The following is a 922,746-nucleotide window of genomic DNA, read 5'->3' as shown; positions in this document are numbered from 1 at the left end:
TTAAACTTAGTGAACTCGTTTCTTATCCAAAGCAAGTCACGATTAGCGCGCTCTGCTGTGAGATGCATATATTGAATTAGGGCTTTGTCATCAGTAAATTCATATTGATTGCCAGTCCATAGCCAAAAAGATACCCCATCAGTCCCCCTGTCGTATTCGATCTGTCTGCCTTTTATTTGCTCACGTAATTTATTGGGGTAAATAATATCGGTGTGATAGCAAAAGTTTTCTTTAGTACCTTGCTGATCAAAAGAAATCTGCCCGTATCGTGAGATAGATTGCATTTCCATCAAGGCATTTTTGCCACCACTAGCCTCTATATGCCGTGAAAGCAGTTTCTCAACTTGCGGATCACTTAGGATGCTCGCAATCCCTATTGAAGGGAGCAGCAACATAAGTCCAAGACATTTGACAAGAGATGGCATCATATCGATACGCATATAATGATGTTTGTTGCTAACATAGAGCTGAGGCCCTTGATACAAGAGCTGAAATTTAGCACATAACTAGAGTTATAGTCGAAAGTGGTGTATGACAAGTTAAGTTAGGTGGCGTATTCTGTTGATTGTTCTTAGCGGGAACAAAAATCAACAAAGGAGATACGCCATGAAGGATTGTAGTCTAAAGCTTGCGTCAGCACCAGAGAGAGAAAGAGGTCTAGAAGACCCGTTAACTGAGGTGTTAAGGGAAGGAGCCAAGGAATTAATAAGAAAAGCAGTAGAAGCGGAGTTATCCGAGATGCTGTCAGCCTATTCTGAAGTGCGTTTACTGGATGGCCGTCCTTCAGTGGTTAGGAATGGTTATCTGCCTTCTCGCCAGATTCAGACAGGAATCGGCGAGGTGGAAGTTCAGGTACCTAAGGTAAGGGACCGCAGTGGCTCAGGCATTCACTTCAACAGCCAGCTATTGCCGCCTTATTTAAGACGTACTAAAAGCCTGGAAGAACTCATTCCCTGGCTGTATTTAAAGGGGTTATCCACGGGTGATTATACGGATGCCTTATCGGCATTGGTTGGAGAGAGTGCGCGAGGTTTATCGGCCAATACAGTATCCCGCTTAAAGGAAAAATGGCTTGATGAGCACAAGGAGTGGCAGCGCCAGGATTTAAGGAGCAAACGCTATGTTTATTGGTGGGCAGATGGTATTTACAGCAAGGTTCGTATGGATGATAAACTGTGCCTTCTAGTGATTATTGGTGTCACCGAGAGCGGATTAAAGGAACTTGTTGCCGTTTGTGATGGCTATCGGGAATCAACGGCTAGCTGGGAAGAAGTGCTGTTAAACTTACGTCAACGCGGTCTTCCTACAGCGCCTAAATTAGCGATTGGGGATGGTGCCTTAGGGTTTTGGGGAGCGATAAGCAAGGTTTATCCAGAAACCCGGCATCAACGATGCTGGGTGCACAAAACAGCTAATGTGTTGAACAAACTTCCCAAGTCTATGCAGCCTAAGGTAAAAGCCTCGCTACATGAGATTTGGATGGCTGAAAAGCGAGAAGATGCCTATAAGGCGTTTGATAATACAGTTGCGCTCTACAGTGCTAAATACCCAAAGGCCATGGAGTGCCTTGTCAAAGACAAAGAGGAGCTGCTGGCTTTCTATGACTTTCCAGCAGAGCACTGGATCCACATACGGACAACTAATCCTATTGAATCAGCCTTCTCCACAGTACGCTTGAGAACTCATAAGTCTAGAAACTGCGGCTCTAGAGACACCACTTTGGCCATGGTATTTAAACTGATGGAGGTCGCTCAAAAACGCTGGATTAAAATCAGAGGGTTTAACTTATTAACTTTGGTTATTAATAATGTGAAATTTGTAGATGGAGTACAAATTAGTAAACAGTCAGACAGAGTGGCCGCCTAATGGGCATACACCAGATTTGACAATAACTCACATAACTAACATGGAACTCAAATCAGATACACATCTTTTCAGTGAGTAATATGCAAACTTTTTCAGGAAAATAACCCCAATATTTAATTAAAATCTGTTAGAATGCGGCACAATTCTAACAAGTTAATTAGGAATACTATGGAAGATTATGATGATAGCGATTTTGTTTATCAACCTTTCTTCACAAGAGAAACTCGAGATGAATTCACAGACAGTCCTCTCCCTTCTTTAATTAAAGAATAGCCATTCCAGGTACAAAATTATTTACCTCTTCGGGTCCTCAACAAGATACATTAGATCAATTCATTGCAACCAATATCTACCCTTCTGAAAATCCAGTTAAAAAAATTATTGCACTAGGAGTAACACTTTCCAGTGATAAACATCATTTTCCTGATTTTGCTGATTATTGTTTTACTGACGGGGATAGGTCATTTGCTTTGGCAGAAAAAAATTATCGCTTTACAGTCACTCGAAAAAGCGGCGAGGCTGAGTTTAAAACGAATCGGGTTTGTCCCAACACTATCGCATATTCCACTTTAAGCTTCCCCCAAACCGAGAATAGCGAAGCAAAAGATGTTGATGTTGTTTTAATTCCTATATCGGATGGCGGCTCACTTAACCTGGCAAACTGCTGGCATAGCCATCCTGTTCTTGATGGTGAAGTGCTTAAAAAGGCGATTTGGGAGATCTATGAAGATAGTTTAATTAACAACACCGTAATTCACTGTAGCGCAGGGAGAGGGCGAACAGGGTATTTTCTCATGAGTCTTATGCTTTTAATGAATTATGACACGGTGTTTTCCAGTGAGAATGTTGCCGATATCAGCAGCGAAGTGATGAAAATATATCATATGCTTCGGGCGATAAGCCCGCTTTATATGCTGCGCGACAATCAATTAGGGAATGCAGTTTGTACCAGCTACCTCGCCCATCAATATGGTATGGAACTTCATGCTAAAGCAGCAAGTAAAGCGGCTAATAGCGAGCCCCTCGAAGTTCAGCCACTAAGGCGAAGTGCATCATTTGGTGATATGAAACAAAATGTTGCCACTCTTACCAAAATGGGAAGTGTATATACCGCCGTAGTTCCTGATGTAGAGGAAAAGAGGAGCCATGTCTTAGAATTGAAATAAGATCCTTCGTAAAATTTTCGCATTCTAGCTCCCGCAAACTCCTTGCTGGAGCATCAACTACTAAAAATCAGTACGCTCAATTCCTTGAACTGCCTATTCAGTTGATACCAGTTCAAATCGAGTATCCAGCGAATGCATTACATCTTTAATCACACCATCCGCTTCATGAAGATCTCTTAAAGAATACCCGACCGTAATATGAGGATGAAAATGTCTCGGATTCCAGGCATCTTTATTACCGCCATTTTTGACGAACTCTTCATAAACTAGCTGCCGAATCTTCAATAAATTTCTTGATTTAACAATAAGAAAATACGTTTCTTCTGCTTTATCATTAATGTTAACAACACCTCTTCCCAAACCTAAAACCTTCAAATCAGAGGCTTGAATGGTATTCTGCAAAGCAATTTCTTCCATTCGTTCTATGCTGACAAACTTTTTAATGATATCAGAGTATTCTGGCGGTGTTATCACCGTGATATGCGCCTCCCCATCTTCATTCCACCCCGTGAAAAATCGCAAGGGGTATTGCAGATAGCTTGACAGTTCCTCTCGTATTGTTTTAACTGGCTGGTATTGAATATTCATCGCGATCGCAGTATCGAAGGGACCTGCTCCCTGATGCGATTCAAAGGGAAGACTGCTATTAACATAAATAGTTTTTGAAAGAGAGATTTGTTCCGCTGCGTAGCCACTCATACTAGCGAGAAATACTACACCGATGGACACTATTTTAAATATTAAATTCAACATTCCCTGTTTCATAACTTTTTCTGTAATTGGTTTACTCGGTATGGGATACTAGCAGAGGCTTATAAAGCAGTCGAGCAGCTAACAAACAATTTGATTCATATGTTCTGAATTCATATTCTGCAGGTTTTACAAAAAGATTAGAATATGAAACAATGTCCATTTTATAATCAGCGCGTCAAATAAATGCAAAGAGAAAATCACCCTATCGCTAAGAAAATACCTGAGCAATTCTGGTTTAATAAGTTTCAGCTTAAAATAACCTGGAATGATGACCAGCTTATTGGAAAACCCTTTCAAGAAACCACTCGTCTTGATTTTCCAGAAGATGATGTTCAAGCTCTCATATTACTAAGAATATTTTATCCCGATTTACAACTGTCCGACTATATGCGTTTCGCACAGGACACACTGGGTTTATCTCAGCAGAAAATCTTTACCATCAGCGCCATTATGGGATACCTGGATGTCTTGCAAAAAATTAAAGACCAATCTCCTGATAAATTTCTAATTCTGATACAAAACAAAGAGTATGAGGCTTTTTGCTGGGCGGCAGCAAATGGTCATCAAAAAATTATCGATTGGCTAGCCAGTGAAGCGCCGAATGACTTGCCATCAATGATTCGAGCCCAATCCTATGACGCCTTTGATTTTGCAGCTAAGTCTGGTCATTTGCATATCCTTCAATGGATGCATAGAAAAGCACCGGATGAACAAATGACAATGCTCAGAAGCCGAGGATATCGTGGTATTCGATTTGCTGCGGTCGCGGGTCACACTCCTATTCTTGATTGGTTTAAAAAACAAGCACCTAAGGATGTGATTGCTATGATTCAGCACGACTTCTACTATGGTTTTAGATTAGCCGCCGCTGCGGGTCACATTGACTCCCTGGAGTGGTTGAATAAAGAAGCACCTGAGGAATTAATTAAGGCCTTACAAGCTGATAACTATTGGGGCTTTTGCTTTGCCGGTTATGAAAATTTAGCCTCTTTAAAATGGCAAAAAGAACATGCTCCTGATACTGAATTTCCAAAGATGCTAAAGGCAAGAAATTACCAAGCCTTCCGTGGAGCCGTTGAATACAGCAATATTGATGCTCTGGACTGGTTTAAAAGTGTGGCGCCAAATTTTCTTACTGCGATGATTGATGCGGTCGAAAAGAATGTCACCCGAGGAGATAAAAGTAGAAAGGCTTTCGAGTGGTTATCGCAAAACAAACCGAATCAAACCACTGAAGGCCGCAGTAGCCAGGCTGGTATGTTCTCGGTCAAAACAATAGAAACCAGGCTTATGTTAGCGGTTGATCAGGAGCAAAAGTTACAGACCAGCTATTCAAACTAAATCAAACGCTTAACTCACTTCCCTGGCCGCATGACATCTTCCGTGCTTCGACTTACTGTAAGAGCTATGAATCCAGGTTCTGGGGATAAACCGCAGAACCTGGTAAGGGCTTTGTTAATAACCTACGTTTATGGCATTCACGAATAACTGCTCGGAATGAGCGAAAATATTACACTAAATTCACAGATGCTTTCAAGCCATCAAAATGCAAGATATTCGTTGATAAACTGATCAATTGTTTCTTTGGAATGGTTCTGCATTACAATAAAATGAGCTTGTTTACCTAATACTGCAAGTTGCCATTTATCAACCATACTTGGACTTGGAAGGTTAAAAACGAGCGTGGTAGAGTAATTATTAAGTAAGCAATTCTGTTGATAATCATTCATTTTTTTAGCGAAATATTCTGCGTTCTGACGACAGGTTTCTACCTCATTTTTAAACTCATCTTTTCTCTGCATAATGCTATACCAAAGAAATAATGCGGCATGACCATTTCGTGAACCTGAGATTGTTGCATCATTAGAGTTTAAATATTCAATGAAATTGCAAAATTTTTTCGCTACTGACTTATAAGTCAAAATAATACCACAGGGAAAAGGAACACCAATAAACTTGTGCCCTGATATGGCAATACTATGAATGTTGGCGTGGAAATTAATCATGTCTGGGGCTAAATATGGAACTAACATACCCCCCAATGCAGCGTCACAGTGAATGTAGTACTCTTTGATTCCTTTTTCTTCGAAGCAGGCTGAAATCTGATTGATATCATCAATCGCCCCCTTAAACGTCGTACCTATATTTAAATTCAAAATAACAGGACGCGTAGAATCCAGTTCATCATAAAGTTGCTGATAGTCTAACTCTCCATTGGATTGTGATTTAATTTCTTTATAGGGTATGCAAAATATCTTGGCCGCTTTTTTAATAGAATAATGAGTATCTTCTGAAAAATAGAGAACTCCATTGGGATAATATTCTCTTGCTAATAACATAGCATGTAAATTACTCTCAGTGCCGCAATGGGTAATATATCCCCACCAGTTACTGCACTTGTATAATTCTGCAAAAAACTCGAGAACCTCCAGTTCAAATTCCCTGCTTTCAATTTGATAATTGGATTGCACAAATGGATCGCCCAGATTATTGAGTGAAAATTTCAGAAAAGGTATTAACTCGTCATAGTTATAATTGAGATTATAAGGGTAACCCGCATGAGTCGTTGTTTTTTCCTTTAGTTTTGCCAGATACATTGCAAGCTTCTGAGGCATGTCGTTCATTTTATTTCAGCTAAAAAATAATGAGAATCTCTATCGTTTAGTTTAGTATGCATCATTAAATCATGCGCAAATATTAAGCAAATGACTAGCCAGAAATGTTAGTTCTATGTCTGATATACCCTACCCTCTGAGCTCTCATCAAATATCGAAATGGCTGTCTTACGATCTGACAACATGAAATTTCTATGCTAGGCTTTTAGGTTCCCCATTAATAATCGATTAAGGAAAATCACTTATGAAGAAACTTATCTTATCACTTGGCTTGTCTTTGTTACCTGTGTGCAATACCGTTTTTGCAGATACTGATAATCAAGTTGGTGTAGATAATCCATTTGGTTCTAACGTAATTATCTTCGATCCCTCCATGCCCGCCAGTGAAATCAATAACAGGATTCTTCAAATCTACAATCAGCAAAATAATCCTGCGAATAGCTACTCTGTTGATTTCTCTGATAATCGCTATGCCTTTATATTTATGCCTGGAAAATACGGCACTGCTTCATCACCGGTTGACGTCCGTGTTGGAGTGTATACCTCTGTTGTCGGTGCGGGACAAAAGCCGGATGACGTTGTGATAACCGGGGCCGTGCGTACTCAGGATAGACCCAACTTAGGAGGAGTCACCACCGTATTCTGGCGCTCAATGGAAAATCTGGCAATCATTCCAACCCTGGGTTCGCTTACCGATGGCTCTATTCCTAAAAACCAGAATGTCTGGGCCGTTTCTCAGGCATCACCGGCAAGGCGCATTCACGTGATGGGTGATTTGCGTTTAAATGATGTAAGCTGGTCAAGCGGGGGCTTGCTTGCAGACTCACGGGTGGACGGCACCATTTATTCGGGTACCCAGCAACAATATCTGACAAGAAATACGCAATTTAAAGCCTGGAATGGCAGTAATTGGAACATGGTGTTTGTGGGTATTACACCGGGAAGTCAAATACCAGCGGGAAATTGGCCCAATCCGCCTTACAGTATCATTGATAAAGTGCCGTTGATTAAAGAAAAGCCTTATTTAGTGTTTGATAAAGTTACCAATCAGTTCGCACTAAATGTAAGAACTCGTCGGAAAAATGTTTCCGGTACCGATTGGCATATTGCAGGAAAAAATCTGCCGATATCATCTTTTTATATGGTAAAACCAGGGGATAGTGCCGCCTCAATTAACGCCGCTTTACGGCAAGGCAGCAATCTTTTTATCACCCCAGGCGTCTATCATTTAACAGAAACCATTAATGTCACCAGAAAAAATACCATTATATATGGGATGGGATACCCGACCTTCGTTTCCGATACAGGCAAACCGATCATGAATGTCAGTGATGTAGAAGGCGTTCAATTAGCTGGTTTCATGATCGATGGCGGCCCGGTTTCAGCCCCTGTTTTGCTGCAGGTGGGCACTTCACCGAACAATACAACCCATGTTGATCCTGTTTTCATTGATGATGTGTATTGCCGTGTAGGTGGACCCAATAATTACAAGAGCACCGCTGGAAGCTGTATGGTTATTAACAGCAATGATGTGGTTATTGATAACACCTGGTTATGGCGTGCAGATCATGGATCGAATGTGGGCTGGACTCAAAACGCCGGTGATTATGGCATTATCATTAATGGCAATAATGTCAAAACCTACAACCTTATGTCCGAGCATTTTGAAAAATACAATGTCGTATGGAATGGAAATGGCGGAATAGTGTATGAGTTTCAATCGGAGCCAGCATATGATGTTCCCAGCCAGCAAGAGTGGATGGATGGAAATATTAATGGCTACGCTGTTTATAAAGTGGGAAGCAATGTGACTACTCATACGGCAATTGGTTTCGGTGTCTACACCAATTTTAAAAACGCTATTTGGATGGACAGTGCCATTTTAGCTCCAAAAGTACCCGGGGTTAATTTATCGCATATCATTGGCTTTTGGCTGGGTGCGAATGGTAACTCAGGTTATAGACATTCGGTTAATAACGATGGCTGTGGTGTAAGTCAGAATAGCAGGCTTTGCCATTATTCCAAGTGGCAATGAAGGACCTGACTTGGAAATCTTTAGGCTGACTCTGAATGCAATCCGGGTTAGCCAGACTAATTCAATCAGGCTTATGCCCATAAATCAGAAATCTAACTGCTTCTTTTTTTTGATATATACTCAAAATAGCCGCATCGGCCTGCATAGAATTACCAGTTATTGAAAGGGATACAATGAGTCTTTTTAAATTTTATCAAAGCTTATTTAGATATCAGAAAAAACAGCCTGTATTGTTTTCACTTTTATTTATCTCCGTTATCCTTTCAGTAGTGTTTCAATGCATTCAACCTGTGATCGTTGAGTGGTTAATTAATGATGTTCTAAAAACGAATAATATTTCTCTGTTAGCGCTGACGATGTTTCTGTTACTGGCTAACTATATTCTTTTTATTTTTGCATTTCTGATGCGCACAAAAATTCTGTCCGCTATGGGGGCAAAGATTATCAGTCATTTAAGATATAAAATGTTTGTGACTCTTCAGAATTTAAATCTGAACTCCTATTACAAAAAACAATCCTCTCCTCTGATCTCATATTTTAGTGAACATCTTGCACTGATTGAAAGTACTACCCTGTTTTCAACCTGGAGTCTTTTGAGTGATGTTTTACTTTGTTTTGTTGCAGGAGCCCTTCTGTTTTATTTTGACTGGATTATTGCTCTGATTATTTTACCCAGCCTGGTAATAATTCTGGCGCTGCCACGTTACTTTTTCAGAAAGACCGAGCAGGCAATAAGCGACAAACAAAGAATGGATGCCCAAATACTGGATACCGTTCAAGAAAATATCAAAATGCAGGACGTAATACGATTAGAGCTTTTAAAAGAGTTTAAAAAAAACAAATTTAAATCCTTTCTCGCACAATCAACTGAGGCTAATTATAAATATAACATTAATTTAGGCCTTTCCAGTGCCTCTTTGCTAATTGGCATCAATTTTTCCATGCTCTTGATTTATATTCTGGGAGGGGTCCTGGTATTTTTTAATTTATTAAGCCTGGGCTCGTTTATCGCATTTATTCTGCTATTCAGAAACTTTTTATCATCAGTAAATAGTATCAGCAACACCTTGCCTGTTATTATGCGCTGTGCCTCAAGCTTGAAGATCATTGAAGATTTACTGGAGATGGAAGAAGCATCCGGTAAAGAAGTTTTTCTTCCACGACTTGAGAAAGGAATTTATATAAAAGACGTTTTCTTTAATTACGATGACAGAACCGTCTTGAAACAGATTAATTTTAAAATAGCAGCAGGACAATTCATAGGGATTGTTGGCCTGAGCGGCTCAGGTAAAAGCACCCTTTTAAAACTTATTCTCAAGGAAATTATTCCTGCTTCTGGTACTATCTTTTTTGATTCAAAAGATTATCGTGATTTTCCCCAGGAAACATTGCTCGCTCAGACTTCGGTGGTATTGCAGGAACCCAAGCTTTTTGAGGGAAGCATTCTGGAAAACATTAGAATGGGGCGTTTGGACGCGTCAGAAAATGAAATTATTGAGGCCGCAAAACAAGCTGGAATTCACAATGAAATTATGCAGCTTCCTGACACCTATAATACGCTGATCGGTCCTAAAAACTCAGATCTTTCTGGAGGCCAGAAACAAAGGATCTGTATAGCCCGCGCACTGGTTGCCAACCCGGCGATTCTTTGCCTCGATGAAGCAAGCTCCGCCCTGGATCCCTTTTCTTCTTCACTAATCGATGAAACCATCGATAAATTATCCGGCTTACATACTATTATTTCAATAACCCACAGGCTTAGTTCGGTTGTCAATGCTGATTTGATTCTGGTTATGAAGGAAGGTGAAATTGTAGAATCGGGCAATCACAGCTCTTTAATTAATCAGAATGGATTTTATAATCAGCTATGGAATAAACAAAAAGGCTTCACCTTAATGCCGGAACAGGGCTTCGTACGCGTTAATCCCGCATGGCTTGAACATATTCCTCTTTTTGCGGATTTCGATAAACATCTCATGGTTGACATTGCGAACAACATGACTACCGAGCGATTTGACCGACATGAAATCGTGTTCAAACAAGGCGAACAGGGGGATAAGTTTTATATCATCGCTATCGGTATGGTTGATGTCTTTTCTGTTGAAGATGGTGAAGAAGTGCTTATTGCAAGTTTAAGTGACGGTGACTTTTTTGGAGAAGTCGCCTTGCTTTATAATTGTGAGCGAAATGCCACTGTTAAAACAAGTTCGACCTGCCTGTTGTTGTCTCTGTCTTCCGATGGATTTTATAAAATTATTGAGCATTTACCAAAAGGGAAAAAACACTATTTACTTGAGAAGGCCTATGCTCGTTTGAGCGGCGAACAAAAACTAAAAAATATCCCTGCTCGTTTTACGATTCAGGCATAATGCGTCTTTTAAAGGAGTTAGGCGTTATGCCGTTGTGGGCATAAACATAGACTGGTGTTCCAAAAACTGTCTTTGCGTGCGGTAGCGAAGCAATCCATGAGTAGTTATCATAGAGCAATTGGGTTTGAGATTTAAAATACCCAAGCTAATCAACCGACATTATGCCGAATATTGAGGCAGAAAAGTTATTTGTGGAACTTGTGATTCATTTATGAAAAAATGGCGGCTTTAAATGGAATAGGAAAAAATTAAATGAAGAACAGCATCTTCACGGATCAAACTCCTTCCTCAAAAGCGGCCAGGCCTGTGATTGACTTGCAAGGGTTTGAAATCAGCTCGAAACAAAGACCAATACCCGCCCTGCCTTCATTATCTGAAGAGTTATTGCAGAATTTAGGGTCTCATTTGGAAAATAAGTTTGTGGCTGAGGATCTGATTAATAAATTACCTAAAGTCGATCTCCATGTACATGGAGAAGCCGGCTTCATAACGGTTAGAAGAGCAAGGGAAATTGCCGCAAGGAATGGTCTTCAATTCCGCGAAGATCTTGTTCATGAGAGCGGTAACTTGTTTAAATATCGAGGGGTCGAAGACTTTCAGGGTTTTCTCAATGATTTTTTTGAAATTTCCGATTTTATTAGAACACCCCAGGATATCGAGGAAATTGCCTATGATTTTTACAGATATTGTTATGAAAATAATGTTATTTTCGCCCTCCCCGGCATCTCCTGGGTACAGTGTAAAAAATACATGAGTTTTATTGATTTTAATCAGGCTTATAACCGAGCATTAGTAAGAGGAATGCAGGATTTTGGCGAGATTAGTGTTTTAAGACTGCGTTATTATCAAGAGCGCCACCACTATCCCGAACCGTTTAATGAGATTTGGGAAAATCTTAAAAAATGCCCCAATGGATTAATCACAACAATAGGTCTTGCCGGCAATGAGGGCCCATTCCCATTTGAACTGTTCAAAGATTTTTACAAGGAAGGCAGAGCGCTTCGCTTATCAGCAAATAATCCAGCCTGGTATTTTACGGCGCATATGGAAAAATCCTCGGATGCGAAGACCATACTGGAATCAACAGAGCTTCTTGATTGGGTAGCACATGGGCAAAATAGTGCTGATGAGGAAGAGTATTTAAATACGATGAAAGAAAAGGGCGTGACGCTTGAAAGCTGCCCTATCAGCGATATTACGGTGTACCCTAATGAGATTCCTGGCCTGGAAAAGCACAAGCAATTTATTAAATTTCTTGAAAAACAAATAATTTCATTGAACTCGGATGATCCGGCATTTTTTGGTGGAGTTGACCGCGTGTATCGGCAAGTCTTTACGGCCAAACTTGCTGATTTATCACAGTTATTGCAATGTACAGTGAATGGATTATTGCCTGCACAGCATGCGACCCAGGAAGAGCTCAAAAAAAATCAACCTGTTTTCTATCAGGATCAGCAACGTATCGCAATGGCAGGATTGTTGAAAGTTCAGTTTTTCCAGTATTACTGCATGATGCTTCCCGCATTACTCAACTTATCCTCCAAAACTGCAAAAAAATTGTTTGCAATTGATTTAAAAACTTCAGAAGCAAGCCTTGCTGAATTATTGGCAGAATTTCGCGATATTGCTGATGAAAGCATCACGAATGCCCTTTCTGGAATGCTGCAGTGCAAATGTAAAATCCGCAGCCTCACTCAGGCTGTCCTCCAGACAATGGCCGATCTGAATAAGGTTTATATTCAAAAATGCGAGAATGCAGAATCCAATCAGGATGATAATGAGGCTGATGACAAAAATGACTTTGGTCATGCAGCCGCATCAACCATTCTTTGCTTAAATGGAATGCTTTCATGAAGCTTCGGCATTGTTGAACAAATAAAGATTGGTGCACAAAAAACCATCTTTGCGAGCTTTGGCGAAGCAGTCCAGTTCATGACGTTGTTCAGGTTTCGATCTGGATTGCTTCACTCCGTAGCAAAGACGACAGAGTAGCTGCTTAGTTCTCAACAACGCCTAACTCACCACTTCCTGACGATAGGATCCGATGTTCATGAGTTTAAAACACCAGACTGTGATAGGGAACCGAGCCCTTTTCTCGTTGATAAGCCACCAACTGATCGATTCGTTTTGTTTCTTCCTCATTCAATCCACTCTGCTGTAGAAGACTTTGTTGGATAAAACTATAACGATTTGTTAATTCACTGGCGTGCATTATTTGCTTTGCCAGCAATACCTTGTTTAATTTATTTTCCTGTATCTCCTCATCGCTGAGTTTTCTTTTTTTACCAAAAAGAAGAAAGGTTCTTGAAGCTGTTTTTACAGAAACGGTTTCCCGAGACGCATTTTGTATTCTTAATTGCTCTTGCGAAGAAAATTTGGAGTTTAAATGCTGTGCTGTTTTTATTTTACAGTAACGATCGAGTTCATCAGGATCTTCAAAATTTACCGGTTTTGCTGTCTTATCTTTCGCTTCAGAGTTCTCTTCGCGCACTCTCTTTAAATCAATAAGGCTATTGCTGAGTTTGTTATGTGTGCGTTCATTTAAATCGCTCACTCTGGCCTGCAAATTATTAAGTTCTATATACACTGCGACCCGCATATGACGGCAAGCCTCCCGTTGTCTTAAATTGAGTGTATTGTTTCGTAAAAGCAGATCAATTTTTGATAAAGTCTTCTTTAAGCGAAATATTTGAAATGGAATAGTCTCTGCTTCCTTGCATTGCCGCTCAAACCAGGCATCAATACAGGACTGGGAACAGGATCCCATTTTCTGATGTCTTATCTGATGATCATCATCCAGTAATCGCCCCTGTCTTTGTAATTCGGATAATGGCTGCAACATATTTTGTAAACCCGTTGTAACATCCGGTGCGCTGAGGATTCTTGGCGCTAATAATTCTGGCATCAGCGAGTCTGTTGCCAGCTCAATGATGTCAATTGGGCTTGTTTTTTTAGCGGGGCTTTTATCCAGACCAAAGACATTGTCTACAATTGAGGTTAACCAACTATAATTCTTCTGAACACCATATCCGGTATTGATAAACAGGAAAACTGAAGAATCCTTTTCAAGTTTTTCTACTTCAAACAGAGTCGCATGCCCTCCCTGGGTAGAGGAAAAACCATGGCTAAAAAGAGCAGACTCCCCGGGGCAAAGATTATCAATTTTTTTAATCGCTTCAAATGTCATTTCATCAAGCAGTTGTTCATTAAGTGTTTGTACATCCTGATGACGTCCAGTTTTGATGAGATACTCGGTTTGCGTACGATGTCTTAGAACTCGGCCTTCCTGTTCCTCACAACTCTTGAGCTGTCCTGCTATTCGCTTGAGCCGGAGCTGGATCTCAGATTGTTCGGGCAAGGTTCTGATATAATCCTGTAAATCTGAAACATAATCACGATAAGCGGTAACGCTGGCATTTCCTTCCAGATAATCGGGTACGTCTGTAACGGAAAGTAAAGAGCGATGCGACAAATTTGATAATAACCTGTCAATATCTTTTTCACTATCCACAAGAGAATCAATTTTCTCATCCACAATGGATAGTGCCCAGTTATCGAGAAAGTCAAAGCTAAACTTCCTCTTTTCCAAACTTTGAATTTGTTTTTTTAATGACTTATTGAATGAGAGAAGCCGAGATTCTTCTTTTGGAAGCCAGCCAAAGAAATAGAGCACTTTCTGCCACCAGCCTTTTTTGCTGTAGATTTGGGTATCATAGAAGTTATTGTTTTTATCGAGAATTGATTTTAAAAAATCAACTTGCGCAACAAGGCTTTTCTCCTTATTTTTTTTATAATCCATATGAAGTGCGCGAGCTTCATCATACAGGCTTTGCAGAGTATAGCTTTCGATAGGCTTTTGCATGAAATTTTTTAAATTTCTTCGAGATACTAAATTGTATTGAACTGACATAAAATTAGTTGCTGACGTTATTTTTTACATATTGTATAATTTATCTGGAATCATGCCAAGCTATAGACATTAGCTATTGAAAAACTTGAAATAAAAACAGATGCCTTGAAACAAAACACCATAAAGTATAAAATAAAGCCTATTTGATCTATTTGCGATGCCAATGCCAAACAATTCTACTGAGACTATGCCAGTACCTGGCGATAATCCAAACGAGGAAATTTCTAAACACAGATACGCTGGCAGCCAGTTAAAGGGGGGACGTAATTACCAGGAAGATACTGCTGCCTGGTTTAAATCTGACTCCGCTTCTTTGGATTTGACACCCCTTCAGATTGGCCAGCGTCTATGGACTGCTTATCGACAAATTGACGCCGAAATACTTAGAGATAAAACACTTGAAAAAGTCGGTTCAACCGCAGTTACAACAGTGATTAAAAATAATTTCCTAATTACCGCACTTCTTGCAGATGCTGCAGCATTCGCAGCTGTTTATAATGAATCTGGCGAAGTGATTGATGTCTACAGATTAAATTCGAGAGAGCACAAGCCTGAGCTCGAAAGAGCACGTATAATGGAATACGAAGATTATTATGTTTTAAATGGCCGGGTTTGGGGCAGGCTTGCCGTTTCCAGAGCAATTGGAGATGCTTTTTTTCTGCCTGTTATCGCCGACTCAGATATCTCCATTGTCGACTTGTCCAATATTCCCATAGGATATTCAGTAAAATTAATAAGCTCTTCAGACGGCTTTACAGATGGAGCACGCAAGCAGATAAAGTTGCTTAATGACGTTAAAAAGGGACAGGAAAACTATCTCAAAGAAGCAATCGCTGCTGCTGGTAACGCAGAAACCATTTCAGAAGATCAGCTGTCTGAGCATCTTGTTTACTGGGCTATCACAAATGGATCTAGCGACAATGTGACCGTCGCAGTGCAAACTGTTAAGCGGCCAAATAAGGTGCCTGGTTTTATTGGCATGAGCGGCATATACGATGGCCACGGTGGACAACAGGTTTCGGCTTACATAGCTACCCATATCAAGGATAAACTGAAAACCCTTTTCACAATGAGTGAAGAGGACTATCAAAAGCTTGAAGACAGTGCTTTTTCTCAGGAAAAAGCCTTTCTTCGCGACAATGCAGATCTGAAAGTATTTGATCTGAATACCCGATTGAAAAAGCCTGAGCCTGTTAGTGAAACATCAGCTGCTTCCGATGCAGAAAAAATATCCGCACCAGGCAACGCTGGTTTCTTCCAAGCGAACAGTTCACCGAAAAAAGGATTAAAAAGGACTGTATCAGTATTGGATCTAAAGACAGTACAAACAAATGTAAGCGATACAGAGGACGTGAAGCAGCTCAATAAAAAGGCAAGGCAGGATGACGATTCATCCTCAAATTTTGTCCCGTGATAGAGACAGGGTTAACCTGGTTCAGCTGCCATGACTCACTTTCCCTGTCGTCTTTGCGAACAAAGTGAAGCAATCCAAATCGAAACTTGAGCAAGGCAAGGAACTGGATTGCTTCGCCAAGGCTCGCAATGACGGTTTGGTGCACCTGTCTTCATTTACGCAACAATGTCTTTGTGAGAAGTACAGTTTATCTCTTTCAAAACAGAATCCATTTGTTCAAAATACTCAGCCCATGAAGGGTATTTGAAATGATGAATACGCTCAATCTGCTCCCTTCTGCAAATACTCTCCGATGTGGCGTATTCCAAGATAAGCTCTTTCCAGCGCTTGCCATCCAAAGGATCAATATACTCAGGAATGTTCCCTGCAATTTCTTTAAACACCGCCAGGTCGCTGGCAATCACTGGTACTTTCAGCGTTAAGGCCTCAACAAGAGGCAAGCCAAATCCCTCGCTGAACGATGGAAAAAGCAGAGCTTGAGAGTGAGAAAGATAGGTGACTAAGTCCGCATCCGGACAATGAGATAATTCAGTGACGAACGTTTTAAGAAGATGACAACGCTCTAGAATATCAACCACATTTTCACACTCCCAGCCGCGTTTGCCAATGATGACTAGATGAGGAGCGTTTTCTCCCATCTGTTCCACTAACTGGCGCCATATCTGCAGTATTAATAAATGGTTTTTTCGTGGTTCAATGGTACTTAACATCACAAAATAAGGCTTCTGGAGCGGTCTTAAACCAGGCTCAATAGCCGGTGGAATTCCTGAACCCAGAAGGATAGCCTTAGTATAAGGTAAATTATAATTGTGCTGCTTTGAATAAAGGATTAAGTCATTCAAAGTCGCCTCTGAATTGGTGATGATTGCGCTTGCCAGCGGTAGAATGGAAGCCATTTTTTCGTGGTATCGTCTGTCTTCTCCCGGGCTGCAATATTCAGGATACACAATCGGGATAGTATCATGAACGATAAAAACGGGTTTAATACCCTCTTCTTTTGCCAGCCTCTGATAATCGGATTGCCCTAAACCGACATGCCCCGTATTTAGTAAAAAGGTTTGCTTCTCTTTAGTCATTTTCTTGCGCGAGAAAATGCCGCTAAGAATATATTTGGCTAACTGGGAGCGAGTACCTTCACTGTTCAGCCATTTGAATAATGCCTGAGATTGAACCTGCGGTAAAATCCAGCTCCGGCCGCTCCAGCGTACAAGCGCGAGCCCTCTTCCGCTATAATGATTGACGAAAGCCTGAGTAACCCTGTCAATACCCGTAATCGTTTGTTTTTTAAGTTTACGCCGCATTAGCCGAGTGATATCAATAACTATGTTCATTCAAATCCTTTTGCAATATGCTGTTCCAGCCAATTCAGCATATACTCCTGAACCTCTGCTGGCGCCTGATCAATACTTTGCATGCATACAAACGCGACATTCTTATTTTTATGGGCATTATTCAGGCGTTGTTTTATTTTTGGAAAAGAATGGCTGGCCCCATTAACCATCGTCACCTGTTTTTTAAGATCATGCACTGCCCGCTTTTCTTTTAAATCAAAATGAACTATCAGTGGTACGCTGGATACCTGATCCTCATGACGAAATGGAATTCGTATATTCCTGGAAAACAACTCAGAATTGTTTGTCATGTACTTTTCAAAAGAACTTCGGAATAAAGGGAAAGGGGCATGCGGGAGAAGATAAAAATGCGTATCCCAACCGCTCATTCTGGCAGATTTTTCCTGCCATGCGCGGTGAGGATTAGTCTTCGGAAGTGGTTCCTTAAGGCTAAACCATTGGCATATCTGTTTTTGCAGTCGATAAGCCCATTTTTTTTCTGCCTGCACCTTCCATTCTCCTCGAAGAATTAATTGCTGGTTACAAAAAAAATCCTCAGGGCTAACCTCACGAATGATAAAAAAATCGTCGTTGAGATAAAGAAATTGATCCGACAAGCCGGGAATATGCCAAATTAACCATTCTACACTGATGCTGTTGAATACAGGTGTTTTTGATCCAAACTGTAAAAGCAATTCATTCTGATCAATTATTTTGATTTTTTTTGCCAGGCTACTACCCTCCAAATCTGCGATTACCGAAGGAATTTGCTGATTGGTGAGAATAAAGATTGTTCTAATCCATGGGGCAAAACGCTCAAGAGAAAGCAGGCAATACTGTATTTCATTACAGTGGTTAATGCGTGTTGGTTCAACGGCCGCATGTTGTTTGATTCCCAATTGTTCGCAAAACGATCGCAACTTATCCAGATATACAGGATCATGGCCGTCAACCCATGAAATAACCGCATCAATTGGATTCATATTCTCTCTGGGCTCTCTCACAAACTCACAATTTTAAAAGAGTTTAAATGAAAGTCCAGAAAACTCTTAAATTTGTTGAGCTAAGGACTTGATGGTGGTCGAAATTCGGGAGAAGAATCTTCCAGAATTTGAAAATTAAAGTTCCTGTTGAAAAACATATTACTGTTTTCTGTCATCGCGGATCTCAATATCGATTGTTTGAATGAATCTTTAAATGACTCAAATACTTTCAGATGAGCAAGTGTTTGGGTCATTTCTGACAGACAAAGGTCCCATCTTGGTTTTATATTGGCCAACTTATCATTTCTACTGTTTAAAAGTCTGATAAAACTGACCGCAAGCCTTTTCAACTCTTTAGAACTCTTTTGATCATTTTCCAGAATATCGACAGCAGCGACTCTCAATTCGTTGCTCAGTGCCAGTAGTTGTTTCCCTTCCTCAGGGCGATAAATTGAAAGAGTCCAGGCGAATGCTTCAATCCGGGAAATCTGGAAATATAATCCCTGGCTATCAATGCTAAAAAAGAATAAACCACATACCACATTCTCTTTTCCCGCAATCAATTGAACAGGAGCCTGATACCCCAAAAACTCTTGAGAAAATATATCTCTTACCAAGGCCCGCTTGATGTCAATGGTTTCAGAGTTTCCCACCTTCCAGTTCACTTCGGCAACCGCCAGTTTTTTAAGCCTGATATGAATACCATGTTTATATTTCTCTACCATCGCTCGGCTAATGAGTTCTGGCATTAAACTTCTAAGGCCCATTAATGTGGATGAAAGACACTCTAATCGGGCTCTTTTAATTACCTGATTAATTGAGATGCATGAAAATCTGTCGTTCGGATCGTATGCTGATGAATTGCAAAACTTCTGCTTTCCGATATCAATCAGGGTTTGAACGACTGCATGTCCCTGAGGGGATGTTAAAACTACTCTTCTGTCATATAACCTGTTGAGGAAAATTGTATAATAACTCTCAAAGTGCTGTTCAGGGTCGCCTCTGCTCTCTTCCCTGAAAAGTTTACAAGCCAGCTCCCTTAATTCCACCTGAAAAGACGATAAATTGCACTCTATACAATTAAGGTTGGAAATGTGTGAAAATAGCAGTGCATAGGACGAATTACTCAAGAGCTTATCTTCTACTGCTTCTGTCAGTTTCTGCCATCCCATATCATGGATTTGATAATCATATTCATGAAGATACTGCAATAATTGGAGTTTCAATTCCAGCTCGGCAACTTTGGATTCAGGAACTTCGTAGGCTTGTTGCAATTGTAAAAATAAATGAAGCAATTTGCTGGAAAAAGTGGGAAGTAATGATGAAAAACTAGCAGGAAATCTCTTAAGAAGCGTCATAATTGATTCCAGAAGTTCTCGATCTCTTACCGGGATATCAAGTGCCCACAATGAGTGAATAAACAGATTATGATAGACAGGAGGTATTATTTTGAAAAGATGCTCCCAAGCAGCTCTGATTGGTTTTGGTATGACACGATGAATAAACCGCCGGAGTTGTAGTGAGCCTCCTTCCACTTTACAGTAGTCACTGCATAAACTGATATAAAAAAAATCTGAATGTTCCTGCATAAATAAATCATGCAATAATTTTCCCCTTTTCGAATTGGGCCGCAAGCCAAAACCCATTTCAAATTTAAGTTTTGGCCAAACTTCAATTTCAATTTCGCTTATTATCTCCCTCGCTGTAAAAAGAGACTCTTTCTCATTCTCGCTATATTGTGAACGTTTTATCTGATCCCATCGGGGATAGGAAGTGGTGCAAAATGCTGCATTGGGGTGTTTTTTAAGAAATTCGATCTGCGGGTTTTTTAGTGTCAGAGCTTTTCTTAAGAGAGCCGCTTCAGATTCTGTGAGCAACTTTCGACCCTCAATTTTTTTTTGGATAATCGATTTGCTTTCCCGGTTCAAATTATCGATGAAAGACTCTCGGGCAGTTCCACCATACAAATAAAAATAATATATCTTACCCTGAACCACTTGCAGGTAAATCAGGTCCTCTCTGAACTGATTGTATAAGCGGTGCATTATTAACGGCCGCGCATAATTTTTTGGAATTTCTGGTTTGGGAAGTGGAAGAACGGGCACAAAATCACTGGTCCATACGACAAAATCATTGGCATATTTTGCATGCAGCAAAGAAAGCCCGAGAAACAGATGAACAAATTCTTTTAAGAGAATGGGTTTATTCTCTCTGCCGAACTCCTTGAAAAGATGATAAATGACACCAAGAGACCATTCCAAGGGCAATATTTTATTAAAAACTTCCATTTCGACAAAATAAAAAACTTTGTTGACGAAATTAACTGCTAATAGTTTCTCATCATCATCTGCAATTCGTCTTATTAGTGGTGTCAGGAGTTCTTTATACCAAGGTGTCATAGTTCCGTACCTGTTAATTAAATCCATTCCAAGTATTTTAATAAGAGATGGAAGCCCTTATAATTTAGTATATTCATAATGGTAGCTTAAGTTAAATCGAATGTGCCTGAAATATTGCCATTCAATGGACGCTCGCTAATTATTAACAGGGACCTGTTCAAATTAATGTCAAAATTTTTTTTTTACACCGGCCAGAAAATTTTTAGTCTGCATCGAGCAATTACTCTCTTTTTTGTTTATCTGGGCCATTTATCCTATTGCTTCATCTTCAAATGGCAGGATGTGCGCTGGAGCCATACCATTCTCGGTACTCTGCATTCAGGGTCAGTGCTTGTGTTTCCTCTCCTTATACTGAGCTGCCTGATTGGGATGTCTCTGGCTTATAGCATTAACTACATACTGGCACCATTCAATTTGCAGAATCAGGCATTATTTATTGCGCAAAGCACTATAATCCGCGATATGGCGCCGCTGCCGATTGGTTTTATCTTCTGTGTACAATGCGGGCTTAATCTGATTAACCCGGATCACCCCAGTTTAAATCATACGCCCGATCGGGTAATGCTGGAAACAATTATTCCCTTGATTGTTGGTGTCAACATTACAGCGATGTTACTTTACACCTACATATCAGCGGCTTTTTTTCTCAGTGTCTTTTTAACCTTTTCCTATCTTTTACATATGAGCACCGACGAATACCTTTTACGTCTTTCAGAAATTATTAATCCAGCGGATGTAATCACTTCGCTGATCAAAACTATTCTGTATGCGAGTATTGCCAGTTATACTGCAGGTTATTACTATTACTACGTTACCAATAAGGTGATGCCGGTCAGAAGAGCAGTTTCAAGAATTATAACCCGGGGTTTATTTTGGCTGGTTGTGATTAGTGTGTTGGTCAAACTGAACTTTACTTAACACTTTAGGAATTTCATGGAACAGGAAAGATTTTATATCGGAACAGGTATTTTTGTTTTTTTTGCTCTAATTCTAGCCGTATTTGGTACCCTGTTCGTTTACAATCAATACCTTCATGGCAAAATAGAAACCTATGTCATGTTATTTAAAGGCTCTCTCAGCGGACTGGATGCGACATCGCCTATCACCTATCGCGGGGTTAAGATCGGTGAAGTCAAACGTGTTGAACTGACCGCGACTAAGTCCAAGACCAATGTGTCTATTCCCGTATATGTGGAATTCTTTGTCGAGAAGTCATTTGAGCCTGGGGATAATCCAATTCAAATCCTTATCCAGAATGGGATTGTTGCTACTATTTCATCACCCAATTTGCTGACAGGAACCTCCAGTATTGAGCTTGTTCTTGCGGAAAAAAAGCAGGCGTCTGTTAAAGCGAGAACATTTCATGGCGTCCCTTTATTTCCAACAGAGGTGGCTGTTGAAGACGATATGAGCGCCAAAGATACGATGCGAACAGCCAGGCGAACACTGAATGACATTAGTAATTTTGTTAAATCGAAAGAACTAAAAGAAGCTATTATAGCTATTCAGACAATGGCTGACAGCATTAATCAATTTGCCGATTTGATGACAGGCCAGATTCCAAGCGCCTTGATCTATTGGAATGAAAGTTTGAAAGAGGTATCCAAAATGGCTTATTCCGTGCGCACGCTTAGTGATTATCTGGCGCGCCATCCAGACGCCTTGCTAAGAGGAAGGTGATGAAGAAATATCTCTTAATTGTACTGACGTTACTCTTAGCCGCCTGTGGTCGAAGTAAAGAGCCATTGTTATATGTTATTAATCCCATTTTAAATACAAGCTCACAGGCATACACTCATTCAGTGATGCGTATCGGTATCGATGATGTGAGCATACCGGAGTACCTGGCCAAGCCTCAGCTGATGTTTTTCCTTAGCGCTAATCAGAGCAAAATGGAAGATGATCATCAATGGGCAGAAGGTTTGCAGAGTAATGTTAAACGAGTGCTTCGCAGCAATCTGTCCACGCTTATTCCTAATGCCGTGGTTGAAGTAGCTCCCTGGGACCCCAAATTTGATCCCGCCATTCAGCTTCAGGTAAACATTAACGAATTTAAAGTAGATAGTCAGGGCAACAGTATCCTTCAGGCAGATTACGTCATCTATGGACCATCTTTTGAGAATAGAAAATACAGTGTTTACTATCACATAAAGTTACCCGTTGTTAACCAACAAACCCTTGTAAGCAGTATGAACGCTAATTTTACCTGCCTAAGCAGTGATATCAGCCGCCACATCCCGGTAAAATTAGCCGATAAACCCAAGGAGTCTCCAGAGACTTCCTTGCCGCCTCTAACTACGAAATAACTAAGTCGCTATCCCCCTGCTCACTTACCCCGACTTGTTCGGGGTATCTACATCTCTGAAAACACTGTCTGCTCTTAGCTTCTATGTCCCTCGGCTTGTCCGAGGGCGAGGGATCCAGAAGACTCCTTGAGAAAACTGGACCCTGCGGACAAGCCGCAGGGCGTAGTGGTGATGTGTAGAATCCCAGGCAGTACGGAAGTGGGGTCCTTTCAAAGTCAAGAGTTCTGATACACTGCCAGAAGAATTTCCTCTTCCAATCCCTTTGCGATATAAATGGGCTTTTCAACTCCGTTGATAATGATTGAAAAGATCAGCGGATTTCTTTCAGGACGCATCAGAAAACCGGATAATGAGGATGCATCATGGAGCGTTCCCGTTTTGGCATAAACCAAATGATTCAGATCCGTCTTGGTCATACGTGCCTTCAGACTGCCGCTGCTGCCTGATTGCGGCAATGCCTTAAAAAGGATTTCACGCAACCTTTGATTTTGATACAAGGAGTCCAGCAGATTAACGAGTTGCTGAGCTGTCAACAGGTTGTAACGTGTTCCCTCGCCGTCGTAAAGAGCAATTTTCTTAACATCAACCGAGGTATTCTTGTTTAATATCTGTTTAATTGCAAATACCCCTTGCTTGTAGGAACCTTCACCCGTAACAGCAAAGCCCAGCTCTTTAGTAAAGCTATTCGCATACAGATTATCTGACTCTTGCAGCATATGCCTAATCAAGTGTTCCGTGGCAGGTGATTCCAGGCTGGCGATCATTTTTGCATCGGCAGGCGCTTTACCGGTATTCACATGACCGTTCAAAGCAATATGATGTTTTTTGAGATAGTTTTCAATTAACTCCCTGGCTCTTGCTACCGGCTGAGGAATGGCCAGTCTCATTATCTTGGGCTCTTTAGACTGGGCGAGACAGCCATACAGCTTCAAGGTATTGCCAGGCATGACTTCAATATTCATATTACAATGATTTTTTTCGGTTTGAGCAGATACCGTATTCACCTCATTGATGAGATGGAGTGGATTATCAGGCTTCTGCGACTCAATCTGAACGCGCTTGTTTAAAAGCCTGGCGCTGGTAAATTTAAATGCAGCCTCGTTCGCATCAAGAATTGCCGCTGTATCTGGAGCAGCATAGTACCAGCCCAGATCATCAAAGGAGGTTCCACCAGGATAATAAGGCGGTTTAAAATGAGATACATCCATTATAAGATTCCCTTTGATTTTCTTTGGAAGACTTGCAAGCAAACTGGCCAAATCTTTGGAGGTTAATGAAGGGGAGCCATTGAAAACCACATACACATCATCCCCTTTTGTCAGTAATTGAGTTTTGAACTTATATTCCGGAGTCAATTGATACAGCGCTGCCGCAGCGGTTAGCAGCTTGGTGCTGCTTGCGGGGGCTAATAGTTTATCAGGATTTCTACTGTAGACAATTTCGCTTGTTACAGCATCTTTCACCACTATTCCTACAGTCGCCTGAGGCAATTTGTTTTGAATTATTTGCTCAATTTTCTTATTGAGATCCGCATAAACAGAGGAACTGAATAATAGAAACAGTATACTGATAACTCGCATATGATCTCCTTTGAGTTGTATTATACTGAGGGGGCTGGTGGAGCAGCCGGATCTTTGGACATTTCTCCTATGCCTAATGCTAAAGCCAATAGACCTGAATAAACCGCCTCCAGTATAAAATAAGCCTTGCACAATGCATGCTCATCGTTGGCGCATTCCTCACCCATTATGTACAAAGCAATTATTAATGCCAATTGAGTTAATGTAATCCCTGCTTCCAATCCGTTAATGATCTTTTCGCTTGTGTGGGTTGATGTGCAAAAGACGGTATAACCGGATGAGCCTATCTGCACCACTTTACTCGGAATAGCATTGAGTGTGCCGCCACTAATGGCATTGAGCCCATTTTCAACAACCGTAGCCACAGCGGATGCTTTCTGAGCTCCCCGATGAGTTGATGAGGATGAATAATAAGGGCCAAATAAGCCAGACATAGAAATCTCCTGAAAACTACAAGGTCACAAAACTATATCTGGTTTCAAGTAAAAACGAAAAGTATTTTGTAGTCAGAAAACAGGACAATAATGATTATCGTGGCTTTACGAACAAAAGGAGCAAAACACTTTCTTCCGATTGCTTCGCTATCACATTACTTTATTAGCGGGGGATGAATCGTCCGGTTTAGGATCATCCCCTCTCGCTTCTTTTATCTGCTCTTTGAAACTTAAAAATTTCATTGAATCCTTGACGCTGCTAACAGTCTGGTCCGCTTTGGTTTCTTTTGGTTTAAGCAATGGTACATATTGGCCAATCCACGATAATAGTTTCTGAAATTGGCGGCCAAGCCAGGTTCTACTTTTTGAGGACAATTGATCTTCGGCCGTTTCAATCATTGTTACCGCAGTTTTTCTAAACGCCTGAAGGTCTTTTTTATCATGCGCCTGACCGGAGAAATAATTCATGCCATGCATCGTCAGGTTATCAGCCATTTTTCGGATAATCATCCTATCCCCACTATTGACTTCAGGCGATTCTGCACGCCCTCTTAACTCGATTACTGCCGCAAAAAATAATTTTTGATTGGCCTCTTCCTTATCGAAGTGATATACCGTACTAACTGAATGAGTCACAAACACATCATACTGCCTTGCCAATCCTGATAAAGGATGACTGGGTGGAAGATTTGCAGCTGCCAACGCCTCCTGCATAGGAATATTATTGTTTAGGATATTGTTTTTATAGAGTTCAATAAAATCATTAGCCAAATTGGCGGGTAGAGAGTCGACCATACACGATAATTGAGTAATTAATACCCTGTAGGACAATTGAGAAGGCACGTCCTTGCTTTGTGCATCTCTAAACATCATTAAATGGGTCATCAGCTGATCAAAAACTGCGGGGCTTCTGCTAGCAATAGAACTAAATTGATTATGGGTTTGAAGAATGAACCTGATATCCTCATCGGGTAAATTCATCTGATCAGGATAGGCCTGTTTCCAGAGCGCCGTCATTTTATCAAGTTTCCAGGCATTTCCAGGTTTGTCGAGGCCAGCAGCCGGTGTATTTAGTGCGTCGAGCACTTCTTTCGGAGCTAAAGATTTACCAATTAGAAGCCAATATTGATCAAATCTCTTTTCACTGGCCTCAGCAATATCTCTTAATGCTTTATATTTCCAAACAATGGCGTCATTTTTGGTAGCAGGCATTAAAAGCGGTTCTTTTTCAATTAAATTGCTTACAACAAACTCCCCGCGTTCCAATAATTCTTTAATCTCGGGATTTGTCCTTAAAAATTCATGAAGTTCTTTAGGTTCATTGCTATTTATAAAATCATGCAACGATAAGGATTGTTTCTTTAATGCTTCTTCCAAACCTGTTAAAAAAGCAGTAATAGCTTCAGCTTGTTCAGGAAGATTATTTTTCAAACGCTGGGCGAAATTCTCCCGATCATATAAATAGAAATCCAATAATTGATTAATTTTAGGAAACTGATAAGGAACAAGCGGTTTTAGCTCGGCGCGCCCATTAATATCAAAGTGCTTTGCATTCATTAATTCGGTCATAAATACTTTATCAGAATCACTGCCGCTGAAATGAACCGCATCATTACGTTCCCATAAACCAGTTTCAGTATTAAATGCAAAGTTAATACTTAATGAAGCATCGATACTATGAATCAGTTGTTTATTCTGATCACGAAACTCTAAACCTTGAACAAAAACAGTTTGTGTAATCTGCTCTCCTTTCTTCTGGATATTCCATTGAATGGATTCTTCATTCCAGCTTACATAAATTCCGCGTTCTGACAGCTGTGTATTAATGGCGGCATCTTGTTTAATGCTGATAAAGCAATTAATTGCATAATATAGATGCTGAGACTGAGCTTCAATGAGGGCCATAGACTGCTCTTCAGATATCTCCAACGCTTTGGCAAGATCAGGAACAGCGGTTTCATTATTCAATGTGAACGCCTGGCCATTCAATGTCAGATTGCGTTCAAAATCTTTCACAATCTGAAGCTTGTTCCCTTCTACAATTTCCTCTTTTTCCTTTAGCATCTCACGGTTAAGCAGTAATTGCGGGTTCTTTGTTTCTGCAATAGAGATTATTGAATTATGCTGTTGTTCAAGTTTCGCCTTAACAGCCACTAGCTGTTTCTTAAAATCATCCAGGGAGGTAACAGGTTCGAGTGCCTCATACACTGTCTTGGGCGCATCGGTATTATAGAGATCAAATTGAGCATGCCATTCCTGAAACTCCGGGCTAGCCGTAGGATTTTCCAAATTACTAAAAGAAACAGGCCTTATTTGGTTATATAACGTCCCAGGTAAAGAAAACATCAATGCATAGAGCTGAAATCGGTCACGATCAGTAGACTCAGGAGGCAAGGGAATTTTGCGTAAAAATTCGTCTATACGAGAATCAAACTGATATTTCTCATTTAACCTGCCCTCTTGCGAGAAGAACGGCTCAAGATCCGCATTTTCCAGTTTGATTTTACGCTTGTCCAACCAAATTGCCTGAGGGCCATTTAATGCCTCAGTCAAGAGATGAGTATCCTCCAGGGTCTTTATGATTAAATCAATATACTGTATTGCAACAGTAAGGGTCCTCTCTTCTTTTGTCTTTGCTGGCATGGTCATTACAACTATCTATTTGGATATATAGTATTAGTTTAATGTATCAGGCTTAAATAAATGTTAAGGATTATAGATTTATTTAAAGATTGTTTATTGGATCCCACGAACAAATCATGAGATGGTCACAAAATTTAACCATCCTATAAGAGCCTACGTACCTTATAAGAGCCTACGTACCCCGCTTTATGCGGGGTATCCATAAAATGGTAGTGAATTTTTAAAATGCTTTTGCTAATCAGACGCACTGCCTGGATACCCCGCATTAAGCGGGGTACGTAGGGGTTTAATATTATAATTTTAAATCAATCTGTTATGATCAGATTTTGTGAAGCATTTATTAGTCATAAAGCAGCCAGTTCTCAGGAGTGCCATCTCTGCGGATGAGATTCACGCATCAGTAAAACGGCTAACAGGCTAATCAAAAAGCAAACCGGCATGACTAATAAGGCTTTATTATAACTCGCCACAGTATACACATGAACGCCGCGCATATTTACCCATTCGCTGCTCTGATGAAGAAATACTCCAACTAAAGGCTGGAACACTGCGCCGCCAATAAGGACAGATAAATTGTTAAAGCCGGAAGCGGTGCCCACTAATTCCGGTGGGTTATTATCTTTAACTACTGCAAAGCTGACGGTCTGCCCCCCTGCTCCAATACCTAGGAAAAACAAGATAAAATACATCATCTGGATGTCAACCTGTGGAACATACAACAGAAGTATCGTAGCGATCAGACCGCAAAGCGAACTGATGCCCAAGGCTATTTTACGGCTGAGAATCCGGTCGCTAATCCAGCCAAGCAACGGACTGCCAATACCAATACCTAACCAAATCATACTACACAAGCCAGACGCATTAAGCACGGAAATCTGAAATTTCTGCTGTAAATATGGTACTCCCCAAAGAGCGGCAAAAACAGCAATAGGAGTCCAGATAGCGCAGGCGTATAAACCAGTAGCCCAGGTATAGGAACGTCCGCAAACCTCAAGAAGGCGACGCCATTCGTCTTTAAACTGGCGTTTCGTGGGGGATTGCGTACGCTGATGGGGATAGTCCTTAATCACAAACCAAATCAACGCCGCCAGAATGAGCCCCACAAAAGAAAGAATAAAACTGGCTGCACGCCAACCCACTGCTTCAATTAAAGCGGCTAGCGGCATCTCGCCAAACATCGCTCCAACAGAGCTCATTAGCTGGGCAACACCTGCCAAAATAGCAAACTGCTGAGGTGGGAACCATCTGGAAAGCAATACCAGAACACCAATAAAAGAAAAAGCTGAACCAATACCAATCAGAAAACGGCCTAACGCTGCCGTGAATAAACTATCCGTTGAGGCAAAGAAAAAAGAACCCAGTGCGCACAGGATAAGTGCATAGGTCATTAGTTTTCGAGGTCCATAACGATCAAAAAGCAATCCCGCAGGCAATTGCATTGGCGCATAGGCATAAAAATAAAAAGCGGAAACAATGCCAAAGCCAGCAGCACCAACCTGAAAAGTATTCATCATCGGATCAGCCATAACGCTAGGTGCGACCTGCAACACAAACTCATACAGATAAAAGCTGGCTGACAATAAAAAAATGATATAGGCACTGGCTTTATTGGCCTGTTGATAATGCGGATAATGCGCTGTCACACCAATGTCCCGAGTGTCAAATCAAAAGGCACATTACACCCATTCGGATTTCTTTTGTCAATCCCCGCAGAATAAATTGCGCCAAGAATTGCAGGATATTTCGCGCCCGTAATCGATTTTAAATTGAAAGGAATCTGGTTCATTGTTTTAGCTGCAAACCAGGCAAACATCATGGCTTCAATATAATCAGCATGAATATTGAAGTCATTGCTCGATTTTACGGTATAGGCACTTAAAAGGGCCTGCAGCGACTGCAGCAACTCGTTGTTATGGGCTCCTCCGCCGCAGATCAATACAGTCACGGGTTCCGGAAATATTTGCTGGATGCCCATGGCTATTGTTTTGGCAGTCAGAAATAACAAACTGGCCTGCACATCCTCAGGATGATAATCCGCTTTCAGATAGCGGCTTAGCCAGTCCAGAGAGAAGTATTCCTTACCGATGCTTTTAGGTGCTGGCCTTTTGAAATAGGAATCATTTAATAATTGCTCGATGAGCTCCCGGATTATTGTTCCCTGGCCAGCCCATTCTCCATTTTTGTCGTAACTTTTGCCAAGATGCAAGCTTATCCACTGATCCATAAGGCAATTGCCGGGTCCCAAATCAAAGCCTGAAATCGCTGTTTCACTATGCAAACAGGTGATATTGCTGATACCTCCGATATTCACAATAGCTAAAGGGGTTCCCAGATGTCTGAAAATTTCCTGGTGATAGGCAGGAGCAAAGGGCGCCCCCTCTCCACCAACAATTAAATCCCTCGTGCGAAAATCAGCAACCACCGTAATTCCAGTCGCCTCAGCAATAGTATGGCCGCAACCTAACTGAACAGTATAGGGTATTTGAGCGCCGGCATCATGACATAGTGTCTGGCCGTGACTGCCAATGGCCTGAATCCACGGTTTTTTATCTTCATGCCTTAAAATCAGCTCTCGAGCAGCTGCAGCGAATTCTCGACCAATGAGCGTATGCAACTGGTTAAACTCGGCGATCGTTTTTTTCTCACCCTGAGAAACCGAAAGAATACTGTCTCTGACCTGGTAATTATAAGGTCGGGTTAAGCCATCAATAAAATTATTATTTTCATCAATCAATGCGGCGTCAATACCATCCATACTGGTACCAGACATAAGACCCAGGTAAAATTTCATCAGATTCTCAGTACGCATAAATAGATCAGCTATTTTAATATGAATTTCAAACGCATGCTATGCTAATATATTGCCAGCATCCTATGAAATAATTGAAAAGGAATCAGGCACCTGTGAATGAGAATAAGCTGGTTTATCTTGGTTTTCTATCTTCCTTTTGTCTCGTAACCTTTGATTCTTTTCAGCCAGCATTGCCCGCAATAACCAGTTATTTTGAGACAACCCATGCTATCGGACAATTAACGCTCAGTCTTTTTTTCTTTTCTTTTGGAGTAGCTCAACTCTTTTGGGGTCCAATCATTGATTATTTTGGACGTCGCAAAGCCCTCTTTTCAAGCCTATACGTTTTTCTTTTTGCCACCCTGATTTGCATTTTCGCCACCAGTATTGAAATATTGATTATTGCAAGAATCATTCAGGGATTTGCAGCCTGCAGCTCCAATATAATCGCCTTCTCCACTGCGCGTGATGTAGAGGATAATATTGACCGAGCCCGTTTACTCTCCCATCTTTCGATGATCGTTACCGCCTCCCCTATTTTCGCGCCGTTAATAGGCTCACTTATTTTTGTCAATTTTGGCTGGAGAGCCAATTTTATATTTATGGCCTTGCTGGCTATCGTCTTATTTTGGGCTTCCATTCCTTTTTTAAAAGAGTCTCGCTATTGGCAGAGGTCAGGCAAGACGATCTGGCACTACTTTCAATATTACAGGGAAATTTTATGGCATAGAAAATTGTGGATAGGAACCATTATGGTTACATTTTCCTACACTTGCCTGATGATTATCGTGGTAAATGCCGCTTATCTGGTTATCGATAGTTTAAGCTACTCGCCCCAAGCCTTTGCCATTATATTCGCCTGCAATGGATTAACAATTATTGTGGGGAATTATTTCGGAATCTGGCTAAGAGAGTATAAATCACTCGTATGGAATATTCGTTTTGGTAATCTATTAATGGTTGTTGGTTCGACATTACTAATACTCTTATATATACGCTATGGAATTACACTGACCTCCCTTGCTCCTGTTCTATTACTCAGTTTTGGACTCAGTATTTCCAACCCGCCGACCGTCTCTTTGATTCTGGCTGATTATACTGAACAAGCCGCTACCGCCCTTGGTTTTGTTAACACCTTTCGTATGTGTATGTCCTCGGTACTCGGAGGTTTGGTTGGTGTTTTTCTTATGCAATATCCCTCACTGTTTTCAGTCAGTCTTTTCGCTTGCGCTGTTATTGGTTTGATTGCCAGCCTCTTTTGCAAGGAATAAACGAACTATACTTATAAATAGCTTCACTAACGGAATAAACTACAGGAGCGCATTATGTGGAAATATATTATTGCCTGGCTGTTGGGAGTACCGCTTAGCGTATTGGTTGTGATTTGGCTTTTAGCCCGTATTTTCTAGTTATATCAGTCTTGTAAACGCGCCTACTTTAAAAACCCGCGCAAAACCGCCAAGGTATCAGCTTCCTTTGCCGGTTTATCCCAGCGTATACGATGTATTCTTGGAAAGCGAAGCGCCAGACCTGATTTATGGCGCTTCGATTCACGTACCTCATCAAAAGCCACTTCAAACACCAGCTGTTTTTCTACTTCGCGCACAGGGCCAAACCGGTTAATGGTATGATGTCTTATCCATTTATCGAGCTCATAAAGCTCCTTGTCTGTAAATCCAAAATAAGCCTTCCCAATAGGAACTATCTCGCTATCTTCCCACAAACCAAAGGTATAATCTGAATAAAAAGAGGAACGTTTCCCTTGCCCGCGCTGAGCATACATCAATACAGCATCCACCAGCATCGGATCTCGTTTCCACTTAAACCAATGGCCCTTTGGACGACCTGCAATATAAGGGCTGCTTTTATGTTTTAACATAAGCCCTTCAACAGCTACATGTTTTTCGGAAAGTATCTGAGCTCTAATTACAAAAATATTCTGCTTATCCAAATCGAGCAGTTCAGATAATAGCCAGCTGGAATTCGGGTTTTCTTTATACCACGATTCAAGACAGACTCTTCTCTCCATAAAAGTTAGTGGACGAATATCCTCGCCGTTAATAGAAAGCATATCGTAAAAAATAATGGCAGCAGGATATTTATTAATCAGGTCTTTACCAGGGTTTTTCCGATTCAAACGCTGCTGCAGTTCATTAAAACTGCCAACAGTTTCACGGCTTTTGACAACCAACTCTCCATCTAATATTACCTTTCCCTGTATTCCGGCAAGAATATCCGGGAATGAATGGCTAATATCCTCTCCCGTTCGTGTAAACAATCGCTTACCCGAGTCGGTAGAAATTAATTGAACGCGAATCCCGTCAAACTTTCTTTCTATAGCGTATTGTTCGAGATCCAGAGAATTCAAATCTTTTTCACTCAGAGGATGGGAAAGCATGACCGGATGATAATGAATATTCTCTTCAATTTGTGGATAGCCAGTGTGCCCTTCAAGCCAGGCAAATAACTCTTCATAAGGCGGCTTAACAGCATGCCAGACATGCTCAATATCTCTCACATCAACCTGCCCGTATTCGGCAAGCGCTTTTTTTATAAAGCGGGCGGAAACGCCTACCCGCAAACTTCCAGTGCCTGTTTTTAATAAGGCCCATCGCTCATCGGTAGTTGCGCTGTTTAAAAGATCGCGAAGATAGGATGCAATCCTTTCTTCGGGTAGCTGATTAAAGGTCTCAACAATTGCACTCAATACAGGAAGCGGCTTTAACGATTGCTGGTTGGGCCAGAGTAATGCGATGGTGTCGGACAGATCGCCGACGTAATCATAGGATAATGAAAATAATACCGGATCCACATACTCCTTCATCAACTCTTTTATCATACTCCATTTGAACGTCGGGAACTCTAATGTGCCAGCAAGTATGGCCAGGCCATAACCCCTTTCCGGATCGGGAGCTGTCGAAAAATAATTTTTAAGTAGTTCAGTTTTCGCCAGATTACTGTATGTAAAATACAACTCATTAAGTAAGCTCGAAAATTGATGCATATTTACTCCATATTTTCTTCATATCCTAACAAATGCAGGGCGTGCGCCTGGTATCCCTTTTGCCGCGCATAATAAACAAGGGCTTCTTCGCTTCCATGTGTAACCCATAGCAATTCGGGATTTATTTCTTCTATGGTTTGAGTCAGTTCATTCCAGTCGGCATGATCAGAAATGACCAAAGGCAGATCAATACCTTTCTGTTTAGCACGAGCTCGAATTCGCATCCAGCCTGAGGCATAACCTAAGCGAATATCTCCGAAGCGCCTGTTCCAGCGATCCTGTAATGCACTCGGCGGACAAATAACCAATTTCCCGGCTGCAGTTTGTGGACTGAGTTGACTGGCAGATCTTAAATCACCAAGATCTATGCCTTTTTGCTGGTAAAATTCACAAAATGTTGATAAAGCGCCATGAATATAAACTGGTTCATCAAAGCCTGAAATCCTCAAACTTTTTATTAAGCGCTGCGCTTTTCCCAAAGCATAGGCGGCAATGATATGACAGGTGCCAGGATGTTTTTTCATCGATACCAATAAGCGGTTTAACTCTGATTCAATAGGCGGATGCTTAAAAACAGGTAATCCAAAGGTCGCCTCTGTAACCAGCAGATTTGCGGGTTCTGTTTCAAAAGCGGCACAAGTAGGGTCAATGGAACGTTTATAGTCACCAGAAATAATCAGGCGATATCCTTTAAATACGATAACAATCTGAGCGCTCCCCAAAATATGACCCGCAGGCAGAAAATAAACAGTTACATCTTTAACCTTAATCCTTGAATGGTAAGCAAGCCCTTGAAAACGGGTTTTGCAATCTTCACCATAACGGATTTGCATGAGCTCAATCGTTTCAGAAGTAGCCAGAACCTCCTGATGGTCCATACGGGCATGATCGGAATGCGCATGAGTGATTATAGCTTTTTTAACTGAAGCAAGCGGGTCAATATAAAAAGCGCCAGGAATGCAATAAAGTCCCTCAGGTTTTAAGCTAATCACTGTAGAGGCATCAATCCCCATGAAAACTCCTTTTTTCCGGATTACATTTAAAGTATGGATTAGATGAAAACCATCATGGGATATTAGATACAGATATTCAGAGTATCTCTCCCTAAGATAACCTTAAGCTAAATGTTCTAAAATTATTGTAAGTGGTAATCAGTTATACGAGTTTTAACATGTCGAACAAATCCCCTTTACCTGATTTTGGATTCACCAGCGTCAAAGGAATGGAACAAGCTTATATTATTCCCATGATTAATTTAATCCTGCAGGAGGGAGATATTGAGCTTAGTGCCAATGATAATGGGATATGTAATGGCTTGGCGGCGGTCTATGTCCAATATGCTCTCGAAGGAAAATCCAGCCAATTTGCAAGAATTTTAGATGCGATCAATCGTAAGGGCGAGTTATTAGCTCAAAAGAAAGATCCTGAATCTATCAAAAATCAGACTGTTAGCGACAGTGAGATAAACCAATTTATTCGGGAAGTGTTGAACGCCTATCTGCCCCAGGAATTTAATAAAAAACTAAGCCAGGAAGATGCGGTACTCAATCTTAAAGTTCCCGTTGCCCAACCTGCACCTGGTCCTGACGGGGATACCACGACGGTCAATGTGCCGATGAAGCTGCAACGAGTCTATAATATTGGGCTGGTGGCTGAGCGCGGTGACTGGAGACACATCTTCAACAAAATGAGAGTTCCTGACACTGCCTGGACGGTTAGAACCCCAACCCATGCAATTGCCGTATCCGTTAATAAAGATGGAAATTTCGAAGTCTATGATCCGAATAATAACAAGTTTCGTGTGTTTACAGATGGAGAGAAAGTAAACGCTGCAGGCAAGTTAGCTAATTTTTTATCCAGGGAAGCGTTTGCAACAGAACAAGGCCCTCTGGAAACAATTCCCCTGACCATTAATGTGATGGCGCATCCTTCCTCAACCATCAATCACAGCTTCCCTGATAAAGAAAACTTTATTATCAAGAATATTATTAAAAATAATCCTGAACGAGCTAATGCCTCTGCCGACGTTGGCGATAATGTTCATTTTAATCAACTGACGATGGCAGCTATTCAGGACGATAAGGACTTAATAGAGGCCTGGTTTAGAAATGGAGCAAGCGATTCACGTATGGCGTTGAAAATGGCTGCTCGCGACAATAAACTGGAAGCAATGACTATATTGCTAGACGAGCAATATCGAAGTTTTTTAAATGATGCCGATGGAGATCCCAGTGTTGCTTATCTGGCTGCCAGTAAAATCGCACTGCAAGCAGGCCGGCTACAGGCTTTTGAAAAATTCCTTGAAGATGGTTTTGTACGCCAAACACTTGATAAACATGTACAGAATGAGCAACATGGAAAAGTGTATCAGCTTTTTCTACTAAAAGGCGCGGCCGCGTCTCGTAACCCTGAGTGTGTCAAGGCGGTAATTAATTACTTAAATGAATCAGTACCAAACCTTAATCTGGCTGCATTAATCAAGTCAGAAGATGTACTGGATATAGCAAGAAATGCGGGTGATCAGCGATGCCTCAATATACTGAAGACTTTAGCTGAAAAACCACAAATGGCTCATGACTCAGATGAAGAAGCCGATTATCCTCAAAATGAAGAAGAAACGAAAGAATATGTTAGTCGTTTGCCTAGCTTTACAGAGCTTTTGAGCAGACTATGGAATTGGATAAAAAGCGGATTCAGTTCGCCCAAATCAGCGCAGAGTAAAATTTCGGAGCAGGATGAAGCCATAAAACCCTTAATTGCTACCTCACAGTATTATAAGAGTCGAGCCCGAGATATACGGGACGAAAATAGTAATAATCAGACAGAACGTACGAATGATGAAGACTTGTCTTCTCAAGACAGTTACAGCTTGAGTTGAGTAATATGTAATGTCACTTACTTAAGGATTTAACCCTCACTCCCTACGTCCCGCAGCTTGTATGAGGGCTCCTCCTCACGCCCACGTGCCACGGCTTGTCCCGGGCATCCTCACAACTATCCTTTGAGTAGTCTGGATCACCCGTACAAGTCGGGTGATGTAGGCGGTTGGAAGACGTAGAGGTAGAGAATATTCCCTCCCCAAGTTGCACGACTTAAGTAAGTACCATTGGACCAAGGGCCGCACCAGTCGTATTTCTTTTTATAATTTAAAACAGCATTTAAAGTTTTCAGTGGTAATTCTCGCGACCTCTTCATAATCCATCTGTCTTAAGTCGGCAACCGCCTGAGCCACATATTTAACCAACGCGGGATGATTTTGCTTGCCTCTGAAGGGAACAGGCGCAAGATACGGGGAATCAGTTTCAATCAACAAACGATCCAGCGGCACTTTTTTAGCAACATCGTGCAAAACAGCTGCATTCTTAAAGCTGACAATTCCAGACATTGAAATATAGAAGTTCATATCCAGAGCTTGTTTGGCAATGTCCCAGGTTTCTGAAAAACAATGCATTACCCCGCCAATTGCGTCCGCATTTTCTTCTTTCATCACCCGAAGTGTGTCTTCGGCTGCCTGACGGGTATGAATAATCAAAGGTTTATTTGACTGAATCGCTGCCCGAATATGCTCGCGAAACCGGGAGCGTTGTAATTCAGGCCCATCTGCAGTCTCGTTCCGATAATAGTCAAGTCCGGTTTCCCCAATGGCAATACAGGCGGGGTGGCTTGCCATTTGTATCAGCAATGCCGCATCAGGCTCCTTTTCAATCAGGCTATTTGGGTGAAGGCCAACGGAAATGCTAACCTGATTATATCGCTTGGCGATCGTGCACAAAGTATCATAATCAGACAAATCGACGCAGACACAGAGAAAGTGCTGGACATCATTGTCCTTTGCTTGTCGAATGACGTTATCCAGATTATTGTCAAATTCGGTTAAATCGATAAAGTTTAAATGGCAGTGGGAGTCAATCAGCATCACATTACATCGTATCAGTCATTTGAGATGATTTTAGCATGCCAGCAAGGTGAGTTTCTATTTTATTCGCAAAATTACGGGCGTCAGGATCAATAAATTGAAGCCCCAGACCAGGCGGTTTGCTGCCCTGTGAACCTCGGGGAGTGATCCAGACGACCCGGGCGGTTACGCGATAAGTTTGTGCGTCATTAGGCAAGTTAACCAATAACACGACTTTGGTGTCTATAGCATAAGACTGTAAGGTTCTTACAAACAGGCCGCCATTTTTTAAAAAAGGCATGTAAGCCATATACAATGCACTTTCGGAAGGATAAGCACAGTTAATTACTGGAACTTCCTCGCTCATTTTTGCATCCCTGTTTTGTCACAATTAATAGATTTTCCAACGCCAGCAGCGGGTTCACATTCATATTATGGTTCAAATTCCTGGTAATAGCATTTATTTTATCCAAAACCATGAACAATGAAAACAAGTGAAAGCCTGAGGCGAGTTGACCAAGAGCTTGAGAGTTAACATGGTCCGGGAAGTGTTTCAGCAGTTTGGCTTCGATCATTTCTGAACATATTAAATACAGGATCCAGGTTAATTCAACTAAAGGATAAACCGCCCATTTAGCGGCAAGCTCACAGGCTGAGTATTGGTCATTAGTTAACTTCAGCAAACCATCAATAATTTCCGGCAAATCGGCGGCAAGTTTTCCGCGTTCGCTCTCCGGATTATAACAAGAAGCCAGGCTTAAATGGCCTTCAGATGCAAGCCTGTCTGTAAATCGCCATAATTGGCATCGGCTGATGATGGTCGGAAGCAGCGTACCAATCTGCTCGGCCAATAAGATGAAATAGACATTGGCAGGCGGCTCTTCGAGGATTTTTAATAAAGCATTGGCTGCAAATGAATTCATTTTCTCTGCAGCATAGACTATGACTACACGCGCATACCCTAATTGGGGGCTGGTATAAATACTGGACTGTAAGTCCCGGATTTGCTCGATCTTAATCCCTGCCCCCGCTTTTTCAGGGATAATCAGCTGAAGATCGGGATGCTCATTACTGGTTGCCAGAGCACAGGATTGGCAATGCTCAATATCTGAATGCAGAGAGGGACATAAAATACTTCGAGCTATTTGCAGTGAAAACTGCTCCAGTGACAAATGCGCGGCTCCTACCAGCATCATAGAATGACTGAGCTTGCCTTTTCGTGCCATCTCAACAAAATGTTGCCAGTGTTGGTAATGAGCGCGTATTAAATGCGCCGGTTCAGACAAATTCACCGTAGCTCCCAAACTATCAATTAAAAAATGCTTCCAGACTGGAAATAACCTGCTCCTGAACTTGATTCAGGGACAGTTCTGCATTGATAATAACCACCTTCTCCATCGTGCTGATTTTATGATGATAAGCTTGATAAACCCGGTTAAAAAAGTCCATAGATTCACGCTCTATACGATCAGCCTCTCCCCTTCCCCTGGTTCGAGCCAGCCCATTCTCGGGGGAAATATCAAGATAAAAAGTCAAATCAGCCTGAACATTATCAAGGCAAAAAGAGGACAGCTGATTAAGAAAGTCCATATTGAGTCCACGCCCCCCGCCCTGATAAGCAAAACTGGATAACTCAAATCGATCGGCAACCACCCAGCCGCCCTTTTTCAGGGCTGGATGTATAAGTTCTTCCAGCAATTGAACTCTGGCTGCATACATTAGTAATAATTCGCTTCGCGCCGCAAGAGTTTCACCAGGATAATTTTCCTTTATGATTTCGCGGATTTTTTCGCCAATACGTGTTCCGCCTGGTTCGCGGGTAAGAATGACTGAATCAATTCTTTTTGTCAGAAACTCTTTAATGGTATGAATGACAGTTGATTTACCTGCGCCCTCCATCCCTTCAACGACAATAAATTTGCCTTTTGACGTCATTCATGCCCCTTAATGAGATAGCGAAAGATAGCGCGGCGTTGTTCATCATAATTCGTGGAAAAGTAATGCGAGCCATCACCCTTCGCCACATAATATAAATAATTGGTTTTCTCGGGTTGAGCCGCAGCGAAAATAGCATTTTTTCCTACCATTGCAATGGGTGTTGGCGGCAAGCCTTTATTACGATAGGTGTTATACGCAGAGTTTATTGCAAGATCAGCATGGGTTAATTTTCCTTTAAAATCAGGCCCCATTGCATAAATAACGGTAGGATCCATCTGCAGCGGCATATGTTTCTTTAAACGGTTGACAATAACTCCTGATATGATCCCGCGCTCTTCTGCAATAGAGGCTTCCTTCTCCAAAATCGAGGCTACAATAAGCAGATCGTAAGGGTCCTTGTATGGAAGATCAGTAGCCCGCTGCTGCCATGCCTCATTAAGTACCTTAAGGAGATTTTTATTTGCCAGTTGAATTATTTTTTTTGCATCGCTCCCGGCATTGTAACGATAGGTATCTGCCAGCAGTAAGCCTTCCGCTGTTTCATGATTACCAATAATTAGCTTAAAATCATCCGGGTTAAAGTACAGATAAGGAGTTTGTGTAAACTGCTTTTCAACCTGAGCAAGTGTTGTTCCTTCGATAATTGCCAAAGATTCAATCAATACCTTACCTTGAATTATCTTCTCAAGGAAATCAAGCGCTGAATCGCCGGGTTCGATTTCATAGACTCCTGCCTTAAACTGAGCGGCAATCTTTTTCCATTTAATATAATTCAGCAGGATTTGCTCGGATTCAATAAAACCTTGTGTCTTTAGTTGATGCACAATGGCACTGGCAGTGGAGTTAGGTTTGATTTCAATAATGAAGGGTTTGCCATTATCAATCATGGCGGAATGTAAATCGTTGTGAATAAAATAGGCTTTATAGCCGAGAAAAATCAAACTACATACCAAAAACAGAACGGCGAATAGTTTGATTACCCGGCCAAACATTTATACACGCTTGAATAGTAAGGAACCATTAGTCCCGCCGAACCCAAGAGAATTGCTTAACACGTAATCAACTTTTCTCTTTTGCGGCACATGTGGAACATAATTCAAATCGCAACCCTCATCCGGGTTATCCAGGTTAATAGTGGGCGGTACGATTTGATCCTTAATTGCGAGCACGCTAAATATCGCTTCAACTGCTCCAGCTGCTCCCAACAGATGACCAGTCATCGATTTTGTAGAGCTAATAGCCAGATCATAGGCATGAGTACCAAATACTCGTTTAACAGCCTTGGTTTCATTCATATCATTGAGATAGGTCGATGTTCCATGTGCATTGATGTAATCAACAAGTTCAGGCTCAATCCCTGCATCATGAATAGCCGCTTCCATTGCTCGAGAAGCTCCATCCGCATCTTCATCAGGTGCTGTAATATGATAGGCATCGCCAGACATGCCAAAGCCAGCAAGTTCGGCATAAATTTTTGCACCGCGAGCTTTAGCGTGTTCGTATTCTTCGAGAATGAGAATGCCTGCGCCTTCACCCATAACAAAACCGTCACGGTCCTTATCCCAGGGGCGCGAGGCTTTTTCTGGCTCTTCATTTCTTTTTGATAAGGAGCGAACAGCAGAAAAACCAGCCAGGCAAAGCGGTGTCGTAGTCATTTCAGCACCACCACAGATCATTACATCTGCATCGCCATAAGCAATCATTCGCCCTGCCAGACCAATATTATGCGTTCCAGTAGTACAGGCTGTTACGACTGAAATATTAGGGCCTTTAAGGCTATGGCGAATTGAAATCTGTCCGGCAACCATGTTAATGATGCCTGCGGGAATAAAGAAAGGAGATACTTTTCTTGGCCCACCGGTTACCAGCTTATCCTGATTATTAGTGATTGTCTCAATGCCACCAATTCCTGCACCTACAGCCACACCGGTGCGAAGGCTTAGTCTCTCATCAATCACTAATCCAGAATCAGCCAGAGCCTCATCAGCAGCCGCAATTCCGTATTGGGTAAATACATCCATTTTGCGGGCATCTTTCAGCGGCACGTAATCCTCAATGTTAAAATTTTTAACCTTGGCCCAGATTTTGGTGGTGTATTCAGCAGTATCAAAACCTTCAACCATTCCAACACCGCTTTTGCCAGCCAATATATTTTGCCAGGTTTCCTCGACATTAAGTCCAACAGGGGTAACCATCCCCATCCCAGTGACTACAACACGCCGCTTACTCAATGAATACTCCTCAATTATCAGGCTTCTTCTTTATTCAGGTTTGATTCAATATAATCAATGGCTTCCTGAATAGTAGTAATTTTCTCTGCTTTCTCATCAGGAATTTCAGTCTCAAATTCCTCTTCCAAAGCCATAACGAGTTCAACAGTGTCTAATGAATCAGCACCCAGATCATCAACGAAAGAAGCATTGTTTTTCAACTCTTCTTCTTTAACGCCTAATTGTTCGACAACAATTTTACGAACCCGCTCTTCAACTGTACTCATAACTAGTGTTTCCTCTTTGTTAAAAAAATTGATGAAGGTAGTTTATTCAATTCTTGCAAGAACGCAAGAAATTAATCCATGTACATTCCACCATTCACGTGAATAGTCTCTCCAGTGATATATTTGGCGCAGTCAGAGGCCAGAAAAGCCACTGTTTGTGCAATATCATCAACAGAACCCAGACGTTTCATGGGTATTCTTTTCAGCATTTCATCTTTAACCATATCAGGCAGAATGCTGGTCATATCGGTATCAATAAAACCAGGGGCTACCACATTCACTGTAATACCCCGGCTTGCCATCTCCTGTGCAAGTGATTTACTGAATCCAACAATCCCTGCTTTGGCAGCAGTGTAATTAGTCTGTCCTGAGTTGCCGCTAGCTCCTACCACTGAGCCTATGGTGATAATGCGGCCCCAACGCGCCCGAAACATCGGCTTGATACAAGCCTTGCTCATGCGAAATACAGCAGTTAGATTCGTTTCGATAACTTTAAGCCACTCCTCGTCGTCCATGCGAAGCAACAGATTATCGCAAGTGATCCCGGCATTGTTCACCAGAATTCCAGGCAGTTTTTCCTGATCGGAAAGCTGGGACATTAAATGTTCAATGGCGTCCTTATTGGTAACGTCCAAAGAGACACCCTCGCCAGAAAGGCCTTCCTGTTTGAAGTAGTCGGAAATAGTCTGGCTGCCGCTTTCCGTCGTTGCGGTACCAATAACATAAGCCCCTTGCCTGGCTAATGTTTTGGAAATGGCCATGCCAATACCGCGTGTTGCACCGGTAACCAATGCAATTTTACCCTGAAGATTTATCATACCAAGCTCCGAATTAATAACTTTCGCTCATTTCCCATTGCGACAAAACCGCTTCCATCGAATCATTGTCATGAACACAAGCGGCAGATAATGAACGATCAATTCGCTTGACCAGGCCAGACAATACTCTTCCTGGTCCGCATTCGATGATATGCTCCACTCCATTGGCTTTAAATAGTTGTATAGTCTCTACCCAGCGAACAGGACGGTATAGCTGCTCTTTCAGGAGCGTTCTCATTTGCTGGATAGATTGATAAACAGCAAGATTCACATTACTGACGACAGCAAAATCCGGCAGCCTGAAATCAGCAGCATTCAAATCACTCTCAAACGCGCTTGCGGCGTCTTTTAATAAATCGCAATGACAGGGAACACTAACGGGAATAAGCTTTGCAAGCTTGGCACCGGCTTCTTCCGCATTTCTGATGGCTTTTTCAACTGCAGCGCTATGACCCGCAATAACCACCTGGCCTATCGCATTATAATTGGCAGGACTCACTTTAAACTGTGAGTCACTTGATTGCTCACATAGCCCCACAACCTGCTCGTCAGTTAAGCCTACAATTGCAGCCATAGCGCCAAAACCCATTGGTACTGTTTGTTGCATTAACTGACCGCGCTTCTCAACCAGTTTGGCTGCTGTTTGTAGACTTAGCGCATTAGCGCAAACCAAAGCGGCATATTCACCGAGACTATGCCCTGCCATAAATCTTGGGCGTGGTAAATCCTGCAGTTTCAATGCTCTGAAAACAGCAACATCCGCTGTCAGCATTGCGACCTGCGTATATTCAGTTTGATTAAGACGAGCTTCTGGACCATTTTGAACCAAATGCCATAGATCATAACCTAATGCGTCAGATACCTGATTAAATGTTTTATGAATAACAGGATAGGCTTCAGAAAGCTCAGCCAGCATACCTACTGATTGAGATCCCTGTCCGGGGAATACAAATGCCAGATTTGCCATAAATAAATCTCCAGAATGGATTAGTAACGAATGACCAGGGCACCCCAGGTCATTCCGGCACCAAAGGATTCAAGAAGTAATAACTCATCACGTTTAATGGAGCCATTTTTGATTGCAAAATCAAGAGCCAAGGGAATAGAGGCCGCAGAAGTGTTACCTTGATTCTCAATAGTAACAATGACCTGTGACATCGGTAAGTCCAGTTTTCGGGCGATTCCCTTAATAATCCGAATATTGGCCTGATGTGGAACTAACCAGTTTATGTCTGATTTTTTCAGCTGGCTGGCCTCAAGAATTTCATCAACAATATCACCCATGATGTTAACTGCAATTTTAAACACCTCGTTTCCGCGCATGCCAATATAGGAGCGCTGGCCTTGGGTCGTAAAATTTTCATAAGTGAGTAACGCATCCGCATCAAAAGAGGAATGCAGTTTACTGGCAATAATTCCCTCTCTTTCGGAGTCTGCAGACAAAACAACAGCTCCTGCGCCATCGCCAAAAAGAATGCTGGTAGAACGGTCCTCCCAATTGACCGCATGAGACATACGCTCACTACCTATCACAAGAATATGCTTTGCAGCTCCGGAGCGGATAAAGTTCCATGCGTTGTCCATGGCATACACAAAACCACTGCAGGCAGCACTGATATCAAATGCCGGAATTGGCTTTTTTATATTCAGCGCTTTTTGAACATGACAGGCCATGCTCGGAAAAAAATGATCAGGGGTACAGGTTGCGACGATAATGACGTCGATATCGTCTGCTTCAATAGTAGAAGACTCCAGAGCTTTCCTGGCAGCTTCTGATGCCATAAAAAATACAGTTTCCACATCATTGGCAATATGTCTGCTGCTTATACCGGTTCTTGAATGAATCCACTCGTGAGTGGTATCCAGTTTGGACTCAAGTTCCACATTGCTTAACTGATGCTTTGGTAAGTAACTGCCTGTACCATTAATTACAGCATTTTTCATAACAATAAGCCTTGATTGATAAAATCGGTTATTTGCTCACGCACAAGGTCCACTACATTGTTCTTAACTTGTAAAATGGCTTCTTCAATGGCATTTTGAAAAGCCAGTTCGTTTGCACCGCCGTGACTTTTAATCACAATGCCATTTAGCCCTAACATACTGGCTCCATTATAGCGGGCTGGATCCATACGGGTTTTGAGATGATTTAGAGCAGGTTTCGCAATCAATCCCGCGAGTTTGGTTAAAAATGAGCGTGAAAAGGATTCCCTGAGAACAGACAGCATTAGCTTGGCCAATCCTTCGCTTGCTTTTAAGGCTACATTACCAACAAAACCATCGCAGACTACCAAATCTACTTCACCAGAATAAAACTGGTCCCCTTCTACATAGCCAACATAATTCATAAGTGTACATTCGGCCAGCATATGAGCGGTACGTTTTACCTGATCATTTCCCTTGATCTCTTCAACACCTATATTTAGCAATGCGATTTTGGGTTGACGTTTTTTATCAACAGCCTGGATTAGAGCCGAGCCCATTACAGCAAACTGAAAAAGATGCTCAGCACAGGAATCCACATTAGCACCCAGATCAATGACCCGGGTTTTTCCCTGCAGTGTCGGCAAGGTAGCTATTATTGCCGGACGATCAATACCGGGTAAAGTTTTCAGGACAAAACGCGCGGTAGCCATCAATGCGCCGGTATTTCCAGCACTGACACAGGCCTCTGCCTTTCCTTCTTTCACCAGATTAATCGCAACTCGCATGGATGAATCTTTTTTGTTTCGCATTGCCTGAGAAGGCAGTTCATCCATACCCACAATTTCAGAAGCATGCACTACTGTGATTTGCTCTGGATTCGCAGTATGTTTTTTTAGCAATGAGTTAACTTGTGTTTGATCGCCAACCAGAATCAGCTTAAGTTCCGGGTTTTGCTGAACAGCTCGAACACAAGCAGGAATCACCACCTTAAGGCCATGATCCCCTCCCATTGCATCAACGGCAATTGTTATGCTTTTCAAGCGAATTACTCTTCTTTCTCGTCTTCGTAGACATTATCGGTGTCAAGCACTTTGCGACCACGATAATAACCATCCGGGGTGATGTGATGTCGGCGATGCGTTTCACCTGTTGTGCTATCTACGGATAAAGTAGGTCCGGTCAAAGCATCGTGTGAACGTCGTTGATCACGGCGTGAGCGTGATTTTTTATTCTGTTGAACAGCCATTGTATTACTCCTAGGCGAATAGTCTAATGTTGGGCGAAATATTACCCATTTTTTCCCTATAATCCAAGTCTTAGTGCAACTAATATTGGAATTTAGCAAAAATTGCTGCGTATTATACTGCAATTTCCCATTATTCGGAAATTTCCGCGATTTATTTTAAATATTCATGTGTTGTTGCATTTCAGCATCACAGTCCTCGACATGCTCATGATGCATTGGACTGTAAAGGAATAGCTCATCAGTAACCAGTTGCTTCAAGTCAATCTCATCCTTCTCATACACAACTGTTTCAAATTCAGCCATCAGTTTTTCAGCAATGGTTTCAGAGGCGCATAGAGCGAGCTCTGTTGAATTGGAATAATCACAGGCAAATTCATTTAAACATCGCTGGCAGATAATTGTTAACTTTCCGCTCACAGTCATGCTTAATAAATAATAATTTCGACAAAACTCAATCTTAAACTGACAGGCCAGCTCACAAGGCGGCTGGATATGTTGAGGCAGGCGCTCAGTCAGTTCGATTAAAATCTGCTGATAGTCGTTATATTCGGGGTATTTTTTCAGATTAATTATCATAAAAACTCAATTCCAGGTTACTGCGTCAGGAGCACAGTTTTGCGCAACCGACATACAGCTTAAATCAGTTAAATCTTCACCGGATTTATGGTCAAAGGCTCGCGATCAGTATAAACGGATACGCCGAAGGGGCCAATATTTTTTCCTGTACATCGATATCTCAGGTAATCAATAAGATGCATGGTCAAAGCAGCGATGGTTCTGGTATTATGTCGTTCAAATTGAATCCAGCTGGCCCTCTTTCCTTCATTATTCTCGGTAACACCAAATAAAACCTCTTTAAGAACAGCTCCTGAAAATGAATATTGCTGAAGGACTGATTGATGAGAGGAGCGGCGTTTTCGCAGACGATCTTTAAATTCCATAACTATTTCAGAATAAAAAAAGCCATTATCTTCAAAGCGAAGATGGGCGCCTTTTAGCATTTCTTCAAGGATTTCTGCCGTCAGGCGCTTATTATGATTCAAATCAAGGCGCAATCTGGCTATCACAAGTGCAATAAAATTAATCTCCGAATGAGTGGCTGGAATAATTTCGCCGCTTTCAATCAAATGCCGGATAGAAAAACTTTCGCGATAGGTATTTTCAATTTTACAGAAAAATTTAGTCAGTCTGGCGATTTCAGGCATAATTATTCGGATATTTCTGGGGAAGATACTTTAAGTATATTTTACTTGTGAAATAACGCCATTCTCGATTGTCATGGATTGCAAGATTAACTTTATATCGTGTAGAAACTCCTTTTCTACATCGGAATTAACATTTTTGGCGGGTTTGTCAGCCTCACCCTATTACAGTAAAATACAAGAAGCCCGATTTAGCTTATCTTCAATGCGAGCAATTGCTCCTTCAGCTTTTGCATATCCCCGTTCTTGTGCGCGTTGATAGCATTCTAAGGCATTACTTAAATTCTCATTGCATCCCTTACCAAACTCATAACAGCGGCCTAAATTAAAGGCCCCTCGAGCACTGCCTAGCTTATCTGCTTCTTCATAATGTCTATAGGCCTCTTCTAAATTCTGGGCTGGATAAATTCCATTTTCAGCATACCAGCCTAGTTGGCAAATGGACTCACTATCCTTTAGCCTGGCAGCTCGAGTATAGTAATTCCATGCTTGTTTTGTGTTGCTTTTGCCATTATACCAACCCTCTTCATAAGCCATACCTAAATTATAAAGTGCTTGCGGGTTATTCTTGTCTGCAGCTAATTCAAAGCAAAGTACAGACGCTTCATCATCCTGCTCTATACCCTGTGCCCAATGATAACACACCCCTAAATTGACCAGGGCTTGTTCTTGACCGGCTAAAGCGGCTAATTGAAAATACGGCACAGCCGCTTCATAATATTTTTTTTGATAAAAATACCAGCCGCAATCATTTAATTCTTCTGCCGTTAAGCCTTCAATACTTTCTGGGCGCTCTGAAAAGAAGAACATACTTTGAGTCACTATTCTGCTTCTAAAGAAGTGAATATTGAAAACCCGCTGTAATTCGGCTGGCGTCATTCGAATAAAATCTATTTGTGCATTTGCATCTTGATCTAACAGAACAAAGTACTCAATAATTTGTTTAATTTTGTTTGCTCTTTGACTATCCGTTATCAATGCTTCCCTATACATAGCACGCAGTTCTATCAAAGCAGACTGGCCTTCCGCTTCAACAGAAGCAATCTGCTCCTGAAAACGTTCTAAATCGCAATGAGGATTTACCGTCAAAGGAAGCAGGTTCATTGCATCATAGTTAATAATTAGTATGGTTTTTAAAAACAGATAATTTAACAACTGTGATTCTGGAAAAGCTTGATTGTGCGTCATAAATACTAAATAATAAATAAATTGACGCATATTGTATCTTTATTTAGATAATTTGTGCAAATTATCTATCATCAACGAAATGTGAATAAATTCAATCTGACTGCATCTAACAGTTAAAGGCTATTTCATTGATTATGATTGTAAATCACTTGCTGAATTTGAAGCTAAAGGGAATTTAATTTTCATAATAGGGTTTTAGTGAGAAGCTACTTGGCTTAAAATAGATATATTTTAAACATTTGTAGAATTATGAAAGCAAAGGTGATTGTGGGTATGTCCGGAGGTGTTGATTCCTCGGTGGCTGCCTGGTTACTCAAAGAACAAGGCTATCAGGTCGAGGGCTTGTTCATGAAAAATTGGGAGCAGGACGACCAAGACGATTATTGTCCTGCAGCAGTAGATTTGGCAGATGCAGAAGCAGTCGCAGGCAAGCTGAATATCCCTCTGCACTGTGTTAATTTTTCAGGAGAATACTGGAATAGGGTTTTTACTCATTTTTTAAATGAATATGAAGCCGGAAGAACACCAAATCCAGATGTGCTATGTAATAAAGAAATCAAATTTAAAGCTTTTCTGGAGTATGCATTAGGCATGGGCGCTGATTTTATTGCAACCGGTCATTATGCTAAAATTAAACATGAAAGCCCATTCCCTGCATTGCTGAAAGCCAAAGATCGTGAAAAGGATCAAACTTACTTCTTACATGCAGTAGAGCCTTCTGCCCTTGCCAAAACCTTATTTCCAATAGGTGACTACCACAAGGCGGAAGTTAGAGCAATGGCCAAAGAACTGGGATTGATTACCCATGATAAAAAAGATTCCACAGGAATTTGTTTTATTGGCGAAAAGAAATTTAAACACTTTCTGAATGAGTTTATTCTGGCCAAACCTGGTCCAATAAAAACCACAGCAGGTGAAATAATTGGCCAGCATGATGGATTGATGTTTTATACGCTGGGCCAAAGGCAAGGCTTGGGCATAGGAGGACTTGCTAACTCAGGTGATGAGCCCTGGTATGTGGTTGATAAGGATCTCGAAAAGAATACTTTAGTTATTGCCCAGGGGCAGAGCCATCCAATGCTTTATTCGCAAGGATTGATGTGCAGTGAAATACACTGGCTTGCGGATTATAAAGATCAATTGCCAATCACCTGCTATGCTAAAACCCGATACAGGCAAACAGAACAAGCCTGCATCGTTTCACCGCTGAATAATAAACAGCATTGTGTGATGTTTGCAGATCCTCAGCGAGCAGTTACTCCCGGGCAATATATTGTGTTCTATGATAAAAACCAATGTCTGGGTGGTGCTATAATTGAGCAAAATATTCGATAAACTGATACATTTTTTTGGAGTTACAAATGGACGCCACAATGACTGAAACCTCTTCTGTTCATTTTACCGTCAGTGCAGCCGACAAGGTTGCCTCTTTATTGGCTGAAGAAGATAATCCTAAACTCAACCTCCGGGTTTTCATTAGCGGTGGCGGTTGCTCAGGCTACCAGTATGGCTTTACTTTTGACGATGTCATTAACGAGGACGATACCATCGTCTCCCAGCAATGCTCAGATGGCAGTTCACGAGTGAATTTACTGATTGATTCTATGAGCTATCAATATCTTTCTGATGCAGAAATCGATTATGTAAAAGGAATACAGGGCGAACAGTTTGTAATTCGTAATCCGAATGCAAAGACTACTTGCGGTTGTGGTTCTTCATTCAGTATGGATGAAGATGAGTAGTATTTTATTTTCTACTCTCTCTTAATCCCCTACCGTACCGCGACTTGTTTAAACGATGATTTGTGTATAAGAAACCGTCTTTGCGAGCATCAGCGAAGCAATCCAGCTGAAGCTTCGATCTGGATCGCTTCACTCCGTTCGCAAAGACGACAGGTTAGTTGCTTTGTTCCATTTATGCAACCACGTCGCTTAAGCGCAGACGTAGACGTACTCTAGTAAGGTCTTACAATCACCTTTGTTCCAATCTTGACGAAATTCTGATTCAGCCATTTAGCATCACCAGGTCTTACACGAATACAGCCGTGGCTGGCATTGTAATTGGGAACATCGGGAGACCCGTGTATTGCATAATATTTGCTGAAAAACATACAATAAGGCATAGGAGCTCCGCCCTTTCCCAAGGGATAACGGCTGGAACGACATCCTGCCCCGCTTTTACTCATTACCCGATAAGTTCCCGAAGGAGTTTTACAAGAGCGTCTGATATCACGGCAGTAATGACTTCCACCCGATGCTTTTCCGCTTCGTACCACCTTCCCATTACTGGATATCGCAACCCAGGTTAATTTCCTCGGATTAAAAATAAAGGTATTAGAGGCTACATTAATATGGGGTATGTTGTCTGGAATTATTGCACTGTCAGCATAGGTATTATCGAATACACAAAAAGCGAATGCAGCGAGGATGAATTTGCGGAGGTTTCTTGCTTCCATGATCTGTCCTTTAGATGATCCTAACCTAAATATAGTTCATTTATTAGGCACTTCCAGTCTTTTGGAATAAGAGCTATTTGTGTTGATAATCAAGACAGGAAATTTTTCATTATAAATCCGCAGGTTTACCTGGTGTTGAAAAGCCGACGGCAAAAGCTTGCGGCGTGCGGGTATTATTTAACTGATCCAGAAAGACCAGCTTGAAATATCCTTTATCCGCCAAGGAACTAAGGTCGGAATTTTCTGGATAATATTTTAACAAGGGGAAAAATAAGGATTGGCCAATCACGTATCGTTTATCCCTGGTTGATGGAGACAATCCCCATATATTCTGATAAGTGATTGCCTCAGATTCATTATTGGAAGCGTTCTTGTTACCCAAATAGAGCATGACGTGGCCGCCAATATAAATCAAAGTCATTAAGGGATGCCCCTTCTCTTTGAGTAATGCCAGGCGCTCATCGACATTTTTTTGTGATAAATCCACTACCGAACCCAATTGGGCCTGCTGAGCGGAATTACGAGGGAGCCATATTCCCAAAGGAGTAAACAGACTTTTTAATTCCTGTGAACAATCATTATAAAAATAGGCGCCGCCCCAGCCATAAGGTCTGTTTTGCAGTTGTTTTAACAACTGAGAAATCGTTTTTTTAGATGCGGGAACAGGCATGAGCTCCGAGGAGTTGGTACTGATTATACCAATTTTGATAACCGCCTGATTGTGATTGTTTTTTGCAGGAATCAGTACCGATGTGGACTGCTTATTACGTTCCACCAGAGGAAAAACTTCACCGATATACCCTGTAAATTGAGAGTTCCCTGTTTTATCAAGAATTTCAGTTTGTGTTTTGGTAATTGCAATCAGCTTCTTTTTAGCAGCCTTCTGCCATTGATTTACAAATTGACCGGAAGCAAGCGCAATATCATTGCTTTTTACCCAGGCAAAATACGCATCAGGAGTCAAAACAAGCGCCCAGGCTTTGTCATTTGAATAGGCAAAAACATAAAGCGGTGTACCACCCCAGATTGCCGACTCTTGTAAATTATCAAAAGGAAATCCCTGCCCTGGCAGGCTGAAATGGTAAAAATCAGGAGCTGTTTCGGGTAGTGCGCGAGCATAACTATTATTGATTGCGACAGCCCGGTTTGCTTCCGAAAACTCAAGGTTGTCCAAAGCAGCAAGATTCATATTGTGCTTTATTCTATTTAACCATTTGGCATCATGTTCTTTAAAGTTTTCACCGTAATGGCGTGCCGAAGGTTCCTTGTTTTGATTATTAAATTCATCGAGAATTTCTAATTCAGTTTGTTTTATTTTTGGAAAAAGCGAACGAACGAGGCCTTCGCTCCAGGGAGATAGACCATTAGTATCACTTGAGTAATAATGTTGATAGAATCGCTCTACCTGGGATTCCTGATAGTTACTGGTTAATATTGGCTCATCATAGTCACTGCTGTCAGCGGGAAGATAATCATTGACATTCTGTGAGTACAGATCTAGTGGAAAATCATAGATTGGAACTTCAATCGCTTGCCCGCTTCCAGGAAATAAAATAGCAATAATGTAGAATAAAACGAACGATCGCAAAGGAAATCTTGACATTCAATCATACTGGGTGGTCAAATTTGCGCCATTTTAACACATAAATTTAATCGCTAAAAGACAAGCCATCATTCCCGCAAGATGCAAGGGAATTATTCAATTACCTGTATTCTCAAAATTTAAGACTTAGGGATTTGCCGGATAATAGTTCGCAAAAGGAGAATCCATAATTATACCTCATCCTCCCAACGATTCACTCCGGATTTCTTTACTAAAAATTCTATAAAATTTTTGTGACCGGCTAGTTCTTCTTCACTCGCGCTATACACTGGAATATTATACTGAACATTACTGACGACCGCTTCGGTTTCAACAATAATTTGCTGCTCTTCTTCCAGATCGCTGCCAAATAAGCTGGTTTGCCCGCCAGTCATTGCCAGATAAACAAATGCTAAAATTTCAGCATCAAGAAGCGCACCATGGAACTGACGATGGGAATTGTCAATTTCATAGCGTTTACAAAGCGCGTCGAGACTATTTCGCTGGCCGGGATGTTTTTCTTTTGCCATCACCAGGGTATCAAGAACCATACAATATTTATCAAGCCGATGCGGATGCTTCAGATGCCCGAGTTCAGCATTGATGAAGCCCACATCGAAGGGAGCATTGTGAATGATTAACTCACTATCGCAGATGAAATTGAGAAACTCATCTGCAATTTCAGAAAATCTCGGCTTATCTTTTAGAAATTCGGTACTGATCCCATGTACCCGAAATGCTCCCTCATCCACTTCTCGATCAGGATTGATATAAACATGGTAATGCTTACCGGTTAATTTTCTATCAAGAAGCTCGACACAGCCGATTTCAATAATACGGTGCCCTGCATCATGACTAATACCCGTAGTTTCTGTATCAAGAACGATTTGGCGCATAAAATTATCTCTTGTGATTTAGTTTTGCAATAATTCTGAAATAGCGAGATTTGCAAGCTCGTCAGCCAGATCATTTTCGATATGACCGGAATGACCTTTCACCCAATGCCAGTTAATCTGATGCTTCTGGGCCAAAGCATCAAGCTGCTGCCACAGATCTGCATTTTTTACAGCTTCTTTTTTGGAATTTTTCCAGCCATTTTTTTTCCACTGAAAAAGCCATCCCGTCATACCTTGACGGACATATTGGGAATCTGTGTATAGCTCTACCTGGCAAGATCGATTCAAAAGAGCAAGTGCCTGAATGGCAGCCATCAGTTCCATTCGGTTGTTTGTAGTATGTGCTTCGCCGCCATATATTTTTTTTTCCTGGCCTTTATAGCGTAGTAAAGCCCCCCATCCACCAGGACCGGGGTTGCCTTTGCATGCTCCATCAGTAAAAATTTCAACAATCATAGTGACTTCGATCTTTAATAAAGCGGGGAGTGTAACATCATTTTTGGAATTCTGAATTCTCCTTCTGATATTTTCTGTTTAGCCACTTCGATATCAGGTGAAAAATAGCGATCCGATTCATAATGCCTGACGCAAGATCTCAGCTTTTCATAGAAAAACTTTAACGGAGTGGATGTAGATAATGGCTGATGAAAATCGAGCCCCTGACAGGCAGCGAGCAACTCAATAGCCAGGATAGTTTTTGTATTATCCAGCATCAGATGCAATCGTCTGGCCGCATTTGTGGCCATAGAGACATGATCTTCCTGATTGGCAGAAGTCGGCAAACTGTCGACGGAATGTGGATGCGCCAAAGCTTTATTGTCGCTGGCACAGGCTGCCGCTGTGACATGAGCAATCATAAATCCAGAATTAAGCCCCCCTTCCTTCACCAGATAAGCCGGTAATCCGCTGAAATTCTTGTCGATAAGCAGAGCTATTCGTCTTTCAGAGTTAGCTCCTATCTCTGCAATAGCGAGCGCCAGATTATCGGCCGCCATAGCCAGAGCCTCACCATGAAAATTTCCCCCCGATAATATTTCATGTTCTCTTGTGAAAACCAGAGGATTATCAGTAATTGCATTGACCTCAACCGCCAGAGTATCTCTGACGAAATTCATTTGATGCAAAACCGCCCCCATGATCTGTGGCTGACATCGTAGTGAATAAGGATCCTGCACTCTTTTGCAGGAACGATGAGACTCCCTGATTTCACTTTTAGCCAATAATTCGCGATAAAACCGCGCAACGACACGCTGTGACTGATGTCCACGAATTCGATGAATGCGGTCGTCAAAAGGCGTATCGCTTCCCAGCGCAGCATCCAGCGAAAGACAGCCGGCAATTATCGCGGTTTCAAACAAGGTCACACACTGATAATACGCTTGTAAACAAATCGCAGCAGAAACCTGCAAGCCATTCAATAAAGCCAAACCTTCTTTGGGTCCTAGTTCCAAAGAGGTTAAGCCGGTGAGTGCCAATCCTTCTTCAGCAGGCATTACCTTCCCTTGATAACGTACATGCCCAGCTCCGAGCAAGGGTAAACTGAGATGAGCAAGAGGAACCAGATCCCCTGAAGCACCAACCGATCCCTTGGCAGGAACACAGGGCCAAAGCTGATGGTTATACATTGACAGAAACGCCTCAATCAGCGCTGGACTTACCCCAGAGTATCCCTGAGCAAGGCTATTTATTTTCAGAAGAAGAATTAAGGCAACCGTCTCATCATCCAGAAGCTCACCAGTTCCACAGGCATGCGACAAAACAATATTTCGCTGCAATTGTCTCAGATTGTCAGGACTTATTGTTTGAGACGCCAGAGAACCAAAGCCAGTATTAATTCCATAGACAATTTTTTTATCACGGATTACTGATTCCACTTCTTTGAAAGAGGCCTCAATATCGGAATGAGAACTTTCATCAAGCACAATAACCTGCTTTGAAACCAGAAGCGCTCTGATCTTGGCCAGTGTTAATTCGCCCGGAACTATGCTTACAGATTCAAACATGGGCTTTTTCCTCTTCCATGGGTAACCACAAATGGTTTTCACGAGCACATTGTTTGGCGAGAGAATACCCTGCATCAGCATGACGCATAACGCCTGAAGCCGGATCATTATGTAAGACTCTTGCCAATCGTCTGGCCGCTTCATCACTTCCATCAGCAACGATGACCATTCCGGCATGCTGGGAAAATCCCATACCCACACCGCCTCCATGATGAATACTGACCCAGGTTGCCCCGCTGGCACAATTAAGCAAGGCATTCAGTAACGGCCAATCGGAGACGGCATCGCTGCCATCCATCATTCCTTCCGTCTCACGGTTTGGGCTTGCGACTGAACCGGAATCAAGGTGATCGCGGCCAATCACAACAGGGGCTTTTAATTCCCCGGTTTTTACCATTTGATTGAAGGCTAATCCCAAGCGTGCCCGGTCTTTAAGTCCAACCCAGCAAATTCTGGCTGGCAAGCCCTGGAAACTGATTCTTTCTTTCGCCATATCCAGCCAGCGGTGAAGCGGCTGATTTTCAGGTAATAACTCTTTTACCTTTTCGTCAGTTGCATAGATGTCTTCGGGATCTCCTGATAATGCAACCCAACGGAAAGGACCCACGCCTTCGCAAAATAAGGGCCTGATGTAGCTTGGAACAAAACCTGGAATAGCAAAGGCGTCTTTGACTCCGGCTTCAAATGCCATTTGACGTATATTATTACCGTAATCAAATACTGGAATACCCTGTGTCTGGAAATAGAGCATGGCTTCGACCTGTTCCGCCATTGATGACTTCGCTGCCGCAACCACTTCTTCAGGATGGGTTCTTCTCAGTAAAGCCGCTTTTTCCAAAGTCCAGCCTTTTGGTAAATAGCCATTGAGCGGATCATGGGCGCTGGTTTGATCGGTTATCAGATCTGGACGAATCCCGCGCTTTGCCAGCTCCGGATAAATATCGGCCGCATTACCAAGCAGACCAACTGAAACCGGCGCATTATTGCTAAGAGCTTTGTTAATCCAATCCAAAGCCTCATCCAAATTATCAGTGCTTTTGTCCAGATAACGAGTGTCCAGCCGTTTACTGATACGCGTTTGATCGCATTCAACTGCCAGCATACTGGCACCTGCCATTGTGGCGGCCAAGGGTTGCGCCCCGCCCATTCCACCTAGTCCCGCTGATAATATCCATTTTCCCTCGAGACTTCCCTGATAATGTTTTTTACCTGCAGCAACAAAGGTTTCATAAGTCCCCTGGACAATGCCTTGAGATCCAATATAGATCCAGCTTCCCGCAGTCATTTGGCCGTACATCATCAGGCCTTTTTTATCTAATTCATTAAAATGCTCCCAGTTTGCCCAATGAGGAACCAGATTAGAATTGGCAATCAACACACGAGGGGCATCCACATGAGTTGTAAAAACCCCTACAGGCTTGCCTGATTGGATTAAAAGCGTCTGATTAGATTCAAGCTTTTTTAAAATTCTGACTATTGCATCAAAGCAGTTCCAGTTTCGCGCTGCTTTACCAAGCCCACCATAGACAATTAATGAGTCGGGGTTTTCTGCGACCTCCGGATCAAGGTTATTGCATAGCATCCGCAAGGCAGCTTCTGTTAACCAGTTTCCTGTCTCGAGTTCATTGCCTGTTCTGGCTTTCACCAGCCGCTCCCTACTAGATTGCACACTCATTGTACTGCTCCCTTAGACATTCCGAGGAAGATAGCATACACCAGAGAATGGTGTGCTGGAATATAGTAATTCAACAGGCGATATTGACTGAAGTAGGGAATTGGAACGCGCTGTATAATTAAGGTTTGACTACTATCCTGATGAAAACTTTTAATCCACATGCTACACTTGCAGCAATATATGTTAAGATACCTATCGTGAACACAATACCCTATACTCATCCTCCTTCATTGAAAGTTTTTTTTGCCACAGAGATGTGGGAAAGATATGGCTTTTATGTGGTTCAATCCCTTTTAGCCCTTTATCTTGCACTCCACTTTGGGTGGCCTGATGATCAGGTCTATTCATTAGTAGGCTCTTTTACCGCAGTTACCTATTTATCCCCATTAGTAGGCGGGTGGATAGCCGATAATTTATTGGGTCAGAAAAGAACAGTTATTGTTGGTGCACTCTGTCTGTTTACCAGTTATTTATTCCTTTCTCTTTTTTCATCCCCTGCCATTCTGACTGCGGCTTTGTCGGGAATAGCAGTCGGCACAGGTCTGTTAAAGCCCAATATTTCCTCGCTTCTCGGTAATGAATATTCTGCAGACTCACCCCGGCGTGAAAGCGGTTTTACGATATTTTACATGGGGATTACTACTGGAATTATTCTCGGAACCACTTTGCCGAGCCAGCTAAATGAGCACTTCGGTTGGGGCGTTTCCTTTTTCAGTGCCGCGCTTGGGATGATCATTTCGCTTTTTGTCTTTGGGTTCGGTGTCAGATTTTACAAAATTGAGGACTATCATCCTTTCGAGTATCAGGCGGCCAAGCTATTTAAAGCAGCCGCAATTATGCTGGCATTGTGGGGAGTTTCTTTTCTTATTCTTAATTTCGCAAGTATTGCCAATGCGGCTTTCGGAACAGTAGTCGTCATTTCTCTCGCCTATCTGGTGACCACCATTCAGCGTGAAAGCGGTACCCAGGCCCGACAAACAATGGTTATTGGGCTTCTCTGCATCATTTCGGTAATGTTCTGGGCGTTTTATTTTCAAATGTTTCTGTCGTTGACTTTACTGATTTCACGCGTCGTAGAACCCACATTGTTAGGTGTTAACTTTCCACCGCCCTATTATGTCAGCATTCAAAGCTTTGGTATGCTGGTATTCGGCTATTTTCTATCACGCCGCGCTCCGCGCCTCAATTCAATCCAAAATGGCTTAAGTACAGGCAACAAATTTGTTCTGGCAATGATTTTCATGACGCTGGCTTATGGACTTATTACCTTTGTCTGTGTGACCGATAACCATAGTCATCTGTTATCCCCCTGGCTATTTATCCCTGCGTATCTGCTTATCTCCATAGCGGAGCTATTGCTTTCACCTGTGGGTTTGTCTGCAATTACCGTGTTGGCTAGCAGGCGTAAAGTAAGCACCATGATGGGAATTTTCTTCGTCTCTCTTGGCATCGGCGGGTTCCTCTCAGGTAAACTGGCTAATTTAACCTCTGTAGAGGGCGGCTCGACTATGTCTGTTTCACTTTTGAAAATACACTATGCCCAATCGTTTACGCATCTGTTAATCATTCTTCTTGTTGCCACGTTACTATGTTTCGTTTTGAATCTTATAATCAGGAAGTTATTGCTTGGGAAATCAGACTAGTGCGGAATTGAAATTGAACTGTTGTAAAAATTTTCCTGCCTTAATGGCGGTAGTTCACGGCTTCTGTTAAAATCAGGCCCTTTAAAATTGAGATGAAATAGTCTATGTCTGAATACTCTACCCAGCTTAACCAGCTTCTTGTTTATCTTGATGATATTCACGCGAATGATATCAAAGTACTCGATGTCAAGGAGCAGACGACAATTACTGATTATATGATTATCGCAAGCGGGCGTTCTTCACGCCATGTTAAATCAATTGCAGATTTTGTCATGGAAAAAATGAAGGCTGATGGTTATCCGGCGCTTTCAGAGAATGGTATCGAACATGGCGACTGGGCTTTAGTAGACTTCGGCGATTATGTTCTCCACGTAATGCAGCCTGATAGCCGCGCATTTTATAATCTCGAAGCCTTGTGGGAAAAATAAATCTGACTATTGTTCTATATGTTTAAAATTACAATAATTGCCTGCGGTAATAAAATGCCCTCATGGGTCAACGAAGGTGTAAAGGAATACACCAAGCGCCTGAAAGAGGCCACGAGCCTTAATCTGGTAGAAATTCCTTTGGGAAAGCGAAGCAGCCCCAGTGATTTATCGAGAGTGATGGAAAAAGAAGCCGAACTAATCCTCTCGGCTATTCCTTCTTCATCCTACGTCATTGCAATGGCAATTGATGGTAAGCAATTTAGCAGCGAAACACTGGCTGCAAAAGTAGAAAAGTTACAGCTTGGAAACAGTCATGTCTGCTTTATTATTGGCGGGCCAGAAGGATTAAGTACAGAGGTACTCGCACGTGCTAATGAGCATTGGTCACTGTCGCAATTAACGCTCCCGCATCCTCTGGTAAGAATTATTTTACTCGAGAGTCTTTATCGTGCATGGTCGATAATTCAGAATCACCCTTATCACAAATGAGTAATTGAGGTAATATAGCCGCTCTTAATGGCCTAGACATGTTCACAGATGCGATTTAATCACTCAGTAAAAAATGACCGTATCGAATCACGAATGCATCTTTTTCGTCTTAACCTCTTAATTGCTCTGGTTATTTGTTTTACCATTATTCTGATTTCCCGCCTGGCTTATCTGCAGCTATCCCAATTTAAACGCTATGAAACTCTCTCGCTGAAAAACCAGATGAGTATCATACCAATAGCTCCTCCGCGCGGCATCATACTCGATAGAAACGGCGTGGTTCTCGCTGAAAATGTTCCTGTTTATGTACTGGAAATTGTTCCAGAACGTGTGAAAAATATGCAGGTGACGCTAAGGCAATTGCAAGCCTTGCTTCCTTCAATTTCAGATGATGATATTGAAAGCTTCAAAAAAGCACGAGCTCAGAATCGTTCATTTGTGCCTGTTCCAATTAAATTAAAACTGACTCAGGAAGAAGTTGCTTTGTTTGCAACGCATCAGCATCAATTTGATGGCGTTAGCATCAAAGCACGATTAATGCGTTATTACCCATTGGGAGAAATGACTGCTCATCTGTTAGGTTATGTGGGTCGAATCAATGTTCAGGAATTGCAGCGTGTCGATCCAACTAATTATCGCGCAACCAATTTTATTGGCAAGTCCGGTATTGAGAAATACTACGAAACGCTTTTGCATGGTCAAGTGGGTTATCAGCAGGTTGAAACGGATGTGAGCGGGCGAACACTTCGAGTGGTCAGTAAACAAAACCCAATTTCGGGGGAAAAGCTATACCTCACTATCGATACAAGACTTCAGCGAGTGGCTTATGAAGCATTGCAGGATAAGCGTGGCGCAGTCGTAGCTATCAATCCTCATAATGGGGATATTCTGGCTATGGTAAGCTCCCCAAGCTATGATCCCAATCTATTTGTAAACGGGATTCGTTCTGAAGACTACCAAAGGCTTTCAACTGCCAAGGATAGACCTTTGTATAACCGTGCAGTCAGAGGTCTCTATCCACCAGCCTCCACAATTAAACCTTTTATCGCACTGGCTGGTTTGGAAAAAGGGGTAGTGGATACAAATTACAGTGTTTATGATCCAGGCTGGTTTAAGTTACCCGGGGTCAGCCATTCCTATCGCGACTGGAAAAAAACAGGGCATGGTATTATTAATATCAAGCGCGCTATTACCGTTTCCTGCGACACCTACTTTTATCAGCTAGGGCATCGAATGGGTATCGCCTCCATTGAAGATATGCTTACTCAGTTTGGTTATGGGCAACTGACTCATGTCGACTTACATGAAGAAGCACCTGGTCTTGTTCCTAATAACCGCTGGAAAAGACGAAGCAAGGGATTGCCCTGGTATCCTGGGGACACATTAATCACAGCAATAGGTCAGGGCTTTATGCTAGCCTCTCCTTTGCAGATAGCCAATGCGACAGCGGCGATGAGCCAGAAAGGTGTTCGCTATCGCCCTCATTTAATGGCCAAGTCAATCCAAAGTGACCGCGAAGAAACCCATCCTTATAAACCGCTTGAAGAATACCCTATCAAGTTAAAAGATGATAATTACTGGAACATTATTTCAGATGCCATGCATTCTGTCATTACCAACAATGAGGGAACCGGCTATCGATTCGGACGCAATGCGCCCTATTCTGTAGCAGCTAAAACAGGCACCGCCCAAGTATTCAGTCTCCCTCAGAATGAGAAAAAAAGGCTTGGAGAAATCCCGGAATATTTACGCGATCATTCACTATTTATTGCCTTTGCCCCGGTAGAGAACCCGGAAATTGCCATCGCAGTAATTGTTGAGAATGATACCGCTGCATCTGGAGTGGCCAGAAAGGTGCTTGATGCCTATTTTCAACTTCAAAACGGAAAGGCTCCCTTATGAATACACAGCCAATGCGCCCGGTTTACCGTTTTACCTCGAAATCATTGCATGTTGACTGGCCCTTGCTAGTACTCATTTTATCCATTGTCATGTTTGGAATGCTGATTCTGTACAGCGCATCTAACCAGGATATGAGTATGATCATGCGCCAGGGAATGCGTCTGTTCTTTGCTTTTGGGATTATGCTGATTTTTGCAGCGATTCCCCCTCATAAATATAAAATCTGGACCCCCTGGATTTATTGTGTCGGTCTGGCATTGCTACTTGCAGTAATGGTGATGGGGAAAATTGGAAAAGGAGCCCAACGCTGGCTTGATTTGGGTGTATTTCGCTTTCAACCTTCGGAAATCATGAAACTGGCCATCCCCATGATGACCGCCTGGTATCTGGATAGAAAGCCAGTTCCCATTAATATGAAAACCCTTATTATTGCCTCCATCATGATTTTTTTTCCAGCTTTGCTAATTGCCAAGCAGCCCGACTTGGGTACAGCAATAATGGTAGTTTCTGCTGGACTAAGCGCAATTTTTCTCGCAGGAATTCGGCTTCGTATAATTATGATTGCCGTCATTCTTATTGGTTCAGCAGCTCCGCTGCTCTGGCATGTGATGCATGACTACCAGAAGCAGCGGATCCTGACTTTATTAAACCCGGAACAAGATCCACTTGGTTCGGGTTATCACATTATCCAGTCAAAAATTGCTATTGGTTCAGGGGGGTTATTCGGAAAAGGCTGGCTTGAAGGAAGTCAGTCACATCTTAACTTCCTTCCCGAACATGCCACTGATTTTATTTTTGCCGTTTGCGGTGAAGAATTCGGATTTCTTGGCAGCCTTGCGCTTATCATTTTATTCATCCTGGTGTCATTTCGCGGTTTGCAAATTGCCATACAGGCTCAAACCAGTTACACACGGTTACTGGCTGCAAGCCTTGCGATGACTTTCTTTTTATCAGCCTTTGTGAATATTGGTATGGTGATGGGAATATTACCTGTCGTTGGAATCCCGCTTCCTTTGGTTAGTTATGGCGGTACCGCGATGGTCACCTTTCTTGCCAGTTTTGGCATTTTAATGTCGATTAGCACCCATCGGATTTTATTTAATAACTTGCGATGAGTAACCCGGCTTGGTTACCAGGGTACTCACTCAATTATCAGGCCTCAGCTGCGGCTACCGGTGAATAGGAGCGTCGATGAATGGGGCATGGGCCCAATTTTTCCAAGGCGTTTCGATGCATTTCGGTTGCATAACCTTTATGGATGGCAAATCCATAGCCAGGATAAAGACTATCCAGTTCAATCATTTCTTTATCGCGTGCAACTTTCGCCAAAATTGAAGCGGCGCCAATTTCGTAAATGAGTAAATCCCCTTTTACCACTGTTTCACAGGGCATGGAAATCAAGGGCCGATGTTTACCATCAATCAAAACCTTATCAGGGATGACATTTAATCCTTCAATCGCGCGCTTCATTGCTAACAGCGTTGCCTGATGAATATTAAATCGATCAATTTCACCAACCTCTGCGCGCCCATAGGCAAAGCAAATAGCATAGTCCTGAATTTTTTTTGCCAAATCCTCTCGTTTAGCGGGAGTCAGCTTTTTTGAGTCAGTGATCCCATCAATGGGATGCTTGAGGATGACAGCCGCCGTCACCACGGGTCCCGCCAAGGGGCCGCGGCCAACCTCGTCTACACCGGCGATATTCATAATCATCATATTCTTATTATTGACCAGGAGGCAGATAATACCCTTTTAAAATTGATTTATCATCCAGGAAATGCGATCATACATGCAAATTTTTCAGGTTTTATATGTTGTATGCGAGTCTTAAAATGTGCTGTTGTTGGGGTTGGGTATCTGGGTCGCTTTCATGCTCAGAAATATAAACTGTTACCGAATGCTGAATTAGTCGCTGTCTGCGATGCCAATCCAGCAACCTGTGAAGCGGTAGCCAGTGAGCTCGAAGTGAGCGCCTGCCATAATTATCGTGAGTTATTTGGCAAAGTTGAAGCGGTCAGTATTGCTGCGACAACCAATCAGCATTATGAAATTGCTAAAGAATTTCTAAAGCAAGGCATTCATGTTTTAATCGAAAAACCGATTACTGAAACTGTTGAGCAAGCCGATGAATTAATTCAGCTTGCCGCTTATCATCGAGCCAAGATACAGGTAGGTCATCTGGAGCGCTTTAATTCTGCCCGTATGGCCCTTGATGAGTATCTGGATAAGCCACTGTTCATTGAATCACAGCGTTTGGCGCCATTTAACCTGCGCGGCACGGATGTGAATGTGATTCTCGATGTAATGATCCATGATATTGACATTATTCAGTCAATAGTCAGCAGCCCTATAATTCATATTGATGCTCAGGGAGCGCCCGTGCTTTCCCGCTCCGCGGATATAGCCAATTCTATTGATATTGCCAATGCGCGCATTACCTTCGCCAATCAATGTGTGGCAAATGTCACAGCAAGCCGAATTAGCTTTAAAACTGAGCGTAAAACCCGCATATTCCAGCAGGACTCCTATTTATCCATCGATTATCACAACAAGCAATTTGCTGTTTTCAAAAAAGGGGATGGCGAGATGTTTCCTGGCATTCCGAATATTGTCCGCCATGAATCTGTTTTTGAAAAAAGCGATGCTTTACTTGAAGAAATCAAAGCGTTCGTCTCCTGTGTCCTCAATGACACTAAACCACTGGTATGTGGTCAGCAAGGGCGCGATGTCTTATCGACAGCGGCAACGATTACAAGCCTGATACAGAACAATCTCGCCAGCCGTCATGCTCACATCTAAAAAACTGGTGATCATTGCCGGCGAAGAATCAGGGGATATGCATGCAGCGGAATTAGTTCGCCGTTTGCTAAATAAAGATCCTGGCCTGCAGTTCAGTGGTATTGGCGGGCGGCATATGCAGGAAGCTGGTGTTTTTCTGGTGAATGATCTGGCCCGTTATGCCGTAACTGGCCTCACTGAAGTATTAAAACACATCCGTGTAATCAAACAGGCATTTAAAGAGATCAAAGCACATCTGGAAAAAAATCCGCCTGACTTGTTAATTCTGGTGGACTATCCGGGTTTTAATCTGCGCCTTGCCCGCTTTGCAAAACAGCAACTGAATCTTAAAATCATTTACTATATCAGCCCCCAGATTTGGGCATGGAAACCCCAGCGCATTCATACGATTAAAGCTTGCGTTGATAAAATGGCAGTTATTTTGCCTTTTGAAAAAACACTTTATCAGCAAGCCGGTGTACCGGTTTCTTTTGTAGGTCATCCGCTGGTAAAGAAAATTCCCCATTTCGAGAATTCCGAAGCTCTGCGCCAAACCTTAAATTTACCAGCCAATTGCAAGCTGGTCGCTTTGCTTCCTGGAAGCCGGCTCAATGAAATTACTCACCACGTGCCTGTTTTTGTGCAAACCATTCAACAGCTTAATACGATTAGAAGCGATTTACATTTTGTAATACCTATTGCCAAAACCTTAAACTCAGAGCGGGTCAAACAGTATGTTCCGGCTGGCATTACGAATATCAGCTTTTTAAATGGCCAATCCCTCGAGACTGCGGCCTGCAGTGATTGTGTAGTCGTGGCCTCAGGAACCGCTTCGTTAGAAACCGCACTATTGAAAAAGCCTATGTGCATTGTTTATAAAGGAAATCTCTTATCGTATCTTGTTGCAATGAAAGTGATCAGAGTGAAATATTTTGGTTTATGTAATTTGCTCACAAACAAGATGGTTGCTCCCGAATTATTACAATATGATTTCAATGTGCATGAGCTTTCCAAAATGATTGAGAACTTGCTTGATGATCAAGCCTTTACCCAACGCATGCTCAGACAATTACATGAAATGAAAGTCTCTCTTTCTACCGAGGCAGCAGATGAATCTATCGATGAGCTGGTACTTCACGAACTGATATCGTAACTGCGTTTCAACACCTGCCTATTTGCAAATAGCTTATTTTCCGTCTAGTCTTAATTTGTTACATTTGCTTATTTTTTATTCATACCAGGGAGGTTCAAATGAATAGCGATATCTTTGAAGGAAAATGGGAAGAGATTAAAGGCAAAATGAAACAAGCCTGGGGTAAATTGACTGATGATGACTTTGATGTCATTGAAGGTAATCAGCAAGAAATTTATGGAAAGCTGCAAAAACATTACGGCTACACTAAAGAACAGGCCGAAGACGCAGTCAAACGCTTCAGGGATGATTATTCTGATAATCTTTAACAATAAGATGCCTGGCCATTGGTCAGGCATGCTGTCAATTCACTTTCTTTTCGATGATTTATTCGATTTAGTGCTTCTCGTACTTTCACTAACCGTAGTTTTGGGATGTTTCTTGGCAAAAGCCTCAGACACATATTGACCCGTTTGCGCATCTCTGTATCTTTTGTTCATCACTAACTCCCTTTAAGTAGCTATTTATATAATAGAATAGCTCTAAAATTTATCCAGTTTTGTATTAATACACTGTCATTATGTTAAGCAAACTCTCCAATTTGCATGCAGGTTGGGCCCTTAACTTAATGGAGGTGCATAAAAGTTTATATAATTAAATGAGCAATCTAAAAACAGGATGACTATGCGAAAATGGATATTTTTCTTATTATTCTTCGTGCTCCTTGCTTTGGTATTTTTTTATTTCACTGAAATTAAACAACTGGTTAAACTGGTGCAGGAAATGCACCCTGGTTGGTTATTAGCAGCATTAGCGCTGCAATTTGGAACTTATTTGCTTCTGGCTCTGGTATGGTGGTGGGCTCTTTGGTGGGTTAATGAGTGTGCCGGCTATTTGTCGCTGGTATTACTGAGTATTTCCCAGCTATTCGTGAATCAGACGGTCCCATCAAGTGGTTTAAGCGGAGCAGTTGTTGTAACCAATTTTTTAAAGGCTCGAAAAATATCTAAAAAAGCGATAGGCCTTGCTATTGCGCTCAATGTGTTTGGCCGCCAAATTGCTTTTACCTTAACGTTTGTGGCAGCTGTTATTATTTTATGGATATATCGTTCACCCGACCTTACATACCAGATTCTGGGAATTCTTTTTGCTTTACTGATGCTTGTAGTCACCGGGTTGTTTGTATACCTATGGAAACTCGCTGCGGATGCGAAATTGCCAGAATTTCTAAAACGATTTTCCGCAATTGAAACCTTATTCTCCTCAATCAGAACAATTAAGCCGAGTGTCTTGTTAAAATTACAAATCGTCGGCCCTGGAGTTTTGTTATTTATTGGTATTGTAATTTTCGATTCTCTAACCTTATGGGTCATTCTCTATGGTTTCAATGTTGAAACTAATTTTCTTCCAGTCTTTGCAGTGCAGGTTCTTACTACCGTCCTTGCTAGTATCTCGTTGATTCCCGGAGGTCTGGGTGTCTTCGAGGGCGGGCTCGTAGGGATGCTGCATTTAATAGGATTGCCTTTTGATGTTTCCTTCGCGGCCACTCTGCTATTTCGGGGCTTTACTTATTGGCTCCCCATGCTGCCAGGTTTTTTAATAACCCATAAGCAACAAAAATGATTAGAACTAGCTGGAATGCCGCGATGGTACAAAAATCGGATTTCCATTATCATTTATGACAGTCAGGATGAACAATAACCTCAAAAGGAATGAGAAATGTTAGATGGAAAAAACCGCTTTAAATTACCGGAAACTATCAAAGAGCTGGTTGAGCGTGTAAACCGCCCTTCTTCCAGGCTTGAATTTCGTATTTTGTCTTTTATAGCATCGGATATGCTCGACATATTCAATTCGACCACCTCAATGGATGCAGCGCGTGTACAAGATTTGATTGAGTTAATGGATATCACTGATTTATTTTTTAGAAAGCGGCTTATTGAAGTGTTATTAAAGGCAATTACTTCCCAGCTGCTTATTCATAATGAATTATGGGCGGGCATAAATGCAATTAAGCAAAAGTATGGCCATCATCCGGAAATAGGCGCTGTACTATCCGCCCAATTTGAAAATATTTTTAATAAAATGTTTTCTTTTGCTGACAACTCCTTTTCACCGAACAGTATTATCAAAATCCTTCAGGAATGCCATTTATATCTGCAATTATCCATAGAAGCTAATTCACAACTGAGTTTCTTAAGGCCGATTGAAGAAACCAAATTTTATCCTGTACTAAAAATCTGAAAGAACATCCGGATATTGATCTCCGCTATCATGCTACAATCATTCTGCAGGCTTTGTTTTATTTGCAATGTAATAAAAGCCCCTCTGAAAATTTAAGTTCCAGTCATGCAAAAATGACTGCGCAATTTAATTTTGGCAACAGAACTTTTACCAGAAACCGTGAAACTGTCCTGACGCTCAATGAAGAGGCTAAAAAAAATGTAGCTGCCAGTTTTGCATCAGCTGGATTTAATGAGCATTTTGTTGAAACACAACTACCTCAGGTCAATTTGAGAATAAACAAAGATAAAAAAGAAAAATACCACCACAAATATAATGAGCAGTTCTTCTACGAAACCTGCCATTTTATGGACATTCTGATGCCACAGATTCAGGAATTTTTTAGCAGTGATTTTTTGTCAAGACCGCCACAAACCATTAAACATACACAATCTTTGTTTGAGCAGCATTATTTACTTCATCTGGCTTTGAGTAAAATTGAAGAAAATAATAACTATCTTTCTCTAGTCACGCATATCTGCCGCTCTAACGCCTTTGATCCTGGCGTACGATGCAAGGCTATGTTTGCCTTATTCCAATCAAAGCATCCGTTTTCGACCGAGTGTCTGTCACTTACAGCCCAATATTTTTCGGATAAAAACACATTGAAATGTCAAAAGGAACTCTTGATTTCAAAAGTATTTTTTGCACTGAAAAACAATGTCATTGACGAGGAGTCAGTTAAGTTATTCCAGAGTAAATTAATTGCCAAAGCCCATCCGGATACTCTTATTGCAGTGATTACTTTTTTAAGCAAGTGCAAGACTTACGCTTTTAATAACCCTGGTTTAGATAATATAATTTCAAACGTTCGTGAAAATCTGAGTAAGAAAAATAAAGAAAAATTGCCTGATACCGAGTTTCAGGTTAATTACTACCCTCCTCAGGATATCCCAAAAGATGAGCCTTACTACCCTAGTTTATTGAGGACTGCTTTAGTCAGCAAAAGCGTACAGAATTTTATCGAGTATGCATTGAAGGAAGAGTCAGAGGAGGAAGTGGTGCAAAATCTCGAGCAGAGTGCAGGGCCAAGGGAGTGGTTTATTGAAAACAAGACGACTGCGGCTCAACAGGATAGTTACATCGCTCCGAGACTTTAATTGCTATTGATACCCCCCTCTCTCTAACTCTCTCCCCCTGAGGGGCGAGAGGACATTAGAGAAGATTTTTAATAAGAAAACTAATGATGGAAAACTAGTCTGTCTTTTCATAGAATACACACTCATTCAGTAATAATGCTTTATTCGAGGAAAAATTCAAATGAATGGTAGCCAGCTAAGTCAAATAATGAATATTGCTCAGGGCCAGGCACAACAAAAGAAATTACCAGTTAAAACATACTACCAGCTCCCTGAGAGCCTTAAAGCGATTCGATTCAGCGACGATGATGAAGTTGTCGTTGCCATGTATAATCTTAGTCTGATTTTATCGTCATTTGAGATACATAGGAATGACCGTGTACACAGAACCACTTTATCCGATAAGCTAAATAAGCATCTCAAGCGGGCTTTGCAACAAGATGATCCCGTCGGCACTCTCACGATGAAACTCCTCATTGAACATCATAAATCGCTTCCAAACAGCAAAACCACCAATGAACTTATCGAAAAACTCTTTGAACGTTCTCTGCCTCAAAGCTATTGCAGCTTGGAATTGGAGGGCGTGTTGAGCTGTATTAAAAAAAGCACACTGCCCAATAAAGACAAGTTGATGCGAATTTACATAGATCACGCCAAGCGAGAGTATAATAAGAAAAGTTTGTCAAGAAACGATCTTGTTTCACTAAGCCACGCATGGGAGAAAAATGTACAATACTTTTTATCCCGTGATGATCTGCGCTGGCTAAAAACCTGCTATGAATATCCTCAATCCCCTATTTATCATCTGAAAGGAGGCTTGATTATAGCTGAACGACAACTGAACAAATCACCCAATCAATTATATAAGGACATGTTTTATTTTACCCTCATCAGCGCTATAGCCCTTTTTTCAACAGACTTTGATAAACAACCGAATAAGGAAGCAACCGCTTTACCCGCTTCTTCAGAAAAAGATATCAAGCAATACTTTATTGCAGGTTTGTATTGTCTGTATCTTCTCTCCCTGCCTTTGCGTATGGTCAGTTCATTGATGAGCGCCTGCGGCATGTTCAAATCACAACAACCCACCCCACTCGTCTTTCCAGATTGGGCTTCCAGGAAGCTTGACCGGCTTGAAGGAAACAAATCTGCTGAGGGACCCCGTGCTCCTTGAAGGAGCTACCATCCTCCTTCATAAGGACGGTGCAGTTTTAATTCCTTTAAGGAAGAACCACGATGATAATGCAAAGCCATAATCTCTTCGTTGGTTTTCGGATCTTTGAAGCGGTGGTAGTCGATGGCAAAAAAACGATGTCGATTGCCATTCGCTTGTAAGCGATAGAAATTCAGGCCAAAACCGCCAACGCTTTTGTAACAAAGAAAAGCAACACTTATGTTTCCTTTTTTCAAGGCAGCATAACTGGCAACAGTTGCCGTTATTACGCTGGCAACACCTGCTGTAAATCCTTTACTCTCTTCACCAGTTCCAATGTCTTCGGACATTTTTAGTTATTTTTTAACATTTTTTTGGATTATACTTAATTAATACTTCTCACGCTATGATAAAACGGAGTTACATTTTTCATGGACTTGATGACTAAAAAAGTAAAAGAAAAACTAATGGAGCATCTCTTTGATAACACCGCCAAAGCCATTGCATTTACATTAATTCTGGCACTACTAATCACTTTCTATTTAAGCTACCAAGACATTCCACTAACCCAGACCGGTTTATGGCTTGGCATTCTCTGCGCCATATTAATCCTTCGGCTTATAATCGCAATCCTCGCCATTAAAAGCCCGCAACATAGGCAGTTCTGCTACTGGAGTTTAGTCATTACCGGTTTTCTTTTAGGAGCCATGCTGGGACTTTTTTTCTGGTCATTTTACTGGGACATGTCTATATCCCAGCGTATGATTCTATTACTTTTTTTTGCGGGACTCGCAACGGGAAGCACTATTTCCATGGCCGCCTCACCGCTTTCCTATGCCGCCTTTGTATTACCAAACTTTCTGCCAATAATTTTTCGATTTTTGATGGATTCCCATGATGATTCTCGTCTGGTTGCCATCGTTCTGATTATTTTTCTAAGTTATCTGGGTGTTATTTTCAATGCAAATAAGAAAATGCTTCGCAAAAACATTATCCTTTTAGCGCATGAGAGCGAACTCAATAGTCAGCTGGAACAATTTAATCAGAAACTTAGTATCGTTTCGATTACTGATGAGCTGACTCAACTGGCCAATCGACGGTATTTTCAGGAGCGTTTAATAGCGGACTGGATTCGGGCAAAGCGCGCTTCGCTTCCCCTGACTTTAATGATTATTGATATTGACTATTTTAAAGAGTGTAATGATAACTATGGTCATCTTTATGGTGATGAATGCCTGAAAGAAATTGCAAAAGCCCTGACTGAAGTGGTAAAACGTCAAACGGATCTGGCCGCTCGCTATGGCGGGGATGAGATGGTTGTAATTTTATACAATACCTCGCTTAATGATAGTGAGCAATTCGCCATGCGTCTTAAAGAAGCAATTGATAGTCTGAATATAAAAAATGAGTATTCACCGATTTCAAATCGATTAACTGTTTCGATTGGCGTGGCCAATACAGTCCCGGCGATTGATGATGATTATGAATCTTTATTCACGAGGGCTGACAAAGCGCTTTATGAAGCCAAATTGAATGGAAGAAATTGTATTGCCGTTTCCAAATAACAATAACAAAGGCAAGAGGTACGATGAAAAATAAAACTGCTCTAATCACCGGCGCTTCAAGTGGCATTGGTAAAGCATGCGCGCATTCTCTAGCCAGACAAGGCGCACGATTGATCCTTGTTTCCCGCAGAAAAGAACGTCTGGCTGAACTGGCTGAGTCTTTGAAAAATGAGTTCAACACAGAATCATTAATTATCGCTGTGGATATAACCCGCAAACTGGACGTAGAATCTCAGTTGTCGAATCTACCCAGTGAATGGAATAACATTGACATTCTAATCAATAATGCGGGATTAGCTCTGGGCAGCGATTCCATCCAGACGGGTGAGATTGAAAACTGGGAGCGAATGATTGATACCAATATAAAAGGCCTCCTCTATGTCAGCCGCCTCCTGATTCCTGACATGATTGAAAGAAAATCGGGACATATCGTGAATATTGGTTCAATAGCGGGACAGGAATGTTATCCCAATGGCAATGTCTATTGTGCCAGCAAGCATGCAGTTCGTGCCATTACTAAATCCATGCGTCTGGATTTACTGGGTACATCAGTTCGAGTTTCAGAAATTGCCCCCGGCGCGGTAGAAACCGAGTTTAGTATTGTTCGCTGGAATGATGAGCAAAAAGCCAGAGAGTTTTATCGCGATTTCGACCCGCTTCTTGCTGAAGACGTGGCGGAAGCCGTCTTATTTTGCCTGACCAGGCCTCCCCATGTTGATATCGCAGAAATTACTATCTTGCCTAGTGCTCAGGCTTCAGCGAACTACATTAGCCGCAAAGGCAAGCAGAAAAAAGGATGATGCTGGCATTGAGGAAGATAGACATCATAATAGTGAGTAGAAAATATGGCTCATAATTTGCCTTTAATCACAACCCTGGCAACGGCCTTGGGATTAGCACTGATTATGGGCTTTATTGCAATCAGGCTTCGCCTTCCTACTCTGGTGGGTTATTTGTTTGCAGGAATTATCATTGGCCCCTTCACACCGGGTATTGTCGCCAATCCTCATATAGCCGCTGAGTTTGCTGAAATTGGGGTGATGCTGTTAATGTTTGGCGTTGGACTTCATTTTTCAGTGGATGAACTACTCGAAACTCGAAAAATTGCATTGCCTGGCGCGTTGTTGCAAATTCTGGTCGCCAGCTGTCTTGGTGCGACTGTTTCCTATTTTTGGGGATGGAACTTTAGTCATTCAATTGTATTTGGCTTAGCCTTATCTGTTGCAAGCACCGTAGTACTAATCAAAGCCCTGGAAGCTCAAAGTCTACTTGGCACAATTAATGGTCAGATTGCCGTTGGCTGGCTGATAGTTGAAGATATCGCAATGGTGCTCGCTCTTGTGTTTCTGCCCTTTATCGCTCTTTGGTCGGGTACATCCGAATTGGCATCTTCTGACAAAAATCTTTGGCTCACCCTCGGAGTAACCATTTTAAAAATTTCATCCTTCGTAGCAATCATGCTGCTTATTGGCAGATGGGGATTACCCAGATTATTGTGGCAGATTACCAAAACAGGCTCTCGAGAACTATTTACCCTCTGCATCATTGCGGTGGCAGTAAGCATTGCATTTTTGGCTGCCAGGTTATTTGATATCTCATTTGCACTCGGAGCATTCTTTGCAGGAATGATTCTCAGAGAATCACGATTTAGCCGCCGTGCGGCGGAAGAGTCCTTGCCCTTCAGAGATGCTTTTGCCGTTTTATTTTTTGTTTCTGTGGGCATGTTGTTTAATCCCGCTATTTTTATAGAACAACCTTTAAGAGTACTTATTGTTGTATTGATTATTATGCTGGGAAAATCGATAGCCGCGGCTATCCTCGTGCTTTCATTTCGCTATCCACTGAACACTGCACTCACTGTATCAGTCAGCCTGGCGCAAATTGGGGAGTTTTCATTCATCCTCGCAGGTCAGGGCGTGCAGTTAAAGCTGCTCCCGGCTGAAGGTCAGGCATTAATACTCGCAGGAGCTCTAATATCCATAGCGCTAAACCCCCTCTTATTTAAATCGATTGAATATCTCCAACGATGGCTTACCTCTTCGCCCTTTTTAATGCGCTTTTTTCAGCGCGCCACAGACCCTTTAACCGAGTTACCGCTTACCACACATGAAAAATACCTTTCTGAGCATCTGGTATTGATAGGATATGGCCGCGTTGGAAAACGTATCGGTGAAATTTTGACAGCTCGACATATTCCCTATGTGGTGGTGGAGCAAAACCGCGAGTTAATCGAAGATATCAGAAGCCAGAATATACCTGCGGTATATGGAAATGCCTCAGATCCCTCGACACTAATTCAGGCTCATGTGGCACGGGCTGCCATGTTGGTTGTAGCCACTTCTGATCTTTTTAATATTCGGCAAATGGCTGATATCGCCACGAAATTGAATTCAAAGATCGAGCTAGCTATTCGAGTTGAAAATGAAGACGACAAAAACATGCTCGCCAAAGAAATTGACGCCGAGTATTATTTGAGTGAAGAAGAACTTGCTAAAAGCATGGGTAAACATATCTTAAGCCTGTTTGAAAAGCCTCAATGATTTCTCTGCTGGGTTTAAACTGTCTGCGAATTCATTAGGTTGGGTCCTTGGCCTAAATGGCACTTACTTTAGGGCTGAACCACTACTCCCTACGTCCCTCGGCTTGTCCCTGAGAGATGGCCACAAAATTTAACCATCCTATTAGGCCTACGTACCCCGCTTTATGCGGGGTATCCAAGTAATGCGTCTTATTGGCAAAAGCATTTTAAAACCCACTACCATTTATGGATACCCCGCATAAAGCGGGGTACGTAGGCTCTTACGAGGGACGTAAGTAAAGTCTTAAGGCAGCGCCTTAGGCCCTTGGCCGGCCAAGGGCCAACCTACAATAATTTGGTACTGATGCCAAGACGGGAGTTGTCAGAAGCCAATTATGATTTTTTGAGCTGATCTATTTCTTTTTGCAGCTGGGCAATTTGTTGCTGTAACCCGGTCTGCACTTGCTGCAGCTGATCCTGAGATTGGGTGTTCATTTTTTGAATTTCATCTTCCAGTTTATTCTGCATTTCTTTTAGCTGAGCCTGCATCTGATTGTTTAAAGTAGTGATCTGTGTATTGTTTTGATCCTGCATTTGCTTCAACTGCCCTTGAATTTGCGTATTCAAGGATTGTATATCAGCAGGTGTATTGTCAGCCCAGGCGTTAACAGAAATCAAGGCAGTAAGAAGAACAGCAGTTTTTAAAGTCGTCATAATTATCCCTAAAAAATATTTATCCTTGCTACTTTAACTCATAAGATCGGTTTTTTGAACTGGAGATGCTGATTCTTCTTGCGCAGAAGTGTGCCTTCTTCTTAGATCAAAGCTATATCTTCCTTCGTCTTGTTTGGGATTAAACGACTCCATAGAAGGTTGCTCCCCCAGTGAACCGGTCTGCTTCCTTTTGATATGCTTTAGGAGTTTGCCATAAGAGGCTTCAGTTTTCTCAATAACAGCCCGCGGATCAGCAGTGCTTACATCCTTAACCGCCCTTACTGGATAGAGGGCCTCTCCTGCGTAGCGCATAGACTTATGGGTCGAAGCAAAAAAGCGATGGGTTGCATGACCTGGTTTGGCACCAAAGAGTCCGGCAATACGGGCAATACCCATCTCGGCAGTGTATACAAATGACTTAATAATAGAACTAAATCCGCTATAAAACAGAAAAACCATCGAGCTCGAGAACGTGACCAATCGAGTGAGGTCTTTTTTGGTTTTCTCGAACAAATCTCCACCGGCTCTTTTTATAGGCTCCCAGGGATGAGGTTTCTCAACAGCCCAGGCTGCCAGGCTCAAAATGATAGACCAGCCAAAACGACTAACCGCCGGAATATAACTTAAGGGAATTGAGAACAATTGAAAAGCAATGGATGGATGGGCTGTTTCCGGATATAAGATTTTCTTCAGAGCACGGCTATCTTCCTTGGAAAAGTGTTTATCAATTTGTCTTGATAAAGCAAAAAGATGTTTTGAGCCCATTTTGGGAATATCATCTGCGTTGGATGATAACCAGTAAGCTAATAAGAATCGATCAATAGTGGCTTTATTCGTTGCATAATATTGTTCAACAAAGCCTTTGATGTCCTCAGGTTTGAGTTCAAGTTGTTTTGATCTTACTCGCTCGCCATACTCTGCGATTAATGCTTCATAAAATAAAACAGCGATTTTGGCACCGACAAAGGGATAGCCGGCATGTGGATTATTGCCCAGATCTTCCAGCACCCTTTTACTAATCCAGGGTATGGGATGTCCGGCTATACCATTCGCCAATACATAACCAATACCATAAGCCGCGGCACAATACGCTGCAATCGTTAATGGATCTTCACCAAACTGGTAAACAGCATTTGCGGCCTGGCTATTATAGCCGTCCATCAATGCATTCCAGCCTGCCGCAAGGACCTGAGCCTGGGTACATCCACCGCCGATTGTAGCAGCGAGCTTGGAAGCGCCTAATGAATAGGAAAAATGACTGAACCAGTTAACATAATTCGCACCAAAAATAGCAGTACTTACACCTGGCAAATAAATCACTGCAGCCCCAACCCCATAGGCGCATGTGAAAATTACACCGGAAACTGGATCTTTTGCAAAACCGTGTGTGAAAAAACTGCTGAATCCATTAAGTCCTCTGGCAACCGCTGTAAGAATATCATTCTGCTCACCGGAAGTTAGCGGATAATCCGCCTCGGCAAACAGACTATCTGCATTATACTTAATTTCAGTATTTACTTTGCAGCGTTCCAAAAGCTGGTTTAATCGTACTTCTTCTATTTTTTTAATGGTTTCACATTCTTCCTGAGCAGATGCCAGGGTATCGCTCAATTCAGGTATTTCCGAGGTTGCTTTCCAATCTTCAAGCATGGCAGCGGGTAAACGGAATACCAGACTGCTTCCGAAATCCTTAATTCCGCTAAAAATATCCCCTATCGCATAACCCACTTGCTTTATAAAATTCCAGGGATTTACCCAAAGAGGCTGATTGGGTTTTGCATGAGCACGAAGCTCTGCTGCTACCAAATGAAAATTTTTATTTTTCCAGCTTTCTTCTTCCCAGTTTCTGGTGGGTAACACAAAACTTTTAATGAAATTTAAAAGAAAATAGCCGAGACTTTTTAATTGGGGAACGATACCGCGATGGGCTTTCCAGCGGGTAGCGGTAATAGTATCGAGTTCTTCGACATCACTTGAATTGCTGATTTTTGGAGCCTGTCCTTTTTTAAGCTCCAATTTATCCCAACCTTCAATAAAACTTATTGCGAGTAATACCTGTCGTTCGCGAGCAGGTGTTAACTCCTCAAGATTAAAGTCATAAGTTACCGCTTGCTCTTTGTCGAGCGCGAAATCGCCATGATGAGAAGGATTGACGGGGTTTCGCAGATCAGGTAAATGATCATCCAGTTCTTTTCGTGCATCCTCGATAAAATCGTTTAAATTACCGCGGGTCAATGCAAAAAAGCGTTTATTACTAAAGCTAAGATCCTGATTGATTCCTTGCAATTCATATAAATTCTGATGTATCTGCTGCTTGATAAATTCCAGAATCGACTCATGACCACGTGCACGATTAAAACGGCGAAGATTATCAGAATTTTTTTGAATTTTTTGAGAAAAATCCAGAGCTCTTTGTATATCCCCCTGAAGGTCATCTTTCAATTGCCTCAAAGTCCTTTCATCGAATCCAGGACAGTCCACATCGGAAAAATAGCCATCCAGCTCATTGCTGATCTGCTGCAGTTTTTGAATATAACGCTCGAAATATTTTTGGATTTTTTTAGCTGAATTATCTCGATTAACAAGCGACTCAAGATCCTGCATCGCTTCAAATCTATCCTGGTATAGATCCAGGAAGGCTAGCTTCATACCCGCTGAGTTGCTTACCATGCCCTTGGCCGCTTGCTCATGGGCCACAATGCGATACTGGCCCAGAGAGCCAATGATTTTACTGGTCAGAGAGTGAGTTTTGATAATACCCCAGCGTGTTGCCTGTTTAATTTTTTCGGCAGAGCTTTTCCATAATACGGAATGCTCATGGCCGTTTTGTTTTACAAAAATCACTTGGCCATTGCTTTCAGGTCGAGTATAAATTTCCTTTTGGAAAATATCTTTACGTTTCGCTGCCGCGACAGATGGTATGGAAGAATCTTGAGGAAGAGTCAGTCTGCTGCTCTCGCTGTCTAAATAAAACGCTCTGATTCTTTTATCTTTATATTGTTTAAGCAGTTTCTTTGCACTTAATGGATAGGGCATACAGGCTCTGTCGTTCAAATTTTAATGATAGTCATTGATCAATTATACGCTTGTTATATTAAGCAAAACTTAAGAAAAAAGTAACATATTAAAACAAATCTCACGTCTCGCGCATAAGAAAGAGCCTACGTACCCCTAAGAGCCTACGTACCCCGCTTTATGCGGGGTATCCATAACAATGGTAGTGAGTTTTAAAATGCTTTTGCCAATCAGACGCATTGCCTGGATACCCCGCATAAAACGTGGTACATAGGGGTTTAAACATTATGATTATAATCAATCTGTTATGTTCAAATTTTGTGGCCATCTCTCAGGGTTTATCGACAGAATCCAGTGATCTTTATGGACTCCAACTATTCTATTAAAATCACCTGATTACTGTTATTATCACTGATTTTATTGGTATAAACAGAATGGAAATTAATAAAAACAAGATATGGTTTCTACAGATGGCACGAGTAGTCGCTTGTTTGTTAGTGGTTTACTCCCATTGGTACGGACTTCTTACAAATACCAATTATTTAGTTCGATTCCTGTTTCCAAATAGCCAGCCCAATTTTCCCACAGCTACAATTACTGAATATCTGGGGATATTTACAGCAGCTGTAGGACTAAACTCTTTTTCCAGCGTTCATTTTGGTCTAGGTCTGTTCTTTATTCTAAGCGGCTACGTCATCCCGCTTTCCCTAAAAAAAACCAATCCCTTTTCCTATCTGATTAGGAGATTATTTCGCATTTATCCCACTGCTATTGTCTGTATGATTCTGGCTGCTGGGGCAATGTTATTAGCGGGCTACTGCCTTGGTTCGGCACCTTTTCATTTTTTAAAATATAAAGTTATTATCAGCAATTTTCTGTTAATAAGAGACTTTATAAATGTCCAGTTCATTGAGTACTCCACCTGGACCCTGGAAATTGAAATGCACTTTTATTTAATCTTTTTTTTATTTTTTTATTATAAAAAAGAAAAAAATCCCTTGAGTTTTATTCTTCTGGCAGCGGCTTTGGTGGCGATCTATAAACTTAGCTGCTCATTTCCATTGACTCGAGTCTGGGTGCTTCGAGTTCAGCAGATCGTATCAATCAATTCGGCTTATTTAAGTTTTATGTTTATCGGAACGACGATATATTACACCTTAAGCAAACAATGGACTTATACTACCGGACTTTTGACTGCGGCTGTATTATTAATTTTAAATTATATTTCTCTTCACACAGGCCTTCAATTTGAGGCTAGCGGCAGCAAAATATTCATAAACCATCTCTATGTTTTACCCTTCTTCCTGATTTTATATGCCAGCAATTCCCGTTTACCTTATAGCAAAACCTTAAATGGCATCGCTAATTTCTCTTATCCTCTCTATCTAACCCATGGATTTATTGGTTACAGTTTATATTTTATCTGCATGCTGTTTACTCAAAGTATATTGTTTTCGGCGGTATTTGCATTCAGCCTGGTGTTAATATTAGCCACTCTGATTCACAGAAAGGTCGAAAATAAAGGAATTGAATATTCTAAAGAGCTGGTGCAAAAGATAGAGCAGCGAGGCGATAAAGAAGTTGTTTTTGCATAATCTATCAATTTTAAAGCGCATTATTGATGCGCTTTAAAATCTGAGAGGACCATGTTATGCAGATTCCATACACAGGACAGATTTTCTGATTTCAGAAATGCAGCGGCCATTCCAGATATAATCGTAGTGGCCAGCCTGTACGGGAATGCCAAGAGCAGGTGGTCGAAAAATAGCCACACATTGTCCTCCAGCTCTTCTGGCACTTGGATACAAAATACCCCATTCATTCCTCAGTTTAATGCGTCGCCCAAACTCCTGGCTTTTAGAATAAGACTCCAGGGCGGGGCTACAAATGGACGCGTAACGATCGTTGCAAATGCTGACCAGTGCCTTGGTTACCTTTGCCTGATATTCACGCATTTGGATAATACAGGCTTTTTCATTGGAGGCTTTGAGGAAGATTTCACGGTGAAATTTTGTTTCAGCAATAGCCGTTTCGACCGAATCAGCTGCATAATAAACTCCATAAGAAGAGCCATCGCTAAACCGGGAGACGCCGAAATGGGTAAAAGCAGCCATTAACGGTGTAGAGCCTGGACCATATACCCAATCCTCTTTAGGCAGCAAGGAGATTCGTCCGTACTCATTAGCCAGACGATCATTGGTCAATCCTTCAAGAAGAGCAATCTCTTCCAGCTCTTCTGCACTTTCTGCCCAGTCAAATAAACTAACGGGCGGGTATCTTGAAGGTATTAGTCGATGCGTTTTAGCCTTATAATCAATATACTCATAATCCATTAATATCCTCGCCAATAATCAAGAAAGCGCCTTACGTCTGCAAGACGCATCAAGCTGCCGTCCAGCATAAATTCCCTTGGGGTCTTGCCATTAAATGGCGGTAAGCTATTTGCCCGCTCGATCCAGGACGTCGCCTGTTCGCTATCAATAAACAAGATTCGCAAATCTTTATAAATTCCCAAGAGTAATGAAATTCGCTCTTTTTCATCTTTGGACAAGCGTCCTTCCAACTTGTTTATCCCTTTATAATAAGTTGATGCGGCCATATCACCCATTAAAATACGGGCCTCATCAGTATCAAAATGGAATCGCTCCATTAAATTCTTTAATGATTTCCAGGCTACGCCATCGGAAATGATTACAGCAGGATTAACAGAGACTTTCATGAAATTCTCCACTTGTTCCAGTCTTGCATGCAATTTTATTCATATACAAGACCACTTTTTATAATTTTAGAATAAATTCTAAAATTAGACAAGCAATCCCCTTGCATCCATATCAATATTTTGTAACTCTGTTAAAATTAATTTAATTACGAAGAATCTATATATGCGCTTGATATTAATCATCTTATTAAGTGTTACCCTCTTTTCCCCTACTTACGCAACAGCTCTTTCTGAAGAGCAGCCTGATCCTTTAAATCTCAAATGGCTGGATAAGTCGGTATCCCCAGCGGATAATTTCTTTGCCTACGCTAATGGAACCTGGCAAAAACAAAATCCTATTCCGCCAGAATATGCAGTCTGGGGCAGTTTTTATATTCTTCAGGAAACTGTACAGGATAGAATTCATCAAATGCTGATTGCACTATCGGGTAACAAAAACCTTCCTGAAGGCAGTATTGAGCAAAAGATTGGTGATTTTTATTTTAGTGGAATGGATGAAGCCACTATTAATCAGCTGGGCATATCTCCCCTACAGGATATGTTTGACTCAATTAACTCCATAAAAAATACTAAGGATTTGCAGCAGGTTATTAGTAAGCTTCAGTTGAATGGGGTAAGTGCCTTATTCAATTTCGGCAGCATGCAGGATTTTAAGAATAGTAATGAAATGATAGGCGCTGCGATGCAGGGAGGACTAGGATTACCTGATCGCGATTACTATACAAAAACAGATAAAAAGTTTCAGGACATTCGCTCTGCTTATGTTCGACATATCGCCAAAATGCTTGAACTGGCTGGTGATGACGCTGCAACGTCTCTTAAGGAAGCAAATGAAATTATGCAGCTTGAAACCGCTTTAGCTAATGCTTCTATGACTCAAATTGAGCAGCGAAATCCCCGTGCCATTTATCACATGATGGCTGTCAATGAACTGAATAAAATAACCCCTCAGTTTTCATGGCCGGCTTATTTTAATCAGATCGGTCTTGAGAAAATCGATCATATCAATTTGGGGATGCCCAACTTTTTTAAGAAAATGAATACGTTACTCACAAGTGTTTCATTAAACACCTGGAAAAGTTACCTCCGATGGCACGTACTTGACGCCTACGCCCCCTACTTATCGAAAGCTTTTGTTGATCAAAACTTTCGAATGAGTTCTCTTTTAACCGGTACAGAAAAACTTCTGCCTCGCTGGAAACGGGTAGTAAATACCGAAAGCCAGGCATTAGGTTTTGCTATCGGTAAAATGTATGTTGAAAAATATTTCCCGCCTGCGTCGAAAGCTCAGGTAATGGAGATCCTAAATAATATTAAGCAGGCTTTACGGGATGAGTTGAAAACACTGCAATGGATGTCGCCAGCAACGCGAGAAGCCGCACTGAAAAAACTTGAACTGATGAAAGAGCGTGTGGGTTATCCTGAGAAGTGGTGGGATTATTCAAGTCTCAAAATCGACAGAGGCGCTTATGTATTGAATGTTATCAGAGCCAGTGAGTTTCTGGTCAAAAGGGATTTGAACAAGATTGGAAAACCCATTGATAAAACCGAATGGAGCATGACCCCGCAAACGGTCAATGCCTATTATGATCCTTCAATGAATAATATTAATCTCCCTGCAGGCATTTTACAGCCGCCTTTTTTTGATCCGAAGGCTCCAACCGCGGTCAATTATGGGGCGATTGGTTTTGTCATCGGACATGAAATAACCCATGGTTTTGACGATCAGGGCGCGCAATTTGATGGTTATGGGAATCTGAAAAACTGGTGGAGTGCTGAGGATTTGAAAAAATTCAATGCAGCCACCCAATGCATAATGGAGCAGTTTTCACAATATAAAGTCGATGATCTGTCAGTTCAGGGTAAACTGGTAATGGGTGAAGCCACTGCAGATCTCGGTGGATTGACTCTTGCCTATAAAGCCTTTAAACATTCGCAAGCATATAAAGATGCTAAAACTATCGATGGGTTCACCCCCGATCAGCAGTTTTTCCTGGGGACAGCTCACGTCTGGGCTTCCAATATCCGCATGGCACAGATGCGCACCCTGATTATGACTGATCCGCATCCGCCAATGATTTACCGCGTCAACGGTACTTTAGCGAACATGCCTCAGTTCCAAGCCGCTTTTGGTATTAGCGGACAAAGTCCAATGGTGAATCAAAAGCGTTGTGTGATTTGGTAGGAATGTAGAATTGGCAAGTATTTGAACAATAGTTGCCCCGCTACGTACTGTGCATTATTCACATTGAATATCATCAAGATCAAAAAGACTGCATAGCCTCGTTTAAATGCCTCAAAAAACTCCAATTGTGGGAAATTCGATTATTTTATCCTCTTATCGAGGTTCCCATGGGTTTAATAACTCTAATCCTGAATCTTCGAAATCTTTTATATTTCTTGTTACAACCACCAATCCATGAACTAAAGCTGTCGCTGCAATTAATGCATCTCTTTCTGACCGACGATCAGGTATATGAAGCTTAGCGCATCGTTGTGCAACTGCAACATCTATGTTTAAAATTCGATCTACAAAGGCAGGTAGCACATGGGCATTAAGCCACGTGCGCAAAATCGCTCCCTGAGAGGGATCTGCACGTTCCTTCTGTAAAATCCCCATTTCTATCTCAAGTATGCTAATTACTGATAAAAATAAGGATGCCGTAGATGCGGCTCTAGCCCACGATATTACATTAATATTAGCTTTGGCACCTTTTCTTATTTCTGATACAACATTTGTATCCATTAAATACATTAATCAAACCCCTCTGTACGATAAATATTTCCTTTTAGCGTTGGTGCCTCAAAGTCTAAATCTGCTGTATCAGGCATAGCTAACAAATCAACTATTGTTTCTTTAGTTTTAGATAATTTTAAATAGTCTTCAATTGTTAAAAGGACATGAGCCGGATGTCCTCTATCAGTAATAAAAACAGGCCCATGCGCAGAGGCCTTCTTTATTTTACTGACATCTTGATTAAATTCACGACTAGAAAAAGTGGAAATTGCCATTGCCAATCCCTTATTTGTAGTTACATATCTACAATATAGAGCAAACGTAGCTACTTGTCTACATTCTTTATACATTAATCTATCAACATTTTGAACAATGGTTCTGACAATCCACTAACCAGACCTTTGTAATATTTTTGAATTAGATAGGTCACTAGAGGCACACAAAAATCAACCACGGTAAGACGGATCATCGCTGCGGATAAACATTTGCGTATAATATATCCAGCCCCCTTCAATTCTTGCAATACCAATACCGGTCAGATTGTAATTACCAAGGATATTGGCCCGATGACCAGGGCTTTCCGTCCATCGTCTGGCAACCTCTTTCGCCGGAATTTTCATATAGGCAATATTTTCAGCGCCTCCCCGACACAGCTTAATTTTTTTGTACACCACATCAATCCGCTTATTAAATCCCTGATGTCCGAATGGCATTTGCTTTCTTGCCATTTCCAAACTATGACGCTGGGCTTCAATCGAAATGAGCGGTACTAATTTTAAAGGCGGCCGATGGTGCTGAGCTCGATAGCTGTTAATGTACTCAAGAATCGTTTGCTGAATTGCCGCATCACTTTGAACCGTTTTTTTGGATGTCGAAGCGATTACTGAATAAGAGAGCAATAAACCGAGAACACCCACTAGTATTTTTTTCATATTAACTCGCTACAAATGGATAAAAAATTGTCACGAGCAGAACTATCAACCAAAATGAAGATTTTGTCTACAAAGATTTTAGCAATTGCTGAGTAAAACTGGCTCGTAAATAGAAGCCGCGAGGCAAGGTCCGGATTTTTTTGCCTTCAGCATCAAATCCATCGCATAAGGAACGAGCATTGGCAGCCTTGGGTCTAACCTGGAGATATTCCCCCATTGAGGCATCAATTTCTTCAAGGCGCCCCATTCCAATCATTGTAGAATGCTCATGCCAATCGTCAGAGAGGATGCACTCTTGCTCCTCACTGGGAGACCATAAGAACCCGCTGCCTATTCGTCTTTGCTCAAAAGGGATCATAGTATCACCCTCAACCGGCACCCATAAAATCCTTTTTAGCTTTTGAAAGCATTGGGATTCTTTCCATGTTTCCCGGTGAATGCTGGTTAAAGAAATACTGGTCACAAACGTGGATTCAGCAGGCTTTCCCAGTGCATTTAGGGGAATGGTCTTTAATTCAACACCAAGATTCTCAAAATCAGGAACTGCTTTAGTGCCAGCCGTTGTTCCCAAAGCCAGTTCAATAGCTAAGCCGGTCCAACCTTTTCTCTGGCTTTGTTTTTGCGGGATTGTGCACTGTGTTAAACAGGCAAGCTGGCTAAAACTCAAACCAGCAATACGGCTACAGCGAGTCAGTAACTCGCTCTCGCTGCTTAACACGTTTTTGCATAACGAAAGGCTCATAATCGGTTGCTTTTTCTTTTAATTCAACAGTAATCGGTGGTATGGGCGGTTTAATTCCTGCTTCCTTGAATTTCGCCATGATGGCAAAGAGGACCTTGGATCGTATTTCAACCCGCGTGTTGAACTCCACGTTTATAAAATATCGTACCTCAAACTCAATCAAGGCTTCATCAATTTGCTTCAGAAACACCTGGCAGGGCGGATCAGGCACAATTTCTGGAATTGTCGCCAGTACTTCCATAATAAGGGTTTGAACCAGACATGGATCATCGGCGCGGCTCACTTTCACAGGCACTACCGTTCGGATAATACTATCCTGATGGGTCCAATTGGTGAATGGCTTGTTAAAGGTTTCAGCATTAGGTATTAATACTTCCATATTATCCCAGGAAGATACACGCATCGAACGAATACCGATATGAGCTACCTTGCCTTCATAGCCCCCCAGAGTGATTAAGTCTCCTTCCCTGACCGGCCTCTCAATTAACAGCATCAGGCCGCCTACGATATTGCTGGCGAAATCCCTCAGGCCGAAACCCATCCCGACAGCCAGACCACCGATCACCATTGACATGCCGCTAAAATCCAGTCCCAACACTCTTAGTGAGATAAAACCGCCTACCAGAATGACCGCGTATTGAGTAAAAACGGAAAGACTGTTTCTAATTCCCGCGTCACGGGCATCTCGATAGAGCCACCGGTAGCAAAACTCTCGGGTCCATTTGGAAATCCAGGCACAAATTGAAAACAGAAGAAGGAATTCAAGTACACTGATAGCTGTGATTCGTATACCCGACAAATTAACGATGGGGTACTCGCCCCATTGATGAAACTTACTGATAATAAGCGAATCAGAATGCCAGTCAAACAGCTGAAATAATACGTATAAAGAAGCCATTAACAACATAATACGTAATATTCTGTCAATGGGCTTGAGAATAACCTCAATCCACAACCAGCCATTTTTTAGACTGGAAATCATCCATTCCGACAATAATTCCAGCGCATCAAACATCAGGCCGCGGAGAAGTACATATCCTGTGATAATCATCAGGATCTGTACCTGATAGATACTCATCGTCCAGGCAAGATTGATATAACCAATAAGGCCCAGGGAAGCAGTGGTAAAAACGGTAAACGGTATTAATACTTCAAGCAATACAATGGCATGTCTCAGATATCTTTTCTTCGACTTTAATAAGGGATGGAGTAAATGCGAAATGAAATCCTTGCTCTTCCAGATCACAAGAGAAACTGCTAACAAAAATAACATGAACAGACGGTTGAATATATCCTGAATCAAGATTGCCAGCGGCAGTTGATGACTAAATACCATCAGAGCAGTAGTCCATCCTCCGGCCATCAGCAGCCATTTAAAACGATAATACAAGCGAACGTCTTTGCCCGATGAGTCGCTGATCCGCTCGAGAAGTGATCGTCTGGCGATTAAAATAAGGGTTCGAAAAGTTAGCCAGACCAGTAACAGATTGAACAGCATCTGGTAGTTGGAAAACGGAACATAATTGCCATAAAGAAGCACAAACAGAATGGCAGACACTGTCAGATGCGGTAAGTTTTTTTCAAATAAATTAAGAACACCATCATAGAGATGACCAGACAAACGAGAGCGCTCCTTATCATTGCTTCGTTTCAATACTCTGCTCAGTGCCAGAGCGCTGGCGAGAATGACACATACCCCCATCCACAACAGCGCGGCCGGAAAAGTATCCTGCCATAGATAATTATCCCTGGCCTTAAATGCGAGCGACTTGCAATAATTGTAAAATTGGGTAGGAATATGCGCCAGTTGTTTAAAAATCTCTGGCCAGCTGTCAATACGGTACTCAGACAAACTTTGCCTGACCGCCAATTGCTTTTTAAGTTCCTGCTGATGATTCTCGAGATCCTCCTGAAGGGTTTCCTCCTGAATCGAGATACCGGCAATTCTTGCATTAACTACCCGCAGCAAGGAATTAAACTGCTGCTTTAAATTGGGATCATTGAGATGAGGAAGTTCATTTTTTAACATGACAACCATTTTCTTAAGCGACTGCTCCATTTCAGATAGCTGACTGATCATATTTTTATATATTTCTGTCACTGTTTGCAGTGTGCGAATATCGGGGCTTTTCAACAGCAGAAAATCAGCTCGGGCTAATTTACCCTGCAGATTTAATTCAGCAATTTTGTGCTGAGTCAGATTAATGACCTGGTTATTCAGAAGCAATCGCGCTTCAAGACCATAGGTCGCTTTGAAATTACTGCTGGTTTTGATATCTTGCTGCAATTTTAAACTGTTTTGAAAAAGCTTTTGTAAAGAATCATTCAGCTTATCTTCCTGAGCATGGAGGCTGGTGAGCTGCTCATTCATCTGTTCTTTGGATTTCCATAGCTCCAACTGGTCTTTCTGAACTTGCAAAATCTCCTGATAACGTCTGGCAAGTTTTAAATTTTCATTAATCAGATCAATAGTTTTTTTATTAATATCGTTTAATGTATTGATTTTTTCAATCTTTTCCTGAGAACTGATTTGCGGAAGCTGGCTTGACGGAAATTGCTGTAATTGTTTCAAGCGTTGGCTAAAATCAGCCTGAAGCTTTTTCTGGTTAATCAGAAAACTTTCAAGACTGGTAATTTTGGCCTTATTCAATGCGATGGTTGCATTATTTTCCTGCAATCTTTTTTGATATTCGTCCTGGTTTCCTGGCGGTGGCAGTGTTTTTACTTCGCCAATAGCAAGGGTTAAGCTATTTTTTTCCTGAGTTAAATACTCAATGAGTTGGCTACTGCCGTTGCTATTCGCAAAACTAAACGCAGAACAAGCAAGCAAAATACCAGTGATGAACAAGATTAGAGTTTTTTTCACTTTCTTCTTATCAGTAAAGTCAATTTTCTCACTGCAAATTGACAAGTTAATTCACAATTGTACCACATTGCACTTAATGTTACCAATTTAGTTTGATTTCACGACCTGCTAAAGCTCGGATAACAGCTTTTAATCTCTCTTCCCTTAAAGTCCTCTCTCCCCTCAGGGGAGAGAGTTAGAGAGAGGGGTTAAAATCAACCCTCACCCTAGCCCTCTCCCAAACTTGGGAGAGGTGATTTTCTCTTAGGTTTACGCCCACGCCGGCGCAGGAATAAGAAAAAATTCCTTAACTTAATGGCAACGGGAGTTAGGAAGATGGACTAAAATCAACCCTCACTTTTTCACTTCCCTTTCGCCGTTGGAGCAAGCCGAATTCCTAATTCATTTAATTGCATTTCATTCACCGGGGTTGGAGCATTAGTCAGCAAACAAGACGCCGATTGCGTTTTAGGAAAAGCAATCACATCACGAATAGACGTTGAATCAGTCAATAGCATGGCCAGCCGGTCAATGCCCAGGGCAATTCCGCCATGTGGAGGACAGCCGTATTGAAGTGCATCGAGTAAAAAGCCAAACTTCTCCTGCGCCTCCTGCTCATCAATGCCCAATAATCTGAAAACAGCCTGTTGGAAATCATACTGATGAATACGAATGGAACCGCCCCCTATCTCGTAGCCATTGATCACAATATCATAAGCCTTGGCAAGCACTTGCTCAGGGTTATTCTTCATCATGTCAATATCCAGCTTTTGTGGTGAGGTGAAGGGATGATGCATCGATTGCAGGCGGTTTTCTTTTTCATCCATTTCAAACATTGGCCAGTCGGTAACCCATAACAATTGCCAGCCAGGCTGCACCAACTGTCTGTCATGACCCAAACGCACTCTCAACGCGCCCATTGATTCATTGACGACTTTATTTGAGCCGGCACCGAAAAAGACCACATCGCCAGTTTGCGCCTGCACTCGATCCAGAACCGCATTGACAATAGACTCATTTAAAAACTTGAGGATTGGCGATTGAAGCCCTTCATAGCCGAGGCTTCGATCATTGACTTTGATGTAAGCAAGTCCTTTAGCGCCATAAATACCCACGAAATCCGCGTAACCATCCAGCTCTTTTCGAGTGAGCTCACAACCTCGCGGTAATTTCATAGCAACCACACGAGATTTTGGATTCTCAGCGGCCTCAGCAAAAACCTTGAACTCACATCCCTTAACCAAATCTTCAATATCGATTAACTCTAAAGGAATACGCAAATCAGGTTTATCGCTGCCAAAACGGCGCATGGCTTCAGCAAAACTCATTCTGGGCAGTGTTTCGGGTAATTCAACCTCTAACAAGTCCTTGAATACTTTTTTTAACATTCCTTCAATGAGAGACTGAATAGCGGACTCATCAATGAATGACATTTCAATATCAAGCTGGGTAAACTCAGGTTGACGATCTGCCCGCAAATCTTCGTCCCGGAAGCAGCGTACAATCTGGTAATAACGATCGAAGCCGGACATCATCAGCAGCTGCTTAAATAATTGCGGAGACTGAGGTAAGGCATAGAATTGGCCTGGATGTACTCTTGACGGCACCAGATAATCCCGGGCACCTTCCGGCGTTGCCTTGGTCAACATAGGCGTTTCAATATCAATAAAATTCTGTTCGTTTAAATAATCACGAATTGCACGATTCATTTTATGTCGGATAATCAGATTGTCCTGCATACCCTGACGGCGTAAATCAATGTAACGGTAGCGATAGCGTAGATCCTCATTAACCACCTGAAACTCATCAGGCAGAAAAGGAGGTGTCTCGGACTGATTCAGAATTTGTAATTCAGTTCCCAGAATCTCAATTCGCCCAGTCAGCATTTTATCATTTATCATCCCGGATGGACGATTGCGCAGCTTTCCTTTAAGCTGCACGACGAACTCATGCCGTAACTTCTCCGCAACCTGAAACACATCAGAAAGTTCTGGCTCATAAACCACCTGAACAAGACCGGAGCGATCACGCACATCAAGAAAGATAACTCCCCCATGATCGCGTCGATTATGAATCCAGCCACAAATTGCAACAGTTTCCCCAATCATTGTTTCATTTACTTCAGTGCAATAATGTGAACGCATAGGAGCCGCCTATCTATAACTATTGTTTAACAATGTCAGCAGTCGAAGACTGCATAACGCCAAGAGAAATGATGTATTTTAATGCTTCATCGACACTCATTTGAAGCTCAATCACTTCTTTTTTAGGAACCAGAACCAGAAAACCAGACGTGGGATTCGGTGTGGTTGGAATAAATAAAGAAAGCATGTCCTGCCCGCAATGGCTGGTTAGCTCGTCCGTTGTTGAGCCGGTCAGAAACGCAAGACTCCACAACCCTTTTCTGGGATACTCCACTAATATGACTTTCCTGAACGCCTGGCTGTTGCTGGCAAAAACAGCCTGAATGACTTGCTTTGCCGCGGTATAAACCGAACGAACCAAGGGGATACGAGCCAGGACGGCTTCGCCCCAACCCACCAGACGCTGTCCAAAAAAGTTCGTAGCAATGATTCCAGTAATAATCAGAACCACCAGGGACAAAATTACACCAAGGCCCGGAATCCTCATCCCAATCAGGGTTTCAGGTTGATAGGCCTGCGGCAGCAGAGCAATGGTGCTATCGAGCAGTTCGATTAGGAATCGAAGTATTACCAGGGTTACTAAAATGGGCAACCATACAACCAGACCCGCAAGAATAAAGCTGCGCAGGGATTTGGATTTCAATCAGATTCACCTTTTACCTTAGTGCTTTCTGTTGTGGTTCCAGACGAGCCTTCAGAAGACGACTCTTTTTTCTGTGCCGGCTTATTTTTATTCTTGAAATCAGTAACATACCAGCCGCTGCCTTTCAGCTGAAACCCTGCTGCGGATATAAGCCTTACAGCGGTATCCTCAAAACATTGAGGACATTGCTTGATTGGGGTATCACTTATTTTTTGCATCAAATCAAAATGATGATGGCAACTTGTACATTCATACTCATAAATTGGCATCATACGCTCCATTAAATCGGTGTGCCTCGGGTAATGGAACCAACCACTCCCCTTTAATCATATATTAACCCATAGCTGTAGTCATGGGTTCCCGTATCTTTACAATTATAACGGACTAGAGCCATAACAGACAATCAGATCATGTCTTTATTTCCGTCCAATAGAAGGCCTTTGTGATAATCAGTCCTGCCCAGGTACGGCATTTGCAGACGCTCTTTTAAGGTAGTGATGTTTTTTTCAATTTCAAGCATCTCTGGGTCCAGTATATTCGCAATCCAACCAGCGACAGGACAATGGTTGGAACGCAGGACGGAATCCGTTAACAGCGCATGATTGAGACAACCTAATTTCAAGCCCACCACAAGAATAACAGGTATGTTCATTAATCGGATTAGATCAATCCAGGACTCCTGATCATTCAGTGGAACGAATAGCCCCCCAGCCCCTTCAATTAAAAGATAGTCAAAGTGAGTATATTCTTTTTTTTTACAGAAGTTTGCAATCTTTTCGGCGGTCAGAATAACATTTTCAGCGCCGGCCGCCAAATGAGGAGAGATTGGCGCAGCAAAATGCCAGCCATTAATCGGAATTTCAGGCTTAAGATTATGCTCTGTAAGCCTTACTAAATCGCTGTATACTGCCTTGCCATTTTCAAACACACAACCTGAAGCCACAGGTTTTAATGCCAGGGCTGATTTATCGCGGCCATGCAGATAATCTAAAAGTTGGCAGGTCACATAGGTTTTACCACAATCAGTATCCGTTCCGGTGATGAAATATGACTTCATTGAATGAAATCCTCCAATATATAAATAAACTCTTCCTGCTGCGACAAAAAAGGCATATGGGCTGATTTTTTAAAAAGATGATAATTAAACTGCGGATAATGTGCCTGCATGGCTTCGAGGACAGCAAAGGGAGTAATGGAGTCAAGCCGCCCAAAGCAATAGGCTATCGAAAAATTAGCCGATGTGAGCGGCTTTCGTAAATCCCATGATTCCAGAATCTCAAGCCCTGCTTTCAAAGCAGCCGTTGCAGGCAACGTATCAGGTAAAGCGCTGCTCTTACGGCGAGCCTGTAGAACTACAAAATCTTCCAGTGTCTTTCTTGGCTGGGTTTCGAGGTTTGCCAGAAATTTTTTTAAAACCTGTGGATTTACGCCGGGCCAATCGTCTTTCTTTATGAAGCAAGGCGATGCGGCGATGTTTATTAAATGGCTTACCCGCCCTGATTCAAGCGCCAGACGGGTCGCGTATAATCCTCCCAGAGACCACCCTGCTACAGCAAATTCCTGGGGTAAATGTTCAAGCAACATTTGCTGGAATTCATCCCATAACATGAGGCTGGTATGGCCGAAACCGGGTAAATCCACCAGATAAATCCTGTACTTATCCTGTAACAAAGCCGCAGTTGAAGACCAAACACGCTGATCGAATCCCCAACCATGAAAAAAAACCAGAGCGCGATTCTTTGGGTTACCGATTATATTAATATTAATTTTCATAGAATTCATGTAAACAGGCGAATAAATAATCAATGTCTTCCTGACGATGACTGGCGTTTAACACAATGCGTAAGCCAGTTTCCTTGCGTGATACGGTGGGCTGTCGCATTGATAAGGCTATTATTTTACGTTCAAGCAAGCGCGCAGCAAAAGCAGCAGCCAATTCAGGACAGCCCAGTTGCAATTGCTGAATTGGCGTTTCTGAATCGCGCCAGCATAGAGGCGACCTGCTGACTTGACTTCGAAAGTAATCTATCAATAACCGAATATAAATACGCTTATCATTGGATTTGCTGACTACTTCCAGTGAATGTAAAAGACCATATGCCATTGCCGGACTGATCGCCGTAGAATATATTGTAGAGCGGCCTGATTGAAATAGAGCATCAATCCATTCATGGCGTCCAACAACAATCGCCCCCTGAGCGCCCATCGCTTTTCCAAAGGGAATAATGCGTAAGGCAATGTCTTTTTGACTCAAGCCATAAAATGCCGACGCTCCCCGCCCTATCTCTTCCAGAACGCCAAATGAATGAGCCTCATCAATTATACATTCATAACTGTGTGCCAGAGCATCTTGAGCAACTTGTTTTAAATCAGGTTGCTGCCCGCTCATGCTAAAGATGCCTTCGGAAATAATGACTCCGCCGGCATTGGCTCTGTTTAGCTTGTTGAGTAAGTCACTCCTGCTATTGTGCAAAAATCGACTATAGCTAACACCAGAATACTTAATACCATCATAAAATGACGCATGAACTCCCTTATCAATGAGTAAATGGGTATCCAGTTTTGCGAGCATTGAAATCACAGCCAGATTGGCCGCATAACCTGAACTGAATAGCAATGCAGAGTCGACTTGCATAAACTGGCAAAATTCATTCTCCAGCATTTTATGCGTAGGATGATAACCGCAAACTGCCTGAGAAGCGCCGCTGCCGGCAGGGTAACGTTCAAAACCCCTTCGAAACGCCTGTCTCACTTGCTTATCGGCGGTTAAATTTAAATAATCATTTGAACTGAAATTGCAAAATCCGCTTTGCTCAAACACATGCCGGCTGCGATATAATCCTTTCGTTTTAATCTCATCCAGATAAAGATTGATCTTCTGCTTCATGCCATGCTGGTTTCCAGACCCAGTTTCTCAAACAATTGTTTATCCCTGGCCCTCTGCGGGTTTTCCTCAGTAAGTAATTTATCGCCAGCAAAAACCGAGTTAGCTCCGGCAAAATAGCACAAAGCCTGAAGCTCGTCGCTCATTGCAGTTCTCCCAGCCGTCAATCGAATCATACTTGCAGGCATCAGCAGTCTTGCTGTTGCAATAGTACGAACCAATTCAATACCTTCAGCAGGATTGGCTTTAGCCAGAGGAGTTCCTTCCACAGGGATTAAGCGATTGATGGGCACACTCTCGGGCGGAATTTCCATATTCGCCAGGGTCATCAAAAATTCAATACGGTCTTCCCTGGTCTCTCCCAGGCCAAGAATACCGCCGCAACATACATTAATCCCGGCATCGCGCACATGCTTGAGCGTCTGTAAACGATCATCGAAGGTTCGGGTTGTAGCCACTTTGTTATAATAAGAAGGCGAGGTATCAATGTTATGATTGTAATAATCCAGTCCAGCGTCTTTCAGAAAGGACGCCTGCTCTTCAGTTAACATTCCCAGCGTCATACAGGTTTCCATTCCCAGCGCCTTTACTTCCTCGATCATTGTTTTCAATTGGGGAAGTGCTTTCTCTGGAGGGCAACGCCAGGCAGCCCCCATACAAAAGCGTTTGGCACCGCCCTCCCTGGCTTCTCTGGCAGCCTGAAGCACCTGTTCCAGACTCATCAGCTTTTCTTTCTCAACATGGGTTTTATAATGACCGCTTTGAGAGCAGTAACCGCAATCTTCAGGGCAGGCGCCTGTTTTAATACTCAGTAAAGTAGCCACTTGCAATTGATTTGCGGGATGATACTGGCGATGAGTCTGATGGGCCATAAAAATCAAATCATTGAAGGGTTGGGAATAGATTGCGGTCACCTCTTCCAGGCTCCAGCCGGCATCTGGTCTGTTCATTCAATACCTCGCTTTTATTATTTTTTCAGTACGTATTATTCCGGCTTCAAATTCAAAAACCGAGAATCAATCCCGTCAGGCACTGCCCTGAGATTTAACGCCTACTCCTACGTCCCTCGGCCGAGGGACGTAGGTATATCAATGAGCCCCACTAAATTAAAATTTTCATATCAATCGCAGCATGATAAAGTGTTTGCCTTTATTGTCAACCTGAGATTTTAAAATGGTTAACATAGACTGTATCGATAAAGATTTACGACACATATGGCATCCATGCATGCAAATGAAGGACTTTGAGCAGTCTCGGCCTGTAGTGGTGAACAATGCAAAAGGAAGTTATCTTTATACTGATAAGGGCGTATTGATTGACGCTATTTCCAGCTGGTGGTGTAAATCCCTGGGACACAGACATCCTGCTATACAATCTGCTATAAAAAAACAACTTGAACAATTTGAGCAGGTAATTGCTGCCAATACTACCCATCCGGCTCTTGCAGAACTGGGTGAGCAATTGGCTTTTTTGAGCGGAAAACAGCATTCATTTTTTGCCAGTGATGGCAGTTCGGCTGTGGAAATCGCTCTTAAGCTCGCCTTGCATACCTCTCAATTAAAAGGAAACCATGAAAAGCGTGACTTTATCGCTTTAAAAAATGCCTATCATGGCGAGACATTGGGCGCTTTAGGCGTTAGCGATCTAGGTATTTACAAACAACCCTATGAAGGTATTGGTCCTCGCTGTCATTTTATTGAGTCGATACCTTATGTTAATCACTCCAAAGATCCTTTGTGGACTGACTGCAGCGGTTATTGGGATAAAACCCTCGATTCACTGGAATCATTAAAATCGACTGCCTGTGCGATTATCGTAGAGCCGATTATTCAGGGAGCGGGCGGCATGCTTTGCTATAGTGCTGATTTTTTGCTCAAACTGGCACAATGGGCGAAAGCGAATAACATCTATCTGATCGCGGATGAAATTATGACTGGAATGTGCCGCACAGGCGAATGGTTCGCTTTTCAGCATGCCGGAATTCAACCTGATATGATTTGCCTTTCCAAAGGCTTAACCGGGGGTACCATTCCCTTAAGCTGCGTGCTGATTGATGATGAGATTTATCAATTATTTTACCATGATTATGAAAAAGGCCGCTCCTTTCTTCATTCGCATACCCATAGTGCAAATGCAATCGGTGTTGCCGCGGCTTTGGCTGCTATCAAAACCATGCAGCTTGAAAAAACAGAGCAACAAGCTACCCGACTGGGGCATATGATGCATTCTCTTTTTAAAGAGATCGCAGATAAAACTAATAAATTACATAATGTTCGCTCAATTGGTGCGATGGTTGCAGCCGAACTTGTTCCCAATCCTAAACACAGTCGAACAGGTTTTTATTTTTATCAGCAGGCATTAAAGCGAGGAGCATTATTGAGACCGATGGGTGATACCATTTATTGGCTTCCCCCATTGAACAGCGATGACGAAACCATTGTTAAATTAGCCGAAATCACATTAAACTCTATTTATGCCACCTATCGCTGACATTTAATTTAATAGAGCCCAATGAACGCCGCTCAACATCGCTATAACCACCTGTTTACCCGGTTCACTATTTTGTGGCTGCTATTTACGCTCATTATTTTAATTGGCACATTCTATTACCATTGGCAGCAACTGCATATTCAGCATCAAAACAAATTAATCGCCGAAGCGAATAAAATAAGCAAGCAATTCGATCATTTTGTCTCTATCAATCTGGAGTTATTTGGCTATTTGGAAAGTCCGCCAGACCTTTGCCGGAATTTAATGCCAAAACTTAATGAAAAACTGTATAACAACCCTTTTATTTCAGCAGTAATAATTACTAATTATAGAAATGAGTTACTATGCTCAACGCTAAAAAAATCAATCACTCTTCCCAAACCCAGCCATTATAACCCTTCTTTCTCAGGTCCTTACAAGCTTGGAGAGGGCATGGATGAATCCTTCTTAATACAGCAACAGCTTGGCGGTTACACTATTGGCCTTCTCGTACTTGAAACTGTGGTTAATAATTTCATTGAAGAACGCAATCAGAATTTTTCGGAAATTGATATCTACGATAATGAAACGAAACGGATATTGTCGAGAATTGGAAAGACCGCTCATAATTATATCCATATTCGTAGACAGTTAAAAAACGCAGATAATATCCACCTTGATTTTTTTGCAAAACAGGCAGCAATAAGCAATTATTTTGTAATGAAGGAACTCATTCTTAATCTTAGCCTTCTCCTTTTATCTCTCCTGGTTTATTTGTATTGCTCGCATTTGATAAGCCATCGTCTCTCATTGACCTATGCCATCAATGATGCAATCCGCTCACAGCATTTTCACCCGGTTTACCAACCCATATGGAACTCCAGTGAGGACAGGTTTTTAGGAGCAGAAGTTCTAATTCGCTGGGAAACTGCCGAGCAGGAAATTATCATGCCTGACTTTTTTATCGAGGAAGCAGAGCGATCCGGCTTAATTATCCCGATTACCTGGCAACTTATTGAACGCGCCCTTTCTGAAACCGCTGAATTATTAACAGCGCATCCTGAATTCCATCTGGCATTCAATCTTTCAGCCCACCATTTCAGACATCCTTATTTCTTTTCTGAATTTTTTGAATTTTGCAAAGCGAAAACTATTCGGCCTCAACAACTTATCCTTGAGTTAACGGAAAGAGAGTTCCTGGATAAAGATAATCCGCAAATCATCAGACAAATGCAGGAATTAAAAAAGCTCGGGTTCTCCATTGCTATTGATGATTTCGGCACAGGGCATGCAAGTATCAATTACCTGCAACATTTTCCTTTTAATTATCTTAAAATTGATAAATTATTCATTCAGGCAATTGGCACAGGCGCGGTAACTGAGAGCTTAAATCAAGCCATCATTGATCTGGCCAATACCTTGAAATTATCCATAATTGCAGAAGGCGTTGAAACAAAAGAACAATACGATTTTCTATTAGATAAAGGAGTATACTGGATGCAGGGCTGGTATTTTGCCAAAGCCATGAGTCGGGATGAGCTTCTTGATTTAATCCGTTATAAGGCTAGATGATGATAAAAAAATATAATGCTTTAATTCCCGCGCTTCTTTTTATAGTGATCCCTTCTGGTTTCAGCCAGCCGGGGAATGCAGAAGAAAACTGGAAATGCCGTGCTTATGATCAAACAAAGAAAGAGTGGCTGGCCGTTAGCAATTATGAATTGACCGCATTAAACAAAGCATTTGATTCCTGTAAAAAAGAAAGCCAGTTCCCGCTTACCTGTAAAGCGACACGCGCTAACTGCGAGGGTTTTGCCGATGGGCATTCGCTAAGCCCTTTGTGGCAGTGCACTGCGCTCGATGATGACGCGCAAGCCTGGTTAAGTATTTATTATCGGCATCGCGATGACGCTGTATTTTCTGCAAAAGAGTATTGCCGCAATCATAGCAAAGTTCCGGAAACCTGTTATGTTAATTTGTTAACTTGCAGAAATATTAATCAGCAATATTGATTGAGGCTCCTATGTTTACCATTGGCTTGACCGGGAATATTGCCAGCGGCAAATCAACCGTTATTAATCTGTTTAAATCACTGGGCGCTAATATTATTATTGCCGATGATATCGCTCGCGAATTAACACAAAGCGGCTCTCCCGCTTTAGTAGCTATCAAAGCCCATTTCGGCCCTTCGGTAATCACAGCCGGCAATGAATTGAATCGGGCGGCATTAAGAAGGATAATATTTGACAATACAAAAGAGAGGCTTTGGCTGGAAGCCTTACTACATCCCCAGATTCAAAAAACAATCGCAGAACGGGTAGCTGATCATAATTCAACAACTTACAACGTTATCGAGATCCCTTTATTAAAAGATCGGAATAACTATCCCTATCTGGATCGGGTTTTAGCTCTTATAGCCAATGAAGAGGTACAAATTGCACGGGTCATTGCCCGGGATCACTGTGATGTCGTCCAGGCAAAAAAAATTATTGCGTCTCAACCCAGTATCGAGGATCGAAAAGCAATTGCAGATGACTTACTGATAAACGATGGGAATCTGAACGAATTAACAAATAATATCAAAAATTTGCATGAGAAGTATTTACAATTGGCCATGCTAAAGCGATCATAAATCTTTAATCCGATTTTAGCCCAATTGAGCAGGCTAAGGATAGCATTCTACATGCAGCAAGAAACAATTACATTTCAACTGGCGACCCATTCCTTGCCCAAAATTGCCTTGCGTCTTGAATGCCTGCATCAGATTATAAAAGAGGCTTGTGCCGAATATCATCCCGTTATTCATCATTATGCCTTGCAAAAGCTTATCGAAACTGTTCAACTGATTCAAAAACCTGAATTAAAAAGTCGGTTTCTTAAGGAGTTAATGCGCATAGAACATAGCGTTAACAGAAGCAATGCGCTCTCTCCCGAACTATATGCCCGCTTATTTACACAAATTCAGATTTTATCGAATACCATCGGACGTTTTGGAGATGATATTCACCAGGATCCTTTTCTCAACGCAATCCGTACCGCCCAATCCAGCCAGCATCTTGACTGTGAGGCGCATCCTCCTCAATTAATATTGTGGATGGAATCTTACCCCGAGTTCAGACAGAGTCAGTTGAGCCAATGGCTTGGATCCCTGCGCCTTTTACATGATACCGTCAGTATCTACCTGAGTTTATTGAGAAACAGCGCCGACTATTTTCAGATTAGCCTGAATAATGGATTTTATCAGCAACAATTACCGCCCCGTTCTTCCTGTCATCTTATTTTGCTGCGTATGGAAAAAGCCTCAGGAATGGTACCCAAAATGCAGCTGGGACATCATGGTTTGAGTTTAAGCTTATGTGAAATGAGTACTATGCGCGAGATCAGAGATAGCAATGCGAAGCTCGATATTGCGATTTGCCAGCTTTAATTTCACCAGTCGACAAGCAGGAATTTTTTACACCCTTCTTTCCGGGCTTTTATTTGGGCTATTAGGTTATTTTGGGATGAGCCTTATTAATGCTCAGCTTTCCGTATATAACGCTCAATTCTGGCGATTTTTAATATCAGCAATTTGTCTGTCGCTTATGCTGCTCCCTTCTTTAAGCAAGACAAGTATTGCAAAAATCGAATTATTCAAGCTTTTTTTGTGCGGCAGTTTTTTTTACAGTAGCTGCGCGATTTTTTATTTTCAAGCCAGTAAGCATATTGGTTCGGGTTTAGCGATGATTATTTTCTATACTTATCCAGTGATGGTCATGATCACCAATAAAATGGTTTTTCACATTTCAATCAGCAAAATATATTACCCCGTAGTACTAATGATTGCCTGCGGACTTATTTTATTGACTAATGGCAGTATCAATAAAAACCTGAATTTATCAGGCATTTTGTTTAGCCTGATAGCAGCATTTTTGTATGCTCTTTATATCCTTTGCGGCAAAAAAAGCCCCGTTCCCCCTTTACCTGCCAGTTTGATGCTGTGTTTAGGCTGTTTACCGACTTGTTTTTTAGCCGCCTGGCTTGATCAATCTTTCTCAGTTCCCAACGGTTTTCACAACTGGATTAATTTGCTTGGACTAAGTATTCTTTGTACCGCCCTTCCCATAATGTGTTTGTTAAAAGGATTGCAATATCTTAATACTGTTCAAGCCTCTATTCTCTCCGTGCTTGAGCCCATTTTTGTTTTGCTGTTTGGAGTGCTTCTTTTAGGAGAGCAAATCAATTTAATTCAGATGGCAGGGGTAATAGTGCTGCTATGCGGTGCCTTCTTATCCCTGCTTTTTTGATGATAATACAATTCCGTCTGCTGCGGGAAAATCTCTGTTTTACATACTGAAATAATGCTTACTGTTTTCAAATTGCAGACTTGTGGCTTTTTCCTGCTTTTCTAAAATTACACCAATATAAATAGCTAAAGCCGGTCCCTGACTAATACTGGCCGCTGCTATAATCAAATCACTGATACTATTTAGCGGTTCCCCATGCAAGCTTTTCTGCTGTTTAAATAAGTCAATGGCTCGCTCTCTGATGCTTCCGGAAGTTGTCAAAGCGGAAATGCCTCGACTGGTGTGTCTTGCTTGAAAATACTCTTTCAAAACAGCATGGGCTTTTTCTACTTCACTGCCGTTTGTTTTATCCCAAATTTCACCAAGAGTTAATTCTATGCTCATATTATCTCCATTAGATACTGTGAGCCCTAATATATCACATTTTGATGAATTTATATACACACCCATAATTATACCTCTCCATCGTATATTTCCTGAGTGTACTGGTGAGGGAAAAAATTATTTGAAGTGGTATAAAACTGTTGGTAGAATTTCGCTCAAAACAAGGAGTAAGTTATGACAATCAATAAAAAAAATAATTCCAATCCCAATCAATTCTTTACTCGCATTCCTGAAAATATTCTTGACGATAAAATTCCTACCATGAGAAGTGTGCTTCTCCTTAATCGCCCTGAAGAAATCAAAGAAGATGAGGAAAAAATCAGTTCCTCAAGTGGATTGGGCAGGCCAGGGTTATAAAGATGAATGCTTATCTTCCCTTTGAGCAGATTAGCGCCGTTCCTCAAAGGAATATGTCCAGCATTCTGCATGAAGCCTATAAACATCGATTTATTCACAGCCTGATCAAACTGATAAATTATGCCCAACAGGTCCTGGATAAAGATTATACTGCTCTAATCGCTCGACTAGACCAACTAGAGCCCGAGAGCAAAAACTATATTTCACCCTGGCTTTACGCTCACTATTTCTGGCTTCTGGAGGCGATGCGAAGCGATTCTGTATTGGAGGTGAATCGAATTATTCGCGACATTATTTTTAATACGCAGTGGATTATCACTGAAACTCAGATTTCTTTGGGATTACAGGAAGATTGGGAAAAAAAGATCTTTGCCGAGGAAGTAAACATTGCCTTTGGTTCAGATCCATTAAATGCTTATACCCCGCCGCAAAACGAATTATTTGAATTCAAAAACCAGGTTTCAACTGCACTGCAACTCATCAAAACAGCTGACAATTGCTTTATGGAGGAAGTAAATGAGTTTGTATCTGCCATTTATCTGGTAAAAAGTGAAGTGAAAATAGTTGGAGCGACTTCCCCGAAGTTTTTTGGAGCGATTTATTTGTCTCTACCTGATGGAAATACTCCTGAATTTTCTAATCTATTGTTGATTGAGCATCTTGTTCATGAAACATCTCATTTATTTCTTAATAGTATTCTTGCTCATGACCCACTGATTTTAAATGAGGAGGATAAAAACTATGTTTCTCCAATTCGCAGTGATTTAAGGCCGATGCTGGGTATTTATCATACAAGCTTTGTATTAAGCCGGGTCATCAGAATTTTTAAAAAGCTGAAAAACCTGGATTTGCATGACAATCAGTTGCTTGAATCAGCCATTAAAAATTTATCAGATAAATATCATCAGGCTTACGCTACCACGCATGCAGAAGGAATTCATACCGAGCTTGGAAAACAGATTTTACTATCCACACAGGAGTGCGCACGGGCTTGATATTAATACAGTCCCCACTGGTTGTGGGGACAACAAAAGATACAGACTTAAATATAATACTTATCCACAGTATTAGGCCATGTTGCCATATCAGGCCAATTGTCCTTATCAAAGCCGTATTCACGTTTTAATTTGGATTTATCCACATTTAAAATAAAGCACTCTTCGTCTTTATTGTAGCTGATGCTTTTCCACGGGAAAGCATAATACTCTTCACCCAGGCCCATGAATCCACCAAAGCCAAGGACCACATATCTTGCTTGTCCACTGAATTTATCGAGCACGATTTCTTTTACTTCACCGAGATCTTCCAGGGCTGGTGATTTAACATCGACACCAATGACATCGTCAGTCCTTACAACCATTTCAGAATGATTATCCATAATAAATACTCCCTTATTATCTTAATTTTAAATAGCCAAACAGAGTAAACACAGTAATGAAAACAGAGCGAGGAAAAATCCCTCGATTGGAGTAACTTGGAGTAAATTGATACTTAACTGCCTTTTAAATTTAGCTGATAGCAAGAAAAATGCAAGGAGTTTTTTAAGCAAACTCCCAGCTTAAACCCAGTTTGAATTGCTCAAGTTTGGGCGTGAATGCCGTTCGATAAGTCACAAATTGCAGACCTGTCGAAGATTTAACCTGAGAACTATTGCTAAAATTATTCAAGGAATTGTAATCCCATTCCAAACGCAGATGCAGCTGATTTATAATTTGTATTTGCGTTCCTATACCTAATTGTAATCCTTCCTTATCCTGGTCTGAAGCAAAGCTTCCGGCAAAAAAACCGAGAGAGCCTGTCTGAATAATATGACCACTAAGTTGAATATTGTCTTTAATCCATCCTAATCGTCCATATAGAAGAACAGCTTCTGAAATATAATAACCTGGTTTAAGGGCAAGTCCGTATTGCCATCGCTGTTTATATTTACCGCTTAATTCACGGGTATAAAGATTATTCGACTGCAAAAAACCGATATCGCCATCGTTTGAGCTCTTGTCGTAGAATGCTTCCAGGCCAAGATCAAAGCGCTCTATAAAGCGGTAATGATAGCCAGCGAACAATTCCCCCCCAAAACCCTCTCCGCTCCAATCAATGCGGAATTGGTCGAGAAATGGGCCTGACGGGGCGGTTTCAACCCGTTTGAAATCATATTCCGCATTATCTTTTATTCCGCTAGCGCCAATATAAAATCCATTTGCTGAGGCAAAACTAATTGTGTTTGCACAGAAAAATATCAGCGAAAGACAACTTAAACGCTTTAGCATTCCTAAACTCCTTGTGAAAACTTCATTTGGACCATTTGATTTAAAAACTTTGAACACTCCTGCAATTGCAAAATGTCCACATACTCATTGGCACGATGTGCCTGCTCAATACTCCCTGGTCCGCAAACTATTGTTGGAATACTTGCCTTTTGAAATAAGCCTGCCTCTGTTGCATAAGCGACTTTCAGCTTCTCCTGCTCGCCCGTCACCATCCTGGCCCATTGATTAATCTCGGCATCGACTGGTGTGTTTAAACCCGCGGTTGCTGCGATATTATCGAGAATAATATTAGCGGCAGAATGTTCCAGTTTCATCTTCGGTAATAAACGAGTATTGATATAATCCTTGATCTCGCTGCGAATTTCAGTGGCACTGTCTTCTGGCAAATTTCGGAATTCAAAAATAAATTCACAAAGTGCGGGAATTGTATTATATGAATTTCCTCCGCTAATCAGATTGGTGGTTAAGGTTGTACAAGGCATATCATAATGCTTGTCCTGAATACCCGATTGCTTGAAACGATCGGCCATGCCTCTGATATAACAAATCAAATCCGCTGCATATTCAATTGCATTACAACCTTGGTGTGTCAGCGAGGAATGGGCCGCTACGCCATGCACGCTGCAGCGGAATGACTCCTTGCCTTTATGAGCTATCACAGGCCGCATACTGGTCGGCTCCCCGACAATACAGGCTGCAGGATTAATTCCCTGTCTTTTAATATGCTCAATCATGAAAGGAGCTCCAAGGCAACCGACCTCTTCGTCATATGAAAAAGCGAAATGGACAGGATGTGCCAGCTTCATTTCTTTAAACTGGGGAATCATTGCCATAACCACCGCAATGAAACCTTTCATATCGCAAGCACCTCGCCCATAAATTTTCCCGGCAATTTTTGTCGCTTTGAAAGGATCAGTTTCCCATTGCTGACCATCGACTGGTACGACATCGGTATGACCAGAGAGGACTATGCCTCCCTCAATACGCCCATCAAAAGCCGGCAGACTCGCAAATAAATTAGCCTTGGGCTGCTTGCTGTCATGAATCAGCGATGAGTGAATTCCCTGAGACTCCAAAAAAGTCTGTACATCATGAATCAACTCAAGATTGGAATTTCTCGAGGTTGTATCGAAGGCGATTAAGCGATCAAGCCACTCAAAAACGTTCATATGAATTCCTTGCATTGGGAAGCATATTAAGAATGGCCTTAACATGCTAGTATGAAATATCCTTGTTTGAAAATTACCTGATTTTCAAACTATTTAAGACGTCAGTCAACGAAAAAATAAATGAGTAAACCTGTTTATCACCAGCTTTATTTCAAGGTGCTTCTCGGCATCTTATTGGGAACACTGTTAGGACATTTCTTCCCCCCTATTGCCATTAAAATGCAAATTCTGGGTGATGGTTTTATTAAGCTGATTAGAATGATGATTGCACCAATCATTTTTCTAACCATTGTCATGGGTATAACCCAGGCCAATGATATAAAACAAATAGGCCGAATCGGGATCAAGGCGATTATTTATTTCGAGCTGGTAACCACCTTAGCTTTAATTATTGCGATTTTTACCGCCAAGTGGGTGCAACCAGGTTCGGGTATGAACATCAGTGCAGACACTATTGATAAGCAAACTATTGCATCGTATGTCTCGCAGGCTGAGCAGTTCGACTCCAGTCATTTTTTTCTCAATATAATACCCGACACCCTCATTTCAGCATTTGTCAAAGGGGATATATTGCCAGTACTTTTAGTCTCTTTATTAACCGCATTCGCCATACTACGCTGCCGCGAGGCACAACATGTACTTAATATTTTTGATGAATTATCGGCGGTATTATTTTCCATGGTAAATTTGATTATGAAACTCGCCCCTGTCGGAGCATTTGGGGCAATGGCTTTCACAGTGGGCGCTTATGGCATCGAAACACTGGTTTCTCTCGGAAAGCTTCTCTTGACTGTATACCTGACCTGCTTTCTATTCATTTTCATTATATTAGGCAGTATTGCGCGTTTAAATGGCATTAGCATTTGGCGTTTTCTGGTTTTTGTTAAAGAAGAAATTCTCATAGTGCTTGCCACTTCTTCTTCAGAAGCCGTATTACCTCGTATGATTAGTAAATTGGAAACCTTAGGCTGCGATAAATCAGTGGTTGGTCTGGTATTACCCACTGGCTATTCGTTTAATCTGGATGGCACGACCATCTACCTGGGCATAGCTACCGTGTTTATTGCGCAAGCCTTTAACATTGATTTAAGCCTCAAAGACGAACTGCTCTTAATGTTGATTCTCATGTTGACTTCAAAAGGAGCTGCTGCAGTCACTGGCGGAGGTTTTATTGTTTTAGCAGCGACATTGTCTTCTCTTCACACCCTGCCTGTTGAAGGATTGGTGCTAATCCTGGGCATTGATCGCTTTATGTCAGAGGCTCGCTCGATTACTAATTTAATAGGAAATGGGATTGCCACTATTACAATAGCCAATCTTGAAAATGATTTTAACCGCGAACATGCTTCCCGGCTTTTGAGTGCTGAAAACATGAATAATTGACTGATTTTCTTCCGATTTTTGATCTAAATTACCGCTTATTTTTATGAAAAAGGGTAGTAGATTATCAATTAACCTTCATGTACAATTAATTTTGCTTTTAATGTATAAAAGCATTGGATTGATAGATTTAACTAAAATAAGGAAGTTATGATGAATGTCATTGATACACAACACTCTTCTCAAACTACAAGACAAGAGCAAGGTCTACAGGATTTGGTTTACAGCCTTGTAACTCGTTTTCTGGCTGAAAATAAAAACAAATCCATAACTGATCTCTATGACATGATTCTTTCTGAAGTAGAACCACCTCTTTTAAAAGCAGTAATGGAAAAACGCCGGGGCAATCAGCTCCAAGCTGCAAAAATGCTGGGAATAAGTCGTGGTACAATCAGAAAAAAATTACAGCGTTATTTCGGTACAAAATATTTTCGTTTAACTGACGAATAATATCCTTCATTGATTGTTATTCAATAACCACGATATACCCCGTTAACCATACGGGGTATATATATTACGAATTGTTCACTATCTAGCTGTCGCAACAAAAATCTTTAGACTAATTATCGCAGGTTGGGCCCTTGGCCCAACATTAGTTTGGAGTGGTGCAACCTTTTGTTGGGCCAAGGGCCCAACTACAGGTAATTTCAGAATTGACTTGATATATTGCCTAATTTACGCAGATAAAAGCAATTTATTGACACGGCTCACAAAATCAGCGGGATTATCCAATTGCCCACCTTCTGCCAGTACTGCCTGTTCAAAGAGAACCGTGACCCATTCGCCAAATTGCGAATCATCCTCAATACCATGTAAACGCTTAATCAGTGCATGCTGAGGATTAATTTCAAATACTGGCTTTGATTCAGGAACCTGCTGTCCAGCAGCTTGCAGAATTCTTTGCATTTCCAATCCCATATCTTGTTCGTCAGCAACAATACATGCAGGTGAGTCAGTTAAACGATGCGTGAGAACAACCTCTTTAACTTTATCGCCAAGAATATCCTTGATTTGTTTAAGCATTGGATTTAAAGACTCTTCTTCTTTTTTGGCTTCTTCCGAATTAGTTTCTTCAACATCCAGATCAATTTTACCCTTGCTTATTGATTGAAGTTTCTTACCATCAAACTCACTAAGATAACCAACCAGCCATTCATCAATTCGATCACTGAGGAGTAATACTTCAATACCCTTCTTTCTGAATATTTCAAGATGAGGGCTGTGTTTTGCAGCGTTGTAGCTGGACGCAGTGATATAATAAATTTTATCCTGTCCTTCTTTCATGCGTGAAACATAATCGGCCAGCGTTACATCTTGTTTTTCAGAATTGGTATGCGTACTGGTGAAGCGTAAAAGTTTGGCAATTGCTTCCCGATTTACGAAATCTTCAATAGGTCCTTCTTTTAACACCTGCCCAAACTCATTCCAGAATTTTTGATATTTTTCCGGTTCCTGTTCTGCCAGTTTTTCAAGCATGCCTAATATTCGTTTAGCGCAAGCAGCACGAATCGAATCAACCTGCTTGTTATCTTGAAGAATTTCCCTGGAAATATTTAAAGGTAAATCACTGGCATCAATAATCCCTTTAACAAAACGCAGATATCGGGGTAAAAATTGTGCTGCGTCATCTAAAATAAACACCCGCTTAACATATAACTTTAAACCATGCTTGGTTTCCTGTTGCCACAAATCATAAGGGGCATGTGAAGGAATATAGAGCAAGCTGATATAATTATTTTTTCCTTCCACATGATTGTGAGACCAAATCAAAGGCTCCTGAAAATCATGAGAAATATGCTTGTAGAGTGTTTTATACTCGTCTTCGCTGATTTCAGATTTTTGCAAGGTCCATAAAGCTGTTGCTTTATTAACCGTTTCAAAGTCAGAGGATTCTTTATTCTCGTCCTCTGCTTTTTTCATTACGATAGGCCAGCAAATGTGATCTGAATATTTAGTAATAATACTGCGAATACGCCAATCACTCGCGAATTCCAAATCGTCCTCTTTAAGATGAAGTGTAATTTCAGTACCGTGATGCGCTTTGTTTTCCTGGGCAATTGTAAATTCCCCATCACCGGTGGATTCCCAAACAATTCCCTCTTCTGCAGATAAACCAGCACGACGGCTTTTTACAGTAACTTTGTCCGCAACAATAAATGCAGAATAAAAGCCAACCCCGAACTGACCAATCAGATGAGAATCCTTCGCTTTTTCACCTGTTAATTGACTTAAGAACTCCTTGGTTCCAGACTTGGCAATCGTACCCAGATTACTGACCGCTTCATCCCAGCTCATGCCAATTCCATTATCTTTAATTGTAATGGTTTTTAATTTTTCATTACAATCAATAGTAATCTTGAGATCTGAATCCCCTTCATACAGAGAAGCATCAGATAATGCCAGGAATCGTAATTTATCCAGCGCATCCGACGCATTGGAAATTAATTCCCGCAGAAAGATTTCCTTGTTTGAATATAATGAATGAATCACTATATTCAGCATTTGCTTCACTTCGGTTTGAAACCCCATTGTCTGCTGCTTGCTCGCCATTTAAGTCATTCTCCAGCTAAGTAATGATGTGATTAATAGATTGACTAATTTCCGTGCTGAGCCCTGATATCAGAACCCCCACAATTTGGTAAATAGTCTATGCTGCCGGTTAATATAGGGATTGAAATTCAAATTTCAAGAGTCCAGACTGAAAGATACGTTATTTAATTGGATGCTTAACCATTCCAACCCGTGGACGATGCATGTAGATAGTGATCGGCTCGCTGGTGTAAAGTACATTCCCTTCCGCATCTACAGCCTGAACAGCAATAGTATGACTACCTCGCTTCACATCGTTTAATGCAAAAATTGTCGTGGCCTGCGGATCGCCTAATGGCTCGCCATCATAAATAATCTGCAATAAATTCCCCTTTTTAAGCTCTGGTTTGATATCCACAATAATGGGTATATAGCCTTGGTTATTCCGAATTGTTGCTTCATTCTGAGGTTGAGTTACTGCCAGATAACTGTAGCTTTGTTCCTCCTCTTCATTTTCTTTTTCATCGCTTACGGGCTGATTTTCTGTTTCGGCAGGCTGGTTGTTGGCAGGACCGAAGGTCTGGGCTTCCGGAAGTTCTATTTTTTCAGCACCAGGATGCGGTTTATCACTGAAATGAACATTACCATTACTGTCTGTCCATTTATAAATATCCGCATGAACAGCACTTGTCGTTAAGAATATTAAAGATGAGCATAATATCACGCCGCATTTCCGCATAGTGGTTCCCTTAATATGCTTGAACCAGGCCTCGGCTCACTGCCATTGAGTTAAGTAATTGGGTCATTCCCGCGAAGGCGGGAATCCATTCCTCAATTGGCATTATAGCTCGCTCAGAGATGGGTCCCCGCCTTCGCGGGGAAGACATTTTGATATACAACCGAGCTTACCCGCAGGCCTGACAACTAAGCTTAGAGACTATAGTAAAGCTCGAACTCAAATGGATGCACAAGACTTCTGACCTGGGCTATCTCAGCTTCCCTCAAGGCGATATAGCTTTCAATAAAGTCCTTACTAAATACATCACCTTGCAACAAGAACTCCTGGTCTGATCTCAGATGACGAATTGCATCTTCAAGAGATGCGCATACTGTGGGCACATCAACCAGCTCTTCCGGAGGCAAGTCATATAAATCTTTATCCATTGGTTGCCCTGGATGTATTTTATTCTGAATACCATCGAGACCCGCCATCATCATTGCAGAGAAAGCAAGATAGGGGTTAGCCGTGGGATCCGGGAAGCGCACTTCAATACGACGCCCTTTTGGATTGCTGACATGAGGTATACGAATAGCTGCCGAGCGATTTCTCGCTGAATAAGCTAATAATACGGGAGCTTCAAAACCGGGAACCAGCCGCTTATAACTGTTAGTAGCCGGATTGGTAAACGCGTTAAGCGCGCGGGCATGCTTGATTATACCGCCGATATAATACAAGGCGGTTTCAGACAAACCCGCATACTTATCTCCGGTAAAGAGATTTACACCATCTTTGGCCAAAGACTGGTGGCAGTGCATACCATTGCCATTATCACCTACCAGAGGCTTGGGCATAAAGGTTGCAGTCTTGCCATAGTTATGGGCTACATTCTGGATTACATACTTCAGAGTTTGCATCTGATCCGCTTTGTGAACCAGAGTGTCATAACGCGTTGCGACTTCGCACTGGTTTCCAGTGGCCACCTCATGATGGTGCGCTTCAACGGGAATACCCAGCGACTCAAGGGTAAGACAAATGGCCGAGCGGATATCCTGGGAAGAGTCCACAGGAGGAACAGGAAAATAACCGCCTTTAACTGAGGGTCTGTGGCCAATGTTTCCGCCTTCAAACACTTTGTCCGAGTTCCAATGGGCCTCATCAGAATCAATGGAATAAAAAGCGCCGTTGATACTGGTTTTCCAACGCACGTCATCAAAAAGGAAAAATTCGGGTTCGGGGCCAAAATAGGCAGTATCGGCAATTCCCGTGGATTTCAAATACAGTTCGGCTCGCGTCGCCAAAGAGCGAGGATCGCGGTCATATCCCATCATCGTCAGGGGATCAACCACATTACAGCGAATAATTAAAGTGTTATCCTGATAGAAAGGATCAAGTAAAATGTTGCTGCAATCAGGTACCAAAGCCAAATCAGACTGATGTATTTTCTGCCATCCTTTAATGGAGGAGCCATCAATCATTTTCCCATTTTCCAGAAAATCATCATCAATTGAAGAAACAGGGATACTGATGTGCTGCTCTTTCCCGATTGTATCTGTAAAGCGCAGATCAACAAATTTTGCTTCATGTTCCTTAATTGCATCAAACACTGCTTTCTTACTCATTGTTTTCTCCAAGATAACCCGCTATAAAGTGTAACCCAAGTGACAGATTAAAACTAATAGATTAAACTCGTCAAAAGCAATTGAATGCAAAATAGTTATGGCCGCCTATCAATATCTGGCATTAAATAAATCAGGCTCAAACGCCAAAGGAGTTATTGAGGCTGATTCTGAGCGTCAAGCCCGACAGCTTTTACGCGAAAAAGGTTTAATACCCACACAAATCAAAGCGGTACACAAACAGCAAACGCATGTTAAGGGGCGACTATCAGCGCAGGATTTGTCTTTGTTAACTCGCCAGTTAGCCACCCTGCTCGCCGCCGGAATCCCTGTTGAGGAATCTTTGCAGGGAGTCAGCGAGCAAACCGAAAAGGACAAGGCCAGAGAGTTAGTGATCGGTGTGCGGGCGAAAGTCCTCGAAGGGTATTCTCTGGCACAGGCCTTAGGCGAATTCCCTAACGCCTTCCCTGAATTATACAGAGCAACTGTAGGAGCTGGAGAACAAACTGGCCGCCTGGATATGGTGCTTGAGAAACTGGCAGACTATACTGAAAACCAGCAGGAAACCCGGCAAAAGATACAGCAGGCTTTGATCTATCCTTCGCTCATGATTATCGTTTCTACCGCAATCATCAGCTTCCTTTTAGCCTTCGTTGTTCCCAAAATTATTGAGGTATTCACCAGCAGCGGCCAAACGCTGCCCGAAATGACCAAACTGCTAATCACCTTTAGTGATTTCATCAAACATTATGGCCTTTATGTGGTGGGCTCCATCATCCTGTTAATTTTCGGATTCAGGCGCAGTCTGAGAAATATCAAAATTAAAACCGGGTGGCACAAACTGCTGCTACGATTACCAGTCATATCCTATTTGAGCCGCTCGGTCAACGTAGCACGCTATATCCACACATTCGGAATCCTTTTCGCCGCAGGCGTGAGCGTACTTGAAACCATGCGTGTTTCAGCAAGCCTCATTACCAATCTGGTCATGCGACAGGCATTTGATGTGGCAGCTACCCGCGTACGTGAAGGAACATCTATCAGCCATGCTTTGAAAGAAACCGGCTTTTTAAATCCGATGGCGATTCATCTAATCGCGAGTGGTGAAAAAAGTGGACAAATTGCTACTATGATGGAGCGCGCCGCATCCCATATGGATGCCGAGGTTCGCCGGCTCATTGATACAGCGCTCACCCTGCTTGAACCGCTGGTTATTTTAATGATGGGAGCTGTCGTTTTATTCATCGTTCTTGCTACTTTACTTCCTATATTTTCAATGGAGCAACTAGTGAGTTAGGCTAAGACGTCTTGCTGTAGCCAGAACCGTTTTCATTACGTTATAATCAAATTCAGACATTACCAGGAGCAGGTATGAAATTTCAAAAAGGGTTTTCTTTGATTGAAATTATGGTTGTAGTGGTTATTTTGGGTATTCTCGCCTCTATTGTGGTTCCCAAAATCATCAGCAGACCAGATGAAGCCCGTGTCGTTAAAGCAAAACAAGATGTTCTCGCCATACAAAACGCGCTCGATCTCTACAAGCTCGATAATGGGTTTTATCCCAGTACGGATCAGGGACTTTTAGCATTAGTTGAAAAACCAACAACCAGTCCAACACCTCGTGACTGGAAGCAATACCTAAAATCGCTGCCCAAAGATCCCTGGGGACGTGACTACCTTTATCTGAATCCGGGCGAGCACAGCGATGTGGATGTCTTTACCTTAGGTGCTGAAGGTCAGCCCGGCGGAACAGGAATCAATGCCGAGATTGGAAACTGGGATGCCAAATGAACGAGGATTTACATTAATTGAAATACTGGTGGTCATTTTAATTGTTGGAATTGCCGCCAGCGTTACACTTCTTGCTTTTGGTGATTTCGGAGCCAGTCGACGAGTTCAACTCAGTGCAGAGCAATTTGTAAACTATATCAAACTGGTTCAGCAGCGTGCCATTCTGGAAATGAATACCCTTGGAATTAATGTTAATAAGGAAGGATATGGCACCTACCGTTTTGTTGAGGCAAAAACCTGGGAGCCGATGCCGGGTAAAGGCCTTTTTCATTGGCAAACCTTCCCTAAGAATATTCTGGTCACGCTCAAAACCACTATTAAAAATAATTCTAAACTCCCTGATATTATTATCAATCCCACGGGGAATATGTCTGCTTTCACGCTCAGTTTTGGCACAGAAACCAACCCTGAACAGCTGAATGTTATTGGCGAGCATGATGGGGAAGTTTTCATTAAATCCGGAAAAAAATGAAATTAAAGGTCAGAAAAACAACTCAGGCTTTTACCTTAATAGAAGTTCTGCTTGCTCTTGCAGTTATTGCCATAGCATTAACTGCACTGGTGAAAGCAACCGCTCAGGATGTTGCTCATACTCAGCGCCTTAAAGAGAAAATGATTACGCAATGGATTAGCACTCAGGGAGCAGCAATGGTACAGCTGGGGTTATTATCAGTAACCACAACCCAGGAAGTTACACAGATTACCACGATGTTTGGCCAGCGCTGGTATTGGCGTGTCAAACTGGTCCAGACCCCCATTAAATCCTTGCAGCAATTAATTATCACTACCAGTAAAAATCAGGCAGGGCCGTTTACAGATCCGGTAATCGCATTCAGGTACCGTCATGCGAGTTAATAAGGGATTCACGCTGATTGAAATTTTGATTGCTTTGGCTGTGTTTGCCATTATGGCCACCCTGACTTCTTCCGCAATGTATTACGCATTTAATACCCGAAGCCGCGTCACGGAACAGGCTGAACGTCTGGTTGATTTGCAAATGGCTATTATTATGATTGAACGGGATACCGAGCAAATAACCAGTCGTCCTGTCAGAGGAAATGAAATGCGTTTGTTCCCCGCGTTTACTGGCCAACCGCTATATCTTGAGTTTACTCGTGGAGGATTAACCAATCCTTACAGTGTTGAGAAGAAGAGCAGTTTGAGACGGATTGCCTGGCTGTGTAAAGGGGATAAGTTAATCAGACGAAGCTGGGATGCTCTTGATGCTGTCAATCGCAATAATTATCACGATAAAACCCTGCTGGAAAATATGAAAAACTGCAAATTTGCCTATCTCGACGAAAACCTGCAGGTTTTACCGGAGTGGCGCGAGTCCAGTGTCTCCAGCCCTGGAAATACACCGACCTTACCGAAAGCAGTCCAACTTAAAATTGAACTTGGCGATTGGGGAACTGCCACCTTTTTATTTATTCTGCCGGAAGGACTCTATGCAAAAATTGCCTGATTCCTCAATGCAAGTGACACAAGATAAATCCTCTATCCTGAGTCGGGGAAGTGCGCTTATTTCGGCCTTGTTTATTATGACGCTGGTGGCAATTGCCGCTACTGCAATGAGCAGCCGGCTGCAATTGGATATCTACCATACCCGCATCGCCATTCAAAGTGATGATCTCTATTTAGCATCTCAGGCCGTATCATTTTGGGCAATGGGAGAGCTAAATAATAAATCCCGTTTGTTTTTGTCCTCTGATCCGAATGGTAAATTAATGGATTTTCCAGCGAAAATGCAGGGTCTCTATCCTAATATCCGCATTCAGGGCGGCCTTTATGATCTGCAAGGTCGGTTTAATCTGAATAATGTTGCCGATAAGCGCTACAACCTTCTTTTTTTTCATCTTCTCAAACAAGTCTTACCCAAGCTTAAGAGGCCGCAACGTCTAGCTATAGCCGATGCCATTTTTCAGTGGATTAGCCCCTATCAGCCGGGGCGTGGGCAGGATCAGTTTGTATCCTATTATATAAAGCAAAAACCGCCGTACTATCCAAGCCAGCAATTCATGACCAGCGTCACCGAATTGCGTCTGATAAAAGGGGTTGATGCAAACACTTATCAGGCTCTGGAGCCTTATACAATAAGTTTGCCGGAAATAACGACAATTAATCTGAATACCGCTTCGCGGCCAGTACTTGCAGCTCTTGGAAACAGCCTGGACCCCAGCCAGGTTGATCAGATTATCGAGGCGCGTGGTCCTAAAGGGTTTAGCGACCTGAAAAAAATCACAAAATTATTGCGAAAATTTAATATCCGAGCTGAACTGATTACCCTTGAAAGCGAGTTTTTTTTAAGCATTGCCAATGTCAGCAGTGAGGATTTAAATATGGTCAGTTACACCATCTTCAAACGTCAAAAGAATAAAGACGGCAAATTGACGATTAGCCTGATTAGCGAAAGCATTAACAGTTTGTGAAACACACTCCATTTATTCGTCCTCTTGCCCTTCCGGAACTGGCTTGGTGTTTTTCAGAACATAATATAACTGATCGCCAGATTGCTTTTCTTCTGAGGTTAAACGAGGTTCTAGTCGAGCTAATTCTTTCTTGGCCTGTTCGTTATTATTAAGCGATGCCAGCTTCAACCAGGCATAAGCTTTGGTGTTGTCCTGACCTACACCCAAACCTGCCAGATACAAATAGCCTAATTTACCTTGCGCGGTTACATTGCCCTGGGCTGCGGCTTTTGTGAACCAATAAGCAGCTTGCTGGTAATCTTTATCGATACCAGTACCACTCATTAATAGCTGTCCCAATTCTGATTGGGCCTGAGAATGCCCTTTCTCAGCCGCAAGCTGATACCAGTAAGCGGCTTTTCTGGGATCAGCATCGATTCCTAAACCATTTAAATATTGATAAGCCAGATAGGCCTGAGCATTTCGATGCCCCTGGACCGCCGCCTTTGAAAACCAATAGGTGGCCGCTGTCTGATCTTCGGTGATACCGTATTTGCCAGTATATAAAAGCGCAATGCTGTATTCCCCTTTGGCATCACCTTGAGATGCGGCTTTGTCATACCAGTAAAAGGCTTTTTCCACATCTTTATCTGTTCCCAGCCCCATCATATACTGATAGCCCAGATTGACCTGTGCTTTCGCATAGCCTTGCTCTGCTGATTTTTTAAACCATTCAAATGCCTTGCTGTCATCGGGATTCCTTACCCCGTCACCAGTAGCATACATTAATGCGACATTTCGCTGGGCAATTGCATTGCCTTGCTCTGCTGATTTTAGATACCAATTAAAGGCTTCTTTATAATCCTGCGTCATCCCCTGGCCAGTATCATATAAAAATCCGAGACTTAATTGAGCAAGTGAATTATTTTTGGCAGCAGCTTTTCGATACCAATCGGCTGCCTTGACAGCGTCTTTGTTCACTCCATACCCATATTGATACATTCGACCAAGCAAATACATAGAGTCATCATTTCCTTGCTCCGCAGATTGAACTAAATGGGGATAGGCGGTAGTGTAATCACCATTTTCAAACGCCGAAAAACCAATGATCTCATCAGCGAATGCCAGGTTGCTTGCAAGGCACGCTGCGAAAATTAAAGAACGCATGAATACTCCAGGAAAATACAGCCTCTTATTACAAGAGTAGGCCATGCAGCTCATAATTCAACCACGAAAAGGGATTATGAAGGCAAATTATGAAATTTTTTTGTTTATATTTGCTTATATTTAGTTCGCCGCGAATCCTGATTGTATTTATCGGGATCTAGCGGCGAAGATGAAAGGCCTGGCTATCACAGTGCTTCAAAAATGGCTGCTGCGCCCATCCCTGTACCTATACACATGGTGACCATACCATATTTACCTTTTATACGACGAAGCCCATGAAGGAGGGTTGCCGTTCTGATGGTCCCTGTTGCTCCCAAAGGATGGCCTAAAGCAATGGCTCCACCAAGCGGATTTACTTTTTCCGGTGGTAAGCCTAAGGTTTTTATAACAGCCAAAGCTTGAGCCGCAAACGCTTCATTCAGCTCAATCCAGTCCAACTGTTCAATAGAAAGACCAGCCTGCTTCAATGCCAGTGGGATTGCATTGATTGGCCCAATCCCCATCACCTCAGGAGGAACACCTGCTACAGCATATCCCAGTAATCTTCCCATAGGCTGCAAATCAAATTGCTTCAGAGCCTGCTCGCTGGCTAGCAAGGCAATTCCAGCTCCATCACTGGTTTGAGAACTGTTACCTGCTGTCACCGAACCTCTGGCAGCAAATACAGGCTTCAGCCGAGAGATCATTTCATAAGAAGTATCCGCTCGCGGGCCTTCGTCCTTACTTATCAATTTCTTTTGCGAATTGACTTCCAGGTGGTTAAGATCTGCCTTACGATCGATAATCTCCACAGGTACAATCTCGGCATTGAAATAGCCTTTTTGTTGGGCAGCAGTTGCTTTGGCATGACTTTGAGCAGCAAATTGATCCTGTTCTTCTCTCGAGACACTCCACTGTTTAGCAACATTCTCCGCCGTAATTCCCATTCCATAAGCTATAGCTACCTGCTCATTTTCAAAAATGGCAGGATTTGCAGTATATTTATTTCCTCCCAAAGGAACCATTGACATACTTTCAACACCGCCAGCAAGAGCCAGCAAATGATTCCCCTGAATAAGTGAAGCTGCCGCCGTAGCAATGCTTTGTACACCTGAGGAACAGAATCGATTAATAGTCATGGCCGGAACAGACTGAGGCATTCCAGCCAGTAAAGAGGCAATACGAGCCACATTCATCCCCTGCTCGGCTTCAGGCATGGCGCAGCCAATGACCACATCACAAACCGCTTCCCAATCCACGGTACTATTTCGTTCCCTTAAAGATCGTATTGTGTGAGCAAGCAAATCATCAGGCAGAGTATGCCTGAATACGCCTCGAGGAGCCTTGCCAACCGGTGTACGCAATACATCCACAACATAAACATTAGTCATTATCAAGTCTCCTATTAATTGCGCAATGGCTTCCCTGTTTCCAGCAAAGAACTGATTCTCGCATGCGTCAACGGATTGCGGGCCAGATTCATGAACGCTTCACGCTCCAGCTTGAGCATCCAGTCTTCATTAACCATCGTGCCATTATTCACATCTCCACCGCAGATAGCCGATGCGAGCTGACTTGCGAGATAATAATCATATTTGGAAATAAAGCCGCCTTCCAGCCAGTTAATCAACCCGGCTTGTAATCGGGCATACCCCTCTCTTCCTGCAACTTTGAAAACAGCACCCCGAATAGGCGGTTGATAGTTGGATGCTAACATTGCTTCAACACGCGACAATGCAGCATATAATACTTCATGACTATTCATGACCCAGGTATCTGTGTGTTTCAGATAGCCCAGTTGTTGAGCATCAGCAGCACTTGCACCCACAGTGGCTGTTGCGATTTGCTGAAAATAAGCGCTGAGAAATAAGAGCAGATCGGCATCCTGCGCTTTCTCGGCAGCTCGCATTGCCATTTCTTTTGTTCCACCACCCGCTGGAATCAAGCCGACTCCTGCCTCCACCAACCCAGGATAGGATTCAAATGCAGCGACCACTGCATCGCAATGCATAATCAATTCACATCCACCGCCCAGAGCACGCCCTCTTAATGCAGCAACCACAGGGATTGGGCTGTATTTTAACCGTAGTACGGTCTGTTGAAATTGCTTAAGCATCGTTTCCAAAGCAGCAAAATCATTTTTCTGAATCAATCCCCCAACCCCTTTTAAGTCGGCTCCTGAACTAAAATTGGATGCATCCTGCTGATATACAATCACGCCTCTACAATGCCTTTCAGCAATGTCCATAGCAGCCGCCATGCCATCCAGAACTGCCTGACCAATCGTATTCGCCTTGCTTTTGAAGGAAATTAAGCCGATATCATTTTTGAAGCGGGATAAGCTCAGGCCTTCATTTTCATATAATTTGTCCAGTTGTGCGGGATGCTCAGTTAATACGAGCTCCGGAAAATATTGCTTGTGGTAGACAGAAAGCGAGCTGCGAGGGATAAAGCTCATGCTTTGAGGTGAGAAGGCGCCCCCTTCATGATAAAACTGATGGACTCTGGAAAGCCATGCAGGCAACTCCGCCTTGCTCATTGACGATCCTTTGGATATCGCATCCTTAATCGCTGTAATCATAGATTCAAGGCCAGACTGCTGCCAGGTTTCAAAAGGCCCCTGAGCCCAACCAAATCCCCAGCGAATGGCAAGATCCACATCGCGAACGTTATTGGCAATCGATTCAAGATGATAGGCGCAATAATGGAATAAATCGAGAAAGCAGGCAGCCAAAAACTGGGCCTGTCGATCTTTTGAGGAAAGTAAGCCGCTCATTCGTTTTTGTGGATCGCGTTCAGACATAATTGACTTTAATTCAGAACTAATTTCGCCGCCGGCTGGACGGTATTCCTCTGTTTGCCTGTCAAACACTTCGATCACTTTTCCGGGTTTACGATAAATGCCCTGTCCGCTTTTCTGACCCAGATGTCCCTGCTCGATCATTTTTTCTAACCAGGCAGGCAACACAAAGCTGTCATGCCAGGGATCATCTTTCAATTGCTCATACATGGTATGAACCACATGTTTCATTGTGTCTAAACCCACCACATCCATTGTCCGAAATGTCGCGGATTTGGGACGGCCTAATAATGAGCCGGTAATGGCATCTACTTCGTCCAACCCAATCTGCATTGCTTCAGCATGGTGCAGTGTAGCCAATAAAGAGAAAACTCCAATGCGGTTTGCGATAAAATTGGGAGTATCTTTTGCGTGAACAACCCCTTTGCCCAGGTAGCTGGTTAACCAGGTTTCCAGATGAGTTAATAAGGTATTGGAGGTAGTAGTCGCAGGAATTAATTCTGCGAGATGCATATAGCGCGGCGGGTTAAAAAAATGAACACCGCAAAAACGCTCTCGTAATGACGCGGGCAATACCTCAGCCAACGCATTAATGCTCAAACCGGAGGTATTACTCACCAAAACCGTTTTGTCACCCACAAACGGTGCGATTTTTTGATAAAGCGACTCTTTCCAGTCCATTCTTTCAGCAATTGCTTCAATAATTAAATCGCAGGATTTAAGGTCTTCAAGATGCTCATCATAATTTCTCGCCTGTAAAAGCGCAGCAGTTTTGGCAGTTCCCAATGGAGCAGGTTTTAACTTAACCAGATTGGCAATCGCTTTATCGACAATACTGTTCTTGTTAGTGTCTTTTGCTGCCAAATCATATAATAGACAGGAAATGCCGGCATTAACACAATGAGCAGCAATTTGCGCCCCCATGACTCCGGCACCCAAAACTGCAATTTTTTTTATATAAAATGGTTCCTGCATAATCATATCCTTTTATATGGGTTTAGTTATGACCTAACGGCCGATTGAAAGCTATAAACTGCCAGCCATATCAGAGCCTGTCGGGAGAAAGTTGACAGACTCTCAAGCATGATACGGCTATTGAAGAGTTTCAGGATAAATTAAATTTTATCCCCTGGGCAAGCGGTAGATCATTACCCCAGTTAATCGTATTGGTCTGACGACGCATATAAGCTTTCCAGGAATCAGAACCAGACTCTCTGCCGCCGCCTGTTTCTTTTTCACCGCCAAAAGCTCCACCAATTTCAGCACCTGAAGTGCCAATATTGATATTGGCTATCCCGCAGTCGCTTCCCATTGCACTCAGGAAACGCTCCGCGTGCTTGAGATTTTGTGTAAACATAGACGAGGAAAGCCCCTGAGGAACACTGTTTTGCAGTTCAATGGCTTCTTCTATGCTGCTAAATGGCATGACGTATAAAATAGGCGCGAAGGTTTCTTCCTGAACCACATCCCAGCTGTTCTGCACGTCGGTTACCAGTGTAGGCTGTACGAAATATCCTTTTCGATTCAGGCTTTCTCCACCAGCGACTATTTGCCCGCCGGCTTTTTTAACACGCGCAATGGCCTGGCAAAATTGAGAAACCGCCTGTTCGTCGATCAAAGGCCCCATCAGATTATCAGGGTTGAGTGGATCGCCAATGGTTATTTGCTCATAAGCATGCTGCAGTCTGCGAACTACTTCCTTGTACATAGACTGATGTACAAACAAGCGTCTGGTTGTTGTACATCGCTGGCCTGCAGTTCCAACAGCACCAAATACTATTCCGGGAATCGCAAGGTTAAGGTCTGCTGACTCATCCAGAATGATTGCATTATTGCCGCCAAGTTCCAGAATGGTTTTCCCAAGGCGAGCAGCGACTTTCGCAGCCACTGTTTTACCTACTGCGGTAGAACCAGTAAATGAAACCAGGGGGATTCGTTTATCCTCAACCATCATGTCGACTACATCATGACTGGACGGAATAATCAGCGAAAAAATTTCCGGGCAATTATTTTCTTTTAATACCTTATTACAAATATTCTGCACAGCAATCGCGCAAAGAGGCGTTTTTGCAGAAGGCTTCCAGAGAGTCACATTACCGCAGATAGCTGCAAGAAAGGCATTCCAGGACCACACCGCTACAGGAAAATTGAAGGCTGAAATAACACCGACAATTCCGTAGGGATGCCATTGCTCATACATCCGATGGTTTGGACGTTCAGAGTGCATAGTATTACCATAAAGCATACGCGATTGGCCCACCGCAAAATCTGCGATATCAATCATCTCCTGGACTTCACCGTCGCCTTCCTGTTTGGATTTACCCATCTCCAGAGAAACGAGACTTCCAAGCCAGTCTTTATGTTCTCGCAAAGCCTGTCCCATCTGGCGAATAATTTCTCCTCGCTTCGGTGCAGGATACTGACGCCATGCCAGGGCAGCAGCCTCAGCTCGACTCATAATCTTCTGATAGTCATCACTTGAACAGGTAGCAACCTCTGCAATTTTTTCTCCAGTAGCTGGAGAGTAGGAAATCAGCTTCTCTGCTCTGCATTCACTCTGCCAACCCTGGCCGCTATAAGCGCCGGCATTCGTATCCTGAATACCTAAATGCTTCAAAAAATCCATCGATTATTTACTCCTAAGCGTAATATTTACCAAAACGATTGGACAGCACATCCGCGAGGCGGAATTTTTCCTGGAGCACCAGGCCGTGATATTCATTTGCCTGTCCTAAAACCAGGTCAACTACGGCGCATACTCCCGCAGCAGTGCTGACTTGAATAGCAGACCATTCCAAATCTAAAATAGTTTCCGGGTATACCTTTTTAACATAGCTCTTTTCAGTTAACTCACCATGCTTTATTCCCTCAACAGTTACATACACAATCACAATGTCCTGATAGGTCTTCGGGATGGCCTTTTCGAGAATTCGTTTTAATGTGCCTCGGTCCTCGTTGAGTTTCAGATCATTCATCAGCAGGCGCATTTTTTCACAATGCCCTGGATATCGCATCGTTTTGTAATTCAAAGTCTGAATTTTATTTTTATACAAATCAGCCAGACTTCCCAATCCTCCGGATGTGTTAAAAGCTTCGTATTCACAGCCGTCGATTTGTATTGACTCAAGTCCTTCCAAAGGTTGCATGACAACCGGTTTACCCGCTTCGATGCCAAAGCATGGATTTCCATACTCATTGATTACACCGTCGGTAGACCAGGTTAAAGAATAATGAAAAGCATTATTAGCGCGTTGTGGTAATGCACCTACACGAAGCTTGGCATGAAAGCATTCATCGAACTCCTGCATCAGGCTGTTCGCAGCGATGCTGATAAAACCAGGAGCCAATCCACACTGAGGCACAAACGCTGTTTCTGCTCCCTCGGCAATTCGCTTTACAGCATCGGTAACTGAGGTATCTTCAGTCAAATCAAAGTAATGGGCTTTTGCCAGTTTTGCCGCTCTGGCGACATGGGTATTGAGAAAATAAGGGAGGCTTGAAATGACCGCAATGATTTTATTTTTTTCGATGTAGGATTGGGTTGACTCTTCATCGGTAACGTCTAACGCTACCGTCTTAACCTGCGGCATTGTTTGCAGCAAGCGCGTTACATCGGTACCAGAAAATTCCAAATCTGCCAGGTGAATCTGATAATCCTTGCTGCTTGCTAGTAAACAAGCGATGAGACTTCCGATTTTACCTGCACCTGTAATCATAACATTATACATAGTTATTCCCTTCCGTTAGAAAACAGTTGTCATCCTACACAAATAAAACCGGTTTGCATACCTTGAAAAAAAACGATTTTTATGTAGCGATTACAACTCGGAAAAAATGATTTAAAACAAATCAAGTATAGACAGCCAAACCTCCTTTGGAAGTTCTTCATAAGAATTTTTCTCAATATAAGAGTCAAATATCTAAATAAAAAAAATTTATCGTATTCTTTCTGGTGATCTTGTTGACCTTTGAGCTTTAGTATCCTATCGTTCTTTCATTTAATGAAACTCTGTCATGACCAGCGCCGTCTCCTTTGAGCCACTGCAGATTGAAACCACAAAAAAATTAACCTGGATGCATTACTTCAAATTTTTCATATTCGGCTTGTTATTACCGCTGGGATTTGCTCCCTTTCATATACCGGGCATGGCGATTCTGGGTGTGGCTCTCTTCTATTATGGACTCTGTGCACATTCCACAGGGTCTGGTTTTCTGCGTGGATTATTTTTCGGCCTGGGCTTCTTTGGGCTTGGGGTGTCCTGGATTTATGTCAGCATTCACGAATATGGTCATCTACATCCAGTGCTCTCAGGATTAATCACCCTGCTTTTCATCCTGTATTTATCATTCTTTCCTGCATTGCTTGCTCTTGTCTTTAACTATTTTTCAATTAAACGTCCCACAATTACTTCAGGATTATTCTTCAGTGCACTTTGGGTCATCAGCGAATTTCTGCGTGCTTCCATTTTAAGCGGCTTTCCCTGGCTTCTGCTTGGATTCGGTCAATTTGATGCACCGGTTAAATACCTCTTACCTGTTTTAGGGGTTTATGGGGCTAGCTTTCTGACTGTGTTTGCTGCCACGCTGCTGGTTTGTGCATTCGGCGTTGAGCCAAGAAAACAACTGACTTATCTTGTGTTGTTTGTTTCAATTATTCTGACTCCGCTTGCATTAAAACCCATTGAGTGGGTCCATGTATCGAGCACGCCGGTGTCCATTGGCGTCATTCAGGCCAATTTGTCCATGCGCGACAAGTGGGATGAGACGCTGTTCTGGAAACTTCTTGATCGCTATCAGAAAGATATTATCAGTTTACTTGGTACAGAGCTAATTGTGATGCCGGAATCGGCTATTCCGCTCCCCTCTTCCTATATAAGTGACTTTCTTGATGACTTAAGGGAAAAAGCAAAAAACGCAGGCAGTGGAATTCTTTTGGGGATACCAGAACCCACTAAAATCGACGCCGACGACTATTTCAATGCATTAATCAGTCTGGGCGAGGCTCAGGGGTTTTATCTAAAGCAGCATTTAGTTCCATTTGGAGAATATATACCTGCTATATTTCAGCCATTGATGAATTGGTTACAGATCCCTGACGCCAATTTAAAGCCAGGAAAAAACGCGCAATCCTTAATCAGAGTTCATAAGCATCCTGTCGCCACGCTTATTTGCTATGAACTGGCCTATGGAGAATTGCTTCGAAAGCAGTTTCCCCATGCGGAGTGGATTGTTTCTATCAGTGATGATGGCTGGTTTGGACACTCGCTCGCCATGTATCAGCAACAACAGATTGCCCAGGTACGCTCCCTGCAAACCGGAAGATACCAGGTTGTCTCGAACAATGATGGATTATCGTCCGTCATTAATACGCGAGGGGACATAGTGACCTCGCTTCCCGCTTTTAATGCCGGTCTGCTCCGCGCGTCCATCTATCCGGCGACTGGCAGCACGCCCTGGGTGCTCTTAGGGGATTGGCCGATACTAATCCTCTCTTTTGGCTTTTTTCTATGGGCCATGATATCTGGATTTCCTAAGAAACAGCATCAGTAAACTATTGCTGCTAAGCACAAGAGGGGTTATCCTAGGCAGCTTAAGTAATCTAATGTAGTGACTATGGATACTAGTTATAAACCACAAGAAGTAGAAGAACAGGCCCAGCAATACTGGCATAAGAAGCAATGCTTCAATGTCACTGAAGACTTGAACAAAGAAAAGTTTTATTGTTTGTCCATGTTCCCCTATCCAAGCGGAACGCTTCACATGGGCCATGTGAGGAATTACACTCTTGGCGATGTAATTGCAAGATATCAGCGTGCCTTAGGCAAAAATGTTCTGCAACCCATTGGTTGGGATGCTTTTGGCCTTCCAGCAGAAAACGCGGCAATAAAACACGGAATTCACCCTGCCGAATGGACTAAGAAAAATATTGCAGCAATGAAAGAGCAATTTCTGCGCCTGGGAAATGCTTATGACTGGAAACGCGAAATAGCAACCTGTGATCCGGATTACTATCGCTGGGAGCAATGGTTTTTTATCAAGCTCTATGAAAAAGGTTTGGTTTATAAAAAGAATGCTGTGGTCAACTGGGATCCTGTTGATCAAACTGTTCTGGCTAATGAGCAGGTAGTCGACGGGCGTGGCTGGCGTTCCGGAGCGCTTGTCGAACGACGCGAAATTTCTCAATGGTTTATTAAAATCACTGCCTATGCCGATGAACTTCTAAAAGATTTGGATACACTTGAAGAATGGCCTGCACAAGTCAAGCAAATGCAGCGTAACTGGATTGGCCGTTCCGAAGGCTGCGAGATTGGCTTTCAGGTTAATGAATATCCCAAACGACTTAAAATTTATACCACTCGGCCTGACACCCTGATGGGTGTCACTTATCTCGCCGTAGCCCCTGATCATCCCCTCGCTAAAGAAGCAGCGAGTCATGATCCTGCGGTTCGAGAGTTTATCGACAGCTGTCAGGGAATTCGCATGGCGGAGGCTGATCTGGCAACTATGGAGAAAAGGGGGATTGCAACCCGCTTCTCAGCATCGCACCCTGTTACTGGAGAAAGTATTCCCGTCTGGATTGCCAATTTTGTATTGATGCAATACGGCTCAGGAGCCGTCATGGCGGTTCCTGCTCATGATCAGCGTGATTGGGAGTTTGCTAATAAATATAACTTGCCGATTAAGGAAGTGATTAAACCGCTTGGCGATGTAACTCATAACTATGATAAATCAGCCTTTACTGAAGAAGGTGAGTTAATTAATTCCGGCGAATTCACAGGCCTGACTTCTTCCCAGGCTGTAAGCACTATTGCTAATTATCTGGAAAGCAGGGATTTGGGTAAAGTTACGGTTAATTACCGTTTGCGCGATTGGGGCGTTTCCCGTCAGCGCTATTGGGGCACTCCTATTCCCATGATTTTCTGTGAAGAATGCGGCATCGTTCCAGTGGCCGAACAAGATCTCCCGGTAACACTGCCGGATGATATTGAATTTACAGGAAGTGGATCACCTCTGGCGCAGTCCGCAAAATTTTTACAGACACGCTGCCCTAAATGCGGTCAGGATGCCACGCGAGAGACCGATACCTTCGATACATTTATCGAGTCTTCATGGTATTACGCGCGCTTTGCCTGCAAAGGTCAGGACAATGCCATGCTGGATGATCGCGCTAAATACTGGACTCCCGTAGATCAATACATTGGCGGCATTGAACACGCCGTTATGCATCTTTTATATGCCCGATTCTTTCATAAACTGATGCGCGATGAAGGCCTGGTTAATTCTGATGAGCCTTTTAAAGCGCTGCTGACTCAGGGAATGGTATTAAAAGATGGCCATAAAATGTCAAAGTCATTGGGTAACGTGGTTGACCCTAATCACTTGATTAATACTTATGGCGCGGATACCGCACGTCTTTTTGTCATGTTCGCCGCGCCTCCCGAGCAATCATTAGAATGGTCTGATACCGCAGTGGAAGGAGCTCATCGCTTTTTGAAGCGGGTCTGGGCTTTCGCTCACAAAAATCAGCAACTGTTTACTGAAGTTAACAACGCGATTTGCAATGGAAATGGGCATGTCGATTGGCAGCAGGCTGATAATAGATTAAAAAAATCACGCCTGACTGTAAACCAAATCCTGGCTCAGGCTTCTAATGACTATGAGAAGCAACAATTTAACACCGTGGTTTCTGGTTGCATGAAATTGTTTAATGAGATTTCTGATTATTCAATAGAAACTGAGCATGACAAATATTTCATTCATGCCAGCATGAGTGTCTTATTGCGATTACTCGCCCCCATTACGCCTCACATCTGCCACCATTTATGGCAGCAACTGGGCTATGAAAAAGCAATCATTGACGCTTCCTGGCCAAAAGTCGACAAAAGCGCATTAAAAACCGATCAAGTTGATTTCATTGTCCAGGTGAATGGTAAATTAAGAGCTCAATTTACCGCTCAGAGCGATGCCTCCGAACAAGAATTGATTGAAACAGCAACCAGGGAAGCTCATGCCTTTGTTGAGGGTAAAAGCATTAAAAAGGCGATAGTCGTTGCTCACCGTCAATTGATCAATTTGGTGGTATAGTTGATGTTTAAACGCTACTTCCTCGCAGTATTCATCATCTTGTTAGCAGGATGTGGTTTCAAGCTGCGCGGAACCTATGAAATACCATCCTGGTTTAATAATGTGGCACTAATAAACCAGGGTGCACAACCTGACCTGCATTTGCAATTAAAGGATCAACTTCAATCCTACGGCATACGCGTTCTTTCATCTGCCAAAGGTTCTTCATTTATGTTAATTCTTGAAAAAGATACCATTCAGGAACAAATCACCAGTGTCGGAGCCAGTACAACGCCCCGTCAATATCAGCTTATTTATACCGCAGTCTATTCTCTGATCAAAACAAATGGCGAACCCTTGCTTTCTTCAAATCAGGTTACGGTAACCCGACAACTCACAGTAAATAACAACAGAATTTTAGGGTCCAATGCAGAGGAAACTCTTATATACAGTGAAATGCGCCGTGATGCAGCCATGCAAATTATGAATCGAATTAATCGCAAGCTAAGCTAATTTCATGTTAAACAAACTAAACCATCTGAATTTACCACCGCCAGACAAATTTCTTCCCGTATATTTAATAACCGGACAAGAGCCATTTCAAGTAAATCACTATGCGAAAGTGTTAATATCCGCCTGGCAAACACGTCATAAAGACGATTGTGATACCAAAATACTGCAAATTAATTCAACAGCAGATTGGACTATGCTACGGGAAGAGGCAAGCAATTTCTCACTGTTTAGCAGTATGATGATTCTGGATGTACGCTATGATAAAAAAACACTGGATTCTGCTGGGAAACAATTTCTTGAAACCTATTTATCCTCTCCTAACCCGCAATGTTTGCTTATTCTTCGAGCACCCGATTTGACGCTAAAAGCCCTGCAATTTATCAGTAATCATCCGGCTATTATGATTATTGCTGCAAGCCCGATGAATGCTAACTCCTGTAAGGAATGGATTGCCTCTCAGCTTAAGCAACACTCATTTATCTTTGATGAAGCAATTCCTGCGCTTATATATCAATATAATGAAAATAATCTTCCAGCCTGCGCTCAGGTATTAGAAAAAATCAAATTAATTGCAGAAACCAATACTCGATTGACATTGAAGGATGTAGAGGAGCACTTGCACAATCAATGCGAGTTTTTAAGTTTCGAGCTGGCAGACGCCTGCTTATTAGCTAACCAAGCCAAAGCGCTCCTTCTTCTCAGGCAATCCAGCCAAAATAAGACCGAGCCCAGCTTAATCTTATGGATATTAAGCCAGGAAATTAGACTACTCATTCAATTGAAGCATAAAACAGGACACTGCTCATTTCGCGATGCAGCTTCACAACTAAAGATTTGGTCAACAAAGCTAGGCTATTATCAAACCGCAATCAAGCGTTTTGAAATTGCCTTTCTGGTTCATCTGCTAAATCAATGCGAGCTTTTAGACAAAAAAATTAAAAGCGCTAACCAGCCCGGTCAAATCTGGCGTAATCTTGAGTTAATAGCCATAGCTTTATGCTCGGGGAAAAAGGTAGGTTATCTTGGATAATGTATTAATATTTGGCGGAACCTTTGATCCTGTGCATAAAGGACATTTGAGCATAGCCGAAAATGTGCAACAGCATTTCCAGTTCCAGCGTTTTATTTTTTTACCCTGTAAATTACCCTTGCTAAAGCAGAGCGCGGCAGCTTCCCCTACCCAACGACTAAAGATGTTAGATCTCGCTCTGGCTGATTATCCGGTTTCCTATCATTTTGAAATTGACGAGCGTGAGATTAATCGTCCATCACCATCATATACAGTTACAACACTCGAGAGTTACCGCGAGGAACTGGGAGAAAATGTCGCTTTGACTCTGCTGATGGGGATGGACAGTTTCCATCAGTTACCGCAATGGCATCAATGGACCCGGATTTTGGAGTTAGCAAATATTCTGGTGATAAAACGGCCTGATATTAGCCCGAGCGAGAGTAGCAATCTGAGGGAATCGCTTTCCAGACATCTAACTAAAAGAGAGCATGATCTGAAAAATACCGCACAAGGGCTTATTTATTTTTTTGATGCCGGCGCCTATCCCATTTCCTCTACCGAAATTCGGAAAAACTCTTTATTGAACTCTGAAAATATGCCTGAATCAGTGCTTGAGTTTATCACTCATAATAAGCTTTATCTCTGACTACATGAAAACTTTAAAACGAACCAAATTGTTTGGCAATTAATCTTTATGTTACAATTAAATCCAACTTATAAAATGTTAACCTTATGCCTCGAATTGTTTTTTACGGTCATGCTTCATTTGACGCAACGTCCACTGATTGTACAATCCCGACAGACACCAGTCTTACCATTTACTGCTCACCAGGTAGTTTATTAAATCAGGAAGTTTCTAATGCCTTGGCTAACGGAGAGCTTCTTACAGCAAAGGATATTTCGGTATCAAAAGCAACATGGTATTTGATAAAAAATGGATTGAATCCAACAGACAAACCCCATCATGAAAGTTTTGACACCTATCCTTTAATTTTAAGAGCGGGGGATAATGTGCCCGATTACGTGCTTTCTTATGCTGATATTCCGGCTATGAATCCCCCTTTAAGCCAGGTTCCTACCCAGGTAGTACAGGTAAGAAAAAAAACTTCGCTCTCTCAGCTGCTAAATCAATATAAAGGTCAGGATCTTCATTGGGGTGCTTGTGGGTTTGCTCAAGATTCTAAAGACATACGTGCAGTAGGATATGGCTATGCATTTTCTTTAAAACCCGACTCAGCTCTGAAAAATATTTACATGAAACCTCAACCCAGCGAAGAAGAAAAGAGAAACCAAAGGCTTAAGCGTTTTGGCTCATTTTTTAGGGTATCAGATGAGCAGGAGCACTTATTGAATCATCCCAGAAAAAAAGCCTGTTATACGTCTGGTAAAAATTTTAGTCCTTCAGAATACAGCCTCCCCAACCCCTGCTCCAAGGAGCCGGGCTGCTTGTAAAATAACGATAAATAGCATTCTGCTACGGTGCTGCGACTGTACAGGGTTAATGCGTCTGATTGGCAAAAGCATTTAAAACCCACTGCCATTTTTATGGATACCCGGCATAAGCCTGAGGAATCCCCTCATTTTTTCATTCAACAAATACGTACTTATTAGATCAAAACGACACTATAGTAGATCTGTTTGGGTAATCATTAATCATCCGTTGACTATATAATAATGAGGGGAGCCCTCAGGCATTAAGCGGGGTACGTAGGCTCTTACAGGATGGTTAAATTTTGTGACCATCTCTTAGAGCCAGGCGCAGTACTTGGGTTAAGGTTAAACGCTGTTTTTAGTAAGTCAAAAAAAGGGCTGTTTAGAAGTCCATTTAGTGCTTCCAGGCATCTTCTTTTTTCTCTTTGTAATCCTCAAACGCTTTAATTAAACCTGATAACACTTCAGCACTTGTTTCAAACATGGCTTTACACTGTGGCTCATCAATTAGTTTAATGTCTTTTCGCAGATGGTCGACCTGATCTTTAAAAGCTTGCTGCATCTTATTGACATGATGCAAGACATTCTCATTGTTCGCAGTCATTCTAGGCTCCTGACATCCTTTAATAAAAGTATAGACGGCGTTTTGGAAATACTATCCGAAGTTATCATTCAAGGAGCAAAATGGCGAATCGGAAAGATATAAGCTTTGTAAACTGCCAAAGCTTATATCCAATCTTAAGATTGAGACAACTCGAAGTCGGATGGAAAATCAGCGAGGCTGTTTGTTTGATCCAGCGATTTAGCCTGATTAATTAAATCGGGTACCTTACTTGAAATCCAGTCGACTACAGGAGTGAACTTGGAATAAAGGCGTGATTGGCTGACATATTCTTCCTGCGGGAGAGAGGTCATACGAATAACCACAATGATTAATGAGACAATAAAAACACCGCGTATAAAACCAAATCCCATCCCTAATAATCGATCAGTACCGCTCAACCCGGAGCGTTTTAATATAAAACCAAGAAGCGCATTGATAATACCCCCTACAATTACAGTTGCAGTTAAGACAATAATGAAGGAGGCAATTTTTTTAACCGTTTGATCCTGGATATAATTTCCTAACCAGGGGTATAAAACAGAAGAGTAATTGTATGCAAGCCAAATAGCCACAATCCAAACTGAAAGGGCTATCAATTCTTTCAGAAAACCACGGAATAAACCGGTAATAACTGAAAGACCAATTATGAGTATGATGGCGATATCAATCCAGTACCATTGCATCTTTAGCTGATTCCTGTTGTAGGTACGACAAATCCATTAATCTGCATCGCGCTAGCCAGCTGTGTTCTTAGCTTCAGAGCCTGATCTTTCTGATTCATTTGTCCAACCAGTACTTTATATGCAATACCGTTTTTGCTTTGGACTTTGTTATAGGAAGCCTGAAATCCTTTACTTTTTAGCTTGTTAACCAATGCAATCGCATTCTTTTGCTGTACAAATAAAGCAACCTGAACTGAGTAACCTGTTTTGCCAGGGAGAGCTTTGGACGTAGGCGCTTTGGCTAATTGCTGAATCTTTGCAACGGGTTTAGCCTGGGTTTTAGCTGCTGGAAGCGATTTGCTGGCCAAAATAGTTTTTGGCAGTTCTTTTGCAGGAATGGCAGCAGGTATACTGGCCAAAGGCTTTTTCTGTTCAAGAGCCACTCTTTTTACATCTTCATTTGATGCCGCATGTGAAGAGTAAGATACACTATTGTGTTGAGCCAGCTCAGCGGGTGGATTACTCATCACGTCTGCTTTATCTTCCTGTGCGCGGGCTTCTTTCAGAGCATCAGGATTATCAATCTGAGCACTGGCATAGTCTATTGTTTTTGTTCCATTAACCGGACTTAAGGGCTCCGCTTTGGCAATAGTCGTCGCAGGTTGATAATCTTCGTTAGCTGTTGGAATGTCTACATGAGCCACTTTAACCGATTTAAACATGGTTTCTTCATCAGATGCAGTGACCTGAGGCAGCACCGGCTTTGGAGGCAGCTTGATGGAAATACTTGAGGGCCCTTCCAGGCGCTGACTTGATTTTTTCATAATTGCCGGAGCAAAAATAGCTCCTAAAGAGATAATTACAGCAAGTCCAATAAGTCTGTGCTTAATACGCTCGTCCATTACTAATGTCATAGTAACTCCTCCAGGTAAGAATCAGATACTGCATTTAAAACAGCACCTACCAGAATAAAAGATCCGAAGGCAATAATTAAATCGCCTGCTTTTGCCTGCCGGAATGCCGCTTCATAAGCTTCTTCAGGGCTACTAAAATAGCCTTTTGTTTGCTCAATATTCTCAGGCAACTCTTTTAATAATTGTTCTGCAACACAGGCGCGCTTACTCTCAAGCCTTGCAGGATACCAATAATCAACCAAAGGTAAAAGTGGCTCGACTATTCCTTTTATGTCTTTATCATTTAAAGCAGAAAAAACCGCATGAATATTACCATGTATTTTTTGCTGCGTCACAAATTCTGCCAAAAATCTTGCAGATTGCGGATTGTGCGCCACGTCTAAAAGGAGTCTCTTATCGTTTTGTTCGATCATTTGTAAGCGAGCCGGCAAATGAACGCTTTTAATGGAAATGGCAATGTCCTTATCTTCTACCGGTAATTTTTCGCTTAGAATTTTTGACGCGATGACAGCGGCTACAACAGAATCTGGATGTAGATGGGGTTTAGGGAACTGAAGTAACTGTGTTTGAAAATTAATCTCAAGAATATCATCTGCAATTTTATACGAATAATCCTGGCCATTAATAAATACTGGTTTTGCGACATCCATTGCTCTTTTTAAAACTGAGGAAGGCAAATCGGAAGCAGCTCCTATAAACGCTCTGTTGGAACGAAGGATCCCTGCTTTCTCGGTTCCAATCGCATCGAGGCTTGTTCCAAGATATTCCTGATGATCGAAGTCGACCGTGGTAATAATTGCCAAATCATTATCGATAATATTGGTAGCATCCAGTCTTCCGCCTAACCCAACCTCTAAAACTACCAGATCAAGATCATGTTGTTCAAAATGCAATAAGGCAGCGAGTGTTGCCATTTCAAAGAAGGTCAGCGCGGTATCTTTTCTTGCAAAATCAATAAGTTCAAAGTAATTTTCAAGTTGCTCGTCTTCAATCGCTTTTTTATTAATCCGGATCCTTTCGTTAAAAGCAATCAAATGCGGTGAAGTATAGACACCGACGCGATATCCTGAGTTGGAATATATTTCTTCAAGGGTAGCTACGACGCTGCCCTTGCCATTGGTCCCCGCGACCGTTATAACGATTGGCCCAGGATTTAATAAATCCAATTCATCAGCAACACGTTTGATACGGCTCAACCCAAGCTGGATTTCCTGGACATGCCGGTTTTCCAGCTCGTTCAGCCATTGCTTTAAGGTTTTCCCGCTCCTTTTCATGATCTTACAAGCTACGGTGCGACAACTTGGCAATTAACTCAGCGATAGTGGGTCGAAGCGACTTTCTGTCAACTACCATATCAATATGACCATGCTCAAGCAAAAACTCACTGCGTTGAAAGCCTTCGGGCAAGGTTTGCCGAACTGTCTGCTCAATGACCCGAGGACCAGCAAAGCCGATAAGCGCATTGGGCTCAGCAATAATAATATCGCCCAGGCTGGCAAAACTTGCTGAAACGCCTCCTAATGTGGGATCAGTCAGTACCACTATAAATGGCAGATTGGTCTCGGAGAATTTAGCGAGAGCGGCTGAGGTTTTAGCCATTTGCATTAGGGAAAACAAGCCTTCCTGCATTCTTGCGCCACCGCTTGCGGTAAAGCAAAGATAGGGCTTTCTTTCTTTAGTTGCCAATAAGACGCCGCGTACAAACTTCTCCCCCACCGTTGCTCCCATAGAGCCGCCAATGAAGTTAAACTCAAAGGCGCTTGCGATGACAGGCTGTCCAATAACACTGCCCTTGGCAAGTAATAAAGCTTCTTTCTCGCCTGTTGCTTTTTGCGCCTGGACAATACGATCTTTATATTTCTTTGAGTCCTTAAACTTCAGTCGATCGATAGGCTCCAGATGAGCCGCTATTTCCTCAATACTCCCCTCATCTAAAAACTGTTGCAGACGCTGACGCGCTGTCAGGCGATGGTGATGATTGCAATTAGGGCATACAGAGAGGTTCTTGATTAGCTCGGTACTATAAAGAACAGAGTTACATCCAAGGCATTTTACCCATAAGCCTTCGGGCACGCCTTTTTTCTGTGATGCTTCTGTTCTGACTTTTGAAGGTAATAATTTTTTTAGCCAACTCATAGATAAGAATCCGTGGATTGAATTTGACGCGCAACAGTATAACCTGATTTTTTATCTGAGGCTTGTTTTATTCACTATATTGTTCGTATTTAATTGTTGAACAATAATCTGGCTCGGCTGATTAGCATCAAACTGTTTATTTTTTCTACACACCATGAATTTTAAATAAAATTTTCCCGTTTTTCTCGCATTTTTTAAAATAAAGTGCTACGCCCCCTAAAGTTTTTTTGTTTCTGTCCGATAACTAAAGTGGGTACGGTGAATTCAAGGGTCGAATTCCCGGTAATAATATAATCCCCAATCCAGGGATTCAGGCACGAGGAGATTTTGGTCATGACTCAAGTGATTAATACTAACGTGATGTCATTAAATTCCCAAAGGAGTTTAAATGTATCACAAAAAGGCATGCAGACGGCCATTCAACGTCTTTCATCCGGTCTGCGCATTAACAGCGCTAAAGACGACGCTGCCGGACTAGCCATTTCTGAAAGAATGACATCACAAATCAGGGGTATGAACCAGGCAATACGGAATGCGAATGATGGTATATCATTGGCTCAGACTGCAGAAGGGGCAATGCAGGAAACGACCAATATCTTACAACGTATGCGTGAACTATCACTGCAATCAGCTAACTCATCGAATAACTCTGGCGACCGTCAGGCTATTCAGGAAGAAGTTGTTCAGTTACAAAGCGAGCTCGATAGAATTGCTTTAAACACTGAGTTCAATGGTCAGAGAATTCTGGATGGCTCGTTTTCAAGTGCAAGTTTCCAGGTAGGTGCCAATGCAAATCAGACGATCAACTTTGCCATTGGAAGTATTAAAGCCTCATCAATCGGCGGTATCGCAACCCAAACGGGTACTGAGGTATCCAACGCTGCTTCGACTGATATAACAATAGCCATTGGCGGCGGTGCTGCCACAACAATCAACTCCAGTGCCGGATTCACAGGCAATGCCCAGCAGGATGCTACTTCAGCCTATGCTAAAGCAGCGGCAATCAATGATGCTGGAATCGCCGGTTTATCTATAAGTGCCAATACCTCAGGAACTCAGACAGTGGGCGCAATTGGGGGTACAGCAGGTGACACCTATAACCTGTCTGTCAATGGAGTAGCGGTATTTACTAACCAGGACGTTGCAACTGCCTTATCTAACACGGCGCTTCGTGATGCAATCAATGGCGTGAGCAATCAGACAGGTGTCATTGCCAGTTTAAATGGTGGGGATCTGACCCTAACCGCTGCAGATGGCCGTAATATTGATATCACGGAGAGCGGAACCGGTTTTACTGCTGGTACAGACGGTATTAGCGTTACCGGGGGCGATTTTGATGGTACGTTGCGCGGCAGTCTGACTATAAGTGCAACCAATAGCATCTCTATTGGCGGAACCGTGGCTACATTAGGCTTAAATGCTGCTATCGCCAAAGACTCTCTGGGAGTAGACAGCATTGATGTGGGTACTGCAGCCGGTGCACAATCCGCTATATTGCGACTGGATTCAGCCTTAAGCTCAGTGAACTCGAACCGCGCTGCAATGGGTGCCTTGCAGAACCGATTTGAATCCACTATCGCCAATCTGGCAAACGTTGCTGAAAACCTGTCTGGCGCAAGAAGCCGAATTCAGGATGCGGATTTTGCCGCTGAAACGGCTAACTTAACCAGAGCCCAGATTCTGCAACAAGCTGGAACTGCGATGCTGGCACAGGCTAACAGCCTGCCACAATCTGTACTGTCCTTACTCGGCAGATAATAGTAAATACTAGCCTGCTCTCTGATCGGAGCAGGTTATTTTAGCTTATATCCTTCCTGTATTCGATTAAGTGGGAGGTCGAAATGAAGATTGAGTCAAATAATATTAAGTCTAATTCTTTGGAACAGGAATCAATTGGTATTCATGAGAACATTAAAGTCGGTTCTCAGCCCTTTTCCTCCAGTCCATTGAGCTCGGCGCAAAGTAAACAGGCCATTGATAAAGCCACCGGCGTTCTTCAAACTATCGTAACAGAGAAATTATCAGATAAAGTCATACGGAAGATGCCGCCAGATGAATACTTGAAACTGCTAAGTCTGGTTGATGAAATGATTAGCGGGTCTATTGATAAAAAAGTGTAACTGAGTTGCAATATAAATCTGATTAGATATTAAGGATAACAGCGTGTCAGGGATAAGTTCGCCAGGAGTTGGCTCAGGGTTAGACATTAAATCAATCGTTGAAGCGTTGGTAAAAGCGGAAATCACCCCCGCTAAAAACAGAATTGATCGACATGAAGCGGATCTGGTGGCAGAGCTTTCAGCCCTTGGTCAAGTGAAAAGCGCGCTCAGCAAATTACAAAGCAGCCTGATTAAACTGGGTGATTTAAAGCAATTTAATTCATTAAAAACCACCTTAAGTGATCCCAATGCCTTGCAGGCCACTATTGGTGATAATGCTATTGATGGTCATTATGATATTGAGATTATCCAGTTAGCCGCCAAACAAAACCTCGCTTCCGGAGCCTTTGCCAACGCATCCTCTCCTGTCGGTCAGGGATCATTGACGATTGAGTTTGGAAGTTACAGCAACGATCTCAGCAGTTTTACCCTGAATGCAGATAAAGACCCGCTAGTTATTACTATTGGCGCAGGTCAAAGCAGTCTTGTTGCGATTCGCGATGCGATTAATAACAGCGACAGCGGCGTGCAGGCAGCCATTGTTCAGGACAGTCAGGGCGCGCGGCTGACTTTAAGCAGCCCCTCGACCGGCAAGTCGTATGAAATGCGAATTACTGTAAATGATACTGATGGGAACAATACCAACGGCACAGGCTTGTCAGCACTGGCCTATGATCCGACAACCGGTGTTAACTCAATGCTTCAAACTGCAGAGGCTAAAGACAGCCAATTCAAAATCAATGGTTTACTACTCACTGAAAGCAGTAACCGGATAGAAAATGCGATTGCCGGCATTACTCTGGATTTGAAAAAAGCTCAGCCTGGAACACTTATTTCACTCGGCGTTGAGGCGAATCGAGCACAAACCACCTCATTAATCAGGGAGTTTGTTAAACAGTTCAATGACAGCATGAGCAGTCTTAATAATTTAACCAGCTACGATCCGACTACAAAAAAAGCAGGAAGTCTTCAGGGTGATACAGGAATAAGAAATCTAAAATTTTCATTGTCAGCATTGGTCAGCGATGTCAGTCAGGATGCTTCCTCCCCGCTTAAAACCCTGGCTGATCTGGGCATTAAAACAACAAAAAGCGGCTTGCTTGAGATCAATGAAGACCAGTTAACCAAAGCACTGGACATGCACTACGAATCCATTGGAGCCTTTTTCGCCAAGTCGGCAAAGGCTTCCGATAGCAATGTGAAAATCAACCTGGTTGGTGCTGATATCAAGGCAGGAACCTATGCGCTAACGATTGACTCCTTCAATCCAGGAGTTAGTTTAAGCGGTACCATCGGCGGTTTAATTGCGACCTCTTCGAATGGGTTAACACTAAAAGGCAGCGGCGCTTATAAAAATCTTTCAGTTGATATCACCGGCGGCGGGATTGGCGCGAGAGGAAATATTACCGTAACCAATGGCCTGGCAGTGAAATTTAATGATTTGATTGAACAATTGCTCGATGACAAGGGCAGTTTAGTTGATCGCACCAGCAGTCTAAATAATCAAATTGAACGGATTGCCGAGGATCGCGTTCAGCTCGATTACCGTACTCAGGAGCTTGGTAAACGCTATCTGAAACAATTTACAGCCCTTGATGGTTTATTGTCCCAGATGCAAAGCACCAGCAATTTCTTAAGCCAGCAGCTGGCAAATCTGCCCCAATTGACCTTGAACAAGAGATGATTATGAAAAACAGGTATGAGCAAGCAATTAATCAATACAAATCTATCGACTTACAGACCCGAATAGAATCGGCAAATCCTCATGAATTAATAAACCTCCTTTTGCAAGGGGCCCGATCGCATATTGCGACAGCTCAAGGCCATATCCAGCGACAGCAAATCAGTGAGAAAGGTGAGCATATTTCCAGAGCTATCAGCATTCTCGATGGCTTAAGAACCAGTCTTGATCACGAACAAGGTGGAGATATTGCGGTTAATCTGGATCAACTATATGACTATATCCAGCAGATCCTGTTGAAAGCCAATCTGCATAGCGATTCAGATCTGTTAGCCGAGGCAAATTCGCTGTTGGCAACAATCCACCAGGCATGGCTTGAAATGCCAGGAGTTGCTGCTAAAGAATAAAAACCAATCTGGCAATCACAATTTAATCTAAAAAAATATAAAGTTTTTTCTAGTTGTGCCGTTATCAAGATCAACCAGTTGATAAATTGGGGGTAAAATCATGAGACAATGGTGCAAAATAATAATATTAATGATTTCTCTCCTTCCCGCTGCATGGTCAGAAAGTCGATTTGGAGAAACGCTTTGTAATGATCCGGATTATTTTTGTATGAAAATCAAATCCGGCGACACATGGGCCAGCCTTTTTCCTAATGAGGAATCACGGGATTTGGTGCGGCGCATTAATCGTATGAACATCAGGCTTAGAACAGGAATGGTTATCGCGATACCTAAAAACCTGGACAGAATAACTATCTACGATGTATCCCCATTCCCCCGCTACATTGAATCCGACGGTGAGAAAACTATTTACATCAGCCAGAAAAAACTGGCATGGGGCGCCTATGATGAAGACGGTGAGTTACTTTGGTGGGGACCCATCTCTTCTGGAAATCCACACTGTCACGGCGTTTATGGAGGCTGCTCAACCCCGACGGGTTCTTTTCGCGTCATTAGAAAACAGGATATAGACTGTATATCTACTGCGTTCCCACGGCGTGCGGATGGAAATAATGGCGGTGCAGAAATGCCCTATTGCATGCATTTCTTCCGCGGGTATGCTTTACATGGCAGTAATACAGTTCCCGGGTATCCTGACAGCCACGGCTGTATCAGGATGTTTACAGAGGATGCCCGCTGGCTAAACGAAGAGTTTGTCAGTGTTCCTGAGGATGGCGAAAGAGGGACTCGGGTAGTCATCGATGATCCGAATAGCTGATTAAACTACTGTAACAGTGAAAATGCACCAACAACTCCTTGCTGAGCTAGCTGTCGCTTCAGGTTATCCGTCATGTTGCGCTCGGCAAAGGGGCCTACTTTCACCAGAAACCGCTCATTATATTTTTCAACAAATACCGGTGAAGGAGTGATACGAGCCAGCTTTTCCCTTAGCAATGCAGCCAATTGCTGGGAATTGAAGGCACCAGCCTGCACATAATAATAAGCAATATGCGGTTTACCGGGCTCCCTGACAGTTAAGGCCTCAATTTCTACCGCGGCGGTACCCTTAGGCAATAAACCCAGCTTGCTTGCTGCTGCATAAGAGAGATCAATGACCCGATCATCGTGGAAAGGGCCTCTATCATTCACCTTGACCACCGCCTCCCGTCCATTCTCAAGATTTTTTACCCGGACATAGGTGGGTAAAGGCAGGGTTTTATGCGCAGCAGTCATTGCGTACATATCATAGTCATCCCCGCTTGATGTTCTCCTGCTGTGAAACTTGGTTCCATACCAGGACGCGATACCTTTAGTCTTATAGCCGCTGGCACTACGCATGACCTCATAATTATGACCATTTACAGCGTAAGATCCCGGATTTCCATAGCGGCTAAAGGGTTCGTAGACCGGATTTACTTTATGAAAACGCGTTGGCGGCGCGCCTGGAGGCGCCCCATCTTTTTGCTGAGCTGTAAACTGCTTTTGCCGGACTGATGAGTGATTTCCTGGCACAGAAACAGTTTTACCCCCTTCTTGTACGGGAGGCTCAATTGTATTTACAGGTCCATGGCAGGCAGAAAGCAACATCAATGGCAAAAACCTAATCCAACGCATAAATTCTCACTTTAGTGGTTTTAGTGATTATGAAAAATAATTTATATTCTACGAAAATTTTGGGGCTGACGATAGAACCTGCCTGCACTGCCTTGAATCGACTTAAAAAAAAGCGGTAGCTAATCTTCTAAGAAGATAATTGGAGGGAGACTAATGCTGTGTTAGACTAACGGGATTTTTGTAATAGCGAGTAAAATAATAAAATGAAGTGTTTGCAAATTTATTCCAAAGTGGCATTGGCCGCCTCTCTTTTTTTCCAAAGCGCTGTATTTTATGCTGATACAGCTTTGCCTAATACCCCGATTCCAAGCCCGACTATTACCAATAAACCTCTTATAACCCCTTCTCCTCCAACCCTGAATGCTAAAGCCTATATTCTTATTGACGTCAATAGCGGCAAAATTATTGCGGAGAAAAATAGTGAGGAGCAATTACCACCTGCAAGCCTCACAAAAATGATGACTCTTTATGTCATCTCCAATGCGCTGCACAACGGCCAGATCCATTTGACGGATAATGTCAGAATCAGCCGTGAAGCCTGGAAAACAGGCGGCTCAAGAATGTTTGTCAAAGAAGGCCAGATGGTAAGTATTGAGGATCTTCTGAAAGGAATTATTGTTGATTCAGGTAATGATGCCTGTGTCGCTATGGCGGAACATCTCGGCGGCAGTGAGCCTGGCTTTGCTGAAATTATGAATCAACAGGCCCAGCAACTGGGGATGGTGAATAGTCACTTCACCGACAGTACCGGCCTGCCTGATCCCAATTTACATACTACTGCCAAAGATCTCGCTATTCTGGGACGTGCGCTGATTACGAACTTCCCTCAATACTATCACTGGTATGGTCAAAAATGGTTTACTTACAATGGAATTCGCCAGCCTAACCGTAATCGTCTGCTGTGGAGAGATAGTCAGGTTGATGGGGTTAAAACAGGTCATACCAATGATGCGGGTTTTTGCCTGGTATCCTCTGCCAAACGAGATAACATGCGCCTTCTGGCAGTCGTACTAGGCTCTCCAAGCGATTCAGTCAGAGCCGATGACAGTGAACGTCTTCTGAATTATGGTTTTCGTTTTTTTGAAACACATCCTCTATATAAAGCAGGGCAAAGTATTACCAAAGTTCCTGTATACAAAGGCGCGTCCAGCGAGCTTAATGTAGGCTTACTGCAGGATCAGTACATCACCATACCCAATGGCCAATATCAACGCCTGAATATCACAACCACTGTAGCAGAAAGTCTCCAGGCACCGATTGAGAAAGGCGACAAGATTGGTGAGCTGGTTGTTCAATTTGATGAAAAAACAATTGATACGCACCCCGTCTATGCGCTCGAACCCGTTGAAAAAGGCGGCATTTTCACCCGCATGAAAGATTCTGTTCGTTTGATGTTCAAGCATTGGTTTGGATAAAAAAACAAATGAATCAATTCGTTTATCTAAATGGACAAATCACACCCAGCCACGAGGCGAAGGTCTCAATCTTCGATCGTGGCTTTCTGTTTGCTGACTCAGTGTATGAAGTTATTCCAGTCTATGACGGACGCCCCTTCTTTGTTGAAAAGCATCTCAGACGTCTACAGTCCAGTCTCGATAAATCCAGAATCCCTGAGCCGCAAATAGATTGGCTGCCTGTGCTCGATGAGTTAATCAGACTCAATGGCAATGGCGACATGCAGCTCTACATCCAGATTACCCGAGGTAATCAGGGAATGCGTAAACATGATATTCCTGCAGAATTAAAACCTACAGTAGTGGCCTTTACTCTACACAGCAGTTTTCCCACTGCTACCGCAGCAGAAGGGCTTCATGCGATTATTCTTGAAGATTATCGCTGGGAGCGATGCGATATTAAATCAACAGGCTTGCTGGCCAATGTGTTACTCAATGATGAAGCGATCCGTCAGGGGGCCAATACCACTATCCTGACCAAAAAAGGCTTTGTGACAGAAGGAAGTGTCAGTAACATTTTTCTGTTGGGCAAAGACAACATTGTCCGAACACCGCCTCTGAATCACTTTTGTCTTCCAGGCATTACCCGCGAAATTGCATTAGACTTAATAAAAGAGCTTAACTGGAAATTTATTGAGGAGCCTATTCCGGTACAAGATATTTTTACTGCGTCCGAGCTGTGGATTACCAGCACTACTAAAGAAATTTATCCCGTTACCCGAGTCAATAATTTTCCGATTGGCGATGGTAAGGCGGGAATTTACTGGCAGCAAATTAATATCCGATACAAAGAGATGGTTAGAAAATTATGAATGATAAACCCAGTCTCATTGAATTTCCCTGTGATTTTCCTTTAAAAATTATTGGGAGTAATACAGAGCGTTTCGTGGCTGAAATAACCGAGATTGTTCTGAAACACTATCCGCAGACACCGGATCATAAAATACAGTCTAAAAATAGCGAGAGAGGAAATTATGTCTCGGTTACTGTGACTGTATTTATTTATGATCAGATTTCACTGGATAATCTGTACCGGGAGCTTACCAGCCATCCTGATATCAAAATGGTTTTATAATGATAATACGTAATCTTGGACTACAAACCTATCAGTCCGTTTGGGATGAAATGAAGGCCTTCACTAGCAACAGACAGATGGAGACCAGCGATGAATGCTGGCTATTGGAGCATTTTCCAGTATATACCCAAGGTCAGGCAGGCAAGCCGGAACATTTACTCAATCCAGCAAACATTCCTGTCATTCAATCCGATCGTGGCGGTCAGATTACTTATCATGGTCCCGGCCAGTTAGTCGCCTATGTTTTAGTGGATTTAAAGCGAAGGCATATCGGTATTCGCACCCTTGTTTGTCAGTTGGAAGCCTTGTTGATTGGCTTGTTAGCCAATTATCAGCTTGAAGCCACAACTCGCTGCGGTGCTCCGGGTGTCTATTTTAATGAAAAAAAGATTGCATCTATTGGATTACGGGTTAAAAATGGCTGCACATATCATGGAATTGCACTGAATGTGAATATGGACCTGCAACCCTTTAAAGGCATAAATCCCTGTGGCTTTAGTCAGTTAGAGATGACTCAGATGAGTGACTATGTACCAGGCATTGACTTGGCTGAGGTGAAACAAGACCTTGCAGCACTTTTTTTAAAGCATTTTAAAACCTGATAAGCATGCAATTATTCTCCCATTACATTGAGCCTCTGATCTCATGGCTGCAGTATAATCCGCACTGGGCATTATTTTTTACTTTTTTGGTTTCATTCTCTGAATCCCTAGCCATCATTGGCAGCATCATTCCTGGGTCAATCACAATGACCGCAATAGGTATCCTGGCAGGTACCGGCGTGATGCGTGTGGATTTGACACTGATAGCAGCAATTCTAGGAGCCATTGCAGGCGACAGCATTAGCTATCTCATAGGTTACACCTTCAGAGACCGTATTATTTCGATCTGGCCTTTTAAACGCTATCCTAATCTTTTAACCTATGGCAAGGACTATTTCAAACGCCACGGTGGTAAAAGTGTGTTGATTGGTCGCTTTGTTGGCCCGCTCCGCTCGATCATTCCGGTTATTGCCGGCATGATGGGAATGAGCCAATGGCGTTTTTTTATTGCCAATTTTATTTCAGCTATCGGCTGGTCCCTGCTTTATGTTCTGCCTGGTGTATTGATTGGTGCAGCAAGCTCCGAGCTTTCGCCAGAAAGTGCCGCACGCCTCTTGGTGGTCGTCTTGCTGTTACTCGGCTTAATCTGGTTATTCAGTGTAGTTTTAAAGTGGATAATCGTCAGAGTCAATCGATTATTACGTACAAGTCTGCATGACTTTTGGTCCTGGTCAAGCCGGCACCCGCATCTGGCCTCGATTATCTCCAGATTAACGCCTGCCAATGAAAGCAATCATTACCAAACGGCGGGATTATGCCTGGTTTTTCTTGTCTGTTGGTTATGTTTACTGATTATTTCCTTTATGGTTTACGATCAGAAAGGTCTTTATGTATTAAATCAGCCCGTTCATTTATTTCTACAGAGCTTGCGCGGAATTTCCTTCGACAGCTTTTTTATCATTCTGGTATCGGTAATTAGCCCCATTAATTTACTCGCAGTGTGCGCTGGGGTGTTCATCATTTATTCCTGGCAACAGAATTGGCGGCAGGCGGCCTACTGGATCAATCTGCATTTAAGTTGTGCATTGCTCATGTTATTCATTCACTGGCTCATACCAAGCGCCAGACCAGAGGGTCTGTTAAATATTCAGAACGGTAACTCTTATCCTTCCATTGGTCTGAGCTTTGCAACTGCCCAATACACTATGCTCATGTACTTCAGCAATGATTTGCATAAAAACAGAATTACCAGAACATTTAACAGTCTGGCTATCTCAGTATTAATTCTGGCGGGTTTTGGCACTATTTATTTAGGAGATCACTGGTTGACAGATATCTTGTCAGCCTATATGGCCGGATTAGGCTTAAGCACTATTCACTGGCTCTTTTATCGTCGTAAAATTTCTCTTATTGTCAGTCCTCTCTGGCTAAGATACTTTCTACTGGGGCTTATTCTTGGCGGCACATTGCTGAGAACCTTGCTGCATCATGATCAGGAAATTAAAAACCACCAGCCTTATTATGCGCAGTATGTTTTTACCGATGCCCGCTGGTGGAACCAGACAGCTCCTCTTTTGCCTGCATTTCGTACAAATCGAATCGGCAAACCAATTGCTTTATTTAATGTGCAGTATGCCGGCTCAATCAATCATCTGGAGGAAGAGTTAGCCCGTAAAGGCTGGCACAAGCAAAATGACTCATTGTTCTATGCCTTACTTAAACGGTTCAGTAAAAATTATTCTGCAGAAATCCCTCTGATGGCCCCGCTTTATTTGAACCGAAAACCAGTCCTGGTAATGACCTTTAAACCTGGTCGTCGAAAACCCATGCTTATTCTGAGAATGTGGCGTTCAAATTTTCATTTAAAATCAATGAAGCAACCAATATGGGTTGGCACACTGGAGTCGCATCAGGCACCGAAACTGTCCAGCAAGGAAAAGACCTATACTATCAATATTCTGCATTTCCCTTTGTATTATATGAGCAAGTCTCTTCATATCTTTCCCCAGAAACAGATTAAATTCAATCTTGCTCATCATCAGGGCGTCGAAGTTCCCAAAGAGACGGTGATACTGATCATCAAAGATCTGCCGCAACGAATTCCAGAAGGATCTGAACAAAAGTTATAAACGTTGCTGCTCCCAATCTGATTGACGTGCAAAATCCTGATCAGCCACAAATCTATTACTTGATCTTTCATAAGCTGTAGAGCAATATAACTAACATCAGCTTATCGCGCAGGCTAGGCAATAATTCTATAGGTGTAGATTAATTCAGCGCCAAGATGTCTATTTAAGGAATATAATATGATTTCATTGATGAATTCTATCTATTTTATTTTTCCACTCATTAGTCTGGTATTGCTCGCCTATGGTTTCAAATCCAGTCATAAAAACTATATTTCTCTGGCACTCTGGCTCAGCCTTATTGCGGTATTGCTCGAATACAAAACAGCGGGTGGAGAGATTCTTGGCAGTTATTTTAATTACAAGCATGCTGCTGTCTACTCTCTCAACCTGATGGTTCTGATCATTTGTATTGTTTATCTGCTATGTTATTCGTTTAGACAGTCAAAAAGCATTCTTTATCGTTATATATCCGGTTTAACAGCAGCAATCGCAGTAACGGGTGCAGCAATATTAATTAGCAATTTATGGATTAATGCGTTTTTCATCGAACACCGGCTGCAAAACACACCACTTCTGCAGGTGGCAAGCTTCCAACAAGTTGAATACTGCAACTATAGTTATGTTTTCTATAAAATAAGCCCTGAAGGTAACGTTCAATACATGTGTCCCAATTATTATGGTCTGCTTCCATCAGTTGGCGGTTTGCGCACTCCCCCAGCCCATGTTTTAAAGCAGCTGCCACCTCAGTTACAGGCTAAATTCACTCATCCAGGGGTTAATTCAAAAATGCCGTAAATACTCATTTCGATTGCTGTTGACAATTTGTTCTATTGATTATTTTTTGGTACTATCGTGAAAAATTTATCTCATAAAAAGACCATGCAGCGACTGCTAATCAGCTTATTAATTATATTTAGCCAGTCATCTCTGGCAATGGCTCCCAAATTGAATTGGAACCAAGCCGTTGATAATGCCATTATCAGATATGGTTTACGTACCGAGCCTGAATTAATTCGTTTTTTCTCCAAAGCCAATGTGGCTTATCCTCCAAAAGAAATCGCCCTGCTCGCCTTTAAACAGGAAAGGCAGATTGAGTTATGGGCTAAAAACGATAATCATGAATGGAGACATATCCATACCTATCCATTAACTGCATTTAGCGGCCGTCTGGGCCCTAAACTAAAAGAAAGAGACGGACAAATCCCGGAAGGGGTCTATAAACTGGTTACATTTAACCCTTTTAGCAGCATGCACTTGTCAATGATGATTAATTACCCAAATAATTTTGATCGGCTGCAAGCAAGCAAGGATGGGCGAACAAAATTGGGGGGTGATATATTTCTGCATGGGAAATCACTCTCGGTGGGCTGCCTTGCTGTAGGAGACAAGGCCATTGATCAATTATTTCTTTTAAGCCGCAGAGTGGGTCTTAACAATATCAAGATGATTATTGCGCCTAATGACTTACGAGTTGCCAAACCAGCAACTTCAAATTTTGCCCAACCCAGATGGCTGCCTGAGTTATATAAACAAATCACTGATGCCTTGCATCAATTTCCAAAGGATAAAAAAATAGCCTGACTACCGTCTATCAACGCCTTACAAAGCTCTGTCATTTCCGCGTAGGTGGAAATCCATTCATGATCCGGCACAGTGCACGCGATGAAAATAGATTCCCGCCTGCGCGGGAATGACACAGCATGCACATAAATGGAGTGTGATTCATGGGGATATACATCAGATTTCGAAGCCTGAGTTTTATTTAGCGTCTTCCAAAAGACTAAAGTAATCATTTTCACAAAATTGATGCATGATCCTGGCCGTAGCACCCCATACAAATTTGCTTTCATGAAGAAATCGAATAGTTTTGAATGTTAAGCCCCCTTTTTTAAACTCAATTTCCTGATAATTAGCTTGTATGCAGATCTGATCAATCGGAAGCATAAATAGTTCAGAGACCTCTGCAGCATTGAGCGTGAAAGGCTCTATTGAATTAACGGAGGCAAACCATGGGTGAATAATATAACCGGTCAGAGTATGCTCTTTTTCCATTGGACAAATTAATCGAACCCGCTCAGCTGTAATACCCAGTTCCTCACGCAACTCACGTAAACCGGTGTCTTGGAGGCTTCGATCCTCCTCTTGCCAACCGCCGCCAGGAAAACAGATTTCCCCCGGGTGGCTGCGCAGAAAAGGATTGCGTATAGTCAGCAGCAATGATTTACTCTTTTCTTCAAAAAGAACGATGACCGACGCTATCTTATTTTCCATTCTCTAATAATCCTTTCAGGATGGGATTAATTTTAATAAAACACTCATCATATTCCTTATCACACTCTGAATCTATTACGATCCCACCACCTGCGGCAAACAAGAGTTTATTCCCCTTTGCAGTAATTGTCCGAATAGCAATATTCGTATCAAATCGCCCATGCCTGGAGAAATATCCAATGCTTCCACAATAAACCCCACGGCCAAAGGCTTCACTTTCAGCTATTACTTTCATTGACTCTAATTTGGGAGCCCCTGTTATCGAACCTCCAGGGAAACAGGCCCCAAACGCTTCAAACATGCCAATATCTTCTCGGCATTCCGCTTCAATATGACTGACTAAATGATGAACGCCTTTATAGCTTTGAAGTTCGCATAACTCAGTAACCCTGACGCTGCCTTTTTTAGCAATTTTCCCAAGATCATTTCGAAGTAAATCCACAATCATTATATTTTCAGCACGATTTTTTTCAGAATTTATCAATGCCAGTTTGACTGCATCATCGTTCGCTTCATTCTCATCATTCCTGGCAGTACCCTTTATGGGAGAAGTCCTTAATTTACCTTGTTTGTAAGTAAGAAAGCACTCGGGGGAAAATGATAAAATATCTGCGTTTTCAAGCTTAATGAATGCTCCGTAGGGAACAGGATTTAGTGCTCGAATTGCTTGATAAATGGCATAACTATTGCCCTCATAATTCAGAGAAAAGCATTGAGTTAAGTTGGCCTGATAACAGCGGCCTTGAAATAGCGCTTCCTGAATAAAGCCAAACGAGTTTTGATAATCGTCATAGGAAATAAATGAGCTTAGGGGGAGCTGAATTTTGTAATCACCATTCGTAGCGGCCTCCTTGCCTGCCTCCACCCATAATTCCGCCATTGCAGCGGCTATTTCCGAAGTTTCCTTTCTGGTATTGGCAGTGAATAAACTCACTTTTTTTAAATGATGATCAACTATAATTGCCCAATCATATAGCCCCAGGTGAAATAATGGCATCCCCTCCATGTCAGGGTGGGTTTTCATCTCTATTCCGGCGAGCTGACAAGCCAAATCATAGGAAAAATAGCCTATTGCACCTCCCTGAAATGGCAAATCGCAGTTTGAGTAGACAGGCGGTAACAAAGAATCGAGATAAATGAATAGATTACTTAAATCCGATAGGTGCTTTTCGTTAACAAGGTCATAAGGGAATGCTGTCAGAATATCAAAACGGCCGCGAAGCTGATCTGCGCTTTCAATAAGCACAAAGCCAGATAATTGACTAAATTTACCATAGTTATGACATAAATTTGACGGATAAGATAATTCTAATATATTATAGTCGAACAAGTTACATCCTTTTTGTACAATTTAACCTAATAATGATAATTTAAATTGAAAAAGGATTCCATTAAATTTCTCAACTATCAACTGCATATGAAAGTAAGTTTTCTAAAGGTTATACCGAATTCTGCCCTGCTCTGGGAGTACGATCCTGAATCCAATACAGCCGAGTATCTTTTTAAGACAGAAAGTGATCTGCTTAAAGTGGTGACACCCCGAGCCGCCATTGTGGACGCGATGAAACAAATTAATGGGATCCGACTAGAGGACAGCCGAGCGGTCATTGATGATGTAAAGGAATTTATAAAAACTTATCCGATTCTGGAAGTACCAATGCCACAATCAGCTCCGGAAAAGACAGGTAAAGCGTCGGACATAGAAAAAACAAATCTGCCCGGTTTTTCCATGTTCAAACGCAACACCTCAACCCGTATCCAGGGAAGCAAAGCCGCCAAAACCCAGAGGGCATCTTTATCACTGGAAACCTATTCAGAAAACAGAGAGCGAACAAAGAGTCAAATCGCTGATACATTATCTGAAGACTCCCGTCATTCTGTACAGTTGCCAATTATGCGCCAAAGTTCGCCCTTGAAACCGCTTGATGCTGCCGCGCTATCCGCTAAAGCTTCCTACATCCCCGGAAGTTTTAATATCGACACAATCATTCCAAAAGACAGATCACCTGAAGCCTGGCGCCAAACCCTGGTGTTTCTTGATGCGCTTGGTGAGAAAACAACTAAAGACAAACAAAAAAGTGCTATGCAGCTGTTAAGAGATGAGCAGGATATCATCAAGGAATTACACCTAATCGAGATGAGCAAATTATATGAAATAAAAGGGGCACTCATCCGAAAACTTAAAAAATTTCTCGAAATTATTGAGAACGCTTTACAGCAGGTCGATCCTAAATACTCTTTTCCCGCAACAATCTTTTCTTATTTTCGAAAAGCCATTGTTGAAGCGATGGTAAATACAGAGGAAAATCTCAAAGCCTATGCAGAGATTAATGCCAGAACCAGCAAATCCAAATCAGAGGCGGCGCGATTTATAAAACGCCAGGCTGAAAAATCGGAACTTGTAATGGGTCGCTTATTAACTTTTCATTATTTTACCAGCTCTGAATTAACTCAGATCCAGGACGATAATCTATCGCTGCAATCTTATCTTGCACAAGTCAAAATCAAACTTAAACCCAAACGTCAGAAACTTAATTTATTACTAGCTGGAATGACTCAGCTTATTCTTGAATCTCTTGAATATGAATGGATGTTCAAAAAAGAAATTGAACATATTTCAAATGAGTATTCTAAACATCCTCTGCAAATTGAAATTGCCATGCTTGAATCCGAAAAAGATGGACAGGCGCATTGCATGTACTCTGTTTATGCTTTGATCAAAGGGGCTCTTTCACCTCCGGAATTACATAAAAAATCAAATAGCGAACTGGATCGCTTTACTTTTTCATTAATGGGCGAGCTGATAAATTATGTGCATTTGCAATACTATTGTGCCTCACCTTTTGTTGGCAATATCATCTTAAAAGGAACATGGAAAGACGAGCATAAAGACCCCAGGGATTTCTATATTTATGAGGACTTTGCAGTGCAATTAAGAAGCTCTTTAAAAGCGCTGGTAAACCCCATCCTTTATTCAAATGGTAAATATGCCTTTCCCTCGGAAGAAAAACGATTCAACTTGGTAAATGATTCTAAGGAGGAAACAGTTCCTTTTAAAACACTTTTGCTAAATCACCTCACCCAGAGCATCGATAAGCTCATCATAAACGCCTCAGACCAGATAGTTTCTGCTGCCAGCAATTCTGACCTGAGTACTGAAGAGACAGGAGTATATGAGCCGGCAGAAAAGGAAAGCGCTTCATTAGCCCTTTAGATAAAACTGTTTCAAACAAGGATGGTTTTTAAGAGAAATAATGAGTATTCTATGGCGATATGTTGTGAACAAGGAGAAATTCCGTGACAACAGTCGCCCAGTTTGAAGTACAGTTTAATCAGTGTATTAATGAAAATGGCGAGGCTTGCGCTGCTTTGCCTGACTTTGCGAAAGAGGATCACATTCTGCAGGATCTCTACCGTATTATGGTAAGAACACGCATTTTTGATCGAAAGGCTATCGCGCTACAGCGTACCGGAAAGATGGGAACCTATGCTCCTATCAACGGCCAGGAAGCCATCTCAACGGCCATAGGCCATGCCATGCGACCGGAAGACGTGCTTGTTCCTTATTATCGCGATTATGCCGCGCAATTCCAGCGTGGTGTAAAAATGTCGGAAATTCTTGCTTATTGGGGTGGCGATGAACGTGGGAGCCATTTTGCCAATAACAAGGAAGATCTCCCAATTTGCGTGCCGATCGCGTCACAATGTCTACATGCAACAGGCGTGGCTTTTGCCTTTAAATATCGACACCAACCCCGTGTGGCCGTAACCTGTATCGGCGAAGGCGGTACATCGGAAGGTGATTTCTATGAAGCTATGAACGTCGCCGGCACCTGGAATCTTCCCGTGGTTTTTATCGTTAACAACAACCAGTGGGCTATTTCAGTACCCCTTTCCAAACAGACAGCAACAGAAACTGTCGCGCAGAAAGCGATTGCCGCTGGCTTTGCAGGCGTACAAGTGGATGGCAATGATGTATTAGCCTGCAGGAAAGTCATTGGCGAGGCCATTGAGAAAGCCAGACGCGGTGAAGGACCAACGCTCATTGAAGCATTGACTTATCGTCTCTGTGACCACACCACAGCAGATGACGCAACACGCTATCAACCACAGGATGAAGTAGACGCAGCAAAACCCAAAGAGCCTATTAGCAGATTCCGTCATTTTCTTGAAGAAAAAAAATTATGGGATGCAGCCCGCGAAGAGCAGCTCACTATTGAGGCCAGCGCTGAAGTACAGGCCGCAGTCGATGAATATCTTGGTCAGAAAAGGCAGCCGATCACCAGCATTTTTGATTATCACTATGAAACCTTACCCGATTATCTGATTGAACAACGCGCCATTGCAATGGAGGAAGCAGACAATGCCTGAAATTACCCTCATAGAGGCAGTTACCCAAGCTCTGGCTTATGAATTGGCGCATGATGAGAACGTCGTTGTCTTTGGTGAAGATGTCGGAAAAAATGGCGGCGTGTTCAGAGCCACTGTCGGTCTTCAGGAGCGTTTTGGCGAAGATCGCGTTTTTGATACGCCTCTGGCGGAGTCAATGATTGCCGGATTATCCGTGGGCATGTCGGTTCAGGGGATCAAACCCGTTGCTGAATTCCAGTTTATGGGCTTCATTTATCCTGCATTTAACCAAATTCTTTCTCATGCGGCGCGTATGAGAAATAGAACGCGTGGCCGTCTGCATTGTCCGATTGTTTTCAGAGCTCCCTTTGGCGGCGGTATTCGTGCCCCTGAGCATCACTCAGAAAGCACTGAAGCCCTTTTTACTCACATACCCGGCTTGCAGGTGGTGATTCCATCCTCCCCCAGAAGAGCCTATGGCTTATTACTAGCAGCAATCAGAAATCCTGACCCAGTAATATTCCTGGAACCCAAACGTATCTATCGCCTGGTGAAGCAACCTGTTGAAGATAACGGTGAAGCGTTGCCCATTGGAAAATGCTTTACCTTGCAACAAGGAAGCGATGTCACTCTGGTCAGCTGGGGAGCCAGCATTCATGAAACCATGCAGGCTGCCAAACAATTACAGGAAGAAGGGATTTCCTGTGAAGTGATTGATGTGGCGACTATTAAGCCTTTGGATATTGAAACCATCATTAACTCGGTCGAAAAAACCGGGCGCTGCGTGATTGTTCATGAAGCAGCAAGAACCTGTGGGGTTGGTGCAGAGATATCAGCACAATTAATGGAAAATTGTCTCAGTGATTTACAGGCGCCTGTGCAGCGTGTTACGGGTTATGATACGGTAATGCCCTATTTCCAACTTGAAAAATTTTACATTCCGAGTGTCCAGCGTATTAAGGACAGCGTACTCAGTATAATGGAGTAATTATGAATATTTTTAATCTACCTGATTTGGGTGAAGGTCTGCCTGATGCTGAAATTCATGAGTGGTTTGTAAAGGAAGGCGACCAGGTCAAACTGGATCAACCGCTGGTGTCAATGGAAACTGCGAAAGCAGTAGTAGATGTCCCCTGTCCTCAGGACGGTACCATTGTTAAATTATTTGGTAAACCTGGCGATGTGTTGAAAACCGGCACTCCTTTAGTTGCATTTGCTGAGACAACCGCAGCGAGAACTGACAAGGGCACCGTGGTGGGCAATCTCGAAGAGAGCCATGATGTCAGTGAAGATAATTTTACCATCGGCTCAATCAGTCCCTCTGCATCGGATATTAAACGCCCTAAAGCGACTCCTGCAGTGCGCGTTTTAGCTAAAAAACTGGGCGTGGATCTGTGCACCCTTGCTGGCACAGGTCAGCATGGGATGATAACACGTGACGATGTGGAACGCGCAGCAAGCCCTAAATCAACTTTACCCGAAGGATTTGAACCTTTACGTGGTGTACGACGTGCGATGTTAAACAGCATGGTTCAATCTCATCAGGTTATCGTACCGGTCAGCATCTTTGATGAGGCCGATATTGAAGCCTGGCAGCCCAATCAGGATATTACTGCTCGTCTCATTCGTGCAATAGCCGATGGGGCAAAAAAAGAGCCTGCCCTCAATGCCTGGTTTAACACTGAACATTCTGCTCGTAAATGTTTTGAAAGTGTTCATTTGGGTCTGGCAATGGATACAGAAGATGGATTGTTTGTGCCAGTTATTCATGACGCAGATAGAAAATCTGCTCAGGAGCTAAGAACCATCATCGATGAATTTAAAAAATCAGTCCGTGAACGAGCTGTTCCCGCAGATAAGCTAAAAGGAGCAACGATCACCCTGTCAAACTTTGGAAAATTTGCGGGTAAATTCGCGAGCCCGATTATTGTTCCACCAATGGTTGCTATTTTAGCCGTAGGTCGTTTGTACAGCGGAGCAGTTGCCACAAATGGGCAAGTAAAATCACACCGATTACTGCCTCTTTCTCTAAGTTTTGATCACCGGGCGGTAACTGGTGGAGAAGCCACCCGCTTCCTGGGTGCTGTGATTGAATCATTACAAAAACCGGAATGATTTAGCTAACTTCGTACCGCGGCTTGCTTGCGGTACTACCCCCTCTGCCTACGTACCATGACTTGCTTGCGGTACTACCCCTCTACTTATTACGTACCCCGACTTGCTTGCGGTACTACCCCTCTGCTTACGTACCCCGACTTGTTCGGGGTATCCAGATCAAATCGGCTGATAAACACAAATCTAAACACAAATCTTTTTCCAAGCATTACTGGATACCCCGAACAAGTCGGGGTACGTAGAGTTATTTTGAATGAAATAATCGAATGTCGGGCGAAAGCGCCCGATCTACGTTTAGACTGTATCACCGAACCATTTTATGATGAGTATCCAAAATTACAAGCGCTTGTCGTGCGTCCGCTTGTCCCGCTGCGGCTGCCCTGTTGATCCATTGCCAGGCTTTCTCTCTGTCTTCAACAACACCTCTGCCATAATAATACATATAACCCACTGCATATTGCGCATCGGGCTGACCGCCTTCAGCGGCAGGCAAGAGGTGAATAAAGGCTTTCCTGTAATTCTCGGCGCGAAAGCAGGCAATCCCTTCATCGAAATTTACAGCTCTGAAACAGGCCGTCTGTAAAAAACAACAAATTAAGAGAATGATTAATTTTGAAACTAATCGCATACTGGCTAATCCTTAAAAAGCGGCTTGACCGGCCCATCAAAATGGAGCTGGTTTTTAGGTAACTTGATGCTCTCTAAAGCACCATTATGCAAAACAACGATATCCTGCTCATTGATTGATTTAATCGTTGCGCCACCCGGTAAGCTATCCCCAATGACATAAAGTCGCTCCTGACCTCCCGCAGAACGTATCAATACCTGTGAGGCGTTTTTTTCCGGCGAATACATGATTCCTACTATCTCAAGATCAAGCATTGATTCTTTAATATCTTGCCCTGATAAATTAACAGGAACATAAACTCCAAACAATGCTGCCTTAAAAATAGGGGACTTTTTATTCAGCTCTTCCTGGCTCGTTCCAGGTTTGACCCTCTCAATATTTAATTCAGCAGAACTCTGCTCCTGAGAATTTATCGCAAGAGAGTACATTTCAGTCAGGAATAAGCCCAGGAAAATCGTAAACAGAAGGATTGCGATTAGTTTCACCGGCTCGCCGAGCAGTTCGGAATTTAGTTTGGTCAGCCTCACAACACTCTGATAGATTGAAATAATTACCCTAGTTTAAATTAAACAGCATCCGGTTTAAACTGCAAAAACGAAATTTAGCCCTCATTATGCTGATTTCTATTCCGACGATTGAGAAGAAGCAGGTATCTGGGCTATATTGAACAAATAACAGGATATTTTTGCCAAGGACTTGCAATGCAAACACAAAATGAAGCACCTCACGTTCGATTAGCTACAATGTCTCGCTGGTATGTCGTCTCAAGAGCCATTCATGCCATTGCTTCGCTTGGAATTGCAAATTGCATGACGGAAACACCCGTCAGTGTTAAAGAAATTGCAGCAAAGAGCGGCACAGATCCCGAACTTCTAGGAAGACTTATGCAGTTTTTAAGCTCCTATGGCTTATTTGAATATCAGGCACCTGACGCCTATGCCTTGACGGAGCTATCAAAACCGCTTCGCGATGATGATCCTCATTCTGTGCGGGATGTCTTGCGAATGGTTGATGATAACTGGTGGGATGCTTTTTCAATGCTTGATCACAGTATAAAAAATGGTAAATCAGCATTTGAACATAAACATGGCGAAGAGTTTTTTACTTTTCTCAGCAATCATGCTGAAAAGCAGGCAAATTTCGATAGAGGGATGGCAAAACTCTCGACCTACGATGATGAGCCCATTGCGAAATGCTACAACTTTGGCCAGTTTCAGTCTATGGCTGACATGGGAGGCGGACGCGGTGGAATGGCAAAGGCCATTCATAAGCATTATCCAGAACTATCCATTACCGTATTTGATACTCCGTCAGTTATTGATCAGCTGTCAAACTCTGACTTTCCTTCAGAGATACAATTACAGGCCGGGGATTTTTTTGCCGAAATCCCCTTGGTAGATGCCTATTTATATAAAGGGGTTCTTCATGATTTTAATGACGAAATGATGAAAACCATTCTCACTAATTGTTATCAGCGCATGCCGCACTCTTCCAGGTTACTGATTGCAGAGCAGGTGATGCCAGTTAATAACCTGCCGCATCCTAACAAAACGATGGATATCGTGATGATGGTATTATTGGATGGCAGACAACGCTCACTGGCTGAGTGGCAACAATGCATTGAACCAGCAGGCTTTGAATTTGTGAGCAGCTATCCAACTTCCAGTGTGTTTACTTTGATGGAATTCAGACGAAAGTCCTGACATTAAGGAAAGCCATTACCCTCTCAGAAACGATAGTAATGGATTTCCTTTCGATTGAATCGATTTGGCTCATAAGCTCTCAGCTCGATAGTGCATTCTCCTGACTCTATCTCTATCAGATAAAAACTGTTTCGATCATCGCAGGTTCGTTGGCATGACAAAGACCCAGCATGCAGCAAAGCGAACGACTCCTGGTCATTTTTTTCGAGAAAGCTGACATTCGCATAATGCAGATGTCCGGTGCAAATCAGATGAACAGCAGATTTTTTAAGTGACTTAATAAACTCGCTTGTGTTGCTTAATGGCCTGTGCAAGCCCTCAAAATGCTGAAAGTTGTGATGAAAAAAAAGAATATTCAACTTATTTGCGGCCTCACTAAAATAAGTTTCGATTTTCTTTAAACTATCCGAAGAAAGCTTACCATCTTTTATACTGTAAGGATTAACGCTATTGAGTCCCAGAATGCGCACGCTTTCATTTTCATAGCTCACTTCCATCGAATTTGAAATAAAATGCCGGTATTTATCGAACGGGGTAAGAAAACGCTGAATTAAATCAAATGCAGGAACATCGTGATTTCCTGGAACAATCAAAATCTTGCCTGGCAGACGGGAAATGAAAGCTTTCAGATCACGGAATTGTTCAGAGCGGGCGCGATGAGTCAAATCCCCGGAAATTATAATAATTTCTGGCTGGATGGCAGCCGCTTCTATCAAAAAACCATGTATTATTTCCTGTCGATGTAATCCAAAATGTAAATCGGATATGTGAATAATTTTCATGAGCTAACCAGCAAGTTTAGTGAGTCGGGTAATAATTGATATTTTAATGGCAAACTCATTTTATGAGCATCACCATCCAGAGATACACTGATTTCTTTATATTTTTCAATATTGATTTCTAAAGGATAACTGCTGCAGGTTGCTTCAAAATGATTATTGTTTCCCATCAATACATCGAAAATCTTGGTAATCTCTATTCTTCCATGCTTTAAATAATAAAGTCCCAGCTTATGTTCATTGAAGCTTTCACGAACGAATTTAACGGGAAACTCCCAGCTATAACAATTATTACTAATCATAATAAATGATGACCTAAGGCGAAGATCCATTTCTTCACCGTTAAGCCTGATGCTGTATGTTTTATGAGTGCGCAGAGCGTGTATAAAACTGGGTATATAGCCCAGCCATTTATTAATCCGTTTAGCATAGGAGTCTCGTTTTTTTGCAAAGCGCGGATAAAATCCGATGGAAGAATTATTTATAAATACATGGTCATTGACCTGAGCAATATCAATTTTTTTAACAACAGGAGAGTGAAGAGCACTAATGAGCTCATCAATCGTTGTTGTCAACTCTAACTCTCTGGCAAAATGATTCAAAGTCCCTAAGGCCAATACGCCCATTGTGGTAGTCGAATTGACTAGCAACTGGGCAGCACTGCGAAGCGTTCCATCGCCACCTCCGATTAGAATTAACTCATATTTCTGCTGACAGAGTTTAATAGTGCCCTCGAGAGACTCTGGCGCTACCGAAAAATACTGATACTGGAATCCTTCCTCCGACAAGCGCGATAAATAGCTATTGATTTTCTGTGCATTTCGCGCCTTTTCGTTAACAACGATAGCAAAATGTCTGGTATCCAGATTACTCATTGTTTATACAGGTCGAAACGAACGGTTAGAAGGAGCATGCTTTCTCATCCATGAAATTTAACAGGTATTATTAAGTGTAATCGAATCGTTGTCAGTTATCGAGTGTCCATGACCTCACTGCCGTTACGTTAAAAAGCTTTAAACCCACCCTACGTCCCTCGGCCGAGGGACGCAGGTAAATATCTTAAGGCCGGCCATTAATTATGGCAGTGAGCCATGACCAGGATCCTGAATTTTAGCGAATTAAATCAAAGGTCTGCTTTTTACCACACTGTCAAGCTCAATCAAGCATTCCAGTAAAGGTTTCATTTGATCCAGCGGCCAGCTATTGGGGCCATCGCTTAACGCCTGATCAGGATGGGGATGAGTTTCCATAAAAATTCCCGAGATCCCTGCAGCTACTGCCGCACGCGCCAAAACTGGAACAAACTCTCTTTGCCCTCCCGAACTGCCATTATTACCGCCTGGAAGCTGTACAGAATGCGTTGCATCAAATACAACAGGACAATTGGTTTCCCGCATGATTTGCAAAGAGCGCATATCAGATACCAGATTATTATAACCAAAAGTAGCACCGCGCTCGCAAACCATGATCTGCTCATTACCACAAGCCTGAGCCTTGGTTACCACATGCTTCATTTCCCAAGGCGCCAGAAATTGCCCTTTTTTTATATTAACCGGCTTATTCATTGCAGCTACTTTTTGAATGAAGTTGGTCTGACGGCAAAGAAATGCAGGCGTTTGCAGCACATCAACAACGCTGGCCACTTCAAGTAAAGGCGTATCTTCATGGACATCAGTGAGTATGGGTACTCCAACCTCTTTTTTTACCTTTTCAAGAATCATAAGCCCCTTTTCAAATCCTGGCCCTCTGTAGCTGCTCAAAGAAGATCGATTGGCTTTATCAAAAGAAGATTTATAAATAAACGGCAAACGGAGCTGGCTGCAAATCTCTTTTAAATAACCCGCAGTTTCCAGAGCAAGCGATTCACTTTCAATAACGCAAGGGCCTGCAATTAGAAATAAGGGAGCATTTAATCCTGCTTCAAAACCACAAAGTTTCATAACTTATCCTTTTTTTGAGAATAGCTTCTGGCTGCCAGAACAAAGTCTTTGAATAGCGGATGCCCATCACGTGGAGTTGAAGTGAATTCCGGATGAAACTGGCAGGCTACAAACCAGGGATGGTCAGGTAATTCTATCATTTCAACCAGCATTCCATCAGCCGAACGGCCTGAAATGCGCAAGCCTGCATCGGTCAGGTGTTCAATGAAATGATTATTGACCTCATAACGATGTCTGTGGCGCTCAACGATCTCATTTTTCCCATATATTTTGCTGGCAAGCGAATCCGGTTGTAATCTACAGGATTGAGCTCCAAGGCGCATTGTCCCCCCAAGATCGGTATGTTCGTTGCGAAGATTAAGGCTGCCGTCTTCATCCATCCATTCACTAATTAGTCCAATAACCGGATAAGGAGTAGACGGATTAAACTCGGTTGAATTGGCATTATCCAAATGAGCCACATGACGTGCATACTCAATAACCGCTGTTTGCATGCCCAGGCAAATTCCTAAATAAGGAATATTATTTTCACGAACATGGCGAATAGTTTCAATTTTTCCTTCAATGCCTCGCAATCCAAAGCCGCCAGGAACAAGAACAGCGTCTATATCGCCTAATGCTTGTACGCCTTGATTTTCAATCGATTCTGCATCGATATAAACAATTTCAACCTTGGTCTGACTATGAATTCCAGCATGACAAAGTGCTTCATTAATGGACTTATAGGCATCATTCAGCTCGGTATATTTCCCTACCATGGCAATTTTAACTTTACTGGTAGGGGCGGACTGTTTGTCGACGACAGCTTTCCACTCATGCAAATCAGCCGCAGGAGGATTTAAGCCCAGCTTTTTAACCACAATTTCATCCAGCCCCTGAGCATGAAGAATCATTGGAATCTGATAAATGCTCTTGGCGTCTTCTAAAGAAATAACGCCTTCAGTTTCAACATTGGTAAATAAGGCAATTTTGGATCGATCTGCCTGCGACAGGGCTTTTTCCGAGCGGCAAATTAAAATATCTGGCTGGATACCAATTGAGCGCAGCTCTTTAACTGAATGCTGAGTGGGCTTGGTTTTTGTCTCACCGGAAGTAGGGATATAAGGCACCAGTGTCAGGTGGATGTATAACGAATGTTGGGCACCGACTTCAATACGCATTTGTCGAATTGCTTCAAGGAACGGCAATGATTCGATATCGCCCACTGTACCGCCAATCTCAATTAATGCAATATCGAACTGATCAGCACCGGCTTTAATACAATGTTTGATTTCATTGGTGATGTGGGGGATTACCTGAACTGTCCCCCCTAAATAATCCCCCCGCCGCTCTTTTTTTATGACCGTTTCATAAATTTTTCCAGAGGTGAAATTATTACGCTTGGTCATTGTGGTACGAACAAAACGCTCATAATGTCCCAAATCCAAATCGGTTTCTGCACCATCTTCAGTGACAAAAACCTCTCCATGCTGAAAAGGACTCATTGTGCCAGGATCAACGTTAATGTAGGGATCAAGTTTGATAAGCGTGACTTTGAGTCCGCGTGCTTCGAGAATAGCCGCAAGAGAAGCTGCAGCAATGCCTTTACCCAGGGAGGAAACGACTCCACCGGTAATAAAAATATATTTTGTCATAATGACCCCGTTACGATGCTCTTACTCTTGATAGAGCGAATTAAAATATTTTGCATATGAACGGGATTTAATTTTAACAAAAAACGTCCATAAATGACACATTTTTATTGAAGCAATCAGGAAAGTTAAGCGTTTGGAACGCTCTGTCAGACAGAGCGTTAAGTTTCATCTATTCAATGGACAACAAATGCCCCAGTTTCTGCTTCTTGACTTTCAGATAATTTCTGTTGGCCGCAACAGGCGGAATCAGCAAGGGGACCCGCTCCGTTACCTTAATACCGTATTTTTCCAAAGCAATTACTTTCTCCGGATTATTGGTAAGCAGTCTTAACGAATCTATACCAAAATGCTTAAGAATCTGATAGGCCATCGCATAGTCACGACTATCAGCAGCAAATCCCAGATTTAAATTGGCTTCGACGGTATCCAGTCCTTTATCCTGCAAAGCATAGGCTTTTAATTTATTTTTAAGACCAATTCCTCTGCCCTCTTGTCTTAAATAAATCAGCAAACCACCTTCCTGTGACAGCTGGGCCAGAGACTGGTTCAGTTGTCCTCCGCAGTCACAACGGCATGAACCAAACACATCCCCAGTAAGACATTCTGAATGAATGCGTACTAGTGGCAGCTTATTCCCTGTTGCCGGCTTTTTTAACAGGGTAAAATGTTCAAGACCATCGATCTGATTATCAAATACGGTCATTTCAAAATCCCCATACTCCTGCGTTGGAATTATTGAGGATGCCGCAGGAACTGCCAGTGTTTCATGCTGTATTCGATAATCAATTAAATCGCGTATCGTTACCAGTGGTATATCATGGCTTAGTGAAAACTCTTCAAGTGCGGCAAGACGGCTCATTGAACCATCATCATTGATTATTTCACAAATCACCGCAGCAGGGACAAGGCCTGCCATTTTAGCCAGATCAACACTGCCTTCCGTCTGGCCCGGTCTCTCCAAAACGCCACCCTCTCTGGCACGCAAAGGGAAAATGTGGCCAGGTGAAATAATATCCTCAGGTCTGGCATCTGGCTTAACCGCTTCTCGAATAGTGTGGGCACGGTCTTTCGCAGAAATACCCGTAGATACACCTTGCGCTGCCTCGATAGAAACGGTAAATGCGGTTCCATAGGGAGAGCGGTTTTTACTTGCCATCATCGGCAATCCCAATCGTTCTATCAAGGAAGCAGCCATTGGCAGGCAAATCAGGCCGCGGCCCAATTTAGCCATGAAATTGATTGCTTCCGGAGTTACATGCTCGGCGGCTAAAACCAAATCTCCTTCATTTTCCCGATCTTCATCATCCATAAGAATGATCATTCGCCCGGCTTTTAATGTTTCTATTGCCTTTTCAATAGTGGCAAATGTCGTCATTCGGTTACCTCTCTTTTCAATTGCAGCAATGATGAAAGCTGATGAGCCATTACACGTGTTATATAATCAAACTCAATATTTAAACGTTGCCCTGCTGACATATAAGGGAATGTGGTATGAGCAACCGTATGAGGAACCAGCATTAAACTAATGCGCTCGTTTTCTACCTTGTTTATAGTCAGGCTGACTCCGTTTAAAGCGATACTTCCCTTGGGCAACAGGAATGCTCTGGCAGGAATAGTAAATTCCTCAACAGTTAGTTCCAGACACTCACCAATCGGTTTAATTGAAGTAAGCGTTGCCATCGCGTCAATGTGACCGCTGACATAATGACCGCCAAATCTTGTGCTTGGCAGCATTGCCCGCTCGATATTCACTTTATCGCCCTCTGAAAGAGTACCTAAAGTACTCGAAGCAAGGGTCTCCGCAGATATATCAAATGAATACTGTTGTCCATGTTCAGGCAGTAAGGTCAGGCATACGCCATTGACGGCAATACTTTCTCCTGCTTGAAAATCACTCTCGAGCTCGGGTAAAGTTAACACCAGGCGTTTTGCCTGATTATTGTCTGTATTGGATCTGACCTCACCCAAGCATTGAATTAATCCGGTAAACATTATTCCTCCTGCCAGTCTATGCACGCTATTACATTGTCCCCCGCGATTTGCCAGTCAATTGAATATTTACGCGATTGAAAGAAATTATCGCCATGATATGCAGAAGTTGCCAGCTGGCCAAGAAAACCGGGTACAATATAAAGATAGCTGCGCTGTGGTAATTTTTGTTCGTGAAATGTTGAAAATAATTTACCGCCAGCCTCCAGCCAAACATCATGAAAGCCCCAAAGCCCTAATTGCTCGAGTACATAAGTGAGATCGATGTGCCCATTGATCATGGGAGAAGGATAATAGCTGCAATTCGGATTCAAATGAAGCGGGGAATGGCTTTCATCATGAAAAATATGGCAATGCTCGGCTGAGGAAAAAATTTTCGCATCATCGGGAATGCTTAGTCTCGTATCAAGAATGGCAATTTTCTTTTTTTTCTCAAAATCAGGCATGCGAGCGTTGAATAATGGATCATCCTTTATAACAGTCATTGCGGAAGTCAAGATCACATCCGTATGCAAGCGATTAAAATGAGTAAAACGAGAACACTCCTCATTGGATAACTGAACTCGAGCGCCCTCCTCGCCGGCTATTTTACCGTCTAGGGTATGTGCGATTTTAGCAGTAACCCAGGGACGCCCTGTCCGTGTCCAAAAGGCATAACTCTGATAAAATTGCTCGATTTCAGGCATTGGCCAGTAGATGACCTCGATTCCCTTTTCCTGCAATATTTGCGTGCTGTTATTGGCGGCAACCAGAGGGTTAGGATCTTTATAACCATAGATCACTTTGCTGATACCAGCAGAAATAATGATATCCACACAGGGAGGTGTGCGCCCCCAATGATTGCAAGGCTCCAGGCTGACATAAAGACTCGCGCCGCGGGCTTGTTCGGCCACTTGCTCCAGCACCGAGCGCTCAGCATGAAATGACCCTGCGCCTCGGTGATAGTCGGACGCCAAAACTTCACCATTCAGCACAACAATTGCACCAACACTGGGGTTGGGTGCGCAACTTCCGCGCCCGATCCACGCTTGTTCAAGTGCGGCGAGCATAAATTGATTGTGCATGATTAAATCAACGAGTTAAAATTAGACATGATATCAAGATCTTCTATTTTTTAGTAGTCTGTGAATAACAGTATACTGTAAATTCAACGCAGGGTACCTATAAACTGTAATCAGGTATAAACTGAAACGATGACCTCTAACAGCGAGAAATCCTTTATGAATGGAAAATCAGGCAAATGCTTACGCCTAGTTTCCCGGTGTCTGATGCTATTAACAGTCGGGCTATTGTCGCCTTCTATTCATTCCTCATCTCCACTCACTCCTTATTCAACCCAGGAGCTGGAGGAGCTTGAGAAAGAATTCGTCCAGCAGATAAATCAGTCTGAAAGTATTGAGCGAAATCCATTGGCCAGTCAGTATATTAATCATATCGGCAAACGACTGGCAAAATTTGCGAAAATTCCAACCCCCTATTTCTTTATTGTCAAATCGAACGAGATCAACGCCTTTGCAGGTCCTGGAGGGTATATTGGCGTCAACACACAGCTGATTCTCTCCACCAGAAGTGAGAGCGAACTTGCCGCGGTGATGGCCCATGAAATCGCTCACGTCCGCCTGCACCATTTATATCGCCTTATTGAACATGAAAAGCAAATGCGTATCCCCATGCTGGCAAGCTTATTGGCTGCAGCAGCTCTGGGCGTTGTAAATCCTACACTGGGCAGCGGCGCCATGATGGCTTCACTGACTGGTTTTGCGCAAGATAATATAAATTTCACACGGGCCAATGAAAAAGAAGCAGACCGTATTGGAATCGATATGCTGATACGTGCAGGATTTAACCCTCAAAGCATGGCTGATTTTTTCAAAAAAATGCAGGAAAGCTCGCGCTATTATTATACTGCCAATGTACCTGCTATTTTACGCACCCATCCTCTGGATGAAGACAGGATTGCTGAGGCGGAAAACCGGATTCCCCATTCGGCCAAAAAGCAATACCCGGACAATCTCGATTATCGTTTATTTAAGGAGCTTATCCGCACGTCGGTTGCAAAAGATAATCGTCAGTTAATGGATTACTATCAAAAAGAATGTAACCGGCACAATTCGGCAACCGCCTGTCAGTACGGCTATGTACTCGCCCTGCTTAACCTGAATCAATACCAGCAGGCAGAATCTCGCCTCCAAAGTTTGCTGGTTAATGACAAAGATAATCTTTTTTATCAGATTGCGATGGCTCGGGCTGAAACAGGCAATAAGCAATACGCTGCCGCCTTAAAACGCCTCGAAGAGCTTCAGGGAAATTACCCGGATAATTATGCTGCCATGATGGCGCATGCCCAGGGATTAATTGCCGCCGGCGATGCTAATCGGGCTACTGGCATTTTACTTAAAGGTTCAAGAATTTTTAAAAGAGACTTACCGCTTTGTGAGGAGCTGGCACAGGCTCAGTCTGCCTCCGGAAAAAAAGCCTATGCCTATTTTACTGAATCTCAGTGTCAGCTTTTACAGGGACGTCAGCGCGATGCCTTACGGAAATTACAATTAGTTAAAACAATGGCAGCCAATGACAAATATTTACTGGCAAGAACCAATGCAATGATCGATGAGATCAAATTTATGCTCTCAGATTGAATTTAGCGAGTAGCCTGGTTGGCGCATTGCCACAACCGGGTTTTGTAACTTGGGCAGCATGAAAACCTGTTACCCGATAAAATCCCCTCTCTCTAACTCTCTCCCCTGAGGGGCGAGAGGACTATAGAGAAGATTCATTTTAAGCGAGTAGCCTGGTATCTGGTCACCACTAATCCAGGCCCAGTTTTTTCAGGCGATAACGTAATGTTCTGAAACTAATCCCCAACAGTTTCGCAGCAGCGGTGCGGTTCCATTTGGTTTTTTCCAGTGCCTTCAATATCATTTCTTTTTGTTGTTCGTGCAATGTATTGTCTAAATCCTGATAGCTGTCCGGGGTTTCCTTTTTAACTGGAGGAAGTTCAGCCTGCGGCAGATTTAAATCGCTCACATGAATGGTATCGCCTTCGCACAAAGCCATGGCTCGCTCAAGAATGTTCTCAAGCTCTCTGACATTTCCCGGAAATTGATAGGTTTGTAATGCCGCAATTGCCGTTTTACTTATCGCAATAGGCCGTTGCTTATGGACAAGGGCAATTTTCTTTAAAATGTGACTGGCTAGCAAAGGAATATCATCCAACCGCTCTCGTAAAGGCGGCACTCTTAATTCGATAACATTCACCCGATAATAAAGATCCTGGCGAAACCGCCCAGCTTGAATTTCATCATGAAGGCTCTTATGGCTTGCACTTAGAATACGGACATCGACTGATACTTCATTGTAATCGCCAATCGGTTTAATGGCTTTTTCCTGTATCGCGCGTAATAATTTGACCTGCATTGGCAAAGGTAACTCGGCGATTTCATCCAAAAAGAGAGTTCCGCCATTGGCGGCGACAAACAAGCCGGTTTTATCAGCAATCGCACCCGTAAAGCTTCCTTTTCTATGCCCAAAAAATTCGGACTCCATCAGTTCAGCAGGAATAGCCCCACAGTTCACTGCAATAAACGGTTTTTCAGCCCTTGGTCCCTGATGATGAATCAACTGAGCGACTAATTCCTTCCCGACGCCCGATTCTCCCAAAATAAATACAGGAGCCTGGCTGCGAGCCAATTTGTTAATATTTTGCCGTAACTCTTCAATGGAGTCACTTTCACCAATAATCTGATCTCGAGGAAAGTTGGCGCTCTCTTTGTGAATACTAAGCGCAGTTTTGACCAAATCTTTTAACATCTGCAGATTAATTGGTTTGGAAATATAGTCAAACGCACCGGCTTTCAATGTGTTGACAGCCCCCTCCACATTTCCATAAGCTGTTATGACAGCAATAGGAATATGCGGTTTGTGTTGCTGAACAAAATGGACAATTTCAATACCCTCTCCGTCTGGAAGCCGCATATCTGAAAGAATCAGAGAATAATCATGCTGTTTAATGCGCGTGATTGCCTCCTCATAACTTCCGGCTGTATCGCAGGATAATTGCATTCGATTCAGAGTGAGGCTCAACAGTTCGCGAATATCGGGTTCATCATCTATTATAAGAATTGTTGTTTTATTCATCATGCTGGCCTGTTGTTTGATTCATTGTAATTATAAATATCGCCCCTTTTTCCGCGTGTGAAAGCGTTAATCTGGCATTGTTCATTTCGCAAAGGTCCCTGGCCAAATAAAGCCCCATTCCCAAGCCGGTTCTTGTGGTACTAAAAAAAGGCTCAAACACCTCATGCTTTAATGACAATGGAATACCTGCTCCGGTATCGGCAATAATCATCTCTGTGTGACCCGCGTTGATAATCACCTGGATTACAATGTTCACCTGGCCTGATTTTTCTTTCCCGTGTTTAATTGAGTTATCACAAAGGATAATAAGTATTTGCTCCAATTGGCTTTTATCAAAGTAGATTACAGCACCTGGCGCTAAAATTAAGTTGATTAAACAGGGATGAGATGCCATAAAATCATTGCGAAACTCTTCTAAAAATTTCTTTAAATCAAATGACTGAGGTTTTGACGGCTCACCTCTCGACATTTGCAGCACATTTTTTATGGCCTGATTCATGCGATTGCAATTGTTCATAATTAATTGTTTTAAACGACTATCATCTTTATTAAGACTATCCCCCTCCCCCATTAACTGAACCGCATGAGAAATTGCCCCAAGCGGGTTTCGTAACTCGTGAGCAATACTGGCAGAAAGTCTCCCGAGAGAGGCGAGCTTCAGTTGCTGTGCCTGTTGAGTAATCAGCGACAGATCTTCCAAAAAAATTAAAATGGCTGTTTTAGGATTACAATTAACTGCTAGAAAATTGGCTTTTAAAGGCGGCTCTTCCAACATGGTTTCCCAGGTTTTTTTCCCAGTCCTTAGCTGCTCTGAAAAAAACATGGTCTTATCATACAGTTCAGTAGAAATTTCTGGCAAGACTAATAATTGGTCCTGTTTATTTTTATTAAAGAACATTCTTGCCGCCGTATTGATTAATTCTATCTCGGAGTTTTCATTAATGTAGATGATTCCTGAGTGCAGGCGTTCGACAATATATTCATTAATTTGCTGAATATTTTCAAGTTTTCTGCCGCGATTCTGGGCAATGGCTTCAGTTAACTGCACACGATGAGCTAGATACCAGGCTGTTAGCGCCGTGGCAAATAACCCGGCTCCATGTACCCCGCTATTGAATATATCAGTGGTACTGCTGTCAAGAAAAACATACTCAAGAATGTGAATACCGAGTAAAGTTGTGCTTGCAATGGCAGCGAAAAATACCGCCAGACGGCCTGGAACCATCATGCTCAACATAGCGACATTGACATTAAGCAGAATTCCCAGGCTACTGCCGATTTTGCTAAATGCGTTGATAAGCAGGGATAGCATCACAATATCAATAATCCCCCCGATCAGCACCTGGGTTTTGAATGCAACCTTTTTCTGATGATGTAAATGAAAAAAACAAAGAGCAAAGATCAGATATAACGCCAGTGTGCTCAAATACAGGAATAAGCTGTATTCGAGCCTGGACTTCAGATAAACAGCCAACAATATAAACAGCAGGATACACACAATCCGAAGACAGTTATAAACCCCAAGTACCTGCCACTGTCGAAAATCCGCTTTGCTTTGCACTCCCTTGCCCCTTATTATTACGTCCCGTGGCTTGTCCCATAGATATCTGCATATCTCTGAAAACAGAGTCCGCTCCTGGCTCCTACGTTCCTCGGCTTGTCCGAGGGATCCATAGATCCAATCCTGGCATGAGATTCTGGATCCCTCGGACAAGTGTACAGCAAAGGGACCCAGGGAATAGTGGGTATAGCTTTAAAGCAGCGTCGTTAGCTTCCAGAGCCTCCCCTCCCGCCTCCTCTGGGTCCCGGAAGGTTTGAGGGCGCATCATGTTGTGCGCTGGAAGGATTTCCACCCCCTCGGGTGAAAAATCTCCCAAAACTCGCCATAATGCCTGTTCGCGCGGGAGCAGCGGCGGCTACAGGTTGCGGTGCTTGCCTGTTGGGATTTAAAGCTAGAGAATGTTGAATTCCTAATTCAGCCGCTTTAGCAAATAACTCTTCTACTCCATGATTGTCTCTGGCGCTGGTTGCGATAAACGTACAGCCTTTCTCGACGGCAAACTCTGTAATAAGAGTCGAGTTTGCATTTGGCATATCACTCTTGGTACCAGCAAAAATAACAGGTATGGCAGAATTAAACGTTCTTCTGAGGTGTTCATATTCATTCTTTGCCTCTTGCAAACTGCCGGGGTCGGTCAGATTTACTGTTATAATAAAGGTCTTGGCATACGCGCCCCATCTATTATTTCTGAAACGACGAGTTTCACTATCGCCCATATCCATGAATGTTGCCAACGCTCTGACACCTGCTTCATTCTGATAGGCTTGAGCGAACCTGAAATACTGATCTTGTACGGGTACATCTGAATAACTATCGTTAAGATAACGTTGCATCAGACTCGTTTTTCCACTATTTCGTGGGCCGATAATGATGACAGGTAAATGTTCATCGGTGTTAGTAATCTGGGAACGATTGATACGACCAACGGTTATAATATTTTGATTATTTTTAAGAATTTGATTGTATATTTCTTTTAATTCATTATCAAAACTGGCTTCCATGTTATTTGGAAGATGGGATATGTCTCCTTTGGCTAAATCAATCAGCGCTTTTATCGCACCACGACTTGTTCCCCAGGAAGAGCTCTCACTACTTAATAACTCGAGTCTTGCCATGACTTTCTGATTCTCTATAAGAGAACGCATTTGATCAGCCATCCGCTGAGGAAGATTATCTAATTTGTCTTCAAAACCATTTATAACCTGCTCAGGCGTTTTTGCAATCATTTTTTTAAGGAACGCTTTCCCTAGATTATCAAGAAAAGCGCCTAGCTTAGACTTGTCAATTAAAGGCCATAATGCTTCCAGAGCGCCAAGGTCGGCATCTTTACAACTCTCAAGCACTGGGCCGATTTTAATGGTGTCACGTTCTCTTCTGTCCACATTGATGTTACGTATCAATGGGATTAAGGAGGCATACGATGTAATCGTTTCTTTAAAATACGGTTTAGCTAAAAAATTATTAACGATAGCGATTTTGGACCTGCCGCTTAAATGGTAGGTATCTTCATCTACCCCGCTCACCAGATTGATTAGAGCTGCAGTGTTTGGTACCAGTTCTGCAAGTTTGGTATCCCCTAATTGCTGCAAATAGACCATTTTGTCGGCATCTGTCAATTGCCAAAGCGCGATTCTTAATGCTTTGGCATCCTGAATACTGTTCAACGGCGGACAAAGGCTGTCAACCGTCTGATGAAACTCAGGAACTGCGGTGGCTGGCAATAAACGGCTTTCATTCGCTGGTTTATCCGCGATTCGTAAAGTAATGCCAAGGCTGGGGTATTTTCCTAGCAGAGCACTTATGGTCTCCGCTCGGGATTTTGGATTACCCTCCAACTGTGCAAAGAGTCGTGCATTCCCTGCAATTCCTGTAGTAATATCCGGTTGGTAAGATATTTTTTCCTCCATAAGCTTTGTAAAACCATCCTCTTTTTCTTTAAGTTTTTTTTCCAATTCGGTTTTTTGGTTATCTAACGCACCTTCTTGAATTTTCCGCACAAACCCGGGAATCCATTCCTTTAACTCCTGCTCCTTCTCCCGATTAATAGTGCTTAGTTCAGCGGCGTTCACCTCGACGCAAAATTCAGTACCCTGAACTTCTCCATTGGCTCTTACACCGGGGTTTTTCATACGATTCCAGATTGTGCCGACAGTATCCCGATACTGAGGAACAGTCATTGCAAACAATCGGCTTTGCTCATCCTTTGTCAATTTATCCAGAAATTCTGCAAACTCCAAAATCCCTTCGTTCGCATCAGCGCCAGCATTATGTTCCTGTCCGCCGCGTCCCCCTTGAGCTCTACCATGAGCTCCCCCATGACGCAACTTTTCGATAAAGCGGGTAATGTACCCATGCATTGACTGATCCCGTTTAATATAATCCCGAAGCTCCTGAGCCGCTTCATGAAACGCGGTAGCCGCAGGAGAATGTTTAATCACCCTTTCGCGCTCAGTTTCAGTCAACACTTTTGATTGTCCCTCTTCCAATGTGGTGTGCTTAAATACACCGTCCTCTTTTGCAAAAGACAGACAATCCGCCACCATGATAATACGCGGATTGTTTACATCGTCGCTAAGAACAAACTGCCAGGGCTTTAAATCAAACAAATCTTGCCCGGACATCTGATCCGAGAGATCAATATTAAACATTAACAGCTTAACCGCCTCCTTGTTAACAACGGGTGAGAGCCTTTCTGCAAGCAGCCAACAAATTTGATTGATAGGGGAGTGGGGATTGAAGGTATATGCCAGGTCCGTTTGCTGAATGCGTTTCCAGCGATTCGCCAGAAAGTCGATAAAGGGTTGGCATTCCTCTGCTGTTAACTCCTTATCTGACTTAGTTGCCCTATCAATTAATGCGCTTAATTCCTCATAAGTTTCCAGCAGCTCAATTCGTTCGATCTCATTTTTCCAGCCTAAGCGTTCTGGTCTAATGTATTTTTTTAGTGCTTCAATCTCTTCCCCTAACGCCTTGACGCTGGTCATAATGAACCCCAAAATATCATTTTATATAAATTATAAACATAAATAACAACTTTACTACTTTTAGTTTGTAAATTGCGGGGTTTTCTCCGTATCTATAGGTATTTATACTCTTTGACAACACAGTCAGCTCTAAGCGTCTACGTACCTCGACCGAGGCCTCCTCCTCCCGGCCAAGCGCCACGGCATGTCCGGGGCATCCACTTCTGTCCTTTGAGTGATCTGGATCACCCGAACAAGTCGGGTGACGTAGGGCAAAGTCGGGTGACGTAGGGCGAGTCAGGTGACGTAGGGCGAGTCAGGTGACGTAGGGCGAGTCGGGTGACGTAGGGCGAGTCTGGTGACGTAGGGCGAGTCGAATCAGATTCGCACTACGGAGAAATTAATTTTTGGCCAGTAACCAGCCCTCACTCAGCGGGTTTTGTTTCTCTGATTGCGGCATAATCTTTGGCTGCAAGCGCCTGTCGTTGATTGAGCTGTTCCTCAACTTTAGCAGCCCATTCCCTATAGCCGTCATCCGAGTTATTAACACATTCAATCAGCTCGGAGCCCATTCCGGAACCATAAGAAAAAAGGAGTAAACGGCTGTCGGGAGGGGTATGAGCCAAGGCATAGGCAAACATAATCCATAGGCTGGCGGTATAGGCATTGCCGCAGCGCTGATTCCAGGTCATAAACGGATTTACACGTTGTTCATAGAGCTCATTGATTTGGGCAGCATCAAAACCTAAACTCTCCCCTACTGCATTAAATGCCTTATAGACCATTTTGGGAAAAGGAACATGAAAACATAAGGCACTGTATCGATTTAAAAAATCCACAGGATTCTCATCTTTTACCATTTTTTTATAGCAGGAAACGGCCGCCTGTTTATAACATTCCAGACTAAACTGCCCATTCACTTCGGGATAATGTTTGTCCAGCGGTTTCCAGAAATCAAAAACTGGCTCACTGTAGGCAATGGTGTGACCGACATTGATGGTTGCGAGGTTGGCAGGCCCCACAATAAAAGCCACAGCTCCGGCACCCTGAGTCGGTTCCCCTGGATCATTCTGGGCGTATAAGGCTTCATCCACGGCAATAACCAGAGCGACTTTTTGCTTATCCGGATTAGCCTGATACCATTCGGCCGCCTGCAAGAGAGCCAGTGTACCGCCATAGCAGGCATGTTTAACTTCATAGGACCGTACATAGCCCTGGATCTTGAGTTCAGATGCAACCCATGCACTTAACGGACGGCTATAATCAACAGGAGTTTCTGTACCCACCGCAATTAAACCGATGTCCTCAACACTTCCACCCCAACGTTTAATTGCATCTTGCGCTGCCTGTATAGCCAAATCAATGACCGTGTATTGATTTCCGCAAAGCGCCATTTCATTTAACCCCAAACCTTTGGTATATTTTTCTGCTTCAACACCGCGTAGCCTGGCTAGTTCATTCAGATGCATATAAAAGGGGGGAAAGCTTATTCCTATACTGGTTATTCCTACACTTGAACTCATTTTGTTATGACCTGCGCATTAACAACGTTGTACAAATATAGCCCATATTCTTATAAAACGCCTTCCCGGAACGGGTATTTAATTACAATTTATTCAGAGTCCCTATCCTTCATAATGTCTGCAAGCGAACAATTTTTACTCATCGCTTCTGCCACCCAGCTTCCAACCTGATGATGCGCCTCCCGGAAAGCTATTCCCTGCATCACTAGAGTTTCTAAAACCGCTGTGGCATTAAGAAAACCTGAATGGGCTTTTTCCTGCATTAATTGAATATTGAATTGCAGGCTTTCCAAAAATGGGGTCATGACTTCAAGACATGCGATAACCGTATTGCAGGTATCAAATAATGCCTCTTTATCCTCCTGCATATCCTTGTTATAGCTAAGAGGCAGGCCCTTCATCACTGTCAGCATCCCCATCAGATGACCAAAGACACGCCCAGACTTACCGCGAATTAATTCAGGAATATCCGGGTTTTTCTTGTTAGGCATAAGTGATGAGCCTGTAGCGAAAGCATCATCAAGGTTTACAAAATTAAACTCCTGAGTTGCCCAAAGAATCAAATCCTCACTCATTCGCGATAAATGCATCATCAAAATACTGGCAAAACTACCTAACTCAATTACAAAATCACGATCGCTTACCGCATCCAGTGTATTGGAAATCACTCCGGAAAAACCAAGCTGACTCGCCGTCCAGGCTCGGTCAAGCGGTAAACTGCTTCCGGCAAGCGCTCCAGCGCCCAGAGGGGAATAGTTCATTCTTGATCGCCAATCCGCTAACCGGCTCAGATCGCGCTCAAACATTCCCTGATAAGCTGCAAAATATTGGCCCAGCTTCACCGGCTGCGCTTGCTGCAAATGGGTGTAACCTGGCATCCAGTCGCCATCGTGTTTATCCGTTAACCCCTGCAAACAGGCTATGAGCTTTTCAAGCAGCAATTTGATATGCTGCCCGGCATCCCGTGCGTACAATCTTATATCCAGGGCAACCTGATCATTACGGCTTCTGCCGGTATGAAGCTTTTTCCCTGTTTCCCCAATTTTATCAATTAGCAAATGCTCTATTAACATATGAATATCTTCATGATCTTCAGTCAATGAATGAATTCCCTGCCTGATTTCCTGTCGGATAGTCTGCAGTGCATTGCAAATCGCCTGTGCCTCTTCTTCATTCAGCAGTCCTTGTCTGGCTAACATCCTGGCATGCACCTGACTGCCGGCGATATCCTGCTCATAAAGAATATGGTCAAAACTCAGGGACGCGTTGAATTGGGCAGCCCGCCGATCCAGGCTTTTTTTAAAGCGCCCGCCCCAGACCTTACTAGTCATTTTCGACCTCCTTATGCACCAGACCGTATACTTTGGCAGATAAAGAATAGAGATTAATAAAACCTTCGGCATCTTTTTGGTTATAAATACTGTCTGCCTCGAATGTCGCCAAAGCCGGGTTATGTAAACTAAAGGGTGATTCCATGCCACAGGGAATGATATTGCCCTTGTATAACTTCAGATTCACTGTGCCGGTGATATGCTTTTGTGTGACCTCTATCAATGCATCCAGTGCTTCCCGAGCCTGTGAGAACCATCGTCCCTCATAGACCAGATTGGCATAGTGTTGTTGCAGGGATTGTTTAAGATGAAGGCAGCTTCGCTCCATACACAAACTTTCAAGCATTTTATGCGCTTTGTACAATACAGCCGCAGCTGGCGCCTCATAAATTCCGCGGATTTTCATACCCACCAGCCTGTTTTCTACCAGATCAGCCACTCCAATCCCATGTTCACCCGCTTTTTCGTTTAACTGCAGGAGAAATTCCACAGGCTTTAAACGTTCTCCGTTTAACATAACCGGAATTCCTTTTTCAAAATTAATGCTAATCCATTCAGCCTGGTCTGGCGTATGCTCTATTGGAGCGGTCATCAGTAAGACATCGTCTGGCATACTCGCAGCAGGATCTTCAAGCACTCCGCCTTCGTGAGAAATATACCAGGCATTATGATCACGGGAATAAGGCGCTTTTGGGGTGACCGGAACGTCAATTCCATGCTTCTGTGCATACTCAATTGCCTGCTGTCGGGATTTTATTTCCCAATGCCTCCAGGGGGCGATAATTTCAAGATGCGGGGCTAATGCCTTGAAAGTAAACTCGAAGCGCACCTGATCATTTCCTTTTCCAGTCGCCCCATGAGCTACCGCTTCGGCCTGCTCCTGCAGAGCAATTTCCACCAGCTTTTGAGCAATCAAAGGACGTGAAATGGTACCAAGAATGTATTGGTCTTCATAAAGCGCTCCGCATTGGACCAGTTTCCAAAGGTACTGCGTGACAAACTCTTCTTTGACATCCATTAGATAGGCTTTGCTCGCACCACTGGACAAGGCTTTTTCTTTTATTGCGCTTAAATTTTCCTGTTGCCCCAGGTCGCAAATCACTGCGATGACCTCTGAATCGCTGTAATTTTCTTTTAACCAGGGAATCATAACTGAAGTATCGAGCCCGCCTGAATAGGCCAGGATGATTTTTTTAATACGCTTTTCCATTTATTCCCCCCTGGTAAAATTGCTTTAAAAACAATATTGGATTATCGATTGTGGCAGGCTGAATGTCCGCTTTCAACTCCCCGTCTTTCAAAAGTATGATCCGATCAGCTATGCCAGTTAAAAACTCTAAATCATGTGACGCGATTAACATGCTTCCCTGCAATTGTTTAACACTGTCTAACAACTGCGATACCTCACTGGTTTTTGCGCTGTCCAGACCAGAAGTCGGTTCATCGCATAATAAAAGATCAGGCTTCATCATCAGACTTCTGGCCAAAGCCACTCGCTGCTGTTGTCCACCTGAAAGCTGACGTGGATACACATTCAGTTTGTCAATCAGTCCCAAGGCATTCAACAGCTGTTTTGCTTGCGCATAGTGATTTATTTTCGGCTGCTTTAGAGAAGGGGCATAGATTAGATTATTTAATACAGTCATATGCGGGAATAATTGAAAATCCTGAAACATAAATCCGGTTTTTCCACTCAGAGTAATGACGCCTGAATTGATAGGCTCAAGCCCCTGAATGCATCGAAGCAATGTCGATTTCCCGCTGCCTGATGGGCCTGCCAGACCCACTATAGTATTTGGCTTAATCTTGAAACTAAGCTGGTTCAACACCGGCATTGAGCCGTAATGTTTTGTGAGATTATGAATGTACAGCATGATGACCTCTTTTTTCCAGAACTCTTCCGGCCAATTCAATGAGCAACACCAGGCAATAATAATATGCACCAGCAATACAAAGAGGCAGGAAATAAGTAAATTGCTCTGCAGCCACGGTTTGGGAGCTCCTCATAAGATCCATTCCGCCAATCGTGGATATCAAGGCAGTTTCTTTCAGTAAAGCAATTACTTCATTAATCATTGCCGGCAAAGAGTTACTTAAAACCTGCGGTAAAATAATATCCTTCCACAAATAGCAGCCTTTGATCTCCAGGGTACTGGCAGCCTCAAACTGCCCTTTCGGCAAGCTTTCTATTCCGGCACGAAACAATTCGGCAAAATAGGCAGAACTATTTAATCCAAAGGCAATAATGCCCGCGATTAAAATATCAGGGTGCAATCCTGTCAGAGTCGGCATTGCGAAATAAATCAGGCTTAGCTGCAAAATTAAAGGAGTTCCCCGCAGTATCGAAATGATCCCCTTCACAGGCAAAGAAACGATTGATTGATAACGGCAGATGGCCCAGAAAATCCCGAGGGTGAAGCCTATAATCACACCGCCCGCCAGTAATTCCAAGGTCAATGTGAAACCATGGGCTATAAAAAAAAACGCCTGATTAATATCTTGCATTATTACTTCTCCAGCCACTTGGCCTTAAGCCTGGCAATCTCGCCTTTAGACTCTAATATATTTAATGCCTTATTGATTTCAGCAGTTAATGGAGAGCCCTTAGGCAGAGCAACTCCGTACCCTTGTTTAGATTGACCCAGGGTGTGATATGCAAGACCGGGATTTTTTTTACTAAACACCAGGGCTTGTGCTGCATCCATGACGACCACATCCATATGATTGCCTTTTAATGCTTCAATCGCCTGATTATTATTATCAAAGGCAGTGATCTGTTGCGATGTAAATTGCGTATGAACCCAGAGATCCATCACACTTCCCAACTGCACCGCGATTTTTTTATTTACCAGTTGCTCTTCGCTGATTACTGGCGCATTCGTTTTATAAACAGCAGCCATTTCCTGAAAATAATAAGGCGCACTGAAATCAAAATTTCTCTGGCGAACTTTGGTTATCGTCAGCGTAGATATGGCAGCCTCATCCTGTCCCGAGGTTAAGGCAGGCAAAACAGAACTGAACTGCATATTGTCGATAACCGCTTTTTTTCCTAATTCAGCGGCAATTAAATGGGCCAGATCAATATCAAAGCCCTTAAGTTCAGATTGCTCCGCAAACTCAAAAGGTGGATAGTCAGCAGAGGTTGCAAAATGAATGCTGGAATTATCGTGTGGTTGACAACCCGATAACAAAAGGACGACAGCAATTATTTTTATAGGGAGTGCATATTTGATCATGGTTACGTATTCAATTTTTATCCATTTTCTTAATTTATCTGCTTCCCTGTTTATTTGTCAAGCAAAAATGGATATGATTTCATAAAATGTGGTTTTAAATTCAAGAGAGCGAATATGACACATGATAGCCAGCTGGATCATTTGATTTTGAGTATTGTTCAAATTAAGCCAATTGCAGAGCAGGCTGACCTGCAGGCCAGTTTAAAAGAGAAAGGATATGATATTCCACAAGCAACCCTTTCAAGACGCTTGAAAAAGCTAAAAATCGCAAAGGTCGGCGGTATTTATCAGCTTATTGAACCGCAACAAGCATCTGGCTTGCCCATAGTCACGAACATTCAATACTCGCAGTACGGACTTGTAGTTCTTCAGACACACCCAGGAAATGCCAATAGCCTTGCCTATTACCTGGATAGAAAATATGTAGCGTTTAATTCGCTTGAAGAGGCTTCGTCTGGAATTTTGGGCACTATCGCCGGAGATGATACCATCTTGCTGATTATTCGAGGCCCAGCTGATTTGGATGGAGTGAGACGCCTGCTTAAAAAGGAATTCCCTTATATCTAGCAAAGTCATCCCTGGCTAACCTTATGTGATAGATTACCAGACCGCTGTCATTTCCGCGAGGCATTGTTGCGTGGATAAAAACATGTGTATAAAAGGCTGTCTTTGCGAGCGTCAGCGAAGCAATCCAGTTCGTAATCCTGCTCAAGGTTTGATCTGGATTGCTTCACTTCGTTCGCAAAGACGACAGTTTAGTTGCATTGTTCTTTTTACGCAACAATGCTTTTCCGCGCAGGCGGAAAGGCATCATTAATCTGGACACTGTGCTGTTGAAACAAATCCATCTGTGGAATGATACAGTTTGAATAACCAGTCATGGGATACATCAGTTCGAAAAAACTCACCCCATACGAGGACTGGCATTTTCCTTTGCATCAGCTTTTTGTTCACTCTTGTCCTCAGCCATTTTACTAATCTCATCAATTAACCTGGCAGTGGTTGTTTTAACGCCCGCCCAGGCAAACATACGAGTAAAAATACCCTGCCCTTTATTCAACAGTTCATAACGGCTGATCATTCCTCCATTTTTATTCATAGTATTCGTGGTTAAATCCTGATTCGACTTTAGATCGCGCAGTAGAGTCTGAAACGATTTTAGATCCTTCGATTTAGCCAGATTCATCACCAATTCATAGATAGCATCACTTTTATCAACTCTGAATGCGTGTATACGATCATCCTTAAACAGTGTTTCTGCATGTTTAACCAGATCTTTAAAGGCTTGACTATTTTTTATATCGTTCAGTCTGGTGTCAGTATATGAATAGAGAGTAGGCTGTTTGATGGCATTTTTCCAACGAGTCGCATCATATTTAACTTGTTTCTCCTCTTTCATAAGAGGCTCATTTTCAGAAGCCCCGGGCTCTTTCATTTCTTTATCTTTCTTATCTGAAACAGCGGGAGTTTTCTCTTTAACTTTATCTTTTTTCTTTTCCTGTTCGGGTGAAGACTCAGGTGAGCGATTAGCCGCTTGCTGTCTTAATTGCTGAATTGCTGCTTTCTGATCGGCCTGATGAACAAGACTGGGTTTATATCGTTGCTCAAGCTCTTTACGGGAAGTTAATTCATAAGCAAGAAGGTCCGCATGCGACTGCTTCAAACAAAGCTTGATAAAAACAGCTCCCTGTTTTAGCCCTTTCTCATTATTAGGAAAGGTATATTCCCGCTTGCCATAATTTGAATCATAATACTGCAATTTAATCTTCTTATCTTCATGTGTGATCCGTAAACCCATAGTATGCCCAGTGTGTTCCTTCGGGTGTATCGTAGTGAATTGCAAGCGATCTTTACCGGGGTTGGCCGCAATTTCCTGGATAATTTTTTCGGAAACTGATTTTTCATTCCCTTTAAACGCCTGCCTTTCTCGACTCATTGCCTGAGTTTGCAGCGTTGCATTTCTTTGTAAAGAGGTAATTTGCCCTATTATAGGTTTATCGGCATAGTCTGATTTCTGCCCTCGGACTTCATTACGCAATGTAGTGTGAAATTTGTCCGTTGTTAACCACAATCCAGTGATTCCAAAGCACTCTCCTCCCTCATTCAATGTTTCACCAGGATCTCTGAAAATAAGTGCTTCTCCCTGATTGAACCATGCAGGGTTGATGATGAGAAAGTCGGCAAATTTAGTCAGCATATTTCGTTTATCAGGCGGCTTTTTCAGCAGTGCATATCCCTCTTTGAATTCTATTTTATTATAAATTTCCTGGGCTCTATCCTTATCACGATTCGCTAAAATAGCCATCGATTTTGCCTGAAAGTTTTCATTCAAATTACAGAGCATGGCGTAGTTTTTCAGACTAAGGTGGGAAACAAAGTAATAAAGCTCATCATCCGTAAGGTAAGTTTGGGGATCCTTCAGATCACCCAGTGACTCAGCAATATCGAGATAATCAGTATCGGTAAATTCAAGCCAATATTTTTTATCAGCAAGGCGAACAAGATTAATGTAACGCCCTACAGTAGTGGGCCCAAGCTCTTTCAATTTTTCCAATTCAGATTCGCGAACCCTTCCATCCTTATCGGAGAAGATTTTGAGGATTTCGTCTCCCTTTATTCTGTCCAGTGCTGCGACTATGACATGTGGCTTATCCTTATACTGTTTGCAGGCAGCGATGAACGCCGTCGTTGATGAGGCTTTATAGAGTTTTTTAGCTAGATCAGTAACGTCGCTTTTATCTTTTTTGAGAGCCCCAGCATGCTTGCTTAGTAATAACGCAGTCGTAACATTAGGCTTTTTGGGTTTCGGCATATTAGTTCACTATACAACCATTTGATATAATTATAATGCATAAAGATTAATAAATTGTTATCTGCCTGGATTGTTAGATCATTATTTAATCACAAGCAAACTTTCATTGTGTCGCAATCTTAAAGCGTTACACTGCCTACTTATCAGAACCGTTTTTTTTTATTAGTATTAGTTTTACTTAACTTATCGAGCAACTATGAATACCCTCTTTCATCTGGCATTTCCGGTCCATGATTTTGACTTGGCTAAATGGTTCTATCATCAAATGCTTGAGTTTGAACCCGGCCGGGAATCAGAACATGCACTGATTTTCAATTTTGCATCGCATCAAATTGTGGCCCATAAAATGGAAGATATTTTGCCTGAACAGCAAGGCATCTATCCAAGACACTTTGGTTTGGTTTTTCTTGAACTGGAAGAATTTAATCAATTTAAAGACAAGCTATTACAAAAAAAACTTCCCTTTGCCATTCCACTTAAAACAAGATTCCCAGGAACGCGAATTGAGCATTTTTCGTTTTTTCTGAAAGATCCCAGCAATAATTTGCTTGAATTTAAACATTATACTCACCCCTCTGCCATTTTTGCTGAGCGTGATTTTCATGAAGTTGGGGAAAAAGATGGTGCAATATAGTCGCACTTACTGTACAATATATCACCAATTCAATTCATAACGAGTGATATATGATATTATCCAGAGAAGAGAAAGTATGTTTTGAAAGCAAATTAGCGGCAGCCATTCAGACAAATCCGCAATATTTCCCAGCCGTTAACAAAATATCGGATAATATTTTACAATTACTGGATATTCCTGTAAATCGTGCTTATATTCTTGAAAATCAGCTTTTTACAGATGATGTGATGAGTGAGCTATTTAGCGATACCTACTATGGGACGCTCGATCAATCTCTCGATTTTTGCCCAAGTCAAGAAGACATGCTGATCGCATTTTCGGACAAACTATCTGAACGCCCAGTCAGTGATCTTCCAGCAGTGATGCATCTACACCAATTATTTTCCCAGAAATTCTATGACCAACTGCCTGAAAAAGTAGTCAAGCATAATGATGTAATCAGAAATGTAGACCGGAGCAAATTGAGTATGTCTCAACGGGTGGCGATTATACTCGACTCCTATCCTCAGGAAGTGACCCGTTTAAAGAATAAAGTCGCAAACCGAATTTTTAATAATGACTATTTTAAAATTCCCGCTCGTCAAAAGACGGGTAACACAGGTCAAATAACAGATAATATTGGTGTTGCAAATCCTGAAAAATGCAGAGTTCAGCAAAAAACAAAACCTCACCAAAATATTTTAGGGGTCTTTTTACCCACTAATTCAAAATGGCTTGAAGAAATAAACACACTTGAACAGCCTTTTTTAGCAGGCCCCTCAGGCCATACCGGCTCCTCGCTGTTAATGTCAGTAATGATTGGTAATCTAAGTGCAGATGAACTCAAGGAATATGTAACAGCAGTAATGGGATTACTGGTAGGGGGCGGATACCACCATATTCATGAAGTCGGAGTTATTGCCAAGCGTATTGGAATTCCTTATCAAGCCAATAAACATTATTCCTATCTTCCTGAACGCTTTCTTACTGACGCCGCTATGCAAGAGTTATCAGCCGAATATCCAGAACTCCTGATTGATAAAAATTCCCAGCCTGTCACCAGTGCCCCTTGGTATGAGCCTTTAAAAAGCCGCTTGCTGGCCCTGGCGGATAACGTAGCAGATAAATTAGTGTATGGAGCGGCTGCTATCAATGAATTAGAAGGTTCTAAATTAATAGATCCAGGAACAAATCGATATTTTATGTTTAATCACACTCAAACGGTTGCACTGGCTACAAATAATACCGCCCAGATAAGTGGACACTCCGTGCCTGCTTTAGGTAAGTAAAATCGACCTCATCCCAGTTATCCGCGAATTGCGGATAGCTGAATTATTCACTCCTCTAAGCGATTCTCTCTACGATCGTCTAAGCTTATAGCGAAAAGGAATAGACTGCCTAATGGAGCGAATCATGAAATCGTCTGGTCTGCGTAAAATAATGATTATTCTGTTTTTCTGCTGTAGCCTTCCTGCTCATGCAGTGATCAAGGTGGGCACCGTATTTTTTTATCCCCCTTTCGTATTATCACTGAATGAAGGCTTTGATATCCAGCTGATGCAATCGCTGTGTCAGGGATTGAAAGAACAGTGCCAAATGATTCCAATGGATTTCAATAAATTATATACCTCACTGGATAAGGGCCAGATAGATCTTGCCATTGGCGGGATTGCCATTTCTCCATTAAGAAAAAATGATTATATTTTCAGCCTTCCTTATATGCTCAGTAAGGGACAGTTTCTAGTCATACAGGGCTCTGGTATTAATAGCATGGAAGATTTAAAGGGTGCTGCTGTAGGAGTCATTAAGGGAGATCCCAAAGGGGGTGTATTTTATAATTATCTTGAGAGTAATTTCGGAGACTTTTTTCAGATACAAACCTTTGATGACATCGAGGATATCATCACAGCGCTTGGCAACAAAACAATTAAAGCCGCATTTTTGCATCACTCTACAGCAGTTTACTGGGAGCAAAATGGGGGAAATCAGTTTCAGACATTTGGCAATATCATTCCCATCGGTGAAGGCTATGCCATCATGGCGCTGCCTGCAAACGCCGCTCTCATCCAGAGAATTAACGTGCTATTACAGGGTATGGAAAAAGATAATGCCTATTTGAATCTTTATAATACTTATTTTGGAAATGATTGAGACAAAGCAACCCAGAATACATGCCGGGGCATAAACTCGACCCAATACAACCCTGACCCATTATGTACTGACTTAACCTTTGTCTACGTACCGCGCTTTATGCCTGAGAGACGCTCACAAAATTTGAACATAACAGATTGATTTATTAATTATAATATTAACCCCCTACGTACCCGCTTTATGCGCGGTATCCAGATCAAGCCGGCTGATTCGATTCATAACCCTTCCAGCCAATTCAGGATGATTTGCTGCTCTCTTAAATTCATTAAAGCGGGCGCATGCCCCGCATTATCCACTGTCACCAATCGAATGTCCTGATGATAACGTTTCATTTTTCTAATATGCTCTGGTAGAAGCAAGTCGGAATGATGCCCTCTGATGACCATCACGGGGCAGCGTACTTTCTCCCACACACACCACATATCCACATCAAACAGGATCCCTTCAAGCGCTCTATGGGGATGGTGAAAAAACTCTTTGATAAAATCAGTAAAATGCTTGGCGTTTTTTATTTCAGGATCCATTTTCATAATGTACTGATTATCAGCACGTTGCTTGATGCTGCTGGCAGTCAGGCTATCCCAATCCTCTTCACGATCGATACCAAAATCAGCGTAAATGGTTTTAAAATACGCTTTTGCCTCCCCATGATCTTTAAATACCGGACATTTACCAATGTACTTTGAAAGACGCCATAAAGCTTTTACAGGAACTTGCGGGCCTACATCATTCATCACCAGACGATTAATCGGGCTGCGCGGCAATGCTGCCATCATCATGCCGATAAGTCCTCCCATTGAGGTTCCAATGAGATCCACTTTGTCACAATCAATGCGGGCAATCAGTGTATTGACATCACTCATATACTGGTTGAAATTATAATGTTTGGAATTTTTAAACCAGGCGCTATCTCCTCTTCCTGCTATATCAATTGAAAAAACATGGCGCTCATGCTCACTTAGGAAATTAGCCAGGGCTGTAAAATCACGACGATTTCTGGCAAGACCATGTATGCAGATAATCGGTGGAAAAGGCGAGCTGGCATTACCCCACTCGGTATAGTGTACTTCGTGAAAGCCTTCTCCAGTAAAGCCTGAAAAATAGTGCTCTTTACTGATTGTCATTGCGTTTCTCCTTTATTGGATACAGACCAGTCACTGATACACCTGACCTTAATATAGCCAATTTTCATAAAAGTTAACTAAAATTAAATAAAAAGAGTATAAAAAATTCTCAAAAGACACTGCAATTAAACTTATTGAGATGGAGTGATTATGGATATAAAAAACATTCAGGGATGGTTGCGGCCACTCTTCCTAATGGGCTCACTTTTCATAGCTCAGGTTGCGATAGCTGCACAGGAGCAATTGAACCAATGGGTGCTTACACCACAAAGCCTTGGGCCTATTAAAATAGGAATGACCTTGCAAGAAGCTGAAAAAGCAACCCAGAAAACATTTCTTAATTCAAAGCCAGAGGAAGATATGGGGGAAGACGAGACCTGCTTTAATACCAGTTTAAAGGGACTCGATGATATTTCTTTTATGATTTCAAAACAGAAAATTGTTCGCATTAACATCAATGGCGGCAATATTAAAACCAATAAGGGAGCCGGTATCGGCGATACAGAAAATGATGTGATGTCATTATATAAAAACAAAATACTTACCGAGCCGCATCGCTATGATGATAAAGGCCATTATCTGACCTTTATTAAACATTCACAACCTTACGCAATTCGTTTTGAAACTGATGGGCATAAAGTGGTGCGCATGTATGCCGGACAAACCCGTGAAGTGCATTACGTTGAAGATTGTTTGTAGAAATCATTCCATTTATTTATAATCCGTCAGCAAATAATTTTGGAAATAAGAATGCGATGCATCCAGTTTTAAACTTAATTCAACAAGCAAAAGACGAGCAATGGCCTTTTCCTCAAACACTGAGCAGGCTTCGTGATGCAGGCGTTCTTTATTACCACGTCACCTGGGGAGACGATTACAAAACCGTCTTTCAATTAACTGATAATACCCGGATTGAAGAAAATCATCCTGAATTCGATACCGAAGTCGCCTCACACTATTCAGAGCAAGCTGCAAAAATAGCGCTGCATGAGCATCAGCAGGGTAAAACCACGTATCCAGAATGGCTTAATGAGATGGCGAGAGCCGGAGTGAACGCTTATCGGGTTGATGCAAACAAACGAACGGTAACCTATTTCGGCATTAATTCAGAAAACTATTTTGTTGAAGAAGTTCCTGGAGAATAAGCTAATGCGAGTTGCTTTTGAAATGCTCCAAAAAGAGGCTCAACAAAACGCCAATCCTGAAGCAGCTCAAAAAATGGCGGCCTACATGCTGAACCAGTTTTCATTTATTGGATTGGCAGCTCCTTTGCGCCGCCATTTGGCTCAAATATTTTTTAAAACCAGCATCAATCAACCATTAGATGAACTTTTTAAAATTGTTGATGAATTATGGAGTTTGCCTCAGCGGGAGTTTCAGTATATTGCCATTGATTTGATGCAAAAAAATATAAAAAGACTTAGCCTTGATTATCTTCCGGTTTTATTCGATTTGGCTATCCAGAAATCCTGGTGGGACAGTGTGGATGGCTTGGCTTCTGTCTGTAATAAGATCTTAAAGCAAACAGAGCAAACTGCTTATATTGAGTCGCTTAAATCAGCGATTTGCTCAGAAAATCTTTGGATACGGCGAATTGCCCTGCTCCATCAGTTAGGCTGGAAAGAAAAAACGGATACTCATCTGCTTTTTTCATTCGCTTTACAAAATGCAAAAGATGATAATTTTTTCATTCAAAAAGCAATTGGCTGGTCACTTCGCGATTACGCCAAATACAATCCTGAAGCGGTTTATCACTTTATTGATGAAAATAAATCGCGTCTTGCCAAACTCTCCTATCGAGAGGCATCCAAGCATCGAAAATAGATACAGTTCAGTCTTTATTGAAGTTGTTTTGCGCTCATCTCTTAACAAATTGTCATCAGAAACATCAAACTGTTTGTTTTGCTGTGCTAAATTTAGCATAATGATCGTTTTCTGAAAAAAGCACCTATGACAAAAACTACTAGTGTTACGATAGATTTGCTTAAGGGATTAGTGCATGAAGCAGAATTAAACCAGGAAGGAAATACAGCCAACTATATACCCGAACTGGCTAATGTTAATAAAGATCTCACCGCCATTGCTGTCTATCCACTTGATGGAGAGCCCTGCTCTTATAGTAATATGGAGCTGGCGCCGGTCACCCTACAGAGTACTTCCAAATTAATTCCATTGATTGGTCTTCTGGAAGAATTCGGACCCGAGCAATTATTTGACTGGGTAAAAGTAGAACCTTCTGGTGACGATTTCGCCTCGATTACCAGACTCGAACAGTTTGGACCCAAACCATCGAACCCCATGTTAAATGCTGGCGCCATTACGCTCTGTTCTCACATTCCTGGAATTGGTGAACAACAATTTGCCTGGCTTGAACACTGGGTTCAAGTTCTTTTTAATCAGAGACTAACCATAAACCCTCTGGTATTTGCTTCAGAAAAACGAACAGGGAACCGCAATCGTTCTTTAGCTTTTCTATTAAAAAGTCGAAATAATCTGGGTTCAGATGTCAATGAAACCCTCGATTTATATTTTGCACTTTGCTCCTACGAGGCCCAATTGGAGCAAATGCTTTATTTGCCTACCATGCTGGCCAATGGCGGGCGTGATCCGATAAGCAATGAACAGATTATTTCGGTAGAAACCTGCAAAATAACCTTGGCTATCATGGCAACCTGTGGCTTATATGATGAGACAGGAACGCACATGGTGCGAACTGGTATTCCGGCCAAAAGCGGTGTTTCGGGATATACCATTGCCTCTTTACCCGGCAAAGCGGGTATTGTGGTGTTGAGCCCGCGAGTTAACTCAAAGGGCAACAGCATTCGCGGCGAATTGATGCTCGAGGGATTATCACGGGCCATGTCCTGGCATTTCGCTCTTGCTGACTAGAATACTTCCTGGAGTCACCTCTCCCCAGGGCGCTGCCATTAATTGTTGGGCCCTTGGCCCAACAATTTACCTACGTCCCTTTGCTATACACAAGCCGAGGGACGTAGCAGTAGGAGTTAAAGCCTTAAGTAACTGCCAAATGTTCTACTCTAATTTTTCCAAATTCCCTAAAAACTTTCCCTGTCCCCAGCGCAGTTTTAATGATTTTAAAGTCTCCCATTGCTTCTCTGTTTCAATTTGAGTAGCAACCACCTGTATGTTTAGTGTCTTGGCCATTTCATTGAAATAGTAGAAGAAAAATTGCCGGGTTTGATTTTCATCAATATCATGAAACAAGCTGCCGTGTACTTTCAGATAGTCCAAAGGCAGCTGATTAAGATAGTGCATAGGTGAGAAATGGATCCCCACCTGATCCACTCCCAAGTGAATCCCGAGTTTCTGAACCGCTTTGGTAAAATGAATCGCCTCAACAAAGTGATTCAACACGACGGTCTCATTAAACTCAAGATGGATGTTATTTTTCTCAGCCGCGGGTATTGCTTCCAGTAGTTTGAGGTACTTATTCCTGGCTTGCGGATCAATTACCGTAAACGCCGTCAGATTTAAAGCAACAGGTTTATCTCTAAGGAGTTGACTGTCTATAAGCTTTTTTAAAACCGCCGTATCTATTTCTGCAGCCATTTCGGAGTTATCGACAATAGGCAAAAAACGCCCTCCTCTAACCTCAATATTATTTATTTTAATTCGTAAAAATAATTCATTGTGAAACACATTCTCCCCATCAGTGACTTCCTGCAGGTATACATTGAAGCTCCCATTCTCTAGTGCCGCTCCAATCGCATCCTTATCCAGTGAAATGAGCTCATTCTCTCGAATTGAAGCACTATAAGCAAAAAGATTTTCTTTGGTTCTGGCCTGCAGCAAGATTTGATCGGCCTCCTCAAGCAACGCTTTGACAGTCTGGTGCAAATAGTACGAGGTTGCTGCTACAAATCCCTGACATTCAGGATAGAATTTTAAAGCCTGCTGAAGACCACTATTAAATTCTTCGCACTGATTGAGAAATCGACCTAGCGATATTTCTTTCACAATCAATGCAAAATTGCTTCCACTGATTCGCGCCAGACTCACATTGGATAATCGGCTCCAGAAATTGGAACAGAGCCTGGCTACAGTCAAAAGAACCTGATCCCCCTGCTGAAACCCCTGTTTCTGATTGACCTGTTCAAGGCCTTCGATATTAATCAGCACTACAAAGCCGGGTGTGAATTCTTCTTCATTTCCTAGTAAAACAGACAATTGCTGATGAAAATATCGATGATTTCCAAGATTGGTCAAACCATCCTGAAAGGCCTGATGCCGCAAAACCTCCATCTGCTGCATCTGCTCTTGAAAAAGCATTTTGATATGATTAACCATTTGATTCATAGCCAAGGTTAAATGCTTTAATTCAGTGGTTTTCGGGATGGTGGTTTCAACTGGAAACTCTCTCTGACAAATTGCTTCGGCTTGTTTTGTGACGCGTTTTAAAGGGCGCAACAGCCATCTAAGGAAAAGTACAGTCACTATCAAGGCAATGCCTGCAAACACCAGATATAAGTAAACCAGACTTCGCGCATAACTCCATAACGCATCTGAGGCATAGCTGCTATCACTGGTCACCAACACTTCGCCGACCTGATTCCAGCCATTCATGACCAAGGATGATTGCACTGATGAGGGCCATTGCGTCCACTCAATAAACCATTCAGGAGCGATACTCTGACGTCTTGGGGCATAGCGAGACACCAGTAATTTCCCTCGCATATCACGCACTTCAATCATGGAGAAATAACCTCGATCAAAAACTGCCTCAACCATAGGCAGCATCAAGGCTTTGTCTTTTTCCTGTAATGCATTACTCAGCGATAGACCAAGAGAGGTCGCTGTGTCTTGAGCATTGCTATTCATTTGCTCAATAAAAAATTGGCGACTGTTATTAATTGTGATGAGATATGTGACAACAAAAACGATGATGAACAGTCCTAAAACCACAGAAACCACTTTTTTTGTCAGGCTCATTGTTTATTACCCTTTATCATTCGCTGCAAGACAGAATGCCATTTGCCAAGACGGCTTGAATCCCCAACAGGAGCATCATGCCCGCGCTGTTTGGCCAGCCATAACCCTTTACCATTAAAACTGTACACCGGAATTAAATCTTTTCGGAAGGAAGCAGGTAGAATTTTTGCGTTCAGATTATCAAGAACCAGCGGCTCATCTTCAGGATTGGGATAGAATGTCAAAACCATATGGGCCTGATTAAGAGGAATTGATTTAACGTAAGTTATACGCAATGATTCAACAGGAACCCCCATGGCCAGCAGTGTAAAATACTTGGCTATGGAAAAATCCTCACAATCGCCGCCACCATCGATAACGAATTCATGGGGGGTTTTCCAATAATCTGCGGCACCCGCGAAGGCATCATCATTAATATAATTAAATTGATTGAAAAAATCGTTGGTTACATTCAGTTTTTTTGTAATAGTGGCGTCTTGATTTTGTGTGATCAACTTTTCCCAGGCAATAAAGCGCTTTTTTACACTGCCGCTTGTTTTTTTTTGCTGCTCTTCAATGCCCAGTACCGAAACCAACAGCTTATTATCTATAACTGAGCTTAGCCCACAGACTGGAATACATAACAAAAAAAAGCCGGCTAAACAATTAACCGACTTTTGGAACTTGTTTAAACGTAACCAATCTGCATTGAACATGCGCGATTTCCTTTAGCCTCTCCATAGCATTGCCCGCATTTTCCTTAAACTCAAAAGGCCCAACCAGAACACAATGACCTGTAGGTGTTGGTTTGATAAAGACATTAAAGCCCTGGCTTTTAAGCCGGTTATGCAACGCTATTGCATTGGCCTGAGCAGTGAACTTGCCAGCATTCACATACCATATAGGCGCTGTGGCTGGAGTAGGTCTTGCCGTGTTTTTGTTAACAATAGCCGGGGTCAATGGAGTAGTTTCCATATTTTTAACCGGTTGAGCCAATGCCAAAGCTTTTTCGCTGGTATCAGGATAAGGAACACCATCCATTGATTGATCCAGCAGAATGTGAGTCTGCGCTGAACTAAACACATCATTATTTATCACATTTTGCGGTAATCGCATTTTCAGATAGCAAAGGAGAAGACCCATTCCATTTAATATACGGTATCGAGAATAAACTTCTTCATTTTGTCCCCTGGCGTATTCAATTTGAGCCTCATAAAATTCATTCTGAGAATCCAGCAAGTCCAGCAGAGTCCGTTTACCCACTTTGAATTGCTCTTGATAGGCACTTCGGGTGCGCCGAGAGGCAACGACATGCTTTCTGAGCGGATTGAGACGAAGCCCTGATGCGGTCCAGGCATTCCAGGACAACCGAACGGATTCTCTAAGATCAATCAGTGCTTTGTTTTTAATCTCATAAGCTTCCTGGATTTCATAGGCGGTTAAGCGCACATTGGCCTCATCCGATCCGCCGCGGAATAAGTTGTAATTCATTCTAATCGCAGCCACTCGATCATTATTGGGACCAATCAGACCATCAAGATTACGGTTTTTAGATGCGCTTAATACAAAATCAACCCGTGGATAATAGGCTGCACGCGCTACTTCGTATTGAGATTTCGCTTCTTTCACATCGGCATAGCTTGAACGAATAGTGGGATGATTTTCCAGTCCTTGTTCAATCGCCTTTCCAAGATTGGGTGGCAAGTCACTATTTTTGGGGACTCTTGGATAAAGCAGCCTTTCAGGCCATTTGCCTACGACTTTGGCATAATTAATTTTCACTTCACGCAGGTTGGCTTCCGCACTGATCACATTGGCTTCTGCCAGAGCAAGTCTCGCAGAAGCCTGATCCAGCTCTGCTTCTCTTGAAAGACCGGCATCGCTGCGCTCCTTAATCATACCAAAGACTGAGCGATGCGCACGCAGATTAACTCGGGCATACCCTAGCAGCTTTTCATGGAGCAGGACCTGAAGATAGCGATTAACAACATCCAGGGCCAAGTCTTCAGCAACCCCCTGTGTCTTCAGTTTTTGGGCCTGATAAAGATTCTCATTACGCTTGACCTCATTGACAATCCCACCACCAGCGAAAAGATTCTGCTTCATTTCGATATAGGATTCTGTGCGATTTAAAGTACGCGCTCCCGGGCCGTCAATTGCCGCCGTAGTCGGGTTTTCACTCCACTCACGTCCAAAGCCGGCGTTTAAGTCAACAGTTGGATAATAAGCACCCTTGGCTTTATCAATTCCCTGGCGCGCAGAGAGGCTTTTTGCTGTATTATATAAAACATCCGGGTTTGAAATCATTCCATGCTGTACTGCCTCATTAAGAGTGTCGGCCATCACTGGTGTTGTGATACATAATGTTGCTAATACAAGATATAATTTCATATCCCTGCCTTCCACTGGAACCTTAAATAAAATAAGGTAAATCAAAGTGCAGGCAACATCAATCGCTTTCCATAACAAATTTTCGGAAATAGTATGTATCTGTTAAATAATGAATCTAAAACGATCAATATGAGGAATGATGCTACTGCAATTACCGTATCCCAACTAAACAGGCAAGTCAGAAACTGGATGGAGCATGAGTTAGCGGAAGTGCGGGTAGTGGGTGAGTTGTCCAATCTGTCCAAACCCTCATCCGGTCATTTATACTTTACTCTGAAAGATGAAAGCGCCCAGGTGCGCTGTGTTTATTTCAGGAATGCCCATAATCAATACAGCAAACTATTTAAAGACGGACAGCAAGTGGTGGCGTATGGGCGTTTAAGTCTCTATGAGGCCAGAGGTGATTATCAGCTTATCGTTCAGGACTTAACGGATGCGGGTATTGGTGAGCTGTATCAGCAATTTGAACGCTTGAAAGCTAAACTTGCAGCCATTGGTCTTTTTGACACCGCGAGAAAACGCATTTTACCCCGCTATCCTGCAGTCATTGCAGTGGTCACTTCTCCAACAGGGGCAGCTCTTCGCGATATTATAAGCACATTAGCAAGGCGCTATCCTTGTGCTACTGTTCTGATTTATCCCACGGAAGTCCAGGGAAACACAGCAGCAAAGCAAATTATTCAGGCGATTCAGCAGGCTAATTCACATCAAAAAGCGGATGTGCTTATCCTGGCCCGTGGCGGCGGCAGCATTGAGGACCTCTGGTCTTTTAATGATGAGGAATTAGCGCATACTATTCGTTCAAGTCTTATTCCCGTTATTTCAGGAGTCGGACATGAAACTGACTTTACTATTGCTGATTTTGCTGCTGATTTCAGGGCAGCTACCCCGACAGCTGCGGCTGAAGCAGCTACGCCGGATAGAAATGAACTACTGACCTCTTTGCAAATGCTTCGTCGCCATCTTGGTCAATCTATGGGCAAGTCCCTCGAACAGAAAAAACTGCGCCTGGCACATCAGATGACAGCCCTGGCCTCTCCAAAACAACTTATTTCAAGCCACTGGCAGTCGCTAGATTTTGCTGAAAAACAACTTGGTCAGTCCTTTGTCTATTATCTAGGTAAAAAAGCACATGCGATGGCTATGCTGGAAAACAAACTCAAATTGGCAAACCCGATCACGCAAATTAGCCAGTCAAGCGGAAAGTTAATAACTCTTCAACTGCTGCTGGAAGAAAAGATCAGGGTCCGGCTGGAAAACGCACGTCAGGCATTCGTTGCACAAATCACCAAACTGGATATGATTAGTCCTTTAGCCACTCTAAGTCGTGGGTATTCAATTTCCACTCAAAATGACAAGGTGATTTATAGTAGTCAGGAGGTAGAGGTGGGCGATATGATCAGGATCCAACTGAACCAGGGGCAACTGGATTGCCGTATTACGGAAAAACACAATCTTCAGAGAACCGAAAATGCTTGATAATTTAAACGAGAGTCTTTTACTTATAGTGAACCAGACGAAAGCCAATCTGAACATTCTGCTTATTATACTGCTTGTCCTATGGTCAGTGTTTTTTATCAATATCCTCCTAGGAAAGCGATTATTTTATCTGGGTATTTTCCCCAGAAAAATCATTGGACTGCCGGGTATTATCTGCGCTCCCTTTTTGCATGCCAATTTTAATCATCTTTTTTTTAATTCCATCCCTTTAATCGTGTTAAGTAATTTTCTGCTAATTAATGGTCTTGAGTATTTTCTGATGGTCACTGTAGCGATTACGATTATCAGCGGCTTCTTAATATGGGCCTTTGCCAAACCCGGACTGCATATTGGAGCCAGTGCAGTGATTACCGGCTACTGGAGTCTTCTGGTTAGCAATATTGCAGAGCAAGGTGGTTTGACTGCAATTATTCTGGGTATAATCAGCCTCTACTATTTTGCTGGAATATTTTTAGGGGTCTTCCCGGGTAAAAAAGGGGTATCATGGGAAGGCCATTTATTTGGTTTGATTGCCGGGATTATCGTCAGTTTCTGGCTGACTGATATTCTAAGAGGCCTGCAGGCTTTACTTTAGTAGGCATCTGAATATTCCCATTGATTTCTGCGGGCAAAGACATTATAGTATTTTTTGATCCTAGCCTAGCTAATAGAGGTTCTGGTATGTCAGTTCAAGCTTATTTCAGTCTTCGATTTCTCATTTCCGGCACAGCATTCCTCCGCTGAGGCGGATAAATTAGCTTTTTTACATAAAATCCCCCCAATAAAACAGAATGAATAAGTGAGAGTTATATGCCTGCTTCACGTGTTATAGCCTGGACAATATGGATCATCAGTTCCATATTTTACGCCTATCAATACATACTGAGAGTCATGCCAAACGTGATGCTCAACGATATTATCCAGCAGTTTCATATCGATGCAGCTGTTTTTGGCCAATACTCAGGAGTGTATTATATCGGTTATTCACTAATGCATTTACCCATTGGCATTATGCTAGACCGTTTCGGTCCGCGAAAAGTAATGACTGGCTGTATATTAATGACTGTCATTGGTCTGCTCCCTATTCTTCTCACAAAGTACTGGGTTTATCCCATCCTTGGCCGTGCGTTGATAGGAATGGGGTCTTCCGCAGCCATTCTTGGAACCTTTAAAATTATCCGCATGGCATTCAGCGAGCAACGTTTCACCAGAATGCTAAGTTTTTCAGTAACAATTGGGCTGCTGGGAGCGATTTATGGCGGCGGTCCTTTGACTTATTTATCAGCGAAACTGGGTTATCAGGTAGTAGTCCAAATCTTTATTTATTTTGGATTATTGCTGGCTTTTTTAACCTATTTAATTGTTCCTGAAATGGAATCTACACATCCTGGCAGCATTGGTGATGACATCAAAACTGTTTTTACCAATCGGAAGGTTTTGTTGTTGTGTCTTTCTGCCGGCTTAATGGTTGGCCCGCTTGAAGGATTTACTGATGTGTGGGGCTCAGGATTTCTGAGGGAGGTCTATGGCTTTAATAGCGTCGCCGCCAGCTATCTCCCCTCAATGATATTCGTGGGCATGTGTTTTGGAGGCCCGACTCTAAGCTTTGTTGCGGAACGTAAAGGCAGTTATCTGGCTGTTATTATCGGCGCCGGTATTGTTATGGCTCTCAGTTTTATCGCACTGGTTAGCAAAATGTTAAGTATTGACAGTATGGCCATAGTCTTTATTTTTGTTGGGATTTGCTGCGCTTATCAGATCCTTGCTATTTATAAAGCGTCGACCTACGTTCCAGATCATGTAGCCGGCTTAACCACTGCCGTTGCCAATATGATTATCATGAGCTTCGGCTATGCGTTTCATACCACCATCGGATTAGTTATCAATGCCTTTGGCGGTACGAAAACACCTCAGGCTTTTTTATACGGAGTCAGCGTGATTCCCCTGACGCTGTGCATTGGGATCATCGGTTTCAGTCTCATTCAGATTTCCGATAAAAAAGCAAAATCCATGGTTTTTAAAAAAGTACAACCCTAATACAGGCGTGTTTTCAGGTTTTCACTGGTCATGAATTTAAGTTAGACTATCCATTCTAACTGTAAGCTAATAGAAGGAAAAATAATGAACACTAAATTAATCGCCGGATTTATAGCGCTTGCCTTAACCAGCTTAAGCGCCAATGCCAATTGGGTTTGTAATGTGGCTAACAAACGAGGTGAACACTGGACTTTCTCAGGTCCTACGCAAGCCGCTGCTCAGGGCATGGCTCAATCTGTTTGTGACGCAAACAGTATTAATCCAGCGAACTGTCAGCCCAGCTGCTATGACAATGGCGTACCTGCGGGTAGATGGCATTGCGTAGTCAGCAATCTGCGCGGACAGCACTGGTCTTATTTTGCACCTACGCAGGCTCAGGCCCAATCGCTGGCAAAAAATGCCTGCGATGCAGCCAGCATCAATCCTAACAACTGCAATCCTTCCTGCGTTCCAGAGTAAATGATTTACTTAAGATACAAGCGGGCATTTGCCCGGCTTGTATCTACAATACAGCCAGCAATACTGCCGTTAAATAATTTCCTTCAGGAAACGCTGACAGTACCGGATGACATGAAGCCGGGCCAGAAACACCAAGCACCCTAGCCTCTTTACCCACTGCTGAAGCCTGAGCCGTAACCAATGCTGCAAACTCCTGTGCAGAAATTGCTGACGAACAATTACAGGTCATTAATAAACTTCCTGAACTCATCGCTTTAAATACTTCTCTATGCAGAAAACGATAATAGTTTTTTGCTCGCTGTAAATTCTGCTTTGAAGGGATTAACTTGGGTGGGTCCAACACTACGATATCATAATCTCCCGCTTTGCTGAGGTAGTTCCTTGCATCATCTTCAATAAACTCTATTGAATCGAGTTGGTTGAGTGCCGCGTTGCGGGATGCTTGTAGAATGGCCTGCTCTGAACTGTCAATCGCTGTGACCTGACTTGCACCCGCTTTGGCTGCATGCAGGGCGAAACCGCCTGTATAGGTATATAGATCAAGCACTCTCTTTCCTTTTGCCAGAGCAGCCACCCGTTGATGATTCTCTCGCTGGTCAAGAAACAGGCCGGTTTTTTGAGGCTGTGAAAAATCGACCTCAAATAACACACCTGCCTCCAGCACTTCAGCCTGTAACTCAATACTTTTGTTTTCAACCTGAGGCCAGCCATCTTGCGCCAAAGGCTTGGCTTGAGATAGCCAGATAAGAGACTGACACTGGGTAAACTCGTTTATACACTCAGTGATTAATTCCCGATTTTTTTCTACCCAATACGCAGAACTGGAAACCACACAAACTGTATTGAAATAATCAATAGTTAAACCGGATAGGCCATCTCCTTCACTGTTACAGAGACGAAATGCATTAGTTTCGGCGTTAGGCAGATTAAGGGCTTTTCTAACTGTCCAGGCCTGATGCAGACGGCGTTTGATGATGTCTGCAAATGAAAGCCTGTTCATATCAGAGTCCTTGCTGTAATCCAGGACTCTGACTCGATAGAGTGAGTGCTCATTATAAACACCTGTGCAGATCTTCTCCCCTTGATGAGAAATCACATCCACCAACTCACCAGTAGTCAGCTTTCCTTTGGTTTTAGCGATTGCTTTCGGAAAAATCCAGGGGTGCCCTCGAAGCACACTGGTTTGTTTGGATTCTATTAAATGTACAGAGGGTCTCATGCCTATTCCACTAAATTTCAAAGTGAGCTAATCTACACCAGACTATCTGAATGCTGCAAGAATATTTGAGGTAAGATTATGCAACCAGTTTTTAAGAGTTCTTTAGGTGCTTGTGCGTTTTTATTATTAAGCAGTACTGCAAACGCTGGTCCCTGGTGGACAGGCCCCTTACTTGCTCCCGCCGGACATACGATCCCCAAAGGGCACAGCAACCTTGAACTGTATGGTTTTTTTACTGAAAATGACGGAACGTTTGATCAGCACTGGAAGTTTGTTCATACACCCGCCAACCGAAGTACTGTTTTTAATCCGGTTTTTAGCCACGGACTAACCGATTCACTGGATATTCAGTTCAGTGTACCCTACGCGTATAATCGCAACCAGGGACAAGCCTATCGCAGAATTTCAGATACCGGAGTCACTCTGGGTTATCAGTTGCTGGAGCAAAAAGACTCAAAATGGATCCCTGATCTGCGCGTCACTATTGGTGAAATTATTCCCACTGGTAACTTTGAGGATCTGGATCCGGTCAATAATGGTACCGATGCCACCGGAAGCGGAAGCTATCAAACCGCTATGGCTTTGAACTTTCAACATTTATTGCAAGTATTTGAAAACCACTGGTTACGGACCCGCTTGAGTTTAAGTTATGTCTACAGTGGTGATGTTCAGGTACGAGGCATAAATAGCTATGGTGGTACACCCAATACTTTTGGAGAGGTCGATCCTGGTAATCAGATTAGTGCGGATCTCGCAGCTGAATTTAATGTCACCCAAAACTGGGTAGCGGTGATGGAAGGCTTCATCGCCAACCGTACTCCGGCTGTATTTAAGGGATTTCCCGGTACAGATAGTAAAGGCCAGCTGGTTAGCGTAGGACATGGAACAGTGGACTCGGTAACTCTGGCGCCAGCTATTGAGTATAACTTTAATGCCAATGTCGGGGTTATCGGCGGCTATTGGTACACGGTCACTGGCCGCGACACCTCTGATTTTCACTCGGTCGTAGTCGCACTTAATGCCTATTGGTGATTCTTCCATTTCCTCCCGTGAAAGCGGGAGGTTTACAATTTTTACTGTTTTTTTTCATTTCTTTAAACGACATTTTCCAACCCAACTGCCAAACTGTTATACACTTTGTTATATGTCTCATTGGGAAAGGATATGCCGCTTTTTACCTGGGGAACTCTCCATGAAATTGGGGTCGTACTGTCGGGCTGGGAATTAAATAATCTAATAAAACTCAATATTACTCTTGGCAGTCATTTTTTAAATCTGGAAAACAGGCTCATCGCCGCAGAAGACGAAATGCAGTTGCTTAAGCAGAGCAATGCACAAGCATTAACACCTGAAGAACAGAAACGTCTTGAGGAATTGAAGAGGACTATTAATAATATTGACTCTGAAAAAAAGCGCTGCGTTCCAGAGCTCAATTTGATCAGCCGGTTAATCGAAACCAAAAAAAATCAGGAGCAGTATTGGGAAAATCTGAATCTGAAAAAAGAGTCGCAATTTAACCCAGGCGCTGGAGGATAATTGAAATAGTCGCTTAAACCCGTTCAACATGATAGCATCAATTTTTTTTTGAAGGATGCTTTTATGTGGTTTAATAATGCACTCGTATATCAATACGAACTAAAAGAAGAAATCGATTTTGCCAGTCTGTTAGCAGAAGACATACTAAAACCCTGCCCACCTCATGCCCGTTTTGTTTATGGCTGGTTACCAACAAATGCAGATGAATTAGTACATGAAGTAGCAGGCTGCATATATATATGCCTTGGAAAAGAAGAACGCATTCTCCCTCGTGGCGTGATTAATCGTATGCTGGCTGAGCGTATCCAGGCTTTGGAGACACAGCAGGGTCGAGTAGTAAAACGCAGCGAGAAAGCGCAGATTGCCGAAGATCTTGAGTTTGAATTACTTCCCAAATCATTCTGTGTGCAAAAACGCCTGCCAGCCTTTTTTGACACGGTCAGCAAGCGGCTTGTTATCAACACATCCAGTGATAATCAGGCTTCCCAGCTTCTCGGGCTTTTACGTAAATCCATCCCAGGAATTCAATTTGAACCGCTGTTTTTTCCGGAAAACCTGGCATCCCGCTTTTCAGAGTGGATTAATGATCCCTCAACTCTGCCCGCGCCTTTTCAACTAGCCTCTGACTGCCTGCTCTTTGCGCCGGATGATGAAAAAAAACGCGTTAATTGTAAGGGTTACGAATTACCCGCTGAAGAAATCATTACCCTGCTGGCCCAGGGATTAACAACAGCTGAAATCTCTTTGGTATGGAATGAACGGATTCAGCTGACCTTAACTCATGATCTGAGCTTCAAACGCCTGAAAAGTCTGGAGTATTTGATCGATGAGTTTAATGAAATAAAAGACCTGGAAGAAGATTTTCAACAACGCGATGCTGCACTAACCCTTTTATGTGGAGAGTTGAGAGGTCTGGTTGATGATCTGACAAAAGGACTAAGTTCAACTACTGCATCTGAAAACCTGGAAAATGAAACAATTGCAACGGAAGTCGCTCAGCCTCAGGAAATGGAAGCAGAAGTTCCCTGGTAGATTAGCGCAGACACCACCCCGTGTACCGCGTTTATATGCGGTACGCAGGTTAAGATAGTTTTTGCGCAAGTAAAAAACCAAAGACACCGGGGATTTTTTTTCCAGATTCATCCGGCTTATGTAAATGACCTACCGACTCTTTATATTCAAGCAGAGACCAGCCACAATCCTGATAAAAATGATATAGTTCATTTTTTTGAGGTAAATAGGTGAAAGAATCAGGCATGGGATATGAGTCTGCCTGGATTGGAAATACTAAAAAATGATATCCATCTTTTGCAGTCAGCTGTTGAAGCTCAATTAGCAAATCCGGCACCCGTTCCGGTTTTAAAAATTGTAAGCTTACTGTTGAAAAAATAATGTCATAATTTTCTGCCTTCAAACTTAAGGGATGATTTAGATCATGTAATTGTATATCTATTTCAGAAAGTGCTTCTTGTTGGGCTATTTCACTAAGACTCTCTAAAGCAGCCTTGTTTTTATCAATCCCACTGACAGAATGCCCCATCTTCGCTAAATAGAGTAAATTTCTCCCAGAACCACATCCTATATCAAGAACAGATGAGCTTTTAGTATGACTTAGATAGGTTTGATACACATAGAGGAGATCACTATGTACCATCCCCAGGCCATATTTTTTGGAGAAATAACGTTGGGGCATGCAGTAAAACTCAAGAATCACATTAAACTGTTCACTGACAGGTATGATTTTATGCCAGGCGGCAGGTGGAATAGATAATTGAGGATGGTCTTTATCGAGACGATAACGTGAGAGTTCCTGACCTTCGCCATTTAGAAATATGAAATCAATTACGCCATTAGTCAGTGACAGTTGTCCCCAGGTTCCTTCTTTTGTGCTATGTTTTTCCAGAAAAAATTTTAACTTCCCATGATTGTCTATTTCTGTTTTTTTATAGCAAATTAAATTATCCATATTAACCCTCTGTATTTTATTTTGTTCGCATCGATTACTCTTTGCCTAATATATCCCTTCATTCTTTTAATAGTATGGATTCTGGTTCAATCCTTTTTCTAACAAAAGTTTTTCACTTGATCCGTCTAATATATCAAATATAATAAAAATTTATTAAGAACCAGCATAAAAACAAAGAATTACATTATCAAGGAATGATATGACAATTGCGGAAGCCTCTCTAAGTGGTCCGGCCGAAACGGATCCCGTTTCTGATGTCTTAAAATGGGTCTTACTTCTGACAGCCATCATTTCCTTCATCCTCCTCTTTTGGGGTACATTGAAAACTTACGAGGCAGCCCCCCCTCTCCCCCAGAAAATTCTATCATCCGATGGTCAGGTTCTGATGACAGCCTCTGACATTGTGGCTGGTAAAGCTGGATTTCAAAAAGCGGATTTAATGGATTACGGAAGTTTATATGGAATGGGTTCTTATTTTGGAGAAGATTACACGGCCAAATACCTTGTTCGTCTTGGTCAACTAGTTGAAAATGAAGTCTCTGCAGAAACATTATCCAAACCTTTAGCAAGCCTTTCTGAAGGCAATCGATATGAAATTCGAATGAAGATGCAAAATCAGCTAAAAACAATCGATTTGTCACAACCTGACTTAACACTTTCTCCTGCTTTGAGTAAGGCAATACGAGAGCTTCAAATTGAAATTACCCAGGCATTACTCAGCCATGATTTCACAGCAGGATGGACAAAAGCCTACAGTCTAAACAGTCAGACGGCCTTGCAGACCGCAAATTTTCTGATCTATTCCTCTCTCACCACCGTGGCAAACAGACCAGGTAAAAATTTTTCCTATACGAATAATTGGCCTTACCAACCGGAAGTCGGCAATATTCCTACCCCTTCTACATTCTATTGGACGTGGATTTCATTTTGCTTTGTTTTTCTTGGTTTTGGAGTAGTGCTTTACATATACCATCGTTATCTAAGCGAACCCGACGTAGGTATTAAAACCCCTTTTTTATTGGAGTTTAAACCTCTGACACCTAGTCAGCAGGCAGTAGGTAAGTATTTTGTCTTTGTGATACTGGTCTTATTGCTTCAAATTGGCGTAGGCGCCCTGATGGCCCATTCTTATGCGGAACGCGAGGCCTTTTATGGAATCAATATTTCAACATTCCTGCCTTTTAATTTTTTAAGAGATGTCCATATCCAAACCCCGATCGTATGGATTGGGGTTGCCTGGATTAGTGCGGCGATTTTTCTGGCGCCTATCATCAGTGGTCAAGAAGCGAAGGGACAAAAATGGCTTGTAGATATTCTCTTCTGGGTAACCTTATTTATTGTCGCTGGAGCTATTATTGGGAATTACTTAAGTATTATGGGATATATTGACAAAGGCTGGTTTTGGTTTGGCAATCAAGGCTTATCCTACTTGCAATTAGGACGTTTTTGGCAGATTGGCTTTTGTGTCGGGTTATTTTTGTGGTGTTTCATTGTCTTTCGAGGCATGTGGCCTGGCTGGGTGCAACTAAAATCTGCAAGTATTGAGTTCTGGACAGGACGCATACGCCTTGAAAATCTTTTTTGGGCAAGTACCATTAATATCGCCATCCTATATTGCTTTGGAATGATACCATTAACTGGTATCGAAAAATCATTTACTATCACTGATTTCTGGCGCTGGTGGGTCGTTCATTTATGGGTCGAACAATCATTTGAGTTTTTTACGGTTTGTGCTACTGCCTATCTTTTGATGGGCGTTGGTTTAGCTTCAAGACGATTGGTAGAGCGAACCGTATACTTCGAGGCTATTCTTATCTTTCTGGGAGGCGTATTAGGCACAGGTCATCATTGGTACTGGACTGGTACTCCAGAAATATGGATCCCTTTAGGAACCATGTTTTCCTTTATTGAAGTATTACCTTTAACCTTGCTTATCATAAATTCTATTGAGGAATTACAACTAATCAGAAAGCAAAAGGTTTTTTCCTACAACCTGACTTATCTGTATATCTTAGGGGCTGCCTCCTGGAACTTTATTGGTGCCGGTGTCTTTGGTGGCGGAACCTTAAATGCACCCCTAATCAATTATTACGAACATGGAACATTTCTAAGTCTCAATCATGCCCATACTGCTTTATTCGGCGCATTCGGACTTCTGGCTTTAGGCCTTATTTACTTTTGCTTAAGATATGCAGCGGGAAGTACACAACCCTGGAGCGACAAATTAGGGACCTGGGCTTTTTGGCTTTATAACGTTGGATTGATCTTATGGATTTTACTGAACTTTTTCCCAATTGGCTGGGCGCAATTAATGGATGTATATCAACATGGGTTTGCTCATTCAAGAAGTTTGGAGTTTTATAATACAACTCTACTGTGGCAATGGCTAAGAACTCCAGGGGATGTCCTGTTTGCGCTTGGCGCTCTGGTAATGGCCTGCGACTTTATCATAAAGCTGAGGCCATTCTTTCCCATCTCTCAACTCTTTTTGCAAAGAAAAAACAGGAAAATGATTTCGCGCCCTGTATCATAACTCGAAGAAATAAATAACGTTTTCGTTTTGAAAGCAGGTTAATAATAGGATTAGTGATTTTGTGCAGCCTGCTTTCTCAGGTCAATCAAGGATAAGCCTCGAACTTCATTCTCTTTGACAAAAAAATTAACGACCGAGCTTATACCTGCTGTATTAATAATTAACTGATAATGTCCCTGACTTAATCCTGTGGTGTAAAATTCTCCATGATTAGTTACTGTCAAAGGCAGTGCTGGATACTTCCAGGCCTGGCTATTGTCCAGATGCGCATTATCGGCAAAGGCGCGTAAGATAATATTGCTTTTATCAACCTCATTCCAGGGTAATACTCTGCCAATGACACCAGTTCGCGGACTTTTAGGTAAACCCTCAAAAACAACTGGATAAATGGATTGCATCTCTCGCTCTGCGGCAATTGGAATGGAAATGGTTTTATAACCGGGAAGAGAAAAAGTCAGCATAGAGCCTTTGGCCTGAGCTACAAAATAGCCCTCAGGCAGAATGGGCACCTCACTGCTAACCATCTCTGGTGATTCCACTCCGCGAACAATAACCTGGCCGTAAACTATAGGATACGCTTTGGCCTTAAAAAGCTTATAAGCCCGCCGATCCAAATCCAGCACAATCTCCCTTAACCCCTTCCCATCCAGCCATTCCATCCATTTATGAAAATTACTGCTGATTTCCCTGGGTGCAACAGACTCATCCGATACACTCCATTTACTGGACTCATCACGCAAAATATAAGCCTGACTGAGTTCAAACTCGGTTAAGGCTGTATTACCAAGGCTATATTGTTCTGCATATTGCTTTGAGAGACTTTCTGCCTGCTGGATTTGTTCGGAACTCAGATGCGATTGAAACGCTGCAAGCATATCGTTTTTTTTTGGATACGCCGCCGGTAGCAAATTGAGATATATTTTTTCCCAGGCCAAGGCTTTAACCGGATCCGATTTAACAGTAGTACCAAAACGATAGTTTCGAGCCAGACTCCAGGCCTGATACAGCTGAAAATCTCTTTTAACAAGCTTTGCCTCTTCCGAAGTTAAAGCAAAAACTGGTTGTAGAGCCAAGAGACCGCAAAAGCTGGCTTGCAAGATAAGACGGTGGATGCAGATTTTCAATTGATTCAATCCCCTGATTCCCTCGATCTGCTCTGCTTACAGGCAGCCCTCAATCATTCAGGCTGCCGAAAGAATCAGGCATCGAGATTGGGTTGGCTATGATAGGTAGCCTGGTAGACTGCCAAAGCATCCTCCGCTGCCTTCTTTAAACCCATTTGGGAATTAGCACGATACAGAACGACTAAAGCCTCTTTTGCGCTGGGCGCCTGTGGGTAATTCTTTACCAGATAGCTGGCACGCTCTGCAGCAGCTACATACATTTTTCTTTCATAATAGAATTGTGCAACATTCAGTTCATGTTGGGCAAACATATTTCTAAGATAAATCATACGCTGTAAAGCGTTCGCTTTATAACGGCTATTGGGGAAACGCTCCACTAAAGTCGCAAAATCAGAATAGGATTGAAGCTGGGTTCCCGGATCCCGCCACGATTCATCCAGAGGCAGCTGGCTGGCAAAGGTTCCGCGATTTTGCTGGAAATTGGCCAGACCCTTCATGTAGTAAGCATAATCGACATGGCGAGCGCGCGGATAAAGATGGATGAATCGCTCTGCCGTAGCTGCAGCCGAAGGATAATCCTCTTTCTTATAATAAGCATAAATGAGATTCATCTGCGCTTCTTCGGCGTAATCGCTGAAGGGATACATAGACTCCAGGGCTTCCAGGCGCTTGGCCGCAGTAGCGTACTCCTCTTTGGCCATTGCAGATTTGGCTCCACTATATAATTGTTCAGCAGACATCCCCTTGAAAGGATTATTACTGTCATCGTCGTCCTTACTCCACCAGCTTGTGCAGGCTGTCAGGGTAATTACCAAAGAGATGAGGATAAAACATTGAAATCTTTTCATGAATACACCTGTTAACAATACTATGCGGAAACATTCACCGCAGCCATTTTTAAATGCAGGTCATTATACCCATCCTGAATTATTTTGCGAACTTTATGTTTTTTTAAGATAAAAATTTTGATTTTCTCGAAAAAAATGTTTGCATTCGATAAGTCATTGTAATAGTATTCTTCCCCGGAGAGGTGGCTGAGCGGTCGAAAGCGGCGGTCTTGAAAACCGTTGAAGGGAAACCTTCCCAGGGTTCGAATCCCTGTCTCTCCGCCAAATATCAGAACAATGATATTTGTGCGAATTCAACCCATCTGCTATTCAGATTAAATTCTTTTATTACCAAATAACTAAATAAAGACGGCTTACAAAGCTTGGGTATTTCGCATAAAGTCTCCTGTAAAGCCGAAGACCGGCAGGTAAAAATAAGCCAAACACCAGCCTCTATGTGCCAAACACCAACCCCTACGTTCCCCGCTTTAGGCGGGGAATCCAGTTGATCCCTTCCCCCCCTGGATCTCCCGAACAAGTCGGGAGACGCAGAGTGGCAGACAGGCGGAGACGTAGAGCGAGCATACGAGCATACGAGCACGGCACTGCCACACGTGAAGAAAGACAATATATTTATTGCTTGCCGTTATGCAGATGTGAACAAAAGATTTGATTGGGATCCATTTCCTCTTTCAATTTGATCCAATTCTCATATTTTTCTCCAAAATGCTGTTGCCAATAATGAGAAGGAATATTTTCACCCAAATAGCCTGAAAGATAACGTTTTCCTCCACCCGGGAGGAATCGGCGATCCAGTAACTGGATGGTTTCAAGGCAGCCTGGAATCAAAAATCCGGGTAAACCAGGATTCAAGATCATTACAGCGTAGATGTCATCATTGGTATCAGGCAACATAAAAAAGCCGGTAGGTTCTATTTTGCGGATAGGCACTATCTGCAAAACCGTTGCATAATAGACGGGAAGCATCGCCAGTAAGTCCTGTAACTCAGAAAAAAGTGACTCTCCCGATAAAAAACATTCAAACCAGGGATGTTGCAACCCCCATTGTCCTGATAATTTCATCGATTGAAAACGTGAATCGTGACGATGTAAAAAAGAGGATATATCTTCCTCCTGCACATGGCTTACTTTCCAGGGTGATATTTTTGAGACAAAATTCTCCAGTTCAGGAGCTTCATTTTCATATTCGATTGCTATGTGAAGTCCATATAACCATTCCGCAAATGGCAAGCGCCCCTTTGACGTCAGGCGAGCGCCCTGAATAGCAGGCGTACAAAAAAATTCCAGATAATCAACCTCTTCCTGAAGATTTTTCATATCTCGAAGCCAGTTGTCTTTGTCGAGATACGACAAAAAGAAAGTCCGCACCTGTTTTTTACAAATCCGTAACCGAATCTCTGCTTTAGTTATAATTCCAAAACGCCCCTGGCCTCCAAGACATGCATGAAATAAAGGCGAATTGGCATCGACAATCTGCTTTTCCCCGTTTGCAGTCACCACTTCCAAGGCATTCACATGTGCGGTCGCGCTGCCAAAGCGAAAAGAAGAAGCGCCCACACCTCCTGCCGATAACACACCGCCAATCGACAGATGGGCATTGTAAGGAACTACATAAGGAATTTCAGAAGTTTTGAGTGATCTTTTTATGAGATCAGACCAGGTCGCATTCGCTTCAACCCAGATAGAATGCTCCCGCTTGTCCAATACATTATTGAGCTCCTGCAAGTGGACAACCACGCCGCCTGATATGCTAAGGGCCTGCCCACCCTGACTTAAACCATTTCCGCGTATAGTCAAAGGTAGTTTATTCTGATTGGCATAGCGAACGATATCCTGCAGCCTGTCTACATTAGCAGGAACTACCGCAGCGGCAGGTAGTTGCTGTTTCAAGCGACCAAAATCCTCTCCAAAGAAGGCACGAGAACGCTCGTCGCTAAGCAAGCTTTGTCCTCCTGTTTTTGCGCACTGCCTGATTTGTATGCTACTCCATTCCCTTGGCTGCATGATTCTGCTTCCTTTGTCTACCCGGTTAACTTCAATTATATGCAATAATTAATCCACAAGCAGTGAATTATGTTTGGATATATAAAAAGGACAAGGAGGCGCCCATCGCTGAGCACCCCCTTGTCCAAACTCTTTTATACAGCTTGGTCGCTGACGTATTCTACTGCATTCGCGGCATTCTCCTGGTTTCTTTGTCTTGCAAGTTCCAAACGTTTGTTGCAAGCGATAATCAGTCCATCGAACATCTTGTTGAACGCGTCGTAGCATCGATCAATCATTTTCAAGGCTTCACGTCGTACGTTGATAGGGATTTGAATCGCAAACAGTTTCTTTTCCATTTCCTCTTCAAACAACGCATGAGCCATTTCAACTTCAAGATGAGAGCTGGAAAAGTATTTCAGATTATGGTCCTCTCCTGCTTTCTTGACTTGTCTTACAACTTTCTCAAAGAATACATGTCCTGATGATTCCAGAGTAAGCAATAAGGCGATATTCAGAATCTCATCATCCGCTTTATATATCTCTGACATGATGGAATAAGCTGCATCACGTGTTAATTGAGTTTCTTTGCTGTAAAGCCAGGCCACATCATCTTTACTGCAGTATTTATCATGGCTTAAAGTACCCATGTATTTTTTGTCATGCAGGAACCATTTTTCATGGCCGGCATCTTCAAGTCTGTGGTGACGAGCAATCTTTCTTAAATAAGGATCTTGAACTCGTTCTTCGTTTAGTCTCAGTATGTCCTGGAATGTCATAGCCCAGAAAGTCAGTTCAGGCACGAAATAGCTGATTTCCTCTAAACTTTCTAATTTTTCCAGGACTTCAAAAAATGGATGATTCATAAATTCTTGTTGTTTAGAATCAATATAAGCTTGAATAGTTTTCATGGCTGCCTCCGAGGCATTAAAATTTTGTTGGACATTTGTTACTTTGCAGGCATCGTGCCAAATTTTAACAAATTGAACATATTGTCAGCACAGATATGGTTTATTTAATTTGTCATTATTAATCAATTAGTTACGACATAATATGAATTAAAGTGAAAAGAAATCCTACGCTTAATATTCGTTTATATAGCTAATTTAGGACGTAGCCAAGCCTCGAGAAGCGACAGAAAAATGTCCTCGACTACATCCTTTGTGACGAATTCTTGACTTTTTGGACCCTCTTTTTTCTGACTTTTTTTATATTAACCGCAAGTTCGCCAATTTTTTGTCATACTGTTCCATCAGTTGATTTATTTCATTCCACTTAATACTGTTAATCTCCTTGGTATTTGCGCATATTTCGTCTAACAGCTCTTTTTGCAACACGCCTATAGCATGCGCTTGTGCGTAGGGCGTATTGGTGAACATCACCAGAACATGCTTGGAAATATATACATCGGGATAATGATGCATAAGTTCCTGCTCAAGCCTTTTTTTCAAGTTAAAATGCTCATCACGAATATCAGTTTGTATTTCATGATAGTTATCCATCGACATCATAGATACCGCATCGGTATTCGGCTTGCGTGTTTTAAAAAAAGCGGGCATCACTTTCGACCAGTCATCCTGGTATTGATTGAGCAGATGGTCAAGGATCCTGCAATCCTCAAAGCCGCAGTTCATACCCTGACCAAAGAAAGGAACAATCCCATGAGCCGCGTCGCCAATTAACAGACAATGATCCTGATAATGCCAGGGCTCACATTTTATAGTGCTCATATTACCGGTTGGATGACCAAAAAATTCTTCAATCAGATCCGGCATCGAGGTGAAGGCATCAGGAAACGCAGATTTAAAAAATTGATTAACTTTCAACTCATTATCCAGCTCGCTGAAGCTGTTTTTTCCTTGCTGTGGTAAGAATAAGGAACCTGTAATGGAATCATCTGTGTTGGGATTGCCCAGAAGCAAGTAAGAGTCTCTGGGCCAGAGATGCAGATGCTCAGGCGCAAACTGCTGGCTGCTTTGATTACTAAGCGATAGCTCTTTATAACCATAGGGCAGGAAACTTCGCGTTGCGCTTATCTTATTTTGTTCAGCCATTGTTTGCCGGACAAATGAAGCGGCCCCATCTGCACCAATTAATAACTCATATGGATGCGGCTCAGTCTCGCCTCCCTGATGTTGAAAATATAGAATTTTCTTATCCAGATCCAAATCGATAATTTTAATATCGAAATATTGATGAATCTGCGGATGCCTGGACGCTTCATCCAGCAACAAATTATTGAGCTCGTTACGTTGCACGGCATTAATATATTCATCCCGATGACGGCCAAAGGATTGATATTTAATATCACCATTTTGCTCATGAATAGCTCGAGCACGCATTGGAACCAGCAACTTTTTGACTGTATTATATAAACCCACCTCCGTTAAACCGGTAAGTCCACGGCAAGACATCGCCAGATTGATTGAGCGCCCCTTATCTGCTATGGCAATTCTGGGGTCAGACCGAGCCTCATACACATGAACCTCATATCCTCGCCTTGCCAGATAAATCGATAACAGAGTACCTACCAGGCCAGACCCGATTATACTTATTTTTTTCATAACTAATCTCCTGAACAGCGCCAGTGACATTGATCCATACCTCTACATCCAGGAAACCTCTATCAATAGCAATTCCATCCTCTATTGAAGACAATACAATTTTGAGCCCGGGGGTTATCCAGGGCTAATAAATTTGTCTCTGCAAAAGATATACCAGATTACGTTCCCACCTGGTTGGGGGGCCAGAGGGGTGCTGGATTCCCCGCATAAAGCGGGGAACGTAGGGCTGTGAGGAAAAATACAGTCTGCCCCTGGCTTCTACGTCCCTCGGCTTGTCCGAGGGAACCAGAAAACTCATAGAGAAACAGTGGAACGTAGGAGTGTGAGGGGATGGCGCGAACGCAGCTGGGTCAGGTAAATCAACCCTTGAACGAATCGAAAAATTCGCGTAGATCTTCAGGTTTCTGTGGTGGTTTGAATAAATAGCCCTGGGCATAATCGCAGCCATGCTTAATAATAAAATTTTTCTGTAAATCGGTTTCAACAACCTCAGCCAGCACTTCAAGATTTAAGCTATGTCCCAGATTAATAATTGCTCTGGCGATTGCCGCATCATTTTGATCATTTACCAGTTCACTAATGAACGAACGATCTATCTTTAGTTTATCAACAGGGAACTGCTTGAGATAAGACAAGCTGGAATACCCTGTACCAAAATCATCAATAACTAATTTCGCACCCATATCTTTCAACTGATACATAGTTTCGACTGCATGCTCCACATCATCAACCAATAGGCTTTCTGTCAGCTCAAGCTCAAGATATTTCGCGGACAACTGAGTTTTAGCGAGGATTTCGGCAATTGTTTCAGGTAAGCGGGTCTGGCGAAATTGCCTTCCTGAGATATTAACAGCCACGCTGATGTCATAGCCTTGTGCATGCCATTTTTTTATTTGGGTACAGGCTTCTTCCAATACCCATTTACCAATATCAATGATGAGGCCATTCTCCTCGGCCATGCCTATAAAATCGATAGGAGAAACTGCGCCTAATAAATGACTGTTCCAGCGAATCAGGGCCTCGACACCGACAGTTTTCTGAGTCCTTAGATCAATCAGCGGCTGATACATCAAATTGAATTCACCTCGTTTCAGGGCATCGCGCAATGCATTATCGAGCTGCATGCGGTTAATAACCCGCCGATTCATCTCCGGCTCAAAAATGCGGAAACTGTTTCTGCCGCTGTCTTTAGCATGGTACATGGATAAGTCAGCATTTTTCATTAACGACTCATAATCAAGTCCATCTTTAGGATAAAAGCTGATACCAATACTGCCGGTGATTTTAAGACTGTGCTGATCCACCTGAAAAGGCTTTTCAATCATGTGCAGCAATTCCTGCGCCATCTGCTGGGCTTGAGTTTCACTTGCTATATCTTGCAGCAGAATGACAAATTCATCGCCTCCCAGGCGAGCTACAGTGTCAAAATCATTCGTTGCAATCAACAGACGATTGGATACGGCCTGCAATAACTTATCACCAATACTATGTCCCAATGTATCATTAGTCATTTTAAACCGATCCAGGTCTAAAAAGAGAAAAGCCAGGATGCTGTTTTTTTTACGAGCCTGCAATATAGCCTGTTCGACCCTGTCCATAAGCAATACCCGATTAGGCAGCTCGGTCAGAGAGTCATGGGTCGCCTGCCGTACCAATTGCCTTTCCATTTCACGGCGTTGGGTAATATCATTAAGAATACAGACATAATGCCGAACCTTTCCAAAGGAATCGCTTACGGGAGCCACGCTAAGCTCACACCAGAACAACTCGCCTCCACGGCGATAGCTTTCAAGCTCAACGGTTTCCTCGCGCAATTCACGAATAGCCAGTTCAATTCGTTTTTGATTGACGTGATCGGTTTTAGTGCCTTGAAGATGCGCGAGATTTTGACCCAGAGTCTGTTTCTCTGAATAGCCCATAATGCGTTCAAACGCTCTGTTGACATAAATGATCGGCTGATTGGGTTTGGTAATGTCAATAATCGCAACACCATGTGTGCTGGCCTCTATAGCGCGCTCACGGATCCTTAATTCTTCATCCGCCATTCTTTTCTGAGTCACATCGCGGAAACTGTAAACACGCCCCACTATTTCGGAACCTATCCGTTGCGGCTGCGTATAACGTTCAAAAATTCGCCCATCTTTGAAATGCAGGACAGGCAGCTCCCCTTCCCAGTCAGGATTTTCATATAAATACTGTACATCAGCGATAACCGATGCGGGGTTACTCAATTGTTGTAAAATATATTCAAAGCCAATGCTCTCAGTACCTGACTCAAGCATATGAGAGGGAATTCGCCACATCTCAACAAACTTCTGATTCCAGTCGACCACCTGCCCCTTTCCATTCACCATCATAATGCCATCTGCTGTACACTCCAGCGTCGCACGCAGCAGTGAAAGGGATTTTTCCAGTTCAATGTTTTTTTCGACAATATCAGATGGGGTCGTAATTTTGATATTATCAGATAAAGGGGCTTGAATGGAGCGTTGAAACTCAGGTTGATTGTGGTACCACTTTTCTAAAAGTGAAGATAGATTCGGCGTTAGGCTGGGAATGCCTAGTTCCTCGCAAACATTGGTCAGAGATGGCTCTCGTCCCTTTTTCTTAACTTTTTCTGCAGCTAAGGCAACTTTTTGATAATCTATTTCTTGCCTGCGCATGGATCCCTCACTAAAATGACTCTTTTCCAATTAGCGTCTTTCTTCGGAGACTATTTCAGAAAGGCAGCCTGTCACATTCTAAGTAAATTATATACACGGTTAGCAGATTTTGCATAACCAAACAGATCAGAAGGAATTTCATTATGGAATGCAAACATTTTAATACGCGTGCAATTCATGCAGGCCAACATCCTGATCCGTCAACCGGTGCTGTGATGACGCCTATTTATACCACATCTACCTACAAACAGTCAGCACCCGGGGTTCATCAGGGCTATGAATATTCAAGAACTCACAACCCGACCCGCACCGCCTATGAAGCCTGTATCGCCAGCCTGGAATCGGGTGAAAGAGGCTTTGCCTTCGCTTCAGGAATGGCTGCGATTAACACCATTGTCGATATGCTGAATAGCGGCGATCATGTGATTGCCATGAATGATCTTTATGGAGGCACCTTCAGACTCTTCGACAAAGTTAAAACAAGAACCTCAAATCTGAGCTTCTCTTTTGTGGACATGACCAATCTCGCAGCAGTTGAAGCTGCAATAAAGCCTGAAACACGGATGATTTGGCTGGAGACACCTTCAAACCCCATGCTTATGCTGGCAAATCTTCGTGAAATTGCAGCACTGGCTAAAAAACATCAGCTGATAGCGGTGGCCGATAACACCTTTGCGACACCCTGGATTCAGCGGCCTTTGGAATGCGGTTTTGATATCGTAATTCATTCAGCCACCAAGTATTTAAATGGTCATTCAGACATAGTCAGTGGTGTTGTGGTGGTTGGCGACAATCCCGATCTGATTGAGAAAATGGCCTTTTTGCAAAACTCCTGTGGAGGAATTGCCAGCCCCTTTGATAGTTTTATGGTTTTACGAAGCCTTAAAACTCTGCCCTTACGTATGGAACGTCACTGTGAGAATGCGCGATTTCTGGCGCAATGGCTTGAAAAGCATCCCAAGGTCGAGAAAGTCATTTTTCCCGGGCTCGAAAGTCACCCGCAACATAGACTGGCCAAGGAGCAAATGCAGGATTTTGGAGGCATGATCTCGATTGTACTCAAAGGGGATCTCGATTACGCTACCCGATTTCTTTCACGCTGTGAGCTTTTTACATTGGCCGAAAGTCTTGGAGGGGTTGAAAGTCTGATTGAACATCCCGCAATCATGACGCATGCATCTATACCCTATGAAACACGTCAGCAACTCGGAATTGTCGATGGCTTTGTTCGTCTCTCGGTGGGGGTTGAGCATATCGATGATCTGGTCGCAGATCTTGCCTATGCACTGGATTAATGGAAATTGATTATGAAAATAAATCCGAGGTCTAATCCCTTGCGAGCGTCGCTCGCAGTTTTTACTCTTATATTATCGACCTGTATCTGTTTTATGCCGATATTCATTTTCGGCCTGTTGAAACTCATTCCTAATCACCGCTGGAGACTCTACTGTGGTCAGCGTATTGATGGCTTTGTGATGTACTGGTGCGATCTCAATAATGCTTACATTAGTCATCTCATTCCCCATGAATGGGAGGCGACTGGTTTAAAGGAGCTGGATAGACAGCAATCCTATCTACTGATTGCCAATCATCAAAGCTGGCTTGATATCGTACTCATGCACAGGCTGTTTAACCGAAGAATTCCTGTCATTAAGTTTTTTATTAAAGATCAATTGAAGTGGGTTCCCCTTTTGGGCTTCGCCTGGTGGGCAATGGGCTGTCCGTTTATGAAACGATACAGCAAGACATATCTCGCTAAGAATCCTCACAAACAAGGGAAAGATCTGGAGGCTACCAGAAAGGCAATCCATTCCTTCAAGGGTCAACCGGTGACTATTGCCAACTTTGTCGAAGGTACGCGCTTTAACCTGTCTAAAAAAACATTGCAAGGATCTGAATACCGTCATCTACTTCGTCCCCGTGCAGGAGGAGTCAGTTTTGTAATCAGTTCTATGGGCTCAGAGATTCATAAATTACTGGATTTAACAATCGTATATGCCGAAGAAAAGCATTCTCTCTGGGATTTTTTATGCGGTAGAATTAGTAAAATCCGTGTTCATCTGCGGGAAATTGAGATTCCAGAACAATTTATTAATAATGACTTGACTAAGTCATCTTTGCAGGATGAGTTTAAAACCTGGATTAACCAGCAATGGCATATTAAAGATCAGCTTATAGAGAATATAAAAACGCAATGGGCAACTCAGGAGACTGCTGCCGCCCATGTTCAGGCCGTCAGGATTAACCCTGATAGAAATGTAAATACCAGTCAACGAATCGGCGGATCCCCTCCTGATAATTGATGGAGGGTTTATAAGCCAGCTCGGATTCCAGGCGGGTGGTGTCTGCATTAGTGGAAACGACATCACCTGGTTGCATAGGCAGAAAATTTTTAATCGCTTTTTTCTGTAAAGCAACTTCCAGTGCTTCCACATAATCCATCAAATTGACTGGATTACCGCAGCCAATATTATAAATTCTGTACGGGGCCGCACTGCTTGACGGATCAGGGGAAAGGCCAGACCATTCGGGATTGGGCCTGGCCACATGATCAACAGCTCGGGATACACCCTCTATAATGTCGTCAATATAGGTAAAATCACGCTGTAATTGGCCATTATTGTAGATATTTATCGCTTTGCCGGCGAGAATATCACGAGTAAATGAGAAAAAAGCCATATCGGGTCTTCCCCAGGGCCCGTATACGGTGAAAAACCGTAAACCGGTGGTCGGCAAATTAAATAAATGCGAATAGGAATGGGCTATTAACTCATTGGCTTTTTTACTGGCTGCATAGATGGTCAAAGGATGATTGGCAGAATCCTCTTCATTATAGGGTTGCGACAAATTTGCCCCATACACTGAACTCGTTGAGGCATACACCAGATGCTCCACAGCCCCCTGCCGGCATGCTTCGATAATATTGGTAAATCCAATCATATTCGATTGCGCGTAGAGAAGAGGATTGGTCAGTGAATAACGTACTCCTGCCTGTGCCGCAAGGTTGACTACCCTTTGCGGCTGACTCATTTTAAATACCCGTTCCACAGCACCCGCATCACGGAGGTCTTCTTTATGGAAACTGAAGCGGGGATATTTTTGCAAAAGCTCCAGTCGGGCCAATTTGAGGCGGACATCGTAATAATCATTCAGATTATCAAGACCAATAATCGTATCTCCCTTTTCCAGACGATACTTGGCCAAATGAAAACCAATAAACCCGGCAACTCCTGTTATTAAAATACGCACATTCAATCCATATATAAAAAATGACAGTATACTCTCAAGCCCGGCCGGACTGTAAGCCTGCGAAGAAAATTTCATTATCTGCGAGCTGCTTTGCCAGGCTCGGTAATACGTGCAGAAAAAGTCCCTTGAAAAAAAATGCGCGCGTGGATACTCTACAATAAAAATCAGATAAGAGATCAATGCGATGAACTCACTGCAACAGACGATTGAAGAGGCTTTTGAGCAACGCCATACATTATCCTCCCAAACTGCCCCCCGTAATATTATCGAAGCAGTTAATGAAGTATTTAATGGTCTTGATACCGGACAATTGCGTGTTGCAGAAAAATCCGGCTCGGAGTGGATTGTTCATCAATGGATAAAAAAAGCGGTTTTACTGTCCTTTAAGTTATATGATAATCAAGCGATTGATGCAGGATTTTGCCAATTTTATGACAAAATGCCATTAAAATTTACTCATTACAGTGACCAGGATTTTAAAAATACAGGTGTGCGAGTAGTTCCTCATGCAATGGTTCGTCAAGGCGCTTTTATCGGTAAAAATACTATCCTGATGCCCTCCTATGTCAACATCGGAGCCTATATCGATGAAGGTACAATGATTGATACCTGGGCTACAGTTGGCTCTTGTGCGCAAATTGGTAAAAATGTTCATTTATCCGGAGGAGCTGGTATAGGCGGCGTTCTTGAACCCTTGCAAGCCAATCCGACGATCATCGAGGATGATTGTTTCATCGGAGCACGTTCTGAAGTCGTGGAAGGGGTCATTGTCGAGCGCGGCTCAGTCATATCGATGGGTGTCTATCTGGGTCAGAGCACGAGAATTTACAACCGGATGACAGGCACGATAACTTATGGACGCATTCCGGCCGGTTCTGTTGTAGTTTCGGGTAATCTACCCAGTGAAGATGGCAGTCACAGCCTTTATTGTGCGGTTATCGTCAAACAAGTCGACGAAAAAACCCGCTCAAAAGTCAGTGTTAATGAATTGCTTCGAGATCTCTGATGAATTCGCTTTATGAAATTCTTGCAGATTTGATTGAACGTGAATCAATTACTCCGTTTGATGCCGGCTGTCAGGAATCCATGCTTAATTTTCTAAGCCATTTGGGATTCACCTGCCATCCCTTCAATAATAACCCGGTCAATAATTTTTTTGCCCGTTACGGCGTTTCCTCCCCACTTCTGGTTTTCGCTGGACATACCGATGTGGTTCCTATTGGGAATAGCGATCAATGGAAGACGCCTCCTTTCAAACTAACGCTCGTTGGCGATGAGCTTTATGGACGCGGCACTGCGGATATGAAAGGAAGTTTGGCGGCTATGCTGCTTGCTGCCAAGCGTTTCATTGACAAACACCCATCATTTCCCGGCAGTCTTGGGTTTTTAATTACCAGTGGGGAAGAAGGCGACTTGTTCCAGCTTGGAACACCCCATGTTATGGAGGAAATCGTTAAGAGCGGGATTAAGATAGACTATTGCATAGTCGGGGAACCATCCAGCACAGAGCGCATTGGAGATGTGATTAAAATTGGCCGCCGAGGCTCTCTTTCTGGAAATCTGACCTTCAATGGCAAACAGGGACATGTAGCCTATCCTCATCTTGCAGAAAATCCTATTCACAAACTAAGCCCTGCATTGACAGAACTAGTCTTAAAAGAATGGGATAAAGGCAATGAGTACTTTCCTCCCACTTCCTTTCAGATCACCAATATTCAGTCCGGCGGAATTGCTTCGAATATTATTCCTGGCAATTTGTTTATGCAATTTAATTTCCGTTACTCTACCGAACAAACTGCCTTGGGGTTGGAGCAGCAAGTGATGGATATATTCCACTCCCACCATTTAAATCCGGAAATTAAGTGGCGTATCAATGGAGAGCCTTTTCTCACCGATCAGGGAAAACTGCTGGAAACCACAATTCAGGTGATTAAAAAAGTAACCGGGTATTCTCCTGACCTATCGACCACAGGCGGCACCTCGGATGGGCGTTTTATCGCGCCTTATGGAGTGGAGGTTATCGAACTGGGGCCGGTTAATGCCACAATTCATCAGATTAATGAGTGTGTTAGTTTGCAGGATTTGGAAAAACTCTGTGATATTTATTATGGGATTTGTGAGCAGTTGTTAAAATAGCTTATTTCTCCTTGAAGTCCTTCTGTCATTTTGAAATAGATTCCCGTCTGCGCTGCAAAAAACCGTCTTTGCGAGCGTCAGGGAAGCAATCCAACTCGTCACTCTGCTCAAGGCTTGATCTGGATTGCTTCACTTCGTTCGCAAAGACGACAGCAATGCCCCAATTTGATCAGATCGAATGACCAGTTGGAACACCCTCAGGTACAAAATCGCTGGCATTATCCTCTAATTTTTCATTTACCACTTTGGCAACACAGGAATCGGACCAGACATTGAGGGAGGTTTCCAGCATATCAATCAGACTGTAGAAGGGTAAAATAAGCCACATCAGCGTGATAGGCACATTCATGCTTGCCAAAAGACTGGCACTAAGAAAAAAACAACCCATTGGTACGCCAGCATTACCGATGGCTGCAATGGTTGAAATAAACACCCAAAGTACCATCATCGGTAAGGATATTTCCATCCCATGGTTTTGCATTAAATAAATGACCGTAGTAAAAATGAACGCAGCACAGCCATTCATGTTCAGACTGGTGCAAAGCGGCAATACAAATCGACTGACTTCTGGTCTGACATTCAGATTTTTTTCAGCGGTTTCCATCGTAACCGGCAAAGTTCCGACCGAAGACTTTGAGAAAAAAGCGACAGACAGTGCCGGCAGCATACCGCGAAGTGCCGCAAATGGTTTTATTCCCTGGCTCTTTAACCAAAGAGGCAAAACCACCAGACCCTGGATTAAATTGGCCAGCACTATGATTAACAAATATCCGCCAAGTCCGCGAATCGATTCCCCTTCGCGCAACTGAACCACAGTACTGGTAATAAAACCATATAAGCCCAGAGGAATGATTTTAATCACCCAGCCAGTAATTACCATGAAAAGTCCATGTGCGCCCCGGAAAAAGGCTGTAATCGTTTGACGCGGCTCTTGCTCAGGAATATAGCGAATGGCAATGCCTGTCACTATCCCCAGTAATAAAACACCCATGACCTGATGTTGGAGAAACGGCTCGAAGATTGTCGAGGGGATCAGGCTGCTGATATGTTCAAAATAAGAAGGCTGAGTCACTGGCCCTGCAGTTTTAGCAGCAGTCAGACTCGCCATTCCTGGCTGAATCAGAAGATATAATAAGCAACTGATCGCTGCCGCGATAACCGTAGTAATCAAGGTATAGGTCATGGCACGCTGCCATACCCTCTTCATTGCGCCGTCAGCTCGATAATTAGTAAGAGTAACAATAATGGATAATGCAATTATGGGAAGACTAATGCATTTGAAGATACGAATGAACACATCTGCAATAAATAATCCCAAGGGCTTTAATCCCGGAATATCTGAAAACCCGCTTAAAATTCCGAGAAGAATCATTACGGTGTAAAGAAAGGGAGTGCTGAGCCAGAATTTGCTTGTAGTCTTTGGGGTGGAAGGCATGTGAACCTCTGATTTTAATGACAATTAACAATAAAAAGGAATTACAGACTGTGGCAGCAACAACAGCGACAACAATAAGTACTTGTGTTGAAAGAAAGCTTATAATTCCTGATTATCTGAAAATCGTTCATACCCACCATTGTGTATTTTTTATACATTGAGAGCACATTTTAACACGAGATACTTGAAAAACAAAGCCTCTTCTCTCAGATTAGGGAAACAAATCAACTAAGCATGACAAATTTGCTTCTGTTTTAAATTAACAATCCGTTGAAAAGCCTGCTCGATACGAGCGGCAGCAATTGTACCTTCCGAGACCAAGCGCTCAATACAATCGATTACTTCAGGAGCTGAGACTGTACCCAGCTGGTTGGCCACAATCACCATATCTGCACCTGCATTAATTGTTAAAGCCAATGCTTCATCCAGACTAAAATGCTGACTAATCGCATGCATCTGCAAATCGTCACTAATGATAATCCCTTCATAACCTAACTGTTCACGTAATAAATTGCTGAGAATTGGTTTTGAAAGCGTCGCCGGTAAACCGGAAGGATCCAGTTGCCGATTAATAACATGCGCAGTCATGATCATAGCCGGCGAAACGCGGGATTGCTTCAATAGCTGGTAAGGTTTTAACTCTTCGGCTAAAAAACTATTCGATACATCGACAAATCCTTTATGCGTATCGGCAGCTGCACTGCCGTGACCAGGGAAGTGCTTATAGCAGCAGTGAATTCCATATTTTGAAAAGATTTCTATAAATTCCCGGGCAAAACGATCAACCTTCTCTGCATTGGCAGAAAAGCAGCGCCCTAAAGGCCCAATTATCCCTTCCAGAGGATTGATATTCAGATCAACTACTGGCGCAAAATTTAAATTAAATCCGAGTTGATGAAGCATTTTTGCCATTTTAATTATAATGCTTCTGCGTTCCTCATTATCCAGCTGAACCAGTTGTTCCGGACTGACCGTGTGAGTTGAGCCAGGAATTGATTTAAAGCGATCAACAGCGCCTCCCTCATAATCAACTGCAATAATTAAATCCATGCCCTGCTGCCCAGCGAGTGACTGGCTGGAATAGGTTTTCAGCTGCTGAGTCAGTTTTCTGATTTGCTCAAAGTGAAGCAGATTTTTACCTGCTTTTTTCTGGATGAGATCATAATCAAACAATAACACGCCGCCTAAACCGTCTTTGGCAAGCCATGAGTAAACGGGGTGGCTTTCGTTTATCTCAGTGCCAGAAAAGCCCATAATGAGCATTTGAGCAATTTTCTTTCGTAAATCAAACAATTGTCACTCCAGGAATTTTCTTTTTCCGGATATTACACAATAGCTTGGCCCAAGGCCAGAGACTCCAGCAGATTGTTAAACGATGATGAGCAATTCTATCGTCTTCTTTTCCTTGGAACCAATTCAAGAAAGGGTTTTTTATTGCCCAAATATGCTATTATCTTGCCAATTAGAATTCCAACACTTGACTTCATGAATCTATTTGAACTACCCCCCTATGCTTTGGCCAGGCTCTATATGTGGCATATGCCATTCAATGAATTAGCAAGATATTCCTCCGTTAGCCACAACAGCCGAATGGCCGCAGAACTGGCCCTCTTTTCACGACAGGATACCCACTCACTTAGGATACAGGAAAAGCTTCTCGAACAATGGGCCTTCCAATCCCCGGAGTCTTTAAGAAAGTGGATGAAAAATAATCTTGTATCCTATCTGAAACGCCATATCTCCTCTGCTTATGTCAGTTTCCGTTACCGCTTTCTAGGAATGATTGTGCTTGCTGCATATCATAATGTGACACTTGAAATTGATGATAATTTATTTGCCCAGCTTAAAAAGTGCTTGTTTGCAGGAGCATTCCAACCGAAAAAGCTTCACCATCTCCACATTCTTTTTTCCTACTTAAACCCCGGTCAGATCTCAGAACTCAGCCAATTATTTAAGCAGTCGCTGCAAGACATCACTGACTATGATTATGAAACCGCGTTGTTTCATCTGAGTGCTTTAGCCCCCAGGCTAGACGAAAAATCTCTTCATGCATTTATTCCCCTGCTCATAAAAGGGCTGTCTTTGCAATCTGAAAAAAAACGGGAATATGCCATCGGATGTTTGCGATCATTTGCCTTAAAAATGACCTCCAAACAACAAATGAGGTTATGCAACACGCTATTGGGCTCGAGAATGTTACCTGCGGCTATTTATCAAAGTCTCAGCAGTGTCTCAGGCTTGCTGTCAGCTTCCGTCCGGCAAACCATCGTTTCATGGCTTCTGAAGCAAATGAGGCAATCCAGAATCACCTGCCCGCCTCAATTAATACAATGCATGCTCAGCTGGTCAGCCGAGCTCAATGATACAGAACAGGACGAGTTATTTCTTTTCATATTAACCAATTTAAAAAACACAGACATGAATGTTCGTATTAAAACAATGGAGGAATTGAATCAGGCGAATATACCTCATCGATTTCTTTCGCGCCTGATTCATGCCGTAAGCCATGTACTGCTCGACAAGGGGATGCTATGCCGGGTATCAGCTAAAAACTTCATAGCAAGCCATATCTCAGGCATTGAGAAGAAATCCCGTAATAAGCTCATTCTTCGCCTTCTGACTACACTGGATTGTGATAAATTTGAATTATTAGAGACGAGTGATTGCCTCATTGACCTGATTCCAGTAATGACTGAGGAGGCAGTTCATTTAATGGCTGGAAAACTCTACCAAAGGATTATCTCTGCCAACCCATTAAACCGCGTATCCATTCGCGAGTTTATAGCTCTTTCGCCCAGACTAAATGAGCTGGATTTTGTTCTTCTCTCGCAGCATTTTTGCACCCGGCTTGAGCCTTACAATCCTAACCTGGCACCACTTCTTGGTTTTGTTAAGATATATGCTGAACGCATACGGTCTACAGGTCAGGAGATTGAATTTAAAAATCATCTACAGAATTTGTGGCAATCCGGAACCTTTTTTACCCGAATGAATAAACCCCTGATTTTAGAGTGCCTGACTGCTTTTTTTCCTGCTTTTGACGAGCAGGAGGTTTCACGATTAACCGAAGAAATAATGGGAGTTCTTGATGATGAACGGCAATTGGAATCTGTCCCCAGTGCAGTTCGCTGGCTCCTGACCGCTAAAGACAAACTTGACAAGAGAACACTTAAATTACTTCCAACGAAGATGGCTCAAAATTTACAGACAATCTGGTCTGTAGAGAACACAGAAAATTCTGAGGAGCTATTTATCCTGCATAAGAGTGTTTGGCAATGGATAATTCTCGAACAGCCAGGGCTATTCCCCTCTAATATAATAGATAGTTATTCAGCTCAGGAATTGGATGACTTATTATTGGCGCTTGCAAAACGAATCTCTGCGGAGGACGCGCATAATCTATTACAAAAAATAATGGAAAACTCACGAGAACGGCGGAGTTATACTGATTTAAAATCACCCATTTGCCTAAAACGATTACTACCGCTTCTGAATGATAGCCAGCAGGAGCAAATTATTACCGAGATCATTATAAAATCTCAAAGCAAACTCCACTATGATCGCTTTCAGGCAGTCAATTATTTTAGCGTGATTTTACCCCTGCTTAGTCGAGAAAAAATTGAAGAGTTGCTTCCTTATATCTATTCTGGATTAAGTGATACAAAAGCACCTATATACATCCATACATTGAAAACACTGGAATGGATAATAAATAATACAACCATTAAAATAAATGTCGATCTGACACAGGGATTTAATCATATATTACCCAAACTAAATAGTGAACCAGAAATTGGAGCGCTGCCAGGTCCTGTCAGTACGCTCTTACTCAACAACCTGTCGGGCGAGATTGATGTGGCCAAGCCGCTGAATTCACTCGGTCTTTTGATGAAGTGTTTCATTGACACTTTTTCAAAATTAAAAGTACAGTTGACACCAGGATTCACTCAAAAAGAAGAAGCTCATTCTGAATCCTTTACCCCTTCGATTTAATCATTTCATGTGCAATTCTCACGCCCCTATGTTCTCCGCTTTTACATCCCTACGTTCCCCGCTTTATGCGGGGAATCCAGTTTATCTCACAAATCTCCGGATCCCCCGCCTAAAGCGGGGGACGTAGATAAAGATGAGGGACATAGGTAATTAACATAATCTTGACAATTTACATCAAATTGCCGCGCTTCCCATTAATATTGAGTTAATCAATAAAGCCTATACTAGTATAAAGTCCTTAACCTGATTGTCGGAATATGTCCCAGATAGTTCCCACTACTTCTGAAGCGATAGCTAAAAATGCCTGCGCTTATGCAAGACATTTTATCAAGATGGGCTCCACCCAACTGGTAAATAATGAATACACTATCTTACAGAAACACGAGCTGCAAAAATACATCGCTTTATTGCGAAAAGCTTGCCGAGCCTTTCCCGATTATACGCTTGAACTCGATAGGGAGATTCAGCATTTCTATCAAACCATAGAGCTTTGTAAAAAACTGTCACTGGGTAATTGCCATGAACTTGCATTAATGGCGCTTGATTACGTCGTCAATTACACGCCGCCACAAATTAATGCGGAGGTATATCATATCAAAGGCGGCGATCATGTCTTTCTGGTCATAGGACGTCAGAAAGATAGCACCCCTGATAAGCCCGAAACCTGGGGAGAGCAAGCCTATATTTGCGATCCCTGGGCAAATGAGGTCTATCCTGCAAGTGACTATTTAAGCAGGACAAAAAATTATTATCGTGTAACTGATAAAACAACTGGAAACTTCACTAATCATATTGAAGATTTTAATCCCTCAAAACATAGTTTTCATCCTATAAAAGACTCCAATTCAAGTTACATTCGAGAAGCGCATTCTGAAAAACATATTGAACAAGTGATGCGAATTTTTGAGACCAAAACCAAAATAATACTTAATGCAATGGATCAATTAGAAAAAAGCCTGATGAACATTGCAGATAAAATTGAGAAAAAACATGGGGAGTATGATGATAAAAGAGCTGTTATTCTCAAATTAATCTCCAATATTCAGGCCGCAAAAATTGATATACAGGACAACTTAAATAACAGGGATAATAAAGCAGAGTATCTTGAATTACGAAGCCTGCTGGAAAATAAGTTAAAAGTCTCTTTAAGCCATTATTCTCGGGCAGTTCAAATGTCAAAAGAAGACAAAACCATTCTCTCTCGATATCGTGATGGAGATTCACTTAAGTCAAGAATGCAAAGCTTTTTGAATATCGCACCAGAAACTGTTTCTAAAACAACTGATGCCATTGAAGAATCACAAAACGAAATCACCAATGCCATCAATTTGGGACGTTAATCATACTCCCGGGTACTGCTGAGAGCAAGATACCCGGGTTCTTTGTCAAATAGTACTGCGCGACTGATAGCCTGATTGCCGGCTCAGAATTTGCTGCTGACGCTCAGCCTGGCTTACCCAATGAGTTTCAGGGGGCAGAATCGACGGTAAATCCGAAATTTTTACCAATTGGCTAGTAATAGCTGGCCCCTGACCCTCCGTGTTGGCTGGAAGATTCTGCCAGCGAAGCATCATCGTTCCTTCATGGAGACCGGATGTGCTAATCCAGTTGTATACACCAGGATCCTTCAATGACAGCACAAAACGATAGCGTCCATCGGTATCAGCCATTGCTTGCTGATTATTTAAACTGCATACTACATTTCCAGGATCGATAGTAATGGTCCATGGACCAGTCGCAGGCGCAATGAAATAGTTGGCACCGCCCATATCGACTGTTAATAATAAGGCTTCATCATCCTCTATTTCAAAATGCCCAAACGAACTTGCCTGACTGACCAGAGTTCCCAAATCATCCGATTGCTCGGGCTGTTTGAAAGTGTTAACCGGATTGAGCTTGGTCTTGATACCCAAAGCACCTACCCCGTAAAAAAAGATAGATTCCGAGATATTCTTTATCGTCTCCAGATAAATTCGGGTGTCTGATCTTGGCGTTTCGCCAGAGATGTCATCAAGCAGTTCAACCGATAAACTATCCGGCTTTTGAGCCTGCCAATCTCCGAGACTATTGCGTACAAATAGCATCACCGCATCATCATTCGATTGAATATGATTAATTCGACCATCTGCTGGTTCACTATCAATCGTGATTTCATAATTTCCATCAGCATCGATTTGTAATTCACTATTAGTGAGCAATGCCACTGTACCCTGTGAATTGGGATTACTGATTAGAGAGAAACTGGCATCCGCAAGACCAGAGGGCTCCCGGTGTCCATGTATTTTATAATGTAAGGAACCATCTATGGGAATCGTGCGGTAAATAACATCCGGATTATCATAACTGTATCGTCCGCCAGGCACATCAAGACCAAACCATTGACGCGGGCCGCTATCCACCCAATAGACTTTGGGGAAGTAGGGATCAGAGTTAACTGCTTTTTGAATGGAACTAAATATCAGTTCATCGACCATCGGTGACAACAAAGGCTTTGCTTCACTACTGATTATAAGTCCATAAGCCAGAGCATAAACCGCCTTGGCTTTGATGCGAAACAGCCGAAAGCTATTATTCTGATATATTTCGATAGCTTTCTCATCGAGAAGTTTCTGCTCTGGGGTTGCCAAAGGATTACCGGCATACAGGGGAAAAGCCAGGGCAAGAGATGTTAGAAATACAGCAGGGCTTTTCAAGTGTGAAATAATATTCATTGAGCTTCCTTAATCTATTGAACATTCAGAAACTAACACGTTTTTATTCCAAGTCCAATTTAAGGCGTGTTTTTTTAATCACTAGGGCTAGAATTAAAGAGAAAGATTAACTTGAAGAGCAGCATGGAAAAAAGTTTCCTCGAATTGGAAATATTAAAAAGCGATAAGTTAAGAACGACCATTCTGGCTATCGTTTTTGCATCTCTTTCGCTCATGTGGACCTTTTTTGTAATTTTTTATCCTCAGGAATATATTAAAATAATGCACGGATTACCTCTAGCCGGATTACCTGGCGGCTTGGCTTTGGTTGCGCTTTATTTTCTTTTTATGAGACAAATGATTTGTCGGCATATTAAATATCAAAAACCATTTCCTGGTATTTTTCGCTATTTGACTTCTTTTTTAGAAGTGAGCATCCCGACGATTGCCATCATCATTTTATCTCACTTTCAAACGCCTGTTTATGTCCTTTTGATGCCGCCTGTCCTGGTTTATTTTATTTTTATTATTCTTTCTTCATTAACCTTAAATGAATGGATTTGTCGGTTTGCAGGGCTGGCCGCAGCGATAGAATATATTGGACTTTACTGCTACGCACCGTTCTGGAGCAATTTTCAGGAACTCGATCCCTTTCTGACAAGCTGGTACAGCTTTGCCGGCCGCGCTGCGCTGTTATTTATTGCAGGCATTGTAACCGGCTTTGTAACCGCTCAAATCAGAAAACAGTTAGGTGCAGCCTTTGAGGCTCAGAAGGAGCGCGAACGAATTGAGAGTATTTTTGGACAGCATGTTTCTCCGGAAGTAGTTGCCAAATTACTATCAAAAAATGCCAATGCCAGTGAATACATCCCGGTGTGCGTCATGTTTCTCGATATCAGAAACTTTACTCATTTTACGGAACAGAATGAACCCGCTGTGGTGGTTAGCTATCTGAATCAGCTTTTCAATTATATGGTTGAAATCATTCATGATAACAAGGGAATTATTAATAAATTTCTGGGGGATGGTTTTATGGCGGTATTTGGGGCGCCCATCTCCAGCGGTAACGATATCGCGAATGCCATACAGGCGGCCCAGGACATCGTTAAACGGACTGATGAAGAAAGTACCAAAGGCAACATACCCAATTTCAAATTAGGTATCGGCCTGCATTTCGGCTATGCTGTAACAGGCACTATTGGTACCGAGCGGCGGCTCGAATATACCATCATGGGAGATGTGGTTAATTCAGCCGCTCATATTGAACAATTGAATAAAACCTACAACACCACCGCCCTGATTTCTGAGGATGTAGTGAATAATTTACCCACCATCCAGGCTGAGTTTATCGGTAATGCTACTTTAAAACACCGTGAAGTGCCGGTGAAATTATATAAACTGGTTTAACCCTGATGCGCCATACCGCATCAGGGCTTCTTTTAGCGGCTTCGCCGCATTGCAATAGCCAGAAAAATATAAGCCCAGCCATCAACCATAAGCTCCACCGCAATGAAAAGACCAATCACCCATAAGCCGCTGATTGGCCATTGCATAATGATCATTACACCCAGAGCAATAGCGATAATTCCAGCTAAAACCAATATAAAAGCAGATGAGCCTTTAAGTGTGGATGCCATAATAAATCGGCTTAAACCAATTACGATCAAAACCGTGGCCAACATCAAAGTAATCAGGCTGGAGGCAAGAAGAGGATCATAAATCACCAGACCGCCGCCAACGATATAGAGAACAGCAATAAAGGCATGCCAGATGACTGCCCGCCAATGCTTTGATTTGAACACATCAACAATTTGTGAGCATCCGGCGATGATTAGCAAGATACCTAAAAAAAGCATACTGGCCAAAGTTAACCCAACCACCATGCTTAAACCAATTGCTCCCAGCAGCACAAAAAAGATACCCAAAGCCATAAGCCATCCCCAACTGCGGCTTGGCTCATTGACAGCTCTGACTTCCTGTTTCTCGGTTGACATACAATATCCTTATTAATCGTTTATCTTTTTTACAGATGAAGTAAAAGCATGACTGCTTTTCAATTCATTTCGCCTGTTAAGAAACAATAACATAACTAATGGACCAAGAACCATGATTTAAAGACGCTGATTCACATCGACACGAGTAAATTAACGACAACACAGCTATTATAGAACCTGCTGCTAACCAATATTCAACTCTTTTAATTTACTTTCTACACAACTTCCAGGAAACTATCTTTTGCAACTCGCTCAGGGAGTTTTACCAAGGGATAGGGAGAAGTGATGCCGCAAGAATCTGATGAGCAAATAACCACCATTGAAAATGGCTCAAGCTACAACACTTTTAACACACCCACAAGTTCTCGAAATTATTTTGGACGCCTTAAACAGTACGCCAGCACGCTGAATCTGACTAATTGTCTGCCAGCTTCCGACACACTAAAAAGCTATGTTCCTTCCTGGTCTTCGGTAGCTTACGGATCAGCGGCAATACTTACCACCCTGCCTTTTCTGCCTTATTGCTTCACCTCCAGGCCACAAGCCATCAGCGAAGAATGGTGGGATTCGAAGTCCAGGACTGATAAATGGTTTCTAATCATCAATGCCATAATCTTTATGAGCATTGGAACTGGAACGCGTACTCGTTACTACCATGAAATGGTGGATAATTTAAAAAAAATTCTTGGTAGTTATTTTGGAAGTCTCAGCGGTTTTTCCTATCGAACGGCTATCTTGCTAATCTCTGCCATTTCAGCAATGCCAGCAGCCGCCTTAGGCTATTTCGGAGCAATATGGGCAGGAACAATTGCGGCTATCTTCTCCTCCCTATCGAGCTTTGCTAACACCTGTGCTTTGCGTATTGTATTTATCCCCAATTTTATTCAAACAATAAAAAACTGGTTTGATGAAGATCGGATTTTTCAAAAAGAGCTCGCTTATCAACTCAGTTGTATAAAACCGGAGTCTCTTAGCGCAATAAATAGTTGGATTACTGAAGAATTTTCCAATAAGGAACTTGATGAGCAGCTCGTTAAAATCATCGTAAAACGAATCTATCAGCAGGAGTTAGCAGTCCTGGATGTCGGCGAATCACATTTTTATAAACCAGGAGTTCTCGCAAGAGCTATGGATTGCTTTAAATCCTGTATTCCCGCAGGAGTTTCCGGCTTTTTCAGTATTTCCTTTTTCTTGTTAATCAGCCAGGCTGGTTTCGATGGATTTAAACTTTTCTGTCAGGCACTTAGCGAACGCTGCACAGTCGATGACTTAAAATATATTGTTAAACTAAGTGTTTCATTTATTCCCGGATTAACTGCCGCTATCGTTGCATTTATGTCCAGCAACAATTTTTTCCAGCAGATCATTAAAGATGTTTACCGGCATATTAGCAATAAACCCCGTGATGTGATTAAAGTGCTAGTGATTGCGGGATGCTGTTTAATTACTGCCGTGGCCTTGTATAATGCAGCAAAAAGTATTGCTGACAAACCCAATTTATATCAAATTAAAACTGAGGCAGAAACCTTTGAACAACTAATGTATCTGCATTCTTTCCTGACAGGTAATTACTCTGTCGGTCTGATTCTGGATTTAGGTGCCTGCCTGAAGTTGGCAGGACTTACCGAAACGCAGAATAACACACCAGATGTTAAAGCGGTCGTTCACTGGCTAAATCGAAAAGAGCTATCCTCTGCAAGCGTTTCAAACATCAGAGAACATGGTTTTTTTTCTCAATCCCGAACAAAGCAGCTTTCGACAGCTGACGTTGAAATGCAACCTGTGGCCGCATGTAATTTAACAGGACCATTGCAAAGATAGCTTCTGATATCTTCGCTCACACTGAAGAGCAGCGCCCCATCTCGAAAACCTTGCAATCAACATCTGCAGAATTTTCTCTGTTTTTTTCCAGCCGATTATTTATTTCAATAAATGTTCGGGCCGCTTTTTTCAAGTCAATGTCTTGCGTATTTTTGTTCAAATAGATTTTGCCTCGCTTGCCAAAATGCCTGTGAGAAGCCAATGCTTTCCTCACCTCCAGATTATTAATAAACATGTCGCCCCTACGCTCGACTGAGACCTTGCGGATAGCGTCCTCTATCCTGTCTGCTTTGGCATTTTTTCCAATAGCAAACCAACTTCGGGCTCCTTTACGCAAATCGAGGATCGCTAAACAAATCTCCTGGAATTCAGTTGAGTTTAAACTTTTCAGAACATTATCCAGGCATGTTTTAATTTTGCTGATATCAGTAATTGATTTTGCGCCATCAATTAGTTGCCGCTGCCTATCGGCATACTGTTGCATTAATAGATCTTTCTGACCCCCTACATTTTTTTCCTGAATGGACTTAATAAGCCGGCCACATTCCATCTTCATCGTTTGAAAAAGCGCTTCATCCAAAGCCTCTTTCCTGGAATCCCTCAATTGTTTATCCGCACTCGCTTTTCCTGATAACAATTTGCTTTTTAATTCCTGAGCTATAAAAACAGCCTGCGAAATAATTTTTTTTGTATGTTTTTTTTTCTCAGAGGATGCTGAGTTCTCCTGGGTTACTTGTTTGTTAGGAGTAACCATACGCTCCTGCCTTAACTGATCCGTTCTATGATCAATGGCTGCAATTAGTTTAAGTATGGCTTTTGTTCTGGCTAGACGTACAGCCTGCTCCTGAACTACGCGCTGCAGCATTAGCTTTAACTGCAGTAATTGGCTGTATAGCGTTTCAGCATTATTATTCCCGGCCATTTTCCTCAGGAAAATTTTGATCTCTAGCTTATAATTGTTGACCTTATCCTTTCTTGTGGTGCTAAAAAAATAATTAAACCCTTTATTAAACTGATCCTCATCACTGGCCAGTAAGGAATCCAGTTGCTTCAGCCACTTGTTAATCTTTTGGTTCTCTGGATGAGACAGATGAAGAAAGGATTGGATTTTTTCTCTAAGATTTAAATTGCCAGGCTTATTGATTTTTTCTAGTTGTTTCATAGTGACAAACCGCCCTCATTAAAAGGTTATAGTTAGTCATGACTACATGGTCGATAATGACCCAACATGTATTTTTAATAAAGCAAGACATCCAGGCACAAAATAAAATACTGGAAAAATCTCAAGTCACTGAAAATAAATGTGATATTGTTATAATGATAGCAGTAAAAAAAAATTTGCAATTATTTTTTTATATATACAGGGAAATTCATGCAAAAAAAGCAGCAGTTTGTTTTCTTCTTAACTTTTCTACTGATTTCTGCCGCTTTTTCCAGAGGCCCAATCGAATCCCGGCTTCAGCATATTCTGAATAAAAATCTTAACTCCACAACTCCTGGCGCCGTTTTGCTTGTTTCCAGCCCAGAAACAGGTTTGCTGGTTATTGCGGCAGGTCAATCCAATTATCAGACCGGCCAGGCTATGAAAACCAGTAACAATTTTCGTATTGGCAGCATTAGCAAGACTTTTTTGGCAGTCAGCTTGCTAAAGCTGATTGAGGAGGGAAAACTAAGCCTTGATAGCAAAATTTCCACACTTCTTCCCAATAGCGTTGACATTGATCGCATTCCGAACGGCCGCCTGTTGACAGTGAAAAATCTAATGCAGATGCGAAGCGGCATACCGAATTATGTTGAATACGATAGTTATTATCGTCTGATTGAAAAAATGGTCGGCCAACAATGGAAACCCGAAATGCTCATCAGGCTTATATATGATGAAAAGCCCAAATTCAGTCCCGACAGTTCTTACGAATACAGTAATACCAATTATTTATTACTACAGTTAATTGTTGAGAAGCTGACCGCCCACTCCTATGCGGATTTATTCAGAGAACAAATTCTGACGCCGCTCCACATGAAGGATAGCTATGTGGAACAAACGGACAACGACACCCTTCGCTTAATTACCCGGGGCTATACACTGGCAGAGAAACAACTCATTGATGTGACCTATCTTAATGATGGTTTTGGTCTTGGGGATAGCGGCATGATTAGCACGGCCAATGATTTGGAACAGTTTGTAGCTGCCCTGCTCAGAGATAAAAATCTACTTTCTCCAAACTCTTTAGAGAACATGTTAACCACAAAAGACGACTATGGACTAGGCATTTATCGGGAGCAGATTGGCGATGAATGGGCCTGGACTCACAATGGGGCCACGTCAGGTTTTCAGGGAGAGTTTTATTATTTTCCGAGAGAGCAGTTGATTATTATCATACTCACCAATTCATTCGATACCGATATCATTGAAAAAGTGGTTTATGACAGCTATCAGTTATTGAAGCGAGAAAGGGATTAAATAAAAATTCCCGGTCGCTCTCACAACCGGGATTCAATTCTAAAAGCCTATCAATACATCTCATAAACAGCAGGAGTAACCTCAACAGGCGCTTCATTGACCACAGTCACCTCTTCATAGTTTGTGGTTTGTACAGGCGAGCAACAAGTATTAGTCACAACCGGGCGGCGAACCACAACGGCACTGGTACAGCAGTTGGTTTTTACGACAGGCCGTTTAATCACTTTTGTGCAACAATTACGTACAGGCACGGGTTTTACAACAACCGCATTACAACAGCTGGAAGGGGTATAGACGGTATTTACATAGTCTGTGGTTGGAATATAACCACATGCGGTTAAACAAAGAGCGGCAGGTAACAATAATATTCCTTTCATGTTGGACTCCGTTATTTTTCCATTAGCTAGCTTAAGTGTATAGCATGGTTATTGATAATTCAATTTTTGAACAACTGGTAGAATTATAACCCCTTAGGCCTGAAGAAGTGAGGTCTCTCAAACTGACGCACATAATCTGCATCATTCACGCGCGGTATTGTGGCGTAAATAAAAATAGATGTGCAAAAGATCGTCATTGCGAGCGTCAGCGAAGCAATTAAGCATAACCCTCCCAGAGCTTGATCTGGATTGCTTCACTTCGTTCGCAAAGACTACAGAATAGCAGCTTTCAGCCAAATCACCGCTGGATTTCCTCCTGCGCGGAAATGACAGCTATGCGCAGCTTGCCGTTGTAGCCATACTTTTCACACTCCGCTCAATATTCTCCACAAAGCCCATTCGGGATGTATTCGTGAAGAAAGCTGAGGCGTAGCCATCTTTAATCTTGCTGTAGGCTAGTTTGGCAATTAATGCCAGCCCCGCTGAAATTACGGAGACAAATATATTTCCCAGCAATGGTTGCCACGTATTTCGCCGTTCGCTCATTGCATCGTCCTGACTATGCAAGTGAAGACGAAAATCATCTTCAAAAGCGCGATACGTCTGTTCATCAACCTTGCCAGAATCAGTAAGTACTGATTCATTATCCATAAGAAACTCATCAACTCGCTGTTTCAATTGACAGGCCAGAGTACTCGCCGTTTCCGCTTTTGCCTTATCGTCTATTGCAAGCTTTTCGGAATAAGCCTCCATAGCATTTATGGACGAATAAAGAACATCAATTTTTTCGGCTGCATCAGCATTAACCGCGCGAATCCTTCCTAAAAGCGCATCTCTGTCCGCAAGAACTCTGGGTATAAACACAAATGGCTTTTCATAAGTGGCAGGAACCTGCTTGCGATATTCTTTAACTGCAAGCGTTAAACGATTCAGCAAAGGTTTGAAATGAACACCACTGTAAGCTTTACCCCTGGTGTTGATTAAATCAAGAAGAGATTGGCTATCCCCTGTCGCTTTAAACTGAGCTAATTGTTTTTCCAGACACTCAATAAAAAGTGTACGGCTGGATTGATCGGCACTATTGAAAAAATCCTTGGTATGATGTCTTTGGTTTCGCTTGGACAGGTATTCCTGCAGCTCAAGGTCAAAATCTGCAAAAATCTTGCTCCTAAGTATTAGTCTTTCACGGATAGTATCCGCGACTGCCATTTTGCTGGCAAAAACGGGGACAATTGCTTGCTGGTGCTGTTGAAATCTTTCAATCTGTTCATGCGCATCAATCAATTCGGGATTCAATTGCTTGAACTGGTCCTGGAATACTTGAAGACTATCAGGAGAAAACTGGAACAAGTTAGTTTTATGCAGATCCAGAACATGTTGTTTGTTTCTATAGTTCTCAATGACTTCATCATTCGCATCAAAATCCAGTCGGTATAAATCTTCTTTCGTTTGTGCAGTGAGCTGTTTATGCATACTCGCCAGCAGTGCGTCAGCAATTTCATTGAGCCTCAAAGATACTGGCTCAAACTGCTCTGTCAAATTTTTCAGGTCCGCCAGGGCTTGTTCAGCCAGGATTGGTTTGTGTTTTGCAATAAAGCTTATGCGGCCAGTACAGCCATTTAATGTGGATTTCAAATCATTGAATTGTTTCAACTGCTCATTGAGTTCATCAAGATTCAAATGGCCGCTTATAACAGCTTCTATTTTGCCAAGCTCGCCCAGTAAAGGCGCAAGCAAATCACTTTGTTCGCTCAACTCAAGTTTGAAATAGGTCTCCACTTGCTGATCGGCTGCATCCTTTAGCGCTTCGATGGACTGCAGATTTCTATGATAGGGGGATTGAGGAGAAATTGTTTTTTTGAACTCATCCATTTTCTCAAACAAAGATATCACATCTTCAAAATATAAGCTGACGCCATTTTCCTGAAAACCATTGAGAGCCATCAATCCATTCATTTTTTCAACGAGACTCTTGGCAGCATTAAAAAAACCGATTACAGAAGATAATGGGCGTTGCTCTAGCTCTAAATCATCTAATTGTTTCTTTTGGCCATCAAGAGTTAAAGTCAGTCTACGATCTTCTTCGCCAGATGCATTGAGAGATTGATTAACCGCATTAAGCGTCTGAATCTCTTTATCCCCTTCCTCAATCAAAGCGCTGATTTTAAGCTGTTCCGCTCTGACTTTGGCATATTCCAATTCTTTTGAACCGATAAGAGCATATAGCTGTTCCTTTTTCTCAACCTGATAGTTTGTTGAAACAAATCCCAGGCGATTCACTTCAAAAGTTTTGTCACCAATGACGGACAAAAAATAATCCAATCCGGATAACTTTGCTCCTTTCACATTTAACACATTCAGCTTGTTAATAGCGCTAAGCGGGAAATCCCCCTTCCCACTATTATTGAGGCATTGCATAACGGCAGCGATCAGAGTCTCTTTGTATTTTATGATCTCTTCCCGTTCATTTACTTGTTTACTCAGAGCCCCTTTCCACTGCTCAAACTTTCTATTGGCATCAGAGACATTCTGGAAGTTGACTTTAACCACTTCTGATTGCTGGGGCTGGCTATTTACCAGGATGGAGGGGTACACTTTTTGCCCCAGTCTATTCATCAGTTGATAATACTGAACTGAAAGGCCGGCAACTTCATCACGCAGTTTAGATATAGAACGCTCAGTCTGATTTTTCTCGGAAGAAGCAGCCTCTATCTTCTTTTTGTTTTCTTCAAATATTGCTATTAAATCATCAACACTGGCATTGGCTAAACGCTCATCCGCTAACTTTTTAAGTTTAGCTTTCTCTAACAATTTTAAAAGTTCAGAGCTGTTTTTACATACAATCGATTCCTGTTCCTTTATGCGGTCCTCACACTGCCTCATCTCCATATGCAGCTCAGAATATGCAGGATCTTCATCGAGAGTACTTTTGCTTTGATTAAGTAAGTATTTTGCATTAGCGAGTATTTTCTGATGTTCTGCAAGCAATACAATCTCCCTTTCATAAATCTCTATGCTTTCTGCAGAGGGGGTAGATTGCTGCAATTGCGGGATTTTATACTCATTGAGCTCAGTGATAGAAAGTGCAATCCTACCCAATAGCTCGTGCGCTTCTTTAATTGTATTAAGCTGCTTTAGCTTTTTCTCATGAGCGCTTTTGTAAGTATTAAGTGCGCTGTTGATTACATCTTTGCCTAATCCAAGATATTTCAAATATTTATCATTGGCATGAATAGTTTGACCCATGGCCGCATAGCTAAACTGGCCTTTATTTTCTTCTTTGTTTTCAGCTTCCGAACGGGGGGTATGAGAGACTATTAATAATGCGAATGCTTCTGGATTCAGGAAAGACACCAGTTCATCCAGGACTAGAGGAAACTTTGCAAGCATTATGCTGATTTCATTAAACAGTTCGAAAACAACAGGATCATAAATTCTGATTTGATAGCTGCCCTTGATCCCTAAGGCATTGTGGAGGTGCCAATAAAAAGATCCGTTCTCTTTCAATAAACCGACATCCAGCTGCCCCTTAACAAAATAGGCTGAGAAATCAAACGAATCAATAGCTGAATCTATTTGTTTCAAAGAGTGTTCAAGACTGAAATCAGGTATTTTTTGCCAGTGGGTAAGAAAATTATGCGTTGAAGCTTTGATATTCTTTTTTAATATCTCTTTAAGGTGGCTTATGTGTTGTTCATCGAATTTTTGAGAACTTAGCAAGGATTCAAGATTACCGTAAATATTACCCAACAAATTATAATCAGGGTTTGCGCTTAAGTATTCAGTATCCTTAAATAATTTTTCGGCTTGTTTTCCCAATTTACGTAATGCGAAAATGCCGGGCGACTCACCTTTGTCAAACTTGGGTAAGACTACCTCGGTAAGGAAATCAAAAGTTTGATTTATAAGCTTAATCTGAGTCAGCGAAAATTCTTTTTTCAAATCCGTGTCAGCCAGGCTGATTTCACCCATTCTATTTTTGGAAAGAATCTCCTGTCGACGTTTCCTGAACTCGGAGATCAAATTACCCAATAAGCTAGTTTCAATGTCAGTAAATGGGAACATAACGCCTACATCTCAGATTATTTGGGGTTAATAATAACCCAAGAAAATTAAGCTAATATTAAGTATGTGATGAACAATTAAATAAACAATAGTGTAATTTCCGCGTAGGCGGAAATCCATGTTGCAAACAAAGTCAGGGATTATATTGAGAAATAGATTCACTCCTATGCGGGAAGGCATTGTTGCGTAAAAGAACCAAGCCACAAACATGTCGTCTTTGCGAACAAAGTGAAGCAATCCAGTTCCAAACCTGAACAAAGCCAGGATCTGGATTGCCTCGCCAATTCTCGCAAAGACTATTTTTTGTGCGCAAACGACAATAGATCTGTTTGAGCCATTGCTAAATTATCCGCTGACTATATAAATGTAGAACTTGTGTTAGTCACTGTGAGCGAAAATTTCATTAAGTACAACTGCTAATCGGCAGCCGGCGAGTGTGATTCTTTTTTCTACTGCAGTTTTAACATCGTTTTCATAAGCTTTGGAAGGTATTTCACCGTATTGAATACGATACGCGAGATTGACTGCCAGCTCGTAAGATTCTTCAGACCAGCTTTCAGGATTTATGATCTGAGAAGCGGCATCGCAGGGCCATTTCTTTTCAAGATATTTAGCCTTTCTGTTAAGCTGAGCCGCGCTCAAATAACCGGTTTTAAGTAACCCGCCACCATTGTCCCAATAGGAATGGAGGTTCCTTGCAACCGGATTTTGTCCAAGAATAAGAAAATTGCCTCCCGCATCGCCTTCAGGAAAACGCCGGCTAAATTCACTGACCGCATGCATAGGCTGGTGTATGTCACCGGTAACATGCAATAAAATCCGCAGACTAAAGCCTTTATCAAAGGGAGTGGATTGACGCTTTTTAAGCGTGGCAATGGCTTTGTTCAAAGCCAGGACTGCGTTGCTTTTATCTGGGGGCACCAGAGAAGTACCATCACGGCTGAAAGGAATATCTATATAATGGAAAGACTGTAACCATAAATCGTTTTGAAAACGCAGAGTATCCATCCAGGGGCCTGCATTAACAAATGAAAGAGGCTTATATAGCCGATCCAATTGATGATTATAGTGATTAACCGCCTGCTTTGTTTCTTTAGTTAAATGATTATAGGCAATCTGCGCCACCAAACGATGGCCCAAAGCATTCCAGCTATGGGCCATATTAACAAATAATAAGAAAAATAAATAAACAAACGTCCTTATCAGATTCATCATTTACCCTAAATAAGGTGACCAGGCAGGTTCCTGAACATCACCCTGGCGAGCGGGGAGACGTAAACGAATACGTCCGTCAATTGAAACAACCCCTAACACACCTTTGTCCTGGAAACGTGTTGCATAGAGTACCAATCGGCCATTAGGAGACACAGAAGGCGATTCATCAAGTGAAGCGAAGGTCAACAGGCTCACCTGACCGCTATTCATATCCTGTACACCAATATTGAATTTGCCATTATCGCGATGATACATTACCAGATGTTTCTGATCCGGAGTAAACATTGCCCGCGCGTTATAGTTGCCATCATAAGTGATACGGTTAATACTGCCGTCGGCCAGAGACAGTTTATATACCTGTGGAGAACCGCCGCGACCTGAAGTAAATATCAGAGAACGGCCATCAGGAGTATAGCGCGGCTCGGTATCAATTGAGTCGCCAAAGGTTAATTGCTTCATACTTCCAGAAGAAAGATCGATGCTGTAAATTTTGGGACTACCACTCTTGGATAATACAACCGCTAACTGACGACCATCAGGCGACCAGGTTGGCGCACCATTAATACCAGAAAAATCAGTGACTAATTGCCGCTTTCCCGACTCAACTGAAACAATAAAAATCTGTGCCTTTCTTTTCTCGAATGAAACATAGGCAATTTTACTGCCATCCGGTGACCAGGAAGGCGACATAATCGGCTCAGGCGAAACCAGCAGGCTTTGCGGGTTATAACCATCAGCATCTGCAACTTCGAGAGAATAGCGGGCACGGCCTGCAGCTCTTTGAACCAGAACATAGGCGATTCGGGTTGAGAAAATACCCCGTTCCCCAGTCAGTTTTTCATAAACCATATCACTGATATGATGCGCCAGAGGACGAATATCATTGGCACTCACCTGGAAACTTTTGGAAAGCAGCAATTTGTTTTGACTGACCGTATCCAATAATTCAAAACTGATATCGTAGCGGTTTGAACCTATCGGAGTCACCCGGCCAGTCAATACGCTGTCAGCACCAGCCTGTTTCCAGGCCCCTACACCATTCATTTCCATGGCAGGCAAACTGATAATTTTGAATTGACCTGACAAGCGCAGATCATTATTAATCACTGATGTGATTTCCTGAGCACTGCTATTTTCTCCAAATGAATTGATCCCTATAGGCAAGGCTGAGCTGATACCCTGTGTCAACTCCAAATCAAGCGCAAAAAGATGGCTTGATACAAGCGTTAAAAAACAGGTCAGAAGTTTTTTCATAGACACAATAATTACCCCCTAACGTTCTCGGGTCTAACGGTTAAACTGATATCGCGGAATAAATTAAATGTTTCCGGATCACTTGGCACCGGCAATGGCGATGCTTTATATATAGCGGTTTGCGCGGAGCGATCGAGTATGGGATCCCCGCTGCTGCGCATCAGAGTCACTTCCAGTACCGCTCCATCAGGCGCCAGACGAATTCGGAATTGACTGGATAAATGACTGTCCACGTTTTCAGGCAGAATCCACTGTCTGCCAATCGCGTTCACAATCATCGCCTTGTATTTGTCGACTTCACCAGCCAGTCTGGCTTGCTGTGCGGCTTCCTGGGCAGCTTGCTGCTGAGCAGCGAGTTTTTGCTGAGCAGCTTTGGCCTCAGCGGCCGCTTTGTCTGCAGCTGCCTTTTCTGCAGCCAGTTTATCAGCAGCGGCTTTTTCCGCAGCCTGCTTCTCAGCCAGCTGCAGGGCTTCCTTCGCCTTCAATTCATCCTGTTTTTTTTTAAGCTCAGCCTGTTTTGCTGCTTCCTGCTGCTGTTTTTCCAACTGTTGCTGTTTACGCTTTAACTCTTCCAGACGCTTGGCCTCCTGCTCTTTTTGCAATGCCAGCTGCTTGAGGCGTTTTTGTTCTTCTTCAATTTGCTTTTTACGCTGTATTGCCAACTTTGCCGCCTCATCTTTCAACTTGGCCAATCGCTGCTGTTCACGCAGCCGTTCTTTTCGTGCATCCTCCGCCTGTTTTGTCAAAGCCTGCTGTCTTGCCTGCTCGGCTTTTTGCTGCTGTAGTTTTTCCTGTTTGAGCCGGTTAATGGTTTCCATGACTTCCTGGCTATCCACGCTTACCGCTTTTACAATTTCCTGCTGTTTTGGCTGCTCGGCCTGCTCGATAGGCAACATTTGTCCTGGCATGTTTTGGTTGTCAGCAACCAAAACAGGGCGTTCGTTACTGGATGAATCTTGCAAAAGGAAAAGTATCAGGCCAAAATGCAGAATTAAGGCAGCGATAAATGCCTTGCGATAACTCATATCATTTATCATCCCTGCATCTCCGTTTCCTGGGTGGAGTCAGTCATCAAGCCAACTTTCTCCGCGCCTGCCTGTTTCAAAAAGCCCATAGCAGACACCACCTTCCCATAAGGAACGCCCTGATCACCTTTAACCAGCACATTAATAGACTGGTTATTCTGCCTGGCAAGCTCAAGTTCAGCGGCAACTCTGACCACTAGCGCATGAGGCTCAATCGGCAGCTCAGGCTGGGCATTGATATTCAGAAAATAATCGCCTTGCTGATTAACTGATACAATAATGGGCTCCCGCTCACTGTCTTTTAAAGACTCTGTCGACGCCGCTTTGGGCAGATCAACAGTTACGCCCTGCGACAACATCGGAGCGGTAATCATAAAAATAACCAGCAACACCAGCATCACATCGATATAGGGAACCACATTGATTTCCGCAATGGGCCCGGCACCTGGTTTTTTTCTTTTTCTTAACATGGAAGTTATCCTCTAATCGGTACAGTGGTTTGTTGCTCGATTAATGCGATAAGCTCATCCTGAAATAAATCGTATTGCTCCAATATACCAGTGGCTCTGGTAGAATAACGATTAAAAGCAATCACCGCCGGTATGGCAGTAAACAGTCCAAGGGCTGTTGCCACTAAAGCCTCAGAAATCCCTGGAGCAACCATTGCGATAGTCGCCTGGGAAGCCTGACCTAGAGCCTGGAATGATGTCATAATTCCCCAAACGGTTCCAAATAGACCAATATAGGGCGCAATTGACCCAACTGACGCAAAAAAAGGCAAGTGCTGCTCCAGCTGAATCGCTTCCTTATTATGAGTAATTTGCATAACTCGTTGAATAGGCTCCAAGGCAATCGCGCCCTGCTTTCTTGTACGAACATATTCTTTGAAACCAGAATGAAAAATCGAAGCCAGGCCATGCTTACTATCCGGATTGCCATCAACATCCGCATAGAGCTTGCTTAGGTCGCTGCTATCCCAGAATCGCTGGCTGAAGCTGTCGCACTCAAGTTTTTTGCGCTTGAAATACCAAGCTCTTTGTAAAATAAGTGTCCAGGACGTAATCGAAGCGACAAGCAAGATCAGCATCACTGTTTTAACGACCAGGCCTGCCTGTATAAAATACGCTAGTACGCTCGCATGGGTTCCCACTGTATTCCTCCAGCTTTTTAGAAGTTGATTTGATGTTACTCAATAATTTCAAAAAAAATGTCTTTCCACAATGACCGATAATGTCATTTTTGCAATAAATTGAATCGATCTGGCAAGCGCCGCGGCTTGGTATGCCTGTTTACACAGACAATTGTCACCAATGCACTGCAAAGCTCGCTATTATGCTCATTCTTTATGGTTTGTTCAAATACAATACTGCATGCCGTTTTATTTTTTATATTGCAGGTAATAGTTATAAGATCATCTAATCTGGCAGGCTGTTTATATTTTAACTCCACATTTGTGATAACAAAATGGCAGTCCTGCTTTGCTAACTCAGTAAGTACCAGGCCATTGTTTCGCAACATCTCGGTTCTTGCTCTTTCGCAAAATTTCAGATAATTGGCATAATAAACGATACCCATGAAATCGGTATCTTCGGCATAAACACGAAACTGACTTGAATGTGTGAATTGAGACACTAGACACGCTCCGCCGGCTGTAATCCAAAAAGATGGTACGCCTGGGCTGAAGCGACACGGCCTCTCGGGGTACGCATTAGAAACCCCTGCTGAATTAAGAAGGGCTCCAGCACATCTTCAATCGTTCCTTTCTCTTCACCAATTGCCGCAGCGATACTGTCAACCCCGACAGGGCCACCATCAAAGCGCTCAATGACTGCCAGTAATAATTTTCTGTCCATCATATCGAAACCGTTTTTATCGATATCAAGCATCTCAAGTGCCTTTTTCGCCATATGCAGAGTGATTATACCTTCCCCGCAAACCTCAGCATAATCCCGTACGCGTCGGAGTAAACGATTGGCAATTCGAGGTGTTCCTCGTGAACGTAAGGCAATTTCTTTTGCACCAGCCTCCTCTGTACTGACTTTAAGCAGATTGGCTGAACGCTTCACGATTTGGGTTAAGGAGTCAGTTGAGTAGAATTCAAGGCGCTGAACTATACCAAAGCGATCTCTTAATGGGGAGGTCAGCAAGCCGGCGCGGGTAGTGGCTCCCACCAGTGTGAATGGGGGCAATTCGAGTTTAATGGAGCGAGCGGCTGGTCCTTCGCCAATCATGATATCCAGTTTATAATCTTCCATCGCAGGATACAGGATTTCTTCAATGACTGGGCTTAATCGATGAATTTCATCAATAAATAAAATATCGTTTTCTTCAAGATTGGTCAATAAAGCTGCAATATCACCGGCTTTTTCTAATACTGGCCCGGACGTTTGGCGCAGATTGACTCCCATTTCATGGGCAATAATACCTGCAAGAGTGGTTTTACCTAAGCCTGGAGGCCCGAAAACGAGAACATGATCAAGCGCGTCGTATCGCTTTCTCGCCGCTTCAATAAAAATGCGCATTTGAGTGCGAACCGCATCCTGGCCAATATAATCATCAAGATTCAATGGGCGGATCGCTCGATCGATAGCTTCTTCTGAGCCAATTTGGATAGCACTTATCAAACGGTCGCTTTCGAGCATTTTTATTCGTGTTATTATCAAATGCCACATTCTAGCACAGCTATCGAACAAGATAATAGCAAGATCAATGACAAATAAATCTATTTGAGAATAATCAGAATTGTTGAGCGAATACGGTGTATTCTTGAGCGAACTGTGCCTAAAGGGCAATGCATTCTGCGAGCAATCTCTTCATAGGCCAAACCTAAAACACTGTATAGATAAAAACACTTCTGTAGAGTTTTTGGTAAACTCAGTAGGAACCTGGTTATCTTCTCACTGAGTTCCAAACGAATTGCCTCTTGCTCGGGTGAGCTGTCCTGCGTATCGGGCTCCTCGCTGAAAATTTCTACAGTATCCAGACGCCGGCTTCGATAATAATTAATAATTGTCGTTTGGGTAATCTTGTATAACCAGGTCTTAAAATTAGCTTTATGATCAAATTGATTGATAAAACGAAACACTTTTATGCAAACTTCCTGAGCAAGATCTTCTACATCAGCCATTTCATCTACCTGCGCTCTGATCTGGTATACAATGCTGGGACGATAATGGCACAAAAGTCTACCAATAGCCGCTCTTTCTCCACTTCGCGCCTGGTTCACTAATTCCCTATCGAGATCTTTTTCTAGCGCAGCCATAATATGCTCTTTAATTGCTCACATCTGATTTATCGTCACAACCAATGATTGCTTTAACATTGTTCTTATTGATTATAACTCATTCATATTCAAACCGAGGATAATTGAGCGAAATTCTGTATGAGATAGCTGATCGAGGAATACAGGTATAATTTTTCGCTGCTCTGGGGTGGACAACTCTAGAAGAAAAAATAGTCCGGTGTTTAACAAAACCCTTCGCCGAGTGAAGATTATGCGCTGTCCGTTTTTGTCAAGGATCCACTCATCATAGATATACTGGATGCGGATTTTTCCTGAAGGATAAGGAGACTTCAGAATATAAAGCATCTGGAGAATAACGAGGCAAGTCAAAACCAGTTTTAAAAACAGCAGAAGAGAAGATTCCATTAACATAAGGAATGCAAACAGATACAGTATGGAGGCTGTTTTGATATAGTTTGGCGATCTATTTAACTCTATGCCGTAACTTAATGAATTGTACAAGTTCGGACAACTCCTTATCCTCAGGCGATTCTTCTGTCATCAACCAGTTATACAAATCCGGATCATCACAGCTTAATAATCTTTCCAGCGTATCAAACTGCTCACTCTTCATCTCGGCAAAACTGTACTCAAGAAAAGACTGGAACAGCAAATCAAGTTCAAGCATTCCTCTGCGGCATCGCCATTCAATTCTGGCTTTTCTAATTGGATCTATCATAATTTATGTATTTTAAAAATCGGCAAATGTTACAATAGAATGCTAATGTACTGCAAATTTATTGTTATCAGGCGCTTTTATGAACACTATTCAAATTGATAACCGAGTTTATTCTCAAATTGATTCCTCCAAAGAGAGCAGGCTTTTCCCTCTGGGAGAAGAATCTGCAGCACTGTTTGATTTGAGTTACCTGACTCTTATTGAAGTCAGCGGTAATAAATCAATGGAATTTCTACAGGGCCAATTAAGCTGTGATGTCTCAAAAGTGACATCTGACAAAATGCGGCAGGGAGTATTCTGTAACCTGAAAGGCAGAATTTTAAGCCTGGCAGATATTATAAGCTGGCAACACTACTATTTGATTGTACCCAAGGATTTATGTGATAAAACCATTGAGTCACTCAACAAGCCTGCCATGCTTAGCCGGGTTAAATTGCATGCTGTTTCTGATTTCTTCATTTTTGGCTTATATTCCTCGCCCGGCTCCCAGCCGCTCGCTCATTTGGACATTGAACTACCCGAACAGCAATATGGGCTTGTATTCAACGATGCGCTTTGCTGTTACTCCCTTGGCAATAATTATTATCATGTAATAAGCCGAAGCGATGATCTTAAGAATAGATTTATTGCACAAAAGCAGTTCTATGGTTCCCTTGCATGGCATCAGCTACAACTTAGACGCAGGCAAATAGAAATTTACCCCTCATCCCGTGGGCTTTTTCTACCGCACCGGTTGGATTTGCATCTGGCGGGATATCTTGATTTCCAGAAAGGCTGTTATAAAGGACAGGAGATTATCGCCCGTACCCATTATAAAGCCAAACTTAAACATAAACTTGCTATTTATCTGATTGAGACTGATGAGCCCTTAGTGCTTGGCCAGCGTATTTTAGCGGATGATCGAAATAGCGAGCTGGGAGAACTTGTCGATTTTTGTCCTTTAGAAAACAACCAATACCTGGCTGCAGCGAGTATTCTTTTTGAGCATCCAGAGAGGGTTTATTTTGAAGGGCATCAGAATTCTGTCAGATTACAGGAAAACATACCCGCCGGCTTTTACTGCCATTAAGTTAGATACACCAAAAACCGTCTTTGCGAGCGTTAGCGAAGCAATCCAGATCCTAACTCAATTCAAGTTTCAATCTGGATTGCTTCACTATGTTCGCAAAGACAACAGCTTAGTTTCTTGGTTCTATTTACGCAACAACGCTTTCGCGGGGTAGGACAGTTTAATTAACTTTACTGTAGAAACTGCGAGTTACTTCTTAGAGCCCGGCAGCATCTTTCTTAATACATCATCTCTGTCAATAAAATGATGTTTTAAAGCCCCTGCAACATGCAGAACAATTAATGCAATCAGGATCCAGGCGATGGTTTCATGAAACTCGAACATTAAATCGGACAGGCTTTTATCAGGCATCACTCCGGGAAAAGGAACATTAAAAAAGCCAAAATAGCTTGGAGTGCGATCAGCAGCGACCGACATGATCCATCCGGAAAGCGGCATTAATATAAGAAATAAATACATAGAATATTGCACTACGCGGGAAAGAATCTTTTCCCAGAGTGGAACATTTTCTGGTAACGGAGGTCTTCCACTTTTAATTAACCAGATAATCCGAAGTATAACCAGCAAAAGAATACTCAAACCTAATGATTTGTGTACCATATACGCTGTTGCTGCATACTGATCAGGGATCTCATCAAGAAAAAATCCTACCGCGAGCATCCCGAGCACCAGTAAGGCTATCAGCCAGTGAAAAAACTTGGAACCACTTGAATAATGGGTCACCAACTCCCTTCTGTACATCTGAACTCCTTTTGTAAAATCCCAAGCAAGTGACTTTATCATTTCAAGATATGAGCATAAAAGCAATCATTTAATTGATTTAGAATGATACGCGTGTTCTATAAGTTTGGTTCACAGATCTCACTGAATCCCACGAACAAGTCCATAGTATCTACCCATCACCCCTACGCCCTGCGGCTTGTTCGCAGGGTCCAGTGTTTCTCTATGAGTTTCCTGGATCCCTCGGACAAGCCGAGGGACGTAGAAGCGAGTAGCGGACTCTGTTTTCAGAGATGTGTAGATACTTATTGAACACTAGTAATTCAGCGCTCTACACCAGGGCTTCTTTTTCAGTCATTTGCATTGTGGTCTGCGTTAAATCAAGCAGTTCACGAATCGCAACAAAGTACATAGTGTAATTCAGACTGGAACTGGCACGAAGATCAGCCAATATATGCTGCCAACGTTCAATCAAGCCGGAATGGCTCTCTGCCCATGCAGTGAAACAACCCATGAAATCTTTCTGCTGGTTGTCCAGCGTAATCACTCCAACAGTAAGCTGTCTTTGCTGCCAATCCAAATCATCCCGTAATGCTTCGCGTGACAATGCCTCCCAGTTATTGTCTGTTGGATGAGCAATAATTTGAGAACGGATCCAGTGCAGATCGAGAAACTCTCCAATCCCAAAATAAAGTTCAGCCACCTTGGTGACACTAATATCAAGCTGTCGAGCAATTTCAACAATATCCATCGCTGAAAATAAAGCCCGGACGGCCGTTAAATCACGAGCCAGTTCAGGACTTAATCCCTCTTCCAGTTGCTGATTATATTGACTTGCATAAACTTCCTTGTAATCAGCCCCGAATATGCCAGGAATTGCCTGTTTTAACTCAGCAACCCCTGGAGCAAAAGCCTTCACGGCCTTACTGATATTTAAACGCAGACGTTGGTTACGCAAGAACCACCTTGTGGTTCGTCTCAGCAAACGCACACAAGACATCACCAGATCCATTTGCTTTTCAACAGTGATCAGCGTTTCCAGATTTTCAATCTGATGCCAGATGTTATCAATATCCAGAATACTTCTTGCAATCATATAAGCTCTTGCTATAGCCGATACAGGCGCGCCGGTTTCCTCTTGCATACGAAACACAAAGTGAAAACCCATTTCATTAATGATGATATTGCTTAATTTCGTAGCAATAATTTCACGTTTCAATGGGTGCTCCTGCATTTGCCTACTGAATCGCTCTTGCAGAGGTTTAGGGAAATAGCTCACTAAAATGCCTTTTAGATAACTATCCTCTGGCACATTGGTCGCCAGGATTTGCTCTTTAAGAATAGTCTTACTATAACTTTGCAATACCGCGATAGCTGGACGCCCAAGCCCTTTGCCCAAGAGCTTTCTCTCCATGAAGACTTTGTCGTCAGGTAAAAACTCCAAAGCCCGATCGATTTTACCAGTACGCTCTAATTCGTTAATATAACGGGTATGCAACTCGACCATCCGCAGGGAATTCTCGGCAGTAAAGCTAATGGACCGGGTTTGGGCAAAATTATCTTTAAGCACCAATGCCGCCACTTCTTCCGTCATTTCTTCCAAAAGCTCATTTCGCTGTTTAAAAGTTAAATCACCGGCAGCAACTATTGTATCCAGCAAAATCTTAATATTGACTTCTTTATCTGAACAACTTACCCCTGCGGAGTTATCAATAAAATCAGTATAAATTAAACCGCCAGCCAGGGAATATTCAATTCTGGCAAGCTGTGTCAAACCAAGATTTCCACCCTCGGCAACCACTTTACAGCGTAACTGAGTCGCGTTGATACGGATAGCGTCATTGCTTCGGTCTCCAACATCCAAATGCGTTTCAGTGGTCGCTTTAACAAAAGTACCGATACCAGCACTCCAGAGCAAATCGACTTTGGAACGTAAAATGATGCGAATCAGTTCATTAGGCTCGATATCTGATTGCTTGATTCCGAATGCCTGCTTCATTTCCTTGCTGACAGCGATCGATTTGGCATTACGATTAAATACACCGCCACCCTTGGAAATTAATTTTTTATCATAATCCGCCCAGGTTGAGCGAGGTAAATTGAACAGGCGCTGGCGTTCATTGAAACTGGTTTCGGGATTCGGGTTTGGATCAACGAAGATATGCATATGGTTGAACGCGGCAACCAGTTTGATACGATGCGATAAAAGCATCCCGTTCCCAAATACATCACCCGCCATGTCGCCAATACCCACCACAGTAAAGTCAGTGGTATTGATATCGACATTCATTTCATAGAAATGCCGTTTGACCGATTCCCAGGCCCCACGTGCGGTAATACCAATTTTCTTGTGATCATAGCCCACCGATCCGCCGGAAGCGAACGCATCTCCCAGCCAGAATCCAAATTCCAGCGAGATTGCATTGGCAATATCAGAAAATGTGGCAGTCCCTTTATCAGCGGCGACGACCAGATACGGATCATCTTCGTCAAAACAGATAACATTGTCTGGTTTGACCACATGACTGTCTTTGTAATTATCAGTAATATCAAGCATGCCGCGAATGAAATCCTGATAACAGGCGATACCTTCCGCCAGAATCTCTTCTCTGGAACCATTGGCAGGCAAACGTTTGGGAACAAATCCTCCCTTCGCTCCTGAAGGCACAATTACCGCATTCTTGACCTGCTGGGCTTTCATCAATCCCAGAATTTCAGTGCGGAAGTCTTCACGACGATCCGACCATCGCAATCCCCCGCGAGCTACTTTACCGCCACGAAGATGCACTCCCTCGAAGCGGGGAGAATAAACGAAAATCTCAAATAGGGGATGCGGTTTAGGCAAATTGGGTATCAGCCTGCTATTTAATTTAATAGAGACATAGGGCTTATAATTCCCCTGCTTGTCCAACTGATAATAGTTCGTCCTTAAGGTCGCCGCCATTGTATGCACATACTGTCTGATAATTTTGTCTTCATCCAGATTGGCGACGTTATCCAGTGCGGCAAACACTTCTTCAACTTTCTCTCCAAATTGAATTTCACGCTTGGGATTAGCCTCTGGATTAAAGCGCATTTCAAAAAGCTCAACCAGTTTTTTGGCAATCAGCGCATTGTTATTCAGTGCGGACTCAATATATTCCTGGCTGAATGTCAGACCTATTTGCTTGAAATAACGCGCGTAAGTACGCAAGACTGCGACTTGTCTCCAGTTTAAACCAGCGGCCAGAACCAATTGATTGAAGCCGTCATTTTCTGCTTCACCAAACCAGACGCTGGCAAAGGCATTCTGGAATAAATCTTTAATTTCATCGATATCAAAACATTCACCGCCGGTATATTGCAGTGAAAAATCATTGATCCAGGTTGTTTTGCCATCGTCAAATTTTAAAGTATAAGGTCTTTCACTAATAGCACGCATACCCAACCGTTCAATGATAGGCAGCACATCTGAGAGCGGAATAGTATTATCATGTTGATAAATTTTTAGCCTGAAACTGCTCGCCACTTCATCCATCGGACGATAGAAGTTCATTACCAGGGGGTTATCTTTCGATAATGCCTCTATATGTTTAATATCATAAACTGCAGTTCGCGGAGTAAAGTTATCTTTATAAGCACCAGGGAAAGCAGATTTGTAGCGCGCATTCAGCCTGTTTGACACTTCCTCACCGAAGGCCTCTGACAGAAAGTGCTGCAAATCATCTGTCCAGGAGCGGCCAATTTCAATAAGCTTTTGTTCGATTTCTTTGAAATCCCACTCGGTATTATCCTGAGGATTGGTTTTGATAATAAAGTGAATACGGGCAAGCACCGATTCTGAAAACCAGGTCGAAAAGCTAATTTCCTGCGCGTTAAAACTCTCGGCAAGTTCTTTTTGCATTGCCTGACGCAATTCTGTGTTAAATCGTTCCTTAGGCACATAAACCAGGCAGGAAACAAAGCGGCGATAAACGTCTGTACGAGCAAACATGCGGATACGGCGGCGTTCCTGCATGTAAAAAATGCCCATAGAGATTTCCAGGAGTTCATCTTCAGACGCCTGGATCAAATCGTCGCGGGGCAGGGTTTCCAGAATATTCAGCAACACTTTGCCAGCATGGCTGCGAGGGTTTAAATTAGAATTTTTCATTACCGTCGCGACTTTATGCCTTAGAAAAGGAATATGCTTGGGATTGGTATTATAGGCCGCAGAGGTGTAAAGACCGATAATGCGTCTCTCCCCGATGACCTGTCCTTGTTTATTAAAGCGTTTGACACCAATATAATCGGTATAGGCACTGCGGTGAACAGTAGCTTCTGTATTAGTCTTGAACATCACCAGAGCACGATTGGATAATGTCAGTTCGCGTGCTTCAGGCGTCATTGCCGAAATACTGCGTACATTTGACTTGCTCATACTGGATCTCAGAACCCCCAAGCCCGTTTGCGCAATCGGCTGAAGAATCGTTTCCTGTCCTTTATGAACGAGATCATAATCCCGTATACCAAGAAAAGTGAAATGATGGTCTTCTATCCAGCCTAAAAATTCTTTGGCCTCTTCCACCTCAGCCTGGTCGATTATTCCTGCAGCTTCACTAAGCTCGTCAATCGCTTCACGGACTTGTTGCCGCATCATTGGCCAATCTTCAACGATGGCGCGATTATCTTCAAGAACCCGCTCGAAATTACGATGTAATTCTTCAAGCACTTCAGGATCAGTCTGGCGATCAATCTCAATAAAAATAGGGGCTTCTACATAGGTGGACGAGCCTTTTTCGCTGCTGCCTCTTGGCAATACCTCAGCAACCTGGTGCTGTTTATCTCTGCGAACAGTAAATCCGCCCATATGAATCACTAAATGGGAAACCAGGCCAAGACGGTTAATCACCATGCGTAATGTATCAACCAGAAAAGGCATATCGTCAGTAATGACCTCAACAACAGTATGAGTTGTTTGCCATCCATGCCGTTCGTAATCGGGATTATAGATACGAATTTTGGTTTCATTGGGAGAACGTTGCTGAATGAGCGCCCAAAAATTGATAGCTGCACCATACAAGTCATCAATGTCCCATTCACCCAAATCTTCAAGGGCAACGGTGCCAAAAAACTGACGAACAAATTCGGCACAATAAAGACCCTGATCACCGGTCATTTTCTGACGTAATTTATCAACGACTTCCTGGATAATCAGATCCTTGCCCGCTTCAAACTTATAAGACATGCATTTACCTCATCAGGATGGGAAATAAATTTTTGAGGAATTATATACTGGACCCCATTCAATTTGCGAGAAATTAAAGCATAGAAATTGCAACTGTTATTGAATATATACCGGGGTCCCTACTTCTACCCAGTCTGTCAGTGCAATAATGTGGCTATTTCTCATACGAATGCAGCCATGAGAGCCGGGATGGCCCAATGGGGTAGTATCAGGTGTTCCATGAAGATAGATGAATCGTTTTAGACTGTCTACTTCTCCGCCCTGGTTTCGACCTGGCTCCATTCCGTCCAGTTGGAGAATGCGCGTCAGGATCCAGTCTCGCCCGGGAAACTGGCTTGCCAATTCCTCAGTGTAGATTTCTCCAGTCCATTCTCTGGCGACAAATACCGAATTAGCCTCTGCCGTTAATCCTAATTTACTATAAATACGATGCCAGCCTCTGGGGGTACGAAAACTGCCTTTTTCCTCCCCCAAACCGTTTTTGGCCGAAGATATCGGATAGACATTAATTAAAGAGTCGTCTGTATAGCAATACATCGACTGCACCTGGGTGTTGATAACTATAATCTGACGGCTCATTTCTATTTTATTGCGACAGTTTTAACATTCACAAACTCAAGAATACCTTCACGCGAAAGTTCTCTTCCCAGACCCGAGTGTTTTGTGCCTCCAAATGGAACACGCGGATCAGATGCGACAAAGGTATTCACAAAGCAGGATCCGGCATCCATTTTATCACGGGCTATCCTTTCGCCGCGCGAAATATCACGGGTAAAAACCGCTGCGCCCAAACCATATGAGCTATGGTTAGCAAGCTCTATTCCCTGCTCTTCATCCTTCGCATCAATGAGGGCAATCACTGGTCCAAATAATTCCTCATCAAACGCAGGCATTCCCGGTTTTACATCAACAAGCAAGGTAGCAGGATAATAAAAACCCTCTCGCTGCGGAATCGTTCCTCCTGTAATCAGCCGACATCCTCTAGTCAAACTTTGATCCACTTGTTTTTGAAGAGTTTCTCTTAGATCGTTTCTGGCGAGCGGCCCCAACTTTGTTGTATTTTTTGCCGGATCATCCATTTTATAGGCAGCTATTAATTGTTCTATTTTCTGCAACAAGGTTTCTTTAATTGAATGAACCGCAATTACACGTTTAGCGGCGATACAAACCTGGCCGCAATTATTCAGCCTGGAAGAAACCACAGCCTGGGCAGCAATATCCAAATCCGCATCCTCCAGAATTAAATAAGGATCACTCCCCCCTAACTCCAAAACCGCTTTCTTCAAATTTGAAACGGCAAGACCGCCCACAATTCGCCCGGCTTTTTCACTGCCTGTAAAACTCAGACCGGCCACCTCGGGGTGAGCAATCACTTTTGCTGCCACGTCATTATCTATAATCAGATTTTGAAATAAATGGTTTGGGAAACCTGCTTCGAGAAATAATTGTTCCATCGCATTGCCAGCACCAATGGAAATCGGCGCGTGTTTCAACAATACCGCATTTCCCGCCATGATTGCCGGAATGGCACAGCGAAAGACCTGCCAGAAGGGAAAATTCCAGGGCATAATCGCTAAAATAACCCCGAGCGGTCTGTAACAGACAAATGTCTTTTTCATTTCCGTCTGAATGCTGTGATCAGCCAGATAATGCTCTGCGTTCGCGGCATAATGCTCACAAACCCAAGCGCATTTTTCAATTTCAGCTTGAGACTGGGTTATAGGTTTACCCATTTCCATCGTAATAATTTGAGCCAGCTCTTCTGACTTTTGCCGCAATAACTTTGCCAATGCAAGCACCAACGTCGATTTTTCGGCGAACGTTTTGCTTTTCCAATGTTTAAAAGCCGTATAAGCATGGTGAATCCTGGTTTCGGCAGTCCTGTAATCCAGAGCCTTATATTCGTTAATCAGATGTTCATTCGCCGGATTAATTGTCTGAAATATCATATTCCATCTCCTGTAGGCTTTTCCCCAAACCAAATACCGAGAATCATTTTAAATTAGTATAACACTCCAACCTCCTTTTCAGGAAACGGGTATTTTAAAGTTCATTTATTAGGTAATTGGGGTATTTTTTATTAACAATTTTTGCTAAATATACAAATATCTCAATCAGATGACCGCTATCCTTGCCTCAGATAAATGATTATTGTTACTATTTTGCTATTTGTAATCGTTGGAACAATTCCAGCACTAAACTAATGTGTTTTGCAAACATAATCTGCAAAACCGCCATACAGGATTAGAAATGACAAAACAAAAACTGGGCTACCGTTTTTCTCATTATTTGGTCGCCTGGGCAGTACATGCCTTTACCGCCAGTGCTGCGTATGTGGGAATATTGACCCTGATTAAAATTTATCAGCAGGAATATCAACAGGCACTGTGGTATATGGCCATTGCGGTTGTAATCGATGCGCTGGATGGCACTCTGGCAAGACTTGTCAAGGTCAAGATGGTATTACCTAATATCGACGGCGCATTACTGGATAATCTCGTGGATTATGTTAATTATGTGATTACTCCCTGCTTTTTTCTCTATGCCAAGGCAGATATGCTTCCCCCTTCACTGGGTTTATTAATTATTATTGCGATTACAATCACTTCGTCCTACCAGTTTACCCAGTCTGATGCTAAAACGCCGGATCATTTTTTTAAAGGATTCCCTTGTTACTGGAATATAGTTATTTTTTACATGTTTATTTTTAACACATCAATGTATACCAATGCCCTGATTCTGGCAGTTTTATGCCTCCTCGTTTTTGTTCCGGTCAAATATGTCTATCCCTCGCGCCTCGACTATCTGACAGAGTCCAGAGCATTAAAGGTACTGATGCATGTCTTCTCACTGATGTATGGAGTTTGCTCTGCGATTATCTTATGGACCTATCCCGAGCTAAACCCATTTTGTCTTGGGGTCTCACTGATTTATGTGGTTGTTTATTTATTGTTAAGCATTTACAGAACGTATTACCCGATGATCAAATCACGTATCACTGCTCATCGTGAAGAATTAGAGAGCAAGGTTTAAAAGGAGGTTCACTTTTAGACTCAATCTCATTAGAATAGCCGCTTTTACATTGGTATAAAGGTTAATAATGTCATCATTAAAGACAGGTTTTGCAGGAATTTTATCGCTGCTGGCTTCTGTAAGCAGTTATGCAGAGGGGTTTCCTCGTGGGTGCGAAGTCACCGGTTTTGGGTATAATGGCTATAATCTGGTTCTTAATGAGACGGGCGAGCAAAGCTTTTATTTAATACAGAATCGTAGTACGCATCATGTTGAATTACAGCGTATCGAAACAAAAGAAGTCTTTATGAGCCCTCCTCTGACCGCAAAATTACAAGCTGCTAACTGGGCGGCCTTTGCATCCGATGAAAAAGAATTTAACTTTCAATGTTTTGTCGTTGAAGACAACAACACTGAAAAAGTAGATTGCCGTGAAGTACTCGACGTATGTCAATATCCAAGAGCTAAATTTGCTTTAAGCAATATGGGCAATTATTGGGTTTCTACTAACAAACCACAGCGCGAAATTATCAATGACGCAGCAGCCAAAGGCATCTATTTACGCTGGTAACAAGATGCCATTAACATTCCGTGATTATTTCTTTTGGATGCTTGGCATTGTGGGTGCAATCATTACGCTTTATGGTTTCACCCAGGCCAATGCACAAGCCTATTATGTAACAGGCTCCAGCCTTCTATTGCTTACTGCCATATACTCCAGACTGGTATTTTTTATTGCATTGGAACTTATTCTGATTGCAGGGCACGGTGCGATATTGCTGGGCATTGGCTCTATTCTGCAATTTGCCATCCCGGTCTTATTATGCGTGCAACTGCTAATCTTTTTTTATCTAATAGGCCAGCTCAATAATATTTTCCTTCTGATAGGTATAGTCGGTATTGCCAGCTTATCGATAGGTTTTTCTTATGCGAATGAATGGATATTTTTTATTGGCGGAATATCCCTGGCAACTTATGCATTTTCTATTGTAAAGAAAAACCCTCTGGTATTACTCTGGGCGGTTTTAAACAGTTTATTCGCACTCATTGCTATTATTAATGTGATTTTTTAGAAAATTGCACAAAGGAGTTGGTTATGGCAAGAACACCTTCAAATATGAAAGAGCTGGGATCTGCAGCGCCTGAGTTTTCCCTGACAGATGTTATTTCCAATAACATAGTGGAATTGCGTTCTCACAAGGGTCAGATTGCCACAGTAATCATGTTTATTTGCAATCATTGTCCCTATGTAAAGCATGTTAGTAAAGAGTTAAGCCAATTGGCAAAAGACTACACTGGCAAAGGAATAAGCTTCATTGCCATTAATTCAAATGATGTAAAAAACTATCCTGATGACTCTCCTGATAATATGCGAATTACTGCACAAACAGAAGACTATCGGTTTCCTTATCTGTTCGATGAAACTCAGGATGTTGCCAAAGCCTATCAAGCGGCCTGCACCCCGGATTTCTTTATCTATGATGCGAATCTTAGACTGGTTTATCGCGGGCAACTTGACGACTCACGTCCGGGAAATCAAATCCCGGTATCCGGTATTTCTATCCGCAATGCCCTGGATTGTCTGTTAAACGCATTGCCCGTTTCTACAGAGCAAAAACCAAGTTTGGGATGCAATATCAAATGGAAAGAATAATTAAATTTAGTCACTAAAAGGAAAATATTATGTCAGCTAGCCAGGCGCAGATTGTTCGGTTTCATGAAACAGGGAATGCCGATGTGTTAAAGCTTGAGAGCGTCGCATTGCCAGAACCCGGCCAGGGCGAAGTCCGCTTGCGTGTCCATGCAATCGGCTTAAATCGCGCGGAAGTAATGTTTCGAGTGGGCCAATATCTTATAGCACCCCAATTCCCTTCCAAGATTGGTTACGAAGCTTCTGGAATCATTGAAGCTGTGGGTCCAGGAGTTGATCCCCAAATGATTGGCAAGAAATTCAGTACGGTCCCCTGTTTTGATATGGGTAAATACGGTGTTTATGGTGAAGTCGCCATTTTACCTGCTTATGCTCTGGCAGCATATCCTGAAAAATTATCTTTTACTGAAGCGACATCCATCTGGATGCAGTACATGACTGCTTACGGCGCACTCATTCATTACGGGAATGTATCCAAAGGTGATTTCGTGTTGATAACTGCAGCGAGCAGTAGTGTGGGTATTGCAGCTATTGAGACAGTACGTGCTCAGGGCGGTATCAGTATTGCAACCACTCGTACTCAAGCTAAAAAAGCCGAGTTACTGGAACTTGGCGCTGATCATGTGATCGTCACTAATGAAGAAGATCTGGCTGCTCGGGTAAAAGAAATTACTGGAGGCAAAGGGGCGCGTGTTATTTTTGACCCTATTGCAGGAAAAGGGATTGAAGCATTAGCTGAGGCGGCCTCAGATAAAGGAATCATCTTTGTATATGGCGCATTGGCAAACGAGCCAATGCCTTTCCCTTTGTTTACTGCGTTAAACAAAGGACTCAGCATTCGCGGTTATACACTCTTTGAGCTCAGCACCAATCCTGAGTTACGAAAGAAAGCAGAGCATTATATTTTTGATCATCTGCAAAGTGGAACATTTAAACCACGTATAGCTCGCAGCTTTTCTCTGGAGCAAATAAAGGATGCTCATCGCTATATGGAATCCAATGAGCAGATTGGAAAAATTGTGATTTCAGTCCAGTAAAAACCCGAAACGGTACGTAAATTTATACGTACCGTTACTTCTTTCACATAGTCACTACAGCGCGAAAACGCACCTGGCCATTCTTAACTTTCTCATAGGCTTTATTGATCTCATTCAAAGAATAGGTTTCAGCGGCTACTTTGACTTTTCCTTTAGAAACCATATCAAGCGCTTCAAAAAGATATTCCCGGTGGTTTTGCTGACTGCCGATTATTTTTATACGTTTAACGATTAAATCGGCAATAGAAATCTGCAGAGGATTAACATCGAATCCCATTGCCACAAACCGACCATCCGGGCGCAGTGCACCCAGGCTGTCAAGCATGGCTTTATTTGAATTTGTCGTGCTTAAAATAATGTCAGCACCCCCCATTTTTAATAAGCTATTGCCATCGCGAACAATTTCATCGGCCCCCATTTCTCTAATTAGAGAGTCTTTATCAGGCGAGTGTGATACAGCGATGGTTTCATAGCCTGCCGCATGCGCGAACTGTACAGCCAAATGCCCAAGACCACCAATTCCGACCACAGCAACACGCTCATGGGGCTTCGGTTCTGCCCAGCGTAGTCCTGACCATACAGTATACCCGGCACAGAAAATTGGCGCAGCCTGTTCAAAACTAACCGAGTCCGGAATCAGCATGGTTGCGTCAGCAGGAGCCACCAGGTATTCAGCATGTCCTCCGGCCTCATCACCACCAGTAACATGCATATTGGGACAAAATAGCGTACGCCCGCGTAAACACCATTCACAGCGTCCACAGGTACTCTGTACCCAGGGAACACCGACCCGATCGCGCACGCGCCGACTTGAAACGCCAGGCCCTGTTTCAACAATGACACCAACAGGCTCATGTCCTAAAGTACGAGGAAACATACCAGGTAAATGACCCTCAGTCTGATGCACATCAGTATAGCAAAGCCCACTGGCATGTATTTTAATAAGGACCTGATTAACATCAGGTTTAGGTGTGGGAATATCCCTGATTTCCCAATTCGCATTTTTTGCAGGTACTATTGCAGCTCTCATTATCCTCTCCCTGGAGTGAGTGTGAATCCTTCGAGTAATCATAGTACAGGTCCAGCAAATAAAGTAGTGATCCCTTACTGTGCACACCGGAAAGATTGGATATAATACCCATGACAAAACGAGGTCACTGAATCACAGGAAAATCACATGACATTTTCAATAAACGATTTGCATTCTATTGCACAATTAGCCCATCTTGACATAGAGGATGAGGACATGGATTCACTGGCCAAAGAAGTCAATTCGATTATAAATTTCGCAGAACGAATACAGCAAATGAACGCTGATGAGGTCGCGCCGCTGTTTCACCCAATGGATATGCATCAGCGTTTTCGTCCTGATGAGGTGAGCGAAGACAATTGTTTACAGCAGTTAGAGGAAATCGCTCCTTTATTTGAAGAAACTTATTATCTGGTACCCAAGGTTATTGATACGGAAAAGCAGGATGTTTAAAAACTTACGAGAACTGATTACTGCTCTGCATAGCAAGAAAATATCCAGTACAGAATTAACCAGACACTATCTTAAACGCATCGATCAGTATAAAACATTAAACTGCTTTATTCATGTAGATGCCGAAGCAGCAATGATGCAAGCCCAAAAAGCGGATCAGCTTCTTCACAAAGGTGAGGCTCAGCTATTGACTGGCGTGCCAATGGCTCATAAAGATATTTTCTGCACATCCGGGCTTGCAACCACTTGCGGATCCAGAATGCTCGCTAATTATAAATCGCCCTTTTCGGCCACTGTGGTAAACAAATTCGCCGCCCACAATGCTGTATTACTTGGCAAAACCAATATGGATGAATTTGCCATGGGCTCCACTAATGAGAGCAGCTATTTTGGTCCAGTTAAAAATCCCTGGAACTTATCCTGTGTTCCCGGAGGGTCTTCAGGCGGCTCCGCTGCCGCTGTTGCAGCCGACCTGTCAGCTTTTGCAACAGGCTCCGATACAGGAGGGTCCATCCGTCAGCCTGCTGCGTTTTGCGGTATATCCGGTATTAAACCTACCTATGGTCTGGTCTCCAGGTATGGCATGGTCGCTTATGCGTCCAGTCTGGATCAGGGAGGCCCAATGGCCAGAACCGCAGAAGATTTAGCTTTGGTTTTAGGTGTGATGGCTGGATTTGATCCGAACGACTCCACTTCATACCCCAGTAATATTCCCGATTACTCCAGTGTCCTGAATCAGTCTTTGAAAGGTCTGCGCGTTGGGCTTCCTTCCTGCTTTTTTCAGGAAGAAGTGAATGCGGAAATTCAGCTGGTAATCAGAGAAGCCGTGAAGCAATTGGAAGAGGCTGGTGCTGTTATCGTGGAAATGGATCTTGCCTTACAATCCCTGTGGGTTCCCTGCTATTATCTGATTGCCTGCGCTGAAGCATCCTCCAATCTTTCACGTTATGATGGAATACGTTTTGGTTATCGAAGTGCAAAGGCCGGTGATATCAGAGAACTGATTTCGGCTTCACGCTCTGAAGGTTTCGGCCTTGAAGTCAAACGCCGAATTCTGACTGGCACTTATGCACTGTCTTCCGGATATTTTGATGCTTATTATTTAAAAGCACTGAAAATACGTCGACTGATTCAGCAGGAACTACTGACGCAATTTTCAAAAGTGGATATTATCCTTGGACCTACAACCCCTACTCCGGCTTTTCAGCTTGGTGAAGTCCAATCTGATCCTGTACAAAATTATTTGGCTGATATTTTTACAGTGGCATCAAATCTCGCTGGAATTCCGGCTATTTCCATTCCTGCGGGTCAGATTAAAGGCTTACCGGTTGGCATGCAACTAATGGCGAAACACTTTAATGAAGCTTTGTTATTAAATGTCGCTCATCAATTTCAACTATTGACTGACTGGCATCAACGCCGTCCGGCCTTGTGAGGACAATATTATGCAATGGGATACCGTAATCGGCCTTGAAGTGCATGTGCAGTTACAAACCAAATCCAAACTTTTTTCAGGCTCGCCAACTCAATTCGGCGCCAGGGCAAATACGCAGACCTCCTATATTGACGCAGGCTTACCCGGTGTTTTGCCTGTGTTAAATAGCGAGGCCGTGCGTATGGCTATTCAATTTGGACTCGCCATTAACGCGAAGATCAATAACTTATCTTATTTTGAACGTAAAAATTATTTCTATCCTGATTTACCCAAGGGATACCAGATTAGCCAGTATCAATCTCCAATCGTCAGTGATGGCTGTCTGCGTATTGAAACTCCCAACAGCGGTCTCAAAGCAGTCGAGATTGTGCGCGCGCATTTGGAGGAAGACGCGGGTAAGTCGGTTCATGACGCCAATCCCGATTACACCGGCATTGATTTAAACCGTGCCGGAACTCCTTTGCTGGAAGTAGTCACTGCTCCCTGTCTCTACTCCTCTGAGGAAGCGATAGCCTATCTTAAGACATTGCATCAGCTAGTTCGTTTTCTAGGTATTTGTGATGGCAATATGCAGGAAGGCTCATTTCGCTGTGATGTTAATCTTTCGTTAAAACCTGCCGGCTCCCCCAGTTTAGGAGTGCGTACTGAGTTAAAAAATCTGAACTCTTTCCGTTTTATTGAAAAAGCCATTGCCTATGAACAGGCAAGGCATCAGGACCTTCTGGAGAATGGTCAATCAGTAATTCAGGAAACCCGGCTCTATAATCCCGACACCGAGCGCACTTATGTATTGCGAACCAAGGAGAATGAACAGGATTATCGTTACTTCCCGGATCCCGATCTCTTACCTGTTGATGTGGCGTCGCTGGACATTGAAAGTATAAAAAGCAGCCTGCCGCCATTGCCTGAAACCATTAAAAAACAATTGATGGAAATGGAAAATATTAATGAGGATGACATACAGTTTTTACTCTCCTCACCAGAAAATTATAATTTTTTTGTAAAAATTTTGCAGCAAGCGCCGGTTAGTGAGAAATTGATTATTAATTGGCTCAAGGGGCCTTATCAGGCATTGCTTAAAGAAAAGCAGCTTGATTTTTCAAACCCGCCAATAACAAGCGGACAAATCGCCTCATTATTGAAGCACATTAGCGCAGGCAGGATTAATAATAATCAGGCTCGGCAAATATTTAATGATCTTGGGCTCCATCCACATGTCAATATAGATCAACTGGTAGAAAATGCCCAAGCCAGTCAATCTGAAAGCGCTGCTGAGATTGAGCAATTCATCAAGGATCTGATTGAGAAAAATCCGGCACAAGCCCAGGAGTACCGTCAGGGAAAAGAAAAGATCTTTGGCTTTTTTGTAGGCCAGGTAATGAAATTCTCGAAAGGACAGGCAGATCCCGCCGTTGTTAATGAATTACTAAAAAAATATCTGGCTTAAGCAAGCGTTTTGCATGCCGTTTATCAAGGCTACTCTCACAAAGTAGCCTGATAAACAAAACCAGATTTATGGATATGATATCCCTGCGCAGGCAGGCCGCAGCTTCTTCTAGTAGGGTTTCACGATTACTGTAGTACCTACATCAATGAAATCCTGATTCAACCATTGCGCGGCACTGGGCAATACCCGTATACAACCGTGACTGGCATTATAGTTAGGAACTTCATAAGCTGCATGGATTGAGTAACCACCGCTAAAGTGCATGCAGTACGGCATTCTGGCTCCGCCGCCTGTTTCGATAGGATAAATACTGGATGTACATTCAGCACCTTTTTTAGAATACACTCTGAAGGTACCTGTTACTGTGCGGCAAGGCCGTCCCACGTCCTCACAGAAATCCTTTCCTCCTGAAGCACTTCCTGTCTGAACCCGATTACCCTGAGCATCATAAGCTGCCCAAGCAGTCGCTTTCGGGTCAAAGATAAACACTTTACGCCCTGTAGCCGCTCGCTTCTCAGGGAAGTAGTTGCTGCCTTTAGTATCTGATTTATAAAACGCCGTATAATGGGTGTACCCCCCATCATCGACAATCGGCACGGAGCGATCCATTGAAGCGCAAGCTGCGGTTAACACCGAAAGCGATCCAATGATAAGTTGTTTTTTCATTGGTGTATCCTCCCTCTCTTTTTTTTTGTTATCGGGAGAATAAAAAATAGGTTTAGCTTTTTTTATAATTTTTTTTAACTAATTGTTTTTTTTATGGGCTTCCAGTTCATTTTGAAGATTTTTTTTGATTTGCAGGGAAAGCATAGCTAAAATAGCTAACTTCAATTGCTCATCACTGCATTCAAAGCAGCCACCACGAGAAGGCATTGCCCCATACCCTTCTTCGGTATGTTTGAATAAGAGATTAAATCCCTGCTTCACCCGGAGACTCCAATCCTCATCCTGCTGAATGACGGGCGCACCCAGATTAATCATCGGCTTGGCGGCGTGACAGGTTGCGCAAAAATGCTCAACAATCTGTTCTCCTTCATTAGAGCTGCCCCTTATTTCCTGCAAAAATTCCTGAGGACGGTGGCTCGCTGACCACACATTCTGACTCAATATCCAGCTGATAATAATCATTCTAAAATACATCGTTAATGGTCCTTTAAACAGCCATTACAAAGTTGGCTTGATTTTTGCTTCGGGAGTTTTTTTTATAAAACGGTATTGTACATGATTTTTTATCGATTCATTGTTTTCATTGTATTGCTTCATCCCCTGACTAATTACGCCGAAAACCAATCGCTTGAGGTCTTAAGACATAAAATAGAGTCATTTGTCAAAGGGCAGTTGCCCAATCAACACTATGATCAAATCAATATCGTCGCAGAAAATATAGATCCCAGATTAAATTTACAGAAATGTCAGAAAAATCAACTGGAAGCATTCAACCCTTACCAGCATCTCGCTAAACAACACACGACAATTGGTATTCGCTGCAAAGAACCTACTAACCACTGGACAATTTACGTACCAGTTCGAATTACTATAATGAAAGAAGTTCTGGTGAGTTCTCATCCCCTTAACAAGGGTGACATCCTCACCGATAGAGATATTCGTTTACAAAAGCAAAATGTGAGTCTCGTCAGCCAGGATTATGTGGATGACTCTGATCAGGCCCTTGGTCTGGTGGTTAAAAAAAATATCAAAGAAGGACAGTTGATAACCCATAGCCTGTTGCAAAAACCCTGGCTGGTGAGGAAAGGTGAACAAATTCTTATTCAGGCCATTAACGGTAATATCAAAATCACTATGGCAGCAGTTGCACTTGCAGACGGGGCTTTGAATGAAACTATAAAAGTCCGTAATCTGACAAGCAAACGAGTTGTCGATGCGCAGGTGGTTGACGTCAGAAAAGTAACGGTCTCCTCTTCTTAGTCCACTCACCCATTGCCATGAAGTTAATGAATTCTGCAATTAACTGTAATGATATGGACCCGGCTCCTTGTTGATTAAGATATCTCGTGGATATCAACTTAATCTTGGCTCATTACGCAGCCGTTTAATAGGAGAATGGGTCCATATCATTACAATAATTCCTTAACTTGCGGCTAATATCCTACAGAATCTAGTGACATTTTCATTTGTATATGATATAGCTAGGTCTGTAACATGAATAGCCTCACTGATTGGACTTAAAGAGGCTAAGCCTGGACAACTATCGGTAGACCTTTTTTATACTTTTTTCCAGGTTTTTTCTAAAGATTTTTAATATGGAACCGATAACTATGATGAATGTAATTGAGGACAATATTATGGTTAACTCCATTAACGATTCCCATAATTTTAAGCAGCTGGATCCAGAGATTAAATTAAAAAACTCCCAGCAACTTCATCAAAATCGGAATGCCTCTGGTGCAAGTAATGTCAGTTTAAGCGATGTCACCAAGCAAATCGCCATGCTAAAAAAGTATGTCACGGATACCGAAGTCGTCAATGAAGCTCGAATTGAGTTTATTAAAAGTCAGATTGCCAGCGGGCAATATGAAATGTCTGGGCGACAAATTGCCGCTAATATGCTTAATCAGATGCAATCATTTTAAGGACTGTAATGACTTCTCCTCAGGCTTCAACACTGCTTTCATTGCTAGGCAATGAAATTCATTTGCTCAATAATCTATGTAATGTCCTGGCTCAGGAAAAAGAGAGTCTTCTTAACAGGCAATTTGAGAATCTGGAAAGCCTTGCTAATCAAAAACAGGAATTATCCGATCAATTGGAAGCAAGCGGAAAACAGCGCAGTGAATTGCTAACCTCATCTTCCAATTCGCCAGAGCACAAGAACGCACTGGAGATTTTTCTAAACAGCTGTTCCGCTGAAGAAGCGGCTCAGATTAAACGGCTCAATGAAGAGCTTGCAAACAAATTAATTCATTGCCGTGAACTCAACACTGTTAACGGACAGGTTATTGTCACTAACCTGAATATTCGCCAGGAACTTGTTCAGATTTTACATGGACAACACCCGGCAGAAGCAGTTAATACCTATACTGCCACAGGCGATTTAAACTCAAAAGCGGGCTCAAATCATCATGAGAAGGCTTAATCCACACAAGTGTTCAAATTGACATCATTTTGTAAAAATATCATTGATAACCTTGTGCAATAAATGTATTATTTGCCTGATATTACGCATTGAGTATATTCATGCCTCATAAAAATACTTTGTATAATTTTATTGCCCTTTATATTGACGGCCGGAAACAACTGGTTAACGTTAAAAAATTAAAGCCTTTAACAACTCAGGATAATAAAGATTATTATCTGATGGACCTGGAATTACCGAGGTCAATCACTTTTGACCTGAATGACAAAGAACTTGAGCTCGTCGAGCATCATATCAGCGTTTATGCAACAGAAAGTAATGGGATCCCTTCATTAAGCCAATACCATTACACAGTCAAGTTAAAAGCAGTCCAGGCGGAACAAGCTAAAAGACAGCCAGATCCACTATCAGATCACTATATTCTCCATATTTATTTCAACGACAAAGATCAATTAACTAAACTGCCTTCATTAAATTTTGTTAGTAAAGGCAGGCAGAAATCCGTTTCCATTGACCAGGATTTAATCGGTAGATTCCTTGCGCTCTCCGAAGAAATGATTAGACCTACGTTAATGCAATTACGAGCACTTAAAAAGGAATCCATTGAACAACTGCAGCAGCAATACCAGATAGAAGAGACGAGAGCAAGTGATCTTTCCACTGATCTGAAAAAAAATGCGGCAGAGCATAAGCTGGCAATACAACGGATGATAGCCATTCGGCTTCAGCTAGATCCGCTTTTCAAGCATGATACTAATGCAGCGGTTGCTGAAATGCTTGCTGCTATCGAGTTTAAATCGCCTATAGCTAAAGCAAAAAGCCCATCACTGCCCACAAAACCTGTTGAGGAGAAAAAGCCAGCAGCCGCTAGTCAACCCAAACGTAAAAATAAACAACCAAAAAAATCCTCAAATAAAGGAAAAATCAGACAGACTGAAAAAGAATTTGAGAGCGGCTTACAAAATCTGGCTCAAGGTTTTGCAAAGCTTCAGTTTGAAAATAGCAGCAAACTGGCCCTGGATTTATGTAACATGTTCGCAAAGACAAGTGAACTATCTATCATCGCTATGGATGCCAGACCTTCTCAAGCCAGTTTAAGCGAATTAAACTTGTTGCGACTGCAAATACAAACAGCAGGCGAGAAGCTGCTGAAGCAGCTTGTTAACAGTAAAAACTTCTCCCTCGCCTCAACTCTCTACCCTTTTCATTCCAGTCTCGAGCAACGTTTAATCAACGAAGCCCTAAGCTCTGGAGACGGCCTTTTTCTGGATTTTTTAATTCAATGCAGTGAACATGATCTCAACTACCAACCTCTAAGAATCAGAGAGCAGTCTTACTCCTCCCCTATACATTATTGTCTCCAGACTTGCAGGGGAAGCATTGACATGTCTGGCTGCTTTAGCACATTGCTTAAGCACAACGCTTCTTTACTGGTACCTGATGAACAGGGAATACCACTGGCCTGCATAATATTGAGCGATCCTAACCATCCTTTTCAGAAGCCTCTGGCAGCCAGTAAGAAATTAACCAAGGATTTTTATTTCAAGCTTATTAGTCATTTAGAGAGCTATCTTTACAATCATGATCCGGATAAAACCAATGCAGAGCGATTGGGGATTGAAATCGACGTTTATAAAAATCGTGCCCAATCTGCATTACTTGCCCAGGAACTGAACGATATGTCGGAACTATCTAATGTAAGTAATATGGTGGAGTTAGCAGTCCATATCGGCAACGAACAGGTTCATAAGCTTGAAAGAGCTCCGGAAATTATTGAGGCCATAGATAATTTCAATCAGGTTGCTTTGGAGTTTAAGAGAAGACAGGTTCGCAGCAATAGCTTAAGGACTCGGTCTATAAAAGAAATGATTGGCGACTTATTTTCCCAGACCCCCGATAACATCCAAACGATGAGCTATGAAGAAATTCTTAAATGGCGGCTGTCTTTGTTTGAAAGCGCACAAGGTCTTTTTCAAGAAATGGGTGAGTATGTTTCCATCCTCCCAGCCGGCAGCAGGAGAAAAGTGGTTAAGGCGCATCGTGGCGTCATGGAGAAATGTGAAGAGGTGATAAGAGCCGCTCAATATTCGCCTACTGAGCCAAGCGCTGCAAATATATTCTCTTTTTTCGCTTCTGGTCTATGCAGCGCCCTGGAAGTGCAGAAAAAGAAAGAAAAAGAAGAAGATCAGGTGGAAAAAGAAGCCATATCAGAGAATCTGTATGCGTTTAATTCTGACTCTTTGAGTAGTTCCGAAGGAGAGGATAGCCCATCCACTTTCGGTATAGGAATTTTGAAAAGATAAGACACAGCCCATCAATCCGTCATTGCCATTCCATTCTGCAATGACGGATTTAACAATCTTATTTTGCCTGCATTCTCAACGCACCATCCAATCGAATCACTTCACCATTCATCATCTGATTTTCAATAATGTGAATGACCAATGCAGCGAACTCCTCCGGTTTACCCAGTCTTTTGGGAAAAGTCACCGTTGCCGCCAGTTTATCCTGAACCTCCTGTGGCATATTTAATAATAAAGGCGTGGCAATCAAACCCGGGGCAATTGTATTCACGCGTATGGCATGCTCCGCCAGTTCTCTTGCCGCGGGTAGGGTCATGGCGACAACACCGCCCTTGGAAGCGCTATAGGCCAGTTGGCCAATTTGTCCTTCAAAAGCAGCAATTGAGGCCGTATTAATTATCACACCTCGCTCACCGCTAGTCTCATCTATTGCCAAACGAGTCATGGCTTCAGCCACCAATCTCATCACATTGAATGTACCAATAAGATTAATGTCGATGACCTGGCGGAATGCCGCAAGCGGCATAACTCCTTCACGGCCAATCATTTTCTTTGCCGGTGCAATACCTGCGCAATTAATGCAAATACGCGGGGTACCTAATTGCTCAATAGTTTCCTGTAGAGCTCGCTCCACTTCAGATTCAGAACTCACATCGCAGGCAATGGACAAATCCCCTTTTTCAGTACTTGTTTTATCCCAGATAGCCACTCGAGCACCCGCTTTCATTAATGCGTTTGCGCATGCCCATCCCATGCCGGACGCACCGCCTGTTATCACTGCAATTTGATTGTTAAGGCTCACTTAGCTTCCCTCATTTTAAATATTGTTGGCTTAATCGTTTAAATTCCGGGCTTCCCGCTTTTTCTACCCATTCAAAAAATACCATTTCTGAAGTAACGAGTTGGATGCCTGCCTGCTTCATTCGCTTTAGACCATATTTCCAGTCAAGCGTCTTACGGCTGCCCACCGCATCCACAACTACAAACACTTCATACCCTGCCTCCATTAACTCCATGGCGGTTTGCAGAACACAAACATGAGTTTCTATGCCAATCAAAACGGTTTGTTTCCTATTCAGTTTCTTTAGCATGGAAATAAAATTGGACTCACGGTGACAGGAAAAATACACTTTTTCAAAAGTTTCTGCATATTCAAGCGACTGAAGTTCATCAACAGTATGACCTAAGCCCGAAGGATACTGCTCACTCACTAAACAGGGAACTGATAAGTCGTTCGCCAGTGACATTAGCCATTTGCAGCGCTCAATAATTGTTTGAGAATGTTCTATCAAAGGCGCCAGTTTTTTTTGTACATCAATAAGTAATAAACACGAATTTTCTTTTTTTAGCAGCATTGTAACTTCCTTTTTTAAACAGGTTATTCCATGAACATCTCCTCTCCCAAACTGGGAGAGGGCTAGGGTGAGGGTTGGATCTTAACCCCCTCTCTCTAACTCTATCCCCCGAGGGGAGAGAGGATTTTAGGTGGAAAATCACCTTTCCTTTAATTAGCCAATGATCACATCTCAAACCTCACCGAATGTCAAATGATTTGACTATCGAATGAACCCCTGTTAGAATGTATTAATGTTATATTACGTTAATACGCTATCATGAAATCACATAACCATTCTAAACGTTCTAACAGCCATTTGATGCAGGCAATCTGTTCATTGAAAAATGAAGATGAAGCCACTGCTTTCTTTAACGATCTCTGTACGCCTGCAGAACTTGAAGCAATGGCCGATCGCTGGGAGGTGGTTCCATTATTACGTAAAGGCTTATCTTACCGAACGATTCATGAACAAACCGGAGTGAGCGTTACAACCATTACACGGGTAGCGCGCTGTCTTAGCATGGGAAGCGGGGGTTATACACTGATTGCAGAGAGGTTAGATCAATCATGACAAAAAGATTACGTTTAGCGATACAAAAAAAAGGCCGCTTAGCCAAAGAATCGATAGAGCTGCTTAATCGTTGTGGATTAAAATTTCGCTTACGGGAAAATGCCCTGTTATGCCATGTCGATAACTTCCCTATTGATTTACTGTTAATTCGTGACGATGACATTCCCGCGCTACTTTTCGATGGTCTTTGTGATGGCGGCATCGTTGGCGAGAATGTCCTGCTCGAGGCGGCCCTGGCTTTCCCTGATAAATCCTATTCCATCCTTCAAGCCTTAGGGACTTGCCGCTGTCGTCTTTCCATTGCGGTTCCTGAGTCATTTGACTATCGAGGCCCAGGATGTCTGGATGGCAAACGTATAGCAACCAGCTATCCCCTGCTGCTTAAAAAGTATCTGGATGATAATAAAATTTCCGCGGAATGCTTAAGGCTTTCAGGCTCAGTTGAGGTTGCCCCGCGAATGGGTATGGCCGATGCAATCTGCGATCTGGTTTCAAGCGGGCAAACACTTGAAGACAACAAGTTGATGGAAGTCGAAACGCTTTTAAACAGTCAGGCATTATTCATTCAATCGTCTTATCCCCTTCCTGATGAGCTGCAAAGTCTTCTCATCATGCTTAAACGCCGCATTGAAGCGGTCCAGCAGGCACAGGAGAGAAAATATATTCTTTTTCATGCACCCCGTGATGCGCTCCAGCAAATCTGTGAGTACTTGCCTGGCGCGGAGAGTCCAACAGTGCTTTCGCTGCCGGCTAATCCTGAGAAAGTAGCGGTACATGTCGTTTCCAGTGAAGGAATTTTCTGGAACACGCTGGAATCCATTAAGGCAATGGGAGCCAGCTCTATTCTGGTTTTACCCATTGAGAAAATGCTGGAGTAATCATGATTAAAATCATTAACTGGAACACTCTTTCTGAGTCAGCCAAAGAGCAAACCCTGCAAAGACCCATTATCAGTAATGATCCCTCTCAACAGGTCAGTGAAATTATTTCCCAGGTCAGAATCCAGGGGGACAGTGCTCTGTTTGAGCTCACTGAAAAGTTCGATGGGGTGACATTGAAATCAATTCAGGTTGAGCCTGAGGCAATTTCTGAAGCCATAATTGAAGACAATGCGCTTGAAGCCATTGTTCGGGCAGCAGACACCATTACCAGTTATCACCAGGCTGTGAAGCCCTGTTCACAAAGCATTCAGACGGCACCAGGAGTCAATATCAATAAGCTGTATCGACCCATTGAAAAAGTGGGACTCTATGTACCAGGTGGAAATAATACGCCATTAATTTCTTCCTTGCTGATGCAAGCCATTCCCGCAAAAATTGCCGGATGCCCGTTGCGCGTATTATGTACGCCCCCCGATAAAACAGGCAGTATCGATCCTCACCTGCTGGTGGCTGCGCGCATCTGCGGTATAAGCACTATTTATACACTCGGAGGAGCTCAGGCAATCGCAGCTTTAGCCTACGGTACAGAAACGGTCATCAAAATGGACAAATTATTTGGTCCGGGTAATCGTTTTGTGACCGAGGCAAAAACGCAGGTTTCAATTGATCCCAAAGGCGCCTCCATTGACATGCCTGCCGGTCCATCCGAGGTGATGGTCGTTGCAGACAAATGGGCTAATCCGGAATTTGTCGCCGCCGACTTGCTGGCACAGGCAGAACATGGCTGCGATTCACAGGTGATATTACTATGTGAGGAAGAAGCCTTTGCCTGCTCGGTTCAGACCGCCTTATTAAGGCAAATCTATGAAATGCCTAAACAGGCGGTCATTCGCCAGTCGCTGGACAAAGGAAGCATAATATTCTGCAAGTCTGTTAAAGAACAACTAGCTATAATAAACCGTTATGCGCCAGAACATTTGATTATTAATCGAGAAGACGCTTCTGAATGGCTTAATGAAATCCAATCAGCCGGGACCATTTTCCTGGGCCCCTGGGCAGCAGAAAGCCTGGGCGATTATATCACCGGAAGTAACCACGTTCTGCCGACATTTGGGTTTGCCAAGACACACAGCGGTTTGAGTACAGCTGATTTTATGAAATCAATGACTATCCAGTCGATTGATGAGACAGGCCTTCTGGGCTTGGGGGAATATGCTATGAGGCTTGCAAAGCTTGAAAACCTGCAAGCTCATGCCAATGCCATCAAGCTTCGTATGGACTCAGTTTACGCAGGAGAATAATGTGACCATTTTAAATTTAATCCGTCCTGAATTTGCCAGATTGATTCCTTATCGACCGGGCGGTGACGAGCTAAAATACCGGCTCCATAATAATGAGTCGCCCAGCGCACCTGTTTCAGCACTTGATCTGCCTTTAAATCAGTATCCAGATTATCAGCTTGAGCGGGAGGTTCAAAAGCTGCTTGCAGGATATTATAAGGTTAATCAGGAGCAGATTGCGCTAACTCGTGGAAGTGATGACGGTATCGATCTATTGATGCGTTTGTTTTTAATCGCAGGACAAGACAGCATTTTACAATGCCCGCCCACTTTTCCCATGTATCGATTTTATGCGCAACTGCAAAATGCGGTTGTAATTGACTGTCCTTTGAACTTTAAATCTGATTTTAGTCTGGATTTGCAAAAACTCTTTTCAAGCTGGCGTGAAGGCTGCAAATTGGTGATGCTATGCAGTCCTAATAATCCCACTGGTAATTGTCTGGATATTGCCAGCATTGCCGAAATCTGCGCACAGTTTGCGAATAAAGCAGCGGTGGTGGTTGATGAAGCCTATATTGATTTCTCCGCTCGGGAAAGTGCTATTAGTTTACTGCCGCAATATGAAAATCTGATCATTTTGAGAACACTGTCCAAAGCGTATGGACTCGCCTCTGTCAGAGTGGGAGCGGTCGTCGCTAACGAAGCATTCATTCAGCAAATAAAAAAGATTATCCCACCTTATCATTTGGCAGCACCTGTATTGACAATTGCCAAATTAGCTTTGAAAAACTCGGGATGGCTTGCGAACTCTGTCTGCCACATTGTGGAACAGCGCCAAAACCTGATTAAAACCCTGGAGGCTTTTTCATGGATAGAGATTGTGTACCCCAGCGAGGCAAATTTTATTTTAATAAAAAGCCAATACAACGCCCAGTTACAAGTCTGGCTGGCTTCCCATGACATTGCAGTGCGGCAATTGCCAAATACCTCCGAACTGCACAATATGCTGCGCCTTACAGTTGGTGATGCAATACAAAATACACTGCTTCTTGACGTATTAAACCGTTTTAAACCTACAGGTGTTGTATGAAAAAACTGTTACTCATTGATCGGGATGGAACCCTGGTTGAAGAGCCTGAAGATTTTCAGGTAGATAAACTTGAGAAAATTAAACTTTTGCCTGATGTAATCCCTTCTCTGCTTCGTTTACAAAAGGCAGGCTATCAGTTCATCATGATCACGAATCAGGATGGCCTGGGAACTGACAGCTTCCCGTTTCCCGACTTTGAGCGTTGTCAAAATTTCATCCTGGAGTTATTTCTATCACAGGGTATTCGTTTTCAAGAGATCCTTATTTGCCCGCATAAAGAGGATGAAGCTTGCTTTTGCCGTAAACCTGCTATCGGGTTAATGACTGAATTTCTTAAAAATAATGTATTGGATCAAACAAGCTGGATGGTAGGCGACCGTTTAAGTGATCGTCAATTTGCAGAAAATCTAGGCATTGGCTTTTTGGAGGTCAACAAACAACAGAACTGGCCAGAAATTACCAATTTCATTCTGGCAAGAAAGGTCTTCATTGAGCGCCGTACGCGCGAAACAGCGATAGAAATGAGTCTGAATCTCGACTTGGGAGAAAATATTTCGATAAACACTCCCATTCCCTTTTTCTCTCACATGCTGGAGCAGATTTGCAAACATGGGGGATTTGCCTTGCAACTGAATGCCTTGGGCGATACAGAAGTAGATGAGCATCACCTGATTGAAGACACTGCTCTGGTTTTAGGCGACGCGCTTCGTGAAGCATTAGGCGATAAGCGAGGAATTGGCCGCTATGGATTTACCCTGCCAATGGATGAAGCTTTGGCCGCTATTGCCATTGATTTGGGAGGAAGATCCTATTGCCGCTTTGAGGCATCGTTTACCCGGGAATTTGTAGGCGGGATGGCTACCGAAATGGTTCCTCACTTTTTTCATTCCTTAGCCGCAAGCCTTAGAGCAAGCATTCATGTAAAAGTCACCGGTGAAAACCATCACCATATGATAGAAGCCTGCTTTAAAGCCCTGGGCCGTGCATTAAGACAAGCCTGTGTCCGAATAGATAATGACTTACCTTCGACCAAGGGGATTTTATGATTGCGGTACTGGATATCTGTGGAAACAATCTGGCTTCATTAAGTAACTCACTGGCCAGGCTCGGTTATGACTATACACTCACCCACAATCCAAAAGAAATTGAAGAGGCCAGCCACTTGATTATTCCTGGCGTTGGCACAGCTTCATCCGGCATGGCTGCTTTGATTCAATACGGACTCGTTGATCTCATCAGAGAGCTTCAGCAACCTGTTTTAGGAATTTGTCTCGGCATGCAGCTACTTTATGAATACAGTGAAGAAGGTCAGGTGAAATGCCTGGGCCTGCTTCCAGGAAAAGTGAGCAGCTTTTCTCACCGGAAAGGCTGCCCAGTTCCTCACATGGGTTGGAATTCCATAAGCTGGCTGCAGGAGTCTCCTCTTCAGCAACAGCTTCCCGAAAAGACATTTCTGTACTTTGTGCATAGTTATGCCCGATTTATTGACAACAGCAATGAGCAGACGATAGCCAGCTGTGACTATATACAGTCCTTCTCTGCGATTGTGCAGCAGGAAAATAAAGTAGGAATGCAGTTTCATCCGGAAAAATCAGCAGAAGCCGGCTTACAGTTACTTAATAATTTTTTAAGGATGCAATAATGAATATTATTCCTGCCATAGATTTACAACAAGGGCAATGCGTCCGTTTGCGTCAGGGCGAGTTTTTACAGACAACAATTTATCCACAAACAGCTCTGCAATTGGCAACCCTGTATCGTCAGAAAGGGATGACTCGTTTACATCTGGTGGACTTGGATGGCGCACGTTCTGGTTGTATGGAACAGCTTGAATTAATCACCAGCCTTTTATCTTCCGGTTTGATTTTACAGGCAGGAGGTGGAATTCGCTCTCTTGAAACAGTAAAGCAATGCCTTGATGCCGGAATTCATAAGATTGTTCTGGGAAGTCTGGCGGTTCACAATCCTGATTTAACGCGATCGATTATTCGTCTGGCTGGTGGCGGCCGAATTGTGCTGGCATTAGATATCCGCTGGAATAATAACCTCCCCTTGCTTACCAGTCATGGCTGGCAGGAACCCACAGCGATTAGTCTATGGGATCTGGTTGAAGCCTATTCGGATACAGATATTAGTGAAATTCTTTGTACGAATGTGCAGTGCGACGGCATGATGCAAGGCCCTGATTTTTCGCTTTACCAGCTAGCTATTGATCGATTCCCGCATATTCAGTGGCAGGCCTCTGGTGGAATTAGAGGCACGGATGATCTGAAACGTTTGGCTGATTTAGGGTTGTCAGCCGCGATTCTCGGGCGGATGCTTTATGAAACTGATTTTGATTTATCAAGTTATACCGAGGGAGTTTTTCTATGTTAACCAAACGCCTCATTCCCTGTCTGGATGTATGTAATAATCAGGTCGTAAAAGGGGTTCAATTCAGAAATCATCGCATTATTGGTGATATACTGCCTTTGGCGAGTCATTATTCACAGTCCGGAGCCGATGAGCTGGTATTTTATGATATTACTGCCAGCAGTGAAGATCGCGCAGTCTCTTTAGACTGGATTGATGCAATCGCCAAAACAATCAATATTCCCTTTACTGTTGCTGGCGGCATCCGTACACTGGAGAAAGGGCGAGCTATTTTAAATGCGGGAGCAGATAAACTCTCTATCAACAGTCCGGCTTTGGAAAGACCGCAATTAATCAATGAATTGAGTGATGAGTTTGGAAGGCAATGCGTTGTTATCGGGATCGATAGCCAGTGGATTGACGATGATTACTATGTATTCCAATATACAGGCAATCCGGACAAAACATTGAACTCCAGGCACAAAACCCTGGATTGGGTGAAGGAAGTTCAGGCAAGAGGTGCTGGAGAAATTGTATTGAATTGTATGCAATCGGATGGCGTAAAAAAAGGCTATGACATTCAACAGTTACAAATGCTTAGAGAAGCAATTCATGTTCCATTAATTGCTTCTGGCGGAGCAGGTGCGGCTGACGATTTTATTGCTGTATTCAAAGAAGCTCAAGTTGATGGAGCGCTCGCAGCGTCTATCTTTCACGACAGAATTGCAAGTATCCAGGAAATCAAATGCTTGCTTGCGGAAAATAATATCGAGGTTAGATTATGAATCATATTGATAACACATTATTAGATTGGGAAAAAATGAATAATCTGATTCCCGCAATAATTCAGCATGCCAATAACGGTGATATATTGATGTTAGGTTATATGGACCCACAGGCACTTGAAATAACCCAGGTTACCAGAAAGCTGACGTTATACAGCCGAAGCAAACAACGTATATGGCGTAAAGGGGAAAGCTCGGGTAATTCAATGGATGTCATCTCACTGGCTGTAGATTGTGATGGCGATAGTCTTTTAGTTCAGGTTATTCCAACAGGACCCGCCTGCCATCTTGGTTATTCAAGCTGTTATAAACCAGTGACTACGGCAAAAATCAACTTTCTTGCCTGTCTCGCTGACATCATTCAAACGCGTGGCGATCAGCAGGAAGGGATTAGTTATACTGCCCAACTGGTTCAATCCGGCGTGCCTCGATGCGCTCAAAAAGTGGGCGAAGAAGCCGTTGAAACAGTGATTGCCGCAGTGGAAGGCCATAAGGACGCAGTTATTGAGGAAACAGCCGATTTACTATTTCATGTTCTGGTACTACTCAAAGCCTGCGAGCTGGATCTCTATCAGGTAATCGATTGTTTACAGCAACGACATATGCCAATCGTTCAACAAAAGTAGTGATGCAAAACATCTAGTCTAAGATAGGTGCACAAAACTGTCTTTGCGAGCGTTAGCGAAGCAATCCAGATCCTGACTCAACTCAAGTTTCGATCTGGATTGCTTCACTTCGTTCGCAAAGACGACAGGTTTGTAGCTTGGTTCTATTTATGCAACACCTTCGCGGGGATAACAGTTTAATATTCATATAGAGCTTAACTTAATGGCAATGCGCCCCTGGACTACGCGGATGTTTTCGTTCATCCCTTATCTTGTAGTATACTTTCAACCCTCAAACAGCCTTGATCGTGATTTATGCAAAACGCCATACTCCAATATCCATCTGTTGACCGAAAACAAAACTGGGGAAGCCTTCATGGCTGCAGCTTGTCACTTGCCCTGTCCGAATATTGTCTGAATGAACCGGGGGTTAAATTACTTATCACCCCTGATACTCTGACGGCCAATCAACTCATGTCAGAGTTGCGTTTTTTCCTCGGACAATCCAGTTGTGAACTACTTTATTTTCCTGACTGGGAAACCCTGCCCTATGATTTATTTTCTCCGCATCAGGATATTATTTCTGAACGCCTGCTCACATTAAACCGCTTGCAGCAGGCAAGTAAAACGATTGTTATAGCATCAGCCTCAACGCTGATGCACAGACTTTGTCCTCCAGCCTTTCTGCATCAATATGCGTTTGCGCTGAAACAGGGGCAAACACTTGATCTTGGCCACTTCAGAAACCAGCTGCAAAATGGCGGCTATCATTCGGTCAATAAAGTATTGGAGCATGGGGAGTACGCGGTTCGCGGTTCGATTATTGACATGTACCCAATGGGCAGCAATTGCCCATTCCGCATTGAACTATTCGATGATGAAATCGAAAGCCTTCGTCAGTTCGATACTGAATCGCAGCGAACAATTGCCAAGGTTGATCAAATTGAAATTCTTCCAGCCAGAGAATTTCCGCTTAATGAAGCCAGCATTACTCTGTTTCGCAGAAATTTTCGGGAACAGTTTTCAGGTAATCCAAGTCAATGCCCTGTTTATGAAAGCGTCAGCAATAGCCAATATCCCTCCGGTATCGAATATTATCTTCCTCTTTTCTTTGAGAATACGGCCACTTTTTTTGATTATTTACCAGAAAATGCAAGCATTTGTCTTATACAGAATATACCCGAAGAAGCCGAGCGATTCTGGCAGGAATTGAAACTGCGCTATGAGCAGCGCCGCTATGATATCAGCCGGCCGGTATTGACACCGGAACAAATGTTTATCAGTCCCACGGATCTTCTGACTCGGGTGAATACGCATCAGCAATTACGCCTCTGGCATCAGGCAATCGATAGAAAGGGAGCGGTATTTAACTTCAGAGTGAAGGAAGCCCCCGCTCTTCCTGTTGAACGTCAATCACCACAGCCTTTACATCATTTAAGGGATTATCTCAGCCAACCCGACCGCCGTCATTTAATTGTAGTGGAGAGTGCTGGCCGCCGCGAAGTTCTTTTGGATTTGCTAAGACAAACCGGTATTAGTGCGAATCAGCTCAACGACTGGCAATCATTTCTTAGCAGCGATGACTTGATTAGTATTACAACCGGCCCTCTGATTGAAGGAGCAGAGCTTTTAGACTCGCAAATCGCTATTATCGTCGAAGCCCAGCTTTTCGGTGAACAGGCCATTCCCCAGCGCCGAAGTTCGCAAAAAACAGTCGATCCGGATTTAATCATCCGGGACTTATCAGAGTTACGTCTTCATGCGCCGGTGGTGCATATTCAGTTTGGAGTCGGGCGTTACCAGGGACTTAAAACGCTCGAAACCAACGACAGTATTAACGAATTCCTGGTCTTATCCTATGCCGGTGATGATAAAATATACGTTCCAGTCACCTCTTTACATCTGATTAGCCGATACACTGGCATGGATAGTGAGCATGCACCGCTTCATAAATTGGGCAGCGACCAGTGGCAGAAAGAAAAGAAAAAAGCGGCAGAAAAAATCCACGATGTGGCTATTGAATTGCTCGATATTTATGCCAAACGTGAAGCGCAGCCCGGATTTGTGTATGAGTTTGATTCCCTTGAATACCAACGTTTCGCCAGTGGATTCCCGTTTACAGAAACTGTTGATCAATTAAATGCAATTAATGAAATTATCAAGGACATGAAATCGCCAAGGCCAATGGACCGCCTGATATGCGGCGATGTGGGTTTTGGGAAAACAGAAGTTGCCATGAGAGCCGCTTTTCTGGCAGTTCAGAACAACAAGCAAGTCTGTGTCCTCGTTCCAACAACCCTTTTGGCGGGTCAACATTTTGAAAATTTCCGTGATCGCTTCGCCGATTTTCCTGTCAACCTTGAATTACTTTCCAGATTTCGCAGCACTAAGGAATCGAATCAGGTTATAGACGGATTAAAATCCGGAAAAATTGACATCGTTATTGGCACACACAAACTGTTCTCCAAGGACATTAGTTTCAAAAATCTGGGCCTGTTAATTATTGATGAAGAGCATCGATTCGGAGTCAAACAAAAAGAGCATATTAAATCGCTTCGCACTCATATCGATATTTTGTCGATGACGGCAACACCAATACCAAGAACCTTAAACATGGCGATGGGAGGGATCCGTGATATTTCCCTGATTGCAACTCCTCCCGCCAAACGACTGGCTATCAAGACGTTTTGGCAGGAAAAGCAGACAACGGTGTTACGCGAAGCTATCCTGAGGGAAATACTGCGTGGCGGCCAGGTGTACTTTTTACATAATAATGTTCAGACAATTGATAAAACGGCTGAGGAATTGCAAGAAATGATTCCGGAAGCAAAAATCCGCACCGCGCATGGACAGATGAGGGAAAGAGAGCTTGAAAAAATAATGTCTGATTTCTATCACCATCGTTTTAATGTGCTGGTATGCACAACGATCATAGAAACCGGTATTGATATCCCTACGGCGAATACAATTATCATTGATCGGGCTGACAAATTTGGTTTAGCACAATTACATCAGTTAAGAGGCCGTGTAGGCCGCTCGCATCATCAGGCCTATGCCTATTTATTTACTCCCAATGAAAAGCTGCTGACTCCCGATGCGGTGAAACGTCTGGAAGCCATTGTATCGCTTGAAGATCTGGGTGCCGGCTTTACACTGGCTACCCATGATCTTGAAATCCGCGGCGCAGGTGAACTTTTAGGTGAAGAACAAAGCGGCAATATGCATGCGGTAGGTTTTCATCTGTTTATGGAAATGCTCGACAAGGCGGTTAGCGATCTAAAATCCGGAAAAACTCCGGAACTGGGCGGGCCTATGCAGCAAGGACCTGAAATTGATCTCCGTTTAAGCGCGATTTTGCCTGAAGAGTATATTGCTGACATTCACACTCGTTTGATTATGTACAAACGGATTGCCAATGCAGGCGATAAAGAGCAATTGCGCGACCTGCAGATTGAAATGATAGACCGTTTTGGGCTGCTTCCTCCCCAAGCCAAATATTTATTATGGGTCACCGAGTTGAAGCTTATAGCGGCACAGTTGGGGATTAATAAAATATATGCAGCACAGCAGCAAGGTAAAATTGAGTTTGGAGAAAATCCCAGGATCAATACTGGAGTATTGATCAATCTCATTCAGGTTCATGCCAAACGCTATCAGCTTGAAGGCCCCTCCAGGCTCAAGTTTACACTGGATAGTGAAAGCCATGAAGAACGAATTCTCGAGATTAAGAATCTGTTATTGAAATTGAGTAATGAGGGGTGAACCATCAAGACGGTAGCAAAAGTCGTCTTTGCGAGCAGTAGCGAAGCAATCCAGCTCCTAACTGTATTCAGGCTCCGATCTGGATTGCTTCACTTCGTTCGCAAAGACGAAGTTCTATTTAAAAAACAATACCTCTTGGGAAATGACAAAGAGTCCAAACAGGTAAATGTTTCACTCCCAAATCACCGACTGCCTTTCCTTAATCGCTCTTTTTATTAAAGGCTGGTAGTTCGCTTCAATCGTTCTTCTTTTAATCTTTAAGGTCGGTGTCAGGCAACCATTTTCCGGGGTCCAGGGATATTTGCTGATTAGAATATGGCTAATCTTCTCATAACTGGCCAAGTCTGTATTGACAGAGTGTAATATTTTTTCAAGCTGTTCCTTTATCCATTCCTGAGGTTTCTGCTGACCTGTTTCATTTAATGTAATTATCAGCACATTGCTGGGCAGCTCCCGCCCAACAAGGCAGAGTTGTTCAATGAAACAGCTTTCGCTAAAACGCTCCTCTATTGGACCTGGCGCGATAAACTCCCCTTTCTGATTTTTAAAATTTTCGGACAAACGACCCAGAATTTTAACACGCAAGGAGTTATCTATCTCAGCAATATCACCTGTACAAAGCCAGCCATCAGTCGTTAAAGAACGTGCAGTGGCCTCTGGATCGTCATAATATTCTTTCATTAAACAAGGCGATTTTATTAACAGCTCTTCATTTTCGCCAAGCTTTACTTCCACCTTTAATCTTGGGCTTCCCACATAGCCCGGACGTCTTTCAGATAACTCGGATAATGTAGCATAAGCAAGATTTTCAGTTTGCCCATAGCCTTCCTGGATAGGAATATTTAAATCGTCAAAAAATTTAATAATTGAAGCGGGCAAATGAGAAGCGCCCGAGAAACAGTTATAACATCGTTCCAGCCCTAATTGACGTCGGATTTTTTTCTTTATAAAGTAAGAAAGTATGGGAATTTTCAAGATCAGACGCAATTTTTCAGGCGAGGCCTTTTGTTCTATTTTCTGCTGGAAAACTCCCCATATTCTGGGTACCGCCGTAAAAAGGCTAGGCCTAATTTCACGAAGATTTTCAGCGAATTTGTCCAGACTCTCAATAAAGGACACATCACAAGGAATACTCACACTACCGAGTTCAATAGCTGTTCGTTCATATACGTGAGCCAATGGTAGATAAGAAACCAGATGATAATGATTTAATTTACGAACGCGTGCCAAATCATCAGGGAATAACGCCAGATAATTACCGATAATTTCATGTGTGTAGACAGAGCCTTTGGGAAGCCCCGTTGTGCCTGACGAATAAATAATGGTAAATAAATCCTCTGGCTGCGGTAAAACAACTTCTTGTAAAGGTTCTTTTTTTAAAATCTCATCCCAGGATATGCAGTTGCTCAGATTAGGATGATAGTTAAAAGAAACGCAGGTAAATTGATTGGAAATGTATTCTCTGGTTTTTTTATGGTTATCCAGTTTGCCAATAAAAACCACCTTTACGCCGGCGTGATTTAATACAAAATCTATACTCTCTTTGTGCTGATTTGCAAAAAGCGGTACGCTCACCATTCCAGCTAAAGAAATACCAAAATCACTAATGAACCATTCCGCACAGTTTTTTGAAAAAATAGCCACTCGATCACCAGGGTTTAAGCCCGTATCCTGCAAAAAACGAGCAACCTGCCGAGCCTGCCGCATCGTTTGCTGCCAGGTATATTCATGCCATTGATCATCGCGTGGCTGACGAAGATAGATGCGATCACCAAGGCGCTTCTCATTATCGAGAAGATATTGGTTGATCAAACATCCTGTATCAGTAGCTGTCATTTTCAATCCTTGAAAAATCTCTATATACAGCTTGAAGTATAGTCGAACGAATGACCAGGTTGTTAACATTAGTCAAGGCAGTGAAGTTAGCCGGTTCGGAATTTCACTGCGCTCTTATCAGGATAATTATCGTTTATCCCATTGACCATTCAGGAAAAAGGGCTGCGTCCATTGCAGTTGAAGCGGCTTTTCTTTTTCTTTTATAGTTGCTGTAAACGCATCAGTCTGCACCGTCACTGCATGCGGACTCGAATCCAGCTTTTTAATGGTTATTAGATTGCTGTATTGATAATTAATAAATTGCGGCAGGATGATTGTGACATCCGCATTTTCGGCGTCCACATCAATATTGCAATCATTTGGTATTACCACGTAACGACTGTTTTCATTGCTATGAATAGTGGTATGACTGCAGTGATTCGCCGACGCGATTAAAAGATCTTCTGCCTTATACTTTTTATCACCCGACAGACGATTCAGGAATTCAGCCAAATCACCGCTATAGCCACAGAGATTGATTCTTACATACTCATCAGTGGCGCCCATCGTGTTCCCGTTATCCACAGCCACATTGTATGTTTTTAGTAAAACATCCTTGGCGGCCATAGTTTTAGTATCAGGACTATTGAGCCTGGCAAAAAAGGTTGGGCTGCCCGCAATGCTTGATACTTCCGAACCAGGATACCGTTTCAGAAACTCTGCCTGCAGAATAGTATGACGTCTTACAATCGTATTAAATGCATCACTGCGAAGTGATTGTCCCGCATCAGGAAGAGCGATGATTGCAGACATCAGATTTAATGCTTCGGCAACACCCGGTGTACTATCGCCGACAGTTAATTTCCAAAGATAGGAAAAATAATTGGTAAATATGCTTGAACCATAAGAGTCCGCTATTGGAAACCACATATAGCCCAAACGATAACCCGGTTTCCCCAGAGCCTTTGAAACGGAATTGAAGGCAAATACATGTCTCCCCTCGCCTTTTGCTTTGGAAAGCCATTCAAGATTTTCCTTCACATAACCGGTTCCCTCACTGCCATAAGGGGGGGCTGCAAAAACAAAATCAGCAATAATAATTTTTGCGTCAGTATAAGGTTGCCGGAACTTTCCATCAGGATTATTAGGAGACGTAACAAACTCAACAAGCACTTCGTCGGGATTGAGTTTAATTTCCTGAGGATCATTAAATCCCTGAAATCGCGCATTGGGATAGGGCCGATAAGACACGGCATGCTCATGAAATGAATAAAAAGGGATTTTTTCCACGAAAAGAAATTTTTTATCAGGCTCTGATGTTACAACGGCATAGACAAGAGCAAAAATTATCTGCAGTGATCCGTTGGACGGGCTAAAAATATATTGTTCATCGGTATTGAGAAACTGCCCCAGATTACCAATACGCGAATGATAGGCTTGCAGTGCTTTATCCACGTCGTTGAAGTAAGTCTGGCTGGAACGAATTAATAAACCACCCTCTTCACCTGGCTGACCAATATAGATAGAACTGTCATACACATGCACCGCAGGTGGGTTGAGTAAGCCATAACGTTGGTATAGCTCAGTGAACACCGGAGTTTCATTTGGCCGCAGATAAATTAATGGTTCAAAGCTGTTCGCTTCTATGCAAAAAGGGAACAGCAAACATACAGCGATGCCAGATTTAAACAGCCTGGTAAAGAAATTTCCTTTTTTCATTATCGACCCTCCCTGGAATCGAAACTATGGATCCTCTCTCCCCTCAGGGGAGAGAGTTAGAGAGAGGGGTTTAAATCAATCCTCACCCCAGCCCTCACTGTCACTAAGTCAAGGATATTTTGGCAGTGACTAGCCTCCTCCCAGCTTGGGAGAGAGGATTTTCTCGGACAAGTTAAAATTATTGAACAACAACTCTCAGATCTTTATTTCGTTCCGCCAATAGTCAGAGCATCAATCTTAAGCGTTGGCTGCCCAACACCTACTGGAACGGATTGCCCTTCCTTGCCGCAAATACCAATTCCACCGTCAAGGGTCAAATCATTGCCAATCATACTGATTTGCTTCATTACTTCGGGACCATTGCCGATCAGTGTCGCTCCTTTTACAGGTTTTGTGATTTTGCCATTTTCAATCAAATAGGCTTCACTGGCAGAGAAAACAAATTGTCCGGAAGTAATATCAACCTGTCCTCCGCCAAAATTAACTGCGTACAAACCTCTATTAACAGATTTTATTATCTCCTGCGGATCATATTGACCAGCCAACATATAAGTATTGGTCATCCTGGGCATTGGTACGTGAGCGTAGGATTCACGGCGGCAATTTCCAGTGGGTTTCATTCCCATTAATTTGGCATTTAGTTTATCCTGCATATAATTTACTAATACACCGTCTTCAATAAGTGTGGTGCATTGTGTTGGAGTACCCTCATCATCCATTGTCAGGGAGCCGCGACGATTTTCCAGAGTACCGTCATCCACCACGGTCACCCCTTTGGCTGCAACCTGCTGACCGATTTTACCGGAAAACGCAGATAAACCCTTGCGATTAAAATCACCTTCCAGACCATGTCCTACTGCCTCATGCAACAACACCCCTGGCCAGCCAGGTCCTAATACTACAGGCATAGTTCCTGCGGGGGCATCTTCTGCTTCCAGATTTATCAATGCTTCCCTCACCGCTTCCCGTGCATACTCCAAAGCGCGATCCTTTTCAAGAAAGTAGGAATAAGGAACCCGGCCTCCTCCTCCAGAGCGAGCGCTTTCACGACGGCCGTTTTTATCTTCCACCAATACACTGACATGAATGCTTACCAATGGTCTGATATCTGCGACCATTCTTCCCTCAATCCCGGCAATCATAATCACTTCATAACAGCCGCTCAGTGAAGCATTCACTTGTATCACTCTGGGATCAAGACGGCGAGCTTCCTTATCTATTGCTTCCAGTAATGCGATTTTTTCCTGTTTATTCATTCCTTCAATCGGATTAATTCCCTGATAGCGGGCAACAGGCGCTCCAGACACATGAATGGCCTGCACAGGATTTGTTGCAACCAGAGCAATTGATCGCGCAGCATCGGCGGCACGCTGCAATGCAGGTAAAATGATATCATCACAGTAGGCGTAACCGGTTTTATCACCGCTAACTGCTCGAATCCCTACTCCTTTATCATGAGAATAGCTGCCGCTTTTAACTTCGGAATCTTCCAGATACCAGGACTCATAGCTGCTGCTTTCAAAATAAAGATCTGCATCGTCCACATGCTGACCCATTATCGAATGAACCAGCTTAGCGATGGTTGATTCATCAAGGGAAGCGGGTTTTAAAATTAATTCTTTGGCAATTGCCAGCGCCTGACTCATAATAAACACCTTATACGTTATTAACCTACCATGACCGCATAAACCTCAGTTACATATTAAGACGTGATGTTCCACACAGGGAAACTGCCGTCTTAACTGATGCAACCGCGGCAAATCAATATCCGCAGTCACCATACCTGCATTGTTCTCATGTTGGCCCAGAATTTTCCCCCAAGGCTCAATAATCATACTATGACCATAAGTCTGTCTGCCATTTTGATGTGTTCCACCCTGGTTGGCGGCAAGTACATAGCATAAATTTTCAATGGCACGCGCCCTCAGTAAAACTTCCCAGTGCGCCATGCCGGTTATGGCTGTAAATGCTGAAGGAACGGAAAATAATTCTGCTCCCCTCATCAATAATTGTTGATATAATTCCGGAAAACGCAAATCATAACAAACTGTCAAGCCGATTTTACCAACGGGTGTCTCCGCAACGACCAGCTCGCTTCCTCTTTCAATTGTCAGAGACTCCTGATGGGCCTCTTGCTCAGACACTCTGACATCAAACAGATGGATTTTATCGTAACGGGCTGCGCAAAGGCCTCTTTCATCAAATACAAGGCTTGATGAGCGAACTTTATCCTGCAATCCTTTGACCGGTATTGTTCCAGCGATAATCCAAAGCCCGTATTTACTGGCAAGAGCACTGACTTTTCCCTGGATTTCACCATGCGGATAGGATTCCGCCAAGCCAAGCTTATCGGTTTCTTTCAAACCCATAAATGCAAAATTTTCTGGAAGAACCGCTAACTCAACATTCTGCTCTTTTGCACTTGCCAGCAATAAATCGACCTGGCGCAAATTTTCAGCGGGTGAGGCAGAAGAAACCATTTGTAATACAGCCACTTTGGACATCATCGTGTTCCTTGCATAAAACAGAATCTCATTCTACCCTTAAATAATTGAATATTACACGCTTTTAACTTCCTGGTTATTTCATTCAATGACCGGCTTACAGTAGTTAGACTATTGAGTTCAATTTAATATCTCTATAGACTTGAAATGCCGAGCAGTCATTCCCATATATATGCTAAAATAACTATATATTATTTTAATTAGGACAAAATAACCGGAGCTGTCAATGAATAGAAATGACGTTACTGTTTTAAGCCAACGCAATGATTCGGTACTCGCGACCAATCGTGTTTTGCGAAACACTTATTTGCTTCTGAGTATGACTTTCCTGTTTAGCGCACTGACAGCCTATCTGTCTTATGCAAGCAAGGCAGGTCCAATGAACCCATTTGTCATGATTGCTGGTGTATACGGTTTAATGTTTCTGACTCAGGCTCTGCGTAACAGCGCATGGGGACTGGTTAGCGCATTCGCGTTTACAGGCTTTCTAGGGTACACCCTGGGTCCTATTCTTAACTTTTATGTCGCCAGTTTTTCTAACGGACCGCAATTGATTGGTACTGCACTTGGCGGCACCGGAATGATTTTCTTCGCCTTGTCTGGCTATGCTCTGACAACTAAAAAGGATTTCAGCTTCCTTGGCGGCTTTCTTTTTGTGGGAATGATGGTTGCGTTGCTGGCTATGATTGCAGGTCTGTTCTTTGATATTCCTGCTCTTCAGTTAACTATCTCAGCGGCCTTCGTATTGATTTCTTCCGGTTTGATTCTATTCCAGACCAGTGAAATTATTCATGGCGGTGAGACAAATTACATTTCCGCAACGATATCTCTTTACGTTTCAATATATAACCTGTTTATCAGTTTATTGAACATACTAAGCGCTTTTGCAGGCAACAGAGATTAAACGATTCGTTTTTCATATCTGAATCCCGACGCCAGTCGGGATTTTTTCATCCCCTTATTGCCTAAACTGCTTATCGATCATATCATTAACGCGTTTTTTTAATATTGTCTCCAATTATAAGTCAAGGACAAGACATGCATACAAAAAATAATGCACTAATTTCGATAGGCATGTTACTAGCTTCCAGTTCTTTCGCTGGCACAATGGGTGCGGTACCAGCGGGCGCTTATGTAGCGACTGCAAGCATCGCTGCAGCCTGGGTCGATCCTGGCGAAACTCAAACACTGACACTTCAGCCTGATGTTGTTAAAACCTATTCTGATACCACCAACTCCAAGGTCGTTCCTGCTATCGAGTTATTCCTTGGCTGGCAACACCCAATCAATGATACGCTACGAGGTCAAATCGGAATAGCGGGAGCAGCTACCACCCAGGTAAAACTGGAAGGCGATGTCTGGGAAGATGCTGACCCTGCATTCAATAATTTTACCTATCAGTATAAAGTGAATCATTATCATCTCGCTGTAAAAGGTAAACTGCTTATGGATCTTGATGAGTGGGTTGAGCCTTATGTCAGCGCAAGCGCCGGTATAGGTTTTAACCAGGCTCGAGATTTCCAGATTGCTGCCAAAATATTTGAAGAAATTCCAGCGCCTCCATTTAACTCAGAAACAAAATCATCTTTTGTTTATACTCTGGGGATTGGATTGCAAACAGCATTGAATTCAAACTGGCAAGTCGGCTTAGGTTATGAATTTGCTGACTGGGGTAAAACTGAATTAAGCCGCGCTTCTGGCCAAACAGTGGGCAATGGTATTGAAACTGATAATTTCTATGCCCATCAATTACAACTGAGTTTAAGTTACATTTGCTAAACTTCCAGATCTGAAAGGTATCTGCACATCTCCACTACGCCCTGCGGCTTGTCCGCAGGGTTCAGTGCTCTCTATGAGTCTTCTGGGTCCCTCGGGCTAGCAGAAAGACCGAGGTTGGATTCCCCGCATAAAGCGGGGAACGTAGGGCGGCATAAACGGGGAACGTAGGGGCATTAGAGTTTACTAACCTACTTCCCCGCTATCACCAGTCTACTTCCCCGCTATCACCAGTCTACTTCCCCCGCTATCACCAACCGACTTCCCCCGCTTCATGCGGGGGATCCATAGGCTCAACCGGATTTCCCGCATCAATATGAATGACGCTAATCCTGATTCCAGGACGCCTTTGCTCTGAATAAATGCTCTACATCAGCTTTTGTTTTGCTTATTGGTTTATCAAATTGGTAGCATTGGCGAGGCTGCTGATAATAAACACCCAGGGGTACTGGATACTCTGGATAATGAATTTGCGCCAGGCGCATGGCGGCTATCAGATTACTGCTATCATGCACATAATTGTTTTTCTCATCATGAGCGATGATTTTAAGATCCTCTCCCTCCAATGACAAAGCCTTTTCCCCATTGTTTCCATATATCAGAGGTTTTTGTTCTTCCAAGAGAACGGTCTTCTCCGCACGGTTTGTTTTTAAGGCAAAACCATCAAAAGCACCATTATTGAAAATATTGCAATCCTGATAAATTTCAACAAATGAGCATCCAGGATGCTCATAGGCTTTCCTGAGTACAGTGATTAGATGATTGGGATCTTTATCAACAGCTCTGGCAACAAAGCTGGCTCCTGCTGCCAAAGCGAGCATAAGGGGATTAATGGGTTCATTATTAACGCCCTGCGGTGAGGTTTTTGTGATCTGGCCTTTTTGAGAAGTCGGTGAAAACTGACCTTTAGTCAAACCATAGACCTGATTATTAAACAATAAAATATTGACATTAACATTACGACGCAGGCAATGAATAAAATGATTACCGCCAATACTCAAAGCATCACCATCTCCGGTAATAATCCAGACGGTAAGATCATCTCTCATGGTTTTGAGACCTGTTGCGACAGCAGGCGCCCTTCCATGGATTGTATGCAGACCATAGGTGTTCATGTAGTAAGGAAGCCGGCCGGCACAGCCAATTCCTGATATAAATACATGCCGTTCAGGCGGCAGGCCAAGCTCTGGAAGCAAGCGCTGCAATGCCATCAGGATAGCGTAGTCACCGCATCCAGGACACCAACGAACTTCATTTGAATTGGCAAAATCATCACGCTTGTATTGAGAGTTCATAATCGACTTCCGCTTTGATGGCTTGAAGTAAAAAACTGACTGTAAATGGTTGACCGTTACATTGATTGATTGAACGGCAATCGACCAGATACTCGGCTCTGAGCAACTGGCATAATTGTCCAGAGTTCAGTTCAGCTACCAGCACCTTCTTGTATTTTTTGAGCAAAGGACCCAAATCATCTGGAAATGGATTCAAATGACGAAGTTGTAGTAGGGCAAGCTCAAGCCCTTCCAAGGCCGCATGCTGAACAGCTGATTTAAGACTGCCATAGGTACTTCCCCATCCAATAATTAATATTGAGGCGTTCTGACTTCCTTCTATATGAAGTGGCTCATAAATTTTACTTATCCCTGCAATCTTGGCAGCTCGTAAATTCACCATCTTCTGATGGTTTTGAGCATCGTAACTGACCTTACCCTCTTCTCCCTGTTTCTCCAGCCCGCCAATCTGGTGTATAAAACCAGGTACACCTGGAGGATTCCAGCTTCGAGCCAATTTATCGTCACGCTGATAAGGTTTATCAAAATGGTTAAATTCTATCTCAGGTAATTTTAAAGAGTCGAAGTCAGGAATTTTCCAGGGCTCTGCGGCATTGGCCAGATAGGCATCCAGCAAAACAATCACTGGCGTCATATAAGACACTGCGATTGTGAATGCTTCAATAATGGTTTTGAAACAATCGGCTGCCGAACGAGCAGCAATAACCGGTAAAGGAGCTTCACCATGACGTCCATATAACGCCTGCCGGAGATCGCTTTGGCCTGTTTTAGTTGGCAATCCGGTGGAAGCGCCGGCCCGTTGTACATCAACAACGACTAAGGGTAATTCAGTCATCACCGCAAGCCCCAAGCCCTCACTTTTTAAATCAAGGCCCGGACCGGAAGTACAAGTCAAAGCAAGGTTGCCTCCGAAAGCCGCTCCAATGCAGGCACAGACAGCGGCAATTTCATCTTCAGCCTGTAATAACTGGATACCGTAATCAGTGAATTTTGCGCACTCATGTAAAATGGCTGAAGCAGGTGTAATAGGATATCCGGATACCAGCATTCTGGTTTGGGTACCCACAGTTAAGGCTGCAAGTCCCATGCTCAAAGCTTCGACTCCGGTAATCTGACGATATTCCCCCGGTTCTCTGTTCACCTTCCCCAACATGAAATGCTGTCTGGCCAGTTCCAGTGTCATGGCATAGTTATAACCTGCCAATAACGTCAATTCATTGGCTTTGGCAATTTCTGAATTGTTTTTAAATTTTTTAGCGATAAACGCCAGACAATTTTCGACAGGCAAATCAAAAAGCCATAATACCAGACCCAGCACATAGAAATTCTTGGTCTTCTTGGCTTGAGCATGCGTAATTCCCAGGCCCTCTACTGCTTTGATAGTCAGACTAATTAGCGGCAGACTCAAAATCTGATAATGCTCGCTTGCCCCTTTTAAAAAATCACTGCTTAAGCCAGCTTTTTGCCAATCTTTCTCAGTAAAGCTGTCTTCATTGATAATCAGCAAGCCCCCTGGAGATAAAAATTCCAGAGAGTTTTTTAAGGCTGCAGGATTTAAAGCGACCAATACATTTAAAGTTTCACCGGCGGTAAAAATAGCCTCTTCAGCCATCGCTAGCTGAAAACCGGACACCCCAGCCACGGTTCCAGCCGGTGCGCGGATCTCAGCCGGAAAATCGGGCAGAGTACGCACCTCTCGTCCGGTAAGTGCTGCTGTAATAGTAAGTTGCTCGCCTAGTAATTGAACCCCATCACCAGAATCTCCGGTGAGACGAATTACAATCGCATCAGTTGTTGACATAGTTCCTTGCTTCCAGCATGAGTTGGCGCATATCCTTCACTGCCTGCTTTAAGCCGGTAAATAGCGCTCTTGCAATGATGGCATGCCCAATATTAAGTTCATTCATTTCTGGTATAGCCGCGATGGCTTTTACATTATGATAATGTAGACCATGTCCGGCATTTACAATTAAACCTTTGCTGGCAGCATAATTTGCAGCCTGCGTTATTCGCTCCAGCTCCGCATTCTGAGTTTCCGGACTGCTTGCGTCGGCGTAGCAACCCGTATGAATTTCGATAACCGGAGCCCCTGTCTCAACCGCTGCATCAATTTGTTTAAGATCAGCATCAATAAACAGAGAGACTTCACTGCCGTTAGCCTTCAACCGTTTCACAGCGTTTGATACGGCTGTAAAATGAGTCAGCACATCCAGACCGCCTTCTGTAGTCAGTTCTTCTCTTTTTTCCGGAACCAGACAGGCATGCTCGGGCGAAATTTCCTCAGCAAAATCCAGCATTGTATCAGTAACTGCCAGTTCAAGATTCATTCTTGTTTGTAAAACAGCCTTAATCAATCGGACATCCCGGGCCTGTATGTGCCTCAGATCTTCCCGCATATGCAGAGTGATTCCATCCGCGCCCGCCTCTTCTGCCTCCATTGCTGCCTGTACTGGATCAGGATATCGAGTGCCCCTTGCCTGACGAATGGTCGCGATGTGATCAATGTTCACGCCTAATAATATCTCTTTTAACATACTTCACCTGTTACAAATAACTCGCTTGATCAATGGAATGGCTAAGTGACCGGCACTTTCATTAAGATTTATCATATCAGGTTATAAAGCGAGAAAGTAGAAGAATCATTCACTCTTGGGAATTAAAAACAAGGCTCGAGATTTCAGCTCGCGGCCGGCCAATAGGTGATCAATGGCTTGACGCATAATGGCTTTAGCCATTTTAAGAACAGACAGACGACTGAAATCCTGATTGGCAAAAGCGAGAATATCAGATCCCTGAAAACCTTGACGGGATAAAAGAAAACCCGTACCAGGAATAAACTGATAATAATGGTCCGCAGCAATGGTATCCCCTGTTGAAGCCTCTTCGCTGAGATTCAGACTATAGCCGCAGGTACTTAATAAACACCTCTCGAACTGTCTCAATATGATTTCAATTGCCAGCTTGTCATTAGTAATCTGCAATGCCTTAAGTGTTAATTCATAACTGTCGAATAACCAGGGACAGGAATCCTGAGGCTTGATTGTATAATAAATCAGTTCGTTAAGATAAAGTGCTGCAAATAAAGCGTTTCCCTGCAAGTCGAGAGTCGTTTCTGTTGACTCCAGGGTATTAATATAGAAAAAATCTCTTCGCAGATTAACCGACAACCACAATGCAGAGAAAGGTTGTACCAAAGCATGTTTTCCAGGTTTGCGCCCGCCTCGATACAGGCAATCAATTACGCCCATTTCTCTTGTAAAAAAACGGACTTGAAGACTGCTGTCACCGGATGGACGCCGGTGCAAAAGCCATGCTTTATACGTTTCAGTGATCATAGCCTAATTGCCGTAGCATACGCTCATCATCAGACCAGCCTGACTTCACTTTACACCAGCAACGTAAAAATACTTTTTTACCCAATAACTCTTCCATATCCAGACGCGCGCTGGTCGCCATTTCTTTCAGCTTTTTCCCTTTATCGCCGATAATCATTCGCTTGTGATTATCTTTATCGACCAGAATCAGGGCATGCATGGTCACCAGGTCCCCTTCATCTTTGTAGGATTCAATATCCACAGTCGTCGAGTAGGGCAGTTCCTGTCCGCAGAGACGGAATATTTTTTCACGAAGCAGTTCTGCGCAAAGAAATTTTATCGGCCGGTCGGTGATTTGATCCTCTCCAAACAAATGGGGGCCTTCGGGTAAAAAAGGCTTTAGCTGATTCTGCAATTCTTCAACCTGCACCCCGGTTCTTGCTGATAAGGGAATCATGGCAACGAAGTTATGCTGCTGGGATATTTTATCTATCCAGGGCAGCAAAGCGGATTTGTCTGCAAGCTTATCCACTTTATTAATAGCGAGAATACAGGGAACGCCTGATTGCTTGATTAAATGAAGGACATACTCATCTTCGTCATTCCAATGCGTTCCATCCACTACCAATACCGCCACATCGACATCACGCAGCACACTGATGGCTGTTTTATTCATCATTCGGTTCATGGTTTTTTTGGAACCCTGATGAATACCTGGCGTATCCACATAGACATATTGGTAGTCGCCGCAGGTATCGATCCCTAATATACTATGCCGCGTGGTTTGAGGTTTTCGCGAAGTAATGCTGATTTTCTGTTTTAAAATTCGATTCAGCAGGGTTGATTTGCCTACATTAGGGCGCCCTACTAAAGCAATATAGCCGCAATAACTAGTCATTCAATAAAACCTTGATTAATTTGGAGTCATTTTAGCATGACTCGGCCAATACAGTAACCGTGAACTGATAAGATTACTTATTTAAAAGCACTTGCCTTATCAACCCTAATAACGCTAATGTTTAAGACCATATGGATAAACGGTAACTAGCAAATGGCCAATTTAAGAGCAACGGATGATCATCTGCAAATAGCTATTCCCTTAACCGTTAAACCTGTTGATAACGAAACAGCAACAGTGAGCAGCTTAACGCCCAAAGAGGCTAGCTTATTATACGGGCATTATAGTATGGATTACCGTATACCGGGAGGTATTCTGCGGTTATTAGCCCGTCATGACAATAAAACAATGCAAATATTGCTGATGACAGAGGATACAGAGCTGCTCCAGGAGATGCCAGGAGAGCGGCCCTCTTCCCTGATTGCCAATACCATTAGCCTTTTAAACCGCTATTTCCTCCACGCAGATTCTTATGACAGACCGCTTTCCGTTCATCAGGAGAAAAAAATTCAGCTGACGCAAAACTGTATTAAACAGTTATCTCTGCTTCTTGAAGAGGAACGACAAATTCAGTGTGAGGAATGGTCCAGACAAGAAGACCTGCGCATTAAAGTTCTAGCGGTCATTGATGCCTGCAAGGATGAGAATATTTTGCTGGCAAATCATCCCGCCGTTTCGGAGGGAACGCTCGGTAAAATTTTGTTTCATACACGTGACTTTGCTCAACGATATGAATTTAATCGCGTTTTTCCAGTCAGTCGAATTGATCAGCATGATTTTTCCAAGGTATCTGAAACGAAGAGCAAACCTTGTTTCATCTGGGATAGCGAAACTCACCTGGAAAATGGTGATAAGGAAGAGTTATTGAAAGAAGCCCTCTGGGTTATTTCACGTCAATACGGTTTTAATGAAGCAAATGAACTAAACCAGATTGATGCCAATCGTTTTAAGCGGCTGGAGACTTTTTTAAGAAAACGATGGCAGGATATCCAGAAATGGGTAGATTATCTGGCAATGCCACACAAGCCCGAGCCAAAGCTTAGAGAAGAAAGGCGATTAAACGGCATATCCACTACCAGTATTGAGCCTTATTATTTTTTTGAAGGGGTTGGACAGCAAGCTCACCTGAATCTTCATTCATTAGTTGAAAGCCTGGTGAATAATCCCGTTGAAATCGCTAAAACCAAAACCTTTGAACAGGCAGAACAATTATTATGGACCGCGCATGACGGCTCCTGGGTGCACCTGGCAGGCTCAAATTCAATTGTCCTTAGAAAGAATAATCGCATACGTCAATGGCATTATTTTAAGGAAGATGAATTTTATTATATTTTACCAACGAACCAGGACCTGCTGACTCTCATGCAGTTGAGCAAACGCCATCTCTATTTTCCTGAACGGGCAAAATTAACATTCAAAGCATTTTTAGTGAACGTTCCTCGTTTTTTTAAATTTTTATATACAAAAGTTTACGCCTATATTACTGAAACTCTGAAGGACGATTTTTCCAATCATCTGCATTCGGGCCATCCCCAATTAAAAAAAGAAGAACCCCCGTCTAAACCCTTACGAGTGCTGCCAGCTCACCTGCGAAGTTTACAAGATATTCTTCAGGGTCAGGGGTTACTTGCCAATGGAGAAACACTGGAGGAGTTTGTTAAAAGACAAATACATGTCAACCAATATGTCGTCGCCAGAGCAGAACATCTGCCAAGCCCTCCTCCCTACAACAATCCATTTCATAGAGTGCTGGGCGTATTAAGGCATTTTTCCGCTCTGTTCATTGATATTAGCGAGCAAAATCCTATTATCGGATCCTTGGCGCTTGCTGCCTATATTTACGGTGCTGGAGCTGTTGCCGCCCCGGAGCTGCTAAAGTCAATCCTGGCTAAACTTCATCTGAATGGTTTAATCTATGGCATTGAACCAACTCAGGCCTTAGGACGCTGGATGAGTCACGGTACCGTGTCGGAGGCTATTTCAGCGGCTGTCACTTACTGGCAGGGAGTAATTGTAGGCGGTGATTTGGATCAATTCTTTATTAAAGCGGTGAGCGTTCTGAAAGATGAGCCCGCCCAGGTTGCGATCATTATCAGTCTCGCTCTTGGACTAGGTTATGGTTTATGCAAGACATTTCCTGCGATTGAGAAAGAAATGGGCACATTTCCCTGGCCCAATCGATTGGCTGTTGGAGGAAAGTTTGGTGCAGCCGCCTTTGACACCATCATGCACCCCGGAGATGATTGGCTTTTGGGAACCATTAAATGGTTATTACACGGCGGCTTTATTTTCCTCAAGATTGCCATATCGCCCTTTATTGAATGGCGCTATTATGGATTTAAAAATGGCTTTGGGTCAGGTCTTGGCAAAAGCCTTGCACTAACTATACAAACAGCTAAAGAAATTGTCGCTGGTACACTGGATTTTACGCTCGCAATCTTAACAATTCCATTTATGGAGTTAAGCGCCCTGTTTATTCATGTGCCATTTAGAGGCATCACCAGCCTCGTTAGCAAAACACTGGGAGCGCTTGGGAATGTTCAGGCAATTGGCCAAAGTCTGAGTGAGTTTGCAGAGAGAAAAACAGGCTGGAATTATCTATCGGGTTTTCGCCTGTCACCACTTTATGGATTTAGCAATCCCATTCAGCGCTACTCGAATAATAGCTTGATTAATTTACTGGCCACCCTGATATGTATGGTGATAATCCCCGTTTTTCAGTTAATAAAAAATCTCATCATTCTTCCTCTTCTGGATCTGACTTTTCTTGGGATTCGCTTCTCTCTGACATTAATTGATCCCATAAGCCGACTGGCAGCATTCACGCTGGGAAAGACTTTATTTTATACTGGCTATGTTTCCGATTACACGATAGGCTATATACTGCGTTTAAGTGCGACGATTGTCACAAAAACCAGCAATCTCATCGATCAGGCGGCCGGGTTTAGTCGTCAATTAATTTTAAAAGAGATCCAGTTAGGCCGACATGCCTTGTTTCATTGGGCTTTCGCGGCCCAGGATGCAGCAGTACACCAGCCGCAAACTGATTTTGATTATTTTCAGGAAGATGTAATGCGTATTGAACGCCTGGAAGACCAGGATTCTACGCAATGCCTTCTTGAAATGCTTATCGATGATTTGCCCAAGGCCCATCTTTCAAAAGCGAAGGATAATACGCCCTGTAACCGCTTATTCCATAAATCGGCAGAACAATTACATTCAGCTTATACTTTAAATCGGAAGCCACCGCAGGTTCAGATCAGTACAACTGATTATCAACTTAGTTCACCAGTCTTTTAGAGGGTATTATGAAAAAAGGATTTACGCTAATTGAATTGCTGATTGTCATGGTCATTATTGGAATTCTGGTCAGTATCGCTTACCCGAGTTATTTGCAATACATCGTCAGTGCCAGACGAAGCGATGGCCAATCCGCAATAATGGACTTGGCGAGCCGAATGGAGCGCTACTATTCTGAGCGTAATACCTATTTAAACGCTACAATCGGAACTGGAGGCGCCAATGATATCCGCTCAAGCAATATATCGCCTGAAGGATGGTATACGCTTTCTATCAGCTCGCAAACAGCCTCTACCTATACGCTCCAGGCGATTCCGCGAAACAACCAGGGGCGTGACGATCGCCTCTGCCAGACCTTAACGGTGAATAGTCTGGGCGCTAAAGGAATTGCTGCGGGGCCTGGCGGGGCGCCGAGCGGAACTGCTGACCAGTGCTGGTAGCTAATTTCTATAGTAATTACCGTGATGAATTTGACAAATTCCCTTGGTTAGCTATACCCAATTTATGAAGCAGCAAAAAACTACTCAATAAAAAATCTGCAATTCGTCAAAAAGGATTTTTTAAAGGAAACAGTATAGGTATACTGTAGCATCAGATGTAAATAATCTAAGGGATTAGTTTATTAATCTGCCCACTTGCTCTAACAGGCTCAAAGGAATGATTATATGGACACGACCGGTTTGGAGTTCAGACTCATTAATGAGCTTATTGAAAGTTCTCAGGATGGGGTCTTTGTTCTCAATTCGCTCAATAAAATCATATTGAATAATGTCACTGCATCGCGTATCACCGGCTATTCCCCCGCAGAACTAATTGGACAGGATGCTTTCTTGTTAGGCTCAGGCCTCCACGATGATTCCTATTTTCAAAAGATTGAACAGTTCCTTGAGATGAACCTGCGCTGGCAAGGTTCTATGATAAATCGCACCCGAACAGGACAAGCCTATCTCGCCAATGTTCTGATTATACGGATTAACGATGATGAAGGCGATCTGCAGTTCTATCTCCTGCGCTTATTGTCAGTACAAATACTGGGTGATTTAGTTGACTCTGTTATAACTCATATGCCGCAATTTGATGCCTGCCCTAACCTGCTGCCTGGATCAGAAATTACACTGTCGACCTTTTTTGACATCAATACCGGTGATAATAACAACGACAGTTTTGCGCTTATTTTATTGAAAATTGAAGCGTCCGAGTATGAACCCAATGGTAGAAACAGTCATCAGAGTGCTAGCGACAAGATAGTGAGCTACCTGGCCAGTCAATCACAGCAATTTGTGTTTGCCGGTAAACTGAATCACAATTATTTAATCACTATTGCCAGTTTTCAACAACGAAATACGCTGGAACAGATCCTAGGCCATCTTCGCCTGGTCCTGATTGAAATGATTAACTCGGAAAATAAATCAGCTAACCAGCCCATCGGCTTGTCGCTTAGCGCGGCAGTCTATCCTGAAAATGGAATTTATCTCGATTCTTTATTAGTGAAAGCAGTTTCTACGATGCTGCATGCCAAAACCATCAACAAACAATCCTCTTATTTTATTGATGAACCTCAAAATAAATCATCATCCAATCTGATTACCTACTCTTATCTAAAAGAAGCTTTGAATAACGAAGGACTTTGTCTTTTTTATCAACCCATTGTCACGCTGGACAATCAAATTGTTGCCATCGAAGCGTTTCTACGATGCAAGGATGATCAGGGCGGTCTGTTATTGCCAAATGAATTTTTCCCTGTTGCTGAAAAATATCAGCTTTTGCCCGCTATTGAAAAATGGGTTATAGCTCAGGCCTTACAAGATATGAAAATGATTAACTCCACAAGCCTCAGACTTCATGTCAATATTAGTGCCTCTCAGTTTCTTCATCCGGATTTTTATCAGGAATTGCAGGAAAATTTGCGGCATTATGATTTTTCCCCCTCAATGTTAAGTCTTGAAATCAATAACGATCTAATGACAAAGCAGCAGGCGGCTGCTATGAGCGTGCAGCTATTACAGAAAAGTGGAATCAATATTGCGGTGTCCTGTGGTTATTCCTTGTTTACGTCATATCGCTTTATGGCTGAAATTGGTGCCAGGCAGATTAAATTTGATCGCTACTATGCACGAAAAATTTATGAACGAAAAGTAGACCAGACTGAAATTGATATTATGCTTAAACAATTGCTGTCACAAAACAGTGAAGTCATTATTGAGGGCATTGAGCGGGAAGATGATCTGGAGTTTTTCAAATCAAGAGGCTGCAATCTGTTCCAGGGTATCTATTTCTATCCACCAATGACTATCGAGCAGTTAATGCAATCGATCTAATCCGCTCACCACCACTCATCAAATCCCAATACCACCAAAATACAAGGGCCTCGAGCTATTACATTGATTTCATGCCTTAAGGCTTGCTCAATCGCTGATTCACTTTCAGCTCCGGGCTGCATCCAGATGTTTTTTATTCCCTTTATGATGGCCGCGTCAACAATTTTTTCAGTAATAGCAGGAGGCGTGATAATCGATATACTCTCAACCTCATCAGGAAGATCTGAAAGTTCTTTGACACTTGCCTGCCCCTCAATGTTATCCTCGAATGGATTAACCGGATAGGCTTTCATATCGTGAGCCAGGTAGCAACGTAAAACTTTATTGCCGAACTTGCTGCGGTTACTTGAGGCCCCGACTACAGCAAAGGCGGTGGATTTCAAAAACTGCTCAACATTACCCATAAGAATACTCCTTTATGAAACAATATGAGGATTGTCGGAGTGCAGCGTAATATTCTCAGCATGATGTTCATTTAATATGGAGAATATCGCTTGCTGCTGTTGTTCATTAGTGCAGGCCAGCCATAACACAAAACCTCCCATATGCTCCTGCTTCTCAATTTTGGCAATGCGAGCATTTCTCATGGACTTCATCAGACCGATGCCAATGGCCGCACCAATTAAGCCGCCAATGACTCCAAAAACAAGATTATCGGCATAATGATTCAATTCGCCTCCGGCGAGAAGGCCGAGAATAATACCGACAAACATAGGAATTGATATTGAAAATCCTTGAGCCCAGCCAAAATCATCATGCATGTAGGGTTCTTGCTTTGGCGAAAAATCTTCTGCTTTCTGTACAGTTTCCGGATTAACATAAGGCCTGCCGAATTTTTCTACCATTTTCGATGGAGGACCCTGAACACTGACTTCACCCAAAGAAAGGGTTTTTTCAGTCAAATGGCTGATCGTTTTTTCGAGGGTTCTTTCATCACGGAAAATCGCGCTTATTTTATTCGTATTCATGACCGATCCTTTCCTGTGAACGATAGTCCTTGTATTAAGTTTAGTTCAATTTGGGTCCTGAGGTAAGCTTTGACCGCATGAGCGGCATCCTTAATTACAAAAGGCTTGCTAAGAGTTTGTAAGTCTTCTAACATAGGAGTCATTACGGCGCCTGTATTAGCGAAAATCTATGATGACAGATAAATTGTTTGGAAATCAATCAATTATAATAAGCCTCGATGTCGATGCCTATTTATTTGACCGGCTTAGACAAATTGCAAAGGCAGGTTTCTCGGTAGTTGAAATCAACAGCTGTGATGAAGGGCTTTTGAAAAAAATACTAACCGAATTTCCAGGGTTGCGCATTGGAGCAGGTAATGTTATCAGCACCCAACAATTGGAGGATTGCTATCAGGCAGGCGTACACTTTGTTTCCAGCCCAGGGTTTTTACCCGCTATTGCGCAAACAGCTGCCATCTATTCAATTAACCATCTTCCAGGGATTGCCACACTCTCAGAGGCAATGCAGGTAATGGCACTTGGCTACCATCAGGCAAGACCTTTTCCCGCATCCTTATCATTTTGCGCACTTTTAAATAAATGCTTACCCACTCTTCGTTTATTCCCTGCGGAAGTCGAGTGGGATGAAGCAGAGCATTATTTAAGCTTGCCGTCAGTTGCTGCAATCAGCATTCTGAATCCGGAGGTTAAACTATTAACCTCTTTATCGGACGGGGCTCTTGCATAGATCCAGGAGCAGGAACAAAGCTCCCAGACATATGGCGCTATCGGCCAGATTAAAAACTGGCCAATGATAATTCTGGTAATACACATCAATAAAATCAATTACATGCCCAAGCAGTGCACGATCATACAAATTGCCAATCGCCCCTCCGAGGATCAAGCTCACGGCAAGTGATTGAAGAATCGCCTTGTTTGGTAAGCGCACTAGCCAGATTATTAATGCGATACTCATTACTATACTAAAACCTGCGAAAAACCAGCGATGCCAGCTGCCTGTTCCACTCAGGAAGCTGAATGCGGCCCCAGTATTATAGGCCAAGGTAAAATTGACCATTGGGATTAAAGGCTCTGGCTGATAAGCAACCAGATGGGTCGACGCCCAATATTTGCTTATTTGATCCAGAGCAATTACCAGAATACTAATAATGAACCAGTGCCATTTCTTCATGCAAATTGTCTCACTTCATCCTCACCACTTAAATTGTCTGCACAACGATCACATACTTCGGGAAAATTATCCTGCTTGTTAACCGAGTCACGACGATGCCAGCAACGAACGCATTTTTCATAGGGGCTGGCATTGACTTCGATTGCAAGCTCAAAATCAGCGAGTATAGAAAGCTCTTCCGGCTTTTCCTCAAGCGGAAATACTTTAGCGTCCGAAGTAATAAACAGAAAACGCAACTCATTTTCAAGGGGTTTGAGTCTATTTAAAAGCGCCGGGCTAACATACAAGCGAATCTCCGCCGCCAAGCCAGAACCTATAACTCCCTGCTGTCGCTGAGCTTCCAGTGCTTTATTAACCTCATCTCTGATTTCGAGTAATTGGCGCCAGAATGCCATATCGACTTGACCAATTTCCGGCCAGCTATCATACCACTCTTCCAGCATCACTGATTCAGAAGATTTGCCTGGGATATACTGCCAAATCTCATCGGCGGTAAATGACAGAATGGGAGCTAACCAGCGAGTCATCGCGTGGATGATATGATACATTGCCGTTTGGCAGGAACGTCTGGCTATACTGTTTTTGGGCGTTGTATATTGTCGATCTTTAACGACGTCAAGGTAGAAGCTGCCAAGATCAACAGCACAAAAATTATGAATTTTCTGATAAATAATATGAAAATTATATTGCTCATAAGCCTGTAGAATTTCTTCCTGTAACTGCTGACTATGCTTCACAACCCATCGATCGATTTCCACCAGCTTATCGGCGGGCAATAAGTCTGTATGTGGATCAAAATCAAATAAATTAGCTAATAAAAACCGGGCTGTATTCCTGATTCGCCGATAGGCATCGGCATTCCGCTTTATAATTTCCTCTGAAATACTTACCTCATTACGGTAATCAGTAGAAGAAACCCAGAGACGAAGAATATCTGCCCCGTGCTGGCCGATGAGTTTATCGAGAGCGACATAATTCCCTTTGGACTTGGACAGTTTCTTTCCTTCTGCATCTACTGTATATCCGTGGGTGAGTACGGTACGATAAGGAGCATGTCCATAGATAGCCACAGCGGTTGTGATAGAGGAGTTAAACCAGCCTCGATGCTGATCGGAACCTTCAAAATAAATGTCAGCGGGAAGCGATAGCTCTTGATTCGCTTTCAATACACTGTAGTGAGAAACGCCGGAATCAAACCACACGTCCAAGGTATCGGTAATTTTCTCATAGTTTTCTGCATCATGGCCAAGAAGTTCTTTCAAATCAAGTTCAAACCAGGCATCAATGCCTTTCTCTTCAACGCGTTTCGCAACCTGCTCTATTAAGTCGATTATTTTTGGGTGAAGCTCTCTGGTTTCTTTGTGAACCATTAAGGGCATCGGCGTTCCCCAAGCCCTTTGTCGGGAAATACACCAGTCGGGCCTTGTTTCAATCATCCCGGCAATGCGGGCTTTGCCCCATTCCGGCATCCAGTTCACTTCATTGATTGTTTTTAAAATTTGTGCTCGCAGCCCGTTTTTTTCCATAGAAATAAACCATTGCGGGGTCGCAAGAAATATCATCGGTGTTTTGTGACGCCAGCAGTGTGGATAACTATGCCGAATGACTTCATTCTTCAGCAGTACTTTTCGTTCTTCAAGTAGCGCAATAATCTTGTCATTAACCTTCAGGACGGATTGATTAGCAAAGTATTCTACATCAGCAGCATAACAACCATTCGCTTTAATGGGGTTAATCAGAGGCAAATTATAGGCTTTAGCTACCTGATAATCATCAGGTCCATGTGCGGGTGCTGTGTGCACACAGCCAGTACCCGCATCAATCGTAACATGTTCACCAAGAATTACTGGAACAGTTTTATCCAGAAATGGATGTTGCAGAGCTTGCTCTAGCAGACTTGAGCCAGGAACCTGCCCAAGAGATTGGTATTCAGAGAAGCCATAGCGGCTCATACAGCTCTCAACCAGTTCGGAAGCAATAATAAAATAGACTTCTCCGGCGTCCACGAGCTCATAACTAAATTCCGGATGGAGACAAACCGCTTCATTTCCAGGCAAACTCCAGGGAGTCGTAGTCCATATTGGGAAAATAACGGGCTTGACTGCCGGAGTTGCAGCAAAAATCTTAAGTATTTGCTCGGGTTGAATCGCATAAAAGCTCACATCAATAGAGCTGGATGTTTTTTCTTCATATTCAACTTCTGCTTCAGCCAGGGCCGAGCCGCATTCAATACACCAGTGCACAGGCTTAAATCCCTGTTGCAGGTGACCGTTCTCAATGATTTTTGCGAGGGCACGAATAATATTGGCTTCATAAGAGAAGTCAAATGTAGCATAAGGATGCTCCCAATCACCGAAAACACCCAGGCGTTGAAACTCATCCCGCTGGATATCAATCTGGCTTGCGGCATATTCCCGGCATTTTTCACGAAACTCTCTTGCAGATACTTTTACTCCAGCCTTACCAATCTTTTTTTCAACATTCAGTTCAATTGGCAAACCATGACAATCCCAACCGGGCTGAAATGGTGAATCGTATCCGCTCATGGTTTTGGATTTGACAATAATATCCTTTAAAATCTTATTTAAGGCATGTCCGCAATGCAAATGACCGTTTGCATAGGGAGGACCATCATGCAGAATAAACTTGTCGGCACCTTTCCTTTTTGACCTGATTTGCTGATAAAGCCTGGCATCATGCCAGCCCGAAAGGCGTTCCGGTTCCCGCTGCGCCAGACTGGCCTTCATTGGAAATAAAGTGTTCGGTAAATTTAAGCTGTCTTTATAATCTGCCATTACTTACTCTGCTAAAAGCGTTAAATTCAGGCGGCTGTTTGAAAAATAGCGTTCTGCCGCCACAATATCATTTCTAATTTGCTGGATTAACTCTTCCAAATTGGGAAATTTTATTTCGTCTCTTAATTTATGCAAGAAAAATACTTGTAATCGTTCACTATACAGGTTTTCTTGAAAATTGAGCAAATGAACTTCCAATACTGTTTTAGTTCCGTCAACTGTCGGGCGAATACCCAGATTGGCGACCCCATGATATATCTTGCCATTATTCCGTTTCACTTCGACGCAAAACACGCCTGTAAACGGGGGAATTTTTCTGTTAAGGGCTATATTCGCTGTAGGAATTCCCCATTTACAACCTTGCCTGTTTCCGACAACCACCCGCCCGGAAATGCTGTAAGTACGGCCTAGCAAACTGGCAGCCTGGGTTAGTCTGCCCTCTTTCAACAGTTTTCTGATTCGGGTAGAACTGACTCGCTTGCCATTCATCTCAAAATCAGGAAATATCTCTAGTTCCCGGCCTTGGGCCTTGAAATAATCATTTAGTAATAACGCATTTCCCTGCCTATTGGCTCCGAATTGGAAATCATTACCTACTGTTAAATAACGCAGTTGTAATAAATCGAGGAGATACTTTTTTGCAAAGGTTTCAGCGCTCATTGCAGCCATTTCGCTATTGAACTTTAACCGGCAAATATAATCTATCCCGAATCTTGAAAAAATCTCTACCTTTTCCCTGAAAGTGGATAATCGTGCCAACGTGTCCTTTCCAAGAAAAAACTCAGCGGGCTGTGGTTCAAAAGTTAATACAACAGAGGGCAAATTCAATTCTCTTGCTTTTTGCTGCAACCTTTTCAGGATGGCCTGATGCCCTAAATGTACACCATCAAAATTACCGATTGTTGCTACACATCCCATATCTGATGGAAAACGATGTAATCCAGCTAGAATCTTCATATGATAACTTTAAGAATAAAATTTCAATTATACCGATTTTTATCGCAGTTTGCGAAATTCCTTATTATAAAGTTTAGCTCTCCGATTAATAACTGTCGCTTTATTTCATTTCACGATTAAATTCTTTAGAATCATTTCTTTTTTTGAGACTATCTCCTGTCAATTGGCATCACTATGCCATTGCTGTCGCAGGGAATGGCAATTTATTAATCTTTGAGATGTTGAATTACTCATGAAACTTACCCCTCCAATGGACTGGAATTTTATTAAATCTATATTTGATCCGCGCGAGATTATTTTCCCATTCACTTTACGCAAGCTATTCTTCTTTCTGTTTTATGCACTACTTATTGCTGCAGTTGTAGCCGTAGAGACTAATGTTGGTTTCTTTGACTACCTGGTTCATGCGGTCAAATCCAATCTGATTCCTTTAATGGCCGTTCTCTATGGTTTTGAACCTTTATTAATGCTGGTTACTATGGCTTTCACCAAGTATCCGGATAAACTTCCTGAGATTTCGGAAAAGCCCCCCGAGCCTGCAGATGTGGAAATCCAGCTTGAGGAGGAAAACACTCAGACAGCTATTAAAGCCCATAATAAAAAGATGGCTGTAATAATTGTTGCTCACAACAGTTCCCTGGAAATAGAAGCCACACTTAGAGCTTATTTGAAAATCGTTGAACCTGAGCAAATTTATATTATTGACAATGGGAACTCTGAACAACCCACGGACAATACACTTAGTATTGCAAAATCAGTATCCGAACGAATTAATTACTATTGGCATAATCGTGGAAACAAAACAGTTGCTCAATTTATTGGACTGATTTTAGCTCAGGGAGATCACCGTGAATTTGCGCTGATGAGTGACGATGACGTCCATCCCCCATCTAATTTCAAATTTAATGAAAGCCTGTTAGAGAATGAAAAATTCAAAGGAATTTTCTATCCCATTATGGCTATTTCCAAGAAGGAAAAACCATCCAGACTAGTGCAATTTCAGTCTATTGAGTACAAGCAAGCCGATCATTTTAAAATGTTCGAGGATCGCTTTCATGGTGTTTTATATCCGCATGGCGCTATTGCTCTCTGGAAAATATCAGTCTTGTTGAGAACATTATTAACCCATAGCACTCGTTTCATTGCCGAAGATCTTGAAACGGGTATTCGTGCCGCTCGTTTAGGTTATCGTCAGCGTTTTGATGCCAATTATGTTTTTCCGACAGAGGTACCCACAACTGTTTTAGGCCCGGATCAAAATCTCTATAAGCAGCGAGCCAGAGGATGGTGTATGGGGATTCACACCATGAACTTTGAGTTGCTGCGTAATTTTTTTACAGAATGGAATTTGAAACCTGCAGATGTCGCTGCGTTAAAAGCTAGCCAGATGTATACACTGTATAATAATTATGTAGACTGGACCCGTTTACTGGTAATGATTATATCAGCAAGCGATCCGACCTATTGGGGGAAGCTGGCTGCGGTGATTGCGGGCCAGCAAGCCATGACCATGTTCTGGCATTACGCCAAACTTCGTAATCGTCCTGATTTACAGCATGATTTTCTAACACTTGCTACGATGTTTTTTTATCGTCTGCTGCTAACTGCCTTTACCAATATCGGTCTGCTAAGGTTACTTCTGGTGTATTTGCCGAATTTATCGCCTGCCAAAACGATCGAGGAGCTACTCAAATCGGGCGAGTTTAAAAACCTGAAGGTTGAACTGCCTGAGTTTCTTGCCTCTTTAATAGCCCCATCCAAAGAAGAAGCTAAACCAGAAAATGCACCCAGCTTCAAAGACTCGCTTTATTCTTTTTTCTGGAAAAAGCCAATCAGCAAAAAACCATCAATTACTATTGAGGAAGTGGTGGAAACAAAACATAAAGAGATAGAACTTGTCTCGGACACTCCGTCTTCGCCTTAGGAGAACGTGAGTAAAGTAGGAGTTGGTCGGGCGAAGCGCCCGACCTACGCTTATTAGCTAATCCTTCGCAGAGCGAACAATCAGAACATCACATTCCGCGCCGTGAAGAATTGCATTAGCGGTAGAGCCTAATAATAAGGCCAGGCCATGCTTGCCGTGACTGCCGGTAACGATTAAATCAATATTTTTCTCCTGGGCCACTCGGAGTATTTCGTTTTTAGTAGAGCCAAACTCGATCATGCAGTGAGCTGCATCGACACCGAGTTTTTTAGCAAGAGCCGCCAGCTCTTTCTCAGCCTGCTCACGAATTGATACTTCAACCTCAGCGAAGCCTGCAAAACCAGGATAGGCATAAGCCGGAATCGGTTCCACAACATGCACCAGCAACAGATCAGCACCATTCTCATCAGCAATTTTCTTTGCTTTCTGCGCTGCTCTAACCCCTACTTCATCAAAATCAGTAGCGAATAACACCCTTTTGTACATAGCTATCTCCTTAGCAAGCTTATATGCTAAGCCTATCAGATAATTGGAAATTTTCCCAGTAAGCTGACTGAACTCCCCGATCCGCGAACACCAGTCCCGGAATGCAGGGAATAAACATATCGGCTTATAGATTAAGCCAGCCACGTCAAATTAAACAGAACACCATGAGTGTATAAATGATCTAACTGAAGGCCGGTATTAAGTGTTTGCCCCGCAGCACGTCCGAGTTCGCTTTTCCCCCAATCAGCAAATTCATAGCCAACGCCCACCTGAAAATGTTCGCTTAAACTCTTCTGTACACCGGCGCCCAGCGTATAGGCGAAAGTTGTCTTGGTATGGTTTGCGAAATCCGCATTAGGAACGGCTTCAAAAATTGTCGGTGTATTCTGAAATGCATAGGAGCGATTAAAGCCTGCCCCCACACTGGCGCTAACCCAGGGAATTACAAAATAGCCTTTATCGAGCAATAATTTGCCTTTTGCGGCAATACGGTTGTGTTTAACCTTATAGCTATAGGTGTAATTGTCAAATGAGGGATCCGCGTCATCCCATATGTTACCTTGCAGCCTGACACGACTGGTAGTGGCAAGTTCAATCCCCAATTGACCAGACCATTGATCAGACAGGTTCTTTTGGGCGCCAAAAAATAACTCAGCGACAGCCAGGGCTTTGGTCGATTTTCTGGCGACATAGGTTTTTTCAATTTCGGGCGCAAGGAAAAAAGTCTGAGTATCGCCGGCTCTTGCCCAGGCAGGCCCCACACTGACAGAACTAACCCAGGTCCAGTCTTTAGCTACAACCGGTCCCATGGTACCTGCGACAGAATAGCTGGCAAAAATACTAGTGGTGAGTGCAAGTAATGCAGTCTGTTTTTTCATTAAGGGTATCCTTACTCAAAAATATAAAATAGTAAATAAGTACATCAAATTTAACATTTAATGATACAATGTATCCCTAGCTTACCGCCCGGCGGAAAACGTCTTTCTAACTATCGTAATAATATACATGCAACTCGATCTCTTAGGAACTCTTTTATCGTTACTTTCCACCTGGTATTTCATTTGTATGGACAGGAAAGCATGGATAATCAGCTTTTTTGCCACTGCGATAAACAGCATTCTCTATTTTAATAAAGGGATTTATGCCGACACCCTGCTTGAAATATTTTATTTGTTAAACAGCTTTTACGGCTTTTTGCTGTGGAACAGAACTCCCCATGCAAAGTTTAAAGTTAAATGGCTATCATTGCCTCAGGCCACCGTCCTGTTAATGATCACTACTGCCTTATACCTTCTTATTTATTTCCTGTTGCGACAATATACTGATTCAACTGTAGTAAGCCTTGATGCACTCACAACAGCGCTTAGTATTATGGGCCAGTGGCTGATGTGTTATAAAATCATCTTTACCTGGCTTGTCTGGTTTATTACCGATGCAATATATGCTTATATGTATTTTTACAAACAAATCCCTTTTCACGCTCTTTTAATGTTCCTCTATACCATTATGGCTATTGTGGGTTATTTAAAATGGGCCTCTCAGGATACTCATCAAACACAACCCAACTCACTTTAAAATAAGGACATATTATGAAGATTATGGAGATCAAACATCCATTATTTGCTGCCTCAATGCTTTTGTTTGGCAGTAAACTCAATGCAGGGATACCCTTATGGACTTTTGCGCAAGTGCCAGGATACCCAGCCAATACCACGGTAGAAACAACAGGCAGCGCAACGGTACAATACACAGTAACTAATCAATCGCGTAAATCTCATACTTTAAGAATGCAGCCAATTCGGGGAGTTTTTCCTTCCGGATGTACCGAAACACTGGGCTATCTTCAGTCCTGCCTGCTGACTTTAACTATTAATGGGCAAGCTCTGCAAGCCGATATCATCGGTGGCCCCGTTCTTTGTGATCTTTATGCGCCTTTGCAGTGCTATCAGCCCGGTTTCAACGACAGCCTTAGAATCCACCTCGTATCAGCGAACACGCAACCTGCTCTGTTAACCCTGAATCCTCCCATACTTCTTCTTATCGCTGGTGATGGGGCAAAAAATGTTCAGGTGTTTAATAATAGTAATGCAACAGCAGAGAATTTAACCATCTCAATCCCGGCGAGCAGTGGATTGACAGTGAATTATGCAGCCTCTACCTGCACCAGTACGCTTGCTCCCTACAGCAGTTGTACTTACAATATCCAGCCAGGTGGTCTCGCGGAAACCACAGCTATTTCAGTTCAGGGTTCTAATACTAATGCGGTCAATAGCCTGGTTCGGGTTCTCGCGTTTACACCGCCAGGATATTGCGCTGGATTATTGCTTCAAAGTAATGCCACCCAGATCACCAATCCTACTGATGGGTGCAGCACTTGTCTTCCTACAAGCCCTGGTTATCCTTTGAATAATACAATGCATGTCTTTAGTGAAGTGGGTGGATGCGGCAGCGTGCAATTTACTTTGGAATGGTCACGCAATGGCGATATTGATGCCCATGCCTTATTCCCTACCTTGCCTACACCAACTCATATCTATTATGCTAATAAAATTCAAAATAATTTCGAGTTGGATGTGGATGATATTCCAGGTAATGGTCCTGAAAATATCTATCAGGTTAACTCCAATCTGCCAACGCCTGTGGGACGCTCCTATTTTGCAGTATACAATTTCAATATGTCTGCAATGCCAGGATTGACTTACTATTTACGTTTTCGCTGTATTGACAAATCCGTTACCCCCTTCATTTTAAATGAGGTGGTGCGAGAATTTACTGTACCCTCAGTAGTGGATAACCTTGCCAATTATCTAGGTTATGCTGAATTTGGAGCAGATGGCTCATGCAGCATCAATTTACCACCCGCGACAACAACTGCGATAGGAAACGGAACCGGAAGTAATATTTTCTAGCCAAAGAGAAGGATTACAGTATCAACTCTGCAGTCATTAGCAGAGTTCCTGGGTTCCGCGAACACATCGCGGGCCCCAGGAAACAAGTGGTATTTACGCAGCCTCTATCGGCAAATCATCATGCGTTGATAGCACTTTTCTTTGCTTAGCATTGCTCTTATCAGCTGCAGTACGGCGAAGTTCCTCATCACTGAAATCATCTACTGCAATCACTGCCTGACGAGCCTGTTCAGCTTCACGCATTTGGACGGCTTCTTCCGGAGTTAATACGCCAGCGGCTTGTGCCTCCTCAATTTGCTCAAGCAAAGTCAGAGAGTGAAGCATGCCGTCTCTGACCGCCTTGCTAATTTTTCGCTCGAGACTTTCCACCGCATAGATTTTATGAAACGCATCTTCCAAACGCCCAACAGGACAATTGGGCAAGGGCTCTTTGAATACTATACGCGCCATTCGGTCACGAGTCTCATTAGGCTCTGACATCAGTCTGGCAAGCTGATGGCCGAGATGATCCGCTGGATAATGCCTTTTGCTTCCGAAAGGCATCAGTATAGTTCTTAGCAGGATGCGTCCCCAGCGGACCGGGAAATTAGTAATAACCCCTCTGAAGGCACGCTCACACTCATGCAGTAAATGCTGGCAGCACCATTCGACCAAGGGCAAGTCAGCTGCTGGCTCTCCATCGTCGTGATAGCGTTTCAGTACTGCGGAAGCGAGGTAAAGATTACCTAAAACATCACCCAGACGTGCAGAAATTTTTTCCTTGCGTTTTAATGCGCCTCCCAATATTCCCATACAAAAGTCTGCTGTAAACGCCAGATTGGCACTATAGCGGTTGATGAGCTGATAATAACGCTTCGCTCTACTTTGTGGAGCCTTTGTGAATCGCCCGTCAGTAAAGGCATAGACTATTGATTTAGCCAGATTTGCCATAACGAAGCCGGCATGTCCCCAAAACGCATCATCAAAAGCCGCCAGATTATTTTCGCGAACACTTTCAAGTTCCTTGAATACATAAGGATGGCAGCGAATAGCCCCTTGTCCGAAAATAATCAGATTACGGGTTAGAATATTCGCCCCCTCAACAGTAATACCAATCGGTGCGTTCTGGTAGCCTCTGCCCAGATAATTATTAGGTCCCAGACAAATTCCTTTACCTCCGTGTATATCCATCGCGTCTAAAGACACCTGACGTGCTCTTTCAGTGGTCTGGTATTTAAGAATCGCTCCGGCCACAGAAGGTTTAGCCCCGTGATCGATTGCTGATGCAGCCATTGTAAGCCCTGCATCAATAATGTAGGTATTGGCCATGATGCGCGCCAAAGGCTCTTCGATGCCTTCAAAATTGGCAATTGCCTGATTAAATTGTTTTCTGACTCGGGAGTATGCACCACTGGCCAAAGCCCCAGCCTGAGATCCACCCATTGCACTGGAGGGTAGTGAAATCGCTCTGCCGGCACTTAAGCATTCCATCAGCATGCGCCAGCCCGCACCTGCCATAGAAGCCCCACCGATGAGATAATCTACGGGAATGAACACATCCTTACCCTGAGTAGGACCATTAAGAAACGCAGTATTCAATGGAAAATGCCTTCTACCCTTGATAACACCCGGTGTAGTCGAGGGTATTAACGCACAACTAATACCTACATCATGGCCTTTACCCAACAGGTTGTCCGGATCAAATAATCGGAAGGCTAAACCAATCACCGTCGCGACCGGACAAAGTGTAATATAACGCTTGTTCCAGTTCAGACGAATTCCTAAAACTTCTTTACCATCAACCATTTGCTTACAGACGATCCCTTTATCTGGAATAGAAGCCGCATCAGACCCGGCATTGGGGCCTGTTAGCGCAAAACAGGGAACTTCACGTCCATCCGCTAACCGAGGCAGATAGTACTCTTTCTGTTCTTTTGTACCATACTTCAAAAGTAATTCAGCAGGACCTAATGAATTGGGCACGGAAATGGTTGTTGCAGCAGAAATGGAGCGCCCATAAACTCGCGCCAGAATAAAGGCCTGGGCCGTCGCAGAAAAATCGAGGCCGCCGTATTCCTTGGGAATAATCATCCCTAAAAAGCCTTTTTCCTTAATGAATTGCCAGACTTCAGGAGGCAGGTCGGTGCGATTATGGGTAATGTCCCAATCATCCAGCATGCGGCATAACTCATTCAGCGGGCCATTAATAAAAGCCTGTTCCTCATCAGACAATCGACTTACCGGTGCATTTAACAATTGTTTAAAATCAGGTGCGCCGCTAAACAAATCACCTTCCCAGCTGACCGTTCCAGCTTCAAGCGCTTCACGCTCAGTGGCAGACATAGTCGGCATTGCTTTACTTACGACCTTAAACAAACGGCTAGAGATTAATTGCCGTCTTAAGGGTTTGATGGCTCCTGCCAGCAACATTAAAAATCCTAATCCCAATAATGTGTGAGCAAACCATCCCAACGAAGAATATTTCATAAAAAGCAAGGCGACAATCGCATAACTGATTGTCCAGACTACAATTGACGCCTGTCGGCTCAGCAATTGATAAAATCCATATATCAGGATTGCTGTTATAATTAGATTGAGCAACACATTCATCTCCTTTTAGCAATGTCAATAATAAACAAGGACCCAGAGGGTGTTAACAGAACTGGTTCATGCGAAAAGGATCCATTGTTTGCCGCAGAATCTGTAGATGAAATGGATTTCGCTTAGCAGAACACCAGTTGAATGAACAGTCTCGTGATCTTAAGTATATAGTGGGTTAATAGTTTTTTGCCAGAATTAAGCATTTTGACTCTGTTTTTGTTTATCTCCCATTTTTTTAAGGTCAAGTAGTTTGAAAATCTGCTCGGCAAGTAACTCTGGATTTTCCATTGGCAACATGTGAGTTCCCTTCATTTTTTGGCTCACGATGCCATAGTGCTTGTTCATGTAACTCACGTCAGACTGGCTGACAATATCACTTTGATCCCCGTAAATAAGGAAAGCCGGAATTTTTAATTTACCTTCATATTGATGAAATTGATGTGGAATAGTCCGAAAAATGGAGTATTCAATGTCCCGGTCAAATCGCAGTGAATAACCCTCTTCATCTTTGCTAAAGCCATATTTAATATAATCGTTCAGACAATCATCTCGAAAACTCGAAAAAAGCGCTCTGGTTTTAAGATAGTCCCATAGTTGTTGTTTATCAGGCCAATGCTGTCTCCTGCCTCGAGTTCGTCCGGCTGGCGTCACTTTATCAATCAGACCAATGGTTTTTGCCAGTTTTACCATCCTTGATTTAAACCGGTTTAACAAAGGAGAATCAATCATGACCACAGCAGAAAATAACTCCGGGTGCTCGATGGCGGCAATTAAGGATAATACACCGCCAAGCGAATGCCCTACTCCAATGACCGGAGGCCTGCAGTTTTCTTTGACGCTTTCTGCTATCTGATCAACCAGATAGTGCCAGTTTTCAGTTACTGGAAAACGCACATCATGCCCAATACGATCCACATAGCAGTAGTCGTACCGAGTTTCTAATGCGGTCAGGAGCTGATGATAACAAGGTGATGGGAAACCATTTCCATGTGCAAAATGGATTGTTTCCTTCACGAAAGCACCAGCTTTTTACTTTCATTACGTAATGAAATGACGGCAAAACTGAAATAAAAGGATAGAACAAGAATAATAACTACGCCTAAGCCAGGAATAGGTAAATTCGCTGCCAGCATCAACAGTAAAATTGCGATTGACGGAGTTGCCCCGACCGCTAGTAAACGACATGATTGAGAATAAGTCAGATCCAGTTTATAAAACAATCGGGAAACCAGCTGTCCGATCATTCCAAACACCAGGAAAAACGTTAGAAACATCACAAAGAAGATCAGAATGACCGTCGGATAAATTATAATTAATGACAGGTATTTTACTGTTTCAATCCCTGAAGAGGCAATCCATTTGCTCCCATCGAAAATTTCATTCATTTGTGGCGGAAATATTTGCACTATCGGCGTATCCGACTGCGGCTGTGCCTGATTCATAAAGAAAAACTGGGGCGATGGCGGCCAGAAGGACAATTGATTTTTAGAAACAAGCGTCGTGAGATAAGGATACTTTTCACTGCGTCCGGTCACCGTTCCGCTTGTATCAATGACTGAAACAACCTGACCTGATTGATTTTTTATTTCATAAGGCATGGGCTTATCAAAACTGACAAGGCCATTTTGAATCGTGATTGGCGGCATTTTTTTAAGAGGTGTCAGCAACTGCTGATCAAAGAAAATATTGAAATCATTGGTGGTTCTCAGGGCAAATGGAGTTCCGAACACCAATATAGCGATAAATAAGTATACAATTCCCAATCCAAACCAGCGCTTTCCGACATCAACATACAATCGACTGCTAAAAAATGAGAGAACCAGAGCCTGCCAGTAGTTATAATGTGGCTTGTTAATATCCCGCAACGCAGTGTTGTTTTGACTCATGCCATCCTCCCATTCGTAATCCGGTTTTACTATCAAACAAATTTGCTTTGGCGATGTTTAATTCGATATCCAAATGATTATCACTAATTGGTTCATCTGCTGATGCTCTGATTGCAAATTGTGTTGTGCCACACATACTTTGTGCGTGAATCAGTTTATCAGCTCCTAAATCATCAATATACTCTATTTTCACCCGGATAGCTGGCGTTGCTGCGTCTGTATTAATGCGAAGATGCTCCGGGCGAATACCAATGATTACCTCATCGACAATACAATGGGAACTATTTGGAACAGGCAGATCAAATCCAAGCTTTGACGATATTTTACCGCTGCCTTTATCGAGTCGGGCACGTATAAGATTCATTGGATAATGGCCGGTAAATCCTGCAACGAATAATGACTGCGGTTGCTGATAGAGCTCCTGGGGAGAACCTATTTGTTCAATTCTACCCTGATTTAAAACGACTACCTTGGAAGCCATTGTCATTGCTTCTGTTTGATCATGGGTAACATAAATACTGGTGGTTGCGAGATTCTGGTGAATCTTTCGTATTTCATAACGCATTTCATTGCGCAACTTTGTATCCAGATTGGATAAGGGTTCATCAAACAGAAAAACGGCCGGCGAGCGGACAATCGCTCGCCCCATCGCCACTCGCTGTCTTTGACCGCCGGACAAAGCCTGCGGTTTGCGTTGCAGACAAGCGCTAATCTGCAGCATTTCTGCGACTTCCAGGACTCTTCGCCTAATCGAATCGCCGCTCATTCCCCTGATTTTCAGACCATAGGCCATATTCTCGAAGCAGGTCATATGAGGATAGAGCGCATAGTTCTGGAAAACCATCGCAATATCCCGTTTAGAAGGCGCTATATTATTGACACATTGTTCATCAAAAAAAATCTGCCCGGAACTTATCTCTTCAAGACCAGCAACCAATCTTAATAAAGTTGACTTTCCACAGCCGGATGGGCCAATGATTGCGACAAACTCGCCCTGCACGATATTTAAATTAACATCGCAAAGAATTTGCTGTTTGTCATACTCTTTACTTACATGCAGAAGTTTGACCGTAGCCATTAATGTGTTAATCCTTGCTCAAACCAGCGTTGTAAAACCACCACTATAATGCATGGAGGAAGCATCGCCAATAATGCGACTCCCATAATATAGTGCCATTGCGGAATCTGATCTGCTACCCCAGCCAGATAACGTATCCCCATAACAATGGTTGCAACACTGGAGTCACTGGTAATTACTAAAGGCCATAAATACTGGTTCCAGCCGTAAACAAACAAAATAATAAACAAAGCAGCAATTTGCGTTTTTGCAAGAGGTAATAATATATCCCAAAAAAAGCGGACAGGCCCTGCTCCATCGAGAGTCGCTGCATCAATTAATTCATTAGGAACGGTCTTGAAAAATTGTCGGAAGAGAAAGGTCGCTGTTGCTGAAGCCATTAAGGGAAGGGTTAGGCCGCTGTAATGATTAAGCCAGCCCATTGAGGCTACAATTTGAAAGGTGGGTACAATACGAACCTCTACCGGCAACATCATAGTGGCAAATATCAGTCCAAAAATAAACGATTTACCAGGTAATTTAAAATAGACCAGCGCAAAGGCTGAGAACAGCGCAAGAATGATTTTCCCGCTGGCGATTGAAAAAGCCATCACAAAGCTGTTCATTAATAGACGCCAGATGGGCTGACCGCCAGTTGAGGCAACTCCCTGTGTGAGCACAGTTTTTAAATTAGTTAACAGCAGGCCTCCGGGAACCATCGGGACAGACTGCTGCATCATTGCGCTGCCTTCATGGCTCGCTGCGACCAGAGCCAGATACAAGGGGAAAAACAAAAAAATAATAAATCCTGTAAGAAAAAAATGCGGGAGCAAACGATTTAATTTTATCATTTATAATGCACCCTTTTTTCGAGAAAATAAAATTGCAAAAGAGTAAGGACGACGACCAAAAGCATCAGTATTACAGATTGAGACGCCGAGCTCCCTGGGTCCATACCCACAAATCCATCACGATAGCTTTTATAAATCAGGGTACTCGTACTAGTGCCTGGGCCGCCGCTGGTCAGAATATCAATGATTCCGAACGTTTCAAAAAACCCATAAATAAGGTTCATGATCAGTAGAAAAAAAGTAGTCGGAGATAGCAAGGGCCAGATAATCTGCCAGAATTGCTGCCAGGATGAAGCTCCGTCAATTACAGCGGCATCAATTAATGAGCGCGGCAGTGATTTGAGTGCGGCGAGAAAAAAAAGAAAATTATAACTGAACTGCTGCCAGCTGGCAGCAATAATAATGACAATAAGAGCCTGGCCTGGATGGGTGAGGTAATTAAAATGAATACCAAAATGCTCCATTAAACCAGAAAACCAGCCCATACCCGGCTGGCACAGAAAACGCCAGAGAATAGCCGCGATTGCAGGCGCTACTGCATAAGGCCACAATAACAATGTTTTGTAAATCCGCTGGCTTTTTTTTCGCTTGAAAACCAGATAAGCCAGCAACAAACCAAACCCCATCGTCGCTGCTGCAGTGGAAAAAGCAATAATGAGAGTAATTAGAATGGCGCGGGAAAACTCCGGATCCATAAACAAATCGACAAAATTACTTAGACCGGCAAATTGCTGTTTAAGCCCAAAGGCATCACTAAAATAGACTGACTGAACTAACGCCATGAAGGCAGGCCAGATAAAAAAAATCAGGGTAATCAATAACTGGGGAGCTATGAACAATAGCGCCAGTTTTTTGTGTGATGTAAACTTTGCCATCAGGCAACCATTTAATGTATAGAAACAAAATTATATACCTACCGCTTACCATATTAAAGACAGGAATAGAATTCAATGATTAATACACCTCCTGATTTCATGCGCTGCATCCTTATTGATGCAAATCATCAACTCACGATAGTTAAAGAAAAAATACCCGCTATCAATGACCATCAGGTATTAGTTAAAGTAAAAGCAATCGCCTTGAACCGCGCTGATTTAATGCAGCGTCAGGGCAAATATCCACCCCCGCCGGGTGAATCGGCAATACCAGGCCTTGAGGCAGCGGGTGAAGTAGTGGCAATAGGTGCAAAAGTCACTCGCTTTAAACCTGGCGATACTATCTACGGATTAGTAGGCAGCGGCGCTTATGCTGAATACTGTCCCATTCATCAATTGCTTGCAGAAAAAATGCCTCCCGACTGGTCATTCGAATATGCTGCAGCCATTCCTGAAGCATTAACCACCGCCAACGCGACCCTTTTCGAGTTGGGAAATCTGTCGAGTCAGGAAACCATGTTGGTTCATGCAGCAGGCAGCGGCATTACAACCATGGCCATTCAAATGGCTAAACTCACCCAGGTGAATGTTTTGACAACGGCCAGTAATTCAAGTAAAGCCGAGCAGGCAATCGGACTTGGGGCCACCCAGGTTATCAATTATCGGCAAGAGGATTTCGCAGAATTGATTGCTTCTGACTCGCTCGACCTGGTTCTGGACTATATGGGCGGCGAATATTTCAATAAGCATCTCAAACTGTTGAAACCATCTGGCCGTCTAATTCAAATTGCATCGATGCTGGGGCGAAATGTGGAACTTGATCTTACAACTTTAATGAGAAAACGGCTTAAAATTGAGGGGTTTGTATTAAGATCGCAATCTATTACCGAGAAAATATACTTATGGCAGGCAGCGCATAAACGCTGGGGATTTGCTTTGCAGAGTCGGGCGCTCAAACCCGTCATCGATTCTATCTTTCAATTCTCGGAAATAGAAAAAGCTCAGCAACATATGCTTGATGGCAAACATTTTGGCAAGATCGTTATCAGTCTTTGAGCACCATCAGCTGTTCTTCAGAGTCCGCCTTAACAACTGGGTATAAATAGGCTCATTACCAGCTAATTGAACAACGGTTGTCGAAGTCAGACAACTGACCATCAAGGGCAAAATCAGGGAATAATTCTGGGTCATTTCCACAACCAGAATAATCCCTGTCACTGGAGCACGTACAGCAGCTGAAAAAAGTGATCCCATCCCAGCCACAGCAAACATCCCCGGGTGAATGTCCAGTTCAGGAACTAACCACAGCAGCATGTTATAGCAGGCGAGACCTGCCAGAGTACCCAGCGCCAGCATCGGCGCGAAAATACCTCCCGGCACTCCGGTGGTATAACTCATCAAGGTAGTCACAAAGCGAAGCAAAATCCACAGCAACAACACATACGCTGGCGGGGAAAGGGTTAAGGATTGTTCAATAATGTCATACCCTCCTCCGACAATCGGGGGATACATTACAGTAAAAGTACCAATGAGACAGGCAGTTATTGCAACATAAATAAATTTCTGAGGGGTGCTCCATCGATCACTTAATCTCAGACATTTCATCAAACAAACATTAAATATTAAACCTGCAAATCCCATGATTAATCCGAACAGGAAAAATAACCACAACGAATGCAGACTTGGCTCAGTAAAAACGGCCATTGGAATTGCAGGCGCCGTTCCCATGATCAATTGGCCGGTAATGGTAGCCATCACACAGCAGATAGCCACCATTTTGAAGTTGGTGAAATTAAAATTAAATTCGTTGCGCATCTCCTCAATCACGAACAGTACACCAGCTAAAGGTGCATTAAACGCAGTGGCAAGACCCGCAGCCGCTCCTGCTGAAATGAGCGTGTCACGACGGCTTCTCTGTATACTGAACCACTCTCCCAGCATCGCGCCGAAATTGCCGCCCATTTGAATAGTAGGTCCTTCACGCCCGACTACCATCTTTGCGCTTATTGCTAAAACGCCGCCGATAAATTTGACAGGAAGCAAACGCCGCCAGTGAATAGGCCTTTTATGCAGCAAAGTGCCTTCGATTTCCTGTACTCCACTTCCGGCCCCTTCTGCTGCGATAAAGCGAACCAGGGCCCATGCAATAATTACCATTAATGCAGTGAAAAAAACGCTAATCACCAATGTCAGAACCCATTGTCCCTGAGTGAATGACTTCACCCAGCTAAGAAATTGGCTTACATGAGTAATGGCAATCTGAAATAAAGAACCTGCCAGGCCGGTCAATATCCCTAATAGAATCGAAATAAAATAAACACTGACTACTTTATTCCACAGTCGTCCTTTCAATTTCATTAATTAAGTCCATTAAATTACTGATTATTTTAAATCCCGCCTGTTTCGCTAACGATAAAATAGTCTCGGGATGAAACTGTACGGCATATATCGGTTTGCTATGATGTTCAATCGCCATAATTACTCCATCATCGGTTGCTGCCGTTATTTTAAGCTCTGCCGGGAAGCTCGGACGTGAAGCATACAATGAATGATAACGTCCGGCTGTAAATGAATTTCCAAGTCCTTTAAACAAGGCTGATTCATTCTCTACTCTGATTTCAGATGCTTTTCCATGCATTGGATAGGCCAGTGTTTCCAGTTTTCCGCCAAAATATTCCACCAGACCTTGCAATCCCAGACAAACCCCAAACAAAGGAATTCCCTGTTCAATTACTGTAGCAATGGTTTTATTCAATTCAAAATCAGCCGGACAACCAGGGCCTGGCGACAACACCACCAGGTCAAAAGGTTCAGATTTCAAACATTCAAGCGCATGATCATAACGCATGGTTTTCACTTCTGCACCCGTTTGGCGAAGATAATTCGCAAGGGTATGAACAAAGGAGTCCTGGTGATCAACTAATAATATTTTTTTACCTTTCCCGGGCATTTGCGATACACCCAAACTTATTTTTTGTGAAGCTGGCTTTAATAAATCGACAAATGCAGAAGCCTTCAAACGGGTTTCCTGCTCTTCTGATACAGGATCGGAATCATATAATAAGGTCGCCCCCACTCTGATTTCAGCTATCCCTTTCTGGATTCGCATGGTTCTTAATACGAGGCCGGTATTTAAATTGCCATTAAAACCAAACCAGCCTACGGCTCCCGCATACCAGCGTCTAGGCGATTTCTCATGCTCCTCTATAAAATTCATTGCCCATAATTTAGGTGCGCCGGTCACAGTCACTACCCACATGTGAGTAAGAAATGCATCAACCGCATCAAAACCCTCTCGCAATGTCCCTCTCACATGATCAACTGTATGAATCAGCCGGGAATACATTTCGATTTGCCTTCGGCCAATGACCTGAACACTACCCGCCTCACAGATTCGTGATTTGTCATTGCGGTCCACATCCGTGCACATTGTCAACTCGGATGCTTCCTTTTCCGAGTCGAGAAGAAGCTGAATATTATGAGCGTCTTCTATGGCATCCCCTCCTCGCTTGATTGTGCCGGAAATAGGACAAGTCTCTACCATATCACCCGTCACACGCACGTACATTTCAGGCGATGCTCCAACCAAATATTCTTCCTCACCCAGATTAATAAAAAAACCATAGGGGGAAGGATTCACTGCCCGCATTTTACGAAATAAGTCAGAGGGCTTTTGAGGACAATGAGCGTAAAAAGTCTGACTGGGAACTACTTCAAACAGGTCCCCGCATGCAAATCGTTTTTTAGCGGTTTCAACAACTGCCGCATACTCTCCTTCCCTGTGGTCACAAAACTCATCGGGCTGCTTTTCGGCATGATAATCTGAGAACTGTCCGTCACGGGGTAATGATTGAGTGGACTCCCCCTGAAACTGAAAATCATATCGTCGGATAAAGGCCTCTTCTTTTCGATGGTTGACGATATAAATTTCATCAGGGAAATAAAGAACCATTTCACGCTGGTTTTCGGCTCTTTTTTTATGTTGTTTTAAGCCCTCAAATTGAAAAATCAAATCGTAGCCCAAAGCACCATATAACCCAAGATAAGGCTCCTCGGGCAACTTAAACAACTCTATCAAACAACGGATAATACTAAATACGGAAGGTTGCCGGCTTCTGTCTTCCTCAGTGAAAATTTTTTCAGATTTGTTTATTTCAAGATGCAAAGCCTGTTTGCTGGTTTCTGTAATGGTAATTGCTTCGGACTTGCTCAAAGCAGCCTGCGCAATTATTAATAATATCTCACCGCGTCGGTTAAGGGCTTGCAGTGAGGCGCTTTGTTGTTTAACTACCAATGCCATCGGTGGATTATAAAAACCGATATCCCAGCAAGTATAGCGTCCAGGATATTCAAAACTGGATGCGAATAAAGCACCTCGTTGAGAATCCAGCTTATCAAGCAAGGGCTCAATCGCATTGTTATAAACAAGCGATTGCTGCTCAAACTCAATAAACACACCACCTTCTGTCTTTACTTGCTGTAGCATTTTGAGGATACCATTGATTAAATGATCCCCATTCTACTGTAAATTAATGACTCTGCAATATGGCAGGTCAGGTAAACAGATAAACCGGCATGCTCGCATGATATCAGCAGCTTAGCAGGGTTTATGCGCCAATTACCGAAAAGTCCACTTCGATATTGCCGCGTGTTGCATGTGAATAAGGGCAAATTTTTTCATGCGCTTCTTTAACCAAAGCCTCCAGATCCTTTTGCGGCAGAGTTTTATCTTCGACCTGAATTTTAACCGCCAGTGCAAATCCAGTGGGTTCGCGTTTGCCAATCGATACGCTGCAATCAATTGTTGCCTTGGAAGCATCTTTTTTGTTCATCTTGGCAATGAAATCCAGTGCGCCACCAAAGCAGGCCGCGTATCCAGCCGCGAATAAATGTTCGGGTGTTGCTGTATCAGGTTTTCCCTGACCGCCTAAATCTTTGGGAACTGAAAGATTGACAGAAACCATGCCGTCTTTGGTTTCACTATGGCCATTTCGCCCACCTGTTGATGTGGCGGTAATAGTAAATAAGGGTTGAATTTTATCCACGTAGTTCTCCTGATTATGCGTGTTTAAAAGAGTGAATAGATAGATGTTAGCAAATATTCTTTTTATATCAAGGGACTATAGCTTCACCTTTACTCACTTTGACAACTATTTTCAATCCATGCAACAATCCGCGCCATTATTGCCAAAAACAATTCTAACGACTTGTTTCAGGAAGTTGCAGCAGATTTTTAACCTGGTAAATGGAGGATGAGTGTGGGTAAATTTTTAAGAAAACTGAACGAACGTCTACAGATAGTTGACAGGGCAGGCTATAGGCGTGAGCAATATCAATCCTATATGACCGGCCCTGAATGGCGAAACGTTGAAATGGCCAGTGAGTATGGCGAATACCTGGGACAAAATAATTCGATGTTTCATTTCCCCTACTTCCGGCAGATTGGGGGATTATGGAGAGTATTTTATAATTCATATCAGGCAGCCCGACAATACAATAGTCGCTGGGAGATAATTTCTTCTGAGTATATGGTTATGGACGTATTCGTCAGTGCTTTTACCACAATGGAGCTTTTGCCTAAAGCAATCTTATCTCTCATCACTTTCCCATTCTTCAATAAAGAAAATCCTAGTGAAATGCAGCAGCATTTAGCAGAGTTTTATAAACAATACGCTAAAGACTTACAAACCATACCTTTTTATGATCATGAATATAAAAAAATTCGCAACGATTTAGCAGAAAAGTATAAAGCTTGCCAAAATTGGACCTGGGGTGACTGGTTTAGTTGGAAAGTAGTTTCAACGGAATTACTCGCAAGACGCCTCATTTCCAGCCCCCTGAGCTGGTGGTTTCATCAGGACAATAATCTGGTTCCAGCAACCACTGACTTGCTGGTTAAACTCAATGTTGCTGACGAGACTGACTTCGAGGCTGCAAAAAGTCAGCTTAAACACAAAATTGAAAGTCTTTCCAAAGAGCACGCCATTGCAATAGTTGATGATCACGTGTATGCAAAGGGTAAAATCAAAGAAAAGCACGGACAATCATACACTTCAGTGTATGCCCGTATTAGTGCTCCGCGTTATGCTGCATTTCAGCCAGCTGTTCATGCTATGGCCCAAAACGGTATTCATACCCGACTATTGGCAGGACAGGAACAGGTTCAGGTCAAGTGCCTTATTGAGGGCGAAGACAGCGCAAAACTAAATGTACGGCAAAAAGCAGCCAATCAAGTCAAACACGTGAATCCGCTGTATACCTACGAGAATCATATTGATAGTACAAGAAAATTTTGTCTTTTTGATGTGCCTGCAAGAGATCTTCATAAAACCCTTACTCGGCTCAGCAGTCAAGAAGGTGTTGAAACTAAATTCATTCATAATTTTTAAGGATAGACAAAATGCCCTTGAGTTTAAGTATTAAAAATTTTTTAGAAAAACTGCCGGGTGTAGGACGTTTCAGTTCAGTTGCCGCAGGGATGATTGATCGCGCCTATCTTAACTGGCCCAAAAGCTACCTCGGACAATTGATTAGTTATCTTAAAACACGCACTATTTATGTGGGATTATTTTTACCACTGGCTCTTTTGGATATGGTTGCATCAGGAGCACTGGGAATACGTTATGCTCTGGGTTCTTTTTTTACCAGTGACGAGCGCCAGGAGCGGCGTTTAACTGAGCAACAAAAATACAGCACTTTATTTAGCCGGAATCTTTATGCCCTGCTTGCATCGGTCGTTGGGTTATTTTCACCAAAACTTGTAATTTTTTATTTTACTCCAGACCGTAAAGATAAAGGTATTATCTCCGGAGGCGGTCTTCATCATTCCCCTAATGTTCAGATAAGACAACCAGAAACAATTGAAGAAGTACAGGAAATTTTTATACAAGCGCGTCATAGTGCCACAAAAATTATGCCTGTAGGAGCCGGAAGAAGCCAAGGGAAACAATATTTCCCTGAGGATGTGAAAGGTGGTATTGCTGTCGATCTTTCAAAACTTAATGAAGTTGAAATCAACTCGAAAGAGAAAACAGCCATTGTCGGTGCAGGTGCAACCTGGGCGGATATACAACTTGAAGCCAACAAGCATCGACTGGCACTTCAAGTAATGCAGGCTTCCAATGTATTTTCAGTGGGCGGGTCCATTGGAACGAATATTCATGGGTGGGACCACACAAAAGGGGTTGTTTCAAATACCATTCTTTCGATGGATATTGTCAATGGCAAAGGGGAGCGAATCACATTAACTCCTGAAGATCCATTGTTTCATAAAATCCCGGGAAGTCTCGGACTTTTGGCTACAGTTGTCAGTGTTAAAATTCAACTTACTGACAACGATCTTTTGCACGAGCGCGGTGTTGAAATTTCTCTCGCAGATTATGTTTCCTATTTCAGAGAAACGGTGCAGAAAGATCCCAACATTAAAATGCATTTATTCCGCCTCTCCTTAGATCCCAATAACCTGCTTGGTTCGGGGGTCGCAGTAAATTATGTGAAAGAAGGCACGGCAAAGCCGATCTCAGCGCCTCATCTAAGAATGGAATCAGCACGAGGAACCCGATTTAACCAAATCATGGTGAATCTGGCTCGCCGTTTTGGCTTCATCCGCAAAACCTATTGGGAGTGGGAAAAAACACGTTTGTTGGCCAACAATAGTGCGCCAATGACTCGTAACGAGATTATGCAGCCTCCCATTAATGCTATGTTCAATCCTGCAGTCAGCGAGAGTGAGTGGCTCCAGGAATTCTTTGTTCCTGAGGAAAACTTAGAGGATTTCACGTTAGCATTAGGCCAATTACTAATGGATAATGAGGTTATTTTACTGAATGCCTCCATCCGCTTTGTTCTGAAACACGATGCAGCCCCGCTTTCTTATGCTCACGACGGTGATCGTTTTGCTTTGGTACTTTGTTTTAATCAATCTTTGAGCGATGAAGAGAAGATATCAGTGCAAAAATGGCTAAGGGAGGCGCAAGCACTGGCAGTGAACCATGGTGGAAGTTATTATCTACCTTATCAGCATGTTTCCTCGCCTGAAGATTTTGAAAAATCCTATCCCTATGCTTCGGAACTTATTGAGCTTAAAAAGGAGTATGATCCTGATAATTTGTTTGTAAGTGGATTCTTCCAGAAATATCTTGCAACAAAAAGCCCTGAAGTGAATCATTTTAAAGCCGTAATGGCTAACAAGGAGACCCAGAAGCGCTTTTCAGGCTTCCTAAATAATATACTACAACGAATAGATAGCGATAAGCTAATCGCGTTGATGGATGACATCTTGAAATATAAAGATAGTCATGAAGAAATTTATGAAGAGTTATGCCGCAGGTTACCCGAAGTTAGGCCAGGAACACTCACCGATTTCAGACGCACACTTAACTCTCTTTCCAGTATCAAAACAGACTTGGGAGCTCAGGCGCAATCCTTGTTACCAGAGGACATGACCACTATTGATGGCCTTGTTGAAATCGGCTATCCCGGGCGTTTTGTTTCTGGATTTAAGCAAAATAACCGAACTATAAAAGGACAGATTGTTGCCGTTTATAAAAATCCTTCTATTACGGATTATGTACAGACTGGTTTTCCGAGGCCCTATCATCGTTTTGAAAAATTGCATTATAAGCATCCAGGCCTTGCAAATCTAAAGGATAATAGTGCAGATGTTATAACCTGTTATGTAGGATTACACCATTTTCCAGAAGAAGAATTGGATAAATTTTTACTTGAGATACGAAGAGTACTCCGAAAAGATGGACGGTTTTTGCTGGTTGATCATGATGTAATTGATGATGAATCAATGAGTATGGCTCATATGGCGCATACTATCTTTAATGCGGTAACTGGTGTCCCGTTGAACAAAGAAATCAAGGAAATCCGAAATTTTCAACCAATGACTTACTGGAAAGAACGTTTGGCTAAATGCGGTCTTGGCTACGCTGTTGAAGGACCCGAGGTTCCATTGATTCGTAAAGGGGATCCAAGCCGCAATCGAATGGTTAGCTTCAATAAAGCGGCTCCCAAATTAGAGTTGGTCAATTCAGCGACTCAAGAAATGGCAGAAGAGCCAACGGAAACTATAACTCCAAAGCCATCAGTAGAGCTAAATAATGGCAATTCAGAAATAACAGCAGGTCAGTGGCGAGCGAATACACGCCCCTCCTCTTTGAATTCAGGACTCCCCTTATTTGCTGATACCAGAAACGGCTTACCTGGAGAGCAGGAACAAGCTCCTCAGAACGTGCCCGTTTCCAATTCATTTTGAGCACTGGCATTCCCGCGAGGCGTTGTTGCGCAAATGAAAACAGGTGCATAAGTTCGTCTTTGCGAGCGTAGCAATCCAGCCCATAACCTTGGTCAAAGCTTGATCTGGATTGCTTTCACTTCGTTCGCAAAGACGACAGTTTGGTTTGCTTGGTTCTATCCAAGCAACAGTGCCTCCCCGCAGAGGTGGGAACTTCATATCTCAGCTCGCTACAATGCCAATTGAGGAATGGATTCACGTCTGCGCAAAAGGCATTGTTAAATGAAGATGGGGACGCAAAAATCGTCTTTGCGAGCGTTAGCGAAGCAATCCAGCTCTTTATCTTATTCAAGTTTCGATCTGGATTGCTTCACTTCGTTCGTAAAGACGATAGATTAGTTGCCTGGTTCTATAGCGCGGTATGTGGAGACAATGGAAAAGTCAAAAAATCGGCAATTAGAATGCCATCAGATCTTTTTCTTTCTCAGCCAGGACGTGATCAATATCAACGATATACTTGTCAGTGATTTTTTGAATTAGCTCACCAGCTCTTCGCTCATCATCTTCAGAGATTTGCTTTTCTTTAACCAGCTCCTTCAATTGATTGTTAGCATCACGGCGCACGTTACGGATAGCTACTTTAGCCTGTTCTCCTTCACCCCGTACTACTTTGATCAATTCTTTTCGTCGTTCCTCAGTCAAAGGCGGCATGGGAACGCGGATTGCTGATCCAGCAGTAGCTGGGTTTAATCCTAAATCAGAGGTCAGAATTGCCTTCTCCACTACAGCCACCATCGATTTTTCCCAGGGAGTGACTAATAAAGTTCTTGAATCACTGGCAGAGACATTGGCGACCTGGTTTAAGGGAGTGAGATTGCCGTAATAGTCTACCTGGATATGATCCAGCAAACTGGCATTTGCTCTTCCGGTTCTGATTTTTGTCAATTCATGCTGCAATGACTCAACGGATTTTTTCATTCGTTTTTCAGCATCATTTTTGACATCATTAATCATTATTGGCTCCTACAATAGTTCCTACGCGTTCACCTGATACAATTTTTTTCAAGGCGCCCGGTGCAAACAAATCGAACACCTGAAGCGGCATTCCATGATCCATACAAAGACAGATAGCGGTTGAATCCATCACTTTTAAGCCATCGCTGAGCACTTGTCTGTAGCTTAAATAATCGTAGCGAGTGGCTTTTGGATTTATCATTGGATCATCATTGTAAATCCCATCAACCTTGGTTGCTTTTAATACAATATCAGCGCCCACTTCTATCGCCCGTAAGCAGGCAGCAGAATCAGTTGTAAAAAATGGATTACCGGTTCCCGCAGCAAAAATCACAACATGACCATTACGCAAATGGGTAATCGCTTTACGCCGGTGATAGGGATCAACAACACCTAACATAGGAATAGCAGACATGATTCTTGCAGGCATGTCAATACGTTCCAATGCATCTCTCATAGCCAAAGCATTCATTACTGTGGCAAGCATGCCCATGTGATCCCCGGTTACCCGGCCCAAACCCGCTTCCGACAATGCTTTACCGCGAAAGAGATTTCCGCCGCCAATTACCAGGCCAACTTCAACTCCCATACGGATCAGTTCAGCCACATCATTCGCGATAAGGTCCAGCACTGAGGGGTCAATGCCGAACTGAGCCTTGCCCATCAGTGCTTCACCGCTGCATTTTAATAAAATGCGTTTATATTTTAACTGTAAGTGATTATCGCTCATCATTAATCACGAACCTGTGCCATCACTTCTTCAACAAAGTTGTCTTCTTTTTTCTCAATGCCTTCCCCTACTTCAAAACGAAGGAACGCAGTTACTTCAGCGCCTTTTTCTTTCAGCAGCTGACCCACTTTAACATTGGGATCTTTAACGAAAGGCTGACCATTCAAGCTAACTTCGTCGATGAATTTATTAATACGGCCTTCAATCATTTTATCGATGATTTCCTGTGGCTTGCCGCTTTCTCTGGCTTGAGCAGTGAAGATTTCACGCTCGTTTTCAATTGCTTCAGCAGATACCTGATCGCGGTTCACAACCATCGGACGACTGGCAGCGATATGCATCGCAATGTCTTTAGCCAGTGCTTCTTCGCCATTTTTCAGTGCAACCAGAACACCAATTCTTGAGCCATGCAGATAAGATCCAATTACACCATCGCAAGACATTCTTTCCATACGGCGAATCTTGATGTTTTCACCAATTTTCGCGACCAGCTCCTGACGAGCCTGTTCGACTGTGCTGTCAGTATCTTTTAATGTCTCGTTGGCAAGCGCAGCAACATCGGCGACAGAGCTTTCCAGAGCAGTCGCAGCCACTTTTTCTGCGAAACGGGTAAAATTCTCATCTCTGGCAACGAAGTCAGTCTCACTGTTAATTTCCAGCATGACTGCACTACGTCCATCAGCAGAACGCGCAATCACAATGACACCTTCAGCAGCAATTCGATCCGCTTTTTTATCGGCTTTGGCCTGGCCTGCTTTTCTCATTTCAGAGATGGCCAATTCAATGTCACCATTGGTCGCAACCAGAAACTTTTTGCACTCCATCATTCCGGCGCCAGTTCTTTCACGTAACTTCATAACCAATGCAGCACTTATACTCATTTCAATTCTCCACATAGTAAAAAGGGGTGCGCTGCAGACAAGTCATAAAACGGTGTGAAGGAACTTCATATCCGATTTATGCTTGGACAACGCGCCCCTTTAGCAAAGTTAATTATTCACCCGCTTTTTCAGCTTCCTCGGCAGACGATACTTCCACGAATTCACTGCTTGCTACTCCACCTACTGTGTTGCCGCTTTTTGCATCGGCAATAGCATCTGCAACCACGCGGACATAAATATCCACTGCGCGCATGGAGTCATCATTACCTGGAATGACATAATCAATATTGTCTGGGCTGTTGTTAGTATCAACCACACCAATGACAGGAATTTTTAATCGACGCGCTTCTTCAACAGCGATGTGTTCAAAACCGACATCGACAACGAAGAGAGCATCTGGCAATCCACCCATATCCTCGATACCGCCTAATCCACGCTCCAGTTTTTCCAGTTCGCGGCTTAACATCAGTGCTTCTTTCTTAATCATAGTTTCAAAAGCACCTTTGTCACGTAATTCTTTCAGTTCTTTGAGTCTGAAAATAGACTGACGGACAGTTTTATAGTTTGTCAGCATGCCGCCCAACCAGCGATGGTCAACATAGGGCATACCACAGCGCTTTGCATGTTCACGAATGCTTTCCTGAGCCGCTCTTTTTGTACCAACAAACAGGATTTTAGCTTTGTTAGAAGCCAGACGGCCAACATAGTTGGCAACATCATTCAACATGGGCAGTGTTTTTTCCAGGTTGATGATATGAATTTTGTTTCTTGAGCCAAAAATATACTCAGACATTTTTGGGTTCCAGAAACGGGTTCTATGCCCAAAATGAGCGCCCGCTTCCAATAGTTCACGCATACTAACGTTATTCATTGTTTCTCCAAGGGTTATGCCTCCACGCTTCCCATAAAGCACCCCACATGGGGACCCCGCTTTATGTGACGAAACGTGTGTGTCGTTAAAAGCGCGCTAGTTATATCACATTTAGGCGCCTGCAGCAATCGTAATGAGTTATTACAGATCGTTTGCCCGTTAATTATGAATATCAATTTGACTGAATAACAAGAATTATTTTCATTTAGAGTCTATACTCGAAACTGGATAAAAATTAAAACATCAAGGAGAACACCATGTTCAAGAAAGTATTGCTGCCAATATTGTTCATATCTGCCTCATTGGCCGCACCTGTCTATGCAGACAGCACTACTGCAACTGATCAGCCAGCCGCCAGCTCGCAAGCTGCCAGCACTGATAATGGCAAACTGTGCTCCCATGCACAGAGATGGCAGGAAATGGTTCAGACTTTGCAATTGACTCAGGACCAGCAAGATAAAATTAAGGCGATTAAAGACAATGCTAAAAGCGCAATGAAAGCGAATTGGACGCAAATGAAAAGTATTCGCGAAGAGATGAAAGCATTGGTGATGTCACCTACACTGGATCAAGGCAAACTGGATGCACTGGTTCAGCAAAAAACGACTTTGATTGGCAACATGATGAAAACCAAAATCACCATGAAAAATCAAATTTATAACTTGCTGAATGATCAACAAAAGCAGCAATACCAGACATTGATGACCCAATGGGAAACCAAAAAAAGAGAATTCTTTAAACAAATGGGCTGCTAGATTCTGAAATAAATCTTAATTAATATCAAGTGCGTCGTCATTGCGAACAAAGTGAAGCAATCCACTACCGGGTTTAGAGAAGACTCGCTCTGAATTGCTTCGCTAACGCTCGCAAAGGCGTGCGTTTACAACTTTGTGAAAGCAAAGGTCGACAGCAAAATAAGATCTTTTTGACCCTAAATCCATGATGTAGAAATTGAATTCTTATGCTACTATTTCAGTGAATATTCCGCTCTAACCGTTTTATGGACCTCTTATGCCTGTAAGCATTAAAACACCTGAAGAGATACAAAAAATGCGCATCGCCGGGAAACTGGCCGCTGATGTGCTGACTATGATCGAACCCTATGTGAAAGAAGGGGTTACCACTGATGAATTAAACACAATTTGCCATGACTATATTGTCAATGAGCAGCAGGCTATTCCTGCCCCCTTGGGATATAATGGTTTTCCAAAGTCGATTTGCACTTCGATTAATCATGTCGTTTGCCACGGTATTCCCGGAAAAAAAGCTCTGAAAAACGGCGATATTATCAATATTGATGTCACAGTTATAAAGGACGGCTATCACGGTGACACCAGCAAAATGTTTTTTGTCGGACAGCCTTCGGTGAAAGCCCGTCATGTAGTCCAGGTTGCTTATGAGTGTTTATTTATTGGCATTGAAATGGTCAGACCCGGTGTTCGCCTGGGTGATATTGGATACGCTATTCAGCAACATGCTGAAAAAAACCGTTGCTCGGTTGTGCGGGACTATTGCGGACATGGGATCGGTCGAGTGTTTCATGAGGACCCGCAGGTGCTGCATTATGGAACTCCCGATACCGGCGAAATGTTACGAGCGGGCATGACATTCACCATTGAGCCAATGGTAAATATCGGTAAGCATCACACTCGTTTACTGCCGGACCAATGGACGGTTGTGACGAAAGATCACAGCCTGTCTGCTCAGTGGGAGCATACCCTGCTGGTCACCGATGACGGGGTAGAAATCCTGACGCTTCGTGATGAAGAACGTTAATCCAGTTCTAAAGCAAACATTAAAACAGTTCAGGGAAGAGCTGTGTAATGAGTTTTATCAAAAGGCCAATATTGGTCATCTTACCCGAAAACTGGTCAAATTCATTGATCAGAGCCTGATAGGCTTATTCTATAAAAACAAGCTTCATTTGAGTAATCAGTTTTGCCTGGTTGCACTGGGCAGCTATGGAAGACGAGAGTTACTATTGCATTCTGATATCGATCTCTTGTTATTGCATTCAGAAAAATTATCTAAAATTGAGGTTCAACGCGCTCAATCCTTCATTCAGGAATGCTGGGATGCAGGAATGAATATCAGTCATCAAATTACGACAGTTGAAGCTTGTGCGCAACTCGCGCAAAAAGACCTGACAGTTATCTCCAGCATACTCGACTTGCATTTACTTTGCGGTAAAAGCAGTCTGATGGAGGAGTTACAATATAAAACCCATCCGCTGCACATGTGGCCTAGCGAAGATTACTTTCTGGCCAAAATGCAGGAGCAGCAGACACGTTATAAAAAATATGGCGAAACAGAATATAATCTCGAGCCGAATGTTAAACATGGTCCTGGAGCTCTTCGTGACTTGCAAATGCTCTTATGTATTGGAAAACGGCATTATGGTATCAAAAAACTGGCCGATGGCATCAGCTGTGGCTTCTTTACCGATAAGGAATATGAAGAATTAATCAACTGCCAGCATTTCCTGTGGCGCGTTCGCTTTGCCCTGCACGCCATAACCGGCAAACAGGAAGAACGGCTTCTTTTTGATCATCAGCTTAAGCTAGCCAGTCTTTTCAATTTCACCGACAATTCCCACTCACTCGGAATTGAGCAATTCATGAAAGCATACTTCACGGTAATTAAGCGTAATCGTGAACTAAACGAAATGCTGTTTCAATGGTTTTCGGAAGCCATTGTCCATCATGAAAAGCAACGAATTCAGCGTCTGGATAATTATTTTCAATTATCCAATAATTTTATTGAAATTCGTCATACCCGTGTGTTTATTCAGCATCCCCAGGCCTTAATCAGTCTTTTTCTGTGGATCGCAAAAAAACCGGATATCCAGGGGGTCAGAGCAAGCACTATTCGATTAATACGTCAGCATCTTTATCTGATGAACAGACGGTTTAAGCTTACGAGAAGCGTCACGTCAGCTTTTATGGCGATTTTCAGGGAAGGAATCAACCCATTTGAGGCCCTGCAGCACATGAATCGCTACGGAGTACTCGGCCATTATCTTGATTGTTTTGCATCAGTCACAGGGCAGATGCAATATGATCTTTTTCATGTATATACAGTCGATCAGCATACCCTTTACGTCATTCGCAATATTGTTCGTTTTCTCAATCCATTTTATTCGCAAAAATTTCCGCTGGCTGGCTCGGTAATGTCTTCCATCAGAAAAAAGGAAATTATTTATTTAGCCGCATTTTTTCATGACATCGCCAAAGGCCGCGGGGGGGATCATTCCGATTTGGGAGCACTTGAAGCAAATCAGTTTGCCATCAATCACCATCTGGATGACGATGATCGGGAGTTGCTGATATGGCTTGTACAAAATCACTTGCTAATGTCGCAAACAGCTCAGCGCCAGGATATCTATGACCCCAAGACCATCCAGGATTTTAGCAGCAAACTTCCAAGCCTCCATTACCTCGACTATTTATATCTCTTAACTGTGGCCGATATCTGTGGAACGAATCCTTCTTTATGGAACAGCTGGAAGGATACTCTGCTAAAAGAGTTATATAAAGCCAGTAAACAGGCATTACTGGAAACCAGCGCTTTTTCAAATGAATCTGCTTTAATTGAATCGCGCAAACAACAGGCTTTGGAAATTCTTATTGCAGATAAAATTCTTCCGGCTCGCGCTCAAAGGATATGGGAAAATTTTCAGGGTATTTATTTTTTGCATGAATCCCCCAAAATAATTGCCAAGCACACTAAAGCAATCCTTGAGTGCAAGGAATACCCACTGGTCATGATCCTTCCCCATCACAGTGAGGGGGGAACAGAGGTGTTCATTTATATGCCTCATCACGACGAACGCTTTACAATCACCACCACGGTGTTAAGCAACCATCATACAACCATACAGGAAGCAACGATTCTAAGCTGTAAGAATGAGTTTGATTTGGATACCTATATTATCCTTGATGAACAACATCAGGCACTTTTTGATAAGGAAAAAATTGATCTCATCCAGCAGGCATTAGTTGAACAATTGGCGAAAGCCAATGAAATTCCATCGATTTCCAAACGCAGAATTACGCGCACTATGGCTCATTTCAAATTATCTCCACAGATAAGCTTTAGTGAAGAAAGTCATCTTACCCATACCCGATTGTTTCTGATAGCCACTGACCGGCCAGGGTTACTCGCTCATGTAAGTCGCATTTTCACGCGCCTGGGCATTCTGTTGCACGGTGCAAAAATTGCAACTGCAGGCGAGCGAGTTGAGGATACCTTCTATGTCTCCAGCCACAGCAGTAATCATTTGACGCCCAGGGAAAAAGAGCGTCTGAAAGAATTGTTAATGAAAGAACTAGCCTAATGAGATGAAGGTATTAAGCAATCACCCGAGGAAGCCGGCTTCTGTCTCAAGCCAGGCGGCTCAATGGCAGCTGACGCTGAATTGCTGAACAGCAGGTTCCGATTAAGCGTCAGCATATCCTCAGAAGATGTACTTGAAGAAGACGTGCTGGAAGAAGACATGTTAGACAAAGTACAGGATGAAGAGGTACTAATGGAAGCCAAGGGACTTAGCACTCGCAACAAACTCTCATGCTGTGCTTTAAGATTATTCAGATTTTCCATCACTTGCCTAAGGCTGCTTCTGATTTTTTTATTCTCACGTTTTAACTCATCCACTTCTTTCTCAAGTTTTCTTTTTTCTGCCGGTTTGGGAGCAAATAATTTTGAGTATTCCTCTCCTAAAGAGTTTTTGAAACCCTGAAGAATAGACCAGGTAGAAGTGGGTGCCGACTCCGCCTCATTTAGGGTAGAAAGTGCATGGGATGATGACTCCGATTCTGGTAAAAGAGGCGGCTTGCATTTTTCCAGCATACTCTTGAAATACACAACTCTCCAGCGCTGGCTTACCAAACGCTTAACCTGGTAGTATTTTTCGCCCTTATCATTAAAATACGTATCCTTCACCTCACCTTTCTTCACTGACTCTTTGGGTTCATAGGAAATGCCCTTTTCAGCTTTTATAAATTGATTAATGAGAATTATCGCGATTCGATCATTGACCATTTCTCCTGGCTTAACCTGCGCATTGGCGTTGGTCAATAAAGTGTTTGCGTCATCTTCAGTAAAGTTCTTTCGCAAAACTGCAAAAAATTTACCCATTTTATCTGAAAGATCTTTTTTAATATAAATATCCAATGTGTCAATTGGCTCTGACGTGAAGGGCATATAACATCCTATGGCGTATAATTTTGAGTAACGGACCCAAATATACCACAAACTGATGCAATTTTGGTCATATTTAACAAAAATTCGTGATCATGCCTTATGCAAATCGATGAAATCATGTCTGATTAAGCGCTTCTTAGTTTAGCTGATTAATTGATTTAGACATTTTAACTGTCATAATAGTTCTAATCCATAAGCATCACTTAGCTTGTCATAAGGATAATATGAATCATCAGGGATTGAATAAATGGCAATTGACAGCCATCATTATTGGTAATGTATTAGAGTGGTATGATTTTGTAGTTTTCTCCTTTATGCTGGTTTTCATCTCCAGGCTATTTTTTCCTTCCCAGGATCCGCTAAGCTCCCTTCTTTCCACCACAGCGACATTTGGCATCAGCTTTTGTCTGCGCCCCCTGGGAGGCCTTATTTTTGGGTTATTTGCTGATCGCTACGGCTCGAAATCAGCAATGCTGGTGATTATCAGTTTAATGGCTTTCGCGACATTTCTAATCGTCTGTACCCCAACCTATCGAGATATTGGCATTTACGCCACCTATATCCTAATTATTGCCCGCATGCTGCAAGGTCTGGCGACCAGCGGCGAATTTGGAACAGCAATTAATCTTCTTATCCGGATGGCCCCAGAAAAAAATCGTTACTTTTATTCCTCCTGGCAGATGTTTGGCCAACTGCTGGCGCTTGCAATGGGAACAGTTGTCGGCTTATTGATGACTGAATTTTACACAACAGAAACTATTGAAAACTGGGCCTGGCGTTTACCCTTTTTGCTTGGCTTACTGATTATGCCGGTTGGAATATTATTAAGAAAAACGTTTAAACACTCTGCCAGCTCTCTTATCGAAAAGAATCCTTTAAATCCAAAATTGGGCGATCTGCCGCCTTTTAATATCATCTGCGGAATGGGATTGGTTGCCGGAGCGTCCGTTCCACTTTATCTGATTATTAATTACATGCCCACTTATGCCCATTTATATTTGCATTTTTCTCTGAATGAAGCTTATTTCTGTTGTTTCATCGGATTATGCGCCGGTTTAATCAGTATCTTTTTTGGCGGTAAGCTGGCTGATCGCATCAATCCTGTGACACTGGCGATCTTGTCCTTGTCATGTCAATTGATACTGGCATTTCCTCTTTATAGTTACCTGATGCTTGTTCATCAGATCGCATTATTTGCGCTGATTCAGATCACCATGACGGCTCTGATGGGATTTTACCTGGCGAGTTTTGCACCAATGATTGCTGATTTATTTCCTGATCCTATACAAACAACAGGGATTTCTGTCAGCTACAACTTTAGCGTAATGCTATTTGGCGGCTTCGCCCCTTTTATTGTTACCTGGCTTATTCAAAGCACCGGCAGCCCGCTTGCCATGCTTGCTTATTTAATGATCGGTCTCTCATTAGCTCTCATTGTGTGTTTAGTAAAAGTAATGCTTAACTTACGTCAATCACAAGTGCTGGTTTCAAACTGAGTAATCTTCAGTCAATGAATTGTTTTATGTCTTGGGCATAAAAAGGGATAGAGACACTGCCATTAAGTTAAGCTCAATTGTATATTGAACTGTCGTGCCCGCCAGGCATTGTTGCGTAAATAGAACCAAGCAACCAATATGTAGTCCTTGCGAACAAAGTGAAGCAATCCAGATCGAAACTTGGATAAAGTAAGGATCTGGATTGCTTCACTTTGTTCGCAAAGACAGTTTGTTGTACACTTATCTTTATCCAAGCAACAACGCCTTCCCGGGAATGACAAAGGTCCTTAACTTAAGGTGGGGGTTGGGTTAAACACTCTCTAACTCTCTCCCTAAGGAGAAAAGACTCCTAAGATTTCTTTAAACATTTTAAACAGTTTGCACTTTTTATCGTCTCATGATAAAAACTCTTTTTTTCCGATTTATCTATTCATTTATGCGCCCCTTCTTTTTTCGTAAATCAGCAAACATCATTCTTTTGATGGGAGGACCTGCAACTGGAAAAACCACTGTGGCAAAACACTTTCCGGAGTTTCCTCATATTTCGACTGGCGATCTGTTCAGAAGGCATTTCCAGAATGAGCCTTTCAAGGGAGTGGAGTTAAAATCTCTTATGAACAAGGGAGGATTACTTCCCGATAAGCTGGTAATTAAAGCGCTTTTAGCACAGCCCTGTCTTTGGAAAAGCAATACAGTCTTTCTTGATGGATTCCCGAGAAATCCCAGACAACTGGACTATTTCTTTAAATATTTTGGACAACCCGCAGCTCTAATTTACTTAAATGCTAAAGAAAGTACCATGGTAAAAAATCTGATGGAGCGCGGACGTCCCGATGATAATAAAGAGGCGATACAGGCAAGAATTGATTATTTTAAATCCACAACGCAACCCATGATTGATTCTTTGTTAAAGACGCGAATTAATTCTCTGGTATTAGATGGAGATGCAGATCCTTTCGGCTTAGTCCTGGAAAACACGAGAACGTTTTTGATGCAACACAAGTTTCACCCCGGAGTTGGGCCCCAATTCGCTGTAGAGAGTTTTTCGATTTAAGGTAAAGTGGACTGTTTTCGTTTTTCCTTGAAAAACTGACTGAGCAGATCCGAGCATTCTTGCTGTAAAATGCCTTCGTCTATTTTTAAACGATGGTTTAAAAAGTCCAAAGCCGGAATATTAAGCAGGGTTCCAGCAGCTCCCGCTTTGAAGTCGCGGCTCGCAAAAACCAGCCTGTCAATACGCGCATGAACAGCGGCCGCTGCGCACATACAACAGGGTTCGAGAGTGACATACAGTATAGTATGATTTAAACGGTAGTTTTTCATTGTCCGAGCGGCATGACGCAGAACAACTATCTCAGCGTGTGCACAGGGATCATTGTCAGTAATTACTCGATTATGACCCGATGCCAGGAGCCGGCCTTCTGCGGATACCAGTACGGCCCCCACAGGTACTTCACCGGCAGCCTGGGCAAGCCTGGCTTGTTCATAGGCTTGCCACATCCAGTAACGGTCTTTATTCCCACTCAATGGTGGCTGGCGGTTTGCCGGAGATGTCATAAGTTACTCTCGAAACCCCTGCTACTTCATTGATAATACGGTTGGAAACCTTAGCAAGAAACTCCCAGGGTAAATGCGCCCAATGTGCGGTCATGAAATCAATGGTTTCCACCGCCCTCAAACAAATTACAAAATCATAACGGCGCCCATCTCCCATCACGCCTACACTTTTGACGGGTAAAAAGACAGCAAAAGCCTGGCTGACCTTGTGATACAGATTTTCGCGATGCAATTCCTCGATAAAAATGGCATCTGCCTGTCGTAAAATATCGGCATATTCTTTTCTTATAGCACCTAATATCCGCACGCCAAGCCCGGGGCCTGGAAAGGGATGGCGGAAAACCATATCATGAGGCAGGCCTAATTCAAGGCCAACTTTCCGTACTTCATCTTTAAAAAGCTCACGAATGGGTTCGATAAGTTTAAGATTCAGAGTTTCAGGAAGTCCGCCCACATTATGATGAGATTTGATAACAGCAGAAGCCCCTTTTGTCGCGGCTGATTCAATGACATCAGGATAAATAGTACCCTGTGCAAGCCATTTCACACCTGGAATGCGGCTTGCTTCGTCATCAAATACTTCAATAAAGGTACGGCCAATAATTTTTCGTTTTTTCTCGGGACAATCAACCCCTTCCAATGCTTGTAAAAACCGCTCTTCCGCATTGACAGCAATGACCCGAATGCCCATGTGTCTGGCAAACATAGCCATTACCTGCTCGGACTCGTTTAAGCGCAGCAATCCTGTATCAACAAACACACAAGTCAGCTGGTCACCAATCGCTTTGTGGAGTAAAGCAGCAACTACCGAAGAATCCACTCCGCCAGAAAGGCCAAGCAATACCTCATCATTGCCCACTTTTTCGCGAATCACTTCAATTGATCGCTCTATGATATTACCCGGAGTCCAATCCGAACTGGCCTTACAAATTTCCAGTATAAAACGTTTTAAAATTCTTAAGCCCTGCAAAGTATGAGTGACTTCCGGATGAAATTGCAGACCATACCAGTGCCGGGATTCGTCAGCCATGCCGGCAATTGGCGCATTGCTGGTTTCACAGATCACTTCAAACCCGGGAGGAAGACGGCTCACCTTGTCTCCATGACTCATCCAGACATCCAGTAAGGCATCACCATTCTCTGTCGTTCTGTCCTCAATATTACTGAGCAGTTGGCTATGACCATGCAAACGTAGCTCCGCATAGCCATATTCACGTAACGAAGAGGATTGAACCTCTCCACCCAGTTGAGCTGCCATTGTTTGCATTCCATAGCAAATACCCAATAAAGGAAGATTACAATCATAAACCCAGGAAGGCGCAGAAGGTGTTTCTACTTCAGTAACGGTAGACGGTCCACCTGAAAGAATCAGGCCACAGGGAGATAATTTCAAAAACTCATCCTGTGACAAATCATAAGGGTGAATTTCACAATACACGCCGATCTCGCGGACTCGGCGGGCGATAAGCTGGGTGTACTGTGAACCAAAATCGAGTATGAGAATAGGTTGCCGTTTAATAGAACTCATTTTTTAATTATCCACCTGGTAGTTAGGTGCTTGTTTAGTTATGCTCACATTATGCACATGAGATTCCCGCATACCTGCATTAGTCACTTCAATAAATCGGGCATTTTCATGCAAGCTTTGAATTGTCTGACATCCGGTATACCCCATGCAGGAACGCAAACCACCCATCATTTGTTGAATAATTGTTTGCACTGGCCCTTTATAGGGAACACGGCCTTCAATACCTTCAGGAACCAGTTTCTCAGCTCCCTGGCTCGCATCCTGAAAATATCTGTCACTAGAACCCTGTGCCTGAGACATTGCACCGATTGATCCCATTCCGCGGTAACTTTTATAGGTTCTGCCCTGATACAGTTCAATTTCACCAGGAGATTCTTCGGTACCTGCAAACATCCCGCCCAGCATTACTGTATCAGCTCCGGCAGCCAGTGCCTTGCAAATGTCGCCAGAGAAGCGTATTCCTCCATCGGCTATAACCGGTACAGCGCCTTTAACTCCTTCTACCACATTGGCAATAGCGGTGATTTGCGGCACACCAACACCTGTCACAATACGGGTTGTACAAATCGACCCTGGGCCAATGCCTACCTTGACCGCATCTGCTCCTGCTTCAACTAAATCCCTTCCGGCATCGGCCGTTGCTATATTACCGCCAATGACCTGAATAGAGGGAAAATTCTTTTTAATCCATCGCACCCGATTTAAAACACCTTCTGAGTGTCCGTGTGCAGTATCTACAATCACTACATCAACGCCTGCGTCAATTAAGGCTTCAATGCGCTCATCAGTGCCTTCACCAACACCAACGGCAGCTCCCACCCGCAACTGCTCAGAACTGTCTTTACAAGCGAAGGGATTTTCTTTTGCTTTTTGGATATCTTTAACTGTAATCAACCCTCGTAATTGAAATGCATTGTTCACAACCAGGAGTTTTTCCAGACGATGTCGATGCAACAAACTTCTGATTTCTTCACGGCTTGCGCCTTCTCTTACCGTTACTAATCGCTCTTTGGGAGTCATAACGGCAGATACTGGTAAAGACAGATTCGTTTCAAAACGAATATCTCTGCTCGTGACAATACCTATCAGTTGGTCGTTCTCAACTACTGGTACACCTGAAAAATTATGCCGCGCCATCACTTCCAGAAGCTCATGGACAGTAACATTGGGGGTCACAGAGACAGGATCTTTCACCATCCCGCTTTCAAACTTTTTAACTTTCCTGACTTGCTCGGCCTGAGCCTGAATTGTCATATTTTTATGGATAATTCCAATGCCGCCTTCCTGTGCCATAGCAATTGCCAGACGAGCCTCGGTTACAGTATCCATTGCTGCAGAAATCAAGGGGATATTGAGCTGGATATCACGAGTTAATTGAGTTTTGAGCAGGACTTCTTTAGGCAATACAGTGGAGTGAGCGGGAACAAGGAGCACATCATCAAAGGTGAGTGCTTTTTGTAAAACTAAAAGCGCCATGTTAACTCCTAGGTGAGTTTAACCGTATATTATATCATAACTTTGAGATAAATTACAGGCTATACGAGCAGTTTGTCTCAATAAATTGCAAAAAAACCTGTCAGCCGAGGGTTGAGGCGTAAATGAAGATAAGCGCACAAAAAACAGTCTTTGCGAGCGTAAGCGAAGCAGCTCCTAAGTTTGATCATGTTTCGGTCTGGACTGCTTCACGTTGTTCGCTAAGACGACAGGTTATTTGCCGGAACAATATCTAATGAGCGTGGCAGCCAAACTTAATTTGTGCCTGATAAAACTTTCGTTTCTGACCTTCAATAACATCACCTGTACTGATTACTTCATACCAGGCAAGATTACCGAATGATTTGGACGCCTGCAGAATTGCATCATTAATTGCATCGTCTACTCCATCGGGGGATGTGCCGGTTAATTCCATAATTTGATAGGCTGCATTCTTCATTTATTCCTCCCTGAATAAATACCATTATTAGTAATGAATTTAGTGTATACGAAGATTAACAGAATGCAAAAATTCGTCTCATTAACTGATAATACACAGACCCTCGCTCTCTTCTGGCAAAACGCTGAAATGCTCGTAATCTTTAATAAAATGATACAGATTATTGGTTACAGACATAAAAGGCGAAGAGCCGATAATACGGCGATATAACTGATCGGTATTAATGAATTTATTTCCGTGTTCCTTCAGTACTTTTTCAGCATACTCTTTGTTAATTTCACCCCAAATCCTGAGGATTTGCTCTTGATGTTCAAGTTTAAACCCAGTCTGAAAAAAAAGATTACTGTCTACCCGGCAATTATGGAAAAGATTGCCCACCAGAAACAATAGAAACACTCTGGTTTCAAGATAATGAACCGGTTCAGCACCGCAAACTGAAGGAACCAGTAATTTCATTATTAAAAAAACCGGATCGAAATTTTTGGCCACAAAATAGCTATTCCAGCTGGTATAAAGATCCTGCCATAGTTTATCGATTAAAAACTCACACACCAGTTTCGGGCGAGGATTTAATTTTAATTGCGGTAATAAAGGGTGGCTAAAATCAGGGCTGGCTTCCTCTCCCTGAGGTAAAACCATTTTTCTTGCCACATAACGATTGCTATAGGCCTGATGCTCCATGTCGGCAATTAAACCGCAGCCGCTGCAGGCATTCGCATAAGCACCCTGATGAGCATCTTCTGCGGTTGCCTCAAGGATGTTGAGGGCTACGTTTTTAACCGATTCATAGTATTCATGATCAAATTCTTTCGGGCTTATTTTTTTGTTCCACAAGGACAAACCGTATTTTTTAATAAATTTTTTGGCTTCTTTCCTGACAAATTGCGGATCTTTATTGCCATCAAGCTGCCGCAGAAAAGCACCCGCCGTCTGGGCGGGATCCACCGAAATAACCTTGATAGTCTTAAAGGCTGAAGCATCTTTTCTTTTATTAAAAAATAAATAACCCAAGGGACTTCCAGGCATCGGTGTGTGTCTTTGGCGCAGAATGAACCTGTACACGTCCTCGTTAAAACTGCGACTGTTAGCCATTGTGGCTGCGAACGCTTCAAAAAGACACAAAAGATTAATTTGCAGTCTGATTACGGGTACTATTTTTTCAAACTCTCGCTCTGAAATCAGTTTATCTTTCTCGATTTGTTCCAGTAAATTTGCAAAAGGTTCTATATCCAGAATAATGGCAATCAGTTTATGAACCAAAGCACTGACATCTATTGCTTCTGTTTTGATGAGTTTAAGAAATGTGGAAATATTCTCATCCTCTGGTTCAAATTGATCCATTCCAAGATTTGAGAGGATCCCGGAAATAAGCTCTGGATTTGTTTTCAAATCAATTTTTGCAAATAGACGGTTTAATAGTTGCTGAGCACGTTTTTCCGGCATTAGAAACTCCCTGTTGTCTAATGGTGTGGAAATTTACTGTGACAGTATTAATGATGGCTTGTCAATTGTTTATGAAGCAACGGGTAGCTGCCCCGTGCCTTGCTACTAGCTACCCGCTTTGGAAATTGCTTTGCTTATTGCTTTCTGAATCATGATTGCATCCCTGGATTTTGGCGGAACAAGGGCGAGTAATCGCTGCCAATAGGCGATAGCGGAGCTGTAATCCTGATTCAGATAAGCATCCATAGCCAGCATAGATAGAGCATCAGGCTGCTCTGGATTCATTTTTAACAATTTCAGGCAAAGCATTTTAACTGAACTGTTAAATTTCCCATCATTCAATTGAAGCTGGCTTTGCGCATAGTTAACGATGGTTTTTTCATCGTCGGGCTGAAATTGATAGGCTTTCTTGAATGCCTTATTTGCCTCGGCCCATTGACTCTGGCTCGCATAAAGCCTTCCCAAAAGATACCAGCCACGGGCGCTTGCCGGGCTATCGTCTAAACGAGCCCTTAGTTTTTCTATTAATTCATCCGTATTTTTAATGGTTGATAAGACCTGCTTAATCTGTTGCTGATTTCGTTCCTTGCTGACAAACTCCTGCCACTCAAACCACCCACCCCATTGCCAATAAGCCAGACTAACCAGAATAATAATTAAGGGGCTGATAAAAGCCATGGTTTTTTTAAACGGCCTGAGAGAACAGGCAATTACCAAAAGCGCCAGAAGCAATATCAGGCCGAGATAAGAAACTAACCACCATTCACTCATTTACAGTTTGCCTCAGACACGTACGCCAAAATATAAAAAATCCAATCATGAGAAAAATGGCCGGGCCAAACCATAAGACCAGCGTAATGGATTTCACTGGCGGATTAAATAATATGAAATCACCATAGCGATCGGTTAGAAAATTAATAATTTCGCTATCACTTTTCCCATCTTTCACCATCACATATACTTGCTGGCGTAAATCTTTCGCTAAATCAGCGTGTGAATCTGCCAGATCCTGATTTTGACAGACCAGACAACGCAACTCTTTTAACAAATGATTAAATTGCGCTTCCTGTCTCTCTGTTTCCAATGGATACATGGAATTGGCGTATACTGTATTCGCCATGAAAATAGCCAGAATGGCCGCCAGAACGGCTTTCATCATGCTTTTTTCTCCAACTCTTTGATACGGGGTAGAAATTCGCTTGTCCAGCTTTGTTCGTCAAGGATGCCCACATGTCTGAAGCGAATAATTCCCTCTTGATCAATCAGAAATGTTTCAGGCGCACCATAAACACCGAGATCCATAGCCAGGTTGCCCTTAATATCCTCTCCCACAGCCACGTAGGGGTTTCCCCATTCTTTTAGCCATTTACGAGCATCTTCGGGATTATCTTTATAGTTCACGCCATAAATCTTCACACCTTGTCCTGCAAGGTGCATCAGAAAAAGCTGCTCCATTGTGCAGGCTTCACACCAGCTTGCCCAGACATTTAACAGAACAATCTGTCCTTTAAATAATTCAGGCGTAAATGCCGGCGCTTCTTGCTGGAGCGGTGGTAAACTGAAGGAACCCAAAGATTGCCCGAGGCGGGCAGAGGGAAGTTTTTGCGGGTCAAGCGAAAGGCCTTTCCATAAAAAAGCAGCAAGTACAACAAATAACAAGAATGGAATGCTACGAATAAATACTTTTCTCATATTGAAATCTCAGGGTGAAGGTGAACCGCCTGCTTTTTTCTCGCCTGAAAATATCGTCTGTCGGACAAGGCCAAAATACCACCTGCCAATATAAGGAATCCCCCACCCCAAATCCAGCGTATAAAAGGCTTAAAATAGAGCCGAACCGACCAGGATGTATCATCGAGAGGCTCTCCCAGGGCCACATAAATATCGCGAAAGACACTTACGTCGATGGCAGATTCTGTCATTGCCATTTTTCCTACATTGTAAACGCGTTTTTCCGGATAAATCGTTTTTACTTCTTTTTTTGAACTAATTCTGAACTCAGCCTGCGTTCCGTGATAATTCGGTCCGCTTAAGGACGACTCCCGTACAAATTGAATCACATAACCTGCCAGTGAGGCTTTACTTCCAGGCGCCATGCGCACATCATCCTGAATACCGTAAGCTGTTGAAACAGCAATGCCAATTACGGTTGCAGCTACGCCAAGATGAGCGAATAACATTCCCCATAATGCCTGAGTCATTCCATGAATACCTCGCTGTCTTATTCTTATAACGAGTAGAAACAGGGTGCTTAAAATAATCCAAAAGGCTAAACATAAGCCCAGTAGGCAATACCCATCAATTTCTGGAGCAAGGCATAAAAGCAGGATAAATGGAAACAGGAAACTGCATACAATTATCGGCAACAGCTTTTTAAAAGTGTTTCGCACCGCATCCTGATGCCAGCGTAAATGAATGCCTAAACCCATAACAATTAACAGAGGAATCATCAGAGGGACAAATACGGCATTGAAATATGGCGCCCCTACAGAGAGTTTGCCTAAACCGAGACCATCAACTAATAATGGATAAACAGTGCCCATAAGTACTGTCAGCATGGCCACAGCTAAAAATACATTGTTAAGTAATAAAGCACTCTCTCGCGAAAAAATACTGGGACTTCCCTGCTTCTGCAGATGTTTAGCTCGCAGAGAAAAAATCAGCAAAGAGCCGCCAATCACTACTAATAAAAATCCAAGAATAAATAATCCTCTTTGCGGGTCCACAGCAAAGGCATGAACAGAAGTCAAAACTCCGGAGCGAACTAAAAAAGTACCGATAAGGCTTAAAGAAAAAGCGGTTATCGCTAACAGCAAAGTCCAGGCAATAAATTGTTTACGCTGCTCACTGACTGCCAGAGAGTGCAATAATGCAGTGCCGACCAGCCATGGCATAAACGATGCATTTTCCACCGGATCCCAAAACCACCAGCCACCCCAGCCTAATTCCCGATAAGCCCACCAGCTTCCCAGTGTGATGCCAGCGGTTAGGCAGCACCATGCGGCGAGAGTCCAGGGGCGGGTCCATTTTGCCCATATTGGCTCAAACTCCCCGGCCCACAAAGCGGCCATAGCAAATGCAAACGCCACCGAGAACCCAACATAACCCATATATAACATCGGCGGGTGGAATAGAAATCCCGGATCCTGCAATAAAGGATTCAGATCGCGGCCTTCTGTATCAAGCAACTGAAACTGACGTAGAAATGGATTGGAGGTGAGCAGCAGAAAGAGTAAAAAACCAATGCAAAGCAGGGCAAGTACAATCAGGACACGCACTCGAAATTTTGGATCCAGCGAATTACTGGCCAGACTAACGGCTAAAGTCCAGAAACTTAAGATAAACACCCACAAGAGCATTGAGCCTTCATGCCCGCCCCATACAGCACAAAGTTTATAAAACCAGGGCAAGGACAGGCTGGAATTAGAAAGCACGTAGGAGACCGAAAAATCGTCATTTAGAAAACAAACTGTCAAACAGAGATAGGCGAATGCAACAAAAGCAAACAAAGCGACCACGTAATAATTTGCGCTTTTAATAAGAACAGCATTGTTCCTGATAAGCCCAACAAACGGCACAGAGACCAAAAGAACTGCAAACAGCAGCGCTAAAATGAGACTAAACAAACCGATTTCAGCAATCATTAATTTATATTTCTCTTTGTTTTAGCCAAACTTGCCTTCACTTCAGGAGGCATGTAATTAGCATCGTGTTTAGCCAATACTTCCGTGGCTGCAAACTGCCCGTTATCCAGTAATTGTCCTTTTGTGACAATTCCCTGATTTTCCCGAAACAGATCAGGCAGGATGCCTCGATAATGGACCGTAACTTTCTGGTTGAAATCGGTCAGTTCAAACTGGACAGATAAATCCTTTTCAGAACGAATCACACTTCCCACGGCAACCATGCCGCCCACGCGAATCACCTGCTGACGAGGCGCCTCTCCAGATGCAATTTGGCTTGGCGTATAAAACAAGCTGATATTCTGCCTTAAGGCATACATCACCAGAGCAGCCGCAACTCCTAGAACAGAAGCAATAAATACTAGCCGGATTAATTTTTTGCGACGAGCAGGATTCATGACTGATTTCTCTTTAACCAACGCTGCAATTTTCTTCGGGTTTGTTTTCGCTGCCATTTAATGCCCAGCAAATTCATAACCAGCAGCACGCAAACCAGGCCATAGGCTGGCCAGATATAAATGGAGTACCCCCCCATAGAAAACCAGCTAATAAATTCGTTAATCATACATTTTCTTCCAGGAGTTTTCTTACCCAATGCTGACGCTTTTCACGTATTAACAGCTCATTACCCGCTTTGTGTAAAATAACCCATACGCAATAGAAGGCAAATCCTGCAAGGGTCAATAACAAGGGATACAGCATTGGCAGTGCAATTTTTGGTTTGGCCAATAAGGACAATGTCGCTCCTTGATGCAGTGTATTCCACCAATAAACTGAATAATGAATCACAGGCAAATCAATTGCTCCGACCAATGTTAAAACGGCCACAAGCCTATCGCCCTGATCTTTATTTTTGAAGGTTGCACCAGTTGCAAGGATAGCAATATAAAGAACTAATAGAATAAGTTCGGAAGTCAATCGAGCATCCCATACCCACCAGGTACCCCACATGGGTTTTCCCCATATACTGCCAGTTGCCAAAGCAATAAACGCCATACACGCACCGGTTTGTGCGGCAGCGCTTAACATCAGCCCCGCTAGCTTGATTCGCCAAATCAATAGCAGCACGGACATAAATGCCATAAAGCCGTATAAAGATAAGGAAAGAAAAGCTGCAGGTACATGAATATAAATAATGCGAAACGCATCACCCTGCTGATAATCAGCAGGAGCAAAAATAAGTCCCCAGGCAAATCCGAGGATTAAAAAGATACAGGCAAGCCATCCCAAAACGCCAAGCCAGCGTTGAGTCATGTTAAAAAAGCGTTGCGGCGATGCCAATTGGTATAAAAATTTCCACATAGGGAATTTATGAATCAGAAAAAAAGCTAAATTCTATCATGCATTAATCGCTAAGGCTAATGCGAATCACTGTAGAAATTGCAAAAGGCAGAAAACTGACTGCTACAAGAGACAGTGCAGCCAGAATCGCAAGATAAGCAGAAGCAGAGGAGCCCTCCAAAGCGGCCAGACAAGCCCCGCTGCCAAATATCATCACTGGAATTACTAAAGGCAGGAGAATTAAAGCCATAAAAATCCCCTTCTGTTGAAGGCGAGTACTAAAGGCAGCAGCCAGTACACAAAGGGCAAGAATAGCAGGGGTTCCTAAAATGAGGCTGGCGGCCAGTAAAGCGGCTTCCTGAAAACTAAAATTAAAAAGAAATGCCAGCAAGGGGCAAAATATCAACATGGGAATAATAGAAAATAACCAGTGAACACAAAGCTTGGCTACAATAATCAAGTTAAGCGAAAAACCGGATATTAACCATTGTTCAATGATACCGTCTTCATAGTCTTGCTGAAATATTCGCTCCGATGCCAGCAACAGAGACAATAGCATGGCAGTCCAGATTAAACCTGGAGCGACCTGACGCACAATTTCTTTAACAGGCGGAATAGTCAGTGGAAAGAAAATGACAATCATGAAGAAAAACAAACTGGTATTCAGTAGACCCCGAGGCTGCCGTGAATAAATAAGTAACTCTCGCTTTAGCTGATTTATGAATAGTCTCAAAGACAGTACTCCAGATCAGGTCGTAATTGTGAAGGTAGTTGCTGATGAGAAGTCATCACGACCTGACCACCCCGCCCCAAATGTTCATTTAAACAGCCTGCCAGACAGCTCAGGGAAAACTCATCCAGAGCGGTTAATGGTTCGTCCAGCAACCATAGGTTGGCTTTTGTCATTAAAATACGAAGTAAGCCAGCCCGGCGCCGCTGTCCCGCTGACAATTGAAAAACAGGTTTATCAGCGACTTCTGTCAGTCTTAAGCGCGAGAAGATTTCATACAAATCCTGCTGGCTTTGCTGCTGTAAATCAAAAAGGCAATTTTCCCTGACAGTCAATAACGGGCTTAATCCCTGCTTATGGCCCACATAGCAAATCTGCCGGTAATATGAGGGTAAATCCTCATAAATGGACTTTCCATTGAAAAAAATATCACCAGACACCGGCTGTTGTAAGCCGGCTATCAAACGTAAAAGCGTCGTTTTTCCGGAACCATTAACCCCTTTCAGATGCAATAATTGACCGCTGGCGAGGAAAAAACTGACATTCCTGAATAATAACTGATCTTCATATTCAAAGCTGAGTGCCGAAACGCTAAACATACTGAATCTTGGAAGTAAATGCCTATTATAACCCAGAGTGAAGAACTTACAAATTTCTTGCTTTATCCCTAATTATGAAGGATCTTATGGCAATTTGAATTTTGAGAGTTGGTATGGAATTTCTTGCCCATTACGGGATGTTTCTTTTAAAGTGTTTAACCCTTGTGATTAGTCTTTTGCTTGCTCTGGCTGGAATCATGGCGATAAGCAAAAAGCCAAGGCCCAAACTGGAAATTGTCTCTCTTAATAAACAATATGAAGAAATCAGGCAATTGATGTTTAAAAAAGTCACCGGCAAAGCCGAGAAAGTTAAAAAGTCCAAAAAAGAAACCAAATCAGAAAAGCCTTCCCTTTACGTTTTACAGTTTCATGGAGATATCAAAGCAACTGAAGTGGAGCAATTGCGAGATGCCATCACTGCGATTTTATCCATAGCAGGTAAGAAAGATGAAGTGTTGCTTCTGCTGGAAAGTCCGGGGGGCGCTGTGAACGGCTATGGTCTGGCTGCATCCCAGCTGCTGCGCATACGCGATAGGAATATTCCATTGACTGTCTGCATTGATAAGGTTGCTGCCAGCGGTGGATATTTAATGGCCTGCATTGCCAATAAAATAGTTGCGGCGCCTTTTTCAATTGTAGGTTCCATTGGCGTGGTTTCACAAATTCCAAACTTCCATCGCTGGTTGAAAAAACACAATGTGGACGTAGAATTAATTACCGCGGGCGAGTATAAAAGAACGCTGACTATTCTCGGAGAAAACACCGAAAAGGGACGACAAAAATTTCAGGAAGATTTGGAAAAAATACATCATGCCTTTCGCGAGTTCGTTTTGCAGAATCGCGAACAAATTGATATCAATCAAGTATCCACAGGAGAACACTGGTTATCACTCGATGCCTTTAAGCTAAAACTGGTGGACGAATTAAAAACCAGCGATGAGGTAATTATTGAGAAGCTGAATCACTTTAATGTGTATAAAATTATCTCTCATCACCGCCAGTCCCTGGCCAGCAAAATCCTTAAACCAGCGGCTAAAATGCTTCACCCCTGGGCTTGAACGACGGCATGGCCGCGTCAATGTCATTAAGTTGTGGGGCCAAATGCCTAATGGCGCTGACGAGGGACGTAGGTAAATTCTTAAGGCAACGCCATTAGGCCAAGGGCCCAACCTATATGTGATCCCTTAACTTATCGGACACACCCCTCAAAATTAACAAACCATTTGTTAATAATCTCTAAATGGAATGAATGATACTTACACCAGTCTTCTATTATACGGTTATCCAGCTCTTTTGTTGGCCCATGCACCCTCTGCGATAAATTTTCAGATAATAACGTCAAAGCGGCAATATTATGAATATAAAACTCAGGGTCAATATACCTCATTGGAGTAGGGTCATTGAGAACAAAATTGACTGGTTTTTTCTGGTTAAGAACCTCTTCCTCACCAAAGCTTGCTCCATATTCATCATACACACCCATATTGACCAGTATCTTTCCACTAAACCAGTCATGAGGATAAGCATTCATAATCGATTTACTTCCTGTAGCTGTAACAATAATTTCAGCATTCTGGATCGCTTGATGTAATGTTTGCCTATCTAGCGGGTTAATCGCTTCTATCCCTAACTGCCTGGCTGACCTGCGTTGATTATCACAGATATCAACTGCCACTACAGAGGTTTTATTCTTGGCACAGAAGTAGGCAACCCCCCGTCCAATTTTTCCAAAGCCAAAAATCAACCATGTTTTGTTTACGGTATTGATGCCAAGCAATTGTGAGATCGCTGAATGACAACTATCAGCACAACCAAAAACCGTTTCAAGTTGTTTTGTTAAACTATGATCAATACTGATTACTGGAAAATCCAGTGTTTGACTACGATAAATTTGATCGCCAGAGCCAGTGAGTTCAATTGAGCCCAGTTTCGGTTTACCCAAGGCCTGATACAGTTCAGCGCCGCAATCAAAATAAAGATCGAAGCTTTCGGATTGTAACTGACTCAGATTTTCAATATACCGAATGTCCGCCTGCCTTAAGCAATCTACCGCCTCGGGATGAGCTGTCATAAATGAAGAAGGGTTTGTTACAGTTACCTCAGCACCCCCGGCAATAAGACAGGCTATTTTTAATAGCGTATTGGGAACCAGCGGAACATGGTGCACTACTCGTAAACCCGTCAGCGGTTTTGATATTCTCCACTCCTCAAGCTGTTGATGCATGAAGGGAGCGGCTTCTTTTGTATAAGTTTTGAAATAGTTTGCTAAGGCGGGATGCATGAGCGCTGCTTAAAAATGAAATGAGGGAATGCTATTTGAAACATAAAGGGAAAACAAGTCAACATATTCAGTGCCGAATGCAAAATGGTTGCCCGCCTGCGCGGGCATGACAGGATTTTGTCCTGTCCAACGTTGCCTTGGAAAAAATGTCATGCCCGCGCAGGCGGGCAACCATCCATCAAAATAATCCGATCTCGATTATTAAGACTTGCGCAATACACCCAAGCAGGGCTATGTGCATAATAACAGGGGAAATTCTCGCGAAATTTATTAATTTAGATATAATTAAATTAACAGAAATATTTAAAGACGAGTGGAGAATACGATGTCTGACTTTAAATCCAAGCTTCCTAACTTGCAAGAAATCACTTCTTTCGCAAGTAAGTTGTTTAAGGATGTGAAAAATAGTGTAGGCGAAATCGTTGACGAATATAAAAAGCATCGGGAAGAAGCGGAAGCAGCCAATAAAACTGAAGAAACAGAAATTGTAAGCTCAAAAACAGAAACAGTCGTCACCAAAAAAACTGAAGCCACTGCTGCTGAAACTAAAAAGGAAGAGAAAGAATAATCCGTCCCTCCTATTACCCTTTCTAAACGACATTCACCAAAATTAGATAAAGGCCTGCCGCTAAGCGGTGGGCTTAGATACCTGCGATCAAGATTGAAGCCTTTCTGGCCGGGTTAAACCATATTTTCTCATTTTTTCTACCAGGGTTGTGCGCCGCATATTCAAATAATTTGCCGCATGAGCCACTACCCAGTCGGATTCGTTCAATGCCTGGCTAATCAATGCCAGCTCAGTTTTCTCCAGATGTTCTTTCAGATCGATACCGTCGGCTGTTTGTGGCTGCTCTTGGCCAAGTATAGTCAGTAAAGTCTCTCTTTCTGAGCCTATTATCCCAGATGAACGCGTACCTGTTTTAAATCGGCTTGGTAAGTCGCCGGTATCAACAATACCATTGGGATATAAAATACTTAAGCGCTCGATCAGATTGGCAAGTTCTCTGACATTACCAGGCCATTGATAGCGTTCCAAAACCTCAAGAGCGGCGGGTAATAAACGCACCCCTGATTTACCCTCTCCCTCAATCCTGGCAACCAGCTCATTAATTAACAGGGGCAAATCCTCTTTTCGCGCCCGCAAAGGGGGAACATCAATGGGAAACACATTTAAGCGGTAAAATAAGTCCTCGCGAAACTTTCCTTCTTTTATAGCCTGCTCCAGGTTACGATGGGTCGCTGCAAGAATGCGGACATCCACATCAATGCTTTTATTACTGCCCACTCTCTCAAAACAGCGTTCCTGCAGCACCCTTAAAAGTTTTACTTGCATGGCAAGCGGCATATCGCCAATTTCATCAAGAAACAGCGTACCCCCATTAGCCAGTTCAAATCGTCCCTGTCGAGAGGTAATGGCTCCGGTAAATGCGCCTTTTTCATGCCCAAACAATTCGCTTTCCAGCAATTCAGCAGGAATAGCACCACAATTGATTGGAATGAAGGGTTTCCCCGCACGTTCCGAAAGCGCATGAATATTTCTTGCGACCACTTCCTTTCCAGTGCCTGACTCTCCAAGAATAAGGACATTGGCTTCACTGTTGGCCACCTGAGCAATAAGTTTCCTCACCTGCTTTATCGATTCGCTGTTTCCAACAAGGCTGCGAAACAGCATCGGCTGGTTGGATTCTTCCCTTTTTGAGTATTGCCGCTCCAAAACAATCTGGCACTTATGCAGGGATTCAAGGATTTGATGATAGCTGAAAGGGAAATAAAGCGAGGCAATCACATTTCGAATTTTTGATACCACCTGAGATACGGGTGGATCAATTAATATAACCGGGACCAATGGCTCCCGGGCAGCCAACTGCCTGAGACATAGCTCAAGGCTTGCCTCTGATTCAAGCCCTATGATAGCAATTTGACCATGCAAATCGTCTATCTGCATGAATGTCGAAAAACTTACAATGGAACAAGGCTTGCCGATAAAATTAAGAATGACACTGAGTTTGTCACAACGTTCCTTGTTTTCATCAATTACAAACACAGTCTCCTTACCACGCATAAATCTTATCCTTAAGTCAAAACACCTAGTGTTCAGTATTGTTAACAGTTCATCCTCTGTCAAATATATGACAAAAAAATTGAAACCTACGAAATTTTTTGACAGTTATCGATAGCAGCTTATTTCGGCAAATGCACTGCAAGTCGGCCCGAAACAGAGCTTTTGATTACCAATAGCCTTAGTTGCCTTCACACATTTCTCAATCTGGTATTTTTTGACATTGAGGTAGCCCATTCGTCTGCAAAACGAATAAGCAGCACGGCGTCCGCAGCCTTTTTCTCCATCATAACACCAGGCAACCCGATAATTATTGTATCGCGGAACCACAAATCGTCGATATCGATAATGGTAAGGTTGTGCGGGTGAATGCGAAATATCGCCCACGCAGCGAATGGTTTTAAAACCATTGCATTGCCATCCCTTGCAGCGCATGGTAGTAACCAGATAATTGGTCAAACCGATATTGTTATCTTTTATCGCCTGATCAGCACGCTTATACCCCATCATCCGGCAATACACGGTCGCCAGTTCCAAACCGCATTTTTTACCGTCCAGAGAACAGTAATTCAGACGCTCTCCATGGTACATTGGATTCCAGAAGCTGCGATGAATAACCTGCTTTCTGGAATCTGCAGCATGACTTGTCATCGACAAAATAATCGACAGTAAAACAGCGATTCGATATAAAATGGTCATATTTACAATCCATTACAAAAATTACCTCAATGTTAGCCTATGCGAGGCCCGTTTCTCAATACGCAGCAGCAAATTGCCTGCTATAAAGCCCAAAGTATTTACAGAGTTTGATTCTGAATGGCTGAAAATGATTATTTGCAATCCTTAATAGCACATTCTGATGCGGTCATTTCCAAGGATCTCTCGTAAGGAATTCAATAAGTCGTCACTCGGTGACACACACCATTCTTTCCCAAGACTTAATAAAACACTCGCTTTCTCCGCTTCATATAAGACCTGAACTACGCAATGCCCTTTGTGATTTTTTAATATCGCTTTAAGCGCCATAATTAGTTCAGCATGCTGATAACCCAGATTCACTCTAAGCGATTTGGCAAAATGATGTCGCGCCTCAGCAATAGTCAAAATCTGGCTGGCTGACATTTTTATCCCGCCGCTAAAATCATCTTTGCTGATTTCTCCTTCAATTACCAGCATCATACCTGTTTGAATTTCAGTGGCAACCGAATCAAAAACCTCAGAAAAAACAACCACATCCATTTTTCCTGACACATCTTCCACAGACAAAATAATCAGCTTTTTTCCGCGTTTGGTCAGCACACGGCGTAATCCGGTGAGTAGCCCACAGATCCAGGCTTTTTTTGCATTACCTGGGTTTAATTTAATAATCGGGGTCACTTTGCTTTGCAACTCTTCAATGTATTGCGCCGCTGGATGGCCACTGAAATATAGTCCAAGGGTTTCTTTTTCCCCATCCAGGCGCTGGATCTGATTCCAGGGCCGAGCTTCCTGGTAATCCTCTCGCGAGGTGGAATCATCTATTAATGAAAAAAGATCGGTTTGACCGCTATTTTGATTCTGCTGTGCGGCATCCGCAATTTTTAGTGCCCTTTCAAGTGAAGCGAATAGTACGGAACGCTCCTGCCCCCATTCATCCATTGCTCCACATTTGATAAGAGCTTCCAGGACCCGGCGATTCACTTTTCTCAGATCAAGCCGGTGGCAAAAATCAAATAGGCCCGAAAAGGCCCCCGACTGTTGACGTTCCTGAACAATACAACTAATAGCAGATTCACCAACACCTTTAATGGCTCCCAAACCATATAAAATGGTGTTGTCATTAGCCACGGTAAATTTAAATTGCGAGCTATTTATCGATGGAGGCAATATAGTAAGCTTCATCTGATAACATTCATTAATGAAGGTCACTACCTTATCAGTATTATCCATATCAGAAGACATTACTGCGGCCATAAATGCCGCAGGAAAATGAGCTTTCAACCAGGCGGTCTGATAAGCCACCAGCGCATAGGCTGCCGAGTGCGATTTGTTAAATCCATAACCCGCAAACTTTTCCATTAAGTCGAATATATAGGTGGCAGTCGCTTCCTCAACTCCTCGACCGACAGCCCCTTCGGTAAAAATTGCCCGCTGCTTGGCCATTTCTTCAGGCTTCTTTTTACCCATTGCGCGTCGCAACATGTCTGCAGCACCAAGCGTATAATTTGCCAGCACCTGGGCAATCTGCATCACTTGTTCCTGATAAAGAATAACCCCGTAAGTCGGCTTCAGGATAGGTTCCAGATCAGGATGCGGATATTCTACTTTGGCACGCCCATGTTTTCGGTCGATAAAATCATCCACCATACCCGACTGCAAAGGACCAGGCCGAAACAATGCGACCAGAGCGATAATATCTTCAAAGCAGTCGGGCTGGAGGCGATGTATCAGCTCCTTCATTCCACGAGACTCAAGCTGAAAAACAGCCGTTGTCTGGCAGGCCTTTAACAGCTCAAAAGACGCCTGATCATCAGTAGGAATTAAGCCTATATCGATAGGTTGCTCATTTTGAGCCGCTCTTAAGTGATTTACCGTCTGTAGCGCCCAATCGATAATTGTCAGTGTCCGCAACCCAAGAAAGTCAAACTTTACCAACCCTGCCGCTTCCACATCATCCTTGTCAAATTGACTTACAATTTGAGAAGAGCCCTCTTCACAGTAAATCGCGGTAAAATCAGTTAAGGTGGAGGGAGCTATCACCACGCCTCCCGCATGCTTACCGGCATTTCGGGTAATACCCTCAAGCTTCATCGCCAGATCGATAAGCTCTTTGACCTCTTCTTCTTCGTCATAACGACGCTTTAACTCTTCTTCATCCTGAAGCGCCTTGGAAAGCGTTATACCAATTTCAAAGGGAATTAACTTGGCAATTTTATCAACAAAACCATAGGGATGACCTAAAACACGCCCGACATCCCGCACGACCGCCTTCGCAGCCATCGTGCCAAAGGTAATAATTTGCGAGACACTTTGTCGACCGTATTTTTCGGCCACATATTCAATTACCCGGTCCCTGCCCTCCATGCAGAAATCAATATCAAAGTCAGGCATGGAGACCCGCTCAGGGTTTAGGAAACGCTCAAACAGTAATTCATATAACAAGGGATCAAGATCGGTAATTTTAAGTGCATAAGCAACCAGTGAACCGGCTCCCGAACCCCGTCCAGGGCCAACCGGTACACCATTTTGTTTAGCCCACTGAATAAAATCAGCTACGATCAGAAAATAACCGGGAAAACCCATTCGATTAATAACGTCAAGCTCCACCTGCAAACGCTGATCATATACCTCCCGCTTGGCCAGCAACACTTCAGGTGTTTCATTGCGAAAAATCTGTTGCAATCGCTCTTCCAGACCCTCTCGCGATAATTTCGAGAGATAATCCGCTTCACTGGAACCATCGGGTATTGGAAAATTGGGTAAATAATTTTGACCTAGTTCAAGCTTGACCGTACAGCGTTTTGCTATTTCAACACTATTAGCCAAAGCCTGGGGCAAATCAGCAAATAATTGGACCATTTCATCTGCAGAGCGCAGATATTGCTTATCATTATATTCCTGACTTCGTCTTGGATCGGCCAGAGTATAGCCTTGATGGATACATACCCGGGCTTCATGCGCATGATAATCATTCTGGGAAATGAAACGAACATCATTGGTCGCTACGAGAGGAATTCCCAGGCTTTGCGACATCTCGACGACAGCTTCATTATAAAAGCTTTCATCCTTTCTACCCGTACGCTGAATTTCCAGATAAAAACGTCCGGGAAATAGTTGGTTGAAGTGATGAGCCAGAGTATAGGCCTGATCCATATCACCGCTTATCAATGCTTTTCCTATGATGCCTGTTCGCCCGCCAGAAAGTGCGATTAGCCCTTCGGCGTGCTCTGCCAGCCATTCATAATGGACACGGGGCTGTCCCTGATACTGACCAAACTGATAGGCCCTGGATACGAGACAGGTTAAATTACGATATCCCAGGTTATTCTGACAGAGTAACACCAGGGAGGAAGTGGATTCCGGTTTATCGGCATAATGGCAAGTCAGGTCGCTTCCGAGGATGGGTTTAACACCGGCATCCACTGCTGTTTTGAACAATTTTACAGCAGCAAACAAATTGCAATGATCAGTAACAGCCACCGCATTCATGCCCCGTTCACTCACCGATTTAATCAAAGGTTTGATTCTGACCAAACCATCAATCATCGAAAATTCAGAATGAACGCGTAAATGGACAAACGAGGTTTTCATAACACAGACTCTTATCACTGGATAGGCAGCACTGTACCCAAGTCGTCCTGATACAGCAAGGCTTTTTGTCTATTGTTGTTCCTGCCAGCGTATTATCGCCATATATTTGTTATTTACACCCAATTTCCTATTAGCATTCTGCAGATGAAAATTGACTGTCCTTCTTGAAACCTCGAGGATTTTTGCAATTGCCTCCAGTCTCAATCCCTGTGACGTCAATTCAAGACACTGCATTTCCCGTTGGGTTAGTGGTACATCCTTCACGGCCTCATGCGCCATAAAATGCCTGAGCTGCTGAAAATAAATCGCTGCAATGATCATCCATTCGTATTGCTTTTCCTGCCAGTTCGCAAGCCCATTTTCTTTTTGTTTCTGATGCAAAACAAGCACGATAAAGTCGCCTTGGGGACCATAGACCGGAATACTTAATCCCACATCAAGGCCATAATCGAGAGACTCCTGACGAATCCGTTGCTCACGCTTGTTTTTGGCGCTGGCTAATTGCTCACTGACATTCCAAAACACCGGCAGCAGGGATTTTTCAGAATACTCAAGGGTTCTGTCAATATCCGCATAGCCTTGCTCCAGATAATATTGATGCCAGATTTTTAAAGCGGGGCTCACCCAGTCATAGATTAGCCGGTTTCCTGTTTTGGTATGTCGATGATAGTAGGTGATAGCAAAACTGTGAATATTCTGCGCGTTAAAGTAATCAAAAAGCAATGAATTCAGTTCGTCCAGTGAATGAGCGCTCGCAAATATCTGACAAGTCCGATGCATTTCCATCCCTATACCTGTCAAAAAAGACAGGAAGCCACGCATGTTTATTTATTATACATTAATATCAACTGAAACACACTTCCGAGGTTATCATGCTTAAGATAATACCTGTTGTTTTGTTACTACCAGGCATTAGTTATGCCGCTTCGATGACTAACAGCATCGCCGGTGTCGGGCCTGGCGGATCAGTCAAACCCTATATTTGTATTCAGAATGAAGGCGGAACCGTCACCCTCCCCCTCGCTCCAGGACAATCCGGGGATGCCAATGCAGCATCCGGCAATCAATACTATGCGGGCGCTACACTCCGTTTTGGGGGTTGCTCAAGCGATAACACCTATCTCGGCTATATAGGATTTAACATCAATAACTCAGGCAACAATGCCATAAGCGCCTATACTCCGCCTGAAGGAGTCCATATTACCTATAAAGATCGCCAGATTGATAGCCGCGGAGTGGTTACAGGAGCTATCGATTACACCCCTATCGACTCCAATATGAATCTCCCCAACCCAAAAGAAAATAGCTACTGGCAGTTTGCGGGGATTAATTTATCGGGCCTTGAATTTGGAAAAACCATTGATCCGGTGGTCGTTCCTAATCTTTCAGAAAAAGATTCAACCACAGCGAATTCGGATTTGAAAGACACTGAAACCTTTATTAAAGCAGGAGTGAATACAGTAAGAGTACCAATCAGTTGGGGCTATGTGCAATTGGATGGTGCCGGCAAAGGGGATATTAACAAATCCTATTATGATAATTATCTTCGCCCTCTGCTGCAAAGCTTAAGCCATGCCAAGGTTAATACCATTATCGACCTGCATGCCTATATGCGTTACTCAAAATTTGGTGAGCAATACTCTGGTTGCGGTGCCGAAGGCCCATGCCCGGACGGTACATTAGTACTTGATTCCAAAGCTTACGAATCCGTCTGGGGACAATTAGTTGATCTGATTCAGCAGGACAGCCAGATTGACAAAAATTATATCATGCTGGATTTAGTGAATGAACCCGTGGGTATTCCGGATGATAAAGTATTTACTATTCAGGCTGATTTAATCAAATACCTGCGTAATAAAGGGTTCCAGGGTTATATTCTGGTTGAAGGCAACAGCTGGACCGGACTGCACTCATGGACGACTTATCAGTGGACTGGAAGCGATGGGCAAACCTACTCCAATGCCACATTATTTACCCGTGAAAATTTTGCTGAAGCCGGCATTACCGATCTTTCAAAGATACTGATTAATGTCCATCAATATCTGGATAGTGATTATAGCGGTACACATAACGACTGCCTGCAGGATTTGACCACCAAAGGGCCGAATGCCTTTAATCTTGATGAATTCGTTGATTACTTACAAGAGAATCAATTAAAGGCCATGGTTACAGAGTTCGGCACCGGAACCAACGCCGGCAGTTGCAGTGCTCCCCTGAAGCAATTCATGCAATATCTGCAGGAAAATAGCGCCAAGGGTAAGGACTACGGCTTTGCAGGTTGGACTATCTGGTCTACCGGTCATGGATGGGGCGGCTATAATCTGCGCGTTAAACCGGATTCTTATCAATTCAATGTGATGAAAGACTTTCTGTAAGAGTCAATCATAAACAACAAATTCTATCCCCTGGATTTGACTCTAAATCCAGGGGATTTTCATTAATGCCTGTTTCTGAAGTCTTGTTGACGGCGTTTCGCCAATAAACCCAGCACAACAGCCACAATAAGGCCTATCAGCATCCAGCTGAATAAAGCGGTTCCAAGGCCGTTGTGGAAAAACAGACTAGCCAGTAAGCCTCCTAATAAAAAACCGCTTAGACCACTGCGAAAGCGGCTGGTCTTATTCGTTGTGGATGGTTTTTTGGCAGACACATTTCTCGAGAAAAGCGTTTTACTTCGATAGGAACCAAATCCTCTTCCACCACCGAATCGCTTTGCAGAGGCTTCGCTTACAATCAATCCGAAGGACAGGAAAACAAATAAAGTCATGAGAATAATTTTTTTCATTGAGTACACCTTGTAATAACCGCGAGGCTCTTTATACCTTGACGGAAGAACTTGTTCAAGCGGTTATGAACATTCAATAATCAATTTGAGTCTATTGAGTTGTTTCAATTCCCTTAACAGCCTGAAAAATTTGTTTTGCCAGTCTGGGCAGGCGAACTTTATTCGTATTGGTTAATAGGATAATTGATACTTGGTCATCAATGTGGCGAATGATGAAACTGCTATATCCGCGGATAGCACCATCTTTTTGGGCAACCAGTTTGTTGTTTCGATAAGAAACCTGCCATCCCAATGACCAGAACAATCCATTTCGACCGCTGGGCTGCCCATTTATCAGAGTAACTGGCCGCCACATTTGCAGGTAAGTTTGAGGGCTTAGAATTTTGCCGGCACTCATTGCCATATCCCATTTCGCCATGTCTTCAATATTTGAGACGATTCCTCCCGATCCCCACATTTGCTGCCAGGGTTTGCGGTTCGGTGCGGGAACATACTTGCCATTAACAAAATGAAAGCCATCTGCTAATCCCGGGGGATTTAGCGTTGCCGGGAAGCCGGTTTGGCTTAAATTGAGTGGATTGAAAATTATAGTTTGAAAATAGCTGGCAAGGCTTTGTCCGCTGACTTGTTCTATCACCCTTCCTAAAACAATAAAACCAAAATTGTTATAGCGGGTATTTGTACCGGGTGCAAACTGCATTGGCCGCTTGGTCAGCTGCTGCCAGACCCGTTGCCAGGGTAAATGAGGTCCCTGATGCTGGGGAATACCACTGGTATGCGACAGAAGCTCGCGGATAGTCACTGCGCGCCAGGCGGCGGGAGCCTTCGGAAGGTACTTCAGAATAGAATCATCAAGCCCTACCTTACCTTCCTGAACTAATTTCATGATCGCAAAGGCAGTGTATACCTTGGAAATGGAACCTATCGCAAATAAAGTTTTTGTTGAAACGGGCCTTGAAGGCTTCAATTGCGCATTACCATATCCTTTGATTAGCAAAGGCTGACCATTTTGCACTACAGCGAGAGCCAGGCCAGGAATATGATTTTCCTGCATGGCAGTCTGGACCATGCTATCTATTTTTGCTTCCAATGCAGAGAGCGCGAAAAGAGGTTTCGAGGCAGTAAGCAATAATAAGATAAACGTTCGTACATAGCTCATGAACTCGTTGTCCTTGATGAGATCTTCGATAAAGTTACTATCCTAATGGCACTAACTTAAGGCTTTAACCCTTAGTCCTACGTCCCTCGGCTTGTCTCTGAGAGATGGTCAAAAAATTTAACCATCCTATTAGAGCCTACGTACCCCTAAGAGCCTACGTACCCTTAAGAGCCTACGTACCCCGCTTTATGCGGGGTATCCAGGCAATGCGTCTGATGGCAAAAGCATTTTAAAACTCACTACCATTGTTATGGATACCCCGCATAAAGCGGGGTACGTAGGCTCTAATAGGATGGTTAATTTTTGTGACCATCTTTCAGGGCTTGGCCGAAGGATGTAGCTAAATATCTTAAGTAAGCACCATTATCTACTATCCCACCCAGCACTTTTTTTAGCAAGTAAGTTACAAATTTACTGACAATATTTTGCCCTTCTTAAGCATTCCTTAATTTATATCCCGTATAATTTTCGCATTTGACAAATAAGGTAAGCCTATGCCCGCATGGAATTTCGATTCAACTGATATTAGTGAAATTGCTGTTTTCGATTTTGATCAAACCATTACCAGGCATCATACTTTCAACCCCATAGCTCGGAAGCAATTCACACCAGCAACCAATATCAAGACAGGCGTAATGGATTATTTCAAATTTACAGATAAGAGACTTTCCGCAATCGCCACTTATCATGATGATCCCGAGTATGTAAAAAGCTACATTGAATATGCACTAGAAAAGCCCTTAACACTGGCCGAGAGCTTTGATTTTGAACATACCAGGCTTTCGGTGTACATGGCAGAAGGCCTTCCACATCCTATTGTGATTTCAAGCCTTCAACCCACAGACTTCGATACCCACTTGGGCGCTGTGATGCCTGAGGGAAAAAATACTCAAATACTGAATATTCTGTCTTACTTGAAAGTTTTTCATGGGCTTAATTACTCAAACACTCATCTTGAATTTTATGATGATACTTACGAAAACATTTTCGCCGCTACACACCCTTCCTCCAAGGTTAATCTGCTCGATAAAGTGAGCCATATCAGCACGCATTATGTAATTCGCAATGCACCTGATTTTACATTAGGTATCCCAAAAGATGTACACGCTGAAGTAAAAGTTAGTCCTTACAGCAGCGATAGTCTCAAAGCCTGTACCAGGCAAGCATTGGATGAATATCTAAATTACAGTAATCGCTTCTGGTCAAAAATATCCATTTTTCACCGCCACGGTCCAGAAGGGCAAAAGAGAGCGATTGATTTTTTTGATAAATTATTTACCCAAAAAGAGGAAAACACTGCAGGGTTCCTATTGGACTTCCTGGAAAATAATAACAAAAATGGCAATACTTACCCCCATTCATTCCGTACTCTCCTGTTGAAAACCATGAGTAAAGAAGGGTTGCACTGGAAAAATGAAAGCGACTTTATAAATAATTTAACCGAATTAAAAACCAGTTTATACCAACCTCCGATGGCTGCCGTTGCTACAGCCTAGCTAAACCTTGGAAGCGCGGCTTCTGTAAGACGCGCTCAACTTTCTATTTTTAAATTCAGACCGATTAACTGAGCAACACTGCATTGCATCTTTAATTCTATACAGGCAAAATGACAAACTAGAAAACTCTCTGGTTATCACGCAGGATCGCAAAATGGCTTATGGACCTCTTCAACCCGGTAAAATCTGGCTAACTCGCTCTATTCTCGCTTTTCTAATTGCTTCAAATTCCGCTTTAGCCGATGAACCGGTTAGTTCCTGTTCTGGTCCAACCGCCTTTTTAAATCTCATTGACCGGCCTAATTATGCCGACAGCTCCTGTACGGTTCCCTGGAAGTCAGTCATTATTGAATCGGGTTATCAATATCAGCGCCTGACCGATAGCGATGGTACATTACAGACTTACCCTAACATGGAAACACGTTTCGGTTTACCGGGAAACAACGAGCTATATGTACTTTGGCCAACCTATAATCAGCAATCCTTTTCTCCCCGTTATGGAAACAGCGAAACGATGGCCGGCTTAAAGCATATGCTGGTCAACAATAATAAATGGGTCATTGCGGTAGAAGCGGAATTATTTTTCCCCGATGGCAGCGCAGCTTATGGAAGCAAGTCGGCAGGCGGAGGCGCCAACGCCATTCTGACTTATACTATTAATCCCAAGTGGAGTGTTACTACAATGCTTGGCGTCAGCAGCTTAACAGAATCGTGCTTTAATGGCGGTGAACGATATAACAACTTTATTCCGGATTTTGTGCTCAGTTATTCATTAAGTGATCGCCTGAGCGCCTACGGTGAAGTGTATGGTGAAACCAAAACAGGTCCTGGTGAACATAGTGGATTCAATGCCGATGCGGGGATACTGTTTCTGATAACCCCGTCCATTATTATCGATATTAACGCTGGCCAGCGCATAAGCGGCTATCCCGGCTCTTTTGAAAATTACTTCGGAGCGGGTATTTCCTTTATGATTTAATTTCCCCAGGAAAACTATGGAACAAAGAACTCAGGTACTTATTATAGGTGCTGGTCCAGTGGGCTTAAGTACCGCTATTGGCCTTGCCAGGCAAGGTATTCAGTCAGTCGTCATTGAAAAACATCCAGGCACCACCAATCATCCCAAGGCAAGAGGGGTTAATACTCGAACAATGGAAATTTTTCGATTGTGGGGGCTGGAGTCAGAACTGCGTCAATATCAGCTCCCTGCCGAGGCTCATCGATTTATCTGGCTTGAGTCTCTGCAGGGTAAAGAATTAACCCGGGTCAATGCAAAACCAAGACCGTCTTCCTACAGCCCGACAGAAGTAGCTGTGATTTCACAGGATTGGGTCGAAGAAGTCTTACTTGCGGCAGCGAAAAGCTACCCGCAGATCCAGTGCTATTTTAATGCCAGAATGATTAACTTTGAGCAGGATGAGACGGGGGTAAAAACTACGGTACTCGATACTGTTTCTCAAAAACAATATCTCATGCAGTCAGAATATGTGGTTGCCGCCGATGGTGCCAATTCCAGCACTCGGCCGTTATTAGGCATCGGCATGCAGGGTAAGGATAATCTGGGAGAGTTTTGTAACATCTATTGTGAAATGGATTTATCAAAATATTTAAGTGACAGACCCAGTGTTGGCTTTATGTTTACCCGAAAAGATATTATGGGAACCTCCCTGCTCTCCAAGGATGGCTCCAAACGGTGGCTGGTTGGCGTGCGCTATGATCACATTCCTGAATTGACCAGGGAAAGTTTTACTGATCAATTCTGTATTGAACTCATTGAAAACCTTGTGGATGATAATTCCATCCAGATCAAGCTGATTAATAAAGCGTTCTGGACTATGGCTGCCTTGATTGCTGAAAATTACCGTAAAGGCAGAATTATCCTGGCCGGCGATGCCGCCCACCGTTTGCCGCCCACGGGGGGACTTGGAATGAATACCGGTGTGCAGGATGCACATAATCTCGCCTGGAAGCTTGCTGCTGTTATTAAAGGTTATGCTACTCCTTCCCTGCTTGACACCTATTATGATGAGCGCGCTCCAATTGCCGAGAATAATATTGCCTGGAGCACAAAAAATGCAATGCGCTTCACCCGAATTTTTGAAGCTATCTATAACGAAGACTATGAAACCATGTCAGCGGCTCTGGAAGAGCAAAATGAGCACTTGAACCAGGTAGGACTGGATATCGGTTTTCGATATGAATGCGGTGCAATGATTAAGGAAAACAACCCGCCGCCCTCTCCTAACACCTCCGATTATCAGCCCTCTACCTATCCAGGAAGCAGAGCGCCGCATTATCCTCTGGAAAAAAATGGTATCTCCATCTCTACCCTTGATTTATTCGATAACCATTTCGTACTGCTCAGCACTGACTCAAATGAAAAATGGCATAATGCTGTAAGCGCCATTAGCAATAAATATCCAATAAAAAGTTATCGTATTGGCGAGAAAGGAGAGCTTCAAGCCCCCCAGGGAAACTGGCTTAAAGTCTATGAACTGACCCAATCAGGTGCTGTTTTGGTACGGCCGGATGGTCATATCGCCTGGCGAACGATAGAAAAAGAAACTGATCCACAAAATAAACTGGAACAAATCTTGAATGAAATACTAACAGGCAGTTAATTTGGAGAATTTACCATGAAACGCAGCAGGATGGTTTGTTTTGTCGTAATGCTATCAGCCTTTATCAGTGGTGTCTCTCTTTTAAGTGCTTGCAACAGCACTTCGGATAAGTACCCGCATCCTGTGGATGAAGATTATGGCGGTGGTGGTACTGGTGGGATGGGCGGCTTTGGAGGACACGGCGGCCATTAACAGACATTCAATTATCAAGGCTGCATTTATCATGCAGCCTTGAGGACAGTTAAAAAGTTACTTAACTTGCCAGGGCATCAGTCGCTGTAACATACTCATATCCCAGATCGCGGGCTACTGCTTCATGAGTGATCATTCCTTTATGAACATTTAATCCATTTAATAAATGACCATCGCTTAAGAGTGCCAGCTTCACACCTTTGGTGACCAGACTGATTACAAAGGGAAGCGTTGCATTGTTCAACGCAAAGGTAGATGTTCGCGGAACAGCGCCAGGCATATTAGCCACACAATAATGCACCACATTTTCAATCACATAAGTTGGCTCATGATGCGTAGTCGGTCGACTGGTTTCAAAACATCCGCCCTGATCGATGGCCACGTCAACAACTACAGAACCGGGTCGCATCGCTTTTAACATTGAGCGCGTCACTAACTTCGGTGCAGCAGCACCTGGAACCAGAACCGCTCCGATAACCAAATCGGCATTCGTCACATATTGTTCTAAAGCTTCTGCAGTCGCATAAATGGTATTCAATTTAGCGCCAAACTGAAAGTCAAGCTCACGCAAACGAGTTAAGGACTTATCGAGAACCGTTACTCTTGCTTCCATTCCCATTGCCATTCGGACTGCATTGGTTCCTACCACCCCGCCGCCAATCACCAGAACATTTGCAGGAGCGACACCTGGAACACCACCTAAAAGAACCCCGCTTCCTCCCTGCGCCATCTCCAGACAATGAGCACCTGCCTGAATGGACATGCGTCCTGCGACCTGGGACATAGGAGTCAACAAAGGCAAACCGCCGTCATTTTGAGTCACCGTTTCATAGGCAATTGCAGTCGCGCCTGATTCTTTCAACAGGCGAGTCTGTTGTGGATCCGGGGCGAGATGAAGATAGGTAAACAGGGTTTGACCTTCTCGAAGGCGATGGCACTCAACAGGTTGAGGTTCTTTTACTTTAACAATTAACTCAGCCCGCTCAAATACCTCATCAGCAGTTGCCAGAATTTCAGCTCCAGCAGCGCGATACTGGTCATCAGTAATTCCAATACCAAGGCCAGCTCCTTTTTCTACAAAAACGGTGCTTCCTACTCGCGTAATTTCACGAACGCTGGCAGGAACCAATCCAACGCGATTCTCCTGCGGTTTGATTTCTTTTGGAACACCGACAAACATATTCACCCCCAATTATTGTTTTAACTGCTCGATAAGCTGAGGTATCAGCTCGAATAAATCACCTACCAATCCATAGGTGGCTATTTGGAAAATAGGAGCATCCTCATCTTTATTGATTGCGACAATCACTTTGGAGTCTTTCATGCCAGCCAAATGCTGAACAGCTCCTGAAATGCCAATTGCAAAATATAAATCCGGGGCGACTACTTTACCGGTTTGCCCCACCTGATAGTCGTTAGGAACAAATCCCGCATCAACAGCCGCTCTCGATGCGCCCACAGCAGCACCAAGAACATCGGCCAGTTCCTCAATCAATTTGAATTTTTCAGCATTCTGCAAACCGCGTCCGCCCGATACGATAATTTTTGCACTTCCCAATTCAGGCCGTTCTGACTTGCTTAATTGATGGCTTACAAAATGGCAGTTCTCTTCTGCAATCACTGTGCTGATTCGCTCAATACAGCAGGCTGATTGTTTCTCTTGAATACTGTCAAATGCTGTGGTGCGGATGGTTAAGATTTTTTTTGCATCGAGAATCTTCACGGTTTCTATCGCGTTTCCTGCATAAATCGGATGCTGGAACTCGTCTGAAGAAATAATGCGGCTGACATCCGACACCTGTGCCACATCAAGTAAGGCGGCAACTCGCGGCAGTATATTTTTGCCAAAGGTTGTGGATGCGGCAAGAATAGCAGTGAATGACTCGGCAAGGCTTGCCACGAGCTGACTAGTATTTTCTGCCAACTGATGGGCATAGCATGGATTATCCACTAAAAGAACCGAATGAACCCCAGCGACCGCAGATGCCTGTTCGGCAACGCTTTGGCAATCATGCCCAATCACGAGAAAAACCGGCTTATCATCGAGCTGAAGTGCGGCTGCCAAAGTATTTAATGACGCAGGGTGTAATTGTTTATTGTCATGTTCCGCAATGACTAGAACGCTCATAATTTCTCCCTGAATTAAAGCACTTTGGCTTCATGTTTTAATTTATCTATCAAACTACTGACCGAGTCGAGTTTGACACCAGCACTTCTTGCTGAGGGTGCGGTGACCGACACCACTTTAACATGGTCCCTAAGCTCAAGATTCAGGCTGCTCAACTCAATGATATCAAGCGGTTTTTTCTTGGATTTCATGATGTTAGGCAGGCTGGCATAACGAGGTTCATTAAGACGTAAATCCGTACTGACTACAGCGGGCAATTGCATTTGCAATGTTTCCAGACCGCCATCAATTTCACGAGTTACAGTAATGGAGTTATTTTCAATAGTTAACGAAGAGGCAAATGTCGCCTGAGGCCAGTTTAATAAGGCGGCAAGCATTTGCGGCGTTTGATTATTATCGCCGTCGATCGATTGCTTGCCAAGTAATACCAGGCCTGGCTTTTCCTGATGAACTATCGACGACAAAATTTTTGCAATATTCAGGCTGCAAAAAGTCTGATCAGTTTTGACCAGGACAGCCCGATCGGCTCCCAGAGCCAGACCATGTCTTAAGGTTTCCTGAGAGGCGTCGCTGCCAATCGAGACAATAACCACTTCAGAGGCTAAGTTTTTCTCTTTCAGACGAAGTGCCTCTTCTACAGCAATTTCGTCAAAAGGGTTCATGGACATCTTGACATTTTGTGTTTCCACCCCCTGATTATTGGCTTTAACACGGATTTTTACATAGGGGTCAATCACACGCTTCACTGCAACCAAAATTTTCATAGATCCTCACTGGATTCACTCATTATCAGTTTACGAGTAGTTTCAAACTGCTTTTTATTTTTATCCTGAATCAAGCCCTACATCTTGCCAGAGAACCAGTACATAATTCAAGGCTAGTTTTCAGTAAGCCTGTTCAACGCTTACGACAGAGTCCGCGTTCACTAGACAGCAGTAATTTCCTCCAGGAACTGGTGAAAACTTTCTCCAATTTCCGGATGGCGCAACCCAAACTCAACGCTTGCCTGCATATATCCTAACTTGGATCCGCAATCATAGCGTTTACCGTCAAATTGAAAAGCCAGCACTTTTTCGCAGTCGAGCAACCGCTTAATCCCATCAGTAAGCTGAATTTCACCGCGCTCGTCTGGCGGTGTTTCTCGTAATGCGGCAAAAATTGCCGGAGTAAAAATATAACGCCCTACTGCTGCGAGGTTTGAAGGAGCCGTTTTAGCTGCTGGCTTTTCAATCATCCCGGTCACTTCGGAGAAACGCTCCTGTGTGTTTACAAGACTTACCACCCCGTATTGATGAACGTCATGCCAGGGAACGGATTGAACTGCCAGGATCGATTTTCTTTCATTCATAAAAAAATCGACCATCGATGATAAACAGGGAACGCGCAGATCATCAATCAGATCATCTGCCAATAAAATCGAAAAGGGATCCTCACCAATCACATGCTCTGCACACAAGATCGCATGCCCAAGGCCCAGCGGTTGATTTTGCCGAACATAGGTAAACTGAATCCCTTCAGGGGAAACATTGCGTACCAGCTCCAGAAAACTTTCTTTTCTTTGTTCTAAAAGTCGGCTTTCGAGCTCAAATTGTTTGTCAAAATGATCCTCGATAGCTCTTTTGGTAGAGCTTGTAATAAAAATCATATGATTGAAGCCGGCTCGAGCGGCCTCTTCTACCGCATATTGAATCAGCGGCTTATCTACGACGGGCAACATTTCCTTTGGGGTTGCCTTGGTCGCTGGTAAAAAACGGGAGCCTAGTCCTGCAACAGGAAACACCGCCTTTTTTATTGGCATCGCTTATCACCTAATCGTTATGTCCAATAACAACAGGACGCCCTACAGAATAATACCTCTGCAAATTGGCTTCTTTGACCGCTTTCAAGTCGAAGCAATTACGTCCATCAAAAACCGCCGCTCGTCCAAGAGATCGTTTCATCGCAGATAGAGAGTAAGACTGGAACTCAGACCATTCAGTGGCAATTATTAAAGCATCCAAACCTGCATTGAGTACTTCTTCGGCAGATTTTGCCCATACGATATTATGCTCGCCCTGAAAAAGCAACTGGGCAGAATCTGTAGCTACAGGGTCATAGGCAATCACTAAAGCATCTTCCCGAAGAAGGGACTGAATAGCAATTAAACTACTGGCTTCTCTTAAATCATCTGTATCCGGTTTAAATGATAATCCCCAGAACCCCAGTTTTAAACCGCTCAATTTCTGGTTGAAATGACTCATCAAATGCTTATAGACCCAGCTTTTCTGTTGATTGTTCACTTCGTCTATCGCATGCAGCAAAGCGGGATTCAATTGCAGGTCAACAGCGCATTGGGCAAGGGCTCTGACGTCTTTAGGAAAACAGGATCCGCCATAGCCGATTCCGGCATTCAGAAAGTGAGGGCCGATGCGTTCATCGAGCGCCATCCCCTGGCGCACCTCTTCGATATTAGCCCCGGCAGCCTCTGCGATTTGGCTAATCTGGTTAATGAAGCTTATACGGGCAGCCAGCATGGCATTGGCAGAATACTTGGTCAACTCGGCTGAAGAGCGGCTCATTGCCAGAAACGGTATCCCCTTGTTGATTAATGGCTGGTAGATTTCCTGCAAGCAGGCGATTGAAGAAGGCTCCCCGCCTGCAATAATGCGGTCGGCATTTAAAAAGTCAAACACAGCAGACCCTTCTCGCAAAAACTCAGGATTAGATGCTAACTGCACTGAAATGGCCTTGTTCAAAAGTGCTAACTCTTCCTTAACAAGATTTTCCAGGAGCTCCCCGGTTCCAACGGGAACAGTGGATTTACAAATAATAAAACTATCTCTTTCAGCAAGTTGAGCTATTTTCCTGACCACTTCTTTGACCTGGGATAGATCAGCCCGGCCATCCTCTAACCCGGGAGTACCCACCGCAATAAAATGAACATCGGCAAAATGAATCGCCTTTTCCAGCTCTGAATCAAATCGAAGCTTGCCCGCATCGCTTTGCTCACAAAGCAATTGAGGCAAATTTTTTTCATGAATAGGACATTGTCCGGATTGTAAGGATTTGATTCGATTATGATTTATATCAACACATAAAACATCATGCCCCAGACTAGCGAAACAGGCAGAGGAAACCAGCCCCACATAACCTGCTCCATATACAGCTATTCTCATAATTACTCTCACTTCCTTTAAACACAGGTCAAAGCGCTTGACTCACACTCGTTAGTTTCAAACAGGCCCGGCTCTTCCTCGTTCGGCTGGTTTACAGTTCTTAGCGCCGCAAGCGCCCTGGTAACCGCCCGGCCAGCTTCAGTGCCTGTGGCACATATATCTTTGTTGTAAGACAGTTTTCTAAGCCGGTCTTCAATTTTTTTTAACTTTATTTCCAGTGAATCATTTGAAGCGTCAACTTGTTGAAAAACTTTTAAAACCTCCTTCATTTCCTTGCTTTTTGTATGACCATAGCGAAGACTGGCAGCGGTTTGCTTTGATTGCTGGTAAATATATTCTTCAAGCGGGACCGCAATCAGTTTAATCTCAAACTCACTAAAGTAATGCCCCCATAAGCCAATCTCTGCTGACAGATCTAGATCGCTTATCGCTGCAGAAGGCATCATGCTGTTGAATATTCTTTTCTGAGCCTCAAGGCTTAATGCGAGCCCCACCTTAAAAATCAGATAAATCAGATTGGTGCCCTGAGCCATTGCTGTCACAGCCAGTTTTGAAAATATCTCAATGAAATAGTGCGTCTGCTTTCCAATGGCCTGAACAATATCGATCTGTGATTTCTGCAGCCAGTCAGAGCCTTTCCAGATTACATAAACTGTTGCGAATAATAGCGCAAACTCCTCGATATATAAACCTGCACAAAGCGCGGTAGTTACCAGAGGTAACTTGTCGATAGTGGTTTGAAACCAGTTTTCTGGCAATTCCCGGGCGTTGCTATGATAATCCTGAATGGAACCGAACATTGAGATGAGGCTATTGAGTAATGCACTTTGCAATACATTATCAGAAGTCTCCTTATCTTTATGTAACTTGCTGATGAGCTGATCAAGGCTGGATACCTCCACATATTGCGAAGGCCTATGATTAAGATTTTTTTGCAGGATAAGATGGCTCTGAGCAAGCAGATAACGGCACAATCCCTTTTCATAGCTTGTGTCTCTGATTTGCTGTTCAAGCCAGGCTATACGTCCCTGTCCTCTATTGGCCTCTATTAACTTGTCGAGTTCCGCATAAGTCCGTTCAAGCTTGTCCGGCTGCCCCACGAATTGTCCCAGCAATTGCGAAAAACAGGTCATCAGCGTCAGCTTGATTTTTTTTTGCTGATAGTCATTCAGCTCAATATGATTGGTATCATAATAATCTACAATGGTACTTAATTTTCTCTCCAATTCTTCTATTGTCATCCCTGTCTCCGTATGTGCTTTTGCATTGAATCAAGCGTTATCTTTTAAGCAAAAAAGTGTTAGGATACAAAAATTTATCGTAAGGCAGTTAAATTCTGGTCTCCTGCTAACACTCATTACTGCATTTTTATGGATATGAATCAACTAACTGCCTCAAAAAAAAACAAGTCCTTATCGACCGCAGGGCTACTCGGCTTTTGCCTCCTTATTATTTTTGTACGGCTATTTTTAAGAGGCAGCTTACTTGAAATTGATGAAGCGGAGCAAATTGTCCTGGCGCAAAATTTTTCCTGGGGGTATCTTAATCAACCGCCTTTATATAATTGGCTGCAATACTGTCTGTTTCTCTTGTTTGGTGCAAATCTTTTTAGTTTAATAGCCTTGAAATCAGTACTGCTTTTTGGTTGTTTGTTTTATTATCATCGCATTTGCCAGCTGCATTGTAAAAATTCTTTATTGGCCTGGTGCGCTACAGTTTCCTGGGCTTTAATTCCCGCAATCAGCCTGGATTTGCTGAAGGACAATACACACTCAGTATTGGCTTTGCTAATGGCTTGTATCAGCTGGTATATAGTTTTTAAACCAAAAAGCCTGTCCAGCTTTGGCGACTATTGCATCCTGGGCTTAATCATGGGTTGTGGCCTGCTTTCCAAATATAATTACCTGTTTTTTCTTTTACCCCTTTTCCTTACTCTTATATCCATCGAGGAAATTCGTTCACGGATAAAGCCCGCTTATTTACTTTTATCCTTTTCATTAGCGTTACTGATTGCAAGCCCTTATTTGATATGGCTCTATCATTTTGCACATATTGGCTTGCATTCCAGTTATAAATTAGTATCGCCGCATAAATCGATTATTCACGGGCCTATTGAAGTTCTCAAAGGCGGGTTGTTATTCATTCTGCCCGTTTTCCTAATCAGCCAGATTTTTTTTCCGACCTCTTTTTCTTTCCGAGAAAAATCGCTGGAAAGCCGCATTGTCAATGTCTATTTCATTTATGCGCTGGCGTGTTTAGTCATTATGGTGCTTGCATTTGGGATCAAAAATTTTGAAACGCGATGGCTAATTCCGGTATTGTTCATAGCCCCTATTATTTTTTTCAGCCAGATTCAGGAAAACCAGTTTAATCCGAAACGTTTTTCCCATTACATTATATGCTGTCTTCTTTTACAAAGCTTTTTGGTTTCGGCTCTGGTCTATCGGGCTCATTTTGGAAATCAGCGCAACCTGCGTTTTCCTTTCACAGAGCTGATTCATATGCTGAAACAATCAGGCAGCTCCTTCAATTATATTCTTTCCGATTCATTCTGGTTACTTGGAAATCTGTACACACAAACCGGAACTGATTTTCGTTTTATTGATACCCTGACACCGTTTAAGTATCCGAAAGGCCACTTGTTTTTAACCTGGATGGGAGCGGAAGCTCCATCCTGGGTTCAAGACCTTTTTCCAAACCAGCAAGTTGTGGTTCACCCGATATACTCCACAACCCACCCGCGAGAGATTCTTGGCGGCTGGACCGAGTATAAAGGCCCTTTGCCATTGGTTGCCTTGACCTGAGTTTTATCATATTTATTGAATTTCCACCTAAGTTATCTCATAATAAGCAAATAATTTATTTATTTTACAATTACCATGACAGCCTATTTAAATAATCTTTTAAACAAAAGATCCTGCCAGAATTCCACTCATCCAGCTATCGTATCCTTAAAAGAGATTTGCAAGGATAGCCAAAAATTAACACTTGCCGATTATCAAAAAATAATTACACAGTTTATCAAATCCCCCGCATCTGACACTGACATTGTCAACATTGAAAAATTCATTTTTTCAGCCTATGAATTAGAATGTTATCATCGCCAGCTTCAGGCCCAGTGTAAGCCCTCTGCTGAATCGGCTAAGAAAACAAGCCCAACACTTTTTGCGAGAGAAATTACATCAATTTCTATCCATCGCTTACAGATTTTGAATCTACTAACTAAATTAGATATATTAGATGACAAACTATTTGAAGCCGTAAGCTCTTATCCACGAGCTCAGGTTCAAAACATTTATGCTCAGCTCAAGTCTATTAAAAACCAGGATGATTTTTGGAACATTCATAATGAATGGAGCGCTGAAAATAAATCCGAAGAAGTAGTTGCCAAAAATTCAACATCTACAGTGGTACCGCCGAATTAAATTGCTTATTCGGCAACCACATAAAATTCGCAGGCCTCACGCGCACTGGTACAAACATAGCCGGTATAGATATCAATCCAGTTTGGATCAACGCGGGGAGGCAGTTTTACGATAGTTTGTCTCCAGATTGAATAATCTCCAGCTGAATTACGATAAGTGCAGCTCACCCCCCTGCCAAAACCGGCTACCAGAATGTTGGCCTTAACAAACTGAGTGCCGGGTTCTCCGTAGGGAGGATTCGCTGAAAAGGGATTCTTGAGCCAGGGATAGGGAGGTTCACCCCATTGAAGAGAGCTATTATCAGGATCAGGACAAACGCTTGCGTAAGAGTTGAGGGTGAGCGCTAAAAGCCATAGAAATAGCTTTAATTTCATATTTTATTCTCCCTGAATAATTCGCTCGCATGTAATTATCTGATTATTTTTCCAATTTTGTCAATGACAACTTGAATCCATGTGATCATTTTGTATAACAGAAAATCTTATTGATCCCATTTTAAACCACTGTTAGAATGCATTGTCATTGCTCAATTTGTCAAGTGAATGTCTTTTGGAGCCTGTGTCATTACATACTACCGTCGTATACCTCAGTTTTTTTAGGTGTCTTAAAATGAAACGCAAATTTGATTCCAGCCAGTCCTCATCGCAATCAGAAACCAATGTACTGAGGCGAGATATACTTCCTCCTTCAAAACCAGAAAATGCTTTGCCAAACATTTCGCGCCTGGTCATCTCAATTAATACTTTAGGAAAAGAAAAAAATAAGAGTGGTGCATTCAATCGGACACTGACAAGCCATCTTGAAGAATTTGTTGAAATAATCCAAGTGCAATTTGAAGATTTGAGAGACTGGCTAGATCTTGCATATCAATATTCTCCCAATATCAATGAGCTTGAAATCGAATTTGCCCATGTAATTAAATTTTTGGGAATCTATTTAAAAGAAAGCTCACCCGCCTCTGTCTTGTCTGCCCATTCATTGAATCAGTTGCTCCATATGCTAACTTTTAACTGGAACGTTTCAAAAACGCTTTGTTTACATGGATTGTCGAATCTGGCCAAAACCAATCGAATAAAAGGCAAACTATCGACTGAATTATTAGAAACCATTTTATTAAGCCCTTCACGTGGTCCTCTATGGGAACAACACCATGCTTCACTACTTTTCAGTTTAAGTATATTGATTGAGCATGACGCACTGGATAGAGAAATCAATATTGAAAAAATTACACCCTTTCTAAACCGGTTCAAACCATTTCGTCTTGAGGACAATGACTATCGAAATATTCTTTGCTTTTATAAATCTGTCAATAAGAGAAGACCATTAAATCCCACAATTATTCACTCCACAATTACCAGCTGTGTAAATAATATTTCCTTACAATTTAACGATACTCTCCTGGATCTTTTTACGTCCTTTGCTGAGCTCCTAAATGAGAAGTCGGTAGTGGGGATGACCGCAATTAAAGCAGACTTTATTAATGAAATTCTTGAAAGGATAATTGTATCTTCAAATACCGGAATACTTGCCAATCAGGTTTCTCGTCTTTATCTCCAATTTGCCAGGCTGGCTAAAGTGGGGGCCATTGGGGGCAACCTTTCACTTGAGCTGTTTGAAAAGATTCTGAGCCAGCTAGAGTTGGATAATCTTTCTCTTGATACTCTAATCCGCTATTTTTCTGCACTTGAATTGCTGCAGCAGGCAGGCAAAACCTCTCGTCCGGTATCGGACGCTTTAATTAACCACTTTCTGGATTCAGCAGCTGAAAAAGCATCGCAGGTTCCAGGGGCAGATATTCAATGCCTTACTATTGCAAGAAGCTTAATCAAAAGCCCTGAACTTATTGAGCAAAGTAAAACTCCCATTCAAAAATTATTACGCAGCCACCTTGGCAGAGTGGGTACAAATCCAGAAAAAATAATAAAACTTCTTCAGGCCATCAGCTTTCTCAGAAATCATCGTTTCTTCGACAATGATCTGTCAGCATTGCTCAGCAAAATTCGGATTGCCTATTCCGCTTTTCCAGACAGTTTGAAAATCCAATTGAATGAGATTATGCAGCATCTTAAGGATTCACCTCACTGGTTACAGAGTATTCGACAAGCGGTGGGGCTTGAACAACGGCCTATCCCGGCGGTTCATGCAGCAAATGCTACACCCTCTATACGTCTGCCGTCACCAGGATTTTATAAAGGACCTGCTTTTATTCAAAATAACAGCGCAACACCAGGGCTAATCAATAGCCTCCAGCCCGCCGCCAGCGTCAGGCCGACACCCGATTCCCTAAAAGCTTCACCTCTTGTAACAACAGGAAATGAATCTCGCGGTGTTAAACGAACAGCGTCTCATCCTTCACGAAATAGTCTTCCCCTATCGAAACCTGGAACCCGCTCAACCCGGACAAGCCCCGACAAACCTGCCTCCTGGCAAAATGCCTGCCAATCCAATCGGATTTTCTCAGCTATTGCGGATGCAGATGAAGAAAGACTCAAAGCAATCCTCGGTATCAGTGATCCTGCACAAGTTGCAATCAAACGAGCTTCCAAAAAACAGAAAGGAGCGACTAAATCGACTTCAGAAAAACCTCGTCTGGCATTCTTACTTAAACGTTCAGAGAGGGATAAGCCATTGACTGAGATTGAGCGTGAGGTTTTTAGCTTTTTCAGAACAGTTAGTAAAGATGCCTTGATTAAACTGATCCAAATCAGTGGTTCAGTTTTCTTTTTCCATCTGTTAAAAGCCTGTACACACCACAACCGCTATTTTCTCATTGAGAAAGGTTTTTTTGATGAGGTTTTCTGCCATCTACCCATAGCCCAACTTAAGAAGTTTATCCCTCACCTGGGGGCAAGTGAAATTTATCGTGACGAGGATTCGATCATGCACGTTTTCAAGCAGCTCAATGAACGTGAACGAAAAAATCCTGAAGAAGCAAGCACCTTGAAGGCATTGAAGCTTGAATTTTTTACAAGAGCAAGGGAATTTCATATCGCTGCAGGTCATCCTCATCTCGCTGAAAGACTTAATGCATCGATCAGAAGAATTGAACAACAGCAAACTAATCTCACTTCTGTCAGCCAATCGAATCTGGCACAGACTGTCAGTATTCGCCCAAGCGGTGAAGCCACTTCCTTTGCAAGATCAAACTCCGGAACTCGCTCTCTTTTCACAGTCAATACATCTTATCTTTATGACAGCGAAGATATGCTCGCGATTTTGAGAGCCAGATTAGAGACATTTAATTTTGCCACCGTCATTGGGGTCAGTCAGATTAATGACCATGTGCAGGGAAATCGAATAAAGGATCAGCTTAGATTAATACTGGCCGAAAATGCAGCTTTAAACGCATCGCATAAAATTGTTCTGGTTCTTCCCATTCAAGTGGGCAATCACTGGGTTGGACTTCTTCTTGCACTGACGGGTCGAAAGCTGGACTCCGCCTTATATCTCGACAGCCTTGGTAAACAACCCACTGAAAACAGGCAAAGGTTAATCCTGAAAGAATTGACTGAAGCAGGATTACATACTGCCGGAATAAAATTAGACTATGCCGAACAGGCGATTCAGCAACCAGTGGCAGATTACACCAACTGCGGTCCCTGTTTAGTAGAGAACTTCCATAATGCTTTATCCCAACAATGGCCTGAGACCAGTCGAATGGATAATGATCAAATGCAGGAGCTTCGTCGCAATCATGCGAGCTGCTTATTGGATAAAAGACCGGACTATTATCCTGTGTTTCAGAACAAGCATAAGAATAATGGGGCAAGCTTTCCAAGTATCCAGCAGCAACTCAGCACACATGGCGTTACTGAAGCAGAAAATAGCAGGTCTTCCCTGGCAAGCCGCCATTAGCTGACAGGTAGCAGATCAGAGGTTTATTCTTTGAAATATTTTTACAAGAAGCATTGTTTCCAAATATTTCTTTGTTATAATCAGTCTCGCGTGCCGGGGTGGCGGAATTGGTAGACGCGCCGGATTCAAAATCCGGTGGTGGTGACACCGTGTGGGTTCGAGTCCCACCCTCGGTACCAAACATCAGATTTTTCTCTTATAAACTTCAATATAGCTTCTTCACCATTTAATTGATGCCTCTTCCTGAAGCCAGACATTGAAAGAGGCACTGTTGTTGACTATGGCTTTGCCATCTCCGAACTCAATCGCTCGTCATCATACACTACAAAACAATGATTTGATTCATCGCAATTTAAAGAGACCGTATTTCCCGGATTCACGGGGGAGGCGATCACCCCATTTTCACAAGTTATTTCAAACACCCCGCCCTGGCCTATTGCAGGATTGAGTTTAATACGGAATTTATCAGAATCTATAGTGGATACATCTGCCGCCACCAAGTGCGTACAGCCATTATAGATAGAACAATCCGCTGCATTTTTGAGGGTGTAAATGCCCTGCCAATGCCCTGAAATTTTGCTGCAATTATCATTCGGCTCCGCGCCGAAGCTTAGAGAAAGCGGAAGTGAGCAAAAGAGAAGAGCCAAACTAAACTTATTCATTATTCATCCTTGTAATAGTTAAAGACCGGATTAATGAGCTATACTCAAATCCCTGGCTGTTTTCCCATTTTCCAATCGGGTCTGATCTCTGATTAACAGTAAAAACGGGATAAAGCCCAGCGCAAAAATAAAGGAAAATTTATAGAGTCCTACCCATCCTGCCTGCATTTGCAATAAAGCGGCTATGGGCCCTGAAAAGGTTCGCGGCAATGTGGATAGAGCAACCAGAAGTGAAAACTGAGTAGCCGTATATTGGCGATTCACCAGACGCATAAACAATGCGACCAAGGCTGTAGAGCCCATGCCTGCGGCAAAATTGTCCAGTACAACCGCCGTTGCGAATAAGGTCAGATTTTTTCCGACTACAGCCAGGGCGAGAAATAATAAATTCGTCAGTGCCTGTATAATGCCAAAGGCTAATAAAGCCTGATATAACGGCCAACGCAACAAAATAAATCCTGCAGCTAATCCACCGAGTAAAATCGAACTGATCCCCAGCATCTTATTAATATAGCCAATAGTATCCAGCGAAAACCCCAGGCCCTGAATAAGAAATGGCATGACAATGCCGCTTGTTGTGGTGGTGAAAGCTTCACCCAGCTTATAAAATAAAATGAATAGAATTAAAGGAATAATACCCCGACGATGCCATAGTTCTTTCAAAGGCTCGAGAAATGATTGAACAAAGGTCGGTTGCGTACTTATTGATTGCGATGGCTCTGGACTCCACAATGTGGCCGCTATACCAACCAGCATGAGCAATCCCATAGTTCGGTAAGTTAAGCTCCAACCGAGGCGGCTCGCCATGACCAGTGCCAATCCACCGGCAATTAATAAAGCAAGGCGATATCCAAAAACAGCCAGTGATGCCCCAAGTGCATGTTCACTTTCCCGCAAATATTCAGTTCGGTGCGCATCAATTGCTATATCCTGCGTCGCTGAGAAAATGGCTATCAGAAATGCAAGCAACGCCATCAACTGGGGCGATTGACTGGGTTGGCACCAGGCCATTAAATTAAATGCGGCTAACAAAAGTATTTGTGTTAACAAGATCCAGCTTCGGCGTTTTCCAAGAAAGCACAGCGAATAGCGATCCAGCAGGGGTCCCCATATAATGCGGTAGACGTAAGGCAAGCCAACCAGACTTAATAATCCAGTAGTTAGCACAGACATTCCTGAATCAGCAAACCAGGCTTGCAAGGTACTGGTAATTAATGCCAGAGGGAGACCGGAAGAAAACCCTAGCAGGAAAATAATGAACAGGCGTTTATTCATCCTGATGTGACCCTCTTGGAAAATGAATACCGAGGACAAGCCCATTGGTATCTAAACATCTCTGACAGCACAGTCTGAGCTTCTACCTCCCTCGGCTTGTGTATACCTACGTCCCTCGGCTTGTCCGAGGGATCCAGTAGACTCATGTAGAAACACTGGACCCCTGCGGACAAGCCGCAGGGCGTAGTGGTGATGTATAGTTTAAGCGGCGGCCTTTTTTACGGAAATCAAATGAATTTTGAAAATCAAGGTTTCATTTGGACCAATCGGACCACCCACACTTCGTGGACCATAAGCCAGATTTGAAGGAATGTAGATTTCCCAGGTAGAACCAGCAGGCATTAACTGTAACGCTTCAGTCCATCCTGGAATTACTTGAGAAACTTTAAAGGTAGCAGGTTTGCCGGACTTGTCGGTGCTATCAAATACCTGACCATCAATTGTCTTGCCAGTGTACTCAACCGTCACGGTATCCTCTTTAGCCGGTTTGGCACCGCTTCCGGTTTCAATCACTTTGTATTGAAGCCCGCTGGGTAAACTGACAACGCCTTCTTTAGTTTTATTCTGGTTTAAAAAAGCTTCACCTTTGGATTTATTCTCTTCAGATTTTTTGCTGAATTCGGCATTTCGCTTGGACATCAGATCTTTTTGAAATTTGTTCAACACTTCTTTCATCTGATCATCTGTCAGCATCAGTTGGCTGCCTGCCATACCATCCTGTAAGCCTTTTGCCATTGCCGCAGGATTAACTTCAATTCCTTGCTTTTTGAAATTTTTACCCAAATCAGCACCAATACTGTAGGATAATTTATCCATGTCAGTAGATAGAGTCACATCGGATGCAGCAATAGCGGTGGACATAGCCAAACTCATGGTAGCTGCAGCGACCAGTTTCATCTTCATAAACAATCCCCTTTTATTCTTGGACAAGAATCAAATTCAAAGCTTATTGACCATTCGTTTTAGGTCTCAAAACAAACATCAACAACACCTGGTTAAAATGCCCATTCATTCTGCCTAAGTTTTCATGAAATTTCCAGTCAATGAAAAATATTTACCTTAGAGTAGCTTGCCTATTGTTTGCTGCACAATTTCCTTCTAAACTTGCCATAATTGTACCATCTTAGGTAAATAGAATGAGTATCAGCCTTTTTGACTTATTTTCCATTGGAATTGGTCCCTCCAGTTCCCATACTGTCGGCCCTATGTCCGCTGCGAATGAATTTCTTAAGCGACTCGATGAAAAGAAGTTGTTTGGCGACACTGAGCGCGTTCTTATCGAACTCTATGGCTCTCTGGCCCTGACAGGCAAAGGTCATGGCACGGACAAAGCCATTTTAAATGGACTGGAAGGGAAAACTCCTGAGGGTGTGGTGCCGGAAACAATGGTTCCGCGCATGCGTGAGATTATTAGCTCTCAACGGCTTAATCTGGCGGGAATCAAGGAAATTAATTTTAACGATACCAGTGATTTCCTTTTTCTACAGAAAGAATTGCTGCCTCGACACAGTAATGGAATGCGTTTTACAGCCTTTGGAACTGAGGGTGCTGTGCTTTACAGTCAGGTTTATTATTCAATCGGCGGAGGCTTCATCAGCACTGAAGAGGAGTTTGATAATACAAGCTCTGATGTAACCCCGGTCCCCTACCCCTTTGATAATGCCTTTGAGTTGTTAACTCTTTGCCGGGAAAATCACTTGTCTATTGCCGAACTGATGATGGTGAATGAGCTTACCTGGCGTGACAAACATGCGGTTCACGAAGGTATCCTCGCAATAGCCAAGGTTATGAATGAGTGCATAGAAAATGGCTGCCGCCATCCCGGTGTTCTCCCCGGGGGATTGCAATTAAAGCGTCGAGCGCCAGAGCTTTACCAGAAGTTAATCAAACACCAGGGAATTCCCAGTGTTTTTGAGCAATCTGACATTATGAACCGTCTCAATCTTTATGCGATGGCGGTTAATGAAGAAAATGCGGCGGGCGGGCGTATTGTTACCGCCCCCACTAATGGTGCAGCGGGGATTATACCTGCGGTATTGCGTTATTTTCAGGAAGCACACACTAAACTGAGCAAGGAAGATATTTATACTTATTTCCTGACCGCAGCTGCTGTCGGTATTCTTTACAAAAAAGGAGCATCCATCTCTGGGGCCGAGGTAGGATGCCAGGGCGAAGTGGGAGTTGCTTCTTCTATGGCGGCCGCTGGTATTACTGCAGTATTAGGCGGCACCCTGGAACAAATTGAAAATGCGGCTGAAATCGCAATGGAACACCACTTGGGAATGACCTGCGATCCCGTTCTCGGTCTGGTCCAGATTCCTTGTATTGAGCGCAACGCAATGGGAGCCGTAAAAGCAGTTAATGCGTCCCGCATGGCCTTAATTGGTGATGGCCAGCATCAGATTTCACTCGACAAGGTTATCAAAACCATGAAGCAAACCGGTATGGATATGCAAACTATCTATAAGGAAACCTCAATGGGCGGTTTGGCTGTAAGCCTTCCTGAGTGCTAAGCTTTGACCAGTTATTCACTCCAGCTTAAGGCTTTCAGCCTTCAAGCTGGGGATTTAAATAACGCGGCCCTCAATTTTAAACGTAAATGGTAAATCGTTCTGAAAAAAAGAATCCGAGATAGCATATCCGACAACCATTGCCAGCTCCTGATTAATATACAATAAAGGAACCCTATCCCTTTGCCATTGGGGGACTCCCCATTCCTGAAATAATTTTTTAAGCATTTTCGAGTGACCATGAATTTTCATTCGTTCACCGCCTTGGCGGAATCTGATTTCTATGACATCACCTGGCAATACACGAACCCCCGTATTAAAAGACTTGGCAGCAATCGAGATTGAATCAATTACCAATGGTTCAGGAAAATTACCCCAGAGAAGTGCTGACAATTTTATTGTCGGTTTATTTATCATTAAATGGAGCGCTTTCCTGTAGCGACGCAGGACACACTCTCCCCAACTGACTAATGGGGTCGCATCCTCACGGCTTAATAATAATTCCGGAATAATTCGATTAAATGTCAGAGCATCCGGCATTAGGACCTGATTCTGTCTAAGCCAATAGCGAATGATATTATTCAGCCGATCGTTATCAAGATCGAGAAGATCGGCACAGTCCAGCACAAGGGAGGGCTCATGCAGTTTAGGGCAATCGCTTAATGCTAATTGATCCAGCAAGTGTTGAGCCTGCTGACAATGCGTAGCCGTGCGAATTAAATTATCCTCTACTCCAGGCCATCGTACTCTGATTAAGGGCAAAATACTATGGCGCAGATAATTTCTTGAAAAATGCGTTTCCTGATTGCTTTCATCATCCACCCAACTCAGCTTGTGATTTATTGCATAAAGCTCAATCTGTGCTCGAGTATAATCCAGTAAAGGCCTGAACAGTAATCCCTTGCCTAAAGAGCGCCAGGCTGGCATGGCAGACAGCCCCTCAATTCCTGCTCCGCGAAATAATTGTAAAAGAAGCGTCTCGGCCTGATCATCGCGGTGATGCCCCAGCAAAATGCAGGTATTGCTCCCGGATAAAGAGGAAAAAAGTTCATAACGTTTTTCGCGAGCTGCTTTTTCAATATTGGATGAGGTATTCAACTGCACGTGATATACAATCAGTGGAATATCATGCCGCAGGCAGAATTGTTCGCAATGCAGCTTCCATGAATCGGCATTAGGACTTAATCCATGATGAACATGAACAGCAGTTAACTTTGCTTTAAGTTGAGGTTTTTTTGCTAAAGCATAAAGTAATACGGTTGAATCCAGCCCGCCGCTGAACCCTGCATATAGCTTGTCAAAGGGTTCAAGCAGGGAGCTGATGCAATCGAAATCCAGGCTAATCACAGGCTCCCATTGCCATGAATTTGTTGTAACGTTCCTCCAGAAGGGTTTTAAGAGGGATTTTTTTTAAGTGTTCAAGCTCTTCAACCAGAATACTTTTAAGTCGGCCTGTCATCGCCTCGAGATTACGATGAGCTCCCCCAAGTGGTTCTTTGATAACCTGATCAATTAAGCCCAGTTCATAAATGCGCTCAGCAGTGATTCCCATTGCCCTTGCTGCTTCACTGGCTTTAGCCGCATCTTTCCACAGGATGGATGCACAGCCTTCTGGTGAAATTACCGAGTAAATACCAAATTGCAGCATTAGCACCCGATCGCCCACTCCAATTGCCAGGGCGCCACCCGAACCCGCTTCACCCGTTACTGTACAAATAACGGGGGTTTTCAGCTTCGCCATTTCCAAAAGATTTCTGGCAATCGCTTCCGATTGATTGCGCTCCTCTGCTCCAATACCCGGATAAGCTCCTGCAGTATCAATAAATGTGAAAACAGGCAGATTAAATTTCTCGGCCATTTTCATTAGCCGCAAGGCTTTACGATATTCCTCAGGACGCGCCATTCCAAAATTACGGTATACTTTTTCCTTGGTTCGCTTTCCTTTCTGATGTCCTAATACCATAACGGGCTCACCATTTAAACGAGCCAGGCCGCCTATGATTGCGGGGGCGCATGAATAGTGACGATCCCCATGAAGTTCCTGAAAGTCAGTAAATATATGTTCGATATAATCCGTAGTTTGCGGCCTGAGAGGATGCCTGGCCAGTTGAGCGATTTGCCAAGGCTCCAGATTAGAGAAAATACCCGCCATTAGCTCTTCACACTTGCTTTCAAGGCGCGTGATTTCTTCGCTTAAATTGATTTCAGTATCACCGACCATGCGCAGTGCCTGAATCTTTTGGTTCAATTCTTCGATGGGCTGCTCGAAATCCAAAAATTGTCGACTCATTAATTACTCGTTGGCGAATTAAAAGGCATGCGTTATGATAACCCTAACTGCTTCCAGACGCTACCCATTGAATCATCTGAATGAGTGAATTCCAGATTAAACCGATGTCATTAAAGGATTGTTCTCTTCAGGAATCCAGAATAGATATCTGGGAATTTCCTCTGTCCAGCTATCCGGAAAATAGCTTACACCTTTTAGACGACACGGAGCTTGAACGAGCAAGGCGCTTTCTGTTCGAAAAACATCGCCGACGCTTCATTGCCTCCCACGCAGCGCTGCGTCTTATTCTAGCGCGCTATCTGCGAATTCCTGCGGACCAAATCGAGTTTATAAAAGGAAATTATGGAAAACCGGCAGTCAGACATTTCACAGAAATTGAGTTTAATCTCAGTCATTCGGGTGAAGTCGGATTATTGGGAATAGGCAGCAAACACCCGTTGGGAATTGATATTGAACAATTCTCTGCCCGATCATTAAAGGGACTGGCTAATTACGCATTTTCCCCTGAGGAGGTTCAGGAATTTAATCGGGTACCTAAGTTACTGCAAGTCCTTACTTTTTTTAAAATATGGGCTAAAAAAGAAGCATTTATCAAGGCTTCGGGTCTTGGACTCCATTACCCCACTCAGAGTTTCTCTGTTCCTGTATTTAAAGATCAAGCTGAAATTTTCGATTCGCTGCATCAGAAAAACTGGCTAATGAGATCCTGCATGCCTCATCCAGGGTATGCTGCAGCGCTTTGCTATGAACCCGCTATTGAAACACTGCGCGGGCTGAAATTGGAAAAACTGGAATGGCTATTAAATGAGAAGTTCTGATATAAAAACGTTTACCACCATACAGCGGCAAATTCTGCATTTACTTGCTGATGGAAGCTGCCAGAGCGGCGAATACCTGGCTCAACAGTTTGGTGTATCAAGAACTGCCATCTGGAAACAAATTCATCAGTTGACTCTATTAGGACTCTCAATTGAATCCCTTCCAAAGCAGGGATATCGCTTGCTAAAGCCCTTTATTCCTCTTGATAAAGAAATAATTTTAAGCCAGCTTCCCGGACATTTAAAAAATGAAACCACTGTCTATCAATTTAGTGAAATTGACTCAAGCAATCGTTTTTTAAAAGATCTGCCTATACAAAAAAATCTGACTATTTGCTGTACTGAAAAACAGACACATGGGCGCGGACGTTTTGGACGCTCCTGGGCCTCCCCTTTCGGAGAAAATATTTATTTATCGGTTCGCTGGGAAATGTATGAATCGCTTTCCCGCTTATCAGGCCTAAGTCTTGCTGTCAGCCTCGCAGTAGTTCGTGCACTGCACAATGTCGGTGTTCAGAATGATATACAGATAAAATGGCCGAATGATTTAATATGGCAAGGTAAAAAACTCGGCGGTATTCTTATTGAAATGATTGCCGAATCTCACAGCAGCGCATCGGTTATCATCGGTATTGGAATTAATGTGAATACAGACCCAAACGAGAGTGACTTATCAAATAATCCCTGGTGCTCCCTGCTGGAAATTGGCGGCCAATATTGGGACAGAAACCGATTGATCGCAGAAATTGTAAGCATTCTGGATCAGGATATTGAGCGCTTTTTAAAAAATGGGTTTTCCAGCTTTTTGCCCGTATGGAATCAACACGATTATTTACGCGGAAAAACTATCACTGTGCAGCAATTCAATTCACGGATTACGGGGAAAGCCTGCGGCATTGATCCTTATGGGCAATTGTGTTTGCGCGACAATGAGGGCCTGGTACATTATTTATCGTCTGGAGATACGAGCTTGAGTGGTTTTTAAGAGGATGTTTGTCCCGAGCTACTCTATTCACTCGGGAACGGATGACTGCGAGGAAATCCGGTTTTATACAGCTTCTTCACTACTATCGGTTGACTCTTTTTCTTGCTGGATGCGTAAATAAATTTCTTCACGATGAACGGAAACATCTTTAGGAGCATTGATTCCCAGTCTGACCTGGTTACCTTTCACGCCAAGAACAGTGATATTTACATCATCACCAATGATTAGAGTTTCACCAATACGGCGAGTTAATATTAACATGCTTTAAATCTCCCTAATTTGTATATTCCCACCCGTTCCATAGAAAGCACTCTTCCATGTGGGCTTCGTAATATACAGTTTGTACAAAAAACAATCTTATATTGTCTGGATAAGTTTATACCAGAATTCTTAACGAAATATTAAGAAACTAAAATTTTATAAATTAATTACCGCCCCCGCTCTGCAGGAACAGAATTATTCTGGAATTCGGGTGGGCAATTCCAGAAAAGACTATTTCTCATTCTAATTATATGACAAATAAACAAAAAAATCCTTGCAGAGAAAGAAACGGGTAATTAACAAGCTGATTTCGCTGAACCAATTCTTGGAGACTTCCCCGCATTAAACAAAAAAGCCAGAAAAATAAGCGGCAAATAAGCGATGAGACAGCAAATAAATCCACTCACCCAGTTGAAACCTGAAATGAAGGCCCAAGGTAACAGCCAGGTTATATTAATGACCGTTACACCTAAAGTCACAGGGCAATGGCCGCCATAATGTCGGGAAGCATGTTGATAAGCATGGGTACAGTGGGCTTCCCAGACGCGTTCTCCGCTTAGAGCTCGCTGAATCAGTGTGGTCGTTGAGTCTACAACAAATACCCCAAGCAAAATTAACCAGCTCCAGAAAAGTGATGGCGATAAAAATGCGGCATGAATGCTAAAGGCCCCGACCACTATTCCAAGAAACCCGCTTCCTACATCCCCCATAAAAATACGGGCCGGCGGAAAATTCCAAATTAAAAAGCCGGATACTGTGGCTGCAAGCCCGATAAGCGGCAAAATTTCTAGTGAATAACCCAGAAGCCAGTACAAAGAGGCAGCCGCTATGCAGGCGAAAATAGTTTCTGAAGCAGCTAAACCATCGATACCATCCATAAAATTAAACAGATTTAATACCCAGGCCAGATAAAATAATCCGATGCCATTCAAAATCCAGCCGGAGGAAATTAACCAGCTGCCAATCTGTATTGAAGGAAAATTGCCAAAACAATACAAAACAAAAGCACTAGCCAGAAAATGACCTGAAAAACGTATTTTTGGCGATAAATGCCCTCTATCATCAATAAATCCCAATAAAGCCACAAATAATCCTGCTCCTGAAGTTGCGACGGCAAAAGGCATCGAAATCAGACTAGTCTGAGCGAGGAATGCAATGAGGCTGGTAAATATGAGTACAAAAGCCAGGCCCCCGCCTCTTGGAGTCGGGTTTTTATGCGAGCTTCTATCATTTGGAATATCCAGGAGCTGCACTGTCAAAGCATATCTTCTTATGGCGCGCGTTAACAGAAATGACGCGAAAAATGCCATGCACATAATGAATACAATCATAAAAACCCCGCTAATGTAGCGACAAGCCAGGCTTGGGCCGTTGAATTATTAACTCGCTTGCCATAAACTACTGAAAAAAAAGCACTCTGACGGAATGGAAAGCATGACGCACTTAACTCAAATGGATAGCTGGAACGCGCTTAAATCACATAGTACACAATTACAATCACATTCAATTCTTGACATCAAACAAAGTCTCAGAACAAGCAAGGCTTCTTTTAATTATTCAGCATGCAAACTCGATATCGATTTTACAAATCAGAAAATTATACCAGAAACTCTAGGCTTATTAATTGAATTAGCAGAAGAACGTGAATTATCGAAGAAAGTTCATGCACTTTTTAATGGAGTCTGCGTAAATTTCACTGAAAACCGCCCCGCATTACACACCGCACTTCGGCAAATGGATAATAAACCTTTAGTCATTAATGGAAAAGATATAATGACTGAAATATTTGCCGCAAGAGCCCAGATGGATGAAATTGCTGAAAAAATACGCAACGGTAACTGGCTGGGCTATACGGGAAAACCGATTACAGATATCGTCAATATTGGTATTGGCGGTTCAGATTTAGGACCCCGGCTTTGTATTTCTGCCCTTGATTGCTGGCGCCATCCGGATTTAAATTTCCATTTTGTTACCAGCGTTGACCCTTATGATTTTAACTACACGGTTAAATCCCTGGACCCCGAAACGACTCTGTTCTTAATTTCCTCTAAATCATTCACCACGCGGGAAACATTGCAGAACGCGAAAAAAGCCGTAAGCTGGCTTGGCTTAAATGCACTCAATGAGCGGCATTTTATAGCGATAACCGCCAATGGCGAAGCGGCACGCAGGATGGGGTTTAAAACGGTGCTGCCTATATGGGATTGGGTTGGCGGACGATACTCTCTGTGCTCCGCGATTAATCTGATAACTATGATTGCAATTGGCTATGAAAATTTTTCCCAGATTCTTCTGGGTGCTCACCATATGGATCAGCATTATTTGCAAAGTGAATTGTCTCAAAATATTCCGGCTTTGCTGGGACTTATTGGAGTGTGGAATAATAATTTTCTCGCGACCCATAATTTTCTGATGCTGACCTATGCTCAGCAGCTGGAACACTTTGTTCCTTATATTCAACAGCTGGATATGGAAAGCAATGGAAAATCCACTGATAGTAAGGGAGAGTTTGTAAATTACGCCACCGGCCCTATGGTCTGGGGGGGGCTTGGAAACCAGGCACAACATAGCTATTTTCAACTGCTATGCCAGGGAACTCATCAGATTGCAGGCGATTGCATAGGAGTGAAATCGTATAACGAAGAAACCATCAATCATTTTCTCTATGAAAAACTGCGAATTCTTAGTGATGGAATTCCCAATAACCAGCATCTGAATAAAATGATTAACGGCAATATTCCGCTTAACCTGATTACTTTAGATGAGGTGAGTCCTTATACTTTGGGCGCTCTTATCTCCCTGTACGAACATAAAATTTACACTCAGAGCGTCATTTGGGATATTAATCCCTTTGATCAGCCTGGGGTGGAAAGTGCCAAACAGACGTTTAGCAGGAATAAAGAATTGGCAAAAGAGATCTCTATTTTATAATTAGACTTCTCCTTTGTGAAAACAGAATGTCAGAATGTCTGACAGATTATCTGGCTCTGACATCTCGATAATTTGAATAATGTGATAAAAAACAATAAAGAATTGTCGCCAAGCGGGTAAGTTTGGCGATATACTGTCCGAACGTCAATTTAATGGGTATCTACATGTCCTTGAAGGCCATGTATAATCAAATTTCAGGTCATTACGCTACTGCTGACAAATTTGGCTCACTCAGCCTCAGTCATCATGAAGCGATTGCGCAGATAAAAAAAGCACACTTGGGTCAACGCCCTCACTACAAAGTTTTGGACCTTGGAGTCGGAAACGGTGCTTTTCTTAAGCAACTAAAGCAATATATGCCTGAAGCTGATTTCACAGGAATTGATATTTCTTCTGAAATGCTCAAAGAAGCCAGTCAAACCCTGGACTTGACGGCTATTGAAGGAAGCGCTACTGAAGCCAGTCGTTTTTTGCCGCAGCATTCACAAGATCTCGTTCTGGCTCATTTCGTGAACGCCTACATTCCCATTCATACCTTATTCAATGAAGCAAATCAATTAACACGAGCTAATGGCCATTTTTCACTGATTACCACCACTTATGAGTCATTTCCTATCGCCCAGCAACAACTCGCTCAATTCATTGCAGAAGATAGCCTGATTAGTACTGTCGTGGGACATTATTATAAAGCAATGGTAAAAAACACTACAGTCGCTTCAGGGCTTGATGAATTGAAACATGTTTTCGATCAGCATCATTTCAAAATTGAACAACACAAACGCCTCGCCATCCCTATTACATTAAATAACATTGATGAACTGGCAACCTTTGGTATCGAAGGAACCTGGTTTTTAAACAGCATCTCTATCCGCATGCTGCCCAAGAACTTTCTCATCCAGCGATTAAAGCGCCTGTTCAGCAAAATATTCACCTTTCCCTATCATGATACTCATATCATTGATGTCATTTTGGCAAAGAAATAAAGCTTACATCATCTCCCTACGCCCTGCGGCTTGTCCCTGAGAGATGGCCACAAAAATTAACCATCCTATATTATCCTACGTACACCGTAAAAGCCTACGTACCCCGTAAAAGCCTACGTACCCCGTAAAGCCTACGTACACCGTAAGAGCCTACGTACACCGTAAGAGCCTACGTACCCCGCTTTATGCGGGGTACCCATAAAATGGCAGTGAGTTTTAAAATGCTATTGCCAATCAGACGCATTGCCTGGATTCCGCGCATAAAGCGCGGTACGTAGCGGTTAGGAGATATTAAGCGGAGCAAATAATCATTAAGCTACTCTTATCACTAACGGAATAACCTCACTTAAACCTCCAGCTTTATTTTTTACTTGTACACAAGAGAAAATATCTTCGGCTAATTCTTTAGGAATGTTTGCCTCAAGCTTATTGTCCATTACTCTAATCCAGGGAGGATTAGATATACCGTAGCACTTATTGCTAAGAAATATCTCGTAGGGAATAGAATGAAAGTCAGGATAAATCGTTTTTTCTTTTACGAAATCAAAGTGATACGCTTGTCCTGCATAAGCAAGAGGTAAGACAAATGCCGAGTCCTTCAGTCTTGGCTGATACACTGGATTGGGCGATATTGTCAGGGTAATGCTCATTGCATCTGAACTGCCTCCTTCCCTGTTGGCAGCGCGTATGGTCAGGTGAAATACTTCCCCCATAGCATCAAAAGGAATTTCGCCTTCAAGTCCTGTCTGAGATCCTGAGCTGTAATGGATCCAGGGAGCCGCAGGTTCCACTTTATCAAGGTAGACTTTAATGTCTGTATTCTCAGACGCGCTTGCCAGTGCATCTTGTATGTTAAATGAGAAATAATCGCCGGCTGCAGCGCTGAGGGTGATCGGTTTCAAAACAGGTTTCTTTGCAGGATCAATTGCCCGTTCAATAATAAAGGATTTAGGCAATGAATCCCCTCCGGCATTAGAGCTGGCTATCAATGTGAAATTCCATGAGGTTTCCTCATTGTCAGGAACAATTCCCTTAAGCCGCAAACCGTCCTCTGCCAACAGCAACCAATCTGGATTGGAATAGCGAGAATCAAACCGGAATCTGATTTGGTTGTTGGATAAAAAACTGGAATTGGCTGTTAGTAAAGCAGGTAGATTCAATTGATACAGTTGTAACGCTTGCGCAGGGGGGAGGACAACCTCTGGAATAAATACCGGTTTATCCTGAGGGTTTTCCCTGACATTGATCGTTAAGATTGCTGGCGCTGTATAGCTGTAAAAATTGCTGGCACTGAATTGAAATTGATAAATCCCCGGACGCTCAGGTTTGCCGATCAAACTGTGTAATGCTGGATCAAATCGCAATCCATTCTGCTCAGCAGGCACAACGTGAATTACGGGGCTTGCTCCAGACTGTACATTTTCATGGTAATAATTAATTACATTCAAAAAATTATAATTGAAACCTACATTAGCCGTCGCAATCTGCTCTGCAGATGCTGAAATCGATAATGGATGTGGGATGACCTTAATTTCAAAAGGCATGGACTGAGCTTGAAACTGCTTTCCACCGCAACACCTGTTTGAATTAAAAGAATAGTTATTATATGAGATATCTCCCTTGATAATCTGATTAACGGTAGTCGGGATAACCACATCAAAAAAACAGACAGAAAAGGGGTTGCGGGGATTAGGGATAGAATTATTAAGTAAAGGACAATCCCCCGAAACATAGCTTAATATGGCATTTACCGGCGTTTTCCAGTAATAAGCGCAATGTCTGCCAAATTCAAAAAAATCAGCACGCATACGAAAACGCACAGGCTCTCCTGCATACACAATTTGGGGAGGCGGGAATACATAACCAAGTACCGCAGCGCCCTGTGGGTTTGCATTAAAGGAAAAACAAAAATGCGCTTTTAGAACAAGAACAAATACTAATATTTTTTTCATCATTTGAATAATCCATTAAATCAATCATTAAACACAGTGAGTGATTAAGGTTTTATTCAAAGAATAAAAAACGCAGCGCCGCTGCGTGCAGGTTGGCTTTCATTTACGACTCCAATTTCCATATATGTCCGATATTGGCTTACCTGATGGCAGCTCAATAGAAGGGGATGTTACTAGCTTATTTTTTGAAGTCAAGCAGAATAATATTTATAAAACGAGATAACTTATTGCAGTAACTCATGCAGCTTCTCTTTTAGAAAATCTACCCTGCGCCAGATGGGAATCACCAGGAACAAAAACGATTAATGGCTTATCAGGATCCCCCTTTTAAAAAACACAGGGATTCGGCTCCCCCTCCCTTCATGATAGTTTCACCAGGATATAGCCCTGCATTGGCCTGGTTGCCGAAAACGAATAACAAGAGGAGTAACACATACCTGTGTATGGAGATCATATTAGAATCAATTGAGCACTTTACTTACAGCATAGTCAATTAGTTGAGAGAAAGGAATTTATCAAAGAGAAGCCTATGGAAAACGAGTAAAATAGAGTCTCAATGTGCTTATCAAGACTCTATTAAATCAGATCTAATCCTGAGATCTCATGTGCGGAAACAGAATCACATCCCGGATTGAAGGAGAATTAGTAAATAACATCACCAGACGGTCAATTCCAATTCCCTCCCCTGCCGTTGGAGGCATTCCATATTCCAGGGCTTCGATATAATCGTGATCGTAATGCATCGCTTCCAAATCGCCGGCATCTTTATCATCAACCTGCTTGCGGAAACGTTCTGCCTGATCTTCTGCGTCATTTAACTCTGAGAATCCATTCGCTATTTCGCGCCCGCCAATAAAGAATTCAAAACGGTCTGTTACTTCAGGATCGCGATCATTCCTTCTCGCCAAAGGCGAAATCTCTGTCGGATAGCCGGTGATAAAGGTTGGTTGAATCAAAAGATGTTCAACAGTTTCTTCAAAAATTATCATCTGCAATTTACCAAGCCCGTCATTCTGGCCATAGGGCAGTGAAAGGCTATCGAGTACCTTACGGCAGGCTTCAATGGAAGAGAGATGGCTTTCATTGAGATTGGGATGGAACTTCAGTATCGCTTCCCGCACAGAGAGTCTTGCAAAAGGATTGGAAAAATCAAGAATGCTGTCCTGATATTGAATTTGCCGCGAACCATTCACCACATCGCAAAGGTGATGAAGCAGGCTTTCGGTGAAATTCATCATGTCATTGTAATCGGCATAAGCCTGATAAAACTCAATCATTGTAAATTCAGGATTATGCCGTGTCGACAGTCCTTCATTACGAAAGTTTCGGTTAATTTCATATACCCTTTCAAATCCACCGACAACCAGGCGCTTCAAATAAAGTTCCGGAGCAATGCGCAGAAACATCTGCATGTCCAGACTATTATGATGAGTAATGAACGGCCGGGCTAAAGCACCGCCAGGAATGGGATGCATCATCGGCGTTTCCACTTCAAGAAAATCATGATGATCCATGTATTGCCGCAATGCAGTGATGAGCTTCGAGCGGATTAAAAAAGTTCGGCGGCTTTCTTCATTAGCGATTAAATCCACATAACGTTTACGGTAACGCATTTCCTGATCAGCCAAACCATGAAATTTATCTGGCAATGGGCGAAGTGACTTGGTTAGTAATTCGACAGAGTCGGCATGGACGGATAATTCACCAGTATTTGTTTTAAACAAAAGGCCTTTGACTCCGACAATATCACCCAGATCCCAGTGCTTAAATTGCTCGTACATCTCTGGTAAATCATTTTGTCGAATATAAACCTGTATGCGTCCGGAAACATCCTGAATATGAAAAAAGCTGGCCTTTCCCATTACTCTGCGCAACATAATACGGCCAGCGACAGAAACATGAACCGATTGTTCAGCCAGGCTTTCTTTATCCTGATTTTCATATTGCAGTAGTAAGTTGGCAGCCAGGTATTGGCGGCGGAATTGGTTAGGAAATTGAAAACCTTCGCCACGCAACCCTTCCAGCTTTTGTTTACGTATCTGATATACTGTACTTTCGTCTAAATGTTCTTCTGTCATTCTGCACCTATTCCTGCCTTTAAACTGGCTTCAATGAAACGATCAAGATCGCCATCAAGTACTGCCTGCGTATTACTTGTTTCAACACCTGTACGTAAATCCTTGATTCGAGACTGATCAAGGACATAGGAACGTATTTGCGAACCCCAGCCAATATCCGATTTGGTGGCCTCCAGCGCTTGTTGCTCCGCATTCTTCTTCTGCATTTCAAGCTCATACAGCTTCGCGCGAAGTTGCTTCATCGCCTGGTCTTTATTCTTATGCTGGCTTCTGTCTGTCTGACACTGGACAACAATTCCGGTGGGCTCGTGAGTAATTCTTACTGCGGAGTCAGTTCGGTTAACGTGCTGTCCGCCAGCCCCTGAGGCACGGTAGGTGTCGATACGCAAATCAGCCGGATTAATTTCAATTTCAATATTATCATCAATTTCGGGCGACAAAAAAACTGCAGCAAAGGACGTGTGACGCCGGTTTCCCGAGTCAAAGGGAGATTTGCGAACCAGGCGATGGACCCCGGTTTCTGTGCGTAACCAGCCATAGGCATACTCGCCTTTAAAATGAATGGTAGCACTTTTTATTCCAGCCACATCCCCTGCTGAGCATTCCACAAGCTCTGTATCAAACCCATGCTGCTCTCCCCATCTCAAATACATGCGAAGCAGCATTTCCGCCCAATCCTGGGCTTCTGTGCCTCCGGAACCGGATTGAATGTCAAGATAAGCCGGCGCCTGATCCATTTTTCCGGAAAACATACGTCTGAATTCCAGCGCAGCCACTTGCTGTTCCACCTCCTGTAGTTCCTGAAAAACGTCATTGATCGCAGACTCGTCATTTTCAGCACGAGCTAACTCAAAGAGTTCGTTGAGGTCAACTATATTTTGACCAAGCTGTTCCAACTGAGTGACGACTGCCTCCAACTGGGCACGTTCTTTCCCTAAAGCCTGCGCTTTTTCGGGATTGTTCCAGACTTCTGGTACCTCCAGCTCACGGATGACTTCTTCTAATTTTTCTTTCTTCGTATCAAAGTCAAAGATACCCCCTAAGCGCCTGAGTACGCTTGGAAAGGTCTTCCAGTGAAAAACTGATTTGATTTACTTCTAACATGGATTTCTCTTTCAATTCATCAATAATTTATTATATAAGCCTAAGCTTTAACCTGTTGTCATTTGCCTGGGGGCAGGTAGGCCGAATTAATCTCCAGCAATAAGCCTGTTAGTTTAACGCGAAAGCGGAATTGAAACCATAGCTGTATTTTGAGACTACAATTTTAGAATACAGTTAAAAACATTGCGATTAGACAGAAAATTAACAGGAACTTAACAATTCTCTCCAGATGCTGCACCTGAAAAGTATGTTATCATTCCTGACTTACTGAGAAAATATTATACTCCTCATCTGGATTGGAGATAACGATGACCAAAGCCCACACCCAAAAACATAAAGATCAGCTGGAGGCCCAGCGACGCGCGAATGAAGCCATTCAGGCTCAGGAAGCTAAAAAGCCAGTTCTTCCACAAGACAATTTAACTCAGCCTGACAAAAAAAAATCCGAAGCCGATGAGCCTGCACCAGAACCAGTGAGCATTAAAAAACTCTCTATCAATGATGACGACTGGCTCAAAATTGTTGACCAGTTTAAGCTCAAGTATGGTCAGGAGCCTCAAGAAGACGGCAGTCTGGTCTTCCCCTCTCAGGAAAGCGCCATCGAGTTTTTTACTGATCAGGCCAGCCAAAAGCGTGAATTTCTTGCTCAGCAAATGCGAGATGGGAAACCTACAGGCTTTACCGTCTTTTCCTGTGGAGATGGCACGCTTTATCAAGGCACAGTCGAGGAGATTAAAGCCGCAATAGAATTGGCAAATAAGGCGAATCCTCAGCCCCTCTATACCAAGGCGTTAAAAATACTTTCTGAAATACCTTCAGTCAATCAGACGAATTCAATGCGCGATGCCTTGGGTACAATAAAAAGCCCGGAACCGGAGCCCGAAGCAAAACCTCAGCCGAGACCACGGTGATCTGACAGCACTAAGGCCAGGCATCAAAGCCTTTCGCCTATATATCACTGGCTCACGCCTGCACGCCACACGGCCCACCCTCTCAAGTGCTCGGCCAAGCCCTGTGAGAGATAGTTACAAAATTTAACCATCCTATAAGAACCTACGTACCCCGCTTTATGCGGGGTATCCAGGCAATGCGTCTGATTGACAAAAGCATCTTAAAACTCACTACGATTTTATGGATACCCCGCATAAAGCCTGAGGGCTCCCCTCATAAATAAGGATATTAAAAAGTGGCAGTGCATGAAGATATATGATCAAATAGTTTTGCGAACAATTTTGATTAGGATATCTCATGCACATAAAGCGATTTTTACACAATTTGCTATCAAGTACTATCCATGGAAAACGATTTAATACGCTTAATTTATTTATCAATGCCTTACTCAGGGAAAAAAAGCTGTCGTTAACTCAGTTGGGGCGAGCATTAAAAAATAAGGCTCAAGAAAAGAATAATATTAAACGCTGTGATCGTTTTTTAGGGAATAAAAACCTGCATGGAGAGCGATTCTCGATATACCAAAAAACAGCCCATAGGTTAATTGGAACAAATAGTCGTCCTATTATCCTGGTAGATTGGAGCCATGTTCCTAATACAACGCATTATTTGCTTAGAGCCTCATTAGTCGCTAAAGGCCGTGCGTTATCAGTCTATGAAGAGGTATTTCCTCGCCAATATGAAAATAGTGACAAAGCGCATCACTTATTTTTACAGAATTTAAAGCAAGTTCTGCCTGAGACAAGTCTCCCGATATTAGTTACGGATGCTGGTTTTTATAATTCATGGTTTCGGTTGGTGTTAAAACAAGGTTGGGACTATGTTGGCCGTATTCGGGGTAATATATGTTATCGATTGGATACCCATACTTACTGGGAATATTATTGTGATTCAAAGGAAAAGGCGACCGAACAAGGGCAATCTCTGGGGTGGGGCATTGTCTCTAAAACAGACCCAATAGAAACATTTCTTTATTTAATAAAGCTATCCGGAAAAAAACGTACACGTTTTAATAAGTACAAAAAGAAAGCGCAAAGCAAGAAAGACAAGGTGTATTCAAAATCAGCCAATGAACCTTGGCTTTTAGCAAGTTCATTAAACAATACAGAAACATCGTTTAACCCTTTTTCAATCTATTTCAAACGCATGCAAATAGAGCAGAATTTTCGAGATTTAAAGTCATCTCAATATGGCTTTAGCTTTGAACATGCTTACTCAAAATCAATAGAGCGAATTCAAGTGTTACTAATGATTGCTATGTTGGCTACTTTAATTGCTTATTTAACCGGCTTCGTTGCTGAAAACAAGCGATGGCATCTCTCTTTTCAAGCCAACACATCCCAAAAAAAACGAGTGCTTTCTTTGTTCTATCTCGGCTGTCGAATCATACAAAGGAAATTTAAATATAGAATTGATTATGATAAAGCCGTCGAGGCCCTGCAAATAGAGATACTCGTTGCAGGGAGAGAATTATGAGGGGATCCCTCAGGCATAAAGCGGGGTACGTAGGCTCTTAGGGGTACATAGGCTATTAAGGGTACGTAGGCTCTTACAGGATGGTTAAATTTTGTGACCATCTCTCAGGGCCAAGCCGAGGCACGTAGGTATAGGAATAACTTGAACAATGAACTGTTTCTACTTTAAATCTTTTCCGATGTTTTTATAGCTTCGCGATAAGCGTGCAAATTCATCAATAATTCTGCTTCAGCGTTGGATAAATGGCAATTATCGATAATTTCGGCCTTATCGCCTCCCATTTGCAGGATACGCAGGGCATGTTGATAACCGCCATCGTTGTTACGCTTGTTTTCTATCATATTCACCTGAGAATCAATACTTCCCAACTGACGGTTCAAGTCTGTTAATTGCTTGGCAAAAACCAGATCGGCATTGACCAGTGCGGTCTGCTCAGACTGATAGCGTTCAACCGATTTGCTCAACTGACTGAGTTTTAGAGATAAGCTTTTCATTTCCTTTCGCTGCTTCATGACGAATAAAGCAAGTAAGCCGCAAATTATTAAACCGCAACTGATAATTAACATCATGGTGTCTCCTTGGCTAATGGTACTACCATATCAGTTTTAGGCTGTAATGAAAGAGGGGGTTCATTGTTTTTTTGGGTTTCCACTGTAAACTGATTTTTCCCTTCGCCAGGGTTTAGTAACCGTGGGATGGTTTTGTCCTTGGCAATGATTAAATTCACTCGCCTGTTTTTCGCTCTGCCATCGTCAGAAAGATTATCAGCCACTGGAAATTGCTCGCCGTACCCCGTCACTGTAATACGCCCCGGATCAACCCCATAATTGGTTAGTATTCTGGCTACAGCAGCAGCTCTCGCTGCGGATAGTTCCCAGTTTGAAGGATATTGGGGGGTACTGATTGGAAGATTGTCGGTATATCCTTCCAGTGCGATGGGAAATGGAACTTTTTTTAGTATATTGGCTAATTTCATTAGTTTAATCACAGCAAGCGGGCGTAGCTCTGCACTGCCACTGTCAAAAAGCGCCTCTGCTTTAATGTCCAGCTCAATCCATCCGTTTTGTCTGTTTGCGCTGTAGTCTGAATCTTGCAACTCGGCTAGTTTTTGTTCAAGATCATTAAAGGCATCAACATCTATGGCACCTCCTGATTGTCCATCATTCCGGTTACTCATTGGTGCTTTTTGTTTGCCATTCTGGTTAAATGCTGACTGCATTCCATCTGCGAGGGTTTTATATTTGGATACATTCACCGAGGAAATCGCATACATCACCACAAAGAAAGCGAATAGTAAGGTAATGAAATCCGCGTAGGAAACCATCCACCGATGAGTATCTTCATGTTCAATCTTTTTTGCTCTTCTTCCGCGCATTCTCTTGATGGAGTCCATAATTATTTAGCTTTAAGTTTAGCATATTTGGGCTTTCTCCACCGGCCATAGCAACCAAACCCTCTACCAGCATTTCGTCATGATGAATCTGGTTGGCAATACAGCACTTCAGTTTATTGGCGATTGGTAAAAAAACCAGATTGGCTAACCCCACCCCATAAATAGTAGCGACAAAAGCAACCGCAATCCCAACGCCCAGCTCTCCAGGGTCGGCCAAGTTTCGCATTACCTGAATAAGTCCTAAAACAGCGCCTAAGATACCGATAGTAGGACTATATCCTCCCATGCTTTCAAACACATGAGCGGCACGCAAATCATAATCTTCGCGGCGATCGATTTCCGCTTCCAATACGTGGCGAATGGTGACCTTATCCACTCCGATGACTAAAAGTTCCAATCCCTGACGCATGAGCGAATTGCTTTCGCTCTCCATATGCTGTTCAAGGGTCAGAAGTCCGTGCTGTCTGGCTTTTCGTGCTAAATCAATCAATTGCTCTTTACTTTTCTCGAAGGAATTTTTTGGAGGTGAGAATATCCAGGGAAAGATGTTAAATGCCCTTTTGAACGTATTCCAGGGCGTCTGAACCATCACAGCGCCCAGCGTTCCTCCCATGACGATGAGCAGAGCCGGCATATTTAAAAGCGAGTTTAAACTCCCGCCTTCAAACATCTGGCCAATAATAATCGCCGCAAACCCAGTAATTAATCCCAGAAAAGTTAAGCCATCCATAATTTATTTATTCTTCTGTTGACAGGCGTGCTCTGATTCGCAGAGTCGCTTGAGTATGTATCTGTGAAACTCGCGATTCACTGACCCCCAAGACCTCTCCGATCTCCTTCAAATTCAAATCCTGCTCATAATACAGGGATAAAACCAGCCGCTCTTTTTTGGGCAATCCTTCAATAATATGAGCCAGTCTTGCGATCATATCGTCCTGAATCACATGGGTGTGAGGTTCGCTGGTATAGCCCTCACCTTTTAGCACATCTTCGGTTACACCCAGATCATCAAATCCGAATAGCTGGCTGCCCGCAGAGTCCTGTAGCATTTCATAATATTCTTCCAGTTTTAAATTCAGCTCAGCCGCAACCTCTGCGTCCTTGGCTTCTCGACCAAGGCGGTTTTCTACCTGTTTGACTGCTTCAGAAATCATTCTGGCATTGCGATACACTGATCTGGGCACCCAATCGTTTCGACGAACTTCATCCAGCATGTGCCCGCGGATTCTGATACCGGCATAAGTCTCGAAAGAAGCTCCTTTGCTTGAATCATAATGCCTTACTGCTTCCAATAAGCCCAGCATTCCTGCCTGAATCAGGTCGTCAAGCTGCACTGTTTGCGGCAAACGAACCATCAGATGATGAGCGATTCGTTTAACCAGCATGGCATGTGCCTTGACTAGGGTTTCCTGGGTTTGCTGATTTACTTTGCCGTAAGCTGCTAACGCATCCACGACTGTCTCCTTATTTTTTCTTATTGAAAAAATTCCTTTTAGGATAAGCCAATTTTAATGTTCACTGGCTACCAACCGCTCCAGAAAAAAACTGGTATTGCCGCCCAGCACGGGTTTAAACGGCCATTTTTCAACATTTTTAGCCAGATTTCTGAATGCCTTGGCGGCATTTGAATCGGGAAATGCGGCCAATACCGCTTTTTGTTTTTTCACCGCGTCATGCACTCTTTCGTCGAAAGGAATGGCTCCCAAATAATCCAGACTCACATCGAGAAACTGCTCCGACACTCGATAAAGCTTGTTAAACAATTCGCGTCCTTCCCGCATGCTTCTGACCATATTGGCCAGGATATGAAAGTGGCTCCACTCATAGCGTTTGCTCATCACCTTAATTAAAGCATAGGCATCGGTTAATGATGTGGGTTCATCGCAAACGACTACCACCACCTCTTGTGAAGAACGGACAAAACTCAATACCGTGTCAGAAATCCCTGCAGCAGTATCGATAATCATGTAATCGAAATCATCGGTTAACTCATTGAAGGCATCAATAATGCCGGCATGCTCACTCGGACTAAGCTGAGTCATGTAATCAGTTCCGGAAGCGGCGGGAACAATCCGGATATCATAGGGTCCGGTCAACATGATATCTGCCAGATGGCAGATCCCCTGAATCACGTGAGACAAGTTAAATTTTGTATGCAAACCCAGCATAATATCAATATTAGCCAGACCTAAGTCGGCATCCAATAACAGTACTTTCTTATCCGTTTGCGCGAGTGCAACCGCCAGATTTACAGAGATATTACTTTTGCCGACACCTCCTTTCCCCGCTGACACCGCGATGACTTTAACCGGTTTGGAGCGAGTGATGTTTCGTAATCCCGCTGCCTGGTCATCTAAAGGTTTTTCAATCTTCGACATAAAACCTCCTTGCAGCATTCTGAATTGTTTGCGCAGCCGTATCATACTCGTTCATGCGTAATTCCTGCTGAGCAAATTGTTCAATTAGCTGATAGCGCGTCGCCAGTTTGATATCTTCAGGAACCCGTTGTCCATTCGTTACGTAACTGACCCCTATTCCTGTTTCGGCAATAGCGCTTAATACCCCTCCCAATGCCAGACATTCATCCAGTTTCGTCACCACACACTGCTCTACTCTGCTCACCTGATAGCGTTTAATCGCCTCAATAATAACCTGATAATGGCTGGTTGCAGGTAAAACCAGTACCGTTGAAATCGAATGGAGATGGGAGCTTAAGATATCCATCTGCAGACTGACCCTCTCGTCCGCAGGATTCATTCCCGCCGTATCAATCAGAATCAGCTTTTTATCATTTAGCTGACTGATGACTCTGGAAAGTGAGAGTTCGTCCTGTGCCACGCAAACCGGCACACCCAATATTTTTCCATACACAATTAACTGCTCCTGAGCAGCAATTCGATAGGTATCCATTGTGATCAAACCCAACTTGTCTGCTCCGAAGCGTAATACAAATCGAGCGGCAATCTTTGCCAGAGTAGTTGTTTTACCTACACCAGTGGGTCCTACGAAAGCATAGATTCCCCCCTCTTCAATTCGTCGACTGTCACAAATAGGCAGTGCTTCGGATAAACGGCTTAATACTTGCTGCCAGGCATTTTGCTGGTTAAGTCCCGGGTTGATAGGCGTAATCAGGGATGAGGCTGTCAATTGGCTGACACCAAGATAAAGCAATTTTTGCATCAAAATGGTATGAAGCGGTTCCTGCCGGCCAATATTGCCGCGCAATTGAGCTTCAAGCATTCCTCTGAGTGTCTGAATTTCCTGCTTCATTTCATCCAGTGGAGAGGATACCGTGGTATTGGAAGCGATCTCTCTGCCAAGAGTTGACACTGCCGCTTCAGGGCTTAATATGGTTTCATCGAAATCGATAGCAGCCACAATCTCCACGCCGTTATCTACTTTTGAACTGGATAAAATAACAGCATCCGGCCCAAAAACGGATTTGATTTGCTGCATGGCTGTTCGAGTATCTGATGCGGTGAAACGTTTTATTTTCATAAAAATCCCTTGTTATCCCACTGTGCCCACTATTCTTATCTGCTTGTTGTCAGGTATTTCCTGATAGGACATCACATGCAGATTATTTGAAATGTTACGCACAAAACGTGCCAGGATGGATCGTATTCCAGGCTGAACCACCAAAACAGCCAATTGTTGGCGTGCTTGTTGCTGCTCTGCAAACCGCAGTAAGGCCTGCTGAATTTTATCTGCCATTCCCGGTTCAAAACTCATATTTTGCCCGTTACTGTTTTGCAATGAATGCTGCAATAACTGTTCCAGCTCGGGTTTAAGGGTGATTATTTGCAACTCCTCGTTTAACCCACTCATCTTTTGTGTGATCAAACGCGATAAAGCGACGCGAACCTGAGCAATCAGATAATCAATGTCCTTGGACTTGCCGGATGCTTCAGCAAGGGTTTCCACGATAGTGCGAATATCGGTTAAGGGGATATGTTCAGTCAGTAAGCCTTGCAATACTTTATTAACAGCACCCAGTGTTAAATTGTCAGGAACCAGCTCTTTGACCAGCTTAGGCGAAGACAATGCCAGCTTATCAAGCAGCTGCTGAGTTTCTTCATAGCCTAATAGCTGTTGACTATTCTGCTCAAGAATCTGGCTTAAGTGGGTAGCGACTACAGTGGAGGCATCAACTACTGTATAGCCATACGTATGTGCCAACTCTTTTTGGCCTTCATTAATCCAGACTGCGTTTAGCCCAAAAGCAGGATCTCTGGTTGCCTGCCCATCCAACTCACCAAATACCTGTCCTGGATTTATAGCCAGCAGACGCTCATTAAAAACAGGCGCTTCCCCCATAATGACACCCGCCAGACTGATTCGATAATGATTGGGCTTAAGATCCAGATTATCCCGAATATGAACAGTTGGAATTAAAAAGCCTAACTCCTGGGAAATCTTTTTTCTGACGCCTTTTATTCTTGATAATAAAACCCCGCCTTGTGAGCTATCAACGAGTGGAATAAGGCGGTAACCTACTTCCAGTCCAATGACATCAACCGGGTTGACATCATCCCAGCTTAATTCAGAGACTAGTAAATTATCCTTTAAAGGCTCGTTTGACTCAGTGATTTTTTCTTTTCTGGCTTTGTCCTGATTGCTTCGAATCATAAGATAAGCCATAGTGCCAATACCTGCTGCCAATAAAAGAAAAGCAATGTGAGGCATGCCGGGAACCACACCAATCAAACCGATAATACTGGCTGCAATTATCAGTGCCTTCGGATGTCCGAATACTTGTTTTACCAATGCCTGACTCATATTTTGCGCACTGGAAACGCGGGTGACAATAATAGCAGCCGCTGTAGATAGAACCAGTGAAGGGACCTGAGCAACCAGACCGTCACCAATAGTCAATAGAATATAATTGTGCAAGGCAACATCGAACGACATCCCATGCTGCAAAACGCCTATGATTAAACCGCCAATCATATTAATCAGCAAAATTAAAATGCCCGCAATCGCATCGCCTCGCACAAACTTGCTGGCACCATCCATTGATCCATAAAAATCTGCTTCCTGGGCTACTTCCGCGCGTCGTTTAATGGCTTGTTCCTGATTAATAAGCCCTGCGTTTAAATCAGCGTCAATGGCCATTTGCTTTCCTGGCAAAGAATCCAGGGTAAATCGGGCGCTGACTTCCGAAACACGTCCAGCTCCCTTGGTGACTACCACAAAGTTAATCACCACCAGGATAATAAAAACCACCAGGCCCACTGCATAATTGCCGCCAATAACGACCTCACCGAAGGATTGAATCACCTGTCCCGCGGCATCAGTGCCATTCTGGCCGTTCAGCAAAACGATTCTTGTTGAAGCGACATTTAATGCAAGACGTAATAGGGTCGCTATCAGAATGACCGTGGGGAAAACCGCCAGATCAAGCGGGCGTTCACTGTAAATAACGGCCAGCAGTACAATCAGTGACAAGGCGATATTGAAAGTGAAGAAAATATCCAGCAGGAAAGCAGGCAAAGGCAGAATCATCATACTGAGCATGATAATCATCATCAGCGGAGTACCGAGCCCCTGATTGAACCATAATTTAATCGTTTGTAACCAGGAATTCATCAGGTTCCCTCCTCGCTGCGTCTAAGATCTTCAGGAATAGGCAAATCGTTAAGTGAAGCGGGTTGCCGCTCATAATATTGACGATTTTTTAATTGAAAAATGTAGGCCAGCACTTGCGCCACCGCCACATACAAGCCTCTTGGAATTTCTTTATTCAGGCCAGTTGAAAAATAAATAGCCCGGGTCAATGGGGGTAAAGACAGAATTGGCACCTTGTGCGCCAATGCAATTTTATTGATCTGGAAAGCAATCAGATCTTTTCCTTTAGCCACGACCACCGGCGCACGATTTCCTTTTTGTTTATACTGCAGGGCGACTGCGAAGTGCGTTGGATTAGTCAACACCACATCGGCTTTGGGCACCTCTGCCATCATTCGCCGGCGCGAAATTTCCTGCTGCATTCTTCGGATCTGACTTTTAACTTCAGGCTTTCCTTCCGTTTCCTTGTATTCATCCTTCAGTTCCTGACGCGTCATTTTTAACTGCTTTTGAAACTCATACCATTGAAAAGGCACATCCAATGCCGCAATGAGAACCAAACAGGAGCTAATCATCAGAAAAGAAAAGGAAATAATTCGCAGGCCCTCGCCAATAGCGCTTTCCAGTGAAAAATTAGCCAATGCCATTAATGAAGGCACTTGCCAATGCAATATAAGCAGCGCTGCCAAAGCGACTAACACAAATTTGATAAAGGCTTTAGCCATCTCGACCACAGCCTTCAAGGAAACCATTCGCTTTAATCCTTTCATGGGATTCATGCGTGAAAACTGAGGCCGCACTGCCTCAAAGGAACATACCCAGCCGCCAATTAGTAAGGGCGCAATAATTGATAATAATAAAATTAACAACAGCAATGGCCAGACAAGATTAAATCCCAGACTCATCACTTCGCGCATTTTATAGAACAGGTTGGCATCCGTCCGGAATAATTCCAAATTAAAATGCAGTGATTGCTGCATCAGCTTTTTGGCCTGTTCAGCCAGATATTGTCCTAAAATCAGGAAGCTTAAGCTTGAAAAAATGAGAATCAGTGTTGCGTTAAAATCTTTTGAGCGCAGCACCTGCCCTTTTTCTCTCGCCTCTTTGATGCGCTTGGGCGAAGGCTGTTCTGTCTTTTCCTGAGACTGTTCTTCTTCGGCCATCAGTGTAACATCCCTTTTATGAGTAAAATGCCCTGTTCAATGCTATCGCTCATTTGGTCAAACAGGCCGGGTAAGCTAAAGCGAATCACTATAAATCCCATCAGCAAAGTGAGAGGGAAGCCGATTGAAAACAAATTAAGCTGCGGAGCTACTCGGCTCATCACACCAAAAGCAAGACTGACCAGTAATAATGAAAGAATTGCCGGCAGAGAAACCAGAACGGACTCTTTCAACATCCAGGCAGAAAATCCCAGTATCGAAGCTAATTCAGTCACTCCTACATCAAATTGACCTACTGGCTTTATTTTAAAACTCTCAAGAAATAAATCGAAAAGCGCCAGATGACCATTTAAAGTGAGAAATAAAAGACTAACCATCATAAGATATAGCTGACTCACCAAAGGCACACTGGCTTTACTTGCCGGGTCAACCATTACCGCAAAACCCAGTCCAGCCTGCATGGCAATAATCTGGCCGCCCACAATAAAAACCTGAAAAACCAATTGCAGCGCGAACCCCATAAGCAAGCCTAGCAATATCTCATTCATCAGAAAAAATATATGCTCCAGTTTGAAGTATAAAAAAGACATGGATTCTGGAATAAAAGGCATTGCGATGAACGCCAGAGCAAATGCAAAAATAATCCGAATGCTTCGGGGTAACAATACAGACGAAATCAAAGGCATTGACAGGAATAGTCCGGATATGCGAGCCAGAGGCCAAATTATCTGACTTAAATACAGGATAATGGTCTGATGAGAAATGGCCATATTAGTCCAGTAAATAAGGGATATTACCGAATAAACTCTCGGTATAATTCAACATGGTTTTTAAAAGCCATGGTCCGGCGATAACCATCACCAGAAAAGTAACCAGCAGTTTGGGGATGAAGCTTAAACTGGCTTCATTGATTTGCGTGGCGGCTTGAAACATGGCAACAATCAGACCCACAACCAACCCGGGAACTATTAAAACCAGCAATAATATAATCATTAAATACACCGCTTCACTGAATAAGGATAAAACGGAATCTGCTGTCATGATTTCTCCTAACTCACCGCAAAACTCGAGGCCAATGATCCCAGCACCAGGGTCCAGCCATCGACCATTACAAACAGCATTATTTTGAAAGGCAATGAAATAATTAAAGGGGATAGCATCATCATACCCATTGCCATTAGCACTGAAGCCACCACCATGTCGATAATCAAAAAAGGGAGAAATAGAATAAATCCGATTTGAAACGCCGTTTTTAATTCACTGGTTATGAAAGCAGGAATAACAACTTGCATGGGAATATCAGCTACATTCGCAATCTGGCTATTGCCAAATTTTTCAAATAGGGCTAAGTCGTTTTTCCGGGTTTGTCGAAGCATAAACTGTTTTAAGGGCTGCTCTCCCAGATTCAGAGCCTGAGGAAAGTCAATCTGTTCATTGATATAAGGTTGAATTGCATTTTGGTTTATTTGGTTAAAAACAGGCCACATAACAAAAAAAGTGAGGAAAAGAGAGATTCCTATCAATATTTGGTTTGTCGGTGTTTGCCCAAGCCCGATTGCCTGGCGCAGCATTGAGAGAACGATGATGATTCGGGTAAATGAAGTCATCGCCATTAACAATCCGGGAATTACGCTCAATAAGGTCATTAGCAGTATAATCTGCAAATTGACGCTGTAGGTTTCACCGTTTGCTGATGGACTCACTGTTACGGCTGGAAGCGATAAATTCGCCGCCAGAACAAGTGAGGGGAATAACAATAAAATCAGGACATACAACCCACTGCGTTGTTTCATTGAGACTTCGTCCTTAAAGCTTGTTTGAAAAATTCAGTGAACCGCGTCTCGGCCTGCCTCTCAAAACCCGGAGGAAGCTCTTCACCAAAGTCGCATAATGTCGTGATGTTATGGCTGGTGACCCCTAAAAGCAGATAGCGTGTACCAGCGCGTACCAATAAAACTCTCTCTCTGGGACCCAGGTTAGCGGAGTAAATCACTTCCAGATTGATGTGTTTGCCGTTTCCTAACCGACTTGTCTGCTTCATGAGCCAGAACAAACCCAGAATAAAGATAATAACAAATAATAAACCCATCAGAATTCTGAATAAATCGCCGCCGTTTAGACTTGAGCCTTCAGAACCCGCTGCATAAACTGTATTGATTAACAATAAATACAGATACAATCCCTTGTTTGCTAGCTTCATCTTAACCGCTTGATTCTCTCTGCCTTGCTTACTATATCCGTCAGACGGACCCCGAATTTGTCGTTCACCACAACGACTTCGCCATGGGCAACCAGAGTCCCATTGACCAGCACATCAAGGGGCTCTCCTGCCATGCGATCCAGAGCGACAATGCCCCCTTGATTAAGCTGTAATAAATTTCGGATTGACATTTTAGTTCGGCCGATTTCTACGGTGACCGTCACTGGAATATCCAGAATCATTTCCATTTTTTCATTCTCAGTATTGCCTGTTGCATCCTGAGTTAACTTGGCTGTGACGACCTCTGTATTCTCACTCATAACCACCTCTAGTAACTTATTTTTTTTATTATTTTTAAAGCTCGCTTATCATTCACTTTCCCCACAGTAGCAACAAAAGCAGGCGTCCCCTCTATATCGACTGTTACTTCTTCATTCATTTCCAGGGTTAAGAAATCTCCTGCTTTCCACTCCATTACCTTGCCTAAAGTGCTTGTGGTTTGCGCCATAACTGAACTAATGGTTAACTCCACCTCCATTAGCTCTTCTTTAAGAGACATAATCCAGTTCGGATCAATATCTTCATCAGGTCTGGCAGCTCCCAGTTCCAATTGCTGTTTGATAGGCTCCACCATTGAATAAGGTAAAATGAATGCAAAAGTCCCCTGCTCCTTACCAAAATCAAGGCTGAATTTGCTGACTAGTAATAATTCATCCGGTTCGCCGATGTGCACTAATTGCGGATTGGTTTCGTCATTGACCCGGAGGGGTTCGAGGTGAATAATCGGTGCCCAGGCTTGCTCGATATTGCGCACCAGTTTACCGATTACAATATCCATCACTCGCAATTCTGCGGCGGTGAAATCAGTTTTATCGGTTTGTGCACAAAATTGCGAGCTGCCGCCAAAGTAATAATCAACCAAATCATAAACAAAGGTACTGTCAAATACGATCAGCGCCTTACCACGTAAGGGCTTGAATCGATAAATCGTCATTAAACTGGGATTAGGCAAAGCACTTAGATATTCTCGGTGTTTCACTACCGCCATCGGCTCTTGCTTAATGTGAATTTCTTTGGCCATTAAAAGATATATATCATTGGCAAAATAACGCGCAGCCCGATCGTGGATTTTATCAAGAACCGGAAGCTCACCACGAACGATACGTTCCTGGCTTGCAAAATTAAGAACTTCAATATGCTCAGCTTTAGCAGCGGTTGGCGACGTGGGGTGCTCATTCTCTGCATTGATCTCGTCCTCTGCAGAATCCGAATTATCGCTGTCTACAGCGCCTAACAAGGCATCAATTTCTTCTTGCGATAATACATCCTTCTCAACCATGAGTAATCCTGCATCCAAGCGAATTCAATACGATAAACCATTGCCTAGCAATTTATATGCCAACTTTAATTGTGATAACTGGTGTATCTAAACTGGATTCAATTATTTATCAGTCAAAAAATTGACTAATCGTCAGCCTCATCCTGACACTTATCCTCCGCGGCCGCTTGGCATTTGTCATTGCAATCCGTATCAGAGGATGTCATACAGACTGAATCAAGGCAGTCCTGAGTATAGCGCTCAATACACATTTGTTTATCGTATTTCTCAGAGCCAATAACCACTGTCGGCAAATCAGCTGCATAAATAGAAACTGGAATCATTATCCAAAGTCCAATAAACGCCGATTTCCCCATTAACTTTAACAATCCCATGACTTTTCCTTTTGAAGTGCTTCTCAATCCAATACCTTTTGATTAAAAATTATAGCATCAGCAGTTGATTATGATCTGCTTGCATTCATTTCGCCTATTTAATACACCAAATTCAATTTGGCAAGGCGCTGATTTCAAAATACAATTGTCAATGCCTGGTAAAGATGCCACACTTTAATTTTCGATTGATAAAACTAGCAATGCAGCCTAAATTAATGTCTTTCGGTAACTTTGCCCACAATCTTGAGACCCAATCGAACTGCTATCGTCCGGATAGTGAAAAACAGATAGAAAAATTCCTCATAACTTCAGAAGAATCGATTTTGGCACGCGGCGCTGGAACCAGTTACAATGACTGCTGCCTCAATGATCAACAGTCCATTATTGATACGACGCGGCTTAATCATTTTCTTTCTTTTGACCCTGCAAGCGGGCTGTTAGTTTGTCAGGGAGGCGTTACTTTTGCCGATTTATTCAAGGTTGACACCCGATTTATCCCACCAGTAATTCCCGGTACGCTTCGAGCCACTTTAGCCGGCGGAATTGCCAATGATGTTCATGGCAAAAACAATCCGAAAGAAGCGGCTTTGGGTCAGCACATTGAATGGATAGAATTACACTGCCATCAGGATTCAATACACTGCAGCCGAAGGGACAACGCCGACCTGTTTTATGCAACCATTGCCGGCTTGGGGCTGACAGGAATTATCAAACGTGTCGGGCTGAAACTTAAGAAAGCCCCACAGTTTGTAAAATCCGAAAATGAGAAATATCAGAATTGGGATGAACTGGTTGAAAGAATGCTGAAACTGGCAGATAGCAGTGATTATCAAGCCGCCTGGCTCGATTTTCTTAATCCCGAACGTGCCGTACTTTCCCATGCCCGCTATTATGAGGGTTTAAACAGGCAGGAAGCAGCCCCTGTTAATATTCCACCGCTCCCTTTTCGCCTGATTAACCGTCTGGGAATGAAAGTGTTTAATCAGCTTTATTTTCGTTATACCCGCTCTGCTGCACAAGTCAGCCCTCTACAGATATTCAATAATCCGCTAGATAGAATCAGTAACTGGAATCGCCTCTATGGGAAAAAAGGATTAATTCAATTCCAGGCCGTCGTTGGATCTGATTTGATTAATGAATGTCTTGAGCAATGTCTGCTGCTTAGCCGCAAACATCATGCACTGCCTGCGCTGGCAGTCTTAAAATATTTAAATCATACTGGAACAGGCTTACTGTCATTCACTCAGCCAGGCTTCACCATTGCCATTGATTTTGTGAACCAACCACAAGCCCGGCAAACAATTAAGAATCTCAATGAATGGGTAACAGAGCATCAGGGCAAAGTGTACCTCGCAAAAGATTTGTTATTAACATCAGAGCAGTTCAGATGCCAATACCCTAATAGCGGGCAATTCATCGAACTGCTTAAAACCCTGCCTAATCACCCCTGTTCTGATTTAGGTCGACGATTAGGGATTTGTATATGAATAAAACGACCTGGGTTATTAGTGGGGCCAGTTCGGCTATCGCAAGAGAATTCGGCCATTTAGCAGCAAGTAAGGGACATCCTTTAATTTTAATTGCACGTGATGCGGCAGAACTTAAAATTATGGCTGCCGATTATGCGCTGCGCTATAAAATCCCTTGCCAGACCATAGTGTTTGACTTCGCCAATGACAGTAAAACTCTGTGTCATCAGTTGTTCTTGTACCAGGAGAATCTGTCGCTATTTTTAGCTCATAGTTTAATTATTGAAAATCAAGATCTTAATGAATCAGATATAGATTTAATCATTAAAGTCAATATTACAAGCAGCTGTGAACTAATTCATGGGTATCTTAAAAAAGAACAAAGTGACCACCAGCTCATCTTTCTAAGCTCAGTCGCTGCCAGTCGCGGACGCAGTAAAAATAGTTTATATGGTGCCAGCAAATCAGCTATCGAAACTTATCTGCAGGGGCTTCAGCAATCTGCCTCACCAACGCAAACGCTGACTATTATGCGCCTCGGATTTATTGATACCATGCAAACTTTCGGTAAGCCCGGTATTTTTTATGCATCCTCTCCAAAAGACTGCGCTAAAGCCTGCTTCAAAGCATTAAACAGAAAAAAAAGGCTAAGTTACCATCCGTTTTTCTGGCGATATATCATAGCAATTATCTCTAATTTGCCTTTCTTTATTTACAAAAAAATGAAAGTATAAAATGGGGGCCTAATCTTTTATTTGAGTTTCAGACCATCCTCAAGGTGATGATTACCTGAGTTAGCTAGTTGCCATAAATTAGCTGCCGCTTTAGCATGCTTTAATTTCTCATTAAAAAAACCGGGCTTTATATCTGCGAGTTGCTCAAGATGGTTGTCTGCACGATGTGTTCGATATTCACAGAATGCTTGTCGAAAAAAGGATTCCTGGATATGTAGACGGAAATACTTTTTTGCCTCCTTGCTGCCATAACTAACAGCCAGATCAAGCCACTCAAAACCAGCGTTCATATCGACATCAAACTTTTCAGGCAAGTCCACTTTAAGATCCGGATTAATTTGCTTTTCAAGCTGTTGCCTGTCTCCAAATCCAATTAAAGCAATTTTAAACTGTGCCCCGCTGCACTGCGTTAATCCATTATAAACTTCACTGACATGGATCGCTTCAGCCAACAACTCTGCACAATAAGTCTCATATGAAATACTCTCAGTTATCTGCTGAGATTTCACAGAAATCGCTGCAGTTCTTTTCTGCGATCTAAGATTAAAATCCCTTTTCTCACTGGCTCTTTCTGAATTGGGCATACTCCATCCTTGCTATTGACAGTTAATCCACTCTACTGTCAATTTACTTCAAAATACGAATAGGAGGCAATATCGTATTGATCACGCCAAAGAACTGCAGGATGTATATAATCAAAACAATTAAAACCAGAATATTTAAAAGAGATTTAATGGCCGCAGGCATTGGAATAAAAACATTAATCAACCACATGACCAATCCAAAGACAATAATGACGGCAATTAAATTAAGAAGTTCATGCATGATGGCTGCTCTCTTAGTGCTAATAATATGATTATAGTACTCTTTTATCATTCTGGATGAATTAATCATCTATGTATTGCTTCTCTTCTGTCTCCCCTGCTACTCACCCCAACTGGATAAGCTACACTTATAAAAGGAGCCAAAGGGTATAACTAAAGGTGAGTCAATGGAGAAATCCCCAAAACGTATTGGACAGCATTCACCGGCTAAAAAATCAGTGGCTTTTGCATCGAGATACGAAGCCTTGCTTCAGGTTGAAAGAAGGATTTTTGAGCTGATTCTTGGCACTACTCCTCTTTCTGCATTATTGGAAACAATCGCATTAGGTATAGAAGAAATTACTGAAGATGCAAAAGTGGCTATCCTGTTATTAGACAAAGACGGCGTTCATATTCGTCAGGGTTCTGCCCCGCATCTACCGCCTGTCTATACCCAAACAGTAGAAGGAATGAAAATCGGCCCTAAACAGGCCTGTTCCGGTGCTGCAATGTTTTTAAGAAAGCGAATCATTGTATCCGACATCAGCAACAGTCCTTTTTGGGATCAATACGCCGACATTGCCAAGAACTATCAGTTAAAAGCCTGCTGGTCGACACCAGTGCTCGACAGCGATAATAAAGTAATCGCGGCTTTTGCCCTGTATTACGAGCATTGCTATGAACCTGCTCATGAAGATTTTGAACTGATTGATCATGCCAGTTATCTAGTGAGAATTTGTATCGAACTTAATGAAAAAACCAATGCGCTTCAAAAAAGCGAGGAACGATTTCGTCACGCATTCCAGGATGCCGCTACAGGAATTGCGATTACCGATTTAAACGGTCATTTTTTACAGGCCAACGCGGCCTATTGCAACATGCTTGGATATTCAGAGCAAGAGCTCTATGAAATGACATTTATGGATATAACTCATCCCGATGATAAAGCCATTAGTTGGGAACTGACTCGTAGCTTGCTCACGAAGCAAACAGGCCATACTTTTGAAAAGCGTTATCTGACAAAAAACCGTCAGGAAATTTGGGTTCGATTAAGCATTTCAGCGCCCCGCGATGAAACTGGACAACCTATTAATTTCATCGCAGTTTGCGAAGATATTACCCAAAAAAAACAAATGATTAATGAGCTTGAGGAAAATCAATCCTTTCTTCGCATGGCTTCACAAATCAGCCGTATTGGCGCCTGGTCAGTAAAACTTCCGGAACAAAGCTTTATCTGGTCTGAAGAGGCCCAGCGCATCCATGAAGTGACAGGCTCGTTCAATCCTACGCTTGATAATTTAATTGCACTTTACCCTAAGGAGTTTCAGCAAAAGCTCCATGATGCTTTCGATCAATGCATGTATAAAGGCATTTCTTTTCATCTGGAATTACCATTTCACAGTCCACAGAATAATCCGCTTTGGATAAAAATTATGGGCGAAGCGGCTCAGGATCAATCAGGGCAAAATATTAAGGTCCAGGGTGCTTTTCAAGATATCACTGAACAGAAAAAGCTCGAAGAAGTACGCAAGGAAACCGAACAGCGATTTCGTCAGCTAACGGAGAATATTCAGGAAGTTTTTTGGCTAACCAATGCGGCTCATGATCAAATTCTATACATCAGTCCGGCCTACGAACATATTTGGGGACGATCTTGTCAGGAGCTTTGTGAAAACCCTCGACAATGGCTGGAAGCGATTTATGAAGAAGATCGCAGCAAGATGATATCCGTGCTTGATGACTTAAGCCAGGGTTATAATCAGGAATACCGCATCATCCGACCTGACGGTGAAATGCGCTGGATTCATGATCGCTCATTTAATATTTATGATAGTAATGGGCAGCTTTACAGGGTGGCCGGGGTCGCAAAAGATATCACTGAAAGAAAAGAAGCAGAACAATCGCTCCGTGAAAGCGAAGAACGTTTTCGTTTGCTATCTGATGCGACCAATGATGCCATTTGGGATCTCAATCTTTTAAATAACAAGATCTGGTGGAATGAGGGCTTTGAGATACTTTTCGGGTATCAGCGAAAAGAAATTGTTCCCAATATCAACTCATGGATGAATTATATTCATCCAGATGATTTTAATCGGGTAATTCAGGGTGTTTTCAAAGTGATTGATGAGGGGAAAACACACTGGAATGCCGAGTATCGCTTCCGTCGGAAAGACGGTACTTATGCAAAAGTATTCGACCGCGGCAATGTGATCCGTGATGAGCGTGGAAAAGCAGTGCGCATGATTGGCGGCATGACTGATTTAACCGAACGCTATGAGCTTGAAGAGCAACTTCGACAATCGCAGCGGCTTGAATCCCTGGGTCAATTAACAGGCGGTGTGGCACACGATTTCAATAATATGCTCACGATTATAATGGGTAACGCTGAATTACTGACTGAGCAATTATCCGATAACCCTCTGCTTAATGAGATGGCTGAAATGATATACAGCGCTGCTCAGCGAGGAGCGGAGCTGACCAAACGCTTACTGGCGTTTGCAAGACGCCAGGCTCTCGAACCCAAAGTGGTAGAATTGAATGTTCTTGTGGAAAACATGATGGGTCTCCTGAAACGGACAATTGGCGACAATATCGTATTAAAATTTAAAAAAGAACCCCAATTATGGCCCACGCTGGTTGACCCATCGCAACTTGAAAATGCGATTTTAAATCTTTGTTTAAATGCTCGTGATGCCATGCCAGGCGGAGGGCAACTGATTATTGAAACGAGAAACTCCGAATTGGATGAAACTTATGCGAATACACATACTGAAATCATCCCTGGACCCTACGCTGAAATCCTGATATCTGACACTGGCTGCGGGATTGCTCCGGAACATCTGGACAAAGTGTTTGAGCCTTTTTTTTCGACCAAGCCCAAGGACAAAGGAACTGGTCTGGGACTAAGCATGGTTTTTGGGTTTATCAAGCAATCAGGCGGTCACATCAATATCTATTCAGAACCAGGAAAAGGGACCACTGTTAGCCTTTATTTACCCAAAGCCGTGCATGTCGCTATGCCAGAAGAGGAAGTTAAACCTAAATTCATAGCTACAGGACATGAAAAAATCCTTTTAGTCGAGGACAATGAGAAAGTACGCCTTTATGCTTCCGAACAATTACGTGCCGCCGGCTACGAGGTCGAAGTGGCAGCTAATGGTCTTAGTGCTCTTGAAATTCTTAAGGCACGAGACGATTTTGAGTTACTTTTTACAGATATAATAATGGAAGGAGGGTTAAGCGGAACAGAACTGGCCATCTTGGCTCAAAAATTACGACCCGGTTTAAAAGTGCTGTACACCTCGGGTTATCCTGAAGATATTATACGCCATCAGGGGCAACTGACACCAGGAGTTCATTTACTAAATAAGCCTTATCGGCGCGTGGATTTGTTAAACAAAGTTAGGGATACATTGAATAGCGAATAACAAGGAAGACCAGGATGAGTAATCGTTTATTAATTCTGGATGATGATGTAATGATCTGTAAAACCATTCAAAACATTGCACGGTTTACAGACATCGAAGCTCAATATACAACTAATCCAGCGACATTTCTGCATCAGGTTCAGACCTGGGAACCAGAACTTCTCGCAATTGATTTGATTATGCCTGGAATGGACGGTATTCAGGTGATGACTGAGCTGGCCAGGCAACATTGTACATCCAAGATACTTATTACTAGCGGAGTAGGCAGTCGGGTATTGGATGCTGCCCAGAGAACCGCCTATGAGCACGGTCTTAATGTAGTGGCAGTACTTCCCAAACCTTTTTCATTAACTGATCTGAGAAAATTATTAACTCAGTTAAACACCTCCGTTATAAAACTTCCGTCTAACTATTTCGATTTAATTGAAAAAAAACCGGAACCTCTATTAAAAAGCGATCTATCCAATGCGCTGGAGCAAAAAGAGATTTATGTGGTATATCAGCCCAAGATTGACTGTAAAACTCAGGAGTTAAGAGGATTTGAAGTATTAAGCCGCTGGGTCAACACCCGTTTTGGCATTGTACAGCCAGATCGCTTTATACCCTTTGCTGAATCCTGTCACCTGATTGACGGCATTACCTATGAGGTGCTGGACCAGGCCTTGCACTGGTTTAGCGAAATCATTTCAGGTCCAGTTTATAAACAATATCTTTCAGAAAAAACAATTAAAAATTTAAAGCTTTCGGTTAATATCTCGCCTTCCTCCCTGAAAAACACCGCTTTGTTTGAGCAATTAAGTGAAAACATCAAAAAGCTTGGGCTTGAGCCTAATTGTTTGATTTTGGAACTGACAGAAACCGCCGCAATGGAAGATCCGGTTGCGTCTCTGGAAATTCTGACACGACTGAGAATGCAGGGTTTTGAATTATCCATCGATGATTTCGGAACAGGCTTTTCCTCCATGTTGCAACTGGTTCGCCTGCCTTTTTCGGAAATTAAAATTGATAAATCCTTTGTCATTAATGCAAAGCACTCTCTGGAATCTAAAGTAGTGATCAAATCCATAGTGGACTTAGGTAAAAGTCTGGGATTACAAACCACCGCGGAAGGACTCGAAGACCAGGAGACGCTCAGCTATTTATGTGAAATAGGTTGCGATCAGGCCCAGGGATACTACATCTCCCATCCTCTGGTTGCCAAGGAAATATTTGAATGGATCAAGAATAAGTCAATTATATTTTCAACAAATTGATCAAATTATGCAAAGTTAGCAAAAAATATTGATTTAAATTTAAAAGCTGCTATCTTATACAATACGTTTGAGCCCGAAGGATGACTCAGTGACGAAAACGCCCGATTTTTTTGACTTCTCCCTTCTCTCCAGGGATGATATCGCTCGGCTCCTGAATCAATTTAATATCCGCCTGACTGTCGACGAAGCACTTACCATACAAAACGACTTTTTAAAACGCCCCCCTACTTATGCAGAATGTATCTTATGGTCCATCCAGGGTTCGGAACATTGCTCTTATAAAAGCAGTAGAAAACACCTGAAACAATTTGTCACTGACGGCCCCCATGTCATTCTAGGTCCAAAAGAAGATGCCGGTATTATCTCCGTCGCCGCCGATAAGCAAGGCAAACGCTATGGCATTGTGATGAGTCATGAATCACATAATCATCCCTCTCAACTCGTTCCCTATGAAGGTGCTGCAACCGGAGTGGGAGGTAATGTACGGGATGTATGCTGTATGGGCGCTGAAGTCATTGCTGTGGCCGACAGTCTTCGATTTGGAGCCATCGACCGGGCGAAAACCAAATGGATTCAGGAAGGTGTAGTGCGGGGAATAGCCGGCTATGCCAATCCCTTAGGGATCCCGAATCTCGCAGGTGATGTCGCTTATGACGAAGGTTATAATGAAAATTGCCTGGTGACCCTGGTGACTTTAGGTGTGGTGCGCGAGGATCAGATCATTCATTCATACGCCCCTGCTGACGCAAAAGACTACGTGTTTATCCTGGTTGGAAAGCCGACGGATAACAGTGGCTTTGGCGGCGCTGCATTTGCATCATCGACTTTAGACAGCGAACAGGAAAACGAGAATAAAGGCGCGGTACAAGAGCCTAATGCTTTTTTACAGCGCCATATTCTGAAAGCCAATTATGCTATGTTTGAACAGTTGAGAAATGATAATCTGATTTCTCATGTCGGATTTAAAGATCTGGGAGCAGGCGGAATTGCCTGTGCCAGTGTTGAGCTGGCTGATGCCGCCGGTTTCGGTGCTGAAATTGATCTTGAAAAAGTACCTACGAGTATACCTGATTTACTGCCGGCAGTTATCTTGTGCTCCGAAACACAGGAACGATTTATGTGGGTAGTTCCCAGTTCTCTTGCTGACCGATTTCTGCAACATTACAATGTCCGGTTCGCTTTGCCCGATATTTGCGACGGTGCTCAGGCAACCATCATAGGAAGACTGCGTTCAGATGATCAGTATATTGTTACACATAACGAGAAGACAATCGTTCAGGCTAAGGCCGGAGACATCACCCAGGGGATCCTTTACTCAAGACCCTGGGAAAAAAAACAACGCGAATTCGATAGTTCTGAAATCACCCCGCCATCTGACTTTAATGCCGCGCTGATTCAGCTATTAACGCATGAAAATATCGCATCCCGGGAGCCTGTTTATGAAACTTACGACAAACAGGTTCAGGGCCGCACCTGGCTGGAACGTGGCGAGGCGGCCGCAGGTGTTTTGACCCCGTTTAACGAAGATAAATACCCGGTTGAAATCCGTAAAACAGGCGTTGCCCTTTCAGTGGCTCAAAACCCTGCCTATTGTAAAATTGATGCCTACTGGGGAGCGGTCAATGCCGTTGTGGAAGCCGCGCGCAACATCGTTGCAACGGGTGCCTGGCCTGTCGCTCTGACCGATTGCCTATGCTTTGGCAATCCCGAAAAACCGGAACAAATGGCAGAACTTATTGACGCTATACAAGGTATTGTTGATGCTTCAAAGGCAATCCCGGTTATTGATTACCCCCAGTTCAGCCTGCCGATTATTTCGGGAAATGTATCGCTTTACAACGAATCAACCAGAAGCTCTATTCCAGCCAGTCCAATTATCAGTTGCGCAGGTGCCATGCCTGATGCTGGCAAGGCTTTAACACATTTCTTCCAGCAAGCCGGTTCCATTCTGATTATGGTAGGTGCACGGCGTGACGAATGCGGAGGCAGTGTTTACTATCAAACACAGCACAAGCTGGGTAATCGTTTACCCAAACCTGATCTGGAAAAAATTGGGCAGGAATTTATTGCAGTCTATCAGGCTATTCAGCAGAGCCTGATCCTCTCGGCATCAGCAATTTCCCGAGGCGGCATCGCCATCGCACTGGCACAAATGAGCTTTAGATTTGGCATCGGTGCTGATGTAAATTTAACAGATTCCCTCGCCGCCGATAAATTACTGTTTGGAGAAACCGGTGGTTTTATCCTGGAAGTATCTCCTGATGCTCTTGAAGCTTTTCTTAATTTATTTGCCGAATATCAGGTGAATCCTCAGGTGATCGGTAAAACTACCCAGGCTTCCTGCTTAAAAATTAATTCCCTGATCAATATGGCTGTCGAAGACGCTCGTTCGGCCTGGACTAATGGTTTACGCAAAAGGCTTTTATCATGACAAGCATCGATTATAAAACAGCAGGTGTGGATGTAGAGGCAGGTAATCAGGCCGTTAAGCGTATCAAAAATGCAGTTGAAAGTACTTTTTCCAAACAGGTTTTAACCGGTATCGGTAATTTCGCCTCCATGTACGATTTAAAATCTCTGTTGGAACAGTATAAACATCCTGTGTTGGTACAAAGCATCGATGGCGTAGGAACCAAAATGATGGTCGCCAGAATGATGCAAAAATTTGACACTATCGGTATGGATTTGGTGAGCGCTACTGCCAACGACATAATTGTTTTAGGCGCCAAACCGCTGACCTTGCTCGATTATATTGCAAATGACAAATTAAACCCATTAATAATTGAGGATATTATCAAAGGCATGGTGAGTGCCTGCCGTGATAATGATATTTCACTGGTCGGTGGGGAGATGGCAGAAATGCCGGGAACCTATTGCCCAGGCGAGCTTGATCTTGTGGGCATTATTACGGGCGTTGTAGAAAAAGACAAAGCGATTTTAGGACAAACTATCAGTGAAGGCGATATTGTTGCCTGTTTTGCCTCAAGCGGGCTTCATACGAATGGCTATACTCTGGCCAGGAAATTATTTTTTGATGTCGCCGCCTATGATGTGAACTCTCATTTTCAGGATTTTGATCAAAGCCTTGGCGAAGAGCTGCTGACTCCACATATCAACTACACCAAACCCATTCTGCATCTGCTTGCTAATAATATGCCCATAAAAGGAATGGCGCATATTACTGGTGGCGGCTTGCTTGAGAATCTTCCACGGGTATTGCCGGCTGGCTGTGCTGCGCAAATAAACAAAAATAAGATTCCCCAACTACCCCTGTTCAATCTGCTGCGACGCCTTAGCCGTTTAGATGATCAAGAGCTCTATCGCACGTTCAACATGGGTGCGGGAATGGTTTTGGTTTTTGCTCCTGAAGCCCAAACAGCCATTTGCGAAACCTTAAAGGCATTTCCTGATTTCCCCCTGTACGAGATCGGACGTATAACTCACGGTAACAGAGAGGTCACTCTATTATGATCCGCATCGGCCTGATTCAATTCCCTGGTTCAAACTGTGAACGGGAAACTGCTCTCGCAATCAAACGGGCCAAAATGGAGCCTGTAGAATTTTTGTGGAATGAACCGCTGCATAAGCTGGAAACCCTGGATGGTTATGTATTAATAGGCGGCTTTTCCTACGAAGATCGTTCGCGGGCAGGAATTATCGCAGCACTTGATCCTGTTTTAAATGACCTTAAAAAACAAAGTTTAAAAGGAAAGCCAGTTTTAGGTATTTGTAATGGCGCACAAATTCTCGTCGAATCAGGCATGATCCCTGGCTATGGGGAGGTCGCTCTTACTGAGAATAAACGCATCCAGGAAGGTAAAATTCTTGGCACAGGGTTCTATAACAGCTGGGTCAACATGCGTTTGGCCGATAATTATCAACACAATGTCTTTACCCGTTTCCTCAATTCCAAAACAATCATTCATCTACCGGTTGCTCATGCTGAAGGCCGGTTTATCATGCCCGAATCCTTATTACAACATTTACAGGAAAATGGCTTATGCCTTTTCCGCTACTGTAATGAACAGGGACAAATCATCGATAATTTCCCGATTAATCCCAACGGCTCCCTGTACAATATTGCCGCTATTTCCAATGAAGCAGGTAATGTGATGGCAATGATGCCTCATCCCGAAAGAACAGAAAATGGCGATGCAATTTTTCATTCAATGCGTGAATATATCAGCGAAGGCTGTAAACCTGACGCAAGCTATAGCAAGCGGCCTGTTCCTGAAATTTTCATTCAAGCTTATCAGCCTCAAACAGGCTCTAAAGAATATCTAATCCAGCTGAATATCACAGATAATGAAGCTCTTACTGTTCAAAAAACCCTCGAAAAAATGGGGTTTCCCGTCAAAGTCAGACGCTTTGATCATTGGGAAATACTTAGCGAATCGCCCAGTCAGCTCGAGCGCGTCGAATCAAGTGGTGTTTTATTTTGCGAACGGAAAGAACAAATTTATAAACCTGCGTCCTATACTGAACAAAATAATAGTTTCTCCTGTCTGGTACGAACTAAAGACGATTTGACAGGTCAGCAAGCCAAACAAACGCTCAATGCTCATCATGATATAGATACAGAACTGGGGATAAGGCATGGAGTAGTCTGGCAGTTTCATAGCGATACACTGCCTGTCAGTCAGTTTGTTAAAGATATTTTATCAACTAACATAATAGGGAACCGGTATGCTCACGAATACTTCAACTATGACTTCCCGCTATTTGGAAGAGATACGCGCTGAACAAGCTTATCTTCTGGATCAGACTAACCTGCCAGTAGGTAAGAAGTACACAGGGAAGGTCAGAGATTCTTATGATTTGGGTGAATATCTTTTATTGATTACCACCGATCGACTGACCGCTTTCGACAGACCTCTCGCTCTTATCCCCTGCAAAGGTCAAGTACTCAATCTAACCAGTGCCTGGTGGTTTGAGCAAACCAAAGACATCGTTCCCAACCATCTCGTCGCCATTCCGGATCCCAATGCAGTCATTGCGAAAAAATGCCAGGTCTTTCCAATCGAATTTGTAATGCGAGGCTATATTACTGGCACTACCGATACCTCTCTCTGGACTCAATACAACAAAGGAGTCCGAAATTATTGCGGTATATCCTTTCCAGAAGGTCTTAAAAAGAATCAGATACTGGAGGAACCCGTTCTAACTCCGACCACCAAGGAAAAAATTCATGATAGACCAATTTCTCCCGAGGAGATTATTTCCGAAGGCTGGATGAAAGAAGAACACTGGCATCAGGCCAGCGTTTTAGCAAAGAAATTATATGCAAGAGGCGTTGAAATTGCGCGCAAACATGGATTAATACTGGTTGATACTAAATATGAATTTGGCCTGGATTCTTCAGGCAAGGTCATTGTAGTGGATGAAATTCATACCCCGGATTCAAGTCGTTACTGGTTGGGTAATACCTACGAGCAACGTATCGCCGAGGGTCTGGAACCGGAAAACATTGATAAGGAATTTTTGCGTCTGTGGTTTGCCAAAAACTGCGATCCTTATAAAGATAATGATTTGCCAAAAGCGCCGCAGGAATTAGTCGAGCAGCTGTCTCTACGATACATCCAATTGTATGAAATGATCACTGGCCGCCCATTTGAGTTCCAAAAACATCATGAAACAGCAGAAAAACGCATATTGCATAATATCGCTGATTATATAAGGTAGTCGATTATGTGTGGGATTGTCGGAATTATCAGCCAGGAACCCGTAGCCAACGAGTTGTTTGACAGCCTGATTCACCTGCAGCATCGCGGCCAGGATGCGGCGGGAATTTTAACCTGCGACGAGCGTTTCTATTCACGCCAGGGTTTAGGCCTGGTTCGTGAGATTTTTAATCAGAAAAATGTCAGCAGTCTCCTTGGAAACATTGGCATTGGGCATACCCGCTATCCCACAGCGGGTGGTTACACCAATACCGACATCCAGCCTCTCTGGATTGGCAGCCCGCGCGGCATAGCCATGGCACACAATGGAAATCTCACTAATTACCAGGAATTAGCCGAGCAAATCCGGTTTAAACAAAAACGCCATCTTAATTCATCACTGGATTCGGAAGTACTTCTGCTCACACTGGCAGATCAGTTAGCCAATTCATATTTTGACGAAGATGATGAGCGCTTTTTTGAAGTACTTTGCAGAGCGGTGGAATTTATTTCCTATTATGTGAAAGGCGCTTATTCCATTGTTAGCGTCGTCATTGGAAAGGGGCTGGTTTGTTTCCGAGACCCTCATGGCATCCGGCCTCTTGTCTGGGGTTCTCGTGAGGGTTTGTTCGGCAAAACCGATTACATCTTTGCTTCTGAGACCACACCGTTTTATGCGCTGGGTTTTAAAGAGGAAGGCGATGTTTTGCCGGGAGAGGTTGTTTATGTCAGCCAATCGGGGCAGATGTTTCGCCGTGTTATCAATAAAAGAGAAACAGAATTCAGGCCCTGCGTTTTTGAATATGTCTATTTCTCCCGACCCGACGCAACAATAAATCATATCAATGTTTACCGCGCCCGTTTAAGAATGGGCCAAAATTTATGTAAGCAATGGAAGGCCCAATACCCTGATATTATTCCTGATGTAGTCGTGCCGGTTCCCTTTACCGCGAACACAGCCGCATTGTCTTTCGCCCGTGAGATGGGCGTTCGCTATACCGAGGCACTTTATAAAAATCCTTTTATTGGCCGCACATTCATTATGCCCAATGTACAAGCACGCAAACGCAATATTCGCTACAAGCTAACCCCTTTGCGAACCGAAATACAAAATAAATCGGTACTTATAGTTGACGATAGTATTGTCCGTGGCGCTACTTCTCGTGAAATTGTAAAAATGATAAAAGAAATGGGGGCAAAGAAAATTTATCTGGTGTCCACTTGCCCTCCGATTAAATATCCCTGCTTTTATGGTATTGACATTCCCAGTTCACAGGAGCTAATAGCATCCAATAAATCTGAAGAAGAAATAGCGAATGAAATCGGTGTGGATATTTTACTGTATCAATCCTCTGAAGATTTAATAGAGGCGGTCACCAGACGCGGTGATCACAACATCAAAAAACCCTGTATGTCCTGTATGGATGGTGAATACTTTTGCAAATCCATTACACCGGAAAAAATAAAAGCGCTTGAATTACAACGGGCTAAGGATAAGGCGAAGAAGTGAGCAGGAGAGAGTTAGGAAATCATCGTAATGATATGGGTCCATATCATTACAATAACTCCTTAACTTAATGGCAGTTGCGCTCTCCCAGCTTGGAAGAGGGAATTTTTCTGAGAAAAGAAAACATTGTTATAAATATCAAAAAATAGGAAAAAATTGCTGTGAAAATTCTGATTATCGGTTCAGGTGCCCGTGAGCACGCCATTATTAGAGCCTTGCATCGCTCGCCCCAACAACCTTTAATTTATTGCATTGGTTCTTCTGTCAATGCCGGCATCAAGGAGTTGACAGAAGACTATCTGGCAGGCGATATAACTGATTGCGGCCAGGTTGCTCATCAGGCACATGAATGGGCCATTGATCTATGCATCATTGGACCAGAGGCTCCTTTGGAAATGGGACTTGCCGATGCACTCTGGCAAATAGGCATTGCGACCATTGGCCCTAAAAAAAGTCTGGCCCGTATTGAAACCAGCAAAGAGTTCGCAAGAAACCTGATGCAAAAATACAATATCCCGGGTTTGCCCGTTTACAAAACATTTAACTCAATGACAGGTATAGAGTCCTTTCTTGATTCCTTAAACAATAATTATGTGATCAAAGCCAACGGGCTGATGGGTGGTAAGGGGGTCAAGCTTTTTGGAGAGCATCTTCATTCAAAAGAAGAAGCGCTGTTCTTCTGTGAAGAAATTCTCGCTAAAAAACAGTCCATTCTGATTGAAGAAAAACTGGAAGGCCAGGAATTTTCATTTATGTGCTTTGCAGACGGTGTCCGCTTGTTCCCGATGCCGCTGGTTCAAGATCATAAGCGAGCCTTTGCAGGTGACGAAGGCCCCAATACCGGCGGAATGGGAAGCTATTCTGATGCCAATCACAGTCTGCCCTTTCTATCAAAAAATGAAGTTCAAACCGCTCTGGCTATTAATAATGCGGTATACCATGCATTAACATTAGAATGCCAGGATAAATACATTGGCTTTTTGTACGGGAGCTTTATTGCGACAGCAGAAGGGGTTTACGTGATTGAATTCAATGCGCGCATGGGCGATCCTGAGGCTTTAAACGTTTTATCCATCCTTGAAAGTGATTTTGTAACGCTTTGTGCCGCAATGGTTACAGGCCGACTGGATCTGACTGATATTCATTTTGCTAATAAAGCGACTGTTTGCAAATATGCGGTACCTGAAGGTTATCCGGATAAGCCTTTAAATAATTTTGAAATTGATATTCGTCCGGTCACCAATCTCGATAATCTTTATCTCGGCGCTGTAAATCAGCTCAATAATCGAATGGTGGCTACAGGCTCCCGAACAGCAGCCTATGTAGGGATCGCAAATACCATCTATCAGGCAGAAGTTCTTGCCGAGGATGAAATTTCACGAGTAGGCGGGTCACTCTACCATCGCAAGGATATCGGAACTGCGGCCTTGATTGAACAGCGTATCAGTCACATGCAAAGGTTGAAAGCTCAATGATAAATCTCGCAGTCCTCGGTTCAACAAGGGGCAGCAATCTGTCACCTCTTCTCGCTGCCAGTAGAGATGGCAGCATGAACGCACAAATCAGATTGGTTTTTAGTAATAAACCTGATGCTCTGATTCTTCAAAAAGCGAAGGAGAATGGCATTCAAACTTATTTTTTAAGCCCGGCTGGAATGAGTCGTGAAACCTATGATGAGCAAATATCGGATCTATTGCAATCCCATTCCATTGATTTGATCGTTTTAACTGGTTACATGCGAATTTTATCGGCTAAATTTGTAAGAACATGGCCTAACCAAATTATTAATGTACATCCTTCCCTGTTACCTGATTTTTCGGGTTTAATGGATCTGGAAGTACACAAGGCAGTTCTTGCCGCAGGTAAGCGCTTTTCTGGATGCACTGTCCACTATGTCAGCGAAGAAGTGGATGAAGGGCCAATTATTTGTCAGCTCAAATGTCCCGTGCTTCCCTATGATACGCCTGAATTATTGAAAACCAGGCTGCAGGCATTGGAAGCAAAAGCATTAATAAAGGCGATCAATGCACATGCATTAAATATCCAGGCAGAGTGTTTATAGAACATGTCTTACCCACGCGGGTAGGCATTGTTGCGCAAATAGAACCAGGCAACTAAGCTGCCGTCTTTGCGAACGAAGTGAATCAATCCAGATCAACCCTTGAGCGGGGTTATGAGCTGGATTGCTTCGCTAACGCTCGCAAAGACAGCTTTTTCAGACCTTTTCTCTTTATGCAACAATGCCGTGTGGGAGTGACATCGTTTAATAAGCTCTCTGCTAAAATTGAATTTTAACAATTAAAAAAGGATCGATATGTCAACTCCACTAGTTGCTGTTCTTATGGGCTCAAAATCGGACTGGACAATTATGGAAGAAGCCAGCAAAACACTTGAAACCTTGCTTATACCGCATGAAGTCCGCGCGCTCTCCGCACACCGTACTCCAGATGCTTTATTCAGCTACCTTAAAGAAGCCGAGGAAAGTGGTGTGGAGGTATTTATTGCTGCGGCCGGAGGAGCGGCCCATTTACCCGGGGTGGTCGCTTCCAAAACATTATTGCCGGTTTTAGGTGTGCCTATGCCCTCATCCACCTTCACAGACGGCCTTGACGCCCTGCTTTCTATTGTCCAAATGCCAGCGGGTATTCCGGTAGGTACATTAGCGGTGGGTAAAGCCGGAGCAGTCAATGCGGCCATCCTGGCGGCGTCAATTCTGGGAAATAAATACCCGGAATATCGAAAAGCGGTTCAGAAGCACAGAGATGAACAAGCGCGAAAAGTGTTGGATAACTCAATCATTCGTTAATTCATCAGCCCGGTTGCAAAACAACCGGGCTCTTGATTATCCATTTGTTGTTTCATCATCTGAATAAGGCAGGATTGTTACCCCGGTTCCAATTGTCATGAATTGCTCGTTCAGCCATTTGGCTGCACTTGGAAATACTCGTACGCAGCCATGACTTGAGTTGCCATAAGGCACTTCATATCCAGCATGAATTGTAAACCCGCGATAGAAGTACATACAGTAAGGCATTTTTGCCCCGCCGGTTGTTTCCACTGGATACTCGCCAGAGAGACAATTAATGCCTCGTTTGTTATAAACGCGGAATGTACCAGTGACTGTACGGCAAGGCTGGCCGACATCTTCACAGAAGTCCTTACCCCCAGAAGCAGCCCCAGTCATAACCCGATTGCCCTCTTCATCATAAGCGGCCCAGGCATAGGCTTTCGGGTCGAAAATGAATTGCTTTCTGCCTGTAGCCGCCGCTTTCATGGGAAAATGATCGCGTCCTCGTTTGTCTTTAGTATAGTGAATCGTATGGTGCACTTTTCCGGCATCATCCGTAATATAGGTTGACTCATCGAATTCAACACAGCCGGTCAAACCCACGGAGCAGGCCAGACCTAGCCAAAACAACTTATTCATATTCAGAAATCTCCACACAGGATTCAATTATCAATGTTTTAAACGACGGTATTTGATTCTCGAAGGACGATTGGCCTCATCACCAAGACGCCGCTTCCTGTCAGCCTCGTAATCGCTGTAATTACCTTCAACAAAGACTACCTGAGAATCCCCCTCAAAAGCCATTAAATGCGTACAAATGCGATCCAGGAACCAGCGATCATGGGAAATAACAATGGCACAACCAGGGAAGTTCAGGATAGCTTCCTCAAGAGAACGCAGGGTTTCAACATCCAAATCGTTACTGGGTTCGTCCAGAAGCAGGACATTACCGCCGCTTTTCAATAATTTGGCCAGATGAACCCGATTTCGTTCTCCACCAGATAGCTGAGATAAGCGCTTCTGTTGATCAGTGCCTTTGAAATTAAAACGCCCCACATAGGCACGAGAAGGCATTTGGAAAGATCCAACCTGCATGATATCCAAACCATCTGAAATTTCTTCCCATACGGTCTTGCTGTCATCCAAATGATCGCGGAACTGATCCACATGCGCAAGATTTACCGTTTCACCAATACGGATCTCACCGTCGTCAGGCCGTTCTTGTCCAGTCACCATTTTAAGAAATGTCGATTTACCCGCTCCGTTAGGACCAATAATGCCAAGAATACCGCCTTTGGGCAGTTGAAAACTTAAATTATCAATCAGCAGACGATCGCCATAGGCTTTAGAAATGTTATTCGCTTCAATGACCAGATCACCCAAACGATCACCAGGTGGAATATAAAGCTCGTTGGTTTCATTACGCTTTTGAAATTCTCTGGAGCGCATTTCTTCATAACGGGCGAGTCTTGCCTTACTTTTGGCATGTCTCCCCTTGGGTGACGTTCTGACCCATTCAAGCTCCGCTTTCAATGCACGCTCGTGGCCCGCCTGCTGTTTTTCTTCCATTGCCAGTCGAGCCTCTTTCTGCTCAAGCCAGGCGCTGTAATTTCCTTTATAAGGGATACCCTCTCCTCTGTCGAGTTCAAGGATCCATTCAGCCGCATTGTCGAGAAAATAACGATCATGGGTAACAGCAACTACGGTTCCCGGGAATTCTTCCAGGTAGCGCTCAAGCCAGGCGACACTCTCAGCATCCAGATGGTTGGTAGGCTCATCCAGTAATAACATATCGGGACTGGAAAGCAATAACCTGCAGAGCGCTACACGTCGACGCTCACCTCCCGAAAGATTCTGGATTTTGGCATCCCAATCAGGCAAACGCAGGGCGTCCGCTGCAATTTCCAGCTTTCTATCCAGGTCCCAACCTCCGCAGGCCTCAATTTCATCTTGCAGCGCGCCTTGCTTCTCGAGAAGACTATTCATCTCCTCATCACTCATTGGCTCTGCAAAACGCATGCTGATCTCATCAAACTGAGACAGTTTATCTTTGATAGAGGCAACCCCTTCCTCAACAACCGCCTTGACGGTTTTTTCAGGATCCAGTTCAGGTTCCTGAGCCAGATAACCAATGCGGATCCCCGGTTGCGGCCTTGCTTCTCCATCAAAATTCTGGTCCACACCAGCCATGATTTTTAATAAGGTGGATTTACCCGAGCCATTTAAACCCAGTACACCAATTTTGGCACCGGGATAAAAGCTAAGGGAGATATCTTTGAGAATGGCTCGTTGATTATCTACAATTTTACTGACCCGATTCATTGTAAAAATATATTGCGACATTGTGCTCTCGTTATTATCAATTCAACTTATGACCAATCCAGAATAACTTTTCCTGACTGCCCTGAAGCCATTATCTGGAAAGCATCCTGATAAGCATCTACAGGGAAATGATGGGTTATAACCGGAGAAATATTCAGGCCGCTTTGCAACATGGCTATCATCTTATACCAGGTTTCAAACATTTCACGTCCATAGATCCCCTTGATCACCAGACCTTTGAAAATTACCTGATTCCAGTCAATGGCTGTTTCCTGAGGAGGAATCCCCAGCATTGCCACATGACCGCCATGGTTCATCACTTTCATCATGTCATTCAATGCCATGGGATTCCCTGACATTTCAAGCCCCACATCAAAACCCTCCTGCATGCCCAACTCTTCCATTACATCCTTAATGGAACGGTATTTTACGTTCACCGCAGCGGTAGCACCCATTTTACGGGCCAGCTCAAGACGGTGATCATTAACGTCAGTAATCACCACATGCCTTGCGCCGATATGGCGCACAATAGCCACAGCCATAATTCCAATAGGACCGGCACCGGTAATCAGCACATCCTCCCCTACGACATCAAAGGCAAGGGCACAATGCGTCGCATTGCCGAAAGGATCGAGAATAGAGGCCTGATCAGCACTTATATCATCCGGTAAAACCAGCACATTGCTGGCCGGCATTGACAGATATTCAGCAAAGCAACCCGGACGATTCACCCCAACACCGAGGGTATTGCGGCAGAGATGGCGCTTACCAGCCCGGCAATTACGGCACATGCCACAGGTTATATGTCCCTCTCCGGATACTCTTTGTCCTGGTTTTAAACCTTGAACTTCCCGCCCTACTTCAACAATTTCGCCATAAAACTCGTGGCCTATCGTCATTGGAACCGGAATAGTCGCCTGCGCCCAATCGTCCCAGGAATAAATATGGATATCAGTTCCGCAAATCGCAGTTTTATGGATTTTAATTAAAACGTCATTTACACCGTATTCTGGAACAGGAACATCCTGCATCCATATGCCAGGTTCGCGCTTGGCTTTTACCAGTGATTTCATAGTTCTCCCATCGATTTGTCTTTATTTTTAAAATCCTCTCTCCCCTCCGGGGAGAGAGTTAGAGAGAGGGGTTAAAATCAACTCTCACCCTAGCCCTCTCCCAACTTCGAGAGAGGGGTTTGCTCTTTATTTAATGACTCCAAGCTGTTTTCCGACCTTGGCAAAAGCTTCTACAGCTCGATCCAAATGATGAGTCTCATGAGCTGCTGACATTTGCGTTCTGATGCGGGCCTTGCCTTTTGGTACAACCGGAAAAGAGAAACCAATGACATAGATTCCTTCAGCCAATAATAAATCTGCCATTTTTCCAGCGAGCGCGGCATCCCCAAGCATTACAGGAATGATTGGATGTTCGCCAGGAACCAGATCGAAACCAAGCGCGGTCATTGCCTTACGGAAATATTGACCATTTTGTTTTACCTTATTCGCCAATTCATTACTTCGCTCCAATTGCTCAAGAACCGCAATAGAAGAATGAGCGATTACCGGGGCCAGAGTATTTGAGAATAAATAAGGTCTTGAACGCTGTCTTAACCAATCAATGATTACTGCATTTGAAGAAGTATAGCCCCCTGAAGCACCTCCAAGCGCTTTTCCAAGCGTGCCGGTAATGATGTCAATGCGATCAGCCACGCCGCAATACTCAGGAGTGCCTCGTCCGGTTTCCCCCATGAATCCCACCGCATGAGAGTCATCCACCATGACCATGGCATCGTATTTTTCCGCAAGCTCGCAAATAGCAGGAAGATTGGCAATAATACCATCCATAGAGAAAACCCCATCTGTCGCAATTAACCTGAAACGGGCATTTTTTGCGGCAATCAGCTGTTGCTCCAAATCCTTCATATCATTGTTGGCATAGCGATAACGGCTCGCCTTGCATAAGCGGACGCCGTCGATAATGCTGGCATGATTTAATGCATCGCTGATAATTGCGTCGTCTTCTCCGAGCAGCGTTTCAAATAAACCTGTATTTGCATCAAAACAGGATGAGTAAAGAATGGTATCTTCCATTCCGAGAAACTCACTGATTTTCCCTTCCAGCATCTTATGAGGCGTTTGCGTTCCGCAAATGAAACGTACAGAGGCCATTCCGTATCCATAGGTTTGCAGGGCTTTTTGTCCCTCTGCAATCAGCGCGGGGCTATTTGCCAGACCGAGATAGTTATTTGCGCAAAGATTAATGACCTCTTTGCCATTCACTTCGATAGCTGCTTGCTGCTGACTACTAATGATTCGCTCGGACTTATATAAACCTTCTTTTTTCAGGTTATTTATTTCGGAATGCAAATGATCCAAAAATCGCTCAAGCACGCTGTTCTCCCAGATTTAAAAAACTGATGCAATCATAACAAATTCTCTCTTTGTTCACTAGAAGCGAAGAAAATCGATGCAACGCTCGAGGATTCAGCAAAAAAAGAATGAATTATTATGCGGATAATAATCGCGCGCGCTGGTAAATCTTGCTAAAATGCCAGTAACGTTTTAACCTAGGAGCTTCTGAAATTTCAGGCGCGGCATTGTATCACGCCAAATCTCAGCAAGGCCGAAGTCACTTAAGTAGATGGTAAGATTCAATGATTAGTCAAAACGCTCGAATAAATATGGTCAAACAGCAATTAAGAACAGGTGATGTCTTAAATGAAAACATCCTGGCTCTGTATGACAAATTTCCTCGTCATGAATTTGTACCTAAAAATATGCAGGAATTTGCCTACTCCGATATGCAAATCCCACTGCCTCATGGTCAGCGCATGCTCACGCCGCTCGAAGAGGGCAAAATTTTACAGACTTTAAAGCTGAGTGGAAATGAAACTGTTCTTGAAGTCGGAACAGGCACCGGTTTCTTCAGCGCCCTGCTAAGCCAGCTCAGTAAAAAAGTAATTTCAATTGATTACTATGCAGAATTTACCAATATGGCCCAAAAGAATCTGCAAACGCATCATGTGACTAATGTCGAGTTAATCACCGGCGATGCGAGCCGCGGCTGGCTGGATAAAGCGCCCTATGAAGTGATTGTATTCACAGGCGCTATTGAAAAAATCACTGAAACATTACGTCTTCAGCTTCTGCCGGGTGGGAAATTAATTACTATCGTGGGCAGAGAGCCGGTAATGCAATGCCAGTTACATACTCTTGATCATAATAATCAATGGCATGAAACCTTCCTGTTTGATACTAATATCCCCCCTTTGGTCGACAGATTAAAACCCAAAGAATTTGTTTTCTAGGACTTGCTCAATGAAAAAAACGCTTCTAAGCTGTCTTTTGAGTGTGGGTTTATGCACAATATCCTATTCTGCTGATTTGATGGATATTTATCATCAGGCATTGGAAAATGATCCGATTTTTAAAGAAGCCTACAGCACTTACATGTCCAGTAACGAAGCGCTTCCTCAGGCACGTGCAGCGCTCTACCCTCAGTTGACAACGACAGCTCAGGTTGCGAGAAATGTGGAAGATGTAAGAAGCCAAAGCGCGAGCGTCGAGCAAACCTACAACAGTAATCAATGGCAGGTCACTGCGTCTCAGGCGGTATTTAATTATCAGGCCTGGGCCAAGGTTCAGCAGGCTAAAGCATCCGTTAAAGCGGCACAGGCAACTTTTAATAATTCAGCCCAGGATTTGATCCTGCGTACAGCTAAAGCTTATTTTGATGTACTGTTAGCCAAAGATACGCTTAACTTTGCTGAAGCTAAAAAACGGGCCAACAAAAGGCAGCTTGATCAGGCAGAGCAGCGGTTCAAGGTAGGTCTGGACGCGATCACTTCGGTCTATGAGGCCAAGGCAGCTTACGATCAGTCAGTGGCGGAAGTGATCAGTGCGCGAAATAATCAGATTAACCAAAATGAAAATTTACGCAAGCTGACTAACCATGTTTATGACTATCTGGCTCCCTTACGTGACAGCCGTATCCCATTAATTAAACCCGAACCGGATAATGTGAACGAATGGATCGATCTGGGTCTGAACCAGAATTATAATCTCTTTGCTGCCAAGTATAATCTGCTATCGGCACGAGAGAATATCAAAGCTCAGGCTGCGGGCAATTGGCCAACTCTTACCATTCAGGGGAACAGCGGTCAGACACATAATTCAGCCGGGAATGGATCCTTTTTCATTCCATCACGGCAGAGCAATTCAAATGTTGCGCTGGCCTTGAATTTCCCTGCTTTTCAAGGTGGTTTGGTTCAATCTCAAACTCGTCAGGCACAGTTTGATTTTCAATCAGCCAGTGAACAACTGGAAAGAACTTATCGCGATGTAGAAGTTAATAGCCGTATTGCATTTAACACGATTATCGATGGCATCAGTAAGGTAAAGGCGGACCGGCAAACGGTAATTTCAACCCAGAATTCTCTGGAAAGTACTGAAGCACAATTTCAGGTGGGAACCCGTACAATGGTTGACGTAGTAAATGCACAGCAACGTCTGTTTGAGGCGCAGCGGCAGCTCGCCAGTGACCAGTATGATTTGATAAACGCTTTACTGAATTTAAAATACCTTGCTGGTACTTTGAACGCCAACGACATTGAGGAAGTTAATGCCTGGCTCGCTACTACGCGAATAAGCACATTCCCTCCTAACCCGGGGCCAGTTCGACGCCATCCTTAGTTTGGAAGCATTAAGCTTTATTTAATAACTATACTTCGCCAGGCTACGATGCGCTTATCCTTCAACAAAACTTGAATTTAGGTTGTATATTATTATGTCATCGACACCCACATTTATCGAAAAAAAGCTCTTACATTACACTGGTAAGGCAATTGCAGACTTCAATATGATTCAGCGCGGCGATCGAGTCATGGTATGTTTATCAGGTGGTAAAGATTCTTTCACCTTATTAACTTTACTGCACAGTTTAAAACGCCGTTCAAATCATAAATTTGATCTTTTCGCCTTTACACTCGACCAGGCCCAGCCGGGCTGGGATGATCGGGCGCTGCATGCCTGGCTGCAAGAAAAAGATATTCCCTATGAAATTTTAACCCGCGATACTTACAGCATAGTCAAAGAGAAAATACCAGAAGGCAAAACTTACTGCTCTCTTTGCTCAAGACTAAGACGGGGGATTATTTATCGCTATGCCGAAGAGAATGGCTTTACTAAAATTGCTTTGGGCCATCACCGCGATGATTTGATTCGCAGCTTAATGATGTCCATATTGTACAATGGCGATATACGTTCCATGCCGCCAAAGCTTTTGAGTGATAATAAGAAACATATTGTCATAAGACCCTTAGCCTATGTTCAGGAAAAAGATATCATGACCTTTGCCAATGAGCAGGCTTTCCCTATTATCCCCTGCACGCTTTGCGGCTCTCAGGAAAACCTGGCTCGAAAGAAAATAGGCAAATTGATTGATCAGCTTGCTGAGGAAAACCCTAAAATTCCCAGCAACATGTTACACGCCCTGCAAAGCGTTAAACCCAGCCAACTCATGGATCAGGATTTATGGCAATTCAAGAATCTTGAATCGGAACTATTAACAGCCCATTCAACAGGAGAAGCCGTGATTGATGAGGAAGCGATCGCTGAGTTGGAGACTGTTTAAACTTCAAATTCTGTTTATTCCGAGGAAACAGCGAAGCTCTCGAAAGGAACTGTGTGATTCCCGGGCAGGCGGGAATCTATTTACTCTCCCGCACTGTGCCAAATCATCGATGGATTTCCGCCTGCGCGGAAATGACAGAGGCTTATATGCAAATGGATTTGCAACTTAATTTCGTGTGATAAGTCTCAAAGGATTGGTACTCGTAGCGGCTTCTCTCCCCTCACCTAGCGACTTAAGTCATTCTCAACTCCATACTCAATCCCCGTCTCTAAAAACTGATTCGCTGAATCCCATACTGAATAGAAAAAGCTATAGATAGAATCAGAAACTGACCAGATCTTTGCGCGCCTGGCAAAACTATTGAGAAGCACCTGATCCTGTTCTAATAACTCCAATACAGGCGACTGATACAAACTCGCCATAAAAGTCTCGACATCAAATACCGCCGTACCTACCAAAAGAAGCTCAGAGTCATTATATAACCCAAGCATCAGCGAATCTAAATTGACCAATTGCTTATTTTCATGTGTTTGCAACTGTCTGACACAGCTGCGAATTATTTGCTGGTAAAACGGGCAATTCTGCTCTTCACGTAATAACCATAACATAAGACGATAGTAAGCAATTTTTACATCTGCCTCGGAGATGCTGCATTGCAAATTCCAAAAGCCCTCAATAATCTCAAATCTGGTATCAGACGGTAAATCACTGGCTTTCAGTTGGGAGAACAGTGTGGCCATTTTCAAAATATCTCTATTTCCAGTGGCATTCTCAACTTCAGGCCAGAGTTGTCGGATACGCTGGTCACGTTTGAGGTGTACAGCCATTGTCCTGTAGAATTCAAAAGTATCCTCATCCTCATTAATCAGAAGTTGATTTACATTCTCAGAGGCCAGCGACACTCCATTAATTTCAATATCCATTAAGTTATTACTTTGAATTACAACTCTGGTTATCATGGAGAGACACATCTTATCCATTCGACAATTAAACAAACAGAGCTTTTGAATCCTTGCATTTTCAGACAACATTTCTGCAAGTTTTCCTCCTGACTTCATGTGAAAATTTGTATACCTGAATTCCAGATCCCTAATGGTATTTGAACTTTTAAAAAAAGCGGTTAAATCAATAATACTTTGTTCACTCAGAGAACCCAGAATTACTTTTTTCAGATTTCGAGAGTTTTTAATCACTCGAATTATGGCCAAGGCTGTCTCATGTTCAATAGTGGGTTGACCTTGTAAGGCCAGCGTAGTGAGCTGGGGAGATCTTTTTTCAAGGCATCGGAGACTATTAGCATTAACGATGTCACCCGTCAGATGCAGCTCAGTATTTTTTCTGGTAAAAAACTCAGCAAGCTCAGCAAATAAATCATCATTAATAGAACAGTTCTCAATAATGAGCGAATTAATATTGGGATCATTGTTCAAAATATTTGCAAGCAGTCTAGTATGAGTTTTCGTAAGATAAAGTTGAGATAATTTAATCTGAGTGCCAGACTTAATCAGTAACTCCTGAAAATCGCTTAGAGATAACAACTGCATGAAGGAACCAGGTATGTAAAGCAGCGCCTAACCTCTCAAACACAAAAAATTATGTCAAGTTAAGAAATATTTCTTTTTTGTAAAGAAAGGGGTTAACAAAATGTGCAAACTGCGCTAACATTGGGGAAAATCACTAAATCTCTGTAGCATTATGACTGAAAACATTATCAACAACATGAGAAAACTACGGGTTTATCGATCCCGCAGTTTTAAATTTGATGTGGTTGCCGCCATCGTAGTTTTCCTGGTAGCAATTCCACTTTGCCTTGGAATTGCCCTTGCATCAGGGGCCCCTCTTTTTGCGGGACTGTTAAGCGGAATAATCGGGGGAGTTGTAGTTGGCAGCCTGAGTGGTTCTCAGGTGAGCGTGAGCGGTCCGGCGGCTGGTATGGCGGCGGTGGTGCTGGCAGCCATCACACAGCTGGGTGATTATAATATTTTCCTGTTAGCACTGGTTCTTGCTGGCTTGTTACAAGTGTTAGTAGGCACTTTTAAAGCTGGATTTGTTGCAGATTACGTGCCGTCCAATGTCGTTCAAGGCCTGCTATGTGCAATTGGTATCTTACTCATTGTCAAGCAAATCCCTTTCACGTTTACTTTATCTACTGAGTCAAAGGAATTACAGGCCCATCTACTGGAAACGACAGAAAGCTTTTCATTTAGCCCCCCTATCAGACTTAAGTTACCATATTAATACCGGCGCCATCATCATCTCTGTGATTTCTCTGGCTATAATGTTCTATTTTGAAAAAACTAAAACTCAATGGCTTAAGGGAATTCCTGCTCCGATTGTAGTCGTTCTGGCCGGTATTTTACTCAATGAACTATTCATTACGCTTGGCTCTACCCTTGCTCAAAATAATCCTCATCTGGTTAATATTCCCAAACATGATGGCTTCGCAGATTTCTTCAATCAATTGCAATTTCCTGATTGGTCTGCATGGAAAAATCCAAAGGTTTACCTTTATGCTTTTATTATTGCAACTGTTGCCTCTCTGGAAAGTCTTCTTAATGTCAAGGCAGGGGAAAAGCTTGATACCAAACATCGCTATTGCTCAAAAGATCAGGAACTAATTGCCCAGGGCGTTGGTAATTTTACCGCAGGCCTTGTTGGAGCAATCCCAATTACTTCAGTTATCGTTCGCACTTCGGTTAATGTGCAGGCCGGTTCAAAAACCAAAATGTCGGCAATTCTTCACGGCGTTTTCCTGTTGCTGGCCGTAATGCTAATCCCAGGATGGTTAAATAAGATTCCTCTATCCTCTTTAGCAGTTATATTGATTTATACTGGTTATAAACTAACTAAACCCGCTATTTATAAATCGGTCTATGAGCAGGGAATGGATCGCTTTATTCCCTTCATCGCAACAGTAATCAGTATCGTCGCATTCAACTTACTGGCAGGAATAAGCATTGGTCTTGCAATAAGCTTATTCTATATTCTTAAAACTAACAGTCAGGCCAGACTGGATATCGTGAAAGAAAACTATCCTAACGGCGTAGTCAACCGTTTGGTACTTCCTCAGCAGATTTCTTTCCTGAATAAGGCGTCGCTGATAAGTGAACTAAACTCCATTCCACGTAACTCTCAATTGATTATCGATGCTCGCTATACCAATTATATCGATAAAGAAATTATTGAGCAGATTAAAGAGTTTAAGGATGAGCAAGCGCCTCTGAAACAGATATCACTCAATCTGATGGGGTTCAAGGAGCATTATGATATCCACAATTATATCGATTTCATCAATGTAACGACCTATGACGTATTGGCCACACTTGAACCGGTCGAAGTCTTGAACCTGCTGCGTGAAGGAAACCAGCGCTTTCTTAAAGACACGCGTATACACCGTAATCCTAAAATTGACATCAAACAAACAGCTAAAACGCAGCACCCAATGGCCGTTGTTCTCGGCTGTATTGATTCACGTGTTCCCGTTGAAACAATCTTTGATATGAGTTTTGGAGATCTCTTCTGCGTTCGTGTCGCAGGGAATGTGGTTAATGATGACGTGCTGGCCAGTATTGAGTACGCATGTCACGTAGTAGGCGCCAAACTGATTGTTGTTCTTGGCCATACACGCTGCGGAGCGATTGGGGCTGCCTGTGATAATGTCGAAAAAGGGCATATTACCGAATTGCTGGCAAAAATTAAACCAGCCGTAAATGCTGAAACTGAAACGACAGAAAATCGTACGAGTCAGAATGAACAATTTGTAAGCCATGTCACATCGCTTAATATTGCGAACACCCTGCAGCAAATTTATCAGGACAGCGAGATATTAAGAATTATGCTGGATCAAAATGAAATTGGCATTGTGGGTGCTCTTTACGATGTTGAAAGCGGTCGAGTAAGTTTCGGAGATTATACTCATGAATTATCGCAAGTGTGCCGCAATACAGCGAATGCCCTCGGCGATAAGATGAAAAACCTGGTAAACAGTAAGTAATTTATCAGCAGCCCGCAGCGGGAAACGGGGCTGCTGAGTCACTCACAATTTAAGAAAACCCGGTTTCAACCGGGTTTTACTTTAGATGCTGCCAAGCCATTTCAAGCCAATGTAAGGTCCATTAAACGCGACATTGGTTTCCTCGGCGAGATCAACAGAATGCTGGGCATTAAAGTAATTCACCCACATGTAACCTGCATCGGCAGTTAATACGCCGCTTCCACATAAATGGTTGTATTTGATACCTGTTTTGGCTTCCAACTCAGGAACTGTGGTCCATTTACTGGAGGAAATATACAGGCTTGTTGCTGCTGACTGTCCATTGGCGTCACTATCCCCCACTAATAAAGCAGCGGCTCCATTGCCGTAAATGGCAAACGCATCATTGAAGTTGTAGGCCATGTCCATACCGATGCGTGGTCCAAACCCTTTAAACTCTAAATTGAATGGATGAACTACTCCAGTCAGGCCATTAGAATTCCGTATATCATGCTCAAGACGCAAGTACTGAAAACCTGCATGAAAACGAATATCTTTATATTCGCCAAAATCCACGTGTTGGCCAAATTCAAAGTTTACTGCATCCCATTTGGGCTCTATCCAGGTGGAGTAAGGGATATTGGCTTCAAACGTTGAACTATACACGGTAAAAGAACGACGAGTACTTTGATTATAATGATACCAGTTCACATTGATGTCATTGCCGGTATTGAAATGGTAAGAGCCTTCCAGTTTAAAACCCCAGTCCCATTCCGGTTCAAATTCATTGCGAATTTGACGATCGCCGTTTAGTACATAGCCGACATAAACGGCGTTGGCGCTATAACTTGGTTTCAAATATAAGGCCTGAATTCCCACATCCCAGGCGCTGGATGGGCAGGGAACGGTCACATTACCTGGTTGGCAGACAGGCCCCATTGTTCCCGCAAAACCTGCACCGCTTACAGACATTAAAACCGCTAAAGCAGTTTTTTTTAAATCTAACATGCATTTCTCCATATGACATTTTTATCAATTCGTTCTGATTTCTTTAAAAAATCGCATGCATGTTAGCATATTTTTCATAAAATACCTTGCTAATAAAGCAGGCTTGATATTTAGGAATTTGAGTGAATACCGAAAAATTACGGTTATTTTTTGATCAATTGACTAGTATAATTGCGATATCTTAATAAGCAGAGTCACCATGGAATATATTATCAATGAATCAAAGCATGCTATCAGTCTCAATGAAATTAATCATCTGGCTGAGCTTGTAGGCTGGGGCAAGGATTTCTTTTCCTCACCTCACAAATGGCAGACTGTACTTAGTGCTTCCAGCCATATCGCTTATATCAAAGAACAGAATAAATTGATCGCTTTTGGAAGAATTTTAGAAGATGGACAAATGTGTATGTTTTATGACATTTGCGTTCATCCCCAATATCAAAGACAGAAAATTGGCAGCCTGATTATGAACCATCTGATTAATAAAATTAAAGGACGCAATTTTGTCTCTGTCGGCTTATTTGTTTGGCAGGGTAATGTCAATGCTAAAGATTTTTATCGAAACTTTGGATTTGAATTATCTACGGCTATGGAACTTAAAAGCGAAATGAAGCCGGTATAACCATAATTAGCATTAGAGTCTTTATGAATAGCATGATAGAGCAGTTAAAAAAACATCCCATTGTTTTACAGTCTGAAAAAATACAGGCTTTATGCAAGCCCCTGCGGCACCTTAATATCAGCACTTTTTCCCACATCAGGAATTACAATGAGAATGATTTTTCATTGCTCTGTAATCAGCCTGATTTTGTACAGAACTATGCAAAAAAAGAATATTATAAAGGGGATCCCTGCGTGCAAATCAAATCAGAATCCATTGATTTTGGCCAGTATATCGTCTGGGATATGCTCGATTGTAAGGGGATAACCGCAGCTATGCTGCAGGACTCAGCTCATTATAATTTCAGGCACGTCTTTACCTTGGTCAAACAATCCGCTGAATATTCCGACTATTTTCATTTCGGCACTGATCTAAGCAATATCGCTATTCATCAAACCTATATCAATAATCTGGATCTGCTTGAGCGTTTTACTCAGTATTTTGAGGAAAAAGTCAGTGAGGATGAAGATTTGTGTAGTGCCTATAGCCAGCGTTTTTCTTTTGAAAAAAACAGTACGGAAGTTGGCAAGCTGCCTGAGAGCCATAGAGCCTCTTTTCTACAATCCATTTCAGGTGCTGATAAGGTCCCTTTAAGTTTAAGAGAAATCGAATGCGCTCAATTACTGGTTTGCGGAAAAACCACAAAGGAAATTGCCTTTGCGATGAATTTGTCTCCAAGAACTATAGATGACAAGATTGAAGCATTAAAATCCAAATACAGAGTACGAAATAAAAACGAGTTAATTATAAAGCTGCTAGACAATTGAAGTCATTAAGGTTTTCCCAGCTGTTTTGGGAAAACCTTGTTATAAGATACTGAACTAACGCAGTGCAATTCTGATTTGACCCAATCTTGAATTTTCATCCGCATTATCAATAGCTTCCTGCGCTTGCGCAGAATTCAATTGAGCTCCATTTTTGGTTCGGCTGAAAAATCCGCTACGATCGAGACAGTATGAATGGATATCCTGCACCAATTTGATGTTGTTGATGTCATCCTTGTATGTCTCAGCCAACTCTGCCGCTTTTTTAGATCGGCAATTAGGTTTGGCTGTGATGTGCTGCTTAATCAAGTCTCGGGTCAATTTATCATGCTGCTCCAGGAAGCTTGCAGATTTAAGCCATGATGATTGGCCTTTATATAAAGCCTGATAAATCTTTTTAAATGCTTCAACAAAACGTGCATCTTCTTCCTGTTGACGGCTATCGTCAGATTTTTCAGCTAATGGACTACCCTTCTTTTCAGGCTCAGGAGCGACCTCTTTTGCAACTTTGGCTGCCTCACGCAGAAGTTCCAGATCCTGTGGTTCTAATCGATTGGCCTCTTTTGCAGCTTCATAAGCTGCCACATAACCGCAGGCCTCGGGATTAGCTGGCTTAATCTTGGCAAACAAAGGCAGTAAATCCCATCGGTTATGATGGATGGCGCATTCGATTGGAGTACGCCCTTGGTATTTCGCTTGTAAAGCCAAAGTATCATGCGCACTTCGGTTAATCTGATTCGCAATCAAGGCTTCCAGAAACGCATCCAAAGCTTGAATAACCGCGATATGAAAAGAATTCAGCTTCCCATTTCGTTGTTCGAGACTCCAATCCGGTTTCGCTCCTTTTTGTGCCAGATCAGTTGCCAGTTCTGTCAGCTTGCTATTCAGGAATGGTTTGCCAAATTGCGTTTGCGCAGCATAAAGCATTGCTGCACCATATTGAAAGCTGTCATCTGCATCAGCGCTATTTTGGGTGAGTAATTCAACGGTGCTCCAATCCTGGCAACGTGCAGCAAGTTGAATCGCCGTGATTCCGGGCTTATCTCCCTGCTTGGCTGTTTTAACCCGCAAATCAGCATCTTGAGCTAGCTGAGCGATTTGTTCCTTTCTTTTTCTGAGAATTGCCAAATGTAAAAGACTTACATCTCTGCTGCCGTCTTCATTGCTAATTAGCCATTGAGTACCCGGCTGTACCGAGGCAAGTATTTTGTGCGCCAGTTCAACCTGACCCGCAGTGCGAGCTCGAATAATGATTTCGGCCAATTGCTGAGGATCATCAGGAGTATTGAACTCATTCAGTAAGGCATCCACCAGATACCATTTTTGACTCATTGCAGCGAGGAAAATAGGACTGCTTTCACGAAGTGTAGCCTGATTGCAATTTTCTTTTACAACACCCAACTCATGAAGTGTTTGAATTTGCTTTATTGCTTCTGCCTGCGCTTCCAGATCGTCGCTATCAGTTGCATCGGCAACGGCACAATGCAGAATAGTCCAGCCCCTCTCCTGCTCTGAGCGTGATACATTGTCAATTTTTAAAAGATTTATAGCCAACTCCATATTCCCGGTTCGGGCTGCAAGAATTGCCTCACGTCCCAATAACTTCGCGTCATCTGCACTAATTGGAGCAACGGCTAAAAGAGCTTGAACTTTATCCCATTCCCTTCTTGAAGCAAAATAAACAATGGGCGTTTGATTTTCTGCATTTTTCTGGCTGAGTTCTGTTTTATCAACAAGACCTTGCAGCATAGTCTGCAACTCTTCAATTGTTTGTGCATCAAATAAACTCATTAATTTCTCCGCTAAAATAGAAACGCTTGTTTATCTCTTAAGGAATGAGTAAGAGATTATTTTGTGCCACATTTTTACACATAGTCAGCATTTTATCAACACTGAGTCAATTTATTATAACCCCCTAATCCGGCTACGTGCCTGCCCGAGAAATCCATAATTTTCTCAATCAAACGCTAAGATCTTTAATAATTGGCTGGACTCCATGGTTAAATAGATACGATATCCCTCTGAATCCGACTCTAGTTCAAGCATTTCCTGGATGCCTCGGACAAGCCGAGGCACGTAGGGGGAGAGGGAGTGAATGAATTAATTGGTGGGAAGACTCAGATCTATCTATACCCAAATCTCAAAGAGTGTTATGGTTTTAGCATGTAGTTTATGGATGAAGTTTTCACAAGGAGTGAATGTGTTTTCTCAAGCTGCAAGGAGTGACTCCACCATTTCAGATACACGCCAGCAACAAACTAACAATATCGTGCTCATTACCTTCTGGAGCCAGTTTGCTGTCTATGCTTTAAACACCATCCTGATTTTATTTCTCACCCGCCCCTTTTTGGAACATGGCCTGGGATACAGCCATGCCCAGGCCTATGCCTTTATCGGAGTATCGCAGGCCACCGGTTATCTGATGCCTATACTAGGCGGATTTATGGCGGATCAGGTATTAGGGATCAGGCGCTCTATTTTACTAGGTGGTTTTTTACTTGCCTTAGCCTATTTATTTGTAATGCTCAGCGGATATTCACTCAACGAACATGGCGACAAGCTATTCATCATGGCTTATGCCCTGGTGCCTGTGACCAATTCCTTATTAATGGGTACTGCCTCAAGCATGGTTTCTCATATTTACAGCGATGACGCCATTAAGGCTAAATCAGCGATGACTTATTACTATATGGCAATCAATGTGGGTGCCTTGCTGGCAACGATGATTGCGCCTGCACTGCTGGATAGCCGCTATGGGCCCTTGTCGGTACTTACACTGGCCTTCGCTGGAAAATCGATTGCCGCATTGAATTTTGCTAAAAAATACAGCCTTTATGATAACGTGATTTATGGCCAGGACGCCAAACCCTTCAGCCGCAAAATGGCCGGTCGGCTAGCTTCTTATATCGTGAGTATCTATTTGTTTACCCTCTTTGCTTATTCGCATGTTCAGTTATCAATCATTCTGATTAGCCTTGGCTGCGGCTTAGGCATACTCTGGTTTTTAATCAAGACCTTGAAATTGTCTTCTACTGCTCGCATAAAACAAATGGTCGCGGTTTTGCTCATTATTGAGGCGGTCATATTTTTTGTAATTTATAATCAGATGAACAGCACCCTGGTACTTTTTGCGAAGAGTAATTCTGATCTGCAGCTGCTGGGCCTAAAGGTATCCCCTGCTCATTATCAAATTCTTAATCCGCTGCTAATCATTTTGCTAGGCACACAACTTCCGCGTTTCTACCGCCGCATTCCGCGGTTTACAATTCCCTATCAATTTGCCAGCGGTACCATTCTGGCTGGAGTTGCCCTGTTAATTATGGCATTGGCCGGGAGTTTGTCCTCTGATGGACATGTCAACGGCAACTTTATTGGTTTGACTTATGTGCTTATCACCTTAGCGGAACTTTGGGTCAGTGCTATAGGACTTAGCATGATTGGTCTTTATTGTGACAGTAAAGATCTGGCCTTTGCGATGGGGGTTTGGTATCTGGCCAGTTCACTGTCGAATACCATTGCAGGAAAACTGGCAGGCTTTGTCGCAGTACCCAGGGATATCCTGGCAATCGACTCACTGCCCATTTATCAAAACTACTATTTAAACTTTGGAATATCTGCCATTATTCTCGGCCTGATTATGTGGTTTCTGGCCTCTCTGATTCAAGGAAAGTTAAAGCGGCGCAATATTGAATTGCTGTGATAAGTGTTTTTGTTAAAATCTCAATGACAGACAGCTCAAACCGCCATCCAGCTTGCGGAATTCACTGCAGTCGATTTCCACAAGCTTGTAGCCAAGGCTTTTTAAGCGGAGATTAATCATTGAAAATCCGCTGGGTATCAGTACAGAGTCGTTCACTACAATGCAATTTGCGGCGTAGGCCTCGGCGGGGTCAATAATGATTTGCTTTAAAGACTCCCATTCCGGATGATTTATTAACTCCCCACTTACCAACAGATTTCCCTTACCCAGATAGGAAACCCCGGTTTTCAGATGTAAAAACTCAGTTAATGGAATGACCGAAGCAGTATAGCCGTGATTGTGCAATAGACTGATTAGTTGTTTAGCTCCCTCCATATTGGTCCGCTGAGATAATCCAATATAGAAATGATCTTCAACTCTAAGGACATCACCGGCATCCAATGTTCCCGGAGCCTGAATTTTAGCAATATTGGCAGCGTAGAAGCGGCGAATACTTTCTTCAAGAAGAGAAACCTCCCCTTGGCGGCTTTCCGCTCCTGGCCGCGCCAATACAGCGATGCGCTCAGTTAATAAAGCGGGATCCTCAACAAAACAGGAGTCAGGGAATGCCTCCTCAGGAGGTAAAACCAGCACTTCAACACCGCAGTTTTCGAGTGCATTGATATATTGCTGATGCTGAAGTAGTGCCAGATGGTAATCAGGAAGGCCTAAATCTGCGCTTGAAATACCTTGCACCATCGATTTGGCTGGCGTGCGAACAATTGCTCGTCTGAACATGGAATTCCCTTTCTTGTGATAAATCTATAATCCCAGATTATCTTTTTTAAACACCCGATCAGCTCGATAACTGGAGCGAACCATAGGGCCTGAGGCGACTTCAAAAAAACCTTTAGCCAGCCCAATTTCTCGAAACTCTAAAAATTTTTCAGGCGTAACGTATCGAATAACAGGCAGATGGTTTTTGGTTGGTTGCAGATATTGCCCCAAAGTCAGAATATCCACATTCTGTGCCCGTAAATCATCCATCGTTCGAATGATTTCCTCATCGGTTTCCCCTAAACCCAGCATGAGGCTGGTTTTGGTCAGCACATCGGGTCGATAGCGCTTTGCAAAAGCCAATACATCCAGAGTCTGCCAGTAGCCCGCACGAATATCACGTACAGGGTGAGTTAAACGCTCTACGGTTTCAACATTTTGCGCGAACACATCGACACCACTGTCCAGTAATATGGCGACATGCTCCTCGACTCCCTGAAAATCAGGCGTAAGTGCTTCAACCTTGGTTCTCGGGCAGCGCTGTTTAATGGCGCGAATGGTATCCGCATAATGTCTGGCTCCGCCATCAGGAAGATCATCACGGTCTACGGAAGTTAAAACGACATAATCCAGATTCATCAGTGCGACGGTATTGGCTGAATTTTCAGGCTCCTCTGCATCAAGCCAGCCGCGTGGGTTCCCGGTATCTACAGAACAAAAACGACAGGCGCGGGTACAAACCGCACCCATGAGCATAATAGTAGCGGTGCCATGGGACCAGCATTCCGCAATATTAGGACACTTGGCTTCTTCGCAGACAGTCGCTAAACGGTGTTTTACAACCTGTTGTTTTACCTGATGATAGGCAGGACTGGTATTATTCACAATCCGAAGCCATTTGGGTTTAGGTAACCGGGGCGCATCCTCTTCAGCCGATTTGATACCGTCTTTAATTGCGACGATACCTTGAGAGGTTTTGTATTTTTTGCCGCTCTCTATAACAACAGGAATATCCTTCAGTTTACTCATACCACCGCTACCTGAAAATTAAATCTTCTGATAATCCCAAATCACCAGGCCCAGATCAAGTGAATTTTTGCTTTCTAACCAATATCAACGCTCTATAAAAAAGGCCGGCTATTTCTGGCTGTTTCTTTTCTTTATAAATTCACGTAATAATCTCGCGTGAGAACCATCACAAAATGGGGGATCTTTTGTTTCTTTACAGTGACAAAAGTACACTGTGTCCGTAAGCGGCGCCTGATAGAGCACTCTTTCCTTACAATCCCCTTTATCACAAAACGGCGGTGTCTTTGTTTCCTTGCAACCGCACCATTCATAGTTCTGCCCCTCTTCTACATCCCAGGCAATGGGAAAATAAGGAGGAGGCACTGCATCTTCGGCATCCATTTAGCGCACTCTATAGTATTTTAAGATTTGGGCCAGAATAACTGACAACACTATTGTAGCCAACATATAAACCGCACTCGCTATGATATAAGGATAGACAATCAGGGTAATGCCGACCAGAGATATGAAGGAATAAGCAAAATATTTAATAAATTGCTCATAACGCAACGCACGCTTCATACGGGTTGCTGCATACATAAACATTGTGGAAAGCCCCAGGAAAAACAGATAAAGCAGGTTATAAAGAACCAGCAGTAACTGTTGTTTGATGCTATCGTATCCTTGTGCTCCCAGCCATTGTTTAAAAATCAAAGCGATATTGGGAGAACAACCCAGTTGATAGACTTGCGCCACTAAAGCGGTGAAAAACACCACCCCTAATAAAGCCATGGCTTCAATCGTTTTGTTTGTATACCTGTAATATGCAAATCCGATTAATGCCCCCCCGACTAATATCACGGGAATTCTTAACCAGGGTAACAGGCTATAAAAATGGATGATATGGCTTTGCTGAATAAAATGTATAATCCCGACAGTTAAAAGAAATAATCCGGCAATCCTCAATTTCTGATTAGTGTCTTGGCTTGCTACCAGAAATGCAAACAATAGCATTACCAGAATGGACGCACAGGGATTCAAGGCATCGATCGCAGCCATTAAGGGAATTAATGTGCGGGGTGAAGAAGATGCCCCCTGCTCGATACTGGCTTCCATCATGCTGGTGGTCGCCATAGTACCCAGAACTGAAGAGGTGTTTTTAGTTAGAGCGCCCCGCTTTTCAATCTGTTGCCGGCAAAGTTCCAAACCCTGCATAATCGCTTTTCCGCTGTTAGCCGCTTCGTCAAATCCAACCCACTTTGAATTACAGAAAAAAACCGCTGGTACAGAAAAATCAGTCGAATCTTGCTGACTAAGGTATTGATTAAAAAGCTCCAGGGACGCTTTGTCCTTATCAATATAATGCCGTTCCACCTTCAACCATTTGTTTTGGGGCTCAATTGATTTGAAGTAGGCATCTTCTTTCTGACAATGAGGGCATGTGGAAGACAAAAACAGGTCTACCTTAATTCTAACCTTATTATTCTCATCCAATTGATACCACTGACTATTGGTATCTTTGGCCCATGCAAGCGCAATAAAAAAGGAGAAGATGAAGCTGAGTATCCACCGACAGTGCTTAGGCATTGGCTCTTCCATTATCAATTATAATAGTTACTGAATTAACAGTGCCTTAAAAGTGTAATGGAGAGGAGTGGGAGTTTCAATAAGAGATGAATAATGGCAATGCATGCCGCCTGCCTACCTGCCTCAGCGTCTCCGAGGCATACTCGCTCCCGTTCTTTGAGTAAGCTGGATCACCCGAACAAGTCGGGTGACGTAGAGGCCAGGAGCAGGCTGTGTTTTCTGATATGTGTGGATAGCTATGTAACATATTGCGGACTAGCGGTTATAGTTATTGAGCGGCAGATAAATCAATAGGTATGAATATAATTTTCCAGGTGCTCAATGGTTCTTGCTTTATCTTCGAGCAAGTGAAATAGCAAATCACCAATTGACAAAATAGCTGTCAGTTCACCATTTTCGGTGATTAATACATGCCTTCGCTTGGTTTCTGTGATCACTTCCATCGCTTTTTCGATCGGATCATTCACAGTGAGAATACTGACATTTTTCCAGGCGACATCAATCGCAGGCGTTTTATCAGGAGGCAAATTTCTAAACAGACATTCGCGGATAATATCGCGCTCACTCACCAGGCCCAGCAGACTTTGATCATCGCGAACCACCAAAGCACCGATATCCCCTTTGGTCATCATGTCCACACACTGTGTTACCGTTAAATCCGGCCTGATAAATATAATTTCTCGTCTCGGATGCGGCAAAGCCGAGTATATAAGATGAGCCATAGCAAACTCCCTGCAGAACCTTATTAAGGGGGCATATGTTCAAATATAGCACAGGAAATTATGGTTTTTTAAAAATAGTGAAAGTTTAGATTAGGGCAGCCCTGATTGGCTTGCAATAAAGCTACCCTTAAACAGGAGCAATTTGGAATTAGTTAACCACTCGCCATGAACCATCGGCTTGCCGGCATGCTCTGCCGTAGATTTCCTGTGTTTTGCCGCCAATTAAAGCGCGGGTTGTATATTCACGACAAGGTTGCGAGTTCGTGTAATAGGTTTTCTGCGGGGTAACGGTGTACGTGTTACCGCTGTCAGGGTTACGCCATACCACTGCTTTTCCGCTCGGAGAACTTTCCAGCGCTCGTTGCATTTCCAGGCGATCAAGCCTATCCATAGTACGGCCAATATTCCCACCCAAATAAGCACCTAACAAAGCACCGCCTGCAGCTGCTGCGACTTTGCCTGAACCACCGCCAAACTGGCTGCCGATCAGTCCGCCCACCACACCGCCGGTTACCGTGCCTACACCTTCATTCGTGACTTGAGCACAACCTGAAAGCAGGACAGATAAAGATAATGAGGCTAACATAATTTTTTTCATGTATTCACCTTTGATAGGTTTGTAAAAACGATGGCCATTTTACCCTAGATTCGTCCATAGGTCTATTTGTTTCCGATTTGTTACAGTTTATCCCTTCGCACCCGCGGCGAAAGCTGGCAAATTAACTCATAGGGGATTGTTCCGGCTGCAGCAGCAATGGTTTCGACCGGAATATGGACACCCCATAATTCCACAGGGTCACCAACGGCGGCCTCTGGCACATGACTTAAATCAACCGTCAACATATCCATCGATACCCGTCCAACGATCGGTGCCTGATAACCATTGATCCAAACCGGAGTGTTAGCGGCTATGTGGCGAGGATATCCATCCCCATAACCGACGGCCACCACACCGATCACGGAAGGCTTTGCAGTTTGCCACTCCCCGCCATAGCCTACCCGCACGCCTGCCGGGTAGTGCTGGACGGCAGTGAGGGAAGACAGGAAACGCATCACCGGTATCAAGCCCAGCTCTTGCCCCGAGGTATGTTTGAACGGAGAAATACCGTAAAGCATGATGCCTGGCCGCACGACCTCTGCGTGACTATCAGGTAAAGAGAGAATTGCTGCTGAATTGCCAATACTTTTTACCAGTGGAAATTCAGGCAACCGCAAATCAAAAAATCGTCCTAATTGCTCCTGGTTCGCTGGATTATTTAACTCATCGGCACAGGCAAGATGGGTGATAAGACCAATTTGCCGATCAACCCAGGGGCAAGAGTGCAAGGCATTTAATACGCCATACACATCGCCCATTGCAAAACCCAGACGATGCATTCCGGTATTGACTTTTACCCATACACGCACTGGTTTTGGCAGCGCCTGAGCCAGCAGCCATTCCAACTGATAAGACTGGTGTATAACCACCTGCAAATTATGCTCAACCACCAGCGCCAGCTCATCCTGATTAAAAAAACCCTGAAATAAAATACAATCGGTACAGGCACCTAGCGCCTTAATCGCTAAAGCCTCTTCAATGCAAGCCACTCCAAAAGCATCCACATGGCCTTCAAGCACAGGAATGATCGAGGGCAGCCCGCAACCATAGGCATTCGCTTTCACCATTGCAATAATTTGTCTGCCAGGAGCATGACGTTTGACTTGCTGTACATTATGCAGCAGGGCTGTCGCATCAATTTGCACTTTTGTAGGCCTTGTCACTAGTCCATCCCCTGATAACCGGTATACGCCAGATCTTCAAAGCGAGTGTATTTACCAAGAAAAGCTACTCTCACCTTGCCAATTGGACCATTTCTCTGCTTGGCAATGATAATTTCTGCAGTTCCTTTATCCGGGCTGTCTTCGTTGTAAACTTCATCCCGATAAATGAAACAGATTAAATCCGCGTCCTGCTCGATCGCACCCGACTCCCGCAAGTCAGACATAACCGGACGTTTATCCTGACGCTGCTCCAGGCTTCGGTTTAACTGGGATAAAGCAATAACCGGCACGTTCAATTCTTTTGCCAGGGCTTTTAAACTTCGCGAAATTTCTGAAATTTCTGCTGTTCTGTTTTCCGCCTTGAATCCAGGCACTTTCATCAACTGAAGATAATCCACAACAATTAATCCCAGCTGGCCATGCTCCTTCGCCAGGCGCCTTGCTCTCGCTCTCATTTCGGAAGGGCTAAGGGCCGCCGTATCATCAATAAATAAGGGGGCTTCAGATAATAAGTGAACTGCGGAGGTCACTCGCGGCCAATCATCCTCTTCCAGTTTTCCGGTTCGGATTCGATGCTGATCAATTCGGCCAAGCGAAGACATCATCCTCATAGCCAGTGAATCCGAGGGCATTTCCATTGAAAACACCAGAACATTTTTCTTTCCCTGGATTGCGATATTTTCAGCCATGTTCATTACCAGAGTGGTTTTACCCATGGAAGGGCGTCCAGCAACAATGATCAAATCAGAGGGTTGAAGACCGGATGTCATTTCATCCAGATCGCTTAAACCGGTGGCCATCCCGGTGATTGCATCGCCGTTGTGATAAAGTGCATCAATTTTTTCAATCGCTTTGGTAATGATCGTTTTAATGCTCTCTGGTCCGCCATTGCCCCCTGTCTGCTCAGCAATAGCAAACACCCTGGTCTCAGCCAGATCCAGAAGCTCACTGACTTCACGGCCAACAGGATTGTAAGCAGAGTCCGCTATTTCACCCGCGATATTGATCAATTGTCTTTGAACTGACTTCTCTCTGACAATATCAGCATAGGCAGAAATATTTGCCACGCTGGGCGTATTATTGGCTAACTCAAAAAGATAGGTTTCACCGCCCGCATTATCCAGTTCATTTCGGGATTTTAGATTATCAAGCAAGGTGACTACATCAAAAGGCTGTTCGCGTTTTGAGAGATCAACAATGCTGCGAAATAAAATTCGATGTTCGGAACGGTAGAAATCTTCTTCGCATAATTTGGTACTGACCTTATCCCAGGCCTGATTATCAAGCATCAGTCCACCAATAATAGACTGCTCAGCCTCTGCTGAGTGCGGCGGCCTCTTCAAGGTATCGACAGGAGGAGTATTTTTGCGAGATTTTGCCTCAAGCATATCAAAACCTGATAATAAAAAATCCCTATTGTAATGCCCAAAATAAAAAAAGGCACACAATTGTGTGCCTTTTATGCAAAAAAGTTCAGGATTATCTGACCCAAACCTGAGTGCGTCCCAAAGCAGAAACCCCTACATAACCACGAACATAGAGTTTATTGCCTTGTAAAGTCATTTTGGCACGATATACTTTTCCAGATTTAGGATCAAGAATCGAACCACCACTCCACTCACCATTACCCTGATCTTTTAAGCCCCATACAAAGGTCAAACCTTTAATGGGTTTTCCTTTAAATCCACCTGGGCATTTTGAGCAAATACCAGTATCACCTGCTTGTGGATACACTTTGATGATGGTGCCGCTTAATGTCCCACCAGAAACATTAATCCGCACAACCGCTCTCTTTTGGCCTGTCGCATCATCGATAGTGGTCCATGTTCCTGCGGGTGATGCACCGGCAAAGGCAAGAGGAGCAAGCAGGGTTAATAAGGCAGAGGTAAGCCACACTTTCCATTGTTTCATTTGGGATTTCTCCATAGGTTCTGACATAAAAAGCATAGGCTATGATTTGTCAGTTTTCAATTATTGTTTGAAAAATCAATTTGCAAACGACTCATTCTTCCGCCAGAGGGGCAAAGAATTGCTCAATATCTTTTACGGTGAGATGCTGTAGAGAGCCTGTTTGCTCTCCTAAAACGCCTTCAATCAGCTGTTTTTTCTTTTCCTGCATGGCCAAAATCACTTCCTCAACTGTGCCGGCGGAAATCAGTTTGTAGACGAAAACCGGATTTTTCTGACCTATACGATGGCTTCGATCGGTAGCCTGCTCCTCAGCTGCCGGATTCCACCAGGGATCATAGTGAATAACCGTGTCCGCGCGCGTCAGATTTAAACCGGTTCCTCCCGCCTTCAGACTAATGAGAAACAAAGGAATGTTACCTTCCTGAAATGTATTGACCAGCTGATGGCGATTGACCGTTTGTCCGGTTAATTTCAGATACTGAAGTTGATTGGCTTTGAGCCTTTCCTCAATTAACTCAAGCATTGATGTGAATTGGGAAAAAATTAAAATACGCCGCCCTTCCTCAATAAGATTAACCACCAAATCCATCAGGACATCCAGTTTGGCAGAAGTTCCATGCGCAATTTTTGCCTCAGGAATCGATAACAAGCGCGGATCACAGCAAACCTGACGCAGTTTCAATAAAGCATCCAGCAATACGATATGGCTTTTTCCCATTCCCTGACGAGCAATGGCTTCTCTAACTTTCTGCTCCATTGTAATACGAATGGCCTCATATAAATCCCGCTGAGCATCGGCCAATTCAATTAACTGCACTACTTCAGTTTTATCAGGTAATTCACGGGCAACCTGATTTTTACTGCGGCGCAGCATAAAGGGCTGTACACGATTAGCCAGCAAGACTCTGCGCTCCTCGTCCGCATTCTTTTCAATAGGAATTTTAAAAAATCGTCGAAACTGACGGGCATCCCCCAATAATCCTGGCATCAGAAAATGAAACAGCGACCATAATTCGCCCAAATGATTCTCCAGTGGAGTACCGGATAAACAGAGTCTATGCCTGGCTTGAATTTGCTGAATAATCTGAGTCGTTTTGGTTTTAGCGTTCTTGATAAATTGTGCTTCATCAAGAATCAGATAATAAAAAGGATAATTGACGAAACGTGCTTTATCCCGTTGAATTAAACCGTAAGTGGAAACGATGACATCGTATTGATCAAACTCGTCCTGATGTCGGTTAGACCCATGAAACACCAGAATTTTAAGTTCCGGGGTAAAGCGTTTGGCTTCTGCTTCCCAATTGCCCATCAGACTGGTTGGCGCCACGATCAAACTGGCGTGCTGCAACCGTCCCTGCTCTTTCTCCAGCTGCAAATGAGCTAGAGTCTGCACTGTTTTACCAAGCCCCATATCATCAGCCAAAATGCCGCCGAATCGGGATTCTCGCAAAAATTGCAGCCAACTTAAGCCTTCTGCCTGATAATCCCGAAGCTGGGCATTTAAGCCTTTAGGAGGTGATATTTCAGGAATCGATTGTGGCCCCAGTAACTGCGTCAGCTGAGAGCGAAGCTGCTCTCCCCCCTTCCAGCGCAGTGCAGTGGCAGCCAGCGCCAGCTCTGTTTCCTGCATCAGGATTAGCTGGTAGCGTTTTATCTGCAACTGATTCTGGTTATCTATAAATCGGGAACCATATTGCATAATAAAGCGAATAAGCGGTTTGATTCTTCCCATAGGCAACTGAAGTTTCTTTCCTTGCGCCAAGGGTAGTCTTATCAGACGCTCATCCGGAATGCTCTCAAGTTCACTGAGATTTAAGCCGGAAATTAATTCGACAACCAGGGGCACAATATTAACTGACTTGCCTTCAACCAGAATACCCAACTGGTAGGAAAAAAAATCTTCTCCTGATTCCTGTAATTCAGAATACCACTCGACATCATCAGCTGAAACCAGTTCCTCATAAATAAAATGCCTGAACTCTACTGTCCAGCCTTTTGACTTTAGCAGGGGAATCACCTGGGAGAACAAACGTCCTAAATCTTGCTCTGACTGGAAATGAACTAAAATGTTGCTGGTTTCAAGTGCCTTCTCACAATTTAATTTTTCCCAGACGCTGGCATGACGAGTGGGCAATATCTGACTGATTTCCTGAGCATATTGTTTTTCCTGCAATAGATTTCTTGAAAGGGCTATCAGCTTGCCGGAATCTTCATAGACTAAATCGACATTGGCCATGCCAATATTCACTCTAAGGCCACTCTCATATTCAAAGAGGATTTCTCTCGTAAACAGAAAATGCGAACCCTCCTCTGCCGATAAACTCATTGAATCCACGCTGCGCGGCCTATCTAATGGAAGCGCATCAAACTGGATGACTGGTTTTGGTGTGCCCTTCCTCTGAATGCGCTCAGCAAAAGCAAGGGGGGCCGGCAGCAAAGGAACATACTGATGTCTGATTTCATCTATGGTTTCGGCTGCATCCAGGGCAAGCGGCCCAATCTCGAGGATATTTTTTAGCTGGCTTGACTGATAGGGGGTCTGTAAAACACCCAGCTCGGCTTCTGTTTTCAAAAAATACCAGGGCTTGTCGAGCAGCAATGGGGATAACAAATGAGCGTTTTTGTCCTCCATCAGCAGATGCTGCTCTCCTTGTTGATTTAAATGCCAACGCAAAACGAGCTCCCGTGGCTCACCCAGACTTAAAGATTGAGTGAGAGATTCCTGAAAGAGATAGGCGCGTTTAGTCTCTAGTATCTGCTCAAGAAGTTCGCTATTTCGCAGCGAAAGTTTGTCAAAAGAGCCAGCAATGGTGGATTTTGACAGCAAACTATTGATTACATTTTCATCTTCTGCCCTGCAATATTGTTTTTTGCTCTGGGTAAAACTGTTAAATACAGTGAATTTACCATAGGTTCCATGTCGTTTCAGTCGTTTGGCTAAAGCAAGGTGGATTATTACACGATGATCCCATTGTTTTTTTTGTATCTCTAGAAGATACAGAATGTCATGCGTGTATGAGCGAGGCTTACTATCAACCTCCTGTGCTCTGATAGCTTGAAGCCAACTGGAAAGTGATTGTTCTTTCTGTCCGTTGAGCTGAGGAGCCGAAATTTTCAGATTTTCTTTAATTTGCAAGGCAAAAAAGCTGGCAGCAGCATGTTTACAATTGTTGGCTTGTGCACAATTGCAGCGAGCAGGCTTATTGGGCCAGGCCTTTAAATCAGCATACACATCATATATCTGACCGCTTTTTCCTTTAACCCGGGCTTTTAGCAAACCATCGCTGAGCCGAATATTCAGAACATAATTTTTTTGCTGATATTCTTCGCCTTGCATTAGCACGGCAGGAGAAAAAATTTCAGCCATCCGTGATAAAGCATCTTTCAGCATAATTGGGTATACTTAGAAGTAAACGTTAAATTATAGCAAATAGATTCACAGCTGAATATCTATCCCATTAACTTATTTAATATGTACATCAATGAACAATTCCATAACAATACTGATGGCGCAAATTAATCCAACGGTGGGTTCTATCGCCGCTAATGCCCAAAAAATAATAGCTATCATTGAGAAGCATCAGGACAGTCATGATCTGATTCTTTTTCCTGAATTGTGCCTGACAGGCTATCCCCCGGAAGATTTACTCTTGAGACCTGCCTTTCTCGAAGAAATTAAACAGGCGGTCAATGAAATTTCAAAGCAGGTAACTGACTGCCATGTGATTTTGGGTTTTCCCAGTCTGATCGATAACCATTGCTACAATTCCGCAGGAGTTTTTTATCAGGGCAAACAAAAAGCGCTTTATCATAAACAAATATTACCCAATTACGGAGTATTCGATGAAAAACGCTATTTCAGAGCAGGCCCATCTCAACGCTGTATTTTTGAAATCAGAGATTACCGGTTCGGTTTATGTATTTGTGAAGATTTGTGGCAGCCAGGCCCTGTTGAACAATTAGTTAATAGCGAGATTGACGCGCTTCTGTGCATTAATGCCTCCCCTTTTGATTATACAAAGCAGGAAAAGCGCGAAAAGTTACTGAGCAACCATGTTCAGCATGGCTTTCCCATTTTCTATGTGAATCTGATCGGCGGTCAGGATGAGCTTGTTTTTGATGGCCAATCCCTCGTGATGGATACGAACGGCTCCACCTGCGTGCGTCTTCCCGCTTTTCTCGAAACAGTAAGTACCGTTGTATTTTCAAAACAGCACATTAAAGGTGAACTTAACCCGCTGCAAACGAAAGAAGAGCAAATCTATAATGCTCTGAAACTGGGCACAAAAGATTACGTTGAAAAAAATGGCTTCCCCGGTGTTTTGCTGGGTCTTTCTGGCGGGATTGATTCAGCACTGACTCTGGCCATTGCGGTAGACGCATTAGGCGCTGATCGGGTCACAGCACTTCTGATGCCTTCTCGTTACACGGCGGACATGAGTAATCAGGACGCTTTAATTCAATTACAGGCTATGAATGTCAAAGGTGAAACTCTTTCCATTGAACCTGTATTTAACAGTTTTCTGCAAACGCTAGATCCATTGTTTGCTAATAAACCGAAAGACACTACAGAAGAAAACATCCAGGCCAGAATTCGCGGCGTTCTGTTAATGGCTTTGTCCAATAAAACCGGCAATATGGTATTAACCACCAGCAATAAAAGTGAAAGCGCTGTGGGTTACGCCACACTTTATGGGGACATGGCAGGTGGATTTTCAGTTTTGAAAGATGTATTAAAAACTCAGGTTTATGATTTAGCACGTTACCGCAACAGTATTTCTCAGGTTATACCTCAGCGTGTTCTGGAAAGAGCGCCCTCAGCGGAGCTAGCGCCCAATCAGACTGATCAGGACAGCTTGCCTGATTATCCTACACTGGATGGAATCATTCAGGGCTATATGGAGAATAATTTGTCGGCTGCTGATCTGATACAACAAGGTTATCCAGAGGCGGATGTACGCAGAGTGATTCATCTTATCAAAAGAAATGAGTACAAAAGACGACAGGCAGCACCGGGAGTCAAAGTGAGCATTCGCTCGTTTGGCCGTGACTGGCGCTATCCGATAACCTCGGGATATTAAATACTTTGCCAGCAATCTAGTGCCCCGGACATAAGCCCGAGGCACGCAGAGGCAGGAATGAGCCTAACAGGATCTCTCTATTTTTGAGTTATTGTCAGCATTTTCGTCCTCTGAACCAGAAGCTTTCTCGCCTTTAGATAATAGGAAATTAAGCTGGGATAATCTTGCCGACTTGAGTTTTCCTGGAGGGGGAGGTGGTGGCGGAGGAGGAAGAACTAATTTTGTTGCTTCATCTGATTTGGATGTATCTTCCTTAGAAAAGGTTATTGTCTCACTGGTCTCAGTGGCTTTCTCAAATGTGAGTGAACTGGCAGCCTGCTCTGTTCTAAATAAACCAAGATTAATTTTGGAAATTAATGCCGGATCTAACTTTTTTGAAAGAAGTGGCGGAGGAGCCAATGTTGCTGTCTCAGACTGATAAACCTCCTCAGAAGTTGCGGTTTCCTGCTTGATTTCAGCAGAAGTTCCAGCTTGTTTTGACTTGTTCAAAAACCATCTTTCAACCTCTAAATAGTCTTCCCGCTTTAAAGCTCTTTTGACAGACACTTTCGCTAAAAGCAGTTCAAAATTATCCTGCTCTTCTTTTGTAACCCCATGATCACTCGTTTGCCAGGATTCAATCATCTCTTTAATATCGGGATAAGTTGTCCAGTCCACAGGAAAACAACGATTGAAAGTATCGAAGTAAAATAGTTTCCAATCCGCTTTCGATAAAACGAAAGAGCACATCGGAAACTCCATGTAAATTTTATTTTCTATTCCGATAAATTGATCCATTAATTTACAAGAGCTGGTTTTAGCCGCATTGGCAACTTTGCGTGACTTGTCTGTCTTGCTATCGACAACCACGGATTCAATCGTTGGATTGACTACACCCTTCAATGCCTCAGGTGAATGCCTCAAATTTCGAATCTGATTTTCCAGTATCGATTGCACAGTTTTGCTTTTACTTGCCTCAACTAAACGACGAATCGTCACTGCTTGCAGAAACACCTTAATTTTTTGAGGATCGGAGGCACTTGAATTACTCTCTTTTTTTAAACAGTCTTCCAGTAGTGGATGCTGCGCCAGTGGAATACTATGAGGTTCTAATGCCAATGTATCATACCAGTCAATTGCAGCCTCAGAGACCAGTGTTTTACCAATAGTATTCCCAATGGTTTGCAGTTGATTGCTGGATAACTTAGCGATTAGCAAGCCTTTTTTAAATGTGCTTGAATCCCCGGGATTTAATGCTTCAATCAGGGTTGGAGCAGCAGTATACTCTTGTAAAGACTCACCCCGACGGTGATACAGCAGTTTCCCTGAGCCCGTAATGATACAGGCGGTATGAAGTCTTTGTAAAAATTGCTCCGTTATCGGGGTCTCATCCGGGAAAAAGTACAATGGGATACCATTATGAAAAACATAAGTTGTTGATAAATTTTTTGTATCGGTAAGATCTGGATTAATCTGTAAATTGATTTTCTCCAATTGCTCCTGAACCAGTCGGTTCACTGCCATTTTCAAATGATAAAATTTGGAAGTATTCGCCGGAGGAATTTCAGCCACTCTGGGTCCTGTAATTTCTCTCAGCATTTCATTAGTCAATGCCCGATAGCTGACCCGCCCCTGGTTATCATAAGAGCTAAGCTGCCACTTGGCAGGAATAAGCACCGTATGTCTTTTTTTAACGGCTGTAAATTCCAGCAAATTAGTTAAAATTTCTTTCTGTGGGTCTTGAAGCAAACTATCCTGCTCGAGTGCCGCTAATAATAATTCCCAGTTGTCATCTGAGTTAAAATCTTTCCTGGTAATAACACCTTTCATCATAGGCACTTCAGGAATGAAATTAGTCACTGACTCTAAAATATCTTTCTCAGTTCGCCGCAACTCATCAAGCAGCACCCGGGTCTTTTCTTTAGGCTCCAAATTAATTCTTGAAAGAGCATTCCCTTTTATCATAAGCTCGCTTTTTAATCGGTCCAGACCATTTTTTACAAATTCCAATCGCTTTATTTCAAGCTTGCCATCAGCTTGACGCTGCAAATAGAACAACCGGTTATCCGATGTCAAAATGTAGGCAAAATTCAAGTTTTCATAAGCTGAATCTTCAGGAGTCGGCCGCGAGGATTGCAGAATCAGACAGCATTCACTATTTTTTCTACTGACCGTATAGTTAATCGTGTCATTGTCAGCTTTCTTCAGATAAAGACAACGATACTCAGGTTTCAGATCAGCAGATTGAACACCCAGGGTATAATTTTTAGCAGGTGTTGCCTGTGCCAGGCGTTTTAAGCAAAAACTATGTTTATCAGGATGCTTGCTGGCAAACTCCTTAGCCTCAGCCTGTTCTTTGAACAGGTAAATGTTAATACTCTCATCCAGGCTTTGTTTGCAAAACGCGTTTATTTTATTATAAGCATCTCCGCGCTCAGGTATTCGCCCTTTTAAACTATTTAAAATATCTGAAAAATCTTTCGTGATGGGTAAAAAATTAAGAGTACCTTGCAGATCCATCCAGAACAGTTGCCAGGTCGGATCAGGTTTAATTACAAAGAGATGATGTCCAGGGTTTTTCAATTGATATTCCCGGGCTTTAACCAGAATATCCTCTGTCTTTTTATCGGTATCCCAAAATACCATTACATCGGGCACTTGCGAAGAAGTGATTTCTTTCTTTTTATCGAGCTCTTTTCGTGCTGCAACCGCTTTCTGCTCGGCCGCTTTTTTTATCTCAGTGACCCCTTCAATGTACTCATTTAAGCCTTTTCTTAAGGGGACAATCACATAGTCCCGTAAATTATCATTAGTTACCTCTTGGTACTCATCATTTTTTGCCATGTAACAGCGAACAGCAGCAATAAGTAACCGAGTATTCGCTGAGTTTTTTTCCCAGGATCCTGTTCCAATAAATTTATAAAAATTTTCAAGATAGGAATTCACATCATTGAACACTGCTGCCTCAGCTATAGCTTTATCAAAATCCCTTTCTCGATCCTTTAATTTTCCTTTAGCCAGATATTCCTTTTTGGCTTCAAGCAAAATGCTGTCCAGGTTATGCGAAATGAATGGTATTAATTTCTTTGCAAGTCTGTCAGGGTTTCGTTGTATGTCCTTTTTTTCGGTTTTAGCTTTCATTTCATTCCCTAAAATTTTCGATCATCCATCTAGCATCTTAACGCAATATATAATGATTACAAGGAGAACTTTCGTTCAGTTTGGACTCTATTTTGAACAATCTGCTATTGAATTTAACCCACTCAAAATTCAACTGATAAAGTTAATTGCTTACTACTTGCAAAATAAAAGTAAAGCGCTAACATGTGGTTGCTTCAGAATAATAATAACAAGGGAAGCCATGAGAACTGTATTTTTTTCGGCCGCATTAATGGCCTCCGGCGCAGCCTGCGCAGCTGTTCCTATTGATGGCTGGTATGCAAGTGTATTTGGCGGTTTTACCAGTGTTCAGGACAATATCAGCGTCAGCAGTCAAGGCTGGCACCGCTCTAAAGCGGGCTATGACAATAATTATAATGTCGGAGGCCGTCTTGGCTATAAATGCACGCCTTTACGATACGAAGGCGAGCTAACGTATCTGACCGCCGACCTCGATCATTTTTACATTGATGACATCCTTCAGACCGGCATTACCGGCGATACGAATGCGATTCTCGCTATGGCCAACGTGTATTACGACTTCCCGGACATGGTTCCCGGCATACAACCTTTCCTTGGAGTGGGCATTGGCTATGCCTATGTTAATGTCGATTTAAACAGCACAGGCCCCCTTGGCGTTACTCGTTATAGCGGCTCCAATAGTGTATTTGCCTATCAGGGAACTGGCGGTTTTACCTATAATTTCAGTGAAATATATTCTGTTGATATCGCTTACCGCTACATTGGCACCCAAAGACCGGATGAACTTGGCAAAGTCTATCAGGCTCATCTTGGTACAGTTGGTGTGACTTACCGCTTTGACGGCTCCAGATACAAATAGTAAGGATTTCTCATGAATCATTTTTGTCGATTAAGTCTGGCTGGATTATTACTGTCTGGCAGTACGGGATTTGCGGCTGTCAACCCCCTACCCGGTTGGTATGTGGGCCTGTTTGGCGGCGGCGGGTATACTCAGCCCATTAAATTTACTGTCGCGCCTAATTTATTGCTGACTGGAGCTTACCCTTATTATATTAGTCCGACCAATCTTGATCTCAGCTATAAAGGCATGGGTAACGCCGGTGGGCAAATAGGATACCGCTGCAGCAAATTCCGATTTGAAGGCGAGGTTGTTTACAATTACAGCGGCTATAAAAAACTACAGGTACAAAATGCGACTTTTGGGACCTACACAGTTCCAAGCTTCAGTAATAGCTATGTCTTTCATCTCAATGGGCAAACTTCGATGGTTTCCGGGCTGGTGAATGTTTACTATGACTTTTTCACACCTGACGGCGATGTCACCTGGATGCCTTATGTGGGATTAGGTATCGGCTATTCCTATATTGAAAATAACATTAAGTTTTATTATAACAACCAGCAGGTGTTTCCTGTCACTGGTTCAGAACTGGGCAAAGAGAATGGCTCATCCTCTATTGCACAGGCCATTCTCGGGGTGAGTTATCTGTTGGATGACTTTACCAGTGTAGGTACGGATCTTCGTTTTATGCGCACCGGAAATGTTACACTGATTCCTAAAGGCCGTTTTGGCGTTGCCAATGCAGTGGAAGAGCGTATGGCAATGGTCGCCTGGAATATTAATTTTAACTTTACTTTTGATCAACCTTCTGGCTGATGGCTTAATATCGGGACATTTACAGGATTCATTATGCGCTATTTGATTGCTCCTTCCATTCTTTCCGCCGATATGACTCGCCTTGGCGATGAAGTATCAGCTGTGCTGGATGCGGGAGCTGATCTCATACACTTTGATGTGATGGACAACCATTATGTTCCCAATTTGACAATTGGTCCTTTCATTTGCCAAAGTCTTAGCAAGCGTTTTCCGCAAGCCATTGTTGATGTGCACCTGATGACCAATCCAGTGGATGAACTGATTAAACAGTTTGCAGATGCCGGAGCAAAACGCATCAGCATCCATCCTGATGGCACTATTCATCTGGATAGAAGTCTGCAACTGATCAAGGCACTTGGCTGCGAAGCCGGCCTGGTGTTAAATCCTGCCTGCCCGCCGGAAGTAATCCAATGGTGTTTACATTACCTCGATTTCGTACTGGTGATGACTGTCAATCCAGGATTTGCAGGCCAAAAATTAATTCATCCGGTGATTGAAAAAATCCGATGGCTTAAATCCAACTATCCGCTACTGCCTGTCTGTGTTGACGGCGGCGTGCAGGCAGAAAATATTGCTCTATTAGCCGAGGCAGGTGCTACCCAGTTTGTAGCAGGTTCTGCTATATTCTGTAGTAACGATTACAGAAGCACTATTGCCGCTATGCGACAACAATTGGCTACCGTCCAGTGACCTCCAGTTCATTGCATTAGCTTATCACACCCTTAACCTGTGGAAGACTATGAAAAAGTTTCTTTTTCTGATCATTAGCCTGTGCCTGCCTTTTGCGCTGCAAGCAGCGATTCCTGGCGAAATCTATGTTCAACGTTTTATGAATTACATGGAATGGAGCCAGAATTTGCCTCAGCAGGCGAGTCCTGAATTTCTGGTCTTTATTGCAGATGATACCCCACTGGCTAACCGTTTAAGAGAAAAGTGGTTATACCAATTGGCCAGACAAAGGAACTGGACTGATTATACTAGCTATTACCGCCCTTCTTCTGATGTCAGTCTTCAATGTTTCGCTCGCCTTGCTGACTATTTCCAGGGAAGAACTGAACTCGCTCTGGAAGGCGCAAAACCCTTATGGTTAAAAGGAGATTCCCAACCAGGCGCCTGTAACCAGCTTTTTGATTTTCTCTTAAAAAGTGGTCAGTTTGATGAGACACTGATTACGGAGCGTATTCGTCTGGCATTGGATAAACGAAATCTTGGTCTGGCGCGTTACTTATTAAAGCTTTATCAAAAACCTCGGCTTGAGGACGAACAATTACTCCTTGGTATTTCACAAAATCCGCTGCGAATTTCACAGCTTCAGCCTAAGGAATTGCATGACTCATTCTATCTTTTCGGCTTAAAGCGTCTCATATCCACCAACATGGAACAAGCCATTAAGATCTGGCAACAACCTAAAACGCGAAAGATGTTATCAGAGGCTCAGCAGCAATCCTTTCTTGTACAGCTGGTTATTTACAAGGCGATGCGAAATCATGAAGACACCGAGCAATGGTTTGCAAAAATTAAGGCCTCCTATTATAACGAGGCATTACTTGACTGGGAGATCAGAGCCGCTTTAAAACAGCAAAACTGGCCCAAAGTGGAAAAATACATCCTCTTTTCCACTAATAAAGACAGCCCTTGCTGGCAGTATTGGCTAGGCCGTGCGAAAGAAGGTCAAGGCAAAAAGACCGAAGCACAGAGCATTTTTCAAACCCTGGCTGAAACCAGAAACTATTATGGATTTTTAGCGAGTCTGCGCCTGAATAAAAAGCCAAGTTTTGTGAATGAAAAAGTAGTGAGTGATCCGAATGTTTTGAAACCCTATCGGACAGTGATAATGGCGATTAAAAATTTGTATGCCAACAAGCAGGTTTTGCAGGCTTCCAGAATGCTCAATGATTTTGTGCTGGAGCTGCCCAGAGAGGATAAAATCGCATTGATTCACTGGGTCGCAACGGAGTTAAAATGGCATGGAAAGTCCGTCTATCTCAGCAATACCGATGAACTAAGCAACCAGCTTTCCCTCCGCTTCCCACTAGCCCATGAGACTGCTATAACCGCCTATTCCAAAAACTATAATATTTCCAAGGAATTTATCTATGCCATTATTCGCCAGGAAAGCAGCTTTCGAGAGGATGTGGTGTCAATGGCTGGCGCACGCGGCTTAATGCAACTGATGCCGGAAACAGCCAAAATGGTGGCCAAACAAGAAAAAATTGCCTATGGAGATAAAAACCAGCTATTCTCAAGTCAAAAAAATATCAATATAGGCGTCGCCTATCTTAAACAGTTGGCCAAACGCTATCATGCCCATCCCGTGCTGATGGCTGCCGCCTATAACGCCGGTCCGCGGCAGGTCAATTACTGGATTAAAACACATCCTCCTAAACAAATTGACATTTGGATAGAAACGCTCCCCTGGCATGAGACCAGAAATTATCTGAAGAATGTCATAGCCTTCTATGCAGTTTATCAATTTAGAATGCAGCAAAAACCGGATTTGAGTGATTTCATGCAGCCGATTAACTAATAACTAAGTTGGGAGAGGCTAAGATATTTACCTACGTCCCTCGGCTCGTCCGAGGGATCCAGAGATCCAATCCTGAAATAAGATTCCTGGATCCCTCGGGCGAGCCGAGGGACGTAGGAGTAGGCGTCAAAGCCTTAAGTAACAGCCATTGGGCTCTTGGCCCCAACCTGCAAGTAATTGCAGAATTCCCTTAACTTAATGACAGTGAGAGGATTGATCCAATACTCAATTATGCAAAGCCTTCTTCAAAGCATGCGCTGAAGCAGAATATGCGAGCAAAGCGGCTTCATAATGCGATGGCAGAGCACAAAAATCATGCAAAATTCCTCCGAACTCAATAAATTGCGCCTCATTTCCCCCTTCGACCAGCTTTTCATAATAGCGCTTGGCATCATCATGAATAGGATCACATTCAGCAGCAATCACTAAAGCGGGCGGCAGGTTTTTAAAATCAGTTTGAAACTGTGGATTCGCTTCAGGACTCTTTTCATCCTCCGCTTTACCAAGGTATTGTTTTCTCATCCAGTGTAAAGTGGCTGTTTCTAAAAAATACCCTGTTTCATAGGTTTTATCCGAGGGCATAGTATTATTTAAATCAACCCAGGGATAATAAAGAAGCTGGAAGGAGATCACTACATCCTTATTCTTTTTTGCCTGATGACAAATACTTGCCGCAATATTACCGCCGGCACTGTCGCCAGCGATCGCAACTTTTCCATTGCCTCCAAACTCAGCAGCATGCTTTTGAACATAACGAATTACATCATAGCAATCATTATGAGCAGCAGGGAACTTATGCTCGGGGGCGCGTCGATAATCTACAGCGACAACCAGGCAATTAGCCGCTTCAGATAAAAAACGACAGGTATAATCAAGAAAATCAAGATCACCAAATACAAAACCACCCCCATGACAATAAATCAAGGCAGGCAGATTGCTTGAGTCTTTACTGGGCTTATATAAGCGAACTTGAATTTTGTGGCCATTAATATCCAGTTCGCGGTCTTCAGTATGAACATCAATTGCCTTTAGCCTTCCCGCAACCGGAGCGACTAGTTTGTTAAATGCCTCACGAGCTTTTCCAGGCTCCATCTCGAGAAGATTTTGTCCATCCAGTGCGCTTGAGGCTCTCTCACCCAAGCGTTTGATAAAATTACTGGAATCAGTGTTAATCGGTTTCATTTTGTACCTTCCTTAGTTTACACAAGATTAAAGCTTAAATCATGGTTTATATAACTCTGCTTAAAACAGGATTACTAGTAATCAGCGTCTATCTAAAAATAGCAGATAAACGGCATACTAATGTATATCCCTCCGTTTACACATCAAACAAACCCAAAGCTTCAACCGGTTGTTCATCCTTTTCGATCTTTATTTTTCGATAATCAGGATAAAACCTCAGCTCATACCCTGCAACAGTTATTAACTCCGATGGGCTCTTAACCAGCTCATAAAGCGCCTGCATGCTAATAATCTCGCTATCATTCGCATCAAACAATCCCGGGTTGGCGAGTTCAGAATTTATTTCCTGCTCCGTTCGTTTGATAATATCATCCAGCATATCAGCAATTGCTTCTTTGTCCACAGGGCTCTTAATGGAGTCGTTTTTATAATGCCTCAAAAACAACTCTTGAATAAACCTCACTAGCGTTCCCGAAGTCATAATTGATAAATGGCCATGATGTTCAAATTTCTTAACAGAATTAGGCTGCTGATAACCAGGAACTATTGCACAGCCCGCCAGAACGATCCAGTCCTGACCAGCCTCAATAAAGTAATAACGATAAGTGGATTTTTCGACTACTTGTTCCAATTGAAGCAGAAACTCACTGTTTTCCTGCATTTGCGCTACCGACTTGGAAAAATATCCCAAGGCTTTGAGAGCCAGATAGGAGCCGCCAAAAGGGGCGCATATCGGAATAATCATTTCAACTTTAATCCCGTATTTTTCTGCGAGATATTCTGCGAAGGCGCTGGCGATAATTCCGCCGCGGGAATGTCCCATCAAAATGACCCGCTTATCATTATTTGCAAGAATCTGTTTTAAAAGCTGTTCCTCAAAGTCCTCCATGCCAGCGCCTGTTGCGCGATCCTCAAAGTTGACCAGAACTATATGCTTGATCAATTCCGGCAAACCCAATTCAATTAATTGATTAGCCAGAGTTAAAAAAGACAATTCACGATCAGCAGTACCGTGGATGCAATAAATTGCAATAGGCTCAACATCCGCATCAGGTTTGAATTTGGGATTAGGGATTATTAACTGGGTTGAGTTTGCCTGTAGCCAGCGTATGGTATGGAATAATATTCCAGTCCAACTGACCGGATGATTCTTTTTAATTAATTTAGACAGATAATTAGGAATTTTTGCAACCATCGATAACATGCTTTTTGATGTGCTTGCCATTTGATTAACTCCCTGTGTCCAATCCTGAAAATTAGCCTATCAAAAATTATTGGCACTGAGAACTAACTAAAACCACTCACTTCAAAATTACAGCATACAATGAGTTTGTGCGTTACCTTAATAAACACCAGCGGATTATTACAGACACAGGACGAGTCTGCTTAGCCTGCATTGCGTTGATGTCTTAGCAATAGATAATTGGCTCTGTTGACTGCATCACTCAGAGCTTTTTCCGGGGTTTTTAAGCCAGCGAAGATACTCTCCAGGGCTTCATCATTGGCCGTACGGATCTGATTTTGCGGTCCATCATAGTGCTTCATATACACACTTTGAGGTTTGGCCAATTCATCTTCTGCAAGGGCCAGAATCGGGTGATGGCTTTCTCGAGCAATACCCGCGTAAACACCACTGAGTCCCAACGGGATATACCCAGTATTCAGATGCCATTGCTTCTGTCTTTCAGGTTTGGCAATAAATGCAAAAAAAAGCGCGGTTCCCCGATAAACCTCAGGGGATTGACCAGCCACTGACCACAATGCGGCCCCGCCAGCGACATTGGTATGTCTTTCAGTTGAAACTTTTGAATCAATGGGAAGCCTTGCCACGCCCAGGGAGAATGTGAGCATATTCGCTAAACTATTATAGGCACCGGATGACTGGCTGAATAGAGCACATCGACCACTGGTAAATAAGGCAGTAGCATCGCTGGCTCTTCCTCCATACTCAAAATAATTCAGTCTTTGCCAGCGTTGCAGGCGTTTCAAATGGTTCAGCACTGCCGGGTTATTGTAAATTGCATTCTCTTTTGTTCCATCAGTTAACGCCAGACCATGCAGGGCAGAAAAGGATTCAATACTTACCCAGGCAGGGTATGCGCTGGTGTAACCGCAAATTTGTCCTTTCTGTTTGAGCTGCTCTAACATGTTCTCAAGCTCTTCCCAGGTTTTTGGAAAATTTGCTTGTGAAATCCCAATAGTTGCCAGCAAATCGCTGTTATAATAGAGAACTGGAATTGAGGTATTAAACGGCATAGCCTGCAATTCTCCCTTTTCACTATAAAAGGTCCGAACGGAGGGTAGAAAATCCTGTAGGGGAAAATCGATTTGCTGTTCGCGCATGAGTTCTTCCAGCGGCTTATGAATGCCTGCTGGCGATAGCATGGTGGCAGTACCTACTTCAAATACCTGGACAATCGCGGGTGGCTTATGAGCACGAAAAGCAGCAGCGAAACTGGTTAAAGAATCCGTGTATTCTCCTTTATAAACCGGTTTGATTTGATAATCAGACTGACTCTGGTTAAATGCCTGCACCATACTTTCAACTTCTTCGCCCAAGTGACCGGCCATCGAATGCCAGAAAATAATCTCCACCGGTTCAGCCCAGACGCTGCCGCCTATCAAATAGAATAGTGTCAGGAATAGCAGTGTTTTCATGAGAGCAAATCAGGATAATCGCTGAATACGGCATCGACACCCCAATCAATAAGTTTTCTTGCCTGCCGCTTCCAGTTGACGGTATACGCGAATAATCGATAACCATTGTCTTTAATTTCTTTGACTCGTTCTGCCGTTAATATTTTCTTATTCACATGAATAGAATAACAATGCAATTCCTTAGCCTTTTTCAACCATTCATCATCCCATTGATGAAGTAGCAAACCCAATGGGAGCTCAGGAGACAGACTATGACATAAGGAAAGCACATTAAAATCGAAACTGGATACCAGGGGCATTTCTTTTGATTGAGGCCAATGACGATTGATATACGACAGTACAGTAATTGCCGTCTGCTCTGCAGTACCAGGATAAGGTTTGATTTCTATATTTGCGGTCACATTCGAGAATACCAGCCATTTAATCAAATCGCGAAAGTGCAGAACTTTTTCTGATTTGAACTGCTTTGAAAACCAGCTTCCGGCATCCAGTGTTTTTACATAGTCGGCATTGACCAGCCCTAACTCCCCCCGGCCGTTAGTGGTCCTTTTGAGATTTTCATCATGAAAAACAAAAGGTTCGCCATCAGCGGTAAGCATGATGTCAAATTCAACAGCAGTACAGCCTAAGCTTAATGCTCTGTCAAAAGAGGCCAAAGTATTTTCGGGGGCATATCCAGCCGCCCCCCGATGCCCGATAACACGATTAGGGATTTGCAGGGGCATTGCACACCTTTACAGCTCTGTTTGATCCAGCTTCAACCATTGCACTCATAACCAGCTCATTACTCACGGTTAAGGCTGGCGCCGCTGTGGCTCCCATCACCATCGTATTCAATTCCTTGGCCTGATACGCTCTGGGTTGTACAGGCATGGGATTGTCACCGTCAATCACGTAAAGATTATTCACGCTATACTGTTGCGAGGTATACACTTTATTCATCCTCGCCAGTTCTTCATTAACCAGCTGATAAAGTTTTTCTCTTAATTGAGATTTTACTGTCTGAACTTCGTCAAGACTGGGTGTGAAATCAACCCCGTTGATAGTGTAGGTAGCGCCAGGTTTGCTGACATCCTTTGCCAATTGGTAGATATCTGTCAGGCTGGCCTGAGGTACTCTGACCTGAGCTGATACGAACAGTTTTTCGAGTCCAGAGCTATCCTGTGAGCGATCAAACTGAGTCAGATGCCAATCTCCCGATGCAATTTTACCCAGATTAGTCATAATATCGGCACGAGCCTTAACTAAATCAGCGTTGTTTAATGTAGCATTCACATTAGCAGTCAATAATGCGGACTGAGTAGTCACCCATTGCTTGGCCGAAACCTGAAAAACGATTTTGTCAAGCGGGGCCTGATTGGAACAATCGCAGGCCAGAGCTCCCTGACTCAATAATGAAAAAGCCAGCATCCCAACAATTTTCTTCATATTTCTCTCCAGCGTATGAAAAAATCAATTTAAACAGTTCAGCGCAAATTGTTCTAGTGTATAACAAGTCTCTTAATTAAGTGAATGAAATTTGTTTCCAGCTCCGAGTGGTTCCCGAAATGTGTTCAAGTAAGGGGCAACCTAGTAACTGATTCATAGTTTTCATTGATTTAGTTCTCGAATGGGTCTATAACATGTGCACATGAATTTTCTTGGAGCCCTTTGATGATGTCTGTAGAAACAATAAGAAAAAATGATGCTGTCTCCCCTATTCATGACGATTTTCTGGAATATGCTTTAGGACACGGCTTTGGAGAAGTTCATTTCAAAGTAGACTCTGCAACCGGCATGAAAGCAATGGTTGCTATTCACAATACAAAATTAGGCCCTGCTTTAGGCGGCTGCCGGTTTATCGAATATCCGAACACACAGAGCGCCATCTATGACGCTATGCGCCTAGCGCGAGGCATGAGCTATAAAGCCGCCTCGGTTAATTTACCCCTGGGAGGCGGTAAAGCCGTTATTATCAAACCCGCAGGAAATTATGATCGCGAGGCCTATCTTCACGCCTTTGGTGAATTTGTAAATGATTTGGGCGGCCGATACATAACTGCGCTCGATAGCGGAACCGAACTACGAGACATGGATATCATCGCTCAACATACACCTTATGTGGCCAGTTTATCAAGCCACAACGGCGATCCCTCTCCATCTACTGCGAAAGGGGTGCTTAGAGGTATCCAGGCAGCTGTTGAATTCAAATTAGGCAAAAGCAGTCTTTCTGGCTTGCATGTTGCCATCCAGGGCCTTGGACATGTCGGTTTCTTACTTGCCCGTCATTTGCATGAGCAAGGAGCAATACTCAGTGTCTCTGATGTCAACCCGGAAGTGGTCGAACGCGCGGTAAAAGAATTCGGCGCTACTGCCGTTTCTACTGATGTCATTCACAAACTGCCTTGTGATGTCTTTGCTCCCTGTGCTCTTGGTGCGATCATTAATGATATGAGTATTGGGCAACTGCAGACAACAATCATTGCCGGTGCCGCTAACAACCAGCTTGCGCATAGTTATCACGGTCAACTACTGCATGAAAAAGGCATCCTTTACGCAGCCGATTATGTGATCAATGCCGGGGGGCTTATCTTTGCAGCGAGCAAGTATTTACATACGCCGGAAGATTTAGTGAATCAGCAAATTGACAGCATCCGCACTCACTTGCTGGAAATTTTCTCTCGTTCACAAAGAGAAAACCAGCCAACCAGTGTGATTGCCGATACCATCGCTCAGGAAAAATTGGCATAATGTCCTTTTTGCAGAGTTTGTGCCAAGGATAATTAATGAAACAATTGCAACTCACGCCGGACTTGTACGACTACATGTTGTCAATTTCGCTGCGCGAACATCCGGCGCTTAAAGCATTACGGAAGGAAACTTCGACGATGATGCTAGCCGCCATGCAGGTGGCCCCGGAACAAGCGCAGTTTATGCAGTTTTTACTGAAAATGCTCGGAGCCAGGAGGGTACTGGAAGTCGGTACCTTCACAGGTTATAGCGCTTTGGCGATGGCCTTGGCACTGCCCGACGACGGTCAGCTAATCACCTGTGATATCAGCAAAGAGTGGACGTCCAAAGCACACCCCTTCTGGGAAGCATCTGGGCAGGCGCATAAAATTGAGTTACGCCTGGGCCCTGCAGTAGATACATTGCAGGAGCTGCTCAATGAAGGCCAACGTCAATTTGACTTTATTTTTATTGATGCGGATAAAACCAATTATATCAACTATTACGAACTTGCTTTAAAACTTATTCAACCGAATGGTGTTATTGCTATAGACAATATCTTTTGGGATGGCAAAGTCATTGATCAGTCTGAAACCGGTGGACAGACCCGGGAAATAAGACGTCTTAATGAATTACTAAAAAATGACGAACGGGTTGAGACCAGCTTGCTGGCCATTGCCGATGGCTTGTTTCTGATTAAACTCAAACCGGAATAGTCATAAAATGTAGATTTATCGTATTGCGCAGCCAATTTAACAAGGAGTTACTATGCATCACAAGCATTTAGATCACAATCCCTGCGGTTTGGATGGTTTCGCGTTCCTGGAGTTTTCCGCAGAAAATCCCGAGTTATTATACAAGCAATTTGAAGAAATGGGATTCACTGCAATCGCCACTCATAAAACCGAGGACATTGTCCTTTATCAGCAGGGACAGATTCAATTTATCGTGAATGCCGCGAAAAACACCCAGGCTGAAGAGCATGCCAAAACACATGGCGCAGGTGCATGTGCTATGGGATTCCGCGTTAAGGATGCCAAACAAGCCTATGCTTATGCACTGCAGCATGGAGCCACTGCCTTCCAGGATTGTAAACATGCAGATCACGGCTTATTAGGCATTCAGGCCATTGGAGGCAGCGTCATTTATTTTGTAGACGACAACCACAAACCGTTTACTGATCACTGGAATATCAATAAAGTCGATAATGTCGATGGCACCGGTCTGACATTTATCGATCACCTGACTCATAATGTATATCGCGGTAACATGGATAAATGGGCGCAATTCTATGCGGAAATTTTCAATTTTTCACAGATTCGTTTTTTCAATATCAAAGGTAAAATGACTGGTTTAATCAGTCGGGCGCTTGGTAGTCCTTGCGGAAAAATTAAAATCCCTCTGAATGAATCAAAAGACGACCAATCACAGATTGAAGAGTTTTTGCATGAATACCGCGGTGAAGGCATTCAGCACATTGCTTTAAACTCCAATGACATTTGCCACACAGTACAGGCATTACGCCAAAATTCAGTCAAGTTTTTAGATGTTCCTGACACCTATTATGAAATGATTGACTCAAGAATTCCCTGGCATCGGGAACCTATTGCCAAATTAAAAGAACAGAAAATTCTGATCGATGGTGAAAGGGAAGAGTGCGGCGGCCTGTTGCTACAGATATTTACCGAGAATGTGTTTGGTCCTGTCTTTTTCGAAATCATTCAGCGTAAAGGCAATGAAGGTTTCGGAGAAGGAAACTTTCAGGCCTTATTTGAAGCGATTGAACGCGATCAAATACGCCGCGGAACTTTGTCAGCCTCTTAATCGTATGGCTCATTTTCCTAAATCCCGTGTGTCCCAAAGCCGCGCGACTTGTTCGGCGTTGTTGCGTAAATGAAGATAGGTGTACAAAAAACTGTCTTTGCGAGCGTTAGCGAAGCAATCCAGCTCCTTGCTTTGTTCAAATAGCGATCTGGATTGCTTCACTTTGTTCGCAATGACGGCAGGTTAGTTGCCAGGTTCTATATAAGCAATAACGCCGGCTTGTTCGCGGGATCCAGAGGCCTGGCGGCAAGAATATAGGACTTTCACTTAAATCCCTTACCCCAAGATAAAAGGAACGCTTTATGAAGTTAGCCAGCCTCAAATCTGAATCCAGAGACGGTATTCTCTGCGTGGTTAATCAATCTGGAACCAAAGCTGTTCGTGTCAGTAATATTGCACAAACATTGCAAAATGCCCTGGAGCGATGGCCTGAGGTAGAAAAGCCTCTTGGAGCAATCTATCAGCTTCTCAATGAAGACAAACTGAGCGAGGCTTTCTCTGTCGATACTCAGGAAATGCACTCCCCCCTGCCCCGTGCTTTTCAATGGGCTGACGGCAGCGCTTATGTGAACCACGTAGAGCTGGTCAGAAAAGCGCGCGGCGCTGAACTTCCTGCTAATTTTTGGACCGATCCACTAATGTATCAGGGAGGATCGGATGCATTTCTTGGACCTCGAGATCCTATTCTTGTTCGTGATGAAGCCTATGGTATTGATTTTGAGGCTGAGGTTGCAATAATTACGGATGATGTTCCAATGGGTGTTACGCCGGAAGAGGCTGCCAGGCATATTAAATTACTTATGCTGGTTAATGATGTGTCTTTAAGGAATTTAATACCCGATGAGCTCGCCAAAAGTTTCGGCTTTTTTCAATCCAAACCTGCCAGCAGTTTTTCACCTTTTGCAGTGACCCCTGATGAGCTAGGCAAGCACTGGGATGGCAATCGTCTGCATCTGCCGCTGATAAGTCACTTGAATGGAACTCTTTTTGGACAGCCCAACGCCGGCATGGATATGACCTTCTCTTTTCCACAACTCATTGCTCATGCCGCTAAAACGAGAAATCTCGCCGCAGGTACTATTATTGGTTCGGGAACTGTCTCGAATCTTGACAGAACAAAAGGGTCTTCCTGTATCGCCGAACGGCGCATGCTTGAAATTCTGGAGCAGGGAAAACCCAGCACGCCATTTATGCACTTTGGGGATCGTATTCATATTGACATGCTTGATGTGAACAAACAGTCAATTTTTGGCGCGATTGACCAGATTGTCAAACCGTATACTGAAAAAGGTGAATAGTGAAACTGTATGATTACTATCGCTCGACAGCGAGTTATCGAGTGCGAATCGCTTTAAATATTAAGAATATAAGCTATGAAAAAATAGCTGTTCATCTGGTTAATAACGGAGGCGAACAACACCATCCGGACTATTTGAACCTCAATCCACAAGGTCTGGTTCCCACCTTGGATGAACACGGTCATATTGTAACCCAGTCATTAGCGATTATTGAATATCTGGATGAAATATCCCCCAGCCCTCCCCTCCTCCCTGCCACACCTTTCGGCCGGGCTCAGGTGAGAAGCCTGGCTATGCTAGTAGCCTGCGATATGCACCCACTGAATAATCTGCGTGTATTAAATCAGCTTCGCAGCCAGTTTAAAGCCTCTGATGAGGAGATTAGCCAGTGGTACCATCATTGGCTTAAAGAAGGTTTTGATGCCTTTGAACGGCGTTTATCAACTATACCTCATAAACATCAACTATGTTATGGCAATGAAGTCAGTCTGGCCGATATTTGTCTGATACCGCAGGTTTTCAACGCCAGACGCTTTAATTTTTCGATGGATGAGTATCCATTAATCACGGAAATAGAAGCCTATTGTCTTAGCCTGCCTGCATTTAAAAATGCAGCCCCCCAATAGACCACGAATTAAAAGACCCTTTGCTTGCGCAGAGGGTCTTTTAAATTGGTTCTATGAACTTTTACCTGGGTTACCAGTTCATCACATGGAAATTACCATTAAATGCCTGAAACCCGTGAGCAAGCATGAAGACACCTAAAAGACCCACCAGAACCATAATCAAGTAGTAGGAACTACCGGAATAGACTCTTTGTGCAATCCCCAGCATATTCTCTGGAAATGCTAACCAAAGGATAGATTTAATAACGATAAGCCATGCAATCAGGGTAACCAGGATTTCGTAATCCCACTCCCAGATATTGTGAATTACTAACATTATTAACCCGAAAATCAGCGAAAACGATGCTCCAACCAATATCCATCCGCTATTCGTTCCAACCCGTTTTATCAAATCCTGATAGTATGCTCCCCTGGCAATCATAATAAGTGAAACGATTACCAGATAAAGCCCTAAAATCTGTTCAATTAGCAAAGTGTGAAATGGTACAGTAATCATGGTTAGCTCCCTTAGCCTGTTATTACTAAGTGTAGTATAGATTCGAGCCATTGAAAAATAAGTTAAATTGAGGGAAAACCCTTGCTGTGCTTAGCCTGCCAAGGCTTAATACTATGATAAAAAGTGCTGCAATCAAAACCAGGCTTTACTAATTAAAACTGTATCCACCTGTCCGTTAGGCTCGCGCTTTAACATGCTCCATTCCGCTTTACAGCGTTGTAAATGCCCCATCAGAATACTTTGATTCTCACAGCGGTAATGAATGGGCAAACCATCGAACATCTCTCCCTCATCGACCGCCTTGCATTTTTCACCAGTCGACAGCTCAACCACCCAGGGATAGGTACGCGAAAGATCCAGACTTGCCTGCGCTAAATCCATTGCGGCATGCCTTAATTTAATTTCAACCGATTGTGTACTCCAGGGACTTTCCGGACAGAATGCCTGAGTCTTTTTGCCATAGGGTTTAATAAAGCAGGGATCATAGGTTTGGCCCCCTGCCACACAACGCCAGGCATCCTCCCGCTTGATACGTTGCGACTGCTGAACACATTCACCTGTGTAACTTGATTCAATGGAAGCCACCGGTAAGCCTTCAACGCCTTCAAACGGGTGATAAAACTCAAGTTCGGTATCCTTTGCAACGGCATTAATTGCATTAATGAGCATAAAAATCGTCATTACGAAGCGCAACATGGATTCCCCCATCTGTTATATTTGGTATATTATTCTGTTTTTGCCACAAACCAATTACGATACTGTAATTCATATATGGCTATCATTTGTTTTTGGAGTACATCATGACAGAGGTTTATACGATAAAACAATGCCTTGAAGGTGAAATTAGTGTGGACGAAACCGTTTGCGTTCGAGGCTGGGTTAAAACGCGAAGGGATTCAAAAGCTGGAGTCTCTTTTGTCAGCCTCCATGATGGCTCCTGTTTTGCACCCATTCAGCTGGTCGCTTCAGAGCAATTGCCTAATTATCAAAGTGAAGTCCTGAAATTAACTGCCGGTTGCGCCCTTATCGCAAAAGGGAAACTGGTGACCTCACAAGGTAAAGGACAATCTTTTGAAATTCAGGTTGAGCACCTTGAAGTCGTTGGATGGGTAGAAAATCCTGAAAGTTATCCTATTCAGGCGAAACGGCATACCCTCGAGTTTCTGCGCGATGTAGCCCATCTTCGCCCCCGTACCAATACTATCAGCGCAGTCACCCGTATTCGGCATTGCCTTGCCCAGGCAATTCATCGATTTTTTCATGAACGCGGCTATTTCTGGGTTCATACTCCAATAATCACAGCAAGTGATTGTGAGGGTGCAGGGGAAATGTTCAGGGTCAGCACGCTTGATTTGATGAATTTACCGCACAGTGCAAACGGCAAGATTGATTTTTCCAAAGACTTTTTCGGACGAGAAGCATTTCTCACCGTATCCGGACAGCTTAACGTGGAGGCTTATTGCCTGGCGTTGTCGAAAGTGTATACCTTTGGGCCCACTTTCCGAGCTGAAAACTCAAACACCAGCCGACACCTGGCAGAGTTCTGGATGGTTGAGCCTGAAATCGCCTTTGCCGATTTAAGCGACATTGCCAGACTAAGCCAGGAAATGCTGCGCTATTTGTGCAAGGTGGTTCTCGATGAGCGTTCTGATGACATGGCATTCTTTAATCAATTTGTAGCGCCTGGGTGCATTGAACGCCTGGAAAATATCATTGAATCTGAATTTGAAGTAATGTCTTATACTGACGCCATCAGCGCCTTGCAGAAAGCAGACAAAACATTCGACTACCCGGTTTCCTGGGGATTGGATTTACAATCAGAACATGAGCGTTATATTGCGGAAGAGCTCTGTAAAAAACCCGTTATTATCACTGATTATCCCAAAGAAATTAAAGGGTTTTACATGCGCCTTAATGACGATGGCCGAACAGTTGCAGCAATGGACGTTCTGGCACCAGGTATTGGCGAAATTATCGGCGGCAGTCAGCGCGAAGAACGCCTGGATGTACTCGATCAACGCATGGAGGAATGCAAACTCAGCAAACAGGATTATAACTGGTATCGCGACTTACGCCGTTATGGCACAGTCCCTCATGCCGGTTATGGGTTAGGATTCGAGCGTTTAATAAGCTACGTGACAGGTGTGGGTAACGTAAGAGACGTAATCCCCTTCCCGCGTACGCCGGGTAATGCCAATTACTAAACTTTTGTAGGTTGGGCCAAGGGCCCAACCCCACCTGCAATAATTACTTAGCTTAAGGCGGGATCACTTAAGCACGATTGAGGGGAATCTAAGCTAAAACCCCGTCCTGAATTGTTTTTATCTGACTCATTCTGGAAGCTAACTGCTGATCATGGGTGACAATAACCAGGGCCGTATTCAATGACTGATTAAGTTCCAACATAAGTTCAAACACCCGCTGAGCAGTTCCCTGATCCAGATTCCCTGTAGGTTCATCTGCTAATACAAAACCAGGTTTATGCACCAATGCTCTGGCTATGGCAACGCGCTGCCGCTCCCCGCCGGAAAGCTGTGAGGGCTTATGAGTCACTCTGTTTTTCAAGCCTACTTTTTCAAGCATTGAGTAGGCTTCGGATTCAGCCTCTTGCACAGAGTGATCACCAAGCAGTAAAGTCATAGCGACATTTTCAAGGGCAGTGAACTCGGGTAGTAAATGATGGAATTGGTAAACAAATCCCAGATGCTGGTTTCGTAAACGGCAACGCTGCTTTTCTGAAAGACTTTGCCAGTTTTTGTTGTCAATTGACACCTCGCCTCCACTGGGCTTGTCCAATCCGCCCAGCAAATGCAGCAAAGTGCTTTTTCCCGAGCCGGATGGACCAATAATGGCCAGACTTTCACCCTGATTTACTGACAGATTAATCCCTTTCAATACGTTAACTGTTGCCGTTCCATCATGATAGGATTTACTTAGATTACTGCAGGATAAATTAATCTTACTCATAGTGAAGCGCCTCCGCAATCACGGTTTTTGAGGCCCGCCAGGCTGGATAGATCGTAGCCAAAAAGCTCATCGTCAGAGCTGCGGCACAAATTTTAATTAAATCGCTGATCATAATTTTTGAAGGCAGATAATCTACGAAGTAAATGCTCGAAGACAAAATCCTTGTATCAAAAAAGGCTTGCAGCCAATTGACTATCGCCGTGGCGTTACTGGCTAAAATAATCCCCCCCACAAGCCCTATCAAGGTTCCAATAACTCCCACCAGCATTCCCTGAACAATGAATGTCCATAGGATAACCCCAGGAGTCGCGCCAATGGTTCTCAAAATGGCAATTTCTGATTGCTTGTCATTGACCACCATTACCAGCGAAGAGACCAGATTGAAGGCAGCCACGCCAATGATTAGCAAAAGGATGAGGAACATCATCGTCTTTTCCATTTTGACGGCGTCAAAAAAAGCTCCAAACTGATCCGTCCAATTACCTACCTGGTATTCCTCTCCCAGTTTAGCCGCAATAGTTTCGGATAGTTTGGGCGCATTGTAAATATTATTGATCTTCAGTTTAAGACCGGTTACATCATTGCCAAGCTGCATGAGTTTTTGTGCATCATTCAGATTGATAAAGGCCAGTTTCGTATCAAAATTAAAACCATTTCCAGCTGAAAATACCCCCTCGACTGTAAATCGCTTAAAACGCGGGATCATCCCCGCTGGAGTAACCGTAGCCTGAGGTATCATGATAGTAACTTTGTCGCCAATCATCACCCCCAGATTGTCCGCTAGACCTCGTCCAAGAATAATACCGAAATTTTTCAGATTACGGAGATCGCCAATTAACATCTTTTCCTTGATGTGGCTGACTTTTTCCTCAAGTTCGGGATTAACACCGGTCAATATAATCGGCAATACCTGCCCTTCATTAGTCAATAATCCCTGACCGCCCACAAAAGGCACAATGGCTTTAATACCCGGAACATTGCTTAATTTTTTTTCAAGAGCAGGCCAGTCACTAATCTTTCCATCGCGACCGGTCACAGTAATTTCAGGCGCCATACCAAAAAAACGGCGGTGGATTTCGACATCAAAGCCATTCATCACCGAAAGTACCGTAATTAAAACCATAACGCCCAAGCCAATTCCTAACATGGAGCTTAGGGATATAAACGAAACGAAATGATTTTTTTTCCTGGCACGTGTATAGCGTAAACCAATATAGAGCGCGAGCGGTTTGAACATAGGCATTTTTCTTTATTAAAAGAACATTGTAGTGAAAATTGGCCTGTTAAGATAGACTCAGCCTCTTCTTGGACTCGAAATCTGGTTATGGAGTGATTCCTTGAGGGCTTTAGCATGGTCCGTTGAACTACCCAAACTGAATGGAGGCGCTTTTAATCGCACAGGCTTAAGTTGTTTATTATAAAGATTTAAAGCCTCGTTTTCCGCATAGGTCACCTGGCTTGGAGTAAGAAGCGCCTTTATCTCAACTCCAAGTTCATTCTTCATAGTACTGATATCGGCAAGATTAAAGGGATTGGATAAAGCCAGGCCTTTCCCGAAATACACATTGTTAATCGCAGCCTGAGAATCATACTCGCATAATTCGGCCATTCGTAAATACTGCCAGGTGAGTTGATAAGCCGCTAAGATCATGTCGCTATTGCATGCTCCCTTCAGCTCCCTGGCTAAAAATAGATTAGTGTTCGCCAGCAGCAAAAGACCCGGGGTTCGATGCTTCATCAGCATCGGACTCCAGGTTTTTAATATTTCGCTTAATTTCACCGTGGTGTTTTGTACTTCAGAGCGGCTCACTTGGTGTGCTTCAATCTCTAAATCATTAACCGCTGTTTGAAATGCCTGACAGGAGCCATAACTCATAGCCAGATTTAAATATTTAAGAAAGGCTTTTTCCTGATTTTGTGCCTTCAAACTTACCGCCGAATAGTAAAGTCCCAACCCGAGGACCAATTCGCGATCTGAAAAATCGGTCTGCTTTTGCAGCTTGAATTCAGGAATATCCCATAAACTCAATTTCTCGCGATGCAGCTGCCAAAGACTTTCAAATGCCCGTCCATCAAGAACTTCTCTTGGAGTTCTGTCATTGACATAAAAAAGGGACAGCTCATAAAACGTACAATCAGATAACCCGGAAATAATCTCTTTGACAGGAACTTCAGGTAAATTTAATTGCTTTAAAATCCTTTTTTTGTCGATTGGCATGATTGCTCGCATTTGTAACTATTTGTATACAGTGTAGAACTTTTTTATCTTTATGGCACACGTCTGTAATTTCACCGACTATAGTTATAGAAAGAATCTTATGGGAACACGTGTTATATGGACGCTACACAAAAAAATCGCATAATGACCCGCTTCTTGAAAGAGATCAGTATAAACAAGGGAATTGCTATTCTACCAGAGCAATTAGCCCAATACGCAGATCTGGATGCCGCACTTGAATCAATTGAAGCCAATGGAGTAGGAGTCATTGATTATCATACCGTTGAAAATAATCCCGGAGAATGGCATCGACTGAAAGATATTCTGATGAGAAACGTCAAATTTGCTGAGGGAAGCCCTCCAAGACCCACAGGCTATGATGCGCCGGGTCTTCTTAGTCGAATCGCGTTCTGGCGCAGAGATGATCAATTAAGCACCCTGCCGCAGAATGATTATTATAATCGCAGAACGGTCACAAGCCCCGACAGTGTAGAACTAACCCAATTAAAAGCTGCTGCCCGCGCCAAAATGGAACCCATTATTAAGCAGTTCCTTCACAGAGATTACCCGTTCAGCGCAGCTAATGACGCAAATGTGAAATCAGTGATTGGGCTTTTGGAGAAGCATTTAAAAACACTGACCAAAGGCACTGAGGAGTATGATAAATATAAGCAGCGTTTAGATATGATGAATGATCTGGATAAGATTAATAATCTGAAGCTTATCACAGTGCCAGACGAGATGGGCGGTTCTACCGCTTATTGCGAACTCGCTGAAAGTGCCGGAGGCGTAACTGAAAAAGCGTCCCTGGTCAGCCTTGCTACAGTCAGACAGCAATTGGGTAATTTACGCGATGGAAATCCAACCAATCGCGCCACCTATACTGCAGCAAGAGGAAACTTCAAACTGGGTACAGAGGCAATCATCAAGCTACCCAAGCATGGTGAAATTGTCGAAGTGCAGCGCGAAGCCATGGCTTTGAACGTATCCAGAATGCTGGGACTGGATACTACGCGGGCAACAACAATGACTCACAATGGCCAACCTGCTCTGTTTGTTCCCTTCGATAATATAAGGCTAATGAAAGATTTTGCGCGAGGAAAAACATTCACACCGCTTACCTCCAGCAAAACCTACGAGCATTACTCTACATTAAATCCAGTGGGTGCTGGCCTTCACTCGAATGAATATATTGACGATTTTGGCCCCTCACTTGGCCTGTTTTATCTGTGCAGCGATACGGATGCGATGGGTGGATATAACCAGAACAAGGCATTGCGCGATGCCCGCAGTCTCTTCGTGTTCGATCAGGTGATTATGGGAAAAGACAAACTGGGTTTGGACTCCAGGTTGAGCATGCAGCCTATTGAAACCATCGTCAAGCATACCCGTCATGGACAGGGAAGAAACCGCACGCTGATTGAAGACTCATCCTTTAATGCCAAATTTGACAGCCTTGAGCAATTACGCAGACGGGGAACTTTACTTGCTCAGTATGCGGATCGTGTATCCTATCAGCATGGCCAGCGGGAACAGCAATTAAATCGGCTGCTACAGCGTCGAGATTTAACTACTACTCAACGAAATGCTGCAGAGAAGGAATTAAAAGAAGTAAAAACGCTGAAGAAGGATGCTACCGATTTACGATCTGTAATTATTGAGCGGATTAAAAAAATTGAAAACGTATTTCCCAAACATAAGCCGGCAGAAATCAACCGTGTAGAACTTAGACAAAGCCTTGTTCTTGAAAAACTGCTTCACAACCCGGTGTTGTTTACTTCTCAGGGAAGGCCTTATAAACATCCCTGGACCCACAGACAAGCCAACCCGATTAAATCGGTTGATGCTATCGACGGCGGTCGAGTTATGCTGACTTTTGGTAAAGATGTGTCGCCAGAGATGATCGATTATCTCAAACGGCAGGGCGCAGGCGCCTCTTTGAATTTACGAGGAAATCGTCAACTCATTATCAGTCGGGCTGATCTGGCCAACCTTAATGAAAAAATGCTTCATCCTGAAGCACAATCGGTCTATGCCCATGATAGGCACTATCTTGATCTTCGCGACTTGCGAACCATGAGTTCTGCCTACGAAGCGGGTAATAAAGAAACGATATTGGCCAGTGTTGACAGCTATCATCGAATTATGGCAAGCCATCTTCCGGCGGCTCAAAAAATCAAGGCCATGCAAACCACCCAAAAGGAGATTCAGGACGCTATCAACGGCACAGAAAAGAAAGGGTTCGGCGCACATGTGATGAAAAAGCTGCAGTTTGACATGCAGCAAAAATTGCAGGCAATGATTTCCCCTTTGGAAATGCCGGCCAACCTGACTGCTGCCTTCAATGCAGCGGTTAGACTGGATAGAGTCGCTGAGTTTAACAAAGTAGTTCAAGAGGCGATTAGTAAAAATCGAGTAACCTCAGCAGCATTTACCACGTATTTAACCGACTGCGTTCAACGCGCTGCTGCGGCCACCAATCACTTTGAAGCCGTTGCAAGAAGCCAGGAATTAAGCGATCAGTCTGCTGCTGTTTTGATACAGCTTAATCAGCCAGCCCCTTCATTAGTGATTGATGATGTGAGTGACGACGAGGAAGAAATAGAAGTAATGCCGGTTAGTCTGGTGGAAATAAGGAGTGGCGAACAACAAGTACAAAGAGAGCTTTTGAGTGACGTAAGAGCACCAACTACGATCGTAACACCAACCGATGGTACAGTAAATGATAAACCTGAAGATCCCAGAGTTGATGTTTCTGTTTAATTATGTCTGTGCTTAACCTAAATGGATTTGGAGTGATTATGCCTGTACATGAACGAAGACAACATTTTAGAATTGATGATCAAGTCTATTTTGATTATAAAATACTTCAACCGGGAAGCCTTTGCTCTGACAAGTCTCTTACCGAGGAGTTGCTGGGTCAAAGCGGCCAACGATTTCTGGAGACAACTCAATATTTCCAGACAATTGATTATGAATTAGCTGAACTGACTCAGGCATTAGCGTTAAAAGAGCCTGCGCTAACCCATTATCTTAATCTGATAAATGCCAAAATTGACTATCTCGCCCGCCATTTACTCATGGGTGATAAAATTCACTTGCGCAAAGTGAACATCAGTCTTGGCGGTATGGCTTTTAAAACTAAAGAACGGATTAAAGAAAAAACACTTCTCAAGCTGGTGATCTATACTAAACCCAAAATGGTTCCTATTGTAGTGGATGCAGTATGCGTTTACAGCCAGTATTTGAGTGAAGATTTGTATCGCACCGCAGTGCAGTTTGATGCGCTTTTACCAGAGCAAGAACAGCTTCTCTCACAGCATATTATGCTGGCGCAAGTAAAATGCCGTGCTGATTGAGGTCGATATTGATACACTGACAGGGTTTGTTAGCAAGAACAGTTAATGCAAAAGGACGCGTTGTTCTTTTGTTTTTTTCAAAATTGCTTGCCGGCAATCCTAGCTGTCAATAATTAGAATTTGTAATTTGGAATTTGCTTATGACTCATCAAGTATTTTGTTTAAAACTAAAAAACGAGGCCGAAGGTCTTGAGAAACAACCATTTCCCGGCGCTTTAGGAGAAAAAATACGGAATAATATTTCCAAACAGGCCTGGAATATGTGGCTCTCCCATCAAACGATGTTAATTAATGAATACCGTTTAAGCCTTATTGATCCCAAAGCCCGTGAATTCTTAACCCAGGAAATGGAAAAGTTTTTATTTGGCGAAGGATCAGAACGGCCTGCCGGCTATACTCCAAGAGAATAAATAATATGTTTCACAAGCTGTTACAGATCGATCCGGAAGTGGCAGATGCCATTATTAATAACGAACCAGTCGTTGTACTGGAATCAACATTAATCTCGCATGGGATGCCTTATCCTGAGAATCTGGAAACAGCCTGCATCATTGAGGATATCATCCGAACGATTGGAGCCATCCCTGCAACCATTGCATTACACGGTGGACGAATCCATATTGGAACCAGTGATGCGCTGATGGAAGAACTCGCCCAATCCCCCCACACAATAAAAGCATCCCGCAGTGATATTGCCTATGTGCTCAGTAGAAAGCTCACTGCCAGCACTACAGTCGCGGCAACCATGTTTTGCGCTCATCTGGCAGGCTTGCCCATATTTGTTACAGGGGGTATTGGAGGCGTCCATCAGCAGGTTATCGAAAACTTTGATATTTCTGCTGATCTTATTGAATTGTCTACGACACCCGTAACGGTCGTGTGCTCTGGCGCGAAATCGATACTTGATTTACCAAAAACACTCGAAAAACTTGAGAGCTACGGGGTACCTATTGTCGGTTATCGCACCAACGAATTTCCCGCTTTTTATAGCCATTCCAGCGGCTTACCCCTGGTTCATCGCCTGGACAAGCCCCAGGAGATCGCCGAGTTACTGTATTACCAACATCAATTGGGAATGAGAAATGGAATTGTAGTTGCCAATCCCATTCCAAGAGGGGATGAAATTCCTGAGGCTCAAATTAATCCGGTTATCCAACAGGCAAGAGCGGAGGCAAAGGGTCTGCAGGGAAAATCAATTACCCCTTTTCTTTTAAAACGCATTAATGAATTGACTGCTGGCGAAAGCCTGCGTGCGAATATCGAACTCATCAAAAACAATGCTTCCCTGGGAGCACAAATAGCCATTTGCTATTATCAACAGTTAAAACATTTGAACATCTAAAAATTCAATTTCAACTCAATTAGAATTAAATTAAATCAATTTAATGATTGTTTTTTCAACAGCTTAATTAATTTTATAATTTTCTCAATTATTCTATTGACTTCAAACCCAACTAAGAGTTTAATAGCAACCTCTTGATGGCCAGATAGCTCAGTCGGTAGAGCAGAGGACTGAAAATCCTCGTGTCGGCAGTTCGATTCTGCCTCTGGCCACCATTAAATATGATGCTTTAAAACGAAATGGAAAAGTTTTTAAAGCGCTTACAAAAAACCTCAGCAATGGATAATTAATAAAGGAATACTAATGAATTGGACCAATGTATTAATTTGCGGAACTATTGGTTCTGCATTTTCAGCCGTCAAATATTTTACTTCCAAACAAAAGTCAAAAACAATTTCGGCACTTGCCTTCATCGCTCTATCAATCACGATATATTTATTTAGTCCATATATTTCAAATATAGCCAAAGCCTCCAAGCTAGAGGAAAAGTATAAAGAGAACCAGCTTTTAAATACTATCTCAAAAAAACACCCTGATGAATTTAAAGAGTTTATTAATAATTCTAAAAAAGCTGTTTATAATCATGAACCGCAAACAACCATAGATGCCTACACCATCTCTTTAATCAGGCGTGTTTTTAGCAAACATCTTAATACTGCATCGGATGAAGCCATCTTTAAGTTAATAACTACCCAGCGTGATATTTATCAAATTTTACTTAAAGAACATCCAGGAGACATTGTCAAATTTGAATTGAACCAACTAGATGATTCGGTAGTCAATTTGGAAGAGTCCTACCCGCATTTAATGGAACAAATACAAAAAATACAAGAAGAAGTAATTCTCTCAGAGAATACAGTAAAGACTCCAATTGATACTACACTCGCCAAGAAAAAAATGGCTAGTATCTATTCTAGTCTGGAGAAAAAATTTGGTGAACAAAATGTATTTATGACGTTTTCATTCCCCAATTCTCTTCCAGCTGCAACGTCTGCAGAGATCATCGTTTCTTATTACCAAGCCTTGCTAGATAGCGGTAAAGAGAATACGGCGTTGATTGTTAAATACAGTATGGCTACCTAAGTATTATAATTTAGCTCCCGTGTAGCCTGGTTATCGCATTGCGCCAACCAGGTTTTCACCTTTAGCAGCCACCCCCCAATTTCCAGGAAGACTCCATTCCTCATGTATTGATGAATATTAAGCAAGGCACAAGAATTGCCATTTTCAAAATGAGCATGAAAACCCGGTTGTCGCGCAAGGCGCCAACAGGCTACGCGGTCAACACCAATATGCATTTTTTTAGAACAATCTATACTTCATATATGTACCCCGAGATTCTTGGTTGGTGTTTATGGGGGATAATGCATATTATTACGGTCCTCTCAATAAAAACAACGCAACAAGGCTTCTTGAAGAGGCAACCGCCTTATTATTATCAGGTGAACAAAATTATCAAATTAGAAGAGAGTTTGATAAAAATAATCAGTTATTAGAAGTGACTATAGCAGCCAACAATTCTAAAATTTATCCTTTAAAAAAATTATTGTCATTAGCAAATTTAGAACATATTACAATTGATGATGCTACCGTACAAAAATTTAATGATTTTTTGAATGAAAATACTCCCACCTGCCCTCCTTCAATTTTAGAATATGGTAATGTCGAAGCATTGACTGATGACAAACTCGATGAGATGAAAAAAAATAATCACATCGGGAAAGATTTGTTAAATCTCCAGAATGGTGAGCTTAAAGCGCTAAACCAATATACTCAAGACGCAATGTACCGCGATATTAATAATCTTTTATCTGGATCAATTGAACGATTAGACAAATGTTCGGATAATTTTTTAAAAGAAATTTTTCTTACCAGTATGATTTCGCTTTCAGCGATTAATAAGCCATTAGAACCCTTACCCCCTGGAGAGGAGGCAAAAACATATAAAACTATACGAGGTGAAAAAAGTGCGAAATTTGCAAAACAGGCAGATGCTAATAGAGAAAAATCTCCAGACGATGCATTTTTGTTAACGCAACAACGAATTCTTAGCACGACAAAAGGAACAGAGGTGGGTTGTCATTATTTAAATGAAGACAGGGAAATAATTATTACCTATCCCAATGCCATGGGTAAAGATATTAGTGGTATTTCATATTACCAGGGTGAGGGTGAAATTCTTATAGCAGGACAGGATGCTGAGTATACCCTTACATTGAGAGAGGAATCGCCAGGCAAGATAGTCGAAGAATATACAGCAATCCAGATGAGGGTACTAAAAGATAGCCTACGTGAACTGAAAGATTCAGGAGAGGAGCAGCAAGAAGAATCAAATGAAATCAATGAGGATGCTCCTAAACCTTAACTTTTTTACTCGATCCAAAGCGGTTTGATTTAAATATCGTCGTTGATCTGACAGTCGCCGGTTTTTTCCGAAGTGTCTGTCAGGCAGAGCTGACATTAGAATCAAATGCAGCTCGCCTTAACAACTCAACTGGGGCACGGGATTGCTGACAGCAATATAAGACCTGCAGATTAGGCATCATTGATTCGTTTGATTATTTTAATAGCTAAAAATGCAGAAACGATTCCGAAAATACTTGATACGGAATTCACTCCAACATACCATGGTAAGTGATCACATCGAAATTAAATGGTCAACTGACATTAACTGAACCTGCGAGGGCTGTTGTACGAACACAGCTAGACACATTGCGGGAAAAGACAATGTTCCAAGAGCCCCGATAAATAATTCTGCTATGACACTCATGGATTGATGCGATGCTTAAAATCAGAACCCTCTGTTTATGTCTTACTTTTCTGCAAAGCGGTTGTCATCTAACACGGACGGCTCCTCCACTACCTGCAGCCTTTGAACATAGCGCTGAAATACCTGGATTTGAACATATCCGCAGCCAGTTTACTGACTATGACCAACGGATGATTAAAGAACAGTCATTCGAACGCGTTAAACAGCTGGCCAAGACCTATCCTGATATTCTATTTCATAGGCAGGGTTATTTTAGCTTACTGGTAGTTGGAGTTGCCCCTATAAAACCGAACCACCTAACTCACCGCTAATAAGCTCCTGATATATTCCCTGGGAGCCATCATTTTTAAGCCCTTATGAGGCGCAACTTCGTTGTAATCGTCAAACCATTCAGGAAGCTTTTTCATAACAGTCTGCGCATCATCAAGATCAAAAAAAGCGACATAATCTCGTTTAAACGTTTTAACAAACGCTTCTGCCATACCATTGCTTTCAGGGCTATATGCTGGTGTTGTCCTCACATCAAAGCCTAAGTTTCTTGCAAAAGAAACAGTGTCCCTTGCCACATAACAAGGGCCATTGTCAGTTAACCACTGTATCTGTTTGGGCATGTATTCTGCTGCACCAAACCGATACTCTACACTTTCTAGCAATAAGTCCCTGATTGCTTCTCCATCAATGCCCACTGTCGAGGCAATATAGCCTAATACTTCTCTGTCACAAGTATCCATTGCAAAAGCGACATGAACTCTATCACCGTTAGCGCACTGTATGGTAAAACAGTCTGAACACCAACGAGTGTTGCTATGCAATGTAATGACTTTCCCATCATGTACTCGTGTTTGTTTTTTGCCATACGCCGGCAGTAATAATTGATTTTGCTTCATAATACGATAGACACGTTTATGATTGACGCAGGCAAGACCTGTCTTTTTTAACTCATGATTAAGAAGCGTTGTAACCCTACGATAGCCATAGCTACTCCGTTTATCCGTTATTTCACGAATGTAAGGCAGTAGTTCCTGATCACGTATTTTAACCGTTTGTTTTCTGGAGTGTTCCATATTTTTCAACCTCTGCGTTAAGTGGGAGCGAGAAACCTGCAGTGCCCTGGCAACTGCTCTTATTCGAAATCGCTTATCCCGTACAAGGGTTGTCGCGAGATCAGTTTTTTTTCTCGACCCAGCTTAACTGCTTCACGCAGAATCTCATTTTCCAATGTCTTTTGTCCCAGAACTTGCTCAAGTTGCTTAATACGTTTTTTCAACGCCTTGGCTTCACTTTCAGGGATGACTTCTTCTTCTGTTTTAACGCTGGTCAATGCACCATTCTCCATTATTTTTCGCCAGTAAAATAGTTGACTGGGGGGAATACCGTGTTTGCGTGCAATAAAGGATACTGTTACGCCTGTTTGGTAGGTTTCATGAACTATTTGTTGTTTTTCGTAAGCTGTCCAACGTTTTCGCTTACGACTGGAGTGAATTATTTCGCTACATTCTATTGTTGTTATAGTCATATTACTAGTCCTATTCCTAGTCGTTAATTTAAAACTAGGTGGACCGGTTTATTTGGGGGGCATTACAGTAGTCTCTGGCGGGGGGGATTTTGGCGCTTTTGGTGCCGGGATCCTGAATGGGTGGACCCAATCGGGTAAAAGGCCGGAGTTCACCACGGTTACGGGTATTAGCACAGGCGCCTTAATAGCCCCCCTTGCTTTTGCAGGCCCTAAATACGACAAAGCCTTAAGGGAAGCTTATACCACCATTTCTGCAAAAGATGTCTTTACCGACAAACCTGTTTTGTGGACATTGCTGACTGGCGGAGAATCGCTCAAAGACTATAAACCTTTACAGAAACTTCTGGATAAATATGTTACGGCAACAATGCTGGATGATATTGCCAAAGCCTACTATCAAGGACGACGTCTATATGTCGGAACAACTAATCTTTATTCAAGAGATTTGGTAGTGTGGGATATGACCCGCATTGCTACGAGTAAAAATCCCGAGAAGCTTGCCCTGTTCAAGAAAATATTGCTGGCCTCCGCCAGCATTCCCGCCGTGTTTCCACCAGTGTACTTTGACGTAATGGCACAGGGACAAATCTATTCAGAAATGCATGTCGATGGCGGAACCACTTTTGCAGTCTTTCTAAGCCGTCTCGGTTCAGACCTTAAAGCAGCTAAAGAACATTTTCATCTAAAAAACATGCCAAATGTTAAAATATTTGTCATTCGTAATAATCAAAACAGGTTCCCCTATAAAGTTGTCAAACCCAAGTTGCTTTCTATTGGGAAACGGGCCCTGAAAAGTGTGACAGCGGCTCAGGGAAGCGCTGATGTCATTTTCATCTACCTTTGCTCGCTCCTTCAGCATGTAGATTTTAATCTCACCTATATACCACCCGATTTTGTTGCAGATGCTGATAAAATGTTTGATCAAAAGCAAATGAACGCTTTATACCAGATTGGTTACAAAAAAGGGCGAACTGGTAGTTTCTGGGAAAAAATCCCGCCGGATGTAGCTATCTTGCATCGCTAGCGAGTTTCCAAACACATGAGGATAAATAACCATTCAAGAAAACCTGGTTGTCGCGCGAGGCGCCAACCAGGCTACGGCTAATTATTCCTGTTATTCTCTTTAAAGCGTGATCAGTTTTATCCCGGTAGCGCCATTCATATTCGTGCCGGTTAAAGTGCAATTGGTTAAATTGCCATTAGCAGCCACTTCACATTTAGACACAACATCATTTGCCGGATGTGTTATATAGGCCAGCGTTTCTTCTGCATTAAATGCAATGTATCGGGAAATTAGTCCTGTATCCACTGAAAGGCTGCAATTGACCAGACTACCATCGGCAGCCACATCACACTGACTAACCACACCGCCATCGTTAACCACATAGGCCCTTGTTTGTGCTGAATTGAAAATAATACCTACGGGAGAAGAAAACCCAGATCCTGTAATGGAACAGTTTACTAACATCCCATTGAGATCAATGTCGCATAAACTAACATTCGAGCCCAGAAAGTTAGTCACATATATCTTTGTTCCCGATGCATTAAAAGCAATCCCCCACGGTTGGCTCATTCCTGTTCCAGAGCTTGTGCAGTTGCTCACGCCGCCAGTTCCATCAATATTGCAGGATGAAATACTATTCTGCGTCATATCAGAAATATAAAGTCGGGTTTGAGCGGGATTTAAAAGAATGCCGGACGGGATAAAGCCGATCAAGTATAAATTACCGCTATTAAATTGCGGTAACTCCATTCAGGTTATTTGATCACTTTCTCTTGTATTGACTAGCCACATCCTCTTGAATTTCTTTGGCAGATAGATGGGTATAAACCAATGACCCTATCAATATTTTCTGTCTCGATTCCTCACTCATTGAAGGATTGAGCCACAATGCAGAATAAATATTCCGTATCAATTGAATTCTTTGCTCATTTTCTTCTTTAGTTTGAGATTTTTTTAGAGTAAACAACTTCATATCCCCTCCAAGGTGGCGGCTTGTATTTCATTAGCACCGCGAGAGATTACTCATTTTTAAATACCTCCGCAAGAATAAAGAATTTTTTGTCTCGAAAATGCCACACAGCTAATCAGGCCAGTACCAGGAAGGTACATCCAGAAGTGATTGCCCAGGAATTGTGGTTTGGCCGATTTGTTTTTCCAGCGCTATGAGATGAGATTCCGGGTATTGTTTCAAAATATTAATCAGTGAATTGGCGTGAGAAACAATCCAAACCTGTGTCTTCTCGGATACATGTAATATCAGTTTCGCTAAAGCAGGCAGCAGGTCAGGATGCAAACTGGTTTCAGGTTCATTTAAAATCAGTAGCTTAGGTGGTCTGGGAGTCAGTAATGCCGCAACTAATAATAAGTAGCGTAAGGTTCCATCGGATAATTCTGCGCAATTGAGCGGCCGCAATAAACCTTGTTGAGAAAGGCCTACAGAAAGATAACCGCCTTCGTGTTTGGCTATAACCAGTTTTGTTCCTGGAAAAGCATCACTAATCGCTTTATCCAACGCCTCACTATCGCCAATTTCTTTAATTGTCTGTAAGGCGGCCGCTAAATCATCCCCCTCATTACTCAACACGGGTGTGCGGGTGGCGATTTGCGTTTTTCGTGCGGGTGATTCTCTGTCACTACGAAAATGGTCATAAAACCGCCAGTTTCGAATGAATTCTCGCACGTAGATAATTTCTGGCGTCTCTTTTATATTGCCAATCTGAGAAAAAAGACTGTCGAATACATTGAGATGATGATCAACGACTTCCCAGGTTCGGGATGCACGAACTTTAATAATAGATCCAACTCTATCCACAAGCAGGCTCGCGGGTCTGAAGCAAGGGCCTGCCCAGATACATTCCCGCTTAATTTCTGGATCTAATGAAAATGCTGAGTTTGATGGTGCAGGCAAACCAAGTGAAATGGCATAGCCTAATTCCGGTGTTGAAAAACCAAGCCGCATGCGTACCGCTTTTCTACGCACACTGCCTTCAACCGCAGCTTCGCCTTTCTGCATCGCTTTAGACAATGTTTCAGGTCCTGCCCAAAACGTCGAATTTAAGCCCCCTTCCTGAGCTAAAGCTTTAACGACCCCGCCAGTTACTGTTTGGGAAAGGAGGCGAAGCGCTCGATAAATATTCGATTTACCGCTTCCATTGGCCCCAGTAATCACATTGAGTTGGCTCAAGGGTATTTTTAAATCTAATATGGAACGATAATTGTTAATTGCCAAGACTGAAATCATTAAATTAAACCCGATAAGATCTAATTAAGATTATTGCAGCAGAATGAGCCGGCATCAATACGAGTTTCCAGGGCAGGCTTTTTCAACCGTGATTTAATTAGCTTGTTGAATTTCGCTGATGTTATACTATTTCTCTTATTAATCAGAAAGCTAGTCCTATGATGTTATCTCATTTAGAAATTGCCCTGCGTCTTTGTCTGGCGGGGGTCCTGGGTAGCGTTATTGGTATGGAGCGCGAACGCGTTCTTTGGGCTGCTGGTTTGCGTACTCATATGCTGGTGTGTGTGAGTTCCTGCCTGATTATGATTGTTTCCGCTTTCAGCTTTTATGATATCCTGGGCACCCCCAATGTGATTCTTGACCCCTCCCGTATTGCAGCACAGGTGGTTTCCGGTATCGGATTTCTAGGTGCTGGCGCCATTTTATTGCAAGGGAATGTGGTTCGCGGATTGACGACCGCAGCCAGTATTTGGACGGTTGCAGGTATTGGTCTTGCGGTGGGAGGCGGGCTTTACCATGCTGCATTTGTTGCCACCTTCATTATTCTTGTCATTCTACTGGTCATTAAGCCCCTGGAAGAGAGATTTAAAAGCAAGAAAACAAGCTGCAGTTTGACTTTCTATGCCACACAGTCTGCAATCAATTACGAAACACTGCTAAAAACACTCGGCGAAGGAATTGATACCCACATTAACCAGTTTATTGTTCAGCCTAGTCAAATCGCAGGCTATGATGAAATACACATTAATCTGGTCAAAGTTAAAAAAGCATTGGTGACTGATATCATCGATCGAATGAAACACTTGGATGCGATTAAAGATTCTGAAATTAAAGTGAAATTTCATCATCCAGTTTCATTCAGATAATAAGCGTCTGAACTTGAGTTATTCTACATTTGGTATCCATCTTTCTGATTCATCTCAGCCACAATAATGTCGTGGAAATCATCCGATACCGCTTCGAGTAAATCCTTAAAATTAGTGGCTCGATTAAATGCAAAAACAAAATTTAGAAGCCTTTTTGAGAACAACTCAGTATCCTCAGGCAAGCTGGCAATTTCGATTGATTTCTCTATATATTTATTAAGACTTACAGGATCTGGATTTAACTTATCCCAAAGACTTGTATCTAAATTTTCTTTGAGCAGACTAATAATTTTCTGTTGCCTATCATGGAAAGTTAATGCTGTATCTTTTGCAATATCATCTATAGCCCGGATCAATTGTTTGGCTTTAATGATATCGGCATTATCTGTTTGATCATCTTTCTCCCCTTCAAAATCATGTAATACTTCATACTGATAAAGTAATGCGCTCATATGGTTTTTTTCATCATCAATTTTTGAGTATTTCATTATTCGCTCTAAAAGATTTTCTTCCTTACTGCCGATACAACTCAAAAACCAGGAAAGGGGTTGCTCCGCCAAATAAAGAGGGTTCTTGCTGCCACTTTGCATTTCCCAGTTCAGAACCAGGAGTTTAATTTTTGCAAATGATTGAGTGACATCAGTTGGATTTTCCAAGTCTATTGCCTTAATGATTTTTTCGATATTTTCAAGCATCCATTCATTGCCGCCCGCCTCTTTAGGATACTTCCTGAGTTCCTCAATAATACGCAAAGCGATATCCCTGTTTTCTTTACGCTTTTCCGGATCGATTCTAATAACTTTTAACTCATCCTTCATTGATGTTGCCGAATGGGTTTCTGGAACTCTCAACATGGATGGCTTTTTAGGTACGTTATTTGTTATTGGAGCAAGAAAATGATTCACTTCCGGCACTTTGGAAAGTGCATCAAGGTAATTGAGGAAAATGAAGGATGTAGCCAGACTATAAGGTGGATCACGGAATATCCCTATAATTTTCAAGGTATCCGGATTATTCCTGTTTTCTGGCTTTTCCAGTTTGTTAAGCGCCAGAGCTTGCTTTAAATAACGGGCTAATCTGGGCGCAGAGGAAAAAGCAGAGAATACTCCCTTATTTTTTAAAGCATCCTTTAAAATCGCTTCGATGGACTCTGGCGAGGCTCTGTTTATTGTTTGGATCAGACGAATAGCTTCTTCTCCTTCCGCTTTTTGCTCCTCGGTAAGACTATTAAAATAAGCAGTAAAATCACGTAAGGGCCTTCCCGCCAGTGCATCTCGAATAGTAGTCCTGGTGAATCTATCCTCCATGATGAAAGAACCAGTTCCCGCGAGCTCTCTCTGCCAATCAGCTACAGCAAGATCACTGAGAAACCACGCCAATTGCTGGAGCACCAATTGTTTGGGTGTCTTAACTCCTTCAAGGATATCCCAATGCTCGATGAGTTGTTTAATGCCTACAAACGTTCTTGACACTTGTACAGGATCTCCTTCAGGATCAATTTCTTTGACTATTTCAATAATATCTTTGATTAAATCCGATTTTTTTCCTGCCGGGTTTTTAGTTAATTCACTATTTAAAACTTTCAATAAAAGCTCTTTATGAAGGGGTCTATTCTCTCTATCTATTTTCAACTCAACAAGGGGAATTTGTGCTGAGTTATCCGCTTTTTTATTAGGAAATTTCTTTTGGTCTCTCAGCTTAGACTCTTCATTTCGCTCATTTTGATGAAGCGCATCGATTCTTTGCTTTAACTGGTCTTTAAAATAGTCTTTAGCTTCTTGAGTAATCTCGGTGAATGGGGCATTACTTTTAATAAGTTTTTCACAATCGCTTAAGCATTGACTCAAACTGGCAGGATTTAATTTTGAAGCGATATTTAAGTGATTTTGTGCTTCTTTTAATATTTCAGAAACGATTTTAAGCTTTTCTTCTTCGCTTAATCTGGAAGCATTTACATTATGCAGAAACTCTATAAGTACAATTCCTATTTTTTCTTCAATATTGATACGAGTAGGCATTTCATTACCATGCCAGTTATAATAACTTCGTCCTTCAATCGCTTCACGCAAAACTTCCTGCACATTATCACTATTCACTTGCGGAAGACCCTTCAATTGTGAAAATAGTGTTGCCCCACTGCGCTCCACTAACTGAGCCTGAACAATTTGTGTTGCAATTTTTTGTTGAATTGTTTCGATTGTTTCCATTGATTCCTCCCAAAATGCAAATTACTTACAATTATAGTACTCAGTTAAATTCGAGGTAATTGGCTGCCATCCTCCAGCCTGTTTGTTGAAGCAATTTTGACAAATGCACTTCTAAAGATGATTTACTTAAGGTTAATATGTTTCGGTTTGTTAAATACTTCACAAAAAAAGGAGTTTGTTTTATGCTTCGTTCGCTTATGCCCGCTCTATTGGCTCTTGTATTAACAAGTCCTTCGGCTTTGGCTTCCCCCGAATCCATGATCATCCATAATACAACCAATCTGATATCCAATGCTTTTGTGGATGAAATGCCTGGACCAAGACCCACTCTACCGCACTCTACAAGCAAGGTGTCATGGTTCATCGTTCAGGCAGGCTGTCGTAAACATAGAGCAGAAGTCTGTCCTGTGGTTTTAAAAATGGGCATTGACAAAGCTAAACCCATCATAGTGGGTACTCTCTATATTGATATTACCACCGGGGTAATTACACCCGTCCATATGGAAGGCAATGGTTTTAAAATAGATGTAGATGCTCCCGGAGAAATAACTATTTCCGGAGATTAATGCGCCAAGCCGCAGGGTCATAACCAAAGCCCTGCACTTTCCACCCAATTAGATCATTTATTGCACTTCAGGTATTGCCAGTTATCTGTTACTCATATACCTTTCCAGCTGACATTTTATCGAATCAATATTCCTGTTAAGAATTAGATGACAAGAAAGATTATTCATATTGATATGGACTGTTTTTATGCGGCCATTGAAATGCGTGACTTCCCGGAGCTGGCAAATAAACCGCTTGCGGTCGGAGGAGATGCCAGACATCGGGGTGTAATCTCGACTTGTAATTATAGTGCCCGTAAGTTTGGCGTGCGTTCGGCGATGCCAACAGCCCAGGCTCTTAAGTTATGCCCTCAATTGGTTCTTCAACCGGTGCGTATGGAAATTTATCAGCACGAAAGCCAGTATATTCGCGCCATCTTTGCGGACTACACCAAACTTATCGAACCTTTATCGCTTGACGAAGCTTATCTGGATGTCACTGAATCCACCCAATGTCAGGGAAGCGCTACCTGGATGGCTCGTGAAATCAGGGCCCGAATTTATGAAACAAGACAACTGACCGCCAGTGCAGGTATTGCACCAAACAAAAGCCTGGCAAAAATAGCCAGTGACTGGAATAAACCTGATGGCCAGATGGTGATTCGGCCAGAAGATGTTTCCGCTTTTGTACTTAGCCTGCCAGTGCGCAGGCTCTTTGGAGTGGGTCCTAAAATGGAGGAACGGCTAAAAGCCCTTAACATTAATACCTGTGCTGATTTGCAGCAATATTCTTCAGACTATCTAACAATGAAATTTGGCATAATGGGCCAACGGCTTTATGACTTGTCCAGAGGCATTGATAATCGTCCGGTTAATCCTGAACGCATTAGAAAATCCATCAGTGTCGAGGAAACCTATTCCAGAGATTTAGCCGATATTAGCGCTTGTCTTAATGAGTTACCTGCACTCATTCTGCGCCTGGAAGCCAGAATACAACGCAGTGGAGAACAAGCCAATATTCACGGAGTGTTCGTAAAATTAAAATTCAGTGATTTTCAGCAAACTACCGTTGAACGTCTTGGTCACAGAGTTGATGTTGACATACTGCATCAATTGATGCAGGAAGGATTTACCAGAAAATATAAGCCTGTGCGCCTATTGGGGATAGGCGTTAAACTCAAGCAGGAAAAACCTGAGGCAAACGTGCAACTGCCTTTGTTTTAGTTTACAGGTTTTAGAGGGCTATTAGGTTAATCACTCAATATGGGGGATAAAAAAAATTGTCAAACTCGATATTGGATAAGGATAACAAGTCTGCAAGATTATTCTTTGTCAATGACATTTCTAAAAATAGTAAACCATTCTCTTTGTATTCTTGTACATTATCGGCGCTATTCATTAAAATCCCTTTAGACATTGATATATACCAAAATTATAGAAGAGTTTTTTCAAAACTCATCGCTACAGAGATAATTGGTTAGATGGACAACAAAAACAAACTAATTCTCGCGGCATTATTAGGATAAAAGGGCAGCTGAAGAGGTGTGTTGATAATAAACCTGCCTAATCTGAGTGTTCTTTTTGCAAAAATTAATTTTTATCCTGCCGAATGCAGACGTATTAAGAGGAAACTACTAACTCTGCTTCCATGCTCCGGATTTTTTTATAATCTGAAAAAATCAGTTGCCGCTCTCCAGCTAACGCCACTATTCCAATACTGCTTAAGTAATCCACTGTATGAGGGACCCGGTCGCCATTTTTAAACCAAATGTATTCACTCAGTAATGTGGGTAATTGTTGGATGCCAGCCATCGCCTCCACATTGGAGATTATGCCTTCTGAAGGTGATTTTAAAAAAACGGGTACTACTGATTTTTTAAATCGATATTCCTTAGTCAGGACATCCCCATCAACATAGATTTCAACTAATTTGTCAGCCTGACTGCTGCCTGTGGCTTCACGGGCGAACCGTACAGTAGGCCCGCCGCATATTCTGGCGCCAGACTCGATTAGTCGCGGACCATTTGAGGTGAGCATGATTTCAGTGTGTGCAGCACCCCAGCGGATGCCTAAAGCATCCAGAACCTTTTGAGTGTAGGAATATAATTCTCGATGACGCGTATCGCAATAAGGGAGGAATTCAACATAATCAAAAACCGTTTTACGGCCATGAACGGATGTTTTATTGTATTGAATTAAATGTGCCAGGTAATGCTTTCCATTAGCGCTGACTGTTCCCACGGCAAACTCTGTACCCAAAGCCTGTTCCTGTACAACTACCGTCTCACTGTTTTTACCCGTTGTTTTAGAGGGCTCATACAGCACTTTATCAAAAGCCTTTTTCCAATCCTGATTTGCGTTAATATGAAAAACCTTATCGCTGCCCGCGGATATAGGTGGTTTAACTATTAAGGGAGAATTGACCAGGCCATTGTTCTTAATCCAGAATTCCACTTCCTTTTTCGATGCCGTGTTAACTGTCTTTAGAAAAGGAATCCCTGCCTCCTGCAATGCTTGTTGCATGAAGGCCTTATGTGTTCTATGAAGTGACCTTCCGGGATCATTTGAGAGATGGGGAGTTAATGCTTCGGTCAGTTTTTCCGCAATAGGTACGCCGCGTTCATCTCCAGGGATAATAGCAAGCGGATTGAATTTTTTAAGAATCTCTGCAAGATTAGGCTGATCAGGAATAATTTCGATAAAATCTGAGGTCTGTACTTCGAGGCCAAATCCTATCTCTTCAAAAGTTTTATATGTAATGGCAATGGCGGGTATGCCTCTTGATTTAAAAGCCGGAGCCAAATCGATTCCCGACGATAATGGGTCAACGATAACAACCGGTCTATTCATGTATTTCTCCTGATGCATCCTTTCCACAAAGCGCAATTTTATCAGCAAAAGAAGATGTAAAAAGCCATTTATTTACACTTCCTGGTATTCAAGGGGATAGTCGTTTGACTGTGAATCCCTGAGGTTCTGAGTGATATTCCCATACATCCGACAGTTCATCAAGGCGATAGCTGTAAAATAGAAAGCGCTGCGGTTTAACTGCAATTCCATAATAGTCAGGAGAAAGAGGAAGCGGGTCCTGTCCTGCGGTCCCTTCAATCTTTTTTCGCTTGTTCTCCAATATCTCCTTATTTTCTATGGGCAGACCCGACGTTGGTGCATAACTGCAAAAACGAATTTGTGCCCATTTTGGATAGGCATTCCAGTAACTGGCATTAACTTCCTCTGATAAAAAACGTGCCTCGCCTTCGACAATCACTTCGCGCGCATGCCGTTCAAACCAGAATGTTAGGGAAACACTGGCATTGTTTTGTATTTCCTGCACTTTTCTCGTGATTTTCTGAGTGAAGAAAAGCAGTTCTTCCCCGCAAATTTCACGAATAGCGACCACACGGCCATGACCGGCACCATTTAAACCCTGCGTGGATAAAACGGCGTGCTGTGCATATTGCGCTCCGGCAGATGCTTCTTCTTCGAGCCATTTTTTTAATAAGTCCAGAGGTTGATGATCAGTTATTTGGATGGTTTTACTCACCGGGATTCTCTGTAAATAGCAAAAACATTCCGATTTTAACTCAAATTTAACCTGATGATTATATTTAAATATTAAGATTAAATTAAATTCATTTAGATCATTTTATTTACAAGTAAATTCTATTTGATTTACAATTGAACAGATTTTTCAGGAGGAGATAGGATATATGACGACATTAAATAAAACGCAGTTCACAATAAACCCGGGCAGCGATTCAAGGCCCTTGCAAAATGCTTTATTGCAAATGAAGCTAATCACTTGCAAACAGATTAAAAACGATCCCCAGCGAGATAAACTATATCTTGAAACATCGGATACTCCCCTCGATATAGTATCTGAAAATAATAACTCGTTTCTCTATTATCGTGGTACATTGTTAGCCGTTACTTCAGGAACTGAAGCCACGCACATCTGCATTTCTGCTTTGCAAAAACTCTTCACAAATCAGATTAACAGCAAACTAAACTCTAGCGCAGCCTATCTTGCTCATAGCATGAATAGCTTTTTGAATGAGGCTGCCAGAGTAAGCAATGGTTGCCACATCTCCAATAGGAGAGGCTTAACAGATAAGGAACTGGAAGAACTGTCACCTTATCTATCCCGAATTCTGAAAGTTCCAGAAGCAGAGCAAAAAAACTTTTTCAAATTAATCAGAGATCAGCGCATTCAAACACACCATGGGTCTGAGCAATCGAGGTCCTCTAATCCTTTTTTGGAAAAAGCCTGCGATTTGTTTTCCAAGGGAATTCCAGTAGAAGAGTTTCTATCTCTGGACGAACAAGATCAGACAGGCTTTGCCTGTCAGTCTAAACAGGTTCTGGCTTTGAAAAATAATGGAGTGGAATTTAAAGAGATTATGAAAATAGGCGCTAAGGGCTTGCTCGAACTAAGAGAGCGTCTAGGCTCTGAAATTTATCGAGCAGGAGCTGAGTCAATCCAGAATAAAGGGGTTCAGGGAGTGACTTCCAATTCCGATAATCACACCTACCCCTCTCCATTTTAACGCTTGCTTATCAGTCTAATGCTCTGCTTAAGCGGGATTCACTCTTTTGCTGCAATGAATGAATCCCGCCTGCCTATAAGCGATCAATATGGAATCTCAAGGGTAAAAGAACTTCCTTGCCCACTTCCTTTGGATTGTACTCGCAGTTCACCGCCAAGTTCTCGTGCTAATAGAGCACAATTATGCAGTCCATAGCCATGCCCTTCTTTTTTAGTCGTAAATCCAAAAGAGAATATTCGAGTTAAATCATCCTTCTGAATGCCTATACCATTGTCGCTTATTGTGATGCAGGCAAGAGAGGGTGAAGTTGTTTCAACTTTGATGATCAAACGTTTTTCTTGCTGCTCACCAAGTATCAGGGCATCGATTGCGTTTTTAATCAGATTAATAATAATTTGCTGAATTTTGGTTCTTACCGAAATAATTGGAGAGATATTGCCATATTGACGTTCTACATTGATACTCGCTTTTCGCAGTCGATTAGCATACAAAAGCAGAATGTCCTCGATCAGTTCCTCAAGTTCTATCGTTTCTTTGATCTGGGAGCTTGCCTGACCAGAAGATTGCTGCATGTCAATCACCTGATTAACATGCGTGAGGTTATTATTAAGCTGATTTAATTCCTCACTCATCTGCAGCTGTTCATTTTCCAATTGCTCTATCAGTTTTTTAAAATAAGGTATAAATAACTTGCCGCGCTCATCTTCCTTCAAATACAAATCAAGGTGCTCCTGATTTTCCTCCAGTATGGACAGAAGCTTGGGTAACTGGACCACATAGCTGTGCTGAGCAGCCTCCGATAACATTGCTACAGAAGTATTAACACTATTCAGCACATTGCCAACATTATGCAGAATGCTGGTGGCTATTTCAGCAACTCCTGCCGAGCGCGAGGTTTCAATTAAACGCGTTTTAGCCCGGTCCAGCTTCATTACCATTTCATTTAAATGGCTCTGCAATTCACCGATTTCATCCCGAGTCATGATAGGCAGCATCGGAGCTAAGTGGTCATAATCGATTTTTCCTGCAAAATCGCTTAATTTAATAATGGGTTTTGAAATAATATTGGCTAAAAATATACTCAATCCAAACGTAATGAGGATAATGATGCCATTCAAAATTAATAACAAATTGAATAATGCAGTGGAAGCTGCAATGGTCCTCTCCCTTTCCTCCTCAAGAAGCGTGCTTTCCTGGACCAATATTCTATTAATAAAATCATTCAAGTCCTTTTCTTTTATTTGAAGAAATCCTTTCTTAACCGTAATCTCTGAAAGAGACTTCTGTCTTTCACCTGCCAAAAATAAATCGAGTGCTGCTAATACTACCGTATCCCGGAGTTGATTAAGTTTCCTACCATTCTGATCTGCAGAAGAAGATTCATATTTCTGATATATTGTTTGCTGCTCTCCGAGTTCCCCCAAAATAGATAGAAATTCATCTTTGATAACCGCCAAATGCTCTCTATCTTTTTTGCTTAAACTTTGGGAAAATTTTTCGTCATAACTCATAAAAAAATTAATCTGCATGACTAGATTTTTCATAGTTAGCAAGGCTTCCAAACGCGGTACTGTTCGTTCAATGATAATTAAAAAACTTTCTTTAACATCCAGATACCTAGCCAATAAAAACAGGTTGGCTGGTATGAATAAAAAAACAACTAGTAACATACTAAAGAGAATTTTATTGCGAATACTCATTTTATTCTCAGCGATTTGGATTGAGACTTGATAACAGCCTCACCTACCTGTTGACCCATTACCAGCCCTTGCTGGGCATCAATTGGAAAATGAATTCCTCCCCAGACACGACTGGAACTGGCCTCATTCGCTTTTTTCCACCACATCTTTTTATTCTCAGGAAAATAATAAGACAAAATGACTGCTGCTGTGGCTGAAATACCAGAGTGTCCCGCCGGATAACTGGGATGATTTGGTGTGGGCATAACCGTATTGATGGATGGATCTAGCATAAATGGCCGTCTTATCCAATAGGTATATTTGGTATAAAATAAAGTGATTACTTCATCTGCGATCCCCATTGCCAATACCGAGCGAACTAGCAGCATTTTGGAGAATGAAACTTGTTCACTTTCCATATATTCATTGGCAAACTTTAGCCAAATTCCGGGCGGCGTGATAGTTGATGGGTTTCCCGCCCAAAAAACGACGGCTTTCGTTTGTTCAGGGCTTATATTCTTTAAAGCTTTTTCAGTCTGTTTTAACTGGTTCTGCCATTCCGCTGAATCAGGTTTTGGGGGAGATTTGGAAACATACTGACTGGGAGAGCTGATTACCCAGGTTTTCCAGGATCCTGTTTCCTGACCAAAGTAAGGGGCAGTTCCTTTCCAAAAAAGCGTTCCTCTTTTTTCCGCTGATAATTTCTCCATTTTCCTGTCAATATCCATGCGTTTTACTATTTTACTTACAACCAGTTCCGCAATTTTTTCTGAGTAGGGATCTGTCTTAATCTGAAATTGAATCGTTGAGCAGTCTTGTTTAAAAAACAGGCAAAGAACTCGGGCTGAGACCACATCAAGACTTCCCATAAACTCTTGCTTTGCGTTATAAGATAAAAAAGCGGCATCTCGTTGCGCAGTAAATACATAGGCATAAATTTTTGATGCCGGGGCATCTCCCAGTTTATTGGACTTGACAAGATCAAACATCAGCTTATCCCATTTATTTAAAGAAGCCTCCGTCATTGATTGAGCAGACTGAAGTGATTCTATAGAAGCGAGTTCTTCATCGGTATATTCAAAATAAGTAGGTAGCAATGTAGACTGGTTGGCACGATAAAAATAAACAATAGCTAACACAGCAACTAGCAAGAGAGTAATAATCAGTCCAATTCTTTTCATATCACTCCTTAATATTATTTTCCTGGTTCAATATTTTCTCAATAGCTTCTGGATGCTCAAGTAAATTGGTCATTTCGTCTGCCGGTAAGGGTTTACTAAAATAAAAGCCCTGAATCTGGTTGCAGTGATGCTTTTTCAAAAACTCGAGCTGCTTTTGTGTTTCGACTCCCTCGGCAAGCACCTCAAGATCCAAACTGCGCGCCATCGCAATGATTGCGTGAATAATGACTTCATCGTTACGATTTAACTGGATGTTATTGATAAATGAACGATCGATCTTAAGCCGGTTTAGTGAGAGATTTCTTAAATGATGCAAATTGGCATAACCTGTTCCAAAATCATCCAATGCAATCTCAATCCCTATTTCTTTCAACTCATTCATTTTTTGAATGATCATTTCATTGATTATTGAGCTTTCACTGAGTTCAAGTTCAAAATACTTAGGCGCTAATTGAGTTTCCTGCAAAATGGTTTTTATTTTTTGTACAAAATCGAGCTGGCTTATTTGTTGTGAAGTAAGGTTAACTGCCATTCGGATAGGCGGCAAACCCATTGCCTGCCAGCGTTTGTTCTGTTGACAAGCTTCTCTTATCACCCAGTCACCGATAGGGATCATCAGTCCGGTTCGCTCAGCCAAAGGAATAAAATCAATAGGCAGTAGCATGCCTTTTTGTGGATGAATCCAGCGAATTAATGCTTCTACTGCTTCCAGTTTATGATTTTCAATATGAAATTGCGGCTGGTACCAGACTGTAAACTCATTATTATTAACGGCCTGATAAAGATCTGATTCCAGTTCCAATTGCTCAAATACTTTCTCATTCATCTCTTTTGAATAAAATTGATATTGCCCGCCACCCATTTTTTTAGCGTGATACATTGCCGCATCCGCATTTCGCAGTAGTTCATCTGCTTCTTCCCCATCCCCGGGATAAGTGGCTATACCCATACTGCTGGAGATACTTAAACTGCGATTGGCAATAGTCATTGGTTCCTTGATGATCTGTAATATCTTTTGTGCCACATTATGAATGTAATCTATCTGCTTGAGCTCGGTAACGACAATAACAAATTCATCTCCACCGAGGCGAGATACTGTGTCAAAGGCACGAATAGTGGGGAGTAAACGTTTCGCGATGCGGATTAATAACTCATCGCCGGCGGAATGTCCGAGGCTATCGTTGATGAGTTTGAAACGATCAAGATCGAAAAATAGAATGGCAAAACTAATCTTATGGCGTTTGTAGGCAGCAATGGCCTGTTGAACTCTGTCATGCAAAAGGGCCCGGTTAGCCAATCCTGTGAGCATATCGTGCGTTGCCTGATATTTTAATTCCTCAGTGCGCTCTTCTACAGCCTGTTCCAGAGATTGTGTGTACGCTTTGGATTCGCCAATTAACTTCCATTTTCGGGTCAGCGCATAGGCTAATTGTCTAACCGCGATATGATCGAAAGGTTTTTTTAGAATCAGGAACTTATCACTATGGCCTAGCTCTTGTATCGTCTCTTCCCAGTTATAATCCGAAAAAGCAGTGCAGATAACGACGTGGATGTCAGGATCAATTGTCCAAATATTTTTTATAGTTTCGATGCCGTCCCATCCTGGCGGCATACGAATGTCTACAAACGCCAGAGCAAATGGTTTACCTTCATTCAGTGCTTTTTCAATCAGCGCAGCGCCATCCTGGCCCTGGGTTGCAGTATCAATTTTAAAGCGCGGCAAGATCAACTCATTGGCGTTGAGATTTTCCATATCAAATAATTGAGCGCCAAGATCATCCAAATCATTTTTGGCGTTTTTTGTCAGGATTTTTAAAAAGTCTTTATGGATTTCAACATTATCATCAATGACAATGATACGAAAATCATAATTATTATTGTCCATGCTTTTACAGTTTCTTCCTGGGTATATAAATTATAGCAATTGTGCAGCATTCTTTTGTAATCAATTGCTTAATCCCTGGATGAAATATAACCCAACAGCTTATGTATTTTTTTCTCTATTGGAATTTCAATTACTGTCACCCCTTTAAAAGCGAGGGCCTGCTGAAAGGCGGTTTTAATCTCATCGATATTGGCGGCAAAAGAAGCCTCGGCACCATAGCCTTTAGCCAGGGAAACGAGATCAAGACCAGGCAGGTCAAGCCCTGGAACATTAGGGGTATTCTCAAGCAATGCAAAGGACTTCAGTATGGCATATTCTTCATTTCTCAATGCCAGAATAATAAGATGAGTCTGATGCTGTACGCCGGTCCATATCGCCTGCAGTGAATATTGAAATGAACCGTCTCCAATAATCAGAATCACTGGCCGATTACGGCCGCTTTTTTGCTCGGCAAGCGCCAGCCCTACTGCTGCAGGCATATCCCAGCCCAATCCTCCCGAACTCATAGTATAAAAAGATTGAGGTTTAACGACAGTGCCCAAACCTGACTCTTGCAGATCATGAGTATTGGAAGGAGACTCCTGTACCAGAACATAGTCTTCAGGAGTTAGTCCAGACAGAATATCGAACACCTGCTTTGCCGTCAGCGGGTAAGCCGGTTGAACCGTAAGCTGACTTCGTTCCTGTTTACGATTAGTGGAAAAATTCTGGTCGATACCACGCTCTTTTACCTTATCTAATAATCCTTTTAAAGTTAGCAGGCTATCACTCACCAGACAATCCCCCACTGGCGCCTTGGCTGCCTCATAGGGATCATCAGTCACCTGAATCAGTCTCGCCCCCTCAGGTAAATAGTCACCAGCTATCCAGGGATAGTAGCGAAAAACCGGAGCTCCAATAACAATAATTAAATCATGGCCCTTAAGCATTTGGCTCAGCAGGCCTTTCGCCGACGGCAATTCGCCCTGATACAACAGATGGTCTTCTGGAAAAGACACCAGTTCGGAAAAGGGTCCTTTCCATACCGGACAGGCCAGTTTTTCCGCCAATAATACCGCCTCATTCCAGGCATTGCTGCGAGCGACATCGGCGCCATAAATAAGTACAGGGTTTTGGCTTTCATTAATTTGCCGGGCAAATTCATACAATCGCTCTGGATCTGGCCCAACTATTCGGGATGTTGAGCGAAAAATATCCACTTCATCAATCTCTTCGTCCCATAAATCAAGTGGAATTGAAAGAAACACAGGACCTTGCGGCGCCTGTATCGCCGTTGCATAAGCCCGCATAAATGCCGAAGGCACATCTTCAGGCCGCATCACCTCATAACTCCATTTCACCCAGGGCTTAGGTAAAATAGTCGACTCCACATTAGTGAGAAAAGGTTCCATTAACAGCATTTCACGGGTTTGCTGGCCAGCCGTAATAATCAGCGGCGTTTTATTCAGATAGGCTGTTAAAATACAACCCATGGCATTCCCCATGCCAGCACCTGTATGCACATTCACGAGCACGGGCTTACCAAGACCCTGCGCCAGACCGTCGGCAATACCGACAACGCTGGACTCCTGCAAAGCCAGAATAAAATTAAAATCATCTGGAAAATTGGCTAAAAAGGTTTCCTCAGTGGAACCTGGATTGGAAACAAAATTGCGCAGATCCAGTTTGCGCAAAAGATCGAATGTGGCGTCCCTTACCGTTGGCATAGGATTTCTTCCCTGAGTTATTTCTAAATAGTATAGATTATCAAAGAAATACAGGAAGCACTTTACAGAATCAGTTTAATCGAAGAGACAACCGCCTGGGCTTGCTTCTCATCTGCCGAAGCTGGTTTGAAATGAACCGGGCCTGAATATCGCATCACTAAGTCTTTCTGCTCTTGCTCGTCTCCGAGGATTGCATTGAGACGTCTGATTTCGAGCTGAGAAGTTACAATCACCCAATCCTGTTCGCCAGCCTGCACCTGTTTCAGAAAAAAGTCCTTGAATTGAATTAGCGATCTCTTCTCATCCAGGGAATAAAACTCCTGGCTATAAGGACTGAGGCTGTATATTTTCATAAAGCTTTCTTTTTCAGAGTTCAGATAGGCTATTTCTCCTATCATTAAAAACTCAATTTCGCCTTGCTCATCAGGCTCTATGCAACTTAGCTGATCTGAATTGCACAGTAACTCCATCTCAGTTTCATAACAGGCTTTTTCATTGAAACGATACTTAAATACGCCCTGCTTGATAGCAGTAATTACCAGTGATTGATTAAATACGGGATAGTTTTCGATGATGATATCGTCCGAAAGACTCTTAAGCCTTAAATCTCTCTTGTCTTTTATCAAACTTAACAGGGTATACAGTTTTGTCATGTATCACGTTGTAGCCTGGAAATTTCCAGGCTACTCCCAAATAATTGCCGAGGATTAATAGTAGCAGCCGAAACTGTCTTTACCAATGAACAGGCAATGGCTGTAGGCGCTAATATCCCGCACATAAGATGCTCCCTGATAATTCAGGACAATTTGCCGAGCTTGCAAATGGACCTCAGGTGTAAAATAGGCTTCTTCGGCCTGACACTGTTTTTTAATCAGCTTCCAGTCACTATTTTTTAAAGGCTGGGAAGTGAGTTGATGGTTTCGGCAGGCTTTAAGATTCAACTCCTGGAAACTGGGCGGACTGATGATGGCATCAAAAGTTGCGGCAGCAGCCTTAACTGCATTGTCTGCATCCAGAATTCCATGTCCACAAGGCTTGGAACCTGTGCATGACTTATTGCTGTCTGATGTTTTGCCAAATGGATGAGTTGTGGCATACAAAATCTGCTCAACTTTTTCCGGTGTGATCTGACCCTCGCTAATTGCATACACAAGCCCGGCGACACCTGCGGCATGAGGGGCGGCCATACTGGTGCCCTGATAAAAATCATAACCGCTATGCTGGTAGCCGCCGCCGGGTTTTACCGTAGATAAAATGGCTCCGGATCGTCCATAACGTGCATCACCACCGGGTGCTGCAAAACTCACACCCGGGCCATAATTTGAATAATAGGCGCGCAGACCTTCAGGTCCAGTGGAAGCCACTCTAATTGCTCCATTACAAACACCCGGCGCATTATAATGCTCCCACTCATTGTCATTTCCAGCAGCAACAGTTACCACAGCGCCCTGATGTCTGGCGAAAAACATTGCCTCCTGTAAGGCTTCATCACAGTGATCCACTTCTTTTCCAGGACGCTCGTCCACACCAAAACTCATATTCAGAACTTTCGCTGGCCAGGGATTATGAGGAACACCGGGTACATCGCCTCCCACAGCCCAATAGATGGCATTAATAACCTGACTTTCATAAAACATCCCGGAATCATCCGGTATTTTTAAAGCCAGAATTTTTAGATGCTCACCCACCCCTAGCATGGTGTCGCTAACGGCCGCTATGGTGCCGGCCACATGGGTTCCGTGATAGGAGCCGGTTTCATCAGCCAGGTTTCGGTTATTACCCGCAAAATTCCAACCCCAGATATTACCCTTTTCATCTTTCAACAGGTTATTTAAAAGAGCTGGATGCGCCTCAATCCCTGTATCCAATACCGCCACGACAACCGGGGGAGAGCTTTCTCCACTCGTATACATCCATGCCCCATCACGTTTGTCTGGACCGCTCTCAAGCATAATACCGCCGGGTGCAGTAAATTCATCCCACTGCAAGCTATGATTCAATTCGATGTCTGCCAGGCCATTAGGTAAAGGCAATGGTTTAAAATGCCCTATTCTATCTTTGACTACATACAGAATGCGGGGATCTTTTTTCAAGTCCTTAATAGCCTTTTGCAATTCTTTTTCCTGTGAAAGACCGGCTTTGGAATGCGCAGTATGCAGGCTTAAGGAATACGCTCCGCCAGCAATCGGCTTTAAGGAGTCAATTGTCCAGTCTTGGGAAGACTGCAAATGCTGTAAAAGCGAACTCGAGGAAACTGGCTCTTTGTATTTAATGATCAATTTCAAAGAATCATTCTGAGCAAAACCGGAAAACGATAGGATTGAACCCAGTAAGACGGATGGTAATCGCATGAATATGCCTCCCTGGCATGTCATTTTAATAAGGGAAATATCATCGCATGATAACAGGCGATCTGCCAAGACTACAATTCATTTGCAGAACCGTTTAGCGTCTATACTACCTGACCTGCAGCCCAACCTGATGACCAGGCCCACTGAAAATTATACCCGCCCAGCCAGCCGCTGACATCGAGCACTTCACCAATAAAATAAAGCCCTGGTACTTTTTTTGACTCGAAGGTCTGGGAAGATATTTCATTACAATCAACACCACCCAATGTCACTTCTGCCGTACGATAGCCTTCTGTAGCATTGGGCTTGATTGACCAAGCCTGTAGTTTCTCGGCAACTTGCTGTAATTGTTTGTGATTGAATTGTTTAAGCGGCTTTTCCAATACCTCAGCCTCATAAAAAACATCCAGCACCCGCTTGGCTGTGAATCGGGATAATACCGTTTTTAGGAAACTATCCGGCGAGCTATGTCGGCTCTGCAATAGTTCTTCATACAAATTAATCTGGGGTAAAAACTGAATATTTACTTCTTGTCCAGGCAACCAGTAGGAAGAAATTTGTAATATGGCAGGACCACTTAATCCTCGATGGGTAAACAAGACATTTTCCTGAAAAGAAATCCTGTTACAACTCACTGAACTTTCGACCGAAATTCCAGTCAATTCCGCCAGACGCTCCTTGTCCTTTTCATGCAGTGTGAACGGTACAAGTCCCGCTCTGGTCGGATAAACATTCAAGTCGAATTGAGCGGCTATCTGATAGCCAAATGGACTGGAACCCAAGGTAGGAATCGACAAACCACCGCTGGCGATAACCAGCGAATCACAATGATAAGTTCCCTGCCCGGATACGACTATAAAATGATTGTCTTTTTTCACAACAGAACTAATCGAATGATTCAATCTAATCTCAACATTATTTTTTCGGCATTCTGCTAAAAGCATATCGACAATTAAATGAGACTTTTCTTCACAGAAAAGCTGCCCCGCCGTTTTCTCATAAAAGGCAATTTTATGGCGTTTGACCAGTTCAATAAAATCCCATTGGGTGTAACGCTTGAGTGCTGATTTACAAAAATGCGGATTATGAGAGATATACTGCTCGGGGCTGGCATATAAATTGGTAAAATTACAACGGCCGCCTCCTGACATCAGTATTTTTTTACCGGGCTTATTACTTTTGTCGAGAATCAGTACGCGGCGCCCGCGGGCTGCTGCTTCTATACCGCACATCATTCCCGCAGCGCCAGCGCCCACGACTATCACATCCACTTTATTAATCATTTTTTTGACAACAACTTAAGTTAAATTTAAAGAAATGGGCGAGCTTAAGCAATTTCTTTTATAAAAGGCATCCACTTGTTCCTGGAATTTTCGAGAGTCCTCACTATCCTCAATAAAAAATTCCATTGCCTGATCCTCATTGCCATAATCAATAATTTCAGGCATTTGCAAATGATCTTGGGAAAAATTATGGATCCTGTCTCCCCATATTACTTTTTCTCGGCAATCGAATTGCCCAACCAGGGGTCCCAATTGCAAACTCCGGGTTTTAGTAAGCCCAATGACCTCTCTTGCCATCCACACAGACGGCAGCGGGAATGCACCGGGTACTATTACTTGCCGCCATTTACCGCCAGGAGAAAAATAAGCGCCCTTGAGCAGGCAGGCATAGAGGTATTTTTTTTGGTTAGAGGGAAGCTGATCATAAAACACTGCAGCGACCTCTGGCAGTAATGAGAAACATATTGAGCCTTTGTTCAGGCCGGTTTCAGAATTCGCGGCCACAAAGAGTTCATCATTCGTGCGAAAACCGCCCTTCTCTATCATCTCCGCAGGAGAACTGGTACATAAGCGATAAACAATTCTTCCCGGTAAAAAGCTGCCCTCCATTACACGAGGGAATTTCTCACGCATTTTGTCAGCCGTTTTTTTATGATGCTCTTCTAACTCAAGGACTTTCAATGGATCAGGCCGTGCTCCAAAGGTTTTGAAATTGGAACATAAGCCTTCCGGCAGTGTTGAAAAAAACCGCTGCCCCGACCAGATTGTATTATTTTTTAGAACAGTTGACAAAAAGCGCATTTCTACAACCCTACAGCAAATTTATCGCTTTGAACTATGGCAAAACGTTTTTTATTTTAACTAATTGATATAATTTAGCCATATAGACTTCCGGTGTCTACTCTTTTTATGAAGGCCTGGCTAACTTGACTGATTTTATTATCATACTGCTGTTTTTTTGAGAACAAAGCAGGCTAATTCCGCTATAATGGCATTATTTAATGTCTTAAAACCATCATGGCTCAAAAAACAGGCAGCGCTAATTTACCCTTACATTATGGCAGGGTTCCTCAATGGCTAGCTGAACGCATGGCCAAATTGGGGGCCGTCATGAGTCAAGCCATTATTCATCATTATGGCCGAGATGAGTTTTTGCGGCGCTTAGCGAATCCCTTCTGGTTCCAATCCTTTGGTGCGGTGATGGGAATGGATTGGCATTCCTCAGGAATTACGACCAGTGTCCTCGGGGCGCTTAAGAGAGGATTAAATCCCTTGTCACGCGAACTGGGGATTCATGTATGCGGAGGCCGTGGAAAATATTCACGCCAAACGCCGCAGGAGCTTATCACCATTGGACATGAGGTTGGTTTTAACGGCCAGCAACTGGCCCAATCCAGCCGCCTGGTGGCCAAGGTGGATAGCGCTGCCATTCAGGATGGATTTGATCTTTACTTACATGGTTTTATCGTAACAGATGATGGGAAATGGGCCGTTATTCAGCAGGGCATGAACACCAATAAAAAACAGGCACGCCGATACCATTGGTTATCTGAAGGTCTGGAGAATTTTATCAATGCTCCTCATGCAGCGATTGAAGGACGGCATCAGGGCGATATTATTAATCTGACTGACCAGCGCGCGGAACTCTCCAGAAGCTCGCAGCTGGATCTTTTAAAGACACTTTCACCCGAGCGCATTCTGACTGAAGCTGAACATTGTAAACACATCAGTTCGCAAATAGTTCCCAGCCATAGCAATCAACTTTTATTACCTCATTTGGATATGCCGGATCATCATGAGGTCAGATCTGAAAATATTTCCATGAAGCGTTTGCATGGCAATATAGCCGCAGCCATTGAACGCGGCCCTGAGGATTTTTCAGAGCTGCTCTTAACTCCTGGCGTAGGTGCCAGAACAGTATTAGCACTGGCAATGGTTGCTGAAGTGATTCACGGAGCACCCTATCGATTTTCCGATCCGGCCCGTTTTTCACTGGCTCACGGGGGTAAGGACCGGCATCCCTTTCCAGTTCCTGTTAAAGTTTACGATGAAACAATCCGGGTTTTGAAAACGGCAGTACAAAAGGCAAGTCTTGGAGAAGGTGATAAACTGAATGCGATCAAACGCCTCGATGAACAGGCTCGCAAGCTGGAACATCACATCATCAGCGGCCCCAATTTTGAAGAGATTATTGCACATGAAAAAAGGGTGTCGTCTTTATATGGCGGCAGGAGTGTGTTTGGGATTGAGAAGTAATCAGGGCACCAATTATAAGGCTGCATCATGTTAATAATACTGGGTGGTTTACCAGGTACAGGTAAAAGTACTATTGCCAGGCAATTGGCCAAAACAATAGAGGCGGTTTATTTACGCATTGACAGCATTGAGCAGGCAATAAAAAATGCGTCTCAGTATAGTAATCAGGGCGGGATACAAGTCATCGCTGAGGGCTATATGACTGCTTATGCAATAGCGAAAGATAATCTGGAAATTGGCTTAACGGTGGTTACCGACTCTGTTAATCCCGTTGAAATTACCCGAGAAGCCTATCGAAAAATTGCAAGAGAGATGAATAAGCCCTATCTTGAAATTGAAATCATTTGCTCGGATAAAGCGATCCATAAAGAACGAGTTGAAACAAGACAAATCAATATTCAGGGTTTAACACCACCCACCTGGCAGGAAGTTCTTGACAGAGATTATGAGTTATGGGAAAGCAAGAAGCTAACGATTGATACTGCAATCCATACCCCTGAACAAGCAATTAAGGAAATTATTGCCAGGCTTGGTCAAAAATAAATCTGCAGGCGATGCTCCTCAGTGTTTAGACTATAATCTGATCAAATCACAACTGTGTAATATTTATGCACACGACTGCTTCTGATTTTTCTCATTTGCTGAAAGTGCTGACTGATATTGGAACTGCCCTTTCTGCTGAAAAAAATCATATCCTGCTGCTGGAATCCATTCTGATGAAAGCCCAGGAAATCACCCATGCCGATGGCGGCACTTTGTATACATGCACCGATGATCAAAAACTCAGATTCGAGATCCTGATTAATAAATCACTTAAACTTCATCTGGGAGGAACCAGTCAAAACCAGAATAAACTTGACGATCTGCCTTTATATAACGAGCAAGGCGAAGCCAATAAAAATATGCTGGCTCCCTGGGCCGCCATTAGTAAAAAAACGATTCATATTGAAGACGCCTACAAAGATACGCGGTTTAAGCTATCAGGAACCAAGCAATTCGACCAGCAAATGAATTATCATTCCCAATCGTTTTTTGTAGTTCCAATGACCAATCATCTGAATGAGGTCATTGGGGTGCTTCAATTAATTAATGCCATTAATCCTGAAACAAAAAAAATCAGTTCCTTCTCAAAGCTGAGTCAGCAAATGGTTGAATCTCTGGCCTCACAAGCGGCTATTACCATTACCAACCAACGGCTGATTCAGGCACAAAAAGAGCTTTTTGATTCATTGATACAGCTCATTGCCAAAGCAATTGACGAGAAGTCTCCATATACAGGTGGTCATTGCCGGCGTGTACCCATAATTACCCGCATGATTGCTGAAGCTGCATGTGAAGTAGATTATGGTCCATTGAAACACTTTAGCATGACCGAAGAGGAAATGTACGAGTTGGAAGTCGCTGCCTGGCTTCATGATTGCGGAAAAATTTCAATCCCGGAAGCAGTGGTTGATAAAGCAACCAAACTTGAAACGATCATTGATGGGATTAAGTGGATTGACACACGATTTGAAGTGCTACAGCGTGATGCCATCATCGCTTCTTTGCAAGCCAAAATTAAGAAATTAACCGGCACAGAATTTGATTTATCTCAGGATAATCAATTGCAGGAACAATTGAATATCTTAGATCAGGAGCGCGATTTAATTCGAAAAATGAATCAGGGAAAAGAGTTTACTCAGGATGAAGACATCGAGGCCATGAAGAAAATAGCGCAGCGTCAATGGATTTCCTCGCTGGGCCAAAAGGAAGATCTCCTTTCCGAAACTGAAAGGCAAATGCTGTCGATTCGCCGCGGCACTCTGTCTTCGCAAGAAAGAGAAATCATCAACAACCATGTCAAAGTTACTATTAAAATGCTGGAGTCTTTACCCTACCCCAAAAATCTGCGGAATGTTCCGCTTTATGCGGGCGGGCATCACGAAAAACTGGATGGAACAGGCTATCCTCGCGGATTAACCAAAGAACAGCTTCCTATACAAGCGCGTATTATTGCGCTCGCGGATATTTTTGAAGCGCTCACAGCAAGCGACAGACCTTATAAAAAAGCAATTCCTTTGGAAGAAGCACTTGAAATTCTCAATCAAATGAAAATCGAAGGTAAAATTGACCCTGATTTGATGAACGTGTTCCTATCCGAAAAAATCTATGAGCGCTATGCTCGGGAATATCTGTAGAGCCGAATATAAAGTGACTCAGCCAATATAATCCACTACAATCCGACTGCAGCCCTTCCTTAGGACTGCAAAAATCACCTTAATTGATTTAAAGGGATAATATTTTTTTAAGGATGTTGCTTATGTCTAAATTCTCCACCTTTTCTATCTATCACTTTTCTCAAGCCTCTGAAAACGAATGAAGAGGGCGAGACGCCCGTATCCTCTGCAAAATTGGGGTAAAATAGCAGTAGTGATGAGTAATCAAAGAGGGGTTTACATCCTGTTTATAATGCTGTAGTCCTCTCGCCCCTCAGGGGAGAGAGTTAGAGAGAGGGGATTTCTGTCAATTATCCTGCCAGCTTGCAATACGCTTCATTAAAAGGCCGCAACCGTACAAAACGGCTCCTGTTAAAATAAGACATAAAATGCGAACCACTGTGGGCGTCGATGCCGTGTCATACAGAAGCGCCTTTCCAGCGGCGACGCTTAAAATTAACAAAGCGGATTTTGCCATTGTTTTATCCTGACGGAAATAAGCATAGCCAATGACGCAGACAGCATATAATAGCCAGGAAGCTGATACGGCCAAGGAACTGATTTCATGGAAGAACTGGTATAATGCGCTGACTCCCAGCAGATGCGCAGCGAGTAACAAAGTCAACCCATATTCTTTTTTCTGAATCAAACTGCTGCGATGCCGGGTGATTAATAACCACAGACTTGCAAAGGATGCAAAAGAAACCAGGACCCATGAGTAAGTGCTGTTATTTAATAGATGCATTAGCATACTGCAATATTCGATAACCAGAATTAAAAAAACCGCAAGCGATGGAAGATAAAAAGCACCATCTCGCTGCTCCCCCAATAGTCTGACGGGAAGAAATGCGATACCCACTATAATTACCACAAAAAGCCAGGGCTTGAACGCATCAGGCAAAAGCTCAAGATAAAACGAATGGAAAAAAACGATGGTGGAAAATGCTAAAACCAAGGCTCTTGAACTGATTGCCCTATCTGGAAACCACTGCCTGGCAGATAGATAAAGACTGCAAAGGATAGCGGCAAAACCGATAGAAACCCAGGGAGCCAAGCCCGGATAAGCTCTATCGATATAAAAATATTCCATAGAATAAAATATCAGCAGTACAGGAAAAAAGGCCCAGGACTCCTTCTCTGTCAATGGCTCGGCGCCGTATTTTGAGTAGAGATAAGTTCCAATTGCGAAAACAAGAAAATGCAGAGCCAGGAAGATGGCAATAGTACTATCCATTTGTAAGCCAAGACCAATTAAACCAGTCACCAAAATGGATAAATAGGCTGCTACCACAATTAGAATTCGCGATTCCACCCAAATGGAGATGGTCGCGTAAGTCAGCGAGCAAATTAGAAAATAGTATAATGAAAACAAGGTATTGGCATTTATATTTAAAACAACAGGGGCTAAATACGAGCCTATTGCGGCAATAATGGAATAAATATCGTGCCTGAATTTTAAATAAAGTGTAATACATAGAACTGAGATTAAACTGGTTAATACAATCGCAGTTTCAAATGAAATTAAAAAATAAAGACGATGCGCGGCAAAATTACTTAGATACAATACAATAATCCCCGCCGCAGGAAGGAGACTGGCATAGTATTTATCAATGGCGATAAACACAAAACCGCTGCCAATCAGAAGTGCTCCGAATAAAAAGGCCAGGCCGATTTGCCGTTCTGGCGTTAACCAGCCCGATTCAATGGAGAGTTTGATGATAAAGCCTGCGGCGAGAATAAAACAAAGTGTTGCCACTAATCCAAGCCAGTTTCCTTGCTTAGGTGCTCTGGCAGGCTCTTTTGTTCTCCGCTCACTTACACGCGTTTCCTCAGAAATTTCTTCAGAAACGGGCAGATGGAGAATAGTCTCTATTTGCCCCAGTCTTTTTTCAATCAGCAGCAGTCGTTGCTCCAATAAGCTAAAATCCATTTAACTCTCCGTATCCTGATTATAACAAGGCAGCGAGACGACAGGCTTGATCAATGGCATGACGAGCATCCAGCTCCAGCGCTTTGAATGCTCCTCCAATTAAATGAACAGATCGCCCCCCTTCTTTCAAGGGCTCGTATAAATCCTTTAATTCAGTCTGGCCTGCACAAATCACCACCGAATCGACCTCGAGGCATTCTGGCTTTTCATCGATAAGAACATGTAGACCCTGATCATCAATTCGCTGGTATTGAACTCCGGATAACATCTTGACCTGTTTATGTTTCAGGCTAAGGCGATGAATCCATCCCGTTGTTTTCCCAAGATTTTTTCCAAGCTTTTCTTTTTTACGCTGCAGGAGATAAACCTTTCGCGGGCTTTTGCTTACAGAGGCGGGTTTGATCCCTCCCCGATGCTCTCCTTCCAGATCAATACCCCATTCATTAAGGAAACTATCAGCATCTGGGCCATGATGTTCATGGGTTAAAAATTCCGCGACATCAAAACCGATACCGCCAGCGCCAATAATCGCCACTCGTTCACCTGGAATTTTCTTCTCTCTGATCACATCGATGTAACTCATCACTTTCGGATGATCGATACCTGGAATATCGGGAACCCGCGGCTTAATTCCTGTTGCAATAACTATCTCATCAAAAGATTCCAAAAGCCCGGGGTGCCCTGCGGTATTCAGCTTGATAGTTACCTTGTATTTGTCAAGCTGCTGAGTGAAATAATCAATGGTATGTTGAAACTCTTCTTTACCAGGAACTCGTTTGGCCAGGTTAAACTGCCCTCCAAGTTCGTTCCCCTTTTCAAAGAGTGTTACATGATGACCCCGTTCAGCCGCTGTAGCCGCAAATGCCAGACCAGCGGGACCTGCTCCAACCACCGCAATTTTTTTAGGATTGGATGCAGCCTGATAGATTAATTCCGTTTCGTTACAGGCTCTGGGATTCACCAGACAGGAAGCGGTTTTATTAACAAATACCCGATCCAGACAAGCCTGATTACAAGCGATGCAAACATTAATTGCCTCACTTTCCCCCAAACGAGCTTTTTCAGCAAAAAGAGGATCTGCCAGAAAAGGCCGCGCCATTGAGATCATATCAGCAACCCCTGCTTCCAAGAGCTGATTTGCTTTCTCTGGCGTATTAATACGATTTGAAGTAATCACCGGAATACTGATTTCAGGCTTCAGGCGTTGTGTGACACGGGTAAACACCGCGGGTGGAACCATTGTAGCTATTGTGGGAATACGTGCCTCATGCCAGCCGATTCCGGTATTGATAAGACTCGCCCCGGCCGCCTCAATGGCCTTCGCTAATAAAACAACCTCCTCCCAGCTGCTTCCATCTGCAATTAAATCCAGCATCGACAAACGATAAATAATGATAAACCGTTCACCGACTGCCTCACGAACGCTCTTAATGATTTCAACCGGAAAACGAATACGGTTATTGAAGGAGCCGCCCCATTCATCCTGACGTTGGTTGGTATGGGTCACGATAAACTGGTTAATAAGATACCCTTCGCTACCCATAATCTCAACGCCGTCATAACCGGCCTCTTGAGCCAACTTCGCACAGCGGGCAAAGTGCTTAATGGTTTTAAGAATTCTACCCTTGCTCATTTCCCAGGGTTTAAACGGGCTAATCGGTGATTTGATGCCGCTTGGAGCGACGTTGAAAGGGTGGTAGCCATAGCGTCCGGCATGTAAAATCTGCAATGCAATTTTTCCACCCGCTTCATGCACAGTTTGAGTAATTAGCTCATGCCGCTGAACTTCCTTATTATTGCTTAACTTTGCGGCAAAAGGGGCCAGGCGCCCGGAGCGATTGGGTGCGATTCCCCCTGTGACGATAAGGCCTGCACCTCCCAAGGCTCTCTCGCGGTAAAAAGCGGCCAGACGCTGCAATCCCTCTTTATCTTCCTCGAGGCCTGTATGCATGGAACCCATCAGTAGTCGATTTTTTATTTGAGTGAACCCTAAATCGAGCGGCTGAAACAATGCCGCAAAAGGCGTGTTAGTAATTTTCAGTTCCATGAATACTCACCTAGATAGTAAAATTATGATTATAAAACTTTTATTCTATTTTGACAGTGTAACCTATAAACAAAGCGCATCAAGACTGAAACTTATATAAATGACTTATTTTTGCTCGAGAATCCAGAGTCTCAGCAAAATCACCGCAACAGATTTAATATTTTGTTAATGGAACAGAGTTATAATTTACATATACACTGATAAAAAAGACAGTTCTATGAGCAGAACAAATTTGCAACTGGGGGCATCTGATGTAGAGACCCGTTTGCACCATCTTTTTGGTTCAAAGTCCCCTTCAGAATTTATCAAACCCTCTGATAAAATCGATTTTGAGTTTTTTTCGAAAGAAAATATTAAGGGCTATATTTACAAACCTAACGGCAGTGGTTTTGATCCTAAAAAATATTGGGTAGAAGAAAATAACAATCAGATTATTATTACCACCGCAGTCTCTGTGCATCATTCTGTGTCTGAAAAAGGAACTTATGTTACTAATTTCAAAAAGGAAGAGTTGGACGCAATCCTTAATCACATAAAATCCTTGCATCCCGACAAACCAGTTCATATGATTTCTCCACGAGTTGAGAGTGGTCTTCGTGAAGATCATATTGTTATTGAATACACCTGCCATGCTAATGTTTCCAAGACCTGTATTATCGACAGCAAAAGCTCGCCCAGTGGAAGAGCTCATGCAGAACTTTCGCGAATTCATACTGAAAAACAGGCATTTTTTAACTCCACTGATTGCGGTTTTCATGTGGTTCGCACAATACCAATACTGGTTAACATGATTAGAAACAATCAGACCGTTAACCAAACCACTCTAAGAAATCACTTACAAGTAACCGATTTTGAGCACTCAATCGCCTATGAAAAATTAAAAAAGCTCCTTGATATTTATAGTGATCGCACCGCTTCAGGCAACAAAAAACACAGCACGCTTTTCTTCTTCAGATTTGGCATTCTTCCATCGGTCAAGAAAGCCAGTGTCGAGAAAATTTTAGAGAATATTGACAATGACCGGGACATCTTCACCGGGATGAGCAAACCAGAAATTGAAGCAGCAAAAGATAGTGTTTTAGGTGAAACTGTAAAGGAGTATATGCGAACTGCAGCCGCTTCATTTCAGCCAAACCCCTTTATTCATCCCCGCTAGGCGCTATCGTTCAGGATGGTAAATTATCGACATTATATAATTCGCATACTCTATCCCTTCCAGGTAAGAGTTGAGAAGGACTTCAGTAGCAACAGGGATGCTTTCCAGTTCCTTAAAATTAGCTTGCTCATAATCCATTGTAAATTTGAGAACTTTTCCCAAAATTCCCTTATAATTCAACAAGGCTTCATTTAAGGCTTCACTTAATCCCATTTTCTCCAAAAGCGAAGTCATCGGTTCATTTAAAATTCCATCCAGCGTTGAGAGCAGCCCCACTGTATAAGCTTGATGGGGCTTCTGATAATCCATCGCCCGCGATAATAACTCACACATTTTGGCGCGAATTAAGGTTCTTTCCAGTAAATCAGAGGCCATGTCATCATGGCTTGCCAGTAATAATAAACTAAGCCAGTGACTAATCTGGTTTAAACCCAGTTTAGTTATCGCATCCATTAATGAATCAACTTTCCGACTGCTATAAATTGATGCAGAGTTGGCTAAACGAAGAATTCGATAACTTAATTTAGGAATTTGCAGGATAATTTCCTCAACCCGTTCAACTGCTACATCCTCATCATTTATTTCAGCTAATAATCGCAGAATCTGCATTTTGTTTTCGCTGATAGCCTGTCCTTGTAGTGATTGAGGTTTATCGAGAAAGAAACCCTGAAAAAGCTCGAATCCGAGACTCAGGCAAAGATCAAACTGGCTCTTTGTTTCAATTTTTTCAGCAAGCAATTTGCCATTGAATGAATGAAGACTGGAGAGCTGGGTTTGGATTTGCTCACGATCGAGATTAAGAACGTCAATTTTAATAATGTCTGCGATTTGAATCAGAGGAATTAGTTCCTCTCTGAAGATAAAATCATCCAGGGCGATTTGATAGCCCTGTTTTTTTAAGCTGATTAAGCTTAGTATCAGCTGCTGATTAATCGCTACTGTTTCCAGTACTTCAATCACGATTTTGTGTTTAGGAAGCAGCGCGGGAATTTGTTGAACAAGATGTAAATGAGTGAAATTAATAAATGCCCGTTTGCCGCCGACAATGGCTTCCACATTCAGATTGGTAAATAAGTCCAATAATACAGAATAAGTTGCCAACTCACCTGAAACAGTACTTAATGCTGAAGTTTGATTTTGTATTTCACTATTACGATATAGCAGCTCATAAGCAAAAACAGAGCTGGTTTTATCATAAATACCCTGACGCGCCAGTAATGTGCGAAGTGATGGCTGAGTCAATTATACAATCCATTATTAGTATTTTATATAAGTATACGACACTGGCTAAAAGATTTATCAGACAAGTGAGAAATGGCTTATGATCTTTCCATGAAAGCTATTTTTGAAATATTATTGATAACAGATCTAATACCTTGTTTTGAGCTTCCACCTCAATAACCCCTAATTTTTTTACAATACGAGTGCGATCAATAGCCCTCAGCTGATCAAGAGCAATCTGTCCTTTTTTATCTTTAAATTCTGTCAATATTCTAGTTGGGAAATTATCTTTAATAGTGCTTGTCATCGGAGCAATGATAACTGTTTTTAACTTACTCAAATTCATTGAATCTGGGGATATAATTACCGCTGGCCGTGTTTTTTTTATTTCAGAGCCCATTGTAGGATCAAGATTTACTAAAAAAACATCAAACCTTTTTATTTTCACCATGTCCATTCTTCCATATCAAACTCATTGCCTGGATTTAAATGAGCCGTATCCTCACTACTATCATCAACCGCAGCATTGAATTGCTCTAACCATCCTTCTTGCTGATTTTTGATTGGAATTAATGTAAGCACGCCCTTTTCATCAGCTCTGATTTCCAACTCCTCGCCTGGATGTAAATGAGCTTTTTTAATGATAGCTGACGGAATACGGATTCCGATCGAGTTTCCCCATTTGGTTAACGTGACCGTAGACATTGTAACTCCAGATATGTATATTCATAGTATAATTATACAAGGTATATACATTTACGCAACCCATAACTTAATAATGTTTAAGGGAGTAATGCAATAACAGGGGCTGTGCCAAAGCCCCTGCTTAGGTTAACAAAGCCTATGGTTTAATACAGGTATGATACGAGGGACCATTGTTCAACATTAGATTGCTGACCACGGGATCAGGATTATTTTCTAAATCCCACAAATCAACTGGAGTCTGCCCCTGTTTATCTTTGAAATCCCAACTGGCGCCTTTCTGTATCAGCAGAAAGAAAGGATTAGAGTCTGCACTCTCATTCGCATAAATAACGGCATGATGAAGCACAGTACGTCGCAGCGGACCGATTGGTGTATTGAGATCTTTTACAAGCCCAATGAGTTTCTGAATATCGTTTGCAGCGCCGGCATGAATGGCGCCACTTAAAGCCAGCACATAGAGTTCTTGTCTCTTCTCTTCTTCAGCAGGTATAGGGCTCATAATTGACCGATAGGCTTTAACCCACACTCTAATCAGTTTATCGGACTCAGTTTGTATTCTCGTTCCCTCTTCGATTTTTTGTTTTTCTGTGATTAAGGTCATTGCTTTTGCAACGCTTGAATTAACAAGATCTTCGGATGCAGTTGGTTCGGCATTTTTACAAAGAGCACGGATGCATTGTTCAAGAGTTGTATGATAATGTGTGCAAAGATAACTAATAATTTTCGTCGCGCAATCTTTATCAGCAGATAATGATTGAAGCTCCCTGATGGTTTCTTCATTCAGTTCATTTGCCAGTTCCAATAAGCATTCATTAATATGATAGTCATTTATCTCGGAAACCTCTTTGTCAGGCATCGATACAATAGGCTCCGTATTAAGAGCTAATAATGTAGATGACAAAATTTTACCCAGCACTTGTTTAAATGTTACAGACAGCAGCTGTTTATTTGAATCCAGATCCAGCTCTTCCACTGAAAGCGGCTTTTTACCCTTTAGGTCTAATGCAATTGCGCCAGCTTGCCTCAACAGCTGAACGCAGGAGTCATTCTCAGGTCCCCGGGCATAAGAGAGAGCATAATCCAACGGCGTTATTCCGGAGGAGTGGACCTTGTTTACCTGTTTAACATAATGAGTTAAAAGCCTGACTGAATGACTATCGCCTATTGCCGCGGCTTCCCGCAATGCCTTTTCAAGTAATTGCTGTCTGGCGGTGTCACTGGAAGGTAATTCTGTTTCAGGATCACGGTATTGAACCAGCCAGGTTCTAATTAATATTTCCGGATACCCACTTACAATCTTATGGTAAAATCCTTCAATAAATCGAGAAACAGCTTCTTTAATTAGCAAGGAAGATGCTTGTGGAGCAAACTCTCTATAGAGATTTCCAGCCAGATTTTTAAGTTTGCCCAGATGGCGATCAAACAAGCAGTTGACAAAATCAATCAGATATAAATCATTTAACCTTACCTTTGTCACGATTTGAAATAATAGATCAATTTCAGCCGGGCTGAGTGATTTGACCAGTTCTGAAAACCCTGCGAACCTATTATGGTCAATTTGGCGCTGTTCGTTTTTTCTCGTACCTGCGATCGGAAAACCTATAACAAAGATCCCTGATAATAAACGCCCTATTGTTTCTATCTTGTGCTCCAATACATAATGTTCAGAAGAAGTAGGGCTTTTAAAAAAGAAATTATCATCAAATGCAGGTTTTGGATTGGCAGCTCGCGCTTTATTTCGTTCACCATTTTTTATCACTGAAATCAGAAAACCAGGTTTAAGAGCACCGTTATAATTAATATAAAGATCCTGTAAGGAGTAATTATCTAGCAGAGCACTCAGAAAAAGCTCCTGCTCTGGATAACCGCTATTACCGAGGTGGAGTTCTAAGGTCCGCAAAGACTGGTTTACGCGAAGCACTTCACATAAATATTCCAATCCTTTCTGCTGGAGTTCGTTTCCCCCTAAATTGAGTGATTCTAAGCTATTATTGGATTTCAATGCCGTTGAGAGATACGATAAACCCGCATTGCTGGGATTCGTTTTAGCGAGTTCTAACGATTTTAGATGAGTATTTTGAGCTAATGCTAATGATAGGTTCTGAAAATCGCTGTCTGTAAGGGCTTGCGAAGTCAGGTCAAGACTAGTCAGTGTTGGATCATTCTCTCTGATTCTTTGTATTTGCTGCTCAAGGGACATCTCATTGCCTACAATTATATAAATTGGCCAGAATGGTATTTTTTTGGATTTATTTTGTCAAGCAATGGAAAAGATCATACATGCCCTGCCAGCCTAGCTATTTTTTTCTCAGTATTTTAGAATCGGGCCTTTAGCAGGATATTGTATCTAAGATAAGGAAATGATTTTGAAGACGCTCTTAACAACATTAACTTCCCTCTCACTCTGCTTTTTTATAAACCCGGCTGTCTGGGCTCAGGAAATTACCACCACCGTCTATACCACCGATCAAAATAAGCCATTAGGTCAGGTAAGCTTTAAAGATACTGAATATGGTCTATTGATTATTCCCTTGTTAAATAATCTTCCCTCTGGAGCACACGGTTTTCATTTGCATCAAAATGCTGATTGCAGTGAAGCCGGTATGGCAGCAGGCGGCCATTTTGATCCGCAGAAGACCAACCAGCATAAAGGGCCTTATGCTAATGGCCATTTAGGTGATCTGCCAGTCCTGTTTGTAATGGAAAATGGAAAGGCAAGTACACCTTTATTAGCTCCTCGTTTAAAAACCAGCGATCTTAAAAATCTTGCCCTGATGATTCATGCTGGCGGTGATAACTACAGCGATAATCCGCCTCTGGGTGGAGGCGGTTCACGCCTGGGATGCGGTGTTATTAAATAGTCACTGAAAGTTACAATCTAAGACTTACATGAGCAGCATGAGTGACTGCGGCAATGCGCCCTATTCTTGCCAGAGACGTCGCAAGCACTCCGTGCTGTACCAACTGACTGCTATGCGCACTCATACAAGCACCGCAGCCATTTAATATTGAAACGGCAAGACACATCATTTCAAAACTTAGCTTGTCCACTCCAGGGTTGGCCATACCCTGCATTCGCAAACCGGCAGGAATCTGCGTTAATTCAGGCTGTTCACTTAAATGAGTAAAACGATAATAAATATTACTTATCGCCATCAGGCTGGCAGCGAGCTTTGCCGCATTGACCAATGCAGGATCATTGGTTAGTGTTTCAAACTCTTCAATCAGTAACTGATCGCCTAAATGATAGGCAACAGCCAATGCACAACCAGCCACCTGTGGAGCGGTCAAGCCATCGGTTTGATCCAAATCCAATACTTTACCCAAATTGAGTCTGACATCTTTCGCAACTTCCGGTAAACGTTCAGTTATAGCTGTCAGCATGATATCACTCCTGAATATGGATAGTTTCTTCGCCTTTCTTCCAGTTACAAGGACAAAGCTCGTCGGTTTGCAAGGCATCAAGAACACGTAATACTTCCTGAGGATTACGTCCAACATTCAAATCAGTAACCATGACAAAGCGGGTTATTCCCTGCGGATCTACAATGAACGTGGCTCGCTGCGCTACACCTTCCTGCTCGTCAAGGATGCCGAGGCTGCCGCTTAATTCGCGCTTGATATCTGCAAGCATTGGAAAAGGTAAATCATGTAGATCAGGATGCTGTTTTCTCCAGGCCAAATGCACAAATTCACTGTCAATACTTACGCCAAGAATCTGCGCATCGCGATCTGCGAATTCAGCTTGCAGTTTTCCAAATGCGGAAATTTCTGTGGGACATACAAAGGTAAAATCTTTAGGCCAAAAGAAAACGACCAGCCATTTACCGCCAAAGCTTTCATTATTAATGGTGGTAAACGCCTCTTTAATTTCATTGCTAACCGTTGCTTTTAACTGGAATGGGGGAAATCGGTTGCCTACAGTAATCATTTTTTCTCTCCTTTCTGTTCTCTATCCTAAATGTAGTTGAGTCCAATCGATTAGTAAAATAGAACGTTTTTATCGTTTCTATAGATAAAATCAATCGATAAAACTGGTTGATTTATGGCTAATTTGATGTTCAAATTATCTGACACGATTTTTATCTTAAAGCCGCCTCATTAAGAGATAGGAGATAAATGATGACAAAACAAGAAAAAATTTGCCGGATTGTTACCGCCATCACTAACAATAAGGATTGGCGAAAAAGCTGCTGTCGTTTTCGATGAGCTCCCTGTTACCGCTAAGCACCTTGCTAGGCGCCTATAACGAGCGTATCGTTAAGCATTATGCTTCGAACAATCCCAGCTTATCACTTCAGCAATGTCAGCAATTATGGAAGGATTTACTCGGCTGGATGTGGCTTACCCAATATCGCAAAAGCCTGGATAAAGCGACTTATCTCTTTGGTCCATTGTTGCACTTGGACGATCTCTGGCATTTTTTTATCCTGAATACGCGAGATTATTGCGAATTTTGTCAGCAGTATTGGGGAGAGTATTTCCACCATGACATCGAGAATCCTCATGAGGCGCACCAGCTTTCAGCAGATGAGCTGGCTGATTTTCTTGAAGATGCTATGGAATTTCTCGGTGAAGACTGGATTGACAGATATTTTCATCATCTGTTTACTGAAGAAAATTAATCTTTTTTGTCTTATCGACAAGGTACGCGAGATCACGTATTATCGATACACTTTCTGTATTAAGCAGATAAGCTCAGGTGTATCACGCTGCTTGATTAATTTTATCCTCATTAACTTGAGAAGTAAGTTGGAGTCAGAATATGACAGCTGAGTCAATTTCGGCCTCACTTGTCAGCAATTTATCGATTATGGGCAAACCTTTACCTGCTCATGGCTATTATCGCTCCAAATTATTTATTGCCCCCTTCACTACTAATCCTTTAGTGGCTGCGGCAGGACCAGTATTGTCCTTATTAGAGCGATTATGTATAAGCCCATCACTCCCACCTATTGCTGATCTTCGTGAAAATGTTGAGCATGAACTTCTTGCTTTTGATAGTCGTCTGCATGGAAAGGCTTATTCTGATGAATTGAATGCCATTGCTCATTATTTACTCTGTGCAACCATCGATGAAATCCTGGGAAAAAGTTATCTTAGATTATATGGAGTTCCTGCCGAGTTTCAGGCATTCACTCCGCTTTCTCATAACGGGATTGGGCCAGAGGAGCGCTTTTTCGACATTGTTAATCATATTAAGGAAAGGCCCAATCAATACCTGGATCTGATTGAACTGGCCTATTACTGTCTGATAACCGGATTTGAAGGAAAACAACACTGCCGTACCGATGGCCGGCAAGTCCTGGATAATCTGATTGAGGAATTATTCCAACTCATTAAACAATACCGGGTCAACAAACCCTACCGTTTGTTTAAAGAACATAAAAAGCCGGAACGCAGCGTAAATAATAATAAACCATTTATAGTCGTTGCCATTATCTCCTTATGTATTTTAGTAGCTGGTTATGGACTTAGTTATCTGCTAGTCGAAAATAAAGCCAAAATGGTTCAATTTGGTCATACCGCTACGGCGAAACTGGAAAACTAATGGACAGATCTTTGCAAGCGTTATGTGACGCACTTAAAAAAATTATTAATCTCTTAAAACCTCAATCCACTCCCTTATCCTTTTTACTGGTTATTGGAAAAAGCCATCAGGGTAAAACCACCTTGCTTAAGCAGGCTCAACTAAATCATCACCCTGTGGATGAGTTAAACGGTGCCAATTTTTTCTACAATAATAACGGCATTATTTTAGAGTTGGGTGAAACCTGGCTTCATGAAACAGACAATCTTCTTCATCACAATTTAAAACAACTCAACCGCTGCCATCGCGGCCTTCGTATCAGCGGCATTCTATTGTGTGTAGATAGCCGTGATCTGCTGATGGCTGAACCGGTTCAAATTGCCAATCAATGTAAATCGCATGCCCATCTGCTGGAACGCTTTAGCAAAGCATTGGGGTATCAGACCGAACTTGCTGTTATTTTTACCAAATTAGATACACTAGCCGGTTTTTGTGAATTCTTTCAATCAGAACACGTTCAGGATTTAAATAAACCCTTGGGCTTTTCGCTCGACCACAGCATGCAGTCGAAAAAGCTTATTGAACAATACCGCCTTCAGTTCGATCGCATGATTGAGGTTTTAAGTCAGGAAACCATTAACAAACTGCATCCTGCCCGCTCGAGTGTCAAACGAACTTTAATACGCGAGTTTCCCTTGCAGTTAGCCAGTTTACGTATTCCAGTGCAAACTTTAATTCAGCAATTGATAGCGAAAGAATTTCGTGTACAAGCTGTCTATTTTACCAGTGCTGAACAAGGAGGCCTGTCTGTCGATCGATTAAACCAGCGCATCCAGCATGAATATGCCCTGACCATTCCTGATAAATATCCGCAATCCACCAATTATCGAGCTTATTTTATTGAAGGCCCAATCAAGGCATTCCAGGATCAAACGAAAAAGCTGAACCCAAGCTTAACCAGAAGTCATAAAATTGCAGCCCTTGGAACCACTGCGCTGGTAACCGTATTCCTGACAGGTCTTTGGTATCAATATAGCCAAACATCCCAGCTGCTTGATGATGCCAGCAAAGAGCTTCTGGCCTATGAAACACTAAGTAGTCAAAATAAAGATTTGGCTACAGCCCTATATCATTTATCGCAAGCGGAAACCAAACTGAACCTGATTCCTCCAAGCTTTGTTTCCCACCCTGTTCTCGAGCAACTCAAAGTTCAATTGCATGGCAGTACACTCAACAAGCTGCATAACAACTTTTTACCCGATGTGCTAGCCGCTCTGGAAGATGTGATATCCAATCCATCTGAAACGCAACTGGCTCGTTATCAGGCCTTGAAAATTTATTTAATGCTGGGTGAGCCGGAGCATTTCTCCGAAGCCGAAGTAACAGACTGGTTTAGTAATTATTGGAAAGCTACCAATGCCGCTTTTTATAATGATAAGCAGCTTCTCTTGCTGCATAATGCTTTAAAACAGCCCAGGCAGGCTCTTGCAATCAATCAGCAGATTGTCAGCGACGCGCGCAATTATCTCAACGCCCTGCCCGCAGCTTATCTTTATTACTCTCTAGCCAAAGCCCAATTTCCACAGGGAAAAACATCCATTAACGTGGAAGGTTTTGATTTGGCGGCCAAAGAAGTACCGGATTACTTCACCAAAACCGGGTTTGGCGAAGTAAGCAATTTGCTGCCGCAGATTACCGCAACCCTGCAAAAAGAAAACTGGGTGCTTGCACGTCAGGATCTGGATAACCTGCAAGCCCAGCTTGAACAGGCTTACTGCTTTGACTACAGCAATTGGTGGCTAAACTTTACAAGGCGTACTCGTCCACAGCATTATCAAGGCTATCAGCAAGCCAGACAATTGACGCAGACGCTGGAACAATCTGATTCCATTCGACGTCTGGTTCAATTAATTCAGCAACAAACCAGTCCGGAGGCTGCGGAAAATTCCAGCCTCTTCAACCAGAAGATCGCGAGCCAGTTTACTGGCTTAAACCTGATGACAAGCTCTGCAGCACAAGAGTTAACCATTAATATCAGCGAACTGGAAAAATTCCTGACCACGTTGTCATTAGTCAATGATCAGGGACAAACCGTTTTTGATCTCACCCAGGCTCGTTTTCGCGGGGATACAATGACTGATCCACTCAGTTCGCTGTATAACCGTTCGCGTCAGCTGCCAGAACCCATTGCCAGCTGGGCTAAACAAATTGCAGACGATACCTGGTTCATTTTTATTAATGAAAGTCGAGACTTCCTGAATAAACAATGGAACAAGCGAGTTTATAGCGTCTATAAAAACTCTATTGCCAAACGTTATCCACTGGATCCAGCTGAGAAGGAAGAAATTGTACTGGAAGATTTTGACCACTTCTTTTCACCGCATGGCACTTTAAATAGTTTCGTTACCCATTATTTGAAACCCTTTCTGGATACCAGCCATGCCCAATGGCAACCCAAAGAATTAAATGGCTATATGATGCCTGTTTCGACTGATCTGATTAATGAATTAATCAGGGCAAACGTTATTAGCAACATGTTCTTTCCTGACGATTCAGAAACCAGCCGAATTGATTTTTCCCTGCAAAAAATAAATCTGGATCCTGTCGTTTCCAATTTTCAGCTAACCATTGGCGAAACCTCCTTGTCTGATAACCAAAACAGTGAATCCGATACTGAGTTTACCTGGCCTCAACGCGGCGCCAAACTTAGCTTGAGCTCTATTGAAGGGAATCATTACGAGTTGGAAGAATCTGGCACCTGGGCCTTTTTTAAAATGCTGCAGAAAGTGAATGTGCTCGTTGACAGCAATGACAGCAGCAGCCTGCAGATTCTTTTTGAAGTCAATGGCAATTCTGGCCGCTACTTATTAAAAACGCAAAATCAGATTAATCCCTTCAGCCCCGGTATTTTAACTGGCTTCAGTCTGAAAAAGGATATTGCAAAGGGATGATTCCAAAGACGGCGAGAAGCGCCTTTAAGGCGCAGCATTGCCGCATACTGTAGATTGGGCCAAGAGCCTAATGGTGCTGCCTTAAGGCTTAAACCCATACTCCTACGTCCCTCGGCTTGTCCCTGAGAGATGGTCACAAAATTTAACCATCCTATTAGAGCCTACGTACCCCGCTTTATGCGGGGTATCCAAGTAATGCGTCTGATTGGCAAAAGCATTTTAAAACTCACTACCATTGTTAGGGATACCCCGCATAAAGCGGGGTACGTAGGCTCTTACGAGGGACGTAGGTAAAGTCTTAAGGCAGCGTCATTTGGCCAAGGGCCCCCATCTACAGAATTGCCATAACTTCAGGCAATTTATGCAATTTTCCCTGGAAGACTCTTCATATTTGGATCTTTAGCATAAGCATTGAGCAAATCATTCACCAGCTGCTCAATGACGCTCGCTTTCGCATCTTCTTCAATCAGACCCACCTCAGATTTCATCATGATCAGGCGATTTTCTACTTCTTTTGCAACCGAGCCATTAGGGAATAAGGCAGCGAGAAACCGTCTGGCTTCGGAAGGGCCTATATGGCGATACAATTGATTACGGACTGCCGCATCTTCGGCAGTAGTACTAAATGCCCAAAGCTCAATCGGGCCAAGAGTCAGTGTTAACAATTGAACGTTAACCCCGGTTTTAGTCGCATATTGCACCAGAAACGTAGCCCCGCCCTGTCTGGGTCCATGAACTCGGGTACGCAGGGCAATTTTGGCCGTATTGGTTAAACCGAAAATCTGGCTGGTTTTTTCAACAGCTTGCGAGGGTCCTGCATCCATAATATAAATTGCAGTAGCGAAATCAATCATTACAGGGTCAAAGTCATCAACAGATTGAGAGAGCAATGAAATCTGAACCTTCCACTTTCTTCCTTCCCGCATATCGACAATTACTTGATCACGCACGGCTGAAGATTTCGCGGTACGATGGAACTCGTCGTATACAATTCGCTTCGGATCTTCACGAATTTCCAAAACTCGTTCTTTATGATATTCCTTGTATTGATCAGGTACTGTTCCCATACTTTCTTCTGTCAGATAATAGTGCCGAGCCAATACATAACGAGCCAGCATATACATGACAGATGTTTGCCGATCGGCAGCATCCCCCCCGCTTTTCGCCACTTCATCAAGGTCGAGGGAAACCACACGGGCATCACCGATATCAAAACTGGTAACTCGCGACAGAATAGAATATTCACGCACAGCACCCGAGATCATACGGGAAAAGGCACTAATTAGTGATTCCCCGGTAGGTGCGACAACCCGCTCATACAAATCTTCAATAGACGGCGTGCGGCAAATTGAAGCTGCATCAGCAAGGAGAGGCATCGCGTATCTCTGCGCCAGCATCGCTTCATGTACAAAGCCTGCCGAATACAGGGCATCGGTGACTTCCCACCAGGTTGATTTGGAATCACGAACAAAGCCGATTTCTTCTAAAATTGAGTCAATAAATTCTTCCACACCTGGCGCATAGGGGGTCGGATTAAATTCGTCGGCAAAACTTTTATAAAGTTCATCAACCACCATTCCGGCCAAATCGGGCATAGCATCATAAGGTTTGGTTGCTCCCAACGGGGTAGTTAACAAGGTTAAAAAGTTAACCAGGAACGAACGCTCAAGAGCTGTAGGGTAACGACAGCCTAATTGAGTATCAAAGGGATTAATCGAATACTCAGGAGTCATGCGAAGACGGTGATACGCTACCAGATGTCTTTGCGAAGCAGGTAATGCCTCTCTCAAAAGAGAAATCAGACCGCTACTGGATGGCCCAATATCGATAATCGCAATTCGTGGCAGACGGGTTAATCCGCCTGAAAGACAAAGGGCAAGGTTCAGCGCATTCGATAAAACTGACTTACCTGAACCAGGACGTGCATAGACGAGGTCAATCCAGGTCGTTTGCTGGGTTGAACCCGGTTGGAATGGCCAAGGCTTGCCATCAGGTGAACGAAACAGTAATGCCCCGGTGCTCCAGGGTGATGCAGGCCGGGTTATCGGCAGCATACTAATGACATCAGTCAATGGCGCAACTGAAGGAACGGCCGTGCTTCGCGTGGTCGCAGCCAGCATACTGGAAACGAAACCAGCAAAGGCATCGCCGCATACCTCAGAAACCTCAGTAGAACCCCAACCCTGAATTGCCTTGACCAATTCAGAGCTTCGGCGTCTAAGAAGAGCCATCTCGTTTTCTTTTGCCCAGGTCGTTGCTACTACTCTTAATCTGACGATGGCATCATCGGTGTTCAACTGCAAATATTTCAAGAGGTTAACTGAGTCACTGATCAATCGGTTCTGCGCAGAGGAAAAACTTAGAATCGATGCCAATAAACCCTTTAATTTAATAGTATCCAGGCCCTCACTTTCAATCAAAAAGGAGATTCGCCAGGGAATGTGAGCAGGCAATATTCGGGCAAATAAAGTTATGAATGGCCGAATTTCCTTGGGGAACAGATCTATAAACACGGAAGAATAAATTTTGTCGCCAACTTGTACAGTACGTAAATCCAGAATTTCCGCATCTCGAGGGAGAACCTGTTTGGACAATGGCGGCCATAGCAAATCAGAAGCGTCACCCTCGAAATTGTTAATTTCCTTAGGATAAATCTTGTCGCCTGGCAGAGTTGCACGCCAATCATCGCTGGTAAAATCCGGATCGCCTGTCATGCGGATAGCATGCACCGCATCATGAACTTTCAACAATGTTGCAAAAACATGCAAGCTGTCCAAATCATTCATGACCGCTCGCACGTAAGCGTCATGGGTATCGCGTAACTCCGGTATGGCCGCATATACTGTCTGAGAATTCTTAAAAGGGGGTGCTTTGGAATCTCTAAGCATCTTCAATTTGGTTTTATTAGCCGTTTTCAATTGATCCGAGGGAAGATTAAATGGTCTGGTCAGCAAAACGAAATATACACGCTCTTCAGCACAATAAAGGGATAGGTAGTCGATTCTTTCTTTAAATAAATCATCAAGATTTAATTTTAGCCGTTGTGCTGTACCTTCAGCAGGTCCATAAATATCTTTAATGACCTTACGAATATTTTGCTTATCATGACTAAACAAAACTTGCAGAGCATGTCCTGGACGCCCCATAGCTCCCTGAAACGCATTACTCAAACCTTCTACCAGGTGCTCAAACTCTTCTGCGCCAGCCAGGGCTGTAACGCCTTCGATCTTTAAAATTGATAACAGGGAACCGTCATGATTAACCAAAACCGTAGGACTATCTGCGGTTTCTAATTCCAGATACGATTCGGTAGTCTGTTTCAGGGAAGTGCTTAGCCAAGCAAAAAAAGTATCAACCCCTTCAAAAAATGAATCCGCCCAATTCGCCATAGCTTTTCCTAGTAACCTGCCTGTTAAATAATGCTTGTGCTGATGTGATAAATCAAGACTGGCTAAGTATTTTCAGCCATTTCCTCCAAGGCGCTGGCTGCCCATTGCTCTATTTGCCTTCTAAATTTAGCCCTTGATGGAAGTAATCGTATGTTATTAAATAACTTGTCTGAGATTTCTGGTGAAGTCGCACCAGAATCAATAATCAGTTGACCCAAAATGGAAGGGTCGCTGGTTCCCTCTCCAAATTTGTCCTCCACGGCCTGTGATCTGAATTTGAAACTTCTATATATATTCTGTGCACTGCCTTTATAGCCAGTATCGTTGGTAATCGCGCAAAAAAGGACGTGACATAAACTGTTTAACTCGGATTGCTGAAGTTCTGGAAGATAGATAAGCGTTCCACCACCATAACCGCCGACCCCCACTGACTCAATGAAAAAGCACTGAGCACAAAAACAGCAGGCGGTGACCATATTGGAAATTTTATTGTTTGTATAATTGCCATCAAGATTGATGACTTCTTGAAAAAGCTTGGCTTGAAATCCGCAAAACTGGCAGGTATAGCGATCGCGTAGAAGAACTTTTTGTTCATACGCTTTAAAGCGTTCGTCCGCCTTTCTGGCAGAATATAAACGCCATGCACCAGGGCTCGCTACGAGCCTTAATTTATTGCGTTCCTGATTGGCAGCCATAAAGTTTTTATTACCTTCAATTTCTGGGATACAGCGGGTATTACTTTCAGCCGGATTAACCGCTGAAAATAATACCCTTCGACTTTCTTATGAGCCTGAACCACTGGTGAACACAGATCCACCTGGGCCTGCAGTTTGTCCACCGCTGCCGCCAAACATAGTAGCTCCGGCAATTCCTAATATTGTTGGCAGGAATAGCAAAGCAGCCCCAATTAGAACAAGCGCAATTGGGGTACCGATGGTGATTTGTGTTGGATTATCCTTGTGCTGCTTAAATTTCATAATAGCACCAATAGAAAACCCCAAACCAGCAAGATACGATCCTGCAGTTATCAAACGTGTCAGGCTGGCAAAGGAGCCTGTGATACTTGAAGCCATTCCCCCTAAAGTAAGAGAGGATGATGCAAAGGCTTCCCCCGCCATAACCATTAACCCTAAACAAGCAAACCAAACGAATAGCCGCTTATTTAAAGTATTTTTTTCAGCCAGCGTTTTCACAGTGATTCTCCTTTAATTTCAATTAAGTTTAACTCGTACCATATAATGTATTATTAATCATTTCCAGCGTTGCTACAATGTTCATGGCTAAGATTCCACCAAAAACATGCATTAATCCCTTTCCCGTTCCTCCTGGAGGTTGCCCCTGCGAGGCGGATCGGGCAATCAACACCCAGCCTCTCACAAATGCAATAACCCCAATCACCTGAATCAGCAGGGAAAGTGATTGTCCTACGGCACTACCTGTACCAAATAAAGAATCCAACGCCTGGTTCTGACTATCCATAGGGGCATATTGCAAAATATTGGATGAACCAAATGTCGTATTGAGCATTATGTCCAAACCAGTTGGAAAATAGATCAAAATGGCAGCAACCATTATATAAACAGCTGGTTCCTTGATACTCGTATTGCTAGACATCATCGTTCTTGCTTCGCCATAAACCTTTAAACTGTAAATTGCTTTAAACGCAAAGGCGATGCCTATAAGATAGGCCGCCCCAGTCACCAACCGCTCAACCGGGAGCAGATTTGCTGCGAGATTATTTAAAATACTTGCGTTACTTGTTATCCAAGAGACTAAACCACCACTGCCATCATCACCCATATCTGCCTCAACTGTCTTGGGGACTAAACCTTATAACCTGACCTGAACTTGTAACGATGCGTCCCTGATGCGGGTCGATTAACCTGACAACCCCATATCCTGCGATATTTGTCCCTTCTCTAACGGTAAGTGTAGACCCATTTGTACCAATTAACCAAGCTCGTCCAGGAATTACAGCCTGTATATAATAAATATTTCTTGGAGCGACTTGCCTCACAACCTGCTTAACAACCTTTTTGGGTTGAGTACGCACGGTTAATACTGTAATTTGATTCGACTGCTCTTCAACTTTCTGAGCCATCGAGGTGATCATCTGATTTAAAGAGTTAATTTTATTCGTTAATTCAGTAATACTGGTATTAACACCACCTAACTGCTCGCTTAAAGAATTCACTTCGCTGCGAAGATTTTGCTGGCTCAATTCAAGAGCTGAAAGTTTCTGATTAACCTGCGGATCAGTCGCAGAAGATGTGTCACTGGATGCTGGTGTCACCTCTGTCGTACTGGTCGTAGTGGTTGTCGTCGTATCTGGGGTTGTCGTTGCTGTTGTCGGAATTGCTGGCTCCTGATCAACCACCACTGGCTGCTGTTGCACAGGCGTAGTGCTCGTATTCACGGCTGGTGCAGTGCTTACCTGAGGTTCGCTGCTGTCTACAGCTTTGGGCTTACTGGTAAAGAAAGAACCCAAAAATTTGTAGCCCAGCATAGCAACGACAATCACGGCAATAGCAATCAGCGCATTTCGCTTCACATTGGCCTGCCCAATATCAGAAGGTTTCTTCTTCGTTGCAGTTGACGATTGCTGTGATTCATCACTGTCAATAGTCTCTGGCTCCAGAGCATCCAGATCAGTGAATTCATACTCATCATTACCTTGATAATTATCGGCCATTTCCTACCCTGCTTAGCTTGTTAAAGTGACATCTTGAGTAAAGAGTATACCCACTGCAGTGCCTGAACATACCTCGACGGTTGTCGGACGATTAAACTGCTGCTGGGCAACCTGCCCCCAGGATTTTCCTACTGTTGCCAGACCAATCACCGCATTCTCCAGTGCTGATCGGCCAATACCATTCTGTACAGTAATATTATCGCCGCCACCGGTACCGCCCACTGTTACAGTTGTATTTGCTGACTGAAACGCATTACCAAAACCTTCAAGGAAAGAGGAAGCAAACAGGGAACCATATCGCTGCAGATAATGATGGTTAGTTCTGCTTGAAAGAGCCGTCCGTGCAGTATTCGGATCAATTGCAAAGGCATTGATTGAAATAGTATGTGACACCCCTGGCATTGATAAGGTATTAAAGCTAATCACCATTTTATCGGAATTGCTTGGCAGGGTAAAACTGCCAATGAGCTTGGAGCCTTTCAGTTTCCCAGATACAACCGTCGCCAGAATTGGACCAGGCTCATCGCTATTAACTGCAGTGTCTAAAACAGCAAATATAATATCTCCTGTTTTGATCACAGGTCTTTGAGCTGTCTGGACCACTGTGGTTGTTGTCTCGGAGCTGCTAACAGCAATTGTCTGAGTACCCGGGATTAGTGCCGTACCTGGCTTAGGCTCTTCTTCAGGAACGCTGCTGGCTGTATAAGCCTGCACTGATACTCTGGACCAGCTCTGAATCGAGGTTGTTGCAGCACTCATCATATCAGAAGTTCTTTGCTGTATGCGTTGCTGATAACGCTGATCTGCCATTTGCTGATTCTGTCGATTCAATATTTCCTGTAACTGTTTGGAGTTTGCTGCTTCTGCTGTGGCAGCATTTGTACCACCAGTCAAGCCAGGCACGCCAGGCACGCCCGAAGTAACCCCAGGAATTTGATTATCGCCAAGACCTGCAACCGCTGATCCAGGTTGTATACCTGCTGCCTGAAGTTCAGCGTCGCTAAATCCTGCTTTTCTTAAATCATCTGCCGAGAAACCGGCATCTTTAAGTGCGGCAGCGGAATAACCAGCATTTCTAAGTTCTTCGGCAGTGAAACCAGCGTCTTTCAGGTCTTTGGCAGAAAAGCCTGCTGCTCGTAATGCACTGGCACTAAACTCTGCATCTTTTAACTCTTTGGCACTGAATCCAGCAGCCTTCAATTCGGAGGCGCTGAAACCAGCATCTTTCAATTGTTTGGCACTATATCCAGCGTCTTTCAATTGTTTCGCTGTGAAACCAGCAGCCTTTAGCTCGGCGGCTGAGTAGCCCGCTTCTTTCAGTTGACCCGCAGTAAAGCCGGCAGCCTTTAACTCCTCAGCAGAGAAACCTGCATCTCGAAGTTCTTTTGCGGTAAAACCGGCGGCTTTCAATTCAGCAGCACTAAACCCTGCATTTTTGAGCTCAGCAGCAGTAAAGCCTGCGGCACGAAGATCAGCCGCGCTGTAGCCGGCAGCCTTTAAAGCGGCTGCACTGCACCCAAGGGTCTGTTTAATTACAGTTGCTGATACTCCTGAGGCATGGGCTGCCTGAAGAGATGCAAGACTGCAATCGGCCACTCGTCCGGCAGCAATAATATCGGCTGCACTCACGCCTGCTTGTCTTAATTGATCTGGAGTAAAGCCTGCTTGCAATAACTGCTGTGGTGTTAAACCGGCATCCAATAGTTGTTTTGCTGTGAATCCGGCATTTTTTAAATCCTGAGGTGTAAATCCAGCATCTAAAAGTGATCGGGCATCAAATCCTGCATCTTTTAATACTGCAGCACTACAACCATTCAGATCGTGAATACGTTTTGCTGTAACCCCTGCCTGGCGAAGCTCACTCAACTTATTAATGTCACAGCCTGCCGCTCTGATTGCAGCATCCGTTGCCAATTGGGCTTGTCTTATTTCTTCTGGAGTGAATCCAGCGGCGAGCAAGTCCTGTGGAGTGAATCCTGCTTCGAGAAGTGATTTGGCATCATAACCTGCCGCTTTCAGCGCTGCCGCAGAGCATCCATTCAAGTCATGAATACGTTTGGCTGAAACGCCTGCTGCATAAAGCGCTTTCAATTTGTCAGGATCACATCCTGCTGCTTTAATTGCTGCATCAGACGCTTGTTGGGCAGCTCGGATTTCATCTGGTGAAAATCCGGCGGCAGTAAGCTCCTGCGGAGTATAACCTGCGTCCAACAGGGCCTGTGCGCCATAACCAGCAGCTTTAAGAGCAGAGGCCGAACAACCATTGAGTTCTTTTATTTTACGAGCTGAAACCCCCGCAGCATACAGAGACTTTAACTTATCAGGATCACATCCAGCCGCTTTGATGGCATCATCTGATAAAGCACCAGATGCCCGAATCTGATCCGGTGTAAATCCTGCATTCGCCAAGTCATCATTGGTAAAGCCTGCAGCTTTCAAAGCCTGCGCACTGCAGTTAGCATATTGTCTGATTAATTTGGCACTCACACCAGCCAAACGCTCTTTCGTCAGGGCGGAACTATTACATCCAGCAGTCTTGATATCTTCTGGAGTAATTCCTGGAGGAAGTTCTGATTCAGCCGCTACGATTTCAGCCGGGGTATATCCTGCTTTAAGCAATTCATCTGGAGTATATCCCGCATTTAGGAGATCACGGGCGCTGTAGCCTGCTTGTCTTAACTGCTGGGGAGTAAAGCCGGCATTTTTTAAATCAGCGGCAGAAAAACCTGCATTTCTCAAATCCTGGGCGGTGAATCCAGCCGCCTTTAATTGTGAGGCACTACAGCCGTTAGTTCGACGAATAGCAGATGCTGAAACTCCTGCTGCGCGCAGACGCTCCAGAGCATTTACATCGCAGCCCGCTTTGCGTATATCCGACTCTGTTACACCGTCTGGCAAACCGCTGGCTTTATTAATGTCGGCATCAGAAAAACCAGCGCCTTTTAACTCACCATCTGTAAATCCGCCATCTTTCATTTGCTGGGCAGTAAATCCTGCATTTCTCAATTCGCAGGCATCAAAGCCACAAATGCGCAGCTGGCCTGCAGTATAGCCGTTATCTTTTAACTGGCGGGCATTAAACCCTGCCGCTTTCAATTCCTTACAGGAGCAAGATTGTTGTAAATCGGCTAACTGGTATCCATCCGCCTTTAACTGAATACAGGAGCATGCCTGCTTGAGAACGGAGATATTTGCCCCTTCACTGACAATTTTTTGTACTATAGACTTGTTACAGTTTCCTTTCTTTAGCTCATCAAGCCATAAGCTTCGCTGGGCTCCGGCTTCATCTTCCATCGCCAGAGTTGAAAATCCAACGCCGCCTTGCCCATTACCAGCCAGACCAACCCCTCCGACACCACTGCCAATTTGCTGTGAGCGTATTAAGGTTGGAATAGCGCTTCCACCAGTTTTTAAAGCATTCTGAGCCTGAGTGACATTCTGAGACTCCTGCAGTTTTGCATATTGTGCGGTAGGATTTAATGCACCCGGGATGGATTGTATGGCAGGCGTTCCTGGAACATCTGCAGAAGCTCCTGGCCCCCCGGAACCCGCACCCATAAACTTGATAACACCAATCACTACGGCGATGCCCAGCAGTATCGTTGTGAAAACAATAATGACCCGCGAGCGAGTATTTGTAAAAAGTGCCTTAAGGTTTTCTTTTCTGCCTGCCATTTGCTTATAACCCTTCTACCTTGAGCTGCATGACTTTGCCATGCCAGGAAACCAATAAAACAGGCGATCTCTGCATTTCATATGCATGCATACCATCCGCGCTGGTCATACTGCCAATCCATCCCGGCGACAGAATGGTCAGATTGGTCCGAACGTACATTTTGTCGTTCAGTAACCAGGCTCTAGCATCGCCGCCACTTACTATTAATCTTGTGCTGCCATCCGGCGGAACCCCATCCAGAACATGCAATAAAATATCACTGACTGCTGGAGGGATTCCTTCTTCCATTGGCATACTTTTAGCATTTGGACCATAACCTTGAATTCTTAAATCAACTCGATAATCGACTGCTTTTTGTCCGGGGATCAACGTCAGCATCACCGGTGTATTCAAGCCTCTTAATCTCACGGCCAGATTGCCGTAATTATAAAGTCTTAATGCCTGGATCATTAGTGTGTTACTGGTTTTATCCCACTGTATGTTGAATGAGGCAGGATCACCCAGATCGTAGGCGCTTATAGGCCAGGGCGCTCCGGTTGAATCCAGAAATACAAGTGAAGAAACAAAACCTTGTGATAAACGGATAACTGGCGGCGTAGATCCAGGCGACAAATTAACAAACTGCGAGGTCGCTGTCGGTTTGGGCGGCGTTCCCGCTGTAGAGGTTTCAGCAAAATCATTAGCTTGGTAAGCATGCCTCAGGCGTATGATTTGTTCAGGGGTTAAAGGAAACTTTTGCTTCAAGACACCCTCAAATGCCTGTTTGTCTATGACATCATTATCATTTGCAGTTAAGACCTGTTGATCAGGAGCGCCCGGAGTTTTAGGCGGGCCTGAAATTTGCTGCCCGGTTGTTGCATTCACTACCGTAGTCGTTTGCTGTGTTTGTGTAGTGCTCTGAGCCGCAGTTCCCGCAGTATTTCCCAGCGGAAGATTTAACTGCGGGCTAGTGCTGGAATTACCCCCTTGCTGAGCAGACAATTTTTGCTGCAGCATACGTAACTGCTGTAAAGCCTGCTGCGCCGAATCGGATTGCTCGGCTGCATAGGAAGCAGTAATGACCGAGTTAAATGCGAAGACAGCAGTCAAACCATATTTTAATAATTTATGCGATCCGGTTTTTTGCATCAGGTTACTCCACCACTAGCTGGTCCCACGACAAATTGGGAAATTCCTATTCCTCGAGGCGAATTCAAAGTAGACACCCGAGTAATCAACATTGTAACAATGTTATTTTGCTGTGAAAACTCACTGGCACTCTGATAAGTAACCAGAATCGGCATCTGGATTCGCCAGGAATATCGACCGTTCAGTAATCCTTTCTGCAAAATAATCGGAGCGCGTGTTGCCACAGCGGAGACAATTAACTTCTTGGCCTTCACAGCATCCAGGTTATTCGATTGTTGTAAAGCCGTGAGAAACTGCTGCCATCCTTCGGCAGTAAAGAATCCGGATGAAGCCTGCAACTCATCCCGATAGTTTACGAAGTTATAGGTAAATGCAGCAATTGCGGCCTGATTCGCCCATTGCAATACCGAGGAGTCAGATTGGTTAGGCTCGTTTAAAGGAAACAATGGCGTTATTCGCCCGCTAATACTGGTTGCGAAATATTTAGGTGCCGGAGGATGGGTTAGGACATATACGAGCAAGCCGGCCATCATAAAATTAACAATGAATGACAGGATCAGGGCAACCATTAATTTTCTTTGTCCATCGCGGTAAAATTCATTACGAAGTGTTACCACTGCTAAAGCATCATCAACCATTTTTCCCTCTTTTATTCTGGAATGGGTTTTTCATTGTCATCATTTACCGGATCCGGTGGCAATAAAGCTTCGTTTGAATAGTTAGGCGTATCCATCGGAGTTAATACGACTGGCGGTGTAATTCCATTGGTTGCATAAAAATCCGGCTGCGGCTGATGAAACCGACTATATGCAATTGCAATAAACAGCAATATATTGATGCCAAGCATTATTAATATCCAAGTCCCAATCCTGCGATAGGTTGTGACATAAAATGATTTGGATTCTTTAATTAAATTCCAAGCCACCCGACTCATTTTAACCTCTGCTATACAATAGCGTCTCTAAACGTTATTTCAATTCTGGAATTAGGTGACTGATCTCCACCCTGCATTATTCCTACAATAGGCTTGTCACTTCCTGCGCCCTCTACAAATATAAAACGGCTATCTATACACTGGGACCATAAATAATCCGCAACGGAGCGAGCACGAGTTAATGTAAGAGCCTGCTCGCGCTTGCAAGACAGATATTTGTTGCTATACGCAGTAACAGTTACCGACACTTTTCTAAACATTTTCATAAATTGCGCCACATCATTTAAAACCGCATAGGATTGCCATGTCAGTCGAGGGGACTGATCAGCAAATAGCGCCGCAGAGGGAATACTTATCAGATAATCTGACCCGATGGTGATTACTTTGACACCCAGATTTTTGAATTTGCTCTGCATTGACATCACTGCTGAATCAGAGCTGTTTTGGACCTTTCCAGGTAATTTAACACCCTCATCAATAGGATAGGAACCGCCCTTAGAACTGCATCCAGGCAAAACAGAGGTTGCCAGCAGGCTGACAGGCAGAACTATTGATTTAAGCAGGTCAAAAAACGTTCGTCTCACTTATACCCTCTTGTCAAAATTATTCACAGCTTATCGCGATGATAAACGCTGGCGTGACCTTCGGTAATTTCATTATCAAATAAAAACATACAAATCATTACGTTACAAGCAGTTCATGAAAATTCAATTCATAAATGACAACGAATGACCAAGTATTAAGCAAAATAGATTTTAAATCATCACCACTGGAAACAAGTTGTGCTGAGAAAATATTTTCCAAAATTTTACAATGGGAGAGTGAGCGGCTTTCGAGACAGCCGTGCTTTACGTAAAAAGCTGCTTTTTGAAAATATTGGACTGATATTGGTCTACTACTGCGACACACATTACCCCGAAGAATTGTGAGCAGGGTCCAGTGTTTCTCTACGAGTCTCTGGATCCCTCGAACAAGCCAAGGGACGTAGATTACATAAGCCGAGGCGGGTTTGATAGATTATCAGCTTTCTTCTGAAGCTTTCTCATTAGCCTTATGCCGTTCTTCGACAATCCTTCCAGTCAGGGTTCTTACAATTTCCGTTAACTCATAAGATTCAATGACGTCCCTCTCCTGTGGCGGATAGGTGGTCGCCATCTGGAAGTCTTTTATCAGTTCATTAGCAACAGAGCCTGAGTATTTATCCTTGGCCCCACTATTCCTTTCAATTGAAGCCAGATAATTTCTGGTTTCATTAATTGCAAGAATTGGCAGGGAAAACTGCTCAGTATCTTTAACCAGTAAGGGAAGGGTATTATGAGACGTTCGCAGTTTGCTGAATATTGTAAGAACGCCTTCTTCTTCCTCTTCGATAATTTCTTCAACCGGTTCTGGCTCGTTATGGCCGTGGTAAGCCAGCAAAGCAGCAACTCCTCGTTCGATGGGTTCAACCACTGTCGATTCACGCAATACTTTGGTAATGAGGCTTATTTCTTCGCTTTCAATAACTTTATCAATACTCAGATCACCGCTTTCAAGAACCTTCTGGAAACCCGACAGTTGTTTTTGCAGTTTTGCCAGATATTCATCCGGTGGAGCTTCAACCTTCAGGAACTGATTGAGTTTTAATTGTTTAACCGGTTTGGGATTGGCATAAAACATACGTGCACGGACAATTTTTGACTTGAAAAAAATGTGCGCCTCGCCTTCTGTTTGCTCCTTTAAATCCAGCAGGTCAATCCGGGCTCTTTTTTCAAAAGAAGAACTTTTAGTATCAAGATAGCTGTTTGTCATACTACTGTCTTTCGTCTGGAAAGAATCAACCTTGGTTACATAGGCTTCACCTGCAGTTTTTGTAAAGAAATCCCATGTTTCGGTAGGATCTTCCAGTTTCATACAGATTTTTATGTTGGTATTTGCACCGATTGATGCAGCTTCCTCCTTGGATGCTTTTTGGAACGCGGGTAAATCCTGACCAGCAAAAATTGCAGAGAATCCTAAGGACCTGGCCTGCGCAGGCACTACCGCAAAACCTTGAACCGCATAATAACCATACTCATCCAGAATACACATATAGGGAGTAGGAGAATTTGTAGGCTTACGCTCGATCACATCCCGATAATCACCCTCTACCTCTTCACCTAAGCCCGCGGCCATCATTGCCTTCAATGAAGATACGATAACTTTTCCAAGATTGGATAACTCATCGGGAGATTTCTCCAGAGCAGGTAATAAGACTACCAGAATACGGCGGTTAAGCACTACGTCTTTGAAATCCACCTCTGCCAGGTTGGTTCTGATGATGTGTCCATAGGTATCAGCCAGGGATGAAAATACCCGCACCAACTGCATCGTAATAAACCCGTGCTGTTCCAGGACCTGGGAAACCTGTTTGCCTTTCTTCTCCTTATTATATCCAGGAAGGTTAAACACATAGTTTCTTAAAGGGTCAGTCACAAGTTTGGGAACTGATTCTATATTTATACTTTCCTGCTCATCCCGTGGGAATACTTTATCAATAACAATTGCTTCCAGGCGGGTTAAATCAAAATAGTTACGGATGGAGTTGGCATCCAGCAAAATAGCACCATCATCGCGCATATACACAAGCAGCTTCATTAATGCTTCAACGAAGCTTATTGCCCTTCCCTTCCACATATCACCGTCCGATGATTGCCCTGAGGATCCCATCAAACTAACTACCAACTGGGTCAGCATACTGGAAGAACCTTGACAAAAAGGGTTTAGTGTATTTGAGAGACGTTTTTCCTGGGGACCCACAATATCGCGGGCGCCGGTCATGAAGTTAATGAGCAGCAAGTCATCTTCTCGCCCCATGCTTCTGACCATTGAGAAAACTTTTGCATAGAGGGAGTTATCCCCTTTCCCATCAACATAAATGAAACCGCTACCCTGCACCAGGGCATTAAATGCCAGCGAGACCAGCGCTTCGGTTTTACCACTACCGGTAGAGCCGAAAATTAAGGCATGGGTTCTTAAATCTTCATTGGCAAACCATAATTCTTCATTGCTCTTGCGATCATTTCCAAAAAACGCGATACCGCGAGCAGTATAGGGTGTTTTAATACCAGGTTTCAAATCATTATAATCTTTTACACGGGCAATTTTAGGTAAACGAAAGGGTAAGACCTGTTTGCGGGTATAGGTATATATAAAGAAGAAAAATCCGATAATTAATAGCAGAGTCGCTATTTCAGAAACATAATAAGCAATACCGGCCAGTGAAACCAGAATAATCGATACATTGGTAGGATCGGAAAAGAAATCCGCCAAACGCTGACCAACTGTTCGAGTATCTCTAAGTAACTGGCTTGGATCTATTTCATGACGTGAATCAATACCGCGCATCATGGCTGCAACTCCTGAAGTTCGCGTGGGGATAATTTCACTTCTTTAATAGCCACTTCCAAGGCTTTAATAGCTTCATCGATCATCGGCACCAGCGAACGTCTTTTCATAGCTCTTTCTGCTTTCCAGTGGGCAAAAGGCCCTGCAACTTCCGCATAGGGGGTTTGCCTACCTACACAATTAAGCATATACCATAATCGTCTGTCTGTGGGCTTTAACCAGAGAAATTCTGAGCTGGCCACCACTCCATCCTCTCTGGACGCCTGTAATAAAGAAGCCATTACTGTCAGCAGATACGCATGCTGTACCAGAATTTCCTGAACATTCTCCGCATTCTGATACTTCTTGATAATCGGTAAGGCCACCGAATAATCCGGTTTGCCTTCACTGAACGTTTTATCGAGGGTTTCCATGATTAGATTGGCGGAGCCTCTGTCTCTGTTCATTCGCGCCATAAATATCGCCGCCAAAGCCCTGGCATGGGGCGGGCAGCGCTCGAAGCTATCCCAGTAAGGTCCGAGTTGCAAAGTGAAAACACGCTTGGCATCTCCGCGCCGGATGCCGGCAGTCATTTCCATGCCCGGCAGCGGATTATCAAGAATGGCATCATCTTTTCTTAAAAGATGATATTTGCGGGCAAATTCAAGCGGCGTCATCGCCATTGCCCAGGGGCCCTTATTAATATCCTGACTGACCAGATCTTCCTTGATGATGGGCATGATAGCGGGCCAGTTGTATTGCTCCTGTGCTCTCAAGCTTTTCATGTCATGCGCTCGCTTAAATTTTAAGACGACATTAGACTGATAAAGATAAAAGGCTAAGGCTACCAGGATCACTATGACAGGATAACGAACGTAATCACCTACCGTACGAGTCAAATCAAGAAACTGTGTCCAACTGATCGTAGCAGGATCAATGGTTTGCATTAGATAAACATCGTTATCCAACTTGGAGCTGCTTATAAAAAGGCTGACCAGTTTTGCCTGTAATACATTGATTTTAAAAACAAAAGCAACGATATACTGATGCCCGGCATACCAGATAATCCAGCCGATCAGGAATACCAGAACCATAATCCATACCGGGGCCATTGAATTATCGCCGCCGCCCTGCTGTTGTGGTTGTTGAGCCATCCCATCAAATCAAAGAGATTTACATAACAGCAAGTATATACCTGCCCCTAAGGATTTTGCGAGATTAGTTCGTTTATTTTTTAAATAAAGCCAGGAAAAACAAAAAGACCGGAAAAATTATTGACTATCATTAGGTTGGTTTTTTATCAAGCGGCCTTTTATATATTTATAAGTGCCTGAATAATGAACAAAGCGATTAATATTTTCAAGATTGATTGAGCGATCTTTTAAGGTTAATAAAGGTTTTCCAAACTTATCCTGAGGAACTTTATCGGAGGAGAGTGGCAAAATATCACTTTGATTAATGAAAATACTAATGTAAGACTCATTCATTTTGTTTTCTTTCGATTTAATCATAAATTTTACATTCTCTTCATCGGCATAAATGGGTCGTGAAATAACCTGACGAGGCAAATTGGCGAGAATCCTCTCCCAGCTTTGCATGCTATTTCCCTCTGAAGAATACAGCGCTATGAAAACTTCCTGCTGTCCACTGCGCAAGGCTACCCGATTAAGTAAGGTCGCATTGGAATTATTTTTAGGTTTTCCATTATCCAGTGAGCGATTAAAACTGTCTCTAATCTCACGCAGATTTTTTCCGATAACACGCAAAAAGTTAGACTCTTCCCAGGGGCCTGTTTCAATAGCCTCATCAAGAGCCTTTAAAATATCTGCAGATTGTTGATCGTCTACACTGTCTTTCATGCGTGAGAAAATTCTTGAAAATTAAAATGAAAGAGCTTGATAGCTCTATCATTCAGGGATAAGTCGAGTATAACAGTATTATGTAATCTATGCAGAGTATCAAGAGAAATTATTAGGGCGTGTTTTTAAGTTTTTGAAGGACAATAACATTAAAAATACCTGCTTAAACTAAAACACCCCGTAATCTCGTCGGTTTTCAACTTCTTCCTTAACAACCTCTGGCTCGATGGTCTTAACTGATGTATGAGCAGAAAGTGCGGCCTTAAAATCATTGTCACACTTGCTCAATACTTCCACACCTTTTGCATTGGCTGGATCAGGTTTAAAGCTGTTTAATCGTTTCAGGGTGGAAAAATTTTTCTGAAACTCTTTGTAGGCTTCTTCAGCTGTTAATACCTTAGTGGCCTGACTAACTTGTGCTTGCGCCAATGGGGACGAATAATTTGCTACATCAGAGACAGGCCTTTCATTTCTTGGAGATAAGCCAGGCCTTAATGAGCTTTGCATTATTTGAGTACTATCAAATTTTAATTCTTCTGCCATTCCTTACACCCCAACTCGGTCAATTACAACTATAAGTTTAGCAGTTTATCCTTAAGCCAAACTTAAGGGTTACTATTATTTTTATAACAGGAAGTAAACAAATAGCACATCCTGAAATTTTGCCAAACAACATGCTTTCTTATTCATTTAAACCTGAAGTGCCTAACTAATCAAGAGTTTATATTAAATAAATAGGATTAATCATACATCAGTTCGTCCAAAGGAGTATAATCACGGCTGGGTCCTCCCTGAATGAGCTCGTTAATGACATCAGTCATACATAATAAACGCAGAGCGTTGGGAGTCACCTCGTCAAAAACCACGCGAATTCCTAGCAAAGACCCTTCTGCTTCATCAAAAGTAGCTCCCAAGCCGTAACCCAAACAGAGAGAACAGAGTTGATCTGCCCTTCTGGCGATAGCTGGAAGAAGGCCGGTATCGGAAAACACTTCGTCAAAACTTACAAAACGATCATTCAAATAAAACTTGGCATTCATGCTCGCCGCAATTAAGGCCATACTTTTTTTTATATCTACTTCCATTAGCGCCACCAGGGTTGAGAGGATCGAACTCGTCCAGCCAGGAAACTCCTGAGCCAACGTAAAAAAACGGGCACGGTGAACCCATAGTGTTCAATAATGCCGAAAAAGAAAGCCGAGACCAGGACCAGCACACCTGTCCATATTCGTATGTGCATAAGAAAGAGAAATATGGGAAACGCAGCTCGCGCATCCACCATAAAAAAGCGAGCACTCCTGGCCGAATCCCTCCAGTGGGTATTTTCGGAAAAAGTATCAGCCATCACAAACCTCGGAATCGTTAATTATGATCAATTATATATAACATATTTAATTGCGCGAGATTTATTGTCAACTATTGTAGTGAGAATTTTGAGAATGAAACAGCGGATGTGTAAAAACAGTCTGATTTTTAACAGTGAGTTTAGAAAAAAACCGAAGTATCAGCTCCAACCAGGCGTATTTTGCGGTCCTTCTTTTCTTGTCAGAATATCTTTTAATATATCAGCTTCAGATTGTGCAAGAGCTTGTGCCTTGGTCGAAACAGGTTGAGTTGAGGCTGAAAGAGTGTTATTGCCTACTCCCAGCTTTTTCAATATTGCTGCTGTACTATTTGATTTTTCGTCAATGGCCATAAAAAACTCCCCGCACTAAACCTATACCCAATAATATCAATTGAAGATTAAGGTTTTCTTAAGAAATATTAATATTCAATTTTTTTTAATTTTGTCAGCGCCGTTAATCTCCTTATTTTCCATTATATCCGCTCCGTACCGCATCTTGTTCGCGCTATCCGGATCACTACATATTATTTATATAGCCTTAAATTTAAGTTAACACAATGATGCAAAGCCTTACAATAACTTAACAGTACATTTTTTTAAATCAAGTTATGATAATTGAATAATATTTAATCTTTAAGAAGATTATCATGCGCCAGTACAGCCTCGATGAAAAGAAATTGTTTCTGTGGAAAGAAAAATTGCATCAGAACAAAACGCAAAAATATCAGGGAGTAAAACGTAAATTATTAGAGATACTTGATTCAGACGAAGCATTATCGATTAGAAAAAATAGATTTGAGGACTATCGAAAACAGCTCATAAGCGACAATCACGGACAAGGCTGGACATGGACTCCTCATTTTACCTGGTTTTGGAGGTTCCTCTCTTTTTTCTATCCGATCAACTATCCTCAAGGCTCTTCTCTGAGAAAAGCGCTTCTGGATGACATTGAAGTTTCTGAAACCAGGCTGGCGTTAAAAGATTATCACCAATCCTCCTGTTTAGCTGATCTTAAGGACGATGAGTTTGAGCAGGCCATTTTTACCGACCCCAAGTCAGCTCTGGCTGATTTGAAAAATCGTATTGAACAATTACCAGCAGATACATCCGCAATGGATATTGAAGTCATATTAAACCGACTGGACGCAATAAAAAATGAACTGGAAAACAATCTCTATCATTTGATGCTGCAAAAAATTTGTAAGGCCTCCCCTCGAATAGCCTGCTCCAGACTTTATGCATTAAGCCAGGAAGCCTTTGAATATCCAAGCACCAATGAATATATTGAAATCAATTTGCTGGCAAACACCTTGCTTTCCCATTTTGTAACAGGATTCAGGCAAGTTGCCAGCCATCTCAATTTAGGGTTTGATCTGCTGATTTTGCTTTGTCTTTCAGATGACAAATATCGCCGAAAACTTAACATCACTGGTATTTCTCGCTATGGTCTTGCTTTAAAAACAGAAAATCCGCAGCTAAATCCTCACACCATTTATCTTGAATTGCTCAGCAATGGACAGCTTAATTATAGCTCTGGAGACGGCCTTCTCACAGGAACTCTAAGCAGAGAGTTTTTAGCCGCCACACTTTCTCCTCGAGCAATAAACACTTTATTTGAATCGCTGGAAACTGAAGCACCGATTCATCTCGGCATATATCAGCGCAAAATTCTGGAGGCGATTACTCAACACAACAGCGCTAAATTATCTGATCCACTGGCAGATTTAATTGCTGATATAGGCAAGACGGACGCTCAGATTTTTCCTGAAAATAGTCTGCGCCGGGTCATGAGAGATGAAATGGCAGACAAACTTTATGAAGCACTTGACTCTCAGGGGAAGGCAAGTCGCGAAGCTCAAGCGATGTTGTTTGGTCAGGCTCTCAATCGTTGTAATCATCTGCAAATGCTTAAAGATATTTTCACTTTGCATCATAAAACGCATACACCGCCTCAAAATCCTCTGATCTATTTAGTGGCTAAATCCTTATGCGAACAGCTTTTTATTGATTATCGCCAGAATAACGCGGACGGACTATGGAAAGAACATGAAATAGGCTCTGAAATGATAAAACTGCTGCAAATTGCATTTATTAATACAGTACAGCCTGTCAATTCATTTTATAAGCCTGCTGACCAAGAAGCTATATTGAGTCCTTATAATTACCCTTCAATTATTCCAGATGCCTTCAGGGAAGCAGAGGCCGATGCTATAAGGTTTGTATTAAATAGCGGCTATTCTGAAACACGCTTGCTGGACAGCATTAATGAGACTCGAAGCGAACGCAGAAAGACTGTTTCGGAATTTTCATGCGAATGGATTATTTCGCGAATCAGGCAGCGTTCCCCTGCTCTTACTAAAGCGGTTGAACATCGTCTGTTTCTCACTCAATTTTATGATGTCGATGATTGGCTTGTGATGAAAAAACAAGTGAAAGGAGCCCAGCAGCCTGTAGAACGATTAATGGAGGAGCTTAAAGAACAACTCGCGCTTTCCAGGATCGCAAGGGAGAGCATTCAGTATGAAAACGAGAATAATGCGGTGAGTAAAGCACTGGGTCTGCTCTTTCAATTACTGGGAAGTGATTCTGTCACTTCACAGCAACTGGAGGAAATTTACAATTATCAACTGGATAAACTTCATTTTTACATCACTCATACCTTAACAACGGTCCTGAAAAACGAATTAAAAGAGAGACAAGCCAACCTGCTTCGATGGGATGATCAATCACTTAAAGATTTTCAGATAATCGAGGAAGCATCTGTTAGTAGCTCATTGCATTGCGCTCTCAAGCATTTGGATAATGCAAATAGCTGTATTCAGTCAGAAATCAGTAAAGAGTTCGTCAAACAATATAACGAATCCCGAATTGCCGTTTATTATTTTTCAGTCTATATGAAGCAATCCCAATATCAGGACAAGGCAGCCGCCAAAGAGGTATTGGCTGGCTTAAAACCTTATCTTTGTGAGGACCAATATAAGTTGTGGATTATGAAATTGAGCAAACACTTAAGTAACCCACCCGTTCAGGATGTGACAGTATTTAAAGAGGCAAACCTGTGCAAACAGAAAGACCAGCCTCCTGCGCCAGGGACATTGATAACATCATGATGCGTTTCGCCAGAAAGAGTCACAGGTAACCTGATTCATCTATGTCTTTTGCCAGCAATGCGGATAATCGAGTAAACAGGGGATGGACGCTATTCTTATCAAGATGGTCTATCCGGGAAACCGCTTTAACTCCCTGCAGCACATTGCTGGTAAATAATGCCTCGGCGTCTTTAATCATTGCCCTGGTAACCAGACTTTCCCGGCATTCAATCTGATTATCCTTGCAGACAGACAATATGCGCTCACGCAATATGCCGGGTATTAAGCCCTCAGATGGCACAGGAGTTTCTATCCTGTCTTGATAAATTATAAAAAAGTTGGCTATGCTGGTTTCGGTCGCCCTGCTTTCTGTATTAAAAAACAAAACGTCGTCCGCATTTTGATTAACCGCCCAACGGCGTGCCAGAATGGCTTCAAAATAACTGACTGACTTGTACTGATAAACAGGATTTTTCCTATCTCTTTGCCAGGGAGAGCTGACTATAGTAAGTGGAGTTTGAACAGATTGATAAGTAAAGAACTCCAGAACAAGATGCGGATTAATCCCGCGTTGCGTTAATCCACGCGGGGCTTCGCCTGGAGTCAGAATAATTTTCAGTCCGCCGTCAGTAAAATTCTGCTCTTTCAGATATTGTCCGATCACTCTTTGCCATTCTTCTAGAGCTAAAGTGAAAGGAATATTCAAAGATGCCGCGGCATTACGTAAACGCCTCCAGTGCAGACCGGTATATAGTGCTTTACCATTTCTGACTTTGAGCGTTTCAAATACTGCTTCACCAAGAAATAGTCTGTCCGCCGAAGAAAGGCACAAGCTGGCGCCAGGCGGCTGGAAGTGAATGCGAATCACTTGCTAATAATCCATAAAATCATCAAGCTCCTCGCGCAGGCGCTTTTCCTCCAGCATATTTTCCAAACGACGTCGTGCATCCAGAACGGCAGATTCGCCCGCATCCATATCCACATCCTCATCATCGGGATTGACAAATCCATCTTCGTCCAGTAGTTCATCCTCATCAAACAGATCAGTCATATACTCACCTCTTGCAAATTTTATTGAATATAACAATAAAAAAAATGCTATATACCCTATTTTTTAAATTATGCCTAGGATCTTTTGACAAAATTTTATGGCAGGATCACTTTACTATTCCAAAGAACTTCCTGCCCTTAAACATTGGATTCGATTTAGCATGGATTTTCAGTGATTTTTGTTCCAAAATAACTGATAAATGTTTCTTTTTTTTGTGGAATTATCATGGCCGATCGTCTAAAACGAAGCATGAGAGAGGTTTACAGGGGCATAAGAGAACGGCTTCCCCTGGAATATCGCAGGGCAAACTCCAGGCGAATTTGCAATCGGATCAGGCAGCTGGCAGTGTTTCGCAATGCCAGACACATTGCGCTTTATCATGCGGCGAACGGTGAAGTGGATTTACACGATATCTGGCGCTCTGTTCCCTTACAAGGAAAATATTGTTACTTTCCTGTTATTCGCCCCGATAGAAACATGCATTTTATGCCCGCGACGCCAGCCACTTTATTTGCCAGAAATAAACATAACATTCACGAACCGCAAGTTGAATCCGGCAAAGAGATTAATATCCATCAATTGGATCTTATCCTTTTGCCTCTGGTTGCCTTTGATGATTATGGTACTCGTTTAGGCATGGGGGGAGGCTATTACGACAAATGTCTGGACACCATCGATCGCCCCCTTACAATTGGCGTCGCCTATGAATTACAACACACCAGCTTTATCAAACCCGATGAGTGGGATGTGAAAATGTCTATTGTAGTGACCGAAGAGAAAACTTACTGGATTAAATAAAAAATGAACTATTGGTTAATGAAGTCAGAACCTTCCTGTTTCAGTATTGATGATTTACAAAAAGCACCAAATCAGACAACCCATTGGGACGGTGTCAGAAATTATCAGGCCAGGAATTTTATAAAAGAAATGTCAATGGGTGATCAGATATTCTTTTACCATTCCAATTGCAGCCCGCCTGGTATTATTGGCATTGCCGAAATAACCAGTAAAGCTTACCCCGACTTCACCGCATTTGATCCAGACAGCGAGCATCCTGATCCTAAAAGCACACCTGAAAATCCACGCTGGTTTATGGTAGATGTGCGGTTTAAAGAAAAGTTCAAACGTTTGATTTCGCTTGAAGAGCTAAAAAACTATCCTGAGCTGGGCAACATGCCCTTATTGCGAAAAGGAAATCGTTTGTCAGTGATGCCTGTAAGCGCCAGCGAATGGCATTTTATCCAGGAATTAAAGTGAGCTCGCTTAAATTGCGTCCTCACCCATTTCCCCGGTGCGGATGCGAATCACCTGCTGCAAATCATAGACGAAAATTTTACCGTCACCTATTTTCCCGGTGTAGGCTGATTTGCAGATTGCATCGATAGCAGGTTCAACCATATTATCAGGAAGCAGCAGTTCAATTTTTATTTTCGGCAGGAAATCCACTACATATTCCGCCCCCCGATACAATTCGGTATGCCCTTTTTGACGGCCAAAACCCCGCATTTCAGAGATAGTAATGCCAGGAACATTAATCTCCATTAATGCTTCATGCACATCATCCAGTTTAAAAGGTTTAATAATTGCCGTGACCATTTTCATTTTTTATTCCGGGAGAGGCTTTAATTGAAATAATATTCTAGCTGATCCTGTCTATAATCAGGAAAAGTTTTTTCAGAAGCCCTATTATTAATAATCTATAAATCAGTTATCAGACTTTTCGCATTGAGTTATACTGAAGCCGTTAAATAGTATCAGATTTAATACTCTACCTGATAAGGAGTTTCATAATGTTTGACCCCAAATATTTCGATGACCTGGCCAAAAAATTATTTGCCAGCCTCCCCTCCAGCATCCAAAACATTGAAAAAGATGTTGAAGACAAATTTAAGGAAATTTTGCAGATTGCATTCAATCGTATGGATCTAATCACCCGTGAAGAATTTGACGTACAGACCAAAGTGCTAGGCCGCACCAGAGAAAAACTGGAAGCGCTGGAAGCTCAGGTTAATTTAATGATTAAACTTCAATCAACAGAAAAAAAAGACCAGGATAACGTCTAAACTGTTTTTTTGATTTGCTACAAGTCTACCTAAAGGAATAAAAATGAATCTCGCACTTAGCAAAACACGCAGTGCTATTGGTATTTACGCCAAGCCTGTTTCTGTCGAAGTCCATCTGGCCTATGGCCTGCCCAGTTTTACTATAGTAGGCCTGCCAGAAACTGCGGTGAAGGAAAGTAAAGATCGGGTAAGAAGCGCCATCGTAAATAGCCAATTTGAATTCCCATGCCGTAAAATTACAGTGAATCTGGCCCCTGCGGAACTTCCGAAATCAGGCAGTGGTTTCGACTTGCCCATTGCCATAGGTATTCTGGCGGCTTCAGGGCAAATTCCACCCGCCAAACTGTCCGATCATGAGTTTATCGGTGAACTGGCTCTGGATGGAGGCTTACGCGGCATTAATGCAATTATTCCCGTTATTTTATCCAGTCGACGTGATAATCGATTGATTATCATACCGGCGGATAATGCAGAAGAGGCGTCACTAATTAGTTATAAGGGCGTATTGTCCTCTAACAGTTTGAGAGAAATCTGCAGTTATTTAACCCTGGATACCCCGCTTCAAAATCTGCCGCCGCCCCGCCCTACAGCTATCAGCCCTACCATGGACTGGTCAGATATCAAGGGACAGGAACATGCCAAACAAGCTATGTTCATCGCTGCAGCAGGAGGCCATAGTGTATTATTATGCGGTTCTCCAGGCAGCGGCAAAACCATGTTGGCAAAACGATTCCACACCCTGGTTCCTGAACTCGGTGATGAACAGGCATTTGAATGCATCGCCCTGCATTCCATCAGTAAAAAAGCGATCGATTACCAGAGCTGGCGCTCCCCCCCTTTTCGCTCGCCTCACCATACTGCATCGACCGTGGCACTGGTAGGCGGCAGCAATCCTCCCAAACCTGGTGAAATTTCACTGGCACATAATGGTATATTATTTTTAGACGAGCTGCCCGAGTTCAGCCGGCATGTGCTGGAAACCCTGCGTGAACCTCTTGAATCAGGCGTTATTCATATCTCCAGAGCCGCCGTTCAAACGGAATATCCTGCCAAATTTCAATTGATCGCAGCGATGAACCCATGCCCCTGCGGGCAATGGGGTAATCCCACAACCAATTGCTTGTGCAGTCCGGAACGAATTCAACGCTATCTTGGCAAATTATCCGCCCCATTTCTGGACCGTATTGACATGCAGATTACCGTACAGCCGCTGTCCAAAGAGGAACTGCTTAGTCCTGTCAAGAAAGAAACAAAACAAAGTGAATATCTGAGAAATGAGGTGCGAAACTGTCGAGAATTGCAATTGGCAAGACAGGGGTGTCTCAATGCGCACTTGAGCGCCAAAGAATGCGAAGTATTCTGCGAACTGCAGGAGGAAGAACAGCAATTTTTATCTGAAGTATTATCACGACTTAATTTATCGGCACGTGCCTATCATCGGTTACTGAAGGTGGCACGCACCATTGCGGATATGCAGAAGAAAAACCGGGTGGATAACAGTTCTTTGAAACGGGCATTATCGTTCCGACAAATGTTACAGGCTCCCAAATAATCCGTCGCGTTCAAAAACAAACAGCAGACCGGCGAAAAGCCGGCCTGCCACTCACCTATTTGGAGTTCATTACCGCTTCAAGCACCGCCATGCGCATAAACACACCATTTCGTACTTGCTGCAAAATGACCGATTGCGAACCATCGACAATGTCGCTGTCAATCTCAACACCACGATTGACAGGCCCGGGATGCATCACAATGGCGTCAGGCTTTGCCCATTTAACATGCTCAGGGGTCAGAGCAAAATAACGGCGAAATGTGCTCAGATCAAGGTTTTCATTATCCAGCAATCGTTCACGCTGTACGCGAAGACATATCACCACATCCGCATTGCTTAATCCCTCCCGCAGCGATTCTGTAGCTTGACCAAAATGCAGCGTTTGCGGTTGCCATAGTTCTGGCGCTATTAAATGAAGTTCTTTAACCCCAACGAGAGCAAATACCTTTTGCAGGGAATTCGCTACCCGAGAATGCCGCAGATTACCGATTAAAGCGATTTTCAGCGATTGCAGATCAGGTTTGTGTTCAAGGATCGTCATTAAATCCAGCATTGCCTGAGTAGGATGCTCATTCGTGCCATCCCCAGCATTAATTAAATGAACGCCTTTATCTAATATCCGGGATAATTCCTGAGGCAAAAAATTCTGGCTGTGTCGAATGGTGAATAAATTAATTCCCATTGCCGCAAGATTTCTTATGGTGTCCTCAATCACTTCCCCTTTGCTTTCTGAGGAGCGATCCAAATCAAGGTTGATTACCTGCATGGATAAATTGGCAGCAGCCACCTCAAAACTCACTCTGGTTCGAGTGCTGTTTTCATAAAATAAATTGGCCAGGCGCTGTTCAGAATATACAGGATAAGGGATTTTATTCTCTTTAAATGCCTTGGCACGCTCCAGCAAATGATGGATCTCAGCCGAGTTTAACTGATCGATATTGAGAAAATGATTCATATTAGTTATCCGGATATTGCAACCATTGTTCAAGAATCACGCAGGCAGCAAAACTGTCAATAGGGCTGCTCTTTAGTTTACGGTATCCGCCCTGAGCAAACAACTCTGCTCTGGCTTCTACAGTTGATAATCGTTCATCCACCAGATGAACCGGCAGGGAAAAACGATTGGACAATTGGTCCGCAAATTCGCGGGCTAAGGCAGTGGTGTACTGTTCACTGTTATCGATACAGGTGGGCAAACCGACAATCAGGGCTTCTGGTTTCCATTCTTTGATTGATTTCTCAACCAGACGCCAGTCAGGGATCCCTGCTTCTGCACTGAAGGTTGTCAGAGGGCGGGCTGTCAGTGTTATTTTTTGTCCTACTGCTAATCCAATACGTTTTAAACCAAAATCAAATCCCAAATAAATACCGCTGGGCATAAAAAAATCCAAATAGTGCTGTCTTATAAATTATACCCGGGATTTATCAGGCATGACCAGCGTCAGAAGTGAGTTGACTCATGTTGATGCCCAGAATCTTGCCGGCATACTCCCATCGTTGAGAAAAAGGAACTTCATACATAATTTCGGCCTTATAAGGACATACCAGCCATACATTAGTTATCACTTCCTGCTCAAGCTGATGTTCGCCCCATCCGGTATATCCGAGGGTAATTAAAGCATCTTTGGGACCCGTATCATCAGCGATTGCGCGGATAATATCATTGGAGGTAGTCACAGTCACATCATCGCGAAGGGATAAACTGGAACGCCAGCCGCCGGTTGGCCGATGGATTACAAAACCTCTTTCCGGCTGCACCGGGCCTCCATATAACAAAGGCTGATAGTTTTGCTCATTGCGAAGGGGGTGGATATTCATTTGTTCAAAAACGAGCCCAAGCGGGTACTGCATGGGACGATTAATAATTAATCCGACTGTACCGTGTTCATTATGCTCGCACACATAAATCACGGCATGCTGAAAGTTAGGATCCGTTAACGAAGGCATGGCAATTAATAGTTGATTGGCGAATGAATTATCAATTGCCATAAACCCTCCTAAAAAAATATAGTTCTTAATCTCAGTATATACCATTGAGTAGAACTTGTTTTATTTAGGAAATGAGGGTAAATAGGCGGACTTGGAAAGACAGGTAATCTGTTCTTTTAAACGCTCGATAAAAATTTCCAGGGTTTGCGGCTCATAAGAGCAGCTATCCACCAGAGGCTGCCACACGCTATGAGGCCAGGCAATATCCGTTTTAAATCGCGCAACGATATGAATATGCAGCTGGCTAACCATATTCCCCAGAGCACCGATGTTTAATTTATCCGGTTCACGAGACGCCTGTAAAACGCGGGAAAACAAATCGATCTCCTCCATAAGAACGCGTTGTTGCTTTGGAGATAACTGAGTGATTTCCTGTACACCCTCAACCCTTGGCACTAAAAGAAGCCAAGGAAAACGGTTGTCATTTTTTACCAGTACGGTAGATAAACGGCTCTCACAAACAAATACACTGGAATTTAGTATGCGCTCGTCAATTGAAAACATAGCCTCAAGCCATTTTGGTTAGTTTATGCATTCTAAAGGATGGTCTAGTAAAAGTTAATCCAGGCTTGCTGAATATGAGCATTTTTTTAAAACAGTAATTTTTTTTAGAGCAGACTTCTTATAATGTCAGGAAAATAATAATTTTTTTCGTAAAAAATATTTGACAAGCATGAATTTTGAGTTATGTTGAAAAGTACCTATATTATTTATGGGTTTTCACAATTGTCATTTAAGGACGAAGGCAATTACGCTATTGGTTATGTTGTATAAATCGATATGCAGCTGCCAGTTTAAGGAGGATTTATGGCTACAGGCGAAGTTAAATGGTTTAATAATGCCAAAGGATGGGGATTTATTATGCCCGAAGGTGGTGGCGAAGATATTTTTGTACATTTTTCAGCCATACATGGTTCAGGGTACAAAACCCTGGCTCCCGGTCAACAGGTTTCTTACGATTTGGAAAAAGGCGAGCGTGGTCTGCATGCGTCTAATGTCATTGCATTAAGTGAACCAGTTGAAGAAATGGCTTAGGCTGATATAGCTTACCGCCCTTCATTACTATGTACCGCTTTAAATGTCTGGATTAACGCGAATACATCAATTAAAAAGCGTTGCTCCTGAACCGATTCGAGTTGAGGGATATCCTCAGCCCGAACGGCTCAAACCGTTCTAATTATCACTTCGCTTTATTCGTAATAATTGAATGATTCTGGCTTACTTAAGCATCTTCATGAAAGCGGTTCTACCAGTAAAACCGTATTATCCTGAACAGCAATGATTTTAACACGTGCTCCAGCAGCTAACTCAGGCCCGGTTACAAACCAGTAGGCGTCGTTTAGATAGATTTTACCTCGGCCATTTTCAATAGCCTGACTCAAAATTGCGGTACGCCCAATTAGGGCGTCCAAAGGGCGATTAATCAGCGGCGGTGGTGAAACCTGTGAGCGGTATTTAAGCACTCTCCACCATCCTATGGTGAATAAAACGCAGAACAGAGAGAACCAAATCAGTTGCCATTGCCAGTACAAGCCGGCTGCTAAAGTGAGGATCCCCGTTAACGCAGCAGCCATTCCAAGTGCAACCAGTAATCCTGCAGCCCCTAAGGTTTCAGCGATCATTAAGATCAGGGCCAATGCGAACCAATGCCAATATACTAACCAGCTCATTATCATCTCACTAATTCGATTTAGTCTTAACGTTATTCATCAATTCGCTGATCCCGCCAAGCGCTCCTATTATTCCGGTTGCTTCAACGGGTAATAACACCATTTTGCTGTTTTGAGCATTTCCTATCGATTTAAGCGCATCGACATACTTCTCGGCGATAAAATAATTAATCGCATTGATATCGCCTTGCGCTATCGCTTCAGACACCATACGCGTGGCATTGGCATCGGCCTGGGCAGTGCGTTCACGCGCCTCAGCTTCCAGAAATGCCTCCTGACGTGCCGCTTCTGCCCGCAAAATCTGTCCCTGCTTATCCCCTTCAGCGCGCAGTATTTCTGCTTGTCTATCCCCTTCGGCAGCGAGAATTGAGGCCCTTTTTTCACGCTCGGCTTTCATCTGATTCGCCATTGCATCCACCAGATCCTGTGGCGGGCGAATATCACGAATTTCAATCCGGGTCACTTTTACTCCCCAAGGAGTCGTTGCCTGATCAACTACATGCATTAGCCGGCTATTGATTTCATCCCGATGACTAAGCATCCCGTCCAACTCCAGAGATCCCAGAACGGTACGAATATTGGTCATCGTTAAGTTGCGGATGGCATGTTCGAGATTATCAACCTGGTATGCTGATTTTGCCGTATCCACCACCTGAAAAAAACAGACTGCGTCGATAGTTACCATTGCATTATCAGAAGAAATAATTTCCTGGGGAGGAATCTCAAGGACTCGCTCCCTCATATTTACTTTGTAGGTAACCCGATCAATAAATGGAACAATTAATCCCAATCCGGGTGATAGAGTGTGGGTATAGCGTCCGAACCGCTCTACAGTCCACTCTTCTGATTGAGGAACGACCTTAACACCAGAAAGAACAAAAGCAACTGCAAAAATAACCAGTAAACCCAATGTAATTAAGGATTCCACGATATGCTCCAGATAATGAGAATTAAGGGTCTTGTTCTATTCACATTTTAATCATACACCAGAATATTGCAAAAGTGATTTTTTATGCTATAGAAGAATCTATATGATACTGCTTAGGAGCAGGGAATGAGCAATAAACGATTTGCTGAACGCCTGAATAAAGAACTGGATGGTATCGGAGTTCCTCCTCGAGACGATGAGCGAATTGAAGTATTCTCTAAACTCTTGAAAATTCCCAAATATCAGGCAGAGGCGTTTTTAAACGGAATAGTGATTCCTACCTCTAAAATACTGGATCGATTAGCAGATGAACTGGAGGTTAACCCGGATTGGCTCATCGGTAAAAGTGATAACCGAAAGAGAGAAACCCGGGCCTCCTAAGCTGTTTGCAGAGATTAGAGTCCCGCCCGTCTCTGCAAACCAGCAGATTGCTCTTCTACCACCTCACACATAGCAGAACATTGCGCCAGACGTACAGCGAGGCTGACGCTATGCGCTGAAGCACTCAATAGTTGATCCTTGTAAGTATTGTGTACAAGCCTCTTTATTTCCTCAACCGACTCTGCATTATGAATGTTATGCATGAGCAGCCTGGTATATTCAGCTTTTGTCGCCGTCAACTCGGAATTCCTAAAGAAGCGAGTAATCAGAGACGCTGAAAACTCACCCTCTTTTAAAGAGCCTCTCGAAATCAGATAACGGGTTAACTCTCTGATGCAGCTTTCTTTAAGATTATCGAGACTTAATTCTCTTTCGACTAATAAAATATTTTTCGCTTTATTAACTGCTTCGGATAATCTGTCTTTGGTTTTTAGAGAAACAGCTGGTAAGCGCCTTGAAGGATGAGTCGAGATGCTGGCTCTATAATCGATTATCTCTGCCGCCAATTCAACCCGTGAGTTAATGCCCACATTCCGCTGAGCATCATAGCCAGCAGCCAATGCCTTTATTAAATTGGGTTTGTTTTTTAAAAATCCGGCGTCAAAAATGTCAGGCCGATTGTTCTTGATAAACAATAAAGCTTTGACTGTTTCTATTGTTTGTGGAAAGACCCAACTATTTATCCGAAACCAATTGTCATGTAGAACCTCTGCATCCCCCCAATAGTTCTGGCTTGCTATACTTCTTCGTCTTGTTTTATTCCCAAGGCGAACTTCATGCCTTTTCTCAAGCTCCAGACAAAGCCCCACATCCACACAAACGACGTGACCGCTTTTTGTTGTCACAAAATTCTTGCGTCCAGCCGCGTCAATGACAATACGGCCAGTTCGTGAAAAAATATCAATTAAAGCGCCAACCATTTCCTCATCGGTAGATTGTCTGCCTTTAATGTAAGGACAAATCCATCCAGGGCCAAACTGTTCGGAACGAACAACACGGGCGGGGGGTTTGATATGAGAGTTTATTTCATTCCACAATCTTACTGAACGTTGTGGGAGGTCTGTCTCATAACACTCTTTTTGAATTTTTAAGACCTCTCCTTTCTCGACATTCACATAAGTGGTATTAAAACTACCACCACCTAATTTTTTCCAAGGCATTTTGAGACCTGTTAGCAAAAACAATTTGCTCAATTTTACATCATTGTTTATTTATAATAAACACATTTAATTGTTTTTTTCTTAAGATCGTTATACTGCGGTCAAGCCGCAGTACGTAGAGAGGAAGGCCGCCTATCCCTGAAAGCGTTGATTTAAGCCTTTGGGTTTGGCATTTTTTTCTATGTACTGAATGATCTTTCCCGCGATATTAATATGGGTCGCCTTCTCAACCCCTTCCAATCCTGGAGAGGAGTTGATTTCAAGCACCAGCGGTCCATGATTGGATCGAATTAAGTCGACACCGGCCACTTTGAGTCCCATCGCTTTGGCCGCTCCAATCGCAATGGCACGCTCCTGCGGAGATAAGGCAACCTTCTGTGCTTTACCACCCTGGTGAACATTGGCGCGAAACTCTCCCTCTTTTGCCTGTCGTTTAACCGCGGCAACGACTTTATCCCCAATGACAAAGCAACGGATGTCCGTTCCTTTGGATTCCTGAATAAACTCCTGAACCAGAATATTGGCCGACATTTCCTTAAATGCATTAATAATACTAACTGCTGATTGGTGGCTATCTGCGAGAATAACGCCCTTGCCCTGTGTTCCCTCAAGTAATTTAATGACCAGGGGGGCTCCTCCGACCATACGGATTAAATCTTCTGTATCGTCCGGTGACTGAGCAAAACTGGTCAATGGCATCGGGATCCCTTTTCGAGCTAGTATCTGCAGGGAGCGGAATTTGTCACGGGAGCGCGAAATCGCAATCGATTCATTTAAGGTATACATTCCCATAGTTTCCATATGCCGCAAGACTGCAGTGCCGTAGTAAGTAATTGACGCACCAATACGTGGTATCACCGCATCATACTTGGGCAAGGGTTCACCGCCGCGATAATGCACTTTTGGGCTGGAAGCCGCAACATTCATATAGCAGTACAGTGGATTGATAATATTGACTTCATGTCCAGCGGCTTCACCGGCTTCCTTTAATCGTTGGTGAGAATATAAATGGGGATTGGTCGCCAAGATCGCAATTTTCATGAAGATAATTATTCCCAATTGTTTTTATTGTATCCAAAAATCTATTTCTTCTCTGAGCCAGTCGCAGGACTAGTCTGCTTTGTCTCATGAGAAAAGTATAGACGACAAGTAAGGGCTTGTTGGCTCGTTATTCATACGAAATTACTGTGTTCCGGTACACCATCTCTCAAAGACAATGCCATAGAGAGCTGGATGCCTGATAAGCCTACAGGCTCAGGCATCACAGAGCATATAATCTATTTCAGATATGACAGGAAAACGAGTAGTTAAGCACCCTAATAATTTTTAACCAACCAGAAGCTGATAATCTTTTGCCAGTAAATCAGCTCGATGAGGAGTGGTGAAAAATGCACTCAATTCCCCCTGGGGATTGAATAGCATGACAGCACCGCTATGCTGCACATCATAGTTCTCTGAATTTGTTGAGATTTTTTTCTCATAAGCAATACCCATTTCCATTGCCATTTTTTTAACAGTCGCCTGTTCCCCTCTTGCGCCATAAAAATGAGGATTGAAAGCGATCACATAATTTTTAAGTTTTTCAAGATCATCTCTTTCCGGATCAACAGAAATCATAACAACATGCGGTAAAGGTTTCACCCGCTGTTCTTCAAGAATACTATACATTTTAGCCAACTCAGCCATCGTAGTAGGACAAACGTATCCGCAGTTAGTAAAACCAAAAAATATCATTGTCCATTGTCCCTGCAGACTCTTGTTGTCAAAGGATTTCTCATCAACCCCTGTCAGACTGAACTGCTCGATATCACGAGGTTTCTGTAATAAGGTGCCATGAAATTGCGAAGGGTCAATTTCTTTATTCCAATGCATATGTTGCGCGACGAACAAACCGGTAAACATGGCTGCTATCGCTAAAAGCACCGTGACCGTCAGGGTAATTTTTTTATTTTGACTTGCCATTTTTTCCTCTTACACGTAATGGTCAATTAACAAAAAGACAAACAGTAACATTAAATACACAATAGAGAATCGAAAGGTTCGCAAGGCAATAACCGGCTCATCACTTCGATACAGGCGCCAGGTCCAGTGTAAAAATCGCAGTCCCAAAATAACCGCGCCAGCCAGATAAATCAAACCGCTCATCCCTACAAGGACTGGAAGCATGGTGACCACCAGTAGCAGAATAGTATACAGAACAATATTGAGCTTGGTAAAAGCAATACCATGGGTTACCGGCAGCATAGGGATTTCTGCATGACGATAATCTTCAAATCGATAAATAGCCAGCGCCCAGAAATGAGGCGGGGTCCAGGTAAAAATAATTAATACCAGTAAAAGGGCATTGGGATCAAGGTGATTGGTTATTGCCGTCCATCCCAATAAGGGCGGTGATGCACCCGCCAGGCCGCCGATCACAATATTTTGAGGGGTAGCCCGTTTCAGATAACCAGTGTAAATTCCGGCATAACCAATAAGCGTCACAAAGGTCAGCACTGCAGTAAGCGTATTGATCCATAGAGAAAGCAAGGTCAGACCTGTAACGCCCAAAAACAAGGCAAAGCTAATCGCCTGTTTAATCGAAATGCGGCCCCGAGCCACCGGACGTTTTTTGGTTCTGGCCATTAAGGCGTCAATACGTTTATCAACCAGATGGTTGATTGCTGCGGCACTACTGGCGGCACAGCCGACACCTATCAGTGTAATGCACAAGGTGGATAAGGGTATCCAGCCAGGCGCTGCCAGATACATGCCCACCATAACGGTTAACAGCATTAACAACACCACGCGCGGCTTGCAAAGCTCCAGATAATCTCGCCAGGATGCTGACGTCAGGCAGGCCTCATTTTGCATCACAGCGCTCCTCCCGAGAGAAATAAAACATTATAAACAGGCTGGCCAATAGCATGGCAGCCATCCCGTTGTGGGCAACTGCTGACCATAAGGGAAGCAGATACAATACATTGATAATACCAAGACATAGCTGGACGCCGAGCAGGATAAGCACCAAAAGAGCCATTCCACGCAAGGATTTGCTGGCAGATCTTAGCAATATAAATATCGAAAGGCCCAATAAATACAGAGTAGTAATTAAAGCGCCCAAGCGATGAATCCCTTGAATAGATGCTCTGACTTCGCTTTCGAGAAGCCCGCCCTGATAATTTTCGCCAACGGGTGAAAACAGGTTAAACCCTTGGGATAGCTTTATTGCCGGTAACCATTCGCCATTACACTGTGGAAAACCAATACAGGCAATCCCTGCATAGTTGGCACTTACCCAACCGCCCAGAGCGATCTGGAAAAATACGATGAATGCCCCCAGAGCAATCCAGAAACTCCATGAAGGTTTTGAAACATCTCTTCTCTCTGTCATCTGCAAACGCAGACGAACAAGACAGGAAAAAATTAATATGCCCCCAAGTAGATGGGCCATCACCACCACAGGAAGTAACTTAAGCGTCACAGTCCACATACCCAGCGCGGCCTGAAACAAGACCAGCAGCATGAGTAGAAAAGGCAATCGAGCAAAAGGTCTCCGTTCTCTCAATGTCCGAAATACCGAAATACCTCCCACAGCGAATATCAACAAGGCCAGCGTACCCGCTGCATAGCGATGCGCCATCTCCGTCCAGGCTTTACGGGATTCGATAGGATTATCCGGGTAGGCATTTTGTGCTTTGCCCAACGCCTTGGTATCTGACGGCAGAACCATGTGTCCATAACATCCAGGCCAGTCGGGGCAGCCAAGACCTGCATTTGTCAGGCGGGTATAAGCGCCCAGCATCACGACAAGCAGGGACAATATGACAGCAATACTCGCAGCCCAGCGCATCCAGTTTGTATAAATTGTATCAAGCACTCTGTTTACCCGCATTTAATAAATGTTTTAAATCTTTATAAATATCTGCCGGTTTGGCGGCTGATGAATAGGATAAAATCAGGAATTTGTCAGGATTGGCAATATATACCTGTGCTGACGACGGAAGCTTGCTGGCCGAAAGGTTTTGATAATGCATATCCTGATCCTGCAATAGCTGAGCGACTTCTGGAGATAATTTGACGCCAGGAGGAAGAATAAGCACTTCCTCCACTTCATATAAATGCCTTCCAAGCGCTAAACGAATACGTCCTAATTTATCAAGCTGTGACAAGCAGGCTTGTTCGCAAACACCAGGGTTCCAGAATACCAGCTGCCACTTACTTTTTGGATTAGCAAGGTCCACAGAAACAGCAGGCACTAGCAAATTGCCCTTATTAATCGCCTGCGCGCGGAGCCATTGCGGATGAGTAAAAAAAAGATAGGCCGCAACCCCAGGCGCGATGAACAGGAGCGCTAAAAGATACAGGACCAGATTTTTCGATTTAACAGTATTAGTCATTGATTTTTTTCAAATTCGAGCCAATAAAAACCACCAGGGCAATAAAAGCCAGGGCAAACCATTGCAAGGCATAGGCATAGTGACGTTGCGGCGACATTGTAACAGTAGGCCACTTACGGGTAAAACCATTAACGTCATCTTTATTGAGGCGAATAATAAACGGATAGACAGATTTATGCAAAAGATTACTGATTAAATTCACGTCAATGCGTTCAACTATGGTAATACTATCGCTTTTTATTTCAGCTTCCTGTCCTAAAACCCATGATTTAGCGGAAGGAAAGTAAGCCCGACCGCTTAAATGATGTGCTGGCAGCAGAGGAGGCAATTCCGGAATATGGCTGCGATCACCGGCGATCCAGCCTCTGTCGATTAATAGCAGATGACCGTCAGCAAGCAAATAGGGGGATAGCACATTATATCCCGGCTGATGCTCAAAAAACTGATTATCCAGAAGGAAAACGGATGATAAATACCGGCCTTTAACCTCGATTAACTGATACTGCTTCGGATAAGGCATTCCTGCAGCCCATTCAACAGGAGGCAATTGAGTCTCTCTGGCCTCGGCAGAAAGAATCAACTGTTTTTCTTCTGCGCGATGCAGCTGCCAGAATCCTAAAACAATAAGCAGGACAATAGCCAATACGGCCAGCACAATCATACGTCCACCGGACGTGAAACGATGATTAAAACAAGTTACACTCAGCATTTTTTGGAATCATGAAAAAGCACTGAGGAGATTATATCAAATGTTCACCAAAGCAATCATCCTAATTGTGATGCTAATTATTCTATTCACATTGGGAAGCGGTTTGATTTTTCTGATTAAGGATAAAGGTTCCACTAATCGCACAGTAAAAGCCTTAAGCTGGCGAATAGGCTTGTCACTCGCGCTGTTTCTCTTTCTTTTGCTCGCCTTTAGTATGGGCTGGATTCAGCCGCATGCAGTGTGATACATTTTAGTGGAATAGCCGGGAAGGAGACGTCCGTGTATTGGAATCAGGATGAAGAGAAACTCATCAGAGATTATCAGGAAGAAGGGGTAGTCTGTATCCGGCAATTATTAAATCCAAAGCAAATAGCCCTGCTGACTCAAGGTATTGAACATAATTTGCAGCAATTGAGTCATCGCGCCAAAGTAGCCAGCCGTCCGGATGATCCAGGCTGCTTTGTTGAGGATTTCTGCACCTGGCAAACCAATCCCTTTTACCAGGAACTTATTTTTAATTCCCCTTTGGGCGAGATAGCCGCTAAATTAACTAATAGCCGTCAAATACGCTTGTACCATGATCACTTACTGGTTAAAGAAGCAGACACACGTCAGTCAACACCCTGGCATCAGGATCAGCCTTATTACAATATTGAAGGCTTACAGAATTGCAGTATGTGGATACCGGTTGACCCTGTCAGCCATCATGCAGCCTTGCGTTTTGTTTCGCATTCACACCGCGAGCCCTGGCTAATGCCCCGTTCATTTATGGATAAGCAGGCCAAATGGTTTCCCGAGGGCTCACTTAGCGAACTCCCCGATATCGAGGAAAATCCAGAGCAGTATAAGATTAAATCCTGGTCGATGCAGCCTGGCGATGTGATTTGCTTTCATATGCTAAGTCTGCATTCCTCACGAGGTGCTGACACGGGGCAAAGACGCAGAGCGTTCTCTCTTCGCTTTATAGGCGATGATATTACCCATGCCCCTCGCCCCTGGATTACTTCACCTGATTTTCCTGGACTGGCAGAAGAGCTGGCAGCCGGGGCATCCATGTGCCATCCTTTATTTCCAGTGATCTGGAAAGCTGATTGACCAGCAGATATTTAGCCTTATTATTCAAAAGGAAAGGAATTTAATATGTATACTTTATATTCAGCCCGTACTCCAAACGGCATAAAACCAACCATTATGCTTGAAGAGCTGGAAGTACCCTACTCTGTTAAAATGATTGATATTATGAGCGGTGAACAGTTCAAACCGGAATTTTTGATCATTTCGCCGAATAATAAAATTCCCGTTATCTATGACAGTGAACAGGATTTTTTTCTTTTTGAAAGCGTTGCTATTCTTCAATATCTCGCTGAAAAAAATGAGCGATTTTTACCAACTCATCTCAAAGCCAAATTTCAGGTCATGCAGTGGTGCTATTTTCAGGCGGCCCACATTGGTCCCATGTTTGGACAATACGGTCATTTCCACCGCTATGCTCCAGAGCAAGTACTTTATGCGCAAGAGCGCTATGCCAATGAAGTATTACGATTGATGGGCGTCATGGAAAAACAGCTTGCCAGCAATCCCTTTATTAGCGGAAAGGAGTATACCATCGCTGATATGGCAATATGGCCCTGGCTTTATTGTTATGAAGAATTTTATCAGGCACATATTGATGAAACACAATTCCCGGCACTAATTCGCTGGTATCGCCAGATTGCCAGGCGTCCTGCCGTGATGAGAGCACTTGACTCTTATGAGTAACCTTAAAAAGAGTTGACAGCCGAAGCAGAGGATACAAGCCAGAGAATTTTATCTGGCAGAATATACTATAATTAAGTGTCTCAACCTCAAGGATAAGCAACGTGCTTTGGATATATATTATTGTTGCTTTTGTCGCTGCCCTTTTAATGGTATTCCTTTGTATTTTTGCCATTAAAAGGCCTTCAAACAGTATCGCTTTGTGGGTAGCCATCCTAACTATTTCTCTTCTGATAGCCGCCCTTTTTGTTTATGGAATTCCTTATTACCGAGCCTCTGAATTTGAAAATTACATGAGACAGACTTATCCGGTAATGAGCCTGATTGAACAGCAATCGCCTACGGAATTTCGTGCCTATATGGATGAAGCTCAGCATGCCATTCGGCATTCCAAAGGTCAAAAAGTAGTTGCAGTGTATACAGGAGAATTCATCAATTCCCAGCTATCGAAATACATCGGAAGAGCAAGCAATCTGTCTATCTATGAATATACGTTAACGACATTGAATTGTTATCACAATCTATATAAAACAAATCCCCCGCTGGTTATCGATATGGAATTTGCCAGTTTTTTTCCCAACCATATCAATTTTGATAACCTGGAAAAAGGCACTGAAGTTTGTGGTGATACAATTACAATTGCCAAACTGAATATCATTGAGTCGGCGATAAGAAATCCCTCGCCTCCGATCACTCAGGAGGAAATAATTGCTGCGCAAATTAATCTGAGAGAAATTTTTGCGCAATTAGCAGCTAAATATGGTGAAGCAGCAATAGAAGAGACATTTACCAAACCTTACGAGGCTCTGGATAAACCTCAAATCGCTAACATTATTATTGAATTTTATGAGAAAGTCATTTTGAAAGGACAGGATAACACCGGCATCCTTTTGAAATATTTGCTGACTCAAAAAATCACCAATGAAGAGTAGGATTTTTTGCTTTGATTGAGCACTTTCTGGATGCCCCGGACAAGCCGTGGCCATATCATTACCCATAAGTAAGGAGATTGTTGTTGTATTAAAATTTCCTTACATTTGAGATAATAGAGCCTTTTAACGGCAGTAGCATCCATGGAATGGGTAGAAGATGAGCTTGGTTGCGTGAATATAGGTGATGAGCGTTTAAATAAACGAGCAAAAACGATATTAAAAAGATTGGGGGCTAATCCCAGCGCAAGTATTCCTGAAAGCTGTAAAGGTTGGCAGGAAACAAAGGCAGCATATCGGTTTTTTGAGAATGATTTAGTTACCTCAAAAAAAATTATTAAGCCCCATAGACAAGCGACGCTTAATCGAATTAAAGGCCATCCGGTAGTCTTATTACTTCAAGACACAACTACGCTGAATTATAGTGGTCAAAAAGAACGAGAAGACCTAGGTCCTCTCCAACAAGATAATGTACGGGGTTTATTTCTTCATCCCACTCTTGCGGTGACGCCTAATCGTGATTGTTTAGGGATAATTGACTATGAACAATGGTCACGAAAGCCATTGGCGCATCGAAGTGTCAAAGAGCGAAAAGCGGAGCGCTGCTCCAAAGCAATCAAGGATAAGGAAAGCTATCGTTGGGTTAGGGGGTATAAGAAAGCCTCTTGTCTTGCGAAGTTTATGCCTGATACTCAATTTATTTATATAGCGGATAGAGAAGGCGATATTTATGATATTTATCATGAAGCGAATACTGCTTTTGCAAAAGGCTCTGCAGACTGGGTGATTAGAGCCACATTTGACCGTGCTATTTTAGATGAGAATCACCCTAAAAAAAGCACTAAATTAAAAGCCAGTGTAAAAGCCTCTACAGGGGTTGGGCAAGTAACGTTTACAACCTCTTCATTTGGGAGTAGAAAAAAACGAGAAGTAACCCAAACTATTTATGCAAAAGAGGTGACTTTGCGCCCACCTCGAGAAAAAGCAAAAGAAGGTTTTACTCCCGTACAACTCACTACAATTATTGCTACAGAAACAAATCCTCCACCTGGTGAGAAAGCAATCGAATGGACTCTTTTAACAAGTATCCCTATCCCTAATTTAGAAGCTGCTTTGAAAGTAATTCATTGGTACTTGTGTCGTTGGCAGATAGAAATCTTTTTTAAAATATTGAAAAGTGGATGTACTATTGAAAAATTACAATTAAGTAATAAACAACGATTTGACCCTTGTCTTGCTCTCTATCTCATTGTCGCTTGGCGTATTTTATTCATGACCATGATTGGACGGGCTTCACCTTCCTTAAGCAGTGAGTGCCTATTTGAAACAATAGAATGGCAAACAGCCTACATTATGATTTATGAAAAACCTCCTCCGCATGAGCCACCTACCCTCAAAGAGATGCTGGGAATAATTGCTCAATTGGGCGGTTTCCTCGGACGAAAACATGATGGGGAGCCCGGCCCTGCGGTAATCTGGAAAGGCTTACGAAATCTTTATAATTGTATTAATGCGCGTGAAGTATTTACACGCGCTTTTGGCCATACTTATGGGTAATGATATGGCCGTGGCACGTAGGTACTAGGTAACTGCCCCTCTCGTCTACGCGTCCGACTCTCACGCCTACGCGCCCCAACCCTCACGCCTACGTGCCCCAACCCTCACGCCTACGTGCCCCAACCCTCACGCCTACGTGCCCCAACCCTCACGCCTACGTGCCACGGCTTGTCCGGGGCATCCAGCTCTAAGCTGCGCTCTCGGAATAAACTGCCTGGGATGTTTATTTATATCAGCTTCTGCGCGCATTAATTGCCGCTCTTAGCCTTTTAGCATCCTGAGGAGCACAGGCTTTATGATCATTATCAAAATAACAATAGACTGGCTTATTGTCCTTTTGCCATTCCAGTATTTTCCGAGCACATCCCTGGATTTCCTCTTCTGAATAAGCACCAGTATAAGGGGTTATCTCTGGTCCGTGCATACGAATATAAATAAAATCGCCGGTGACGATACTCGGAGTCTGATATTGTTTGTGATCATAAAAACAAAGGCTCATCCGCTGAGACGCCAAGAGCTCATAAAGGGCCTCACAAAACCAGCTTTTTGAGCGAAATTCAAAGGTATAGCGTAAATCTTTTGGCAAATAATCAATAAATTTCTTAAGCCGAGGTATATCAATATGCCAATAGGGCGGAAATTGAAAAAGAATAGGCCCCAGTTTATGTTCAAAATAGCGAAACGCGGTTAATAAGCGATCAACACTTTCTTCCGTATCTTCAAGCTTTTTCATATGCGTAATATAACGATTCGCCTTGCAGGAAAAGACAAAATCCTCTGGCGTTTGCTCTACCCATTTTTTTACATTATTCTCTTTGGGAAGCTGATAAAAGCTATTATTTAATTCCACTGAATCGAAGGATTTTGTGTAGCAGGGCAATACATCAGGCGATTTGATTTTGTCAGGATAAAAATTGCCAATCCAGCCTTCATAACTCCAGCCTGAGGTACCAATGTAGCAGCCATTTTGCTTATCCATAGCAGCCTTTAATTAAAGGGAACCTTTTAAATTATGGCAAAATTATGCGGGCCCTGCATAAAACTCTTCAATCCTGGATAACGCCCTTAATACTCCATAAATGCACTGGCTCAGCAATTCTCAAGATGTCCAAATTGATTACTGTTAATTGATAGAGAGCTTGTAAGTAAACTTCGCAGTTCTCCAATTCATCGGTAGAAAATGCTTTTCCCTGCTCTACTATCTTATTCATGGCTAGTTTTAACTCAGCCTGCGTCTCTGAGACTTTAAGGGGATTGACTCGTTCATAAAGACCGCCCACAACCTCTGCGAGTTGATTCAGATCAAAATTTAATTGTCTTGCAGTAGAGATGGCTTGCTGTTGGTTTACTGTTTCCTGAATATGACTCAAAGTGGCTTGCATCATCACTAATTTATCGTATTCATCATGAATAGCCTGCAGCTGAGGCAGCTTTTTCTCGTTGGTCTGACCTTCAACCTCCAGGGTTTCAAGCACCCCTCTTGTTAACCAAAATTGATTAACCAGATCAAAGGGGCGTTTCATCTTATATTCAGACATCAGTATCTGCTTGCAATTATGAATCAAGTGGCGCTTCAATTTGGCGATTTGTCTGAGCAGGATATGCCAGAGATCGGTTCGCCAAAGCACATTAGCGACTAAAAAGCTGGCAGCAATACCTATAAAAATTCCACCAAGGCGCTCTAGTGGGGGCGTTAAACTGGTCGGCGGCCCGCCTTCCTGGGCGATGGTAATTACCAAAGCCAGATTAGCCTGTAATCCAATATAAGCATCGGCAGGCCATTTGAATGAAAAATAACTGAATGCCCATACCCCCGCAAGAATCAAAATAATAAAATTATAAAGATTAAACGAAAAATAGGCTAAACTGCCTAAAGCAAGTCCGCCGCCTAACAGGCAACCTAATACCCGATGCAGACTGACGCTTTTCATTTCAAACAGGCTTTTGCGCACCGATATAACAATACTGCTGATAATTCCATTTAAACCGCCTGGCCAATTGCTGATTAACCAGAAGATCAAGGCCAGAGTTGCAGATAATCCTGCTTTAATTGAGTGCAAAATAACATCCGGATCGTTTTTTAACTGCTCCTGATGAGAAATAAAATCCGGCTTTGTTTTCCCCTTTTTTTCTTTCCCAAGCAGAACAGAATGGATATTATCCAGCATGGTATTTAACTGTCTGAAATAATGGGCGATTGCAAGATAATTTTGATACTGAGCCGGGTGCCGGGAAGTTAAGCGGTTGATCGTCTTTCTGAAATTATTGACAAGGGCCGTGGTTTTAAGGTCGGATTTGGCCTCTGGATCTTTTTGATCGCCAAGAATAGTCTTTATCTTTTTTAAATCGTTTCGTATAGCCTCAAAAATTCCTTCCAAAGCCAGTTGATCAGCAAAAACGACATTTTCACGGGTAATAAAAAAATGATTTCTCACATAATAACTGTTCATACGAATAAACGATTGGAACGACTCCAGCAATAAACGGTATTGATCCAGCTTTACCCGCTCGAAGCCAATCTCGCGGCGCATAAAACCCAGCATCTCCATCCCTTGGCGCAATTTCTTTTTGACAAGCAGATTATTTTTCTGGATTTCCGAAATCATATCCATATTCTGATCTTGCAGTGCTGAAGCAATTTCTGCGATGAGACTATCCATACTTGTGAAAATAATATCTACACTTTTATTCATTGCATCCTGAATAGTATTCGGAAAAAGGAAGAAAGCTGCGACTGCAGATACCAGTACACCCAGCCCTATTTCGGCTGGACGCCAGATGGCCACCTGAAATGCTTCTTCCGGAGAAAACGCCAGTTCGGAAATAACTATAAAAGCGCTGATCGCCAACAGCAGAAAGGCATAGGCATAGCGGCTCAGGTTATAATAATAGACGGCGATGGCGATGAGAAAAAATCCAGCCAGCAAATAGAGAAAAAAACTGTTCGCAATAAAGCCTGACATGAAATAACCAAGCCATGCCCCAATTATAGTGCCGGCGATCCGCATAATCGCTTTATCAATGATATTTCCAGTATACACATTGGCCAGAATTACAACAGTCATGCCTGCCCAGTAGGGCTTATCCAGATGCAGGGCAAAAGCAATTAAAATAGCGATCAGAGTGGATACTGCAGTTCTTATTGCCGCACGGTTTTCCAGGGTTTTCGGAAGGAAGGGAGAAATCACTTCTTCTCCGGATAGGTGATCGTTGTCGCACTGGCGCCAATACGTAAAGGGTATTCTTTGCTCACGTCATCGATAACGATGCGTACTGGAAAACGTTGAGCAATTTTAATCCAGTCTTCGGTGGCTTCCAGATAAGCCAGTGTGGAAGGAGCCACTTGTCCTGACTGAACGCGGTTGATTCCCCAACCTATACTCTCCACATGGCCGTGGAAGGTTTTTCCAGGATACATATCAAGATAAATTGTTGCCTTGTCACCTGGTTTAATCAGGCGGATTGCTGTTTCGCGGTAACGGGTTACAATCCACCAGTAACTGGTGTCAACCAGCGCAAACAAGCCTTCACCAGTATGAATGTATTGCCCGCGTCGCAGATTGAAATTGGTAATATAACCATCAGTAGGCGCAACAATCGTGGTGTGATCATAAAGATATTGCGCTTTGTGCACTTCAGCCAGTGCGGCTTTGATTTCACTATTATCAAAATTTTGCTGGGCAATTCTGAGTTTCTGCATGGCAGCCAGCACAATAGCCTGCTGTTCGCTTATCTTGGCCTCCGTATTAATCAGCTGTATTTCAGCCAAATCGCCCTGTTTTTGCAATTTTTGATAACGGCTCAAATGATCCTGGCTGAGAGCAAGCATGGATTTACTTTGCCGTAATTCTTCTTCTGCAACCTGGATGCCCAGTTTTTCATTCGCGTATCTTATTTTGGCCATATTATACTGGGCCTTGGCTTTATTTAATGCATACAGATAAGGCCGAGGGTCGATAGTAATTAGCTTGTCTCCTTTTTTTACCTTCTGATTTTCCACCACATAGATTTCGCTGATTGGACCTGAAACCAAAGCAGCCATATTGATAACATTAGCTGAGACATAAGCATCATTTGAGCGTGTGTCATAATAGGCAAAGTAACGATAGCCGGTAACAGCCAGAACGATTAGGCTGATGGTGATCACATGAGGCCAGTATTGAAATGCCGACAATCGCTCGCGGAAGGTCAAAGCTATTTTCCCTAATAACAAAACATATAATATACTGAAATTCCGAGACTTTGTTAACAAGCTCAGGGCTTAGGAACCACAATATTGGGTCCATCTTCCGCCTTTTGAGGAACTGATTTAGTCAGAGGAGAATCCGAATAAACCTGCGGGAATAAATTATAAATACTTTCCATCGAGGCTCGATCAAGACTCGCTGTGTTATTGGGATTCAGACAGGAATAGCAAAGCCAGTTTTTTTCTATTTTAAAGTAAATACTGGGATCATGAAACATGCCCCAATCGGCTTTATGATCCCTGGAAATCAGGGTGGGTAAGTCACTAGCCAAATAGCAAGCATCGAGTGCGGGATCACAGATCACCTCGTTATTAATTTTTACAATAAAATGTTTAAGCAATGACAGCAATTCCAGAGGCATAGTCTTGTTAATATCGGCTACGCGGCTACTGATTAATCGGTTTAGAATAAACTGAAAAGCGCAAAGCGCCTGATGCTTGCTGTTGCAAGCGCCTGTTTGTTTCATTGCAATATAAGAGGCCTTAATTTTATCCAGGGTCGATCCATTGCCATTTAGAATAGTCTCTATCTGCTCCTCGCTTACTTTAGCTTCATCACTTTCTGGAGCATGGGTTGGCAGTGATTTAACGTATTGAAGTGCTTCCATTGCTAATGTTTTAGGAAAAGAGCTGGGAACAGGATTTATTTCTGTGGATCTAATGAACTCAGAGATCGGCGATAGATCAGGCATGGCATCTCAATACAGTCCTTGATAATTTTAATATAGCTCAGATCCGGGAATAAAATTCTGCAGAACAAAAATTTTTATACAGCTGTTGAATAACTGGATTAATGAGCTGGATAGACTAAAATGACAAATTCGCTGCCATTAAATTGAAAATCACCGATCACTTCCATTCCCAGTTTTCTGTGTGCATTCACCGAGCGAGGATTGCTTTTAGAAACCAGCACCGTCAGCATCTCTATCTCTGGATGCGCTCGTTTCAAATACTGGCTCATGTGTTCAAATAATCCGGACATGACATTTTTGCCTCGATGCGCTTTGGCAATACAAACAGGTCCATACACACAAGTTTGGTAATCGGCAAGCGATTTTCCCTGATATTTCAATCGATTGAATTGATCGATCATCGCCTGCACTAAAGGAACATTTTTATTATAATTCAGAGTGCTGGCACATTGATAAGCACAAACCGCTTTATCCTCAACTCCCACAATAATGCCTAAATCCGCATTCATTTCTTTAAATTGTTCGGCTGTAAATCCTGCTGAAAGGAATCCATCCTGCAAATCAGAAGCCAGATTAACAGCCAGATTCTCATTTTGCAGTTCGACCATTTTTTCGAAATCAGAAACTTCAGGATTGCGATATTCCATAAGCATTATCCGCTGGATATTTTTTTTAGCTTAGCAGAAAAATATCCAGGCATTGCCAGATACAGGTTAAAATTCTATTGTTTATGCAAATTGGCTTGCAGAAGATCTCTAATCTCGACTAATAATTTTTCTTCGTTACTGATTTTCTCAGGCTCAGCCTCTTTTTTTTCCTGCAGTAAATTGATGAATTTGACCGCCACGAAAATCGCAAAAGCAATGATTGTAAAATCAATTATGGTTTGTAAAAAAGCACCCCATTTAACTACAGCGGCACCGATTTTAAAAGATTTGGCAGTAATGTTAATACCACCCAGAAGCAAACCGATTAAGGGCATTATGATGCCGTCCACCAGGGAGGAAACAATTTTGCCAAACGCGGCGCCAATGATCACTGCCACTGCCAGGTCAACCACATTACCGCGCATGGCAAACTGTTTGAATTCACTTAAAAAGCTCATCATCAAATCCTTATGATTTTCTAGCCACTATAAATCATTAAGGCAAATTGCATCGCGAAGCTTAATCTGATGCAATTTGCTTCCTATTCTATGTATTTGGATCAGTTAGTCTGGATTTGCCCCAATCCTCAAGCAAAACGGTTATCTCTGCGAGACGGCTATCCAAATCCTCAGGAGCAGGACCGCCTCCCTGTGCCATATCCTCACGGCCGCCGCCTTTACCACAAAGCATTTTCACCAGAACGGCTGCGGATGGCGCCTGGCCGACTAATGATTTTGTAATCCCGGCAATGACATTTATCTTTGCATTATCAACCGTGTACAATACAATAATGGCTCGTTCATTTGAAGATTTCAGTTGATCGAGCGTTGTCCGCATTGATTGACTATCTGCTCCATTCAATTGCTTAATCAGCACCGCAGTATCAGCGATAGTCTGCATTTCTTTCTGCAAATCACCTCCCGACTTGGCTGCCAGTTTAGTCTGCATTCGACTCAGCTCTTTTTCCTGCAGTTTAAAATCATTCAGGAACTGAGTTAATTTTTCAGCAGCAGTGCCTGCGCTGGTCTTTAATTTCGCAGCCATTTCATCCAGCAGAGCAAGCTGTTGGTTTATCCAATCCAGTGCGTAAGCACCAGTTACCATTTCAATGCGTCGAACACCACTGGCAATGCCATATTCAGCAATTATTTTAAATACACCAATATCACCTGTACGTCTTGCATGCGTACCACCACAAAGCTCCATAGAGAAATCCCCTACAGATAGTACCCTTACTTCATCACTGTATTTTTCACCAAACAAGGCGACAGCCCCGCTTTTTTTAGCCTCTTCCAGATTCATTATGCGGGTCAGTACTTCTTCATTCGCACGGATACGATCATTTACCAGCTCTTCCAGTGAACGCAGTTGCTGAGAACTTAATGCCTCAAAATGGGAGAAGTCGAAGCGTGCGCGTTCTGCATCAACCAGGGAGCCTTTCTGTTGTACATGAGGCCCGATTAGTTGTTTTAATGCGGCATGAAGCAAATGGGTCGCTGTATGATTAAGTCGAATGGCTGCCCGGCGTCTGGCATCAATCTGGGCGGAAGCTGTTTGTCCCAGTTTAATTTCACCTTCCAGTACTTCGCCATAATGGATTATTGCCTGGCCAGTGCGCTGGGTATCCTCAACCTGAAAAACCCCATGACTGGTAACTAACTGCCCTTTATCACCAACCTGTCCGCCACTTTCAGCATAGAACGGGGTATGCTCAAGAATAATGGCTCCCTTCTCGCCCTGCAACAGCTGATTGACTCGTTTATTATCCATTAATAAAGCGCTAATGGTACTCGACATGCTATCCATCTCATAACCATGAAAATGACTTGTTTCCTCAACCTGGCAAGCTGAGGAATAATCGGCGGAAAATTGACTGGCTGATTGCGATAATTCACGCTGTTGCTGCATGCACTGATTGAACCCTTCAAGATCAACCGTTAAATTTTGCTCGCGAGCGATATCCTGAGTTAAATCGAGAGGAAACCCATAGGTGTCATAGAGTTTAAACAGGATTTCTCCGGGAATTATTTGAGAGTCCAAAGTCTGGATTTGTTCCTGTAAAAGCCTTAAGCCTTGTTCCAGAGTACGAATAAACTGGTTCTCTTCCTGTGTCAGAATCCGCTCAATCTGCAGCCTTGCCTCCAACAGTTCAGGATAGGCATCCCCCATTACGTGACCTAAGGGCTCAACCAGACGGCTGAAGAAAGGCGATGGTAAACCTAATTTATTACCATGCCGAATAGCTCGCCGGATAATGCGCCTTAGCACATAGCCTCTTCCTTCATTACTGGGGGAGACGCCATCGGCTATTAAGAAAGCACAGGCGCGGATATGATCTGCAATCACTCGCAAAGACGGATGCTTCGGATCAATTCCGGGAGACATTTCCAATATAGAGCGAATCAGGAGTTGAAAACTGTCGATATCATAATTGTTATGAACGCCTTGCACCACAGCGGCAATTCGCTCCAATCCCATTCCCGTATCTACTGAAGGCTGAGGTAAGGGATGCAACTTGCCTTCCTTATCCCGATTGTACTGCATGAATACCAGGTTCCAGATCTCAATATAGCGATCGCCATCCGCATCAGGACTTCCTGGAGGCCCCCCGGCTATCTCCGGGCCATGATCATAAAAAATTTCGGTACAGGGACCACAGGGACCTGTATCCCCCATCGACCAGAAATTATCTTTATCGCCGCAGCGAGAAAAGCGCTCGGCAGAAACCTTCATTTCCTTTAGCCAGATATCAGCCGCTTCATCATCCTGTTCATAGACAGTAACCCATAGTTTTTCGGGAGGTAAGCGCAGGACGTCTGTTAAAAATCCCCAGGCAAAGCGAATCGCCTCACGCTTGAAATAATCGCCGAAACTAAAATTACCCAGCATTTCAAAAAAAGTATGATGCCTTGCAGTATATCCTACATTTTCCAAATCATTATGCTTCCCGCCGGCGCGCACACACCGTTGGGCGCTTACTGCACGGCTGTAGGCTCGCGGCTCAATTCCTAAAAAAGTTTCTTTAAACTGAACCATCCCGGCATTGGTAAATAATAAGGTAGGGTCATTTCCGGGAATCAGCGGGCTTGATTCCACAAACTGATGGCCATTGCCGATAAAATAATCAAAAAATGCTTGTCTAATTTCTGAACTTTTCATAATTCACAACTTCTTGTTAAGATTATCAGAATAGATTGAGCCTTCCAGCGAACGAAGTAACCCAATCTCATAGTCTCCGATCTATTATTTAAATAGTTTATTAATTATCTCAAAAGAAAAACCACGATTTTGCAAAAAGCGCTGTTGTTTCTGCCGAGCAACAAAATCCTGCTCCTCTATTTGCCTGAATTTCTTTTGTATCACTTCCCTGGCGAGAGTTTCCCAGGACAGATTCTGCTCATTGATTATTTCCAGTATAAGATCTTTTGCCAGACCTTTGAGCTGCAATTCCTGTATAATTCGCTGCGGACCATATCCTTGCCCGATGCGCTGACGACAGAATGAAGCAATGAACCGTTCATCACTTTGATAATTAAGCTGCTGGCATTTGTCCACAGCATTTTCAATATCAAGCCTTTCAAATCCCTTGTGAGCCAGTTTTTGAGCCAATTCATTTGCTCCGTGCTCTCGCCTGGCCAGCAAGCGAAGAGCACTGTCAAAGGCTTTACTCATCCATCATCTCTATATCTTCTTCCATCACCGCCGCCGTCATTTTTTTCTCCAGCAACTCGGCGCGAATTAACCGCTCCAGCTCTACTGCCACTTCAGGATGTTCTTTAAGATAAACCCGGACATTGTCTTTCCCTTGTCCAATTTTTTCCTGCTTATAACTATACCAGGCGCCTGCTTTTTCAATCAGTCCCAGCTGGGTTCCCAGATTAATGATTTCACTCTCGCGGGAAATCCCTTCATTATAAAGAATATCAAAATCAGTGGTTCTAAATGGCGGCGCGACTTTGTTTTTGACCACTTTAACACGGGTTTCGCTACCCAATACTTCTTCGCCTTTTTTAATGGAGCCAGTACGGCGAATATCCAAACGAACTGAAGCATAAAACTTGAGCGCATTACCGCCTGTGGTCGTTTCAGGATTACCAAACATCACGCCAATTTTCATACGGATCTGATTAATGAAGATCACCAGTGTATTGGATCGCTTGATATTGGCTGTTAATTTACGCAATGCCTGCGACATGAGTCGAGCCTGCAAACCCACATGAGTATCACCCATTTCCCCTTCGATTTCTGCTTTGGGAGTCAGAGCTGCGACAGAATCCACTACAATAACATCCACTGCGGCAGAACGAACCAGCATATCTGTAATTTCAAGTGCCTGCTCCCCGGTATCTGGTTGTGAAACCAGCAGGTCGTCTACATTGACGCCCAGCTTAGCCGCATAACCAGGATCCAGAGCATGTTCTGCGTCCACGAAGGCTGCAGTTCCGCCCGCTTTTTGGCATTCAGCAATAACCTGCAAGGTTAATGTGGTTTTACCCGAGGATTCAGGTCCGTAGATTTCTACAATTCGCCCCTTGGGCAAACCGCCAATGCCTAAGGCAATGTCCAATCCCAGAGAGCCGGTTGAAATCGCCTCGATATCGCGCTCAGCAGGGTTATCTCCCATGCGCATGACAGAACCTTTCCCAAATTGTCTTTCTATTTGTGCCAGAGCAGCACTTAGTGCTTTTTGCTTGTTGTTATCCATCGTATTATCCAAAGTATGCAAAGCGCAAATTATCACATAGATATGGATAGGCAGCAAAATTTTTATGAGATCGAGCGTAATTATCAGGCTGATAAAGACACTTTACTGAGTAGAAAGCAATGCCAGTATTCCTGTCAGGGCTTTTCTGCAGGCGCGCGTTCGTATCTGATGTCGGGAACAGTTGCTGAAATGGCAATGTTCGGTACGCACAATATTCCGGGTTCGGGATGCATATCCAAACCAGACTGTACCAACCGGTTTTTCAATACTTCCTCCCTCGGGTCCGGCAATACCGGTAATTGAAAGCGAAATGCTGGCCTTGCTATGTTGCAAAGCGCCCAGCGCCATGGCTTCGGCAACCTGTTGACTAACAGCCCCATATTGCTCAATAAGCAGAGAATCAACACCCAGCATCTCTTGCTTGGAAAGATTACTGTAGCAAACAAAACCACGCTCAAACCACTGCGAACTGCCTGGAATCTCCGTGAGCTCGCTGGCGACTAGCCCTCCAGTACAAGACTCCGCAGTAGCAATACAATGGCCTTTTGCTAAAAATAGTTCTTTTAATTGATAGAGTAGTGCTTCCATAGGTCACAAATAAAAAAAGCCCCTTTTCAGGGGCTTTGAAATTATTGATTATTATCGTTAGTTTTAGTTGTTTCAGTAGTCGTTGTAGTAGTTGCAGAACCTTGATCTGCTTTCCCATCATTGTTTTGATCAGTGCCTTGTTGCTCAACAGTAGTAGTAGACTCTACCTTTTTCTCAGCGTTGTCACCGCAAGCAGATAACACTAACGCAGTACAAGCTGCTAAAACTAACAGAACCATTCTTCTCATTTTATTCTCCCTGGTTTAATTTCAAAGTCACTCCCACCTCTAGTTTAACAAAAATTTATCTTAAGTGAAGGAGTTAACTCAATTCCCTGTTAACTTTAGACCAAAAACCTGAAATCATCAATCTATTGATTAATTGGAATTATTAACTGGATATTTTCTATCCACTCCCTGAAGATCGATTTCGAGAAAATTGGTGATGCGAATGGTTGCCGGACTTGCCGCAGGAGTAAATTTAACTTCAATATTCCGCTCACTTCCATTTACCAGCTCGGAGGTACGAGTCACTGTCATTACTTCCGTTAACTCGAGAGGATTTTTTTCAGCATCTGTCTTTTCTGAGGTTAGAAAATAAATTATGGCCTGTAAGCTTCGTTGAGCATTTAAGCTTTCAAACATTCTTAAATAAAGGTAAATTCCCTGCAAAAAGCCATCCGCATGATGTCCAATATGCCCGTGGGAAAAAATCGCCGGATTTGTCAGGTTAATTGGAAAATTCATGGTAATTTTTTTTATTGTTTTTCCGGCGACAACAGACGTTGTAGTGGTCTCGGAAAACATGCGTTGATAAAAATAAAACAGCTTGCCATTCGCAGCATGAATGGATTTCCATATGCCCAAATCTTCAGGCAAAGCTTCTTTAATCAGGCTGTTATCACTCAGTAAAATAATTAAGTGCCGCAGATTTTCAAATTTAACAGGCTTGCAATATTTAATTGACGCCACACCATCATTAAGAGCAAGAATGTTTCTTCCATTAATCTGATGAGTTTGCAGAGCGCTTTTATTAATTAAACTGGCCTCAGGAATTTTTAACTCGAAAAATTCACTGGCCGTTGAATCTGAAAACTCAAGCGGAATGAATTGCACATTCTTACTGATCACCGGATCACGAATAGGGATTTTATTACTCTCAACATAGATGCCTTTTACGCTGTCCTTCAGACCAAAATTGGAACGCGTTCTCGGCAACTCGTCTCTTGCCTGTCCGGTAACGGGGTCTTTCACTTGCTTCCAGATATCAAACGGCGCATTCACAAACTCAATTCCAATGGCTCGGCTATTGGTGATTTCCCCATGCGGTACATTGCCGGCAATATCCGCCATCTGATAAATCGTTCCCTTATTGTCCTTGACATTGGCCACGCAAAAATGAGCGGGCACATTAAAGACCGCAGTACTGTCCATTTCCATACCGGCTGTTTCATGAAGAAGAATCTGCGAGGGTCTGCCCACACTGCGCGAAGAAATGGATTGCAGAGTCGCTGCCTTCCAGTTTTTGAAAAGAATATCATTATTGGAAATGGCATATTCTTCTGTAAAAGCGACCAGTCGATTTTCATTTTCGGGAATATGGGATGCATATTTTCTCTGCGTCACACCATTGGTACGGCTGTCCCAAACCAGGGCTGACTCACTTTGAATAGAAATAACAGAGTCGGCATCGGTTTTCATGCGCCGGTCATTATCAATGGGAAAATTATTGATGTTGGGAAGATTTCGGTGCCATTCGATATAACTGCGGGCAATGGTTCCATGACACTCAAAGACTTCTGCTTTTCCGGTTGCCTCATAATTTTTTTTATTGAAAAAGAACACCACATAATGAATGTCCACAGGCGTATATTCATAAATATCCACCTTAAAGTACCCGGTATTGGAAATCAGATTAATCACCTCATCCTTTCGGTAAGGCTTTCCAGAAGCAAAAAACTGATCTTCTGCTTTTTTGAATGCGTCCTGTACATCAGAACCATAATTATCCATTTGCCGAGTTGCCGGCCTGGTAACTCCATTCATTGCTTTATCCTTAAACCGGCGGCTCCTGTCTTCCCGTTAAAGGATTATAGGTTACCTTTACCGGAACGACCTGATCCGTAGGTAAAATTTCCACCCATTGATCGAAAACCTGGAAATTTTTATCCGGATTATTAGGATCAGGATCAGCTGGATCATAGCGAAAACTACCTTGCAGGGGGTAAAAACCATACTCATACACCTTGTCAATTGGGGTAGCGGATACCTTGTCATCATCATGAATTTCAGCGCCCTTAGGGTAATGATCGGTTTTATTGGATTCAGCATGCTTTTGCGAAACCTGAGTACATAGAAAACGAATGGCGTCATTGATAGTTACCTGGGCGTGACCAGCGACCTCATCCGCAGGATCGAGGGCTAAAAGTTTCGTTTTCATCTCATCCAGTTCCGACTGAGGAGCCATATAGGCGGCATCCAGCCCCTCCGACCCTTCAACATTTACATTTTTTAACCAATTAATTGCTGCCCTCTCCTTTCCAGGCCTAATTGGGATAACAGCCTTAACCCAGGGCGCATTCAAAAAAGCATTGCGCATATTGTCGCCATCAAGCTGCAAAAGCCAGCCCAATGAACTGCCCATAGGTGCTGGCTGGCTTTTATCGGTGATTAAATAATTATCCTCTCGTGGTACATTATCTGACCAGTTCACCGCATCGGCATTAATGCTCTGGAAATCCCCTACTCCTAAAAACTGGCTGGATTTTTTCCTTGGTTTCCACCATTCCGGGGCTACAAAATACAGCATTTTATTGGCATCAAAAATGGAGTTAATCAACTCTGACAATACATGCAAGGTACGCGGTTCGGTATCCACTTTATAATGCATATTGGTCATGAGCGAACGAATTAGTCGGCGATATACAATAATGCGTTCTTCCTCTCTTAATTCTTCATATTTTCGCTTTTGGATATTGCTGGCCATCTCAATACGTTCTTTGGCGGCATTCAAAAACGCCTGGCGGGTCGCCTCAGCATTTTGTTGTTCGATTTGGGTAATTGCTGCCTTCTTGGCATCGTTTCCTGCCTTAATTTCAGCGAGCTTTGCAGCAGCCACTGTATAATGCAAAGTACCGCCTACAACGAAATCAATGCGCTCATCCCACTCTAATCCACCCGGAGCGGTAATCACACCGATTTCGATTTGCGAAAAATCAGGCGTAAATTTTCCATGAAAGGCATAGATTTGATTTTCCGAATCTTCACCGCTATGGGAAATGTATTTAATGTTAATATAACCATCCGGGTAGTTTGCTTTTAATAACTCAAAACCATCTGGAGGGGGAGGCACCTGGAAAGTGGTTAAGGGCACGAAACCCAATCCCGGCACATTCCACTTCCGATTGTCGCCAAAATCCCAGACCGCCGGTACCGTAAAGTTAACCGAACTATCCGGTGGAGGCATGGTTTCAGAGATCACTGGTTTTGGAATTAAATCCGCAGGCTTGGCAATGTGAACCAGATTAGCTAGCCCCAAAGCTTCTCCTGGCTCATCCACGAAGGTTTCCCAGCACAGAAAACTGCCAATATCCTGCACCTGCACCCCCACCTGGCGCATTTTACGACGCAATTCATAATTAATTAAATCCGGAGTATTATTAGCTAATACATAGCGCTTACTGGATGTGTTGGATTCTTCAGTAATGGTCTTAAAGGTTGATTTAAAGTTTTCGCGGATTTCTGACGATAGTTTCTGTGTTTGTTCACGCATTTTTTTATGTGTATTTTCTCGTGCAGTCTGCTGTGTTCTGTCCATATTTAAACTGGCGGTTGCAGATGCATTTCCTGTGCCCCAGGACTGATTCACCGTGGTTGTAAACCCAAGCTTTAAGTCACTTTTGTTATCTTCTTTTACGGCAGTGCTGATTTCATCTTGTTCAGTCGTTGATTTTTCTGTTTTGGTAATGGATTCATAGCCGGTTTCATAATATTTTTCAGTGATGGTTTTTCGCGTACTGATTTCAATCAACTCAACGGTTGACCCCGGTGCAAGCCATACGTGGCCTGTTGGACTTCCGAGAAAGGTATCAAATTCAAAAAAATACTGCCTGAACAAGTGAACAATTCCCAGAGGAGAAAGACTCACGTTATCAACATCTTTTTTAGGATCGAATGTCAAATAAGGGTCCTTGTAATCATCAGTAAAATTTTTAACCAAATTCCAGAAGGCTGTCTTACTGTTATAATGAATGTCTGTGTAAAAGATCTGATTAAGCGGCTTAATGACCCGGTTGCTTGCCAGCTCGGTAATTACACGGGCAATTTTCGATTCATTTTGCATGCTATTGAGTAAATTAGTATATAAATCCTGTTTGAGTAAGTTAACCCGCTCGAACATTGATTCAGTATTCTCACCGCGAAGCGATCTGCTTTCGCTATATTGCTGACATTGCTGTCTGAATACGTCTTTATAAGCAGGATAAACTGTGTCATGCAGGATTTTTTTCAAATCATAATTAGTAATAAAATCCTGCCACTCATCTTCCGTTTTTGCCGGTTTTTTTTGAAGTATTTTTTTAATTTCCTGCAAAATTCCTGATGATTGTACACTCAGTTGGCCGGAAGTTGTAAAATCGCCTAAATCGATAACTATGTCACTGAGTTCACAACTTCTTAAGCTGTAATCTCTAATCATTGTCTGGTTGGAAAAATGCTTGATTAACTGCTGAACAAGAAACGAATTTTGCTTTTGAATATCCTGTTCAATTCGTTTTAACTGTCGTTTGGATTTCCATCCCAGCAACGGCTGATACACGCCAAACATTTCACTGGAATAAGGAAGAATATTTTTAAATTGATCATAATCCTTAATGGTTTTCATGCTATTTTTTCCTCCGTGAATAGCATTCTTAATAGTATATCAGTTTATTTAATTTTTGGTTAATTTGATTAATTTTTGCAATTATTTGTCGATGCTGTCGCATCAATGGTAATGCATATTCGAACCGGCTACTTAATCCTGGTGAAAGGATAACGAGTTAATTTTTGTTTATGCACTTAATTACTGACTTGGCTACGCCAGTTTGCTAAAATCGGGAGTTTTCTTTCTGTTGATTTTTGCTCATGTCTGTAACACACACTCCAATGATGCAGCAGTATTTACGCATTAAAGCTGATTATCCTGACATGCTGTTGTTCTACCGCATGGGTGACTTTTACGAATTATTTTTTGACGATGCCAAACGAGCGGCCCACTTACTTGATCTTACGCTGACCCATCGCGGCCAATCAGCGGATAAGCCAATCCCAATGGCCGGTGTTCCCTATCATGCCGTAGAAAATTATCTGGCACGTCTGGTGAAAAAAGGCGAATCAGTCGCCATTTGCGAGCAAACTGGCGATCCGGCGACAAGCAAAGGACCGGTCGAACGTCAGGTAACGCGGATCATTACACCCGGTACTCTAACCGATGAAGCACTGCTGGATGCCAAGTCAGACAATCTGCTTCTGGCTATTTATGAAAAGGCAAAGCGCTATGGGCTTGCCTGGGTAGACTTAAGCGGCGGGCGCTTTCATTTACTGGAGGCAGATGATGAAGAGCAGCTGTATGCTACGATTAGCCGCCTGCAGGCAGCTGAACACTTGTTACAGGAATCTGCTTCATTTTCATTGCCAGGCAATTGCTGTGTTAAACCACGGCCTCACTGGGAATTTGATTTAAATAAAGCCAAAGAACTCCTGAGTGAGCAGTTTGAAGTAGTAAGCCTTCATGCCTTTGGCGAAAAAAATTACCAATTAGCTTTGGTCGCAGCCGGTTGCCTGTTGAGTTATCTCAAAACTACTCAGCGTCAGGCACTGCCTCATTTAAAACAAATCACTCTGGAAAATAATGAAGAGTATTTACATGTGGATGCTGCGACCCAAAAACATCTGGAGCTTTTTGAAAATTATCAGGGAGGCCGGGAGAATAGTTTATTGGCCGTTTTGGATCACACAGTGAATCCAATGGGAAGCCGTCTTCTGAAAAGATGGCTGGGCCGACCGCTAAGAAATCTCTCTACAATTACCCAAAGACAGGACAGTATTGGTGAATTAAGCGAAAAACAGCAGATTACCTCGCTTCAGTCGCTACTTAAGCAAATTTGCGATGTGGAGCGTATTGTATCTCGAATTGCCCTGGGTTCTGCCAGACCTCGCGATTTAGTCCACTTGAGACAAAGCCTGAGTCTTTTACCTGAATTTGGCCACATTTTACACAATAATACCTCTGCCCTGCTTCAGCAGATTGCCCAAGGATTGACGCCGCAAGCAGAGCTGTTGAACCTGTTAATGCAGGCAATTATTGATAATCCCCCCATGCTGATTCGAGACGGCGGTGTGATTGCTCCTGGATTTGATGATGAGCTTGATGAATTAAGAGCTTTGAGTGAGAATGCAAATGGAAAGTTAAACGAGTTTGAGCTGGCGGAAAAACAGCGAACCGGCTTATCCACATTGAAATTTGGCTATAATCGCGTCCAGGGATATTATATTGAATTATCTCGAAATCAATCGGATAAAGCTCCGGATTACTATCAAAGAAAGCAAACTCTAAAAGGAGTGGAGCGCTATATCACCCCGGAGTTGAAAGCCTTTGAAGAAAAAGTTCTCTCCGCACAGGTTAAAGCTTTAGCAAGGGAAAAGTGGCTTTATGAGAATCTTCTGGCACTCCTGCTTGAGCATATTAAACCCTTAAGTCAACTTGCTGATGCAATTAGCCAGTTGGATGTTCTGGTTAATCTCGCGGATCGAGCCAGCCTCTACAACTGGACCTGCCCAAGGTTTGTCAATCAACAAGGCATTCATATCGTAGCAGGACGCCATCCAGTGATTGAACTCATCCGTCAGGAGCAGTTTATCGCTAATGATCTGACGCTTGAGCCGCAAAAAAATATGCTGCTGATTACCGGCCCGAACATGGGAGGTAAATCCACTTATATGCGGCAAACGGCCTTGATTGTGCTACTTGCCCATATAGGGAGCTATGTACCGGCAGCTCGAGTTCATTTAAGCCTGATTGATAAAATTTTTACTCGAATTGGCGCCAGTGACGACTTAGCCTCAGGACGCTCTACTTTCATGGTCGAAATGACAGAAACCGCCCATATTCTGAGACAGGCGACCGCGAGCAGCCTGGTTCTTATTGATGAAATTGGGCGCGGGACCAGTACTTACGACGGAATGGCGCTTGCTTATGCGGTGTGTGTTCATTTGGCCCAAACTATTAAGGCTTTTACCCTTTTCTCGACCCACTACTTCGAATTAACCAGCCTGCCTGATCACTATCCCTGTATTATTAATAAGCATTTGCAGGTAAAGCTAATTGACGGAAAAATTATGTTTCTGTATCACATTGAGGAGGGTTGTACTGATCGAAGTTATGGACTTGAGGTCGCTCAATTGGCAGGCCTACCTGCGGAAGTGTTAAAACTTGCTAAAATGCATTTGCATGAATTCCAGCAGGTAACAGCTCCATCGGCCTTTATAGAAACCAGTCAACCTTTGCCAATGCCTGAATATGTGCATTCCATTTTAAACAGGCTAGCGCGGATTGAACCGGATAATCTGACCGCGAAACAGGCTTTAGAGCTGATTTATCAATTAAAAGATGATTATGCTCTCTCTTCACAGGAAAAGATTCATCCATGATACAGCGCTGTTATGAATAAAAGGCTTTTTCTACTTTTCCTCTCGCTGCCGCTTTTAATGGCAGCAGAAAATAGCGGGCACTTTGTGATTTCAGGTGTTAAAGGCAAAGTGTTGGCCAATATTCAATCACGACTGCAGGAAATTTCGGAAAATAAGTCACTGCAATTTCAAACTGATGAGGAATTAACCACTCAAATTGCTCAGGCGGTTTCTCCTTACGGCTATTTCAGCCCTCAGATTTCGATTACGCGTAGAAAAAATAATTTGCAAATCAAAATAAGCCCTGGTCCACGCTTGTTAATTTCCAGAGTCTCCATTAGTGTCATCGGTGAAGGAAATAACAATTACTTGATAAACCGCAGTCTGAAAAAACTGGGGCTTGAAACGGGCAAACCATTTATTAGTGAAAATTATGAAAAAGCCAAACAAGCTTTGATGAACGCCGCCGAGAATCAGGGTTATCTGCATGCTTCCTTTGATAAAGCAGAAGTGCTTGTAGATAATGAGCAGAATAGCGCGGATATACAATTGATTTTTAATACCGGACCGCAATACTATTTTGGCCAGGTCCAATTCAGTCCAAGCTATATTTCCCCGGAATTATTAAGACGTTATATTCCTTTCAGCGAAGGGCAATCCTATTCAACAGAGCAAATACTGGCTTTAAATAACGCGCTGTCCGGAAGCGGCTACTTTAGCAATGTGATTGTCAAACCCGTTTTAAATGAAAATGGGCAAATGATCCCTGTCAATGTTCATCTTCAGCCAGCTCCACGAGTCAATTATTCAGTGGGGCTTGGCTTTGGTACCGATACGGGTGTTCGCGGACGCCTGGGCTATCATGTCACTCCGGTCAATTCATCCGGCCACAAATTCAATGCGATTGCACTGGGCTCACTCAATGAGAATCGCTTGCAGGCACAGTACATTATTCCCGGTAAAAATCCGCTGACTGACGAATATGACATTTTTGGCAGTGTCGCCAATCTCAATTACAGTGCAGGCTATAGTAATTCCGGGCAGGTTTCTTTAGCCCAAAGGCATACACTTAGCCATTTCCAGAGAGTTTTATCCCTTAATGGTCTCTATGAGCGCTACAGCTATGATGACACCCCAAAATTTGAAAAACTAATCCTCTATCCCAAAGCCAGTCTGAGTTGGATGAATAAAAAAGATCAGCTGTTTTCGCCAACAGGCTATAATCTGACAGTCAATGTTCTGGGGGCAAGTCAACTCGCTTTGTCAGAAATTAATTTTGCTCAAACCTCTCTCGATGCCAAAGCCGCTGTAACCATTGAAAGAATGCGTACACGCTTTTATTTTCATACTATACAGGGCGTCACTTTGATTGATGATATCAATGAATTACCCTTGTCGCTCTCCATGCTGCTAGGAGGGGCGGATAATTTAAAAGCCTATACCTATAATTCCATCGGCCCCGGTAAAATCATGTCTTACGGCGGCCTGGAAATTCAGAAAGAAACATTTGAGCATTGGTATTTAACCGGATTTTTTGATACTGGCGATGTGTATAAACCCAGCCTTAAAAACTGGCAAAACGATCTGGGAATAGGTTTAATGTGGGTTTCCCCGGTTGGCCCCATTAAGATTGGAGTAGCCCAGGCTATTGACGGACATTTTAATCGCAAGGATAAAAAGCCTCGTTTGGTAATCAATATGGGGCCGGATTTATGATATTCAGATTAGTTTTCAGAAAACTGTTTTATAGCACTCTCTGGCTTTTGGTGATATTGAGCAGCCTCCTGCTTTTCTTGCTTACCACAACCCCTGGGTTATATCTTCTTGTAAAAACAACAAGCCATTTTGTTCCTGGAACCTTACAGTTTGAAGGTTTAAAAGGTGAAGCCGCAGGTCGTATTCATATTGACAAGCTCCACTATACAGACAAGAGCCAAGAGATTAACCTGACGGAGTTTCAATTACACTGGCGGCTTAAGGATTTACTGCATCGGCGTATCAATGTTCGCTCCTTGCAAATTGAACGGCTGGATTATAAGCAAGTACCCAGCACCCAACCAGTAAACTGTCAAACTCCGCCATCTGAACATGCGGACTACGCCCTGCCCTCGCTCCCTGTGGAGCTGCTCATCAATAAGCTCACAGTTCAAAACCTAAGGGTTACACTAAACAATGAAATACAGCAAGTTGATGGCTTGAAACTGCGTGTGCAGCTTAAAAAAGACCTGTGGCTACTCGATGAGCTGCAATTAGGTTATCAACAGCAGCAGCTTGGATTGCAAGCCTGGATGCAAACAAAGCCTCCCTATCAGGCAGCGGCTAATTTGAGTCTGAACTCTATTTCACCAGAAGGTGCCAAGGGTGAACTGCTGTTTGCTGGCGATCAAGCTCTGTATAGCTGGAGAGGAAAGCTGAATCAGCCAGGTGTATTGAGCGGACATGGAAGCATAGAGCATTTTTCAGAGGTCAATGCACAGTTTCAATGGGCTGATTTAAAATGGCCTCTTGAAAAGCCCGAACTGGAAATTGCTAAAGGACAATTGCAAATCACAGGCAAACTTTCCAATCTGCTCCTGCAAATGCAGGCGCAATTTACACAGCCGCTTAAGGGGCAATTGACGCTTAATGCCATTGCAAATCAGGACAAAATTAGCAGTACAACGGACTTTAACTCTCGCGAGGGCAAACTGCATTTGCAAACCCTCTATTCTCTGAATGGAAAACCAGGATTACAGGGATCTCTGAATGCCAGTTTTTCCGAGTATTTTTTACCTGATTCCCCTCTTAAAGAATTACAGACCCATCTGAAATTTGCTGGCGAGAATTTAGAGAACTTATTATTAAACGGTCAAATTAATGCCCTTTACTATCAACAGGCGTTAAAAGCAGTCATTAAATCGCAAGGACAAACCCAATCCGCACAAATTAATCTGGGGAATAATCAGATTCTAATAAAACATCTTCCCAATAAACCTTGGCAACTGAATGCGGCATTAAGCGAACCGGCGCTATTACATCCCTCGCTGGCCGGCTTAAAAACCCGGATCACTGCAATGGGTAACTTTGAAACAGAATATAAAGGCAAACTGCTAATCGAGATTGCCCAGGGCAGTTACCAAATTCCCGACAAGGAGTTGCTTGCCTTCAAAGGCGGGAAATTTGAAGCGAATCTGGTGAAAAGCGGGCTAAAAACAAGCGGTAACTTTAATATTGATTCGGACAAATCGATTCGCCTTGCTATCGATTTGCCAAAATTTAGTTTCCTCCAGGCGGATCTCAACCAGCAAGCGATCAAAGGTTCCGTTCGTCTGGTGATTAACTCTCTGGATTTCCTTGCCAATATGAGCCCTGAAATTTCCAAAACCAGCGGCCAACTGTTAGCTAATCTGGATATTAAAGGAAGCATTGGCAAACCGGACTTAAGCGGGCTTATGGATCTGAAAAATGGGAGCCTTGTTGCTAAACGAAATGGTTTAACGCTAAGTCCTGTTGATATCAAATTAAAGAGTCAGGATAACCACTGGTTAGTAACCGGTAACCTCTATGCCGGTGAAAAACCGCTAAAGATTGCTGGTAACGGCGATTTCTTTCCAGAGGTAAAAGGTCAGTTGTCTGTAGATGGCGAGAACCTGCTGGTGATGAACACAGCGGAATACGTCATTTATTTATCCCCACATTTAAAATTTATATTTACCCCCTCCTCACTGGCGTTAAACGGGCGGCTTGTCATTCCTAAAGCCTCACTGAAGCCGCAATCTTTTAATAATACGGTCACTTTAAGCAGCGATGTGGTTTTTAAAGATAAAAAACCCGCTGATAACCCATTGCATATTGATGCGAACGTCAATGTCGAAATGGGGGACGAAGTCGAGTTAGCGGTCAAGGGCTTGAATGGATTTTTACGGGGTTCAATCAATCTCAGGCAATTGCCGGATGGGCCTCTAAATGCCGGTGGAGAATTAACTATTACTAACGGTAAATATCAGGCTTATGGACAGGATTTAACTATTGAACAGGGGGAACTGTTATTCACCGGTGGATTAATTGATAACCCGGGCTTAAATATCAGAGCGGTGAGAAAATTCTCCAATACTACCGCGACTTTTGCAGGTTCTGATCAATTATTTGATTTTAATCCCAGCAATATACAAACCCTGGATTTTGGCAATAAGCTCACGGTGGGCATTGAAGTGAGCGGGCGGCTGCTGTCACCGCAAGTCAAATTATTTTCAAATCCCGCAACACTTTCGCAAGCGGATATTTTGTCGATGCTATTACTGGGCCGACCTGCCAATCAGGCTAATAAATCCGGGGGGCAATTACTTTTAACAGCCATCAGCTCTATGAATCTCGACTCAGGAAGCAATGGCTTGCAACTGGTGAATCAGTTAAAACAGAAACTGGGTGTCGATTTTAATTTAGCTAATAACAGTACCTATAATAAACAAACTAATCAGGTCAATGACACGACCTCGCTCGTGGTAGGTAAAGCGATTTCCAAACGTCTGTACCTTAGTTATAACGTAGGTCTTTCCCAGGCAGACAGCAATGTGCTGACCCTGAAGTATTTGCTGAACAAATTTTTTAGTATACAGGTCGATGCAAGCACTACAGGAAGCGGTATCGATCTTTTATACACTCATCAAAAGGAGTAAATGACTATGGCTTATAATCTGCCGTTGCGATTAAGACGTATGCGACAAACCTCTGCAAGCCGAGCACTTTTAAGGGAAACTCGACTGTCTATTGAACAATTTATCTATCCCTTATTTATCAGTGAGACACTGAATGCTGCGCGTGAAATTCCCAGCATGCCCGGTCAATATCAACTGCCGCTTAATGCGCTGGCTAAAGAAATTGAAGAAATATCCTCTCTGGGTATCCCGGCGGTATTACTATTTGGCTTGCCAGCCCATAAGGATGAGCGAGGCAGTTCATCATGGCAGCCGGAGGGTATTATTCAAAAAGCTATACAGATTATCCGCCAGACTAATCCCGAAATGCTCATTATTACGGACCTGTGTTTCTGCGAATACACTGATCATGGTCATTGCGGTGTCTTGAGAGATACCATTGTCGATAATGACCGAACGCTTGAGCTTCTCGCGCAACAGGCCGTTAGTCATGCGCAGGCGGGAGCTGACTGGATAGCACCGAGCGGTATGATGGACGGTATGGTGATGGCAATCAGAAACGCACTCGATGCCGCCGGGTTTCAGGATAAAGCGATATTGAGCTATGCGGTAAAATATTGCTCCAGCTTTTATGGCCCGTTTCGTGAAGCCGCGCAGGGCGCTCCGCAATTCGGCGATCGTAAATCCTATCAAATGGATCCGGCCAACAGCAAAGAGTCGCTGCGAGAAGCTGAACTTGATCTGGCAGAGGGTGCAGACATGCTGATGGTAAAACCCGCAATGAATTATCTGGATATCATCTATAAGTTAAAACAGGCAATTCCTGCCGTTCCTCTATGTGCCTATCAGGTAAGCGGTGAATATTCCATGCTGAAATTCGCAGCAAGTCAGGGATTAATCAATGAAGAGCAGGCCATGCTGGAAAGTCTGATTGCGATTAAAAGAGCGGGCGCCGATATGATCATTTCTTATTTTGCCAAAGATTTAGCGAAACTGATGAGATAAAACTGTTAAGCAATACAAACTGTGTCATTCCGGCAGAGGTATTGTTGCGTGGATAGAAGCAGGCAAACTCAGCTGTCGTCTTTGCGAACGAAGTGAAGCAATCCAGATCAAGCTTTGAGAGAAGTGATGCGTTGGACTGCTTCGCTGACGCTCGCAAAGAAGGTTTTTTGTGGATTCCTGTAACAAAAAAGCCACCCATTGGGTGGCTTTTTTAGAGTTCAACTCTATTATTTTGTAGGTACAGGAGCTACTTGGTCCATTGTCCAGGTCGCTTGCACCCCAACCAGATCCGCTCTTACTTTTGCAGTAGCGTTCACGTTGGTAGTAAAGCTTGAAGTGGTCTGATTCTTGTTAAGCGTTGGATCGCCAGCAGCAAACAAGTGAGTCCAGCCTGCATCAAACCCAATGTCAGAACGCCATTGATAGTGACCGCCCACTGAGAGCGCCCAGCGATCAGCATCAGGCAGACGAACAGTACGATTTGCATCAGTGGTTGGAGTTTGGTCGTATCCACCGCCCACACGCAGCATCCATTGGTCGGTGAACTTGTAGTTCGCACCAATAGCAGCACGCCATGCATTGTCATAGTATTCATTGGATATTGAATTCGCTTTTACCTGACCGATACCCTGGGAAAACGCAGCAACGTTTCTTAGTTCAATCGTTCTGATTGAATGCCATCCTGTATAAACAACCGAGCCTAATAATGCCAGCTTGTCATTGACATCATGGTATCCACTCAGGGTTACAATTTCAGGGAAGTCCAGGTTGTTACTTGACAGGTTATGGCTTGTAAACGTACAAGTGTTGCAAGCAAAGATAACACTGCGAGGGTTTGTCAAATTTAGTCCTGGAGTTGCGAGCGGGCCGCTTAAACGGCTGTAGCCATGAAATGTGTGATTCATTTTGGACTGATAGTTCAAGCCAATTCGCGAATGATTGTCATTAAACATATACATCGCACCAGCATGGAATCCAACACCGGTCGAATTTCCTTTATTATAGGAAGGAGAATCCAGTGCGAACGAATTTCGAGTAATTGCGAAGGCTACTGTAGGAACCCCCAGAACGCTGTTAAATTTAACTCGCGCATATTGCAGGTCGATACCGGCCCCCAAAGAGAAGTTATCCGTAATCATACCGCCAATTTCAGGAGAAATAGTGGTGGTAATCAATTCACTGAATGTTCCCTGATAACGCATTGGCTCATTTCGAGACCATTCGGTAGACAAACCAAATGGAGATACGATGCTCAAGCCGAAGGTAGCGCGGTCAGTAAGCGGCAGCGCATAATGGAAAGAAGGTACAAATGCATCATTCGCGCCCTGTACATCATTGAACGTCTGGATATTGAGATTTGAGGGGAATGGAAGGCCTGAAAACGATCTGAAAGTAGAAGTACCAGATAATTTACTGCTTGGGAAAACGCCAACACCACCCGTTACAATTTGTTGATTATGTAACAAAGCCAATCCGGCAGGGTTATACCAGCCTGTTGAGGCATCTGCAGCTTCGGCAGCAGCTCCCGCAGCATAGTTACCAATCACATATCCCGCACTCTCAGTATACAGAGAAAACGCCCCTGCATTAGCAGCACTTACAGCCATCATTGACACAACAGCAGCACTGACCATCGTTCTTATGGGTTTTTGCATGCTCTTCACTCCACGCTCCTTAACTATTAATGCGTCCCAAAAATTTAAACAACATTGTTAAACAATATTATCAATCGTTCAGCCAAAGCAAAGATAATAAATGAATTACAATAGTTTTCAATTAAATCAATTAAAATAATCATAAAAAAGCCATTGATAAGTAAATAAAAAACCAAAGTGAAACATATAAAATCACATTGGCTTTTTATTTCCGCAGCAACTTCTTCACACTTGTCTTCTCTCACAACTCCGTGGTAATGTGGTCTTTTTTTGTGCGAGTATATTATGCAGCAAATAGTAACCAAATTTGGAGGCACTAGCGTCTCCTCTTTACAAACCTGGGAAAATATTGGCTTTATCACTCAGAAGCACATAAAAAATGGCTTGCAGCCTGTCATTGTCTGCTCGGCAATGACCCAGATCTCCAATAAACTTGAGCAAGCTATTGAGGCTGCTTTAGTTGATCAGCACAAAAGTATTTATGATGATATTGAACAGAGCCATTACCAGTTGATAGAAGAACTGGGTTTATCCCCTTCGCTGATTCAGACAGAACTGGAACAGCTTGAAAAATGGCTGACAGGGATTGCTCTTTTGCGAGAGGCTCCCGCAAAAACACGCGCGCAGGTCCTGTCTCTCGGTGAAATTATGATGACCCGGCTTGGCCACGCCTTTCTTGAAGCCAGGGGTATTCATTGTCTCTGGTACGATGTTCGAAAAGCACTGGTCTCCACCCCGATTCCCGGAGGCGACTCTGTAAATTATCTCTCCGCCCGCTGTCACAGTGACCCGCAACCCGAACTTGCCAGCGAACTGCTAAATTCCGGCTATCAGGCAATTATTACCCAGGGCTTTTTTGCAGCCAATCCACAAGGCGATACTGTATTGCTTGGACGTGGAGGCTCTGACACCTCCGCGGCTCTACTGGCGGCCAAGTTACAGGCGAGTCTCTGTGAAATCTGGACTGATGTACCCGGAATTTATACTGCCAATCCGCATCAAATGCCCCATGCCAGGCTTTTAAAACAGCTCAACTATGACGAGGCCCAGGAAATTGCGTCGATGGGTGCAAAGGTACTGCACCCCAATTGTTTACCGCCAGTTCGTAATGCCGGTATTCCGATGGTCGTCAAATTCACGCGCATGCCTGAGCATTCCGGAACCATGATTTCCAAGGATAGCGATGAACTGGCGCCGCCAATTAAATCCATTCAGGTAAAACATAGCATTATCCTTATCTCCATCGACACCTTGAATATGTGGCAGCAGGTAGGCTTTCTCGCGGATGTTTTCACGGCCTTTAAGCACCACGGCTTTTCAGTTGATCTGCTTTCATCCTCTGAGTTTAACGTGACCCTCTCATTAGATAGCAGCGTCAAGCTAAGAGATCGTGAAGTATTAAACGCCCTGATAACTGACCTCAACCGTTTCGGCCGTGCCAAAATAATCGAACCCTGCAGTGCCGTTAGTCTGGTTGGCCATCATATTCGCACTGTATTGCCGCAATTAGGTCCGACACTTGAAGTATTTGAAGCCAAACAAATCTATCTGATGTCGCTCGCATCAAATGATCTTAATATGACTTTTGTAGTGGATGAATCGCATGCAGAAAAACTTTGCCAGAAACTTCATCATTTATTGATCGAAAATAATCCGCAAAGTTTCTATTATTCAAAGAGCTGGCATGAGGAATTCGGGAAGCCAGAAATTCAAAAAACCCCTTGGTGGGAAAGCAAGCGCGAGCAACTCCTGAATCTGGCCCAGCAATATTCGCCCTGCTATGCGTATGACCGCGAAACTCAGCAGCAAAAAGCCGATGAGCTAATCAATCTCGAATCTATTGATGAATTGTTTTATTCGGTTAAAGCCAATCCCCATCCTGAAATTCTCAAGACTTTATACGACAAAGGAATCGGATTTGAGTGCGTTTCTATCAATGAGCTTAAACATGTTCTAGCCCTTTTCCCGACCATTTCTCGCGAAAGGATATTATTCACTCCCAATTTTGCGCCACGAGTAGAATATGAGTTTGCACTGGATCTGGAGTGTCATCTAACCATTGATAATCTCTATCCCTTGCAAACCTGGCCAGAAATTTTTAGAAACCGGAAGCTTTTTTTAAGAGTAGATCCTGGCACTGGAGCAGGCCATCACAAGTTTGTAAGCACAGCGGGCAACGAGTCCAAATTCGGTATTCCGCAAAATGATTTAAGCCTGGCAGCAGAGCTGATTTCAGAACTTAAGATTCAGGTTGTCGGCTTGCATTCTCACTCCGGCAGCGGCATTCTGACCCCTGAGTTATGGCAGGATACAGCAAGAATGCTAGCCAATTTTACCAAACTGTTTCCCGAAATCAGCATCATTAATCTGGGAGGCGGCTTGGGAATTGCAGAAAAACCTGGTCAACGCGCCCTCGATCTGGCTGCATTCGACAGCTCGCTGATGGCGATTAAATCCCAGTTTCCACAATTGTCTTTCTGGCTGGAGCCAGGACGATATTTTGTTGCCAATAGCGGGGTAATTCTTGCCAAAGTAACGCAATGCAAGGACAAAGGCAGAGTGCGGTTTATTGGTATAGAAACCGGCATGAACTCACTGGTTCGCCCCTCGCTCTATGGCGCTTATCATGAAATAGTTAATCTAAGCCGGCTTCACGAGGAGAAAGTTGGATTTGCTCATATTGTAGGGCCAATATGTGAATCCGGAGATACTTTAGGCTACAACCGGCTGATGCCAGACACCCGTGAAAATGACATCATGCTGATTGCCAATACCGGTGCATATGGTCATTGCATGGGCTCCAATTACAATTTACGCCCGCCAGCCCAGGAAATTGTGGTTGACTAATATGCTTCAGGATGCATTCGAGCGTAGAGAGGCCACAGATCCTCGGCGCTCCTTTATTGTGCAGGCGCCTGCCGGTTCAGGCAAGACGGAATTACTTACTCAGCGTTTTTTGCGGCTGCTGAGCGAGGTCAGTGCGCCAGAACAAATCATTGCGCTAACCTTTACCCGTAAGGCAGCGAGTGAGATGAAGGAACGAATTTTGCTGGCTTTGGGAAAAGCGGAGCAAAATAAGACTCCCGCCAACGCCCACCAGCAACTTACCTTTAGTTATGCGCAGTCTGCACTGGAGCATAGCAAGCGAATGGGTTGGCAATTATTGCAGCAGCCCGGTCGATTAAAAGTAATGACAATTGACTCTTTATGCCAATATCTGGCGCAGTCAATCCCATTGCTTGAACAGGAAAGCAATTTTGCTTCAATCGCCGAGAATCAGGCTGATCTGTATCGACTCGCAGCCCGTCAATGCCTGCATACCTGCCTTGAGACTTCAGTATTACAGTCTCCAATTCAGGCCCTGCTTGAACACCTTGATAATCGCCAGGATAAACTACTGGACCTGTTTTCCAGTTTACTGGCAAGCCGGGAACAATGGTTAGGTCTTATCTACTCCGTGCGTGCGCAAACAAAGGATTCGTCTGAACAGGCTTTACGCTGGATAGAGAACCATGAGATCAAACGCTTTCAGGAAAGTGTTCCGGTTTCGCTGCGTGAAACTCTGCGCAAGCTATGCCAGCATGTGGCTTCAATCGAAAATGATCCTGGCTCTTTGCGCTATCCGCTGAAATCCTGGAATACGTTTGAGGAATTAAATAAGGAGTTGGGTCTTGGTCTGGCTTCACTGCTACTAACGAAAGCGGACAAACTGCGCAACGGTTTTGATCATCATGTCGGTTTAAAGGCGAATAGCTGTCCGAAAGCTGAGTACCAGGCTTTAAAAAATGACAGTAAAGAATTGCTGGCAGCCCTTGAATTACTCCCGGACTTTACCCACAGACTGATTAAAATTAAACAATTGCCTGAACCGGTTTATGATGAATATCAATGGCATATTCTTCAATCCCTACTGACGCTGCTACCTATGCTGGCAGCCCATTTGCAAATTGTATTTACTGAGAAAAATCAGGTAGATTTTGCAGCCGTTTCCCAGCAGGCACTGCATGCTTTAGGCGGCGAGGACAATCCCACCGACTTAAGCCTTTATCTTGATTACAGTATCCATCACCTGCTAATCGATGAATTCCAGGATACCTCCATTCAGCAATATCAGTTGCTGGAAAAACTAATTCAGGGGTGGTTGCCCTCTGAAAATAAAACCTTGTTTGTAGTGGGAGATCCCATGCAATCCATTTATCGGTTCCGACAAGCCGAAGTCGGATTGTTTTTAAAGGCGAAAGAGGAAGGTATTGGGCCGGTTCCTCTTCACTCACTGGAGTTATGCAGTAATTTTCGTTCGACAGCGCCAGTGATTGAATGGATTAACCAGGAGTTTAAAACCATTTTTCCCGCGCGAGATGATATCGAATCTGGAGCCATATCCTTTTATCCCTCAGTTAATGTGGTACAAACTCGAGAAGATAGTCATATTGTTGCTCGACAATTTTGCAGCAAAGAAGCAGAAGCGCAGGCAGTTGCAGCCCTTATTAAAACCCTGCAATTGCAATATCCTGACGACAGTGTGGCCATTCTTGTGCGCTCAAGATCCCAATTGCAGGCTATTACAGCCGCTTTACGCAGTGAAGGAATTGCGTTTCAGGGAGTCGATATTGAGCGATTAGCCAACCTGCCCCATCTTCAGGATATCTGGTCTTTAACCAAGGCGCTGTTAATGCCGGCTGACCGTACTTCCTGGATGGCATTTCTCAGAAGTCCTTCAGTGGGCCTATCTCTAACTGACTTATACCGCCTCGCCGATGCAGATAAAAAAGCGACGTTCCTGGAGTTAATAAGCACAGAATCCCTTGTTCAATCGCTAAGTGCGGACAGTCAGATTCGCGTGCAATTTGCCAGCGCCCTCTTCAGGCAGGCTTTTAAAGAGCGGAATCGACAATCACTGGCCAGTTGGGTAAAAATTACTGCCGAACGCTTCCATTTCAACTCTATTTTAGAAGCTGCGCAAGAGCAGGATATTGAGCAATTCTTAAGTCTTCTGGAAAAATACGATGACAATGGCTTATTAAATAGTTTGCCGCAATTTGAGCGCCAGTTTAACGAGCTCTATGCTCGGGAAGCGGCCTCTTCCAGTTTGCAAATTATGACAATTCATAAATCAAAGGGTCTGGAATTTGACACAGTGATCCTTCCCGGCCTGGGCAGCAAATCAGCACAATCAGATAAGCCGCTTTTCCGGTGGCTAAAAATGCCCCGTCAGGCACAAAACGCGCTCTTCCTCATGTCGCCAGTAAGAGCAGCGCATGAGCAAAACTGTCAGTTGTACGATTACATTGGTGAAATACATTCTGAAAAAGAAAGCTACGAACAACAGCGTCTACTCTATGTTGCTACTACCCGGGCTAAAAAGCGGCTTTATCTTTATGACCATCAGGAAAAAGCCCGTGAGGGGAGCTTTAGAAGCTTAATACGGGAAGAATTTATTGCTGAAAACGAAACTGTCCAGGAACCTGAGCAGGCTTTTCCTGCCCTTTATCGTTTGCCCATTGAATTTTATTCCGCAGCGAACGCCTATGAGTCCGCTAATCAGTTTGCTCTTCCCATTCAATGGCTTAATGATAATATCGCACGTCATTTGGGTAATGCCATTCATCTCTTATTGCAATGGATTGGCGAACATCACCGGCTTTCTCAATCGGAAATTCCCTGGCATTTGGCCTCTAACTATTTGAAAGCCCAGGGATGTTCTTCACAAGAGCAAGATAATGGCATGGCGACTATAAAAAACTATCTTTGCAATTTTTGCGCTGATCCGGTCGGGCAATGGATTTGTCAGCAGCATGAAGAGGAATTCTCCGAGTATGCTTTCCTGGTGGAAGAAAATAATCAGATGGTCACGCGAATCATCGACAGGATGTTTGTTGAAAACGGCATTCTCTGGATCATTGATTTTAAAACAGGCGATGAAACGAGTCAGGCCAAAGAGGAACATCGTCTGCAGGTAGAGAGCTATGCCCGCTATATCTCCCAAAGAGATCAGCGGCCCGTCCATTGCGGTGTGTATTATTTGGCCACTGGTCTCTGGATTCATTGGGCCTATGCCGAAACGTCACTTGTGGTGGACGCACCTCAAATAGTGTAAGCTACCCCGTTTCCTGTCAGCCTGTGACCACATTATGAATCAAGTCGATCAACTTCTTTACCAGCTTGCCTCAATGCAGGTGCCTTTTCTTAATAAAACCATTGAAGAGTTAGGACTGAAATACAGCATCGAAACCGGTCCGATACTAAAAATTCGGTTCACTGCCGGCTTTCCTGTCCTCAAAATAAAAGACGCTTTGCTCGATTTATTAAATGAAAAGACCCGCATAGCAAGCCCGGGAATGGCAGTTGAAATGGATTTGCAGGGTAAAATCCAGACTCATCGCACACAAATGAGCGGCAAGGGCTTACGCGGCGTTAAAAACATTATTGCGGTTGCCTCAGGCAAAGGAGGGGTCGGCAAATCAACGGTGACTATCAATTTAGCGACTGCTCTTGCTCAAGCAGGTGCGCGTGTTGGGATTCTGGATGCCGACATTTATGGTCCAAGCATTCCCTTGATGCTGGGAACTTCTTCTCCGGTTAAAGTCGAAAATGATCATTATTTACCCGTTGAAGTGCATGGCATTCAAGCAATGTCAATTGCCTATCTGACGGAGGATAGTGATCAGGCATTGGTTTGGAGGGGCCCGATGCTGGCAAAAGCTCTGCTGCAAATGCTTGATATAACTCTCTGGCAGGAACTGGATTATTTATTTATCGATTTGCCTCCAGGAACAGGCGATATTCAATTAAGTCTGGTGCAAAAAATTCCTCTGACTGGAGCCGTTATCGTCACTACACCGCAGCCGGTTGCGACTCTCGACGCTCAAAAAGCCATCATGATGTTTGAAAAAACGCACATCGATGTGCTGGGTATTATCGAAAACATGGCCTGGCACAACTGCAGTGCTTGCGGTCACCAGGATGCAATTTTTGGTACAGGCGGCGCTAACAATTTAAGCGAAAAATTTAATGTGCCTCTCCTGGGTCAATGGCCATTAGAAACTGCTATCCGTAATCATTGCGATGAGGGTCAGCCTGCCGCTCTTGCAAAGGATGCGGCATTAGCAGGGATTTTTCATAAAACCGCTTTGGAATTCGCTATTCGATTAGCGCAAAAGCCGCTGAATTATGCTGATCGTTTTCCGGATATTGTGGTGGAGTAAACTCAATATCTGCAAACAAAGCAGATGCTCAACTTTTTACATATTATGCTAAAATTTACCCAAGAATAAACTATTGGATAAATTTGAATGCCCAATTATGACAGAAAGTTTAATGGTAAGGGTTTTCCCTTTAAGTATACCCCTTCCAATCGCGCCTATATTCCTATGAATGTTACCAACGCGCCCAATGGTGCGTCCGTGTATCAAAATCGGGCAATGGCGGAAAACAGTGCCCATCACTATTATAAATTTATCGACAAGAACCTGCCTAAATTAGAAGATCGCTTTATTTTCCTGAAAGCAATTCTTTCCAGTGATACGTATAGGAGACATGATGAGGACTTTCCCATTCTATTTTTGGATACACTTCCGCCCCAGCCATTTCCAGGTTACGGGTTCAAAATTAGCTCAAATCAAAGGGTTACTTTGCCGGAAACGATGTCGATTAATCCTGTTTCCCTAGCCCGGGATTTTCTTCGCCAATTCCCGGAATTAAATCAAAAATACGGTGAAATTTTAAGAGCCAGCACATCGGATCCGACAATACAAAAATTTTTTTCAGACGACTATGTGAAAGACATGCTTCTCTCCAAGGAGGCTAGAGAATTAATTATTTTGTTCCAACGCGTGCCTCAGCCAAACGATTGGTTTTATGATCTGCGGTTAAAAGAGGTTGGTTCGAAAATTATCCATATGGTACAGAAACAGGATACCAACTCATTCTGGTTGATAGAAAAGTATTTAAAGGAAGAACCCGGTATAATGGATAAGATGTTTGAAGGTTATTCTACGGTTTCAATAGAAGGTGCCTTAAACACTCTATCCGCACTAGGTCCTCAGGGAAAGCCACTGTTCGATTTATTTTATGAAGATATATGGCGAGTATTATCATCGATCGATTTCACTGACTACCAGCGCCTGAAGGAAGACAAAGAGCTGATTCTATCCAAAATTAGTGCAGATGGTCTATCAGAGGCCCTCAGACGGGGACGCGTGAATGACAACACTCTGATATCACTTAAAGAATTGGGTATTGCTCCGGATGAAGCATTCGTAAGACAGTGGCTTCACGAGACAGAGTATTCAAAAAATTGGGTGGCAGTGGGATTGGCCCTGCAAGCGCACTTTCCTCAACTTTTGCAGAATATCAGCTCTCAGGGATTAACGGGGGAGAAAGTGATTTTTGTGGAGAAAGTTTTAACCTCTCATCCCTCTAAGGAAAGAAGTGCAGAATATATTTATGCAAACTTGCCGAGACAAGAACAGCTAACTCAGTCACTTGAATCCATTCGACAGGAACTGGAACAAACGGGAGTGGGTTATGATAGCTTTGCACTTTACCGGGAAAATATAGATAAATTCACTGGCGACGGTCTGTTGGATCCTGACGTAATAGAAGAGCTGCAAGCGCTGAAAAATACCTTGCCCCACTTGAATACTCTGGTCCTGGAAGTTGACAGCTTACTTCAGCAAAACGGCCCTGGAGATCGCCAGACCGCGCTAAACAATTTAAAAACAGAGCTGCTTAATGAAAAATCGCTGGATACATTCTCTTTTTCCCTGGCATCCAGGGCCACTCAAATAATTGAAGACATTAGAACAGTTGATAATTTAATTCAACGCCTTAATGACTTGAAAACCGGACTGAGTCCGCAAAACCAAAAGATTACTGAACAGGTTATTCAGGATATAACTGGCGAATACTATGCGCCTGCACAAGTCAGCGCCTATTGTCAACGGCTGGAAGAAGCGGAGCTGTTCACAAGGCTTCAGGAATTTTACCGTCTCTCTGACTTAATACTATCGGAAGAATTTAAACAAAACATAAAAAATACAGCGGAGTACGATGTACTGCAGAAATTGGCACTTGATCCATTTGAAAGTCTTGCCGCATTTGACACCGAAGAATTATTAAATAAGCTCCCAAAGTTAACGAAATTCATTGCCATTCATCAGTTAGCCGCCAACGAGTGCAATCAAGCGATTTTAGACTCGATTAAAGACAGTGCATTGGATTTACTAGATAAGGATTCTCCTGATACCCTTGCTGCAATGGAAAAGCTATTAACGCAGGCAGAGCAGATTACACGGGACTTTAAATTAACTGAACCTTCGCATTTGACCGAGAGGCAGAAAAAAATCCATGCAGAAATAGTTTCAGGCCTGGCGTCTGCCTTTTCAGATGCCGACAGCTGTCTGAATTTTATCACCCGAAATGACAACGGTCTTCAGCAGTTTCAGACAGAACTAACGGAGCGGATCACTAATATTCAATCTATTGATGCAGAGCTTGATAAACCTGATGTGAAAGCTCAATGGGAAAAGGGTTATCTTGAGTTGAGAAACAAACTGCTGACCTCGCCCCATTCTACAAGTGAAACGTTTAAGCAGGACTTTGACAATCTGAAAAATATGCGGGAATTAAAAAATGCAATGACCACCTTTTCAGGCCGCAACAATAGTTTACAACAAGAGGTTAATACTTTGTTTTCGACAAACCTCGTATCGGCTGATAAACCACGAGTCACGGATGCCTCTATAAAAATTCTTGATGACTTCCTGAATGCCGAGCTGCATACTTACACTCAAGCAAAGCATAGTGGTGTTTTCTTCAAGCAAAGTCAGCAGCGTGTAAACATCATTGAGAAATTACATGCTCAAATTAAAGACATCATTAATACTCCCAGCGATGAATCCTATGCCTATCGTATAGCAAAGGCATTGCGTCAAGCTGAGCGAGAAACCGTTCAGGATCATTACAAAAATACAATTAAATTTTTTGGTATAGCCCTTACCAAAAGCCGTCTGGCGGATACCTTACATAAGGCAATTGACCATATGGCTTCCAATGGGCAGATTAATAAAGAAGAACTGGAATCGCTAGAGCAGGAAGAAAATTCTGGAAAAATGAGCTCACCCTAAATGAAGCAGATAAAGTAATAGTCTGGGTACCTGCAACCGGCGTTGTCCATAGATAGAAGCAACTAACATTTCGTCTTTGCGAACGATGTGAAGCAATCCAGTTAGGCCCCGGACAAAGTGATGATCTGGATTGCTTCGCTGACGCTCGCAAAGACGGTTTTTGTGCACTTATTCATTTATGCAACAATACCCTTGCAACCTCGGTTTCAATGGCAATTGCAAGCAACCGGCCTGTATCAACCTGTCGGCTCCAACAGTTTTCTTAATTAATGCCCATATCCATCCGTGCCCCCCGGTGTTATTTATGATAGACTAAATTCAATTAAATAATGAAGTGATATAAGCAATGTCTGATAACTATACCGCCGAAGCCATTGAGGTGCTCAATGGCCTTGAACCGGTACAACGCCGGCCGGGAATGTATACCGATACCACTCGCCCCAACCATCTGGCCCAGGAAGTCATTGACAATAGCGTCGATGAAGTGATTGCCGGTCATGCCAGCAAAATCATCGTAACCCTGCATGAAGACGGCTCTATTGAAGTCGAAGATAATGGCCGGGGGATGCCAGTCGATTTACACCCGCAGCTCGGACTTAGCGGCGTGGAAGTCATCATGACCCGTCTGCACGCGGGTGGAAAATTTTCAGATAAAAATTACAGTTTTTCCGGCGGCTTGCATGGCGTAGGAGTTTCCGTAGTGAATGCCTTATCCGAGCGGGTGGATGTACAGATAAAACGCAACGGCATCATTTATCAAATGGCCTTTGCCAACGGTGATAAAGTACAGGAATTAAATGAGGTGGGCGTGACCCGTAAACGCGATACCGGAACCTGTATTCGTTTTTGGCCTAACGAAAAATATTTTGACTCCATTCGATTTTCAATCAAGCCGCTCATTCATGTATTACGGGCCAAAGCAGTGCTTTGTCCAGGCTTATCAATGACATTCATTAATAAGGTCAGTGGAGAGCAAACACATTGGTGTTATGAGCGAGGTTTGACGGATTATCTGCGTCAGTCCTTGCCTGAAGACTTTTTGCCGGAAGAGCCTTTTAGCGGCGAGTACAGTAGTGAAGAAGGAACGGTAGATTGGGCTCTCGCCTGGTCTTTGGGCACTCAGACCAGCGGTTCCAGCGAAAGTTATGTCAATTTAATCCCGACTCCGCAAGGAGGAACACATGTCAATGGCTTAAGAGCAGGTTTGTATGATGCGCTTGCTGCCTTTTGCGAATTACGCAATCTTTTGCCGCGTGGAGTTAAACTGACCGCAGACGATCTCTGGGAACCATGCCAGTATATCTTGTCTGTAAAAATGAAAGAACCGCAGTTTGCCGGGCAGACCAAGGAACGGTTAAGCTCAAGACAAACCGCAGCATTTGTCAGCAATGTAATAAAAGATGCATTTGCATTATGGTTAAATCAGCATCGCAGTCAGGGAGAGATTATCGCAGCGCTCGCTATTGAACGTGCGCAAAAGCGCTTGCGTCAGGCGAAACAGGTTGCTCGAAAACGCATTCATCAGGGTCCTGCCCTTCCCGGTAAACTGGCTGATTGCCTGCAGCAGGACTTGTCAATGGCTGAACTTTTTCTGGTAGAGGGAGATTCGGCAGGCGGTTCAGCCAAACAGGCACGTAACAAAGACTTTCAGGCGATTTTGCCTTTACGCGGCAAGATTCTGAATTCCTGGGAGGTCGAATCAAGCCAGGTTCTGGCTTCTCAGGAAATTCATGATATTTCAGTAGCTATAGGGGTTGATCCCGGATCCGATGATCTATCAGGTCTTCGCTATGGCAAATTATGTATTCTTGCGGATGCTGACTCAGATGGTGCTCACATCGCCACCCTGATCTGTGCGCTGTTTTTAAGACATTTTCGTCCTTTGGTATCTGCCGGTCATGTATTTGTAGCGATGCCTCCCTTATATCGCATAGATATGGGGAAAACTGTGCAATATGCTCTGGATGATGCTGAAAAAATTAAAATTGTGGAACAGTTCCTTAAAGCCAATAAGGGAAAAGTCAATGTGCAGCGGTTTAAAGGACTGGGAGAGATGAATCCCATTCAGCTGCGCGAAACGACGATGGATCCCAATACCAGGCGGCTGGTTCAGTTAACGCTGGAAAATGAACAGGAAACAATGGCACTTATGGACATGTTACTGGCGAAAAAGCGAGCAGCTGATCGTAAAACCTGGCTGGAAACCAAAGGAAATCTGGCTGAAGTTTAATTATTACGATTTGGAAAAAACTTGTTTCCAAATCTGTTCATTTTCATTTCTGTTTAACATTGTTACAATTGCTTCATAAATTATCCTGATTGGAGTTAGAATGAAGCAAAGTGCTGAAGTAAGCAAGCTCATACAGAAACAAAAAGACCATAATAAAATACGATTAGCTCAGAAGTTGTGGAAAAAAAGCGAACCTATTGAGAACACGGCGGCCGAACTCTATTTAACCGTTACCAGAAAAATTCCGGCTGAAACTATAAAACACTTAGAATTCAGATACTTAAAAGGTCCTCTTAATATTGCGAGTTTTGATAATAATCAACAAGATGACTACCTGGTTGCTCCTGTTTATAATCTGGACGATCAGTTAGTCGGACTGCAGATTATTCAACTTGACCCTCACGGCAATAAAGCCCAAGCCATTCATGTTGATGCTAAAGAGTACTATTGCAAGAGGTATCTCGGAGCGGGCCATCCTTCGCGTCCTGGGAAAGCAGCCCTGGTCAATGAGGGTAGAAATCCTGATTTTGTTTTTATTGCGGAAGGAGTGGAAACGGCTGCCAGCATCGCTGCAATTCCAGCAATCAGGGATAATTTTAGCATCCTGGCTTCAATGGGAGTCAACGAACTTCCGGCAACCCTGGGCTATGTCAAAACACATTTTCCGCCCAATACCAAAGTGGTTCTCTTAAAAGATCATGATAAACCTGAAGGAGATGCAGATATAGCCTTCCAGAAGGCGCATGAATTATTTGTATCAGCTGGTTACCAGGTGATTATCAAAGAGCCTGTACCAAAGACTCCCGACGCAGAGGGCTATGACTGGAATGATCTTTTGATCGATGGCGGCGTGGACGCATTGGAATCGCAGTTCGAACTCGCGGTCAGCTCTTATGATGAGAAAGAAGAACACAGCGTCAATGATTCTTTTAGAAAACTGTATACACAATTGCTGGTCAGCGAGAATATCACCGAAGATCAGCAGTTAGTACAATTGCTGTCTGTTGTGATTAATCAACAGATACGTATTATTAAAGGCCGGCCATTCGGCGAGTACTTTTCTTCTGACTCCACTTCAAACAGAAACCTGCTCTCAGAAATGGACAAAAAAATTGATGAGATCATGCTGGCTTTGAAATATGTACAAAAACTTTCTTCGCCCTACATTCATTTACCGAGACTTCCCAACGTCGTGACTCGATTTGTAAACGCATTAATACAATTGCAACAAGAGCGAGCCCAACTACAGTCTGAAGCAAAAGAGGATAATCAGAAAGCTGAACGCTCCAGGCAGCAAGTGCTGGATGACGCTTATAACTTTGTCCTCGAACAATACAATCATTACCTGAAAGATACATCAGATTTTCCCGCTGCGATGATCCCTGAGGAAAGCGAGGATTTTAACTATTATTATGCCAATTTTCATCGCATTCTCTCGCATTCCATTGAGAAAAAACCATCGTTTGAATCGATCAGGCAATTGCTGAGACTGGAGTGCGCCCGATTGGAAAAAGAAATTAAATCGCGCTCCCTTGAACTGACTCAGCGCCAGTTGGAAGTCTGCTTTCAATTGAAAAACGATGCAGTTATCGGTTTGATTCTCTATCTGAAATCGATAGACAGCATGCTCAATCTGAAAAAACATGAACTGGATGGCGAAATGGATTCAGAAACCTATCGAGCCTATCAGAAAGAATATCTGGCTTTATACGAGAAAGCAGAATCCATTAATGATCTGGAAATCATACAACGTTGGTTGAATAATCTGGAACATTTCAACACCCTGCCCCCCTTGAAATATCAGCCGCCTCAGGCAGAGCACGCTCAGGAAGTTGAGTTTCTATTTGAAGAAGAAAATCAGAAAGAAACACTGGAAACCTTGATCCAGGAATTATTCGATAATATTCCCCTGGAAGAGGTAGAAGATAAAGAAAAAGGGAAAGAAATAGAAAAAGAAGCAGATCCCTTTGAGCAGGCAGTGAATGATTACGTGATTGAGCTGGCTTCCAATCTCTATAAATCCTTTGAAGTATACTCTCCGTGCAGACAGTTTCAGCAAGAATTCGATGGTCTGGCGCTCAGAGATGGACGCTTGACAATCATTGAAAGAAAGACCAATGATGGTACAGGACCTGGCGTGTTGCAGAGAAACTTTTGCCAGCAAAAAATCCTTTCCAAAGAGCAATTTGTTGGAAAAAACTGGCTTCCTGCCATTTTCAGTGATGCACATCCAGAGTCCTTCATTGATATCGAAATCCCCGCCAGGAAAGAGTGGTATTGTCCGGAATTTACCAAAGAAATTCAGGATATGCTGATACTGTCGGCCAAACTAACCGTCATTAAAGCATTAAAAGATATGCGCCTGGAGTTTAATTTAAATCGACCCCAGCATTACTCTCAGAAAGGATATCAGGGAGTATTCTTCAACAGCAGACTTTTAGGCGATGTCAAAGTTCGCTTCTCAGAACATGGTCTTGGCAATGAAGAAAGAGCGCATAGACAGATGGATGAGTTGAAGAACTCCATGTCTCAACACATCGGCCGAAGTCAATAAACCACAATATCTCTATTGGGCTGATTATCTGGCCCAATAGCCCTTCCCTTTTCTCATATCACTGCAATTGGCGTACACTATTTAAATAAGCCTGATTTAAAAGAGACGATATGAATCTCATAGAATGCCTGAAAAGTTTTACTACAGTAGTTGAAAATAATAGCTTTTCGGCAGCTTCAAGATTATTAAATGTTTCTCCCTCCAAAGTCAGTAAGCAGATTAACTGGCTTGAGGACGAATTGAGAATGAAGCTTTTTATTCGCTCAACCAAACAATTGATTTTAACTGACGCTGGCAAAACTTTATATGAAAAAGCGGGAAATCTATTTGAGGAAATACGGGATATTCACTCGATTTCTCAGAGCAAAAAAAATCATTTACAAGGAAAAATCTGCCTTTACCTCACCGTTTCACCCGCTGTTACTTTTTTTACGTCTCTGGGCATAGAGTTTATGAAACTCCACCCGGATATCTCATTGGAAATAATAGCCGGTTCAGATCATGCCAGTTTTTTTCAACATTCATTCGATTTAAGCATAAGTTTCGAACCCATTAGCTACCCCAATCTGATGTGTAAGAAATTGTTTTCTGTGCAGCGCAATGTCTACGGCTCAGATGCTTACCTCAATCGCAACGGCAACCCGGAAACTGCGGAAGATCTCAGACACCATAATTGCTTAATTAACACCCTCTATGGGCTGCAGAACAAATGGATTTTAAATAATAAAATTATTCATGTACAAGGTAGTTTTCAGAGTAATAATGCCTGCCTTCTAAAACAGGCTGCCATAGCGGATATTGGCTTAATCTGGGCTCCCCATTTCACTGTAATGGAGGAGGTTGAAAAGGGATTGCTATTGCCAGTTCTTGGCAATCAAACCTCACCAGAAATAATGCTTTATGCAATTTATAAAAATCATAAACATAAATTGAATTTAATTAACGAGCTGCTCGCTTTTTTCTGTAATAAAGTCAGCGAGCTTGGCATCATTGACTTGTAAGTTTGCTTAACAGGACCAATACTTAATAAGTAGGGTACAAAATCCAAGTTACCTGAGTACCCCTGATGAACTCAACGTTAACGAGGAGAGTAAAATGAAAAGGAATTTACCAATTATTATTAGCGGATTATTGTTATCCTTCGCATCCGTTTCAATAGCAGATAACACGACCCCCACACCGATGGATAAAAACTGGACTTGCTCAACGAATGCCAGCAGTAGCGATGTGGCTGCCGATCAGGATGCGGATAAACAAATGGACAATACTCCAAAATCAGCTGCAGATGCTTTTGCATTCGCTGCTAAAAATTGCAGAGATTGTACTAAAATCACCTGCGAATCTGATAACGACTAAGGCAACAGAGAGTCCGTGGCTGCTCCACGGATTCTCTATTGAACAGGAGTCCATATTATGAATGCAATTGATTTTCTAATCAGAGAACATGAAAGGGTAAAGCAACGCTTCCTTGATATTAGTGATGAAAGTCACCGCGAAGAAACTCGTAAAAAGATGTTTAACGAACTGTGTATGGAATTAATACGCCATGAAAAAATGGAACATAAAGTCTGGTACCCACACTTTAAAAATGATGATCGACTTGATGATACTGTCAGACATTTATTAACTGAAGAAAAGCATGCAGAACAAGCTATTCGTCAATTTGATGACATTAAAACTGTAGCCGCCTGGGAAAGAAAGTTTAACAAACTTATGGATGACGTCATCCACCATGCTGAAGAAGAGGAACAAAAACTTTTTCCAAAAGTGCGAAAACTTCTGACTGAAGAGGAATTAGAGCAGATTGGTAAAGACATGAGACAATTCAAAAGACAGTACCCTAAAGATCTCCATTAACAGCCAAAGAGAAATTTGCCCGTTCTCACTCCCGCCTGCGCGGGAGTGTGGACGACTGCTTTATAAGCCACCACGCGTCAGCAGCAATATTATCAATATAATTAAGACTAATCCTACCGCACCACTGGGATAATAACCCCATCCACTACTATACGGCCAAGTGGGCAAAACTGCCAATAAAATAACGATTAATAAAATCAGTCCAAGTAAGCTCATGATTCAATTCCTTTTAACATGACCCCCATATACGCAATAAGCTGCACAGCGGCTCATTGCCCCGATTACTATCTCAACTACTTATGCCTACTCAGGCATTAACAATAACACCTCCATTGGGATGAAGCACCTGCCCCGTCATATAGGAAGAATCCGAAGAGGCAAGGTACACATAGGCAGGAGCCATTTCAGCTGGTTGCCCCACTCTTTTCATTGGAACCTGCTGACCAAATTCAGCAACTTGCTCAGCGGAAAAACTCGCAGGAATCAATGGGGTCCATATCGGGCCCGGTGCTACGGCATTAACCCGGATTCCTTTTTTGACAAGATTTTGCGACAGGGAACGCGTTAAACCGACAATAGCTCCTTTTGTAGAGGAATAATCAATCAAGTGATCGTTGCCTTTATAAGCAGTGACCGATGTTGTGTTAATAATGACTGCTTCCTCTTTCAAATAAGGCAATAACGCTTTAATCATATAAAAATAGGAAAAAAAATTGGTTTTGAATGTCGCTTCAAGTTGTTCACAACTGATATCTTCGATGCTTTCCTGAGGATGCTGCTCAGCAATATTGTTAACCAGGATATCTATCTGTGAAACTTCCTGTATCGCCCTTTGCACCAGCTCTTCACAAGCATTGTAGGACTGTAGGTTTTTCGCAAACAACCAGCACTTTCTTCCACAGTTTTTTATAAAGTCGGCAGTTTCCCGGGCATCCGATTCTTCATCCAGGTAATGCACAATGACGTCAGCCCCTTCCAGAGCAAATGCACAGGCCACTGCTCGACCTATACCGCTATCTCCACCGGTAATCAAAGCAACCTTACCTGTCAGTTTCTGACCTGGTTTATAATCCGGAGAAACATAGACAGGGGCAGGTTGCATGACACTTTCTATCCCAGGTTGCCTTGATTGCTTTTGTGGAGGTAACTGATTTGGATAATCCATCACTTATCTCCTTATATATAATTATACCTCTGAATGCAGGCAATGCTTTCTGTGGCAATGAATACCCCCACAGGCTCCAAGACAACTGGATAAAGCACCTATTGCAAACAAAACAAATACTATCCACCCACTCCATGCCAATGTTTCAGGCGAGGCCGCTTTAGTCGCTTCAGTAGCCGGACTTTGTACGGTGACCTGATTTCCCTGAGCAGTGGTATTTCCTGTGTCTACGTTTACTGTGGGTGCCAGGGCAGCCGTATAGGTGCTGACATAACTACTAAGGGGCATAGCCAGAATAGCAGTTAATAATAAAGCCAGACTCCATGTGGCAAAGCCATATAAAATCCCAACACCAGGACTAACCACATGCGCCAGAAAACCGGCAGTAAATCCGGCCAGTCCCATTGCCACAATAGTACCGATTAATAAGCCAATCAGCCCGCCTATAGTAACGGTCGTGGCTTCATTATCGGACACAAAAGCGGTCAATCCAATAGCAATACTGTAGAGATGCAGTAAAAAACCCAGTCCAAGCCCCACCAGGGCCCCAATGATAATAGCCGACCAGCAAAACCAATGATGGTGCGGAGCGCATAGTTTTTGATCAACTACAACTGTTTCGTGATTCATGATGACTCCTTATTGTATATTTATTATTATTTTTATAAGTGTGAAACAAGCCAAATCAGCAGCAGAATACTGATAGGAATTCCTAACAACCAGCCAATAACATACATCATGATCGCCTCCTCCATCCTTAGTGGTTTATAAAACGTCTCTCCCGCTATGGGGAGAGAAATTAATTATAAAGACTGATGCGGATTTTCTTCATTATCCATATCCAGTCCTTCATCTTGATCGGACATGTTCCGCATGCCTTTTTTCTCTTTAAGCGGATCAAAATTTTGCTTTTCCTGCTTATTCTGCGGCATGTTTTGCTTGCCTAAATTTTGATTTTGGCTCTGATTGGGTATATTTCTATCCATGATAATATCCTCCAATGATAATAATTCTACGCAACATGAAATCTACACTACTTACTTTTCTGACTACTACTGGAAGCATTCTTTTTTGTTTGAGAGGATCTTTGATTTCGTTTTCGAGTTTCGGCAGCTTTTTTACCGCCAATTGAGGTACCAGTCATGATTTTTCTCCTTAAAAAATAATCTCCTTATTAAGAACAATCGTTTATTATTAACATCAATTTTTACATGTCCTATTTTAAACTTAGACCCATACAGTCATATGTCAAATAGACCGACTTGCCCGGCGATTGGGTTATACTTTATGTATCAACTTATCAGCATACTTCAAAATATGAAATCAGGGCAGATGGCTATTGACTTTTTAAAAGCAAGGGGATTAGTTCTGGTAACAGCTGAATCCTGTACAGCTGGACAAATTCTGGCTATTCTTGGAAAAGTTGAAGGCTGTGGGGAATGCCTTGAATTAGGATATGTTGTTTATTCTGAAGATGCAAAGAAAAATGTACTTCATGTACGCGATGAAACCATTAGAACCTATACATTAACAAGTGAACATGTTGCTCGTGAAATGGCCTTGGGCGCTTTGCAAAAAAGCAAAGCCAATATTGTAATTGCCACTACCGGGTTAACTGGCTCGGAACCGATGGACGGTGTAGAACCTGGTACTATTTGTTTTGCCTGGGGATTGAAGCACAATCAGGAATGGCGGCTCTATTCGGAAACGAAAAAATTTAAGGGAACACGGTCTGAAGTTCAAGTGGATGCGGCTAACTATGCTTTGGAATCACTACCCAAAATTTATCATCGTTTAAATTCAGACGCCTAGTGGCGCTGCCATTAATTAAGATATTTACCTACGTCCCCTGGCTTATTAATTATAATGTTAAACCCCTAAGTATCGCGCTTTATGCGCGGGATCCAGGCAATGCGTCTTATTGGCAAAAGCATTTTAAAACCCACTACCATTTATGGATACCCCGCATAAAGCGGGGTACGTAGGCTCTTATAGGACAGAATAACGACTATAATAGAGAGAATGCTCTTGCTGAGGGTTACATCTTCTAAACTTTTCCATCGTCAATTTCTTCTATGGATCAATAGAATGGATTCTATTCTCAACCAACAACCTTTTGGACTGGGCCTGTATTAGCTTGCTTTTTTGACATACTGATCATTGTTTACTATATTTAAAGTGTAGGATGATTCAACTGCGTAGTGCAGAAGAACCATTCACTGCAAAAGCCACTGCGTGTGGCTTTTGTCATTAATGAAGTTTATGAATTGATTTACTTAACTGCCCTTTAATCTTGCCATAAACATAATTTAGGAGAAGTCATCATGGAACGACCTCATGAAGTGGTTAAAGCCAGTGAAGTGACTGGAGTCAAAGTTAAAAATCTGAATAATGATAATCTCGGTGAAATCAATGAAATTGTACTGGATAAAATTTCAGGTGCTGTGAATTACCTGGTATTAGATTCCGGTGGGATGCTTGGGTTTGGAAATAAATTCTTTGCCATGCCCTGGAAATTATTTTCATATGATGAAGAGGATGACTGTTTTGTACTTAATCTGGATAAAGAAACTCTCGAAAATGCGCCCGGTTTCGACAAAGATCACTGGCCAAATTTCGCAACTCCAGAATTTTCTTCAACTGTAGAAAATTATTATAAACCGCATGTTTCAAAGGCAGCATCAGCTCCAATGACCACAGAGCTCTTTCATGATAGGGATTCCGCGGAAAAAGCTTATTTACGTGCAATTGATCAAGGATACAAACCCGAAGAAATCAATGTGTTAATGTCAGATGACACCCGTGAAAAATATTATGATTCATTTCTCACGACTGAAGAAACCGGTTCCAAAGCAGTTGAAGGAATGGGAGTTGGTGGACTTATCGGAGGCACAGTAGGTGCTACCCTGGGTGCGATTGCAGCAATTGGCACTAATCTGATTTTCCCTGGACTTGGAATCATTGTTGCAGGCCCAATAGCAGCAGGATTAGCAGGCGCTGGCGCAGGCAGTATCTCCGGTGGATTAATAGGTGCCTTAATTGGTTGGGGTATCCCCGAAGAACGAGCCAAAGTGTATGAAAAAGGATTGGCGTCTGGAGGTATCGTGTTGGGGGTTGAAAATCGTGACGATAATACAACATTGGAAAATGATTGGCGCAATTATTCAAGTAACAAAATTCACTAGGATAATTCCCTATCCTGTCTGAAATGCCGCTTTTAAAGCGGCATTTCTTTATCCTTACTCTTTGGAAGCATTCAACATCCAGTGCGCTTTTTCATGCGCTGCGATTCGGTCGCTCAACAGATTGGCTGTTCCTTCATCATGATTTTCCTGTGCGAGTGTGAGCGCCTGATTCAAATCTTTTACCAGGGTTGCATTATCATCTGCTAACTCAATCACCATTTGATTGGCGGAAAGACCTGAATTGCCATCCTTGATACGCTTCAACCGCTCAAACTCCTTAAAGGTAGCAGGCGCTTTATGTCCGGTGATTAAAATACGTTCCGCCACCTGATCTACCGCTTCAGCCAATTCCTGATATTGCATTTCAAACAGCTCATGCAAGGTTTTGAACTGTGGCCCCTTTACATGCCAGTGATAGTTTTGTGTTTTGAGATATAAGGCATAGGTATCTGCCAGAATGACTGATAATTTCTCTACTACTTGTGACATTTCCCTCTCCTTTTTAATTGGTTTTGAAATAAATATCCGTAAAATTTGGGGAATCAGGATAAATATTGATAGAATTGTCCCATTAAATCGATCGTTTGAGGCGATAATGGACGAACCACTCTATATATTAAACTCTAATAGTTTAGACAAGATTAATGAAGTACAAAAGGATTTAGCGCTCAATTTACTGGAATCAGGGCAAGTTCTTTATTTTCCCGAATATTTTTACGCCCATAATGCCCAACAAGAACATTATTTGCTCACTGACAAGATCCTGGATGGTCAGCACAAAAATATCAGTTATGATTATTTAAAAGATCGTCTGGGCGGTTATAACAGTAATAACCAAGGCCTTCCCTCCATTCTGAAACCTTTTATGCGCCAGTATGCCGAGTTTGCAAAACATTTGCTGGATACCGTATGTCCTCTCTACGCAGAGCATTTAATCTGGGGCCGAACCAGCTACCGGCCTGCAGAAATTCGCGGCAGGGCCAGTTCAAAGCGTAAAGATGATACCCGAGTTCATGTTGACTCTTTTCCTGCTTCTCCAGTCAATGGGCGCCGTATCCTGCGAGTTTTTTGTAACATTAATCCCTATGGTGAACCACGAGTGTGGCAGCTGGGCGAAGCGTTTAATCAAGTACTGGAACGCTTTTCTCCAGCCATCCCCAAATACAATCCCTCTGTTGCCAAATTATTAAAATGGCTAAAAGTGACTAAAACCATGCGCTCCGCTTATGATCATTATCAGCTGCAACTGCACGATCGCATGAAGCTTGATGATCATTATCAACAGACGGTTTCCAAAAACACCATTAATTTTCAGGCGCAAAGTACCTGGGTTGTCTTTACAGATCATGTTTCTCACGCGGCTTTAAGCGGGCAGTTTCTGCTCGAACAAACATTCTATCTGCCAGTAGCTGCGATGAGAAACCCAGAGCACTCTCCTTTACGCTGTTGGGAAAAGAATAAGATGGAAGAATTAGTTCAGGCTTAAAACTAAACGCCAAGGCTGAACAGATGAGTTTTGCCAGTTAATATTAAAAACGAAGGACTGAAAAATGCAAGGAAGAACACGGTATCAACAAATGCTGAAATGGCTCTGCTGTCTTTTGACAGTACCGAGCTTGTATGCGGCTACTCCTCTATGGGTATTTGTTCCCCAAACACCAGTGGCATTAACCGTAGCGCCCGGTGAGACAGCCCAAGTGCAATATGCTGTATATAATCAATCATCACGCGGAAAAGTATTGATAATGCAGCCAATTCAAGGGATTACACAAACCAGTCTTTGCCAGTTGCCCGCTAAAGGCTATTGCATTCTGACTTTACAGATCAATGGAACAGCGCTTACCGGTAATGTCATGGGCGGGCCTGTTCTATGTCAACAAGGCAATCCGAACCAATGTTATCAACCCTCGCCTCCTAACAGTCTGGCAATTACCAAAGGCCAGGCCGCCACTGCCTCGATTAATGCCTCTCCAGCAAGTCTCGTTTTAATTATCAATCAAAATGCAAAAGTGGTCACGATTACTAATCACTCCACACAAGTCACCGCGTATAATATTCGGGCGATACTGCCCGCAAGCTGGACCGATGTCATTCAGGACGCCAGCAGTTGCACCGTATTAGCGCCTGGCACTTCCTGTCAGATCTCCTTTACCCCAGGCTCTATTATCCATACTTTGCAGCTAATCCCTATTCAGGGCGACAATACCTCCACAGTCTCTATTAGTATTGAAGTGAAGCCAGTCCCGATAGCTATTGCCGCAGGACAATACACAAGTGTTGGCGCTATTCGCCCGCTTTTGGCGCTCAGCTCGGATATGGGTACAAGTTGGACCTTTCCTTCAGCTGTGAACTCACCGGTTTTTGTACCTGATAATACTAATTCCTACAATAATAGCGCTGCCTTCTTTGAGTCAAGTTGCGATGCACAAACCTGTATCGCTGTCGGCCAATACCGCGATGCAGGTTTGGTGCAACGCCCATTGTTGGCAGTGAGTCAGGACTCAGGCTTAAATTGGATCTTTCCCTCTTCTATCAATGCACCAGTTTTCTCGCCAGTTAATACAAACCCCTTTAGTAGCGCTGGTGAATTAGTCGGTGCAACTTGCCAGGAAAGCACTTGTATCGCTGCCGGCAACTACTTTAGTGCAGGAACGCGACGTCCCATTCTGGCAATTAGCCATGATTCGGGTACGAGCTGGAGCTTTCCTGCAGTTATTAATGCCCCTGTTTTTACTCCAGATAATACAAATGCTTTCTCCGGTAACGGCAGATTTTTTGCAGTAAACTGCCATGGCGCTATTTGTATAGCCGGTGGTTTATACAGCGGTGGTGGAGTTGACAGACCACTTCTGGCGGTTAGCCAGGATCTGGGTTTAAACTGGGCTTATCCCTCCGCTATCAATGCCCCCGTTTTTATCCCTGATAATACCAATGCCTTCTCGAATAATGGATCGTTCAACGGGGTCGCCTGCCAGGATAGTATTTGTATTGCCGCCGGCAGTTACCGCAGCGGTGGTACTGAGAGGCCATTGCTTGCGTTAAGCCAAAACGCCGCTGTAACCTGGACTTATCCTTCTGTTGTCAACTCTCCAGTGTTCACACCGGACAATAGCAACGCATTTATCGCTAATGGCAGGTTTTCTGACGTCAACTGTCAGGGAACCACTTGTATAGCGGTAGGGCGTTATTTTGGAGGTGGTACTCAACGCCCGCTCGTGGCAGTCAGCCATGACGCAGGCTCTAGCTGGACTTTCCCATCCTCTGTCACTTCACCTGTTTTTACTCCTGACAACACCAATGCCTTCACGGGCAGCGCCATCCTCTCGAGCATCAGTTGCCAGGGCCCTGATTGCATCACGGGAGGGTTTTATTTTGGTGGCGGCGGATTTAGGCCGCTCCTGGCAGTCAGTCATGACGCAGGGTCTAGCTGGACTTTCCCCTCCTCGGTCACTGCACCAGTCTTTACACCGGATAATACCAATGCCTTTACCAACGATGGCCAGTTTAATAATGTCCACTGTGGAGGAGGACTTTGTATTGCAGCAGGATTTTATATTAGTGGCGGAGTCCAGCGTCCCCTCCTCGCCGTTAGTCAGGATTTGGGCCTGACCTGGACCTTCCCGTCTGCTGCCAATACCCCGATTTTTACACCGGATAATAGCAATGTATTCTTTGGTGGTCGGCTCGATACTGCAAGTTCTAATGGCTTATGGCTACCCAGATCGCTGTCTTTACTAAAGACGCAATAAGGCTAATACAGATCTGACTTATTCGCCTTGAGATACACCGCATCGCAAGGCGAAAACCTCCTTATCGAGCAAGAGAAGGGCTGACTGACAAAGGCGTATTGCAGAGTTTCTCTTCCTGTCTTGAATAAATCGGGCTTCCACCCGCCTGGGCAATGAGAGCAGCAGTTGACTCGTTGATCAGCTTGTCGATTCGCCCCTCAACCTGCTTTTTTAAGGTGGGCAGCCAAAGAGGTTGTATACCCATTCTTTTGCTGATTTCTTCTCTCAGCTGATAGAGAGTTGGTAAATTAAAGCGTTCAACCCAATGTTGCAAGGTGCTTCGATCACGTATATAGCGTGCATTCAATAGTTTATCGAGGTTGGTTATTTCTACCTCTTCCAGCAATAAGCGATGCTGCACCACATGATAGGCGAGCGTATCCTCATTCAGTTTCAATTGTTGATTTAAGTCCGCCACTTTATCGGCATCGAAGTTATTTTGATGAATTTTGAGTTCTTCTATTAAGACCCCTCGTTTCTTTTTTAAACCATCTATTTTCTCTTGCTGAAATGCCATATCGCTTTGCCATTTTTTTTCTTTGACAAAATCGTCCACTCGCTTCACATAAGAGGCAATAGTAGATACACCTGGAGCCTCAAAATAATACTTTTCTATCGGAGTCGGTGTCCAATCGTTCAAACCTGAGTCATATAAGGTCTCATAGGTACAGAGTCCGTTTGAAAATTTTGCTTTCAAAGCATGCGGCAAGGAATTATAAAAGGCTCTAAAAAATAAAATATAATTCTGATCCTCTGGTTTGAATCCTATCTCATCCATCGTATAAGGAAGATGCAGCAGCCTGAGAAAATTATTTTCCCTTGCATTTTCCAAAATAAAAATCACTTGATCCGCTTTTTTCTTATAATCTTCCGAGAATACGCGCATAGAATTATCCTTAATTTTATTAAACAGGTGAAGACAGGCTAATATCATTAAGCGGCCTGACTATTTCATCGGGTTTTAAAGCAGCGGGAGCTGCTGGATTCGAGAATACAGGACTATTACCGGCCTGATTGACAAGGGAGCTCATTGACCATTGTGCTTTTAACTCGCTCCTGCGAAGCTCAATCAATTCATTGCGTTTTGTCTGCCATTCATTCTGCTCGGCAGGTCGCTTGCTGATTCTGGCCTGAACCACAGAAAGTGTTCCTAAATTGCATTTATCGATTAATGACAGCAAAGCCTTGTAGCTAGACGAGTACATGGGATCCAGCAATGCATTGACCTGTCTTTCCTTCGCTTGTAATTGTAAATGATGGTAATTTAGTGTTTCTTCCGTGAGTTGCAACTGCTTAGTCAGGTCCTCTTTCATCTCTTCCTGTAGATTCTTATCTTTCAATTGTTTGTTTAATATCCCTCGCCGCTCACTCAAAGTGTCTATTTTTTTCACATGATAATTCAACCAGTTTTCACATATGTGTTCCTCATTATATTTATCTATTCTTTGGACGCAGGACCTCATAATCGATATGCCGGGATTAAAAAAATAGGCTCTTGCCCAACCTGCCGGTTCCCAGTTGTCTAGCCCCAGATAATATAATTTTTCCGCTGTATCAAATTGCTCTGTTTTTCTTGCTGCTAAAAGAGAGCGAAGGTTTGCAGGCAATGAATCACAGAATCGTCTGAACGACTTGATGTACAATAATTCCTCGCCGCTGAATCCTAAGGCTGGAGCGGGATTAGATGATAATAAGATCAGGTAATTTTCGTTTACCGCTTCTTTTAAAATTAAAAGGAGTTGCTCCGCTTTCGTTTTAAATTCTCGAGTTAATCCGGTCATAATAAACTTCCTGTTGTGGATATCCATTTTATACAGCAAGAATGTTGAAGAAAAAAGAGATGATTTTTCAAAAAAAAACCCGCCATAAGGCGGGTTTTTTCAGGAAGCAAAGGCTTACATCATGCCCATGCCGCCCATACCGCCCATGCCGCCCATATCGCCGGCACCAGCAGCTTCATCTTTCTTTGGCAGTTCAGCAACCATGCACTCAGTAGTTAACATGAGGCTGGCAACTGAAGCAGCGTTTTGCAGCGCTGTACGGGTAACTTTAGTTGGATCCAGGATACCCATTTCAACCATATCGCCGAACTCACCGCTTGCAGCGTTAAAGCCAAAGTTGTCTTTTTGCTCAGCTACACGGTTAACGATGACAGATGCTTCGTAACCAGCGTTAGCAACGATTTGACGTAATGGAGACTCAATAGCACGACGCAGGATGTTGATACCCATATCCTGATCAGCATTGTCGCCTTTCAAGCCATTCAGAGCAGATTGAGCGCGGATTAAAGCAACACCACCACCGGCTACAATACCTTCTTCAACAGCGGCACGAGTAGCATGCAGAGCGTCTTCAACGCGAGCTTTTTTCTCTTTCATTTCAACTTCAGTCGCAGCACCGACTTTGATAACTGCAACACCGCCGGCCAGTTTGGCAACACGCTCTTGCAGTTTCTCACGATCGTAATCAGAAGTCGTTTCTTCCATTTGAGCGCGAATTTGGCTGATGCGGGCATTGATTTCAGTTGCTTTACCTTCGCCGTCAATAATAGTTGTAGTTTCTTTAGTCACAACAACTCGTTTGGCAGTACCCAGGTCTTCCATAGAAGCACCTTCAAGGCTCTTGCCCACTTCTTCAGAAATCACTTGGCCGTTAGTCAGAATAGCAATATCCTGCAACATTGCTTTACGGCGATCGCCAAAGCCAGGCGCTTTAACTGCGCAAACTTTAACAATACCACGCATGTTGTTAACAACCAGAGTAGCCAGTGCTTCGCCTTCAACGTCTTCTGCCACGATCAGTAAAGGACGGCCAGACTTGGCAACCGCTTCCAGAACAGACAACATGTCACGGATGCTGGAAATTTTCTTGTCGACTAACAGAATAAATGGATGCTCAAGTTCAGAGCTCATGTTTTGCTGGTTGTTGATGAAGTATGGAGAAATGTAACCACGATCAAATTGCATCCCTTCAACAACAGACAGCTCATTCTCAAGACCATTACCATCTTCAACAGTGATAACGCCTTCTTTTCCAACTTTTTCCATCGCTTCAGCAATGATTGCGCCGATAGCTTCGTCAGAGTTAGCAGAAATAGTACCTACTTGCGCAATCGCTTTACCATCTTTGCAAGGCTTGGACATGCTTTGCAGATGTTTTGTAACGGCGATAACCGCTTTGTCAATTCCGCGTTTTAAATCCATTGGATTCATGCCGGCAGCAACTGCTTTGTGACCTTCAACCAGGATTGAACGAGCCAATACAGTAGCGGTAGTAGTACCATCACCAGCTGCATCAGAAGTTTTGGAAGCTACTTCTTTAACCATTTGAGCGCCCATGTTCATGAAGCGTTGCTCAAACTCGATTTCTTTAGCAACAGAGACACCGTCTTTAGTTACAGTGGGAGCACCGAAGGATTTCTCCAGGACCACATTACGACCACGTGGGCCCATTGTTACTTGTACAGCGTCAGCCAAGCCATTCACACCGGCCAACATTTCCTGGCGCGCATTGTTACCAAAACGTAATTCTTTAGCCATTCTTAAAGTCTCCTAATAATCTGTTCTATGATTAGCCTTCAATAACACCCATGATGTCATCTTCACGCATGACAACCATCTCCTGACCGTCAATTTTGACTTCTGTGCCAGAGTATTTGCCAAATAAAACTACATCGCCTACTTTAACGGCCAATGCACGGACATCCCCATTGTCAAGGTTTTTGCCTGGGCCAACAGCCAGTACTTTACCACGAATGGGTTTTTCAGTAGCACTGTCTGGAATTACAATTCCGCCAGCAGTAGTTCGTTCTTCTTCCATGCGCTGAACAACAACACGATCGTGTAAAGGACGAATTTTCATACTTGTTTTCTCCTGGTTTAATTAATCACCTTGTTTTTTCAGAGTGAACTCTGAGCTGAAAGTACTGACTGATACTTCAGCCAATACCGATGACAACCATATGGGGGCATTGCTTTCAGATTCAAGGGCAGCAATGCAAATTTTTTAAATTTTTTGATCCTGACAGCAAATGAAATCGATAACTGCTTAATTTTTACTTAATATTGCCAAACTATAATATAAAGCAATGAAAATCATGTATCACTATGGCTAAAAAATGACACCGCTATTCCCAAGAGACGGCCAACGTCTCACCCTAAGTCAAGGCAAAACAGGAGACTGCTATTTAATCGCATCCATCGACTGCATCTATAATGCCAGTAAAGAAGGCAGAGAACGTTTAAAGTCAATGTTTAAAGAGCTTGACAATGGTGATGTGGAACTTCGCGTTAAACGTACAAAGCAAAGTGAAAATCTTGATACCGCCAAAATTGCAATCAATTATAAGCATAGTATCGATACGGATACCAATGAGGATGTCATTACCATTCCTCACTCCTATCTTGCCGAAATTGATGCCTCCAGAGAAGGGGTTCGAAGCAATTCGCTGGCGGTCAAAATATTAGAACGTATAAGTTCCTACTACTATAAAAATCCCTGGCAATATCAGCAGAATGTCCTTACCAGTATTAGTGCTCATGATTTAAATAACCGACATGAAGGGACTTCAACTGCCTTTGTCGGGCATCTCCTCGAAGTTCATAGTTATGACACAGAGGATATTCAGAAGATTATCAGTTTAAAGAACCGCTGGCCAGAAGCCCCTGTCTACATCAGCCTTGCCTATGGGAAAAAAGATATCCACGGTAAATATCATGGACGACACGGTCTGAGACTGAAGGAAATCATACGGAATGACAATGTTCCTGGAGGATACCAGTTTGTTCTGGTGAACCCCTGGAATAACACCAAAGAGGAAACCATTAACCTTGCTGATATCAGAACAAGGAATACTCGTTTTTGTTATTTCAGCGAAAATAAGGCCAGTGATAGATTAACCTGGGATATTGTCAATTGTACAAATGAACGGACTGGTCGTGCCATCTTTGAAAATTATCAATTATTTCAAGGCTTATTGAGCCTGCAAAAGCAGAATGTCAGGCTCAATGGGAATATAGCAAGTAACGCAGTTAAATTATATGCCCTTGCCCCTGCTATTTTCGATGAACCGGAATTATTAGGCAAATCTCCTATTCGAGAAGATTTCCTGGCGTGTCTTGAAAGTGCGCCTTATGCTTTTGACAGAAACTTCCACACTCTGAGAACAAGATTTCCGGATTTACTTGAAAAAAGGGAGGTCATATCAGCAAGACCGACTGTTCCATCTGCTCCAGAAAAGCCAGAGAATCTGTTTGAAAATGCATTGGATCATGCGATAAGCGAGAAAGCAAAACAAGCGGGTTTTGCCCATAACGCGCGGGAAATAGTGGAAGAAGGTCTGCTCAATTTTTATTTTCAGGGCCAACCCTTCAATTTAACCCAGGCCGGCGATCTTCGTTTTCGATTTACTGGCAAAGAGTTCAATGCGCAAACGATTGCCGACAGCCGGGTAAAAGAACAATTACTTCCTCACGGCTTATATTTAGCGATGGCAGGTGCTAACTCCGAACTCACTCCCCATGGTAAAAAGCTGCTGCAAAGTGACTATCCTTTAACAAGAGAGCTCTATCAGCAAGTTATTTCCCGGCAAAAAAACAAGAATACAGCACATCTCCTCAACGCTTTATATAACCTGAGTTTAGTGAATCCTCGCGCTGCTGAACAGTTTTTGAAGTTTGCAAAAGAGGATTTATCAGCAAGAGTGAATCTAAACGACATCATTGCGCAGGAGAATGACGCCCCTGTTAGAGACTGGCTTGCCAGACACTTGGCTGATTCTCCACCTATTGAACGCCTGCGTCGATTCGAAGAATTCAAAGAGCAACTTGGAAAATTTTCCGGTAAATTCAACGCCTTGAATTATCATAAATACGAGGAGCGCCTTGCTGAACTGGACAAATTCCTGGCCGATTTTAAGAATAATCATTCGCAGGAATTATATCCTGCTCACCTGGGCCAGCTTGATGGCTTGGTTAATGAAAAAAAGAGCGCATTGAAAAGATCAGTGCAACCTTATTTGCTTGCTGAGGACGCCCTCAACAAAGTAGCAGAACAAATAAAATCTATTCCGATAGCATTTACAAATTGCGATACAGTAGTCGCCGTTATTCTGCAAAAAGAAAGCCGGCAAGAGCAGATGTATCGTTTAATCAGACAGGACACAGTCACTCAGGCCGAACGTCTTCTCGGCTATCAGGCCGGGAAGTATCCAGCTATTCAACAAGCCAGGAAGGAGTTTGAACAAAATCTTAACCAGCAGTCCACTAAACAAATGGAACATTTGAGAAAGCGAGCGAATGATCTGGTTGCACCTATGGTTGCCAACATCAATGACTTCCATTTTAATTTTAATCATTGCTCCGAACTTGGCCAGGTGCGCCTGCACCAAAAGGCAGTGCAAGAACAACTTAAAGGCTTAACTGAACCTACTGCTGCATCCAGAAAGGCTGCAACTGTTGAAGGTACTTTAGGATTACCAGAAAGTGTTAACCGGGCGTATCAGGCAAAGCTTAATAATATTAGTTCTGCAGCAGACGCTGCTGAAAACAGAATAAAAAATCAGAATCAACAGCAACTCTACAAAATTGCATCTGAAATTAATCGTTTTAGCATTCAGTTTCGAGAATGCAATTCCGAGGCAAAGGCCAACGAGCGTCGAGAAGCGCTGAAACAACAACTGCTCACACATCTGGATGTATCCGGTTATGAAAAGGCGCTGGCTAACAGCGGAATAAGCCGGGCAGTATTCGTTGATGGTTATCCCCCTCAAATTGCACAGGCTCTAAAGCGAAAACGCCAAGATATCGATCGACGGGCCGATGAACTTATTGTCGGTTTTAGAAAAGCCGCCGCACCTGGGATTCTTGCCAGTATCAACCTGCAAAAGCATCTGGATAACCTGAAACATAAAGTTGAGGAATTGGAAAAAGAAGCTCTCACCAAACCCGATTATGTTGTACCGGCAGAAAAAGCCAGAACAATGTATACCCGCTTGACCAGGAATCAAGGGCGCTTTTTAAATGGCGAATTATCAGTTCCTGACTTTCAGTCAGCCTGCAAAGGGGCTATTGATAACGCTTTACCGGATTTAGCCAATCACAGGGGCTATAAAGTCAAAAAAATCGCACTCCATGTTCTGAGTGCCGTGCTTTCCCTCGGCACAGTCGGCCTTGCATTTGCCGTTAACTATGCATGGACAGGCCGCTATAGTCTGTTCCAACCCCAAACAGCGTCTGAAAATGTCACTCTTAAGGTGGATGAAGCGATTAAAGGAATCAAACCCAGATGAGAATAACTTTTGTCTCGCTGAACACTCAAATAATGCTCCATACTTTTTAAAATCGCACAATAATTGTAAGATAAGCTGCTACGCTATATAGATTAAGTTCAATTGATTGAACAATAACCTGGATTAAGCATGTATAAATGGTTATTCTTGCTGTTTCTCGCGATTTTTAATGGTTTCGGTTACGCAGCGCCTCTTCCGGCAAAAGAAGTGTTTACCGTCAATGTAAAACCGGTTGATCCCAATACTTTTTCAATCGATTGGCAAATCAAGCCAGGCTATTTTCTTTATCGTGATCGCATCTCATTGAGTGCGCCTGCTGATTCTGTTCTTCAGTTTGGCTCCATTATTTTTCCGCAGGCAATCGAAAAAAAGGATCGGCAAGGTCACAGTTATCTGGTGTACCGTGATGCTTTATCGCTGTTAATCCCGGTTCTTGGTGAGCAATCCGGAGAAACCTCTGTAAGCCTTCATTATCAGGGATGCTCGGATGATGGTTTCTGTTATCCGCCTGAAACCAAACAGGTTAAGTTAGCCATTAATGAGCAGTTAGCTTTAGTTTCGGCGTCAACGGGTACTGCAATTATTGCTCCACCGGTACAGAAGGCCAGTGCTCAGGAAAGTGCTGCGATAGCTGATATTTATGAAAATTCACACTGGTTTATGGTTATTCTCAGTTTCTTCGGCTTTGGCCTGCTTTTAGCGTTTACACCCTGCGTTTTGCCAATGGTTCCAGTATTGTCAGGTATTATTGTCGGACATGGACATGATATTACAACACGCAAAGCGTTTCTGCTCTCATTCAGTTATGTGCTTAGTATGTCAATGACTTATGCGATTGCGGGAGCCATTGTGGCCACGCTTGGCAGCAATCTGCAAATTATAATGCAGGCCCCCTGGGCTATTGGATTGTTTAGCCTGATATTTATATTACTCGCGCTTTCCATGTTTGGCTTTTTTGAGTTAAAGCTGCCTGTTTCCTGGCAGGCTAAATTAGCTAAAGCCAGCCGCAGTCAGCATGGCGGTCATTATCTTGGCGCAGCCATTATGGGCTGCTTGTCGACCCTTATTCTTTCTCCTTGCGTAACCGCTCCTTTAATCGGCGCTCTGGGATATATTGCGCATTCAGGCAATATACTGTTTGGCAGTTTGACTCTGTTTTTTCTGGGGCTGGGTATGGGCACTCCCCTCCTGCTGATTGGCACCTCCGCTGGCAAATGGCTGCCCCGGGCCGGGACCTGGATGAATTCGGTAAAAAACTTTTTTGGCTTCCTGTTGCTGGCGGTTGCCATTTATCTGATGGGTCGTCTGTTGCCCCCTCCTGTCACCATGATTTTATGGGCAGCGCTTCTCGTGTTCTCCGGTATTTTTGCCGGGGCTCTGAATCCTGCACAAAACAATTATGAAAAAATGCATCAAAGCACTGGTATTTTACTTCTTGTTTATGGCTTACTGATTCTGGCAGGCGCCAGCATGGGCAGCAAAGATCCCCTGCTGCCTTTAGCAGGCATATTCACTAAAGCCACCGCAGCCAGCATGGAACGTGAAGAACTGATTATTAAAACTCCCGCCGAATTAAATGAGGCCCTGCAAACAGCAGAAGGCCGTCCTGTAATGCTTGATTTTTATGCCGACTGGTGTGCTTCCTGTAAAGTCATCGCCTCATCTACGTTGAATGATTCTGAAATTAAAAGAACACTGGGTAATTTTCTGGTTTTGAAAATTGATGTCACTGCCAATGACGCAGCAGCACAGGCCCTCATGAAACAGTATCAGGTGGTAGCTCCCCCAACCTTTCTTTTCTTTAATTCCGCCGGAAAAGAGTTAAGCGGATTGCGTTTGGTGGGCGATGTGTCTACTCGTGAGTTTTTAGATCGCCTACAAAAAGTGGAAACTCTGGCAAGAAATTGACTATCTCTTACCGTTTACATCAAATCGTAGGTCGGGCGCTTCGCCCGACATTTCATTTTTCACCAAATCATCATGCTGACTATTGATAAGCATGGCCAGAACCGAAATGTCGGGCGAAGCGCCCGACCTACGATCTCTGAAATCCCAGGCCCTGCCAGTTATCCTGCTCGTCCGTCTTTTAATTGGACAGTCGTTACTTCAAAAGGTTATAATAGTCACCTTTTGCATTCGGAGTTATCAATGAATCATCGCGTGGGCTTTGTCAGTTTGGGTTGTCCCAAGGCACTGGTTGATTCAGAGAGGATTATTACCCAATTACGCGCTCAGGGTTATGAGCTTGTTTCCAGTTATCAGAATGCCGGCCTGGTCGTCGTCAATACCTGCGGTTTTATTGATTCAGCGGTCACTGAATCCCTTGATACTATTAAGGAAGCAATGGCTGAAAACGGACGGGTTATAGTAACCGGCTGCCTTGGCGCTAAAGCCGATGTGATTCGGGAAGCTTGCCCGGATGTCCTGCATATCAGTGGGGCTCATGCCTATGAGGAAGTGCTCCGTGCGGTTCACCGCCATCTTCCCCCACCCGCTGATCCCTTTACGCAATTAGTGCCTCCTCAGGGAATTAAATTAACGCCCCGCCATTACGCCTATTTAAAAATCTCCGAAGGATGCAATCAGAAATGTACTTTCTGTATCATTCCCAGCATGCGTGGAAAACTGCAAAGCTATCCTTTAAGTCAGGTTCTCACTGAAGCAAGAAAGCTGAAAGAGGCAGGCGTGCAGGAACTCCTGGTTATTTCTCAGGATACCAGCGCTTACGGCGTAGATACGCGTTATCAGCCTGTTGAGTGGCAAGGTCGTACAGTGAATACCCGTTTTCTTGACCTATGTCAGGAGCTGGGTGAGCTGGGAATGTGGGTTCGGCTTCATTATGTTTATCCTTATCCTCATGTTGATGAGATCATTCCTTTAATGCGAGACGGCTTAATTCTTCCCTATCTGGACATTCCCCTGCAACATGCGAGCACAAGGGTTTTAAAAGCGATGAAGCGTCCGGCCAGCAGTGAAAACACGCTGCAACGTATCGCCTCCTGGCGCGAAGTTTGTCCCGAAATTACTATTCGTTCGACTTTTATTGTGGGTTTTCCCGGTGAGACTGAAGAGGAATTTGAAGAGTTACTCGACTTTCTCGAGGAAGCTCAGCTCGACAGAGTCGGCTGTTTTCAATACTCTCCAGTTGAAGGAGCCAAGGCTAATGAACTGGCTGATCCGGTTCCGGATGAAATCAAAGAGGAGCGTTACCACCGCTTTATGCAGCTGCAGGCTGAAATTAGCCGTAATAAATTAGCTGAAAAAGTGGGCAGTATTCAAACTGTTCTGGTAGATTCTGTCGATGATGAGCAAATTATTGCCCGCAGTAAAAGCGATGCGCCTGAAATTGATGGGTTGGTTTATCTGCCTCCTGATAGCCAGATTACAGCCGGCCAGCTGTTGGACGTAGAAATTGTAGACAGCGATGACTATGATTTATACGCAGCCTTTACAACTCCTGCTTAATAGATCTGTACCTGATCCATATTCCATGCGTATACTCATAGGATATTAATAATTAACAGGTTTGCTTTGAATGAAGTGGGCTTCTTATCATTATTTATCCAGTTTACTGAGACAATGTCTTTTGCTGTCTCCGCTGCTATTGATAACTGCTTGCGGAGAAAAGCCTGCTCAGCAATCCTGGGGAGAGCCAGAAGTCGGGGTGGTTGAGCTGCAATATCAATCCTTTCCGATCACGGTTGAATTACCAGGACGGGTACGCGCCCATCGTATTGCTGAAGTACGCCCGCAAGTGAACGGAATTATTTTAAAACGACTGTTTACAGAAGGCAGCGATGTCAAGGAAGGGCAGTCATTATATCAGATTGATCCCGCCCCTTATCAAGCTGCGGTAGATACTGCCAAGGGAGAACTTAGCAAAGCAGAAGCCAATCTCGAAATTGCCAACCTGACCGTGCAACGCTATAAACCCCTGCTGGGCAATAAATTTGTTAGCAAGCAAGACTATGATACCGCAGTAGCCAATGCCAAACAGGCAGAAGCCAGTGTTGAATCCGCAAAAGCGTCGCTTGAAACTGCAAAGATTAATTTACAATATACCAAGGTTCTCTCTCCTATTGATGGCCGAATTGGACGATCCAGTGTGACCGAGGGCGCATTAGTGGCTGCGAATCAGCAAACTGCGATGGCCGTTATCCATCAGCTTAACCCTATTTTTGTTGATATTACCCAGTCAAGTAATGATTTTTTCAAGCTGCAAAAAGAGCTGGAAAAAGGCAAACCTGAAGGAAAGTCACAGGATATTTCCGTTCAGTTATTCTTAGATGACGGCAGCCTTTACGATCAGAAAGGCAAACTGGAGTTTTCAGAAGTTCAGGTTGATGAAACCACGGGCTCTATTACATTAAGAGCAATTTTCCCCAATCCTGAAAGCAAGCTTTTGCCGGGGATGTTTGTTCGCGCACAGCTGAATATGGGCGTTAACCCCAAAGCCCTGCTGGTACCTCAGCAGGGAATCACCCGCGATAACACCGGAAAGGCAACGGCTCTGATTGTTGATGGTGAAAACAAGGTTGAACAGCGCAATATTACAGTCACGCAGGCTGTCAAAGATAAATGGCTTGTGACCAAAGGGCTAAGCGCCGGCGATAAAATTATTGTCAGTGGGCAACTGAAGGTTAAACCGGGATCAAAAGTTAAAATACTCAAGCTAGATGAGAAAAAGCCTGAGAAGACCAAGGTGGATGGCTGATTATGTCTGATTTTTTTATAAATCGTCCTATCTTCGCCTGGGTAATCGCCATCATGATTATGGTGGCTGGCTGTATTGCCTTATTTCGGCTACCCATTTCGCAATATCCAACGGTGGCCCCCCCGGCTATAGCAGTAACCACTATTTATCCTGGAGCCGATGCACAGACCGTGCAGGATACGGTGACTCAGGTTATTGAGCAAAACATGACAGGGCTGGACAACCTGCTTTATATGTCCTCTCAGAGCGACTCATCAGGCAGCATGACGATCACACTGACTTTTGATCCTATAGCCGATCCGGATATCGCACAGGTACAGGTACAGAACAAACTTCAGCTAGCTATGCCTCTGTTGCCGATCGAGGTACAGCAACAAGGTATTGTGGTTCAAAAGTCAAGCAGCAGTTATCTTTTGGTGGTTGGAGTTTACTCTGAGAATGACCACTTAAACCAGTATGACCTGGGAGACTATCTGTCCTCTTATCTGAAAGATCCGATTGGCCGAATCAATGGTGTGGGTAATGTAGAGCTTTTTGGCGCTCAATATGCGATGCGCATCTGGATGGATGCCAATAAGCTCAATAATTATCAGTTAACGCCTATTGATGTGATATTGGCTATTCGCGCTCAAAATAATCAGATCGCAGCGGGACAGTTGGGCGGACTTCCAGCAACATCCAATCAACAGCTTAATGCATCGATTATTGCTCAAACGCGGCTTAAATCGCCGGAAGAATTTTCAAAAATTCTCTTGAAGGTGAATAAGGATGGTTCCCAGGTGCGCCTGAAAGATGTCGCAAAAGTTGAATTGGGCGGTGAAAACTATGACCTGATTGCCCAGTATAATGGCCGACCCGCCGCGGGACTGGGGATTAGGCTGACAACAGGGGCTAATGCGCTTGATACGGCGGCTGCCATTAAAACTGAATTGAAACGGATGGAGCCTTATTTCCCCCCGGGATTAAAAGTGGTGTACCCCTATGACACTACCCCCTTCGTCAAAATTTCGATTCACAAAGTAGTAGAAACACTTATTGAGGCATTTATCCTGGTGTTTCTGGTGATGTATCTTTTTTTACAGAACTTCAGAGCCACGCTGATTCCAACTATTGCCATCCCGGTAGTCATACTGGGTACCTTCGCTGTTCTTTCCCTTTTTGGCATGTCGATTAATACCCTGACTATGTTCGGTCTGATCCTGGCAATTGGTTTGCTGGTTGACGATGCCATTGTGGTGGTTGAAAACGTTGAGCGGGTGATGGCCGAAGAGAATTTGCCGCCAAAGGAGGCGACTCACCGTTCTATGAAGCAGATTCAGGGTGCCTTGGTAGGTATTGCCATGGTCTTATCAGCAGTTTTTATCCCTATGGCTTTCTTTGGCGGCTCAACAGGCGCTATTTATCGTCAGTTTTCCATTACCATTGTCTCTGCAATGGTACTGTCAATCCTAATCGCTTTGATCCTGACACCTGCCCTTTGCGCCAATCTTTTGAAACCCTATGCCGAGGAGCGGCATGACAAATGGCTTTTCAAATGGTTTAACCGTTTTCTACATGCTGCAACTCATGGGTATCATGATGCGGTCGCCAGTATATTAAAGAGAACAGGCCGCTATCTTTTAATTTATCTGATTATCATTATTTCTATGGTTTATCTGTTTCTGCGTCTGCCCAGCTCCTTCCTGCCGGAAGAAGACCAGGGAATGTTGCTGACGATGATACAGTTGCCTGCGGGAGCGACTCAGGAACGTACGCAAAAAGTAGCCGAGCAGATCTATGAGTATTTCGCAACCAAAGAGAAGCACAATGTGATTTCCGTGTTTTCAGTGGTCGGATTCGGTTTCAACGGTAAAGGACAAAATAACGGGATCACCTTCCTCACTTTGAAAGACTGGTCAGAACGAAGCGGAAAAGAAAACAGTGTACAGGAAATTATTAATCGGGCTGGCGGGGAATTTGCAAAAATAATTAACGATGGAATGGTATTTCCTTTTAATTTACCTGCCATTATTGAACTGGGTACTGCCACCGGATTTGATTTTGAATTAATCGATCGCGGCGGCCTCGGCCATGAAAAACTCACAGAAGCACGCAATAAACTGATGGAAATGGTGGGAGAGCATTCTAATGTGCTGGTCAGAGTAAGACCGAATGGTCTGGAGGATACACCGCAATATAAATTAATCGTTGATCAGGAGAAAGCAGAAGCGCTTGGAGTATCTATTACCGATATCAATCAGACTATTTCAGCTGCCTTAGGAAGCGTCTATGTCAATGATTTTATTGATAGAGGACGTGTTAAAAAAGTGTACGTTCAAGGAGCACCCCGTTTTCGGATGCTGCCACAGGATATCAATGAATGGTATGTGCGCAGCGGCAATGGGCAAATGGTACCTTTTTCCGCATTCACCAGTTCCAAATGGGAGAAGGGTTCGCCGCGTCTTGAGCGATACAATGGCTTACCTTCAATGGAAATCTTAGGTGAAGCGGCAGAAGGCCAGAGCACCGGTACTGCCATGGCTTTAATGGAGAAATTGACCTCTGAATTACCCACTGGCATTGGTTTTGACTGGACAGGCATGTCGTATCAGGAAAGGCTCTCTGGTAATCAGGCACCGGCTCTTTATGCGATATCTCTTTTAGTGGTATTCCTTTCTCTCGCCGCTCTATATGAAAGCTGGTCAGTTCCCTTTTCAGTCATGCTGGTGGTTCCGCTGGGGATTATCGGCGCATTAATTGCAGCGAAACTATTCAATATGTATAACGACATTTATTTCAAGGTCGGATTACTGACGACTATGGGACTTTCAGCGAAAAATGCCATTCTTATCGTTGAATTTGCCAAGGATCTAATAGAAAAAGAACATAAGCCGCTCATTGAGGCAACGCTCGAAGCCACAAGAATGCGTTTACGCCCTATTCTGATGACCTCTCTTGCCTTTATTTTTGGGGTATTACCGCTGGCATTAAGCACTGGCGCCGGTTCTGGTGCTCAGAACGCAGTGGGAATTGGCGTAGTCGGCGGTATGTTTACTGCTACATTCCTGGCGATATTCTTTGTTCCAATATTCTTTGTATTGGTCAGAAAGCATTTTGGAAAAAAACTGGTGGAAGAAAGTTCCAGTAAAAACTCAGAATAACTGGAAATATTAGAACAATTTCCCTCACCCTAGCCACTGATTTTATTAAAAGAACCCTATCTAAAATCCTCTCTCCCTCTGGGAGAGAGTTAGAGAGAGGGTTGAAATCCCGCCCTCACCCTAGCCCTCTCCCTGAGGGAGAGGGAATTTTCTTAAATAACCCTAGCTGCTTTTTATCTGCTTATAAATTGCCTCATTAATCGCAAAAACCTTCTTCAATTCCTTTTCACAGGACGGTTCATAATCTTCCAAAAGCCCCAGGTGTAAAACTTGATGGTATTTTTGATAGGCTTCTTTCAGGCAGTTAAATTGTTCCTTACTTAAGATACCGTCTTTTGCCAATTGTCGTAAAAGACTTAAGGTATGCGTATAACGACTGTAATTTTTTCTGGCATGTATCAAAATCAGACATTGGACCAGAAACTCCAAATCGACCAACCCGCCCGGCCGCTCTTTAATAGAATGTCCCAACTGAAATCTGAGCATTTTCTCTCGCATCGACAATACTTCGTCCAGCACATCCCGGGCATTGCTCTGCTCAGCATATATCGATGCTTTCAGTTTCGAGAAAGTGCTTCTTACGCGCGGTCCTCCCAATAGTACGCGCGAGCGAATGAGAGCCTGATGTTCCCAGGTCCAGGCTTCTGTTTGCTGGTAGGTTACGAAAGAAGACAAACTGCTTACCAATAAACCCGATGATCCTGATGGGCGTAAACGTGTATCCACCTGGTATAGAATACCGGATTGAAAACGAGTGGTTAGCATGTGTAAAATTTTTTGTGTAAGTCGGGTAATTAAAGAACTATGTTCAGCATCTGATGTGTAAATGAACACTAAATCCAAATCCGAATTATAATTCATTTCACGGCTTCCCAGTTTACCATAAGCCAGAACCGCAAACCCTTGAAATACGGTATCCATAACAGGATACTTTAAAGCCAGCTGCCTGGAAGCGATTTCAACAACCCGAACAACAATAGCCTCCGCTAAATCAGCAAGGAAACGTCCGGCGCGTATCGCATTTAATCGGCCATGAAGTTCGGCTCTTGCAGCCAAAAGCCAATGGCTTAGTTTGAATTGTCTTAAATACTCCTCCTCGTCCTCCTGGTCTTTGCAGTGAGCCATTTTCTTTTCAAGCTGCTGCTTCAATTGCAGGCGTGAAGGAGGGAGCCAATTGGGCATAGGCTCAAGTAAGGTTTCAAGCAGGAAAGGATGTGCTACCAGCAACTGCGAGATGAACGGACTGCGGGAAAACCAGTATAACAATTCGTTCAACGTCTGCGGATTCTCGGTCAGTAATGCAAGATAAGCGCTTCGCCCGACCACGCTCTCCAAAAGCTGCATGACCTGTAGTAAAACAGCTTCTGTATTTTTGACCTGTGTCAGCTCTTTCAGTAAAAGCGGCATAAATCGGTCCAGTATCATGCGCGCAGCCTGGCTAAGACGCAGACATCGTGGAGAATGTCTGAATGAATGTATCAGTTGATAGCAACGCTTTGCATGCTGGTAGTTGATGCTGGCGAGTAAGTTGGTCGCCATTTCCGACTCGATGTGCCCCTGCCATACACTGGCCAATTGATGTTCCAAAAGTCTCGAATTATCCTCAAGTTGACCGCTGCTTTTTTTATAAGCAAGCATCGAACTGAATAAGTTGCTGACTATTCGCTGATATTGTTTCAGCTTAAAATAAACTGACTGCCAGTCAGCATAATTCATCGCCTGACTAATTTGGAATTGTCGAAGTTCATCTTCGGGCAATACATGAGTTTGCTGATCATTTAGTGACTGTAAGGCATTCTCGAGTTTCCGATAAAATAAATAAGCTTCTTGTAAAACCTTGGCGCGTGTCAGCAATTTTTCTTGCTTTATAGTAGCTAAGGTTTCCAATAAGCTGGTTTTTTGCAATTGAGGTAATCGGCCGCCTCTGATTAATTGTATATTCTGAACGATAAACTCAATTTCCCGAATTCCCCCTGATCCGCGTTTAATATCATTCAGGCGGGGATTAAGCTGAACTTCTCTAATAATCATGGATTTCATACTGCGAAGGGATTCGATGACGCTGAAATCAACATAACGGCGATAGACAAAAGGTGTAATCAGTTGATAGAACCAGTGATTAGAAGAAACTGTCAGATCCAGCGGCCTTGCCTTGACCATTGCGTACCGCTCCCAATCTCTCCCCTGCTCCTGATAATAATTCTCTATAGTGGCCAGATTAATCACTAAAGCACCGCTGTCTCCATTTGGTCTTAGTCGCAGGTCGACACGAAACACGAAGCCTTCAGCAGTAATCTGCTGCAATAACTGTATAAAACGCTGGACTACTTTAATATAAAACTGTTGATTGCTGATGGATTCCTCACCATTGGTCCATCCATCCCTGGAATACGCAAGAATGAGATCGATATCAGAAGAATAATTTAACTCTCTCCCACCCAGCTTTCCCATTGCCAATACATACAGTTGGGCCGGGTTACCGCTGTCTTCCAGGGGAATACCATGCCTTTGGCTGACATCCTGCTCACAATAGGTCAATGCGCTGCGGATGGCTTCATCCGCAAAATCAGACCAGGAGCGCATTGTTTCTGCGGTGTCAGCCAGGCCCGATGCCTCCCTCAATAATAATCGTAAGAAACTGTAATGCCGATATTGTCGAATTTCTTTGGCAAAGGAAGGAAAGGGTGAATTCGGTATCGTTTGGAATCGCTCTCGGTACTCTTCGGCAAAGACCGGAGCCAGGCAATCATCTTCTCTTACCAGTCTTGAAAAAATCTCAATATGACGCAATGCATAATCACTGCTTAGCAAAACCTTTTGTATCCCCTTTCGCAAATGCGGGGCGGCTTGGCTAAAATGCTTTTCCAAAAGCTGGGATCGTGAGTCAATAAACACCTCTATATCAGTCATTTATAAAGTTCCTGAATAACATTTATCATAAGCAATGGTTTATTAACAATAAAAAGGTACTATATATTAATTAAATAACTATAAATTGGTAGGACCATGAAACTTATCCGCTACTTTTTATTAGGCCTGCTCTCATGTTCAACTGCTGGCTTTGCCAAGGGAGAGCCTCTGCTCATCGCGGTGGATAATTTTTCTCCTCCCTTTGTCATGCGGGCAGGAAATAATGTATTTCACGGATTTGATGTAGAAATGATGGAGCATCTTTGTAAAATTATGAACAGAACCTGCCAATATAAACCAGTCCACTTCCACTCACTCTTGGGCGAGGTTGAAAATAAGACGAGTGAAGTGGCGCTCGGTGCCATTACCATAACGCCTGACCGCGCGACACGCGTCAATTTTACCGCGCCTTATATGTTAAGTCAGTTTCGATTTATGGGAAAACAAGCCTTAAGCCAGCAACCCTTTAGCCTCGACCTTTTGTCTAATAAAAAAATTGGTGTTGAGGAAGGCACTTTGTTTCCGCAACTCATCCAAACCCTGGGTATCAAGAACCCTCAAATAGAGCTCTATGATACAGAGGACAATATTTTAGTTGCTCTACAGAATGGAGATATTGATCTGGCCTTGCTGGATAATGCAACTGCCATTTACTGGGCCAATCACTCTTCTGGCGTACTGGCTGTACTGGGGGAAAAAGAGACTTATGGTTTTGGGTATGGGATCGCAGTGAATAAAGATAATCTTGAATTACTGCAACAGTTAAATAACGCAATTAGCCAATATCACGCCAGTGATATTTTTAAGCAAGATTACGACAGATATTTCGGCGATTTTAAGCCTTAAGAACTTAAACAGGGGGAATAATGAATCATTTAACTCCTTTAAGCTCAGCAAAAATATTGCACCCGTTGATAGGCCCGGACAGGTATTTTCCGAATAATTCAATTTATCCTTTATTGATTTATAAGAGCGTATTTGATTTGGACGGGCGATCAGTCGAAGATGTTCAGCAATTTCTGAAAGGAAACCAGTGGATCAACTCCTGGCTGGATGTTGTTTATGATTATCAGCATTATCATAGCAATACTCATGAGACCCTGGTGATTTATACCGGGCATTGCCAAGTACAATTTGGCGGCGATAACGGGGTTATTTACGAAGTAAGCCGTGGCGATGTAGTTATTATTCCTGCAGGTGTCGCTCATAAAAATACAGGGAGTTCGGACGATTTTAAATGCATCGGCTCCTATCCTTTCGAGCGGGATTACGATGTTTGCTACGGGCTTGTAGAAGAACATCCAAGGGTCGATGAAAACATCGCAGGAACAGGCCTGCCAGCCTGCGATCCCGTCTTTGGAACAAAGGGCGGATTATTTGATTATTGGAAATCCTGAGGGATCAAATTATCTACCTTGCTTCAAGACTCTATATCCAACAGATTATTAATAATGGACTGGATCTTATTCAAGGATTGATTCTTTGCTTTCAACAATAAACAAGTTTCCGCTTGATTTGACAACACATTGATTTTATTTCGGATGGTTTCATACAAATGAAGCTCTATATGCCTGACAGCTTCCAGATTGCTATCAATATTCTCTAAAAGATGCTGATATTTCTTTTTTCTTGCAGAGAACAGGCGCTGCTCGAGCCGGTCCATTAATTCTTTCAAATCCCTTTCACTCGCGCTGCAAGTGATTCTCATATAGGTACAGTCTTTTTCCAGCCCATAATAAGACAATGGAGCTATCATTATTTTGTCTTCAAACAGCAAATAATAAGCAAGCTCTTCACCACTCTTAACCTTACCTGTTCTTTGCAGTGCACGAGCCGCTTGTTCTGGAAGGTCTAAACCGAATAAATCAGAAAAATCACCCAGGGCATAAAAAGTTGCCTCAACCTGATAATCAGGATCGGGCATCTCTGCTCCCATTTCTTTTAATCGCATTAAAACATAGTCCACTTTCTTTTTGTAAAACAAAACCAGAGCCTCTCGTTCCTTTTCATCAAAATGAGCCATGGTTTCAGCATAGGCCAATTGAGCAGAGCGAGGCGCGTGCAAGAAATAGTTAATATTTTTGTTCAACATTTCATTCATCACGAATTCATCAAATACCAGAATCACCGCCATTCTTTCCCCCGCCGCTGATAAGGCTTTTGTTGCTGAGCGCATGATCATAATGCGCTTTTTCAAGTCTGGAGCGATTTTTAAAAATGAAGGAATTTTAACAAAGCTCATTTCTGTATAAGCTTCATCAAAGATAATAAATAAGTCAGGATAACGACGAAGTACCTCTGCGATTTTGGCAAGCTCTTCCTCGGGAATCATTGTTCCCAGTGGGTTAGATGGATTACAAAATAATACGGCTTTGGGCCAGCCATGATCATCCTCTGCAAGGAAAAGCGCCTCTTGAATAGAGTCTTCCAAAGCCTGAGCGTTAATATGATAGCCTTTTTCTTTCATCACATGAATGGGATGCAAACGATGCAGTTCGTTGCTGGCATACGCTGAATAATGCGGAAAAGGCGTAATAATACGATAACCTGGAAACTCTTCGTAATGCGTATTCAATGTTTCAAACATAATACGCAAAGCGCCAATTCCCCCCACTGTAAACAGGACATTATCCGGGCTGATGTCGGCTTCATACCAGGCAGACATAGTCTGCGCCATTAATTCACGAGGCCCTTTGTCACCCCTCGGATCTCCATAATCAATCGCATGCTCGCCATCAGTGTTATCGATATCAAAGCGTTCATTTTCGGCCAGATTTTCAAGCTTTTGCCAATACCCCAGAAAAGAACGGATAGTCTGCACATTGATGGGATATGTCGGTTTGCCTACGCCTGCGAAAATAACTCTACTCTGTTGCTCTTCTTCCGCCAGTGTAGTTGCCCAAAGAGCCAACAGCATGACTCTGTCAATTTTATTCGCGTGTAATCCATTTGGAGTAAGCATGAGTGCATCCATTCATTATTTTGATTAAATCATAGACCACTTTTGTGGAATTGTTTCAATATCTTATCGATGGTCCATCCGAATGAAAGAAGAAAGAAGGCAGCAAAACAATCTGCATAATGGAGATAGAGAGAATCTGTTATGCATTATGAATTAATCGTTATTCGTGATGGGACTTCTGGTCCCCATCAAGGTTTGCGGACCAATTTCTGCCGGATTGCAGCGCTATTCACTTCAGTGGCTTTTACTTTCGCATCCGCTGCAGGCCCGGCGACTGCTCCCATATTGGCACGTGCGGTCAGCGCTGCATCCATAGCTTTACCCTTGAGATCATTAATCGCATCAATTCTATCCCTAATAGAAGACATTCCTCCGCCAGAGAGCTCCTCTAAATGGCTATCATTGAGATATTGTTTTTTCTTTGGCTGATGCTTGGGATGTTTGGTACGTTTTCTCATGGCACTTCTCATAAATCAACGAAGATTGTTAAATTATAGTAGAAGTTTACCAGGATTGTTCGATATTTAATCACTTATAGAGAGGCAATCCCGAAAGTTAAAAAGGGATTGCCTGAAGTCATTCACAAGGTATTAGTGAATTGTTTCGCCCTTTGTAAGGCAGTGGCTAATCACTTGCCGAGTGACGAAATCACCCTGATTTGCACCATAGACTGATTTGAAATATTCGGCCAGTGTTCGTACCCAGCCAGAAATACGAAAATTCATTCGTTTTTCTTCTTTATCGACCACCAGCTCAAACAATCCAAGCGCCTCGCTTTTATTTTTATTGGCATATTCTTCCATGATCACCTGTGCTGTGTACATGTCTTTATCTCTGGTCGGCCAGTCTTTATTCATAATCACCCCTTTACTTCGATAGTATGGCAACTCTTGGCGCAGCTTACTCTATGGTTAATTCCCATTTCAAGTTCAGCGGCTAGAAGTATAGAATGCCATACTTTTTGTACAAAATCAATACAAACTTATCTTGTTTTTTACTGTTCAGATGGCTGTAAGGGTATCCCCTGCTGCTCTTGCCATAAGGTCACGAATAATACCATCACAATCGGCCCTACAAACAAACCAAGCAATCCTAAAGTTTCAACTCCGCCCAATATGCCAAAAAGCACCGCTAAGAAAGGAAGCTCAATTGCACCGCCAATCAGTACTGGCTTGATAAAATGATCGGCAATAAACATCACCACAGTGCCCCAGACTACCACCACAATGGCTGCTGCCAGGCTGCCGCTTGAAATCAATATTAATGCGACAAAGGTAAAGACGATGGGTACAATAAATGGGATCATTGCAGCAAAAGCCGTGACAAAACCAACCAGAGTTGGCGCTGGTACTCCGACGATGACATAACACAAGCCCATTAAAATCCCCACTCCAAGTCCAACCAGAATAGTGCCGTTCACTGTACCACGAAGAGCTGACGGCAGGCGGTCTGCATAGCGAAACCAGCGTTTTCCAAGGCAAATCTCCCCTACCCGATTGATTTCCTGGAATAATTTATCTCCATCACGATAGAAGAAAAATAAGGTTAGAATGGTAAAGCCAAGTTGAAAACCACGGTGAGCCAGATTAACTCCTACTTGCTTAATGTAATAACTCGCCGGCGTCAATGAAATATGCAGGTTCGATAGAAAGTTTCTGAGATTACCAGGCTGGCCAATATTAGTTTGCCAGTAGTTAGTTAAATCTTTACCCAGAACGGGAATTTGCTGAATAATTCCTGGCGCATCTCCGCCTTGTTTATTTATTAATTGCAGGTAATTAATAAATACTTGCAGTTCTTTTACCAGTAAGGTGACCAGCCAGCTTAAAGGCAGCAGAAAAATCAAAGCCAGAATCGCTGTAAATAACAATGCAGCCCAATTTCGGTGCCTGCCAAAAAACTGCTTCCAGCGCTTGTAAAGCGGATAGGTCGCAATTGCAATAATCGCGGCCCAGATCATGGAAGGAATAAATCGATGAACAATGAAAAGTGCGAGCAGTACGATGCCGACAGTCAGGGCAATATTTATTAACTCTTTATGGCTCTCATTCATCAGGAGAAACTCCAGATTAACAATTGTAAAATTATCCAGGCAGGCACAGCTGCAAGCACATCGTCAAACATGATTCCAAACCCGCCTTTAATTTTTTCATCAGCAATAGTGATTGGCCAGGGCTTCCAAATATCGAAAAGCCGAAATAGCAAAAATCCGATAATCATCCACGCCAGTTTGGAAGGCACTAACGCCATTGTTAGTAGAAAACCGACGACTTCATCCCAGACAATACCGGAGTAATCATGTTCGCCAAGATCAGCGGATACCCGATTGCTGACATACACGCCGAGAATAAAAAATACCAGAGTTATTAACAAATAGAGAGGCAGAGAGAGCGTGGACATCAGTAAGTAAATGGGGAAAGCGGCAAGCGTTCCCCAAGTGCCGGGTGCAACAGGAGCCAATCCGGATCCAAAACCAAAGGCAATAAAATAAGCAGGATCCTGCCAGACTTTACTAGAGAGGTTCATTGAATTTAACCTTTAAAAATGAGCAAACCCTTTGGGTATTAAAGGAGAAACTCTGCCTGTTTCTTGTAAAGATCGCAAGCCTTTTTCTTCTTGAATTACGCCAATTGGGTAGCAGGTTATTCCATTGCGAGTTATTTCCTCAAAAAAAGTCTGCTGATAAACCTCGGGAATGGTAAAACATAATTCATAATCATCACCGCCAGAAAAAGCAAATTCTGTTGCATTCTGACGGTATTTACTGACTAAGGGGTGAACAGGAACTTTTGACCAGACGATGCAGGCACCCACGCCGCTTTGTTCACAGATGTGATTAAGATCAGCCGACAAGCCATCAGAAATATCAATACAGGCACTGGCCCACAGCTGTAAATAGTTAATTAAATCAATCCGCGGTACAGGATGGAGCAGTTTGTCCATCATAATCGCTTTATCTTCAGCAGGAATGGTATCGTCCTGTAAATAGGCGACCGCTAAAGCCGCGGCGCCAAGTTCTCCGCTAACCCAAACGGTATCGCCAGGCTTTGCGTTACAGCGCCTGACTGCTTTTCCTCTTGGAACAAGTCCGTGAATGGTTAAACTTAGGCTAAGAGGACCTCTCGTTGTATCTCCCCCTATTAAAGCGATGTTATAACGTGCCAATGCAGCCTGAAAACCTTGAGAAAACCGGCTAAGCCAGCTTTCAGAGGCAGTCGGCATGGTAAGCGCTAAACTCATCCAGCAAGGTGCGGCAGCCATTGCCGCCATATCACTGACATTCACCATGACCGCCTTCCAGGCGATATCATAAGGATCCCAGGCACTTAGAAAATGCACTTCAGCAACCAGTGTATCAGTGCTTACTAATAAATGCCGGTCTGAAGGAATCTCCAGGCAGGCTGCATCATCACCGATTCCAAAAACCACATCAGTGCGCTCGATTGCTCCTGATTTGAAAAAGGTATCGATAAGGGAGAACTCATTTAGGCTCAAGACTAACTTCCAGTGAACGAACTTTTCTTGAGAGATTATTGAGAACGCCATTCACATAACGATGGCCATCCTGCGAGCCAAACTCACGGGCCAGACTGACCGCTTCATCCAGAACAACTTTGTAGGGTATTTCCAGACAAAACACGAGCTCATAGGCACCTATTCTTAATACAGTATGCTCGATTGGATTTAATTCCTGAAGCGATCGGTCCTGGAGAAACAATTCAAAACCGCTTTCTAATTCCTGCAAATGTTTTGGAACGCCGTAAAGCAAATTGCAAAAATAGTCGGCATCGACTTTTTCCATATTATTAGCTACTCTGAATTGTGCTTCTATTTCGTGCAAGTCATGGCCAGACATTAACCATTGGTACAGCGCTTGTAATGCTAATCGCCGCGCTCGTCTTTTTCCTCGTATTGCTTCTTTTTCCACTATTACCTCAGGACGTTTTGTCGTTTTTCATTTGATCAATAGTTTGTCTGAAATCACTCACATCCTTAAATCGTTTATATACAGACGCAAACCTTACATAAGCTACATGATCCAATTTAAGTAATTGTTCCATGACCAGCTCACCTACCTGACGAGATTGTATTTCTCGCTCGCCACTACGTCGAATGTCCTGCGTAATGGCAACTATCGCTTCCTCCAGCAAATCCGTGCTAACCGGTCTCTTTTCAAGAGCCTTTTTCATTCCAAGACGTAAATTTTCCAGATTAAAAGGAACTCTTGCCCCGTCACGTTTGATGATATCCGGCATAATTAATTCCGCAGTTTCAAAGGTTGTAAACCGCTCATTGCATATGACGCACTGACGCCGCCTGCGTACCTGAGCTCCTTCGGCAACCAGGCGGGAATCGATGACTTTGGTTTCTTCTGCATGACAAAAGGGACAATACATGATTAACGATATACCGGAAATTCACGACACAATTGCAGTACTTGCGATCTTATGCGATCGATCACACTATCGTCGCCCATATGATCCAATACATCGCAAATCCATCCAGTCAGCAATTCTATCTCTTTTTCCTTAAATCCACGAGTAGTGACTGCCGGCGTACCAAGACGCAAACCGCTGGTTACAAAGGGTGAACGGGGATCATTAGGTACTGTATTTTTATTTACAGTAATATTAGCCCGTCCCAAAGCGGCATCCGCATCTTTACCCGTGTATTCTCTGCCGATTAGATTAACCAGCAGTAAATGGTTTTTAGTGCTGCCGGAAACAATGGGGTAGCCTCTTTCAATGAGGGTTTGAGCCATGATCCTGGCATTGGTCAGCACCTGTTGCTGATACGTTTTAAATTCCGGCTGCAGGGCTTCAGCAAAAGCAACCGCTTTTGCTGCGATAACATGCATTAAAGGCCCGCCCTGATTGCCCGGGAAAACAGCAGAATTTAATTTCTTCTCAATGGCTTCATTAGCACGCGCAAGAATCATCCCGCCACGTGGGCCCCGCAGGGTTTTATGCGTTGTTGTCGTTACCACATCTGCATAAGGCACCGGAGATGGGTATAACCCAGTTACAATCAAGCCAGCGACATGCGCCACATCGGCCATCAGATAAGCACCTACTGAATCAGCAATCGCACGAAATCTTGCCCAATCCAGTTCCTGAGAATAGGCTGAAAATCCTGCAATAATCATTTTAGGCTGATGCAGTCTGGCCTTTTCTTCTACTTCATCATAATTGATAAGGCCGCTATGCGGGTCTACGCCATATTCATGAGAATTATAAATTTTTCCGGAAAAATTGACCTTTGAACCATGTGTCAAATGTCCGCCATGTGGAAGTGCCATGCCAAGTACCGAATCACCTGGAGACAGTAAAGCCATCATAGCAGCTGCATTCGCCTGAGACCCTGAGTGTGGCTGAACATTGACATAATCCGCGGCGAATAATTGTTTTGCACGCTCAATGGCCAGGTTTTCAGCGATATCCACGTATTCACAACCACCGTAATATCGCTTACCAGGATATCCTTCGGCATATTTATTGGTTAAAACACTGCCTTGCGCAGCCAGCACACGCGGACTGGCATAATTTTCAGACGCAATGAGTTCAATATGCTCTTCCTGACGTTTATTTTCAGCCTCAATGGCTTGCCAGAGTTGATCATCAAATCCGGCTATCGTGTACTGGCTATCAAACATAACTTTCCTTACTTTCTTACGATTGAATAATTGTAGTTTAACGAGTGTTTAACAGCAAAACATTATCTTTTAAACGCTCCCTCACTTTGCCCACAGGCGCAACATAAGGGGTTCTACCTTAAAAATCCTCTCTCCCTCAGGGAGAGAGTTAGAGAGAGGGGTTTAAATCGCCCTCACCCTAGCCCTCTCCCAACTTGGGAGAGGGAATTTCTCTTAAGCTGACTCCAATACGACTTCGAGGGGACCGCCGTTTAGAGAAACGAGAACAAAAGTTTTGCCCGCTTACTTGACAATCAAATCATTTCGCACTCGTCTTACATCTGGAATACTCCTTACTATGAGCGCCGCTCTGTTTTTAATGATTGGGCTGTTGACAAAGCCACTCAACTGGACTTCATCCTTAAAAGTTTTAACCTGAATGGCAAGGCTCTCTGGCCCCAGTTCATCAACAAGCTTAGCCTTTGCTCTGGCAGTGATTGAAGTACTGTCCAGATATTGTCCGGTACTTTCACGGGTGGGAGTAGCGGAACAGGCAAGCAAAGCAAATGCAGCGAACGCAATCAACAGGCTTTTAGTAAATGACAACATTTCACAAAACTCCTTCATAAAAAAATCAGGAGGGCAAGAGTATCATATCCTGACCTTATAGTCATGATCTCTGTTTAGCCTCGCTTTCTGATTAAAATTTAAAATAATTTGAATAAAGTGGTTGATTATTTATCTATCGATAGATAGAATGCACTGTATGAATATTACGACAATGCAAGAAAAAATACTGAACACCGCTGAAACATTGATCCAGAAAATGGGTTATAACGCTTTTAGTTATAAAGATGTTGCGCAGATAGTAGGAATTAAAACCTCAAGTATACATTATTACTATCCCACAAAAGAGGATTTGGCTATTGCTGTAATTGACTGGCAACTGCACCGACTGTCGTTGTATTTAAACGAATTGGAATTAAACTCATCTTTGAGTTTACAACAAAAATTAATCAACCTCGTCGATAAACTGATGCTTTTAACAGTTCATGATGAAATGAAAATGTGTTTGGGAGGCATGTTGGCATCGGATGTGATTTCATTACCGGCAAAGCTTAGAATCAAAGTACGTTCATTTTTTAATATTTTAGAGAATTGGCTGACTAATGTGATCAGTGATGGAACCTCTGATAAAGAACAATGGGACGCTTTACAATCCAGGGAACTTTCAAGATATCTGTTGGTTCAATTGGAAGGCGGGTTGCTACTGTCCAGATTATACGAGGATATATCCTATGTTGAACCTGTGAAAACGTTTATAAATAGAGAATTTTAATTTTTTTATCGAACTTATCTATCTACCGATAGATAGCCTGCAAATAATAAATGGTTGAGCTTACGCGCTCATACTGCGGTTTAATAATTACTACTTATGGGAGTATGACAATGAAAGCAATTAATGAAAAAACGATTAAGGATACTACCTATATTCCTATGATCAGCAATCGGGGTGCCGAGGAAAGATTTGAGGAATTCTTGAAGCAAGGCGCTCAGATCGTTAACAAAACCGAGCCCAATACGGCACTTTGGTTTGCTTTAAAACAAAATAATCACTTTGCCATATTTGATGTTTTTTTTAATAAGCAAGGAAGAGAAGAGCACTTTGCTGGCCTTGTTGCCAATGCATTGAAGGAAAATTCCTCACTATTAGTATCCGGTGGATGGGAGCAAGGCGTATTAGCAAATATCAATAATTATGATCTTATCGCCTCCAGTCACTTTGATAAGGACAAGGTTTTAACAGCCCAGGAAGCATCTTATATTTATTTCAAGGCAAAATCGGGTAAAAGTCACGAATTGGAGAGCTTCCTGAAAGAAGGAGCCAAACTTATCAATGCGACAGAACCACGAACTTACTTTTGGCTTGCCTTAAAAACCGATAACAATACCTATGCCATTTTTGATGCCTTCCAGGATACGAATGCTCAAAAAGCCCATTTTTCGGGTAAGGTGGCTGCAGCGCTGCAAAACAATGCGAACGAGCTGATTGAGGGAGGATGGGAGCAAGGGGTTCTGGCTCATGTTTCTAATTTTCAGATTATAACCGTGGTTTAATCTAAAAGGTTCGGCTATGTTGTTCCCGGGAACAAGTCGCGGAACCATGGGAGAATAGGCCGTAGGTTGGGCCCTTGGCCCAACATTGAATTCTAAAGAGGTTCAAACCATTATATTGGGCAAAGGCCCAAACTACTATTCAAAATTATTAACCGTGCGCGTGCGTTTTATTATCTGAAGCGCTTTGATGCCCATGGTTATTCGCGGCATATTTTTTGTGATGACGTGTATCCGGTGCCGGCTCTCGAGCCACATGAGTCGGGCGGTGTCCATGATAACTACGTTCCAAAGGCTTTTTTCGTACCGGCGTAACAGTATGTCCATGTGTGTTAACTGCAGCTACATAATGCTGAGCAATAATCTGAACCTGTGCAGAAGGCAGAGGATGTGAATGGTTCTCAACAACAGCAGTAGAATTTCCAATTGCCGGCAGCAGCGCTAATATTCCAAAAAAACGTTTCATATTAACTCCAGACCATTAATTTGTTAGAGAAATGGCACGAGGATTCTCGTGCCATTGGATGTAAACTATTTAGATTCTAATTTGAATTTTGGTTGCTTGTTCAGATATGGAACAATACGGACTGTGCTGTTAACGCGGGTATATCCAGAGTAAATGTGATAACCACTGAAAGTCACGATGTCCAGATACATTGTTTTGTGGCAGTAGCCATAGTAGAACAAATCAATATAGTGCGGGCTTTCAAAAGTATAAACATCAAAAGGAGTCAGCGTAGTACCATCATCAAAAGTGCCATAAACAGTTACGTTATCGAAACTGCTGTTAATTACTTCAATTTCACAATAACCGGGAAGCATTGCTCCCTTTTGAGTGCTAGCTTGAGCTTGAACAGCGTCAGCTTTTGGATAAACATGGTGGTTTTCCGCATAGGAAGAACCTAACAAACCGAAACAGCTAACAAACAACAAGGCTTTTAATTTCATAACTAGTCCAAGTGATAAATGGAAATCGAATGTTAACAAAGTGTTGTATTTAGTCAACAGGTTTTTTTTGTGTCCACAGCTTTAGCTCTTTTTTGATTGAATTTAATAATAATTTTCTTCTCTGGAACTAGCGCTTAATTATGATATATTACTCAGCCATTCATACTCTTGAAACAGTCAGTTCTCATAGGAAGCAGCATGAAAAAACGCATGGCAATTATGATTTCCGCTTTAATAGTTGTTTTTGGTGGATTAATTGCTTTTAACTTATTCAAAAGCATTATGATGAAGCGTTTTTTTGCAAGCTATGAAGCGCCGGCAGTGACCGTATCAAGTGTAACAGCGATTCAAAAAAACTGGGAACCTCACCTGCCTGCGGTCGGTAATTTTGTGGCGATCAATGGGGTCGATGTGAATTCCCAAGCTGCAGGAAACGTAGTCAAAATTCATTTTGAATCAGGCCAATACGTTGAAAAAGATCAGCTATTAATTGATATTGATGACAGTGTGGATCAGGCTACATTAAAGTTTAATCAGGCACAGCTTGCGCTCAGGGATATCAGTTATAAAAGACAGGCTGACCTTTTCAAGCGTGGAGCGACCCCAATATCCAACGTGGATGAAGCGAAGGCCAGCCTTGAACAGGCACAGGCAAATGTTGAAAAAACCCAGGCAGAAATCTATCAGAAACACATACGCTCACCCTTCTCAGGTCAGTTAGGAATTCGACAAGTTAATCTGGGACAGTATATAAGTCCCGGACAGACAGCAATCGTTAGCCTGCAATCCCTGGATCCTTTATATCTTGAATTTTATTTACCTGAGCAGCTCCTAAAAAAACTGCATCTCAATCAACAAATTCAGTTCACTATTGAATCCTATCCCAACATGGTTTTTGAAGGAAAAATCACCGCATTAAATTCCAAAGTTGATACGAATACTCACAATATTCTTGTGCAGGCGACGCTGCCTAACTGCCCTTTGGAAGCACTGAAAGCGCCCGAGCAATCTACGCTGGTTAAAGCAGCCAAGCAGGAAGGCAGCCCAAAAATAAGAGTGTCCTGTAACAGTGAGCTTAATGCGAATAATCATGTAAGCCAATTCGCGTTCATTCCCGGAATGTTCAGCGCCATTTCGGTCGAACAACCGGCTATCCCCAATGTGGTTGTTCTGCCATCCACAGCCATCTCCTACAGTTTATATGGCAACTCGGTTTTTATCATTGAGAAAGATAAAGAAGGTAAGAAAGATCAGGACGGCAATGATTTGTTATATGTCAAACGGGTTTTTGTCAGTACTGGTGAACAGGAAGGCAATTTAACCGTAATTACTAAAGGCGTTGAGGCAGGACAGCAGGTTGTCAGCTCGGGTGAACTGAAGCTACAGAATGGAACACGAGTAATAATCAACAATAGTATCCCCATGAACACCGTGAATAACCCCGACAGCTTAGGGCAGTAGAGGATATGCCGGACTGTTGTCCGGCATTGTACATTACAGGATTTTTTTATGAATTTTACTGATCTGTTTATCAAGCGGCCCGTGCTGGCTACTGTAGTGAGTTTATTGATTTTTCTATTCGGGCTGAACTCGATTAGCACCATGCAAATTCGCCAATATCCTCGGATGGATAATACTATCATTACAGTTACTACAGCCTATCCCGGGGCTGATGCTAATCTGATTGCCGGATTTATAACCACTCCACTTGAGGCAGCTGTAGCCAGTGCGGAAGGGATTGATTATATGACATCGACCAGTACCCAGGGTTTGAGCACAATCACCCTCAATATTAAACTTAATTTTAATCCGCAGGTCGCTTTTACCGATGTGATGAGCAAGGTCCAGCAAACCTTAAATCAGCTGCCTCCGGAATCGCAGCAGCCAGTAATCATAAAAAGTTCCGATACTTCTACTCCCCTGATGTACATCAGTCTCGACAGCGATTCGATGACGCCTCAGCAAATTACGGATTACGCGGTTCGTGTGGTTCAACCGCAATTACAGACAGTAGACGGAGTGGCACAGGCTCAGATTCTCGGGGGAGCTACTTATTCAATGCGTATCTTTCTCGATCCGATAAAAATGGCAGCTTTGAATGTTTCCCCGTCCGAGGTTTCCAGTGTACTCGCCAAGAACAACTTTCTTACAGCGGCTGGCAGCACTAAAGGCGAATACGTCGCAGTCAATATGACTGCGAAAACGGATTTGAATGATGCCCAGGAATTCGGTCGATTGATTATTCGCAGCGATAAAAACTCGATCATTCGATTGAAGGACGTGAGTGATGTGATTCTGGGCTCCCAGGATTACAATACCACAGTCACTTTTAACGGTAAAAAAGCAGTTTTTCTGGCAATTACACCGACGCCCACCGCAAATCCTTTAACGGTCATAAAAGATGCCCGCAAGCTGTTTCCAGGAATCGTGCGTGACTTCCCTCCCTCTTTGACCGGAACAATCGTTTATGACGCGACCGATTTTATCCGTGCATCAATCAAAGAAGTAATATTAACAATTGCGGAAGCGGCTCTCATTGTGGTGGTGGTAATTTTCCTGTTCCTTGGTTCCCTGCGATCGGTGATCATTCCGGTAATCACTATCCCTCTGTCACTAGTCGGTGTTTGTACGCTGATGCTGTTCCTGGGGTATTCAGTTAACCTGTTGACCTTGCTTGCCTTTGTTCTCGCTATTGGTCTGGTTGTAGATGATGCCATTGTGGTTGTGGAAAATGTTCACCGCCATATTGAAGAAGGCTTAACCCCCTTCCAGGCGGCATTAACAGGCGCTCGTGAAATTGCCGTACCCGTCATTGCGATGACGATTACGCTGGCTGCCGTTTATGCACCGATTGGTTTTATGGGAGGGTTAACAGGCGCCCTTTTCAAAGAATTTGCCTTTACACTGGCCTGTGCGGTAATCATTTCAGGAATCATTGCGCTGACACTAACACCCATGATGTGTTCCAGGTTACTCACTGCTGAGATGAGCAGCGGCCGTTTTGTACAATTTCTTGATAAGCGTTTTCATAATTTAAAAATACGTTATCAGCGCATGCTGCACAGCTTGCTGGACACAAGAGCCATTATGCTGGTGTTTGCAGCAGTCGTTCTGATGATGCTGCCCTATTTATATAACAGCATCCCCACCGAAACCGCTCCTGAAGAAGATCAGGGCTTTTTTATTGTTGTTCCAACCGCCCCACAATATGCCACAATTAATTACATCGAAACGTTTACCAAAGCATTCGATGAAATTTATAAAACCTTTCCTGAAACAGCTCATTTTTTCAATTTGAACTCGGTGTCAACACAATCAATTTCCGGGATGGTTTTAAAGCCTTGGGATGAGCGCAAACGAACTGAGTTTGAAATGAAAGAGCCCTTGCAGGCCAAGCTTGATAAGGTAGCAGGTTTAAAAGCGTTTGCAGTCATTCCTCCACCCTTGCCAGGCGGAGGCTCAGGAACACCCGTTCAGTTTGTGATTAAAACGACTAATGACTTTCAAACCTTGTTTGAAGTGTCCAATCAGCTCATTGCCAAGGCGCAAGCCAGCGGCTTATTTATCTATCTCGATAACAGCCTTAAATTTAACCAGCCTGAAATCGAGTTTGAAATTAACCGTTCAAAAGCCTCTGATCTGGGTCTGGATATGCAGGCGGTTGGAAGCAGCCTGACCAGCGCGCTTTCCGGCAATTATGTGAATTACTTCAATCTGCAGGGTCGAAGTTATGAAGTCATACCCCAGCTTGATCGCCGTTATCGCCTGACTACAGAGCAACTGGGATGGATCTATGTAAAAACTGCTAGCGGAACAATGGTTCCCTTATCCACAGTGGTCACACCAAAGGCCAAAACCCAGCCTAATGCGGTTTCACATTTCCAGCAATTAAATTCAGCCACTATCCAGGCGGTAATGATGCCTGGTACTACTTTGGGAGAAGCCTTGCACTTTTTGGAGGCAGAAGCAAAAAGTACTTTACCCAAAGGATATACCTACGACTTTGGCGGACAGTCAAGGCAATTTATACAGGAAGGAAATGCCTTAATCTTTGCCTTTTTCATGGCGATTATTGTGATTTTTCTGGTGCTGTCTGCCCAGTATGAAAGCTTTCGCGATCCATTGATTGTTCTTATCAGTGTACCGATGTCCATTTGCGGAGCATTGATTCCACTGAGCTTTGGAGCGGCCAGTATTAATATTTATACCCAGGTTGGGCTAATTACCCTGATTGGCTTAATTAGTAAACACGGCATTTTAATCGTTGATTTTGCCAACCAGCTGCAAAAGGAAAGAGGACTTGATCGTAGGCAGGCCGTAGAGGAAGCCGCAGGCATTCGATTAAGACCAATTCTAATGACCACGGCCGCTATGGTTTTCGGCGTTATTCCCTTATTAATGGCTACTGGAGCCGGGGCAGTAAGCCGCTTCGACATTGGTCTTGTAATTGCCGCAGGACTGCTGGTAGGAACTGGCTTCACCTTGTTTGTTGTGCCCACAATGTATTCCTACATTGCAGAAGATCACCGCGAACAAAAAAATCCTGATGTGCTTAGTCCATAAGACTAGCCTGGAAGCTGGGCTGTAAAGCCCGGCAATCCGGCTTAGCTCAACTCCATCAACACCAGTAATCACCTATAATATAAAGATTTTACGCTGCGAGATTAAAAAATCTTGTGCTAAAATTGCAGCTTTCATCATTACAGGCTAGACAATGGATAAGACGTATTCACCTAAAGCAATTGAACAAGCGTGTTATGACAATTGGGAATATCATAACTTTTTCAAACCGCATGGTGAAGGAAAACCATACTGCATTATGCTGCCCCCTCCAAATGTAACTGGCAGCCTGCATATGGGGCATGGTTTTCAACACACACTAATGGATGCATTAACCCGCTACCATCGGATGCTGGGTGAGCGTGCCCTCTGGCAACCCGGAACCGATCATGCCGGAATATCGACTCAGTTAGTCGTAGAACGTCAGTTAGAAAAGAAAGGCTTAGTGCGAAAAGACATGACCCGCGATGAGTTTTTAGAACATGTATGGGCATGGAAAGAAGAATCCGGTAACAATATCACCCGGCAAATGCGGCGAATTGGCTCTTCTGTTGACTGGTCCCGTGAACGATTCACAATGGATGACGGATTATCTGCTGCTGTACAAAAAGTGTTTGTACAGCTCTATGACGAAGGTCTTATTTATCGGGGAACACGCCTGGTTAACTGGGATCCCAAGCTGGGAACCGCAGTATCTGATCTCGAAGTGCTTTCTGAAGAAGAAGACGGCCAGATGTGGCACATTCGCTATCCGCTGGCGAACTCTGAAGATAGCTTGGTAATTGCCACCACGCGTCCTGAAACCATGCTCGGTGATGTGGCGGTTGCCGTTCATCCTGAAGATGAACGCTACAAGCATTTTATTGGAAAAATGATAAGCCTCCCCCTATGCGATCGTGAAATTCCAGTCATTGCCGATGACTATGTGGATATCGAATTCGGCAGCGGTTGTGTAAAAATTACCCCAGCTCATGACTTTAACGATCATGAAATTGGTAAACGCCATAAGCTTGAATCAATTAATATTCTCACTAAAAAAGCGACCATTAATAAAAATGCTCCGGTCAGATACCAGGGTATGGATCGCTTTATTGCCCGTGAGCAGATTTTGAAAGATCTGACCGATGCCGGCTTGCTGGTTAAAGCCGAGCCACATCGTTTGAAAGTGCCTCGCGGCGAAAAGTCAGGTGTCATTATCGAGCCTTTGTTGACTGATCAATGGTATGTGAAAACAAAACCTCTGGCGGAACCTGCTATTGAAGCGGTTAAGCGCGGCGATATTCAATTCGTTCCCGAAAACTGGAATAAAACCTATTTCCAGTGGATGGAAAACATTGAGGACTGGTGTATCAGCCGTCAATTATGGTGGGGGCACCGGATTCCAGCCTGGTATGATAATCAGGGTCATGTGTATGTTGGCTACAGTGAAAACGATGTTCGTTTTAAGTATAAACTGGATGAATCCATACCTTTAAAACAGGACGAAGATGTTCTGGATACCTGGTTTTCCTCTGCCCTGTGGCCTTTTTCGACTTTAGGTTGGCCTGAGAAAACACCTGAATTGGAAGCGTTTTACCCCACGTCTGTCCTGCTGACAGGTTTTGATATTATTTTCTTCTGGGTAGCCCGTATGATCATGATGGGGCTTAAGTTTACTGGAAAAGTGCCTTTCAAACATGTCGTTATTACTGGTCTGATTCGTGACAGTGAAGGCCAGAAGATGTCGAAATCGAAGGGAAATGTGCTTGATCCAATCGATATCATCGATGGAATCGATATTGAATCTCTGGTTGATAAACGTACGGATAGTCTCATGCTGGGTTCAGCCCGAGATAAAATTATTAAAGCAACCCGCAAGGAATTTCCTGAAGGTATACCCGCATATGGCACTGATGCCCTTCGCTTTACCTTCTGTTCGCTGGCATCGACCGGCCGTAATGTACGCTTTGATTTGGGACGTGTGGAAGGCTATCGGAATTTCTGTAATAAACTGTGGAATGCAGCTCGCTATGTTCTTTTAAACACTGAAGAAGAACGTGCTGATTTGGGAGATGGTGCATTCCAGTACAGCCCAGCGGATCAATGGATCATATCGAGGCTTCAGCAAACTATTGCTCTCTGCCATCAATATTTCAACAATTTCCGCTTTGACTTGCTGGCGAATACTCTGTACGACTTTATCTGGCACGAATATTGTGACTGGTATCTGGAGCTCTCCAAACCTATTCTTTATGCTGAGCAGGCATTAGGTGCGATGAAGCGCGGCACTCGCAGAACCTTACTGAATGTCCTTGATCAGATCCTTAAGCTTTTACATCCTATTATGCCTTTTATCACCGAGGAAATCTGGCAAAGAACCAATAACCTGACCAGCTTAAATGGTGAAAGCATCATGCTTTGTCCTTATCCTAAGGTTATTGAAGAATTTATTAATGAAGAGCTGGAAAAAGAAATAGTTTGGCTAAAAGAAGTGATTCAATCCCTGCGAACGATTCGCAGTGAAATGGCCATTTCACCAGCTAAACTGATCCCGCTACAGGTTAAAAACGCTTCCTCAGAAGTCAGGGAACTACTGAAAAAATATCATGCCATTTTAATTGCGCTTTGCAAGCTCACGCATGTCCATTTTATCGAAGCCAATGAACCTGTTCCTCCATCTGCCTCTGCCATTGTTGGCGAAACTGAGTTTCTAATTCCTATGGCAGGATTGATTGACAAACAGGCGGAACTGCTGCGTCTCGATAGGGAATTATCGAAACTGAATAAAGATATTTCACTGGCCGAAGGCAAGTTGAATAATCCTAAGTTTACCGATAAAGCACCGGCAGATATTATTGCCAAGGAAAAGGAAAAATTGTCCCAGGCACTTCTGACGAAGGAAAAGTTACTGGCGCATAGGAAGACAGTGGAGAATTTGGAGTAGCCTGTAATTGTAGGTCGGGCGCTTCGCCCATAGCCGTCAGGCTAAGAATATCAGATCCCCTCTCCACCGCGCGCAGCGTGGGGGAGAGGGTTAGGGTGAGGGGGCTATAAATAAGGTCGCGTAGCGATTCATTAATCATTTTCTGTAGCTATGGTTTATTATCACAACAAAATGGAATCACTATCGTGATAATTTTTTAACCCCCTCTCCCTACCCTCTCCCCCACGCTATGCGCGGTGGAGAGGGGATAACATTAATCCTTAGCCTGACGGCTATGGGCGAAGCGCCTACCATTTCAGGCATAGAGGAGAATGAATGTCTCGTATAATTTTTGGTGTTGTTTTGGCGGCTATTCTTCTGACAGCCGCTTATCAATGGACTTCAAAGCACATGGCGAAAAGTACTGCTCAGGAAAGCTATTTATATCCTGCGATTAAACCCTTTCATGAAGATTATCTTGCTACTGGCGGCCTGCATAAACTATGGTATGCCGAGTATGGCAATCCCAATGGGAAACCCGTTATTGTATTGCATGGCGGGCCTGGTGCCGGATGTGGCGAAAATGACATGCGTTATTTCGATCCTACTTACTGGCGTATTATTTTGCTGGATCAGCGAGGCGCCAAACGCTCTAAACCTTTTGGCGAGATGCGTGAAAATACCACCCAGGACCTAATCGCAGACATTGAGCATTTACGAACTCAGTTAAACATCAAGCAATGGATGGTATTTGGCGGCTCCTGGGGCAGTGCACTGGCGCTGGCTTATGGCGAAGCGCATCCTGATAAAGTAACAGGTTTTGTGTTGCGTGGGATTTTTCTCGCGCGTCAGCAGGAAAGCATTCAACTATTATATGGCATGCGCGATACCTTTCCTGAAGCCTGGCAGGAGTTTAATGATTTCATCCCCAAGGACAAACAGCATGATCTGGGAAATGCCTATTACCAGCTGGTTATGGACTCTGATGCCAGTGTCGCTTTACCAGCGGCGAAAGCACTGATGAAATATGATTTGATTTGCTCGTTTATCAAGCTGGGTAAAAAACAATTGGATGCCTTTCTAAGCGATGATCAGCTCGTGCTTGGGATTGCGAAAACCTTCATTTATTATAATCAGCATCATTTTTTCCTGGAAGAGAATCAGCTCCTGGATAACATCGACAAAATCAATCATTTACCCCTGATTATCGTTCATGGACGTTATGATACGGTCACCCGGGCACGCACCGCATTTGAATTGCATCAGGCCTGGCCGAACTCTCAATTGATTTTTGCTGACAGTTCCGGCCACTCGGCCATGGAGGTCAATGTGACTAAGGAATTGATTAAAGCAACTGAGGCGATGAAAAAGCGAGCCTCATGACCAATAACCAAGCTATCGTCTTTACGAACAAAGTGAAGCAATCTAGATTGAGACATGAACAAAGTAAGGAACTGGATTGCTTCGCTAATGCTCGCAAAGACGGTTTTTGTGTACTTATCTTCATTTATTAACAACGCCGATTTGCTCACGATGATTAGGAGTCCTCCTCCTATAATAAGGTACTCTATTGGGCTTTCCCCCGCATATCAATTTCCCAGACATCCACCACAACATCATTCTCGATAATATAAAAATAATCATGCAGATTAATAGTGGGATCACAATGAGGAACGATTAATTCCAGAACCTCGCCATTTTTCGGCAGCGACTCGCCGGATGAGGAGAAAACACGGCCATGTTCATCACCAAAACCGGCCCAGTCGTATTCCAGATTCGAGCGATTGATGATGACAGGTTTGCAGCAGTCGACATACAAGGCTTTAGTACCCGCATCAACCGTGACATGCGAGCTTTGATTACTGCTGATCACTGTGGTAAGTAATGTCATCGCCGGCAGAAATCTATTGCCGGCAACTGAGCCGATTTCACTATACTGAACATCCATTACGGTATAAGATCCCGGCTGAATCTCGGTAACCTCAGAAGCCTGACAATCAATGTCGAAAGTGCCCGTTCCTGTACCAGTTAAAATCTTACAAGGCAATCCCGCTTTTCTAAATTGATGAACCAGTTCACTAGCCATTTCCATGACGGCGAGTGATTTGTTTTTACGTTCCTCATAAACTGCTATATGTTGTAAATTTCCCGCGTAACATTGGATTCCAGCTAAGCGAAGCCAAGGCATTCGCTGGACAAACTGACCTAATGACAAAGCATCACTGGCATTCACTCCAGTCCGGCCAATGCCGGAATTGATATCAATCAGAACTGATAATACTTTACCGCAGGTTTGAGCAGCCGTATTAAGTTGCTCGATATTCTCTTCATTATCAACCACTATGCATAAATCAGAGCAAAGCTGATGGCATTCCATTAAGCGTTGAATTTTATGCCTGGTAACCACCGGCGATGTAATCAGAATATTAGAAAGTCCTTTAGATGCCAACACCAGAGCTTCACTTACTTTGGCCACGCAAACACCAACCGCGCCATAGTCCATTTGCATCTGTGCCAGCGAAGACGACTTATGTGTTTTACAATGGGGTCTTAAATGAATGCCCTGCTTTATACAATGATCGCGCATCGTCAAAAGATTAAACTCAAGCTTTTGCTTATCAATCAGTAAGCAAGGGGTATCCAACTGAAATTTGTTTAAACCCAATAGCATCGATTTATCCATTTAATCATTTTTTTTTGAGCGGCAAACCCGGCGTTCAATCCATAATGCCAGCATGATTGTCGAGATAACTCCCAAAGCGACTCCATAATTATGCCAGCCGTCGCCCACCAGCTTTAAGGCATCCGGTGAGTGCAACAAGGAGAATGGCACTGCCAGCAAGACATCGACAATGGCCGAACCTGCTACAAGTCCACAGGCCAGAAGAATTCCGATTTGTTTACGTTCCTTCTTTTCTTCCTCATTTATCATTCTGCGTTTTAACGACCATTGAACCAGCATGTAAATCAGGCCGCCTAAAAACAGAGGAAATGAGGATGCAATAGGAAGATACATGCCAATAGCTATACCGAGAATTGATAATCGAATTATGCGATGGATTTTAAACAGTTTATCAATAATAATAATCACCACAATGATAGCACTGCCAATTAACATCATAGCCCAGGGCAAAGTATTCCTGAAAACTGCTTCGGTAATGGCCGCCATTAATGCGGCAGTCGGTGCGGGTAAGGATTGTGCCGGGTCCATTCCTTCATGGGGCATTACACCGGCAATGCCATATACATCAAATAACAGCTGCATGACAGGAGGGATAACTAATGCGGAAACGATAACGCCTAAAAGCAGCATCACCTGTTGACGCCATGGGGTTGCGCCAACCAGCTGGCCCACTTTCAAATCCTGAGTGTTATCATTGGCAATTGCAGCAATACCCGTCACTATGGAACCAATAATGATAGTTATCGCTTCCGCCGCTTTAATCTGATCCTCGGTAAAAGGCAAAGGCAGCATTTTATTGATAAATGTCAATAATACCCAGGCAGCAAATAACATTCCGGCAATCACAACAGAGCTTCCGGGACTGGCAGTGACCCCTACCATTCCTGAAAAATAACCAGTCATTACAGAAAATAAAAATCCCACGATGAGAACGTATAACACAGCTGCGAATGCCAGACCTGGGGCAGAATCCTCTGAAAATCCGACTGCCTCAGTAGGAAAAATATACTGAAAAAAGAAAAACAGGATGCCCGACATCAGCATGATCCCGATTAATAGAAACGGCAAGGGAATATCCCGATCCGTTCGGGGAAGAAAACTATCCTTACGGTTTTTGGTGACAAAGGCATCAAAAGAGACAGCAATACTTTTGGCCAATGGTTTGATAAGCTTCAGAAAAGTCCATACACCAGCGAAAAGCATAGCACCAATTCCTAAATAGCGCATTTCGCTATCCCAGAGAAAAGCCGCTGCCTGCTCAACGGGATATTGGTGTAGAAACTCGGGATAAAATCGACTCACAATTGGCAGAGCAATCAACCAGGATACCACCGAGCCGATAAAAATACTGATAGCCATTTCAAAGCCAACCAGATAACCGGCACCAATCATAGTGGCAGAAAATCCGGCACCGAAACCAAAAAGAGAACGCCTGGCAACAAACCAGACACTCCAACTGCTGGCAATCAGTTTAAAGCCAACCTGCAATAATTCAATTAAGCCGCCAATAGCCCCACCTAAAAAGATGTCGCGGATACCAGAGCTTCTCGAAGATTTTAAAACCTCGGCAATTGCCCGTCCCTCCGGGAATTTCAAAACTGGTTCATTAACCAGAACCCGGCGTAAGGGGATTGAAAAAAGTACTCCCAAAATACCGCCGCAAGCTGCAATCATAAAGTTGTTAATGTAATCAAAATGATGCCAGTAATGTATAATGACTAATGCGGGGATGGTGTAAACGATACCTCCTGCAACAGCCTCACCTGCGGAGGCAGCCGTTTGTACCGCATTATTTTCGAGAATGGTCGCATTTTTAAAAAATCGTAAAATACCCATTGAAATAATAGCGGCAGGAATGGACGCGGAGGTCAATATCCCCAGCTTCAATGCCAGATAGGCATTGGACATAGCCAGTAATACGGTCAGTAATACCGCCAGCAAAATACTGCGGAGTGTTAACTCAGCTATATAGGGCTCTTTTATTTCTTTCACAACAGACTTGGTCATGCATTACCCCAGGCAGCCTTGGCAATTTCCGGTTTCATCCAGGACTTAAGCATTGAGTAGGGAATCAGGACTTTCTGCGGTCCATACACATAGGCTGCAACCTGATAGGTATCAAACACGATCATTACTCCAGACTTGGTGAAATACCAGCTTTTATAATTTTCAGCTGTGGGTTTCGTTCCTTCATTAATCCAGTTTTCATCGGCTTGCCCTTGCTTGACGAAATGATCATGACAGAATTTTGCGATTTGATTGAGTGCGTCACTCTCTGGTTTAAACAGTGAGTTCAGACTGATCTCTTGCCCATTAAAAAAGTTAAATGTTTTAATGCTTTGGGAAGGATGGGCTGCTCCTCTCATATTGCTTGAGACATTAAATAAAAGACTCAAAATACTGGCATTGGAAAACTTGGTTTGGTAATTAATGTACAATCCATTTTTGCCAGGGATATCGGCAGATAAATTATCCTGTTTGTTTATCTCTAAAATGGCTTCCTTCTGCTTACTAATAAAATCCTGAACCGGTTTGTTTATTGTGTTGCTGGCATAGCCCTGAGGGTAATTAATATCCAAAACCAGCTTTTCATCTTCCTGCTTGATAGTGACTGTTTTTACCGATGCCAGTGCGTTAAAAACGCCGCCAGTCATTAGAGTTAATAACATCAGTATTTGTACTATTTTTTTCATAACGACTCCTCTACTGCTTTAACCATTTTCCGCCAATCATTGTGTTATGAGGAAGAGGGTAAGCAAAGTAATAACACAGGGAAGCACTCTCTTTTACTGACCAGCGAACAAGGTCCGCGGAAAAACCAGCGGCAAGTATGCCAGTTTCCTGATGAATACCCAAGGCTTTTGCTGCATTTACTGTAACGGCTTTGAGTACTTCCGGAATGCTTAAGGAAAAGAAACGGCAAGCCATACTCATCATGAGCAATAAAGACGCTGTTGGGGAGGAGCCTGGATTACAATCCGTTGCAATAGCAATATCTACCCCATGCTGGCGCAGAACCTCCACAGGCGGCTTTCTTTTCTCTGCCAGGAAATAGTAGGCACCCGGCAGCAGGACTGCGACCGTACCGTTTTCGCCCAAAGCTTTTGCCCCCTCCTCCTCCAGATATTCAAGATGATCGCAGGATAAAGCCTTCATGCTCGCGGCCAGTCTGCTTGCACCCAAGTTGGAAAGCTGTTCCGCATGGCATCTGAGCGGAATCTTATAGTGATTCGCAGCATTAAATATTTGCTCTGCTTGCGCAAGATTAAATCCAATAGATTCACAAAATACATCGACCGCATCAGCCAATCCCTGGTCTGCCACAGCGGGTAGCACCTCGGCACATAAAAAATCGACATAAGCCTGTGCATTGTGTTTATATTCTATGGGCACTGCATGCGCACCGAGAAAGCTGGTTTTAATCCGCATTCCGCTAAGACCCTGCAGCTGTTTTGCGGCTTTTAGCATTTTAATTTCATTGTCCAGATCAAGGCCATAACCTGATTTGATTTCAATGCTGGTAACCCCCTCTGAACGTAAGGCAAGCAGGCGAGGCAAGGACTGTTCAATCAGTTCTTCCAATGAAGCCTTTCTTGTCTGGGTCACCGTGGAGACAATGCCTCCGCCCTCCCTGGCAATATCCGCATAACTGGCACCTTCCAGCTTTCGCTGAAATTCTCTGGAGCGATCGCCGGCATAGACAAGATGCGTATGGCAATCAATAAGGCCGGGAGTAATCAGCTGCCCCTGACAATCCTCAACCAAGGCTTCGCTGCGCTGAAACTCAACAGGAAGCAATTCATCTTTCCCACACCAGGCAATTTTGTCTTGCGAAATAACGATTGACTGTCCCTCTCTTTCCGAGCCATTAGAATCAAGTATCAAAGCATTTTTTAAAATGGTGAGACTCATATTACTCCCAGTGAGGTACGATATGAGGAGATTTTAACCAGGCAGAGTGATGAACTGTGTCATAAATATCCCACTCTTGCGCGATATATTCCTCTTTAGGAACATCGATTAGCAGCCATGTTAAAAACAGAGCTACTGTAGAGGGTTCAAGCAGTCGCTGTTCAGCCTTCAGGGATTTAAAAAAACTTTGCTTTTCATTTTCCATGTGACTGGCTTCACGAATAATTTCCTGCATAGGCGTATCAATAATACCCGGCATCACACTGGCGAAAGCAACCTCTTTGTCTTCTAATTGCCAGCAGCGCGTCAGCATAGCCAATGCTGCTTTCGAGACGCAATAGCCTGCCCATCCGGCAACTGGAAAATAGGCAGCGCCTGAACCAATATGCAAGACCCGCCCCTGGTTCAGTTTATGATGGAGTAATTGAGATAAAAAAAGCGGCGCATTTACATTAGTCTTAATAAAGCGGTTCCAGTCCTCTTCACTGACAATTTGAACTGGCTCAATCGGTGTAATCACTCCAGCATTGTGCACCAGACCTTCCAAATTGCCCTTAGTCTCTAAATGATCAACGAGACGCTGACGGTCACGGGCCTTAGAGACATCACATTGAAAAAATGAAATCCGTTCTGACAGGCTGGCTGTTGATTCAAGCACATCGATTCGCCGCCCCACAATCAGGACTTCTTTTTGTCGTTCAGTCAGTGCAATAGCCAAGGCACGTCCAATGCCAGTGCCGCCTCCGGTAATTAAAAACATAGTTATCCTTACTGCCAGGCCGCTACTATTCAGGGAATGACAAAATAAACCGCAGCAGCCTCTGTCAATTTTAAATAGAGGAAATGATAACAGGTCTCTGGTTTTGTTAATACTACCTTGAAAGCTCCGATTGAAAGCATTAATTTATTCAGGATCATCTGCGCTGGTTGCGTAAATTGATGAATTGTAAGATAGTAATCTAACCTGTTGATTAAACGTCTGTTGATAATGAAACGATGGATTAATTGAAGCCAAATAGAACAATTAATGATTTTTAAGTTGTGAATTTGTATCCATTCACCGCATTTTGAATCCTTTAGGGGAAAAGCCCTATTTGGTGCACGTGGTGAGTAGTTACGTGAATTTTATTGCAAGGAGTCAATCAATGAACAAATTAGTGTTGTGTGGTAGCGTGTTATCTATACTGTGTGTGACTGTGCATGCCGATAACAAACCTGCTGCTATTTTAACTCAGCCTGTAGCCGCACAAACAACTCAACCGGATACAACTACTCAAAATCAAAACGGTCAAACCAGTCAACCCGCCGCAGCAACCCAAACGCAGAATGGGCAAGCTGCCCAATCTGGAGCTGCCACACAGACTCAAAGTGATCAGACAAGCAGTACCAACCAGACAAAACAGGCGACAACTCCTGCCACAATCAAAACTCAAACCACCACGACCACTACTCAAATACCGAGCCAGACAACGACGACTCAGACAACCCCTGCAGCGAACACAGCGAATCCGGCCAATACTTCCGTGCAACCCACAGTCGTTCCCGCTGGACAAACAACCCAGACCACAACAATTCCTGCTGCTAAGCCTCAGGTCATTGATTGCAATTACCGCATACCTGCAGAGACCACTCAAATTGAGCAATCGCTTGTGATTAAATGGGCAGCAAAAGCATTACAGCAATCATTTGATCTGGACTTTAATACCATTGATCAGCAACTCGCTTCTCTGAAAAATTGCTATACCGATCAGGGTTGGCAGAGTTTCAATGATGCATTGACCAAATCAGGCAACCTGGAAGCCATCAAAGCACAAAAATTAATGGTCAGCAGTATGATCGATGGACAGGAACAAGTTGTAGAGAGTAAAGATAACCAATGGAAAATCACCTTCCCATTGCAGGTGGTCTACCAGAATGACAAAGAAAAGCTGACTCAGCCTCTTTCTGTTTACTTAGTCATTGGACGTAAAATTACAGGTGATCTGGGTATCATGCAGATGATCGCCTCACCCCGGCAAATAGGTTCTGGACAGCAAAGCGCGCCTTCCACCAACCAAACCACTACTACCAGTGGCAATAAAACCTCACAGTAATCAAACCCACCGATTCCCGCCATGCGGGAATCCCTTGGCTCTCACCCAACTTTTTACATGCCTCGGCATTACTTATAAAGAAATGCTTTACAGATTTGTCACGATTTATTACTGCCTATTAATCAGACATTAGTTGATACAAGCCTCACATCTGTGTTATTTTTATAACATATGTTTAAATTTAGAAAAGAAAATGGCCTATCCAAAAATTTCTGCCTTACTGAATAACTGCCCAATGCATTTTCTAACCCCTGAAATTGTTCAGGAGTGCTTGAAACGCGGCAGCGACAGCAGTTATAGCCGTCCTCAGGATGATGTGAACTATGAGCGTCTGAAACAGACGTTTGCAGCTTCCTACCTTGAAGGAAAAGAAATATCCTGGCCAGAACTCGCGAAACTTTTACGGCAATATAATCCTTTCGACCAGCAAATCATCTTGGGACCCGTATTACGTCAATTTATGGCTGACTCAATGAAAGTTGATCACGATTTACCTGCCTTTTTTGAAGATAGAGCCGGATTGGAAGCTTATATACGAAAGATGTCTGAACCTGTTCCCGAATTACAAAATCGCTTTTATTCGGCTAGCCCCGATGAAATTTCAACCTTTGTCGCGGCGCCGTTGGGAATTATGTTTACTTATCACAGAGCCGAGGAATCTCCCAAAACCCTTCCGCATATTGCATTGCAGAATCCGGTTGGACTAATTGACGTCTATCATGAAGGGGGCATTGGCGGGGCAGGCAATGGCGGGCACTGGGAAAGAACTGATAAGAAGCAGGACCGTGTGGATTATGAAAAAGAGGCTGATTCAAGGCTAGGCTCAGTGGTTCGGCTTTTGAAAGATAACCCCAGTGTGACCCGAATGGGTTTGGACATACTCAAACAACACGTTCAGAGGATGTACGAATCAGTGTCAACGGGGCTTGACAGGACAAACGAAATTGAATTCCTCGATTTACTCGCCCTGCAACTATCAAAATATGCGACGCTAATCAATGCGGTTCCCAAAGAAATGGCTATTCAGATTATCAATCCAGAGCCCGGCTCATTATTATTAGAGCTAATCACTCAGGTACCTGATTTTACTGGTGAATACTCCCCTGAAATAGTTGCTTCAGTCAAAAATTGCCTAAGACTTCGGGAACAGGGCAAACCCTATATTTTACAGGGCATCTCCCAGCTGAATGAAATTGTCAATTCACTGATGGAGCCTGTTCAAATACACACACCGGCGACTCAACCAGTCCAAAAGGCAGAAGAGGACGAGTTAATCCGGGTAATGCCGTCCTCCCCTCCCTTGCCAAGGGCTTCTTTTTTTAATAGCAATCCTTCATCCCAACCCGCTCGTTCACAAGACCTCAGTGTGCCAGCGCCTCTTCCTGAGTTAACAGTGATTGATTCACCTTCGCTTCCGCCAGAAGAACACATTCCGTCCAATAGTGGGGAACAGGGTGAAGTCTTAACGGCTCCTGTTTTTGATTTGGAAGTTATCAGCCAGGCTTCTGAATCTGAAAAAGGAGACTCTTCAACCCCGGGTATCCCTGGTCCAATTGGAGATAAATTGGTTCTCGATGAATTTGAAGATTTAATCACAGCAATTAACGCTGCCCTCAGCTTGCCTATTACAGCACAAGCCCTATGCCAGGTTATTAGTTTGGGCAATGAGCTTCAAAACAAAATTGTGGAAACTATCCGGAAAAAAGAGCCCTCTGTGGCTGTCAATCGGGAGAGCGTTGAGGAAGTGCTGACCCAACTCAAATCAATTTATCCAGCCAAACTCCATTTTCAAAATCGGGAGCAGGCGCAAATGTGGCGAGCCTGTGTGCTTGAATTGACAAAGGAATATGCCCCTAAATTATTTCGTTCTGCCAGTCAGGCCAGCACTTTTGGTAATAACCTTGTAAGCCTGCTTGATCTTACCACCGATGTCTATGTGGAAGTCGAATCGCTGACCATGAAATACAGGCATGTAACCGAGGATCTGAATGATCTGGACTATTTTAGCAGTGAATACCAGGCACATCTGGACCTCATTGTGCAGGAACTACCTAAATATCAGAAGGAACTTGATGACTTATCCAAATGTCCTAAAAATTATAAACCGATCGTTACATCAGCAGTAAAATCGGTTATGAACTATATCGAATTGCCTCCTCTCGCCCGTTTAAGAAAACTGCATGAAAACCTAATGGAGGCAATCAATAGCCTGGAACAATTTAAAAATTCAATCGACCCCGAGGATTCAGATCCCCTGAAGCAACAGCAACTCAAAGACTTAGAGGATGCCCTTCTTAAATTTAATGCCTCACAAGCTGAATTGGATGATAGCATTAAGTTCATTCTGGAAACGGGTAATACGCATAATGCAGGCTTGTTGCTCGTTAAATATAGTGATGATTTAAAGAAAACGGTACAAGATACAGTTCTGGACAAACCCTCTTTATCCTCACTGCACAGTACTTTTGAAAAATTTACCCGATTGATACTTAAAATTCTGAGCTTTGGAATCTATGAATATAAATCCAAACCAAGGCAGGCGATTGAGGTACTGGATAGCGATCAGCTGGTGGATATCAGCAGTGGAATAAATGGACCATCAGGAACCTGATGGCTAATTTACAGTATTCTGAAACTTTGGACTCCTTCCTCTATCACCCTGAATTGATTTTCAAGGCATTGTTGGGAGCCCGTGGCTTCAGCATAACGAATCTGCATGATAAAAGGCCGTAATTGATCGTTGCTCAATGTAATTCGCCACTGATGACTTTTGTATTTATTCTTAATCCGAAGGCAGGGAAACTCACCTAAATCCTCAAGCAAATAACAGTATTTTTGTTCCTCATGTCTGATACAGCATGCCGATCTTGATTGCAGCTGATGAAGAATTTCATTAGCTCCCTGATTAAATACTGTACATGTGCTTTTTTTCTGTTTTAGCAATCGGATGGCCTCCTCTTCCAGGAACTGGATTTCGCTTTGAATATGGATCATCTGCCCTAGATTTTTGTAAAATAAAAATAAGGATTCACTTTGAGCCATAACCAGTAAAGCAATAAAATTTAAAATTAATGAAAAAACGATTAGAATCATTCCCTGCGAGCTTTTCATACTGCACGGACTCGCGTCAATAATTCAACGGGTTTGCTTTTTTTTAAAAATAGCATTGTTTTCAGAAAGCAATGGCCCCCCTTTCTAATCAGTTCAGTCTTCATTCCATCAATGATGCCGCTCAATTCTTCTTTTTTATTAAAAGTGTAAAACAGTGCAGGAGAAGTGTAGCTATGGTTTTCTACAGAAAATTGCTCCTGAATCCAGAGCCCTGCATAGACAGGATCAAGATATTGATAAATGAGTGTGCGATCCAGTTCCAGCAACTGGCCAAAAGAATTAAACCTGGCCATTTTCACCAGGCGAGTTTCCGCATGAAAGCAATCAGCAATGACAATTGTCTGTCCCGCTTTTATCGTTTCATTTTTTTCAAGCAGAATGATTTTCCCATTCTCCTCTAACAGGCGTGAAAAGGATTCATTCATCCTCGATAAACGCAATTCCATTTTCCGGTTATCAATGTGTATCGTTTCCAAATCAGGATTTATTAAACTTGCGATATTTGCGCAGGGACTAAAACCTGCACGCTTTGAACTATCCCTAAGCAACTGAACGAGCATCTGCACATCATTTTCTTTCTCAAGCAGATTTTGACTGTGACGGTATTGTTGCCGGGTGTTAATGTATTGCTGGTTGAGAACCATTAATAACAGACTTGATAAAAATAAACTGATTAGCAACTCAACGAGACTTATTCCTTGCTGAAAGCGCATAAAGGGCCACCTTCTTCCTGCTGGTTGACACGGATAATGAATTGAGAAAATTGGTCAAGCGACTCATTGAGCCGATGTGAGCTCTGCCAAAGTGCTGAGATAAGACCCAGCGCTCCTGCTCCAACCAAAAAAAGGGCAATAAGCACTTCGATCAAAGAAAATCCCTTGTATATTTCCATTTACGTTCCCGGGGTCAAACTTGCATGGAGAGAGTATCTCTTTCAGCCCTCTTGTTCAATATTTTTTATAAGAAGACTTAATAATTTGGGTTTTACCGCATATCCAGCCCAAACTGGCAATGAGATAGCTAAGCGACCTTAAGTGCCAATATTTTGTCCATATCGAACAACATACCCTGCTCTTCAATATCCTGAGTAAAATCATATTCCCCATGTAAATTGACATAATGCCAGATTAAAGTTGATCCATTGCGAATGATGGCTAGTAGTGCTTTCCTGCTTGCTTCATCCTCTAACAGAGCCAATTTTTGCGAAAGGTATAGCTCATTCCATAATACAATTGCATTCTGGATTAAGCGTTGGCAACCAACAACCATTTCTTGTTCCTCCTTGCTGCTGTATTGAATTTCCTGGTTGTTACCAAACAGAATGGCTTTTGAGAATTTATTCGATAGCTCAATACGATTTAACTGTTTTTCAACAGACTGTCGTAATTCCACATCATCAATATAGCGAAGAATAAATAGACTTTTAATAATCCGTCCAAATTCCTTGATGGCACAGTACAATGGATGTTGTTTAGAATATGAACTGAGACGCTTGAACAGTTGCGATGCCGTTGTGGCTTTAAGTTTAATCGTAACCATCAAACGCAAAATATCATCCCAATGGGTTTTAATTAAATCAGTGTCAATATAGCGATGCGGGAGTATTTTATATCCTCTGGTTTCATAGGTGCTTCTGGAGTTAAAGCTGTATAGGGTGGCTTTCTTCAGACCTTTAATTCTGGGTGCAAAATAAATCCCAAGCATGTTCAATATCCCAAAAATTGCTTCAGAATAACCATGTGTATCAGTGGAATGGATTGTGCTCTTGATCGAAAGATTATGTAATAATCCATCAGCGACATAGGCTGCTTCTCGTTCAGAACTACTGATGGACATAGTATAAAACAGGCGGTTTAGCTCATCAATAAAGCTGTAAAGTGAAGATCCTGAGCCGCTTCCAAAGTATTTGAATGATTTATTGGCGTTCAATGACTCAACAACTACGCTGACTTTTCGTCCATCGCTGGATGTATGTAATTCACCAGGATTTTTTTGATAGATGCTGGCTAATGATAGCTTGCCGAGCAGATCAAGAATGCATCGATTTGCTGCATTAATATTATCAAGACTCATGTGCCAGTTTACAAAGTTTTCCAGGGCATCTTCCGTAATTCCTTTGGAGACATTGGCCATCTTGCTGATACCTATGTTGCATCCCATTCCTAAAATCGCTGCATAAAATATGGATGTTTTGGGCAGGATCTTCTTGTCTTTAACGCTGTGATGGCGAAAGCAATCAAGGTAACCAGTTAACCGCTGAATATCACTCAATATTTTTAGTACCGATGTATATTTCTGATCAGCAAACAGAGAAGATACTGACTGCGTATTTATTTTTTCGACTTTGGGTGTTGCCAGCACCATTCGTCCCTTTGAATCAAATTTGATGTGAGGATTTTTGTCTGCCTTGATACGGCGATTAGTTTTATGGTATGCCCCATGGAGCTTTTTTTGAAGGGTTTCCATTAATTGATCAATGTCTGCAAAATCGAGTAACTCTGCTTCTTCCAGTAACCTGTCCCTGTTAGCCTGCCAATGTTCTTTGGGGTGTAAATAATTTTCCAGTGACAGATAGCGATAGGCTGGCTTCAGACTGATAACACCCGCTTTTAAAGCATCGGCCGTATAAAAATACAGCAACACCTTATAAAGGGAGATCCTGAATTTACCTTCACTGGAATAAAGTGCAGCCTGTTCATTTTCAGATAAAAAGCTGACTGGCGCCTCTTTCCCCACATTACCTATTTTGGCCTGATAGTGTTTTATGGCTACCAAAATGGCAGGAATATCCTGATTTTGCGGAATATCAAATGCAATATTGCGCAAAATATCAGCCACTCTGTTCTGTAATTTAAGGGATAAATCCTCCAGGATCTGGTAATAGTTTTGTGCGTTCATCTCATCGAGTGCCTGTTTTGTACATTTATCCAGTTTTGGTTCCGGTGGATGGATTTCCAGGTGTTGGTGATAGTCCTCCAGCAGTTGCCTGATTTGCTGAACCTTCTCCGAATCACTTAATACAGGTGATGTTGCCAGCTTTTCAATTTTTTTTAGTTGAGCCTTATAGGATATTCTTGCATCTGATAATAATTGCAGGGTTTCCTTTTGCTGGTCTTTCTGTTTAAAGATGTGTTCCTTTTCATTTTTCGTAGCGGCGTTTTCCGTTGCCTTCACACAGTTCAGTAAAATATCTGCAAAAATATCCTGTCTTAACTGATACTGATGAACCAGAAAACAGATTATATGGAGATAGCGTTTATCGGATTGAAGCTGATTAATCTGAAACAGACTGGCCTTGCGGACCCAGGTTGCATAATGCTTGATTGTATCATTGTGCGGATTTAGTCTGTCCAGCAAGGGGGTGATACTATTATATAGGCCTTGGATTAGTTGATAATCTTCGACACTTTCCTTGATTTCCTTTGGTTTTCTTGAGTGACTAATGGTTTTAAGTCTGGCAATGGTTGAAGACTCAGCATCATCTATTTTTAGAAGAGCATCCATACTGATTTTGTGATCATCGGATAATTGATCCTCAATCATATTAATCAGATGTTTATCATAATCACTGATTATCTCTGTGATGCTCAGGGCAAATCGATTATAGCGAGGGATCTCAATACGCCTGGCTTTCAGAAGATCGAATACATCCTGTAAAATCTGTTTTGGTGGGTAACGACGGGCAACGCGATCATGGATGCTCTCCCTGAACAATGTTTTTGCCTCTTCATCAAAGGGTTTTATCTCCAGATATTCACGGATTATCCGTTTGTGGTAATTAAACGTCCGCTGATTATATTTTTTTAGTTGCACTTCAGTGTTGTCAAAGCTGTATTGCTGGCATATGGCCTTGAGATCAGACTCATAAAATTGTCTTGGCTGGTAGAATCGCGCTCCTGCCAGGCAATACCCAAACAATAAAATAAATCCAGCTTTATTGGTGACGCTATCCACGCTTTTCAGCCAGACTGCTAACTCTGGTGGTAAACAAAAATAATTATTTTGTTCATCAGGGGAAAAATTTGGCGGACTATTAAAAATAATTTGTTCTGCAGGCGTCTGTATTTCAAGCTTTGCCATTAAGGCACATCCGGGGCATCAAATTTAATTCTTTTAACGCTCGTTTTAGTGAGCGATAAATTATATCATTAAGGTGCATTATAAACGATGAATAATATAATGGTGTTAAGCATGAAAAATACATTAATACAAAAACCAGTAAAAAATAGGTGATATCAGCATGATTTATGGATATGTTCGGGTGAGTACTCAGGATCAGAGTGTCGAAAGTCAGAAAAACAGTATCAGCCGTTATTGCATTGAACAAAAGCTCATGGTTGACGAATGGATTGAATTGGAAATGTCCTCGCGCAAGTCAACTGCTATGCGCCGAATCGATGAATTGCTGGATAAATTATCACTCGATGATGTGGTTATTGCTTCTGAATTATCAAGGCTTGGCCGTTCAATTAAAGAAACTCTAAATACCATAGAAACGATCACTCAAGACAAACAAGCAAGATTAATCCTGATCAAGCAAAATCTGGATTTAAATCCCACTGCTAAAAACAATATGGCTAATAAGGTACTTATTACTATCTTTTCAATGCTTGCGGAGCTAGAAAGAGATTTCATTTCAGAGCGTACAAAAGAAGGGTTACGCGCTCGAGTTGCAAAAGGTATCAAGCTGGGTAAACCAAAAGGAGTAATACAAGCCTCCATGTATGACAAAGATAAAGAAAAAATCTTACACCTTTATCAATTAGGTGTTCCCATTCGTAAAATTATTGCAACCCATTTGGGTTATGGTAAGTATTTGTCGCTAAAAGCGTTTATTAATAAATCGAAGCGAGGAGTTTAAATGTTTCACAATATATCAGCTGCAATCGTAGAACGAATGAACGATTTGGAAAATAGAGATCGTGAAGAAATGTCTGGTCAAATCGATATCAAGCATTTTGATAAATTACGCCAAATCCCTCCTGAAACTGGGCGATTCATTAGTTTACTTGCAGCAACGAGTTCGTCTAAGGGGCAATGGATAGAGATAGGTACAAGCGCTGGATATTCAACCTTATGGTTAGCGTTAGCATGCAAACATTTAGAAACTAAAATAACAACGTTTGAATTAGATCAACAAAAAATCACATTGGCAAAGGAAACATTCGCTTCAGCCCAGGTGGAGCAATATGTCGAACTAGTGCAAGGCAATGTATTTGATTATTTGCCAAATTATAAGGATCTATCTTTGTGCTTTCTTGATACAGAAAAAGAACTTTATGCCGACTGTTATGATATCGTTATTCCCAATATGGTGTCTGGTGGCATCTTAATGGCAGATAATGTGATTTCTCATCAATCGGATCTTCAACCAATGATTGATCGTGCACTGGAAGATAAAAGAGTTGATTCTTTAGTGGTACCAATTGGGCAAGGCATACTTTTATGTAGAAAGTTGTAACAAATAGCTCGTAGCTACTACTCAGTCACGCCTCGTGCATAGTCATTGCCAGTTTGGGCTGGATATGCGGGAAAACCCAATAATTCTCAGATCCTCTTTGCTCTGTATTAAACTTATTAAATGAGTAGGACAATATAATTTCGGTGTGGCTATATTTTATCAGGAGAGTATATTTTGCTGACAGTACTATTCGTGCAGGCTGCGTATACAAGTTGCAATTCAAGCTTACTTGGGTAAATATATTTTCTTGGGCATGAAAAAGGAGAGTCTTTTGGCCTGTGATTTTTTCTCACTTCCTCATCCAGGAATCAAAACGCTTAATCCCTATGTGCCGGGTAAGTCTATTGAGGAGCTTACTCGCGAACTAGGGATTGAAAATATCATCAAACTAGCCAGTAATGAGAACCCACTGGGTTGCAGCCCGCATGTCCGGGATGTACTTGAAAAGCTAAGCAATACAACTATCGCGACTTACCCTAGTCCAGGTATCCATCCATTGAGAAAAGAACTGGCCAATCATTTGGGCATTGAAGAAGCTATGCTGACCTTATCCAATGGTTCCGATTTGCTTTTTAACACTGTGATGGTTGCATTTGCCCTGCACAGCGGAAAAAAGATTTTAACGCATCAGCACGCCTTTATTTCTTATCAGATTCAGGCTCAAACTTTAGGGATCCCGACTTCAATATGCCCGGCGCTTAATGAGTGGGAAGTCAATATTGATGGATTAATCGAACGCGCATCGATTAATACTGCGCTGATCTTTATTGCAAATCCCAATAATCCTACTGGTTTGCTGCTTGATTTGAAGGAAATCGAACGCTTAATGGCTTCAATTCCAAGCTCAACCATAGTTGTTCTTGATGAGGCCTACTATGAATTTGCTTATTCAGCCAGACAACCCGGCGCACTTCAATTTTTAAATCAATACCCCAATTTAATAATTACCCGTACGTTTTCTAAAGCCTATGGGCTGGCGGGTCTTCGCCTAGGCTATGCGATAGCCCATCCTGACATAATTCAGTTGCTATTGCGCGTCCAACTACCCTTTGCAGTTAACCAGGTCGCAATGCAGGCAGGCATTGAGGCGCTTGCTGATCAGAGCTTTGTTGCAGAAACCTTAAGTGTGAATGCGCAGGGTATGGAGCAACTGGCCGCAGGATTTAGTGATTTGGGCTTGCCCTGTCTGCCTTCTGCCTGTAATTTTTTAACGATAGATTGTAAGCAAAACGCATTACCAGTTTACCAATCTCTGCTTGAGCATGGTATTATCGTAAGGCCGCTTGTTCCTTATGCATTACCAAATCATCTAAGAATAAGTATTGGCACAAAAGAACAGAATGCACGTCTGCTTGCTACATTACCGACATGTTTATCAGCCAATAAGGAGACTTTATGACTAATGATTTGCGTCAAAAACATTGTGAGTCCTGTGAAGGAATCGGGCAAACCCTTAATGCGGAACAAATCCTGAATTTACTTTCCCAATTGCATGAAAGATGGCAGGTTGTTAATGAGCATCAGGCGATTAAACGTTCTTTCTCTTTCGATAATTTCTATGAAACAATGGCTTTTGTCAATGCCGTTGCCTGGATAGCGAATGTAGAAAACCACCACCCGGATCTTGAGGTCGGTTATAATTATTGCCATATAACCTTTATGACCCATGCTTTAAATGGTTTAACTGCCAATGATTTTATCTGTGCCGCCAAAATAGACGGTCTTCTGGCTGAATAGCTTGTTTTAACACGCAGCTCCTCTACGCTGGTTCAATGACAACGTTGAGAGAGCATTGCGCGAACTATACGCAATGCCTCTACTCTTAAGCCCCTATTCCAGCGTTTGAAAAACAAGGAATGTCTTCTTCATCCGGTGGAAAAGGCTCATCTTTTAAATGCGAACTGAGCAATAAGACCAATGGTAAGAGTAAAATCAGCATCCCTATTTTTTTCATAAAAATTCTCGTAAATTGTTCAGACAAATCCCCTTTTATCTGAAGAGAAAGTGACTGAACTGATGTATCCATGAATTAGCCATCCCTGATGTATAATTGCGTCATTCCCGCGCGGCTTTTGCGTACTAGAAACGAATCAAACTATCTTGTCGTCTTTGCGAACAAAGTGAAGCAATCCAGATCAAACTTGAAACAAACTTGGAAGCTGCTTCGCTAACGCTCGCAAAGACGTTTTTTGTGCACCCGTCTTCATTTATGCAACAAACCCTGCGCGGAAATGATAAAATAGTTCGCAACCGCGCTACTGTGGGCTCATAGAGACTGATGCGCCCTCCTCCTGATTTAAGACTGGTGCAGCCAGCATTGCTTCTTCCATCAGCTTAAAAAAGCTGAGCTTTCTTCTCGCAGGTATTTGCTCGCCTGAGTTCCTTTCGCTGTCTGATTCCGGAGCATTTATATGGTCCTCGAGCTTATTCATCTTGCTTTGTCGCAACCATTCTTGTTTCTCTGCGGCAATCAGCTTTGACAGCGTCTTGTCTTTTGCCCCCGCAAAGCAATCTCTCCCGCATAATGTCTGAGCAAGTCCATGAGCGGCGGCGGGTTTACTGAAAATATGAGTTAAATTATCCTGAGTAAGCTTTTGGGCGGCCTTTAAATACAGACATCCTTGCAGAATCGATTTCACATGGCTCGACTCCCTGATAATACGCTCCAGATTTTCTGGATTTAATAAACTCTCCTTTTTCTCTGTCGATGGCGCATTTTCACTCCCGGATAATCTTTCTAAAAGCCTCGCAAGATAAGGGAGATCTTTTTTAAATGCTCCAAACTCTGGAATATATTTTTCGGTTAATAGATTATTGCTCTTGAGCGCTTCGGCAATCCTGATTATCGCCCCACTATGCTCTGGATGAGCGAACATGAGGTCTAAAAGAGGTTTTCGTAGGGTATCTTCACTGCACAGTGTAAAAAGACCTGGCAGTGCCTTATTTAGCTCAGCACTGTGCTGCCCACTCTTGCAAGCCAATGCCAGATAAGGTTTGATATCCCATTTTTCGCTGTTAGAAAGCTCAATCATCTTTTTAATTAAGGTATCAACCTCATCAATTGCCGTTCTTTCAATCTCAAATAGTGTTTCTGTATCAAGCTCGAGTTGAGCCTGGTTCAAAGTTGCCCGCAGATTTAAATATTTTATGAATAGAACATCCGCAGCCGCATGATTAAGAAATGCCCCAAATCTTGAAATATATTCTTCGGTTATTAAATCATTGCTCTTAAGCGCCTCGGCGATCTTCACCGCCGCCGCACTGTGTTCAGGATGAGCGAATATGAGGTCTAAAAGGGATTTACGGAGGGAATCTTCAATGCTCAGTGCAAAAAGATCTGCAAGAGCTTTATGTAATTCAACACTATGCTTCCCGCTTTTACAAGCTTGTGTCAGATACGGTTTGATATCCCATTTTTCATTGTTGGAAAGTTCAATCATCTTTTTAATTAAGGCTTCAACGTCCACTATTTCCGATCGATCAATTCCAAAAAGAACAGCTGGATCAAGCTCAAGCTCTGCTTTACTCAAAATGATTTGTAGTTCCATATATTTTGCAAAGAGGACATCGGGGACCGCATTCTTGAAAGCATAATCGTAAAATTCCGATAATTTCTCAGGATCAGGGATAGCCTGGGCAATTTCACCTGCTAATAATACAAAAGCAGTGGGACAGGCTTTATTATTAAGATCAATGAGCTTATCAGCTAATTTTGAGGCCCTCGTTGGATATGTTGCGCACAGAAGCGTAACATCTTCAGTTAATGTCCCTTTTTTTTCCAGTTTGGTAAGAACTGTAAAGTGTCCAAAAGCCAGATTGGCCATTTCCCAAAAAGCAACAAGGCTGCTGTTATAATCCGCTTTTGGATCGGGAAATTTCTTTCCTGACAACTTCTTCTGATGATCAACGGCAGCCAGTTTAGCCTCCAGTTCTATCAGCTCAACTTCATGAGGCTTCAGTTTGGTAAGCAGTAATTCGGCCAATTTATGTATTTGTTGAGAGGTCAAATCCACATTGTCCTTAATTGAGTTAACAAACTCACTAAGGGCTGCCATTTTTTTTTCGCTCTTGAACAAGTATCTTACAACACCTACATTGTCGTAATAGTTTTTGGTATATTGTTCCAAATCAGCTTTTTTCATCTGAGGTCCCATCCTAGGTTATTAAGAATAATATACTCCTCCAGCGATTGAGATCACCCATTTTTATGGGCGATCATCGAGCTCTTTGCGCTGAGAAGGCAGGAAGTCTTTTCTGTCAAGGCCCATCATAACAGCCAGGGCACCTGCTACATAAATGGAAGAATAAGTACCCACTAAAATACCGATAATTAATGCCAGAGCGAAACCATGAATCGTTTCTCCACCGTAAACAAAAAGAGCGACCACAACGAATAAAGTCAATAAAGAGGTCATGATTGTTCTGGATAGAGTCTGATTGATAGAAATATTCATAATTTCCAACGGACTGGCTCTGCGAATTTTAATAAAATTCTCGCGAACCCTGTCAAATACGACAATCGTATCATTGAGGGAGTAGCCGATTACCGCCAATAACCCAGCCAGGGCCTTGAGGTCAAACTCAATACCGAACAGAGCGAACACGCCGAGAATTAACACCGGGTCGTGAATCAGGGCAACCGCTGAGCTCACTGCCAGGCGATATTCAAATCGCATTGCAATATAAATCATAGTCGCTAACAAGGAAACGACAATTGCCAGCGCACCTTTGGTAGCCAGCTCCTCTCCCACCTGCGGTCCTACAAAATCCACGCGCTGTTTCGTGGCCCCAGGTAATTGCGACATGACCTTATCAACCAGCACCGACTGTTCCATATCGGCTCTTGGAGCAATGCTGATTAATACATCTTTTGATGTGCCATAGCTAACGACCTGCGCTTCTTTAAAACCCACTTTATAAAGATTATCGCGGATTTGGTTTAAATCCGCCGCTTGCGCATAAGAGACTTCAATTTGCGTTCCACCAGTGAAATCAAGGCCCCATTTCAAGCCATTAACAATCAGGGCACCTATCGATATTATAAAAATGAGAGCCGAGAAGATCGCTGTCCATTTCCTGGCTCCCATGAAATCGACATTTGAATTTGGATTAAAAAATTCCATCTCTGCCTCGCCTTAAATACCAATGGATAATTTTTTCACATTGCGACCACCATAATACCAATTCACGATAGCACGCGTATAAGTAATACTGGTCAGCATGGAAGTCAAAAGCCCGAGCGATAAAATTACCGCAAAGCCTCGAATAGGCCCGGTGCCAATTGCAAACAAGATGATTCCAACAATCAGAGTTGTCAGATTGGCATCCATAATTGTTGAAAACGCCCGGTCGTAACCCGCATAGACAGCAGCCTGTGGCGACATACCGTTTCGCAGTTCTTCCCGGATTCGCTCGTAGATTAATACGTTCGCATCGACAGCCATACCCACTGTCAGTACGAAAGCGGCAATACCCGGCAGGGTCAAAGTGGTACCTATCAATGATAGCAAGGCGCTTAAAAGGATGAGATTCAGAAACAGTGCGATATTGGCTACCAATCCGAAGAAATGGTAGTACACCAGCATCAGTATGAGAATCAATCCCATTCCCACTTCCAGGGAAACCAGGCCGCGTTTGATATTTTCCTTACCCAATGAAGGTCCTACAGTACGTTCTTCAACAGGATAAATGACCGCGGGTAAAGCGCCTGCTCTCAGTAAAAGGGCTAAATTACTGGCCTCTTTACTGTCTGTCAAGCCAGTGATCTGGAAATTGTTACCCAAGGCATTCTGAATTACCGGCGCACTGATTACCCGTTCTTCGCGGCGGTTAATTCGTTTGACAACGCCATCCACTGTTTGAGTCGATGTTTTGGTTTCGACATAAACAATCGCCATGCGTTTGCCAATATTTTCACGGGTAATCTTGGTGAACAGACTTTCGCCGCCGCCTCCCAACTGAATCTGCACAGAGGGACTTGCCGTTTGCTGATCAAAGCTGGAAACCGCAGAAGTAATTGAATCACCGCTTAAAACCACTTGGCGTTTCAGAAGAATAGGCTGGCCGTCCATCATATAGAGTTTACTATTAACCGGAATAGCACCGGTTTGCTTGGCGACCTGCGCATCATGCTCCTGGTCGACTAAATAGAATTGCAAAGTCGCAGTACCGCCAAGAATTTGCTTGGCTCTGGCTGCATCCTGAATTCCGGGAAGATCAACGGCCACGCGAGTAGCGCCCTGCTGCTGAACTACCGCCTCGCCTACTCCCAATTCATTGACTCGATTTCGCAAAATACTCATTGTCTGTTCGATAGTATTCTGGCGGATGCTGTTCAATTCGGTTGGAGACAATGCGACAGTTAAACCAAAACCCTCTTTTAATTTGTTAACGACAATCCCGGGTAGCTTGTCCTTAATTTCAGCAGATGCACTCTCGACTACATCAGCAGAACGGAAGCGTATGGTGACTCCAGTTTCTGGCTGATAGCGAATCCCGTTATAGCGAATGCCAGCTTCGCGTAAATTCTGGCCGATATTTTTCATCAGGCCTTCATAACGGCGCGCTATAACGCTATCAACATCCACTTCCAGTAAAAAATGAACCCCGCCTCTTAAATCCAGACCTTGCTTCATTGGCTCTGCACCAATTTTGCGAAGCCATTCAGGAGTCGCCGCTGCCAGGTTTAATGCAACTGTATAATCCGAACCGAGGCTGCTTTTAATCGCATCGCGAGCCAGTAATTGAGTATCGGTTGTTTTAAATCGAAGCTCTATACTATCCGTACCTATATTCATTGAACTATAGGGAAGATTGGCGTCCTTTAAAATGGTGTCAACCTGTTCAGCCAGTTGTTGTTCATCAACAGGCGATTGAGCAGTAATTTGTACAGCGGGATCTTCACTATATAAATTAGGAATGGCATAGATTAGCCCTAGCACCGCCAACACAACTAACGCAATATTTTTCCACAGTGGATATTTATTCTGCATTTCCGTTACCAGTTACCAAACTTATAGAGATTTAATTGTGCCTTTGGGCAAAATTGCATTCACTGCAGCTCGTTGCATCATGATTTCAACGCCATCTGCCAGACTAACCTTGATATATTGCTCATCAAGATTGACGACTTTTCCTACCAGGCCACCTGCAGTAATGATTTCATCGCCCTTTTTCAAGTTATTGATTAATTCACGTTGTTCTTTGGCCCGTTTATTCTGTGGACGTATCAGCATAAAATAAAAAAGGACAAAAATAGCAAGAATCATCACCAGAGAAAATGTGCCGTCTTGCTGCACGGCTTGCGTCTGTGCAGCCATCGCATCACTGATAAAAAAACTCATAAGCCTCTCCTCCAATTGACTTCATTTACACAACTCCGGCAGAAAGTGCCGGCAAATTAGCGTGACATCATATAGCGAATTGCTGCTAAGGTAAATGATGCAGGCAATAATGGATGTTATGTTGGATCAAAAATCGCTGGCAGAGCAAGGGAGTATGCTGTAGCAAGTGATGGAAATATGCCCGGGTCAGGCCTTGCTGGCAAGCCGAACAGCCGCAATGCTTATCAATCGGCTGATGATCCATGCGCCATATTTCATCCTGTAGATTGAGCACCTCCATCCCCGCATAGACCTTGCCAGATAAGGCATCAGCAGCAGGCTGATCGCTTTCCACAATATGCAGAGGCAAGCCTGCCAATTGCTGAAATTGCTGCCAGTTAAACGAGCCCATAAGATATAATGGCTGCTGGCTGTCCTGCACCAGACTGTAGAACGTTTTAAAACATTCTCCAGGCGAATAGGAACAAATACCGAATACTGGGTCAGCATCCGAATTGGAAATCAATTTAATATTGGCTGGTAAATCACGCCATAGAATTTCAAGTGAGCCTGCAGCTATTGGCAACACGAGAAAATCCGGATTTAGTTTTAAAATCAGTGCTGCCAATTCGGGCAATTCGATAGAGATTAATTGGCCGTCGTAGCGGGAACGAATCAGGCAATGAGTGTTTAGGATTCGCAGACTACCAAGATTTAAAACCCAGTCGCCGAACCAGCCGCAATAGGATCTCAAATCAAGATTATTGTCTTCAAAAAACGCCAGCCCTGGTTTCATCAGCAGCTCATCCAGATAAAAAGATAGTTGCCCCACCCCCGCAGACTTCCAGTTCGACATGCTCAGACAGTTGCCGGCAGATGTCGTTACGACAGGTATAAATTGTCCTGACATTTTAATTCCTCATGCATTTCTATAATAACAAAGTTGCATCGCCATAACTGTAAAACCGATAGCGCCTGGCAATCGCTTCTTCGTATAAAGCCATTGTCTGTTCTCTGCCAAGAAAGGCTGAGACCAGCATGAGTAAGGTGGACTCCGGTAGATGAAAATTAGTGATTAATCCGTCGCACACTTTAAATTGGTATCCCGGGTAAATAAAGATGTCAGTTTCGCCCTTGCAAGCTTTTAAATGCCCCTCGCTGGCAGCACTTTCCAGTGTGCGCATGGCCGTGGTTCCTACTGCAATCACGCGCCCGCCTCGCTGGCGGGTTTCGTTGACCGCTTCACAGACTGCCTCGCTTACCTCAAATTGTTCACGGTGCATTTTGTGGTCGCGAATATCGTCGCAACGTACGGGTCTGAAAGTTCCAGCCCCGACATGCAGGGTAACATTCATTAGACGAATCCCTTTCTCCTGTAGCTGGCTGATTACAAACTCATCAAAATGTAAACCCGCCGTTGGGGCTGCAACAGAGCCCTCATGTTTCGCATACACGGTCTGATAACGTTCCTCATCAGCCTGCTCATCTTCACGGGTAATGTAAAGCGGCAACGGAATATGCCCTACCTCCTGCAAAAGACAGTCTAAATCACCCAGCGAACGGCAAAGATAAAGATCATCAAGCTTATCCAGGATCTCTACCTGCCAGGCTTTTTCAAGTTGAATAAGGGATCTGTTTTTGGGTGTTTTACTCGCTTTAATATGAGCCAGAAATTGATTATCAGCCATTCGGCGTTCTATCAAAAACTCCACCTTGCCGCCAGTCGATTTTGTTCCAAAAAAACGGGCAGGAATTACTTTGGTATTATTCAGGACTAATAAGTCATTGGGCTCTAATAGCTCAGGCAGATTTTTAAACTGCTGATGCTGATAAGCGGCCTGCTTTCGATTGTAATAAAGCAAGCGTGAATCACTTCGATTGGGTAGGGGATATTGAGCGATCAACTCCTGGGGTAATTCAAAATAAAAATCCTGCTTTTTCATTGTACAACCTGAGAACTATATTGCCTGCATTATATACTGAATATCACTAAACAGACAGTATTATAAAGGCTAATTGCAGGCCAGGCACCTGTTAAATTGTTTTTTTTCCCAGCCTTGATTATTAATCGATATACCAGCATTTTTTTTCAATGTAAGTGTGTTAATATCCTACAAATTTTCGGTGTTTTGTAAAACTATGCTAAGTTTGCGTCAGATTTCACTATCGCGTGGCAATAAAGTTCTCATTGAGGATAGCTCAATCAGCTTGTTTGAAAAACAAAAGGTTGGCTTTATCGGCCATAACGGCTGTGGAAAATCTACTCTTTTCGCCTTAATTCTGGGCCAATTACAAGCCGATCAGGGCGATTGTATAATCAGTAATAATTTGCGTATCAGTCATCTTTCCCAACAGCTGCCAGATACTGATGAATCAGCACTGCAATTTGTTCTAAGCGGTGATGTTGATTACATGAACCTGTTGGAAAAGTTGAAGCGGGCAGAAGAGGAGGGCAATCATGAAGAGGTTTTGAGCTGTCATGAAACGCTGACTCAAACAGGCGGATACAGTAAGCCGGCGCTGGCGGCCAGCATTATGAATGGTCTTGGTTTTAGCGGCGAGGAACAGTCAAAACCAGTAAACAGTTTTTCCGGTGGTTGGCGCATGCGCCTCAGTCTGGCGCGCTGTCTGATGAAACCCGCTGATTTATTGCTTCTTGATGAACCTACAAACCATCTGGATATGGAAGCAATTTTCTGGCTTGAACGATGGTTGAAGCAGACACCAGGCAGTATTTTATTAATCTCACATGATCGTGAATTTCTCGATGCGTTAAGTACGCATATTCTTCATATTGAACAGCGTAAGATGACTTTGTATACCGGTAATTACAGCAGCTTCGAGAAAACAAGGGCCCTGCAACTCAGCCTTCTGCAGCAAATGTACGAAAAACAGCAACAGAAAATTAATCATATGATGGCTTTTGTGAATCGATTCAAAGCCAAAGCCACCAAAGCAAAACAGGCCCAAAGCAGGCTTAATGCGATTTCAAAGATGGAGGTTATCGCGCAAGCCCACGCTGACTCGCCTTTCTCTTTTAATTTTCTGCCAAGCCCTCGCGCCGGAAACCCTTTGATTGATTGCGAACAGGTGACTGCGGGTTATGACATCAATCAGCCTATTCTGAAAAAGTTTAATCTGATATTAAATCCTGGTGATCGCATTGCACTGATTGGTCCTAACGGGCAGGGAAAATCGACCCTGATTAAAACATTAACCGGCACTATAGCCCCGCTAAGCGGTCAGATTAACCGCTCGGCGCATCTGAAGATCGGCTATTATGCCCAGCATCAGCTTGAAGATCTTGATATACGTCTCTCCCCTTTAGAAACTATTCAACAGCTTTCTCCAGAAGTTCGGGAACAGGCTATTCGCGATTATTTAGGTGGATTCAATTTCATCGGTGATATGGCAACGAATCCAATTACCCATTTTTCCGGTGGTGAAAAAGCAAGACTGGCTTTAGCCAAACTGGTTTGGCAAAAGCCCAACTTATTGCTCCTGGATGAGCCGACAAACCATTTGGATCTTGGCATGCGAACCGCCATTGAAATTGCCCTGCAAAGTTATGAAGGAGCCTTAATACTGATTTCGCACGACCGTCATTTATTAAAAACGACGGTGAATGATTTTTATCTTGTCTACCAGCAAAAACTTCGTGTTTTCCAGGGAGACCTAGAGGATTACCATAATTGGCTGCTTAATCCCGAACCGTTAAAATCAAATACTGTCGATAACTCGGGAAACAATCAGTATCGGGAACGAAAATCGCTGCAAAATCGTCTGAAAAAACTGGAACAGTATATTGATGATTACCATGAACAGATAAAAACACTTGAACTGGAGTTAGGCGACCCATCGCTTTATGACGCCGCTCAGCAAGACAAACTACAGCAGCTTTTAAAGAAACAGGAAAAAGCTTCCGGAGAGTTGAAAAAAGCCGAAGAAGAATGGCTTGAGGTATCTGAACTCCTGGAGCAATTTTAACGCTTCTGGTATCCCCTTTTTGCAATCAGGACTGAAGTGGAGAGAATATGAAAGGCAAAGTACTTTTATCAGGTAAACTTCCTTCACTGGCAGCATCCCGTTCCGAAGAACAGCTGAAGGCTGCCATTCTGGCTATTCATAGCGATAATAAGCGATTTGAGTTCGCCGAATTTGAAAAGACAAGGCTTGCATTATTTCATGCCTTGCATAACATAGCGCCAATCGCCCCAGTAGTCAGCGACCTGAAACAATATCTCAATAGAATAAAAGAGCTCTATGCTCTTCTTTTTGATAATAATGCTTCAAATACCAAGTTTCTACAGGTTAAGCCTTCCAGCAGCAACTTTCTTGCCAAAAAAAGCCAATCCGAGCGCTCATTTACATCCGATATTAAATCTCTGTTACATCCTTTTCCTTCCAAAACGAAGATACCCATCCTGGTAGCTCAGCCTGCAAAAGAAGATCTCTCCAAATTAATCGAAATAATCAGAAGCCACCTTCTCCCGCTTCTGGTTTCACCCAGCCACCTGGCATTAATCCAGGAGGAAGAGATCAAAAAACAACTGCAATTCAAAGAACAGGCTGCTGATAAAGGCAAAGCAACTATTCATCACCCTTGTGTAATGATGTGTACCATTCTGGACCGTCTTATTTTATCTCTGGGTACCTATTGCTCGAATTTAGCCCCCATATCACCTCGCTCAAAGCCTGGGGCGAGACGATCGCAGGAAGAATGTACTCCTCTTCTTTTCAGCCTGCTGCAACGCCTGGCAAAGTTTTATAATGCCCCGCAAGCAACCGAATTTTCAGCGACAATCAATGGATTGGAAATACCTGCCCGAAGTATCCCTCAGGAAACAGCCTATCGTCTTCTCGGAATTGATGCCAGCGGTCGTGGACAACCCTGGATATTCACTAATGCGACACACTATGTCATACGTCTTGGCGATGTTTATTTCAAAACGGATAGGCCGGTTCCTCCTTTGGGATTTGGCAGAGAAGCTTTAATCCAGAGAATTTTCCATACCCTCTTCCCACAAGAGGCCCCCTTATTTCTAACCCCTTCGACGCTCCTTCGGCTTGAAAATGTGTTCATTCAAAAAAATACAAACGGCCAATCTGAAATCCTTCCTCCACGCTATATTCAGGCTAGCACTGCGGTAGAAGGTATTTCCTTAACGCATTGGCTTTTAATCAAGGAAATCACCGATATATTAAGGGCGCGGCACGGTATAGATATTTTGAAAAAAGCCATATATCACTGGATTGCAGGGACCTATATACGTGAAACAACAATCGCTGAGCTGTTTGTACGATTAATTGATAATCAGCGCAATATGGCTCCTGATGAGAGAATACTGCAATTTAAAAAGCTTCCGGGGCGCGAAAAGCTGGAATCATTGCAAGACTTGTTATCTGATCTTCCAGATACAATTAAAAATTTACCAGAACGACTGATAAAAGATGAAGGAGAATCGACTGTAATCAAAGCGTTTTCTTTTATCCTTAAATGGCCAACACTAACTGCTGGACGCAGCCTTGATGAGATTGTCCGATGGGTCTCTCTTCTCGCCAGATTGCCTGAGTTATTTTTGGACATAGATGATAAGGCATTAGCTGTATTAAAAGTTAATCCGCAAGAATTGAAGAGTAAAATATCGCAAATTGAGCAACAGTTATTCGCTCTTTGGAACTCACTCGATTTACAAAGCGCTTTGGCACTGGCAGCCGGCAGTCTTATTTTAGGTGCCGAAGATGGGAAAGCGGATAACTATCAGGTGTGCCTGCATCGGGATGATAAAGGCCAGTTACTTAACTGGTCTATTGTATTCATTGACATTGGCGCTCAGATGCTGGAACGAGGCGTGGTCGCTGAAAAATCAACCACAGCTTTGCAGGGAAATGTTAACGCAATTATCAAACATCGCGCAGGGATTAAATCCATTCTGTTTATGATTCCACCGATACAGTCTGCTCTCGTCAGTAAACTAGTCTTTAAAGACACAGCCGAAAATTTATTTCTTGAAACCATGCTTGCTGCCAAAGAGGCCAATAGGGTTTGTACAAATTTCATTAATCAGCAGCTCTATACTGAAGGCAAGGAATTAATCACTGACCAGATGATCCCCTTCCGTTTCACCGCAGAAGATCTTCCCTCCATTTACGAGGGCCTAAAAACTCTCATTCATTTTATTAAGTTCTACCCTAATGAAAGTTTCGAAAAGTTCTTTTATTATTTTGATCCCTTGCTGGCCACCTATTATTCAAAGATATATAAGGAAAACTGCCTAAGTCCTCTGCGAGCCTATTATCAAATGTATACCCTGTGCATGGAAGACATTATTCCTGCCAGCGAAGCGCTAATAAGTACAAATCCAGACTTTGCCAATGGCAATGAGGTGGAGAGCAATAGTTCCAGCTTCTTTACGAGACGTCGCAAAAACTCGACAACCACTGCGCCCCGTCTTATCAAACAGCCAAGCGGATCCAAACTGGAGGCCAATACGGCTCATAGCAGCCCGTCTCTGATACAGCAATCAAACAGCAGTTCATCGCCAAAAACACTAGGCCAGTTAATGACTTCAGAGCAAAGCTCTCGTATTGATGATCCAAAGACCTTGACTCTGGATGAAGCTTTCAAAGCGATGATTAAATTGTTTCCATGGCGGGAGGTAATGCAGGACCGAAAGACTCTTACTCATTGGCTGGCTATGATAGAAAAGATTCTTCCCGAGCCCATAAGTCTGGAGAATATTGTAGGAAATCCTGAGCTTGCAGCAAAAATAGCGAAAGAAATACAGAAGGAAAATGATGTGAGTTTTTCTCAGGGGCCCTCTGTTTAGTTAAGAAATGCTTATGCCTGGAATGAGATGATAATTTAAACCTGTCATTTCCGCAGTGCGTAAATACAGCCAGACAACCAAGCTGTTGTCTTTGCGAACAAAGTGAAGCAATCCAGATCTGAACTTGTACAAATAAAGGAACTGGATTGCTTCGCTAACGCTCGCAAAGACGATTTTTTGCACACCCATTTGGTTATTCAGCCCAAGTCTCTCAAATCAAGTCTTTTCCGCTTTTATAAGCGCTAGAAACTGCTTGGCCGCTTCCTGTTCCGCTTTCCGCCGGCTTGGGCCAAAGCCTTCAGTATGTATTTTATAGCCTTTGACTACACAGGATACATAGAAAAGTTGCTCATGCTCTTCACCCTTTATATGCAGCAAATTATACTCTGGCAAAGATTGCCTGCTTGCTTGCAGAAATTCCTGTAACTGAGTTTTGGAATCCTTAAGATTATCCTGCAATTCGCTTGAATCAAGACGACTGGCGAACAACTTAAGAATTAGCTGCTTACTGGCATCGATGCCACTGTCCAGATAAACTGCGGCAATGATTGCTTCTAATGCATCTGCAAGAATAGACGCTCTTCGGAATCCGCCGCTTTTGAGTTCACCCTGGCCGAGAATTAAAAAATCACCCAGCTCAAGCTCTACTGCAATTTCAGCCAGCATGTCACCTTTAACCAGATAGGCGCGCAGCCGGCTAAGCTGGCCCTCACTTTGCTGAGGAAATTTTTCAAAAAGCGCATCAGCTATTACAAAACTGAGAATAGAGTCACCAAGAAACTCAAAACGCTCATTATTAGTCTCATTACTCACACTGCAATGAGTTAATGCTTGTTTAAGTAAGGCGGGGTTGGCAAATCGATAGCCAAGCCGCCTGTACAATCGCTCTAAATCAATGCGGACCAACTTTTACCTCTTCTGATTCTTCAAAATCAAACATTAAACTGACATTGGCAATTAAAGGTTTGATAACCGTATATTTAAGTCGAACCAAATAATTCCCATCACTCGGCGTAATATTTATCTGTTCTGGTTTGATAAATCCAATGCTTTCCAAATCCAGCTGATTAATAAGTCTGCTTTTCAATACACTGACATTGGCCATAGGATCTGAACTAAATTGCGAGGGATCCAAATTATTTAATGAAGCCAGTGACCGTTTTATTTCGTAATTTTGTATATAGACTGGCACCACACGCATCACTAATATCCCCAGAAACACAATAATTACAACAGTTAATAGTAAACCAATAAGCGTCATTCCTTTCTGATTGTGCATATCTATCCTTAATTCATGGAACTTATTAATGGGATTAAGGGCTCCAGTTCGAAGGCAATGAGTCGGGAGCACCTACATATTATAATTCTAATTGACAAACCGTCCTATTTTAGACCACCGCAAACTGTCTGTTTTGCCATTCCAGCTCATCCACACCAAAAAGGCTTTGCCACGCAAATACTCATCAGACACAAACCCCCAGAAACGACTATCAGCACTATCGTCCCGATTGTCGCCCATCATAAAATATTGTCCTGCGGGAACGGTCACTTCAAAATCAGTTGCCGCCACATCAGGGCGAATAAATATATCGTGATTTACACCGTTTAAGTTTTCCTGGTATTTCGCTACAGCCTTTCCAGAACTCTCATCGGTAGTATATTCGACAAAGGACTGCTTCATTAGCTTGCCGTTAATCGTTAACACTTTGTTATGGTAGCTAATTGTATCGCCCGGAACACCAATCACACGCTTGATGTAGTCAAAGCCAGGATTGGGAGGCCAGCGAAAAACCGCAATTTCACCGGTTTTCGGATTTGAAACAGGAATGACTTTCTTTTCCCACACAGGTATGCGAAGTCCATAAGCAAACTTGTTAACGGCAAGAAAGTCGCCCACCAGCAATGTGGGCTCCAAGGAACCGGAGGGAATGCGAAATGGCTCGACTAAAAATGAGCGCAGTAACAGAACAATAAAAAAAACAGGAAAAAAAGAGCGTGAATACTCAATTATCTTATTGGGCTTTTCTCCCGCCGAGCGTTTTTTTTGCCAAAACAAAATATCCAGCAAATAAATCAAGCCACTGATGAGAGAAAGTACAACCAGCAACAATGCAAAATTCATAGTTCAGTTCCTGCGAGATAGCTACATTTAAGGAATTATTTTTTCCTGTCCGTTTGAAATACTGCCATGAATGCTTCCTGGGGAATTTCCACATGACCGACCTGTTTCATACGCTTTTTACCTGCCTTTTGCTTTTCCAGCAGTTTGCGCTTACGAGACACGTCCCCACCATAACATTTAGCAGTCACATTCTTTCTCAAAGCCTTGACTGTCTGGCGGGCAATAATATGATTACCCAGAGCAGCCTGAATTGCCACATCAAACATTTGTCTTGGAATCAACTCCCGCATTTTTTCAGCCAGGGCTTTTCCTCGGCTGTAAGCAGCACTGCGATGCACAATAACGGCCAGGGCATCCACCCGCTCGCCATTAATCATGACATCCATCTTAACGAGGTCGGCCGGCTCGAATCTGAGAAAATTGTAATCCAGCGAAGCATAACCACGGCTAACGGATTTCAAGCGGTCAAAAAAGTCGGAAACTACTTCACTCATCGGTATGTCATAAGTTACCGAAACCTGACGCCCGCTATACATCATAGTAACCTGAACACCGCGACGTTCGACACAAAGCGTTATCACCTGCCCCAGATAATCCTGAGGGACCAGAATATTTGCTCTGACGATGGGTTCATACATTTGCTTGACCTGGGGAGAAGCTGGCAACTGGGATGGATTATCAATCATCACCGTTTCACCCTTGGTCGTTTCTACTTTATAAACCACGGTCGGGGCTGTTGAAATTAAATCAAGATTATATTCACGCTCCAGACGCTCCTGAATAATCTCCATATGAAGCATGCCAAGGAACCCACAACGAAATCCAAAGCCAAGCGCTTCAGAGGACTCAGGTTCATAAAAGAGGGAGGCATCATTCAGACTCAGCTTGGCAAGTGCTTCGCGAAAGGCCTCAAAATCATCGGCGCTGATCGGAAAAAGCCCGGCATAAACCTGCGGCTTCACGCGCTGGAACCCAGGCAAAGGTTCTATCGCCGCATTCTTTTCCAAAGTTAAGGTATCCCCTACAGGTGCGCCTTGAATTTCTTTAATTCCAGCGACTACGTAACCTACCTCACCAGCCTGCAGCACATCCACCTTGGTGCGTTTAGGTGTGAAAATACCTACCTGATCTACTTCATAGCTGCGCCCGGTTGACATAATTTTCAGCTTATCGCCCTTGCGTAAGCTTCCATTGACGATTCGCACCAAAGATACCACACCAAGATAACTGTCAAACCAGGAGTCAATGATCAAGGCTTGCAGAGGTGCATCGATCTCGCCAGTGGGAGGCGGTATATGATTGACAAGCGCTTCCAGAACCTCTTCCACGCCCAGGCCGCTTTTGGCACTGGCATGAATGGCATGATGAGCTTCCAGACCAATAATATCTTCAATTTCTGCAATAACACGTTCCGGCTCAGCCTGAGGCAAGTCTATTTTATTCAAAACCGGCAAAACTTCGAGTTCCTGATCAATAGCGGTATAACAGACGGCAACCGTCTGAGCCTCAACCCCCTGTGCTGCGTCGACCACCAGGATCGCGCCTTCACAGGCGGCCAGTGATCGTGATACCTCATAACTGAAGTCGACATGGCCCGGCGTGTCAATGAAGTTGAGCAGATAGGTTTTGCCGTCGCGCGCCTTGTAATTCAGCGACACACTCTGCGCCTTGATAGTAATGCCGCGCTCACGCTCGATATCCATCGAGTCAAGCACTTGTTCTGCCATTTCACGGTCGCTAAGTCCGCCGCAAATTTGAATAAATCGATCAGCAAGGGTTGATTTACCATGATCGATATGGGCAATAATTGAGAAATTACGAATTCGGGATAGGTCGCTCAACTCTAAAAACCTGTTGCTAAAAGCGCTTATTCTAGCTTAATAATCACTGAGCAGAAAGCTTTTAATGTAATGACCTGTAAAAACTATCATACCGAAGTCTGGCAAGTACCTCAGATAACCGCACCAGTCCTCTTCACAATAGCCGTTTACTTGACTACAATGGGTCATTTTGTTCAACCGACAGGACATCCGATGCGACGACTCATTGCAATTGGTTTTGCTTTCTTCACCATTTTTTATTCTTCTTTTGGTCTCGCCGACGCCAGTTTCACCCAAAGAAAAGACGTCAAAGCGTTTATTGATACGATGGTAAAAAAACACAATTTTGACAAAATTGAACTACTCGCGGTAATGAGCGATGTCAAACTGCAACCTCAGATTATCGAATCAATGGAAAAACCATATGAGAAGAAAACCTGGGATGTGTATAAACAATTATTCTTAACGCCCCAGCGTGTTGAAGGCGGTATTGATTTCTGGAGAAAAAACCAGAAAGCCTTGAATAAGGCTGAGGCAAAATATCATGTGCCGGCCAATATTATCGTTGCAATCATCGGTATTGAGACTTTATACGGTAAAAACCAGGGCAATTACCGCGTTCTCGATGCACTATCAACCTTAGCCTTTGATTATCCAAAACGCTCTGAGTTTTTTACCAAAGAGCTTGGCGAATATCTGCTGCTTTGCCGTGAACACCACGTTTCCCCTACTCAATACATGGGCTCTTATGCCGGTGCGATGGGTAAACCGCAGTTTATGCCCAGCAGCTACCGTTATTACGCCGCAGACTTCACTGGCAATCCCAAAAAAGATCTGATGAATGATGATGATGCTGTAATTGCCAGTGTTGCCAATTATTTTCACAAACACGGATGGACTTTTAATCAGGGAATCGCTCAGCCGGCCCAAATTACCGGTTCAGCCTACAAACGTATTAATACCTCTTATAAAACAGCTGTATACAAAACCAGTCAATTACGGGCGGCGGGAATTAAGCCGGTAACCGCTTCATTCCATGTACCGAAAAAAGCAGGCCTTATCGAGCTGACTACCCAGGAAGGTCCGGAATACTGGTTAGCTTATCCTAACTTTTATGTGATAACCCGCTATAATAGTAGCCCGCAGTATGCACTGGCCGTTTATTTGTTAGCACAGCAATTGAAAAATCAGTGGGCTGAGGCAAATGTTACCAAACAATATGCCTACGCCTAAAGCTAATTGAGTAGAAGGATTTACATTTGGCAACCTGTTTTGTTTTTATCAAGTCTCTGACTGACGACAGCTTCTTATCAGTAAGCCTGGATCAGAACCAACAGGTTGTTCAGCCTTTAGCAAAACGAAAGGCTGAAGAACTCAGGCAGATTCAAACCAATAATCGTACCTGCATTGTGGTTTCTGGCGAACACTTTGCCTTCCACCGCCTTGAACTGCCCTGGCTGGGAGAAAAAAAAGCCCGTATTGCTATCCCCTACGCGCTTGAAGACAAGTTCGCAGAAAATGTGGATGAACTTCATTTCGCGTTTAATCGCCAATATTACCAACAGGGCCAATATCTTATCGCAGCCTGCAAAAAAGAGTTTTTGCAGCAACTGCTTCTACTCCTCAAAGACAATGACATTCACCTGGATATTCTCACTGTCGATTGGTTCGCTCTCGAGAATAAAGAGATTTGTGTCGCAGAAGATAGTTTGATTATTCATGATGAGACCTTCTGCGGAGTGTTAAACCCGCCGCTTACTGATTTATTCCTGAAAAAAGCAAGCCCGGAACATCGACTATTCCTTTTTAAGGAAAGCATGGCCCTTCCTGAGCATTTAGTGGCCCAAATAATTCATGAAGAGAATTTATATCTCTGGCTGGCAAAACGTCTTCTGGTTGGTCATCCTATGAATATGGCACAGGGTCAATTTCTGGCAAGCAGCGAAACTAAGGGAAAGAAACGCTGGATAGCCGCGGCAGTTGCGATGGCCGTCTTGTGGTTGTTTAGCAATCTTTCTGGCACAATATGGCAAAATTATCGCCTCAATCAGCAAATAGAAGAAACAGACAAGCAAATTGCAGTCATTTATAAGCAGTTTTTCCCTCAGGCGCAACAAGTTATTAGCCCGAGATTTCGTATTGAGCAATTGTTAAAAACTAAAGGGAATGACAGCGAGAATCCCTTCTGGGTTTTGCTAAATCAGCTCTCGAAAACACTTGATTCAACCGATGTGGCTGTTGAACAACTCCGTTATCAGAATCATATTTTGCAGGTGACTGTGATTGGTAAGGATTTCGCAAGCGTTGAAAAGGTAGAGAATCAGTTACAAAAACTGAATGTCAAGGTAAAGCAAACGCAGGCATCAACCAGAGAGCAGCAAGTCGCCAGTACCCTGGAGCTTAGCTTATGATGAATTTCTGGCAAAATTTAAGTGAACGGGATCGTCTGACTCTAAGTATTGGTCTTATGTTCACCATTGCGTATCTCTTTTATTTACTGATTTACTCCCCGCTAAATACCGCTGTAGTCAGTAAAACCAATCAATTACAGGATAAACAAAAAACACTTGTCTGGATGAAGCAAATTAATCAGCGTCCTCTTAACAGGAAAGAACCGGAAATGATTAATAACGGGCGATTATTGTCGATCATCTCAACGCAATTAAGTAATACTCCTTTCAAAACATTCGCTTATCAACTGCAGCAAACAGGTCCCGGGGATATACAGATTAGTTATGAAAAAGTGCCTTACACACAATTTTTACAATGGCTATGGCAATTGAATACCGATTATGCGGTCATCTTAAAGCAACTTTCGATGGATAAAACAGAGACGGCAGGCGTGGTGAAGCTGACGATCACTCTTTCGGCAAAATAAGCGGGTAGGAATTTCCCTTGCAGATCAACCCTCACCCTCTCCCAAACTTGGGAGAGGGGATTTTTCTCTATTCTGCTGCTCCCTGAACACTTCCCCAGTTCCTGACCCCCGCCCCTTGCTTTACACTCTCAGGCAGAGCATTCAAAGCTTTCTCGGCTTCTTCCTGGGTATTATAGGTTCCATAAACCCCTTTGTAGTAAGTTTTTCCATCTCGATAGTATTTAATTTGAGCAGTCCGATCGTTTTTAGGTGTCTTATATAATTTACCAGCCACCTGAGAGGCTTTTTCACCATCAGCAATTTCTATAGTGTAACCTTGGGGATTTTGATTATTAACCCAGTTTCTATCCTGATCTTTATGAGACACAGGCCGGTTATTGCCTCCAGTATAATAAGAATCTGGAACGGTAGCCTGGCTTGGTGGATAATAACCCTGATTATTGCCGTAATTGCCATAATCAACCGACCCCACCCCGTGCCCGTAGTATTGCATATTGTCGTAGGTATACGTTTCATAAGTGGAATAGCTGGTACTAGGACTCGTTGCACAAGAAGACAAATGGACTACCACTATCGCTATTGCAGCTATTTTCAAGGTATTCATGCAGGCTCCTTTTTTATTCTTATTGGAGTTTCATACCCTTGTTAGCTGCAGTTTTAAAAAAAACTTTAGTTATTTCTGATACCATGATGAAATAATACCCCTATTAGTATCGAGGTTATTACCCATGTGGACTCATAGACGCTCTGGCCTAAATCACCAACGCGGCGTTCAGGATCATCGCAGCCCCTATGAACGCGACCAAACGCGTGTCATTCATTGCCCCGCTTTTCGACGTTTACAGCGAAAAACACAGATTCTGGGAACTGATGAAGGCGATTTCCATCGCACTCGGCTCACCCATTCACTTGAAGTGGCGTCCATTGGCAGAAGCATCGCACGAAATCTTATTGTGAATCATCAGGAGAGTATTCTCTCAGGTTTACTTCCCAGTGAAGATTTAATCAGCAGCATCTGTTTATTACATGATATCGGCCACCCTCCTTTCGGTCATGGAGGTGAGGTCGCATTAAATTATATGATGCGTGAACATGGCGGTTTTGAGGGTAATGGCCAGACACTGCGGCTTTTAACCAAACTGGAAAACAGCTATGGCGCCTACGGACTTGATTTAACGCGGCGCACTTTACTAGGGATTCTGAAGTACCCAGTTCCCAGAAGCAGAGTGATTGCCCTTGGAAAACTCGAAGCTGTTAACACCCTGCATAAAACGATTCGAATCAATGACTGGCTCCCTCCCAAGGCTTATTTTAACTGTGAGCAGGCAGAAGTCGACTGGTTACTGGCGCCATTTAGCGAAGGCGATCGATCACTTTTTCAATCGCTTCGTAAACCTCCAGCACAAAACGAACATGGAAGATCCGCCTTTCATAGCTTTGATTGTTCCATCATGGATGTCGCTGATGATATCGGATATGGAGTACATGATCTGGAGGATGCAATTCACTTGCGCCTGATCACGCGTGACAAAATCGATTGTCCCGGTTTTCATAACCTGGTGGACGGCACGCCACTTGGACAGCAGCGCAATGCCCTGCTTAACCATTTATTCTCAAGCCAGCTTTTCGAGCGCAAGCAGGCCATCGGTGAAATGGTTAACTATCTGATTACAGCCACTCAGATTGAAACCACTGACGCCAATTTTGAAAACCCTTTATTAAAATATAATATTAATCTGTTACCTGAAGCCGGCCGTTTGCTTGACTATCTGAAAAATTGCGTTTACCAGCACGTCATTGATTCTCAGGAAGCCAGAACCTTTGAGTATGGCGGGCAAACGGTAGTTCTTCGGCTGTTTGAGGCCATCAGCTCAAATCCGACCAGTTTACTAGACACCAAAAATCGACAGCTTTACAACGAAGCCTCTTCAGACGATGAAGCGATGCGTGTAGTCTGTGACTATATTGCCAATATGACGGATGAATACGCCTACCGCATGCATGAGCGCTTATTCGGATTTAATACGCGTACAATCTTTGAACGGCTTTAGGATTAGAAAAAACACTCCTTGCTTCTACGTCCCTCTCCGAAGGGATCCAGAAGACTCATAGGGAAATACCGGTTGTTAATTTTCTCTTAAGAATCCTATCATAAATCCTTAATAATTAAGTATTAGAATAATTATTAGTAGCCAATGTTGAGAGGATATATGACTAAAAAAGTGGCTTTAGTGGATATTGATGGTTGCCTCGTTCAGAATGGTAAACTTAACAAGGCGTTGGCCGAAAGATTAAAAAATCACGATCAAATTATTCTATTCACTCAACGCAGTCGATTCTTGCAAATTACTCAGTTGCCAGCCCATATTCTTAATCCAGTGCCTGGGCATGATATTGATAGTACTTGCGATGCTGTGAAGCAGCTAACTGAATATCTGGGAAAGAAAGTATTAGTTTCGACCTCGGTTGACCTGTATTTTGGAAATCCTACCGAATACTATAATAACGTTCTGGCTGATTTTGAAACTCGCCTTGCTGACGATCTACGCAAAAATGATATCGAGTTTAATATGGCTGGTTTTAATGATGAAGTGAGAGAAGAATGCTCAATAATAAAGCAGGCCTTAAATATTCCAGATGATCTAAATGTTTCCCCTAGCTCCTACTATCCAGAAGGAAAAACAGACCAGTATAAACATTTGGTTGAAGGTCTTTCAGTATTACTAGACACCGATGAACAAATTGAAATCGACTACTTCGATGATCGACCTGAGAACTTCAAGGAGATTCTCAGAGAACAAAACTTATCGATAAGACCAAATTGCCAATTAGTATTACCTTCCTATATCGTACCCTTTGATACTTATAAACAACATTTTTCTGTTCCTGAAAATGAGAAAGCCAATACAGTCAATCTTGTTCACCGATTAGACACCATTCAAAATCTTAAACAATATAAAATTAATAGAGACTTGGAACAACAGCAACAGAAAAGCGATTTTCATGGAAAATGGGCTAGCTTTTTTAAGCGAGATCATGCGAATGCAAATATCAAAATTAGCGCCGCCAATAAAGCCATTGCGATTTTAAGTGGTGGGGAAGGTATAGATATCAGCCTCAATGAATTAAAAGCGCTTAAAGACAAGCGTCTGCAAGTTGCACTTGGCGAATTTATTACAGAAATTGAAGATTACTATAATGCATCTCAGGATAGTTCCAAAAAATTAAGCCAATAATTTTCCCGTCCAACTCTTGGGCCGGCCTGTAACGGCTTGTTGATAAACAGGGACTGGCTTTCCGGGGGTTCCGAGGTCTCCGGAAACCTTAAATATCAACGACTCGTGGACTAAGAGTTGGTTTTTTATACATTTTTCCAATTCAGACTATACTACTATAAAAACATAATGGGATTTATCGAACGATTCCGTTTCGTGCTATCTCGCTTTCAATAAGGACCATAACGTGTTAAATCATTGGAAAGATGAATTAAATCAACAGGTTCTCAAACAATTTGGACATAAAAAAGGTGAGTTGATTTCTAAAAAATACTATAACGCCTTTCCCCTGACTTATTCAGCACAAAATCAAATTTCCGCTGCCTTGCAGGACATTGATTATATTGAAAAGTTATCGGATGAACATCGCTTGCAGATCAACCTCTATGAGCAGGAAGGCGATGTATTCCCTCTCCATCTGAAGCTATACCAGTATCAAGCCTTTATCCCATTATCTGACATCCTTCCCATGCTGGAAAACATGGGTTTGCATACTCAGCGTGAAAACCCTTATCAGCTTATGCTGGATGGAAAGCACTCGGTGTGGATTAATGATTTTGTCATCAATTATACTAATCCTCAATGTCTGGACATTCATGAAGTGGAAGGCAATTTTGAGGAAGCCTTCATCAAAATCTGCAATGGTGAATGCGAGAATGATGGATTTAACAAATTGGTGCTGACTGCCGGGCTTAACTGGCGGGAAATTACCATTATTCGCAGCTATGCCAAATATATGCAGCAAATGGGCATTCGATTTAGCCCTGCTTATATTGAAAAGACTGTAGAAAATAATGCACTGCTGGCCAGAGATCTGGTGAACCTTTTTAAATTGAAATTTGCTCTTAAACAAAACTCATCGACAAAAAAACAGCTGAAAGAATTAAAAAATAAAATTAAAGCGGAGCTTGAAGCGATAACAAGTCTCGACGAAGACCGAATCATGCGTCTGTATTGGCATTTAATAAAAGCAAGCCTGAGAACTAATTATTTTCAAACTACGTCAGATGGGAAAGCAAAAGAGTACCTCTCAATTAAATTACATTCCACAGAAATTCCAGACTTGCCTTTACCCAAACCGCTTTATGAAATTTTTGTGTATTCCCCCCGTTTTGAAGGCATCCATTTACGCAGTGCCAAAGTAGCACGCGGGGGATTGCGCTGGTCCGATCGAAGGGAAGATTTCAGAACCGAGATCCTGGGATTGATGAAGGCTCAGGTGGTAAAAAATTCTGTAATTATTCCCTCTGGGGCCAAAGGCGGTTTTGTTTTAAAAATGGTTCCGCCAGGAGTCAGCCGTGAAATCCTGTTAAAGGAGGTCATATTCTGCTACCAGTCTTTCATTCGCGGTCTGTTGGATTTAACTGATAATCTGGTGAATGATCAATGTGTGTCCCCAGCAAACACCACCTGTTATGATGATAATGATCCCTATCTGGTTGTCGCTGCTGACAAGGGTACTGCCAGTTTTTCCGATATAGCCAATGGAATTTCAGCCGAATATGGTTTCTGGCTGGGAGATGCGTTTGCTTCAGGCGGTTCTTCTGGTTATGACCATAAAAAAATCGGGATTACCGCACGAGGTGCCTGGGAATCAGTTAAGCGTCATTTTAGAGAGTTAGATATCAATATTGAGAACCAGGACTTCACTGTTGTCGGAGTTGGCGATATGAGCGGGGATGTATTCGGGAATGGTATGATTTATACCCCCCATATTCGGCTGATCGCCGCTTTTGATCATCGTCATATCTTTCTGGATCCCAATCCAGATGCCATTATTTCCTATGAGGAGCGGGTACGGCTTTTCAACTTACCTTTATCCAGCTGGGAAGATTATAATCCTCAACTCATCTCTACCGGCGGCGGTGTGTTCAGACGGTCTGTAAAATCGATAGTATTAAGCCCTGAGGTAAAAGAAGCCCTGGGTACGCAAAAAAATGCCATGACACCGAATGAGCTGATTCAGGCTATTTTACGCGCTCCAGTTGATTTATTATTTAACGGCGGAATCGGAACATATGTCAAGGCAAGCAGCGAATCGCATGCAGACGTTGGCGATAAAACCAATGAATTTTGCCGTGTTAATGGCAATGAGTTACGCTGCCGGGTGGTCGGTGAAGGCGGTAATTTAGGCTGTACCCAATTAGGGCGTATCGAATATGCTCTTCAGGGAGGATTAATCAATACTGATTTTATTGACAATGCTGCCGGGGTGAATTGTTCCGACCATGAGGTAAATATAAAAATTTTACTGGACAAAGAAATACAAAAAGGTCATCTGACTGAAAAAAAACGGAATCAGCTATTAGTTAAAATGACTGATGAAGTAGCAGAACTGGTACTAAATGATAATTATAGTCAGGCTTTAATTATGAGTATCTCGTCTCTGAGTGCTCAGCGATACGGCAGTCTTTACCAGGCCTATATTAAAGAATTGGAAAGCTCGGGATTATTGAACCGGGCCAATGAGTATTTACCCGATGACAAAAAAATGGTTGAACGTAAGGCAGCAGGCCAGTGTTTAACCAGGCCAGAGCTGGCAGTTCTATTGGCTTATTCCAAAATCCATCTAACCCAGGAATTACTTAAATCAGAAATATCCGATGATCCCTATTTTATTCATTGCCTGGAATCAGCCTTCCCTGCCCGTCTGGCTAAATTATACCCGCAGTCAATGTGCGAACATCGTCTGCGACGGGAGATTGTGGCCACTCAGCTCAGCAATCAAATTGTCAATGTTGCCGGTATGACTTTTATATACCGCATGTCCGTTGAAACCGGGGCTTCTATTCCTAACATTGCCCGAGCCTATTCTGTTTCTGCAAGTATTTATGACACTCACAATCTGCAATATCTGATTGATTCGACCAATTTCAAAATTCCTGTTCAAACTCAATATGATTTAATGCACCAAATCAGGCAGTTGCTTAATCTTTCAACTCACTGGTTTTTGAGAAATAACCGCCTCAATGGCGACATACACCAGATTATTGAGCACTATGGTAGTTCTATTAAAAAACTCGAATCATTAATCCCTACACTGATAGTCGGCGTTACCAAAGACTATATGCAAAAAATCGTGAATCAATTTGTTGAAGCCGGACTTGCCGCCGATATGGCACAAAAAATTGCAATTGCCAGACCACTTTATACCGCATTGAATGTCATTGAAGTCTCTACTCAGAATAAACTTAACCTGACTAAAACAGCCGAAGTCTATTTTCAGATTGGCGGACGATTTAATTTAGTCTGGTTCAGGGATCAGATCGCCAGTGATGGACGAGAGGGTCACTGGAACACAATGGCCAGGCTTTCTTTGCGCGACGAGCTGGATTCCCTGCAACGCAGTCTGGCGATTGCTATCTTACAAAGTAATATCAAGGAAAATAATGCGAGTAAACTGATTGACAGCTGGCTGGAAGCAAACACAGATATTCAAAAGCGTTGGGATATGCTGCTGGGAATGCTTCATGGAAGTACCAGTCTTGATTACACAATGTTTTTCATTGCATTAAGAGAATTATCTGATTTGTTACGAACTAGTTAAAATCCACCATTTAGGTGGCGTCCCCAGGGGGATTCGAACCCCCGTTACCGCCGTGAAAGGGCGATGTCCTAGGCCTCTAGACGATGGGGACCTGGAACTTTAAACTACTACATTGTACATCCTGAAGCCATCTCCACTTAAGGAGGATGGCGTCCCCAGGGGGATTCGAACCCCCGTTACCGCCGTGAAAGGGCGATGTCCTGGGCCTCTAGACGATGGGGACCCTGTTCTTCTAACCATCTCTCAGAGAGAGATGGTGGAGCTAGGCGGGATCGAACCGCCGACCTCTTGCATGCCATGCAAGCGCTCTCCCAGCTGAGCTATAGCCCCGAAAGAGATTGGCAGTTTAATAATCTCGCCCTTGACTGTCAAGCAATTTTTAAAATTAAATGCAAATCAGTGACTTTTACATTTTCTCTATACCCTATTGACTACTGAACAACCAGCTGTAAACCCGTCGCGCCATCCATATTAAAACCCGTTACTGAACAATTTGTAAAATTTCCATTAATGTCAATCTCACATTTCGTAACATTATCATTTGATGCATTCGTTACATAAGCTATTGTCTGATCGGCGTTTAGAGCAATGAATCGGGAAGTAGTACCGGCCGTACCTGCCACAGCTGGATTACCAAGATCACCATTGGCATCCACATCAAACCGATTTATCTCGCCTGTAAGAAAATTCGGGCCACTCACAGTGTAAAGCCGGGTTCCGCTAGCATTAAATGTAATCCCTACAGGTAAAACAAGTCCGAATCCAACCAGGGTACAATTTACTAAATCGCCGTTAAACCCCACAACATCACAGCGTGTCACGTTAGTATTATTTGTTACATACACTTTTGTGCCTGCAGGATTAAACACAATGCCTCTGGGAAAATTGATTAGGGCCGTAATTGTACAGTTAATCAAATTACCATTAGTGTCCAAATCGCATCGAGAAACATTATCCATAAGATTATTAGTTACATAGATTTTTGTGCCCTGTGGATTAATTGCAACACCAACCGGGTTATTGAATATTGCAGCTGAATCAATACAATTTAGCAAAATACCATTTATACCTATATCACACTTCCTAACTGTGTTGGCAGCACCAAAATTCGCCACATATACTCGCGTTCCCTCCGGATTGAATACCAGGCCAATAGGATTTGTAAATCCCGAACCAACTATAGTACAGTCGATAAAATTACCACCGGCATCCAATCCACAGCGAGTGACATTATTTGCACCTGAGCTAAAATCATTCGTGACATAGGCAAAATACTGGCCGAAAACCACTTCAAGGCGATGATTGGCGTCAATGTTATTTAACTGGAAACTGGTACCGCCATTCTGAGCAACCACCCCATCGAGCAACCATTGCTTAACTGCAAATCCAGCAGCAGGGGTCGCCATGAATACCAGATTACTGCCGGGATTAACCACCTGAGGTGTATCAGGTGTGATGCTGCCATTAGGTCCGGCAGACGGCGTCACAGTAAATTGCTGTACGGGCGGCTGGTTTACCAAATGGATTTTGAGTGAATAGACAGGAGCCGGTTGATAACACTGGTTGGGATCGCCTTGCTGGCATAATATTGGCCCGCCTAAAACATCACCCTTTAATGCATTACCCTGAATACTCAATTTTAAAGTACATGTCCCTTTTCCCGGTAACTGGCAAACGTCGTTTTGCGTTATACCGGCAATCGGCATCATCACCAGGGTTTTCGGGCGAACAGACTGATTTTGCACGGTATAAATCACTTCAGCGCCAGCGCTGTTAGTCAGTGTCAGCTCAACTGGTGTTTGTGGTATAAATGTCCACAGAGGCGTTGCAGCCTGCACGGATGAAATGAAAAGCAGCGATAACAATCCCAATAAGGCATGGATTAATAAATGTACCTTGTGTCCCGACATTTTGTTTCCTTACGCAGTGTCATAATCGAAAGATATTTTTAAAAATCAAAAAGGCAAGAGCAGTATGAAGAAAGGCTTAAGTGCATACTCAGGGTGCTTTATTAAAGGCACCCTGAGTATTAAAAATTATTCAGAAACTGTTTCAGCGCGTTTTTTTGCCGCTTTTTTGTGTTGTTTCCACTCACGGTCTTTAGCGAAAACGAAGCTGGCTGCTTCTTCTATAAAAAAACCAACATCATCAATATCGGCCCATGCGCAATATTCCATAATTTTCTCATAGGTTTCACTGTTGATGTCTGCTTTAATTTTTTCTTTTTTCTGGAAGCGTGTTCCATTAATAATAGGCATTTCAATCCCCAAGTGTTAATAAGACGAAAGAAGCTTAACAAATAAAGTGAATATTGCAAACCCTATCGGCAAATTTTTATGCTATTTTTTTAACAAAACTATTATTTTGACGAAGACGTCAAATAAAAAACAACACAAACTATCAAACAGTTAGGGGTAAACCATCCCATGCTTGCGTTTTCAGACAATGCGAAAGGGCTGCTTTAATTCCGGGTAGAAACTCTGCCACATTTTATCGCAAAAATGCAGAATATTTTGATGTTTTTGGACGATGATTTTCAAAGGATCATCATAAGGCATCCAAACAATATTTGCCAAAAATGCAAAGGCACTTGCATCAATTGTCGAAACTTCATTTCCCATGAAATAGGGTTTATCACCCAGTGTGTCCGCTATCGCTCGAATAGTAGTTTGAGCCAATTGCAAGGCGTCTTCGCGATTATGTCTGCCCGTACCTTGCATATGAAGGGTTTTAATAGTTTTCTTACGGATCAGATTGGGCAAAAAAAGACTTAAAACCCAGGGCAGTCCTGCAAAAAAGCTGGGTTTAACATGCTTCCAGCCCTGCTCATCCTGCCAGCGGAAATAAACCATCAGCCAATAAAGGCGCTCGGAAAATACATTATCAAGAAGGACTGCCAACGCTTTCTGCTCAATACTTAAATGTTTATCCAGGAGATCTCCAAATTGCTGCTTCAAGCCGGCAATAATAAATTCACTGTCAGCGATTATCGTATTTTCACATTTAACAAAAGGCAGCTTTCCTTTCGGCGCTTTTCGCGGATCTCTGACAAAGCGATTTTCATAAGGCAGCTCGGTCATCCGCAGGTAAGTCTCTATTTTAAGACAAAATGGGCTAGCATTGGGCAAACCCCATACTTCGGGAAATTGATACAGCGTTATCATAACGATGGCCTTTGAGTTCTTATAGTGGAATAGTACTGAAAAATAGATAAAAAATCATTATCCAGTAAATTCTGTTACTTAATCAGCTTAATAAGCCAGTGAGAGCAAATGAGAATTTGTGATTTTTTTCCTGAACCGCTACACTCGTGAAAATTAACCCAATTATCGAGTATATGAACTTCTGCCCCTGCGGTTCGCAACTTGACTATACCGCCTGCTGCGGTATTTTAATTGATCAAGGCGGAAAGCCTGCAACTCCCGAAGCCCTGATGCGTTCACGTTATACTGCCTATACAAAGGCTAATATAGCCTATATTGTTAAAACCATGAGAGGTAAACCGCTAGCGCACTTCAACGAGTCTGATGCCAAAGAATGGGCAGAGCAAGCAGACTGGCTTGGTTTGGAGGTATTAGAAGCCACCTTCCCTTGTAAGAAGTCAAACCAGGGATTTGTGGAATTCATAGCAAGATATCATCAGTCAGGTCTGATTAAATCAATTCATGAACGAAGTGAGTTTTTACTTGATGAGGGCCAATGGTATTACATTGACAGTCATCTCCCCCAACACACGCGTCCAGCAAAAACGCAGCGAATGTCTCAAAATACAGCCTGTTTTTGTGGCAGTCTAAAAAAATATAAAAACTGTCATGGCAGGAAAACTGCCGGAAAATAGTACTAAAAAAACAGGTCCTGAATAATTTCTCTTGCTTCCGTAAATACTTTTTGCTTTAATTCCCGTTCACTGCGAATGAGTAATGGAAATCACACTCAAGGCAGGAAGTCGTTAACCTATAATGGAATGGATAAGGAAAATGTCCGAGGATCTCGCGGTCTATCTTTCAAAACAATTACTTTGGCAGGCTCTCTGCATATGCTCCCCTGTAGTGTTTGTTGCAGTAATTTGCGGCTTGCTCATTTCAATTCTTCAGGCAGTAACCCAAATCCAGGATTCCACTTTAAGCACCGTTACCAAAATTCTGGCTGTTGCACTCATGCTCATGTTCTGTGGTCACTGGATGCTAGGCTCAGTGGTCAGTTTTGCTGAAAATATGATTAGTAATATCCCGGAGCGCTTGAAATGACTGATCTGCTCCCTCTTTCCACATTCTTTTTAATAGCTACGCGCATTGGCATGACAATACTTTTTTCACCACTTGAGGTAATCAGACGGCTTCCCGTACAAATCAGATTAATACTGATTCTCCTGTTCAGCTTTTTTATAATGTCAAACCTGAATTCCACCGCTCAGATATCTGGTTCTCTGTTAGCCGCATTCTCAGCCGAGTTCATCAATGCCCAACTGATTTATCTGGCTCTTATCACCTGTTTCGGCTGTTTTCAGGTTGCCGATCAGTTAATTGATTTCCAAAATGGCTTAAACGGTATCTCTGTTTTTAAACCGGGTGAAGGCTTTGATTCTATTTCAGCTCATTTACTGGGAATGCTTGCTGGCTTATTCTTTTTTGCGAGCCAAGGCCATCATCGCGTCATAAAATTGTTACTCCTCTCATTTATTGCTTTTCCGCCTGGTGAATTGATTGGAGAATCAAGCATGCTTCAGTTTATCAGGCAGTTTGCGCTGGTATGGTCACTAGGCATGTTAATTGCGGCGCCACTGGTTTTCTGTTTATGGCTTACCGAATTTTGCAGTGGTGTATTAAGTCGAAACATGCCGCAAATAAGCCCTTACTTTCTGATTTTGCCCTTAAAAGTTCTTCTGGGATTCTTCATCTTCTATTTACTAATAGACAATATGAATCCCCTGTTTGAAAAAACCTTTGAATTAGGCTTTCAAGCCTGGCAGGAGTATCTGTTATGAGTGAAAAAACAGAAACTGCAACAGCCTACAAGCTAAAAAAGGCGAAGGAAAAAGGGCAGGTCAGCAAGAGCAGCGAGCTAATCAATACCACGCAACTCGCAGTTATTTTGCTGCTTTTATGGTTATATAGAACAAAGGCCTGGCAGCAAATGCTGGCTGTTAGCCAGGAGCAGCTACATCTGACTGGCCATTTGCATTTTTCTTTAAAAACGGTCACTTATATATTCAAGTTGTTAACTAACAATCTACTGTATCTATGGCTGCCCTTTGCTTTGATATTAGTGGCCACAACAATATTATGCAGCCTGGTACAAACCGGTTTTGTCTGGTCGGCGGCCCCCTTATCCCCCCGATTTGAACGAATTGGTCTGGTTGCAGGTTTTAAACGATTATTCTCGACCAAAATAGTATTTGATTTACTCAAAAATTTGCTAAAAATTGCTTTGACAGGCCTGATCAGCTTTTATAGCCTGAGGCAAATGCAGGTTTCCTTTTTAAAACTGTCGAGTGTCATGCCCGCTCAACTGCCAATGGCCATTCTGCAATTGATGCTTCGAATGCTTTGTCCTTTAGTGGTTGTTCTTCTCGCAATAAGTCTCATCGATAAACTATATACTCGCAGAAAGTTTGCCAAAGAGCAGCGGATGAGTAAACAGGAAGTAAAGGAAGAGTATCGGCAGCGTGAAGGTGATCCCAAAATTAAAAGCCGAATCCGGCAACTACAGTCTGAGTTGAGAAAACGCAGTGCCTCTTTTGAACAAGTCAAAACAGCGGATCTGGTAATCACAAATCCTACCCATTATGCGATTGCCTTAAAATATGATCGTCTGACCATGCCGGCTCCGAAACTAATATGTAAAGGCCGTAATGAGCAGGCAAGGATTATCAAAAAACTTGCTTTACGGCATCAGATTCCCCTTGTTGAAAACAAGGCATTTGCTCGACGTCTATACGCTTCAGTGGAATTAAATCAATGGATTCGTCGAGAGCATTTTCCAGCTGCCGCCGCAATTTATAAACAACTGGGGTTGGGTAAGAGATGACATAAGTAATAAAAGCCAGTTGCAGCACCTCGTAATCAATGGAATTCAATGGATTAGTGTATGGAAAACAAGAAAACAAATCTTTCCAGTATGGGAAGCGAGCTCGGTACCATTCTTTTTGTGACAGGCATTTTGCTTATCCTGTTTATTCCCATCCCTTCTGCATTGCTTGATTTACTTCTGATTATCAATTTTAGCTGGGCACTGGTTATCCTGCTGCTCTGCTTTTATACGGATAAACCCTTAAGCTTTTCCACTTTCCCCGCCCTGCTCCTGGTATCCACTTTATTCCGCCTGGCCTTAAATATTTCCGCAACCCGACTGATACTGTCTGAGGGCGATGCCGGCCGGGTTATTAACGCCGTGGGTCAATATGTCATTCATGGCAATTACGTGATGGGAATGGTCGTTTTTCTGATCTTAATCATTGTGCAGTTTATTGTAGTCACCAATGGGGCGCAGCGGGTCGCTGAGGTCGCAGCCCGCTTCACTCTTGACAGCATGCCCGGTAAACAGATGAGTATTGATGCTGATTTGAATATGGGATTAATCAGTCAGGAAACAGCGCGTGAAAGACGTTCCCAAATTGAGAAAGAAGCTAATTTTTACGGCGCCATGGATGGGGCCAGTAAATTTGTTAAAGGCGATGCCATTGCCGGAATTTTGATCATGCTTGTAGATATTATCGGTGGTCTGGCGATTGGTGTACTCCAGAAAAGCATGACATTTAGCGAGGCGATTCAAAATTACTCCCTACTTACTGTAGGCGACGGTCTGGTGACCCAAATCCCTGCGCTCATCATTTCTACAGCAACCGGAATTATTGTAACGCGGGCAGCTACTGATACTCATTTGGGTAGTGAAATAGTTCGTCAAATCAGTACCTATCCTAAAAGCCTTGTGATCGTCAGCTGCAGCCTGGCTTTACTGCTGTTCATTAAAGGAATTCCGGGAATATCGGTATTCCTGGTGCTGGCATTTTTTATAGTCTGTACCTGGTTTGCCATGAAAAGCCAACACCAGACTCCTGATGATAGTCTGCTCCAGGAAGAAACACTTTATCAGAAAATTCATATCCATCCGATTGAGATACAGCTTAATCCCAGTCTCTATGAAAATTTATTATCCCAACAGGATGAGTTTCTGTCGCTTGTTCAGCAAATACGTGAACGCCTGGCCTTCGATCTGGGCCTGGTTATCCCTGAAGTAAAACTTCGATCCGAGGCCAAATTAAATTATCCCTTCTATCGAATTAGCGTTCAGGGAATTCATTATGACAAACATCCCTTGTATCTGGATAAGTTTCTGGCAATAGCCGCTTCGTCTCAAAAAGCGATTGAAAATAAAGTATCAGGTATAGAAGTGAGCGATCCCAGCTATGGTTTAGCAGCTCAATGGATTGAGAGAGCCGAAAAAGAACAGGCGGAGCATCAGGGATTTACCGTATGCGAACCCCTGTCCATATTGGCGACTCATTTACAAGAAGTGATTCAATCCTCTTTGGCTGAACTATTAAGCCGTAATGAAGTGGAGACCTTACTGGATCAGTCTGATGTCTGCAAATTGCGTGACGAATTGATACCCGCCATGCTGCAATTAGGTCAGGTTCAAAAAATTCTGCAGAATTTATTATCAGAAAAAGTGTCTGTTCGCCATACATCACTGATACTGGAAGTCTTGCTTGAACACGCCAAAGTCATTCAGGATGTCAATCAGCTTACCGAACTCGTACGCATTCGCCTCTCTTCCCAGATATGCCAGAGATTAATAAACAATCAGGGCCTTCTGCCAGTTCTAACCTTAGCACCGGTTATGGAGCAGACGCTTGCGCAAAACCTGACAAACAATCATCTCCACCTTGACCCTTCACAGACCGAAAAACTGATTAAATCCCTTTCCTTACACGTGGAAAAAATGCTCGGCGAGCGAAAGAAACCAGTATTACTTTGCTCTCCAATGCTAAGAAGGCAATTGAAACTGTTTACCCAGCGCATTATACCCCACTTAACGATTTTATCGTTAAGTGAAATACCCATTCATATCCAGATTGAACCATTTGGTGTCATTCAATAAGGAGCATGACATGTTATCCGCTATAAAAACCACACAGATAGCCCTTTTGCAGGATCAATTTCGTCTGCAGGTGCTCAGCCAGAATGTCAGTAATCTGCATACAACCGGCTATAAACGTCAAATCATGGAAAGTCAGGATTTCCCGGCACTGGACGCGCCTGATTTTGAAACTGTAGTTCAGCAAATGGCATCACTCAGTGACTTTCAGCAAGGCTCAATCGCTCATTCCAATCAGGGTTCGGAACTGGCACTTGCCGGAAAAGGCTTTTTTGAGATCCAGAAAAATGACGGTGTTTTTTACACACGCAGCGGCGAGTTTCATATTAGCCAGGAAGGAGAGTTGATTAGCGAAAGGGGCGGGAAATTAATGGGAAAAAATGGACCTGTGCGTGTCAACGATAAAGAGTTTTCAATCAATACCAAAGGGGAACTCTTTATCGATAAACAACTCAGCGATCAGATTCGCATTGTTGATTTCCCCCAGGCTGCATCACTTCACTATCAGGGGGAAGGACTTTATTTCAGTAAAGATCTGCCGGAAGAGGCCTCTTCTGAAACCCGGGTTCTGCAGTTTTCCCTGGAACAATCCAACGTCAAATCAGTCGATGAAATGACCGAAATGCTGAAGATTTCACGCCATTTTGAAGCGATCCAGCGAATTATGAAAACAAGCAACAATCTGCTTTCAACAGCAATTAGTCAATTAGGGGAAGGAAATGTCTGACGCGCTTTCTATAGCTGCCAGTGGTTTAAAATCTGAAGAATATTTCATTGACAAAATCGCTAATGATATTGCCAATCTGAATACGCCCAATTACAAGGCCAGCAAACTAAGCTTCGCCGATGTCTTATACCAGAACATAGACAGCAATCACTCGAAGCAGCAGTCCGGAATAAAAACAGGTTTAGGAACAGCCATTATCAAATCAACTAAAGATTTTAGCCAGGGACCGCTAAAAGCGGGAACGAACTGGAATGATTTAGCCATTGATGGAGAGGGATTTTTTCAGGTACTGCAAACTGACGGCAGCCTTGCTTACACACGAAGCTCCAGCTTTTCAATCGACAGTGAGCGTTATCTCTGCACAGCAGATGGCCTGCGGCTGGCCGACAGCATACAGATTCCCGATGATTCTCAGACTATCGTAATCCAAAAAAACGGCGATGTTGAAATTATGTCATCAGAGGATGCCGAGCCTCAATTAGTGGGCACTATCAGTTTAGCCCGATTTATGGATCCTGGCCGCCTGGACCCTTCAGGTGCCGGACTCTTTCATGCCAATGCCGACAGCGGTGATCCCATTATTGATAATCCCGGTAATAGCGGTATGGGGCAAGTGCTGCAGAAACAGATTGAAGCATCCAATGTCGATATGGTCACCTCGCTGATGCAGCTTACTATGGCCCAGCGCGTTTACCAATTGAACGCCAAAACAGTGCAGATAGCAGATGAATTGGAAAAAATGATTAATGAACTTCGCGACTAGAGATTACTCATGATAAAGCCCATTTTATTAATTATAAGTCTGGTAATACTGGCTCACAACCCTTCTGCAAAAGCAGCCAATTTATATAATGATATTTATTATCGCCCACTCATTGCGGATCGACGCGCTTCTTTACCAGACGATTTACTCACTGTCATCGTACTGGAAACCTCTAATGCACAAACCAGTGCCGATTTAGGTTCCAGTAAGGAAATCAAAACAGCCCTTGAGGCCAGCTATAATCAAAAACGCTATGATTTGCGTCTGGGATTGACCGGCAAGGGAAATAGCAAGGCACAAACCGGTAGAAACGGCAAAATTAAAGCGTCATTAACCGTTAGAATTAAAGCAATCTGCCCTAATGGAAGCTATGAAGTGGAGGGATATCAGCTCATCCAAATTAACGGGGAACAACAACGAATTTTGTTAAGCGGTATCGTCAGACCAGAGGATATAAGTCCGCAAAATACCGTATTGTCGACTCGCATTGCCAATGCTCAGATTACCTACACTGGCGATGGCTCTGTCTCAAACTCACAACGTTACAACACTATTTATAAAATTATGTCATTCATGGGGCTAGTATGATGTTTAGCTTTAGAAAACTATTGCTCTGCGTTTGCCTGCAACTGCTGGTATGCAGCAGTTTTGCCAGTGTACGGCTTAAATCTCTGGCGCACTTGTCAGGGCTGCAGGAAAATCCTGTTACTGGTTATGGTTTGGTGATCGGCCTGGCAGGATCAGGTGACTCGCATCGTAATAAAGATACAACCCAGGCAATTTCCAATCTGCTGCAGAATTTTGGTCTTAATATTAACGCCCGAGACATCACCAGCCGCAATAGTGCCGCAGTTATTATAACCGCCAATCTGCCTGCCAATGTCCATCAGGGCGACAAGCTTGACATCAATGTATCATCTCTCGGGGATGCGAAAAGCTTATTAGGAGGCACCTTACTAATAACCCCTCTCAAAGGACCCGATAACCAAATTTACGCCCTGGCCCAAGGCCCGATTTCTCTCGGGGGATTTAAATATGATTTATTTGGCAATGTGGTGCAAAAAAACCATCCTACTTCAGGAATAATTTCGGGAGGAGCCATTGTTGAGAAAACGCTTTACAATGAATTGACCGATAAAAGCGGCGAATTACATCTGATTCTGAACCATCCTGATTTTACAACGGCAGATAATGTTGAAACCGCTGTCAATAAACGCTTCGGCGACAACACAGCGATCGCGCGCAGTGCCCAGGATATTGAAATTCATCCGCCGGTAATCGCAAAACAGCATTATGTTCGTTTTATCAGCCAGCTGGAAAATATCATAATTATTCCGGATAACCTGCCCACCGTAGTCGTCAACGAAAGAACCGGGGTGGTGGTTGCCGGTTCCGATGTCAAACTCGATACAGTAACTATTTCCCAGGGCAATCTCCAGATTGCTATAGCCAGCGACTATAAAGTGTCACAGCCGGCAATTCTTTTTAATGCACCCGCTTCGGTCAGGACCGCGATAACTCCCTCAACCAATATTGAAGTTAAGGAAAATGCAGGTCAATCCATTGTTCTTGAACAGGGAGCAACCATTGCTGACTTAATCAGCGCTTTGAATAAGGCCAAAATCACCACGCGGGACATGATTGCCATTTTAGAGAGCTTAAAACGCGCTGGCGCTTTACATGCAGAATTAATTGTTCAATAGGAGTACCGAACCATGTTTGAGGATAACACAATAAGGCTCATAAAACTGGGGCTTGATGCAGCGCTCATGCGGCAAACAGCGATCGCTGCCAACATAGCCAATGTCAATACCCCCAATTACCAGACTGTTGAGGTGATTTTTGAGCAGCAACTTGCCAATTATGACCAGAATAGCAATCGAGGCTCGGTTAATTTTCTGGAATTACAACCGGCTATCCATACTGGCGATACCGCACCCGCACTGGATGATCAAATTGCGCTTGGTATTAAAAATGCCACCCAATTTCGCACACTCATCAAAGGACTTAATCATAAACTGGCCATCATGAAGATGGCCCTTCATGGAAATAATCAGGCATGAATTATAATCTCACTTATTCAATTGCTGCCCAGGGAATGCAAGTCGAAAAATTACGTATTGATACAGTCGCCTATAACATCGCTAATCAGCATACCTTGCTGAAAAGTGATGGCAGCGGTTTTCAGCCAATGCAGGTCATCACAGGCAGTCGGAATTTCAATGATTACTTCACAGATGAAACGCAATGGAGTACAGCGGTTCCAGGCCCGAAAACCCTACCGCCTAATAAAGTGTATCAACCAGAGCATCCGGCAGCTGATGACAAAGGCTATATCCATTATCCCGGGATAAATACTGTAGATGAGATGACCACTTTATTAAATGCTTCGCGCGCCTACGAAGCCAATATCAAAATTTTTAACACCGCACATAGCCTGTTTATGCAAACCCTGACAATCGGAGATGAACGATGACCATAGAGCCCGTCAATCATTTCAAAATGGACTTTAACCTTAATGATTTAAGCATTCAAAAACCAGACCGGTTCAGTCATTGGCTGGCCGCTCCTATTCAGCAGGTGAATGACAAATTGATTGAAGCCGATAATTCACTGCAACAATTGGTCAGCGGTCAGGCAGCCAACCTGCACCAGGTGATGTGGAATCTGGAAGAGGCCAAAATGTCTTTTCAATTACTTGAGCAAGTGCGTAATCGCTTAATGACTGCTTATCAGGAAATTATAAAGGAGCAAATTTAATATGAATTTCTATTTTAACTCCATCTATCTCTGGTTTGGCAGACAAGAGAAGCCAAAGCAAATCATGATCCTGCTTACCGTTGGCTTTATTATTTTAAGCAGTGTATTGACCTCCATTTTTTTGCTGAAGCCTGATTATGGAACCCTATTTAATAATCTTGATTCACAGGATGCTAATGAAATAATTCGTCAACTGGATCAGGACAATATCCATTATCAGTTACAGAATTCCGGACGTGATATTTTAATTGATAAACACCTGGTGGATAAAACCAGAATTCGATTAATGAGCAGCAATTTAAATGGCCATGTGGGCTTTGAATTGTTTGATAAAACTGATTTTGGTTTGACCGAATTTTCACAGAAAATTAACTACCAACGAGCTCTGCAAGGCGAACTTGAGCGAACCATTAGTAGTCTTGAGGAAGTCAGGCAGGCAAGAGTTCATCTGGTAATCCCTGAACAGCATTTCCTGCAGAAAGAAACGCATCCCACCAAAGCGTCTGTGACACTTCAATTAAAAAAGCCAATAGGAAAACAACAGGTAAAAAGTATCCAGAAACTGCTGACCGCCAGCATAGCCAATCTTGCTGCAGAAAACGTGGTGATCATCGATCAAAATGGTAACAATTTGAGTATACCGAGAGAAATTAGTGGTGAAGGCCATTTTGCGGCCAAGCGAAGAATAGAAGATTATTTAAATAGCAAAATAACTGATATGTTAGGACACATATTTCCCCAGGATAATGTCTATGTAAAAATAGATGTGACGCTTAATTATGATGAATTGCGGCGGGAATTGATTAAACCGCAATCCCAGGGCTTAATCACACATGAAAAGGAGATGCAACATACAGCCCCTGCAGAACTCACAAAGAAAACAAATCCTGTTCAGGATCTCACCCGCGAGAGAAGTTATGAGTTTGGTCATGAAAAAGAGCAGTTTCTGCGTGCCAATGGCAGGATTGAGCGGCTAACTGTTTCTGTCACAGTTCCTAAACAAACCGAATCCTCGACCCTCTTGCAAATTGAACGCATGGTAAAAACCACCATAGGCTTTGATTCCAAACGAGGCGACTCTATTTCAGTGGAAGCACTCCTGCCACCCCCCGTCCAATCAGACATTTTTTTAAATGAGACTCCTTCCGCTCCAGCAAGTGAAACCCTTTCTATAAAATATGGCTTAGCAGCGCTTCTTATAATCGGAGCAATTAGTTATGGAGTTCAGAGAAGAAATAATTTGAAAAGGCGTCAACATCTCCTGGAATCTCTTAATCAATGGATTAGTCATCATGAATAATTTACAGGATATTGTATCGGCTATTGGCAAATTGGCCATCAGAGATCAGCGATGGATACTGAGCCAGTTACCAGAAACTAAAAGGAAACAGTTGGATAATAGGAGCGAGAATCACAAAGCGCCCTTTTCCAATAATATAATTGACAATAACTTGCCAGGTTTCTGTCGCAGTCTTGCGGCTAAAGACCCTCTGTATATCGCCATTATCCTTGAGGAAGGTCGGTTCATTTGGAAAGAGCAATTTTTAAATGAATTTAATCTTTTAGAGCGCATTGATTCGATTGAAACTTCTCTTGCCAGTATTAGCAAGACCAGCAAAACTCTTGTGTATGCGGACTGGGAACATTACATCAAAAAATCTGATATCGACATGAATACAGACTAACGGAATAACTATGGCAGAACTATTAAAAAATATCAGGGTCAGCGGTGAAAAAGTGATTTTGATAACTAATTGCAATTCTTCTCCTGATAATGAGAAAAACAATCCTGATTCCACAATTGAACAACTTGCAAATAGCGATGATTTTCTGGAGGAAATCAGGCAGCAGGCGTTTGCAGCGGGCTTTCAGGCAGCAGAAACAAAATATACTGAGGAAAATCAATGCAAGATGCAGGAACTAGAGATGCAAGCCACAGTCTTAAAACAACTTTTGGACCAGATACCTGTAGCATTGAAAAATTATCAGGAAACACTTCGTGACCAGATTGCAGACATCGTTTTATTAATTAGCAAACACTTTTTTTCTAATCAGATTTCAAGCAAAGAAGCAATTATTTTTCAGATTGAGCAGGCAATTAATTATTTAAATCATAAAGAAAATATAGAGATTTTTCTTCATCCTCAAGATCTTGCGCTCGTGCAGCAAAGTAAATTGAAAATTGATTTCAGTGAGTGCCGGCATTTAAAGTTTATTCCTGATGAGACATTGATACTAGGCGGATGTCGTATCCGTAATGATCATGGACTGATTGATGCCAGCATTGAACAGCAAATTGACAAACTCAAACGCATGCTTGTTCAACTACGACAGAGCGTGTCGCAATGAAAAATTGGTCTGAATTATTACAACCTATCGAACGTATCGGTGAAATTGAACAATCTATTGGTTTACAGCTGGTTGCTAAAGGGCCTCCTCAGGTCTTTGTGGGGGAAACCTGCGATATTCTTGACAGCGGCCAGCAGATCATCACCCAGGCAGAAGTCATCGGCTTTAGTCAGGGGAAAGTCTATTTACTGCCATTTTCCCATACTGGCATCAGTATGGGCTTTAAAGTACGTGCATCAGGTCATGCCAGCAGGATTCAGGTGGGTGAACATCTTCTCGGAAAAGTCGTAAACGCTTTAGCACAACCGCTAGAATCGTTCATCAGCGCTTCTTCTGAGACATTGGAGATCTCAGGCCATGCGATTAATCCCATGGATCGCGAAATGGTGACAGAACATATGATCACCGGAATCCATGCTCTGGATTGCCTGATTCCGCTCGGCAAGGGTCAACGCATGGGTATTTTTGCTGGTAGCGGCGTTGGAAAATCCGTATTGATGGGAATGATGTGCAGGCAATTGCAAAGCGATATTAACGTTATCGCCCTGGTAGGTGAACGCGGTCGAGAAGTGAATGATTTTATTACAGAGCATTTTGATGAGCATAGCCGCCAAAAATCCGTATTGGTCGTCGCTTGCAGTGATGAATCAGCCATCATGCGCCGTCAAGCCGTCTTTACCGCCACAGCAATTGCTGAATATTTTTGCCGCAAAGGGAAACAGGTGATGCTATTTGTGGACTCCATAACCCGTTTGGCAATGGCGCAACGCGAAATCGGCTTAAGTCTGGGAGAACCTCCTACCAGTCGCGGATATACACCTAGTGTATTCGCCCTCCTTCCAGGTCTTGTCGAACGGGCGGGTAATTTTATTGGGAAAGGCAGTATTACCGGGCTCTACACCGTATTGGTGGAAGGAGATGATTTCAACGAGCCCATTGCAGATACCATGCGTTCACTGCTTGATGGTCATATTATCCTGACTCGCGAGCTGGCGCAACGCGGCCACTTTCCTGCCATTGATATTCTCCAAAGCGTCTCGCGTCTAAAAGATCATTTACTTTCCTCGTCACAAAATGATCTGGTTAAAAAAGTAATTCGGTTATTTGCACTGTATGAGCAACATAAGGATTTACTCGAACTGGGCGGTTATAAAGCAGGTTCCAATCAGGAGCTGGATTATGCAATTGTCCGGATTGACCCTTTGAGAAAATTATTTGCTCAACAAAAGCAGGAGTCACTCCCTTTATCAGCCTTACTGACACGCATTGAGGAGATTTTAGTATGAATCAGGCATTGACCAGTCTGATGAATCGATTAAAAAGGCAGCTTGAGGAGCTCAATACGGAGCAGCTGGCTCTTAGAGAAAAAATAAAAGCGCTGGATAAAGCGGCGCTTCTAATCAAATCCAGGCTTATAGACTCCTTAAAAGTTCCTGCCTGTATTCTGCCAGAACTGGAAATATCCCGACTCCATTTTATTATCTGCGAGCAGCAAAAGCATGACGATTTGCAGAATCAAAAAATGGATTATGAAAAACTTCTTTTCAGCTATCAGGAAAATCATCTGCGCTTGAGTACAGAGTTGAAACTATTAGGGAAATATCAGGACAGGCGTGAACAAAATGAAAAAAAGACCCATGAATTAATAATTGAGAAAGAAATGGATAATTGGGCATTGCAACAGACTCTGCGAAATTGTCGGCCAGATGATCGCTAAATAAAAAATAGATAGACAGTCCAATAAAAAATTGATAATAATACGCTGAACAAGGAAGACGATATGAAAATAACAAACCAACCTGCAGCTCTTGACGCATTTCCCAGGCATTCCCCAGCCGCTAAACCCTTTTCATTGTGGCTTAATCAACATTCGCCCCAGGCCGACTCTTACTATACGGAACACCTGGATCAACTTCAGAAAAGTGAGCTTCACTTTCAAAGTAATTTTCCAAAAAAAGAATATCAGTATCCAACCCATGAACATGAAGTGAACTTAAATGATCCCGGCGAATTAGCCTTATCGGAACCCAAAGTTCCTGCCAGACAGATGCCGGAAGCGGCACAAACTGAAGAGACTCCTTTTAGTAGAATAATTTATCTGGAAAATGATTTACGTGAGCTGATAGACAACTGTTTCAAACAGGAAAGTAGGGGCTTTACGTTTAATTCCTTTCGTTTTGAAACCAGTACAAAAAAAGAAATACTGGCCCCTTCTTTATCAACATCCTCAATTTCCAAACGTTACCTGGACCAGTTTCAACTATTCATTGAGGATGGTGAAGTGCAATTGGCTATTGGCCTACCCGAAGAGCTCCTTCCACAAACCAGGGAAATCAGCCGCCAAATTCGTCAACTTATTAGTTCCAAAGGACTTTTATTAAAAAAGCTAGTCATTAATGGAGTAATACAATGAGCAGCCCGGTTCAACCCGCACAGGAAAATACTATCAGTCAAACCGATTACTTACAGCTTTTCACAAAGGAGTTAACCTATCAGGATCCTCTAAAACCTATTGATAACCGCGAGTTTATGGCACAGATGGCCCAGTTTTCCTCACTGCAGGAAGCGCGTAGTACCAATGAAAATCTGCGGAGACTGCTTGAGCTGACGAGCAGTAGTCAAAGTCTGATGCTTTTACAAAAATCAGTCAAACTGCGAGACAGCAATCAGCTGGGCAAAGTAATCGACATCGAATTTCCTGATGGCTCTCCTCCCCTTCTCAATATCAGCGTCAATGGCGGATATATTAAGAAAACACTGCTCGATGTGAGTGAAGTAAGCTAGGGAAATACAAATGAGCAATACTTATTACACCAGCATGAGCGGCATGATGGCGGCAAGTTATGGCCTGCAAAATACCTCTCATAACGTTTCCAATATGCAAAGCCCGGGATTTAAGCGCAGTGATGTCTTTTATTCCTCACTAGGAAGCGATCACGGCCAGCAGAGCACCGGACTGGGGGTATCGATTAAGGGTCAGCAAACCAATTTTAAAGCAGGCAGTTACGTTAATACAGGCAACGCCGGGGATTTGGCAATTGATGGCAATGGTTTTTTTATCGTGCGCCTTCAAAGCGGAGAACTCCTGTATACGCGAGACGGTGAGTTTGGTTTCAATCAGGACGGCTTTCTTTTTGACCAGCATAGCGAGGGATTGGTAATGGGCTATGATAAAAACCATCAACTCGTACCAATACAGGAAAAAGGTCCGCTTAAATGCCCTGGAAAAGCCACCTCAGTCGTCAATCTGAAGGGAAATCTGGTCAGTATTCCTATCAAAGATAAAGATAAAGATAATAATCCAGTGCCAGTGCCAGAGCCCGGCAAAAAGGGCAAGTATGAGCCCATTCAATTCAATGTGGGCAGTATTTATGATGCAAACGGCAAAGTTCATCAAGTGACTATTGAGTTAGAGCCCAGTGACGATTCCCAGGTCAAAATCAATGATGGCGAGACCTGGACCCTGAAAAATATTCGCTGCTACGATGGCGATGTTACATTCAATCCACAGGAACTGGTTTTCGACAGTAACTCAGGCGGCAAAGGTAAGGAAGGCAGCAATTGCATTCGTTTCCTGCTAAACGGTACGCAGTCGGTTTGTCTGCAGCTGGGCGATCGCGACAGTAATGCCGAAAGCTCGGTGCAACTGGATAAATGGGCATCGAACAATCCTTTCACTAATATCGAAGTGTACAAACAGGACGGTTATGGGGAAGGCCGGCAAATTGATTTCGGGTTTGATTTCAACGGTCAAATCACTTACTCCTACGATAACGGTCAGAAACTTGAAGGTTCTCATCTTGCATTGGCCACATTCGATGATATGGAACATACACTGGTACAAACAGAAAACAACCTTTTCCGTGTTAAAAATGACAAGTTTCGCCATATTGGTCTGGCCAACAAAGAAGGAAAAGGCAAGATTCAGCCCAAAACGCTGGAACAATCCAATGTCGACCCTACCACCGAATTTGCTCAAATTGTAGTGCTGCAACGAATGTTTCAGGCCTGTTCGCAAATTATGGATATTGATAAACAATTATTGGAAGAGCTGTATAGAAAATGAATCAAACCCTTAAACCCTATCGGCTGATTAACCCAAGTGAAATCAGTAAGCTTAGTCGGCATTTCCATAGTGTTTTGCAACCCTGGAATGCAGTTTATACCCTGTCCTCAGCATCAGTTTATTTACAGAGAGCTTGCCCTGCTGAGGCAAGCCGAATATTGAGCCTGTATAATCAGACGGGGGAATTAATCGGATTTATTTCCCCCAGCTTTTTTGAAAATTTACAGCAAGTTATTTTTGGAAGCAGCAGTTCGTGTTTTCGTGGAGTGAACGAACAAATCAGCCATGAATTGCTATCTGCATTATTTCAGGACAATCTCTCCACACAGGAAGAACAGCTGGACATTCAGGAATGGTTTTACCGGGGTTCGCCCTGTCTGGAATTAGGGCTGACGTTTGACCAGACCACTACAAGTCTTTTTCTTCATCCCCGCTGGGTTGTCGAGCAATTACCAGTGCTTTCCGGCAACGCTCTCTTGTCGCCACTTGAGAGTAGCTTGTCAGACGAGCAACTCGAACTGGAGATAAAATTGCTTTCTTTTACCATGAATCTTGCTGATTTACTGACTCTAAAACCCGGGGAAGTGATCAAAACGGATCATCCGCAAAATGAAGATCTGCTTTTAAAGCATCAGCAGCTCACTTTGTGTACTGTGCACAAGGGGAGCAATGATGGCTATAAATCCATTCAAATAGCGAGTAATTAATATGACAACTCTGGTTAAAAAAATTCATTTCCCGGAACTGCAGGCCAAAGATAGCACTGACACTGTTAAAGCCGATTACCTGGGACTACTGGGAAATGTTGAGGTGGAATGTCAAATCCGTATAGGCAGCCTTAAACTTAGCATTGCTGAATTAAAGCAATTGACTCGAGGCAAAGTACTCAATCTCTTACAGAAAACAAATGAGCCGGTCGATGTGCTGCTAAACAATCAAGTGTTTGCAAGAGGCGAGTTAATGAGCTGCGATGATTATTTTGCAGTGCAGATTCTCGAGGTTTCTCAATGAAAGCGCCATTGTTTTTTATGCTTATTTTAAACTTTTTTAGCAAAGAATCGTTTTCTGGCTCAGCCTTAGCCTTTAAAACACCGGTCACCAATGGAATGGGGTGGCTGAATTATGGGCTTGCTTTTGTTATCTTAAGCCTTGCAGTGCTGTTTTTGCATCTTAAAAAGAATAAAAAACCATCTACCGGTTGCCGGCTGCTCGAAAAAACCTATCTCAATAATAAAACCGTTATTTATCTTCTTGAATACCAGGAGCAGCGTTTTTTGCTGGCGGAAAACCAGAAAGGCCTCTGTTTTCACTCCCTGAATGAGAGCCATAAATGAAATACCTGTGCTGGATTGGGTTATTAAGCTATTCTCATTTCGCTGCTTCTGCGGATACCAGCTTCCTCGGCGCTATGTCTTTTAATCAGGAAACGATTGCTCCTGCACTTAAAGTGTTCGGCTTGCTGACGATTTTAAGTCTTGCGCCCAGTATTTTAATTATGCTGACCTCATTTACCCGCATTGTGGTCGTGCTCTCGATGCTGCGCACAGCGCTTGGTCTACAACAAACGCCCCCAAACACGGTGCTTATGAGCCTGGCTCTTTTCCTGACATTTTATACCATGATGCCTGTTGGAAAGGTCCTTTACTCTGAGGCTTATCAACCTTTTATGGAGCAAAAAATTAATTTTGAATTAGCCATAGATAAGGCGAAAGAGCCCATAAAACAATTTCTTCTCCATCAGACCCGTGAAAAGGATTTACAACTCTTATTGGAGCTTGCGAAAGAACCTCTACCTGATAACATTGACGAGATAAAACTGCTACAACTAATCCCGGCATTTTTATTAAGCGAATTGCAAACTGCATTTCAAATTGGATTTATGATTTTTCTGCCGTTTTTACTAATTGATCTGATTGTATCGGGTTTGTTAATGACGATGGGCATGATGATGCTGCCTCCGGCGAGTTTGTCGGTACCAATAAAAATTCTGGTTTTTGTTCTTATTAATGGCTGGGATATCGTGATTCAATCTTTGGTGGAGACTATTAATTGAAACAATTAAATATTAAACAACTGCGTAAAGAAACGCCTGGGTCTGAACAAGTAATTCATTTTAACAATGCAGGTACCTCCCTGCCGCCTACAGCGGTCACCGATACAATCAAAAACTATCTCGACCTGGAGGCAAGTATTGGTGGCTATGAAGCTGAAGAGATTAAGGCCGATGAAATTAAAGGTTTTTACCGCAATATCAGCGAACTGATTAACTGCCAGCCTCATGAGGTGGCTTTCACTGAAAATGCAACTCGTGCGTGGGATATGGCGTTCTATAGTCTGGATTTTAAGCCCGGTGATCGCATACTCACGGCCATGAATGAATATGCCAGCAACTACCTTTCTTTTTTGCATGTGGCCAGGCAGAAAGGCGTGAAAATTGAAGTAATCCCTGATGACCGTGATGGGCAACTGGATTTAAATGCTTTGGAGTCCATGCTTGACTCTTCGGTAAAATTGCTGGCAATTACACATGTTCCAACGCAGGGAGGATTAATTAATCCTGCAATAGAAGCGGGACATATTGCCAAAAAACAGGGCGTCACTTATTTATTGGATGCAACCCAGTCAGTGGGGCAAATGCCCATCGATGTTCAAAAAATTGGCTGCGATTTTCTTTGCGGTACCGGGCGAAAATTCTTGCGAGGGCCAAGAGGTACTGGTTTTTTATATGCCAGCGAGCGCATCATCAATCACTGCAATCCACCTTTTATCGATTTACATGCTGCAAACTGGAGTTCACTGGATGCTTATGAACTCATGCCTGATGCCAGACGTTTTGAAACCTGGGAACAAAATTACGCAGGGAAGCTAGGTTTAAGCGCTGCAGTACGCTATGCGCTTGATATCGGCATGGAAAACATCTGGCAAAGAATTCAGCATTTATCCAGCCTCTTTCGCAGTAAACTCGAAAAAATCCCCGGGCTAACGCTCCAGGATTTAGGAAAAAATCAATGCGGAATTATCACGTTTTCCACCAAAAACAAGACGCCGGCTGAGATTAAACAGGCACTGCGTGAGCAAGGGATCAATGTCACCGTATCCGTAATGGAATTTGCCCGCCTGGATCTTCAATCCAGAGGACTTGATGCCCTGGTCAGAGCGTCGCTCCATTATTATAACACTGAGGAAGAGATAGACATCGTTTGCAAGGCGGTGGCAGACTTTGTTTCCAGTTAATTTGTTTTCATAAAAGGTTTTACCCATGCACGATAATATAGAAGAAATAAAACAAAAAATAAAAAAACTTGAGGAACAGCTTAAAAGAGCAAATTCAATATTATCGTTGCTTTCAGGGCCTGTGGATGAAGAGGATATAAAAGAAAAATTATTTAAAAACCGTATGGTGCTCGCAACACTTTATAAAACTTGCCACCAATATAATGAAGCATTTGCTCTGCTAGACATTGTTTATGACGATCTCGAATTGGACTCAGATACTGCAAGCTCCCAATATATCGATGTATTAGAGGGCCTTGTTGAGTGTACTAAGGCCCTGAATAAAAAAGTAGAATGCACAACATATCTTTCAGAATTATTTCTCAGATTATCTTCTACTCCCCAGACTAAATATAAAGAACAAATAATTAAGTATTTGAAGGTATATAAAACTCAATTATCAGCTCAGGAGACTATAGATCTCATTGATCTGGTCCTGCAAAATCTCGATAGTATTTCCTGGACTGGCTCGAAAGTATATAGCTATGCAATGAATCTTAAAATTAAGATTTTGAGTCAATTAAAGCGATTTGAAGAATGTTATACTTGCTTGAATCTTCTGGCAGAGCATCAGTCTACCCGCAATAACCGAATTAGTATTAACAACGATGCACTTATTGCTCATTTAAATGCGTATAGCTTGGCATGCATCAAGGGCTATTCAATAAAAGAGTTTAGTCAGAAACTTATCAATAGTTATTATCAAACAATGTCGAGTGGCGAGGAGGTTTTTTTTGAGCCTGAAGTGACTGAAAACAAACTGCATTTAATCAAAATCGCCTTCCTTTTTAATCATTTAAAGGTAATACCCCCATCATGGTTTCCTCCCTACAAAATACAACCCCCCCAGGCACAGTTTTTAACGGAAAGAATAAGCCAGATGAGTACAGACCAGACTCAATTGCAACCATTATCTCCTGCGTTTGAAGAAGAGGTTCAGCCCATACAAGAACCTGCGCCGGTACCCGAATATATAAAAATCAGAGAAAAAATAACACTCGCCTGGGATAAGCATGGAGTGGCTGGCTATAGTAATGAAACGCAATCCATTGTGGAGCAATTATTCATCCCCAGATCGCTTTCTCCAAAACAATTGGAAGACACCGATCTTAAATTACCACGCGGCGGTATATTGTATGGTCCTCCAGGCACCGGTAAAACATTGATAGCTCGGACTATTGCCAATGATTTTATTGGAAAAGAGAATGTGACGGTTATTAATGGACCTGCTTTAATCTCAAAATACGTAGGCCAATCCGCTGAGAATCTTCGCAGTATTCTGGATGAAGCGAAAAAAAAAACCGGAGTAACCCATGTGGTCATTATCGATGAAATGGATGCACTGGTGTGCTCTCGCGATAGCTCTGGCGAGGATCTGAATAAACAAATAAAAGCTGATTTAACTACGACACTATTAACCTATCTTGATGGTGTAGATGCGATTGAGAATCTGATGATAATTGGTTTAACCAATTATTTTGAACGCTTGGATGAGGCATTAATACGTCCCGGGCGGCTTGATGTACATATTAATATTGGACTGCCAAACTATAAAGATCGCCTGGCTATTTTGCGCCTGTATTTGTGCCCTCTTCAGAAAAAAAATAAAGTTCAGACCTCTTTGGACATTGAAATGCTCGCAAAAAAATCGGAGGGATTGAGCGGTGCCGGCATAAAAGCCTTTATTGACAGCACTATGAAGCAATTTGGTGTCTCTCAGCTCGTCAGTTTTGATAATGGCAAGTATAAAATTGAAGACTCAAGCCGGATTATTCCGCTTAATGATGCGCAGTTTCTATCCTGTCTTGATGATGCCCTTAAAAAAAATATACGGAAAAAAACGGAGCGGGAGTTATTGCAATCACGGGTTTTCTGCCCCTGGAATGACTCTCTGAAAAAAAATCTCTCAGCTCTCCTTGAGAAAGAAAGCAACTTTGCTTATTTAAACCCGATGATTGTGAATGTTACAGGAAAACAGGGTACAGGAACCACAAGCTGCGCTTTGAACCTATTCCCGGAACAACCCGATAAAATCGTGTATATGAAAGCGGGACAACTCGTTAATTTATCACCCAAAGACCAGGAAAAATATATCGATGACTGTTTCTATAAGGCTCTAAACGAAGAGCCAGGTGTCCTGATAATTGACAATATAGAAGACATTACTTCCTGCCACTATAATCCCCGCATTTATCTGCGCGAGAAATTAAAAATGCCGCTTGATGAGGGCGAAACATTGAAAGTGGTAATGGTGAGCAAAAATGAGGAGTCTGTTCAACAGCTGTTTAATGGGCAAATTGTTTGCGATGAGACAATAAGAATGCCGGCTATAATAAAAAAAGCAGAGATCTCAACCTTAATTAAGTCATTGAAATTAGACATAGACATTCGCGAAACCCATGTGGAACTTACTGCCAGGCTGACTATCAAAGAATTAAAGAATCACTTGTTAACTTTTTGCAATCGATATCAATCTGTTGAACGGACATTGGAAGGTTTTCTAAATTATGTGAACTCTCCTTTGTTTGCTCTAAAGAGTGCTTCAAACGTGCATAGAATATTTAATAAAAATCAAACGCCGAGGCCTGCCAATCTCTCCCACAAAGACGATTGTCAATCAGCTCCTTCTACTGGAGTCGTAATTTTAGAATAAACTGGTTAATTTATTGATATAATCTGATTTTGTTCTAACGAACGGGGTTGAAGTAGTGGACAATACTTCGAGTTATTAAGGTAATCCAATGTTTAAAGATATCAAAATTCTCGTGATTGGTGCTGGAATTGCGGGTCCAGCTATTTGCTATTGGCTGAAAAGATTTGGTTTTTCGCCATGTTTGATTGAGAAAGCCGCCTCCATTAGAAAAGGGGGGCAAGCCCTGGATGTCCGCGGCATAGCCACTCATATCGCCAGAGATATGGGTATCTATGAGCAGATATGTGATATGCGCACGCGAATTGAATGCGGCCGGTATGTTGATGCGGCAGGTAAGGTGTTGCACGAAGTACAGGGTGAGGAATTCGGATTCAGGCAAGATGACGAAGTGGAAATCCTCCGCGGTGATTTGATTGAAATTCTCATGAGCACCATTACTGATGTGCCTTGCGATTTTAATCAATCCATCCTGCGCATGGAGCAGAATGCTGATGGCGTGCTGGTTCATTACAATGATGGCAAAGTGATTAATTACGACCTGGTAATTGCCGCAGACGGCATTCATTCTGCTACCAGACGCATGGTTTTTGATAAAAATGAATATCAGCTGGTTCATCTGGGTTCCTATCTTAGTACATTTACTATTCCGAACTATCTTGGATTGAGTCATATAGACCTGGAATGTGAATCCAATTGCAAAATGGTATCGATTAATAGTGATAACAACCCTGAAATCGCGAGAGCAGGGTTTATGTTCCGCTCAGAGCATTTGCTCAAAAATCCTCGCGATGAGCAGGAACAAAAACAATTCCTGTGTGATACTTTTCGTGATTTTGGCTGGGAAACCCAAAATATTTTAAATCGAATGCCAGAAAGTGATGATTTTTATTTTGACGCGATTATGCAAGTCAAAATGAACAGTTGGACCAAAGGGCGAATTGCGCTGGTCGGTGATGCGGGCTATTGCCCTTCTCCCTTATCAGGGCAAGGTAATAACTTGGCTTTTGTGGGAGCTTATATCCTGGCGGGAGAATTAAAAGATGCGAATGGAAATTATATGCAGGCGTTTACCCGTTACAATGAGCTGCTGCGTCCTCTCGTGAATGCCAATCAGGAATTTGGTGTCTGGGTGAGCAAATCTTTTCTGGTAGATGATGAAGTTTCCAAGGAGATTGCGGAAGAACGCTCGAACAAAGTCCTGGGGATGATAAAGTCAGTCTCAAATGCGATTAGTTTGCCTCAATATGAGTAACTCTATTGAACCACTCATTTACACTCAAACCCTTCCCCTGTTTTTCTGAAAACCATGAAAATCAGGGGAAAATATTTGATATTTCCAGCTACAAATACTAATTTAAAAAGAGAAATCTTTTTGAGTGAAATTATCATGTCAAGTCCCCAAAAACCTGCTCGGAAAAATTATAAAAAAATATCAGATGACCAACTCGATGATTTAGCGGGCGGCAGATATGCAGTCGATCCCGTTACGGGATACGAAATTCCGGGGGGAAGACCAAATGTTACAGCAGCGGCTGAGAAAAAATCAACGGCTGTGAATAAAAAGAAAAAGAAATCTTAACTAAATGCAAATTACATCCTCCCTTTAAAGCAAATGCGCAGACTGATTTCAAAAGTCAACATGCTCAACTATTGCACAAAGTGAATAATTAAATTATTATACAGCAATCCCGGCAATCACAAAGATTTACAAAAGAACACAATGGATAAAAAAGAGCAAATATTTTTCAATAGCATTGAGACCATTTTCCCGCAATTGATTGACGATTATGAAGCAGCAGGCCCTGTGCATACTCTTCATGAAAAAGCCATACATGCCTATACTATTCGCAGCTTCAAACTGCTTCGCAGCGTTTTACAATCAGAGAATCCATTAGCGGCACTCGAACAAGCGCTGATTGAAAACTGGAATCTCATAACCGGCAACATGCTTTGCTATACTGCATTACCGCATCATCCAGTCACTAAAATCTGGTGCGAAGCGGCCAAAGTCGTTGCTTCCAGCAAACCGCATTCAGAAAGTGGAGAACCGGCAAATCCTCTGTTATTTTTAATTCCCAGCCTGCAATGCGTCGAGTCAGTGTATGATGACTATCCTTATTTAGTACCAGCCCTTAACCAGGAAAAAGAATGGGATATGGATCTGATTCATATTCTTTCTACTCACATATTAAATGATGCTGGTACCCACTTGCTGCCATTGCGTGCTATGTTGGTGTTTAACGAAAATGCTGGTACGCCCAGGATATATAATCCCTATATTGATGATAAAACTGAACCCAGTTCAGTCGAAATGAACAGTAATGAAATTTATCGATTGGCTCAGCACTGCTTTGCATCCCAGACGATTTATGAAACCAAACAACGGCTCGACGCACTGACATTCAATGATGGCAATTTGCTTGGTCAGCTCAATCTCTTACGCCAGAAAATGCGGGAAAATAGCGTCCATGGCATTGGAAAGGAATTAACCGCAGGTCAATTCTTTGATAAAAATATCTTTGATTTTCTGTCCTGGTATGATCAACTGGATGACCACAGTGTAGAGCCTGAAAAAGTCAGGGATTTTATCCAGAAAGTGCGTGAGTTTACTGCCCCTGGTATTAGAGCTTTCGACAAGGATCTGATTGTTAAAATTATAAAGGCAGTTGATAAATTGCCATCCGAAGTCAAGAGTATATTTCAGAATTATATCAACCCCCTAAAGCCTTTAGTAGAAATGAACGAACCGAATGTGGATCAACTAGAACAGGCACGTCAGGTTATTTATGAGGTTCTTTCAAAATTGGGAATTATTTCTGGTGAAACCTCCGATCCAGTCACTATTCCCCCGACACTTTTTATATACCTCTCCAGACTGAGGACCTTTGCATTTAAAAAAAATAACCAGGAAGATCCAAATACCTGTCTGAAAATTTTAGGGGATAAGCTAGAAGAACTGATAAAACAACATGCTCCAATATTAAGTAAAATCGGCATCAGTAATGAGAAGAAACAATTATTCATTGCTGAAGTAGTCCAATCTTTTAAAGATGCAAAAGCCGCCTTAAAAAGTAAACTCAATGAACATAAAGAATTAAATGGCTACGACAAGCTTAAATTAAGTCTCGATCTCTTGAATAAATTTTCCTTAAAACCCAGTTTTACTCATCCCCAGGATTTTGAAGTTCTTGAATCCCTGAAAGAAGAGGAAATTGGATCCATTTGTTCTGACAAAGAGACAGCAGATTCATTACTAAATCCAGAAAATACTGAGCCACTAATCCTTTTTGCATTGACCACATCCCCTGCTAAATTAAATGCGCTCATAGGCGCCTTAAGTCAATCACTGCTTGACGGGGATAATAAAAAGCTGGATCGTTTAGTTCCTTTACTTCTTCATCTTTTTAGTGCTTTGGACATAGAAAAGTGCAAGGGTATCTGCGAGCAGATAAAACAGTATTCCACTAAACTCTGTATTTTAAAGACAGGTAAATTCACAAACCTGGTGGACAAACTTGATTCAGATAAACAAATTGTTATTTTAGATTCAATACAAGATGAACTGCCAAAATCGATCACTAGCAACGCATCTTTCTGTAAAATATATTCATTGTATATTTTGGAAGGTACCCCGCAACAAGAAGCTTTATTCAATAGCATGAGAGAGAAGCTTGCTGGATTGCCGAAGAATTTAGGTGAGTGGACCCATCTTTATAGAACGCTTTTACCTGCTCATCGGGAACTTGTATTTCCTGAGGGATTAAAAAAGAAAATAGATAATATAAAAAGTCTTAATGATTTTATTAAGATCTATGCCTCACTCAGCTCTGATGAAGCAGCGAATTTGTTTTCAGTACATAAAGAGCGTTTCCCGGTTTGGGTCAAAACCTCCCGACATTTGTTACAGTTATGCAAAATCCTGACCCAGAAGCACTTTAATGAATTGCTCGATATCATACCAATAGACAAGCTCAAGCTTCAGCTTAAGAAAAAAGTAACTCCTGAAGAAATATATTCTGTGTTTGATAAAAAGTATGAGGGATCAATACCCCATAGATCCCTTTTCCTGCTGATTCCCTTAGCAGATCCCGACGCTATTCTCTCTTTCCAGTCTTTACTACACGCTATTAAACCTATTGCCTCTGAGCAATTACGGCTAATCAATAAAGCAATTTCACCTGCCTGTCTTAGTGCGGTAGCAGAAATTACTCCCGAACATGAAGAAAAGCTTAACGAGACAGAGCGTCTCTTTTTGCGTAAGTCACGAGAACAAATTGAAAATCTTTTTCTAAGCATTAAAGAGCGCTTACCAAAACTTAGCTGGGATACGATTTCGACTCTTTCTTATGTGCTTAAATATTGCAATATTCAACAGAGAGAATTGATATTTCGTCAATTCATCTTACCACACTTAAGCTCCCTCGTAGATTCTGCAGCAAACTGGGGTATCTTATTAACTCATCTCTCATCTGCTCAGCGTGAAACAGTCAATGATTTTGTCTATAGCAAGCTTGTGCTTTCAGACTTATTCAGGGGAGCTAATGATTTCATCTGGGGTCCCATGCAATTTTTGAATGAGGGGCAGCGTTCTCATATTCTCAACACCCTTAAACAGGAATTAACATATTCGATTAGTTCTTTCTCTGATCTATCGAATTTTATAAGCCTTAATGAGCTTTCAAATAAAGAGTGCCGGTTAATATTTGACCTGTTTAAAAGGAAAATTACTCGATGGGTCGATAAAAGTGCTTATAAAATTACCGTCCTTTTTGCTCATTTAGACGATGAGGGGCGCAAAGAAGCATTTAAACTGCTAAAGAAATTTATACCTAACGAGTATACATTTTTAATGGATTTAATTTCTATTTCACGTTTTTTAAGCAAAGAGCAGATAGATACTATTGCACCTAATCTGACCATCAAGCCCATCAATAATTTAACTTTCTCGGCACTGAACCGTCTTGAGTTACATGAACGCGAGCCGGTTATAGATAAAATATTTGATTTTCTCCCGGCGGAAATTAAGTCACTGGAAGATTTTATATTGCTCAGCAGCTATTTAAATTCTCAACAATGTTACCAACTGTTTTTTACAGTATTTCCCCAATTGTCATCCAGTTTAAGCACAACAGATTCCTGTCTTGAATTTCTGGGAAGACTCAAAATTGAACAGTCCTTCGTGATTGCACCTCTTCTAATTAAAACAAGGCCAAAGGAGACTGCCAAAGCTATTTTCTTCACTATGCTTGGATTTCTTGGCGACGATCGAGAAAATTTCAAAACTTTTTGCAATAATCAGCAGGAAGCCTTATCGAATTTGCTCAGCTCTGTTGAAGATGTCATTTTCTTTATGAAGAGGCGTATGTTTTTTAATATTGGACTATTCCTGGAATCCGCCAAACCCCTCTTGGCAGCCCTCAATCCATCATCAAAGGAGTGTGACGAGTTAATATACCGTCTTGAACTCGGGGAACTTAAAATCCTGTCAAACTATTTACCTGCGCTTAAAGACGTCATTCCCGTCGATTCGCCTGGGCGAAATCCTCAATCATTTTTTGGCAGTAAGAAACGAAAGGCAAACGAAGAACTAGCTGCGCTGAGTAAACGACATCGAAAAGATGAACTCTCTGGTATGGGAACAATCTATGAGTTTCCATCCACAGAGAAAGTACAGGATGATTCATATTCCTCACAAGCCCCAATGCAGGCATTGCTGGATGATTTGTTTCCTGGCATTCCCATGGAGACCGATGAAGAGTCAAACATGGATTTTTCGAGATAATAACCCACTCCCGACGTCATCCCGAGCGCCAGCGAGGGATCTTCCTTAAATACGTGCCTGGTGCCGGAGATCCCTCGCTGGCGCTCGGGATGAGGTGAGGACCTCAAAGTAAACGGGCTTTTTCCGGCATGGTTTCGTAGGCTTTTTGTATATATCCATCCTGCGACAGCATGATAGCCATCGGTCTTGTCTTGTCAAAATGCGCAAATATAATCATCATCATTACCGTAATAGGTACTGAAAGAAACATCCCCAGAATTCCCCACATCGCGCCCCATAATGCCAAGGCAAATAAAATTACCAGGGGGCTTAAATTGAGTGATTTGCTCAAAAAACGCGGCTCAATGAGATTGCCAATGATAAATTGGATAGTGGTCAATCCCAAGGAGACGATAATAAATGGAAGCCAGTTATCGAACTGAATCAGTGCTAACAAAGCAGGAAACAGAGTAGCAATAATTGCACCTATATTAGGAATGAAATTGAGAAAGAATATAAGCAGGGCCCAGAATTCTGCAAAATCCAAACCCACTATTTTCATGATGATCCAGCTGGTCAGCGCGGTGACCAGACTAATTAAGGTTTTTAAACCAAGATAAGTCTGAGTATCTTTAACAATATGTCCCAAAATATTATTGACCAGCTGACGATTATTGGAGTCCTTAATCATGGCATTTAATTTTTGTTCAAAATAATGCTGCTCTACGAATAAAAATACGACATATAAAATAATTAATACAGCCGAACTGGTTACTGAGCTAAATACACCATAGATATTAACCATGATCTCCTGAATGCTCAGGCTTTTTACGAAACTATCCAATTTGGCCATGATTTTAATATTAAAATAATCATCTATTTTATTAAAAATAGCCATCAGGTTTTCCTGATAACGCGATGAAGCCTGAATGACATCGCTGACATTATTCCCAATAATATCTACTAATACTTTAATCAATAAGGCAACGGCAAGAAACGCCAGGATCTTGCTTAGCCAGTCAGGGACTCGTCCTTCAACACCCGGTATTTTTTTTACAAAAACATAAATTGTATTTAATAAGTGCCAGATAAAAATAGCGACAACCAGTGGAATAATGAGACTTCTGCCGACTATCAGCAAATACCCGATTATCCATACCGTAATTAAACCTGCGGCGAACGACACAGTTCGATTCATTTATTGGTCACTCCCTTAATATTAGGCCCATTCTAATAGCTCCCGCAGGAAAGCAAAAGCTTTCTAAATTATATATGCGAGAAATAAAAATAGTTTTTGAAGGGGCCTATCCTCTAGCTATGAATAAACTCCCTGAAATTTCCTAACCATCGTGTGGCAATTTGCTCTGCAGTATCAACCGACTCCTGCAGCAATTGCCGAGCTGCTTCTGCAACCTGTGGGAGCAATCCGGCATCGCGTTGCAGATTAGCGATTTTGAATTGCCGATAGCCGGTTTGCCGGGTTCCCAGGATTTCACCGCTGCCGCGAAGTTGTAAGTCTTTTTCTGCGATGATAAATCCATCGTTAGTGGATTTCATCACTCGCAAGCGTTCTCCCCCTGACTGGGAGAGAGGTGGCTGATAAATTAGCAGGCAAAATGATTGATTATTACCTCGACCTACCCGCCCTCGAAGTTGGTGTAACTGAGAAAGCCCCAATCGCTCGGCATTTTCAATAATCATCACACTGGCATTGGGAACGTCAACGCCCACTTCAATCACCGTTGTCGCCACTAACAAATCAATTTCACCTTGTTTAAAAGCATGCATCGTGGCCTCTTTTTCCACGGCTTTCATTCGACCATGAACAAGACCTACTCGCGCCGAAGGCAACTGGGCCTGCAAATTTTCAGCAGTCACTGTAGCTGCCATACATTGGAGCTTTTCTGATTCTTCAATTAAAGTGCAAACCCAATAAGCCTGGGCCCCACTGGCAATGGCTGTCTTAAGCCTTTCAATAACAGGGTCGCGCTTTTCCTGGCTGATTACCACAGTTTGTACGGGCATGCGTCCCGGAGGTAATTCATCAATAATAGAAATATCAAGATGGGCAAACTGAGTCATCGCCAAGGTTCTTGGAATGGGGGTTGCCGTCATTAATAGCTGATGAGGAATCAATGAATCAATCTGGCCTTTTTGCTGCAGTGACAGACGTTGCTCAACACCAAAGCGATGCTGCTCATCAATAATGACCAGTCCTAATTGGGCAAACTCCACCTGCTCCTGAAACAGTGCATGTGTTCCAATCAGCAGATGGCCTTCATGTGAATTCAGCTTTTGCAAGGTTTCCCGACGCTCTTTAAGCTTCATTTTTCCGCTGAGACGAAGGCATTGAATTCCCAAAGGCTCAAACCAGCGTTGAAAATTAAGGAAATGCTGCTCACTAAGTAAGTCGGTTGGCGCCATAAAGGCGGCCTGATAGCCACTCTCGATAGCGTGCAAACTGGCCAAAGCGGCCACAGTGGTTTTACCGCAGCCTACATCCCCTTGCACCAGCCTAAGCATTGGTTTTTCCATTGCAAGATCAGCGCTTATTTCTGAATCAACCCGTAACTGAGCGGACGTCAGCGGATAGGGAAGATTGGCAATAAACTGTGCTTTCAAATCCCCTTTATCCTTGAAACAGGGGGCCGATAAATGGTTGCGATGCCGTCTGGCGAATTGCATGCTTAGGCGCTGCGCTAATAGTTCCTCAAAAGCCAGTCGCTGCATGGCTGGATGCTTGCCTTCCTCCAGCAAGGAGAGGGCAATATCCGGAGGCGGCTGGTGTAAGAGCGTTAAAGACTCATGAATTGAAGAAAAATTCAGACTCTTCAACTGCTGCTCAGTCATCCATTCCAGCTCCTGCAAAACTGGCTGACTGGCGGCAAGCGCTAATTTCACTAATTGGCGGAGACGGCTCTGACTTAAACCTTCTGTGCCTGGGTAAATCGGCGTTAAGGTTTCCTCCACCCGCATATCCTGTTCATCTTCTAATAATCGATATTCCGGATGGATCATTTCCAGCTGATGAGAGAATTCTTTGACTTCACCAAAAGCACGCAGTAACTGGCCTGGCTGCAATGCCTTGACCTGGTTTTTGTTAAAATGAAAAAATCGAAGTTTGATGACTGCTGTTTTATCTTCCACATAACAATAAAGCATCATCCGTTTGCCGTATTTAACTTCTGTTTTGCAAACACGTCCCATAATAACCGCATGATCATCAGGTCTCAAATCACAAATAGCAGTCACCCGCGTTCTGTCCTGATAACGAAAAGGCAGATGAAAGATTAAATCAGCGATGGTATTAATCCCGCAGTTTTGCAATTTGCCTGCCAGCGCGGGGCCTACGCCGGCTAATATTTCACAGGGTTGTGAGAGCACGTTATTTAAATCAAATATAAATAAGCATCATAACAGAAATTCTAGCTTGAAAACTCATTTTTTGGATTTTCGTCCAGAGCCGCAGTCTCCTGTTTATAATATCTTTTCGTTTCCTTTCCTCTGGAGAAAAAGGTTACCCAGTCGTTTTTCTTTTTACTTTGGCTCAGGCAAAGCTCCATATCCCTTTTGGCATCTATATAAGAGGTTTTTTTTGCCCGGGCATTACATGAATACTCCCATAGCTTTCCAACTGTCCCAGGTACTCGCTTTTGACTTTTATCGGGAAGAGTAATATCGACACCACCGCCTCCCATACCCCACAAACCTACTTTAAATGGATTATTTATAATTATTTGACGTTGTTTTTTAACCCAGTCTTTTGCTTCTTTCTCAGCGGCATTAGTCAGTCGCCTCCTAAACTCCTTACGGTGCTCAGGATGAATAAGAGCTTCGATTGTTTGTCTGGCACGCAGATCACCATAGGATTTGATTGTAGCCTGTACTTCCTCTTCCCCAAGAATATCAAACAGTATGCTTTTCCTGTGAATATCTTTCACTGGATTAAGCAAAGTGGCTAACATGCAATAGTTTTGGCCGATCACGGTTTTTAATTGCTCTGGTCCTACGATATCTTTCAAATATTCCAAATGGCAATCCAGCGGCAGCGCGCTTAATTGCGCAGCCAGAGATGAGCTTGATTTTGCAAAAAGGCGCAGTTTTTCAAGGCTAAACAGATTTTGTAGAAATGCGAGGTGCCGTATTTCCAAGGGCTTGAGAAATTTTAGCAATTTATCATAGTGAAACTCTTGTGAAACCAGAACATTTAACTTCTCTGGGCCAACAATCCTTGACAGGAAGTCTGGAATAAACTCAGGCTTTATGGATTTAAGATACATTTCCAATGTGTAAAAGCAATCCAGATAGACGCGCAGTTTTTCCACAGAAGCAATAGTTACTATCTGCTGCTGAGCTTTTGCACTTCCAAGAGCATCAAACAATTTAAAAAATTCGTATTCTTTCTGAATATTGCTAATTTTCGACTCGAAACGCCGCAGACATTTTATCTGTCTATCCTCTGTTTGCAGACTCTTCAAGAGGAGTTCGATCGTTGCGATATTCAGGTTAGCAATGGGCGCTACTTCAATCATTTCAAGGAGCTGCTCGTCGTTGAAATGGCTTAAGATAGCTTTAAAACCCTGACGGCTATTCTCCTGATTTGCGCTAATGCATAACTCATACACCGATTCCGGAACAAAGTGCTCAACACAAAACGCTGCAAATTCTGGATGCGATGCACGAGAGGCATATTGCAAGGCTCTTGCGGCAGTGCGTGCTTCGCCAATATTTACAGGAGGTCTCCCAAGCGCTTTTTCAATCACGGCAGCCAGATGAAACAATCCTTTAGCAGCTATAAAATCCTCAAGGAACAAGCGTTGCCAGCATTCTATTTCAATGGCGGGTAATTTCGGGGGGATGTAATTTAATAAGGTTTGCCATGGTATCCGGGTATCGCAGTTATTATCCAGATAATCAAGCGCCGCTTCAATATTATCGCCTAAGCACAGCAATACATTATAGGCATATCTGAATGAGTCGACTTTGTCCTGAGGTTTTTCATTGATCTGAAGCGTTTCAAAAAGGAAATAATAATTTTTAAAGGCGTTAAATAACCTATCCGAAACTTCTTTAAAGTAAGAGTATTGCTGATTGAGCAAGCCAAACATAACCTTAAGATGAGAATCGCTGGCCACATGCGCATACCCTCTATCCTGCGAATTCGGATAGAGCGCATTATATAAGTCAACATTTAAAGCATAGATATAGCCTTTAAAACCTGAGTTTTTAGAATAAGAGGCAAAAAAATGGTCAGCTTCAAGCACTTCTTCTTTAGTTAAAGACTCCCAGCGAAACAAATAACGGTACAATGGTTTAAACATAAACATTCTTGTTTGAACGAAAGGCTAATAAAAACAAAATTGGCAGTTAAAATCAATGAATCTGCTACTTTCTTTCCTTTAAACCAGTCGCAATCGGCGTTACGCCGATATTTGGATTAATACCGCAATCATCGAGTATTTTTAGCAGATTATTGCCACGCCGGGTCAGACGATTAATGCAATACTCTTCCAGATAGCTTCTTAAGATATAATAATAATCAGGAAGGGTTAGCAGGGTCAGAATTTTTTCAGCCCGCATCAAATGATGGGGATTGCTATAGTCGCAGGACTGATAAAGTACTGCCGCCAGCATGGAGCAGATACTGGCCTGCCTCAGGCTATTTGCGCGGTAAAAGCGATGGATTGCATCATCTAATGCTCTGTCTTTATCCCACTCCACCCAGGTATCATATAAAGCCAGCGCTGTATCCACTGAAAAATGCTTACTTTCCTCCAATTCCTGCAGTGCATAAGCCACAGGCACGATAGCCTGTATATTGGCCCAAGAGCAGTTACCGCTGATTTGAGAACTGATTGGCATTTGAAGAACAGGGCTCAATCCCAATAGCTGATTAATGGTTTGATGAAAGAAACTGCGAGGTTGCTTTTTATAAAGAAATTCCCTTAAAAAAGGCAGATTAACCGCGTCAGGCCGCCCTAAACGGTATATATTAACAGAGCCTTCCTTTAAACTGTTTTCACCACGGTCAATTTTAGCCCACCAGTTTTTATAGCGTACAAATCCCAGGGCATGTCCACGGCTCGCAGCCGGAAGAATCAGGATGGGTGACTTAAGTAAATTATTCAGATGCGCAAAATGCTGCTCGGTGAATACTGGTTGATGCTGTAGCTGCAACAGCTCAGCAGCGGCGCTAAAGCCATCCATAATGGTGTACAGCAAAGGAAAATAGCCCCGCAAATGCCGGGTTGAATAGGAACTGATAAAGCGTCGCAGCGAATCTTTCAGAATAGCGACAGTAAATTCCAGAATGAAGCCTTCATAATCAAGCTCGACGAATTCATTATCGGCATTGACAATATCCACATCCCCTTGCAATTCAAAACGATGCCCCAGCAATTTACCCAAAATAAAATCAAGGGCAAAATCAAGTTTTGCGCCATGTTGGTAAAGAATCTGCTTTAAACTGTCCTGACTACGTAAAACCGGATAGACCAGAATAGACAAGCCGGCATTTGTATAGGCGTTCGGATTAGCCCGATGTTCCAGCAATAGACGCGTCATATTTAAATCATTATTGTCTACCGCCCAATGCAAAGGAGTTCGTCCAGTGACGTCCGGTTTGTTAACATTGACTCCTCGGCTGAGCAGCTGAGCTGCAATTTCAGGCCGTTTGGCGACTGCGCATTCGATTAGAGGCGTAAACCCATACTCGTCAATATCGTCAAGAGATTCGCCCTGTCGCAGATAGAACTCAAAGTCAGGCATGCGGCCGCTAATAATATCATTTGCAATTGTCATTAATTAGGACTCGGTCTTGGTGCGGTGAACTTGGGCATATTACCCAATCGCAATTGTTTTTCCTGTTCCTGTTTACGCTTTTCATTATCAAATTCCCGGCGCGCCTCCGAATTCAGCGACGGTTCAGGGTTAACATTTGGATCATAGCCATCATAGCGCTGATCAGCCAATAGCGGATGCTGCATGATTGAGTTCTGCAGCTCACCTTCCGGGCTTCTGTTCACTTCCTCGTCATTGTGTTCGCGTGCATGAACTCTCGCCAGCCTGCGGTGTCCATCCTGTTCGAGTAAACGCCGTTTGCGCTCAATGGAACGGTTTTCATCAACCAGATAAGAACTTTGATCGAAGCGATCAGGAATATCGACACCTGGCAGCCCCCTCGTCCTGCCGCGGTTCAATACATCAATCACCGTCAATCGGGCAGCATCAGAGGCCAATGCTAATTTTTTTCCGTCAGAAAACACTGCACGATAAAGATTACCGCTTGCAGTCGGGGTTAGCCGCTCTGTAGTGTAGGTATTGTGATTGGCATTATGAATATTAAGCCAGCTTTTCCCCTGATCTCTGCTGATTTGCCATTGAACAAAAACAGCGGCCGACTCCGATTGCGCCACAGCCGAAAATGTGGCTCTGTACCCGGCATTCATTGTTTGATCCCGGGGATGCTGGGTGATTACAAAATCTTTTGGTTGTTTTGTCCGCCTCTTGAGCAATGACATTTTCGTGGCCTACATTAAGAAACTAATAAAAGTATAGGTTATTCAAACCTGCTATTAAACTTTTTTAAAAAGTACCACCTCTCCATACATTGGTATATACACATCTCTAAAAACGCAGTCAGCTCTCAGCACCCAAGCTCCTCGAGTGTGTACACCTACGTCCCTTGGCTTGTCCCTGAGAGATGGTAACAAAATTGGAATATAACACATTGATTTATAATTATAATGTTAAATCCCTACGTACCCCGCTTTATGCGGGGTATCCAGGCAATGCGTCTGATTGGCAAAAGCATTTTAGAACTCACTACCCTTTTTGGATACCCCGCATAAAGCGGGGTACGTAGGCTCTTATAGTATATTTAAATTTTGTGACCACCTCTCAGGGCATAGGAGTGATGGATAGATATCTATGCCTAAACTCCCATTTGTTTATATTTGGGCCTATTTTTTCAATTTCAAGCCTTTTCGATTACAAATACTCTCTTTGCAGAATTTCAGCAATCTGAACCGCATTGCTTGCAGCACCTTTTCGGATATTATCAGCAACCACCCACATATTAAGCCCATTGGGATGAGTGATATCCTGTCTGATGCGGCCCACAAATACTTCATCATGACCAATCGCATGGGTTATTGGTGTCGGGTATTTAAGCTTTGCCGGATCATCGACCAGAACCACCCCAGGGGCTTTTTTCAGTAATTCTCTTGCTTTTTCTACCGATAGGGGCGCTTTGAGTTCGAGATGGATTGCCTCTGAATGGCCATATAAAACAGGAACCCGTACGGTTGTAGGATTGACGAGAATGCTATCATCTTCCATGATTTTTTTGGTTTCCCAAACCATTTTCATCTCTTCTCTGGTGTAACCATTATCCTGAAATTCATCAATATGCGGCAGCACATTAAAAGCGATTTGCTGGGGATAGACTGAACTTTTGGGTGGACGGCCGTTAAGTAACTCACCCACCTGATTAATCAGTTCGGTGACCGCTTTTTTTCCGGTTCCGGAGACAGCCTGATAAGTTGCCACGTTAATGCGCGAAATGCCCACTGCATCATGTAAAGGTTTTAGGGCGACAACCATCTGAATAGTAGAGCAATTGGGGTTGGCGATAATGTTTCGATTCTGGTAATCCCTGATGCGCTCTGGATTTACTTCAGGAACGACCAAAGGAATATCGTCTTCGTAACGAAAGCAGGAGGTGTTATCGATGACAATGCAGCCGGCTTCCGCTGCAATGGGTGCATATTGTTTGGAAACACTCCCGCCCGCGGAAAATAAAGCAATGTCCACATCATTGAAATTAAAATGTGCCAAATCAAGAACATCAAAGGTTTGACCATTAAATTCTACTGTTTTTCCGATAGAGCGCTCGCTGGCTAAGGGATAAAGATTGTCCACTGGAAAATCACGTTCTTCCAGTACAGTTAATAAAGTTTCACCGACAGCCCCTGTGGCGCCTACAACTGCTATATTTAATCGCCTGCTCATAAGTTACCCCGTTAATTGTATCGATTATTACTGACTGTTTTGAGCACGATGCCGCAAAAAATGGTCCATTAAGACCAAAGCCATCATCGCCTCTGCGATTGGAACCGCACGAATCCCTACACAGGGATCATGACGGCCTTTGGTCACCACAGTCACTTCTTCACCCTGTGTATTAATGGTTTGTCCAGGTTTGACAATACTGGAGGTGGGTTTTAAAGCCATACTGACTTTAAGCTCCTGCCCTGTGGAAATTCCTCCCAGTATGCCGCCGGCATTATTCGTCAAGAAACCCTCTTTGGACATTTGATCACGATGTTCGCTGCCTTGCTGAGTGACTGATTGAAAACCAGCGCCTATCTCTACGCCCTTGACCGCATTAATGGACATCATTGCAAAGGCCAGGGTAGCATCCAGTTTATCAAAAACAGGATCGCCAAGACCCACAGGAATATTTCTCCCAATAACGGTTACTCGAGCACCTACCGAATCGCCCTGGCGCCGTAAATCATCAATATAATTCGCCAGCTCTTCGGGCTGATGATGATTGGGGCAGAAAAAAGAATTTTGCGCGATAGCGCTTTCATCGACAAATTCTAATTCAATTTTACCCATCTGCTGTAAAAAACCGATGATATCAATATTGGCAAACTGTTTGAGATAGAGTCTCGCGATCGCTCCTGCAGCAACACGCGCCACTGTTTCTCTCGCCGATGAACGGCCGCCTCCGCGATAGTCGCGGTGTCCATATTTATAATGATAGGTGAAATCAGCATGACCTGGTCGGAACAAGTCCTTGATCTCATTATAATCTCTTGAACGTTGGTCAGTATTGTGAATGACCAGCGCAATGGGCGTGCCGGTGGTTTTTCCTTCAAATACACCTGACAAAATCTGCACCGTATCGCTTTCCCGACGCTGGGTGGTGTATTTTGACTGTCCAGGTTTTCGCTTATCCAAAAAGGGCTGTATCAGCGTTTCCGACAAGATTAAACCGGGAGGACAGCCGTCCACGATACAGCCCAGTGCCGGCCCGTGGCTTTCACCAAAAGTCGTCACTTTAAAAAGCGTTCCAAAGGTATTGCCGCTCATTCGCCTTGTTTTCCAAAATATGATTTTAATTGCTGGGCAGTCAGCAGGAAAACACCTTGCCCCCCATGCTCAAAATCGAGCCATATGAAATCCAAATCAGGATAGGCTTCAATTATAGCCTCTTCGCTATTCCCCACTTCAACCACCAGAATACCATGCTCTGTCAGGTAATGATGGGCATTTGCCATAATTTTTTCAACAATAACCAGTCCATTGTCTTCGCATTCCAGCGCCATTTCCGGCTCATGGCGATATTCATCGGGCAATGTGGCCATTTCCTGTGATCCAACATAAGGCGGATTCGAAACGATAATGTCATAGCGCACAGCCGGTACTTGTTCCCAGCAATCAGACTGAATAAGTTGCAGCTGTTCTTCCATTTCGTGTTTTTGACGATTTATTCTTGCAACTTCCAGAGCTTCAGGCGACAAATCGACCGCATCAATTTGAGCATCAGGAAATACATAGCCACAGGCAATAGCAATGCAGGCGCTGCCAGTACAGAGATCGAGGACTCGATGCACCTGATTCGCGTCAATCCAGGGTGAAAACTGGTGATTGATTAATTCAGCAATTGGAGAACGTGGAATTAGAACTCGTTCATCTACAAAAAATGGCAAACCGCAGAAAAGAGCCTCCTGGATTAAATAAGCAACCGGTATGCGCTCAATAATACGCTTGCTCAGGCGCTCAGCCAGCATTTCTTTCTCCGCAGAGGTCAGGCGGGCAGACAAAAGCTGTCTGTCCACCGAAATCGGAAGGTGCAGGCTGGCAGTAACCAGCCAGAATATTTCGTCCCAGGCGTTATCGGTTCCATGGCCATAATAAAGCCCGGCTTTGTTCGCCTCGCTGTAGCCAAAACGCAAGAAGTCGGAAATAGTCTCGAAATGGGCGGTAGATTGAATATACGACATATAGAAATTCCAGGAAAAGATTAGCTGAAATTGTACAAAAAAAATGGCGCGCTGGATATTATTCTTAATATATTCCCAGTGGAACTTGTTCGAGGGATCCCCACTCCCGCCTACGTGCCACGGCCATATCATTACCCATAAGTATGGCCAAAAGCGCGTGTAAATACTTCACGCGCATTAATACAATTATAAAGATTTCGTAAGCCTTTCCAGATTACCGCAGGGCCGGGCTCCCCATCATGTTTTCGTCCGAGGAAACCGCCCAATTGAGCAATTATTCCCAGCATCTCTTTGAGGGTAGGTGGCTCATGCGGAGGAGGTTTTTCATAAATCATAATGTAGGCTGTTTGCCATTCTATTGTTTCAAATAGGCACTCACTGCTTAAGGAAGGTGAAGCCCGTCCAATCATGGTCATGAATAAAATACGCCAAGCGACAATGAGATAGAGAGCAAGACAAGGGTCAAATCGTTGTTTATTACTTAATTGTAATTTTTCAATAGTACATCCACTTTTCAATATTTTAAAAAAGATTTCTATCTGCCAACGACACAAGTACCAATGAATTACTTTCAAAGCAGCTTCTAAATTAGGGATAGGGATACTTGTTAAAAGAGTCCATTCGATTGCTTTCTCACCAGGTGGAGGATTTGTTTCTGTAGCAATAATTGTAGTGAGTTGTACGGGAGTAAAACCTTCTTTTGCTTTTTCTCGAGGTGGGCGCAAAGTCACCTCTTTTGCATAAATAGTTTGGGTTACTTCTCGTTTTTTTCTACTCCCAAATGAAGAGGTTGTAAACGTTACTTGCCCAACCCCTGTAGAGGCTTTTACACTGGCTTTTAATTTAGTGCTTTTTTTAGGGTGATTCTCATCTAAAATAGCACGGTCAAATGTGGCTCTAATCACCCAGTCTGCAGAGCCTTTTGCAAAAGCAGTATTCGCTTCATGATAAATATCATAAATATCGCCTTCTCTATCCGCTATATAAATAAATTGAGTATCAGGCATAAACTTCGCAAGACAAGAGGCTTTCTTATACCCCCTAACCCAACGATAGCTTTCCTTATCCTTGATTGCTTTGGAGCAGCGCTCCGCTTTTCGCTCTTTGACACTTCGATGCGCCAATGGCTTTCGTGACCATTGTTCATAGTCAATTATCCCTAAACAATCACGATTAGGCGTCACCGCAAGAGTGGGATGAAGAAATAAACCCCGTACATTATCTTGTTGGAGAGGACCTAGGTCTTCTCGTTCTTTTTGACCACTATAATTCAGCGTAGTTGTGTCTTGAAGTAATAAGACTACCGGATGGCCTTTAATTCGATTAAGCGTCGCTTGTCTATGGGGCTTAATAATTTTTTTTGAGGTAACTAAATCATTCTCAAAAAACCGATATGCTGCCTTTGTTTCCTGCCAACCTTTACAGCTTTCAGGAATACTTGCGCTGGGATTAGCCCCCAATCTTTTTAATATCGTTTTTGCTCGTTTATTTAAACGCTCATCACCTATATTCACGCAACCAAGCTCATCTTCTACCCATTCCATGGATGCTACTGCCGTTAAAAGGCTCTATTATCTCAAATGTAAGGAAATTTTAATACAACAACAATCTCCTTACTTATGGGTAATGATATGGCCACGGCTTGTCCGGGGCATCCTCACTCCCGTCCTTTGAGTAAGCGGGATCACCCGAACAAGTCGGGTGACGTAGGTAAATATTTTAAGTAAGCGCCATTAGGTCAAGGGCACAACCATGATAATTCCTTAACTTAAGGTTCCTCCTGGATGCCCCGAATAAATCGGGGCACGTAGGCATCAGGGTGGGGACACGTGGCCACCACGGTGGGAGCACGTAGGCATCAGGGTGGGGGCACGTGGCCACCACGGTGGAGCACGTAGGCATTAGGGTGGGGGCACGTGGGCATCACGATGGGAGCACGCAACAGTGTGGCCTCGTGGGTATAAGTGTGAATGTACTCAGCCAGGTTTTAAAACACAATCGGTATTCATTACCCTCTCAGCTAAAGGAGTCACCACAGAAAAGACTGGGCTTCCTTTGGCATTTTGAATGGAGCTCAGCACTGAAACCGCGGGCAGTTGAAAATGGTTTTCGAGCAGACGCCCTTTTTGCTTCAATTGCGCACGATACAATAAATTATCCGGGGATAATTCCAAAGCCTGCTCCAGGACGAATAACTCATCACGCAACAACTTGGTATCTGCCAGCAATTGCTTGTAACGAACAATATATTCTGCCATCGCGTTCAGATTGGGTTCTTCCAAATAGCTCAGCACAATAACATTCGGCTGCCAATTGATATCAAACAACTGCAAGTCATCCAACGCAATATTTTCGAGAAAGCCCTTCTGTGCTGTTTCCGGAAGCGATCTGATTAGCCGAATAAAGCCTTGAATATAATAGTGCTCCTGCAGATTAAAAATACTGCCAAGCTTCAGACGCATGAACAGGGGGCTTAAAAAAAGTTTAAAATCATTTTCAATGCCAAAAGTCCAAATGTCGCTTAACTGCTGCAAATGAGTCTGCCAAAGGATCCTGGCTGCTGATTTTCCAGTCATAGTGGGTCGCTTCCTTTTTCTCCTATTATCCTTTAATCACAGAAAAATGCTAATCCAAAGCAAAAGAACAGTCTTCAAGCTTTACCCATTTCGTTTTCCTAAACCACTTATGGATCAGCCACAAACCAATAAACAGAGGCAAGCCAATGTAAGAAATCAGCAAGCCGTACCAGTCAACAGGTGAAGCAGAAAGCGCTTTATAGTTTTGCCCTCCAATTACAATAAAGCAAAGCATAAACGCCAGCAACGGCGCATAGGGGTAGGCCTTGGCCTTGTACGGCAGGTTTTTAAGCTCATAGCCTTTTAGCAGAAAAGCCTTTCGGAAACGATAATGACTCACTGCAATTCCCATCCAGGCGATAAATCCAGCCAGACTGCCGGCATTCAGTAACCATAAATAAACGCGTCCATTACCAAAAAAAGACGAAAAGAAAGCCAGCAATGCGACACTGGCTGTGGCGATTAGTGCTGCCATGGGCACTCCCCTGCGATTAACCCGGCTGAATACAGAAGGTATATGCCCTTGTTTTGCAAGGAACCAGAACATACGGCTTGCCACGTATATTCCTGAATTTGCCGTCGATAAAATGGCTATTAAAATGACAATATTCATGAAACTTGCGGCAAAGCCATAATGCTTGAATACCAGAGTGAAGGGGCTCATTAACACACTGCTTTCAATCAATTGCGGGGAGGTGTAAGGAATTAATAAACTGATAATCAGAAGGGAGAAAATAAAAAACAGCAGAATACGCCAGAAAATCAATTGAATTGCTTTGGGAACATTTTTTTCGGGATTCTGGCTCTCTCCAGCGGCAATACCAATTAACTCCGTGCCCTGAAAAGAAAATCCAGCCACCATGATGGCAGCAAAAACACCAAAGATACCGCCATGAAAAGGGGCATCTCCAATATGCCAGTTTTTGAAGCCTACAGGTTCATAGGCTGTTAACCCGGTGATCATGCCTAAGCCTGCAACAATGAATAAAATGATCACTGCAATCTTGATAAAAGAAAACCAGTATTCCGCCTCACCAAAGGCTTTGCTGGAAATCGCATTGAAACCAATCACCAGAGAGAGAAACAGTGAACACCATAATAAGGAAGAACTCTGTGGAAACCAGTATTGCATAATGATGGCGGAGGCAGCTATTTCAGAGGCAATAGAAACTGCCCAGCTATACCAGTAATTCCAACCGAGAGCATAACCCAGCGAAGGATCGACAAAGCGTGTTGCATACACATAAAACGACCCGGAGGTGGGCATAAAAGCCGCCATTTCACCAAGGCTCGTCATCAGAAAATACACCATACATCCTATCACTAGATAAGCGAACAAGGTTCCGCCGGGACCTGCAAGCGACAAGGCATTACCGCTTCCCAGAAAAATTCCTGTTCCTATTGAGCCGCCCAGAGTAATCATACTAAGTACACGCGCATTCAGTTTACGGTGTAAACTATGACCCTCTTGTGTATTGTTCATTCCAAATCCTTTTTAGAATTAAAAACAAAAACTGACTAGTTATTCAAAAACTGACAAACTAACTGCTGGAAATGATGCGTACCCTGCTCCTTGGTTGGAGAAAACCTGCCGCTATCATAAAAACGCGAGCGGATTCCTTTTTGTACTGATTCGACCACCGCCTCGTCTTCTCGCTCCACTTTATCCAGTTCACCGCCAGCCCCCAATCCTAATTTTGATTCATCCAGAACGTAGGTTAAAAAAGAAACTTTACTCAACCCGGGATTAATCGGCTTAACCACATTTACAGAGCATCCCCAGGGATAAAAATTCAACATGGTGTTTGGAAAAATCCAGTAATAATAAGCAGCGACTTCTTTTCCATAGTCGACAGCATTTTCAGGCAATTCAAAACTGATTTCGCCCTGCGAGGCCAGCGCCAGTTGCAAATTACAATAGCGATAAACTTCAGTAGTATAGGTGGTACAATCAATCGCTTTTCTTAATGAATGATGTACAAATGGAATATGCAAAGCTTCCAGATAATTTTCGCAATAAAGCGCCCAGTTTGCCTTCACCAGATAATCGCGTGAACGGTTCACATCCAGACGCATTTTTTCCATAGGTAACCAGAATAATCGATCCCTGATTTCAGCGATGACGCTTTCAAAGGGAATTAAGGGATTTAAAGAAGCAAAAATAAATGGCTCAAAGCAAGCGAAAGGAACTTGTGTTAAATCATCTTTTTCAGAAGGAAAATCCTGGGTCTGTTCAAACTCAGGCATGTGTAAAAATTTTCCACAGAGATTAAATCGCCGACCATGATAGGCGCATTTTATTTTCTGAGCGCTGCAGGGTTGCTCTATTAAAATTTTCCCTCGATGAGTGCAGACATTACTCAGGCAATGCAAAAGACCCTGCTCATCTTTCGAGAACAGCAGTGGCTCATCCAGAAGTCCTGGCAGCAGCGTAAATGGTACCAGTTGCTGCTCCAGCTGCAAACTTTCCATTCCCATACAAAACTGCCAGCTGCGGGCAAATATTTTTTCTTTGGCCAGTTCAAACCATTCAGAGGAAGTATAAAATTCGGATGGAATTGTCTTTGCTTTTGCGATATCGGAATTAATGGTCAACATCTTTAGTTAGTCCTTTACTAATACAGTATTTATAAGCTCATTAAAAATATTGTATTTTTTCTATTAATGTCAAATGTTTTTTTATTAATTGAAAAATAATTTTTTTATTCAGCTATACTCCAAGTTGATCAGGGAAAGATTATATCGGCAAGGAATAATTCCAGTCCGATTCAACAGAAAATGGAGCAGCCCTTACTGCAGTTTTTCCATTGCAGCACGCTGAAATTAACATGAAAATCACACTTCAATTAAAATCAAGTGCCAACGAAATTCCTTGGCAAGACCTTATTTTACAATCTTCATATTTTATCAAGGCAGAATCGGGTAATTTCTTACCTAAAACAGAGAAATATTACCCATCCTCTTCAGCAGAGTTATCTCTTAAATTTACCAATGATTTGGTAATGGATAGAGATATATTTTTGATGCTGTTTTCAAAATCAGGGAATATCCTGGCGCAAAACTCTATTCCTGCTACCGAGCTTCGTGAAGAAAGGCCTGTCACTCTGGACTTTGATTACAATCCTGCTAATTTTCCTGAGCCAAGCGCAATTATCCCGGAAAGAAAACCTTTATTTGTTTATGGGCGTTTGTTAGAAAAACTGGGGCGTAAAAATATGGAGGATATTCAGATTATTTTTGAAGCATCCAGGGAAAATGACAGCCCTATTGAAGCGATAGCCACAGTAAGAACTGAAGCAGGCGGTTATTTTTTCATTGAATATCCTGAAGGTAATTTTTCCTATGCGGCAGCAAGAATTGGTTTAAATATAAAAGAAAATCCCATCCCCATACATCTTGATAAAGTATTAGTCGATGGAGAAGCCTCTTTGCTGGAATTTCCACGGCATGTGATCCTGGTGGGAGAACTGGAAGATATCGAAGAAATAACTGAAAAAGACTGCGGTTGCCAGGAAATCGACATGCAGAACAATAAACGCGTTCTGGAGGAATATTCTTTTTTCAGTTTAATCCGCACTACTGAACCAGAAATTCGTGGTTTTATTCTTGAGGAAGACGACGAAATAACACTGGAAGAAGTATTGAATAAACATCCAATAAAGATCTGGGAAATCATTGATCCCATTCTCAAACTGCCCGCATTTAATCATTTAGCCATGCGTGGCGGCTTTACTCCCTCAGAAATGAGTATTTCACGTGCCAATCCCGGAGCAGCCAATCCAGCACCCAGTAATGAAATGGCCGAATCCCTGAAGAAAATAAAAATCAGCCGCAATGTGTTGCACAATTTTCTGAAAAATGAAGATGGCTTAAACAAGGATAATATTGTTTCCCTCATTGAATTGAATGAAGCTTTACAATTTAAAAAACAAATCGCCCCTGCTCCTCCTCAGCCCTTGGGCAGAGTGATTCTGGATGCGAATAATACCGTTCACTGGGATGTGGATGCGACATTGTATCAATCGGTTTCCGTCGCGCATGGCCATCTCCTTAATTTTAAATCGGAATGGATTGCTGATGGTTATTCACTCGGCGATCTTTTATACAGCCTGCCTCTGGCGCCTGGCCAAAAGAAACAGATTGTGGTGTTTGACTGGGAACGTCGGGAATCAGCCTCCAATGTCCAATCGATTGAATATGAAGAAAGCCTCTATAATTCGCTGGGACGTGATCGGGATATTTTTGAAATTACCAAAGGAGTAATCCAGGAAAATGTCAGAGGCAATTCCAGTGCCACTACAGCCAGCGCCAGCGCCGGTATTGGCGGCTTTGTCGGCGGCCTTCTTTTTGGCGTATCCGGAGGGGCTGGTTATTCAAGCTCGAATGCGTCACAGGATAGTCTGAGACAAACATCAGCCAGCGATCTACAGAAAATCAGAGATCGGATTGTCCAATCTGCAAATGCCGTACGCAGTCAGCGATCTTCCGTTATCCAAACCGTTTCTCAGGGGGAGCGTTTTGAAGTCTCTTCTGAAACAGTTGCCAATTACAATCATTGCCATGCCATCACTATTCAATATTTTGAAGTGCTGCGTCACTTTAAAGTCAGGCAACGCCTTGCCGATGCCAGAGAATGTCTGTTTGTGCCCTTACCCATGACCAGTTTTGATTTGGATAAAGTACTGCGCTGGAAAGAGCATTTGGCCATTGCTCTTATGAACCCAGCGCTTGCGAAAGGTTTTGAAGCAGCAACCCGCGTTAAAAATAAATGGATAGACAGCAATTTTCCCTCCGGCACCTTTGCTTCCGAAAAAATAATCAATGCGTCCGGCAGCTTTCAGATTCGATTTATTATCCGTCGACCGGAAGATAAACTGGTAGAAACGGATGATTATTCCAAGCCGATTTATGGACCGACTGGCATTATTGGCTATCAGAAAAAAATGGTTGAGGATATCAACGAGGCGAACTGGCAAAGTCTCATTCCCTTTATGGGAGCCGATACGCCGCAAGGATTTTATGAACATTATTTAAAATATGCCCGCAATAAGGATGAAGTGTTCCATCGGGTGCTGGGGGAAAAGATTGCCACCGCCTTCGTAAGCGCCCTGAGCTTTCATGTAGCCGATGAAAACGGCAATGAAATCTCTTCGATGGCTTTCGATAGCAGCCTGACTTCCCGTTACCGTAAAGAAGGTATTCTCAATATTACCATTCGATTCATGGGCCCTTCACAGTTTAGCCGTGACAAATTGCACTATCTGAAAATTCGCTGCGGGACGACCAATGTATTGCCTGACTATTCATCGATAATTATCGTTTCAGGATTCATTCGCTATAAGACAGCACATTATGAAGGGTTCCTCTGTCGGTATCAAAGTATTCAGGATGATTTATCCCCCAGTGACGGCGCCAGTCTTTATGCGGGTCCAGGCGCTGATGAGTTACGCGATCCGCGCAAAGATGATTTGGCGGTCTTAAACTCGCTGCTAAGCCATTTGAATGATCACCTTGAGTATTACCATAAAGCGCTTTGGTACAATATGTCGCCAGAAAGACGGTTCATGCTGCTCGATGGCATCATTTTACCTGGCGAAAAAGGCCAGGGTCGAAGCCTTGCTTCACTGGTTGAAAACGAGTTAATCGGTATTGTCGGCAACAGCCTGGTATTTCCCGTGGCTCAGGGCTTAAATCTTGATCCCAATTTTGGCTTGGCTGATTCGCTCTTTGATTATTATATGGTTTCAGCCACCGATCCTATTTCCATCAGTGTTCCGACCAAGGGGGTTTACGCGGAAGCGATGATGGGACGTTGTAATTCCTGTGAAGAAAAGGATGAAAGCCGATTCTGGCGCTGGGAAGAATCCCCTATTCCTGACAGTCCGACAGCGATTAACCCAATCAGTACCGAAAGCCGCAGAGTGGATCCGGGTAACCTGCAGCCTGTTCCGCTGGCGAATCCAGTGGTCAATATTCAAAATGCTCCGAATGTGCCTGATCCGACAGGTATCGCCGGCACCTTATCACTTCTTGGCAAAGGGGATTCCTTCCGCGATATAACCGGCTTGAGCCAAAATCAAACCAACGCCCTGGAAGCACTCAAAGCGTCTTTTGATGCGACTAAAACATTTGGTCAGGAAGCGGCCAAACTTGAAATGCAAAAAATTATGGAACGCCGTCTGGATAATGCGATTAAAGCCATTAACAGTAATCCGAATTTGGATGCCAAACAGAAAACTGAACTGACCGAAAAAGCGCTTAATGCTTATTTAGGTGCGGGCGCTAAATCCGATACCCCGGCAAAAGATGAAAATGCCGATAAGCTTCAGGAAGGTATTAATAAAAACCTTGATAAAGTCAGTAAAAGTAAAAGTGGTGAAGTGGCAGTCACCAAACCGGATGGCACTAAGATTAATACCAAATTTAGTGATGAAGCCGGCTCAGGGCCTGCCATTGAAACTAAAATCGGCAAGGGAGGAATCACTCCGATTAAACAGGAAAGCGCCAATACCTGTTGGGCGACTGTGGCTACGATGATGATGCGCTGGAAAGACGGCAGCAATTATACCGTCGAGCAGGTAATGACCAAGGCAGGGCCTCAGTATCTGAATTATTATAATCAGAAACAGGGCCTGCCCTATACCGAAAAACAGGATTTCATCACCGCCCTGAAAATGAAAGGCGAGCCGGTTGCTCCCTACACCGCTGAAAATTATCATGGCTGGCTGATTGAATACGGCCCCCTCTGGGTTACTACGGATGCAGACGAAGGCAAGGGATTCTCAGCGCATGCACGTATTATTACCGGCATAAGTAATGATAAGAAAACCCTGGAACTCATTGATCCCGCACAGGGTAAAAAGCTGACTCAGAGTTTTGAAGAGTTTTCCAACAGCTTCAACGAACTGGTAACCGACAGCCCGCTGGTTCCCTCTACTCAGGTGGTTCATTTTATTGATAAAATTGATACACCCAGCGAGGGGAATGATCCCACAGAAGCCGATATTGTTAAGAATCTGAATGAGTATAACCCTTCCAGCAGTACTGCCATCGTCATTAATACAGTCGAATTTAACAGCGGTATTTCCGGAATTAAAAATTATAAAGACTGGAAAACAGATAGCTCGGTAGTTCACAATCGCCGTAAAAATGCTTACCGTGATCCCTTCAGCATCAAGCATCTGGTGCTTCATGAATCCGCTGCGGATACCGGCGATGGATTTGACGATTCGGTCAATGAAACCTCACACATGGCAGTCAGGCGAGATGCGACTATCTTACAATTCAACGATCTGGTAGAACATGAAAATCACAGCTCGGCAATGAATCCAACCAGTATTGGCGTTGAATTTGTTAACCGCGGCTGGCTGTCTTCCAAAACTGATAATGGTGGAGAAGGCATCCCGGCCAAGGAGTCTTCATTAAGTGCTGAGCAGAAAGAAACCTATAAAGAAGCCAATGGGTATTTATGGACTTTTTGGGGCTATGGTTTCGGCATCTATCGAGTTCCTCCTTCACTGGATCAATTGGAAAAAGAGGTCGAGCTGGTGAAATGGATTACAGTGGATTTACCCAATCAACTACAGGCCATCAGCGGTATTTCCATTTATAATCTTTTCCCATCCATTGACGACACCTGGCTGCAATTAGTGTCCTATGAGGAGGTCAAAGAGGTGTGGACATTCAAAGAAGAGGATATCCCTGCTGAAGCAGAACGCAGCACAAAAAATCTGTTTGTGTTTACAACCGGCTATGGTTATCTGATGCCGGCTGATATAAAAGATAAATCGGGGATTATTTCGCACAACGCATTTTACGAAAACCATAGTGATGGCTCATTTTTGACCCTGTATACCTGGCTCAGGCTGCAAAAATCCAAAAACAGGAACGACGCCTATGCCATCTGTAAAAAATTAATGAAAAATCATTCCATTCGAGTTTCGCTCAGTAGCGATACCGACAAAAAGATTTTTCTACTGGATGTCAAAGATGCGAACCTGGTTTAGAACCTGTGCTAAGTTTAAAAGGAACAGGGGAGATCATCATGGCTGAACAGTTTGATGCCATTATTATAGGCACAGGACAAGCAGGCCCTTCATTGGCGGTGCGTTTAGCCAATGAAGGTTGGAAAGTTGCTATTCTCGAGCGCAACAAATTTGGAGGAAGCTGCGTAAATACCGGTTGTATTCCTACCAAACTCTATGTAGCCAGCGCAGAAATAGCGCATCACGCCGAAATAGCGAATGAGTTTGGAATTGAAATTAACGGCAGCATCCGCACTGATATGAAAAAGGTCAAAGCGCGAAAAGATGCCTTTATCCGAAAAGCTTCGCTCGGTGTTGAAAACTGGTTAAAAAATACACCTAATATCACTGTATTTTATGGTCAGGGGAAATTTGTAGATAATCATACGGTCCAGGTAAATGGCCAAGCTTTATTTTCAGATCATATATTCATTAATGTGGGCGCTCGTGCCTTTGTTCCCCCGATGAAAGGAATTGACAGTATAAAACATTATACCAATTCCTCTATTCTTGAGCTTGACACGGTTCCAGAGCATCTGATTGTGGTAGGCGGCAGTTATATTGGTCTTGAGTTTGCTCAGGTATTTAAGCGCTTCGGTTCAGAGGTTACAGTGATTGAAAAAGCCGACCGACTGATTGGACGTGAAGATCCTGACGTGTCGGAAACCGTCTTCTCTATCATGCGGGAATCAGGTATTCAGGTTGAGTTAGGAACAGAATGCCTGTCATTTTATCGTGAAGGCGATGCGGTTATAGCTCAGGTTGGCTGCAAGCACGATAGCAAATTGTATCGGGGCACTCATGTGCTGATAGCTATTGGAAGAATTCCCAATACGGAGGATTTGGGGCTTGAGAATACCGATATTAAACTCAATGCCCGCGGTACAGTTGAGGTTGATGAATTTTTGGCAACTTCAGTTCATGGGGTTTGGGCTTTGGGCGAGTGCAATGGGCGTGGCGCTTTTACGCACACCGCTTATAATGATTATCAAATTGTCGCGGATAATCTGCTAAACGGCGGGAAACGCAGTGTCAATGACCGAATTATGACTTATGCCTTGTATATTGATCCTCCTTTGGGGCGTTGTGGAATGACCGAGGAGCAAGTCAGGCAAGCTGGTTATAAAGCACTGGTGGCCAAGCGCCCTATGACCCAGATTAAAAGAGCGATGATCAAAGGCGAACCCACCGGATTCATTAAGATAATTGTCGATTCTGAGAGCAAGAAAATTCTGGGAGCAGCAGTGCTGGGAGTGAATGGAGATGAAATTATACATTCCATTTTGGACGTCATGTATGCCGATAAACCCTATACTTTGATTCGTGACGCCGTTCATATTCATCCAACCGTGTCGGAATTGATCCCAACAACGCTTGAAAATCTGAAGGCTCTTGAAGAGTGATTGATTCTGCGGAAATGACATAAGGGTTATGTAGATTAGCAAAGGTCCTAATGGCGCTGCCTTAACATATCTGTCTACGTCCCTCGGCTTGTCCGAGGGATCCAGAGATCCAATCATGGCATGAGATTCCTGGATCCCTCGGACAAGCCGAGGGACGTAGGGTATGGGTTTAAGCCTTAAGGCAGCGCCATTAGGCCAAGGTCCAACTTACAGCCAGGTTCTCGCTTAAATTGATGGCAGGATTTCAAAATCCGGTTTGTCTCTTTGATAAACATCCAGAGACTGCTTTAACTCATTGACTAAATTTTTAATATATGGGGGCAGTGCGTTTTCTATTTTTAGCAGCGCTTCCGATACCCCTTTTATACTACCCGATTCATATTCGACGGTAAATTGGTCACAAGCACCAAGCTGCCTGTAACGATTCTCACTATAGAAAAAAGAGCGCTTGCTATTGTCCGTTTTAAAAGCCTGATAAGTTTTATCTTTTTCAAGCCAATGTTTAATCGAAGTGCTTAATAATTTTATCGTTTCTGTAATATCTTCTTCGATGTAATTATAATAATGATTCAGCTCATTAATTGCCTGGTTATCACTTCCCCAGGCGGCTAAAACCATATCGTGCATTTGATTTAAGGTCTGGTAATAACGGCTATATCCCTTGCCATTGTGCTTAAATAGCTCATACCATCGGCTTCCCGAAGTATTAATTACCTCATCATCAGCCATCGCTTTTTTCTTGGCATCACGGATAAGTTTCAATATCGCCGAATAATGGGAGCTGTCCGTATCGCCTTTAAAACAGGAATCAACATTCGCTTTCAGCTGGCATACTTCATTATTTCGCACATCTGATTTAAACCATCTGGCTTCATAGCCCTTAATTGCCTGTTGCAGATGTCCATGAAGTTGCCTGACCCGATGAGTATTTTCGCTAACCCTGGGATTTTTTTCGCCTATCGATTGCAGCTCGCGGGCTATAGAGAGGAGTACCTGTTTTTGATCATTGGCTGTAATTGATGGCGATTGCAGAGCTGTTTCAACTCCACAGGCATAAGCTGCAAAGCAGTCTTTTAACAGACAGTCGTTTCGTGACTCATTCCAGAAAAAAAGAAGCTCTGATTTAAGTTCCTGAGTATGGAATATTCTCTGTGTCAGAGCATTCATGAGCACAATGCGAAATTCTCGTATTTCCTGATTTGAGAAATTAAATACATCCTGGTTTACTAAACCTTGAAAGCACAGTCCCGGGTTTCCCTGTGTATCTGAGATCAGGTGAATAAAATTGGTAACTACGGCTGCTGCCTTGTCGTGAAGAGCGGGGTTAATTCGCGTAAAATAATCAGCAATATTCGACCACAGGATATATTCAACACTTTTATGGTTCGTTTTAAAACCAGATTGCAATAAATGCAGTATTTGCTTCGCCTGTTCTTGCCCATTGTCCTGAGAAAGCAAATCATTGTATCTGGCGAGTAAACGATATATCTCTTCAGGAGCGAAGGCTTTTCTATCAACAATATGCTGAATAAAGCTGAATATCCATCTACTATTTTCTAACAACGAGGCCTTATCCATTTTCCTGAATTGTTCATATAACTCAGAAAACTGCAGCCCGCTATTCGCCCAATGTCCTAAATAGAAGTCCATCAATTTAAAATCAAATTCACTGGGAAAACTGGCGGCTTTTTGCAGGATTGAAAAAAGCAATTGAGGCTTTAAGCATAACTGGACAGAGTGTTGTTTCAGTATATTCAATACAGCCGGATAATCAGAAGCTTTAGCCTCTTCAACAAATAAAATGGCCTTTCGCTGGATATCGCATTGATTAATTAAATCGCTTTCAGCCAGATTGGGAATAATCTGATTAATTACATTAAAAAAATCAAGCGTTATTCTTACTTCGTCTTTATCGAGAAAATAATGAGAAGCCGCTTGAAATACTGCTCGTTTCTGAGCATCAGGAAGTGTATTTCCGATAATGGAATTCATCTCATCGGAGGATAATTTTTTTTTAACCTCTTTAACCATTTAACTCGCCCTGATTTCTCACACCTTCGGGCGATTATCGCAAGTTATTCTTAAGAGAGTATTAGCAGAGATACTATTAGCCGCGACTTGTTCCCAGCTATTTCCACATCCCTGAAAAGACACTCTGCTCCAGGCTTCTACGTTCCTCGGCCGAGGGATCCAGAAGACTCATAGAGAAGCACTGGACCCTGCGGTCAACCCTGAGAGATGGTTACAGAATTTAACCATCCTATAAGAGCCTACGTACCCCGTTAGAGCCTACGTACCCCGCTTTATGCGGGGTATCCATAACAATGGCAGTGAGTTTTAAAATGCGTTTGCCAATCAGACGCACTGCCTGGGTACCCCGCATAAAGCGGGGTACGTAGGGGATTAACATTATAATTATAAATCAATATTTTATGTTAAAACTTGTTTAAGGATCCAGTAACTACTCTACTCCCCCAGTTCTTTTCTCGAAATAAATCCAATAAAGCGATCCAGCATGCGAACGCTTAACATCCGTTTTAGAAGGGCAAGAAAATGAGCCGGAAAAGTAACTCGATATTGAGGCTTTGGATTTTTTGCCTCGATCGCATGAATGATTTTTTTAATCACTGCATCAGGGCCGCAGGTAAACGTTGATTTCGATTTTTGCTCGCGAAAATGATTCAGCATAAAATCATACTGTCTGGAGAAATGGCTGTCTTTGTGATTAATCCGTGCCAATGAATAACTGATGGCATTGTCTCTGAAACGACTTTCAATGGGGCCAGGTTCTATAGTGACCACCTTAATGCCTGAACTCTGAAGTTCTAATCTTAGCGTGTCGCTTAAACCTTCCACAGCATACTTTGATGCATTATAAGCCCCTCGAAACGGCATACTCACCAAACCCAAAATGGAACTCATGTTAATTATTCTGCCGGCTTTTTGCCTGCGCATCACCGGTATGACCAGTCTGGTCAGCTCCATTAAGCCAAACACATTGGTTTCAAATTGATCACGCAGGGTATTGCGGTCTATATCTTCAAGAGCGCCCGTTTGTCCATATCCGGCATTATTGATTAATACATCGAGCTGGCCATTGGTCTTTTGCATTAGCAGCTCAAAGCCCTGATGAATCGAAGCATTATCGTTCATATCCATTTGCAAGGCTTCAATTCCCTGCTCCTCCAGGCGGGTTAAATCCTCCTTTTTTCGACAGGAAGCAATAACCCGATATTGTTTTTGATGCAAAGCACAGGCTGCTTCATAACCAATGCCCGTTGAGCAACCTGTGATAAAAATAATTTTTTGCATAGTAAGGTCCAAAGTATTTTAATAATCTATCCTGGCCGCAGAAGTTAACAACTCGGAACCCGGATTACAAATTTTCAATTGTTACTCAAAGGATTTTCTGCTAAAAGCATTATTTTATCTATGCGATTATAAAATGCTGCGACGCTTATTGCCCTTCTTATTACTTAGTTTTACTCTGGCAGCGGCCCCTCAATTTAAACCCATGCAACCACAGTTGCAAAGCGTCTATGAAATCAATACTCAAGCGCTATGCTCGACCGCTAAAGAAACTTTAGCTTATCTAAATAAAGGGCCAGGCTATGATCCGCAAGTCATTCATGGCGGGAAACTAGTGCCTGTTTCTCTGGAAAGAGTGAGAAAAACGCTCGTTTTTATTTGTCAGCATCAAAAGCAGATGAGTGATCCTTCGTTTATCAGGGCAAATTTTGAATTTATCCGCTGGTATCCAGACTTAACTCAGGCTGAGAAGTTCACTTCCGGCAAGCCCTTGTTGAAAAATTTGCCTAAAGATTCTGTTTTGATGACTAAATATTTTGTGCACCAGGCGAATGTCAGCGAAAAGGCAACTTCAGAACATCCCTATGCCCTGTATGGATTGCCGAATGATGAACATCAGCTGACTATTGAGGAAGCTAATCAGCACCCGGAATTAACCCGTTTTCGCTATGGGAAACAAGCGATTCTTAAAGGAGCGCTCAAGCAAAAAAAGGTGCCGGTATTGGCTTATTTAAGCCGGGCAGATCTTGAAGAAGCTTTAATGGAAGGAACACTGGTAGCCTCCTTCCCCAATGGCCAGCAAAAAATATTCAATGTCCATCGCTGCAATAATATTGCCTATGATCGCAATAAGAAGCCCTATGCACAGGAGCGTTTCTGGTATTTCAGAGAAGTCGAAGGCATTAAAGGGTATGGAAAAGATGCGGATCATAAGATTACAGTTAATACTGAGGTGACATTCGCCGGCGATCTGCAGCAATTAGGCTTGGGAAAACTGCTTCTGATTCAATACTCAAATGCACAAAAACAATCGATTACCCGTATGGGTATTCTGGCTGATACTGGAGGTGCTTTTGCTAATAATTTATATCAGGTGGATTATCTGGCTGGAAGTTTTTCCAGCCGAGAAGAGTTTTTTCGTAAAACTGAGAAATTACCGAATTATATTGCCGCGTATTTTTTAGTGCTTAAAGCCTAGCAACTGAACCTGTGTTCGCAGTGACTACATCCGTGGCCATAGAAACACTGGCATAGGCTGCGCGATGTTCACTCAGAAATCCCCCTTGACGAACCAGGCCTGCGCAATAGTTCTGATAGGGAGCAGAGTTTGTTACTTCCTGTTGAATCGCTTTTAAATTCGCTAATTTCATCTGCGGAACTGCGTCCATTAGTTTGAGTAAAACAGGCTCATTTCCATTATATAATTCATGCAAATGCGACATTAAATATCGTTTAAAACTGCTCTCAATTTCTGGCCAAATCGGCTCCACATTCATTTTCAATTGTTTGAGTTTTTCCATCAGTGATTTGACCTCTTCAGCTGCGCCGGTACTACCAAGTGCTGTCCTTATATGCTCAAGGGTCACCCTTTCGAGCGCTTGTCTGGCAATTTGATTTAATATCTTTTCTTCGGCATCGCCACGGCTTAAAAATTGCTTCGACTCCATATCATAAGCCTGAGAAATGACCTGATCCCCAACATCCATTACCCAGCCATGAACAGTGACCCCCTCTTTCTGCTTTGCTTTAATCAGGGGATATTCCAACAGTTTCTCCATTTGCATTTCGACATTGGTTTGAATAATCAGATCCAGTTTTTCCCGTTCAGATAGATCTGAATAGCCAGGCAGTGCAGAAACTCTGGGAATGACGCCCGCTGCGTGCTTCTCTAACCAGGATGCGGTTGAAGGCACCTTATCTTTTATTCCTGGATTGGTAAGACCTTTCATACCTCCACAATTGGAATGCCCTAAAATAATGACATGTTGAATACTGTCCATTGTGGCCAGGGGATACTCTATACCTGATGCGGCGCTTTTAGCTGGATCAGCCGGTACGAGATTTGCAATATTTCTTACTGGAAATATCTTGCCAGGTCCGGCATTGAATATTAATTCAGGAACCACTCGAGAGTCGACACAGGTAATTAGCAGTATCTCAGGCCGTTGTTCTTCAGCCAGATTGACCTCTTGTGGTTGCGATGTTGAGTATCTGTTTTGCTCAATGTTGTTCAGTATTTGAAATAATTTTAGCAATCGCATCATTGCCTCCTGAGTAGTTTGTTCAGATATTTAACAACGATTGCATCCGAAAAGTCAAGTTTTTTTACAAAACCGTAAAGATGATTTGCTTAAAAAATAGGCTTTAGAAGACTGAGTACTTCTTCATCACTGATCTGACGGAAATCATCGTACCAAAGCCCGACTGCCTGGATATCAGAAGGCAGAAGCGGGCAAACCACTTCATCAACGATTTTTTCAAGTTCTTTACTAACAACAGGATCGGCCACCGGAACAGCAATGGTGATCGAGGAAGGATTCTGTTTTTTGATTGCCTCTACGGCCGCTTTGAGGGTTGCGCCAGTGGCAATGCCATCGTCAATCAGAATAACTCTTTTTCCAGTGAGAACAGGATATGGCCGCTTGCCGCGATAGACAGCTTCCCGCCGCAAAAGCTCATGCGTTTCTGATTTAATAACTGCTTCAATAGCTTCTGAGGTTACCTTATAAGTTTTAATCAATTCCTCATTAAAGAAAACAGTACCTCCGGAAGCAATTGCACCCATTGCCAGTTCTTTGTAACCTGGAAGCCCCAACTTCCTCACAATTAGCATATCCAGCGGGAGATGAAGTTTTTTAGCTACTTCGCAGGCTACAGGAACTCCTCCGCGCGGTAATCCAAGCACAATTGCATCGCTGTTTTTGTATTTTTCAAGGTATGTGGCCAGCTGTCTTCCTGCCTGACAGCGATCCGTATATTTGTCCATGTTCACCTTTGTAAAAACAGCCCATTTTATTCAAAAATATAGCAGTAAATGGTCTATACTTTTGGTGAACCTTAAGAGGAGGGTTAAGAATGACTGATGCAACCAATGAAGAATTAAATAACTTAGAGTCTTTGCATCATTATTATCACAGCATAATCAATTACATGCCTAATCTGGTTTACGTATTAGACAAGAATTGTATGATTGTCGATTGTAATCAGAATTTTCTTGATCTTTTACAATTGGAACGATTAGAAGACTTGCCAGGAACTGTTTACTCACAGCTCGTAGAAAAAAGCCATTTTTCCGAAGCAAGAATTCAGAAGCTCAAACAAGATGATATTAATGCGCTGCTTGAAGCAAAGCCACTCATTGACGTAAAAGAAGCCCCTGTAATCGATGCCAATGAAAATATTGTCTATTATCATTCTTCCCGTATCCCCTTGTTTAATGAGCAAAAACAAATAACCGGCATGGTGGTTATTCTGGTAGATATGACTGAAAGGAAACAAATGGAAGAAGAATTGGGCAAGCTCAAAGAACGGCTTAAAGCCCATGTTTCCGATACCGAACAATCTCATCCGCTCGTGTTTCGCGACCCTAAAAATCCTCCCAAAGTATTAATGATTGAGGATAATGCCATCGCTCAAAAAGCCGTGCAGGCATTGCTAATGCAGCTCGATTGTCAGGTGGATGTCGCTGATTCCGGAGAGAAAGCAACCAGTTTATTTAAACCTGGGAAATATGATCTGGTATTTATGGATATTGGCCTGGAAGATGGTTCAGGATACATTGTTTCCAAAAAATTCCGTCAGATGGAAGATGGAAGCGGTTTCCGCGTACCAATTATTGCTTTAACCGGTTATGAGGCCGATGTGGTTAAAATCGATTGCAATGATTATTTCATGGAAGGCGCTATCACGAAACCCTTAACCAGTGAGCAGGCAAGACAGATTATTGAACATTATATTTATCACATGGATATACCGATATCGGGTTTGAAGACGACTAAACCGATGTGATTCGCCACTGTTCTCTCTGAGGTTACGGAAGTTGTGTCATTCTGCGAAGGCATTGTGCGTAATAGAACCAAGTAATAACTAAACTGTCGTCTTTGAGAACAAAGTGAAGCAATCCAGATCGAAACCTGAGTAGAGTTAGGACTGGATTGCTTCGCTAACGCTCGCAAAGACGGTTCTTTGAGCACTTATCTTTACCCACGTAACAATGCCTTCGCGAGGTGACAGTTTTATATAAAGCCTGCTTAATCCTCTCTTAATCTGAATTGATTACAATGATGAATACAAAGTAATACAGGTGAGGTAGCCTTTATGAGTACCGATATTAACCAGGGACGAATTATTGATGTTTTAAACAAATATTTAAAAGCCAATAACTTCCCCTTTAAAATGAATCGCACCGGGATTTGTAATGGGCTCGCCATAGTTCATGCAAAATATGTGCTTGAAGGACGAAATCAGGAGTTTGAAAACATACTGAAGTATATTTCAGAAGGAAAAAGGGATAACAATATCACCGACGAGGACATCAATAATTTTGCGTTCCAGACTCTCCTAGCCTTTGCCCCACACGAATTTGATAATAAGCTGCATCAGGTCACTGCGATGCAGGCTTTAAAGATTAAAGGAATTCCCCTAAGTCCTTCTTTTAGCTTTTGCATGGCGGCTTCAAGGGGTAACTGGATACAAGCTTTACAGGATATTGCACTGAAAGACGATGAGGTGATGATTGTCGCTAGTATCAATCATGCCATTTCTATTCATAAAGTGAATGGTAATTACATTGTCTACGATCCGAACTACAGCAATGGGTTTAAAAAGTTTGCTGATGAAACTTCCTTAATCAAAGAACTTTATTCTAATGTTTTTCATTATAGCAAAGGCAATTTGGGGCTTGAAATTCAGATACTGAGACATCCTGAAAAACAAAATGAAGAAAGAGTATTCCCTCAGGTTGAAAGTTTATACCAAAAATATCTCCCCGACCCCAATCTGATTGCCGAATGCGACGGCCAACTATTTAAAACACTCCCTGCAGCTGCCGCGCACAATGATAAATCAGTTATTGAATACCTGAAGCGGCGCGGAGCGAACGGTTATACGGAAGCCGCCATGGCCGCGGTAAAGTCCAATAACACCTCGGCCCTTGAAGCCTTACTGGCGCACATTGACAAAGAAAGTCAGAGGCTCATTATCTGGGACTACGCCTTTAGTCTGGGTCGAAAAGATATCATAGGAATTTTGAAAGAGAATATAACATTTAAAACATCCTATGAGGAGTATATTTCTACCCATGTATTCCTTTCTGCTATCGCCTCCGGTAAAAATGCGACCCTGCTTGCTGAATTGATAGAGGATTACAGAGCTGTATCACTGGAAAAAATGCAAAAAAGCTTTGTAAGACGTAAGGAAGAATTAGAAGTTCAATTCTCCCCAGAGGAGCTGGTCAGATACATACAAAGTATGCCTGACAAGGTGGATTCAGAACTTTCCGAACTAATTCTGGGACAAAGTCGATATTCGAGCTCCAAAAATCCCAGTCCCATGAGCAATGCGATTAGCAGCGGCGATGTTCAATCAGTAAGACGTCTTATGGAACAGCTTCACTCCTCTGGAACTGAACTGACAGACGAACAGAAAATTGGCTATCTCCTTGAAGCGATACGTGCCAATCGCAATTCAGTGACCAATTATTTAATCTCGGAAGAACCTGGTATTGCCAGAGAGTTGATGAAAACAATCAACTTAAGTTTGTATGCGGTTGAACATACGAACATTATGCTTTTACGCGATTTACAGAAGCATGGCGTTGAGTTTAGCCCCACTGCTCAAAAGATAATTGATAGAAAAGAACATAAGGAGTTTACGGTTATTGAATCCCTTGGAATTGGCATTCTTAAGTTTGCCGACTTTCTTAAAGATATTTTTGTTAATAACGTTTCTTACAGTAAAATCAAGGGAGTGAATTACGATTGCAAATTGTTTAAGTCGATTAAAGAGGAATTGCAATCTGTAAAACAAACTGATGAATTGGATGACATTCCGGTCGAAGTGCTTGATCTCGACAGTCTGGGTTCTGTAACTGTTGCGTGACTGGATGCTCCTCCAGGCATTTTATGGATACTCGAAGGCGAATAGGTGTTAACTTAGGAGTTCGTGCCCTAAAAATCCTCTCTCCCCTCAGGGGAGAGAGTTAGAGAGAGGGGGTTAAAATCAACCCTCACCCTAGCCCTCTCCCAACTTGGGAGAGGGGATTTTCTCTTAAGTTGTACGAGGAGGTGTCACCCAAGCAATCGAAGGCTCCTTAATCCGCCGTAGCCTGCAAATCCCCCGCCAAAGCTCTGCTTCTTCCCTCGCGGGCTTTCAGATAATTCTTGGAATAAGTCATGCTTGGCTTTTCCACAGTGAAATGGACCAGGTTTGCCAGAATGAATACCAGAGAAAGGGATAAAGTCGCCGACAAAGCAATATTCTGAGTCAGCGGGTAAATCAGAAAATAAATTGTATAGCCGGTAAATCCGTGTAATAAATAAAGAGGATAGGAAATTTCAGCGAAGTGGTTCAGGTATTTGCTGTAAGGAATTCGATCATTGATTCGGTACAGGAACAGGAACATGACGATCCCAAAACAATGATTAATGAAAATTAAACCGCCAGTACCATTTAAAATAGTTCCCGTATTCAGGCAGAGATAATTGAGCGACATCATCAGAATGGTTGTAGTAATTCCCGTCAACACAGACCACTGCTTCGACAAGGTATAATAAAATGCGGTGCCCACAAACATATAAGTGATATAACTGCTGTTCATCGCAAGAAAGTTGCCGAACCCAAAGACCAGAGTCCGTGTTTCATTATGGAAAAATCCACTGAAATACACAAAAAACTGACTGGCAAAAAGCATGAATACCGCGGACAATAAAAATGTTTCAACTCTTTTTTCAATAGAAAAATAAAAAAAGATAAAAAATAAAAGATAGAAATGCATTTCAATTTCGAGCGTCCATAGCGCCCTTTCGATATGATGCGTATGTAAAACGTCTCGTATTAATAGCAGGTTCGCTATTAATATCCGGGGCTGAAAAACGTCAGGGATTAGTGAGCTTCCCGTATAATGATTTGCGATGGTGATTGTACTGGCCGCGATAATCAGACAGACAATAGCGGTTGGATAAATACGAAATAGCCGGCGAACCAGATAGGTGAAGGGTGTCGAATTTCTCAATGAAAAGGGAATAATATAGCCGCTAAGCAGAAAAAATAAGCCCAGGCTAAAAAAGCCGGCTCTGAAATCACTAAGCCCCAAATGGCTGGAGATGATGCCCAGATACTCAGTCAGTTGAACATGAGGATAATCAGGAAGGGGATCCTGGAAAATCATTTCATGAATGGCATTGGGGGTTAAAATCAGACCAAACCAATGGGTATAGATAACCAGCACACAGCCCACGGATCGAATGAGTTGCAAAAACCATATTTTTTGCGAGCTTTTAGCCACATTTTGCTCCGATTATTATTATTCATTGTGAGTCATTCCCTGCCTCGGAAATTGAAGTGGTTGATTCCGAATGCAAAACGATTTATCGCTTCAGCAGGTTTTTTTATCCAATGGCATATTAACAGAGCTCTGAAAAAAAGTTAATCAAAAATACGACCAAGCCTTTTCTGCTATTTAAAATCACAGGCAAAGCCTTAAAAACACTCATATACTTTGTTAGAGAGAAAAAATCGAGAAATGTTCATGCAATTAAAAGGATTCATGGTGAGTATCCGCTTAAGCATCATTACCCTCTTTGTTCTGCTGCTAGGGTTAATCGGATTTGCAATTATGTTTATCAATTATCGCGCTTTAAATCAAATCCTTGGTGCAAGCGAAAAAAATCTCATTATTGAAACGACTCTATTGCTGAATGAACGCATCCATAATTACCTGCATCCCTTGAACCGGGATCTGCAAAAAATGAAAAACTTATTAAAGGAAAAGATTATTGACCCCATCGATCCAAAAGAATTTGACAAATACCTCCTCGAATCAATCCGAGATACCCCGCAATTATTTATGATTTATTACGGAACCAAAGAAGGCGATTTCTATGGTGTCGACCGCACGCAAAAAAATGTCATTGGCTTAAATCATATCTTAAATACCAATGTTCCACCTATCAAGGAACGCTATGAATACAATGAAAAAGGCCAGCTGGTTGAAACAGTAACGCTCCACGACTATGACCCGCGCCTGCGCCCCTGGTATTTGGAAGCGGAGGCAATAAGAAAACCTACCTGGACTAATGTATACCAATTTGTAAATTTTGGTAACTATAAAAGTACTGTGTACGGCGTTACTGCAGCAATACCAGTCTATAATAAGAACGATAAATTTATTGGAGTCTTCGCGATGGATTTATCCATTGAAGGGATCCAGACTTTTATTAATCAGCTGAATCTCACCCAAAACTCACTGATTTATGTTACTGATAATAGCAAACAGGTCATCGCTTATCGCATCCCTCATGAAAAGAGAGATCTTGTTATAGACAAAAACCATCTCGCCTATCATTTGAAAAAATTGGATATCCCTTCATCTATTTTAAATAAAACAACCGGCTTGTTTGAAGTGAGCTCTTTTAAGCATGAAGGCGAGGAATATTTCCTCATCCACCGGCCAATTATGGAATCGCATCAATCCAAACCCTGGTATATCACCATTATTGTTCCGGCCAGTGATGTATTAGCTCCCTTGAGAACCTTGCGCCTTCATACCCTATTATGGACAGCCTGTGTATTATTACTAGGCATTCTGATTGCACGCATTTTCTCACAACGGATTTCAAAACCCATTATTCAGATTGCAAATGAAGCCCAGCAGATAGCCCGTCTTGAAATACAGCCAAGACCGCCTATAAAAACTCTCATCAAAGAAATTAATTATATGGATACCAGTCTTACGCATATGCAATCCAGCCTATTGTCGTTTCAGCGATATGTGCCCAGCAGCTTAGTCAAGCAATTGATTTTAAGTGGAAAAATTGCGGAAATGGGCGGAGAGCGCCAGGAAATCACGGTGCTTTTTTCCGATATTAAAAATTTCACAAATTTGACGGAACAATCAAGACCCGAACAATTAATCACTTATTTATCCAATTATTTTCAGGCGATGACTGAAGCGGTTATCGTTCATGAGGGAATACTGGATAAGTATATTGGCGATGCCATTATGGCGCTTTGGAATGCGCCTCTTAGTGACCCCGAGCATGCCTTTCATGCCTGCCAGACAGCTATTGATATGGCTCAACGCTTAAAACTTACCAATCAGCTCAATCAGCAGAATAATTTTCCTCTGTTCCATATACGCATTGGGATTAATTCAGGTGAGGCAATTGTTGGCAATGTCGGCTCGGAAGAACGGCTCAGTTATACAGCCCTGGGCGACACAGTAAACGTCGCAAGCCGCCTTGAAGCAGTGAACAAACTATATCATACTCAGGTCATTGTCAGCGAAAGCACTTTCAAACAGGTTGCTGATCAATTCAATTTTCGCCTGCTTGATGAGGTTGCGGTTCGTGGTAAGCGGGAAAGCACCCGTATTTATGAACTTATTACTGACCACAATATACAAAATCTGGACCAATACAAAGCCACATTTACTAAAGCGTTTGGCTATTATCAGCAAGGCGAATGGCTAAATGCGCTTAATCTGTTTGAAACACTTTCTCCAGTCTATCCCGACGATCAATTGGCCAGTGTGTATATCAAACGTTGCCAGGCATTTCTTGAAGCGCCGGTCTCGGAATGGGATGGCATCTGGCGCCTGGGAGGCCCAGGCGCATAGGCCGAGTTGTTACATACAAGGATTTATAAAACATGAATAGAACGATCACACTAATTGCAATTATTATTTTAATACTGAGCGGTATTTATTACAGTCTGCCGTTTTTCGGAATCAACATCAATTAAACCTCTTTGCGATAGATTTCCTGTTTTTTCAACAACGCTGGAGCACGGCGCAGATTAGGCTGAAAATGAAATAACCTGAGCCAAAAGACGCTGCTTATCAGGATTAAAATTCCTCCTAAAAACAGAGCATAGGCAGCATGAGACTTTAAAAAATAAAAGTAGACAGGAGGTAACATCAAAGCACAAATGATCTGAGGAAAAGTAATGCTCATATTAAAGATGCCTAGATAGGTACCGATACTTTCCTTGGGCAAAAATTTTGACAGAACCACATAAGGTAAAGAGATTAAACTTCCCCACATTATGCCAATACAAATCGATGAAAAGATAAGACTGGGTGAAGAGCTTATGATACCAATCAAAGATACCCCTATACCACCGCCCAATAATGCCAGCCCATGCAAAGTCTCGACTCTTATATACTTTGAGAATATAAAAACGAGCATAGTAAACATAAGACTAACGTATTGATAGAGCGAAAAATAAAATGAGCTATCGAGGCTGGCAGCCTTCATCAAATGAAGATTTTCATTAGACGAACCTGAATAAGGAAAATGATAATTCTCCTGAGCGATACACAAGCTAAAATACAGCCAAAATATGAAAACTCCCATCCAGGATATGCTATGAATTATTAATAACTTCAAAAATAGGGAATCGGCTTTTTTGATTTCCTGGCGTATGCCTTTGATACTGACCGCAAGCTCCTTTAGTAATTTACAGAACAGGCCAAAATCAAGTCTAAGCAAATTTACCGGTTTTTCGTCTACTTTTCTAAGGAAGAAAAGTACAACGATAATGAACAATACTCCGCAAGTCACATAGGAGATACTGAGATTCAGTGGAAGCACAAAATCACTTGATTCTACAGCAATAATTTTATGCACTGCAATCGGTAGAAAAGCACCTAGAACACCACCAAGTCCAGCAAAAAAAGCCTCAGCTGAAAAGGCCTGCATACGGGTTTTATCTTCCTGAAAGCTATCTGCAGTCAAGGCGCGAAGCCCTTCTGCACTACCATTGAGACTGCAGTCGATAAAGAAAGTAAATAACACAATATTGAATAGTGAGCTTTGCAAAGGCAATAAACAAAATGAAAAAGCACCGACTAATCCCCATACCAAAATATAGGGCTTCCTGCGTCCAATTTTAGTTATCGATTTATCACTAATATATCCGATCAAAGGTTGTATAAAAACCCCGGTTAATGGTGGAATTAACCAGAGCAAAGGCAATATAAAATCGTTTGCTCCTGAAATTTTAAAAAGAGCACTCAAATTTGATAATTGGAAAGTGAATCCAAAATTAATGGAAAAAGAAAGCAATGCGAGGTATAGAAAAGTCCTTTTCATCTGCAACATTTAAATTCCAATTAAGTCGTCAGGTAAATAAAAATAGTGTAGCATCAGATAATTAGCAAATAATATTTTAGAAAATTCATTGTATTCCAAATCAAAGGACCCTGTAAAGAGGACAATAAATTATGAGAAGCAACTCTAATAATTCACTAAAAAACATTGAGGGATTGAAACGGGTTTTTATTACTAGGGTTAACCCTAGTATTGATAATGGAAAATATCAGGTGAAACGAATCCTGAATGATATTATCATTATAGATGCTGATATTTTCACGGATGGAATCGATGAAATATATGCAGAATTACTTTACAAACATGAGTCCGAGGATAAATGGAAAAGAGTAAAGTTCTCTTCTCCAGACAATGATTGTGTTACAGCAAAGTTCCTGGCAGAGAAATTAGGGATTTATCACTTCACAGTTGAGGCATGGATCGATGAGTTTTCAACATGGAAAAAAAGATTTATCAAAAAAATGCAATTAAAAATGGATATTACCAATGAAAGAGCGATTGGAGTAAACTTTTTTAAAAATTTTGTCAACAAAGACGACAAAACACTTCAAATAATTGCCGACAAAATTAACAATGAAACATCTTGTTCCAAAGTCGAAAAATTTTTCTCAAAAAAAAATATCAACCAGTGGCTGAGAAAACATATCAGCCCCGCTTTTATAACCCGTTATGAGAAAGTGCTCAGTATTCGGGTTGATCCGGTTAAAGCTCGATTTAGTGCCTGGTACGAAGTGTTTCCACGATCTCTTTCTTCATCAGGTCAGCATGGAAGTTTTCAGGATTTGATTAACTATCTTCCTCATATTAAGGAATTAGGTTTTGATGTAATTTATCTTCCTCCGATTCATCCTATTGGCAAAACCAATCGTAAAGGTAAAAATAATTCAGTTACCGCAATGGAAGATGAGCCAGGCAGCCCTTGGGCGATAGGCAGCGCAGATGGAGATCATAAGACCATCCATCCTGAACTCGGCAGCTATTCAGAATTTAAAGACTTGATTAATAAAGCCCGCTCAATGGGTATCGACATTGCCCTTGATTTTGCACTTCAATGCAGTCCGGACCATCCGTATCTGCATGAACACCCGGAATGGTTCAAACATTTACCAGATGGCTCGCTGCAATATGCAGAAAATCCACCTAAAAAATATCAGGATATTTATCCTTTAAACTTTGGCTCTGAACAATGGAAGGCCATGTGGCTGGAATTTAAATCGATTATAGATTACTGGATCAAAGCCGGAATCACTCTGTTTCGGGTAGATAATCCCCATACCAAGCCTTTTATTTTCTGGGAATGGCTGATTCAGGAGATAAAAAAAGAGCGCCCTGAAGTATTATTTTTGTCGGAAGCGTTTACTCGTCCCAAGGTGATGTATCACCTGGCTAAATGTGGTTTTAGTCAATCCTATACCTATTTTACATGGCGCAATACAAAAGAAGAATTGACTTCCTATATGGAAGAATTGGTTTCTCAACCGGTTTCTGATTTCTTCAGGCCCAACTTCTGGGCAAATACGCCTGACATTCTGCCGGAATGTCTTCAAACAGGCGGGCAGCCTGCATTTATTGTACGCTTCATACTGGCAGCCACGTTAAGCAGTAATTATGGTCTCTATGGTCCTGTTTATGAAAATTGTATCCATACACCCTTACATGAAGGGTCTGAGGAATATCTCGACTCTGAGAAGTATGAGATCAAACAACATATAAAGAGCAGTCAAAATATTGATGCAATTATCTCAAGAGTCAATCGCATCCGAAAACATCATCCGGCTTTACAGAACACACTATCTATTCGCTTTCACAACACCGATAACCCGCAATTGATTTGCTATAGCAAACACTGTGAAGAAAGTCAGGATCATATCCTTATTGTGGTTAATCTTGACTATCAGTATAAGCAATCGGGATTTATTGACATTAAGCGGAATAATCTTCCACTCCCTGATGACTTTGCAGTACATGATTTATTACATGATGAAACCTATCAGTGGCATATAGGCTCCTGTTACGTAGAGCTGGATCCGGCCAGAGCTCGGTGCGCACACATATTTCATATCAGAGAGAATCCAGTATGAGCAAGGATAGCCAATCCAGAGAATGTTGTGACTGGTATAAAGATGCAGTCATTTATCAAATTCACATTCGCAGTTTTTTTGACAGCAATGACGATGGGATTGGTGATTTTCAAGGCTTGATAAAAAAACTCGATTATCTGAAATTTCTGGGAATTAATGCCGTCTGGCTTCTGCCTTTCTATCCTTCACCACTTAAAGATGAAGGCTATGATATCGCAGACTATAGCAGCATTAATCCCATTTACGGTTCTTTAAAGGACTTTAAAGCCCTGCTGAAAGAGGCCCATCAGCGCAATATTAAAATTATTACAGAACTGGTAATCAATCATACCAGCAATGCACATCCCTGGTTTCAGAAATCACGGCGGGCAAAGCCTGGTTCCTACTGGCGGAATTTTTATACCTGGAGTAATGATGCCAGCGAATATGCCGACGCACGCATTATTTTTCGAGATTTTGAAACCTCCAACTGGGCTTGGGATCCTGTGGCGAAAGCCTATTACTGGCATCGCTTTTACTCACATCAGCCCGATTTGAATTACGATAATCCTAATGTTCAAAAGGAAGTTTTTAGAATTGTCGATTTCTGGTTAAACCTGGGTGTTGACGGCTTAAGGCTTGATGCCATCCCCTACCTCTTTCAAAGAGAGGGCACAAGTTGTGAAAATCTGCCCGAAACCCACGCATTTTTAAAAAAACTAAGCGCTCATGTCAAACAGAAGTTTCCCAATCGCCTTTTGTTAGCAGAGGCTAATCAGTGGCCTGACGACGCCGTACAATATTTTGGACAGGGAGACGAATGTCAGATGGCCTTTCACTTCCCACTAATGCCAAGAATGTACATGGCTGTCAAAATGGAAGACCGCTTTCCGCTCATTGATATCATTGAGCAAACCCCAGCGATTCCCGAAAACTGTCAGTGGGCTATCTTTCTTCGTAATCATGACGAACTAACCCTTGAAATGGTTACCGACGAAGAGCGGGACTACATGTACCGCATGTATGCCCAGGACCAGCAAATGCGCATCAATTTGGGAATACGCAGACGTTTGGCCCCTTTGCTTGATGGCGACCGGCGGCGGATTGAATTATTAAATGCCATGCTATTTTCCCTGCCAGGCACTCCCATTATTTATTATGGCGATGAAATCGGTATGGGGGATAATATCTATCTTGGCGATCGAAATGGGGTCAGAACGCCCATGCAATGGTCAGCTGATTTAAACGCTGGCTTCTCCAAGGCAACCCCGCAAAAGCTTTACTCGCCCGTTATCATTGATCCGGAATATAATTATCAGGCAGTCAATGTTGAGCTGCAATTGCAAAATTCCCACTCTTTATTATGGTGGATGAAACGGACTATCGAAGTAAGAAATAGTTATCCTGCCTTTTGGCGGGGAACAATTGAATTGTTAACCGCTGAAAATCCCAAAATTCTTGCCTTTTATCGTATTTATGAAGAGCAGCGATTACTGGTATTAATTAATCTATCCAAAAATATTCAATCCACTTTTCTTGATTTGTCCCGTTTTGCCAATTTTAAGCTGCTCGAAGTATTTGGAAAAAATCAATTTCCCTCCATACAGCAAACGCCCTATTTCTTCGTGCTTCCAGCCTATGGATTTCTATGGCTTGAATTGCAAAAACCCGAATCCGTTGTTTTAGACAAACGAAAAAGAGATGAAATAGAAATCAAAAAAAATCTCTCAGAAATTTTTGATGGAAAAGCTAAAAGCAAGCTTGAAACTGTATTAGAAAATTACATCATTAATTGCCGATGGTACCGTTCCAAAAACCATAAAATCACAAGACTCTCGATATACGACTCCATTCTGGCGCTAAAGAACCCAACCCCTGTTTATCTGTTAATTATCCTGGTCGAATATAAAGACAAGGAAGCGGAAAAATATTCTCTTTTCATTACCAAAGAAGAGGATCATCATGAAATCAGTCAAACCTCCAATCAAAAAGTCATATGTACTCTAAAAACAGAAACGCAATCAGCTTATCTGGTTGATGCCGCACATATTCCTGCTTTATGGAGCGAGTTATTTAATTTATTCGGCTCCAATCGTCAGTTGAAAGGAGCTCGGGGTAAACTGTCCATAATGCCTAATCGCGGTTATAAAAAAAGCCTTTTGTCAGAAAGTAATTTTCAAAAAGAGCCCATTAATGCCGAGCAATCCAATACATCCATACGATACAATGCGGCATTATTTAAATTATATCGCCGCTGTGAAACAGGGATTAATCCGGAAGTAGAAATTACCGAATTACTTATGAAAAAGAGTAATTTTCGCTTACCCAAAATACTTTCACATTTGCAGTACGAAGATCAGGGTAAACCCGTTACCCTTGGTATAATTCAGGAACATATTCCGAACGAAGGGGATGCCTGGTCTTACAGTATCAACCATTTAAGTAATTTGCTGGAAGAAGGGAACAGCAACTCGCTGGTTTTTCCTGCTGTGGACTTGCCTTGGCATAAACTGGTACCAGTTCCTGAACAGGTTAGCCAAATGCTGGGTATCTATTCGGCTTCTATAGAAAAACTGGCCGAAAAAACAGCCGCCATGCATGTCGCTTTAGCCGAATCCTCTTCGAGTCCGGATTTTAAACAGGAAGATTTCAACTGGTTTGATCAGCGAAGTCTTTATCAGTCACTGCGCTCTATTCTTGCTAAAGCTAAAAAGCATGTCGGCTCATTTAAATCATCGCTTGAGCCTGAGCTATACAGCTCTCTTCAGGACAAACTGGCTGAAAGCAGTGTAAAAGCAACAGTACAATCCCTCTTGAATAAACGTTTTAATGGCAAAAAAATTCGTTGTCATGGCGATTTTCATCTTGGACAAATTCTTTATACTGGTGATGATTTTATCATTATTGACTATGAGGGAGAGCCCAATCGCCCCTTGTCCGAACGCAAGATAAAACGTTCCCCCCTAAAAGATATTGCCGGAATGCTTCGCTCTTTTCACTATGCCGTTTACACAGTAACGCAAAACAAAGAGACAGATTTGGCCTTAAAAGAATTATCACCTGAAAAGCTCTATGCCTGGATCTGTCAACTCTATTTCGGCCGTTATTTAAACTTCAGCGGTATTCGCAATTTACTGCCTGAAGACGAAAGCAATCTTCTGTTTTTATTGAAAATTTTTATGTTGGAAAAAGTGCTCTATGAAATTGAATACGAGATTAATAACCGTCCCGACTGGGTTCACGTTCCCTGTAAGGGCCTGATTGCATTATTGGAGTGATGAGTGGCAAAGGACGCAGACCAGATCATTATTTTAAAACAGTTTGCTGAACAGCTCGGTATAGTAACCAGCTATCGCAATGCCTGGAAAGAGCAGGTCGAAGCGTCTTTGGAGACGCTGATGAACCTGATTCGTATGCTAGGTTATCCTGTTAATGCGATTCATGAAGTCCTTCCAGTTTTTGAGCAATACCAGCACAAACAATCTCAACAACCTTTAAAGCCAGTGTATGTGACCCGGAATCAAAAACAGTCCGCTATAAAATTCAGATTATTATCAGAAGAGGCAGCAGCAGTCAGCTGGTCTTTGATAACCGAACAGGGCTCTATAATTCAGAAAGCTGTAAATATCAGGCGCCTGCAAAGAATATCAGCAGATTACTATCAGATTAACATTCAATTACCTGCTCTTCCTCTTGGCTATCATCAACTAACACTCACAATTGGAAATCGACAATACCATAGCCTGATAATTTCAGCCCCTGGAACTATTTATTTTGACGACAGACTCTGTGACAACAAAAAACTTGGCCTTTTTTGTCCATTATATTCTCTGCATTCTGAGCAAAGCATAGGCGGCGGCGATCTGGGCGATATGGATTCTTTGTCTCAGTGGATGGCAGAAGAAGGGCTTGGGCTTATTGCCAGCACCCCGATTTTTTCAGCCTTTCTCGACTCTCCCTTTGAACCTAGTCCTTATTCCCCGGTCAGTCGTCTGTTTGCCAATGAGTTTTATCTTGATTTACGGCAATGCGGAACAATAGACCTTAAATTTAAAGCAGCCATTGAAGCGCTGAACCAGTTGCCTTTCATTGACTATCAACGGGCTGCTTCTTTAAAGCGCGAAATCGCCAGCGAACAATTCAGACGGATATTTGAATCGCCCGAAAACCGGCAGGAACTGAATCGATTTATTGATGAGCATCCTGAGATTAGAATGTATGCACTCTTTAGAGCCTACATGGAATGCACTGGTGAAGAGTGGCGGAACTGGCCGCAGAGACAAAGGGATGGCCTTTTGACCGAAGAGGATGTGCCAAATGATAGGTATCACTATCATCTGGCCGCTCAGTGGCAGTTACAACAACAGCTTCGCGCATTAAAGCAGAAAATCAACCAGCGAGGCCAATGCCTTTATCTTGATTTACCTATTGGTGCACATCGAAATGGCTTTGATGTCTGGCGACAGCAAACAGTTTACCTGACTGAAACCGCAATGGGCTCGCCGCCTGACCCCTTATTTCTTGAAGGACAGAACTGGGGGATGCCGGCTTTAAATCCTGCGAAATTACGCGAGCAGGCCTATCTCTGTTTTATTCAACTGATCCAAAACACATTTAAGCAGGTTGATATTTTACGTATTGATCATGTCATGGGTTTCAATCGTTTATATTTAATTCCTGAAGGACATCCCGCAAGTGATGGGGCGTATCTTAAATATCCCGCAGAAGAGATTTATGCCATTCTCTGCCTGGAATCGCATCGACACCAGGTCATGATTGTCGGGGAAAACTTAGGCTCCGTTCCTCCGGAAACGAACCGATTGATGAAGCATCATGGGATGCTCAACATGAACGTTTTACAATACGCCCTTGACGCCCGCGAAAAAATAATCCCCACAAGCTGTAAGACCCTGACCTGTATTAATACTCATGATATGCCGCCATTTTGTGCCTGGTCCCAGGGTCTGGATATTGATAAATTTCATGAATTGGAATTAATCGATGCAACTTATGCGAAGCAAATGCACAAGAAACGTCGTTATCAGCTAAAAACATTAACTGACGCCTTAAAAAAGCAACACTTGAATTCCGACGCTCTCCTATCGTCCACCTGGCAAATGCTTGCTCAAAGCCCTGCAGCATTGCAGCTTGTGAACATAGAAGATCTCTGGGGCGAAATTTATTCTCAAAATATCCCCAATGCAACTGAGGAGCCCAATTGGCAGAGAAAGTTGCGTTATTCCATGGAGGAGATAAAACAAATGTCCACAGTCAGCAGACAATTAAAGGAAATTCGCAAGAACAGAAGACAGGTAGAGCACCCGCCCCAAAGCTTTTTTACCGCACAGGATTTTCATCTGTTTAATGAGGGAACCCATTTTCACTTATACAACCACCTCGGCGCACATATTTGCAGGCAGGGGGATGTGATCGGAGTTAATTTTGCAGTATGGGCGCCTAATGCATCGCAAGTCTCGGTCGTGGGTTCATTCAATCACTGGAATAAAACCGAGCATCCTTTAAGCCCACGTGGGAACTCTGGAATCTGGGAGGGGTTTATAGGCGGCGTCAAGCCTGGGGATTTATATAAGTACGCTATTGAATCCGACCGCCTGCAATTTAATGCACAGAAAGCGGATCCTTTTGCTTTTTTTCAGGAAACTCCACCCTGTACCGCTTCTATTGTCCGGGATTTGAGTTATGAATGGCAGGACCAGGACTGGCTTAAAAAGAGAAAATCAAGACAGAGCCTGAACTCACCTATCTCTATTTATGAAGTCCATTTAGGCTCATGGCGGCGAGTTCCAGAAGAAAATAACCGTTATCTAAACTATCGGGAAATGGCCCCTCTCTTGGCGGACTATGTAAAGCAAATGGGGTTTACCCATGTGGAATTTCTCCCGATTATGGAACATCCTTTTTACGGCTCCTGGGGTTATCAGACTTTAAGCTATTTTGCCCCCAGCGCTCGTTTCGGAACCCCTCAGGATTTTATGTACCTCATCGATTATTTACACCAGCATGAAATTGCGGTCATTCTCGATTGGGTTCCTTCGCATTTTCCTATGGATGAGCATGGTCTGGCGCAATTTGATGGAACCCATCTTTTCGAGCATTCCGATGAGCGCAAAGGGTTTCATCCGGACTGGAAAAGCGCGATTTTTAATTATGGCCGTCATGAGGTACAGGCTTTTCTTATCAGCAGTGCGATGTTCTGGCTAGAGAAATATCACATCGATGCCATTCGCGTTGATGCAGTCGCTTCCATGCTCTATCTGAATTACTCCCGCAAAGAGGGGGAATGGCTGCCCAATGAAAAAGGGGGTCATGAAAATCTGGAAGCGGTTCATTTTCTGAGAACGCTTAATAAAACCCTTTATCAGCATTTTCCGGATATACAAATGATTGCCGAAGAGTCCACCGCCTGGCCAGGGGTTTCCGCTCCAATTGAGTTTGGCGGATTGGGATTTGGCTTTAAGTGGGATATGGGCTGGATGCATGACACCCTTCTGTATTTTTCCCGTGATCCGGTTTTTCGGCGTTATCACCAGCATGAGTTATCCTTTCGCATGGTTTACGCTTTTACAGAAAATTTCATACTTTCTCTTTCACACGATGAAGTGGTCTATGGTAAAGGGTCGCTGATCAATAAAATGCCTGGCGATGAATACTGCAAATTTGCCAATTTGCGCTTGTTGTATGGCTATATGTTTTGTCTGCCGGGTAAAAAACTGGTGTTTATGGGATCAGAGTTTGGACAATATAGCGAATGGAGCCATGAAAGCAGTCTCGATTGGCATTTACTCGATTATCCGCCCCATCAAGGTCTGCAACACTGGATTCGCGATCTGAATCGGCTTTACCGTTCACAAACGGCCTTGCATGAGCTTGACTGGCAAGCCCAGGGATTTGAGTGGATCGATTGCAGTGATGCCGATAACAGCGTGTACAGCTTTATTCGAAAATCCAGTCAGAACGAATGCCTGTTAATTGCTTTCAATTGTACTCCAGTGACTCGCAGCAACTACCGCCTGGGAGTTCCTGAAGCAGGAAACTGGCAATTGTTGCTGGACAGTGACGCTGCTGATTATGGCGGCTCCGCTCAAAATCAGAACGGATTTCTGACAGCTGAAGCCCGCCCTTTCCATAACCGCCCCTACTCCATGTCGTTAACCCTGCCGGGGCTCAGTCTGGTGATTTATCAATGGACAAAATAAGAAAAAGACTATTGGGAGCTCATCTTGATTCAAGCGGACATTGTGAATTTAAAGTCTGGGCGCCCTATGCAGTCAAACCTCATCTGGAAATAATAGATGCCAGAGGAAATGCACGTGTTTTTCCAATGCTGGAAAAACACGACGGCTATTATTCTTTGGCTCTTAACAAGATTAAACCAGGCGATAGCTATTATTATCTTTTTGGTAACCAACGCTTTGCGGATCCAGCGGCGGATTTTCTTCCTCAGGGGATTACCGGTCCTGCGGCGATTGTTGAACGAACGGAAATTGCCTCTCGTTGGCCGAATATCCCGCTTCGAGAATATATCATTTATGAAATTCATGTGGGGACCTACTCGCCAGAAGGCCAGTTCGTAGCCATTATTAACCATCTGGATGAATTAAAAGAGTTAGGAATTACCGCCATTGAATTGATGCCTATTGCGCAATTTTCAGGTGAGAGAAACTGGGGGTATGACGGGGTCTATCCTTTCGCAGTGCAAAATTCCTATGGGGGGCCGCAAGGCTTAAAAGCGCTGATTCAGGCTTGTCATTCACGTGATATCGCGGTAATCCTTGATGTGGTTTATAACCACATCGGGCCGGAAGGCAATCATTTTGCAGAATTTGGCCCTTATTTTACTGAAAAATATCAAAGTCCCTGGGGACAAATGCTCAACTTTGATGATCAATTCAATCATCATGTGCGGCGTTATTTTATAGAAAATGCGCTGCACTGGTTTATTGAGTATGATATCGATGCCCTTCGTCTTGATGCCTTACATGCCATTATCGATACATCGGCCTACCCTTTTCTTGAAGAACTGGCTGACGCTGTGCAGGAACTGACAAAAGAAATTAAAAAACCTTTTTATCTGATTGCCGAAAATGATGCCAATGATGTCAGGCTGATTACTGAAAAAAAGAAAGGGGGCTATGGAATTCATGCTCAGTGGAACGATGATTTTCATCATGCGATTCACAGTCTTCTTACCGGGGAAACACAAAATTATTATCAGGATTTTGGACGCTTTGAGCACCTAATAAAAGCTTTTCGTGAAGGCTTTGTTTATTCGGGGGAATATTCGGTATTCCGAAAAAAACCTCATGGCCGAAGCTCTGCTGCCCTGCCTTCCGAACGCCTGGTAGTCTGCTTACAGAATCATGATCAAATTGGTAACCGGGCGAAAGGGGAGCGTTTAAATCATTTGCTTGGTGAAGAACAATTAAAGCTGGCAGCCGGTCTCTTATTAACCTCCCCCTTTATTCCTCTGCTTTTTATGGGGGAGGAATATGCAGATCCTGCCCCTTTCCTCTACTTTATCAGCCATTCCGATCCCGGGTTAATTGAAGCGGTACGCCAGGGTCGGAAAAAAGAATTTTCATTTATAGATGAGTCGCTGCCTGATCCTCAAGATGAATTAACATTTCAGACGAGTAAGCTTAACCATCATCTGAAGCAGGACAATAAACACCGAAAACTATGGAATTTTTATAAGCAATTAATTCATCTTCGCCGCTCACTCAAGGCAATCAATACACTGGATAAAAACGTTCAGGAAATCCATTGGGATCAACAAAAACAACTGCTAACTATTCTGAAGCATCATCAGGAAGAGCCGGTTTTAATACTTGCCAGCTTTTCGCAGGAAACCCACTCTATCGCCGATAGTCGGGGCCCCAACTGGACATTGCTTTTGAATTCTTACCACCCGCAGTGGACCAGCAATTTTCAGGCTGAATGGCTAGACGATCAGCTTCCCCCTTTTGGATTTTTTCTGTTTAAGGACAATCAGTATGGCTAATTATATTTGTATACACGGGCATTTTTATCAACCGCCACGGGAGAATCCCTGGCTGGAAGAAATCGAAACTCAGGATTCCGCCTTTCCCTATCATGACTGGAATGAGCGTATTAATGATGAATGTTATCTGCCTAACTCTGGGGCAAGGATTTTAAATGTCAACGGGCAAATCACTGAGATTCTCAATAATTACAGTAAAATAAGCTTTAATTTTGGCCCTACTCTGCTGTCCTGGATTGAGGAGAAGGACCCGCAGCTACTTGAATCAATCCTGGCTGCTGATAAAGAAAGTCAGAAACAATTCGAGGGGCATGGCAATGCGCTGGCACAAGCTTATAATCATCTGATCATGCCTCTGGCAAATTCTCGGGATAAATATACCCAATTGCTTTGGGGAATAAAAACCTTTGAGCATTATTTCAAGCGCAAACCTGAGGGTCTGTGGCTATCGGAAACAGCGGTGGATCTGGAAACGCTCGATTTTATGAGTGAGCTCGGTATTCAGTTTACCATTTTGGCGCCCAATCAGGCCCGGCGATACAAGCATATTAATGACGAGGAATGGATTGAGGGTATCATCCCGGGAACCTCCTACCAGCAGCAGCTTCCCTCAGGAAGAAGTATTACTCTGTTTTTTTACGATGGCGAGGTATCCAAAGCGGTAGCCTTTGAAAAATTACTGACACAGGGCGAGAATTTTGCTTATCGTCTGCTCAATTCATTTTCAGAACAAAAGACAGAGCATAATTTAATGCATATCGCAACAGATGGCGAATCCTATGGCCATCACCATGCGCATGGTGATATGGGTTTAGCCTATGCCTTGAATATCATTGAGAATACCGAGGATGTAGAACTCATTAACTATGGATATTTTCTGGAATTGCAGCCGCCGCAATATCAGGTAGAAATACATGAAAACTCTTCCTGGAGCTGCGCACATGGTATTGAGCGATGGCGCAGCGATTGTGGCTGCAGCACTCGCCAGGACTGGCATCAGCAATGGCGAGGTCCTTTGCGATCCGCTCTGGACTGGCTGCGTGATCAGCTGATTCCGGCATTTGAAACCAGTCTAAAAACATTGTTACACGATCCCTGGAGAGCCAGAAACGATTATATTGAAGTGCTTAATGATCGCAGCAAACAAAGTGATTTTTTAAAACATCATGCCCGGCATCCCCTCTCCGCCCTGGAAGAAATACAGGTTTTAAAATGGATGGAATTACAACGGCATACGATGCTGATGTATACCAGCTGCGGCTGGTTCTTTGATGAGATATCCGGTCTCGAAACTACCCAGATTTTAAAATATGCAGCCCGTGCTATTCAATTGGCAAAGGAACTGACTGATGTGGATTATGAGTCTGAGTTTATTGATCGTTTATCTGAGGTTCCCTCGAACCTGCCCGAGTTTGCCAATGGCGCTCGAATTTACGAGTTATTCATCAAGCCATTAGTTATTGATTTATTTAAGGTTTCAGCGCATCTTGCTGTCAGCCTCCCTTTCAGCGAATACAAGGAATCAGAATCTATCCCCATATTTTGTTACGAGGTTAATTTAATAGAATCAAAGGAGGCTGAAGCAGGTAAAGTCAAGCTATTTTCCGGCCTGATGAATGTGCGATCGCAAATTACCCGGGAATCAATACAGGTCTGGTATGCGCTGCTTTATCAGGGAGACCAGAACCTCATCTGCGCCATTCGCAGCCCAGACCCTCAACTTGGCACAGTCGAGAATGAATTATTTGAATTATTTGAAAAAGGAGAAATTTTCGAGCTGGTTAAATTATTTGAACAACATTTTGGCGAAGCAACGACTTCTCTTCGCGACCTCTTTCATGACATGAAGTTAAAAATTACTGGCCAGATTCTATCGTCCGTTACCAGCGAGCTGGAAAATCGCTATCATGAGTTCATGAACAACAATGCAGCACTCCTTTATTTTATCTCGGATCTGCATATGCCAATGCCGAAGGCGGTAGCGCAGTCAATCGCTTATATTGTCAATAAGGACCTGTTTGACTATTTCAATGATGAAGAACGAAATCCCGAAGTGTTGGAAAATCTGTTTCAACTGGTCAACCGCTTTAATATTCCCCTTGATGATTCAATTCGATTTCGTGCCGGACATTTAGTGAAGCACTATGCTATTCAACTCGAAAATCAGCCTGTGAATACTGAGTTACTGACTGAACTGGTTGATTTCATTAAGCAAATGAATACGCTGCCGCTTCAGATCAATTACTGGCATCTGCAGAATGTGGTCAAGCAGCTTCTCGCCGCCGATAATCCTAACCCCCTGCTGAAATCCCTCGGCGAAGCACTCAATCTGGAGGTCTGATGCATATTCCACTGACAAGCTATCGCTTACAGCTTCATAAACAGTTTGGCTTTAAGGAAGCCATCAATATACTTCCTTATTTACTGAAGCTTGGTATTACCGATGTCTACAGTTCTCCTCTTTTACAAGCACAGCCCGGAAGCATGCATGGTTATGATGTGATCAATTATCAGAAGTTGAACGAGGAACTGGGTGGAGAGGAAGCATTCATCCAATTTACCGAAGCCTTGGCCAATTACGGAATGGGGCTTTGTGTGGATATAGTGCCCAACCACATGGCAGCCAGCCCGAACAATGCGCTTTGGCAGGACGTCGTCAATAAACATCAGAACTCAATTTATAGTGACTTTTTTGATATCAAATGGGATTCTTCGGATAAGGACAAACTGACTTACCGGCGTTTTTTTGATATTAATGAATTGGTCTGTATGAATACGGAACGAGAGGCTGTATTCACGCATATTCATCAACTGATTCTTGAGTTAATACGAATTGGTAAAATTCAGGCTTTACGTGTCGATCATATCGATGGGTTACGACAGCCTTTGGCTTATTTAAAGAAACTGCAGGAAGAAATTGGCAGAGAATTTTATGTCATAGTCGAAAAAATTCTCGGATTTGAAGAAACCTTACCACTCTCATGGCCCGTTGCCGGAACCACGGGTTACGACTGGCTTAATCATATGAATCAAATTTATATTGATTCCAAAGGGCTTCAAAAATTATATGAGGTATATCAGGAGCTATGCAATAAGCCCAAGCGGCCTGAAGAAATACGGTCACAATCACTTAATCTGGTAATAAAAAAACTGTTTGAAAAGGAATTTAACAGGCTTCATTCCGAACTTATTCCAATACTCAACGACTACACTCCGCAGCGCATAGGCGATTTTTTGCTGGAATTTTCGAGCAGAATGCCGATTTACCGGTTATACCATCAGCCTGACAGGCGGGCTTTTACAGAAAAAATTCTGGAATCCATACTGAGTCAATTGCCAGCAGAATATCAGGAACTGGGATTCTTATTTAAGAATCTGCTCCTTGATCAGTATCCTGAATACTTTGATGCTTTGAAAAAAAAGCAGTGGCAGCAGTGGCGAAATGATTGGGAGGTATTCAGTGGACCGGTAATGGCGAAAGGATTTGAAGATACCGCGGGCTACAATGACGCCGCCTTACTTTCTTTGAATGAGGTGGGAAGCTCTCCTGAATTGAATGCACGCTGCGGCGATCTTACGCTCTTTCATGAATTCATCATTTCACGCCAAACTCATTGGCCGTATAGTTTCAATACGAGTTCCACCCATGATACCAAACGGAGTGAGGACTTTCGGGCACGTCTGAATGTTTTAAGTGAATTAGCCGATGAGTGGAATAAGCTGCTTAAGCAATGGCAAATGCACAATCAATCTAAAAAGATAGCGCTTGATACACTTGTTTCTCCTGACCCTATCGATGAAATGGTCATTTATCAATCCCTGTTAGGTATCTGGCCCTTAGAATACGGGAATAGTGATTACGAGCAACGGCTGGAGCAATTTCTTCTTAAAGCGATGCGAGAGCGCAAGCAATACACAAGCTGGTATGAACCCAAAGGAGACTATGAGAAGGCTTGTCTTAATTTTCTGAATCAAATTCTGAAAGATAAGCACTTTGTAAACCACTTCTCGGATTTTGCCAGAAAAACGGCTTTTTTCGGAATGTATAATTCCTTATCGCAACTACTAATTAAATTCACCACCCCAGGGCTTCCCGATCTTTATCAGGGTAATGAAACCTGGCGTTTCGATTTGGTGGATCCGGATAATCGGCGCCGCGTAGATTATGAGAAATTAAAAAAATTAGCCAGTGATGAGGCTTTATCGAGCCTGCTCGCTCACTGGCAAGATGGCCGAATCAAATTCAATCTGACTCGCCAGTTGCTTCATCTGAGGAAACAATACAAAGCATTATTGGTCGAAGGTAATTATCAACCCTTAACGGTCGAAGGAACACTAAGCAGGCATCTTATTGCTTTTAAACGTGAATACCAGGGGTCTGTGCTAATCATCATTAGTTGCCGCTGGTTCAGCGGCATTCTTGACTTTGATGAACCCTGGAATAAGGTAAAGTTTTCTAATGAGCAACTTTCCGGAATTGCCGATGGAGAATATCATTCCTTGTTAACACAGCGAAAATTAAAGTCCAAGAGCAACTTTTTGTTAATTAGCGATATTTTAAAAGAACTGCCTTTTGAAATTCTGATAGGAGAGTAGCTCAACCACCAAGCCACTGGCCCGTCTTTGCGAGCGTTAGCGAAGCAATCCACTTCCTTACTCTGGATTGCTTCACTTCGTTCGCAAAGACGACAAGTTAGTGGCTTGGTGCTATTTCTGCGACATAAATAGCCAGCGCATCATTAGCCTCTATTCTGGCCGTAAATCGCCCCTTTTCATCTACCTGATAAGTCTCGGCTGTGCAATTCCCACGCAAATCGAGATTGCCGTGAATCACATCACAATAAACCCCAGCAGGCAAAGACGTCTTGAATGTTTCAGTAATCGCAAATTCTTCGTGATTAATTACCAGGAATCCCTTATCGCCACGGCCAAATGCAATGGCATTGCCTTCATTTGTCCACCAGTCATTCAAAGGAGTATTAAAAACTGCATTATAAAATTTAACCATATTCGCAATTGCCGGAAAGCGATGCTGACAAACCCAATCTTTTGAGCAAACCTTTGTAAGCGGAGGGCCGGCATCGATGTGATTAAAACGATAGCCCGAATACACATTCGGCGAACCATAGGGATGAGCCAGCATAAAAATATTAGCCAATAGATAATTTTCCCCATCCTTATAGGTTAAAGTGGAATTGTTTCGCTCCGTATCCCAGTTATCGATAAAGCTGCGAGCAATCTCACCCGGTAAATAGCCCCAGGACTCGCCAAACGATTTCAGATAAGCCAGTTTCTCACGCTCAAAGATTCTTTTAAGGTCACGCCCATAGCGAAATTCGTCCAAGTCACCCAAATGACGATATTCCAATGGATGAATGGCTTCCCCTTCACTATAAATAACTTCCTGCACCCAAAAACTATTTTTCTTCAACCGTGCCCGGATAGCGCCAAGATCATCAGCCGAAATATGTTTGGCAGCATCCACACGAAATCCATCCACATTCAGATCAATTAAATGATTTAAAAATGATGCAATTGTACCTCGGACATAATCACTGCCCGTATCCAAATCGGCTAAAGAATCCAGCTCGCAGTTTTGTACGTTATCCCGATTGGAATAATCATCAATATTGCTGCGGCACCAGTGAAAATCCTGTATTTGATAGGTACCCGGATAATCATATTTGCTGTAACGCGTGCCATTAGTGCCTACGCCATAGCCTCTGGTCATATGGTTTACCACTACATCAGCAATCACCTTAATCCCTGCGGCGTGGCACTGTGCAATCATATTCTTCAGAGCTGACTCATCTCCAAGACGTCCGGCTATCTGGTAACTGACCGGCTGATAAGATGTCCACCACTGCGGGCCGCGGATATGTTCCTGAACAGGAGAAATTTCAACATAGCCATACCCTGTTTTTGCAAGCATTGGACATTCTTTTGCCACAGAGTCAAAAGGCCACTGGAACAATGTGACGGTCACTTTTTTTCTTGCTTCGGTTTGAAAATTATGGGCCCAACTGTATTCTGTGAAACTGAAAATTATACAAAAATACACTATACAATACGTCCATTTATACATATTTAAATCCCTATAAATTACTTTCATGGTAAACAAGTAATATTGGCTATTCATTGTATAAATGGAATACAGCCATTCCCGATTATATTAATTGATAATCTGTATTGAATAGTGCTTTATCCGTATGCGTATAAACCCTTTCAATTGGCAGAGGTCTTTTTACGGGAACTACCCTCGTTCTCTTTACTCTTCTTACCCATGCTTTTTTTCAAGAGGCTGATAAAATCAACCACATCGTCTTTCTGCTGTTTTTTAGCCGCTTTTCTGGGGCTTTTACTTAATTCCTCTGTTTTGGAATCAAGCCATTTCTGCAAGGCTTCCCGATAATCATCATGGTATTTTTCAGGCTCCCATTTATTACTCATGTCCTCAATTAATGAAACGGCCATTTTTATTTCCCGATCGCTTATTTTATAATTTTTTAAACTATCCGAAGGGAAGCCGAGGTCGCTTTCGTCACGTATTTCGTCTTTAAAATGAATCAGATTAAGCACTAATGCATTATCATGCGGCAGTATTAAACTTAAATATTCCTTAGTACGGATAATAACTCGTGCGACCCCTGCTTTTTTGGTTTTTTTTAAGGCTTCCCGGAGTAAGACGTAGGCCTTTTTATTTTTGCTTTCAGGAACGATATAATAGGCTTTGTCAAAATAAAGAGGATCGATTTCCTTAGCGTCAATAAATTCATCAATATCAATGGATTTAAAAACGTCAGGCCCTGCTTTTTCAAAAGCCTGTTCATCAACCACAACATAATGATCTTTTTCATATTCATACCCCTTGACTACATTATTCCAGTCGACCACTTCACCCGTGTTACTATTAACGCGCTGATAGCGGATGCGCGCATGATCTTTGGCGTCAATTAAATGAAAACTTAAACTTTTTCGTTCCTCAACCGATACAATTCCAACAGGAATAGAAACCAGACCAAAAGAGATATCCCCTTTCCAGATCGCTCGCATGGTTTTTTCTCCTGATTTTCATGTCTATTTTTTAATTATAGGAAACTCTTCAGATTTGAACTGAATTAAGAGAATTCGGATAGTCTTATTCAAATCAGCACCAGCCCCTCAATAGTGTCAGTTAATTGTTAAATTTTATATCAAACTTGCACATCATTTGACTAAGAATTATAAAATAAATACAATACGGCTGCGCCCGACTAACCAGACTGCCAAGATGATTGAATTACTGATTGAAGCCGCACACGCGCTGGGTCACTTTCTGTTTGTTGTATTGAGTGGATTGAAACGAATTGGAGAAATTTGTTTCTATTTTACCCGCGATACATTTAGAGCACACTTCAACCTGATTGCTCAAAAGACCGCACCATTCGAGCAGGAAATTCTCAAGAAAACGCCTCCCAAACCGTCTGATTTAAATATTTTAGGCCAACTGGCCTTAACCATTATTCCGGTAACAGTTCTGAGCTGGGTATTGGCATTAACCATAGCGCCGCTCCTTTATAATTCAAGCCTGCTCTTAATCAGTTTTTTCATCCGGGCAAGCAATTTGGCTCTTCTGGATATACCAGAGAAAAAATTGCCTTCCCCCGAAGGCAGCATGCCCTGGTATCGGGTGATTTACGGCCTGCCAGGATTGGTATTCGGCACAGCAATAGGCCTTGTATCAGCCGGGATTATCGGCTTTGTTCGCAGCATCACTAATAGTTTTAAAACGATTCCGCACAGCTTTGCTTCCGTGGTTAATCTGGCCCTTGACGAAGACGATGAATTTGAGAAATGGGGATTAAACCGGGACAAACGCCCTTTTGTTCAAAAGTACATCATGGGGGCTTTTGGCCTTTTGCTTGGGGGAATGGCAGGAGCAATTGGATTTGGAATTGTCGGTATTGGACGAGTGATAAGCAACTCCTTTAAAACCACGCGAACTATTTTCATTTCTGAAATCAATCTGGTTCTGGATTCTGAGATTGAGGCAAAAGATCAGCGTTCCTGGGCACAAAAATACTTATTAGGGGCAATGGGGATTCCGGTTGGAGTTTTTTTAGGCACTTTGGGCTTTATCACCATTGGCTTTTCTCGCATTCTCAGCAACTCATGGCAGACAACAAAACGTCTTGCAATTTCTGGCGCCAATCTGCCAAGACATCCAAATGAACAATTGCCGGGCGGATTATCAGATGATCGCCGAAGTATTCTGCATCGCTATGTGCTGGGCCTTCCCGGACTAATCATTGGAGCCTTTGCAGCCTTATTGGCTATGGGTGTCAGCAGCATCAGGCGAATAATTATTGAAAGTGCCAAAACAACAGCAACTGTGTTTATTGAAATAAGCCGGTTCGCATTGGAAGAAGAAACAGAGAACCTTTCTCTTCTTCCTGATCTTCGGCCCGAGCGGCGCTTTGTTGATCGTTTTCTGTTTGGCGCTCCAGGACTAGTGCTTGGTACTATCGCCGGAAGCTTGTCTTTTCTGGTGATTATTGCGGCCCGAATAATCAAAAACTCAGCAGAAAGCGCAATACTGGGATTCGCGGCAGTGACCAATCTCGCACTGGATGAAGAAGACGAATTGGATGAGGGTAAACTCGCTAATGATAAACGAAGCTTTAGCAATCGATATATTCTAGGGGGCTTTGGTCTGATTTTAGGGGCGGCAGCTGGAACACTTGGTTTTACGACAGTCCTTTTGGCCAGAATCATCCATAATTCAATTCAGACAGCAATGACTGTTAGCACTTCTGCTTATAAACTGGCCCTGAATCAACAGAACAATGCGATAAAAGACGATGACAGACCCGGTTTTCATAAATATATTCTGGGTTTCCCCGGCTTAATCCTGGGTTTATTCACAGGTACCCTAGCCTTTACTATCGGCTGGATCCAGCGGGTTATAATCGAAAGCATTGTCTCCCTGCAGGAAGCGTTTACCGTCGTGGTGAATCAGGCCTTACCAGAGGCTATTGAGCTTGAAGATAACAAACGACATCCACTCGATCGTTTTATCTTTGGAAGTTTAGGTTTGGCCGCCGGCGCTATACTTGGTTTTGCAGGCTTTTTGGCCATTGGAGTGGCCCGTATTATCGTCAACTCCGCAGAAAGTGCCGCACATAGCTTTGCATCAGTAACTAATCTGGCACTGCATAAAGACGACCGCATTAAAACTTTTGGTTTAAACCAGGACAAACGCCCTCCTCATATCGCATATGGTCTGGGACTTCCGGGTATTATTCTGGGTGGAATTGCCGGTATGGTGGGCTTTATTGATGTCGCTTTGGGGCGAATCATCAGCAACTCATTCCAAACGGCATTTAGTCTTAGCGTTTCAGCAATTAATCTCGTAGTGCATAAAGAAATTAAAGCCGGTCTGCAACATGAAACCCGCACTCCCTTCCGCACTTATGTACTCGGTCTTCCGGGCTTAATCATCGGTATTATCCCTGCGGCAATCAGTTTTCTAATCGCGGGTTTAAGACGAGTAATTATTGAAACGGCGAAGACTGGTAAAGACGTTGCCGAACTCATTGTCGATAAGGCGCTTCCCGAAAACTTAAAGAATAAAAAATCAGTTCAGCAACGCCTGTTCTATGATATCTATCTTTTTGGCGCAGCGGGTTTTATTGCCGGTTCAATCATCGGAGGCATGGGATTTCTTGCAATTGGAGCAATTCGTGTTATCAGTAATTCACTGGAAACCGCTTTTCGCATGACAATTAGCGCTATCAATACCGTGAATTATGATCAGGAGATCATCACTGGTGATTTGCAGCATGACCCTCGCAGTGGGGCCCGCAAGTTTGGCTTTGGATTTCCCGGTTTAATTTTAGGAAGCATCTCTGCGTCTATTGCCATACTCTTCACAATTACCCGGCGCATTGTAATTGAAAGCGCGATTACCGGAAGTGTGGTATACGAAGCCGTGGTGAATGAAGCACGTTCGGTAAGAACAAAAGAGGACGTGAAAAGAGAAAGATCCTTAGTCAATCAGGTTTTAGGACTGCCAGGCATCCTTGCGGGTCTCGCAATTGGTGCACTAGGTTTCTGTCTGGTTGGAGCCAGACGCATACTAACCAATAGCGCGGAAAGCTTCGTTCGTGTCCTGATTTCCACGACTAATCTGGCACTTGATCCAGAAGACGAGAATACCGAATATGGATTGAAAAAAGATCCTCGTCCATTATTTCATACTTATGGTTTGGGGTTATCTGGAGTGGTTCTTGGCGGGCTCGCCGGCGGATTGTCATTTTTAGCAGTCGGTATGGGCCGGGTAATAAGCAATTCGTATACGACCGCAGTCAGTTTAAGCCTTTCAGCCTATTATCTGATAACCCCTGCTAACGGAAATAAAGCAGGTCTTGATGATGACTCCCGCTCTGTTTTTAGAAAATTCATCCTGGGCTTTCCGGGTTTACTCATCGGAAGTATCAGCGCAGGATTTGCTATCCTGGCTGCAGTTACTCAACGAATCATTGTGGAAAGCGGGCACACCGCTGTTGAAAGCTTTATTTACCTGCAGAACTCCACCGTTTCTCCAGAGGAAGAAATTCCTCCGCCAGCTATTCCGCGCTCTTTTGCCAATCGCTTTCTATTCGGTGCTCCAGGCCTCTTGCTTGGGGGAATCCCCGGCGCCTTTTTTGTAACAATTTCCATTATGGCGCAAATAGTCGCCAATAGCATTCAAAGCGGCAAATGGACTTATATTGTCGTTGCCAATCTGGGGTTGAGTAAAGAAAATGAATTCGATTATCCCGACCGGCAAGAAGAAGCCAAGCGTTCTCTGCTCAGTAAAAGTCTTCTGGGCTTACCGGGAATTGTTATCGGTTCGATTCTGGGAGCTTTAACCCTGTTAACAATTGCCAGCGCCAAACTCGTCTATCATAATGCGCGAAGTTTTCTAAGCCTTTCCGGCTCAATCCTCAATGGCTCACTTGAATTACCTGTTTTCTCCGGATTAGCAGGCGATAAGCGTGATAACCTGTCCAAAACAGTGGGAATCTTCGGCTATGCGCTCGCATTGACCGCGGCCCTGCCTGTTGCCGCCACGATTTTATTTTTCAGAAAAGTGGTGCCAGTGATCATAGCACTGGTGTTTGGTTTCGTTTGCGCTCCTCTGGTTGCCGCATTGAAGGGATTAGCTCTGGCCGTGAAGAAGCCCCGTTTTGAACCAGAAGCACCTGCTGAAGATCTCAGAGAGCAGCAATTTAAAAATATTTACTCCTCATTAACTCCCTGGGGACAGCTTCCTGAGAACAGTCAGATCAGGAGCGATGGAAATGGGCGCAAAGGGGCTGTTTGCTTTACCCGTAAAGCATTAACCTTTAACACTTCCACCATGACAGAATATTGCCTCGATCAGTTGCTGGAAGCTTATCGCCAGAGCGCTGACAAAGAGAATTTCTTTGAACAGGAATTTCCTGCAGAAGTCCAGAAAATCAAAGCGCATTATCAGGTATTCAGCTTTATTGAGCTACAGCAGGAAGTCGAGATGCGGGAAAAACAGATTGACGAAATTGCACAATTTGTTAAGGACTATGTGAACAGAAAAGTATCTCAGGTTCCTAACATCTATTCCAAACCCGAAAACTCCTGGTCCTCAATATTCTGGGGTAAACCTGCAACGGAGGAAGCCGAAGGGCCTTCGACTCTGCAACCAGGCGCTTCTTTCTAATCCCCGCGCACTCAAGTATCACTACTGAACAAAGCTGGTGATACTTGGCCTATAATAAGACACAACAGAGAAAGTTAATCGCTTATTCATGTTTAACTATCCATTAAAGAAAATAATTATCAGGGAAGACAATGAACGATTTTTTCTTGGGAATGATGTACCTGCCTATGGGTTTTCGCGGCCTTTTGACAAAAGGGTTGAAGCGTTTTGTTATATTACCAGTATTATTTAATTTTCTGCTTTTCGCGGGAATTTTCTTCCTTCTTTATCACTATCTTTTCCCTTATGCCTATTATTACCTGAATCAATTGCCTGACTGGCTTCATTTTTTAAATATGCTGTTTTTAATTATCTTTTGCATTAGCTTCTTTTTGCTTTTTCTCTCCATGTTTACAGTATTTTTTAACATCATTGCGGCACCTTTTAACGGCTTGCTCGCGGAAAAGGCTCAACTGTTGTTATATGGAAGTACTATTCCAGGCCTGTCCTTTAAAGACATTGTATTTCGTACTATCAAACGGCAAGTGCAATTTCTGGCCTATTTCTTACCGCGATTCCTGGGAATGTGTCTGTTGTTTTTTGTTCCGGTAATCCATCCGGTGTATCCCTTTCTCTGGTTTTGGTTTAACGCCTGGATGCTGAGCGTTCAATATCAGGATTTTGCTATGGACAATAATCTGATTGATTTCAGGGCAATGCGGCAGAAAATGAGAGAAACCCGCTTACAAAGCTTGGGTTTTGGCTTTTCAATCAACCTGGCCAGTTTTATTCCCCTTCTCAATCTTTTTTCCATGCCCGCCGCAGTGATTGGCGGTGTGATGCTTTTCTGCGAGCGTCATCAGCAGTTAGTCATTAAATCTAACAAAAACTTACTCATAGATCCGCTCTAACTTGTTAGTTTCAGCCTTAGACTGGAAAGAGAGCCTCGGCCAAGGCTCTCTCTTCTGTTGAATCAAGACAATAATTTCTACCAAGATCCCGGCTGAATAGAATTTCATCAACATGTAAATGCTCTTTTATACCGTTTACATGAAAATTAAAATCATCATCTGATAGTAATAAACTAATTTTAGGCCCGGGAAAGAAGCTTGGGAACCCATGATTGTTATTACCATGAGCAAGTCCTGAATAAAAGAGATATGGCTTGGATTGATGTTCCTTATTAAATATCCTGCGGGCGTTTTCGTCAAAAATACAATCCCTTTTTTTGTAATACGCATCCCAGTCTTCTTTGGTAGGATGCCGAAAATACTCAGGGCTTCCCTCTCTGGCCTTTTTACAGTCCAGTACAACTACTCTGATTCCCGCCTGAATTGCTGCTATAGCTACAGCTTTAGTATGATCATTCCCACGAATTACCACTGCGTCTAAAGCGGCGACTCCTTCACTATTCAGGGCGCTATCAAACAGGTGTTGATCCTCATCGTCAGCAAATTCAAAGAAAAATGTCTTTATACCTATTTTTCTAAAATATTGGAAGTTAGCTATAAGGAATTCTTTAGGGAAAATATGATCATGATGTTCATTAATGAAAATACCTGGAGGAAACCCTTCGACAGAATTACTCTGGATTAGTTTTGCAATGCATGCATCCAGTTGTTTTAATTTCAATACTTGCCTTTCGGAAGCTTTAAAAAAACGGTCTTTTGGAAATTTGGATTGATTCATGATAATGATCTCATTAATTAATGAGCGCTTTATCTTGGTTTAAAAAAAAGCCATGAACAGTGTTCAGGCAGCGCATGAAATTTGATGCACTCAATTGCTTCATAATTCGAGCACAATGAGTTTAAAAAGACATTATGTAATTGAATTAGTCTTAAAATCAAGTTTTTATAAAACTCGAGCTTAAATCTATCCGCCGCTAGCTCCGGGATTCAAATCAAGCGATTGATCCTCCACAAGCTCTGGGTTGGTTTTAGTAATTTCTTCCTTCGCAGTTTTAAAGAAAGTATGGCCTGAGCTTTGTCCGAGAGAATGCCCTTTGGCTAGCGCCATTATGCCCAGGATTGCCAATCCGGGTAAGATGCCGGTTGCCACTACGAAGACAACAGCCTTCGCAACAAAATTATTCCAGCGCTCATCCCGATGTTGGCTTAACACCTTGTGACGAGAATCCAGCAGCCTATAAAAATTGCTGACCCGTTCGCTATGATCGGGGGCTGATTCTCTATCATTGAGCTTCTCAAACAAGTCAACGGTTATGCTGAATTTTTCAAGTAATTTATTATCTACCCCTGGATAACCTTTATTCAGAGCCTGTCTCCAGTTTTTTGGAAACGGCTCATTGGTCTTTGCTTGCTTTTGAATATCTTTCCATAGGTGCTGAAGGTAATTCTGCGTCAGCGGGGAAAGTTTTTTTTCAATCAGGATTAAACACTCGGCTTCGTCGGTATCATTATATTTCGCTTGGAGCTGCTTGTTGGCAGCTTCTTTCAGGCCTAATGCCGTCACATGAGCGTCTAATACAGCGCTTTGATTTTCCAGTTTTACGCGTTGCTTTTGAAGCTCTTCCTCAATTTGTCCAATATGCTGATCCCTCTGAATAATTTTCCCTTGCTGCTCCGCAATTAATTCCTCATTTTGTGCCAGAATGGATTGTTGCTCCTCGATTTTCTGTTGTTGTCTGGCAGTAATTTTTTCCAGCTCATCTACTCGCTCATACTGCTGTTCAACCTCTTTTTCCTTGGCCAGCAGAGCCGGGTCAGGAGTTCCCAATGCAATAGCCTGATAAGCCACATTGCTGTAAAACGCCTTGTTAGTCTCTCCACAAATAGCCTGAACTCTCTCCAGAGGTATTTTTTCCTTGTAAATATAGTCCGCGGTAGACTGTTTCAGAATAGTCTGCTTTTCAAATAATTCCCTTTGCATCTCTGTCAGATTAAGATCAAGATTAAATCCCTTAAAGTCGTCCAGACCGCGAATGAAATCATCCAGTGCCCGGTGCGTTTCAAGACTTTCATAGATTTTTTTTTCAACAGAAGTACTTTCAGCCCGCTGATTCTCCAGAGTTTCCAGCATTATCATATTGATTTGATCGAGATATGGTAAGACTTGCGGGGAAGAATTTCCTGTGCGGTTGCGGTAAGCATCCAGTTTCATGTAATAGGTTTCAGTCAACAATGCAAGTTTGCTGGCTGAAAACTGCTGCTCTTTGGCAGACAGAATTTCCTGCTGCATTTCGCGCAAAATAGCCTGAATTTCTTTTAACTCTGGATTGTCGAGTTTAAGAACAGGCTCTAATTGTTTAAATAAGTCATCCAAATGATGAAAACGGTCAATCTCTCTGAACACCTTGGAACTTTGCTCAATAAGCATTGCCTGTTTGGTTTGAAGCGTTGCTTTTAATCCTTTTTGCAGCTCATCTAAAATATTAGCGGCAAGCGGATATTTTGGCGCGGCTTCAGCGAAGGTTGCAAATGCCTGACTCACCGCATTAAACACCTCGCCACGTTCCTGGTCATTTCGAAATTCATTATTTAAATAAGCCTCACTGACTTCATGAATTAGAAACCTGAGTGCTTCCGACAAAAGCTCTTTTCCTGGCGACTCTTTCAATGCCTGAGCTAATTGATCCTGGTGAACTGAATCAGTCATTGATTGCGGCTGGGATAGCAGGTGCACATGCCTTGCCAGAATGCTGAATTGCCTGGATGCATTTTCAATCATATCGGCTAGAGTCGTATCTTCACCTAACTTCAGGAGATCATTTAAATAAAGCTGGGCATGTTCATAATTAAGAAAATTCTCACCAATGGCTTCAGAAGCCACTGAACTTAGGAATGTATCGTTATGCGCCTGATAATGAATGATACGATCATTTTTATTCAAACCGAACAGAGCCCAAATACCCTGCTCCTGGCCCAATACCGCATAGCCCGTATTATCAAAATGTTTGTAGGCCTCTCGATTTTTTATAATTTCGCTATAAACAGCTAAATATTCTTTATCCAGCCTGGCCTTATATTTTGCCGGATCATTCCTTAAGGCGAGCAAGGGCGAAATCAGTTCTTTCATTTCGTCACTAATTGGTGCATCCCTAAGGTCAGCATCCGATTTAAACTCCACATTATTTCTTCGATAAAAGTCCAAGAGTTTTAATACCAGCAAGTCCTGGACATGCGTGGTGACCCCTTTCTCCTTTGGCACCTCTCTGAATTGCTGATCCTTGGCATTGCCTGAGCCGGTCCCATGATGGCCTGGTAAGGATGTAAGCTTAAACACAGTGTCTGGTGAATCACAGGCAGGTACAATGGCTTTAAAGCAACGAGTCCTTTCATTTTGATAGACATATTGTTCATACTGCTTAACAATGCCAGGAATTCGATAAAAACGAGGGTCAACCCAGGCCACTGGCGCTCCGTGATAACGGCCGCCAGGTACCGGATCAATAGTGAACATGGAAATATTAGCGTCCTGAATATGCTTTCCAACATTCTCCAGATTGATCTTGCCTAGTCTTTCGGATAGTAGCGGTGTATTAAAAGCAGCTCGAGTATAGGGGCAAGGGCTTTTTTTAATTTCAGCGATCAAATCGACAGGTAGAGGGTCTTGCTTGAATAAATTCTGAATGCGCTCCATTTCATGGGCGGATAAAATTCCCTGAACCGCCCCACGACTGTGGGCTGCAATAGCGAAATCTTTCTCGCCGCGGCTGACCGCATCAATCATTGCGAGTACTCCGCGCGCGATACGATCACCCACTTCGGTACCTAAAGTCGTTGGTCCATCGATAAGAATTTGTTCATCGCTGACTAGATGCTCTACCTTATCACTCACAAGATAATCACGCGGCGTGCTTGCTACCGCATTGGCAGCGCCGCTTAAACTTTCACCTCGCGGATAGAAGGGATTAGTGCCTTGAATATGCTCTGTATCGGTGCCCAGATAGGTGACTAAAAATGTCATGATGTACCACTTAAACACTATTTGTATTTATTTTAGTACCTTTTGCAAGGAAAGACAGAGATTAAGCCTTCAGGCTCTCTAACCACATCAAAAATAAGTTATCTTTATTTAATTGTCTGGTGAATTTAGTATTCTCATTGAGCCAGCGCTCTAATCGGCCTTCACTCCAGCTCGTTATAATTTCCGGAAAAATATAATTTTTTTGACAAATAGTGGGTGTATGGCCCAATAATTCTGCAACTTCTTTTATTATAGATTTAACTTTTGCAGAGGAATCAGCCTCTGAAAATGAGATTGACAGACATCGACAAAAGGTTTCACGACTGGCAATCCAGGTGCGAAAATCCTTCGCGGTCAGAGGAAAATTGGTTAGAGATTGGAGATAATAATTGATGTCCTGCGAGGTGATGCAATTGATATTCTTATTTTCATCATAATATTTAAAGATTTCATACCCCGGAATTTCTTCGCATTTTTTAAGAATTTTGATAATTTTCTTATTATCAAGGACAATTTCCCAGGCTTTGGAATTTTTACCAGTGAAATTAAATATGGCTTTGGAGCCATTGATTGAAAGATGCTTTTTTCTTAAGGTGGTAATCCCATACGTCTTGTTCTCTTTTGCATAGATTCTATTGCCAATTCTGACCCCTGATTTATCCAGTAGATAAATGATGGCACAAATGATCTGCTTTTTGTTTAAAGAAGGCGGCTTTCCAAGTTCATAAGCGATATGATTGCGTATTGTGGAAATAGCGCGCCCAAAATCGGTCATAGAGGTGAATTTTAACCTGTCTCTGACTTCTCGCCACAGGGGATGATAATGATACTGTTTTCGATTTCGGGCATCCCGGCCAGTCGCCTGAATGTGCCCATTAGCGAAGGGACAGATCCATACGGAATGATAGGCAGGAGGAATTCTTAAAGACTTAATCCGCTGCAATTCATCGCTTTGGGTAACTCGACGGCCATCAGGATAATAAAATGCATAGCCTTTACCGCATTTTCGACGTCTTATTCCAGGGATTGAATCATTGACATAGCGAAGAGCCGCCATCCTGGCGATTTTTTCGCATTCCTCACTGGTATAAATCGAGTTATCGCTAATGGTATTCTCCGTTAACTCCTTACATTAATCTTAGGCAATTAAGGCTTAACGGACAAATGAATGAATACAAAAGGGGCTACTGGTAATGGCAGGCCATTACCAGTCATGAAATTATTTCGAGCTGAGGGGAACCCAGGTTACTGTGCAGTTGGTATAAACTGCTTCGGGTGCCGCAGGAGAATGATCTTTAATGGTGATATTGGCATCAACAACTAACTTGCCATCGCCTTCGGGGGTTCGCGTAGTCATATGGAACAAGGCATAACAGCTATCGAGATAGGTTTGATGGTAATAATAACCATCCCCTATTAAAAACCAGTTTTTGGGCCCGTGACTATAGGAATTACTGGTCTGCGTCTTGTTTAAGGTCGCGCAATGAGCGAGATCAAAAAAATCGGTAGTTGAAAAACATGCTCTCAAGTAAGGAGGCCTGATGATCTCAGAGCTGGGATGAATGTTAAATTCTATAGTTTGTTTGAAATTGCCAGCAAATCCGGTTGTGGCAGCCATGAGTAAAACGACTGAACTAAATTTCTTCATGATCCTTGAATTACGGCTTAATGGGTGGGATTAAAAATATAACAGCTAACCGAATTGTTTAGCAAGTAGATTCAGCGATGTGCTTAAAGTTCTATATCAGACTTGTAAATTTACTAGTATAATGAATATAAATCATTTTTTTGCAAGGATTAGCGATGGAGTATCAAAAACTTAATCCGCTGGCATTGGCTATAACCACCAGTATGCTCGCGGGAATAGCAACTTTCTGTGCAGGCTTGCTGGCATTCTGGATGTATACAGGCAAACCCCTGGTTGCCATGTTTGGGAGCATGTACATTACTATCATCCCCACAATTACCAATGTCTGCATTGGAACTGCTTTAATTATCGTGGCAGGATTCCTGGCTGCTTATATTTTTTCCTGTGTTTATAATCTGGTCCTCGACTTTCTTTAATTCTGAAAGGCTTTCCCGGTATCCTGCATGTTGGTTGGGCTCTTGGCCCAACATAAAATTCTGGAGTAGCCCAACTTACAATAATTCTTTAACTTAATGGCAGTGCCTCCGAGAGTCTCATTCCTGTTCTTTGGGAATTGGTAAAGTGACCCAAAAAGTAGAACCAATACCAACCTCACTTTCCAGGAATATATCCCCACCCATTGCTGCAACAATCTGGTTGACGATATAGAGCCCTAATCCAAGACCTCTTACTGCACTTTTATGATTAACTCGTTCAAACTTTTTAAATATCTTTTCTCTATCCTCTGGAGCTATACCAATTCCGAAATCCTGCACCATTATTTTTAATATTCCAGCCTTATCAGCAAGCAGCTGTACATTGACCGGATTCCCTTTTCCATACTTTAAAGCATTAGTAATTAAATTTGTTACTATCTGCTCAATCCTAAATGGATCCCAAAAACCCACCATGGAAATGCCTTTATAAGAAACTTTACTATCAAACCTTTTTGTTATTTTTAATAATAATTTATTAAGATCAATTTTTTGAGGTTTGAAAAATAAGAACCCTTCTGAAATAGCCCTAGTATCTAAAATTGAATCAATCAAGTTTTCAAAAGTTTCAATTTGCTCTAGCCAGGTATCGAATAAGTTATTGCGCTTTATTTCCTCGAACTTTCCTTGTTCTATTAATATTTTACCTGTCTGTGCATTCATTTTGCTGCAGGCTAAAGAATTTTTTAATTCATGGCTTAGGAGTGATAAAGATTCTTCTCTAATACAAAGCTCATCTTTGAAATTTGTCATTTGCGCTCTTTGCTTTCTGAAATTTAGTTGCGTGTTTTCCCGCTACAGAAAACTGAGTTTTAGCTTCTATCTGCTTATTATTGCAGTCCGACGCATTAGGGAAAGTTTAAGAGGGTTATGTTCCGAAGCAGGCGGGTCTTTGGAGAAAATCGGGAGCTTTTGGGTTTAGAAAACAAAATATTTGAACATTTCGAGATCGATTTCAAGATTCGCTTAAGATAAAAAATTGAATGATAAAAAAAACTGCCTTTTAAATATATAATGGCTATCAAGTATACCCTTTTATCGAGATTGATTGATCAGAGTATACTAAAACAATGAGCATGTCTCGTATTAAACCACTTGTTTTGCCATTATCAGAAAATCCTCGATACTTGAAAACTTGCCGGGGAGCGTCAGGAGTCTTCCGCCAATTTGTATTTTAACGACTTTCTTAACAAGATCGTATTTTTGGATAACAGCTAATAATTCGAGTTTGAGAACAGGGTATAGCCACTGGATTATACTAAATATACCTGATTCAGGTGTTATCACTCAGCGAACAATTATGTCAGCATTATCTCCCACACTTAAAATTATAGTGAATACTATCACTTTCATCAGTATCTAAATCATGTTGTTTTTTTTGGTCCAACTCAATAGATTTAATGCATTCAGGCGGGATATTATCGAAACAGATATAACTATCATTGTCTTCAGGATCTGTTTCTACATCATACTGATCAGGATCGATATCGATTTCTAAATATTTGACCCCTACGTTAAAACTATCTTTTATCAGTTCACTATAGAAAGTAACATTACTCTTCTTCGTGAAGTGAATACAGGGTTTTTTCCTATAGTGACTTGCTTCTGATTCAGAGCCGTAAATTTCAGCATAGTCAACTTTATGATCTAAACCATATTTATTTTTGCCGCGCTGATTGATACGCAAGCCTTCGTTTTTGATTTTCTTGTAATTAGCAAGAGCAGTTGCATGGTAAAATTTCATTATAGAGACCTCAAACACCCAATAAGATCTATTTTAATTCTATTTGATTAAATATCATATAGAAAAATTAAAAATAAAATGCCATATAATTGAGTATTTTCTCTAATATTCAAACTTGGTTTGCCAATTACATAGGAATGAGGCGCTTAAGTTTTATATTTTAGATAGCATTACTAAAGTCAGGAAGAAAACCGATGTCAACACGCTCTATAGCTATTAAAAAAATCAGTAGACCAAATACCGAGTTCATTAATAAAGCGCTTCCTGGATTTCACTATTCCGATACGTTTTCAGGAGCCCTTTCAGCTGACTCAAATCATTCCATTGAAAGAGTAGCAGAACTCTTTTTTAATTCTTCGCCTGAATGGGCACGAAAGCTGCTGTATCTTAGAAACAGGCTGGTAGGCTGCTGCGGTTTGAAAATAAGGGATATACCTTTAAATAAAGAGCTCGAAATTAATTTGATCATCGGAGAGAGAGTCGGACTCTTTAAACTGTATGACTTTACCGACGATGAGTTACTTTTTGGGGAAGATGATAAACATTTGGATGTGAGGATTATTATCCAACGAACGACCCAAAGCATCCAGCTAACTACACTTATTCAATTTAAAAATGCCTGGGGAAAGCTTTATTTTAATATTATAAGAATTTTTCATCAGCAGATTATTAAATCCCAACTCAGAAATCTGATCACACAAATGAATTATGATGAGCATAGAAAGGGTTAGGGCTTGGATAATTTCTCATTAGATTGACTTCTGCTATTAGAGAGTGATATTCTAATACTAGCTTGAAAATGTCTATTTTATACTCTAATCGTCGATTTATTCATTTAATCCCTCATTCGTTAGTTTTAATTTTTGATCTGTTCCGGCTAACTTTCGCCTTTACGGCATTACAAATAAACACTATTAAGGATACTTATGTCTAAAACAGTAACTGGAGTCGTTAAATGGTTCAACGAAACCAAAGGTTTTGGTTTTATTGAGCAAGAAGGTGGTCCAGACGTATTTGCTCATTTCAAAGAAATTCAAGGTTCTGGCTTCAAAACCCTCACAGAAGGTCAGCGGGTACAATTCGTTGTTACTCAAGGTGCAAAAGGTCTTCAAGCGGAAAATATAGTTGCTATTTAATTAGTTATGCCCTCATTCCGCTGTAAAGTTTTAGCCGAACCATTGGGATTCGGCTAAAACTTTTTATCTCTTCAATTGAGCGAATACACAGCAAATATGAGCTCATGGTTGAGACTTATTTTGCTCAATAACTTGTTCTTCACTCTCTTTGGGCGACACTTTTTCTGCCGCTTGTTTCCATATCGTAAATGTCAGACTTTTTTTCTTCTCTAATGTATGAATAAATTTTTCTTGGGCTTTTTCCAGGTTTTCACAAAAAATCGGGTCTTTATCGAGTTGCTGGATGACAGGAGTAAGCAAATCAGGGTTGGCTTTATATAAATTGGAAAGTATGTAGAAGACAGTTGACTCCTTCGCTTGATCAAGCTCGCTGAATATTTCTTTGAACGCTTCGATTACTGCTGGATTTTTAGAAAATTCTTCACGATCACTCAAGGAGTCAGGCATTAAATTCCTGGAAGAAATTTCATTGATATACTCAAAAAAAATCTCCGATTGTAATGCCAGTAATTTACTAATATGCTCATCCGTCATCTTGTCCTGAAGACGCAGCCTTTCTGTTTGTAAAAGTGATTTATATCTAGATAGACTAGCAGAATAGTAAAGCGTCGCATACAGCGGTTTATAGTCCAATTCCCAATACTTACGCACATCTATAAATCGGTGTTTGCAGCGTTTATTTAACTCTAGTGCTTCACCAAGAAATTTCCTGGTTATTGTACTGTTCTTAACAAATGTGTTGGCTTTCTTTTTGCCAAGGTATTCTCTTAATCTTGACAAACCAGGTACCTGAGAAGCTCCTTGTTCCATAAATTTCGTCATTGAATGGATGTAACGCTCGAAATGCTTTGGATTACTCGGCTTACCGTGGCCTTTATTAACATGTGAATTAAGAACAGCTGGATCGCCTGTTGGTGTGGTAACCAGGGTGGCCAACTCGGCGTTATTGTTCTGACGAAATTTTTTATAGAAATCCAATGCCACACTTACGATAACATTATTATCATCCATATTATGCAACAGCAAAACGGGTTCCGTGATTTTTTTAATTTCATTATCTTCTGCAGGATTTAGATAAATAGCCAGATCTCCTCCCCTGTATTGAATATCCACTTCGCTATTCTTTTGACTAGATAGCATCCCAGCATGGGAAATATAACCATCAAATGTTTTTGGATACAGTTCAGCATGTCTTACCGTCATTAATCCGCCGAAACTACCCCCTGTGAGAAAGACGGGTTTGTCTTTCAAAATGGATAAGCGATTATCAATTAATTCTGGTTTATCTTTAATAACAGAATAAAAATAATTCACACATGCCTGGATTTTTCTGAAAAGCTCTTCAGGCATCTGAAATTGATGTACATTCAGTTCGAGTAAATCAGGTAAATTTAGCAGTATCGTTACAATGTTTTTCTCAACAAAGGGCTTACTGAATGGCGATAATTGAGAACTGGAAAATTTAAAAGCCGATTTCTGTCTGTCCTTGGCTTCATTACCTCCATATATCCATACCATAATTTTTTTTGTTTCATCATTACCGTGAGGAATGCGTATATTGTATCCTATAGGTATATCGTTAAACGTCAGTGGAGCTCCCTTTCTAATTTTAATATCAGGAAACAGCGATTGGTTATACTCATTATTTAAGTCATAACCATCATTATTATAGATAACATCATAAATGACCTTTCCTTCTTCTGCAGAGGAATCCTGCTTGTTTGTCATTGCTTCGTCCTGATTCTTTTGTTCTGTAAGAAAAACCATTTGAGGTATCCGACTGGTAAACTCTTTATAAAGATACGCTTGAATCTGTATAAAAACTTTTCTATCGACCGGCTTTTTTTCTTCATTCAGTATGCTAAGTAAATAAGATAAATCAGCCTCACTAAACGAAGCGGGAATTTTGGCACCTTTTTCGAGTAATCGGAGAATAAGTTCCTTATCTTTCTTTTCCAGAGCATGAATTAAAGGTTTATGATTAGGAACATTGACATCAATATCACTTCTGGCAAGTAGACGTTTGATACTATCATCCACCCAGGGTTTATATTGGGATTTTTCTTTTATCAGATAGCTTAATAAAGACTGCTGTGCCACCTCTAATCCGAAAAAGTTGGATGTATAAACAGTATTTAAACCAGGATAATTTTCATCGCCAAGCAGTCTCTGGAAAAATGGCTCAGACTTCGTGCGAGATTGAAAGCTATTCACGTTCTCATACAATTGAAGTACTAGCGGCTTTGTATCACTTCTTGACGATATATTATGCTTAAGGGCAGAAAATTTTATTAGGGTAGTGAAGGTATTATCGTCATAGTTTTCAAAGAAGTGTTTCTCAAGATCAGGCATTAAAAATTGAAGAACATCAGCATCAGCCGGAATCTCCCCTGTTTCCAACTTCTTCCTGACAAAATTTATCGCATCTATCTGTTCTCTACGCTTCAACATTAATAATACAGGCACCCCTAAAACCCCTGACCTGAAATATCCAAGTAAGGTTTCATTTGTTAATTCGTTATTGTTTATAATTTTCCTTAAGGCGAGTGTATTTGATACTTTCGGGCCAGGAACCTCTTTAAGAAAAGATGCAAATATCGAGGCGGCCTTTTTTTGTTCTTGACTGACCATTTCATCTGGTTGTGTTGAATCTCTTTGAATGGCATAGTGAAGGTAGTCACTGACTCCTGACTCCAGCTTTAACTGATTAAATAACTCGGCAAATTGTTCAATCTCAGGTGCTTGCGTAGCCTTTGGCAATTTTTGGTAGAAAAATTCGATAAGCGGATAACAAGGGAGGGAGGGCGTTTCAATTTGCGAAAGATACTCAGCAAAGGCTTTCATTTCCTCTTGCTTGTCTTTAAATCGATTCAAATATAGAATTAAGGAACCTTTCTTGTCATCCTTGTCATTTTTTTCAACCTCTTTTTGTATGCTTAATAAACTAGCCAGCGGATATCCGGCATCTAAAATAGCATTAACTATAATCGTATAGTGATCATCCCAGGGGCGTCTCATCTGACCAGGATATTGGCGTGACTCAAGTATAAGCTTTACCATATCATCGGTTGGCTGCGTCCCGTCCCATAATGAAATAATCTCCTCTGCTATCTCAGGAGAATTGGAAGCACGAAAGTGAGAAATAAGGTGTTTTAAATCCATCGTTGCCACTGCTTTTCAGAGCGCTATGTATTGATTATATACAATCACCCACATTTAACTCAATGTTAGTCATATTGACTATAATCAAACCAGTTCTTTTTATCCTAACGATATACTGCAGACATCTCATTTAAGTGATGGGCTAAAATCATCAATACTTTCTGCCCCAGTGAATTTAGCCGAACCATTGAGATTCGGCTAAATATGCTTATCTTTTCAATTGCGCGAATAAACTCAAGGTTTCCTCCCTGGAAATCAATCCTACTGAACTTAAATTGCCAAGCAATTGCCCTTGCTCATCAAAAAATAGCATTGTCGGTGTGCCGTAAATGTGAAACGCTTCGCGAATTTTAGCCACTTCTTCTGATTTCTCACCGATTTCAACCCGCAAATTGACAATGCCTTGCATTGCATCGATAACATCGGCCTGGCTGAATACCTGCTTATCCATCTCCTGGCAATCGCTGCACCAGTCCGCCGAAAAATCAATGAACACCTTATTATGACTTGCCTTGGCATCAGCCAGTCTGGTATTAATTGCATCAAGCGTGGACACCTGAATGAAGGGAGATTGAATAACCGGCTTCGCAGCAGAAACAGACGTAAACAATTGATAAACCAAGGCCCCCGCTCCCATCAGCGATAGCACAGCAAGGCCTTGCAGAACCCGTCCGCTCAGCCTGGTTTCCTGACGAAAAGCGCCCATAACGCATGCCGCAATCAGCAAAACGAGGATCCAGAGCAAATCCACCAGAAGCTTTGGCGCAACACGACTTAACAGCCAAACCGCCATAGCAAACATCATTAGAGCAAACAGTTGCTTTATGCGAACCATCCAGGGACCTGAAGCAGGTAAAAAACGGCCATAACCCGCGCCGACAAGCAATAAAGGCAATCCCATTCCCAGAGCCAGGACAAAAAGCAAAAGCCCGCCCTGAGCAACCTGCCTGCTTTCTGCAATATAGGTTAAAATTCCAATCAGAGGCGCTGTTACACAAGGCGATACAACCAGAGTTGATACCGAGCCCATTAAAGCAGAGGAAATGATTCCCTGACGACGGGAGCCTTTGTGAGAAAAACACAGGAAAGCTGGAAGCCGAAATTCAAAGACTCCCAGTAACCACAGGCCCATTAGCGTCAATAAGAAACTAAAACTTCCAATAACCACAGGCTGCTGCATTAAGGTTTGCACTGTAGCCCCAAACCAGGCAGCCAGCATTCCGGCCAGCGCATAAGTAAGCGCCATGCCCAGCACATAGGCTAAAGATAATTTAAACGCTTCACGCCCGCTCTTGGCTCCTTGCCCCGTGATAATACTGGATAATATGGGCACCATCGGTAAAACACAGGGCGTAAATGCCAGCAGCACACCTAAACCAAAAAAGACACTTAGGTATAACACGGGGCTATTATTCTGGATAAAACTTGCAGCAGCCATAGGATTTCCAGAAAAGCCCGAAGCAAACGCAGAACAAGAGAGTAATGTCATAAGTAATGACAAAATCAGTTTTTTCATTTTGATTCCTTAATAAATTATTTTAATTTTTTTGGATAAAAGGAATCAAATCGGCGGGCGGTAAACTTCATCCGAAGGTGAAAGATATTTTGAAAAAATCAGCAGAAAACTTATGAGACCAATAAGACTTTGCAATAGCATTTGTTGCAGGGATTGAGATTCTTCTTCAAGCCAATAATACACAGAGCCGCAACCGCTGCTCAAAATCTGCTGTACAGAACAAGGCGTCATTGCAAAGGAAATAGGGGAAGATGCATCCGCAGCTCGAATACAAGAAGGCTGCTTGAGTGGTGCAAGAATGACAGCACTCAAGAGAATCAGTATGATAAGGGAACGAAGTTTGTTCATTTAATGACCCTATCATAATTTAAAGGATTAAATCAATGCAAGAATAAAAACTTTAACTAGCAAGCAATCTTTTCAATTCTTCAAAATTCTTTGGTATTTACAATACTTTCATTGATCAAGCTAAGCCTGAGAATGTGCAAGAAATCTTCAAGGCTAGGATTAAGACTGTCTTAATAATTACTTCGTATAATTGTGCCGTCCACCTGTTAATTTGAACGAAGGAGATTCTATGAAGTCGTCTTACAGAGATCATTTAAAAGCTAAATTCAAGCCCACTTTTTTCGGTATATTTGAAAAGCAGGACGCAGCGTTATTAAGTAACGTGTATGCCTATGTATATAATAAAGAAGTGAAGCATTCCGCGTTCATGAGCACCTGCCATGGGCCTGTATCCGGATATAAATCTCACGTCACTTTAGATGCTGTACAAAATGAATTTAAACAATATAACAGTGAAGTACAAACAACCGTATTAGCCAGGGTTAATCAGTACGTCAAAGATTTTGAAGCAGCAACAGTGTTTCACCCTACTGAGGAAGCCTATCAACGCTTATTGGAAGTTCGTGACGCTTTTAAAGCACATATGGATAAATCCCCTACCCCGCAATAACCAGATTTCCGGGTTTCGGTTGGGCCCTTGGCCCAATGACATTTACTTAAGATATTTACCTACGTTCCTCAGCTTAATAGTATGGGCCTGCCACTTTAAGAAGGCTTCTAAAAGAGCCAGAATGAGATTGTGACATACATTCAACCAAGGTGGAGATCCGTAATGAAAGATATTAAAGTATTGGGATAGATTTGACAAAGAATGTTTTTCAATTACAGGAAACAGATGCTTCCGGGAAGGTTGTGCTACGGAAACGATTAAGCCGGCCAAGAATATTTTTTATTTAGGGAAGATAATTTGTGAATGTGTTTTTATCAATCCTTGTATGCTCAACTGTCTTTGCTACCCTGCCCTCAATCTCAATAAAGGAATCGGAATAATTAAAATTTTGTGGATATACCGCAAGGACAGGTTTTTTCGTTTTGGTAGAATGATACAGTACTCCTTCTAACCCAGCCGCTTGCGCAATTTGACCCAATATTTGCGAATTAGCTGGTACATCGAACTGCATGGGCATTAATCGCCAATTAGCGGTAAAGAGAGTGTTGAGTAGTTCTTGTAAATTTTTCACGGGTGGCATTACATTTGATTTTATTTCTCGAGCTTTTTTTATGTAATAAATGGGAAGCTGTATATCTTTGATTAAATCAAAAAAAGGGCGAAGAGTTTCTTCTTTTGTCAAGTCCAATATATTTGTTAACTCCCCTCTTACATTGAAATGGCTAAAATTTCCTGCCACAGAAAGCTCACTACCCGTGAGCCCTTCTTGAATCTCTTCTCGTTCTAATCCTTTCATCTCTAAAAATGCTGTAGCTGATTCACTAGCTAAATACAATGCAGGAAATTGCGGAAATCTTTGCGGATCAATATTTCCTATATTAAAACGCCCTCCAGGAAAACTTATATAGCTTCCGAGTGTAGATAAGGGAGTATTTGAAAATTCTTGAGATACCACTCTGACCCAATCATTAAATTCTAAATTAATTGAATTATCTCTTAAGGAAGTTTTTAGTTCCTCCATAATTTTAGATCTACGATATGCAAAATAGGAGAAATGTTCCGCTGTATAATCTATGATTTGATCATGGAGCTTTATCCATCTTTTTATTGCTCTTGGTGGAACGCTGTCCAATAATATGAATATCCTGTGATCGTAAGACTTCATATTTAGGGATTAATTCCAGCTAACGCATTGCGAATAAATAATTCCAATTTTTTATAGCGACCATAACGAATCATATCTCTAGGCGATATTCCACCGAGGGCAGGATTTTTAATTTTAAACCATAAGGCAGTTTTATTAACATCACCGTTAAAATAACCTGCCATTAACTCACAAATATTTGCTATTTCTTGAAGACGTTGTTTAAGATCTTTATTAATTTGATCATCTAATCGTACGCGCTCTTTTTCCATTCGCATTGCTTTTGATATATCTGTACGGCTCAGATCCAAAAAATCTGCAACTTTCTTTGGAGTATTGCCATCTAAAAGATGTAAATAATCATGATTGGGAACCGTAGTTAAAAAGTCATTTAAACTATTGGTATTCATTTTGAAATCTCCTCAAAGAGGGTATAAATAATAATATGCTATAAATATGCGTAGTTTCTTCAAGTTTGCTTCAATTTTATCTCACTCGCCTTCGCTTATAACATATTGAATACATATAAAAATTAAATAAGTATAAATATTTTATTGTGATTTTCTAAAATTGGTTCGCTATATTAACAAAATTATAGTTCATTATCCACTAGATAGTGTATTTTTTGTGCATTTCGATGATGACGATTTCAGTGTTGGGGGCTTTTTAGAGCATATATCTGAAAAATCTTTAATCAATAACTGCATTCCAGGTAGTTGTAGAGTTTTGCTATAGCTATCAGGCTCGCTAAATATGCTACTGATAATTAAAGTTATTTAACTTTTTCTTAAAGTTTAATTAGATTGGTATTTCCTGAGACATGCATTTAAGGACAACCTTCCAAATTTTTTTATATGAGCTCCCCAATGTAAACTCCCATTTTAAGATGATTATTAATCAACTCAACTCATCAGAGTACATTTTGATTATTTTTATGGTACAATCAAATTCAAATTTTAGACACAAGAATTTACATGTTTACAGAAACACCCACAAATAGCCTATTTGAGGCCTTACGCGAGAATGATGAGGTAAAATTCAAAAATCTTTTGAATATTAGTGATCCCCACGCAAAATATGAAGGCATTCCATTATTGCATTTTGTGGTACGCAGTGCGGGCCCTAAACACCTTTATGCCTTAATTGAGTCAGGAATTAACGTTAATATTCTTTCAGAGCAAAATATGCCTGCAAGCGCTTTGCAGTGGATAACGGGTATGATGTACCCAAAGGGTTTTTACTGGGGATGGCCTCAAAATTATGAGTCTCATGATGAACATCTTAGCACCATAGGCATAGATGGTTTACGAGAGCACGATGGGTTTATTGGAACAGCCGATGCAATTATGTTTGAGATTTCAACAATTTTAATAGCAAAAGGGGCTTCTGTTGATTTCTACAGTGCTTGTGCATTAGGTTATCTAGAAAGTGTAGAAAACCATTTAATGGGTAATCCTGATTTGCTTTTTATACCAGGACCTGATGGTGCATCGGCATTAGCCTGGGCAGCACGCCGAGCACAAAATCAGGTTATATCCTTACTACTTGAGCGAGGTGCTGATATTAATCAACTTAATACAGTGTCTTCATTGACCCCCTTGGAAGAAGCCGTTTTATTTCATGGCACACCAGAAACATTAAACCTTCTTTTTGCGAAAGGAGCATGGCTTAGAAGAGGCATTATTGGCACTTGCAGCAAACACCGCATTGACATAATTGATTATTTACTCAGTTGCATAAGCAACCCCAGTGACTTAATAGTAGCAAGCGATTTGAAAGCAATTCAATTAACTACAACTTACTCAGATATTTTAAACGTTTTCGCTAAACATAATATTTCTTTGACCAAAATCGATAAAGAAATTACTTCATCAGATTCCGAACGGCCATTAATTTTTGATGGCTGCACAAATAATATAGACTTGTTAAGGCTGTTAATTTCAATGGGTTGCAATATTAATGCTAGTTTTCCTAGACAATTTGTTGCAGGCCAAGATAGAGAAAATAATAAGTTAAACGAGGCACTCCCTTTATGTTTTCTTTTTTTAGATCTTCAAACTAAAACAACAGAAAAAGAGAAATTAAAATTATTAAACAAGATGGCTTTATTATTTCTTCATGGCTCCGAAATTAATCCAGTACACGCGCATCAGCCGCATCCAATTAATGATTTATCTGCAATTGATTTAATCAGTTTTTTAGTATTAATTTATGATGAGATAAAACAATCTCAAATAAATAAAACAGAGGCCTTCTCTAAACTAAGTCAATCTTCAATTTCGTTATTAGAAGACAAAATAGAGCAAGCATTAATAGCTACAAGTGATAGCGATATTCAGGCTAAATTGGAATACCTTAGCTCCTGTTGTCGATTTCCTAGCTTACAGACACTTTGTATACGCACTATTAGCAAATATAATTTATTCAAAGAAGCCCCAAAATCAATTATACCTGATGAGTTGGCAGAACAGTTGACCATAAGTTATTAATTTAAAACCTAAGCCAATCTGTCAAGGGTAATGACTAGTGCTAGATTCGTGTTATTACCAGACATATTCATTCACAATACTAAAACAACTCCCGCTTTTAAAACATTGGCAGCATAGACTTATCACATCGCCAAAGGCCGGTTTTTTACCATAATGTCTTTTTTTATGATAAAACGCTTTTTTTACTTACAATTAATTCTATGAGACAAGACCAAATTAATATGACGGCAAGTGTTGGTATTCATTTTCCCAGTGTAAAGCCATTATTCTCCTGTCCACCAAATCCAGAAGTGTTGAAAGCCTGGCAAGCCTATCAATGCCAATTTGAGCTGCCGGAAAGCGCATCAATTTCTCAAAAAATTATTGATAATGTCAATTATGTTTCCTTTGAAACATTCATGACTCAATTACAAGCTACTATTGCTGCGTTTAATCAGGCCTGTGATGAGCCTTATATCCTACTCATTACGCAGGATACCCTGGGTAAACTTGATGAGGGAGCCAGTGAGCAATGGGTTTCCGGCCTGGCCCTGGAGGAGTGTGGCTTACGATGGCCCACAGCAATGACCACAAGCTTGAGTCTGGACGCCTGCCTTGCCCGGCATCCTCAGGTTAGAAAGATATTGATTCTGGATGATGCAGCATATAGCGGTACGCATATGGCACGAGAGTTATTCAATTTAAGAAACCTGAGAAATGTGGATTCGAGCTCAAAGTATAGCTTTTATTTTGGTATACCTTTTATAAGCAAACAAAGCCGAAGGATTGTCGAAGAAGGACCTGGCTCCTGCAAGTCAAATTTTACGAGTGTATGTTTACCCCATCAGACAATTCCCTTGATTGAAGATCTGCTCACGGAAGAAGAAAAAAAAGCGGCTCCCAGGCTGGATAATCTTCAGTTAACGGTAGGTTTAACTTATTTTGATCATAAAATGCCTGATTACAGATCTGCTTCAACCCTTTTGGAACAAGGAATTTTCTTAAAGCCAACAATGGATTGCCTGATGGAAATTGAACACATAATTCCTGGAAACAGAGCTCCGAGACCCGGTAAAACTCGAATTGAGACTCCAGAAGAGTGGAACGAACGTTATAATCAATTTGCAGCCAATCGATATATTCCCTGGATTCCGAAAGTGATTTGTCCTTATAAACTAAAAAATGACGAGGAACAGCAAGCCTTAAGAAAAGCAGTTGACTCGAAACGAGTTGGTAACCGAACTTCATACTCATTACCCGAGCGGTTCAGAGTGGCCAGGGAAATTTTAGGTGAAGAAACGATTCAGAAACAAATGGACGCCCCCGCTAAGGAAATTTCGCTAAATGACATTCGCCAAAGCTATTCAAGACATGCTTCCTGGTACAGTATTAGAAAATATAGTTTATTTTTCTTTAATACCACTAAAGACGCAGTGATTGAAAACATGAAAAACCAGGCCAGATTAAACCCTCATGGCGCCTCTGAAAAAACGCTGATTGAGTTTGGTCTTAATTGATGCAGGCGATTGTCCGTCTGATTATTCTTATTTTATGACCTGAAAAGCATGTATAATTTATCTTTTCAGGAGATGTTATGTTTGCTTTTAATAAAGTAATTGAAATATTTAGGGGTCCGAAGAGACCCACAACCATCCATGCGAATACTGATTCTGTAAGCGTGGAAACAATACCTCCCGATAGCGATTTAATTCGCGAAGGGAGCGGCACAACGACTATTACAGGAAAAATTGAATACGTGCATGTGACCGTTCGCGGCAGCGCAAGCCTCAGAATAGAAGGCGAAGTAGGTCGAGGCTGTACATTTTATAAAGATGGCAATGGGACACTCCGCTTTGCAGGCACTGTGGCAAATGATTTGAAATTAACCGTCTTCGGACAAGGAAATATTGTCTTTACCCAAGAACCACCTCAAACGGTTATTAATTCAATTGAAAATCCAATAGGTAACGCCCAGATCACTTGTGCAGGAAGGGTTTTACCTCAGTTTCAACCCGGGTATCGTCGTCACAATCTGGGTTTTCCTTTTCCTGCTGAGCAAGCAGCACCTGTGCAATTCAGGCAAACCAGTGTGGCTCTGAGTCGCCTGTCTACTGAGAGACCTCAACAGGCATCTACCGCAGAAGATGATTTTAATTCTGGTACAAAAATATATATTGAACGTTATAAAACCCGTGAAACAATCGCTGATATTATCGAGAGGCTTAACTTAACCCCAGAAGAAGAGCCATTATTTAAACGTTTCGAGGATACCATTTATCGTACATATCTTGATGATGTTCCCCTGAGATATGGAAACGCCTTCTATGGCAAAGCTAATTTACTAGCATGGTATAAAATCAATAAAACCGATCCAGCAACAAGAGACCCGGTAAAACTGGACGCCTATTCTCCAGGGGATTGTTTATACGGAGAGCTTAATGATGTGATCGTTGAGCTCAATAAAATGCGGGCAGCCAAACAAGAAGCTGCTGCTGTAGAACTTTCCGCCCCCGCACTTCAGGATACTAGTGAAGAACAATCTAGCGAAGGCCTTTCAATGTCGTTTCAATAGGCCTGGCAATATCCGCGTCAGGAATTTTTTCTCTGACGCGGCGCAGTGCGTGCTGCATGGTAACAGAGTATTCACAAAGGGCTTTAACGGCTACTTCCCGATCTTTCTGTTCAGCGGTCGAGGTGATTACATTTCTGTTTTGAACCACAACCCGTAATAGTTTCTGCATTCCAGTATGTCGAACAGGCTCCAATTGGGGCTTTAAACCCTCAAAAACGCGCAGAATATGCTGGCAACGCCATGCAGCCAAATCAAGTGAACCGGCCTGTTCAACTTGCTGTTTTAATAACGAACGTATCTCATGCGAAGCGCTGCTCAAATGACTCAACCATTGCACAATGGCTTGCGAATCATCCAAATGACTGCTTAATTCCCTGTCATTAATCCAGGTTATTTCATCCAAAAGAAGATTCATGAATGCATTCATGGTCACATTGACCCATTCACGCAAAGGACTTCCCAGCCTGTATTGGCTCTGCATTTTTATGGACATTTCATAAAACCTATCAAATGCCTTAGAACACTTGGGGTTTTTCAGGGCCTCTTTATAAAGGATGAAAAGCTCATCAACCATTGAATGATTTGCTGAGCCAATCTGCCTCCTTATTTCATCAATCACTGATTGCAGCTGCTCGCTCGACAAAAGTTGGTGCTGCCATTCACGTTGGATAAACTGCGTTAATTTTAAGTGCTCGCTTGTTTTAGTACTTAAGGAAGCATCCTTGTTTTTATCGATACGCGTTTGCTCCAAAACGATGGCTCGTTTATCTGTCGAAATAATCGACTTATAGCAGTTAGAGCATCGTAGAAGAAAGGCCTTTTCTATTTCATTCAATCGATAGCGTTTTAATATTTTTTCCTCGTTTTCTGATCTCGAAAAAACTTCTTTGAGGATTTCTTTCATGCAATCGGGTAACTCGGCAACAATGCCTGCCAGCGTGAATTGATTCAGTAGAAGGGTATACTGTTCCAGGGAATAATTGAGTGAAGCCTCCAGGGCCCATTGTCTATCGAGTGCATTATTCAACCAGATTTGTAGTTTGCGTAACACACGCTCTCTTGCCCGAAGCCTGGCCAATGCAGATCCTTGAAAGCGGTATTGATCCACATCTGCCCTTCTGGCTTCGGGATAGCTGTTATAGTAGAAAACCAGAGCAAGTAATGCCTTATCCTGAGGGTCCTTTAATTTATGATGTTTAATCACCGACTGAGTCACTTCCTCTGTGATTTGTGCAGGAGCTGTTAAACATTCATAGAGGGCATAAATTAAAACATTATCAATCTGCAAAGCATATTGATTAACTATTTGTCGCAAAGAAGGATTTGCAGCATTAATCACTGGGTCAAATAATTGATTCCATTCACTGGCGGTCAGGGGAAATGCGTCTGATAATATTTTTTTATAGAATTCCTCCCGAATTACCCGACCGGATAATAAACCGGGATGGATTTTTTTCACGTAAATTAATAACAGATTAATTAATTCATCATGAGATAATTCATGCCCATTTGCTGTCGCGATGAGCCGCAACAGGTGATCGCGGATAGCCATCATCGCTTGAACCCGCAGCCCGGGCGCATTACCTGGTGCAGAGGAAATGGCAAGAACATGATTGGCTTTGACTGGTCGTGTTACTGAAGCAAGCAAACCATTATAAATGGCCTTGGGTATGGAACTTAAGCTATCAATCAACCCTAAACCAACACCATAAAGAAAACCACCTGCACCGGACAAAATGGCATAGATTATTTTGTATTGCTCTTGGGTGCTGTAAGCCTGATAGCCTGCAATATAAGCTTGAGCAAAAGGCTGGGTTAGCACACTAAAAATAGTTTTATCACGATGAATTAAAGGCAATAATGCGCCCACTGTTTTAATGCTCAAATCCAACCCGATTTCACGACCAGAAGGTGTAGCAATTTGATTACCATCCAGGTCACGAAATCCAGAGTAAAAATTGTCCTGGTGTCGTCGCCGATAAAAATCGTCAGCGATTGTTGGAGAAGGAGCCTGGTAGGCCAACGCATTATGCATTAATCCCGGCGAAACTTTTCTTGAAATATTAGCCGCAGAATTATGCTGGGTTAAATCAGCAAAATAATCTTTTATTTCCTGCAAGGCCAATAAGGGCTTCACATGTAATCGGGCTTGCTCTGCTATGGATTTGGCTGTTTCATCCCTTGGAAAAGGATAGAAAAATTGAGTTAATTCTTTAAGGGAGCCCAACACAGCTTCATAGTATTTAGAGGCTCTGGTATCTTGAAAAGGTTTCAGCGTTGTCAGCTCACGAATCAAACGTTCACAAGTTAAACGGCTTTGAGGTTCAAATGCCTCGGCAGTGGTGATTAACTCCATGAAATAATAATGCAGGTCCACATCGTCTTTGGTGCAGGAATAGAGGCTGTAAATGAGCTCTTTGAATAAAGAAAAGAAAGCATCATGGCAATTATCGGCTGTTCGCTGAGGATGCTGTAATGCGTCATCAAATGCCTGCCATTTACGTTGGATCTCATCATTATATTGATGAGTTAATGGCGGGGTATTTTTACTGGCAGGCGGTAAAAATCGAGTGGCGATTGCATTATAGTAAGCAAAGAATGCAGGGCAATAAACCATTAAGCGTGAAGATTGCAGCATTCGTACAACAAACGATGCGCAAAGCTCTTCCTGCTGAAAATGTTTATCAAAATTTTTAGGCACAACACCGATAAAAGGAATAAAAACTTCATCACTTTCGCGAATGACCTGTCCATAAAATGCGTCGGGAATAAATTCATCCGGCCCAACTGGATTGTACACCAGATGTCCGCGCGTACCGGTAGAGCTGCATTGCGCGTATTGTAGTTGAAGCGGCCATAATGGATTAGCAACGAAGAGAGATTGCAGGGAATCCCCTGATCCCGTATCTCGTGGAAACGCTTCTACCAGCAAGGAACCCGCCTGGCGAAACATGGGAGTTTGTTTATAGTCGCCTCTCGTGGTTTTAAAATAGGTGCCTTGGGAGTCTTGCTGATAAAAAGAATCGATTCGCTGTAGCCCGGCATTGCTATAAGTACTGACATAATGGCGGCGGTATTTGACATAAGTGTCATTCTCAAAATACGGCGGCTCTGGAAAAAGATGAGCAACGAGATTGTCTACCAGGGCATTGTAAATGGTTTCAGAATACTCTGAGGGCTGCAGAGTAGTCATATAGTTAAAGCTTGAAAAAAGCGCAGCGAGTTCGTATTTAATCCCGATCGCCGCATTCATACGTGCTTCGGCAGGCCCTTGACGATGAATGCTCAGATTCCTGAAATGACTTGCCCATTCTGGATCATTCAAGCGAAATGTATCCATGCCTGCATCATTAGAATCACTAACCACACCACCCCAGTTGGCTCCGATACCTAATGCCTGTCCTCGATTGAACTGAAATCGCTGTAAAAATCGAATAAGGTAACGGCTAATTACAGGCAAATGGGCAGACTCGATGCGGATAGCAGACTGCTGAAGCTGCTCTTGCAAAATGCCAATAACCATTTCTTCATTTAAAGAATTTAATATGGTCTTACCATCCAAAAAAGGGCTTACATAAGAATCATAAGAATCTGTTTTCAATTGGATAAACTGGATGCCAAGGCGCTGTAATACGGTTTGCATCCAGTCAAAAAAATCTTCATTGAGTGGTAAATCAACCCACTGCGATAATTGACGGCGAATCATCGCCTGCCATTGCTGCCAAGGTAAAAAGTCAGGCGTCTTTTTGGCTAAAGCATCCGCATGCCCGCCCGGCTTTAAAGCAAAGCCATGCGTTGATAAATAGACACTGGTATCTGCAATACGTCCTGCCTCGCTAATCTGGTAATCAGAGGTGGCGGTAAAGGGCGAAACATCGGGCGTTGACTTGTTGGGCCCTATAGCCGGATTAAGTGGAATCACCGGATCTCCAGGCAATGGAATCCCTGACTCCCCTTCGGGTTTACTTTGATTGATGGCTGGAGCTAGCAGAGAGGGATAGGTCGACAACAAGCTATCCATAGGAATAGTCGACCAGGCGCTCATCGCCTTGAGTAATTGCCATAGGTTGTTAACATTGCAACCCATGTGATGTTTTTTTATCGCTCTTAAGATATTTTGATAGGCCTTATTCAAAGCTTGCGCATTCAATATTTGATTAAAGCCGCTTTGATGATAGCTTTCAATAAGGCGATTGAATCGATTAATTTTATGGTTGATAGCTCTACTGTGTACAGGATATTCGCTCAGAAAATGAGGCAGGCGATATTTGAAGGGAGTCCTGTGGTTGCAAGAACTTTCAAGCAGTCTGCCTGCGAGATTTAATGCCTCCTCAATGGGGGTATGAGTAGTGACAGGTTTATAACGCTCCTGTAATAACTGATGAAGTTGCCTGACACAAGCATCATCACTCAGCATGGCTAACAAAAAATAAGCCTGTGTCTGGGTCTGTGAATTTAAATGCTCACGCATGCTGTGCGGCAGTTTAGCTCGGAGCGCGTCCAGTAAACTGACTGGCTCACTGTGGCGCTCGGGTATAGCCGTATAATGTTCTCGCATAGAGTTTAATTCTGCAGTCCAGGGGCTTCTCTTTGATGTTCTTCTTCGGGTTGTGCCTGAACTAAGCCCAGATCGCTCTCGAACTCATCGCGGCCAGGAACTATCTTTCTTGAGCTGTGCTCTGCAAGCTTAAGCATTTTCATTTGTTTATAATTTTGATAAAGCTCTTCAAATACATGTGCGTATAATATCTGTGCTTTTGTAGTTCTTTGCGCCTGAGGCAGCTGCTCATGTAATGATTTAAATAAATTAAAATCAGTTTTAGCTTTATTTATAAACCGCCGCAATATTCCCTGAGCATCATCCTGATTGGCAAATCGATTCACAAAGCTTAAATCAGCTGCAGGCCGGTCGCTGTATGCGCCAAATCTTGTATGATAACTAGACAGCGAAATTCCTCCAAAATCAAGACGCTGAACTAAACTATCACAATTAGCAGCTGAGACATTTGGTGCTAATAAGCCAATAATAATCTTGTAAAACTCTTTTAATCCTTTCCTCTCTCCCCGCTCTTCATCATCTTTTAGAACGGCAATACCTTCAATTTCACCATCTATTATTTTTTGCAATTTACGTTGTGCGTTTAAAGTCGATTGAGTTGCTGAACATTGATCCAGTGTTTGAAAAGCGCCGAGAAAATTAATTAGAATGGCACAGGTTCCTGCGCTAGAGCCAACACTGGGCCCATCAACGGTATTGATTAATAGACCATTGGGATTGGAAGAGTCATTGGATTCTAATTTCAGAGCAATATGAGAATCACGATGCAGACTGACAATTTCCAAGAGCTTCATGAGTCTTAGCATGGTATCCAAACCAATTAAACCGCCTTGTGCCAGCACTTTCATGACATTAGTAATTGTTCCTGCCGCCAGGTCGGTACTAAAACCAGTTGCCTGAGACGATTGGCAATCGCCTTTACTGCAATTCTCGCTTTCGTGAGTCTGTGCAGGATGTAAATGTCCATCACTAGTATGAACTTTCTGATGTGTCCAATTGACAGAGCCATGCATGCTCATAGGTGCTGCAGAGGCTGCACCGCTTGTAAGCAATGATCCCTCGGCAAGACAGGCTGTGGCATAGGCAAGAGAATGTAATACACTTTGTTGAAGAGTATGCATTGCCAGGTTATGTTGAACAGTATCAAGATTATCTTTCAATGCTTTGTTTAAATCTGTTGCAATTCGGATTAGAGCTAAACCTGTATGTGATAAGCTGAGACGTAAAGCAGTAACTGCATGCGTAGCGCTGTACTCCTGTCCTGAGTGGCTATCCCAACTGATTTGCTGAGATGCCTGATTAGAGTGCTTTCTACTTTGCACTTCACTGGCTTTTTCTGAAGCCGCATTAAAACGATTTTGATCAATTAATGTCAGTGAGCGGCAAACAGTAAGCATTTCATCAATTAATAAAACCATGGCAGAGGCAGCCCAATACGCCGCAGCAGTACTGCTGCCCACCGTATCATGTGTTGATAAGAGAGAACCGTTTCTGGATTTGGAAGGAGCTATATCTTTTTCAATTTCGGCCATGAAATTGCGGGTGAATGCCTGGATGTTATTCAGCGTTACCGTAATACTCGGAAGGGTTGACAGTAAGGCTTCATTCTGTTGTGCCTCATTAGTCTTAGCTGCTTTTTTGGAAGCTTTTACAGGGATTGACACTGAATTGAACAGGCTATGCGTTGTCATGAGTGAGGCGACAGTACCATGGGCGCTTACATCCAACTGGCTGGCCATATCCTGATTAAGGTTAGGAATAATATGCTGTCCATTTGCCTCTTCAATACCATCAAGCACCCCTTTGATTGCTTTTTCAAATTGCGCCAGGACTTCAGGATTGGCTAAATCAACTGAACTATCAATTGTTCCCGAATCATAGCCTCCTGCAGAGTTTTGCTGGGGCTTGGCCAGGCCTCGTAAGGCTTGGGCCAGTTCACTAATATGGCTTAGCAGCACACTCATCGAACGACCGGCGATAGTTTCACTGACTTGTGCCGCTGTTTTGACAGCCGATGAGCCTCCCAGGTTTTCTGCGCAAAGACGCATTATGTTAGACAATGAGAAAAGATTGGAATGCAAGCTGTTAATACGATCAACACCACCGGAAGGGCCTTGCTCGGTCGCTTGAGCGAGCGCTTTTTGTACCCTTCCCTCTGTCGCAGCAATGGCTGTCTTGTTAACCAGTCGTGACGCAACGCTAAACAGGGATAAAGCCGCCACGCGGAAAAGGGCTGTCGCCAAGGGGGTACTGACACTTTGATTGGATGATAAATCAACCGCGCGCTGCATGTGGGATAAAGCTTTCTCAAGAATTTTTAATTGCCGTTGCGATGCCTGGCTATCAGAATCCTGAGTAGCCTTCTTTACACCACTGCTTGCATGGTAGACATTTTTATCATCCGCCTCACTCGCTGATTCCTGTCGCAAAAAATGACTGACGGCACTTCCCTCCCTAAAAAACTGGCCAATCATATTGGTTAGCAATGCAGCAGCCGAAGGTATGAATGCGGTTGCAGCGACGCTGCCGCCAGCCCCGGTCGATGCGGCAGTTCTGGCATGCGTTCTGGCATGGGAGTTTTCAGCAATATTAATTGCGTTATAGACATTATCCATCACCTGACCACCCTGGTCTTTGACCAGGCCAGCCACACTGTCAATACTGGCTGAAGGCTTTTGATCCTGAGGATCAAAGATAAACGCCTTAGTGCTGGCATTTTTCATTTCATCGCCGGGGATATCCAATTTGGATAAACCTTCAGCAGTTTTCTGTGTGACCGTAATCCCATCACTAGGGATTTGCGCCAGATGACTCACTCCGCTTACCATCACGAGAGAAATGTATCGGGTAATGAATGCGAGGGAGTCATTTGTTGCAATTAATCCTCCGCGAAGTTCTTTCATATAGCTGTCTAAAACACTATGATCAATGTCGGCTGGATCTTCAAATAAGATATTTAAAGCATGGAGTAATGAATCGCGCCGGCCGCTTTTTTCTGACAAAACCGTAGCAGCATTCTGTGAAGCCGTTACAGCCTGAGAGATTCCAAATCCTGGTCCGGAGGCGCTGGCACTTGGTATTCCAGCAGCTGCAGCAGTAGTTACAGTAAAACTATCGAAGAACTTCACCATTTTTACATCCCTGATTTTATTATTCGGAATGGCTGTTAATGTATAGAATCCTTTCTCATTGTCAATATTATTATTTCTATAGGCAGATAATCATCATCACCTATTGCTCCGGCCAGGCACGGATGCATTGTTACGTAAATGAAAATAGGTGTGCAAAGGCGTCTTTGCGAGCGTCAGCGAAGCAATCCAACTCAAGGTTTGGATCTGGATTGCTTCACTTCATTCGCAAAGACGACTGGTTTACTTGACCAGTCTACGCATCATATCGCCTGGATTAACAGGTGGAGTAATCGCCATAGCGATTGGTTGACCTTGAGGGTTTTGATATTCACAGGCCCAAAGATAGCCATCCGGCGTGGGTCCGCCGCTGCTTTTAATGGATTTGATCAGGCGGTTTCCCTTCTTGATTGCAACTTCTTTGCCTTTCACTTGACCAACATAAATACCGAAAGTCCATTTATCCTGGGTATCGTAATAATTACTCCAGTTAAGCCCTACCCATCCCAGGTCAATATCTATTGCATCACTGATACCAATTGCCTGCAGTGACTCAACACTGGGGCATTTTTCTGGGCTCTCATTGAAGGCAAATGCTGAAGAGGAAACCAGTAACGCCAGAGAAAAAGATTGCAGCACACGTTTCATAACCCACTCCTTGTTAAAAAACAGAAATCGTAGTCATGATACCTATCATTTTCTTGGGGTTCAACAAAAAAAACAATGATCATTTAGTTCAAATGATATACAATAATACCCTTTAAGGACTCCCTTATACGAACTTCGGTTTTAATCAAGAACGTATAAAATAAATTCCTTTATTTTCATAACACTCTGTATAAATATTTCCATTATTTATATTTATATGAGAAAATGTGGCAGTGAATTGATGGAATGGATGTTGATCGATTTGCAAATTTTTGTAACAAATGGAACCTTTATTGACTTGATTTATGGTAAATACACGTGCAAGCAATCGAAGATAATCTGAAAATTTTTACCCGCTTTATTGCTGCCGATTGCGATCTGGAAGACGTAGAAACGCATTTAAAAAAATATGACAATAATTTTCTGTCATACGAGCGTGATTTCTATGTCACTCCCATTGATTCAACTGATGAATGTGTCGATGCTGCCATTGAGTTATTACAAAGCCTGCATATTGATTTCAAATTATGGCCAAGCTATTTCGCCCAGAATCTCTCTATTCATGAGTTTCTAAAAAAAATAGTCCGTGATCATGAGTTATCCATCCAGCTCAATAATCTGATTGATGCCATCGAAAAACGCAAACGTTACAATAATATTATGTTTGCGCTCAAAATTTTAGTGCCGATTTGCCTTTTTCTCATTGTCATGGCTGGTATTTTTCATTCCCAGCTTGAAGAAATCATTCGTTTTTTACTTTTTTCTGCTGGCCTGCTTCCCGTTTTCGGTATTATCGTCTCAATCTTTTCCATTATATTTCAAGTGATCTTCAGTCATTTAAATGACCGTCGCCCTATTGAAAAGATCTATCGAGACGATGCCTTCATTGTTTTAAATAACACTTTGAATATTGTTGCTAAAACTATATTGATGGCTGCCAAGTATACTTTTGTTCCCTTAGCTGCTTTTTTCTTTATCGCAGCCGCTGTGATTGAAGTATTAAAGGAGTTGTTTTATTTACTTGAACTTCATCACACTCAAACACCCGAGCTTTCTCCCGAAGACCAGCAGAATTTCGCTTCATTGACACTGTACCATCAGCAGCTTGCCCGCTTAAATTACGATTTTATCAAGCAGCGAAATGCCTTCATCATTAATATAGCCGCCGCCCTTACCCTGGCAATCTCAGTTACAGCCTGTGCTTTTTTACCCGCCGGATTTGTTCTCACCTTAGCCACCTGTTCGGTGGTTTCAATTGTTTTTTGTATTAAAAAATTAGCTTTATATATCAATGACATCATGGTATCAAATACCTTGCAGCAGGAACTGAAATCAATTGCCGATCAGTATGCAACTGACGAGAAATCAGAAGCCAAGATTGATGAGCTTAAAGAAAGTATTTACGAGATCACCAATCCGGATGTTTTGGAAAAAATTCAGCACCTCGATGATGGAAGCCATGCGGTACGCGTCAAACCTCAACCCACTCATCCGAGCGTTTTTGGTCTTTTTAGAAGAGAATCACGTCAGCAATTAAATCCTGGTGGATATAAACCTGTCGCAGCCACAGATGCCCCAGATGCAGTCCAAGCTCCCAAACGACGCAATCGTTTTTTCAAATCTGAAGATAACCTCAATTTAGAGAAATTCAGTGCAAAAAAATCCAACCCAGAGCAATCCGATGTAATGCCTGGAAGTTTAGATGAAGTCAAACCCGGTAATTCGTATTGACAAGACCCACCATAGCTTTCAAAATGCCCACTTTGATTTAAAAAAGGCACTCGATGTTTACATCGGAAACACAGGGTTTGTATAAGCAAGATAATCCAGAGCTGGTTAAACTGCTAGTTGCTCAGAAACAAGATCTTGATAAAGAAGAATGGAACCCCGTAAGCCGTCCTCAGTCCATTCCCTCAGGCACTTTACTGTATATTGCCTGCATGGAAAACCGGGTCGCTATCGTAGAAGCGCTTTTAAAAGCCGGAGCAAATCCCGACCTGTCAATTAGCCTCGAACAAATGTCGCCTTTATTAATTGCCTGCAAAATGGGACATGAACAAGTGGTCCGTTTATTAATAAAATATGGAGCCAATGTGCAACAGGCTAATCAAATGGGCGAAACACCGCTTTACCTTGCCTGCGCTTCTAATCATCAACGCATTATAGAACGTCTTCTCATAGCGAAAGCCAACCCACAACAAACCAATAGTAAGGGAGAAACAGCGCTGTTTATCGCTTGTTCTGAAGGTCTTCCCCTGGCCGTTAAGAATTTGATTGGAGCGGGAGCAGATATTGAACACACATCTGAAGAGGGAAAAACGATTCTCCATGCATTATTCAACCGGATTGAAAAAGAAAGAGTCAATCAATCCCGCTATGCAAAGTATCTAAAGGTACTGAAACTTCTTTTCGATCTCGGAGTAGATATTGACAAGCCATTAGTGGGCCTGGTTACTCCATTTATACAATCTCTGGAACGCAATGCCAGAGATCAAAATAAAATGATTATCGATCAGATTGTTTCCTCCAGGATTTATGCCTCTCCAACTGACATACGCCGCCAATTTAATGATACTTACATGGAACAACTTTCAATAAGCCGTGAAATTACTGATGGTCTTCCTGCTGCTCTTGCGTTTAGCTTTCGATTTACCCCACAACGAATCAAATTGCTTTTAAAACGTGGCGCTTCATTGGAAAACGATACCCAATGGAATCAACTCTTACTCGCCTGTATCGAAGAAAACATAGCTAAAGTAAGAGCAATGCTTACAGAAACGGTAAAACGGGATGAGAAAGATATTCAGTGTATGCCGATGGATCTCGCCTGCTTCACTGGAAATATAGAACTGGTTCGTCTGCTTGAAACCAATCAGTTGACAAGAGAATGCTCAGAGGGATACACACCCCTGATGCGGGCCTGCCAGTATGGGCACTCCGATTTAGCTAAAGAACGGCTGAAGCAGGACGAGATTAATCATGAAGCAGCAAAGGTCAGCGCCTTGTCACTGGCCTGCAGTTATGGCCATAAACATGTTATCGAAATATTGATGGACCATCCCGAAATTGAAGTCAAGATTAATAGTATCTACGCAGCAGCTTATGCCAATAATGTCACATTAGTTAATGAGCTGTATGAATCACCCGCTTGCAAAGCCTTGCCGGATCCAGAGCGAATGCTTTGGGTTAGCTGCCACAGCAATCATAATGAGATCATTCTCAACCACTTGGATAAATATCCGGCTCTCATCAATCAAATCGATAAGAAGGACAGAACAGCACTCTACCATGCCTGCGCTAATAATAATTTACTTCTGGTTATGGCTTTGCTGAAAAGAGGAGCCCAGCTACCCGCGTCAAATAATCTAAATTCCGAAGAGACAAGACCGAACCCTTTATTGATTGCCAGCATCAAAGGCCATTTTGCCATTCTTAAGGCAATGGTTGAACATTATAAACCGGACAACAAACTGCTGCAGGAGTGTCTGCTGAAAGCCTGTGCTTATGGGCATCTTGGTATTGTTCAGTTTTTGCTGACGAAAGGAGCAAGTCCCATCCATCAGGGAGACTCCTGGATTACGCCCCTGCATGAGGCAACAAGGAATGGGCATGTGGATGTTGTCAGGGAATTATTAGTCCTCGGTGCCTCACCTTTCACTAAGAATTCAATGGGACGCTCACCGAATGATATTGCGCATAGTCATAATAATGAAAGTTTAGTGACTATGTTTTCTCTTGTTGCTACCTTCGGTTCATCGATTTACACTGGTAAAAAATTAAACATGACTTATGGGTCTAATAATAATCTTGTCTTTTGGCAATCTGCATTATATTCACCTATAGCAGAAAGCATGGATGTAAATAAGATCAGCGCTGCAAGCTCTTTAAACCAGGCTTAAACTCCAGGATCAATTGTGTATCAGCTCCCACACCAGATTGGAGAAAGTTAGGTACTGCCATTCAGTTCAGGGAATTCTGCAATTGCATTTAGGTTGGGTCCTTGGCCCATAGCCGTCAGGCTAAGAATATCAGATCCCCTCTCCACCGCGCGCAGCGGGGGGGAGAGGGGATAACATTAATCCTTAGCCTGACGGCGTTGGGCCAAGGGCCCAACTTACAATGATTGATTAACTAAATTTCAGTGTTCCGCGAAGGCAATTATTCGATTACACTTCGCCAGAGCGTGGGAATAAATTTGGCGAGCCGCTTTAGCCTTGATTCCGCAATTTTGTTAAAGCTTGCATTGAATAATGCTTCCACGTCTACGTAATCAAGCCAGACTGCTTGAAGACCAGTTAGCATGCGATAGCCGAACTCTTTATTTTCAGCGAGAATTTTATCGATGATTTTTGTAAAATTAGCGTTTTGCGCTGCTTGTTCTGCTTCAAAACCCAGATAATCCAGCAAAAGATTGTCAGCCGCATTTTTGAAATCGGAATATTTGCTCAATCGCTTACCATATAACTCGACATCTTCGCCAAACACTCTTCTCATTTCTTTAAATACCGCGAGCTTATTCTTATTGAGTAGATGTACAGTAATTTTATCGCGGCCCAAAAGGCTTTCCTGAGCAGCCAGATCGTTAGCTATTTTATCAATTCTTGACTTATATAATTTGGCTTCTTTCGATTCTCTGTCAATCAGCGGGCTGGTCATTTTTTCCTGCATGGTTTGCAATGCGCGATCAAAGCATTCCTGTAGAAGCGCGGGCAGAGGCATTAGCCCATCGAAAATTCGATTATCAATACTAATTGAAACAGGTAAAATCTCTCTTGATTCAAAGGACTTACTGCCCTCATTCCATATGGGTTTTCGCTCTACAGCAAGCAGCACTACATGAAAACCTGTTTGTTTGAACAGGGGGGAAACCGCCTGAGTATAACCGTAAGCTCCAAGATTACAGACATAGGCACCGTAACTTCCTGGTGAAGGACAAGGATAAAGATCATGGGCATAGTTGTACAGCTCCGCATCCAGTTGCTTTTTAAATTCCGGATTGTCTTTTTCAACCTGCTCACGTTTATCATAGCAGTAAGTCATTAACTGCTGAGAACGGCTATTTCGGGTTAATAATTCATCGACTGTCATTTCATGGCAGTCTTTAAAAAACACAGTAACGATATGATCTTTACGCTGAGCCAGTTTTTCTACCACTGCGACATAGGCGCTTCGGCTTTGGTGAAGTTTTTTAAAACTGATAAAATTGCGCAGCGATTCCTCGGATGTCAACATAAGACTGACCGCCTGCATCATTAATGCAGTCAGAGTCTCCTGCGGGCAGTTTTTCTCAAAAAAACCAAATTCGCTGATATCAATATTAAATTGAAGTGTCAGATTCGGATCGCCCGGATTGTTTAACTGTGTCATTAATACTTTCTGCACAGTCGTCATTTCAACTTCTTTGATCTCCGCGTGCATTTCGCTATGCAGTTCATCTCGATAGGGTTGGACTTGTGCATAGGCATCAGGACCGACTTCAAACAGCATTTCCAGTCTTTCGCTGGGAACCATGTTAATCTTTTTAAGTTGCCGCTTATGCTTTTCATGCAGAGCCAGCATAAAAGAAGCGGTTCCTTCCGGGCCAAGCAGAGTCGTTAAGGAGGTATTGTATTTGGGAAGCCGAGTAAATACCGAAATAAGCAGGTCTTCCATTGTTTTCAATGTTTCAGTCAGTACCTCACGGTCGGGTAATCCAATTTCAGCATATAAATCGGCTTCGCAAACATGACGATGTTCATCGGCTAAAATAATCTCGAATACTTCAGGGGCAATTTTTTCCTGATAAAAAGTAGAAAAAACTTCTTCTACCATTCCCTCGCAAATCAGGTTCATTACGACCATTCCAACTTTGAGGCAATCCAGTGAGCGAATAAACTCACAGACTTTCTCAAGCTCTTCATTATAGGCAGGCGGTGAACCATAGGGAGCGGCAAGCATAAACACGATGCGCGTAAACACAATGGTATGAAAAATTTCGTCAACCAGCTGGGCCCGCATGCGTTTTTTGAATTCCGGATTATACATTTTATCTTCAAAACGCATTGGCAGTTGAATTCCCAGCACTTCGAGCTGCGCCATTAAAGAAAAAATGTAGAGATACAGGATCTTGTCGTGCTTTAACTCAAAGGGCAGGCCATTTTTAAAAAGAGACTCTACTCTGGCTTCAATACTTTCCCTTTCTTCCTCGGTGATCTTGTTCCAGCCTTCGAGGATCCATTTTTCCGAGCCCCAATATGGGGTTAAGAGTTGATCAAGCGCTTTCATTAGTTAGCCTTAATAATTGCGGTGTATCACATATTGCGCCAAATCCATTAGCCCGGTTTTATAAACTGAGTCGGGCAGAATCTGCAATGCGGTTATCGCCTGATCCATTTCTTTAGCAGCAAGGCTTCGAGTATATTCTATGGACTGGGTTTCTTTTAAGGTTTCGAGAATTTCTGGCAGATGATGGCGTGAACCTTCTTCAAGGCTGCTCCTGATAATGAGCTGCTGTTTTGAATCACAATATTTCAAGGCGTGGAGCAAAGGCAAGGTCGCCTTGCCGCTTGCCAAGTCATCGCCAATATTTTTACCCAGGGTTTTGGCGTCGGAACAATAATCGAGTGCATCATCAATCAACTGAAATGCATTACCCAAATGCAATCCATAAGCATACATAGCCTTTTTTATACCCTCGCCGGCTTTACTGATCATAGCCCCCATTGTGGAGGAGGCCGCAAACAGCAGCGATGTTTTTGCCCGAATATGATCAAAATAATCACCGACTGACATCTCGGTATTTCCAAGATTGTCAAACTGCTGGATTTCACCACAGCCCATTTGAGGAGCAATGCCAATCAGCAATTGTATTATCTCAATATCCCCTACTTCGACCATCAGCTGCAGGTATTTGGTGAACAGATAATCACCTACAAGTACACTGGCTTTATTGCCCCAGATTTGATTAGCAGTTTCGCGGCCGCGGCGTAAAGTGGACTCATCGACCACATCATCGTGCAGCAAAGTAGCGGTATGAAAGAATTCGACCATCGTGGCAAGCATCACATGATCTTTGCCCTGATAAAGGCAGGCACGGCTGGCCAGCAACACCAGCAATGGACGCAAACGCTTGCCGCCACTGTGAATTACATGATCAGCTATTTCGTTGATCAGCCGCGAGGGAGATTTCATCGTTTCGAGGATTAAAGCATTAACAGCCTCTAAATCGTCCTTTACCAATTCGCGTAAATGCTCAATTTCCATCGTGTTTCCAGGCTAAAATTCTTGCATGCTAAGTTGATGAATACAGAATGTCAAGACACATACACTCTCCGCTATTAAGTCGCTGATGATGGCACAAACAATGATAAGGGTTCCTCTGAAGGCTTAGAATCTTCTTTTGCAGGCAAAGACAAGTCAGAAGAAGCTTCTTCCTGGAAAGCACGAAAGAAATGACTGGTCGCGGCATTGATCTGCGTTTTAGTATTGTATGCAGTTAATCTGATCTGGCGCGCAAACCCTTGTATTATGCTATCTTTCAAGCGATCCGGAATCGCTTTGGGAATATCAACCAATCCGGCACTATCGTCCTTTAAACGCTTAAGCAGACTGCCAACATAATTTTTTGTGAATTCCTCAGGAACACTACCCTGCTCACTGTTGATAGTAATTTGCATTATGCTGCCTGAAATTTCTGCCAGCAACCTCCCCAGATCATCAGCTTGTGCAACCCAAAGCTGGCTTTTCCTCAACTCATCCAGACTGATTTGATTGGTCACAAATCGAATAATGCTTTCTCCACTGGCTACCACTTGATCTCTGGGATATTGTGAAGCCTGATAAAACAGTTTGGAATCGATTTGCCCCCAGTCGACCGAGATGGAAGGCTCAATAATATGTATTGTCGGAAGTCGAAATTTAATAGACAATTCCTGAAGATTAATGCTTTTATGATTCACCAGCTCTGCATACTTTTGTTTAGCCGCATCGAGATTATTAAAATAAAAAGTAATTTTTTTAAAGGTTCTTTGCTGATTACCCGAAGTAATACTACCAGTATCTTTTAAATGAACTTCAATGTGTATCACACCAGGCATTATAACCTCTGTATCATTTAGTGTCTGAACCCAATTTATAAATAACAGAATCTACCCGGAAACGAATATCCTTGCTGAGACTATTCGCCAGAGTGAGAAAACTCTCATTATTCCACTTGAAAAAATGAGCTGCAACAGCGCCAAAGCCCGGCAATTTCTCAACTAAATGCAATTGCCCCTTCTTCCATTCATAGAGCAGGGAATCCAGATTACTAACCGGCTTTTCTTTACTTCCGGTAATAAATCTTGTCAGAAAGAGGAAATGCCGGCCATTAAGGGTAAACCAGCTAAAATTTCTTCCTCCTGACTCTGAAAGATTTTGATAGTCCTCAAACTGTTTTGTATTCCAGTGAAGCAGTTTTGAAGTCCTGCGGATATTGGCATAGGCCAGATAATGCTCATTCTCAATTTTGAAATGCTTAAGCGCTCGCGCACCCCGCTCGGAAATATGCTGCATGGGCTTAAACTGTTTGCCATTCCAGTTAAAAATAGTTACACCATCCAGGTGATCAGCAAGCCCCAGATACGTATTATCTCCAATTTTAAATGCTGTAAATGAATAAGCCCATCGACTGGGCAGGCGCTGAAATAAAACAAATTCTTTACCATTCCATTCATAAATTCTGGAATCATTGGGCACTGACTTTTGCCCGGGAACTTGTACACCGGTAGCTAAAGCCAGGAAGTAACGGTTTGCGATAGAAAAAAAGCGCCATTGCTTGGCAGCTCGTCCATAAAATTGCTGAAAGGGAATAAAATACTTGCCGTCCCAGCGATAAATCATCGAGTAAGTATTTAGATTGTAAGGCGCACCAGGACCTGAACGGACACTGGCAACAGCAATGAATGCCTGGTCATTGATTTTAAAAAAAGTAAGACCTTCATTACCATGGCCCGGGATTTTCTGGTAAAGATGGAACTGTTTTTTTCCCATCTGATAAATCAGTACATCCACATCCGAATCACCCCCATTCATATTGGCAGGCGCATGCGGATTATCTTTGGCCAATTGAGCCACCCCTATATATTGTTTGCCATTTAGCTTAAAGGGGGTGATTTCGCGTGCACCGGATGTATCAAGACTTTGATACATTTTCAACATAGTAGAATGGGCGTTCATACTAAGAAAAAAGAGCAGGACTCCTGATAGCGGTCTGAAAAACCCTTTCACGTCGTACTGCCTATTTCAGGATTTTTTTCAGGATAAGCGGTTACACCCTCAGGAAAGCCAGTCGTCAATCCCGGGATCTGAATTGTCTTAAGATCCCAGGCTTTGGATTGCAGCTCCCCTGCCATCCAGTAGCCGACTGTATTGGAAAGCATTTCTCTCGAATCCTGCAGGGAATGCTTTAATCGAACCATAAAATCGATAATATCATTTGCCGAGGAATAGTGAAAATCGCCCGGAATAGCGGGTCTTTCAGGCAGATAAATCGTTTCCAAATTAGTGAACACCGCCTTGGCGACATGCGTACGATTATAGACACTTCCCCAGACATTTTTAACATAATAGTTGTAGGCCGACTCAGGCAGTAAAGATTGGCCTACTTCAGGAATTACTTTGGCATAGGGAGCAATAAAAAGGCGATCGCGCGGCAATGTATTTTCTGAAACTGCGTTGATAAAAGCCACCATCCAGTTACTTCCTTCGGTTAAGCCAGAAGTTACATTATTGCCTGCCACATTCCGAACGATTACCATTGCATGAGGCCAGTCCAGCTTGAGTTTGGCAATATCGTCATGCACCACGGACATACTTTCCAATGCCGTTAACATGAACGTTCCCACCATCACCGTATTATAGGAAATGGGGTATTCTTTATTGCCGTTAAGAAAATTGGTTTGTACAGCTCTTAAATCAAAAGGCGCCCCTTTTTGAACTGATACAATATAATTTCCTGCCATTGACAAGGCATAATCAGTCATTGCCCTGATTTGCATAATATGATGCTGCCAGGGTTTAATATTTGCCCGCTCAAGCCAGTTATTCTTGATGCTGGCATTCAGAGCGCGTACTCGTTTGATATTTGCCAGCAGTGAATTCATCGCCGGCTGCCAGGAGGGATCGCCGTTCTCCTTGATTTTGGCCAGATAGGCAAGTGCCGGACCAATATGCGAGATAGCGGTTAATTCATAAAACCCACTGGCGCGATTGGTGCGAAGCAATTTCTTAAAGAGTAATTTGCGGTTTTTATCATAGATATAAATGGATGAATCCAGAACCAATACCAGCGGCCCGGCAAATGGGTTGGTTTTATTTTTAGCTGTTTCAGATTGCAGCAGATATTGTGAAATAGTTTTATGCTTTTTAGGAAAATCGGGTTCATTCGTTCCTGTGAAATCAAAATACAGATCCATGAACGCTTTGGGAACCGTGTAAGCATTGGCTAATCCGGTATAGAGAAACAATAACAGCAACACTGATGCAATCTTTTTAACAGAGAAAATATTCATCACTCGTCTATTCCATCCAATACCGTTCAGAGCCAATTTTTACTTTACTGCCAATTTCTCGATTCGGCAATTGCATTATAACAGCAGCGCCTCTTTAATCGAAACTCTTATGAGGCAGGTGGAGACGGCCTTGGGCATGCTGATTGTTCACACTCCAGTACCGGCTTGAATAATCCGAATTTAATAAGAATCCTGCGTCTGAATTGTTCATCTGGTTTAATGACCTGCTCTTCAGAGCAAACAGAATGGGCAATCTCGGATTTTGCAGAGTATCTTGGCTTTTTGGCAGTTGTTTCCTGAGTTTCGTAGCTATTATCACGTTTGCGTTTCTCGCCTGTGATCATCGGCTGAGCGGACGCATTTCTATCCGCGTTGCTTGAATTGGAAGCCGGTTCAGGGATGGGTAAAAAGTCTAACAACTGCGCCGGCATTACGGGTGTGTATTGAGCGCTCACCAGACTGGTGCCCTCCGTTCCATATCGGGCTTTAGAGAAACCAGAGTATTCTATTAATGTCATTCTTGTATTGGAAAACACTGAAGGATTTTGCTCAAAGCATTTATATAAGGCTCTCGGATAGTCATATTTGAATCCTTTGTTATCGGCGTTGGAACCATTTCCTTTGATTTCATAAGCTACTACCCCGGAGGCTTTTAACACCACTTGTGCGCAGTGCACAAGATGGACCAGAAACTTGTCCATATAGTCCTGTGGAGTCTTATATACCTGACAGGCCTGCCCTTCGGTACTTCCATAAATTTCCTGCGTGGTAGGCGGGCTGCTGATAAGCGCGTCAAAACGCATAGGACCCTCTCCTTTTTGCCAAGGTAAATCTTCAGGCTGAATCTCTTCCAGAGGCTTACGCAGATAAGCAATCTTTTTTTGCGGTTTGAAAAATTGACGCATGCGTTCATAAATAGGCTGCAGGTCGGCAATATCATTAGCCAGTATCCACTCAATCTGGGGACAGGCCATAAAAGCGGTGAAACGATCCCCCCAACCGGCGCTGTTGTCTATTACATTCCGAATTACCAGCGGGGAATAAACACATTGGAGGTATTGAAGGATATCAATGGTCAATTGCGGGCTAAATTGCCCGCATCCCCTTCGTCCGATGATATCCATTATCAGTTTTTTACCGCTTAAGTTGCGTTGGCTTCCTTCACGACAGGGTTTCTCAAGTTCTCGTAGATGGCGCTTGAAAAAACTTTCAAACACATAAAGTTTGGTCTGGTTGTCGCGCCAGACATCAGCAGGCGACAATTTTTTGTCGGTATAACGGGCTTGTAAGCGTCTGGCATCCATAAAATGACCTGAAGCTAGTTTACCGTTCATACACTTACCTAGAGACTCATTGTATTTCAGCCTGGGTATTTCAGATGGGTTTGTGCTTCCTAACTTTTCAGCAGCACGTTTTTCAAGTGCATTGAACGAGCGCCTGACATCTTTTGAAGAGGCTTCCTGGGATGCGGTTAAAGGCAGCGGCAGATTTTGAGAAACCAGTATCGCCTTTATAGCAATTATGCGGCAAAAAAGGCGAAAAGCTTCGTTAAAATTACACTGGCGTTCTTTCGCCTTGCTGTTTAAACGCAATGCATTTGAAAATTGACTAAAGAAAATATCCAGTAAAGGATTGACATGAATCTTGATTTCCTCTTCTTTTTGATACTGGATAACGAAGACATCTTTTGGCAAACGCATTACTCTGTGGAAGCATTCGATTATTCTTTTTTTAACTGCATCTTCCAAAGAAGACTTATCATTTTCCCGGCCATTAGTCCTGATGAAATCTCCAATAATCTCTGCTGCTTTCTGGTATTGAAATCGTTCTATAGGAATTCCCATTAACTGATTAAATAATGGATCAAAACTGTATTGGCCAAGCTCCGCTTGCGGAATATAATTTTTTAAGGAATTAACATCATATTGGATAACCTGGCTATTCTGAGAAGTCTGAGAAGTCTGAGAAGTCTGAGAAGTCTGAGTCTGCTTTTTCGGGTTATATTGAATAAATCGGTAAGTTCTAGGCATTGGTCATTTCATACAGCCGCAAAGCACACAATAATATCATTATGATCACAAAATGTCCATTTAGTCATTGCTGCTCTTCGTTTCTACGTCCCTCGGCTTGTCCCTGAGAGATGGTCACAAAATTTGAACATAAAAGATTGATTTATAATTATAATGTTAATCCCCTACGTACCCCGCTTTATGCCTGAGGGCTCCCCTCATAAATAGGGATATTAAAAAGTGGCAGTGCATGAAGATATATGATCAAATAGTTTTGCGAACAATTTTGATTAGGATATCTCATGCACATAAAGCGATTTTTACACAATTTGCTATCAAGTACTATCCATGGAAAACGATTTAATACTCTTAATTTATTTATCAATGCCTTACTCAGGGAAAAAAAGCTGTCGTTAACTCAGTTGGGGCGAGCATTAAAAAATAAGGCTCAAGAAAAGAATAATATTAAACGCTGTGATCGTTTTTTAGGGAATAAAAACCTGCATGGAGAGCGATTCTCGATATACCAAAAAACAGCCCATAGGTTAATTGGAACAAATAGTCGTCCTATTATCCTGGTAGATTGGAGCCATGTTCCTAATACAACGCATTATTTGCTTAGAGCCTCATTAGTCGCTAAAGGCCGTGCGTTATCAGTCTATGAAGAGGTATTTCCTCGCCAATATGAAAATAGTGACAAAGCGCATCACTTATTTTTACAGAATTTAAAGCAAGTTCTGCCTGAGACAAGTCTCCCGATATTAGTTACGGATGCTGGTTTTTATAATTCATGGTTTCGGTTGGTGTTAAAACAAGGTTGGGACTATGTTGGCCGTATCCGGGGTAATATATGTTATCGATTGGATACCCATACTTACTGGGAATATTATTGTGATTCAAAGGAAAAGGCGACCGAACAAGGACAATCTCTGGGGTGGGGCATTGTCTCTAAAACAGACCCAATAGAAACATTTCTTTATTTAATAAAGCTATCCGCAAAAAAACGTACACGTTTTAATAAGTACAAAAAGAAAGCGCAAAGCAAGAAAGACAAGGTGTATTCAAAATCAGCCAATGAACCTTGGCTTTTAGCAAGTTCATTAAACAATACAGAAACATCGTTTAACCCTTTTTCAATCTATTTCAAACGCATGCAAATAGAGCAGAATTTTCGAGATTTAAAGTCATCTCAATATGGCTTTAGCTTTGAACATGCTTACTCAAAATCAATAGAGCGAATTCAAGTGTTACTAATGATTGCTATGTTGGCTACTTTAATTGCTTATTTAACCGGCTTCGTTGCTGAAAACAAGCGATGGCATCTCTCTTTTCAAGCCAACACATCCCAAAAAAAACGAGTGCTTTCTTTGTTCTATCTCGGCTGTCGAATCATACAAAGGAAATTTAAATATAGAATTGATTATGATAAAGCCGTCGAGGCCCTGCAAATAGAGATACTAGTTGCAGGGAGAGAATTATGAGGGGATCCCTCAGGCTTTATGCGGGGTATCCAGGCAGTGCGTCTGATTGCAAACGCATTTTAAAACTCACTACCATTGTTATGGATACCCCGCATAAAGCGGGGTACGTAGGCTCTAACGGGGTACGTAGACTCTTATAGGGTGGTTAAATTTGGTGACCACCTCTCAGGGACAAGCAGCATGCTAGAGATATCTGGGACATGCCATAGGGTGACAGGTAGATACCCATGCCTCTAGTCAGGCGCTAATTTCCTTCTTACTGACAGGTATTTCCGATACAGGACTGCCCTGGCGCACAACTGCCACAGTTGTTAAGACCACCACAACCATCAGCTATTGGTCCACAGGTCGCTCCCACTTGCTGACAAGTCTGCGGCACACAGGCATTATTGCCACATAGTGAGTAACCGCCGCCACCGCAAGTCTGCGGAAATGGACAGGAACCACAATCTATTGTTCCCCCACAGCCATCACTGTTAAATCCGCAGTTTGCGGGAATCTGGTTGCAGCTTTGTGGTGTACACATTTGGGTACAAACTCCAGCCATACAGTTTTCGCCATTGGCGCAGTCAGCAGCCGATAGACAAATCAGCACAGGTGCCGTGCAGGCGCCGTTTACACATTGATTGCTCTGGCAGGATGAGTTCACACTACAGGGAGCGCCAGTATTGGGCTGGGCACAAGTCTGAGTTGCCGGCGAACAATAACCTGTTTGACATTGCAGAGATGAGGTACAAGGAGCGCCATTATTGGGTGTGGCACAGACTCCAGCCGAGCAAAAATTGCTTTGGCAATTTGAATTTAAAATGCAGGAGCTGCCGTTAGTTAATCCCTGACAACGTCCCAGAATACAGGAGCCGCTTTGGCACGTTGCATTGGTCAGACACACGGCACCATTGGGTGAGGCACATTGGCCAGAAAGACACTGGCTGCCGGCAATGCAATTTTGATTACCCGAACAGGCTGCGCCATTGGCTGAAACACAGATACCAGCACTACTGCAGCTTCCAGCAACACATTCGGCGCTCGTGGAACAATTGCTGCAAAGATGAGTTACAGGACTACAGAAATTACTCTGACAGTCGGTATTGATACTGCAAGGAATCCCCGGTGGGGCAGTGCAGGTTCCCGAGCTGTTACAAATACTGCCCGAAGCGCAGTCGCTGTTGGATCTGCATGAACTGCAAGTGTGAGTCAGGGGATCGCAAAAATTGGTCTGGCATTGAGCATCGACAGTGCAGGGCGTATTTTTTGGTTCAATACGGGTTACATCGAGGCCATCCAGTATACTGGGTTGCGAACATAAAAATTCATCAGGTGAATTATCACCCGGCGCTTTCGTTTTACAGACAATAGGCCCGCCTTTGACCACAGGATCAATAAGACTGCCATTAATTTGCAGGTACAGAAGGCAAAACTCCCCTCTTTGCAGAAGAAACGGAGAAGAACACATTCCGCTCCCACCAGCAAGCTGTACAATGCCTTTAATTGGCTTGGTCGTTAAAATCCTGGGAATTGCTGTGTTATTGGTTACCCTGTATACAGCAACAGCGACCCCATTGTTTGTGATTTCCAACGGCGCCCGTTGTATCACATCTACGGAAAACTTCGGTATTGGGAAGGCATTACTGGTAATACCAAGGGAAATAAAAAACAAAGTGATTAACAATCTGACGAAAAGGGTTTTCATTATTCAATCCAATGAGTTATTAGGCTTCGCTTCTGATTCCATCAGAAACAGGCGTAAGATAACTCATAAGCTATTGAAAATAAATCGCTTGTAAAAAACAGATTTTGCGACCTGATGGGGCATCCAGCTCATATGTTCCAGCTCTCTGAAGTTGGATTACAGGCATTTACAATAGCCTTTCTTTAATATAGTTTTATGTCTCGTTTTATCATCACCTTGAGTACAGAAATGAAAGAATTTTTAAAACTGAGCAATTCCGTCAATGCAAGAAAATCCCGCAATGAGCCTTATCATCCCATCAGTGGCGCGGATAAGAAAAATGATCTCCGGCAAACGGTTAAAGATCAGCTTGACAAGAGTGTTTTAAAAGCGCTCCGGGCAGAAGCAAAAGCGGATTCTGAAGAAGAACTTGATGAGGAAGCAGCTTCCTATCTTAAGCCTTAGTCAGGAAGTTTTATCCTCCAGGGATAGGCGCTAATAAAAGAGAAAGTCCCCTCCCCAAGCTGGGAGAGGACTAGGGTGATGGTTGATTTTAAACTACTGAGGGGCAGTTCAATAAGGGAAAACTGTAAATCAATTTTTAATGGCTTCTTTTCTGGACGGTTTAAGTGCTGAGGTTAGCCAGATAATCAGAAGACCGCATACTGCTCCTGTTATTGTTCCAATTCCTCCGGATTTCAAGCTGCCAATAATCGCTCCCAAATCCATACCAATAATAATTTCCGCATTAATCCAGAGAGAAGCTGATATCACCTGCGCGATGTTGTCTTGCGATAATACCGGGTAGCTTTTAGTTTTTTTATAAATTTTAAATGAAGTAATAGCGATAGCCACTGCCCCACCCAATAAAGTGCCGGTAATTAATCCTATAAGCGCTCCAATGATAATTGCTGGATTTATATTTAAAAAACAGCCGCTGGTGCTGGTACAAAGCTTGAATGATTGTGCAATAAATCCACCCGAAAAGAGACCAATGATCCCCCCGCTAGCGCCACCCAGTAATGCGCTGACGACTCCGGAAACATAGAGGCTGGGATTACGTACAAGCCGTTCGGCCCAATTTTTCAACGAAATAATTCTTTTTCCCTTGCTCATCAGCATTTCCTTCATGATCATTCTGCCTTACTGCCACCCTAAAAGTCCTCTCTCCCCTAAGGGGAGAGAGTTAGAGAGAGGGGGGTTAAATCAACCCTCACCCTAGCCCTCTCCCAGCTTGGGAGAGGGGAATTTCTTTTATTAACGCCTTTGCGCTGGAATGACAATCATCGTAACTTAATGGCAGTTAAAGCTTAAAAAAAGTATTTTATAATGCTTTCCCAACAGAAGCTACGCTATTATAGTCGACCAGTCTTTTTTTATGACCATAGGATATGTCGGTAAATCACACTGTGCACTCTAATCAAGTGATGTATAAACTTATCAAATCATTATTGCTTGGCACCCCTTTATTTTTTTTAATCGACAGCCCCTGGGCAGCCCAATACATTAGTAACGGGCAGGATATCTGCAATGTAATTGCGGTGATTACATACAGCCTCTTTCTTTTTTATGCGCGCGGCAAATTGTATTGGCTGATTTTATTGATGACCATTTGCAGCCTGTTTGCTGAAATTTTAGGCTCGCTGATACTAGGACTTTATGACTATCGCCTGAAAAATATTCCTGTCTATATTCCTTTGGGGCATGCCCTCATCTATACCACGGTTTACTATACCAGCAAACATCCCTGGGTTCTTTTGAATCATGTGAAAATAAAAGAATGCCTTGCACAGTTCGCTTTTCTGGCGGCCTTTCTATCTTTGTTTATGATTCACGATGTCGCGGGCTTCATTGGCTATCTGGTATTTCTGACGGTCTTATGGTTTCGCGAGAACAAGTTGTTTTATTTATGCATGTTTGTCATGGTTTATTATGTTGAATTGACTGGAACCACTCTCTACACCTGGTCATGGTATGGCGTCACTGGTGCTCATCCTCATTTCCCTACAATGGGATTTACCCCCTCCGGGGCCGCCGGCTTTTATGTACTCCTCGACTTAACAAGCAACTCGCTTTATTACTATCATTTGAAACTATTGCGATTTGCTTATCGCCTGGCACCGGAACTTAGGGTAAAAGAAATCAACCTGCAAAAAACTTAGACAATGTAGCAGGCCGCTTCCGCTTGCGCGGAAGATGAGGGAGAATAGCTCGTCCAATTTAGACCTGGGGTTTATAGCCACAATCCTCTACTATTTTCTTAGCCTGCTCTAGCTTGGCCTGAACAGCCTGAGCTGACTGGAAAAATGCAGGAGAACTCTCGGCAGCCAGGTCTTTTAAAAATTGAATCCCACACTGTCGTTTTGCAAACTCTTCCTGCTTTTTTTCGTCAAAAGGCGGTTCTTTGAGATCTTTTTCCTGATAAGATTCAAGCAGACTGACCAAACCTGTTAAGTAGGTTTTCATATGAATCGACATTATGCCGGCAATCTCATTTGCATTACTGACTAAATAACCAGTTTGAATCATGCCGATAACAAAGGCATTGGTCAGTAAAAAAATTTGCTGCGCCCGCTTAAGCTGCTCTTCTTTCTTTTTCTCTTCCCTGGATGCAAGTTCCTTCTGATTTTTATACAGATTATTTAACAGAATACCGCAGGCGGCGGACTTCTGTTCATCACTGACACTAATCGGATTAAATAGATGTGAAGCGGCTTTACCACTGATTGATGACTTGGCAATAATATCGACAATATGGGTATAATCCTTTTGTGCAGCACTTAGTAATGCAAATGTCAGGGCGGTTTTTACCGCTTTGACTTGCTCATCCAATCGATTAACCGCCTTAATGACACCTCCCCCGACAAGCAATTGGTTGCTAACTTCTAAAGGAAGTCCATCAGCCATCAGATTTGTTAACGCTTGGCCGTCATTTGTTTCCACCGCCTCAAAAAGCGATGAAATAAATTGTTTGGTGGCATGAGATACAAAGGTGTAATCATAATCGAATTCAGCAAGCAGCATAGTGCATTTCCCGTATAAAAGGTCAAATTTTACACAATTGGTAACAAAAAGTAAATAAAGTGATGGTTGCCCTCAGAAATCCAGTGTCTATAATTCCTATAAACTGCGCACAAATTATTATCATGATGAAATCAAGTACAAATAATCTGGAGCAAGAGTCTTTCCTTTTACGCGTAGCCACTGAAGTACCGGGGATTAGAACAGGTCCAACGGCAATGCAGGCCGCCGGCATTCAGACTGAATTTGCCACGGTGAATGTGCTTGCCGCTCAAAGCTTTAATAGTCTGGTGGTTTTACGCTCAGGTTCTCCGCCCGTTTATAATAAGCAGCGCAGCCCCAAAAGCGGCCTTAATACATCAAAAACCAGTAATCAGGGATTTTTTAAAGGTGCTCTGGCAGCTGATGTCCTGTTTACCCGTCTGGAAAATGGCGTTCTGCGCGGCATTGATCCTAAAGACAAGAAACGCCTGAACTGCCCTATCAAAAATATTGATTATCAGCATCTGCTCCAACTTCCTGTTAACATGCTTGATATTATCAGGGAAACGGGAACCGGCGGCGATTTAGAGGTATTAGCTTACGATGATGAATCGGGCCAATTACGGCTTGGGTATAAAGCCGGCAAAGGAGCCGATGCATTTAAGGGACAATTTGCGGTTAATTTAAAAAATGGTGTGCAAGAGCAGTTATTTTATTCACGCCCCTGGGATAACCCTGCCAATCAGCCTGACTGGGATAAAACCAAAAATATACTCAATAAACCCCAGGCATTAAGCGCGGTACCCGATGATGTCTATGAACGCTTCTTTCATTGCAGCTTTCCACTATTTTACAGTTTAAGCGAAGCGACAACAGCGGACGATCTTAAGCCCGCCCTGGTATTTGCAAATACTCCGCGCACAGGTGCTGAATTTTTAGCAGCAATGGGTGAAAACCATCCTGAGTACCATCGGGTTAAAGCGTTTAATCAGAATACCACGGAATCGCTTGCGAAAATTCTTGCTATTCTCGATGAAGAAGCAATCGCATCCATTTATGATCAATCTGCCTTGATTGTTGCTGGTGACTGGGATGGTTTGTTACTAAGCCACCCCCTCAATATGGCAATCGAGTACCAGCAAGTCTGCAACACCAGCGCAGCACTCCCCTCAGTGATGTTTGCCAATATGAATCAATTGAGAGAGCAAACCGAACAATATCTGGAAGACTTAAAGCATAAAATAGAGAATAAAACTCCAGAGCAATTATCGCCTTTTGACAAATTGATATTATCTGTAAATGCCAATCAATTAATTACGCCCTATAGCATTTCACGCGCAGGTTGCATTACCCCGCATGAGTTTTTATTCCAGCAACTCATTAATTATGCATATCGCGACCAGGAAAATATCCTGGGTGAGCCCTACAATCTGCTGGTCTTACAAACCACAATGAATAGCGTACTTGAACACTTCAGGCAAAATGGTTCACGCCCTCCCAGTGCTGAATTTGATTTATTTTTAAGAAATGAATTACAGAAAACTCTGCCTGCAGATTCAGAAACAAGCCCCTGGCGGATTGATATTTATTTTTCACATTTAAGGCATCATGCGCAAATCGCTTGCAACAATGAAGCGACTCACTATAAGATACCGCACCCGCAACATGATCAGAATATCCATGACCTTTATCAACATGGCTTTGACATGCGCAATCCCTACGGCTGCAATATCGAGGGAGCCTGGTTAATGATCACCCCTAAGGGCGAATTTATTTACGGTGAAACCGAGGAACAATTGATCCAGGTCTTGCTGGTCGAAAAGGATTTTTACCGTGAACACCAGATTGATGTAAACCCTAAAGCCGATTTGGAAAAAGGTTGGGACAAGATTTTAAAATTGCAAGAGCCGCCAGAACCGCCGCTAAGACTCTCCTTATCTTCATCGTCACTGTTTCAGCCCATTACAGAAGATCAGGAAGAAGCGCCCGTTCCGCCGCCAAGAAAGGCCTATGAAACGCCAGCTCTGGATCAAAACCGGGTGACGACTCAGGAATATCGGCAGCAGATGGAACAATTACAGCAGCAAGAGCAGGCTTCAAAACCAACGAATGAATTTAACCCGCAAACTGGCCTATAAGGGCAGGAGATTGTATGTCCCAACTGCGCGAACTTGAACAGTGTATGTCCAGCCTGGATAGCATGGTGGTCAAATCCAGGATTGATTGCAGTAATATGCAGCAATTAAAATTATTTTTGGCGGAACTCGGTTTTCTGCAAAAAGCCTATGAAGCAGAAGACTTTATCGAAGATCATATAAAAAATATCAGAGATCAAATACCGGAGGTCATTGCTGAGTTCGAGGAAGCAGACCCAAAGGAATTGGAGGCTATTTTTAATGAGTTCCTGTCCTGTATAGAAGAAATTGAAAAGGAGCGCTCCCCTTCTCCTCGTCGCCCCGGTTAGGCCAAACTCGTTTATCTCTCGCTTCTACGTCCCTCAGCTTGTATATAGCTACGTCCCTCGGCTTGTCCGAGGGATCCAGGAAACTCACAGAGAAACACTGGACCCTGCGGACAAGCCGCAGGGCATAGGGAGATGATGTGTAGGTACCTGGATTCCCACTTCGCGATTATTTTTTAGCCAGTAACACCGAACAAGGGAATTTGTTGATAGACTCCTGTTTTTGCGGCAGAACGGTAAAGTTAATCCGCTCCAGCAAGCTGATGTATTCCCGAGTGTACTTCATCACATTAACGCCAAAATCATCCTGAAAAATATAACGGTATTCACAAGCCAGACAAAAATCTTTATTGTGATCTTTGAAAACCTCGCATATAGCGACATGGCCTTCACGGGGTAAGGCCAGATATGCCATTCTTAAAAGTTTACGCGCTACTGTTTCATCCCAGTCAAACAACACACGCGCGAAAATAATTAAGTCAGAACCCACAGGAAAGGCATCATCCTCCAGAAAATTGCCCTCAATAACATTTATCTGCCCGCTTAATCCTCGTGATTCAATATTCTGTCTTGCGATTTCCGCCGAGGCCGGTAAGTTATACACAGTCGCTTTAAGATGCGGATAGGCTGACACAAAAGCGCAAGCCATTGTGCCATCCCCACCGCCTACATCTAAAAAATGCTTCACTTTTTTAAAATTAACCTGTTCCAGAATACAACGGATTGTGATAGCCGATGTACCGGCCATCCACTGCTCAAGCCAGGCGGCATGCTGTGCTGTCTTCGGCGGCCAGGGCGCATCGGTTTTCACCTTTCCGAATTGCAAGGCATCTTTTAGATTTTCACTGGCAGATTCCGTCCATATATCGAAAAAAAACTGCATTCCCCACCAGCCATTTTCCCCGCTTTCCTGAAGTTTCCTGAAATTATCCGGCAATTGATAACTTGCCTGTTCTTTGTTGACTTTTTTTATTAGGAAATACTCACTGGATAGTAAATGCAGCCATTTTTTTCCCCTCACCGGATGCAATCCAAGCCGCTTGATGATTTCATTTTCCTCTACTGTATGCTGGTTTTCAAATAAGGCAAACAGGTTAAGCTTAAACATCGCTTCCACCAGTTTTAATCTGGTACCAGCTGCTGTTAGTGAAAAATAATTTTCATAAAATCCATTATTGCGTTTTCTGCTGCCTGCCCGCAGTATTCGCCCTGGAATGGCATCTGTTTTTTTCTTAAACCACTTTAAAAGTTTCATATCGTTACTATTTCAAAAGATTGTTAAATTCGTCCAGTAAACACTCATGCAGGCCAGTTTTCATTTGCGTATCCAAAGTGAATACAAAATGATCTCCCATATCATAGATGCGTATAAAAATGATGCGGATTTTTTCACAGTTCATCCAGTTGATCGAGTTATCCCAATCGATATATTTGTTTTGAGTGTAGCTGTCCCGAACCAGCTTGTTGATATAAGTGTAAACCAGCATGTAAGGCTGCTTGGTAGCGTCCACTATCGATTCAGGAATGAGATCATTCTCAAGTATGCGACTATAGCTGGTATAATTTGCTATTCTGAAGTAAACGGCAAGGGTATTTTTTAAATCGTGGGCACGTTCCTTGAGTGGTAAATGGCTGCTGCTCAGAAATACAGGCAACCCAATAGCCAGATTAGTCATTAAATCCCGGACCTGTGGTATGGGAAGATTGCGATTGGAAAAACTAATATAAAAGAAAATCTTATCTGTTTTTGCCAGTTTTGAGATTGCCTGCTGTAGGAGCAAGGCGAAAATCACACTATAAGGCGAGTCCTGAAGTGTATGTTTGTCAGAAAATGCATCGATCGTATTTTTCTCAATCATAAAACAGGTATTTCGTTTTTCAGATGCTCCCTTAAAAATAGCCCCTAAATGATTATAATCTCCAAAATTGACTGACGCCAAACAGGCTCTAAGCTCTTCAATATTGCCAATTGCATCCGCTGAAATTTCATTGATTTGGTTTAAGTGTAACACCTCATCGTTTCTTTTTTGCTTGCGACTCAGCTTCCCTTCGTAACGGTGAAAAATTTCTTCACGCATCAATAAGGCAGACCAACCGTCAATTGCGATATGGTGATACGCCATGACCAGAAAATAACGGCTCTTCTTTTTATAGACATAAACTCTCACCAGTTGGTCTCTTAAAGCATAGGTTTTCAATTGTGAAAGCAGTTTTGTATCGCCAAAAAATACGGGGGCTTTCAGCAGAAAACTCGCTTGCAAGGGCGATTGAAGAAAATAGAAATCATCATCAAACCATTTCAGTTGACTGGATAACATAAAATGATTGGCCAGCGTTTCTGCTATGGCAATTTGCAGCTTTTCGGTATCGATCTCTTGCTTAAGACACCAGAATGCAATCTGATAAACTCCCTCTTTATCCAAACCATACAGCTCGCGACTGTAAACGGCTTTTTGGATTGGATTTAATCGGACTCGATTCCGGGATGGTGAGGAGATTTCGTCTACATTTTTTAAACAGGACTCAATATCACAGAGCGGCAGTGTGTCTTTAATTTTTGAGATATCCAGCCATTTACCGGTTATTTTCTGAATAGTTTCCGCCATTTCCAGATAATCAATAGACTCCAGTCCCAAATCGCCTATCCTTGTTTCAAGATTGAATTCCCGGCCCCGAAAAAAAGGCCTAAAGTAATCGGTTAAATGATTTATTTTTGAAGAAACCAATTGCTGTTTAAGCTTTAAGTAATCGATTTTTCCACTAGCTGTCAGAGGAAATTCCTGAGAGAAAATAAACTCATTCGGGTGCATATACTCTGGAAGATGCGCCTGCAAATGATGCCTTACCTGCTTTAGCAAACGATAATTCTCAATGCTCTCAATGAATACCAATACCTTGCTTTCTTCCTGAACTGCAATAAAACCAGTTTCCGGAAACGCTTTCTTAAGGATAAATTCAATTTGATTCAGGCTGATTAGCTGACCATACCGTTTAACCAATCGCTGCGAACGTCCGCTAAAATACAACTGCCCCGCTTGCATTGTCACAAAATCATTACTTTTAACGAAACGGCGATCGTTGATTTCCAAATAACTGGCCTGATTGAGTTCTGGGTCAAGATAAGCAGTTGAAATATTTCCTGTTAAATATAACTCATAGCCCTTTGTCGAATCCGAAACCAGTTTAAAATCACATCCGGCTCTTAAGTTACCCAAATGCAAGGCCTCAAGTTCAGTTAAAGGCGCGTTTATTTTTTTATAAAAAGGAATTAAGCATTCGGTCGTGCCGTATAAATTGTAAAAAACAGTCTGCGGATTAATATCGTCATACCAGTCATTTATCGTTTCACTGTGAATTGGCTCCCCGCTTAATAATACCAGTCGAACAGTCTTTAAACACTCAAGCAAGCGCTGCTCCCTTAAATGCCTAACTAATTGTTTGAATAAGCTGGGAGTCAGGTTAAGAACTGTGATTCGCTTTTGCAACAACCCATTGATAATAGCCTGCAATTTGTTTGCGGAATGTCTCTCAATAAAACAGAGCGAAGCGCCTGAGTACAATGGTACAAACAAAGCGCGGATTGACGCAGCAAAGGAAAATTCACTGGTACACAAAAAACAATCATCCTGATTTAATTCAAATTCGCCCACACACCAGTTAACATAATCTGAAATGGTATTGAATTGATAATGAACTGCCTTGGGAAATCCCGTCGTTCCCGATGTGAACAGGATCTCCCCGGGGACCAGGCAGGCGTTCCTGAATATCTCGGGCTGATGATATAAAAATCCTCTATTTTCCTTGAACGTTATCGAAAACTCACCACCCAGCTCGGCCTGAATCAGCAGTAAATCGATGGGGTAGCGCTGCAGATAATTATCGATTAATTCTGCAGAAGTAGAAGGATGCAAGGGAATAAAGCATCGATTGCTGATAATCAGTGCATAGCACAGGCAAAGATAATCAATCGAAGGCGCTCCCAAAACCATAACCGAATGAATATTGAATGAGTTAATCCATTTCAGATATTCATCAATTTTCGCTAAACATTGAGCTTTATCCAGAGTTGTTGCTTCATCAATCAGACTGACTGATTGTTCTGGATCAGAAAAAACCGTCAGAATGCTTCTTGCGAGCTCATTTTTAATACTCAGTGAAGAAAACTTCATCAGCCAACCTTTAGTGTAACAAAAAATACCGGCCAGACATGGCCTCACCCCTCTCAAACACTGCCATTCAGTCAAGCTTAATTGTTTATTAAACTGTCCTCCCCGCGAAGACATTGTTGCGTAAATAGAACCAGGCAATAAACAGCTTGTCTTTGCGAACAAAGTGAAGCAATCCAGATCAAACCCTGAACAAAGCCAGGATCTGGTTTGCTTCGCTAATGCTCGCAAAGACGTTCTTTATACACCTATCTTTATCCACCTAACACTGCCTCTGCGCGAAGGCTGGAATGACAAGTTTCCTTAACTTAATGACAGTGAGTCCGCCTAAGTCTGGCGCTATCTGCTATAAGTGTAAAATACTTACTATAAAAATCAGCTTCGACTTGTGTTATTTCATAACCAGTCTTAATAAAGCCCTAAAGAAGAACTCTGATTTAATAGTATTTATCACCAGTTTTTCCTATTATGAATACTTTTGTTTATCGCATCTCTTTGCGATTATAGCGGTTGTTTAGCGTTTCGGAGCATGAATCAGTGGTAAAAATGGATAAAAGTGTGAAATCAAACTCTAATTTCAGCGAACCGCTTGCAATTATCGGGATGAATTGCCTGTTTCCAGGCATGAATGCGGATATTGAGGATTGTGAAGCCTTCCATGCCATGTTGATGAAAGCCCAAACGCCAATAAAAGAGGTTCCGCCAAATCGCTGGAATATTAACGCTTATTATGATGCCTGCCGAGATAAAACTAATAAAATTGTCAGTCGTAAAGGCGGGTTTTTAGAAGATCCCTATCTTTTCGATGCCGATTTTTTTAAAATATCGCCGGTTGAGGCGAAACAAATGGATCCGCAGCACCGTCTTTTTTTAGAGGTGGCCATTCGCGCCTTAAATCATGCCAACATCAGCACTGATACGCTCGCGGGTTCTGATACCGCGGTGTATTGCGGGCTCTCCACCCATGAATACAATCAGCTAAACATTAAAGATCAAATCGAGTTCAATGAATATACCCCGGTAGGCGTGGCCGCAAGTGCCAGCGTGGGAAGACTCTGCCATTATCTGAATCTGAAAGGACAGGCGATGGCCGTGGATACCGCTTGCTCCTCTTCATTGTCCGCCTTGTATCTCGCGGCTAATGCTCTGCGAACAGGACAATGTCAGCTGGCGATTGTCGGAGGAGTCCATCTTAATCTTTGTCCGGAAAATTTTATTGGCGTCTCACGGGCCAATATGCTCTCCGCACGCGGTCAGTGCAGCAGTTTTGATAGTCAGGCCGATGGTTATGTACGCAGCGAGGGCGCTGCAGTGGTGATTGTAAAACGGCTAAGCGATGCGATAAAAGACGGGGATACCATTCAGGCCGTGATAAAAAGTCTGGTGATGAATCAGGATGGCGGCGGCATCAGCATGGTTTCTCCCAATGTAGAGGCGCAAATCGCCATACATAGGAATATTCTCGCGGATGCGGCAATAACTCCAGAAGACATTGATTATATTGAAACGCATGGAACCGGAACCGTCGCGGGAGATACTGTAGAATTCAAGGCAATCGAAACAATCCATCAAGGTCATCATTCAGAGACTAAGCCATTAATTATAGGCGCACTAAAAAGCAATCTTGGCCATACCATTTCCTGTTCAGGACTTGCTTCGCTGATTAAAGTGATCTCTGCCTTAAAACATGAAAATATTCCTCCCAACCTGCATTTTTCAAATCCAAATAAATCAATCCATCCCGAAATCATTCCAGCGCTGTTTCCAATAACCGCCGTTTCATATAAGAAGCAGACTCATAAGAAACGAATCGCCCAGGTGACCAATTTCGGCTTCAGCGGCACCAATGTCAGCCTTTTAATCGAAGAAGCACCAGAACAGCCAAAGCAGGTAACAGATGAGCAAGAACAGGAATGCTTTGTTATTTCCGCCAACAGCGAAAATTCATTACTACAGATGCTCAGGCAATACCCTGACTATCTGAAAAACAGCAGCGACAATTTACACGATATTTGCCTGACTTTAATAAACTGCCGCAATCATTATAAATTTCGCTGCGCTATTTTGGCGAAGGATAAACAGGAACTCGTCCAGGCGATTGAATCAACCCACTGTCCGATAGAAAAAGTGACTGTCAAAAAGGACCGGCTGATTCTTGATACGCCGAAAGCCATTTATCAGCAATTTATGGCCGGCCATAATATTAAAACCTCAGAAGATATTGCTTATAATAAGGTTAATCTTCCGTTGTATTGCTTCGACAAAAAACATTTTTACCATGAACCGCATGCGGTTGAAGCGATTGCCCCCCAACTATCGGCAAAAGATGAACCGATTGCCATTATTGGCATGAGTTGCCGTTTCCCCAAAGCGCCCAATCTGAGTGAATTTCTTAGCCTTCTCGAGCAGGGTATAAGCGGGATGGATTTCATTCCATTAGATCGCTGGGATAATGACAAATTTTACGATCCAAATATTGAGACCCCGGGGAAACTCTACGTTAAGCAGCTTGGCTTACTCGATAATATTAAACAGTTTGATGCCAATTTTTTTAATATCAGCCCTCGCGAAGCCAAGTTCATGTCGCCGCAATTGCGTATTTTTATGGAATGCAGCTACCATGCACTGGAACATGCCAATCTCTCTCCTGACCTAATCAAAAACAGCAAAACTGGAGTATTCGTAGGGATTGGCACCAATGAATACCCGCGAATTATGGAAAATTCTGGCCTTGAGCTCGAAGATTTAAACATCTATTTCGCAACAGGCAATGTCTTGAATGCACTGGCTGGCCGAGTCGCTTATGCCTTTGATTTACATGGTCCGGTTCAAGTGGTTGATACCGCCTGCTCTTCTTCAATGACTGCTATCCATAATGCCTGTCTTAGCTTACAGGCGGGCGACTGCAGCATGGCGATTGCAGGAGGTGTTAACGTCATATTAACCCCTAACTCTAATATTACCTTGTCCAAAGCTAAAATGCTGTCTCCTGATAGCCGCTGTAAAACCTTTAGCGAGGATGCCGATGGCTATGCGCGAAGTGAAGGCTGTGGGGTGATAATTTTAAAACCCTTACAAGCAGCGCTGAAGGACAAGGATACTATTCTGGCGGTGATTAAGGGCACTGCCATTAACAGCAGCGGTAAAAGTAGCGGATTTACGGTTCCCAATGGCATTGCTCAGGAAGAGGTTATTCGTCGTGCGCTGGCCAAGGCAAAACTTAATCCAGAAGCGATTGATTACATTGAAGCCCATGGAACCGGCACCCCCCTGGCTGATCCCATTGAAATGAATACCCTGACAAGAGTCTTTTCCTCTTCACACAGTCAGGCGCATCCGCTGTATGTGAGTTCGGTTAAAACCAATATAGGTCATAGCGAAAGTGCATCCGGTGTGGCTGGAGTCATTAAAACCGTCTTGAGTTTACAAAATGAACGTCTGTTTAAGCATTTAAACTTTAAGAAGCTTAACCCTGAAATTGAACTTAAGAATACCGTTATTCCATTAGAAACTATCCATTGGCCTGACACGTCGGATTTAAAACGGGCAGGTGTCAGCTCTTTTGGGTTTAGCGGCGCGAATGCACACGCAGTGATTGAGCAAGCGCCGGAACGCGCTGTTGAAAAAAGAGCGTTTTCCCAGGAATTTCTCTTGATTTTATCCGCTAAAAGCCAGAAGTCGCTGGAATTACTGATTGCTCGCTATGAGCAATATTTATCGGATACTGGAGATGAGTTTGCGGATATTTGTTACACGGCAGCCACTTGCCGCGGTCACTATCTATTCAGAACAATTCTTCGCGCAAGTACAGCTGCACAAGCGGCAAGCCTTATCAGAAAAGGTCTTTACCTGATTTATCCGCTTAAAAAAGAGGAAAGAATTTACTCTCAACCGCTCAGCCTGGATGAACTGCAAACGGCTTGGCAGGAAGGCTCAACCTTCGACTGGCAAGCGTATTACCAATCACTGAACCTTCGATTTGAAAAGGTCAATTTACCGCTTTATGAGTTTGATCGGCAGGAATACTGGTTTGAGAATAAGAGCACGTCAACAGACACAGCAATTCCTGATGACTGGTGTTTTCAACTGCAATGGCAGACCCAGGCCCTTAATACACAGAATACCGGTCGGGACCGCAAACGCTGGCTTTTGATAGGAGCCTCTGAATTAGCCGCCGGTTTTAAAAACCAGGACTTAAGTATCATTAAACCTGAAGAAAATTACTCTCTGAAAAACCTGGATGGGGTTATTTTCGCTGCAAGCCTGCGGTCGGTCCCAATGGATGACATAGATACGCTATTAGAATTCCAGAAAAACAACCTTAAACAGCTCCTGAATTTAGTCAAAGAACTTGACGCAAAGCATGTTGACTTAAAATTAATTGTGCTCAGTCATAATGGCATTGCAGAATTTGCAGGCACTCCCAATTTGGGTAACAGCTCTCTTGCTGGCTTTTGCAAAACCCTCACCCTGGAATTACCGCAATTTGAGAGCATTCTTATCGATTTCGATGAACTGAATATCCCCCGGATAGTAGATGAAATTCATTATAATCACGGCGGCTCCTATGAACATATCGTTGCCTATCGTCAGGGAAAGCGTCTGATAAGCCGGCTAAAGAAAATACCCTTAACTGATGAAAAAACCCCTCTGAATCCAAAGGCTCGCTATCTGATTAGCGGCGGGCTGGGAGGCTTGGGTCTCATAAGCGCTCAGGCGCTGTTGGCAAGCGGCGCCAGGGAATTAATCTTGCTGGGTAGAAATCCTGAAAAACCAGGGATTGAAGAAAGACTTAAGACAATTCAGTTGAATTATCCCGACGCCCGTATTAAAACAATCAGTCTGGACATCACCGACAGCGAAAAACTCAAGCAATTGCTTATTGAGCTCAATAAAGATGGCCTGTTAAAAGGAATTATTCATGCCGCCGGGGCCGCGGTAAAAGCCTCAGTACTTGAACACCAGCATGCCGATGTCGATTATTTATTTTCCGCTAAAGTAGAAGGCAGCTGGAATCTGCATGAGCTAAGTCAGAACATCCAGCTGGATTTTTTTATCGGATACTCCTCTATCTCCTCCGTTTTCGGCAGCAATAAAGAATCGGTTTACAGCGCTACCAACAGTTTTCTGGATGCCTTAATGAGCTATCGGCGGCAGTTGGGATTGCCCGGTACCGCCATTCAATGGGGCCCCTGGGGGGAGGCCGGGATGTCAATCAAACGGGCTCGAGATCAGGGATTAAAAGAGTCTTTAATCAGCAATGCCCAAGGACAGGAATTTATCAGAACTCTGCTCCATAGCGGAGTAAAACAGCTTACAGTGATCTCGCCCAAATACCTGCAATTCATGCTCGATTTTGTGCATAAACCCCGCCCATTATTCTATCAGGCTTTAGCGGAATCACTTGAACAGGCAGCGGATGAAAAAGAACCCTCATCAGCAGGCGAACCCATCTACTCGTCCTGGCTGCAACACTATGTTCAATGCAGTGAGGATAAACGCCTGCAAAGCTGTAAAGCCCTGGTCACAGAAGTCTGCCGAGAAATTTTGGAAATTTCGGCACAGGAACCTCTTGATGAGGACGAAGGTTTTTTTGAAATCGGCTTTGACTCCTTGATGATGACCGAACTGGCAAGCTTGTTAAGGAAAAAGCTGGAGCCTTCGCTGAAACTTGCGGCGACCATCGGTTTTGATTATCCATCAATCAGCAAACTGGCTCAGTACATCCATAGCGAGCTGGGCGCTCAAACGATTGATCATTTGACTCAACCTGAGGTGAAACCGCAAGAGGATGATATCGCTATTATTGGCATGAGCTGCTCTTTTCCCAAAGCCGCGGACCTTGATGCCTTCGAAGCCCTGCTCGAGCAAGGCTTAAGCGGCATCCAGGATATTCCTGTTGAGCGCTGGGATAATCGAAAATACTATGATCCGAATCGGAATGCACCCGGTAAATCCTATGTCAGTAAAATGGGATTAATCGATAATATTAAAGGCTTTGATGCCAGTTTTTTTGGAATTAGCCCGCGTGAAGCCAAATTAATGGATCCCCAGCAGCGTCTTTTTCTGGAATGCAGTTATAAAGCACTGGAACATGCCAATTATCCCCCAGAATCCTTACGCGGCAGTTTAACCGGAGTCTTTGCGGGAGTAGGACCTAATGAATACTACGCAAGTCTTGAAAAATCCGGTTTTTCAAATGAAGAGCTCAGCACGTTTTCGATTACAGGAAATGTATTAAACCTGATTCCAGGACGGGTTGCCTATATTTTTGACTTCAAAGGCCCATCCTTAAGTATCGATACCTCCTGTTCCTCTGCGCTGGTGGCTATTCATTATGCCTGTACCAGCCTGAAAAACGGTGAAATCGACTATGCCCTGGCAGGCGGCGTCAATGTATTATTAATGCCCGAATCCAATGTCACCTTATGCAGGGCCAATGCATTATCGCCAGATGGCCAATGCAAGACTTTTGATGCCGAGGCCGATGGCTATGCCCGCGGCGAGGGTTGCGGCGTCCTCTTTCTCAAACGCTTGGCAGATGCGATCCGCGATAAAGACGCTATCTTGGCGGTGATTAAAGCGTCGGCAGTCAATAACGATGGGAAGGCAGCTGGTTTAACTGTGCCTAATGGCAAAAGCCAGGAAGCCGTGATGTTAAAAGCCCTGAAACAAACAGGTCTGAGCAGCGAGGACATTAGTTATATTGAGGCGCATGGTACAGGAACTCCTCTGGGTGATCCCATTGAAGTGCATGCCATTCATAACGTGTATGGCCAGGAACGCAGGGGTTCTTCCCTGTATCTTGGCAGTGTCAAGACAAACATCGGCCATCTCGAAGCGGCATCAGGCGTTGCCGGCATGATTAAAACCGTCATTGGCCTGCAAAACAAAAAAATTTATAAGCATCTGAATTTTAAGCATTTAAACCCGAACATCAAAGGTAGAAATCCTGATATTGCTTTGCAGACACTGGAGTGGATAAGCCCCGATCATTTAAGGTATGCAGGTGTTAATTCATTTGGCTTTAGCGGCACCAATGCCCATGTAATTCTTCAGGAATTCCCGGACAAAGCTCTTGTACGCGCTCCAAAAAGTTCTCAGTCATACGCTTTGATTTTGTCGGCAAAATCTCCCACTGCGCTTGAGAAGTTGGCTGAGCGCTATCAGCGGTTTCTGAAAACCACCTCAGCTCAATTCGGAGATATCTGCTTCACAGCGGCAACTTGCCGTGATCATTATGCCTATCGGCTGGTTTTGCTTGCCAAAGATCCTGTTGAGGCCGCTCAAAAGATTAGTGATGGACAACTGCTATACTCCTGGAAAAATCAGACCGAGCATTTGGAAGATACAACGGCCTTGTTGAAAAGCCTGTTACTCAATTATCTTCAAGGTAAAACCATCGATTGGGCTTCTTTTTATCATGAGCAAGGCGGTGATTTCATTAAGGTTAAATTGCCTCACTATTATTTTGAACGCGCTGAATACTGGGCGGACAAAAAAAATGACCGCGCATTGAATGTGGACCAAATTCACCCGCTTCTAGGGCAAATGCTGACACTTCCTGATAATGAATTTCTCTTTAATCAGAAAACCAACGCAGAATTTTCTGATTTTCTCGAGCAATATCAATTATTTGGCAAAGCCATTTTTCCCGCTGCGGCCAGTATCGAATGCGGCTTGTCAGCGGCTAAATTAATCTTCAAAGAGTCCGCTCTGTGTATCGAGCAGTTTAATATGGCCTCTTATCTGGCTATTGGCGAGGCTCTTGATTTGCAATTGCAGGTGAAACCAACTGACGACAATTCCTTTGAAATCAGACACTTCTCAAAGCAAAATGAGGAGTGGCAGTTATTTTCCACAATGAGCCTGCATTCCAGTGAGTCGGAAACTCCTGAGCAAATTGATATTGAGCATCTGAAATCCCAATACACTCAATCTTACCAGCCCGAACAGATTTATGAAAAATTTAAACAGCAATCGCTAAATTGCGGCAAGCTCTTTCAGGTATTGCAGGCAGTGTACATTAACTCAGACGGCCTGCTTGCAGAGATCCGCTTTGACAGGAGCAATTCTGGCTATTATTATCATCCTGCATTGCTGGATGGCATCATGCAATCGGCGAAATTTTTCTTAATTAGCGAAGGAAATTATCTTCCCTGCTCATTTGCACGGATGACCAGTTTTCAGGAAGCGCCGAAACATATTTGGGCGCATTTTGTCAGACAAAGCGACACTGCAGGAAAAGACCCCATTGTTAATATCAAATTGTATGATCATTCCGGTTTGCTGATTGCCCGCATAGAAGAACTTGTATTAAAGCCTGTTTCACGAAATGATTTGAATTTATACGAAGTAACGCTGCAAAATCTTTATGAAACTCAGTGGCAGCAATTGCCTCCGATACGCCCTGCTCAAGAATTGCCAGAGTATTTAGTGATTGCCAGTGATCCACAAAAAGCAGTACAACTTCTGGGCGATATTAAATACCGATTGTTTTCCAACATCAGTCAGCTTATGAATCCTGCAGATAAGAATATCATTTTCTTATATGAGCAAGGTCAGTTTTATGAGCTTGTCCATTGCTGCCAGCAGCTCTTTAAATCCCGCCCGCAAAGCTTCGTCCTGCTGACTGAAAACGCACATGCTATTCACGATGGCGAACAAGTAAATCCCTATCACAGTATGGCGAACGCCTTCTGGCGAAGCTTTAGAAATGAATGGGATTTCAGCCGCAATTTTACAGTGGATTTGGATGACAAGAGCGATCTATTGTCGGTTTTACCTTATCTGCTGAATCCTGGCGAGGAAAATCAGTTTACGCTGCGAGAAGGCGTGTATGTGCCCCGAATTAAAAGAAAAGAATTAGGCAGTCACATTGAACAGAAAGAACAGCTATTCGACAATCAAAGCAGTTGCCTGATTACTGGCGGCACCGGGGCACTGGCAGCCGATCTGATAGACTATCTCATCGAAAGAGGCGCCAAACATATTATTATAACCAGCAGAAGCCCCTGCCCGCCCGCGACAGAGAATTTAATTGAAACGGCCCGCCTCAAACAGGTTACTATCAGGCACTATCAGGCAGATGCCAGCAATTACCAGCAAATGGAAGCATTATTTCATAAAATTCAGCAAAAATACCCGCCATTGACTGCGGTATTTCATCTTGCGGGGATAGTACGAGATGGTTTAATTATCAATTTGAGCGATGAGGATCTACAAACGGTATTGAGTTCTAAAATGGACAGTGCTTTGATCCTGCATCAGCTCAGCCAATCGCTGCCCTTGAAATGGTTTATATTGTTTTCTTCCACTGCTTCCTTACTAGGCGCCCGCGGGCAGGCAAACTATGTCGCTGCCAATGGTTTCTTAGATGGCCTGGCTCATTTTCGCAAACAGCAGGGATTGCCGGCACTGTCCATCAACTGGGGTCCCTTTAATGCAAAGGGTATGACAGCGAAGCTTACTCCCGGCCTGCAGCAATTTGGCTTTATCCCGCTGGAAAAAGAAAATCTGAATGTTCTGGATTGCTTGCTAAATGCCGATTTAGCCCAAATAGCCGTTTGCCGTGTGCATTGGGACATTTATTTAAAACATTCGGCAAGGCAAGTCGAGCTATCGGATTTTGCTAAAAACAAAGCGCCCGTTCAATACTTTTTTAATGCCTTGCGTCAGAGAAGCCATGCCGAGCGCACTGGTCTTCTGAGTCGTGTATTATGTGAAATCACGGCCGATGTGTTAGCGCTGGATAACGCCGGACAAATTCGGGCTCAGAGCGCCCTGTTCTCACTTGGGGTTGACTCGCTGATGTCCATTGAAATTCGCAATCGTATTCATGATAAATTGCAATGCCCAAACCTGAGTATCCCGATTGAATATTTCATCAATGATCCCAGTATTGAAAAAATTGCCGAAAATATCTCTCAGGAATTGCAGCTTATTTATGAACAGAGTGATTCGCCTGCTGAGAATAGGCAATGGCTCAGAGAGGAAGTCCCTTTATGCGATTTCCAGTTTAGTTTCTGGTCAATGAATACACTGAATTATGGCTATAACACCTCAATGCAGTTGCAGCTTCACGGCAGGTTGAATAAAGATTATGTCAACCGTGCTCTGGATTTTGTTATTAATCAGCATGCGGCATTCTGGCTTCAGTTCAATCAATCAATTCCCACTCAGACTCTGAAAAAACGAGGCGAGTTCAGATTGATTTATAAAGATATATCTTTAAACAATGAGTCCAATCTGCTCAGCCAGGAATTTTACAACAACACCATGCGCCTTATTGAGCTTGATCATCCCCCATTGATTCGAGCCTATCTTTATAAACTGAATAATGACTTACATGAGCTTCATCTGGTACTACCGCATATCATCGTTGATGATGCATCCTGCGATATTGTATTTGCTGAATTCAGAGCTTGTTATGAGGCGCTTTTCCAGGGAAAATCGCTGGTTCCAAAACCTGAGAAAAAATCCTTTTTAGATTATGTTAAAAATAATAATTCTCAATATCAGAAGGATTTAGATAATAAAATTTCGTTTTGGCAGGAATACAATCAGGATTGCCATTACCTGTATTTCGGCGCTCATCATCACTTGCCAGACGCCGCAGTCTATCGGCCTCGGCACATGCATCACTACACAATCAATCCAGGGATAAGTTCAATCATTGAATGGCATGCAGCGAATAATCTGAATATCAGTTCGGGGCTTATTGCAATTTGTCAGATGGTATTTCATCAAATGAGCCAGCAGCAAAAAATTCCCATTATCCTCATTCATACTGGTCGTGAAGGCAGTCAATACAAATCCACTGTGGGTTTATTTTCAGAATATAAACGAATTAACTTAAGTCATGAGGATAATATTTCATTTATTGATCGCATCAAGTCGGTTGAAAATGAGCTTTTAAAAACTGCCCCTTTCCAGAGGTGTTCGTATTTTATTAAAAATACAGGGATTAATGGCTCTAACTTCTCAATAAGCAAGCAGCTTATTTTTTGGTGGAATAAATGGCGTCTTGGCAAGTCATTTAAAGAGGTAATCAATGAAAAAATTGTACCCTACTATCTGGATTATTTAAGCCAGAGCATTTTATTAAAGAAAAGCAGCCGGCTTAAATTAAAACTTAAAAAATTATTTAAATGGCAGCTGCCTTTGCAAAAACCGGATGGTCTGAAAGTGCTTATCAATATGACGGCCAGTGTCTTTGGCAAGGAAGTGGCAGACACCCAATTTGCCGATTTGCATTACAGCTATCCCAGTTATTTTGGAGGGCTCAACCGCCCCATCGGCAATCAGAATTTATGGATTTACTTTTCGAGAAATGCCGAGGGAGACTATCAATTGTCAATCAACGGCCCTTTAACCCCCGAATGCATGGCACAGATCGCCTGCCGTTTTAATGAGGTGATTGATGAGCTGGTTAAACAGATAGCAGGTTCTCAAAAGCAATTAGAGGTGCAGAAAAAACACACCCTATAACCAGGCAACGTCCCTGAAGTTTTTTTAAACAAGATTTGATCTTGAATTGAGCACAGATTTTCAATTTCGCTTTGAACTGCCCCCCTCTCCCGCGATAGAAACTTTGACAGTATGATGATGCGATTCGCGGGAGAGGGTTGGGGAGAGGGAATGCCACGAATGGTCATTGATGACGAAATGTGGTCTCGTTTAGAAAAATTACTCCCAAAGCCTAAAGGCCGACATGGTGAAGATGATCGGTTATTTATGGAGGGGTAATCCTCCCTCTAATTGGCGCTTGAAATAGACAAGTCTTCTAATTATGATGATTTATATATATTTCTTTAAAGGTAAGTATCATTCATCCGAATACGGAGCGTTTCTATTTAAGCGCAAAGGCATTAAGGTTGCCTGTAATATTGAGAGAGGAAATTGATGGTTTCGAGATCGTGTTGGGTACGCGGCACTATCATTTTTCCTACAATGAATCCCCTTTCAACAATAGCTGCAGCGCAAGAATCGCCATCAATAAATTTTATACCAACACTTTACTGGAAAGTGCCGGCTTTCCAGTTCCTAAAGCCGCTTATCTAAATCTTGAGGATTTTGAAAATAATCTGCTCAGTGAGCGAATCGCCGATTTAAATTTTCCACTGGTCGTCAAACCGCTTACTGGCTCGCTGGGCATGGATGTTCTTTGTAATATCCAATCGCCTGAGGAATTAAATCGTCATCTCACTCGCATATTTTCTCTCCACCATCATCTCTTGATTGAAGAATTTCACCGGAATTTGAAATCCTATCGAGTGCTGGTTTTCAATAAAGAAGTCATCGGTGTCGTTTTATGCCATCCGGCCCATGTTATTGGCAATGGCAATCATACTCTCAAGGAGTTAATTGATGCTGCAAACATCGAACGGCAGGCCCTGGAAAATCCTGATCTGGGTCCAATCACTGCGGACGAGGAATGCATGATTCGACTTAAGGAGCTGGGTATCAGTCTGGATTATATTCCTTCAAAGCATGAGCGGGTCGTTTTAGCTTACACGTCCAACGGCACCCGAGGCGGAAGCTATGAATCCCTGGGCAAAGACATAGGCCGGGAAAATCGCCAACTGATGATTCAGGTTGCCGAGCAGCTTAATTTGCAGCTGACAGGAATCGATGTGGAATGTGAGGATATCAACCAACCGATAGTGAAAACCGGTGGAGTCATTATAGAAGTTAATCATCGCCCGGATGTGCGTATTCACGAACTGCCCAACGCAGGTCACCCGCAGCCCGTCTCCAAAACCATTATGCGCTCTTTTATGTATCGCCACCCTTTTTCGTATCTTCGGAATTTGTGTACTCCCAAGGGTTGAGCAGCTCCACTCCAAAATCTTTAAAATCTTTAACATTTCTTGCCACAACCACAAACCCATGTACTAAAGCTGTAGCAGCAATTAATGCATCTCTTTCTGACCGATGATCAAGTATATGGAGCATAGCGCATCGTTGGGCTACTGCTACATCTATGTTTAAAATTCGTTCTGAAAAGGCAGGAAGCAAATGGGTGTTAAACCAGGTGCATAAATGGCACCTTGAGGGGGGATCTACACGTTCCTTTTTTTCAGCAAGACCCCCATCTCTATCTCAAGTATGCTAATTACAGATAAAAACAAAGATGCAGTAGACTCGGCTTTTGCCCAGGATATTACATTAGTATTAGCTTTCGCGCCTTTTCTTATTTCTGATATTATTCTGGCATAACGTGTAAGTTAGCGTTATCCGCAGCCAAGGTTTAATGTACCTGACTGTTCCCTATTCTCTCTCAGGGATGCTGGCAAAAAAGTAATTCTATTGGAAAAAAAAGAGGGACTGTAAGTGAGCATGTCACTATCAAGGCCACCTTTCAAACTGAAGTTTTCGGGATGACGATCATCTTCCCTTCTTGCAGTTTTTTTATGGTTAGCCCAAAGAAACTGTGTTTGCCATTTAAGGACTTCAGATAACTTTTTAGGACATTTTAGAGCATTCTGTAAACTTAGATGTGGAGGATAAGGATTCCCGATTGGTACATTGCGTAAATGCTGTTCCAAGAGCAACTCTACTATCTGTTCATCCTGAAGTTTGCATAATTTTTTTAGACATTCTAACCTTTCAATTTCATCTTTTACTTGGAGAATGGCTGTCTCACTCAGTAGATTTTCATTAAATAATTTTGGATTTTCAGCCAGTACACGTGCTGCCTTCCTGGTCAACGATTCAATTTCTTTCATAATACTCTGTAATTTATTAAATTCCGTTGAGGTTTTATAGTTAGAAAAAGTGCCGGCGATATTACTCGTCAAACTAAATAAAGATTTTACAAGAATCTTCGGATTTCCATTTTCTGAGAAATTATTGAGCATTTCAAGCAAAAACTCATTTCCTGAAATCGATCCGGTCTAATCGTTCAAGCTACTCAAGATAAATCGCCTCATTTTAGGGATATCTGGACAGTTGATGTGGTTCCGGATAATAATTTCAGTATTATTATTTGGCCAAATGTTGAGCAATCATTGCAGGGTATTGTATAATAGTGTAAACAATTATTGAGTTCAGACCCATGCCAAAAAGCAAAATAAAATTATTTTTATTTGATCGAGATTCCAGCCTCATCGATAGAAATAACCAGTTATTTAATCCGGATATCATGATTCCCTTTCTGAAAGAAGTCACACGCTATTATCCTTGGGGTATTGTTTCTACAGGCGGATCTGAGGTTAATTTTTGCCCCGGAGTTGCAGCAATTAAGGCAGCTGTCGGCGCTATCAACACATGTGCCTATCCATCACTGGGGAGCGGTAATTCCAGCACCCTGCGCGCAATGCTGCAAGGAGATTCTCCAGCCATTACCCAAATCGAAATCCAAATTGATTATCCAGCTGACCTGCTTATTTCCGAGGATCAGAAAAAGAAACTGGCAAATGATTTATTATTTCAGGCTCTTATCCAGGGTGAAATCGATTCAAAGGGCACAATTAATTTGTCGATACCTGTACCAAGAACAGATAATGAATATAAGATTCAGGTAAAAGTCCCCGCTAACTCTACTTTTGAGCTCAAGCTTGGCAACACCAGGCTGAGAATGAATACATTAAACTGGCTGAACGCAAGAAATCTACACGGCGGCGGGGACAATAAGCTGCTCATGGCCATTGAAGCCATGGGCCAATTGGGGTTGAAGCTTAAATTAACGGATGAATTAAAACGTTTAGGCATTGAAGCATTAGAAACCCCTCCCGATTTTCGTGAGTTGGCCCCTAATGAAGTGCTTATGCTAGATGATAAAAAAGGGGTATACGATCTAATGGCGGCGGCGGGATTTCAGGCAATTCGTGCCGATACGCCGGAAGCTAATTTTTTACCGGAAAGTGAAGAAGAACCCCCTGTCCGTAATACCTATTTAAATCATCTGACAACACATCTTGGGTATGAGAGCCTCACAGAGTTCAAAGCATCTTCTTCAATCAAGGAGTTGAATCAGCTCCTTGCCGGGTATCTGGAAGAAAGAACAAAAGATACACGCCAGTACCAGTCCGGGTTTGCTGGACTGTTTCAGAAAAGTTTATTACAAAAAGAAAAAGCGGTACAGGCAATGAAGCTGGCACTTGTCGATCCTGAAGAAACTAAAGACCTGATGGAACATTTAAACGTTCTGCGCCAGGGTGAATTAGGGAAGGGTATCCGCGCTTTTGTAAAAGCCGGTAAAGCCAATGACATTATTGGCTATCCTGTACATACCGTAACAGAATTTATTCAGGCTTTATCAGCGCAAGCTAAGCGTTTAACAGCAGGGCCGGGTAATATTTCCTAAATTTTTCAAATTTCTGCATGAAGTCATTCAGGTTACTCTTTATATTGAGCTCGTTGCTTTCGCCATACGTCAGCAACGGGCACGTGCTCTCATTGAGCCATAGGACATCCCTCCATCGTACCAACAAAGCCAGAAACCCATTCTATAGAGAGCGATTGCATGAATATGTTTAAAGCTAGTGCATCAAGAGGTCCTTAAAAAAAACAAACGGCTACTTTTGAGGTAATTTGTTATTTTGTTCTTCCGGAACTTTCAACAGAATACGCCTACTAACTCCATACAACAGAGACGAGCATAACTCTGCATTTAGTTACAACCATAACTTTGCTCGATACCAGTCGATGGTGTAACTGCACCGTCATGCTGTGTAAAAAGAGTAATTCCTCTTTTTAAAGAAAGCTGTTTGAAAGTTGGGGTGCTTTCGATGCTTGAAGCTAATCCCTTTTGAAGTAAACGTAACAAATCATTTTCCAAATCATTCCGTTGACGAGTCTTGGGCAAACGTTGATTTATATCTTCTATTAAAGTTAGCGTGTCACGCTGACTATCACCATATCCTTCTATTTTTTTCATAATAGTATCATAAACTAATTGTACTAGACCCGTATCGTTAACTGGATTGACCTGCCAAACCTGGTTTTTTTCATCGACTATATTGACAGCGTTAGGATCAGTTATACTATGGTCTGCTAATTTAGTGATCGGAAACAAATCAAGAAATTTGCACAAAAATTCTAACTTTTTTTCATTCCAGAAAAGTTTTCTCTGATTAGCAAGAACGAGATCGGCTTGCCGCTTTTCTTTAATTTCAACTGACAAATAATTGACTACCTCAGGATCATTTAGAGATTCCTTATCAAAATACAAACCTAATCTTGCTATTTTCTGCGCGTTAAAAAATGAAAAAGCGAATTCTTCGTTATTTTTTAAATGAACTATTACGTTTTTTATTTCATTTTGTACAGGTAAAAAACAGGTTTTATTTTCTAGATGAAAAATAAATCGACTATTAGATTTACTACTTCCTCTATTAAAGTGAATAAAGTCTATTTTCTTAGATAGCTCGTTAAACTTAGGAAATAAAAATCTTTCTTCATCTAAAGGGGATAAATACTTCCAACTCTGCAATAGCTGTTTGCAATTCAAAAATTCTGTGTATTCTTGAGTAATTTCTTTTGCTGTTTTACTCTTTTCAACCCATATTTCAGTGTTATCATCAAGAACAAGGGTAACATTATATATTGAGGGGCTAGATGAAAATGGAGATCCAATTTTAACTTCTTTTATTCTTTTTTCAGTAATAATGGATTTGAAAAAAGCTTCTTTCTTGTTGAAATGTTGGAGCCAATTAGCTTCAAGATCTGTAGAGATTAAAAGAGGAGCTATACTCTTAATCTTTTTAAAGGTTTTTTCGTTAAGTAATTCACCATATGAGTCTAATAAGTCAAGTAATATAATTTCTCTTTTATTTGTTTCATTATTAAAAAAATGCTTATAAAATAACTCATTGATCTCCACTTGATGATGTGAACCATCACGCATATGAAATGTTGCAAATCGATAATGGGATAAACCATTGCCTTTATCATCGATGATGATATTAATAAAAGATACATCTTCTTTTTTAATCTCAATTTTCATTAAAAAACCTCAACAATTTATAACAACTTAGGCATTGCAGCTCAAACTGAAAAGACACCCACCAGATATTTGGCATACGGTGTTCAAACTTTATGATCTTGTCCATTATAATTTAAATATCAAATTTGAATTATTATAGAAAGCTATATATTTTTAAGATGAAAACATAGGCGCTCGTAGCTTGAGGATTACGATGATTAGGGGGATAAAAGTTTAATAAATCCTCGACAAATGCAATACATTTTTTGCAAAAATACGATGTAACGGGGACGTTAATCCAGACGGATGTGGCTTAATGGATAACAAATGGCTTCATAACGCATGCCCCCGACACCTATTAAAATCTGTTATAATGCAGCAAATCCAACAAATGAATTAGGCAAAACGCTGGAGGATTATGATTATAAACCTTTCTTCAGAAAAGAAACAAGATGAATTCACAGGCACCTCACTCCTGAACTGGGTAGAATGAAGTGATGATAATAATGAATCATATTATTTTAATTTAAACTTGCATTATCCAAGAAACTGTTGGCTTATGAATCATAATAGAAAAATTCAGCTGCACCCTACATTGAATTTTGTAGAAGATATTCAGGTCATTTGTAGACCATTAGAGGTGTTGGGCATTACTTACTTTGCGCATGTTAAAGTTATTGGGAGTAAATTTTCCGCCATCAGTAATAATTCAGCGCTTATTGAACATTATTTACAGCAACATTATTACAATGTTGATATACATACCGCGAATTCAACATACTTAGGTCCGTATGTATTGTGGGATGGCATTACTCGCTATGGTTTAAGTGAAAAAATGCATGTTGAAGCGGGTCAATTTGGGGTATTACATACTTTTTCTATAATAGAAAAAGAAGAACATGTTTATCAATTTTTTCATTTCGCTACTAATAAGCCAGGCACGGCAATTAATCAGGTTTATTTAAGCCAATTAGATTTCTTAAAATTATTTATACTTTATTTTAAAGATACAATGAAGTCTAACAAACACTTGAATAGAGCCTATGAAATAGAATTCACCTTAAATAAAGACGCGCAAGGTTTTTCATTTAATGAAGAAGATTTTAAACTAATCACACCTGATTTTGATTTAAAGAAATTTGATTTACCGGAATGCACCAAACCTTTAACGAAACGTGAAATCAGTATCCTAAAAGAACTGCACTCAGGCAATACTATCAGTCAAATCGCTCACATTAATAATATTGCTGAAATTACGGTGAATAAAACTATTGCCAACATTAAAGAGAAAACAAATTGCAAGACACATTTTCAATTAGGTGAGTTCTTCGCCCGCCATTTTGAAGCGGTTAAATTAATATAATTAACTAAAACTTGATCCCAGGTGTAAAAGAATTGTCCAAAAAGGACGCTTAAGTTCTGAAAAAATGTGTCCTCAGCTCTCAGGATATTGAAAACCTTCTCTCTTCATCTGAATCAAGCTTTTCAACATGGGTGACTTCTTGCAAATACGGCTTGAGTTTCAAAAATACCTCTGCAAACAATTTGACGTAGAAACCTTCCAGGCTTAAGTTAGTACTATCAGTAATTTCTCCTGAAACATTACAAAGAATTAAACTACTTGCCGAATTGACTATCCGATTGCGATTTTCTGAAGAGTGAAGCGCTTTTTGCAGATTTTGATAAAGACTGGGTCCTAAATCCAAGTCAACTTCAGTTTTTGAAGCGATTGCAACCAGGGCATTTAATGTGGAAATATAAAGAGAAATGTCATTTTCCATAAGGTTTTGGCTTAGATGGTTAACGGCCTGTTCTGTTTGTTCTGAATCCAGTATTGGTAAAAGTCGAGTAAGATAAGATGCAAAAATGATAGAAGAGCGTATATTGGTTTCTTTTGAATTCTCAATTTTTGTTATAATTTTTTCTAAATCTGGCTCTCTTAATAAGGGTGCCAATAAACCCAGGATTAGGGGTGATACCAGACGGTGTTCATAATTTGTAGGCTCTTTTTCATTGCTGATAGCTATTAAAATCAATTCTGCTATTTGATGACTATTTAACTTTCGTACCATAATTAACAGGCATGTAGTTAATTTATTATTGTAATCATGATTCAACATATCCATTAATTGAATGCATAGCTGAAAAGAATTGTGCCTATCCAAACGAGGAGCCCTATTTATAATGCAATTCCAGGCACTCAAACGAAGTTTGCTTAGCATAGAGAAATCATATTCAGGATATGTCCATTCCCCTTTCAATTTACTAATAAGTGTACTGACCAAGTCCATGCACCGATCAGGGCTTAAACTTGCGCTGAAAGAATCCAGACATGAGATGACTTCAGCCGTGGGAGCCTGATTGAGCATGCTTTCCAGTTCCTGTACCAAAAATGCATTTTGTTCTTTAAAGCCCGCTGAAAATCGAAGGATGCATTTTAATATTTGTTCGAGGATTAACTTATCTGAGTGCTTTATATTGTCAATTAAAAATTGACTTATGCCGGGCCATAGAGGATCGTGTATTAGTTCTGCAGGCATAGCTTTTAAACAGAGCAAGGCGGGGAATAAAACCTTTGAATCCGTTAATAAAAGGCTCAATTTAGGTACAAATACTTGCCATGTTGTTGAGTTCATTTGGGGCAGGCAATCAGCTAACGTTAATAATGAATCATAGTACAACGTTGGCATATCAATTGTTTTAATTAGCTTGGGAACCAACTGCTCTATGTTTTCAGCGCTTAACACTGAAGAAAGACGGCGTAAGTTCTTGGCAAATTTCACATCAGGCAGATTATTTAGATGCTGTTCTATGCTTGCAAATAATCTTATTCGATCCGGCTGGCCAAGATGCTCGGCCATTTGAATGATTCGGTTGGCAGCCAGTTCTTCATGTGTCTGCGTGACTAAACACTTAGCTATTACTTGCATCAATTCGAATAATAAATCACTGGGCAAATAACTAGCCAATACATCCACTGCCAGCAGTGTATCCCTAATGACCCATTTAGCAGGATCGCTCGAATCCGTTAACTTGGCAGTTATAATTGAGATTAGTTCTTCTTGCTGTAACCGGGACATTCTGCCTGAAAAAGAGGATATGCAGCGAGTTACAATGGTAAGTTCAGTGCCTGTTAGAGGCTCTTTTATTTTTAAAAAAAGTTTGGAAATGATGCTTTTAACATTGGAGGAATTTAATAATGATTTGCAAGCTTGCAAACATTTAACGGCAACGCTGGAACTCTCTAACTGCTCTAATATTTCCAGACAAAATTTTAATTGTTCTGTTGCACTGAGTCTCAGGATAAAAGTTTTAAAACACTTGATAGCTTCATCTTCAACAGAGGAGCCTGAAGATAACACTTTGATCAGTGTTGATTTAAATGAAATTAATGTAGCCTCATCCAGCTTTAATGCCAGAAAATTCAAATAACGTAAGTCTATTGTGCGTATAGTTGAATTTGTTTCATTTAGCTTGTTAGAAATGATAAGTATAATTTCGGCGAGTTGTTCAGGATTAAGGCAGAAAAGAAAGGCAGGAAGATATTCATCGTTTGAACCTTCGCTGATTTTATTCTTTAATTCTGCAAAAAAAAGCGCATCAATTTCAAATTTAACACCATAAAGAGCCGCAAGCACAATCATAGCTAATAACCGATATAAGCTTGACGCATTGCTCTTCCTCATCAAAGTTAACAATTTATAAGCAAATGTGTTTTTATAGCGAGCAGATATTCGGTTGGTAACCTGAGCAGGTTGAGCAGCCCATTGTTTTAATAGATTGGTTTGAATTCTGGTAGATTGAAAATCGTTTCTTGAAAATAAAGTTAATACAGAGTGAAGCCAATTATTTGAGCTAAACATTCGAAAATTAAAAAGTTGTGGAGTAGAAAACCGTGTTAAAAGAGGTGGAAAAATAGAAGGTTGTAATTCCGATAATGGTTTTTTCATAAGAGCAAAATAATCAACAAAAAAGCGTCATTATAGATTAGCATGACAAACATGAAAACAGAAAGATCAATAAATGCTTAGCCAGGTGATCAGAAGAAGTAGAACTACCTGATCCGTTTTTGAAAGAGCGACTGATTTAATAGCTTAAATTTGAAAGGCTATTGGGTACAAATAAAGTAAGATTAAAATCATTTAAAACGACTTTTATTAAAATTCATAATAGAGGAGTCTGTAAAATTACCAGGATATTAGCTTTTGATTGAGACTATGAATACCGCGAACGATTCGGGGTGTCTGGGCTTATCCCGTTCGTCCTCAAAGCGAAGCTACACCCCGAAGGCTCGGTACCAAGTGAGCCTTCGGAGCGACCGGGGAGGCTAAACCGTATAACGAATACCGATAGCACCCAGATTATAATTTTGTGAATCGAACTCCACTAGCCAGGGACTGGTAGCCGCATGTCCGGGAAACACTGTTGATCCAAAAGTATAATTGCTTGCTGCCAGGTGGAGCCATCGATATTCAGCGAAGAGACTTGCGTGTTCACTAAATACGTAACTGGTTCCCACTTTAACCTGACCGGCAAAAACGGATTCTTCGTCGCTGGTATTGGCACTGTAGTGATTAACGCCGGGCTCTGGAGGCGCTACCTGAATGGCGCTTGCGTGGTCGACAGATATTACTGCACCGCCGATCCCTGCTCCGACATAAGGGCGGAATTTACACTCAGCTGAATTGAAATTTAATACGGCATTCGCAAGGAATACACCCGCCTTCATCGGATAAGTTACCAGAAAATCATGCTCCGGAAGTCGCGTGGTATTATTGTTTATTTCGTGACCGGTAAACTTGCTCTTGCCAAGATAATAGCCTTCGAGTTCAAAAGCAGGCACCAGGCCCCAATTGGAATTAAAAGGATTTGATACAATTTCAGCCCACTGATATCCGACCTGACCACCCACAATACCAACCGAGCGGCTATTCGATCTGCCGAAAGCATCGACTGCCAAAGGCCCGCCCGCTGCTTCTTCAAAAAAGGCGGTTCCATATTGATAAATATCCGTCTTGGTTGAAGCACCGCCGCCGCCAAAAACGCCAAGATAAATCGTGTTAGGAATGGCAGTAACCACAGGGCCCATCGTTCCAGCATGACTTGCTCCAGTCAAAGCGAGCATTAATCCTGTAACAGGCAGAAAAAAATTAGTGCTGCCTTTTCCTTTTAATTTCATTTAATTTCTCCATAAAAAATCTTAAATCATCTACCATCATTTGGAGCGATGACATCCTTGTGAAACAAAACCTAGTCTGCTGGGCTTTCTTTTTATTGTCAATACATCCCGGGAAGACTAGAATGGCTGCTTAAAAATGAAGTAAGCCGCCGCTATCATGCATAATCCTGCACAAAGAAAATTTAAGCCCAGCGGCTTTTGCATATAGAAATAGGAAAACAAAGCAAAAATGCCGATAGTGATAATTTCCTGAATCACTTTTAACTGCCCTAAATCAAACTCCCTATACCCGATGCGATTGGCTGGCACTTGCAAAGTGTATTCAAAAAAGGCAATTCCCCAACTTATTAAAATGGCCACATAAATAGGTTTATTATTAAGCGTTTTTAAATGACCATACCAGGCAAAGGTCATAAAAATATTGGATCCAATCAATAAAAATATCGTTCTCATTTTTCAATCCTAATTACACATTCGCTTAATATTGACTCGCGATGATTTTGCTGGATCTTACATACAAGATGAATGACTGACCATTACTTTTCTGCATGCAGAACAGCTTCTGATGCCAGATTCATGATACAAATGTCTTATACTTGACACCGATGATAGGATTAAGTACAAATAGTTTATCCAGGGATTGTGAAGGAAAGGATTATGACGCTGGAAACTCATCAGAAAAAAATCGAAGCCACTTCCGAGATTATTCAAAAACGCTTTATTGAATACCGTGATCTCACGGAAACAATAAGAAAAAAGCTGGAGGCCTATTTTTTCGATAAATCCCGAACCGATAAGCTAACCGAGATCGCGAGAGGGGAGCAAGTCGGTGTAAACTTCAATGAGCTAGAACCCAAGATGAGGAAATGCCTCGTTGATGCACAATCTTTGGCAGGAAAAGCCTGCAATTACAATAGCTTTGTATTGGCACTTGATGAATGTATAATCCATTCTGGCTTGCCCTTTCAATTACAGGACGCTGCCTGTTACACGTTCAACCCGGAGAAGTCCTATACTCCTTTTGCACAGGCATTTATGGGACAATTTGCGGCGGCATTAAGCGTATACCGGACCTGCCTGGGAATATCTGAACTGTATTATGGTTTATTTTATAATGATGCGATTCAAAATCAGGACTATTTTGATTATCTTGAATCAGTAAATGCGCTTAAAACAGAATTTGATGAAGGAGTCACGCCCTGCCAGGAGTTGTTCAGCAGAGCCACTCCCCTTAGACAACAAGGTAATTCACTGCTTTCCACTACCATGGTACACAGCGGACTGGAAGCCTTTGAAAATCAATTTAATGACTCATCGAAACGTCTCAAAGACTTGATAGTCTACGGAGAAAGTTATCTCGAAAAGATTTATGTCGACTTCCCGAACGATGCGAAAATGTGGCTAATCCACTCACGCAGCTGGCATGAGCTGCTTGCCGATCTTGCTGACCATATATATCCGAAGTCTAAAATTATTAGCTGGTTTACAGAGTCTAAACTGGCGTTTTCCAAGAGCCATAGTCAGATGCTTCAAAGTGAAATTGATGAATTTGGGAAAACCATGCTGGAGGAAACCCCTGAGTTAAGAATTGCGCTGGCGGAGTCCAGCTTGACTACACTCCAGAATACCCGTGTTAAACTACGCGCAAAAATGGCTCAGGAAAAAATTAGTATTATTAATGAGGCTCCCAAAAGTACATTCTTCCAAAACCCCTCCCATGCATCAAATAACTTCTACCGCTCAGGAGCAGAAGCGCTTCGCAGTTTCGCCCCGTTGCTCCCAATGGGTAATTCGCCGAGCGGTAAAATTCCTGGCTGTAGCTAGCAAATTGCCAGGCCCCTGTTATTCCTGCCCGAGTGAGAATAACAGGGGCTCGGAGCGATTAATTCGATGAGCATTTAAATATTAGATTTAACAATTCCTTAATTAGAGATACAAAAACCAAGATAGCTGCTAAACTAGCACCAGTTTAACCAAGAGAACCACTATAATGTCAAAAAAACACAATAAGCCTCAGGAAGTTGAGCAAATCCACGAATATGATTTTACTGATGAAGAGTTTGTAGATGATATGATGGATATGGATGATTTCATGTGCCATGCCGCTGAAACCTTAAAATCAGCTCAGGCCACCGCTTTGGAATTAACCAAGTTAGCGCTTCAGTATGCAAAAAATGCCGATGAAAATACAGTTTTCGAATTATTTCGCCGCGCCGCAGAAGAAATTAATGAGATTTACGGCTAGTTTTAATTGATTCATGATCTGGATATCGGCTCCAACTCGCCAATATCCGGATTGTTATTTCCTCTCCATATACAGTCTAACGTTCCAGTTGAATAATACCCTTATATCGACAAGAACTATTAATAAATAATACAATGACGCTCACTCATTGATTACTTTCTTTTATAACCCTTGCCCCACAGATAACGTTTGATGACGACAATGATCCAGTCTCAGACTTTTAAAAAAGTCACCACATAATGACCAAGAAATGATACAATAAGGCATTTTTAACACTAAGAAAACAAATTATGCCTTGTTATGTAGCTACCGTATCCGCGAAGTGGTTGAAAGAAAATACGGTAATTTATTCTTTTAATGATGTAAACGATGTAGTGTTTTCTGGTGAAGAATTGCAGAAAGCGAGTGAATTGGACAAGCAGACGGAACAAAGCAAAGACGGTTCTCCATTAAAACAAGTCCGGGCCATTTTTTCTTTGTTTTTTATGTATAGTGCTCCCATCTCCTTCCCTATTGGTTATCGTACTTTTAAAAAAGACAATCTTGCATATTTAAAATTAAGTTTTGCTCATCCCTTTTCTATGCGGCTAAGTGCTTATGGAGAAGAAAATCAACATTTTAAGACACCGCTTCAATTAAAACGTGGTGATAATAACCACTTTGAACAAGTCGGAATAGAAGGTCAGGAAACAGTAAGATTGCATTTACTCACAGATGAGAATTTTAGTGGCGATGATGTATTTGTTTTAACACAGGGCGCATTTTTTAATAATCAGAGTCAGGTTGATCAATTTCAGGATAAATTTGACAATTTAAGGGATTATTTTAGCAAGCCAATATTCAGGGAATACAAAATTCCTATTTGTATAAGTGAAACAGGACAGAAAAAATTCCGCGCCAGGAAAGATGAACTCGAATGCATGGTTAAAGGTTATGAAAATCAATATCAACAGATAAAGAAGGGACTGGAAGAACTTGCAGGAGGATCCCAGGCTATGCCGGTATCGAAGCTACTGGCGTTGTTAGATTTGATTCGCATTCCAGATCAAGAAAAGATTATATTACTGAAGAGCCAGTCACAAGAACAAATCTATGACAGAATTGAGGATTATTATAGAGATTTAGGGGATATAATTGATAATTATCAGGACATTTTATGTGACATAGAAAGTTATATTTTTTCTGATCCCACCTACCTTGCGCCAGATAACTCTCCCTGGCAGATCCTTGTCTTTCCATCAGGTATTGGTATGCCATGGATTGAGCAGCATTTTCAACAAACGCTAAATTATAGTCATGAACTCATTGAACACGCTGAACAGGAAATGACCATTCCCCTGGTATTATCCATGCCTGAACCAATATATAAGACCTTTTTGGCAGAAATCCAGCCGGGGACCAAGTTTAAGCAAATAGGGCTTGAAGTGGATAAGGACCAATATATAATTCAATTCCCTGGTAATATTCTTGCCAGCGATATTGATAAAAATTTGCCAAAAACAAAAGAAGCGATTAAGAACTACAAACCTGATCAGCAGCCTGTTTCGGAGAAAGAATTACCAAAGGATAGTTTTTTTTCCAGAATCAAAGTGAGTTCTGGCAGACAAAATAAAGAATTAAGTTCTGAAAGAACCCCTTTACTGAATAGTTGTAGATAATCATTAAGCGAGTTATTGTCAAATGTGGTGTACAGCATTAGGCGGCCTTTCTGTCCGATTGCTCAACAACCTGCACTCCATCCTCAAACTTAACGTTATTAACGACAAGTGTTAATAGGTTAAAACCTCTAATTTTTATCCATCGTTTCTGAGCAGATTCCATCAGCTTAAATACCATAGCCTGCGTGCTATCTCTTGAGCCGCAATTGCGGGATTTTTTGGTGCGTAAGCGTACCGTAGAAAAAGCTGACTCAATTGGATTCGTCGTTCGAATGTGAATCCAATGCTCTGCAGGAAAATCATAAAACGCAAGCAGCTCCTCTCGATCTTTACTCAAGTATTCCATTGCTTTGGGGTACTTCGAACCAAATAACTCCAATGTGTTATCAAAAGCTTTATAGGCATCCTTACGATTTGATGCCATCCAAATCTCATGGAGTGCTGCTTTCACTTTGGGCTGCACAGGCTTCGGTAATTTATTCAGAATATTGGCGGTCTTATGCACCCAACAGCGTTGATGACGCGAATCAGGATAAACCTTACTGAGTGCATTCCAAAAACCTAACGCCCCATCGCCAGCCGACAATTTTGGCAAATGAGTAAGGCCTCTTTGCCGCAAGCTCGTAAGTAATTCTTCCCAGCTTGCCGATGACTCGCGATATCCATCACTTACAGCGACCAGCTCTTTGTGCCCATGTTCCGTGACACCAATAATAACCAGCAAACACAAACGGTCATCCATGCGAACCTGACTATAAATCCCATCTGCCCACCAATAAACATAACGTTTTTGGCTTAAATCCTGGCGCTGCCAGTTTTGATGCTCATCAAGCCACTGGCTTTTTAGTCGCGACACGGTATTCGCTGATAAACCTTTAGCATGTTCACCTAATAATGAACCTAATGCCTCCGAATAGTCACCTGTCGATAAGCCTTTTAAATAAAGCCAGGGTATCAATTCCTCAATACTTTTGGTACGTCTTAAATAGGGTGGTAATAGATGGCTATTAAATTGAATTCCTGAGCCACTACGATCTCGTACTTTGGGTACTTTGATAGCTACGTCAACCAATCCCTGTTTGAATGGTTCTTTCTGGCAAATAACCATTACGCACAATGGCTTGTCTACCATCAAGTAACTTTAAATCCTCATAGTCAGAAAGCATCGCGCCTAACTCCGCCTCAACCGCTTGCCTGATCAAATCACGTGCCCCATTCCTTAGTAATTCAGTTAATGGATCAACAATTTTTTGAACTGGTGTAGATACCTCTTTCAGATTACAATCCTTCATGGCGTATTTCCTTTTTGTTGATTTTGTTCTTCCGGAACAATCAACAGGATACGCCACCTAATTTATTTTTCCATACACCAGATTCGAGCATAACTCTCAAGCATTGCCCTTAGATCAGATATTTCGGAAAGCCTTTAACTAAAATCAGTCATGGTATTTAGTTTCTTACTCAACGTCTCAGCGTTATTTAAAGAGGCCAGATATGCGCGCAGCTCATTAAGGGGTCTGTGATTTTTTAATAATGGCGTTGCCCATAAAAACAAGATATCGCTATCAGATAGTATTTTTTGCACAACATTTGGCTTTTCTTCTAGTAAAATCTCAATTGCACAAGCCACCAACCATTTAGAGGTGGATAATTCGCCTTTTGCAATTTCTTCAATAGTTTTGGGAGCAATGCTTTTATCTTTGTTAAAGAGAGCTCTGGCTTTTTGGTGCAGTTCCAAAGTGGCAAAATCAAAGCCTCAACTATATTGAAAAAGCTACGCTCCAATAGCAAGAAGAATAAGCTGCATCAAGCGTTCCGTGAATTGGGACGAGTTGTGCGAACCATTTTTCTTTTAAATTATATTGCTGATGTTGATCTTCGTAAAAAGAGATCCCGGCCGGGGGTCAATGTGATTTACAGTTACATAGAAAACAAAATAATATATTTCATTTCTTTAGTTCGTTGAAAAAGAGTTCTGAACCAGGCATAGAGGGGTCAGCAGATTATCATACCTCAAAGCACATTAATTAATTCAGCCTTACTATGCCTATATAGTTACATGACATTAGAATTTTATGAAGAAAATATGCAACTTTCTTGATTTTTTAATTCCAGTCAGTTGCTACTTCTATTAGTCCACCTGTTTTAAATGGTGTTATGTAAAGGCTGTTCTTCCGGATTATTCGCTAAATCTGGCAATTTGCTTTGCCCATAAAAAGGTAGCTTTGACGCCAAAATAAATCTAAGGTGAGAATCACGAGCCTCACGAGAATCATTGGCTATTTGTTTTTGAATTTCTTCTGAACTATCTGTCTTAGTCTTGTTAAACTCAAAATCTTTTTTAGGACTTAGTCCAAGAGTTTTATCCCAATATTGCTCGACTTGTTTTTCTAAATTTAAGCGGTTAAAAAAAGCTGAACAATTTTTAAATGATTCGTTTTGAAAAAGCCTAAAAAAACGAATGGCACATATAATTTGCTGTGTATTAAAAAGAGTTGTATTTGTTGTTAAATTTTTCCAGCTTTCTAAAAATAACGCTCTGTCAATTTCGTTGATTCTCAACAACTCTTCACACCATTCTTTAATATATATACTCAGTAAAGTTTTATCATCTTGCGAATTCACTAATTGTTCTGCAAGGCGCTCAGATTGATCAAAATTAACGAGCTGTTTTTGAACCTGATAGTCAGCTAGAAATTGAATAATTAAGATATCGTATTTATGTAAATTAATCATATTGAACTTAAAAAACCAAATGAGCGTGAAGTTTATTAAAAATAGAACATTAGAGCAATCTTTTTACATAAAGTTATTGCACATCGTCATATTTTATAGTGTATTTAAAAGAGGGTATATAGAATATGAAAATGAAAATAGAGAAATGGATATTGATAGAGGAATTGCTACTTATAACAATAAGGTTTTTCGTTAATTATTCCTGTAGAATTAATGATATAGGCCTGGAACTAAAGATCGCAACTTTTGCCGGTATTTGCGGACAACATATTTACATTAACAGGAAAGAAAAAATTGTAATCGTGGTTTTAAGTGCCAGACCAAAGCCTGTAGCGATAACTACTGTAAATGATGGCGAATTTTTTGCCGCGGTTGTTAAAGCTTTACATTAAACTTTAACTCTGACCATCTCACCACTGTCTGATATTACGATTAATCAGACTTAATCCAGATTATCGCACTACTCGATGGAAGAGAGTCTTTACTTCGCCCTTACTTTCCAATGGCATTCATAACTTTGTTGACATCTTCTTCAATAATTTTATTAATTTGTGAAATTTGATCAGAATAACCAACAGATTCAACAATCAAGTCGGCGATTTTCTCGTAAAATCGATCTCGTTCGTGATGTTGTTTTTCTAAAAAGCTTCTCATATCATCTACTGGAAGCGATGGAATCCGACCATTTTTTATGCGGCCAAGTTGTGTTGGTATAGAGACTTTCAAATAAACAACAAACTCTGTGGACAATAATTTTCGGCATTGCTCGCTTGAGACAACACACTCCTCCAATAAAACGACTACATTTTCTTTTCTGGTACAATGGGAAATGATGTCTGCTTGACAGCGATTAAATGCTGCTTCCCCTTGCTCTCCCAAAATATCTTTTGTATGTCGTCCAATATAACGTTCAATACTAGGATTTGCATCAACGAGTTGCCATCCTAATTTATTAGCCAAAGCTTCAGTAAATACAAACTTACCAGCCCCCATATGACCTACTATAAAGATGCGATTTATCATTTATCAATAACCCTCAGCCGGATATTTATCCATAGTCAAAAACTCTTAAAGCAAACCACTAATGCCATGCCTTTCTACGATATTGAGTAATTTAAGTATTGCGCCATGGGCATGTCGCTTCCCTTGCTCTAATCCACGAATCATTGCAGGGCTAACATTAAGATATTTAGCAAATACAGATTGACTTAATTTTTGCTTTTTCCGTAACTGTTGTATTTCTTCGCCGGTAAATTCATGTAAAACAGGTAAATCTTGATCGGTAAGATTTCTTAATGTTTTTTTATCAATAATTTCAGCTTTGTAAAGACCTTGCGCAAGATCATTAATTGTATCTTGTATATTAGACATTTTTATTTACCTCGCATAGTTCCCCTAAACTAATTAGCTTATTTATTTGTTCATCATCTAGTCCAAGCATGATATCAGCCAATTGTTTTAATTTTTTAAGCTCGGAAGTTGTAACATTTCCTTTGTCATTCTTAGAGAATAAATGTAACCAATAAATTCCATTATCTTTCTTAAAAGCTAGTATACTTCTTGAGCCCCCGCTTTTACCCCGCGCTTCGTTGGTTGCAATTCTTAATTTATAGAGCCCAGCTCCTAATGAATATTTTAATTGCTCATCTCTGCTTAACTTAAAAAAACCATCTAAAGTTTTGATAAGAATTTCATCCTTTAATCCAACTTTTGTTGCTTCATTATTAAATTTTTTAATTTTTAAGTGCTTCATGAATACATGCCATACTATAATACAATGTATTATAGTGCATGGTATTACATATTTCCAGAGTGTAATGCCACCTAGCCCTTCACGCAAAAAAAATTACTAAATAAGTGGCTCACGATATATTTCTATTTCAAAATTTAGGGAATATTTATGCCGGAAACGACTTCTACCGCAAAGGTACTCAGTTTATTTAAAACTACCGATACTCAAATCAGCTTGATAAGCCACAGCTATTATTTGCTCAACCTGAGTCTTTGCAGTGGGCACTAATCTCACCTCGGCAAATACACCCGGCTAGAGGAAGTTGATACTCGAAGTTAATGTGCTCCAAAATAACGATTTATTTTTTCCACCTGTAGAGGCAAGACAATAAAATGCCACGCCGAGCAAACCAGCAATGAAAAACAAGGTGAGCCAAGGCTCCTCAGAGAAATTACCAAGTTTCAATTTATCAACAAATATGCTTTTTTTGTAGCTCGACGAAATACAATACAGACCAGGAAAAAATAAGTAATAATGATGGGAAGGAAAATTTGATAATAATTCATTCTGGCCTCTTGCCTTATTGATAATATTTGCTCAATAGACTTATTAGTGTGTTAATAACTTTTCTAAATCATAGTTTTCCCAATTTAATCGAAATCCTCTGTGCGCAAGCCATTTGTCCACATAACCCATAGTTATCTCTCCAGCCTCAACGCCATCAAGCATTGCCCTTAGATCGGAATAGAATAATTTTTGTTCTATTTGATTTTCCCATTTCTTACTGGATATTATTTCCATGTTAATGCCTTTGATTCAATTCAAGATATGTATAGACCATAGTGCCAGGCACTCGCGTCATGGTCAAAAATTAAAAACGCCTTCCTGTGGGAATCAAGCCTGTACTTGTAGTTTTAAATGCATGTTGAGTGCATCAGCAATCTTAACTAAGGTTTCCAGGGAAGGGATAAATGAACTATTACCGCTTTCCAGACGAGAAATAACCGATTGCCAGTAAAGCAGGTATAGACGAAGTAACTGCTATCATGAGAAAAGAATTAGCAAAAAAAAATATCGGTGTGTCCTGTGTTATTCCTGTGGAAGTGGATACAAGAATTCAAAAAATCTTAAGAGAAACAACATCATTTCATTTACATAAGGCTTATCAGTCTTGTCAATTAATATGAATTAGTTGTGACTTAATCTGACACAATCACTTGAAAAGGTGAGAGTTTCCGGTTTTGATAGAAGTGCGAACTTTTAAAAAACCAAGAGGAAAACTCTCATGATAGATAATAGCGTTAAAATAATTAAACATAAATTTGGATTGCTTAATTTAGCCGAAGAATTAGGCAATGTATCTAAAGCCTGTAAAGTAATGGGCTTGTCGCGAGATACTTTTTATCGTTACAAATCAGCAGTAGAGTCAGGTGGAGTAGACGCATTATTCGATCAAACCCATTAAGCATTAAGCACCCTATTCGGCCTATCCTGAGAAAATGAAGGGTTTCCCGCCCTTCGTTGTCTCTTAGTTATAGCTTTCCTCCAGTTAGTGGTTCATCGAGAAACCCAGTCAAAATTGCAGTGATGAAGATTTAACGATAGGTATAAATCAAGTATTAATTCTGCTTGACAAAAACCCACAGGCATTGATGAATATTTTAGCCGGACACCCTCTTATTCCTGGAGGCCTTCTTCTCGATGACTTAGTCTATAAAATGATGGTGAAAAATTGTGTTGAAAGATTAGAGCCATTATTTAAAAAGTGCCTACCTGAAGTTGTGGAAGCATGTATTGCCAGCATTCATGATTTAAAACGCTTTGCAACAGGTGCTCACCTGTACTTGAATGAAGCTTTGGCACTCATAGAGGCTGATCACGAGCTCCGTCTGCGTTTTCTTGAAAACAGCCCCCTGTCGCAGGAAGAGCTTGAAGAATTTACAAGCCAATACCCTTCTTGTAAAGATCAGTTACAAGCTTTGTTTGATACTTATTCAGTAACAAATGTTATCACAAAGAACTTGTCTTCATCCAGCTTAACTAGTTAGTTTGGGAATACTTATATAGCAACTCTCCATTTAATCAGGCAGCCATATAGGACGCCTGATTAAATATTCAGAGCCCATTACCTCAACTAATAATACAGTAATTACTTGGTTGATGGGTCTTAAGAAGCTCGGCGCATTCTTTATGGCCATGGTGTTCAGCAAACTCCAAGGCAGTTCCATCATTTACTGCTTTCAAAGTCACATCAGTTTCTGGATGCGCCAACAACAACTTTACAATATTGACATGTCCTTTTTCCGCTGCCGCTATAAGAGGAGTAACCTTGTGCAGATTAGTCAGATTAACATCAGCTCCTGCCTCGAGCAAGATGCTCGCAATTTCTTCATGACCTTCTTCGCATACTTCCCGAAGCGGGGTGCTGTAGTGATAATTTCTACAGTTAAGATTAATACCGGGAAAGGCAACTAAATAACGGACTAGTTCTTTCTGGCCATTGACAGCTGCTGTATGTAAAAGCGTTGCTTCGTAGTCATAAGGCGTATTCACATCCATACCATTCGATAGAAAAATTTCGATAATCTCGATATGGCCGCAAATGGCAGCTAGGTGTGCAGGTGTGTGACGCGATGAATTCTTTTCATTGCTTAACTTATCGGCAAGTGAGCGTAAAATGTCAACCTGATTACAAAAAGCTAGCCAATGAAAAAGAGTATTGCCAAATTCATCTTTTTTGACGGTATCATAATTACCCTTATCATCTAAATAGTCAGCTTTTACTGACTGGAATAACTGCTGCGCCAAAGCTAAATTCATTTCAGGTGTAAAAGTATATGGATTGCGATAAATTTTTTCTTCCAGAGCAAGATGCCCATTGCAAGCTGGACTAGCAAGCAACATAATGGCTAATGCCGGAGTCCCCCGGCGCAATGCCGTTTTTAGTGCGCTGTCCTTGGATGAGAACATTATCTTCAAATTTCCCCGGTTATGCGGAATGCTTTCAAGCGCATTTAGATCATAATCATGATCCAAGAGATATTGCATGCTAATGGCATTATTACATTCAATACTGGCCGCATATAATGTGACGGTATCTGCCCTACTTACTGTGCAGTTTGATAAAACATAGTCTAAGGTTTCGCTATTGCCATGAGCGGCTGCATAATGGAGAGGTTTGCGCCCAGAATTGCTGGATATTGATAAATCAAGGCCACGTTCCTCAACTAAATAGCGCACTAAACTCATATGGCAGCAAGGTACGGCTAATTCAAGAATAGATTTACTGCGAGAATCAAGAGCCTCCAACTCATCATTCGTTAATGATTTAATAATGTCAATTTGATTACATAAAACAGCCAATTGGCGATAATTAAGCCCGCCTATTTCTTTGGTATGGTCTATGATGCCTTCAACGACATACAGGGCGCTTAGTTTTTCAAATACACAATCCAGGATGTTTTGACGATTAAAATAGCCCGCCCAATGCAACAAAGTCCGTTCGGTTTGATCGGTTAAGCTTAAAAGTTGCTTTAATTTTTCAATATTGTCGTAAGTGTCCAATGCTTTCAGGAATAAATCCAGTGCACCTAATTTAGCTGCATTGAACAACTCAGCTTGCTCTTTACTGAAGGGTTGCTCCCTATATTCCAGGAAGCCGACTTCTTGAGTGCAACTGTAATCTGACTGCATAGCTTTATAAAAAATTTTTCTGTAATCAACTTTTTCCTCGTTGTTAAGCGGAGGTAAATAATGGGGAAAATATTTTTTTAAATTATTCTTCCATAACCAATAATCCGTGGTTACTCGATGAAATAGGGTGCAAACATGATGAACTGAGGGTAAATCGGATGCGGGTAAACAGGAAAAAATATACAGTAGTACAGATTCAGGCAGTTCATTGAGTAACTTAGGTGAATTAGGCATTGCTCTCTCGCTTGATCATGGTGTTTTTGCTCTTCGTCAGATTGTTGCTTAATGGAATTCCCTTTTGTTGTGAAATGCCATACATCCGAAACAATCTGATTTAAAGACGCCATAATAGCACAATTATTGACCAATAAAAATATTCTAAGGTGGAATTATGCAAATAACCGATGTAATTTATTGAATTTATGTAATTTAATATTTGCTTAATTGCAGGATGGAGGGGATCAAAATGGGATGGCATGAGGATTGGTTTGTGCTTTGTTGATACTTATTAATAACAGTGCTTTATGAGAATTTATTTATTTCACTTTAATTTTTTTGTAAACCAAAGAACCAAATCATCATCAAGCGGGTAACTTTTTCCAGGGATAGTTGGTTGATAATTATAGGTGATGCCCTTAGCATCAGGGATATAGCCCCGGTTAATATACAGCTTTTGGGCAGAACCATAATCTGCATAAAGGCCCACACCAATTCCCACCGTTTTATATTTTGAAGCGGCTTCCTGTTCTGCTTTTTCCATTAGAGCGGAGCCAATACCCAATTTTCTGAAAGCCGGTAATACATTTAAGTCCATTATTTCAGGAATATTATTTTCTTTAAAACCACTATATTGGGAGTTCCATTTCAAAGTCACATAACCTGCAAAACGATTTTCCACATAGGCCACCCAAATCAAGCGCTCTTGTTTCTGTTGTTCATTCAGGTATTGTTCAAATGTAGAGGCAGGCTTTTCTGTCCAATTGGATTGAATAAAGCTTTCAACGATAACAGGAATATCTGTTGGTTTTAGCAGCCTTATTGACAAGGAGCGATGCTTTAGAGTTTTCTCCATAACAAAATTGCTAAGTTCACAGCCCCTGATAGTAACACTTTGCTTCTTAATTACTTGAAAATCTCTTTTTTCAAAAAATGGTTTGGCCGTAATACTGACCTCGGCATATATTTTGAATGATTTTATGCAGGAAGATGAAAAATTCAAGAATTATCGAAGTATCAAACACCTGGACGAATCCAGGCAAAAGGCCTTCCTTGCAGCTATGCTTCAAGGTAGCAACCGGTTTAGCCAATCTCAATACGATGAACAGTTTCAGGCCCGTAATGAAACCACCAGCTCCTTGATTCTGCCCTTATGAGTGGGCGCTGATTTGAATAAGTCGATTTTATTGCTCCAGAGTAAAGAAGACATCATTGCAAAGGCACGGGTTGAATAAAAATCTGACAAAGGCACTACGCCAACTGTAAATCATAGGGACCTTTAAATGCGACAGTTAGAGCCTCAGGTTCAACAGTTTTTTAGCATCTGTAATCTGGTGATGAATCGTCACAAAGGCCATGATCTGAAGCTGGGCTTAGCCCGTTCACTTGCTTCTCAAATAGTTTTAAAGAATTGGGTTTGCCAAAAAATCCAAGACGGTGATAGGCGAATGCTTCAAGAATAGATTTTGCCCCTTCCTCTTTATGATTTAAGAATTCATATAAACTTGCATTGGCACCAATCTTTTGGGCGTTATTCAAGGCCTGTCGCAGCGCATTTCCTTTTTTCTGGTGGTTAATACCCATGCAGGCCTGGGGGCTGCGTTCATATTGTTCTATTTTCTTTTGCACCAACGCAGATATTTGTTGTATCTTTGCATAATCATTCAATGACTTAGGTTCCTCTGTCAAATCAGATTGAGGGCTTGGCTCCCTTAAGGTCATCCAGGAGGAAGCGGGCATCTCGGTAAGATTTGGGCTGTGATTTGCGGTCATATTAAAGAAAAACACCTTCCGAGGATCGCGTGGGCCAATAACCCGAACGCGCTGTATGGGGTCGAAATAATGTGGCTGAGGATTGCTATCCTGATGAAAACCGATGAGAAAATGGCTATTTTGCACATGGAAGTCATTATTAAATGGACTGAGAATATTAAAAACACCGTGCTTTTGATAAATCTGCTCGACGCCATCGAGAACCCAGATTACCGGGTATTTTTCCAAAAGATGGTAATCATAAGCATTGAAGTCATAGAAAGAAAGTGCATTGCGCATCAAAGAATGGGGCGTTGGAAATTGCAGTAATGGGCAATAAATAATGAAGGGCAGCCCCTCTCGATAATTGTTTAAGGCGTCGAGAGCAAATTTTTGCAGAAAATAACTTCTTTTCTCGACTGATAAATCACTCAATAGAACGATAGTTGTGCTCATTGTTTTCTGCTTGTAGGTTTGATGAATAAAACTCTCCAAGCTAAGCTCTCGCTGAGTTTCTGTGAAAACTAAATTATCCAATTCTTTACCAGTTTCCTTTAAGGCGTTAGTCAAATACTCTTTCATTCGTACCAATCCAGATATGAATGGATAAGTTTTGGTATTTTCATTGGTAAAGAAGTCGGACAGTGGCGGGGAGGGGAACACAATTTTCAGGTATTCTCCTTCGGTATTTGAATACACAAACGCTGAGAAAAGCTTTTTTTTCAAAAACTGTCTGATTTCATCAACTGTCAAATAATCAATGCCCTCCCAAAGTACCCGTTTAAAGTGGAAAGTGTTATCCGCAAATTTAAATTTGGCTTTGATGCTTTCAAAAAAATTGTCAGGTTGAAAATCGAGTTTTAAACAATCACCCTCGACTGAAACATCACGGATGTTCAGTTGGTATCGAAATCGAGGCATTTCCCCTTCTACTGGCATGGCATTTCCGGCGTTAGACAGTGGCTTGAAATAAAGAATATAAAAATTTTTACCTAAAGGTAATACGCATCTGAAAAAAGAGTCCACAAAGTATAATGCCGGCAACGCGATTGAAGAGACTCAATCGCCTTGTCTGTAGCTAGCGCCTGGTGTTATATTCGGTACTCCCTAAGTAATAAATCTTGCGTGCTACTTTTTGCGTGCAGAAACTCGCTCTATAGAATCTCCGAGCAGTATTCTTAAATGGATTTGAACGATATGATGAAAATAAAAAAATCTTACTATAGCCAGCTATTAAAGCTCTCATTCGTTTTTTTAATTTTCATACAAACACTTTATGCTGATAAAGAAAATTCGCTCACACTGGAAACAGAGGATCAAGCTGAAGCCCATTTATCCCTAAAACCCGAAAATGCATATTGCTATGGCAAATACAATTATTATGCTTGCTTAAACCTGATTGCCGGCTCGAATATTCCAGTGGCTTTAACTATAGTTAACCGCTCAACACGAGTTACTGCTTATGCTATTCAAGCAGTCTTGCCTGTAAATATGGGTGTCACCCAGGATGCTTCAAGTTGTGCAATTTTGCCGCCTTTAGCGAGCTGCACTTTACGCTTTCTGCCAGGCATGAATAGCTATCCGCAAGTTTCTGTACCCATTATAGGCACAAATGCTGCCACAACGTATGTTACGATGGAGGTGCTGCCGCCCACTACATTGAGCATCGCCGTAGCAGGCTCACCGCTGGTTATCCCTAAAGGTGAAAACCGTTCGTTAACCATTACTAATACATCAAATTTTAACGCCTTTGCCATTCATTCGGATTTCACCGGCACGGCTCTGGATGGGCAAGTGCTCGAGTCAGCCAATACCTGTGCCATGGTAGCGCCCGGGGCTAATTGTATGATTACCTATACTGCCATTAACAGTGTCGTGCCGCCTACAAATTTTCCCATCTTTGGAACGAATACTATTGCAGTAAATGCTGTCATTTCTGTCACCTCCCCTTTTGCTTATGTCACCAACAATGTCCCATCCGGAAATATCACCCAATGTTTAAGGAACTCTTTAACTGGTGAATTAAGCAATTGCAGTGTTATAGGTCCATTTCCGGCCATCAATAACCCCAGCAATATAGTGTTTAATCAAACCGACACGATGGCTTACATTAGCAGTTCCTCGAGTAACGCAGTCACTCAATGCTCTGTAACTCCCATAACGGGTACTTTAACTAATTGTACAGATTCGGTTATAGGCGGGCTGACTAACTCATCTGGACTAACACTGAACCCAACAGGCTCCTTCCTCTACATTCTTAATTCATCCGGCGCTACTCCCTTAATAAAATGCCCGATTGATGGAGTGGGCATGATTGTTACTGCAAGCTGTGTCAATTCAGGAGCAACACCGCCGGCAGGGCAAATCCATAGTGGAATTACTTTCAATGCCGCAGGGACACGGGCTTATCTTGTCAATCAGTTCCAGACTACTATATGTAATGTTGATGCTGGAACCGGGCAATTAATCGGTTGTGTTAACCCTCCATCTGCAGCGATTACTTTTGCTAATGGAAGCATGGCATTTTATAACAATGAAAGCTTTGCCTATGTCGCAGTAACTTCTCTGAACTCGGTTGCCAGATGCATAGTGCTCAATACCGGAATGCTAACTAGCTGCTTTACCGCAGGAGGAGCAGTTACTAATCCTCAGAATATTGCGATAGATGAGGCTAATAGCCTTATTTACATCAGTGATAATACAAGTGTGTCAAAATGCCGGATTGACCCTGTCACAGGTAACTTTTTTGACTGTATGAATTCTGGGGCTACAAATCTGAATACACCTGATGGTATATCCTTAAGTTAATAATAAAAATCAATAATTTATTTATTGAGGGGGCCAGTGGAAGAGCCTCCTCAAGTGGTGACTCCAGAGCAGGACTTCTTTTAGAATCTCCTTACTACCAAGAGTATTTCTTTATAACCGCCCATTAGCTAATGTGCTCAATACCTCAGTTGCTTTAGTCAAAATGCCCTTCTTCTTTTCTGGCTCCATTTTATCCCAATTGAGATAAGCATAATGAAGGCGCGGATTGTTTTTAAGTACGTTTTGGTGTGTAGCTATAAAATTCCAGTAAAGGGAATTAAAAGGACATGCCTTTTCACCTGTCACCTCTGCCGGATTATAAGCACATGATTTGCAAAAGTTACTCATTTTTTGAATATATTTGCCACTGGCGGCATAAGGCTTGCTCGCCATCACCCCGCCATCAGCATACAGCGCCATCCCCAGAGTGTTTGGCAACTCCACCCATTCATAAGCATCCGCATACACGCCTAAATACCACTCACAGACTTCTTTCGGATTAATGCCTGCCAAGAGCGCAAAATTACCGGTAATCATCAAACGCTGAATATGATGAGAGTAGGCTTCGACCCGTGTTTGTCGAATGACTTCTTTCATACAAAACATTTGAGTGTGCTCTCCCCAAAATAAGGAGGGCAAAGGCTTGGTTGCATTAAAATAATTTTTGTTTGCATAGTCAGGCATTAAGAGCCAGTAGATGCCGCGGACATACTCACGCCATCCCAGAATTTGACGAATAAAGCCTTCGACAGCATTCAAAGGAGCAGTTTTCTTTTTCAAGGCGTCTTCTGCCATGCGGCATAATTCCAAAGGCAATAGAAGCCCTGCATTCAGATAAAAGGATAATTTGGAGTGGTATAAATTGGCTTCATCGGAGCGCATGGCGTCCTGGTAATCACCAAAAAACGCTAAACAGTGTGCTATAAAGTCGTTGGCCTCATCAAGAGCCTGCTCGCGGGTCACGGCAAAATTAAACGGCTGCAATTGGCCGAAATGATTGGCAAACTCCTTTTCCACCAGGCTTAAAACTTCTGAAGTGATCTTATCTATAGGATGCACTATTCTGCTGGGAAACGTTTCAACATGATTGGCATTTTTTCGATTTTGCTCATCATAGTTCCAGCTCCCTCCTAGCGGCCTGTTCTTGTTTTCGATGAGGATATCGTGCTTTTGACGCATCATTCGGTAGAAGTATTCCATGCGCAATTGCTTTTTGTCTTTTGACCAAAATTTGAACTCATCTAATGGGCATAGAAACCGCGTATCTTCATGAACTATGAGGGGTATCGGCAATTGCTTTTTCAATGTTTCCAATTTTTGAAGAACACGCCATTCCCCAGGGTAAGTCACATGCACTTCGGCAATTTGTTCTTCTTTGATGGCTAGATACAGTTCATTCTCAAAATTGCCGGTGTTGCCAGCATCGTCATATTTAGTATAACGAACCCGGTATCCAAGCGCTTTTAAGCGCTTTGAAAAATGGCGCATGGCTGAAAACAGGAAAGCAATTTTTTTAGGATGGTGAGCAACATAGGTTGCTTCCTCTATCACTTCGCAGAGAAAAACCACATCATTGTGCTTGTCGATTACTGTGAGAGAAGAGAGCGATTCACTTAGTTGATCGCCCAAAAGAAAACACAGTCTCGTCATGGCCTATCCTGAACTTATACTTTAAGCTTCGGTCGAACAGAACTTAAGCCGCCATCTACTGCGAGCACCTGTCCTGTGATCCAATTGTTTGAGGGGTTTAAAAAAAACAAGATAGCCCTGGCTATATCCGCTGACTCTCCAATGCGCCCCAAAGCATGCATGGCCGTCGATGCCCTGGCAATCAATTGGTTATTCAGTAAGGGCTCAGTCAATGGGGTATTAACCATCCCAGGTGCTACTACATTAATGCGAAGATTTAAAGAGGCATAAGTCGCCGCTGCTGATCGTGCCAGGCCAATAACCCCTGCTTTGGCCGCCGCAATAGCCTCATGATTGGCTAGTCCAGTTAATGCTGCTGCTGAGGCAATAAGTACCACAGAGCCACCATGCGTCATTCTCTTTCCGGCAGCATGGACAACTGCAAATGACGTAGTCAAGGATGCATTGAGCGTTTTTTGGAACTCCTCATAACTTGTGGTATGAGCACTTTTGATTAATAAAGAGCCTGCGCAATTGACTACCCCGTCCAGGGGCCCTGCCTGCTCAAACACTTTATCAACTGCACTGAAATCAGTTCCATCAAGGATAAAGTCAGGAGTGATCTTTTCCTTGCTTTGTGCTGTTGTAATAACCTCTTCACCCTGCTTTTGTAAAAGCTCGGTTACTGATTGACCAATCGCGCTACTTGCTGCAATAATTAGATATCGGGCCATAGAATTTGTGCGCCATAGTGTCAGGAAGAACCTACTATGAAGGATAGTCTTTTTGACTTCAAGTATTCATAAGTAATTTGTTTCAAGGACGATGATGAAACTGATAGTGCTTTTTTTCTTGACGATGCTTTGCGTTCTGATATTGGATATGATTTGGCTGGCTTTCCTCGCCAAATCGATTTATGCAAAACATATCGGCATGTTATTGCGTACATCAGGAGAGGGAATGGCGCCTGTTTGGTGGGCAGCAGCTATAGTTTATGTGTGCATCACTCTGGGTATCCTTTATTTTGTTATTCCCAACGCCCAGGGCAATTATATGCAAGCCTTATTCGGCGGAGTAATGCTTGGCCTTGTAACTTATGGGATTTACGACTTTACTAATTATTCAATCCTTGCAGGCTGGCCATGGAAAATAACGCTAATCGATTTTATTTGGGGAATGGTCCTGTGCGGACTGAGTAGTTTATTTGCAGTCTTTATTCAGAATCGATTTCTTTCTTGAACCAGGGAAAAAACATTGACGTTTGCTTTTGATAATCAATGTATTTTTCTCCCCGTGATTGTACTGAGCCTCTTTCTGTCATGAGTCCCGTTATACGGGTAAAAATAATATACAGCATCAAAGGCGAAAGTAAGCCCAAGTACCCAAAGTCTGACTGTATCGCAAATAATGCGAATCCAACCCAGACCAACCAATCAAAAAAATAATTAGGATGGCGAGAATACCGCCATAGCCCTAGGTTACAAACCTCCCTTTTATATTGATTCTTAAATCGTTGCAGTTGTAAATCTGCCAGAGTCTCCCCGATGATTCCTGAGGAAATCAGACAAACTGCAATGCTGTCTATCCACGTAAAACGAGTTAGTTCTGATTTGCTAATCAGCAAAAACACACTTGAAATGATAAAAATTAAAAGTCCCTGAAGCTGAAAGTTAATGAAAAATCCAAATGAAGGGCTTATTTTCCAAGTACTACTGAGTTCAATATAACGCTTGTCTACATGACCTATTCTTATTCGTGTATGCCATAAATACAATGCAAGGCGTAAAGCCCATACAATAAGACAGGAACTAATGATTAAAATACGAAAGCTGAAGGGCGAAAAGCTTAAATAAATAAGCCCAGAAATCATAAGTCCCAGTGACCAGGAAACATCAACAACCGAAGGGTTTTTTAGAATACGATATAATCCCCACATAAAACTCATTTGTATAAAAAGATATAGTATTACAATACCAGGTGAATACATGATTCATCATCCTTAATCGCAGGTTTCTCTTATTTTAAACAGTCCTTCTGCAGTATGCTGAAATTGAAAATAAAGGAGCTCCTTCTCCGACAGGTAATAATTTTCAAAAGACGATGATTAAGCAAATGCGACTCTCAAACCAACCATAAATAAATTGGCCTGAGGTTTATAACGACCCCGGAGAAATTCCCCAGATAAGGGTTCTTCCGCGCTTTTGGTCACACTATCGTATTGTGTAAATTGATAAGTAAATAGAACTTCCTTATTCGCAGAGAGTTGATTGGCTACTCCCACTTTGGCACTTATACCAGTCAGCCATTGCTCAAAATTACCGGTAACCCCTGCATTTCCAGCCGTATTGGTGGAATCCATTTTAAATTGGCTCCGGGATACGCCAGGACCTGCAAAAATACGGAAACTTTCATTATAATGATATTCAGGCAAGGCAAAGAGGCTAAATCCATAGTTTAGTTTTTCCTTTGCTGACACTGACTCATCAATGAACCAGTTATTAATCACATGTCTTGCTCGTCCGGTAAATAAATCCGCATCTCCTTCAATCGCCACGCTGACTTTTTCTGTGAATAAAAAATCATAGGCAACTGCCAGCTGACCATGAAAACCGGTATAGGCATGACGATAGCTCTCGGATGTTGTAAAGGGATCACCCAAAGGATAGGTTAAATCTTTGTCGATATTGACTGCGTTAATACCTAAATTCAGAGCAGCCGACCAATTAGCATGGGCATTTAAACTTAACAAACTCAACGCAAGTAAAATAAATTTCTTATTCATAATGACCTCGTTTATAGAATACCAGGGATAGTGATTGAATTGGATGTTTCGCTGATGCCCCCGCCTTGCCTTATCACCGTAATAGAAATATTCACTTTTCGAGGCGTTACAATATTTGTGACAATAAAGCGACGATGAAGGCCATCCAGTGTAACGATTGAATTGGGCAAACCATTGGCCACCAGGCCTGAGATGAAACGTGGATCCAGACCAGCATAATAAATGAAGGCTTCACTGCGATTCATTGGATTACGTTCGGCCTGAACTAAATTAAGATGGGTTACGATGCTAAAATTATTAGATGAAATATTAAAAAAACTGCCAGTAGACGCTTTAACCATAATACGAGCGGTCGTGGTGGCCAAACTGGGGATTGCCACATTGGCTATGCCGATATTGAGCACTCTTTGTGCTAAAAGATAGGGATAGGTTGCACCCCCATCAATAGAGAGAAATATATCCACAAACTGAGCATTCACTGGCGGCAAGTTGGTATTAGCGACACTCCACATGACCGGCTCAATCGTATCTCCCAGGAAGCTTATACCGGGGTTTGTTGGATGAGTTACGACAAAGGGACCTGCAGCTGCCGTGGTGGTCAGGTTAACATCAGTAAAGGCATTGCATGAGCCAAAGGGATTATTTGCCCGGGCAGTGACTCTGAATTTCAAAATCCTTGATACCGAAGGAATAACTTCCCAGGTGAAAGGCCCATTATTCGCTAAAGACACCAGATTAGGGAAAAATCGAGTGGGCGAGATTGAGGGATCGATACTTCTGAAATTGGGACCACCGGTTGCCGTACTCACCGGAGGCTGAACCGAGACTTCATTATTCATTTGCTCCCAGGTATAAGTTAACCAATTACCCGTTGGATTAATGGCCGTAGCAGTTAAACTAAAGGGCGTATTGGCTGGAATGACGTGGTTCCCATTGGTATTGGTTATGAGCGGTGCAGGAAAAATTGGGGTTTTAACAGCGCAGGTATGCGTAGGTTGCGACACGAACTGACCGATTTCCTGTAAGCTGATGCCATTAAAATAAGCGCTTGAATTCGCCTGCACATTGGGCGCGCAAATCCCTGCATACCCCATAATGGTGCTGCCGCTTCCCGGTTCGACTGCTGTCGGAATATTGCGTTCGCAACTATTATTCTGCACATGATTAGCGCCAAACTGATGGCCTATTTCATGAGCTACATAATCCACATCGAAAGGATCGCCTATAGGATTTTCCTGCCCGGTTGCACCCTGTGCCTTTTCAGCCGGATCACAGACACTGCCAAGGCTTGCTAATCCGCTGCCTGAGGCATCGACCACATGCCCAATATCATAATTGGCTGATCCAATCACTGCATCCAAATTAGTCTGATTTTCTTCAATCAAGGCTGAAGGATTGCCGTTGGTATAGGGCTGATTATCAGGATCCGTATAAATAATGGCCGAATTGTTTGCGACCAGTTGTAGTGTGATAGCAGCGTCACGTTCATAAATCCCGTTTACACGATTCACCGTTGTGACTTCACCCGCCAGTGCCTGAGCGACTGTGCCCCCATAAAACGCAGTGTATTGCGCTGTTGCAGCCATCGCCAAACGGTATTTTCTTAATTCACAAGTAGAAAAATTGGCAAAAGACTTAGTCATTTGCAGTGGTTTACCCTGTCCTGACACACCGCATTTAGTCCGCTTGCTGGTCTTAAAATCCCTCTTATAGTAGACCATATAATATTGCGTATTATCTTTTTCCAAAGGATCAATAAAAATAGGGTCTTTGCCGGGAATCATGATCATGGCATGAAAGCCATTAGGTGTGATATCCAGTTTAACCAGTTCACCTGAATCATCCGTACTATAAGCATCATAGGTTTTAATTTCTGGAAATTTTGCAGCCAGATCAGCTGCCATAGTCGAATTTTCTACCAGCTTATACTGCTGATTTTTGCCGTTGGGATGCGGAAGTTCGATGACAAGCGCTTTACTATTCGATAAATTATCGCGATGCGGAGCAAGTGCCAATTCGGAGTAAAGCGATTGTATATCAATTTTAACCAAACGATAGTGACTGGCCTGAATAGCCGGGTTCGCAGCAGGCGCTAAAGAAGAATTAACATCTTCTCCGATACGAATCGTCGATTGTGCAAATAGAAGCGCAGAAAATAATACCAGAAAAGCAGTAATTAATGTCCGTCTCATTGCTCTTACATCCTGTAAAGATTATTTCGAGCGAGAGACTATACCAAGCTACTCATTGATTCTCAAATAAATTTACCCTCAATGATAGCTTATAAGTTGTCTTTGCGAACAAAGTGAAGCAATCCAGATCGAAGCTTGAACAACGTCAGGAGATAGATTGCTTCGCGAACGCTCGCAAAGACAGCAGTAGATATAGATAAATCCGATAGTTTCTCATAGGATTCTTGCAGGCATAAATCGATTGCAACATTATATAAACAAGCACCCCTTTCTCAAACAGCTCATTGGGTTTTTCGCTCATATGAGTTTGAATGTCGGGCGAAAACGCCCGACCTACGCTTAAGATTTGTATCAATTATTTCATTCAAAGTTTGGAGCCCAGCTGCTTCCTCATCAGAGTCGGTGTCAGGGGCAAAATCAAAGCAAAGAAAATCCTCTTTAATAAGTGATCTCAATATTTCAAACCTTGAAATTATTGGCTGGTGGTTTGTCGCCGCCTGTGAAAAATAGAATATAAGCCAGGCAAAACCAGCAAGGTTAGAAATGTTGATGAGATAATGCCGCCGATAACCACTGTCGCTAATGGTCTTTGAACTTCAGAACCCGTTCCTGTCGCTAAAGCCATTGGCACAAAACCCAGGGATGCGACCAGAGCGGTCATCAAAACGGGGCGGAGCCGAGCCAGAGATCCTTGCAGAATAGCTTCTTTTAAACTGAGGTGTTGTTGCTCGCGCAGTTTATTGATAAACGTAATCATTACCAAACCATTGAGCACCGCAACCCCTGATAGAGCGATAAATCCAACACCGGCTGAAATGGATAAGGGAATATTGCGCAGCCACAGGGCGAACACACCGCCGGTTAAGGCAAGAGGAATTCCGGTAAATACCAGTAAGGCATCGCTTATTCGGCCAAAACTCATAAAGAGCAACAGAAAAATACCAAGCAAAGTGATTGGGACAACCAGTTCAAGCCGTCTTGAGGCGGATTGCAACTGTTCAAACTGACCTCCCCAGCTAATCCAGTACCCGCTGGGTATTTTAACGTCTTTATCAATGCGCAGCCTTGCTTCATTAACAAAGGAACTCAGATCGCGATTTCTGACATTGGCAGTCACCACAACACGGCGCTTGCCGCTCTCGCGGCTAATCTGATTGGGTCCTTCACTGCGTTTCATGGAGGCCACTTCACTTAAAGGAATGAAATGCCGCTCATTGTCTTTTGCAAGCGGTAAGGGAATAAATATTTGCCGAAGAACCTCGGGATCTGAACGCAAAGCCTCAGGCAGACGAACAACAATATCAAAGCGTTTATCGCCATCAAAAAACTCACCGCCTTTTTTCCCGCCAGTCGCAATGACAATGGCATCTTGTACGCTGCCAATCTGCAATCCGTAACGAGCAAGCGCATCGCGATTAATTTCTACGGTTAACAGCGGTAACCCGCTCACTTGCTCTACCTTGACATCTGCGGCACCGGGTACTTTCTTGAGTTCAGCACTGATCTGCTCGCCAATTTTCAGCAAGGTCGGCATATCGTCGCCGAACACTTTCACCGCGACATCACTACGAACCCCAGAGATCAATTCATTGAAACGCATTTGTATGGGCTGCGTAAATTCGTAGTTATTGCCGGGAATTTTCTTCAAAGCGCTTTCCATTTCCCCCACCAGAATCTGCTTGGGCTTCTTAGGATCAGGCCATTCCTTGCGTGGTTTTAACATAATGAAGGTATCAGCAACACTGGGCGGCATGGGATCAGTCGCTACTTCGGCAGTACCCAGCTTGGAAAATACTCTTTTGACTTCAGGAAACTGTTTAATTCGTTTTTCAACCAAATCCTGCATGGCAATAGCCTGGGTTAAACTGGTTCCAGGAATTCGCATGGCATGCATGGCGATATCTCCTTCATCAAGGCTCGGAATAAACTCTCCCCCTAAATGACAGGCAATGATAATACTGATCAGTACCAGAATGGCCGCAGCGCCTATGACTAGTTTTCGCGCTTCAAAACAATAGCCAAGCGCTTTGGCATATGCACCCGTAAGATGCCGGACCAGCCAGTTTTCTTTTTCCTGAATGCGCCCGCGAAGAAATATGGCTACAGCGGCTGGAACAAAGGTTAGGGCAAACAGCATGGAGGCCATCAGCGCAATAATGACCGTTTCTGCCATCGGCAAAAACATTTTTCCTTCCACGCCGGTCAACGTTAGAATAGGCAAATAGACAATGGTGATGATGAATACGCCAAAAATACTGGGCCTGATGACTTCAGTCGTAGCGGTGGAAATGACCTTAAGCCGCTCTTCGAGAGTAAGAATGCGGTTGAGCGCATGCTGTTCTTCACCCAGATGCTTCATGCAGTTTTCAACAATGATGACTGCGCCATCCACAATCAGTCCAAAATCCAAAGCCCCAAGACTCATTAAGTTGGCGCTGATCTGGTTGCTGACCATTCCGGTGATGGTCAATAACATTGACAAGGGGATAACCATCGCGGTAATAAGCGCTGCTCGAATATTACCTAAAAATACAAACAGAATAACGCAAACCAGCAACGCCCCTTCCAGAAGATTTTTCCTGACGGTATCAATGGTGGCATTGACCAGCAGGGTACGATTGTAGACTGTAACTGCTTCCACCCCTTCTGGCAGCGATTTGTTAATTTCAGCCATTTTCGCGGCAACCCGCTCGGAAACACTGCGGCTGTTTTCACCCATCAGCATAAAAACAGTTCCCAAGACCACTTCCTTGCTGTTTTCAGTCGCAGCGCCGGTGCGTAACTCCTTCCCTAAAGCGACTTCGGCCACATCACGAATACGTACAGGCGTGCCCTCAAAACTGGCAATGACAATATTTTCAATATCGGCAAGGCTTTGCACCTGACCCGGTACGCGAATTAAATTCTGTTCACCATTGGTTTCAATATAGCCTGCACCGACATTGGCATTGTTGCGTTGCAGAGCCTCCACCACATCGCTTAAACTCAGACGATAACGAACCAGCTTCATTGGATCGGGAGTGATATGAAACTGCTTTTCATAGCCCCCGACAGTATTGACTTCGGCAACGCCTTCGACATTACGCAGCTGCGGCTTGATGATCCAGTCCTGAATCGTACGAAGTGCGGTGGGACTATAAAGCTGGCTTTGAGGCGTATTGGGTTTATTTGTTACCGTATACATGAAAATCTCGCCAAGGCCGGTGGAAATCGGACCCAACGTGGTTTCTGCTTCGGGCGGTATTTTATCTTTAACTTCCCGCAGCCGCTCATTAATCAGTTGGCGCGCGAAATAAATATTGGTTCCCTCTTTAAACACTACGGTAACCTGAGATAAGCCATAGCGGGATAAAGAACGGGTATAATCGAGATTAGGCAAACCGCTCATTGCCAACTCAACCGGAAACGTGATGCGCTGCTCAACTTCGTAGGGAGAATATCCCGATGCCTGGGTATTAATCTGAACCTGAACATTGGTAATGTCAGGTACTGCATCAATAGTGAGGCGCTGAAAATTGTAAACCCCGAGAACCACAATGGTTAAGGTAAATAACAATACAAACCAACGGTGTTTCAGAGAACCCTGTATAATTCTTTCAAGCATCCCTGTCCTTTATTCAAAATGCCTAATGGTCATGGCTGGCCCCTTCCTTGCCAATTTCCGCTTTCAGAAAGTAGCTGTTCTGACTCACGTAATGCTGACCCGCATCAAGGCCTGAAAGCACTTCAGCCCATTGATCATCCTGTTCTCCCAGCGTAATCGGGGTGGCTTCAAAATAATTTCCCTGTTGCACAAATACCACATCCTGGCCGTTCATCTGCTGAATAGCAGAAAGCGCCACCGCCACAGGCACTTTTTTTTCTTTAATAATAATTGCACCATTAACATACATTCCGGGTAACCAGGAGCGATTTTCATTTGGCAGTATGGCACGGGCAAGTGTGGTCTGGCTGTCCTCAATCCCCAGAGGTGAAATATAAGTCAGGGTGGTGACAGCACTGCTATTACCGTCATCACCGCTAACAATGACCTGCATCCCAGGCTTCACCAGCGGAGCATCCTTTCGATACAAGGTAAAATCAGCCCAGACATTGGCAAGATTGGCAATCTCATAGATAGGCTTGGTATCCTGCGCCAGTTCACCATTAGTCGCATACTTTTGCACTACGGTTCCGGCAATAGGCGCCTTGATGGTGTACTCCTGCAAGCTTTCATTGCTCTCAATGACGGCCAATGTATCGTCTTTCTTTACCTCTTGACCCAGATTCTTGGTCATTGACTTAATAATTCCGGAATACCGCGCATAAATAGGCGCGAGCGTATCCCGATTTGGAACTATTTTCCCATACACTTTTAAACGTGTTTTTATCGTTTGTTCCTGGGCTATAGAAAGCTTAATCTCGGCAGCTTTAAGCAGTTCGGGCATAATTTTTACACGCCCTTCATAGGTCGAGTAATGCCAGCTGAATTGTTTATCCTTCCATTGCAGCCGAACTGCGACATCAAAGGAATGAGGCTCTGAAATGATTTCCTGGCTTTGTAAAAAATTGTCGACGGGTAGAAAACGGATTAATTCTTTCTTGCCGTCAAAACGGGTTAATTGAACACTAAGGGCCGCTTGCTTTGGCGAAACTATCTTGCCATTTTCATAAAAATAGGCTCGGAAATGAGGGGGCATCGCTCTTTCAAAAATTAAAAGCTCTACTGCAATGGCTCCCTGCTTCAGCAAATGTCCACCCTGCGGCCCTTTTTGGGGGGTATTTGCAAACAGCAATGAATTGAATGCAAAAAAAATAACCAGCAGGCTGATTTTCATTAATCTCATTGGCTTTCCTTAACCGGATTTAATCCCAACAGTCCAGTAAGTTGAATTAAGGCTTTGTGATATTCAGCATGGGCCTGCTGATAATGGCGCTCTTCATCATACAGACTATTGAGTGCAATGGATAATTCCGTATAGGAATAACGCCCCATCTGATAACCTTCCTGAGCCAGTTTGATCGATTTTCGCGCCAGAGGCAATAAGGAGCGGGTGACGACATCAGCCTCATATTGATTTTGCTCGGCCAGCAGAAAAGCGTTATAAACGTCTTGATGAAGATCCAGGTCCGTTGCCTTATACTGGTGAGTCGCCTGTGTGTATTGCGCTTCCGCTGCGACAATTTTTCCCTGATTACGATTATAAACAGGCGCTTCAGCAAAAACAGACATTACCGCCGCATTGCTGCCGTCATCAGAAAAATGACGTCCTCCTAACTGAACATTCAAATCAGGCCATACCGATTTTTTAGTCGCGGTAATCCCGGCGCGTTTTGCCTGTAACTGCAACCTCACCTGGATCATTTGCGGACTCTGAGGAATCTTTTTCTTTAAATCGGACCAATTCAGGGTAATCCCGGGCAAGCCTTTATCCACCAAAGTCTGCTCCACTCTTAACGGCTCACCCAGTAAACGCGCCAGTTTGGCCCGCTGTATTAAAGTATCCCTCCCGGCTTTTTTTTCCTGGATAATCGTTTCTCCCAAGCGAATCTGCGCTAAACGCAGATCAAGCTCCGCACCCGCCCCTGCTTTTACCCGCCGTTCAATAGAATCGACAATATTCTGGTTCAAACGAATCAGTTTTTTGGTTACCTGATGCCATTGATTGGCATAGAGCGCATCCACATAGGCCACACCGACAGCGGCATAGAGTACAGTCTGCTGAACTTTAATCTGCGCCAGTGAAGCCAGATAATCCGCATAACTTGCCTGCTTGAGATAGCTCAGTCTGCCGCCCAAAGGAATAGGCTGGGTGATAGAAGCAGTGGTTTCCGCAGCTTCGTAACTGGTGTAGCTGCCAGAACCGCCAAAATTTTCTGCAGTCAGGGTTAATTGTGGATTCGGATACAAACCGCTTTGAATAAAATAGCCTCGCAGGGCATGTGCTTTATCAATTTCGATCTGTAACTCTGGATTATTGCGACAGGCAATCGCCAAAGCCTGCTTGAAAGTAAGGGTTGATGCAGCCAGTGTCTGGTTGAACAGAACCACTATTGAAAGGCCTAGCCAAAAAAGAAAACGCATCACTTCCCTTATTCATTCGCGATTGATACCTATCCTTGTAATTTATCGCAATTCAGAGGCGAATATCAAACCCGGCCGTCTGTTATCTGTTTATCTCAGGAAGGTATGGATACCGCGAACAAGTCGCGGTACGTAGGGGTTGTGAGAGAGCCTATCAGCGGTATCCAGCTCAAAACCTGCTGACGAAGCTCTAATTCATAAAATCAACCGGCTGTGGGAAGCTGATGAAATTTTTTGTCAATTGCTTTTCCTTTTGCTGATTTGGATTGGCATTCTGACACCAGTCATTCGATTTAGGATGTTTATGTCCCTTGCTATCGGTCACCAGACAGGATTGTTTATTTACAATGTCTGATTTATTGCTTGGGCATTGAGAAGGATCCATGTCATCAGTGCAAGGCGCGAATTTGGTGTTGACTACGAAGGTGTAGACATTATCTTTCAAATCCGTAAAACGAACCTTGATTGGATAATCAGCCACTGTTCCGACTCTGAATCCGGCTATCTGGCTGTTATCAGGCATAGTGACATCCTGCTTGTCTTTTTTACAGTCCAAATCATCAGGGTCCTGATTCAGCACGCAAACCCCGTATTTTTTAATTAGGGGCGTGTTGATCTGATCCAGCATCGATTGCGGCACACCGATGGCGACAGAAAAACCATCGCGATAATTAAATTGCTGCTGATTTTCCAAACCATGACTTCCTCCGACCGCAAAGATTAAGCCATCCCCCAGCTCACTCATAAAGCCCACTGCGTCATCCACTGAAAAACCATAGGCATCCATCGACAGATAACTGTCATCATGAATCAGTTTGACATAGGGATTGAACATAAAGGCGGCTGTGGTTGTCGGTTTTTGATAGTTATATTGTAAATCATGAATGTACATGGATTGTATTTTTGCATGATCCCATCCCGGAATTTTGGTATCCGACAAAGGATTCGCAGCGGCACCGCAGCCTTCATTGAAAGGCACCCAACCATAAATATGTTTGATCGCTTCCCAGTAATTAAACTGAACAGGATCTGACTTGGGCGTTAATGTGCATTTTCCAGCGGAATACATCTGCAGATACTGGGCATGGTTTTGTTTGAAAAACTTCTGTACCGTTTCCAGATCTTTTTTCAAATCCTCAGGGCAGCTTACTGTTTCGGTGACATATTTACTGACATCTTCATCCCAGCCTACACAAGAGCCCCATAAATTCTGCATGTTCTGCACTGATTCACCAAAATGCAGTGACCTTTTTTCCTCATCAGTGCATCCCCCCTGAATACATTTCATGACCGTTAGCACGGGAGGAAACCCCTCCTGAGGTTTAACCGGCACATTATCATCAGGCGGTAACGTTCCTGAACGCTGGGCAAAAATATTGTATCCTCCAGGTAATTTCAATTCACTTAAGTTATAGACCGGCCAGCCTTTGCCAATCGCGCTTTGCAAAAAAGCCTGCAGATGATCGCGAAAGGTTTCGATAGACTGTACAGAACCGCTGTAACCAATGTAAGGATTGTTTTTAGGCCCAATCGCAATCGGCATATACACATGATCGACATAGGAAATGTTATAGCCTACATTTTCGGGCTTTAGTAAGCGAAGCGTCTGTTTGGGAGGTACGATGGAATCTCCAAAGGTATATTCTGATAACTGCGCATAGACATCTTCCGGGAACTGCACGTTACTGGAGTAAAGATATAAATTGCATTGCACATTCTTCCCCTCACAGGTTACTTCAGAGGGAACCGTCATCGCGCTGTCCTTCTCCTCGTGTAAGCGATCATTCCTGTCCGCCAAAACCACGCGCCCGCCATTCCACCAGGTAATATAACTTCCTTTGGATTCGCTGTATAAGGGAAGAGTAATCGTCACTGAGGAGTCGGGAGGTATTCCACTGTTTTCATTAACATACAATTTATAAACATAATTGGTGGGATAAGGAGAGCTGCTGCGAAAACAACCTTGAATCCATTCGTTCACTGCATTCTTGCTGGTTGCCAGTACAGGATAGATAATTTTATCGGTATTATTATATATGGTAATTGTCTTTGGTTTCACAATCAGCGGTTTGCCATCATAATCCTTGCATTCAATATTTCCATTTTCAGCCAGTGCTACACCGCTTCCAAATAACAGAGCAGCACCACTTGAAGCAAAAAGCAACTTTTTTAACATGATCGGATCCTTCTGCAATCTTTGTATAAATTTAGCACATAAAAAAGCATTAAAACCATTTTGCATAACAAAGCGCAGGCTGTGAGGTATTCAATCACCTCCATAGAGCAGTGTATTTATCACATCCAATACAGGCTATACACAGAGTTATCCACAGATTTTGTGAATAAATTAATGACGCTTGGACAAATGTAAATAGACAACAAGCCTTATCTATCAAGGTGTAGATGGTGTTTTAATGGAAAAAAAAAGAATTGGCGATCAATAGCAGGATAAAGTTATCCACAAATTAAAACTGCAGATAATTTTTTAGCGGACGAGCATTCTAACCAATTTTTTTATGAAGAAACAGTCTTGACATCGATAATTTTTTTTATTTACCGATTAAGTGGAGGGCCTGTTGTTGGGCCAAGGCCCATAGCCGTCAGGCTACGAATATCAGATCCCCTCTCCACCTCGCGCAGCGTGGGGGAGAGGGTTAGGGTGAGGGGGCTATAAATAAGGTCGCGTAGCGATTCATTACTCATTTTTCTGTAGCTATGGTTTATTGTCACAACAAAATGGAATCACTAACGTGATAAATTTTTTAACCCCCTCTCCCTACCCTCTCTCCCACGCTATGCGCGGTGGAGAGGGGATAACATTAATCCTTAGCCTGACGGCTATGGGCCAAGGCCCAACCTACCATACCCAGACACTAGTGTGTGGTCGTAGAGCAGCAGCATTGGTGAAAATTTAACCGTTAGAGTCTATGAATTAAAAGCAGATTATGGAATAATTATTGCCCAAACTCAATAATTTTTGTCTATGGATATGAAAATAAAAGCAATTCCTTTATTAATGTTTCTCTTTCTTCCTTTCGCTTCATTTGGCAGCTCAACCTGTCCTTTGCCAAGTGGTATCAACGTGAACACCAGCAAGCGGGTTTTAAATATTTGTGAACATGGCAGCGTTGTCAAAACCTTTAAAGTCGCGCTTGGTTTCAAAGGTGTGGGAAAAAAACGCGCCGGGGATAACAAAACGCCGGTGGGCTTATATGGCTTGGCTTATCCAAGAAAGTCCAATAAATACGACGTATTTATCCCTATCCTTTATCCTACTTCAAAGCAGCGGGCTGCCGGCTACTCAGGCCGGGATGTGGGGATTCATGGACCTGCTCAATCAGCCAGTGCCCTGGGCTGGTTTGGTAATTTACCTTTCTCAACGCGTGGATGCATTGCGGTTGGCAAAAATAACTACATCGAATATGTAGCGAAGTGGGTTAAAGCCAATCCTGGCGCAAAGGTATTGATTGTTTAGTAGAAGTCTGCCCGCTTGTATAAGGCGGGCAATATGCTTAGAATTGATCCTTTTCGGTACTGCCATCCAACGCAGTGGTAGACGTCTGATTTTGCATAATGGTATTTTGTACCGCATCAAAATAACCGGTTCCGACAAAAGACTGATGTTTCGTTGCTCTAAACCCATGTTCTTCCTGAGCTATTTCTCGCTGCTGCATTTGAGAATAGGCATACATACCCTCTTTAGCATAGGCCCTGGCAATTTCAAACATGCCCAGATTCAGACTATGCCAGCCGGCAAGGGTAATAAACTGATATTTGTAACCCATTTCAAAGAGCTGCTCACGGAACGTGCGTAAATCATGTTCACTTAAATTCGCTTTCCAGTTAAATGAGGGCGAGCAATTGTAGCAGAGTAACTTGCCAGGATATTTTTCATGAATTGCCTGTGCAAACTCTCTGGCCTCGGCAATATTGGGTTTGGAGGTTTCACACCAGACTACATCCGCATAGGGTGCATAAGTCAACCCTCGGCTGATGGCTTGTTCAATACCGCTTTTAACGTAATAAAATCCCTCACTGGAACGCTTGCCCGTCAAAAACACCATGTCGCGTTCATCATGATCACTGGTTAATAAGGAAGCCGCGTCGGCATCAGTCCGCGCAATAATAAGAGTGGGCACGCCTTTGACATCCGTAGCAAGTCTTGCGGCGATTAATTTATTAACCGCTTCGCTGCTGGGAATCAGCACCTTGCCGCCCATGTGGCCGCATTTTTTAGCCGAAGAGAGTTGATCCTCAAAATGAACCGCAGAGGCCCCTGCTCTGATCATATGCTTCATCAGTTCAAACGCATTCAGATTGCCGCCAAAGCCAGCCTCGGCATCGGCAATAATAGGGGCATACCAGTCGATGGAATGATCATCATTCAAACAATGAATTTCGTCGGTACGTTTCAGTGCATTATTAATGGTCTCAACCAGACGGGGTACAGAATCCACAGGGTACAAGCTTTGATCAGGGTACATTCTGCCTGAGCTGTTGTTATCCCCGGCTACCTGCCAGCCTGAACAGTAGATGACCTGGAGCCCCGCCTGCACGGCCTGTACCGCCTGATTACCCGTAAGACAGCCCAAACCAGTCACTGGTTTATTGCTGTTCAATAAAGCCCATAATTTATTCGCCCCATGTCTGGCAAGAGTATATTCAATTTGAAGCGATGGTCTTAGTTGAACGACATCTTTGGCGCTATAGGGACGTTTAATTCCTTTCCACCGAGAATTATTTTTCCAATCAGTTTCGAGTTCGATAATTTGATCATGCTTATTCATAAGTGGATTCCTTCTGTGCGGTCAAGATTTTATAGGCTGGCAGGGTTAGAAACTCGTCAAAATGAGGCTTGCACACCATTTCCGTAAACAATTTTGTCGCTGTCTCCAATGCATGTCTGGGCAAACCGGTTTGTTGCAAGCTGATAAATTCTTCATCAACCATGTTTAAAAACAAGTCTTTTGTAAAAACAATATTATTATTAATCAAGGCGTTAAACTTCAGCCATTGCCATAACTGCGCACGGCAAATCTCCGCTGTCGCCGCATCTTCCATTAAATTATTAATTGGCACGCAGCCATTACCAGTCAACCAGGCGGTGATATACTGGATCCCCACACTGATGTTATTTCTTATACCTTTTTCAGTAATATTGCCTTTGGGAATAGTAACCAGATCCTCTTGCCTTATGTCTGCTTTTTTTTGTGCAGTGGCAATCTGATTGGGCGTTTTCATATGTGCATTGAATGCTTCCAAAGCAATCGGGATTAAACCGGGATGCGCAACCCAGGTACCATCATGCCCGGCCAGCACTTCACGCTGTTTGTCCGCCAGCACTTTTTTCATCGCCTCTTCATTGGCCTTTTCATCATTGCGGATAGGAATTTGTGCAGCCATTCCACCCATTGCATGCACTCCGCGTTTATGACAGGTGGCAATCAGCAAATCCACATAGGATTTGAGGAAATGCTGGGTCATGGTGACTTCCTGTCGATCAGGCAATACAAAATCAGGACGATTTCTGAATTTCTTGATAAAACTGAAAATATAATCCCAGCGTCCACAGTTTAAACCCGCTGAATGGTCCTTAAGCTCATAAATGATTTCATCCATCTCAAAAGCCGCACTGATGGTTTCAATTAATACCGTAGCGCGGATGCTGCCTTGCGGAATACCGATATAATTCTGTGCAAAAACAAATACTTGATTCCACAACCTGGCCTCAAGATGAGACTCCATTTTGGGCAAATAGAAATAGGGGCCGCTTCCTTTAGAAAGCAGTGTTTTGGCATTATGATAGAAAAACAGGCCAAAATCGAATAAGGAGGCAGAAATCGGTTGATTGTTCACCAGAACATGGGCTTCATCCAAATGCCATCCGCGGGGTCTGACCATGAGGGTCGCGGTTTTATCCTTAAGCCGATACTGTTTACCCGAAACTGCATCGCTATAGTCAATTGTTCCATTGACCGCATCGATTAAATTCAATTGCCCCTGAATGCAATTCTCCCAGGTGGGTGAATTCGAATCTTCAAAATCAGCCATAAAGACATTCGCGCCACTATTGAGTGCGTTAATGATCATTTTGCGATCGACAGGTCCCGTGATCTCCACACGCCTGTCCAGTAAATCATCAGGGATGTGAGCAGCAGTCCATGTACCTTCTCGTATTGATTTGGTTTCATCCAGAAAATTGGGAAGTACCCCTTGATCATAAGCGGCCTGCTTTTTATGCCGTATTTCCAATAAATTTTTTCTTTGCTGGCCAAATTCCGTTTCTAAAAGAAAAAGGAATTTTTTTACATCATTGTTTAAAAGCCTTTCATATTCTTGAGCATAGTCAGGAATTATTTTTATAGTTGTTATTTCCATGCTAGGTATGCCTTAAAAAATAAAGTGTGTAAAACATATAAATTCCACAGCGTTTTTATAAAAAGCTAGTTTATGAGACATATAAAATCAAGCCTGTCATCAAATATTCCCTGCGCATTGGGCTATATTTAATAGTGGTGCTCTTTAAACAATCACAGGCAGCTGATTTTGTTAGGGACCAGTTCCCTCTAAAGTAAATTTCCTTCATTATTTTGAAACATATTCCATAAGTTCATCTTGAAACAGATATTTTGTACTAAGATTTGACAATATGCGTTTCATAGAATAAGGGCGTCATGATGATTAACTTCGGAGCGGGTCCTGCCAAACTTCCACAGCCGGTCCTTCAGCAGATTCAAAATAATTTTTTTAATTGGCAAAACACAGGCGTATCCATTCTTGAATTGGGGCATCGTACGGTAGAATTTGCAGCCTTAGGCGAGAGGCTGGAAGCCCTGGTACGACGATTATTAAGGGTTCCTGCAGAGTATTCTATCCTGTTTTTACCAGGCGGGGCTCAAATTCAGTTTGCCATCGCCGCCATGAATTTGATCGGTTCCGCAAAAACGCTGAATTACGTCGAAACAGGCCACTGGTCGGCCACTGCAATTAAAGAAGCGAGAAAATATGCCGAGGTGAATATCGTTGCCTCCAGCAGAGAACAGCAGTTCTGTACCATTCCTGCACGAGAAACATGGGAGATTAATCCAGAAGGGGCTTATTTACATTTTACAGATAATGAAACCATCGGCGGTCTGGAGTTCGATCAAATTCCAGTTGTGGATGACATGCCTTTAGTCAGCGACATGAGTTCCAATCTCTTTTCCCGACCGCTGAATTTTACAGGGATGGGCGTGATTTATGCCTGTGCACAGAAAAATCTGGGTATCGCCGGGATGAGTGTGGTGATAGTCCGCAAGGATTTGCTGGATCGTGCCCATCCTGCCACTCCGGACGTTTTCAATTATGCCGTGCAGCAAAAAAATAATTCAATGCTTTGCACCCCCACCACTTTTGCCTGGTATGTCGCCGTTCTTGTACTTGAATGGCTGGAAAATGAAGGCGGCGTTGAGGAAATAGGGAAACGGAACGATGAGAAGGCCAGATTATTATACGACTACCTGGATAGCAGCAGGTTTTATGTGAATTTTATTGATCCACGCTATCGCTCCCGTATGAATGTTCCTTTTATTTTAAAAAACGCCGAGCTGGAAAAAACCTTTTTCAAATTAGCAGAAGAACAGGGCTTGCTCTATCTTCAAGGGCATCGGAGTGTGGGAGGCGCACGGGCAAGTCTTTATAACGCGATGACTTTAGAAGAAGTCAAAACGCTTATTCAGTTTTTAAAACAATTTGCAAAAGATCATGCTTAAGCGAGGACGATTATCCATGCATCCAATCGAGCCTATACAAAAAATTTTTTTTGACTGTGACGGCACATTGGCACTAATTGAGGGCATTAATGTTATCGCTGAACTCAATGGCGTGGGAAAAAAGGTTGGGGATATTACCCTGAAATGTATGTCCGAAACCGGAATGCTGCCTGAGGCTTACCGACAACGTTTGCATCTGGTTAAACCCACCGCAGCACAAATATGCAATCTGGGCTCTCTTTATATAGAGCATGTGACGCCCGGAGCCAGAGAAGTCATCGAATGCCTGAATTTTTTAAACAAAGAGGTTTATATCATTTCCGCAGGCATTAAAGCTGCCATCCAGCCCTTTGCTCAGTATCTGGGAATTCCAACCGCCAATGTTTTAGCGGTTGACGTATTCTTTGATGAAAATGAACAGTATAAGTGCTTTGATGAAGATTCTTACATGGTATATCCCGACGGCAAAAGCCGCCAGATTAATGCCGTTAATCGTTTACGACCAGGAACCAGTGCGCTCATTGGTGACGGGGTGAGCGATCTGGAAGCAAAACGGGTGGTTAATCGCTTTATCGGCTATGGCGGATTCAGTATTAAAGAACGAGTCAGACAGGATGCTGATTTTTTTGTCGCCTCTCCCAATTTAATGCCGCTGCTGTTTCTCTGTTTAACTGAGCAGGAGTATCAGCAAATTAAGAATTTTAATGAAAACTATTACCAGGAAAGCCTCTGCCAGCAAGCGCTAGGAGAGATTTCGATTAAGGAGTTCTGATATGTATAGCATTCAAATTATCGATAACATCTCTTCAAAGGGGCTGGAATTGTTTAACAAGGAACGCTACGAACTGGGAAAGGATTTTAACAATCCGGATGCGATGCTGGTGCGTTCCAGTAAATTGCATGATTATCAATTTTCCGAGCAGTTAAAGGCGGTCGGACGGGCTGGAATAGGCACTGATAACATTCCTGTAGACAAGCTGACCAAACTTGGGATCCCGGTATTTTTCGCTCCAGGCGCCAATTCAAACGCGGTCAAGGAATTGGTACTCGCCGCCCTCTTAATCAGCTATCGAAATCTCGAGCAAAGCCACTCCTTTTTAAGCAGCCTGGCGAATGACCGGCAAAGCGATATGCATCAGGAAATTGAATCGCGCAAAAAGCAGTTTGTCGGTCGGGAAATCTACGGAAAAGCGCTGGGCGTAGTAGGCTTAGGCAATATTGGGGTTAAAGTCGCTAATGCAGCCCTTGCTTTAGGGATGAAAGTCATCGCCTACGATCCCTTTATTACCGTGAATAATGCACTTGCTTTAATGCCCGGAGTGGGTATCGTCAGAAGTTTGCCCGAATTGCTAGGTGCTGCGGATATCGTGACCTTGCATGTGCCATTAATGAGTAATACAACCTATCTAATCAATGAAAGCAATATTCATCTTTTTAAAAAGAGCGCCATGCTAATGAATTTTTCCCGGGAAAAAGTGGTTTGTGAACAAGCGATTCTTAAGCAATTGAATGATGATTTATTAATGAGTTATGTCACTGACTTTCCCACCGTAGAACTGGCAAATCATCCCCGAGTGCTTTGCTTTCCCCATCTGGGAGCAAGTACCGTAGAAGCGGAGGAAAACTCCGCCAGCATGGTGGTTCAAAGCGTGACACATTATCTTGAGCAGGGCATTATTGAAAATGCCGTCAATTTTCCTCCAACTGTCATGCCTTCACTGGGACAAACCGGGATACAACGCATCTTAATCATCAATCGAAATATTAAGGGGATTATTGCCGAAGTCACCAATGTACTGTCAACCGACGGCTATAACATTGAACAGATGGTTAATACGTCAATGGGAGAGATAGCGGTCAATCTTATCGATGTATCCTGTCAGAATTGCGAAGACCGCCCTCTCCACACTAAAATTCAGGCGATTGAGGATGTGATAAAAGTCCGAATCATATGACGGTTATTTGTCGCAGCCTATTAACACCCCTTAACACCCCGAGATTCCCAAACTGTCGTCTTTGCGAACGAAGTGAAGCAATCCAGATCAAACCTTGAGCAGGATTATGATCTGGATTGCTTCGCTAACGCTCGCAAAGACAGCCTTTTGTATACCTATTTCCATTCACGCAACGGCCTTCCCGCTCAGGCTGGAATCTATCTCCAGCATGCCACCGTGCTAAATCATGGATAGGTTTCAGCCTGACTGTGTCTTCATACAATAAATCCAAACGACAAACAGATTAATTATTGTACACCGTGCCCAAATAGTGGTATTATAGCAGCAGTTCATTTATCAGTGAGACGTTATGAAAGCTGAATTACTTCAATTAGTCAAAAAATACGATTTTGTTCACTTTGATTCAATGGGAAAACTTTCAATTATCGTTCCAGTAACGGGATCGGCTCAGATTTCAGAAAACTTCACCGGTGAAAATGACAATCCGGTTGCGCTTCACCTGTTTGGAGATAATACCTGCCAATCCGATATAGAACGCAAAACCTTTTTTCATGGTCCGATCGATGCAGAAAAAGGTACTCGCATTGGGGAGCTTTCGTTTGAAGAGCAATGTAAAAAACTGATTGATGAATTACAGCCACTCAAAGAAAGGCTTAGGCAAGAAGGGAAAAGAAATGAGCTTGCCTATCTTGATCTTATTGAAGCCAGCCTGAAAGAAGCAAAAGAAAAAGCCCTGACATTCAGTGGAGCTAATCCTGGCTTCGAAAACATGGAAAGAGACCTGCTGCTTGGACAAACACATTTTGTATCCAAGGGCGAATTTGTTGTTAAGCAAAACCCTGACAGTGCCAGGTATTTTGACCTGCCTAATATCATGGCCCTGATTAATCCCACTGCCAACAGCCTGGAAAAGATTTTAACTTCCAATGTCATTTCTGAGCGCCTCGCTAATATTTCCCTCGTCAAGGGCGACCCTGTGAAAACGGTGGTTTCCCAGGCTGTTCGCCTTTATACCGCTCCCCATAATCCCCCGGAAATTACCCATAACCTCTCAGAAATTTCAAGCAGCACCCAGGCGTTCCTCCAGGGCGTCTACTCACTAATCCTTGAAAAAAATACCGGGATAGTACCAGAGGAAATTGACTTTGCTGTCTTGACGGAAAATTTTAACATTGGATACCCACAAGAGGATTATCCCGCTGACGAATGGGATCTCGAGAATGTCGACTTGACAACTTATGCTCTATTAAAAGATTTTATTAAAATAGCTGAGCAGCCGGTTACTAATTTTTTAAATCTTTTTCAGCGTTGTTTTGAACAATATAGCAAGGAGCACCCTGGGTACGAAACCAGTAAATCAAGAACCTCCACTTATCAATTATTCATTTTGCAAACGTTTCTCTATTTGTGTACCGTTCAATTGCATTTACAGGATAAAGAACAGGCTAAACAATTTCTTACTTTAATACGCACTCAAGAGAATCTGAGCGCATTGGTTGAAGCCTTATGTGAAGGTAAAACGTCGGCTGAAATTCCTGAGCTCCCTCTCTCAGCAAGCCAATGGGACTCAATCATTGATGCAACCCATAAGATTGCGCTCTATCACATTCACTCCGACCATTATGACGAATTGCGCACCGCCTGCATGCCGCAACAACCGGAAAACTCGCATTATTTTGTCATGGGGGGCCGCCTTTGCTGGAGTACAAGTTCCATTACTGAAGCAGGTAATATCAATACCCCGCAGGCACAGAAAAAAGCTTCAGAAGAGCATTTTGAGATTTTTTATAATAATCTCGAAACACTTCGTCAACAAGAAGCGATCCTGTCTTTAATCGAGGATCTTTTAAAAATATCTGGTGCTGAGGAAGCTTTAATATTTGAGTACCTTGACCAGAACTGGATGGATTTGACTCCCGATCAACGCTCAGGCTTGTTTCCAAAGATGGTTGAAAAGGGCTTCCTGCAATGTGCCCAGTATATCATTATAAATACCCCTTTAAATCTGGCGCACTTTAAGCTTGCACTGAATCAAAGACCTCGCCCTATAGAAGTAATTAATCAATTTCTAAATATTAATGATCCCTATATGGACCTGATAATCATCCGGCAACTTCAAAGAGCGCTAGATGCTAAAGACACTGAGCTTTTAGACTTGCTTATACAAAAACTGAATAAGCCCGAGTTAATTAATCTTTTACATGGCAATCTTTTGCTCAAATCTATTCAAATAGGACATTTAGGCCTTGTCGACTTTATTGTGTCCCATCGACCTGATTTGATTGAATTTCGTGGCGTAAATGCTTACCCATCCCTTACCTTCGCTTGTATTTACGGCAAAACAGAGATTGTAAACTATTTAATGGACGCAGGAGCCGATATTCATGCGAAAACAAGTTTACCCACAACCCACCCATCTTATGTTGCATTGAATGGAAGAAGCGCCAGACAATGGACAGAAGCGAAACTGAACGAATTGCATCAATCAGGAACAGACATACTGGCATTATTCGATAATTATTACTCACGCATGGAAGAGAATTTCAGAAGCAATCCGTCTTATAAAGACCGATTCACTATAGAGCATATCAAGCGTGCTGTTGAAGGCAGGGATTTGCGATTAATTAATCTTATTCGGGATAACCACCCAGACTTAAATGCCAGCCTGGATGAAACGATTATCACCAGCATTAATGAGCTTAGCGAGGAATTGGAAAGAGAGCGTCAGGAGCAATTGGAGCGCGAACGCCAGGCGGCAGAACTTGAACGCCTGCGTCTGGAGCAAGAGGAACGTGAGCGTCAGGAACGACTTGCTCGTGAACGTCTGATACAGCTGGCACAAGAGCGCCAGCAACAGCTCGAAGAGGAGCGCCAGCTACAGCAACAGCATCCCATCGAACAACGAGTTCTCAATGCGAGAGCGCAGCGTGCAGAAGAAAGACGACAAGCTGAGCTGCGGGAACAGCAGGAGCGAGAAGCAAGAATACGAGAGGAACAGGAGAGAGCACGAGAGGAACAGGCGAGAATACGGGAAGAGGAGAGACGAAAAGCGTTAGAAAGACAGCAACAGCAAATGGGATTGCGAAGACAAATATTAGTGCACATGGCTACCTTTGATAGAGCGTTAAAAGACTTTACCTCAGAAATTAGAAAAAATATGGAGAGAACATCGAAAGATATTGATTATAGCCGCTGCACCATGAAGCTAGTGCGCGAGCTGAGAGATGCGAAAGATGAGTTTCTTAATCCTCAAAATGAGATCAATATCACTTCTTTTGAACAGTTTAAATTGAAATGTAATAAAGCGATTAAAGACTCAAAACCGCTGTTAGCCGAGCATCGAGGCTGGCATAACCATTCTCTTTTCTGGCGTCGGATTGCAGGTGTTTTTGCAACCCTATTATTCGGAATTCCGGCATTGATCGTGAAAGCAAAGTCAGAAAACGGCTATTACGGTACTTTCTTCGCCCATAAAGAAGATATTAAAACCAACTCCTTAAAAATGCTGGAAAAATTGAAGGATCAATTACCGATGGATGAGTTAAAACAACCGATACCAAAAATAAGATATTAATGCCAGCTCGATTAAAAATGCTGGAAAAATTAAAGGATAAATTACCTATGGATGGGTTAAAACAACCAATACCCACGTAGGCTTAATATTCAAAATTTAGCTGCGGTTTACCCTGTAAGGCTTTAAAATAAATTTGCTTTTAAATACAATGAGCTTCTTAGCTTAATCCCAATTGACCAGCCGCCTCACAGGAGTGATTAAACAATATGCTGTGCATCAGAAAGAATTTGTTTAACACTTCTATGTCGTTATTGCTTCTGCTCATACCGTTAATAATGTCAGGCTGCGTCAACTATTCAGGAATTCATAACAAGCAGATACTGGCCACCCCTGCCGCATTTCAAACAAAAAAATCACTGCCTGAAAAAAATGGCCCATGGCCTGACTTATGTTGGGCCAGGCAGTTTGGCGACCCACAGCTGCTGTCATTAATTGATGAAGCCTTGAGAGACAATCCTCAGATTCAGGCGGCGGGAGCTCGGCTGGATAAGGCACGTGCTTTAGTTTCAGGCCAGAACTCAAGCCTGTTACCCCATGTGGACTTTCTTGGAGTTCCCGCCCTTGAACGCTTCAGCGCCAACAGCTATTTTCCTCCACCGTTTGGCGGCAGATGGTTTAGTCAGGGGCAAGTGCAATTCAACTTCTCCTATGATTTGGATTTCTGGGGCAAAAATCTTTCACTGCTCTCGCAAGCCTTGTCTCAGGAAAAAGCCAGCGAAGCCGCCCTGCAAGCCTCCCGCCTGATGATCGCCACGTCGGTGGCAACCACTTATAATGAGCTCGCTTACGAATTTGCATTGAGGGATGTGCTGCTCCGTACCGTGCAGCAACGAAAATCCTTAACGGCAGTCACCCGCAGGCGAGTTGATAATGGCCTGGATACCGATACCCAGCTCTTTCAGGCGCAAACCCAGGAAGCAACAGCCAGAACGCTGCTGGTGAATGTTGAAGGCCAGTTACTGATTACACAGCAGCAATTGGGCATTCTGCTGGGAGCAGGCCCGGATCGCGGTTTAAGCATTACCCGTCCTCAATTAAAAGCCACAATTGCCCCGAAGCTTCCCAACAATTTACCGCTGGGATTGCTTGGCAGAAGGCCAGATATTGTAGCAGCACGCTGGCAGGCAGAGGCCGCCTTATACGGGGTAAAGCATGTCAAGGCCAAATTTTATCCGGATGTGAATTTGCTTGCCAATTATGGCTATCTGTCCTTGGGATTGGACAAGTTATTCAGTAACGCCAGTAAAGCGGTTCTGGTGCAAGCGGCAATCAGCCTGCCCGTTTTTGATGCAGGTGCTTTACGCGCTGAGCTGCGCGAACAATACGCCAGTCTCGATGAATCCATTGCTAATTACAACGATACTTTAAATCAGGCATTTGGCGATGTCGCCAAACAATTGGCTTCCATAAACTATATTGACAGACAACTCCACGAACAACAGCTTGCATTAATTTCGGCAGAAAAAGCCTATACTCTTTCCCGTAAACAGTATAGCGTAGGGCTAACCTCGCAACTGGTTGTCTTAGATACGGAAACCCGTTATTTGCAGGAACAACAGCAGCGATTGCAATTGGCTCGTACGCGCCGCGATTTGCAAATTGCCCTGATCAAAGCCCTTGGGGGAGGATTCAATGAATGTTATTTAAGCACTCCAAGAACCACTGCTACCCCTCATTGTCATTTAAATAAGGTGTTACATGGATAAGAACGACAATCCGTTATCTGATATTGATCCAGTGCCTCCTGCAAAAGCCAGGCAGAGACGCTTGCTCATTGGGCTGACAGGCCTGTTTGTCCTGCTTGGAATTGTCTACCTGATTTATTGGTGGGTCGATTTACGCTTTTTTGTTTACACCGATAATGCCTATGTCAGTGGTAACATCATTCCCGTCACTTCACAGATCGCGGGTAACGTCATGGACGTGAATGTGGATAACACTGAGCTTGTGAAAGTCAATCAGCCCATCATTGTACTTGACCCCACCGATACCTGGCTTGCCTTACAGGCAGCCAAAGCCAATCTGGCCCTGACTCTCCGCCAGACACAACAGATTTATATTAGCGACAATGGCCTGCAGGCGATCGTTAAATCCCGGCAATCCGATTTGCAGAAAGCAGAAAAGGATTTGAAGCGGCGCGAAGCAGTGATATCGCTTGGCGGCGTTTCAAAAGAAGATTTAAACCATGCACGTGAAGATTATATTGCCGCCCAGGCCGCGTTAACAACAGCCCAGGCAAATTGGGAAGCTAACCGAAGCCTCACTGTAAATACCACAGTAATAAAACATCCCCAGGTTCTGCAGGCGATAGCCACACTAAGAAAAGCCTATCTTGACTACCTGCGAACCAGTATTCGCGCTTCTGCAAGCGGTATTATTTCAAAACGCTCGGTACAGGTTGGAGAGCGTATTTCCCCAGGGCAGGTGCTCATGGCAATTGTACCTCTTGAGGATATCTGGGTTGATGCCAATTTTAAGGAAAAACAACTTCGTGATGTGCGCATTGGACAACCGGCGACGGTGACAGCAGATATTTACGGCTCCTCTGTCGTGTATCATGGACGCGTGGTCGGATTTTCACCAGGAACCGGAAGCGCCTTTGCTCTTTTGCCTGCACAAAATGCCACGGGAAACTGGATTAAAGTGGTTCAGCGCTTGCCAGTGCGCATAGTTCTAAACCCGGATGAAGTCAGAACTCATCCCTTAATGATTGGCTTGTCAATGGAGGTGACCATCGATACTCATAAGCAAAAAGACAAACCAATGGAAGTCTATAAAGCCAGTTATAGAACCCCAATCTTCGATAATATGGAAAAACGGGCTGAACGATTAATCAGGCGTATTATTCAGGACAATATCGTTAAACCAAACCAAACCGAGCCTGTTAATCACTTAAGTCAATCCAATGAATAATCCATCAGGAATGAAGTGTCTGTCAGGCGGTCGGCTGGTTTTAGCAACCATTGCCGTGGCTTTGGCTACTTTTATGATTGTTCTTGACTCCTCGATTGCCAATGTGGCCATTCCAACCATAGCGGGTGACCTCGGCGTTTCTGTGGATGAAGGCACCTGGGTCATCACCCTGTTTGCGGCCGCCAATGCGATTTCCATCCCGCTCACCGGTTGGTTAACCCAGCGCTTTGGTCAGATTCGCCTGTTCGTGGTTGCCATTTTGCTATTCGTATTCGCCTCCTTTTTATGCGGATTTGCTGAAACCCTGCCTATGCTGTTAGCAGCCCGCGTACTGCAAGGACTGGTAGCGGGGCCGCTCATTCCTTTGTCACAGGCTATTTTGCTCAGCTCCTATCCCAAAGAAAAAAGCTCATTTGCCTTAGCCCTTTGGGGCATGACCGCGACTGTTGGCCCTATTGCCGGCCCCAGTTTAGGCGGCTGGATTACAGACAGTTACAGCTGGTCATGGATTTTTAATATTAACGTTCCGATTGGCCTGTTTGCCGCAGGCGTTACCTGGATCATTTACCGCAAGCGTGAAACGCCGACCACAAAGAGTCCTATTGACAAAATAGGGCTGATTTTATTAATTATATGGGTAGGAGCCTTGCAAATCATGCTGGACAAAGGGAAAGATCTCGATTGGTTTAACTCGCCTGTTATCTTAAGTCTGGGGTTAATCTCTTTCATTTCATTCTGTTATTTTCTGGTCTGGGAACTAACTATTCCCAATCCGGTGATTGATTTACGTTTATTCACGCTGCGAAATTTTAGCAATGGCACTATCGCCATCAGTGTCGCTTACGGGGTGTTCTTTGGCAACCTGGTTTTACTGCCGCAGTGGATGCAGCAAGATCTGGGCTATCCTTCATTGAATTCGGGTCTGGTAATGGCTCCGCTGGGTGTATTCGCAGTGATTTTAGCCCCCCTGATAGGCAAGTTTCTACCTAAAATCGATCCGCGCAGGGTAGTAACCCTGTCCTTTATTCTGTTTAGCTTCGTTTTTTTTCTGCGTTCTTTCTATACCACGGATGTGGATACCTGGGCATTGGTCATCCCTACCCTGCTGCAAGGAATTCCAATGGCGATGTTTTTTATTCCATTGACAGTCATTATTCTTTCCGGATTGCCGCAGGAACGAATTCCGGCAGCGGCTGGAGTATCCAACTTTGTGCGGATTTTTTTCGGCGCAATCGGGACATCCATCGCAACCACAGTTTGGAACAACCGTTCCATCCTGCACCATTCACAGCTCAACGAGCATGCCACGGCCTATACTCCCAACTTCATTGAATTTTTATCTCAGGTGAAAACCATTTTGCCTATTGATGAAGAACAACGCTATGCCCTTTTTAATCGAATCCTTTCCACGCAGGCCGATATGCTAGGTCTGAATGATGTGTTCTGGATTTCCTCCATCATTTTCCTGTGCTTGATTCCATTAGTCTGGTTAACCAGGCCGGTTAGCGGCGCTGCTTCGGCTTCAGCAGCGGCGGGTGCGCATTAGCAGTTGGGAGTTTAAATTAAAAGCCCCCTCTCCCCAACCCTCTCCCAAAGGGAGAGGGGGCAGTTTGGGTATTAATTGAAAAGTCTGCTCAATTACAGCACATCAACCCCCTCTTCCGTGCTAAGAACTTTGATAGTATGATAATGCCCCTCTCCCAGGAGGGGGCAGTTTGGGTAGTAGTTGAAAGTCTGCTCAATTACAGCATATTAACCCCCTCTCCCTCTGGGAGAGGGTTGGGGAGAGGGAAATGGACCAATCGACGCTAAAACAACGAGCTCGCGTTTTACGTAAAAACAGTACCGATGCCGAAAGACATCTTTGGTATTATCTCCGAGCGAACAGACTTAAATTTAAATTCAAGAGGCAAGCCCCAATTGGTGCATACATTGTCGATTTTCTTTGCTTTGAAAAGCGATTGATCGTCGAACTTGGTGGCCAGCACATGGAGAGTCAGATTTACGATATCAAGCGCACTGATTGGCTAAGGGGAAACGGGTTTAGGGTATTTCGTTTCTGGAAT

At 42.8% G+C, this 922,746-nt stretch carries 768 protein-coding genes, 6 tRNA genes and 5 pseudogenes (2 of these 779 cut by a window edge); 344 read left to right on the top strand and 435 right to left on the bottom strand.

Going from position 1 to position 922,746, the window contains the following annotated elements; translation table 11 throughout:
* Positions 1-440, bottom strand: partial view of a hypothetical protein gene (locus DYH61_RS07390; RefSeq protein ID WP_058506441.1) — the 5' portion only. Its footprint begins 307 nt before the window's first position; 440 of the gene's 747 nt are visible here — the first part of the coding sequence; its start codon is at positions 438-440; its stop codon lies beyond the left edge, outside the window.
* 166 nt (positions 441-606) lie between these two features.
* Here DYH61_RS07390 and DYH61_RS07385 point away from each other — a divergent pair, with 166 nt between their 5' ends.
* The gene (locus DYH61_RS07385; protein WP_058506442.1) at positions 607-1,866 is read left to right on the top strand and encodes an IS256 family transposase; all 1,260 of its coding nucleotides are present in this window, start codon (positions 607-609) and stop codon (positions 1,864-1,866) included.
* A gap of 470 nt (positions 1,867-2,336) precedes the next feature.
* Entirely contained in the window at positions 2,337-3,032 is a 696-nt protein-coding gene (locus DYH61_RS07380; protein ID WP_058506443.1) for a protein-tyrosine phosphatase family protein, read from the top strand.
* A 93-nt stretch (positions 3,033-3,125) separates the two neighbouring features.
* On the opposite strand, the gene DYH61_RS07375 is transcribed toward DYH61_RS07380, so the two are convergent.
* A complete protein-coding gene (locus DYH61_RS07375) occupies positions 3,126-3,785 on the bottom strand; it encodes a 2'-5' RNA ligase family protein (RefSeq protein WP_133129120.1) in 660 nt (219 codons plus the stop codon).
* Between the two features lie 183 nt (positions 3,786-3,968).
* On the opposite strand from DYH61_RS07375, the gene DYH61_RS07370 reads away from it, so the two are divergent.
* Complete coding sequence (locus DYH61_RS07370) at positions 3,969-5,126, top strand: ankyrin repeat domain-containing protein (RefSeq protein ID WP_058506445.1); 1,158 nt, start codon at positions 3,969-3,971, stop codon at positions 5,124-5,126.
* 200 nt (positions 5,127-5,326) lie between these two features.
* Here the strand turns inward: DYH61_RS07370 and DYH61_RS07365 are convergent, their stop codons facing one another.
* Complete coding sequence (locus DYH61_RS07365) at positions 5,327-6,400, bottom strand: histidine decarboxylase (protein WP_160037267.1); 1,074 nt, start codon at positions 6,398-6,400, stop codon at positions 5,327-5,329.
* Between the two features lie 244 nt (positions 6,401-6,644).
* Between DYH61_RS07365 and DYH61_RS07360 the strand changes: the two genes are divergently transcribed.
* The 3 genes from DYH61_RS07360 to DYH61_RS07350 all read left to right on the top strand — a co-directional run bounded on the left by DYH61_RS07360 (position 6,645) and on the right by DYH61_RS07350 (position 12,658).
* A complete protein-coding gene (locus DYH61_RS07360) occupies positions 6,645-8,435 on the top strand; it encodes a hypothetical protein (protein WP_058506447.1) in 1,791 nt (596 codons plus the stop codon).
* A gap of 173 nt (positions 8,436-8,608) precedes the next feature.
* Positions 8,609-10,804: an ATP-binding cassette domain-containing protein gene (locus DYH61_RS07355; protein WP_058506448.1), complete on the top strand. Its 2,196-nt coding sequence runs from the start codon at positions 8,609-8,611 to the stop codon at positions 10,802-10,804.
* A 252-nt stretch (positions 10,805-11,056) separates the two neighbouring features.
* Complete coding sequence (locus DYH61_RS07350; protein ID WP_058506449.1) at positions 11,057-12,658, top strand: amidohydrolase family protein; 1,602 nt, start codon at positions 11,057-11,059, stop codon at positions 12,656-12,658.
* 202 nt (positions 12,659-12,860) lie between these two features.
* Here the strand turns inward: DYH61_RS07350 and DYH61_RS07345 are convergent, their stop codons facing one another.
* Entirely contained in the window at positions 12,861-14,714 is a 1,854-nt protein-coding gene (locus DYH61_RS07345; RefSeq protein ID WP_058506450.1) for a hypothetical protein, read from the bottom strand.
* 163 nt (positions 14,715-14,877) lie between these two features.
* Here DYH61_RS07345 and DYH61_RS07340 point away from each other — a divergent pair, with 163 nt between their 5' ends.
* A complete protein-coding gene (locus DYH61_RS07340) occupies positions 14,878-16,128 on the top strand; it encodes a PP2C family serine/threonine-protein phosphatase (protein ID WP_160037268.1) in 1,251 nt (416 codons plus the stop codon).
* Positions 16,129-16,283: 155 nt separating this feature from the next.
* Here the strand turns inward: DYH61_RS07340 and DYH61_RS07335 are convergent, their stop codons facing one another.
* From DYH61_RS07335 to DYH61_RS07325, 3 genes are all read right to left on the bottom strand, one after another.
* Positions 16,284-17,459, bottom strand: coding sequence for a glycosyltransferase family 4 protein (locus DYH61_RS07335; protein ID WP_058506452.1), 1,176 nt, complete (start codon positions 17,457-17,459; stop codon positions 16,284-16,286).
* A complete protein-coding gene (locus DYH61_RS07330) occupies positions 17,456-18,442 on the bottom strand; it encodes a Stealth CR1 domain-containing protein (protein ID WP_058506453.1) in 987 nt (328 codons plus the stop codon). The genes DYH61_RS07335 and DYH61_RS07330 overlap by 4 nt, the downstream gene beginning before the upstream one ends.
* Before the next feature lie 80 nt (positions 18,443-18,522).
* Entirely contained in the window at positions 18,523-20,841 is a 2,319-nt protein-coding gene (locus tag DYH61_RS07325; RefSeq protein ID WP_058506454.1) for a hypothetical protein, read from the bottom strand.
* Positions 20,842-21,006: 165 nt separating this feature from the next.
* Here DYH61_RS07325 and DYH61_RS07320 point away from each other — a divergent pair, with 165 nt between their 5' ends.
* The 3 genes from DYH61_RS07320 to DYH61_RS07310 are packed head-to-tail and all read left to right on the top strand — an operon-like array spanning position 21,007 to position 23,147.
* Positions 21,007-21,759 (top strand): ABC transporter permease, encoded by a 753-nt coding sequence (locus DYH61_RS07320; protein ID WP_058506455.1) that lies wholly within the window; start codon positions 21,007-21,009, stop codon positions 21,757-21,759.
* 15 nt (positions 21,760-21,774) lie between these two features.
* Positions 21,775-22,521 carry an MlaD family protein gene (locus tag DYH61_RS07315; RefSeq protein ID WP_058506456.1) on the top strand — a complete coding sequence of 249 codons (747 nt, stop codon included), beginning with the start codon at positions 21,775-21,777 and terminating at the stop codon, positions 22,519-22,521.
* The gene (locus tag DYH61_RS07310; RefSeq protein ID WP_058506457.1) at positions 22,521-23,147 is read left to right on the top strand and encodes a PqiC family protein; all 627 of its coding nucleotides are present in this window, start codon (positions 22,521-22,523) and stop codon (positions 23,145-23,147) included. Before DYH61_RS07315 ends, DYH61_RS07310 begins: the two co-directional genes overlap by 1 nt.
* Before the next feature lie 215 nt (positions 23,148-23,362).
* On the opposite strand, the gene dacB is transcribed toward DYH61_RS07310, so the two are convergent.
* The 5 genes from dacB to DYH61_RS07285 form a co-directional block, all read right to left on the bottom strand.
* The gene (gene dacB / locus DYH61_RS07305; protein WP_058506458.1) at positions 23,363-24,727 is read right to left on the bottom strand and encodes a D-alanyl-D-alanine carboxypeptidase/D-alanyl-D-alanine endopeptidase; all 1,365 of its coding nucleotides are present in this window, start codon (positions 24,725-24,727) and stop codon (positions 23,363-23,365) included.
* 20 nt (positions 24,728-24,747) lie between these two features.
* On the bottom strand, positions 24,748-25,161 hold the full coding sequence (locus tag DYH61_RS07300; RefSeq protein ID WP_058506459.1) for a hypothetical protein: 414 nt from the start codon (positions 25,159-25,161) through the stop codon (positions 24,748-24,750).
* A 150-nt stretch (positions 25,162-25,311) separates the two neighbouring features.
* Positions 25,312-27,810, bottom strand: a complete 2,499-nt coding sequence (locus tag DYH61_RS07295; RefSeq protein ID WP_058506460.1) for a hypothetical protein — start codon at positions 27,808-27,810, stop codon at positions 25,312-25,314.
* A 356-nt stretch (positions 27,811-28,166) separates the two neighbouring features.
* Positions 28,167-29,447, bottom strand: coding sequence for an MFS transporter (locus DYH61_RS07290; RefSeq protein WP_234999800.1), 1,281 nt, complete (start codon positions 29,445-29,447; stop codon positions 28,167-28,169).
* Positions 29,444-30,595, bottom strand: coding sequence for an anhydro-N-acetylmuramic acid kinase (locus tag DYH61_RS07285; protein ID WP_065236106.1), 1,152 nt, complete (start codon positions 30,593-30,595; stop codon positions 29,444-29,446). The genes DYH61_RS07290 and DYH61_RS07285 overlap by 4 nt, the downstream gene beginning before the upstream one ends.
* 113 nt (positions 30,596-30,708) lie before the next feature.
* Between DYH61_RS07285 and DYH61_RS07280 the strand changes: the two genes are divergently transcribed.
* On the top strand, positions 30,709-31,866 hold the full coding sequence (locus tag DYH61_RS07280) for an MFS transporter (RefSeq protein ID WP_065236107.1): 1,158 nt from the start codon (positions 30,709-30,711) through the stop codon (positions 31,864-31,866).
* Between the two features lie 161 nt (positions 31,867-32,027).
* On the opposite strand, the gene DYH61_RS07275 is transcribed toward DYH61_RS07280, so the two are convergent.
* Together DYH61_RS07275 and DYH61_RS07270 are read right to left on the bottom strand one after the other, a co-directional pair.
* Positions 32,028-33,599 (bottom strand): cisplatin damage response ATP-dependent DNA ligase, encoded by a 1,572-nt coding sequence (locus tag DYH61_RS07275; RefSeq protein ID WP_058506462.1) that lies wholly within the window; start codon positions 33,597-33,599, stop codon positions 32,028-32,030.
* 2 nt (positions 33,600-33,601) lie between these two features.
* A complete protein-coding gene (locus tag DYH61_RS07270) occupies positions 33,602-34,612 on the bottom strand; it encodes a ligase-associated DNA damage response exonuclease (RefSeq protein ID WP_058506463.1) in 1,011 nt (336 codons plus the stop codon).
* A gap of 158 nt (positions 34,613-34,770) precedes the next feature.
* Between DYH61_RS07270 and DYH61_RS07265 the strand changes: the two genes are divergently transcribed.
* Entirely contained in the window at positions 34,771-36,477 is a 1,707-nt protein-coding gene (locus DYH61_RS07265; RefSeq protein WP_058506464.1) for a hypothetical protein, read from the top strand.
* Between the two features lie 261 nt (positions 36,478-36,738).
* Here the strand turns inward: DYH61_RS07265 and DYH61_RS07260 are convergent, their stop codons facing one another.
* From DYH61_RS07260 to DYH61_RS07190, 15 genes are all read right to left on the bottom strand, one after another.
* A complete protein-coding gene (locus DYH61_RS07260) occupies positions 36,739-37,515 on the bottom strand; it encodes a TatD family hydrolase (protein ID WP_058506465.1) in 777 nt (258 codons plus the stop codon).
* Between the two features lie 4 nt (positions 37,516-37,519).
* Positions 37,520-37,861: a PilZ domain-containing protein gene (locus DYH61_RS07255; RefSeq protein WP_058506466.1), complete on the bottom strand. Its 342-nt coding sequence runs from the start codon at positions 37,859-37,861 to the stop codon at positions 37,520-37,522.
* Positions 37,836-38,786 (bottom strand): hypothetical protein, encoded by a 951-nt coding sequence (locus DYH61_RS07250; protein WP_058506467.1) that lies wholly within the window; start codon positions 38,784-38,786, stop codon positions 37,836-37,838. Before DYH61_RS07250 ends, DYH61_RS07255 begins: the two co-directional genes overlap by 26 nt.
* 16 nt (positions 38,787-38,802) lie before the next feature.
* Positions 38,803-39,429 carry a dTMP kinase gene (gene tmk, locus DYH61_RS07245; RefSeq protein WP_058506468.1) on the bottom strand — a complete coding sequence of 209 codons (627 nt, stop codon included), beginning with the start codon at positions 39,427-39,429 and terminating at the stop codon, positions 38,803-38,805.
* Entirely contained in the window at positions 39,426-40,424 is a 999-nt protein-coding gene (mltG, locus tag DYH61_RS07240) for an endolytic transglycosylase MltG (protein ID WP_058506469.1), read from the bottom strand. The genes tmk and mltG overlap by 4 nt, the downstream gene beginning before the upstream one ends.
* Positions 40,425-41,663, bottom strand: coding sequence for a beta-ketoacyl-ACP synthase II (gene fabF, locus DYH61_RS07235; RefSeq protein WP_058506470.1), 1,239 nt, complete (start codon positions 41,661-41,663; stop codon positions 40,425-40,427). It abuts the gene before it with no gap.
* Between the two features lie 17 nt (positions 41,664-41,680).
* Complete coding sequence (gene acpP / locus DYH61_RS07230) at positions 41,681-41,929, bottom strand: acyl carrier protein (protein ID WP_058506471.1); 249 nt, start codon at positions 41,927-41,929, stop codon at positions 41,681-41,683.
* Between the two features lie 71 nt (positions 41,930-42,000).
* Positions 42,001-42,747, bottom strand: a complete 747-nt coding sequence (fabG, locus tag DYH61_RS07225) for a 3-oxoacyl-ACP reductase FabG (RefSeq protein ID WP_058506472.1) — start codon at positions 42,745-42,747, stop codon at positions 42,001-42,003.
* Between the two features lie 13 nt (positions 42,748-42,760).
* Positions 42,761-43,714 carry an ACP S-malonyltransferase gene (gene fabD, locus DYH61_RS07220; protein ID WP_058506473.1) on the bottom strand — a complete coding sequence of 318 codons (954 nt, stop codon included), beginning with the start codon at positions 43,712-43,714 and terminating at the stop codon, positions 42,761-42,763.
* Between the two features lie 20 nt (positions 43,715-43,734).
* Complete coding sequence (locus DYH61_RS07215; protein ID WP_058506474.1) at positions 43,735-44,691, bottom strand: beta-ketoacyl-ACP synthase III; 957 nt, start codon at positions 44,689-44,691, stop codon at positions 43,735-43,737.
* Positions 44,688-45,713: a phosphate acyltransferase PlsX gene (plsX, locus tag DYH61_RS07210; protein WP_058506475.1), complete on the bottom strand. Its 1,026-nt coding sequence runs from the start codon at positions 45,711-45,713 to the stop codon at positions 44,688-44,690. The genes DYH61_RS07215 and plsX overlap by 4 nt, the downstream gene beginning before the upstream one ends.
* A gap of 5 nt (positions 45,714-45,718) precedes the next feature.
* The gene (gene rpmF, locus DYH61_RS07205; RefSeq protein ID WP_058506476.1) at positions 45,719-45,919 is read right to left on the bottom strand and encodes a 50S ribosomal protein L32; all 201 of its coding nucleotides are present in this window, start codon (positions 45,917-45,919) and stop codon (positions 45,719-45,721) included.
* Positions 45,920-46,075: 156 nt separating this feature from the next.
* The gene (locus DYH61_RS07200) at positions 46,076-46,495 is read right to left on the bottom strand and encodes a YceD family protein (protein ID WP_058506477.1); all 420 of its coding nucleotides are present in this window, start codon (positions 46,493-46,495) and stop codon (positions 46,076-46,078) included.
* Between the two features lie 68 nt (positions 46,496-46,563).
* Complete coding sequence (locus tag DYH61_RS07195) at positions 46,564-47,124, bottom strand: hypothetical protein (protein ID WP_058506478.1); 561 nt, start codon at positions 47,122-47,124, stop codon at positions 46,564-46,566.
* Positions 47,125-47,286: 162 nt separating this feature from the next.
* Entirely contained in the window at positions 47,287-48,339 is a 1,053-nt protein-coding gene (locus tag DYH61_RS07190; protein WP_058506479.1) for a tetratricopeptide repeat protein, read from the bottom strand.
* A 219-nt stretch (positions 48,340-48,558) separates the two neighbouring features.
* Here DYH61_RS07190 and mnmA point away from each other — a divergent pair, with 219 nt between their 5' ends.
* Both mnmA and erpA read left to right on the top strand, forming a co-directional pair.
* Positions 48,559-49,644: a tRNA 2-thiouridine(34) synthase MnmA gene (gene mnmA, locus DYH61_RS07185; RefSeq protein WP_058506480.1), complete on the top strand. Its 1,086-nt coding sequence runs from the start codon at positions 48,559-48,561 to the stop codon at positions 49,642-49,644.
* 26 nt (positions 49,645-49,670) lie between these two features.
* Positions 49,671-50,051: an iron-sulfur cluster insertion protein ErpA gene (gene erpA / locus DYH61_RS07180; protein WP_058506481.1), complete on the top strand. Its 381-nt coding sequence runs from the start codon at positions 49,671-49,673 to the stop codon at positions 50,049-50,051.
* Positions 50,052-50,263: 212 nt separating this feature from the next.
* Here erpA and DYH61_RS07175 read toward each other — a convergent pair whose 3' ends face one another.
* From DYH61_RS07175 to hutU, 6 genes are all read right to left on the bottom strand, one after another.
* On the bottom strand, positions 50,264-50,764 hold the full coding sequence (locus tag DYH61_RS07175; protein WP_083499148.1) for a L,D-transpeptidase: 501 nt from the start codon (positions 50,762-50,764) through the stop codon (positions 50,264-50,266).
* A gap of 109 nt (positions 50,765-50,873) precedes the next feature.
* Positions 50,874-52,367: an SH3 domain-containing protein gene (locus DYH61_RS07170; RefSeq protein WP_058506482.1), complete on the bottom strand. Its 1,494-nt coding sequence runs from the start codon at positions 52,365-52,367 to the stop codon at positions 50,874-50,876.
* Between the two features lie 170 nt (positions 52,368-52,537).
* The gene (dnaQ, locus tag DYH61_RS07165) at positions 52,538-53,242 is read right to left on the bottom strand and encodes a DNA polymerase III subunit epsilon (protein WP_058506483.1); all 705 of its coding nucleotides are present in this window, start codon (positions 53,240-53,242) and stop codon (positions 52,538-52,540) included.
* Between the two features lie 18 nt (positions 53,243-53,260).
* Positions 53,261-53,698 carry a ribonuclease HI gene (gene rnhA, locus DYH61_RS07160; protein WP_058506484.1) on the bottom strand — a complete coding sequence of 146 codons (438 nt, stop codon included), beginning with the start codon at positions 53,696-53,698 and terminating at the stop codon, positions 53,261-53,263.
* Positions 53,699-53,712: 14 nt separating this feature from the next.
* A complete protein-coding gene (gene hutH / locus DYH61_RS07155) occupies positions 53,713-55,245 on the bottom strand; it encodes a histidine ammonia-lyase (protein WP_058506485.1) in 1,533 nt (510 codons plus the stop codon).
* The gene (hutU, locus tag DYH61_RS07150; protein ID WP_058506486.1) at positions 55,238-56,920 is read right to left on the bottom strand and encodes a urocanate hydratase; all 1,683 of its coding nucleotides are present in this window, start codon (positions 56,918-56,920) and stop codon (positions 55,238-55,240) included. Before hutU ends, hutH begins: the two co-directional genes overlap by 8 nt.
* Before the next feature lie 197 nt (positions 56,921-57,117).
* On the opposite strand from hutU, the gene DYH61_RS07145 reads away from it, so the two are divergent.
* From DYH61_RS07145 to rodA, 5 genes are all read left to right on the top strand, one after another.
* Positions 57,118-58,563 (top strand): peptide MFS transporter, encoded by a 1,446-nt coding sequence (locus DYH61_RS07145; protein ID WP_256595701.1) that lies wholly within the window; start codon positions 57,118-57,120, stop codon positions 58,561-58,563.
* 104 nt (positions 58,564-58,667) lie between these two features.
* On the top strand, positions 58,668-58,991 hold the full coding sequence (rsfS, locus tag DYH61_RS07140; protein ID WP_058506487.1) for a ribosome silencing factor: 324 nt from the start codon (positions 58,668-58,670) through the stop codon (positions 58,989-58,991).
* Between the two features lie 18 nt (positions 58,992-59,009).
* Complete coding sequence (gene rlmH, locus DYH61_RS07135; RefSeq protein WP_058506488.1) at positions 59,010-59,480, top strand: 23S rRNA (pseudouridine(1915)-N(3))-methyltransferase RlmH; 471 nt, start codon at positions 59,010-59,012, stop codon at positions 59,478-59,480.
* Positions 59,481-59,528: 48 nt separating this feature from the next.
* On the top strand, positions 59,529-61,382 hold the full coding sequence (mrdA, locus tag DYH61_RS07130) for a penicillin-binding protein 2 (protein ID WP_058506489.1): 1,854 nt from the start codon (positions 59,529-59,531) through the stop codon (positions 61,380-61,382).
* Complete coding sequence (gene rodA, locus DYH61_RS07125; RefSeq protein WP_058506490.1) at positions 61,379-62,497, top strand: rod shape-determining protein RodA; 1,119 nt, start codon at positions 61,379-61,381, stop codon at positions 62,495-62,497. Before mrdA ends, rodA begins: the two co-directional genes overlap by 4 nt.
* A gap of 37 nt (positions 62,498-62,534) precedes the next feature.
* Here rodA and rnhB read toward each other — a convergent pair whose 3' ends face one another.
* Positions 62,535-63,089, bottom strand: a complete 555-nt coding sequence (gene rnhB, locus DYH61_RS07120; protein ID WP_058507276.1) for a ribonuclease HII — start codon at positions 63,087-63,089, stop codon at positions 62,535-62,537.
* Between the two features lie 111 nt (positions 63,090-63,200).
* Between rnhB and DYH61_RS07115 the strand changes: the two genes are divergently transcribed.
* The 3 genes from DYH61_RS07115 (at position 63,201) to DYH61_RS07105 (ending at position 65,621) form a co-directional block, all read left to right on the top strand.
* On the top strand, positions 63,201-64,181 hold the full coding sequence (locus DYH61_RS07115; RefSeq protein WP_058507277.1) for a Gfo/Idh/MocA family protein: 981 nt from the start codon (positions 63,201-63,203) through the stop codon (positions 64,179-64,181).
* Positions 64,168-65,313 (top strand): lipid-A-disaccharide synthase, encoded by a 1,146-nt coding sequence (gene lpxB, locus DYH61_RS07110; protein ID WP_058506491.1) that lies wholly within the window; start codon positions 64,168-64,170, stop codon positions 65,311-65,313. The genes DYH61_RS07115 and lpxB overlap by 14 nt, the downstream gene beginning before the upstream one ends.
* 98 nt (positions 65,314-65,411) lie before the next feature.
* Positions 65,412-65,621: a CsbD family protein gene (locus DYH61_RS07105; RefSeq protein WP_058506492.1), complete on the top strand. Its 210-nt coding sequence runs from the start codon at positions 65,412-65,414 to the stop codon at positions 65,619-65,621.
* Between the two features lie 39 nt (positions 65,622-65,660).
* On the opposite strand, the gene DYH61_RS07100 is transcribed toward DYH61_RS07105, so the two are convergent.
* Entirely contained in the window at positions 65,661-65,792 is a 132-nt protein-coding gene (locus DYH61_RS07100; RefSeq protein WP_083499150.1) for a multidrug transporter, read from the bottom strand.
* Between the two features lie 184 nt (positions 65,793-65,976).
* Here DYH61_RS07100 and DYH61_RS07095 point away from each other — a divergent pair, with 184 nt between their 5' ends.
* The 4 genes from DYH61_RS07095 (at position 65,977) to DYH61_RS07080 (ending at position 69,828) form a co-directional block, all read left to right on the top strand.
* Positions 65,977-66,915 carry a lysylphosphatidylglycerol synthase transmembrane domain-containing protein gene (locus DYH61_RS07095; RefSeq protein ID WP_058506493.1) on the top strand — a complete coding sequence of 313 codons (939 nt, stop codon included), beginning with the start codon at positions 65,977-65,979 and terminating at the stop codon, positions 66,913-66,915.
* Positions 66,916-67,011: 96 nt separating this feature from the next.
* Positions 67,012-67,536 (top strand): hypothetical protein, encoded by a 525-nt coding sequence (locus DYH61_RS07090; RefSeq protein ID WP_058506494.1) that lies wholly within the window; start codon positions 67,012-67,014, stop codon positions 67,534-67,536.
* A 113-nt stretch (positions 67,537-67,649) separates the two neighbouring features.
* Entirely contained in the window at positions 67,650-68,675 is a 1,026-nt protein-coding gene (locus tag DYH61_RS07085; protein ID WP_133129119.1) for a hypothetical protein, read from the top strand.
* A 160-nt stretch (positions 68,676-68,835) separates the two neighbouring features.
* The gene (locus tag DYH61_RS07080; RefSeq protein ID WP_058506496.1) at positions 68,836-69,828 is read left to right on the top strand and encodes a hypothetical protein; all 993 of its coding nucleotides are present in this window, start codon (positions 68,836-68,838) and stop codon (positions 69,826-69,828) included.
* Between the two features lie 5 nt (positions 69,829-69,833).
* On the opposite strand, the gene DYH61_RS07075 is transcribed toward DYH61_RS07080, so the two are convergent.
* Positions 69,834-70,157 (bottom strand): hypothetical protein, encoded by a 324-nt coding sequence (locus tag DYH61_RS07075; RefSeq protein WP_058506497.1) that lies wholly within the window; start codon positions 70,155-70,157, stop codon positions 69,834-69,836.
* 90 nt (positions 70,158-70,247) lie between these two features.
* On the opposite strand from DYH61_RS07075, the gene DYH61_RS07070 reads away from it, so the two are divergent.
* From DYH61_RS07070 to DYH61_RS07060, 3 genes are read left to right on the top strand one after another with little or no spacing between them, the layout of a single operon-like run.
* Positions 70,248-71,372, top strand: coding sequence for a GGDEF domain-containing protein (locus tag DYH61_RS07070; protein WP_160037269.1), 1,125 nt, complete (start codon positions 70,248-70,250; stop codon positions 71,370-71,372).
* 23 nt (positions 71,373-71,395) lie between these two features.
* A complete protein-coding gene (locus tag DYH61_RS07065) occupies positions 71,396-72,172 on the top strand; it encodes an SDR family NAD(P)-dependent oxidoreductase (RefSeq protein ID WP_058506499.1) in 777 nt (258 codons plus the stop codon).
* 45 nt (positions 72,173-72,217) lie between these two features.
* The gene (locus tag DYH61_RS07060; RefSeq protein ID WP_058506500.1) at positions 72,218-73,912 is read left to right on the top strand and encodes a cation:proton antiporter; all 1,695 of its coding nucleotides are present in this window, start codon (positions 72,218-72,220) and stop codon (positions 73,910-73,912) included.
* A 371-nt stretch (positions 73,913-74,283) separates the two neighbouring features.
* Here the strand turns inward: DYH61_RS07060 and DYH61_RS07055 are convergent, their stop codons facing one another.
* Entirely contained in the window at positions 74,284-74,604 is a 321-nt protein-coding gene (locus DYH61_RS07055) for a hypothetical protein (protein ID WP_058506501.1), read from the bottom strand.
* Between the two features lie 33 nt (positions 74,605-74,637).
* A complete protein-coding gene (locus tag DYH61_RS07050; RefSeq protein WP_058506502.1) occupies positions 74,638-77,640 on the bottom strand; it encodes a hypothetical protein in 3,003 nt (1,000 codons plus the stop codon).
* 413 nt (positions 77,641-78,053) lie between these two features.
* On the opposite strand from DYH61_RS07050, the gene DYH61_RS07045 reads away from it, so the two are divergent.
* The gene (locus DYH61_RS07045) at positions 78,054-79,214 is read left to right on the top strand and encodes an acyltransferase family protein (RefSeq protein WP_083499153.1); all 1,161 of its coding nucleotides are present in this window, start codon (positions 78,054-78,056) and stop codon (positions 79,212-79,214) included.
* Between the two features lie 54 nt (positions 79,215-79,268).
* Here DYH61_RS07045 and DYH61_RS07040 read toward each other — a convergent pair whose 3' ends face one another.
* Positions 79,269-79,952 carry an RES family NAD+ phosphorylase gene (locus DYH61_RS07040; RefSeq protein ID WP_058506504.1) on the bottom strand — a complete coding sequence of 228 codons (684 nt, stop codon included), beginning with the start codon at positions 79,950-79,952 and terminating at the stop codon, positions 79,269-79,271.
* The gene (locus DYH61_RS07035; RefSeq protein WP_058506505.1) at positions 79,952-80,338 is read right to left on the bottom strand and encodes an antitoxin Xre-like helix-turn-helix domain-containing protein; all 387 of its coding nucleotides are present in this window, start codon (positions 80,336-80,338) and stop codon (positions 79,952-79,954) included. The genes DYH61_RS07040 and DYH61_RS07035 overlap by 1 nt, the downstream gene beginning before the upstream one ends.
* 163 nt (positions 80,339-80,501) lie before the next feature.
* Between DYH61_RS07035 and DYH61_RS07030 the strand changes: the two genes are divergently transcribed.
* Complete coding sequence (locus DYH61_RS07030) at positions 80,502-82,523, top strand: M13 family metallopeptidase (protein WP_058506506.1); 2,022 nt, start codon at positions 80,502-80,504, stop codon at positions 82,521-82,523.
* Positions 82,524-82,676: 153 nt separating this feature from the next.
* Here the strand turns inward: DYH61_RS07030 and DYH61_RS07025 are convergent, their stop codons facing one another.
* The 12 genes from DYH61_RS07025 to bioB all read right to left on the bottom strand — a co-directional run bounded on the left by DYH61_RS07025 (position 82,677) and on the right by bioB (position 94,215).
* Positions 82,677-83,093 (bottom strand): type II toxin-antitoxin system VapC family toxin, encoded by a 417-nt coding sequence (locus DYH61_RS07025; protein ID WP_058506507.1) that lies wholly within the window; start codon positions 83,091-83,093, stop codon positions 82,677-82,679.
* Positions 83,093-83,350, bottom strand: coding sequence for a type II toxin-antitoxin system Phd/YefM family antitoxin (locus tag DYH61_RS07020; protein ID WP_058506508.1), 258 nt, complete (start codon positions 83,348-83,350; stop codon positions 83,093-83,095). Before DYH61_RS07020 ends, DYH61_RS07025 begins: the two co-directional genes overlap by 1 nt.
* A gap of 171 nt (positions 83,351-83,521) precedes the next feature.
* Positions 83,522-84,007 carry a CAP domain-containing protein gene (locus tag DYH61_RS07015; protein WP_065236108.1) on the bottom strand — a complete coding sequence of 162 codons (486 nt, stop codon included), beginning with the start codon at positions 84,005-84,007 and terminating at the stop codon, positions 83,522-83,524.
* Positions 84,008-84,074: 67 nt separating this feature from the next.
* Positions 84,075-84,749, bottom strand: a complete 675-nt coding sequence (mutH, locus tag DYH61_RS07010) for a DNA mismatch repair endonuclease MutH (protein ID WP_058506509.1) — start codon at positions 84,747-84,749, stop codon at positions 84,075-84,077.
* Positions 84,688-87,615 (bottom strand): mechanosensitive ion channel domain-containing protein, encoded by a 2,928-nt coding sequence (locus DYH61_RS07005; RefSeq protein ID WP_234999803.1) that lies wholly within the window; start codon positions 87,613-87,615, stop codon positions 84,688-84,690. The genes mutH and DYH61_RS07005 overlap by 62 nt, the downstream gene beginning before the upstream one ends.
* A 341-nt stretch (positions 87,616-87,956) precedes the next feature.
* Positions 87,957-89,738, bottom strand: coding sequence for an aspartate--tRNA ligase (aspS, locus tag DYH61_RS07000; protein WP_058506510.1), 1,782 nt, complete (start codon positions 89,736-89,738; stop codon positions 87,957-87,959).
* Positions 89,739-89,757: 19 nt separating this feature from the next.
* Positions 89,758-90,381, bottom strand: a complete 624-nt coding sequence (locus DYH61_RS06995; protein WP_058506511.1) for a DUF502 domain-containing protein — start codon at positions 90,379-90,381, stop codon at positions 89,758-89,760.
* The gene (locus tag DYH61_RS06990) at positions 90,378-90,650 is read right to left on the bottom strand and encodes an FmdB family zinc ribbon protein (RefSeq protein WP_058506512.1); all 273 of its coding nucleotides are present in this window, start codon (positions 90,648-90,650) and stop codon (positions 90,378-90,380) included. The genes DYH61_RS06995 and DYH61_RS06990 overlap by 4 nt, the downstream gene beginning before the upstream one ends.
* Before the next feature lie 134 nt (positions 90,651-90,784).
* Positions 90,785-91,438, bottom strand: coding sequence for a dethiobiotin synthase (bioD, locus tag DYH61_RS06985; protein WP_058506513.1), 654 nt, complete (start codon positions 91,436-91,438; stop codon positions 90,785-90,787).
* Positions 91,435-92,154 (bottom strand): alpha/beta fold hydrolase, encoded by a 720-nt coding sequence (locus tag DYH61_RS06980; RefSeq protein ID WP_058507280.1) that lies wholly within the window; start codon positions 92,152-92,154, stop codon positions 91,435-91,437. The genes bioD and DYH61_RS06980 overlap by 4 nt, the downstream gene beginning before the upstream one ends.
* Positions 92,144-93,268 (bottom strand): aminotransferase class I/II-fold pyridoxal phosphate-dependent enzyme, encoded by a 1,125-nt coding sequence (locus tag DYH61_RS06975; RefSeq protein ID WP_058506514.1) that lies wholly within the window; start codon positions 93,266-93,268, stop codon positions 92,144-92,146. Before DYH61_RS06975 ends, DYH61_RS06980 begins: the two co-directional genes overlap by 11 nt.
* Positions 93,265-94,215, bottom strand: coding sequence for a biotin synthase BioB (bioB, locus tag DYH61_RS06970; RefSeq protein ID WP_058506515.1), 951 nt, complete (start codon positions 94,213-94,215; stop codon positions 93,265-93,267). Before bioB ends, DYH61_RS06975 begins: the two co-directional genes overlap by 4 nt.
* A gap of 223 nt (positions 94,216-94,438) precedes the next feature.
* Here bioB and bioA point away from each other — a divergent pair, with 223 nt between their 5' ends.
* From bioA to DYH61_RS06940, 6 genes are read left to right on the top strand one after another with little or no spacing between them, the layout of a single operon-like run.
* The gene (gene bioA, locus DYH61_RS06965) at positions 94,439-95,755 is read left to right on the top strand and encodes an adenosylmethionine--8-amino-7-oxononanoate transaminase (RefSeq protein ID WP_058506516.1); all 1,317 of its coding nucleotides are present in this window, start codon (positions 94,439-94,441) and stop codon (positions 95,753-95,755) included.
* Positions 95,756-95,776: 21 nt separating this feature from the next.
* Positions 95,777-97,306: an EAL domain-containing protein gene (locus DYH61_RS06960; RefSeq protein WP_058506517.1), complete on the top strand. Its 1,530-nt coding sequence runs from the start codon at positions 95,777-95,779 to the stop codon at positions 97,304-97,306.
* Positions 97,303-97,746 carry a hypothetical protein gene (locus DYH61_RS06955; RefSeq protein WP_133129071.1) on the top strand — a complete coding sequence of 148 codons (444 nt, stop codon included), beginning with the start codon at positions 97,303-97,305 and terminating at the stop codon, positions 97,744-97,746. The genes DYH61_RS06960 and DYH61_RS06955 overlap by 4 nt, the downstream gene beginning before the upstream one ends.
* An 11-nt stretch (positions 97,747-97,757) precedes the next feature.
* On the top strand, positions 97,758-98,366 hold the full coding sequence (gene coaE / locus DYH61_RS06950) for a dephospho-CoA kinase (protein WP_058506519.1): 609 nt from the start codon (positions 97,758-97,760) through the stop codon (positions 98,364-98,366).
* A gap of 51 nt (positions 98,367-98,417) precedes the next feature.
* Entirely contained in the window at positions 98,418-99,161 is a 744-nt protein-coding gene (zapD, locus tag DYH61_RS06945; RefSeq protein WP_058506520.1) for a cell division protein ZapD, read from the top strand.
* Complete coding sequence (locus DYH61_RS06940) at positions 99,127-100,020, top strand: DMT family transporter (protein ID WP_058506521.1); 894 nt, start codon at positions 99,127-99,129, stop codon at positions 100,018-100,020. The genes zapD and DYH61_RS06940 overlap by 35 nt, the downstream gene beginning before the upstream one ends.
* 39 nt (positions 100,021-100,059) lie before the next feature.
* Here DYH61_RS06940 and DYH61_RS06935 read toward each other — a convergent pair whose 3' ends face one another.
* Positions 100,060-100,404, bottom strand: a complete 345-nt coding sequence (locus DYH61_RS06935; protein ID WP_058506522.1) for a hypothetical protein — start codon at positions 100,402-100,404, stop codon at positions 100,060-100,062.
* A gap of 174 nt (positions 100,405-100,578) precedes the next feature.
* Between DYH61_RS06935 and DYH61_RS06930 the strand changes: the two genes are divergently transcribed.
* Complete coding sequence (locus DYH61_RS06930) at positions 100,579-100,761, top strand: hypothetical protein (protein ID WP_058506523.1); 183 nt, start codon at positions 100,579-100,581, stop codon at positions 100,759-100,761.
* A gap of 2 nt (positions 100,762-100,763) precedes the next feature.
* Positions 100,764-101,756: an aKG-HExxH-type peptide beta-hydroxylase gene (locus DYH61_RS06925; protein ID WP_058506524.1), complete on the top strand. Its 993-nt coding sequence runs from the start codon at positions 100,764-100,766 to the stop codon at positions 101,754-101,756.
* A gap of 47 nt (positions 101,757-101,803) precedes the next feature.
* On the opposite strand, the gene DYH61_RS06920 is transcribed toward DYH61_RS06925, so the two are convergent.
* The 3 genes from DYH61_RS06920 to argE form a co-directional block, all read right to left on the bottom strand.
* On the bottom strand, positions 101,804-102,139 hold the full coding sequence (locus tag DYH61_RS06920) for a PRC-barrel domain-containing protein (protein ID WP_058506525.1): 336 nt from the start codon (positions 102,137-102,139) through the stop codon (positions 101,804-101,806).
* A 163-nt stretch (positions 102,140-102,302) separates the two neighbouring features.
* On the bottom strand, positions 102,303-103,028 hold the full coding sequence (locus DYH61_RS06915; RefSeq protein ID WP_058506526.1) for an outer membrane protein: 726 nt from the start codon (positions 103,026-103,028) through the stop codon (positions 102,303-102,305).
* A gap of 2 nt (positions 103,029-103,030) precedes the next feature.
* Positions 103,031-104,197 carry an acetylornithine deacetylase gene (argE, locus tag DYH61_RS06910; RefSeq protein WP_058506527.1) on the bottom strand — a complete coding sequence of 389 codons (1,167 nt, stop codon included), beginning with the start codon at positions 104,195-104,197 and terminating at the stop codon, positions 103,031-103,033.
* A gap of 120 nt (positions 104,198-104,317) precedes the next feature.
* Between argE and dctA the strand changes: the two genes are divergently transcribed.
* Both dctA and DYH61_RS06900 read left to right on the top strand, forming a co-directional pair.
* A complete protein-coding gene (dctA, locus tag DYH61_RS06905; RefSeq protein WP_058506528.1) occupies positions 104,318-105,580 on the top strand; it encodes a C4-dicarboxylate transporter DctA in 1,263 nt (420 codons plus the stop codon).
* Between the two features lie 150 nt (positions 105,581-105,730).
* Positions 105,731-106,027, top strand: coding sequence for a helix-turn-helix domain-containing protein (locus tag DYH61_RS06900; protein WP_058506529.1), 297 nt, complete (start codon positions 105,731-105,733; stop codon positions 106,025-106,027).
* Between the two features lie 225 nt (positions 106,028-106,252).
* On the opposite strand, the gene htpG is transcribed toward DYH61_RS06900, so the two are convergent.
* The 3 genes from htpG to glnA form a co-directional block, all read right to left on the bottom strand.
* The gene (htpG, locus tag DYH61_RS06895; RefSeq protein WP_058506530.1) at positions 106,253-108,127 is read right to left on the bottom strand and encodes a molecular chaperone HtpG; all 1,875 of its coding nucleotides are present in this window, start codon (positions 108,125-108,127) and stop codon (positions 106,253-106,255) included.
* A 160-nt stretch (positions 108,128-108,287) separates the two neighbouring features.
* The gene (locus DYH61_RS06890; protein ID WP_058506531.1) at positions 108,288-108,845 is read right to left on the bottom strand and encodes a DUF4124 domain-containing protein; all 558 of its coding nucleotides are present in this window, start codon (positions 108,843-108,845) and stop codon (positions 108,288-108,290) included.
* A 191-nt stretch (positions 108,846-109,036) separates the two neighbouring features.
* Positions 109,037-110,446 (bottom strand): type I glutamate--ammonia ligase, encoded by a 1,410-nt coding sequence (gene glnA, locus DYH61_RS06885; protein ID WP_058506532.1) that lies wholly within the window; start codon positions 110,444-110,446, stop codon positions 109,037-109,039.
* Positions 110,447-110,543: 97 nt separating this feature from the next.
* Here glnA and lspF point away from each other — a divergent pair, with 97 nt between their 5' ends.
* From lspF to gspK, 6 genes are all read left to right on the top strand, one after another.
* Entirely contained in the window at positions 110,544-111,740 is a 1,197-nt protein-coding gene (gene lspF, locus DYH61_RS06880; protein WP_058506533.1) for a GspF family T2SS innner membrane protein variant LspF, read from the top strand.
* 74 nt (positions 111,741-111,814) lie between these two features.
* Positions 111,815-112,234 (top strand): GspG family T2SS major pseudopilin variant LspG, encoded by a 420-nt coding sequence (lspG, locus tag DYH61_RS06875; RefSeq protein ID WP_058506534.1) that lies wholly within the window; start codon positions 111,815-111,817, stop codon positions 112,232-112,234.
* A complete protein-coding gene (gene gspH / locus DYH61_RS06870) occupies positions 112,224-112,706 on the top strand; it encodes a type II secretion system minor pseudopilin GspH (protein WP_058506535.1) in 483 nt (160 codons plus the stop codon). Before lspG ends, gspH begins: the two co-directional genes overlap by 11 nt.
* Positions 112,703-113,089 carry a GspI family T2SS minor pseudopilin variant LspI gene (gene lspI, locus DYH61_RS06865; protein WP_058506536.1) on the top strand — a complete coding sequence of 129 codons (387 nt, stop codon included), beginning with the start codon at positions 112,703-112,705 and terminating at the stop codon, positions 113,087-113,089. The genes gspH and lspI overlap by 4 nt, the downstream gene beginning before the upstream one ends.
* Positions 113,079-113,699, top strand: coding sequence for a GspJ family T2SS minor pseudopilin variant LspJ (gene lspJ / locus DYH61_RS06860; protein WP_058506537.1), 621 nt, complete (start codon positions 113,079-113,081; stop codon positions 113,697-113,699). Before lspI ends, lspJ begins: the two co-directional genes overlap by 11 nt.
* A complete protein-coding gene (gene gspK / locus DYH61_RS06855) occupies positions 113,683-114,663 on the top strand; it encodes a type II secretion system minor pseudopilin GspK (RefSeq protein WP_058506538.1) in 981 nt (326 codons plus the stop codon). Before lspJ ends, gspK begins: the two co-directional genes overlap by 17 nt.
* A 12-nt stretch (positions 114,664-114,675) precedes the next feature.
* Here gspK and DYH61_RS06850 read toward each other — a convergent pair whose 3' ends face one another.
* The 5 genes from DYH61_RS06850 to DYH61_RS06830 form a co-directional block, all read right to left on the bottom strand.
* Positions 114,676-115,809, bottom strand: coding sequence for a tetratricopeptide repeat protein (locus DYH61_RS06850; RefSeq protein ID WP_058506539.1), 1,134 nt, complete (start codon positions 115,807-115,809; stop codon positions 114,676-114,678).
* Between the two features lie 185 nt (positions 115,810-115,994).
* Positions 115,995-117,179, bottom strand: coding sequence for an acetyl-CoA C-acyltransferase (locus tag DYH61_RS06845; protein ID WP_058506540.1), 1,185 nt, complete (start codon positions 117,177-117,179; stop codon positions 115,995-115,997).
* 14 nt (positions 117,180-117,193) lie between these two features.
* Positions 117,194-119,563 (bottom strand): 3-hydroxyacyl-CoA dehydrogenase/enoyl-CoA hydratase family protein, encoded by a 2,370-nt coding sequence (locus DYH61_RS06840; RefSeq protein WP_058506541.1) that lies wholly within the window; start codon positions 119,561-119,563, stop codon positions 117,194-117,196.
* 130 nt (positions 119,564-119,693) lie between these two features.
* Positions 119,694-121,214, bottom strand: coding sequence for an L-piperidine-6-carboxylate dehydrogenase (gene amaB, locus DYH61_RS06835; protein ID WP_058506542.1), 1,521 nt, complete (start codon positions 121,212-121,214; stop codon positions 119,694-119,696).
* 13 nt (positions 121,215-121,227) lie between these two features.
* Positions 121,228-122,316 (bottom strand): saccharopine dehydrogenase family protein, encoded by a 1,089-nt coding sequence (locus DYH61_RS06830; RefSeq protein ID WP_058506543.1) that lies wholly within the window; start codon positions 122,314-122,316, stop codon positions 121,228-121,230.
* Between the two features lie 286 nt (positions 122,317-122,602).
* Here DYH61_RS06830 and lnt point away from each other — a divergent pair, with 286 nt between their 5' ends.
* The 6 genes from lnt to DYH61_RS06800 all read left to right on the top strand — a co-directional run bounded on the left by lnt (position 122,603) and on the right by DYH61_RS06800 (position 129,629).
* The gene (gene lnt, locus DYH61_RS06825) at positions 122,603-124,138 is read left to right on the top strand and encodes an apolipoprotein N-acyltransferase (protein ID WP_058506544.1); all 1,536 of its coding nucleotides are present in this window, start codon (positions 122,603-122,605) and stop codon (positions 124,136-124,138) included.
* Between the two features lie 63 nt (positions 124,139-124,201).
* Entirely contained in the window at positions 124,202-126,673 is a 2,472-nt protein-coding gene (gene leuS / locus DYH61_RS06820) for a leucine--tRNA ligase (RefSeq protein WP_058506545.1), read from the top strand.
* A gap of 3 nt (positions 126,674-126,676) precedes the next feature.
* Positions 126,677-127,165, top strand: coding sequence for an LPS-assembly lipoprotein LptE (locus tag DYH61_RS06815; RefSeq protein WP_058506546.1), 489 nt, complete (start codon positions 126,677-126,679; stop codon positions 127,163-127,165).
* Between the two features lie 4 nt (positions 127,166-127,169).
* Positions 127,170-128,195 carry a DNA polymerase III subunit delta gene (gene holA / locus DYH61_RS06810; protein ID WP_058506547.1) on the top strand — a complete coding sequence of 342 codons (1,026 nt, stop codon included), beginning with the start codon at positions 127,170-127,172 and terminating at the stop codon, positions 128,193-128,195.
* The gene (nadD, locus tag DYH61_RS06805; RefSeq protein WP_058506548.1) at positions 128,188-128,823 is read left to right on the top strand and encodes a nicotinate-nucleotide adenylyltransferase; all 636 of its coding nucleotides are present in this window, start codon (positions 128,188-128,190) and stop codon (positions 128,821-128,823) included. The genes holA and nadD overlap by 8 nt, the downstream gene beginning before the upstream one ends.
* Positions 128,824-128,909: 86 nt before the next feature.
* Positions 128,910-129,629, top strand: coding sequence for a putative adhesin (locus DYH61_RS06800; protein ID WP_058506549.1), 720 nt, complete (start codon positions 128,910-128,912; stop codon positions 129,627-129,629).
* A 373-nt stretch (positions 129,630-130,002) separates the two neighbouring features.
* Here DYH61_RS06800 and DYH61_RS06795 read toward each other — a convergent pair whose 3' ends face one another.
* The 5 genes from DYH61_RS06795 to accD form a co-directional block, all read right to left on the bottom strand.
* Positions 130,003-130,212, bottom strand: coding sequence for a hypothetical protein (locus DYH61_RS06795; RefSeq protein ID WP_058506550.1), 210 nt, complete (start codon positions 130,210-130,212; stop codon positions 130,003-130,005).
* 134 nt (positions 130,213-130,346) lie between these two features.
* Entirely contained in the window at positions 130,347-130,895 is a 549-nt protein-coding gene (locus tag DYH61_RS06790) for a CvpA family protein (RefSeq protein WP_058506551.1), read from the bottom strand.
* Positions 130,896-130,897: 2 nt separating this feature from the next.
* Positions 130,898-131,788: an SPOR domain-containing protein gene (locus tag DYH61_RS06785; RefSeq protein WP_058506552.1), complete on the bottom strand. Its 891-nt coding sequence runs from the start codon at positions 131,786-131,788 to the stop codon at positions 130,898-130,900.
* Positions 131,785-133,062: a bifunctional tetrahydrofolate synthase/dihydrofolate synthase gene (folC, locus tag DYH61_RS06780; RefSeq protein ID WP_058506553.1), complete on the bottom strand. Its 1,278-nt coding sequence runs from the start codon at positions 133,060-133,062 to the stop codon at positions 131,785-131,787. Before folC ends, DYH61_RS06785 begins: the two co-directional genes overlap by 4 nt.
* 4 nt (positions 133,063-133,066) lie before the next feature.
* Positions 133,067-133,924, bottom strand: a complete 858-nt coding sequence (gene accD / locus DYH61_RS06775) for an acetyl-CoA carboxylase, carboxyltransferase subunit beta (protein ID WP_058506554.1) — start codon at positions 133,922-133,924, stop codon at positions 133,067-133,069.
* Between the two features lie 333 nt (positions 133,925-134,257).
* On the opposite strand from accD, the gene DYH61_RS06770 reads away from it, so the two are divergent.
* The 5 genes from DYH61_RS06770 (at position 134,258) to DYH61_RS06750 (ending at position 138,988) form a co-directional block, all read left to right on the top strand.
* Positions 134,258-135,682: a flagellin N-terminal helical domain-containing protein gene (locus tag DYH61_RS06770; protein WP_058506555.1), complete on the top strand. Its 1,425-nt coding sequence runs from the start codon at positions 134,258-134,260 to the stop codon at positions 135,680-135,682.
* Between the two features lie 83 nt (positions 135,683-135,765).
* Positions 135,766-136,044, top strand: a complete 279-nt coding sequence (locus tag DYH61_RS06765) for a flagellar protein FlaG (protein WP_058506556.1) — start codon at positions 135,766-135,768, stop codon at positions 136,042-136,044.
* 43 nt (positions 136,045-136,087) lie between these two features.
* Positions 136,088-137,767, top strand: a complete 1,680-nt coding sequence (gene fliD, locus DYH61_RS06760) for a flagellar filament capping protein FliD (RefSeq protein ID WP_058506557.1) — start codon at positions 136,088-136,090, stop codon at positions 137,765-137,767.
* Positions 137,764-138,171, top strand: a complete 408-nt coding sequence (fliS, locus tag DYH61_RS06755; protein ID WP_172463586.1) for a flagellar export chaperone FliS — start codon at positions 137,764-137,766, stop codon at positions 138,169-138,171. The genes fliD and fliS overlap by 4 nt, the downstream gene beginning before the upstream one ends.
* A gap of 130 nt (positions 138,172-138,301) precedes the next feature.
* Complete coding sequence (locus tag DYH61_RS06750; RefSeq protein WP_370637234.1) at positions 138,302-138,988, top strand: L,D-transpeptidase; 687 nt, start codon at positions 138,302-138,304, stop codon at positions 138,986-138,988.
* Positions 138,989-138,993: 5 nt separating this feature from the next.
* Here the strand turns inward: DYH61_RS06750 and DYH61_RS06745 are convergent, their stop codons facing one another.
* On the bottom strand, positions 138,994-139,824 hold the full coding sequence (locus tag DYH61_RS06745; protein WP_083499157.1) for a septal ring lytic transglycosylase RlpA family protein: 831 nt from the start codon (positions 139,822-139,824) through the stop codon (positions 138,994-138,996).
* A 203-nt stretch (positions 139,825-140,027) separates the two neighbouring features.
* Here DYH61_RS06745 and DYH61_RS06740 point away from each other — a divergent pair, with 203 nt between their 5' ends.
* From DYH61_RS06740 to DYH61_RS06710, 7 genes are all read left to right on the top strand, one after another.
* The gene (locus DYH61_RS06740) at positions 140,028-141,239 is read left to right on the top strand and encodes a D-alanyl-D-alanine carboxypeptidase family protein (RefSeq protein ID WP_058506561.1); all 1,212 of its coding nucleotides are present in this window, start codon (positions 140,028-140,030) and stop codon (positions 141,237-141,239) included.
* Positions 141,240-141,247: 8 nt separating this feature from the next.
* Entirely contained in the window at positions 141,248-142,090 is an 843-nt protein-coding gene (locus DYH61_RS06735) for a D-amino acid aminotransferase (protein ID WP_058506562.1), read from the top strand.
* The gene (locus DYH61_RS06730; protein WP_058506563.1) at positions 142,087-142,353 is read left to right on the top strand and encodes an HP0495 family protein; all 267 of its coding nucleotides are present in this window, start codon (positions 142,087-142,089) and stop codon (positions 142,351-142,353) included. The genes DYH61_RS06735 and DYH61_RS06730 overlap by 4 nt, the downstream gene beginning before the upstream one ends.
* A complete protein-coding gene (gene lipB / locus DYH61_RS06725; RefSeq protein WP_058506564.1) occupies positions 142,353-142,955 on the top strand; it encodes a lipoyl(octanoyl) transferase LipB in 603 nt (200 codons plus the stop codon). The genes DYH61_RS06730 and lipB overlap by 1 nt, the downstream gene beginning before the upstream one ends.
* Before the next feature lie 5 nt (positions 142,956-142,960).
* Positions 142,961-145,024 (top strand): bifunctional DedA family/phosphatase PAP2 family protein, encoded by a 2,064-nt coding sequence (locus tag DYH61_RS06720; RefSeq protein WP_058506565.1) that lies wholly within the window; start codon positions 142,961-142,963, stop codon positions 145,022-145,024.
* 177 nt (positions 145,025-145,201) lie between these two features.
* Positions 145,202-145,819 (top strand): hypothetical protein, encoded by a 618-nt coding sequence (locus DYH61_RS06715; RefSeq protein WP_065236109.1) that lies wholly within the window; start codon positions 145,202-145,204, stop codon positions 145,817-145,819.
* A gap of 84 nt (positions 145,820-145,903) precedes the next feature.
* Positions 145,904-146,605, top strand: a complete 702-nt coding sequence (locus tag DYH61_RS06710; protein ID WP_172463594.1) for a L,D-transpeptidase family protein — start codon at positions 145,904-145,906, stop codon at positions 146,603-146,605.
* A 177-nt stretch (positions 146,606-146,782) separates the two neighbouring features.
* Here the strand turns inward: DYH61_RS06710 and DYH61_RS06705 are convergent, their stop codons facing one another.
* Positions 146,783-147,295 carry an NUDIX hydrolase gene (locus DYH61_RS06705; RefSeq protein ID WP_058506566.1) on the bottom strand — a complete coding sequence of 171 codons (513 nt, stop codon included), beginning with the start codon at positions 147,293-147,295 and terminating at the stop codon, positions 146,783-146,785.
* Positions 147,285-148,625, bottom strand: a complete 1,341-nt coding sequence (gene pabB, locus DYH61_RS06700) for an aminodeoxychorismate synthase component I (RefSeq protein ID WP_058506567.1) — start codon at positions 148,623-148,625, stop codon at positions 147,285-147,287. Before pabB ends, DYH61_RS06705 begins: the two co-directional genes overlap by 11 nt.
* A gap of 45 nt (positions 148,626-148,670) precedes the next feature.
* On the opposite strand from pabB, the gene DYH61_RS06695 reads away from it, so the two are divergent.
* From DYH61_RS06695 to DYH61_RS06680, 4 genes are all read left to right on the top strand, one after another.
* On the top strand, positions 148,671-150,509 hold the full coding sequence (locus DYH61_RS06695; protein ID WP_058506568.1) for a hypothetical protein: 1,839 nt from the start codon (positions 148,671-148,673) through the stop codon (positions 150,507-150,509).
* Positions 150,510-150,592: 83 nt separating this feature from the next.
* Entirely contained in the window at positions 150,593-151,666 is a 1,074-nt protein-coding gene (gene pdhA / locus DYH61_RS06690) for a pyruvate dehydrogenase (acetyl-transferring) E1 component subunit alpha (RefSeq protein ID WP_058506569.1), read from the top strand.
* Positions 151,659-152,633 carry an alpha-ketoacid dehydrogenase subunit beta gene (locus tag DYH61_RS06685; RefSeq protein WP_058506570.1) on the top strand — a complete coding sequence of 325 codons (975 nt, stop codon included), beginning with the start codon at positions 151,659-151,661 and terminating at the stop codon, positions 152,631-152,633. Before pdhA ends, DYH61_RS06685 begins: the two co-directional genes overlap by 8 nt.
* A 2-nt stretch (positions 152,634-152,635) precedes the next feature.
* Complete coding sequence (locus tag DYH61_RS06680) at positions 152,636-153,760, top strand: dihydrolipoamide acetyltransferase family protein (RefSeq protein ID WP_058506571.1); 1,125 nt, start codon at positions 152,636-152,638, stop codon at positions 153,758-153,760.
* 304 nt (positions 153,761-154,064) lie between these two features.
* On the opposite strand, the gene DYH61_RS06675 is transcribed toward DYH61_RS06680, so the two are convergent.
* Positions 154,065-154,388 (bottom strand): SEL1-like repeat protein, encoded by a 324-nt coding sequence (locus DYH61_RS06675; RefSeq protein ID WP_058506572.1) that lies wholly within the window; start codon positions 154,386-154,388, stop codon positions 154,065-154,067.
* A gap of 5 nt (positions 154,389-154,393) precedes the next feature.
* Entirely contained in the window at positions 154,394-154,873 is a 480-nt protein-coding gene (locus DYH61_RS06670; protein ID WP_147287498.1) for a type II secretion system protein N, read from the bottom strand.
* Between the two features lie 216 nt (positions 154,874-155,089).
* On the opposite strand from DYH61_RS06670, the gene DYH61_RS06665 reads away from it, so the two are divergent.
* Positions 155,090-156,091, top strand: a complete 1,002-nt coding sequence (locus DYH61_RS06665; RefSeq protein ID WP_058506574.1) for a methyltransferase — start codon at positions 155,090-155,092, stop codon at positions 156,089-156,091.
* Positions 156,092-156,114: 23 nt separating this feature from the next.
* Here the strand turns inward: DYH61_RS06665 and DYH61_RS06660 are convergent, their stop codons facing one another.
* From DYH61_RS06660 to ribD, 7 genes are all read right to left on the bottom strand, one after another.
* On the bottom strand, positions 156,115-156,873 hold the full coding sequence (locus DYH61_RS06660; RefSeq protein ID WP_058506575.1) for a metallophosphoesterase family protein: 759 nt from the start codon (positions 156,871-156,873) through the stop codon (positions 156,115-156,117).
* Positions 156,870-157,745 (bottom strand): diacylglycerol/lipid kinase family protein, encoded by an 876-nt coding sequence (locus tag DYH61_RS06655; RefSeq protein ID WP_058506576.1) that lies wholly within the window; start codon positions 157,743-157,745, stop codon positions 156,870-156,872. The genes DYH61_RS06660 and DYH61_RS06655 overlap by 4 nt, the downstream gene beginning before the upstream one ends.
* A 243-nt stretch (positions 157,746-157,988) precedes the next feature.
* Positions 157,989-158,810 carry a 3-deoxy-8-phosphooctulonate synthase gene (kdsA, locus tag DYH61_RS06650; RefSeq protein ID WP_058506577.1) on the bottom strand — a complete coding sequence of 274 codons (822 nt, stop codon included), beginning with the start codon at positions 158,808-158,810 and terminating at the stop codon, positions 157,989-157,991.
* A complete protein-coding gene (locus DYH61_RS06645; protein WP_058506578.1) occupies positions 158,807-160,444 on the bottom strand; it encodes a CTP synthase in 1,638 nt (545 codons plus the stop codon). Before DYH61_RS06645 ends, kdsA begins: the two co-directional genes overlap by 4 nt.
* 169 nt (positions 160,445-160,613) lie before the next feature.
* A complete protein-coding gene (gene ribB / locus DYH61_RS06640) occupies positions 160,614-161,819 on the bottom strand; it encodes a 3,4-dihydroxy-2-butanone-4-phosphate synthase (protein ID WP_058506579.1) in 1,206 nt (401 codons plus the stop codon).
* Positions 161,816-162,436, bottom strand: coding sequence for a riboflavin synthase (locus DYH61_RS06635; RefSeq protein WP_058506580.1), 621 nt, complete (start codon positions 162,434-162,436; stop codon positions 161,816-161,818). The genes ribB and DYH61_RS06635 overlap by 4 nt, the downstream gene beginning before the upstream one ends.
* On the bottom strand, positions 162,436-163,497 hold the full coding sequence (ribD, locus tag DYH61_RS06630; RefSeq protein ID WP_058506581.1) for a bifunctional diaminohydroxyphosphoribosylaminopyrimidine deaminase/5-amino-6-(5-phosphoribosylamino)uracil reductase RibD: 1,062 nt from the start codon (positions 163,495-163,497) through the stop codon (positions 162,436-162,438). The genes DYH61_RS06635 and ribD overlap by 1 nt, the downstream gene beginning before the upstream one ends.
* Before the next feature lie 204 nt (positions 163,498-163,701).
* Between ribD and DYH61_RS06625 the strand changes: the two genes are divergently transcribed.
* Positions 163,702-165,072, top strand: coding sequence for a beta-barrel assembly-enhancing protease (locus DYH61_RS06625; protein ID WP_162263988.1), 1,371 nt, complete (start codon positions 163,702-163,704; stop codon positions 165,070-165,072).
* A 169-nt stretch (positions 165,073-165,241) separates the two neighbouring features.
* Here DYH61_RS06625 and DYH61_RS06620 read toward each other — a convergent pair whose 3' ends face one another.
* The 9 genes from DYH61_RS06620 to DYH61_RS06580 form a co-directional block, all read right to left on the bottom strand.
* On the bottom strand, positions 165,242-166,570 hold the full coding sequence (locus DYH61_RS06620; protein WP_058506583.1) for a sigma-54-dependent transcriptional regulator: 1,329 nt from the start codon (positions 166,568-166,570) through the stop codon (positions 165,242-165,244).
* Positions 166,563-168,131, bottom strand: a complete 1,569-nt coding sequence (locus DYH61_RS06615; RefSeq protein WP_058506584.1) for an ATP-binding protein — start codon at positions 168,129-168,131, stop codon at positions 166,563-166,565. Before DYH61_RS06615 ends, DYH61_RS06620 begins: the two co-directional genes overlap by 8 nt.
* Before the next feature lie 206 nt (positions 168,132-168,337).
* A complete protein-coding gene (locus tag DYH61_RS06610; RefSeq protein WP_058506585.1) occupies positions 168,338-171,115 on the bottom strand; it encodes a GTPase domain-containing protein in 2,778 nt (925 codons plus the stop codon).
* Between the two features lie 404 nt (positions 171,116-171,519).
* A complete protein-coding gene (locus DYH61_RS06605) occupies positions 171,520-172,617 on the bottom strand; it encodes a hydroxymethylglutaryl-CoA synthase family protein (protein ID WP_058506586.1) in 1,098 nt (365 codons plus the stop codon).
* Between the two features lie 89 nt (positions 172,618-172,706).
* A complete protein-coding gene (argH, locus tag DYH61_RS06600) occupies positions 172,707-173,948 on the bottom strand; it encodes an argininosuccinate lyase (RefSeq protein ID WP_058506587.1) in 1,242 nt (413 codons plus the stop codon).
* Complete coding sequence (locus DYH61_RS06595; RefSeq protein WP_058506588.1) at positions 173,941-175,158, bottom strand: argininosuccinate synthase; 1,218 nt, start codon at positions 175,156-175,158, stop codon at positions 173,941-173,943. Before DYH61_RS06595 ends, argH begins: the two co-directional genes overlap by 8 nt.
* Complete coding sequence (locus DYH61_RS06590; RefSeq protein ID WP_058506589.1) at positions 175,142-175,822, bottom strand: amino acid ABC transporter ATP-binding protein; 681 nt, start codon at positions 175,820-175,822, stop codon at positions 175,142-175,144. Before DYH61_RS06590 ends, DYH61_RS06595 begins: the two co-directional genes overlap by 17 nt.
* Complete coding sequence (locus DYH61_RS06585) at positions 175,806-176,453, bottom strand: amino acid ABC transporter permease (RefSeq protein ID WP_058506590.1); 648 nt, start codon at positions 176,451-176,453, stop codon at positions 175,806-175,808. Before DYH61_RS06585 ends, DYH61_RS06590 begins: the two co-directional genes overlap by 17 nt.
* A gap of 2 nt (positions 176,454-176,455) precedes the next feature.
* The gene (locus tag DYH61_RS06580; RefSeq protein WP_407927352.1) at positions 176,456-177,181 is read right to left on the bottom strand and encodes an ABC transporter substrate-binding protein; all 726 of its coding nucleotides are present in this window, start codon (positions 177,179-177,181) and stop codon (positions 176,456-176,458) included.
* A gap of 117 nt (positions 177,182-177,298) precedes the next feature.
* Here DYH61_RS06580 and DYH61_RS06575 point away from each other — a divergent pair, with 117 nt between their 5' ends.
* Positions 177,299-177,751 carry an arginine repressor gene (locus DYH61_RS06575; protein ID WP_058506592.1) on the top strand — a complete coding sequence of 151 codons (453 nt, stop codon included), beginning with the start codon at positions 177,299-177,301 and terminating at the stop codon, positions 177,749-177,751.
* A gap of 337 nt (positions 177,752-178,088) precedes the next feature.
* Here DYH61_RS06575 and DYH61_RS06570 read toward each other — a convergent pair whose 3' ends face one another.
* Positions 178,089-179,996, bottom strand: coding sequence for a hypothetical protein (locus DYH61_RS06570; protein WP_058506593.1), 1,908 nt, complete (start codon positions 179,994-179,996; stop codon positions 178,089-178,091).
* A 196-nt stretch (positions 179,997-180,192) separates the two neighbouring features.
* Between DYH61_RS06570 and DYH61_RS06565 the strand changes: the two genes are divergently transcribed.
* The 3 genes from DYH61_RS06565 to DYH61_RS06555 all read left to right on the top strand — a co-directional run bounded on the left by DYH61_RS06565 (position 180,193) and on the right by DYH61_RS06555 (position 182,760).
* Positions 180,193-180,630, top strand: a complete 438-nt coding sequence (locus tag DYH61_RS06565; protein WP_058506594.1) for a VOC family protein — start codon at positions 180,193-180,195, stop codon at positions 180,628-180,630.
* 50 nt (positions 180,631-180,680) lie between these two features.
* Positions 180,681-181,898 (top strand): hypothetical protein, encoded by a 1,218-nt coding sequence (locus DYH61_RS06560; RefSeq protein ID WP_058506595.1) that lies wholly within the window; start codon positions 180,681-180,683, stop codon positions 181,896-181,898.
* Between the two features lie 124 nt (positions 181,899-182,022).
* On the top strand, positions 182,023-182,760 hold the full coding sequence (locus DYH61_RS06555) for a transporter substrate-binding domain-containing protein (RefSeq protein WP_160037270.1): 738 nt from the start codon (positions 182,023-182,025) through the stop codon (positions 182,758-182,760).
* 215 nt (positions 182,761-182,975) lie between these two features.
* Here the strand turns inward: DYH61_RS06555 and DYH61_RS06550 are convergent, their stop codons facing one another.
* Positions 182,976-183,884, bottom strand: coding sequence for an alpha/beta fold hydrolase (locus DYH61_RS06550; protein WP_058506596.1), 909 nt, complete (start codon positions 183,882-183,884; stop codon positions 182,976-182,978).
* 150 nt (positions 183,885-184,034) lie between these two features.
* On the opposite strand from DYH61_RS06550, the gene DYH61_RS06545 reads away from it, so the two are divergent.
* From DYH61_RS06545 to glsA, 4 genes are all read left to right on the top strand, one after another.
* On the top strand, positions 184,035-184,583 hold the full coding sequence (locus DYH61_RS06545; RefSeq protein WP_058506597.1) for a hypothetical protein: 549 nt from the start codon (positions 184,035-184,037) through the stop codon (positions 184,581-184,583).
* A gap of 56 nt (positions 184,584-184,639) precedes the next feature.
* Entirely contained in the window at positions 184,640-185,029 is a 390-nt protein-coding gene (locus tag DYH61_RS06540; protein WP_133129072.1) for a DUF1398 family protein, read from the top strand.
* 4 nt (positions 185,030-185,033) lie between these two features.
* Positions 185,034-185,708, top strand: coding sequence for a DNA alkylation repair protein (locus DYH61_RS06535; RefSeq protein ID WP_058506599.1), 675 nt, complete (start codon positions 185,034-185,036; stop codon positions 185,706-185,708).
* A 126-nt stretch (positions 185,709-185,834) separates the two neighbouring features.
* Positions 185,835-186,773, top strand: coding sequence for a glutaminase A (gene glsA / locus DYH61_RS06530; protein WP_058506600.1), 939 nt, complete (start codon positions 185,835-185,837; stop codon positions 186,771-186,773).
* 144 nt (positions 186,774-186,917) lie between these two features.
* On the opposite strand, the gene DYH61_RS06525 is transcribed toward glsA, so the two are convergent.
* The 3 genes from DYH61_RS06525 to DYH61_RS06515 are packed head-to-tail and all read right to left on the bottom strand — an operon-like array spanning position 186,918 to position 191,204.
* Positions 186,918-188,834 carry an EAL domain-containing protein gene (locus DYH61_RS06525; protein ID WP_058506601.1) on the bottom strand — a complete coding sequence of 639 codons (1,917 nt, stop codon included), beginning with the start codon at positions 188,832-188,834 and terminating at the stop codon, positions 186,918-186,920.
* Complete coding sequence (locus DYH61_RS06520; RefSeq protein ID WP_103989267.1) at positions 188,831-189,529, bottom strand: transglutaminase-like cysteine peptidase; 699 nt, start codon at positions 189,527-189,529, stop codon at positions 188,831-188,833. The genes DYH61_RS06525 and DYH61_RS06520 overlap by 4 nt, the downstream gene beginning before the upstream one ends.
* Positions 189,480-191,204: a TolC family outer membrane protein gene (locus DYH61_RS06515; RefSeq protein ID WP_058506602.1), complete on the bottom strand. Its 1,725-nt coding sequence runs from the start codon at positions 191,202-191,204 to the stop codon at positions 189,480-189,482. The genes DYH61_RS06520 and DYH61_RS06515 overlap by 50 nt, the downstream gene beginning before the upstream one ends.
* 129 nt (positions 191,205-191,333) lie before the next feature.
* Between DYH61_RS06515 and xseA the strand changes: the two genes are divergently transcribed.
* The 4 genes from xseA to DYH61_RS06495 all read left to right on the top strand — a co-directional run bounded on the left by xseA (position 191,334) and on the right by DYH61_RS06495 (position 195,179).
* Positions 191,334-192,683 carry an exodeoxyribonuclease VII large subunit gene (xseA, locus tag DYH61_RS06510; RefSeq protein ID WP_058507285.1) on the top strand — a complete coding sequence of 450 codons (1,350 nt, stop codon included), beginning with the start codon at positions 191,334-191,336 and terminating at the stop codon, positions 192,681-192,683.
* Complete coding sequence (locus DYH61_RS06505; RefSeq protein ID WP_058506603.1) at positions 192,676-193,278, top strand: rhomboid family intramembrane serine protease; 603 nt, start codon at positions 192,676-192,678, stop codon at positions 193,276-193,278. The genes xseA and DYH61_RS06505 overlap by 8 nt, the downstream gene beginning before the upstream one ends.
* A gap of 215 nt (positions 193,279-193,493) precedes the next feature.
* Complete coding sequence (locus tag DYH61_RS06500; protein ID WP_058506604.1) at positions 193,494-194,720, top strand: MFS transporter; 1,227 nt, start codon at positions 193,494-193,496, stop codon at positions 194,718-194,720.
* A gap of 84 nt (positions 194,721-194,804) precedes the next feature.
* On the top strand, positions 194,805-195,179 hold the full coding sequence (locus DYH61_RS06495; protein ID WP_058506605.1) for a hypothetical protein: 375 nt from the start codon (positions 194,805-194,807) through the stop codon (positions 195,177-195,179).
* Positions 195,180-195,222: 43 nt separating this feature from the next.
* Here DYH61_RS06495 and DYH61_RS06490 read toward each other — a convergent pair whose 3' ends face one another.
* Positions 195,223-196,398: a class I SAM-dependent rRNA methyltransferase gene (locus DYH61_RS06490; RefSeq protein ID WP_058506606.1), complete on the bottom strand. Its 1,176-nt coding sequence runs from the start codon at positions 196,396-196,398 to the stop codon at positions 195,223-195,225.
* Positions 196,399-196,476: 78 nt separating this feature from the next.
* On the opposite strand from DYH61_RS06490, the gene DYH61_RS06485 reads away from it, so the two are divergent.
* From DYH61_RS06485 to DYH61_RS06475, 3 genes are all read left to right on the top strand, one after another.
* A complete protein-coding gene (locus DYH61_RS06485; RefSeq protein WP_058506607.1) occupies positions 196,477-197,430 on the top strand; it encodes a hypothetical protein in 954 nt (317 codons plus the stop codon).
* Positions 197,431-197,562: 132 nt separating this feature from the next.
* Positions 197,563-197,934 (top strand): hypothetical protein, encoded by a 372-nt coding sequence (locus DYH61_RS06480; protein WP_058506608.1) that lies wholly within the window; start codon positions 197,563-197,565, stop codon positions 197,932-197,934.
* A 63-nt stretch (positions 197,935-197,997) separates the two neighbouring features.
* Entirely contained in the window at positions 197,998-198,966 is a 969-nt protein-coding gene (locus tag DYH61_RS06475) for a recombination-associated protein RdgC (protein WP_058506609.1), read from the top strand.
* Positions 198,967-199,015: 49 nt separating this feature from the next.
* Here DYH61_RS06475 and tehB read toward each other — a convergent pair whose 3' ends face one another.
* The gene (gene tehB, locus DYH61_RS06470; RefSeq protein ID WP_058506610.1) at positions 199,016-199,900 is read right to left on the bottom strand and encodes an SAM-dependent methyltransferase TehB; all 885 of its coding nucleotides are present in this window, start codon (positions 199,898-199,900) and stop codon (positions 199,016-199,018) included.
* 199 nt (positions 199,901-200,099) lie between these two features.
* Here tehB and DYH61_RS06465 point away from each other — a divergent pair, with 199 nt between their 5' ends.
* A complete protein-coding gene (locus tag DYH61_RS06465) occupies positions 200,100-202,433 on the top strand; it encodes a nitric-oxide reductase large subunit (protein ID WP_058506611.1) in 2,334 nt (777 codons plus the stop codon).
* Between the two features lie 50 nt (positions 202,434-202,483).
* On the opposite strand, the gene DYH61_RS06460 is transcribed toward DYH61_RS06465, so the two are convergent.
* Together DYH61_RS06460 and DYH61_RS06455 are read right to left on the bottom strand one after the other, a co-directional pair.
* Entirely contained in the window at positions 202,484-203,566 is a 1,083-nt protein-coding gene (locus DYH61_RS06460) for a hypothetical protein (protein ID WP_058506612.1), read from the bottom strand.
* A 65-nt stretch (positions 203,567-203,631) separates the two neighbouring features.
* Entirely contained in the window at positions 203,632-204,405 is a 774-nt protein-coding gene (locus tag DYH61_RS06455) for an outer membrane protein assembly factor BamD (RefSeq protein WP_058506613.1), read from the bottom strand.
* A gap of 176 nt (positions 204,406-204,581) precedes the next feature.
* Between DYH61_RS06455 and DYH61_RS06450 the strand changes: the two genes are divergently transcribed.
* Positions 204,582-204,669, top strand: a tRNA-Ser gene (locus tag DYH61_RS06450).
* Positions 204,670-205,017: 348 nt separating this feature from the next.
* On the opposite strand, the gene DYH61_RS06445 is transcribed toward DYH61_RS06450, so the two are convergent.
* The 4 genes from DYH61_RS06445 to DYH61_RS06430 form a co-directional block, all read right to left on the bottom strand.
* Positions 205,018-206,409 carry an FAD-binding protein gene (locus DYH61_RS06445; RefSeq protein ID WP_058506614.1) on the bottom strand — a complete coding sequence of 464 codons (1,392 nt, stop codon included), beginning with the start codon at positions 206,407-206,409 and terminating at the stop codon, positions 205,018-205,020.
* Positions 206,410-206,543: 134 nt separating this feature from the next.
* Positions 206,544-207,299, bottom strand: coding sequence for a hypothetical protein (locus DYH61_RS06440; RefSeq protein ID WP_058506615.1), 756 nt, complete (start codon positions 207,297-207,299; stop codon positions 206,544-206,546).
* Between the two features lie 297 nt (positions 207,300-207,596).
* Complete coding sequence (locus DYH61_RS06435) at positions 207,597-208,952, bottom strand: FAD-dependent oxidoreductase (protein WP_058506616.1); 1,356 nt, start codon at positions 208,950-208,952, stop codon at positions 207,597-207,599.
* Between the two features lie 359 nt (positions 208,953-209,311).
* Positions 209,312-211,615 (bottom strand): bifunctional diguanylate cyclase/phosphodiesterase, encoded by a 2,304-nt coding sequence (locus tag DYH61_RS06430; protein WP_058506617.1) that lies wholly within the window; start codon positions 211,613-211,615, stop codon positions 209,312-209,314.
* Between the two features lie 143 nt (positions 211,616-211,758).
* Between DYH61_RS06430 and DYH61_RS06425 the strand changes: the two genes are divergently transcribed.
* Both DYH61_RS06425 and DYH61_RS06420 read left to right on the top strand, forming a co-directional pair.
* The gene (locus DYH61_RS06425) at positions 211,759-212,910 is read left to right on the top strand and encodes a trans-sulfuration enzyme family protein (protein ID WP_058506618.1); all 1,152 of its coding nucleotides are present in this window, start codon (positions 211,759-211,761) and stop codon (positions 212,908-212,910) included.
* A 12-nt stretch (positions 212,911-212,922) separates the two neighbouring features.
* Positions 212,923-213,918 (top strand): acyltransferase, encoded by a 996-nt coding sequence (locus DYH61_RS06420; protein WP_065236110.1) that lies wholly within the window; start codon positions 212,923-212,925, stop codon positions 213,916-213,918.
* On the opposite strand, the gene DYH61_RS06415 is transcribed toward DYH61_RS06420, so the two are convergent.
* Positions 213,857-214,864: an NAD-dependent epimerase gene (locus tag DYH61_RS06415; protein WP_058507286.1), complete on the bottom strand. Its 1,008-nt coding sequence runs from the start codon at positions 214,862-214,864 to the stop codon at positions 213,857-213,859. The two genes, DYH61_RS06420 and DYH61_RS06415, sit on opposite strands and share 62 nt — an antisense overlap.
* A gap of 184 nt (positions 214,865-215,048) precedes the next feature.
* Between DYH61_RS06415 and dapD the strand changes: the two genes are divergently transcribed.
* Positions 215,049-215,870 carry a 2,3,4,5-tetrahydropyridine-2,6-dicarboxylate N-succinyltransferase gene (gene dapD, locus DYH61_RS06410; RefSeq protein WP_058506619.1) on the top strand — a complete coding sequence of 274 codons (822 nt, stop codon included), beginning with the start codon at positions 215,049-215,051 and terminating at the stop codon, positions 215,868-215,870.
* Positions 215,870-217,000 (top strand): succinyl-diaminopimelate desuccinylase, encoded by a 1,131-nt coding sequence (gene dapE, locus DYH61_RS06405; protein WP_058506620.1) that lies wholly within the window; start codon positions 215,870-215,872, stop codon positions 216,998-217,000. Before dapD ends, dapE begins: the two co-directional genes overlap by 1 nt.
* A gap of 169 nt (positions 217,001-217,169) precedes the next feature.
* Here dapE and DYH61_RS06400 read toward each other — a convergent pair whose 3' ends face one another.
* Positions 217,170-218,435: a dicarboxylate/amino acid:cation symporter gene (locus DYH61_RS06400; RefSeq protein ID WP_058506621.1), complete on the bottom strand. Its 1,266-nt coding sequence runs from the start codon at positions 218,433-218,435 to the stop codon at positions 217,170-217,172.
* Between the two features lie 228 nt (positions 218,436-218,663).
* Complete coding sequence (locus DYH61_RS06395) at positions 218,664-219,728, bottom strand: glycoside hydrolase family 3 N-terminal domain-containing protein (protein WP_103989268.1); 1,065 nt, start codon at positions 219,726-219,728, stop codon at positions 218,664-218,666.
* A gap of 192 nt (positions 219,729-219,920) precedes the next feature.
* On the opposite strand from DYH61_RS06395, the gene DYH61_RS06390 reads away from it, so the two are divergent.
* Both DYH61_RS06390 and DYH61_RS06385 read left to right on the top strand, forming a co-directional pair.
* Positions 219,921-222,428: a hypothetical protein gene (locus DYH61_RS06390; RefSeq protein ID WP_133129073.1), complete on the top strand. Its 2,508-nt coding sequence runs from the start codon at positions 219,921-219,923 to the stop codon at positions 222,426-222,428.
* A 257-nt stretch (positions 222,429-222,685) separates the two neighbouring features.
* Positions 222,686-223,768 (top strand): hypothetical protein, encoded by a 1,083-nt coding sequence (locus tag DYH61_RS06385; protein WP_058506623.1) that lies wholly within the window; start codon positions 222,686-222,688, stop codon positions 223,766-223,768.
* 45 nt (positions 223,769-223,813) lie between these two features.
* On the opposite strand, the gene DYH61_RS06380 is transcribed toward DYH61_RS06385, so the two are convergent.
* Complete coding sequence (locus DYH61_RS06380; protein WP_058506624.1) at positions 223,814-225,139, bottom strand: DUF1214 domain-containing protein; 1,326 nt, start codon at positions 225,137-225,139, stop codon at positions 223,814-223,816.
* A 123-nt stretch (positions 225,140-225,262) separates the two neighbouring features.
* Between DYH61_RS06380 and DYH61_RS06375 the strand changes: the two genes are divergently transcribed.
* Positions 225,263-226,525, top strand: a complete 1,263-nt coding sequence (locus DYH61_RS06375) for an adenylate/guanylate cyclase domain-containing protein (protein WP_058506625.1) — start codon at positions 225,263-225,265, stop codon at positions 226,523-226,525.
* A gap of 32 nt (positions 226,526-226,557) precedes the next feature.
* On the opposite strand, the gene DYH61_RS06370 is transcribed toward DYH61_RS06375, so the two are convergent.
* Positions 226,558-227,112, bottom strand: a complete 555-nt coding sequence (locus tag DYH61_RS06370; protein ID WP_058506626.1) for an HdeD family acid-resistance protein — start codon at positions 227,110-227,112, stop codon at positions 226,558-226,560.
* Positions 227,113-227,397: 285 nt separating this feature from the next.
* Here DYH61_RS06370 and DYH61_RS06365 point away from each other — a divergent pair, with 285 nt between their 5' ends.
* On the top strand, positions 227,398-228,933 hold the full coding sequence (locus DYH61_RS06365) for a hypothetical protein (RefSeq protein ID WP_058506627.1): 1,536 nt from the start codon (positions 227,398-227,400) through the stop codon (positions 228,931-228,933).
* Between the two features lie 16 nt (positions 228,934-228,949).
* Here the strand turns inward: DYH61_RS06365 and DYH61_RS06360 are convergent, their stop codons facing one another.
* Positions 228,950-230,095: a hypothetical protein gene (locus DYH61_RS06360; protein WP_058506628.1), complete on the bottom strand. Its 1,146-nt coding sequence runs from the start codon at positions 230,093-230,095 to the stop codon at positions 228,950-228,952.
* Positions 230,096-230,305: 210 nt separating this feature from the next.
* Between DYH61_RS06360 and DYH61_RS06355 the strand changes: the two genes are divergently transcribed.
* Positions 230,306-231,394, top strand: coding sequence for a serine hydrolase domain-containing protein (locus DYH61_RS06355; RefSeq protein WP_058506629.1), 1,089 nt, complete (start codon positions 230,306-230,308; stop codon positions 231,392-231,394).
* Positions 231,395-231,444: 50 nt separating this feature from the next.
* Here DYH61_RS06355 and DYH61_RS06350 read toward each other — a convergent pair whose 3' ends face one another.
* The 11 genes from DYH61_RS06350 to DYH61_RS06295 form a co-directional block, all read right to left on the bottom strand.
* Complete coding sequence (locus tag DYH61_RS06350) at positions 231,445-231,771, bottom strand: hypothetical protein (RefSeq protein WP_058506630.1); 327 nt, start codon at positions 231,769-231,771, stop codon at positions 231,445-231,447.
* Between the two features lie 333 nt (positions 231,772-232,104).
* Positions 232,105-235,836 (bottom strand): hypothetical protein, encoded by a 3,732-nt coding sequence (locus DYH61_RS06345; RefSeq protein WP_133129074.1) that lies wholly within the window; start codon positions 235,834-235,836, stop codon positions 232,105-232,107.
* Between the two features lie 378 nt (positions 235,837-236,214).
* Positions 236,215-237,051, bottom strand: coding sequence for a S1/P1 nuclease (locus tag DYH61_RS06340; RefSeq protein WP_065236111.1), 837 nt, complete (start codon positions 237,049-237,051; stop codon positions 236,215-236,217).
* Entirely contained in the window at positions 237,052-238,305 is a 1,254-nt protein-coding gene (tolB, locus tag DYH61_RS06335; RefSeq protein ID WP_058506632.1) for a Tol-Pal system beta propeller repeat protein TolB, read from the bottom strand. It abuts the gene before it with no gap.
* 11 nt (positions 238,306-238,316) lie between these two features.
* Complete coding sequence (tolA, locus tag DYH61_RS06330; RefSeq protein WP_058506633.1) at positions 238,317-239,342, bottom strand: cell envelope integrity protein TolA; 1,026 nt, start codon at positions 239,340-239,342, stop codon at positions 238,317-238,319.
* Entirely contained in the window at positions 239,339-239,800 is a 462-nt protein-coding gene (gene tolR, locus DYH61_RS06325; RefSeq protein ID WP_058506634.1) for a protein TolR, read from the bottom strand. The genes tolA and tolR overlap by 4 nt, the downstream gene beginning before the upstream one ends.
* 5 nt (positions 239,801-239,805) lie before the next feature.
* The gene (gene tolQ, locus DYH61_RS06320; RefSeq protein ID WP_058506635.1) at positions 239,806-240,480 is read right to left on the bottom strand and encodes a protein TolQ; all 675 of its coding nucleotides are present in this window, start codon (positions 240,478-240,480) and stop codon (positions 239,806-239,808) included.
* A gap of 83 nt (positions 240,481-240,563) precedes the next feature.
* The gene (ybgC, locus tag DYH61_RS06315; protein WP_146063023.1) at positions 240,564-240,962 is read right to left on the bottom strand and encodes a tol-pal system-associated acyl-CoA thioesterase; all 399 of its coding nucleotides are present in this window, start codon (positions 240,960-240,962) and stop codon (positions 240,564-240,566) included.
* Positions 240,962-241,972 (bottom strand): Holliday junction branch migration DNA helicase RuvB, encoded by a 1,011-nt coding sequence (gene ruvB, locus DYH61_RS06310; RefSeq protein ID WP_058506636.1) that lies wholly within the window; start codon positions 241,970-241,972, stop codon positions 240,962-240,964. Before ruvB ends, ybgC begins: the two co-directional genes overlap by 1 nt.
* 80 nt (positions 241,973-242,052) lie before the next feature.
* Positions 242,053-242,592 carry a sigma-70 family RNA polymerase sigma factor gene (locus DYH61_RS06305; RefSeq protein WP_058506637.1) on the bottom strand — a complete coding sequence of 180 codons (540 nt, stop codon included), beginning with the start codon at positions 242,590-242,592 and terminating at the stop codon, positions 242,053-242,055.
* Positions 242,593-243,037: 445 nt separating this feature from the next.
* A complete protein-coding gene (locus tag DYH61_RS06295) occupies positions 243,038-243,292 on the bottom strand; it encodes an FAD assembly factor SdhE (RefSeq protein WP_058506639.1) in 255 nt (84 codons plus the stop codon).
* Positions 243,293-243,371: 79 nt separating this feature from the next.
* Here DYH61_RS06295 and ygfZ point away from each other — a divergent pair, with 79 nt between their 5' ends.
* Positions 243,372-244,361: a CAF17-like 4Fe-4S cluster assembly/insertion protein YgfZ gene (gene ygfZ, locus DYH61_RS06290; RefSeq protein WP_058506640.1), complete on the top strand. Its 990-nt coding sequence runs from the start codon at positions 243,372-243,374 to the stop codon at positions 244,359-244,361.
* A gap of 189 nt (positions 244,362-244,550) precedes the next feature.
* On the opposite strand, the gene DYH61_RS06285 is transcribed toward ygfZ, so the two are convergent.
* The 4 genes from DYH61_RS06285 to DYH61_RS06270 all read right to left on the bottom strand — a co-directional run bounded on the left by DYH61_RS06285 (position 244,551) and on the right by DYH61_RS06270 (position 252,236).
* Positions 244,551-245,102, bottom strand: a complete 552-nt coding sequence (locus tag DYH61_RS06285; RefSeq protein WP_058506641.1) for a cytochrome b — start codon at positions 245,100-245,102, stop codon at positions 244,551-244,553.
* 310 nt (positions 245,103-245,412) lie between these two features.
* Positions 245,413-250,287 (bottom strand): NAD-glutamate dehydrogenase, encoded by a 4,875-nt coding sequence (locus DYH61_RS06280; RefSeq protein WP_058506642.1) that lies wholly within the window; start codon positions 250,285-250,287, stop codon positions 245,413-245,415.
* Between the two features lie 96 nt (positions 250,288-250,383).
* The gene (locus DYH61_RS06275) at positions 250,384-250,866 is read right to left on the bottom strand and encodes a L,D-transpeptidase (RefSeq protein WP_083499159.1); all 483 of its coding nucleotides are present in this window, start codon (positions 250,864-250,866) and stop codon (positions 250,384-250,386) included.
* Between the two features lie 2 nt (positions 250,867-250,868).
* Positions 250,869-252,236: an NAD-dependent succinate-semialdehyde dehydrogenase gene (locus tag DYH61_RS06270; RefSeq protein WP_058506644.1), complete on the bottom strand. Its 1,368-nt coding sequence runs from the start codon at positions 252,234-252,236 to the stop codon at positions 250,869-250,871.
* Between the two features lie 301 nt (positions 252,237-252,537).
* Here DYH61_RS06270 and pcsA point away from each other — a divergent pair, with 301 nt between their 5' ends.
* The 5 genes from pcsA (at position 252,538) to DYH61_RS06245 (ending at position 255,987) form a co-directional block, all read left to right on the top strand.
* Entirely contained in the window at positions 252,538-253,320 is a 783-nt protein-coding gene (pcsA, locus tag DYH61_RS06265; RefSeq protein ID WP_058506645.1) for a phosphatidylcholine synthase, read from the top strand.
* Positions 253,321-253,387: 67 nt separating this feature from the next.
* On the top strand, positions 253,388-253,870 hold the full coding sequence (locus tag DYH61_RS06260) for a hypothetical protein (protein WP_058506646.1): 483 nt from the start codon (positions 253,388-253,390) through the stop codon (positions 253,868-253,870).
* Between the two features lie 4 nt (positions 253,871-253,874).
* Positions 253,875-254,372 (top strand): hypothetical protein, encoded by a 498-nt coding sequence (locus DYH61_RS06255; protein ID WP_058506647.1) that lies wholly within the window; start codon positions 253,875-253,877, stop codon positions 254,370-254,372.
* Positions 254,373-254,395: 23 nt separating this feature from the next.
* On the top strand, positions 254,396-254,953 hold the full coding sequence (locus tag DYH61_RS06250) for a thioredoxin family protein (RefSeq protein WP_058506648.1): 558 nt from the start codon (positions 254,396-254,398) through the stop codon (positions 254,951-254,953).
* A gap of 29 nt (positions 254,954-254,982) precedes the next feature.
* Entirely contained in the window at positions 254,983-255,987 is a 1,005-nt protein-coding gene (locus DYH61_RS06245; RefSeq protein ID WP_058506649.1) for a zinc-dependent alcohol dehydrogenase family protein, read from the top strand.
* A gap of 43 nt (positions 255,988-256,030) precedes the next feature.
* On the opposite strand, the gene DYH61_RS06240 is transcribed toward DYH61_RS06245, so the two are convergent.
* The gene (locus DYH61_RS06240) at positions 256,031-257,017 is read right to left on the bottom strand and encodes an alcohol dehydrogenase catalytic domain-containing protein (protein WP_058506650.1); all 987 of its coding nucleotides are present in this window, start codon (positions 257,015-257,017) and stop codon (positions 256,031-256,033) included.
* A gap of 147 nt (positions 257,018-257,164) precedes the next feature.
* On the opposite strand from DYH61_RS06240, the gene gatC reads away from it, so the two are divergent.
* From gatC to gatB, 3 genes are read left to right on the top strand one after another with little or no spacing between them, the layout of a single operon-like run.
* Positions 257,165-257,470 carry an Asp-tRNA(Asn)/Glu-tRNA(Gln) amidotransferase subunit GatC gene (gatC, locus tag DYH61_RS06235; RefSeq protein ID WP_058506651.1) on the top strand — a complete coding sequence of 102 codons (306 nt, stop codon included), beginning with the start codon at positions 257,165-257,167 and terminating at the stop codon, positions 257,468-257,470.
* Entirely contained in the window at positions 257,463-258,905 is a 1,443-nt protein-coding gene (gene gatA, locus DYH61_RS06230; protein ID WP_058506652.1) for an Asp-tRNA(Asn)/Glu-tRNA(Gln) amidotransferase subunit GatA, read from the top strand. The genes gatC and gatA overlap by 8 nt, the downstream gene beginning before the upstream one ends.
* Positions 258,906-258,915: 10 nt before the next feature.
* Complete coding sequence (gatB, locus tag DYH61_RS06225) at positions 258,916-260,352, top strand: Asp-tRNA(Asn)/Glu-tRNA(Gln) amidotransferase subunit GatB (RefSeq protein ID WP_058506653.1); 1,437 nt, start codon at positions 258,916-258,918, stop codon at positions 260,350-260,352.
* Between the two features lie 108 nt (positions 260,353-260,460).
* Here gatB and DYH61_RS06220 read toward each other — a convergent pair whose 3' ends face one another.
* Together DYH61_RS06220 and DYH61_RS06215 are read right to left on the bottom strand one after the other, a co-directional pair.
* Complete coding sequence (locus DYH61_RS06220; RefSeq protein WP_058506654.1) at positions 260,461-261,018, bottom strand: L,D-transpeptidase; 558 nt, start codon at positions 261,016-261,018, stop codon at positions 260,461-260,463.
* A gap of 78 nt (positions 261,019-261,096) precedes the next feature.
* Positions 261,097-261,492 carry a c-type cytochrome gene (locus DYH61_RS06215; RefSeq protein WP_058506655.1) on the bottom strand — a complete coding sequence of 132 codons (396 nt, stop codon included), beginning with the start codon at positions 261,490-261,492 and terminating at the stop codon, positions 261,097-261,099.
* An 81-nt stretch (positions 261,493-261,573) separates the two neighbouring features.
* Between DYH61_RS06215 and flgA the strand changes: the two genes are divergently transcribed.
* The 4 genes from flgA (at position 261,574) to DYH61_RS06195 (ending at position 265,749) form a co-directional block, all read left to right on the top strand.
* Positions 261,574-262,278, top strand: coding sequence for a flagellar basal body P-ring formation chaperone FlgA (flgA, locus tag DYH61_RS06210; RefSeq protein ID WP_058506656.1), 705 nt, complete (start codon positions 261,574-261,576; stop codon positions 262,276-262,278).
* 350 nt (positions 262,279-262,628) lie between these two features.
* Positions 262,629-262,943 carry a flagellar biosynthesis anti-sigma factor FlgM gene (gene flgM / locus DYH61_RS06205; RefSeq protein WP_058506657.1) on the top strand — a complete coding sequence of 105 codons (315 nt, stop codon included), beginning with the start codon at positions 262,629-262,631 and terminating at the stop codon, positions 262,941-262,943.
* 8 nt (positions 262,944-262,951) lie between these two features.
* A complete protein-coding gene (locus tag DYH61_RS06200) occupies positions 262,952-263,446 on the top strand; it encodes a flagella synthesis protein FlgN (protein WP_065236112.1) in 495 nt (164 codons plus the stop codon).
* A 101-nt stretch (positions 263,447-263,547) separates the two neighbouring features.
* The gene (locus DYH61_RS06195) at positions 263,548-265,749 is read left to right on the top strand and encodes a hypothetical protein (protein ID WP_058506658.1); all 2,202 of its coding nucleotides are present in this window, start codon (positions 263,548-263,550) and stop codon (positions 265,747-265,749) included.
* A gap of 58 nt (positions 265,750-265,807) precedes the next feature.
* Here DYH61_RS06195 and DYH61_RS06190 read toward each other — a convergent pair whose 3' ends face one another.
* Both DYH61_RS06190 and DYH61_RS06185 read right to left on the bottom strand, forming a co-directional pair.
* Complete coding sequence (locus tag DYH61_RS06190; protein WP_058506659.1) at positions 265,808-266,551, bottom strand: SDR family oxidoreductase; 744 nt, start codon at positions 266,549-266,551, stop codon at positions 265,808-265,810.
* A gap of 10 nt (positions 266,552-266,561) precedes the next feature.
* Positions 266,562-267,104, bottom strand: a complete 543-nt coding sequence (locus DYH61_RS06185) for a hydrolase (RefSeq protein ID WP_058506660.1) — start codon at positions 267,102-267,104, stop codon at positions 266,562-266,564.
* Positions 267,105-267,362: 258 nt separating this feature from the next.
* Between DYH61_RS06185 and DYH61_RS06180 the strand changes: the two genes are divergently transcribed.
* The 10 genes from DYH61_RS06180 (at position 267,363) to mfd (ending at position 278,411) form a co-directional block, all read left to right on the top strand.
* Positions 267,363-267,656: a YerC/YecD family TrpR-related protein gene (locus DYH61_RS06180; RefSeq protein WP_058506661.1), complete on the top strand. Its 294-nt coding sequence runs from the start codon at positions 267,363-267,365 to the stop codon at positions 267,654-267,656.
* Positions 267,653-268,534, top strand: coding sequence for an ATP phosphoribosyltransferase (gene hisG / locus DYH61_RS06175; protein WP_083499161.1), 882 nt, complete (start codon positions 267,653-267,655; stop codon positions 268,532-268,534). The genes DYH61_RS06180 and hisG overlap by 4 nt, the downstream gene beginning before the upstream one ends.
* A gap of 2 nt (positions 268,535-268,536) precedes the next feature.
* The gene (hisD, locus tag DYH61_RS06170; protein ID WP_058506663.1) at positions 268,537-269,838 is read left to right on the top strand and encodes a histidinol dehydrogenase; all 1,302 of its coding nucleotides are present in this window, start codon (positions 268,537-268,539) and stop codon (positions 269,836-269,838) included.
* 1 nt (position 269,839) lies between these two features.
* Entirely contained in the window at positions 269,840-270,907 is a 1,068-nt protein-coding gene (gene hisC, locus DYH61_RS06165) for a histidinol-phosphate transaminase (RefSeq protein WP_058506664.1), read from the top strand.
* Positions 270,904-271,953: a bifunctional histidinol-phosphatase/imidazoleglycerol-phosphate dehydratase HisB gene (gene hisB, locus DYH61_RS06160; RefSeq protein ID WP_058506665.1), complete on the top strand. Its 1,050-nt coding sequence runs from the start codon at positions 270,904-270,906 to the stop codon at positions 271,951-271,953. The genes hisC (DYH61_RS06165) and hisB overlap by 4 nt, the downstream gene beginning before the upstream one ends.
* Positions 271,950-272,549, top strand: a complete 600-nt coding sequence (gene hisH / locus DYH61_RS06155; RefSeq protein ID WP_058506666.1) for an imidazole glycerol phosphate synthase subunit HisH — start codon at positions 271,950-271,952, stop codon at positions 272,547-272,549. Before hisB ends, hisH begins: the two co-directional genes overlap by 4 nt.
* A complete protein-coding gene (locus DYH61_RS06150) occupies positions 272,549-273,283 on the top strand; it encodes a 1-(5-phosphoribosyl)-5-[(5-phosphoribosylamino)methylideneamino]imidazole-4-carboxamide isomerase (RefSeq protein ID WP_058506667.1) in 735 nt (244 codons plus the stop codon). Before hisH ends, DYH61_RS06150 begins: the two co-directional genes overlap by 1 nt.
* On the top strand, positions 273,277-274,044 hold the full coding sequence (hisF, locus tag DYH61_RS06145; protein WP_058506668.1) for an imidazole glycerol phosphate synthase subunit HisF: 768 nt from the start codon (positions 273,277-273,279) through the stop codon (positions 274,042-274,044). Before DYH61_RS06150 ends, hisF begins: the two co-directional genes overlap by 7 nt.
* Entirely contained in the window at positions 274,041-274,670 is a 630-nt protein-coding gene (hisIE, locus tag DYH61_RS06140; protein ID WP_058506669.1) for a bifunctional phosphoribosyl-AMP cyclohydrolase/phosphoribosyl-ATP diphosphatase HisIE, read from the top strand. The genes hisF and hisIE overlap by 4 nt, the downstream gene beginning before the upstream one ends.
* A gap of 294 nt (positions 274,671-274,964) precedes the next feature.
* A complete protein-coding gene (mfd, locus tag DYH61_RS06135; protein WP_058506670.1) occupies positions 274,965-278,411 on the top strand; it encodes a transcription-repair coupling factor in 3,447 nt (1,148 codons plus the stop codon).
* A 171-nt stretch (positions 278,412-278,582) separates the two neighbouring features.
* Here mfd and DYH61_RS06130 read toward each other — a convergent pair whose 3' ends face one another.
* The 4 genes from DYH61_RS06130 to DYH61_RS06115 form a co-directional block, all read right to left on the bottom strand.
* Complete coding sequence (locus tag DYH61_RS06130) at positions 278,583-280,247, bottom strand: AMP-binding protein (protein ID WP_058506671.1); 1,665 nt, start codon at positions 280,245-280,247, stop codon at positions 278,583-278,585.
* A 126-nt stretch (positions 280,248-280,373) separates the two neighbouring features.
* Entirely contained in the window at positions 280,374-281,945 is a 1,572-nt protein-coding gene (locus tag DYH61_RS06125; RefSeq protein ID WP_058506672.1) for a pyridoxal phosphate-dependent aminotransferase, read from the bottom strand.
* A gap of 203 nt (positions 281,946-282,148) precedes the next feature.
* Complete coding sequence (gene tldD, locus DYH61_RS06120; RefSeq protein WP_058506673.1) at positions 282,149-283,591, bottom strand: metalloprotease TldD; 1,443 nt, start codon at positions 283,589-283,591, stop codon at positions 282,149-282,151.
* Positions 283,592-283,636: 45 nt separating this feature from the next.
* Positions 283,637-284,449, bottom strand: a complete 813-nt coding sequence (locus DYH61_RS06115; RefSeq protein WP_058506674.1) for a carbon-nitrogen hydrolase family protein — start codon at positions 284,447-284,449, stop codon at positions 283,637-283,639.
* A gap of 226 nt (positions 284,450-284,675) precedes the next feature.
* Here DYH61_RS06115 and DYH61_RS06110 point away from each other — a divergent pair, with 226 nt between their 5' ends.
* Positions 284,676-285,353, top strand: coding sequence for a Bax inhibitor-1/YccA family protein (locus DYH61_RS06110; protein ID WP_058506675.1), 678 nt, complete (start codon positions 284,676-284,678; stop codon positions 285,351-285,353).
* A gap of 134 nt (positions 285,354-285,487) precedes the next feature.
* Complete coding sequence (locus DYH61_RS06105) at positions 285,488-286,228, top strand: outer membrane protein (protein ID WP_065236113.1); 741 nt, start codon at positions 285,488-285,490, stop codon at positions 286,226-286,228.
* A 323-nt stretch (positions 286,229-286,551) separates the two neighbouring features.
* Here DYH61_RS06105 and DYH61_RS06100 read toward each other — a convergent pair whose 3' ends face one another.
* The 5 genes from DYH61_RS06100 to era form a co-directional block, all read right to left on the bottom strand.
* The gene (locus DYH61_RS06100; RefSeq protein ID WP_058506676.1) at positions 286,552-287,520 is read right to left on the bottom strand and encodes a 2-oxoacid:ferredoxin oxidoreductase subunit beta; all 969 of its coding nucleotides are present in this window, start codon (positions 287,518-287,520) and stop codon (positions 286,552-286,554) included.
* The gene (locus tag DYH61_RS06095) at positions 287,498-289,321 is read right to left on the bottom strand and encodes a 2-oxoacid:acceptor oxidoreductase subunit alpha (protein ID WP_058506677.1); all 1,824 of its coding nucleotides are present in this window, start codon (positions 289,319-289,321) and stop codon (positions 287,498-287,500) included. The genes DYH61_RS06100 and DYH61_RS06095 overlap by 23 nt, the downstream gene beginning before the upstream one ends.
* Positions 289,308-290,054 carry a pyridoxine 5'-phosphate synthase gene (gene pdxJ, locus DYH61_RS06090; protein WP_058506678.1) on the bottom strand — a complete coding sequence of 249 codons (747 nt, stop codon included), beginning with the start codon at positions 290,052-290,054 and terminating at the stop codon, positions 289,308-289,310. Before pdxJ ends, DYH61_RS06095 begins: the two co-directional genes overlap by 14 nt.
* Before the next feature lie 105 nt (positions 290,055-290,159).
* The gene (recO, locus tag DYH61_RS06085) at positions 290,160-290,855 is read right to left on the bottom strand and encodes a DNA repair protein RecO (RefSeq protein WP_058506679.1); all 696 of its coding nucleotides are present in this window, start codon (positions 290,853-290,855) and stop codon (positions 290,160-290,162) included.
* Positions 290,845-291,732 carry a GTPase Era gene (era, locus tag DYH61_RS06080; protein WP_058506680.1) on the bottom strand — a complete coding sequence of 296 codons (888 nt, stop codon included), beginning with the start codon at positions 291,730-291,732 and terminating at the stop codon, positions 290,845-290,847. The genes recO and era overlap by 11 nt, the downstream gene beginning before the upstream one ends.
* A 153-nt stretch (positions 291,733-291,885) precedes the next feature.
* Here era and DYH61_RS06075 point away from each other — a divergent pair, with 153 nt between their 5' ends.
* The 3 genes from DYH61_RS06075 to DYH61_RS06065 all read left to right on the top strand — a co-directional run bounded on the left by DYH61_RS06075 (position 291,886) and on the right by DYH61_RS06065 (position 297,350).
* A complete protein-coding gene (locus DYH61_RS06075) occupies positions 291,886-295,032 on the top strand; it encodes a hypothetical protein (RefSeq protein WP_058506681.1) in 3,147 nt (1,048 codons plus the stop codon).
* Between the two features lie 8 nt (positions 295,033-295,040).
* Entirely contained in the window at positions 295,041-295,472 is a 432-nt protein-coding gene (locus tag DYH61_RS06070) for a type IV pilin protein (protein ID WP_058506682.1), read from the top strand.
* A gap of 225 nt (positions 295,473-295,697) precedes the next feature.
* On the top strand, positions 295,698-297,350 hold the full coding sequence (locus tag DYH61_RS06065) for an EAL domain-containing protein (protein ID WP_058506683.1): 1,653 nt from the start codon (positions 295,698-295,700) through the stop codon (positions 297,348-297,350).
* Positions 297,351-297,355: 5 nt separating this feature from the next.
* Here DYH61_RS06065 and DYH61_RS06060 read toward each other — a convergent pair whose 3' ends face one another.
* Together DYH61_RS06060 and DYH61_RS06055 are read right to left on the bottom strand one after the other, a co-directional pair.
* Positions 297,356-297,754 (bottom strand): CoA-binding protein, encoded by a 399-nt coding sequence (locus DYH61_RS06060; protein ID WP_407927344.1) that lies wholly within the window; start codon positions 297,752-297,754, stop codon positions 297,356-297,358.
* Positions 297,755-297,766: 12 nt separating this feature from the next.
* On the bottom strand, positions 297,767-298,318 hold the full coding sequence (locus tag DYH61_RS06055; RefSeq protein WP_058506685.1) for a hypothetical protein: 552 nt from the start codon (positions 298,316-298,318) through the stop codon (positions 297,767-297,769).
* Positions 298,319-298,487: 169 nt separating this feature from the next.
* Between DYH61_RS06055 and DYH61_RS06050 the strand changes: the two genes are divergently transcribed.
* On the top strand, positions 298,488-299,045 hold the full coding sequence (locus tag DYH61_RS06050) for a beta/alpha barrel domain-containing protein (RefSeq protein ID WP_058506686.1): 558 nt from the start codon (positions 298,488-298,490) through the stop codon (positions 299,043-299,045).
* On the opposite strand, the gene lspA is transcribed toward DYH61_RS06050, so the two are convergent.
* Genes lspA through ribF form a run of 3 tightly spaced genes read right to left on the bottom strand, consistent with a single transcriptional unit; the run spans position 299,022 to position 303,241 of the window.
* Positions 299,022-299,489 carry a signal peptidase II gene (gene lspA, locus DYH61_RS06045; RefSeq protein WP_058506687.1) on the bottom strand — a complete coding sequence of 156 codons (468 nt, stop codon included), beginning with the start codon at positions 299,487-299,489 and terminating at the stop codon, positions 299,022-299,024. The two genes, DYH61_RS06050 and lspA, sit on opposite strands and share 24 nt — an antisense overlap.
* Positions 299,486-302,284 carry an isoleucine--tRNA ligase gene (ileS, locus tag DYH61_RS06040; RefSeq protein WP_058506688.1) on the bottom strand — a complete coding sequence of 933 codons (2,799 nt, stop codon included), beginning with the start codon at positions 302,282-302,284 and terminating at the stop codon, positions 299,486-299,488. Before ileS ends, lspA begins: the two co-directional genes overlap by 4 nt.
* A 3-nt stretch (positions 302,285-302,287) precedes the next feature.
* The gene (gene ribF, locus DYH61_RS06035; RefSeq protein WP_058506689.1) at positions 302,288-303,241 is read right to left on the bottom strand and encodes a bifunctional riboflavin kinase/FAD synthetase; all 954 of its coding nucleotides are present in this window, start codon (positions 303,239-303,241) and stop codon (positions 302,288-302,290) included.
* A 232-nt stretch (positions 303,242-303,473) separates the two neighbouring features.
* Here ribF and DYH61_RS06030 point away from each other — a divergent pair, with 232 nt between their 5' ends.
* Positions 303,474-305,165: a glycosyltransferase family 2 protein gene (locus tag DYH61_RS06030; protein WP_058506690.1), complete on the top strand. Its 1,692-nt coding sequence runs from the start codon at positions 303,474-303,476 to the stop codon at positions 305,163-305,165.
* 57 nt (positions 305,166-305,222) lie between these two features.
* On the opposite strand, the gene DYH61_RS06025 is transcribed toward DYH61_RS06030, so the two are convergent.
* Together DYH61_RS06025 and DYH61_RS06020 are read right to left on the bottom strand one after the other, a co-directional pair.
* Positions 305,223-305,651 carry a universal stress protein gene (locus DYH61_RS06025; RefSeq protein ID WP_058506691.1) on the bottom strand — a complete coding sequence of 143 codons (429 nt, stop codon included), beginning with the start codon at positions 305,649-305,651 and terminating at the stop codon, positions 305,223-305,225.
* Between the two features lie 131 nt (positions 305,652-305,782).
* A complete protein-coding gene (locus tag DYH61_RS06020) occupies positions 305,783-306,529 on the bottom strand; it encodes an outer membrane protein (protein WP_058506692.1) in 747 nt (248 codons plus the stop codon).
* 127 nt (positions 306,530-306,656) lie between these two features.
* Between DYH61_RS06020 and pnuC the strand changes: the two genes are divergently transcribed.
* Both pnuC and DYH61_RS06010 read left to right on the top strand, forming a co-directional pair.
* Positions 306,657-307,226 (top strand): nicotinamide riboside transporter PnuC, encoded by a 570-nt coding sequence (gene pnuC, locus DYH61_RS06015; RefSeq protein WP_083499162.1) that lies wholly within the window; start codon positions 306,657-306,659, stop codon positions 307,224-307,226.
* A 14-nt stretch (positions 307,227-307,240) separates the two neighbouring features.
* Positions 307,241-308,560 carry a hypothetical protein gene (locus DYH61_RS06010; RefSeq protein WP_058506694.1) on the top strand — a complete coding sequence of 440 codons (1,320 nt, stop codon included), beginning with the start codon at positions 307,241-307,243 and terminating at the stop codon, positions 308,558-308,560.
* Between the two features lie 93 nt (positions 308,561-308,653).
* Here the strand turns inward: DYH61_RS06010 and DYH61_RS06005 are convergent, their stop codons facing one another.
* From DYH61_RS06005 to DYH61_RS05980, 6 genes are all read right to left on the bottom strand, one after another.
* Entirely contained in the window at positions 308,654-311,140 is a 2,487-nt protein-coding gene (locus tag DYH61_RS06005) for an acyl-CoA dehydrogenase (RefSeq protein ID WP_058507292.1), read from the bottom strand.
* Positions 311,141-311,335: 195 nt separating this feature from the next.
* Positions 311,336-312,154 carry an alpha/beta fold hydrolase gene (locus tag DYH61_RS06000; RefSeq protein WP_058506695.1) on the bottom strand — a complete coding sequence of 273 codons (819 nt, stop codon included), beginning with the start codon at positions 312,152-312,154 and terminating at the stop codon, positions 311,336-311,338.
* Positions 312,151-313,026 (bottom strand): DUF1189 family protein, encoded by an 876-nt coding sequence (locus DYH61_RS05995; RefSeq protein WP_058506696.1) that lies wholly within the window; start codon positions 313,024-313,026, stop codon positions 312,151-312,153. Before DYH61_RS05995 ends, DYH61_RS06000 begins: the two co-directional genes overlap by 4 nt.
* Positions 312,992-314,104 carry an ABC transporter ATP-binding protein gene (locus DYH61_RS05990; protein WP_058506697.1) on the bottom strand — a complete coding sequence of 371 codons (1,113 nt, stop codon included), beginning with the start codon at positions 314,102-314,104 and terminating at the stop codon, positions 312,992-312,994. Before DYH61_RS05990 ends, DYH61_RS05995 begins: the two co-directional genes overlap by 35 nt.
* A complete protein-coding gene (gene ugpE / locus DYH61_RS05985; protein WP_058506698.1) occupies positions 314,104-314,934 on the bottom strand; it encodes a sn-glycerol-3-phosphate ABC transporter permease UgpE in 831 nt (276 codons plus the stop codon). Before ugpE ends, DYH61_RS05990 begins: the two co-directional genes overlap by 1 nt.
* The gene (locus tag DYH61_RS05980) at positions 314,931-315,809 is read right to left on the bottom strand and encodes an ABC transporter permease subunit (RefSeq protein WP_058506699.1); all 879 of its coding nucleotides are present in this window, start codon (positions 315,807-315,809) and stop codon (positions 314,931-314,933) included. The genes ugpE and DYH61_RS05980 overlap by 4 nt, the downstream gene beginning before the upstream one ends.
* A 75-nt stretch (positions 315,810-315,884) precedes the next feature.
* Between DYH61_RS05980 and DYH61_RS05975 the strand changes: the two genes are divergently transcribed.
* Positions 315,885-316,865: an NAD(P)H-quinone oxidoreductase gene (locus DYH61_RS05975; protein WP_234999805.1), complete on the top strand. Its 981-nt coding sequence runs from the start codon at positions 315,885-315,887 to the stop codon at positions 316,863-316,865.
* Positions 316,866-316,871: 6 nt separating this feature from the next.
* On the opposite strand, the gene clcA is transcribed toward DYH61_RS05975, so the two are convergent.
* From clcA to DYH61_RS05960, 3 genes are all read right to left on the bottom strand, one after another.
* Positions 316,872-318,149 carry a H(+)/Cl(-) exchange transporter ClcA gene (clcA, locus tag DYH61_RS05970; protein ID WP_058507294.1) on the bottom strand — a complete coding sequence of 426 codons (1,278 nt, stop codon included), beginning with the start codon at positions 318,147-318,149 and terminating at the stop codon, positions 316,872-316,874.
* Positions 318,139-320,295, bottom strand: coding sequence for an anthranilate synthase component I (locus tag DYH61_RS05965; RefSeq protein WP_058506700.1), 2,157 nt, complete (start codon positions 320,293-320,295; stop codon positions 318,139-318,141). The genes clcA and DYH61_RS05965 overlap by 11 nt, the downstream gene beginning before the upstream one ends.
* Positions 320,296-320,416: 121 nt before the next feature.
* Positions 320,417-320,854 (bottom strand): organic hydroperoxide resistance protein, encoded by a 438-nt coding sequence (locus DYH61_RS05960; RefSeq protein WP_058506701.1) that lies wholly within the window; start codon positions 320,852-320,854, stop codon positions 320,417-320,419.
* A 213-nt stretch (positions 320,855-321,067) separates the two neighbouring features.
* Between DYH61_RS05960 and DYH61_RS05955 the strand changes: the two genes are divergently transcribed.
* Both DYH61_RS05955 and DYH61_RS05950 read left to right on the top strand, forming a co-directional pair.
* Positions 321,068-322,198 carry a hypothetical protein gene (locus DYH61_RS05955; protein ID WP_133129075.1) on the top strand — a complete coding sequence of 377 codons (1,131 nt, stop codon included), beginning with the start codon at positions 321,068-321,070 and terminating at the stop codon, positions 322,196-322,198.
* Positions 322,199-322,209: 11 nt separating this feature from the next.
* Positions 322,210-325,071 (top strand): FAD-binding protein, encoded by a 2,862-nt coding sequence (locus tag DYH61_RS05950; RefSeq protein ID WP_058506703.1) that lies wholly within the window; start codon positions 322,210-322,212, stop codon positions 325,069-325,071.
* Between the two features lie 435 nt (positions 325,072-325,506).
* Here DYH61_RS05950 and frr read toward each other — a convergent pair whose 3' ends face one another.
* The 4 genes from frr to rpsB all read right to left on the bottom strand — a co-directional run bounded on the left by frr (position 325,507) and on the right by rpsB (position 328,546).
* Positions 325,507-326,064 carry a ribosome recycling factor gene (frr, locus tag DYH61_RS05945; RefSeq protein WP_058506704.1) on the bottom strand — a complete coding sequence of 186 codons (558 nt, stop codon included), beginning with the start codon at positions 326,062-326,064 and terminating at the stop codon, positions 325,507-325,509.
* Positions 326,057-326,797, bottom strand: a complete 741-nt coding sequence (pyrH, locus tag DYH61_RS05940; RefSeq protein WP_058506705.1) for a UMP kinase — start codon at positions 326,795-326,797, stop codon at positions 326,057-326,059. Before pyrH ends, frr begins: the two co-directional genes overlap by 8 nt.
* Entirely contained in the window at positions 326,797-327,675 is an 879-nt protein-coding gene (gene tsf / locus DYH61_RS05935; RefSeq protein ID WP_058506706.1) for a translation elongation factor Ts, read from the bottom strand. Before tsf ends, pyrH begins: the two co-directional genes overlap by 1 nt.
* A gap of 112 nt (positions 327,676-327,787) precedes the next feature.
* Positions 327,788-328,546 (bottom strand): 30S ribosomal protein S2, encoded by a 759-nt coding sequence (gene rpsB, locus DYH61_RS05930; protein ID WP_058506707.1) that lies wholly within the window; start codon positions 328,544-328,546, stop codon positions 327,788-327,790.
* Positions 328,547-328,803: 257 nt separating this feature from the next.
* Between rpsB and DYH61_RS05925 the strand changes: the two genes are divergently transcribed.
* The 3 genes from DYH61_RS05925 to glnD all read left to right on the top strand — a co-directional run bounded on the left by DYH61_RS05925 (position 328,804) and on the right by glnD (position 332,882).
* Positions 328,804-329,301, top strand: a complete 498-nt coding sequence (locus DYH61_RS05925) for a Spy/CpxP family protein refolding chaperone (protein ID WP_058506708.1) — start codon at positions 328,804-328,806, stop codon at positions 329,299-329,301.
* Positions 329,302-329,557: 256 nt separating this feature from the next.
* The gene (gene map, locus DYH61_RS05920; RefSeq protein WP_058506709.1) at positions 329,558-330,322 is read left to right on the top strand and encodes a type I methionyl aminopeptidase; all 765 of its coding nucleotides are present in this window, start codon (positions 329,558-329,560) and stop codon (positions 330,320-330,322) included.
* Complete coding sequence (glnD, locus tag DYH61_RS05915; RefSeq protein ID WP_058506710.1) at positions 330,309-332,882, top strand: [protein-PII] uridylyltransferase; 2,574 nt, start codon at positions 330,309-330,311, stop codon at positions 332,880-332,882. Before map ends, glnD begins: the two co-directional genes overlap by 14 nt.
* On the opposite strand, the gene DYH61_RS05910 is transcribed toward glnD, so the two are convergent.
* Positions 332,879-333,748, bottom strand: a complete 870-nt coding sequence (locus DYH61_RS05910; RefSeq protein ID WP_058506711.1) for a hypothetical protein — start codon at positions 333,746-333,748, stop codon at positions 332,879-332,881. The genes glnD and DYH61_RS05910 overlap by 4 nt on opposite strands.
* A gap of 224 nt (positions 333,749-333,972) precedes the next feature.
* Here DYH61_RS05910 and DYH61_RS05905 point away from each other — a divergent pair, with 224 nt between their 5' ends.
* Both DYH61_RS05905 and DYH61_RS05900 read left to right on the top strand, forming a co-directional pair.
* On the top strand, positions 333,973-335,244 hold the full coding sequence (locus DYH61_RS05905) for an MFS transporter (RefSeq protein WP_058506712.1): 1,272 nt from the start codon (positions 333,973-333,975) through the stop codon (positions 335,242-335,244).
* 397 nt (positions 335,245-335,641) lie between these two features.
* Positions 335,642-336,298 (top strand): nucleoside monophosphate kinase, encoded by a 657-nt coding sequence (locus DYH61_RS05900; RefSeq protein ID WP_083499163.1) that lies wholly within the window; start codon positions 335,642-335,644, stop codon positions 336,296-336,298.
* Here the strand turns inward: DYH61_RS05900 and tadA are convergent.
* From tadA to ccmA, 14 genes are all read right to left on the bottom strand, one after another.
* Positions 336,295-336,801, bottom strand: a complete 507-nt coding sequence (gene tadA / locus DYH61_RS05895) for a tRNA adenosine(34) deaminase TadA (RefSeq protein WP_058506714.1) — start codon at positions 336,799-336,801, stop codon at positions 336,295-336,297. The genes DYH61_RS05900 and tadA overlap by 4 nt on opposite strands.
* Positions 336,758-338,329 (bottom strand): glutamine-hydrolyzing GMP synthase, encoded by a 1,572-nt coding sequence (gene guaA, locus DYH61_RS05890; RefSeq protein WP_058506715.1) that lies wholly within the window; start codon positions 338,327-338,329, stop codon positions 336,758-336,760. The genes tadA and guaA overlap by 44 nt, the downstream gene beginning before the upstream one ends.
* 3 nt (positions 338,330-338,332) lie before the next feature.
* Entirely contained in the window at positions 338,333-339,805 is a 1,473-nt protein-coding gene (gene guaB / locus DYH61_RS05885) for an IMP dehydrogenase (RefSeq protein ID WP_058506716.1), read from the bottom strand.
* Between the two features lie 250 nt (positions 339,806-340,055).
* Positions 340,056-340,262, bottom strand: coding sequence for a dodecin family protein (locus tag DYH61_RS05880; protein WP_058506717.1), 207 nt, complete (start codon positions 340,260-340,262; stop codon positions 340,056-340,058).
* A gap of 81 nt (positions 340,263-340,343) precedes the next feature.
* A complete protein-coding gene (locus DYH61_RS05875) occupies positions 340,344-341,705 on the bottom strand; it encodes a hypothetical protein (RefSeq protein WP_058506718.1) in 1,362 nt (453 codons plus the stop codon).
* Positions 341,706-341,810: 105 nt separating this feature from the next.
* Positions 341,811-342,476, bottom strand: a complete 666-nt coding sequence (locus DYH61_RS05870; protein WP_058506719.1) for a tetratricopeptide repeat protein — start codon at positions 342,474-342,476, stop codon at positions 341,811-341,813.
* Complete coding sequence (locus tag DYH61_RS05865) at positions 342,469-342,864, bottom strand: cytochrome c-type biogenesis protein (protein ID WP_058506720.1); 396 nt, start codon at positions 342,862-342,864, stop codon at positions 342,469-342,471. Before DYH61_RS05865 ends, DYH61_RS05870 begins: the two co-directional genes overlap by 8 nt.
* Entirely contained in the window at positions 342,861-343,397 is a 537-nt protein-coding gene (locus DYH61_RS05860; RefSeq protein ID WP_058506721.1) for a DsbE family thiol:disulfide interchange protein, read from the bottom strand. Before DYH61_RS05860 ends, DYH61_RS05865 begins: the two co-directional genes overlap by 4 nt.
* Positions 343,394-345,349, bottom strand: a complete 1,956-nt coding sequence (locus tag DYH61_RS05855; RefSeq protein WP_058506722.1) for a heme lyase CcmF/NrfE family subunit — start codon at positions 345,347-345,349, stop codon at positions 343,394-343,396. The genes DYH61_RS05860 and DYH61_RS05855 overlap by 4 nt, the downstream gene beginning before the upstream one ends.
* Positions 345,349-345,786: a cytochrome c maturation protein CcmE gene (gene ccmE / locus DYH61_RS05850; protein WP_058506723.1), complete on the bottom strand. Its 438-nt coding sequence runs from the start codon at positions 345,784-345,786 to the stop codon at positions 345,349-345,351. The genes DYH61_RS05855 and ccmE overlap by 1 nt, the downstream gene beginning before the upstream one ends.
* Positions 345,783-345,953, bottom strand: a complete 171-nt coding sequence (ccmD, locus tag DYH61_RS05845) for a heme exporter protein CcmD (protein ID WP_255665307.1) — start codon at positions 345,951-345,953, stop codon at positions 345,783-345,785. The genes ccmE and ccmD overlap by 4 nt, the downstream gene beginning before the upstream one ends.
* Positions 345,950-346,705 (bottom strand): heme ABC transporter permease CcmC, encoded by a 756-nt coding sequence (ccmC, locus tag DYH61_RS05840; protein WP_256595721.1) that lies wholly within the window; start codon positions 346,703-346,705, stop codon positions 345,950-345,952. The genes ccmD and ccmC overlap by 4 nt, the downstream gene beginning before the upstream one ends.
* Positions 346,706-346,733: 28 nt before the next feature.
* Positions 346,734-347,402: a heme exporter protein CcmB gene (gene ccmB, locus DYH61_RS05835; protein ID WP_065236114.1), complete on the bottom strand. Its 669-nt coding sequence runs from the start codon at positions 347,400-347,402 to the stop codon at positions 346,734-346,736.
* Positions 347,399-347,998: a cytochrome c biogenesis heme-transporting ATPase CcmA gene (ccmA, locus tag DYH61_RS05830; RefSeq protein ID WP_058506726.1), complete on the bottom strand. Its 600-nt coding sequence runs from the start codon at positions 347,996-347,998 to the stop codon at positions 347,399-347,401. The genes ccmB and ccmA overlap by 4 nt, the downstream gene beginning before the upstream one ends.
* Before the next feature lie 113 nt (positions 347,999-348,111).
* Between ccmA and sohB the strand changes: the two genes are divergently transcribed.
* Positions 348,112-349,056: a protease SohB gene (gene sohB / locus DYH61_RS05825; RefSeq protein WP_058506727.1), complete on the top strand. Its 945-nt coding sequence runs from the start codon at positions 348,112-348,114 to the stop codon at positions 349,054-349,056.
* 131 nt (positions 349,057-349,187) lie between these two features.
* Here sohB and DYH61_RS05820 read toward each other — a convergent pair whose 3' ends face one another.
* The gene (locus tag DYH61_RS05820; protein ID WP_058506728.1) at positions 349,188-350,279 is read right to left on the bottom strand and encodes an NAD-binding protein; all 1,092 of its coding nucleotides are present in this window, start codon (positions 350,277-350,279) and stop codon (positions 349,188-349,190) included.
* A gap of 325 nt (positions 350,280-350,604) precedes the next feature.
* Between DYH61_RS05820 and DYH61_RS05815 the strand changes: the two genes are divergently transcribed.
* Complete coding sequence (locus DYH61_RS05815) at positions 350,605-350,847, top strand: hypothetical protein (protein WP_058506729.1); 243 nt, start codon at positions 350,605-350,607, stop codon at positions 350,845-350,847.
* An 87-nt stretch (positions 350,848-350,934) separates the two neighbouring features.
* Here the strand turns inward: DYH61_RS05815 and DYH61_RS05810 are convergent, their stop codons facing one another.
* The 4 genes from DYH61_RS05810 to DYH61_RS05795 all read right to left on the bottom strand — a co-directional run bounded on the left by DYH61_RS05810 (position 350,935) and on the right by DYH61_RS05795 (position 357,408).
* A complete protein-coding gene (locus DYH61_RS05810) occupies positions 350,935-352,341 on the bottom strand; it encodes a sigma-54 interaction domain-containing protein (protein WP_058506730.1) in 1,407 nt (468 codons plus the stop codon).
* A gap of 105 nt (positions 352,342-352,446) precedes the next feature.
* Complete coding sequence (locus DYH61_RS05805; protein ID WP_058506731.1) at positions 352,447-353,037, bottom strand: hypothetical protein; 591 nt, start codon at positions 353,035-353,037, stop codon at positions 352,447-352,449.
* A gap of 144 nt (positions 353,038-353,181) precedes the next feature.
* The gene (dnaE, locus tag DYH61_RS05800; RefSeq protein ID WP_058506732.1) at positions 353,182-356,628 is read right to left on the bottom strand and encodes a DNA polymerase III subunit alpha; all 3,447 of its coding nucleotides are present in this window, start codon (positions 356,626-356,628) and stop codon (positions 353,182-353,184) included.
* A gap of 69 nt (positions 356,629-356,697) precedes the next feature.
* Positions 356,698-357,408: a helix-turn-helix transcriptional regulator gene (locus DYH61_RS05795; RefSeq protein ID WP_058507296.1), complete on the bottom strand. Its 711-nt coding sequence runs from the start codon at positions 357,406-357,408 to the stop codon at positions 356,698-356,700.
* Between the two features lie 92 nt (positions 357,409-357,500).
* Here DYH61_RS05795 and DYH61_RS05790 point away from each other — a divergent pair, with 92 nt between their 5' ends.
* Positions 357,501-359,003, top strand: a complete 1,503-nt coding sequence (locus DYH61_RS05790; RefSeq protein ID WP_083499166.1) for a glycoside hydrolase family 5 protein — start codon at positions 357,501-357,503, stop codon at positions 359,001-359,003.
* 62 nt (positions 359,004-359,065) lie between these two features.
* On the opposite strand, the gene DYH61_RS05785 is transcribed toward DYH61_RS05790, so the two are convergent.
* Both DYH61_RS05785 and DYH61_RS05780 read right to left on the bottom strand, forming a co-directional pair.
* Positions 359,066-359,413 carry a hypothetical protein gene (locus DYH61_RS05785; protein WP_058506734.1) on the bottom strand — a complete coding sequence of 116 codons (348 nt, stop codon included), beginning with the start codon at positions 359,411-359,413 and terminating at the stop codon, positions 359,066-359,068.
* A gap of 91 nt (positions 359,414-359,504) precedes the next feature.
* Complete coding sequence (locus DYH61_RS05780) at positions 359,505-360,572, bottom strand: serine hydrolase domain-containing protein (RefSeq protein ID WP_058506735.1); 1,068 nt, start codon at positions 360,570-360,572, stop codon at positions 359,505-359,507.
* 494 nt (positions 360,573-361,066) lie between these two features.
* Between DYH61_RS05780 and DYH61_RS05775 the strand changes: the two genes are divergently transcribed.
* The 4 genes from DYH61_RS05775 (at position 361,067) to DYH61_RS15615 (ending at position 364,881) form a co-directional block, all read left to right on the top strand.
* A complete protein-coding gene (locus DYH61_RS05775) occupies positions 361,067-362,068 on the top strand; it encodes a hypothetical protein (RefSeq protein WP_058506736.1) in 1,002 nt (333 codons plus the stop codon).
* Positions 362,069-362,222: 154 nt separating this feature from the next.
* Positions 362,223-363,047 (top strand): transporter, encoded by an 825-nt coding sequence (locus DYH61_RS05770; protein ID WP_058506737.1) that lies wholly within the window; start codon positions 362,223-362,225, stop codon positions 363,045-363,047.
* 16 nt (positions 363,048-363,063) lie between these two features.
* The gene (locus tag DYH61_RS05765) at positions 363,064-364,689 is read left to right on the top strand and encodes an FAD-dependent oxidoreductase (protein WP_058506738.1); all 1,626 of its coding nucleotides are present in this window, start codon (positions 363,064-363,066) and stop codon (positions 364,687-364,689) included.
* Positions 364,690-364,704: 15 nt separating this feature from the next.
* Positions 364,705-364,881: a hypothetical protein gene (locus DYH61_RS15615; protein WP_157072285.1), complete on the top strand. Its 177-nt coding sequence runs from the start codon at positions 364,705-364,707 to the stop codon at positions 364,879-364,881.
* Positions 364,882-364,942: 61 nt separating this feature from the next.
* On the opposite strand, the gene ald is transcribed toward DYH61_RS15615, so the two are convergent.
* The 6 genes from ald to DYH61_RS05735 all read right to left on the bottom strand — a co-directional run bounded on the left by ald (position 364,943) and on the right by DYH61_RS05735 (position 371,405).
* Positions 364,943-366,061 carry an alanine dehydrogenase gene (ald, locus tag DYH61_RS05760; protein WP_058506739.1) on the bottom strand — a complete coding sequence of 373 codons (1,119 nt, stop codon included), beginning with the start codon at positions 366,059-366,061 and terminating at the stop codon, positions 364,943-364,945.
* A 12-nt stretch (positions 366,062-366,073) separates the two neighbouring features.
* The gene (locus DYH61_RS05755) at positions 366,074-367,009 is read right to left on the bottom strand and encodes an electron transfer flavoprotein subunit alpha/FixB family protein (RefSeq protein ID WP_058506740.1); all 936 of its coding nucleotides are present in this window, start codon (positions 367,007-367,009) and stop codon (positions 366,074-366,076) included.
* Between the two features lie 14 nt (positions 367,010-367,023).
* Positions 367,024-367,773 carry an electron transfer flavoprotein subunit beta/FixA family protein gene (locus DYH61_RS05750; protein ID WP_058506741.1) on the bottom strand — a complete coding sequence of 250 codons (750 nt, stop codon included), beginning with the start codon at positions 367,771-367,773 and terminating at the stop codon, positions 367,024-367,026.
* Positions 367,774-367,934: 161 nt separating this feature from the next.
* On the bottom strand, positions 367,935-368,807 hold the full coding sequence (galU, locus tag DYH61_RS05745) for a UTP--glucose-1-phosphate uridylyltransferase GalU (protein ID WP_058506742.1): 873 nt from the start codon (positions 368,805-368,807) through the stop codon (positions 367,935-367,937).
* Between the two features lie 10 nt (positions 368,808-368,817).
* Positions 368,818-370,164: a UDP-glucose dehydrogenase family protein gene (locus DYH61_RS05740; RefSeq protein ID WP_065236116.1), complete on the bottom strand. Its 1,347-nt coding sequence runs from the start codon at positions 370,162-370,164 to the stop codon at positions 368,818-368,820.
* Positions 370,165-370,181: 17 nt separating this feature from the next.
* Positions 370,182-371,405 (bottom strand): hypothetical protein, encoded by a 1,224-nt coding sequence (locus DYH61_RS05735; protein WP_058506743.1) that lies wholly within the window; start codon positions 371,403-371,405, stop codon positions 370,182-370,184.
* A gap of 135 nt (positions 371,406-371,540) precedes the next feature.
* Between DYH61_RS05735 and DYH61_RS05730 the strand changes: the two genes are divergently transcribed.
* Positions 371,541-372,968 carry an ArnT family glycosyltransferase gene (locus DYH61_RS05730; RefSeq protein ID WP_160037272.1) on the top strand — a complete coding sequence of 476 codons (1,428 nt, stop codon included), beginning with the start codon at positions 371,541-371,543 and terminating at the stop codon, positions 372,966-372,968.
* Between the two features lie 75 nt (positions 372,969-373,043).
* Positions 373,044-373,589 carry a hypothetical protein gene (locus DYH61_RS05725; RefSeq protein ID WP_058506745.1) on the top strand — a complete coding sequence of 182 codons (546 nt, stop codon included), beginning with the start codon at positions 373,044-373,046 and terminating at the stop codon, positions 373,587-373,589.
* A gap of 5 nt (positions 373,590-373,594) precedes the next feature.
* Here DYH61_RS05725 and DYH61_RS05720 read toward each other — a convergent pair whose 3' ends face one another.
* Positions 373,595-373,963 carry a DUF3757 domain-containing protein gene (locus tag DYH61_RS05720; protein WP_058506746.1) on the bottom strand — a complete coding sequence of 123 codons (369 nt, stop codon included), beginning with the start codon at positions 373,961-373,963 and terminating at the stop codon, positions 373,595-373,597.
* Positions 373,964-374,198: 235 nt separating this feature from the next.
* Between DYH61_RS05720 and DYH61_RS05715 the strand changes: the two genes are divergently transcribed.
* Both DYH61_RS05715 and DYH61_RS05710 read left to right on the top strand, forming a co-directional pair.
* Positions 374,199-377,444, top strand: a complete 3,246-nt coding sequence (locus DYH61_RS05715; protein ID WP_058506747.1) for a hypothetical protein — start codon at positions 374,199-374,201, stop codon at positions 377,442-377,444.
* A gap of 92 nt (positions 377,445-377,536) precedes the next feature.
* Positions 377,537-377,623, top strand: a tRNA-Leu gene (locus DYH61_RS05710).
* A gap of 99 nt (positions 377,624-377,722) precedes the next feature.
* Here the strand turns inward: DYH61_RS05710 and DYH61_RS05705 are convergent.
* The 3 genes from DYH61_RS05705 to DYH61_RS05695 all read right to left on the bottom strand — a co-directional run bounded on the left by DYH61_RS05705 (position 377,723) and on the right by DYH61_RS05695 (position 380,284).
* Complete coding sequence (locus DYH61_RS05705) at positions 377,723-378,106, bottom strand: hypothetical protein (RefSeq protein ID WP_058506748.1); 384 nt, start codon at positions 378,104-378,106, stop codon at positions 377,723-377,725.
* Positions 378,107-378,136: 30 nt separating this feature from the next.
* Positions 378,137-379,381, bottom strand: coding sequence for an AmpG family muropeptide MFS transporter (locus DYH61_RS05700; RefSeq protein WP_058506749.1), 1,245 nt, complete (start codon positions 379,379-379,381; stop codon positions 378,137-378,139).
* Between the two features lie 201 nt (positions 379,382-379,582).
* A complete protein-coding gene (locus DYH61_RS05695; RefSeq protein WP_058506750.1) occupies positions 379,583-380,284 on the bottom strand; it encodes a BamJ family beta-barrel-assembly machinery protein in 702 nt (233 codons plus the stop codon).
* Between the two features lie 233 nt (positions 380,285-380,517).
* Here DYH61_RS05695 and DYH61_RS05690 point away from each other — a divergent pair, with 233 nt between their 5' ends.
* Positions 380,518-381,894 carry an L-serine ammonia-lyase gene (locus tag DYH61_RS05690; RefSeq protein ID WP_058506751.1) on the top strand — a complete coding sequence of 459 codons (1,377 nt, stop codon included), beginning with the start codon at positions 380,518-380,520 and terminating at the stop codon, positions 381,892-381,894.
* A gap of 54 nt (positions 381,895-381,948) precedes the next feature.
* Here DYH61_RS05690 and tilS read toward each other — a convergent pair whose 3' ends face one another.
* Together tilS and DYH61_RS05680 are read right to left on the bottom strand one after the other, a co-directional pair.
* On the bottom strand, positions 381,949-383,238 hold the full coding sequence (tilS, locus tag DYH61_RS05685; RefSeq protein ID WP_058506752.1) for a tRNA lysidine(34) synthetase TilS: 1,290 nt from the start codon (positions 383,236-383,238) through the stop codon (positions 381,949-381,951).
* Positions 383,231-384,181 carry an acetyl-CoA carboxylase carboxyltransferase subunit alpha gene (locus tag DYH61_RS05680; protein WP_058506753.1) on the bottom strand — a complete coding sequence of 317 codons (951 nt, stop codon included), beginning with the start codon at positions 384,179-384,181 and terminating at the stop codon, positions 383,231-383,233. The genes tilS and DYH61_RS05680 overlap by 8 nt, the downstream gene beginning before the upstream one ends.
* A gap of 80 nt (positions 384,182-384,261) precedes the next feature.
* Here DYH61_RS05680 and DYH61_RS05675 point away from each other — a divergent pair, with 80 nt between their 5' ends.
* Both DYH61_RS05675 and DYH61_RS05670 read left to right on the top strand, forming a co-directional pair.
* Complete coding sequence (locus DYH61_RS05675) at positions 384,262-384,999, top strand: 4'-phosphopantetheinyl transferase family protein (RefSeq protein ID WP_058506754.1); 738 nt, start codon at positions 384,262-384,264, stop codon at positions 384,997-384,999.
* The gene (locus DYH61_RS05670) at positions 384,986-385,984 is read left to right on the top strand and encodes a biotin--[acetyl-CoA-carboxylase] ligase (RefSeq protein ID WP_058506755.1); all 999 of its coding nucleotides are present in this window, start codon (positions 384,986-384,988) and stop codon (positions 385,982-385,984) included. Before DYH61_RS05675 ends, DYH61_RS05670 begins: the two co-directional genes overlap by 14 nt.
* Positions 385,985-386,047: 63 nt before the next feature.
* Here the strand turns inward: DYH61_RS05670 and csrA are convergent, their stop codons facing one another.
* Together csrA and DYH61_RS05660 are read right to left on the bottom strand one after the other, a co-directional pair.
* A complete protein-coding gene (gene csrA, locus DYH61_RS05665) occupies positions 386,048-386,245 on the bottom strand; it encodes a carbon storage regulator CsrA (protein ID WP_058506756.1) in 198 nt (65 codons plus the stop codon).
* A 296-nt stretch (positions 386,246-386,541) separates the two neighbouring features.
* Positions 386,542-387,498 (bottom strand): MraY family glycosyltransferase, encoded by a 957-nt coding sequence (locus DYH61_RS05660; protein ID WP_234999809.1) that lies wholly within the window; start codon positions 387,496-387,498, stop codon positions 386,542-386,544.
* A gap of 181 nt (positions 387,499-387,679) precedes the next feature.
* Here DYH61_RS05660 and pgi point away from each other — a divergent pair, with 181 nt between their 5' ends.
* Both pgi and DYH61_RS05650 read left to right on the top strand, forming a co-directional pair.
* Entirely contained in the window at positions 387,680-389,176 is a 1,497-nt protein-coding gene (gene pgi / locus DYH61_RS05655) for a glucose-6-phosphate isomerase (RefSeq protein ID WP_058506758.1), read from the top strand.
* Positions 389,177-389,340: 164 nt separating this feature from the next.
* On the top strand, positions 389,341-390,159 hold the full coding sequence (locus DYH61_RS05650; RefSeq protein ID WP_058506759.1) for a class I SAM-dependent methyltransferase: 819 nt from the start codon (positions 389,341-389,343) through the stop codon (positions 390,157-390,159).
* 311 nt (positions 390,160-390,470) lie between these two features.
* Here DYH61_RS05650 and DYH61_RS05645 read toward each other — a convergent pair whose 3' ends face one another.
* The 3 genes from DYH61_RS05645 to prfB all read right to left on the bottom strand — a co-directional run bounded on the left by DYH61_RS05645 (position 390,471) and on the right by prfB (position 395,293).
* Positions 390,471-392,114 (bottom strand): hypothetical protein, encoded by a 1,644-nt coding sequence (locus DYH61_RS05645; RefSeq protein ID WP_058506760.1) that lies wholly within the window; start codon positions 392,112-392,114, stop codon positions 390,471-390,473.
* A 584-nt stretch (positions 392,115-392,698) separates the two neighbouring features.
* Positions 392,699-394,189: a lysine--tRNA ligase gene (gene lysS, locus DYH61_RS05640; RefSeq protein WP_058506761.1), complete on the bottom strand. Its 1,491-nt coding sequence runs from the start codon at positions 394,187-394,189 to the stop codon at positions 392,699-392,701.
* Positions 394,186-395,293 (bottom strand): peptide chain release factor 2 gene (prfB, locus tag DYH61_RS05635; protein WP_103989271.1). Its coding sequence is split into 2 segments (ribosomal slippage): positions 394,186-395,217 and positions 395,219-395,293, totalling 1,107 coding nucleotides; the frame shifts between segments, so codons are not numbered across the junction. The genes lysS and prfB overlap by 4 nt, the downstream gene beginning before the upstream one ends.
* Before the next feature lie 308 nt (positions 395,294-395,601).
* On the opposite strand from prfB, the gene DYH61_RS05630 reads away from it, so the two are divergent.
* Both DYH61_RS05630 and DYH61_RS05625 read left to right on the top strand, forming a co-directional pair.
* A complete protein-coding gene (locus DYH61_RS05630; RefSeq protein ID WP_058506763.1) occupies positions 395,602-396,204 on the top strand; it encodes a hypothetical protein in 603 nt (200 codons plus the stop codon).
* A 337-nt stretch (positions 396,205-396,541) separates the two neighbouring features.
* Complete coding sequence (locus DYH61_RS05625; RefSeq protein ID WP_115343300.1) at positions 396,542-397,720, top strand: IS4 family transposase; 1,179 nt, start codon at positions 396,542-396,544, stop codon at positions 397,718-397,720.
* 164 nt (positions 397,721-397,884) lie between these two features.
* Here DYH61_RS05625 and DYH61_RS05620 read toward each other — a convergent pair whose 3' ends face one another.
* From DYH61_RS05620 to DYH61_RS05550, 15 genes are all read right to left on the bottom strand, one after another.
* Positions 397,885-398,289 (bottom strand): DUF2802 domain-containing protein, encoded by a 405-nt coding sequence (locus DYH61_RS05620; protein ID WP_058508715.1) that lies wholly within the window; start codon positions 398,287-398,289, stop codon positions 397,885-397,887.
* Positions 398,286-399,113 carry a flagellar motor protein MotB gene (locus DYH61_RS05615; protein ID WP_237758790.1) on the bottom strand — a complete coding sequence of 276 codons (828 nt, stop codon included), beginning with the start codon at positions 399,111-399,113 and terminating at the stop codon, positions 398,286-398,288. Before DYH61_RS05615 ends, DYH61_RS05620 begins: the two co-directional genes overlap by 4 nt.
* Positions 399,067-399,843: a flagellar motor protein gene (locus DYH61_RS05610; protein WP_058508714.1), complete on the bottom strand. Its 777-nt coding sequence runs from the start codon at positions 399,841-399,843 to the stop codon at positions 399,067-399,069. Before DYH61_RS05610 ends, DYH61_RS05615 begins: the two co-directional genes overlap by 47 nt.
* 7 nt (positions 399,844-399,850) lie before the next feature.
* Positions 399,851-400,567, bottom strand: coding sequence for an RNA polymerase sigma factor FliA (locus DYH61_RS05605; protein ID WP_058508713.1), 717 nt, complete (start codon positions 400,565-400,567; stop codon positions 399,851-399,853).
* A gap of 54 nt (positions 400,568-400,621) precedes the next feature.
* Positions 400,622-401,491, bottom strand: a complete 870-nt coding sequence (locus tag DYH61_RS05600) for a MinD/ParA family protein (protein WP_058508712.1) — start codon at positions 401,489-401,491, stop codon at positions 400,622-400,624.
* Complete coding sequence (gene flhF / locus DYH61_RS05595; protein WP_058508711.1) at positions 401,478-402,611, bottom strand: flagellar biosynthesis GTPase FlhF; 1,134 nt, start codon at positions 402,609-402,611, stop codon at positions 401,478-401,480. The genes DYH61_RS05600 and flhF overlap by 14 nt, the downstream gene beginning before the upstream one ends.
* A 12-nt stretch (positions 402,612-402,623) precedes the next feature.
* Positions 402,624-404,702: a flagellar biosynthesis protein FlhA gene (gene flhA, locus DYH61_RS05590; protein WP_058508710.1), complete on the bottom strand. Its 2,079-nt coding sequence runs from the start codon at positions 404,700-404,702 to the stop codon at positions 402,624-402,626.
* Entirely contained in the window at positions 404,702-405,844 is a 1,143-nt protein-coding gene (gene flhB / locus DYH61_RS05585) for a flagellar biosynthesis protein FlhB (RefSeq protein WP_058508709.1), read from the bottom strand. The genes flhA and flhB overlap by 1 nt, the downstream gene beginning before the upstream one ends.
* Positions 405,844-406,614, bottom strand: coding sequence for a flagellar biosynthetic protein FliR (fliR, locus tag DYH61_RS05580; protein ID WP_058508708.1), 771 nt, complete (start codon positions 406,612-406,614; stop codon positions 405,844-405,846). Before fliR ends, flhB begins: the two co-directional genes overlap by 1 nt.
* A 1-nt stretch (position 406,615) precedes the next feature.
* Positions 406,616-406,885 carry a flagellar biosynthesis protein FliQ gene (gene fliQ, locus DYH61_RS05575; RefSeq protein ID WP_058508707.1) on the bottom strand — a complete coding sequence of 90 codons (270 nt, stop codon included), beginning with the start codon at positions 406,883-406,885 and terminating at the stop codon, positions 406,616-406,618.
* Positions 406,886-406,893: 8 nt separating this feature from the next.
* Positions 406,894-407,637, bottom strand: a complete 744-nt coding sequence (gene fliP / locus DYH61_RS05570) for a flagellar type III secretion system pore protein FliP (protein WP_058508706.1) — start codon at positions 407,635-407,637, stop codon at positions 406,894-406,896.
* On the bottom strand, positions 407,634-408,044 hold the full coding sequence (gene fliO / locus DYH61_RS05565) for a flagellar biosynthetic protein FliO (RefSeq protein WP_058508705.1): 411 nt from the start codon (positions 408,042-408,044) through the stop codon (positions 407,634-407,636). The genes fliP (DYH61_RS05570) and fliO overlap by 4 nt, the downstream gene beginning before the upstream one ends.
* Positions 408,041-408,364 carry a flagellar motor switch protein FliN gene (fliN, locus tag DYH61_RS05560; protein ID WP_058508704.1) on the bottom strand — a complete coding sequence of 108 codons (324 nt, stop codon included), beginning with the start codon at positions 408,362-408,364 and terminating at the stop codon, positions 408,041-408,043. Before fliN ends, fliO begins: the two co-directional genes overlap by 4 nt.
* A gap of 8 nt (positions 408,365-408,372) precedes the next feature.
* Positions 408,373-409,383, bottom strand: a complete 1,011-nt coding sequence (fliM, locus tag DYH61_RS05555; protein ID WP_058508703.1) for a flagellar motor switch protein FliM — start codon at positions 409,381-409,383, stop codon at positions 408,373-408,375.
* Positions 409,384-409,508: 125 nt separating this feature from the next.
* Entirely contained in the window at positions 409,509-409,757 is a 249-nt protein-coding gene (locus DYH61_RS05550) for a hypothetical protein (protein ID WP_058508702.1), read from the bottom strand.
* 215 nt (positions 409,758-409,972) lie between these two features.
* Between DYH61_RS05550 and DYH61_RS05545 the strand changes: the two genes are divergently transcribed.
* Both DYH61_RS05545 and DYH61_RS05540 read left to right on the top strand, forming a co-directional pair.
* A complete protein-coding gene (locus DYH61_RS05545) occupies positions 409,973-411,244 on the top strand; it encodes an FAD-binding oxidoreductase (RefSeq protein ID WP_234999859.1) in 1,272 nt (423 codons plus the stop codon).
* The gene (locus DYH61_RS05540) at positions 411,241-411,960 is read left to right on the top strand and encodes an SDR family NAD(P)-dependent oxidoreductase (protein WP_058508700.1); all 720 of its coding nucleotides are present in this window, start codon (positions 411,241-411,243) and stop codon (positions 411,958-411,960) included. The genes DYH61_RS05545 and DYH61_RS05540 overlap by 4 nt, the downstream gene beginning before the upstream one ends.
* Positions 411,961-411,977: 17 nt before the next feature.
* Here the strand turns inward: DYH61_RS05540 and DYH61_RS05535 are convergent, their stop codons facing one another.
* Positions 411,978-412,544 (bottom strand): hypothetical protein, encoded by a 567-nt coding sequence (locus DYH61_RS05535; protein ID WP_058508699.1) that lies wholly within the window; start codon positions 412,542-412,544, stop codon positions 411,978-411,980.
* Positions 412,545-412,587: 43 nt separating this feature from the next.
* Complete coding sequence (locus DYH61_RS05530) at positions 412,588-412,785, bottom strand: Thivi_2564 family membrane protein (RefSeq protein ID WP_058508722.1); 198 nt, start codon at positions 412,783-412,785, stop codon at positions 412,588-412,590.
* A 166-nt stretch (positions 412,786-412,951) separates the two neighbouring features.
* Between DYH61_RS05530 and DYH61_RS05525 the strand changes: the two genes are divergently transcribed.
* The 10 genes from DYH61_RS05525 to purE all read left to right on the top strand — a co-directional run bounded on the left by DYH61_RS05525 (position 412,952) and on the right by purE (position 427,417).
* Complete coding sequence (locus DYH61_RS05525) at positions 412,952-416,191, top strand: PAS domain-containing protein (protein ID WP_058508698.1); 3,240 nt, start codon at positions 412,952-412,954, stop codon at positions 416,189-416,191.
* Positions 416,192-416,205: 14 nt separating this feature from the next.
* Positions 416,206-417,444, top strand: a complete 1,239-nt coding sequence (locus tag DYH61_RS05520) for an EAL domain-containing response regulator (RefSeq protein WP_058508697.1) — start codon at positions 416,206-416,208, stop codon at positions 417,442-417,444.
* 88 nt (positions 417,445-417,532) lie between these two features.
* Positions 417,533-419,875: a phosphoribosylformylglycinamidine synthase subunit PurL gene (gene purL / locus DYH61_RS05515; protein WP_058508696.1), complete on the top strand. Its 2,343-nt coding sequence runs from the start codon at positions 417,533-417,535 to the stop codon at positions 419,873-419,875.
* Positions 419,872-420,915 carry a phosphoribosylformylglycinamidine cyclo-ligase gene (gene purM, locus DYH61_RS05510; RefSeq protein ID WP_058508695.1) on the top strand — a complete coding sequence of 348 codons (1,044 nt, stop codon included), beginning with the start codon at positions 419,872-419,874 and terminating at the stop codon, positions 420,913-420,915. The genes purL and purM overlap by 4 nt, the downstream gene beginning before the upstream one ends.
* Complete coding sequence (gene purQ / locus DYH61_RS05505; RefSeq protein WP_058508694.1) at positions 420,912-422,186, top strand: phosphoribosylformylglycinamidine synthase I; 1,275 nt, start codon at positions 420,912-420,914, stop codon at positions 422,184-422,186. Before purM ends, purQ begins: the two co-directional genes overlap by 4 nt.
* Positions 422,131-423,126, top strand: coding sequence for a phosphoribosylaminoimidazolesuccinocarboxamide synthase (locus DYH61_RS05500; RefSeq protein ID WP_058508693.1), 996 nt, complete (start codon positions 422,131-422,133; stop codon positions 423,124-423,126). Before purQ ends, DYH61_RS05500 begins: the two co-directional genes overlap by 56 nt.
* 6 nt (positions 423,127-423,132) lie before the next feature.
* Complete coding sequence (gene purF / locus DYH61_RS05495; RefSeq protein WP_058508692.1) at positions 423,133-424,614, top strand: amidophosphoribosyltransferase; 1,482 nt, start codon at positions 423,133-423,135, stop codon at positions 424,612-424,614.
* Between the two features lie 158 nt (positions 424,615-424,772).
* Complete coding sequence (gene purD / locus DYH61_RS05490) at positions 424,773-426,086, top strand: phosphoribosylamine--glycine ligase (RefSeq protein WP_058508691.1); 1,314 nt, start codon at positions 424,773-424,775, stop codon at positions 426,084-426,086.
* Positions 426,083-426,673 carry a phosphoribosylglycinamide formyltransferase gene (gene purN / locus DYH61_RS05485; RefSeq protein WP_058508690.1) on the top strand — a complete coding sequence of 197 codons (591 nt, stop codon included), beginning with the start codon at positions 426,083-426,085 and terminating at the stop codon, positions 426,671-426,673. Before purD ends, purN begins: the two co-directional genes overlap by 4 nt.
* Positions 426,674-426,925: 252 nt before the next feature.
* Complete coding sequence (gene purE / locus DYH61_RS05480) at positions 426,926-427,417, top strand: 5-(carboxyamino)imidazole ribonucleotide mutase (protein ID WP_058508689.1); 492 nt, start codon at positions 426,926-426,928, stop codon at positions 427,415-427,417.
* A gap of 36 nt (positions 427,418-427,453) precedes the next feature.
* Here purE and DYH61_RS05475 read toward each other — a convergent pair whose 3' ends face one another.
* From DYH61_RS05475 to DYH61_RS05460, 4 genes are all read right to left on the bottom strand, one after another.
* Entirely contained in the window at positions 427,454-428,038 is a 585-nt protein-coding gene (locus DYH61_RS05475; RefSeq protein ID WP_058508688.1) for a L,D-transpeptidase, read from the bottom strand.
* 30 nt (positions 428,039-428,068) lie between these two features.
* Complete coding sequence (gene ettA / locus DYH61_RS05470; protein ID WP_058508687.1) at positions 428,069-429,742, bottom strand: energy-dependent translational throttle protein EttA; 1,674 nt, start codon at positions 429,740-429,742, stop codon at positions 428,069-428,071.
* A 26-nt stretch (positions 429,743-429,768) separates the two neighbouring features.
* Complete coding sequence (gene tdh, locus DYH61_RS05465) at positions 429,769-430,794, bottom strand: L-threonine 3-dehydrogenase (RefSeq protein WP_058508686.1); 1,026 nt, start codon at positions 430,792-430,794, stop codon at positions 429,769-429,771.
* Positions 430,795-430,920: 126 nt separating this feature from the next.
* Positions 430,921-432,108 (bottom strand): glycine C-acetyltransferase, encoded by a 1,188-nt coding sequence (locus DYH61_RS05460; protein ID WP_058508685.1) that lies wholly within the window; start codon positions 432,106-432,108, stop codon positions 430,921-430,923.
* Positions 432,109-432,371: 263 nt separating this feature from the next.
* Between DYH61_RS05460 and DYH61_RS05455 the strand changes: the two genes are divergently transcribed.
* From DYH61_RS05455 to ttcA, 3 genes are all read left to right on the top strand, one after another.
* Positions 432,372-433,025, top strand: coding sequence for a protein-L-isoaspartate O-methyltransferase family protein (locus DYH61_RS05455; RefSeq protein WP_058508684.1), 654 nt, complete (start codon positions 432,372-432,374; stop codon positions 433,023-433,025).
* A 10-nt stretch (positions 433,026-433,035) separates the two neighbouring features.
* Positions 433,036-434,409 (top strand): TolC family outer membrane protein, encoded by a 1,374-nt coding sequence (locus DYH61_RS05450; RefSeq protein ID WP_058508683.1) that lies wholly within the window; start codon positions 433,036-433,038, stop codon positions 434,407-434,409.
* Positions 434,410-434,503: 94 nt separating this feature from the next.
* Positions 434,504-435,349, top strand: a complete 846-nt coding sequence (ttcA, locus tag DYH61_RS05445) for a tRNA 2-thiocytidine(32) synthetase TtcA (RefSeq protein WP_058508682.1) — start codon at positions 434,504-434,506, stop codon at positions 435,347-435,349.
* Between the two features lie 224 nt (positions 435,350-435,573).
* Here the strand turns inward: ttcA and DYH61_RS05440 are convergent, their stop codons facing one another.
* Positions 435,574-436,893 carry a leucine-rich repeat domain-containing protein gene (locus DYH61_RS05440; RefSeq protein WP_058508681.1) on the bottom strand — a complete coding sequence of 440 codons (1,320 nt, stop codon included), beginning with the start codon at positions 436,891-436,893 and terminating at the stop codon, positions 435,574-435,576.
* Between the two features lie 151 nt (positions 436,894-437,044).
* Here DYH61_RS05440 and DYH61_RS05435 point away from each other — a divergent pair.
* Positions 437,045-439,343 (top strand): annotated as a pseudogene (locus DYH61_RS05435) (bifunctional SulP family inorganic anion transporter/carbonic anhydrase).
* 81 nt (positions 439,344-439,424) lie between these two features.
* On the opposite strand, the gene DYH61_RS05430 reads toward DYH61_RS05435, so the two are convergent.
* Positions 439,425-440,330 (bottom strand): Lpg1974 family pore-forming outer membrane protein, encoded by a 906-nt coding sequence (locus tag DYH61_RS05430; RefSeq protein ID WP_058508679.1) that lies wholly within the window; start codon positions 440,328-440,330, stop codon positions 439,425-439,427.
* Between the two features lie 199 nt (positions 440,331-440,529).
* On the opposite strand from DYH61_RS05430, the gene DYH61_RS05425 reads away from it, so the two are divergent.
* Both DYH61_RS05425 and DYH61_RS05420 read left to right on the top strand, forming a co-directional pair.
* A complete protein-coding gene (locus tag DYH61_RS05425) occupies positions 440,530-440,952 on the top strand; it encodes a GNAT family N-acetyltransferase (RefSeq protein ID WP_058508678.1) in 423 nt (140 codons plus the stop codon).
* A 23-nt stretch (positions 440,953-440,975) separates the two neighbouring features.
* Entirely contained in the window at positions 440,976-441,758 is a 783-nt protein-coding gene (locus DYH61_RS05420) for a helix-turn-helix transcriptional regulator (protein WP_058508677.1), read from the top strand.
* Positions 441,759-441,812: 54 nt separating this feature from the next.
* Here DYH61_RS05420 and DYH61_RS05415 read toward each other — a convergent pair whose 3' ends face one another.
* The gene (locus tag DYH61_RS05415; protein ID WP_058508676.1) at positions 441,813-443,546 is read right to left on the bottom strand and encodes a hypothetical protein; all 1,734 of its coding nucleotides are present in this window, start codon (positions 443,544-443,546) and stop codon (positions 441,813-441,815) included.
* Positions 443,547-443,949: 403 nt separating this feature from the next.
* Here DYH61_RS05415 and DYH61_RS05410 point away from each other — a divergent pair, with 403 nt between their 5' ends.
* Positions 443,950-445,455, top strand: coding sequence for a peptide MFS transporter (locus DYH61_RS05410; protein WP_058508721.1), 1,506 nt, complete (start codon positions 443,950-443,952; stop codon positions 445,453-445,455).
* A 12-nt stretch (positions 445,456-445,467) separates the two neighbouring features.
* On the opposite strand, the gene DYH61_RS05405 is transcribed toward DYH61_RS05410, so the two are convergent.
* The 10 genes from DYH61_RS05405 to DYH61_RS05360 form a co-directional block, all read right to left on the bottom strand.
* Positions 445,468-446,232 carry a dimethylarginine dimethylaminohydrolase family protein gene (locus DYH61_RS05405; protein WP_058508675.1) on the bottom strand — a complete coding sequence of 255 codons (765 nt, stop codon included), beginning with the start codon at positions 446,230-446,232 and terminating at the stop codon, positions 445,468-445,470.
* Between the two features lie 24 nt (positions 446,233-446,256).
* Complete coding sequence (gene lipA / locus DYH61_RS05400) at positions 446,257-447,240, bottom strand: lipoyl synthase (protein WP_058508674.1); 984 nt, start codon at positions 447,238-447,240, stop codon at positions 446,257-446,259.
* A 108-nt stretch (positions 447,241-447,348) separates the two neighbouring features.
* Entirely contained in the window at positions 447,349-447,621 is a 273-nt protein-coding gene (locus DYH61_RS05395) for a CDGSH iron-sulfur domain-containing protein (protein ID WP_058508673.1), read from the bottom strand.
* Positions 447,622-448,806 carry a thioredoxin domain-containing protein gene (locus DYH61_RS05390; protein WP_058508672.1) on the bottom strand — a complete coding sequence of 395 codons (1,185 nt, stop codon included), beginning with the start codon at positions 448,804-448,806 and terminating at the stop codon, positions 447,622-447,624.
* Positions 448,807-449,093: 287 nt separating this feature from the next.
* Complete coding sequence (locus tag DYH61_RS05385; protein WP_058508671.1) at positions 449,094-449,528, bottom strand: CBS domain-containing protein; 435 nt, start codon at positions 449,526-449,528, stop codon at positions 449,094-449,096.
* Between the two features lie 148 nt (positions 449,529-449,676).
* A complete protein-coding gene (locus DYH61_RS05380) occupies positions 449,677-450,126 on the bottom strand; it encodes an RT0821/Lpp0805 family surface protein (RefSeq protein WP_058508670.1) in 450 nt (149 codons plus the stop codon).
* Positions 450,127-450,206: 80 nt separating this feature from the next.
* Positions 450,207-451,289, bottom strand: a complete 1,083-nt coding sequence (alr, locus tag DYH61_RS05375) for an alanine racemase (RefSeq protein ID WP_058508669.1) — start codon at positions 451,287-451,289, stop codon at positions 450,207-450,209.
* Positions 451,289-452,677, bottom strand: coding sequence for a replicative DNA helicase (dnaB, locus tag DYH61_RS05370; protein ID WP_058508720.1), 1,389 nt, complete (start codon positions 452,675-452,677; stop codon positions 451,289-451,291). The genes alr and dnaB overlap by 1 nt, the downstream gene beginning before the upstream one ends.
* 91 nt (positions 452,678-452,768) lie before the next feature.
* Positions 452,769-453,200, bottom strand: coding sequence for a DUF2147 domain-containing protein (locus DYH61_RS05365; protein WP_058508668.1), 432 nt, complete (start codon positions 453,198-453,200; stop codon positions 452,769-452,771).
* 91 nt (positions 453,201-453,291) lie between these two features.
* Positions 453,292-456,591, bottom strand: a complete 3,300-nt coding sequence (locus DYH61_RS05360) for a DEAD/DEAH box helicase (protein ID WP_058508667.1) — start codon at positions 456,589-456,591, stop codon at positions 453,292-453,294.
* A gap of 91 nt (positions 456,592-456,682) precedes the next feature.
* On the opposite strand from DYH61_RS05360, the gene DYH61_RS05355 reads away from it, so the two are divergent.
* On the top strand, positions 456,683-458,281 hold the full coding sequence (locus tag DYH61_RS05355) for an NAD+ synthase (RefSeq protein ID WP_058508666.1): 1,599 nt from the start codon (positions 456,683-456,685) through the stop codon (positions 458,279-458,281).
* Between the two features lie 63 nt (positions 458,282-458,344).
* Here DYH61_RS05355 and DYH61_RS05350 read toward each other — a convergent pair whose 3' ends face one another.
* Positions 458,345-461,401 carry a hypothetical protein gene (locus DYH61_RS05350; protein WP_058508665.1) on the bottom strand — a complete coding sequence of 1,019 codons (3,057 nt, stop codon included), beginning with the start codon at positions 461,399-461,401 and terminating at the stop codon, positions 458,345-458,347.
* Between the two features lie 220 nt (positions 461,402-461,621).
* Here DYH61_RS05350 and DYH61_RS05345 point away from each other — a divergent pair, with 220 nt between their 5' ends.
* The 4 genes from DYH61_RS05345 to DYH61_RS05330 are packed head-to-tail and all read left to right on the top strand — an operon-like array spanning position 461,622 to position 465,582.
* Entirely contained in the window at positions 461,622-462,260 is a 639-nt protein-coding gene (locus tag DYH61_RS05345; protein WP_058508719.1) for an outer membrane protein, read from the top strand.
* 12 nt (positions 462,261-462,272) lie between these two features.
* Positions 462,273-463,055 carry an outer membrane protein gene (locus DYH61_RS05340; protein WP_058508664.1) on the top strand — a complete coding sequence of 261 codons (783 nt, stop codon included), beginning with the start codon at positions 462,273-462,275 and terminating at the stop codon, positions 463,053-463,055.
* A gap of 33 nt (positions 463,056-463,088) precedes the next feature.
* Complete coding sequence (rpe, locus tag DYH61_RS05335) at positions 463,089-463,745, top strand: ribulose-phosphate 3-epimerase (RefSeq protein WP_058508663.1); 657 nt, start codon at positions 463,089-463,091, stop codon at positions 463,743-463,745.
* A 49-nt stretch (positions 463,746-463,794) separates the two neighbouring features.
* The gene (locus DYH61_RS05330; protein WP_058508662.1) at positions 463,795-465,582 is read left to right on the top strand and encodes a transglycosylase SLT domain-containing protein; all 1,788 of its coding nucleotides are present in this window, start codon (positions 463,795-463,797) and stop codon (positions 465,580-465,582) included.
* Between the two features lie 225 nt (positions 465,583-465,807).
* Here the strand turns inward: DYH61_RS05330 and DYH61_RS05325 are convergent, their stop codons facing one another.
* The 5 genes from DYH61_RS05325 to DYH61_RS05305 all read right to left on the bottom strand — a co-directional run bounded on the left by DYH61_RS05325 (position 465,808) and on the right by DYH61_RS05305 (position 470,850).
* The gene (locus tag DYH61_RS05325) at positions 465,808-466,764 is read right to left on the bottom strand and encodes an alpha/beta hydrolase (protein WP_058508661.1); all 957 of its coding nucleotides are present in this window, start codon (positions 466,762-466,764) and stop codon (positions 465,808-465,810) included.
* A 136-nt stretch (positions 466,765-466,900) separates the two neighbouring features.
* Positions 466,901-467,989: an esterase/lipase family protein gene (locus tag DYH61_RS05320; RefSeq protein ID WP_058508660.1), complete on the bottom strand. Its 1,089-nt coding sequence runs from the start codon at positions 467,987-467,989 to the stop codon at positions 466,901-466,903.
* Positions 467,990-468,150: 161 nt separating this feature from the next.
* Entirely contained in the window at positions 468,151-469,422 is a 1,272-nt protein-coding gene (locus tag DYH61_RS05315) for an extracellular solute-binding protein (RefSeq protein WP_058508659.1), read from the bottom strand.
* Entirely contained in the window at positions 469,419-470,147 is a 729-nt protein-coding gene (locus tag DYH61_RS05310) for a glycerophosphoryl diester phosphodiesterase (RefSeq protein ID WP_058508658.1), read from the bottom strand. The genes DYH61_RS05315 and DYH61_RS05310 overlap by 4 nt, the downstream gene beginning before the upstream one ends.
* On the bottom strand, positions 470,128-470,850 hold the full coding sequence (locus tag DYH61_RS05305; RefSeq protein WP_058508657.1) for a hypothetical protein: 723 nt from the start codon (positions 470,848-470,850) through the stop codon (positions 470,128-470,130). Before DYH61_RS05305 ends, DYH61_RS05310 begins: the two co-directional genes overlap by 20 nt.
* A 225-nt stretch (positions 470,851-471,075) precedes the next feature.
* On the opposite strand from DYH61_RS05305, the gene DYH61_RS05300 reads away from it, so the two are divergent.
* From DYH61_RS05300 to maiA, 5 genes are all read left to right on the top strand, one after another.
* A complete protein-coding gene (locus DYH61_RS05300) occupies positions 471,076-472,152 on the top strand; it encodes a Leu/Phe/Val dehydrogenase (RefSeq protein WP_058508656.1) in 1,077 nt (358 codons plus the stop codon).
* A gap of 35 nt (positions 472,153-472,187) precedes the next feature.
* Positions 472,188-472,847, top strand: coding sequence for an O-methyltransferase (locus DYH61_RS05295; RefSeq protein WP_058508655.1), 660 nt, complete (start codon positions 472,188-472,190; stop codon positions 472,845-472,847).
* A 52-nt stretch (positions 472,848-472,899) separates the two neighbouring features.
* A complete protein-coding gene (gene hppD, locus DYH61_RS05290) occupies positions 472,900-473,955 on the top strand; it encodes a 4-hydroxyphenylpyruvate dioxygenase (RefSeq protein ID WP_058508654.1) in 1,056 nt (351 codons plus the stop codon).
* 302 nt (positions 473,956-474,257) lie between these two features.
* Complete coding sequence (locus tag DYH61_RS05285) at positions 474,258-475,253, top strand: fumarylacetoacetate hydrolase family protein (RefSeq protein WP_058508653.1); 996 nt, start codon at positions 474,258-474,260, stop codon at positions 475,251-475,253.
* On the top strand, positions 475,253-475,879 hold the full coding sequence (gene maiA / locus DYH61_RS05280) for a maleylacetoacetate isomerase (RefSeq protein WP_058508652.1): 627 nt from the start codon (positions 475,253-475,255) through the stop codon (positions 475,877-475,879). The genes DYH61_RS05285 and maiA overlap by 1 nt, the downstream gene beginning before the upstream one ends.
* Before the next feature lie 70 nt (positions 475,880-475,949).
* On the opposite strand, the gene DYH61_RS05275 is transcribed toward maiA, so the two are convergent.
* Positions 475,950-476,375, bottom strand: a complete 426-nt coding sequence (locus tag DYH61_RS05275) for a hypothetical protein (RefSeq protein WP_058508651.1) — start codon at positions 476,373-476,375, stop codon at positions 475,950-475,952.
* A gap of 132 nt (positions 476,376-476,507) precedes the next feature.
* Complete coding sequence (locus DYH61_RS05270) at positions 476,508-477,071, bottom strand: hypothetical protein (RefSeq protein ID WP_065236183.1); 564 nt, start codon at positions 477,069-477,071, stop codon at positions 476,508-476,510.
* Positions 477,072-477,175: 104 nt separating this feature from the next.
* On the opposite strand from DYH61_RS05270, the gene asnS reads away from it, so the two are divergent.
* Positions 477,176-478,579 carry an asparagine--tRNA ligase gene (gene asnS / locus DYH61_RS05265; protein WP_058508650.1) on the top strand — a complete coding sequence of 468 codons (1,404 nt, stop codon included), beginning with the start codon at positions 477,176-477,178 and terminating at the stop codon, positions 478,577-478,579.
* Positions 478,580-478,667: 88 nt separating this feature from the next.
* Here asnS and lolD read toward each other — a convergent pair whose 3' ends face one another.
* From lolD to DYH61_RS05250, 3 genes are read right to left on the bottom strand one after another with little or no spacing between them, the layout of a single operon-like run.
* Positions 478,668-479,342 (bottom strand): lipoprotein-releasing ABC transporter ATP-binding protein LolD, encoded by a 675-nt coding sequence (gene lolD / locus DYH61_RS05260; protein ID WP_058508649.1) that lies wholly within the window; start codon positions 479,340-479,342, stop codon positions 478,668-478,670.
* Positions 479,335-480,579: a lipoprotein-releasing ABC transporter permease subunit gene (locus tag DYH61_RS05255; RefSeq protein WP_058508648.1), complete on the bottom strand. Its 1,245-nt coding sequence runs from the start codon at positions 480,577-480,579 to the stop codon at positions 479,335-479,337. The genes lolD and DYH61_RS05255 overlap by 8 nt, the downstream gene beginning before the upstream one ends.
* 57 nt (positions 480,580-480,636) lie before the next feature.
* A complete protein-coding gene (locus DYH61_RS05250; protein ID WP_058508647.1) occupies positions 480,637-481,560 on the bottom strand; it encodes a DUF5630 domain-containing protein in 924 nt (307 codons plus the stop codon).
* Positions 481,561-481,677: 117 nt separating this feature from the next.
* Between DYH61_RS05250 and DYH61_RS05245 the strand changes: the two genes are divergently transcribed.
* The 8 genes from DYH61_RS05245 (at position 481,678) to DYH61_RS05205 (ending at position 489,342) form a co-directional block, all read left to right on the top strand.
* Positions 481,678-484,323 carry a hypothetical protein gene (locus tag DYH61_RS05245; protein WP_058508646.1) on the top strand — a complete coding sequence of 882 codons (2,646 nt, stop codon included), beginning with the start codon at positions 481,678-481,680 and terminating at the stop codon, positions 484,321-484,323.
* A 38-nt stretch (positions 484,324-484,361) separates the two neighbouring features.
* The gene (locus tag DYH61_RS05240; RefSeq protein WP_058508645.1) at positions 484,362-484,919 is read left to right on the top strand and encodes a PilZ domain-containing protein; all 558 of its coding nucleotides are present in this window, start codon (positions 484,362-484,364) and stop codon (positions 484,917-484,919) included.
* 140 nt (positions 484,920-485,059) lie between these two features.
* Positions 485,060-485,329 carry an oxidative damage protection protein gene (locus DYH61_RS05235; RefSeq protein ID WP_058508644.1) on the top strand — a complete coding sequence of 90 codons (270 nt, stop codon included), beginning with the start codon at positions 485,060-485,062 and terminating at the stop codon, positions 485,327-485,329.
* 5 nt (positions 485,330-485,334) lie between these two features.
* Positions 485,335-486,261, top strand: coding sequence for a pseudouridine-5'-phosphate glycosidase (locus DYH61_RS05230; protein ID WP_058508643.1), 927 nt, complete (start codon positions 485,335-485,337; stop codon positions 486,259-486,261).
* Positions 486,262-486,400: 139 nt separating this feature from the next.
* Positions 486,401-486,476: transfer RNA gene (locus DYH61_RS05225), tRNA-Phe, on the top strand.
* 88 nt (positions 486,477-486,564) lie between these two features.
* Positions 486,565-487,344 carry a hypothetical protein gene (locus DYH61_RS05220; protein ID WP_058508642.1) on the top strand — a complete coding sequence of 260 codons (780 nt, stop codon included), beginning with the start codon at positions 486,565-486,567 and terminating at the stop codon, positions 487,342-487,344.
* 271 nt (positions 487,345-487,615) lie between these two features.
* On the top strand, positions 487,616-488,626 hold the full coding sequence (locus DYH61_RS05210; RefSeq protein ID WP_058508640.1) for a hypothetical protein: 1,011 nt from the start codon (positions 487,616-487,618) through the stop codon (positions 488,624-488,626).
* 416 nt (positions 488,627-489,042) lie between these two features.
* Positions 489,043-489,342, top strand: coding sequence for a hypothetical protein (locus DYH61_RS05205; protein ID WP_103989330.1), 300 nt, complete (start codon positions 489,043-489,045; stop codon positions 489,340-489,342).
* On the opposite strand, the gene DYH61_RS05200 is transcribed toward DYH61_RS05205, so the two are convergent.
* A protein-coding gene (locus DYH61_RS05200; RefSeq protein WP_420812639.1) for an IS3 family transposase occupies positions 489,328-490,547 on the bottom strand; the annotation gives its coding sequence in 2 pieces (ribosomal slippage) (positions 489,328-490,208 and positions 490,208-490,547; 1,221 coding nt in all). The genes DYH61_RS05205 and DYH61_RS05200 overlap by 15 nt on opposite strands.
* Positions 490,548-490,599: 52 nt before the next feature.
* On the opposite strand from DYH61_RS05200, the gene DYH61_RS05195 reads away from it, so the two are divergent.
* Positions 490,600-491,571, top strand: coding sequence for a patatin-like phospholipase family protein (locus tag DYH61_RS05195; RefSeq protein WP_234999864.1), 972 nt, complete (start codon positions 490,600-490,602; stop codon positions 491,569-491,571).
* A 99-nt stretch (positions 491,572-491,670) separates the two neighbouring features.
* Here the strand turns inward: DYH61_RS05195 and DYH61_RS05190 are convergent, their stop codons facing one another.
* The 3 genes from DYH61_RS05190 to DYH61_RS05180 form a co-directional block, all read right to left on the bottom strand.
* On the bottom strand, positions 491,671-492,300 hold the full coding sequence (locus DYH61_RS05190) for a YncE family protein (RefSeq protein WP_058508999.1): 630 nt from the start codon (positions 492,298-492,300) through the stop codon (positions 491,671-491,673).
* A 13-nt stretch (positions 492,301-492,313) separates the two neighbouring features.
* Positions 492,314-492,523 (bottom strand): hypothetical protein, encoded by a 210-nt coding sequence (locus DYH61_RS05185; protein ID WP_058508998.1) that lies wholly within the window; start codon positions 492,521-492,523, stop codon positions 492,314-492,316.
* Between the two features lie 108 nt (positions 492,524-492,631).
* Entirely contained in the window at positions 492,632-493,792 is a 1,161-nt protein-coding gene (locus tag DYH61_RS05180) for an AAA family ATPase (protein WP_058508997.1), read from the bottom strand.
* A gap of 158 nt (positions 493,793-493,950) precedes the next feature.
* Between DYH61_RS05180 and DYH61_RS05175 the strand changes: the two genes are divergently transcribed.
* Positions 493,951-494,658, top strand: a complete 708-nt coding sequence (locus tag DYH61_RS05175; RefSeq protein WP_207386711.1) for an MgtC/SapB family protein — start codon at positions 493,951-493,953, stop codon at positions 494,656-494,658.
* 23 nt (positions 494,659-494,681) lie between these two features.
* Here DYH61_RS05175 and DYH61_RS05170 read toward each other — a convergent pair whose 3' ends face one another.
* Positions 494,682-496,865: a hypothetical protein gene (locus tag DYH61_RS05170; protein ID WP_058508996.1), complete on the bottom strand. Its 2,184-nt coding sequence runs from the start codon at positions 496,863-496,865 to the stop codon at positions 494,682-494,684.
* A gap of 182 nt (positions 496,866-497,047) precedes the next feature.
* Here DYH61_RS05170 and DYH61_RS05165 point away from each other — a divergent pair, with 182 nt between their 5' ends.
* Both DYH61_RS05165 and dinB read left to right on the top strand, forming a co-directional pair.
* Positions 497,048-497,431: a hypothetical protein gene (locus DYH61_RS05165; RefSeq protein WP_058508995.1), complete on the top strand. Its 384-nt coding sequence runs from the start codon at positions 497,048-497,050 to the stop codon at positions 497,429-497,431.
* 147 nt (positions 497,432-497,578) lie between these two features.
* The gene (gene dinB, locus DYH61_RS05160; RefSeq protein WP_058508994.1) at positions 497,579-498,634 is read left to right on the top strand and encodes a DNA polymerase IV; all 1,056 of its coding nucleotides are present in this window, start codon (positions 497,579-497,581) and stop codon (positions 498,632-498,634) included.
* Positions 498,635-499,030: 396 nt separating this feature from the next.
* Here the strand turns inward: dinB and DYH61_RS05155 are convergent, their stop codons facing one another.
* On the bottom strand, positions 499,031-500,260 hold the full coding sequence (locus DYH61_RS05155; protein ID WP_058508993.1) for an ATP-grasp domain-containing protein: 1,230 nt from the start codon (positions 500,258-500,260) through the stop codon (positions 499,031-499,033).
* Positions 500,261-500,348: 88 nt separating this feature from the next.
* Positions 500,349-500,954 carry a pyridoxamine 5'-phosphate oxidase family protein gene (locus tag DYH61_RS05150; RefSeq protein WP_234999865.1) on the bottom strand — a complete coding sequence of 202 codons (606 nt, stop codon included), beginning with the start codon at positions 500,952-500,954 and terminating at the stop codon, positions 500,349-500,351.
* 166 nt (positions 500,955-501,120) lie between these two features.
* Here DYH61_RS05150 and DYH61_RS05145 point away from each other — a divergent pair, with 166 nt between their 5' ends.
* Positions 501,121-501,957, top strand: coding sequence for a hypothetical protein (locus DYH61_RS05145; protein WP_058508992.1), 837 nt, complete (start codon positions 501,121-501,123; stop codon positions 501,955-501,957).
* A gap of 83 nt (positions 501,958-502,040) precedes the next feature.
* Here the strand turns inward: DYH61_RS05145 and DYH61_RS05140 are convergent, their stop codons facing one another.
* The 8 genes from DYH61_RS05140 to DYH61_RS05105 form a co-directional block, all read right to left on the bottom strand.
* Positions 502,041-503,657 (bottom strand): sensor histidine kinase, encoded by a 1,617-nt coding sequence (locus DYH61_RS05140; protein WP_058508991.1) that lies wholly within the window; start codon positions 503,655-503,657, stop codon positions 502,041-502,043.
* The gene (locus tag DYH61_RS05135; protein WP_058508990.1) at positions 503,654-504,817 is read right to left on the bottom strand and encodes a vanadium-dependent haloperoxidase; all 1,164 of its coding nucleotides are present in this window, start codon (positions 504,815-504,817) and stop codon (positions 503,654-503,656) included. Before DYH61_RS05135 ends, DYH61_RS05140 begins: the two co-directional genes overlap by 4 nt.
* A 1-nt stretch (position 504,818) precedes the next feature.
* Positions 504,819-506,702, bottom strand: a complete 1,884-nt coding sequence (locus DYH61_RS05130) for an EAL domain-containing protein (protein ID WP_058508989.1) — start codon at positions 506,700-506,702, stop codon at positions 504,819-504,821.
* A 68-nt stretch (positions 506,703-506,770) separates the two neighbouring features.
* Positions 506,771-508,408 (bottom strand): benzoylformate decarboxylase, encoded by a 1,638-nt coding sequence (gene mdlC / locus DYH61_RS05125; RefSeq protein ID WP_058508988.1) that lies wholly within the window; start codon positions 508,406-508,408, stop codon positions 506,771-506,773.
* Positions 508,409-508,470: 62 nt separating this feature from the next.
* Positions 508,471-509,061, bottom strand: a complete 591-nt coding sequence (locus DYH61_RS05120; protein WP_058508987.1) for a hypothetical protein — start codon at positions 509,059-509,061, stop codon at positions 508,471-508,473.
* Positions 509,062-509,115: 54 nt separating this feature from the next.
* Complete coding sequence (locus DYH61_RS05115) at positions 509,116-510,759, bottom strand: S8 family peptidase (RefSeq protein ID WP_058508986.1); 1,644 nt, start codon at positions 510,757-510,759, stop codon at positions 509,116-509,118.
* Between the two features lie 101 nt (positions 510,760-510,860).
* Positions 510,861-512,039, bottom strand: a complete 1,179-nt coding sequence (locus tag DYH61_RS05110; RefSeq protein ID WP_058509038.1) for a BaiN/RdsA family NAD(P)/FAD-dependent oxidoreductase — start codon at positions 512,037-512,039, stop codon at positions 510,861-510,863.
* Between the two features lie 18 nt (positions 512,040-512,057).
* Positions 512,058-512,843 (bottom strand): hypothetical protein, encoded by a 786-nt coding sequence (locus DYH61_RS05105; protein WP_058508985.1) that lies wholly within the window; start codon positions 512,841-512,843, stop codon positions 512,058-512,060.
* Between the two features lie 216 nt (positions 512,844-513,059).
* Here DYH61_RS05105 and DYH61_RS05100 point away from each other — a divergent pair, with 216 nt between their 5' ends.
* The 3 genes from DYH61_RS05100 (at position 513,060) to DYH61_RS05090 (ending at position 516,475) form a co-directional block, all read left to right on the top strand.
* Entirely contained in the window at positions 513,060-514,298 is a 1,239-nt protein-coding gene (locus DYH61_RS05100) for a DUF763 domain-containing protein (RefSeq protein WP_058508984.1), read from the top strand.
* 27 nt (positions 514,299-514,325) lie between these two features.
* Positions 514,326-514,841 (top strand): P-loop nucleotide/nucleoside kinase family protein, encoded by a 516-nt coding sequence (locus tag DYH61_RS05095; RefSeq protein WP_058508983.1) that lies wholly within the window; start codon positions 514,326-514,328, stop codon positions 514,839-514,841.
* 65 nt (positions 514,842-514,906) lie between these two features.
* Positions 514,907-516,475 carry an HD family phosphohydrolase gene (locus DYH61_RS05090; RefSeq protein ID WP_058508982.1) on the top strand — a complete coding sequence of 523 codons (1,569 nt, stop codon included), beginning with the start codon at positions 514,907-514,909 and terminating at the stop codon, positions 516,473-516,475.
* 325 nt (positions 516,476-516,800) lie between these two features.
* Here DYH61_RS05090 and DYH61_RS05085 read toward each other — a convergent pair whose 3' ends face one another.
* On the bottom strand, positions 516,801-518,423 hold the full coding sequence (locus DYH61_RS05085; RefSeq protein ID WP_058508981.1) for a DUF2339 domain-containing protein: 1,623 nt from the start codon (positions 518,421-518,423) through the stop codon (positions 516,801-516,803).
* A 19-nt stretch (positions 518,424-518,442) separates the two neighbouring features.
* Positions 518,443-520,470, bottom strand: coding sequence for an NADPH-dependent 2,4-dienoyl-CoA reductase (locus DYH61_RS05080; protein WP_058508980.1), 2,028 nt, complete (start codon positions 520,468-520,470; stop codon positions 518,443-518,445).
* A 217-nt stretch (positions 520,471-520,687) separates the two neighbouring features.
* On the opposite strand from DYH61_RS05080, the gene DYH61_RS05075 reads away from it, so the two are divergent.
* Positions 520,688-521,626 carry a hypothetical protein gene (locus DYH61_RS05075; RefSeq protein ID WP_058508979.1) on the top strand — a complete coding sequence of 313 codons (939 nt, stop codon included), beginning with the start codon at positions 520,688-520,690 and terminating at the stop codon, positions 521,624-521,626.
* Positions 521,627-521,629: 3 nt separating this feature from the next.
* On the opposite strand, the gene DYH61_RS05070 is transcribed toward DYH61_RS05075, so the two are convergent.
* From DYH61_RS05070 to DYH61_RS05055, 4 genes are all read right to left on the bottom strand, one after another.
* Entirely contained in the window at positions 521,630-522,868 is a 1,239-nt protein-coding gene (locus DYH61_RS05070; protein WP_058508978.1) for an EAL and HDOD domain-containing protein, read from the bottom strand.
* Between the two features lie 97 nt (positions 522,869-522,965).
* On the bottom strand, positions 522,966-523,298 hold the full coding sequence (locus DYH61_RS05065; RefSeq protein ID WP_200823635.1) for a type II toxin-antitoxin system PemK/MazF family toxin: 333 nt from the start codon (positions 523,296-523,298) through the stop codon (positions 522,966-522,968).
* Complete coding sequence (locus DYH61_RS05060) at positions 523,292-523,552, bottom strand: AbrB/MazE/SpoVT family DNA-binding domain-containing protein (RefSeq protein WP_058508976.1); 261 nt, start codon at positions 523,550-523,552, stop codon at positions 523,292-523,294. The genes DYH61_RS05065 and DYH61_RS05060 overlap by 7 nt, the downstream gene beginning before the upstream one ends.
* Before the next feature lie 136 nt (positions 523,553-523,688).
* Positions 523,689-525,752 (bottom strand): leucine-rich repeat domain-containing protein, encoded by a 2,064-nt coding sequence (locus tag DYH61_RS05055; protein WP_058508975.1) that lies wholly within the window; start codon positions 525,750-525,752, stop codon positions 523,689-523,691.
* Between the two features lie 214 nt (positions 525,753-525,966).
* Here DYH61_RS05055 and DYH61_RS05050 point away from each other — a divergent pair, with 214 nt between their 5' ends.
* Positions 525,967-526,413, top strand: a complete 447-nt coding sequence (locus DYH61_RS05050; RefSeq protein ID WP_407927368.1) for a superoxide dismutase family protein — start codon at positions 525,967-525,969, stop codon at positions 526,411-526,413.
* Positions 526,414-526,423: 10 nt separating this feature from the next.
* Here the strand turns inward: DYH61_RS05050 and DYH61_RS05045 are convergent, their stop codons facing one another.
* Positions 526,424-526,936, bottom strand: coding sequence for a carboxymuconolactone decarboxylase family protein (locus DYH61_RS05045; RefSeq protein ID WP_058508973.1), 513 nt, complete (start codon positions 526,934-526,936; stop codon positions 526,424-526,426).
* A gap of 4 nt (positions 526,937-526,940) precedes the next feature.
* Positions 526,941-527,483 (bottom strand): peroxiredoxin, encoded by a 543-nt coding sequence (locus DYH61_RS05040; protein ID WP_058508972.1) that lies wholly within the window; start codon positions 527,481-527,483, stop codon positions 526,941-526,943.
* 274 nt (positions 527,484-527,757) lie between these two features.
* Here DYH61_RS05040 and DYH61_RS05035 point away from each other — a divergent pair, with 274 nt between their 5' ends.
* The 3 genes from DYH61_RS05035 (at position 527,758) to icmF (ending at position 532,033) form a co-directional block, all read left to right on the top strand.
* Positions 527,758-528,177 (top strand): glycine-rich domain-containing protein, encoded by a 420-nt coding sequence (locus DYH61_RS05035; protein ID WP_065236192.1) that lies wholly within the window; start codon positions 527,758-527,760, stop codon positions 528,175-528,177.
* A 140-nt stretch (positions 528,178-528,317) separates the two neighbouring features.
* Entirely contained in the window at positions 528,318-529,103 is a 786-nt protein-coding gene (icmH, locus tag DYH61_RS05030; RefSeq protein WP_058508971.1) for a type IVB secretion system protein IcmH/DotU, read from the top strand.
* On the top strand, positions 529,103-532,033 hold the full coding sequence (icmF, locus tag DYH61_RS05025; protein ID WP_058508970.1) for a type IVB secretion system protein IcmF: 2,931 nt from the start codon (positions 529,103-529,105) through the stop codon (positions 532,031-532,033). The genes icmH and icmF overlap by 1 nt, the downstream gene beginning before the upstream one ends.
* 359 nt (positions 532,034-532,392) lie before the next feature.
* Here the strand turns inward: icmF and DYH61_RS05020 are convergent, their stop codons facing one another.
* From DYH61_RS05020 to DYH61_RS04940, 17 genes are all read right to left on the bottom strand, one after another.
* Positions 532,393-535,422, bottom strand: coding sequence for a type IV secretion protein IcmB (locus DYH61_RS05020; RefSeq protein WP_058508969.1), 3,030 nt, complete (start codon positions 535,420-535,422; stop codon positions 532,393-532,395).
* Between the two features lie 62 nt (positions 535,423-535,484).
* Entirely contained in the window at positions 535,485-536,117 is a 633-nt protein-coding gene (icmJ, locus tag DYH61_RS05015) for a type IVB secretion system protein IcmJDotN (protein WP_058508968.1), read from the bottom strand.
* Between the two features lie 87 nt (positions 536,118-536,204).
* The gene (locus tag DYH61_RS05010) at positions 536,205-536,546 is read right to left on the bottom strand and encodes a type IV secretion protein IcmD (protein ID WP_083499299.1); all 342 of its coding nucleotides are present in this window, start codon (positions 536,544-536,546) and stop codon (positions 536,205-536,207) included.
* 97 nt (positions 536,547-536,643) lie between these two features.
* Positions 536,644-537,222 (bottom strand): hypothetical protein, encoded by a 579-nt coding sequence (locus DYH61_RS05005; RefSeq protein ID WP_058508966.1) that lies wholly within the window; start codon positions 537,220-537,222, stop codon positions 536,644-536,646.
* A 7-nt stretch (positions 537,223-537,229) separates the two neighbouring features.
* Positions 537,230-538,114, bottom strand: a complete 885-nt coding sequence (gene icmG / locus DYH61_RS05000) for a type IVB secretion system protein IcmG/DotF (protein ID WP_058508965.1) — start codon at positions 538,112-538,114, stop codon at positions 537,230-537,232.
* Between the two features lie 12 nt (positions 538,115-538,126).
* Positions 538,127-541,789 carry a type IVB secretion system protein DotG/IcmE gene (gene dotG, locus DYH61_RS04995; RefSeq protein WP_058508964.1) on the bottom strand — a complete coding sequence of 1,221 codons (3,663 nt, stop codon included), beginning with the start codon at positions 541,787-541,789 and terminating at the stop codon, positions 538,127-538,129.
* Positions 541,790-541,793: 4 nt separating this feature from the next.
* Entirely contained in the window at positions 541,794-542,879 is a 1,086-nt protein-coding gene (locus DYH61_RS04990; protein ID WP_407927367.1) for a DotH/IcmK family type IV secretion protein, read from the bottom strand.
* 38 nt (positions 542,880-542,917) lie between these two features.
* Entirely contained in the window at positions 542,918-543,556 is a 639-nt protein-coding gene (locus tag DYH61_RS04985) for a type IVB secretion system apparatus protein IcmL/DotI (protein ID WP_058508962.1), read from the bottom strand.
* A gap of 11 nt (positions 543,557-543,567) precedes the next feature.
* A complete protein-coding gene (gene icmM / locus DYH61_RS04980) occupies positions 543,568-543,852 on the bottom strand; it encodes a type IVB secretion system protein IcmM/DotJ (RefSeq protein WP_058508961.1) in 285 nt (94 codons plus the stop codon).
* An 11-nt stretch (positions 543,853-543,863) separates the two neighbouring features.
* Positions 543,864-544,436, bottom strand: a complete 573-nt coding sequence (gene icmN / locus DYH61_RS04975) for a type IVB secretion system protein IcmN/DotK (RefSeq protein ID WP_083499296.1) — start codon at positions 544,434-544,436, stop codon at positions 543,864-543,866.
* 436 nt (positions 544,437-544,872) lie between these two features.
* Positions 544,873-547,221, bottom strand: a complete 2,349-nt coding sequence (locus DYH61_RS04970; protein WP_058508960.1) for a TraM recognition domain-containing protein — start codon at positions 547,219-547,221, stop codon at positions 544,873-544,875.
* Positions 547,218-548,351, bottom strand: a complete 1,134-nt coding sequence (icmP, locus tag DYH61_RS04965) for a type IVB secretion system coupling complex protein DotM/IcmP (RefSeq protein WP_058508959.1) — start codon at positions 548,349-548,351, stop codon at positions 547,218-547,220. The genes DYH61_RS04970 and icmP overlap by 4 nt, the downstream gene beginning before the upstream one ends.
* Positions 548,352-548,468: 117 nt before the next feature.
* A complete protein-coding gene (gene icmQ / locus DYH61_RS04960) occupies positions 548,469-549,056 on the bottom strand; it encodes a Dot/Icm secretion system protein IcmQ (RefSeq protein ID WP_058508958.1) in 588 nt (195 codons plus the stop codon).
* 168 nt (positions 549,057-549,224) lie between these two features.
* Entirely contained in the window at positions 549,225-549,599 is a 375-nt protein-coding gene (locus DYH61_RS04955; RefSeq protein WP_058508957.1) for a hypothetical protein, read from the bottom strand.
* Between the two features lie 197 nt (positions 549,600-549,796).
* Positions 549,797-550,141, bottom strand: a complete 345-nt coding sequence (locus tag DYH61_RS04950; RefSeq protein WP_058508956.1) for a type IV secretion IcmS family protein — start codon at positions 550,139-550,141, stop codon at positions 549,797-549,799.
* The gene (gene icmT / locus DYH61_RS04945) at positions 550,141-550,401 is read right to left on the bottom strand and encodes an IcmT/TraK family protein (RefSeq protein ID WP_058508955.1); all 261 of its coding nucleotides are present in this window, start codon (positions 550,399-550,401) and stop codon (positions 550,141-550,143) included. The genes DYH61_RS04950 and icmT overlap by 1 nt, the downstream gene beginning before the upstream one ends.
* A gap of 159 nt (positions 550,402-550,560) precedes the next feature.
* Positions 550,561-550,752, bottom strand: coding sequence for a hypothetical protein (locus DYH61_RS04940; protein ID WP_058508954.1), 192 nt, complete (start codon positions 550,750-550,752; stop codon positions 550,561-550,563).
* Positions 550,753-551,048: 296 nt separating this feature from the next.
* Here DYH61_RS04940 and DYH61_RS04935 point away from each other — a divergent pair, with 296 nt between their 5' ends.
* Positions 551,049-553,511 carry a hypothetical protein gene (locus DYH61_RS04935; RefSeq protein ID WP_058508953.1) on the top strand — a complete coding sequence of 821 codons (2,463 nt, stop codon included), beginning with the start codon at positions 551,049-551,051 and terminating at the stop codon, positions 553,509-553,511.
* A 19-nt stretch (positions 553,512-553,530) separates the two neighbouring features.
* On the opposite strand, the gene DYH61_RS04930 is transcribed toward DYH61_RS04935, so the two are convergent.
* Entirely contained in the window at positions 553,531-554,358 is an 828-nt protein-coding gene (locus DYH61_RS04930) for an aminotransferase class IV (RefSeq protein ID WP_058508952.1), read from the bottom strand.
* 3 nt (positions 554,359-554,361) lie between these two features.
* Entirely contained in the window at positions 554,362-554,541 is a 180-nt protein-coding gene (locus DYH61_RS04925; protein ID WP_058508951.1) for a PA3496 family putative envelope integrity protein, read from the bottom strand.
* Between the two features lie 225 nt (positions 554,542-554,766).
* Here DYH61_RS04925 and DYH61_RS04920 point away from each other — a divergent pair, with 225 nt between their 5' ends.
* Positions 554,767-555,339 (top strand): 5-formyltetrahydrofolate cyclo-ligase, encoded by a 573-nt coding sequence (locus tag DYH61_RS04920; RefSeq protein WP_058508950.1) that lies wholly within the window; start codon positions 554,767-554,769, stop codon positions 555,337-555,339.
* A gap of 3 nt (positions 555,340-555,342) precedes the next feature.
* Positions 555,343-555,798 carry an EVE domain-containing protein gene (locus tag DYH61_RS04915; RefSeq protein WP_058508949.1) on the top strand — a complete coding sequence of 152 codons (456 nt, stop codon included), beginning with the start codon at positions 555,343-555,345 and terminating at the stop codon, positions 555,796-555,798.
* Between the two features lie 6 nt (positions 555,799-555,804).
* Here the strand turns inward: DYH61_RS04915 and DYH61_RS04910 are convergent, their stop codons facing one another.
* The gene (locus tag DYH61_RS04910; protein WP_058508948.1) at positions 555,805-556,143 is read right to left on the bottom strand and encodes a P-II family nitrogen regulator; all 339 of its coding nucleotides are present in this window, start codon (positions 556,141-556,143) and stop codon (positions 555,805-555,807) included.
* A gap of 188 nt (positions 556,144-556,331) precedes the next feature.
* Between DYH61_RS04910 and ubiK the strand changes: the two genes are divergently transcribed.
* Entirely contained in the window at positions 556,332-556,604 is a 273-nt protein-coding gene (ubiK, locus tag DYH61_RS04905; RefSeq protein WP_058508947.1) for a ubiquinone biosynthesis accessory factor UbiK, read from the top strand.
* A gap of 43 nt (positions 556,605-556,647) precedes the next feature.
* Positions 556,648-558,156 (top strand): YifB family Mg chelatase-like AAA ATPase, encoded by a 1,509-nt coding sequence (locus DYH61_RS04900; protein WP_058508946.1) that lies wholly within the window; start codon positions 556,648-556,650, stop codon positions 558,154-558,156.
* A 55-nt stretch (positions 558,157-558,211) separates the two neighbouring features.
* Here the strand turns inward: DYH61_RS04900 and DYH61_RS04895 are convergent, their stop codons facing one another.
* From DYH61_RS04895 to DYH61_RS04880, 4 genes are read right to left on the bottom strand one after another with little or no spacing between them, the layout of a single operon-like run.
* A complete protein-coding gene (locus tag DYH61_RS04895) occupies positions 558,212-559,111 on the bottom strand; it encodes an aspartate carbamoyltransferase catalytic subunit (protein WP_058508945.1) in 900 nt (299 codons plus the stop codon).
* A gap of 1 nt (position 559,112) precedes the next feature.
* Entirely contained in the window at positions 559,113-559,535 is a 423-nt protein-coding gene (gene ruvX, locus DYH61_RS04890) for a Holliday junction resolvase RuvX (RefSeq protein ID WP_058508944.1), read from the bottom strand.
* A 46-nt stretch (positions 559,536-559,581) separates the two neighbouring features.
* Entirely contained in the window at positions 559,582-560,145 is a 564-nt protein-coding gene (locus DYH61_RS04885) for a YqgE/AlgH family protein (RefSeq protein ID WP_058508943.1), read from the bottom strand.
* 60 nt (positions 560,146-560,205) lie between these two features.
* Entirely contained in the window at positions 560,206-560,649 is a 444-nt protein-coding gene (locus DYH61_RS04880; RefSeq protein ID WP_058508942.1) for an HIT domain-containing protein, read from the bottom strand.
* Between the two features lie 303 nt (positions 560,650-560,952).
* On the opposite strand from DYH61_RS04880, the gene DYH61_RS04875 reads away from it, so the two are divergent.
* Positions 560,953-561,180, top strand: a complete 228-nt coding sequence (locus DYH61_RS04875) for a cold-shock protein (RefSeq protein ID WP_058508941.1) — start codon at positions 560,953-560,955, stop codon at positions 561,178-561,180.
* 197 nt (positions 561,181-561,377) lie between these two features.
* Here DYH61_RS04875 and DYH61_RS04870 read toward each other — a convergent pair whose 3' ends face one another.
* Both DYH61_RS04870 and DYH61_RS04865 read right to left on the bottom strand, forming a co-directional pair.
* Positions 561,378-561,815, bottom strand: coding sequence for an NfeD family protein (locus tag DYH61_RS04870; RefSeq protein WP_058508940.1), 438 nt, complete (start codon positions 561,813-561,815; stop codon positions 561,378-561,380).
* A 10-nt stretch (positions 561,816-561,825) separates the two neighbouring features.
* Positions 561,826-562,743: an SPFH domain-containing protein gene (locus DYH61_RS04865; protein ID WP_172458273.1), complete on the bottom strand. Its 918-nt coding sequence runs from the start codon at positions 562,741-562,743 to the stop codon at positions 561,826-561,828.
* 126 nt (positions 562,744-562,869) lie between these two features.
* Between DYH61_RS04865 and DYH61_RS04860 the strand changes: the two genes are divergently transcribed.
* A complete protein-coding gene (locus DYH61_RS04860) occupies positions 562,870-563,124 on the top strand; it encodes a transcriptional regulator (protein ID WP_058508938.1) in 255 nt (84 codons plus the stop codon).
* Between the two features lie 14 nt (positions 563,125-563,138).
* Here the strand turns inward: DYH61_RS04860 and DYH61_RS04855 are convergent, their stop codons facing one another.
* The 7 genes from DYH61_RS04855 to DYH61_RS04825 form a co-directional block, all read right to left on the bottom strand.
* Positions 563,139-564,284 carry a hypothetical protein gene (locus tag DYH61_RS04855; protein WP_133129113.1) on the bottom strand — a complete coding sequence of 382 codons (1,146 nt, stop codon included), beginning with the start codon at positions 564,282-564,284 and terminating at the stop codon, positions 563,139-563,141.
* A gap of 132 nt (positions 564,285-564,416) precedes the next feature.
* Complete coding sequence (gene rimK / locus DYH61_RS04850; RefSeq protein ID WP_058508936.1) at positions 564,417-565,325, bottom strand: 30S ribosomal protein S6--L-glutamate ligase; 909 nt, start codon at positions 565,323-565,325, stop codon at positions 564,417-564,419.
* A gap of 285 nt (positions 565,326-565,610) precedes the next feature.
* Positions 565,611-566,246: an SCO family protein gene (locus tag DYH61_RS04845; protein ID WP_058508935.1), complete on the bottom strand. Its 636-nt coding sequence runs from the start codon at positions 566,244-566,246 to the stop codon at positions 565,611-565,613.
* Between the two features lie 9 nt (positions 566,247-566,255).
* Positions 566,256-567,137: a heme o synthase gene (gene cyoE / locus DYH61_RS04840; RefSeq protein WP_058508934.1), complete on the bottom strand. Its 882-nt coding sequence runs from the start codon at positions 567,135-567,137 to the stop codon at positions 566,256-566,258.
* Entirely contained in the window at positions 567,127-568,131 is a 1,005-nt protein-coding gene (locus tag DYH61_RS04835) for a COX15/CtaA family protein (protein ID WP_172463593.1), read from the bottom strand. Before DYH61_RS04835 ends, cyoE begins: the two co-directional genes overlap by 11 nt.
* A gap of 4 nt (positions 568,132-568,135) precedes the next feature.
* Positions 568,136-568,663: a hypothetical protein gene (locus tag DYH61_RS04830; protein WP_058508932.1), complete on the bottom strand. Its 528-nt coding sequence runs from the start codon at positions 568,661-568,663 to the stop codon at positions 568,136-568,138.
* Positions 568,656-569,372 (bottom strand): SURF1 family protein, encoded by a 717-nt coding sequence (locus tag DYH61_RS04825; RefSeq protein WP_058508931.1) that lies wholly within the window; start codon positions 569,370-569,372, stop codon positions 568,656-568,658. The genes DYH61_RS04830 and DYH61_RS04825 overlap by 8 nt, the downstream gene beginning before the upstream one ends.
* Positions 569,373-569,412: 40 nt before the next feature.
* Here DYH61_RS04825 and DYH61_RS04820 point away from each other — a divergent pair, with 40 nt between their 5' ends.
* The 5 genes from DYH61_RS04820 (at position 569,413) to DYH61_RS04800 (ending at position 573,613) form a co-directional block, all read left to right on the top strand.
* Positions 569,413-569,616, top strand: coding sequence for a twin transmembrane helix small protein (locus tag DYH61_RS04820; RefSeq protein ID WP_058508930.1), 204 nt, complete (start codon positions 569,413-569,415; stop codon positions 569,614-569,616).
* Between the two features lie 35 nt (positions 569,617-569,651).
* Positions 569,652-570,467, top strand: a complete 816-nt coding sequence (locus tag DYH61_RS04815; protein WP_058508929.1) for a phytanoyl-CoA dioxygenase family protein — start codon at positions 569,652-569,654, stop codon at positions 570,465-570,467.
* A gap of 45 nt (positions 570,468-570,512) precedes the next feature.
* A complete protein-coding gene (locus tag DYH61_RS04810; protein WP_058508928.1) occupies positions 570,513-571,130 on the top strand; it encodes a glutathione S-transferase C-terminal domain-containing protein in 618 nt (205 codons plus the stop codon).
* Positions 571,131-571,231: 101 nt separating this feature from the next.
* A complete protein-coding gene (locus tag DYH61_RS04805; protein WP_058508927.1) occupies positions 571,232-572,059 on the top strand; it encodes a hypothetical protein in 828 nt (275 codons plus the stop codon).
* 141 nt (positions 572,060-572,200) lie between these two features.
* Positions 572,201-573,613, top strand: coding sequence for an IS4 family transposase (locus DYH61_RS04800; RefSeq protein ID WP_058508923.1), 1,413 nt, complete (start codon positions 572,201-572,203; stop codon positions 573,611-573,613).
* Positions 573,614-573,845: 232 nt separating this feature from the next.
* Here the strand turns inward: DYH61_RS04800 and DYH61_RS04795 are convergent, their stop codons facing one another.
* The 13 genes from DYH61_RS04795 to DYH61_RS04735 form a co-directional block, all read right to left on the bottom strand.
* Positions 573,846-574,592, bottom strand: a complete 747-nt coding sequence (locus DYH61_RS04795) for a DUF72 domain-containing protein (RefSeq protein WP_058506198.1) — start codon at positions 574,590-574,592, stop codon at positions 573,846-573,848.
* A gap of 67 nt (positions 574,593-574,659) precedes the next feature.
* A complete protein-coding gene (locus DYH61_RS04790; RefSeq protein ID WP_058506197.1) occupies positions 574,660-576,801 on the bottom strand; it encodes an FUSC family protein in 2,142 nt (713 codons plus the stop codon).
* On the bottom strand, positions 576,798-577,805 hold the full coding sequence (locus DYH61_RS04785; RefSeq protein ID WP_234999847.1) for an HlyD family secretion protein: 1,008 nt from the start codon (positions 577,803-577,805) through the stop codon (positions 576,798-576,800). Before DYH61_RS04785 ends, DYH61_RS04790 begins: the two co-directional genes overlap by 4 nt.
* 62 nt (positions 577,806-577,867) lie before the next feature.
* Complete coding sequence (locus tag DYH61_RS04780; protein ID WP_058506196.1) at positions 577,868-578,551, bottom strand: hypothetical protein; 684 nt, start codon at positions 578,549-578,551, stop codon at positions 577,868-577,870.
* Between the two features lie 98 nt (positions 578,552-578,649).
* Positions 578,650-579,198, bottom strand: a complete 549-nt coding sequence (locus DYH61_RS04775) for a GNAT family N-acetyltransferase (RefSeq protein WP_058506195.1) — start codon at positions 579,196-579,198, stop codon at positions 578,650-578,652.
* Positions 579,199-579,272: 74 nt separating this feature from the next.
* The gene (gene mscL / locus DYH61_RS04770) at positions 579,273-579,656 is read right to left on the bottom strand and encodes a large-conductance mechanosensitive channel protein MscL (protein WP_058506194.1); all 384 of its coding nucleotides are present in this window, start codon (positions 579,654-579,656) and stop codon (positions 579,273-579,275) included.
* A gap of 88 nt (positions 579,657-579,744) precedes the next feature.
* The gene (gene alaS / locus DYH61_RS04765; protein WP_058506193.1) at positions 579,745-582,357 is read right to left on the bottom strand and encodes an alanine--tRNA ligase; all 2,613 of its coding nucleotides are present in this window, start codon (positions 582,355-582,357) and stop codon (positions 579,745-579,747) included.
* Positions 582,358-582,441: 84 nt separating this feature from the next.
* On the bottom strand, positions 582,442-582,870 hold the full coding sequence (gene recX / locus DYH61_RS04760) for a recombination regulator RecX (protein WP_058506192.1): 429 nt from the start codon (positions 582,868-582,870) through the stop codon (positions 582,442-582,444).
* A complete protein-coding gene (recA, locus tag DYH61_RS04755) occupies positions 582,863-583,903 on the bottom strand; it encodes a recombinase RecA (RefSeq protein WP_058506191.1) in 1,041 nt (346 codons plus the stop codon). Before recA ends, recX begins: the two co-directional genes overlap by 8 nt.
* Positions 583,904-584,005: 102 nt before the next feature.
* Entirely contained in the window at positions 584,006-584,491 is a 486-nt protein-coding gene (locus tag DYH61_RS04750) for a CinA family protein (protein WP_058506190.1), read from the bottom strand.
* A 41-nt stretch (positions 584,492-584,532) separates the two neighbouring features.
* The gene (locus DYH61_RS04745; RefSeq protein WP_058506189.1) at positions 584,533-584,739 is read right to left on the bottom strand and encodes a hypothetical protein; all 207 of its coding nucleotides are present in this window, start codon (positions 584,737-584,739) and stop codon (positions 584,533-584,535) included.
* 129 nt (positions 584,740-584,868) lie between these two features.
* On the bottom strand, positions 584,869-586,536 hold the full coding sequence (locus DYH61_RS04740) for a peptidoglycan recognition protein family protein (protein ID WP_058506188.1): 1,668 nt from the start codon (positions 586,534-586,536) through the stop codon (positions 584,869-584,871).
* Positions 586,537-586,546: 10 nt separating this feature from the next.
* On the bottom strand, positions 586,547-589,372 hold the full coding sequence (locus DYH61_RS04735) for a hypothetical protein (RefSeq protein WP_058506187.1): 2,826 nt from the start codon (positions 589,370-589,372) through the stop codon (positions 586,547-586,549).
* A gap of 242 nt (positions 589,373-589,614) precedes the next feature.
* Between DYH61_RS04735 and mutS the strand changes: the two genes are divergently transcribed.
* The 4 genes from mutS to hemB are packed head-to-tail and all read left to right on the top strand — an operon-like array spanning position 589,615 to position 597,797.
* On the top strand, positions 589,615-592,179 hold the full coding sequence (mutS, locus tag DYH61_RS04730) for a DNA mismatch repair protein MutS (protein WP_058506186.1): 2,565 nt from the start codon (positions 589,615-589,617) through the stop codon (positions 592,177-592,179).
* 12 nt (positions 592,180-592,191) lie between these two features.
* Positions 592,192-593,874, top strand: coding sequence for an autotransporter assembly complex protein TamA (locus tag DYH61_RS04725; protein ID WP_058506185.1), 1,683 nt, complete (start codon positions 592,192-592,194; stop codon positions 593,872-593,874).
* Positions 593,871-596,813 carry a translocation/assembly module TamB domain-containing protein gene (locus DYH61_RS04720; RefSeq protein ID WP_058506184.1) on the top strand — a complete coding sequence of 981 codons (2,943 nt, stop codon included), beginning with the start codon at positions 593,871-593,873 and terminating at the stop codon, positions 596,811-596,813. The genes DYH61_RS04725 and DYH61_RS04720 overlap by 4 nt, the downstream gene beginning before the upstream one ends.
* Positions 596,814-596,819: 6 nt before the next feature.
* Entirely contained in the window at positions 596,820-597,797 is a 978-nt protein-coding gene (hemB, locus tag DYH61_RS04715; protein ID WP_407927338.1) for a porphobilinogen synthase, read from the top strand.
* A 227-nt stretch (positions 597,798-598,024) separates the two neighbouring features.
* On the opposite strand, the gene DYH61_RS04710 is transcribed toward hemB, so the two are convergent.
* Positions 598,025-599,461, bottom strand: coding sequence for an OmpP1/FadL family transporter (locus DYH61_RS04710; protein ID WP_058506182.1), 1,437 nt, complete (start codon positions 599,459-599,461; stop codon positions 598,025-598,027).
* A gap of 276 nt (positions 599,462-599,737) precedes the next feature.
* On the opposite strand from DYH61_RS04710, the gene DYH61_RS04700 reads away from it, so the two are divergent.
* From DYH61_RS04700 to DYH61_RS04660, 9 genes are all read left to right on the top strand, one after another.
* Positions 599,738-602,299, top strand: a complete 2,562-nt coding sequence (locus tag DYH61_RS04700) for a bifunctional aspartate kinase/diaminopimelate decarboxylase (protein WP_058506180.1) — start codon at positions 599,738-599,740, stop codon at positions 602,297-602,299.
* A gap of 1 nt (position 602,300) precedes the next feature.
* Positions 602,301-605,549, top strand: a complete 3,249-nt coding sequence (locus DYH61_RS04695) for a UvrD-helicase domain-containing protein (RefSeq protein ID WP_058506179.1) — start codon at positions 602,301-602,303, stop codon at positions 605,547-605,549.
* 34 nt (positions 605,550-605,583) lie between these two features.
* Positions 605,584-606,657: an iron-sulfur cluster carrier protein ApbC gene (apbC, locus tag DYH61_RS04690; protein WP_058506178.1), complete on the top strand. Its 1,074-nt coding sequence runs from the start codon at positions 605,584-605,586 to the stop codon at positions 606,655-606,657.
* An 87-nt stretch (positions 606,658-606,744) separates the two neighbouring features.
* Entirely contained in the window at positions 606,745-609,579 is a 2,835-nt protein-coding gene (locus DYH61_RS04685; RefSeq protein ID WP_058506177.1) for a hypothetical protein, read from the top strand.
* Between the two features lie 346 nt (positions 609,580-609,925).
* A complete protein-coding gene (gene parE, locus DYH61_RS04680; RefSeq protein WP_058506176.1) occupies positions 609,926-611,809 on the top strand; it encodes a DNA topoisomerase IV subunit B in 1,884 nt (627 codons plus the stop codon).
* A gap of 100 nt (positions 611,810-611,909) precedes the next feature.
* Positions 611,910-614,363: a toprim domain-containing protein gene (locus DYH61_RS04675; RefSeq protein WP_058506175.1), complete on the top strand. Its 2,454-nt coding sequence runs from the start codon at positions 611,910-611,912 to the stop codon at positions 614,361-614,363.
* Positions 614,364-614,473: 110 nt separating this feature from the next.
* Positions 614,474-615,364, top strand: a complete 891-nt coding sequence (locus DYH61_RS04670; protein ID WP_058506174.1) for a LysR family transcriptional regulator — start codon at positions 614,474-614,476, stop codon at positions 615,362-615,364.
* A 94-nt stretch (positions 615,365-615,458) separates the two neighbouring features.
* Entirely contained in the window at positions 615,459-615,719 is a 261-nt protein-coding gene (locus DYH61_RS04665) for a hypothetical protein (RefSeq protein WP_058506173.1), read from the top strand.
* 57 nt (positions 615,720-615,776) lie between these two features.
* Entirely contained in the window at positions 615,777-616,220 is a 444-nt protein-coding gene (locus tag DYH61_RS04660; RefSeq protein WP_058506172.1) for a hemerythrin domain-containing protein, read from the top strand.
* Positions 616,221-616,280: 60 nt separating this feature from the next.
* On the opposite strand, the gene DYH61_RS04655 is transcribed toward DYH61_RS04660, so the two are convergent.
* From DYH61_RS04655 to DYH61_RS04640, 4 genes are all read right to left on the bottom strand, one after another.
* Positions 616,281-616,436, bottom strand: coding sequence for a DUF3309 family protein (locus DYH61_RS04655; protein WP_083499131.1), 156 nt, complete (start codon positions 616,434-616,436; stop codon positions 616,281-616,283).
* Positions 616,437-616,527: 91 nt separating this feature from the next.
* Positions 616,528-617,385 carry an SDR family oxidoreductase gene (locus DYH61_RS04650; RefSeq protein WP_058506171.1) on the bottom strand — a complete coding sequence of 286 codons (858 nt, stop codon included), beginning with the start codon at positions 617,383-617,385 and terminating at the stop codon, positions 616,528-616,530.
* Between the two features lie 21 nt (positions 617,386-617,406).
* Positions 617,407-618,015, bottom strand: coding sequence for a hypothetical protein (locus DYH61_RS04645; protein WP_234999846.1), 609 nt, complete (start codon positions 618,013-618,015; stop codon positions 617,407-617,409).
* Between the two features lie 173 nt (positions 618,016-618,188).
* Positions 618,189-618,371 carry a hypothetical protein gene (locus tag DYH61_RS04640; RefSeq protein WP_058506170.1) on the bottom strand — a complete coding sequence of 61 codons (183 nt, stop codon included), beginning with the start codon at positions 618,369-618,371 and terminating at the stop codon, positions 618,189-618,191.
* Between the two features lie 301 nt (positions 618,372-618,672).
* Between DYH61_RS04640 and DYH61_RS04635 the strand changes: the two genes are divergently transcribed.
* Both DYH61_RS04635 and DYH61_RS15835 read left to right on the top strand, forming a co-directional pair.
* The gene (locus tag DYH61_RS04635) at positions 618,673-619,197 is read left to right on the top strand and encodes a CinA family protein (protein WP_234999845.1); all 525 of its coding nucleotides are present in this window, start codon (positions 618,673-618,675) and stop codon (positions 619,195-619,197) included.
* A 512-nt stretch (positions 619,198-619,709) separates the two neighbouring features.
* Positions 619,710-620,570, top strand: coding sequence for a PRC-barrel domain-containing protein (locus tag DYH61_RS15835; RefSeq protein ID WP_083499130.1), 861 nt, complete (start codon positions 619,710-619,712; stop codon positions 620,568-620,570).
* 54 nt (positions 620,571-620,624) lie between these two features.
* Here the strand turns inward: DYH61_RS15835 and DYH61_RS04620 are convergent, their stop codons facing one another.
* A complete protein-coding gene (locus DYH61_RS04620; RefSeq protein ID WP_058506169.1) occupies positions 620,625-621,059 on the bottom strand; it encodes a Dps family protein in 435 nt (144 codons plus the stop codon).
* A gap of 106 nt (positions 621,060-621,165) precedes the next feature.
* Here DYH61_RS04620 and DYH61_RS04615 point away from each other — a divergent pair, with 106 nt between their 5' ends.
* Complete coding sequence (locus DYH61_RS04615; RefSeq protein ID WP_065236101.1) at positions 621,166-622,056, top strand: Kdo hydroxylase KdoO; 891 nt, start codon at positions 621,166-621,168, stop codon at positions 622,054-622,056.
* Between the two features lie 64 nt (positions 622,057-622,120).
* A complete protein-coding gene (locus tag DYH61_RS04610) occupies positions 622,121-624,319 on the top strand; it encodes a sialidase family protein (RefSeq protein WP_058506168.1) in 2,199 nt (732 codons plus the stop codon).
* A gap of 61 nt (positions 624,320-624,380) precedes the next feature.
* Here DYH61_RS04610 and DYH61_RS04605 read toward each other — a convergent pair whose 3' ends face one another.
* From DYH61_RS04605 to groES, 4 genes are all read right to left on the bottom strand, one after another.
* The gene (locus DYH61_RS04605) at positions 624,381-625,244 is read right to left on the bottom strand and encodes a hypothetical protein (RefSeq protein ID WP_058506167.1); all 864 of its coding nucleotides are present in this window, start codon (positions 625,242-625,244) and stop codon (positions 624,381-624,383) included.
* A 19-nt stretch (positions 625,245-625,263) separates the two neighbouring features.
* The gene (locus tag DYH61_RS04600; RefSeq protein ID WP_058506166.1) at positions 625,264-626,139 is read right to left on the bottom strand and encodes a hypothetical protein; all 876 of its coding nucleotides are present in this window, start codon (positions 626,137-626,139) and stop codon (positions 625,264-625,266) included.
* Positions 626,140-626,253: 114 nt separating this feature from the next.
* Positions 626,254-627,897, bottom strand: a complete 1,644-nt coding sequence (gene groL, locus DYH61_RS04595; RefSeq protein WP_058506165.1) for a chaperonin GroEL — start codon at positions 627,895-627,897, stop codon at positions 626,254-626,256.
* Positions 627,898-627,928: 31 nt separating this feature from the next.
* Complete coding sequence (groES, locus tag DYH61_RS04590; RefSeq protein ID WP_058506164.1) at positions 627,929-628,219, bottom strand: co-chaperone GroES; 291 nt, start codon at positions 628,217-628,219, stop codon at positions 627,929-627,931.
* A 256-nt stretch (positions 628,220-628,475) separates the two neighbouring features.
* On the opposite strand from groES, the gene DYH61_RS04585 reads away from it, so the two are divergent.
* The 5 genes from DYH61_RS04585 to DYH61_RS04565 all read left to right on the top strand — a co-directional run bounded on the left by DYH61_RS04585 (position 628,476) and on the right by DYH61_RS04565 (position 639,500).
* Positions 628,476-631,646 carry a hypothetical protein gene (locus tag DYH61_RS04585; protein WP_058506163.1) on the top strand — a complete coding sequence of 1,057 codons (3,171 nt, stop codon included), beginning with the start codon at positions 628,476-628,478 and terminating at the stop codon, positions 631,644-631,646.
* Between the two features lie 129 nt (positions 631,647-631,775).
* Positions 631,776-633,554 (top strand): protein-disulfide reductase DsbD, encoded by a 1,779-nt coding sequence (gene dsbD, locus DYH61_RS04580; RefSeq protein WP_058506162.1) that lies wholly within the window; start codon positions 631,776-631,778, stop codon positions 633,552-633,554.
* A 240-nt stretch (positions 633,555-633,794) separates the two neighbouring features.
* A complete protein-coding gene (gene rimO / locus DYH61_RS04575) occupies positions 633,795-635,111 on the top strand; it encodes a 30S ribosomal protein S12 methylthiotransferase RimO (RefSeq protein WP_058506200.1) in 1,317 nt (438 codons plus the stop codon).
* A 70-nt stretch (positions 635,112-635,181) separates the two neighbouring features.
* Positions 635,182-636,360: an efflux RND transporter periplasmic adaptor subunit gene (locus tag DYH61_RS04570; RefSeq protein WP_058506161.1), complete on the top strand. Its 1,179-nt coding sequence runs from the start codon at positions 635,182-635,184 to the stop codon at positions 636,358-636,360.
* 2 nt (positions 636,361-636,362) lie between these two features.
* Positions 636,363-639,500, top strand: a complete 3,138-nt coding sequence (locus DYH61_RS04565; protein WP_058506160.1) for an efflux RND transporter permease subunit — start codon at positions 636,363-636,365, stop codon at positions 639,498-639,500.
* 162 nt (positions 639,501-639,662) lie between these two features.
* On the opposite strand, the gene glnE is transcribed toward DYH61_RS04565, so the two are convergent.
* Positions 639,663-642,410: a bifunctional [glutamate--ammonia ligase]-adenylyl-L-tyrosine phosphorylase/[glutamate--ammonia-ligase] adenylyltransferase gene (gene glnE / locus DYH61_RS04560; RefSeq protein WP_058506159.1), complete on the bottom strand. Its 2,748-nt coding sequence runs from the start codon at positions 642,408-642,410 to the stop codon at positions 639,663-639,665.
* Positions 642,411-642,506: 96 nt separating this feature from the next.
* Here glnE and DYH61_RS04555 point away from each other — a divergent pair, with 96 nt between their 5' ends.
* Together DYH61_RS04555 and DYH61_RS04550 are read left to right on the top strand one after the other, a co-directional pair.
* Positions 642,507-643,256 (top strand): transporter substrate-binding domain-containing protein, encoded by a 750-nt coding sequence (locus DYH61_RS04555; RefSeq protein WP_058506158.1) that lies wholly within the window; start codon positions 642,507-642,509, stop codon positions 643,254-643,256.
* A 20-nt stretch (positions 643,257-643,276) separates the two neighbouring features.
* Complete coding sequence (locus tag DYH61_RS04550; protein WP_058506157.1) at positions 643,277-643,807, top strand: cupin domain-containing protein; 531 nt, start codon at positions 643,277-643,279, stop codon at positions 643,805-643,807.
* Positions 643,808-643,830: 23 nt separating this feature from the next.
* On the opposite strand, the gene DYH61_RS04545 is transcribed toward DYH61_RS04550, so the two are convergent.
* The 10 genes from DYH61_RS04545 to DYH61_RS04500 form a co-directional block, all read right to left on the bottom strand.
* Complete coding sequence (locus DYH61_RS04545; RefSeq protein WP_058506156.1) at positions 643,831-645,372, bottom strand: pyridoxal phosphate-dependent aminotransferase; 1,542 nt, start codon at positions 645,370-645,372, stop codon at positions 643,831-643,833.
* Between the two features lie 188 nt (positions 645,373-645,560).
* Positions 645,561-645,830 carry a hypothetical protein gene (locus DYH61_RS04540; protein ID WP_058506155.1) on the bottom strand — a complete coding sequence of 90 codons (270 nt, stop codon included), beginning with the start codon at positions 645,828-645,830 and terminating at the stop codon, positions 645,561-645,563.
* A gap of 132 nt (positions 645,831-645,962) precedes the next feature.
* Complete coding sequence (locus DYH61_RS04535; protein ID WP_058506154.1) at positions 645,963-646,229, bottom strand: hypothetical protein; 267 nt, start codon at positions 646,227-646,229, stop codon at positions 645,963-645,965.
* A gap of 137 nt (positions 646,230-646,366) precedes the next feature.
* Positions 646,367-647,425 (bottom strand): AI-2E family transporter, encoded by a 1,059-nt coding sequence (locus DYH61_RS04530; protein WP_058506153.1) that lies wholly within the window; start codon positions 647,423-647,425, stop codon positions 646,367-646,369.
* Entirely contained in the window at positions 647,425-647,898 is a 474-nt protein-coding gene (locus DYH61_RS04525; RefSeq protein ID WP_058506152.1) for a phosphatidylglycerophosphatase A family protein, read from the bottom strand. The genes DYH61_RS04530 and DYH61_RS04525 overlap by 1 nt, the downstream gene beginning before the upstream one ends.
* 12 nt (positions 647,899-647,910) lie before the next feature.
* A complete protein-coding gene (gene thiL, locus DYH61_RS04520) occupies positions 647,911-648,918 on the bottom strand; it encodes a thiamine-phosphate kinase (protein ID WP_058506151.1) in 1,008 nt (335 codons plus the stop codon).
* Positions 648,854-649,300, bottom strand: coding sequence for a transcription antitermination factor NusB (nusB, locus tag DYH61_RS04515; RefSeq protein WP_058506150.1), 447 nt, complete (start codon positions 649,298-649,300; stop codon positions 648,854-648,856). Before nusB ends, thiL begins: the two co-directional genes overlap by 65 nt.
* Before the next feature lie 7 nt (positions 649,301-649,307).
* The gene (gene nrdR, locus DYH61_RS04510) at positions 649,308-649,769 is read right to left on the bottom strand and encodes a transcriptional regulator NrdR (protein ID WP_058506149.1); all 462 of its coding nucleotides are present in this window, start codon (positions 649,767-649,769) and stop codon (positions 649,308-649,310) included.
* A 2-nt stretch (positions 649,770-649,771) separates the two neighbouring features.
* On the bottom strand, positions 649,772-651,025 hold the full coding sequence (gene glyA / locus DYH61_RS04505) for a serine hydroxymethyltransferase (protein WP_058506148.1): 1,254 nt from the start codon (positions 651,023-651,025) through the stop codon (positions 649,772-649,774).
* Positions 651,026-651,307: 282 nt separating this feature from the next.
* Positions 651,308-651,613: a BON domain-containing protein gene (locus tag DYH61_RS04500; protein ID WP_058506147.1), complete on the bottom strand. Its 306-nt coding sequence runs from the start codon at positions 651,611-651,613 to the stop codon at positions 651,308-651,310.
* A gap of 157 nt (positions 651,614-651,770) precedes the next feature.
* Here DYH61_RS04500 and DYH61_RS04495 point away from each other — a divergent pair, with 157 nt between their 5' ends.
* A complete protein-coding gene (locus tag DYH61_RS04495; RefSeq protein ID WP_058506146.1) occupies positions 651,771-652,343 on the top strand; it encodes a TetR/AcrR family transcriptional regulator in 573 nt (190 codons plus the stop codon).
* Between the two features lie 110 nt (positions 652,344-652,453).
* Positions 652,454-653,122: a putative quinol monooxygenase gene (locus DYH61_RS04490; RefSeq protein WP_234999844.1), complete on the top strand. Its 669-nt coding sequence runs from the start codon at positions 652,454-652,456 to the stop codon at positions 653,120-653,122.
* 148 nt (positions 653,123-653,270) lie between these two features.
* Here the strand turns inward: DYH61_RS04490 and DYH61_RS04485 are convergent, their stop codons facing one another.
* Positions 653,271-653,585 (bottom strand): hypothetical protein, encoded by a 315-nt coding sequence (locus tag DYH61_RS04485; protein WP_058506145.1) that lies wholly within the window; start codon positions 653,583-653,585, stop codon positions 653,271-653,273.
* A 65-nt stretch (positions 653,586-653,650) separates the two neighbouring features.
* Entirely contained in the window at positions 653,651-654,067 is a 417-nt protein-coding gene (locus tag DYH61_RS04480) for a hypothetical protein (protein ID WP_058506144.1), read from the bottom strand.
* A 198-nt stretch (positions 654,068-654,265) separates the two neighbouring features.
* On the opposite strand from DYH61_RS04480, the gene DYH61_RS04475 reads away from it, so the two are divergent.
* The 4 genes from DYH61_RS04475 (at position 654,266) to pip (ending at position 662,912) form a co-directional block, all read left to right on the top strand.
* Positions 654,266-655,528 (top strand): efflux RND transporter periplasmic adaptor subunit, encoded by a 1,263-nt coding sequence (locus tag DYH61_RS04475; RefSeq protein ID WP_058506143.1) that lies wholly within the window; start codon positions 654,266-654,268, stop codon positions 655,526-655,528.
* Between the two features lie 48 nt (positions 655,529-655,576).
* Positions 655,577-658,630, top strand: coding sequence for an efflux RND transporter permease subunit (locus DYH61_RS04470; RefSeq protein WP_058506142.1), 3,054 nt, complete (start codon positions 655,577-655,579; stop codon positions 658,628-658,630).
* Between the two features lie 151 nt (positions 658,631-658,781).
* A complete protein-coding gene (locus tag DYH61_RS04465; protein WP_058506141.1) occupies positions 658,782-661,550 on the top strand; it encodes a valine--tRNA ligase in 2,769 nt (922 codons plus the stop codon).
* A gap of 315 nt (positions 661,551-661,865) precedes the next feature.
* Positions 661,866-662,912 (top strand): prolyl aminopeptidase, encoded by a 1,047-nt coding sequence (gene pip, locus DYH61_RS04460; protein WP_058508848.1) that lies wholly within the window; start codon positions 661,866-661,868, stop codon positions 662,910-662,912.
* 184 nt (positions 662,913-663,096) lie between these two features.
* On the opposite strand, the gene DYH61_RS04455 is transcribed toward pip, so the two are convergent.
* Genes DYH61_RS04455 through DYH61_RS04435 form a run of 5 tightly spaced genes read right to left on the bottom strand, consistent with a single transcriptional unit; the run spans position 663,097 to position 668,884 of the window.
* A complete protein-coding gene (locus tag DYH61_RS04455; RefSeq protein ID WP_083499295.1) occupies positions 663,097-664,212 on the bottom strand; it encodes a DSD1 family PLP-dependent enzyme in 1,116 nt (371 codons plus the stop codon).
* On the bottom strand, positions 664,213-666,219 hold the full coding sequence (locus tag DYH61_RS04450) for an OPT family oligopeptide transporter (protein WP_058508850.1): 2,007 nt from the start codon (positions 666,217-666,219) through the stop codon (positions 664,213-664,215).
* Positions 666,216-666,905: a DUF3298 and DUF4163 domain-containing protein gene (locus DYH61_RS04445; protein ID WP_058508851.1), complete on the bottom strand. Its 690-nt coding sequence runs from the start codon at positions 666,903-666,905 to the stop codon at positions 666,216-666,218. Before DYH61_RS04445 ends, DYH61_RS04450 begins: the two co-directional genes overlap by 4 nt.
* Positions 666,906-666,915: 10 nt before the next feature.
* Positions 666,916-668,124, bottom strand: a complete 1,209-nt coding sequence (hutI, locus tag DYH61_RS04440; RefSeq protein ID WP_058508852.1) for an imidazolonepropionase — start codon at positions 668,122-668,124, stop codon at positions 666,916-666,918.
* A gap of 1 nt (position 668,125) precedes the next feature.
* Positions 668,126-668,884, bottom strand: coding sequence for an SDR family NAD(P)-dependent oxidoreductase (locus DYH61_RS04435; RefSeq protein ID WP_058508853.1), 759 nt, complete (start codon positions 668,882-668,884; stop codon positions 668,126-668,128).
* Positions 668,885-669,269: 385 nt separating this feature from the next.
* Here DYH61_RS04435 and DYH61_RS04430 point away from each other — a divergent pair, with 385 nt between their 5' ends.
* Complete coding sequence (locus tag DYH61_RS04430; RefSeq protein WP_058508854.1) at positions 669,270-670,217, top strand: DotI/IcmL family type IV secretion protein; 948 nt, start codon at positions 669,270-669,272, stop codon at positions 670,215-670,217.
* A 193-nt stretch (positions 670,218-670,410) separates the two neighbouring features.
* Positions 670,411-672,828, top strand: coding sequence for a hypothetical protein (locus DYH61_RS04425; protein WP_058508855.1), 2,418 nt, complete (start codon positions 670,411-670,413; stop codon positions 672,826-672,828).
* 8 nt (positions 672,829-672,836) lie between these two features.
* On the opposite strand, the gene DYH61_RS04420 is transcribed toward DYH61_RS04425, so the two are convergent.
* From DYH61_RS04420 to DYH61_RS04405, 4 genes are all read right to left on the bottom strand, one after another.
* Positions 672,837-673,328, bottom strand: coding sequence for a hypothetical protein (locus DYH61_RS04420; protein ID WP_058508856.1), 492 nt, complete (start codon positions 673,326-673,328; stop codon positions 672,837-672,839).
* Positions 673,325-674,041 carry a prepilin-type N-terminal cleavage/methylation domain-containing protein gene (locus DYH61_RS04415; protein WP_058508857.1) on the bottom strand — a complete coding sequence of 239 codons (717 nt, stop codon included), beginning with the start codon at positions 674,039-674,041 and terminating at the stop codon, positions 673,325-673,327. Before DYH61_RS04415 ends, DYH61_RS04420 begins: the two co-directional genes overlap by 4 nt.
* Positions 674,020-674,220, bottom strand: coding sequence for a type IV pilus modification PilV family protein (locus tag DYH61_RS04410; protein ID WP_058508858.1), 201 nt, complete (start codon positions 674,218-674,220; stop codon positions 674,020-674,022). Before DYH61_RS04410 ends, DYH61_RS04415 begins: the two co-directional genes overlap by 22 nt.
* 128 nt (positions 674,221-674,348) lie before the next feature.
* Positions 674,349-677,408, bottom strand: a complete 3,060-nt coding sequence (locus tag DYH61_RS04405) for a Tn3 family transposase (RefSeq protein ID WP_058508859.1) — start codon at positions 677,406-677,408, stop codon at positions 674,349-674,351.
* Positions 677,409-677,568: 160 nt separating this feature from the next.
* On the opposite strand from DYH61_RS04405, the gene DYH61_RS04400 reads away from it, so the two are divergent.
* The 4 genes from DYH61_RS04400 to DYH61_RS04385 all read left to right on the top strand — a co-directional run bounded on the left by DYH61_RS04400 (position 677,569) and on the right by DYH61_RS04385 (position 680,526).
* Positions 677,569-678,189, top strand: coding sequence for a recombinase family protein (locus tag DYH61_RS04400; RefSeq protein ID WP_058508860.1), 621 nt, complete (start codon positions 677,569-677,571; stop codon positions 678,187-678,189).
* Positions 678,190-678,789, top strand: coding sequence for an O-methyltransferase (locus DYH61_RS04395; RefSeq protein WP_058508861.1), 600 nt, complete (start codon positions 678,190-678,192; stop codon positions 678,787-678,789).
* Between the two features lie 271 nt (positions 678,790-679,060).
* Positions 679,061-680,188 (top strand): histidinol-phosphate transaminase, encoded by a 1,128-nt coding sequence (gene hisC, locus DYH61_RS04390; protein ID WP_058508862.1) that lies wholly within the window; start codon positions 679,061-679,063, stop codon positions 680,186-680,188.
* Positions 680,185-680,526, top strand: a complete 342-nt coding sequence (locus DYH61_RS04385) for a 4a-hydroxytetrahydrobiopterin dehydratase (RefSeq protein ID WP_058508863.1) — start codon at positions 680,185-680,187, stop codon at positions 680,524-680,526. Before hisC (DYH61_RS04390) ends, DYH61_RS04385 begins: the two co-directional genes overlap by 4 nt.
* An 85-nt stretch (positions 680,527-680,611) precedes the next feature.
* On the opposite strand, the gene DYH61_RS04380 is transcribed toward DYH61_RS04385, so the two are convergent.
* The 7 genes from DYH61_RS04380 to queA form a co-directional block, all read right to left on the bottom strand.
* Positions 680,612-680,815 (bottom strand): hypothetical protein, encoded by a 204-nt coding sequence (locus DYH61_RS04380; protein ID WP_058508864.1) that lies wholly within the window; start codon positions 680,813-680,815, stop codon positions 680,612-680,614.
* A gap of 229 nt (positions 680,816-681,044) precedes the next feature.
* On the bottom strand, positions 681,045-682,931 hold the full coding sequence (locus DYH61_RS04375) for a hypothetical protein (protein ID WP_133129108.1): 1,887 nt from the start codon (positions 682,929-682,931) through the stop codon (positions 681,045-681,047).
* Between the two features lie 63 nt (positions 682,932-682,994).
* Positions 682,995-683,912, bottom strand: a complete 918-nt coding sequence (gene secF / locus DYH61_RS04370; RefSeq protein ID WP_058508866.1) for a protein translocase subunit SecF — start codon at positions 683,910-683,912, stop codon at positions 682,995-682,997.
* A gap of 12 nt (positions 683,913-683,924) precedes the next feature.
* Positions 683,925-685,781 (bottom strand): protein translocase subunit SecD, encoded by a 1,857-nt coding sequence (secD, locus tag DYH61_RS04365; protein WP_058508867.1) that lies wholly within the window; start codon positions 685,779-685,781, stop codon positions 683,925-683,927.
* Between the two features lie 21 nt (positions 685,782-685,802).
* Positions 685,803-686,132: a preprotein translocase subunit YajC gene (gene yajC, locus DYH61_RS04360; protein WP_058508868.1), complete on the bottom strand. Its 330-nt coding sequence runs from the start codon at positions 686,130-686,132 to the stop codon at positions 685,803-685,805.
* Positions 686,133-686,217: 85 nt separating this feature from the next.
* Positions 686,218-687,021 carry a tRNA-guanine transglycosylase gene (locus DYH61_RS04355; protein WP_058508869.1) on the bottom strand — a complete coding sequence of 268 codons (804 nt, stop codon included), beginning with the start codon at positions 687,019-687,021 and terminating at the stop codon, positions 686,218-686,220.
* 19 nt (positions 687,022-687,040) lie between these two features.
* A complete protein-coding gene (gene queA, locus DYH61_RS04350) occupies positions 687,041-688,054 on the bottom strand; it encodes a tRNA preQ1(34) S-adenosylmethionine ribosyltransferase-isomerase QueA (RefSeq protein ID WP_058508870.1) in 1,014 nt (337 codons plus the stop codon).
* Between the two features lie 196 nt (positions 688,055-688,250).
* On the opposite strand from queA, the gene DYH61_RS04345 reads away from it, so the two are divergent.
* Positions 688,251-690,098: an ABC-F family ATP-binding cassette domain-containing protein gene (locus tag DYH61_RS04345; protein ID WP_058508871.1), complete on the top strand. Its 1,848-nt coding sequence runs from the start codon at positions 688,251-688,253 to the stop codon at positions 690,096-690,098.
* A 47-nt stretch (positions 690,099-690,145) separates the two neighbouring features.
* Positions 690,146-692,941: a hypothetical protein gene (locus tag DYH61_RS04340; protein ID WP_058508872.1), complete on the top strand. Its 2,796-nt coding sequence runs from the start codon at positions 690,146-690,148 to the stop codon at positions 692,939-692,941.
* A gap of 216 nt (positions 692,942-693,157) precedes the next feature.
* On the opposite strand, the gene rnc is transcribed toward DYH61_RS04340, so the two are convergent.
* The 4 genes from rnc to lepA all read right to left on the bottom strand — a co-directional run bounded on the left by rnc (position 693,158) and on the right by lepA (position 696,904).
* The gene (gene rnc / locus DYH61_RS04330; RefSeq protein WP_058508874.1) at positions 693,158-693,847 is read right to left on the bottom strand and encodes a ribonuclease III; all 690 of its coding nucleotides are present in this window, start codon (positions 693,845-693,847) and stop codon (positions 693,158-693,160) included.
* Positions 693,834-694,220 carry a DUF4845 domain-containing protein gene (locus tag DYH61_RS04325; RefSeq protein WP_058508875.1) on the bottom strand — a complete coding sequence of 129 codons (387 nt, stop codon included), beginning with the start codon at positions 694,218-694,220 and terminating at the stop codon, positions 693,834-693,836. The genes rnc and DYH61_RS04325 overlap by 14 nt, the downstream gene beginning before the upstream one ends.
* 87 nt (positions 694,221-694,307) lie before the next feature.
* Entirely contained in the window at positions 694,308-695,063 is a 756-nt protein-coding gene (gene lepB, locus DYH61_RS04320) for a signal peptidase I (protein WP_058508876.1), read from the bottom strand.
* Positions 695,064-695,098: 35 nt separating this feature from the next.
* Complete coding sequence (gene lepA, locus DYH61_RS04315; protein WP_058508877.1) at positions 695,099-696,904, bottom strand: translation elongation factor 4; 1,806 nt, start codon at positions 696,902-696,904, stop codon at positions 695,099-695,101.
* 192 nt (positions 696,905-697,096) lie between these two features.
* Between lepA and mltB the strand changes: the two genes are divergently transcribed.
* From mltB to gspM, 3 genes are read left to right on the top strand one after another with little or no spacing between them, the layout of a single operon-like run.
* Positions 697,097-698,116: a lytic murein transglycosylase B gene (gene mltB, locus DYH61_RS04310; RefSeq protein WP_058508878.1), complete on the top strand. Its 1,020-nt coding sequence runs from the start codon at positions 697,097-697,099 to the stop codon at positions 698,114-698,116.
* Positions 698,117-698,142: 26 nt separating this feature from the next.
* On the top strand, positions 698,143-699,294 hold the full coding sequence (gene gspL / locus DYH61_RS04305) for a type II secretion system protein GspL (protein ID WP_058508879.1): 1,152 nt from the start codon (positions 698,143-698,145) through the stop codon (positions 699,292-699,294).
* Positions 699,291-699,761, top strand: coding sequence for a type II secretion system protein GspM (gene gspM / locus DYH61_RS04300; RefSeq protein WP_058508880.1), 471 nt, complete (start codon positions 699,291-699,293; stop codon positions 699,759-699,761). The genes gspL and gspM overlap by 4 nt, the downstream gene beginning before the upstream one ends.
* 67 nt (positions 699,762-699,828) lie before the next feature.
* Here gspM and DYH61_RS04295 read toward each other — a convergent pair whose 3' ends face one another.
* On the bottom strand, positions 699,829-700,365 hold the full coding sequence (locus tag DYH61_RS04295; RefSeq protein ID WP_058508881.1) for an SPOR domain-containing protein: 537 nt from the start codon (positions 700,363-700,365) through the stop codon (positions 699,829-699,831).
* 124 nt (positions 700,366-700,489) lie between these two features.
* Here DYH61_RS04295 and DYH61_RS04290 point away from each other — a divergent pair, with 124 nt between their 5' ends.
* From DYH61_RS04290 to DYH61_RS04280, 3 genes are all read left to right on the top strand, one after another.
* The gene (locus tag DYH61_RS04290) at positions 700,490-701,812 is read left to right on the top strand and encodes an anti-phage deoxyguanosine triphosphatase (RefSeq protein ID WP_058508882.1); all 1,323 of its coding nucleotides are present in this window, start codon (positions 700,490-700,492) and stop codon (positions 701,810-701,812) included.
* Positions 701,813-701,971: 159 nt separating this feature from the next.
* Entirely contained in the window at positions 701,972-702,997 is a 1,026-nt protein-coding gene (locus DYH61_RS04285) for a hypothetical protein (RefSeq protein ID WP_058508883.1), read from the top strand.
* Positions 702,998-703,223: 226 nt separating this feature from the next.
* Positions 703,224-706,583: an NAD-glutamate dehydrogenase gene (locus DYH61_RS04280; RefSeq protein ID WP_058508884.1), complete on the top strand. Its 3,360-nt coding sequence runs from the start codon at positions 703,224-703,226 to the stop codon at positions 706,581-706,583.
* 15 nt (positions 706,584-706,598) lie between these two features.
* On the opposite strand, the gene DYH61_RS04275 is transcribed toward DYH61_RS04280, so the two are convergent.
* The 6 genes from DYH61_RS04275 to DYH61_RS04250 form a co-directional block, all read right to left on the bottom strand.
* Positions 706,599-706,674, bottom strand: a tRNA-Glu gene (locus tag DYH61_RS04275).
* A gap of 56 nt (positions 706,675-706,730) precedes the next feature.
* A tRNA-Glu gene (locus DYH61_RS04270) sits at positions 706,731-706,806 on the bottom strand.
* A 31-nt stretch (positions 706,807-706,837) separates the two neighbouring features.
* A tRNA-Ala gene (locus DYH61_RS04265) sits at positions 706,838-706,913 on the bottom strand.
* Positions 706,914-707,014: 101 nt separating this feature from the next.
* Positions 707,015-708,493, bottom strand: a complete 1,479-nt coding sequence (locus tag DYH61_RS04260) for an InlB B-repeat-containing protein (protein WP_058508885.1) — start codon at positions 708,491-708,493, stop codon at positions 707,015-707,017.
* A 126-nt stretch (positions 708,494-708,619) separates the two neighbouring features.
* Entirely contained in the window at positions 708,620-708,841 is a 222-nt protein-coding gene (locus tag DYH61_RS04255) for a hypothetical protein (RefSeq protein ID WP_058508886.1), read from the bottom strand.
* Positions 708,842-709,021: 180 nt separating this feature from the next.
* Positions 709,022-709,747, bottom strand: a complete 726-nt coding sequence (locus DYH61_RS04250; RefSeq protein WP_058508887.1) for a glutathione S-transferase family protein — start codon at positions 709,745-709,747, stop codon at positions 709,022-709,024.
* A gap of 173 nt (positions 709,748-709,920) precedes the next feature.
* On the opposite strand from DYH61_RS04250, the gene DYH61_RS04245 reads away from it, so the two are divergent.
* The 29 genes from DYH61_RS04245 to DYH61_RS04105 all read left to right on the top strand — a co-directional run bounded on the left by DYH61_RS04245 (position 709,921) and on the right by DYH61_RS04105 (position 737,053).
* Positions 709,921-710,421, top strand: coding sequence for a YchJ family protein (locus tag DYH61_RS04245; RefSeq protein WP_065236196.1), 501 nt, complete (start codon positions 709,921-709,923; stop codon positions 710,419-710,421).
* 139 nt (positions 710,422-710,560) lie between these two features.
* Complete coding sequence (fliQ, locus tag DYH61_RS04240) at positions 710,561-710,830, top strand: flagellar biosynthesis protein FliQ (RefSeq protein WP_058508889.1); 270 nt, start codon at positions 710,561-710,563, stop codon at positions 710,828-710,830.
* Positions 710,827-711,567 (top strand): flagellar biosynthetic protein FliR, encoded by a 741-nt coding sequence (locus DYH61_RS04235; RefSeq protein WP_058508890.1) that lies wholly within the window; start codon positions 710,827-710,829, stop codon positions 711,565-711,567. The genes fliQ (DYH61_RS04240) and DYH61_RS04235 overlap by 4 nt, the downstream gene beginning before the upstream one ends.
* A complete protein-coding gene (locus tag DYH61_RS04230; RefSeq protein ID WP_058508891.1) occupies positions 711,564-712,610 on the top strand; it encodes an EscU/YscU/HrcU family type III secretion system export apparatus switch protein in 1,047 nt (348 codons plus the stop codon). Before DYH61_RS04235 ends, DYH61_RS04230 begins: the two co-directional genes overlap by 4 nt.
* A 60-nt stretch (positions 712,611-712,670) precedes the next feature.
* The gene (locus DYH61_RS04225) at positions 712,671-714,683 is read left to right on the top strand and encodes a flagellar biosynthesis protein FlhA (protein ID WP_058508892.1); all 2,013 of its coding nucleotides are present in this window, start codon (positions 712,671-712,673) and stop codon (positions 714,681-714,683) included.
* A 10-nt stretch (positions 714,684-714,693) separates the two neighbouring features.
* Positions 714,694-715,407 (top strand): flagellar hook-basal body protein, encoded by a 714-nt coding sequence (locus tag DYH61_RS04220; RefSeq protein WP_058508893.1) that lies wholly within the window; start codon positions 714,694-714,696, stop codon positions 715,405-715,407.
* The gene (locus DYH61_RS04215; protein ID WP_058508894.1) at positions 715,400-716,170 is read left to right on the top strand and encodes a flagellar hook-basal body protein; all 771 of its coding nucleotides are present in this window, start codon (positions 715,400-715,402) and stop codon (positions 716,168-716,170) included. The genes DYH61_RS04220 and DYH61_RS04215 overlap by 8 nt, the downstream gene beginning before the upstream one ends.
* 9 nt (positions 716,171-716,179) lie before the next feature.
* Positions 716,180-716,758 carry a flagellar basal body L-ring protein FlgH gene (locus DYH61_RS04210; RefSeq protein ID WP_058508895.1) on the top strand — a complete coding sequence of 193 codons (579 nt, stop codon included), beginning with the start codon at positions 716,180-716,182 and terminating at the stop codon, positions 716,756-716,758.
* Positions 716,755-717,873, top strand: a complete 1,119-nt coding sequence (locus DYH61_RS04205; protein ID WP_234999843.1) for a flagellar basal body P-ring protein FlgI — start codon at positions 716,755-716,757, stop codon at positions 717,871-717,873. Before DYH61_RS04210 ends, DYH61_RS04205 begins: the two co-directional genes overlap by 4 nt.
* A gap of 12 nt (positions 717,874-717,885) precedes the next feature.
* Positions 717,886-718,233, top strand: coding sequence for a flagellar basal body rod protein FlgB (locus tag DYH61_RS04200; RefSeq protein WP_058508896.1), 348 nt, complete (start codon positions 717,886-717,888; stop codon positions 718,231-718,233).
* Positions 718,230-718,646, top strand: a complete 417-nt coding sequence (gene flgC, locus DYH61_RS04195; RefSeq protein ID WP_058508897.1) for a flagellar basal body rod protein FlgC — start codon at positions 718,230-718,232, stop codon at positions 718,644-718,646. Before DYH61_RS04200 ends, flgC begins: the two co-directional genes overlap by 4 nt.
* Positions 718,643-718,930, top strand: a complete 288-nt coding sequence (gene fliE / locus DYH61_RS04190) for a flagellar hook-basal body complex protein FliE (RefSeq protein WP_058508898.1) — start codon at positions 718,643-718,645, stop codon at positions 718,928-718,930. Before flgC ends, fliE begins: the two co-directional genes overlap by 4 nt.
* Position 718,931: 1 nt before the next feature.
* Positions 718,932-720,230, top strand: a complete 1,299-nt coding sequence (fliF, locus tag DYH61_RS04185) for a flagellar basal-body MS-ring/collar protein FliF (RefSeq protein ID WP_058508899.1) — start codon at positions 718,932-718,934, stop codon at positions 720,228-720,230.
* A complete protein-coding gene (locus tag DYH61_RS04180) occupies positions 720,223-720,615 on the top strand; it encodes a hypothetical protein (RefSeq protein ID WP_058508900.1) in 393 nt (130 codons plus the stop codon). The genes fliF and DYH61_RS04180 overlap by 8 nt, the downstream gene beginning before the upstream one ends.
* Positions 720,616-720,625: 10 nt before the next feature.
* Positions 720,626-721,279, top strand: a complete 654-nt coding sequence (locus tag DYH61_RS04175; protein WP_058508901.1) for a FliH/SctL family protein — start codon at positions 720,626-720,628, stop codon at positions 721,277-721,279.
* Positions 721,276-722,565, top strand: coding sequence for a FliI/YscN family ATPase (locus DYH61_RS04170; protein WP_058508902.1), 1,290 nt, complete (start codon positions 721,276-721,278; stop codon positions 722,563-722,565). Before DYH61_RS04175 ends, DYH61_RS04170 begins: the two co-directional genes overlap by 4 nt.
* A complete protein-coding gene (locus DYH61_RS04165) occupies positions 722,562-722,996 on the top strand; it encodes a hypothetical protein (protein ID WP_058508903.1) in 435 nt (144 codons plus the stop codon). Before DYH61_RS04170 ends, DYH61_RS04165 begins: the two co-directional genes overlap by 4 nt.
* A gap of 63 nt (positions 722,997-723,059) precedes the next feature.
* Positions 723,060-723,692, top strand: a complete 633-nt coding sequence (locus DYH61_RS04160; RefSeq protein ID WP_058508904.1) for a hypothetical protein — start codon at positions 723,060-723,062, stop codon at positions 723,690-723,692.
* Entirely contained in the window at positions 723,689-724,063 is a 375-nt protein-coding gene (locus DYH61_RS04155) for a flagellar hook assembly protein FlgD (protein ID WP_058508905.1), read from the top strand. Before DYH61_RS04160 ends, DYH61_RS04155 begins: the two co-directional genes overlap by 4 nt.
* Before the next feature lie 10 nt (positions 724,064-724,073).
* Positions 724,074-725,345, top strand: coding sequence for a flagellar hook-basal body complex protein (locus DYH61_RS04150; RefSeq protein WP_058508906.1), 1,272 nt, complete (start codon positions 724,074-724,076; stop codon positions 725,343-725,345).
* On the top strand, positions 725,342-726,052 hold the full coding sequence (locus DYH61_RS04145; RefSeq protein ID WP_058508907.1) for a FliM/FliN family flagellar motor C-terminal domain-containing protein: 711 nt from the start codon (positions 725,342-725,344) through the stop codon (positions 726,050-726,052). Before DYH61_RS04150 ends, DYH61_RS04145 begins: the two co-directional genes overlap by 4 nt.
* Position 726,053: 1 nt before the next feature.
* Entirely contained in the window at positions 726,054-726,356 is a 303-nt protein-coding gene (locus DYH61_RS04140; RefSeq protein WP_058508908.1) for a FliM/FliN family flagellar motor switch protein, read from the top strand.
* Positions 726,353-726,679, top strand: a complete 327-nt coding sequence (locus DYH61_RS04135) for a hypothetical protein (protein ID WP_058508909.1) — start codon at positions 726,353-726,355, stop codon at positions 726,677-726,679. Before DYH61_RS04140 ends, DYH61_RS04135 begins: the two co-directional genes overlap by 4 nt.
* The gene (gene fliP, locus DYH61_RS04130; protein WP_065236190.1) at positions 726,676-727,398 is read left to right on the top strand and encodes a flagellar type III secretion system pore protein FliP; all 723 of its coding nucleotides are present in this window, start codon (positions 726,676-726,678) and stop codon (positions 727,396-727,398) included. Before DYH61_RS04135 ends, fliP (DYH61_RS04130) begins: the two co-directional genes overlap by 4 nt.
* A complete protein-coding gene (locus DYH61_RS04125; protein WP_058508910.1) occupies positions 727,395-728,579 on the top strand; it encodes an aminotransferase class V-fold PLP-dependent enzyme in 1,185 nt (394 codons plus the stop codon). Before fliP (DYH61_RS04130) ends, DYH61_RS04125 begins: the two co-directional genes overlap by 4 nt.
* Before the next feature lie 25 nt (positions 728,580-728,604).
* Positions 728,605-731,271: an AAA family ATPase gene (locus DYH61_RS04120; RefSeq protein ID WP_058508911.1), complete on the top strand. Its 2,667-nt coding sequence runs from the start codon at positions 728,605-728,607 to the stop codon at positions 731,269-731,271.
* 88 nt (positions 731,272-731,359) lie between these two features.
* A complete protein-coding gene (locus tag DYH61_RS04115) occupies positions 731,360-732,523 on the top strand; it encodes a tetracycline destructase (protein ID WP_058508912.1) in 1,164 nt (387 codons plus the stop codon).
* Between the two features lie 75 nt (positions 732,524-732,598).
* A complete protein-coding gene (locus tag DYH61_RS04110; RefSeq protein ID WP_147287497.1) occupies positions 732,599-732,850 on the top strand; it encodes a hypothetical protein in 252 nt (83 codons plus the stop codon).
* A 141-nt stretch (positions 732,851-732,991) separates the two neighbouring features.
* Complete coding sequence (locus DYH61_RS04105) at positions 732,992-737,053, top strand: hypothetical protein (protein ID WP_058508914.1); 4,062 nt, start codon at positions 732,992-732,994, stop codon at positions 737,051-737,053.
* 103 nt (positions 737,054-737,156) lie between these two features.
* Here DYH61_RS04105 and DYH61_RS04100 read toward each other — a convergent pair whose 3' ends face one another.
* From DYH61_RS04100 to DYH61_RS04045, 12 genes are all read right to left on the bottom strand, one after another.
* Positions 737,157-738,230, bottom strand: a complete 1,074-nt coding sequence (locus DYH61_RS04100; protein ID WP_058508915.1) for an AI-2E family transporter — start codon at positions 738,228-738,230, stop codon at positions 737,157-737,159.
* Positions 738,231-738,343: 113 nt separating this feature from the next.
* Complete coding sequence (gene recG, locus DYH61_RS04095; protein ID WP_058508916.1) at positions 738,344-740,416, bottom strand: ATP-dependent DNA helicase RecG; 2,073 nt, start codon at positions 740,414-740,416, stop codon at positions 738,344-738,346.
* A gap of 41 nt (positions 740,417-740,457) precedes the next feature.
* The gene (locus DYH61_RS04090) at positions 740,458-742,353 is read right to left on the bottom strand and encodes a hypothetical protein (RefSeq protein WP_058508917.1); all 1,896 of its coding nucleotides are present in this window, start codon (positions 742,351-742,353) and stop codon (positions 740,458-740,460) included.
* Between the two features lie 64 nt (positions 742,354-742,417).
* Entirely contained in the window at positions 742,418-743,833 is a 1,416-nt protein-coding gene (ankH, locus tag DYH61_RS04085) for a Dot/Icm T4SS effector AnkH/LegA3 (protein WP_058508918.1), read from the bottom strand.
* Positions 743,833-744,480 (bottom strand): hypothetical protein, encoded by a 648-nt coding sequence (locus DYH61_RS04080; protein ID WP_058508919.1) that lies wholly within the window; start codon positions 744,478-744,480, stop codon positions 743,833-743,835. The genes ankH and DYH61_RS04080 overlap by 1 nt, the downstream gene beginning before the upstream one ends.
* A 541-nt stretch (positions 744,481-745,021) precedes the next feature.
* Positions 745,022-746,044 carry an aspartate-semialdehyde dehydrogenase gene (locus tag DYH61_RS04075; RefSeq protein ID WP_058508920.1) on the bottom strand — a complete coding sequence of 341 codons (1,023 nt, stop codon included), beginning with the start codon at positions 746,042-746,044 and terminating at the stop codon, positions 745,022-745,024.
* Positions 746,045-746,071: 27 nt separating this feature from the next.
* On the bottom strand, positions 746,072-747,133 hold the full coding sequence (gene aroC, locus DYH61_RS04070; protein ID WP_058508921.1) for a chorismate synthase: 1,062 nt from the start codon (positions 747,131-747,133) through the stop codon (positions 746,072-746,074).
* Positions 747,130-748,047 (bottom strand): 50S ribosomal protein L3 N(5)-glutamine methyltransferase, encoded by a 918-nt coding sequence (gene prmB / locus DYH61_RS04065; protein WP_058508922.1) that lies wholly within the window; start codon positions 748,045-748,047, stop codon positions 747,130-747,132. Before prmB ends, aroC begins: the two co-directional genes overlap by 4 nt.
* A gap of 131 nt (positions 748,048-748,178) precedes the next feature.
* Complete coding sequence (locus DYH61_RS04060; RefSeq protein ID WP_058508923.1) at positions 748,179-749,591, bottom strand: IS4 family transposase; 1,413 nt, start codon at positions 749,589-749,591, stop codon at positions 748,179-748,181.
* Positions 749,592-750,023: 432 nt separating this feature from the next.
* Positions 750,024-750,623, bottom strand: coding sequence for a hypothetical protein (locus DYH61_RS04055; RefSeq protein WP_058507927.1), 600 nt, complete (start codon positions 750,621-750,623; stop codon positions 750,024-750,026).
* 49 nt (positions 750,624-750,672) lie between these two features.
* A complete protein-coding gene (locus DYH61_RS04050) occupies positions 750,673-752,106 on the bottom strand; it encodes an amino acid permease (protein WP_058507928.1) in 1,434 nt (477 codons plus the stop codon).
* 35 nt (positions 752,107-752,141) lie between these two features.
* The gene (locus tag DYH61_RS04045; RefSeq protein WP_058507929.1) at positions 752,142-753,221 is read right to left on the bottom strand and encodes an SRPBCC family protein; all 1,080 of its coding nucleotides are present in this window, start codon (positions 753,219-753,221) and stop codon (positions 752,142-752,144) included.
* 230 nt (positions 753,222-753,451) lie between these two features.
* On the opposite strand from DYH61_RS04045, the gene DYH61_RS04040 reads away from it, so the two are divergent.
* Together DYH61_RS04040 and DYH61_RS04035 are read left to right on the top strand one after the other, a co-directional pair.
* Positions 753,452-758,629 carry a papain-like cysteine protease family protein gene (locus DYH61_RS04040; RefSeq protein ID WP_058507931.1) on the top strand — a complete coding sequence of 1,726 codons (5,178 nt, stop codon included), beginning with the start codon at positions 753,452-753,454 and terminating at the stop codon, positions 758,627-758,629.
* 38 nt (positions 758,630-758,667) lie between these two features.
* Entirely contained in the window at positions 758,668-760,050 is a 1,383-nt protein-coding gene (locus DYH61_RS04035; protein WP_058507930.1) for an FAD-containing oxidoreductase, read from the top strand.
* A 225-nt stretch (positions 760,051-760,275) separates the two neighbouring features.
* Here the strand turns inward: DYH61_RS04035 and DYH61_RS04030 are convergent, their stop codons facing one another.
* Together DYH61_RS04030 and DYH61_RS04025 are read right to left on the bottom strand one after the other, a co-directional pair.
* Entirely contained in the window at positions 760,276-762,081 is a 1,806-nt protein-coding gene (locus tag DYH61_RS04030; protein ID WP_058506252.1) for a hypothetical protein, read from the bottom strand.
* Between the two features lie 435 nt (positions 762,082-762,516).
* Positions 762,517-763,362 (bottom strand): SDR family NAD(P)-dependent oxidoreductase, encoded by an 846-nt coding sequence (locus DYH61_RS04025; protein ID WP_058506251.1) that lies wholly within the window; start codon positions 763,360-763,362, stop codon positions 762,517-762,519.
* 133 nt (positions 763,363-763,495) lie between these two features.
* On the opposite strand from DYH61_RS04025, the gene DYH61_RS04020 reads away from it, so the two are divergent.
* Entirely contained in the window at positions 763,496-764,557 is a 1,062-nt protein-coding gene (locus tag DYH61_RS04020; RefSeq protein ID WP_058506250.1) for a hypothetical protein, read from the top strand.
* Here DYH61_RS04020 and DYH61_RS04015 read toward each other — a convergent pair.
* Together DYH61_RS04015 and DYH61_RS04010 are read right to left on the bottom strand one after the other, a co-directional pair.
* Positions 764,547-765,623, bottom strand: a complete 1,077-nt coding sequence (locus DYH61_RS04015; protein WP_083499135.1) for a carbonic anhydrase — start codon at positions 765,621-765,623, stop codon at positions 764,547-764,549. The genes DYH61_RS04020 and DYH61_RS04015 overlap by 11 nt on opposite strands.
* Positions 765,624-765,709: 86 nt before the next feature.
* The gene (locus DYH61_RS04010; protein WP_058506248.1) at positions 765,710-766,345 is read right to left on the bottom strand and encodes a phosphoribosyltransferase; all 636 of its coding nucleotides are present in this window, start codon (positions 766,343-766,345) and stop codon (positions 765,710-765,712) included.
* An 89-nt stretch (positions 766,346-766,434) separates the two neighbouring features.
* On the opposite strand from DYH61_RS04010, the gene DYH61_RS04005 reads away from it, so the two are divergent.
* Positions 766,435-767,367, top strand: coding sequence for a response regulator (locus DYH61_RS04005; protein WP_058506247.1), 933 nt, complete (start codon positions 766,435-766,437; stop codon positions 767,365-767,367).
* Between the two features lie 309 nt (positions 767,368-767,676).
* Positions 767,677-769,458: a YopT-type cysteine protease domain-containing protein gene (locus tag DYH61_RS04000; protein WP_058506246.1), complete on the top strand. Its 1,782-nt coding sequence runs from the start codon at positions 767,677-767,679 to the stop codon at positions 769,456-769,458.
* 211 nt (positions 769,459-769,669) lie between these two features.
* Here the strand turns inward: DYH61_RS04000 and DYH61_RS03995 are convergent, their stop codons facing one another.
* Entirely contained in the window at positions 769,670-770,863 is a 1,194-nt protein-coding gene (locus DYH61_RS03995) for an acyltransferase family protein (RefSeq protein ID WP_058506245.1), read from the bottom strand.
* Between the two features lie 243 nt (positions 770,864-771,106).
* Between DYH61_RS03995 and DYH61_RS03990 the strand changes: the two genes are divergently transcribed.
* The gene (locus DYH61_RS03990) at positions 771,107-773,194 is read left to right on the top strand and encodes an adenylate/guanylate cyclase domain-containing protein (RefSeq protein ID WP_234999856.1); all 2,088 of its coding nucleotides are present in this window, start codon (positions 771,107-771,109) and stop codon (positions 773,192-773,194) included.
* 121 nt (positions 773,195-773,315) lie between these two features.
* Here DYH61_RS03990 and DYH61_RS03985 read toward each other — a convergent pair whose 3' ends face one another.
* Positions 773,316-774,680 (bottom strand): MFS transporter, encoded by a 1,365-nt coding sequence (locus DYH61_RS03985; RefSeq protein ID WP_058506243.1) that lies wholly within the window; start codon positions 774,678-774,680, stop codon positions 773,316-773,318.
* A 122-nt stretch (positions 774,681-774,802) separates the two neighbouring features.
* Here DYH61_RS03985 and DYH61_RS03980 point away from each other — a divergent pair, with 122 nt between their 5' ends.
* From DYH61_RS03980 to treY, 6 genes are read left to right on the top strand one after another with little or no spacing between them, the layout of a single operon-like run.
* Positions 774,803-776,770, top strand: a complete 1,968-nt coding sequence (locus DYH61_RS03980; RefSeq protein ID WP_058506242.1) for an alpha-1,4-glucan--maltose-1-phosphate maltosyltransferase — start codon at positions 774,803-774,805, stop codon at positions 776,768-776,770.
* Positions 776,767-780,027, top strand: a complete 3,261-nt coding sequence (treS, locus tag DYH61_RS03975) for a maltose alpha-D-glucosyltransferase (protein ID WP_058506241.1) — start codon at positions 776,767-776,769, stop codon at positions 780,025-780,027. The genes DYH61_RS03980 and treS overlap by 4 nt, the downstream gene beginning before the upstream one ends.
* Positions 780,028-780,030: 3 nt before the next feature.
* On the top strand, positions 780,031-783,966 hold the full coding sequence (gene glgB, locus DYH61_RS15610) for a 1,4-alpha-glucan branching protein GlgB (RefSeq protein WP_083499134.1): 3,936 nt from the start codon (positions 780,031-780,033) through the stop codon (positions 783,964-783,966).
* Complete coding sequence (gene treZ / locus DYH61_RS03965; protein WP_058506240.1) at positions 783,954-785,771, top strand: malto-oligosyltrehalose trehalohydrolase; 1,818 nt, start codon at positions 783,954-783,956, stop codon at positions 785,769-785,771. Before glgB ends, treZ begins: the two co-directional genes overlap by 13 nt.
* Positions 785,764-788,112 (top strand): DUF3536 domain-containing protein, encoded by a 2,349-nt coding sequence (locus DYH61_RS03960; RefSeq protein WP_058506239.1) that lies wholly within the window; start codon positions 785,764-785,766, stop codon positions 788,110-788,112. Before treZ ends, DYH61_RS03960 begins: the two co-directional genes overlap by 8 nt.
* Complete coding sequence (treY, locus tag DYH61_RS03955; protein WP_058506238.1) at positions 788,112-790,367, top strand: malto-oligosyltrehalose synthase; 2,256 nt, start codon at positions 788,112-788,114, stop codon at positions 790,365-790,367. Before DYH61_RS03960 ends, treY begins: the two co-directional genes overlap by 1 nt.
* Before the next feature lie 97 nt (positions 790,368-790,464).
* Here treY and DYH61_RS03950 read toward each other — a convergent pair whose 3' ends face one another.
* The gene (locus tag DYH61_RS03950) at positions 790,465-791,703 is read right to left on the bottom strand and encodes an alpha-amylase (protein WP_200823632.1); all 1,239 of its coding nucleotides are present in this window, start codon (positions 791,701-791,703) and stop codon (positions 790,465-790,467) included.
* A 293-nt stretch (positions 791,704-791,996) separates the two neighbouring features.
* Positions 791,997-792,824, bottom strand: coding sequence for a non-homologous end joining protein Ku (gene ku / locus DYH61_RS03945; protein ID WP_058506236.1), 828 nt, complete (start codon positions 792,822-792,824; stop codon positions 791,997-791,999).
* A 157-nt stretch (positions 792,825-792,981) separates the two neighbouring features.
* Between ku and DYH61_RS03940 the strand changes: the two genes are divergently transcribed.
* On the top strand, positions 792,982-797,490 hold the full coding sequence (locus DYH61_RS03940; protein WP_133129114.1) for a hypothetical protein: 4,509 nt from the start codon (positions 792,982-792,984) through the stop codon (positions 797,488-797,490).
* Positions 797,491-797,621: 131 nt separating this feature from the next.
* Positions 797,622-798,380, top strand: a complete 759-nt coding sequence (gene cysZ, locus DYH61_RS03935) for a sulfate transporter CysZ (RefSeq protein WP_058506234.1) — start codon at positions 797,622-797,624, stop codon at positions 798,378-798,380.
* A gap of 16 nt (positions 798,381-798,396) precedes the next feature.
* On the opposite strand, the gene DYH61_RS03930 is transcribed toward cysZ, so the two are convergent.
* The 4 genes from DYH61_RS03930 to DYH61_RS03915 all read right to left on the bottom strand — a co-directional run bounded on the left by DYH61_RS03930 (position 798,397) and on the right by DYH61_RS03915 (position 804,046).
* Entirely contained in the window at positions 798,397-799,158 is a 762-nt protein-coding gene (locus DYH61_RS03930) for a TraB/GumN family protein (RefSeq protein WP_058506233.1), read from the bottom strand.
* A gap of 186 nt (positions 799,159-799,344) precedes the next feature.
* The gene (locus DYH61_RS03925; protein ID WP_058506232.1) at positions 799,345-802,398 is read right to left on the bottom strand and encodes a hypothetical protein; all 3,054 of its coding nucleotides are present in this window, start codon (positions 802,396-802,398) and stop codon (positions 799,345-799,347) included.
* 61 nt (positions 802,399-802,459) lie between these two features.
* On the bottom strand, positions 802,460-803,455 hold the full coding sequence (locus tag DYH61_RS03920) for a DNA topoisomerase IB (protein WP_058506231.1): 996 nt from the start codon (positions 803,453-803,455) through the stop codon (positions 802,460-802,462).
* Positions 803,456-803,617: 162 nt separating this feature from the next.
* Positions 803,618-804,046, bottom strand: coding sequence for a hypothetical protein (locus tag DYH61_RS03915; protein WP_133129115.1), 429 nt, complete (start codon positions 804,044-804,046; stop codon positions 803,618-803,620).
* A gap of 155 nt (positions 804,047-804,201) precedes the next feature.
* On the opposite strand from DYH61_RS03915, the gene DYH61_RS03910 reads away from it, so the two are divergent.
* A complete protein-coding gene (locus tag DYH61_RS03910; protein WP_058506229.1) occupies positions 804,202-804,462 on the top strand; it encodes a hypothetical protein in 261 nt (86 codons plus the stop codon).
* Between the two features lie 117 nt (positions 804,463-804,579).
* Here DYH61_RS03910 and DYH61_RS03905 read toward each other — a convergent pair whose 3' ends face one another.
* On the bottom strand, positions 804,580-805,272 hold the full coding sequence (locus DYH61_RS03905; protein WP_058506228.1) for a sensor histidine kinase: 693 nt from the start codon (positions 805,270-805,272) through the stop codon (positions 804,580-804,582).
* A gap of 556 nt (positions 805,273-805,828) precedes the next feature.
* A complete protein-coding gene (locus tag DYH61_RS03895; protein ID WP_058506226.1) occupies positions 805,829-806,263 on the bottom strand; it encodes a hypothetical protein in 435 nt (144 codons plus the stop codon).
* 194 nt (positions 806,264-806,457) lie between these two features.
* Here DYH61_RS03895 and DYH61_RS03890 point away from each other — a divergent pair, with 194 nt between their 5' ends.
* Positions 806,458-806,994 carry a DUF2867 domain-containing protein gene (locus DYH61_RS03890; RefSeq protein WP_058506225.1) on the top strand — a complete coding sequence of 179 codons (537 nt, stop codon included), beginning with the start codon at positions 806,458-806,460 and terminating at the stop codon, positions 806,992-806,994.
* A 195-nt stretch (positions 806,995-807,189) separates the two neighbouring features.
* Positions 807,190-807,399, top strand: coding sequence for a cold-shock protein (locus DYH61_RS03885; RefSeq protein ID WP_058506224.1), 210 nt, complete (start codon positions 807,190-807,192; stop codon positions 807,397-807,399).
* A 102-nt stretch (positions 807,400-807,501) separates the two neighbouring features.
* Here the strand turns inward: DYH61_RS03885 and DYH61_RS03880 are convergent, their stop codons facing one another.
* From DYH61_RS03880 to DYH61_RS03870, 3 genes are all read right to left on the bottom strand, one after another.
* Positions 807,502-810,561 carry an alpha/beta hydrolase family protein gene (locus DYH61_RS03880; protein ID WP_058506223.1) on the bottom strand — a complete coding sequence of 1,020 codons (3,060 nt, stop codon included), beginning with the start codon at positions 810,559-810,561 and terminating at the stop codon, positions 807,502-807,504.
* 208 nt (positions 810,562-810,769) lie between these two features.
* Positions 810,770-812,077 (bottom strand): protein-disulfide reductase DsbD family protein, encoded by a 1,308-nt coding sequence (locus DYH61_RS03875; RefSeq protein WP_058506222.1) that lies wholly within the window; start codon positions 812,075-812,077, stop codon positions 810,770-810,772.
* Between the two features lie 45 nt (positions 812,078-812,122).
* On the bottom strand, positions 812,123-812,425 hold the full coding sequence (locus tag DYH61_RS03870; RefSeq protein WP_058506221.1) for a hypothetical protein: 303 nt from the start codon (positions 812,423-812,425) through the stop codon (positions 812,123-812,125).
* A 229-nt stretch (positions 812,426-812,654) separates the two neighbouring features.
* Between DYH61_RS03870 and DYH61_RS03865 the strand changes: the two genes are divergently transcribed.
* Positions 812,655-813,035 carry a hypothetical protein gene (locus tag DYH61_RS03865; RefSeq protein ID WP_058506220.1) on the top strand — a complete coding sequence of 127 codons (381 nt, stop codon included), beginning with the start codon at positions 812,655-812,657 and terminating at the stop codon, positions 813,033-813,035.
* Between the two features lie 283 nt (positions 813,036-813,318).
* On the opposite strand, the gene DYH61_RS03860 is transcribed toward DYH61_RS03865, so the two are convergent.
* Positions 813,319-814,167, bottom strand: coding sequence for an RES family NAD+ phosphorylase (locus DYH61_RS03860; RefSeq protein ID WP_160037286.1), 849 nt, complete (start codon positions 814,165-814,167; stop codon positions 813,319-813,321).
* A 35-nt stretch (positions 814,168-814,202) separates the two neighbouring features.
* A complete protein-coding gene (locus tag DYH61_RS03855) occupies positions 814,203-814,589 on the bottom strand; it encodes a hypothetical protein (RefSeq protein WP_058506218.1) in 387 nt (128 codons plus the stop codon).
* A gap of 564 nt (positions 814,590-815,153) precedes the next feature.
* Between DYH61_RS03855 and DYH61_RS03850 the strand changes: the two genes are divergently transcribed.
* The 3 genes from DYH61_RS03850 to DYH61_RS03840 all read left to right on the top strand — a co-directional run bounded on the left by DYH61_RS03850 (position 815,154) and on the right by DYH61_RS03840 (position 819,219).
* The gene (locus tag DYH61_RS03850) at positions 815,154-816,668 is read left to right on the top strand and encodes an ankyrin repeat domain-containing protein (RefSeq protein ID WP_058506217.1); all 1,515 of its coding nucleotides are present in this window, start codon (positions 815,154-815,156) and stop codon (positions 816,666-816,668) included.
* A 221-nt stretch (positions 816,669-816,889) separates the two neighbouring features.
* The gene (locus tag DYH61_RS03845; RefSeq protein ID WP_058506216.1) at positions 816,890-818,164 is read left to right on the top strand and encodes a hypothetical protein; all 1,275 of its coding nucleotides are present in this window, start codon (positions 816,890-816,892) and stop codon (positions 818,162-818,164) included.
* 77 nt (positions 818,165-818,241) lie between these two features.
* Positions 818,242-819,219, top strand: a complete 978-nt coding sequence (locus tag DYH61_RS03840; RefSeq protein ID WP_058506215.1) for a hypothetical protein — start codon at positions 818,242-818,244, stop codon at positions 819,217-819,219.
* On the opposite strand, the gene DYH61_RS03835 is transcribed toward DYH61_RS03840, so the two are convergent.
* The 3 genes from DYH61_RS03835 to DYH61_RS03825 form a co-directional block, all read right to left on the bottom strand.
* Complete coding sequence (locus DYH61_RS03835) at positions 819,188-823,777, bottom strand: hypothetical protein (RefSeq protein ID WP_234999857.1); 4,590 nt, start codon at positions 823,775-823,777, stop codon at positions 819,188-819,190. The two genes, DYH61_RS03840 and DYH61_RS03835, sit on opposite strands and share 32 nt — an antisense overlap.
* A 5-nt stretch (positions 823,778-823,782) precedes the next feature.
* Complete coding sequence (locus DYH61_RS15830; RefSeq protein WP_234999858.1) at positions 823,783-826,908, bottom strand: hypothetical protein; 3,126 nt, start codon at positions 826,906-826,908, stop codon at positions 823,783-823,785.
* A 240-nt stretch (positions 826,909-827,148) separates the two neighbouring features.
* On the bottom strand, positions 827,149-827,553 hold the full coding sequence (locus DYH61_RS03825; RefSeq protein WP_058506214.1) for a DUF4949 domain-containing protein: 405 nt from the start codon (positions 827,551-827,553) through the stop codon (positions 827,149-827,151).
* A 318-nt stretch (positions 827,554-827,871) separates the two neighbouring features.
* On the opposite strand from DYH61_RS03825, the gene DYH61_RS03820 reads away from it, so the two are divergent.
* Positions 827,872-829,284: a hypothetical protein gene (locus DYH61_RS03820; protein ID WP_058506213.1), complete on the top strand. Its 1,413-nt coding sequence runs from the start codon at positions 827,872-827,874 to the stop codon at positions 829,282-829,284.
* A 53-nt stretch (positions 829,285-829,337) separates the two neighbouring features.
* Positions 829,338-831,452, top strand: a complete 2,115-nt coding sequence (locus tag DYH61_RS03815; RefSeq protein WP_058506212.1) for an ankyrin repeat domain-containing protein — start codon at positions 829,338-829,340, stop codon at positions 831,450-831,452.
* A gap of 259 nt (positions 831,453-831,711) precedes the next feature.
* Here the strand turns inward: DYH61_RS03815 and DYH61_RS03810 are convergent, their stop codons facing one another.
* From DYH61_RS03810 to DYH61_RS03785, 6 genes are all read right to left on the bottom strand, one after another.
* Positions 831,712-833,817, bottom strand: a complete 2,106-nt coding sequence (locus DYH61_RS03810) for a hypothetical protein (RefSeq protein ID WP_058506211.1) — start codon at positions 833,815-833,817, stop codon at positions 831,712-831,714.
* A 9-nt stretch (positions 833,818-833,826) separates the two neighbouring features.
* A complete protein-coding gene (locus tag DYH61_RS03805) occupies positions 833,827-834,795 on the bottom strand; it encodes a polyprenyl synthetase family protein (RefSeq protein ID WP_058506210.1) in 969 nt (322 codons plus the stop codon).
* Positions 834,796-834,869: 74 nt separating this feature from the next.
* On the bottom strand, positions 834,870-835,628 hold the full coding sequence (locus DYH61_RS03800; RefSeq protein ID WP_058506209.1) for a hypothetical protein: 759 nt from the start codon (positions 835,626-835,628) through the stop codon (positions 834,870-834,872).
* A gap of 13 nt (positions 835,629-835,641) precedes the next feature.
* Positions 835,642-836,799 carry a hypothetical protein gene (locus DYH61_RS03795; protein WP_133129117.1) on the bottom strand — a complete coding sequence of 386 codons (1,158 nt, stop codon included), beginning with the start codon at positions 836,797-836,799 and terminating at the stop codon, positions 835,642-835,644.
* On the bottom strand, positions 836,796-838,082 hold the full coding sequence (locus DYH61_RS03790; RefSeq protein WP_058506207.1) for a DUF5624 domain-containing protein: 1,287 nt from the start codon (positions 838,080-838,082) through the stop codon (positions 836,796-836,798). The genes DYH61_RS03795 and DYH61_RS03790 overlap by 4 nt, the downstream gene beginning before the upstream one ends.
* Positions 838,083-838,189: 107 nt before the next feature.
* Entirely contained in the window at positions 838,190-840,112 is a 1,923-nt protein-coding gene (locus tag DYH61_RS03785) for a hypothetical protein (protein WP_058506206.1), read from the bottom strand.
* 281 nt (positions 840,113-840,393) lie between these two features.
* On the opposite strand from DYH61_RS03785, the gene DYH61_RS03780 reads away from it, so the two are divergent.
* Positions 840,394-841,572: an IS4 family transposase gene (locus DYH61_RS03780; protein ID WP_115343303.1), complete on the top strand. Its 1,179-nt coding sequence runs from the start codon at positions 840,394-840,396 to the stop codon at positions 841,570-841,572.
* Positions 841,573-841,828: 256 nt separating this feature from the next.
* Here the strand turns inward: DYH61_RS03780 and DYH61_RS03775 are convergent, their stop codons facing one another.
* Positions 841,829-843,262 carry a hypothetical protein gene (locus DYH61_RS03775; protein WP_058508600.1) on the bottom strand — a complete coding sequence of 478 codons (1,434 nt, stop codon included), beginning with the start codon at positions 843,260-843,262 and terminating at the stop codon, positions 841,829-841,831.
* Between the two features lie 228 nt (positions 843,263-843,490).
* Here DYH61_RS03775 and DYH61_RS03770 point away from each other — a divergent pair, with 228 nt between their 5' ends.
* Positions 843,491-843,706, top strand: a complete 216-nt coding sequence (locus tag DYH61_RS03770) for a hypothetical protein (protein WP_133129096.1) — start codon at positions 843,491-843,493, stop codon at positions 843,704-843,706.
* A gap of 129 nt (positions 843,707-843,835) precedes the next feature.
* On the opposite strand, the gene DYH61_RS03765 is transcribed toward DYH61_RS03770, so the two are convergent.
* Positions 843,836-844,372, bottom strand: coding sequence for a hypothetical protein (locus DYH61_RS03765; protein ID WP_058508598.1), 537 nt, complete (start codon positions 844,370-844,372; stop codon positions 843,836-843,838).
* A 260-nt stretch (positions 844,373-844,632) separates the two neighbouring features.
* On the opposite strand from DYH61_RS03765, the gene DYH61_RS03760 reads away from it, so the two are divergent.
* On the top strand, positions 844,633-845,403 hold the full coding sequence (locus tag DYH61_RS03760; RefSeq protein ID WP_058508597.1) for a hypothetical protein: 771 nt from the start codon (positions 844,633-844,635) through the stop codon (positions 845,401-845,403).
* A gap of 58 nt (positions 845,404-845,461) precedes the next feature.
* On the opposite strand, the gene DYH61_RS03755 is transcribed toward DYH61_RS03760, so the two are convergent.
* A complete protein-coding gene (locus DYH61_RS03755; protein WP_058508596.1) occupies positions 845,462-846,265 on the bottom strand; it encodes a hypothetical protein in 804 nt (267 codons plus the stop codon).
* Between the two features lie 122 nt (positions 846,266-846,387).
* Between DYH61_RS03755 and DYH61_RS03750 the strand changes: the two genes are divergently transcribed.
* Positions 846,388-848,382, top strand: coding sequence for a hypothetical protein (locus DYH61_RS03750; RefSeq protein ID WP_133129097.1), 1,995 nt, complete (start codon positions 846,388-846,390; stop codon positions 848,380-848,382).
* Positions 848,383-848,396: 14 nt separating this feature from the next.
* Positions 848,397-848,708, top strand: coding sequence for a hypothetical protein (locus DYH61_RS03745; protein ID WP_058508594.1), 312 nt, complete (start codon positions 848,397-848,399; stop codon positions 848,706-848,708).
* Between the two features lie 166 nt (positions 848,709-848,874).
* Here the strand turns inward: DYH61_RS03745 and DYH61_RS03740 are convergent, their stop codons facing one another.
* Positions 848,875-849,960: a methyltransferase gene (locus DYH61_RS03740; protein WP_058508593.1), complete on the bottom strand. Its 1,086-nt coding sequence runs from the start codon at positions 849,958-849,960 to the stop codon at positions 848,875-848,877.
* A gap of 7 nt (positions 849,961-849,967) precedes the next feature.
* Positions 849,968-852,874, bottom strand: coding sequence for an AMP-binding protein (locus DYH61_RS03735; protein ID WP_058508592.1), 2,907 nt, complete (start codon positions 852,872-852,874; stop codon positions 849,968-849,970).
* A 534-nt stretch (positions 852,875-853,408) separates the two neighbouring features.
* On the opposite strand from DYH61_RS03735, the gene DYH61_RS03730 reads away from it, so the two are divergent.
* Together DYH61_RS03730 and DYH61_RS03725 are read left to right on the top strand one after the other, a co-directional pair.
* Complete coding sequence (locus DYH61_RS03730; RefSeq protein WP_407927361.1) at positions 853,409-864,361, top strand: SDR family NAD(P)-dependent oxidoreductase; 10,953 nt, start codon at positions 853,409-853,411, stop codon at positions 864,359-864,361.
* Positions 864,362-864,747: 386 nt separating this feature from the next.
* A complete protein-coding gene (locus DYH61_RS03725) occupies positions 864,748-865,704 on the top strand; it encodes a UDP-N-acetylmuramyl peptide synthase (RefSeq protein WP_065236179.1) in 957 nt (318 codons plus the stop codon).
* Positions 865,705-866,106: 402 nt separating this feature from the next.
* On the opposite strand, the gene DYH61_RS03715 is transcribed toward DYH61_RS03725, so the two are convergent.
* Positions 866,107-866,742 carry a hypothetical protein gene (locus tag DYH61_RS03715; RefSeq protein WP_058508590.1) on the bottom strand — a complete coding sequence of 212 codons (636 nt, stop codon included), beginning with the start codon at positions 866,740-866,742 and terminating at the stop codon, positions 866,107-866,109.
* Between the two features lie 188 nt (positions 866,743-866,930).
* Between DYH61_RS03715 and DYH61_RS03710 the strand changes: the two genes are divergently transcribed.
* Entirely contained in the window at positions 866,931-868,181 is a 1,251-nt protein-coding gene (locus DYH61_RS03710) for a hypothetical protein (RefSeq protein WP_058508589.1), read from the top strand.
* Between the two features lie 306 nt (positions 868,182-868,487).
* On the opposite strand, the gene DYH61_RS03705 is transcribed toward DYH61_RS03710, so the two are convergent.
* Positions 868,488-869,822, bottom strand: a complete 1,335-nt coding sequence (locus DYH61_RS03705; RefSeq protein WP_058508588.1) for a hypothetical protein — start codon at positions 869,820-869,822, stop codon at positions 868,488-868,490.
* 538 nt (positions 869,823-870,360) lie between these two features.
* Between DYH61_RS03705 and DYH61_RS03700 the strand changes: the two genes are divergently transcribed.
* Complete coding sequence (locus DYH61_RS03700) at positions 870,361-871,164, top strand: helix-turn-helix transcriptional regulator (protein WP_058508587.1); 804 nt, start codon at positions 870,361-870,363, stop codon at positions 871,162-871,164.
* A 79-nt stretch (positions 871,165-871,243) separates the two neighbouring features.
* On the opposite strand, the gene DYH61_RS03695 is transcribed toward DYH61_RS03700, so the two are convergent.
* The 3 genes from DYH61_RS03695 to DYH61_RS03685 all read right to left on the bottom strand — a co-directional run bounded on the left by DYH61_RS03695 (position 871,244) and on the right by DYH61_RS03685 (position 875,433).
* Positions 871,244-873,664 (bottom strand): hypothetical protein, encoded by a 2,421-nt coding sequence (locus DYH61_RS03695; RefSeq protein ID WP_133129098.1) that lies wholly within the window; start codon positions 873,662-873,664, stop codon positions 871,244-871,246.
* 464 nt (positions 873,665-874,128) lie between these two features.
* Positions 874,129-874,980 carry an outer membrane protein gene (locus DYH61_RS03690; RefSeq protein ID WP_058508585.1) on the bottom strand — a complete coding sequence of 284 codons (852 nt, stop codon included), beginning with the start codon at positions 874,978-874,980 and terminating at the stop codon, positions 874,129-874,131.
* Positions 874,981-875,097: 117 nt separating this feature from the next.
* Positions 875,098-875,433, bottom strand: coding sequence for a DMT family protein (locus DYH61_RS03685; protein ID WP_058508584.1), 336 nt, complete (start codon positions 875,431-875,433; stop codon positions 875,098-875,100).
* Positions 875,434-875,637: 204 nt separating this feature from the next.
* Here DYH61_RS03685 and DYH61_RS03680 point away from each other — a divergent pair, with 204 nt between their 5' ends.
* The 3 genes from DYH61_RS03680 to DYH61_RS03670 all read left to right on the top strand — a co-directional run bounded on the left by DYH61_RS03680 (position 875,638) and on the right by DYH61_RS03670 (position 878,883).
* On the top strand, positions 875,638-876,804 hold the full coding sequence (locus DYH61_RS03680; RefSeq protein ID WP_058508583.1) for a hypothetical protein: 1,167 nt from the start codon (positions 875,638-875,640) through the stop codon (positions 876,802-876,804).
* Positions 876,805-876,970: 166 nt separating this feature from the next.
* Positions 876,971-877,225 (top strand): hypothetical protein, encoded by a 255-nt coding sequence (locus tag DYH61_RS03675; RefSeq protein ID WP_058508582.1) that lies wholly within the window; start codon positions 876,971-876,973, stop codon positions 877,223-877,225.
* Positions 877,226-877,515: 290 nt separating this feature from the next.
* On the top strand, positions 877,516-878,883 hold the full coding sequence (locus DYH61_RS03670; protein ID WP_058508581.1) for a hypothetical protein: 1,368 nt from the start codon (positions 877,516-877,518) through the stop codon (positions 878,881-878,883).
* A gap of 37 nt (positions 878,884-878,920) precedes the next feature.
* Here DYH61_RS03670 and DYH61_RS03665 read toward each other — a convergent pair.
* Positions 878,921-880,175: pseudogene (locus DYH61_RS03665) on the bottom strand (IS256 family transposase).
* A 134-nt stretch (positions 880,176-880,309) separates the two neighbouring features.
* Entirely contained in the window at positions 880,310-880,621 is a 312-nt protein-coding gene (locus DYH61_RS03660; protein WP_234999832.1) for a hypothetical protein, read from the bottom strand.
* Between DYH61_RS03660 and DYH61_RS15825 the strand changes: the two are divergent.
* Positions 880,622-880,768: pseudogene (locus DYH61_RS15825) on the top strand (Tn3 family transposase); the annotation flags it as partial.
* A gap of 260 nt (positions 880,769-881,028) precedes the next feature.
* Here DYH61_RS15825 and DYH61_RS03650 read toward each other — a convergent pair.
* On the bottom strand, positions 881,029-881,619 hold the full coding sequence (locus tag DYH61_RS03650; RefSeq protein WP_058508580.1) for a hypothetical protein: 591 nt from the start codon (positions 881,617-881,619) through the stop codon (positions 881,029-881,031).
* A gap of 131 nt (positions 881,620-881,750) precedes the next feature.
* Between DYH61_RS03650 and DYH61_RS03645 the strand changes: the two genes are divergently transcribed.
* Complete coding sequence (locus DYH61_RS03645) at positions 881,751-882,011, top strand: hypothetical protein (RefSeq protein ID WP_133129099.1); 261 nt, start codon at positions 881,751-881,753, stop codon at positions 882,009-882,011.
* A gap of 100 nt (positions 882,012-882,111) precedes the next feature.
* Here DYH61_RS03645 and DYH61_RS03640 read toward each other — a convergent pair whose 3' ends face one another.
* The 5 genes from DYH61_RS03640 to DYH61_RS15820 all read right to left on the bottom strand — a co-directional run bounded on the left by DYH61_RS03640 (position 882,112) and on the right by DYH61_RS15820 (position 884,320).
* A complete protein-coding gene (locus tag DYH61_RS03640) occupies positions 882,112-882,642 on the bottom strand; it encodes a shikimate kinase (protein WP_058508578.1) in 531 nt (176 codons plus the stop codon).
* A gap of 45 nt (positions 882,643-882,687) precedes the next feature.
* Positions 882,688-882,990: a helix-turn-helix domain-containing protein gene (locus tag DYH61_RS03635; protein WP_058508577.1), complete on the bottom strand. Its 303-nt coding sequence runs from the start codon at positions 882,988-882,990 to the stop codon at positions 882,688-882,690.
* Positions 882,983-883,372, bottom strand: a complete 390-nt coding sequence (locus tag DYH61_RS03630; protein WP_058508576.1) for a type II toxin-antitoxin system RelE/ParE family toxin — start codon at positions 883,370-883,372, stop codon at positions 882,983-882,985. Before DYH61_RS03630 ends, DYH61_RS03635 begins: the two co-directional genes overlap by 8 nt.
* A gap of 588 nt (positions 883,373-883,960) precedes the next feature.
* Positions 883,961-884,152, bottom strand: a complete 192-nt coding sequence (locus DYH61_RS03625) for a hypothetical protein (protein WP_058508575.1) — start codon at positions 884,150-884,152, stop codon at positions 883,961-883,963.
* 93 nt (positions 884,153-884,245) lie between these two features.
* Positions 884,246-884,320 carry a hypothetical protein gene (locus DYH61_RS15820; protein ID WP_234999840.1) on the bottom strand — a complete coding sequence of 25 codons (75 nt, stop codon included), beginning with the start codon at positions 884,318-884,320 and terminating at the stop codon, positions 884,246-884,248.
* 77 nt (positions 884,321-884,397) lie between these two features.
* Between DYH61_RS15820 and DYH61_RS03615 the strand changes: the two genes are divergently transcribed.
* From DYH61_RS03615 to DYH61_RS03605, 3 genes and pseudogenes are all read left to right on the top strand, one after another.
* Entirely contained in the window at positions 884,398-884,538 is a 141-nt protein-coding gene (locus DYH61_RS03615) for a hypothetical protein (RefSeq protein WP_234999833.1), read from the top strand.
* Positions 884,539-884,636: 98 nt separating this feature from the next.
* Positions 884,637-884,810: pseudogene (locus DYH61_RS03610) on the top strand (helix-turn-helix domain-containing protein); the annotation flags it as partial.
* 193 nt (positions 884,811-885,003) lie between these two features.
* Positions 885,004-885,399 (top strand): hypothetical protein, encoded by a 396-nt coding sequence (locus tag DYH61_RS03605; RefSeq protein WP_058508573.1) that lies wholly within the window; start codon positions 885,004-885,006, stop codon positions 885,397-885,399.
* A gap of 82 nt (positions 885,400-885,481) precedes the next feature.
* Here DYH61_RS03605 and DYH61_RS03600 read toward each other — a convergent pair whose 3' ends face one another.
* Both DYH61_RS03600 and DYH61_RS03595 read right to left on the bottom strand, forming a co-directional pair.
* Positions 885,482-887,278, bottom strand: a complete 1,797-nt coding sequence (locus DYH61_RS03600) for an ankyrin repeat domain-containing protein (RefSeq protein WP_058508572.1) — start codon at positions 887,276-887,278, stop codon at positions 885,482-885,484.
* Positions 887,279-887,585: 307 nt separating this feature from the next.
* Complete coding sequence (locus DYH61_RS03595; RefSeq protein WP_058508571.1) at positions 887,586-888,116, bottom strand: GNAT family N-acetyltransferase; 531 nt, start codon at positions 888,114-888,116, stop codon at positions 887,586-887,588.
* A gap of 112 nt (positions 888,117-888,228) precedes the next feature.
* Here DYH61_RS03595 and DYH61_RS15535 point away from each other — a divergent pair, with 112 nt between their 5' ends.
* Entirely contained in the window at positions 888,229-888,417 is a 189-nt protein-coding gene (locus DYH61_RS15535) for a hypothetical protein (protein WP_133129100.1), read from the top strand.
* A gap of 160 nt (positions 888,418-888,577) precedes the next feature.
* Here the strand turns inward: DYH61_RS15535 and DYH61_RS03590 are convergent, their stop codons facing one another.
* Positions 888,578-889,951 carry a hypothetical protein gene (locus DYH61_RS03590; RefSeq protein WP_133129101.1) on the bottom strand — a complete coding sequence of 458 codons (1,374 nt, stop codon included), beginning with the start codon at positions 889,949-889,951 and terminating at the stop codon, positions 888,578-888,580.
* Between the two features lie 258 nt (positions 889,952-890,209).
* Between DYH61_RS03590 and DYH61_RS03585 the strand changes: the two genes are divergently transcribed.
* Entirely contained in the window at positions 890,210-891,820 is a 1,611-nt protein-coding gene (locus tag DYH61_RS03585; protein WP_058508569.1) for a lactonase family protein, read from the top strand.
* 111 nt (positions 891,821-891,931) lie between these two features.
* On the opposite strand, the gene DYH61_RS03580 is transcribed toward DYH61_RS03585, so the two are convergent.
* Together DYH61_RS03580 and DYH61_RS03575 are read right to left on the bottom strand one after the other, a co-directional pair.
* On the bottom strand, positions 891,932-893,470 hold the full coding sequence (locus tag DYH61_RS03580; protein ID WP_058508568.1) for a cryptochrome/photolyase family protein: 1,539 nt from the start codon (positions 893,468-893,470) through the stop codon (positions 891,932-891,934).
* Between the two features lie 14 nt (positions 893,471-893,484).
* Entirely contained in the window at positions 893,485-894,183 is a 699-nt protein-coding gene (locus DYH61_RS03575) for an SDR family oxidoreductase (protein WP_058508567.1), read from the bottom strand.
* 91 nt (positions 894,184-894,274) lie between these two features.
* Between DYH61_RS03575 and DYH61_RS03570 the strand changes: the two genes are divergently transcribed.
* On the top strand, positions 894,275-894,688 hold the full coding sequence (locus DYH61_RS03570) for a DUF2177 family protein (RefSeq protein ID WP_234999834.1): 414 nt from the start codon (positions 894,275-894,277) through the stop codon (positions 894,686-894,688).
* On the opposite strand, the gene DYH61_RS03565 is transcribed toward DYH61_RS03570, so the two are convergent.
* The 7 genes from DYH61_RS03565 to DYH61_RS03535 form a co-directional block, all read right to left on the bottom strand.
* The gene (locus DYH61_RS03565) at positions 894,663-895,436 is read right to left on the bottom strand and encodes a DUF1295 domain-containing protein (RefSeq protein WP_058508565.1); all 774 of its coding nucleotides are present in this window, start codon (positions 895,434-895,436) and stop codon (positions 894,663-894,665) included. The two genes, DYH61_RS03570 and DYH61_RS03565, sit on opposite strands and share 26 nt — an antisense overlap.
* Positions 895,437-895,553: 117 nt before the next feature.
* Positions 895,554-896,231 (bottom strand): outer membrane beta-barrel protein, encoded by a 678-nt coding sequence (locus tag DYH61_RS03560; RefSeq protein ID WP_058508564.1) that lies wholly within the window; start codon positions 896,229-896,231, stop codon positions 895,554-895,556.
* 11 nt (positions 896,232-896,242) lie between these two features.
* The gene (locus DYH61_RS03555) at positions 896,243-898,423 is read right to left on the bottom strand and encodes a reprolysin-like metallopeptidase (RefSeq protein ID WP_058508563.1); all 2,181 of its coding nucleotides are present in this window, start codon (positions 898,421-898,423) and stop codon (positions 896,243-896,245) included.
* 472 nt (positions 898,424-898,895) lie between these two features.
* Positions 898,896-902,027 (bottom strand): CusA/CzcA family heavy metal efflux RND transporter, encoded by a 3,132-nt coding sequence (locus DYH61_RS03550; RefSeq protein WP_058508562.1) that lies wholly within the window; start codon positions 902,025-902,027, stop codon positions 898,896-898,898.
* Positions 902,028-902,049: 22 nt separating this feature from the next.
* Positions 902,050-903,240, bottom strand: a complete 1,191-nt coding sequence (locus tag DYH61_RS03545; RefSeq protein WP_234999841.1) for an efflux RND transporter periplasmic adaptor subunit — start codon at positions 903,238-903,240, stop codon at positions 902,050-902,052.
* A 5-nt stretch (positions 903,241-903,245) separates the two neighbouring features.
* A complete protein-coding gene (locus tag DYH61_RS03540; RefSeq protein WP_058508560.1) occupies positions 903,246-904,487 on the bottom strand; it encodes a TolC family protein in 1,242 nt (413 codons plus the stop codon).
* Between the two features lie 190 nt (positions 904,488-904,677).
* Positions 904,678-906,663 (bottom strand): hypothetical protein, encoded by a 1,986-nt coding sequence (locus tag DYH61_RS03535; RefSeq protein WP_058508606.1) that lies wholly within the window; start codon positions 906,661-906,663, stop codon positions 904,678-904,680.
* An 813-nt stretch (positions 906,664-907,476) separates the two neighbouring features.
* Here DYH61_RS03535 and DYH61_RS03530 point away from each other — a divergent pair.
* A complete protein-coding gene (locus DYH61_RS03530) occupies positions 907,477-907,962 on the top strand; it encodes a L,D-transpeptidase family protein (RefSeq protein ID WP_058508605.1) in 486 nt (161 codons plus the stop codon).
* A 37-nt stretch (positions 907,963-907,999) separates the two neighbouring features.
* Here DYH61_RS03530 and aceA read toward each other — a convergent pair whose 3' ends face one another.
* Together aceA and aceB are read right to left on the bottom strand one after the other, a co-directional pair.
* A complete protein-coding gene (aceA, locus tag DYH61_RS03525) occupies positions 908,000-909,274 on the bottom strand; it encodes an isocitrate lyase (protein WP_058508559.1) in 1,275 nt (424 codons plus the stop codon).
* Complete coding sequence (aceB, locus tag DYH61_RS03520; protein ID WP_083499277.1) at positions 909,267-910,865, bottom strand: malate synthase A; 1,599 nt, start codon at positions 910,863-910,865, stop codon at positions 909,267-909,269. The genes aceA and aceB overlap by 8 nt, the downstream gene beginning before the upstream one ends.
* Before the next feature lie 296 nt (positions 910,866-911,161).
* Between aceB and serC the strand changes: the two genes are divergently transcribed.
* The 9 genes and pseudogenes from serC to DYH61_RS03480 form a co-directional block, all read left to right on the top strand.
* On the top strand, positions 911,162-912,238 hold the full coding sequence (serC, locus tag DYH61_RS03515) for a 3-phosphoserine/phosphohydroxythreonine transaminase (protein WP_058508558.1): 1,077 nt from the start codon (positions 911,162-911,164) through the stop codon (positions 912,236-912,238).
* Entirely contained in the window at positions 912,231-913,010 is a 780-nt protein-coding gene (locus DYH61_RS03510) for an HAD-IB family phosphatase (RefSeq protein ID WP_058508557.1), read from the top strand. The genes serC and DYH61_RS03510 overlap by 8 nt, the downstream gene beginning before the upstream one ends.
* A gap of 1 nt (position 913,011) precedes the next feature.
* Positions 913,012-914,193 (top strand): 3-phosphoglycerate dehydrogenase family protein, encoded by a 1,182-nt coding sequence (locus DYH61_RS03505; RefSeq protein WP_058508556.1) that lies wholly within the window; start codon positions 913,012-913,014, stop codon positions 914,191-914,193.
* A 72-nt stretch (positions 914,194-914,265) separates the two neighbouring features.
* Positions 914,266-914,427, top strand: coding sequence for a hypothetical protein (locus DYH61_RS15605; RefSeq protein WP_172463584.1), 162 nt, complete (start codon positions 914,266-914,268; stop codon positions 914,425-914,427).
* Positions 914,428-914,542: 115 nt separating this feature from the next.
* On the top strand, positions 914,543-917,767 hold the full coding sequence (gene ankF, locus DYH61_RS03500; RefSeq protein ID WP_058508555.1) for a Dot/Icm T4SS effector AnkF/LegA14/Ceg31: 3,225 nt from the start codon (positions 914,543-914,545) through the stop codon (positions 917,765-917,767).
* Between the two features lie 275 nt (positions 917,768-918,042).
* Positions 918,043-919,473, top strand: a complete 1,431-nt coding sequence (locus tag DYH61_RS03495) for an efflux transporter outer membrane subunit (protein WP_160037282.1) — start codon at positions 918,043-918,045, stop codon at positions 919,471-919,473.
* Positions 919,466-920,680: an HlyD/EmrA/EmrK family protein gene (locus tag DYH61_RS03490; RefSeq protein WP_083499276.1), complete on the top strand. Its 1,215-nt coding sequence runs from the start codon at positions 919,466-919,468 to the stop codon at positions 920,678-920,680. The genes DYH61_RS03495 and DYH61_RS03490 overlap by 8 nt, the downstream gene beginning before the upstream one ends.
* Positions 920,673-922,226, top strand: coding sequence for a DHA2 family efflux MFS transporter permease subunit (locus DYH61_RS03485; RefSeq protein WP_058508553.1), 1,554 nt, complete (start codon positions 920,673-920,675; stop codon positions 922,224-922,226). Before DYH61_RS03490 ends, DYH61_RS03485 begins: the two co-directional genes overlap by 8 nt.
* 247 nt (positions 922,227-922,473) lie before the next feature.
* Positions 922,474-922,746, top strand: a pseudogene (locus tag DYH61_RS03480) (endonuclease domain-containing protein); its annotated part runs 54 nt beyond the window's last position; the annotation flags it as partial.

This window comes from Legionella quinlivanii (assembly GCF_900461555.1).
GTDB lineage: Bacteria > Pseudomonadota > Gammaproteobacteria > Legionellales > Legionellaceae > Legionella_C > Legionella_C quinlivanii.
The sequence above is the reverse complement of the archived record's forward strand: the minus strand, read 5'-3'. Positions and strand labels throughout refer to the sequence as shown.

Bases quoted from the DNA above. Each gene is read 5' to 3' on its own strand.
- DYH61_RS04215 (WP_058508894.1), top strand. From the start codon at position 715,400: ATGTCTGACGCGCTTTCTATAGCTGCCAGTGGTTTAAAATCTGAAGAA.
- DYH61_RS06260 (WP_058506646.1), top strand. From the start codon at position 253,388: ATGTCATCATTAAAGACAGGTTTTGCAGGAATTTTATCGCTGCTGGCT.
- DYH61_RS06850 (WP_058506539.1), bottom strand. From the start codon at position 115,809: ATGCGTTCTTTAATTTTCGCAGCGTGCCTTGCAAGCAACCTGGCATTC.
- DYH61_RS03505 (WP_058508556.1), top strand. From the start codon at position 913,012: ATGTATAGCATTCAAATTATCGATAACATCTCTTCAAAGGGGCTGGAA.
- icmM (WP_058508961.1), bottom strand. From the start codon at position 543,852: ATGAGTCGGGTGGCTTGGAATTTAATTAAAGAATCCAAATCATTTTAT.
- dotG (WP_058508964.1), bottom strand. From the start codon at position 541,789: ATGGCAGGCAGAAAAGAAAACCTTAAGGCACTTTTTACAAATACTCGC.
- DYH61_RS05450 (WP_058508683.1), top strand. From the start codon at position 433,036: ATGAAAAAAACGCTTCTAAGCTGTCTTTTGAGTGTGGGTTTATGCACA.
- glyA (WP_058506148.1), bottom strand. From the start codon at position 651,025: ATGTTTGATAGCCAGTACACGATAGCCGGATTTGATGATCAACTCTGG.
- hemB (WP_407927338.1), top strand. From the start codon at position 596,820: ATGGCTTATAATCTGCCGTTGCGATTAAGACGTATGCGACAAACCTCT.
- DYH61_RS04845 (WP_058508935.1), bottom strand. From the start codon at position 566,246: ATGGCAAGTCAAAATAAAAAAATTACCCTGACGGTCACGGTGCTTTTA.
- DYH61_RS04035 (WP_058507930.1), top strand. From the start codon at position 758,668: ATGGCTGAACAGTTTGATGCCATTATTATAGGCACAGGACAAGCAGGC.
- DYH61_RS03540 (WP_058508560.1), bottom strand. From the start codon at position 904,487: ATGCGTTTTCTTTTTTGGCTAGGCCTTTCAATAGTGGTTCTGTTCAAC.
- DYH61_RS06925 (WP_058506524.1), top strand. From the start codon at position 100,764: ATGAATGCTTATCTTCCCTTTGAGCAGATTAGCGCCGTTCCTCAAAGG.
- zapD (WP_058506520.1), top strand. From the start codon at position 98,418: ATGCAGCAAGAAACAATTACATTTCAACTGGCGACCCATTCCTTGCCC.
- lipB (WP_058506564.1), top strand. From the start codon at position 142,353: ATGATAATACGTAATCTTGGACTACAAACCTATCAGTCCGTTTGGGAT.
- DYH61_RS05345 (WP_058508719.1), top strand. From the start codon at position 461,622: ATGAGAACTGTATTTTTTTCGGCCGCATTAATGGCCTCCGGCGCAGCC.
- DYH61_RS05340 (WP_058508664.1), top strand. From the start codon at position 462,273: ATGAATCATTTTTGTCGATTAAGTCTGGCTGGATTATTACTGTCTGGC.
- DYH61_RS05065 (WP_200823635.1), bottom strand. From the start codon at position 523,298: ATGGTGAAAATAAAAAGGTTTGATGTTTTTTTAGTAAATCTTGATCCT.
- mdlC (WP_058508988.1), bottom strand. From the start codon at position 508,408: ATGCCAACGGTAAGGGACGCCACATTCGATCTTTTGCGCAAACTGGAT.
- DYH61_RS04640 (WP_058506170.1), bottom strand. From the start codon at position 618,371: ATGGATAGAAATATACCCAATCAGAGCCAAAATCAAAATTTAGGCAAG.
- DYH61_RS07300 (WP_058506459.1), bottom strand. From the start codon at position 25,161: ATGTCTGGCTTATTTGGCCCTTATTATTCATCCTCATCAACTCATCGG.
- DYH61_RS06765 (WP_058506556.1), top strand. From the start codon at position 135,766: ATGAAGATTGAGTCAAATAATATTAAGTCTAATTCTTTGGAACAGGAA.
- DYH61_RS05620 (WP_058508715.1), bottom strand. From the start codon at position 398,289: ATGATGTTAATTATCAGTTGCGGTTTAATAATTTGCGGCTTACTTGCT.
- DYH61_RS06560 (WP_058506595.1), top strand. From the start codon at position 180,681: ATGATATTATCCAGAGAAGAGAAAGTATGTTTTGAAAGCAAATTAGCG.
- DYH61_RS06785 (WP_058506552.1), bottom strand. From the start codon at position 131,788: ATGACATTAGTAATGGACGAGCGTATTAAGCACAGACTTATTGGACTT.
- DYH61_RS06655 (WP_058506576.1), bottom strand. From the start codon at position 157,745: ATGAGTAATCTGGATACCAGACATTTTGCTATCGTTGTTAACGAAAAG.
- ruvX (WP_058508944.1), bottom strand. From the start codon at position 559,535: ATGCCCAGCGGTATTTATTTGGGATTTGATTTTGGTTTAAAACGTATT.
- rpsB (WP_058506707.1), bottom strand. From the start codon at position 328,546: ATGAATAACGTTAGTATGCGTGAACTATTGGAAGCGGGCGCTCATTTT.
- DYH61_RS03990 (WP_234999856.1), top strand. From the start codon at position 771,107: ATGCAATTAAAAGGATTCATGGTGAGTATCCGCTTAAGCATCATTACC.
- glsA (WP_058506600.1), top strand. From the start codon at position 185,835: ATGACAAAAACTACTAGTGTTACGATAGATTTGCTTAAGGGATTAGTG.
- dapE (WP_058506620.1), top strand. From the start codon at position 215,870: ATGAATTCGCTTTATGAAATTCTTGCAGATTTGATTGAACGTGAATCA.
- purM (WP_058508695.1), top strand. From the start codon at position 419,872: ATGACAAGCATCGATTATAAAACAGCAGGTGTGGATGTAGAGGCAGGT.
- DYH61_RS03870 (WP_058506221.1), bottom strand. From the start codon at position 812,425: ATGAACAAACTTCGTTCCCTTATCATACTGATTCTCTTGAGTGCTGTC.
- DYH61_RS04540 (WP_058506155.1), bottom strand. From the start codon at position 645,830: ATGAGAAAACGTACCAAACATCCCAAGCATCAGCCAAAGAAAAAACAA.
- pdxJ (WP_058506678.1), bottom strand. From the start codon at position 290,054: ATGTTAAAAGAGATATTATTAGGCGTGAACATTGATCACATCGCGACC.
- coaE (WP_058506519.1), top strand. From the start codon at position 97,758: ATGTTTACCATTGGCTTGACCGGGAATATTGCCAGCGGCAAATCAACC.
- DYH61_RS06740 (WP_058506561.1), top strand. From the start codon at position 140,028: ATGAAGTGTTTGCAAATTTATTCCAAAGTGGCATTGGCCGCCTCTCTT.
- DYH61_RS05990 (WP_058506697.1), bottom strand. From the start codon at position 314,104: ATGGCTACGGTCAAACTTCTGCATGTAAGTAAAGAGTATGACAAACAG.
- DYH61_RS06935 (WP_058506522.1), bottom strand. From the start codon at position 100,404: ATGAGCATAGAATTAACTCTTGGTGAAATTTGGGATAAAACAAACGGC.
- DYH61_RS03890 (WP_058506225.1), top strand. From the start codon at position 806,458: ATGTCAACACGCTCTATAGCTATTAAAAAAATCAGTAGACCAAATACC.
- DYH61_RS06890 (WP_058506531.1), bottom strand. From the start codon at position 108,845: ATGCGGAAATGCGGCGTGATATTATGCTCATCTTTAATATTCTTAACG.
- DYH61_RS04405 (WP_058508859.1), bottom strand. From the start codon at position 677,408: ATGGCAAAGCTTGAAATACAGACGCCTGCAGAACAAATTATTTTTAAT.
- hisG (WP_083499161.1), top strand. From the start codon at position 267,653: ATGACAAAAAGATTACGTTTAGCGATACAAAAAAAAGGCCGCTTAGCC.
- DYH61_RS05880 (WP_058506717.1), bottom strand. From the start codon at position 340,262: ATGAAGAATGCAGCCTATCAAATTATGGAATTAACCGGCACATCCCCC.
- DYH61_RS05980 (WP_058506699.1), bottom strand. From the start codon at position 315,809: ATGGCAAAGTTTACATCACACAAAAAACTGGCGCTATTGTTCATAGCT.
- DYH61_RS05750 (WP_058506741.1), bottom strand. From the start codon at position 367,773: ATGAAAATTTTGGTTGCAGTGAAGCGTGTGATTGACCCCTATGTAAAA.
- DYH61_RS06595 (WP_058506588.1), bottom strand. From the start codon at position 175,158: ATGGAAAAGCGTATTAAAAAAATCATCCTGGCCTATTCAGGCGGGCTC.
- DYH61_RS05795 (WP_058507296.1), bottom strand. From the start codon at position 357,408: ATGCATCGGACTTGTCAGATATTTGCGAGCGCTCATTCACTGGACGAA.
- lpxB (WP_058506491.1), top strand. From the start codon at position 64,168: ATGCTCACATCTAAAAAACTGGTGATCATTGCCGGCGAAGAATCAGGG.
- DYH61_RS06270 (WP_058506644.1), bottom strand. From the start codon at position 252,236: ATGATATTTCAGACAATTAATCCGGCGAATGAACATCTGATTAACGAA.
- DYH61_RS03700 (WP_058508587.1), top strand. From the start codon at position 870,361: ATGAATCATAATAGAAAAATTCAGCTGCACCCTACATTGAATTTTGTA.
- DYH61_RS06620 (WP_058506583.1), bottom strand. From the start codon at position 166,570: ATGAATAAAACAACAATTCTTATAATAGATGATGAACCCGATATTCGC.
- DYH61_RS03910 (WP_058506229.1), top strand. From the start codon at position 804,202: ATGGAGTATCAAAAACTTAATCCGCTGGCATTGGCTATAACCACCAGT.
- DYH61_RS07355 (WP_058506448.1), top strand. From the start codon at position 8,609: ATGAGTCTTTTTAAATTTTATCAAAGCTTATTTAGATATCAGAAAAAA.
- DYH61_RS05820 (WP_058506728.1), bottom strand. From the start codon at position 350,279: ATGCATCCCGCCTTAGCAAACTATTTCAAAACTTATACAAAAGAAGCC.
- DYH61_RS07310 (WP_058506457.1), top strand. From the start codon at position 22,521: ATGAAGAAATATCTCTTAATTGTACTGACGTTACTCTTAGCCGCCTGT.
- DYH61_RS05475 (WP_058508688.1), bottom strand. From the start codon at position 428,038: ATGAATAAGTTGTTTTGGCTAGGTCTGGCCTGCTCCGTGGGTTTGACC.
- aceA (WP_058508559.1), bottom strand. From the start codon at position 909,274: ATGAATAAGCATGATCAAATTATCGAACTCGAAACTGATTGGAAAAAT.
- DYH61_RS03855 (WP_058506218.1), bottom strand. From the start codon at position 814,589: ATGAATACCAATAGTTTAAATGACTTTTTAACTACGGTTCCCAATCAT.
- purF (WP_058508692.1), top strand. From the start codon at position 423,133: ATGTGTGGGATTGTCGGAATTATCAGCCAGGAACCCGTAGCCAACGAG.
- DYH61_RS03685 (WP_058508584.1), bottom strand. From the start codon at position 875,433: ATGAGAACGATATTTTTATTGATTGGATCCAATATTTTTATGACCTTT.
- DYH61_RS05440 (WP_058508681.1), bottom strand. From the start codon at position 436,893: ATGCAGTTGTTATCTCTAAGCGATTTTCAGGAGTTACTGATTAAGTCT.
- DYH61_RS05615 (WP_237758790.1), bottom strand. From the start codon at position 399,113: ATGGACTCCATCAAGAGAATGCGCGGAAGAAGAGCAAAAAAGATTGAA.
- DYH61_RS07040 (WP_058506504.1), bottom strand. From the start codon at position 79,952: ATGGATTATGAGTATATTGATTATAAGGCTAAAACGCATCGACTAATA.
- dnaQ (WP_058506483.1), bottom strand. From the start codon at position 53,242: ATGCGCCAAATCGTTCTTGATACAGAAACTACGGGTATTAGTCATGAT.
- DYH61_RS05040 (WP_058508972.1), bottom strand. From the start codon at position 527,483: ATGATTACTGTAGGCAACCGATTTCCCCCATTCCAGTTAAAAGCAACG.
- DYH61_RS05730 (WP_160037272.1), top strand. From the start codon at position 371,541: ATGAATCAACTAACTGCCTCAAAAAAAAACAAGTCCTTATCGACCGCA.
- DYH61_RS07265 (WP_058506464.1), top strand. From the start codon at position 34,771: ATGTCGAACAAATCCCCTTTACCTGATTTTGGATTCACCAGCGTCAAA.
- DYH61_RS05100 (WP_058508984.1), top strand. From the start codon at position 513,060: ATGGCTCAAAAAACAGGCAGCGCTAATTTACCCTTACATTATGGCAGG.
- tadA (WP_058506714.1), bottom strand. From the start codon at position 336,801: ATGACATCTCCGGCAAACCGCCAGCCACCATTGAGTGGGAATAAAGAC.
- DYH61_RS04810 (WP_058508928.1), top strand. From the start codon at position 570,513: ATGTATACTTTATATTCAGCCCGTACTCCAAACGGCATAAAACCAACC.
- DYH61_RS05765 (WP_058506738.1), top strand. From the start codon at position 363,064: ATGGAACAAAGAACTCAGGTACTTATTATAGGTGCTGGTCCAGTGGGC.
- DYH61_RS06390 (WP_133129073.1), top strand. From the start codon at position 219,921: ATGAATCTATTTGAACTACCCCCCTATGCTTTGGCCAGGCTCTATATG.
- DYH61_RS03510 (WP_058508557.1), top strand. From the start codon at position 912,231: ATGCTTAAGCGAGGACGATTATCCATGCATCCAATCGAGCCTATACAA.
- DYH61_RS04670 (WP_058506174.1), top strand. From the start codon at position 614,474: ATGAATCTCATAGAATGCCTGAAAAGTTTTACTACAGTAGTTGAAAAT.
- DYH61_RS06480 (WP_058506608.1), top strand. From the start codon at position 197,563: ATGCCGCTTTTTACCTGGGGAACTCTCCATGAAATTGGGGTCGTACTG.
- DYH61_RS04120 (WP_058508911.1), top strand. From the start codon at position 728,605: ATGCACGATAATATAGAAGAAATAAAACAAAAAATAAAAAAACTTGAG.
- DYH61_RS06975 (WP_058506514.1), bottom strand. From the start codon at position 93,268: ATGAAGCAGAAGATCAATCTTTATCTGGATGAGATTAAAACGAAAGGA.
- DYH61_RS06710 (WP_172463594.1), top strand. From the start codon at position 145,904: ATGCAGCGACTGCTAATCAGCTTATTAATTATATTTAGCCAGTCATCT.
- DYH61_RS05725 (WP_058506745.1), top strand. From the start codon at position 373,044: ATGACAGCCTATTTAAATAATCTTTTAAACAAAAGATCCTGCCAGAAT.
- galU (WP_058506742.1), bottom strand. From the start codon at position 368,807: ATGCCAATAAAAAAGGCGGTGTTTCCTGTTGCAGGACTAGGCTCCCGT.
- pyrH (WP_058506705.1), bottom strand. From the start codon at position 326,797: ATGATGAGCGATAATCACTTACAGTTAAAATATAAACGCATTTTATTA.
- DYH61_RS06745 (WP_083499157.1), bottom strand. From the start codon at position 139,824: ATGCGTTGGATTAGGTTTTTGCCATTGATGTTGCTTTCTGCCTGCCAT.
- DYH61_RS06240 (WP_058506650.1), bottom strand. From the start codon at position 257,017: ATGAGAGCTGCAATAGTACCTGCAAAAAATGCGAATTGGGAAATCAGG.
- DYH61_RS04395 (WP_058508861.1), top strand. From the start codon at position 678,190: ATGTTTCACAATATATCAGCTGCAATCGTAGAACGAATGAACGATTTG.
- DYH61_RS05240 (WP_058508645.1), top strand. From the start codon at position 484,362: ATGCCTGTACATGAACGAAGACAACATTTTAGAATTGATGATCAAGTC.
- dacB (WP_058506458.1), bottom strand. From the start codon at position 24,727: ATGCGAGTTATCAGTATACTGTTTCTATTATTCAGTTCCTCTGTTTAT.
- DYH61_RS04545 (WP_058506156.1), bottom strand. From the start codon at position 645,372: ATGCTTACTCCAAATGGATTACACGCGAATAAAATTGACAGAGTCATG.
- DYH61_RS03845 (WP_058506216.1), top strand. From the start codon at position 816,890: ATGACGGCAAGTGTTGGTATTCATTTTCCCAGTGTAAAGCCATTATTC.
- ygfZ (WP_058506640.1), top strand. From the start codon at position 243,372: ATGAACACTATTCAAATTGATAACCGAGTTTATTCTCAAATTGATTCC.
- DYH61_RS04750 (WP_058506190.1), bottom strand. From the start codon at position 584,491: ATGGAAGCACTACTCTATCAATTAAAAGAACTATTTTTAGCAAAAGGC.
- DYH61_RS05700 (WP_058506749.1), bottom strand. From the start codon at position 379,381: ATGAATAAACGCCTGTTCATTATTTTCCTGCTAGGGTTTTCTTCCGGT.
- fliO (WP_058508705.1), bottom strand. From the start codon at position 408,044: ATGAAGCTAGCAAACAAGGGATTGTATCTGTATTTATTGTTAATCAAT.
- DYH61_RS03675 (WP_058508582.1), top strand. From the start codon at position 876,971: ATGTCAAAAAAACACAATAAGCCTCAGGAAGTTGAGCAAATCCACGAA.
- DYH61_RS05135 (WP_058508990.1), bottom strand. From the start codon at position 504,817: ATGAAAAGAATTGGACTGATTATTACTCTCTTGCTAGTTGCTGTGTTA.
- DYH61_RS04585 (WP_058506163.1), top strand. From the start codon at position 628,476: ATGACACCGCTATTCCCAAGAGACGGCCAACGTCTCACCCTAAGTCAA.
- DYH61_RS03710 (WP_058508589.1), top strand. From the start codon at position 866,931: ATGCCAAAAAGCAAAATAAAATTATTTTTATTTGATCGAGATTCCAGC.
- DYH61_RS05060 (WP_058508976.1), bottom strand. From the start codon at position 523,552: ATGTCTACGGTCACGTTAACCAAATGGGGAAACTCGATCGGAATCCGT.
- DYH61_RS04000 (WP_058506246.1), top strand. From the start codon at position 767,677: ATGAGTACCGATATTAACCAGGGACGAATTATTGATGTTTTAAACAAA.
- DYH61_RS05425 (WP_058508678.1), top strand. From the start codon at position 440,530: ATGGAATATATTATCAATGAATCAAAGCATGCTATCAGTCTCAATGAA.
- DYH61_RS06845 (WP_058506540.1), bottom strand. From the start codon at position 117,179: ATGACTAATGTTTATGTTGTGGATGTATTGCGTACACCGGTTGGCAAG.
- DYH61_RS04535 (WP_058506154.1), bottom strand. From the start codon at position 646,229: ATGAATAAAGACTGGCCGACCAGAGATAAAGACATGTACACAGCACAG.
- recA (WP_058506191.1), bottom strand. From the start codon at position 583,903: ATGGATAACAACAAGCAAAAAGCACTAAGTGCTGCTCTGGCACAAATA.
- DYH61_RS04040 (WP_058507931.1), top strand. From the start codon at position 753,452: ATGAAAATCACACTTCAATTAAAATCAAGTGCCAACGAAATTCCTTGG.
- DYH61_RS05705 (WP_058506748.1), bottom strand. From the start codon at position 378,106: ATGAATAAGTTTAGTTTGGCTCTTCTCTTTTGCTCACTTCCGCTTTCT.
- DYH61_RS06125 (WP_058506672.1), bottom strand. From the start codon at position 281,945: ATGAAAAAAGGAAATTTCTTTACCAGGCTGTTTAAATCTGGCATCGCT.
- nrdR (WP_058506149.1), bottom strand. From the start codon at position 649,769: ATGTATTGTCCCTTTTGTCATGCAGAAGAAACCAAAGTCATCGATTCC.
- ribB (WP_058506579.1), bottom strand. From the start codon at position 161,819: ATGACGACATTTGCCACTATTGAAAAGGCAATAGAAACATTAAAAGCC.
- DYH61_RS07295 (WP_058506460.1), bottom strand. From the start codon at position 27,810: ATGACCATGCCAGCAAAGACAAAAGAAGAGAGGACCCTTACTGTTGCA.
- DYH61_RS04135 (WP_058508909.1), top strand. From the start codon at position 726,353: ATGAAAGCGCCATTGTTTTTTATGCTTATTTTAAACTTTTTTAGCAAA.
- DYH61_RS03980 (WP_058506242.1), top strand. From the start codon at position 774,803: ATGAGAAGCAACTCTAATAATTCACTAAAAAACATTGAGGGATTGAAA.
- DYH61_RS06275 (WP_083499159.1), bottom strand. From the start codon at position 250,866: ATGAGCCGTCAGATTATAGTTATCAACACCCAGGTGCAGTCGATGTAT.
- DYH61_RS06025 (WP_058506691.1), bottom strand. From the start codon at position 305,651: ATGTACAAAAGGGTGTTATTCGCTACTGATTTTGATGAAGTAGGGGTT.
- DYH61_RS04470 (WP_058506142.1), top strand. From the start codon at position 655,577: ATGAATTTTACTGATCTGTTTATCAAGCGGCCCGTGCTGGCTACTGTA.
- bioB (WP_058506515.1), bottom strand. From the start codon at position 94,215: ATGAACAGACCAGATGCCGGCTGGAGCCTGGAAGAGGTGACCGCAATC.
- DYH61_RS03930 (WP_058506233.1), bottom strand. From the start codon at position 799,158: ATGAATCAATCCAAATTTCCAAAAGACCGTTTTTTTAAAGCTTCCGAA.
- DYH61_RS06735 (WP_058506562.1), top strand. From the start codon at position 141,248: ATGAATCAATTCGTTTATCTAAATGGACAAATCACACCCAGCCACGAG.
- DYH61_RS03545 (WP_234999841.1), bottom strand. From the start codon at position 903,240: ATGAAAATCAGCCTGCTGGTTATTTTTTTTGCATTCAATTCATTGCTG.
- DYH61_RS07075 (WP_058506497.1), bottom strand. From the start codon at position 70,157: ATGTCCGAAGACATTGGAACTGGTGAAGAGAGTAAAGGATTTACAGCA.
- sohB (WP_058506727.1), top strand. From the start codon at position 348,112: ATGGAATTTCTTGCCCATTACGGGATGTTTCTTTTAAAGTGTTTAACC.
- DYH61_RS06980 (WP_058507280.1), bottom strand. From the start codon at position 92,154: ATGAAAATTAATATTAATATAATCGGTAACCCAAAGAATCGCGCTCTG.
- DYH61_RS03865 (WP_058506220.1), top strand. From the start codon at position 812,655: ATGAAGTCGTCTTACAGAGATCATTTAAAAGCTAAATTCAAGCCCACT.
- DYH61_RS06375 (WP_058506625.1), top strand. From the start codon at position 225,263: ATGGAAAAAAGTTTCCTCGAATTGGAAATATTAAAAAGCGATAAGTTA.
- DYH61_RS03565 (WP_058508565.1), bottom strand. From the start codon at position 895,436: ATGTATTCACCTGGTATTGTAATACTATATCTTTTTATACAAATGAGT.
- DYH61_RS03885 (WP_058506224.1), top strand. From the start codon at position 807,190: ATGTCTAAAACAGTAACTGGAGTCGTTAAATGGTTCAACGAAACCAAA.
- hppD (WP_058508654.1), top strand. From the start codon at position 472,900: ATGCATCACAAGCATTTAGATCACAATCCCTGCGGTTTGGATGGTTTC.
- icmH (WP_058508971.1), top strand. From the start codon at position 528,318: ATGACAGCTGAGTCAATTTCGGCCTCACTTGTCAGCAATTTATCGATT.
- DYH61_RS04985 (WP_058508962.1), bottom strand. From the start codon at position 543,556: ATGGTTGATGATGCTTTAGCAGTGGTAACACTTCGTAATGAATTTTAC.
- DYH61_RS04880 (WP_058508942.1), bottom strand. From the start codon at position 560,649: ATGTTTTCAATTGACGAGCGCATACTAAATTCCAGTGTATTTGTTTGT.
- DYH61_RS07170 (WP_058506482.1), bottom strand. From the start codon at position 52,367: ATGTCAAGATTTCCTTTGCGATCGTTCGTTTTATTCTACATTATTGCT.
- fliR (WP_058508708.1), bottom strand. From the start codon at position 406,614: ATGGCCATTTCTCATCAGACCATTATCCTGTATTTAAGTCAGATAATT.
- DYH61_RS05390 (WP_058508672.1), bottom strand. From the start codon at position 448,806: ATGCCTAAGCACTGTCGGTGGATACTCAGCTTCATCTTCTCCTTTTTT.
- rsfS (WP_058506487.1), top strand. From the start codon at position 58,668: ATGTCTGAATACTCTACCCAGCTTAACCAGCTTCTTGTTTATCTTGAT.
- DYH61_RS04870 (WP_058508940.1), bottom strand. From the start codon at position 561,815: ATGAGCTGGTTAGTATATTGGCATTGGTTCGCATTGGCCCTGATCTTA.
- mltG (WP_058506469.1), bottom strand. From the start codon at position 40,424: ATGTTTGGCCGGGTAATCAAACTATTCGCCGTTCTGTTTTTGGTATGT.
- DYH61_RS07325 (WP_058506454.1), bottom strand. From the start codon at position 20,841: ATGACACCTTGGTATAAAGAACTCCTGACACCACTAATAAGACGAATT.
- DYH61_RS06285 (WP_058506641.1), bottom strand. From the start codon at position 245,102: ATGTACAGAAGGGAGTTGGTGACCCATTATTCAAGTGGTTCCAAGTTT.
- DYH61_RS07260 (WP_058506465.1), bottom strand. From the start codon at position 37,515: ATGCTGATTGACTCCCACTGCCATTTAAACTTTATCGATTTAACCGAA.
- DYH61_RS04260 (WP_058508885.1), bottom strand. From the start codon at position 708,493: ATGTCGGGACACAAGGTACATTTATTAATCCATGCCTTATTGGGATTG.
- DYH61_RS07360 (WP_058506447.1), top strand. From the start codon at position 6,645: ATGAAGAAACTTATCTTATCACTTGGCTTGTCTTTGTTACCTGTGTGC.
- DYH61_RS06430 (WP_058506617.1), bottom strand. From the start codon at position 211,615: ATGCGCAGGCAAGAAATAGATTATCAAAAAGTTGCCTTAGCTGCAGAA.
- DYH61_RS03640 (WP_058508578.1), bottom strand. From the start codon at position 882,642: ATGATAAATCGCATCTTTATAGTAGGTCATATGGGGGCTGGTAAGTTT.
- tsf (WP_058506706.1), bottom strand. From the start codon at position 327,675: ATGAGTATAAGTGCTGCATTGGTTATGAAGTTACGTGAAAGAACTGGC.
- asnS (WP_058508650.1), top strand. From the start codon at position 477,176: ATGACAGAGGTTTATACGATAAAACAATGCCTTGAAGGTGAAATTAGT.
- DYH61_RS05775 (WP_058506736.1), top strand. From the start codon at position 361,067: ATGCCCGCATGGAATTTCGATTCAACTGATATTAGTGAAATTGCTGTT.
- DYH61_RS06200 (WP_065236112.1), top strand. From the start codon at position 262,952: ATGACTTCTCCTCAGGCTTCAACACTGCTTTCATTGCTAGGCAATGAA.
- DYH61_RS05540 (WP_058508700.1), top strand. From the start codon at position 411,241: ATGAATAAAACGACCTGGGTTATTAGTGGGGCCAGTTCGGCTATCGCA.
- DYH61_RS06370 (WP_058506626.1), bottom strand. From the start codon at position 227,112: ATGTCAACCGAGAAACAGGAAGTCAGAGCTGTCAATGAGCCAAGCCGC.
- pgi (WP_058506758.1), top strand. From the start codon at position 387,680: ATGACGCACTTAACTCAAATGGATAGCTGGAACGCGCTTAAATCACAT.
- DYH61_RS03760 (WP_058508597.1), top strand. From the start codon at position 844,633: ATGTCGGTAAATCACACTGTGCACTCTAATCAAGTGATGTATAAACTT.
- DYH61_RS07015 (WP_065236108.1), bottom strand. From the start codon at position 84,007: ATGAAAAAAATACTAGTGGGTGTTCTCGGTTTATTGCTCTCTTATTCA.
- DYH61_RS05965 (WP_058506700.1), bottom strand. From the start codon at position 320,295: ATGCTACAGCAAGTAAAGACAGAAGGTGGTGTGTTTATTGAGTTTGAG.
- fliQ (WP_058508889.1), top strand. From the start codon at position 710,561: ATGTCCGAGGATCTCGCGGTCTATCTTTCAAAACAATTACTTTGGCAG.
- recO (WP_058506679.1), bottom strand. From the start codon at position 290,855: ATGATCACTGAAACGTATAAAGCATGGCTTTTGCACCGGCGTCCATCC.
- DYH61_RS06215 (WP_058506655.1), bottom strand. From the start codon at position 261,492: ATGTATTTTAGAATGATTATTATCAGCTGGATATTGAGTCAGAATGTG.
- DYH61_RS04970 (WP_058508960.1), bottom strand. From the start codon at position 547,221: ATGATGCGCGGTATTGATTCACGTCATGAAATAGATCCAAGCCAGTTA.
- DYH61_RS04800 (WP_058508923.1), top strand. From the start codon at position 572,201: ATGGAATGGGTAGAAGATGAGCTTGGTTGCGTGAATATAGGTGATGAG.
- icmP (WP_058508959.1), bottom strand. From the start codon at position 548,351: ATGGCTCAACAACCACAACAGCAGGGCGGCGGCGATAATTCAATGGCC.
- DYH61_RS06295 (WP_058506639.1), bottom strand. From the start codon at position 243,292: ATGATAGATCCAATTAGAAAAGCCAGAATTGAATGGCGATGCCGCAGA.
- DYH61_RS05005 (WP_058508966.1), bottom strand. From the start codon at position 537,222: ATGGGTGATGATGGCAGTGGTGGTTTAGTCTCTTGGATAACAAGTAAC.
- DYH61_RS03775 (WP_058508600.1), bottom strand. From the start codon at position 843,262: ATGAAAACCCTTTTCGTCAGATTGTTAATCACTTTGTTTTTTATTTCC.
- DYH61_RS04665 (WP_058506173.1), top strand. From the start codon at position 615,459: ATGAAAAGGAATTTACCAATTATTATTAGCGGATTATTGTTATCCTTC.
- DYH61_RS07345 (WP_058506450.1), bottom strand. From the start codon at position 14,714: ATGTCAGTTCAATACAATTTAGTATCTCGAAGAAATTTAAAAAATTTC.
- DYH61_RS03670 (WP_058508581.1), top strand. From the start codon at position 877,516: ATGCCTTGTTATGTAGCTACCGTATCCGCGAAGTGGTTGAAAGAAAAT.
- DYH61_RS04795 (WP_058506198.1), bottom strand. From the start codon at position 574,592: ATGGATAAGCAAAATGGCTGCTACATTGGTACCTCAGGCTGGAGTTAT.
- gatB (WP_058506653.1), top strand. From the start codon at position 258,916: ATGCAATGGGATACCGTAATCGGCCTTGAAGTGCATGTGCAGTTACAA.
- DYH61_RS07100 (WP_083499150.1), bottom strand. From the start codon at position 65,792: ATGAACAAAAGATACAGAGATGCGCAAACGGGTCAATATGTGTCTGAG.
- DYH61_RS03595 (WP_058508571.1), bottom strand. From the start codon at position 888,116: ATGGAGAAAACTCTAAAGCATCGCTCCTTGTCAATAAGGCTGCTAAAA.
- DYH61_RS05245 (WP_058508646.1), top strand. From the start codon at position 481,678: ATGGACGCTACACAAAAAAATCGCATAATGACCCGCTTCTTGAAAGAG.
- DYH61_RS05185 (WP_058508998.1), bottom strand. From the start codon at position 492,523: ATGAAGTTGTTTACTCTAAAAAAATCTCAAACTAAAGAAGAAAATGAG.
- DYH61_RS04875 (WP_058508941.1), top strand. From the start codon at position 560,953: ATGGCTACAGGCGAAGTTAAATGGTTTAATAATGCCAAAGGATGGGGA.
- DYH61_RS03550 (WP_058508562.1), bottom strand. From the start codon at position 902,027: ATGCTTGAAAGAATTATACAGGGTTCTCTGAAACACCGTTGGTTTGTA.
- DYH61_RS04105 (WP_058508914.1), top strand. From the start codon at position 732,992: ATGGATAAAAAAGAGCAAATATTTTTCAATAGCATTGAGACCATTTTC.
- guaB (WP_058506716.1), bottom strand. From the start codon at position 339,805: ATGGCGCTTTTAGTTTTACAAAAAGCACTCACCTTTGATGATGTGCTC.
- DYH61_RS07285 (WP_065236106.1), bottom strand. From the start codon at position 30,595: ATGAAATTTTACCTGGGTCTTATGTCTGGTACCAGTATGGATGGTATT.
- DYH61_RS05805 (WP_058506731.1), bottom strand. From the start codon at position 353,037: ATGACCATTTTATATCGAATCGCTGTTTTACTGTCGATTATTTTGTCG.
- DYH61_RS03495 (WP_160037282.1), top strand. From the start codon at position 918,043: ATGTCAGGCTGCGTCAACTATTCAGGAATTCATAACAAGCAGATACTG.
- DYH61_RS06440 (WP_058506615.1), bottom strand. From the start codon at position 207,299: ATGAAAACTATTCAAGCTTATATTGATTCTAAACAACAAGAATTTATG.
- DYH61_RS05090 (WP_058508982.1), top strand. From the start codon at position 514,907: ATGCACACGACTGCTTCTGATTTTTCTCATTTGCTGAAAGTGCTGACT.
- DYH61_RS04455 (WP_083499295.1), bottom strand. From the start codon at position 664,212: ATGGATAAATCGATGCTATTGGGTTTAAACAAATTTCAGTTGGATACC.
- DYH61_RS03815 (WP_058506212.1), top strand. From the start codon at position 829,338: ATGTTTACATCGGAAACACAGGGTTTGTATAAGCAAGATAATCCAGAG.
- DYH61_RS06365 (WP_058506627.1), top strand. From the start codon at position 227,398: ATGCCGCAAGAATCTGATGAGCAAATAACCACCATTGAAAATGGCTCA.
- DYH61_RS07060 (WP_058506500.1), top strand. From the start codon at position 72,218: ATGGCTCATAATTTGCCTTTAATCACAACCCTGGCAACGGCCTTGGGA.
- DYH61_RS06130 (WP_058506671.1), bottom strand. From the start codon at position 280,247: ATGACAGCTACTGATACAGGATGTTTGATCAACCAATATCTTCTCGAT.
- ccmE (WP_058506723.1), bottom strand. From the start codon at position 345,786: ATGAATCCTGCTCGTCGCAAAAAATTAATCCGGCTAGTATTTATTGCT.
- DYH61_RS06565 (WP_058506594.1), top strand. From the start codon at position 180,193: ATGAATACCCTCTTTCATCTGGCATTTCCGGTCCATGATTTTGACTTG.
- DYH61_RS06475 (WP_058506609.1), top strand. From the start codon at position 197,998: ATGTGGTTTAATAATGCACTCGTATATCAATACGAACTAAAAGAAGAA.
- rlmH (WP_058506488.1), top strand. From the start codon at position 59,010: ATGTTTAAAATTACAATAATTGCCTGCGGTAATAAAATGCCCTCATGG.
- DYH61_RS04915 (WP_058508949.1), top strand. From the start codon at position 555,343: ATGAACTATTGGTTAATGAAGTCAGAACCTTCCTGTTTCAGTATTGAT.
- DYH61_RS04830 (WP_058508932.1), bottom strand. From the start codon at position 568,663: ATGACTAATACTGTTAAATCGAAAAATCTGGTCCTGTATCTTTTAGCG.
- DYH61_RS05645 (WP_058506760.1), bottom strand. From the start codon at position 392,114: ATGATGAAAAAAATATTAGTATTTGTTCTTGTTCTAAAAGCGCATTTT.
- rpmF (WP_058506476.1), bottom strand. From the start codon at position 45,919: ATGGCTGTTCAACAGAATAAAAAATCACGCTCACGCCGTGATCAACGA.
- DYH61_RS06605 (WP_058506586.1), bottom strand. From the start codon at position 172,617: ATGAGTTCAAGTGTAGGAATAACCAGTATAGGAATAAGCTTTCCCCCC.
- treZ (WP_058506240.1), top strand. From the start codon at position 783,954: ATGGACAAAATAAGAAAAAGACTATTGGGAGCTCATCTTGATTCAAGC.
- DYH61_RS03770 (WP_133129096.1), top strand. From the start codon at position 843,491: ATGAAAGAATTTTTAAAACTGAGCAATTCCGTCAATGCAAGAAAATCC.
- DYH61_RS05235 (WP_058508644.1), top strand. From the start codon at position 485,060: ATGACTCATCAAGTATTTTGTTTAAAACTAAAAAACGAGGCCGAAGGT.
- DYH61_RS04445 (WP_058508851.1), bottom strand. From the start codon at position 666,905: ATGAAAAAAATAGTACAAATACTGATGTTATTAACTCTAATGACTGGC.
- DYH61_RS04145 (WP_058508907.1), top strand. From the start codon at position 725,342: ATGAATCAAACCCTTAAACCCTATCGGCTGATTAACCCAAGTGAAATC.
- DYH61_RS05865 (WP_058506720.1), bottom strand. From the start codon at position 342,864: ATGATGAAAGCCGTTCTGGCGGCCATTCTGGCTATTTTCATGGCGAAT.
- DYH61_RS05950 (WP_058506703.1), top strand. From the start codon at position 322,210: ATGCCCTTGAGTTTAAGTATTAAAAATTTTTTAGAAAAACTGCCGGGT.
- DYH61_RS04950 (WP_058508956.1), bottom strand. From the start codon at position 550,141: ATGGAAGTAGATATAAAAAAAAGTATGGCCTTAATTGCGGCGAGCATG.
- lspI (WP_058506536.1), top strand. From the start codon at position 112,703: ATGAAATTAAAGGTCAGAAAAACAACTCAGGCTTTTACCTTAATAGAA.
- recX (WP_058506192.1), bottom strand. From the start codon at position 582,870: ATGAGTAAAGCCTTTGACAGTGCTCTTCGCTTGCTGGCCAGGCGAGAG.
- DYH61_RS05230 (WP_058508643.1), top strand. From the start codon at position 485,335: ATGTTTCACAAGCTGTTACAGATCGATCCGGAAGTGGCAGATGCCATT.
- DYH61_RS05690 (WP_058506751.1), top strand. From the start codon at position 380,518: ATGAGTATCAGCCTTTTTGACTTATTTTCCATTGGAATTGGTCCCTCC.
- DYH61_RS06585 (WP_058506590.1), bottom strand. From the start codon at position 176,453: ATGCAAGATATTAATCAGGCGTTTTTTTTTATAGCCCATGGTTTCACA.
- DYH61_RS07350 (WP_058506449.1), top strand. From the start codon at position 11,057: ATGAAGAACAGCATCTTCACGGATCAAACTCCTTCCTCAAAAGCGGCC.
- DYH61_RS04140 (WP_058508908.1), top strand. From the start codon at position 726,054: ATGACAACTCTGGTTAAAAAAATTCATTTCCCGGAACTGCAGGCCAAA.
- lipA (WP_058508674.1), bottom strand. From the start codon at position 447,240: ATGAGTAAACTGAAGGATATTCCTGTTGTTATAGAGAGCGGCAAAAAA.
- DYH61_RS06540 (WP_133129072.1), top strand. From the start codon at position 184,640: ATGCATCCAGTTTTAAACTTAATTCAACAAGCAAAAGACGAGCAATGG.
- lolD (WP_058508649.1), bottom strand. From the start codon at position 479,342: ATGAGTAAGATTAATTTATCCTGCAGTAATCTAAGTAAATCCTATCAT.
- DYH61_RS05415 (WP_058508676.1), bottom strand. From the start codon at position 443,546: ATGAGTTTATTTGATGCACAAACAATTGAAGAGTTGCAGACTATGCTG.
- DYH61_RS03750 (WP_133129097.1), top strand. From the start codon at position 846,388: ATGATGAAATCAAGTACAAATAATCTGGAGCAAGAGTCTTTCCTTTTA.
- holA (WP_058506547.1), top strand. From the start codon at position 127,170: ATGTTAAACAAACTAAACCATCTGAATTTACCACCGCCAGACAAATTT.
- DYH61_RS05520 (WP_058508697.1), top strand. From the start codon at position 416,206: ATGAGTAATCGTTTATTAATTCTGGATGATGATGTAATGATCTGTAAA.
- DYH61_RS05785 (WP_058506734.1), bottom strand. From the start codon at position 359,413: ATGAAAAAAATTATTCTCATGACTTTATTTGTTTTCCTGTCCTTCGGA.
- DYH61_RS05055 (WP_058508975.1), bottom strand. From the start codon at position 525,752: ATGTCCCTTGAGCAGCAAATACAAAGAATCAGAGAGAATGATCCAACA.
- icmJ (WP_058508968.1), bottom strand. From the start codon at position 536,117: ATGGCTGCCAATCAGGAACGCAATAAATTAAGGCTCGTAGCGAGCCCT.
- DYH61_RS05365 (WP_058508668.1), bottom strand. From the start codon at position 453,200: ATGAAACAATGGAAAGTGTGGCTTACCTCTGCCTTATTAACCCTGCTT.
- DYH61_RS06790 (WP_058506551.1), bottom strand. From the start codon at position 130,895: ATGCAATGGTACTGGATTGATATCGCCATCATACTCATAATTGGTCTT.
- prmB (WP_058508922.1), bottom strand. From the start codon at position 748,047: ATGTCGTATATTCAATCTACCGCCCATTTCGAGACTATTTCCGACTTC.
- purQ (WP_058508694.1), top strand. From the start codon at position 420,912: ATGATCCGCATCGGCCTGATTCAATTCCCTGGTTCAAACTGTGAACGG.
- DYH61_RS05780 (WP_058506735.1), bottom strand. From the start codon at position 360,572: ATGAGCTATGTACGAACGTTTATCTTATTATTGCTTACTGCCTCGAAA.
- DYH61_RS04205 (WP_234999843.1), top strand. From the start codon at position 716,755: ATGATGTTTAGCTTTAGAAAACTATTGCTCTGCGTTTGCCTGCAACTG.
- DYH61_RS04010 (WP_058506248.1), bottom strand. From the start codon at position 766,345: ATGGACAAATATACGGATCGCTGTCAGGCAGGAAGACAGCTGGCCACA.
- DYH61_RS05790 (WP_083499166.1), top strand. From the start codon at position 357,501: ATGCTTAAGATAATACCTGTTGTTTTGTTACTACCAGGCATTAGTTAT.
- icmT (WP_058508955.1), bottom strand. From the start codon at position 550,401: ATGGCTGATACTTTTTCCGAAAATACCCACTGGAGGGATTCGGCCAGG.
- mutH (WP_058506509.1), bottom strand. From the start codon at position 84,749: ATGAGCCTTTCGTTATGCAAAAACGTGTTAAGCAGCGAGAGCGAGTTA.
- DYH61_RS06900 (WP_058506529.1), top strand. From the start codon at position 105,731: ATGAATGTCATTGATACACAACACTCTTCTCAAACTACAAGACAAGAG.
- DYH61_RS05300 (WP_058508656.1), top strand. From the start codon at position 471,076: ATGATGTCTGTAGAAACAATAAGAAAAAATGATGCTGTCTCCCCTATT.
- ileS (WP_058506688.1), bottom strand. From the start codon at position 302,284: ATGGCAGATTATAAAGACAGCTTAAATTTACCGAACACTTTATTTCCA.
- DYH61_RS06575 (WP_058506592.1), top strand. From the start codon at position 177,299: ATGACACATGATAGCCAGCTGGATCATTTGATTTTGAGTATTGTTCAA.
- htpG (WP_058506530.1), bottom strand. From the start codon at position 108,127: ATGGCGAGCAAGCAGCAGACAATGGGGTTTCAAACCGAAGTGAAGCAA.
- DYH61_RS05695 (WP_058506750.1), bottom strand. From the start codon at position 380,284: ATGAAGATGAAACTGGTCGCTGCAGCTACCATGAGTTTGGCTATGTCC.
- lspF (WP_058506533.1), top strand. From the start codon at position 110,544: ATGGCCGCCTATCAATATCTGGCATTAAATAAATCAGGCTCAAACGCC.
- glnE (WP_058506159.1), bottom strand. From the start codon at position 642,410: ATGACTGATATAGAGGTGTTTATTGACTCACGATCCCAGCTTTTGGAA.
- DYH61_RS06465 (WP_058506611.1), top strand. From the start codon at position 200,100: ATGACAATTGCGGAAGCCTCTCTAAGTGGTCCGGCCGAAACGGATCCC.
- DYH61_RS06645 (WP_058506578.1), bottom strand. From the start codon at position 160,444: ATGACAAAATATATTTTTATTACCGGTGGAGTCGTTTCCTCCCTGGGT.
- DYH61_RS07025 (WP_058506507.1), bottom strand. From the start codon at position 83,093: ATGTATTTAATGGATACAAATGTTGTATCAGAAATAAGAAAAGGTGCC.
- DYH61_RS04100 (WP_058508915.1), bottom strand. From the start codon at position 738,230: ATGAATCGAACTGTGTCGTTCGCCGCAGGTTTAATTACGGTATGGATA.
- DYH61_RS03915 (WP_133129115.1), bottom strand. From the start codon at position 804,046: ATGAAGAAATTTAGTTCAGTCGTTTTACTCATGGCTGCCACAACCGGA.
- DYH61_RS03825 (WP_058506214.1), bottom strand. From the start codon at position 827,553: ATGAAACGTGTGCTGCAATCTTTTTCTCTGGCGTTACTGGTTTCCTCT.
- DYH61_RS04495 (WP_058506146.1), top strand. From the start codon at position 651,771: ATGAATATTACGACAATGCAAGAAAAAATACTGAACACCGCTGAAACA.
- DYH61_RS04825 (WP_058508931.1), bottom strand. From the start codon at position 569,372: ATGCTGAGTGTAACTTGTTTTAATCATCGTTTCACGTCCGGTGGACGT.
- DYH61_RS04020 (WP_058506250.1), top strand. From the start codon at position 763,496: ATGCTGCGACGCTTATTGCCCTTCTTATTACTTAGTTTTACTCTGGCA.
- DYH61_RS03630 (WP_058508576.1), bottom strand. From the start codon at position 883,372: ATGAAGCACTTAAAAATTAAAAAATTTAATAATGAAGCAACAAAAGTT.
- DYH61_RS07070 (WP_160037269.1), top strand. From the start codon at position 70,248: ATGACTAAAAAAGTAAAAGAAAAACTAATGGAGCATCTCTTTGATAAC.
- DYH61_RS06250 (WP_058506648.1), top strand. From the start codon at position 254,396: ATGGCAAGAACACCTTCAAATATGAAAGAGCTGGGATCTGCAGCGCCT.
- DYH61_RS04480 (WP_058506144.1), bottom strand. From the start codon at position 654,067: ATGAAATTAAAAGCCTTGTTGTTTGTTAGCTGTTTCGGTTTGTTAGGT.
- DYH61_RS04615 (WP_065236101.1), top strand. From the start codon at position 621,166: ATGGACGAACCACTCTATATATTAAACTCTAATAGTTTAGACAAGATT.
- DYH61_RS04910 (WP_058508948.1), bottom strand. From the start codon at position 556,143: ATGAAAATGGTCACGGCAATTATTAAACCTTTTAAACTGGATGATGTG.
- DYH61_RS05155 (WP_058508993.1), bottom strand. From the start codon at position 500,260: ATGAATAGACCGGTTGTTATCGTTGACCCATTATCGTCGGGAATCGAT.
- DYH61_RS04425 (WP_058508855.1), top strand. From the start codon at position 670,411: ATGGCCTATCCAAAAATTTCTGCCTTACTGAATAACTGCCCAATGCAT.
- DYH61_RS03925 (WP_058506232.1), bottom strand. From the start codon at position 802,398: ATGACATTTTTAGTCACCTATCTGGGCACCGATACAGAGCATATTCAA.
- tmk (WP_058506468.1), bottom strand. From the start codon at position 39,429: ATGACGTCAAAAGGCAAATTTATTGTCGTTGAAGGGATGGAGGGCGCA.
- DYH61_RS06940 (WP_058506521.1), top strand. From the start codon at position 99,127: ATGCGAAGCTCGATATTGCGATTTGCCAGCTTTAATTTCACCAGTCGA.
- DYH61_RS05295 (WP_058508655.1), top strand. From the start codon at position 472,188: ATGAAACAATTGCAACTCACGCCGGACTTGTACGACTACATGTTGTCA.
- flhF (WP_058508711.1), bottom strand. From the start codon at position 402,611: ATGAAAATAAAACGTTTCACCGCATCAGATACTCGAACAGCCATGCAG.
- DYH61_RS04775 (WP_058506195.1), bottom strand. From the start codon at position 579,198: ATGGAATATCGCAATCCTGAAGTTTCTGATTTCGAAAAAATGGTCGAA.
- bioD (WP_058506513.1), bottom strand. From the start codon at position 91,438: ATGAAGTCATATTTCATCACCGGAACGGATACTGATTGTGGTAAAACC.
- DYH61_RS05545 (WP_234999859.1), top strand. From the start codon at position 409,973: ATGTCTTTCGGTAACTTTGCCCACAATCTTGAGACCCAATCGAACTGC.
- folC (WP_058506553.1), bottom strand. From the start codon at position 133,062: ATGAAAAGGAGCGGGAAAACCTTAAAGCAATGGCTGAACGAGCTGGAA.
- ankF (WP_058508555.1), top strand. From the start codon at position 914,543: ATGAAAGCTGAATTACTTCAATTAGTCAAAAAATACGATTTTGTTCAC.
- DYH61_RS05120 (WP_058508987.1), bottom strand. From the start codon at position 509,061: ATGACAAAACTGTATACCCTGTTAAGTTTGATAAAAGACAAGAGAGAT.
- DYH61_RS05500 (WP_058508693.1), top strand. From the start codon at position 422,131: ATGCTCACGAATACTTCAACTATGACTTCCCGCTATTTGGAAGAGATA.
- fliN (WP_058508704.1), bottom strand. From the start codon at position 408,364: ATGAGTGAGAATACAGAGGTCGTCACAGCCAAGTTAACTCAGGATGCA.
- DYH61_RS04925 (WP_058508951.1), bottom strand. From the start codon at position 554,541: ATGACTGATCTGTTTGATGAGGATGAACTACTGGACGAAGATGGATTT.
- dapD (WP_058506619.1), top strand. From the start codon at position 215,049: ATGAACTCACTGCAACAGACGATTGAAGAGGCTTTTGAGCAACGCCAT.
- erpA (WP_058506481.1), top strand. From the start codon at position 49,671: ATGGACGCCACAATGACTGAAACCTCTTCTGTTCATTTTACCGTCAGT.
- DYH61_RS05810 (WP_058506730.1), bottom strand. From the start codon at position 352,341: ATGCGTGGTAAGGAGACTGTGTTTGTAATTGATGAAAACAAGGAACGT.
- ribD (WP_058506581.1), bottom strand. From the start codon at position 163,497: ATGCACAATCAATTTATGCTCGCCGCACTTGAACAAGCGTGGATCGGG.
- DYH61_RS06355 (WP_058506629.1), top strand. From the start codon at position 230,306: ATGCAAAAAAAGCAGCAGTTTGTTTTCTTCTTAACTTTTCTACTGATT.
- DYH61_RS07320 (WP_058506455.1), top strand. From the start codon at position 21,007: ATGTCAAAATTTTTTTTTTACACCGGCCAGAAAATTTTTAGTCTGCAT.
- DYH61_RS06435 (WP_058506616.1), bottom strand. From the start codon at position 208,952: ATGAAAAAAATAAGTATAATCGGGTCTGGCCTGGTAGGTACTCTGTTA.
- flgA (WP_058506656.1), top strand. From the start codon at position 261,574: ATGATTTTTTATCGATTCATTGTTTTCATTGTATTGCTTCATCCCCTG.
- purN (WP_058508690.1), top strand. From the start codon at position 426,083: ATGATAAATCTCGCAGTCCTCGGTTCAACAAGGGGCAGCAATCTGTCA.
- DYH61_RS07095 (WP_058506493.1), top strand. From the start codon at position 65,977: ATGCGAAAATGGATATTTTTCTTATTATTCTTCGTGCTCCTTGCTTTG.
- DYH61_RS04160 (WP_058508904.1), top strand. From the start codon at position 723,060: ATGAAAATAACAAACCAACCTGCAGCTCTTGACGCATTTCCCAGGCAT.
- DYH61_RS05680 (WP_058506753.1), bottom strand. From the start codon at position 384,181: ATGAGTCGACAATTTTTGGATTTCGAGCAGCCCATCGAAGAATTGAAC.
- accD (WP_058506554.1), bottom strand. From the start codon at position 133,924: ATGAGTTGGCTAAAAAAATTATTACCTTCAAAAGTCAGAACAGAAGCA.
- DYH61_RS06665 (WP_058506574.1), top strand. From the start codon at position 155,090: ATGCAAACACAAAATGAAGCACCTCACGTTCGATTAGCTACAATGTCT.
- DYH61_RS05205 (WP_103989330.1), top strand. From the start codon at position 489,043: ATGCTTAAAATCAGAACCCTCTGTTTATGTCTTACTTTTCTGCAAAGC.
- DYH61_RS06115 (WP_058506674.1), bottom strand. From the start codon at position 284,449: ATGTCCAAAGTGGCTGTATTACAAATGGTTTCTTCTGCCTCACCCGCT.
- DYH61_RS04600 (WP_058506166.1), bottom strand. From the start codon at position 626,139: ATGACCGGATTAACTCGAGAATTTAAAACGAAAGCGGAGCAACTCCTT.
- DYH61_RS07195 (WP_058506478.1), bottom strand. From the start codon at position 47,124: ATGCCTGAAATCGCCAGACTGACTAAATTTTTCTGTAAAATTGAAAAT.
- DYH61_RS05210 (WP_058508640.1), top strand. From the start codon at position 487,616: ATGGGGGATAATGCATATTATTACGGTCCTCTCAATAAAAACAACGCA.
- flhA (WP_058508710.1), bottom strand. From the start codon at position 404,702: ATGAATTCCTGGTTACAAACGATTAAATTATGGTTCAATCAGGGGCTC.
- DYH61_RS05430 (WP_058508679.1), bottom strand. From the start codon at position 440,330: ATGTTAGATTTAAAAAAAACTGCTTTAGCGGTTTTAATGTCTGTAAGC.
- DYH61_RS05525 (WP_058508698.1), top strand. From the start codon at position 412,952: ATGGAGAAATCCCCAAAACGTATTGGACAGCATTCACCGGCTAAAAAA.
- DYH61_RS05095 (WP_058508983.1), top strand. From the start codon at position 514,326: ATGTTAATAATACTGGGTGGTTTACCAGGTACAGGTAAAAGTACTATT.
- DYH61_RS03580 (WP_058508568.1), bottom strand. From the start codon at position 893,470: ATGACGAGACTGTGTTTTCTTTTGGGCGATCAACTAAGTGAATCGCTC.
- xseA (WP_058507285.1), top strand. From the start codon at position 191,334: ATGAGGAATGATGCTACTGCAATTACCGTATCCCAACTAAACAGGCAA.
- DYH61_RS06075 (WP_058506681.1), top strand. From the start codon at position 291,886: ATGGCCAATTTAAGAGCAACGGATGATCATCTGCAAATAGCTATTCCC.
- DYH61_RS03560 (WP_058508564.1), bottom strand. From the start codon at position 896,231: ATGAATAAGAAATTTATTTTACTTGCGTTGAGTTTGTTAAGTTTAAAT.
- mnmA (WP_058506480.1), top strand. From the start codon at position 48,559: ATGAAAGCAAAGGTGATTGTGGGTATGTCCGGAGGTGTTGATTCCTCG.
- DYH61_RS05305 (WP_058508657.1), bottom strand. From the start codon at position 470,850: ATGAAGAAAATTGTTGGGATGCTGGCTTTTTCATTATTGAGTCAGGGA.
- DYH61_RS05115 (WP_058508986.1), bottom strand. From the start codon at position 510,759: ATGCGATTACCATCCGTCTTACTGGGTTCAATCCTATCGTTTTCCGGT.
- fabD (WP_058506473.1), bottom strand. From the start codon at position 43,714: ATGGCAAATCTGGCATTTGTATTCCCCGGACAGGGATCTCAATCAGTA.
- DYH61_RS06525 (WP_058506601.1), bottom strand. From the start codon at position 188,834: ATGAGCCTGACAAAAAAAGTGGTTTCTGTGGTTTTAGGACTGTTCATC.
- DYH61_RS03570 (WP_234999834.1), top strand. From the start codon at position 894,275: ATGATGAAACTGATAGTGCTTTTTTTCTTGACGATGCTTTGCGTTCTG.
- DYH61_RS06360 (WP_058506628.1), bottom strand. From the start codon at position 230,095: ATGAAACAACTAGAAAAAATCAATAAGCCTGGCAATTTAAATCTTAGA.
- DYH61_RS03575 (WP_058508567.1), bottom strand. From the start codon at position 894,183: ATGGCCCGATATCTAATTATTGCAGCAAGTAGCGCGATTGGTCAATCA.
- DYH61_RS05530 (WP_058508722.1), bottom strand. From the start codon at position 412,785: ATGCATGAACTTCTTAATTTAATTGCCGTCATTATTGTCTTTGGATTG.
- DYH61_RS04115 (WP_058508912.1), top strand. From the start codon at position 731,360: ATGTTTAAAGATATCAAAATTCTCGTGATTGGTGCTGGAATTGCGGGT.
- DYH61_RS06070 (WP_058506682.1), top strand. From the start codon at position 295,041: ATGAAAAAAGGATTTACGCTAATTGAATTGCTGATTGTCATGGTCATT.
- DYH61_RS04655 (WP_083499131.1), bottom strand. From the start codon at position 616,436: ATGAGCTTACTTGGACTGATTTTATTAATCGTTATTTTATTGGCAGTT.
- DYH61_RS05310 (WP_058508658.1), bottom strand. From the start codon at position 470,147: ATGCCCCTGCAAATCCCTAATCGTGTTATCGGGCATCGGGGGGCGGCT.
- ugpE (WP_058506698.1), bottom strand. From the start codon at position 314,934: ATGATAAAATTAAATCGTTTGCTCCCGCATTTTTTTCTTACAGGATTT.
- DYH61_RS06105 (WP_065236113.1), top strand. From the start codon at position 285,488: ATGCATACAAAAAATAATGCACTAATTTCGATAGGCATGTTACTAGCT.
- DYH61_RS06830 (WP_058506543.1), bottom strand. From the start codon at position 122,316: ATGTATAATGTTATGATTACAGGTGCAGGTAAAATCGGAAGTCTCATC.
- purE (WP_058508689.1), top strand. From the start codon at position 426,926: ATGTCAACTCCACTAGTTGCTGTTCTTATGGGCTCAAAATCGGACTGG.
- DYH61_RS03850 (WP_058506217.1), top strand. From the start codon at position 815,154: ATGTTTACAGAAACACCCACAAATAGCCTATTTGAGGCCTTACGCGAG.
- DYH61_RS04565 (WP_058506160.1), top strand. From the start codon at position 636,363: ATGTCTGATTTTTTTATAAATCGTCCTATCTTCGCCTGGGTAATCGCC.
- DYH61_RS06610 (WP_058506585.1), bottom strand. From the start codon at position 171,115: ATGACCAGCGTCAAGGCGTTAGGGGAAGAGATTGAAGCACTAAAAAAA.
- gatC (WP_058506651.1), top strand. From the start codon at position 257,165: ATGACATTTTCAATAAACGATTTGCATTCTATTGCACAATTAGCCCAT.
- DYH61_RS03615 (WP_234999833.1), top strand. From the start codon at position 884,398: ATGAGAAAAGAATTAGCAAAAAAAAATATCGGTGTGTCCTGTGTTATT.
- DYH61_RS06180 (WP_058506661.1), top strand. From the start codon at position 267,363: ATGAAATCACATAACCATTCTAAACGTTCTAACAGCCATTTGATGCAG.
- DYH61_RS07105 (WP_058506492.1), top strand. From the start codon at position 65,412: ATGAATAGCGATATCTTTGAAGGAAAATGGGAAGAGATTAAAGGCAAA.
- DYH61_RS04740 (WP_058506188.1), bottom strand. From the start codon at position 586,536: ATGAATGGAGTTACCAGGCCGGCAACTCGGCAAATGGATAATTATGGT.
- DYH61_RS06660 (WP_058506575.1), bottom strand. From the start codon at position 156,873: ATGAAAATTATTCACATATCCGATTTACATTTTGGATTACATCGACAG.
- flgC (WP_058508897.1), top strand. From the start codon at position 718,230: ATGAATTATAATCTCACTTATTCAATTGCTGCCCAGGGAATGCAAGTC.
- DYH61_RS04570 (WP_058506161.1), top strand. From the start codon at position 635,182: ATGAAGTGGGCTTCTTATCATTATTTATCCAGTTTACTGAGACAATGT.
- DYH61_RS07385 (WP_058506442.1), top strand. From the start codon at position 607: ATGAAGGATTGTAGTCTAAAGCTTGCGTCAGCACCAGAGAGAGAAAGA.
- glnD (WP_058506710.1), top strand. From the start codon at position 330,309: ATGAAGAACGTTAATCCAGTTCTAAAGCAAACATTAAAACAGTTCAGG.
- DYH61_RS04645 (WP_234999846.1), bottom strand. From the start codon at position 618,015: ATGAATCACGAAACAGTTGTAGTTGATCAAAAACTATGCGCTCCGCAC.
- DYH61_RS05550 (WP_058508702.1), bottom strand. From the start codon at position 409,757: ATGGGATTGTTAAAGTTAATGGGGAAATCGGCGTTTATTGGACTTTGG.
- DYH61_RS04050 (WP_058507928.1), bottom strand. From the start codon at position 752,106: ATGAACAATACACAAGAGGGTCATAGTTTACACCGTAAACTGAATGCG.
- DYH61_RS04230 (WP_058508891.1), top strand. From the start codon at position 711,564: ATGAGTGAAAAAACAGAAACTGCAACAGCCTACAAGCTAAAAAAGGCG.
- ku (WP_058506236.1), bottom strand. From the start codon at position 792,824: ATGCGAGCGATCTGGAAAGGGGATATCTCTTTTGGTCTGGTTTCTATT.
- parE (WP_058506176.1), top strand. From the start codon at position 609,926: ATGTCTGATAACTATACCGCCGAAGCCATTGAGGTGCTCAATGGCCTT.
- DYH61_RS04410 (WP_058508858.1), bottom strand. From the start codon at position 674,220: ATGGAAATATACAAGGGATTTTCTTTGATCGAAGTGCTTATTGCCCTT.
- DYH61_RS03605 (WP_058508573.1), top strand. From the start codon at position 885,004: ATGAATATTTTAGCCGGACACCCTCTTATTCCTGGAGGCCTTCTTCTC.
- DYH61_RS05080 (WP_058508980.1), bottom strand. From the start codon at position 520,470: ATGGAACTGAAAATTACTAACACGCCTTTTGCGGCATTGTTTCAGCCG.
- DYH61_RS07055 (WP_058506501.1), bottom strand. From the start codon at position 74,604: ATGACGACTTTAAAAACTGCTGTTCTTCTTACTGCCTTGATTTCTGTT.
- lspJ (WP_058506537.1), top strand. From the start codon at position 113,079: ATGCGAGTTAATAAGGGATTCACGCTGATTGAAATTTTGATTGCTTTG.
- mltB (WP_058508878.1), top strand. From the start codon at position 697,097: ATGCGACGACTCATTGCAATTGGTTTTGCTTTCTTCACCATTTTTTAT.
- DYH61_RS06350 (WP_058506630.1), bottom strand. From the start codon at position 231,771: ATGAAAGGAATATTATTGTTACCTGCCGCTCTTTGTTTAACCGCATGT.
- DYH61_RS04220 (WP_058508893.1), top strand. From the start codon at position 714,694: ATGTTATCCGCTATAAAAACCACACAGATAGCCCTTTTGCAGGATCAA.
- secF (WP_058508866.1), bottom strand. From the start codon at position 683,912: ATGGAATTTTTTAATCCAAATTCAAATGTCGATTTCATGGGAGCCAGG.
- aceB (WP_083499277.1), bottom strand. From the start codon at position 910,865: ATGGAAATAACAACTATAAAAATAATTCCTGACTATGCTCAAGAATAT.
- DYH61_RS07330 (WP_058506453.1), bottom strand. From the start codon at position 18,442: ATGAATCCAATTGATGCGGTTATTTCATGGGTTGACGGCCATGATCCT.
- DYH61_RS04780 (WP_058506196.1), bottom strand. From the start codon at position 578,551: ATGCCTGATCTATCGCCGATCTCTGAGTTCATTAGATCCACAGAAATA.
- csrA (WP_058506756.1), bottom strand. From the start codon at position 386,245: ATGTTAATATTAACTCGCCGTATTGGTGAAACTCTAATCATTGGTGAT.
- ruvB (WP_058506636.1), bottom strand. From the start codon at position 241,972: ATGCTCGAAAGCGACCGTTTGATAAGTGCTATCCAAATTGGCTCAGAA.
- DYH61_RS05355 (WP_058508666.1), top strand. From the start codon at position 456,683: ATGAACAATTCCATAACAATACTGATGGCGCAAATTAATCCAACGGTG.
- DYH61_RS04605 (WP_058506167.1), bottom strand. From the start codon at position 625,244: ATGCGCGTATTCTCGGAAGATTATAAGAAAAAAGCGGATCAAGTGATT.
- DYH61_RS04415 (WP_058508857.1), bottom strand. From the start codon at position 674,041: ATGCGCTTTCAGCAAGGAATAAGTCTCGTTGAGTTGCTAATCAGTTTA.
- DYH61_RS05145 (WP_058508992.1), top strand. From the start codon at position 501,121: ATGACGACATTAAATAAAACGCAGTTCACAATAAACCCGGGCAGCGAT.
- DYH61_RS05735 (WP_058506743.1), bottom strand. From the start codon at position 371,405: ATGACAATAGAAGAATTGGAGAGAAAATTAAGTACCATTGTAGATTAT.
- DYH61_RS03690 (WP_058508585.1), bottom strand. From the start codon at position 874,980: ATGAAATTAAAAGGAAAAGGCAGCACTAATTTTTTTCTGCCTGTTACA.
- DYH61_RS04045 (WP_058507929.1), bottom strand. From the start codon at position 753,221: ATGTTGACCATTAATTCCGATATCGCAAAAGCAAAGACAATTCCATCC.
- DYH61_RS06550 (WP_058506596.1), bottom strand. From the start codon at position 183,884: ATGACAATCAGTAAAGAGCACTATTTTTCAGGCTTTACTGGAGAAGGC.
- DYH61_RS06750 (WP_370637234.1), top strand. From the start codon at position 138,302: ATGATTTCTCTCCTTCCCGCTGCATGGTCAGAAAGTCGATTTGGAGAA.
- queA (WP_058508870.1), bottom strand. From the start codon at position 688,054: ATGAAAAAGCAGGATTTTTATTTTGAATTACCCCAGGAGTTGATCGCT.
- DYH61_RS05420 (WP_058508677.1), top strand. From the start codon at position 440,976: ATGAATAGCATGATAGAGCAGTTAAAAAAACATCCCATTGTTTTACAG.
- gatA (WP_058506652.1), top strand. From the start codon at position 257,463: ATGTTTAAAAACTTACGAGAACTGATTACTGCTCTGCATAGCAAGAAA.
- DYH61_RS07115 (WP_058507277.1), top strand. From the start codon at position 63,201: ATGCGAGTCTTAAAATGTGCTGTTGTTGGGGTTGGGTATCTGGGTCGC.
- DYH61_RS05870 (WP_058506719.1), bottom strand. From the start codon at position 342,476: ATGAGTGAATGGTGGTTAGTTTCTTATCTCGGCCTGATATTGCTTCTG.
- DYH61_RS06625 (WP_162263988.1), top strand. From the start codon at position 163,702: ATGCTATTAACAGTCGGGCTATTGTCGCCTTCTATTCATTCCTCATCT.
- DYH61_RS07365 (WP_160037267.1), bottom strand. From the start codon at position 6,400: ATGCCTCAGAAGCTTGCAATGTATCTGGCAAAACTAAAGGAAAAAACA.
- DYH61_RS04375 (WP_133129108.1), bottom strand. From the start codon at position 682,931: ATGAAAAAAGCTGATTTGGAACAATATACCAAAAACTATTACGACAAT.
- DYH61_RS05270 (WP_065236183.1), bottom strand. From the start codon at position 477,071: ATGTTGCGCTTCGTAATGACGATTTTTATGCTCATTAATGCAATTAAT.
- DYH61_RS04720 (WP_058506184.1), top strand. From the start codon at position 593,871: ATGATATTCAGATTAGTTTTCAGAAAACTGTTTTATAGCACTCTCTGG.
- DYH61_RS03840 (WP_058506215.1), top strand. From the start codon at position 818,242: ATGTTTGCTTTTAATAAAGTAATTGAAATATTTAGGGGTCCGAAGAGA.
- DYH61_RS07375 (WP_133129120.1), bottom strand. From the start codon at position 3,785: ATGTTGAATTTAATATTTAAAATAGTGTCCATCGGTGTAGTATTTCTC.
- tolA (WP_058506633.1), bottom strand. From the start codon at position 239,342: ATGATAAATGATATGAGTTATCGCAAGGCATTTATCGCTGCCTTAATT.
- rimO (WP_058506200.1), top strand. From the start codon at position 633,795: ATGAATCATCGCGTGGGCTTTGTCAGTTTGGGTTGTCCCAAGGCACTG.
- DYH61_RS05630 (WP_058506763.1), top strand. From the start codon at position 395,602: ATGACCAAAGCCCACACCCAAAAACATAAAGATCAGCTGGAGGCCCAG.
- hutH (WP_058506485.1), bottom strand. From the start codon at position 55,245: ATGTTTGAATCTGTAAGCATAGTTCCGGGCGAATTAACACTGGCCAAG.
- DYH61_RS06555 (WP_160037270.1), top strand. From the start codon at position 182,023: ATGAAATCGTCTGGTCTGCGTAAAATAATGATTATTCTGTTTTTCTGC.
- DYH61_RS04290 (WP_058508882.1), top strand. From the start codon at position 700,490: ATGTGGACTCATAGACGCTCTGGCCTAAATCACCAACGCGGCGTTCAG.
- DYH61_RS05900 (WP_083499163.1), top strand. From the start codon at position 335,642: ATGATAAAAACTCTTTTTTTCCGATTTATCTATTCATTTATGCGCCCC.
- aroC (WP_058508921.1), bottom strand. From the start codon at position 747,133: ATGAGCGGCAATACCTTTGGAACGCTTTTTAAAGTGACGACTTTTGGT.
- DYH61_RS06730 (WP_058506563.1), top strand. From the start codon at position 142,087: ATGAATGATAAACCCAGTCTCATTGAATTTCCCTGTGATTTTCCTTTA.
- DYH61_RS06305 (WP_058506637.1), bottom strand. From the start codon at position 242,592: ATGGCTGCGCTAGAAAAAGATCTCGATAGGGAATTAGTGAACCAGGCG.
- tldD (WP_058506673.1), bottom strand. From the start codon at position 283,591: ATGAGTCAGGCGCTGGCAATTGCCAAAGAATTAATTTTAAAACCCGCT.
- DYH61_RS06705 (WP_058506566.1), bottom strand. From the start codon at position 147,295: ATGGAAAATAAGATAGCGTCGGTCATCGTTCTTTTTGAAGAAAAGAGT.
- DYH61_RS04940 (WP_058508954.1), bottom strand. From the start codon at position 550,752: ATGGCCATTGACGAAAAATCAAATAGTACAGCAGCAATATTGAAAAAG.
- DYH61_RS05535 (WP_058508699.1), bottom strand. From the start codon at position 412,544: ATGCCCAATTCAGAAAGAGCCAGTGAGAAAAGGGATTTTAATCTTAGA.
- DYH61_RS04075 (WP_058508920.1), bottom strand. From the start codon at position 746,044: ATGAGCAGGCGATTAAATATAGCAGTTGTAGGCGCCACAGGGGCTGTC.
- DYH61_RS06490 (WP_058506606.1), bottom strand. From the start codon at position 196,398: ATGAGACCCTCTGTACATTTAATAGAATCCAAACAAACCAGTGTGCTT.
- icmQ (WP_058508958.1), bottom strand. From the start codon at position 549,056: ATGAAAGACAGTGTAGACGATCAACAATCTGCAGATATTTTAAAGGCT.
- DYH61_RS07035 (WP_058506505.1), bottom strand. From the start codon at position 80,338: ATGAAAGTCTCTGTTAATCCTGCTGTAATCATTTCCGATGGCGTAGCC.
- DYH61_RS04450 (WP_058508850.1), bottom strand. From the start codon at position 666,219: ATGACCAAGTCTGTTGTGAAAGAAATAAAAGAGCCCTATATAGCTGAG.
- DYH61_RS05675 (WP_058506754.1), top strand. From the start codon at position 384,262: ATGAGTGAATTCCAGATTAAACCGATGTCATTAAAGGATTGTTCTCTT.
- gspK (WP_058506538.1), top strand. From the start codon at position 113,683: ATGCAAAAATTGCCTGATTCCTCAATGCAAGTGACACAAGATAAATCC.
- leuS (WP_058506545.1), top strand. From the start codon at position 124,202: ATGGATACTAGTTATAAACCACAAGAAGTAGAAGAACAGGCCCAGCAA.
- DYH61_RS06570 (WP_058506593.1), bottom strand. From the start codon at position 179,996: ATGCCGAAACCCAAAAAGCCTAATGTTACGACTGCGTTATTACTAAGC.
- amaB (WP_058506542.1), bottom strand. From the start codon at position 121,214: ATGGATTTTTTGAAGCATTTAGGTATTCAGGATACGAATGCCGGCGCT.
- treY (WP_058506238.1), top strand. From the start codon at position 788,112: ATGCATATTCCACTGACAAGCTATCGCTTACAGCTTCATAAACAGTTT.
- rnhA (WP_058506484.1), bottom strand. From the start codon at position 53,698: ATGATTGTTGAAATTTTTACTGATGGAGCATGCAAAGGCAACCCCGGT.
- DYH61_RS05875 (WP_058506718.1), bottom strand. From the start codon at position 341,705: ATGCCGGAAAAACGTGCTCAGCAACTATTAAACCGTCTATTTGCAAAA.
- cyoE (WP_058508934.1), bottom strand. From the start codon at position 567,137: ATGCAAAATGAGGCCTGCCTGACGTCAGCATCCTGGCGAGATTATCTG.
- DYH61_RS04920 (WP_058508950.1), top strand. From the start codon at position 554,767: ATGGCCGATCGTCTAAAACGAAGCATGAGAGAGGTTTACAGGGGCATA.
- DYH61_RS07045 (WP_083499153.1), top strand. From the start codon at position 78,054: ATGGAAATTAATAAAAACAAGATATGGTTTCTACAGATGGCACGAGTA.
- DYH61_RS05075 (WP_058508979.1), top strand. From the start codon at position 520,688: ATGAGCAGAACAAATTTGCAACTGGGGGCATCTGATGTAGAGACCCGT.
- DYH61_RS05855 (WP_058506722.1), bottom strand. From the start codon at position 345,349: ATGATTGCTGAAATCGGTTTGTTTAGTCTCATTTTAGCGCTGCTGTTT.
- DYH61_RS04060 (WP_058508923.1), bottom strand. From the start codon at position 749,591: ATGGAATGGGTAGAAGATGAGCTTGGTTGCGTGAATATAGGTGATGAG.
- alaS (WP_058506193.1), bottom strand. From the start codon at position 582,357: ATGAAAAGTTCAGAAATTAGACAAGCATTTTTTGATTATTTTATCGGC.
- DYH61_RS06385 (WP_058506623.1), top strand. From the start codon at position 222,686: ATGTCCCAGATAGTTCCCACTACTTCTGAAGCGATAGCTAAAAATGCC.
- DYH61_RS06685 (WP_058506570.1), top strand. From the start codon at position 151,659: ATGCCTGAAATTACCCTCATAGAGGCAGTTACCCAAGCTCTGGCTTAT.
- DYH61_RS06420 (WP_065236110.1), top strand. From the start codon at position 212,923: ATGAAAATAAATCCGAGGTCTAATCCCTTGCGAGCGTCGCTCGCAGTT.
- DYH61_RS03745 (WP_058508594.1), top strand. From the start codon at position 848,397: ATGTCCCAACTGCGCGAACTTGAACAGTGTATGTCCAGCCTGGATAGC.
- DYH61_RS03755 (WP_058508596.1), bottom strand. From the start codon at position 846,265: ATGCTGCTTGCTGAATTCGATTATGATTACACCTTTGTATCTCATGCC.
- mutS (WP_058506186.1), top strand. From the start codon at position 589,615: ATGTCTGTAACACACACTCCAATGATGCAGCAGTATTTACGCATTAAA.
- hisIE (WP_058506669.1), top strand. From the start codon at position 274,041: ATGAATCATATTGATAACACATTATTAGATTGGGAAAAAATGAATAAT.
- DYH61_RS03555 (WP_058508563.1), bottom strand. From the start codon at position 898,423: ATGAGACGGACATTAATTACTGCTTTTCTGGTATTATTTTCTGCGCTT.
- DYH61_RS04895 (WP_058508945.1), bottom strand. From the start codon at position 559,111: ATGAATCATTTTCTCAATATCGATCAGTTAAACTCGGCTGAGATCCAT.
- DYH61_RS07020 (WP_058506508.1), bottom strand. From the start codon at position 83,350: ATGGCAATTTCCACTTTTTCTAGTCGTGAATTTAATCAAGATGTCAGT.
- glnA (WP_058506532.1), bottom strand. From the start codon at position 110,446: ATGAGTAAGAAAGCAGTGTTTGATGCAATTAAGGAACATGAAGCAAAA.
- DYH61_RS03635 (WP_058508577.1), bottom strand. From the start codon at position 882,990: ATGTCTAATATACAAGATACAATTAATGATCTTGCGCAAGGTCTTTAC.
- DYH61_RS03740 (WP_058508593.1), bottom strand. From the start codon at position 849,960: ATGAAACTTTTAAAGTGGTTTAAGAAAAAAACAGATGCCATTCCAGGG.
- DYH61_RS05165 (WP_058508995.1), top strand. From the start codon at position 497,048: ATGCTTCGTTCGCTTATGCCCGCTCTATTGGCTCTTGTATTAACAAGT.
- hisD (WP_058506663.1), top strand. From the start codon at position 268,537: ATGATTAAAATCATTAACTGGAACACTCTTTCTGAGTCAGCCAAAGAG.
- DYH61_RS04620 (WP_058506169.1), bottom strand. From the start codon at position 621,059: ATGTCACAAGTAGTAGAGAAATTATCAGTCATTCTGGCAGATACCTAT.
- DYH61_RS06110 (WP_058506675.1), top strand. From the start codon at position 284,676: ATGAATAGAAATGACGTTACTGTTTTAAGCCAACGCAATGATTCGGTA.
- DYH61_RS05285 (WP_058508653.1), top strand. From the start codon at position 474,258: ATGAAGTTAGCCAGCCTCAAATCTGAATCCAGAGACGGTATTCTCTGC.
- bioA (WP_058506516.1), top strand. From the start codon at position 94,439: ATGGTTAACATAGACTGTATCGATAAAGATTTACGACACATATGGCAT.
- DYH61_RS04610 (WP_058506168.1), top strand. From the start codon at position 622,121: ATGCAAGGAAGAACACGGTATCAACAAATGCTGAAATGGCTCTGCTGT.
- DYH61_RS06535 (WP_058506599.1), top strand. From the start codon at position 185,034: ATGCGAGTTGCTTTTGAAATGCTCCAAAAAGAGGCTCAACAAAACGCC.
- DYH61_RS03705 (WP_058508588.1), bottom strand. From the start codon at position 869,822: ATGAAAATTGAGATTAAAAAAGAAGATGTATCTTTTATTAATATCATC.
- DYH61_RS06680 (WP_058506571.1), top strand. From the start codon at position 152,636: ATGAATATTTTTAATCTACCTGATTTGGGTGAAGGTCTGCCTGATGCT.
- DYH61_RS06065 (WP_058506683.1), top strand. From the start codon at position 295,698: ATGGACACGACCGGTTTGGAGTTCAGACTCATTAATGAGCTTATTGAA.
- rpe (WP_058508663.1), top strand. From the start codon at position 463,089: ATGCGCTATTTGATTGCTCCTTCCATTCTTTCCGCCGATATGACTCGC.
- DYH61_RS06150 (WP_058506667.1), top strand. From the start codon at position 272,549: ATGAATATTATTCCTGCCATAGATTTACAACAAGGGCAATGCGTCCGT.
- DYH61_RS07370 (WP_058506445.1), top strand. From the start codon at position 3,969: ATGCAAAGAGAAAATCACCCTATCGCTAAGAAAATACCTGAGCAATTC.
- DYH61_RS05250 (WP_058508647.1), bottom strand. From the start codon at position 481,560: ATGCCAATCGACAAAAAAAGGATTTTAAAGCAATTAAATTTACCTGAA.
- DYH61_RS06340 (WP_065236111.1), bottom strand. From the start codon at position 237,051: ATGATGAATCTGATAAGGACGTTTGTTTATTTATTTTTCTTATTATTT.
- DYH61_RS06425 (WP_058506618.1), top strand. From the start codon at position 211,759: ATGGAATGCAAACATTTTAATACGCGTGCAATTCATGCAGGCCAACAT.
- icmG (WP_058508965.1), bottom strand. From the start codon at position 538,114: ATGGCCGATAATTATCAAGGTAATGATGAGTATGAATTCACTGATCTG.
- DYH61_RS04400 (WP_058508860.1), top strand. From the start codon at position 677,569: ATGATTTATGGATATGTTCGGGTGAGTACTCAGGATCAGAGTGTCGAA.
- DYH61_RS05455 (WP_058508684.1), top strand. From the start codon at position 432,372: ATGATTAGTCAAAACGCTCGAATAAATATGGTCAAACAGCAATTAAGA.
- DYH61_RS05085 (WP_058508981.1), bottom strand. From the start codon at position 518,423: ATGGATTTTAGCTTATTGGAGCAACGACTGCTGCTGATTGAAAAAAGA.
- DYH61_RS05625 (WP_115343300.1), top strand. From the start codon at position 396,542: ATGCACATAAAGCGATTTTTACACAATTTGCTATCAAGTACTATCCAT.
- fliP (WP_058508706.1), bottom strand. From the start codon at position 407,637: ATGAAACAACGCAGTGGGTTGTATGTCCTGATTTTATTGTTATTCCCC.
- DYH61_RS04735 (WP_058506187.1), bottom strand. From the start codon at position 589,372: ATGAAAACCATTAAGGATTATGATCAATTTAAAAATATTCTTCCTTAT.
- DYH61_RS04485 (WP_058506145.1), bottom strand. From the start codon at position 653,585: ATGAAACGTTTTTTTGGAATATTAGCGCTGCTGCCGGCAATTGGAAAT.
- DYH61_RS07275 (WP_058506462.1), bottom strand. From the start codon at position 33,599: ATGCATCAATTTTCGAGCTTACTTAATGAGTTGTATTTTACATACAGT.
- cysZ (WP_058506234.1), top strand. From the start codon at position 797,622: ATGAACGATTTTTTCTTGGGAATGATGTACCTGCCTATGGGTTTTCGC.
- DYH61_RS05325 (WP_058508661.1), bottom strand. From the start codon at position 466,764: ATGAAACCGATTAACACTGATTCCAGTAATTTTATCAAACGCTTGGGT.
- DYH61_RS04080 (WP_058508919.1), bottom strand. From the start codon at position 744,480: ATGAATGCCGGGTACAGAGCCACATTTTCGGCTGTGGCGCAATCGGAG.
- hutI (WP_058508852.1), bottom strand. From the start codon at position 668,124: ATGAGTCTCACCATTTTAAAAAATGCTTTGATACTTGATTCTAATGGC.
- DYH61_RS03485 (WP_058508553.1), top strand. From the start codon at position 920,673: ATGAATAATCCATCAGGAATGAAGTGTCTGTCAGGCGGTCGGCTGGTT.
- dctA (WP_058506528.1), top strand. From the start codon at position 104,318: ATGAGTAAACCTGTTTATCACCAGCTTTATTTCAAGGTGCTTCTCGGC.
- DYH61_RS03600 (WP_058508572.1), bottom strand. From the start codon at position 887,278: ATGCCTAATTCACCTAAGTTACTCAATGAACTGCCTGAATCTGTACTA.
- DYH61_RS06195 (WP_058506658.1), top strand. From the start codon at position 263,548: ATGCCTCATAAAAATACTTTGTATAATTTTATTGCCCTTTATATTGAC.
- DYH61_RS04955 (WP_058508957.1), bottom strand. From the start codon at position 549,599: ATGGCAGAAGAATTAAAATTTGATAGTACTCAAATAATGCAAAGCTCA.
- DYH61_RS04380 (WP_058508864.1), bottom strand. From the start codon at position 680,815: ATGGATACATCAGTTCAGTCACTTTCTCTTCAGATAAAAGGGGATTTG.
- DYH61_RS04285 (WP_058508883.1), top strand. From the start codon at position 701,972: ATGACTAAAAAAGTGGCTTTAGTGGATATTGATGGTTGCCTCGTTCAG.
- flgM (WP_058506657.1), top strand. From the start codon at position 262,629: ATGATGAATGTAATTGAGGACAATATTATGGTTAACTCCATTAACGAT.
- DYH61_RS06815 (WP_058506546.1), top strand. From the start codon at position 126,677: ATGTTTAAACGCTACTTCCTCGCAGTATTCATCATCTTGTTAGCAGGA.
- DYH61_RS03790 (WP_058506207.1), bottom strand. From the start codon at position 838,082: ATGAATATTTTCTCTGTTAAAAAGATTGCATCAGTGTTGCTGTTATTG.
- DYH61_RS04675 (WP_058506175.1), top strand. From the start codon at position 611,910: ATGAAGCAAAGTGCTGAAGTAAGCAAGCTCATACAGAAACAAAAAGAC.
- DYH61_RS05130 (WP_058508989.1), bottom strand. From the start codon at position 506,702: ATGGACAATAATAATTATGATTTTCGTATCATTGTCATTGATGATAAT.
- fliP (WP_065236190.1), top strand. From the start codon at position 726,676: ATGAAATACCTGTGCTGGATTGGGTTATTAAGCTATTCTCATTTCGCT.
- DYH61_RS04325 (WP_058508875.1), bottom strand. From the start codon at position 694,220: ATGCACAATCAGAAAGGAATGACGCTTATTGGTTTACTATTAACTGTT.
- treS (WP_058506241.1), top strand. From the start codon at position 776,767: ATGAGCAAGGATAGCCAATCCAGAGAATGTTGTGACTGGTATAAAGAT.
- dsbD (WP_058506162.1), top strand. From the start codon at position 631,776: ATGTATAAATGGTTATTCTTGCTGTTTCTCGCGATTTTTAATGGTTTC.
- DYH61_RS03490 (WP_083499276.1), top strand. From the start codon at position 919,466: ATGGATAAGAACGACAATCCGTTATCTGATATTGATCCAGTGCCTCCT.
- DYH61_RS05035 (WP_065236192.1), top strand. From the start codon at position 527,758: ATGAGCTCCCTGTTACCGCTAAGCACCTTGCTAGGCGCCTATAACGAG.
- DYH61_RS04180 (WP_058508900.1), top strand. From the start codon at position 720,223: ATGAATAATTTACAGGATATTGTATCGGCTATTGGCAAATTGGCCATC.
- DYH61_RS05600 (WP_058508712.1), bottom strand. From the start codon at position 401,491: ATGTCGAAGATTGAAAAACCTTTAGATGACCAGGCAGCGGGATTACGA.
- DYH61_RS06955 (WP_133129071.1), top strand. From the start codon at position 97,303: ATGATGATAAAAAAATATAATGCTTTAATTCCCGCGCTTCTTTTTATA.
- DYH61_RS06345 (WP_133129074.1), bottom strand. From the start codon at position 235,836: ATGTTCCCATTTACTGACATTGAAACTAGCTTATTGGGTAATTTGATC.
- DYH61_RS15835 (WP_083499130.1), top strand. From the start codon at position 619,710: ATGGAACGACCTCATGAAGTGGTTAAAGCCAGTGAAGTGACTGGAGTC.
- DYH61_RS06400 (WP_058506621.1), bottom strand. From the start codon at position 218,435: ATGCCTTCCACCCCAAAGACTACAAGCAAATTCTGGCTCAGCACTCCC.
- DYH61_RS06495 (WP_058506605.1), top strand. From the start codon at position 194,805: ATGAACACTAAATTAATCGCCGGATTTATAGCGCTTGCCTTAACCAGC.
- DYH61_RS06455 (WP_058506613.1), bottom strand. From the start codon at position 204,405: ATGAAAAGATTTCAATGTTTTATCCTCATCTCTTTGGTAATTACCCTG.
- DYH61_RS05255 (WP_058508648.1), bottom strand. From the start codon at position 480,579: ATGTTCAAACCGCTCGCGCTCTATATTGGTTTACGCTATACACGTGCC.
- DYH61_RS07050 (WP_058506502.1), bottom strand. From the start codon at position 77,640: ATGCCCTATCCATTAAGTGCAAAGAAACTGCTTAAACAATATAAAGAT.
- DYH61_RS06445 (WP_058506614.1), bottom strand. From the start codon at position 206,409: ATGCAGCCAAGGGAATGGAGTAGCATACAAATCAGGCAGTGCGCAAAA.
- DYH61_RS05405 (WP_058508675.1), bottom strand. From the start codon at position 446,232: ATGTTCAGACGAGCAATTGTTCGCACGCCAGCCAAATCGATGGTGCAA.
- DYH61_RS04345 (WP_058508871.1), top strand. From the start codon at position 688,251: ATGCTAAGTTTGCGTCAGATTTCACTATCGCGTGGCAATAAAGTTCTC.
- DYH61_RS06720 (WP_058506565.1), top strand. From the start codon at position 142,961: ATGCAATTATTCTCCCATTACATTGAGCCTCTGATCTCATGGCTGCAG.
- DYH61_RS05610 (WP_058508714.1), bottom strand. From the start codon at position 399,843: ATGGATGGCTTAACTTTTCTGGGATTAATTACTGGGTTTGCGGCGATT.
- DYH61_RS07085 (WP_133129119.1), top strand. From the start codon at position 67,650: ATGACTGCGCAATTTAATTTTGGCAACAGAACTTTTACCAGAAACCGT.
- groES (WP_058506164.1), bottom strand. From the start codon at position 628,219: ATGAAAATTCGTCCTTTACACGATCGTGTTGTTGTTCAGCGCATGGAA.
- DYH61_RS06030 (WP_058506690.1), top strand. From the start codon at position 303,474: ATGAAACTTACCCCTCCAATGGACTGGAATTTTATTAAATCTATATTT.
- DYH61_RS06280 (WP_058506642.1), bottom strand. From the start codon at position 250,287: ATGTCTTATAAGTTTGAAGCGGGCAAGGATCTGATTATCCAGGAAGTC.
- DYH61_RS04855 (WP_133129113.1), bottom strand. From the start codon at position 564,284: ATGCCTTGGAAAAAATTAGGTGGTGGTAGTTTTAATACCACTTATGTG.
- era (WP_058506680.1), bottom strand. From the start codon at position 291,732: ATGACTAGTTATTGCGGCTATATTGCTTTAGTAGGGCGCCCTAATGTA.
- mscL (WP_058506194.1), bottom strand. From the start codon at position 579,656: ATGAGCTTTTTAAGTGAATTCAAACAGTTTGCCATGCGCGGTAATGTG.
- DYH61_RS05315 (WP_058508659.1), bottom strand. From the start codon at position 469,422: ATGAAAACACTGCTATTCCTGACACTATTCTATTTGATAGGCGGCAGC.
- DYH61_RS07315 (WP_058506456.1), top strand. From the start codon at position 21,775: ATGGAACAGGAAAGATTTTATATCGGAACAGGTATTTTTGTTTTTTTT.
- DYH61_RS15615 (WP_157072285.1), top strand. From the start codon at position 364,705: ATGAAACGCAGCAGGATGGTTTGTTTTGTCGTAATGCTATCAGCCTTT.
- DYH61_RS04005 (WP_058506247.1), top strand. From the start codon at position 766,435: ATGACTGATGCAACCAATGAAGAATTAAATAACTTAGAGTCTTTGCAT.
- DYH61_RS04465 (WP_058506141.1), top strand. From the start codon at position 658,782: ATGGATAAGACGTATTCACCTAAAGCAATTGAACAAGCGTGTTATGAC.
- DYH61_RS05045 (WP_058508973.1), bottom strand. From the start codon at position 526,936: ATGCTGACAGCTATAACTGAACGTTTACCGGAAGTTGCGAAAGATGTC.
- DYH61_RS05010 (WP_083499299.1), bottom strand. From the start codon at position 536,546: ATGGTTATGGCGGGGGAAGCCTTTGCATCATCCTCTCTTACTTTAGGG.
- DYH61_RS03920 (WP_058506231.1), bottom strand. From the start codon at position 803,455: ATGGCGGCTCTTCGCTATGTCAATGATTCAATCCCTGGAATAAGACGT.
- DYH61_RS15830 (WP_234999858.1), bottom strand. From the start codon at position 826,908: ATGGTGAAGTTCTTCGATAGTTTTACTGTAACTACTGCTGCAGCTGCT.
- DYH61_RS04090 (WP_058508917.1), bottom strand. From the start codon at position 742,353: ATGTTTAAACCATTGTACCGTTATTTGTTTCGCTGGGAGTCTTTAACT.
- DYH61_RS04700 (WP_058506180.1), top strand. From the start codon at position 599,738: ATGCAGCAAATAGTAACCAAATTTGGAGGCACTAGCGTCTCCTCTTTA.
- DYH61_RS07340 (WP_160037268.1), top strand. From the start codon at position 14,878: ATGCCAAACAATTCTACTGAGACTATGCCAGTACCTGGCGATAATCCA.
- DYH61_RS07175 (WP_083499148.1), bottom strand. From the start codon at position 50,764: ATGGAAGCAAGAAACCTCCGCAAATTCATCCTCGCTGCATTCGCTTTT.
- DYH61_RS03590 (WP_133129101.1), bottom strand. From the start codon at position 889,951: ATGCCAGTAGAAGGGGAAATGCCTCGATTTCGATACCAACTGAACATC.
- DYH61_RS04200 (WP_058508896.1), top strand. From the start codon at position 717,886: ATGTTTGAGGATAACACAATAAGGCTCATAAAACTGGGGCTTGATGCA.
- DYH61_RS06920 (WP_058506525.1), bottom strand. From the start codon at position 102,139: ATGGATAATCATTCTGAAATGGTTGTAAGGACTGACGATGTCATTGGT.
- DYH61_RS03680 (WP_058508583.1), top strand. From the start codon at position 875,638: ATGACGCTGGAAACTCATCAGAAAAAAATCGAAGCCACTTCCGAGATT.
- DYH61_RS06930 (WP_058506523.1), top strand. From the start codon at position 100,579: ATGACAATCAATAAAAAAAATAATTCCAATCCCAATCAATTCTTTACT.
- DYH61_RS04030 (WP_058506252.1), bottom strand. From the start codon at position 762,081: ATGGTTAAAGAGGTTAAAAAAAAATTATCCTCCGATGAGATGAATTCC.
- fliF (WP_058508899.1), top strand. From the start codon at position 718,932: ATGAATTTCTATTTTAACTCCATCTATCTCTGGTTTGGCAGACAAGAG.
- DYH61_RS06485 (WP_058506607.1), top strand. From the start codon at position 196,477: ATGCAACCAGTTTTTAAGAGTTCTTTAGGTGCTTGTGCGTTTTTATTA.
- DYH61_RS04015 (WP_083499135.1), bottom strand. From the start codon at position 765,623: ATGATGCGATTGCTAAAATTATTTCAAATACTGAACAACATTGAGCAA.
- DYH61_RS04420 (WP_058508856.1), bottom strand. From the start codon at position 673,328: ATGAAAAGCTCGCAGGGAATGATTCTAATCGTTTTTTCATTAATTTTA.
- DYH61_RS04555 (WP_058506158.1), top strand. From the start codon at position 642,507: ATGAAACTTATCCGCTACTTTTTATTAGGCCTGCTCTCATGTTCAACT.
- DYH61_RS04165 (WP_058508903.1), top strand. From the start codon at position 722,562: ATGAATCAGGCATTGACCAGTCTGATGAATCGATTAAAAAGGCAGCTT.
- DYH61_RS05650 (WP_058506759.1), top strand. From the start codon at position 389,341: ATGTCCTTGAAGGCCATGTATAATCAAATTTCAGGTCATTACGCTACT.
- icmF (WP_058508970.1), top strand. From the start codon at position 529,103: ATGGACAGATCTTTGCAAGCGTTATGTGACGCACTTAAAAAAATTATT.
- DYH61_RS04885 (WP_058508943.1), bottom strand. From the start codon at position 560,145: ATGGCAATTGATAATTCATTCGCCAATCAACTATTAATTGCCATGCCT.
- ccmA (WP_058506726.1), bottom strand. From the start codon at position 347,998: ATGTTTAGCGTTTCGGCACTCAGCTTTGAATATGAAGATCAGTTATTA.
- hisF (WP_058506668.1), top strand. From the start codon at position 273,277: ATGTTAACCAAACGCCTCATTCCCTGTCTGGATGTATGTAATAATCAG.
- DYH61_RS06100 (WP_058506676.1), bottom strand. From the start codon at position 287,520: ATGAACTCTCAATACAAGCGTGATGATTTTGCCAATTCAAATGAAGTT.
- DYH61_RS07190 (WP_058506479.1), bottom strand. From the start codon at position 48,339: ATGCGTCAATTTATTTATTATTTAGTATTTATGACGCACAATCAAGCT.
- DYH61_RS07080 (WP_058506496.1), top strand. From the start codon at position 68,836: ATGAATGGTAGCCAGCTAAGTCAAATAATGAATATTGCTCAGGGCCAG.
- DYH61_RS04490 (WP_234999844.1), top strand. From the start codon at position 652,454: ATGAAAGCAATTAATGAAAAAACGATTAAGGATACTACCTATATTCCT.
- DYH61_RS05975 (WP_234999805.1), top strand. From the start codon at position 315,885: ATGATTAATACACCTCCTGATTTCATGCGCTGCATCCTTATTGATGCA.
- DYH61_RS06590 (WP_058506589.1), bottom strand. From the start codon at position 175,822: ATGCTGTACATTCATAATCTCACAAAACATTACGGCTCAATGCCGGTG.
- dnaE (WP_058506732.1), bottom strand. From the start codon at position 356,628: ATGAAAACCTCGTTTGTCCATTTACGCGTTCATTCTGAATTTTCGATG.
- pnuC (WP_083499162.1), top strand. From the start codon at position 306,657: ATGCAACTCGATCTCTTAGGAACTCTTTTATCGTTACTTTCCACCTGG.
- DYH61_RS05190 (WP_058508999.1), bottom strand. From the start codon at position 492,300: ATGGAGTTACCGCAATTTAATAGCGGTAATTTATACTTGATCGGCTTT.
- DYH61_RS04155 (WP_058508905.1), top strand. From the start codon at position 723,689: ATGAGCAGCCCGGTTCAACCCGCACAGGAAAATACTATCAGTCAAACC.
- DYH61_RS05910 (WP_058506711.1), bottom strand. From the start codon at position 333,748: ATGCCCTTCACGTCAGAGCCAATTGACACATTGGATATTTATATTAAA.
- DYH61_RS05670 (WP_058506755.1), top strand. From the start codon at position 384,986: ATGAGAAGTTCTGATATAAAAACGTTTACCACCATACAGCGGCAAATT.
- pip (WP_058508848.1), top strand. From the start codon at position 661,866: ATGTCTCGTATAATTTTTGGTGTTGTTTTGGCGGCTATTCTTCTGACA.
- hutU (WP_058506486.1), bottom strand. From the start codon at position 56,920: ATGAGTGTGCAATCTAGTAGGGAGCGGCTGGTGAAAGCCAGAACAGGC.
- ankH (WP_058508918.1), bottom strand. From the start codon at position 743,833: ATGACAATTGCAAATGATATTATTAGCGGCCGCATGCCTGACTTTGAG.
- DYH61_RS05715 (WP_058506747.1), top strand. From the start codon at position 374,199: ATGAAACGCAAATTTGATTCCAGCCAGTCCTCATCGCAATCAGAAACC.
- lysS (WP_058506761.1), bottom strand. From the start codon at position 394,189: ATGACAGAAGAACATTTAGACGAAAGTACAGTATATCAGATACGTAAA.
- DYH61_RS04385 (WP_058508863.1), top strand. From the start codon at position 680,185: ATGACTAATGATTTGCGTCAAAAACATTGTGAGTCCTGTGAAGGAATC.
- argE (WP_058506527.1), bottom strand. From the start codon at position 104,197: ATGAACGTTTTTGAGTGGCTTGATCGCTTAATCGCCTTCGATACAACC.
- DYH61_RS04235 (WP_058508890.1), top strand. From the start codon at position 710,827: ATGACTGATCTGCTCCCTCTTTCCACATTCTTTTTAATAGCTACGCGC.
- DYH61_RS03960 (WP_058506239.1), top strand. From the start codon at position 785,764: ATGGCTAATTATATTTGTATACACGGGCATTTTTATCAACCGCCACGG.
- DYH61_RS04550 (WP_058506157.1), top strand. From the start codon at position 643,277: ATGAATCATTTAACTCCTTTAAGCTCAGCAAAAATATTGCACCCGTTG.
- DYH61_RS04250 (WP_058508887.1), bottom strand. From the start codon at position 709,747: ATGATAACGCTGTATCAATTTCCCGAAGTATGGGGTTTGCCCAATGCT.
- DYH61_RS05275 (WP_058508651.1), bottom strand. From the start codon at position 476,375: ATGATTACTGTACCATTTCACACTTTGCTAATTGAACAGATTTTAGGG.
- DYH61_RS04355 (WP_058508869.1), bottom strand. From the start codon at position 687,021: ATGTCAGGACAATTTATACCTGTCGTAACGACATCTGCCGGCAACTGT.
- DYH61_RS07255 (WP_058506466.1), bottom strand. From the start codon at position 37,861: ATGAGCGAGGAAGTTCCAGTAATTAACTGTGCTTATCCTTCCGAAAGT.
- DYH61_RS03625 (WP_058508575.1), bottom strand. From the start codon at position 884,152: ATGGAAATAATATCCAGTAAGAAATGGGAAAATCAAATAGAACAAAAA.
- DYH61_RS06095 (WP_058506677.1), bottom strand. From the start codon at position 289,321: ATGTCAACAACTGATGCGATTGTAATTCGTCTCACCGGAGATTCTGGT.
- DYH61_RS06010 (WP_058506694.1), top strand. From the start codon at position 307,241: ATGAAGATTATGGAGATCAAACATCCATTATTTGCTGCCTCAATGCTT.
- DYH61_RS06055 (WP_058506685.1), bottom strand. From the start codon at position 298,318: ATGAATACGAATAAAATAAGCGCGATTTTCCGTGATGAAAGAACCCTC.
- DYH61_RS06715 (WP_065236109.1), top strand. From the start codon at position 145,202: ATGATTTCATTGATGAATTCTATCTATTTTATTTTTCCACTCATTAGT.
- lspA (WP_058506687.1), bottom strand. From the start codon at position 299,489: ATGAAGAAATGGCACTGGTTCATTATTAGTATTCTGGTAATTGCTCTG.
- DYH61_RS04475 (WP_058506143.1), top strand. From the start codon at position 654,266: ATGAAAAAACGCATGGCAATTATGATTTCCGCTTTAATAGTTGTTTTT.
- DYH61_RS03875 (WP_058506222.1), bottom strand. From the start codon at position 812,077: ATGAAAAAACTGATTTTGTCATTACTTATGACATTACTCTCTTGTTCT.
- DYH61_RS03735 (WP_058508592.1), bottom strand. From the start codon at position 852,874: ATGAAGTTTTCTTCACTGAGTATTAAAAATGAGCTCGCAAGAAGCATT.
- DYH61_RS05105 (WP_058508985.1), bottom strand. From the start codon at position 512,843: ATGCGCTTTTTGTCAACTGTTCTAAAAAATAATACAATCTGGTCGGGG.
- DYH61_RS03535 (WP_058508606.1), bottom strand. From the start codon at position 906,663: ATGTTAAAAAAGTTGCTTTTTGCTTCAAGTGGTGCTGCTCTGTTATTT.
- DYH61_RS04860 (WP_058508938.1), top strand. From the start codon at position 562,870: ATGAGCAATAAACGATTTGCTGAACGCCTGAATAAAGAACTGGATGGT.
- secD (WP_058508867.1), bottom strand. From the start codon at position 685,781: ATGCAGAATAAATATCCACTGTGGAAAAATATTGCGTTAGTTGTGTTG.
- DYH61_RS05395 (WP_058508673.1), bottom strand. From the start codon at position 447,621: ATGGATGCCGAAGATGCAGTGCCTCCTCCTTATTTTCCCATTGCCTGG.
- DYH61_RS04500 (WP_058506147.1), bottom strand. From the start codon at position 651,613: ATGTTGTCATTTACTAAAAGCCTGTTGATTGCGTTCGCTGCATTTGCT.
- fliM (WP_058508703.1), bottom strand. From the start codon at position 409,383: ATGGTTGAGAAGGATGTATTATCGCAAGAAGAAATTGATGCCTTGTTA.
- ubiK (WP_058508947.1), top strand. From the start codon at position 556,332: ATGTTTGACCCCAAATATTTCGATGACCTGGCCAAAAAATTATTTGCC.
- DYH61_RS03950 (WP_200823632.1), bottom strand. From the start codon at position 791,703: ATGCTTGCAAAAACAGGGTATGGCTATGTTGAAATTTCTCCTGTTCAG.
- DYH61_RS03695 (WP_133129098.1), bottom strand. From the start codon at position 873,664: ATGTTTAGCTCAAATAATTGGCTTCACTCTGTATTAACTTTATTTTCA.
- DYH61_RS06500 (WP_058506604.1), top strand. From the start codon at position 193,494: ATGCCTGCTTCACGTGTTATAGCCTGGACAATATGGATCATCAGTTCC.
- serC (WP_058508558.1), top strand. From the start codon at position 911,162: ATGATGATTAACTTCGGAGCGGGTCCTGCCAAACTTCCACAGCCGGTC.
- ccmD (WP_255665307.1), bottom strand. From the start codon at position 345,953: ATGATTAACGAATTTATTAGCTGGTTTTCTATGGGGGGGTACTCCATT.
- DYH61_RS06520 (WP_103989267.1), bottom strand. From the start codon at position 189,529: ATGTTCAATGCAGATTGGTTACGTTTAAACAAGTTCCAAAAGTCGGTT.
- DYH61_RS06060 (WP_407927344.1), bottom strand. From the start codon at position 297,754: ATGGGTAATGTTGAGCAGTTTTTGAAATCCACCGCCTTTGCTGTAGTC.
- tolR (WP_058506634.1), bottom strand. From the start codon at position 239,800: ATGTTAAGAAAAAGAAAAAAACCAGGTGCCGGGCCCATTGCGGAAATC.
- DYH61_RS06795 (WP_058506550.1), bottom strand. From the start codon at position 130,212: ATGACTGCGAACAATGAGAATGTCTTGCATCATGTCAATAAGATGCAG.
- lspG (WP_058506534.1), top strand. From the start codon at position 111,815: ATGAAATTTCAAAAAGGGTTTTCTTTGATTGAAATTATGGTTGTAGTG.
- tdh (WP_058508686.1), bottom strand. From the start codon at position 430,794: ATGAAATCACTGGTAAAAGCCAAGCGCGAACCTGGCATATGGATGCAG.
- DYH61_RS05360 (WP_058508667.1), bottom strand. From the start codon at position 456,591: ATGCTGAAAGATGCTTTATCACGGATGGCTGAAATTTTTTCTCCTGCC.
- DYH61_RS05320 (WP_058508660.1), bottom strand. From the start codon at position 467,989: ATGGCAAGCACATCAAAAAGCATGTTATCGATGGTTGCAAAAATTCCT.
- DYH61_RS04660 (WP_058506172.1), top strand. From the start codon at position 615,777: ATGAATGCAATTGATTTTCTAATCAGAGAACATGAAAGGGTAAAGCAA.
- dinB (WP_058508994.1), top strand. From the start codon at position 497,579: ATGACAAGAAAGATTATTCATATTGATATGGACTGTTTTTATGCGGCC.
- rodA (WP_058506490.1), top strand. From the start codon at position 61,379: ATGAATACACAGCCAATGCGCCCGGTTTACCGTTTTACCTCGAAATCA.
- apbC (WP_058506178.1), top strand. From the start codon at position 605,584: ATGAATCAAGTCGATCAACTTCTTTACCAGCTTGCCTCAATGCAGGTG.
- lepB (WP_058508876.1), bottom strand. From the start codon at position 695,063: ATGAATTTTGCATTGTTGCTGGTTGTACTTTCTCTCATCAGTGGCTTG.
- DYH61_RS05380 (WP_058508670.1), bottom strand. From the start codon at position 450,126: ATGAAAAAAATTATGTTAGCCTCATTATCTTTATCTGTCCTGCTTTCA.
- groL (WP_058506165.1), bottom strand. From the start codon at position 627,897: ATGGCTAAAGAATTACGTTTTGGTAACAATGCGCGCCAGGAAATGTTG.
- DYH61_RS04055 (WP_058507927.1), bottom strand. From the start codon at position 750,623: ATGACTGGAAAATCAGCAGCCAGGATCCTTTGGCAGACTCATTTGCAG.
- DYH61_RS03650 (WP_058508580.1), bottom strand. From the start codon at position 881,619: ATGATTAATTTACATAAATACGATATCTTAATTATTCAATTTCTAGCT.
- DYH61_RS05180 (WP_058508997.1), bottom strand. From the start codon at position 493,792: ATGATTTCAGTCTTGGCAATTAACAATTATCGTTCCATATTAGATTTA.
- DYH61_RS04725 (WP_058506185.1), top strand. From the start codon at position 592,192: ATGAATAAAAGGCTTTTTCTACTTTTCCTCTCGCTGCCGCTTTTAATG.
- DYH61_RS04340 (WP_058508872.1), top strand. From the start codon at position 690,146: ATGAAAGGCAAAGTACTTTTATCAGGTAAACTTCCTTCACTGGCAGCA.
- DYH61_RS07030 (WP_058506506.1), top strand. From the start codon at position 80,502: ATGCGCTTGATATTAATCATCTTATTAAGTGTTACCCTCTTTTCCCCT.
- DYH61_RS06915 (WP_058506526.1), bottom strand. From the start codon at position 103,028: ATGCTAAAGCGTTTAAGTTGTCTTTCGCTGATATTTTTCTGTGCAAAC.
- DYH61_RS04175 (WP_058508901.1), top strand. From the start codon at position 720,626: ATGGCAGAACTATTAAAAAATATCAGGGTCAGCGGTGAAAAAGTGATT.
- rimK (WP_058508936.1), bottom strand. From the start codon at position 565,325: ATGAAAATTGCGATCTTGGCGACCAATCCCCATTTATATTCTCACCAA.
- flhB (WP_058508709.1), bottom strand. From the start codon at position 405,844: ATGGCCGAAGAAGAACAGTCTCAGGAAAAGACAGAACAGCCTTCGCCC.
- DYH61_RS06380 (WP_058506624.1), bottom strand. From the start codon at position 225,139: ATGAATATTATTTCACACTTGAAAAGCCCTGCTGTATTTCTAACATCT.
- fliS (WP_172463586.1), top strand. From the start codon at position 137,764: ATGATTATGAAAAACAGGTATGAGCAAGCAATTAATCAATACAAATCT.
- DYH61_RS04295 (WP_058508881.1), bottom strand. From the start codon at position 700,365: ATGAATACCTTGAAAATAGCTGCAATAGCGATAGTGGTAGTCCATTTG.
- DYH61_RS03780 (WP_115343303.1), top strand. From the start codon at position 840,394: ATGCACATAAAGCGATTTTTACACAATTTGCTATCAAGTACTATCCAT.
- DYH61_RS05330 (WP_058508662.1), top strand. From the start codon at position 463,795: ATGAAAAAGTTTCTTTTTCTGATCATTAGCCTGTGCCTGCCTTTTGCG.
- DYH61_RS05995 (WP_058506696.1), bottom strand. From the start codon at position 313,026: ATGAGTCAAAACAACACTGCGTTGCGGGATATTAACAAGCCACATTAT.
- DYH61_RS04530 (WP_058506153.1), bottom strand. From the start codon at position 647,425: ATGAATGAGAGCCATAAAGAGTTAATAAATATTGCCCTGACTGTCGGC.
- DYH61_RS06515 (WP_058506602.1), bottom strand. From the start codon at position 191,204: ATGAAATTATATCTTGTATTAGCAACATTATGTATCACAACACCAGTG.
- DYH61_RS05175 (WP_207386711.1), top strand. From the start codon at position 493,951: ATGATGTTATCTCATTTAGAAATTGCCCTGCGTCTTTGTCTGGCGGGG.
- DYH61_RS04170 (WP_058508902.1), top strand. From the start codon at position 721,276: ATGAAAAATTGGTCTGAATTATTACAACCTATCGAACGTATCGGTGAA.
- frr (WP_058506704.1), bottom strand. From the start codon at position 326,064: ATGATTAATGATGTCAAAAATGATGCTGAAAAACGAATGAAAAAATCC.
- DYH61_RS04900 (WP_058508946.1), top strand. From the start codon at position 556,648: ATGAATCTCGCACTTAGCAAAACACGCAGTGCTATTGGTATTTACGCC.
- DYH61_RS05140 (WP_058508991.1), bottom strand. From the start codon at position 503,657: ATGAGTATTCGCAATAAAATTCTCTTTAGTATGTTACTAGTTGTTTTT.
- yajC (WP_058508868.1), bottom strand. From the start codon at position 686,132: ATGAGTTTTTTTATCAGTGATGCGATGGCTGCACAGACGCAAGCCGTG.
- DYH61_RS06840 (WP_058506541.1), bottom strand. From the start codon at position 119,563: ATGCAGGAACCATTTTATATAAAAAAAATTGCAGTTTTGGGTGCCGGA.
- DYH61_RS04635 (WP_234999845.1), top strand. From the start codon at position 618,673: ATGTATCAACTTATCAGCATACTTCAAAATATGAAATCAGGGCAGATG.
- DYH61_RS06185 (WP_058506660.1), bottom strand. From the start codon at position 267,104: ATGCTGCTAAAAAAAGAAAATTCGTGTTTATTACTTATTGATGTACAA.
- DYH61_RS05925 (WP_058506708.1), top strand. From the start codon at position 328,804: ATGTTCAAGAAAGTATTGCTGCCAATATTGTTCATATCTGCCTCATTG.
- DYH61_RS06770 (WP_058506555.1), top strand. From the start codon at position 134,258: ATGACTCAAGTGATTAATACTAACGTGATGTCATTAAATTCCCAAAGG.
- DYH61_RS05385 (WP_058508671.1), bottom strand. From the start codon at position 449,528: ATGGCTCATCTTATATACTCGGCTTTGCCGCATCCGAGACGAGAAATT.
- DYH61_RS06255 (WP_058506647.1), top strand. From the start codon at position 253,875: ATGCCATTAACATTCCGTGATTATTTCTTTTGGATGCTTGGCATTGTG.
- DYH61_RS04820 (WP_058508930.1), top strand. From the start codon at position 569,413: ATGTTCACCAAAGCAATCATCCTAATTGTGATGCTAATTATTCTATTC.
- aspS (WP_058506510.1), bottom strand. From the start codon at position 89,738: ATGCGTTCACATTATTGCACTGAAGTAAATGAAACAATGATTGGGGAA.
- DYH61_RS03810 (WP_058506211.1), bottom strand. From the start codon at position 833,817: ATGAAAGCGCTTGATCAACTCTTAACCCCATATTGGGGCTCGGAAAAA.
- DYH61_RS07335 (WP_058506452.1), bottom strand. From the start codon at position 17,459: ATGAACATAGTTATTGATATCACTCGGCTAATGCGGCGTAAACTTAAA.
- DYH61_RS04695 (WP_058506179.1), top strand. From the start codon at position 602,301: ATGCTTCAGGATGCATTCGAGCGTAGAGAGGCCACAGATCCTCGGCGC.
- dnaB (WP_058508720.1), bottom strand. From the start codon at position 452,677: ATGCTTGAGGCAAAATCTCGCAAAAATACTCCTCCTGTCGATACCTTG.
- DYH61_RS04255 (WP_058508886.1), bottom strand. From the start codon at position 708,841: ATGCCTATTATTAATGGAACACGCTTCCAGAAAAAAGAAAAAATTAAA.
- fliQ (WP_058508707.1), bottom strand. From the start codon at position 406,885: ATGACAGCAGATTCCGTTTTATCCTTATTCAGTGAAGCGGTGTATTTA.
- hisH (WP_058506666.1), top strand. From the start codon at position 271,950: ATGATTGCGGTACTGGATATCTGTGGAAACAATCTGGCTTCATTAAGT.
- DYH61_RS05350 (WP_058508665.1), bottom strand. From the start codon at position 461,401: ATGAAAGCTAAAACCGAAAAAAAGGACATACAACGAAACCCTGACAGA.
- DYH61_RS07065 (WP_058506499.1), top strand. From the start codon at position 71,396: ATGAAAAATAAAACTGCTCTAATCACCGGCGCTTCAAGTGGCATTGGT.
- DYH61_RS06545 (WP_058506597.1), top strand. From the start codon at position 184,035: ATGGATATAAAAAACATTCAGGGATGGTTGCGGCCACTCTTCCTAATG.
- DYH61_RS04245 (WP_065236196.1), top strand. From the start codon at position 709,921: ATGAACTTCTGCCCCTGCGGTTCGCAACTTGACTATACCGCCTGCTGC.
- gspM (WP_058508880.1), top strand. From the start codon at position 699,291: ATGATGAATTTCTGGCAAAATTTAAGTGAACGGGATCGTCTGACTCTA.
- DYH61_RS07090 (WP_058506494.1), top strand. From the start codon at position 67,012: ATGTTAGATGGAAAAAACCGCTTTAAATTACCGGAAACTATCAAAGAG.
- DYH61_RS04225 (WP_058508892.1), top strand. From the start codon at position 712,671: ATGGAAAACAAGAAAACAAATCTTTCCAGTATGGGAAGCGAGCTCGGT.
- mfd (WP_058506670.1), top strand. From the start codon at position 274,965: ATGCAAAACGCCATACTCCAATATCCATCTGTTGACCGAAAACAAAAC.
- DYH61_RS04935 (WP_058508953.1), top strand. From the start codon at position 551,049: ATGCGCCAGTACAGCCTCGATGAAAAGAAATTGTTTCTGTGGAAAGAA.
- DYH61_RS04150 (WP_058508906.1), top strand. From the start codon at position 724,074: ATGAGCAATACTTATTACACCAGCATGAGCGGCATGATGGCGGCAAGT.
- DYH61_RS03785 (WP_058506206.1), bottom strand. From the start codon at position 840,112: ATGCCTAGAACTTACCGATTTATTCAATATAACCCGAAAAAGCAGACT.
- DYH61_RS03585 (WP_058508569.1), top strand. From the start codon at position 890,210: ATGATGAAAATAAAAAAATCTTACTATAGCCAGCTATTAAAGCTCTCA.
- DYH61_RS05905 (WP_058506712.1), top strand. From the start codon at position 333,973: ATGAATCATCAGGGATTGAATAAATGGCAATTGACAGCCATCATTATT.
- guaA (WP_058506715.1), bottom strand. From the start codon at position 338,329: ATGAGTTCTATTAAACGGCAACCTATTCTCATACTCGATTTTGGTTCA.
- DYH61_RS04025 (WP_058506251.1), bottom strand. From the start codon at position 763,362: ATGCAAAAAATTATTTTTATCACAGGTTGCTCAACGGGCATTGGTTAT.
- DYH61_RS07270 (WP_058506463.1), bottom strand. From the start codon at position 34,612: ATGGGGATTGATGCCTCTACAGTGATTAGCTTAAAACCTGAGGGACTT.
- DYH61_RS07200 (WP_058506477.1), bottom strand. From the start codon at position 46,495: ATGATAATTAATCTGAAAAAATACCCCGAATATAACGACTATCAGCAG.
- DYH61_RS03895 (WP_058506226.1), bottom strand. From the start codon at position 806,263: ATGAAATTTTACCATGCAACTGCTCTTGCTAATTACAAGAAAATCAAA.
- DYH61_RS06635 (WP_058506580.1), bottom strand. From the start codon at position 162,436: ATGTTTACCGGATTAATTCAATGCTTGGGTGAGGTCAGATCCAATACA.
- DYH61_RS06020 (WP_058506692.1), bottom strand. From the start codon at position 306,529: ATGAAAAAACAGACTGCATTACTTGCACTCACCACTAGTATTTTTGCC.
- DYH61_RS05860 (WP_058506721.1), bottom strand. From the start codon at position 343,397: ATGAGAAAAGTATTTATTCGTAGCATTCCATTCTTGTTATTTGTTGTA.
- DYH61_RS04525 (WP_058506152.1), bottom strand. From the start codon at position 647,898: ATGAACCTCTCTAGTAAAGTCTGGCAGGATCCTGCTTATTTTATTGCC.
- hisB (WP_058506665.1), top strand. From the start codon at position 270,904: ATGAAAAAACTGTTACTCATTGATCGGGATGGAACCCTGGTTGAAGAG.
- lnt (WP_058506544.1), top strand. From the start codon at position 122,603: ATGACCAGCGCCGTCTCCTTTGAGCCACTGCAGATTGAAACCACAAAA.
- gspH (WP_058506535.1), top strand. From the start codon at position 112,224: ATGCCAAATGAACGAGGATTTACATTAATTGAAATACTGGTGGTCATT.
- DYH61_RS04210 (WP_058508895.1), top strand. From the start codon at position 716,180: ATGATAAAGCCCATTTTATTAATTATAAGTCTGGTAATACTGGCTCAC.
- ribF (WP_058506689.1), bottom strand. From the start codon at position 303,241: ATGAAGATTCTAGCTGGATTACATCGTTTTCCATCAGATATGGGATGT.
- DYH61_RS06960 (WP_058506517.1), top strand. From the start codon at position 95,777: ATGAACGCCGCTCAACATCGCTATAACCACCTGTTTACCCGGTTCACT.
- DYH61_RS05770 (WP_058506737.1), top strand. From the start codon at position 362,223: ATGGCTTATGGACCTCTTCAACCCGGTAAAATCTGGCTAACTCGCTCT.
- DYH61_RS03985 (WP_058506243.1), bottom strand. From the start codon at position 774,680: ATGTTGCAGATGAAAAGGACTTTTCTATACCTCGCATTGCTTTCTTTT.
- DYH61_RS05220 (WP_058508642.1), top strand. From the start codon at position 486,565: ATGAATTGGACCAATGTATTAATTTGCGGAACTATTGGTTCTGCATTT.
- DYH61_RS03880 (WP_058506223.1), bottom strand. From the start codon at position 810,561: ATGGATTTAAAACACCTTATTTCTCACTTTCGTGCTTCCAATTCTCCT.
- DYH61_RS06245 (WP_058506649.1), top strand. From the start codon at position 254,983: ATGTCAGCTAGCCAGGCGCAGATTGTTCGGTTTCATGAAACAGGGAAT.
- DYH61_RS05020 (WP_058508969.1), bottom strand. From the start codon at position 535,422: ATGGCGAATTGGGCGGATTCATTTTTTGAAGGGGTTGATACTTTTTTT.
- mrdA (WP_058506489.1), top strand. From the start codon at position 59,529: ATGCGATTTAATCACTCAGTAAAAAATGACCGTATCGAATCACGAATG.
- DYH61_RS06050 (WP_058506686.1), top strand. From the start codon at position 298,488: ATGATGACAGATAAATTGTTTGGAAATCAATCAATTATAATAAGCCTC.
- rnhB (WP_058507276.1), bottom strand. From the start codon at position 63,089: ATGAATATCGCCGGTGTAGACGAGGTTGGCCGCGGCCCCTTGGCGGGA.
- DYH61_RS04430 (WP_058508854.1), top strand. From the start codon at position 669,270: ATGAACAAATTAGTGTTGTGTGGTAGCGTGTTATCTATACTGTGTGTG.
- DYH61_RS04745 (WP_058506189.1), bottom strand. From the start codon at position 584,739: ATGAGAAGAATGGTTCTGTTAGTTTTAGCAGCTTGTACTGCGTTAGTG.
- DYH61_RS04435 (WP_058508853.1), bottom strand. From the start codon at position 668,884: ATGTTTTTAATTACCGGAGGCGGCACTGGCATTGGACGTGCCTTGGCT.
- DYH61_RS03765 (WP_058508598.1), bottom strand. From the start codon at position 844,372: ATGAAGGAAATGCTGATGAGCAAGGGAAAAAGAATTATTTCGTTGAAA.
- DYH61_RS03800 (WP_058506209.1), bottom strand. From the start codon at position 835,628: ATGCCTGGTGTGATACACATTGAAGTTCATTTAAAAGATACTGGTAGT.
- DYH61_RS03530 (WP_058508605.1), top strand. From the start codon at position 907,477: ATGAAAATAAAAGCAATTCCTTTATTAATGTTTCTCTTTCTTCCTTTC.
- DYH61_RS05755 (WP_058506740.1), bottom strand. From the start codon at position 367,009: ATGAGCGTTCTAGTCATTGCGGAACATGACAATAAACAATTACACCCT.
- tolB (WP_058506632.1), bottom strand. From the start codon at position 238,305: ATGAAAAAACTTCTGACCTGTTTTTTAACGCTTGTATCAAGCCATCTT.
- DYH61_RS06800 (WP_058506549.1), top strand. From the start codon at position 128,910: ATGCCTCGAATTGTTTTTTACGGTCATGCTTCATTTGACGCAACGTCC.
- DYH61_RS05815 (WP_058506729.1), top strand. From the start codon at position 350,605: ATGTCTGACTTTAAATCCAAGCTTCCTAACTTGCAAGAAATCACTTCT.
- DYH61_RS03805 (WP_058506210.1), bottom strand. From the start codon at position 834,795: ATGGAAATTGAGCATTTACGCGAATTGGTAAAGGACGATTTAGAGGCT.
- DYH61_RS06220 (WP_058506654.1), bottom strand. From the start codon at position 261,018: ATGAAAAAACAACTTATCATTGGATCGCTTTCGGTGTTAACCGCAGCT.
- kdsA (WP_058506577.1), bottom strand. From the start codon at position 158,810: ATGAAACTTTGTGGTTTTGAAGCAGGATTAAATGCTCCCTTATTTCTA.
- map (WP_058506709.1), top strand. From the start codon at position 329,558: ATGCCTGTAAGCATTAAAACACCTGAAGAGATACAAAAAATGCGCATC.
- DYH61_RS03645 (WP_133129099.1), top strand. From the start codon at position 881,751: ATGAAAATAGAGAAATGGATATTGATAGAGGAATTGCTACTTATAACA.
- DYH61_RS07215 (WP_058506474.1), bottom strand. From the start codon at position 44,691: ATGAAAAATGCTGTAATTAATGGTACAGGCAGTTACTTACCAAAGCAT.
- DYH61_RS06990 (WP_058506512.1), bottom strand. From the start codon at position 90,650: ATGCCAATTTATGAGTATGAATGTACAAGTTGCCATCATCATTTTGAT.
- DYH61_RS04650 (WP_058506171.1), bottom strand. From the start codon at position 617,385: ATGGATTATCCAAATCAGTTACCTCCACAAAAGCAATCAAGGCAACCT.
- acpP (WP_058506471.1), bottom strand. From the start codon at position 41,929: ATGAGTACAGTTGAAGAGCGGGTTCGTAAAATTGTTGTCGAACAATTA.
- ttcA (WP_058508682.1), top strand. From the start codon at position 434,504: ATGTCATCGACACCCACATTTATCGAAAAAAAGCTCTTACATTACACT.
- DYH61_RS05740 (WP_065236116.1), bottom strand. From the start codon at position 370,164: ATGAGAATAGCTGTATATGGAGCAGGTTATGTGGGGCTGGTTTCCTCT.
- DYH61_RS03905 (WP_058506228.1), bottom strand. From the start codon at position 805,272: ATGACAAATTTCAAAGATGAGCTTTGTATTAGAGAAGAATCTTTATCA.
- pcsA (WP_058506645.1), top strand. From the start codon at position 252,538: ATGACAAAACAAAAACTGGGCTACCGTTTTTCTCATTATTTGGTCGCC.
- DYH61_RS06675 (WP_058506572.1), bottom strand. From the start codon at position 154,388: ATGCGATTAGTTTCAAAATTAATCATTCTCTTAATTTGTTGTTTTTTA.
- fabG (WP_058506472.1), bottom strand. From the start codon at position 42,747: ATGATAAATCTTCAGGGTAAAATTGCATTGGTTACCGGTGCAACACGC.
- tehB (WP_058506610.1), bottom strand. From the start codon at position 199,900: ATGGATAATTTAATTTGCTATAAAAAAACAGAAATAGACAATCATGGG.
- argH (WP_058506587.1), bottom strand. From the start codon at position 173,948: ATGACTAGTAAGGTCTGGGGCGGGCGCTTTAAAAAAAGCCTGGATCGG.
- DYH61_RS03835 (WP_234999857.1), bottom strand. From the start codon at position 823,777: ATGCGAGAACATTATACGGCTATACCCGAGCGCCACAGTGAGCCAGTC.
- thiL (WP_058506151.1), bottom strand. From the start codon at position 648,918: ATGGCGTTCTCAATAATCTCTCAAGAAAAGTTCGTTCACTGGAAGTTA.
- DYH61_RS04685 (WP_058506177.1), top strand. From the start codon at position 606,745: ATGCCCAATTATGACAGAAAGTTTAATGGTAAGGGTTTTCCCTTTAAG.
- ettA (WP_058508687.1), bottom strand. From the start codon at position 429,742: ATGTCGCAATATATTTTTACAATGAATCGGGTCAGTAAAATTGTAGAT.
- fliE (WP_058508898.1), top strand. From the start codon at position 718,643: ATGACCATAGAGCCCGTCAATCATTTCAAAATGGACTTTAACCTTAAT.
- ald (WP_058506739.1), bottom strand. From the start codon at position 366,061: ATGTTTGTCGGTGTTCCAAAAGAAATCAAACCGCAGGAGAATCGCGTT.
- DYH61_RS06505 (WP_058506603.1), top strand. From the start codon at position 192,676: ATGCTTGATAATTTAAACGAGAGTCTTTTACTTATAGTGAACCAGACG.
- DYH61_RS05720 (WP_058506746.1), bottom strand. From the start codon at position 373,963: ATGAAATTAAAGCTATTTCTATGGCTTTTAGCGCTCACCCTCAACTCT.
- DYH61_RS05170 (WP_058508996.1), bottom strand. From the start codon at position 496,865: ATGGAAACAATCGAAACAATTCAACAAAAAATTGCAACACAAATTGTT.